The sequence below is a fragment of the Billgrantia antri genome (genome assembly GCF_017868935.1).
Taxonomy (GTDB): Bacteria; Pseudomonadota; Gammaproteobacteria; order Pseudomonadales; family Halomonadaceae; genus Halomonas; species Halomonas antri.
Window position 1 is genome coordinate 1 of sequence record NZ_CP053383.1, and the last position, 906,695, is coordinate 906,695.

A 906,695-nucleotide genomic window follows, 5' to 3' on the forward strand; every position below is an offset into this window, starting at 1 on the left:
CGTTTTCCACAGGGGTGGTGGGTGTCGAACCGCATGTGGATAACCCGTCGGGCGAAGGATACAATGTCCGGTCATGCATCAACGGGTATGGTGAGGTCGAGTGTCTCTTGCTCTCTGGCAACAGTGTCTGGATTACCTGCAGGACGAGCTGAACGCACAGCAGTTCAATACCTGGATTCGCCCGCTTCAAGCCGAAGAGGGGGAAGCCAGCGAGTTGCGTCTGCTGGCGCCCAATCGCTTCGTCCGCGACTGGGTTGGTGACAAGTATGCCAAGCGCATCAATGAGCTGCTCAGGGACCTGGCGCCTGCCAAGCCGCCGCGGGTAGTGCTGACAGTCGGCAGCCGCAAGGCGGCGGCGATCAAGCCACAGCCGCGCGACCTGGGGACGCCGGTGTCGGCCAGCCCCCATTCCCCCCTGGCCCCGGCGGTGCAGGTACCGCCGCGAGGTGATATCGGCGACGAGCGCGAAATCGACCAGCTGCGCGAGGAAGGAGCTACGGCGCGGCGTTCCGGCGGCGATCGCGAAGTGCAGGTCGAGGGCAGCCTGAAGCACAACAGCGGGCTCAACCCCGGCTTTACCTTTGAAACCTTCGTCGAGGGCAAGTCCAACCAGCTTGCCCGCGCCGCGTCGCGGCAGGTGTCGGAAAATCCCGGTGGCGCCTACAACCCGCTGTTCCTCTACGGCGGCGTGGGCCTCGGCAAGACTCACTTGATGCACGCCGTGGGCAATGCCTTGGCGGCCCGGCGCGAAAACGCCCGTGTCGTCTATCTGCACTCCGAGCGCTTCGTGGCCGACATGGTCAAGGCGCTACAGCTCAACGCGATCAACGACTTCAAGCGTTTCTATCGCAGCGTCGATGCGCTGCTGATCGACGACATCCAGTTCTTTGCCGGCAAGGAGCGCTCCCAGGAGGAGTTCTTCCATACGTTCAATGCCTTGCTCGAAGGCGGTCAGCAGATGATCCTCACCTCGGACCGCTATCCAAAGGAGATCAGCGGCGTCGAGGAGCGGCTCAAGTCGCGCTTCGGCTGGGGGCTGACCGTGGCCATCGAGCCTCCCGAGCTGGAGACCCGGGTCGCCATCCTGATGAAGAAGGCAGACCAGGCCAAGGTGGATCTGCCCCACGATGCCGCCTTCTTCATCGCCCAGAAGATCCGCTCCAACGTGCGCGAACTGGAGGGGGCGCTCAAGAAGGTCATTGCCGACTCCCACTTCATGGGCAAGCCCATCACCCAGGACTTCATCCGCGAGTCGCTGAAGGATCTGCTGGCGCTGCAGGACAAGCAGGTGGGAGTGGATAACATTCAGCGTACCGTTGCCGAGTATTACAAGATCAAGCTGGCCGATCTGCTTTCCAAGCGTCGCTCACGCTCGGTGGCACGGCCGCGCCAGGTAGCCATGGCGCTGGCCAAGGAGTTGACCAATCACAGCCTGCCGGAAATTGGTGACGCCTTCGGCGGGCGTGACCACACGACGGTACTGCATGCCTGTCGCAAGGTTCAGGCGCTGCAGGAGGAGAGTGCCGACATTCGTGAGGACTACAAGAACCTGCTGCGCTTGTTGACCAGCTAGCGGCAGGCATTCAACGCCCAGCATTGCCCGACACCCATCTACAGGACGAGACGTGGAGCCGACATGAGATTTTCCATTACCCGCGAAGCGCTGCTACGGCCGCTGGCATTGGTGGCAGGCGTGGTGGAGCGACGTCAGACCTTGCCGGTACTGTCCAACGTACTGATTCAAGTCGACCAGGAGCAGGTTGCCCTTACCGGCACCGATCTCGAGGTTGAACTGATTGGACGCACTGCAGCATCGCAGGTCGATGTAGCAGGTGCCGTTACCGTACCGGCCCGCAAGCTGATGGACATCTGCAAGTCACTGCCCGATCAGGCCGAACTGCAGTTCAGCCTGGAAGATGGGCGTGCCGTACTGCGAAGCGGCCGCTCTCGTTTCACCCTGTCGACGCTACCGGTCGCCGAGTTTCCCAATATCGAGGACAGCGCTGGTGACGTGGAGCTCAGTTTGCCACGTGGTACGCTGAAGCATCTCATCGATGCCACGTCCTTCGCCATGGCCCAACAGGACGTGCGCTACTACCTGAATGGCATGCTGCTGGAGCTGCGTTCCAACCTGGTGCGTACCGTCGCCACCGATGGTCATCGACTGGCCGTCTGCTCGCGCTCGGCGGAAATCCAGGTGGAGCCGGCCCGCAAGCTGATCGTGCCGCGCAAGGGCGTGCTCGAGCTGGTGCGGCTGCTCGATGACAGCGACGAGCCGGTAACGCTGACGCTCAGTGCCAGCCACGTGCGTGCGCATACCGGCGATTTCACCTTTACCTCGAAGCTGGTCGACGGCAAGTTCCCCGACTACGAGCGCGTGGTGCCGCGTGGCGGCGACAAGGTCTTCATCGCCGAGCGCGCCGAGCTGCGGCAGGTGCTGTCGCGTACCTCGATTCTCTCCAACGAAAAGTACCGGGGCGTTCGCCTGCACCTGCGGGAGGGCAATCTGCAGGTAATGGCCAACAACCCCGAACAGGAGGAGGCCGAGGAGAACGTGGCCGTCGAGTACGGAGGCGATGGCCTCGAGATCGGGTTCAATGTTGGCTATCTCATTGATGTTCTTAATGTTATTGGTGAGGACAGGGTGCAGATGACACTCGCTGACTCGAATAGCAGCGCCTTGATGGAGGAGCCCGGCGGTGGCGATGCGCTGTATGTCGTCATGCCGATGCGGCTGTGAGGCAGCCATCCTGACCCTCTCTCCCTGCACCCGGACGAGCCATGGTTCGTCCGGGTGGTGCTGCCCAACTGCGCGCGACCCTTCATGCTGATCGACCGCCTCGCCTTTGCCGGTCTGCGAAACCTGGAAACGCTCGACGTCACGCCGAGTCCCGGCATCAACCTCATCGTCGGTCGAAACGGCAGCGGCAAGACCAGCCTGCTCGAAGGATTGTACATTCTTGGCATGGGTCGCTCCTTTCGCACACGCCAGCTCAGGCATGCCATCGCTCATGACAAGGAGGAGATGACGCTCTTCGCTCGCCTTGGTGGCGAGCCGCCCCTGCCCATCGGGGTGCGTCGCGCACGCCATTCGGCCGAGCTGGAGCTGCGCATGGGAGGAGAACGCGTTTCACGCCTGGCGAAATTGATCGAGGCGCTGCCCTTGCAGCTGGTCAACCCCGACGCCTTTCGTCTGCTCGAAGGAGCTCCGGCCGGTCGGAGAGAGTTCCTCGACTGGGGTGTGTTTCACGTGAAACACGACTTTTATGATGCCTGGCGCCGCGCCAAGCGTGCGTTGAAGCATCGGAATGCACTCCTCAGGCATGGTAGAATGGATGCCAATAACTTGGACGTCTGGGAGCAGGAGCTGGCTGCTTGGGGGGGGCGGGTCGATGAACTGCGCCGCGAATGGATAGCCAGTTTCATCCCCGTTTTCGAGGAGACATTGGGTAGCCTGATCGATCTCCCCGACCTGACCTTGCGTTATTCTCGCGGCTGGGATAAACAGCGCTCGTTACGGGAAGTGCTCGAGCAGGGGCGAGCGACCGATCAGCAGATGGGCTTTACCCAGAACGGCCCGCAGCGCGCCGACCTGCGCATCCGGCAGGGTCGTCGCCCTGCCGTCGAAGTATTGTCGCGGGGCCAGCAGAAGTTGGTAGTAAGTGCGCTCAAGTTGGCGCAAGGAAGATTGTTGGAACGTACGACCGGGCATGGCTGTCTCTACCTGGTCGACGACCTGCCTGCGGAGCTGGATGCCGAGCATCGTCGTGTGTTTTGCCGACTGCTCGAAACCATGCGCTGCCAGGCTTTTATCACCAGTGTCGAACACGATGCCTTGGCGGGATCATGGAAATCCCATGCGCCGATTGCGATGTTTCACGTGAAACAAGGCGTGTCGGGAGCAGGGCAGCTAGTGCCACGGGCACAGATAGACTTCACGACGGAGTAGTCAATGAGCGAGCAAGCTTACGACTCATCGAGCATCAAGGTTCTCAAGGGGCTGGATGCCGTGCGCAAGCGTCCCGGGATGTATATCGGCGATACCGATGACGGGACAGGTCTGCACCACATGGTGTTCGAGCTGGTGGACAACTCCATCGATGAAGCCCTGGCCGGATATTGCAGTGAAATTCGCGTCATTATTCACCCGGACGAATCCATCACCGTCAGCGACAACGGTCGCGGCGTGCCTACCGATATCCACGAGGAAGAGGGCGTGTCGGCGGCGGAGGTGATCATGACGGTGCTGCACGCCGGCGGTAAGTTCGACGACAATTCCTACAAGGTGTCAGGCGGACTTCACGGCGTCGGTGTGTCGGTGGTCAATGCGCTCTCCGAAGAGCTCAAGCTGACCATCTGGCGAGCGGGGCAGGTCCACGAGCAGATCTATCGGCACGGGGTGCCCGAAGCGCCGCTGGCCGTGGTCGGCAAGACCGAGAAGAACGGTACCCGGGTTCACTTCAAGCCCTCTTCCGATACCTTCGCCAATATCGAGTTTCACTACGACATCCTGGCCAAGCGACTGCGCGAACTCTCCTTCCTCAACTCCGGTGTGGCGATTCGCCTGATGGATGAGCGAAGCGGAAAGGAGGAGCTGTTCCACTACGAGGGCGGGCTCAAAGCCTTCGTCGACCACCTCAACAGCAACAAGACCGTGCTCAACCCGGTGTTTCACTTCGAGGCCGAGCGCGAGGACGGCGTCGTGGTTGAAGTGGCCATGCAGTGGAGTGACTCGTTCGCCGAGAATATCTTTTGCTACACCAACAACATACCGCAGCGCGACGGCGGCACCCACCTGGCCGGTTTCCGTGCCGCGCTGACGCGCACGCTCAACGGCTACATCGAATCCGAAGGCTTGCTCAAGAAGTCGAAGGTCGCCACGTCCGGTGACGATGCTCGGGAGGGACTGACAGCGATCATCTCGGTCAAGGTGCCGGATCCGAAGTTCTCTTCGCAAACCAAGGACAAGCTGGTTTCTTCCGAAGTGAAGACGGCGGTAGAGCAAGAGATGGGGCGGCTGTTCTCTGACTATCTGATCGAGAGCCCCAACGACGCCAGGGCAATCGTCAACAAGATGCTCGACGCCGCCCGTGCCCGGGAAGCCGCGCGCAAGGCCCGCGACATGACCCGCCGCAAGGGGGCCCTGGACATCGCCGGATTGCCCGGGAAGCTCGCCGACTGTCAGGAGAAGGATCCCAGCCTTTCCGAGCTGTTCCTGGTCGAGGGGGACTCGGCCGGTGGCAGTGCCAAACAGGGGCGCGACCGCCGCACCCAGGCGATCCTTCCGCTCAAGGGCAAGATCCTCAACGTCGAGAAGGCTCGCTTCGACAAGATGCTCTCCTCCGCCGAGGTGGGCACGCTGATCACGGCGCTTGGCTGTGGCATCGGCCGCGAGGAGTTCAATCCCGACAAGCTTCGCTACCATTCGATCATCATCATGACCGATGCGGACGTCGATGGATCGCACATCCGCACCCTCCTGCTGACCTTCTTCTTCCGCCAGATGTCACAGCTGATCGAGCGCGGGCATGTGTTCATTGCCCAGCCGCCGCTCTACAAGATCAAGCGAGGCAAACAGGAAACCTACCTCAAGGACGAGCAGGCCCTGGTCGACTATCTGACCACGACGGCCATGGACGGAGCCAGGCTCTACGTCAATCCCGAGGCGCCGCCGGTCACGGGGGCGCAACTCGAATCGCTGGTCGGTCAGTACCGCGATGTGATGAAGCGCATCGATCGCCTTTCGCGCGTCTATCCCAACGAGGTCTTGCGCAAGGTCGTGCACGCCGCACGCCTCGAGGGGGAGGCGAGCCTCAAGGACCGCGTCACCATGCAGAACTGGATCGCCTATCTGCAGGCAGAGATGGACGCGCTGGTGGCCTACGAGGGCGGGCCGCGCTACACCTTCCGCCTGGAGGAGGATGCAGAACGCGAACTCTTCCTGCCGGCGGTGACGCTTACGGCGCATGGGGTCAGCTCCGATTACGTCTGGGGTATCGACTTCTTCACTAGCGCCGACTATCGCGCCATGGCGGCACTGGGCGAAACGTTGGAGGGGTTGCTCGATGAAGGTGCCTATATTGCACGTGGTGAACGCAAGAAAGGCGTGGCCACATTCTATCAGGCGCTCGAGTGGCTGATGGCCGAGGCGCAGCGGGGGCTTTCGGTGCAGCGCTACAAGGGGCTGGGCGAGATGAACCCGGACCAACTGTGGGAGACCACCATGGATCCCGAGACGCGCCGTCTGCTGCGGGTCTCGATCGAGGATGCAGTCGCCGCGGACATGATGTTCAACACCCTGATGGGCGATGAGGTCGAGCCGCGCCGTGCCTTTATCGAAAGCAATGCGTTGGTGGCTAATCTTGACGTCTAAGGCGCTGCGGTGTTTCACATGAAACACTGCTTAAAGAAAAAGGGTCAGTTCAATCTGAACTGACCCTTTTCTTTTGCGATGTGAAACCTGCTGCTCTGTGGTCGGTAAACAAAGTCATGGGTCACTCATCACTTGTCGAGCAACCAGTCCACGAAACCGGCCAGCTCGTCAAAAATCAACGCACCCTCGAGCCCCTCTCCCTGAGCTTCTGTCTTGCTTCCCTTGCCGGTTCTGACCAGTACCGGGCGACAGCCCATCGGCTCTCCGGCCTGAAGATCGCGCAGGCTGTCGCCCACCATCCAGCTGCCGGCAAGGCTCTCCAGTCCCAAGGCAGCACGAATTTCCTCGAGCAAGCCGGGGAGAGGCTTGCGACATGAGCAGCCGTCATCGGGACCATGTGGGCAGTAGGCGATATACGCTATTTCGCCGCCTGCATCACCGACCTGCTTCTCGAGCTCGGCATGCATGGCTTCCAGCGTTGCTTCATCGTAGTAGCCGCGAGCGATGCCGGACTGGTTGGTGGCGATGGCGACGTCCCAGCCGGCGCGTGACAAGCGTGCGATGGCCTCGATCGAGGAGGGGTAGGGGATCCACTCATCCAATGACTTGACGTAAGCATCGGAATCCCGGTTGATGACGCCATCCCTGTCGAGGATGACGAGCCTGGAAGCATCGGGCATGTCGAGCACCTGGGCTAGAAAGCAGAAGAAAGAGAAGTGTTCCACGTGAAACACGTCTTGCCAAGGACCGGCAGACGTAGCCGACATACTCGATTGCGTTTCACGTGAAACATCAGAAAGGAAAATAAAAAACCGGCCGGGCAATGGCGCCGCGGCCGGTAAGGTGACAGGCGCTGTTACTGCTGAAGAAGAGCGATATCGGCGACCTCGAGGAAGAGTGCCTGAAGCTGGGCCAGCAGTGCCAGGCGGTTGCGACGAATGGCATCGTCGTCGGCCATGACCATGACATCGTCGAAGAAACCATCCACCGGAGCTCGCAGGCCAGCCAGGATGTCCAGTGCCTCGCGATAGCGTCCCTCGGCGAACAGCGGCATGACTCGCTCGCGGCTCGACGAGACGGCATCGAACAGAGCCTGCTCGGCGGCTTCCTGCAACAGCTTGGCATCGACCTGACTGCCGACTTCATCGGCCTGTTTGGCCAGGATGTTGGAGACCCGCTTGTTGGCGGCTGCCAAGGCAGCAGCTTCCTCGCGTTGAGTGAAGGCATGCACGGCCCGCGTGCGGCGGGCGAAGTCCAGCGGCTTGGTCACCGGGCGGGCGCGAACCGCGAGGTAGACCTCGGCGGGAATGCCCTCGTCCTGCCCCCAGGCGCGGAATCGATCGAGCATGTAGCCGAGCACTTCCTCGACCAGATTCTCCGCATAGGGCAGCTCCTGGTGCTGTGCGGCGGCCAGCTCGAGGAGCTCGCGCAGGTCCAGATCCAGCTCCGCTTTGATCAGGATGTTGAGTACACCGATGGCGGCGCGGCGCAGGGCGAACGGGTCCTTGGTGCCGCTGGGGCGTTGGCCGATACCGAAGATACCGGTCAAGGTGTCCAGGCGGTCGGCCAGGGCCAGGGCCTGGCCGGTGGAGCTGGCCGGGATCTCGTCGCCGGCGAAGCGCGGCAGGTACTGCTCCTCGAGCGCCTGGGCGACTTCGGCGGGCTCGCCGTCATGGGTGGCGTAGTAGCGTCCCATGATGCCCTGTAGCTCGGGGAACTCGAGCACCATCTCGGTAACGAGGTCGCACTTGGCGAGTTCGGCGGCACGCCGAGCCTGGGCCACGTCGCCACCGATCCGGCCCGCGATGAAGGCGGCGACGGCGGCGCTGCGATGAGCCTTGTCAGCCAACGTACCAAGCTGCTGCTGGAACACCACGCTGGCCAGGCCGCCGATGCGTGCGGCCAGCGGCTGCTTGCGGTCGGTGTCGAAGAAGAAGGCAGCGTCTGCCAGGCGCGGACGAATGACCTTCTCGTTACCCTCGATAACCAATTGGGGATCCCGGCTGTCGATGTTCGAGATGGTGATGAACTGCGGCCTGAGCCGACCCTGCTCGTCAAGCAGATGGAAGTACTTCTGGTTGGCCTTCATCGAGGAGATGAGGCACTCCGAAGGCACCTCGAGGAAACGCTCGTCGAAGCTGCCGGTGAGTGCCACCGGCCATTCGACCAGTCCGCTGACCTCGGTGAGCAGCGTCTCGTCGATGACGGCCTGAGCCTCATGTACCTCCGCTTCAGCCAGCACCTGCTCGCGGATGCGCTCACGACGCAGTTCGCGGTCGGCCAATACCCAGGCCTGCTCGAGGGCCTCGAGATAGGCGTCGGCATGACCCAACTCAATGGGCTCGGGTGCGTGGAAACGATGTCCTCGGGTGATGCGGCCGGCCTTGAGCCCCAATGCTTCGGCTTCGACCACCTCGCCGCCGTAGAGCATGACCAGCCAGTGCACCGGCCGCGAGAACTCGACCCGGGAGGCACCCCAGCGCATGTTCTTGGGTACCGGCAGGGCAGAGATCGCCTTGTCGACGATGGCGGGAAGCAGAGCCGTGGTGGCTTCTCCACGCTGCCGCTCGCGATAACCGAGCCAAGTGCCTTTATCTGTTTCGAGATGGATCAGATCGCCCACTTCGACCCCACAGGAGCGGGCAAAGCCTTCGGCGGCCTTGGTCGGCTGACCATCCTTGAAGGCGGCGGCGAGCGCCGGTCCGCGGCGCTCCACTTCGCGGTCCGGCTGCTTGTCGGTGAGTTCGGTCACCTGTACCGCCAGACGACGTGGAGTGGCATAGGCACGAACGGCGTTGAAGGTCACCTCGGCTTCGGCAAGGCCGCGGCGAATGCCCTCGGCCAGCGCGTCCGAGAGCGAATCTATGGCGCTTGGCGGCAGTTCCTCGACGCCCAGTTCGATCAAGAAGGTGTTGGCGGCCATTTACGCGTCTCCCTGTTCGGCGGTCGTGTCCTGGGCCAGCAACTCCTGGCGCAGGGCCTCGGGGGCCAGCGGAAAGCCGGCCGCCTTGCGTGAGGCGTAGTAGGCGTGGGCCACGTCGCGGGCCATGGTGCGCACGCGCAGAATGAAGCGCTGACGTTCGGTTACCGAGATGGCGTGGCGCGCATCGAGCAGGTTGAAGGTGTGCGAAGCCTTGAGCACCTGCTCGTAGGCGGGCAGTGGCAGGTTGGCCGCGAGCAATTTGGCGCACTCCTGCTCCTGGTGATCGAAGGCGGCGAACAGGGCCGGTACGTCGGCATGCTCGAAGTTATAGGCTGACTGCTCGCGCTCGTTCTGCAGATAGACGTCGCCGTAGGTGACCTTGGTGCCATCCGGGGCAATGGTCCATATCAGGTCGTAGACGCTGTCGACGTTCTGCAGGTACATGGCGATGCGCTCGAGTCCGTAGGTGAGCTCGCCGGTCACCGGGAAGCACTCGAGGCCGCCGGCCTGCTGGAAGTAGGTGAACTGGGTCACTTCCATGCCGTTGAGCCAGACTTCCCAGCCCAGGCCCCAGGCGCCAAGGGTCGGCGACTCCCAGTTGTCCTCGACGAAGCGAATGTCATGCACCAGCGGATCGAGGCCGAGGCGAGCGAGCGAGCCCAGGAAGCGCTCCTGCAGGTCGGCAGGGGAGGGCTTCATGACGACCTGAAACTGGTAGTAGTGCTGCAGGCGGTTGGGGTTCTCGCCGTAGCGACCGTCAGTGGGGCGCCGCGAAGGTTGCACGTAGGCGGCGTTCCAGGTTTCCGGGCCGATAGAGCGCAGAAAGGTGGCGGGGTGGAAGGTGCCGGCCCCTACCTCCATGTCCAGCGGTTGAAGCACCACGCAGCCTTGTTCTGCCCAGTACTGCTGAAGGGCAAGTATCAGGCCCTGGAATGTGGTCGCGTCTGGCGTCGACCCTGTAGCCGAGGTCGACGAAGATGTCGAGAGCGTCTGCGACGGGTTTGGCGAGGGAGTCATGTGGAAGCACCGTTGGCCATGAATTCACTGGGCGTCAAGTATACAATCACAGGCACATCGGTTATAGGCGCAGCGGCTGCGCCCCAGTGAGGTTCACAATGATCGTAGTGACAGGTGGCGCCGGCTTCATCGGCTCGAATCTGGTCAAGGCCCTCAACGCGCGCGGGCGCAATGACGTGCTGGTCGTCGACGACCTGAGCGACGGCACCAAGTTCGTCAACCTGGCGGACTGCACCCTGGGCGATTATCTCGACAAGGACGACTTTCGCGCGCGTGTCGAGGCGGCGCTGCGCGGCGAGCCCTCTCGCCTGCCGCCGATCGAGGCGATCTTTCACGAAGGCGCCTGCTCGGACACCACCGAGTGGGATGGGCGCTTCATGCTCGACAACAACTTCGAGTACTCCAAGGTGCTGCTGCACTACTGCCAGCAGCAGGGCATCCCCTTCCTCTACGCCTCCTCGGCGGCCACCTACGGCGGCAGCCAGGTCTTCCGTGAGGAGCCCGAGTACGAGAAGCCCCTCAACGTCTATGGCTACTCCAAGCTGCTGTTCGACCAGTACGTGCGCCAGCACTGGGACAGCTTCAGCAGCCAGGTGGTGGGCTTCCGTTACTTCAACGTCTACGGGCCACGCGAGCAGCACAAGGGCAAGATGGCGAGCGTTGCCTACCACAACCACACCCAGGTGCGTGCTGGCCAGGATCTCCGCCTGTTCGGCGCCTGGGACGGCTATGAGGCCGGCATGCAGAGCCGCGACTTCGTCTATGTCGGCGACGTGGTCGACGTCAACCTTTGGTTCCTGGACAACCCCGGCAAGTCCGGCATCTTCAATCTCGGCTCCGGCCGCGCAGAGCCGTTCAAGGCCATCGGCGAGGCGGTCATTGATTTCTACGGCCGTGGCCGCATCGAGTACATCGATTTTCCCGAGGAGCTCAAGGGTCGCTACCAGAGCTATACCCGGGCGGACATCTCGCGCCTGCGCGAGGCGGGCTACGCACGCGAGTTCCGTACCGTTGCCGAAGGCGTGAGGGCCTACCTTGAGTGGCTGAACGGGGCGCAGGGATGAGGCAGGCGGCAACGCCGACATCTCGCATACTGGTCGTCGGTCCTTCCTGGGTCGGCGACATGGTCATGGCGCAGAGCCTCTTCAAGAGCCTCAAACAGCGTCAGCCCGAGTGTCGCATCGGTGTGGTGGCGCCAGGTTGGTCGCAGCCGATCCTCGAACGCATGGAGGAGGTCGACGAAGTGGCGACCCTCGATGTCGGCCACGGCGAATTCGGCTGGGGTACCCGGCGCGCCCTGGCGCGACGGCTGCGGGGTCGCTTCGACAGGGCCATCGTGCTGCCGCGCTCATGGAAGTCGGCACTGGTGCCGTTCCTGGCCCGTATTCCCCGGCGTACGGGGTACACCGGCGAGCAGCGCTATGGCGTGATCAACGATCGGCGCGAACTCGACAAGACGGTGCTGGACCAGACCGTCAAGCGCTTCGTGGCGCTGGGCCTGGCGGTGGAGGAGGTGCGGCATGGCGAGTTTGCCACTCCCCGCCCGCGGCTGAGTGTCGACGCCGACAACCTGATCGAGCTGCGCATCCGCCTGGGACTGACGTCTCGTCCGGCCATCGGCCTGATGCCCGGCGCCGAATACGGCCCAGCCAAGCAGTGGCCGTTGGGGCATTTTCGCGAGCTGGCCGAGCGCCTGGTGGCCGAAGGTTTTGAAATACGCGTGCTGGGCGGGCCCAAGGATGTCGCCGCCGGGGAGGCCATCGCCGAGGGGGTGGCTCACGTGCACAATCTTTGCGGCCAGACTCGCCTGGCCGATGCGGTCGACCTGCTCGCCGATTGCCAGCAGGTGGTGACCAACGACTCCGGTTTGATGCACGTGGCCGCAGCGGTGGGCACCCGAATCCACGCGCTCTATGGCTCATCGTCGCCGGGCTATACGCCACCGCTGACCGATAGCGCCGTCGTGCACTATCTGGGATTGGACTGCTCGCCCTGCTTCGAGCGCCGTTGTCCGCTGGGCCACACCAATTGCCTGGTGCAGCTCTCACCCCAGCGGGTGCTGGCCGCCATACTGGCTGCGCCCTCCCCGATGGTCTTCGCCAGCGGCTGATGCGTCCTACTGTACCTGGGCCGGTTCCTCGCCGGTGGCATCCTCGGGGGTCTCTACCACCTGCTCCTGGATCACTTCCTCCTCAGGTGCCTGGCTGGGAGGGGCAAGCCCCTCCCAGAGCCGTTCCTGAAGCACGATCTCTTCCCGCATCCGGGCGTTGAAGAATTCCGCATCATGCTCCTCGAGCAGGGTTGGCTCGTCGGAGAGCAGCGAGACGCCGAGGCCGGCGCGATGCCAGTCGATGGTGAAGCCCATGGCCTCGAGGATGGTGGGGAAGGCATCGACCATGGAGGCTTCGCGGCGCTGCCGGCCTTGAGGAATGCCGGGCCCCAGCAGGATGAAGGTGTTGTCCCGCTCACCTTCGATCAGTTGCTCCCAGGCCGATACGCGCATGGTCAAGTGATCGCTGGCAATGACCACCAGGGTGTCGTCGAGCAGTCCCTCGGCCTCGGCCCGGGCAAGGAAGTCCCGGGCCAGCCAGGTCGAACATTCCACCGAAAACAGGATGTCGACGCCATCGAACTCGCCCTGACGGTCAAGGCAGGCCTGGGCGGGATAGCCGTAGGGGGCATGACCGGCGAGGGAGAGGGTGACCAGGCCCCAGGGGCCGTCCTGTGCATTCAGGTGGCGGAGCTCCTCGAGGCTGTAGTCATAGAGAGAATCGTCATAGAGCCCCCAGTTGTTGACGTATTCGGGGTCGTCGAGGCGGGGCTGCAGCTCCTCGCGGCCGAGCACGGTGTCGAAGCCGTGCCCTTCGTAGAACAGCCCCTTGCCGGCGAAATTGACGCTGGCGCCACCCATGTAGGTGAGCCGGTAGCCCTGTGCCGAGAGCAGGTCGCCGAGACAGTCGACTCCGGGCACCACCTTGTCCAGCGGCGAGAACTGGCGGTCGTGCAGCAGCCCGGCCGGCATGAGTGGCGTGCCGCACTGGCTGGCGATCATGCCGGCCATGGTCCAGCCGGTATTGTCGACCTGCTGGATGCCTTCGAAGACCAGGCCACGCTCACCGAGCTGATCGAGAAAGGCATAGGCATCGCCGAAGCGTTCGCGGTCGGCGTAGGTGCGCTCGATGCTCTCCAGATACAGCACCAGCAGATTGGGAGGATCGCGGGGAGACTCGAGCAGAACCGGCTCGACGTAGTGGCGCTCGAGCCAGGCGCCGGGCTTGGTGACGATGGCGGCGCCGCGCTGGCCCATGCCATACAGCAGCGGGTTGCTCACCAGCAGCACGAGGGCCAGCAGCGGCTCGCCGCGGCGCCAGCGATGGTCATGGCGTATCAGCCAGGTGAAGGAGACCAGCAGCGCAACCATGGAGAGGGTATAGAAGAATGCCGCGCCGATCCGGCTGACCCCACCATGGTCGGCCATGCCGGCCTGCAGATGGAAGAATACCGCGCTCAGGTCGACGATGCCAAAGCTCTGGGCGAGATAGAGATACAGCCCCCATAACGCAATGGGAAGCAGCGCCCAGGGCCACTTGCGCGGCGGGGCCGAACGCGATGCCGGGCCAGGCGATCCCCAGCGAAAGGCGTAACCCAGTCCCATCCAGGCCAGCGTCAGGAAGGGCAGCCCCCAGTGGGGCACCCGAGTGAGCAGGATAGTGGCATGGCCCAAGCACAGCCCGATGACCAGCAGCGATAGCCAGCGCGGGCGAGCCAGAGCGAGAAGTGCAGACGGAATCGTCATGTAGTGGATTCTTCCATTGAATTCGCCCCTCCAGAGTACAAGTCGCCCCCGTCTTGTACCACGTATCGTCCGGCGGGTGGCCAACCACCGGTTTGCCGGCCTCGCGGCCGCGGCAGTAAACTGGCCAGCCGCCGAACCGACGAGGAGAGGTCGATGACCCTGGCCGCGGTACTGATCGTCAAGAACGAGGCTGCCCACCTGCGCGCCTGCCTGGAGACGCTACGCTGGGCCGATGAAATCGTGGTGCTGGATGCCGGCAGCCAGGATACGACCTGCGCCATCGCCCACGAGTTCACCGACAAGGTGACGGTGAACGCCGACTGGCAGGGGTTCGGCGTGCAGCGCCAGCGCGCCGAGGCCGCGGCCGAAAGCGACTGGATTCTCATGATCGATGCCGATGAGCGGGTGACCCCCGAACTGGGTGAAAGCATAAGGCGCGCCGTGGCCACCGGCGAACCGGCTATCTACACCTTACCGCGTCTCTCCTGGTGCTTCGGCGATTTCATTCGCCACTCCGGCTGGTATCCCGACCGGGTGGCGCGGCTCTATCCCAAGGGCAGGGCAGGCTATGACGACGCCCTGGTCCACGAGAAACTAACCAACCCGCACGGACTGCCGGTCAAGGCATTGTCGGGGGATCTGCTGCACTACACCTACCGCGACCTGCGCCACTATCTGGAGAAGTCGGCCCACTATGCCCAGGCTTGGGCCGAGCAGCGAGCCGCTCGCGGCAAGCGGGGCAGTCTCGCGGCCGGCCTGGTGCATGGGCTGGGCTGTTTCCTGCGCATGTACCTGCTGCGAGCGGGCTTTCTCGACGGTCGTCAGGGGCTGCTGCTGGCTTTACTGTCGGCACACTCCACCTTTGCCAAGTATGCCGACCTATGGATCAGGACGCAGACCTCGCCGCCACCCGACGACACACCAGGGCGCTGATCGCGTCGGCCGCGTGTTGCAGGTCTATGGCCGCCATGTCGCTCTCGCCGGCGTCTGTCGGCGGGCTGAAGGCGAGGCGGAGCGTTGCGTCGTTGCAGGTCTGCCAGCGCAGGGCCGTGGCCGAGCGGCGAGCCGGATAGAAGCCCGCCGTGGCAAGGTTGAGACAGCCGGCGATATGCAAGGGCCCGGTGGAGCCGGCGATCAGAAGATCGGCGACCGCGAGCGTCATGGCAAAATCCGCCAGGCTCTCGCGCGATGGCAATACCGCGGCTTGGAGCCCCCGGGCGCCGAGCGAGTCGCGCAGTTCGCAAGCGGTCGGCTCCTCCCCGGGGCCGGCCGTGAGCAGCCACTGCGGGCGAATGCCGCGCGCGGCAAGACGCGAATCGACGGCTGTCGCCAGCTCGGCGTACTGGGTCGATGTCAGATTCACCGCCGAGCCGCCGCTGCCGGCATGTAGGAACAGCCAGGGGGCGCACGTATCGAGGGCCATCTCGGTGGCGAGCGACTCGCGCCGGGCAACTGCCATGCCGGGAGGCAGTGGCCAGAAAGGCGGGGATGGACGAGGGGCCGGAGTGCGACCCGTGGCCTCGAGCAGCGCCTCGGCGAGTTCGATGTTGTACAGGTATTCCGGTTTGGCCGAGCGTGACCTGCGCTGGACGATACGATGATTGTAGAATAGCTGCGCCCATTTGGTGGCGGGCGCCAGGCGACACGGAATACCGGCGCGCCAGCCCAGCCAGCCGATACGCGGGGTGGAGAACAGCGTCAGCATGGCCGTGAAGCGTTCGCGGCGCAGCCGCTCGAGTAGCTCGCGCTGCGCTGCTCTTCCGGTATCGCCGGGATCGAGAATCACCTCATCGATCCATGGGCACTGCTGCGCCAGTGGCGCCGTATAGCTCGGTACCAGTACGCTGACCCGTGCCTCGGGCGCGCCGGCCTTGAGGCAGGCGAGTGCCGGCCAGGCGAGCATGAAGTCGCCGAGCTTGTCGTTGCGCACCACCAGGATGTGCGGCGGATCCGTTGCGTGGCGACCGGCCACGGTGGAAGAAGACATCATCTGGGCTCCCGAGCCCCGGTTGATCGACACGAAGGAGAAAGCCTTGGCGCACAAGGTCATGCACATCTGCCTTTCGGACGGCTGGGGCGGACTCGAAATGTATCCTGCGCGGATTATACCCGAGCTGCAACGCCAGGGGTGGGAGGCGCATGGTCTGGCGCTGGCCGGCTCCCGGGTAGCCGTGAGTCTGGCGGCCGCCGGCATCGAGCCGCTGACGGTGCCTTCGAGGGGCCGGGCCCTGCTGCAGGTGGGCCGTGTGCTGACCTACCTGAAGCGCCACGGCATCGAGGTGCTGCACTGCCATAAGTCCAGCGACCTGCGCCTGGGGGCTCTGCTGGCGAGCCTGCGACCGGGGCTCAAGCTGTTCTTCACCGACCACATGGGCGTGACCCGGCCGAAGAAGGGGCTCTACCATCGCTGGGCCTATGGGCGCGTCACGCGACTGTTCGCCATCAGCGAAGCGACACGTGCTCGCAACCTGGCGGCCTTTCCGCTGCCTGCCACACGCATCCAGCGGCTCTACCTGGGCATCGACCTGGCCCCCTACGCCCCGCAGCTGGACGAGGCGGCACGTCAATCGTTGCGACTCGAGCTGGGCGTGCCGGTCGGCAGCGTGGTAATCGGCCTGCCGGGGCGGTTGACCGACGGCAAGGGCCACGAGGTGTGGCTGGAGGGACTGGCCAGACTGCGTGAGCTTGCATCCGACCTGGCCTGGCACGGGGTATTGATCGGCGGGCTGACGGCCGGCGAGGGCAGCGAGGAGAGCTATGTGGCGCAATTGCGCGAACGCGTGGTTGCTCTGGGGCTGCAGGAGCGAGTGACCTTTACCGGCTTTCGCCATGACCTGCCACGGCTGTTCGAAGCATTGGACGTGGTCTGCGTGCCGTCGCGCAACGAGGCCTTCGGCCTCACCGTGGTCGAGGCGATGGCCGCCGGCAAGGCGGTCATCGGGGCCGACAGCGGGGCGATTCCCGAGCTGCTGGAGGCCGATAGCGGGCGTCTCGCCGCCCCAGACTCACCTGACGCTTGGGCTGCGGCCATGGCGGAGCTCGGGCGGGATGCGGCACTGCGCAGCCGGCTTGGCCAGGCGGCCAGGCTCAGGGCCGAACGTCAGTTCGGGGTGACGGCTCACGTGGCAGCCCTGGGCGAAGCGTACTCTCAGGCGTAACCACGACGAATCGCCGCCATGTGTTCGGTAGCGCCGAACTTGGCCAGCGAGCGGTCCAGGCGATCGAGGTTGGCCTCGCGCCAGGGGCCGGGCGCGCGCAGCCGGCAGCGGTCGAGGTCGATCAGCCAGACGGCGCCGTCGGCATCGACGAGCAGGTTGCGGGCATTGAGGTCAACGTGGTCGAGGCCGGCCTCATGAAATTGGCGCACGGTGGCTCCGACCCGTTCGAGCAGGGCCGGCTCGATATCGTCCAGATGCTCGGCCAGAGCGCGAGCGCCGGTAATTCGCACCGTGATCAGGGCCGCCGAGTAGGTCGGCCCAAGGCGGGTCACGCCGGCTGCCACCGGTCGCGGTACCGGCAGGCCCTGGGCGTGGAGATGGGCAGTGAGGCGCAATTCGCGGAAGGCGCGAGTGCGCTCGAGCCCCGTCCACAGGTAGCGTGTCGTGCTGATCCGAGCGGCCAGGCCGCCGCGGCGATAGGGGCGCAGTACCCACTGCTCGCCACCGGCATCGAGAAACAGGCTGCTGCCGCGACCAGGGGCGGCACCGATCACCCTCCTGGCGCGATGCCAATGGTCGGGCTCGAACAGCGCGGGTCCGATTTGTGGCGCCGACTCGGCGTCACATACACTGTCCGCATCATATAGAATGAAAACCTTTCCCGTCCGACATGTTGCCAAGTGCATGAAGCATCCTCTGCCTGCCCAACCGCGCCATATCGCCGTGCTGCGACTCTCCGCTCTCGGCGACGTATGCAATCTGGTACCCACCGTACGCGCGCTGCAGCGCCAGTGGCCCGACGCTCGCATCACCTGGATCATCGGCAAGGCGGAACACAGTCTACTGGCCGGCCTATCGGGGGTCGAGTTCGTCGTCTACGACAAGGCCTCGGGGCTGGCCGGCATGCGCCGGCTGTGGCGAGAGCTCGACGGCACCCGCTTCGACGTGTTGCTGCACATGCAGCAGGCGCTGCGTGCCAGCGTGCTCTCGCTGGGGCTCAAGGCCGACGTGCGGGTGGGCTACGACAAGGCGCGGGCCAAGGATGCCCAGCACTGGTTCACCCATCGGCAGCTCGCCCCGCATCCACGGGCCCATGTGCTGGAGTCGTTTCTCGACTTCGCTCGCCTGATGGGAGTGGAGGATCTATCGCTCGAATGGGACCTGCCGTTACCCGGCGAGGCCATCGAAGAAGCCGGCGCCATCACCGGCAATGCGCCTTACCTGTTGATGAGCCCCTGCGCCAACCCGCGGCTGCGCAACTTCCGCAACTGGTCGGCCGAGGGCTACGCCGCCGTCATCGAACATGCCTGGGCCCAGTATGGCTTGAAGACGGTGCTCACCGGCGGTGGCAGTACGCTGGAGCGGGAGATGGGCGAGCGTATCGCGGCGCTGTCGCGTCCGGAGGCGGTAATCGACGTCATCGGTGCCACCTCGCTCAAGGGCCTGCTGGCGCTGATCGCCTCCGCCCGGGTCGCAATCGCGCCGGACTCCGGGCCGGTGCACATGGCCAACGCCATGGGCACGCCGGTGGTGGGCCTGTTCGCCACGACCAACCCGGATCGCGCGGCACCCTATCGTTGGCGCGATTTCGTGGTAAACCGCTACCCCGATGCCGTGCGCGCCTACCTGCACCGTGAGCCCGACGAGATCACCTGGGGCCAGCGTGTGCGCCACCCCGATGCCATGTCACTGATTCGCATCGACGACGTCGTCCAGCGGCTCGATGCGCTGTTGACGCGTTCGGACGACCGCAAGGAAGAGGAACGACCCGATGAAGCTTGACCTGACCGCGCTGGAGCAGGCGCACGTGCTGGTGGTGGGCGACGTGATGCTCGATCGCTACTGGCAAGGCGCCACGTCGCGCATCTCACCGGAAGCCCCGGTGCCGGTGGTGCGGGTGGAGGAGAGTGAGGACCGCCCCGGCGGAGCGGCCAACGTGGCGCTCAACATCGCCTCCCTGGGTGCACATGCCGCGCTGAGCGGCATGGTCGGCGACGACGACAATGCCCGCCGCCTGGTCGAGCGCATGCAGGCTGCCGGCGTCGAGACCTATTTCGAGAGCAGCCCGGGGATTCCCACCATCACCAAGCTGCGCGTGATGAGTCGCAACCAGCAGCTGATTCGCCTCGACTTCGAAGAAGGACTCGAGGAGCTCGATACCCACGGGTTGCTGGCGCGGGTCGAGCAGGGGCTTCCCGACTGTGATCTGGTCATTCTCTCCGATTACGGCAAGGGGACCCTCAATCGAGTCGAGGAGCTGATCGCGCTGGTGCGCGGCGCCGGCAAGCGGGTGCTGATCGACCCCAAGGGCAGCGACTTCGGCAAGTACCGCGGCGCCAGCGTGATCACGCCCAATCTGGCCGAATTCGAGGCGGTCGTGGGTCACTGCCGAAGCGACGATGAACTGGCCGCCAAGGGCGCGGCGCTGTGCGCGGAGCTCGAGCTCGAAGCGCTGCTGATCACCCGAAGCGAAAAGGGCATGACCCTGATTCGTGGCGATCACGAGCCGCTGCACCTGCCGACCCGGGCGCGTGAAGTGTTCGACGTCACTGGGGCCGGCGACACCGTGATCGGCGTGCTGGGGCTGGCACTGGCAGCCGGCCATGGCTTTCCCGAGGCCATGACCCTGGCCAACCTGGCGGCCGGTCTGGTGGTGGCCAAGCCCGGTACCGCCACGCTGTCGATTGCCGAACTCTACACTGCGGTGCATGGCGACAAGCTGGCGGAATTCGGCGTCATCGGCGAGGCGCCGCTGGTCGAGGCGGTGCGCGCCGCCCAGCTGCGCGGCGAACGGGTCGTCATGACCAACGGCTGCTTCGACATCCTGCACGCCGGTCACGTGGCTTACCTGGAGCACGCTCGCCAGCTCGGCGACCGGCTGGTGGTCGCGGTTAACGACGACGCCTCCATCGGCCGGCTCAAGGGCCCCAGGCGCCCGATCAACCCGCTCGCCCGGCGCATGCAGGTGCTGGCCGGCCTCGGCGCGGTGGACTGGGTGGTGCCGTTCAGCGAGGACACCCCGCAGCGGCTGATCGAGGCAGTGCTGCCTGACGTGCTGGTCAAGGGCGGCGACTACCGCGTCGAGGACATTGCCGGCGGCGAAGCGGTGCGCGCCGCTGGAGGAGAGGTGAAGGTGCTGGGCTTCGAGGACGGGGTTTCCACCACCGCCATGATCGCCACCATCCTCGACCGCGAAAGCTGATGAGGGCAATGTCCGGGCACTGGCCCCGCTGGCTCTACTCGGGGGCGCTCTATCTGCTGTCGCCCCTGGTCTGGCGGCGTGTCTGGCGTGAGCATGCGCACACTAACCTGCGTCGGGAGCGGCTCGGGTTGATAGCGCGCCCGTCTGCGGCTGCGCCCCGCCTGTGGTTGCACTGTGCCTCGGTAGGCGAGGTGCAGGCCGCCCGCCCGCTGATCGAGGCGCTGCTGGCGCACTATCCCCAGCATGATCTCGTGGTCACCACCATGACCGCTACCGGCGCCGAGCGGGTGCGCGCGCTGATGGCAGCGCGGCGTCAGGCCGGCCAGCCCGAGCGATTGCAGCACCACTTCGTGCCGCTCGACTATCCGGGGGCCGCGCGGCGTTTCGTTGCAAGGCTGTCGCCTTCGCTCGCCCTCTTCTTCGAGACCGAGATCTGGCCCAACCTGTTGGCGGCATGTCGTCGCCATGGCGTGCCCACGGCGGTGGTCAACGGGCGGCTGTCACCCAGGGCTTTTCGTGGCTACCGTCGCCTGCGTCCGTTGATGGCGACGGCCCTGGGGCAGCTCGATTGGCTGGCCGCCAAGTCGCGCGGCGACGCCGAGCGCTTTCGTGCACTGGGCATGCCGACCACGCGAATCGACGTGGTGGGGTCGCTCAAGTACGACCTGACCCCGGATGACGCAGCGAGCGAGGCGAGCAAGCGCTTGTGCACACGCCTCGGCTCGCGCCCCGTGTGGGTGGCCGGCTCCACTCACCCCGGCGAAGACCGGCAGCTGCTGGAGGCTCATGCGCGCCTGCGCCAGTCTTATCCCAACGCCCTGCTGATTCTGGTACCGCGCCATCCGCAGCGCTTCGAGGCGGTGGCCGAGCTCACCCGGGAATTTGGCATGAGGCTGGCACGGCGCTCGCTGGGCGAATGGCCCGACGAGCGTACCGCCGTCTACCTGGGCGACACCATGGGCGAGCTGCTCACGCTCTACGGCGCTGCCGATCTGGCTTTCGTCGGCGGCAGCCTGGTGCCGGTCGGTGGGCATAACCTGCTCGAGCCGGCGGCCATGGGCGTGCCGGTGCTGACCGGGCCGGAGCTTGCCAACTTCGCCGACATCGCCGAGACCCTGCGCCAGGGTGGCGCGCTGGTCGAGGTGGCCGACAGCATGTCACTGGCTGATACCCTGGTCACCCTGTTCCTCGACGAGGCCGAGCGCCACCGCCTGGCCGAGGCCGGCCTGGCGGTTGTGGCGGCCAATCGCGGTGCGCTGGCACTCACCCTAACCGGGTTGGAACGCCTGCTGCCCGGTAAGTGAGCCTCCACTCACCGTCTGACGGCGATCAGGCGGGGGTCAGGCGCTCCACCCCCTGCTCGGTACCCAGCAGCAGCACGTCGGCACCGCGGGCGGCGAACAAGCCGTTGGTGACCACGCCGACGATGGCGTTGAGGCGTGCCTCCATGCCTACCGGGTCGTCGATCATGAATTCGTAGCAGTCGATGATCTGGTTGCCGTTGTCGGTCACCACCCCTGCGCGGTAGACCGGGTCGGCACCCAGCTTGACCAGTTCGCGCGCGACATAGGAGCGGGCCATGGGAATCACCTCCACCGGCAGCGGGAAGTTGCCGAGGCGCTCGACCCTCTTCGAGCCATCGGCGATGCAAATGAAACGCTCGGCACAGGCTGCCACGATCTTCTCGCGGGTCAGCGCGGCTCCGCCGCCCTTGATCATGTGTAAGTGAGCGTTCACTTCGTCTGCGCCATCGATGTAAAAGGGTACCGTACCCACACTGTTGAGTTCGAACACCTCGATGCCGTGGCTCCGCAGGCGCTCGGCGCTGGCCTCCGAGCTGGCCACGGCGCCCTTGAAATCGTGGCGTAGCCGAGCGAGGCGGTCGATGAACAGGTTGGCGGTAGAGCCGGTGCCGATGCCAAGGATGGTGTCGCGCTCGAGTTTCGATTCGATTTCCGCGATGGCGGCGGCGGCCACGGCGTCCTTCAGTTCATCCTGGGTCATGTCGTGCTCGCATCTCTGAGTGGCGGGTGCCGCGCCATTATAGGCCAGGCAGCCTTTCTTGCCGACGTGTCAGGGAAATGCTGAAAAAATCGGCGAGCGAGATGAAGCGCAAGGCGCACGGAGCACAGGAACCGGAGCATATGGGGTATATGTGAGGATTCCGAGCACCGCGCAACGCAGCGATTCGCTCGCACAGGCATTTGTGCAGTGTTTCCTTAGCTGGACGGCGAGGTCGCAGAGATGCTACCTATAGGGGTTCTCTGCAATGCAGCAGACGCTGCCGCTCCTCTGCGCCACTTCCTTCCGGGACATTAGGATGCTCGAAGCTACCGTCAAGAAGATCCTCCAGGCTCATGTCTACGAAGCCGCTCGTGAAACGCCGATCTCACCTGCCCCCTTCCTTTCACGGCGCTTCAACAACCAGATTCTGATCAAGCGCGAGGACCTGCAGCCCGTCTATTCCTTCAAGATTCGCGGCGCCTACAACAAGATGGCGCAGCTCTCCGAGGAGCAGAAGGCCAAGGGCGTGATCGCCGCCTCGGCCGGCAACCATGCCCAGGGACTTGCCATGGCGGCCAAGCTGATGGGCGTCAAGGCGGTGATCGTCATGCCGCGCATCACGCCGGAGATCAAGGTCCAGGCGGTACGGGCCCGCGGAGCCAAGGTCGTGCTCAGGGGCGACGCCTTCGCTGCCGCCGCCGAGCACGCCCAGGAACTGATCGCCGAGCACGGTTACACTTACATTCCCCCCTTCGACGACATCGACGTGATCGCCGGACAGGGTACCGTGGCCATGGAAATCCTGCGTCAGCACAGCGGGCCGCTGGATGCCATCTTCGTGCCGGTAGGCGGCGGCGGACTGATTGCCGGCGTAGCGGCTTACGTCAAGTACCTGCGACCCGACATCAAGGTGATCGGCGTCGAGGCCGAGGACAGCGCCTGCCTCAAGGCGGCGCTTGCGGCCGGCAAGCGCGTATCGCTCGACCAGGTCGGCGTGTTTGCCGAGGGCGTGGCGGTGGCGCAGATCGGCAAGGTGCCGTTCAAGATCGTGCGTGACCTGGTCGACGACGTCATCACCGTCAACGCCGACGAGATGTGCGCGGCGGTCAAGGACATCTTCGACGATACCCGTGCGGTATCGGAGACTTCGGGGGCGCTGTCGCTCGCCGGCCTCAAGAAGTACGTCCAGCAGACCGGCGTCGAGGGCCAGACCCTGCTGTGCATCAATTCCGGCGCCAATACCAACTTCGACCGCTTGCAGCACATCGCCGAGCGCACCGAACTCGGCGAGCAGCGCGAGGCGATCCTGGCCGTGACCATCCCCGAGCGTCCCGGCAGCTTCAAGAAGTTCTGCCGCACCATCGGCAAGCGCATGGTCACCGAGTTCAACTACCGCTATGCCGATCCCGAAGAGGCGCATATCTTCGTCGGCGTTCAGGTGAAGCCGGGTGGCGATGATCGTCAGGCGGTGATCGACAAACTGCTCGAGGCCGGCTACCCGGTAGTCGACCTCACCGACAATGAGCTGGCCAAGCTGCATATCCGACATCTCGGCGGCGGGCGCCCCAAGGAACACTTCGACGAGGAGGTCTATCGCTTCGAATTTCCCGAGCGCCCCGGGGCCTTGATGAATTTCCTCACCCACTTGCCCCAGGACTGGAACATCTCGCTGTTCCACTATCGCAATCATGGCGCTGCCTTCGGTCGCGTGCTGGTCGGCATGCAGGTTCCCAACGGGGATCGCTCACACGTCGAGGAGTATTTTGACGAGATCGGCTATCGCTACTGGAAGGAGTCCGACAACGACGCCTACCGCCTGTTCATGGCCTGAACCCGAGAGGGGGTTGCGTGTTGGTAAGTGGTAACTTACGCCAAAGGCGGGAATTGGCTTGAGTTTCGTTATGTAATCGAAGCATGAACCAGTTGTCTTCAACCCGTGACAAGCCCTATAGTCGGCGCTGTCGCGGGCTTCCTGCGACGAGGTTCAATAACGGGAACGTCAGGAGCAGGTAACAATGAAGCGTAAGCCCGATCTGGTCATGGCACTGGTGCTGGCGTTTGGCATCGGTGTGGTGGTCACTGGCTATGCCCAGGCGCTGGCAGGCGGCTGAGTCGGCAAACAGTGCCATGATCAGACAAAATGAGAACCGGTCGAAGCGAGGCTTCGGCCGGTTTTTTATTTGCTGCGGCCCCGGGTCAGGGGCGTACGAGCCGCCCGTCGCTGACGATGGCATCCAGCGGTACGTCCCAGGGGGCGACGGGCAGGCGGTCTACCCGCTGGCAATCGTGGGCCAGCCCTATCAGCGTGGGGCGCGGCCCGGGGCGTCGGGTGAAGGCGAGGCTGCGGTCGTAGAAGCCGCCGCCCATGCCCATGCGCTGGCCCCGGTCGTCGAAGCCCACCAATGGCAGCAGGATCAGGTCCAGCGCCCAGGCCGCCATCCGTCTGGCCCGGTGGGCACCATGGCGTGTCTGCGGCTCGGGAATGCCGAAGCGGTTACGCCGCATGGGCGTGCCGGGGTGATAGTGCACGAACCACAGACTGTTGTCCGACAGCGGCTTGAGTACGGGAAGGTAGACACGGACGCCGCGGCGGGTCAGCCAGGGGATCAGCGGCCGGGGATCGATCTCGCCATCGTTGGGCAGGTAGAGCGCCACGCGCCTGGCACGGCGGACCTCCGGCAGCTGGCGCAGGCGCCGGCACAGGGCACGGTCGGCCTGTTGGCGTTGGCGCGGACTCAGCGCACGCCGCCGCCGCCGAAGTTCCTGGCGCAGCTGACGCCGGGAAGAGAAGGTCTCGGAGACGAGAGCGTCTTGCAGGGCATGCATATTCGGTAGAGTTCCCCAGAGTGCCGCTGTCGTTCTGGCCCTTGAACCCTTGGTTCAAGGTGGGTGGCCGCAGCCGAACCGTCAGGCTTTCCGACGCACGGACATGCACACGGGTCCGGCTAGCCAATGGCCGCCCTGGGTATTGCTCATAGGCTCGAGGGACTTTAACGACTGGCCAACACCCCAGGGAACACCCTCATCCTATCAGAGCTCACGGGCGGGTCCAATGTCATTCGGCGGGAGTTGGGTGACTCGGCACCGCGCCCGCCATGGCCTGTTCCAGGCGTTCGCTCAGCCGGTCGAGCTGCTGCTCCTCGCTGCGTCGGGTATCCAACACTTCGAGCAGTTCATGGGTGATGTTGAGGGCGGCCATGAGCGCCACGCGTTCGCTGCCAAGCAGGTTATTCTGGGAGTGAATCCCCTGCATGGCCCGGTCGAGATAGCGGGCGGCCCGCTCCAGCTTTCGCTCTTCGCCGGGATTGCAGGCGAACACGTAGTGTCGGCCCAGCAGGGTCACCTGTGCGGTGGGGCGAGTGGCATCGTCGCTCATGGCGGGCTCCGGTGTCGGCTTGTTGGCCCGATGCGTTAACATCCGGTGAAACAAGACACATCAATTCAGTCATTCACTATAAGAGAGCCCTTCGCAGGCGGTCAACGCAGCGCGGCCTGCGGGAGGCAACTCACGGCAAATCGACTAGGGGTTCTGCATGTCACTGAGCGACGATCGTCCGGACTTTTCCACCATCGCCGACCTGTTCCTTTCCCATGGCAGCATGCAGTCGCCGGCCTTTCTCGACGGTCGGCTGTGTGCCGAGCTGGCGCTCCACGATCTCACCGCCGAGGCCTGGCTGGAAGAGGTCTGTCATGGGCTCGGCGTCGAGCAGCCTCGCGATCGCGAGAGCGCCGAGACGCTGCTGGCCTGGCGTCGCCAGACGCTGGATGCGCTCGCCGATAGTGCCCTCAACTATGAACCGTTGCTGCCCGACGACCTGTTTTCGCTGGCCGAGCGTGCCCGAGGGCTGCAGGAGTGGACGCTCGGCTTCCTCGAGGTGATCGAGGATACCGGCGACACGCCGCGACAGGGCTGGTCGCAGGCGCTGCGTGAAGCGATCGACGATCTCGGGGCGCTGGGCGATATGGAGACCGACATCGACGACAGTGCCGAAAACGAGAACGACCTCTTCGCGCTGACCGAGCATGCCCGCATGGCGGCCATGCTGCTCTATACCGAACAGCACCCGGGCCAGCCGCAGGTGGAGCCCGGCGAGCCTACGCAGCATTGATGCCCGCCTTTTCCTTTTCCTTAGCTCGCAAGGAGCCATGATGCTACCCGATCCCCTCCCCCGGCCTGCGCCAATCGGCAATGAGGAATACCGTGCCCGCCGGGCGGCGCTGATGCGGCAGTTGCCGCCGGACAGCGCCGTGCTGCTGCCCGGAGCCGGGCTCGTCACCCGCTCTCGCGACAGCGACTACCCCTTCCGCCAGAACAGTGACTTCCACTATTTGACCGGCTTTCCCGAGCCCGACGCCCTGCTGCTGCTGTTGCCGGGGCGTATCGAAGGCGAGAGCGTGCTGTTCTGCCAGGAGCGCGACCCGAGCCTGGAGGCCTGGACCGGCATACGTCTGGGGGCCGAGGGGGCCGTGCGCGAGCATGGCGTCGATCAGGCCTACGAGAACGGCGAGCGCGACGCACGCCTGGAGGCGCTGCTCGATGGGCGCACGACGCTCTACCTGATGCTCGACGATGTCGAGGCCATGGCGCTGGCCGATGATGTGAGGGGGCGCTTGGCGGCGCGGGTGCGGCGCGGGGCTCGTCCGCCGCGCAGCTATGCCGACCTGGCACCGCTGCTGCACGAGCAGCGACTGTTCAAGAGTGACGGCGAGCTCGCCCTGATGCGCCATGCGGCACGGATCTCGGCGCTGGCGCACCGGCGCGCGATGCGTGTCTCCCGACCCGGTCTGGCCGAATTTCACCTGCAGGCGGAGCTCGAGCACGAGTTTCGCTGGCACGGCGGCAGCGGGCCGGCCTACGCCAGCATCGTGGGTGGCGGCGCCAATGCTTGTGTGCTGCACTACATCGAGAATAACAAGCCGTTACGCGAGGGCGAGCTGGTGTTGATCGATGCCGGGGCCGAGTTCGAGCTGTATGCCGGAGACATCACCCGCACTTTTCCCGTCGGTGGCCGCTTCAGCGACGCCCAGCGTGCGCTCTACGAGGTGGTGCTGGCGGCTCAGGAGCGTGCCGTGGCGGCGGTTCGTCCCGGGGCCACGCTGGCCGAAATCCATGACGGCGTGGTGCGCGATCTCACTGTCGGCTTGATCCATCTGGGGCTGCTGCAAGGCGAGGTCGAGGCGCGCATCGAGGATGAGAGCTACAAGCGCTTCTACCTGCACTCGACCTCGCACTGGCTGGGACTCGATGTGCACGACGTGGGCGAGTATCGCCGCGAGGGAGCGCCACGCCCGCTGGCGCCGGGCATGGTGCTTACGGTGGAGCCCGGCCTGTATATCCCGATCGACGATGACATCGCTCCCGAGTTTCGCGGTATCGGTATTCGCATCGAGGATGACGTGGCGGTAACCGCCGAGGGGCATGAGGTGCTGACTGCCGATGTGCCCAAGCGAGTGGCAGATATCGAGACCCTGTTGGCCAGCAAGTAACCACTGAGGTATCGGCTTTCCATGTTATTACGTAATTTACACTACATTATTTACATTCATAGCATAGGCTCTCGCCATGCAGACACCTGTTAGCCGCCAAGTCGACATCGCCATCGTCGGCGGCGGTCTGGTGGGGGCCAGCCTGGGCTGTGTCCTGGCGCCGCTGATCGAGCGTCATGGCCTGTCGGTGGCAGTGATCGAGGCCGCGCCTGTCCTCGACAGCGTGGCGGCGCCCTGGCAGCCCAGCTTCGATGCCCGCTCCAGTGCCATCGCCCAAGGCTCGGCGGAGCGCTTTCGTGCCATGGGACTGTGGCCGGCGATGGCCGAGCAGGCGGCAGCCATCCAGCTCATTCACGTCAGCGAGAGAGGCCGGCTGGGCGTGACCCGGCTTACCGCCGCCGAGCTCGGCCAGCCGGCGCTGGGCTACGTCGTCCCTAACGCCTGGATGGGGCGCGTCATGCACCGACGCTTGACCGAACTGCCCATCGATTGGCACTGCCCCGCCAGCGTCGAGGCGATCACCCCCGAGGCAGAAGGCTATCGACTCGCCCTCTCCGATGGCTGTACGCTGCGGGCCGGACTGACGGTGCTGGCCGACGGCGGCCGCTCGGGGCTCAAGGAGCAGTTGGGCATCGCTAGTGACGCGGCGCCCTACGATCAGGTGGCCTTGATAGCCAATGTCGAGATGAGCCGGCCCCACGACGGTGTCGCCTACGAGCGCTTCACCCGTGAGGGGCCGATTGCGCTGCTGCCGCTGCCGGGACAGCAGATGGCGCTGGTCTGGACCCACCCCGCAGGGCGCGAGAAGCCCCGCCTGGCGCTGAGCGACGGCGACTTCCTGGCCGAATTGCAGCAAGCCTTTGGCGATCGTGCGGGTCGCTTCCGTCGCATCGGCAGTCGCCACGCCTATCCGCTGACACTGGTCACCGCCCGGGAAACCATCCGGCCGGGGCTGGCGGTGCTGGGAAACGCTGCCCATTCGCTGCATCCCGTCGCAGGCCAGGGCTTCAATCTGGCGCTGCGCGGCGTGACCGACCTGGCGGCCGCACTGGAGCTGGCGCTGACCGGCGGCGAGCCGCTCGGCGGTATGCTGACGCTGCGCGACTTCGAGGCCAGGCGCATCGTCGACCGACATCAGGTGATTCGCTTCAGCGACGGCCTGGTGCGACTGTTCGGCATCGATAACGGCCTGCTGGCGCACGCCCGAGCGGCGGGACTGGTGGGGCTCAACCTGCTGGGTCCGCTGCGCCGCGGCCTGGCACGCCGGGCCATGGGGCTGGAACGTTGAGGCAGCGTCCGGACCACAGGCCGAACCCGCCGCCTGCGGGTGGCCGAGAGCGAGAGAGTGACGCATGACGAACACGGCCAAGCAGCCGACAACGCAATACGAGGTCATCGTGGTGGGCGGTGGCATGGTGGGCGCTGCGCTGGCAGCTCTGCTGGGCCGGGCCGGGGTCGCCGTGGCCCTGCTCGACCCGCGTCCCGCGCCGCTGGCGGCCGACGACGTGGGAAGAGGTCCGCCGGCGATGCGCGTCAGCGCCCTGACGCCGGTTTCCCAGCGTCTGCTCGACGGCTTGGAGGCCTGGCCGTGGATGGCGGCGCGCCGGGTGACGCCCTACCGCTTCATGCAGGTCTGGGACGGTGAAGGCAGTGGTGAAGTGAACTTCTCGGCGGAGCAGGCCGGGGTGCCGATGCTCGGCCATATCGTCGAGAACGACGTGATCCTGGCCGCCCTCGAGAGGCGCCTGGCCGAATTGCCCTCGGTCGCCGTGCATCTGTGCGCACGGGTGATTGGCCTGGACGTGGAGAAGGCGGGGCGCGCCGTGGTGCTCGAGGATGGCCGCCGGCTGTCGGCACCGCTGGTGGTGGCAGCCGATGGCGCACGCTCGCCGCTGCGCGAGCTGGCCGGCATCGAGGTGAAGGAGCGAGACACCGGCCACGTGGCCGTGGTGACTACTGTGCGTACCGAGCACGGGCACGGCGGCGTGGCGCGCCAGGTCTTCCTCGCTACCGGCCCACTGGCGTTCCTGCCGCTGACGGTGGAGGGCGACGAGCGCTACTGTTCGATCGTCTGGTCGACCACGCCCGCAGAGGCCGAGCGGTTGACGGCACTGGCCCCTGCAGCGTTGGGCCGCGAACTGGAAGCCGCCTTCGAAGCCCGCCTGGGGGCGGTCAAGGTCGTCGACCGGGCCTTGGCGGTGCCGCTGACCCAGCGCCATGCCGAGCACTACGTGCAGCCGGGCTTTGCCCTGGTGGGCGATGCGGCCCACAGTATCCACCCGCTGGCCGGCCAAGGCGTCAACCTGGGGCTGATGGACGTGGCGGTGCTGGCAGAAGAGCTTTTCGAGGCGCGGCGCCGTGGCATCGGTCTGGGCGAGCCACGCATGCTCGAGCGCTACGCGCGCCGGCGCCGCGGTGACAACGCGGCGATGCTGGCGCTGATGGACGGCTTTCGCCTGCTGTTCGGCACGCGCCACCCAATGGTTACCCTGACGCGCAACCTGGGTCTTGCCGGCGTCGACCGGCTGGCGCCGGTCAAGCGACTGCTGATGCGCCAAGCGGTCGGCGAGCGCGGCCGCCTGCCGGCCTCCTGTCGCTGAGATGTGTCCCGGCCCGGGTTGAGGGCCGGAACACACCATGCCTTAACCCTGGCGACGTTCCAGCACGTTCAGTGCCTTGAGCAGGTTGAGTGCCTCGCCGAGCTGGTAGTCCTCGCGCAGTCGGGCGGACCTCTCGCTGGAGGTACGCGGCTCGCCGCTCGAGCGCAGATGCCCCTCCAGGTCGGCCTCGCGCAGCTGTCGGCTGCTCTCGGTCACCTCGATACGGCCGCGTACCACGGTCACATCGGGCTCGATGCCCAGGGCCTGGATCGAGCGCCCGTTGGGCGTGTAGTAGAGCGCGGTGGTCAGCTTCAGGCCCTCGCCGTTGCCCAGAGGCAGGACCTGCTGCACCGACCCCTTGCCGAAGCTCTCGGTGCCCATGATCACACCGCGGCGCTGATCCTGCAGCGCACCGGCGACGATCTCCGCGGCGGAAGCACTGCCGCCATTGATCAGGACCACCAGCGGCACGTCGGGCGCTGCCGTCTCGCGACTGGCGGAGAAGCGCATCTCGGTGTCCGGCAGGCGCCCTTCGGTGTAGACCACCAGACCGCTGTCGAGGAAAGCGTCGGCCACCGCCACGGCAGCCTGTAGAACGCCGCCGGGATTGTTGCGCAGATCGAGAATCAGGCCCTGCAGCGGTGCGTTGCGCTCCAACTGGCGGATGGCGTCGTTGACCTGTTCGCCGGTGCGGTTCTGGAACTGGCTCACCCGCAGGTAACCGTAGCCCGGTTCCAGCAATTCGCTGCGCACGCTCTCGGTGCGGATGATTTCTCGCGTAAGCGTGACCTCGACAGGGGCCTCCACGCCGCTGCGCTGGAGGGTCAGGTGGATCTCGCTGCCCGGCTCGCCGCGCATCAGGGTCACCGCCTCCTGCAGCGAGAGTCGCTCGGTGGGGGTGTCGTCGATCGCCAGAATGATGTCGCGCGCCTGCACCCCGGCGCGCGATGCCGGGGTATCGTCGATCGGCGTGATGACGGTCAGGCGGCCCTCCTCGAGGCCAACCTCGATGCCGATGCCGCCGAATTCCCCCTCGGTGGACTCGCGCAGGCTCTGGAACTCCTCGCTGTCGAGATAGGCGGAGTGCGGGTCGAGTTCGCTGAGCATGCCGCGCATGGCGTTGCGCAGCAGGGTGCTGTCGTCGACCTCCTCCACGTAGGCGCGCTTGATGCGCTCGAACACTTCGGCAAAGGTCTGGATGTCCTCGAGCGGTAGCTCGTTCACCGCCGGCTCGTCCTGCGCATCGGCGGGGACGGGCATGAGGGGCAGGGCCAACAGCGTCATCGGCAGCAGCGCCGCCAGCAGGCGTCGTGGTGCGGGCAGGAGGCGGACAAGGCGTGAGGACATGCGAACTCCGCGGTTTCGAGGCGAGGCTGTCCAGCATATCCCGTGGCTTGGGGCTTGTGAAATCTCTCTCGTCATCTTCGTGCGATCCATGCCTGAGGGTCGATGGGGTCGCCGTTGCGGCGAACTTCGAAGTAGAGTGCCGGCGTGCCGTGACCGCCGCTGTTGCCTACCGTGGCGATAGCCTCGCCGCGCGAGACGGCCTGGCCGACCTCGACGCCGAAATGCTGCAAATGGGCATAGAGGGTCATGATGTTGTCGCCATGGTCGATGATCAACAGGTTGCCGAAGCCACGCATCCAGTCGGAAAACACCACTCGCCCGGCGTGTACCGCCTCGACGGGGGTTCCCGCACGAGCCTCGATCAGCATGCCGTTGTAGTGCACCCCGTCGCCGCGCTGGTAGCCCGCAGCGACATTGCCCTGAACCGGCCAGGGCAGGTCGCCCCGGGTGCGTTCGATGGCGGTGGAGGGCGGTGGGCGCTCCAGCCGGGCTAGTTCCTCGCGTACCCGCTCGAGTACCCGTTCCGCTTCGCTGCGGTCCTGATCGAGACGCGCCAGCCGCGACTGCTCGTCGCTGTAGCGTGCGTCCAGCTCCGCCACCAGGCGCTCGCGCTCGGCCATACGCTCGGCCAGCTCGCTGCTGCGCTCGGCCAGTTCCTCGGCCAGGCCGTCCAGCCGCTCGCCGCGGTGCCGCTGCTCGCGGCGATTCTCGGCCAGCTCGGCGTCGAGGCGGGCGATCTCGTCGAGCCGCGCGTTACGGGCGCGGGCCAGGTGGTTGAGATAGGTCTGCAGCCGATCGAGCCGGGCAGGGTCGTCCTGGTTGAGCAGCAGCTTGAGCTGCGGGGTGAGGCCCAGGCGATAGAGCGCATCCAGTTGCACGTTGAGCGCCTCGACCTGTTCGGCCCGTTCCGCCTGCAGCGTGTCGCGAGCGGCGTCGAGGGCAGCCATTTCATCGGCCAGGCGGCGACGATCGGCCTGGATAGCGTCCAGCCGGCGGTGGGTTTCAGCCAGGGCGGTCTCGACCTCACGCAGCGCTCGGGAGGCCTCGTCCTGGGCCTGCCGCGTCTGGCCAAGACGATGATTGAGCGCCTGGATCTCGCTGCCGATGGCATCAAGTCGCTCGCGGGCCTCCCGCTCGCTGGGCTGGGCCTGCGCACTGGCTCCGATCAGCCCCGGCAGCATGGCGAGAGTCACCAACAGGGCTCTCAGTGGGTGTCGCCACCGGGTCCGACTCATGGTTGCATGGGCTCGCAAGCGCTGGTCAAGCCGGTTCTATCAGCACCCGGCCGGTCATTTCCTCGGGAATCGGCTGCTCCATCATGGTCAGCAGGGTCGGCGCGATGTCGCACAGGCGGCCATCGTCGAGCAGCTTCACCGAGCGAGGGCCGACGTAGATCAGCGGCACCTCGAAGGTGGTATGGGCGGTCTGGGCCACGCCGGTGTCGGGGTTGACCATCTGCTCGGCGTTGCCATGATCGGCGGTGATCAGGCAGGCGCCCCCGGCACGCTGGATCGCCTCCACCACGCGGCCGACGCAGGCGTCTACCGCCTCGATGGCCTTGACCGCGGCGTCGAAGTCGCCGCTATGTCCGACCATGTCGCCGTTGGCATAGTTGCACACGATCAGATCGTAATGGCCCGAGTCGATCGCCTCCACCAGGCGGTCGGTCACCTCCACGGCACTCATCTCGGGCTTCTCGTCGTAGGTCTTGACGTCCTGGGGCGAGGGCACCAGCACGCGGGTCTCACCCTCGAACTCGGCCTCGCGGCCACCCGAGAAGAAGAAGGTCACGTGAGCGTACTTCTCGGTCTCGGCGATACGCAGCTGGGTCAGGCCGCGTTGCTCCATGACTTCGCCCAAGGTGTCGTTCAGGTCGGCGGGCGGGAAGGCGGCCGGGGCGGGAATGTCGGCGGCGTACTGGGTCAGGGTGACCAGGCTGCCTCCGGCGAGCGCCGGACGTACGCGGCGCTCGAAGCCGCTGAAACCTTCCTCGACGAAGGCGCGGGTCAGTTCACGGGCACGGTCGGCGCGGAAGTTCATGAAGATGGCAGCGTCGCCGTCGCCGATGGTCGCCGGCCCCTCGCCGTTGCGTACCACGGTGGCGCTGACGAATTCGTCGTTCTCGCCGCGCTCGTAGGCGGCGCGCAGGCCCTCTTCGGCACTGCTGGCCTCGAACTCGCCGACGCCTTCGGTGAGCAGCCGGTAGGCCTTCTCGACGCGGTCCCAGCGGTTGTCGCGGTCCATGGCGAAGTAGCGGCCGATGATCGAGGCGACGCAGCCGTTGTCGGCGCCGACTAGCTCGGCGAGGCGGGCGTTGGTGCGCTCGAGGGAGGCCAGGGCGCTACGCGGCGCGGTGTCTCGCCCGTCGAGGAAACCGTGTACGTAGATGCGCTGGGCGCCGCGCCGGGCGGCCAGCTCGGCCATGGCCAGGATGTGGTCCTCGTGGCTGTGCACGCCGCCCGGTGAGAGCAGGCCGAACAGATGTACGGCACGGCCCGCGCTCACGGCGGCGTCGATGGCATCGGTCAGCTCGGCGATGGTGTCGAGGTCGCCATCCTCGATCGCCTTGGAGATACGGGTGAGCTCCTGATACACCACGCGGCCCGCCCCCAGGTTCATGTGGCCGACTTCGGAATTGCCCATCTGCCCCTCGGGCAGGCCGACGTACTTGCCGTCGGTATGCAGCAGCGCATGGGGACGCTCCTGCCACAGCCGGTCCATGTTGGGCGTGCGTGCTGCGGCCACGGCATTATCGGTAGGGTCGGGGTTGTGGCCATAGCCATCGAGAATGATCAGGGCAACGGGGCGGGGGACGGTCTGAGTCGTCATGGGGGCGCGGGCCTCTTGAACGTGGTGGGCGCGACGTTTGGCCGTCCGGGAGGCTGTCCGCGCCCTGCCTGGCTGGCTGGCTGGCGATGTCGCGGGAGCGAGCACCGGCATCGATTTCGGGCCGCGCGGGACAGGCGCCTGGACGACGGGGGTCGCGACTTGAATCGGCTTGCGGCATCATAACGCACGGTCGGGCGAGCGTCATGGTCCCGGCGCATGGCCGGCGGGTCATGCCGCGGAAGCGACCGCATGGTGTATACTCTCGCCTTTCGGGTGTCCTGCCCGATCGTTGTCCTCGCTATTTCGCAACAAGAGTGTGCCGGATCCATGATCGATCAGCTGTTCGAATTCGTGCAGAATCACCCGCTCCTGGTGGGTGCCTTCCTCCTGGTGCTGACCGCCTGGATCGCCTACGAGGCCCGCAACAGCGCCTCCAGCGGCGTATCGTCCAGCCAGGCGACCCAGTTGATCAACCGCGAAGATGCGGTGATCTTGGATACCCGCGAGGCGGGCGATTTCAAGGCCGGCCATATCGCCGGCGCGCGCAATATTCCCCAAAGCCGCATCGACGAGCGCGTCGGCGAGCTCGAGAAGGTCAAGGACAAGCCGGTTATCGTGGTCTGCAAGAGCGGCCAAGCCTCCGGTATCACCGTGGCCAAACTGGCCAAGGCCGGCTTCTCGCGGGTCTACAAGCTCAAAGGCGGCATGATGCAGTGGCAGGCCGACGGTCTGCCGGTGGTCAAGAAATAGCCAATACACAAGACGCAAGCACGCAAAAGGAACCTTTCCCATGGCCGAAGAGAACAGCCAGAACGCCGCCGGCGGCAACCAGGCCGCTGCCGACCAGCAGAACCGGCAGCAGCTGCAGTTCGCCGTGCAGCGCATCTACGTCAAGGACATCTCCTTCGAGGCGCCGAACTCGCCGGCGGTCTTCCAGCAGCCGTTCAAGCCCAAGGTCGGCCTGGACCTGAACACCAGCAGCAGCAAGGTGGGGGAGGACCTCTACGAGGTGACGATCAAGGTCACCGCCCAGGTGCGCCACAGCGAGGAGGGCACCACTTCCTTCCTGGCCGAGATCGAGCAGGCCGGCCTGTTTCGCATCAGCGGCATCGAGGGCGCGCAGCTCGAGCACACCCTGGGCGCCTTCTGCCCCAACGTGCTGTTCCCCTACGCCCGCGAGTGCGTCGACAACCTGGTCAACCGCGGCGGCTTCCCGCCCCTGATGCTGGCGCCGGTCAACTTCGAGGCAATCTACGCCCAGAAGAAGAAGCGCGAGGCCGAGCAGGCCCAGCAACAGGGTGAGCAGACCACCCAGTAAGGGCGCATCACGTGTCAACGGGGCCGCGCATCCACGTCGCCGCCGACTTCATCGTCGGCGGCGATGTCGTTCTGCCCGAAGGGCCCGCCCGCCACGTGGCCCGGGTGCTGCGCCTGGGCGAGGGCGCGCCGGTGCGATTGTTCGACGGCGCCGGCCTGGAGGCCCGAGCGGTGCTCGTCGAGGCCGGTCGCAAGCAGGTCGTGGCACGCATCGAGGCCGTCGCGCCGGGCCGCGGTGAATCGCCCCTGCCGGTGCACCTGGGCCAGGCCATCTCCAAGGGCGATCGCATGGACTACGCCGTCCAGAAGGCCGTCGAGCTGGGCGTCGCCGCCATCACCCCGCTCTACACCGAGCACGGTGACGTGCGTCTCAAGGGGGAGCGCGAGGCGAAGAAGCTCGCCCATTGGCAGGCGGTCGCCGCCAGCGCCTGCGAACAGTGCGGCCGCGCCGTGGTACCCACCGTACACCCTCCCTTGCCTCTGGCTGAGTGGCTGGGCCAGCGCAGCGAGCCGCTGCGCCTGGTGCTGCACCCAGGCACGGCGGGTGCCCTCGAGCGCAGCGAGCCTCCCAGCGGCGTAGCCCTGCTGATCGGTCCCGAGGGGGGGCTTTCCGCCAGCGAAGTCGAGGCCGCCATGGCCAGCGATTTTTCCCCGCTCTCCCTCGGCCCGCGCATCCTGCGTACCGAAACCGCGCCAGTGGTGGCGCTGTCACTGCTGCAGTATCGCTTCGGCGACCTGGATGGATCTCTTCCCCACGAAGCGGATTGAACTTTAGTCGCTATTGCCGATGACTGGCTTGCGCACGGTCGTTCTCCTGATTAATTTGTATGATGTATGACAACTAAGGACCCCACCGGACCGAAGTTGCCTTCCAACGGGCCGATGCATGAACAAGAGGATGTCTCCGTGAAGTTTTCCAGAGCAGCCGTGATGGAAGCCTTGGGCGATGGATTGCTGTCTTTCCCCATTACCGATTTCGATAAGGAGGGGCGATTCGATGCGGACAGTTACCGTCGTCGTCTGGAGTGGTTCATCAGCCATGAAATCTCGGCCGTTTTCGTCGCCGGCGGCACGGGGGAGTTCTTCAACCTCTCGCTCGACGAGTACCGCGATGTGGTTCGTGTGGCCGTGGAAACCGTCGCTGGCAGGCTGCCGGTCATCGCCAGCTCGGGCCTGAGCGTCGCCAGCGGCAAGGTCTTCGCCAAGGCAGCCGAAGAAGCGGGGGCCGACGGCATCCTGCTGATGCCGCCCTACCTGACGGAATGTCCACAGGACGGACTCGTCGAGTATGCGCGCGAGATTTGCGACTGGACCGATCTCAACATCATCTATTACAACCGCGGCAACGGTGTACTCGATGTCGATGCGGTCCGGCACCTCGCCGACAACTGTCCCAACCTGATCGGCTTGAAGGATGGCAAGGGCGACATCCAGGCGCTGAACAGAATCATCAAGACCATCGGCGACCGGCTGGTCTACGTGGGCGGCGTGCCCACTGCGGAGATTTTCGCCGAGGCCTATCTCGCCATCGGGGTGAATACCTACTCATCCGCAGTGTTCAACTTCGTGCCGGACATGGCCGTCAAGTTCTATCGGGAACTGCGAGCGGGAAATGCCGAGGTCGTTAAGCGCATTACTCAAGATTTCTTCATTCCCTTCGTCGATCTCAGGGATCGTAAGCCAGGTTATGCCGTCAGCCTGATAAAGGCGGGCGCAGAAATCATCGGCCTTCCGGCCGGTAGTGTCAGGGCACCTTTGGTCATGCCCACTTCGGAGGAGCGCAGTCAACTGGAAAAACTCGTCGGCATCGCTCAGCAGTTGTAAACCCCACCCACGCAAGCTCATATCTTGGAAAAACAGCGAGGAGCACGTCATGAAAACAACCTCAACAACCAAGACGTTCTATGCCATTGCCGCTTCCGCCACCCTGGTGACCATGGCGCTGCCGGCTCAGGCCGACAGTTGGCGCGGCTGGAACATCCACCCGCCGGGATATCCCAATACCGAAGCGCTGGAAGCCTTCGCCGAGAACGTCACCGAGCGCACCGAGGGGCGCCTCGAAGTACAGGTCTACAACAACGGCGTGCTTGGCGATCAGCCCGATGCCATCGAGCAGACCCGTAACGGCGCGCTGGATTTCGCCAACTTCAACATGGGACCGATGGGCCCCATCGTGAAGGAGACCAACGTGCTCTCGTTGCCCTTCATCTTCAGCAGCATCGATCATATGCACGAGGTGATGGACGGTGAGGTCGGCCAGCAGTTCGCCGACGCCTTGGCGGAAAAGAACCTGATCGCGCTCTCCTGGTTCGACTCCGGCGCCCGTAGCCTCTACAACACCGAACGTCCCATCCTAACCCCCGATGACGTGCAGGGGCTGAAGATTCGGGTCATGAACAACGACCTCTACGTCGACATGATCGAGGCGCTTGGCGGCAATGCCACCCCGATGGCCTACGGCGAGGTCTATCAGGCACTCAAGACCGGCGTGCTCGACGGTGCGGAGAACAACTACCCCTCGTTCGAGTCCAGCAACCATTACGAAGCCGTCGACTACTATTCCCTTACCGAACACCTGATCATTCCCGAGTGCCTGTGCATCGCCAGGGCGAGCTGGGAGGCGCTGCCCCCGGAGGATCAGGAGATCGTGCGTGAGGAGGCGATCAAGGCCTCCGAGTTGCAGCGCCAGCTGTGGGTAGAAGGCTCCCAGGCAAGTCAACAGATCGTGAGGGATGCCGGTATCGAGATCAACGAGGTGGAGGACAAGGCAGCCTTCCAGGAGAAGATGGAGCCCGTCTACGCGGCTTTCATCGAAGAGAACCCTGACCTCGAAGGCCTGATCGACGCCATCCGGAACTCGAACTGAGTCTCGCTGCGATGCCCCCTTGGTGCCAGGTGCACCAAGGGGGCAGGAGGCTAATGCCATGAGAAGCTATGTCGAGGCTGCCGTGACGCTCCCCCGCCTGCACAAAATCACCAGCAAGATACTGGATGGCCTGGCCAACGCCTGTCTGGCGGCGGCGGGCGTCATGCTGGTCTTCCTGATCGCCATCTTCGGCTGGCTGGTCTTTGGTCGCTATGTGCTCAACAACACCCCGACCTGGGTAGAGCAGGCATCGCTCGTGCTGGTGGTCTACATCACCTGCCTGGGAGCGGCGGCAGGCGTCAGGGGCAACACCCACTTGAGCATCGACTTCGTCCGCGAAGGCATGCCCGAGCCCTTCAGAACGATTTTCCGCTATGTCGCCGATCTCTTCGTGGTGGCTTTCGGCGCTTTCATGACCTACCAGGGGTGGGGGCTGGTGATGACCAACCTCGAGCGGGCGATACCGATGATCGGGCTCTCCGAGAGCTGGCGCGCCGCGCCCCTGGTGATCTGCGGCGTGCTTATCGTTCTGTTCTCCATGGCCAATATCGTGTCCCGGCTCTTTGCCAATGACGCTAACGAGGGCAACTGACATGGGCCTTGCCATTCTGTTCGGACTCTTCTTTCTCGGCTTGCTGGCAGGAGCGCCCGTGGCCTTCGCCGTTGGGCTCGCCGCGGTAGCGGCCTTCCTCTACGAGGGGCTGCCGCTGTTCGTGGCGTTCCAGCGCATCCTGTCGGGGATTTCGGTCTTTTCGCTGCTGGCCATTCCGTTCTTCATCTTCGCCGGCGAACTGATGCTGCATGGCGGCATTTCCACCCGCCTGGTGCGCCTGGCGTCCGCTGCAGTGGGCAAGATGCGTGGCGGCCTGGGCATCGTCAATGTCAGCTCCTCGATGCTGTTCGGCGGAATCTCGGGCTCCGCCGTGGCCGATACCTCGGCGCTCGGCTCGATCCTGGTGCCGGTGATGAAGGAGAAGGGCTACGATGCCGACTATGCCGTCAACGTCACGGTGACCTCATCGGTCGCCGGGGTGGTGATCCCGCCGAGCCACAACATGATTCTCTATGCCGTGGCGGCCGGCGGCGGCATTTCGGTCACCCAGCTGTTCATCGCCGGCATCGTGCCGGGCATCCTGATGTGCCTGACGCTGGCCGTGGCCGCCTATCTGGTGGCGGTGAAGCGCGGCTACCAGGGCGAGACTTTTCCGGGGTGGGACGTACTCATCATCAGCCTGGCCGCGGCCCTGCCGGGCCTGCTCACGGCGGTCATCATCGTCGGCGGGGTGCTGTCGGGCATTCTCACCGTGACCGAATCCGGGGCCTTCGGTGCCATCTACGCCATCGTGGTCACGGCACTGGTCTACCGCGAGCTGCGCTGGGCCTCGTTCAAGGCGGCAGTGATGCAGTCGGTGAAGACCACCGCGCTGGTGATGATCCTGGTCGGCTGCGCCTCGGCGTTCTCCTACCTGCTGGCGCTCTACAACGTGCCGATGCTGTTGACCGACATGCTGCTGGCGCTCTCCGACAAGCCCATCGTCATATTCCTGCTGCTCAACCTGCTGCTGCTGGTGCTCGGCATGATCATGGACATGGCGGCGCTGATCCTGATCTGCACACCGATCTTCCTGCCAGTGGCCATGCAGTTCGGCATGGATCCGATCCAGTTCGGCATCATCATGATGATGAACCTGGGACTAGGCCTGTGCACGCCGCCGGTGGGAGCCTGCCTGTTCGTCGGCTGCGTGATCGGCAAGATCAAGATCGAACAGGCCGTGCGCACCATCTGGCCGTTCTACCTGGCCCTGTTCGTCGCCCTGATGCTGGTGACCTACGTGCCGGCCGTCTCGCTGTCGCTGCCGGCGCTGTTCCGCTGAGTACAATTTCGACCGAACCGTAACGGACTCGATGATGAAAATTGCAGCCGTACATACCCATATTCTCGACCACGTGCTCGATACCACCTTCGAGAGCGCCTCGATGCACTTCGCCCGGCGCCAGCACTGCCTGGTCGAGATCGTCTGCGACGACGGCACCATTGGCTGGGGGGAGTGCCTGGGGCCTGCCCAGCCCAACGCCGCGGTGGTCAAGGCCTATAGCGCCGCGCTGATCGGCCAGGACCCGCTGCAGACCGAGAAGATCTGGCTGGAGCTTTACAACCGACTGCGCGACCAGGGCCAGCGCGGCCTGACCGTCACCGCCCTGAGCGGCATCGACATCGCCCTGTGGGACATCAAGGGCAAGCGCTTCGGGGTGCCGATCTCGACCCTGCTGGGCGGGCGTTTCCGTGACAGCGTAAGGGCCTACGCCACCGGTTCCTTCCGCCGGGAAGGCGTGGATCGCGTGGAGGACATCGCCCGCGAGGTGGCGGGCTACCGTCGCGAAGGCTTTCACGCGGTCAAGATCAAGATCGGCTTCGACGTCGAGGAGGACCTGCGCGTCATCGAGGCGGTGCGCGAGTCGATCGGCCCCGACATGCGCCTGATGATCGATGCCAACCACGGCTACGACTATCTAGAAGCCGTCGAGGTGGGCCGGCGGGCGGCAAAGTTCGGCATCGACTGGTTCGAGGAGCCGGTGCTGCCCGAGCACGTGTCGGCCTATCGGGCGGTGCGTGCCGACCAGCCGATTCCGGTGGCCGGTGGTGAAACCTGGCATGGCCGCTATGCCATGCAGGAGCCGCTTGCCACCCGCGCCGTGGACATCGTCCAGCCCGACATCTGCGGCGTCGGCGGATTCACCGAGATCCGCCGGGTGGCTGACATGGCGGCGCTGCACGGCGTGCGCCTGGTGCCGCACGTATGGGGCACGGCGGTGTGCCTGGCCGCCAGCCTGCAGTTCATGGCGGCGCTGTTGCCCAATCCGCCGCGGCGCGATCCGATCGAGCCGATTCTCGAGTTCGACCGCACCGAGAACCCCTTCCGTCAGGCGGTGGTGAAAACCCCCATCGAGCATGACCGCGGCGTGGTGACGATACCTCACGGGCCCGGGCTCGGCATCGAGATCGACCGCGAGGCGCTCGCCCGTTTCGCCCTGCAGGAGGCATGAAGGACGTGACAGCGATACCCGACAATACCCGGCCGCTGGACGGTCCACCGCCGAGGCTGGCCGCGCCGCCCGGCGCCACCGACTGCCACATGCACCTCTATCTGCCGGGCTTCGCAGCCCAGCCTGGCGGGCCCGACATCGCCGAGCTGGCAACAGTCGAGGATTACCGCCGGGTGCAGGCGCGCCTGGGGCTGGAGCGGGTGGTGGTCACCCAGTCCAACGCCTACCAGCTCGACAACGGTGCGCTGCTCGAAGCCCTCGGACAGCTGGGCAGCGACACGGCACGCGGGGTGGCGGCAGTGGCCCCCGGCACCGCCGAGGCCACGCTGCGCGAATGGCATGCCCTGGGCGTTCGCGGGGCCCGGATCATGAACCTGCCTGGCGGTGCCGTGACCCACGCCGACATGCATGCGGTCGAGCGGCTGGTACGTCCGCTGGGCTGGCACCTGATGGTGCAGTTCAACGGCCGGCATCTGGACGACTACCTCGACGGCCTGCGGCGCCTCGAGGGCGACTACATCATCGACCATATCGGCAAGTTCATGCCGCCGGTGCCAGCGGACGATCGCCGCGTCGACGCCATCCTGCGGCTGCTCGATCGCGGTAACGCCTGGTTCAAGCTGTGTGGCGGCTATGAGACCAGCGAGACTGGCGGACCGCGCTACGAGGACGTGGGCGCCATCGCCTGGCGCGTCATCGCCCATGCCCCCGAGCGCGTGATCTGGGGCTCGAACTGGCCGCATGTCGGGGTGCCGCGCGAGCACTATCCCGACGATGCCGAACAGCTCGACGTCTTGCTCGGCTGGGCCGGGCCCGAGGCTCGTCGCCGGATCCTGGTCGACAATCCCGCCGCCCTGTACGGCTTCTGAACCCTTTATTTGCGTGAAGGAGGAAAATGCATGATTGATCGTCTGTTGGTAACGGGAGCCGCCGGCGGCATGGGCCGCATTATCCGGCCCCATCTGGCGAAGCTGGCGCGCACGGTGCGGCTGTCGGACATCGCCGATCTCGGCGAAGCGGCCAGCCACGAAGAGCTCATGCCGTGCGATCTCGCCGACGCCGAGGCGGTGGGTGAGCTGGTCCAAGGCTGCGACGCAATCATCCATCTGGGTGGCGTATCGGTGGAGAAACCCTGGGCGAGCCTGCTGCAGGCCAACATCGTCGGCACCTACAACCTCTACGAGGCGGTGCGTCGGCACGGCAAGCCGCGGGTGATCTTCGCCAGTTCCAACCACACCACCGGCTATTACGAGCGCACGCAGCGGATCGACACCGACGTGCCGCATCGCCCCGACTCGCTCTACGGCGTGACCAAGTGTTTCGGTGAGGACCTGGCATGCCTGTACCATGACAAGTTCGGCATCGAGACGCTCAGCGTGCGCATCGGCTGGTGCCACCCCAAGCCGACCGATACGCGTAAGCTGGCGATCTGGCTCAGCGCCGAGGATTTCGTCAGCCTGGTGGAGCGGGCCCTCGTCACGCCCCGGTTGGCCTATACCGTGGTCTACGGATTCTCGAACAATGCCGAACGCTGGTGGGACAACGGCAAGGCCGCCTTCCTCGGCTGGGTGCCGAAGGACAGCTCGGAGCCCTGGCGCGAGGAGATGGAAGCGCTCGATGCGAATCTCGACCCCACGGATCCGGCGGTCATCTACCAAGGTGGGCCCTTTGCCACGTCCGGGCACCCCGACGACCGATGACCGAAGCCTGGCGTCGAGACTTACAACGATGATCCGACCGATAGGATGGCGATATGGCCGCTAGATCCGACATCACGGCTGACTTGAAACCGCTCAAGATTCAGAAGCTTTCTCGTGAAGGCAGCCTTTCCCTGCATGTCGCCGACCAGCTCGAAGCGTTGATCCTTCAGGAGCAGGTCAAGGTGGGCGAGAAGCTGCCCACCGAGAGCCGCTTGTGCGAATCTTTCGGCGTCAGCCGCACGGTGATCCGCGAGGCCATCACGCATCTCAAGTCGCTGGGGTTGGTCGAGACCCGCCGCGGCGTCGGTACCACCGTGCTGCGCTCGACCAGCGTCGAGGCGATGCCGGCGAAACGCATCAGCCCGACCACCGTCGAGGACATCCTGCATGTGCTCGAGCTGCGCCTCAATCTCGAACCGGCAGCGGCGGCGCTGGCCGCCGAGCGGCACGACGACGAGGATCGTCGCATCCTGCAAGACAAACACCGGGCCTTCATCGAGGCGCGTGCGGCGAAGTCACAGGCTCGCGAGGAGGACTATGAATTCCACTATGCCATTGCCGCCGCCACCAAGAATCCCTTCTTCAAGGTGTTCTACGAGCAGCTCAGCCAGAGCGTGATTCCCCGCGCCAAGCTGATGAGCATCGAGATCAACACCGCGGCCACCGACAAATACCTCGCTCGGGTCGAGGAAGAGCACACCTATATTCTCGAGGCAATCCTGGCCCGCGACCCCCAAGCGGCGCGAGAAATGATGTACCAGCATCTCCACCGCGCCCGAACCATGTATGCCAAGTATCAGGAAGCCTAAGTATCAGGAAGCCTAAGTACCAGGAAGCCTAAGTACCAGAAAGCCTGGCCGACGGCTCTCCTGGCCATGCGATACCGAAAGACAGGAGCCCAACATGTCCCTGGAAGGCAAGATGCTGATCGGCCGCGAAGCCGTCAGCGGCAGTTCCCAGCCCATCAACGCCGTCAATCCCGCCACCGGCGAGACCCTCGCGCCCACCTATGCAGGGGGCGGCAAGGCCGAGGTCGAGCGCGCCTGCGAACTCGCCGAGGCGGCCTTTGCCAGCTACCGCGAGACCACCCTCGAAGCGCGCGCCGCCTTTCTCGAGACCGCGGCCTCCGAGATCGAGGCCATCGGCGACGAACTGATCGAGCGCGCCATGGCCGAGACCGGCCTGCCCCGGGCGCGCCTCGAGGGCGAGCGCGGCCGTACCTGCGGCCAGCTGCGCCTGTTCGCCTCGGTGGTGCGCGCCGGCGAGTGGCTCGACCTACGCCTCGACCCAGCCCTGCCCGAGCGTGAGCCGATGCCCCGCGCCGACCTGCGCCAGCGTCACATTCCGCTCGGCCCCGTCGCCGTGTTCGGCGCCTCGAACTTCCCGCTGGCCTTCAGCGTGGCCGGCGGCGACACCGCCTCGGCACTGGCTGCCGGCTGCCCGGTGGTGGTCAAGGGCCACTCCGCCCATCCCGGCACCTCGGAGCTGGTGGGTCGTGCGGTGCAGCGCGCCGTCGAGAAGAGCGACCTGCCGGAGGGCGTGTTCTCGCTGCTGTTCGGTTCGGGCCGCGAGATCGGCCAGGCGCTGGTGGCCGACCCGCGCATTCAAGCCGTCGGCTTCACCGGCTCCCGCGGCGGCGGCACCGCGCTGATGAAGACCGCCCAGGCCCGCCCGCAGCCGATCCCGGTCTACGCCGAGATGAGTTCGATCAACCCGGTGTTCCTGCTGCCGGAGGCGTTACGTGCCCGTGGGGCGCAGATCGCCGAGGGCTTCGTCGCCTCGCTCAACATGGGCGCCGGGCAGTTCTGCACCAACCCCGGGCTGGTGGTTGCGGTGAAGGGGCCTGAGCTATCCGCCTTCGTCGAGGCCGCGGGCGATGCGCTCAAGGGCAGCGCCGCCCAGACCATGCTCACCCCGGGCATCCACGACGCCTACCAGCAGGGCGTGGGTCGGCTTTCGAGCAACAGCAAGGTACGCGAAATCGCCCGCGGCCAGGCTGGTGAATCGGCGAATCCGTGCCAGGCGGGGCTCTACGTCACCGCGGCCGCGGACTTCCTCGCTGACACCGAGCTGCAGGAAGAAGTGTTCGGCGCCACCTCGCTGGTGATCGAGTGCGCCGACCTGGCGGAAGTGAAGCGCGTGGCGAGCCAGCTCGAAGGCCAGCTCACCGCCACGCTGCAGATGGACGATGGCGACCTCGACGCGGCCAAGGCGCTGCTGCCGACTCTCGAGCGCAAGGCCGGCAGGATCCTCGCCAATGGCTGGCCGACGGGCGTCGAGGTATGCCACGCCATGGTCCACGGCGGGCCCTACCCGGCCACCTCCGACAGCCGCACTACCTCGGTGGGCAGCGCGGCGATCTTCCGCTTCCTGCGCCCGGTGTGCTACCAGGCGCTGCCGCAGGGGTTGCTGCCCGAGCCGCTGCGTGACGGCAACCCCTGGGGTGTGTCACGCCTGGTGGACGGTAAGCGCGAGGCATAGCGCCAACACTTGAATGACTGGAACTTATGGCGGCCTTCGGGCCGCCTTTTTTCTCCCGCATTTGCCATAATGGCTGCCTACTCACCTGCGGAGTCATGCATGGCCTTTTCTCCCAACGACCGTCGCCAGGGTAGTCCGAATTCTCCAAGGCCTTCATCGGACCGTCAGCGTGAGCGCGCCTCGCGCACGCCCAAGGCCCAGATCGGCGAGGTGGCCTACCTGGAGGTGGTCACGCTCAACGAGACCGGTGCCTTTCTCGACTGGGGCCATGCGCGGGACGTGCTGCTGCCCTTCGGCGAGCAGCGCTTCCGTCCCACCCCTGGCAAGCGGGTATTGGTACGGCTCTACGAGGATCAGCAGGGGCGGCCGGTGGCCTCGCAGAAGCTCGATCGCTTCGTGCAGGACGAGGCGACGGGGCTGGCGCCGGGCGACGCGGTGGAACTAGTCATCGCCGACGTTACCGACCTCGGCTACAAGGCGGTGGTCGATCATCGCTTCTGGGGGCTGCTCTACCGCGACGACGTCACTCGGCCGCTGCGCCGTGGCCAGCGGGTCACGGGCTACGTGAAGCGCGTGCGTGACGATGGTCGGCTCGACCTCTCGCTGCTGCCGCCGGGGCCGGCGCGCCTCGACGTGGTAGGCGAGCAGGTGCTCAAGGCGCTGCGCGAAAGCGGCGGCTATCTGCCGCTCTCAGACAGCAGCGATGCCACGGCGATCAAGACGCGCCTGGGGGTGAGCAAGAACGCCTTCAAGCAGGCCATCGGGCGGCTCTACAAGCGCCGCCTGATCGTCATCGAGGAGAGCGGTATCCGCCTGACGCCCGGCGCTTCGAGCGAGTCGATATAGTTCGAGCCGCCCGAGACCTCTCGATAGGGTGCTCAGTCGAGCGCCTTGAACTCCTCCTCGTGTAGCCAGGCGGCATGCTTGGGCGCGCGCTTGGTCTTCGACCACTCCTCGATCATCGCCGGCGCCACTTCCTTGAGCTGGCGCATCTGCTCCGGCGTGCCCTTCACATAGGTCAGCTCCAGGCGATGGCCGTTGGGGTCGAAGAAATAGATCGAGCGGATGATGCCGTGCTCGGTGGGACCGACCACCTCCACGCCCTTGCGCTCCAGTTCCTCCTTCGCGGAGAGCAGTGCGGCCTCGTCGGCGACGCGAAAGGCGATGTGCTGGACCCATTCCGGCGTGTTGGGATCGCGCCCCATCTCCGGCGAATTGGGCAGTTCGAAGAAGGCCAGGATGTTGCCGTTGCCGGCGTCCAGGAACAGGTGCATGTAGGGGTCCGGCGCCTTGGTGGAGGGCACGCGGTCTTCGGCGATGGCGACCAGGAAGTCCATGTTGAGCTTGTCCTGGTACCACTCGACGGTTTCCTTGGCATCGCGGCAGCGATAGGCGACGTGGTGGATCTGCTGGAGTTCGATCATGACGGGGCTCGCGGTAATGGGCGGGGAGCGTCAGGGAGCGGTTCGTAATTTTAGTTTCATTTGAAACTAAAATAGGAGGCTTGGTGCGCCCTGTCAAGCTGCCTTGGTGTTGCCGGAAACCCTGGGTCATACTGCGCTCATTTCCCGCATCACGATGGAAACGGTGCCGATGAGCCAACAGATGAGCGAACGACCCCTGCGGGTGGGCGTGGTGATGGACTCCATTGCCCACCTCACCTACAAGAAGGACACTACCCTGGCCATGCTGTGGGCGGCCCAGGAGCGCGGCTGGTCGCTGCACTACATGGAGCAGGAGGATCTCTTCCTGCGCGACGGCCGCGCCCATGCGCGCATGCGCGATCTCGCCGCCTTCCGCAATCCCGACGACTGGTACGCGCTGGGAGCGCCGGAGCAGCGCCCGCTGGCCGAGCTCGATGTGATCCTGATGCGCAAGGATCCGCCGGTCGATGCGCACTTTCTCAACGCCGTGCATCTGCTGGGTTTCGCGGAACGCGAGGGCGTGCTGGTGGTCAATCCCACGCGAGCGCTGCTGGAATGCAACGAGAAGCTGTTCGCCCAGCAGTTTCCGCAGTGCTGTACGCCGACGGTAGTGTCGTGCAGCGAGACGGTACTGCGCGCTTTCCATGCCGAACACCAGGATGTCATCTTCAAGCCGCTCGATGGCATGGGCGGCAGCGGAATCTTCCACGTTCGTCCCGAAGGGCGGAACCTCGGTGCCATTATCGAGATGCTGACCGAGCGCGGCCAGCGCCAGATCATGGCCCAGCGCTACATCCCCGAGATCAAGGACGGCGATACGCGTATTCTGCTGGTGGACGGTGAGCCGGTGCCCTTCGGTCTGGCCCGGGTGCCGATGGCCGGCGAAACCCGCGGCAACCTGGCTGCCGGCGGCACCGGCATCAGTCGTGAACTGACCGAACGCGATCACTGGCTGATCGAACAGGTACAGCCGATGATTCGCGAAAAGGGGCTGATGTTCGTCGGACTCGACGTGATCGGCGATTACATCACCGAGATCAACGTGACGAGCCCCACCTGCGTGCGCGAGATCGACGACCAACGGGGCACCGACATCGCCGGCCTGTTGATGGAGGCCATCGAGCGGCGCCTGGCGCAGCGCTCCCAGGCATAGCAGTACGAGGAGGATGAGACCGCCCATGGTGGCCTCGATCAGCGACCCGATCCACTATGCACCGGTCACGCGGCCCTACCGCCGCTGGCTGGCGCTGTCGCTCGCGCTGCTGTTGCATCTGCTGCTGATCGGGCTGGTGGCGAGCCGGCCGTTTGCACCGCCACCGGCCGAGCGCTCCAGCCTCGACGTGGTGCTGGTGACTCGCCCGGCCGAGGCGCCGGTAGAGGCGCGGGCCATTGCCGACACGAGCCAGGAAGCCGCCGGCGTGGAGACCGCCGAGGCGCCTGCCGAACAGCGGGCGAGTGCGATTGACGAAGTGCCGGTACTCGAGGCGCCGGGCAGCGTTGTGGAGCCGGCTGCTCAGGCCGAACGGCCCGCCAGCGAGCCCGAAGTCGTCGACGAGACCCCAGCCGACGCCGAGCCGGCCAGCGAAGCCTCATCGCAGGCGGAGGCTCGCGAGAGCGCTCCCGAGGCATCGGAATCGTCGGCAGAGCAGGTCGCTGAGGCGCCCACGGCAACGGGCCGCGATCTGCTGGCGCAGGCCACCCGCAGCATTCGTCAGCAGGGGCTAGATGCCAACATCGCCGGGCCTGCCGACGACCTGTCGCGACCCGCCGCGCAGCGCGCCGCGGAGGCGCGCTACATCGACGACTGGACCCGTCGCGTCGAAGACTATGGCAACCGAGTTCATCCGGCGCCGAGCCACCTGCACGGCCAGCTGCGCATTCGCGTGGTGATCGGACGCGATGGTCAGCTTCGCCAGGCGGAGGTGGTACAATCCTCAGGACATACCGAACTCGATCAGGCGGCGTTGGAAACCGTGCACGGTGCCGGGCCCTACCGGCCCTTCGACAGCACCATGGGAGAGCTGGACAGCCTCTCAATCACCCGCGTCTGGCGGTTCGGACAAGGCAACCATTTTGGCGTGCGCTAAAGGAAACGGCCATATCGTGTTTCCTCGGCCCAACATCGCCGCCCGGGAGTCCCATGCAATCCGTGCAAAACCTAGGCTTGAGACATCACTTTTTGCTGGCGATGCCGCACCTGGAAGACCCCAACTTTACCGGCACCCTCAGCTATCTCTGCGACCACGACGAGAACGGCACCATGGGGGTCATCGTCAACCGGCCGCTGGAGATCACTCTCGATGCGCTGTTCGAGCAGCTCGAACTCGACGGCGAAGAGAGTCCGCATCGCAACGCGCCGGTTTACTACGGCGGCCCGACCCACAAGGATCGTGGCTTCATCCTGCATCGCGGTTCCAGCGAGCCCTGGGATTCCAGTATCCAGGTCGATGATGACATCGCCCTCACCACCTCCATGGACATTCTGCTGGCGCTGGCCGCGGGGGACGGCCCTGAGGAGTTTCTGGTGTGCCTCGGCTGCGCCGGCTGGGAGGCGGGTCAGCTCGAGCAGGAACTCAAGGACAACGCCTGGCTTACCGTCGAGGCTCAGGCGGAAATCCTGTTCAAGATCCCACCGGAGCAGCGCCTGAGTGCCGCCGCCGGCATTCTCGGTATCGACCTGAACCTGATGTCGCGGGAGGCCGGGCACTCGTAATGGCCGATGCGGGAGCGCGCCTGATCCTGGCCTTCGACTTCGGCACTCGCCGCATCGGCGTGGCGGTGGGTAACGAACTGCTCGCCAGCGCCCGCCAGCTCGAACCGCTGCCGGCCCGCGACGGCATTCCCAACTGGGACGTGGTCACGCGGCTGGTCGAGGAGTGGCAGCCCGACCTGTTCGTGGTGGGGCTGCCGCTCAACATGGACGGCAGCGAGTCGGAGATGAGCACGCGGGCACGCAAGTTCGGCAAGCGCCTCTACGGTCGCTACGGCAAGCCCTGCGAAATGGTCGACGAGCGCGGCTCCACCCGCGAGGCCAAGGCCATCGCCCGTGAGTCGGGGCGGCTGCGCAACCCCGCCAAGAGCTACCGCGACGATGGCGTCGACGGTATTGCGGCGGTGCTCATCCTGGAGAGCTGGTTCGCCCGCCGTGAGGGCCTGTCGGCGCGTGGATGACAGGCCCGGGCAGGGCTCAGGTGGTCAGTACCCGTTCCTCGTCGTACTGCGCGGCGATGTCCTTCACCGAGATGCAGGTGTACTTGAGCACGAAGAAGGCCAGGGTGGCGGGGCAGGTGAAACTCTCCTCGAAGCGCTCCACCTGGCCACCGTAGCCGCGGGTGACGCTGGCGCGATAGGCATTGCCGGCCTTGGTCAGCTTGACCGTGGCCTGGCGGTCGACCTCCTGCTTTTCCAGCACCAGCTCGCGCTGTCGGCTCAGCAGGTCGTCGAGCATCTTGCCGCCTTCGCGCTCCTCGGGCGTGGCCCACACCTCCTGGTCCCGCTTGCCGTACTGGAACAGCATGATCGCCGGCAGTACGGAGAAGATGGCGCCGGTCAGCAGCCAGGCCAACTCGGCACCGGGGGGATGCAGCGCGAACACGGCAAAAAACTGCACCACGAAGGCGGCCGCGAGGATGCCTGCCAGCGGACGCCACATACGCGGATTCATCACCGGCTTGCCCGTGGTATGCCCCCACAGTCCGGCAGCGACCAGCGCCCCCAGGCCCACCGTCGCCACGCCCCAGATCGGGCCGCCGCCCACCAGCAGGGCAATGACGCCGATTGCCACCAGCACGCTATAGAACACCGCCAGCAGTATGTACGCTCGTTCCAGGTTCATGCGTCACATCTCCTTTCTCCGGCTGCCTTGGTGGGCAACGCCATTGTTATTAAAGAGTGTTCTTCGAGTTCGTCAGGTTCCGTTCGTCCTCAGCATAGCGATGCCGAGCGTTGGCTGCCTAGTCACAGGGCAGGATCGTCGACGCCGACCCGCTCGGGAACGAACCAGCGTACCGGACGCAGGTCCTTTTCGATCAGCTCTTCCACCTGCAGCAGAGTGGCGAAGATCGCCATGCGTACCGGAATGCCGTTGTCGGTCTGGCGGAATATCGCCAGGCGCGGATCGCCGTTGAGATCCACGTCGAGGTCGTTGGCATCCGGGCGGCTGTCGCGAGGCAGCGGATGCATGACGATGGTGTCGCGGCCGCAGCGCTGGTCCATGAAGGCGCGGTCGACGGTGAAGTCACGCGACAGGCTGAAGCCTTCGCTCATCTCGGCGGTGAAGCGCTCCTTCTGGATGCGGGTGGTGTAGACCACGTCCACGTCCGCGTAGTCGTCGGCCAGGCTGGTACGTTCTTCGACGCGGTGGCCGCGGGAGGCGACCAGCTCGATGAGGTAATCGGGCATCTCCAGCCCCGGCGGCGCTACCAGGGTGATGCGCATGGGATCGTAGAGCGACAGCAGCTTGATCAGTGAGTGCACGGTACGGCCGTACTTGAGATCGCCCGTGAGCAGTACGTGGGCGCCGGCGAGCTGCTTGCCCAGCCGGGTGAACTCCTTGTCGATGGTATAGAAGTCGAGCAGCGCCTGGCTGGGGTGTTCGCCGGGGCCGTCGCCGCCGTTGATCACCGGCACGTGGGTGGCGGCGGCAAACTCCGCTACCGAGCCCTGGTCGGGGTGGCGCATGACGATGGCGTCACAGTAGCCGCTCATCACCCGGCTGGTGTCGTAGAGCGACTCGCCCTTGGCCATGGAGGAGAAGGTGAAGCCGGTGGTGTCGCACACGCTGCCGCCCAGGCGGCAGAAGGCGGCATGGAAGCTGACCCGGGTGCGGGTACTGGCCTCGAAGAACAGGTTGCCGAGCACGGCGCCCTCCAGCACCCGGGTGACCTGGCGGCGTTGGGCGATGGGCTCCATGCGGGCGGCGACGCGCATCAGGTGGTCGACGCTTTCGCGGGTCAGGGAATCGACGGAGAGCAGGTGGCGACTCATCGAGGGCCTCGAAGGTGGCAGCGAAGGATGGCCCGTAGTGTAACGCCACCGAGGCCGCGCTTCACAGCGTGCGACGACATGAGGCTCAACGGCCGAGCAGTTCGGCCAACTCGTGTGCGTAAGCCTTCACTTCGCCTATCGCCCGCTCGGTATCGAGGTCGTCCATCGCCACCACCCCCACACAGGCCTCGATGCCGGGGCGAAACTGCGGCGTGGCCACGGGGCTGGCTACCCCCACTGCGCCGCGCTGCAGCTGGCCGCGGGTCAAGCTGTAGCCGTCGGCTCGCGCCTGACGCACCTCCTCGCTGTCGTCCGCACGCGGCGCACGGCCAGCCAGGATGGCGATACCCGCCGCCCCCAGCGACAGCGGATGGCGGCTACCGACCCGATAGCCCACCCGCAATAGGCCCTCCTCCGGCTCCGCCACCAGCAGCACAACGCACTCTTCGCCCTGGGCCACCGAGACGAAGGCGGTGGCTCGGGTCGCCTTGGCCAGCGCCTGCAACAGCGGCTGGGCCACGCCGCGCAGCTGCGGCTCGAAGCGCGAGGCCAGCAGCGAGATGCCGGCGCCCAGGCGCAGCGCGCCCTCGCTGGTACGTGCCACCAGGCCGTGCTGTTCCAGGGTGGTGACGATGCGATAGGCGATGGCGCGGTGCACGTCGAGCCGCTCGGCGAGTTCGGCGACGCTGATGCCCTCGGCGTGTTCGGCGACGATTTCCAGCGCGTGCAGGCCGCGGTCCAGGGTTTGCAGGGTGGTAGCCATCGAACGGCATCTCTCGAGTTGATGTTGGCAGTGCATGGTAGCGCAGCCGGCGGGATTGACGTCCCCGGGCAAACTGCCTATGTTTCCTTACGTGTTCGTTAAACGATACCAAGTGTGCGATAAAAGTAAAACAATTCGACAGGAAAGCCCAGCCACGCATGACAGCAACGATTCAGGCGACAGCCACGCGGGAGGCCTCATGACATCAGCAACACAGCGGAACGCTAGCGGTGCGAGCGGCTGCCCCTTTCACAGCGGCGATGAGCCGGCGTTGGCGCCCGACGCTTGCCCCGTGTCGCCCCGGGCGGCGGCCTTCGATCCCTTCGACCGCCCCTACCAGCTCGACCCCGCCGAGGCGCTGCGCTGGTCCCGCGAGCAGGAGCCGGTGTTCTACAGCCCCAAGCTCGGCTATTGGGTCGTCAGCCGTTACGACGACATCAAGGCGATCTTCCGCGACAACCTCACCTTTTCGCCGTCGATTGCGCTGGAGAAGATCACTCCGGCGAGCGATGAGGCCCTGGCGGTGCTCGAGAGCTACGACTACGGCATGAACCGTACTCTGGTGAACGAGGACGAGCCGGCTCACATGGCGCGGCGCCGCGAGCTGCTCGAGGCTTTCTCACCCGAGGCGCTGGAGGCTCATGCCCCGATGGTGCGCCGCCTGGTGCGCGAGAAGCTCGACGCGATCATCGACCGCGGCCAAGCCGACCTGGTCGCCGAAATGTTCTGGGAGGTGCCGCTTACCGTGGCGCTGCACTTCCTCGGAGTGCCCGAGGAGGACATGGAGCAACTGCGGCGCTTCTCCGTCGCCCATACGCTCAATACCTGGGGACGCCCCTCGCCGGAGCAGCAGGTCGAGGTGGCCGAGGGTGTCGGCAAGTTCTGGCAGTACTCCGGTGAGGTACTGAGGAAGATGCAGGCCCGGCCGGAGGGGCACGGCTGGATGTACGACATGATCGAGAAGAACCGGCACAAGCCGGACATCGTCACCGACAACTACCTGCACTCGATGATGATGGCGATCATCGTCGCCGCCCACGAGACCACGGCGTTGGCCACCGCCAACGCCTTCCGCCAGTTGCTCGCGCGCCCCGAAGTGTGGACCGATCTGTGCGACAACCCGGCGCTGATCCCCGCCGCGGCCGAGGAGTGCCTGCGCCATTCCGGCTCGGTGGTGGCCTGGCGGCGCATCGCCACTCGCGAGGTGGAAGTGGGCGGCGTGACCATCCCCGAGGGCGGCAAGATCCTGATGGTCACCGCCTCGGCCAACCACGATCCGGCCCACTTCGAGAACCCCGACGAACTCGACATCTACCGCGACAACGCCGTCGACCATCTCACCTTCGGCTATGGCAGCCACCAGTGCATGGGCAAGAACCTGGGGCGCATGGAGATGCGTATCTTCCTCGAGGAGTTCACCCGCCGCCTGCCGCACTTGGAACTCGAGGAGCAGGAGTTCACTTTCCTGCCCAATACGTCGTTTCGCGGTCCCGAGGCGCTGTGGGTACGCTGGGACCCGGCACGCAATCCGGAGCGTCGCGACCCGGCGGTGCGCGACGCCCAGCGCGACTTCTCCGTCGGGGCACCGTCGCGCCAGGACATCGCCCGCGAAATGGTCGTCGCCAAGGTGCAACTCGCCGCCGAAGGCGTATTGCAGATCGCCCTGGAGGATCCGCATGGGCGCCGCGTGCCGGAGTGGAGCCCCGGCTCCCATGTCGACCTGATCGTGGACGACTACGTGCGCAAGTATTCGCTGTGCGGCGAGACGGACGATTCCTACTGGCTGCAGGTCGCCGTGCTGCGCGAGGAGGCCGGGCGCGGTGGCTCGGCGTGGATCCACGAGCACCTGAAACCGGGCATGCCCCTGCGCCTGCGGGGGCCCAAGAACCACTTCCGCCTCGACGAGACGGCCGACCGCTACGTGCTCATCGCCGGCGGTATCGGCATCACGCCGATCATCGCCATGGCCGACCGCCTCAAGCGGCTGGGCAAGCCCTTTGAACTGCACTATGCCGGCCGCTCGCGCTCCAGCATGGCCTTCATCGAACGGCTCGAGCGCGACCACGGTGATGCCCTGCGGCTTTATCCCAAGGCCGAGGGGGCACGGCTCGATCTCGCCGCCCTGCTCGCCGAGCCCCGCGACGGTACGCTGCTTTATGCCTGCGGCCCCGAGCGCCTGCTAGCGGCGCTGGAAGCCGGCACCGCCCAATGGCCGGAGGGCAGCCTGCGCGTGGAGCACTTCACTGCCGAGGGCGCACTGCTGGACCCGGAGCACGAGCACGCCTTCGAGGTCGAACTCACCGACTCCGAGCTCGTCGTCGAGGTGGCTGCGGACCGCACCCTGCTGCAGGCGCTGCGTGCCGCCGGTGTCGACGTGCCCAGCGACTGCGAAGAGGGCCTGTGCGGCTCCTGCCAGGTCGAGGTGGTGGAGGGCGAGATCGATCATCGCGACAAGGTGCTCACCGCTGCCGAGCGCGCCGGCCAGGATCGGTTGATGAGCTGCTGCTCAAGGGCGAAGGGGAAAAAGCTCGTTCTGGCTCTCTAATCCCCAACACAACCACAACACGCAAGACGTACGCCAACCCTGACAATCGGGACTCACGAGGAACGACAATGAAAATGAAGATGCACAAGCTCGCGACACTGACCGTGCTCACCACCCTCTCCTTGGGCGCCTTCCAGGGCGCCGCGGCCACCGAACTCACGGTGAGCACCTGGGCCGGCCCCAACCACGGCGTCAATACCATCGTCTGGCCAACCTGGGGCAAGTGGGTGGAGGATGCCACCGAGGGGCGCGTCACCGTCAACGTGGTCCACGACATGGGCCCGCCCAACGCCCAGATGGAGCTGATCGCCGACGGCGTGGCCGACGTCACCTGGTTGTTCCACGGCCTGATGCCGGGGCGCTTCGAGCTGACCAAGCTGCCCGAATTCCCGACCTTCGAAGACTTCTCCTCCGAAGCCGCCTCGGTAGCCTACTGGCGCACTCACAACGAGTACTTCGCCGAGGCCGGCGAGCATCGCGGCGTCGAGGTGATCGGCGTGGGGGTGCACGGTCCGGGCTCGCTGTTTCTCAACGAATCGATCGACAGCCTCGATGGCCTCGACGGCAAGCGCGTGCGTATCGGTGGCGGGGTGATGGGCGATATCTCCAACGCGCTGGCGCTCACCGGGGTGGCATTGCCGCCGGCCAGCACCTACGAGGCTGCGACCCAGGGGGTCATCGACGGTGCCATGCTGACGCTGGAAGGGCTGAAGAGCTTTCGCCTGGCCGAGGTGTTGCCCTACACGGTGCAGATGCCGGGCGGCTTCTATCGCGGCAGCTTCTCACTGGTGATCAATCCCGACACCTGGGCCTCGCTCTCCGCCGAGGATCGCGAGGCGATCCAGAACGTTTCCGGCGAAAAACTCTCGCGCCTGTTCGGCTACATGATGGATGTGGTCGACGTGCGTGGCATCGAGTTTGCCAGGCAGCAAGGCAATACCTTTGTCGAGCTGCCCGCCGAGGAGATCGAGCGCTTCCAGCAGATGGTGGCCGATCTACCGGAGGCCTGGATGGAAACGGCCGAGCAGAAGGGCATCGACGGCGAGGCGGCACACGCCTACTTCTTCGAGCAGCTCGATGCCGCCCAAGGCGAGGAGGGGCTCTCCGCCGACGAGGTTATTGATCCCGAGGCTTGATCCGACCACCCCAAGACGACTCTGCGAGCGCGGCCATGGCCGCGCTCGCTGCGTCATGGCTAGTGCGATTTAAGTTTCAATTGAAACTATTTTGACCTCGGTCAATGCTGCCGAGAGCTCGGGAGTCGATACTGCGGGAAACGCACCGAGAAGGAGAGGTAGCATGAGCCAGGCAGCCAAGAACACATGGTGGAACCGTCTCTGCGAGGGCAGCTACCGCGCTTCTACGCGCCGGCTGGTACGCGACATCGAGGCGGAGTCGCCGCAGGTCTACAGCGAGATGCTCAAGGACCTCGAGACGCCGCTGGAACCCGCCTTCGAACGCGAGATGGCGCGTCACCTCGACCGTGGCGGCTTTCGTGCCTTCGTGCCGGCCGAGACGCTGATGCCGGCCATGCTGCAGCGCTTCGGCCTCGAGCCGACCAGCGTCGCCGAGCATGCCAGTTACCCCAGCCTGCGCGGCAACTGCAACGCCTGCCCGGTGGCCGGTCATTGCTGGGGCGCCATGCGCCGGAATGCAGGGCTCGACGAGTGCCGTGCCTTCTGCCCCAATGCGGCGGCCTTCGAGCGCCTGGCCGAGACGGCCTGACGTCGCCTGCCGGCGATCACCACAGCGACAGCAGCACCCCGGCCAGGGCGCAGGCCCCCAGCACCTTGAGCATGCCCACGCCGAAGCGGAAGATCGCCAGTAGGGCCGCCACCGACAGCACCAGGGCGGCCACGTCCAGGCTGGCGACGTCGGGTATCAGCAAGCGCAGTCCTGCGCTGCGCCATTCGCCCACCTCGGCGAACACCACATGCAGGCCGAACCATACCGCCAGATTGAGTACCACGCCCACCACCGCGGCGGTGATCGCCGTCATGGCGCCGCTCAGCGCGGCGTTGTCGCGCAGGCGTTCCACGTAGGGGGCGCCGAGGAAAATCCACAGAAAGCAGGGCACGAAGGTGACCCAGGTGGTGAGCACCGCTGCCAGGGTCGCGGCCAGCCACGGATCGAGGGGGGCGGCGTCGCGGAAGGCGCCCATGAAGCCGACGAACTGCACCACTTGAATCAGCGGGCCGGGCGTGGTCTCGGCCATGCCCAGGCCGTCGAGCATCTCACCCGGCGCCAACCAGCCGTAGTTCTGCACCGCGGCCTGGGCCACGTAGCTCAGCACTGCGTAGGCACCGCCGAAGGTCACCACCGCCATCCGGCTGAAGAAGGTGGCGATCTGGCTGAACACGTTGTCCGGCCCCAGCGTCAGCAGCAGCGCCACCGGCATTAGCCACAGCGTCAGGCAGATAGCCGATATCTTGAGCGACCAGGCGCGATTGGGCCGCGCATGTGCGGGCAGCTCGGCACCGAGCAGGGAATCGCCGTCGGCCAGACCGCTGCCCTCCTCCGCACCATGGCCGCCGCCGACACGAAACAGCGGCGAGCCGGCCTTGCCGCCGACGAAGCCGATCAGCGCCGCCCCCAGGATGATCAGCGGAAAGGCGATATCGAGAAAGAAGATCGCCACGAACGCCGCCGCGGCGATGCCCAACATCGCGTTGTTGCGTAGTGCGCGTTTGCCGATGCGCACCACCGCGTTGATGACGATGGCCAGCACCGCCGCCTTCAACCCGAAGAACAGCCCCTCCACCATGCCCACATTACCCAGCGCGGCATACAGGTAGCTGAGCGCCAGGATGGCGATGAAACCGGGCATCACGAAGAGCGTGCCGGCGAGTAGACCGCCCTTGGTGCGATGCATCAGCCAGCCGATATATATCGCCAGCTGCTGTGCCTCCGGCCCCGGCAGCAACATGCAGTAGTTGAGCGCATGCAGGAAGCGATGCTCGCCGATCCAGCGCTTCTCCTCGACCAGGATGCGATGCATCACGGCGATCTGCCCGGCCGGGCCGCCGAAGCTGAGCAGGGCAATGCGCAGCCAGACGTGCACGGCCTCGCGGAAGGGAACGTCGTGTGGCAGGGGCGGTAGCATGCGGTCTTCCTTCAGGCACTCGAAGCCAAGCCGTCCATCTTAACCGCTCTAGATGACAGCGTCGTGTGGTTACACCGGAGGCCTGCGCCAGCCATCGATATGCGAGGCAAGGCAATCAGCCCCGTTCATGGCTGTCCCTCGCGAAGAGAGGATTAGTTGCTACGACACAGCGCCACCAGCCGCGCCTTGGAGGGCACGCCGAGCTTGGCATAGGCGCGCTTGCGATAGGTTTCAGCAGTGGAGAGGGCGATATCGAGTTCGGCGGCGGCGGTCTTGAGGGTATGGCCGCGCAGCAGGTAGAGGCACAGCTGGCGCTCGCGCTCGGAGAGCGGGGCGAGGATGGCCGCCTCCTCGGGGCTCGCCCGCTGCAACGAGATGGGCCTGGCCTGGCCGTAGTGGCGGCGCATCAGGCTGGCCAGCAGCGGCGCCAGGGCGTCCAGGCGAGCGAGGTCGTCACGACCGAAGGGGCCGGCCTCGCGGCCACGGTAGAGGTTGAGGTAGTAGACGCTCTGCTCCCCGGGCAGGGTCAGCGAGACCTTGTCGACCAGGTCGGGGAAGGCGAACAGGTGGCTGCGATAGGCTGCCGGCATGGCGTCGGCCTGCATCGGCGTGACTTCCGCGCCGATCTCTTCGCCCTCTTCCGCCATCAGCTGGCGCAGGCGCTGGTAGTTGGGATCCTGGCGGAACAGGCCGCCGGTGTAGAGCTCCGCCAGGCGACCGGCCATGCGCGGCGTGCGCCGGTTATCCGCCAGCAGGCAGTCGACCTCGTCGCGACCGTCGAAGGCGAACACCATGCACTGCTCGATACCCACCGCCTGGCGCAGCAATGCCAGCAGTGCCTCGTCGAAACCCGCCTCGCCCAGCCGCGCCACGCACTCGGCCATGGCCGGGATCAGCCCCGGCCAATCGCTGGCATGTTCATCGCTGGGTTCGCGCATATGTCGCTGCCTCTCGTTGCGTGCTGTCCTGGCTTTTGCGGGACACCGTCGGGTCGCTACCGGAGTAGTCTGTCGGTAGACACAACGCCAACAGGAGCCGCCCATGCGACCCGCCGGACGCGCCGAGACCGACTCGCTCTATTTCGATTATCCCTACTTTCCCTTCGTTCGTCCTCCCGAGCTGGATGGCCGGGCGGTGCGCCATCGGGTGGCCATCGTCGGTGCCGGCCCGGTGGGCGTCACCGCCGCGCTGGAACTGGCGCGCCACGGCATCGAAAGCGTGGTTCTCGACGACAAGGCGACCGTCAACGACGGCTCGCGGGCGATCTGCATCTCCCGCCACAGCCTGGAGATCCTGCAGCAGCTCGGCGTCGATGCCCCCTTCGTGGCGAAGGGCCTGGGCTGGACGCAGGGGCGCACCTACTTTCGCGACCGCGAGATCTTTCGCTTCGAGATGCCCCACTCCGAGCAGGAGCGCTTCCTGCCGATGATCAACCTGCAGCAGCAGTACATCGAGAAGTTCCTCATCGACAAGGCCGGCGAGAGCGGCCTCGTCGAACTACGCTGGCAGAGCGCGGTGACCGGCGTGAGCCAGGATGAGGACGGCGTGACTCTCGAGGTAGCCACTCCCGAGGGCGACTACCGCCTCGAGTGCGACCACCTGCTGGCCGCCGATGGCGCGCGCAGCGTGGTGCGCAAGGCCTTCGGCCTCGCCCTGCACGGCGAGGCCTACGAGGGCCGCTACATGATCGCCGACATTCGCCTGCGTTCCGACTTTCCTACCGAGCGGCGCGCCTTCTTTCACTCCCACGCCCTGCCCGATACCACCATCCTGGTGCACAAGCAGCCCGACGACATCTGGCGCATCGATTACCAGCTCGGCCCCGAGGAAGACCCGCAGGCGGCGGTGGAGGAGGCCAGCATCCGCGAGCGGGTGAGCCTGATCGTGCGCGAGGTGCTAGGCGAGGGCGACGACTGGGAGCTCGAATGGTGGAGCCTCTACAAGGCCCATACCCTGGCGCTGGACGATTACCGCCATGGCCGGGTGCTGTTCATCGGCGACAGCGCCCACCTGGTGCCGATCTTCGGCGTGCGTGGCCTCAACAACGGCCTGGCCGACGCCGCCAACGCCGGCTGGAAGCTGGCCTCGGTGCTCAAGGGGCTGGCGCCTGATCGTCTGCTCGACAGCTACAGCCCGGAGCGGCGCGGCGCCACCCTGGACGTCTTCGCCAACGCCGGCAAGAGCACCCGCTTCATGACCCCGCCGAGCCGGGGCTACCGGCTGATGCGCGACGCCGCCCTCACACTGGCGCTGCACAATGACTATGCCAGCGGCTTCGCCAACCCACGCCAGGTCACGCCCTACACCTACGCCGAGAGCCCGCTGACCCTGCCCGACGATGCCGACTTCGAGGCCGGGCCGATCCCCGGCGCGCCGCTGCCTAACCGCCGGTTGGGCGAGGACGACTACCTGCTCGATCATCTGGGCACAGGTTTCGTCCTGCTGCACTTCAGCGAGGACGGGCGGCCCGATCCGACACTCGCAGAGCGGCTGGCTACGTTGCAGGCCCGGGGCCAGGCCGTCGAGCTGCTGCGCGTGTCCCGCGAGCCGGGTGCCGAAGGAGTACTGCTGGACAGCGGTGGTTTGTTCGCCGCCTATGGTGCCGCGCCCGGCAGCGCCTACTTGGTGCGCCCCGACCGCCACGTGGTGGCGCGCTGGAAGCGCCTCGATCCTGCCGATCTGGAACCCGCTCTCGTGACTGCCCTGGGAGGTAAATGAGATGACCGTTACCACACTGCCATTCGCCGATCTTGAGCGGGTCTACGAGACCCTGGCCGAGACCTTGGATACCTTGCCCGAGAGCCAGGAGCGCCTGTTTCTGGCGCAGTTGGCGCTGGCGCTGGCTCATCGCGTAGCCGACGTCGAGCGGGTGATGGCGGCCATCGAGGAGGCGCGGCGAGGTATCGCCGGCGTTTCCGGCTGATGGTCATGGCCGGTTTCGAGTAAGCGAGGGCTTACTTCATTGGCTATAAATTGAGCGTGGTCAAGGCGAGATGACGCACAGGGGCTACGGTAAGAATTGTCCGTAGAGGAACGCCTCGATGAGTAAACCTCGACCTCTCCAAGAGCCCCTTCTGCCGCCAAGTGACGAGAAACAGCTGCACAATTTTCTCGAAGGTGAACGGGCTCTGCTCGAACTCAGGTGCTGCGAGCCGAAGGCGCTGAGCCAGCTCATCCATGACCTGGCGCACCCCATGAGCCCTTCGCTGGAGCAGGCGATAGCACGCTGCCTGGCCAGTCGGGAGCTGGAGTTCGCTGCTGCCGAAACCTTGCTCCCGTCGATGATGCACCGCTTCGGCCTCGAGCCTGGCGCCTGTCGCCAGGATCCGGCCATCCATTCCTTGCGTACCGTCTGCAGCGCCTGCCCGAAAGTTGCGGCCTGCTGGCTGGCGCTGCGGCATCAGGCATCCCAGGAGGAGTGCCGGGTGTTTTGCCCCAACGCCGAGGCGCTCGAAACGCTGAAGCCGCCGCCTCGCGATGAGTGAGTGTTCCCTCAGCGTGGGGCCGCGACCAGGCGCGCCAGCAGGTCGTCGATCATGTCGATCTTGGCTTCGGCCGCGCGGATCTGGGCGCAAAACGCCTCGCGCTTGTGCCGCAAGCGCGCTTCCAGCTCGTCGCAGAACGGCGGCTCCGGACGGAAGTGCGGCATCGCCTCGCGGATCTCGTCGAGACGGAACTCCAGCTCACGGGCCCTGCGCACGAAGCGCAGTTCCGCCAGGGTCTGCTCGGTGTACTCGCGATAACCGTTTTCACGCCTCGAGGGCGGCGTGATCAGGCCGCGCTTCTCGTAGAAGCGAATGGTGTCGCGGCCCAGCCCACTGGCTCGTTCCAGCTCGCCGATCAGCATGAGGAAAACCCCTTGACTGTGGAGTTGGCTCCACACCTTACCATGGCTTGGCGCGCCCATACGGGGCTGCCACGACATGGCGAGGAGGCAACGAGATGGCATCCAGGATTGAGGAGCGGCAGGTACAGACCGGCGACGGCGTGGCCATCGCCGCGCGTTTCGTCACCCCGGCGCAGCCCACTGCGGCGGTGCTGATCGCTCCCGCCATGGGCGTGCCGCAGCGCTTCTATGCGCCGCTGGCGCAATGGCTGGCGGGCCAAGGGATGGCCGTGGCCACCTTCGACTACCGCGGCATGGGCGCGTCGCGGCCGCCGCGGCTCAGCGGCTTTCCGGCCACCATCATGGACTGGGCGCACTATGACGCCGCTGCAGTACTCGAGGCGCTTGAGCGCCACGCGCCGGGGCTGCCTCTCCATTGGGTCGGCCACAGTCTGGGCGGGCAGATTCCGCCGCTGGTGCCGGGACACGAGCGACTCGAGCGCATCGTCACCGTGGCCTGCGGCAGCGGCTACTGGCGCGAGAACGCACCGGCGCTGAAGCGACGGGTATGGCTGTTCTGGTTCGGCGCCGTGCCGCTGCTCACGCCACTGCTGGGCTATTTTCCCGGCAAGCGGCTCAACATGGTGGGCGACCTACCACGCGGCGTGGTCGAACAGTGGCGGCGCTGGTGCCTGCACCCAGAGTACGCCGTAGGGGCGGAGCCCGGCGTGCGTGAACGCTTCGCTGCCGTGCGCACGCCGGTGGTCTCGCTCTCCTTCAGCGACGACGATTTCATGTCGGCGCGCAACACCGAGTCGCTGCATGGCTTCTATACCAATGCCCCGCGTACCCTGTTGCGTATCCGGCCCCGTGAGGCGGGCCTGACACGCATCGGCCACTTCGGCTTCTTCCGCGCGGAGCACGAGCAGGCGCTGTGGCAGCGCTACCTGCTGCCCGCGCTGCAAGGTGCCGAGCCGGCATTGGCGGCAACGGCGGAAGGGAGCACGACGGGATCGTGACTCAGGCCGGCACTTGCTGGTCCAGCAGCGCCGTTACCGCCTCGCCGACCCGCCTGATGCCGGCTTCGACGGCGGGCGTCATCGCCGTGGCGTAATTCAGGCGCAGGCAATGGCGGTACTTGCCCGAGGCCGAGAATAGCGACCCCGGCGTGACATGCAGCCCTTCGCCGACCAGGCGCTCCTTGAGGCGTACGCAATCGATATTTCCCGGCAGCTCCAGCCATAGCAGGAAACCGCCCTGGGGATAGCTGACTCCCGTGCCGGGCGGGAAGTAGCGCATCACCCAGTCGATCATGATGTCGCGATGCTGGCGGTACTGGCGGATCATCTCGCGCAGGTGGCGCTCGTAGTGGCCGTGCTGGACGAACTCCGCCACCGCCAGCTGTGGCAGCGTGGCCGAGGCGCCGGTGGAAACGTACTTCATGTGCAGCACCTGGTCGCGATAGCGCCCCGGCGCCATCCAGCCGACTCGAAGCCCAGGCACCAGCGTCTTGGAGAAGGCACTGCACAGCAGCACCCGGCCGTCGTCGTCGAAGCTCTTGAGAGTGCGCGGCCGGGGCGTGTCGAAGGAGAGATCTCCATAGATATCGTCCTCGACGATGGCCACGTCGAAGCGCTGGGCCAGGGCGACCAGGGCGCGCTTGCGCGCCTCGGGCATGGTATAGCCGAGCGGGTTGTTGCAGGTGGGGGTGATCTGGATCGCCTTGATCGGCCACTGTTCCAGCGCCAGCTCCAGCGCTTCCAGGCTGATGCCGCTCTGCGGGTCGGTGGGGATCTCCAGCGCCTTGAGCTTCTGCGCCTTGAGGATCTGCATGGTGCCGTAGAAACTCGGTGAGTCCACCGCGACCACGTCGCCGGGCTCGGTCAGGGTGCGCAGGGCGAGCGAGAGTGCTTCCTGACAGCCGGTGGTGATCAATACATCGTCGGGATGCAGCAGGCAGCCCGACTTGTCGGCCAGCCTGACGATCTGACGGCGTAGTTCGAGGCTGCCCTGCAGGCTGTCGTAGCTGAGTCCATGGGCTGCAACATGCCGATGCAATGTACTCAGCTGGCGGTGCAGGGGGCGAAGGCTGGCGGCAGTGAGGTCGGGAATGCCGCGCCCCAGCATCAGCAGGCGGTCGTGCACTGGGGAGGAGGCGACCAGCTCCAGTACCTGATCCCACTGGGACACGTCCAGCGGACGCTGGGCCGGGCGCGATACCTTGGGCAGCACGCTCGGGGTCGGCCGAGGCAGCACATAGTAACCCGAGCGCGGGCGCGCTTCTGCGCGGCCGGATTCCTCCAGCCGCCGATACGCCTCCTGAGCGGTGGAGACGCTGACGCCAAGCTCGCGGCAGAGCGCACGCACGGAGGGCAGCCGGTCGCCGATACGATACTGGCCCTGCTCGATGCGCTGGGTCAGGGTCTGAGCCACCCAATCGTAACGTTTCATGACAGATTTGCCTCGTCTTGACGGCACACAATACAGAAACCGGAATAATGGCCGATACAGAAGCACAATAGCGCCATCTGTGCTGCAAAACTATAAATTATTTGAATCTGTATTGGTTTTTTAAGCGGACATAACCTGTCAGAACCCACCGACAGGAGATGCCGTCATGTTCTTCAAACGCCTTTTTCGTCTGTCCCGCTGGATCAGGGAGCAGCAACGGCGTCACCGCACTCGCTGCGATCTGCGCCATCTCGACGACCATCTGCTGGCCGACATCGGACTGGATCGTGACACCGTCAAGCGAGAGGTGAGAAAGCCATTCTGGCGATGAGCACCGGCACGACACGGGAACCCGCGGTGCCGCACGATGCCCTAATGGGAAACGAGCCATCGGCAGCCAAGGAGGAGCCAGCCATGATCGAGACACTCCCTGCACCCGAGTATGTAGCGGCGTTTCGTATTTCGGGCACGCTGCACAGCGCGGACTACGACGTATTGATCCCTGCCATCGAGTCGAAACTTGAGCATAACGAGGATATCGGTGTGCTGGCGGACATGACCGACTTCGACCATATGACGGCCGGCGCCCTGCTGCGCGATCTGGCCTACGCCATGAGCAAGCTGGGCGAGTACCGCCGCTTCAAGCGTGCCGCGGTGATCGCCGACAAGGGCTGGATCGAGACCACCACCAGGCTGGCCGGCAAGCTGTTTCCCAATACCGAAGCGCGCCTATTCCATGCCGGCGAGCTTGAAGAGGCCATGCGCTGGGTCGCCGGCTTTCGCCGCGATCTGATCGACGGCGGGTTATGAAGTCGCGGTAGCGGCGGCCTGCTCGCCGTGCCACTGGCGCAGCAGCCAGGCGAAGGCCAGCCCCAAGGCCAGCAGCCACAGCCCGGCGCCGGCCAGCAGCCACGCGCTATCGGCCAGGCGCAGCACCAGCCCGCCGAGGCTGACGCCCACCGACTGGCCGAGGAACAGGCAACCGGCGAACACTGCCATGGCGGTGCCACGCATGGCGGGTGCCATCTGAGTGGCGTTGATCTGCAGAGTGCTGTGCATCATGTAGAAGCCGAGCCCGGCGCAGAAGGCGCCCGCGGTGGCCAGCGCCGGCAGTGGGGAGAGCGCCAGCCCGACGAAGCCGAGCCCCATCAGCATGCCGCCGCCTGCGGCCAGGCCCGGCTCTCCCAGTCGGGCGACCAGCGGTCGCGCCAGCGCGGCGAAGATCAGTCCACCCACACCGAACAGTGCCACCATCAGCCCCGCTTGGGTCAGCGAGACGTCAAGCCGGGTATAGAGATGACTGGCGACGAAGGCCAGCGCGCCGAAGGCAGCAATCCCTTCCAGGAAAACCAGCGCCAGGATGCGCCGGGCGCGGGCGATCAACAGCACCTCGCGAATGCGCGAGAAGAAGGCGATGCGACCCTGATGGTTCTTGGGCGGCGACAGGGCCGGCTGACGACGCAGGGTCGTGAGCAGCAGCCCGCCGGCGCCAAGAAACAGCAGGGTGAGCAGCACGAACGCCGCCTGCCAGCCCAGCGTATCGGCCAGGAAACCGCCCGTCACCTGGCCCGAGATCAGTCCCAGCACCGCACCGGAAAGCATATGGGCCAGGGCGACCTGACGTTGCTCATAGGGCACGTTGTCGCCCACCCAGGCCATGGAGAGCGGAATGATCGCCGCGGCAGTGGCACCGTTCAGGGTACGAAACGCCAGCAGCATCGGTAGCGACTCGGCCAGCGCCGAGCCCAGCACGCCAATCGCACAGGCCAGAGTGGCCAGGCCGATCACCCGCAGGGTGCCATGGCGGTCGCCCAGCGGGCCGTAGGCAAGCTGCATCACGCCGTAGGCGATGGCGAACAGGGTGATGTTCTGCGCCACGTCGGCCACCGGCCGGGCGAAGGCTTGGGACAGCGCCGGCAGCATGGCGTCGGTGACGCGCATCGAGGCCATGCTGGCAAAACCGGCCAATGCCAGCAGCAGGATGACGAGGCGGGGCGGGGCACTGCCGCTCATCGCGACGACCCTGCCTGCCTGGCGGCGGCCGCCCGGCTGGCCGGCCGCACCAGCAACAGGAAAGCCGCCAGAGAGAGTACGCCGCCCAGGCCGATGGACACCGCCATGGTCAGCGAGGTGCCGTCGTGGAAACGGCCGACCAGTGCGCCGCCGAGGGCAGCGAGGCTCATCTGCAGGAAACCGAACAGCGAGGAGGCCGAGCCAGCGCACTGCGGGTTGGGCGCCAGCGCTCCGGACATGCTCTGCGGCATCACGATGCCGAAACCGACCAGAAACAGGATATGCGGTCCGATCACCGCCCACGGCGTGTAGACCGCCGCCGCCGCCAGAACCGCCATGGTGAGGCCGGCCAGGGCGCAGATCGAGGTGGCCAGCAGCAGCAATCGGTCCCGACCCAGGCGATGGCTGTAGCGTCCGCTGATCAGGGTACCGCTGAAGAAGCCGGCGACGATCAAGGTGAAGCCGATCCCGTAGCCGAAGGGCGACATGCCCATGAACTCGATCAACACGAAGGAGGAGCCGGAGAGAAACGCGAACAGGCCGGAGAAGCCGCTGGCGTTGACCAGCGTATAGCCCATGAACGCGCGCTGACCGAGCAGCATGCGGTAATTCTGCAGGATGGCGGCGGGATGCACCGACTGGCGATTCTCCCGCGCCAGCGGTTCCGGCATGAGGAAGGCGAGCACCAGCAGCATCGCCGCGGCGTAGATCGTCAACAGCGCGAAGATCGACTTCCAGCCGAAGAACAGCAGCAGCCCGGCGCCGACGATGGGGGCCAGGGCGGGGGCGAGCGCCATGGTACTGGCCATGTAGGAGAGCACGCGTCCGGCCTCGAGCGGGCCATGAATATCGCGCACCGCGGCGCGTCCCAACACCGGACCGGCGGCACCGCCCAGCGCTTGGAGGAAACGCCCGGCAAGCAGCCACTCGATGCTGGGGGCGAGGGCGCACAGCAGGCTCGCCAGCAGGAACAGGCCGAAGCCGGCGATCATCACCGGCTTGCGCCCGAAGCGATCGGAGATCGGGCCGCAGAAAAGCTGCGCCACGGCGAAGCCGGCCATGTACAGGCTCAGCGTCAGTTGGATCTGGTCGGGACCGGTGTCGAGCGCCGCGGCCATGGCCGGCATCGCCGGCAGGTACATGTCGGTGGCCAGCGGACCCAGCGCGGTCAGCGCCGCCAGCGTGATCACCATGGCAGGGGACTTCAGCCTCAGCACATTGACCTCATTCTCGAAGGGCGTCTCGAAGGGCGCTCGGGGGCGAAAGACAACGACCGACGGGCGCCGCTTCTCCCGCTCCAGGTCGGAAAGGGGAGGACGGCGCCCGCCAGTCGTTAGCTTGCTTAATATAGCCTAATTGGCGCTGCGTTGCTCAACCTGCATCCGGCTGCTCCCCCGGGGCAGCCGTGGCGAAGGCCTCCATTCCACGACAGCGCTCGGTGATACGCCGGATCGTCGGATACGGCGAGAGGCCGCACTCGAAGCGCTCGGCGTTGTAAACCTGGGGTACCAGGCAGAGATCCGCCAGGGTCGGGCTGTCGCCGTGACAGAACGTGCCGGTGGCGGGCTCGCCCGCCAGCCTCGCTTCCAGTGCGGCGAAGCCTTCGGCGATCCAGTGGCGGTACCAGGCCAGCTTGGCCTCGTCGTCCAGCTTGAGCTCGTGCACCAGATACTTGAGCACCTTGAGGTTGTTGAGCGGGTGGATCTCGCAGGCCACGAGCTGTGCCAGCGATCGCACCCGGGCGCGGCCTTCGGCATCCGCCGGCAGCAGCGGCGGTTCCGGGTAGCGCTCATCGAGGTACTCGCAGATCGCCAGCGACTGGGTCAGCTGGGTACCGTCATCGGTCTCGAGTACCGGCACCAGCCCCTGGGGGTTGCGGGCGAGGTTTTCCTCGCCACGCTGCTCGCCCTTGACCAGGTTGACCGGGGCCTGGTCGTAGGCCAGGCCCTTGAGGTTGAGTGCGATGCGCACCCGGTAGGCCGCCGAGGAGCGATAATAGCCGTACAGTGTGGTCATGATTGGCTCTCCCTGGCGGTTTACTTGGGTTGGTACTGAACCACCTGCTGGTCGATGGCGCCGAAGATGCTCACGCCGTCGCGGTCGAACATCTCGATGCGCACCCGGTCGCCGAAGCGCATGAACGGCGTCTTCGCCGCGCCGTGCAGGATCTGCTCGACCATGCGCACCTCGGCCAGGCAGCTGTAGCCCACGCCGCCGTCCGCGACCGGCTTGCCGGGGCCGCCATCGGGGTCGGGGTTGGAGACGGTGCCTGAGCCGACGATGGCACCGGCGCCCAGATAGCGGGTCTTGGCTGCATGGGCGACCAGCTGCGGGAAGCTGAAGATCATGTCGGGGCCGGCCTCAGGCTCACCGAACTTCTCGCCGTTGAGGTGAACGGTCAGCGGCAGGTGCACCTTGCCCTCCTGCCAGGCGTCGCCCAGCTCGTCGGGGGTGACACAGACGGGCGAGAAGGCGGAGGCCGGTTTGGCCTGGAAGAAGCCGAAGCCCTTGGCCAGCTCGCCCGGGATCAGCCCGCGCAGGCTGACGTCGTTGACCAGCATGATCAGCTTGATGTGGCCGGCGGCCTGCTCCGGGGTGACTGCCATGGGCACGTCGTCGGTGATCACCGCGATCTCGCCCTCGAAGTCGATGCCGTGCTCCTCGCTGACCGCCTCGATGTCCTCGGTGGGGGCGAGGAACTTGTCGCCGCCGCCCTGGTACATCAGCGGGTCGGTCCAGAAGGTCTCGGGCATTTCGGCGTTGCGCGCCTGGCGCACCAGCTTGACGTGATTGAGGTAGGCGGAGCCGTCGGCCCAGTGATAGCTGCGCGGTAGCGGCGAGTGCAGCTTGCTCTGGTCAAGGGCGAAGGCGTCCGCGGCGCGGCCGTCGTTGAGCTCGGCGTAGCGCGCTTCCAGCTTCGGGCTCAGCGCATCCCAGTTCTCGATGGCCTGCTGCAGGGTCTGGGCGATATCGGCGGCGGAGACGGCCTGGCTCAGGTCGCGGGAGATCACCAGCAGTTCGCCGTCGCGGCCGTTTTTCAAGGTGGCGAGTTTCATCGTGGCTCAATCCTTTCGTCAGGGGCGGGGCTCGTCGGCCCCGGCTAGTTCAGCGTTTCGTCTCTCTGGCCTTCAAGACTGCTTGGGATCGAAGTGCGAGCGCAGCGTCGCCCACACGTCGACGTAGTCGCGCTGACGGATGTCCGCGTTCAGCGCCGCTTCCGTGGGATGGTAGACGTAGCGGCTCTCGAACATGAAGGCCAGGGTCGCATCCAGGCGCTGTGGTGTCAGCTCGGCGTTGGAGGCCTTCTCGAAGGTCTCGGCGTCGGGGCCGTGGGGCGACATGCAGTTGTGCAGGCTGGCGCCGCCGGGCAGGAAGCCCTCGGCCTTGGCGTCGTACTCGCCGTGGATCAGGCCCATGAACTCGCTCATCAGGTTGCGATGGAAGTAGGGCGGGCGGAAGGTGTTCTCGGCCACCATCCAGCGCGGCGGGAAGATCACGAAATCGATGTTGGCCATCCCCGGGGTGTCGGAGGCCGAGGTCAGCACGGTGAAGATCGAGGGGTCGGGGTGGTCGAAGCTCACCGTGTTGATGGTGTTGAAGCGTGCAAGATCGTACTTGTAGGGCGCGTAGTTGCCGTGCCAGGCCACCACGTCGAGCGGCGAGTGGCCGAGCTGGGTCACCCAGAAGCGACCGGAGAACTTGGCCACCAGCTCGAAGTCGCCCTCGAGATCCTCATAAGCGGCCACCGGGCTCTCGAAGTCGCGCGGGTTGGCCAGGCCGTTGGCGCCGATGGGGCCGAGCCCGGGCAGCTCCAGCGGGCTGCCGTAGTTCTCGCAGACGTAGCCGCGGGCACCGTCGCTGCCTTCGGCCAGGCGTACCTGGAACTTCATGCCGCGGGGAATGACCGCGATCTCGCCGCCCTTGACCTCGAGCTCGCCGAGTTCGGTACGCAGGCGCAGGGTGCCCTGTTGCGGCACGATCAACAGCTCGCCGTCGGCGTCGTAGAAGAAGCGCTCGGTCATGTCACGGTTGAAGGCGTAGACGTGCACGCCGCAACCGGCCTGGGTGCCGGCATCGCCGTTGACGGCAATCGTCAGCAGGCCGTCGACGAAGTCGGTGGGTTCGGCGGGAATCGGCAGCGGGTCCCAGCGCATCTGGTTGGGGTCGGCGGCGGGCTTGGCCAGCGGCGAGGTAGCCACTCGGCTATTCTCCAGCGGCGTATAGGCGCTCTGCACCACCGAGGGGCGGATGCGGTAGAGCCAGCTGCGCAGGTTCTCGTGGCGCGGCGCGGTGAAGGCCGAGCCGGTGAGCTGCTCGGCGTAGAGGCCGTAGGCGCAGCGCTGCGGCGAGTTCTGGCCCACCGGCAAGGCGCCGGGCAGCGCCTCGCTGGCGAAGTGGTTGCGAAAGCCGCTCTGGTACTCGAGTGTCGTCGTCATGGGAGGATCCCTCTCGTTATTGGCCTGGTTGACTTGCTGATGCGCTGGCGGCCTGGCCGGCGATGGACAGAGCCTCCTCCAGCACCTGCTGGTCGCCGATATGGTTGGCCAGCAGCAGGATCAGCCGGGCGTTGATGCGTTCGCTCTCGGCCTCGCTGCACTCGCGGTGCAGCTCGGTCAGCGCAGCGTAGAAGGCGTCCGGGTCGGTGAAGTTGGGATCGAGTTCAAGCCGTGGCATGGCGAGCCTCCTCGGCATTCAGATGACGACCCAGCGTGCGGTCGAGCGCCGCCTCGACGTCGGCGGCTTTGATCTCGTGCCAGCGGGCGCTGACGTGCTGGTCGGGGCGGATCAGGTAGGCGACCCCGGCGGTCAGGCCGTAGCGCTCGCCAACCAGATTCTCCACGTCCTCGATCTGGCGGCTGCGCGGCAGCTCGGTCAGGGCATGCGGTGCCGGTCCGACGACCAGTAGGTCGAGATCGTCCTGACGCGCGAGCAGCGGCTCGAGTTCGGCCCTGAGCGTCTCGGCCCGGGCGCTGTCGACGCGACCGTCGAGCAGCAGGGTGAAACGATCTCCCAGCTGATTGAGCAGCCAGGCGCGCCGGCCAGCCAGGCCGATCGGGGCGTCCTTGGCCGGGCTGCCGGGGCGTAGCTCGAGCGGCAGGCCCTCGGTTTCGTGACCGTTGAGCGGAGAGTCGTCGTAGTGGCACGGCATCGACAGCCGGCCGCTGTTGACCAGGCGACGGGCGAAGGGGTAGCGCTCGGCCAGCTCCAGCACGCTGTCACGGAACAGCCGGCTGACGCGGCTCTTCGGCGTGATGAAGTCGGTGGCGCGGGTCGAGTTGAGGATGTTCTCGGCGGCGCCGTGCTGGCGCTCGTCGTTGTAGGTAGCGAGCAGCGCCTCGTGGGCCTCGCCCTTGAGCACCCGGGCCAGCTTCCAGGCCAGGTTCTCGGTGCTCTGCAGCGCGCCGTTGGCACCGCGGGCGCCGAAAGGGGAGACCTGATGCGCGGCGTCACCCATGAAGAACACCCGCTGGTGTATATAGTCATCCATCTTGCGGCAGCGGAAGGTATAGACGCTGGCCCACTCCAGCTCGAACTCCACGTCCTCGCCGAGCATCGCCTGCACCCGGGGGCGGATGTTCTCCTCCTTCTTCTCTTCCTCGGGGTCGGCGTCCCAGCCGAGCTGGAAGTCGATGCGCCAGACGTTGTCCGGCTGGCGGTGCAGCAGCACCGACTGGTTGGGGTGGAAGGGCGGGTCGAACCAGAACCAGCGCTCGGTGGGGAAGTCGGCTTTCATGATCACGTCGGCGATCAGGAAGCGATCCTGAAAGACCTGGCCCTTGCTCTCCAGGCCCAGCATGTCGCGGATCTTGCTATTGGCGCCGTCGGCCACCAGCAGGTAATCGCAGGAGAGGCGGTAGTCGCCATCCTCGGTGCTGACCATCACCTCGCTGCGTTCGGGGTGACTCGCGACCTCGGTGACCTTGTGCAGCCAGCGCAGGTCGATCAGGTCGCTGAGCGCGTCGGCGCGATCGACCAGGTACTCCTCGAAGTAGTACTGCTGCAGGTTGATGAAGGCCGGCATGCGGTGGCCTTCTTCCGGCAGCAGGTCGAAGTCGTAGACCTCGCGCTCCTGGAAAAACACGCGACCGCGCTGCCAGGTCACGCCCTTGTCGACCATGGGCTTGGCGCAGCCCAGGCGGTCGAGAATTTCCAGCGTGCGCTTGGCGAAGCAGATCGCCCGCGAGCCGACGCTGACGGTATTGTTGTCGTCGAGCACGACGCTCGCGATGCCCTGCTGGGCCAGGTCGATGGCCATGGCCAGGCCGGTGGGGCCGGCGCCGACGATCACCACCGGGCAGTGGCGCACGCCTTCACGGTCGAGTTCGGGCGGGCGTCGATACGGGTAGACGGGATTGTTGTAGGTAGTGGGCATGCTTCCTCCGACTGTGGCTGCCTCGGGGCAGGCCAGCGCCACAACGCGGCGACCTGCCCCCCGGCGCCACTCGCCAGGACGTGTTGTGAAAACAGTGTGTTACTGGTTCTCGACGACTTCCTGCAGCGAGTGCCACATGGCCGTGTCGCGCTCGGCGGTCCAGATGCGCGGGTCGGGGTATTCGCCGCCGGCCTCGTCATAGCAGCGTGTAATGTCGAATGGCAGGCAGTGGTCGAAGATCACCCAGTGGCCGTACTTGGGCTTGAGCTTGGCGTAGGTCTCGGCATAGCACTCGGAGAGCGACTTGCCGGCGGCCTTGCCTGCCTTGACGCTTTCGTACATGTCGGCGAGGAAGTCGCGGGTGCCCTGAATCGCTTCCTGGCACTGCTCGGGGGTTTGCAGCGCTTCGCCGCGGCCTGGCACCAGCTTCTGCGGCTTCATCGCCTGCAGGCGGTCGAGGGTGGCGGGCCAGTATTCGTGATAGGCGTCGCCGGTGTAGGGGGTGGCGCCATATTCCACCAGGTCGCCGGAGAACATCACCTTCTCCTCCGGCAGCCAGACGATGGTGTCACCCTTGGTGTGGCCGCGGCCGAGGTGAATGATGCGCACCTCGCGCTTGCCCATGAATACCGTCAGTTCCTGCTGGAAGACGATGTTGGGCCAGGTCAGGCCGGGAACGGAGTCGACGCCCTGGAACAGGCGCGGGAAACGGCCGACCTCGGATTCGTAGTCCTGCTGGCCGCGTTCGACAATCAGGTCGTAGGTATGCTGGCTGGCGTAGATGTTTTCGGCATCGTAGGCCGAGGCGCCGAGCACGCGCACGGCATGGTAGTGGGTTAGCACCACGTGCTTGATCGGCAGGTCTGTCACTTCGCGAATGCGGCGGATCACGTCCTGGGCCATGATCGGCGTGGCCTGGGTGTCGATCACCATCACGCTGTCGTCGCCGATGACGACACCGGTGTTGGGGTCGCCTTCGGCGGTGTAGGCGTATAGGCCTTCCGCCAGTTTGGTGAAGCTGACCTGCTTCTCTTCGGTATCGGCGTGGGAAGCGAATTTCTTGCTCATGATTCCTCCTGAGTCGTCGGGGCGTCACGGTGGGCGACGTCTAGGGGGCCGATGTAGGCCTCGTTCGTTGTGCTGAATGCAGCGAGCATAGTTGCTGTTGAAACTATATGTCCAGCAAGTTGCGGACCAGACGAAGAGCCTAGCGTGAGCTGAGTGGAGAAAAGTTGCCTAAGATCATGGGTTTTTTGAATTTTTTCGACCTAAGTCTAATGACGTTCGTCGCCAAATTAGTTGCAAGGGAGATTAACTGGCGGCATGGTGACAGCGTGAAACGAAAAGGCTGCTGCGCTCTTGCCACCATCGGGATAGCGCTCAGCCGCGATACAACAACGCAGGCACACAGCGTGGCGCGAGCACGCCTCCCGTGACGACCAGGAGCACGCAATGACAAATACCAACCGCCTCATGATCGGCGCCGTGGCGGCGCTGGGCCTTGGCCTCGGTACGTCGGCCATGGCCGAGACCACTATCAACGTGAGCAGCTGGGGTGGACCGAACCACGGCATCAACACCATCGTCTGGCCGACCTGGAAGGCCTGGATCGAGGAGGCGACCGAGGGCCGGGTAACGCTGCAGGTCACCGAGGATCTCGGCCCGCCCAATGCGCAGATGGCGCTGGTCGCCGACGGGGTCGCGGACGCCAGCTGGATCTTCCATGGCCACATGCCGGGCCGCTTCGAGCTGACCAAGCTGCCGGAATTTCCCACTTTTAAGGAGTTCTCTTCCGAAGCCGCCTCGTCCGCCTACTGGACTACCTTCCAGGAGCATCTCGCTCAGGGCGAAGAGCATCGCGGCCTGGAGGTCATGGCCGTCGGCGTGCACGGTCCGGGCCAGATCTTCACCGCCGAGCAGGTCGACACCTTCGACCAGCTCGAGGGCAAGCGGCTGCGCACGGGCGGCGGCCTGATGAGCGAACTGGCGGATGCCATCGGCGTGACCGGGGTGGCGTTGCCGCCCACCGGTGTCTACGAGGCCGCCTCCCAGGGCGTCATCGACGGCGCCATGCTGACCCTCGAGGGGCTGCGCAGTTTCCGCGTCGCCGAGGTGCTGCCGAACACCCTGACCGTGGACGGCGGTTTCTATCGCGGCAGCTTCGCCATCATCATGAATCCCATGGTGTGGGATGAAGTCTCGGCGGAAGATCGCGAGGCCATCGAGAGCGTGTCGGGAGAACAGCTGTCGCGCCTGTTCGGCTACATGATGGACGTTTCCGACGAGCGGGGCGTCGAGTTCGCCAAGGAACTGGGTAACACCTTCACCCAAGCTTCCGAGGAAGACATCGCCATGCTGCGCGAGGTGAGTGACGAGCTGATCGAAACGTGGGCCGACAAGGTCAGCCGCGGAGACCTCGACGCCCGTGAGGCCCTGAGCTTCTTCCGCGACCAGCTCGACGTGGCGGCCGAGGAAGAGAGCATCGCGTCTCGCGTGGTGCAGCAGTAATCCAGCAGGAGCCCGTCATGACCAGCCTGTCGACTCGTTGGCAACGTGTTGGCCGTGTCATGCAGCTGACGCTGGAGGGGGTGGCCGGTGCCACCCTCTTCGCCATGATGTTGCTGACCACGGCGGACGTCGCCGGCCGTTTCTTCTTCAATTCACCGATCCTCGGCACCGTCGAGCTGACCCAGCTGATGCTGGCGGCGCTGGTGTTCCTGTCGCTGCCGGTGGTGTGCTGGCGCGAGGAGCACGTCAGCGTCGATCTGCTCGACGCCATCTTTCCGTCACGCCTGATCTGGATTCGCCAGCTGCTGGTCAACCTGGTGGTCACCGCGGCGCTGTGGGTCATGGCAAGTCGTGTCTGGGCCCTGGGGGCGCGGGCCTTCGCCTGGGGCGACGTGACCGAGTTCCTGCGCATCCCGGTCGGCTACCTGATCTACCTGATGGCAGTGATGCTGGCCGTTTCCGCCCTGCTGACCCTGCTGCGGGCGCTGCGCTATCTGCTCGAGGGCGTCGGCTTGCTCGAGCGGGGCGGCCCCCTCAGCCCGGAGAGAACCCCGGGAGGTGACAAGTGATCGAAGCACTCTACGGCTTCGCCGCCCTGCTGATCCTGGCGTTTCTGCGCGTGCCGCTGGCCTTCGCCATGGGCATCGTCGGTTTCGTTGGCTTCTACTATCTCACCGGCAACTGGAGTGCCGCCGAATCCATGGCCGCCCGGCGGGTGATCGACACCGCCATGGACTACGGCCTGTCGGTGATCCCATTGTTCATCCTGATGGGCAATCTGGTCTCGCACGCCGGCCTGTCCGATGCTCTGTTCCGCGCCTCCAACGGCTTTCTCGGCCACCGCAAGGGCGGCCAGGCGATGGCCACCATCGTCGCCTGCGGCGGCTTCAGCGCCATCTGCGGCTCGAGCCTGGCCACCGCCGCCACCATGGGCCGGGTCGCCATGCCACAGATGCGCAAGTACGGCTACAAGGACACCCTGGCCTCGGCTTCCATCGCCGCGGGCGGCACGCTGGGCATCCTGATTCCGCCCAGCGTGATGCTGGTGATCTACGGCATTCTCACCGAGACCAGCATCCGCGAGCTGTTCGCCGCCGGCTTCATCCCCGGCATGCTCGGCATCGTGCTCTACTTGGTGGCGGTGAAATGGGTGATGTGGCGCGACCCCGACGCCGGCCCGGCCGGGGAAAAGATCGAGTGGCCCGAACGCCTCAAGGCGCTGAAGAGCGTGGGCGATACCCTGGCGCTGTTCGTGCTGGTGATCGGCGGCATTTATCTCGGCGTGTTCACCCCCACCGAAGCGGCGGGCATCGGCGCCATGGGGGCCTTCGTCATCGCCCTGTGGCGTCGCGCGCTGACCCCGCAGATCCTGATGAACGTGCTGATGGACACCGTGCGCACCACCGCCATGCTGTTCGCCGTGGTACTCACCGCGCTGATCTTCGCCAACTTCATCAACCGCGCTGGGCTGCCCAGCGACCTGCTGGCCTTCGTCAACGGGCTCGACATGGCGCCGTTCCTGGTGATCCTGGTGATACTGGCCATCTACGTGCTGCTTGGCTGTGTGTTCGAGAGCATGTCGATGCTGCTGCTCACCGTGCCGGTGTTCTTCCCGGTGGTGGCGGGGCTCGGCTTCGACCTGGTGTGGTTCGGCATTCTGGTGGTGATCGTGATCGAGATCAGCCTGATCACGCCGCCGGTGGGGATGAACGTGTTCGTGCTGCGGGCGGTGCTGCCGGACGTGTCGACGGGGACGATCTTCCGCGGCGTGACGCCGTTCTGGGTGGCCGGGATGGGGCGTGCATTGCTGGTGCTGGTATTCCCGGGTATCGTGCTGTTCCTGCCGCAACTGCTCTATTGAACGCTGCCAAGCGTAGGTGAGGAGTCTCGAGAGATGAACACGGAAGAACGCCGGGCCAACCTCGCCAGGGAGGGCGACGAGAGCCTGGCCGAACCATCGACCAAGCAGGAGCTGGATCTCAACCAGTTCCTGCCCTACCGGCTCAACAGTCTGGCCGATCGCATCAGCCAGGCGCTGGCCGAACTCTACGAGGAGCGCTACCAGCTCAATATCGCCCAGTGGCGGGTTCTGGCCTGGCTCAGCCACTGCGACGAGCTAACGGCGAAGAAAGTCTGCAGCTATACCAACATGGACAAGGCGCGCGTGTCGCGGGCGATCCAGGCTCTGGAGGAGCGGGGGCTGATCCGCCGCACGCCCGCCCCCGAGGATCAGCGCCAGCAGGATCTCCACCTGACCGCCGCCGGCCAGGCGCTGCTGGCCAAGCTGATCCCCGAGGCCCAGGCCTGGGAGGCGGAGCTGGTCGCGACCCTTACCGCCGGCGAGTATCGCGACCTGCTCAACGTGATGCGCAAGCTGGAGCGGCAGCTGGAGCGGATTGGCTGAGGGCTGCTGCGGCCAGCGAGAATCAATCGGCGAAGCAGGCGGGAGAGGCTTGACTGGTAGCCATGACCGGGCGTACGTGGAACTGACCGGCCATGTTGCAGCGCGTGCGGCCGCGGCCGGCGAAGTCGACGAAACAGTCTTGCTGCGAGTGGCCGCCGGCACTCACCTGGGTCCAGTACCAGCCAGCGGGGGTATCGGGAAAAACGTCACCGTTGATGGCTGTATCCTCTGCCATGTTCGGCTGCATCAGGCCGCGCAACTCGAAGAAACGCGGCAGGCGCCAAGGACAGTCGTCGCTGGCCAGGGCATCGATACGGGTCTCGGCGTCGGACAGGCTGTATCGCTGCGCCTCGCTGAGGCAGCGGCCTTCGTGGAAGCGTTGACCAAGACTGCAGCGCATCCACACCAGCCCGTTGCCGGTATCCTCGACCCGGTCTTCTGCAACAAACCGGAACCGCTCTGAGGCTTGGCTCAGGCCGGTCAAGGCAAGACTCAGCGCCAACACGGCGCGCAGCGCTTGCTTCACGCTTCCGCTACCTGCCCCTGATCGGCGGGCACGCGCCCGCCGAGGCGAGCGGTGATTTCGCTGGCCGTCTGTTTCACCAGTTCCCCCAGCTCCAGCAGCCGCGCTTCGGGAATGCGCGCCACCGGCCCCGAAACCGAGATCGCCGCCAGCGGGGTGCCGTGCTCGTCGTGCAAGCAGGCGGCCACGCAGTGCAGGCCGATGGCATGTTCCTCGCGGTCGCAGGCGAAGCCCTGGCGCCGTACCTCGGCGAGATTGGCACGCAGCGCCTCGGGGCTATGCAGGGTATTCTCGGTGACGCGTGACAGGCCGCGCTCGGCCAGCACCCGCTCGAACTCGTCGTCCGGCAGCCAGGCCATCAGCGCCTTGCCCACGCCCGAGGCGTGCAGCGGGGCGCGCGAGCCGAGCCGGGTTATCATGCGCATCATCTGCGGCGACTCGCTCTGGGCCAGGAACACGGCGGTGGCGCCGTCGCGGATGCCCAGGTTGGCAGTCTCTCCGGTCTGCGCCGTAAGGCGGCGCAGGAAAGGCCGGCTGGTAGCGACGAAGTCGCGCGCCTCGAGGAAGCTGTTGCCGATGCGGAAGGTCTTGACGTCGATCTTCCACACCCCGAGTTCGCTATCCTGGGCAACGAAGCCCTGCCCCTGAAGAGCCTGCAGCAGGCGGTGGGTGGTTGAGGGCGCCAGGTCGACCATCTCGGCCAGCTCCGACAGTGCCAGGCCGCCCGGCGTCGCCGCCAGCCGCTCGAGCAGATTGAGCCCGCGCACCAGCGACTGGCTGTGGCCGCTGGCGCTCTTGCCGGGGCCGGGCGGGCGCCCTGCCGTTCTGCGTTTGACTTCACTCACCTGCGTACATCCTCTCCGATTGCCTGACGGACCTTGCGGGGAAGGCCAGCGACAGGATACCCGCTCGCGGCCGGCTTGTCTCGATTGCGGAAATGGCTTCCACTGTCTTGCTGGCGGCCGCTTCAGGCGGGGTCAACGATGACGCCATTGTGGCTCACGCTTGGCGATGAAGGCATCGATGCCCTCGGCGGTGTCTTCGGCCAGCATGTTGCAGGCCATGGTCTCGCCGGCGAAGGCGTAGGCCTCGTTCAGCGGCATCTGCAGTTGACGCTGGAACAGTGCCTTGCCGGTGCGCAGCGCCACGCGACTCTTGGCACACAGGCTGGTGGTAAGCTCGCCGAGCACGTCATCCAGCGCCTCGTCGTCGGCCACGCGATTGACCAACCCCCAGTCGAGCGCCTGCTCGGCATCGATGAACTCGCCGGTGAAGAGCATCTCCATGGCGCGCTTGCGGCCGATGCTGCGCGACAGCGCCACCGCCGGGGTGGAGCAGAACAGCCCCACGTTGATGCCCGATACCGCAAAGCGGGCCGATCTGGCGGCCACGGCCAGGTCACAGCTGGCGACCAGCTGACAGCCGGCAGCGGTGGCCAGGCCCTGGACCCGGGCGATGACCGGCACCGGCAGTTGGACGATACGCTGCATCACTTCGCCGCAGCGGGCGAACAGCTCCTGGTAATAGGCCTTGTCGGGATTGGCGCGCATCTCCTTGAGATCGTGCCCGGCACAGAAGGCGCGACCCTCGGCAGCGATGACCACGCAGTGTACCGAGTCGTCATTGGCCAGACGGGAGAGTTCGCCGCCCAGGGCCTTGAGAACCTCTTCCGACAGTGCGTTGAACTGGCGTGGCCGGTTCAGGGTAAGGGTGGCGACGCCGCGCTGGTCGCGACGAATCACCGGTCGCTCGTCGACAGTTGTCATCATTGTCGTATCCTGTAGAAACGTGCCCGTCACCAGCCTAGCCTGTCATGTAGGCTTTTCGTCAGCCCTGCGACCAAAGAGGTGTGGCTTGCCGCCAGACGCCCCCAGCGAGAGCGAAGCATGAACGATTCGATTCACGATCACGACGAGTTGCACAAGGGGGCGCCGCAAACGGGCACCCGGCTATTGTCCGATGTCAGCCTGCCCGCCGCCGTGATCCATGAGTCGGCGCTGGCCCACAACCTGGCCTGGATGCAAGGCTTCTGCGACGCTCACGGGGCACGCCTGGCCCCCCACGGCAAGACCACCATGTGCCCCGAGCTGTTCCAGCGTCAGCTGGCTGCCGGTGCCTGGGGCATTACCCTGGCCACGGCGCCCCAGTGCCGGGCGGCCTTCCGCCATGGCGTCAACCGGCTTCTGATGGCTAACCAGCTCGTTGGCGAGGCCAACATGGCGATCGTCGCGGGGCTGATAGAAGCCGGGGCCGATTTCTACTGCGTGGTCGATAGCCTCGCCAACGTCGAGCAGCTGGCACGCTATTTCACGGCCTGCGGCCTGCGCCTCAAGGTACTGATCGAGCTGGGCTTGCCGGGCGGACGCTGCGGCTGCCGCGATACCGACGAGGTGATGGCGCTGGCCGAGCGCATCGACAGCGAGCAGGCACTGGTGCTCTCCGGCCTCGAGGGCTATGAAGGGGTGGTACACGGAAGCGACCCCGAACGCGCCGTGCGTGCCTATGCCTGGCAACTGGTCGAGGCGGCCCAGGGGCTGGAACGCGATGCCCTGATCGAAACGCCGCAGCCGCTGATCACGGCGTCGGGTTCGGCCTGGTACGACCTGATCGCCGAGGTGTTCCACGAGGCGCACCTGGGCGCACAGTTCGTGCCGGTGCTGCGCCCCGGCTGCTATGTCGTGCACGATCATGGCATCTATCGACAGGCGCAGCGCGACATCCTCGAACGGCAGCCCCGGATCGAACGCGGGCTTAAGCCGGCGCTCGAGGTCTTCGCTCAGGTGGTATCGCTCCCCGAGCCGGGGCTGGCCATCATCGGCATGGGCAAGCGCGACATCGGTCACGACCAGTTGCCCGAGCCGCTGCGGCGCTACCGTGAGGGAGATGAACGGGGGCGCGCCCTGTCGGTGCAGGGCTGGCAAGTGATCCGTCTGATGGACCAGCACGCCTTCGTCAGGCTACCGAGGGAGAGCGAGGAGCCCGAGGCCGGCAATGGACGGGTCCGGGTGGGGGATATCGTTGCCTTCGGCACCTCTCACCCCTGCCTGACCTTCGACAAGTGGCGGCGGATCTGTCGCGTCGATGAGCGGCTCGAGGTAGTCGAGGTAATGCAGACCTGTTTCTAGGCGGAGGCACTTCCGCGGTGTGACCGAGTGAGGGGTAGCGATGCAAGGCAATCCACGTCTGGGGATCCTGTTGCCCGAGGATGGTCCCCCCGATTATGAATGGTACGAGCTGAACGAGCGCCACGGCTTCGGTGATACGCTGCCCGCCATCGAGGTGGGCAAGGTTTTCAGCGACGGCCACCATGAGCATATGGCCTTGATGTCGCTCGGTGCCACCGAGCGCCTGGCGGCTGTAGCAGAGGGGCTGGTGAAGGGGGGTGGCGTTCAGGCCGTGGTATGGGCCTGTACCAGCGGCAGCTTCATCGGCGGGCTGGAGTGGGCATTCGCTCAGTCGCGTGAACTCTCGCAGTGGCTTGGGGTGCCGGCTACCAGTACCGCCCTGGCCTTTCGCGATGCGCTGGCGGCCCTCGCCTGTCGGCGGGTCGACCTGCTCAGCCCCTACCCGCCGGAAGTGACCGAGCAACTGATGACCTTCCTGAGCGACAGCCATGTCGGCGTCGATGGGCTGCAGGTGCTGGACTGTCCCTATGCGGCCGACTCCCATCGGCTCGACATCGCCGCTGCCGTGCGCGATTTTGCCAAGCGGTACCCGTCGGACAACCCGATTCTGGTCCCCGACACCGCCATCAATACGCTCGAACGGGTCGGGGCGATGAATCGTGAGGCCGGCCGGATGGTGCTGACGGCCAACCAGGTGAGCCTGTGGGCGGGCCTCAGGCTACTGGGGCGAAGCGGCCCGCCTCGCTACCTGCAGGCACTGGCCGAGGTGGCATAACCTGCGTTAAGCAGGTCGGCGAGGCGTTCTGATATGTTACGAACGGGGTGGTTTCTTCTGTCAATGGAGGTTGAATGAGCGACGAACTGAGCGAGTTCGAGCAGAGCGTCAAGCGAGAAATCGATGCCTTTATGAAGCCCGGCCACGAGACCTCGCCTGCCCCCGAGCTGCCCGGTGACAAGCGTCCGGGGAAACAGCCCTCGAAACCGACCGCTGGCAGTGAATCCGCCGAATCCTACAGGACCGGGCATCTGGTCCGGCTGGCGGTGAGGACGCGCAAGCTGGAAGTCGACACCGTCTTCGAACATCGCTCCACCAGCATCTCCAAGCTGGAGGCACAGCTCGAAGCCGAGAAAGCCGCCAAGCAGGCCGGCTACCCGATCATTGGCTATGTCATCGATATTCAGAGCCTGTAAAAGGCTCGAACGGTCTCATCGGGTACGTTCCGCCGACGTCGCACTTGCTGTAGGTGCCATGGCGTCATGTTGGCGCGAATTGCTGATCCTCGGAGCAGAAGTATGCTGCCCGGCAGGTAAGCGAGGAGGGGCCGCGCCCCTCCTGCGGTAGTCACTGACTTCAGTACTTGCCGAGTTCCGCTTCAAGCGGGAACAAGGCGGCCGAAAGCTCGCCTGGGGTCATGACCGGCGTCTGGGGAGCGACGGCTGACGGCCACGCCTCGAGAGCCCCCTCGTAGCCTGCCTTCAGTTCCTCGACGGTGTTGTCCTCGTAGAGCTCGGCGTGGCTCTCCAACAGAGCCTTGGCGACCGTGACGAAGCCGAAGCTGTCCTGATACTCGACGACATTGACGAACTCGCCGTCCTTTACGGCTTCCTCGTACTCGTGGGCCGCCTGGCGCAGCAGCACCAGCTGAACGCGACTCTGGAAGGCCACATCGTCGCGCAGCTCTGCATCGACGTCCTGCATGGCCGCGTCGATGGCGTCGAGCGCGGACGTGTAGGCTTCGGCGTTGTCCTCCCACTTGCCGCCATCGCGGACCTCATCGACCAGCGCAGCCAACGTACTCTCGAGTCCCTCGATGCCGCGGCTCTGCAGCGCCGGCTCGAGCGGCTCGTAGTGCTCATCGAGCGGGTGACTGAAGTGCGGTTGGGCTGCCGTTTCCTCACCGGCCTGGTAGAGATCGCGAGCGACGCTCAGGTGACCCTTCATCATGGCCAGATTGGTATAGTAGACGCCGGGGTTGCTGGCATTTATGTCGCCGCCTTCACCGCCTTCACCGCCTTCACCGCCTTCGCCGCCTTCACCGCCGGCAGACTCATTCAGGTAGTCAAAGACAGCGTAGGGATCGGAAGCGCCACCGCCTTCTCCTCCTTCGCCGCCTTCACCGCCGGCGTGGGCATGACCCGCTTCGCCGCCTTCTCCTCCCTCGCCGCCTTCACCGCCGGCGTGGGCGTGACCCGCTTCGCCGCCTTGCTCGGAGCTGGCCAGCAGCAACGTGTCGGGACCCTGAGTGTAGTCGGTAGGGGGGGCGAGTTCGGCCCAACTAGCTGCGCTGCTGCCGAGCAGCACGCTGGTACCCACGCCGACCCAAAGCTTGGTGCGGAGATTATTGGACATGTCGACTCCTTGTCGATTGCGTTTATCAGGGGACTCGGCCGCTTGGCCGTTGTCTAGGCCATTATAGGCTGCCGACTTGCAAAGCCTAACGCAAACGATTAGCGGTTAGTTATACTCGTTTGCCCATTCTCGTCTCGACTGGAGCGCTGCCATGATCCTCTGCATCGACCAGGTCCTCTCCGCGGAGCTGGTGTCACGCATCAGGTCCACACTGGCCGAAACGGACTTTCGCGATGGCCGGGAGACTGCCGGATGGCATGCTCGCACGGTCAAGCGGAACGAGCAGGCCGACGGTCGTCGGCCCGACATTGCCGAGCTACGCCAGGAAGTCGCCAAGGCACTACAGTCTCACCCGCTGTTTCAGATGGCAGCGCGGCCACGTCGCATGAAACCGCTGATGTTCAGTCGCTATCAGGCGGGCATGGCCTACGGCAATCATGTCGACGACGCGATCATGACCACGCCACAGGGTGCCATGCGAACCGATCTGTCGTTCACGCTCTTCCTCAACGAGCCGGACAGTTACGAAGGGGGAGAGTTGCTGGTCGACTCGACGGCGGGCGAGCAGACCTACAAGCTGCCAGCCGGCGCCATGATCCTCTATCCCTCCTCGACGTTGCATCGGGTCGAGCCGGTCACTCGCGGCGAACGGCTCGCCGCCGTGGGCTGGGCCCAGAGCCAGGTACGCGATCCGCAGCAGCGCGAGATTCTTTTCGACCTCGATACCACCCGACGCCAGGAGTTTGAGGCCAACGGCAAGACCCGCACCTTCGACATGCTTTCGAAGAGCCTGGCCAACCTGATCCGCATGTGGGCGGAGGTATAGGGGGCAGGCTGGGCAGCGAGACGAAAACTGGGAGGGCAAACGCCGCGCCCGGGCGGGCGCGGCGAAGCGGGAGGGGGCTCAGTCCTCGAAGTTGGTCTCGGAGTAGAGCACCCGCACGCGCAGGGTGTGCTCGACCTGGCGCAGGGCCTCGAGGGCCTGGGGGCCGTAGGCCTTGTCCACGTCGATGACCACGTAGCCGACCTTCTCGTTGGTCTGCAGGTACTGCCCGGAGATGTTGATGTCGTTCTCGGACAAGACCCGGTTGATCTCGGAAAGTACGCCCGGCACGTTGTCGTGGATGTGCAGCACGCGGTGCTTGTCCGGGTGGGCGGGCAGCGCCACCTCGGGGAAGTTGACCGAGGTGACGGTGGTGCCGTTATCCGAGTAGGTGATCATCTTCTCGGAGACCTCGATGCCGATGTTCTCCTGGGCCTCGAGGGTGGAGCCGCCGATGTGCGGCGTGAGGATCACGTTGGGCAGACCGCGCAACGGGCTGACGAACTCCTCGTCGTTGCCCTTGGGCTCCACCGGGAAAACGTCGATGGCGGCGCCGTAGAGGCGACCGGCCTGAAGCGCCTCGGCGAGGTCCTCGATCACCACCACGCTGCCGCGGGAGGCGTTGATCAGGATACCGCTTGGCTTCATCAGCGCCAGCTGGTCCTTGGTGATCATCCACTTGGTGGAAGGCAGCTCGGGAACGTGCAGGCTGACCACGTCGGCACGGGCCAGCAGCTCTTCAAGGCTCGCCACCTGGTTGGCGTTGCCCATGCCGAGCTTGGTCACCACGTCGTAGAAGATGACGTTGAAGCCGAGCGACTCGGCGAGCACCGAGAGCTGGGCACCGATGTTGCCATAGCCGACGATGCCCAGCGTCTTGCCCCGCGCCTCGTGGGAGTTCTTGGCGCTCTTCAGCCAGCCGCCCTGGTGGGCGCGGGCGTTCTTCTCGGGAATGCCGCGCAGCAGCATGATCGCTTCGGCTAGCACCAGCTCGGCCACCGAGCGGGTGTTGGAGTAGGGCGCGTTGAAGACCGGGATGCCGCGCGCGAGCGCCGCGTTGAGATCGACCTGGTTGGTGCCGATGCAGAAGCAGCCCACGGCGTTGAGCTTCTCGGCGGCGGCGAACACCCGCTCGTTGAGCTGGGTGCGCGAACGGATGCCGAGGAAGTGCACGTCGCGGATCTTCTCGATCAGCGAGGCTTCGTCGAGCGAGGTGGGCAGATGCTCGATGTTGGTGTAACCGGCATTCAGGAAATTGTCCACCGCGCTCTGGTGGACGCCCTCGAGCAGCAGGATCTTGATCTTGCTCTTGTCCAGGGACGTTTTGGCCATGGTCGAATCAACCCCTTCTTGGTGCGCCGCGTGCGGGAAAACAGGGCGCTCATGTTACCACAGCCGCTACGTGCGAAGATGAAAATGCTGCGTCGCGAAGATGAGCGAACTGCACGTTGCACGGCGCAGGCAGACGACCCCTGGGGCAGTGAGTGTATACTGTGCCTCCTGTAATCAGCGGCGACGAGCTAGAGGTGTCATGGCCGAGCGTGACAAGCAAGCGACGAGCGGTACGGCGGGAAGCGAGGAAGCCGACGTCGATTTCGCGGCGACCGTGGAGAGACTGGAACAGCTGGTGGAGCGGCTGGAGTCCGGCGAGCTGTCGCTGGAGGGCTCGCTCGCCGCGTTCGAGCAGGGCGTACGCCTCACCCGCGATGCCCAGCGCCGGCTGGATGAGGCCGAGCTGCGCGTGCGCACGCTGATCGAGCGGCCCGACGGCAGCACCGACTTCGCTCCTTTCGATGCCCCGGCCGGGGAGGACGAGAGTGAAGACTGACTCGCTCACAGCGCTCCTGGCCGTCGACCGGGCGCGTGTCGACGCCTGCCTGGAGCAGTTGTTCGACACCCGACGGGCCGTGGCGCCGCGCCTCGAGGCGGCCATGCGACACGGCCTGCTGGTAGGCGGCAAGCGCCTACGGCCGGCAATGGTCTACCTGGCTGGACGCGCGTTGGGGGCAAGCGACGAGGCACTCGATGCGCCGGCGGCGGCCGTCGAACTGATCCATGCCTATTCGCTGGTTCACGACGACTTGCCGGCCATGGACGACGACGATCTGCGCCGCGGTCAGCCGACGGTGCATCGCGCCTTCGACGAGGCCACGGCGATACTCGCCGGCGACGGGCTGCAGACGCTGGCCTTCGAAGTTCTCGCTCGCGCCGCCCATCCGCGTCTGCCGGCGCTGATCTTCACCCTCGCCTCTGCCGCCGGCCGCGACGGCATGGTGGGTGGCCAGGCACTGGACCTGGCCGCCGTTGGCGGCCACCCTGACGTCGAGGCACTTGCCACCATGCACGCCCACAAGACCGGTGCCCTGATCCGGGCGGCGGTACGCATGGGGGCGCTGACGGCAGTAGAGGAGCAGGATCCTCGCGTTGCGGCGTTGGAGCGCTACGCCGCGGCGCTCGGCCTGGCCTTTCAGATACACGATGACGTTCTCGACGTCACCGGCGACACCCGGACCCTGGGCAAGGCCTCGGGCGCCGACGCCGCGCGCGACAAGCCGACCTATCCGGCACTGCTGGGCCTCGAGGGGGCCCAGCGCAAGGCCAGCGAGCTCACCGACCATGCCTTGCTGGCCCTGGCGCCGCTGGGAGAAGCGGGTGAACCGCTGGCCCAGCTGGCCCGATACATGATCGAGCGCGACCACTAGCCACACGGCATGACAGCCAGGACGACCGAACCGCACATGAAGCTCTACGATGTAATTCCAGTCGAGCGCCCGCTGACCCCGCTGCTCGATTCGCTGGACACGCCGGCGGCGCTGCGGGCAATGACGAACGCCCAACTGCTGCAGGTGGCCGACGAGCTGCGCGCCTACCTGCTCTACAGCGTGGGTCGCAGCGGAGGTCACTTCGGCGCCGGCCTGGGCGTGGTGGAACTCAGCGTGGCGTTGCACCACGCGCTGGAAACTCCCCACGACCGGCTGGTGTGGGACGTCGGCCATCAGGCCTACCCGCACAAGATTCTCACCGGCCGGCGTGAGGCGATGCCCAGCATCCGCCAGTACGGGGGCTTGGCGGCGTTTCCGCGCCGTGCCGAGTCGCCTTACGACACCTTCGGCGTGGGGCATTCCAGCACCTCGATCTCGGCGGCGCTGGGCATGGCCCTGGCGAGTGCCACTCGCGGCGACAGGCGCCGGGTGTGCGCGGTGATCGGCGACGGTGCCTTGACCGCCGGCATGGCCTTCGAGGCACTGGCCCATGCCGGCCATCTGGACGCCAACCTGCTGGTCGTGCTCAACGACAACGAGATGTCGATCTCCGAGAACGTCGGCGGTATTGCCAGCTATCTGGCGGGTATCCTGTCGAGCAAGCCCTATCTCACCTTCCGCGAGGAGGGCAAGCGGGTGCTCTCGCGCCTGCCGGGGGCGCTGGAGCTGGCGCGACGCACCGAGGAGCACATGAAGGGCATGGTCAGCCCAGCCACGCTGTTCGAGGAAATGGGCTTCAACTACATCGGCCCGCTCGACGGCCATGACCTGCCCACGCTGATCCAGACCCTGCGCAACATTCGCGATCTGGACGGCCCGCAGTTCCTCCACGTCAAGACGCGCAAGGGGCGTGGCTTTCTGCCCGCCGAAGCCGATCCCATCGGCTACCACGCCATTACCAAGCTGGAGAAGAACGCCAATGCGCCGACGAGTCAGCCCGTCGCGCCGGTCAAGAAGAAGTCACCCAAGTACTGCAACGTATTCGGTGAGTGGTTGTGCGACATGGCCGCCGTCGACGAGCGGCTGATTGGCATCACCCCGGCGATGCGCGAAGGCTCCGACCTGATCCGCTTCTCCAAGGAGTACCCCGAACGTTACTACGATGTGGCCATCGCCGAGCAGCATGCGGTGACGCTGGCGGCCGGTATGGCCTGCGAGGCGATGAAGCCGGTGGTGGCGATCTACTCCACCTTCCTTCAACGTGGCTACGACCAGCTGATCCACGACGTGGCGGTGCAGGAACTCGACGTCACCTTCGCCATCGATCGTGCCGGCCTGGTGGGCGAGGACGGCCCCACCCACCATGGCAGCATGGATCTCTCCTACCTGCGCTGCGTCCCCGGCATGGTGGTCCTGGCGCCGGCCGACGAGGCCGAGTGCCGTGCCATGCTCAGCGCCGCTTATCACTACCCCGGCCCCGCCGCGGTGCGTTACCCGCGTGGCAACGGTCCGGGCGCGGAGATACCCGCCCATCTCGAACCGCTGGAGATCGGCAAGGCGCAACTGCGACGCAGGAGCGGCGCCGAGCCTGGCAAACGAATCGCGCTGCTGGCCTTCGGCAGCCTCAACGGTCCGGCCACCGATGTCGCCGAAGCGCTCGACGCCACCCACCTCAACATGCGCTCGGTGAAGCCGCTCGACCGCGAGGCGATTCTTGCCGCCGCCGCCGACCACGACCTACTGGTGACTCTCGAGGAGAACGTGGTAAGCGGCGGTGCCGGCAGCGGTGTCAACGAGCTGCTCGCTGCCGCAGGCGTACAGGTCGACCTGCTCAACCTGGGCCTGCCCGATGCCTTCGTCGAGCACGGCAAGCCGGCCGAACTGCTGGCCGAATGCGGCCTTGACAGCGCCGGAATCGAGGCGGCGATTCGCGCCCGCCTCGGCTGAAGCTCGCCCTGACGCTGTCATCTCTAGCGGCCGGGCAATCGCCCGGCCGACTTTTCTCAGTCGCCACTACTGGCATTTTTCACCTCCTCTGCACCTTCGATATGGGTGTTGGTTGAGGTGATTGGCGCATCTTTTTGCCCTATATCTCTTATATTGTTGTAGCTAATTTCCTACACGCTTTGTAAGACATTAGCGATATTGCCTGTCGTCCTGAGCCTGCATTAAGAGTTCGATCCGCACCGCTTCGGCACTGGCAGCGGAATCGTGTAAGCCAATGCCGCATCGCGTTAAGCCTTTGTAACTGTCATGTGCGCCAAAGTGCCGTTTGGCACGCGTGTGCTGCCTGTTTACCCTCACGCCTCACGAGCAAGGGGATAACGCTTCTCACCTACCATCGATGACATCAGCCTGCAGGTCATGACACCGGGCCGATGCGGGTGGGGCGTGGGACGTTGCCGACCCAGCAGGGCGATTCCACCCAAACAGAGCGGCTCACCAGGGAGCTTCAACATGGCGAAGGAAGGAACCGTTGCGCCGAAAGAGCGCATCAACATCAAGTACGTGCCGGCCACCGGCGATCAGCAGGCGGAAACCGAGCTGCCGCTCAAGCTGCTGGTGGTGGGCGACTTCAAGGGCGGTGCCGAGGCCACGCCGATCGAGGCGCGGGAGAAGGTCTCGGTGGACAAGAACAACTTCCAGTCGGTGATGCGTGAAGCCGGCCTCGGGCTGACGGCGAGCGTGCCCAACCGCCTCGAGGAAGGCGAGGACGCCGGCGACCTGGCGGTAAATCTCGAATTCAAAGCCCTCGAGGACTTCACGCCTGACAGCGTGGCACGCCAGGTGCCGGAGCTGCGCAAGCTGGTCGAGTTGCGCGAGGCGCTGGTCGCCCTCAAGGGCCCGCTGGGTAACGTGCCGAATTTCCGTGATCGCCTGCAGAAGCTGATGGAGAGCGAGGAGGCGCGGGCACAGCTGCTCGCCGAGCTCGAGCTGCTGGACACCCAAGACGACTCGCGCGACTGACGCATCCATTTGACAACGCCACCGTGTGCGCTTGGCGCTAGCGCGGCGCACGCCAGTCAGGCAAAGGATTCGAGGCACGGATTATGAGCGAAATGGCACAAACGCAGGGGCAGGCCGCCGAGGCCCAGGCCGAAGGGTCGCTGCTCGACCAGGTGATGGCACAGACCCGCATGGCACCGAGCGAGGAAGGCTACGACATCGCCAAGCAGGGCGTGGCCGCCTTCATCGCCGAACTGCTGCAGAGCAAGGACGATACGCCGCAGGTCAACAAGGCGGTGGTCGACCGCATGATCGTCGAGCTCGACCGCAAGATCGGCAGCCAGGTCGACGAGATCCTGCATGACCGCGGCTTCCAGCAGATCGAGTCGGCCTGGCGCGGCCTCAAACTGCTGGTCGATCGCACCGACTTCCGTCAGAACATCAAGCTCGACCTGCTCCATGCCACCAAGGAGGAGCTGCTCGAGGACTTCGAGTTTGCCCCGGAGCTCAGCCAGAGCGGACTCTACCAGCACGTCTACGCGGCCGAGTACGGCCAGTTCGGCGGCGAGCCGGTGGGCGCCATCATCGGCAACTACGACTTCACGCCATCGACCCCCGACATCAAGCTGCTGCAGTTCACCGCTGCGGTGGGGGCCATGGCTCATGCGCCGTTCCTCTCCTCGGTGGCGCCGAGCTTCTTCGGTATCGACAGCTTCCAGGAGCTGCCCAACATCAAGGATTTCAAGGCTATCTTCGAGGGGCCCAAGTACGCCCGCTGGCGCAGCCTGCGCGAATCCGAGGATGCCCGCTACCTGGGCCTGACGGCGCCGCGCTTCCTGTTGCGCATGCCCTACGACCCGGTAGAGAACCCGGTCAAGACCTTCCACTACCGCGAAACGGTCAACGAGGATCACGAGCACTACCTGTGGGGCAACACCGCCTACCTGCTCGCCGAGCGGCTCACCGACAGCTTCGCCAAGTACCGCTGGTGTCCCAACATCATCGGGCCGCAGAGCGGCGGCGCGGTAGAGAACCTGCCGGTGCACACCTACGAGGCGCTGGGCCAGCTGCAGGCCAAGATCCCCACCGAGGTGCTGGTCACCGACCGCCGTGAGTTCGAGATGTCCGAAGAGGGCTTCATCTCGTTGACCATGCGCAAGGGCAGCGACAACGCCGCCTTCTTCTCCGCCAACTCGGTGCAGAAGCCCAAGGTCTTCCCCAATACGCCAGAGGGCAAGGCCGCCGAGACCAACTACAAGCTCGGCACCCAGCTGCCCTACATGTTCATCGTCAACCGCCTGGCCCACTACATCAAGGTGCTGCAGCGCGAGCAGATCGGCTCCTGGAAGGAGCGTCAGGACCTCGAGCGCGAGCTCAACGTGTGGATTCGCCAGTATGTCGCCGATCAGGAGAACCCGCCGGCCGAGGTGCGCAGCCGTCGTCCACTGCGGGCCGCCTCGATCCAGGTCTCCGACGTCGAGGGCGATCCGGGCTGGTACCAGGTGTCGCTGGCCGTGCGTCCGCACTTCAAGTACATGGGCGCCAACTTCGAGCTGTCGCTGGTGGGACGCCTGGACAAGGAGTAAGGGGAGGACGCGGCCATGACGCTTCACCGTGGTGGCGTGCTCGGCAGCCGACTGTTCGAGCGCCTGGCGGCCCCCGAGCGATCGGAGGAGATCGCCGCCGAGGCCAGCCTTGCCGAGATCGTCGACTCCATCAAGCGCCACCTGGTCGACCTGCTCAACAGCCACCCGGGGCACAGCGAGTGCGCCCCGGAGCTGGGCCTGCTCGACTTCAACGATGCGACCATCGGCGTGCTCGATCTGGAACGCAACATCCAGCGCGCCATTCGCCAGTGCATCGAGCGCTTCGAGCCGCGCGTGCGAGGGGTCGAGGTGGAGTCGCTGCCGCGTGGCAGCGATCCGCTGCAGCTGCGCTTCCAGGTGCATGCCACGGTGGAGCTGGGCCATGACCATGGCCAGGCCACCATCGATCTGCTGCTCAACGACAAGCGCTATCAATGCCTGAACTGAGTGCCTGAAACCGGGCGCCGAACACTGATAGAGCCAAACCAGCATCTAGTACAAGCATCAGGGACGAGGCGCGCATGCTCAATCGATACTACCGGGACGAGCTCGACTATCTGAAGCTGCAGGGACGGGAGTTCGCCGAGGCCAACCCCGGTCTCAGCCGCTTCCTCTCCGAGCGCAGCACCGACCCGGACGTCGAGCGCCTGCTGGAAGGTTTCGCCTTCCTCACCGGGCGTATGCGCGAGAAGGTCGAGGACGAATTCCCCGAGCTGACCCACTCGTTGATCGCCATGCTGTGGCCCAACTATCTGCGTCCGGTGCCGAGCATGACGATCATGCAGTTCACGCCCAAGCAGGGCGCGCTGAGCGGTCGCCAGGACGTGGCCGCCGGCAGCATGATGGCGGCACGGCCGATCGAGGGCACCGCCTGTCGCTTCCGCACCTGCCACGACGTGGCGCTCTACCCGCTGCTGCATGGCGGCGTCGAGGCGCGCCACTCGCGGGAATCCTCGATCGTCGAGCTTGCCCTCGACGTGGATGGCGATCAGCCGCTCGATGCGCTGGGCATCGACCACCTGCGCCTGCACCTGGGCGGCGGTGGGTATACCGCACGCAGCCTCTACCTGTGGCTCGGCCACTACCTGTCGCGCCTGGAGCTGGAGGTGGATGGTACGGTCATGCCGCTGCCGCGGGACATGCTGGTACCGGTGGGCTTCGAGCCCGGTCATGCGCTGCTGCCCTATCCGCGCAACGTGCACCAGGGCTATCGCATCCTGCAGGAGTACCTGTGCTTTCCCGAGGCCTTCCACTTCGTCGATCTGGTCGGGCTGGGTCGTTTGCTGCCGCCACGGCAGGCCTCGCGCATCGTGCTGCGCTTCGTCTTCTCGCGCACGCTGCCGGCCGACGCCAAGGTGCGCGACGAGCACCTGGCGCTCTATTGCGCACCGGCGATCAACCTGTTCAGTCACGACGCCGACCCCATCGACCTCAACGGCGAGCGTAGCGAATACCGCATTCGTCCCAGCAGCCGTGCGCCGGCGCACTACGAGGTATTCAGCGTCGATGCGGTGCAGGGTTGGCTGGAGAGCGACAGCGGCAAGATGCGTGGCGAGCCGCGCCAGTACGTGCCGTTCGAGAGCTTTCAGCACCAGATCGAGCGCGACCGCGGGCGCGAGGCGCGCTACTACCGGGTGCGGGTACGCGACAGCCTCCGCGGTGACGGTTTCGACCACGACATCGCCTTCGTGCGCGGTGACGAACAGGCCTGCCTGGGCATGCGCGAGACCATCTCGCTGCGCCTGACCTGCAGCAACCGCACCCTGCCCGAGCGTTTGGCGGTCGGCGATATCTGTGCCTCCACCGACACCAGCCCGGTGTTCGCCGATTACCGCAACATCACCCGGCCCACGTCGGCCCTGCGCCCGACCCTGGACGGCAGCCTGCTGTGGACGCTGATCTCCAATCTCTCGCTCAACTACCTGTCGCTGCTCGAGCGTGATGCGCTGTGCTCGGTACTGCGTGCCTACGATTTCCGCGCGCTGGTCGACCGTCAGGCCGAGCGCGTGTCACAGAAGCGCCTGGCCGGGGTGGTGGGCATCGAGACCCGCTCCATCGACCGGCTCAAGCGTGGGCTGCCGGTACGCGGGCTGCGCTCGGTCATGACCCTGGATCAGGAGGCCTTCGGTGACGAAGGCAGCCTGTACCTGTTCGGCAGCGTGCTGGCGCGGTTCTTCTCGCTCTACGCCAGCATCAATTCGTTTCACGAGCTGCACGTCGTCAATCGCCACAACCAGGAACGCTACGCATGGACCTTGCAGCCGGGCCAACAGCCCCTGATCTAGCCCCGGCGGCCCTGATCGAGGGGGCCCGGCGCTATGACTTCTTCCAGCTCGTCGAACTGCTGCATCGGCATCACGACGACGATCTCGAGCGTGCCGCCAGTGGGCATCCGGGGCGCGAGCGGGTGCGCTTCAGCGCTTCGGCATCGCTCGGTTTCCCAGGTAGCGACGTGGTGGCACTCGAGCCCCGCCCCAGCGGCGAATATGCGCTGGAAGTCAGCTTCTTCGGCCTGCAGGGGGCCCAGTCGCCGCTGCCCGGCTACTACCTGGAGACGCTGGCCCATGAGGCGGCCCACCATGAAGGGGTCGCCCGCGACTTCCTCGATTTCTTCAATCACCGCCTGCTGACCCTGGTCCATCGCAGCTGGCGCAAGTATCGCCACTACGTGCGCTACCAGGACGGCGCCAGCGACGGCTTCTCCGCCGCGGTATTCGCCCTGGTGGGGCTGGCCGACGAGGAGCTGCGCGGCGAGACGCCGATCAATTGGGGCAAGATGCTCGCCTATGCCGGCCTGCTGGCGGGACGGTCGCGCTCGCCGGAGGTAGTCGAGAGCGTGGTCGGCCACTGCTTCGATCTCGATGACGTAGGCGTCGAGCAGTGGGTGCACCGCTGGGTCGAGATCCCCGAGGACCAGCGCAGCCGCACCGGTCGCAGCGCCATGACCCTGGGCCAGGATCTGGTGGCCGGCGAGCGGGTCGCCGATGTGGGCGGCAAGTTCGCGCTGTGCCTCAAAGGGCTCAGCCTTTCCCGCTTCCGTGACTTCCTGCCCGACGGCCGCGAGCACGCGCCGCTCAAGACGTTGGTCAGCTTCGTGCTGCGCGAGCCGCTGGCCTACGACCTGGAGCTGGAGCTGCTGGAAAGTGCGGTACAGCCGATGCGGCTCGGCGATCACGGTTGCTGTCAGCTCGGCTGGACCACTTTCGTCAACCCCGAATCCGGTGCCGCCTCACGGCGGCGCCGGGTGCGCATCCAGATGACAGGGTAAACGCAATGTCCTACCTCACCCGGCCCCGAGTCACCGCCAGCGCCGTTACCTTGGTAGTGCTCAACAGTGAACGCCTGGAAGGGCGCTCCACCAGCAGCCACGTCTTTCCGGCCAGCGGCGGCACCCTGGGGAGCGCCGGCAGCGACGACTGGCTGCTGCAGGATCATGCCGGGCTCATCCGCCCCGCACATGCCGAGATCCGCCTGCTCGATGGGCAGTTCTGCCTGATCGATCGCAGCGGCCAGACCCTCATCAATCACGCCACGCTGCCGCTCGGCCGCGACCGGCGGGTCGCCCTGCGCGACGGTGACGAGCTGGGCATCGGCGAGTATCGCGTGCGCGTGCATCTCGGCGACCGTCAGGCCGGGCTGCCCGGCGCCCAGCCGCTTACCGCCTTGATCGACGAAGAGCAGGAGGCGCTGGCAGGCCAGGGAGTGGTGCCCTATCGCGCCATGCCGGCAGCGACGCCACCGCCGCGCCGTGACGACCCGCTCGAGGCGCTGGGGGAGGCCACGCCGGGTGCCAGCCAGCGCGATCCACTCACGGCGCTGGCTCACGAGGGTGAGACGGCACGCGACGAGGGAACGCTGCTCGAGGCTCTGGAGGAGACGGGCTGGAGCGAAGCCATATCACATCAACCGCAGGGACGTCGCGAGGCGGCGCCGACGACGAATCGACGAGACGAGGACGAGACACAGATGAACCGGGAAATGGACGAAGGGTTGTTGAACGATCTGGAGCGCTCGGTCGGTGAGCAGCTCGAGGAGCGCTGGCAGGATGCCGTGCCCGCCAGCACGGGGCCTGCCGGCACCGATCCACTGCTGCGCGCCCTGGGCGCCGAGCTACGCTTCGCCGACAGCGAGCAACAGCTCAACTTCGTCGCCGAAGCCGGCCAGACCCTGCGCGCCGTCATCGAAGGCCTGCAGGCGCTGCACCGCGCCCAGGACGACAGCCGCTACCCGCTGCGTGACCGCCGCCTGCAGCCGATCGAGGACAACCCGCTGCGCCTGGGCCAACCCTACCGCGAAACGGTGGAAACCATGTTCTCCGCGCGCCGCAGCCCGGTACACCTCTCGGCGCCGGCCGCCGTAGCCGAATGCCTGGCCCACCAGGGCCAGCATCAGGCGGCGGTGGAGGAGGCCATCGGCGAGGCGCTGCAGGCGATTCTCGACGCCTTTGCTCCCGATGCGCTGCTCAAGCGCTTCCATGCCTACCGCGGCGCGGGCAACCGACTGGAGGACGAAGACAGCTGGGCCTGGGAGATGTATCGCCACTACTACCAGGAGCTCAATTCCGGTCGTCAGCAAGGTTTCGCCAAGCTGTTTTGGGAGGTATTCGAACAAGCCTACGACCAGTCGGTACGTCGTCAGCAGCGCGAAGCCAAGTGAGCACGATAATACGAGGCAAAAGAAATATGAGCACAAGACATTTGCGCACCGAGTTGGCCTCGAGACGCTGCATGCTGTGGGTGGCGGTGACGCTGCTGACACTGGCTCTCAGCGGTTGTGCCTCGACTCGTGAGGCCGCCGGCAAGGCCTGGCAGGTAATGCGCGACCCCTCGATTCCGGTGGGCTATCCGGAGGATCGGCCGACTACGGTCGACCTCGCCATGCTGGCCGAGCCCGACGTCAATCCCAACATCGAGGGCGACGGCACGCCGCTGCGCTTCCAGATCCTGCAGCTCAAGGACGATTCGATGCTGATGGCGGCCGACCACGCTCAACTGCTCGATGACCTCGAAGGCGCCCTCGGCACCAACTATCTGGACCATGACGACTTCACCCTGCTGCCGGGGCAGTGGAAGTTCTACGAGCCGTTCGAGATCGATGAGGAGACCCGCTATATCGGTCTGATCGCCTTCTACAGCGACCCCGATCAGACGCAGTGGAAGAAAGTGGTCAAAGTCACGTCGCACAGCGAGGACTACCACCTGCTGGTGCATCTGCGTGCCGACGAAGCCGAGCTGAGGAAGGAAGACTGATGGCCAGCCGCAACCGAGTGGTCTGGAGTGAAGGGCTGTTCATCAAGCCGCAGCACTTCCAGCAGCAGCAGCGCAGCCTGGAGGGGCTGCTCGAGGCGCGTCTGCGTGGCGTCAGCCATGCGCTGTACGGCTTTCAGACGCTGGAACTCAACGCCGAATACCTCAGCTTCGGCCGCATCGCCATCAGCCGCGCCAGCGGCGTGATGCCTGACGGCACGGCCTTTCAACTGCCCGACGACGATATCGAGCCGCAGCCGCTGGAGATCGACGATGCCGCCATCGCCAACCAGCTCGTCTATTTGTGCCTGCCGTTGGCCACCGATGCGGTGGGCGAGGTGCGCTGGCCTGATGACGACCTGCCGACACGCTACCGCCTGGCGCAGCGCAGTGTGCGTGACCTGCACTCGCGCGATGGCGACACCGCCATGCTCGAGGTCGCCCGGGTCGCGCCACGGCTGCTGCTCGAGCGCGACGACCGCAGCGCCTACGCCTGCCTGGCGGTGGCGCGCATCCACGAGCGGCGACCCGACGGCAGTCTGGTGCTCGACGAGCAGTTCATTCCCACGCTGCTCAACGTCCAGGCGGCACCCGTGCTGCAGCGCTTCGTCGGTGAGATGGCCGGGTTGATGCGCGAGCGTGCACGCAACATCGCCCATCGCCTCGCCTCGCCGCACCAGGCCGGCGTGGCCGATGTCTCCGACTTCATGCTGCTGCAGCTGCTCAATCGCGCCCAGCCACGCTTCCAGCACCTGGCGCGCCTGGGTCACCTGCATCCGGAGCGGCTGTTCGCCACCATGCTCGAGACCGCCAGCGAGCTGGTCACCTTCACCGACGAGTCGCGGCTGCCGCCGGAGTATCCGGCCTACGACCACGACCACCCCGAGCGCGCCTTTCGCCAGCTGATGCAGAGCCTGCGCCAGGCGCTCTCCACAGTGCTCGAACCGCGGGCGTTGGCGATCCAGCTGCAGTCGCGGCGCTATGGCCTGCTGGTGGCGCCGCTGGCCGACCCGGCCCTGCTCGACAGCGCCGACTTCATCCTCGCGGTGCGTGCCGACATGCCTCACGAGCGGCTGCGCAAGCTGTTCTTGCAGCAGACCAAGGTGGCCAGCGTCGAGCGCATCCGCGATCTCATCAGCCTGCAGCTGCCCGGCGTGCCGCTGGAGCCGCTGCCGGTGGCCCCGCGCGAACTGCCCTACCACGCCGGTTACAGCTACTTCCGCCTCGATCGGCAGAGCCAGGCCTGGAGCATGCTCGACGGCGCCAGCGGCTTCGCCTTCCACGTGGCGGGGGAGTTTCCCGGGCTTGAAATGCAGTTCTGGGCGATCAGGAGCTAAGCCATGCAAGAACTTGCCACGCAATACGAATCGAACCCCGGGACGGTGGCGCGTTCTGCCCCCGGCCGCCATGAGGATCGTATCGATGAACGCGGGCTCGAGCAGCTGATCCACAGCCACGCCGAGCAACTCGATGCCGACGAGGACTACTGGTTCCGCCTGCGCGGTTACAACCTCAATCCGCTGGTCGACGCCGCCAGCTCACTGCTGGGCATGGTGGTGCGGGTGCGCCAGCTCGACGGCATGAGCGACATCGGCCGGCTCTACCGCCAGGTGGTCGACGAGATCTCGGCGATCGAGGTAGAGCTCACCGAGCAGGGCTACGACCGCCCCACGCTGCTGGCCTTCCGCTACGTGCTCTGCTCGTTCATAGACGAGGCGGTGATGGGCACCCCCTGGGGCCAGCAGAGCAGTTGGGCCGAGCATTCGCTGCTCACGCGTTTCCACAACGAGACCTGGGGTGGCGAGAAGGTCTTCTCGATTCTCTCGCGGCTACAACAGGAGCCGCAGCGCTACCGCGACATGCTGGCCTTCATCTACCTCTGCCTGTGCCTCGGCTTCGAGGGGCGCTACCGGGTCATGGAGGACGGGCGCGAGGAGTACGAGCACATCGTGCGCACCCTAGGCGACCAGCTGGCAGCGCTAGGCGACACCCCGGAGGACAGCCTGACCCGGCCGCTCGACAACGTCATGCCCGGCCGTCGCCTGCGCGGGCGCGGCATGCCGGTATGGGCGGTATTCGCGCTGTTCGCCGTTGCCATGGCCGCTACCTATCTCGGCTTCGCCTGGACGCTCGACGAGCAGGCGGCTCAGGTCGGCACCCTTCTCGACCAGATTTACCGTTAGGAGATCCCATGCTCAGGGTAGAGCTTCCCGCGCTGATCGGCCGCCTCAATGCCGTTTCCCGTCAAGGCCTGGAACAGGCCGCGGTGCTGTGCGCCGAGCAGCAGGCGCCCGAGGTCACCGTCGGCCACCTGCTGCAGGCGCTGATCGATCAGCCGTTGTGCGACCTGCGCTGCCTGCTCGAAGGGCAGGGCGTCGATCTCCATGAGCTGCGTGCCCGCCTGGCCGAAGAGACCCGGCCGCCGCGTGATCTGGCCGTGACCACGCCGAGCTTCTCGCCGCTGCTGGTCGAGCTGCTGCAGGACGCCTGGCTGCTGGCCACCACCGAGTTCGCCTACGACAGCCTGCGCAGCGGCCTGATCTTCACTACCCTGCTGCACAATACCGGGCGCTACCTGGGGCCGAGGAGCGCCGCACTGCTGGCCGAGATCAACCGCGAGGGGCTGCGCCGCGGCTTCGAGCGGCTGGCCGCCGATTCCGCCGAGGCGCCACGCGCCGAGCCCAACGAGGGCGGACGACGCCAGGCCCAGGCCACTCAGGGGGACAGCGCCCTGGCGCGCTTCGCCACCTCGCTCACCGAGCAGGCTCGACGCGGCGAGCTCGACCCGGTGCTGTGCCGCGACCCCGAGATCGACCAGATGCTCGATATCCTCGGGCGACGGCGCAAGAACAACCCCATTGTCATCGGCGACGCCGGGGTGGGCAAGAGTGCGGTGGTGGAGGGCCTCGCCGCGCGCATCGTCGAGGGCCGCGTGCCGGCCGCGCTGGCCGATGTCGAGCTGATGAGCCTTGACCTCGGTGCGTTGCAGGCCGGGGCCGCAGTGAAGGGCGAGTTCGAGAAGCGCCTCAAGGCGGTGATCGAGGAGGTCAAGTCGGCGCCCCGGCCGATCCTGCTGTTCATCGACGAGGCCCACACCCTGATCGGTGCCGGCAACCAGGAGGGCGGCGGCGATGCCGCCAACCTGCTCAAGCCGGCCCTGGCCCGCGGCGAGCTGCGTACCATCGCCGCCACCACCTGGCGCGAGTACAAGAAGTACTTCGAGAAGGACCCGGCGCTGTCGCGGCGCTTTCAGCCGGTGTCTCTGGCCGAGCCCAGCGTCGACCAGGCGCTGGTGATCCTGCGCGGCCTGCGCGACACCTACGAGCGCGCCCACGGCGTGCTGGTCGGCGACAGCGGGCTGCGTGCCGCCGCCGAACTCTCGGCGCGCTACCTGGCCGGGCGCCAGCTGCCCGACAAGGCCATCGACGTGCTCGATACCGCCTGCGCGCGGCTCTCCCAGGCGCTGGATACGCCGCCGCGCCGCCTCAGCCACCTCAAGAGCGAGCATATCGCCGCCCAGCGCGAGCGCGAGCAGCTCGACCGCGAGCGCCTGCTGGGACGCAGCCCCGACGCCACCCGCGAGGCCGAGCTCGACACGCGCCTGGCACGCCTGCAGGAGGAGGTCGAACGGCTCGAGACGGCCTGGGCCGACCAGCGCGAGTGCGTCGATGCCATCATCGCCCTGCATCGCCAACTGCTCGAAGCGGGTAATGACGATGCCGAGGCTGAGCCTGGGGCTGGTGCGGCCGATGTGGCCATCGAAGGCGTGACGGCAGCGGATGCCGCCGCGAGCCTTGAAGAAGGCCTTGAAGCAGGAGTTGACGAGAGCCCTGGAGACGGCGCCGGCGAGGCTGCCGATGAGATCGCCGTCGCAGCCGAGGAAGATCCGCACGAAGCCCTGGCCCGCCATGAGGCGCGCCTGGCCGAACTGCAGCAGGAGTTCGCACTGGTCAACGCCAGCGTCGAGGAGGCGCAGATCGCCCAGGTCATCGGCGACTGGACCGGGGTGCCGGTGGAGCGCATGACCAGCGATGAGCTGAGCCGGCTCACCGAGCTGCCCGAGCACCTCGGCAAGCTGGTGCAGGGCCAGGACGTGGCCATCGAGCGTGTGCACCGCCACCTGCTCACCGCCCGTGCCGACCTGCGCCGCCCCGGCCGTCCGCTGGGCGCCTTCCTGCTGGTCGGTCCCAGCGGGGTGGGCAAGACCGAGACCGTGGTGCAGATCGCCGAGCGGCTCTATGGCGGGCGACAGTTCCTCACCACCATCAACATGTCCGAGTACCAGGAGAAGCACACCGTGTCGCGGCTGATCGGTTCGCCGCCGGGCTACGTGGGCTTCGGCGAGGGCGGGCTGCTGACCGAGGCGATTCGCCAGCGTCCCTACTCGGTGGTGCTGCTCGACGAGGTCGAGAAGGCCCATCCGGACGTGCTCAACCTGTTCTACCAGGCCTTCGACAAGGGCGAGCTGGCCGACGGTGAAGGGCGCTTGATCGACTGCAAGAACGTGGTGTTCTTCCTCACCTCCAACCTGGGTTTTGAAGCCATCGTCGCCCATGCCGAAGACCCCGCGGCACTGGACGACGCGCTCTACCCGGTGCTGGCCGGCTTCTTCAAGCCGGCGCTGCTGGCGCGCATGGAGGTGGTGCCCTACTTCCCGCTGGGCGCCGACACCCTGCGCGATATCGTGGCGGCCAAGCTCGATACCCTGGCCGAGCGCATCCGCACGCATCATCGCCAGGCCGAGGTGGTGCTCGACGAGGCGCTGCGCGACGCCATCTGTGCCCGTGCCACCCGCAGCGAGAACGGCGCGCGAATGCTCGAGTCGGTGATCGACGGCGAGCTGCTGCCGCCGGTGTCGCGGGCGCTGCTCGACCGCCTGGCGCGGCGTGAGCCGGTGACCCGGGTGGCGCTGGGCGTCGATGCGGCGGGTGCCTTTACCGCAGAGGTGAAGTAGGCGATGACGGCGAAGGCGATCGACATGCGCTGGTGCGAAGGCGGTCTGTCGGCGGGGCCTGGCCTCGACGGCATGGCACGCGCGCTGGCGCTGGTCGAGAGCGCCTCGCCCGCCGAGCTGCGTACCTGTGCCGGCAGCATTCTCCAGGCCGGCCACGGCCTGGCCTGGGTCGGCTGCCTGTATCTGGATGGCAGCGGCCGCTGGCTGGGTAGTGACGGCGACGACGTGCGCTTCGACTGCGACGACTTCCGCCACCCCTATGCCCATGCCATTCGCCAGGGCAAGCCGCTGCGCCTGGGCCTGCTGGAGGCGCGCTCGCGGCTCGACCATCCGGGCTTTCAGGCGCAGATGGCCGAGCTGCCCGGCAGCCTGCAGTTGGTCGTGCATCCATTGCGTGCCCTCGACGGCAAGCGCGAATGGCTGGGGGCGCTGGTCTTGGCGGGCGAGACACCGGCCCTGGATCGGCTCGAGGCCGATCCTGAGTTCACCGCCTTCGAAGCCTTGCTGTGCCGGCTTTGGGCGGGGCTGACCCGGCACCAGGGCGAGCGCCAGCGCGAAGCGCACCTGCGTCGCTCGCTGGCCCAGCTCAACGACGGCGCCCGGCGCCAGACGCTGGCTGAGCGGCTGGCCGGCGACCTGTTGGGTGGCTCCACGGCGATGCAGGCGCTGCGGCGCCAGGTGGTGCGTGCGGCGGAGACCAACTTGGCGGTGCTGCTGCAGGGCGAGACCGGTACCGGTAAGGACCGGGTGGCGCGCGCCATTCATCGCCTTTCGACCCGCTGCGAGGGGCCTTTCATGGCGATCAATTGTGCCGCCATCCCCGAGTCGCTGCTCGAGTCGGAGCTGTTCGGCCACGCCAAGGGTGCCTTTTCCGGCGCCGATCGGGCGCGTGAGGGCCTGATCGGACAGGCCGACGGCGGCACCCTGTTCCTCGACGAGATCGGCGACATGCCGCTGCCGCTGCAGGCCAAGCTGTTGCGCGTGCTGGAGAACGGCCGCTATCGGCCATTGGGATCGAGCGAAGAGCGGCGCGCCGATCTGCGCCTGGTGGCGGCGACCCACCAGCCGCTGCGCGAGCGGATTCGACACCAGCGCTTTCGTGCCGATCTCTACTACCGGCTGGGGCAGTTCCCGCTGACCCTGCCACCGCTTCGCGAGCGCAGCGAAGACATTGCCGAGCTGGCCGAGGCCTTCGTCGCCGATTTCTGTTCCCGCGAGGGGCGCGAGGAAGTGGGCATCACCCCGGCCGCGCTGCGCCTGCTGCGCGAGCGGGATTACCCCGGCAACGTGCGCGAGCTGAGAAACCTGATCGACTACGCCTGCGCCATGACGCGCCCGGGCGAGGACGTCGCCCCCGCTGCCTTCGCCGGCCTGGGCGTCACCGAGCCGGACCGTGGCGCTGACGCCACGCCGACAGCGCCGCTCAATGGGCGAGCCGGCGACATTCAGGACCTCCGGCGCGCCTTGCGCGACTACGAGGCGGAGCTGATTCGCCAGCGTCTGCTGCTGTTCGACGGCAACCGCGCCCTGGCGGCCGAGAGCCTCGGCCTACCCAAGCGCACCCTGGCACACAAGTGCCGTCAGTTGGAACTGGATGCCAAATGAGTTCGATCCCGATCTTTCGTCCGACGCCATGGCTGGTGCTGGCCGCGAGCCTGGCCCTGAACCCCTCCGTTCAGGCCGACACCGCCGCCGAGACGCTGCTGCAGGCGCATGAGTGCGCTGAGCTCGCATCGCGCCTGGAACGGCTGGGCTGCTACGACGCCCTGTTCCTGCCCCGCGACGAGCCGACGACGAGCGAAGACCCGCGCCCCGCGCTGTGGTACGCCATCAATGCCCAGGAGGCCGAGCGCAACGGCGACGACATGGGCTTGCTGGTGCGTGAGCGCAGCGATGGCGTGCTGATCAGCGTGCCGGCACTGGGCAGCTTGCCGCCCCGGCCGCAACTGGTCATCGCTTGCGAGAAGTCGATCACTCGTTTTCAGCTCCACCTGCCCCAGGCGCTGGATACCGCCCGGGTACGCGTGAGACTGCGCGCCGGCGGGCGTGAACTGGAGCAGGCCTGGCAGGCCCGCGACGGTGGCTTCGTGGTCAGTGGCGGCAGAGGGCTGCCGGCCATCGCCACGCTGCAGCAGTTGCTGGATGCCGACGAGCTGACCTTTGCCAGCGACCGGGCTGCTCTCGATGGTCTGCGCTTCGAGATCGCCGGGCTGCGTCAGGCGATAGAACCGCTGCGCAACGCTTGTCGCTGGTGAGGTCGAGCATGCGCATCGTCAACGAGACACAGCTGACCGAACTGCTCGCCGCGCTCCCCCCGGAGGGCGTCGGGCGACCCGTCGACGACAGCGGCGATTATGCCTGGCTCGACGAAGAGATGATGAAGATCGGCTCGCTGCAACACGGCGGGGTCGACTGGGAGGGCGCCGAGACGCGCGCGGTGCGACTGCTGAGTACCACGGGCAAGGATCTCAAGGTACTCGGCCACCTGCTGCACTGCCTGCAGCGCGGTGGCGACGGCGTGCGCTTCGCCCTGTCGCTGCGCCTGCTGGCGGGCAGCCTCGAGCAGTGGTGGGAAGCCGCCTACCCCTATGGCGGTGTTCAGGGCGAACGGCTGCGGCCGCGGCTTTTCCGGCAGTTCACCCAGCGCGCCCTGGCCTTGGCCGAGACACTCGATTTCGACAATGCCGCCGATGAGCACCAGGCCTGCGATGCCGCCCTCGAGGCGCTGCTGGAGGCGGCCCAAGCACGCCAACTTCCGGACGAGGCGCTGGTGGATCTGCAGCGCCAGCTGCGTCAGGCCCGCCCCAGCCAGGCTGCGGCAAGTACCGCGCCTGCGTCGCGCGGCGAGACGGCGGAGAGCGCATCGCCGGTCAGTAAGGCACCGCCGACGGCCAAGCTGCCCGAGATGCGCCTGGAGGCCGGCAATGAGCGCGGCAATCGCCAGGCGTTGCTGAAGATGGCCGATTTTCTCTGCGAGCAGAGCCCCGGCGACCCGCTCGGTTATCGCCTCCGACGCCATGCCATCTGGCACGCCATTCAGGTGCTACCGGCCACCCGCGACGGCGTACGCTCCGAGCTGTCGCCGCCTGCCGCCGACCGGGTGGCGGAGTATCGCGAGGCGCTCTCGCGCGGTGCCGACATGGCGCTGTGGAAACGCATCGAGAACAGCCTGGCGGTGAGCCCCTACTGGCTGGAGGGGCACCGTCTCAGTGCCGGTGCCGCCGAGCGGCTCGGTCACCCGCGCTGCGCCGCCGCCATTCGCGATGAAGCGAGCCGGTTCGTCGAGCGACTGCCCGGTATCGAGGCGTTGACCTTCAACGACGGTAGCGCCTTCGTCGACGACGATACCCGTCAATGGCTGCAGGCCGCGCCGGCCGGCGCCGCGGCAGGTGGCCAGGCGGGCGGCGGCGACCCCTGGCAGGAGGGCCTGGACGAGGCCCGCGAAAGGCTGGCCGCGGAGGGGCTCGAGGCGGCCCTGGCGGGCCTCGATCGCGGCCTGGCTCAGGCCCGGTCGCCGCGCGAAACCGCCTACTGGCGGCTGGCCAGCGCCGATCTGCTGCACGATGCCGGGCTGGCGGCATTGGCCGGGCAGCAGTATCGCGCGGTGCAGGCATCGTTGGCGGGCCTGGACCTCGAACGCTGGGAGCCGGCACTGCTCGAGCGCCTCGGCAGCGTGGGGGACAAGAGCGCATGAAGACTATCCGAACGCGACATAACCGACACCGCAGCGTGTCCGACAACGTTATCAACAGGGACGAGGGCCAAGCCTCATGTGGAAAAGTGTGAAGTCCGGTCTGAGTCGCTGGGTACCCGGCGTCTCACGGGCCGAAAGCAACGCCAACCTGGCCAAGGCGCACGGCAACAAGGCCCAGGGCCTCGGCAAGCAGGCGAGCAAGCTCACCGTCGTGCTCTGGTGGCTGCTGCTGGCTGCCCTGGTAGCCGCCATCTGGTGGCTGGGGCCGATGTGGCAGGTGCGTGACAGTTACCCGCTGGCGCCCTGGCTCAACCGCCTGCTCGCCACCCTGGCGCTGGCCACCCTGGCTGCCGTGGTATGGGGCGTCCGCCTGGCTCGCCGGCTGCGCGAAGTGAACGACGAGCGGCGTCAGAACGAACAACGGCAGCTCGATCCCACGCTGGGCCAGGTGGAGCAGCAGGAAGCGACGCTGAACGCCACGCTGCACGAGCTGCTCGATAATCTCGGTGCCGTCCCCGGCGCTCGCTACAAGCTGCCCTGGTACCTGGTGATGGGTGTGGAGAATGCGGGCAAGACCAGCCTGATCAACCGCTCCGGCCAGAATTTCTCGCTGACCCACGTGATGAAGGCCTCGGGCCAGGGCAAGAAGGGCAACCAGTTCGGCTTCGACTGGTGGATCGGCGACAAGGCGGTGCTGATCGACCCGGACGGTGAGCTGCTGACCCAAGGCGCGTTGGAAGGCGGCGAGCCCCAGGAACTTCAGAGCCGGCTATGGGATCACTTCGTCGGCTGGTTGGAGCGCAACCGCGCCCAGCGTCCGCTCGACGGCGTGGTGCTGGTGCTCGACCTGGCGCGGCTCAGCGATGCCCGAGTGGCGGTGCGCAAGGCTTATGCCTCGCTGCTGCGCGCCCGTCTGCGCGAGTTGATGGAGCGCCACGGGGCGCGCCTGCCGGTCTACGTCACCTTCAGCAAGATGGACCTGCTGCACGGCTTCGACGACTTCTTCCGTCACTACTCCCGGGCCGCCCGGCGCGCACCGCTCGGCTTCACCTTCAGTGCCGAGAGCCTGGAGCGCGTCGACCAGTGGGTCGACGAGTTCGCCAACGCCTACGACGCCATGCTCGAGCGGCTCAACCGCAGCCTGCCCACGCTGCTGGCCGAGTGTCGTGACCGCGAGGAGCGCGAGTCGGTGTTCCGCTTCGTGCGCCAGCTTGCCGGTCTGCGCGACGTGCTGCATGGCTTTCTGCGCGAGGCGCTCTCCAGCGACCGCTACTCCACCGCAGCCATGGTGCGCGGTACCTACTTCACCTCGGTCTACCAGCAGGGCGTGCCGGAGGATCCCTTCGTCGACGCCGCGGCACGCCGCTACGGCATGGCCGATTCCACCCAGCCGGCTCATCGTGCCGCGCGCAGTGCGCTCTACTTCACCGAGGAGCTGTTCGACAAAGTGATCTACCCCGAGGCGGGGCTGGCGGGAGACAACGCCCGTGCTGCCCGGCGTCGGCGTCGGCTGCGCCGCACCAGCGCCTTCGCCTGCCTGCTCGCTGGGCTGGGGCTGGTGGGCGGCTGGAGCCACTTCTACCAGAAGAACACCCAGGCCCTGGCGGCGGTGGAGGATAAGACCCGGGACTTCCTCGCTGCCCAGCCCGATGAACTGCGTAGCGACGACCCTACCGGCTATGCATTGCTGGAGCCCCTCGATCGGCTGCGTGCCGCCACTTTCGAGTTCGGAGACTACCGCGAGCACCTGCCGTGGCTGGCCGACATGGGGCTCTACCAGGGGCATGCGGTGGGGCGTGAGGTGGAAGACGCCTACTTGGCGATGCTGAGCTATCACTTCCTGCCCTCGCTGATGATCGGCATCATGGATGACATGAATCGCGCCGAGGCCGGCAGCAACGACAAGCTGGCGCTGCTGCGCATTCTGCGCATGATGTCCGACGCCAGTGGGCGCCAGCCCGAGCGGGTCCAGGCGTTCATGGAGCGGCGCTGGCAGCGCGACTTCCCGCAGCGTGGCCGGGTGCAGGAGCGCCTGCTGGGGCATCTCGCCTATGCCATGGCCCACACCGACCTCGAGGGTCAGGTGACGGCCGGCGACCGTCATGCCGAGCAGGCCATGGCGGCACTGCGCGGCAGCCTTCAGGCCGCCCAGCAGGAGCTGGCACGCCAGCCGATGGACGAGCGAGTCTATGCCACGCTCAAGGCCACCAGCGGCCGCCGCAGCGGGGCAGCCCTCGACCTCTATCAAGGCGTCGGCCCCTCCTTCAACGCCGTGTTCATGGCGCGTGACGACGAGCTGGAGCGTCTGCGCCTGCCCACCCTGCTGACTCGTGATGGCTTCGAGGGCTTCTTCCTCAAGGAGATCGAGCAGGCCACCGAGCTGGCGCTGATCGACCTCTGGGTGCTGGGACAGCGTGACGACATCGCCTTCAGCGCTGCCGACGAGCGCCAGCTGCGCGACGCTCTGCACGAGCGCTATGTCAGCGACTATCACGTGACCTGGCGTCAGGTACTCGACGACCTCTACCTGGTGCCGCTACCCGACATCGACCAGGCGGTGGTAGTGGCCGACACCCTGCTCGGTGCCAGCCGGCCGCTTGACCGCCTGCTCGGTGAAGTCGCCCACCATACCCGGCTCTATCCCGAGCTGCCGGAGGACGACGAGATCGCTCGCCAGGCGCTGGAGCGCTCACCGCGCTACCGCCTGGCCGGCGAGATCGAGCGTAACTTCCGCGACCTCAACGGGCTGCTCGATGCGCGTGGCGACAACCCTGCCGACATCGCCGAGATCAAGGTCGCCATCGGCGAGCTGCGCGACTACCTGCGCGAAGTGCAGGGTGCCAGCGACCCGGGCCGTGCCGCATTCGTCAGCGCCCGCGACCGCCTGGCGCTGAGCGGCGGCGACCCCATTCACAACCTCAAGCGTATCGCCGAGCATACCCCGGCGCCGGTGGATCGCATGCTCGAGAGTCTGGCCGATCAGAGCTGGCAGCTGCTGATGGCCAGCGCCATTCGCCATCTCGAGCATCAGTGGCTCGATGAAGTGGTGGGGCCCTACCAGGAGCGCCTGGCGGGTCGCTATCCGCTGGTCCCCGGAGCCTCGCGTGAGGTGGCGCTGGCTGACTTCGAAGCCTTCTTCGCCGCCGACGGTACGCTGGATCGCTTCTACCAGGACAACCTGCGCCCCTTCATCGAGGAGGCGCCCGAATATCTGGTCGATGCCGAGGGCAGCCCGTTGCTGCGCGACAGCGTGTTCACCGCCTTCCAGCGCGCCGAGCAGATTCGCCAGGCCTACTTCGGCCGTGACGGCGTGCTCGACGTCGAGTTCGCCCTGGAACCGGTGAGCCTCAGCCCCGACAAGCGCCGCAGTGTGATCAACATCGACGGTCAGATCATCGACTACGCCCACAGTGCCAGTTCGCGGGTCTCGATGATCTGGCCCAACGCCCTGCGCGGCGGCAACGAGAGCCGCATCACCCTGGTGCCAAGCCAGGTCAATCGCTCGCCGCGCAGTCTCAGCCGCGACGGCGCCTGGGCCTGGTTCCGCCTGCTCGACGAAGCCGAGATCACCAGTGCCAGCGAGCGCGATCTGGAGCTGCGTTTCCAGGTCGATGGTGGTTCGGCGCGCTATCGCCTCTATGCCACCGGGTCGCGTAACCCCTTCACCCGCCCGCTGGTCGCCGGCTTCCAGCTGCCCACCGCGCTGTATGCCGAAGGAGGTCTCGATGTTGGCAGCCTTTAAGCGCCTGCTAGGTGTTGAACGCCGGAAGGAGGCGACACCTGCCGCCGCGGTGGAGGAAACCAAAGGCTTGGAAGCGGCCGTGATGGAGGACATCGACGCCTTTCTCGAGGCCGCTCGGCGCGCCGATGCCAAGGGCCACTCGCCCTGGGTGCTGCGTGACGAAACTCGCCTGGCCACCCTGCGCCGGGCGCTGGAATTCACCGTTCAGCACGGACAGTGGCTGCAGCATGACGGCAGCAGCATCGCCCGCTGGCAGGGTCAGCTGCTCAAGCTGCGCCATGGTGACGGCCCTACGCTCGGCATGCTGCTGGCGTGCCGGCCGGATGACGAGGCGGCCTGGCAACTGCGCTTCTTCTTCATCGAGCCCGAATGGCAGGGCAGCGGTCACGGCGCCCGGCTGTTGCGCGCCGCGCGGCGCAGCCTGAACGGCGTACCGCTCCATGTCCGCTTGCCGCTGGCCTGCCAGGCTGCCGTGCGCAGCCTGGAGGAAGCCGGCTTCCAACGCATGCACGTCAACGCCTTCGAGGTGGCCAGCTTCGAGGCGCCCGCGGAGTGGGACTAGGCCGCCCAGCCGGCTCGCATAGACAGGAGAACGATAGATGGGACGCAAATTCGTACTCGTGGGTGACATCGGCACCGACCACGACGGTTTCCCGCCGACGCCGGTCACCGCCGGCAGCCCGACGGTGCTGATCGACGGCAAGCCGGCGGCGCGCCTCGGCGATCCCCTGGCGCCGCACAGCAAGCCCGATAGCCCACCGCATCCGCGCGCTATCGCCGAAGGCTCGGGCACCATCCTGATCGACGGCAAGCCGGCAGCACTCACCGGCCATGCGGTGAGCTGCGGTGGGGTGGTGATCGGTTCTGCCAGCGGGGAGGGTAGCTGACATGGCCAACCAGACCGGACTCCAGTTCACCCTCGAGCTCGCCGGGGCTGACTCGGCCGACCTGGCGGTGATCGACTTCACCCTGGAAGAGGCGCTCTCCGCGCCATTCACCCTCACGCTGCGCTTCGCCAGCCGCAACGGCAGCCTCGCCGCGAGTGACATCCTCGACCGCCCGGTGAGCCTGACCATCTGGCAGGACGGCGAGGTGCTGCGCCGGGTCCACGCCATCGTCAGCGAGTTCGGCCGCGGCGATCGCGGCCACCGCCGCACGATCTACTCGCTGGTCGCGCGCCCGGCGCTGTGGCGCCTGGGCCTGCGTCACAACTCGCGCATCTTCCAGCAGGTCTCGCCGCTCACGGTCATCAACACCCTGTGCGACGAGCGCGGCCTCACCGACGTGGCCTTCGCCGCCACCCGCGAACCGGTCGAACGCGAGTACCTGACCCAGTACCGCGAGAGCGACCTCGACTTCATCCAGCGCCTGGCCGCCGAGGAGGGACTGTTCTACTTTCATGAGTTTGAAGATGCTCCCGGTGGCACACACCGCCTGGTGTTCGCCGACGCGCCCCAGGTGCTGGCCCACCTGGGCAGCCGCACCTACCACGGCCGCGCCGGCGGCACCCCGCCGAGCCGCCACGTGCGCAAGCTCGAACAGCTCGCTCGGGTCGCCCCGGCTTCGGTCACGCTCAAGGACACCTCGTTCAAGAACCCCGCCTACGCCCAACTCCATGAACACGCCGCGGACGGCCTGGAAGAACACGCCCAAAGAGACGACTACGAACACTACGACTACCCCGGCCGCTACAAGGCCGACGCCTCCGGCGAGGCCTTCACCCGCATTCGCCTGGAGCACCTGAGAAGCGACGCCCTGACCTGCGCCGCCGAAAGCGACCTGCCCGAGCTCGCCCCGGGCACGCGCTTCACCCTCACCGACCACGATCTCGACGAGCTCAACGTCGACTGGCAGGTAGTGTCGGTCACGCACACCGGCAGCCAGCCCCAGGCGCTGGAAGAGGATGGTGTCACTCAGGGTGATGCGGCGGGCCTTGGCCAGATGACCAAGTTCGACAACGAACTGGTGCTGATACCCGCTGACCAGGCCTGGCGTCCCAAACCCAACGCCAAGCCAAGAGTCGACGGCCCGCAGGTCGCCTTCGTCGTCGGCCCCGAGGGCGAGGAGATTTATTGCGACGAGCACGGCCGGGTCAAGGTGCAGTTCCCCTGGGATCGCTACGCCGAGCCGAATGAAACGGCCAGCGCCTGGGTGCGCGTCAGCCAGGGCTGGGCCGGCGGCGGCTACGGCAGTATCGCCATTCCGCGGATCGGCCATGAGGTGGTGGTCAGCTTCCTCGAGGGCGATCCGGATCAGCCGCTGATCACCGGACGCACCTACCACGCGGTGAATACCCCGCCCTACGAACTGCCGGCACACAAGACCCGTACCGTCATCCGCACCCAGAGCCACAAGGGCGAAGGGTTCAACGAACTTCGCTTCGAGGACGAGGCCGGCGAGGAGCAGATCTGGCTGCACGCCCAGAAGGACCTGGAACTGCTCACCAATAACGACCGCACCGAGGAGATCGGCCACGACAGCTTCCTCACCGTGCATCACGACCGCATCGGCGAAGTCGACGCTGACGATCACCTGACGGTCCACGGCAGCCGCCACACCCAGATCGACGGCGACGACCACCTCATCGTCGATGCCAACCGCCACGAGAAGTACGGCCGCGCGCAGCTGGTCGAGGCCGGCCAGGAGATTCACCACAAGGCGGGCATGAAGGTAGTGATCGAAGCCGGCGCCGAGATCACCCTCAAGGCCGGCGGCAGCTTCATCAAGCTCGACCCCAGCGGCGTCACCATCGTCGGCGCCCAAGTCAAGATCAACTCCGGCGGCAGTCCCGGCTCCGGTTCCGGCCAGGCAGCTCAGGCGCCAGAATTGCCGCGGGAGGCAACCGGCGAAGCGCACGAGGCCGTGGCACCGATCCAGCGCCGCGCCCAGCTCACATCGCTTTTGAAGGCGCCAGCCAGTTGCGAGATCTGCGAGTCGGGTAATGGCCAGGAGGGGGCATAAGTGGGCGAGCCGGGCCGTATCACGCATGTGCTGGTGGATGGGGTGCGCTATCCCGATGCCTTCAGGCGGTTGTATTCGCGCGACGATCTCGCCGAAATCGTACCGTTGTACCTGCTTACCCGCTTCAAGGACGTCGCGGCGGAAGGGCCGATTCTGGTGGCACCAAAAGGACGTTGTTTCATCGACGAAATACTTGCCGACGAGGATGGTGAACGAACACGTGCCATGTCACTGATCGCGAGTGCGGCGACCACCGAAGAACTGGTAGACCACCTGCTGGATTTCGTGGAGATCGAGGTCGACGGGGCGCAGCGGCTGCTCAGATTCGCCGATCCGCTGGTGCTGAGACATTGGCTGGCGAGCTATGGCGAGAGTGCGCCGGCCGACGTGATGGGGCCTATCGACGCTTGGCGAGTGGCACAATGGGCGCCGGTCTGGAACAAGCATGAAGGCGCGGCATGGCGAACGTTCGAGGTAGAGGCCGGCAAGGCACCTTCTGACGATCAGCTAGTGCACTCACCTGATAACTTCGCCTCGCCACAGCTCGACGCCCTGGACGCGGTGGCGCGCTGGCAGTTCAAGGAGCGCTTGGCGGAGTATTTCGAGCGCCATGCCGGTGAGGGCTGGTCAGGGCTGGCCTTAGAGAGAAGAGGCGATTGGCTGGAGTCGCGCCTGAATGAGGGCCTGGCCTGGGGGGCACAGACGGAGCGGCAACTCGCCATCTGGGTGGAACTGAGCCTGCACTGGGGGGCCGACTTCATGACGGCTCCGACCGGTCCCTATGCTCGCTGGGTGGCTCAAGATCCACCCCGTGGCAGGTTGCCCCAACAACAGCAGCTGTATGAGTTGGATGCCTGGTGTCGCTCGGCTGAGGGAATCCAAGAGGCTAACAACGAGACAACAAGGAAGTCACACCATGTCTGATCGACAAGCCCAACAGGATGCGCGCGACGCCGAGTTCGGCGAGACTCCCTTCGGGGCGACCGGCATGTGCCCGCTGTATCTCGAATGCGCCATCTTCCCGGTGCGCTACGCCATCGATGAAGCGTCGAGCGAGGAAGAGGCGACACAGGGGCCGCACCCCCTGTCCGATTCATGGCAACAGCATGGCTACCCTGAGCTGCAGACGCGCAGCTACACGCTGCGTCAACTCCGCGATGGGTGGCTCTACGTTTGGGATGAAGTCGACCGAACCTTCCACGAATATCGCGTCGAGGGGCATCAGTTCACGCGGATTCCCTGGCCTGAAAACATCAACGAAACTCGGCCCGACGAACGCGAGGGCGACGGAGAAAGCAAACCCTACCTGCTATATCCGTGCCGCAGTCGGATCTGGCTTGCCTACTCTCCCGCACAGTGGACCTGGCGAATCTGCGAGCACATGCGTTCGAACGTGGATGCTCGCCGACGCTTCATGCGGCCGCTCAACATACGCTCGGCCATCGAAGCCCCCGAGAGTACCGCACATGTGGGACCTTTGAGCGAACTGGGGCAGCATCTGGCCGACATCACCCCGCAGGGTGCGGTTAGCGACTTCGACTCGACCACGGTGATGACACGCACGCTCACCCAGGAGGAGCAGGAGGGAGAGGAAGAGACGGAATATGTCACCCTGGCGCATAAGCCCGAAATCGATCAGAACGCCGTGCTGGCCCAGGTACCCGACAAGGATCAGGCTCTGTTTGTCGCCCTGGACGATCCGCTGGGAGTCGTCAACGACCTGACCATGAACCTGCTGGGCGTGGAGATGGCCCACGAACAGTTCGAGGACGAGACTGGGCACCGTCTCAACACCGCCCTGGTGGTGCAGCGTTTGTGTGGCTTCGATGAGAGCGACTTCCCCGATGCCGTGCGTGACGATCCGGAGAAGCGACGCAGGGCCATTGAACTTCTTGGGCTCCATTATCAACTGCGGCAGAGCGATGAGCTGTCCACCGCCATTAATCGGGGTGGTCCGTTCGATAGAACGATCCGTACGAACGCCAGCGCTAACAGTCGACAGACCCAGCTGGCAGCCTACGAGGCCGAGCTGGCCGATCTTGGCGTCGATCCTCGAGACGATGACGACTACCGCGAATGGAAGGCCAAGGCGATCTGGCGCAGCGATGTGGATTATGACGGAGCACTGGCTTTTATTAATGCACAGCAGCCTAAGCAGGAACAATTGCAGGTTTACAGCCAGCGCTGCCGTGAAGACCTCATCACTTGGCTGGATCGACTTCCCACCTCTGCCCAGGCACTGTGCTTCGATGGCTGCAATGTGATTCAGACCCAGGCGCTGATCGAGTTCACCCATATGGTGAGTCAGGCGCTCGGTGCCAGCGAGGAGGGCCAGCAATGGCTCACCGAGCGAGCCCGTCGACGCGACAACCTGGTGGGGTTGGCACTGTTCAACTTCTCGCCGGAGCTGGAGCAGGCGCTCACCGAAGTGGCGAGAGACTTCATCGAGGCGGAAGAAGCGGACGGCCTGGAAGTATCGGAGGCCACCAGCTATGCCTCGCGGGTCAACGAGATCAAGGCCGTGCTTGACCTCGAAAGCGTTCGCAGCAGCAAGGTCTTCCAGGCTCTGGCGCCCCATGTCCAGGAGTTTCTGAAAGCCCTGGCCACAGCCGTGCAGGGACCGGCGAGGCTCGCCTGGGAAGGGCTGGCCTATCAACTGCTCCCGGCGGCGGGCGCAGGAGCCACGGTTACCACAGAACGGCTTGCCCAAGGGTTGTCGCAGACCATGCAAGTAGCCTTCATGCATCCCGACAATGCGGCCAGGGACACCCAATTGGTTCGTGACGGTGACTACGACGCCCGGCATCATCGTTGGCGGAGAGATGTCGTGCGCCTTCAGAATCGCATCCGAGGGCTGCGGGCAACTCTATCTCGGCCGGCGGCGCCCCATGATCGTGCCGCCCAGATAAGAGACCTCAATGGCCAGCAGCAGCAGTTCGATGAGTTGATGACCCGCGAGCCGAAGCGTTTCGTCGCCCGTCAAAGCGGCAGCCCCAGTGGGCCAGCCGAGACCCTGGGCTTCGACGAGCTGCGTGAACAGCAACGCCTCAAATTGCAGGCAGGCGCTGCCGCCACTCGCGCCCGCATGCAGGGCTGGATGAACCGCTACGGCGGTGGGCTACCGCTGCTGGTCGCCGGGCTCAACCTGCTGAACGTGGGGGTTACCCTAGAGACCATCGAACGTGAGGGTATGGGCGACAACGCCAGGCAATCTCTGATCAGCGGCCTTGGCTACACCACCAGCGCGGTGATGGCGCTCTGGGTGGTTCCCTATTGGAATAAGCATGCGACCAGGACGGCCCTTCTTGGCGACAAAGTAGTCCAGTTGGCCAAAGCTAGCATCAAAGATTGGAGAGGAGCAGGGCAAGCAACCTTTGCCCGTACGGCGGCCAAACTGATCACCCGCGTGGCAGGTATGGCAGTTTTTGGGGCTATTGGAGCGGGTGTGGAATCCTTACAGATCTATGGTCAGCTTGGCTCTGTGACCAGCAATGAGGAAGGAGTGGTTTTGCGAGTCAAATTGCTTAGCACTTCAATAATGGGGGCTGTGTCAGGCTTACAGATTTTCGGGGCTATTGCTGGTCGACTGGCTCCATTTGCTTGGATCATGGCACCTTGGGCTGCCTGGACCTTGGCCATTGCCGGGGTTGTATACCTCTTCGCCACTTACTTTGCCAATAGGTACCACCGCGAGGGCATCCGCCTATGGCTCTATCGGAGTGGCTGGGGTCGATCACCAAATTGGCCAGATGACGATGAGGGGCGTGCTAACGAATGGCGTGCCCTGCTGGAAGCCCTCTATCAGCCGACGGTTCGCTTGGAGCCGGTGACTCGGCTGGGATATCAAGGGCGAAGCCCCGTCAACGTTCACCAGGGCTTCTGGCTCAAGATTGCGCTGCCTTCCATGCTGGCGGGGGAGTCGATCAAGTTGTCCCAGAGTGCGAGCCAAGGATTCTGGGCGCCGTCCTCCAGCATCGAAGAGCGCTCCAGGCGATCGCTTGGTGAGCTTCCGGCATCAGCGGACTATGGCCCGCAGGAGATGCGCGTCTGGCAGGCTTGGCTGCCCGCAGGTGTACAAGCCCCGAACGCCCCTTTTACGCTGTCGGTCGATTACCCCGAAACGCTATTGAGATCCCCTCAAAGCGCTGACTATGTATTCTATAAGCCGCAGGCCGATGAAGGGGCATACGGTTTAGAGCCAAGGGAAAGTAATGCTGTCTGCCAACCTTTAGGTCGTTTTTTTAGCCTAGCAGTTCCGGGCTGAGGAGCCGCTGCTTGGTGGGGAGTTGTAAGTATTCATTAGATTATTCATTTTAAAGGAATATGAGAGATGTGGTTTGTTCAACCAAAAAAGAACTACGTCCCTGAAATGCCATGGGAGCGAATCGGGGAGCCAGAGGTTATGAGCTGGCAGATCAGAGTGAGGGATTATAATACCTTTGTGGCTAATATTGTTTTTTTAATAATGTTGTTGTTTTTGGGAGGGTGGTGGTATTTTTTTGGCTTTGTCGCTGGGGATGATAAGTTTGTCAAAAATGCTTCTATTGCTTTGTTTTTTTTACTGGTTCCTGTAGCCATGAGCATGACCCATCAAACCTCCATTATCGTCTACCGCTTGACGGATAAAGGTTATGAGGTTTTTTCATGGAAGCCACAGATCGACTCGGTCAAGCCGGTGATGAAATGGACGGCCATCGTCTCCGGTGTCGCCGTGTTGGTCGCCACTTTCTTCAACCCGAATTTCCTGTATGGATTGGTAGGGCCGGCGGGCTTTGGTTTGCTTGCATTGGCGATGGGTAATTCGAGTAAATATCAGTCATTGGTGCGCGGAGAAGATCACGATAATCGTAGTTGGGACGTTGTTGAAGAGGTCGTCTTATGGCGAAAACGCAATCTTATAGGGTTGAAAATGACGTTCGACAACGGGGAAGGTTTTAAATATTCAAACTATCAGAAGGTATATTGCAAAAAACATGACTCGGACAGGGTTGTTGAGTTTATCAGAGGCAAGGTTCCAAAAGTGGACTATGTGGAAAGAAAGCTTGATGTCCATACCTATTCTGCCCAGTGAACCCTTGCATTGGGCGCGCTACTGGTGGGACATGAACGAAGCCAGCGTAAAAAGATTCATAAAGAGAATTACCGCAAGAATATCCGCCTGCGCTAAGGCGTAGTCATCGATTCATCACCCGGCCTTCACCAAGAAGGCCCTGGTCCCGCTGTTGCCTGAAATCGCGCAGCGGGGCGGAAAACGACAAAAGCAGGGAAGGCGCCTGAGCGTCTGCCCCGGCGGTAGCGTGAACTTATAAGGCAAAGCTAATTATTTTCCTGTGAAGTTTCATGCTTTATAAGCGAGGTTGCGAGCCATCGATGCAGCCATAATGTTACCAACGACAGGGATAGTAAAATGCTACCGACGAGTTTCAAGGCTTCCTTCGACGTTCAGTTCATTACGGGCCTCTACCAGCGGCTGCAGGAGCATGACGATTCGATTGTGCTACTACTGCGAACCAAGGCGGGGCGGAAGTCCGCTGACCCAGAGAAAGCGTCTTTTGGCGAGATAAGAAATGCCGATGGCAAGATGTTCTTCGGCATGAACGGAAAAGAAGGCATCGTGCACCTCAAGAAGGCTGGGAGCCTCGGTGGGCCGCTACTTGCCTATCTCAAGGAGGAGGGGGTCGGCCAGCAAGACGTCACCTATGATCTTGGTGCCATGGGGGTTTGCGCTTATGCAGTCTTGGTGGCAGTTGTCGGTTTCTTTTATTCCAGCCAAAACTATATGCCTCTTCTGTTTCTTATCCTTCTAGCCTGTATCGCTTGCACGCTGCTTGGGGTGGCGTTGATGGCTCATGCCTATAAAGAAGGCAACGAGGCATGGGCAATTCCGGCCTTGGTTTGCCTGGGCATTGGCGCCCTGCCTACGGCGCCGGCGAGCCTGTTGGTGCTGCCCATGATGACGGCGCTCGGTCGTGCCAAGCTGCAGCGATTACTGCAGCAGGGTGATGGTGAATCGGTAACGGAAGTTTCCCTGCCTCAGTAGTTAGCCGAGTGGGTGCCACAAACGAAAAGCCCGGCCTTGCGGCCGGGCTGGACCTTCGCTTCCTTACATCCTCCTCGGGCATCCTTCCACCCCGAGCATCCTTGGATATCGAGCCTTCCTGACTCGGTCGTCCCTGGCTGAGCCTCCGTGCCCAGTACGGCTTCATTCTGCCAACACGACGTGGCTTGCCGCATTAACCTGTAGCAAGTCACGTAAATACCCTGTCGTGCGCTTCACTTCCACTTGATGTTGCAGCCCATGGAGGGCATCTGCTTGGCATCCGGCGCCTGCCCTGCCAGAACCGCATCTGCGGCTGCACGCAGGTCCTTGCCGGTTACCGGCGTCTCTTTGCTGGGGCGGCTGTCGTCGAATTGGCCGCGGTAGGCCAGTCGATGGTGGCAGTCGTAGAGGAAGAAGTCGGGCGTGCAGGCGGCCTGGAAGGCGCGTGCCACCTCCTGGGTTTCGTCCACCAGATAGGGGAAGTCGTAGCCGCGTGCCTGGGCTTCCTCGACCATGCGCTCGGGGCTGTCGGCCGGGTGTGTCGCAAAGTCGTTGCTGTTGATGGCCACCACCGCGAGGCCACGATCGCCATACTCGCGGGTAAAGTCGGCGAAGGCATCGGCGATGTGCTTCACGAAGGGGCAGTGATTGCAGATGAAGGCCACCAGCAGGGGCGTGTCGCGGAACTGCTCGCTGTCGACTTCCGCCCCGTGGGGATCGGGCAAGCGGAAAGCCGGCAAGGGGCTGTCCAGTTCCGTCATGTGCGAAGGCGTCAATGACATGGATGCGAAGCCTCCTGTTCGTTTGGATGAGTGCTATTGATTGAGTGTCTTGTCCAATAGCAACAGCGCCGCCTGCCAGGAGGAGGCATCGGCCGCTGCGTTGTAGCCGAGCGGCAGGCCGAACTCCTCTGCCAGCGCATCGGCACCGGGATTCGTGAAGCCATGCAAGGCCTGGGGGTAATTGATCACTATGACATCGGCCCCCTGTGCCTCGAGCGCGCGCGCCATGGCGGAAAGGTCGTCCCGCGCGACGAGCGAGTCTGCCCCGCCATTGTGGATCTGCACCGCGCCCTCGAATTCTCCTCGGGCAGAGGCCGCCTGGGTAGGAGCGCCGTGGAAGCTGATGACGGCCTCGAGCGGCATGCCGGACAAGGCCATGTTCATCACGACCCCACCGCCAAAGCAGTAGCCGATGGCCGCCATGCCGGTGTCCGCCACGGCGGGATGCTGGCGCAGCTGGGCCATCGCCGCTTCGAATCGGGCGCGGGCGGCGGGCCAATCCTGCATGACCTGCGAGGAGAATTCGCCCGCCTGGTCGGGGTGCGTGGCAACCTGGCCACCGCCATACATGTCCACCGCCAAGGCCACGAAGCCCAGCGCGGCGAGCTGGTCGGCACGGGCACGGGCATATTCATCGAGCCCCCACCATTCATGAACCACCAGCACGGCCGGCCGAGGTGTCTCATCATTTACGTTGCGTGCCAGGTAGCCTTGGTAGGTTTCACCACCGGTCGAGTACTCGAAGATTTCGCCTTCGACGCGTGGCCCCCAGGCCGGAATGAACTCCGGGTCGGCCTTGGGTTCGGCTTCGGCGGGTATCGGCTGGTTATTCTCCTGGGCCATGGCCGGGCTTATCGCCCATGCTGAGATCAGGCACAAGAGCGTAAAAAGTAGGCGCATGCGCAGCTCTCCTTGCTCGTTTTTCTTGGTCGGGTATCGAAGTCAGAGAGCATCAGTCTCCCATCCACTATTAACATAGCTGCCGACGAAGGGCTGCGTATACCGGCCTACTGCTCAGACGTCATTCGAGCCGTTGTGCGCTGAGATGCCGGCTTCGCTACTGGCTGTGGATGGGCTCGCAGCAACCAGGAGGCGGCGGCGACCCCCGCGAGGCCGAAGATGGCGCCGGGCAGGGCGCCGAGTGCCAGACTGGCGACAATGCCACCCAGCAATGCCGTGCCCCCGACAAGGATCGCCGATGTTCCTGTGGCAGAGACTACATCGCGCTTGCGGCGCATCTCGAAGGTCACTACCGCGACCATGACCGGCGCGACGGAGACGATGCACAGCAGAATCCACCACAGGCGGCCGAGCCAGAAGCCCGCCTCGCCCGGGATACCGGCATCGATGGGCAGGCCCAGGCGTTCGCCCAGCCAGGCGGCCGGAAGTTCGGCGATCTTGTGCCAGAGATAGAGCGGCATGCCCAGCGCGCCGAGGATCGTCACCACCCTGTCGATCCGGCGGCGCTCCAGCAGCCGGCGTACGGGACTTTCGAAGGTCAGCACGACACCGACCTGGACCCACATCACGCCCACCAGGGCCAGAGTGGGCGGCAGCAGATTGCTGGGGATGCCGAAGGCGCCGTCCACCATGGCCACGGGGTAGCCCGAGGCCACGGCGGCAGCCAACCACAGCAGGCCGAGCAGCAGCAGGGCGAGGCCCCAGCCCAGCCCCGAGAAGCGACCGCGCTTCCAGGCGATGCCGAGCTGCTGCGGCAGCAGCCAGACGGCAGCGGCATTGAGCCAGCCAATGCCGCCACCGTTGGCGGTGACCCGGGTACCCAGCTCCAGCAGCTCGCCGGGTGTCGAAATGCCGGCGCGCAGCAGGTCGACTGCAGCGGCGACCAGCAGCAGGCCCGCCACGGCCTTGAGCCCCCAGCGGTTGTCGGCCCACACGCTCAGCGGCAGCAGGGCCTGTACCCCCAGCAGCATCATCAGGAACCAGAGGTGGACGGTCAGCGAGTGGTTGAGGGGGCCGAGCAGGCGACCGCCGGTATAGGCGGCGAGGAGAACGAAGGCCACTAGCACCGCCAGGTAGGTGACGGTGGGGCGCGCCAGGCCAAGCGCCCGGCCGGCCCACCAATGCAGCTGGCGATGCCCTTGCTCCAGCCGGCGTTGGGCACCGTCCGCGCTGACGGCGGCCGAGACGAAAATGAACAGTGGGACCACCTGCAGTACCCAGGTAAGCACGCCGGCGCCCGTCCACACCAGCAGCAGGTGGTCGTTGGTGGTCATCAGGCCGTTCTCGAGCCGCGGCAGGGTAGCAATCCAGTGGCCGAACACGACGACAAGCAGCGCACCGGCGCGCAGGGCGTCGGGATAGCGGTCCCGGCTTGCCTGAGTCTTGCCATTGTCTTTCGATGACGAGTCCAACTTCTGCGTTCCCTGTTTCATGATGTCGCGTTTCCATTCGATCGGCGCTTGCAAATGTTCAACGCCTGGTGGATATTAGTTATCGAACAGTGTTTTTTAATATCATCCATGAAACGCCAGCGCCTTGCAAGCACGCCGTGAGAGTCGCTGAAACCGAGGAAAAAACGCCATGGATACCCACACACTGCTGGTCCATGTCCTGCTGTATGTCTTCCTGCCGCTATGGGGAATCGCCGGCTTCGTCGACTGGTGCTGTCATCGCGCCACGCGAATCGAGGAGACCTCGGGGCTGAAGGAGACCCTGATGCACTCGGCCATGGGCATTCAAGTGGGCATTCCCATTCTCATGTGCCTGCTCTATCGCATCAACGTGCTGGTGCTGCTGCTCTGTCTGCTGGCCTGGGTGCTGCACGAGGTCGTGGCCCACTGGGACGTGCACTACGCCGCACCCCGGCGGCACATCAGCATCTGGGAAATGCATGCGCACAGTTACCTGGCCAGCCTGCCGTTCTACATGCTGGCCATGATCATGGTGATCAACTGGCAGGTGGTGGTGGACCTGGTGACCCTCAACTGGACGGGGCAGATGCATCTCGTGCCCGTTGACGTGCCCCACGGCGGCGAGCGCTACCTGCCCTACTATCTGACCTTCATGGCACTGCTGTGCGTTTTTCCCTACCTCGAAGAGAACCTTCGCTGCCTGCGTCACTACCTGAAGCACAAGGGAGAGTCCGCATGAGCGTCTACATCACCAGTACCGGCCATTACCTGCCGGGTGAGCCCGTGGACAACGAACGGATCGAGGCGGTACTCGGCCTGGTGCACGGCAAGCCGAGCCGGCTGAAGCGACGCATCCTGCAATCCAACGGCATCCGGCAACGCCATTACGCCATCGATGCCGATCACAACACCCTGATCAGCAACGCCGAGATGGCGGCGCGGGCGGGGCAGGCCTGCCTTGACGACGGCTTTCTCGGCAAGTCACGACTCGACATGCTCAGCGTGGCCACCAGCCAGGGCGATCTGGTGCTTCCGGGGTTCGGCAGCATGGTTCAGGCGGAGCTGGGCGTGGCCGGCGTCGAACTGCACAGCAGCCATGGCATCTGCTCCAGCAGCATGATGGCACTCAAGACGGCCTACACCGGGCTGAAGGCCGACGAGCACGACAATGCCCTGGTGATCGCCAGCGAGCTGGCCTCACGCCTGTTCAAGGCCAGCCGCTACGAGGCGGTGTCGGAAGAGGTCGACTTCAACGCTGAATTCCTGCGCTGGATGCTGTCGGACGGCGCCGGGGCGCTGTTGCTGGAAAACGTGCCGCGCCGGCGCTGCTTTCGCATCGACTGGATTCGCGGCTTCTCCCACGCCGACGCCTATCCGGTGTGCATGAGCGTCGGCCGGACGGTCGACGGCGACGAGCGAAGCTGGCAGGACTTCGCCACCTACGGCGAGGCGGAGGCTGCCGGGGCCCTGCTGATCCGCCAGGACGTTCGCCTGCTCGACAACATCGTCAAGCTGGGGGTGGATGGGCTGCTGCGCTTGATCGACGAGCGGCGGGTCGAGGTGGGCAAGGTCGACCATGTGCTCTGCCATTATTCGTCGCACTACTTTCGCGGCAAGATCTTCGACATGTTGACCCAGGCCGGCGCGGCCATCCCCGAGGAGAAGTGGTACACCAACCTCTATACCCGCGGTAACACCGGCTGCGCCTCGATGTTCATCATGCTCGACGAGTTCCGCCGTACCCAGGACTACCAGGCTGGCGACACCATCCTGTGCATGGTGCCGGAAAGCGGCCGCTTCAATAACGTCTACATGCAGCTCACGGTCGTGGAGGAGTAATCATGGAAAGCAAGGTCACTACCCAGTTGGGGCAGGAGTGCCTGCAGGGACTGATGCGCGTCTGGTTCGATTTCGAGCGCCAATTGGGTCGGGTGCCGGTCATCCAGCGTCTGGAACGCGGCAAGTTCACCCGCGAGGATTACCGTAACCTGCTGCTGCACCTGCGTCAGCAGGTGATAGAAGGGGCGCGCTGGATCACCCGCGGTGCCTCCAGCTTCGAGCGGGATTATGCCGACGTGCGCTCGGAGGTGATCGGCCATGCCAAGGAGGAGCATCGCGACTACGAAATGCTGGAGGCGGACTTCGTGGCGGCGGGCGGCGAGCTGAGCGAGATTCGCGCAGGGCAGCGCAATGCCGGCAGCGAGGCGCTGCACGCCTTCATGATGTATCGCGCCAGCCAGCCCAACCCGGTGGACCTGATCGGCGCCATGTGGATCATCGAAGGGCTGGGGCAGAAGATGGCCGGCGACTGGGCCCGGCGGATCGACGAGGCCACCGGTGGCGATGGTCGTTACACCCGCTTCATGCGCTACCACGGCGAGAACGACGACGCCCACCTGGACAAGCTCTACGCACTGATCGATCGGGTATGCGGCACGCCGCAAGACCAGAAATCGATACTGCGCACCGCGCGGGTGGTGGCACGGCTCTACGCTCTGCAACTGGAGGAGGTCGACCATGGCTGATGCCAGGCCGAGGCCTCGCAGCCCCTTCCTGCGTGCGCTTGAATCCGACGATTCGCTGCCCATAGCACCCGAGGCGGTGCGGCTGTGGCTGAACGACATCGAGAGCCCGACGCGCTGGTCGCTGCGCCCGCTGCTGCAATTCCTGCTGGCGATGCTGCTGCATCTGATCTGGTTCGTGAAGCGCCTGCCGCTGCCCCAGTTTCGCGCCCATGGCCTGCTGCAGCGGCTGATCTGCTGGTTCTGCACCCACTTCGTCAGCCCCAGCGCCAACCAGTTGATCCTGCGCCACTTCGCCACCGAGTCCAATATCCTCAACTTCCTCATCGACAACAGCCCGGAGGTGACGGTCGAGCCGCTGACACTCTACCCGCGCCGAATCGACGACATGCTCGATGCCAGCTTCGTCAAGCACGACCAGGAGCTGTTCCGGGTGATCGAGGAGATGGGCCACTGGCGGCAGCGATCGGCACCGCTGGCGCCGGATGCGATCAATTGGCAGCACTGGCACCCGCTGGAGGAGGGCGCCTTCGAACTGCCGCGACGGCGCACGCAGGTGCTGGACTTCGAGAGCGCCCATGCGCTGTTCATGTGCCTGTTCTGCCTGCTGCTGACCCGCGAGGAGTACCGCGACGCCATCAACGGCTTCAACCTCGACCAGTCGATCGCGATACGCATCGGCCAGTTGATCGGCGATCCGACCCTGGCCGAGATGGCCTACAACAAGTACCCGCACTATCTTGTCGGGCCATGGAATCTCAGCCAGCGCTTTCTGATGCACGGTTTCTTCACCGAGTATCTCTACGCGCGGCTGGAGCGGCTCAGATGGGCGTCGCTGGCAAGCGAGTCACTTGTGGAGGAATAGTCGGCGGCATGTTGCCGTGGGCCATATCGGCGCTCATCGGCTCGTATCGTGCGCCCAAACGAAAGCCCGGCCTTGCGGCCGGGCTGGATCTTCGCTTCCTTACTTCCACCTCGAGCTCCCTTCCGCCCGAGCTTCCCTGGATATGAGTCGTCCTGACCCGGTCGTCCCTGGCTGAGCCTCCGTGCTCAGTACGTCTCCACTGTGCCAACGTGAGGTGCCTACCGACGTTAACCTGGAGCAAGTTTCTTGTAAGAAATTGACGATCAGTTTTGTAGGATATGGCTTACATCGTCGCTTCAGCCCGTAAACGGCAGCACGGCGGCATATATCGCGAAGTAGTGGCAGGTGCTGCCGCCGAGCACGAACAGGTGCCAGATGGCGTGGTTGAAGGGGATGGCGTTGATGGCGAAGAACACCACACCGAGGGTATAGGTGATGCCGCCGGCGGTAAGCAGGGCGATGCCGGACGTGGGCAGGCTGGCACTCATCTCCTCGCCGGCGAAGACGATCAGCCAGCCCATGAGCAGGTAGATCGCCACCCGCAGCGCACCGAAGCGGTGGGGCCAGGCCAGCTTGCAGGCGATACCGGCGAACGCCAGGCTCCAGACGATGGCGAACAGCGTCCAGCCGGTAGGACTGCGCATGTTGACCAGCAGAAAGGGGGTATAGGTGCCGGCGATCAGCAGGTAGATGGCGCAGTGGTCCAGATGCTGGAACACGCGCTTGAGACGCGGGTGGCGCACGCCATGGTAGAGCGTCGAGGCGGTGTAGAGCAGCACCAGGGTCACGCCGTAAAGGCTGATGCCGACGATCTTCCACGGGTCGATGTGGGCGGCCATGCTGGCCAGCACCAGCAGAACGATGATGCCGGCCAGGCTCAGCGCCGCGCCGATGCCGTGGCTGATGCTGTTGAGCAACTCCTCTAGGAGATGATGGCGATGGTCGCCTGAGCCTCTGGTGGGTGGCATGGACGTCTCCGTCAGGGGCGCCCCGATGCCGTGTCGACCTCAGGGCTTGCGTTCGATATCCACGTCGCCGGCCTGGGTGAAGTCGCCCAGTGCCATCATGTGGCCGAGCTTTCCCGCCTTGGTGGAGAGATATTGCTCGTTATGAGGGTTGAGACCCGTGGTCAGCGGTACACGTTCCGCGATGGTGACCCCGGCCTGGGTCAGGGCATCGACCTTGCGCGGGTTGTTGGTCATCAACCGCAGGCTGGAAATGCCTAGATGCTCGAGCATTGGCACGCAGAGGTCGTAGCGGCGCAGGTCGGCGCCGAAGCCGAGCTGCTCGTTGGCTTCGACGGTGTCGGCGCCCTGGTCCTGTAGATGATAGGCGCGGATCTTGTTGAGCAGGCCGATGCCGCGGCCCTCCTGACGCAGGTAGAGCAGTACGCCACGCCCTTCGTCGGCGATGCGCTTGAGCGCTTCCTGTAGCTGGTAGCCGCAGTCGCAGCGCATCGAGAACAGTGCGTCGCCGGTCAGGCACTCCGAATGCACCCGGCCGAGTACCGGTTCGCCATCGGCCACGTCGCCCAGCGTCAGGGCGATGTGGTCCTTGCCGGTGGCCTCGTCCTCGAAGCCGTGCATGGTGAAGGTGGCCCAGGGGGTGGGTAGCCGGGAGGCGGCGATGAATCGAATGGTCACGGGGTACCTCGGTCAAGACCACGGCGATGCCGAAAGTGAATCCCGCATTCTAGCAGGAACGCCGGCCCGGCTCACGAAAGTGCGGCATCACCGAACTTGGCCCGGGTCAAGCCGCGCGAAACATGATGCGCTACAATGGGCCGACATTTCCTGTGGATGACTGCCTGCATGGATCTCAAGAACGATCGTTTTCTGCGCGCCCTGATGCGCCAGCCGGTGGATCGCACCCCAGTGTGGATGATGCGCCAGGCCGGCCGCTACCTGCCGGAATACCGCGCGACCCGCGCCGAAGCCGGTGACTTCATGGACCTGTGCCGCAACCACGACCTGGCCTGCGAGGTGACGTTGCAGCCGCTGGAGCGCTACCCGCTGGATGCTGCGATCCTGTTCTCCGATATCCTCACCATCCCCGACGCCATGGGGCTGGGGCTCTACTTCGAGACCGGCGAGGGGCCCAAGTTCCGCAAGCCGGTGCGCAGCGCCGAGGAAGTCGCGGCGCTCACGGTGCCCGATGCCGAGCGTGATCTCGACTACGTGATGCGTGCGGTCTCGACCATTCGCCGCGAGCTCAACGGCCGGGTGCCGCTGATCGGCTTTTCCGGCAGCCCCTGGACGCTGGCCACCTACATGGTGGAGGGCAGTTCGAGCAAGGACTTCCGCCACGTGAAGACCATGCTCTACGACACGCCCAGCGTGATGCACGACCTGCTCGATACCCTGGCCAGCGCGGTGACCGACTACCTCAACGCGCAGATCCGTGCCGGCGCCCAGGCGGTGCAGATCTTCGATACCTGGGGCGGCGCGCTCTCCACGCCGGCCTACCTGGAGTTCTCGCTGCGCTACATGGAGCAGATCGTCGCCGGGCTGATCCGCGAGCACGACGGGCGGCGCGTGCCGGTGATCCTGTTCACCAAGAACGGCGGTCAGTGGCTCGAGGACATCGCCCTGGCCGGCCCCGATGCGGTGGGCATAGACTGGACCACCGAGCTGGCCGACGCGCGGGCCCGGGTGGGCCACAAGGTGGCGCTGCAGGGCAACCTCGACCCCAACGTGCTGTTCGCCCGCCCGGCGGCCATTCGCGCCGAGGTGGGGCGTATCCTCGACAGCTACGGCCACGGGCCAGGCCATATATTCAACCTTGGCCACGGCATCAGCCAGTTCACCGACCCGGACAACGTCACCGCCTTCATGGAGGCGCTGCACGAACTGAGCCCGCGCTACCACCGCAGCATTCAGCACCAAAGTGCCTGAAGCCGGCTGGGTTCGCCGTTGGCATGACCGACACCGACTATGGACGGTGTCGGCCGTTCTGGGCGCGGTGGCCATTGCGGTGGGCAGCCTGACCCCGGGCAGCGAGATGCCCACCCACCTGCCATGGGACAAGCTCAATCATTTCGTCGGCTACGCCGGGCTGGCAGGGCTGGCCGGCTTGGCGGGACTGCCCCTGGTGCGCGCCTTCAGTGCCGTGGTGCTGTTCGGCATCTGCATCGAATACCTGCAGATCGCGGTGCCGGGACGCAGCGGCGGCGACTGGGCCGATATCCTCGCCAATAGCCTTGGCGCGGCAGCAGCCGTGCTGATGCTGGCAGCCGTCAGACGCTACCTGCCGCGATCGTAAAGCATCGAATGCCTCTACGACGACGCCCGCCATCAACCGATGGCGGGCGTCGTCGTGTCTGGGAGAGGCTCGCTTACTGCACTTCGGCACGCTCGATGATAACTGGCTCGCGCGGTACGTCCTGGAACGGCCCTCGGCTACCGGTGGGCAGCCGTTTGATGGCATCGACTACGTCCATACCCTCTACCACACGGCCGAACACCGCATAGCCCCAGGCCTGCCCGGAGTGGGTGCCCTGATGATCGAGGAAGCGGTTGTCGTTGACGTTGATGAAGAATTGAGAGGTGGCCGAGTGCGGGTCGCCGGTACGTGCCATGGCGAGTGTGCCGCGCTCGTTGCGCAGGCCGTTGTCGGCTTCGTTGGTGATCGGCGCGCGCGTCGGCTTCTGCTGGAAGTCCTGATCGAAGCCGCCACCCTGGATCATGAAACCGTCGATGACGCGGTGAAACAGCGTGCCGTCGTAGTGGCCCTCCTGCACGTAGGTGAGGAAGTTGTTTACGCTCTCCGGCGCCTGCTCCTGGAACAGCTCGATGGCGATGGGGCCATGATTGGTATGCAGCACCACGTCGGCCGCGTTGGCCTGGAAAGCGGCCAGCGGCAGGCTGGCGGCGGCGAGCAGGGAAAGCAAGGTTCGCTTCAGCACGGTGAGCTCCTGATTGTGGGTAACTTATGTTCGGCGATTAAACGGTGTGCCTAGCTTACGTCCAGACGCGCTCGCTGTCAGGCTTTCGCCTCGCGATGCGGGGCGCGGCATCCCGCCACGCCGCATACTTTGACATGGATCACAACCCGCCCGGGAAAAGAAGTATCGGGTATGGATATTTAGTCGCGTTGGTCGGACGATGCACCCATGCCGGCCGAGGCAGCCTGTTTCGCATCTCTCCGACCCGTTCGCCCCGGCCATGACCTGACACAGTGACCGGCAGGCGCCAAGCGTCGTCGCCGGCGAGGCGGGAGGTGCCAGCCCATGGTGGCGGAACTCGGAAGCTTTGCCCTGATTCTGGCGCTCTGCCTGGCACTGGCGCAGAGCTTGCTGCCGCTGGTGGGGGTGCGACTCGACGATGACCGCCTGATTCGCAGCGCCCGCTTTCTGGCCAGCGGTCAGTTCGTCTTTCTCTCGCTCTCGTTTGCCGTACTGACATGGGCCTTCGTCGCCAGCGACTTCACGGTGCGCTATGTGGCCGGCCACTCGAGCCTCGAGCAGCCGTTGATCTACCGGCTCACGGCGGTGTGGGGCGGACATGAAGGGTCGCTGCTGCTGTGGGTACTCATGCTGAGTGCATGGGGAGTGGCCGTGGCCTGCTTCAGCCAATCGCTACCCCGAGAAATGACGGCCCGGGTATTGGCCGTCATGGGCATGGTCGGCGTGGGCTTCATCGCCTTCACGCTGTTCACCTCGAACCCGTTCGAGCGCATCGTGCCGGGCCCCATGGACGGCCGCGGAATGAACCCGCTGCTGCAGGACCCGGGCATGATTCTGCATCCCCCGCTGCTCTACATGGGTTACGTGGGCACCGCGGTGGTCTTCGCCTTCGCCATGGCGGCACTGCTCGGAGGTCGGCTCGACCCGGCTTGGGCGCGCTGGTCGCGGCCGTGGACCACGGTGACCTGGGGCTTTCTCACCCTGGGCATTGCGGTGGGGGCGTGGTGGGCCTACTACGAGCTGGGCTGGGGTGGCTGGTGGTTCTGGGATCCGGTGGAGAACGCCTCCTTTCTGCCCTGGCTCACCGCTACCGCTCTGATCCACTCGCTGGCGGTGACCGAGAAGCGCGGCGGCTTCAAGGTATGGACCCTGATGCTGGCTATCGTCACCTTTGCCCTCACCGTGCTCGGTGCTTTCATCGTCCGCTCCGGCGTGATTACCTCGGTGCATGCCTTCGCCAACGACCCCGAGCGCGGCGTCTTCCTCCTCGGCATGCTGAGCCTGACCCTGCTTGGCGCGCTGACGCTCTATGCCTGGCGGGCACCGAGAGTCGGGCTCGGCGGTGCCTTCGCCGGATATTCGCGCGAGTCGCTGTTGCTGGCCAACAACGTGCTGCTGACGGTGGCATGTGCGGCGGTGTTCATCGGCACGCTCTACCCGCTGGCGCTGGATGCCTTCGGCCTGGGCAAGGTCTCGGTGGGGCCGCCCTACTTCGATGCGGTATTTGCCCCGCTGATGCTGCCGCTGCTGCTGCTGGTCGGCCTCGGCCCGGCAGTGACCTGGAAGCAGGCGAATCCCGGGGAGACCTTCCGCCAGCTGCGCTGGGCACTTCTGGTCAGTGGGGTGGCCGGTGGACTGTGGCCACTTGCGTTGGGCGTCTGGCGCCCGATGACGGCGCTCTCGCTGATGCTGGCCATCTGGATCGTGCTCACAGCGCTGCTGGATATCCGCAAGCGGATGGGCTCGGCGCGCCAGCCGTTCGCTACGCGGCTACGGCGGATCGCGCGGCCGAGCTTCCTCGGTATGCACTTGGCCCATGTGGGGCTGGCGCTGGTGGTGGTGGCCATCGCCATGGTCAATACCTACGAGGTCGAGCGCGACGTGCGCCTGGAGCCGGGGCAGAGTGCCTCGGTCGGCGGCTACGATTTCACACTACGGCGCATGGAGAGCGTGCAGGGGCCCAACTGGGAGGCCGATCAGGCGATCATCGACGTGACCCGCGAAGGCCGGCCCGTCGCCCAGCTCGCGCCGCAGCGTCGCTATTACGACACCCATGTGGGCATGCCGATGAATCAGGCTTCGCTCGATCGCAGGCCGACCCGCGACGTCTATGTCTCGCTGGGTGAACGGCTGGAAGGCGATGCCTGGAGCTTTCGGCTCTATTACAAGCCTTACATGGCCTGGATGTGGTTCGGCGGCCTCCTGCTGGCACTGGGTGGCCTGCTGGCTGCCGCCGACAAACGCTATCGTCTGGCCAGTCGCCGCGCTCCCCGTCAGCGGATGGAGAGTGCGGGGGCTCTTCCCGGGGAGGTGACAAGCTGATGAACCGCCGACTGTTGATTCCGCTGGTGGCCACGGTTGCCCTGCTCGGGCTGCTGTACCTTGGACTGGGCATCGATTCCCGTGACTTGCCGTCTCCGCTGGTAGGCAAGCCGGCCCCGCCGTTCGTGCTGGAAGCACTGGAGGACGCCGAGGTCACCCTGACCGAGCAGGACTTCATCGGCGAGGTAGCGCTGGTCAATGTCTGGGCCACCTGGTGCAGCACCTGCCGCGCGGAGAAACCGCTGCTGATGGAACTGGCGCAAGGCGGCATCCCCATTCACGCCTTCAATTACCGCGATGAGCGCGAATCGGCGCTGCGCTATCTCAGCGTCAGCGATAATCCCTACCGCACCATTGCCTATGACCCTGCGGGCGATGCCGGCATCGACTGGGGCGTCTACGCCACGCCGGAAACCTACGTGCTCGATGCCGAAGGCGTGATTCGCTACAAGCGTATCGGACCGCTCACCCGCCAGCTGCTGCTCGATGAAGTGTTGCCGCTGGTTGAGAAACTCAGGGCGGAGTCGCTGCGTGAAGAGCCGCTCGGCAGCAAGGCAAGGAGGGTGGCGCAATCATGATCCCACGAGTCTCCTGCCTTCTGCTTGCCTGGCTGCTGCCCGCCGGGCTTGCCATGGCGCTTGCCATCGGCGAGCCGCTTGAGTTCGCCACCGAGGCCCAGCAGCGCCAGTACGACACCCTGGTGCGCGAGCTGCGCTGCACGGTCTGCCAGAGCGAGACCATCCATGAGTCCAATGCCGAACTCGCCGCCGACATGCGCCGCCGGGTCTACGCCATGACCCTGGCCGGGCAGGACGCCGAGGCCATCGTCGGCTTCATGGTGCAACGCTACGGTGACTATGTGCGCTACCGGCCGCCGCTGCAGGCCAACACCCTGCTGTTGTGGGCCAGCCCTTTTCTGTTGCTGGTAGTCGGGGGCTTCACCTGGTGGCGTATCGTCGTCGGACGCCGGCACATGGCAGCGTACCCTGCATTCACCCGCCGGGAGCGGGCCTTGCTCGATCGGCTGAGCCGTGAGGACACCGGGAGGCAACCATGAACGGATTGTTTCTGCTTTTGGCCATGGGCCTGTGCGGCGTGGCGCTGGGCTTCGTGCTCACACCGCTGCTGCGCGCTCCACGCGACGAGGAGGGGCAGTCCCGTGGCGCGTCCCTGCTGGCCGTACACCGTGACCGGGTGCGCGAGCTGGCCCAGGACCTGGCGTCGGGGATGCTGACCCGAAAACAGCATGACAGTGCGCTGGCCGATCTCGAGCGAGAGCTGCTCGATAGCGGGATCGCCGATCACGATGCATGCTCCGCTACCGAGGGGCAGGGCAAACGGCGTGCATCGCTGGTGGCTGCCTGCGCCAGTGTCGCCTTGTTGCCGTTCCTTGCCACTGGCCTCTACCTGACGGTGGGGCATGCCGAGGAGGTCTTCGCGACTCAGGCGCCGGCAGGAGCGGCGATCGCCGAAGCCGAGCCGCTTTCTGAGGGCGACCGGCGCCGTGAGTTCGAGCATCTGGCCCGGCAGCTGCAGGGCCGCCTGGCGCAGGAACCTACCGATCTGCAGAGCTGGGTCCTGCTTGGCCGCACTCTGGTATTCCTCGACGACCTGCCAGCCGCCGAGCGTGCCTTTCGCGAGGCCATGGTGCACGGCGGCGAGCGCGACCCTGATCTGCTGAGCCGGTACGCCGACTTGCTGGCCGAGCGCAAGGGCAGCCTGGCTGGCGAGCCTGCGGCGTTAATCGAGCGCGCCCTGGCCATCGACCCCGAGCATGTCCAGGCGCTGTGGCTGGCGGGCACGCTGGCGCTGCAACAGGCGGACGAGACCGCCGCGCGACGCTACTGGCAGCGTCTGCTCGGCGTGTTGCCGGCGGAGTCTGCCGAGGCCGAGGTGATTCGAGGCAATCTCGATCAGCTTGGCCAAGCTGGCGACGGCCTTCACGACGGGGCTCAGGCAAGGAGGGAGACATGAAGAATTCGTTGAGCCGTGAGGCCCTGCAGGCGGTGCGCCAGGTGCCGCTGTTCGCCGGTCTGGAAGACGAGACCCTGGCGCTGCTCACCGGCGGTGCCGTGGAGCGCAGCTACCGTCGCGGTTCGCTGTTGTTCAGCAAGGGCGAACCGGCGGACCGCTTCTATGTGGTGCTCGACGGTTGGGTGAAGCTGTTCCGCGAAAGCGCCGAAGGCAACGAGTGCATGGTCGGGCTGTTCACCCGCGGCGAATCCTTCGCCGAGGCGGCGATGTTCGACCGGCTGGGCTTTCCGGTCAACGCGGCGGTGGCCGAGGATGCACGGCTGCTGCTCTTCCCTGCCGACCACTTCCTTACCACGCTGGAGCGCAACCATGGCTTGGCGCTCAATATGCTCGCCAACCTCTCCGGCATGCTGCGCTCGCTGGTACGCCAGCTCGACCAGCTCACCCTGCAGCCCACCTACCAGCGTCTGGCGGCCTTCATCGTCTCGCTGTGCCCCGACGAGGATGGCCCCGTCAGGGTCTGCCTGCCCTGCGACAAGCTGCTGATCGCCGGTCGGCTGGGCATGAAGCCGGAAAGTTTTTCCCGAGCCATGGCGCGACTACGGGAAGTGGGCGTCAGCTGCGAGCGCAACTGCGTGTATGTCGAAGACATCACCACCTTGCGCCGTTTCGCCAATACCTCCGAAGAAGTGCTCTCGCCGTTGCCGAGCGCCGTCCAGGGCAGTCGGCAAGCGGCCATGCTACGCCCCTGCCGCTGAGTCGTCTCGGCCGGCGATACCTTCCACCTCTCCAAACGGCCCGCTCGGCGGGTCGTTGCATGTCGGGATGCGATTTCTTTTCTCCTCCTCTGACATAAGTCAACTCCAGGATGCATCAATTGACAGTGGTCAAGTGAGCCGGAAGACAAAATTGCTACTAATGGCGGTAGGTGGGGGGTGGCTGAAGGACCTGGTCGCAGCACCAAGAAGAAAAGGTCATGCCGGGCACCCGCCAGCCACACCCGAAGGGGAAACCAAGCGAGGCACGTTATGCACAAGAGAGCATTGACCAAGGGGATCTTCGCCCTCAGCTTCCCGTTGGCTGCCATGAGTACCGTTCAGGCCGCTGCACCGGAGCTGACCGCCGAGGAGATGGATCGCGCCAATACCATCTACTTCCAGCGCTGTGCCGGCTGCCACGGCACCACGCGCAACGGTGCCACCGGCCCGAACCTGCTGCCAGAGACCACTCAGGAACTGGGCCAGCGTCGTCTGGAGAGCATCATCACGCTGGGCACCGAAGGCGGCATGAACAACTTCGACGGCATCCTCTCCGGAGATGACATTACGCTGATTTCGAAGTACATCCAGCACGACCCGGTCGATCCGCCTGAGATGTCGCTGGCCGACATGAAGGAGCGCTGGCAGGTCTTCGTCGCGCCGGAGGATCTGCCCACCGAGCCCCAGCACGATCTCAACTGGGAAAACTTCATGGTCACCATCCTGCGTGACCGTGGCGCCATGGGCATCATCGACGCCGACACCAAGGAGCTGGTCACCGAGGTCGAGACCGGCTACGCGGTGCACGTGGCCAAGGAGAGCTCCGACGGCCGCTTCTGGTACGTCCAGGGCCGTGACGGCCGCCTCTCCAAGATCGACCTGTGGATGGACCCGCCGCAGGTCACCGCCGAAGTCTTCATCGGCTATGACGCCCGCGACGTGGCGGTCTCCCACTACGGCGAGTGGAAGGACAAGTACGTCATCGGCGGTTCCTACTGGCCGCCGCACTTCGTGATCGCCGATGCCGAGACCATGGAGCCGCTCAAGGTCGTCTCCACCCGCAGCTACGACACCGAAGGCAACTTCCGCAACGAGGCGCGCGTCGCGGCGCTCTACAACACCCCGCACGCCCCCACCTTCCTGGTCAACGTCAAGGAGTCCGGCCAGGTCTGGCAGGTCGACTACAGCGACATCGACAACCTGCGCATCGACCAGATGGAGACCGCGGAATTCCTGCACGACGGCTTCTTCGATCCCACCGGTCGCTACTTCCAGATCGCCGCCAACATGAGCGACAAGATGGTGTTCATCGACACCGAGACGCGCAAGCTGGTCAGCATGCTGGAGACCGGTACCAAGCCTCATCCGGGGCCGGGCGCCAACTGGGTCGATCCTGAATGCGGCCCGGTGGCCGGCACCACCCACTTGGGTGAGGGCCTGTTGACCTTCTGGGGCAACGATCCCGAAGGGCATCCCGATCAGGCCTGGCAGATCTGCGACCAGATCGAGACCGACGGCCCGGGGCTGTTCGTGCGCACCCATCCCGATTCGCCCCACGTGTGGATCGATCAGGCCATGCACCCCGAGCCCGACGTCAACCAGTGGGTCATGGTCATGAACAAGGAGACCCGCGAGCTGACGCCAATCCACGTCGCCGACCGTCCGCTGGAGCACGATGCCGTGGCGGTGCACATGGAGTACGACCAGACCGGTACCGAGGTGTGGGTCTCCATCTGGGCACGCGGTGAGGGTCACCAGAACGACGGTGCCATCGTCGTCTTCGATGACAAGACCCTGGAAGTGAAGGCGGTCGTCGAGGGACTCAACACGCCGACCGGCAAGTTCAACGTCTACAACCGCAAGCATCACGTCGGCTGATCGCTCAGCCGCTACCGCCGGGGTGCCATCAGGGCACCCCGGCCCCTTCTCCAGCCGCTTTGCTCGCCAGGGCGGCTGGAGAAGGGGCCGACACGAACAATCACAACTGGGGCGGCGGCAGGTGAGGCAAGCACTCGTGTCATGACACTTTGGGAGAAAGATCATGGGGGAGCGTCCACGCAATTGGCGCAAAATCACCATCCTGGGGGCATCGTTGGGTGCCGCCGTGCTCTTCTTCGTTGCCGGCATCATCTTCTGGGGCGGCTTCAATACCGTGATGGAGGCGACCAACAGCTACAAGTTCTGTACCACCTCCTGCCATGAGATGAGCTGGGTCCACGAGGAGTACCAGGAGCGACCGCACTACCAGAACGCCACCGGCGTGGGCGCGATCTGTTCGGACTGCCACGTGCCCGACGCCTGGGGGCCCAAGATGATTCGCAAGATCCAGGCCAGCCGCGAGGTGTGGCACTGGATGCTGGGCTCGATCGATACCCAGGAGGAGTTCGAGGCCAAGCGTCTTCATCTGGCCGAGAACGTATGGCGCTCGATGCTGCGCACTGATTCGCGCGAGTGTCGCAACTGTCATGACTGGTCGGCGATGGACCTAGAGCAGCAGGCTGCCCGGGCCTCGCGCGAGCATGCCCGCGCCTTCGAGCAGGGCATGACCTGCATCGAGTGTCACCAGGGCATTGCGCATCAGCTGCCCGAGGCTTGGGACGAGTCGCCGGTCTGGGCGGGTCGCTTCGATGCCGTGGACGAGGCGACTGAGACCGAAGAGAGCGAGGTGCCGCTGGAGACGGAAGATCTGGGCGAAGCCGCGACGGTCAGTGAGAACCTCGCTGCCTCGCTCGACTGGGAGGCGGTGCCGGCCACCGATCTGACGCTGTTCCTGCCGGGCCAGGCGTCCATCGAGTGGATTCAGGACGGCAGCGAGCATGGCGGCGGCAGGGCGGTCAAGTTCGGCGACCGCTGCCTGTGGTGCCACCAGGGCGAGGAAGCCGATATCGGTGCCATGGCCGTTGCCGGCGAGAAGATCGAGACCTTCGACCTGGGCGACAAGCGCGGCCACGTGCCGATGAGCGTCAAGGCCGCCTTCGACGATGAATACCTCTACATGCAATTCCAGTGGGAGGCCGGCGAGCATGCCCCGCTGCCCTTCGTCGAGGGTGGCATGATGGATCCGGAAAACCCCTTCAAGCTGACCGTGGGTCTCTCCGACGGACGCGTCGAGCTGGCAGAGCAGGGGGGCTGCTGGGCAAGCTGTCACCACGATTCCGCCTACATGCCGGATGCGCCCGAGGCAGAGGCGCTGGCGGCGAGCGAACTCGCTGAGCGGCTCGACTTCATGAGCGGCAACGGGGTGACCAAGTACCTTGCCGAGAGCCGTACCGACATCGAGATTAAGGGACGTCGTGGCGCGGCCCGCGGCGGCTGGGACAAGCTCAAGGAGGAGGCAGAGATCCAGGAGCTGCTCGATGCCGGCGTCTATCTCGACCTGGCGCGCTACAGCAGCGGCGACGGCAGCGTCGAGTCGGGTTATGTCCTTGACGAGCGTCACTTCAGCGACAGCCAGGCCATCGCCTTCAGTGCCGAGGAGCAGGACGGCGTATGGACCGCCTACCTGACCCGAGCGCTCAAGACCGGCACCGAGGGCGACAAGCCGCTCGACCTGGGGAGTCTCTACAGCCTCAATCTGGCGCTGCACGACGACCATGCCGACTCGCGCTTCCACCATGTCTCCTTCCAGTACGGCCTGGCCTTCGGCGTCGAGAATCCGGACGAGGCCTTCGGCGAGGACATGGTGGAAATCAATGCCACGCGAGTCTCTCCCTGAGGTCCCGCTGGGAAGGAGGTTGCGACATGAACAAGCGATATCGTCGACCGAACATGAGCCTCCTGATCGCCGCCCTGCTGAGCGGGGCGGTACAGGCCGCCGATGCCGTGGTCGAAGTGGAAATGCGCGACTACGGCTTTCACCCCGCCGAGCTCGAGGTGGAGGCCGGCACCACGGTGCGCTGGGTCAACGCCGAGAAGCGCACCAGCCACGATGTCTACTTCGCCGACGAGGACTTGGGCTCGCCGCGGCTGTTTCCCGAAGAGTACTGGGAGCGCACCTTCGATGAACCCGGCACTTATCCCTACCACTGCCGCCCGCACGAGCGGCGCGACATGGAGGGGGTAATCACGGTGGTGCCGACCGAATGATCAGCAACAAATCGCCATTCGCTGCGAGCGCCGGCGTGACCGGTGGCTCCAGCCATTCAATGCTGGAGGAGCGACAATGAGACGATACACCCAAGCGTCGACCTGGCTCGTCGGCAGCCTGGCGACGGTGATGTTCACGGCGGCCCTGGCGGCGGAAGGGCCGACGGGCTACCGCAGCGCCGAGTTCGGCATGTCACATCAGGAGGTGATGGCCCGGCTTGCGGCCGATGGGGTGTCCGAGGTCGAAGTGCACGAAACGGCTGAGGGCGATCTGCTCGTCGACGGTGCGTTGCAGGTGCCCAACGAGCCAGTCACTGACCTGCGCTACGTCTTTCCGGACGGCAGCGATCAGTTGGCTCTGGTGGTAGCCTTTCATCCCGAGGTGGCCCAGCGCGAGCGAATCATTGAGGAACTCGCGGCCGAGTATGGCGAGCCGTGGAAGGAAGAGATGGCCGCCTGGTGGTTCGAACAGCTCGCCGGAGACATGCCTGAGACACCGCAAAGCTTGGAAGTCTGGGGCGGTGAGGGACAAGGGACGTCTCAGCGCGGGCGCTTCGTGCGGCTGTGGACCTTTGACGACTACCTGTCGGTGGAGTACCTCGATACCCAAGGGTTTCGCTGAGAGCCGTAGCACAACTCGATGGCCGCCTGCCGGCGGCCATGCCGATGGACAGCGTTCAGCCAGTAGCGCTGCGCTCGATCAGGCCCAGAAAGGGTGTCAGCGTAAGCGCCAGCATGGCCAGTACCGCCAGCGCCACCAGCAGCAGTTGCACGGGATGGTGGCGTAGGCGTTGCCACAGGGTCGGGGACTGGCCGCGCTCGGCCATCTCGGCATGCTCACGCCGTACGCGCGTTTGCCGCTCGGCCTGGTAGCACTCGAGCACCTCGCGTGCTGCCTCCAACTGCGCGGAGTCACGCAGCCAGATGGCATCAACTCCCAGGCGCCAGAAGCCGGCCTGGGTCTCATAAGTATCGAAGCCGTGCTCGTCGAGCAGTCGGCGCACTTCCCAGGCTTCCTCCTCGGTGACGTTGGCCAGCCGAAACAGCAGCGTCGCCATCAGCCGGCCGCCTCGCACAGTCGTTCGGCACGGGCAATGGCCGCATCGGCACCCTCGAGGACGAAGCTCATGAACCAGTAGTCCTCATTGCCACGATCGAAGCGCAGGCGCAGCGTCTCGCCCCTGCGCATCTCGTCGAGCAGCAGCGTCTGGTTGTCGAGATAGAAGTTGACGTAAAAGCCGCGGTCACCGCGCTGGGTGATGAACTCCGCCATACCGTTGTGGATGGTCTCGTGATCCACTCGCAGGTCGCCGGGCACCAGGTTGGCCACGCGGCTCTCGGGCTGGTGCTTTTCCAGCTCGACGCGCACCTCGAGCCATGGCAGGTCGCACACGCCGGCGGTGTAGTTGACGCTCAGGATCGAGTCGCTGTAGCTGGTCTGCTCGAGGGCGCGAAAGTGGCGCTCGTCACCCAGCGATAGCACCACGGAGTGCCAGCTGTCATGCTGCTCGGCATCGCTGACGTTGTAGTTGGTGGCTGCGACAGGCCCGGCCAGGGCCAGGCCAGCTAGCGTGGAAGCGAGCAGGGCGGAAAAACGCATGCGGGATCCTCGAGAAGCGATGCGCCCGAGCCTAGCACGCCGTGTGGCGGCTGTCCCGCGGGGCTCAGTGTGCCCCGCTGGTGTCGTGCATATCGGCGTGCCCACTGGCGTGATCTGTCATGCTGGCCATAGTGTCGCCGCCACCCAGCTCGCCGCGGCTCAGACGGGCCAGCAGCTCTAGGTCGATGTCGTCGAAGGCGTAGAGCTTGCCGCCGTGGGTCTCGGCGAAGACTTCGGCATGATGGCGCTGCTTGAAAGAGGCCAGGGTGTGGCCCATGGAGCCGCGTTGATCGTGACCCGCCACGTACCACGCCTCGCTGGCCAGTACGAAGGCGTCGTCGGACGGCGTGGCCCAGGGTGCTACTGCGACATCGTGCACATAGGCATGGGAGAGGCGCGTCTCGTTCTCCGGCTGGCGTAGGAAGGCGAACAGCTCTGCCGTGGAGCAGAACTTGAGCGCCGAAGTGCTCTTGTCCAGGAAAGCCTGCCCTTTGGGGCCGGGGTGCTCGTCGATCAGCATGCCGCAGACGTGACAGCTGTCGCCGGACTCGATGGGCTCGGCGGCGGCCAGGGCGGTCGTCTCCGGCTCGCCGCAGCCGGCGAGCAGCAGCGACAGCAGGATCAGGGGGAGTAGCAGGAAACGGGGCATATCGATCACTCCGAAAGAAAGGCGGCCTCAAGCCGAACGATGGCGAAAGCGCAGCAGCGCCAGGCCCAGGGGCACCAGGACCCAGGCCGTCAGCAGTGGCAGCAGCACGGCAGGACGGAAGGCGCCGCCCTCGGCAATGGAGGTCAGGCCGGTATAGCTGCGCGCCGCCTCGAAGCCGGCCAGGTTGATCAGGCGGAACAGCTCGGTGGGGTTGAGCAGCAGCAGCCAGGGCAGCCACTCCCCGCCCTGCTTGACGCTGACCAGCAGCGCCAACAGGCCCAGGTCGAACACCAGCACGAACAGGAACCACACCACCAGCGCCAGGCCGGCGGCGCGGGCCTTCTCGCTCACCCACACGCTGATCAGGTAGGCGAAGGCGATGAAGACCCAGCCCAGCAGCACGCTGCTGGCGATCAGCAGGCCCATGCCGGCGGCCAGTTCGCCCAGCGCCACGCCTTCGGCCCCCACGGCGATCACCACACCGGCAATGCCGAAGCCGAGAGCCGTGGCGCTGCCCAGAATCAGGCCGTGACCGAGGAACTTGCCCAGCAGCAGCGAGGTGCGGCTGACCGGATAGGTGAGCAGCAGCAGCAGGGTGCCCGCTTCCTGCTCGCCGACTACGGCGTCGTAAGCCAGCAGCAGAGCGATCAGCGGTATCAGGAAGACCGCCAGGGTGGCGAGGCTGACCAGCGTGGTGGCCAGCGAGGTGAAGCCCAGTCCGCCACTGGCCGCCGCGCCGAACCAGGCGATGCCCACGGCGAGCAAGGCCAGCACCAGCGTGATGGCCAGCACCCAGCGGTTGCGCATGCCGTCGCGGAACTCCTTGCCGGCGAGTGTCAGGATGGCGTTCATCGAGCCTCTCCTTGCGCGGGGGCGAGCCCGGCGGAGAAATGGGTGTAGAGGTGCTCCAGGGTAGGCGGCAGCAGCTCGATGTCCTCGACCCCGGGGTGCGTGGAGAGATGGCGCAGCACGGCGAGCTTGGCGTCGGCGGGAACCGAAAGCGACACCTCATGACCGTTGAGCGGCCGGGCCTGGATGCGCGTGTCGTTCCAGGGCCGTTGCCAGTCATCACCCTCCAATCGGCCGCGGGCACGAATGGTCATCGGCAGTGCGGCTTCGGCGCGCAGGGTCTCGAGGCTGCCGAGTGCCAGGCGCCGGCCGCCACCCAGGATAAGCGCGCGGTCGATATAGGGCTCCACACCCGGCAGCACGTGGGAAGAGAGCAGTACCGTACAGCCGCGCTCGCGCAGGCTGCGTACCGTCTCGTAGAAGTCGCGGGTGGCGGCGGGGTCGAGCCCGGTGGTGGGCTCGTCGAGCAGGAGCAGACGCGGCTCGCCGAGCAGCGCCTGGGCCAGACCGAGGCGCTGGCGCATGCCCTTGGAGTAGGTCTTGACGCGCCGCTTGGCCGCCGCACCCAGGCCGACCTGCTCGAGCAGCGCGGCGACCTGGCGGCGGTCGACGCGCTTGAGCCGGGCGAAAAACTCCAATACCTCGCGGCCGCTGAGTTGTTCGTAGAAGCTGACGTTCTCGGGCAGGTAGCCCAGACGTCGGCGCAGCGTCTCGGCATGAGCGCCGTCGGGGGCGCCGCCGAGTACCGAGATCGAGCCTTCGCTGGGCGAGAGCAGCCCCAGGATCAGCTTCATGGTAGTGGTCTTGCCGGCGCCATTGTGGCCGAGCAGGGCGAGGACCTCGCCCTCGCTGACCCTGAGGTCGAGGGCGTCGAGGCGCACCACGTCGCCGTCGCGCCGGGTCACGCCGTGGAATTCGATCACCGCGGTCATGGGTCGGTGTCTCCGAAGTCGGGTTCTGTCATCAGGGGGGCGCTGTCCTTCACGCCCTGGGGGCGGAAGACGGGGAACTGGCGCTGCACCCAGCGCAGGGTCAGCACCGCGGGGCTGTGCATTAGCAGCCGCGCGACGGGGTAGCGCCACAGCAGGCGGTCCATGGCGTCGTTGGGCTCGTAGGGCGTGTCGCCCAAGCCGTCCCCGGCCAGGTCCCAGCCCAGGTAGTCGCTCCAGTAGTTGCCGCGGCCCTCCTCCGACCACTCCTGGGTGCGCGTGGCGACGTACATCACCTGCTGGCGGTTGTCGACGAAGGCGTTGCCCACCACGCGGTTGTCCTCGGAGCCGGCGGTGAGGTGGATGCCGATGTCGCTGTCGGCCAGGCGGTTGCCCTCGAAGCGGTTGAACTGGGCGTTGTAGACGAACAGCGCCTTGCCTTCGGCGCCGCTCACCATTCCCTCTCCGCTGGCATTGAGCGGTTGGCGCACGCCGCTGATGCGATTGCCACGCAGCGTGGAGTAGGTGATGTTGTTCATCAGGATGCCGTAGTTGAGGTCGCCCTCGGAGCGGTTGTCGACCACCGTCAGGTGACGCGACTGCATCAGCGCGTAGCCGGTGCGGGTGTTGCGGGTCAGGTTCCCTTCCAAGCGATTGTCATGGGCGTACATGTAGTGCACGCCGTAGCGCAGATCCTGCATGCTGTTGCCGCGCAGCAGGCTCTGGCTGCTGGTGTCGATGTAGATGCCGTCGCGCACCTCGCGGATCTCGTTGCCCTCCACCCGCACGTCGCGCACGTTGTACAGATGTATGCCGTTGCCGCGATCCTGCGAGCGCAGCGAGGTGTCGCCGCGAATGACGTTGTCCAGCACGGCCACGTCATTCACCGAGTCGAGGCGAATGCCGAAGCCGGGGCCTTCGAGGTGCGAATGACGGATGACGCTGCCGGTGGCGGTGTGCTCCACCAGGATGCCGCTGTCCATGGCGGTGAGGTCGCGGCCCCAGTTCTCGACGGTGAGGCCGTCGATCACGCTGCCGGGGGCTTCGAGGACCACGCCGTGGCCGCTGCCGCCGGCATCGATCACGGCGCCGGGCTCGGCTTCGACGGTGAGCGAGCGGTCGAGCTTGAGCGGGCCGGGATAGCGGCCCGCGGGCAATAGCAGGCGATCGCCGTCGCTGGCTCGTTCGACCAGCGGCTGCAGTGATTCGCCCGGGCTAGCGCGCCAGTCGGCGGCCAGCGCTCCGCCCGGCATGGCCAACCAGGCAGTCAGAATCAGGATCAGGACGCCGAGAGTCGGTCGTCGGGTCATACGTTTCTCCAGAACTAAAGGGTGGGCCAGGACCAGGCTCTCTTCAGCCTGATCCCGACTCCCTTCAGACACTCAGAAGGCTATCAGGCCTTCTCGACCAGCATGCGGCCGGTCATTTCCATGTGCATGGCGTGGCAGAACCAGTTGCAGTAGTACCAGTGTACGCCGGGCTTGTCGGCGACGAAGGTGACGCTGGCGGTCTGCTGCGGACCGATCTCCATCTGCGCGCCGTGGTTGACCATGCAGAAGCCGTGGGTCAGGTCTTCGACCTGGTCGAGGTTGGTGATCACCACGGTGACCTCGTCGCCCTGCTTGACCTTGAATTCGGTCAGGCCGAACGTCGGCGCCACGGAGGTCATGTAGACACGCACCTTGTTGCCGTCGCGCACCACCTTGTTCTCGCGCTCGAGAACGACACCATCGGCCTCGGCCATGGCGACCGTCTCGGCGAAGAAGGGGTCGTCCCGCTGCCACAGGCGTACCGGGTTGATCTGGTCGGCCCGAACCAGGATGCAGTCGTGCGGCTCGGCATAGGTCGGGCCGTCGTGCACCAGCTTCATCTCGTCGCCGCTGATGTCGATCAGCTGGTCGTTCTCGGGGCGCAGCGGGCCCACCGGCAGGAAGCGGTCCTTGGAGAACTTGCACAGCACTACCAGCCACTTGCCGTCGGCATCGCGCGACTCGGTGAGACTGGCGTGGTTGTGGCCGGGCTGGTAGTGCACGTCCAGCTTCTGGCGGATGTAGTTCACCTCTTCGCCGTTGTAGTGGCGAATGGCGTCCTCGATGTTCCACTTGGCCACCTGGCTGTCGATGAACAGCGTGGTGTAGGCATAGCCGCGACCGTCGAAGGTGGTGTGAAGCGGCCCCAGGCCAAGCTCGGGCTCGCCGACCACGGTGTCGCGCGGCTCGATGGCGTCGTCGAACAGCTCGGGCAGCTTGTCGATGGCGATGATGGTCACGGTCGGCGACAGCTTGCCGTTGGCCATGAAGTACTTGCCGTCCGGCGAGGTGTTCAGGCCGTGCGGGTTCTTGGGTACCGGGATGTAGCGGGTCAGCTGCGAGCCCTTACGGCCGTCGAGCACCGGCACCGGGGAGTCGCCCAGGGTCTCGTACTCACCGGCGGCGACGGCGGCCTCGATCGCCTCGACGTCGAACACCACCACCCAGTCGCGCTCGGCGCTCATGGTCTCGGAGAGGGTCACGCCCTTCTCGGAGTTGTAGCAGGTGGAAGCGACGAAGCGTCCGGTGTAGTCGGCGTCGGTGTTGTCGAGGTTGCCGTCGACGATCACCTGCCAGGCCACGTCCATGCTCTCCGCGTCCACCGCGTTGAACATGGTCCAGTAGTTCTCCGGGTTCTCCAGGTCGCGGCCGTCGTTGATCTGCGGGATCGGCATCTCGGCGTTGCAGAACACATACTTGGTGTGGGGCACCTTCTGCAGGCGCAGGCCGTGGATCGCCTGGACGTTGGGAATGGTGGTGATCTTGTCCGTCTTCATGATGTCGAGACGGATGCGGGCTACGCGGGTGTTGGCCTTGTCGTTGATGAACAGGTACTTGCCGTCGTAGCGGCCGTCGGTCATCGAGACGTGCGGGTGATGGCTGTCGCCGTTGAGGAAGCGCGCGGACTCGCCGAGGATGCGCTTGGACTCGTTGCTGATGCCCCAGCCCGTGGCGCTGTCGGTGTTGAATACCGGAATGCGCATCAGCTCGCGCATGGAGGGCACGCCCAGCACGCGTACCTCGCCGGAGTGACCGCCGCTCCAGAAACCGTAGTACTCGTCGAGTTCGCCCGGCGCCACGCTGCCTTCAGCGACGCCGGCGGCCTGGGCCTGGCGGCTGCTCATCAGCGCTCCGGCGCCGAAGCCGCTGGCCAGGCCGGCCCCGGCGACGCCGGTTACCGCGCTGTTGCGCAGGAAGTGCCGGCGACCGAGGTTCTCGATCTGCTTCTTGTCACTCATGGTTCAGTCCTCTTGGTGGGTCGGAATACGCTGCAGCCGGTCGACGGCGTTGGCGGGTTCGTGGATCTCGACGCGGCCCTTGCCGCCCGACACGCGCGCCGCCTTCTCGTAGCGCTTGCGCCGCTTGATCATCGGCGGGCAGCGGCGGTCATCGTGGTAGGTGATCTGGCAGTCGAGACAGTAGTGGCACTCGTTGGCATTGATGCGGCCGTCGGGATGGATGGCGGCCACTTCACATTCGTTGGCGCAGATCTGGCAGGGCGTGCCGCAGCTGCCACGATGGCGCTTGAGCCAGTCGAACAGGCGCAGGCGGGCGGGAATGGCGAGCCCCGCGCCCAGCGGGCAGACGTAGCGGCAGTAGGCCTTGTGGGTGAAGGCCGAGATCGCGACCAGGCCCAAGGCATAGAGCAAAAAGCCCCATTCGCGCTGGAAGCGCAGGGTGATGGCGGTCTTGAACGGTTCCACCTCGGCGTAGCGCTCGGCCTGCCCCAACGAGTGCAGCGAGACGGCGAACAGCGCCAGCAGGATGATGTACTTGATCGCCCACAGGCGTTCATGCAGGCCGAAGGGCAGTTCGTACTGCTTGACGCCCAGCTTGCGCGCGGCCTTGTTGACCAGATCCTGCAGCGCGCCGAACGGACACAGCCAGCCGCAGAACACGCCTCGACCCCACAGCAGCAGGCTCACCGCCACGAACGACCAGAGAATGAACAGCATCGGGTCGATCAGGAACGATTCCCAACTGAAGCCGTTGATCAGCGAGTTGGTGAAGGTCAGGACATTGACCACCGAGAGCTGGGCCAGCGAGTACCAGCCGATGAAGACCAGGGTGTAGACCAGGAAGCCCAGGCGCAGCGGACCCATGATGCGGGGATAGCGCACCAGCACGTCCTGGAACAGCATGATGCCGGTGAGCACGACCAGGCCGGCGCCGAGCACGGCGATCTGGAACGCCTTGTCGCGCCATACCTGGACCCAGATCGGCTCTTCCTTGGGCGGTTCGGGTCGTTCGATATAGGCCTCGGGGACGCTGTAGTCGGCGCTGAAGCGGCTGAACTCGGTATCCAGCGGACCGGAGGCACGGCGCACCAGCAGCTCAAGCTGCCACGGCCGGCCCGGATCGAAGGCCGCCGTATCTCGCACGATGAAGATGTCACGCTCGGCGAAGTCGGGCGCACCCTCGATCGACAGGTTGCCCAGGCGGATGTGGTCGCGGTCGTGGAAGCTGACGGTGGTGTTGCCCTGGCTGAGCTCCAGGCGATCGAAGATACCGCCGCGCACGTAGCCCGAGCCCTTGAACGAATAGTCGCCGCGGCCCATCACCGCGATGGCATGCTCGCCCTCGTCGAGCTCGTCCATCAGCTGCTCGTAGACGTTGTCGCCGAGCAGGTTGCGGCCGGCGGTAGGCGGGTTGAGGTAGGTGTAGAACAGCTCGATGAAGGTGCGATCCGCCGGTTGCGGCGTATGCAGGTAGTTTTCGGCGGGCGTGCCGACGAAGGTCTCATCCACTTCGCCGTGGGTCAGCTGGAAGCGGCGGATGGTGCCGTCGCCGGTGAGGGTTTCCCAGTCGGCAGGGGCATAGACGTCCTCAAGCACCCGCGCCGGCGGCGCGGCGGAGGGATCGGCGATCAGCCCCTGCTCGGCGGCCACCTGGCGCGCGGCGCGCAGGATGGTATCGCTGACCACGATGACGGTAACGGTGGCGCCGGAGATGGCGTCGAGGTTGTCACCAACCTTGAGCCGGTCGTTGACGTGAGCGCCCACGTGCGCATCGGCGAAGCCCTCCAGCTTCGCCTCGGGAATACCCACCAGCATGATGGGCTCCTCGTGGCCGAGGATGTCGGCCAGGACGATGCGGCCCTCCAGATCGATGCCCACCAGCAGGTTGACCGGCTTACCCGAATAGGCAGGAATCGGGGCGATATCGACGCTCTCGAAGACGTAGCCCAGCGGCTCGCCTGCAGAGTTCTCCACTGACCTGACCGCAAGGCTGCCCTCGGCTTCGCTCAGCCGGGCCGCCTCGGGAAAACCGGGGCGAACCTGCTCCAGCTCGATAGCCAGGGCCGGCAGGGTGAACAGCAGTACCAGCAGACCGACCAGCCAAGTCGCGGGCATGTTAGCGTGGCGCCGGTGAAACATGGGCGATCCTCGTTACCGTACCTGCTAGCACCGGTGAGAAAGGGGTGAGTCAAACAGGTATTGGAAATATTTCTTTAAGCGTTGGTCCTATCATGCCAGCCCTCCAGGGCATGGGAATTGACATGCGTCATGACCGAAGTAACCAGTGCGGGCGCCGTGGGAGTAACCCAGAAGAGGTAGGAGTCGCGAGCTGCATGACCGCAGGCATGGCAGCGGCCGGGCGAGAGGAAGAGGCGGGAGGCTTGCGAAGAGAGAAACGACGGAGGCGCCATGCCGCTGCCGCGGCATGGCGCCTGTTATTCCAGCGCGGAGCGTCTCCGCCTGGTTGGGGAGTCGGTGGGCTTACATTACCGGTTCGACCATGAAGTCGACGGCGGCCTTCACTTCCTCGTCGCTCAGGCCCATCTGGCCTCCCTTGGGCGGCATGGCGTTGAAGCCTTCGATGGCGTGGGTGTAGAGCGTGTCGATGCCTTTCTCCACGCGCGGTGCCCAGGCGTCGGCGTCGCCACGGATCGGCGCGCCGGCAGCGCCGGTCATATGGCAGGCCATGCAGGCCTGGTTGTAGACGGCTTCGCCGTCGGCGTTCGCCTGGACGGTTGCGGTGAAGGCCAGGGTAGAGGCGCCTGCTAGCAGGGCGGCGGCAACTAATTTCATGGTGTTCTCCATCTAATGCTAATCCACGGGGTGGCAGTGCACGTTGTAGTGAAGCAGTCTCTTCTCGGTTCGCTACTGCGCAGCGAGCCGGGTACTGGCTTCGATGGTATGCCGGAATGAGTCCGGCCAAACTGATCTGGGCCAAGAGGCATGAGAAAACTAGGCCTCCTTGGCCGGAATCTGCATCAAGCGAGCAAGCTGTGGCTGACGCTTGCCTAGCATGTCGGCCAACGTATATTGGTCCAGGACGCCCATGAAAGCACCCATGGCTTCGTTGAGAATCGGCTTGAGCCGGCAGGCCGGGGTAATGATGCAATCGTTGCTGTCGCGAAAGCATTCCACCAGGCCGAGCTCATGTTCGGTGTCACGTACCAATCCGCCCAGGGTTATCGCTTCGGGGGGGCGATTGAGCAACAGGCCGCCGTTCTTGCCGCGGATGGTGGTGATGTAGCCACGGTGACTGAGGTCTTGTACGACTTTCATCAAGTGATTGCGCGAGACGCCGAAGCTTTCCGCTATCTCATGGATCGTGGAGCGCTCCTCGCCCTTGACGGCGAGATAGATGAGCACGCGCAGCGCATAGTCGGTATAGCGGGTCAGGTGCATGGTAGGTCCGGCATTGGCTTGATAAGCATCAATTGGAGTACCCTAAAACCTTCTTATCATAGCAGTGCTCGCCGTATGGCGTTCTCTGCCCGAGGGTGCGGCATCGGGTCGCGTCCAGACGAAAGCGGTCACGCAGCAGAAGATCGCAGCCGTCGCGGCCAGTACATGGATAGGCATACCGCTCAGCCATAGTACCAGCCAACTCAGGGCGAGCAGTATCGCCGCCATTCGCTTGGCGTGTCGGGGTATGGCACGCTGATTCTGCCAGGCCTTCAGGATAGGACCCAACCGCGGGTGGTGACACAACCAGCGCGCCAGGCGCGGCGAGCCTTTGGGTGCCGCCCAGGCTGCCAACAGCAGGAAGGGCGTGGTCGGCAGTAGCGGCAATACAGCCCCGGCGGCCCCCAGGCCGATGCAGCCATAGGCCAGGGTGCGCCAGGCCAGGCGAATCGCTTCTTCTCTCATGGCCACCTCGCGACGGTGTTCAACGCGCCTTCTAAGTAGTATTTTATATACATGTTTAAAGCCCTTGCCAAGCCCGCCAACGATGCGGCCGGTGCCGAGCCCCTTCGTCTGGCCGCCTGGCGCTGGCTCTTTCCGCTGGCGGCGCTGCACGCTGCCTTGATGGTGCCGCTCTCCTTGTTGGCGCTTTTCCACGGCTGGGCGCCGCTGCAGCTGGCCTCGCCGGCCGCCCATGCCCGCGAGATGCTGTTCGGTTTTGCCCTGGCGATCATTGCCGGTTACCTGCTGGGACCCCAGCCAAGGCGGCAACTGCTCCTGCTGGTGTCGCTGTGGCTGGTAGGGCGGCTGGGCGTGTTGGACTGGCCCGGAACGGTCGTGGCCTCGTTGGCCGACGCGGTCTTCGCCGTGTGGGTGGCCTCGCGACTGGTGCCGCGCTTCATTGCCGCCAAGAAGTGGCGCAACCGGCTACTCTCGCCGCTGCTGGGCATGCTCTGCCTGTTGGCCGTGGTAACCCTGACCTGGCGTTATCTCGATGGCATGCCGAGCACGGCGCCGCTGATGCACCAGAGCGTACTGTGGCTGGAGCTATTGATGACCTTCATGGGGGGGCGCGTCATCGCGCCGGCGGTCAACGGCCACCTGACGAAAACTTCCCGCCAGGCACGGGCCGGCGTGCAGCCCAATGTCGAGGGGGCGCTGATCGTGCTGCTGGGGCTGGCGGCCTTCCTGGCACCATGGGAGGCGTTGCATCCCGTGGCAGCCCTGCTCACGCTGGCGGGGGGAGTGCTGGTGCTGTGGCGTATCCGCGGATGGCAGCCGATGAAGTGTCGCGACAGGCCGGACCTGCAGATGCTGATGCTGGGCTACGCCTGGCTCGCCATCGGGCTCATTCTTCTGGCCTATCGCTGGTGGGCGCCGGAGCATGCCAGCACGGCGCTGCACGCCTTTACCGTGGGAGCCTTGGGCACGCTTGCCAGTGGCATCATGCTGCGTCACGTAATCCTGCGGGCGAAGCGGCGCCCCGAACAGGAACCAGTATTGCTGCCGTTGGCCGGGCTGTTCGCGGTGGCGGCCGTGCTGCGGCTGTGGGCGGTCGAGGCCGGCAGTGCGGGGCTGACGCTGCTGTGGCTGTCGGCCGCCGCCTGGAGCCTGGGCTGGCTGCTGGTGGCCTGGCGGCTGGCCGCCTGGATCCCCAGGACGCAGCGTGACACGGGCAAACTTGACCCGGGGCAAGAGAGGGGCGAGCTGCCGAGACGACACCGGTAGCCGGTGTCATACTGACGGGCATTGAGCATGGCGTGCTCCATGCCGAGGATTCAAGAGGCTGTTCCGATCATGCAAGACGATCTGTTGTTCGACCGCCCGCTGGTGGAGAAGTACGACCGCCCGGGCCCCCGCTACACCTCCTATCCGACCGCGCCCCAGTTCCATACGGCCTTCGCCGAGGACGACTACCGCGCCGCCGCTGAGCGCAGCAACCGCGTTGCCGCGCCCAAGCCGCTGTCGGTCTACGTGCATATCCCATTCTGCAAGAGCCTGTGCTACTACTGCGCCTGCAACAAGATCATCACCCACAACACCGAGCGCGCGGCCGAATATCTCGACTGGCTGAAGCAGGAGATCCGCGTGCAAGGGGCGCTGTTCGACGAGACGCGGCGCATGACCCAGCTGCACTTGGGCGGCGGCACGCCCACTTACCTGAGCAATGCCCAGCTCGGCGAGCTGATGGCGGCCCTCGACGAGGCCTTCCACTTCGCCGAGCCCGAGGCGCGCGAGTTCTCGCTGGAGGTCGATCCTCGCACGGTCACGCCAGAGCAGATCCATGAGCTGAAAGCGCTCGGCTTCAACCGCCTGAGCTTCGGCGTGCAGGACTTCGACCCCGACGTGCAGAAGGCGGTCAACCGCGTGCAGAGCGAGGAGCAGGTGGTCGAGCTGGTCGCGGCGGCCCGCGAGGCCGGCTTCCAGTCGGTCAGTGTCGATCTGATCTACGGCCTGCCACTGCAGACGGTGGCCAGCTTCGATGCCACCCTGGCGAAGATCATCGCCCTGCGCCCCGACCGCATCGCCGCCTACAGCTACGCCCACCTGCCGGAGCTGTTCAAGGCCCAGCGCCTGATCCGCCCCGAGGACATGCCGCCGCCGGAGCGCAAGTTGGAGCTGCTGGAATTGACCATTCGCCGCCTGACCGCGGCCGGCTACGTCTACATCGGCATGGATCACTTCGCCCTGCCCGACGACGAGCTGAGCTTGGCCAGGGAAAACGGCACCCTGCAGCGCAACTTCCAGGGCTATTCCACCCACGCCGACTGCGACATGATCGGCCTGGGCATCACCTCCATCGGCAAGGTCGGCGACAGCTACAGCCAGAACGTCAAGGAGACCGCCCAGTACCAGGCGCATCTCGAGGCGGGGCGGCTGCCGGTGATGCGCGGCTACCGGCTGAATGACGACGACCGCCTGCGCCGCGACGTGATCAACGCCTTGATGTGCCATGGGCGCATCGATTTCGCCGCCATTGAGGCGCGCCACGACGTCGTTTTCCGCGACTATTTCGCCGATGCGCTCGCACAGCTCGAGGAGATGCAGGCCGACGGCCTGCTGACGATCAGTGACGGCGCGATCGAGGTGCTGCCCGCAGGGCGGCTGATGATGCGCAACATGGCGATGGCCTTCGACGCCTACCTCAAGCCCGAGGAGAACCGCTACTCACGTACGGTTTGACGAGCTTGAGTTGCAGTCAAACAAACGGCGCCCCACGGGGCGCCGTATGCGTTTCGGCGGGTGTGTATAGGAAGCGCAGACAGTTGTGCAGTGCTTCCTCAACTGGCCCGTTCGAACAGCAAGTTGTTCTCCAGATGGATGTGTTCCATCAGGTCCTCACGGAACTCTCGCAGGCCGGTGTAGAGCGCCCGCCAAGTAGTGCAGGCGCCCTTGGGCGGGGTGATGTCATCGGTCAGCCGCATCACTTGCTCGAGGTTCACGCCATGATCGTCGTGCTCGTGGCGCATCACTGCGATCGGCCCCTGGGCCTGCGCACCCATGCCGTTGCGCAGCATGGGGAACAGGATCTGCTCCTCCTTCTGCATGTGGCTCTCCATTTCCTGATAAATCACTAGCAGCAGGTCGGCCAGCCCGTTGGGGCAGCTGTCTCTCTCACCGTGAACCTGCTCGACTCGGCGCGCCATGCGGATCAGCTCGGGGAGTTGCTCACGATGCACGTCGTGATAGCGGGTGAGGATGTGGTCGATCAGCTCGTCGTTGCTGGCTTCGCGCCAGTCGCGCTGCTCGCTGCTGACGGCTGGCAGCGCCTCGAGTTCGGCGACCAGCTTGTCGACATGCAGGCCGGCGCGCTCGGCGGCCTGGCTCAGGCTGATGCGGCCACCACAGCAGAAATCGATGTGATGGGCATGGAAGATACGAGTCGCACCGGGAAGCGATAGGGCGATGCGGCCAACGGTCTGTTCCTGCAGGTTCATACGGCATACCTCATTGAATGTCTCTCAGACAGAGCAATCGCCGTGCCACTTATCTGGGTTTTGTTTATCAATGACTTGCCGTTCAAATGGTAAATTTCACCTTGCTGGAGTAAGGTTATTTTTACCTTCCAGGGTGATAACTACCATGCTTGACGACTCGCTTCTCGCCGACCTTGCCGCCGACCTGCCCAGCGTGGTGCGCCTGCAGCGCCTGGTACGTACCCTGCGTGAGAGCTTCCGCTGCGGCGCGGTATGCCTGCTGCGGTTGCAGGATGACGTGCTGGCGCCGGTGGCGGTGGAGGGTCTGGTACGCGAAGCGCTGGGACGACGCTTCGAGGTGGCTCGCCACCCGCGCCTGGCGGCACTACTCGCCAGCCGCCGCTCGACCCTTTTCCCGTCGGACTCGGCCCTGCCCGACCCCTACGACGGCCTGGTCGAGCAACAGCCGGGGGAGCCGCTCCACGTGCACGACTGCATGGGCATCAGCCTGCATGTCGAAGGTGAGACGTGGGGCGTGCTGACGCTGGACGCCCTGGTGGCTGGTACCTTCGACGAGGCGTCCCGCCTCTTGCTGGAGCGTTATGCGCTGCTGGTCGAGGCAGCCGTGCGGGTTTCGCGCCTAGAGCAGGAGGTGCGCGCGCTGCGCATGGCGCGTCAGGATGCGCTGGCTCATGTCGCAGTGGGAGAGGGCAGTGAGATCCTCGGCCACAGTGCGGTGCTGCAGCGCCTGCTGCATGAGCTCGACGTGGTGGCGGAGTCGGACCTGCCGGTACTGCTGATGGGGGAGACCGGCGTGGGCAAGGAGCTGTTCGCACGGCGCCTGCATCAGCGTTCGCCGCGCCGACAGCAGCCGCTGGTGCAGGTCAACTGCGCAGCGCTGCCCGAGACCCTGGCCGAGAGCGAGCTGTTCGGCCACGTGAAGGGCGCTTTTTCCGGCGCCACGGCGGAGCGGGCGGGACGCTTCGAGGCTGCCGACGGCGGCACCCTGTTCCTCGATGAGGTGGGCGAGCTGCCGCTGCCGATCCAGGCCAAGCTGCTGCGAGCCCTGCAGAACGGCGAGGTGCAGCGCCTGGGGGAGGACACTCCGCGGCGAGTCGATGTGCGCATTATCGCTGCCACCAACCGTCAATTGGCCGAGAGTGTGCGTGACGGCCACTTCCGTGTCGACCTCTATCACCGCCTCTCGGTCTATCCGGTGGTGATCCCGCCGTTGCGCGAGCGCGACAGCGATGTGCTGGTGCTGGCCGGTCACTTCCTCGAGATCAACCGTGCCCGGCTCGGCGTTCGCAGCCTGCGACTCTCCAGCGAAGCCGAGGCGGCGCTGCTGGGCTACCACTGGCCGGGCAACGTGCGTGAGCTCGAGCACGTCATCAGCCGGGCGGCGATCAAGGCGCTGGGTCACGGTGCTCGACGCGACGACATCGTCACCCTGGAACCGGAGTGGCTCGACCTGCCTCATGGCGAAACGTTGAAAGCCGGTCGTGATGCGACCGAACACCCCCATGCTGAGACGAGCACCGGCGAGCCACTGCGCCATCAGGTCGAAGCCGCGCAGCGGCGGGCGATTCGCCAGGCCCTGGCGGTCTGCGACGACAACTGGGCGAATGCCGCCCGGAGGCTTGCCGTTGATCCCAGCAACCTGCACAAGCTGGCGCGTCGCTTGGGGATCAAATAGTTATCGCAATGCAAGGGCTAGCGTTAAAAATATAGTCTAGATGTGGTGCTTGATCCGGACTTCTTGGCTATATATGGTAGCCAAGGCCCCGGTCGGGGGCATTGGCACAGGCTTGACGCATATCAGTGCAGGCGCGCGGCGTCGAGCTTAGGATGATCGGTTTCATGGCCACCTGGCCGCACCGAATCCATGGGTTCGCTCCACTGGAGAGTCGCTATGCTTCCTCTTTCTCTGTCGCGCTTGCCACGCCCCCCGGCCCCGACTCGAATGATTCGTGCCATCGATCCCCGCGTACCGCTTGCGGTGAAGAGACAACTGGTCGAGCCGCTGCTCAACCGCACCTTCGCCGAACCCTTGGCCGAGGGCGAGTTCGACGCGCTCGAGGGGCGGCGCATTGCCCTGCATATCGAGGACCTGGGCGTGGCGCTGACGCTGACCCTCGAAGCGGAGCGCTTCCGGCTCAGCCCGGAGACGGGCGAAGCCACCATCCGTGGCGGCTGGCGCGAGTTCCTGTGCCTGGCGACCCGGCGCGAGGACCCCGACGCGCTGTTCTTCCAGCGTCGGCTGGTGATCGAGGGCGACACGGAGCTCGGGCTGATGGTCAAGAACCTGCTCGATGGTCGCGAGGAGGGGCTGGCCCAGGGACGACTCGGCGAATGGCTGGCGCGCTTCGAACGCATGGCGCGCCGGGAACATTGATTACTTGAACTTTTGACCCTTACTGGAGATCCCTGCATGAGTACTTCCACCAAGGCCGTCAAGACATCCAACGAGGTGCCTATGCAAGCGCCCTCACGCGATATCTGGGACTCCAAGTATCGCCTCAAGGATCGTCATGGACGCCCCGTCGACAAGGACGTGGCGGCGACCTGGGACCGCGTTGCGCGCGCCCTGGCCGCGGTGGAAGGCGACAAGGCCGATGAGTGGCTGCCCAAGTTCCGCTGGGCGCTGGAGAACGGTGCCATCCCCGCCGGGCGCATCATGTCCAACGCCGGTGCCGAGGACTACAAGCCGGCGGTGAGCCTGATCAACTGCACCGTCTCGCGCACCATCCGCGACTCCATGCACGACATCCTCTCTTCGGTGGTGGACGCCGGCATGACGCTCAAGGCGGGTTGCGGCATCGGCTACGAGTTCTCCACCCTGCGCCACAAGGGGGCCTTCGTTTTCGGTGCCGGCGCCGGCACCAACGGCCCGCTGGCGTTCATGGATATCTACGACAAGATGTGCTTCACGGTGGCCTCGGCGGGTGGTCGCCGCGGCGCCCAGATGGGCACCTTCGACGTCGGCCACCCCGACGTGAAGAGCTTCATCGAGGCCAAGCGCGAGGCCGGGCGCTTGCGTCAGTTCAACCTCTCGCTGCTGATCACCGACGAGTTCGTGGAAGCGGTGAAGAACGATGCCGACTGGCCCTTGGCCTTCCCGCTGCATGCCGGTGAGAAGGAGGACGTCAAGCCCGAGGATTTGATCTACCGCGACTGGCCGGTGATCGAAGAGGGCTACACCGTCGATGCCGAGGGCCGTGTGGCCTGCCGTGTCGTCGAGGTGATCAAGGCGCGCGAACTGTGGGACACCATCATGCGTTCCACCTACGACTTCGCCGAGCCGGGCTTCATCCTGATCGACCAGGTCAACCGCATGAACAACAACTGGTTCTGCGAGGAGATCCGCGCCACCAACCCCTGCGGCGAGCAGCCCCTTCCGCCGGAGGGCGCCTGCCTGCTCGGTTCGGTCAACCTGACCCGCTTCGTCATCGACCCCTTCGGCAAGAAGCCGCGCTTCGATTGGGAGCGCTACCGCCAAGTGGTGGCGATCTTCACCCGCATGCTCGACAACGTGGTCGAGATCAGCGGTCTGCCGCTCGAGGGCCAGCGCCGCGAAATCGAAGCCAAGCGCCGTCACGGCATGGGTTTCCTCGGCCTCGGTTCGACCCTGACCATGCTCAAGATCCCCTACGGCTCGCCCGAGTCGCTGGCCTTCACCGAGGAAGTGAGCCGCAACCTGGCGCTCGAGGGCTGGAAGCAGGCGCTGGAGCTCTCCCGCGAGAAGGGCATGGCGCCGATACTCGCCGAGGACTTCGAGATCACGCCGAAGATGATGCGCGAGCGCCCTGAGCTGGCGAAGGACGGCTACGAGATCGGCGACAAGGTGCCGGGGCGCATCCTGCACGCGCGCTACAGCCGCTACATGCAGAAGGTCGCCGAGGTCGAGCCGGAGCTGGTCGCGGCACTCGCCGAACACGGTGCGCGCTTTACCCACCACAGCTCCATCGCGCCGACCGGCACCATCTCGCTGTCGCTGGGCAACAATGCCTCCAACGGCATCGAGCCGTCGTTCTCGCATCGCTACTTCCGCAATGTGATCCAGTCGGGCAAGAAGACCAAGGAGCAGGTGGAAGTGGTCTCCTTCGAGCTCGCCGCCTACCGCCACTTCATCGCCAGCGACGCAGTGGAGAGTGACCTGCCGGATTACTTCATCACCGCCGACGCGGTCAGCCCCAAGCAGCACGTGGCGGTACAGGCGGCGGCCCAGGTGTGGGTCGACTCGGCGATCTCCAAGACGGTCAACGTGCCCACCGAGTTCCCCTTCGAGCAGTTCAAGGATCTCTACCTGGACGCCTACGAGAGCAAGCTCAAGGGCTGCACCACCTTCCGCTTCAACCCCGAGGCGTTCCAGGGCGTGCTGGTGCGCGAGGACGATCTCAAGAACACCACCTACGTGTTCGAGCTGGAGAACGGCGAGACGCTGGAACTCAAGGGCGACGAGAAGGTGGTCTACGACGGCGAGGAGCACAACGCGGCCAATCTCTATGATGCGCTGAAGGAAGGCACCTATGGCAAATGGTAAGCCCATGCCCTTGCAACTGCCGGTAGCGAGGGGCGCCGGGGTCAGGCTGAAGAGGAGGTCCTTCGCCATGGATGGCGAAGGTAGCGCCCAGGGATGGGTTTACAGCGCCTCCTCGCAGGCCTGTCGACGGATCAGCCCCGAGCCGCTGTGTGCCGTTCAACCTTTTTCTGCAGGAGCCCCGTGATGGCCGTCGAAATCAAGTCCAAGATCGTTTCCTACAGCGTCAAGAAGGCGGTGGAAGCGCCGCCGCTGGCTGACGAGAACCCGCTCACGGTACGCATCCCCTCGCGCCCGGAGGGCACCCTGGAAGCTGTCTCCGAGAAGATCTCCTACGTCGGCGCCGAGGGCCGCAAGAAGGTCTACCTGCTGGTCTCCTTCATGCCGGTGGAAGGCGTGCTCGACGGCAAGCGGGTGGTGATCGAGCGCCCGGTGGAGTTCTTCTTCCCCTCCGGCCAGCTCTCCAGCGAGCACCAGTGGATCACCGCCACCATGCGCAGCCTGTCGTTGGCCGCCCGCGGCGGCTACGTCACCCAGGCGGTGGCCGACCTGCGCAAGGTGGCCTGGGACAAGGGCCTGGTGCGCTGCGGCATGAACCGCTGGGGCAAGCCGATGTTCCACGACTCCGAAGTGGCCGCCATCGCCTGGTCGATCCAGCAGATCCTCTACCGGCGCGGCTTCCTCGACCAGGACGGCAACCAGGTGCCGGTGGAGGAGCTGGTGCGCCGCTACGCCCACCGCCTGACCCACGGCCATCCCTGGCAGCCGCCCACCCCCGAGGAGGAGGCCCAGGCCGAGCAGCAGGCCAAGGCTCACGCTTCCGAAGAGAAAGGCGATGGGCCCACGGTAGTAGGGCACTGCCCGGAGTGCCGCGGTGAGCTGATCATGATGGATGGTTGCCCGACGTGCTATGCGGGTTGCGGCTGGTCCAAGTGTGGCTAAGAAAGCACTGTACAGCTGGCTGCGCTCGGCCATACAACACCACACAACGAAGCCGGGCATTGCCCGGCTTCGTTGTGTCTGGACGTCACGCGGCGACGATTCTGGGCCCGCCGCTCTCCGGTAACGGTGCCATGTCGCCGTCGGTGATCACCACGTCGAAGTCGTCCAGCTTGGCGAAGTAGGCGGGGCGTACCTGGCCGAGCTTGCTCTCGTCGACCACCAGCAGGCGCTGCTCGGCGTGGGCAATGGCGGCCTGCTTGGGGGCGACCTCGTGGAAGTGGAAGCAGCTCACGCCACGCTCGGTGTGCACCCCGGCGGCCGAAATGAAGGCGCGGTTGATGCCCAGGCGCTTGATCGCCGCACTCATGTCGTCGCTACCGAAGGATTGCGAACTGGCATGAAAGAGACCACCGAGAAGTACCAGGCGCACCTCAGGGAGCAGGCTGACTGCGTTGGCCACGTTGAGCGCATAGGTCACCACGGTTAGGCGCTCGCGGGTGGTGAGCTGACCCACCAGGGGGAGCAGCGTGGTACCGCAGTCGATGAACAGGGTATCGCCATCGGCGATGAAGCCGACGGCGCGAGCGCAAAGCCGGCGCTTGGCCAGGGCATGGCTGTCTTGCTGTACGTCGAGGTCGTAGGCTGGCACATAGTGCGGATGACTGGCCATCACCAGACGCCCACCCAGCAAGGTCATGGCTCCGTCACTCGCGGCCAGGTCGCGACGAATGGTCATTTCCGAGACACCGCAGAGGCGGGCGGCCTCGCGAAGATGGAGGGTACCGCTGACGGCGAGCGCCTGCTGGAGACGGGCCAGGCGCATGGCGCTGCGGTCATTCATTCGCTGCTCCCACCTTGTCACTGATGCGAAGGTTGCTTTGGTCGACCTATGCTGAGCCAAGCGATGACGTTTTTCCACTCCCGCGAGCCGGGCGCTATGCTTGTGCTGCAGGGCTCCCCGTGCCCGTTCATGAGTGTACTACGTCGATGATTCGCTCCATCCTGGTCGTCTGCCGAGGCAACATCTGTCGCAGCCCCGTGGCCGCAGCGATGCTCCAGCAGCGCTTGCCCCACTGTCGTGTGAGTTCGGCCGGGCTGACCGCACTGGTCGGCCAGGGCGTCGAGCCCAGTGCGCGTGCGCTGGCCGAGGCTGCTGGACTCGACGTATCCCATCATCGGGCCCGGCAGCTCGATGCCCGCTACCTGACGCAAGCTGACCTGGTCCTGGTCATGAGCGACGAGCAACGGCGCCTGATCGCCGAGCGCTGGCCACAGGCAGTCGGCAAGATCATGCGCCTGGGCCACTGGCTGGAACACGGTCGGGGCTGCGACATCCCCGATCCTTATCGGCGTTCTCCGGAAGCGTTCCAATGGACGCACCAGTTGCTCGATTCGGCCAGCAGGGAATGGGCCCATCGACTGTAAGCTACCGAAGTCCTATCCAAGGCTGATATCCAACCTTTTGTTGCACTTCCGTAATTCGAGCTTTCGCTTCGGCGAGGGGCAATTACGCCTAATTTCCCTACCTGATTTTTCCCATACTCCCTGGCCGATTTTCGCTGCTTTTCGTGGGCGCCTGTTTTTCGCCGATTTTCAGCACGAGGCTGAGCCCAAAATCATCTGGTGACGCCGAAACGCCAATGTAACCTAAATGTATCTTCGGCTTCATCATAACGTCACGGTTGATGTATCCGCGATGTTACTAAATGTAATTAACGATCCGAAACGATGAAGCCGGATAAGAAAAAAGAGACGGCTCACGGATGACATGACAGAGCATCCGGGGCGGTAGCGTGCTTTTGGGATCCCGTGGGGGGTGGAACAATGACAACGTTAGTTGAAGACAACAAAGCGACCTGGACCTTCGCAAAGTCGAAAGGTCGGCCCCGGCTGGCAACAACAGCACGGCTGAGCGTTTCCCTAGCCCTGCTGCTCGTATTGCTCGTGTCGGCTGGGTGCGCCTTTGCTCCAGGGGGGCATATCGATGAGAGCCGGCTCGACGAGTCGCTCGACTCCCGCGTCGACATCGAGCCGATCACGCCGGAGCTGGTGATGGGTATGCAAACGGTCGAGCCTGCCTCGCGCCCGCTGCCCCCGGAGCTTCAGCGCGAAATCCAGCAGTACGAATATCGCCTCGGCCCGGGCGATGTGGTCAGCGTCATCGTCTACGACCATCCCGAACTCACCATTCCCGGGGGAAGCGAGCGCTCGGCGGCGGAAACCGGCAACCGGGTGCGGCCTGACGGCACCATGTTCTATCCCTACGTGGGGCGGGTGCAGGTGGCCGGCATGACGCTGGAAGAGCTGCGTGGCCTGCTCACCCAGCGGCTCTCACAGGTGATTACCGACCCTCAGGTGGAAGTGGGCATCGCTGCCTTCCGCTCGCAGAAGGTCTACGTCAGCGGCGCTGTGGAGCGGCCGGGCGCCCAGCCGCTCACCATCGTGCCGTTGACCGTGCTCGACGCCCTCAGCGAGGCCGGCGGGGCACGTAACAATGCCGACTGGCACAACGTCATTCTGACCCGGGATGGACGCGAGGAGCGTCTCTCTCTCTTCGCCATGCTGCAACAGGGCGACCTGACGCAGAACCGGCTGTTGCGCGACGGCGACCTGCTGCACGTGCCCACTTCCGAGAACCAGAACGTGGTCGTGCTCGGCCAGGTACTGAGGCCCGGTGCCATCGCTCTGGGCAACGAACGCCTGTCGCTGACCGACGCCCTGGCTCGCGCCGGCGGCGTCAACGAGAGCCGTGCACAGCCCTCCGGCATCTTCGTCGTGCGTGGCAACCCGCCGGAGAGCGAGAAGCTGGCAACGGTGTATCAGCTGGACATCAGCGATGCGACTCGCCTGATGCTGGGCACGCGCTTCCCGCTCAACCCCCAGGATGTGGTCTATGTCACTTCCGCTCCGCTGGCGCGCTGGAACAACGTGATCTCGTTGCTGCTGCCTTCGGTCACGCTGCCGGGTGATGCCGCCAGGTCCGCCGACAGGGTGGGTAACCTTTGAGAGATAGCGGGGCTCATCTACGCTGAAGAGGTCTTGGCTATGACCATATTTCCCAACCCACCTTCTTCCGCCCCGACGCCTGCCGAGAACGAGGATATCAGCCTGAGGAAGCTGCTCGACATGCTCGTCGAGAAGAAATTCCTCATCGCTGGCATCACCGTTCTCTTCATGCTGGCGGGTTATTTCTACTCCAGTTCCCAGCCTCGCATCTACCAATCCGATGCGCTGGTCCAGATCGAGAACCGGGGGGCCATGCTGGGCCTGCTGGAGACCTTGGCCGTAGGCGATCAGGTCACCAACCCAACCACGGCCGAGCTGGAGATACTCAAGTCGCGCATGGTCATCGGGGCGACCGTGGACCGCCTTGACCTGGCGATCGACATCGCACCGCGGCGGCTACCCTGGGTAGGGGATTTCCTGGTCCATCATGGCCTCCAACATGTCTGGTTCGAGCGCCTGGTGCCGAATTTCCTGATCGGCTGGCTGCCCGGCCCGGACGGTGTCGAAGGCTCTCCCTTCGTATGGGCGGGGGAGACGTTGCGCGTCGCGCGCTTCGAGGTGCCGTCGGAGCGAGAGGGCATGGAACACACGCTGCGGGTGATCGGGGAAGGAAGCTATGAGCTGTTCCGGGAGGGAGAGCTTGTGCTGGCCGGTCGAGTCGGAGAAACCGTCAGCAGCGATACGGGGTACCGCCTCTTCGTCAGCCAGCTCGATGCTCACGTCGGCGCCGAGTTCGGGCTCAGACGCGCGTCGCGGCTCAAGACAATAGGCCGGCTCCAGGGGCGTTTCACCATCCTGCCCCAGGGCAAGGACTCGGGGGTCTACAAGTTGCTGCTGAACGGCACCGATCCCGAGCTGACCCAGCAGACCCTGGATACCCTCACCGGGGTGTTCCTGACCCAGAACGTTCAGCGGCAGTCGGAGGAGGCCGAAAAGCAGCTGGCCTTTCTCGACGAACAGATTCCCCAGGTCAACGAGCAGCTGACCGAAGCCGAGAACCGGCTCAACGAGTATCGTGCCCAGCGCGACTCGGTCGACCTGACCTTCGAGACGCAGAACCTGCTCAACCGCCTGGTGGAGGTGGAGAACCAACTCACCGAGCTGGCCCTGGCCGAGGCGGACCTGGCCCAGCGCTTCCGCCCGACCCATCCCAACTACCAGTCGCTGCTGCGCCAGCGTGCGCAACTGCAGGCCGAACAGGAGCGCATCAATGGCCTGGTGGGCGACCTGCCCGAAACCCAGCAGGAGGTGCTGCGGCTGACCCGCGACACCCAGGTCAACCAGCAGGTCTATGTGCAGTTGCTCAACCAGCGTCAGGAGATGCGCCTGCTCAAGGCCGGCACCGTGGGCAACGTGCGCATTCTCGATGACGCCGTGATGCAGAGCGGCACGATTGCGCCGCGGATTGCCTTGATCACGCTGGTCAGTGGCATGATCGGGGCGCTGTTGGCGGCGCTGGGAGTCATCCTGCGCTTGCTGCTCAGCCGGGCGATCAAGAGCCCCGACCAGCTCGAGGAGATCGGCCTGCCGGTCTATGCCACCTTGCCCGACTCGGCGGAGCAGACCAAGTTGACGCGGCGCGTCCGCCCTGCCGGCCTCAAGGCGACCCAGGAGGTCTTCCGCGGCCTATTGGCCCTGGAGCAGCCCGAGGAGGTTGCCGTCGAGGCCCTGCGCAGCCTGCGCACCAGCCTCTACTTCGCCATGCTGGAAGCGGGCAATAATCGGCTGATGATCGCTGGGGCCGGGCCCGGGGTCGGCAAGAGCTTCATTGCCGCCAACCTGGCCGCAGTCTGTGCCCAGGCCGGGCAACAGGTGCTGCTGATCGACGCCGACATGCGGCGTGGCTGCCTCCACCATGCGTTCCGTGACAAGGGCGTGCCGGGACTGTCGGAGCTGCTCGCCCAGCGTATCGAGCTCGACGAGGCAATCCGTGAGAGCGAGATAGAGGGGCTGCACTACGTGTCGCGTGGCACGCGCCCGCCCAATCCCTCGGAGCTGCTGATGCAGCGCAGCTTCCATGGCTTCCTGCAGTCGGTCAGTGCGCGCTACGACCTGGTGATCATCGACACCCCGCCGGTGCTGGCAGTCACCGATGCCGCCGTGGTCGGCAAGCTGGCCGCCACCAGCCTGATGGTGGTGCGCTTCGGCGTCAATCCGCCGGCCGAGATCAAGGCCGCCAAGCGGCGCCTGGAGAGCGGCGGGGTGCGGCTCAAGGGCGCCATACTCAATGGCCTGGAGCGTTCGACGAGCAGCCATTACGGTCATTACGGCAATTATCTCTACGCCTACCGGTGACAAGATATGTTGCGACAGCTTCGCGAACTCTACTCGCTGTTGGCGCCACGTCAGCGGCGCCGCCTGCTTCGATTGCAGGGGTTGATCGTCCTGATGGCCTTTGCCGAGGTGATCGGTGTCATCTCCATCGGGCCGTTCATGGCCCTGGTCGGGGACATGAGCCGCTTGCAGGGCGAGGGGTGGCTGGGTCAGGCCTACCGCTTAAGCGGTGCCGACAGTCCGCAGCACTTCCTCTCCCTGATGGGGTTGGGGGTGCTGCTCGTGCTGCTGGTGGCCGCGCTGTTCTCGATGTACACCACCTGGCGGCTGTCGCTCTACGGTGCCCAGGTGGGCGCCGAGCTCTCCAGCCGCCTTTATCGCTATTACCTGCATCAGCCTTGGCTGTTTCATGCCAGCGGCAGCAGCAGCCGGCTGATCAACCGTGTCGCCCAGGAGACCCAGCGGGTCACCACCAAGATCCTGCAACCCTGCATGCAGCTCAATGCCAAGCTGGTCCTGGTGACCTGCATGTCGCTGACGATCCTGGTCTACAACCCGGTCGTGGCGCTCGGCGGCATTACCATCTTCCTCGCCGCCTACCTGCTGCTGTACAAGACGGTGCGTCGTTTCCTGATCAACAACGGCCGGCGCGTGTCACGCTCCCAGGCCAAGCGCTTCAAGCTGATGACCGAAGGGTTTGGGGGCATCAAGGATCTTCTGCTGCTACGCCGCCAGGCGACTTTCACCACCCAGTTCGAGCGCGCCAGCCAGCAGGTGGCGCGTGGCATGGGCGTGACCCAGGGGCTCTCCGATGCGCCGCGCTACGCGATCGAGCTGGTGGCCTTCGGCTCGGTGATCCTGCTGGTGCTCTACTTGCTGAACGTGCATCAGGGCAATTTGGGCACGATCTTGCCGGCACTGTCGATCTACGCCCTGGCGGGCTTCAAGATGTTGCCGGCCTATCAGAAGATCTACGCTTCCGTCTCCAACATTCGCAGCCACCTGGCCGCCTTCGAGGCGGTCCACGACGACTTGGTCGCGAGTCGTGGCTATGCCTCAGAAATGGCACCGGGGAGCGCTTTCCATCCTCTGCCCCTGCACGACGGCATACGGCTGGATCACGTGCACTTCCACTACCCGGGCAAGCGCGAGGCGGCGCTCAACGGCCTGAGCCTGAGCATCCCCGCGGGCAGCCGAGTGGGCTTGGTCGGCGAATCCGGTTCAGGAAAATCGACCGTGGTGGACCTTCTGCTTGGGTTGATTCAACCGCAGAAGGGGACGTTATTAGTGGATGATGTCACGTTGACCGAGGCAAACCTGGCGCGCTGGCAGGCCGGCGTCGGCTTCGTACCCCAGCATATCTTCCTGGCCGATGCCTCGATCCTGGAAAACGTTGCCTTCGGGGTGCCGCGCAGCGAGATCGATGTCGCCCTGGTGGAGAAGGCTGTGAGCATGGCGCAGCTCGACGCCATGGTCGCCTCGATGCCCGATGGACTCGACACTCGCGTCGGCGAGCGCGGCGTACAGCTCTCCGGCGGCCAGCGACAGCGCATCGGTATTGCCCGGGCGTTCTACCGCCAAGCGCAGGTGCTGGTGCTCGACGAGGCGACCAGTGCGCTGGATGGCATCACCGAACAGCGGGTCATGAGCGATATCGAGGTGAGCGCCGGCCACTGCACCCTGATCATGGTCGCCCACCGCCTGTCCACGGTGCGCGACTGCGACGTCATCTACATGATCGACAAGGGGTGCGTCGTGGACAGCGGCACCTACGCCGAGCTGGCCGAGCGAAACCATGCCTTCCGCATGATGGCCAATCTCTAGCGAGGGGGAGCCAAGCCATGAACCAGATCGCCGCCGCGCTGCTCTTCTTCGGCTTGAGCCTGTCGAGCCTCTACGTCTTCTCCAGCGGCCTGCCCCAGCCGGCAGACTTCGTGTTGCTCTGTTTCGCCGGCCTGATGGCGCTGTTGGCCCTGGGCGATGAGCGGCATCCGGTCCCGCCCTTCGCCTTCTGCTGGGCCCTACTGCTGCTGTGGGTACTGCTGGTCAGCCTTGGCTGGGCGTGGGTGATGCAAAGCAGCGCCTTCTTCATCTACCCGCTCTTCTTCCTGTTCAACTTCCTGGTGGGCATGGCGCTGTTGCGTTTCCTGCGGGTGTTCGGCGAGGCCGGCCGGGGGCTGGTGCGCAACGCGCTCTCCATCGCCTTGCTGATTGCCGCCATGGAGGTGGTCTACCAGCTCGGCACAGGGGTCGGCCGGGCCACCGGCAGCTTCAACAACCCCAACCAGCTGGCCTTCTTCTCGCTCTGCGCCATGCTGTTGCTGATGCTGCTCGATGACTTCCGCCCACCGTTACGGCCGCTGATGCTGGCCGGCCTTGCGGCGGCGGTGGTCAATCTGTTGGCGGCTTCGTCGCTGGGGGCGATGGGCGGGGCGGTGCTGGTCGGGCTCGGCTGGGCCGTTGCCAATGCCGGGCAGTTGCGCCACTTCGCACGACTGAGCCTGCTCGTGCCCCTGATCCTCGTGGCGGTGCTGGTGGCGAACCTGCACTCGGAGGGGCAGGTACAGCGTAACCTGCAGGCCCGACTGGATCGGGCCTCGACGAAGGTCGAGAACATGGTCGAGGAGCGCCGCTTCGATCGCCTCACCCACTTCCCCGAATATGCCATCCTCGGCGCGGCGGAGGGCGAGCGCCAGCGCTTCGCACCCTATGACGGCAACGAGATCCACTCCTCCTTCGTCGGCATGCTGTTCGCCTACGGCATCCCGGGGCTCGGCCTGCTGCTTGCCATCCTCTTCATGGCGCTGCGCCGTGCACCGTTCTACGCCTGGATGGGGATGGCGGGGCCGCTGGTCTACTCGCTCAGCCACAACGGCCTGCGCACGACCCTGTTCTGGTTGGTGCTGGCGGTCTGTTGGCACTGCTATCGACACGGCCGCGAGGGGCGGCCTTCCCTTGGCACGGCGGCGGTTCCCATGACGCCGGTGAAGGAGCGTTGACGCATGGCTTGGTGTCTGGGCCGGAGGGGGTGGCGTGGCGTGGCCGGTGCGCTGCTCGGACTCGCCCTGGGACAGTCGCCGCTGGCGGCCGAGACGCCGGTGGTACGCGTCCAGGGCGAAACCGTCGCGGTTGCCAGCCGCGGCGACGCCGCCGACGACCCGGCGATCTGGCGCCACCCCACGGCGCCCGAGCGCAGCCGTATCCTCGGCACCGACAAGCAGCGCGGCCTGGAGGTCTATGACCTGCAGGGGGCAAGGGTGCAGTCCCTGCCGGTGGGCAAGCTCAACAACGTCGATCTGCGCCAGGGCGTGTCTCTCGACCAGCGGCGCATGGATGTTGCCGTGGCGACCCATCGCGAAGATGGCCGTCTGGCGGTGTTCGAGATCGACGAGGAGGGAAGCGTGAGCCTGATGGGCCTGGTGCCCACTGGCCTGGAGGAGAACTACGGCCTCTGCCTCTATCGCCACGGCGACGAATTGCACGTCTTCACCAATGCCAAGGAGGGGCACTATCTTCAGCATCGCCTGGAGATCGTCCAGGGCGAGCCGCACCTCGAACTGCTGCGCTACTTTCGGCTGGGGTCCCAGCCCGAGGGCTGCGTCGCCGACGACGCCCGCTCGCTGCTGTTCGTCGGCGAGGAGAGGGTCGGTGTCTGGGTCATGCCGGCATCGCCGGAAGCCGCTACCTGCCGCGAGCTGGTGATCGAGGCGAGAGCCCCCCTGAAGCCCGATATCGAAGGGCTCGCCCTGTACGGCGACCAGTACCTGATCGTTTCCAGTCAGGGCAATGACAGCTTCGCCGTGCTCGAGGCTTCTCCTCCCTACGTTCTGCTGGGGATCTTCCGTATCGAAGGGCACCCGGAGAGCGGCGCCGACAGCGTCGTCGAGACCGATGGGATCGAGGTCAGTTCGCAAGGCTTCGGCAGACGATTCGCCACGGGACTGATGGTGGTGCATAGCGGCTCGAACGCCGCGCAGAACCAGAACTACAAGTACCTCGACTGGGCGCAGGTGGCGGCCGCCCTAGACCTTCCCGGCCGAGAGTGACCGGGGCCTGCCATTCAAGGGAGGAGCCCATGCAGATCCCCTTGCAGCCATTGCTGATGTTGCCTCGCAGCGTCAAGCGACGCGTGCTGGTGCTGGTCGATGCCACGCTGGTCGTGGCCAGCTTGATGCTGGCCTGCGCCCTGCACTGGGAGAGCCTGGCACCGTTCGTCGCCCCCGGGCTGTGGCAGACAAGCATCGTCGTCGCCCTGGTCAGCCTGGTGCTGTTCCACTGGCTGGGGCTCTACCGGGTGGTGATTCGCTATATGAGCCATACCACCGTGGCGACCGTGGGTATGGCGGTCCTGCTCTCTTCCCTGGTGGCGAAGGCGGTCAGCCAGTGGCTGGGGGTGACGCTGTCGCTGCCCGTGGTGCTGATCTACGGCCTGCTACTGCTGCTGGGGCTGGGCGGCGTGAGGTTCCTGCTGCGCGAGCTCTATCTGTTGAGCCAGCGACTCAAGCGCCGCCCGGTGGTGATCTATGGTGCCGGCGCGGCGGGGTGCGAGCTGGTGGCCGCGCTGCGGCATGGCAGCGAGTACGAGCCGGTGGCCTTCGTCGACGACTGGCGCGGTCTCGATGGTGCCCTGGTCGAAGGGCTGCGTGTCCACCAGCCGGTGAGGCTGGCGGCGCTGGTGGAGGAGTATCGGGCGGCAATGGTGCTGCTGGCCATTCCCAGTGCCCCGCGCTGCCGGCGACGCGAGATCCTGCAGCGTCTCTCCGCACTGTCGGTGCCGGTCAAGACCATTCCCGGCAGTGCCGACGTGATCGCCGGACGGGCCCGCATCAGTGAGCTGCGCGACGTGGCGCTGGAGGACCTGCTGGGGCGTGAGCCGGTGCCACCGTTCCCCGACCTGCTCGCGGCCAACATCGAGGGCAAGACGGTGATGGTGACCGGGGCAGGCGGGTCGATCGGCAGCGAGCTGTGTCGCCAGATCATCGCCCAACGGCCGGTCGCCGTTCTGCTGGTCGACAGCTGCGAGTACGCGCTCTATGCCATAGAGCACGAGCTGTCGCAGCACCCTGCCGTCGGTGACGAGGGTATCCGGGTTCAGCCGTTCCTGGTCTCGATCCAGCAACCCGATGCCCTGCGTGCGATCTTCACCGCCTTTCGAGTGGATACCGTCTACCATGCGGCCGCCTACAAGCACGTGCCGCTGGTGGAGTGCAATCTGGTCGAGGGGCTGCGCAACAACGTCTTCGGCACCCTGACCCTGGCTCGGGCGGCGCTCAAGGCGGGTGTCGAATCCTTCGTGCTGATCTCCACCGACAAGGCGGTCCGGCCGACCAACGTGATGGGTGCCTCCAAACGATTGACGGAGCTGATCTGTCAGGCCTTTGCCCAGCAGCAGAGCCGGACCTGCTTCAGCATGGTGCGCTTCGGTAACGTGTTGGGCTCCAGCGGCTCGGTCGTTCCCCTGTTTCGCCAGCAGATCGAACGGGGCGGCCCGGTGGCGGTGACGCATCCGGACATCACCCGCTACTTCATGACCATTCCCGAGGCCGCCCAACTGGTGATCCAGGCAGGTGCCATGGCTACCGGTGGGGAGGTGTTCGTGCTCGACATGGGCGAGCCGGTGCGTATCCGCGACCTGGCGGTCAACATGATTCGCCTCTCGGGACTCGAGGTGCGGGACGAAGCTCACCCCGACGGCGACATCGAAATCGTCTATACCGGGCTGCGTCCCGGCGAGAAGCTCTTCGAGGAGCTGCTCATAGGCGGTGTGGTGAAGGAAACGCGCCATCACCGGATCATGACGTCGCATGAGATGTTTTGGGAATGGCCGCGGCTCGAGGCTTACCTGCAGGAGCTGCAGCAGGCCCTTGCCGCCATCGACTACCCCCGGCTGCGGCAACTGCTGCTAGTGGCGCCGCTGGACTACTGCCCCGAGGGTGGCTCGACACCACGCTGGGAGGAGGTGATGCGTGCGGTATCGTGACAGTGAGACCGGGTGGGCCGGCCCCGCCGGCTTTGTCGATCGGATATCGGACGTCCGCGCGTCGGTGCCGGGGCTGGCGGCATTCGTGGTGCACGAGAGCGGTCTGGGCGACTTGGCGGCCTACCGTGACATCCTTGCACAGCTCGGCTTCGACGTGCTGCACGAGTCGTCACTCGATGCACGATGCCGAAGCGTGATGGCCGAGCGCCTGCAGCGTGCCCACCCGGACGGCGCCGATGGCCTCGGTGCCGACCCGCCGCGGCGCCTGCTGGCGGTGCACGATGTCTATCCCGACCGGCGGTCTCGCCCCCGCGGCGACGCGGCCGGGGCGAGCGACAATGCACGCGTTCTTCGCGCCCAGTGGAAGATGCGTCTTCACACCCATCGTGCTGGCAGCGACGGTGGTGTCGCGGTGAGCGCCTCGGCCGACGCCGATCAGGCCGTTGCCTGGCTGAGTCTGCTGGCGCCGGTGCGGGTCGAGTCGGTGCTCGAGCTGGCTCGTCGGCGCAACGACGCCTTTCGCACCCCCTATCCGGTGCTCGCCGACCTGAGCAAGCACGCATGCCGGGCCAAGGTCGAGCTGATCGACTTTCACGGGCGGCGTGCCATCTGCAAGACCTTTCGCCCGGGCAGGGAGCGGTTCCTGGCACGCGAGGTCAAGGCGCGGGAACTCGGCGCCTCCCTGCCTGAGGTGTCGCGTCTGCTGGAGGTCGGACCGTGTCACCTGGTCGTCGAGTGGTATGCCGACAGCCTGCCGCGAATTCTCGCGCCCCGGCCGTTCTTCTTTCGTCATGGCTTGCTGCCCCTGTGGGTCATCGAACGGCTGCGGGCGGTGATCCTGCACTATCGCCGGCTTGGCTACGAGTGCATCGATCTCAGCCCGTGCAACTTGCTCTACGACCCCTACCAGGGGCTGAGGATCATCGACTTCGAGTTTCTCCAGCCGGGACCGGAAGTGGCCGATACGCTCGAGGGCAACTACGCCTGGTATCCGGTACCGCGAGACTTTTCCGGCGACGTACCGCCCCGTGCCCGGCGCCGGCCCTACTGGGATCGTTGGTTCTTCTATACCGGACTGCCGCGGCGCATGTGCCTGTATGAACTGCCGCGCCCGCTGCTCACGCTGACGCGCTCGCTGGCGCTGGTGCCGCTGACGCTGGCGGGGCTGCAGCGGGTCGGCTGGAACGCCGTGCGTCGACTCGGACGGGGGTTGTGAGCGGGCGCCAGGGTAACCACGCAACCGCAACGGGCATGACGACAACAAGAACGACAAGCTGCCGCGTGCAGACGCTGGGAATGATCGGGTATGACGCTGATAACGGTAGTGGTGCCTGTGTTCAACGAGGCGCAGAGCCTGAGGTCGTCGCTGCCGTCCTTGTTTCGCCAGGTGTTCAAGGAGGTCGAGGTGATCGCCCTGGACGAGGGCTCGAGCGACGGTTCGCTGGAGCTGCTGCGTGGCCACGAGCGGGCCGGCCGGTTGCGGCTGTTGCGCTATCGCGGTCAGCGTCGCGGCCGGCTGGCGGCATGCAACGATGCCGCCCGACGCGCTAGGGGGGAATGGCTGATGTTCTTCGATACGCGCGACCTGCTGCTCTTCGACCATCTGTCGCGCATGGCCGCCGCGTTTACCCGGCACCCCGACATCGAGCTGTTCGCCAGCGCCTACCAGCGAATGGGGCCATCGGGCCCGGTGCGGATGGCCCTGCCCAGCCGCGGGGTGCTCAGCCGCCGCAGCGCCCTGGCGGCCTATGCCCGCGCCGACTTCATCCAGCCGCATGCCAGCTGCATTCGGCGTGAGCGCTTCCTCGAGATGAAGGGATTCGGCGAGCACCTGAGCCAGGGTGGCGAGACGTGCTTCTGGCTCGGGGCGCTGTGTGAGCTGGAGGCGATCCACTACGACGATACCATCACCAGCTTGTGGAACACCGCGGATGATGGCATCGAGCCCGAGGCGGAGAGCGTATCGCTGCACCCGGTCGTGGAACTGCTCGATCGCTATGCCGGACGCTTGTCGGCACGCGAGCGGCGGCGACTGGAGGGCGCGGTGAACCGCAAGTTGCTCGACTGGGCGACGTGGAAGAAGCGTCGGGGGCAGTCGGTGCGTACCGAGCTGGCCTCGCTGCGGCTGTCGGGCTTGCCGATGCGGCTGTGGCCGCGGACGTTGCGGCTGATGTTGCCGCCGTCCTGGTTTCGCCGCTGACAATCGAAACTCCCCCGCTCCAATCGAGGAGAGGCTTGCCATGCCGTTCTTTAGCGTGATCGTGCCGGTCTACGACAAGGCCGCCTCGCTGGAGGCGGCGCTGGAGTCGGTCTACGGCCAGACCTGCCAGGACTTCGAGCTCGTCGCGGTGGACGACGGCTCGCAGGACGGCTCGATGGAGATACTCGCGCGCCACGCCGCGCAGGGCAGGCTCACCCTGCTGCAGCGGAACAGCCCAGGCCCAGGCGGCTACGCCGCGAGGAACCACGGCGCGTCATTGGCGCGGGCGCCGTGGCTGACCTTTCTCGACGCCGACGATCTCTATCGGCCCGATCATCTGCGACGACTGCACGAGGCCATCGTCGCCCACCCTGGCATCGAGCTGTTCGTCAATGCCTATCAGAAGATGGAGGACGGGCGGCCCCTGCCGCGGCTCGAGCGGCTGCCCGACGGTCGCCTGGCGCGCCGCGAAGCGCTGCGAGCCTTCGCCCGCAGCGACTTCATCCACATGAACGGCGCCTGCCTCCGCCGCGAGCGTTTTTTGCAGCTGGGCGGTTTTCCGGTCGACCGCTACCGGCGCGGCGGGGACGTCTACTTCTGGCTCAAGGTGCTGTGCGAACTCGACGCGATCCACTACTGCAACAGCGTGACCAGTCTGTGGCAGCTCGAGAACAGCGGCGTGACCCGCGACAAGCGCAACCTGGTGCACCTCCACCCCGGGGTCGATCTGCTGGCGGAGTACGCGGGACGACTGACCAAAGAGGAGGCGCGCCAACTGCATGCCGCGATCAATCGCAAGGTGCTCTCCTGGGCGGTGGAGAAGAAGCGCCTGGGACAGCCAGTACGCCAGGAACTGGCGGCGCTCTCGCGTCTGGGGATGCAGGGCAGGCACTGGCTCCACGCCACCACGCTGTTGATTCCTCAGCCCTACTACGACCGGCTGAGGCGCTGGGTGAAGTGACGACATGACAAGCTCGGACGAGCGGGAGGGAAGACGATGGGCGGGACGGTCATTACCTACGGCACCTTCGACATGTTCCATATCGGCCACCTGAACCTGCTGCGCCGTCTGGCCGGCATGGGGAGCCGGCTGATCGTCGCGGTCTCCACCGACGAGTTCAACGCCGGCAAGGGCAAGCGCACCCTGATCCCCTTCGAGCAGCGCGCCGAGATCGTGCGCTCCATTCGTTACGTGGACGAGGTCATTCCCGAAACCAACTGGGATCAGAAGATCGACGACGTCCAGCGCTACGGGGTATCGACCTTCGCCATCGGCGAGGACTGGCGCGGACACTTCGATTTTCTCGCCCGCTTCTGCGAGGTGGTCTACCTGCCGCGCACGGAGGGCGTCTCGACCACCGACCTGAAGCGTTCGCTCAATCGCTTCTGCAGCGTATCCCGTGAGGATCTGCTGCACGCCTTCGACGTGCTCGAGGCATTGCGCAAGGACTTCGGCTGACCTCTCTTCACATCGGCCTGCGGGCCGGGAGTCTCCCATGTTCAATTACCTGACGCGCCTGGCGCGGCAGCTCGCCTGGCTGCCGCTGTGCGCCCTGGGTGCCTGCTTCCCGCGCAACGACCGGCTCTGGGTGTTCGGTGCCTGGCATGGCCAGCAGTATGCCGACAATGCCCGCGCTCTCTATCGTCACGTCCATGCCCACGAGCCCGACCTGCGCGCCGTCTGGCTGACCCACAGCCGCGACGTACTGCGCCGGGTGCAGAAGGAGGGTGGGGAAGCCGCCATGGCCTACTCGCTGCGGGGGATCCTGGTCTCGCTGCGGGCACGGCTGTTTCTGGTCACGCACTCCGCCGAGGACGTCAACGCCCATGCCTCCCTCGGCGGCACCCTGATCAACCTCACCCACGGCACGCCGCTCAAGCGCTTCGGGCGTGATGCCCATGCCCGTTCGCAGCGCATCGGTGGCGCGACGCGGCTGTTCGACCGCTACCTGCGCCGGCTGCTGCCCGGCAAGCGCGGTCCGGATCAGGTGCTGGTGGCGTCGAGCGTGGGACGCGAGCGCATGATGTCGGCCTACGGGTTGCCGTGCGAGCGGGTGGTGGCGCTGGGCTACCCGCGCTGGGATGCCTTCCGCACGGACGCCGAGGGGCTGCTGCGCGGCGCCGGCATCGAGACCCGCAACTTCGCTGGCGTGCTGCTCTATGCCCCCACGCTGCGCATGCAGGGCAAGGGCGGGCTCGACGTGGCCCAGGGCAAGCGGCTCGAGGCCCTGCTGCCCTGGCTGGAGCGCGAGCGCCTGCTGCTGCTGGTGCGCGGTCATGCCTCGCTGAAGATGAGCGGCATCGCGGCGCTCGAGCGCCGCTCGGCCCACGTGCGCGAGGTGCCGGTCTCGCGCTTTGCCGACGTTAACGCGCTGCTGCCGGCCGTCGACCTGCTGCTGACCGACTACTCCAGCCTGATGTTCGACTACGCCTGCCTGCGCCGGCCGATCGTACTGATGGCGCCGGACCTGGCGAGCTACCTGAACGAGGACGTCGGTGTCTACGGCGACTACTTCGCCGATGCGCCGGGTCCGGTGATCGAAGGCTGGCAGCAACTGCCTGCGGCCTGGCGGGCGGTCCAGGCGGGCGAGCACGATGCCGCCCTGGCGCGCTTCGTCGCGCGCCACGCGGCGCTCCACGATGGGCGCGTCTGCGAGCGCATCACGACACACCTGCGCGCCTGTAGCCAACAACCGATGCCGCGCCACGCCTGAGCACGGACGCCCTTCCTCAACCTGACGAACAACGACGGGGCCACCATGAACCAGATCCAGATATCTCCGGAACGCCTGTCGCGGGACTACTACCGTTTCCAGCGCTACAACTCCAAGCAGCGCATGTTGGCCTACTGGCATCAGCTCAAGCTGATCGAGGAGTGTCGCCCCGCCACGCTGCTGGAGGTCGGTGTCGGCTCCGGCATCGTTACCGCGTACCTGCGCCACCAAGGGGTGAGCGTGACGACGCTGGACATCAACCCCGCCCTGCGCCCCGACCATGTCGGCTCCATCCTGCGTCCCCCGCCGGCACTGGCGGAGCGCCGCTTCGACGTGGTGCTGTGCTCGCGGGTGTTGCATCACCTGCCGTTCGATGAGTTCCCCCAGGCGCTGTCGATGCTCTCCCGGCTGACCGAGAGGCATTGCCTGCTGACCCTGCCGGTGAACGACTTCCGCCTCTACTGCCTGCTGCGCCTTACCTCCACCTCGCCGTTCACGCTCTCGCTGCCGTTGCCGCTGGCCCTCAAGCGGGCCTGGCAGCGGAGGCGAGGGCGCACCTCAGGTAGCGGGCTGTGGCAGATCGATGCCTCGCCGGCGACCTCGCGCCGACGGGTCAGCGCGGAGATCGGGCGTTACTTCGACTGCCTGCGGCACTACCCGGTCCCCGAGGACCGCTCGCACATGGTCTACCTGCTCCGTCCAAGGCCTGCCACTGTCGCGGCGGAGCGCCCCGTCGGGGAGGACGTCAGGTGCGCATGACCGAAATGGCCGGCGGCGCAGCGCAGGCGCTGCCGGTCGTCAGCCGACGTGTGCTGGTGATCGGCGGCACGGCCCGCTCGCTGAGCAATTTCCGCGGGCCGCTGCTGAAGCTGCTCGGCGAGCGTGGCCACCGCATCGTCGCCGCGGCACACCCGGATGCCTCCGCCGAGGGAGTGCGGCGCGAGTTGGCGGCGCTGTCGATTCCCTTCGAGCCGCTTGCCATCGGGCGGGGTGGCCTCGACCCGCTGGAGGACTGGCGCACCGCACGGGCGATTCGCGCCCTGATAGCTCGCCATGCGCCGGAGGTGGTCATCGCCTACACCGCCAAGCCGGTGATCTACGCCGGGTTGGCGCTGCATGACCATCCGGGGGTGCGCTTCCATCCGATGATCACCGGGCTCGGTTATGCCTTCTCCGAGGCGCGCGGTGTGAAGCGCATTCTGCTGCATGCCCTGCTGACCCGGCTCTATCGACGTTCGCTGGCCAATGCCCACACCACCATCTTCCAGAATCCCGACGACCAGGCGCTGTTTCGTGAATGCGGCCTGCTCGCGCCGACGGCGCGTTCGGCGGTCGTCGACGGCTCGGGGGTCGATGCCGCTCTGTTTCCCCCCCGGCCGCTGCCCCGGGAGCCGGTGTTCCTGATGTTGGCACGGCTGATGGTGGAGAAGGGCGTGCGTGTCTACGTCGAGGCCGCCCGCCTCGTCCACGAGCGCTACCCCCAGGCGCGATTTCAGCTCGCCGGTGCGCTGGACCCCAACCCGTCCAGCGTGCGGCCCGCCGAACTCGCCGCCTGGCAGGCGGCCGGCGACATCGAGTACCTGGGCAAGCTGGAATCGGTTCAGGCGGCGCTGGCCGCCTGCCGCTGCTACGTCCTGCCCTCCTGGTATCGCGAGGGCATCCCGCGCTCGGTGCTCGAAGCGATGGCCACCGGGCGGCCCATCATCACCACCGATTCGCCCGGCTGCCGCGAGACGGTCGAGCCGGGCATCAACGGATGGCGGGTCGAGCCGCGCAGCGCTCGCGCCCTGGCCGACGCCATGCTGGCCCTGATCGAGGCCGACGAAACGACCGTGACGGCCATGGCGCGCGCCAGCCTGGCACAGGTCGAGCGGCGCTATGACGTGCGCCGGGTCAACCGCCAGCTGCTCGAGATCACTCAGCTCTAGATGAGGAGGTTCGCATGGGCAACGAGACCAGGGTAATGCTGACTCATGGCTGGTGTCGCAGCAGCTACTCGGCACTGCGTGGCCTGGCGCGCCGGGACGTGCCGGTGGTCGTCGCCGATACGGCGAGAGTGGGCATGTGCCAGGCATCGCGCCTGGCGCGGGGGCGCGGACGCTATCGCTCGCCCTATGCCGATCCCGAGGGCTTCGTCGACGATATCGCTGCCCTGTGCGAACGTCATCGCATCGGCCTGCTGTTGCCCGGGCACGAGGAGGGCGAGCTGCTGGCGCAGGCTCGCGAAGCGGGCCGGTTGCCGGCCGGCGTGTCGCTGCCGCTGGCCAACTACGACAACCTGGTACGGGTCAACGACAAGGATCGAATCAGCCGGCTGGCGCGTGACCTGGATGTGCCGGTGGCGCCGATCGTCGACTACCGGTCGCCGGCCGAAGCCGGTGCACGGACCGACGACGCACGCGAATACGTGGCGCGGGCGCGGCGCGGCAACAGCTCCAAGGGGGTGCGCTTTGCCCGTGGCGGCGCGGCCCTGACCGCCGTGCTGGAGAGCATGATCGACGACTTCGCTCTGGATCCAGCGCGGCTTCCCATCGTTCAGGAGTGTGTCGGCGGCGACGGCTGGGGCGTCTCCTGCCTCTACTGGTACGGCGAGCGCATCGCCACGTTCACCCATCGCCGACTTCAGGAGAAGATCGCCACGGGCGGTACCAGTACCCTGCGCGTCAGCGCCGTGCATCCTGCGCTGGAGGCCGATGCCCATCGCCTGCTCGATGCGCTGGGCTGGCATGGCCTGGCCATGCTGGAGTTCAAGTTCGACCCCGCCAGCGGGCGTCACGCCTTCATCGAGATCAATCCGCGCCTGTGGGGGTCCATCGACCTGGCGTTGAGCGCCGGGGTCAACTTTCCCTGGCTGCTCTACCTGGCCGAGACTCGCAGTCCGGCCGTGGCCCGCGCCCACTTCCGGCCGGCGCGACGGGGCGTGGTGTCGCGCTGGCTGCTGGGCGACCTGTTGCGCCGGCTGGACCTGCTGCGTCGCGGGCGGCTGCTCGATGGCCTGGGGGGGAACGGGGTCCGCGCGCACGCCTACGACGACTTCAAGCTCGACGACCCCTTGGTGCTGTGCGGCGAGGCGCTCTACTACCTCGCCAAGGGGATCACCATGCATAGCCTCAATCCCGTCGAAGCGGGCATGGTGCGCTGAGATGTACCCGTACCAGCAGCGCCTCGAGGCGCCACTCCCGCACGAGCTTGGTTTAACGCCGGCACAGCGTTTCCTCAAGCGTACCTTCGACCTCATGCTGGCGGTGGCGCTGTTGTTGTTGCTGCTGCCGCTGATACTCGTGGCCGCCTGGGCCGCGGCGCGGGATACCAGGGCCTCGGGCTTCTTCCTGCAGCAGCGGGTCGGCCGTGACGGGCGGCCGTTCCGCGTGATCAAGCTGCGTACCATGCGCCCCCTGGCGGGGACCAGCGTGACCACGCTCGACGATCCGCGCATCACGCGGTTCGGCCGTCTGTTGCGGCGCAGCAAGCTCGATGAGCTACCCCAGCTGTTCAACGTACTGGCCGGACACATGAGCTTCGTCGGTCCGCGACCCGACGTGCCGGGCTTTGCCGATCGCCTCGACGAGCAGGATCGGGTGATCCTGGCCGTGCGTCCGGGCATCACGGGCCCCGCCACCCTCAAGTACCGCGACGAGGAGCGCCTGCTGGCCGGCGTGGCGGACCCCGAGCGCTACAACCGCGAAGTGATCTTTCCTGACAAGGTGCGGCTCAACCGGGACTACGTCCTGCACTGGTCCTTCGGCCGTGACCTGGGCTACCTCTGGCACACGCTCTTTCCCTCAGGCAATGCAGCACGATCCGAGGAGCAACCGGAATGACTCAACCCAAGGCATGGCCCTTCCATGAGGAGGACGAACGCGAGGCGGTGGAGCGTGTCCTGCGCTCGGGCCGCGTCAATTACTGGAACGGTGGGGAGGGGCAAGGCTTCGAGGAGGAGTTCGCCGCTTTCCATGGCGTACCGCATGCCATCGCCCTGGCCAACGGCACCGTGGCGCTTGAGCTGGCGCTGCATGCGCTGGACGTTGGGCCTGGCGACGAAGTGGTGGTGACGCCACGCAGCTTCATGGCCTCGGTCTCCTGCGTGGTGGCCCGCGGTGCACGGCCGGTGTTTGCCGATGTCGATCCCGACTCCGGCAATCTCTGCGTCGAGAGCGTGGCAGCGGTACTCACCCCGCGGACTCGAGCCATCGTGGCGGTGCATCTGGCCGGTTGGCCCTGTGACCTGGATGGCCTGCGACGGCTGGCCGATACCTGCAACCTGTGGTTGATCGAGGACTGCGCCCAGGCTCACGGGGCCACCTGGCGCGGTCGCCGCGTCGGCAGCGTCGGCGACGCGGCCGCGTTCTCCTTCTGTACCGACAAGATCATGTCGACGGGCGGCGAGGGCGGCATGCTGCTGCTCAATGACGAAGCGGCCTGGCGACGCGCCTGGAGCTACAAGGACCACGGCAAGTCGTGGACCTCGGTGCAGGGCGTGCACCCGCCGGGATTCCGTTGGCTTCACGACGACTTCGGCACCAACTGGCGCATGACCGAGATGCAGGCGGCGATCGGTCGCTGCCAGCTGCGCAAGCTGCCGCGATGGCTCGAACGGCGCCGCGAGAACGCGGCCTACCTGAGCCAGCGTCTCGGTGGTCTGCCGGGCCTGCGCGTGCCGCAGCCGCCGCCCGAGGCTGGCCACGCCTGGTACAAGTTCTATGCCTTCGTCGAGTCCGATCGGCTATGTGCCGGCTGGGATCGCGATGCCGTGGTGGCGGCCATCCAGGCCGCTGACGTGACCTGTCTGCACGGCGGCTGCAGCGAGATCTACCGCGAGCGTGCCTTCGACGGCACCGGCTTGCGTCCGCCGTCGCGGCTGCCGGTAGCGCAGCGTCTCGGCGAGACCAGCCTGATGCTGCTGGTCGATCCCGCCCAGACACCGGAGCAGCTGACTGCGGTCGCCTCGGCTGTCGAACATACCCTGGAGGAGGCAAGCCATGTCGACCATGGTCGCCACGACGCTCCAGCGCTGCCGGCGGCTGTACCGGCGGATCTGGCGGCGGGTCGGTCCCAGGCAGTATCCCGTCCCTGATCTGAGCCGGGAGGCGGTCGGCCCCCTGGAGGCCTTCTATGCCTACCGCGGCCTGCCTTGCCTCATCCAGTGTCGGCTGGCCGATTGCCGTTGGTTCGGACCCACCGGTATCGCCTACGGCCGCGACTCGCTGCATCCCTATGTGCAGAGCCTGCGCCAATACCTGGACGGTGAGTGCCGCAGCTATCGCGGGAGTTGTCTAGAGACCTACTGGCAGCACTGGCAGCCGTCGACGCTGGCTGCCTCGCTGGGTGTGTCGTCGGACACCGCTCACCCCTGGCTGAGGAGGGTGCCGCCCCTGAGCGACTTCATGCCATGGAGTGACGTACGCCAGCTCCAGCTGTTGCGGACTCTGGCCGAACTGTCGCCGCAGGGTGAAGGCGCCGAGTCGTCGCTGGTGTCCGAGACTGCGGTGCGTCAGGTAGGGCCCAAGCCGGACTGGTTCGGTGAGCGGCGCCTGAACCAACTGGTCGCTCTGCACCGGGCCATCCTGCAGGAAGGGTACCGCTACCAAGCCTCCCAGCGGCTGGAGTATTTCCACCAGCACATCGTGCTCGATACGCTCGCGCGCGGTGACGAAGTGCGCTTCCTGGTGGCCAATGGCCAGCATCGCGCCTCGGTGCTCTCGGTGCTTGGTTACGCTAGCGTGCCGGCCCTGGTGCACGTATCGCATCGCCGAGGACCATCCTTGGTGCGTCGCGAGGACTGCTTCAGCTGGCCATCGGTGCGGCAAGGGATCTTCACCGCGAATCAGGCCCTGGAGATCTTCGACCGAGTCTTCGAGGGGCGTCCGCCGCCAGGCTTCCCGCGCCTGGCGCGCGCCGGCGAAGCGACGCTGGCGCCGGGCGAGCTTGAGATCGCGCCCTGTGCGCAGGTGATGCCGGAAGGCTCGCCGACCGAACGTCACTGAGCGACCCCTTCTTGCAACGAGGCCGCCACGCGCTGCGTGGCGGCCTCGTTGCGTCTGGCACCGCGGATGTTGGAAGTGTCACACCGAATGTTATAGATTTAACATTTGCATGATCTAGCGCGTCTTTGCGTCTTAGCGTTAGCGCCATACGCTTCCTACTATAACCAAGTGCATCCAACCGGGTGCGGCCCATGCACGGCCCACCCAGCACGAACGGAAGGACCCTCCCATGACTGCCATCATGAGCCTGGTCGGCATGGCGACGCTGATCGTCATCGCCCTCGTCTTTTCCTCCAACCGCCGTGACATTCGTTTGCGAACCGTGGGCGGTGCCTTCGCCATCCAGGCCGGCATCGGCGCCTTCGTGCTCTACGTACCGTTCGGTCAGGCGGTGTTGCAGACCATCTCCGCCGGGGTCAGCCAGGTGGTGCTCTATGCCAACGACGGTATCGACTTCCTTTTCGGCGGGCTGGCCGATGTCGACAACATCGGGTTCGTCTTCGCCATCAAGGTGCTGCCGGTGATCATCTTCTTCTCGTCGCTGATTGCCGTGCTCTACTACATCGGCATCATGCAGTGGGTGATCCGCATCCTCGGCGGAGCGCTGCAGAAGGCGCTGGGTACCTCGCGCACCGAATCGCTCTCGGCCACGGCCAACATCTTCGTCGGCCAGACCGAGGCTCCGTTGGTGGTGCGCCCCTTCATCGCCCGCATGACCCCCTCCCAGTTGTTCGCGGTGATGTGCGGCGGGCTGGCCTCGGTGGCCGGCTCGGTACTGGCCGGCTACGCGGCGCTGGGCATCCCCATGGAGTATCTCGTCGCGGCCTCGTTCATGGCCGCCCCCGGCGGGCTGCTGTTCGCCAAGCTGATCATGCCCGAGACCGAAAAGCCGGTGGACGACGTCGAAGAGGCCAACGAGGTCATCGAGGAAGAGGACAAGCCGGTCAACATTCTCGATGCCGCGGCGACCGGGGCCACTTCGGGGCTGCGGCTGGCAGCCAATGTCGGCGCCATGCTGCTCGCCTTCATCGGCCTGATTGCGCTGATCAACGGCATGCTCGGCGGCGTGGGCGGCTGGATCGGCGTCGAGCAGCTGAGCCTGGAGCTGATCCTCGGCTGGCTGTTCGCGCCGCTTGCCTTCGTGCTCGGCGTGCCCTGGGAGGAGGCAACCCTGGCCGGTTCCTTCATCGGCCAGAAGCTGGTGGTCAATGAGTTCGTCGCCTTCATCAATCTGTCGCCCTACGTCGAGGGCACCTCGATGGTGACCAATACCGGCCAGGCCATGAGCGGTCACACCGTGGCGATCCTCTCCTTCGCCCTGTGCGGCTTCGCCAACCTCTCATCGATCGCCATCCTGCTCGGCGGGCTGGGCAGCATCGCGCCGAGCCGGCGCCACGACATTGCCCGTTTCGGCATCAAGGCGGTGCTGGCCGGCACGCTCTCCAACCTGATGTCGGCGGCCATCGCCGGTTTCTTCCTCTCCCTGGGGGGCGTGATCTGATGGCTGCCACGACCTCACTCCGTACGCTATAGGTAATGACATGACCGAACTGCAGCAGGCCGCACGCCAGGCCTTGGCGCTGATGGATCTCACCAGCCTCAACGACGACGACAGCGAGGCCGTCATTCGCGACTTGTGCGCCCGCGCCAATACCCCGGCGGGTCACCCGGCGGCGGTGTGCATCTATCCCGCCTTCGTGAGGACTGCCCGTGAGGCATTGGCCGAGCAGGGCCTGGCCGGCACGGTGAAGGTGGCCACGGTGACCAACTTTCCCCACGGCGAGGCCGATATCGAGCGTGCCGCGGCCGAGACCCGGGCGGCCATCGCCGCGGGAGCCGACGAGGTCGACGTGGTGTTTCCCTACCGCGCGCTGATGGCCGGCGATGCCGAGGTCGGCCGCGAGCTGGTCGCCGCCTGCAAGCGCGAGTGCGGCGACGCCGTGCTCAAGGTGATCCTCGAAACCGGCGAGCTCAAGGAGGCCGGGCTGATCGAGCGCGCCGGCATGCTGGCCATCGACGGCGGTGCCGACTTCCTCAAGACCTCCACCGGCAAGGTGGCAGTCAATGCCACGCTGGACGCGGCCAAGATCCTGCTCACTGCGATCAAGGCGAGCGGGAGCGACGTAGGCTTCAAGGCCGCCGGCGGAGTGCGCGCCGCCGAGGATGCCGCCGCCTACCTGCGCCTCGCCGAGCAGGTGATGGGCGCGGATTGGATCACGCCGGCACACTTCCGCTTCGGTGCCTCGGGGCTGCTCGGCAGCCTGCTCGAGACCTTGGGTGTCGGGCAAGACAAAGGCTCGCCGGAGGGCTACTGATGGCTTTCCGTGCTCTTCCCCAGGAGCTGATCCGTGCCAAGCGCGACGGCCAGGCGCTCTCGGTCGAGGCAATTCGTGAGCTGGTGGGCGGCATTGCCGACGGCGGCCTGTCCGACGCCCAGGTCGGCGCGCTGGCCATGGCGATCTACCTCAACGGAATGAACGCCGCCGAGACGGTGGCACTGACCGAGGCCGTGCGCGACTCCGGCGAGGTGCTGGCGTGGCGCGGCCTGGGCTCGGAACTGGACCTGTCGGGGCCGGTGCTCGACAAGCACTCCACCGGTGGGGTGGGCGATCTCGTCTCGCTGGTGCTGGGCCCATGGATCGCCGCCTGCGGTGGCTTCGTGCCGATGGTTTCCGGCCGCGGCCTGGGGCATACCGGCGGCACCCTGGACAAGCTCGAGGCGATTCCCGGCTACGACATCGCTCCCCCGCGGGAGCGCTTTCGCGCTCTGGTGCGCGAGGCGGGCGTGGCCATCGTCGGCCAGACCGCCGAGCTGGCGCCGGCCGACCGCCGGCTCTACGCCATCCGTGACGTCACCGCCACGGTGGAGTCGCTGCCGCTGATCGTCAGTTCGATACTGGGCAAGAAGCTCGCTTGCGGCCTCGATGCCCTGGTGATGGACGTCAAGGCCGGCAGCGGTGCCTTCATGCCCACCCAGGAGAAATCGCGAGAGCTGGCGGAGACCATCGCCGAGGTGGCGAGCCGTGCCGGTACGCCGACCACCGCGCTGCTCACCGACATGAGCCAGCCGCTGGCGCCCTGCGCCGGCAACGCCGTCGAAGTGCGCGAGGCGATTGCGCTTCTCACCGGTGAAAAAACCGGCGGCCGACTGCTCGACGTCACCCGCGAACTCGCCGCCGAGCTGTTGCTGGCCGGCAGGCTGGCCGACGAGCGCGATGCCGCTCTGGCCCTGCTCGATGATCGGCTCGCCTCAGGTGCCGCCGCCGAGCGTTTCGCGCGCATGGTAGCGGGGCTGGGCGGTCCCACCGACCTGCTCGAACACCACGAACGCTACCTGCCCCGGGCGCCAATCGTGCGCCCCGTGCATGCCGAGCGCAGCGGTCGCGTGACGCGCATCGACACCCGTGCGGTGGGCCTCGCCGTGGTCACGCTGGGCGGCGGGCGGCGTGCGCCTGACGATGCCATCGATCATGCCGTTGGCCTGACCGGTATCGCCGCCCTCGGCCAGAGGGTCGACGGCGAGCGCCCGCTGGCCTGGGTCCACGCCAGAAGCGAGACGGAGGCCGAGCGTGCCGCCAGCCAACTGCATGCGGCCATCGAAGTGAACGACGTCGGTGGTGCCGACGTCAGACTGCCTACACTCATTCAAGACGTGATGCGTCGGGAGGCGCCATGACTCGCGCCATCGTACTGGTACTCGACTCCTTCGGCATCGGCGGGGCGCCGGATGCGGTGGACTTCGGCGATGCCGGGGCCGATACCCTGGGCCATATCGCCGCCGCCTGCGCCCGAGGGCAATGCGACGACGATACGCGCAGGGGCCCGCTGGCATTGCCCAACCTGGGCCGGCTGGGGCTGTTCCATGCCCACTGCGAGAGCACCGGCGCCTGGGCCGAGGGCGTCGAGGTGCCAGCCGAGGTGATCGGCGCCTACGGCCATGCCCGCGAGATCTCCTCGGGCAAGGATACCCCCTCGGGCCATTGGGAGATCGCCGGCGTGCCGGTTCGCTTCGACTGGGGCTACTTCTTCGATCTCGAGGACAGCTTCCCGCCGGAGCTGCTCCAGGCGCTCGAACGCGAGGCCGACCTGCCCGGCGTGCTGGGCAACTGCCACGCCTCGGGCACCGAGATCATCGCTAGGCTCGGCGAGGAGCACATGGCCAGCGGCAAGCCCATCGTCTACACCTCGGGCGACTCCGTGTTCCAGATTGCCGCCCACGAGGAGTCGTTCGGCCTCGAGCGGCTCTACGCCCTGTGCGAGACCGCCCGGCGCTTGCTCGAGCCCTACAACATCGGCCGGGTGATCGCGCGGCCCTTCGTCGGTGCGAGTGCGGCAGACTTCACCCGCACCGCCAACCGCCGCGACTACAGCGTCGAGCCGCCCGCGCCCACGGTGCTGCAGAAGCTCGAGAGCGACGGCGGCGAGGTTATCGCCATCGGCAAGATCGCCGACATCTACGCCCACTGCGGCGTGACACGCACGCTCAAGGCCAGCGGCCACGATGCGTTGATGGACGCCACCCTGGCCGCCCTGGAGGAGGCCGGCGAGCGTTCGCTGGTGATGACCAACTTCGTCGACTTCGACACCCTCTACGGCCATCGCCGCGACGTGGCGGGCTATGCCGCCGCGCTGGAGGCGTTCGATGCACGGCTGCCCGAGCTGCTGGCCAGGCTGCGCGACGACGACCTGCTGGTGATCACCGCCGACCACGGCTGCGATCCCACCTGGCACGGCAGCGACCACACCCGCGAACGGGTGCCGGTGCTGGTGCTGGGCGCGGGGCTCGCCCCCGGCTCGCTGGGCGCGCGGGAGACCTTCGCCGACATCGGCCAGAGCCTGGCGGAGCACCTGGGCCTGGCGCCCATGGCCGACGGCACGAGTTTTATTGCCTCTCCACCTCAACCCGACCCTCTCGCTGCATAGGAGCCTCGACATGGCGACTCCCCATATCCAGGGCGAACGTGGCATCTTCGCCGACACCGTGCTGATGCCCGGCGACCCGCTGCGCGCCAAGTACATCGCCGAAGCATTCCTCGAGGACGCCCGCGAGGTGAACAGCGTGCGCAACATGCTCGGCTATACCGGGCGCTACCGCGGCCGCGACATCTCGGTGATGGGCCACGGCATGGGCATCCCCTCGGTCTCCATCTATGCCAAGGAGTTGATCACAGACTATGGCGTGAAGCGCCTGATCCGGGTCGGCTCCTGCGGAGCGGTGCGCGACGACGTGGCGGTGCGCGACGTGGTGATCGGCCTCGGTGCGAGCACCGACTCGGCGGTCAATCGCACTCGCTTCATGGGCCACGACTTCGCCGCCATCGCCGATTTCGAACTGACACGCCACGCGGTGGATGCCGCTGCGGCCCAGGGCGTGCCGGTCAAGGTGGGCAACCTGTTCTCGGCCGACCTGTTCTACAACCCCCAAGGCGAGCTGTTCGAACTGATGAAGCGCTACGGCATCATCGGCGTAGAGATGGAGGCGGCGGGGCTCTACGGCGTGGCGGCGGAGTTCGGCGGCCGGGCGATGACCATCTGCACGGTTTCCGATCACATCCTCAAGGGCGAATCGTTGCCCAGTGAGGCCCGCGAGCGCAGCTTGAACGAGATGGTCGAGGTAGCGCTGGACGCGGTGCTACGCGACGACGCGACGGGGGTAGCATGAGCGAAACCGTCGATCCGGCCATCGTCGGTGCGCTGGTTGCGGCGCGCGGCAACGCCTACGCGCCCTACTCTCAGCATCCGGTGGGCGCCATGGTCGAGAGCGAAAGCGGCGCGCGCTACTTCGGCGCCAACGTCGAGGTGGCTCACTACAAGGGCCTATGTGCCGAAGCCTCCGCTATCGCCGCCATGATCAGCGCCGGAGAGCGGCGCCTGCGGAATGTCTACGTCATCGGTCCCGGCGCGCACCTGTGCTCGCCCTGCGGCGACTGCCGCCAGCGTATCCGCGAATTTGCCGATGCCAAGACACTCATCCACGTAGTCGATGCCAAGGGGAAGCTGCTCAAGCGCTACACCATCGCTGAGCTATTGCCCGATGCCTTTGGCCCGGAGAATCTCGGCTACTGAGATTCACGATGCGCTGCTGTCAGGTGGTGATGACCCTCCCTCCGTGAGGTAGTGCCTCGATGCCTGGGCACAGATCCAGAAGATGACCGCAAGGATGATGAAGAACAGACTGCCCGAGACAAAGTCCCAGCTGAGGGGGTACTGATCGATGACGAACAGATAGAACAGCCCCGCTCCCAGGGCAAAGAGCACGACGATGGCCGCTGCCCAGAACAGAAAATACAAGGCGATACCCAATTTGTTCAGCATATCCACCTCCATGCTGCTCAAGTGTTCCTCTTCAGGGTAGTCCATGTTTCCAACGGCTTTTTCTTTACCTTCGGGGTCAGGAAGCTAACCACACCCTGTGGCGCTTCACTCGGCTTGGCTCACTCACGCAGTTCGATACGCTCGAAGTGCGGTGCCAGTCGCTTCACCAGCCCGGCAAGCATGGCCCGCGGCGGCGCGTTTTCCACCGGCTGGCAGTAGGCCGGGTCGAGGCATTGCCGGGTGCGAGCCACCTGGATGGCGTAGCGGCGAACGCCGCAGTCGGCCAGGGTCAATGCCAGGCGTTCCACGTCGGCGAGGTCGAAGTCGCGCCAGTGCACGGTAGTGCGACATTCGAAGGCGATATCGCCGTCGAGCAGCGCCGTCAGGCTCTGGCTGTTGCGCTGCCAGATGCCGGGGCGCCCACAGATACGATCGAAATCGCGACCACGTCCCTTCACGTCGAGTCCCACCCAGTCGAGATTCGGTAACAAGCGCGAGAGCCGCGCCGGATAGGGGCCGGCGGTGTGCAGGCCCACCTTGAAGCCCATCGCCTTCGCTTCACTGACGGCGGCTGGCAAGGCGTTGTGCAGCGTCGGCTCGCCGCCGCTGAAGACCACCGCCTCGAGCAGCCCCCGGCGCTCCTCCAGAAACGCCCGCACCGCCTGCCACTCGCGCTCGTCGCCGCGGCGCGGCGGCATCATGTGGCCGTTGTGGCAGTAGCCGCAGCGCAGCGGACAGCCCTGAAGAAACACCACGCAGGCCAGGTGGTCCGGATAGTCCAGGGTGGTCATCTGGGTCATGCCGGCGATGGGCAGGCGGATGCCGTCGAGAGGAGCGAGAACGGGCGGGTCGAGGTCGGAGGCGATCATGGGGCTTCCTCGGCTTGGGGCGTGAATGCCGGGCTCAGGGCCCGGCAGGCCAGGCGATCAGGGCGTCAGGGCGACGTCCCGCTCGGTGAAGTGACGGCGCTCGCGATGCTCGGCGCGCTTGCCGACGTTGAACTGGCTGACCGGGCGGTGGTAGCCCATTACGCGGGTCCAGACCTCGCAGCGCTGGCGTTGCTCGGTGGGCAGAGTGTCGATGTGGGTCATTTCTTGGCTCCTTCCGATGGTTGATGAGCCGTGGTTGAACGCACGGCAGGTCGATGAAAGCGCTCAGGCCGGGCTGGCCGCGGCGCGTCTTGCCAGCAATGCTTCGTCGCACCTGGGACAGAACTCGTGCTCGCCGGCCAGGTAGCCGTGTACCGGGCAGATCGAGAAAGTCGGTGTCACGGTGATGTAGGGCAGACGGAAGCGCGACAGCGCAGTGTGAACCAGCTTGCGGCAGGCGGTGGCGCTGGAGAGCCGCTCGCGCATGTAAAGGTGCAGTACGGTGCCACCGGTGTAGCGGGTCTGCAGCGGGTCCTGGTGGATCAGCGCCTCGAAGGGGTCGTCGGTATGGCCCACCGGCAGCTGGCTGGAGTTGGTGTAGTAGGGAGCCTCCGGGGTTCCGGCCTGGAGGATTCCCGGAAAGCGCTCGGCGTCGACGCGGGCGAAGCGGTAGGTGGTGCCCTCCGCCGGGGTCGCCTCCAGGTTGTAGAGGTGGCCGGTCTCGGCCTGGAATGCCTGCATCCTGGCGCGCACGTGGTCGAGCACTTCGAGGGCGAGCTGGCGCCCCTCGGGGGCGGTAATGTCATAGCGGTCGTCGGAGAAGTTGCGCACCATCTCGTTGAGCCCGTTCACGCCCAGGGTGGAGAAATGGTTGCGTAGGGTGCCCAGGTAACGCTGGGTATAGGGGTAGAGCCCTGCGTCCATCCACTGCTGGATGCGCTCGCGCTTGAGCTCCAGGCTGTCGCGGCCCAGCGCCAGCAGGCGGTCGAGTTCGTGCAGCAGGCCTGCCCGGTCGCCGGCGAAGCGGTAGCCCAGCCGCGCGCAGTTGAGCGTCACCACCCCCAGCGAGCCGGTCTGCTCGGCGCTGCCGAACAGGCCATTGCCGCGCTTGAGCAGCTCGGAAAGATCGAGCTGCAGGCGGCAGCACATGGAGCGCACCATGTGCGGCTCCAGGTCGGAGTTTAGGAAGTTCTGGAAATAGGGCAGGCCGTACTTGGCGGTCAGCGCGAACAGCCGCTCGGCGTTATCGCTCTCCCAGTCGAAATCCGGGGTGATGTTGTAGGTAGGAATGGGGAAGGTGAACACTCGTCCCTGGCGGTCGCCCGCCTCCATTACCTCCAGGTAGGCGCGGTTGAGCAGGTCCATCTCCGCCTGAAGCTCGCCGTAGGTGAAAGGCTGCTCCTCGCCGCCGACGATCGGCACCTGGTCGCGCAGGTCTGCCGGGCACACCCAGTCGAAGGTGAGGTTGGTGAAAGGGGTCTGGCTGCCCCAGCGTGACGGCACGTTGAGGTTGTAGATGAACTCCTGGATCGCCTGCTTGACGGCCGGGTAACCGAGGCCGTCCCTGCGCACGTAGGGCGCGAGATAGGTATCGAAGGAGCTGAAGGCCTGGGCGCCGGCCCACTCGTTCTGCAGCGTGCCGAGGAAGTTGACCATCTGCCCCAGGGCGCTGGAGAGGTGGCGGGGCGGGTCGCTCTCGGCGCGACCGGGCACGCCGTTGAAACCTTCGATCAGCAGTTGGCGCAGCGACCATCCGGCACAGTAGCCGCACAGCATGTCGAGATCGTGGATATGCAGATCGCCCTCGCGGTGGGCGGTGCCGACCTCCGCCGGGTAGACCTCGTCGAGCCAGTAGTTGGCGATCAGCTTGCCCGAGACGTTGAGGATCAGCCCGCCCAGGGAGTAGCCCTGGTTGGCGTTGGCGTGCACGCGCCAGTCGGCGCGGTCGAGGTATTCGTTGACGGTCGAAGCGACGTCGATGCGGCGCGAGCCGGCCTGGCTTGTCGGGGCGTTCACCGTTATCTCCCTATATGTACTGCCGTTTTCGGTTTCTGAACACAACATATGGTGTGTGAAGGCTAGTGCCTTCGACAGCGGGAGGAAATGATCCAGGTCAGAAAAGGGCCAGTTGGGACGCTGGCGAACGACGAGCCCCGCCGATTGGCGGGGCTCGAAGACGGCCGCAAAGGCACTCATGGCATGCGGCTCAACCGGCGGGCAGGCGGGTGTTGTCCATGCCCGGGCGGCCGTGCCAGTAGCCGTCGCACACCTCGGCCTCGACCAGGCTGAGCGGGTCGGCGGCGGGCAGCTCACCGCGGCGGGCGGCGTCGAAGGCGGCGACCACCTCGGCCATGCCCTCGGCACGGGGGCTCAGGCGCGCCACGGCCACGCCCATCGCGGTCATGTCTTTGATCTCGTAGCGTAGGTCCTGGCAGGCGCCGGAGAGGGTCTGGATGCCGTTGAGGGTGAACACCTCCTTCGACTCCTGTGAGCGCAGCGCCAGGCCCTCGGGGTACTTCTGACAGACGAACTGACAGCGGTCCTTGGGCTTCTGGTGGCGCCGCGCAGTGAAGCAGCGCGACGACCAGGCCAGCGGCAGGTGGCCGTAGGCGAACACTTCGCAGGGCGCGTTGAGCCCTTCGGCCTTGCTGTCGGCGAGCAGCCGGGCGAGATCGTCGCGCGACATCTCCACCGGTGCCTGCCAGCGCTGCATGCCGGCGCGGGCCAGCACGCCGATCGAAGCCGGATTGTAGAGATTGAGCGCCGCACCGGCGATGAAGGGCAAACCGGCGGTGGCGAGTCGCTGCACGGCGCTCTGGTCGTTGGCCTCGACGCTGAATTCGCCGTTGTCGCACAGCTTGCGCAGGTCGCGCAGGTCGGCCTCGGACTCGATCAGGGTCTGGCTCGCCAGCACCACCTGCTTGCCGCTCTGGACCAGCTCGCGGCCGATGCCGAGCCAGTCGTCGAGCTTCATGTCACGACGGCGCGAGCAGACGGACTCGCCCAGCGTGACGATCTCCACCGGCCAGTCGGCGGCCTCGCGGTAGAAGTCGGCGTAGCGCTCGCGGGTCCAATAGAACAGCACCGGGCCCAGGGCGAGCTGCAGGGAATCGGATGACATGAAACCTCCTATTTCCAGCGGCGTTCGTAGGCGCCCAGCGTGGTGGTGGCGCCCTCGGAGACCTCACCGAGGCCGGCCATCCAGGCGGGGTCGGGGTGGAAGCGCTCGGGCGTCTTCGCCTGGCGATCCAGTGCCTGGCGCCAGATCCCGGCCACCTTCGACACGTAGGCCGGACTGCGCTGGCGGCCCTCGATCTTCACCGCGCTGATGCCCAGCTCGGCGAGTTCCGGCAGCAGCTCCAGGGTGTTGAGGCTGGTGGGCTCCTCGATGGCATGGTAGGTCTCGCCACCCACCTCGAAGCGTCCCTTGCACAGCGTGGGGTAGCCGGCGCGCTCGCCCTCGCCGTAGCGGTCGATCAGCACGCCGTTGAGGCGCGACTCGAGTCCCTGGGGCGTCTCCTCCCAGCGCACGTGGGCCGCCGGCGAGCAGACACCGCGGGTATTGGGCGATTCGCCGGTGAGATAGGACGACAGGTAGCAGCGTCCCTCGGCCATGATGCACAGGCTGCCGAAGGCGAACACCTCGAGCTCCACCGGGCTCTGCCTGGCCAAGTCGCGCACCTGGGTGATGGAGAGTACCCGTGGCAGCACGGCGCGCTTGATGCCGAACTGGTCGTGGTAGAAGCGCAACGCCTCGTGGCTGGTGGCCGAACCCTGCACCGAGAGGTGGCGGGCGAGATCCGGATAGCGCCGCGCGGCGTAGTCGAGCAGGCCCATGTCGGCCATGATCAGGGCGTCGACGCCCAGCTCGGCGGCCTGGTCAACGGCGCGGGTCCACTGGTGCCAGCCGTCGGGCTGCGGATAGGTGTTGATGGCGCAGAACACCCGCTTGCCGCGGGCATGGGCGTAGTCGATGCCTTCGCGGGCGCGTTTGTCGGTGAAGTTGAGGCCGGCGAACTGCCGCGCGTTGGTGGCGTTCTGGAAGCCGAAGTAGACGGCATCGGCGCCTTCATCCACCGCCCGCTTCAGGGCCGGCAGGTTGCCGGCCGGGCAGACGAGCTCCATGTCGCTCTCCTCGCAGTCTGGGTAAACCCGACCATGCTAGTCGACTACGCGAGAGCGGCTTTTGATGAGGGTCATGGCGAAGCGGGATAGCACTGGCAAGGGACGGGACTTCGCCCTAAGATAGTAATCAATTACTATCTTAGGGCGAAGTCCATGACCACCAAACGCAGCCTTTCCGCCGAGGCCCGCCGGGAGCGCACGATCGAGACGGTCATCGAGTTGAGCGCACGAGACGACCCGGCCCATATCACCACGGGTGCCATCGCCAAGCACATGCGGGTCACCCAGGGCGCGCTGTTTCGTCACTTCCCGAGCAAGGATGCCATCTGGGAGGCGGTGGTCGGTTGGGTGGGCGAGCGGGTGATGCAGCGCCTGGATGCCGCCGCTGCCCAGGCCGACGGTCCCCTCGCGGCGCTGGAGGCAATGTTTCATGCCCATATCGCCTTCATCGTCGAGCACCCCGGCGTGCCGCGCCTGTTGATGGGCCAACTGCAGCATGCGCGGCCGACTCCGGCACGCCGTTTGGTCCGCTCGCTGCTGTTCCGCTACCGCGAGCGGGTCGAGCAACTGCTGAGACAGGCCCAGGCGAGCGGTGAGCTGCGCCATGGGCTGGATATCGAGGCCGCTGCCACGCAGTTCATCGGCACCATCCAGGGGCTGGTCGTGCAGTCGCTCATGCTCGGCAGCGTGGATCACGTTGCTCAGCGGGCCCAGGGGGCTTTCGTTCTCTACTGCCATGGCATCCATGCCGGGTGCGAGGAGGCTCCATGAGTCGCCCTCGGCAGTATCTGGGACGGACACTGGCGGTGCTCGGCGGTGTGGTAGTGGGCGCGGTGCTGCTGGCCTGGCTCATGGCCAACCGCCAGGCTCCCGAGCGCGAGGAAGAGGCGCCGTCGGCCCTCCCGGTGAGGGTCATCGAGGCCCGGCCCCTGGAATTTCGCCTCGAGGCGCGCGGCCACGGTGTCGCGCGTCCGGCCGAGACCTGGCAGGCCGTGGCCAGCGTGGCGGGGCACGTGGTGGAGCGTCATCCGGCGCTAACGAGTGGCACCATGCTGGGCGAGGGCACCCTGCTGGTGGCACTCGACCCCAGTCGCTACGAGCTGGCCATCGCCGAGGCCGAGGCGGAGTTGGCCAGCCTGGCCGCCGAACTGGCGCAGCTCGAAACCGAAGCCGACAACGCAAGACGGCTGCTGTCGCTCGAGCAGGAGGCGCTCACCCTGGCCGAACAGGAGCTGTCGCGCATCGAGCGCCTGGCGGCCAACGGTTCGGTCTCTACCTCGCGGCGCGACGAGCAGCGACGCAGTACGCTGAATCAGCGCCAGGCAGTCGCCTCGCTGGAGAACAGCCTGGCCCTGATGCCGACGCGGCGGGAGGTGCTCGAGGCGCAGCGTGAGCGAGTTGCCGCACGCCTGGCCCAGGCCCGGCGCGATCTCGAGGACACCCGCATCCTGGCCCCCTACGACTTGCGCCTCGATGAGGTGGCCGTGGAAAGGTATCAGTACGTGACGGCGGGACAGCGGCTGCTCGAGGCCGACAGCCTGGCAGCAGCCGAGGTGGAGGCGCATATTCCCATTGCCATGATGCGACGACTGCTGGCGGGCGCGGTGCCTCTCGAACCGCCCCCGAGCGCGCTGGAGCTGAGCGAGCGCTTGGCGCTGGCGGCGATCGAGGCCGAGGTGGCCCTGGTCGGTGCCGAGGGCGTGGGCTGGACGGGGCGGCTGGTGCGCATCGCCAGCGGCCTGGACCCCGCCACGCGCACCGTGCGCGCGGTGGTTCGTGTCGAGGATCCCTATCAGAATGTCATGCCCCCCGATCGCCCGCCGCTGCAGCGCGACATGTATACCCGGGTGCGCCTGGCCACACCGAGCCGAGAGCCGTTGCTGGCCGTGCCGGCCAGCGCCGTCCGCCAGGGGGAGCTGACCCTGGTGGATGACGATGACCGCCTGGTACGACGCCAGGTAACCGTTGCCTTCGAGCAGGCCGACCTGGCGGTGATCGCCGCCGGCCTGGCATCCGGCGAACGGGTGGTGGTCGACGATCTCACCACCGCGATCGAAGGTAGGCGGCTCTCCCCGCGGCGCGACGAGGACCTCGAAGCGCACATGGCCGCCCAGGCCCGTGGAGAGGCACCATGATCCGCTGGTTTGCCGGCCATCCCACGGCGGCCAATCTGCTGCTGATCCTGTTGCTGGCCGCAGGCCTCTTCTCGATCCCCTCGCTCAAGCGCGAAACCTTTCCCGACTATCGGCCGGTGGAGGTGAGCATCGAGGTGGTCTATCGCGGGGCGAGTGCCGCCGACGTCGAGGATGCCGTGTGCCGCCGCCTGCACGAGGCGGTGAACGGCGTCCGGTTCCTCGATGAGTTCGTATGCGTGGCCCAGGACAACCTGGCCAGCGCCACTGCCACCATGCAGGCCGATGGCGATGCCCTGCGCTTCCTCAGCGAGATCGATACCGAGATCGATGCGATCACCGAACTGCCCGCACGAGCCGAGACGCCGGTGGTGCGTGAGCTGCATCGTAGCGACCCGGTCGCGGCGATTGCGGTCTCGGCCGACATGCCTCCCCGCCAGCTCGAGGAGTACGCCCTGCGCCTCGAGGAGCGCATCATGGCGCTGGCCGGAGTCGCCGACGTGGCGATCCACGGCATGTCCCAGCGCCAGTGGCAGGTGGAGGTTCCCGCCGAGGTGCTCGGCCAGTACGGTCTCTCGGCACGCGAGCTGGCGCGACGCATCGCCGCCCAGAACCTGGACCTGCCGCTGGGCACCCTGGAGACGCCGGATCGCGACATCCTGCTGCGCTTCAGCGACCAGCGGCGCTCGTTGCGTGAACTGGAGCGCCTGGTGGTGCTATCCGATCCCGCCGGCGGCGAACTGACCCTGGGCGACATCGCCACTCTCACCGAGACCGGCGAGCGCGAGGAAGAGACGCTTCGCTTCAACGGCGAGCCGGCGCTGGTGCTGGAGGTGAACAAGAGCCTGCGTGACGATGCCCTGGCGGTGAAGGCGCGCCTCGAGGCACTGATTGCGGCGGAGCGGCGCCGCTTCGATGGGGGGATCTCGCTGACCCTGACCCAGGACATGACCGGCATCGTTCGCGACCGCCTGCGAATGCTGGTCGTCAACGGCATCATGGGCCTGGTGCTGGTGATGCTGACGATGAGCCTGTTCTTTCGGCCCCGTCTGGCGCTGTGGGCGGTGCTGGGGCTGCCGGCGGCTTTCATGGGCGCCTTCGTGGTGATGGCGCTCACCGGCCTGTCGATCAACATGATTACCCTGGTGTCGCTGCTGATGGCCATCGGTATCGTCATGGACGACGCCATCGTCATCACCGACAACATCGTCGCCCACGCCGAGGAGAGTGCCACCCCGCTGGAGGCCGTGGTGGCCGGCACCCGCCAGGTGCTCCCGGGGGTGCTGTCGTCGTTCCTGACCACTGCCTCGGTCTTCGTCCCGCTCTCCTTCCTGGCCGGTGAGCTGGGCGCCGTGCTGGAAGTGTTGCCGGTCGTGTTGATCGCTGCCCTGGCGGCGAGTCTCGTCGAGGCATTCTGGATCCTGCCCCATCATCTCAAGGGCAGCCTGGCGCCTCACCAGGCGGGGCATGACTCGCGCTTCCGTAGCGCATTCGAGAGGTACTTCGTCCGTTTTCGCGAAGGGGTGGGGCGGCTGGCCGATGGGGCGATCCGCTGGCGCCATGCGGTGCTGGGCACCATGCTGGCCGTGCTGCTGGGTTCGGTCGGCTTCATGGCCGGTGGTCACATCGGCAGCGAGGCCATGCCCGCCATCGACGGTGACGTGCTGGAGGCGCGTATCCTGATGCCCCAAGGGACGCCGTTGGCCCGCACCGAGGCCGTGGCCGAGCGGGTCGAGACGGCCATGCGCGAACTCGATGCGCGCTATTCGCCCGATCAGCCGGAGGGCGCTCCACTGGTCGAGGCGATCCAGGTACGCTTCAACCACAACCCCAGTGCCAGAGAGACGGGGCCGCACGTGGCGACGGTCAGTGTCGACCTGCTGACCGCCGAGCGGCGCAGCGTTACCCTCGATACGCTGACCGAGGCGTGGCGCGAGGCGATCGGTCAGGTCGAAGGTCTGCAACGCCTGATCATCCAGGAGCCCGGCTTCGGTCCCGCCGGGGTGCCGGTGGAGGTGCGTCTGGCTGGTGGAGACCTGCATGCCATCAAGGCGGCGGCGGCGGAGCTGACCGCACACCTCGGGAGCTACTCGGCGGTCTACAACGTGATCGACGACCTGCGTCTGGGCAAGCCTCAGCGCGCCTATTCCCTGGCTGAAGGGGCCCACGGCCTGGGACTCACCGCCGAGGAGGTGGCCGGCCAACTGCGTGCGGCCCTGCTCGGCGAAATCGCCGATACCCAGCGTATCGGTGAGCAGGAGGTCGAGGTCCTGGTGCGCCAGGCCGAGAGCGACCGCGACGGGCGCGATGACCTGGCGGACCAGACGCTCTCGCTGCCCGATGGCAGCCGGGTGCCGCTCTCCGTCGTCGCCGATGTGGAGGAGCGCCGCGAGTGGGCGCGCATTACCCGCATCGACGGACGGCGCACCGTCACCGTGGAGGCCAACGTCGACGCCCGCCAGGCCAGCGGCCAGGCCATCGTCGATGACCTGCAGAGCAGCGGTTGGCTGCAGGCCTTCCAGGCGCGGCACCCCGAGGTGGAGGTGTTCTTCGAGGGGCAGGTCGCCAGCGCCGCCGAGACCGGCGGCTCGATCCGTCGCGCCCTGCTGATCGGCCTGTTGGGCATCTTCGTGGTGCTGTCGTTCCAGTTCCGCAGCTACGTCGAACCGCTGATCGTCATGCTGTCGATCCCGCTGGCGTTCATCGGGGCGCTGTGGGGTCACGTGCTGATGGGGTACTACCTCTCCCTGCCGTCGCTGATCGGCGCGGCATCGCTGGCCGGCATCGTGGTCAACAACGCCATCCTGCTGATCCAGTTCATCAAGGCGCATCGCGAGCAGGGCATGGCGGCGTCGGCGGCAGCGGGGCAGGCCAGCCGCGACCGGCTGCGGGCCATTCTGATCTCCTCCTTCACCACCATTGCCGGCCTGCTGCCGCTGCTGGCCGAGACCAGCACCCAGGCGGCGGCCATCAAGCCGCTGGTGATTTCGGTCGTGTTCGGGCTGCTCAGCGCCACCGTGCTGGTGCTGGTGGCGATCCCGGCGCTCTACGTGTTGTTCGACGACTGGGGGTGGATCGACCGCAAGGCACGCAGCGATCCGCAAAGCGGTAGGTCACGCATTGATCCGGCAGGAGGTGGGCAACGGGATGCCGGTAGGGCATCCCATAGGTCGGCTTGAGCCTCAGGCGGCGTCGAGCGGGCGTGCTGGGCCGAAGTGCTCGAAGTGGCGACGTTCTTCCTCGACGCCGAGCTCCGCCAGTGCCTGGTTGACCGTACTCATGAACCCTTGCGGGCCGACAAAGTAGCAACGCGTGGTGGCATCAGGCAGATAGCGACGCAACAATTCACGATCGAGGCGACCGCAGTGGTCGGCATCTGCGCCATGTTCGTGTATGGCGACGACCTTGAGCTTAGCGGGGTGCGCTTCGCGCATCGCAGCAACCTCCTGCCGGAAGGCGTGATGCTCGGCGTCGATGGCGGCATGCAGATAGACTACCTGCCTGCCCTTGGCCAGGGCCTGCCGAGCTAGCGGCAGGATCGGCGTCTGACCCACTCCGCCGCTGATCATCAGCAGCGGCTCATTGCCGCCCTGTAGCGTCAGCTCCCCGGCCGGGGGCAGCAGATCCACGCGATCGCCAACCTTCAACACATCATGGAAATGTCGGCTGGCTCGCCCCTCGGGCTCACGCTTGATCGAGATCCGATACGTGCGCCCATTGGGCAGGTCCGAGAGGCTGTAGTGGCGGTAGAGCGTTTCGCCCTCGATACCGAGTCGCACGCCGATGTACTGGCCGGGCTCATGGTCTGCCACTGGGCCTCCGTCCTCCGGCTCGAGTACGAAGGAGCGAATCACCGCGCTCTCCTGCCGGATCGCCGCGATGCGGAAGCGACGCAAACCGCGCCAGCCGCCGGGCTTGAGAGCAAAAGCCTGATACCGCCGATCCTCCAGTTCGATCAATAGCCCGGCCAGCTCTTGGTAGAGCGCGGTCCACGCTTCGACGATCTCGGGCGTCAGAGCGTCGCCCAGCTCCTCGCCGATGGCGGCCATCAGGCACTCGCCGACGATGGGATACTGGTCCGGCTGAATGCCCAGCGACACGTGCTTCTCCACCACGGTCGACAAGGTTTCACGTGCCAGGGATGGATCCTGGCGCAGCTGCACGTAGGCCAATACGGCGCCGGCCAGGGCCCGTTGCTGGGCACCGCTCTGCTGGTGCGCCTCATTGAACAGCGAGGCCACTTCGGGGTAGCGCCTGAACATCAACGGGTAGAAACGCCGGGTAATGGCATCGAGGTGCTCCGCCACTACCGGGGCGGTAGCCTCGATGAGCTGCTCCTGCTGCGAGGTGAGCATGAGGGTCTCCTTCGTCGGGAAAATTATAATAAGTATGTAAAATACTTTTTATGGGGCTCGCTCACCTGAGGCGAATTGTCGCAGCAGCAAGGCAAACTCCTCATGTCGTGTGGACGCGGAGCATCGAAAAGCGCGCGAGGCAGGCACGAAGGCGCACCTGACACGGATGTCGGAAGGGATCTCTGGTGCGCTTGCGAGGGTAGGTCCCTACAGCGCCCACACCAGCGCCAGCAGGACCCCCCACGCCATCAGGCCGAAGGCGATGATCGCGTAGGTGGCCGACATCACCATGATGTCGTCTTCCTCGCGCTCGGCGAGCGCCTGCAGGCCGTGGTAGACCAGTCCGCACGACAGCATCAGCGCCAGCAGTACGCCGCAGACGATGAAAGCCATGTCGGGAACGAACAGCGTCAGTGCAGAGAACCACAGCGGCAGCGGCACCATGGCGGCGAGGAAGTAGGCGTCGCGGTGGCTAAGTCGTAGGCGGTGGGCGTGCGCCACGCCGTGGATCAGCCAGCCCATCACCAGGAAGGTGAGCAGCTCGGCGGTGAGCAGCGCCGGAGCGATGATGGCCCAGGGGCGCTCGGCCAGGCCCTCCAGCAGGGCGTCGCCATGCCGGTGGATGGCGTAGTGAAGCATCACCGGCGGCAGCAGCGACAGCGGCAGCACCACGCGCAGGATCAGCGCGTTGAGGGAGGGGCGTTCGCGGCGCAGTTGCTGCCAGCCGCCTTCATGGGTGAAGGGCAGTTGCAGCAGATGGTTGATATCCATCAAGAAAGCTCTCGCGTCAGGGAAAAGTTGTTGTTTTTATTGATTTAGTCGCGAGGCGAGAGCCTGTCAAGCTATGAACGCAGGACAAATTGCCGAGCGAGATGAAGCGCAAGGCGCACGGAGCACAGGAACCGGAGCATATGGGGTATATGTGAGGATTCCGCGCACCGCGCAACGCAGCGATTCGCTAGCGCAGGCATTTGTCTACAGCCCGATCTGGTGGGCCCGATGGGTGAAGAAGATGCCGCTAGGTGATTCGGCCGGCAGCCTGGCCAGTTCCTCGAAGGTGCGCGTGTCGTAGACCACGACCTGATCGCTGTCGCGGGCCGAGATCCAGATGTGCTCGCCGCGTGGGGTGAACTCCTTGTGCAGGATCGATTCGCCCGGCTCGAGGGTCTGGATCACCTCCAGCGTCTGGGTGTCGATCACCTGTACCTGGCCGTTGTCGGGGTGGGCGAAGGTGACCCACACCTGGCGCTCGTCGGGGCGGCTCATGACGAAGATCGGCTGTCCCTGCACCGGGATGCGTCCGACCAGCGACCAGTCGTCGCTGTCGGCCACCAGCACTTCGTGGCGTCCCACGGCGGGGAAAAAGGCCAGGTCGCCGGCCATCGCCCAGCCCTCCAGATGCGGCATCTTGTACACCGGCAGGCGTTCCTCGCCGCGGCCATAGTCGGGCAGGATGCGTTGCACGCCGTTCTCGGGGTGCCACAGGTCGAGCAGGGCCATGCCGTCCTCGCCGAATAGCCCGGCGATATAGTAGCGCCCGTTGCCGGTGATCAGGGCGTCGTAAGGCTCCCGGCCCACGTCGCGATGCTTGTCGAGTACCGGCTCGTCGCCGCTCATGTCCAGGGTCCAGATCTCGCCGGCCTCGAACAGGCTGAAGACGAAGCGATTGCCGGGGGCATCGACCACTCCCACCACCTTGGCCTGGGCGATAGTGCCGTCGGCTTTCTCGTAGTCGGCCGGCACGTCGACCACCAGCTCCAGCGTTTCGGTATCGAACACCTTCACCCCGCCCGGCTCGTAGTTGCCCACCGCCACGAAGCGACCGTCCTGCGAGATGGCACCGCCGATGCTGTTGCCCGACTGGATGACGCGCCCGGCGATCTCGCCGGTGAGCAGATCGAGTTTGGTCAGCCCGCCGTCACGGCCGAAGACGAAGGCGTAGCGCGCATCGCGAGAGAATTTCACCGAGGCGTGGGAGAGATCGCCGAAGCCTTCGACATGGCGCAGCACCTCGCGGCGGGTGGTGTCGACCAGCGCCACGCTGCCGCTGGCACGCTCGACCACCACGCCCAGATCGCCGGTGCCGCGCAGCTCGGCGGCCGGGGCGGATGTCTCGGCGCTGACCGGGGCGGCGACGAGCAGGGCCAGGCCCGCGGTGGCGAGCAGGCGCTTCAACGGGAACGAAAGGGACATGGCGATCTCCAGAGTCAGTCGCGCTGTAGCGTTTCCAGGCGGTTGTCGGTGCGCAGGTGGTCGGCCAGCCAGCGCGCCTCGGCGTCGCTGAGCAGGGCCTTCCAGCCCGGCATCGCGCTGCCGGGGATGCCGTGCTGGATGAGGTGGGCGAGTGCCTCGGGGCTGAAGCCCTGCATGCGGTCGCGGGGCAGCGCCGGGCCGAGGCCGCCGCGCAGGGTCATGCCGTGGCAGGAGCCGCAGTCCTGGTAGAGCAGGGTCTCGAGTTCGGCCTGACGCTCAGGGCCAGGCAGTTCGTCGCTCGCCAGGGCCGGGACGGCCAAGGCTGCGAACAGCAGCGACCTCAGAACCGACGTTGTCATCTCGAACCTCGTGCAGCAGCGTGACGATGGGCCTGGCCAGGAGCGGGCCGTCGCCGCAGTGTCCCGCCCGGCACCAGTCGTCGCCTTGACCGTCATCAAGTGACCGCCAAGTCGCTCGGGTCTTTTGACTTGCGTCAACGGCACGTCCGATGACGGCGTTCGGGACTGATGTGGCATGTAAGATACCGCTTAAGATCATGCTTCCTTCGTCCTGCCCGGTACCTGCCCATGGCCGAACTCGACGCACTCGACCGACGCCTCATCGATGCCTTTCAGCGCGACCTGCCGCTCTGTACCCGGCCTTTTGCCGCCATGGCCGAACGCTTGGGCGTGAGCGAGGCGGAGGTGCTGGAGCGTCTTCAAACCCTTCAGCAGGGAGAAGTGTTGAGTCGCGTGGGACCGGTGTTCGACCACGCCCGCGCCGGGGCCAGCCTGCTGGCGGCGGTGGCCGTGCCCGAGGCCGAGTGCGACGCGGTGGCGGCGGCGATCAATCGCTCCCCGGGCGTCAATCACAACTACGCACGTGAAGACCTGGCACGTGAAGACCTGGCCCGCGACGGCCAGGTCAGTGGCATCGACTACAACCTCTGGTTCGTGATGACGGCCGCCGACGAGGTGCAGCTCGAGGCACGCCTGGAGGCGCTGGAGGAGGAGCTGGAGCGGCCGCTGCTGCGCCTGCCGATGGTCGAGGGCTACCACATCGACCTCGGATTCCCGATTCCCTGGGCCGAGCTGGGGGGGCCATGACACAACCGACCTCAACGACCATGACCCCTCGGGACGAGGCCGCACCGTGGCGCCTGAGGGCGTTGCTGGAGCGCGGTCTGCCGTTGACCGAGCGCCCCTGGCTGGCGCTCGCCGAGGCGTGCGGTATGAGCGAAGGCGAAGTGCTGGCCTGGGTCGAGCGCTGGCGGCGAGAGGGGTTGATCAAGCGCATGGGGCTGGTGGTGCGCCATCACGCCCTGGGCATTCGCGCCAATGCCATGGTGGTGTGGGACCTGCCCGACGAGCACGTGAGCGAGGTGGGCCGGCAACTGGCCGCCGAGCCTGCGGTGACGCTTTGCTATCGCCGTCGGCGGCGGCTGCCCGAGTGGCCCTACAACCTGTTCTGCATGATCCACGGCACCCGGCGCGAACGGGTGCTGGCGGCACTCGATGAGATCGCCGGACGCCACGGCTTGCAGGAGACGCCTCACCGCGTGCTGTTCTGTCGCAAGGCTTACAAGCAGCGCGGCGGCCGTTATACCCGCGAGGAACGAACATGAGCGTCGAGCGCACACCCCGCCCGGCACAGACCGAACTCGACGATGCCGACCGGCGCATCGTCAATCGCCTGCAGGCGGGCCTGCCGCTGGTGGCGTCGCCCTATGCCGCGGTGGCCGCCGAACTCGCGCTCTCCGAAGGCGAGCTGCTCTACCGCCTGGAGCGGCTGCTCGAGGCCGGCGTACTGAGTCGCTTCGGCCCCATGTACCACGCCGAGCGCCTCGGTGGCGGGCTGACCCTGGCGGCGCTGGCGGTGCCGGAGGCCGATTTCGAACGGGTGTCCGTGCTGGTCAATGCCTTTCCCGAGGTAGCGCACAACTACCGCCGCGAGCATCGCCTCAACATGTGGTTCGTGCTGGCCACCGAAACTCCAGAGCGCATCGCCGAGGTTATCGGCGAGATCGAGACCGTCACCGGCCTCGCGGTCTTCAACATGCCCAAGCAGGAGGAATTCCATGTCCGTCTCCACCTCCCTGTTTGAGGCAGCGGCGAATGGCCTGGATGAGCGCGATCGCGCCATCGTCCTGGCGACCCAGGCCGGCCTGCCGCTGGTGCCGGATCCCTGGGGGGCGGTAGGCGGCCCGCTAGGTATGGCCGCGGACGAGGTGCGCTTACGCATGCAGCGCATGGTCGAGACCGGTGTCATCCGCCGCATCGCCGCGGTGCCCAATCACTACCGCCTGGGCTACGTGGCCAATGGCATGAGCGTCTGGGACGTCGACGACGCCCATGTCGAGCGCCTGGGACGAGAGATCGCCGCCGTGCCCGGCGTGAGCCATTGCTACCGGCGACCGCGCCACCTGCCAGAGTGGCCGTACAACCTGTTCGTCATGCTTCACGGACATGAGCGCCAAGAGGTCGAGCGCCAGGCCGAGGCGCTGCGCGAGCGACTCGGCGATGCCTGTCGCGACCACCGCATCCTTTACAGCTCCCGGATTCTCAAGAAGACCGGCCTGCGGCTCGGCCGCCGGCCCGTCCCGCCGCGCTGAGGCTTGCCTCGCGCCAGAGGAGGTTTGCATGTTTCGCGTCACCCGCTACGTCAAGTCGCTGCTCGAGCCGACTCCTCCACCTCCCGTCCGCAAGCCCCCCGGGCCGGTGGTGATATGGAACCTGATCCGGCGCTGCAACCTGACCTGCAAGCACTGCTATACGGTGTCGGCGGACATCGACTTCAAGGGCGAGCTTTCCACCGAGGAGGCCTTTACCGTTCTCGATGACCTCAAGCAGTTCCGGGTGCCTGCGCTGATCCTCTCCGGCGGCGAGCCGCTGATGCGTCCCGACATCTTCGAGATCTCCAGGCGCGCCCGGGAGCTCGGCATCTACACCGGCCTCTCCACCAACGGCACCCTGATCGACGAGCGCAACATCGACCGTATCGCCGAGTGCGGCTACGACTACGTGGGCATCAGCATCGACGGTCTCGAGGCCACCCACGACGAGTTTCGCCGTCGCCAGGGGGCGTTTCGCGAGTCCATGCATGCGGTCAAGCTGTGCAAGCAGCACGGCATCAAGGTCGGACTGCGCTTCACCCTGACCCAGCAGAACTACGAACAGCTCGACGCCATCCTGGCGCTGATCGACGAGCACGACGTCGACAAGTTCTATCTCTCGCACCTCAACTACGGTGGGCGCGGCCATCGGCACCGCAAGCAGGACGCCTGGTACCAGATGACCCGCGACGCCATGAGCCGGCTGTTCGATCATTGTCGGGCCGAACTCGAGCGCGGCGTCGAGCGCGAATACGTCACCGGCAACAACGACGCCGACGGCCCCTTCCTGCTGATGTGGGCCCGCGAGCACTTTCCCGATCAGGCCGAGGCGTTGGAGCAGCGCCTGATCCAGTGGGGCGGCAACGCCTCGGGCGAGTTCATCGCCAATATCGATAACTTGGGCACGGTGCACCCGGATACCTTCTGGTGGGACCACGATCTCGGCAACGTGCGCCAGCGTCCGTTCTCGGAAATCTGGCGCGACAGCCAGGATGCCCTGATGCAGGGATTCCGCCAGCGCCCTCGGCCGCTCAAGGGACGCTGCGCCGAGTGCCGCTTCCTTGCCATCTGCAACGGCAATACCCGGGTGCGGGCGTGGAAGGTGACCGGCGACCCCTGGGAGGAGGATCCCGGCTGCTACCTGAGCAACGCGGAGATCGGCGTCGAGCAGGGCTGTCAGCGTCGCGTGGCAGCTCCTTTCGATGCCATTCAGGCCATAGAGCTCTGACACGAACGCGTGCCGACGAACGAATTCTGCATAGAAAAACGACTGCCAAGATCGCGTTGACGCTTCGGGGAGAGGCCGACCATGACCACACACTGCCATTCGCGACACTTCCGTTTCGCCCTCGACGAAGCGCCGCTGGCGCCCGGCGAGGTTGCCATCGTCGGCGCCGGTCCCGGCGATCCGGGACTGCTGACCCTACGCGCCTTGGCGCTGCTGCAGCAGGCCGACTGCCTGGTCTTCGACCGCCTGGTGTCGCCCGAGGTGCTGGCCCTGGCCCGTCCCGAGGCGAAGCGCTACTACGTGGGCAAGGCCTCCAGCCACCACGCCCTGCCGCAGGAGGAGACCAATGCCCTGCTGGTCAAGCTGGCACGCGAGGGCCAGCGCGTGCTGCGCCTCAAGGGCGGTGATCCCTATATCTTCGGCCGCGGGGGCGAGGAGGCGGAATACCTGATCGAATCCAGCGTTGGCTTTCGCGTGGTGCCGGGCATCACCTCGGCCTCGGGTTGCTCCAGCTATGCGGGGTTTCCGCTCACTCACCGCGATCATGCCCAGAGCGTCACCTTCGTCACCGGCCACGCCAAGGCCGACGGCGAGCTGGCGCTGGACTGGGCCGCCTTGGCGGTACCGCACCATACCACGGTGTTCTACATGGGCCTGGCCAATGCCGCGCTGATCAGCCGCGAACTGCAGCGCCACGGGCTGCCGGCGCTGCACCCGGTCGCCCTGGTAGAGCGCGGCACCACGCCTGAGCAGCGCCATGTCCTGACCACCCTGGGGGAACTGGTCGACACCATCCGGCGCGAGGAATTCCGGCCACCGACGCTGATCGTGGTGGGCGAGGTGGTGCGCCTGGCCGATACCCTGGCACCCGGCATGACGCGGCTGAGCCGCGCCGTTAGCGATGTCGAACCGCCCATGGCCATGGGGAGGGTGGCGCTGTGAAGCCCTTCCGTTCGTGCATCGCGATGTTACTGAGCATGGCCCTTCCCGGCGTGCCGCTGCTGGCCGATGAGCCCGACGCCGGGATGCTCTATCACCAGCACTGTGCCGCCTGCCATGGTATCGGCCGGCTAGGCGGCATCGGCCCTGCGCTGCTGCCCGACAATCTCTCCCGCTTGAAGCCGGCCGAAGCCGTCGAGGTAATCCGTGACGGTCGTCCCGCGACTCAGATGCCCGCCTTCGGCGCGCTGCTCGACGAGGCCGAGGTCGACGCCCTGGCCGAGTGGATCTATGCCAGGCCCGAGGTCGAACCGAGCTGGACGGAGGAAGACATCCTCGCCAGTCACGTGGTCAACCATTATCAGGGGACGCTCCCCGACGAACCGGTATTCGAAGTCGAGGACCTCAAGAATCTCTTCCTCGTGGTGGAGATCGGCGATCACCACGTCAGCCTGCTCGACGGCGACCGCTTCGAGCGCATCGCCCGTTTTCCCAGCCGCTACGCCCTGCATGGTGGTCCCAAGTATTCGCCCGACGGCCGCTACGTCTACTTCGGCTCCCGCGACGGCTGGGTGACCAAGTACGACATCTACAACCTCGAGGTCACCGCCGAGGTACGCGCCGGCATCAACATGCGCAACATTGCCGTTTCCGCCGATGGCCGTTACGTGCTGGCCGGCAACTACCTGCCGCACAGCCTGGTACTGCTCGATGCGCGCAACCTCGAGCTGATCGCGTCCATCCCGGTGGAGGGCCTCGATGGCGACACCTCGCGGGTCAGCGCCGTCTACACCGCGCCGCCACGCAACAGTTTCGTGGTGGCACTCAAGGACATTCCCGAGGTCTGGGAGATCCGCTGGCCCGAGGAGCGCGCCGCGGGCGACGAGGCGCTGGTCGGGGATTTCGCCCTGCACCGCATGGCGGCACCGGACTACCTCGACGATTTCTTCTTCGACCCCGAATATCGCTACCTGGTGGGAGCAGCACGCGGCGGTCAGGGCGGCCAGGTCTTCGATCTGGACAGCGAGGCCAAGGTGGCTGACCTGCCGCTCGAGGGCATGCCGCACCTGGGGGCCGGCATTACCTGGGAGCTCGACGGCCGCCGGGTGATGGCGATGCCGCACATCGACAAGGGCCAGGTCTCGGTGTTCGACATGAGCGACTGGTCGCTGATCACCGAGATCGAGACCGACGGTCCCGGCTTCTTCATGCGCAGCCACGAGAACTCGCCCTACGCCTGGGTGGACGTCTTCTTCGGCCCCAACCACGACCGCATCCACGTGATCGACAAGCAGAGCCTGGAGATCGTCGAGACGCTGATCCCCGAGCCGGGCAAGACCGCCGCCCACGTCGAGTTCGACCGCCGCGGCGAGACGCTGCTGCTGAGCATCTGGGACGACGACGGCTACCTGCTGTGGCTCGATGCCGACACGCTGGAGGAACTGGGGCGCATGCCGATGAGAAAGCCCTCGGGCAAGTACAACGTGTGGAACAAGACACAATACGAGGAAGGCACCAGCCACTAGGAAGCACTGATTGCTTGCTGCTCTCGATATCCTGGCCGCTGGCGGTGCCGAAACGTCGGACCGTCGTATTCCTCATTGAGCAGCCAGTCAACTCCGGATGCTGTGCTCCGGCAGCGGCCAGCCTATCATCGCTCGCGACAGCACTCAGCGCTCCCAGAAGAAAGAAGCATTCTTGATACTTGTCATGACGGCACCCGGTGTGCGCCCGCATAATGGCTTTGTCCAAGCATTCAAGTCGGGTATTGCGCCATGAATACTTCCTCTCCCGTTGACCGCCAGCCGCGCCTGCCCTTGGCCCGGCTGGCCTTTCGTCCGTTCTTCCTGCTGGCCGCGCTGTTCAGCGTGTTGGCGATGGTGGTGTGGTTCGCTTTCTGGCACGGCGACATCCTGCTGCGCCCCCACGGCGGGCTGATGTGGTGGCACCAGCACGAGATGCTGTTCGGCTTCGGTGCCGCCGTGGTGGTCGGGTTCCTGCTCACGGCCGTGCAGAACTGGACCGGACGCAAGAGCGTGAGCGGTGCGCCGCTGCTCGGGCTGGTGGCGCTATGGTTGGCGGCACGGCTTACGCTGGCGTATCCCATGGGGCTGCCGACCTGGCTATTGGCAACCATTGACCTGGCCTTCCTGCCGCTGGCGGCGCTGGTCATGGCGCGCCTGGTATTGGCGGTGAAGCTGTGGCGCAATTTGATGTTCGTCCCGGTCATGCTGCTGCTGGCCACGGCCAACCTGGCAATGCATCTCGGCGTGGCCCAGGGCAAGGTCGAGTGGATCCGTGAGGGCGCTTACCTGGCGGTGCTGCTGATCGCCGTGCTGATGGTACTCCTCGGTGGCCGGGTGATCCCCTTCTTCACGTCACGCAAGCTGGGGCGGCCGCAGCCGGCGCCGATCCCGCGGCTGGAGAAGCTGACCCTGGCCTCGGTAGTGGCGGTGGTGGTGCTGCAGCTCGTCGTTCTGTTCGGCCTGGCGGTGCCTGCGGTGCTGCAAGCCGTGGTGATGCTGGTGGCGGCGGGCGCCAGCTTCGTGCGCCTGGCGCGCTGGGAAGGGTATCGTACGCTGCATGAGCCGCTGCTGTGGGGGCTGCACCTGAGCTATGCCTTCGTCTCGGTGGGCCTGGCGATGTGGGCCATGGCACTGCTGGGGGCGTTTCGCGTCGAACTCGCCGTGCACGCCCTGGCCATCGGCGGCATCGGTTCCATGATGCTGGCGATGATGGCGCGGGTGTCGCTCGGCCATACCGGGCGTACCATCCGTACCCTGCCGGGCATCGGCGTGGGGCTGGGGCTGATGTTCGCCGCCGCCCTGCTGCGCTCACCCGTACTCGCCGCCTTCCCGCAGATCACCCACTGGATCTACAACCTGAGCATCCTGTTCTGGTGCATCGCCTATCTCATCTTCCTGTTTCACTATACGCTACCGCTAATGCGTGCCCGTGTGGACGGGCAGGAGGGATAGCCGGAGCCAGTCGATGATCGAACACTACGCCCTGATCAAGCACCTGCACATGACCACCGCGGTGCTGAGCATTGCCTTCTTCCTCGTGCGGGCCTGGTGGTCGGTACGCGAGGTCACGCTGCTGCAGCGGCGTTGGGTCAGGGTCCTGCCTCACGTCAACGACACCCTGTTGCTGGTGCTCGGCCTTACCTTGATGACGATGCTGTCGATGTGGCCGCACCAGCACCCCTGGCTTGCCGCCAAGCTCCTGGCGTTGTTCGGCTACATCCTGCTGGGCACGGTGGCGATCAAGCGCGGGCGAACGCCGAAGACCCGCGGCTTGGCGGCCTTGGCCGCGATCATGGTATTCGCCTACATGCTGGGGACGGCCGTGACCAAGGATGCGCTGTTCTTCCTTCCTTTCTAGCGCTTGGCGCCGCGGCGTTGGCAGAGGGAGGTTTTTTCGCGTGGGCCGCTTCTATACTGAAGGCCGGCTGAACCATTCACGACAAGATGAGGAACATCGCATGGCCAATCACGAACTACCCTCTGGTGCCGGCAAGGTCGCCGACGACTATCCCGAGGTATGGCGTGCTTACGCCTCGCTGGGCAAGGCGTGCGCCGAGGCCGGTCCGCTGGACGACCGTACGCGGCGTCTGGTCAAGCTGGCGCTGGCCGTAGGCGGCGGCTCCGAGGGGGCCGTGCACTCTCATATGCGCCGCGCCCTCGACGAGGGCATCGAGCCCGAAGCGCTCAAGCAGGTGGCCATGCTGGCGATTCCCACCCTGGGGCTGCCGGCCGGCGTGGCGGCACTTACCTGGATCGAGGACATCACCGACGCCAGGCGCTAGGTAGGTGCTGCGCGTTGCCCGACTTTCCCTCCCTGTCCCTCTCGGCGGGTGCCTCGACCCGCCGTGCGACATTGGGACGCAGCCCGTCCTAGCCCGCTGTTTCCGCCGCCTGCTGCTCTCTTCACCAGCGCATTGACCAGGGTCAATGTCTGCGACCGGCCGGGGCTGCTAATCTAAAGATGCAAAATGAATGCATCTTTAAGAGGGGTGGGACGCCGACCTCGGTCGCAGGTCCCGTAGGCAAGCCAACACTAGCAAGGGGGGATGGCCATGACCGAAGGCCTCACCAAGGCGGCGGCCCGCAATATCTTCTATGGCGGTTCGCTGTTCTTCTTCCTGTTGTTCACTGCACTGACGGCACACAGCCACTGGTACATGGTGACCAAGTCCACCGACAAGGGGGGGCTCACCGAGTCCGTCGAGCTCGGCAAGCACGTGTGGGAAGAGAACATGTGCATCAACTGCCACAGCATCATGGGCGAGGGCGCCTATTTCGCTCCCGAACTGGCCAACGTCTGGGAGCGTTATGGCGGCCATACCAACCCGGAGGGGGCACGCATGGCAATCACTGCCTGGATGCGCGCCCAGCCGACTGGTGCTCCGGGACGTCGCCAGATGCCTTACTTCGACCTGACCGACGAGGAGATGACCGCGCTGATCGATTTCCTCCAGTGGACCGACTCCATCGACGACCAGAACTGGCCCCCGCACCCCGCCGGCTGATGCGGTGAATCCGGGTTGAGGCAAGGAGAACGAAACGATGAAATACGAAACCCAGAAGGTGGCCCTGCCATTCTTCGCCGTGGCCATGGCCCTGTTCGCCCTGCAGATCGTCTTCGGCCTGCTGGCGGCGACGGTCTATGTTTCCCCCCACTTCCTGGCCGAGCTGATGCCGTTCAACATCATGCGCGTCAGCCATACCAACCTGCTGATCGTGTGGCTGTTGATCGGCTTCATGGGCTGTACTTACTACCTGATGCCGGAAGAGGCCGAGCAGGAAATCCACAGCCCGGGCCTGGCCTACCTGCAGTTGGCGATCTTCGCCTTCGCCGGTGCGGCGGCCCTGGTCGGCTATCAGTTCGGCATCCACGAGGGGCGTGAATTCCTCGAGCAGCCGTTCTGGATCAAGGTGCTGATCACCATCTCGTACCTGATCTTCCTGTTCAACACCAGCATGACCCTGCTCAAGGGGCGCAAGACCGCCATCAACCTGGTGCTGATGCTGGGCCTGTGGCTGGCGGCGGTGTTCTGGCTGTTCGCCTTCTACAACCCCTCCAACCTGGCGGTGGACAAGCTCTACTGGTGGTGGGTCGTGCACCTGTGGGTCGAGGGCGTGTGGGAGCTGATCATGGCCTCGCTGCTGGGCTACCTGCTGATCAAGATGTCCGGCGTCGACCGCGAAGTCATCGAGAAGTGGCTCTACGTCATTGTCGGCCTGTCGCTGTTCTCCGGCCTGCTGGGTACCGGCCACCACTACTACTGGATCGGCGCGCCGAGCTACTGGCAGCCCATCGGCAGCATCTTCTCGACCCTTGAGGTGATCCCGTTCTTCGCCATGGTGGTGTTCGCCTTCTACATGTTCTGGAAGGGCAGCCGCAATCACCCCAACAAGGCGGCCATGCTGTGGGCACTGGGCTGTCCGACCATTGCCTTCTTCGGCGCCGGCGTGTGGGGTTTCATGCACACCCTGTCGTTCATCAACTACTACACCCACGGCACCCAGCTCACCGCCGCGCACGGCCACCTGGCCTTCTACGGCGCCTACGTGATGCTGATCCTGGGCGTGATGACCTACGCCATGCCGCAGATCCGTCGCAGCCAGCCCTACAACCAGGTGCTCAACATGTGGGGCTTCTGGATCATGACCTCCGCCATGTGCTTCATGACCTTCACCCTGACCTTCGCCGGTGTGGTACAGACCCACCTGCAGCGGGTGCTGGGCATGAACTACATGCAGGTGCAGAGCCAGCTCGACCTGTTCTTCATCATGCGCCTGGGTACCGGCGTGGCCGTGACCGTCGCCGCGATCATGCTGATCTACTCGTTCTTCGGTCCCGTGCGCGAGCAAGTGCCCGCGAGCAGCCGGCCCCTGGCCGCTACTGAGTGACCGTCACTCGATGGGGCGTGCAAGCGCCCCATCGAGCCCTTCCCCGGAGTGACGCCCATGTCCCATATCGCTACCGCTTCCGCCCAAAATTTCGAGCAGGAACTGCCCTACTACGAGCCGGTCGGCAACGAGTGCGCCCTGTTCGAGCAGGCGTATCAACAGCGCCTGCCGCTGCTGCTCAAGGGACCGACCGGCTGCGGTAAGACGCGCTTCGTCAGCCACATGGCGGCGAAACTCGGCCGGCCGCTGTTCACCGTGTCGTGCCATGACGACCTGACCGCCGCCGACCTCACCGGCCGCTACCTGCTGCAGGGCGGCGAGACCCGCTGGGTCGACGGCCCGCTGACCCGCGCCGTGCGCGAGGGCGGCATCTGCTATCTCGACGAAGTGGTCGAGGCGCGCAAGGACGTCACCGTGGTGCTGCACCCGCTGACCGACGATCGCCGCCTGCTGCCGCTGGAGCGCACCGGCGAGCTGCTCGAGGCACCCGACGATTTCATGCTGGTGGTTTCCTACAACCCCGGCTATCAACACATTCTCAAGTCGCTCAAGCCGAGCACCCGGCAGCGCTTCGTGGCGATGTCGTTCGATTTCCCGCCGCCCAAGGTGGAGTGCGAGATCGTCGCCCGCGAGAGTGGCCTGGCCTATGACCGCTGCGCCGCGCTGGTCAACCTGGCCGCCAGCCTGCGCGCCATGAAGGGGCAGGACCTGGAGGAGGGCGTCTCCACGCGCCTGCTGGTCTACTGCGCCACGCTGATCAACGCCGGCATGCCGATCCTCGATGCCGCCTGCGCCACCCTGGTCGAGCCGCTGTCGGACGACCAGGACGTTCAGCAAGGCCTGATGGAAGCCATCAGGGCGACATTTGGGTAAGCACACACTCTGCCAAGCTGGGGCGCCGAGGGCAGATCGCAGCGAAGGTCTTTTGCCATGGATGGCAAAAGTAGCGCCCAGGGACGGGTTCACAGCGCCTTCGCGGAGATCTGCCCTCGGAAAAGCTCCAGCGGTTAACTGAGCTGCAATGTCAGAGGTTCCCCGGGAGGCTGAAGATGCTGGATTTTCTTGAGGTCGAGGAGTTTGTCGGTCGCCGCTGGCACCGCTGGGCCTCCAGTGCGGCCAGCTACCCCGACCATCCCGAGGCGGCGGTACGCCTCGACTCGCTGCGCAACATGCTCAGCGTGTTCTTCCGCTGCGGCGGCGGCGAGTCCGGCGTCGAAGTGGCGGCCATCGCCCGTCGCAACTCGAGTCACCGGCTGTCGCTGCGCCAGCGACTGGGGCTGGACGAGGAGCCGCTGGACCAGGCCCGCCGCGACGAGGAGCATCTGCTGCTGCCGCCGCGCATCGGCCTGTTTCCCGAAGCCGAGCTCAACCGCGACCTCTACCTGTGGCTGACCGCGTACCTCGCCTTGGGCGAGCTGCCGGCCAGGCCCGATGACCCGCTGCAGCGTGACCTGCAGGCGCTGCGTGTTGCCCGCCGGACCACCCAGGCGGTGCTCGAACGCTTCCCGGGGCTGGCCGAACGCCATGCCCGCCTGTGCCAGGCGCTGCTCGCGGTGCGCCCGCAGCGCAAGCGCCTGCCGCCCATGGAAGCCGCGCTCGAATCGGCGCTGCTCGCCCAACTGGGCGGCCCGATGCCCCAGGCCGGCTGGCCGCTCGCCATGCACGAGGCCATCCTCGATCCTAGCCTGCCGCTGGATGTCTTCCGCGCCCCGCGCGACTATCGCCCGCCGCTGCCGGTGCCGCTGTGGGGCGATGTGGTGGCGCTGGGCACCCGTGACGGCGAACGCGAGGCCCTCGATGACGATTCCGACATCGCCGTGCGGCGCGACCAGCAGAGCGACGATGGCGGCAAGCGCAAGGCCGATCGCCGCGAGCAGGACCAGGCCGACCGCGATGACCCGCTGATGCTCAACGCTTCTGAGAAGATGCTCTCCTGGGCCGAGATGGTGAACCTCAACCGCCACGTCGAGGACGAGGAGGAGGAGACGGCCAAGGAGGCCGCCGACCAGATCGAAGAGATCGTGCTCAGCCCCAACCGCAAGCAGGCCGCCTCGCGACTCAAGCTCGACCTCGACCTGGCCCCCGACGAAGCCAGCGGCGGACGCCTGAGTGGGCGCCACACCTACCCCGAATGGCACCACCGCAAGCAGATCTACCTGCCCGACCACTGCGTGGTCCTGAGCGACGTGCAGAGCGAGGAGGGCGAGCAGTGGGAGCCCGACGAAGCCACCCGGCGGCGCATCCGCAAGGTGCGTCGCGAGTTCGAGGCGCTGCGCCCGCGGCGCGAGATCCTGCGCGGCCAGCTCGACGGCACCGAACTCGACATGGACGCGGTGATCCGCTCGCGCTGCGACCTGGCGGCCACCGGCGAATCGAGCGACCGGCTCTATCTGGCGGCGCGCCAGCAGGCCCGCGACCTGGCGGTGTCGATCCTGATCGACGTCTCGCTCTCCACCGAGGCCTGGCTCGAGGACCGGCGCGTGCTCGACGTCGAGAAGGAGGCGCTGCTGGTGCTGGGGCACGGGTTGGCCGGCTGCGGCGACGACTACGCCATCCACTGCTTCACCTCGCACCGTCGCCACAAGGTGTGGGTCAATACGCTCAAGGGCTTCGACGAGCCCATGGGCGACCGCGTGGGGCGGCGCATCGCCGCGCTCAAGCCCGGCCACTACACGCGCATGGGGCCGGCGATCCGCCACGTGACCCAGGAACTCGCCAAGCGCCCCAATCGCCACCGTCTGCTGCTGGTGCTGACCGACGGCAAGCCCAACGACACCGACTACTACGAAGGGCGCTACGGCATCGAGGACACCCGCCGCGCAGTGCTCGAGGCGCGTCAGCAGGAGGTGAGGGTGTTCGGCGTCACCGTCGACAGCGAGGGGCACCGCTACGTACCGCACCTGTTCGGCCGTGGCAGCTACGCCATCGTCAACCGGCCCGAGCACCTGTCGCTGGCGCTACCGGGCATCTATCGTCAAATCATCGGTTCCTGAGGAGGCAAGCTCATGGCAAACCCCCGTCTCGTCATCGCCGTCGCCATCGGGCTCGCCATCGGCCTTGCGGTGGTGCTGCCGATCGCCTGGCTGATCAACAACCGCGACTGGGGCGTCGGGCTGATGCTGCTCGTCCCCGTCATCGTCTACGGCATGATGCGCCTGGCCCGGGTGCTGGAAGCCTGGGCACGCAACCCGCCGCCGCTGCCGCACTCCACGACCCGCGACCGCTCCCGACACTGATCGCTAGAAAGATATCGCATCGCCCGGTCGAATGGCCGGGCGATGTCGTTTGGCGCCTCTGCGGCTCAGATCAGCCGCGGCGCTGCATAACCGGCACCGATCAGCGCCAGCGTCAGCAGCACCAGCCCGACGAAGGTACCCTTCCAGGCCGGTGTCGACGCGCGCAGGTTGAGATAGACCATCAGCAGCCGCTGGGCCTTGAACCCGGTGGCGGCGAGCACCAGCAGCGCCGACCACAGCGGCAATGGCATCCAGCTGGTCTGGTCGAGGCGCGCGGAGAACATCGCCACCAGCGTCAGTACCATCAGCATCAGCCAGGTAACGATCAGGCGGCGGGTGCCGGGGAGTGCGGTCATGGTCACCTCGGGAGAGAGCCTTCAGCGAAACAAAGAGCCTTCAGCGAAACAAAGAGCCTTCAGCGTAATAGGTAAATCAAGGGATAGAGCAGAATCCAGATCAGATCGACCATGTGCCAGAAGGCCGCCGCCGTCTCGATGTTCTCGGTCGAGGTGCGCCAGCTCACCAGCGCCAGCAGCCCCAGGCCGAACAGCACATGGGCGAAGTGGAAAGCAGTCAGGCCGTAGTAGTAGCCGAAGAACAGATGCGTCTCGGGGGTGATGCCGGCGGAGAACTTGCCCGCGTACTCCACGATCTTGATGACGCAGAACAGCGCGCCGAGTCCCATGCTTGCCGCCAGCCACCGGCGCGCTCGGCGCCGCCCACCGGCGCTGATCGCCTCCACGGCCAGCGCCACGCACAGTCCGCTGGTGAGCAGCACCAGGGTATTGAGTCCGCCCATCAGCGGATCGAGCTCACGCTGGGCGGCGTTGAAGCCGGTGACGTCGCCGACGCGGTGCCAGGCATAAAGCGCGAAGAAGGCGGTGAAGACCACCACCTCGCTGAGGATCAGCACCCACATCAGCGGGTTGCCGGGCAGGGTGGAGAGCGGCCCCCAGCCCGGGTTGGGCAAAGTACGGGTTGGGCTGGGGTCAGTCATGCAGGCTCACGCGGGCACCGCCGAGCCACAGGCTGCGCGGGGCGTCGATGGCGCGACCCGCCATCAGCCGATGAATGCCCACCCCGCAGCGCCCCACCATCCAGATCAGGCAGGCGGTAAAGAAGCCGTAGCCCAGCGCCCAGGGCGCCCACGCGGAAGCACCGACCAGTCCCAGCGCGTGCCAGGCTGCCAGGCAGAGCCCTGCGCCGACGATGCCGAGCCAGAAGGTGCGGATCTGGAACTGCAGGTGAGTGGCGACCCAGTCGGCGACATGGCGCCGGCGCAAGTGGGCCAGCAGCACGCCCACCGGCGCCGTGACCACGGCCAGCACGCTGCCGAGGAAGAGAATGTAGACCACCGCGGCGAGCTTGGTGCCGCGCTCGTCGGCCTGGGTGGCATTCGAAGGAAGGGTCGCGGAGTTTGAGGTCATGGCCACCTCCTGGCGGGTCGGCTGGCAGGCGACCGATTCGCCCGCGTTTGGCATGTCCCAATGTGCCGCACTCTGGCGAAAACATCCTTGTCGTAGATCAATTCCCGACCGTTTCACTCGGGAATAGGAGCGGTGGAGTGTCGCAGGGTAATCGGCGAGCTGAGCAGGTCAGCTTCGATTCGAGGTAGCAAATAGATATTGGTTTGTTGATGCGCATCAACTCTGGCGGGCCGTTTCCGTCCTAGCTTTCTATCGTGGCCTGCTCCTTCGGGAGGTGACCGCAGGAAGCCAGGCCGCAAGAGCTACCGACACTATTACCGCGTTCGAGGCGTCTGCGTGCCTCGAAAGGAGCGACTGCCATGGCCAAGCAAAAAGTCAGGGACATTACCCCAACCGCCGGTGATACTGCTGCACCGTCGTCCGCACGTTCCCAGGAAATGAGCCCGTTTCGCGAACTGGACCGCATGTTCGATCGCTTTCTCGAGCGAGGATGGGGGCACCCGCTGCGCTGGGACCTGCCGGTTTTCGAGCGGCTGGCCGCCGGGTCCCGTATCCCCAAGGTGGATGTCATCAATCGGGATGCAGAGGTCGTGATACGTGCCGAGCTTCCCGGTATGGCGCGTGAGGATCTGGATGTCTCGGTCACTGATAGCACCGTGACGATCAAGGGAGAGAGCCACAAGGAATCCAAGGAAGAAAGCGGCGAGTACTACCGCTGTGAAATCTCCCATGGCAGCGTGGAGCGCACGGTTGCCCTGCCTTGCGAAGTCGACGCTGAAAAGGCCGAGGCCAGATTCGATAACGGCCTGCTGGAGTTGAAGCTGCCGAAGGTCAAGGAGGTTCCTCGGCGCAGGCTCGATATCAAGTAGGCGAACAACGGCACGGGGAGCTGCGTTGCCCGCCCCGTGCCATAAACCATCAACAGCGCCTGGCATGGCGAGGGTTATCGCTGTCTTCTTTCGTCAGGCCATGCAGCGCCTGAAGGTCAAGCAGCTCGATCTCCTTTCCGGTGACCCTGAGCAGACCCTGGTCGACGAAGCGCCGAAACGTACGGCTCGTCGTCTCCGGAGCAAGCCCAAGATAATTGCCTAGGTCGAGACGGGACATGGATAGGCGGAATCGCGTTCGCGACAGGCCGCGTCGGCCGAAGCGCTGACTCAAGTTAAGCAGCATGATGGCCAGGCGCTGCTCAGCCGTTCGCCGAGACACCACTTGCAACAGCTCATGCTCGCCGAAGATCTCCTTGCTCATGACACGGAGCAGTTGATGTTGAAGCCCGGGAAGCTTGCGCGCGAGAGCCTCCAGTTGCGAAAAAGGGATCTTGCATACGCTGGTAGTCTCCAGTGCCTCGATGGTGCTGGGATGGCTCCCGGTGCCGATGGCGTCCAGCCCAATCAATTCTCCCGGCAGGTGGAAAGCGATGACCTGACTATCGCCACTGCGGCCCAGCAAGCTGCTCTTCAGGCTGCCGCTGAGCACGGCATAGATGGCGCTGAAGGGTTGGCCGGGACGGCATAGTTTCTCTCCCTTTCTCAGAGGACGGCTACGCTCGACGATACGATCCAGCTCCTCGGTGTCCTTGTGGTTCAGGGCGACCGGCAAGCAGAGCTCGCGCAGGCTGCATGCGCTGCAAGCCCTGCGAATCTCGTGAAGTCGAATCAGTTGGCTAGCGCTGCTGCCCTCCGCCATGGCAACACCTCTACCAGTTCCACTCTCTGCATTAAGCGTAATCCAGTTATGGAGCGGGGGAAGGTTGAGTGTGGGATGTCCAACGTCGGTGCTACGGCTTTTCAAACTCCTGACAAGCAATGTCATGACGGAACGGTCAGGGCATTAAGCGCCATGGGCTTAACCCTAAAGCTGGCGCTATGACGGCCGATAACTCCTTCAACCCGGCACTCCGCCAGTCCCGCCACCTTAGAGCGGACAGCAAGCAGTGCCGGGTCCGGTCATAACACTCAAACGATATAGACAGTGGTGCAATGGACGCCGTACGACAGGGAACCGTCGGCTGCCTTACGCAGGCAACCGGCAGCAGGACCGTCGGCAGGGAACGCAGTTTTACCCGCCATTTCTTTCTACCCGCCTTGCTGGCGCTGAGCTGGCCCGCTGTGCTGTGGGCGCAGGAGCCCACGCCGGACGAGACCCTGCGCCGCCAGCAGGAGCGCATGAGTCTCCGCAAGTACCTACGCATGTCGATTTCCATGTGGAAACCTGAGCGACTGCCGCGAGTGGGTTGCTGTGCATCATTAACCAGGACTAGGGGAGGCAGCTAACCGGGCATAATATTTAATTGTTACGCCTGGCTGATTGCAGGAGTGATAGGAAAATTTGAAGCTAGGAGTTAAGTGAATAACTTGCTGGATAGTAATGGCTGAGAAGTGGTTGGTGTCAAATTTTTAATAAAGTGAAGGGGTGGGAAAGATGTTTAAGAGAGTTGGAGTCATGCTCATTTTGCTCAGTGGAGTTGTAGGGTGCGTGTCGGCACCCTATGAGGGCGTGCCGGAGGGCACGCCACCAGATCAGTTTGCTAGAATTACAATGCCTTCTACGACATATAGAGAGCGTCTTCAGAACCCGGGAGCGGCGACAATCGCGTGTGTTGATGGGGAGATTATTAAAAATCAAATTGGCTTGTCATCGACAGCGCGTGAGGCGAAGGTTTCTGAGGGAATACATTACATCGGTATTTTGTTTGAAAGATATATTTATAATGTCGGAACTTACAGGGCTTACACTCCTGTGTGGGTGGATGCGAAAGGGGGAGATACGTACGTGATGCGACATGATCTTCAAGGCAGTGGAGTCCGGCTATGGCTGGAAGATCAAGCGACTGGGGAGCAAGTCGGTGGAATACCGGGATCAGAGCCCGTGCCAGGAGAGTTAGGTAAGCGTTGTATCGCAGGTGAATCGGACTAAAGGAGGGAGTCGTGAAAAGGATTATTGCTTTGCTGACGCTGTTTTTTCTTCAAGGCTGTACATCGCTAGATGTTTATAAGGCCTATGAAGGAGAGCTGTCCATGACGGAGCGTGCTTATCTACAGGGAATTGGAAGTAAGGTGTCAACAACATGCGGGTCTGGCGAGCCTATGGTTCTGTTCACTGCTATTGATGCAAGGGCAACCATACGCCCTATGACCACCTATGCCAACGGGTGTAGATATCCCTCCGAAGTTTTAATTAGGCCTGGTAGGAGAAATATTCAAGCTCTTTATAGCTATGGGAGCTCGCCTCGAAATTTGTTTTCCTGTTTTGTCGCGAAAGCTGGAAAATCCTATAAAGCAGAAGTCGTAATCCAAGGATATAGTCCGTACATGGTTGTTTTTGAGATGAGCGGTCAAGAAGGGCAGGAAAATTATATTGCTGCAGAGATGTGTCCTTTGCTTAGCCTCAATGAGGCGGCAGAGGGCTAGGCAGTGGCTAGTTGTCATAGAATTATTGTAGAGGTGTTAAATGTACAAAGGGATCGCAACACTTTTCTTGGCTTTCATGTTGGTCGGCTGTGTTAGCACGAAAACCGTACCCATGGATACCGCCAAGGTAGAGCAGACATCGCCAAGCTCGATCACGATATCTAGCCGTGAAAGGCCGAGCTTTATGGCCATGACGGCAGGGAAAGCCATGGTAGGCGGGCTGGTGGGCGCTGCTGCAATGGTGATAGCCGGGAACAACCTCGTTGAAGAGAACGAGATCGAGGATCCGGCTGGCCAAATAAGCAGTGGCTTGGCGGCGTCGCTTGCCGAGCGGCTTGGGATAGCGCAAGTCGACGAGAACGGATTCGTGACCAAGGAAACGGCAGTGGCCGGCTTGTCGAAAGACTATGCGGCTAGTGACCTGCTGGTGGATGTGGAAACCCTGGGCTGGGGTTTTACCTACTATCCTTTTGCCATGAGAACCTATGACGTGACGTATTCCGCAAGGCTCAAGGTGATCGACACGCGGTCGATGCAGGCAGTGGCCGAAGCCCATTGTAACAGGTGGCCGGAAAGAAACGATGACTCACCCAGCCATGCTGAGCTGTTGGCGAACGGTGCTGAGCGACTCAAGCAGGATCTCAGCGCGGCTGCGGATTCTTGCCTGCGAGAATTCGAGAACAAGATATTCCCACGAAATCAGCAAATGCTCAGCGAAGCCTGACCTGTTCCGGTAGCCGATGCTATACGTCGGCTACCGTTTCGGTGGCAGAATAAGCGGCGACCCAAGGCGTTGCTTTGGTTGAGTCCGGGGGAGCCCGGCTCGGTCAAGCCGTGGTGCCCTCGCTGAGAGCCTAGAACAAGGAAGTGAAACGTCATGACTGAGAAGGCAAACTACCCTTACTGGCGAGTGATCATTGGCTTCACTCTCTGTCCAGCGGCGGTGGCGCTATTGATCGTGAGTGCCATGTTCCTGTTCTCCCTTTTCACCGGGCAGGATTTTAGTGATGGCTGGGAGGTGTTTGGCGGGTTCTTCGCGATCGCTTCCATTGCCGCATTGACGGCACTCTATCTCTTTGGTGTGCCGGCTTTTTTACTATCTCTGATATACGTTTGGATAAAGCTGCGGAAGTCCTTGTGGGCTTATCTGCTCACTTTCTTCGCCGGTGGTGGTGGCGCTCAAGCATGGGCCCTGCTTCCTGTCGCCGGTACCGAGGCTGGGCTGTTTGAATTTCCGGGGGCCTTCATCCTGGGCGCCATCTCGTCGTTGATCATGGCGTTCATCGCCTTGCCAAGCCGCCTGGAAGACAGCTCCGCTAGTGGGTAGGGCATCTCGTAGTCCAAGTGTTCCTATCCTTTCCTGCCCCTAAAAAACCGGCTACCGAAGTCGCCGCCTTGGTTGGGCCTGGCAGAGCTCGCCCCCGAGCTTTCCTACGCATTACGAGACTCAGAGCACTCCTGTGGAGTTATCAGGGTTATGAATTCTTGCGCAACTGCTTGGGCGGGGTTACTATAACCCCAAAGGGCGCGGCAAGGAGCCGGGTGTGAAAAGCGCAGACTTGATAAAGGAGCTGGAAGCGGATGGTTGGACGTTGGACCGGGTCAAGGGAAGCCATCATCACTTTCGTCATCCATACAAGCCCGGCACCATCACCGTGCCTCACCCGAAGAAGGACCTGAAAAGGGGTCTGATACAGGGAATCAGGAAACAAGCCGGCCTCAAGTGAGTCCGGTAGCACCTGGCACCACACAGGAGCGACACCATGCACTACCCCATTGCGATCGAGGTTGGCGACGAGCAGCACGCTTATGGCGTGGTCGTGCCCGATTTGCCGGGCTGCTTCTCTGCTGGCGACACTTTCGACGAGGCAATCGCCAATGCCCGGGAGGCCATAGAAGGGCATCTCGAAAGCCTGTCGGAGCACGGCGATCCCATTCCCACCGCTACCGCCATCCAGCAGCATCTGGAGAATCCCGACTTCGCCGGGTGGATCTGGGCCGCGGTCGAGATCGACATGGCTCCCTACCTGGGCAAGAGTCACAAGATCAACGTCACCCTGCCCGATCTGCTGATCAAGCGTATCGACAGCACCGTGGCGAAGCACGGCGATTACAAGAGCCGTTCCGGTTTTCTGGCTCGGGCTGCACTGCATGAACTCGAGCGTCACGCCCAATAAAGCCTAGCCCTGACAACACACCACCGACAAAAAAAGCGGCGACCGAAGTCGCCGCTCTGTTTGATGCCCGAAGGCTTGGGCTCAGCCTTGCTGCGGCTTGGCCTGGGCCGCGGCCAGCTCCTGCTCCTCGATCATGCGGTCGACGGAGGAGACATAGTACTCCTCGTCGAACGCCCCTTCCGGTTCCTTCAGCCACACCAGGCAGATCAGCCAGCTGAGGAAGGCGCCGGTGGCGATGATGAAGAAGAACTGGGTCGGGGTGACGAAGGTGAAGATGGTCAGGTAGACCACTGCCCCCACGTTGCCGTAGGCGCCGGCCATGCCCGAGATCTGGCCGGTGATGCGGCGCTTGATCGAGGGAATGATGCCGAAGGTGGCGCCCTCCGCCCCTTGCACGAAGAAAGAGGTGAAGATGGTAATGGCGATGGCGATGATCAGCGGCCACTTGGCGTTGAGCAGGCCCATCAGCACGAAGCCGATGCCGATGCCGAACATGTAGCTGAGCATCACGAAGCGGCGGTTGCCCAAACGGTCGGAGACCAGGCCGCCCATGGGGCGCGCCACCAGGTTGACGAAGGCGAACGAGGAGGCGATCAAGCCGGCGGCGGCGGCGGTGAGCCCCCAGGTCTGCTCGAAGAACATCGGCAGCATCGAGACCACGGCCAGCTCGGCGCCGAAGTTGGCGAAGTAGGTACTGTTGAGCGCGGCGACGCTGTTGAAGGAGTACTTGTCGTCCTCCGGCACGCCCTTCTTCAGGATCGGCACGTTGACGCGCAGGATCTGCACGATCTGATAGAGCACTACTGCAGCGATGACCAGGTAGGCGATGGCGGCACCGGTGGTGGAGAGGTAGCCCAGGTTCTGGATGCGCCACACCAGGATGCCCAGCACGCCGACCAGCGGAATGGTCCACAGGATCAGCTTGATCATGTCGGCCCAGCTGCTGACCTCCATGGCCATCGCCTTGCGCGCCTTGCGGTGCGCCTTGGCGTCGGGGCCGTCGGTGATGGCGAACCAGTAGTACACGCCGTAGGCGGCCATGACGATGGCGCTCTGGGCGATGGCCCAGCGCCAGCCGTCGGCACCGCCGTACCAGGTGAGGGCGATGGTCGGCAGGGTCATGGCGGCGGCGGCGGAACCGAAGTTGCCCCAGCCGGCATAGAAGCCCTCGGCGAAACCGATGTGCTTGGGCTTGAACCACAGCGCGGTCATGTGGATACCCACCACGAAGCTGGCGCCCACGGAGCTGAGCACCAGGCGGGCCACCAGCAGCTGGGTCATGGAGTCGCCGAAGGCGAACACCAGGGCGGGGATCGACATGAGCACCATCAGCACCGAGAACACCCGGCGCGGGCCGAAGCGGTCGAGCGCCATGCCGACGATGATGCGCGCGGGTATGGTCAGCGCCACGTTGCAGATGGCGAACAGCTTGATGTCTTCCGGTGTCAGCCAGTCGACGCTCTTGAGCATGCTCGAGGCGAGCGGCGCCATGTTGAACCAGACATAGAAGGTGATGAAGAACGCGATCCAGGTCAGGTGCAACGCCCGGATCTCGGGGGTGCGAAACTTGAATAGGTCGGCGACTTTCATGGTCGTATCATCCTGAAGTGAGAGCTCGGTTAGCCACGCGTGACGGGATCGCCGCTCACGGGCTGGGCAGAATCAGCAGCGGACATTCGACGCGTCGGGCGAGGAAGGAGCTGACCTTGCCGAAGGTCATGTAGTCGAGCTCGTCGACGAAGTAGCTCAGCGACTGGGCGATGATGCCGCCGTCGGGCTTGCTGCTGTGACGGGCGATGACCAGCACGTCCGGGGCGTGCTTCTGGGTGGCCTGCAGCAGCATCTTGCGGGCGTCGCCCTCGGCCAGCACCCAGTCGACCTCGAAGCCCTCCTGGTGAGCGAAGTCGGCGCCCTCCTTGAGGGCCGTCTTCATCTCTTCGTATTCCTGTTGGAACAGCGTCTCGTTGGCGTCGGTGGCGTCACCGGGATTCTCCGCCACGCCGACCAGGATCAGCGTGGGGGCATTGCAGCGAAACAGGCTGACGGTCTGGGCAAGGGCCAGCTTGGCGTTGCGCGAGCCGTCATAGGCGATCATGACTTTCATGGCATCCCTCCGAAGAAGGCAAGGTAGGGGGCGTGCACCGGAGCGAGCTCCGGTGCACCGATGACCGCATCAGGGGTTCTTGATCTCGGCGCCGGGGCGCAGGTAGAACCACCAGTTCACCACCAGACACACCGCATAGAAGATCGCGAAGCCGTACATGGCGAGCTCGGGGGTACCCATCTTGATCTGCTCGCCCATCACCCGCGGGGCGATGAAGGCGCCGTAGGCGGCCACAGCGGAGGTCCAGCCCAGCACCGGGCCCTTCTGCTGCTGGTCGAAGATCACGCCGATGGTGCGGAAGGTGGAGCCGTTGCCGATGCCGCTGGCGGCGAACAGCACGATGAACAGCAGCAGGAACATCCAGAAGTACTGGTTGGGGTCGGTGGAGTTGTAGGCCAGCATCATCACGTAGCCCACGGCGGCCGAGGCGACGACCATGATCACCGAGATGGCCTGGGTGACGATGGAGCCGCCGAGCTTGTCGGAGATCCAGCCGCCGAGCGGGCGGATCAAGGCGCCGACGAACGGTCCCATCCAGGCCCAGGTCAGGGCGCTGGGGCCGTCCGGGTTGGCCACGCGAGTGATGCTACCGTCGGCGGCGACTTCCATCATATTGCCGAAGATGACCGAGATGGAAAGCGGCAGGGCGGCAGAGAAGCCGATGAACGAGCCGAAGGTGGCGATGTAGAGCACCGTCATCGACCAGGTGTGCTTGTTGGAGAAGATCGCGAACTGCTTCTGGATGTTGGTGCGGATCTGGCCGGGCATCATGCGCAGCAGGGCCAGGGTCAAGCCGATGGTCAGCGGCAGAGCGAGCCACATGTTCAGCCAGCCGAGGGCGACCACGCCGATGATCGAGGTGAGAATGCCCACGCCGTAGAGGCCGAGGATCTTGCCGAAGGCGGCGGCCGGATTGCCGGGGTTCGGGGTGATGTCGCGAATGTTGTTCATGCCGAACCAGCCCAGGAAGGCCAGCGGCACCAGGAATACCAGCCAGATGAAGCCGGCGTTCTGGATCCAGGTGTCGGTGCCTGCCTCAATGCGGCCGATCAGGGTGCCGCTGGAGCTCTGCAGCTCCATGGGGCTCCCCGCAATGGCGCCGAAGATGCCTATGGTCATCACCAGCGGAATCAGGATCTGCATGGTGGTGACGCCGAAGTTGCCCAGGCCGGCATTCATGCCCAGAGCGTAGCCCTGCTGCTTCTTCGGATAGAAGGTGGAAATATTGCTCATCGAGCAGGCAAAGTTACCGCCACCGATGCCCGAGAGCAGCGCCAGCGCCTGGAAGACCCAGAAGGGGGTTTCCGGGTTCATCAGCGCCACGCCGGTGCCTGCGGCCGGCAGCATCAGCAGCGCGGTGGTCAGGAAGATGGTATTGCGCCCGCCGGCGATGCGGATCATGAACGAGGCGGGAATGCGCAGGGTGGCGCCGGAGAGACCGGCTATGGCGGTCAGTGTGAAGAGCTGGCTGACCGTGAACGGGAAGCCCAGGTTCTGCATCTGCGTGGTGATCATGCCCCACATCAGCCACACCGCAAAGCCCATCAGCAGGCTGGGGATCGAGATCCACAGATTGCGTGAAGCGATGCGCTTGCCCGTTTGTTGCCAGAACTGTTCGTCCTCGACGTCCCAGTGCTCGATGTCGGCATTCTTTGGTCTGCCGGCACCGAGCTTGCCGATATCGGCGCTCGATTTAGCCATGACGTTTCCCCTTCGTGATTTGACTGATCCCGCCTTGCGACATCCGCCCTGATCGGGATCAATTCAGGATCGGTTGCAGCAAAGATACGTCGCGCGAAAGGGGGGCGAAACCGCTCGAAATTACCGGAAAATCAGTCAGGTACCACTTGAGGGGTAGCAGGGGTAGGAAGGTAAGTTTTTGTTTTTACAAGACGGAGTGCGAGCAAAGGACACGAAAAAGGCGCCTTGCCGGCGCCCAGGAGTCTTTGGAGGTATCCACACAGAACCTTCTCTACCCATTGCTCGCTATCGGGCATCGATGCCTTCCTGCACGGCCCACACGGCCGCCTCCACCCGCGAGCGCAGGTTGAGCTTTTTCAGCAGGTGCTTGACGTGTACCTTGACCGTGCCTTCGGTGATGTCGAGCTTGCGCGCGATCAGCTTGTTGGAGAGTCCGGCGGCCAGTTCGCGCAGGATCTCGCGCTCGCGCTGGGTCAGGCTGTGGATGTCCGGCGTCGCGGGTGCCGCGCGCTGGTTGCGCAGTGCCTCGGCGAGCAGCGCAGTGAGACTCTCGCTGACCACCATGCGCCCCAGCGCCGCCTGGCGCAGCTGGCGCACCATCTCTTCGGGCTCCATGTCCTTGAGCAGATAGCCGTCGGCACCGCCGCGCAGGGCGGCTACCAGATCCTCTTCGTGGTCGGAGACGGTGAACATCACGATGCGACCGGCGTAGCCCGACTCGCGCAGCGCCTTCAGCGTCTGGATACCGTCCATGCCGGGCATGTTGAGGTCGAGCAGGATCATGTCCGGATCGAGCTCAGCGGCCAGGCGCACGCCCTGTGTCGGCTCGCCGGTATCGCCGACGAGCTGGAGGTCATCCTCCAGCTCGAGCAATTGGGCCACGCCGCGGCGCAACAGCGGGTGGTCGTCGATGATCAGGATACTGGCGGGGGTCTCGCTGACTGACTGGCCCATGATGTCTCAGTTTCCTTGGTCGTGAAGGGTCGATGGTTCGGCGGGCTGGCGGCTGATCAGGCGCGCCGTCTGCGGGGTGAAGGTCACCTCGATACAGGTGCCGCCCGTGGTGCGATTGGAGAGTTTCAGCTCGCCGCCCAGGGTGTGGGCACGGTCGCGCATGATCACCAGTCCGTAGTGCATCGGCGGCGAGTCGCTATCGGCCAGGCCGATGCCGTCGTCCTCTATACGCAGCGTAATTCGGGCGTGGTGGAAATCCACCGTTACCGCGGCCCAGTGGGCCTGGGCATGCTTGTGCGTATTGCTCAGCGCCTCGCGGGCGATCTGCAGGACATGGATCTCCTCGTTGGGGTTGAGCAGGTGGGGCGGCACGTCGTAGTGCATTTCCACCGGGGCGCCCATGCGCTCGGCGAACTCTTCGGTGGTCTGCCGCAGCGCCGTCTGCAGGCCCGGCCCCTCGAGCTTCAGGCGGAAGGTGGTCAGCAGCTCGCGCAGCTGGCGATAGGCGCTGTTGAGTCCGGTGCGCAGCTCATCGAACACCGCCGCCTGCGCCTCGCGCGGGGCGTCTTTGGCCTGCATGCGTTCCAGCCGCGCCACCTGCATCTTGAGGTAGGAAAGCGACTGCGCCAGTGAGTCGTGCAGCTCCCGGGCGATGATGGTGCGCTCGTTCATCAGCGAGACCTGCTGCTCCTCCTCGATGCGGCGCTGCAGATAGACCGCCGTGGCCAGTTGGTCGGCGAGGGCATTGAGCAGGCGGCGCACGCTGTCGGAGAGCGGCTGCTCCTTGGGATACCAGATCTCCAGGGTGCCGAGCATTTCGTCGCCGACGCTCACCGGCAGCAGCACGCATTCGCCCTCCTCGGTATCGGAGAGGCGAATGGGCCGGGGAGCGATCAGGCAGGCATGGCAATCGTGATCGCGGCAGTAGTCGGGGCGCCTTGCTGAGTGTGTGGCGAGGATCGGAATCGGACGGTCGTCGTGTGGGTCGTTGAGCAGCAACCGAATGGGCCCGATCTCGAGCAGTTGTTCGACCTGGCGCAGCATCGGCGCGGCGCTGGCGCACAGATCGTTGCCGCCGCCGTAGAGCCAGCGGCTGCCGTCGTGCAGTACCTGCATCACCTGACTGCTGCGCTCCAGTTCCCGGGTCTTGCGCTTGACCCGTTCCTCGAGGTCGGCGTAGCTGGTGCCGAGCTCCTCGGCCATGCCGTCGAAGGTGCGGCCCAGCAGTGCCAGCTCATCGGCGCCCTTGAGTCGGGTACGCACGGTGAAGTTGTGGCGCGCCGCCTCCCCGGCCAGCACCATCAACTGGCGCAGCGGTGCCACCAGGTTGTGGCGTATATCGTAGAGCGCGATGGCGACGACTACCGCCGTAAGCCCCAGGAACAGGATCTGCAGGGCGCTGAGCAGGCGGATCTTGGCCTCGGTGTTCTGCTCGAGCTGAGTGACCATGCGGTCGATCTCGCCCACCAGGCCGTCGAGGGTGCGGTTGAGCGACTCGATGTCCACCGAGCGGCTGTCGACGGCCTCGTTGACCTCCGGGGCCAGCTCGTTGTGCCAGCGCGACAGCACCAGGCGGTATTGTCGCCTGAGGTCATGGGCTTCGGATACGGGAATGGCGCCGGTCAGCTCGTCACTCTCCAGGCGCTCCTCGAAGCGGCGCTTGAGCACGTGCACCGCCGCCTGGTGCTCCATCGAGGGGTGGCGCTCGTAACGCTGCAGGGCGGCGACGATCTGGTAGGTATTCATGCGCAGCGAGCCGGCGACGTTGATCGCCGCGGCATCGCCGCGGCTGCCGCCGGCTACCGCCATGGTTACCACGATGCTGATCAGGGCCATGGCGCTGATCGCCAGCAGCGAAGCCACGATGCGGGCCACGAGGGAGCGTTGCAGCAGTTTCAAGAAGGGCGAACTCCGTCAAATGTCGGTCCTGGGGACACTATACCCCAAGGGGCGGCATGCTACCGGGTGTGGTGCGACGCTGCTACCAAAGAGGTACCTCGCATGCCCTTTTGACCCTGTCCGGTAGGCGAACGAGAATCTCTACGACCACGCCACGAGGCCCACCGTTCATGACGTCCGCCGAAAAAGCCCCCGTCGTGGGCCAGCAGGTTGACTATCGCTCTCTGGTGGTCGTGCTGCTGTCGCCACTGGCCTTCGCCCTGGTATTCGCCAGCTGGACCATTTTTGCCGTGCTCGGCATCGAGCTGAAGCAGGGGCTGGGCTTCGGTGAAGTGCAGTTCGCCGTGCTGCTGGCCATGCCGATGTTCACCGGCGCGCTCTCCGCGCTGCCGCTGGCGGCGCTGGCGCGCCTGGTGGGCGGCCGGCGGGTGATGATCGGCTGCCTGCTTTGGATCTGTCCTCTGCTGTGGGCCATCGCTCACTCCAGCGATTACTGGGAGTTTCTGCTCGCCGGCGCCGGCCTGGGGGTGGGCGCCGGCTCGCTGGCCGCAGGGCTGGTCTACGTTGCGGCGCTGTGCCCGCGGCGACACGCCGGCCTGGCGCTGGGGCTCTACGGCGCCGGCATGCTCGGTGCCGGGCTTACCTACTTCCTGCTGCCCTTGATCAGCCAGGCCTACGGCTGGCCCATGGCGCCCAAGCTCTACCTGCTGCCGATCGGGCTGGTGGCGCTGCTGCTGTGGGTATTTGCCGAGGAGTCGCCGCGACAGCCGGGAGCGCTGGGTGCCGGGGTTGGCGCGGCGCTGCCGGGCGGGCTGCCATCCCCCGCGGCGTGCCGCCTGGCGCTTTACTACAGCTTCTTCTACGGCACCTTCGTGGCACTGGCGCTGTGGCTGCCCGCCTACCTCATGGCGCAGTACGGCCTCTCGCTGATGGCCGCGGCTCTATGGGCGCTGCTGTTCACCCTCCCCGGCGGGCTGGGGCAGATCCTCGGCGGGGCCTTGGCCGACCGGCGCGACTTTCGCGATCTGCGCTGGTGGGTCAGCGCCTGCGTGATGGCCTGCCTGTTCCTGCTCTCCTATCCCGACTTCACCATGCAGATCCACGGCGTGCACGGCGATCTCACGCTGGACTTCTCCATGCCGCTGGGCGGCTTTGCCGCGCTGCTCGCTACGATGGGGCTGGCCATGGGCATCGGTCAGGGCAGCCTGATGTGCCTGATCCATCGCGACCACGGCGACGACATGGTCCGCTCGGGCGGCCTTGCGCTGGCGCTGGGGGGGCTGTTTGCCGCGGTGCTGCCGCTGATGTTCGTGCTCGGCAACGAGTGGATCGGCGTGCGCACCGCCGGCTTCATGTTCCTCTATGCGGCGCTCGCGGTGTGCATGCTGGTCATGCTCTGGGAAGTGGGCAACCGCTCCCGCTCCTACTCGCTGCACGGAAGGGACTAACCCCTTTCTCGGGGCCTTCTATCACCTTGTGGGTAGAGCGGGTGTATATGGAGGTAACCGGGCAGTAATCCCCGCTTCGATCCCCCAGAATCCTCTTCAAGCACCTGCCTGACGGTCGTGTCGAACACGTCGCGCGACCCGGCAGGCGGGGTGGCCCGGGCGGCCACGCATCACATCAAGGAGCCTGGAGATCGACCATGAGTCACTTCTTAGATCGGCTGAATTTCTTCCGCAAGGCGCGCGAACCCTTCGCCAACGGCCATGGCGAGACCCGCGAGGAGTCCCGTGGCTGGGAGGACGGCTACCGTCAGCGCTGGCAGCACGACAAGATCGTGCGCTCCACCCACGGCGTGAACTGCACCGGCTCCTGCAGCTGGAAGATCTACGTCAAGAACGGCCTGGTCACCTGGGAGACCCAGCAGACCGACTATCCGCGCACCCGCCCGGACCTGCCCAACCATGAGCCACGGGGCTGCCCGCGCGGCGCCAGCTACTCCTGGTACATGTACAGCGCCAACCGCCTCAAGTACCCGCTGATCCGCAAGCCGCTGCTCAAGCTGTGGCGCGAGGCCAAGCAGCAGCACGGCGACCCGGTCGACGCCTGGGCCTCCATCGTCGAGGACCCGGCCAAGGCCAAGCAGTACAAGCGTGCCCGCGGCATGGGCGGCTTCGTGCGTGCCGACTGGGACGAGCTCAACGAGCTGATCGCCTCGTCCAACGTCTACACCGCCAAGCAGTACGGCCCCGACCGCGTCATCGGCTTCTCGCCGATCCCCGCCATGTCGATGGTCAGCTACGCCTCCGGCGCCCGCTACCTGTCGCTGATCGGCGGCGTCTGCCTGTCGTTCTACGACTGGTACTGCGACCTGCCGCCGGCCAGCCCGCAGACCTGGGGCGAGCAGACCGACGTGCCCGAGTCGGCCGACTGGTACAACTCCGGCTATATCATTGCCTGGGGCTCCAACGTGCCCCAGACCCGGACCCCGGACGCTCACTTCTTCACCGAGGTGCGCTACAAGGGCACCAAGACCGTCTCCATCACCCCCGACTATGCCGAGGTGTCCAAGCTCACCGACGAGTGGCTGTCGGTCAAGCAGGGTACCGATGCCGCCCTGGCCATGGCCATGGGCCACGTCATCCTCAAGGAATTCCACCTCGACAAGCCCAGCGCCTACTTCACCGAGTACGTGCGCAAGTACTCCGACATGCCCTTCCTGGTCGAGCTGGAAGCGCGTGAGGACGGCAGCTTCGTGCCCGGCAAGCAGCTGCGTGCCAGCGACTTCGATGCCAACCTGGGCCAGGACAACAACCCCGAGTGGAAGACCGTGGCGTGGGACGAGACCCGCGACCAGCTGGTCGTGCCGCGCGGCTCCATCGGCTTCCGCTGGGGCGAGGATGGCAAGTGGAACCTCGAGCCGCGCGACGCGGACGGCGAGGAGATCCACCCGCTGCTGACGCTGGCCGAGCACCACGACGACGTGGCCAAGGTGGCATTCCCCTACTTCGGCGGCATCGCCCACGAGCACTTCGACCACGTGGCCGGCAACGAGCTGCTGTTCCACAGCCTGCCCGCCAAGCGCCTGAAGAAGGCCGACGGCAGCGACGTGCTGGCGGTCACAGTGTTCGACCTGATGTGCGCCAACTACGGCATCGATCGCGGCTTCGGTGAAGACGACGGCGCCCGCTCGCTGGACGAGGTCAAGCCCTACACCCCGGCGTGGCAGGAGAAGATCACCGGCGTGCCCGCCGAGCAGGTCACCCGCATCGCCCGTGAGTTCGCCGACAACGCCGACAAGACCCAGGGTCGCAGCATGGTCATCGTGGGCGCCGCGATGAACCACTGGTACCACATGGACATGAACTACCGCGGCCTGATCAACATGCTGATCATGTGCGGCTGTATCGGCCAGAGCGGCGGCGGCTGGGCCCACTACGTGGGGCAGGAGAAGCTGCGCCCGCAAACCGGCTGGACCCCGCTGGCCTTCGGCCTCGACTGGCAGCGTCCGCCGCGCCACATGAACGGTACCTCGTTCTTCTACAACCACTCCTCGCAGTGGCGCTACGAGAAGCTGCAGGTCAAGGAGATCCTCTCGCCGCTGGCCAACCCGGCCGACTACAGCGGCAGCCTGATCGACTTCAACGTGCGTTCCGAGCGCATGGGCTGGCTGCCCTCCGCGCCGCAGCTCGGCACCAACCCGCTGCGCCTGGCCGAGAAGGCCAAGGCCGCCGGGCTCTCCACCGCCGACTACGCCGTCCAGCAGCTCAAGAGCGGCGAGCTGGCGTTCGCCGCCGAGGACCCGGACAGCCCGCAGAACTTCCCGCGCAACATGTTCATCTGGCGCTCCAACCTGCTGGGCAGCTCGGGCAAGGGCCACGAGTACATGCTCAAGTACCTGCTGGGCACCCGCCACGGTATCCAGGGCAAGGACCTGGGCGAGATGGGCGGCGTGAAGCCGGAAGAGGTGAAGTGGCACGACGAGGCGCCGGAGGGCAAGGTCGACCTGGTGGTCACTCTGGACTTCCGCATGTCCTCCACCTGTCTCTATTCGGACATCGTGCTGCCGACGGCGACCTGGTACGAGAAGAACGACCTCAACACCTCGGACATGCACCCGTTCATCCACCCGCTGACCGCGGCCACCGACCCGGCGTGGGAATCACGCAGTGACTGGGACATCTACAAGGGCATCGCCAAGGCCTTTTCCAAGGTCTGCGTGGGGCACCTGGGCGAGGAGACCGACCTGGTTACCCTGCCGCACCAGCACGACTCCCCCGCCGAGCTGGCCCAGCCCGAAGTGAAGGACTGGAAGAAGGGTGAGTGCGAACCGATCCCCGGCAAGACCATGCCGGCGCTGATCGAGGTCAAGCGCAACTATCCGGAAACCTACGAGCGCTTCACCTCTGTGGGTCCGCTGCTCGAGACCATCGGCAACGGCGGCAAGGGCATCGCCTGGAACACCGAGTCCGAGGTCGAACTGCTCGGCAAGCTCAACTACCGCAAGACCGAAGGCCCCGCCAAGGGTCGGCCGAAGATCGACAGCGCCATCGACGCCGCCGAGATGATCCTGACCCTGGCGCCGGAGACCAACGGCCACGTGGCGGTCAAGGCGTGGGGCGCGCTGTCCAAGATCACCGGGCGCGACCACACCCACCTGGCGATCAACAAGGAAGAGGAGAAGATCCGCTTCCGCGACGTGGTGGCCCAGCCGCGCAAGATCATCTCGAGCCCGACCTGGTCCGGCCTGGAGGACGAGCACGTCTCCTACAACGCCGGCTATACCAACGTCCACGAGCTGATCCCGTGGCGTACCGTCAGCGGCCGCCAGCAGTTCTACCAGGATCACCCCTGGATGCGCGCCTTCGGCGAGAGCCTGCTGACCTACCGTCCGCCGATCAACACCAAAACGGTGACCGGCTTCACCATGCCCGAGGACAACGGCAACCCGACCAAGGCGCTCAACTGGATCACCCCGCACCAGAAGTGGGGCATCCACTCCACCTACAGCGACAACCTGCTGATGCTGACGCTCAACCGCGGCGGCCCGGTGGTATGGATGTCGGAACCCGATGCCCAGGAGATCGGCATCGAGGACAACGACTGGATCGAGCTGTTCAACGCCAACGGGGCGATCACCGCACGGGCCATCGTCAGCCAGCGGGTCAAGGCCGGCATGGTGATGATGTACCACGCCCAGGAGCGCCAGGTGAACGTGCCGGGCTCCGAGGTCACCAAGACCCGTGGCGGCATGCACAACTCCGTGACCCGGGTGTGCCCCAAGCCGACCCACATGATCGGCGGCTACGCGCAGCTCTCATACAGCTTCAACTACTACGGCACCGTTGGCTCCAACCGCGATGAATTCGTCCTGATCCGCAAGATGAAGAACGTCGACTGGCTGGACGGCGAAGGCAACGACAGCGTTCAGGAGACCGTGAAATGAAGATTCGTTCACAGGTAGGCATGGTCCTCAATCTCGACAAGTGCATCGGGTGCCACACCTGCTCGGTCACCTGCAAGAACGTGTGGACCAGCCGTGAAGGTCTGGAGTACGCCTGGTTCAACAACGTCGAGACCAAGCCGGGCATCGGCTATCCCAAGGAGTGGGAGAACCAGGACAAGTGGAAGGGCGGCTGGATGCGTCGCCGCGACGGCAAGATCGAACCGCGCATCGGCGGCAAGTGGCGGGTATTGGCGAACATCTTCGCCAACCCCGACCTGCCCGAGATCGACGACTACTACGAGCCGTTCGACTTCGACTACCAGCACCTGCATACCGCCAAGCAGGGCGACCACCAGCCGGTGGCACGTCCCCGCTCGCTGGTCTCCGGCCAGCGCATGAACAAGATCGAGTGGGGGCCGAACTGGGAGGAGATCCTCGGTACCGAGTTCGCCAAGCGTCGCAAGGACAAGAACTTCGAGCAGGTGCAGGCCGACATCTACGGCCAGTTCGAAAACACCTTCATGATGTATCTGCCGCGCCTGTGCGAGCACTGCCTCAACCCGGCGTGCGTGGCCTCGTGCCCCAGCGGTGCGATCTACAAGCGCGAAGAGGACGGCATCGTCCTGATCGACCAGGACAAGTGCCGCGGCTGGCGGATGTGCATCTCCGGCTGCCCGTACAAGAAGATCTACTACAACTGGAAGACCGGCAAGTCCGAGAAGTGCATCTTCTGCTACCCGCGCATCGAAGCGGGCATGCCGACGGTGTGCTCGGAAACCTGCGTGGGTCGTATTCGCTACCTCGGCGTGCTGCTTTACGACGCCGACCGCATCGAAGAGGTGGCGAGCTCGCCCGACGTGCGCGACCTCTACCACCGCCAGTGCGAGATCTTCCTCGACCCGCACGATCCCGAGGTGATCGCCCAGGCCAAGCGCGACGGCATCGCCGACAACGTGATCGCCGCGGCCCAGGCCTCGCCGGTCTACAAGATGGCCATGGACTGGGGGCTGGCGCTGCCGCTGCATCCCGAGTACCGCACCCTGCCGATGGTTTGGTACGTGCCGCCGCTGTCGCCGATCCAGACCGCCGCCGAGGCGGGAAAGGTCGAGTACGACGGCGTGCTGCCCAAGATCGAGTCGCTGCGCATCCCGGTGCGCTACCTGGCCAACATGCTCACCGCCGGTGAGGAGGAGCCCGTGGTGCTGGCGCTCAAGCGGCTGATGGCGATGCGCGTCTACATGCGCAACAAGCACGTCGAGGGCAAGGTCGACACCGCCGTGCTCGACGCCGTCGATCTCAGCGAGGCACAGGTGGAGGAGATGTACCGCTACCTCGCCATCGCCAACTACGAGGACCGCTTCGTGGTGCCGACCAGCCACCGCGAGATGGCCACCGAGGCCTTCCCCGAGCGCGGCGGCTGCGGCTTCAGCTTCGGCGACGGCTGCCACGGCGAGAGCAAGCCGAGCCTGTTCAACGGCCGTAAGCAGACCAGCGCGCTGGTCAAGCCGGTCGACGTCTTCGATCCGAAGACAGGCACCAAGGAGACCCACCATGGCTAATGCAGCACTTCAGATGCCTCAGGAAGCCATGATCCAGCCCGACGTCGGCATGCGCAGCCTGCGCGTGCTGGCCCGGCTGCTCGACTACCCCACCGAGGCGTTACAGGGCGCGGTGGATGAGCTGATCGAGGCGCTTTATGTCGAGCGCCGCCTGTCGGCGGCGCTGCGCGGTGACCTGATGAGCTGGTGCCAGCGCATCCACGAGGCCGACCTGCTCGAGCTGCAGTCCGACTACGTGGCGCTGTTCGACAAGGGCCGTGCCCACTCGCTGCTGCTGTTCGAGCACGTCCACGGCGAATCCCGCGACCGCGGCCAGGCGATGGTCGACCTGATCGACGAATACCAGGCCGCCGGCTTCGAGCTCGACGCCCGCGAACTGCCCGACTACCTGCCGCTGTTCCTGGAGTACCTCTCCACCCGCAGCGAGGAGGAGATCGGCCGCTGGCTGGGCGAGATCCGCCATATCCTGGCGCTGCTCACCGCACGCCTGGAAGAGCGCGGCGCCGACCAGGCACTGGTGACCCGCGCGCTGCTGGCGATGATCGGCGCCGAGGAGGACGTGGAAGCGCAGCGCGAGGTGGTGGTCGGCGAGACGCGCGACGACACTCCCGAGGCGCTGGACGCGGTATGGGAAGAGGAGGCAGTGCGCTTCTCCGCCCAGTCCGACGAAGACTGCGCGCTGCAGTCGGCCGAAGGCCGGCGCCTGGCCGAGCGCAAGCGGGCGATCCAGGGTGAGGCGGTACGCATCCTCGATCCCGTCGATGCCGCCAAGAAACACTAACGGAGACCTGTCATGAGCACTTTCATGAACTACATCGATTCCCTGCTGTTCGGGCTCTACCCCTACCTCGCCGGCAGTGTCTTCCTGATCGGCAGCCTGATGCGCTACGACCATGGCCAGTACACCTGGAAGACCGGCTCCAGCCAGATGCTGTCGTCGAAGAACATGCGCATGGCGAGCAACCTGTTCCATGTCGGTATCCTCGTCATCTTCTTCGGCCATCTGGTCGGGCTGCTGACACCGCATTGGGTTTACGAGCCCTTCATCACCCCCGGCGCCAAGCAGGTGATGGCCGTGGTGGTCGGCGGCATCGCTGGCGTCATGTGCCTGGTGGGCGGCGCCATGCTGTTCCATCGTCGCCTGACCAACCCGCGCGTGCGTGCCTCGTCCAGCCCCATGGACACCGTGATCATCGGCCTGCTGGTGCTGCAGGTCACGCTCGGGCTGCTCACCATCCTGCCCACCCTGGGCCACCTGGACGGCAGCGCGATGTTGAAGTTCTCCGGCTGGGCGCAGTCCATCGTCTACTTCCAGGGCGGCGCCGCGGCGTACCTGGAGGGCGTGAGCTGGATCTACAAGCTGCACATCCTGATCGGCCTGACCATTATCCTGGTGTTCCCCTTCACCCGCCTGGTGCACGTGTGGAGCGCACCGATGGGCTATGTGACGCGGCGCTATCAGATCGTGCGTCGCCGCGCCGGTGGCGTGTAAGAGGATGAGCCTGGCTGCGCTTGTCAATCGGTGCGAGCGCAGCCTGCAGCAGGATTCATGAGGTGACTGACATGCAAATGATCGAGATCGAACAGCTGCCGGGCCGCTACGCGCCGCCCCTCGTCAAGGTCGGCGACAAGGTGATCGACGAGGACAGCATCGCCCGCGAGATGCAGTACCACCCGGCGGCGAGCGCCGACGAGGCGAAGCTGTCGGCAGCTCGCGCGCTGGTGGTTCGCGAGCTGCTGCGCCAGCGCGCCGTCGAGCTCGGTCTGACGGCCGAGACCGATGACGAAGGCGACATAGATGCCGCCATCGCCGCGCTGCTCGAACAGGAGCTGGACGTGCCGGAACCGGAAGAGGCGGCCTGCCGGCGCTTCTTCGACGCCGAACCCGAGCGCTTCAGCGCGCCGACACGTCTCGCTGTGCGCCACATTCTGCTGGCCGCCGCACCCGACGATGCCGAGGCGCGCGACGCCCAGTACCGCCTGGGCGAGACGCTGATCGAGGAGCTCAAGGCCATCCCCGAGCGCTTTACCGAATTCGCCATGCGCCACTCCGCCTGCCCGTCGAAGAGCGAGGGCGGCGAGCTGGGCTGGCTGGCACAGGGGCAGACCGTGGCCGAACTCGACCGTGCCCTGCAGCACCTGCCCGAAGGGCTGCACGACCGGCCGCTGGCCTCACGCTACGGCTGGCATGTGGTGAGCATCGATGCGCGTGCCGGCGGCCAGCGCCTGCCTTTCGAAGAGGTCGCCGAACGTGTACGCCACACCCTGCGCGAGCAGGCGACACGACGCGCCCTGCGCCACTACCTGCTGGCGCTGGAAGCCGAGATCGGTGTCGAAGGCGTGGAGCTCGACGACGATGCCGCCGGCAGCTTGATGCAATAGGAGAGAGTCATGTCCCACGTTCACGCCAACGCCCGCTTCGTGCCGCTCGGTATCAGTGTGCTGACTGTGTCCGATACCCGCGGCTTCGACCGCGACGGCAGCGGCGACCTGCTCAGCGAACGCCTGTCGGAGGCCGGCCACGTGCTGGTCGACCGGCGTATCGTACCCGACGACATCTACCGCATCCGGGCGGTGGTCTCCAAGTGGGTGGTGCGCGACGACGTGCAGGTCATTCTGGTCAACGGCGGTACCGGCTTCACCGTGCGCGACACCACTCCCGAGGCACTCGCGCCGCTGTTCGACCGCGCCATCGACGGCTATGGCGAGCTGTTCCGCCAGCTCTCCTACGCCAGCATCGGCACCTCCACCGTGCAGTCGCGGGCGGTAGGCGGTGTGGCCAACCGTACCCTGATCTTCGCCATGCCCGGCTCGCCCAAGGCCTGTGCCACCGCCTGGGACGGCATTCTCGAAAGCCAGCTCGACGCCCGCACCCGGCCCTGCAACTTCGTGGCCATGGTGCTGCCCGAGCAGCCGGCCTGCGCCAGCCGCGAGACGCCGGCAGTGCCTGACCGTGGTCAAGGAGCCCACGCATGAGCTGTGCCACCCTGGCCAAGGGACTGCTCGACCTGGAGGTGGCCCGGGCGCGCATGATCGCTGCCGCCGAACCGGTGCGTGGAGAGGAACGCGTGGCGCTGGAGCAGGCGGCCGGCCGTGTGCTGGCGTGTGATCTCGTCGCTCGCCTGGACATGCCCGGCATCGACAACAGCGCAATGGATGGCTATGCCCTGCGCATCGCGGAACTCACCAAGGCCGGCCTGCCGGTGGTGCTGCGGGTGCCGGCGGGAGCCGAGGTCGAAGCGCTGCCCGCGGGGGGCTGTGCGCGGATTTTTACCGGTGCGCCGATCCCCAAGGGGGCCGACTGCGTGGTGCCCCAGGAGCGGGTCAGGCTCGACGCAGCGGGGCGAGTGCACGTCATCGGCGAAGCCACACCGGGTGCCAACATTCGCCGTCGTGGCGAAGAGTACCGCGAGGGCGATGCGCTGCTGGGGGCGGGGTGGACGCTGAACGCCGCGGCGCTGGCCCTGCTGGCGAGCCAGGGCATCGCCGAGGTGCCGGTATTGTCGCGCCTCAGGGTGGCGCTGATCTCCACCGGCGACGAGCTGATCGAGCCGGGCGAGCCGTTCAGCCCCGGGCGCGTGTACAACAGCAATCGGGCAATGCTGAAGGCACTACTGGAACGGGCCGACTGTTTGGTGCTCGACCTGGGCGTGATCGCGGACGATCCCGATGCCCTGCGCAGGGCCTTCAGCGCCGCTCGCGACGGTGCCGACCTGGTGATCTGCACCGGCGGCGTCTCGGTCGGCGAGGAGGACCACGTCAGGCCCGTGCTCGACGAGCTGGGCGGGCTTCGGTTCCATGGCGTGGCGATCAAGCCGGGCAAGCCGTTTGCCTTCGGCTACCTGGATGACGGCTCGCCCGCGGGCGTGCCGCTGATCGGCCTGCCGGGCAACCCCGTGGCGTCGCTGGTGGGCTGGCACCTGCTGGCACGTCCTTTCGTTCTGGGCTGCCAGGGTCGCAGCGTCGGGCCGCTGCAACAGTATCGCGTGCGTGCCGGCTTCTCGCGGCGAGCCAGCCGGGGGCGGCGTGAGCTGTTGCGCGTAACGCTCGATTGGCAGAACGAGGGGCCGGTAGCCTTGCTCGCCGGCGGTCAGGGCTCCCACATGCTACATGCCGCCAGCCAGGCGCACGGCTATCTGATGATGGCCGCCGATACCGACGTGGAGGAAGGTCATGAATACCTCTATCTACCCGCCGGACAGTTCGTCGACTGACCTGCTGTTCAAGCCCAAGCAGCTCCGCGAGCTGGTGCAGGGCGTGCCGTGGCTGGGCGAGCTGGACGAAGACGAAGTCACCGAGCTGCTCGAGGACACCGAACTCAAGACGCTCAAGACCCGAGAGTGGCTGTTTCGCCAGGACTCACCGGCGCACTGGCTCTACATCGTCATCAACGGCGCCGTACGCCTGGCGCGCAGCGCCGGCGACGGGCGGCTCGCCACCATTCGCTGCGTCGAGCGCGGCGGTACCCTGGGCGAGCTGAGCATGGTCTCCAGTGCCGGGGTCTACCTCTACTCGGCGGAGGCGCTGCGGCGCACCCATGTACTGGCGATACCCGCCCGGCGCTGCCGCGAGATCATGGATCGCCAGCCCGCCTGCCGTGCGGAGTTCATGAGTCGTCTAGCGCTTGAGCTCACCGAACGTCTCGAGGACCTGGCGCTGCTGACCCAGGCCGATGCCATGTCGCGGTTGGTCAGCTACGTGCTGCGCCAGTTGCCGCCGGGCCGCAGCAGAAGTCCGCGGGTGGTGCGTTTGTCGATCCCCAAGCGCTGGCTCGCCGCCCAGTTGGCCATGACACCGGAAACCCTGTCGCGGCTGCTGGCCAAGCTGCGCGACAGCGGCGTGATTGGCATCGACCGCCAGCGCCTGACGGTGCTCGACGAACAGAAGCTGCGCGACGCCATGCTGGCGGACGACTGAGTCGTCGCCTCGGCGCGCCATCCGGTCGTACAGTCGTACCTAGGGAGGCGGTATGTCCCGAACCAAGCAGAAACCCAACACCCTGGTCTACTCCTGCTCCGGCTGCTCGGACGTGGCGCAGCTGGCCAACGACGTCGCCGTAAGGCTCGACCATAGCGGTGTGGCCGAGATGTCGTGCATTTCCGGCGTCGGTGGAGGCGTACCCGGCCTGGTACGCATCGCCCGTGCCGGCCGGCCGATCGTGGCCATCGACGGCTGCCAGATGCACTGCGTGACCCACTGCCTGGCCCGCGCCGGCGTGACGGCCACCGAACACGTCAAGCTCTACGAGCAGGGCTTTCGCAAGCGCCGCGGCCAGCGCTTCGACGATGAGGTCGTCAGTGAAGTGGCCGAGCAGATCGGCGGTCTGATCGCCCGCTTGCCGATGGACGCCCCGGCCCATGTCGAGGGAAGCGTCGAGGAAAACGCATGAACCTGATCGACGGCTTCGGCCGCACCGTGCGCTACGTTCGCCTGTCGGTCACCGACCGCTGCGACTTCCGCTGCGTCTACTGCATGGCCGAGGAAATGACCTTTCTGCCTCGCGCCAAACTGCTCACGCTGGAAGAGATCGCCGCGCTGTCGCGCGCCTTCGTCGAGCTTGGCGTCGAGAAGATTCGTCTGACCGGCGGTGAGCCGCTGGTGCGCCGCGGCATCGAGGACCTGGTGGCCGAGCTCGGCGCGCTGCCGGGCCTGCGTGACTTCGGCATGACCACCAACGGCGCCGGGCTCGCCAAGCACGCGCGTGCTCTCTATCAAGGCGGGCTCAAGCGGCTCAACGTCAGCCTCGACTCGCTCGACCCCGCGCGCTTCCGCGCCCTGACCCGTACCGGCGACCTGGCCCGGGTCATCGACGGCATCCGTGCCGCCCGCGACGCCGGCTTCGAGCGCATCAAGCTCAATGCGGTGATCCTCAAGGGGCGCAACGACGACGAGGTTCTCGACCTGGTCGAGTTCGCGCGGCGGGAGCGGGTGGATATCAGCTTCATCGAGGAGATGCCGCTGGGCCAGGCTATCGGTCACGACCGCGCTGAGACCTTCTGTGGAAGCGATGAGGTGCGTACCGCCATCGAGGCGCGCCATCCGCTGCTGCCTACTACCGAGACCACCCTGGGGCCGTCGCGCTATTTTCGGATGCGCGACTCGAACATCCGGATCGGCTTCATCTCGCCGCACAGCCACAACTTCTGCGCCGCCTGCAACCGCGTGCGCGTCACCGCCGAGGGCCGCCTGCTGCTGTGCCTGGGCAACGAGCACTCTGTCGACCTGCGCGGCGTGATGCGCCGCCACCCCGGCGACCTCGAGCGGCTCAAGGCCGCCATCGTCGCCGCCATGCAGAACAAGCCCGAACGCCACCACTTCACTACCGACGGCGACGTTCAGGTGGTGCGCTTCATGAACATGACCGGGGGCTGACCCCGGCTCCGCTCTCCCTCGTCTCTCGCTGACGCGGCGGCCGTCAGGCCGCCGCGCCTGGCGGTCTTTCCCGAACTTTGCTTCCACTCACGCTGGGATCTGGCTTGCCGCGGCCCTCTCTGTGTTGGCATTGCTGATGCCAATGCCCCTATTTGCACTAGTCATTGGTGTTGCCGATCAGCGCTGGCCATAGTCTCTCCAGACAGCAGGAGAGCAGATCATGAAAACTTGGCGGTTGGTGCTGCGCAGCGTCTCGAATTCCGGTGCATTACAAGATGCCGCTGCGCTGAAACGCAATGTCGCCAACTTCTTGCGTGTCGTCGAAACCTACGAAGTGCAGTGCCTTGGCATTCCGCTATTCGGTATCGACTTTTATGCCAAGGATGACGAATTCAACCATGTCATGCGGATGATCAGGATTATCGAAGAACGATACCGACTTTCCGTCATGCAGTTCAGTGAACTGGCCGAAATCGATGAGCCCAGTGTGACGATTAAGGTCGGTTGCCAACCTGCGACATATGTCGCGTGATAACGAAGGAGACAACAAAATGAAGCTTCCCTCATTAATTGAAATTCCGAACGGTGACAAGGTTACGCCGACCTTTTCCGATGCCGAGATGCACGGGCGACTGAAGCGGCTGCGAGAGTACATGGCGGCCAATGACGTCGACGCTGTCGTGTTGACTTCTTATCACAACATCAACTATTTCAGCGATTTCGTTTACTGCAAGTTCGGGCGCGATTACGGCCTGGTCGTGACCCAGGATCGCTTTACCACCGTCACCGCCAATATCGACGGCGGCCAGCCCTATCGGCGCAATCGACTGGGCGATAATATCGTCTACACCGACTGGCAGAAGGACAACTTCTTCAAGGCGGTAAAACATCTCTGTGAAGGCAAGCGGCGCGTGGGTGTCGAGTTCGACCACCTCACGCTGCAGAACCAGCAGAAGCTGCTCTCCGCACTCGGCGAGGTGGAGCTCACCGATATCGGCGTGCCGACCATGAAGATGCGCATGATCAAGTCGGCCGAGGAGATCGCCCTGATCCGCCAGGGCGCGCGCATCGCCGACGTTGGCGGCGTGGCCGTGCGCGATGCGATCAAGGCCGGCGTGCCGGAGTACGAAGTGGCCCTGGCCGGCCAAGCCGCCATGGTGCGCGAAATCGCCAAGACCTACCCGAACAGCGAGCTGATGGACACCTGGGTCTGGTTCCAGTCGGGCATCAACACCGACGGCGCTCATAATCCGGTGACCAGCCGGCGCGTGCAGCCCGGCGACATCCTGAGCCTCAACACCTTCCCGATGATCTCGGGCTACTACACCGCGCTGGAGCGCACCCTGTTCTGCGAGCATGCCTCCGACGAGCACCTGCGCCTGTGGGAGGTCAACTGCGAGGTGCACCGGCGCGGCCAGGAGCTGATCAAGCCCGGCGTACGTTGCTGCGACATTGCCCACGAGCTCAACGAGATCTTCGCCAAGCACGACCTGCTGCAATACCGCACCTTCGGCTACGGCCACTCCTTCGGCACCCTCAGCCACTACTACGGCCGCGAGGCCGGCCTTGAACTGCGTGAGGACATCGAGACCGTGCTCGAGCCCAACATGGTGGTCTCCATGGAGCCGATGATCATGGTGCCGGAAGGGCGCCCGGGGGCCGGCGGCTACCGTGAGCACGATATCCTCGTCGTGAATGAACACGGTGCCGAGAACATCACCGGCTTCCCGTACGGGCCGGAGCACAACATCGTCAAGTAAGCATCGAGGGGGCGCTGCGCCCCCTTTCTGCATATAAGAACAAACGACAGAGGAGGACGGCTATGGTCCTGCACTCGGGCCCCTTCAAAGGGGTAAACCCACTGGTGACCCTGGTATCGGTCATCGTCATGGCGGCGTTCATCGCGCTGGCCATTCTTTTCCCGCAAGCCACCACGGCGCTGATCGACAGGGGAAGGACCTTCGTGACCTTCTACTTCAACTGGTGGTACGTCGGCCTGGCGGCGAGTTTCCTGATCTTTCTGCTGGCCCTGGCGTTCAGCAAGTACGGACGCCTCAAGCTCGGGGAGGAGCACGAAAAGCCGGAGTTCGGCTACTTCACCTGGTTTGCCATGCTCTATGCCGCCGGCCAGGGCATCGGCATCATCTTCTGGTCGATCGCCGAGCCGATCATGCACCTCTCCCAGGGGACGCCCTTCTCTCCGGCAGTAGGCAACGCCGAAGCCGCCGACATCGCCATGCGGCTGGCCTATTTCCACTGGGGCCTGAACGCCTGGGCCATCTACTGCATCGTCGCCCTAGGCCTTGCCCTGATGGCCTATCGCTATGGCAAGCCGCTGAGCATCCGCTATACGCTCTATCCCTTGCTGGGGGAGAAGGTCAATGGCTGGATTGGTAACCTCATCGATATCATTGCTGTCTTTGCCACCCTCTTTGGTATTGCCACTTCCCTGGGCCTGGGCGTTCAGCAAATCAATTCCGGCCTTAATTATCTTTGGGATGTGCCTGTCAATCGCCTGGTGCAGGTGGCGTTGATCGGCGTGATTACCGTACTGGCCCTGATCTCCGTGCTGACCGGGCTCAAGCGCGGCATCAAGTATCTTTCACAAGCCAATATGTGGCTGACCTTCCTGCTTCTTGCCTTCTTCTTCGCCTTCGGGCCGACGCGCTACATCATCGGCGGGCTGCTTGAATCAACGGGCGATTACCTACGCTCGGTGATTCCGCTGAGCTTCTACACGGGCAGCAACGCGACGGCGGCCAACGGCGCCGAGTCATGGCAGGACTCCTGGCAGGGCTGGTGGACCGTCTTCTACTGGGGCTGGTGGATGTCGTGGGCACCGTTCGTGGGGGTGTTCGTGGCCCGGGTCTCCCGGGGGCGTACCATCCGCGAGTTCATCTTCGGCGTGGTGGGTGTGTCCTCACTGCTCTCCTTTGTCTGGCTCTCCGCCTATGGCGGCACGGCCCTCTACGAGGAGCTGTTCGGCAGCGGCGGCATTTCCGAGGCCGTATCCCAGGACGTTTCCCTGGCGCTCTATGCGACCTTCTCCGCCATGGATGTCGGCGTCATCGGCGTAGTGGCCGGGTTCTTCGGCACGCTGCTGGTCGCGACCTACTTCATTACCTCATCCGATTCGGGAACCCTGGTCATCACCACCATTCTCAGCGAGGGTGACCCGCATCCGCTTTCCCGGCATCGTGTCTTCTGGGGCGTCATGGAGGGGGCCGTCGCGGCCGTGCTGCTGCTGGTAGGCGGTGCCTGGGCACTATCGACCCTGCAAACGGCCGCCATTCTCTCGGCGCTACCCTTCTCCCTGATCATGGCGCTGATGGCCTTCTCGATCGTGCGCGCCGTGCAGCAGGATAGCGCCTTTCGACGCGAATACTCGCTGAAGACCATGACGGAGGGAAATACCTGATGAATAGCGTCAAGCTGGCGGAACTGGACTGGATGACCTACCGCGACCGGGTGCAGGATGGCGGCTGCCGAATCCTGCTACCGGTGGGGGCCATCGAGCAGCACGGGCCGCACATGTCGTTGAACCCGGACGTGCTGATACCGGAATACATCGCCTGTCGCGTGGCCGAGCGCAGCGGCAACATGCTGGTCGCGCCGCCCATTGCCTACGGCTACAAGTCGCAGGTGAAATCGGGGGGCGGCAACTTCTTCCCTGGCACCACCTGCGTCAGCGGTCGCGCTCTGGAGGAGTACGCCTATGACGTGATCCTCGCCTACGCGGCGCATGGCAACCGGGAGTTCGTGCTGATCAACGGCCATTTCGAGAACTCGATGTTCCTGGTCGAGGCGGCCGATCGAGCCGTGAAGCACGCCAGGCTGTCCGGCAAGGAGATACGGGTTGTGCTGCTCTCCTACTGGGATTTCATCAGCGAGGCCACCATCGAGAAGGTCTTCCCGGACGGTTTCTCGGGCTGGGCGGTCGAACACGGCGGCGTGCTGGAAACCTCGATCATGCTGAAGATCCATCCTGAGCTGGTGGATATGTCGAAGGTGGTCGAGGTTCCTCCCGCCGAGTTTCCGCCCTATGACGTCTTCCCGCCGGATCCCAGTTGGGTGGCGAGTTCGGGCACGCTGTCATCGCCGGCCAAGGCCACGGCGCAGAAGGGAGAGTGGATTCTCGACGAGTGCATCGAGAAGATTGCCGGGACCTTTGGGTGAGGCGGCGGCATTGCCGGCCCAAGGGGCCGGCAATGCCTCAGTTACATGTTGGCGAGTCCGGAACGCAAGAAGTCGAGTACATGGCGAGAGGCGATGTTGAGTTCCCTCTCCTTGTAATACAGGCCGATGCAGACCCGACCCAGTGCCGGAAGGCTCCGGGAACTCTCGGCATGCTTCAGGTGCTCGGGAATCACCGATTTCGCCATCGCCGTGATACCCAGCCCCTCTTCCACCGCCGAGAAGATACCGAGCAGGCTGGTGCTCGTGTACATGAAGCGGAAGGGATGCTGCTGCGATTGCAGAGCCTCTTCCATCAGGGAGCGATAGACACAGCCTTGAGGGTAAGCGATCAGCGGTATGGGGTCGTCATAGCCATTGATGAGCCGGCTGTCCTTGTAGACCCACTCCAGGCCCTCCAGTCGATAGTCACGCGCATCCCGGTCTTCGTCCTCCTTGGCATGCTCCATGGCCAGGGCAAGATCATAGTGCCCCTTCTGATAGCGCTGCAGGATGACCTTGCTGATCTCGCAGTCGACTTCGACAACGATGTTGGGGTAGACGCGCGAGAGGTTCCTCAGCGCCTTGGGCAGAAATGCCAGTTCGAAGTCGTTGGGTATGCCGAGCCTGACCTTGCCGGAAACGTTGTCGCCCCTGACCCTGGCAATGATCTGGTCGTTGATCTCGAGCATCTGGCGTGCGGCCTCGTAGAGATACTCGCCATCCTCCGTCAGCTCCAGGCTGGAACCGCGCAGGAAGATCTTGGTGTTCAGCAGCTCCTCGAGTTTCTTGACCTGCAGGCTGATCGCCGGCTGCGAGCGACCCAGCAGCTCGCCTGCACTGGTGAAACCGCCCAGGTCCTTGATAGTGACGAAGGTGCGCAGAAGATCGGTGGGTATGTTGGTCATTGGCTTGCCATGGTCATGTCGGGTATCGCCCTGGGGAGGCAACTTGGCGGATCGCGAATAACGGCTCGTCTCGGTATGCCTGCGACTAGCTTGCCTTACTTTCCCGGGCGCCGCACAGCCTCTTGCCTACTTTGCAGAATGCGATAGAGTCGAGGCGATGGGCCTCGTTCGCCCGGCAGCATCCTTCGCGACGCAGGAGCCGTCATGAATCTTCCTCTCAGGGGCGAGCCCCTCTCGGTCGGCTTCGTCCTGCTGCATCGTTTCACCCTGCTGCCTTTCGCCGCCTTCGTCGATTGCCTGCGCCTGGCGGCCGATGAGGGGGATCGCAGCCGTCAGCTGCGCTGCCACTGGACCTTCATGACCAGCACCGGCGAACCGGCTGCCTCCAGCTGCGGGGCGTCCATCACGCCTTGCCAGCCCTTCCGGGACCCGCAGGAGTTCGACTATATCGTGGTGATCGGCGGCGTGTTGGACGATGCCGACCGGGCCGATACCACGGCACTGGCTTACCTGCGCCGGGCGGCAAATGCCCAGGTGCCCCTGGTCGGGCTGTGCACCGGTGCCTTCGCCCTCATTCAGGCCGGCCTGATGAATGGGCGACGCTGCTGCGTCAGTTGGTATCACCACCGCGACATGATCCAGCGCTTTCCCACCATCGAGCCGGTAGCCGATCGGCTGTTCGTCGATGACGGCGACCGCCTCACCTGCGCTGGCGGTTCGGCGGGGGCGGACCTCGCCGCCTATCTGGTCGAGCGGCACCTGGGCAAGGCTTGGGCGATGAAGAGCCTGCGTATCATGCTGCTCGATGAAGCCCGGGCAGGCGCTCACCCGCAGCCGCAGCCGGTGGTGTTCGGCAAGATCGAGGATCGCCTGGTGCGGCGTTCCATCGCCGTGCTTGAGCAGCACCTAGGTGAACCGATCTCGATGGATGCGCTGGCCGAGCGCGTCGGAACCTCGCGGCGTAACCTGGAGCGCCGCTTCCGCGAGACGCTGGGCGTCGGTCCGCAGAAATTCGCTCGCGACCTTCGCCTGCGCTATGGGCTGTGGCTGCTGCACTACACAGGCAAAAGCGTCACCGAGATCGGTGAGCGCTGCGGCTTCTCCGATACGGCCCATTTTTCGCGCCATTTCCGCAGCGCTTTCGGTATGCCGCCGTCGGAGATGCGCAAGCGTGCCGAAGAACCGGGAAGCGAACGGGTCGACCCTTTCTTCCTGCATATCGAATCCCGTCCGGCGGTCTGACTGTTATAACGCTATCTCCCGCCTCACGCGTGCTCCAGGCATATGCCCATGCCCCGCGCGCAACGTTCGCCAAAAGTGGTAGGCCGAGCTCGGCGGTACCTGTCATTCAGCAAAGCTGTCGCATTTATTCAATCTTTCTCTCTCTCGTGCGCCTTTAATCGACGCATGGGCCGAATACCCTTTGCGCTGGTTATCCGCGCATAAGGATTTCAAATTTTAAGCGCCGCCGGGTTGTCGATAGATTGCTAGAACGCACCCAGCCCTGAATCAACAGCCATAACAACGGAGTCAGTCATGAACCAAGCCGGACTCGCATCATTCGATTCCCAGATCGCCGCCGCCATCGCCGAAGAAGTGGCGCGTCAGGAGGCACACGTCGAGCTGATCGCCTCGGAAAACTATGCCAGCCGCGCGGTCATGGAGGCCCAGGGCACCCAGCTCACCAACAAGTACGCCGAAGGCTACCCGGGCAAGCGCTACTACGGCGGCTGCGAGCACGTCGACGTGGTCGAGAAGCTTGCCATCGAGCGTGCCTGCAGCCTGTTCGGCGCCGATTACGCCAACGTCCAGCCCCATTCCGGGGCGCAGGCCAACGCCGCCGCCTTCATGGCGCTGGTCAAGCCGGGCGACACCGTGCTCGGCATGAGCCTGGCCCACGGCGGCCACCTGACCCACGGCGCAGCGCCCAATTTCTCCGGCAAGCACTACCACGCCGTGCAGTACGGCCTGAACCCCGAGACCGGCGAGATCGACTACGAGGAAGTCGAGCGTCTGGCGCGTGGTCACAAGCCCAAGCTGATCATCGCCGGCTTCTCCGCCTACTCCCGTGTGGTCGACTGGCGGCGCTTCCGCAACATCGCCGACGAAGTGGGGGCGTGGCTGATGGTCGACATGGCCCACGTGGCGGGGCTGGTCGCCGCCGGACTCTATCCGAGCCCGATTCCCTACGCCCATGTGGTCACCACCACCACCCACAAGACCCTGCGTGGCCCGCGTGGCGGCCTGATTCTCTCGGCCCACGGCGACCAGGAGCTGTACAAGAAGCTCAACGGGGCGGTGTTCCCCGGTCAGCAGGGTGGCCCGCTGATGCACGTGATCGCGGCCAAGGCGGTGGCCTTCAAGGAGGCCATGAGCCAGAACTTCGTGCAGTACCAGCAGCGCGTGATCGATAACGCCCAGGCCATGGCCGAGGTGTTCCTCGAGCGCGGCTTCGACGTGGTCTCCGGCGGCACCGACGATCACCTCTTCCTGGTCTCGCTGATCCGCCAGGGTGTGACCGGCAAAGATGCCGATGCGGCGCTGGGGCGTGCCCACATCACCGTCAACAAGAACGCCGTGCCCAACGATCCGCAGAGCCCCTTCGTTACCTCCGGCCTGCGCATCGGCACGCCGGCGGTGACTTCACGCGGCTTCGACGTGGCCGACTGCCAGGCGCTCGCCGGGTGGATCTGCGACATCCTCGACGTGCTGGCCGAGGGTGACGACAGCGAGGCCGTGGAGGCCGAGGTGCGCGCGAAGGTCGCCGAGCTGTGCGAACGGCATCCGGTCTACGGCGCCGCCGCTCCGGCCGCGACCCAGGAAACCGCCACCGCCTGAACCCGTTTGTCACCGGCCCCGCTCGGCGGGGCCGGTCGAGGAGAGAGAAGATGCAACGCTATTCAGGATTCGGGCTGGCCAAGCACGCCCTGAGCCACCACGAGAACTGGGAGCGCCAGTGGCGCAACCCCACGCCCAAGAAGCAGTACGACGTGATCATCGTCGGCGGCGGCGGCCACGGCCTGGCCACTGCCTACTATCTGGCCAAGGAGCACGGCATCAAGAACGTGGCGGTGCTGGAGAAGGGCTGGCTGGGCGGCGGCAACACCGCGCGCAACACCACCATCGTGCGCTCCAATTACCTGTGGGACGAAGCCGCGGCGCTTTACGAACATGCCATGAAGCTGTGGGAGGGACTGTCGCAGGACCTCAACTACAACGTGATGTTCTCCCAGCGTGGGGTGATGAACCTGGGCCACACGCTGCAGGACATGCGTGACATCCAGCGCCGGGTCAACGCCAACCGTCTGAACGGCATCGACAGCGAAGTGCTCACCCCGGAGCAGATCCAGGAGATCGTGCCGATCATGGACTGCTCGAAGAACGCACGTTACCCGATCATGGGGGCGTCCTGGCAGCCGCGGGCGGGCGTGGCGCGCCACGACGCCGTGGCCTGGGGCTATGCTCGCGCCGCTGACGCGCTGGGCGTCGACCTGTTGCAGAACACCGAGGTCACTGGCTTCAAGATCCGCGACGGCCGCATCTACGGCGTGCACACCAACCGTGGCGACATCGAGGCCAAGACCGTCGGCTGCGTGGCGGCGGGCAACTCGGGTGTGCTGGCGAAGATGGCCGGCTTCCGTCTGCCGCTGGAGTCGCACCCGCTGCAGGCGCTGGTTTCCGAGCCGCTCAAGCCGATTCTGGACACCGTGGTGATGTCCAACCACGTGCACGGCTACATCAGCCAGAGCGACAAGGGCGACCTGGTCATCGGTGCCGGTATCGACGGCTACAACGGCTATGGCCAGCGCGGCAGTTATCCCACCGTGGAGCACACCCTGCAGGCCATCGTCGAGATGTTCCCGATCTTCTCGCGGGTACGCATGAACCGGCAGTGGGGCGGCATCGTCGACACCTGTCCGGACGCCTGCCCGATTCTCTCGGCCACGCCGGTGAAGGGGCTGTTCTTCAACTGCGGCTGGGGCACCGGCGGCTTCAAGGCCACCCCGGGCTCTGGTCACGTATTTGCCTGGACCCTGGCCAAGAACCAGGCCCACCCGCTCGCGGCCCCGTTCTCCATCGACCGTTTCCATACCGGTGCTCTGGTAGACGAGCACGGTGCGGCCGGCGTTGCTCACTGAGGAGGCACTTCCATGTTTCATATCTACTGCCCCTACTGCGAGGAGCTCCGCGAGGAAGAGGAGTTTCATCCCAAGGGCGAGGCGCACATCGTGCGGCCCAAGGATCCCGAGGCCTGCTCGGACGAGGAGTGGGGCGACTACCTGTTCTTCCGTGACAACCCGCGCGGTATCCACCACGAGCTGTGGGTTCACGCGGTCGGCTGTCGCAAGTTCTTCAACGTCACGCGCAATACCGTGACCTACGAGATCCTCGAGACCTACAAGATCGGCGAACGGCCGACGGTCACCGCCGAGCATTTGGCGGGCGGGGACAAACAAGGCAACGTGCAGGTCGCCAGCGGCGGACAACAGACCGTGGGTGCCAGCGGCGCCGCCGTGGCATCGGTCAAGGGAGAGCGGGCATGAGCAAGTCCTTGAAACAGCCGAATCGTCTCAAAGAGGGCGGGCGCATCGACCGCTCGCGCAAGCTGAGCTTCACCTTCAACGGCCAGCGCTACCAGGGCCATGCCGGCGACACCCTCGCCTCGGCGCTGCTGGCCAACGGGGTGGACATCGTCAATCGCAGCTTCAAGTACTCGCGCCCGCGCGGCATCGTCGCCGCCGGCGCCGAGGAGCCCAATGCGCTGATCCAGCTGGGCAGCACCGAGGCGGCCCAGGTGCCCAACGTGCGTGCCACCCAGCAGGCGCTGTTCGACGGGCTCGTCGCGCGCAGCACCAACGGCTGGCCCAACGTGCAGCACGACCTCATGGGCTGGGTGGGCAAGGTGGGTGGCCGCTTCATGCCGCCGGGCTTCTACTACAAGACCTTCATGGCTCCGGCCTCCATGTGGATGACCTACGAGAAGTATATCCGCAAGAGCGCCGGCCTGGGTCGCAGCCCCATGGAGCGCGATCCCGACAGCTATGATCACCTCAACCAGCACTGCGACCTGCTGGTGATCGGTGCCGGCCCCGCCGGCCTGGCGGCGGCACTGACCGCGGCGCGCAGCGGCGCCCGGGTGATCCTGGCCGACGAGCAGGAGGAGATGGGCGGCTCGCTGCTCGACAGCCGCGAGTTGGTCGACAACCAGCCTGCCGCCCAGTGGGCGGAACGCGTGCTGAAGGAGCTCGCGGGGCTGGACAACGTCACGCTGCTGGCCCGCACCACCGCCAACGGCTACCACGACCACCATTTCGTGACGCTGCACGAGCGGCGCACCGAGCACCTGGGCGAGACGGCACCGCTGGTGAACGGCCACCGTCCCTCGCGCTCGCGCATGCACCGCGTGCGTGCCGGCCAGGTGCTGCTGGCCACCGGCGCCCACGAGCGGCCGCTGGTCTACGGCAACAACGATCTGCCGGGCAACCTGCTGGCCGGTGCGGTCTCCACCTACATTCGTCGCTACGGCGTGGTGCCCGGCCACAAGCTGGTGCTCTCCACCAGCAACGATTACGCCTACCGCGCCGCGCTCGACTGGCTCGACGCCGGCCGCGAAGTGGTGGCCATCGTCGACGCCCGCCCGGCGCCGAACGGCGAGTGGGTCGAGCAGGCCCGCGCCCGCGGCATCCGCATCATCGAAGGGGCCGCCGTGCTCGAGGCCAAGGGAGCTAGCCGCGTCAACGGGGCGCGTGTCGCCACCATCGACGTCGGCGCCTTCAAGGTCACCGGCCAGGCCGAGACGCTGGACTGCGACACTATCGCCAGCTCCGGCGGCTACAGCCCGGTAATCCACCTGGCCTCGCACACCGGGGCGCGGCCGACCTGGAACGAGGAGATCCTCGGTTTCGTCCCCAGCCTGGTCAAGGGCGTGCACGCCGCCGGCAGCGCGCGCGGCATCCACGACCTGGCCGCCGGCATGGCCGACGGGGTCGCCATGGCCGCCCAGGCGCTGGAGGCCCTGAACCGTCCCGTGCAGGCAATCGAGCTGCCGCAGGTCGAGGCCCGGCGCGAGGGAGCGGCCTGTGCGCTCTACCAGGTTCCCCACGAGAAGCCGACCCTGCGCGCGCCCAAGCAGTTCGTCGATCTGCAGAACGACGTGACCGCGGCAGGCATCGAGCTGGCAACGCGCGAGGGCTTCGAATCGATCGAGCACGTCAAGCGCTACACCGCCATGGGCTTCGGCACCGACCAGGGCAAGCTCGGCAACATCAACGGCATGGCCATCGCCGCGCGCTGCCTTAACCGGTCGATCCCCGAGGTCGGCACCACGGTGTTCCGGCCCAACTACACGCCGGTCACCTTCGGCGCCATCGTCGGCCGCCACTGCCGTGAGCTGTTCGACCCCGAGCGCTACACCGCGCTGCATCAGTGGCACGTGGAGAACGGCGCCGAGTTCGAGGACGTCGGCCAGTGGAAGCGCCCTTGGTACTTCCCGCAGACGGTCAACGGCAAGAAGGAGAGCATGCACGAGGCGGTGGCCCGCGAGTGCCTGGCGGTGCGCGAGAAGGTCGGCATCCTCGATGCCTCCACCCTGGGCAAGATCGATATCCAGGGCCCGGATGCCCGCGAGTTCCTCAACCGCGTCTACACCAACAAGTGGTTGAAGCTCGAGGTGGGCCGCGTGCGCTACGGCCTGATGTGCAAGGACGACGGCATGCTGATGGACGACGGCACCACCAGCTGCCTGGGCGAGAACCATTTCCTGATGACCACCACCACCGGTGGCGCCGCCGGCGTACTGGAGTGGCTGGAACTGTGGCACCAGACCGAGTGGCCCGAGCTGGACGTGACCTTCACCTCGGTGACCGACCACTGGGCCACCATGACGGTGACGGGCCCCGAGGCGCGCAAGCTGCTGGCCGAGATCACCGACATCGACCTCGACCGCAGTGCCTTCAAGTTCATGGACTGGCGCGAGGGCAACGTCGCCGGCGTGCCGGCGCGGGTGTTCCGTATCTCATTCACCGGGGAGCTGGCCTACGAGATCAACGTCCAGGCCAACTACGCCATGCACGTGTGGAAGACCCTGTTCGAGCACGGCGAAAAGTACGGCCTGACGCCCTACGGCACCGAGACCATGCACGTGCTGCGGGCCGAGAAGGGCTTCATCATCGCCGGCCAGGACAGCGACGGTTCGGTGACGCCCGAGGACCTCGGCATGCAGTGGGCCGTCGGCTATGACAAGCCATACTCGTGGATCGGCAAGCGCGCGCTGTCTCGCTCCGACACCCGTCGCACGGACCGCAAGCAGCTGGTGGGTCTCAAGCCCAAGGACCCGACGGTGGTGCTGGAGGAGGGCGCTCAGATCGTCTTCGATCCGGATCACGCCATCCCCATGCCCATGGTCGGCCACGTGACCTCGAGCTACTACAGCCCGACGCTGGGCAGCGGCTTCGCCCTGGCGGTGGTCAAGGGCGGCCATCAGCGCATGGGCGAGACCGTCTACCTGCCCATGGCCGACGGCAAGACCCACGCCGCGGAAATCGTCGGCACGATCTTCTACGATCCCAAGGGAGAGCGCCAGAATGTCTGATTCCACAGCGATCCGGGCCAACGTCTACGACGTGCGCCCCAAGACCGAGGTGCCGGCGGAATCCCCGCTGGCCTGGTCCTACCACATCAGCGGCCGCCCGAGCGTCAGCCAGAAGAGCCGCGTGGTGTTGCGCGAGCGCGCCATGGCCGGGCATCTGATCCTGCGCGGCGGCGCCATCGTGCTCGACGAGGCGGTGCGCGGTGTGCTCGGCTTCGGCCTGCCGGCGCGGCCCAATACCCTCAGCCTGAGCGATGACGGCGCGCGCTCGATCCAGTGGCTATCGCCCGACGAGTGGCTCGTCATCGTGCCCGGTGGCGAGGAGTTCACCCTGGAGCGCCAGCTGCGCGAGTCCCTGGGCGATGCCCACTACGCCATCGTCAACGTCAGCGGCGGCCAGACCCTGCTCGAGCTCGAGGGCGACAAGGCGCGCGAGCTGCTGATGAAGTCGACGCCCTACGACGTGCACCCCGACGCCTTCCCGGTTGGCAAGGGCGTCACCACGGTGTTCGCCAAGGCCAACCTGATTCTGCGCCGCCCCACGGAGACCCGCTGGGAGCTGGTGCTGCGCCGCAGCTTCGCCGACTACTGCTACCGCTGGCTGCTCGATGCCGGCGCGGAGTACACCATCGGCGTGGAGAAGTGACTCGGCGTCTCGTTTGCCAGGCGCGTTTGGCCGGGGTCTCCCCGGCCCTTTTTCCGTATGGTGCCCTTTGGCACCAGCCGCCGGAGGGAGCAGCATGAACCGACACGATGATATCTGGATCATGGCCGCGCAGTGTCCCAGTCGCCTGGGGACCGTCGACGTGGTGACCCGCTTTCTCAAGGAGCGGCGCTGCTACATTACCGAGCAGCAATCCTTCGACGACCGTCTGAGCGGTCGCTTCTTCATTCGCACCGAATTCCGCCCCGAGGAGGCCGGCTTCGACGCCGCTGCCTTCCAGGCGGCCTTCGCCGAGCGGGCCGCCGAGTTCGAGATGAGCTCCGAGCTCACGCCGCCGGGACGCTTAATGCCAGTGGTGATCATGGTCTCCAAGGCCGACCACTGCCTCAACGACCTGCTCTACCGCTACCGCACCGGGCAATTGCCCATCGACATCCGCGCCATCGTCTCCAATCACCCCGACCTGGCGTCGCTGTCGGAGTGGCACGGCATTCCCTATCACCACTTCCCGATCACCGCCGAGACCAAGCCCGAGCAGGAGGCCCAGGTGTGGCGGGTGGTGGAGGAGAGCGGTGCCGAACTCGTCATCCTGGCGCGCTACATGCAGGTATTGTCGAGCGAGATGTGTGCCAGGCTCTCCGGCCGCGCGATCAACATCCATCACTCCCTGCTGCCCGGCTTCAAGGGGGCGCGCCCCTATCATCAGGCCTACGAAAAAGGGGTCAAGCTGGTCGGCGCCACCGCCCACTACATCAACGACGATCTCGACGAGGGGCCGATCATCACCCAAGGCGTCGAGCCGGTCAGCCACGCCGACTACCCGGAGGATCTGGTCGCCAAGGGCCGCGACATCGAGTGCCTGACCCTGGCTCGGGCGGTGGCGCTGCATGTGGAACGACGCGTGTTTCTCAATGCCAGCCGCACGGTAGTGTTCGAGCGATAGCGTTGAGCTTGTAACGGGCGACAATTTCCTTTTGTCGCCCCATTCCCTTGGAGCTTATTCCGCCGTCGCCAGCAGGCTGGCGTTGCCCCCTGCGGCGGTGGTGTCGATGCAGAGGTGACGTTCCACCACGTACCGCTCTGGCGCGATGGTCTGGGTCTCGAGCGAGACGATGGGGCCATCGCGCTGGGCGAGGGCGAGGCGCAGCTCGCGAGTCCAGTCGCTGGCACCGGCAGCGGCCACTGCCACGATGCCCTTGACCTTGGTCAGCGTGTCGGCCGTGACGGTGCCGTCGAGGGCGGCGACGGGCGCCCCGGCATCGATCAGCGGCTGCACGGCCTGCGCCGCGCCAGGTGCGACGAGCGCCGCCGGACAGCCGGCGCCGAGTGCCTGCGCCGCCTGGGCGACGGCGATCTCGAGCGTCGGCCCGAGGCAGAGTACCGGTCCCTTCGGGTAGAACGACAGCCGGTTGCTCTCCCCCGTCGGCCCCGGCAGCGTATGCGGCGTCATGTCCAGTGCCGCGGTCTCGGCGAGCGCCTTGCGGATCAAGCCGCGCTTGCCGGAGAGCGCCTTGCGCAGCACCTCGACCCGATCGGGACGCGCCGCCCAGTTGCGTGCGTCCAATCCGTCGAGGGCCAACTGGAGCTCGCCGAGCGCCACGGCGTCTCCTTGGGGCGCTTCGTGGCGCTCCGCGGCGGCGGTGCGACGGAACCGGTTGACGTAGAGCGGTCCGCCGGCCTTGGGCCCGGTGCCCGAGAGGCCCTCGCCGCCGAAGGGCTGGGAGCCGACGATGGCACCGATCTGGTTGCGGTTGACGTAGATGTTGCCGACATGGATCCGCTCGACGATCTGCTGCACTCGGTCGTCGATACGGGTATGCAGGCCGAAGGTCAGCCCGTAGCCCCTGGCATTGATCGCATCGACCACCTTGTCGATGTCGCGCGCCTTGAAGGTGGCCACGTGCAGCACTGGGCCGAAGATTTCACGCTCGAGATCCTCGATGCCGCCGACCTCGATCACGGCCGGGCTGACGAAAGTGCCGCCACTTGGCGCAGACAGCTTCTTCAGCACCCTGCCGGCCTCTTCCTGTGCCGCTACATAGGCGGCGATACCCTCTTGCGCCTCGGCGTCGATCACCGGCGAGACGTCGGTATCGGTGTTCCAGGGGTCGCCGATGACGAGCGCGTCCATGGCGCCGTCGAGCATCGTCAGCAGCCGCTCGCGAGCCTCCTCCTGGACATACAGCATCCTGAGCGCCGAACAGCGCTGGCCGGCCGACTGGAAGGACGAGATCAGGATGTCGCGCACCGCCTGCTCGGTCAGCGCCGTCGAGTCCACGATCATGGCGTTGAGCCCGCCGGTCTCGGCGATCAGTACCGCATCCGGCCCCGCATTCTGCGCCAGGGCCTGGTGAATGATCTGCGCCACCTCGGTCGAGCCGGTGAAGCAGACCCCGGCGATCCGCGGGTCGCTGGTCAGCGGCCCGCCCACCGTCGGCCCATCGCCGGGCAGCAACTGCAGCGCCGCCTCCGGCAGGCCGGCCTCGCGTATCAGTTCGACGGCGCGCGCGGCGATCAGCGGCGTCTGTTCGGCGGGCTTGGCGAGCACCGCGTTGCCTGCCGCCAGCGCCGCGGCGATCTGGCCGGTGAAGATGGCCAGCGGGAAGTTCCACGGGCTGATGCAGACGAAGACGCCGCGGGCGGTGCCGGGCTCCTCCAACTCCAGGCGTTCGATCTCGTTGGCGTAGTAGCGCAGGAAATCCACCGCCTCGCGCACCTCGGCAATACCATCGAGGATCATCTTGCCGGCTTCCCGCGTGGCGATCACGGTCAGTTCGGCGATGTGTTCCTCATAGAGATCGGCGGTTCGGCGCAGCACCTCGGCACGTTCGGCCACCGGCCGTACCGACCAGTCACGGAAGCCACCCTCGGCAGCATCAAGCGCGGCAGCCACCTCGGCCGGGGTCGCCTCATGCACCTTGCCGACCACGCGCATGCCATCGGCCGGGGACACGGCATCGCGAGCCGGTCCCCGCGGCGGCGGGCTTCCGGCGAGCATGGGGCCGGCTGTCCAGGTCTTGTCGGCGAACGCATCACGAGCCGCCAGCAGCGGCAGGATCGAGGCCGGCTCGTTGATCCGGAAGCCACGGGAGTTCTTGCGCTCGGGCGCGAAGAGTTCGCCGGGCGGGACGATCGACGGGCTGGCGATGGCGTCGCCCAGCCGCTGCACCTCGGCCACCGGGTCGCGCGCGACCTCGCTCGGCGGAATCGAGCTGTCCACCACCTGGTTGACGAACGAGGAGTTGGCCCCGTTCTCCAGCAGGCGGCGCACCAGGTAGGCCAGCAGGTCGCTGTGTGCGCCGACCGGGGCGTAGATGCGGCAGCGCGTGCCCTCGGCCTGTTTGACGATGTGGTGCAGCGACTCGCCCATGCCGTGCAGGCGCTGGAACTCGAAGCTTTCCTTGTCGTCGCCCGCCATGGCGATGACGGCGGCACAGGTATGGGCGTTGTGAGTGGCGAATTGCGGATAGATCCGGTCGCGCCGGTCGAGCAGCATCTGCGCACAGGCCATGTAGCTGACATCGGTGTTGGCCTTGCGGGTAAAGACCGGGAAGGTCTCGGTCCCCATTTCTTGCGCCAGCTTGATCTCGGTGTCCCAGTAGGCGCCCTTCACCAGCCGCACCATGATCCTGCGGTCGAGCCGCTCGGCGAGGTCGTAGATCGTCTCGATCACCGGCCCGGCGCGGCGTCCGTAGGCCTGTACCACGACCCCGAAGCCGTCCCATCCGGCGAGGCTGGGATCGGATAGCAGCGCCTCGATCACGTCGAGCGACAGCTCCAGCCGGTCCTGCTCCTCGGCGTCGATGTTGAAGCCGATATTGGCCTTGGCCGCCTGACGGGCCAGTTCCAGCGCGCGCGGCACAAGCTCACTCATCACCGTGTCGTGGTGGGTGAATTCGTAGCGCGGATGCAGCGCCGAAAGTTTCACCGAGATGCCGGGGCTTGAACGCACGTCGCCCTTGGCCTGCTCGGCGATCGCGGCGATCGCCTTGGCGTAGGCTTGGTGATAGCGCACGGCATCGGCGTCGGTCCGCGCCGCCTCGCCCAGCATGTCATAGGAGTAGGTGTAGCCCTGTTTCTCGAGTTCGCGGGCATTCTTCATGCCCTCCTCGATGGTCTGGCCAAGTACGAACTGACGGCCGAGGATTTTCATCGACTGGCCGACCGCGGTGCGCACCACCGGTTCGCCCATGCGCCGTACCAGCCCGCGCAACGCCCGCACCGGGCCCTTGGGGTCGTCATCCAGCACCTTGCCGGTCAACATCAGCGCCCAGGTCGAGGCGTTGACCAGCGACGATGAGGACTTGCCCAGGTGCGCGCCCCAGTCGGAAGGTTCGATCTTGTCGTGAATGAGATCGTCGATGGTCTCCGCGTCGGGCACGCGCAGCAGCGCCTCGGCCAGGCACATGAGACCGACGCCCTCGGCGGTCGAGAGCCCGTATTCGGCCAGGAACGCCTCCATCATCGTGGGTGATGTTTCCTTGCGTACCCGTTCCACATAGTTGGCGCCGGTGGCGGCAATCTTCTGGCGGTCCTCCTCCGACAGCCTGATGCGCTCGACGAGTCCGTGCAGTACCGCTGACTCATCGGCCGCATAGTTGGCGCGGATGCGAGAACGAGTCTCGCTCACGGCGCCTTGATGGACGGTAACTTTACTCATGTCGTTCCTCATGTCATCCGGCGCACGGCGTCGAGACGCCAATCCGGGATGCTATCGTCTTGTCAGAAGGTTATTACGCCTGATGGCCCAGCCAGACTCGACAGCTAAATTAACTTGTTTTCAACGATTTCTGTTCCAGCCTAGGCCGTGGGTTGACGCGCAACTTGCGTTTGCCCCATGGGTCGCTGGAAGCGCGTCACCCGGTAAGGCGCCAGCTCCAGCGCTGGCGTGGTTCCCGACACCAGCGCCGTTACGAGTTCCGCCGTGATTGCTGCCTGGGTCAGCCCGAGATGCTGGTGTCCGAAGGCAAAGTGAATCCTCGGGTAGTCGGGATGGGTATCGATGACCGGCAGCGAATCGGGCAGCGTCGGGCGAAAGCCCATCCACTCCGTTGAGGCATCGAGTCCCGTTGCGTCCGCCAATAGCCGGCCGGTATGGCGGCGCAGCGATGCATAACGGCGCTTGATCGGTGCCAGCGAGAGCCCCCCGAGTTCGGTGAAGCCGACCACCCGCAGGCCGCAACTCATCGGCGTCATCACGCAGCGGCGCTCGGCGGAACCGACCGGTTGCCGCAGTGCCTGCCCCCGCCTCGGCAGGGTCAGGTGATAGCCACGCTCGGTTTCCAACGGCACGTCGAGACCCACGCCTCTGGCCAGGTGGTGACTCCAGGCGCCCGCCGCCACCACCACTTGACCAAAGGCCAGGTTCCCTTCGGCCGTTTTCAGTGTCACACCGTCGGGCGCGGGCACCAGGCGCTCGACCCGGGCGCGACGTATCTCGCCCCCTCGAGCCTCGAATGCTTGTGCCAGGCGACGCACCAGGACGAGCGGGTCTCGCACCTGGTGGGCGCCGGGAAAATAGAGACCATGGCTCAGTCGGCCCGAAAGCCCTGGCTCACGCGCGCGGATCTGTTCCGCTTCGAGCCACTCCACCTCGTGGCCCCAACGCTGCAGGTGCTCCATGTGGCGCCTCGCTTCGGCGCGCCCCTTGCCGGATTCCCAGATCAGCAGGTAACCCGAGGCCACCAGTTCTTCCTCGGCGCCGATATCGATCAGACAGCGCCGCCAGGCAGCCACGGCCGCTCCGTTGAGGGTTGCCAACGCCTGGCGACCCTGGGTCACCTGGGTGGAACGGGCCGCGGAAATGAAGCGCGCCAGCCAGGGCAGCAACCTGGGCACGTAGCGCAGCGGCAACGCCACGGCGCCGTGGGGATCCAGCCAAAGCCGCGGCGCCTTACGCAGCATCGCAGGAGTCGATAGCGGATCGATCAGTTCCGTGGCCAGGAAGCCGGCATTGCCGGAGGAAGCTCCCCCTCCCGGCCCCTGGGGGTCCAGCACCGTCACCGACAGGCCGCGCTGCTGGAGGGCCAGCGCGGCGGTCATGCCCACGACGCCGGCACCTACCACGGCAGCACGGGTGCCAGTGTCAGCCTGGTTCATTCACGCTCCTCCATGGCCGGCACGGCCCGGTAATCGGTTGTCGTCCGGGTATCGGACTCTGGCTCGGCGCGTCGGGAGAACCAACCCAACTGAGCGTAGAGAATACCGATCATGGGCGACAGCCAGCAGGCGAACGCCAGCGGGATGTAGAGCAGCTGGCTGAAGTCACCGCCGGCCACGGTCAAGCCGAGGGCACCCATCACGAAAGCGCCGCCTGCGTTCCAGGGAACAAGTGGCGAGACGAGGGTTCCGCCCTCCTCAATGGCGCGGGACAGGTTCAGCCGCGAGTAGCCCATGCGATCATAGGCCGGCTTGTACATGCGACCCGGCAGGGCGATGGAAAGGTAAACGTCACCGGACACCACGTTGGTGGCGATGGAGGTCATGATGGCGCTGGTCTGCAGTCCGCGGAAGCTCTTCAGGCGCTTCATGATGGCATCGACGATGGCTTCCAGGCATCGAGTGCGCTCCAGGGCACCGCCGTAGGCCAGGGCGAACATCATCAGGGTCACGACCCAGGTCATCGAGGTCACGCCGCCACGGTTGAGCAGGCTGTCCAGGGTCGCGGCGCCGGTTTCGATGACGAAGCCGCTATGGGCAAAGGTCAGGGCATCGTGAATAGTTGCTCCCTGGGAGAGGATGGCCACGCCGCCACCCAGCATCACCCCGGTGAACAGGGCCGGTATCGGTGCGACCTTGAAGAAGGCCAGGCCGATGACCACTACCAGCGGCAGCAGCTGCCAGAGGCCCATCTCGAAGCTTGCCGACAGCCCTTGCTTGATGGCGTCGATGCGCTCCAGCGCATCGCCCGCGCCGGCCTCGGCACCGCCGGCCATTGCATAGATTGCCAGGGCGATCAGCATGGCAGGAACGGTGGTCGGCATCATGTAGCGGATGTGGTCGAAGATATTGGTCTCGGTTACCGCAGGCGACAGGTTGGTGGTATCGGACAGGGGCGAAATCTTGTCGCCGAAGAAGGCCCCTGAGACCACCGCGCCGGCGGTCCAGTAGATGGGCACGCCGAAGGCATCGCCGATGCCGATCAGGGCCAGGCCCACGGTACCTACGGTGGTCCAGGAGGAGCCGATAGCCAATGAGACCATGGAACACATAAGCATGGCCGCGGCCAGGAACCAGCTCGGGTTGATCAGCTCGAGGCCCAGGTAGATCAGCATCGGCACGGTGCCGCTGGCGATCCAGGTGCCGACCAGCATGCCGACGATGATCAGGGTCGCGATGGAGGGCATCGCCACGTGGAGCACGCGAAAGGCACCGCTCTCGATGTCCTTCCAGCGATAGCCTTGCAGCCATCCCACCACAGCGGTAATGCCGAAGCCGATGGCCAACGGAATGTGAGGGGTGAAGTCGTCGTAGTAGAAGATCTGTATGCCGAGCAGCGCAATGGTCAGCACGATGGGAATCAGTGCCAGCGGCAGGCTCGGTACGGGGATGGCGGGAGCCGTATAGTCTTTCATTCTTGTGCGTTTCCCGGGCAGGTATCGACCCACCCTGTTGTCGTTGTATCAGGAGGCTTGGGTATAAGGCAGGCGCAGGTTCAGGGCTCTTCTGTGCAGCGCTCATAGGCCAGGATGGCGGCTGCCAGATCCTCCACCGAGGCACCCACTGACTTGAACACGGTGATGGCCCGGTCGGGATCGGTCAGCTCTTGGCGTCCCGCATGTCGACCTGCGCAGAGATCGGGAAAATCGGCGAGGATGTCGCTTTCATCTATCACGCCACTGTCCAGCGGATCTATCAGGTCGCCGGTCTCGCTGAGCGCCCCCTCACGGGTATCGACGAAAATGGCCCCGCGGCGCATGACCTCGTTATCCGCTTCACGCATGAACGGTGTGAAGCTGCCGACCAGATCCAGGTGCGTACCGGGCGTGAGCCATTCGCCCCGGATCAGCGGGTCGCGGCTCAGGGTGGCACAGCTGATGATGTCGGCCCGGCCAGCAGCTGCGGCCAGGCCGTCTGCAGGTACCGCCTGGGCATCGATCCCTTCGGTGCGGAGTTCCTCCGCCAGGGCATGAGCCGACTCCTCACGGATATCCCATATGCGCACCCGCTGGATAGGGCGTATGGCGCGGTGGGCCGGTATCAGGCGACGCCCCATGCGCCCCGCGCCCACCATCAGCAGTTCGTCGGCATCCGCGCGCGCGAGGTAGCGTGCCGCCAGCGCCGAAGCCGCGGCCGTCCGGCGCGCAGTGAGTTCGTTGCCCTCCAATTGGGCCAGATGGCGCCCGGTACGGGCACAGCTCAGCAGGTAGTGGCTACTCAGGCCGGGCTCGCCGCGCGCGCTGTTGCCTGGGAAGACGTTGACCTGCTTGACTCCCAGATACTCTCCCTCCAGCCAGGCCGGCATCAGCAGCAGGGTGGCCTCGGGGTCGCTGGGCACGTGCATATGGTGATGGTGGCGCACAGGTGAATGGACGGTACGGGTAAAGATATCGGAAAGGGCATCCACCAAGGCGCCCCAGGGAAGCGCCTTGGTCACTTGCTCGGCATTGAGAATCATGTCAGCCTCGTTTCAACGATGTTGAATCGCCAGTCTAGGCAGATCACTATCCCGAATTCTTGACCCTGGCTCCGATGTCGTTGTTCGAGGCTCTGCTCTCGATCTCCTAGAGGCTCACCGCTATGCACCAGACACAAGCTCGCTGCAATCCGATCGCACGTCGCAGCGGCGAGCACCTCCATGCGCATCCACAACTGATGCTGGGCTGGCGCGGCACCATGGATTACGAATTCAGCCGGGGTGGGGAGCACCTCGTACTGGGACAAGCGGCCATCCTTCCGCCGAACGAGCCCCACCTCTACCTGGGGCGAGGCGACGACTGCGAGGTTCTGGTCATCGACCTGGATGCCGAGGATCCATGCCTGGCGGCGCTGGAAAGGAGTTGCGCACTGGACCTGCGCGAATCCCTGTTTGCCACCCCTCGGTCCGTCAGCCTGCCGCCATCCCTTATCCCAATGGTGGAGTTGGCTGCCGGTCAAGTGAAGCTGGCCCACACTTGCGAACAGCGTGCCTTGGTCAGCCATCAATTGGCTGTCTTGTTCGTGAGCCAATTCAGCCAGTTACTGATGCAAAGTGATTTGGAGACGCTCAAGAATGGTCGCCTTTGCGTCACGACGATCGATGCCGTCATCGATGAACGACTGGCTCTGCCTCCAGACAATCAAGCTTTAGCCGATGCCATTCACCTCGGGCAGAGCCAACTTCATGTGCTTTTCCAACGTCAGTTTGGAATTACCCCGCAGCAGTACGTGATGCGTCGACGCTTGAGTTGGGCTTGCCACTGGTTACGTCATACGCGTCGCTCGATTAGCGAGATAGCCCTCGATCTTGGATTCTCGGATGTCTCGAGCTTCTCGCGGGCCTACCGTCGCCATCGAGGTATCGCCCCGAGCGAAGAGCGCAAAGTGGCTAACCGCAAGGTCTCTCTCTGTGGAAGTCAAAGCTGAACCTTTTTGTTTGAGTCCGCTGCTGGAGAGCGCTAGCTTGGTGGGCTAAACGACTGCCCACCAGGAGATCCACATGGCTGCCCCGCACGACGAGCACGACCCTTACCAGTGGCTGGAGGAGGTCGAAGGCGAGCGCGCCCTGGCGTGGGTCGAGGAGCGCAATGCCGAGAGCCAGGCCAGGCTCGCCGATGCGCCAGGCTTCAGCGAGCTGCGCGACGATCTGCAGGCGATCCTCGAGGCCGACGACCGCATCCCCTTCGTGGTCAAGCGCGGCGAGTACTTCTATAACTTCTGGCAGGACCGCGACCACCCCCGCGGGCTATGGCGGCGCACCAGTCTGGCTGAATACCGCAAGGCGCGGCCCGAGTGGGAGGTGCTGATCGACCTCGACGCGCTCAACGCCGAGGAGGGCGAGAACTGGGTGTGGCATGGCGCCCATTGCCTGCGCCCTGAATCGCCCGACGCGCCCTGGCGCCACTGCTTGGTGTCGCTCTCCCGCGGCGGCGCCGACGCCAACGTCACCCGCGAGTTCGATCTGGTCGAAAAACGTTGGGTCGAGCCGGGTTTCTACCGTCCCGAGGCCAAGGGCGGCCTGGGCTGGATCGACCGCGACACGGTCTATGTCCAGACCGACTTCGGCGAAGGCTCGATGACCAGTTCCGGCTACCCGCGCATCGTCAAGCAGTGGCAGCGCGGCACGTCGATGGCCGAGGCCGAGACGGTATTCGAGGGCGAGCCCGACGACATGGCGGTGGGCGCGGGGCACGACCCGACGCCGGGATTCGAGCGCGACTTCGTCAGCCGCGCCCGGGCCTTCTACGACAACGAACTCTACCTGCGCGAGGCCGACGGCAGCCTGCGCCGCATCGAGGTGCCCAACTCGGCCCACAAGCAGGTGCACCGCGAGTGGCTGATGATCGAGCTGCGCGAACCCTGGGAAGTCGATGGCACCACCCATCCCGCCGGCGCGCTGCTGATCACCGACTTCGACGCCTTCATGGCCGGCAAGCGCGAGTTGCGCGTGCTGTTCACCCCCACCGAGCGCACCTCGCTCTCGGACGTCACCTGGACCTGCCGCCACCTGATCCTCAACGTGCTCGACGACGTCAAGCACCGGCTCTATGTGCTGACGCCGGAAGCGGGGCAATGGCAGCCCGAGCCGATGACCGGCGTACCGACGCTCGGCAGCGTCAGCGTCAGTGCGGTGGACGACGAGGAGAGCGACGAGGTGTTCGTCGTCGTCAGCGACTACCTGACGCCGACCACGCTGTTGCATGGCCGGGTCGGCGAGGAACTGGAAACGCTGAAGCAGGCCCCGGGGCTGTTCGACGCCGAGGGCCTCGAGGTCACCCAGCACTTCGCTACCAGCCAGGACGGCACGCCGGTGCCCTACTTCCAGGTGGCGCGGCACGGCCTCGAGCCAAGCGGCGATCATCCGACCCTGCTCTACGGCTACGGTGGCTTCGAGGTGCCGCTGCTGCCCGGCTATAGCCCCGGGGTAGGGCGCGCCTGGCTCAGCCAGGGCGGCGTCTACGTGGTTGCCAACATTCGCGGCGGCGGCGAGTACGGCCCGCGCTGGCACCAGGCGGCGCTGCGCGAGAAGCGCCACAAGGCCTTCGAGGACTTTGCCGCGGTAGCGGAGGATCTCATCGAGCGCGGCGTCACCTCGCCGCAGCGGCTGGGCATTCAGGGTGGCTCCAACGGCGGCCTGCTGGTGGGCAACATGCTCACCCGATACCCGCAGCTGCTCGGCGCCGTGGTGTGCCAGGTACCGCTGCTCGACATGCGCCGCTACCATTTGCTGCTGGCTGGCGCCTCGTGGATGGCAGAGTACGGCGATCCCGAGAGCGACGACTGGAAGTTCCTGCGCGACTATTCGCCCTACCACAACCTCGACCCCGCGGCCGAGTATCCGCCCATGCTGCTGATGACCAGCACCCGCGACGACCGCGTCCACCCGGGGCACGCGCGCAAGATGATGGCGCGCATGGTCGAGCAGGGACATCGGGCGCTCTATTACGAGAACATCGAGGGCGGCCATGGCGGCGCAGCCGACAATCGTCAGCGCGCCCATATGCAGGCGCTGGCGTTCAGCTTTCTTGTCCAGCAATTATTCGGCGATGAAGCACTGACACCGCGCTAGTCGGCGGTTTCCAAGGCATAGCCATGTCGGGCTTGGAAGCGCTGCAGCTCCTGGGGGCGTGGCGGTTGCCCGGTGAAGATCTCGACATAGGCGGGGATGCGCTGCATGCGAACCTTGAGGGCTTCCTGGGTCTTCATCGAGATGTAGCCGATCTGGGTGAGGTAGATGGTGCGTCCGCGAACGTTGGCCGCCAGCGGCTCATAGCCGTAGCGCTCGAACATTTGCGTCAGCGCTTCGATGCGCGCCTCGTCGGCCATGTCGATTTCCTTGGCCACCTCATCCGACTGCAGCGCCCAGCTGCGCATGGCGAACTCTAGCTGGGAGTCGAACAGCTCGGGATCCAGCCAACAGTCGAACACGTTGAGGATCGCCTCGACGATGGTTTCGGCATAGGCCTCGGTCTGGCGCACCAGTCCCTGGGTATTCTTCTCCCGCCAGCGCTCGACCAGGGCATCGAGCAGCGCCTCGCGATCCTTGAAGAACCAGTAGAAGCTGGTGCGCGAGACGTCGAGCCGCTTGGCCAGTGGCAGAATCCGCACGCTGTCGACACCGGACTCGAGCAGCAGTTCGAAGGCGGCATCGAGCCAGGCCTCGCGGGAGCCCTTCCACTTGGTGTTGCTATCGTTGCCAGGTGGCATCGAGATGCTCTCCCTCATCCAGGGCTCAGCGCAGCAGCTTGGCGCCAGCGAAAAGATAAAGTGTACACAGGTGTATGGAAAATGTACACATAGACACACTGGCCCTGGCCTGAGCGGGTAGGCGTGTCAGTAAGGGCGGTCTTGATCGAGCCGAGCCGGCCCAAGTGGCCTATCGGGTCCGTTCAGGAGCAGAAGTGGGTTACTGTGTCACCCCGCTCTGCTGCAGGAACCATTTCCGGAAGCGAATCATGGCCTCTTCGTCTCCCTTGTCCTCACGGTAGGCCATATAGTGGTGCGTCTCTTCCAGCACGACCTCTTGCTCAACGGGTTTTATCAACAGGCCTTGGTCGACCAGTGGGCCGACGAGATGGTCCCAGCCCAAGGCGACGCCCTGTCCATTGAGCACCATCTGGATCAGCAGGTTGTAATCGTTGGCGTTGAAATAATGGGGTCCTTGGGGCTGGCGATCTTCAATATCCAGGTGATGAATGGCGAGCCATACCCCCCAATCCACGTGTTCAGCCACCTGAGAGCGACCATACGGGCTCAGGTTTAGCAGCACGCCATCCCGCAGACCCTCAAGAGTATGGATCTCTGGATGGGCCTTGAGGTAACTCGGGGTACACACTGGATAGATGCGATCGTGAAATAACGGAATGCTAATGTAGCCATCTCGGACTCGCGACATCTTGGTGATGAAGATGTCTGGATTGACCCCCGGTTCCATGGTCAGGAAGTTCTGAGTCGTGACCAGGTTGAGATCTATGTCCGGGTTATCACTGAAGAAGCTGGGCAGCCGGTGTGACATCCACAGTGCCGAAAAGGCGGGAGAACAGCAAAGCGTGAGGGTGCGCCGGGCACTGCTGCCATGGTCCTTCTGAATGCGTTCTGCGGCCTGGGCAATATTAATGAAGGACAATTGTGCAGCATCGAAGAAAATAGAACCGGCTTTGGTCAATTCGACCGAACGTCCTGATCGCTTGAACAGGGGCGTTCCAAGGTGGCTTTCGAGTTCACGGATCTGTCGGCTGATGGCCGCCTGTGTAACGCATAGTGCCTCGGCAGCACGAGTGAAGTTCTGATATTTGGCTGCCGCCACGAAGGATCTCACCGCGCGCAGCGATGGCATCTTGAGCAGCTTCTGATCGGGATCGGTGTGTGTCGTCATATGCTAGTTGACCTGTCGGAGCCGTGTGCCGCCCTGCTACGAAGGTATGAGCATAACATCTAGTCATGCTTTTCCGGGATTAAATGTTGCTTCTTCGAGGCAGAGTTGCCCGCGTAACATCATTTCTAACGCTTGTTCTTCCCCATGAATAATCACAAAGGTGCTTTCATGAACTTCGATGGTATCTGGACCCCTGTCGTAACACCCTTCGCCGAAGATGGCGCCATTGAGCTTGAAACGCTGGGCAAGGTAATCGACACCTTGGCCGGCCAGGGGGTGCATGGCCTGATTATTGGCGGTACGACAGGCGAGTATTATGCGTTGAGCAAGGATGAGCGCAAGCAGGTCTTCGATTTCGTCGCAGGTCATGCCAAGGGGCGCATCCCGATCATGGCGGGCATCAATGCCACGACCACCGAGGACAGCCTGGAGCTCGGTCGCCATGCCAAGGCTGCAGGTTTCGATGCCATCCTGGTGGCGGCTCCCTATTACTGCCAGCCGACCCAGGATGAGCTGCTCACGCACGTCCAGCGTATCGACGATGCCCTCGATATGCCGACCATGCTCTACAACTTCCCTGACCGTACCGGCACCCCCATGAGCCTCGAGTTCATCGAGGCCTTGCGCGACCGTCCGAACATTCAGGCCATCAAGGAGAGCACCGGCTCGATCGAGCGCATGCACGCCCTGGCCAACGAGTTCTCCGGCCAGCTCCAGCTGAGCTGCGGCATGGACGATCAGGTACTGGAATTCTTCGTCTGGGGGGCACGCAGCTGGGTCGGGGGCGCCTCCAACTTCCTGGCCCCGGAACACGTGGCGTTGTACCAGGCCTGTGTCGTCGAACAGGATTTCGTCACCGGTCGTGAGCTCGCCGCTCGCCTGCTGCCGATGCTGAACTTGCTCGAGCAGGGTGGAAAGTTCTGCCAGTACATCAAGCATGGCTGCGAGCTGGCCGGCCTACCGGTAGGACCGGCACGGGCTCCGCTCATGCCGCTTAGCGAAGCTGAGAAAACCAGCTTCCAGCGCACCTATGACGCCTTGGTGCAACACCGCGGCTGACATCCGGCGCCGGAGATTCGATCCATGCAGCTGAAATGTCGTTTCCTGCCCCAGAACGATGGCCGTTGCGGCTGGTACGAGATACTGCCGCCGCCGCCCGCATCGACACCGCTCAGGGGCGAGGTCAAGGCCGATTGGGTGGTGCTGGGGGCAGGCCTGGCCGGCCTGGCCGCAGCACGACGGCTGGCCGAGCTGCAGCCGAACGCCGCCATCGCTGTCATCGATGCAAAGCGTGTCGGCTTTGGCGCCGCCGGCCGGAACTCTGGCTTCATGGTGGACTTGCCGCATGACCTGAACTCGCACAGCTACACCGGTGATCAGTCTGCCGACCGCAAGCTCATCCGTCTCAATCGGGGGGCGATCGATTTCATGCGCTCGATCGTTCGGCAGCATTCCATCGAGTGCGACTGGCGTGAGCAGGGCAAGCTGCACGGCGCGGTAGAGGGGCGCGGGGTGCAGGCCTTGGAGACGTTCGCCAAGGGCTTGTCAGCTCTCGGCGAGCCCTATCGCGAACTCGATGCCCGCGAGATGAAGGTAATAACCGGCACCGACTTCTATCGTGCCGGATTGCACGCGCCCGGTGCCGTTCTGGTACAGCCGGCTGCGCTGGTCCGCGGGCTCGCGGCCAGCCTGCCGGAAAACGTACGTCTGTACGAAGACAGCCCCGTCCGCGAAATCGAGATCGGCCGGCCACATACGTTGATCACCGACCGGGGGCGACTCAAGGCTCCTCGAATGGTGCTGGCCAATAACGCCTATGCCGCTCAGTTCGGCCAGCTCGGGCTCAAGGGCCGGCTTCTACCCGTCTACACCTACGGCAGCCTGACCCGCCCCCTCGACGCGCAAGAGCAGGCGGCCCTAGGTGGCGAGGCGTGCTGGGGCTTGATACCGGCCGATCCCATGGGCACAACGGTGCGGCGCATGGGCGACGGGCGCATTTGCATTCGCAATTGCTTTACCTACAACCCGAATGTCAGCACCTGCGAAAACCGGCTGGCACGAGTGCGTGCCATCCATCACCGCTCCTTCGAAAAACGCTTCCCCATGCTGCGGAACGTCGAGCTGGAGTACACCTGGGGAGGCGCGCTGTGCCTGACCCGCAATGGAGGCACGCCGTTCGGCGAGATCGCCCCTGGCGTCTACAGTGCCGTTTGCCAGAACGGACTGGGCCTGACGCGCGGCACGATCTCCGGAAAATTGATCGCCGAGTACGCACTCGGGATCGAGAGCGAACTGCTCGACATCATGCTGGAGCAGCCCAAGCCACAGTCAACCCCCCCCGAGCCACTGCTCGGTATAGGGGTGCGTTCAACCCTTGCCTGGAAGGAGTGGCAAGCCGGAACCGAACTCTGACCCACCCACACGAGGAGAATAACAATGTCCGAGAACCTGACGCGGGAGGCCATCAAGAGCCAGGTCGAGCGACTCGAGTACCGCAACCTGGCCTTCATCGACGGCCGCTTCGTTCCCGCGAGTTCCGGCGAAACGCTCGAGACACTCAATCCAGCCACAGGGGAGTGCTTGACGCGAGTCGCCGCCTGCGATTCCGCCGATGTGGACCTCGCGGTCCAGGCTGCCCGTCGTGCCTTCGAGGCCGGCGTCTGGTCGGGCCTCGCACCCGCCGAGCGCAAGGCCACCATGCAGCGCTTCGCCGACTTGATCGAGGAGCACTGCCTAGAACTGGCCGTTCTCGAATCCCTCGAGGCGGGCAAGCCGATCAGTGAGTGCTTCAACGTCGATATTCCCGATACCGCCAACACCATTCGCTGGCATGCCGAAGCCGTTGACAAGCTCTATGACGCCGTCGCGCCTACCGCCAAAGGCGTGGTGGCCACGGTCACCCGCGAGCCGATCGGTGTAGTGGGTGCAGTGCTGCCGTGGAACTTCCCCGCCATGATGGCGGGCTGGAAACTGGGGCCGGCCCTGGCCACGGGTAACAGCGTAGTGCTCAAGCCTGCCGAGCTGACCTCCCTCAGCACCCTGCGGCTAGCCGAGCTAGCGCATGAGGCCGGCATTCCGGCCGGCGTGTTGAACGTCGTGCCGGGGCTTGGTCATGTGGCCGGCAAGGCCATTGGCTTGCACCCGGATATCGACCTGGTTGCATTCACCGGTTCCACCGAAATCGGCCGTCGCTTCCTCGAATACTCGGCGGCCAGCAACCTCAAGCGAATCGTGCTGGAGTGCGGGGGTAAGAATCCGCAGGTGGTCATGCCTGACGTGAGCGACCTCAAGACAGTGGCGGACAACGTCCTGGCAGCTGCGTTCTGGAACATGGGCGAGAACTGTTCGGCGGGTTCGCGTCTGATCGTGCACCGCTCCATCAAGGATGACTTGATCGACGAGCTCCAGCGCCAGCTCGATGAGGAGTGGGTCACCGGCGATCCGTTGGATCCCGACATCAATCTCGGTGCGCTGATCGAGAAAGACCACATGGACAAGGTACTGGGACATATCGAGCGGGCCAAGGCCGATGGGCTAACCCTGGTGACCGGTGGCGTGCGGCTGCGGGAAGAGAACGGCGGCTATTTCGTTGCTCCGACGGTCTTCGACAACGTGCCGCCTGATGCCGCTGTGGCCCGGGACGAGATTTTCGGCCCGGTGCTGGCGATCATTCCGTTCGACACCGAGGAGGAGGCCATCACCATCGCCAATGATACCTGCTATGGCCTGGCAGCCTCGCTGTGGAGTGACGATCTCAACACGGTGCATCGCATGGCTGCAGCGATTCGGGCAGGCACCGTCTCCGTCAACTGCTTCTCGGAGGGAGACATCACCACACCCTTCGGCGGCTACAAGCAGTCTGGCTTCGGTGGCCGGGACAAGTCGGTCTTCGCCCACGACCAGTACTGCGAACTCAAGACGACCTGGATCCAGCTGTCCTGACTCGGAGATAACTAACTATATGATCCTGAAGGGAAATCGTCTTTCACCGGCCGGCGTGGGACGATTGCTCGGGGCAGCGCACGATGACGTGTATCAACCATAACTTCAGGTTTTGTTTTGTACGGAAGAAAAGTCGTTTCCATTACCTTTGCTACAGCTATAGCTTGAAAGAATGCTTGGTCGTGATCGATTGACCAAGTAAGAGATGAATCCCAACTATAAAATATCGCTGGAGATGTGTGATGAAAGTAAAATGCTCAAAGAAAATTTTCACGAGCATGGCTGCAGTCTCTGTTATCGCCACTCTTGGTTTTTCCGCTTCTACTTGGGCAAGCGATCAGGAGTTAAAGCTTAATATGGTCACTGAGTCGGGTGACCGGGAATCCCCTCAAGGTATGGCGGTCAAGAGAATCTCGGATCTCGTCGCAGAGAAATCTGATGGCAGGATTACCATTAACGTCTTCTATCAGGGGGAGATTGGTGGACCGCAGGAGCTCTTCGATCAGCTGGTCATGGGAAATATCGATCTCTTCCTTGGCTGGCCGCAAACCTCCTACGATGAGCGGCTTGGCGTACTACAGTTGCCCTACCTGACCTTGGGCTGGGAAGAAGCGCTGGAAGCCTATGGCAAGGACGGCTGGGTGTCGGAGGTCATCGGCCCCATCCTCTCGGATGTCGGCCTGGAATACCTGGGACCATTCCCGGAAGGTTTTGGTGGTATTGCCACCAAGGACACTTATGCGACCAACTATGAGGATGCGCAGGGAATCAAGCTTCGCTCGCAGCCCATCTTCCCGCTGCCTCAGACGATACAGGCCATGGGATTCCAGGCCGTCCCCATCGACTGGTCAGAAGTCTATACCTCCATTCAAACAGGAGTCGTCGATGGTGATTCCAGTAATGTGATCTACTGGGATTATACTTACTTCAACGATTTGCTCGACTACTTCGTCCACTCCAAGCACAACTTCTCTTTCTATACTTTCCTGATGAATCAGGAATCCTGGAACGAGCTCGACGAAGAAGATCGCGGTATCATCGCGGATGCCGTGGAAGTCGTCGTTAATGAGCAGTTCGAGAATGCCAGGGCCGAGGATGAAAAGTGGATCCAGAAGGCCCAGGAAGATGGAATGGAATATATCGTGCCTTCCGAAGAAGAGATGGCCGCCTGGGTCGAGCGCGTCCGCGAGAGCGTTTGGGTCGAGGCTGAAGAATCCCTGGGGGAAGAGGTCATGAGCGCTGTTCGTGAACATGCATCAGAACCCCAGTAAATAATACCTGTCGGGTGACATGAAGTGGCTCCTTCTGACGAGGTCCACTTCATGTTAAATACCTTTGGGGTAAAAACATGAAGATTTTAGAGTTGTTGTCTCGCATCGACAATGTGTTCGCTTTTGTCATTAAAGTTGCCGTGACGGTACTGGGTCTTTTCATTGCTTTTGCCATGGTAGGTGGCATCCTGTTTCGGGCGCTGCTAGGCATTCAAGTATTTGGCCTTGAAGAATTAGTTTTGATGGCTGCCATGTGGCTATATATGCTTGGTGCGGCCTTGGCCTCCAGGGAAAGGACACATCTCAGTGCTGATTTTTTTCAGGCCTTTTCCGACAATGAAGTCTTGCACAGCACGATGAATCTTGTCGCCACGACCCTGTCGTTGCTATTGGCAGTTTTCTTCGTTCGCTGGAGTTACAGTATTTTTTCCTGGGGGTTCGAGAAAGGTCAAGTGACACCTGTGTTCGGCATCCCACAATATTTTTCACAGGCGAGCCTTCTCGTTGCGAGTGTTTTTCTTCTGCTCTACGTGCTCCGGGATTTCGTTCATGATGTCAGCAAGCTAGTCTTGAAAGCTAAAGCTGCGGCCCATTAAGGAATCTCGCGTAAAGAGAATCCCTTGACAATAATCGGAGAAGCCCATGGGTGCCTTGTTAGCGATAGGTGCTGTCATAGTGTTAATGGTCATAGGCGTGCCGGTCGTGTTTTCATTCGCGGCTATGACTCTCGTTCTCGCTCTAGCCTACGATGTCAATATATCATCCTTGATGACAACAGGGTTTTGGTCCATCAATTCCATCATCTTGCTGGCCCTGCCTTTGTTCATCATGACTGGATATTTGATGCAGTCCGGGGGAATTGCCGCCCGTCTAATACGTTTTGTCGAAGCAATTGTTGGCTCGTCCCGTAGTGGAATGGGAACCTCCATGGTGATGGCCTGCGGAGTGTTTGGGGCAATTTCAGGGACTGCCTCGGCTGCGGTGGCCTCGATTGGCACCATCATGATCGACCCGATGGAAAAGCACGGATATAGTCGACCCTATTCCACCGCCTTGGTCGGTATATCATCGCTGCTCGGCCTGTTGATTCCGCCCAGCATCACCATGATTCTGTATGCCGTGGTAACGCGGCAATCCGTTGCGGCCGTATTCTTGGCTACCATCGGTCCGGGCATTTTGCTGATCATATTTCTTTGTGTGATCAATGCTATCAAAATGCGCAACAATCCTGCTTACAGCCCAGAGCCAATCACGTTGAGTAAGCGGTTCCGCAATATCGGCAGTACCGGCTGGAAAGCCCTCCCCGCGCTGATGCTACCGGTCATCATTCTGGGCGGCATCTACGGCGGTATCTTCACGCCCACCGAGGCGGCTGCCATTGCCGTCGTCTACGCCATACCCGTAGGCCTGTTCGTCTATCGCGACCTGGATCTGAAGGCCTTGGCGCAGAGTTTTATTCATGCCGCCACGACGACAGGCGTCATCATGATTATTCTGCTCTTTTCCTTCGTGGCCAGTCGTATCTTCACCTTCGAGCGCGTGCCTCAGCAACTGACCGAGCTGTTGCTTGAGCTATTTCAGAACAAATTGCTGATTCTACTCATGGTGAATGTATTCTTGATCCTGATGGGAATGATCATGGATGACGTGAGTGTCGTCGCCATCCTTAGCCCTCTGCTGCTGCCGGTTATGGAGAGTATCGGTGTGCATCCGGTGCATTTTGCTGCCATCGTGGGTACCAGCGTCGTGATTGGCTGCAATAGCCCGCCCATGGCGCCCATCCTGTTCATGAGCTGCCGCATTGGCCGGGTTGGAATGTCGCAGGTCATACGGCCCGCCTTCAGCTTCATGCTGCTGGCTGCCTTGCCCGTGATGCTGATCACCACCTACTGGCCGGCATTGTCACTTTTCCTGCCTAAGCTGTTTGGCTACGTGAGTTAATCGGTTTCTGAGGGTTTTTCAGTATTGATCCTCGCTCCTCTGGGCTGTACCCCGAATGTTGTGATTTAGTTTCCAACGTTCGGGGAGCTTCATACGGTGAGCCGTCCAGAATTGGAAATAAACTCACCTTCTGGGGGCGGTTCCGAAAGACGACATTAAAGAACATGTGAGGTATCTTTCCTTGAGCCAGAAAACACTTTCTACCCATGATGCCGAGGCGTTGGCTGAGCAGGCCTGTCTCGCTGTAGGCGCCAACCAGGCCACCGCAAGTTCCTTGGCGAAGGCGACAGTTTCAGCGGCACTTTTCGGACATCCAGGTGTCGGATTTCCTCATCTTCTGGATTATCTTTCCGGTTTTCGTGAGGGACGCATTAACACGGAAGCAGAGCCGAAGATTAATTCACCTCTGGCTGCCATCATCCACTCGGATGCGAATGGAGGAATTGCGCAACTCGGCTTCGATTTGGCAATGCCGTCGCTCATCGAGAACACCAGAAAACTGGGCGTTACGATTTTCACCCAAGGCAACAGCTATACCACCGGTGAATTGGGCTACTATGTACGCCGTCTTGCTCTGGAGGGCGTGATCGCTCTTGCCGTGTCCAACAGTCCGGCCGTGGTGGTGGGCTCCCCCAGTGGCAAAGTCGTTTTCGGTACCAACCCGATGGCGTTTGCCGCCCCCTTGGCCGATGTTGACGCACCGCTGGTCATCGACCAGGCATCCAGTGCAACGGCCTTCGTCAACCTGGTAAAAGCGGCGGAAGAGGGGCGAAAGATTCCCGAAGGCTGGGCGATCGACGAGACAGGCAAGGTGACCACCGATGCAGCAGCCGGACTGCGCGGCGCACTCTTGGCATTTGGCGGTATGAAAGGTGCCAACGTGGCGCTGATGGTCGAGTGCCTTGCTGCTGGATTATCCGGTGCCTCATGGTCACTCGACATGCCGGATTTCCAGAACGGCAATCAGGTGATCGACGCTGGTTTGACGATCATTGCGATTCAACCCACTGCTATTGACGATCGTTTTTCCACCCGCCTGACCCAGCATCTTGACCGAATCGCCGAACGTGGTGGCACCTATGCGCCCAACCGTCGCCCAGTACGAAGCAGTAGTTCGGATGAGGGGCGGATTAACATCGACGCGGTAGTGCTTGAGAAGATCCGCCGCTTCTTGTAAGCGGCGGATGGGTAGGCGACGGCTCCTTTCACTCAGGCCCATATGTCCTTCACACAGAATCCTTCTGTGAAAGGGTCGTCGTTATCCAGTACGTACGTATTGATCCCGTAAATCCAGCTCGTTCCCGAAATGGTAGGAACCACCGCTTTCTTTTGGCCAATCGTCGTTTCTTCTACCAGCCTGCCCGTGAACACATTGCCCAGGATTCCCTGGTGGCGAAAATCTTGATTCAACCGTAGCTCGCCCTTGGCATGAAGGACTGCCATTTTTGCGCATGTTCCCGTCCCGCACGGGCAGCGGTCGATGGCTCCTGTCCAGGTGCTGGGCTTGTCCCAATCGAAATCCCCAGACGCCACTGTCACGACATTCTTCCAGTCTGCGTCTGGACTGCTTGCCGGCCCGGAAAGCTGCGAGATCGTAATGCCAATCCCTGGATAGTCAGGATGTTCGACGGGCAATTGTTCAATAGCTGCCTGCCTGATCATGGCCGAAACCCGTGTGATTTCTGCGCCATGCTCGGGGGTAAGTTCTATCCAGGGGAACTGGCGAACATCGGCAATGACATAGAACATACCTCCCCATCCTACGTCTACAGTCACCTTGCCCAGATGGGGAACGTCTATCTCCGTGTCCAGATAAGCGGCAAAAGCAGGTACATTCCTGAACGTGACGTTTTTTACCTTGCCATCCTTGCATTCTGCCCGGATGCGAATGAGCCCGGCCGGTGCCTCGAGAATGAGTTCCGTAACGGGCTCCTGCATCGGCAACATCCCCATCTCGAGCAGTACCGTTGCCACGGATATAGTGTTGCCACCAGACATGACCGGATATTCGATCTGCTCCATGATGACATAGCCAGCATCGGCTTCGGGATGGCATGGGGGTACAATGACATTGCAGCAGAGAGGAGGGTAACCACGGGGCTCGCGGAGCATTAACTTGCGCAGTTGGTCGTCATTTTCCCGCAACCATACCATTTTTTCATGCACCGTCTTGCCGGGTATGTTGGGAATGCCACCAGTGACGACGCGCATAGGTTCGCCTGCATGCGTATCTATGGCGTGTATGGTTCTCTTGAATGACATTTCATGCCCCCTTTGGAACTTGTCGATAGTGGTATGCGCTTGTAGTTAAGCAAACCAGCTGTTGAGCCTATATAGCTATTTTCAGCCTTTTCGCATCACAAATCCTTTACCAGCCGCAAGGCGTCGTAGATCGCCGCATGGGTGTTGCGGGACGACACCGCATCGCCGATCCGGAACAGCTGGAAACCTTCGCCCGAATTGCGGACGACGGCCTGGGGCCGGCCGACGATCAGGTCCTCGTAGTTCACCTCGCCACCGTTGCTCGAGTGCGGCTTGAGCTCGAAATAGACATCAGCCATCGGCGTAATGCCATAGTTGACTACTACCTGGTCGATACGCCGTTCGTAGTTCAGGTCCTGCTTGCCGGGGGGTACGTAGTCGCTGGTAATCCTGGCAAGCAGTTCGCTGCCGTCGCGCTCCACGGATTTCAGCCGGTAAGTGGGCGTGAAGGTGACGTTAGGCCGCTGCAGGGAGCGCATGTATGGCACCAGGTTCATGGCCATGATTTCTGCCGAGAAGGTGCGGTCCGGTGTCATGATCTCGAGTTCGGCGCCGGCGGCGGCGATGATCTCCGCTGCCTGCATGGCGGCATGATCGCCAGCTTCGTCGAACAGGAGTACCCGGCTGCCCGGCGCTACGTGGCCCGACAGGATGTCCCAGGTGTTGACCACCAGATCGTGTCCGACAGTGGGCTGGTCTTCCATGGGGTAGCCGCCGGTGGCCACGATTACCACGTCCGGCTTTTCGGCGAGCACGTCCTCGACCTCGGCCCAGACGTTGTAGCGGATCTCGACGCCGAGCGCCTCACAGCGTTCCAGGCGCCAGTCGATGATGCCCATCATCTCGCGGCGACGCTCACTTTGCGCCGTGAGACGCACTTGTCCGCCGGCATCGCTGGCGGCTTCCAGCACCACCACCTCATGGCCCCGCTCGCCGGCGACGCGGGCAGCTTCCAGCCCTGCGGGGCCAGCACCGATGATCACCACCCGGCGCTTGTTCGCTGCCTTGGGGATGGTGTGGGGCATGGTGGTCTCACGCCCGGTGGCGGCGTTGTGAATGCAGTAGGCAGCGCCGCCCTGGTAGATACGGTCGAGACAGTAATTAGCGCCGACGCAGGGGCGGATCTCTTCTTCACGGCCTTCGACGATCTTGCGCACGATGTGCGGATCGGCCATGTGGGCGCGGGTCATGCCGACCATGTCGACCTTGCCCGAGGCGATGGCATGGCGGGCGGTGGCGACGTCCTGGATCTTGGCGCCGTGGAAGGTGGGAAAATCGACCTGGCGCTTGATCTCCCCGGCGAAGTCCAGGTGCGGAGCGCTGGGCATGCCCTGGATGGGAATCACGTCGGTGAGTCCCGGGTCGGTGTCGATATGCCCGCGCACCACGTTAAGGAAATCGACCAGGCCGCTGTCCTTCAGACGCTGCGAGATCGCCATGCCGTCGCTGGCCGTCAGCCCGCCCGGCAGCATCTCGTCGCCGGTATAGCGCATGCCGACAATGAATTCCTCACCGACCCGTTGGCGAATGGCTCGCAGCACATCGAAGGTGAAGCGCAGGCGGTTGTCGAGATCGCCCCCGTAGGGCTCATCGAGGGTATTGGTCAGCGGTGACCAGAACTGGTCCATCAGGTGGCCATAGGCCATCAGCTCGATGCCGTCGAGGCCGGCGGCGTGCATGCGCTCGGCGGCGTCGGCGTAATCACGGATCAGGCGCTCGATATCCCACTCCTCGACCTGCTTGGGGTAGGCGCGGTGGGACGCTTCGCGACGATGAGAGGGGGATACCGCCGGCAGCCAGTCGCCCTTGTCCCAACGGGTGCGCCGGCCCAGGTGAGTCAGCTGGATCATCACCGCCGTGCCATGCTCATGGCAGGCGTCGGTGAGTTCCTTCATCCACGGCACCACCTCATCCTTGTAGGCCAGGATGTTATTGAACACTGGCGGGCTGTCCTTGGCCACCGCTGCGGACCCGGCGGTCATGGTCAGGCCGATACCGGCCTTGGCCCGCTCGACATGATAGGCACGATAGAGCGCCTTGGGCATCCCGTCTTCAGGATAGGCCGGCTCGTGAGAGGTCATCATGATCCGGTTCTTCAGAGTGAGATGCTTGAGCTGGAAGGGCTGAAGCAGCGGGTCGTTGGCCATGGTCGGGTCTCCCTCTTGTTGTGTGCTTGACATTGTCAGCTGTGGATGTACACACTCGTCATCCGAATGTACAGCAGTGTACATGAATAGAAAAGACCCTGAGCGTGTTAGCTCATCATGAAGCGACAGGAAGCGCCTGGGGGCGGGACGTAAGCCTATATAAATGGAGGTGAAACCATGTCGCATAATGATGCGGTGGTCGGGATCATCGGCGGGCAGGGTTGGATGGGGCGTGCGCTCGGCATCGCTCTGCTGGAGCGGAATGTCATATCTCCGGATCGACTGGTGATTTCCTCGCGCACCGGCCAAGGAGAGGTTTACCGCAACTGGCCCAAGGTGCGTTGCGTCAAGGCCAACCATGAGCTGGTTGCCCTGGCGGACGTCATCGTACTCTCCGTGCGCCCGCAAGATCTTGCCGGCCTGGACATTGAGGTAAGCGACAAGCTGGTCGTCTCGCTGCTGGCGATGGCCTCCTTGCAGGAAGTCGCCAGCCAGGTGGGAAGCAATCGGGTGGTGCGCGCCATGCCAAACGCCGCGGCGGAGATCCGTCGGGCCTACTTTCCATGGTTTGCCTCACCGCAGGTTTCCGATGATGACAAGCGGCTCGTCCAGGCGCTGTTGGCGAGTTGTGGCACGGCGCGTGAGCTTTCCAGCGAGGACGATCTCGATTACCTGACGGCCTTGAGCGGTGCCGGGCCGGCTTATCCCGCCTTGTTGGCCCAATCGATGCTGGAGCACGCCAGGAGCGCGGGGCTGTCCGACGAGATCGCCCGAGAGGCCGTCATGCAGACCCTTGTGGGTGGCAGCCTGCTGCTGGAGCAGTTGGGTACCGATCCCGGCGACATGGTGGAGCGGCTGATTGCCTATGACGGCACCACGGCCAAGGGGCTGGGAACGATGATGGATGAGGGCATCGGCCAGGCAATTCATCGTGGCCTCGATGCGGCGCATCGGGCAGCGACAGGTTCACGATAGGCTTTGCACCCGAAAAGAAAACAATCGATCAAGAGTCTGGAGAGTATGCAATGAAGATCCTCGTCGCGGTCAAACGCGTCATCGACTACAACGTCAAGATCCGCGTCAAGGCGGATCACTCCGACGTCGATCTCACCAACGTCAAGATGGCCATGAACCCCTTCTGCGAGATCGCCGTGGAAGAGGCGGTGCGACTGAAGGAGAAGGGAGTGGCCACCGAGGTGGTCGCCGTGACCATCGGCCCCAAGGCCGCCCAGGAGCAACTGCGTACCGCGCTGGCGCTGGGTGCCGATCGTGCCGTGCATGTCGAGACCGAAGAGCGCGTCGAGTCGCTGGCCGCGGCCAAGCTGCTGGCCAAGGTGATGGAAGAGGAGCAGCCCGGTCTCGTCATTCTCGGCAAGCAGGCGATCGACACCGACAACAACCAGACCGGCCAGATGCTGGCCGCGCTGGCCGGCCTGCCCCAGGGCACCTTCGCCTCCGAGGTTAAGGTCGAGAACGACAAGGTCCAGGTGACCCGCGAGATCGACGGCGGCCTGCAGACCGTCGAGCTGACCCTGCCGGCCATCGTCACCACCGACCTGCGCTTGAACGAGCCGCGCTACGCCAAGTTGCCCGACATCATGAAGGCCAAGAAGAAGCCGCTCGACGTCAAGTCGCCGGCCGACCTCGGCGTCGAGGTGGCGAGCCGGCTGACGCTGGAGAAGGTCGAATCGCCGGCCGAGCGCAAGGGCGGCATCAAGGTGGGCTCCGTCGACGAGCTCGTGGACAAACTCAAGAACGAAGCCAAAGTGCTTTGAGGGGAGCCGATTTCATGAGCATCCTGGTACTTGCAGAACATCACGACGGCCAGCTCGCCGGCGCCACCGCCCACGTCGTCGCGGCGGCCAAGGCCATCGGGGGTGACATCGACATCCTGGTCGCGGGCGAGAACGTCGGCGCCGTGGCCGAAGCGGCGGCCAAGCTCGACGGCGTGAGCAAGGTGCGCGTTGCCGATCACGCGGCCTACGCCCACCAGCTCGCCGAGCCCATGGGTGCGCTGCTGGTCGAGCTCGCCGGCGACTACAGCCACGTGTTGGCCGCCGCGTCGACCACCGGCAAGAACGTGCTGCCGCGGGTTGCCGCACTCAAAGACGTCAGCCAGATCTCCGAGATCCTCGAGGTGATCGACGCCGACACCTTCAAGCGTCCCATCTACGCCGGCAACGCCATCGCCACGGTCAAGAGCGCCGACAGCCTCAAGGTGATCACCGTGCGCACCACGGCGTTCGATGCCGTGGCAGAGGGCGGCAGCGCCAGCGTCGAGAATGTCGAGTTCGTGGCCGAGAATGGCCAGTCCACCTTCATCAAGCAGGAGCTGGCCCAGAGCGACCGCCCCGAGCTGGGCGGGGCACGAGTGGTCATCTCCGGCGGTCGCGGCATGGGCAGCGGCGAGAACTTCAAGCTGCTCGACGGGATTGCCGACAAGCTGGGCGCGGCCATCGGCGCCTCGCGTGCCGCGGTGGACGCCGGCTTCGTGCCCAACGACATGCAGGTGGGGCAGACCGGCAAGATCGTCGCGCCGGAGCTCTACATCGCCGTGGGTATTTCGGGGGCCATCCAGCACCTGGCGGGGATGAAGGACTCCAAGGTGATCGTGGCGATCAACAAGGACGAGGAGGCGCCGATCTTCCAGGTCGCCGACTATGGTCTCGTCGGCGATCTGTTCGAGATCCTGCCGGAGCTGGAAAGCAAGTTGTAACTCCCCTTAACGCCGCGGAATGCCAGTACGACTTCCGGCACCGTCATCGTTGCTGGAGCATGCCCGGAGCGCAGGTCTCTCCGATGAGATCGCCCGAGAGGCCGTCATGCAGATTTTGGTGGGCGGCAGCCTGCTGCTCATCGTGGTCGATGCGGCGCATCGGGCTGCAACCAGCTCATAGCAGGCTTTAGCACTAGGGAATAAGAACGTTTGACGCCCTTGATTCACGTTTCTACGTTGTTGCTAAGTATCATTTAGCCGTGTGCTCAGTTAAGCACGATGCTGCGGTTACGCTCGTCATGGAGGGTAAGGATTGCGTGCTGCAGTCGAACGGTAGGCGAAGGTGGCCTGCCTTGAAGGTCCGGTTTCTCAACCCAAGGAAGTCAGGAGGAGAGCCATGACAGTTTTACAGCGCTATATTCCGCTCTGTGTCGCTGCCTTGCCTCTCACGGCGTTGGCGGCTCCCGGCAATCTGGATGACTGGCAGAACCAGCGCAGCGACCCCGCATCGACATGGACGATGCGTCAACTGCTCGGCGACGACGTGATCGCGGGCGAGAAGACCGAAGTCGGTGAAGTGGCTGACGTCCTACTCGATGCCGAGGGTAGGGTCGAGTCGCTGCTGGTTTATTCCAACGGCAATGAAGTGGACCGGGGTTTTCGCACCGTGGAGTGGCCGGTGCTACGCTTCGAGCCCAGCGATGTACTGCTTTCGATAGCCCAACAGCCTTCTGAATTCGGCGACCAGCCGGTCGCAAGCTCACCGCAGGAGCTGATCGGTGAGGATCAGTATAGCGCCTTGAGCATGCTCGGCATGGGCGTGGAAGTCGAAGGCGCGGCGTATGCGGAAGTCGAGGATCTGGTGGTGAACGAGCAGAATCAGGTCACCAGTGCCATCGTCGATCCGGATGGCATGGATACCGACAGCTACTGGATTCCTACCGACCTTGGCTGGATCGATCCGGAGTGGATCATGATCGTGCCCTATAGCCAGAGTGATATCGAACAGGCCGGGGCGTATCAGGGTGACGATGGGGGCGAAGGCTCAAACTGATTGTCTGTAGCGTTTCCGTCTGTTCGGTACGTAAGGCCATTGAATGGGAGGGATTTTACCCTCCCTTTTTCTTTGCCATGACGGAAAAACGGTGTATGGCTGATCTCCTGCTCAATGGTGCGGAATGCCGATGCGTCGCCCGGCAGCCTGGGGCCAGTTGCCAGTTGTTGCGTGCGGCAAGGCCTCGATGGCTTGGAGCACGGCAGGAGGGAAGGGGCCGGGACGGTGGCTATCCTTGTCGATGCCCATCAGCATCTGCTCGCTGGTGGCGAGCAGCTCGCCGTCGTCATCGTGCATGGTGAAGAACAGATGCAGGCGCTTGGCATCGCGGTCGAGCAGCAGGGCTTCGACGGCCAGCTCCTGTCCCTGGTGGGCCTCGCGCCGGTAGCAGAGATGGGTCTCCAGGGTGAAGAGGGTATAGGCGAGGCGCTCGCGTCCCTCGGCATCGAGCCCGATCCGCTCCATCAGCGTATCCACCGCCAGCGAGAACACCCTGGCATATTCGGCATCGTTCATGTGTCCGTTGTAGTCGACCCACTCCGGGGCGACTCGGGTCGTCAGCAATGTCATGGGGTGGCTTCCCTTGTATCGGCATTTGCAGTTATTGTCGGCGAAGCAAAAACTAGCCGAGTGGTTTCCCAAGAATCGGGTTCCTTACCACAAATGCAACTGCTAGCAGTCGATATGGCGCTGAAAAGCATTATTTAGGTAATTCTGGCTTTCGTGGTTTCCCGCAAGCGCTTGATAGAGAAACTAACATGTTGTCACCGCTGTTCCTCTCCCTTGGCATGAAAACGGGCTCGGCCATGAGGCATCGAGACTGATGCTGGAGCTGCTCTCGCCGCTGTCGGCCGGGGCCAACCTGGGCCTGGTGTTGCTTTCCGTGGTGACTTCGGCGCTCTCCGCGGCGGCCGGCATCGGTGGGGGCACGCTGCTGATCATCGCCATGGCCCAGGTGATGCCGGCCACGGCGCTGATTCCCGTCCACGGCATGGTGCAGCTCGGCTCCAACGGTGGTCGGGCGCTGATGACCTGGCGGCATATCCGCCGTGATATCGTCGCGGCTTTCCTTCCCGGTGTGATCATTGGCGCCGTGGTGGCGGCCTGGCTGCTGATCCGCCTGCCCTATGGCGTGCTGGAGCTGTGCATCGCTGCCTTCGTGCTCTACTCCTGCTGGGGGCCCGGCCTGCCGCAGCGAGCGTTGGGGCGCACCGGCACCGTGGTTGCCGGTGCTCTCACTACCCTGCTCTCCAGCCTGGTGGGTGCCAGCGGCCCCATGGTGGCCTCGTTCATCAAGCTCGGCCTGAGCGAGCGCCTGCCGCGGGTGTCCACTTTCGCCACCTGCATGACGCTGCAGCACCTGACCAAGGCGTTCATCTTCGGCTTCGCCGGCTTCGTCTTTCGTGACTGGCTGGGGCTGATGCTGGTCATGGTGGCAGCGGGCTTCGTCGGCACCTGGCTGGGGCTGCGCCTGCTGCACCGGGTGACCGATCATCGCTTCGACTTCTTCTTCAAGTGGACGCTGACCCTGCTGGCGCTGCGCCTGATCTGGCTGGGCGTGGAGCGCCTGTTGGGGTTAGGCTGAGTGACATAGGGGCTGGCTTAACCGGAAAGGAGTCTGTCATGAAGCGCTTCGTCTTTTGCCTGTCGCTGATCCTGCTGCTGGCCGGCTGCGCCGGCATGGGCGACCCGCGTGACACCGCCACCGAGCTGGTGCCTGGCCAGCCTTACGAAGTGATGACGCCAGGTCATCGCTACTTCACCTTTACCCTGAGTGCTCCTGCCCGCGTGGTGCTGGAGAGCCACACCTTCCCCGGCGATACGGGCGTGGTGGCGCCGGCCGGGCAACTGCTCGATGCCGACGGCCAGCTCGTCGTGCGTGACTGGAACAGCGGTCGCAACAGCAACTTCCGCATTGCGCACCAGCTCGAGGCGGGTACCTGGTATCTGCGGGTGACCACGCCCCACGCGAGCCTTGGTTCCTTCGGCATGCTGGAGCGTGACTACCGCTATTCGGTAACGCTGAGGATCGACAGGAGCCGTTGAGGCGAGGTAGTGCCCTTCGATCGTGCTGATGGAGTTGCCAATCGTCATGTCGCTCGCGCCCCAGAAACAGCCCCGGCAGAGCCGGGGCTAAGCTGACGATGCAGGACGGTAAGCAGAACGCTCGGTCAGAACTCGTAGGTGGCGGAGAGCCTGAAACTGCGGCCGTCCAGAGCCACGCCATCGGTGGCGCGTCCCGTCTGGGTGTAGCGATAGGCCTGATAGGTGTCGCCCTGCCACTCGTAGCTGTCGGCCTTGCTGAAGTCCTTGTCGAACAGGTTGTAGATCGAGCCGGTCAGGCGTACCTGATCGGTGATGTGATAGGTCGTACGCAGATGGAACAACTCGTAGCCATCCAGCTTGTTGCCCACTTGTTCATACATGGCCAGGTTCTGCCCGCTTGCAGGAACGCCGTCTGTGAAGCGCTCCCTTGAAGAGTAGAACTCACCCTCGAGCGTGGTGTTGAGTCTGTCCGTCACGTCCCAGCCCAGGCTGGCAGTGAGTTTGTGCTTGGGTGTATTGGTGAGCAATAGACCCTCTTGCTCACCGGAGGTGATCTCGGTGTCGGTGTAGGTATAGCCGCCCCGCACCTCCCAGTCGGGTGCGAAGCGATAGCGAGCCTCCACTTCGATGCCCCGGGTTCTGGCCTCGTCGATGTTGATCAGCCGGGAGAAGCCGGTTTGCTGCGAGAAGTTGCCGACGGCGATACAGCCTGGGACGTTGCCGTCCGGGTGCAGACAGTTGGGGATTTCCGCGCCTTCGGCAATGCGGTCGGTGAAGCGGTTGTAGAAGGCCGTGCCGCTGACCGTGAGCCCATCCAGGCTGTCGTAAATGGCACCGAACTCGTAGTTGGTGCTCTTTTCCGGTTCAAGATCCGGTGAACCGATGGTGACGCTTTGGCCTTGATTGCCGAAACCGGTGATTCCGTCATGCAGCTGGTTGAGCGTCGGCGTCTTGTAGCCTCGACTCACGCCGCCCTTGAGGGTCCAGTGGTCGGTGGTGTTCCACACCAGGTAGCCACGTGGGCTGAAGTGGCCGCCGAAAGCGTCGTGATGCTCGTAGCGACCGCCCAGGGTGAGCGCCAAGTCGTCACGCAGCCACCATTCGTTCTCGGCGAACAGCGCCCAGCTCTGCTGTTCGAATGCCTGGTCGCCCGCTGCGCCATCTTCCAGTCGGGCATCGATGTACTGACCGCCCACCGTCACCATGTGGCGGTCGATCGGCAGGGTGTACTTGGTATCGAAGACGATATCGCGGTTCTCCAGCAGCCGTGGCTCTCCTCCCTGAGCCTCGTAGCCGTACTCCGGTGCACTGCCTGCCGGCAGGGTGCGACCCAGGGTTTCGGTCGTATTGTGCGTGAGGCTGCTCTCCAGCGTGCCAGCCTCGAAGCGCCCGGTGTGGCCGAAGGCAAGCTGATCGCGATTGAAGCGCAGCTCATCCTCGTAGCCCCAGACCTGACCCGGTTGTGGGGCACAAGTCGCGCGGTTGGTACCGTCCAGCGTACCGAGGCGGCAGTCTTCATTGGAGTAGACCTGGCGTGCGCGCTCGGCGTCCAGCCACAGCGAGTGGCTCTCATTGGCGCGCAGTGTCAGGCGTCCACCCAGCGAGTAGATACGGGCCTCGGTCGGGCGCGGGTCGCGGGCGGAGCTGTCGGCAATCATCCGCTCGGAGGCGTCGCGATCGAACAGCCGGCCTCGCAGCTGCAGGCCCAGCACGTCATCGACCAGGGGGCCGGAGGTATAGAGGTTGATACCCTGCGAATTACCCGCATCGCGATCCTGCTGGAAGGTGGTGTCCATAGAGACGCTGCCGATCCAGGTGTCACTGACCGGGCGAGTAATGATGTTGATCACGCCGCCCATGGCGTCGGAGCCATACAGGGTCGACATGGGGCCACGAATGACCTCGATACGTTCGATGGCCGACATCGGTGGCATGAAGCTGGTAGCGGTTTCGCCGAAGCCGTTGGGAGTGACGCTGCCGGAGGTGTTCTGGCGGCGTCCATCGATCAGGATCAGGGTGTAGTCGCTCGGCATGCCGCGAATGCTCACGTTCAGCCCGCCGGTCTTGCCGGTGCCCGAGCGTACGTCGACTCCGGGAATGTCGGCTATCGCCTCGGCGATATTGGAGAAGCGACGTTGTTCCAGCTCCTCGCGGGTGACGACGGAGATGCTGGCCGGCGCATCCTGCAGCGCCTGCTCGAAGCCGGAGGCGGTCACCACGATGCTATCGAGGCGGGAACTGTCCTGCGCCTGTGCAGTGAAAGCGAGCGGCGCGCTGGCAACGGCGACGGCCAGGGCGGAGCGACGGACATGAAGCATGAGATCACCTGCTGACATGAATATTTTGAATGATATTGATTATCAAGCGCAGATGATTCTAGTGCGGGGAGTTCCCTTTGCTCAGGGGGTGGATGGGCAACGTTGCGTTGCGCGGCCGGCAACGCTTTCGTCTCGCCCATCGGCCATGGGGTTGAGCTGTGGGACGGGGCTTGGTTGCCATGCGTCCGGTAACGCTTCACGCAGAAAGGCGAGCAGGGCACTCAGACGCCGCGGTCGAAAGCCATACGGATATAAAAGCGTCACTGGTACGGCCGGTGCGTCCCACTCCGGTAGGCAGCGCACCAACGAGCCGGGGTGAGCGCGTTCTCGAGCTTGTGCCAGCCAGTCGGGCATCAGGCCCAGGCCATGGCCATGGGCGAGTGCGTCGCCATGCAGCATCTGCTGGTCGACGCGCAAGCGTGACTCGGGTGGGTGAAAGTGGAAGTCACTGCCCTTTCCACGGTGGGCGAGGGTGAGTCCCTGCTCGGTTTCGCCGAGCAGATCGATCCAGGTGTGCCGTACCAGCTCACGGGGGTGTTGCGGATAGCCGCGACGCGCGAAGTAGTCGGGATGTCCGTACAGACCTCGATGGAGCCAACCCAGCACTTCCTGACGCAGCTCGCTGCCGCGCACTTCCCCCAGCCATACGGTAAGGGCCTGGCTGTCGGCGGTCAGGGTGGGAGCGGTGCAGGTCAGCAGAGTGAGGCGCACCGCAGGATGGCACTCCATGAACGCGGTGAGGCGAGCGGACAGCCAACTCCTGGCCAAGGCGTTGTGCGCCACCACGTGCAGTTCGCCGCTGACCTCTGCGTTCAATTCCTGCAGTGCTTGTCGGCCCTGCTCGGCAAGCTCGAGGATTTGTCGGCAGTAGACGTGAAAGGCATGGCCGGCCTCGGTGGGCAGCAGCCGGTTCGACTGTCGGCGTAGCAGAGGTTGGCTCAGCTGGCGTTCGAGATGAGCGATACGTCGGCTTAGGGTCGACTTGACCAAGCCAAGCTCACGGGCGCTACGGGTCATACTGCCTGAGCGCATCACGTGATCGAAGGCGAGCAGTTCGTCGAGGTCGTACATGGTGAGTTACCGAATACGTTGCATCAATCGCAACAGTCTATCTCGGCCTTGTTGTTAATGAAAACTATTATTGTTAGTGATGTTCTCGTTGCGAACCATGCAACGCAGCGTTGCGTAGTGCGATGGCGCAATCTTTTGTGATAATAATTCGTATTAAATCTTGGGTCCTGAGGGGCTGGTATGAACGCTGGGAAACGCTGGTTCGGCACGCTGTGCTCGTCACTTCTATTGGTAACCGCGCTTATGCTGCCGCTTACCGCCTGGGCCGCACGCAGCGTACACACAGCCTTCGGCGAGGTCGCGTTACCCGACACGCCCAAGCGCGTGGTCACCCTGCATGAAGGCGCCCTCGATACAGCCCTGGCGGTCGGCATCACGCCCCTGGGGGCCGTGACCACGCGCGGCGGCGACGGCGTGGCCCGCTACATCGAGGCCCATCTCGGCGAGGAGCGTCCCGCCATCGTCGGCGTTGTGCGCGAGATCAATCTCGAAGCCGTGCTGGCACTCGAGCCGGACCTGATCCTCGCCCCGCCGCAGCTCTCCGAGGCGCAGTACCGGCTGCTCTCGCGCATGGCCCCTACCGTGGTGCCGCTGTCCGAGGGGCTCGACCCCGAGCTGTGGCGGGATGAAACACGCCTGTATGCCCAGGCCCTGGGGCGCGGGGCGGAAATCGAAGTGATCCTGGAGCAGGTGGATGCGCGGGCCGCCGAGATAGCCGAGGACAAGGCTGGCGATGAGAGCCCCAGCGCCGTGGTGGTTCGCTGGATGCCGCAAGGCCCCATGGTCATGTCGGACCAGCTCTTCACCGCCGGCTTGCTGCGCGCTTCGGGAGTGGCGATTCACGATGCCGGTTTGACGAGCGAAGGCAGGCCGCACAGCGATACCCTGAGCCTCGAGAACCTCGCGCGCCTCGAAGCCGATTGGATGTTCCTGGCCACGCTCAACGAGGAGGGGCGTGAAGCGTTGGAAGCCGCCAGGCAGTCGCCCGCCTTCGTCCGGCTCGACGTGGCGGCTCGCGATCGGGTCGTACCGGTCGACGGCCAACTGTGGACGAGTGCCTCCGGCCCGCTGGCGGCGTTGGCGATCCTCGACGAGCTAGACGCCGCGTTGACGCCTTGATGGACGCGATTACCCGCACGGGCACTGTTTCGGCCCGCCGCCTCACTCTGAGGCTGGCGGGCCTCATGCTGCTGCTGGTGATGGCCTGCCTGGCCAGCCAGATGCTGGGGGCCGGTGACGTCGGTCCGGTACGGGCGCTTGCCGTATTGGCCGGGCAGGGCGATGCCGAGGCCAGGTTCGTGCTCGGCTCGCTGCGTTTGCCGCGTACCCTGATCGGGCTGGTGGTGGGACTCTCGCTTGGCGTGGCTGGCGCTTTGCTGCAGGCGGTCACACGAAACCCGCTGGCCGAACCGGGGCTGCTTGGCGTCAGCGCGGGGGCGGCCTTTGCCGTCGCACTGGCGCTGCTGCTAGGAGCCACGGCAACGACGCTGCGGGTCGGCGTGGCCCAGCTCGGTGCCATGGTGGGCTGTCTTTGCGTATTGGGCGTCGCCCGCTTCAGCGGGGCCGGCAACGACCCGGTAAGGTTGGTGCTGGCCGGGGCCGCGCTGACGGGCCTGCTGCTCTCGCTCACCTCGCTGCTGCTGCTGTTCGATCAGCGCGCCGCCGACGAGATCCGCTTCTGGATCGTCGGCAGCCTGGCCGGGCGGCGCCTCGAGCATCTCGTTGCCATCCTGCCCAGCCTGCTGCTGGCCGGAGGGCTGGTGATCGCCGTGGCCCGCCCCCTGGCGGCCCTGGCACTTGGCGAGCGGGTCGCGAGCGGCCTCGGTCACCGCCCGGGGCTGATTCGGCTGCTGGTGATCGTGGTCGTGGCGCTGCTGGTGGGCGCGGCCACCGCCACGGCCGGTCCCATCGCCTTCATCGGCCTGGTCGTACCGTTCGCCGCCCGGGCGCTGGCTGGCCCCGACATCCGCCGTACCCTGTGGTTCTGTCTGCCGCTGGGGCCGTTGATGGTGATCACGGCCGACATCGTCTCGCGTTTGCTAGTAGCGCCTTCGGAGATGCCGCTGGGCGTGCTCACGGCCCTGTGTGGCGCCCCGGTGCTGGTGGCCGTGGTGCGTGCGCGCCGCATGCCGACCCTCTGAGTGATGAAAATGGGAAGGGAGAGACGCCCCATGTGGCGTGAGGTATCAGCCGAAAGCCAGGCGCGGCAGAGGCCCGGTACAGAACGATGCGAGCGGGGAGCGGGCGATATCGTCGTTCCCCCGGGGCACTGGCGCCTGGCGTGGCAGGTGGCCGGCGCCAGCCTACCCTACAGCCTGCTGATCGATCGACGTGCCTTCGTCGCCGCCCTGATCCTGTTGCTGGCGTTGCTGACGGCATCGCTCGCCTACCTGGCCATGGGCAGTAGCCCGTTGCCGCCACAGGCAGTGCCGGCGGCGCTGGTGGGGCGCGGCGACATGATGGCCGTATTTCTGGTGCAGGAGCTGCGCCTGCCGCGTCTGGCCGCTGCCTGCCTGACCGGCGCCGCCTTCGGCGTGGCCGGGTGCCTGATGCAGACGCTGGCGCGTAACCGGCTGGCCACGCCGGGCATCATCGGTATCGACAACGGCGCCACCGCCTTCGCCGTGGCCTCGGTGATCGGCCTGGGGGTCTCCCTGGCGCCGCCGGCCATGGCCCTGGCGGGTGCCGCCACCGCGGCTGCCCTCACCTTCGGCCTGGCCGCGGGTGGCGGCGTTCGGGGTTACCGCTTCATCGTGGCCGGCATCGGGGTCGGCGCCGTGTTCGGCGCCATCACGCAGCTGCTGCTGGCCAAGGTGCACATCGACACCGCCAACGCCGCCTACCCCTGGACGGTCGGCTCGTTGAATGCCCGCCCCGCTGGGGCCGTCATGTTGCTCGCCGTCGGCCTGTTACTCGGCTTGGGCGCCGCCCTCTGGCTCACCCGCGCGCTCAGCTTGATGCGCTTCTCGGATGCCGTGGCATCCGGCCTTGGCCTGCGCGTTGCGCGGCGCCGTTGGCAGGTGCTGGCGGTCTCGGTGTTGCTCACCGGGCTTGCCGTCGCCGTGGCCGGCCCGGTGGGGCTGATCGGCCTGATCGGCCCCGAGATCGCCCGCTCCCTCTCGTCGCCGCGCGGTGTGCCGGTGGTCGCGTCGGCGCTGGCGGGGGCGTTGGTGATGGTGCTGGCCGATCTGGCAGGAAGGATACTGCTCAGCCCCATCGAGATCCCGGTGGGCATCGTCACCGCCGTGGTGGGCGGCCCCTGGCTGCTGTGGATACTGCTGCGACCGGCTTCGAGGAACCTGGCATGACGCAACACGAACTCGCCACCCGCGACCTGACCCTGTGCCACGGCCGTGCGACCATTATCGACCGCCTGGCACTCACCCTGCCGGCGGGGGAGGTCACCGCCATCGTCGGGCCCAACGGCTGCGGCAAGTCGACCCTGCTGGCCGGCCTCTCGCGGCTGCACGCGCCCAAGCAGGGGACCGTGCTGCTCGACGGCAGGGACATCCAGCAGTTGCCGGCGCGGGAGCTGGCCCGCCGCCTGGCGCTGCTGCCCCAGGAGGCCATCGCTCCGGAAGGGCTCACCGTGGCCGAACTGGTGCGCTTCGGCCGCCAGCCGCACCAGGGCTGGTTGCGCCAGTGGTCGACGGAAGATCAGCAGGTCGTTCGCCAGGCGCTGGCCGCGGCCGACGTGAGCGAACTGGCGGATCGGCCCCTCGATACCCTCTCGGGCGGCCAGCGCCAGCGCGCCTGGATCGCCATGACCATCGCCCAGCAGACGCCGCTGCTGCTGCTCGACGAGCCCACCTCGGCGCTCGATCTCGGCCACCAGATCGAAGTCTTCGAACTGGTGCGCAGGCTCGCCGCCGACGGCCGCACCGTGGTGATGGTACTGCACGACCTCGCCAGCGCCTGTCGCTATGCCGACCATCTGCTGGCGCTACGCAGCGGACAACTGATTGCCGCCGGCCCGCCCGGCGAAGTGGTCACCACCGAGCTGGTACGCCGGCTCTACGGCATCGACTGCACGTTGATCCCCGACCCCGCCACCGGCAGCCTGCTGTTGGCCAACGTAAGGCGGGCGGGGCGGTGCGTGGACTGAGCGCTCAACCATCCTGAAGCCCAAGCCTGAAGACACCACGACGCCAGCGCTCTTTTCGAGCGCTGGCGTCGTGGTGTGGACCGTTGTCCCGCCCGGCGGGCAAGGAATTGCCTGATTCGACGCCGGTAAAGCAAGCAAACGTGGAAGGGAGTGTGTGTGGCTAAAATGATATGTTATAACATAAATTTTTTAGAGGGGAGTTTCATGCAGGCCGATCCTGAGGCGCAGCGATTGCTGGCCATGCCTGAAGAGGCATACATGAACGAGGAGCAGTTGCTCTTCTTTCACGCTCGCCTGCTGACCGAGCAAGCCGAAGTGGAGGCGCACTTGGAAGAAGTTCGCAAGGCCGTGGCCGACAACGAGCGCAGCGGCGATGAGCTCGATCGCGCCGCGGTGGAGGAGGAGCTTCGCCTGTTGCTGCGCCAGGCCGATCGCGAAACACGGCTGCTGCGCAAGATTCGCCAGGCGCTGCGGCGTATCGAAGAGGGTGACTACGGCTACTGCGCCGAGACGGGGCAGCCCATCGGCCTGCCGCGCCTGATGCTGCGGCCTACGGCCGAGCTGTGCCTGGAGGCCAAGGAGCGCCAGGAACAGCGCGAGCATCACTACAGCAAATCGCGAGGAGATCAATGATGACGAATGCCCTGTTGCCCGTCACCGTGCTATCCGGCTTCCTCGGGGCCGGCAAGACCACCCTGCTCAACCATATCCTGGCCAACCGCGAAGGGCGCCGCGTGGCGGTGATCGTCAATGACATGAGCGAGGTCAACATCGATGCCGCCCTGGTGCGAGGCGGTCCCGGCGACCAGGCGGGCGAGGTTGCCCTCAATCGTGCCGAGGAGCGCCTGGTCGAGATGAGCAACGGCTGCATCTGCTGCACGCTGCGCGAGGATCTGCTGGTGGAGGTGAGCCGACTGGCGCGAGAAGGCCGCTTCGACTATCTGGTCATCGAGTCGACGGGTATCTCCGAGCCGTTGCCGGTGGCGGAAACCTTCACCTTCGAGGATGAGCAAGGGCAGAGCCTTTCCAGCGTCGCGCGGCTGGATACCCTGGTCACGGTGGTGGATGGCGCCAATTTCCTGGGGCAGTACCACGAGGCGAAATCGTTGGCCGAGGCGGGCGAGAGCCTGGGCGAGGAGGACCACCGCAACGTGGCCGACCTGTTGGTCGATCAGATCGAGTTCTGCGATGTGCTGTTGATCAGCAAGACCGACCTGATCGACGACTCACAGCTGGCCGAGGTGATGGCGATACTGCGCACGCTCAATCCCGATGCCGAGCTGATTCCCATGGTGCATGGTCAGGTGCCGCTCGATGCGGTGCTCGATACCGGCCGTTTCAGCTTCGAGCGGGCGCAGCTGGCGCCGGGTTGGCTCAAGGAACTGCGCGGCGAACACATGCCCGAGACCCAGGAGTACGGTATCTCGAGCTTCGTCTACCGGGCCAGGCGGCCCTTTCATCCGCAGAAGTTTCACGACCTCTTGCACGGCGACTGGTTCGGCGGCAAGCTGCTGCGCTCAAAGGGGTTCTTCTGGCTTGCCACGCGGCCGCAGTTCGCCGGGCAGTGGAGCCAGGCGGGCGGCATTGCCCACTACGGCTTCGCCGGCATGTTCTGGAAAGCGGTACCCGAGTCGCGCTGGCCCCAGGATGCGGAGAGCCGGGCCTATATCATGGAGCAGTGGGAGGAGCCTTTTGGCGACATGCGTCAGGAGCTGGTCTTCATCGGGCAGGACCTCGACGAGGCACGCATACGTCAGGCGCTGGACGAGTGTCTGGTCGGCGCTGCCGAACTGGCGGATGGTCCTGCGGGCTGGGTCAACCTGCCCGACCCCTTTCCGGCCTGGCCGGCAGTACCCCCTAGCGGCGGATCTTATTCCAGTTGATTAATAAACGGAATTTTGATGGAAGCTGCCGGAATATATGCAAAAAAACTCGCTATTCCGGCTGTAAACCGCTCCGTTAATGGCCATACTGAGCCTAGGTCCGCTTTAGAATCGGGCTACAGGGAATCATAAGGGAACCAGAGGTCTTCGTCATGCGCTCCTACAACCGACACTACCTCGGTGTGGCCGTCTTTTTCTTGTTTTGCTTTCAGTTGCTGGCCATTGACACGGCACAGGCCAACCCCCGCTACGCGGCCATCGTGATCGATGTCGAGAGCGGCGACGTGTTGCACTCCGCCAATGCGGACGCCACCCGTTACCCCGCCTCGCTGACCAAGATGATGACGCTCTACTTGCTGTTCGAGGCGCTCGAGAACGGCAACATGCATCTCAGCCAGCCGTTGCCGGTATCGTCTCATGCCGCCTCGATGCCTGCCTCCAAGCTGTGGCTCGCGGCGGGCAGCTCCATTGCGGTGGAGGATGCCATCAAGGCGCTGGTGGTGCGCTCCGCCAACGATGTCGCGGTGGTGGTGGCCGAGGCGCTGGGCGGCACCGAGTCCGGCTTCGCGCGCATGATGACCCAGCGAGCCCAGGAGCTGGGCATGACCAGTACCGTATTCCGCAATGCGTCGGGCCTGCCGGACAACGCCCAGGTGACCACGGCCCGAGACATGGCCACCCTGTCGATTCGCGTGATGCAGGATTTCCCCCAGTATTACCACTATTTCTCCACCCAGAGCTTCACCTACCGCGGCACCACCCATACCAGCCACAACCGGCTGGTGCGCAACTATCCCGGTGCCGACGGTCTCAAGACCGGTTTCATTCGCGCTTCGGGGTTCAACGTGGCGACATCGGCGATCCGCGACAATCGGCGTATCGTCTCGGTGGTGATGGGCGGCTTCACCGCCGCCTCGCGTGATACTCACATGTCTGACCTGCTCGATCGTGGCTTCGCCCGCCTCTCCATGCTGCAGCGAGGCGACTGGATCGCCCGCGCCGACGTGCTGGGCGATCGCATGGAGTTGCCGGATAGCCCGCCCGCTTCGGCGCAGCAGCTGGCGGCCGCTCCGGAGTCGCGGGCTCAGGCGCCCAGTGGCGATTCGGAGCAGCGCTACTCCTTCCAATCCGAGGTGGGGATCGAGATGGGGTCCGCTGATGATCCGATCCGTGCTCTGATCGCTCAGGCCGATGCACCACAGCAGCGCTCCGGCGGTAGCTGGGCCGTACAGGTCGGTGCCTTCAGCGACGCCGATCAGGCCCGCTACCTCGCTTCGCGCGCGGCCGACCAGTTGGCCAATTTGCTAAGCGACGTGCGGGTTTCGGTGGCCGAGTCGGGAGGGGATCAGCGCGTCTTCCGCGCCCGCTTGGTCGACATGCAGGAGAGCGACGCGCATTCCGCCTGCCATAGCCTGCGTGCCCAGGGCATGGACTGCATGGTGGTGGCACATAACTGAGCCGCATTCGCACCCCTTGGCTGGTTAGAACGACGCCCCGCATTTGCGGGGCGTCTTTCGTTTGAACTGCAAGGCGGTGACGTCTCAGGCCATGGCCGGCTCGCGCTCACGCTTGGTCACGCTCATGCTCTCGTTCCCAAGCGTGATCCTGCGGTCACAGATCCGCTCGATCAGCGCCGGGTCGTGACTCACCAGCATCACCCCGCAGCGCCGTTCGCGGGCCAGTTCGACCAGCAGCGCCAGCGTCTGGCGCTGGGTGATGGGGTCGAGACGCGAGGTGGGCTCGTCGGCGAACAGGAAACACGGATTGAGTAGCAGCACGCGCAGGATGGCGAAGCGCTGCAGCTCGCCGCCCGAGATTTCGCCGGGTCGACGACCCAGCAGATTCTCGTCAAGCCCCAGACGCGCCATCAGCGGGGCGATGCTGCTGCGATCCAGGCGATGGCGGCGGACCAGGTCGTCGAGCAGTCGCGAGAGCCGCCAGTGCGGCGAGAAGGCTGCCGGCGGGTCCTGATAGAGCTTCTGGAAGCCGAGCGAGTGCCCCACTGCACGCCAAACCTCGCCTTCATCGGCCCGGGTCACGCCGAGCAGCATGTCGCCGAGCGTACTCTTGCCGCAACCGGATGGGCCGACCACGCCGACGATCTCGCCGGGGCGCACCGTCAGCGAAAGGTCGCGGAACAGTTCGCGACCGCCGCGGACCTTGGCCAGGCCGTTGGCGGTCACGACCGCTGCCATGTCGCTCTCGCCGAGCGGCGCAGGGGCCGGCCAGCGGCTGGGCTCGGCGTCCAGCAAGCGCTTGGTGTACTCGCTTTGCGGGTGAGTGAGCACTTGCTGGGCCGGGCCGCGCTCGACCACCTGACCCTGGCGCAGTATGACCACTTCGCCGCCGAGACGGCGAGCCACGTCGATGTCGTGGGTAATGGTGAGCAGAGCACCGGCCGCCTCGGGCGTTCGCGCCAGCAGTTCTACCACCGCATCGCGCCTGGGAGCATCGAGGCCCTTGGTGGGTTCGTCGGCGATGACGATGGGCGCGCCGCCGGCACTGGCGGCGGCGAAGGCCACGCGCTGCGCCATGCCGCCGGAGAGTTCGCCGGGCAGCTTGTCGCCGGCTTCCGGCAGGCCCAGCTCGTTCAGATCGGCCCAGGCGGCTTGCAGTGACGCCCTTTGGTCGCGTCCGGCCACGTGATGATGGCTCTCGGCGATCTGCGAAACGGCGCGCATGGTGGGGTCCAGCGCATGCCAGGGCTCTTGGGGCAGCAGCGCCAGGCGGTGGCCCCACAGCGCTCGCCGCGACGTGGTGTCGGTGGCATCGAACGCCTCGCCATCGATGACCAGTTGACCTTGGGCGACGAGTCCCTTCGGCAGCGTGCCCATGATCGCCTGGGCGAGCAGGCTCTTGCCCGAGCCGGTTTCGCCGAGCAGGGTCAGGCGACCGCCGGGGGCGAGCGAGCAGGAGAAAGGCGCGATCGTGACGTCCTCGCCCCGGATCGTCAGGCCCTCGGCTTGAAGTAAGTAGCTACTCATCGCGGATCCCTTCCGGCCAGCAGGTTCAGGCTCAGCACCAGCACGAACAGCACGAGTATCGGCTGGGCCATGGCCCAGGGTGCTTCATGATAGTAGGGCAGCAGTTCGATCATCATCAGCCCCAGCTCGGCGGTGGGAGGGCGCAGGCCGACGCTGACGAAGCCCAGCGCGGCCATGGCGAGTATCGCGCTGGCGGCACCGAAGGCAGCCAGGGTCAGCACCTGCGGTGCGAGTTCCGGCCACAGATGGCGGCGGAACAGGTAGAGCGGGCCGAAGCCGAGCAGCCGGCTCGCCTCGAGCTGCGGCGAGGCGACCAGGATCCGGGTACGCGCGCGTACCACGCGGAAATACTCGATCCACAGCACCAGCGAGATGCCGACATAGAGCGCCCAGAAGTTCCCCGGGGCGATGGCGACGAGCAGCAGTACCAGCAGCAGGCCCGGCAGTGCCAGGCAGGCATCGGCCAGGCTGCCCAGCACGCGATCGAGCCAGCCACCGCGCCAGCCGGCGATCACGCCGAGGAGCACCCCCGGCACGGCGGCGCTGGCCACGCTGAGCAGCGCCATGCCCAGCGACAGGCGCACGGCGGACGCCAGCCGTGCCAGCAGGCTGCGGCCCAGATGGTCGGTACCCAGCGGTTCGGCGAACGATGGCCACTGCAGGATGCGGGTGAGCTGCTGGCGTGCGGGGTCGGCATCGGAGAGCCAGGGTACCAGCCAGGCGAAGGCGAGCAGCAGCGCGAGCAGAGCAGCGCCGATCTGCTGGCGACGGTTGAGTGCAGGCAGCGCCCAGCGGCGATGGGGAGTCATGGCTAGCGTGGTCATGCGCTGCGCCTCCTGGGGTCGAGCCAGTGGCAGAGCAGGTCCACCACGGTATTGAGGACGACGAACATCAGGCCCATGACCAGGGCGGTACCCTGGACCATCGGCACGTCGCGAGCGACGATGGCGTGTACCAGGGCGTGGCCGATGCCGGGCCAGGCGAACAGGGTCTCGACCACCACCACGCCCTCGATCAGGTAGACGAACTGCACGCCGAGATAGGCGATCACCGGCACCGCGGCATTGCGCAAGCCGTGACGCAGGAAGCTCTGACGCTCGCCTAGCCCCTTGGTGCGCGAGAAGGCGTAGTAGGCCGATTGCGATACGTCGGCCATGGCGTTGCGCGCCACCCGGCTGGAGATGGCGGCCAGGGCCAGCGCCAGGGTCAGCGCGGGGAGCACGCCATGGGCGCTGCGGCCATGACCGGCGGCGGGCAACCATCCCAGCGACACCGAGAAGATCAGGATCAGCAGCAGGCCCACGGCGAAGGGCGGCAGGGCGCGCAGTACGCTGGCCGCCACTTCGCTCACGCGATCCAGCCAGCCGTTGGGCTTGAGACCGGCGATCAGCCCCAGCGGTGGGCCCAGCAGCAGCGAGAGCAGTACCGCCATCGTTGCCAGGCCCAGTGAATGGCCGAGCTGATGCCACAACTCAGCCAGCACCGGCTCGCCGCTGACCAGCGAGCGGCCCAGGTTGAATTGCAGTAGATCCCACAGCCAGCCGAAGTAGGCGCCGAGCGCCGGCTGGTCCAGCGCCAACTCGGCGCGTACCGCCTCGGCGGCGCTGGTGTTGACCATGTCGTGCCCGTAACGACCGGCAGCGATACGGTAGGCCATGTCGCCGGGCAGAGAGCGGGTCAGCACGAAGGTCAGGGTGCCGACCATCCACGCCACCAGCCCGGCCTGGAACAGGCGCTGCAGCAGCAGGTCGCCGAGGCCTGTCGTCCAGCGTGGAGTCGTCCGTGAAGCCAGCACTTGACTCATTCACTCCACCTCAGCTCGTCGATGCGGTAGCTGCGCTCCAGCGGGTCGATGGAGAAGCCTTCGAGCTCGGCGTTGACCGCGGCGGTCTGCTGGTACCAGGCCACGGGCACGACCGGCATGGCCTCGTTCAGGCGGCGTGCCACCTGCCCGGCCAGTTCGCTGCGGGCCTCCATGTCGGCCTCCTGGCGCAGGGTGTCGAGCCAGCCGGCCAGGTCGGCGTCGCGCCAGCCCATGGCACCCCAGTCGCCGCCCATGGACTCGGGGTCGGCGCCGAAGTCGTCGAGCAGGGTGCCCAGCGGGTCGGGTACCAGGCCGTAGTTGCGTGCCATCAGGCCCAGCTCCAGGCTGCCGTCGCGGTGGCCGGAGGGGATCTCGCTGGCGTTGCCTACGGCGACTTCCAGCGCCACGCCGAGTTCGCGCCACTGGTCCTGCAAGGCAGTGGCTACCAGCGGCAGCTCGGGGCGGTCGGAGAAGGTACGCAGGGTCAGCTCGAAGGCTTCGCCGTCACGCTCGAGCACGCCGTTGCCATTGGCTTGCCAGCCAAGCTCGGCGAGCAGCTCACGGGCGCGCTCCAAATCGCGTGCTTCGCCGGCATCCAGGCCGAGATGCCAGGAGCCGAGGCTGGCCGGGAACAGCTCGGCGGCGGCCGCCTCGGGGTTGCGTAGGAGACCGGCGGCGATACCCTCGCGGTCGATGGCCAGGCTCAGCGCCTGGCGGGCGCGTTCGTCCTCGAGAAGCGGGTGAGCGGCATTGACCTTGAACACGATGGTGCGCGGAATCGGCTCGGCATGCAGGGCGAGGCGGTCGTTGCGAGCCAGGCGAGCCTGGCTTGCCGGATCGAGAGTGAACACCACGTCGGCATCGCCGCTCTCTGCCATCAGCGCCCGGGTCTCGCCGCGGCCCACCGCCAGGTAGCTGGCGCTGTCGATGGCGGGTGCTTCGCCCCAATAGTCGTCGAAGCGTTCTACGCCAAGCCGCTGCGGGGGCGCCACGCTTTCCACCCGGTAAGGGCCGGTTCCGATGACTTGGGAGACCCGTCCCTCGTCGTCATAGGCTGCCGGGGCGAGAATCAGCGTGGTGGAGTGGGCCAGCAGGGCCGGTAGCGGAGCGAAGGGAGATTCGAGCTGGACCACCACCTCGTTGCCGTCGGCTTCGATGGCCGCAATGGGCGCGGAGTCGAGGATGCCCGGTTTGGCCCGTGCGTGCTCGAGGCTGGCAGCCGCTGCTTGGGCCGTGAGCGGACTGCCGTCGTGGAAGCTGACGCCTTCGCGCAGGGCGAAGCGCCAGGCCAGGCCATCTTCACTGACCTGCCAGGACTCTGCCAGCCCCGGCGCGGGCTGCCCTGCGGCATCGGTGTCGACCAGCGTCTCGGCGACGCGCATGCGCGCGTAGACATAGCCCGAGGTCGACGGGTCGGCGCCGGTGATCTCCCAGGGAGCGACCACGGAGAGCGGCCGGTCGGCGACGGCTGTCAGGGGCAGCAGGGCAAGGCCAAGCAGTAAGGAACCTGGGAGCAGCGAACGAGAAGGCAGTGGCATGGCAGGATTTTTCCTTGCAGGGGTTGTTCAAGACAGACGATAAGCGACTCGGGCGTTCAGCCCGGATCCAGCGCCAGCAGCAGGCGGCGCTCGCCCGGGGCAGGCTGTGGGCTGCGGTGCACCAGGCCGCGTGTTTCGTTACCGACCCAGCCGCCGCCTTTCAGCAGGGCGAGGTCGCCCACCCCGAGCTGCTGGATGGCGCCGGGGTCGGCAACGATATCGGGTTTGTGCGGATGCGGGGCGCCGAGTCCGTCTCGATTGACGGCATGCTCCGGCAGCCACTCGCTAGCCGGGCCGGCATAGGTACTCACCAGACGCACCGGCAGGTTGTCGACGTGAAAGCGTGGGCACATGGCGCCTTCCAGCGTGCGCAGGCGAATGCCGATGGTCTCGGTCGAGAAGAGGTAAGCCATGGCCTCGGCGATCGTGCCGATATCCTCCACCAGCGCTTCACCGGCTTCGGGGGCGGGCAGTCGGCGAGCCAGGTCCTCTTGCATCGCCGGGCCGGGTGCGCCGCGCCACTGCCATTCGAGGCCACGCGGGTGGCAGAGCTGTGCCCGTACGGCCAGGGTCAGGGCCGAGTCGAGCCGGCGCTCCATCACCGCCAGGGTGATGCCATCGTCGAAGATACGGGGTAGCACCGCGATGTCCTGGCCGAACGCCCAATGCACGGTTTTCGCAATTGTACCGGGCAGCATGTCGCCTCCTTTTGGAACTCTATAACATATCATTCATGCGGCGCATGGCCTCCGCGTGAGGAGCCGCAGGACGGTGGTCGAAAAGGAAGGGTGTAGACCCTGCTGAGAGTTGAGAATGTTGCGTTATAACATAACGTGTTTTGCCTAGCCAAGCATCTCAGAAGCGCGAAAGCAGATCCATCCCGGCCTCGACCTGCTCATGGTCAAATGCGCCATCTTGGGGCGTCGCACTTGCCGCAGCTTACGCCAGCCATTAGGTTGTTAATCAATAAGCCCCGCTGCCTTTTGGTCGGCGGGGTGGTTTTTTTGCAGCCAGCGAAGCCGAGGGGGCTCCATGTCGCCATCATTGAAGGGCATCTTGTTCATGTGCGCCGGTGTGCTGTGCCTGGCGATTGGCGATGCCATCGCCAAGTGGCTGGGCGAGGTACACTCGCCGCTGCAGATCATCTTCTTCCGCTCGCTGGTATCGCTGCCGTTGATCGCCGTGCTGGCCCACTACGGCGGCGGTCTTACCAAGCTGCGTACTTGCCGCCCCGGGGTTCACCTGGTGCGCGGCCTGATATACACCGGCACCATGGGCTGCTTCGTGCTGGGGTTGACCATGCTGCCGCTGGCCGAGGCCACGGCCATTGCCTTCGCTGCACCGCTGTTCGTCACGCTGTTGTCGGTGCCGCTGCTCGGCGAGCGGGTCGATCTTCAAGTCGTGGCGGCTTCGCTGCTGGGCTTTGCGGGTGTGATGGTGGTAGTGCGGCCGGGCGGAGAGGGTTTCCATCCCGGCGCATTGGTCATGCTGGCTGCGGCGGTTTTCTATGCTCTGCTCATGATCACTTCGCGACGCTATGGTGGTCGCGAGCATCTTTGGGCGATGGTCTTCTACATCACCCTGGTGCCCCTGGTGATCACCTCCGTCACCCTGCCATGGGTGTGGCAGACGCCCCACCCCTGGCATTGGCTGGGGTTCCTCGGTGCCGGGGTGATCGGGGTAGGTGCCACGGCCTTCATCACCATGGCGTTTCGCCATGCGCCGGCGGCCATTGCCGCGCCCTTCGACTACACCGCCATGCTGTGGGCGGTATTGCTGGGCTGGTGGTTCTGGGGCGAGATGCCCGATGTATGGGTGTTCGTCGGTAGCATCCTGATCATCGGCAGCGGCCTGGCAATCGCCTATCACGACCGCCGGACTACGCTGAAGCGTCGCCCCACTTCGTGAGGAAGCACAGCACAAACGCATGCGCGAGCGAATCGCTGCATTGCGCGGTGTTTCCCTGAGTTCCCGATCTTCTAGTCTACGTTTGGCTGGTCTGGTTCAGGCGCCAGCGCCGCCAGTGGCGGGCCACCAGCCCATGCTTGGGCGCGGCGAGCAGGGCGACGAGGAACAGCGCCGAGGCGACCAGCACGATGGCACCGCCCGAGGCGACGTCCAGCTTGACCGATAGCACCAGCCCCACCACGGCCGACGTCACGCCGACGCCGACCGAGATGGCCAGCATGCGGGGAAAGCGGTCGGTGAGCAGGTGGGCGGTGGCACCGGGAGTGATCAGCATGGCCACCACCAAGATGATGCCCACGGTCTCCAGGCTGGCGACGATGGTCAGCGTCAGCAGCAGGATCAGCCCGTAGTGAATCGCGCCGGTATTGAACCCCAGCGCCTGGGCCTGCTGCGGGTCGAAGGTGTAGAGCAGCAGCGGGCGATAGGCCAGCCAGATCGCCAGCAGCGTCACCACGCTGGCCAGCAGCGTGAGTATCAGCGCCGAGTCCTTAACCCCCAGCACGTTGCCGAACAGGATATGCAGCAGATGGGTACTGGTGGCGATCTTGCTGATGATCACGATGCCCAGCGCGAACGCGGCAGTGAACATCAGTCCCATCGCCGCATCCGACTTGATGCGCGTATGACGTTCGATGGCGCCGATACCCAGCGAGGTCAGCGCGCCGGTGATGAAGGCGCCGATGAAGAACGGCCAGCCCAGCAGATAGGCGATGGCCACGCCGGGCAGCACCGCATGGGAGATGGCATCGCCCAGCAACGACCAGCGCTTGAGCACCACGTAGCAGGAGAGCAGTCCGCAGATCGCCCCTACCAGCACCGAGGTGAGCAGGGCACGCTGCATGAAGCGATATTCGAAGGGCGCGGCCAGGTTTTCCGGCAGCAGGTCGACCGCCTGCATCAGCAGGGCGGTCAAGGCATCGATCGTACCCAGGGCCAGACTTTCAAGCGGCAACACGCTCACCTCCGCTCAGCGCTCCGCGGTCACCCACCGCCAGGCGTGCCAGCATGGCATCGCTGAGCATCTCGTCCGGCGCACCCATGCCGACCAGGGTGCGATTGATCAATAGCACATTGTCGGCGTGGACCCGTGCGCTGGGCATGTCATGGGTCACCATGATGACGGTGCGTCCGGCGCGGCGCTCGCGCTCGAGGGTATCGAGGATCAGCGCCTCGCTGGGTGGGTCCACGCCCGCCAGGGGTTCGTCGAGCAGCAGGATCCGGGCCTGCTGCGCCAAGGCTCGGGCCAGCATCACGCGCTTCTTCTGCCCCCCGGAAAGTTCGCCGATGGGACGCATGGCGTAGTCGGCCATGTCGACGGCGTCGAGGGCAGCCTCCACCGCCTGGCGATGGCTGGGATCGGCCCAGTGGCGCGGGGCCAGGCGCCGCCACAGCGGGTCATGACGCATCAGGCCATAGCGCCCGGTCAGTACCGTGTCGCGTACCGAAATGGGAAAATCCCACTCCATGTTTTCCTGCTGTGCCATATAGGCGATGTTGCCGGCCCGGCGCTGTGCGGCAGGGCTCTCGCCGAGAACCCGCAGCTCACCGCGCAGCGGCGCGAGGCTGCCGATCACCAGGTTGAGCAGGCTCGACTTGCCGGCGCCGTTGGGGCCGACGATGGCGGTCCACTGCCCCTGGGGCAGCGACAGGGTGATGTCCTCAAGCACGGGCTGCTGGTGGTAGGCGGCACAGAGCCGGCGTGCCTGAAGCGCGGGCACGGTTTCCGTCATTTTTCACCTCCCAAGGCATCGACCAACAGCCGGGCGTTATGGCGCAGCATGCCGGCATAATCCGGCGCCTCGCCATCCGGCTCGCTGAGGGAGTCGACGTAGAGCGGCCCGGCGATTTCCACCTGAGTCTCGCCGGCGACGCTGCGCACGTGGCGATCGGAGATCGTGCTCTCCCAGAAGAGGGCGGCCGGCTGGCGCTCTTCGATCTTGTCGACGATGCGCATGACCTGATTGGGAGAGCCCTCCTGCTCGGCGTTGTTGCCCCAGATGCCGTCATGTTCGAAGCCGAAGGCGTCGGCGAAGTAGAGGAAGGCCGCTTCGCTGGTTATCAGCAGACGCTGATCATCGGGGATGGCGGCAAGGGTCTGAGTGAGCTCGTCATGCAGGGCGTCAAGCGTTTCTCCCAGCGCCTCGGCACGCGACCGGAAGGCATCGGCGGCGCCTGGCCGGGCCTCGGCGAGGGTATCGGCAATCACCCGGGCATACTCGGCGGCGGCGCGCGGATCCATCCACACGTGGGGGTCGGCCTCGCCAGCGAAGTCGCCGGTGGCGATCGGCTGAGTGGCGTAGCCGCTCTCTTCGGCCAGGGCGACCAGCGGCACATCGTCCCCCACCGTGGCCTCGACCTGGCTGATCCATTGCTCCAGGCCGTAGCCGTTGTAGAACACCACGTCGGCTTCCTCGAGGGCGACGAAATTGCTCGGCACCAGCTCCCATTCGTGGACTTCCGCACCCACCGGGGTCAGCACCTCGACCTCAGCGTCGTCGCCTGCGACTTCGCGTACGAGGTCGCCCAGCACGGAGAAGGTGGCCGCAACCCTGAGCGGCGACTCCTCGGCATGGGCCGCAGTCGGCAGGGCTAGCGCAAGGGCGCTAAGCAGTATCCATCCCTTGGGAAGCGGCATCGATCACTCTCCTTTGATGTCGGGTCTCTGGTATCAGGGCCGTTGAATACGAGTTGTTTCGTTACAGTGAGTTTCTAAGAGCATAGCTACTATTTTAGCCAAGGTTAAGTTGTAGCGTAGTAGGAAATCTCTATCGGCGCACTGTTGCTGCGCTATCAGAACATTGGCTATATTGGCGCGATGACCGATTCCCCGAACGATGTGACGCCGGATCGCCTTTGCAAGGCGGATGCCCTGCCGCCCAGCGACCAGCATGCGCAGCAGTACGCTGCCGTGCGCAATGCTCATGAAACCGAGCTGCTCGAAGATTACGTGGAGCTGATCGCCGACCTGCTGGAGCATCAAGGCGAGGCTCGCGCGACGGATATCGCTGCCCGTATGGGAGTCAGCCAGGCCACGGTGTCGAAAACGGTGACCCGGCTCAAGGCGCTGGGACTGGTCTCCAGCAAGCCCTACCGCTCGCTGTTCCTGACCGAGAAAGGGGAGGCGATGGCGGCCATGTCGAATCAGCGCCATGCCATCGTGTTGCAGTTCCTGCGCGCCCTTGGGGTCAGCGACCGCACCGCGCGTATCGATGCCGAGGGCATGGAACACCACGTCAGCCAGGAAACCCTGGACGTCATGCAGCGCTTCGCTCGCGAGCAGGAGCGCCGCGACGCCTGAGCCGGCGTCGCGACTACCCGCCGGCCCATTGATTTCAGTCGACTAGGAACGCCCGTGCGGCCGCTTCGGGATCGGGCTGTCCGCAGATTGCCGATATCACCGCCGGTCCCTGGGCGCCGGCGGCACGCACCTGGCGTGCGTGCTCGGCCTTGAGCCCGCCGATGGCCACTGCCGGCAGCGGACTTGCTGCCACCAGCGCGGCCAGGCCGTCAAAGCCCAGCGGCGTGGCATGGTTGCGCTTGGTCGTAGTGGCGAATACCGGGCCGAAGCCGAGGTAGTCGAGCCTGGCTGGCTCGAGGCGGGCGAGCTGGTCGTGATTCTGTACCGAGAGGCCGAGGATGGCCGCCTCGCCCAGTGCGCTTCGGGCTGCTGCCACGTCGCCGTCGTCCTGGCCGATATGCAGGCCGTCGGCACCGCTTTCCAGCGCTACCGCCAGACGATCATTGATGATCAGCGGCACCCCGCTGCCGGCCAGCGCGGCCTTGAGGCGGCGCGCCTGGTCGATCATCTCGCCGTCGGAGGCTTGCTTGTCGCGTAGCTGTACGACAGTAACACCGCCGCGCACTGCGGCCACCACGGTCTCGACCAGCCCTTGACGGGCGCAGAGCTCTGGGTCGGTGACCAGATAGAGAGAGAGATCAAGGGACATGACGCTTCCAGCCGGAAATGGTTATGCCTCGATGATACCCCTGTGCTGGGCCGGCGTCAGGGCGCAGGTCCCGCGGCGCCCAAAAAACGCTCCTGCCAGTAGGCCACGTCGAGCGGTACGCTGACCACCCTGCGACCACTGCCGGGGGCATGAATCATCTGGCCGTTGCCGCGATAGATGCCCACATGGGTGGCCTTGCGCCGGTCGCCGAAGAAAAGCAGGTCGCCCGGGCGGGCCGCTTCCACTGTCGGCAGGTGGCGAAATTGCTCGTCGGCGGTACGCGGCACCTGGATGCCCGCTGAACGGTAGGCCATTTCCACCAGGCCCGAGCAGTCGAGCCCCTTCGACGAGTTACCGCCGAAGCGATAGGGCGTACCCAGGGCCTCCTTGGCGGTGGCGAGGATCAGGGCGCGTTCGATGGAGAGCCCATCCGTGCCACGGCGCGGATCGTGAGTGGCGAGGTCGCGGCTGGCACAGCCGGCCAGCAGGGCCAACGCCAGCAGCAGTGCCAAGCGGCGCAGCAGGCGTCCGGCATCGAGGCTGAACAGTCTCGGCGTAACCGGAGTTGGCAGTGACGAGGTCGGCATCGGCAGTCGCTCTACGCAGCGGTACTTTCCCTACTTTAGCTCGAACCGGGAACTCATGGCAGCGGCGGACGGCTGGAAAAACGTCGAAGCGACCCGCATCATCAACAGCCCATGCCAAGCCTAAGGAGAGAAGACGCATGAGCTTCAAGGGAGAGCAGCATCCCGGCGTACAGGCCCCCACGCCGGACTCGCAGGGCTTTCGCCTCAACCATACGATGCTGCGGATCAAGGATCCGGAAAAGGCGCTGGCCTTCTACACCCGGGTGTTCGGCATGCAGGTGATGCGCCGCCTCGATTTCGACGAGATGGGTTTCTCGCTCTACTTCCTCGCCAAGCTGGACGAGAGCGAGCAGGTGCCGGAGGAACAGGGTGAACGCACGGTGTGGACCTTCCGCCAGCGAGGCCTGCTCGAGCTGACCCACAACTGGGGCACCGAGACCCAAGCCGACTTCGCCTATCACGACGGTAACGCCGAGCCCCAGGGCTTCGGCCACATCTGCTTCTCGGTGCCGGACCTCGAGGCCGCCGAGGCCTGGTTCGATGCCAACGAGGTCGAATTCGTCAAGCGCTCGGACCAGGGCAAGATGAAGGACGTGGTATTCGTCAAGGACGTGGACGGTTACTGGATCGAGGTGGTCCAGGCCGACCGCCTGTCTGCTCTAGGGGACTGACTTACGGTCTCAGCCTGCCTTGCCTTCAGGCGAAGGCGTAGAGATCCATTGCCAGCACGCCGTGCTCCACGCTGTGGTGCAGGCGGCTGGCTTCGCCGCCCGCGCCCAGCGCCACCAGCAACGGCTGGAAGTGCTCCGGCGTGGGGTGGTTGCGGCGTGCCTGCGGCGCAGTTTCCCACGCCAGCAGCGCGTCGCGCTCGCCGCTCGTCAGCTTATCGAATATCCAGTCGCTGAACTCGCCGACCCAGGCCGGCATCGGCGTGCCCTGCGCCTGCATCTCGGCCAGGTTATGCGTCAGGCTGCCCGAGCCGACCACCAGCACACCTTCCTCGCGCAGCTTCGCCAGCTTCCCACCCAGTTCCACCAAGTCCTGGTTCGACCAGGTCACCGGTAGCGACAGCGATACCAACGGCACATCGGCAGCGGGGAACATCAGCGACAGCGGCACCCAGGCACCGTGATCCAGGCCGCGTTCCACCGGCACGGCGTTGAGCTTGCGAGCCAGTTTCAAGGCCAGCTCGGGGTCTCCCGGTGCCGGGTACTGGCATTCGAACAGCGCGCGCGGAAAGCCGCCGAAGTCGTGAATGGTCTCGGGCCGCTCGCTGGTGCTCACCAGCAGCCGCTCGCTGGCCCAGTGGGCCGAGACCACCACGATGGCCTTGGGCGAAAGCGTCGCGCCGAACTCGCGCAGAAAATCGTGTGCCGGCCCCGGGGTGAGGGCCAGCATGGGCGAACCATGGGAGATGAAGAGGCTGGGCAACATGGCATAGCTCCTTGGAAAAGCTCCTTGGAAAAGCTCCTCGATGCCTGGCGCCGCTGGGCGGCGCCAGGCATTGGACCAGTTCAGGCAGAGAGGTCAGGCGAAGCGGCGGCTGAGGACAAGGCTACCGCTACCGAGGCCGGCCTGCACCAGCAGTGTCACGGCCCAGAATACCGGGTACTCCCAGCCGCCGCCCGGGTTGGAGAAGACCCAGCCGTTGCCGGCATGCACCCAGGCGGCGCCGAGCAGTACCGGAATCAGCGCCAGGCTGATCCAGCGGGTATAGACGCCCAGCAGCAGGGCCAGGCCGCCACCGACCTCGGCCAGAATGGTCAGGTAGGCAATGAAGCCGGGCAGGCCGATCGATTCGAAGTAACCGACGGTGCCGGGCACGGTGAAGACGAATACCTTGAGCAGGCCGTGGGCCAGGGCCATGACGCCGAGCGAGATTCGCAGCAGGGCGGTGGCATGGGCCTGAAGGGACTGGTCCTGGGAGAGGCGTAGGGACTGGGTGGCTTGCGCTTGCATGAGAAGGACTCCGTTGTTGTCAGGGATGTCCTCACTTTACGCTGCCCGATTGCTGGGATAATCATCACTGTGTGAACAACATCATTGCGCGAGAGGCGACAATCCCATTTCCCTCTCCCACTTCGGTGGGTCGCCCCAGGCCTCGGCCAGGAAGTCGAGCAGCCGCTCGACCTTGGCCGGCAGGTGGCGCCGCGCCGGGTAGACGCCATAGATTCCCAGTATGACCGGCTCCTCGTTCTGCAGCAGTGGCACCAGGCGGCCCTGGCGGATGCTTTCGGTGACCAGAAAGCTCGGCTGGTGGGCGATGCCCAGCCCGGCCTCGGCGGCGTGGGTCAGCACGTCGCCGTTGTTGCTCTCCAGCGGGCCGTGAACCGTGAGTCGGTGTCCACCGAACTGCCATTCGCTGCCGCTCGTGGTGCGATAGCGCAGGCAGCGGTGCTCGCTCAGCTCCTCGAGCGTGTGCGGTTCGCCGAAACGGGCCAGGTACTCGGGAGAGGCGCACGGCAGCATGCGACAGCGTGCCAGGCGCCGTGCCACCAGGCTGGAGTCGGGCAGGTTGCCGATGCGAATGGCCAGGTCGTAGCCCTCTTCCAGCAGATCCACCCGGCGGTCGTTGAGGTCGAGACGTACCTCCAGCGCGGGGTGCTTGACCATGAAGCGCGTGATCAGCGGTGCGAGAAAGCGCGTGCCGAAGGACATCGGGCCGTTGACCCGCAGGCGGCCGCATACCTCGGTGCTGCCGGCGCCCAGCTCCGCCTCGGCTTCTTCCAGCGCCTGCAGGATTCCCTGGGCGCTGGCCAGGTAGCTTTCGCCGGCCTCGGTCAGGTGCAGGCGCCGGGTGGTACGCTGCAGCAGGCGCACGCCCAGGTGGCTCTCCAACTCCATGATCAGCCGTGAGACCCGCGTGCGCGACAGATCCAGTGTCTCCGCCGCGCGGGTATAGCTGCCGAGTTCGGCAACGCGCACGTAGGCGGTCATGGCATCCAGCAGGTTCATGGCGCTCTCCTCGCCCGACGATCAGTAGCCCGTCATTTCCAGGTATCCTACCCCGCGGCGTTCGCCGCTGTCGGCATCACGTGCGACCACCTCGCCCTCCCAGTAGGGTACGCGGGTGTCCATCCAGCGCTCGGCGTGGGGCGCCTCGACGATCAGCTCGAGCCCGGCGTGGGGAACCTCCAGGCGCCAATGGGTCGGTACCTCGCGCCCCGCCACGCGTCGCGTGTCGAGCGGCGTCATGGCAAGCTCGTCCGGGGCCAGTGCGGTGGGCTCGCCCGCGGGAGAGATCCAAGTGCCCGAGCGATAGTCGCCGCCATTCTTGCCGCCGCCGCGCAGCTGGAAGGCCATCAGCTTGTGGCCACTCTCCAGATGCAGCGAGAACCAGTCCCAGCCCTGCTGGCGCTCGTCGAGCAACTGGCTGCTCCATTCGCGGTCGAGCCAGCCGCGCCCGCTCACCGCGCGGGTCTCGCCATCCAGCGTGACCTCGCCTTCGATGCGCCAGAAGGGCTGGCTGTAGTACATGGAACCAGAGATCATCGAGCCTTCCCCATCGGCCGATTTCTGGCTGAAGCCGGCATCGCCGTGCAATACCAGCGGCCCCTCGGCGGTTAACGTCAAGTCATAACCGAAGCCGCCGTGCTCGTCGTCCTGGTGCGCCTTCAGCTCCAGCCCGGCGAAGGTATCGCCATCGCCTGACGGATCGCCTGATGTTTCTATATGGCTGGCCAGCTGCCAATCGTCGATCCAGGCGCGAAACGGTTCGGCGATCGCCCCCGCCTGCCCCTCTTGGTCTGACGAATGACTGCGGGCGAAGCGCTCGGCCACGCGGTGGGTATCGCCTCGGGAGACAGCCATGTGCGCCATCCACAGCTGGTCGGCGGCCCAGGGAGTAGGCTCGGGCCGCTGGCCGGGCGGGGTGAGTGCCTGGCGGAACAGCGTCCACTGCAGGCCCAGTGGCTCGCCGTGTGCGTCCGTGAGGTTGGCGGTGAGGTACCACCACTCGATGCGATAGTCCGGGTGGGCGGCGTGATCCTCGGGGAAGCGCAGCTCGATGCCTTTTGCTGCCTGGGCGAAATCGTCAGCCGCCTCGCCCAGCCCGGCGAAGCCGGCAGGCTCGTCGGGCGTCGGCTCGCCGCAGCCAGCCAGCGTCAGCAGCAGGAGCGTGACAACAAATCCAGGCCTCATGTGTCGCCCTCCTCCGCCAGCAGGGCGCGGGGCGGCGTGCGCCACAGGCGGGTCGCGGGGAGCGCCGCGGCGAGCAGCGCCACCGCGCCGGCGGTCGCCAAGGTCACGGCGATGTCGCCGGGAAAGACGTGCAGTGGCAGGCGCCAGCCGAAAGCGGCCACGTTGATTACCGCCACCAGGCCCAGCGCCAGCACGCTGCCCAGCGGCACGGCGAGGGCGCCGACGGCCAGCGCCATGCCGCCCAGCTGTGCCAGCTGCACCGTCACCAGGCGGACGCGCGGCACGCCCAGCGCCCACAGCGGGGCGAGCTGACGGCGGCGTTCCCGGGCCTGGGCCAGCAGGCTGGCCAGCAGCGCCAGGGCGGCCACCGCCAGGGTCAATACGCTCAGCGCCCGGGTAATGGTAAAGGTGCGCTCGAAGATCTCGACGGAGACCCGCTTCACCTCGCGTTGGTCGACCAGCGCGTCGCTGCCGAGCGTGAAGCGCCGGCGCAGCGCATCCCGCAGCGCAATCGCATCGGTGTTTGCGGCGAGCACGATGCCGATCGAGCTGGGGGCGGCGGCGAAGCGCTCGCCCAGGTGGGGCGTGGCCAGCAGCACCTCGCCGCGGGTATTGCCGTAGTCGGGATAGATCGCCGCCACCGTCAGCGTCTCCTGGCCGCTTGGGGACGTCAGCGTCAGGCGGTCGCCCGGTTCGAGTCGCTGGTCGATAGCGAGCTGCTCGTTGACGAAGGCGGCCTCGCTCGCGGCAAACGCTCGCCAGGCGGCGTCGCGTCCGGCCCGGGTCGCGAGCAGCGGCCAGCTCGGAATCAGCGACTCGCCGGGGGTGATGCCGTAGAGATCGACCGACACCTGCGGCGAGCGCAATCCGCCGCGGCCATCGATCTCGAGCAGCGTCGCCTCGGCATGGCGGGTCGGCAGCAGCTCGGCGACCTCGGGGCGCTTGGCCAGCCACGCCTGCACTTCATCGAACTGCTCGGGGGCCGGGCGCAGGTAGTAGTCCGCCACCAGGCGCTGGTCGAGCCAGTCGAGGAAGGTGAGGCGAAAACCGCCGACCATGCTGCTCACGCCCAGGTTGGCGGAGAGAGCGATCAGCAACGCCATCATCGCCAGCGCCAGCCGCGGCAGTTGCAGTTGCAGGTCGGCCAGCGCCCACTGGGCCAGGGGCCGGTGTCGCACCAGCCGGCCGAGTCCGGCCAGGATCAGGGCGATCAGCGGCGGCAGCAGCAGGGCGCTGGCCAGCAGCAGCGCGGCGATCAGGCCGAAGCCGGGCAGCAGACCCTCGCCGGCGGGCTGGCGCAAGAGCCAGGCCCACAGGATGAGCCCCGCTGCGCTGACGCCGCCTCCCGCCAGGCTCATGCCACGCAGCTGGCGGTAGAAGCCGGCGCGCCAGGCCTGGGCCTGGCCCAGTCCCAGCACGCTGAGCCTGGCGGCCCGCCACAGCACACCGCTGCCGGCCAATAGCAGCCCGCCCAAAGTGACGCCGAGCCCGCCGAGCCAGTAATGCCAAGGCAGATTGAGCGTGACGGCGATATCGGCACCGTACAGGCTGCCCAGGGTGGCCGCCACGTCGGGCAGCAGCAGGCGGGCCAGCCACACGCCACTGACGATGCCGGCCACGGCGCCGGCAAGCCCCAGCAACAGCAGCTCTAGCGCCAGCAGGCCGACCAGGCCACGCCCCGAAACACCCAGAGCGCGCAGCGTGCGCAGCATGCCCAGGCGTTGCTCCAAGGCCAGGCCCAGCGCCGCCTGGACGATGAACAGCCCCACTACCAGGGCCAATAGCGCCATGGCGGTGAGGTTGAGATGGAAGCTCTCGGTGAGCTGACCCGGCGAGACCAATGAGGCCGCCCGGGTCAGCACCAGCCCCTCGGGGGCGTGTTCGAGTGCGTCGGGCGCGGTGACCAGACGCGACAGCCGTTCACCGCTCTCGAGCAGCGCCGCCGCGGCGGCAATATCCATGACCAGGGTGTTCGGAGGCAGCAAAGGGGAGAGTACCAGCGGCGGCAGCCGGCCCTCGGCCAGACCGCCCAGCGCAGGCAAGGTATCCGGGGCCACGCGGGCCTGCCACGGCGGGATGAGAAAGTCGGACAGCACGCCCTGGCTCGAGGCGGCGGCGAAGGCGCTGTCGCCGGGCAACGTGAGCGGGTCGATGCCGATCACGCGCAGCTCGGTGCCGTCGGACCCTTCCAGCGAGCCTTCGAGCAGCGGCGAGACGGGCAGCCCGGCGCGGCGCAGGCGCAGGTAGTCGTCGCGGGTCAGCGGCTCGTCGTCGCGACGCTCCAGACGGTCGAGCCCGGTAGAGAACAGCGCCTCGGCGCGGGCGTAGCTGTCGCGGGCCGAGGCGTTGATCGCCTGCACCCCGCTCCATAGTGCACCGGCCACCCAAAGCCCCAGCAGCAGCATGGCGAGCTGGCCGGGGTGGCGCTTGTAATGCGAGAGCAGGGTAGCCAGGGCGGTCAGCATCAGCGGTGGCTCACCGCCTGGCCCGAGGGCAAGCCAAGCCGGCCGTGGGTGAGATGCAGGCAGCGATCAAGCGGTGCCGCCACCTGGGCACTGTGAGTCACCATCAGCAGAGCGCTGCCGGCCTCGCGCACGAGATCCAACAATAGTGACAGCACCTCACCGGCGGTGGTCTCGTCGAGGTTGCCGGTGGGCTCGTCGGCCAGCAGCAGGGCGGGGCGCGGCGCCAGCGCCCGGCCGATGGCCAGGCGTTGCTGCTGGCCGCCGGAGAGCTGCTCGGGGTAGCGTCGCTCCATGCCGGCAAGCCCCAGGCGTTCGATCAGATGCGTTGACCATTCGGGCCTTTCGCACCCGGCCAGACGCGCCTGCAGGCGCAGGTTGTCGAGCACGTTCAGGCTCGGTACCAGATGGAACTGCTGGAACACCAGGCCCAGGGTGTCGCGACGCAGTCGGGCGCGGGCCGGTTCGTCCAGCGTGGAGATCGAGCGGCCGTCAACCAGCACCTCGCCGCTGTCCGGCAGGTCGAGCCCCGCCGCCAGGTGCAGCAGGGTCGACTTGCCGCTGCCCGATTCGCCCATCAGCGCCAGGCTTTCGCCAGCTGCCAAGTACAGGTCGACCCCCGCGAGTACTGCGAGCGGCCCCTGGGGCGTGGCGTAGGTCTTGTGAACCTGGCGGAATTCGAGCATAGCCGGGCCGTTCCTTGGAAAAGGCCCATCGTCCCACAAGCGGACGGCTCAGGCGAAGATGCGTTCGAATGGATTAGAAATGCTTGGCCTAAGCGACCCCTTGGTGCTGGGCCCCAGGAGAAGCCGGAGTGGTGTGGTGTTTCACCTTCAGCGTCCTGCCAAGCGACTCTAACGACGAATTAACCTGAAGCGCCTTTTCGAAACTCATAGGGTGACTTGCCGGTCCAGCGCTTGAAGGCTCTGCGAAAGTTCGCGCTATCGCTGAATCCCAGCCTCGCAGCGATATCTTCGGTGCTCATTCTCGTCGCCTGCAGGTACTCGGCCGCCAACGTATAGCGAGCATCGTCCAGAATTTCTCGATAGCTCGTGCCCTCCGCATCCAACTTTCTCCTCAGGGTGCGTGTGGTGATGCAGAGCAGGCTAGCGACGGCCTCCATGCTGGGAAAGCTGTTCGGCGACATCATCAGGATCTGATAGACCTCCCCTGTGACCCCTGAAGAAACTTTGGTCTGACCGAGAAGTTGGTTGCAGGTTTCCTGGAGAAGCTTGATGGAGAGTTGATTGCCCAACAGAGGGGATTGATCGAGAATTTCCTTGGGGTAATGGATTTCACTCGTCTCTTGATCGAAGTGGCAATGGCAGCATAGGTACCTCTCATGGATCTCAGCGATGTCTCTCCCCGGATAGGAAAGCAGGGCCTTCATCGGCGTCAAGCTGGGGCCCACCGCGTCACGAATGTGAATGACGTTTTGTGCCAATTGCTGCTGTATCAAGAAATTTCGTGTCTTGGTATTGGTGGTGTAAGAGTAGGCTTCCCTGAACTCGAAAATGGCGGCCTCTTCAGACTCACGCCAAGTCATATGCATGGTCGGCGTGGCCAAGGGGTGATATTTCACTCCGAAATTGAAATAGTCTCGTATGGTCGGGCTAGTGAGCAAGGCATAGCCGTACATGCCGTAAGCGGTCAAGTGTAGCCTGGCAGCCGTTTCAAAAGGGGTCGACAGATTAGCGCCTGCCTCGATGACGTTCGTACAAGCGTCGATGTACTGCTTTATCGAGACCAGTGTGGCGGGGTCCGTGAGCGACTCCTGGCTCAAGCCTAGGCCTTTCAGTACCTCCTCGGCTGGGATGCCCTGTTCCGCCACTGCATCCACCAGCGCGACGATCTTGTACGGCGCATAAATCTTTTGATTCAGAAGGTTAGACTGAAAATCGGGCATGCTTAGCCTCGACAAGGATGTCCGAAAAAGACCTCATGAAGACCGTTTACGACCTTCCGTTACCCTAGAATACCTTTGTAGAGTAGCCCAAGACAATATGGCTCCCTAGCCATGCAAAAGGGACTTGCCGAAGCGCCTTGACGTGGGAGGTGTTGTCGCTGCTCGTTAACGGGCGCCTTCTTGTGCATATATGCCAAGGAGGAATGTAAAAAAATAACTATTGGATTTCTCAAAAAATCAGCCTTGGCTGAATTCCGAAGGAAAACAACATGAAACCTCAGCACGCTATTATCTCCGCCAGCCTTGCTATCCTCACTTCCCTTGGTGCTAGCGCTCAAGCCCAGCAAAGCTGGACCATGACCTCCACTTGGCCAGACAGCATCGATGCAGTAAAGATCGATCTGCACTGGGTCGAATTGGTTAATAAGTTGGCCGGTGAGGAACTGCAAATAGAATTCTTCGCTGGCGGTACACTCATGCCAGGCACCGAAGTGTTCGACGCCACCGAGACCGGCAGCATCGAGGCTTCTGGTGATTGGCCCGGCTATTGGTCCGGACTTAATCCCGCCTTCTCGCCGTTGGCTTCCACCCCCAGCCTGTTCAACGCCATGGATTACTTCAACTGGATCCAGCAATGGGGCGGCCGGGAACTCTATCAGGAGATCTACGGACAATTTGGCTTGGTTTACCTTCCTTATGGAGTATTGAATAACGAATCCGGTTTCATGGGTCGTACTCCTATCAAGAGCCTGGCCGACCTGGATGGCAAGCGCCTGCGTATTGCTGGCCGTGACCAAGGGCGTGTGCTCGAGGAGCTGGGCGACTCTCAGGTAACGCTTGCCGGTGGCGAGGTCTATCAGGCCATCGAGCGTGGAGTGGTTGATGCTGCTGAGTTCTCTGCTCCGGGCATTGATTATAGTGTTGGTTTGGCTGAAGTCGCGGATTACTGGGCGACACCGGGATGGCATCAATCAGCCACGGTGTTCGGCGTAATGATCAACAAGGATGCCTGGGACGCGCTCTCGGAAGAGACCCAGGAGAAGCTGAGAATCGCTGCCGATGCCACCCTGGCCTGGTCGCTCGCCTGGTCCGAGCGCCAGTCGACCGAGGGCACGGTCAAGTTCCAGGAAGCCGGTGTGGAGATATCCACCTACGGCGAAGAGGACATGGCGCGTATTCAGGAAATCACGAACGAGGTGATCGTTCGTGGCGCCTGCGAGCATCCTGATCACGCCAAGGTCTACCACTCCATGGTCAGCTACCTACAGCACTACGCCAACTGGCGTGATGTTTCCGTGCCCTACAACATGAGCCGCAGCTTCGACAACCTGCCCGACCTCGAAGCCATCGAAGCCTGCCTGTAAGGCACTCCTCACGTCGCCCCGGCGCCTGGCCGGGGCGTTTCAGCCCTGAGGCCGGAGACTTGATCCATGAATGCGATTGCCAAGGTGATCGACACGCTCAACGAGGGCTCCGGGCGGGTCATTGCGCCTCTGCTCGCCGTCATTACCCTGGTGGTGCTCTACGACATCGCCATGCGCCTGTTCATCGGGCGCCCCAGCGACTGGGCCTTCGATGTCACCAAGATGCTGTTCGGCGCCCATTTCATGCTGATGGCCGCCTACGGCCTGCGCCATCATGCGCATGTCGAGGTGGACGTCATCAAGCGCCTGCTCTCGCGGCGCAAGCGAGCCCTCATCGATATCCTCGGTTACCTGATCTTCTTTATTCCATTTATCTGGATGCTGCTCACCTACGGCTGGAACTTCTTCGAGCGCTCCTTCAGTCGCAGCGAGACCACCTACGGCATGATCGCCATCCCAGTCTATCCGGTGAAGGGCGTGATCGTGGTCGCCGCGGCGCTGATCCTGCTGCAGGCCATCGCCATCGTCATCCGTGCCGTTCGGGAACTTAACCAGGAGGAGCCCGCATGAGCCCCGAAATGCTCACCCTGTTCATGTTCGGCGGTCTGCTCATCGGGCTGTTCATGGGCCATCCGCTGGCCTTCGTGCTGGGCGGTGTGGCGGTGCTCGGTGCGCTGTTCGGCCCCGGCATCAAGGTAACCGGTACGCTGATCAACAACATCTACGGCAACGCCATGGACAATTACGTCCTGGTGGCCATCCCGCTGTTCGTGCTGATGGCGCGCTTCCTCAACGACTCCGGCGTGACCGAGAAGATGTTCGAGTCGATGCGCCTTTTGCTCGCCAACCTGCGCGGCGGCCTGGCGCTGACCGTGGTCATCGTCTCGGTGCTGCTGGCGGCCACCACCGGCATTGTCGGTGCCTCCATCGCGGTGATGGGCATGATCGCGCTGGTGCCGATGCTGAAGTACTCCTACAACAAGGAGCTCAGTACCGGCGTGATCATGGCCAGCGGCTGCCTGGGCATCCTGATCCCGCCGAGCATCATGCTGATCCTGATGGCCAGCTATTCGCCGGTCTCGGTCGGCGCGCTGTTCGCCGGTGCCCTGGTGCCGGGCGTGATGCTCGGGGTGATGTATGCGCTCTACGTGCTGGTGATCTGCTACTTCAAGCCCAGCTACGGACCGCCGGTACCGGCCGAGGAGCGCGCCGACGTCTCCACCGGTGAGCTGGTGGGCATGCTGCTGAAGTACGTGCTGCCGCCGATGGCGCTGATCCTCGGCGTGCTGGGATCGCTGTTTGCCGGTATCGCCACCGCCACCGAGGCCTCGGCCATCGGCGTCTTCATCGCCTTCGTGCTGTTCCTGATCTTTGGCGACCGCAAGGCCGCCACCTGCTACCGCACCCTGATCGAGGCCAGCAAGACCACCACCATGGTCATGTTGGTGCTGGTCGGCGCCACGGCCTTCACCGGCGTCTTTTCTCGCGGCGGCGGCATGCAGGTCATTCACGAGGTGGTCATGGCCATGCCCGGCGGTACCACCGGAGCCCTGATCCTGATGCTGTTCCTGGTCTTCATCCTCGGCATGTTCCTCGACTGGACCGGCATCGTGCTGCTCAGCTTCCCGATCATGCTGCCGATCGTCGAAAGCATGGGCGTCGACATCCTGTGGTTCGTGGTGATGGTTGCCGTGGTGCTGCAGACCTCCTTCCTCACGCCACCGTTCGGCTACGCGCTGTTCTACCTGAAGGGCGTGGCCCCGCCGGGAGTCGAGACGCTGGATCTCTACCGCGCCGTCATCCCCTTCTGCGCGCTGATCGTGCTGGCCTGCGTGCTGATGGCGTTCTTCCCGATGTTGATTACCGGCCTGCCTTCCTTGTTGGTGGACAGCTAATCAGATTGGTCCTGAGATTCAATGGAGAAACCACAATGAAAGTCATCGATAGCTTGATTCCTCGCCATGGCCTCAGGGTGCTAATCACCGCCGGCGGCAACGGCATCGGTTTGGTCATGGCCCAGGCCTTCCTCGAAGCTGGTGCCCGGGTGCACGTCTGCGATATCGATACCCAGGCGCTGGCCGCGCTGCCCGAGGAGATAAGCTACACCGCGGCCGACGTCAGCCAGGAAGCCGACGTCGACAGGCTGTTCCAGGACGCCGCAGCCCTGGGTGGGCTCGACGTGGTGATCAACAATGCCGGTATTGCCGGGCCAACCGCCGGCATCGAGGAGATCGACGAGGAGGCCTGGACCCGAACTATCGACATCAACCTCAACGGCCAGTACCGGGTCGCCCATCGGGCCGTTCCGCTGTTGCGCGAGAGCCAGGGTGTATTGATCAACATGTCTTCGGTGGCCGGTCGCCTGGGCCTCGCTTACCGTACGCCCTATGCGGCCAGCAAGTGGGCCATTGTCGGCCTGACCAAGAGCCTGGCCTCCGAGCTTGGCACCGAGGGGGTCCGGGTCAACGCCATCCTGCCGGGTATCGTTCGCGGGCCGCGTATCGAGCGGGTCATCGAGGAGCGGGCCGCCAAGTGTGGGCTCAGCTACGCCGAGATGGAGAAGGAGTACCTCTCCGGGGTGTCCATGAAGCGCATGGTCGAGCCTACGGATATCGCTGCCATGGCGCTGTTCCTGTCCGCCCCCGCCGGCGCCAACATCTCGGGCCAAGCATTGAGCGTCTGCGCCAACGTCGTATCCCTGTAATCGACACTTTCAGGTAGCGCTTGAATGCTGGCGCCGGGATTTCCGGTGCCAGATGGCTTGCCTGTGCCTTATGACAACGCTCCCGATGGCCTATCGGTACTGCCGAATGCCTCTGGACCTGACATAGCTGGAGAGATAATCCATGGCATCACAACGCAAGGTCATCATCACCTGCGCCCTGACCGGCGCGATCCACACCCCTTCCATGTCACCGCACCTGCCGGTTACCCCCGAGGAGATCGCCGAGGCAGGTATTGCTGCCGCCGAGGCCGGTGCCGCCATACTCCACCTACATGCGCGCGATCCGCACAACGGCAAGCCCACCCAGGACCCGGCGGTCTTCGAGCGGATTCTGCCGCGCATCAAGAGTGCCACCGACGCCGTCGTCAACCTCACCACCGGCGGCAGCCCGCACATGAGCGTGGAGGAGCGCATGCGGCCGGCCATCGAATTCAAGCCAGAGCTCGCTTCGCTGAACATGGGCTCGATCAACTTTGGTCTTTTCCCCATGCTCAAGCGCTATGACAGCTTCCAGCACGAGTGGGAAGTGGAACACCTCGAGAAGAGTCGCGATCTGGTGTTCAAGAACACCTTTGCCGACATCGAGAAGACCATGACGCTGGGCGCCGAGAGCGGCACTCGCTTCGAGTGCGAATGCTACGACATCGGTCACCTCTACAACCTGCGCAATCTCATGGACCGCGGTTTCATCGACGGTCGGGTGTTCGTGCAGAGCGTGTTCGGCATCCTCGGCGGTATCGGCCCCCATGCGGAAGACGTGCTGCACATGCGACGCACCGCCAATCGCCTGTTCGGGAGCGACTACGAGTGGTCCGTTCTAGGGGCGGGCAGCCATCAGATGCGGATTGCCGCCCAGTCCGCCGCCATGGGTGGCCATGTGCGAGTCGGCCTGGAGGATTCGCTGTGGCTCGCGCCGGGCAAGCTGGCCGAGAGCAATGCCAGCCAGGTGGCCAAGGTACGCAAGATTCTGGAAGGGCTCTCCTTGCAGATCGCGACCCCCGACGAGGCTCGCGAAATGCTGCAGCTGAAAGGCGCCGACAAGGTCGGCTTCTAACGAAACGACAGGACGACGAAGCACATGAAAATCAACGATAAAGTCATTGCGATCACGGGTGGTGCCCGCGGGCTCGGCTATGCCATGGCGCAGCGCCTCGGCAACCAGGGTGCAAGCGTCGCCCTGCTGGACAGGAGTGCGGAAGCCCTGGACGAGGCGGTCTCTTCGCTGGCGGCGCAGGGTATCACGGCGCATGCCTTTCCGCTGGACGTTGCCGACGAGTCCTCAGTGGTCGAAACGTTTGCTGAGATCGCCCAGCGGCTGGGGCCGGTAGCAGGCTGCATCAGCAATGCCGGCATCACCGACGACGCCCTGTTGATCAAGGCGGAAGATGACGTGGTCACCAAGCGGATGTCGTTCGAAGCCTGGAAACGAGTGATCGACGTGAACCTGACCGGCGTCTTCCTGTGCGGCCGCGAAGCGGCGACGCATATGGTCGAAGCGAGGCACGGTGGGGTGATCGTCAACGTCTCGAGCATCTCCCGCGCAGGCAACATGGGCCAGAGCAACTACGCGGCCGCCAAGGCGGGCGTGCATGCGCTCACGGTGACCTGGGGCAAGGAGCTGGCCCGGTACGGCATTCGCACGGGCACGGTGGCGCCGGGCTTCATCGAGACGCCCATGACGGCCGCCATGCGCCCCGATATGGTAGAGAAGGTGGCCGCCGGCATACCGCTGAAGCGTCTGGGCGAGGCTGACAATATCGCCCAGAGCGTGGCGTTCATATTCGATAACGACTACTTCACCGGACGAATCATCGAGTGCGACGGCGGCCTGAGACTCTGACCCGCCACGACTCCCCCGCGATTCCTCCCCTGGCTAAGGCCTCGTCCATGGATCGCCTTGCGATGCGAGCGACATCGCGTAGGATCCATGTTCGCTATTGTGGCTGTGGATAACGCTGTGCACTGTTTGGTGAACTTTTGTGCAAAGGGTGTGAGATGTCCACAAGTGCGGCGATATCACACCCTGTGCACTCGATCATGGTAGGGGGAGAAAGTGGCGCTGGCTTAGCCATTGCCGGCCCAGACCGCCACCCCCTGGGCCTCGACGTAGACGGCATAGAGCGACTGGCTGGCGGTCATGAACAGGCGGTTGCGCTTGGGGCCGCCGAAGCAGACGTTGGCGCAGGGTTCCGGCAGGTGGATCTTGCCGATGAGAGTGCCGTCGTCGGCGTAGACATGCACGCCGTCGTGGTCCTCGGCATCGAATAGTCCGCCGAAGACGGCGCCACACCAGAGGTTGCCATCCATGTCCGCGGCCATGCCGTCGATGAACCCCGGGCCGACCTCGGCGAACTGACGCTCGTTGGCCAGGCGCGTGCCGTCGTCGACGACGTCCCACATCAGGATCTGGTGAGGATGCCCAGGGGTGTGGGTGCCTCCGGTATCGGACACGTAGAGGCGGGAGTAGTCGGGCGAGAAGGCGATGCCGTTGGGCTTGGCGACCTCGGCCATCTTCTGCAGCCGACCGCTGCCAGGATCGATGCGATAGACGGCTTCAGGTAGCTCGAAGTCGGCGATATGGCCCTCGTAGTGCATCAGGATGCCGTAGCCCGGATCGGTGAACCAGATGCCGCCATCGGGATGCACGATGACGTCATTGGGGGCATTAAGCGGCTTGCCCTCGAATGTCTCGGCCAGCACCGTGACGGTGCCGTCGTGCTCGGTACGGGTCACCCGGCGGGTGTCATGCTCGCAGGTCAGCAGCCGCCCCTCGCGATCCCGCGTGTTGCCATTGGAATTGTGGGACGGTTCGCGATAGACGCTTACCTCGCCGGTGTCCTCGAGCCAGCGCATCTGGCGGTTGTTGGGGATGTCGCTCCAGACGAGAAAGCCACCGTCGCCGAAATAGACCGGCCCCTCAGCCCAGCGAAAGCCGGTGGCCAGGCGTTCGACCGCCGCATTGGCCAGGCGGTAGGCGCCGAAACGCTCATCGAGAACCTCGATGGCAGGGTCGGGGTAAGGCACGAGGGAGCCGTCCCAGGGTCGCTGCTGGGCGAATAGCTGCCCGGGCTTGAGCACTGCCGACGCGCTTGCGGCCGCCGCCGCCCCGAGAAAGGTGCGCCGGGAAAGGTGGGGAAAGGGTTTCGTCGCTTCGGGTGCTTGCTGAGGGTCGTCGTGCATGCGTCATCCTCCCTGTTTGTTGTATCAGTTGTTATTGCAACAACGCGGCCATTGCGGCACAGCCGCAACCGTAGACGGGCACGCCATGACCCACCAATACGCATTGCCTCGAAGGCCGATGTCCAAAGGGTTATCGCTAGGCGGGGCAGAAAGGTGTCAGGCGGGTGTCGGGATGACGCCGGGCTCTTCGAGCACGACTAAAGTTGCGGTGTTGCCGCGCTTCCAAGGCCACAAACGAGCAGCGCCTCGATTACCGGGAAGATAACCGAGGCGCTGCTTGGCTCATGCCGTTCCTTGTTTAGTGATCGTGACCGTGATCGTCGTGGTCATGCTCGTCATGGCCATGATCGTCGTGGTCGTGACCATGATCATCATGATCATGATCGTCATGGCCCGCTTCGGCCAGGGCGTCGTGCAGTACCTGGGCGTTGTGGCGCATCATGCCCAGGTAGGTGCTGGCTTCGCCTTCGGCAGCGAGGGCATCGGCATACAGCGTGCCGGCGATGGGCAGGCCGGTCTCCTCGGCGAGCTGATTGATCACTGCCGGGCTGGTCATGTTCTCGTGGAACAGGGCGCGTACGTCCTGCTCGCGGATAACGTCGATCAGCTCAGCCATGTCGGCGGCGCTGGGTTCGGCCTCGGTGGAGAGCCCCACCGGCGAGAGGAAGCGAATGCCGTAGGCACTGGAGAAATAGCCGAAGGAGTCGTGGCCGGTGATCACGCTGGTGGAATCCGGAATCTCGCCCAGCAGCTCGCGGATCTCGGCATCGGTGGCTTCCAGCTCGTTGATGTAGCGCTCGGCGTTCTCGCGGTAGGCGGCTTCGTTGTCCGGGTCCGCCTCGATCAGGCCATCGCGGATATTGCCGATATAGACCTTGCCCATGGCCAGGTCCTGCCAGCCGTGCGGGTCGTCGTCGCCATGGGCATGATCGTCGTGGGCCGTCGCCTCGTCATGGCCGTGATCGTCGTGCCCGTGATCGTCGTGGTCATCCTCATGGTCGTCGTGACCGTGGGCATGCGCATGGTCGTGCCCATGGTAGTCGAGCGTGTCGATGCCGTCGCTGGCCGTGACCAGCGGGCCGCTGTAGTCGCTGGACTCGACCAGCCGCTCCATCCAGCCTTCGAACTGCAGGCCGTTGAACACCACCAGGTCGGCTTCGGCCAGCGAGCGCGCATCACGCGGGCTAGGGGAGAAGACATGCGTGTCGCTGTCGGGACCGACCAGCGAGGTGACCTCCACGTGTTCACCGCCCACGTTCTGCGCCATATCGGCCAGAATGCTGAAGCTGGTGACGACCTGAACGCGTTCGGCGGCCATGGCGGCGGGCAGCGCCAGCATGGCCGAAGCGCCCAGCATCAGCGTGGCGGATGTGAGGTGTCGCATGGCAAGTCTCCTCGAATGGCGAGTGGTGTGGTGCAAGTTCAGTGAGATTCGGGCGCGCCGAGCGGTATGGCATGACGCTGCAGCTTCGCCCTCAGGCTGTGGTAACGGCCGAGCAGGGCGGAGAGCACGTAGCCCACACCCGCCAGCAGGATGATCGCCGGCCCCGAAGGCACGCTGAGATGGTACGAGAGCAGCAGGCCGCCGAGGCTGGCGAAAGCAGCCAGCAGGACGGCAATGGTGATCAGACCCTCCAGGCGCTTGCTCCAGAAGCGCGCCGTGGTGGCCGGTAGCATCATCAGCCCCACGGCCATCAAGGTGCCCAGGGTCTGGAAGCCGGCGGTGAGGTTGAGCACCACCAGGCCGAGGAAGACGCCATGCACCAGGCTGCCCTGCATGCCCTGGCCGCGCAGGAACAGCGGGTCGAGGCACTCCACCACCAGGGCGCGGAAGATCAGCGCCAGGGTGATCACGATCACGCTGCTGATCGACGCGATCAGCAGCAGCGCGGTGGAGTTCACCGCCAGGATCGAGCCGAACAGCACATGGGTCAGGTCGACGCTGCTGCCTCCCAGCGAGACCAGCATGACGCCCGCCGCCAGCGAAATCAGGAAGAAGCTGGCCATGGCCGAGTCCTCCCGATGACCGGTCATCTGCGACACGCTACCCGCCAGTACCGCGATCAGCAGCCCCGACAGCACGCCACCCAGGCTCATGATCGGCAGCGAAAAGCCCGCCAGCAAAAAGCCCAGCGCCACGCCGGGCAGAATGGCATGGGCCATGGCATCGCCGATCAGGCTCATGCCGCGCAGCATCAGGAAGACGCCCATGGGCGGGGCCGCCAGCGACAGGGCCAGACCGGCCACCGCCGCGCGGCGCATGAAACCGTAGTCGAAGGGGGCGACCAGCCACTCGTGAAGCAGCTCCATCATGCGTCGACCCCCGGGATGCCCAGTGCGAAACGTGCCGTATCGACGGCGCTGGGGTGGCTCTGGACGATGGCCTGGGCGGTGGTCCAGCGGGCATGGCCACCCGCCAGCACCACGACCTCTTCGGCCAGGCGAGCCAACTGCTCCATGTCGTGCAGTACCACGATGATGGTGGCGCCTTCGGCGGCCATGTCGCGCAGTACCGTCATCAGCACCTCGACGGTTTCCGCATCGACGTTGGCGAAGGGCTCGTCGAGCAGTAGCAGTTCGGCTTCCTGCATCAGGGTGCGGCCGATCAGCGCGCGCTGGCGCTGGCCGCCGGAAAGCTCGCCCAGCGGGCGGTGGGCCAGGTGCGAGATGCCCAGGCGCGCCATCACCTCGCGGCCGCGCCGGTAATGGCGCGCGCAGTAGCCGGTGAGCGCGCCGTGGCTCGGCCAGCTGCCGGTCATCACCAGTTCTTCCACGCTCATGGGGAAGGTGAGATCGAGTGCCAGCTGCTGGGGCAGCCAGGCGCGCCGCTCCTTGGGTACGGTGCAGCGCACTTCGCCTTTCACCGGCCGCAGCATGCCCATGATGCCCTGGATCAGGGTGCTCTTGCCGGCGCCGTTGGCGCCGACCAGGGCGGTGATCGCACCGTCGCGAAAGCGCCCGCTGACGTGTTCGAGCACGGTACGGTTGGCCTGGGCCAGCTGCAGGTCGTGAAGCTCCAGGCGAGAAGGTTGTGCCTCGGCCATCAGCCCCACCAACCTGCCGCCCAGGAGACGGCGAGCCAGAGCACGCCCAGCGGTGCGGCGGCCAACAGCAGGCGACGCGTAGCGGAGAGCGACATCAACGAAAAATGGCATGGCCCCTCAGGGCGATGCCGATGCGTGCGGTGTGCCATCAGAGGCCCTCGCAAAACCAATTAAGATATAACATAACAAGTCGATCGGCAAAGTGGGAGTCGTGAATGCGACATGTGAGACACGTGGTGACGGCCATCACCGGATCCAAGGGCCGCAGTATCCTGGTTTCATCGCAAAAGGGAACCATCAGCGTAACTGCCCGGCATGTCGCGACGCCATGACACGCTTCGGCCGAAGGGAGCCCGTTTTCAGCCCCCGGTAAGGGCCCAGTACGACCGACACGCAATACCCCAGCCCCGCCAGCAGGATAATCGAAGGGCCGGAAGGCAGGCCAGCATGGTAGGAAACCAGTAGCCCCGTCACGCTGGAAGCCAGGGCGATGCCGATGGCAATGGCGATCATGCCCTCGAGCCGCTGGCTCCAGTAGCGCGCCGCCGCGGCGGGCAGCAGCATCAACCCGGCCGCCATCAGCGTGCCCAGCGTTTGAAACCCCATCACCAGGCTGACCACCACCAGGACCATGAACAGGGCGTGCGTCCAGCCGGCATGACGCCCCTGCAGGGTCAGGAACAGCAGGTCGAGGCACTCGACTACCAAGGCGCGAAAGGAGATGGCCAAGCCGACCAGGATGGTGCTGCTGCCCAGCGCCACCAGCCCCAAGGTGCGGCCGTCCACCGCCAATATGCTGCCGAACAGGATATGGCCGAGATCCAGGGCGTTGCCCGAGAGGCTGACGATGGTCACCCCGCCGGCCATGGCAATCAGGAACAGGCTGGCCATGGCGGCGTCCTCCTTGAGACCGCTGAACTGCGTTACGCCACCGGCAAGCGACACGGTGATCAACCCCGCCAACACGCCTCCGAGCATCATCAATGGCAGGGAGAAGCCGGCCAGCATGAAGGCAATGGCAACGCCCGGCATGATGGCGTGCGACAGCGCCTCGCCCATCAGGCTCATGCCACGCAGCGACAGCAGAACGCCGAGAATCGGCGCCGTGAGCGAGAGCGCCAGGCAGGCCGCCAGGGCGCGGCGCATGAAGACATAGTCGAAAGGTGACGTGAGCCACCAGAGCAGTGAGTCGAGCATGGCGAAGTGTCAGGTCGTGATGTGAGATATGTTATATCATAACAAATCTTGCCAGGCCAAGCGGCCTCTTCCCAGTGCCAGTGTCAGGCGCGTTGCGTCGTACCGCTAAGCCGTACCTCTCAGTAGCGCAGCGCCACGCCGACCTGGTTCGGGCTTACCAGGAAGGCGTACTCGCCCTCGAGATGAATGTCGCCCAGCGACACCCGTGCCGGCTTGAAGCGATTGATGGCCACTGAGGCCTGGCGCGGCTGGGTCTGCAGCTGCAGCTCGCTGATCAGCATGCCGGTCGCGAAGTTGATCGCCCCGTCACGCTCGCGGCCGTCACCCACGGCGATCAACAACCCGGATGCGGCATTGATCGCCAGCGAGCCCAGGCGTGCCTCCAGGCTGCGGCGTTGGCGTTCCTCCTCGGCCACTTCATGCAGCAACCGGCGAGCGCTCTCGATATCGCCATCGCCTTCGCGCAGCTCGCGGTAGGCGGCCGGGTGCGGCTGGCGATCCATCAGCGTGCCGGCCAACGCCAGTGCCGACTTCACCACGCCTACTCGGGCATCGTAACGGTCGTCGCGGTCGTCCGCCTCGCTGGCCTGATAGGTATTGAACGCCAATGAAGTGGCATAGACCCCGGCCCAGCCGTACCGCCACAGGTTGGCCTGGCTCTCGCCGCGGGCCAGGGCGTCCTCGTAGGCCTGGTATTCGCGCTCGCTGGATTGCGCCAGGGCCAGGGGAGAGACGAGGAGCATCAGGGCAGCGCACACGAACGGCAGGAAACGGCAGCGGGGCATGAGGAGTTCCTTGTCAGGCAATGAAGGTATGCCTTATGAAAGTAGCATTTGCCGAAGCGGCATCCCACACTGGCGGCACCGAGACACCAAGGAGTTGATCATGGTTGGCGCCCCCGTCGCCTCCCGCCACTCGATGGCTATCCTGTCCGGCTGGCTGCTGCTGGTCGCCCTCGTGGCGATGGTCGGGGCCTTCACGCCCCCCGGCGCCTGGTACGCCGAACTCGACAAGCCGCCGCTCACCCCGCCCGACTGGCTGTTCCCGGTGGCCTGGACGACGCTCTACCTGATGATGGCCGTGGCCGCTTGGCGGGTCACGCTGCGGGTGCCGGCGGCCGAGCGCGTCGCGGTGCTGTGGCCGTTCGTCGCCCAGCTTGCGGCCAACGGGCTGTGGTCGATCTTGTTCTTCGGCATGCATTGGATCTTCGTCGCTCTGGCCGACCTGCTGCTGCTGTGGGGCCTCATCGTGCTGACGATCAGCCGCTTCGCCCGCGTTTCGCCAGTGGCCGCCTGGCTGCTTACGCCCTACCTGGCATGGGTCAGCTTCGCGGGCTACCTCAATGCCGGCATCGGGTGGCTGAACGGCTAGCGTTGGGGCGGCCGGCCGTGACGGGCCACCGGCAAAGGCGTAGAGTCTAAGAATACCGCGACCTGGAGATTTCCATGCCTCGTCAGCCACTTGACGACACCGCGCTCGACACCGTCTTCCGCCAAGCGCGGACCCACTACGGCTTCCGGCCGGAGCCCGTCGACGAGGCCACCCTGCGCCAGCTCTACGACCTGCTGAAGTGGGGGCCGACCTCGATGAACAGTCAGCCGGCTCGCTACGTCTTCGTGATGAGCGAAGAGGGCAAGTCGCGCCTGCTGCCGGCGCTCTCCGAAGCCAACCGCGACAAGGCCCACGAAGCCCCGGTCACCGTCATCATGGCCGTCGATACGCGCTTCTACGAACACATGCCCAAGGTGTTTCCCAGCTCGCCCAACGCCCGCGAACGCTTTGCCGAGAACCCGGAAACGACCAGCGATACCGCTTGGCGCAACGGTACCCTGCAGGGCGCCTACCTCATCATCGCCGCCCGCATGCTGGGGCTCGACGCCGGCCCCATGAGCGGCTTCGACAACGCCATGGTCGACGAGGAGTTCTTCCCCGACGGCCGCTACAAGAGCAACTTCCTGGTCAACCTCGGCACGGGCGACCCCGAGAGCCAGCGGCCAAGGGGGCCGAGGCTGGCGTTTGAAGAGGTGGCGGAGGTGGTGTGACCCCTACCCCCAAACTCCTCCGTATCGATCTAGGCCTGCAGCGCTTCGCTGTAGCGGGCGCCGGCTACCTGGTCCGGTGTCAGCAGCGCATTCAGCCGCTCGAGGGTAGCGGCATCCAGGCGCGGGTCTTCGGCGGCGAGGTTTTTGCGCATGTGCGCGATGAAGCGGCTGCCGGGGATGGGAATCACGTCGCCGCCCTGGGCCTTGAGCCAGGCGAGGGCGAGTTGGCCAGTAGTCACGCCCTGGTTGCCGGCGATGGCCTGGAGCTTTTCCAGTTCGCGCAGGTTGTGCGGCAGGTTCAGGGTGCTGAAGCGCGGCAAGCCGCGGCGCACGTCGTTTTCTGCAAGCTGGGCGGTATCCGTTACGGCGCTGGTCAAGAATGCCGCGACCTAGTGGGTTGAAGGCGACCTGTCGCGGCCCGCACGGGTTACGCAGCTCAAGCTCCGTGGCTGTCGGATTTCGGAAAAATACGCCCCCTCTTTTCCTGCCTTACATATGTCAGATATTACCTTGTCTCGGCTGGCATTGAAGCCGAGTTATCGAGTGGAATCGTTGTGTCAGCACCAGCCTCCTTGACAAAAAAAACCAGGAATTTTGCCGGTTCGGTATCGCTCGCATTTCTGGATAAAGTATGAATGTCCGTAGGTGACTCATAAAAGGTATGTCCAGCTTCTAACGTAACTACATCACCACCCTCCACCTGCATTTCTACCTTTCCGTTCAGTACATAAACGAAAACATGGGCATTATGACGGTGTGGTGCTGACATGCCTCCGGGCTCGTATTGCACAGTCAGCATCTTGACTTGGGGAGAGTCGGGCAAGCTAACGAGTGCTTCAGACATGAGAGGGGTTATTTCCGCTCCCATGGCGGCTCCGGCACTGCAGAAAAGTAAAACTGCCAATGGTTTAGTCATTTTCATATTGTTTCTCTCGGTCGTTGTGGATAAGGAAAGCCATTGCTGTCGTGGTGCGGCTTAGTAGATGGCAACGATGAGGGTTGCAGGGAGAACATTACTGACGGCGAGAGGAGTAGAATTGTATATTTTCGTCAGATAAGTGCGCTGCACTTTGGCTACGGTAGTCGGTCAGCGAAAGCGGCGGGCCCGGCCACGGTTGTCAGGTGTTAAGGTGTTGGGCTGAGCGATGTCCAGGCAGCTCAGAAAACAGCAAGACCAAGGCCGGGAATGTTCAGGCGTGAGCTGCCGCATGGGCAGCTCGGAAAAGGAGATGAGCCAGCAACCAAGGCGCCGGCGCGTGTGCACACAGGCAGCTAAAAACCTATGGAGTGGCGGAACCAATATGGCGAGCCGCCCCTATCCCCCAAACTCCTCCGTATCGATCTCGGCCTGTAGCGCTTCGCTGTAGCGGGCGCCGGCTACCTGGTCCGGTGTCAGAAGTGCGCTCAGCCGCTCAATGGTGGCGGCATCCAGGCGCAGGTCTTCGGCGGCGAGATTTTCGCGCATGTGCGCGATGGAGCGGCTGCCGGGGATGGGTATGACGTCGTCGCCCTGGGCCTTGAGCCAGGCGAGGGCGAGCTGGCCGGTGGTCATGTTCTGTTCGCTGGCAATGGCCTGTAGCTTTCCCAGTTGGCGCAGGTTGTGCGACAGGTTCTCGGTGCTGAAACGCGGCATGCCGCGGCGCACGTCGTTCTCCGTGAGTTGCGTGGCCTCGGTAACGGCGCCGGCCAGGAAGCCGCGCCCCAGCGGGCTGAAGGCGACCAGGGCCGTGTCGGCTTCGCGGCAGGCGTCGATCAGGGCGATCTCGGGGTTGCGGGTCCACAGCGAGTATTCGGACTGCACCGCGGCGATGGGGTGCTCGGCCCGGGCGCGGCGCAGGGTGGCGGCAGACACTTCCGAGAGTCCGATGGCGCGAACCTTGCCCTCTTCCACCAGCCGTCCCAGCGCGCCGACGCTCTCCTCGATGGGCACGTTGCGGTCCAGCCGGTGCAGGTAGTAGAGGTCCAGATGGTCGGTTTGCAGGCGTTCGAGGCTTTCCTCGCACTGCCGGCGAATTGTCTCGGGGCGCCCGTCGATCACCTTCTTGCCCAGTGCAGGGTCCATGGCCATGCCGCATTTGCTGGCCAGCAGAATCTCGCTGCGCCTGTCGGCGAGTGCCTTGCCGACCACCCGTTCGTTGGCCGTGGCGCCGTAGAGGGTGGCGGTGTCGAAGTGTCGATAGCCCATCTCGAAGGCTTCATGCAGGGCGCGTAGCGCTTCGGCCTCGGGTACCGGGTTGCCGTAGCCGTGGGAGAGGTTCATGCAGCCCAGGCCGATGGTGGGCGAGGCCACTTCCTTGAAGCGAGAGAAGAAGGTCATGCAGGCTCCGGGTCAGGGGAAGGGGGCTATTATCATGCCGAGCGAGGCGCTTGGCTCGCAAGGCAGAACGCCGGGCATCGGTATGCACACTGGGTTCACACGGCTTCCTCAATCCGCCGCTACGGTTGGAGCACCAAGCGTAGCGAAGCCGTTGGTGGCCAAGGAGAGAAACCGATATGAACGCTGTCGAGGTTACCCATTACGGGCGTGTGAGCCGTTATCTGCACTGGGGCATGGCGCTGCTGTTCGTCTGGCAGTTCCTGACAACGAGCGTGCGGGTGCTGATGAGCGACACGGCGCTGGATGAGCTGCTGTGGGCAACCCACAAACCGACGGGCCTTCTGCTGCTAGTGCTGGTGGTGTTGCGGATGGGCTGGGCGTTGGTGAGCCGGGCAAGCCGGCCAGCTGCGCTGAATGCAGCGGCTCGCCTGGGGCACCTGGCCCTGTATGGCCTAATGCTGCTGGTGCCGTCGCTGGCGCTGCTGCGTCAGTACGGTTCGGGGCGCACCTTCGAGCCCTTCGGTATTCCGCTGATGCCAGGCTTCGAGGGCGAAATAGAGTGGATGGTGGCCCTGGGCAGCCTGTTCCATGGTGTGCTGGGCTGGGTTCTGCTGGCGCTGATCGTGGGCCATGTGGCGATGGTGATGTGGCATCGGCGCCAGGGGCAGGACGTGCTGGGTCGCATGCTGGTGCGCTAACTCGCGGCCCCGGCGGTCGTGGCCGCCGGGTCCCCGCGTGCCTGCCGGGTGCCGGCCAGCCTTACTGCATCAGCGTCCTGACCCGGTCCAGGTACTCCCTGCTGCTCTCGCGAATGCCTTCCTGCCCCTGGCTGTCGGCGCTGGCGCGCACTTCGCGCACTCGCTCACGCATGGTGCCGACCTCTTCCTCGACCTTCACCAGGGCGTTCTCGATGTCTTCGGTAAGCTGCTGGATGATGGCCAGGTCGCCGTCGGTGAGGGTTTCCTTTTGCATCAGCACGTCGAGCAGATCGTTGCGCAGCTCGAGGGCGTCCACGGCCTGCTGCAGGGTCTCGATGTCCTGACCCTGGGTCTGTTCGAGCTCCTGCATGAGTTCCGACTCGATCATGTCGTCGTCCGCATCGACGCTGAGGTCCTGTTCCTCGGCGTGGGCGAAGCCGATCGTGAGCATGGCGAGAAGGGGGATCAGGACGCTACGTCTCATGGCGATACCTCTTTTGGTTAGATAGGCATACTCTTAAGTTAGTTGGAATTCAGTGAGTTACAAGTTGATTGCCTGGAGGAGGCCAAGAAGAGTTGTGTTGTCGGCGTCGCGCCCGAATGCGGTATGCTGTGGCAATAACGACTTGCAAGGACATTCCTATGCCAGATCAAACACCGTTTCAGCGTGCCATCGCCGAACTCGATGCCTTGCACGCCGAGGATCCGCGGCGGGTCGACGTCGAAGGTGAAAGCCTGCCCCTGGAGCTGTGGCATGCGGGGCGCATGAGCGCCTGGCTGGAGCGGGTGGTGGAAGCGCCTGGCGAGCTGGTGCAGATCGCGGTGCGCTCGCAGCATCTGCAACGCTGGGAGGTGCCGCGCAACGATTACCCGGAAGGGCGCGTGGGCTATCTCACCTGGCGCCGCGACCAGGGCAAGCGGGCCGGCGAGACCACGGCGCGGGTGATGGAGGCGGCGGGGTATTCGCCGCAGGACGCCGCCGAGGTCTCCCGCATGATTCGCAAGCAGGGCTTGGGCCGCGATCCGGGCACGCAGGCGGTGGAGGACTGCGCTTGCCTGGTGTTCCTCGAGAACTATTTCGCCGACTTCTCCAAGCAGGTGGAGCACGACCACCTGGTGCGTATCGTGCAGATGACCTGGAAGAAGATGTCGCCGCGTGCCCATGAGCTGGCGTTGACGCTGCCCATGAGCGACGAGGCGCGAGGCGTGGTGGAGGAGGCTCTGGCCGGATAACCGTACCGCGGCGCCATGGTGCCGCGGCGGGGCGGGTCCAGCCAGATCAGCTCAGGGCACCAGCGTCTGGGCCGCTTCCAGGTAGTCGCTACCGTGGTTTTGCACGCGCTCGAATTCACCGGTTTCTGAGCCCAGGTGAACCTCTTCGAGGTTGACCGCCATGGTCTCCACCTCGGCATCGATCTTCTGCAGCGCATTCTCCAGCGTGTAGGAGAGTTCGTGAATGGTGCCGAGGTCCTCCATGCTGAGTTCTTCCTGGGCAAGCAGCTCGGCCAGCTGCTGGTTGGTTTCGGAGAAGTTGGCCACCGCCTGGCTCAGGGTCTCGGAAGGCTCGCCTTCGAAGTGCTCGGTGGGGGAGCTGGCTTGAGCGGTGGCTGCGATCATCAGGCCGGACAGCAGGGTGGGCAGCAGCAGTTTCTTCATGGTTCGTCTCCGTGTTTAATGAGAATGGTATGCGTTATCTTGTGTACCACTCTCGCCTGCCGCAAGCAAGCCGCCACGGAAACGAGAACGATTTTTCTTCATGGTATTTGACAGAGGTCAGCCGGCCATCTAGATTCATCTCAATTAATGATAATCGTTATCATTAATTGAGCGAACGGAGGTCGCCATGTCGTACCGCACTCATACCGCCATCCGCGGCGTCACCCCGCCCCTGCAGATCTGCGATGCCACCCCGGGCTCGGTGCGCCTGGCCCGTGAGTATCCGCGCCAGGACACCAGCCTCTCCCAGGAGGAGTGGGAGTTGCTTCAACTCTATCGGGAAGAGGCCCGGCACGATCTGTTCCGGCGTTCGTTCCTGCTCGTCTCCGAGCGCTATCTGAAAGGCGAACTGCCCGCGACTAACCCGGCTCCCTGAGCGGGTGGTGTGTGTCAGCTCAGGCTGATGCTCAGGCTGTCGTCGCTCTCGCAGGGCTTGCCGTGGCGCAGGGTCAGGCGCCGTTCGCTGAGGTTCATCACCACCGAGAACAGGGTTTCCATGCGCTCCTCGGCGGGCTGGTCGGGGTTGAAGTGGCGGCAGATCGACAGCGGTGTGCCCTGATGATCGCTGAGGATGTCGAACAACCTGGCCTCGTCGATGTCGGCGTCCGGCGGCAGTTCGTCATGCAGCAGCGTATCGAGGCGACACAGGCGCGGCCGGGAGTCGGTGCGGGGAAAGTCCTGCACCGGGCAGGGGGTGTCCTCGGCGTAGAGGTGGTTGGTATGCGTGACGATACCGTTGCGCGGCTCGATGCGCCCCGGCTCGCCGGGTTGTACCTCGAGGCCGACGGCCTGGCCCCCCTCGTTGCCGAGCTGAGCGCTGGCGAGCAGGAAGTGGGCAGGCGAGCAGACCCGGTCGTGAGTGGCCACGGCGAGCGCGCTCGGCATGTCGTCGCACTCGAGAATCTTGCGCAGGGCAATGTGGATCGGCAGGCCTACGCCGCAGGTCTGTGAGCGAATGGCATTGAGGCAGACGCCGATGCCGCGGTCGTTCAGGCCTACCTTGCCGACCATGCCGGCCTCGCCGATGCTCACCAGGGCGGGGCGCCCATCGCCCCGGATGTGCAGGGCGACCACGTTGTCGAGCTGATCGTGGCGCCAGTCCCAGTTCTGCGCCAGCCATTGCGTTCCGTGGCGCTGCAGCGAGAAGGCCGAACAGCCGCCGCTGGCCTGTGTCAGGGCGATCTCGCTGCGGCAGTTGAGCGTCAGGATGTCGATGAAATCGACATCCGCGCCCCAGGCGATGCCGTTCATCTCCTCGAGTATTTCAGGAAAGCCCTGCGCGATCTGGGCCTCGAAGTGGCAGGCGCGGTCGCGGGCGTCTTCCCAGCGAATCCCCACGAAATCCTGGAACAGCTGTCCGTACACCTCGATGCCGCGCTTGATCAGGTGGCGGTGGATGCGGCCGTGCTCCGCACCGACCTCGTGATGGCTTCCCGTGAGTTCGGTCACGGACAAGGGGCTCGCCGGCAGGGTCATGGCATCTCCTTGAGTAGGGCAGGGGAGACAGGGTACATGCGGGGCTCCTGTGATTGGGCATTGCGCGCTTCAGTATAGGTGATGGCTGGCAAGCCTGGCCGACAGCGTTGAACGTGCAGCCTCTCGTCGTGTCGGGTTTTCCATCGCTGATAAGGGCTTGGCGCTGTGCCGTCAGGATCAAACGTTGGTATGGGGGGCTTGTGTTTTGCCGTCGGGGCTTCCAGATTAAAGGGGTGTCGTTCATTCGTAACCAGACGTAAATCACCACACCTCGATCACCCATACCTCAATCATCAGAGTGAGAAGAACAAATGAAGAAGAGTGTTTTGGCGATGGCAGTTGCGGCCTCCAGTGTGGCATTCGCTGCGGCGGCACAAGCGGAGGTCAAGATCGGTTTCATCGGCGGTTTCACCGGCCCGATCGAAAGCCTGACCCCGCCGATCTTCGACGGCGCGCGATTGGCAGTGGCCCAGATCAACGAACAGGGCGGCATCCTCGGCGGACAGGAACTGGCCATGCCCAATGCCGATACCACCTGTAGCGATGCCTCGGCGGCGTCCAACGCGGCGGACCGCATGGTCAATACCGAGAACGTCACCGCCATCGTCGGGGCGCTGTGTACCGGCGCGACCGTGGCTGCGGCCAACAGTGCGGCGATTCCCGGTGGCGTGGTGATGGTCTCGCCGGCCTCTACGGCGCCGGCGGTGACCGAGCTGGACGACAACGACCTGGTGTTCCGTACCGTGCCGTCTGACGCCTACCAGGGCCAGATCTTGGCCAAGCTGATGCTCGAGAAGGGCTTCGACGAAGTGGCGGTAACCTACGTCAACAACGATTACGGTCAGGGCCTGGCCGATGCCTTCACTACGGCCTTCGAGGACGGCGGTGGCACGGTGGCCGAGAATCTTGCGCATGAGGACGGTCGTGCCGATTACCGCTCCGAGCTGGGCTCGCTCTCTTCCAGCGGCGCCCAGACCCTGGTGGTGCTCGCCTATGCCGATGGCTCTGGCCAGACCATCCTGCGCCAGGCCTATGAGAGTGGCGCATTCACCCAGTACGCCGGTGCCGACGGCATGGTGGGGGATTCGCTGGTCGGTGCGGTGGGTGCGGATGCCCTCGAGGGCATGATCGCTACCCGCCCGGGCAGCCCCGAACTGCCGGGTACCGAGATCTTCAACCAGGCGGCCCAGGAGGCCGGTTTCGACCCCAGCGCGGTGTTCGCCGCCCAGGCCTACGACGCCGCCTTCCTGCTGGCGCTGGCCATCGAGCAGAACGGCAACGCCGAGCGAGAAGGCCTCTCCGAGGCGCTGCGTAGCGTTTCCTCTGCCCCCGGTGAAACGATCCTGCCCGGCGAGTGGGAGAAGGCAGTGGAGCTGATCGCGGCCGGCGAGGAGATCAACTACGAGGGTGCCTCCGGCAGGCACGAGTTCGACGACAGCGGCGACGTGCCGGGCGTGGTACTGGAAATGGCAGTGGAAGGGGGTTCCTTCGTCGGCAAGGGCCTGATCCAGGACTAATCCAGGCCTGAACTGAAGCGGAAAGTGCAATGGCCCCGGCGGGGATTCCCGCCGGGGCCTTTCATGTTCATGAGGCTTCTTTCGAAAAGTCGTCGAGCGAAGGCCAGGGCTAGGCCCGTTCCCTACGGGCCAACGCACTTCCCACATCCCTGTGGGTCGCAAGGCAAAAATCAGCCCTCTCTAACCGTGGTGTTTGACTTTCTCGGGCAACAACCCCTGCGGCGCGAAGCGCAGCACCAGGGTGATCAGCAGACCGATCACGAATACCCGGGCCTGCAGTGCACGGCTGTCGAGGTTGCCCGGCGGCTCCCAGCCGAACCAGCCCTCGCCGAGGGCGGCGGCCCCGTGCATCAGGAACAGCGCCAGGGGCTCGGACATCAGCCAGATGATGTAGACCGCCACGGCGCCGAAGATGGTGCCCAGGTTGTTGCCAGGCCCGCCCAGGATAACCATCACCAGCACCAGGAAGGTGTGATTGAGCGGCAGGAAGCCGTTCGGATCGAAGATACTGTTGAACGAGGCCAACGCGCCGCCGCCGATGCCCATCAGGATGCAGCCCAGCACGAAGATCTCCAGGCGGCGCTTGTTGATGTCCTTGCCCATTGCCGCGGCGGAGATCTCGTTGTCGCGGATGGCGCGGATCATGCGGCCCCAGGGGGCATGGTAGGCGCGGTGGAGCAGGAAGAAGATCGCCGCGATCATTACCGCCGTGAGCGAGAGGTACAGCGCCCGGGCCAGGGTGAAGCCCAGTTCGCTTGGGCCGGGGGTAGGCCAGGGCAGCGGCGAGACGGTGGCGGTACCGCGGGTCAGCCAGTCGGAGTTCTTGAGAAACGCCTTGATGATCTCGGCGATGCCGAGGGTAGCGATGGCCAGGTAGTCGCTGCGCAGACCCAGGCAGATATGACCGATGAAGTAGCCGATCACGCCGGCCAGTGCGCCACCGACGATCCAGCCGCTCCAGGCCGGCAGGCCCAGACCGCCGATGAAGCCGGCGCGGGATTCGATCTCGCCGGTGACCTCGCGCAGCACGCTGATTACCGTCAGGTAGAGCGCCACGGCCAGCACGATGGCGATCAAGGTGCGCAGCGTCTTCGGCACGCCGATGCGGTCGAGCTTGGTGGCACCATAGACGATCAAGACCGCGGCGGTCACGTAGAGCAGCGCCAGGCCCAGTTCGCCGGGTAGCTCGGTGCCCCAGAAGGCCTCGTTGACTGGCACGCTGAAGAACATGGTGGCGAAGGAGCCCAGGGCGACGAAGCCCATCACGCCGGCATTGAACTGGCCGGCATAGCCCCACTGGATGGTCAGCCCCAGGGCCAGGATGGCGTAGCAGGCCGCCTCCACCAGCATGCGCGTGCTGTAGGCGCTGCCCATCATGGCGTAAACGCCCAGGATCATCGCCAGCAGGGCGCCGAACAGGATGACTTCACGTAGCGGGAAGCGTGACGGCGCGGCGACGACGTCGTCGCGACGTTCGGTATGTTGCGTGTTCATCAGATCACCTTCCCCTTGAAGATGCCGGTGGGGCGCCACACCAGGATCGCCACCAGGATGAAGAAGGGCACCACGATCTTGTACTCGGTGCCGACGAAGGCGAGGTTGCCGGCCTGGGCCAGCCACTCGGGCAGGCTGTCGCGGAAGGGGCGCAACAATACCGCCCAGTTGAATACCGCCAGCGTCTCGGCGAAGCCGACCACGAAGCCCCCGGCGATGGCCCCGTAAGGGTGCCCCACGCCGCCGACGATGGCCGCGGCGAAGATCGGCAGCAGTAGGAAGAAGCTCAGGTCGGGCTTGAAGGTGACGTCGAGCGCCAGCAGGGTGCCGGCGATGGCGGCAAGCCCGCCGGCAATCACCCAGGTCACCGCCACGATGTGATTGGTGTTGATGCCCGAGGCCCGCGCCAGGTCGGGGTTGTCGGACATCGCCCGCATGGCCTTGCCCAGCCGCGTACGGTTGAGGAACAGGTGCAGCCCCACCACGCAGACGATGGTCAGCACGAACAGGATGATCTGCGGCTCGGTGACGATGACGGGGCGGGACGCCAACTCGAACGGCATCTCGAGGCGGTAGATCTCCTTGCGCTCACCGGCCAGGTAGAGGTTCTGGGCGCCGGTTCCCGAGAACAGGCGAATGAGCCCCTGCAGCATCAGGGTCACGCCGAGCGAGGCGATTACCATGACGATGGGCTTGACCCCGTGGGCGCGCAGCGGCTTGTAGAAGGTCTTGTCGATGCCCACCGCGAGCAGGGCGGTAAGCACGATGGCCAGCGGCAGCATGATGATGGGGGTGGGCAGGCCCACTACTGCACCCACGCCAGGGAAAGCCAGCGTCAGCAGCAGTACCATGAAGGTGCCGAAGGTCATCATGTCGGCGTGGGCGAAGTGGGCGAAGCGCATGATGCTGAAGATCAGCGTCACGCCGATGGCGCCGATGGCGTAGATCGAGCCGGACACGCTGCCGGCGACGATCACGTTGTTGATGAAGAAAACCAGTTCGTTCACGACTCACTCTCCAGTACGGCTCCGGGCTCAACCGCCCAGGAAGCTCTTGGCCACTTCCGGGTCGGCGAGCAGGGCGGCGCCGGTGTCGGTGAAGCGGTTCTTGCCGGCCGCCAGCACGAAGCCCTTGTCGGCGATGGCCAGGGCCTGCTTGGCGTTCTGTTCGACCATGAGGATGCCCACGCCGGCAGCATTGACCTCTTTCACGCGCTCGAAGATCTCGTTCATGTAAAGCGGCGAGAGGCCAGCGGTGGGCTCGTCGAGCAGCAGCACGTCGGGCTCGGCCATCAGCGCGCGGCCCATGGCGACCATCTGCCGCTGGCCGCCGGAGAGCTCGCCGGCAGGCTGGTGGCGCTTGTCGTAAAGTGGAGGAAAGACGTCGTAGACCTGCTTGAGCATGCGCTTGACGTTGCCCGGCTTGAGAAAGGCACCCATCTCCAGGTTCTCTTTCACCGTGAGGCTGGGGAAGACGTTCTTCTCCTGTGGCACGAAGCCCATGCCTTTCTGCACGAGCTTGTTGGGCGGCAGGTTGTGGATCGGCTCGCCGCGCAGCAGGATCTCGCCCTGGCTGACGGTGAGCAGGCCGAAGATGGCCTTGAGCATGGTCGACTTGCCGGCGCCGTTGGGGCCGACGATCACGCCGACCTCGTCGGCCTCGATGGACATGTTCACCCCGTTGAGGATGTTCATGCCGCCGTAGCCGCCGTGCACGTCGCGTGCTTCGAGTAATGGCATCGTGGATTCTCTGCGCTGTCGTTGCTGTTCTTCTTGTCGATCTCTGCGGGCCGGACCGAAAGGCGCCGGCGCTGCTCAGGCGACGTTGGAACCCTCAGGCCACGTTAGAGCCAAAGTAGGCCTCGATCACCTGAGGATTGTTCTGGATCTCTTCGATGGTGCCCTCGACCATCACGCTGCCCTGGGCCAGTACGATCACCGGGTCGCATAGCCGGGCGATCATCTCCATGTCGTGCTCGATGACCAGGAAGGTGTAGCCCATCTCGCGGTTGAGCCGTTCGATGTTGCTCACCAGGTCGCCCAGCAGGGTGCGGTTGACCCCGGCGGCGATCTCGTCGAGCAGTACCACACGGGCATCGGTCATCATGGTGCGGCCGAGTTCCAGCAGCTTCTTCTGGCCGCCGGAGAGGTTGCCGGCGAGCTCGTTGCGCACGTGGTGCAGGCCGATGAAGTCGATCACCTCGAGCGCCCGGCGGCGCACTTCGGCTTCCTCTCGGCGCACCAGCCCCGGCTTGAGCCAGGCATCGAACAGGTTCTCCCCGGCTTGACGCGGCGGCACCATCATCAGGTTCTCCAGCGCGGTCATGTGGGAGAACTCGTGGGCGATCTGGAAGGTGCGCAACAGGCCCTTGTGGAACAGCTCGTTGGCGGGGCGGTTAGTGATGTCCTCGCCGTCGAGCAGGACCTGGCCGCTGTCGAGAGGCAGGGCCCCGGCGATGATGTTGAACAGCGTCGACTTGCCCGCCCCGTTGGGGCCGATCAACCCGGTGATCGAACCTTTCTCGACCTGGATCGAGCAGTCGTTGATGACCTTCAGGCCTCCGAAGGCCTTGTGGACGTGCCTGACGTCGATGATGGATGGCATGTTGGTTCCTGCACGTTATTCCTTTCCGGAATCGTTGTTATTCGCCCGGCCCCGCATGGCGAGAGTTCGGGCGACGTCTATCGAGCCGCCGCCCGAAGGCGGCGGCAAGGTGTTCGTTCTACTGTTCCTGGCGATTGTCGGCCAGGAAGGTGCGGCCGGCGGCAAAGGCGCCGACGATGATCAGCGCGCCGATGGCCGGAATCACATACCCCTCGACCTGCGGGATGGTGCGCAGGAAGACGAAGGCGACCGCAGCCGGTGCCACGAAGCGTACCAGGAAGCGCCAGACCCGGAACCAGGTTTCGCCGGTACGCATCTCCTTCATCACTTCGGAGTGGGTCAGTGCCCAGCCGGCGAACAGCGCAATGAGCAGGCCGCCCAGCGGCATGAAGATATTGGTCAGCAGCTCGATGAAGTCGAAAGCGCTGCGTCCGAACAGGGTGTGGAAGAGGCTGGCTTCGGCCCACAGGTTGAAGCTGACCACCGTGAGCAGGCCCAGCGCCCAGCTGGCCACTACCATGACGAATACCGCCTGGGGGCGGGTGAGGTCGAAGCGTTCCACCAGAAAGGCCGCCACCGGCTCGATCAGCGAGATCGAGGAGCTGATGGCCGCGCCCAGTACCAGAATGAAGAATACCCCGCCGATCAAGCCGCCGAGGGGCATCTCGGCGAACGCCAACGGCAGCGTCACGAACATCAGCCCCGGCCCGGCATCGGCGTCGAGCCCGGCGCCGAACACCAGCGAAAAAATGGCCAGGCCCGCGACCATGGCCACGGCGGTATCGATGAAAGCGATGGCGAACGCGGTGCGGCTCAGCGAGGCATCGCTGGCCATGTAAGCGCCATAGGCCATGATCGCGCCCATACCGAGGCTCAGGGTGAAGAACGACTGGCCCATCGCCTGCAGCCAGCCTTCGAGGCTCAGGTCGGCGAGGTTGAAGGTGAACAGGAAGCTCGCCGCGGCGGCGAAATTGCCGTTGGCGATGCCGTAGCCGAGGATCACCAGCAGGATCACGAACAGTGCCGGCATCATGATGCGCAGCCCGCTTTCGATACCCTTGTGGATTCCCAGGCCCACGATCACTCCCGAGGCGATGATGAACAAGGTGTGATAGAGCGTGAGCAGGCCCGGCGAGGCCAGCAGAGCATCGAAGCCGGCGCCGATGGTGGCAGCATCGGCGCCGACCAGCGTGCCGGTCAGCATCAGCCAGGTGTAATGGATCGCCCAGCCGGCGATCACCGAGTAGAAGCTCAGGATCAGGAAGGCCGAGGCGGCGCCCAGCCAGCCGATCGATACCCAGCCGCGGGAGGTCTTGTGGGTGCGGGTCAGGAACTGCATGCCCATGATCGGGCTTCTGCGACTGGCACGGCCGAGCATGGTCTCGGCGATCAGGATCGGGATGCCGACGGCGAAGATGGTCAGGGCGTATATCAGGATGAAAGCACCGCCGCCGTTCTCGCCGGTCAGGTAGGGGAAGCGCCACAGGTTGCCGAGCCCTACTGCCGAGCCGACGGCAGCCAGCAGGAAGGTGCCCTTGTGTGTCCAGACGTTGTGCGTGCTCATTATGCTTCCGAAGGCTCGTCTTGTGGCCTTGTGGGCCTGCGAATGCCGCTACCGAAAGCCGGTTGGGTGGGCCGGTCGGTGGGCGCGTACACTGTGCGACACAAACCTGCGTCCTGGCCAGTAGACAATCGTTAAGGCTACGTTGGAAACGACAGATGACCGGGCCGCGGGTTCGTGGAAGTCACTGCGGCTCTTCGTCCTCTGCGGCGTTGTCGCTCGGGCGCGGCTCGAAGGCGCGGCTGGCATCCGGCAGGCGCACCGTGTCGCCGACCACCAGCTTGCCGCGGGTCTGCAGGCGCTTGCCGCTGCGCGGCTCGATCAATGCTACCACCGGGCCGATGCTGGTGCCGTCGACGTAGGCCTCGACCCGCACGCGCGCCACCAGCCCCTGGAAGCGGGCGGTGAGGATGTCGCCGGGCCCGGGTTCGGAATAGCCCTGCGGGTTGCGCTCGTAGTGACGCATCACGCTGTCGGCGCCAGGGTCGTCCCATTCCACGTGCTTGTGCATGGCTGCTCTCCTTGTACGTCGGTTCTCTCCAAGGGTAGACATGGCAATGCGTGAGCGCCGAACTCTACGGCAAACCCAAGGTGGGATTCCATGATCACGGCCAGGAAAAGCGCTTTTTGCTGGAGGAGGGAATAGCGGAGGGGGAGCCCGCCACCGAGGTAGGCGGTGGCGGGTGGGGTGGCTCAGCTCGCCGTCAGGTGCGCGATCGCCTTGCCCAGGTACTCCTTCATGCGCTCGGTCATCCACACGTTCGCCTGAAGCGCCGGCTCCTGCTCGTTGGCCCGGCGAATCTTCTCATGCGTGGCCGGGTCGTCGCCGGCGAAGCTACGCAGTAGCTCCAGCCATTCCCGGGCCAGTTGCTGCACGGCAGGGGCCTGCGGCGGGGTGCCTTGCTCGAGCTGCTGGCGCAGCTTGGCCATCAGGGTCGGCCACTCGTGCATGCGCTGCGGATACCGCTGGCGCATGAAGCTGAACTCCTCCTCGCTGAGGTAACGCTGGTAGATGGCCAGCTTGGACTCGGCGAATGCGCGCATCACGTACTCGGAGACCTGCGTGGAGATCCCCATCTGCGCCTGAACCTCCGGCTCGTTGGCATGCATGGCGTTGAGCTTGTCGAGCAGCGTGGGGTCGCCGGCGGTGTCTCGCTCGAGCGTCGTCATCCAGCGCTGTGCCAGCTCCTGTGCGGCGCGGTCGCTGGGCGGCACACCCTGGCGGATCAGGTCCTGGGCTTCGCCGATGAGCGTCTTCCATTCGGCCTGTCGGTCGTCGTCGGCCCGGTACAGCGGCAGGCGGTCGAGTTCCTCGCGGGTAAAGTAGCGGTCGTACATGGTCATCATCTCCAATGTCTTCAACCAGTCGTCCATCTCCGGCTCGTCGCCGCTCTCGAACTGACGATGCAGCGCCACGAGGCGATCTCGCAGCTGGGCCTGGTCCGCAATCTTGCGTTCCAGCATCTGTATCTGGCGTTCAATCACCGCGGTGAGAGAGGACGAAGGCCGATCAAGCAGGGCGCCGATATCGGTCAGCGACATGCCCAGGGAGCGCAGCGCCTGGATATGATGCAGGCGGGCGACGTCCTGGCGCCGATAGAGCCGATAGCCGGCATCGGAACGCATGGAAGGTTTGAGCAGGCCGATCTCGTCGTAGTGGTGCAGCGTTCTCACGGTCAGGCCCGTGCGCTTGGCCAGTTCACCGACTCGTAACAGCATGCTTCGTCTCCTCTCTTCCATGCGTGGGCTGAAGCTTGGAGGCTCACGTTGCGTGAGGGTCAAGCAGGTTTTTGTACCGCAAAACAACGACACCCGCCGAGTGGCGGGTGTCGTTGACAAGCGAGCGAGGCTTACTTCTTGTTGCGCTTGCGCTCGTGCTCCTTGAGGAACTTCTTGCGCAGGCGGATGTGGTTGGGGGTGATCTCCACCAGCTCATCGTCGTCGAGGAACTCGATGGCCTGCTCCAGCGAGAACTTCACCGGCGGGGTCAGCACGATGTTCTCGTCGTTGCCCGAGGCGCGCATGTTGTCGAGCTTCTTGCCCTTGGTGGGGTTTACCACCAGGTCGTTGGCGCGGTTGTGGATACCCACCAGCATGCCTTCGTAGACCTCGGTGCCGTGGTCGATGATCAGCTTGCCGCGCTCCTGCAGGGCGTACAGCGCGTAGGCCAGCGCCTTGCCGTCGACCATCGACACCAGCACGCCGTTACGGCGCTCGATGGCGGCGTCGGGCTTGAGCGGGCCATAGTGGTCGAAGCGGCTGGTGAGGATGCCGGTGCCCGAGGTCAGGGTCAGGAACTGGCCGCGGAAGCCGATCAGCCCGCGTGCGGGGATGATGAAGTCGAGGCGCACGCGGCCCTTGCCGTCGGGGTTCATGTTGGTCAGCTCGCCCTTGCGGTAGCCGAGCTCCTCCATGATGGCGCCCTGGTGCTGCTCCTCGCAGTCGATGATGACCTCTTCGTACGGCTCCTGCTTGATGCCGTCGATCTCCTTGATGATCACCTCGGGGCGACCCACCGCCAGCTCGAAGCCTTCACGGCGCATGGTCTCGATCAGCACCGAGAGGTGCAGCTCGCCGCGGCCGGAGACCTTGAACTTCTCCGGGCTCTCGCCCTGCTCGACACGCAGCGCCACGTTGTGGATCAGTTCCTGGTCGAGGCGGTCCTTGATGTTGCGGCTGGTGACGTACTTGCCGTCGCGGCCGGCGAACGGCGAGTCGTTGACCTGGAAGGTCATGGAGACGGTGGGCTCGTCCACCGACAGCGGCGGCAGCGCCTCGACGGCGGCCGGGTCGCACAGGGTGTCGGAGATGGAGAGCTCGTCGATGCCGGTGATGCAGACGATGTCGCCGGCGGTGGCGAGCTCGGTCTGCACGCGCTCCAGCCCCAGGTGGGTCATCACCTGGCCGACCTTGCCCTTGCGGGTCTTGCCGTCGGTGCCGATCACCGCGATCTGCTGGTTGGGCTTGACCGAGCCGCGCTTGATGCGACCCAGGCCGATGACGCCCACGTAGCTGGAGTAGTCCAGCGCCGAGATCTGCATCTGGAACGGGCCGTCGAGCTCAACGGCCGGCGGCTCGACGATGTCGACGATGGCTTGGAACATGGGCGACATGTCCTCGGCCAGCGCCTCCGGATCCATGCCGGCGATGCCGTTGAGCGCCGAGCAGTAGACGATCGGGAAGTCGAGCTGCTCGTCGGTGGCACCGAGGTTGTCGAACAGGTCGAAGATCTGGTCGATGACCCAGTCGGGACGAGCGCCGGGGCGGTCGATCTTATTGACCACCACGATCGGCTTGAGGCCTTGGGCGAAGGCCTTCTGGGTAACGAAACGGGTCTGCGGCATGGGGCCGTCGACGGCGTCGACCAGCAGCAGTACCGAGTCGACCATCGACATCACGCGCTCCACCTCGCCGCCGAAGTCGGCGTGTCCGGGGGTGTCGACGATGTTGATGTGGAAGTCGCGGCCGTTGCCATCCTGCCAGCGGATCGCGGTGTTCTTGGCCAGGATGGTGATGCCGCGCTCCTTCTCCTGGTCGTTGGAGTCCATGATGCGCTCCTGACCCTCGGCCTTGCGGTCCAGCGTGCCGGACTGGCTCAAGAGCTTGTCGACCAGCGTGGTCTTGCCATGGTCGACGTGAGCGATGATGGCAATATTGCGCAAACTCTCGATGCGAGAGGGGGTTACAGCTGTGTTCATAAGGTGTGACTCATCAACAGGGGCGCACCTATGTACACATCGAAAAGGACGTACCCTAGGCGCGGGGTAGGGAGTGGAGGCGCATTGTACAGGTAAGCGGGGAAGGGGAATAGCTCTACCGCATCATCAGGTGTTTCTCAGTCCCGGGCGTGGCGGTCTCCATCATTCCTGGGCGGCTCGCACCATGTTCCCCTCCCGGTGACTCGGGCAGGAATGGGGCAGCCGGGTGCGAGGAAATTCAGCAAGGGAACTTTTTTGATACTTTTCTAAACTTATCTACACAGTTCGTAACGCAATTGGCTGTCGGGTGCTTATCTGCCTCGGTGGAGCTGACATGACCCTTGCCAGTGTCATTTTCGATGCACGCGCTGCGGGAGCCAAGCTACCGCGCAGCCTGGTTCTCTTCGAGCAGGCCGCCCGGCATTGGCAGGGAGGGTATGAGCTGCTGCTGGTGGATGACACCGGGGACCGCCGGCTGCCGGACTTGGCCCAGCGCTACCAGGCGATCCTGATATCGTGCGGCTCCGCCACCCTGGGCAGCCGGTTCAACGCCGCGGTCGCTGCCAGCCGCGGCAACGTGCTGCTCTTTCCCGGGCTGGGAGATCGTCGTGCCGCCAACTGGCTTAGCCACCGGTTGATCGATCTCGAACTCGCCAACGGCTGGGATGCGGCAGTCCTGCCGGTGCAGCGTCACAGCTGGCTGCGCTGGTGGTGGCTGCTCCAGCGGCCTTCTCCGCTGGATACCTTCTGGGTGGCACGCGAATGGTTCGAGCGTATCGGCGGCTTCGACCCGCAGTTGGGCAGCGATGCGTTGCCCGATCTGCTCGAGCGCCTGCGGGCCTGCCAGGCCCGCGTGTCGATCGAGACCGTCTAACGCGCTGTCCTTTCATGCACTGTTACGGTGCGTCTAGGCGCCACTTGCACCATCATGGCGCCTTTTTTCCCTCCTAACGGCCCGCCGAGGTCTCCGTCGAGCACGCTTGGTGCAGTGAGATAAAGCGAGGTGCAAAGTATTTCTTCTTGAAAACAAGAAGTTATTTTTTTGATGAGCTTGGATGGTGCAAGTTTGGCACGCCTCCTGCATTTGTCGGTACAGCTCTCCATGCTTGTGCATGGCGAACGTGGGCAGCCAGCCCACAGCGTGTTACAACAGGCGCTGCGACGCACCAGCGCCAGTGGACTTCAGCCAAACGAATCGAGCCACAGCTCAACGGAGGACACAAATGTCAGCCAAGACTCTCGCCCTGATCGAAGAACATGATGTGAAGTGGGTCGACCTGCGCTTCACCGACACACGGGGCAAGGAACAGCACGTCACCATTCCGGCCCGTGACGTCGATGAGGAATTCTTCGAGAACGGCCAGATGTTCGACGGCTCCTCCATCTCCGGCTGGAAGGGCATCAACGAGTCCGACATGATCCTGCGCCCCGAAGACGGTACCGCCTTCCTCGACCCGTTCACCGAGGACGCCACGCTGGTGCTGCGTTGCGACATCATCGAGCCGGCTACCATGCAGGGCTACGAGCGCGACCCGCGCTCCATCGCCAAGCGCGCCGAGGCCTACCTGCAGTCCACCGGCCTGGGCGACACCGCCTTCTTCGGTCCCGAGCCCGAGTTCTTCATCTTCGACGAAGTGCACTGGAAGGCCGATATCGAAGGTGCCATGTACAAGATCACCTCCGAGGAAGGTGCCTGGGCCACCGATCGCCAGCTCGAGGGCGGCAACCTGGCGCACCGTCCGCGGGTCAAGGGCGGCTACTTCCCGGTGCCCCCGGTCGACAGCTTCCATGACATTCGCGGCGCCATGTGCAACACCCTGGAAGCCATCGGCCAGACCGTCGAGGTGCACCACCACGAGGTGGCCAACGCCGGTCAGAACGAGATCGGCGTCAAGTTCAACACCCTGGTGAAGAAGGCCGACGAAGTCCAGGAGCTGAAGTACGTCATCCACAACGTGGCCCACGCCTACGGCAAGACCGCGACCTTCATGCCCAAGCCGCTGGTCGGCGACAACGGCAGCGGCATGCACGTGCACCAGTCGTTCTGGAAAGATGGTCAGAACCAGTTCGCGGGCGATCAGTATGCCGGCCTCTCCGAAATGGCCCTGTACTACATCGGCGGCATCATCAAGCACGCGCGTGCGCTGAACGCCTTCGCCAACGCCTCGACCAACTCCTACAAGCGTCTGGTGCCGGGCTTCGAGGCGCCGGTAATGCTGGCCTACAGTGCTCGCAACCGCTCGGCCTCCATCCGCATTCCGTATACCGCGAGCCCCAAGGGCAAGCGCGTCGAGCTTCGCTTCCCGGACCCGACCGCCAACCCCTACCTGTGCTTCGCCGCGATGCTGATGGCCGGTATCGACGGCATCAAGAACAAGATTCACCCCGGCGATGCCATGGACAAGAACCTCTATGACCTGCCGCCGGAAGAGGGCAAGAAAGTGCCGACCGTGGCCCACAGCCTGGATCAAGCGCTGGAAGCCCTGGACAAGGATCGTGCCTTCCTCACCGAGGGCGGCGTGTTCACCGACGACATGATCGATGCTTACATCGAGCTGAAGATGGAAGACGTCGAGCGTATCCGCATGACCACGCATCCGATCGAGTTCGACATGTACTACAGCTGCTAAGCAGCCGCATCCGGTGGCCTGCCACCGGTTTGCCACCAGGGGCTCCGCATCGCGGGGCCCTTTTTTGTCGTACACTGGGATGCGAAACGTTCGCGGGGGAAACACGTTCACTGGCACCGGACGACCGTCAGCGAAGAGCGGGTCGCCGTCAAGGGAGAGTCCTCATGGGCAAGGCGATCGTGCTGATTCTGCTGGGCTTGGCACTGGCTCAGGCCGCACTGGCCACGACGATCTATCGCACCACCGATGCGCAGGGCAACGTGATCTTCACCGACGATCCCGGTCGTGGCGGCGAGCCGGTCGAGCTGGCGCCGCTGACCGTGATACCGGGCATCGAGGGAGGGCAGGCGGCACCGCCGCGCGTCGATGGCGTAGCTCCACGCATGGGCGAGCCGCCTGGCCAGCCCTTCATGCCCTACGACACCTTTCGTATCCGCTCGCCGCAGCATGGGGCGGACCTTCCCGCGAGCTATGCCGGCAACCTGCAAGTGGAGCTGGCCATCGAGCCCGAGCTGCGTCCCGACCACAGCGTTCGACTGCTGGTCGACGGCCGGGTGAGTCAGACCCCCATGCATACCCATGCCTTCATGCTGGCCAATCTCGACCGTGGGCAATACGTGCTGCAGGCAGAGCTGCTCGACGCCCAGGGGCAAGTGCGCCATCGTAGCGCGCCGGTCTCGCTGTACGTGCAGCGTGCCGACTGACGCGGTTTTCACCTTCCGGCTTCCCTCATGTCGATGGCTGCACCATGAGAGCAAGGAGCCATGCCCCCTGACATGGCAGTTTTTTCACTCATGCACCATTATAGTGCATAAGTGAGTCGGATCGTCGCCCCGAAACGGCGCCATACCGTACCGAGAGGGGTTGGCGCGCTTCTTGCTTGGCTTCTAGATAGACATGTCCCGCCCCGGGCGCTGCCCGGTATCGAGACGGTGCAGCGGCGATCTCCGTCGATGCGCCATGACGATGCAGGGGCTGCCCATGCGCTCCAGCATTCACCGAGGGGAAGGTGGTAAATGTATCGACGCCTGATGGAACACCTCACCACCGCGGTGCTGCTGCTCGACGATGAGCTGCGGTTGAGCTGGATGAATCCGGCGGCCGAAGCCCTGCTGGCGGTCAGCCTGGGCCGGGTGAAGGGGCTTGGTCTGGCAACGTTGCTGGCCGAGGACGACGGCATGGGCGAGGTGCTGGCCAAGGCGCGCGACGATCAGCACCCGTACACCCAGCGCGAAGTGAGGCTGGCGCTGCTCGGCGGCGCTGTGGTGACGATCGACTATACGGTGACGCCGCTGTCGTCGGTGGAGCTGCTGGTAGAGATGGAACCGCGTGACCGGCTGCTGCGCATCTCCCGTGAGGAGGCCCTGCTCAACCGCCAGGAGGCGATCAAGGTGCTATCGCGTGGGCTGGCGCACGAGGTCAAGAACCCCCTGGGCGGGATCCGTGGCGCGGCGCAACTGCTGGAGCGCGACCTCGATGACCCTTCCCTGAAGGAGTTCACCCGCATCATCGTCGAGGAGGTCGATCGGCTGCGCGACCTGGTCGACAGCATGCTGGGGCCGAACAAGCTGCTGCGCCACGAACCGCTCAATATCCACAAGGTGCTGGAGCGGGTGCGCACCCTGCTGCTCGCCGAGACCCCGGCGGTGACCATCGAGCGCGACTACGACCCCAGCCTGCCGGATTTTCCCGGCGACGAGGCGCAGATGATCCAGGCGGTGCTCAATGTGGCACGCAACGCCGTGGAGGCGATGACCGAGGCCGGTACCGAGGCGCCGAGCCTGCTGCTGCGCACCCGGGCCCGCCGTCAGTTCACCCTGGGCGCGGAGCGCCATCGCCTGGTCTGCGAGGTGGCAATGATCGACAACGGCCCCGGCGTCCCCGAGAGCCTTCAGGAAACCCTTTTCTACCCGATGGTATCGGGGCGCGCCGACGGCAGCGGACTGGGCCTGTCCATTGCTCAGGGCATCCTGCATCAGCACCAGGGGCTGATCGAGTGCGAGTCCCGCCCCGGCCATACCGAATTTCGTCTGCTTATTCCATTGGAGAGGCGCCATGACTGATGTCGCACGTGTCGCGGTGGTCGACGACGACCGCGCCATTCGCTGGGTGCTGGAGCGTGCCCTGGCTCAGCCCGACCTCGAGGTCGAATGCATCGATCGGGCCGACGTGGCGCTCAGCCGATTGCTGGACGATCCGCCCGACGTACTGGTCACCGACATTCGCATGCCGGGGATCGACGGCCTCGATCTGATGTCGCGGATTCGCGAGGTGCATCCCGACCTGCCGGTCATCGTGATGACGGCCCACTCGGACCTGGAAAGTGCCGTGGCCTCCTACCAGGGCGGCGCTTTCGAGTACCTGCCCAAGCCGTTCGACGTCGATGAGGCGCTGGCGCTAGTGCGCCGCGCTGTGGCCCATGCGCGGGAACGCAAGCGCCCGGTGAGCGTGCCCGAGGGGCTCGACGCGGAGATCATCGGCGAGGCGCCGGCGATGCAGGAGGTATTCCGTGCCATCGGGCGGTTGTCGCATTCGCACATCACGGTGCTGATCAACGGCGAGTCGGGCACCGGCAAGGAGCGGGTGGCCCGTGCGCTGCACCAGCACAGCCCGCGCGCCAGCCATCCGTTCATCGCCCTAAACATGGCAGCCATCCCCCGCGACCTGATCGAGTCCGAGCTGTTCGGCCACGAGAAGGGCGCCTTCACCGGCGCCACCGCCAGCCGACAAGGGCGCTTCGAGCAGGCCAACGGCGGCACGCTGTTCCTCGACGAGATCGGCGACATGCCCGCCGAGACCCAGACGCGGCTGCTGCGAGTGCTGGCCGACGGCGAGTTCTACCGGGTCGGCGGCCACACCCCGGTGAAGGTGGATGTGCGCATCATCGCCGCGACCCACCAGAACCTCGAGCGACTGGTGGAGGACGGCCGCTTTCGCGAGGATCTGTTCCATCGCCTCAACGTGATCCGCGTTCACTTGCCCAAACTGGCGGAGCGGCGCGAGGACATCCCGCGCTTGGCGCGCCATTTCCTGGTGGAAGCGGCCAAGGAGCTCGCCACCGACGTCAAGGTATTGACCAAGGACGCCGAGGCACACCTGACCCGGCTACCCTGGCCGGGCAACGTGCGTCAGCTGGAGAACACCTGCCGCTGGCTGACGGTGATGGCATCGGGGCGCGAGATCCTGATCGAGGACTTGCCGCCGGAGCTGCGCCAGGACGAGGGGGGCGAGGTCGCCAACGGCGACTGGCGGGCGGCTTTTCGCGACTGGGCCGACCGCGCCCTGGCGGCGGGGCACACCCACCTGCTGGAAGAAGCCGTACCCGACTTCGAGCGCATCCTGATCGAGACGGCGCTCAAGCACACCGGCGGACGCAAGGGCGAAGCCGCCGAGCTGCTCGGTTGGGGGCGCAACACCCTGACGCGCAAGCTCAAGGTGCTGCTGCCGGCACTGGCGGATAGCGACTGAGACGCAGCGGGGGCGTGCGGCAAGTAGCAGAAGAGAACAGCGGCATTCAACCAAAGGCGCATGGCTGCGGAGGGAATCCGCTTCGTACAGTCGGGGGAAATCCATTGCCTGGCTAACCATCATGCACGAAGCCATCCGGGCGCCCCGGCGGGTCCACGTCACCGAGGTCGGTCCTCGTGACGGTCTGCAGAACGAGAAGGTGCTGATCTCCACGGAACACAAGGCCGAGCTGGTGCGTGCCTTGATGGCGGCTGGCGTGCGTGAATTCGAACTGACCTCCTTCGTCAGTCCTCGGGCGGTGCCGGCCTTGGCCGATGCGGCGGAGCTCGTGGCTGAACTCAAGGGCAGCGATGGCGTGCACTTCTCTGCCCTGGTGCCCAACCTGCGTGGGGCCGAGCGGGCGCTCGCGGCGGGCATCGATTCGGTGGTGCTGTTCGTTTCCGCCTCGGAGAGTCACAACGCCAAGAACGTCAATGCCAGTATCGCTGAGTCGCTGACAAGCTTCGAGCAGGTCGCCCGACTGCTCGAAGGCAGCGGCGTCGAGCTGCGCGGGGCGATCGCCACCTGCTTCGGTTGCCCCTTCGAAGGGGATGTCGACGTCGCCGCGGTAGGGCGTATCGCGCGGCATTTCGCCGATCTCGGGGCGCGCCATGTGTCGCTTGGCGATACCACCGGCATGGCGACACCGCCGCTGGTGGTAGAGCGCATTGTCCATCTGCGTGAGGTGGCACCCGACATATCTCCCACCCTGCACTTCCACAATACCCGCGGCATCGGCCTGGCCAACGTCATGCAGGGGCTGGCGCTCGGCGTCGATCGCTACGAGAGTTCGATTGGCGGGCTGGGCGGCTGCCCCTTCGCCCCGGGGGCCACCGGCAACATCGCCAGCGAGGACCTGATCTACCTGCTTGGCGAGATGGGCATCGAGACCGGGATCGACCTGGACGGCATGATCGCGGCGGCTCGACTCGCCACCCGCCTGATGGGGCGCCCGCTGCCGGCCCAGGTCTCCAAGGCGGGACCGCGGCTGACGCTCAGCGACTGCGCCGCTGTGGCCACGGCAAAGGGATGAGCATGGCGAATCCGAAACCCAATACGGCGGGAAGTCTCGAAGGTATCCGCGTGATCGACCTTACGCGGGTAATTTCGGGGCCTTTCTGCACCCAGATGCTCGGTGACCACGGCGCCGAGGTGATCAAGATCGAGCCGCCGGAGCGCGGCGACATCGTGCGCTCCCAGGGCAACATGGTGGAAGGCTTCAGCTGGTACTTTGCCCAGTTCAACCGCAACAAGCGCTCGCTCACCCTCGATTTGCGCCGCGACGAAGGCAAGGCGATCCTCCACCGGCTCCTGGAGGGGGCCGATGTGCTGGTCGAGAACTTTCGTCCCGGGGTCATGGCCAAGATGGGCCTCGACGATGCCACGCTGCGCGAGCGCTATCCGCGTCTGGTGGTAGGGCGCATCAACGGCTTCGGCTCCACCGGCCCCTATCGCGACCGGCCAGCCTATGACTTCATCGCCCAGGCCATGAGCGGCTTCATGGGCGTCAACGGCCCTGCCGACGGCGAGCCCATGCGCGCGGCGCCACCCATCAGCGACATGGTGGCGAGCCAGAACCTGGCCTTCGGCATCTGTGCGGCGCTGGTGCGTCGCGAGCGCAGCGGCCAGGGCGAGATCGTCGAGACCGCGTTGACCAACGGCCTGATCGGCATGATGGGCTACCTGGCGGCGGAATTTTTCGCCACCGACCGGGTGCCGGCACGCACCGGCAACGACCACCCCATGCTCTACCCCTATGGCCTGTTCCGCGCCAGCGACGGCGAGGTGGCCATCGCCCCGAGCAACGACATCATGGTCGAGCGTTTCCTGGGCGCGCTGGACATGCTGCACCTGCTCGACGACGAGCGCTTTTGCGACAACGCCCGACGCATGGCCAACCGCGAGCCCCTGCGCGAGATCCTGACGCGGGTCACCGTGCAGCGCCGTGTCGACGACTGGATCGAGCACCTCAACCGGGCCGGCGTGCCCTGCGGGCGGGTGCATGACCTGCGCGAGACCTTCGACGACCCCCAGGTGCAGGCCCAGCAGATGAAGATCGAACTGGACCAGGGTGCCTACGGCCGGATTCCCACCACCGGTTTTCCGGTCAAGATGAGCGAGGCGCCCGCGGCGGTCCATCGGCCCGTGCCCCAGCTCGGCGAGCACACCCAGGAAATACTGCGGGAGCTGGGCGTCGATGAGGGGGCACTCGAAGCGCTTCGGGCAAACGGGGTCATATAAGCTAGTCTGCAAGAAGCGTTGCGGGCCCGCTGCCTCAACGACCGATACAACAACAACGAGGAAAACGACAATGCCTACCATCAAGTACGCTCGCCGCGGCCTCGCCGCTTCTGCCCTGCTGGGCCTGGGTCTGGTTGTCAGCGCGCCGAGCCAGGCACTGCCGATCAGCGAGTGCATTGCCCCGGCCGACCCCGGCGGCGGTTGGGATTTCACCTGCCGCTCGGTGGCCAAGCTGCTGCGCGAGCTGGAGCTGACCGACGGTGCCGTGCAGGTCACCAACATGCCGGGCGGCGTCGGTGCCGTGGCCTTCTCCAACGTGGCCGGCAGCCGGGCCGACGACAGCGACCTGATCGTCGCCACCAGCACCGTGGGCATGACCCAGATCGCCCAGGGGCGCTATCCCGGCGATGTCGATACCATGCGCTGGCTGGCCATGCTGGGTACCGACGTGGGGGTGATCCTGGTCGACGACGAAAGCCCCTACGAATCCCTGGAGCAGCTCCTCGAGACCATGGTCGAGGATCCGAGCGCGGTGGCCATGGCCGGCTCCAGTGGCGCCGGCGGCTGGGACCATATCCGCGCACTGCTGCTGGCCGAGGAGGCGGGCATGCCGGCCGAGCAGATGGCCAACGTGCGCTGGGTGCAGTTCGACGGCGGCGGCCCGGCGGTGACCCAGATGATGGGCGGCCACGTCGACATGGTCTCCACCGACCTGGGCGAGATTGCCGGTTTCATCGAGTCCGGCGACGTGCGGGTGCTGGCGGTGCTTTCCGACGAGCCGTTGCCCGAGCCCTTCGCCGATCTGCCCACCGCGGTGTCCCAGGGCTATGACGTGACCGGCTACAACTGGCGTGGCTTCTATACCGGCGGTGAGGTCTCCGACGCTGACTATGCCGAGATGGTCGAGACGCTGGAGACGCTCTACCAGAGCGATGAATGGAAAGAGACCGCACAGCAGAACGGCCTGGTACCGCTATGGCGCGGCGGCGACGAGTTCACCGACTACGTGCGCCAGACCATCGACGAGGTCGAATCCGTCTCGCGCGAGATCGGGGTCCTCGAGTGAGTGAGCCCGGGCTCAACCCGGATCAGGTCTCGGGTGCCGTCGCCGACCGGATCGCCGGCGTCGTGCTGCTGTCGATGGCGGCAGGGGCGTGGTGGTACTCGCACAGCTTCCCGGCCGGTTTCGGCCAGGTCGTCGGCCCCGGTGCCTTTCCACGTCTGGTCAGCGTTCCGATGGGGCTGTTCGCGGCCTATCTGGTGATACGCCCCGGGGTCAATCAGCGCTGGCCGCAGCGCGCCGCCCTGCTCAGGCAGGCGGCGGCGCTGCTGCTGCTCGGTATCTATGCCGGCCTGCTCAAACCGCTGGGGTTCCTGCCCGCCAGCCTGGTCTGCGTGGTGCTGCTGATTCGTCTGTTCGGCGCGACCTGGCGGGCATCGCTGGCGTGCGGGGTGCCGCTGACGATAGGGCTCTATCTGCTGTTCGAATTCGCCCTGGGCATGCCGCTACCCAATATTCCGGGGCTCGACTGGTAAGGCGTCACGATGGAGATACTGACTTTTCTCGCCCAAGGGTTCGCCGTGGCGCTCGAACCCCAACACTTGTTCCTGGCCCTCGTCGGTTGTGCCGTGGGCACGCTGATCGGAGCGCTGCCGGGGCTCGGTCCGGTCAACGGGGTGGCGCTGATGATCCCGCTGACCTTCAACTTCGGCCTGGCGCCGACCGCGGCGCTGATCCTGCTGGTCAGCATCTACTACGGCTGCATGTACGGCGGGCGGATCAGTTCGATCCTGCTCAACATTCCCGGCGACGAGCCGGCCGTGATGACCACTCTGGATGGTTACCCCATGGCCTTACGGGGGCAGGGCGGCGAGGCGTTGGGGCTTTCCGGGGTGGCATCGTTCGTCGGTGCCACCGTGGCGACCATCGGCCTCACCCTGTTCGCTCCGCTGTTGGTAGGCTTTGCCATTCGCTTCGGCCCCGCCGAGTACTTCGCGCTGTTCGTGCTGGCCTTCGCCACCATCGGCGGCGTGACCAGCGGCAGCCTGGTGAAGAGCTTCCTCGCCGCCTGCCTGGGGCTGTTGCTGGGCACCGTGGGCATCGATGCGGTGAGCAGCGTGCCGCGCTATACCTTCGGCTGGTACGAGCTCTACGACGGCATCGACTTCATCGTCGCCCTGGTCGGGTTGTTCGCCATCTCGGAGTGCCTGGTGTTCCTCGAGGACGTGCGCGGCAGCAACAAGCCGACCCTGAAGGTGGGCTCGGCGGTGCCCGGGATCCGCAGCGCCTGGAAATGCGCGCCGACCATCGGGCGCAGCTCGTTCATCGGCTTCGTCGCCGGCGTGCTGCCGGGGGCCGGCGCGGCGCTCGGCAGCTTCCTTTCCTATACCCTCGAGCGCCGCTGGCTGGGGCGCCGCGGTACCTTCGGCCAGGGCGACCCACGCGGCGTGGCGGCGCCGGAAGCGGGAAACAACGCCGCCGCCGGCGGCTCGCTGATTCCCATGCTCTCGCTGGGCATTCCCGGCAGCGGCACCACGGCCATCCTGCTGGCGCTGCTGCTGTCGATGAACATCAGCCCCGGGCCGCTGCTGTTCTCGCAGCAGCCGGACATGGTGTGGGGCCTGGTGGCGGCGCTGTTCATCGGCAACGTGATGCTGCTGGTACTCAACATTCCGCTGGTGGGCCTGTTCGCCAAGGTGCTGCAGGCGCCCGGCTGGTTCCTGATGCCGATGGTGGTGATGGTGGCCTTCGTCGGCGTCTACTCGCTGAGTAACAGCGCCTTCGATCTCTACCTGATGCTGGCCTTCGGCGTGTTCGGCTATGTGCTGCGCAAGCTCGAGATGCCCGCCGTGCCCGTGGTGCTGGGGCTGCTGCTGGGGGGGCAGATGGAGTACAACCTGCGTCGCGCCATGTCCCTCTCGGGAGGCGACTGGAGCATTCTGTGGAACAGCGGCATCACCGTCGGCATCTATGCCTTCGCCGTCTCCCTCATCGTGGCCGGGTTGGTCTACGGCTGGATGATTCGCCAAAGGATAAGGTCCGTAACCTAGGCACCATACTCCCTTACCTGCGGCACGCCGACGCTGCACTATGGTGAGAGCGAGTCATTCGCTTTCGCCGACAGACAGGGAGTGAGTCCATGAAAGCGCTGTGTTGGCACGGAAAGAACGATATCCGCTACGAAACGGTTCCCGACCCAAGGATCGAAGATGCACGCGATGCCATCGTCAATGTGAGCAGTTGCGCCATCTGCGGTTCCGACCTCCACCTCTTCCACCATTTCATCCCGGCCATGGAGTCTGGCGACGTGGTGGGCCACGAGTTCATGGGCGAGGTGATGGAAGTCGGCGCCGAGGCGCGCGATCTCAAGGTCGGCGATCGCGTCGTGGTGCCCTTCACCATCACCTGCGGCGAGTGCGAGCAGTGTCGCCGGGGCAATTTTTCCCTCTGCGAGCGCTCCAATCGCAACAAGGCGCTGGCCGACAAAGTCTTCGGCCATGCCGGTGCCGGCCTGTTCGGCTACTCGCACCTCACCGGGGGCTATGCCGGCGGTCAGGCGGAGTACGTGCGGGTGCCGTTCGCCGACCAGACCCACGTCAAGGTGCCCGACGGCCTGACCGATGAGCAGGTGCTGTTCCTCGGCGATATCTTCCCTACCGGCTGGCAGGCGGCGGTGCAGTGCGACATCGAGCCGAGCGACACCGTGGCCATCTGGGGCTCCGGCCCCGTCGGGCAGTTCTGCGTGCGCAGCGCCGTGCTGCTGGGTGCCGAGCAGGTGGTGGTGATCGACAATGTGCCCGAGCGCCTGGCCATGGCCGAGGCCGGCGGGGCCATTGCGATCAACTTCGACGAGGAGAGCGTGCTCGCCCGGCTGCAGGAGCTGACCCGCGGCAAGGGGCCGGAGAAGTGCATCGACGCGGTGGGGCTGGAATCCCACGTGCCGCGCTCCCTCGATTCGGTCTACGACCGCTTCAAGCAGGCCATGATGCTGGAGAGCGACCGTGCCCACGTGCTGCGCGAGATGATTTACGTTTGCCGCCCGGGCGGCATCCTGTCGATTCCCGGCGTTTATGGCGGGCTGATCGACAAGGTGCCCATGGGGCCGCTGATGAACAAGGCGCTGACCGTGCGCACCGGCCAGACCCACGTCAAGCGCTGGACCGACGAGCTGCTGAGCCTGATCGAAGAGGGGCAGATCGATCCTTCCTTCGTCGTGACCCACAGCGCCGGGCTGGAGCAGGGCCCCGACATGTACAACACCTTCCGCGACAAGCAGGACGGCTGCGTGAAGGTAGTGCTCAAGCCCTGAGCGGGTCGGGCTGGGCTCACGCCCAACAGGATACGTCTGACACGACAAGGAGGTGACATGAATCTCGATCGACGCCGTTCATTGCAACCCAGCGATCGGCTGGCCAGAGCGCTCGGCTGGCTGGGCATCGGGCTGGGCCTCTATCAGCTCCTGGCGCCGCGCAGCGTGACACGTACGCTGGGTGTCGAAGGGGCAGAAGCCATCGTGCGTACCTGCGGGGCGCGTGGCCTGGCGACCGGCATGGGAGCGCTGAGCGTCAACCCCAAGCAGGCGCTGTGGGCGCGCAGCGTCGGTGATGTCATGGACCTGGCGGCACTGCTAGCCTTGCTCGCCGACCGCGATCATCCCAAGCGGGGCAGCGTCAAGCTGGCACTCGTCGGGGTGGGGGCCTGCGCCGCGACTAGCCTCTACTGCGCCCAGGCGCAGACCCGGCGGCATGCCTACCAAGGCGGGCGTACGCCCGACTACCGCGGGCGCAGCGGCTTTCCCCGGGGCCTGGAACATGCCCGTGGCGCTGCGGCGACCCGCAGCGGGCTGCCTTCGCGCCCCATGGCGCTGCCCTCGCCGGCGCGCTCGCCGGGACCGCGGTTGCAGGCTACGCCTTCACGCCAGCGCGACACCAGCGGCTATGCCAAGGGCAGCGACTACGACTACTGAACCGCAAGCCGCATCGCATCAGACGCCAAAGGCCGAACCCGAGCGGTTCGGCCTTTGACATGAGCGGGCGCGAGCGAAACGCTCAGCCGCCACCGATGCCTTCGATGACGTAGCCCGAACCGCCGCAGTCGGGACAGGTACGGTTCTCGATCCTGCCATCGCCCCTGCACGTCGGGCAGACGTTCTGGCCGGTGCCGGGCGTGCCGGGGGGCGCCTCGTCGCCCGGCTGCTCGGGACGGGTCGCATCGGGTTTGCGTGCCATATCTGCCTCCTTGCCGCTTGAGTTGCCTCTCTGTGGGCGTGTTCTCTGGTGAGGACTCACTGACACGTTAGGCAAGTCCCGCGGTAGGCGGCAAGCGAAACGATGCGACGACGATGGTCATGCCACCCATGGCAGTGCCAGAATGAAGGCTTCAGGAGGAAGCCCATGACGCAGATGCACTGGCAGCAATTGCTCGACCCTTCCCGGCTGCACGGAAAGCCCACCAGCGGACGTGACGAGATCGGCCGCAGCCCGTTCCACAAGGACCATGATCGCATCGTCTTCTCCGGTTCGTTCCGGCGTCTGGGGCGCAAGACCCAGGTCCATCCGCTGACCGACAATGATCACATCCACACCCGTCTGACCCACTCCCTGGAGGTCGGCTGCGTGGGCCGCAGCCTGGGCATGATCGTCGGCGAGCTGCTGCGCGAACGGTTGCCGAGCTGGATCACTCCGGCCGACCTCGGGGTGATCGTACAGGCCGCCTGCCTCGGGCACGACATCGGCAACCCGCCCTTCGGCCATGCCGGCGAGTACGCCATACGCGACTGGTTCAAACGCGCAGAAGCCGATGGCAGCGGCCTGCTCGAGGGACTCACGGAGCGTGAGCGGGCCGATCTGCTGACCTATGAGGGTAACGCCCAGGGCTTTCGCATCGTGACCCAGATCGAATACAACCAGTTCCGCGGCGGCATGCGCCTGACGGCGGCGACGCTGGGTACCCTGCTCAAGTATCCCTGGACGGTGGAGCACGGCGGCGGTGCCGGCAAGTTCGGCTGTTACCAGTCGGAGCGGCCGTTGCTCGAAGACGTGACTCGCTGCCTGGGCCTACTGCCACGCGGCGAAGGGCGCTGGTGCCGGCATCCGCTGGCCTGGCTGGTGGAGGCGGCCGATGACATTTGCTACGCGCTGCTCGATCTCGAGGACGGCCTGGAGATGGGCATCCTGCGCTTCGAGGAGGTGGCCGACGTATTGCTGCAGATCGCCGGCGATGCGCCGCCCGATTATTCTCGCATGGCTCGCGACGGCGTCTCGCAGCGACGGCGCATCGCCGCCCTGCGCGGTGCCGCCATGGAGCGTGCGGTCAACGACGTGGGGGCCGTGTTCGTCGAACACGAGACGGCGCTGCTCAACGGCACGCTCGTAAGCGACCTGCTCGAACTCTGTCATCCCGACCTGGGCTGGGGCGTGGCGGCAGCCAAGCAGCTCGCGCGTGAGCGCATTTTCCAGAACGAACGCAAGGCCAAGCTGGAAATCGGCGCCTACACCACGCTCGGCATTCTGCTCGAGGCCTTCATCGGCGCCGCCCATGAACTGCACTACACCGGCCAGGCGAGCTTCAAGCATCAGCGGGTGCTGGCGCTGATCGGCGAGAACACGCCGCGCCCCTCCTGGCCGCTCTATGACAGCTACCGACGTATGCTCGACTTCATCGGCGGCATGACCGACCACTACGCGGTGGACCTGGCCCAGGAGATGGGTGGACGGCTCAGGGGGGACTGAGCGGATGACCGGGTGGCTGCGAGGGTTCCGGACCGGTATGGCGGTCCTGCTCCGCGGCACGCTCGATCAGTGCAGCGATCACCTTGTCGTGCAAGCCATCGTCAAGCACGCCCAGGCGGCGTTCGTCGAGTTGCTCACACAGTGAGTCGCCGCTGACGACCATCAAGCCTTCCGGCGTACCGGCGCAGGTGATGTCCCAGCCGGGCAGGGCGAGTACGCCCATCACCGGGACCGGCTCTCCACAGCGCTGCTCGAGCCACGCGGCGAGCCAGCGTGAGGCGCGCAGCGTCTTGGCCAGTGGGCGATGCTCGCTCCAGCCGGGAAAGCGCAGCCGCTCCGGTTCGACCGTGACCAGGTCGATTTCACGACCGTCGGCGGTGAACGGCCGCGTGCGGGCGCGTGTCTCAACCGCGAAGACGCCGTGAGGCGTGACGGCAACGTGGTTGATGATGTCGCTGTCGGTGGGTACGTCGTGGAAGACAAAATAAGGATGGGCTTCCGGGCGCACCAGGCGTTCCAGCTCCTGGCCGACGGCCAGTTCGCAGGCCAGCCCCAACTTGATGCGGCGGATATGCTGGAAGTCACGAATCAGCCGGAAGCAGTAGACCAGCACCAGCACGGTGCTCAGCGCCCCGTAGAGCGCCCATTCGAGCCAGTTCTGGCGGCTGGCGAAGAGCATGCGACCCATGCCGTACACCAGCGGTGCCAGGGTCACGATGGGGCCAAGCGCGCCGTTGAGAAACAGCGTGGCGAAGGCGCGGTCGAGGCGATCACGCAGGGCCTGGCCGGGTTCGCGCAGCTGGCGGGCATTGAAAGGCGAGCGAACGCGCGCATCATGGAGGTTACGCAAGGCGATGACGATAATGGCCATGGCCCCGAGCGGGAACAGAAAGATGAGGGGCAGCAGATATTCCAGCCAGGCCATCGGGTCCGTCCTTGCCGGTGAGCGTCACATAAGCATTACATTCTAGACAAGCCGAGGTGCCCGGGGCCATCTTCGTTGCCACACGTGCACCGCAGCATGACGGATAGACGATGAACGATACACGACAGCCCGCCGTGACAGAAGCGGTAGAGCGATTGGGGGAGTTCGTGGCCGGCCATTCGCGCCTGGCCGTGCTGACCGGCGCCGGGGTCAGCACCGAGAGCGGCATCCCCGACTATCGTGATGCATCGGGCGCCTGGAAGTGCGCTCCGCCCATGCAGCACCGGCAGTTCATGACCAGCCATGCCGCACGACAGCGCTACTGGGCGCGCGCGCTGGTGGGGTTTCGCGCCCTGCATCAGGCGCGCCCCGGGGATGCTCATCGCGCCCTGGCGGCGCTGGAACGAGCCGGGGTCGTCCACGGTGTCATCACCCAGAATGTGGACGGCCTGCACCAGAAAGCCGGCTCCCGGCGCGTGATCGACCTGCATGGGCGCGCCGAGCAGGTGCGCTGCATGGGCTGTGGTGCTCTGCGCATGCGTCATGACCTGCATGCGGAGCTGAGCGAGCGTAATCCCCGTTGGCTGGAAGTGCAGGCCGAGGTGCGTCCCGATGGCGATGCCAGCCTGGAAACCGACTTCTCCTCTTTCGAAGTGCCCGGCTGCCGACGCTGTGGCCAAGGCATCTGGAAGCCGGACGTGGTGTTCTTCGGCGACAGCGTACCGCGGGAGCGGGTCTTCCGGGCTCAGGCGATGGTCGACGAGGCCGAGGCCTTACTGGTGGTGGGCTCGTCGCTGATGGTCTACTCCGGCTATCGATTTGCGCGTCAAGCCAGCGCTGCCGGCAAGCCGACCGCCTGCCTCAATCTGGGGCGTACGCGTGCCGATGCGCTCTACGCCCTCAAGCTCGAGGCCCCGGTGGGGGTGGTGCTCGCGGCGGTGGCCGCCAATCTCACGGGCGGGGATCGAGCGGCAGGCTGAGCGGGCCAGTGTCGGCAGCCGAGATCGGCACCGGCTCGGCAGTGACATGGGTCAGGCTGCCCTGCTGGCGCAGCTCGGCGGTCAGGCGTGGCGAGCGGGCTTGCTCGAGCGCGCGGCGGTCGAAGCGCAGCGTGACCGGCCAGGGCCCGTTCCCGCTCGGAGTGGAACGGGTTTCCGCCAAGGGCCCGCTGGCATCCCTCAGTTGCACCCGCAGCTCGGCATCCTGGGAGGGCACCAGCTTGGCGGGAGGCTCGATGCGCGTGTCGAGTTCAACGAAGTCGGGGCTACCGGCGCAGCCGGCCAGTGCCATCAGCATCAGCACGGCAGCGCCCAGTCGTGCCCGACGCGGCAAGTCGTTGCGGTGATGTGGCATCTCTTCTCCTTCTCTCAACCCCCTGCGAGCTTGACGGTATGCCCTAGGCGCTCGAGCTCGGCCTTGAGCAGTTCGCGGTGGTCGCCCTGGATCTCGATGACGCCGGCATTCACCGAGCCACCGGTTCCGCAACGCTTCTTGAGTGTCTTGGCCAGCGCCTTGAGCTCGGCACTGGCCAGCGGCAGGCCGGTGATGGTGGTTACCCCTTTTCCCTTGCGGCCGCTCGTCTCGCGCCGAATGCGCACAATACCGTCGAGTGCCGCGATGCGCGCCTGGTCGACCAGCTCGGCACATCGACACTCCTGTTGAGGGTGGCGGCAGTCGGGACAGATGTCGCCATGTTCGGTGGAATAGACCAGGCCGCGCAGTTGGTCCTGCAGTGAAGCCATGGAAGCTCCTGGCGTTGGGTAGATCGGTCGAGGATTACCGGAATGATAACGCCCGAGGTGAGCGTGTGCCTACGCAACATTGCTGCCGCGGCGGGATAAGCCGATATGGCGATGGAGGAAAGCGAGAATTCACGGCCTCAGCGGGCGTGGGCAACTTGCCGGCTGTCCATGGCCCTGGCGTGCGCCAGATTCTCTATCACCGTAGGAAGCTGATACATGCTGCTGATCATGATTGCCCCTTCCGGGGTTTCCTCGGCGTCGGGGTAGCGGTTCAGGTGGATCACCGTCATGCCAGCGTCGAGGGCGGCCCTGACTCCTACCAAGGCGTCATCGATGGCAATGCAGTCCTCGGCCTCGAATCCCATCAGTTGGGCAGCGTGCAGGTAGAGGCGGGGGTCGGGCTTCCAGCACTTGGCGGTATAGCCGCTGTACAGATTCGTCCCGAAGAAATCGGAGAAACCGATGGCCTTCAGGGAGGTGACGATCTTGTTCTCGGGGCCATTGGACACCACACCACACGGGTAGTTGGAGAGCGCCAGAAGTGCTTCGCGAGCCCCCGTGATCGGTGACAGCTCGCTTTCGAGCCGACGGTTCAGATTGCTGCGCATCTCCGTCTCGGTCTCGGCCAGGTGCAGTGGGTCGACGCTGCCATAGCGGTCCTCGAGCACTGCCACGATATTGCGGAAACGACTGCCGCGGAATTCGCCGATATAGTCACTCGCCTGGAAGGGCAGCCCCAGCCGGGTCAGGCTGGCAGCCATTTCGGCGGCCAGCAGGGGCTCGCTGTCGACCAACGTGCCATCACAATCGAAAAGTAGGCATAGGGGGCGAATCATACTGATCTTCCTTCGCAGTCTGTGACTGTCGAGCACCGTACCTTTTGTATCGGCATGCGGACCGTGAAGTTTAGGGACCGCATGTTTGCGAACGCTGTTTTCTAAGTATTGCCCGTAAGCGCAGCGTATTCAAGTCTGCATCGAACAGCCTCCGCTGCATGAGCATCCAAGGGCTCCCATTGAGAGCAGGCGAGGTTGGCTCGATCAGACCCATGTGTCAGAAATTACCACCGATCACCCCCTATCCCTGGGCACGCCATGGCATCTCTTGTTGTATGCAAGCCATTGTTTAATATGATTTCTTTTGAAATTTTGGTTAGTTGGCCCGACCGATGCTACCTTCAGAGTGAGCACGACATCCGGTCAAGACCCTGGCGCACAGGCGCACATTTTCTTACCGGTATGAACCGCGAAGCCTCGGCTTCAAGGAAACTCACGTTCAACTCCTCTGGAGGTGCGAACATGATGTCCAAGGAATTTCTCAAGAAACTCGGCATCGTCGGTATCACGTTTGGCCTGACCGCCAGCCCGCTGGCTCTTGCCGATTTTCATGACGAAGAGGACAAGCAGGGTGCCGTGTCGCAGGAGACGGCAACGGACGATGAATTCATGGGTACGGATGATACCGGTACCGGTGCGGAAACCGACGCTGATACCGGCATTGAGGCCGGCGCCGAGACGGGTGACAGCGGTCTGGGAACCGACGCTGGGACCGAAGCCGATCTAAATACCGAGACCGATAGCAACATGGGCACCGGTGCAGATGCAAACGATGGTGCCGCCATGGGTACCGATGATACCGGTACCGCCGCAGGTGCAGGCGCCGATACCGGCATCGAAGCCGGTGCCGAGACTGGCGACAGCGGTCTGGGTACCGATGCTGGCGCTGAAGTCGAGGGCGATGCTGCCAACGACAACGACTGGTAAGAAGAGAACGAAGAGGAAGAGTGGGAAGAGGATCAGGAGGACGACCAGGATTGGTAATCGCTGATACCCAAGGATGGGTAATCGCCATCAAGGAGGATGGCGACGTCACCTGAGGTTGATTCCATCAACCACCTCGGACCCGCCCCCGGCTCACGCTGGGGGCGGTTCTCTGTGTGCCTGCCCAAGGTTGGCTTTCGACAACAAAGCGATGGTCAATTATCAGGCCCTTGTGGCTCGGTGACGCTGGCTCTCTGGGGTCAAGGTTCGGGCTCAACCGGCTCGGCCTGTTTCTGCACATCCGTTTCGATGACCTCGCCTTCGGGTGAGATCAGATACCAGTGGCCACCCAGGTGGTCGAGGCCTTGGCCCAAGGCATCGCCGGGGTAGACGTCACGCGCGAAGTAATAGAGCGGCCAGCCGTCGTAAGTGACCTGTGCTGAGCCATCCTCGCGCTCGAAGGTATCCAGCCGCTCGGCATCGATGTCGTCGCCGGCATTTGGTGAGTCCGTGGTCGTGTAGGGCGGCCAGGCAATGGCGCAGGTCTCATCACAGGTGCTGTAGCCCCCGCCCTGCTCGTCTTGCATGAATACGTACAGGCTCTTGCCGTCCTGATTGGTCAGGTAGCGGCCGAAGGGCTCCGTCTCGGCAACCTCGAGGCGAGCCCGGCCCTCGGGCGTCGATCTGGCTTCGAGCTGCTGCTCCGACTCCTCGGGATCCATGCCCTCGACCGTCATGGGACTCTCGTTGCCACCGGTCTCGGTGGTTTCCGGCCCGGCAAGGGCCGGTCCGATCAAGACGGCCGCGGCCACTAGGCTGCCTGCCAGTGCACTTGGCTTCATATGACGTCTCCTTGTCAGGGTGTTCTTTTCACTTTAGGTAGCGAGGCGGGAAAGGGGCAAACTCAGTGCTGGCGGGAGAGCCGCCGCGAATTGGCGCTGCTACGGCGATGGTAGGGCGTCATGGAGCGCCGGCTCGTCACCCACCAAGGGGTCGTCTGGCCGAACATCATGCCAAGCATGGCCTTTTGCCAGACGAGACCGGTCTCCATGCCGGCTTCGAGCTTCTCGGTCACCATCCGCTGGTTTTCCCCGAGCATTCTGGCGCTGGTGGGAGGCTGGGTGTGCCACAGGCCATGGCGCATGGCGATAGTGCTGAACGAAGTGGTCCACAGCTCTAATGTCATGACACCCAGCTTCCAAACGTCGAACATGGCAGTGGGCGTGGTTGGGATAAGCGGTGAATGGAAAAATGACATCGTGACTCCTTGTCGGCTGTTACAGGTGGTTCCTCATCAATTACCCTTCCTAGTCTTGGTTACTTTATGCTGCGATGCAACAAAGTTGCTCAGCGTCGTGGTTTACAGGCCGCCTCGTTGACCAGGCTGATCGGCCGCTGGCCTTCGAGCGCGAGCGTAATGTTGTCTACCGCTCGCTGGGCCATGGCGTCACGGGTCTCGTGGGTGGCCGAGCCGATGTGCGGGAGCGCTACGACATTGGGCATGTGCGGCAGAGGTGACTCCGGCGAGAGCGGTTCCTGCTCGAACACGTCGAGGCCGGCGGCGCGAATCTCGCCGCTCTCCAGCGCACCAATCAGTGCCGCCTCGTCGACCACCTTGCCGCGGGCAATGTTGACGAAGATCGCTGAGCGCTTCATCAGGCCGAACTCGCGCTTGCCGATCAGGTGGGTCGTCTCGGCCGAGAGCGGCACGGTCACGCAGACGAAGTCGCTCTGCGCCAGCAGTTCGTCCAGTTCGCAGCGCACTGCGCCCAGTTCACGCTCCAGCTCGGGCTTGGGCGAGGCGAAGGCGTAGCGTACTTGCATGCCGAAGCCCAGGGCGCCGCGGCGGGCCACGGCGGCGCCGATACGTCCCAGTCCGATCATGCCCAGCGTCTTGCCGTGCACGTCACTGCCGAAGTGGGCCTCGCCGATGCTCTCTTGCCAATCGCCGCGCTTGACGAATTCGGCCAGCTCGATGGCGCGCCTGGCCGAGGCCATGAGCAGCAGGAAGCCGGTGTCGGCAGTGGTCTCGGTGAGCACGTCGGGGGTATTGCACAGCAGGATGCCGCGCCGGGTCAGTTCGTCGACGGGATAGTTGTCGTAACCCACCGAGATGCTGGCGATGGCCTCCAGCTGCGGCGCTGCGTCGAGCAGTTCGGACGTGATGGGAAGGCTCGAGCCGACGATGCCGTGGGCCTGGCTCAACGCTTGGAGAAAGCCGGGGTCGTCGGTGCTCTTCAGCGCTTTGAAGTAGTCGACATGAAAGCGCTGCCTGAGCTGGTCGAGGTGTGTCGGCTTGAGGCGGCTGTAGGCGACGATGCGTTTTGTCATTGTCTCGCTCCGGTGTTGGCGGCTCGGTTACGGCAAGTCTGGCAGATGGCGCTCGAGTTCGGTCAGGCGCGCGCGGCTCGGCAGGCCTTCCATGTCGCCCCGTACCTGCACGGCCTCGGCGCCGATCAGGTTGCCGCGGCGAGCAGCGGCCTGCGGCGAGCGGCCGTCGAGCAGGGCGCTGATCACGCCTACGGCGAAACCGTCGCCGGCGCCCACGGTATCCACCACTTGCTCGACCGAAAAGCCCTCCGTGGTGGCTTCCGTCTCGCGCCCTCCCAGCACGCCGCGGTAGTAAGCCCCCTCGGGACCGAGCTTGAGGAACACTGCCTTGGCGCCACGCTCGAGATAGAAGGCGGCAATATCGCGGGGCGTGTCGAGCCCGGTCAGCAGGCGACCTTCTGCCAGGCCCGGCAACACCCAGTCGGCCTTCGCCGCCAGTGCGTTGAGTGTCTCGCGCATCCGTGTCTCGCTGGGCCACAGGCTGGGGCGCAGGTTGGGATCGAAGGAGATGCTGCCGCCCTGCGCGTGGATCCGGTCGAGCATGTGCAGGGTCAGCTCGTGGCAGCTGGCGGAAAGAGCGGGAGGAATGCCGGTGGCGTGCAGGTGGCGGGAGGCGGCGAAGTCGACCTGGGCGGCATCCTCGGGGGCCATGTGGCTGGCCGCACTGCCGCGCCTGAAGTATGCCACCCTGGGGTCGGCTCCCTCCTCGGCGCGCTCCTTGAACATCAGGCCGGTGGTGTGATCCGCGTCCACCGTCAGGTAGCGACAGTCGAGCCCCTCGGCCTCTAGCGTGCGCCGAATATAGGCGCCGAAACCGTCACTGCCGACGCGGCTCAGCCAGCCGACGCGAAAACCGAGTCGGGCCAGGCCGATGGCGACGTTGGTGTCGGCCCCGGCGATGCCACGGCGAAAGCACTCCACCTCCTCCATCGCGCCGGGTGTCTCGGCCACGAACAGGGCCATGGCTTCGCCGAAGGCGAGAATTTCTGGTGCGAGCATGGCGTCTTTCATGGCGTCTCCGTGTCGTTGTCGGTGATTGGCAGGCGAGTCGAGCCGCGGGCGATCAGTGTCGGGGAAAACAGCGTGTGGCGTGGCGGCAGGGCGGCACCGCCATCGTCGAGTCGGGCCAGCAACTGCTGCACGGCGGCGCGACCGATGGTCTCGGTGGGTTGGGCCAGGTTGGTGATGCCGGGCGGCACGAGGCTGCACCAGTCGAGCTCGTCGATACCCAGCAGGCCGACTTCGCCCAGGCGGATGCCCAAGGCCTGCAGCGCACGGGTGGCGGCCAAGGTCACGTTGCCGTTGGCGCACAGCACCGCAGCGGGACGGCCGGCGCGGGCGAGGAACGCTTCGAGGAGTGCACCGACCGCGCTGCCGTCGAGGGCCGGATCGTGGCGTTCGCCGTCAAGTGCCGGCTCTTCGGACAGGCGCTGCTCGAAACGCTGCCAGCGCTGCTGGCGTGGGCTGGCTAGGCCCACCGGTTCGCTGAGAAACAGTAGGTGGCGGTAGCCTTGGGCACTCAGGTGATCAATGGCCATGTCGACGGCGAGCGCATTGTCGAGGCCGACCCTGTCCGCTTCGAGCTCCTCGAGCCAGCGATCGACCAGGACCAGCGGCAGGCCCTGTTCGGCCATGGCCTGAAGTTCGCGGGTGGGCTGGCCGGCGGCGTTGATCATCAGCCCCTCGACCCGGTAGGAGGCGAGCAGGGAGAGATGGGTGCGCTCCTGTGCCGGGTCGTTGCCGGTATTGGCCACCAATAGCGAATAGCCTTGCTCACGGCAGGCCTGCTCGACGCCATGCATCACCGCCACCGAATAGGGGTTGCGAATGTCGGCCACCAGCATGCCGAGCAGCCGCGAGCGGCCGCCCTTGAGGCCGCGGGCGATCTGGTTGGGGCGATAGCCGAGCTTGTGCGCGGCCTCGCCGATACGCTGGCGCAGCGCCGGCGAGAGCCGCTCGCGCTCGCCGCCGAAGTAGCGCGACACGCTGGTCTTGGAGGCGCCGGCCTCGCGTGCCACTTCGAGGATAGTGGGATGCCGAGAGGTGGGTGCAGGCATGTGATACCTCGAATGGGAACGTTCCCATCCTAGATCGCACGAGGCGCGGGGACAAGTCTTGTGCACACCGGGTGGAACGCAAAGTGGTGAAAGGGAATGTCAGGCGGTGCGGAAAACGGGGGCTGTGCAGAGAAAGAGAAGGGCGACCCTCAGGCCGCCCTTCTCGTGCTAAAAGCGAGAGGATTACTTGACCTTGGGATCCAGCTCGCCGCGGGCGTAGCGCTCGAACATCGCCTCGAGGCTGATCGGCTTGATGCGGCTGGCGTTGCCGGCGGTGCCGAAGGCCTCGTAGCGGGCAATGCAGACGTCGCGCATGGCGGTCACGGTTTCCTTGAGGTACTTGCGCGGGTCGAACTCGCCGGGGTTCTTGGCCAGGAAGCGACGCACCGCGCCGGTGGAGGCCAGGCGCAGGTCGGTGTCGATGTTGACCTTGCGCACGCCATGCTTGATGCCCTCGACGATCTCCTCGACCGGCACGCCGTAGGTCTCGGGGATCTCGCCGCCGAACTCGTTGATGACGGCCAGCCACTCCTGGGGTACCGAGGAGGAGCCGTGCATCACCAGGTGGGTATCGGGGATGCGCGCGTGGATCTCCTTGATGCGCTGGATCGACAGGGTATCGCCGGTGGGCGGCTTGGTGAATTTGTAGGCGCCGTGGCTGGTGCCGATGGCGATGGCCAGGGCGTCGACCTGGGTCGCCTTGACGAACTCGGCGGCCTCTTCCGGGTCGGTCAGCAGCTGGTCGTGGGAAAGCACGCCTTCGGCGCCGATGCCGTCCTCTTCACCGGCCATGCCGGTCTCCAGGCTGCCCAGGCAGCCCAGTTCGCCCTCCACCGAGACGCCACAGGCGTGGGCCATCTCGACGGTGCGGCGGGTGACGTCGACGTTGTAGTCGTAGTCCATCGGCGTCTTGCCGTCCTCGCCCAGCGAGCCGTCCATCATCACCGAGGAGAAGCCGAGCTGGATAGAGCGCTGGCACACCGCCGGCGAGGTACCGTGGTCCTGATGCATTACCACCGGGATGTGGGGGAATTCCTCCACCGCGGCCAGGATGAGATGGCGAAGGAAGGGGGCGCCAGCGTACTTGCGCGCACCGGCGGAGGCCTGGACGATCACCGGGGAATCGGTGGCGTCGGCCGCTTCCATGATGGCGCGCATCTGCTCGAGGTTGTTGACGTTGAATGCCGGAATGCCGTAGCCGCGCTCGGCGGCGTGGTCCAGCATCTGGCGCATGCTGATCAGTGCCATTGACTCACCTGTTCTCTTTCGATCTGTCTGGGGGCAGTGGGGCGCCGCCCGGTAGTGCCGGGCGGCAAGGGTTGGGTCAGCGGGCTGCGGCGTCTTCCAGGGCTTTGACGGCGGGCAGCACTTTGCCCTCGACGTATTCGAGGAAGGCGCCGCCGCCGGTGGAGATGTAGGAGACCCGTTCTTCGATCCCGTACTTGTCGATGGCGGCCAGGGTATCGCCGCCGCCGGCGATGGAGAAACCGTTGCTTTCGGCGATGGCCTGCGACAGCGCCTCGGTTCCCTTGCCGAACTGGTCGATCTCGAACACGCCCACCGGGCCGTTCCACAGGATGGTGCCGGCGTCCTTGAGCAGCCCGGCGAGGCGCCCGGCAGTGTCGGGGCCGATGTCGAGGATCATCTCGTCGTCGCCTACCTGGTCGACCGGCTTGACCACGGCCTCGGCCGATTCGGAGAACTCGGTGGCCACCACCACGTCGGTGGGCAGCGGGATCTCGACCTTGGCCATCAGCGCCTTGGCCTGGTCGACCAGGTCGGCTTCATGCAGCGACTTGCCGACGTTGTGGCCGGCCGCGGCGATGAAGGTGTTGGCGATGCCGCCGCCGACGATGAGCTGATCGCACTTGTCGGAGAGGGCGTTGAGTACCTCGAGCTTGGTTGAGACCTTGGAGCCGCCGACGATGGCGACCATCGGCCGCTTGGGCGTGGCCAACGCCTTCTCCAGCGCATCGAGTTCGGCGGCGAGCAGCGGGCCAGCGCAGGCCTGCGGGGCGAAACGCGCCACGCCGTGGGTCGAGGCCTGGGCGCGGTGGGCGGTGCCGAAGGCGTCCATGACGAAGATGTCGCACAACGCGGCGTACTGCTGCGCGAGGGTCTCGTCGTCTTTCTTCTCGCCCTGGTTGAAGCGCACGTTCTCGAGCAGCACCACTTCGCCGTCGGCCAGGTCCTGGGCGCTGTCGAGGTACTCCTCGACCAGCCGCACCGGGCGGCCGAGCAGCTCGCCGAGGCGCTCGGCCACCGGGGCCAGCGAGAACTCCTCGGCCGGTTCGCCCTCGGTGGGGCGGCCCAGATGGCTCATCAGCATTACCTTGGCGCCGGCCTCCATGGCCGCCTGGATGGTTGGCAGGCTGGCCCGTAGGCGAGCGTCGCTGGTTACCTTGCCGTGCTTGACGGGTACGTTCAGGTCCTCGCGGATCAGCACGCGCTTGCCGCGCAGGTCGAGGTCGGTCATCTTGAGCACGTTCATCAGGCGTCTTCCTTTCCTTGATGGGGAATTCGAAGCCGGGGCACCGCGGGAAGCGCCGCCATGCGCTGGGCGACGTCGAGCATGCGGTTGGCGAAGCCCCACTCGTTATCGAACCAGCACAGCAGCTTGATCAGGCGGTTTCCCGCCACCCGGGTCTGAGTGGCGTCAACGATACCCGAGCGGGGGTCGTGGTTGAAGTCGACCGAGGCCGTGGGCTCCTCGCTGTAGCCGAGCAGCCCGGACAGCGGGCCGGCACTGGCCTCGCGCAGCAGGGCGTTGACCTCGGCGGCCGAGGTGTCGCGGCGCACGCAGATCGCCATGTCCATGGCCGAGACGTTGATCGTTGGCACGCGCATGTGCAGGCACTCGAAGCGCCCGGCCAGGTGCGGCATCAGGCGGTTGATGCCGCGGGCGAGGCTGGTGTCGACAGGCACGATGGAATGCATCGCCGAGCGCGTCAGGCGCAGGTCGGTCTGGTGGTAGGCGTCGATCACCGGCTGGTCGTTCATTGCCGAGTGCACGGTGGTGGTTACGCCGTGCTCGATGCCCAGGGCTTCGTCGAGCACGGTGAGTACCGGCACCAGGCAGTTGGTGGTGCACGAGGCCGCCGAGACGATGCGCTGTTCGGCCGCCAGTTCGTCGTCGTTGATGCCGCACACGATGGTGGTGTCGACATCGCTCTCGGCGGGCTGGGAAAACAGCAGGCGCCCGGCGCCCGCAGCGAGGTGACGTTCGGCGGTGGCGCGATCCTTGAAGCTGCCCGAGCACTCCAGCACCAGGTCGATGCCGAGCTCGGCCCAGGGCAGGCGAGTCGGGTCGGACTCGTTCAGCACCGTGATGGAGCGGTCGTCGACGATCAGACGGCCGTCGGTCGTGTCGACCCGGCCGGGGAAGCGGCCGTGGGTGGTGTCGTAACGGGTCAGGTAGGCGATGGTGTCCAGGTCGGAGAGCTCGTTGATCGCCACGACTTCCAGGGAGGGGGCGCTCGGCGATGCCGCGGCCCGTTCGCGCTGGCGCTCGACCAGTGCGCGCAGTACACACTGACCGATTCGACCGTATCCATTGATGGCGATGCGCTGGGCCATGCTTGCCTGGCTCTCCTCGAACGGAAAGCGGGGATTCTACCGCAAAAGCGGCGCGACGTCCCGGCTCGCGGATGCGTGTCGCGGGGCCTTGAAAGCCCGCCGCTAGCCCCTATTTGTTCTTTACGGGACGTCGTCGGCCGGTGTGGTTGCCGAATTCGGCATCCCGTTTCCTGGTGATGAAAAGCGTAGGAGGTGTTCGTCATGTTCGGAGATCTCAGGCGTTTCGATACCGGGTCTCCCTGGAGTGTGGACTGGTTTCGGGAATGGCTGGACGAGGTATTCCCGGAGCCTGGGGCGACCGATATCCGTGCGGTACCGCGCGGTACCTTCCCGATGATCAATATCGGACGCACCGACGATGCGGTGCGGGTCTACGTCTTTGCCGCAGGCCTTGCGGCAGGCGATCTCGAACTCAGCCTTCAGGACAATGTCCTGACCGTGCAGGGGGAACGCAAGGTCGCCACCGACGAGACGGAGGGCGATGCGCGGCGTCCCTATTTTCGTCGCGAGCGCGCAGGCGGAAGCTTCACTCGCTCCATTGCCCTGCCCGAAGGGCTCGATGCCGACCGGGCCGAGGCGCGCTGGCGCAACGGCGTGTTCGAGATCACGCTGCCCAAGCGTGAGGAGCTCAAGCCGAGGCGTATCGAGATCCAGTCGGCATGATGTCGAGCAGAAGGAGGTGAACGGCAATGAACGAGATCACTCGGCAGCAATCGACCCGTCAGCCCCGTGTACAGGGGGGCGAAGACTCCCGCGGCGAGCGTGATCGGGCGCTGCAGCCACCGGTCGACATTTACGAGGAGGGTAACGCCCTGCACCTGGTAGCCGACCTTCCCGGGGTCACACCGGAGTCGCTGAGCATCGAGGTGGACAACAACATGCTGAGCCTGGAAGCTGAGATTCGCCTGGAGATGCCCGAGCGCATGACGGCCATCTATGCCGAAGTCCGGGCTCAGCGATTCGCGCGCCGCTTCACGCTCAGCCACGAGATCGATGGTGACGCCATCGAGGCGCGCATCGACAAGGGCGTGCTGCATTTGCGGCTACCCAAGAAGCCATCGCACCAGCGCCGCCGTATCGAGGTCAGGGCGGCCTGAGCGAAGCCCGACTGGCGCCCTTCCCGTACGGGAAGGGCGCTTCCGTTTGCAAGCAGGGCACACGCTCGGTACGGTTTTCACTACGCTGGGAATAGCGATTCACGACACCATGGAGAGGAAGACATGACCGACATACCCCAACTGCTGGGTGACGACGCCGACTACCTGCTCGATCACCGCTGCCGTGGCTTTCCCCGCGAACAGCTGCACCTGCCCGGGCCCGACTTCGTCAGCCGTGTGGTGGCCGACAGCGACCGCAGCCCGGCGGTGATGCGCAGCCTGCAGGCGCTGTTCGACCACGGCCGGCTGGCGGGCACCGGCTACCTCAGCCTGCTGCCGGTGGACCAGGGCATCGAGCACTCCGCCGGGGCCTCCTTCGCCCCCAACCCACGCTACTTCGACCCGGCCAACATCGTCGAGCTGGCCATCGAGGGTGGCTGCAACGGCGTGGCCTCCACCCTGGGCGTGCTCTCTTCCGTGGCGCGCCGCTACGCCCATCGCATCCCGATGATGCTCAAGCTTAACCACAACGAGACGCTGAGCTATCCGGCGATGTACGACCAGACCCTGTTCGCGGAGGTGGAGCAGGCTCACGACATGGGCTGCGTGGCGGTGGGTGCCACCATCTACTTCGGCTCGCCCGAGAGCCGCCGCCAGATCATGGAGATCAGCGAAGCCTTCGAGCGGGCGCACCAGCTCGGCATGGCCACGGTACTGTGGGCCTACCTGCGCAATCCCGCATTCAAGCACGAGGGCAAGGACTACCACGTGGCGGCCGACCTCACCGGCCAGGCCAACCACCTCGCCTCGACCATCAAGGCCGACATCGTCAAACAGAAGCTGCCCGAGACTAACGGCGGCTACCAGGACATCGGCTTCGGTCACACTCACGCCAAGGTCTACAGCGAGTTGACCTCCGAGCATCCCATCGACCTGGCTCGCTACCAGGTGGCGTGCTGCTACATGGGCCGCGCCGGACTGATCAACTCCGGCGGTGGCTCCAAGGGCCATTCGGACATGGGCGAAGCGGTGCGCACTGCGGTAATCAACAAGCGTGCCGGCGGCATGGGCCTGATCTCGGGGCGCAAGGCGTTCCAGAAGCCCATGACCGAGGGCGTCGAGCTGCTCCAGGCCATTCAGGACGTCTATCTCGACAAGAGCGTGACGGTGGCCTGAACGTCATCGGGCATACCCGCCAAAGCAGAAGGGCACGACCGTGAGGTCGTGCCCTTCTTCCATGCCGCTCAGTGCTGGGTCAGGAAGTTAGCCCAGCAGCTCATTGGCCTTTTCGAGCACATTCTCCTTGGTGAAGCCGAAGTGCTTGAACAGGTCGCCCGCCGGGGCCGACTCGCCGTAAGTGGTCATGCCGATCACGCGGCCGTCGAGACCCACGTACTTGTACCAGTAGTCGGCGTGGCCGGCTTCGATGGCGATACGCTTGGTCACCGCGCGCGGCAGCACTTTCTCGCGGTACTCGGCGTCCTGGCCGTCGAAGCGGTAGGCCGAGGGCATCGAGACCACGCGCACCGCGCGGCCCTGGTTCTCCAGTTCGGCGGCGGCGTCCATCGCCAGGCCGACCTCGGAGCCGGTGGCGATCAGGATCAGCTCGGGGGTGCCTTCACTGTCCTTGAGCACACTGTCCTTGAGAACATAGGCGCCGCGCTGGATCTCGGCCAGCTGCTGCTTGCTGCGCTCCTGGTGGGGCAGGTTCTGGCGCGACAGCACCAGCGCGGTGGGGCCGGAGTTGCGCTTGATCGCGGCATCCCAGGCGGCGGCGGTCTCGACCGCGTCGCAGGGGCGCCAGGTGCACAGGTTGGGCGTGGTGCGCAGGTTGGTCAGCTGCTCGATCGGCTGGTGGGTGGGGCCGTCCTCGCCCAGGCCGATGGAGTCGTGGGTGAACACATAGATGGCACGCTTGCCCATCAGCGCCGCCATGCGCACCGAGTTGCGCATGTACTCCATGAAGATCAGGAAGGTGGCGCCGTAGGGGATGAAGCCGCCGTGCAGCACGATGCCGTTCATGATCGCGCCCATGCCGAACTCGCGCACGCCGTAGTGCAGGTAGTTGCCGCTCGGATTCTCCCGCGAGATCGGCTTGGCGCCGCTCCAGAAGGTGAGGTTGGAGGGGGCGAGGTCGGCGCTACCGCCAAGCAGCTCGGGCAGCTGCGGGCCGAGTTCGTTGAGGCATAGCAGCGAGGCCTTGCGCGTGGCGATGGTCTCGCCTTGCTCCTGCATCTTTTCGATGAACGCCTCGCTGGTGATCTCCGCCGGCAGCTGGCACTGGGTGCGGCGGGAGAAATCTCGGGCGAGTTCCGGATGTTCGTCGCGATAACGGGCGAAGCGCGCCTGCCAGTCGTCCTGCTGGGTCTTGCCCTGCTCGCGGGCATCCCAGGCCTGGTAGATCGGCTCGGGCACATGGAACGGCGCGTGCGGCCAGTCGAGCTGCTTGCGTGCAGCGGCAACTTCTTCGTCGCCCAGCGGTGCGCCGTGACACTCTTCCTTGCCTTGTTTGTTGGGCGCGCCGAAGCCGATGATGGTCTTGCAGATAATCAGGCTCGGCTTCTCTTCATGGCTGCGCGCCAGTTCGATGGCCGCCTTGATCTGCTCGGGGTCGTGGCCATCGACGTTGGGCACCACGTGCCAGCCGTAAGCTTCGAAGCGCTTGGCGGTGTCGTCGGTGAACCAGCCCTCGACCTCGCCGTCGATGGAGATGCCGTTGTCGTCGTAGAACACCGTGAGCTTGCCCAGCCCCAGGGTGCCGGCCAGCGAGCCCACCTCATGGGAGATGCCCTCCATCATGCAACCGTCGCCGGCGAAGCAGTAGGTTTGGTGATCGACGATGGTGTGGCCGGGGCGGTTGAACTGGGCCGCCAGGGTCTTCTCGGCGATGGCCATGCCCACGGCATTGGCCAGGCCTTGGCCCAGCGGGCCGGTGGTGGTCTCGATGCCCGGCGCGTAGCCGAACTCGGGGTGGCCGGCGGTCTTGGCGTGCAGCTGGCGGAAGTTGCGCAGCTGCTCGAGTTCCAGCTCGTAGCCGGTCAGGTGCAGCAGGGAGTAGAGCAGCATCGAGCCGTGGCCGTTGGACAGCACGAAGCGGTCGCGGTCGGGCCATTTCGGGTCGTTGGGGTTGTGCTTGAGGTAGTCGTTCCACAGCACTTCGGCGATGTCTGCCATGCCCATCGGGGCGCCGGGATGGCCGGACTTGGCCTTCTGTACGGCATCCATGGACAGGGCGCGAATGGCATTGGCCAGTTCGAAACGGGATGGCATGTTGGGTTAGCTCCTCGCCTGCGGCAGAATGGGGCAAGTCAACGGCGGCCTGCCGGGCCTGCCGGTAGCGTTCTGGCTGGGCGCCGCAGGAAGGTACGGCGCGGTCGAATTCGGCCGCCTATTGTCGCCGACTTGCCGCCGTGCATCAAATGACGGGTGCCTCCCCGGGTGGCAGCATGTAAACTCGGGACCCCATGGTGCTGCATGCCTATCAGGCAGGAAGCCGGAGCGCATGCAGCTCGAGGGCCGCCGTTTCCGTTCGGCGGCACCGCTGCGCTTTGCCGATACACAGAAGGGTCGACACGCATGAGCGAATACTCCCTGTTCACCTCCGAATCCGTATCCGAAGGGCATCCGGACAAGATTGCCGACCAGATCTCCGATGCGGTGCTGGACGCCATCATCGCGCGCGACAAGCACGCCCGAGTGGCCTGCGAGACGCTGGTCAAGACCGGCGTGGCGATCGTTGCCGGCGAGATCAGCACGACTGCCTGGGTCGATCTGGAGGAGCTGGTGCGCCAGGTGATCATCGATATCGGCTATACCTCCTCGGAGGTCGGCTTCGACGGCGAGACCTGCGGCGTGCTCAACCTGATCGGCAAGCAGAGCGTGGATATTGCCCAGGGGGTCGATCGCAGCAAGCCCGAGGATCAGGGCGCAGGCGACCAGGGCCTGATGTTCGGCTACGCCACCAACGAGACCGACTCGTTCATGCCGGCGCCGATCCACTACGCGCATCGCCTGGTGGAACGCCAGGCCGAGCTGCGCAAGCACGGCCTGCTGCCGTGGCTGCGCCCGGATGCCAAGAGCCAGATCACCTTCCGCTACGACGAGGCGGGCCAGCCCTGCGGCGTCGAGGCGGTGGTGCTGTCGACCCAACACGCCCCTGAGATCGACCAGGAGGAGCTGCGGCGGATGGTCAGGCGCGAGATCATCGAGGAGGTGATCCCCGCCGAGTGGCTCTCCGAGTCGACCAAGTTCCATATCAACCCTACCGGCAAGTTCGTCATCGGCGGCCCGGTGGGCGACTGCGGCCTGACCGGGCGCAAAATCATCGTCGATACCTACGGCGGCATGGCGCGCCACGGCGGCGGCGCCTTCTCCGGCAAGGATCCTTCCAAGGTCGATCGCAGCGCCGCCTATGCCGGCCGCTACGTGGCCAAGAACGTCGTGGCCGCCGGGCTTGCCGACAAGTGCGAGATCCAGGTCTCCTACGCCATCGGTGTGGCCGAGCCCACCTCGGTGTCGATCAATACCTTCGGCACCGGCAAGGTGGACGAGGCGCGCATCATCGAACTGGTGCGCGAGCACTTCGACCTGCGTCCCTTTGCCATCACCCGCATGCTCGATCTGCTCCACCCCATGTACCAGCTCACGGCGGCCTACGGCCACTTCGGCCGCGAACCGTTCGAGGCCAGCTACAGCTGGACGGACACCAACGGCCAGGAGCATACCGAGACGTTCACCGCCTTTCCCTGGGAGCGCACCGACCGCGCCGCGGCGCTGCGTCAGGCGGCGGGGCTGTAGCACGACAAGCCGCATGCTCGCGTGTCTCGCGCCGTCTCGCTCATGCGCGTGGTAGAGACGGCATCTGGGGCGTCGGGGACGCTTGTTGTGCCAGCCACAACCCAGCTACCCTGAAAGAGCACAGTGGCTGTCAATCGCAGAAATATAGGAGGAAGTAGCATGGAAAAGCGCAAGGTTACCTTGATCGCGTCGCTCATCCTGTCGGGCGCACTGCTGGCCGGCTGCGGGGATGATGATGAGGCTGCCGATACCGAGATGACCGAAGAGCCAGTCACCGAGCAGGAAGATTCCGGCGACGCTGGCGAGCAGCTCGAGGAAGCCGGTGACGACATGGAGCAGGCCGGTGATGAGCTGGCCGAGGAAGCCGAACAGGCGGGCGACGCGATTGCCGAAGAGACCTCAGAGGCGGCTGCGGAAGCCGAGCAGGCCGGTGACGAGGCGATGCAAGAGACCGAGGAAGCCGCCGACGAAATGGCTCAGGAGACCGAACAGGCTGGTGACGAGGTTGCAGCGGAAGCCGAGGAGGCTCAAGACGAAGCCGCCGAGGAAACCGAGGAAGCGACCGACGAGCTCGAGGAAGCCGGCGACGAGATGGCCGACGAAGAGACCAATTCCTAACCTGCTGATGTCATCCACGAGAGAGGCGGCCTTCGGGCCGCCTCTTTTTTCTCTCGCTGTTCTCCCGCTCCGCTGAATCGTTCGGATTGAAAAAACGCGCCTGCTGTAGTGAACTCTCAAGGGTCGGCTCCGCGTGGGTCGATTCCTGTTGCTGCTGTCCGAGGGGCGCTGCAGCGCACGGGTATGACGACTCGGCGCGAGGCTCGGACAGGGACATCGCAGACGCAACGGCGCCCATTCCCCGGAATGGAGTATGACGATGACAGCCATGGCAAGTGCCAACGCCGCCACGCAGGACCACAAGGTTGCCGATCTTTCCTTGGCCGACTGGGGACGGCGGGAGATTCGCATCGCCGAGACCGAGATGCCGGCGCTGATGAAGATACGCGCCAAGTACCGCGATGAGCAGCCGCTGGCCGGTGCGCGCATCGCCGGCTGTATCCACATGACGATCCAGACGGCGGTGCTGATCGAGACCTTGATCGACCTCGGCGCCTCGGTGCGCTGGTCGTCGTGCAACATCTTCTCGACTCAGGATCACGCCGCCGCTGCCATCGCCGCCGCCGGCATACCGGTGTTCGCCTGGAAAGGCGAGACGGAGGAGGAGTTCTGGTGGTGTATCGAGCAGACCGTGGAAGGGCCCGACGGCTGGACGCCCAACATGGTGCTCGATGACGGCGGCGACCTCACCGCACTGCTTCACGACAAGCGCCCCGAGCTGCTCGACGCCATCCACGGGATTTCCGAGGAGACCACCACCGGCGTGCATCGCCTGCAGGAGATGTTGCGCGATCGCACCCTGCGGGTGCCGGCGATCAATGTCAACGACGCCGTGACCAAGTCGAAGAACGACAACAAGTATGGCTGCCGCCATTCGCTCAACGATGCCATCAAGCGTGGCCTCGACCACCTGCTGGCGGGCAAGCAGGCGCTGGTGATGGGCTACGGCGACGTGGGCAAGGGCTCGGCGGCCTCGCTGCGTCAGGAGGGCATGATCGTCAAGGTCGCCGAGATCGACCCGATCTGTGCCATGCAGGCGTGCATGGACGGCTATGAAGTGGTGTCGCCCTATGTCGATGGCCTCAACCGCGGCAAGGAGAGCGTCGACCGGTCGTTGCTCGCGCGCATCGACCTGGTAGTGACCTGCACCGGTAATATCGAGGCCTGCGATGCCGCCATGCTCGAGGCGCTCAAGCCCGGCGCGGTGGTGTGCAACATCGGTCACTTCGACAACGAGATCGACACCGCTTTCATGCGTCGCCACTGGCACTGGGAGGAAGTCAAACCCCAGGTGCACAAGGTCTATCGCGACAGCACGCCGGGTGACTTCGATCCCGCCAGCAGCAACTACCTGCTGCTGCTTTCCGAAGGGCGCCTGGTTAACCTGGGCAACGCCACCGGCCATCCGTCGCGGGTGATGGACGGCTCCTTCGCCAATCAGGTGCTGGCGCAGATCCATCTCTATCAGCAGCGCTTTGCCGACCTGCCTCCGGCCGAGAAGCAGGGCGGCCTGGCGGTGACCGTGCTGCCGCGCCATCTCGACGAGGAAGTCGCCCGCTACATGGTCGAGGGCTTTGGCGGCGTGCTCACGCGCATGACCGAGCAGCAGGCGGAGTACACCGGGGTTCCGATGGAGGGGCCCTACAAGCCGGACGCCTACCGCTACTGACAGGACCGCTAGCGGCGACATTGTCGCCAGGGTGGCGGGAGACAGCCTGGACGATTGTCGCCGTTGGTCAACTTCTCGAACGCCGCCCTGTGGGCGGCGTTCGTCGTATGGTCGGTGATGTTATGTAGCGTCGCTTGTGGGGACGGGGGCCCTTGACTAGCTTTTGGGTACTCGAGGCGCCACTGTGACAGCGCGCCTTCGAGTTCCAGCAAACGACCATAGGAGTGAACGAGATGGATTTTGGTCACTACAAGTCGTGTATCGAAGCCTGCCATGTCTGTGCCGCCTACTGCGACCGCTGCGCGACTTCATGCTTGCAGGAGGATGACGTCAAGATGATGGCGGAGTGCATCCGCCTGGATATGCAGTGTGCGCAGATCTGCCGGCTGGCCGCCTCCTTCATGGCCCAGGGCAGCGAGTACGCCAACCAGCTCTGCCGGCTCTGTGCCGATGTCTGCAAGGCCTGCGGTGACGAATGTGCCAAGCATGAGACCGACCACTGCCAGCAGTGCGCCGAGGCGTGCCACCGCTGCGCCGAAGCCTGCATCGCCATGGCATCGCACTGAGCCGCCTTGCCTCGAGCGTGACTCATCATCGACCAACAGGTTGGCCCACTTCTAGATGGGCTTCGTCATTGTCCGGTATGTCAGGCATCGGAGGGCATGGACCACGATGCCTGCTCCGGCAGCAGCGAGGCGGCCAGCTCACGACAGGCCTCGAGCAGTTCATCGGCAAGCGCCGGGTCGGTAAGGGTGCGAGCGATGGCCATGCCGCCGATCATCGTCACCGCCTGCTGCAATGCCTGACGCCGGGCCGGGCTGTTCGGGTCAGGCTGACCGGCATAGAAGGCGATGAAACCCTCCAGCAAGCGCGTGTAAGTATCGCGTACCTGCTCGTCCTGCTGGGCAACGTCGCTGACCAGGCAGGCCAGCGGGCAAAGCAGGCCTTCGCTACGCAGGTGAGTCTCGCTGAGGTACAGCGCCATGCGGGCCCTTGGGTCAGACTCCAGTCCAACCCTGGCGACGCCTTCCCGGGCGGCATAGCGCAACGCCCTGGCATAGAGTTCACCCTTCGAGTCGAAATGGGCATAGAAAGCGCCGCGGGTCAGCCCCGCCTGACGCATGATGTCATCGATACTGGCGCCGTCGAAGCCGTGACGGGTGAAGCTTCGCGCCGCGGCTTCCAGGATGCGCACACGAGTCTGTGACTTGTGGTCTTCGCTCCAGGGCATGAGAACTCCTCATCGCTGTCTCGGGGCAGTCTCCCGTTACTATATGTCCTTGAACATATGGTGGCGAGCGTTAGGGTAACGGTACGTTCCGTTGACCCATCGACCGGAGAGCGACATGAGCACAAGCGTGCATCTCGTGGGGCCGCAGTTCAGCAACTTCGTGCGCAGCGTGCAGCTGTGCTGTGAGGAGAAGGGCATACCTTATACCCTGGGTTTCGACCTCGAGGGCGAGCCGCTCGACTTCGGTGGGGAGCAGCACCTTGCTCTGCACCCATTCGCCAAGGTGCCGGTACTGCGGCATGGCGAGCGCCACTTGTTCGAGACGACGGCCATCTGTCGCTATCTCGATGCCGTCTTCGACGGGCCTGCCTTGCTGCCTGTGGATGCCTGGCAGCGTGCGCGTGTGGATCAGTGGAGCCAGGCGCTGTCGATCTATGTCGATCAGGCACTGGTGCGCCGCTACCTGCTGGAGTACGCCTTTCCCAAGGGCGAAAACGGCAGCGTGCGCATGGAGCGGGTGCGAGACGCCGAACCGGAGGTCGTGCGCATGCTGGCGCTCCTCGAAGCGGAGTTGGATGGGCACGCCTTCCTGGTTGGCGATACGTTCAGCATCGCCGACGCCATCGCTGCTCCCATGCTGGACTATCTTGCAGGCCTGCCCGGCGCTGAGCGGCTGCTGGCCGAGTGTCCGGTGCTGGTGGCCTATCTGCAGCGGTTGCGACAGCGCGAGTCGGGTCGACGGGTTCTTGTCGAGCCGGCCTTGGGTTGACTCTCCACCACCTACAGCCCGGCCAGCGACATGAGCAGTCCCAGGTAGAGTGGAATCAGCAGCGGGGCGGCCAAGGTGGTGACCAGCACCGCCAGGGCGCCCTTCTCCGGTCTGATGCCGAGCTCCATGGCAACTACCACCACGTTGGCGGCCATTGGCACCACGCCGATCAGCAGCAGCGCCAGGGCCAGTTCGTTGGCCAGGGGCAACAGCGTCTGCAGTAGCAGCACGACGACAAGCATCAGCCACGGCCACAACAGGTAGCGGATCACCACGCAGCCGAGCATGAAGCGCAGGTCGATCTCGCGAATCGCGACCCGCCCCAGGGTCATGCCGATGATCATCATGCCGAGCAGCGTATAAGTGGAGGGAAATACCGCCAGGCTGTCCATCAGCGCGGTGGGTAGCGTAATGCCGAGGCCACTGACCAGCAGCGCGGCGAGAAAGGCATAGATCAGCGGCAGCCTCACGATCTTGGCCAGGCTCTGGCGCACCGAGAACTGGCCACGTGCACTGATATAGAAGCCGACCGTGAACTCGTAGAGCGTCACGCCGAGCAGACAGAACAGGTACAGCGTCACGCCTTCCGGAGGCAGCAGGACCATGGCGATCGGCAGGCCGAAGTAGCCGGTATTGCCGGTACCGGAGGAGAAGGCCAGCACGGCGCTCTCCTGAGGAGGCAGGAAGCGTCTCGCCAGCGGATTGATCGCGGCGGCGACCAGGCTTGCCAGCAGGAAGAGCGCCAGGGTCAGCAACAGGTAGTGCGGGGTGGGCTCGCCCAGCAGCAGTCCGCGAAAAAAGGTGATCGGGGCGATGAGATAGATCAGCAGGGTGGCGATGGGACGAGGGTCGATGGCCAGCCGCCGGGCAGCGAGCCAGCCCAGGCCGACGAAGGCCAGCAGTGTCCACAGAGGGCCCAGCAGGGCGCCAGGGTCGATCATCGCGCATCAGTCCACCGCCGAAAGACGATATGATGCCTGTTGTCGGCACGGCTGTCAGCGTCGCCGATCAACGACCCCGGCGCAGAACGATGCGATCAGCCGTTGCGACGGCGCGATCTGGCCCGTTCGGCCTGCGCGTCGATGTTATCCTTGTGGGCGGTCTTGTCCCGTACCACCTGGGCGCCGCCTACCGGGGTGGTTTCGCGTCGGGTATCGACACCGGGCTTCCTGGCGCTATGCTTCTGGTCGTCGACGTTAGCATCGGGACGGTAGACATCATCCTGAGCGGGGGAGTCACGTCCCCCCTTGCGACCGGCAGACTCTGCGTCAGGGGCGTCGCGTTCGGTCAGGCGCCGTGCCCCATCACGCAGCTTTTCGCGCTGTCCTTCGGGAATCTCGGTGCTCTGCGTCGGTGTTCGCTCTTGGTGTGATCTGTCCATGTCACTCTCCCCGTCGTCCTGGTGGCATCAGCTTCCCTTGCCCTCGTCGCCCAAGGTGAAAGAGGGCGGATCGCTGGCAGGAAAGGTTTCTGCGTTGGCTTCGTCCAAGTCGCGCTCCTCCTGCTGTGCTGCGGCCTCGGTGGGCGATATCTCGGTGTAACCTGGTTCCAGCATCCAGCGCCTGTCGCGGTAGGCAATCAACTGCTTCGGTACCCAGAAGCGGCTGCCGGTCTCGGTGATGATGCCCACCTTCTCGCTATCGCTCGTATCGGCTACCTTGCCGACCTGCTTGCCCTCGTCGTCGAAGAGGGCGGTGCCGGTGATGAGATCCTGTGTCATTGGCGATCCTCCTCATCCGGTTCGGTCCCGCCCGGGCAGTCCGTGCCCCGGCGCTGACATCACTAATTCTCAGCGTCGCCGTCACTCGCGCCAAGGTCAATGCGGCGGTCGCGAAGTTTTGTTAGCGAAGTTTGATGCCCTGCAGTCGCAGGGACGATCCAGAGACCATCATGACTCAAGCTCATGTAGCAGCGTGGAACTTTTCATTGGTCAGGTGCCAGCGGCGGCGGCAGAATATCGCTATCCGCCATGGTCGCTTGGCACTGCCGTTCAGAGCGTCGGCGCGGTGGCACCTGACACAGAAGAGAGGTTCTCATGAGCTCGTCGTACCCGCTTGGCATCAGTTTCGAATTTTTCCCGCCCAACACCGAGGCGGGGCGCGAGAAACTGATGGGGGTGCGCGACGCTCTGGCCGAGCGCCAGCCACGTTTCTTTTCCGTGACCTATGGGGCCGGCGGTTCCACCCAAGGGCGCACCCTGCACACCGTGAAAAGCGTTCGCGAGGCGGGCATCACTACCGCACCGCATCTTTCCTGCATCGGCAGTGAGAAGGCCCAGCTGCGTGACCTGCTGGCCCAGTATCGCGAGGATGGCATCGACAGCCTCGTGGCACTGCGTGGGGATCTTCCCTCGGGCATGGGGGGCATGGGTGAACTGCGCTATGCCAACGAGTTGGTGGAGTTCATTCGTGAGGAAACCGGCGATCACTTCGAGATAGCCGTGGCAGCCTATCCCGAATCCCACCCCCAGGCGCCCAGCTTCGAACGCGATCTCGAAAACTTCGCCCGTAAGGTGAAGGCCGGGGCGAACCTGGCCATCACGCAGTATTTTTTCTCGGCCGATGCCTATTTTCACTTCGTCGAGCGCGCACGCGCACTCGGCGTCGAGGCGCCCATCGTCCCCGGGATCATGCCGATCACCAACTATACCAAGCTGGCGCGTTTCTCCGACGCATGCGGTGCCGAGATCCCGCGCTGGATCCGCAAGCAGCTCGAGGCCTATGGCGACGACAGCGAGGCCATTGCCCAGTTCGGCTCGGAGGTCGTCTCCCGCCTGTGTCAGCGCCTGCTCGAGGGCGGTGCCCCCGGTCTGCATTTCTACACCCTCAACCAGGCCGACCCGTGCCTGAAGATTCTCGATAACCTTGGCGGCTCTCTGGCAGCACGCTGAATCTGGAGCTAGCCTGTTCCTGCACGTCCATGGATCAAGGAACAGGAGGACGCCAGATGCGCCATGCCAAACTGACAGGAGTCACCGCCACCTTCCTGCTGCTCGCTGCGGGAGCTGCTCAGGCCCAGCAGGGGCAGGAGGTCGAGATGAACCTGGTGACGGCCGATGGGATCGAGGACGCCATCGGGACCATTTCGTTCGAGGATACCGATCACGGCCTGCTGCTCACCCCTGACCTGAGCGAACTGCCTCCCGGTGTCTACGGTTTCCACGTGCATGAGAATGCCAGCTGCGAGCCGGGCGAGAACGACTCGGGCGAGATGCAGGCGGCCGCGAAGGCGGGCGGTCATTACGACCCCGAAGACACCGGTAGTCACGAGGGCCCTTACGGCAATGGCCACCTCGGCGACCTGCCGGTGCTGATCGTCGACGAGGACGGTAACGCCACCCTGCCGGTACTGGCGCCGCGGCTAACCGTCGAGGACATGCAGGGGCGCAGCCTGATGATTCATGAAGGAGGCGACAACTATTCGGATGAGCCCAAGCCGCTGGGCGGCGGCGGCAGCCGCATGGCTTGCGGTGCAATCGAGTCCTGAGCCATCGGCCGCTGAGGCCACAATATCCTGAAAGAAGAAGGGCCCCGCCATGTGGCGGGGCCCTTCTCGTCATGCGGGTGTCGAAAGCATCAGCTCGAGGTGACGGGCTTGGCACCGCCCCCGTGGGTGCTGCGCTGGAACAAGAACAGCAGCGCGCCGATGGCGAGGCCGGCGATATCGGTATAGATGCCGCCATAGATGAGGAACAGCGCACCGATGAACATCACCAGGCGCATCCAGGCCTTCACCGGCCCGAAGAACCAGGCCTGCACGGTCGCGGAAAGCAGCACGATGCCCAGCGTCGCGGTGACGCCGACACGCAGGATCTGCAACCATGAACCTTCCATCAGCATGGCCGGGCTGTAGAAGAACATGAACGGCACGATGAAGGCGGCGAGGCCGATCTTGAACGATGCCACGGAGGTAGACATGGCATTATCGCCGGAGATGCCTGCCGCCGCGTAGGACGCCAATGCCACCGGGGGAGTGATCGCCGAGACCACCGCGAAGTAGAACACGAAGAAGTGTGCCACCAGCGGCTGAATGCCGATATTGATCAGGCCGGGGGCAACCACCGAGGCTGCCACGGCATAGGCCGCCGTGGTCGGCATGCCCATCCCCAGCAGAATGCTGATACACATGGCGAAGAACAGCGCCAGCAGCTGGCTGACACCGGCGAGACCCAGCAGCAGCGAGGAGAAGCGCGCGCCGACGCCAGTCAGCGAGATCACACCGACGATGAGGCCGGCACAGGCACACACGGCGATGATCTGGATTGCCATCACGCCTGCCAGCTGCAGCGCCCTGAGAATGGCCGCCGGGCCCATCTTGTTGGGTGAGAGCCAGCTCACCACAGCGGCCGAGGCGGTGGCCAGGGTGCCGGCGCGGATCACCGAATAGCCCATGAACAGTGCAGCGATCAGGATGATGATCGGGGCGAACAGATAGACCTGCTTGACCAGGCGACGGAACTGCGGAATCTCATCCTTGCGCATGCCGCGCATGCCCTTGCGGGCCGCCTCGAAGTCCACCATGAAGTAGATCGAGGCGAAGTAGAGGATCGCCGGGATCAGTGCCGCCACGGCGATCTCGGTGTAGGGAATCCCGGTCACCTCGGCCATGATGAAGGCGCCGGCACCCATGATCGGCGGCATGATCTGACCGCCGGTGGAGGCAGCTGCCTCGATGGCGCCGGCGCTACGGCCCGGGTAGCCCACCTTCTTCATCAGGGGAATGGTCAGCGAGCCGGTGGAGACGACGTTGCCGGCGCTGGTGCCGTTGATCATGCCCATCAGGCCGGAAGCGAAGATCGCCACCTTGGCGGGGCCGCCGCGGGCGCGGCCGGCGGCAGCGAAAGCGAAGTTGACGAAGTAGTCACCGACCTTCGAGGCCTGCAGGAAGGCGGCGAAGATGATGAACAGGATGATATAGGTCGACGATACCGCCGTGGTCGGCCCGAGAATGCCGGCGTCGGTATACACTTGGCTGAAGAAGCGGTGCATCGACAGGCCCGGGTAGCCGAGAAAGCCCGGCAGGTAGGGGCCGGCGAATACATAGAGCAGAAAAATGGCGGAAATGGTCACCAAGGCCAGGCCAGCGACTCGACGGGTCAGCTCGAGAATCAGCAGCGATCCGGAGATAGCCGCCCAGGTGATGCCGACAGGGGCAAAGGAAGTGCCGGTGGAGGCACGCAGCGGGGTATTGTAGACCACCAACAGATAGCCGGCGCTGGCCACGGCGCAGACCATCAGCACCAAGTCGGCAGGCGACAGTTTTTCGCGCACCTGACGGTAGCTCCAGGCAAGCAGGATGCCGCCGACAGAGGCAAGCAACAGGGGATAGCCGAAGTGCCAGGTCTCGATCTGGGGATCGATGCGCATGGCGCCGCCGCTGATCGTCTGCTGCATCAAGAAGACCTGGATCAGGGCGTAAACGGCAGGGATCAGCAGCGCGTAGCTGGTCCAGGCCAACCAGGCGGGCGAACGGTCGGTACCTTCCGAGTCGGCGAAACGGCTTCCGGCATAGAGGGCATAGCCGAGTACGAGCGCGCCTGCGATATGCACGATACGGAACGACCAGGTTTCCATCGGATAGACGTTCAGCGAGAACAGATGGAAACCGGAGTAGAGGATGGCCAAGGCGGCGACTACCAGCCAGTGCCAGCCGACATAGAGTCTACGGTTGGATTCGACGATATCCTCGTCGACGCCCTCGGCAATACTTTCTGGAACCGTGTCGACGGCATCTGTATCCGCACCGGGGCGGGTGTCGGGTGTGTGGCTCATGGGGAATTAACCCTCGGGTGTGGGACGGTAGAGTGCCGGTCACGCCCTTTGCCGCGACGGCAAAGGGCGTGACATCAGGAGCGAGGCGTGCCTCAGTTCAGCTTACGCTCTGCGGGGATCTCGTAGCCGTTCTCCTCGTACCAACGCACGGCGCCCGGATGGAAGGGCAGTACCTTGTTCTTGTCGAGGTTCTCGGGAATGCTGTTGGCCGCGCTGCGGTGGATCTCACGCATGCGGTCGTTGTTCTCCATGCTCAACTTGGTGACTTCATAGATGAAGTCTTCCGGCAAGTCGCAGCCGGCAATGGTGAAGTTCCACATGGAGACGGCGCGAGCATCCTCTTCGAGAGTTTCGTAGGTGCTGGCCGGGATCTGGAAGGCCGATACCGGGAAGCTCTCGATGATCTGCTGCTGCTCTTCCTCGGTGAACTCGATGATGTTCACGTCGGTTTGCACCTCGAGCTGGCTCACCGCGGGGACCGGGATGCCGGCGGCGAAGGCGATGACGTCCAGCAGCCCGTCCTGCAACTGCCCACCCAGGTCATTCCAGCCGCCGTTGCGACGCTCGAAATTCACGCCCAGCTCTTCGAGGATGCGCGGGAAGTAGGTATCGGAGGTGGAGGCCGCCGGGCCGAAGCCGATCCGAGCGCCGTCGGGAATCTCCGAGATGCTGGTGATGCCGGAATCTGCCAACGTGGTAATGGAGAAAGGCGTCTCGTACATCGGGAAGAGTGCGCAGACGTTATCCATGGATACGCCCGGGGCCAGCGGGCTCTCACCGGCCAGTGCCTCGGCGGCCGGGCCCATGGTGGTCAGACCCAGGGCGATGTCGCCGGTGTGTACCAGCGCCAGGTTCTGGTTGGGGCCGCCGGTGACTTCGCCGCCGCCGGAAATGCCCAGCTCGTCGGCGATCAGATTGGCCCAGCCCGAACCGTAGACGAAGTAGGTGCCACCCTGGCTGGCTGTGCCCACGGTGAAGTTACTCGGCCAGTCGGAGCGATCCTGGGCCGAGGCCGAGGCCGCGGCGAGCACAAGGGCGCTGGCCAGGGTTCCGGTGAGCACTTTGGGAGTGACGTTGCGCATGGCTATCTCCGTTGCATTTGTGGTTATACATCAGCGGCCTTTCGACACGCTGGACATTCAGTATGGTGCAGAATGTGCCCTGGCGCGGTGAGTGCCGGGCTAACGTTTGGCATAGGGGATATAGCAGGTGGCGTGCCACTTTCTTTTTTACCGAACCACAACAATACGTTGCTGTTCTCTGATTCGACCAAGGTCGAATCCTGCTGCCTGCGTCGGGGCTGGAGTCCCGCACACACGAGCCGGTGCGGTATGTGGAAATCCGCACACTTTCGATCATCTGGAATGCAGAACTCAGGGTGGAGAGGGTTCCGCCAGGGCGGCTATCAGGCGGCTGGCCTGGTGCAGGTCGTTCATCAGGCTGGAAGCGAGCCAGGGATCCAGATGGTGGGAGCGGAGCCGCCTGGCCATCTCCTCCTGCCAATGGCGGCGGACCTCATCGATGGGGGCGGCGATCGTTTGGCCTTCCTGCTCATCGGCGAGCCGGTTGAGGCCGGTTGCCACGGCCAGGCGCAGGTCATCGTGCGCCTCGCGCAAGGGGCTCATTCGCGCCGAGTGGCGCAACAGGCTTCGCTGCAGGACTTCGCCGAAACGCAGGGCTTCCACCATTCGTAAGGTTCGCGATTGCAGCATTTCCAGGCGTTGCTGCTGGGCTTCGGTAAGCGGCACGTCGATACGTGCCTGGAAGGTGAGAATCTCGGTCAACAGGGGCTTGATGCGCTCGTGGTAGCGAGCATTCACCAGTGGCCAGGTGTCGGGGGCGATGGGAGCCTCCACGCTGCGACGCTCGGGAGGGCGCCCGATCACTTCCGCACTGGGCATGAGGATGGCGCTGCACAGCAGGTGGTAGGCGCGCCGGTCGAGGCGTCGGCACTCCTGCTCCATGGCATTGACGGCCGTGTCGGCGTGATTGAGGGCCGCCGGATCGAGATAGCGCGCCTGGGTCGGCAACAGCCGCGTAGGCTCGGGGAAGCGGCGCTCGAGAAAGGCGGCCAGGCGTGAAATCCAGGGCAGTATCAGTACGATGCCGAGCAAATTGAACAGGGTGTGGAACAAGGCCAGCTTGAGCGGCCAGGCCGTTTCGGCCAGCCCCGCCAGCTCGGCGATGGCATCCACCAGCCAGGCCAGCGGTACCAGCAGCGCCAGTGCCACCACGGCGGTCACCAGATTGAAGATCACGTGAGCGCCGGCCAGGCGCCGCGCGGCGACGCCCGCCGACAAGGCGCCCAGCACGGCAGTCACGGTAGTGCCGATATTGGCGCCGATGGCGATGGCCAGTGCGGGCAGATAGGGCAGCTGGCCAGAGGCCAGGGCGGTCAGGGTGAGCAGCAGCGTGGCATGGCTCGACTGCATCACCACGGTAGCGACGACGCCGACCATCACGAACAGCGGCCAATGCCACAGCCGGTCGGCGCCCAGCGCATCAAGGCGAATCCCATCCTGCCAGCTTTTCGAAGCCCAGTTTCATGAAGTCGATGCCGAGGAACAGCAGGCCGATGCCCAGCAGCAACCCCGCGATGCCGACCGTGACACCGCTGAGCCGATAGCGACCGAGCAGGCCGAGGGCGAGCAGCGGCATGGCGTAGTGCGCCAGATCGAAGCGCAGACCGAATGCCGCGATCAACCAGGCACCCGTGGTCGTGCCCAGGTTGGCGCCGAACAGCAGCGCGATGGCGCCGGGCAGGGCGATCAGGCCGGCGCTGACGAAGGACATCGCCAGTAGGGTAACCAGCGAACTGGACTGGACCAGGGCGGTAGCCAGCGCGCCCACCCCGATGGCTCGCCCGGTGTGGCGCGTGGCGGCATGCAGCCAGCGGTCAAGGGTGCCGCCGGAGAGCCGCTTGATGGCTTCTTCCAGCAGGGTCATGCCCCACAGAAACAGGCCCAGGCCGGCGAACAGGGTGGCGAGATCGGGGCGTGACAGCAACAGGGCCGCCGCTGCCGCCAGGCCGAACAGTTCCAGGCGTTGCCGCCTGGCAGAGAGTTGCCCGGTGCCGGGGATGGTTGTGCCCGCCAAGCTCAGTGGCCCCTGGGGTCGAGGATCCTCACGGGCTGAATGGTATTGCGCTGCTGCTCCTCGCGCTCGCGGTTGACGCGGGTTTCCAGCTCGGCAGTCGTTTCGTCCTCGATCGCTGCCTGCTCGAAGAAGTCGCAGCTGACGCAATCACGATAGCGCACGCCGTGCTGTTCCCAGGCGCGGATGCGGTCCATCTCGCCGCAGCGGGGGCAGACGGCGCCGGCGATGAAGCGTTTCTGAACGGCCATGAAGACTCCGTGTGTCTGCCACCGGGCGCGGTGGCCAATGCTGCTTACCATACCGCGCCCGGTCGTTGCTGTCAGGCGGCCCGAATGCCGCTGTGCCGCAGCAGCGGCTCGACGCTGGGCTCGCGGCCGCGGAAGGCACGGAACAGCTCCGCGGCATCGCGGGCGCCACCCTGCTCGAGGATCTCGCTGCGGAAGCGGCGTCCGGTGTCGGAATCGAAGATGCCGGCCTCCTCGAAGGCGCTCCAGGCATCGGCGGAGAGCACTTCGGCCCACTTGTAGCTGTAGTAACCTGCCGCATAGCCACCGGCGAAGATATGGCTGAAGCCGTTCTGGAAGCGGTTGAAGCCGGCCTTCGGGACGACCGAGACGGCATCGCGCACCTCGTCGAGCAGGGTCTGCACCTCGGCCGCCGTGGGCGCGCTGAGCTCATGATGGAGGCGCAAGTCGAACAGCGAGAACTCGAGCTGGCGCACCAGGCCCATGGCCGACTGGAAGTTCTTGGCCGCCTGCAGGCGCTCCAGCAGCTCGGCGGGCAGCGGCGCGCCGCTGTCGACGTGGCCGGCGATCAGGTCGAGACCCTCGCGCTCCCAGCAGTAGTTCTCCATGAACTGGCTGGGCAGTTCCACCGCATCCCAGGCCACGCCGTTGATGCCGGACACCTCGGCCACGGTCTGGCGGGTCAGCATGTGGTGCAGGCCATGGCCGAACTCATGGAACAGTGTGGTGACTTCGTCGTGGGTCAGCAGCGCCGGCCGGTCGCCCACCGGACGGGTGAAGTTGCAGGTCAGGTAGGCCACCGGCAGCTGCAGGCCGCCATCCTCGCGGCGACGGCGCACCCGGCACTCATCCATCCAGGCGCCGCCGCGCTTGCCCTCGCGGGCGTAGAGATCGAGATAGAAACCGGCGATCGGCTCACCGTGCTCGAGAATGCGGAAGTAGCGGACTTCGGGATGATAGCGGGGTGCGTCGAGAGCTTCTTCGACGCTGACGCCGTAGAGTCGCTCGACCACCTGGAACAGGCCGTCGACCACCCGCGGTGCCGGGAAGTAGGGTCGCAACTGCTCCTGGGAAATGGCGTGGCGTGCCTCGCGCAGCTTCTCGCTGGCATAGCCGACATCCCATGGCGCCAGCTCGGCGAGGCCCAGGGTCTCGTGCGCATAGGCCTCCAGTTCGGCGAATTCTTGCCGTGCCTGGGGCACTGCGCGGCGGGCCAGATCGTCGAGGAAATCCAGCACTTGGCGGGGGGATTCTGCCATCTTGGTCACCAGTGACAGTTCTGCATAGCTGGCGAAACCGAGCAGCTCGGCCAATTCATGGCGCAGGGCCAGTGTCTCCTCGATGATCGGCGCGTTGTCATTCTCGCCGGCATGGGGGCCCTGATCCGAGGCGCGGGTAACGAAGGCGGTATACACCTCGCGGCGCAGCTCGCGATCCTCGGCGAAGGTCAGCACTGGATAGAAGCTAGGGAAGTCGAGGGTGATGCGATAGCCCTTTACGCCCTTGGCTTCGGCATTGGCGGCCAGGGTCGCCAGGGCGCTTTCCGGCAGCCCGGCCAGCCTCGTTTCATCCTCAAGGTCCTTGTGCCAGGCCTGGGTCGCATCCAGCAGCTGGTTGGAAAAGGTGTTGGAGAGTTCCGACAGGCGCGACTTGATCTCGCCATAGCGACGCTTCTTCTCCGCCGGCAGATCCACGCCGGCGAGGCGGAAGTCGCGCAGGGTATTGTCGACGCAGCGACGCTGCGCCTCGTCCAGCTGCGCCCAGGCCGGCCCCTCCTTGAGGGACTGCCAGACACGGAACAGTCCCTCGTGCTGGCCGAGCCAGGTGCTGTAGTCCGAGAGCTTGCCCAGGCAGGCCTGATACGCCTCGCGCAGGGCAGGCGAGTTCATGGTGCCATTGAGGTGCGACACCGGCGACCAGGCTTGGGACAGCCGGTCGTTGAGCGCCTCGAGCGGAGCGGCCAGGCTCTCCCAGGTCGGCGCCTCCCGCTGTGCACGCTCGACCAGCGCCTCGGTGCTGGTGCGATTGTCGGCAAGCAGCTTGTCAATCGCCGGTACCACGTGCTCCGGCTTGATCTCGTCGAAAGGGGGCAGCTCATGGGGCTCGAGCAGCGGATTGTGGGGCATGCGCACCTCGGGTTGCAGTGGCGGGTTGGCGGAATAGCAATTAGATGCGGCCGTCGGCGACCGGTTTCAATCCCGCCATGGGGATTGGTGGCGGCGGGCCGGCCTGATAGGCTTGCGCCTCCACGAAAGTCGAGGTGACGGCATGAACGAAACCCTGGAGCGCTGGAGTACGCGGCGGGCCTTCATTCTGGCGGTGACGGGCGCGGCAGTGGGGCTGGGCAACATCTGGCGCTTCCCGTACATCACCGGTGAAAACGGGGGGGCCGCTTTCCTGATGCTCTATGTGGTCTTCGTGCTGCTGCTGGGGCTGCCGGTGATGATGGCGGAAATCATGATCGGCCGCGCCGGGCGGCGCGCGCCCATGCAGTCATTGGGACACCTGGCCGGCCAGGCCGGGGCCAGCCCTTACTGGCGATTGCTGGGGCTGTTCGGTGCCTTCACCGTGTTCTGCATTCTGTCGTTCTACTCGGTGGTCTCGGGCTGGTCCATCGAGTTTCTCATCTCGGCAGTCAACGGCGACTTCGACGGGCGCAGTGCCGCCGAGATCGCGGCCGGCTTCGAGAGCTTCCTCGGTGACCCGCGCCGCATGACCTTCAACCACACGCTGTTCCTGTTCATGACAATGACGGTGGTGGCGGCGGGTGTCGCCAAGGGCCTTGAGCGTCTCAATAACCTGTTGATGCCGCTGCTCTACCTCTTGCTGGCACTGCTTGCCGGCTACGCCGCCACCACCGACGGGTTCGGCACGGCGCTGATCTGGCTGTTCCGGCCGGACGTTTCCGCCATCACGCCGCAGGTGGTGATGCACGCCATGGGGCACGCCTTTTTCACCCTGGCGGTAGGCGCCTGCGCCCTGATGGCCTACGGTGCCTACATGCCCGAGCGTCAAAGCCTGCCGCGTGCGGCCGGGGCGGTAGCCGTCCTCGATGTCAGCGTGGCGCTGCTGGCCGGTATTGCCATCTTCTCGGTGGTCTTCAGCCAGGGTATGGATCCCGGCGAGGGACCGGGGCTGATGTTCGTCACCCTGCCCATCGCCTTTGCCGAGCTGCCCTGGGGGGCGCTGTGGCTAAGCGTGTTCTTCCTGCTGCTGCTGCTGGCTACCTGGACTTCGTCGATCAACCTGGCCGAGCCCATGGTCGCTACACTGCAAGGGCTGGGACTGAGCCGCGGCAAGGCCGCTGCGCTGATCGGCGTCTCCGTGTGGCTGGTGGGGCTGCTGTCGGTGCTGTCGTTCTCGACCCTCGCCGAATGGCGCCCCCTCTTCGGCATGACCCCCTTCGATCTGGTCACCACCATTCCCACCGAGATCTTCCTGCCGGTAGGTGGGCTGCTGATCGCCACCTTTGCCGTACGGATCATGCCGCGCGAGGAGGCGCAGGCCGCCCTGGGGGCCGGCGGGGCAGGCTTTCGCCTGTGGCACTTGGTGGTACGCTGGGTTTCGATCCCCCTGGCGGCCGTGGTGCTGATGGCCGGGCTGTTGTAAACCACTGGATGCGACCGGCCCAAGTGCCGGCCTGGAGACATGCATGAGCACGAACGATCCTATCCGTAGCTGGCAGGGCGCGCGACCTACCCTGGGCGCAAGGGTCTATGTCGACCCGGCCAGTGTGGTGCTGGGCGATGTGGTGCTGGGTGACGACTGCTCGGTCTGGCCCATGGTGGTGGTTCGGGGCGACATGCACCGTATCCGCATCGGGGCTCGGACCAGCGTGCAGGATGGCAGCGTGCTGCACATCACCCACGCCAGCGATTTCAATCCCGGCGGCTTTCCCTTGACCATCGGCGACGACGTTACCATCGGCCACAAGGCGATCCTGCACGGCTGCACCCTGGGTAGCCGAATCCTGGTGGGGATGGGTGCCATCGTCATGGACGGAGCGGTCGTCGAAGATGAGGTGATCATCGCTGCCGGTGCCGTGGTGACGCCGGGCAAGCGTCTCGAGGGCGGCTTCGTCTATGCCGGGAATCCGGCCAAGGCGCTGCGCCCGCTCAAGGACAAGGAGCGAGCCTTCTTTCCTTATACCGCGGGCAACTACGTGAAGCTGAAGGACCAGTACCTGGCCGAGTGTGGCGAGGCATCTGAAGAGTAACGCCACGCCTCCCTATTATAACGACAAGCCTTTGTTTTTCTGCGCCGGGCAAGCAATAATCTGTTTTTTTATCCAGTAACTTGGGGTTTGCCCGGCATGGCCGACTTTCGTACCCATCTCAGTGCCGCCGTGGGTGGCGGTGTCCTGCTGGCCGTTGCCGGCTGGCAGGGCGGGCTCTGGACTCTGGGGGAGGCACTGCCGCTCGGTGCCTTGACCGCCTTCGGCGGCATCCTGCCCGACATCGACGCCGACCACTCCCATGCCGTGCGTCTGATCTTCAATACCATGGCCGTGATGGTGGTGGCAGTGGGCGTGCTCCTGCTCCATGCCCAGCTCGAGCCAGGGGCACTGCTGATGGTGTGCGGCGGGCTCTATATCGGGGTGCGTCTCGTGCTCAGTCCGATTTTCAAGCGTTTTTCCGTGCACCGCGGCATCTGGCATTCGCTGTTGGCCGCCGCGCTGTGCGGGCTGGCGACCAGCGTTGCCGGCTATCAGTGGCTAGGCCAGCCGGCCTGGCTTGCCTGGGCCCAAGGGGTGGCGCTGCTGCTGGGGTATTGCATCCACCTGCTGCTCGACGAACTCTACAGCGTGGATCTTACCGGTGCGCGGCTCAAGCGCTCCTTCGGCACCGCCCTCAAGCTGTTCGACTACCGCGAGCCAGGCAACTCGCTGCTCATGCTGCTGATTGCGGCAAGCCTGCTACCCTGGCTGCCATCATGGACGTCTCTGGAGGAGCTGTGGGCTCAGGGGATTACCTTGTGGCGGTAGTCCTCGGCTTTGAGGCCGTACTTGCGCAACTTGTCATAGAGCGTCTTGCGCGGCAGGCCAAGGTGCTCGCAGACGTCCGTGATACGTCCACGGTGGCTGACCAGTGACTGGCTGATCACGCTCTTCTCGAACAGCTCCACCTGCTGTGGCAGGGCAAGCTCGGCATTATCCACTTCGACACCTTCCAGCAGCACGTCGAGGCGATGGTCGAAGGCAGATCCCAGCAGTACGTATCGCTCGGCCAGGTTGCGCAGCTCGCGCACGTTGCCGGGCCAGTCATGCGCCATGAGGGTCGAGATACCGTTGGCGTCCAGCGGGGGGGCTTCCTGGCCGCTGCGGTTGGCGGCCACCACGGCAAAGTGCTGGAACAGCAGGGGGATGTCCTCGCGTCTCTCGCGCAGCGGTGGGATCGGCAGGGTGACGACGTTAAGTCGATAGTAGAGATCCTCGCGGAACTCCCCGGCCTCGGCGGCCAACTTGAGGTCAACCTTGGTCGCGGCGATCACGCGAATGTCCAGCGGCACGGCCTCGTTGGCGCCGAGGCGCTCGACGCAGCGTTCCTGCAGTACCCGTAGCAGCTTGACCTGCAGCGCCAGCGGCATGGATTCGATCTCGTCGAGGAACACGGTGCCGCCATTGGCGTATTCGAACTTGCCAATGCGCCGCTCCACGGCGCCGGTGAAGGCGCCTTTCTCATGACCGAACAGCTCCGACTCGATGATGCTCTCCGGTACCGCGCCGCAGTTGATGGCGACGAAGGCGTGTCCGCCACGTGGGCTGCGCTCGTGGATGGCGCGCGCCACCAGGTCCTTGCCGGTGCCGGTTTCACCGAACAGCAGCACGTCGGTTTCCACCTGGGCGATGCGCTGCACCATGGAAGCGAGGCGCTGAATGGCCGGGGTGCGGCCCACCAGGCGCGGGCCAGGCGCCGCCTGCTGCGCTTCCAGTTCGGCCTTAAGCTGACGATTTTCCAGACTCAGGCGGCGTTTTTCGGCGCCGCGGCGCACCATTTCGACCAGCCGCTCGCCGGCGAAGGGCTTTTCCAGAAAGTCCCAGGCCCCCTCGCGCATGGCTTCCACGGCGGTGGAGATGTCACCATGGCCGGTAATGAGGATCACCGGCAGGTCCGGGTCGCGCAGGCGTACTTCGCGCAGCAGGGCCATGCCATCCATGCCGGGCATGCGGATATCGCTGACGATCACCCCGGCAAAGTCGGGCGAGAGCGCTGCCAGAGCGCTCTCGGCACTGGCGTGGGGTTCCGGCAAATAGCCGGCCAGTTCCAGGGTCTGGCCGGCAGTGATACGCAGGTGGGGTTCGTCGTCGATGATCAGTACCGGAGTGGCTGCCGGATCATGCATGTGAGCGCTGCTCCTGGGTTGGCGATGTCGGTGAGGTGTCGGGACGCTCCTCACGGGGCAGGGTAATGGTGAAGCATGCGCCGGCGCCAGGCTGGTTGGTGGCCTCGATGCTGCCTCCAAGATCCTTGATGATGCGTGCCGAAATCGACAGGCCCAGGCCCAGGCCGCTGCCCGGCGACTTGGTGGTGAAGAAGGGCTCGAAGACCCGCGACAGGTGCGGCTCGGGTATCCCCGGGCCGGTATCGGTGACGCTGATCCGCACCTGGGCCGGTTCGACCTCGACGCCCAGGAGCAGCCTGGGTGTGGGCGACTCCGTCATGGCCTGCAGCGCATTGCCGATCAGGTTGACCAGTACCTGTTCGAGGCGCACCAGGTCGGCGCGTACCCAGACTTCGTTTTCCCAGCAGCGTACCACGTCGACATCATGCAAGCGGTTCTGGTAGAGCCGCAGCGCATAGTCGAAACAGGCCTGCACCGACACCGCCGTCAGTGAGCTGTCGCTCTTGCGTGAAAACTGACGCAACTGGGCACTGATCTCGGCCATGCGCTCGGTCAGCTCGACGACCTGAGCCAGGTTGGCATCCGCGGCCTCCAGGCGCTGTCGCTCGAGGAAGGCGCGTGCATTCTCGGCATAGGCGCGAATGGCGGCCAGGGGCTGGTTGAGCTCATGGTTGATGCCGGCCGCCAACTGACCGAGTACGGCGAGTTTGGCGGCCTGGATCAGCTCGTCGCGGGTCTGGCGAAGGTTCTCTTCGGCCCGTCGGCGCTCCTCGATCTCATCGGAGAGGCGGCGGTTGGTCTCCAGCAGGTCGCGGGTGCGATGTTCGACATTACGCTCCAGCTCGTCACGGGCGTGAGCCAGGGTCTGTCGCTCGCGTTCGGCGAACAGCTCCCTCTCCCGGCGCAGGCGCAGACGCTGCCAGCCGATACCGCCCGCCAGCGTCACCACACCGTAGAGTCCTCCGGCCAGCGCGGCCGCCAACCACTGCGCGCTGTAGACCGAATCCAGCGGCTTGAGGATGTGCATGTCCCAGCCGAACGCTTCCATATGGCGGGCCAGGCCAAGATAGCGACCGCCGCTCAGTGCTCCCTGAGTGAAGCGAACCAGTTCGCTGCCATCATCACGATGCGCAAAAATCTCGATGCCGGAGTGGGTCAAGGGTTCGTCGGCATAGCGGCGAGTGGCCAGCAGCGCTTGACGCTCCTCCTCGGAAAGCGGATGCAGCGCGGCCATGCGCAGCGAGGGATGGCTGGCCATGAAGATGATATCGTCCTCGTCGGTTACCATCAGCTCAGCATCCTGCTCGGCCCAGCTCGCTTCGATGGCGTCGAGCAGTACCTTGATCACCATCACTCCGCTGGGCCGAGCGTTGGGAGCGGTGTCGTCGAGCCACACCGGGGCAGAAAAATAGTAACCGCGTTCGAGCGACTGCACGCCCAGGCCGTAGAAACGGCCGCGCCTGCCCTCGATGGCATCCTGGTAATAGCTGCGGAACGCATAGTTCTGGCCAATGAAAGTGTCGGGCCGGTGCCAGTTGCTGGCCGCCACGGTGTTCGCGTTCGCATCCAGTAGATAGACGTCCGAGACGTCGGCCGTGGCGCGGAACTGGTCGAGCAGCAGGTTGAGCGGCATGGGGTTTTGCCGCTCACGGTTGAGCAGGAAGCGCTTCACCATCTCGCGCGAGGCGAGCAGCTGGGGCAGGTAGTCGTGACGTGTCAGGTGTCCTTCCAGCCCGGCAGCGGACAGGCGCAGCTCATTTTCGGCTTCTCTCACCAGAGTCAGCAGGGCCTGTTCGCGAGCGACCTGGGCTGCCTGCCACATGACTGCGAACAGGCCCAGTGGCAGTAACAGCAGAAGGAGCCGACGCAGGGACAGCGGCAGGCGGGGTGGGCGATGCGGGCCTTTCACCAGACGCTCCTTACAGCTGAATTTCAGGCAATGCCTGGGCGCGTCGCAGGGCGCGCTGAGCGCGGGTCTCGGCACGCTCCATCTCCAGCAGCTCCTCCTCGACGAACACCAAATGCTCATGGGAGCGCGCTCGTGCGTCCTCGGCCCGTCCCTCGAGGATGGCATCGAGCAAGGCACGGTGCTGCTTCATCAGCAGTGGCCGAGACTGCGGCTTCTCGAACAGGTGCGCCAGGTTGTCGACTATGCTTTTTTCCAACAGATGAAAGATACCGCGAATGGTATGCAGCAATAGAACGTTGTGTGCCGCTTCGGCAATGGCCAGGTGGAAGGCGGCGTCCGCCTTGGCTTCCAGCTCCGGATCGCGACCGGCAAAGCACGCTTCCAGCTCTTCGAAGCGTTTGATCAGCATGGCGCGATCGGCCGGGGTAGAGCGCAGGGCGGCATAATAGGCCGAAATGCCTTCCATGGCGTCACGGAACTCGAGCAGGTCCAGGTGGAACTCCTGATGCCTGGCCAGCATGTCGAGCAGCGGGTCGCTGTAACCGCTGTTGAGTTCGCGGGTGACGAAAGTGCCGCCGCCCTGACGGCTGGTGAGCAGGCCGCGAGTCGCCAATTTCTGAATGGCCTCGCGCAGCGAGGGGCGCGAAACGCCAAAGCGCTCGGCCAGCTCGCGCTCCGGCGGCAGCCGCTGGCCGGGCTTGAGACTGCCCTCGAGGATCATCGCCTCGAGACGTTCGGTGATGACGTCTGCCAGTCGCGGCTGGCGCACGTTTTGATAGGTCATGCGAATCTTCCTGAAAGAGTCGATGCTCGCCTAATTGGTCTTACCAATATTGACCTGAAACGTGCCATCTTGCAAATAGGTGAAGGGCATGCGGCCTTCAATCTTACTTGGCTGCAGTAGAAGCTAGGTGTTGATAGACGAAAGTCTATGCGAATCTGAAGGATATGGGGATGTCCGGCGTTGACACGGGGCGCGGTGAGTCCTAAGGTTCAACGATCTTTTTCGGTAAATTGGTTTTACCAATTATAATCAGACGGTGGGCAGCGGGACTGCCTGCCTGCGGGCCGACAGTGAGGGAGCCTCATGACGCCAGTCAAGCTGTACCCACCCAAGCCGGAGAAGGTCTACTTCTTCGGCACCTGCCTGATAGATCTCTTCTACCCTGACGCTGGCCTGGATGGTGTTCGCTTGCTGGAGCGCGAAGGCATCGAGGTGCTGTTTCCGCAGGACCAGACCTGCTGCGGCCAACCGGCCTATACGTCGGGCTATCACGATGAGGCTCGGGCCGTGGCGGCAGCACAACTCGCTCTCTTTCCCGAGCCTTGGCCGATCGTGGTGCCATCGGGATCGTGCGGCGGCATGATGCGTACCCACTATCCGCAGCTTTTCGTCGGTACCGAGCTTGAAGGGCATGCCAACGAGGTGGCGGGGCGAATCTATGAGTTGACCGAGTTTCTGGTGCACGTCTGCCACCTGCGGCTCGAGGATCGCGGTCAGCCGGAAAAGGTGGCCATGCATACCTCTTGCAGCGCCCGGCGCGAAATGGGGCTGGCCGATACCGGCCCCACGCTGCTCGCACGCATGGGGCAGGTCGAACTGGTAGAGCAGGCCCGTGCTGCCGAGTGCTGTGGCTTCGGCGGCACTTTCGCCGTGCGCCATCCCGAGGTTTCTGCAGCCATGGTCGAGGACAAGACCCAGGCGATCGAGGCCACGGGGGCGAAACGTTTCGTCACCTCGGACTGCGGTTGCCTGATGAACATCGCCGGGCGTTTCGAGCACCAGAAGAAGAGTGTCGAGGGTGAGCACATCGCCAGCTACCTGTGGCGGAGAACTTCATGAGCGCAGCGCAAGAGCCGGTGCAGACCTTTACCCCCCGCGAATTCCATCGTCAGGCCCACGATGCCCTGGGCAATCCTCAAATCCGTGCCAATTTTCGCAAGGCGATGGATGGCCTGATGGCCAAGCGGCGCGATGTGTTCAGCGACTGGGATCTCGAGACCCTGCGCGAACTGGGCGCCAACATTCGTCTACGGGCGCTTGCCAAGCTGCCCGACCTGCTCGAGCGGCTCGAGGCCAACTGCCGGGCCAATGGTATCCAGGTGCACTGGGCCGAGAGCGGCGACGAGGCATGCCGCATCATCCGCGAGATCTGCGAGCGCCACGAGGCCAAGTCGGTGATCAAGGGCAAGTCGATGGTTTCCGAGGAGATGCATCTCAATGCCCACCTGGAAGAGGCGGGCATCGAGGCGCTGGAGTCCGACCTCGGTGAATACCTGGTACAGCTCAACGAGCAGACGCCCTCGCACATCATCATGCCGGCGATCCATCTCAATACCGATGAGATCTCCGATATCATGCACACTAGGACCGGTACCGAGCGGACCCGTGACGTGGACTACATGACCGCCGCCGCGCGGGCCCAGCTGCGCGAGCGCTTCATGGCCGCCGACGTGGGGGTGTCGGGGGTCAACTTCGCCGTGGCCGAGACCGGTACCCTGTGTTTGGTGGAGAATGAAGGCAACGGCCGCATGACCACCGCCGTGCCGCCGGTGCACATCGCCGTGACCGGCATCGAGAAGGTGGTCGAGCACCTGCGCGACGTGCCGCCGCTCTACGCGCTGCTGACCCGTTCTGCCACCGGTCAGCACGTCACCACCTACTTCAACATGATAAGTTCGCCGAGAAAGCCCGGCGAGCATGATGGACCTGAGGAGGTCCATCTGGTGCTGGTCGATAGCGGCCGCTCCAATATCTACCAGGACGACGAACTGCTCGACACCCTGCGCTGCATCCGCTGTGGCGCCTGCATGAATCACTGCCCGGTCTATACCCGGGTGGGCGGCCACACATACGGCACCACCTACCCCGGCCCCATCGGCAGCATCCTGATGCCGCACATGATGGGGCTGGAGGCGACCAAGGACCTGCCCACCGCCTCGAGCCTGTGCGGTGCCTGCGGCGAGGTTTGCCCGGTGAAGATCCCGATTCCCGATCTGCTGGTACGCCTGCGCCGCGAGGCGGTGGGCGAGGGGCGCGGCAACGTGCCCGGTGCCGGCGTCAAGCGGACCAAGAAGGAAGCAGCGGCGTGGAAGGGCTTCCAGTGGCTGGCCACGCACCCCGGGGTCTGGCGCAGCAGCACGTTCATTGCCGGCAAGCTGCAGGCGCTGATGCCCTCGAAGCTGGGGCCGTGGACGGACTACCGCACCGCGCCCAGGCCGGCCAAGGTGTCGCTGCATGCCTTGGTTAAACAGCACAAGGCCAAGCATCTTCAGGCAGACAAAGCCGACGGGGAGGAACGCTCATGAGCGCCCGCGACAATATTCTCAGGCGCCTGCGTGAGCGCACCGATGGGCCGCTGGCGGCGCCGCAGAGCGACTTCGCCGTGGTCACCGGGCGTGGCTGGAGCCGGGAGGAGCGGCTGGCGCGCTTCGAGCGCTGGATCACCTCGGTCCACGGCGAAGTGATTCACACTACTCGGGCTGACTGGACCGCGACACTGGCCGAGGTGCTCGAGGCCAAGGGCATTCGCCGCCTGGCGCTGGGGCGGGAGCACCACGTCGCTGCCGAGGCGCGTGCCGCCCTGGCCGAAGGTGACGTCACCCTGATCGATGCCGATCGCGATATCGAGACCTGGCGACACGAGCAGTTCCACGACACCGATGCCGGCCTGACCTCCACGCGCGGTGCCATCGCCGAGACCGGCAGCCTGTGGCTGTGGCCGACTCCCGATGAACCGCGTCTGCTGAGCCTGGTACCGCCGATCCATATCGCCGTGCTCGATGCCGATACCATCGAAGACACCTTCTTCGATGTGGTCGAAGCCCATGGCTGGGCCACGAGCATGCCCACCAATGCGCTGTTGATCTCCGGCCCGAGCAAGACCGCGGACATCGAACAGACCCTGGCCTATGGCGTGCACGGTCCACGCGAGCTGGTCGTGCTGCTGCGCCACGCCGAGGAGCGCCCATGAGCGCTGCAACGAGGGCGCCAACTGTCGATGCCTGGCAGGAGCTCAAGCAGGAGCTGCTCGCGGTCATGCCCGCCGAGCGGCTGATCGACGATCCGCTGCGTACCCTGGCTTACGGCACCGACGCCAGCTTCTATCGGCTCATCCCCAAGCTGGTGGTTCGTCCCGCCGACGAGGATGAGCTGATGGCGGTGCTGGCCGGTTGTCGCAAGCGCGGCCTTCCGGTCACCTTTCGTGCTGCCGGTACCTCGCTCTCAGGGCAGGCGGTCACCGATTCGGTGCTGATTCAACTGCGCGAGGGCTGGCGTGGGCACGAGATCCTCGACAATGGCCGGGCGATCCTCCTGCAGCCCGGGGTCATCGGCGCACGGGCCAATCAGCTGCTTACCTCCTTCGGACGCAAGATCGGCCCCGACCCCGCCTCCATCAACAGCTGCATGGTGGGCGGCATCGCGGCTAACAACGCCTCTGGCATGTGCTGCGGTACGGCGCAGAACAGCTATCGCACGGTGCGCGACATGCGCGTGATCCTGGCCGACGGCACCCGCCTGGACACCGCCGACCCGGCCAGCCGCGAGGCATTCCGGCGCAGCCATGCCGAACTCGTCGAGGGGCTCGAGCAGCTCTCCGCCGAGACCCGGGCCAACGCGGCGCTGGCGGAGAGGATCCGCCACAAGTACCGACTCAAGAACACCACCGGCTATGCGCTCAACAGCCTTGTCGACTTCGACGACGGCATCGAGATCCTCAAGCACCTGATGATCGGCTCCGAGGGCACGCTCGGCTTCATCAGCACCATTACCTACGACACCGTCGTCGACGAACCGCACAAGGCCGCGGCGCTGGTCTTCCTGGCCGACATGGCCACCACTTGTCGCGCCACCATCGCGCTAAAGACGGCGCCGGTCTCAGCAGTGGAACTGATGGATCGCGCCGCGCTGCGCTCGGTGGAGAGCAAGCCGGGCATGCCGGAAGAGCTCAAGCGCTTGCCTGATGGGGCGGCAGCGCTGCTGATCGACGTGCGTGGCAACGACGAGGCGGAGCTCCAGGCGCGGCTCGAGGCGGTGCAGGCGATCTTCGAGGGCATTCATACCCTGGAGCCGGTGACCTTCACCCGCGAAAAGAGCATTTACGAACTCTACTGGAAGATCCGCAAGGGACTCTTTCCCGCCGTGGGTGCGGTGCGCGATACCGGCACCACGGTAATCATCGAGGATGTCGCCTTTCCCATCGAGCGCCTCGATGAGGGCGTGCTGGCGCTGACCGATACCTTCCATCGCCATGGCTATCCCGAGGCGATCCTGTTCGGCCACGCCCTGGAGGGCAACTTGCACTTCGTCTTCCCGCAGGGCTTCGAGAAACCCGGCGAGGTGGAACGCTATCAGGCATTGATGGACGAAGTGGCACAGCTGGTCGGTGTAGAGTACGGCGGCTCGCTCAAGGCCGAGCACGGTACCGGGCGCAACATGGCGCCCTACGTCGAACTGGAATGGGGCCCCGAGGCCTACGCGCTGATGTGGCGGATCAAGGCGCTGTTCGACCCCGAGAATCTGCTCAACCCCGACGTCATTCTCAGCCGCAACCCGACCCTGCACCTGGAGAACCTCAAGCCGTTGCCGGCAGCCGATCCCATCGTCGACAAATGCATAGAGTGCGGCTTCTGCGAGCACGTCTGTCCTTCGCGGGATCTCACGCTCACGCCGCGACAGCGCATCGTTGCTGCTCGCGAGATGGCCAGGCTCGAGGCGTTAGGCGAAAGCCTCGCACGCGAGGAGGCCGAACGGCTCGAGCGCTTGCGTATGGATTACCGCTATGCCGGTGATGAGACGTGCGCCGTCGACGGCCTATGCGCCACCCAGTGCCCGGTAGGGATCAATACCGGTGAGCTGGTTCGCGAGATGCGCCATGAGCGGCTGGCACCGCATGCCGACATGGCGCGCCGAGTGGGACGGCACTTCTCCGGCACCACGCGCGTGGCGCGAGGCATGCTCAACCTGGCGAGTACCGGGCGGGCCATGCTCGGCGAGCGAGGGCTTTCCAAGTTCAGCGGAGCCATTACCCAGGCGAGTGGTGGTCGCGTACCTCAATGGATACCTACTCTGCCCAAGGCGGCTCCGGTACGTGTGCTGGGCCGGGAGCGCGTCACTGACAGCGTGCGTGACAAAGTGGTCTACCTACCTTCTTGCGCTACTCGCGTGTTCGGGGCTTCCCATGGCGACAGTGAAAAGCGCTCGATCATGGAAATCACCCTTTCGCTGCTCGACAAGGCCGGCTTCGAGGTGGTCGTGCCCGAGATGACGGGCCACCTGTGCTGCGGCATGGCCTTCCAATCCAAGGGACAGTTCGAAGAGGCGACGCATAAGGCGCGTGAGCTCAACCGAGAGCTGCTGGTGGCCAGCCAGAACGGGCGTTACCCGATCCTCAGCGATACCAGCCCCTGCGTATTGCACATGCGGGGGCGGCTGGATGAGCGTCTTAGCGTACAGGAGCCGGTGTCCTTCGCTCACGATCATTTGCTGCCGCGCCTCGACGTGATTCCTCTCGATGAACGCGTGGCCGTGCACGTGACCTGTTCAAGCACGCATATGGGATTGGGCGAGCATATGGTGGCCCTGGCGCGGGCTTGTGCCCGTGAGGTCGTGGTGCCAGCCGAGATCACCTGCTGCGGCTTCGCCGGGGACAAGGGGCTGGTCACACCGGAGCTCAACGCTTCGGCCCTGAAGGGGCTCGCCGAGCAGGTAGGGCAGTGCGAGGCGGGGTACTCCAACTCTCGCACCTGTGAGATCGGGCTGTCACTGCATGGCGGCATCCCGTATCGTTCGATCCTGTCGCTGCTCGACCGAGCCAGTCGCGAGCGCGAGGAGGCGGCCGACACGGCCTGAAACATCCACAGCTGCTTGGCTCTCTGGGCGGCTGTGGATAAGCCTTGCACCGTGGTTCCGTTTTTTTCTGCGAAAGGCCTTGCGGGCTCTGCGAGGAATGCGTAAAGTACGTATCCGCTGCCGGCGACGGGCAACGTTGCAGGCGGTGGAAAGAGTGGTAAGTGGCTGTCTTGCTTTGGGTTTTTCGATTCGCTTCGTAAAATTCGCACTTGACGCCAGCGGCGGATTCGGTAGAATGCGCCTCACTCGAAAGCAAGTCCGCAAGCGGGCTTGCGGTCGCCGGCCCAGGCCGGTCTTCGATGCCAGGGTCATTTCGGTGACGGCCTCGAAGAGAGTTGACAAACTCCGGCGCTTCAGTAGAATACGCCTTCCTCGCAGGGCGCTGGCGAGGCCTCACGGCCCCGACAGCAAGCGAGACGCTCTTTAACAATCGATCAGGTAATTCATGTGGGCGCTTGTCGACGAGGTGGTGAGAAGTCACACCATTTCAAGGCAAGCGACTCGTCGAGACCTTCGGGTCTTTTGAGAAGCTTTGACCTTGAGCCGAGATTGGTCCGCTTTCGTCTTCGGACGAGCAAGGACTCGATGATTTTAAACTGAAGAGTTTGATCATGGCTCAGATTGAACGCTGGCGGCAGGCCTAACACATGCAAGTCGAGCGGCAGCACGGGGAGCTTGCTCCTTGGTGGCGAGCGGCGGACGGGTGAGTAATGCATAGGAATCTGCCCGGTAGTGGGGGATAACCTGGGGAAACCCAGGCTAATACCGCATACGTCCTACGGGAGAAAGCAGGGGCTCTTCGGACCTTGCGCTATCGGATGAGCCTATGTCGGATTAGCTGGTTGGTGAGGTAATGGCTCACCAAGGCGACGATCCGTAGCTGGTCTGAGAGGATGATCAGCCACATCGGGACTGAGACACGGCCCGAACTCCTACGGGAGGCAGCAGTGGGGAATATTGGACAATGGGGGCAACCCTGATCCAGCCATGCCGCGTGTGTGAAGAAGGCCCTCGGGTTGTAAAGCACTTTCAGTGGGGAAGAACGCCTGACGATTAATACCCGTCAGGGAAGACATCACCCACAGAAGAAGCACCGGCTAACTCCGTGCCAGCAGCCGCGGTAATACGGAGGGTGCAAGCGTTAATCGGAATTACTGGGCGTAAAGCGCGCGTAGGCGGCTTGATAAGCCGGTTGTGAAAGCCCCGGGCTCAACCTGGGAACGGCATCCGGAACTGTCAGGCTAGAGTGCAGGAGAGGAAGGTAGAATTCCCGGTGTAGCGGTGAAATGCGTAGAGATCGGGAGGAATACCAGTGGCGAAGGCGGCCTTCTGGACTGACACTGACGCTGAGGTGCGAAAGCGTGGGTAGCAAACAGGATTAGATACCCTGGTAGTCCACGCCGTAAACGATGTCGACTAGCCGTTGGGTCCTTCGCGGACTTTGTGGCGCAGTTAACGCGATAAGTCGACCGCCTGGGGAGTACGGCCGCAAGGTTAAAACTCAAATGAATTGACGGGGGCCCGCACAAGCGGTGGAGCATGTGGTTTAATTCGATGCAACGCGAAGAACCTTACCTACCCTTGACATCCTGCGAACCCTTCGGAGACGAAGGGGTGCCTTCGGGAACGCAGAGACAGGTGCTGCATGGCTGTCGTCAGCTCGTGTTGTGAAATGTTGGGTTAAGTCCCGTAACGAGCGCAACCCTTGTCCCTATTTGCCAGCGATTCGGTCGGGAACTCTAGGGAGACTGCCGGTGACAAACCGGAGGAAGGTGGGGACGACGTCAAGTCATCATGGCCCTTACGGGTAGGGCTACACACGTGCTACAATGGTCGGTACAAAGGGTTGCGAGCTCGCGAGGGCAAGCCAATCCCAGAAAGCCGATCTCAGTCCGGATCGGAGTCTGCAACTCGACTCCGTGAAGTCGGAATCGCTAGTAATCGTGAATCAGAATGTCACGGTGAATACGTTCCCGGGCCTTGTACACACCGCCCGTCACACCATGGGAGTGGACTGCACCAGAAGTGGTTAGCCTAACCTTCGGGAGGGCGATCACCACGGTGTGGTTCATGACTGGGGTGAAGTCGTAACAAGGTAGCCGTAGGGGAACCTGCGGCTGGATCACCTCCTTAAACGACGTATCACGCCTCGCGGCAAGTGCTCACAATGAATTACCTGATCGGCCAGAGCAAAGACTGTTTGGGTATGGACCCAGCGCGACCAATGGGTCTGTAGCTCAGTTGGTTAGAGCGCACCCCTGATAAGGGTGAGGTCGGCAGTTCAAATCTGCCCAGACCCACCATTCTCGAGCTTCGGCCGGGTCTGTCGCTCAGTTGGTGAGAGCGCACCCCCGGAAGTTCTGTAAAGAGAAGGGTGAGGTCGCCGGGTTTATTTCAAATCTGCCCAGACCCACCAATTTCGGCGGATACGGCGTTGCTTTGAACCTCGCATAGCAGGCTATGCGTCGGCCCAAAGCGCCTTGTCTCCGACGAAATTCATCGCAAGTCGCAACGCGGTGATCAGTGGGGCCATAGCTCAGCTGGGAGAGCGCCTGCCTTGCACGCAGGAGGTCAGCGGTTCGATCCCGCTTGGCTCCACCAAACTTCCCGATGCGTCGTTGAAAGGCTCCTCGCATAGCGAACTATGCGTCGTCACCTTTCGCCTAGCCTCGGATCGTTTGGCTTCGCCACTTCTCGCCACCCGCTTCCCACAGTCTTACCTGATCGGATCTGCAGTCATAAGCCATCGTCGCGTATCGCGATGTCGGGTTTATGACTGTCGATTGACAGTCTGCTCTTTAACAATGTGAATCATGCTGACAAGTTTTCTCCGCAAGGAGAAAGCGAAAGTGATACGTCTCAAGCGTATCCGGCAATTGTCGTACGTGATCGCAGACCAGACCCCTTCGGGTTATATGGTCAAGCGATTAAGCGCATACGGTGGATGCCTTGGCAGCCAGAGGCGATGAAGGACGTTGTAGCCTGCGATAAGGCTCGGTGAGGTGGCAAACAACCTGTGACCCGGGCATTTCCGAATGGGGAAACCCACCCAGCACAAGCTGGGTATCCCACACTGAATCCATAGGTGTTGGGAGGCGAACCGGGGGAACTGAAACATCTAAGTACCCCGAGGAAAAGAAATCAACCGAGATTCCCCCAGTAGCGGCGAGCGAACGGGGAGTAGCCCTTAAGCATGTGACTGGTTAGGCGAACGAGCTGGGAAGCTCGACCATAGGGGGTGATAGTCCCGTAGCCGAAAGCCTGAACATGTGAAATCGAGTAGGTCGGGGCACGTGAAACCTTGACTGAACATGGGGGGACCATCCTCCAAGGCTAAATACTCCTGGCTGACCGATAGTGAACCAGTACCGTGAGGGAAAGGCGAAAAGAACCCCGGAGAGGGGAGTGAAATAGATCCTGAAACCGTATGCGTACAAGCAGTGGGAGCAGACTCGTTCTGTGACCGCGTACCTTTTGTATAATGGGTCAGCGACTTATTTTCAGTGGCGAGCTTAACCGAATAGGGGAGGCGTAGGGAAACCGAGTCTTAACTGGGCGACCAGTCGCTGGAAATAGACCCGAAACCGGGCGATCTATCCATGAGCAGGTTGAAGGTTGAGTAACATCAACTGGAGGACCGAACCAGGATCTGTTGAAAAAGATTTGGATGACTTGTGGATCGGAGTGAAAGGCTAATCAAGCCCGGAGATAGCTGGTTCTCCTCGAAAGCTATTTAGGTAGCGCCTCACGTATCACCACCGGGGGTAGAGCACTGTTTCGGCTAGGGGGCCATCCCGGCTTACCAACCCGAGGCAAACTCCGAATACCGGTGAGTGCAAGCGTGGGAGACACACGGCGGGTGCTAACGTCCGTCGTGAAAAGGGAAACAACCCAGACCGTCAGCTAAGGTCCCGAAATCCTGGTTAAGTGGGAAACGATGTGGGAAGGCTCAGACAGCTAGGAGGTTGGCTTAGAAGCAGCCATCCTTTAAAGAAAGCGTAATAGCTCACTAGTCGAGTCGGCCTGCGCGGAAGATGTAACGGGGCTAAACCAGGTACCGAAGCTACGGGCTTGCCGAATGGCAAGCGGTAGAGGAGCGTCGTGTAAGCCGATGAAGGTGGATTGAGAAGTCTGCTGGAGGTATCACGAGTGCGAATGCTGACATGAGTAACGACAAGGGGAGTGAAAAACTCCCCCGCCGGAAGACCAAGGGTTTCTGTTCGACGCTAATCGGAGCAGAGTGAGTCGGCCCCTAAGGCGAGGCCGAAAGGCGTAGTCGATGGGAAACGGGTCAATATTCCCGTACCTCACTGTATTGCGATGGGGGGACGAAGAAGGCTAGGTGGGCCAGGCGTTGGTTGTCCTGGTGAAAGCCCGTAGGCTGGGGATTCAGGCAAATCCGGATCCCCAAGGCCGAGAGGCGAGACGAACACCCCACGGGGTGGAAGTCATCGATGCCACGCTTCCAGGAAAAGCCTCTAAGCTTCAGATACAGTGGGACCGTACCCCAAACCGACACAGGTGGTCAGGTAGAGAATACCCAGGCGCTTGAGAGAACTCGGGTGAAGGAACTAGGCAAAATGGTGCCGTAACTTCGGGAGAAGGCACGCCGCGTTAGTGTGAAGGCCCTCGCGGCCGGAGCACGAGGCGGTCGAAGATACCAGGTGGCTGCAACTGTTTATTAAAAACACAGCACTCTGCCAACGCGTAAGCGGACGTATAGGGTGTGACGCCTGCCCGGTGCCGGAAGGTTAAGTGATGGTGTTAGCCCTCGGGCGAAGCTCTTGATCGAAGCCCCGGTAAACGGCGGCCGTAACTATAACGGTCCTAAGGTAGCGAAATTCCTTGTCGGGTAAGTTCCGACCTGCACGAATGGCGTAATGATGGCCACGCTGTCTCCACCCGAGACTCAGTGAAATTGAAATCGCAGTGAAGATGCTGTGTACCCGCGGCTAGACGGAAAGACCCCGTGAACCTTTACTATAGCTTCACACTGGACGCTGATGTTGCTTGTGTAGGATAGCTGGGAGGCTAGGAACCCCGGACGCCAGTTCGGGCGGAGCCAACCTTGAAATACCAGCCTGGCATCATTGGCGTTCTAACTCAGGTCCGTGATCCGGATCGAGGACAGTGTGTGGTGGGTAGTTTGACTGGGGCGGTCTCCTCCCAAAGAGTAACGGAGGAGCACGAAGGTACCCTCAGCACGGTCGGAAATCGTGCATTGAGTGCAAGAGCATAAGGGTGCTTAACTGCGAGACAGACACGTCGAGCAGGTACGAAAGTAGGTTCTAGTGATCCGGTGGTTCTGTATGGAAGGGCCATCGCTCAACGGATAAAAGGTACTCCGGGGATAACAGGCTGATACCGCCCAAGAGTTCACATCGACGGCGGTGTTTGGCACCTCGATGTCGGCTCATCACATCCTGGGGCTGAAGTCGGTCCCAAGGGTATGGCTGTTCGCCATTTAAAGTGGTACGCGAGCTGGGTTTAGAACGTCGTGAGACAGTTCGGTCCCTATCTGCCGTGGGCGTTGGATGTTTGAGAAGAGCTGCTCCTAGTACGAGAGGACCGGAGTGGACGCACCTCTGGTGTTCCGGTTGTCACGCCAGTGGCATTGCCGGGTAGCTACGTGCGGACGGGATAACCGCTGAAGGCATCTAAGCGGGAAGCCCCCTTCAAGATGAGACATCCCCGAGGCCTCGAGCCTCCTGAAGGGCCCAGCGAGACCAGCTGGTTGATAGGTCGGGTGTGGAAGCGCTGCAAGGCGTTGAGCTAACCGATACTAATGGCCCGTGAGGCTTGACCATATAACCCCAAGGGGTCTGCGCATCGCGCACGATTGACGGATACGCCGCCTGAGCGAGAGCCGGGCAGAGACGATCGCGTCAGCATGATTCCAACCGTTTTCGCCTGACGACCATAGCGAGTGGGAACCACCTGATCCCATGCCGAACTCAGCAGTGAAACCGCTCAGCGCCGATGGTAGTGTGGGGTCTCCCCATGCGAGAGTAGGTCATCGTCAGGCATCTCTTCAGAAACCCCGGCCAACTGGTCGGGGTTTCGCTGTTTGGGGCCTCCCCTGGAGAGTGGCGGAGCGCCGCCCTCCGAACGACCCGAACATCGTCAGGCATCTCTTCCCAAACCCCAGCTTCGAAAGAGGCTGGGGTTTTTTCATGGGCGCCTGTCTGTGGTCGGTAGAGCGAAGAAGAGCCCGTTACACTGGTAAACAGGACCACACAGGATAGAGTGGAACAGAGGGTAGTACAGGGTTAGCGTATCGCTGAACGCCATCACCGACATGGAGCAAACTGAGTGAAGTCAATAAGACACGGAAAAGTCGCCTGGTTGCTGGTGGCAATCCTGATGGGCCTGCTGGGCTGCAGTGAGCCGGATCGTGAGGACACGACGGAACGTAATATCGACAAGGCTATGGACGAGACTCAAGAGCGCCTGGGAGAGGTAGGCGAAGAAATCGAGAAGGATATGGAGGAAGAGAGAAAGAGCAACGGATAGAGGAGGCGAGCCACCTTGGCCGCTTGATTCAAGTTTCTTCCCCGGGTGCCGATAAATTTGACTAAACGGTCAAAGCGGCGTGACCACCCTGGCGATACGCCGCAGCCAAGGGGAAGTAAAATGAAAAACCTCACCATCGCCCAACGGTTGATGCTAATCATCAGCCTATGCATGCTCCTGATCGTCGGCGGTGCCACCGCCATTCAGTACCGTCTGTTCGGCGATTTGGTGACCGACCGGGTCACGACGGCCGAGTTGCCGGCCACGCTGTCGAGCATTCGCAACGATATCGAAGCGACGCTGGCGCCTCCCATCGCCGTGGCCGAGGAGTTGGCTCACAATCGCTATCTCAAGGATTGGCTGGCCGCAGGCGAGCCAGCCGTGGACGCCGACCGGGCCACTGCCCATTTCAGGGACATTCAGCAGCGCACTCAGGCCGATGTGGTGTTCTACGTATCGGCGCAGAGCGGCAACTACTACACCGCCAATGGAATCCAGCGCACCCTGAGTCGCGAGGACGATCGCTGGTTCTACGACCTCATTGAGGCCTCTGGCGGCGACGCTTACCAGCTCGATATCGATAACGAAGGCGGTGAGCTGAAGGTATTCATCAATCATGTGATCGAAGCGAACGGTGAGCGTGTCGGCATTGCGGGGGTGGGGTATACCTTGGAGACAATGGCGTCCGCTATTCGCGATTATCGCCTGGGTGAGAGTGGTACGGTATTCCTGGCCAACCGGGATGGTGCCATCAGTATTCATCCCGACGGCGCCGAGCGGGTAGGCGAACCATTGACGGAGCTGCCAGGCTGGGAAAGTGTCGCCCCTGCACTGCTGGCGGAGGAGGGTTATCGATACTCTACGCTGCGTGACCTGGAAGGCGCCGAGCATTTGGTAGCAGCCATCGACGTACCCGGCACCGAGTGGGTCGCCTTCGCCCAGGTTCCGCGTGATGAGCTGTTTGCCGATCTCAACCGAGCGGTCGTGCTGATCCTGTTTGCTGTGGGCCTTATCCTGCTGGCGAGCCTGGGAGTGATCGCGCTATTGCTGCGTTCGCAAATGCGGCCGATACGGCGTACTGCCGAAGCGATGCGGGATATCGCTCAGGGAGACGGGGACCTGACCCTGCGCTTGCCGGTCAACGGCAAGGATGAAAGCGCTGAGCTTGCCGTGCAGTTCAACGCCTTCGCCGACAAGATGCATGACGTACTGAGTCTTGTGCGGGCCAGCAGCGATACTGTGCGCCTCGCCGCCCAGGAAATCGCTACCGGCGGCAAGGACATGTCATGGCGCACGGACCAGGCGGCTTCCAGCCTGCAGGAGACTTCGGCCTCCATGGAGGAGATTACCGGCACCGTGGAAAATACCTCCGCGTCATCCCGAGAGGCCAATGCCTTGTCGCAGGCTTCGGCAGAGCTTGCCCAGCGTACCAGCGGGCAGGTAGAACAAGTCGTGACCACTATGGGGGAGATTCAGCAAGCCTCGGTGAAAGTCGGCGACATCGTACGGGTCATGGACGATATCGCCTTTCAGACCAACCTGCTGGCTCTCAATGCTTCGGTCGAGGCGGCGAGGGCAGGTGAGAGCGGTCGCGGGTTTGCCGTAGTGGCTGGCGAGGTACGCCAATTGGCCACGCGCAGTGCGGCGGCCTCGCGTGATATTCGTCAGCTGATAGAAGCTTCGGGCGAAAAGGTGCAGAGTGGTACCCGTTTGGTGAGTGAAGCCGGCAAGGCAATGCATGAGCTGATGGAAGGAGTGCAACGCGTGGCGGGCATGCTGAGCGAGATCAGTCATGCCGCCGGTGAACAGAGCGATGGTATCGGCCAAGTGAATATTGCCGTGGCGGAACTGGACCGCATGACGCAGCAGAACGCTGCGTTGGCGGAGCAGTCGACCACGGCGGCCGATCAGCTCAGCGAACAGGCCGATCAGCTAGCGTCGATGGTGGGCCGCTTCAAGCTGCGCAGCGACCTGTTGCCGGCACCCGACGCGGAGCCGGCCTGAAATGTCACGTGGCTAGTGCTGCGATGGGGCATCACGGGACTGCTAGCTGTCCGTGACGGAATAGGAGGAGCCGGTCAAGGACCGGCTCTTAGCCTTATAAGTACAGGTCAGCTGGCGTTCTGCTCAATACCTTGGAGGTACCAGGGAGCGCCATCGCACACATCGCGAACCAGATGCCAAGTCTCGTTGAATTCGGTTTGTTCACCGTTTTCTTCGAGAATGCCATGGAAGATCACCGTGGCTTCCGCTTGGCCACCCGTCTCACGCACATCACCGAGTTCGGCGAACAGGCGCATGATCTCCGTGCGGTTGTTGGCCGGCTGCCTGTCGCGCTCTTCACGCAACAGATTGTATAGCTCGGGCGTTACATACTCCTGGATACCTGCAAAATCGTTATTGTCCCAGGCGCGCTGCAGGGTCATGAAGTGCTCCTTGGCCCCGGAGAGGAAACGCTCGCGGTCGAACCAGACCGGTAGATTGCCAAAGCTGCCTCCACCCATGGCGACACCCTGTGTGGGCTGGAAGGCCTGGGGCTCAAGCGGTGACTGACGTTCGGCCGCTGGCTGGGGGCCTCCGGCCACGGCGGGGCGGCGGCGCGCCAACAGGCGGAGCAGCAGGAAGCCTAGGCCGGCGATCAGCAGAATGTCCATCAGCCGCAGTTCGTCGAAGGCGCCGCCAAAGAACATTGCCGCCAGCAGCCCACCGGCGAGCATGCCCCCCAGCATGCCGGGCATGCGTGAGCCGGTAGCCCGGTTCGACTGTGCCTGACGTGCCGGAGCGGCCTGGCTGGAGGCGGCTGTTGGACGGTCGGCCGAGCGCGAGAAGCTACCGACACTGCTTCCACCGCCCAGGCGGCGGGCTTCGGCATGCTCGACGGCCAGGCCAGCGCCCAACACGGCGACCATCAACATGATGAGTATGTGACGCATCTCGTGGTCTCTTTAGGATGAGGGTAAAGTCGAGTTTGGGGCGTTCATTCTAGCGGCTATTTTGCCGAAAGTGATGCTTAATATGTGAGGGAGTCGATGCGCTTGAGCAGCGAAGAGAGCCTATTGTTGATTGTCGATCTCCAGGCCGGGCTGCTGCCGGTGATCGAGGGTGGCGAGCAGGCCGTGGCGGAGGCCGCGTGGCTGGGAGGCGTCGCCGGCGTTCTGGCCATTCCGGTGTGGCTCACCGAGCAGTATCCGGAGGGGCTGGGCGGGACCGAGCCGCGGTTGGTGGAAGCACTACCCGATCATCGGCTGTGGCGTAAGGTGCATTTCAACGCCCATGCCGAGGCGGATTTTGCCGCTGCGCTGGAAGCGAGCGGCAAGCGACAGGTCGTGCTGTGCGGCAGCGAAGCGCACATCTGCGTGCTGCAGACCGGCCTGGGACTACTGCAAGCGGGCTATGAGGTGTACTGGCTTTGCGAGGCAACGGTCAGCCGGCGTGCGGAGGAGGCAAGGCTCGCCCGCGAGCGCATGACCGCGGCGGGGGCGATCCCGGTGAGTGCCGACATGGTGGCCTACGAGTGGCTCGAGCGCTGTGACGACGAGCGTTTCCGCCAGGCCCACAAGCGCTTTCTCAAGCCACGCTCGTCGCGCCCGCTACGTTTCTTCTGAGCCGCTCAGCTCTGGTCCTCGTGGCGAGTAAAGACCAGCGTGTCACCTTCCGACATGGCAGGGTTGAAGGCATAACCCGCCATGTCGAACGCCTTGAGATCCTCAGGGTCATCCAGACGCTGCCGGATCATCCAGGCGGCCATCAGGCCACGTGCCTTCTTGGCATAGAAGCTGATGATCTTGAACTTGCCGTTCTTTTCGTCCTTGAACACCGGTGTGATCACGCGAGCATCCAGCCGCTGGGTGTCGATGGCCTTGAAGTACTCGTTGGAGGCCAGGTTGACCAGCACCTTCGAGCCGCTCTCGGCAATGGCTTCGTTGAGTGCCCCGGTCAGAGTGCCTTGCCAGTACGCATACAGATCCTTGCCGGCTGGGTTGGGCAGTCGAGTTCCCATCTCCAGGCGGTAGGGCTGGATCAGGTCGAGCGGGCGCAGCAGACCGTACAAGCCTGAGAGGATGCGCAGGTGTCGCTGGGCAAATTCGTTGTCGTCGTCGCGGAATGCACTCGCCTCGAGGCCTAGGTAGACGTCGCCCTGGAAGGCTTGGGCGGCCGGCTTGGCGTTCTCGGGCGTGAAGCGGGGCTGCCATTCGGCGAAGCGGGCGGCGTTGAGGCCGGCCAGCTTGTCGCTGATGCCCATCAGCTCGCTGAGCTGCTGCGGCGAGTAGTCGCGGAGAATGGCGACGAGTCGCTGGCTATGGTCGAGAAAGTCCGGCTGCGAATGGATGGTCGTCGTGGCAGGGGTCTCGAAGTCCAGCGTCTTCGCCGGCGAGATCACGCTCAGCATGGGGATACTCCTGTAGCTGATATGAGGCGAATCGGGAATGGACCGATTATATCAGCAGCGCGGTGTTCGCAGGGCTATCGTGGCGATAGCCCTGGCGAATGAAGCGATGACGCAGGCGGCACCCTCAGGGACAGGGGTTGGGAATTCGCTGATGCACCTCGTCGATGGCGTCGAGCACGCTCTGGTCGAGCTTGAGCGATTCGCTCGCCAGGTTGCTCTCGAGCTGCTCCATCGTGGTAGCGCCGATGATATTGCTGGTGAGAAAGCTACGCGAATTGACGAAGGCCAAGGCCATCTGAGCCGGGTCCAGATCGTTCTCCCGAGCGATATCGACATAGGCGCGGGTGGCCTGCTCGGCAAGTGGGGAGGTGTAGCGTTTGAAGCGCTCGAAGAGCGTGAGGCGAGCGTTCTCAGGACGCGCACCATCAAGGTACTTGCCCGATAGCACACCGAAACCGAGCGGCGAGTAAGCCAGCAGGCCAACGTTCTCGCGTTGGGCGACTTCGGCCAGGCCGATTTCGAAGGTTCTGTTGAGCAGATTGTAGGGGTTCTGGATCGAGGCCACGCGCGGCAGGTCGAGCCGCTCGGCCAGCTGCAGCGACTTCATCACGCCCCATGGCGTCTCGTTGGAAAGGCCGATGGCGCGAACCTTGCCGGCTTCGACCAGTTCCTTGAGGGCAGCCAGGGTCTCTTCCAGCGGGATGGCTTCGTCCTCTTCATCGTGCTCGTAGCCCAGGCGTCCGAAATAGTTGGTCGAGCGTTCAGGCCAGTGCAGCTGGTAGAGATCGACGTAATCCGTCTGCAGTCGAGCAAGGCTGGCATCGATGGCCTGGTGAATGTGTGCACGGCTCAGGCGCGGGCCGCCCCGAATGTGCTCGAGGCCCGGTCCGGTGACCTTGGTGGCGACGATGACGTCATCGCGGCTTTCGCGACGCCGGAGCCAGCTGCCGATGTAGGCTTCGGTGCGGCCTTGGGTTTCGGCGCGGGGCGGGACGGGATACATCTCGGCGGCGTCGATGAAGTTGATGCCGAAGGCTACGGCGCGGTCGAGCTGTTCATGGGCTTCGGCTTCACTGTTCTGCTCGCCGAATGTCATGGTGCCCAGGCACAGGCGGCTGACTTCGATGCCCGTGTCGCCAAGCGGTCGCGTCTGCATCTTCGCTCCTGTCTGAGAGGGGTCGTAAGCGTTCTCGAGGCATATCCAAAGCCATGCTAGCCGAGGCCTACCACGGCAGCAAATCATAGGGGTTGAGTCCCCGCCGGGGCGAGCGTATGCTGGCGACCCTCAGCGGCCCCGGCGGAGTCCCGCGGCGAGCTCAAGACAGGCCATGACGAGGATCACAGGGTGTGAGCGCAGCGTCATATGGCCAGCTTCACGACGTAGGCAAGGTTGTTTGCACTATGACGCAGGCATCATCATTGTTCACCCGACTCGAGTACCGTCTTGCGGAACAGCTCTTCCACACGCGCTGGCTGCCTCGTTCGCCGCGTACCCAGCGTCTGACCATGCATCTGTTCGAGCGCTGCGCCGATGCCGGTCATCCTGCGGCACTCTCGCTTTACGGGCATATGCTATTCCAGCGTGGCGTGAGTCCGCAGGACAAGGCGCGCGGGGCGCGCTACGTCATCGAGGCGGCGCAGGCCGGCAACCTCAAGGCTCAGTACCAGGCCGGGCGCATCCTCGAGCATGGTTGTGCCCAGTATCCGCGGCGCGAGGAGCGTGCCGTCACCTGGTATGCCCGTGCCGGCGAATCGGGACATCCGCTCGCGGCCATGCGGCTGGCCAAGGCCTATCGCCTCGGCGAGCTGGGGCTGCCCGTGGATGGCGCCCAGGCCGAGCGCTGGCAATCCCTTGCCGACCGCCACGCCGGATGGGAAGGTGACGAACTGGACAGCGGTACTGCCCAGGCCCGACACTAACCGTAACCTTTCCCGCCACGGCTGATGCCATGCCGCCCTGCTTTCGAGGACACGCCCATTCGTGACGCTGCCGACACTGCTGGATATCGAGGCGTCCGGGTTCGGGCGCGGTAGCTACCCCATCGAGATCGGCCTGGCACGGGCCGACGGCAGCTGCTGCGCTTTTCTCGTCCAACCCATGGCAGAGTGGACGCACTGGGACCCCAAGGCCGAGCTGCTGCATGGAATCTCCCGCGCACGCTTGCAGCGCGAAGGGCTGCCCGTAGCGCAGGTCGCTCGCTGGCTCAACGATGAGCTGAGCGAGATCGGCGTGGCCTACAGCGATAGCTGGGGTTACGACAACACCTGGCTGTCGTTGCTGTTCCACCATGCCGGCATGCTCCCTGCCTTCCGCCTCGAGGCGCTGCGCATTTTGCTCAGCGAGCCGCAGCTTGCCGTCTGGCATAGAACCCGCGAGGCGCTGGTCAGGGAGTTAGGTATTCATCGCCATCGCGCCGGCGAGGATGCCCGCCTGCTCCAGCTCACCTACCAGCGCACCCGTCAACAGGCCAGCTGCGGCTAGCCCTCACCGCTCACTGCCAGCAGTACCTTGCCGATATTGGCATCCCGCTCGATATGGGCATGGGCGGCTTCGGCTTCATCGATCGGCCAGCTGCGGTCGATCAGCGGGCGGATCTCTCCACTGGCCAGGCGAGGCCAGACATGGGCCAGAAGCGCATCGAGAATGGCGCCCTTGGCCGCTGGCGGCCTGGCACGCAGGGTCGAGCCGATCAGTCGCTGCCGCTTCATCAGCATTCGCCCCATATCGAGTTCGGCGCAGCGTCCACCCATCAGGCCGATCAGCACCAGGCGGCCCTCGGCGTTGAGTACCTGTTGATTGTCGGCAAGATAGGCCGCGCCGACCGGGTCGAGAATCACATCCGCACCGCCCCATTGCTTTACGGCTGTCACGAAGCTGCCCTGATGACGATTGAAAACGCCATCGGCCCCCAACTCACGGCAGGCGACAAGCTTGTCATCGCTGCCCGCCGTGACGAAGCAGGGGTGGCCGAAGGCCCGGCAGAGCTGGATCGCCGCAGTGCCGACGCCGCTGGCGCCGGCGTGCAGCAGGACGCGCTCGCCGGCTGCCAGTTGGCCCTCCATGAACAGGTTGAGCCAGGCGGTGGCGAATACCTCGGGCAGGGCCGCGGCGTCACGCAGGCCGAAGCCTTGCGGCAGTGGCAGGACCTGCCGCGCATCGACGACTACCTCCTCGGCATAACCGCCTCCGGCCAGCAGGGCGCAGACCCGCTCCCCTGGGCGCAGGCTGTCGACACCGGGGCCGGCCTCGACCACCGTGCCACTGACCTCGAGGCCGAGGATGTCGCTGACGCCGGGCGGGGGAGGGTAGTGCCCGGCGCGCTGCATCAGGTCGGCACGATTGACGCCGGCCCAGGCGACACGCAGGCGAACTTCCCCCGCTGCGGGCCCCTCGGGGGCGGGCTGCGCACGCCAGCGCAGGTGGTTCTGCTCGACGGCGATGGCATGCATGGGTGACCTCCTAGGTTGCGGTCTCGGCGAGGCGGGCTTCCAGGGCGTCCAGCAGGGCGACGGGCTCCTCGGCATCGATCAGGCAGGTGCGGGTTCGGGCGTTGAGGAAGCCGTGCTCCACGGTACTGTCGAGGAAAGACAGCAGTGGGGAATAGAAGCCGGCGGTATCGAGCACCCCGATGGGTTTGTCATGCAGCCCCAGGTACTGCCAGGTCCAGGCCTCGAACAGCTCCTCCAGGGTGCCGATGCCGCCGGGCAGGGCGATGAACGCATCGGCATGGGCGGCCATGCTGGCCTTGCGTTCATGCATGTTGTTCACGCGAATCAGCGTCGGCAGTCCCTCGTGGGCTTGCTCACGCTCCACCAGATGGTCGGGCATCACTCCGATCACCTCACCGCCACCGGCCAGCACGGCGTTGGCCAGCTCTCCCATCAGGCCGATGCGGGCACCGCCATAGACCAGACCGTGACCGCGTGCGGCCAGCTCATGCCCGAGGGCTCGGGTGGCTTCAAGAAAGGCAGGATCCCGACCGTCTCGGGAGCCCAAGTAGACACAGAATCTCGACATGCGCTTCTCCTTGGCAAGCCCTTATCCTAGCTGCCCGAAAGAGGCTTCGAAAGCGTCGAGACGGTCTCAGGGCAGGCAGTCGGCCACGGCAAACTCGGCGTCGAGCCACTGGCCGATGACGTTATTGCCGCACAGGTGGTGGGCGTACTGGGTGTGCAGACAACGCACCTGATCCCAGTTGGCGATGCCGCCGATGCCGCGCTCTCGCATCACGCCCTCGTAGCCGAGCTGCTCGACCTCATGGCGCTGTGCTTCGCTCATGTGGCGCCAGCGTGTCTCCACGTAATCGCGGTGGCTGGCATGGTAAGCGGCGAGAAAGTCGGCGTCGTCCCGCAGTCTTGCCTCGAGCTGCTTGATCACACCGCTGGCTTCGATGCGGGAGATGTCGATCTTGAGTCGCTCGGAGCAGAGCCAGTAGAGCGTGGGAAAAGGCTTGCCGTCGACGATAGGGGCCATGCGCAGCACCAGAGGAGTGCCGTTGCCATCGGTGGCGGCGACCGCCTCGATGCCGCGCGGGGCTCGTCCCAGTTGCTCGGTGATGATGGCCAGTTGGCGGGCGTCAGGCGTCTGGTCGGTCTGGATCACCATCGTTGCGGTCCCGTACGAACTTGTTGGAGCGGCCCACGGCGCGAAAGAAGGTCCGGTTGAGCTGCTCGGGCGTGGGCACGTAGCCGCGCCATTGGCGTTCGCAGTACTCGTTGGCCCGCGCCATCAGCACGTCGTAGAGGCGATTGAACGGCGCATCATAATCGTAGGGGTCGGCGCCGAACAAGCGGATATGCGGATAGTCGGCGAACCGTTCCATGAAATAACGCTCCAGGTCGGCCTCCACGGCGCGATGCTGGGCCACGTTGTCGGGGTCGAGCCAGAGGTTGTAGCGGATGCCCATCTCGGTCTCCTGCCAGTATGAGTGGCCCTTCATTCCGTGGGTCACATTGTTTTGACCACGAGAGCGCGGGTTTGGCTCATGCGAATCAGGCGCGTGCCAATGGCACCAGGCGCGCATGGCACAGGCGAATCAGGTCGGCAGGCGCCAGGGCGATCTCCAGGCCACGCCTTCCGCCGCTGACGTGCATTTTCCCGAGACCCTCGGCGCTGGCGTCGAGGAAGGTCGGCAGCCGTTTCTTCTGGCCCAGCGGGCTGATACCTCCCAGCACGTAACCGGTGCTGCGCTCGGCCTCGGCCGCCTCGGCCATGCTCGCACGCCGGGCCCCGGCCGCCTTGGCCAGCGCCTTGAGGTCGAGCTGGCCAGTGACCGGCACGATGCCCACCGCCAGGCGGCCATCGTCGAGGCGAACAACCAGGGTCTTGAACACGGTATGAGGGGCGAGCCCAAGAGCGCTTGCCGCCTCCTCGCCATAGGCGGGGGCGCGGGGGTCGTGCTCGTAGCTGAGCAGCTCGAAGCTGGCGCCATCGCGCTCCAGCGCCCTGACGGCCGGGGTCATGCGTCGCTGGTCTCCTCGAGCGGCTGCAGGTGGGCCTCCAGGGCTGAACGCAGCTCGCCCGCGATGGGCACGGCGCGCTTGGTGGCGTGATCGAAGTGCACCATCACGGTATGGCCCAGGTTGGTCAGCTCACCCTTCTGCCACGCCTCCTGGGTCACGGTGAAGGAGCTGTTGCCGAGCCGCGAGACGTAGGTACGGATCTCGATCTCGCTGCCGTAGTGCAGCTCGGCCCGGTAGTCGATCTCCATGCGCGCCATGATCAGCCGCCACTTGCGGGGGTCAAGGTCCGGGGTGAATAGCCGAAACAGGTCATTGCGTGCCAACTCGAACCAGGCGGGCAGGCGGGTATTGTTGACATGGCCGAGAGCGTCGGTGTCGTAGAAAGCGGGTTCGATGGTGCGCACGAACATGATGGGCCCTTTGCTGTCTTGTGGTCTTGTGGAGTGCCGTCGTCAGGCAGACAGCATTGCCCCGAGCAAACGCTAGGTCAAGTGTCGGCGACCTGCCTCTCGCCGTACCAGGCCTGCAGCCGCATCCAGCCGAGCAGCCATAGAGTAGCCACGGCGAACCCCGCCAGGGTGCCCCACAGCAGACCCAGCGTGGCATAGGTGAGCGACACGCACAGCGCATAGCAGAGCAGTGCGCCAAGGCCGGCCGGATAGTGCTTGATCACCGTGGCGGCCGGCGCCGCGCCGTGGGTGAGATGCAGGATCACCAGCAGGGGGTACATCGAGATCGGAAACGCCGCCAGCATGCCGGCCCAAGACGTCGGCAGCACGTGGGCCAGGCCGGTGACCACGAAGACGATGGCAGTAGCCAGCCCGGCACGAAGCAAGAGCGGCTTCCAGCGAGCGCCATTCTGATGCACCGTGACTCGCGTTTCCGGCACGTGGCGATAGAGCCAGGTGAAGGCGAAGATGGCCACCAGGGTGACCAGCGTCCCGCTCATCCGAGCGAAATCGAAGCGCGTCAGCACGAGGCTGGTCAGCCACCAGGCGGCGAGGCCGCCAACGGTGCCACTCAGCACACCGCGAAGGCCGTCCCGGCGACCGCACAGCAGGTAGCCGCCGCCCAGCGCCATGGTGGCGGTGAAGCCGGCCAGGCTGAACACGGCGCTCTCGGCGGCGAAGCCGGGTGAGATCTCCAGGCCGATGAAGAACAGCGCGATGGCCGTCCCCAGCGGATAGCCGGAAAGCAGGCCGGCCACCCGCGTGCTGACGCGCTCGGCCACGATCGACAGGCCGATTACGATACCGATCGATACCGCGAGCTTGGCCAGCTGCCAGCTCAAGGGGACATCCATGGCGATTTTCCTTGCAGGTAGACGGCTAGATGAGGCGCAGGCCCTGGCGGTCGGCCCAAGCGGCTCCCACCGCATGGGTCAGTCTCTCCTGCAGGTGAGCAGGCAGGGCGGCACGCGCTTGGTCGACGCTGGCAAACTCGCGGTTGCGCAGCCAGCAGTAGGCCCAGGCGCAGGCCTCGTCCTCGCTCTTCGGTACCGGGCGTGCCGGCATCTGGAACAGCAGGAAGGCAGCGGTACGCGCCGCCCACAGGGGGATGTCGTCGCCGGACCCGGAGCGGCTCCATTCGGCGAGTCGGGTGCCGTCGGGCGTCGCCTCGGGCTCGCCCAGTTTCGCCACTCGGGCGGTCTCTGCCAGGATCAGGGCGAGGCGGTCCGGCTCGCCCTGGCCGAGCTGACGCCACTGGTCGATCAGTGCCGGCATGCCCCGGCGAACCTTGGCATAGAAGCCGCTTTGCGGCATGGTTTCGCTCATACTGCTGCTTCCCGAGGAGAGGACATGGAGTTCGATTTTGCCACGCCTGTCGAGCGTCGCCACCCCGATCGGGGCGAGTGGCCGTCGCAGAAGTGGCATCGCTATGATGCCAGCATCCTGCCGCTGTGGGTGGCCGACATGGATTTTCGCTCCCCTCCTCAGGTGATCGAGGCGCTGAAGGCACGGGTCGATCACGGTGTCTTCGGCTACGGACTGGTGCCGGACAGCCTCAGGCACACCCTGTGCGAGTGGAGCGAGCGGGAGTACGCTTGGCCGATCGAGCCGGAGTGGCAGCTGTGGCTACCCGGTGTGGTACCGGCGCTGCACCTGGCCAGTCTGGCGCTGACCGAGCCGGGGGAGGGCGTCCTGACCGTTACGCCGATCTATCCGCCGTTCCTGAAGGTGGCCGAGCGTACCGGTCGCCTGGCCCAGCAGGCTCCGCTGGGCGAGCCGAGTGGCCCCGGCGAGCCTTGGCGGCTCGACCTGGAGGCGCTTGAGGCGGCGATAACCCCCGAGACGCGGCTGCTGCTATGGTGCCATCCCCACAACCCCACCGGCCGGGTGTGGCGACAGGCGGAACTGGCCGCACTGGCCGAGCTTGTCGAGCGACACGACCTGCTGGTGGTTTCCGACGAGCTGCACTGCGACCTGCTGCTCGAGGAAGGGGAGGCGCATAGGCCGCTGGCGGCGGCTTTTCCGGGGCTGGCGGCCCGCATCATCACGCTGTGGGCGCCCTCCAAGACCTTCAACCTCGCCGGACTCACCGCCGCCTGTGCGGTGATTCCGGATGCCACGCTGAGGCGACGCTTCGCCGCGGCAATGCGGGGCCTGATGCCGGACGTCAACGTGCTGGGGCTGGTTGCTGCCGAGGTGGCCTACGACCAAGGCAATGCATGGCGTAAGGCCCTGCTTGGGGTATTGCGGCATCACCGGCAAGCGCTGGTCGAGCGCGTGGAGACATGGCCGGGTGTGAGCATGAGTGCGCCGGAATCGACCTACCTGGCCTGGCTCGATCTGCGCCGCGCCAACGGGCTGTCGCCACATTCGGCTTCGCCGCAGCAAGTGCTGATGGAGCGGGCCGGGGTGGCTCTCTCCGACGGTGCCGATTTTGGCTGGCCCGGCTTCGTGCGACTCAACTTCGGTACTACCGCTACCCAGCTCGAGGCCGCCCTGACGCGGCTTGACAGGGTGCTGAAAACGTAGGCCGAAGCGGCAGTCGGCCCGTCCGGGCCGACTGCCATCCCCCGGCAGGTGTTCAGTAGAGCAGCGTGAACAGCTTGCGACGATAAGTGACCGTCAAGGGATGGTCGGCTCCCAGGGCGTCGAAGACCCGCAGCAGGGTCTTGCGCGCTGCATCGTCGCCGTAGCCGCGATCCTGGCGCATCACGCCGAGCAATCCCTCCAGCCCGTCCTCGTAGTTGCCATCAGCGACCTGACGCAGGGCGCGCTTGTAGCGCGCCTCGCTGTCGTCGCGTGCGGCCAGGGCGGCGAGCTCGTCGTCGCCGGGCGCTTCCTCGCGAAACTCGACGCTGGCACGCACGCCACGGGCCGGCGCGGCGTCGCGCTCCTCCGGCGGCAGGTTGTCGAGCAAGTCGAGGGCTTCCTGGCTGCGGCCTTCTGCGACTAGTGCGCGGGCCAGCTCCACCTGATAGGGGTGGTGCTCGGGATTCTGCTGCACGAGCTGCTCATAGAGGGTGCGGGCCGTGGCTGCGTCGCCCTGGGCCAGAGCCTCGGCGGCTTGCTCCTCGGGGCTGGCAGGAGCGTCTTCCGGCGCCGGGAAGTAGCGTGACAGCCACTCGCGGATCTCTTTCTCGGGCAGGGCTCCCTGGAAATGATCCACCAGCCCGCCCTGACTGATCAGCTTGACGTCGGGCACCGAGCGCACGCCGAGTTGAGCGGCGATCTCCTGATTCTCCTCGATATTGAGCTTGGCCAGGAGGAAGGCACCGCGATACTCCCGGGTCAGCTTCTCGAGGATCGGCATCAGTGTCTTGCAGGGCTGGCACCAGGGCGCCCAGCAGTCGAGCAGCACCGGTACTTGCATGGAAACCTCCAGCACCTGCTGGATGTTGCTGCGGTCGACGTCGATGATCAGCTGCTCATCGCCGGGCACCGCTTCCTGCGATGACGGGGAGGGGTCCTGTGGTGCCGTCAACGGGGCGCCACTGCGAGGGTCGACGATGGACATGGAAACGACCTTGGTCAAAGAGTGAATTTGTTTGAAAGATGCGGGTAAAGGCCGCGGGATTCAAGGGGCATCCGTTGTCCCACGTTGCGCGTTGGTTGAGGTGCGGATGCAGGCGCGGCATCCGGTCGGGGGCTGTGGTAGTCTCATCCTCGTTCGGCCGTATCGGGGCCGGGCATCCAGACATGAGGAGCCGTGGGATGGCAACGTACCGACTGAACCGCGATAGCGACCTGATCGACAACCCTTCACCGCGCTGCGCCTGCATGCTGGTACTGGACACCTCCGCGTCGATGTTCGGTCCGCCGATCCGTGAATTGAACGCTGGCGTTCAGGCTTTCATTTCGGCGATTCAGGAGGACGACATGGCCGCCTGCTCGGTCGAGCTCGGCGTGATCACCGCTGGTGGCAAGGTCACCGAGCAGTTGCCTTTCACCACGGCCATGGATATCTCGCAATGCCGTCAGTTTAACGCCGCGGGCCTGACACCGCTGGGTGGCGCCATGGAGCTGGCGCTGGATCGCCTGGAGGAGCGCACCTCGGCCTATCGCAAAGCCGGCGTGGCCTATTACCAGCCATGGCTCGTGGTGATCAGTGACGGCGTGCCGACCGATCAGTGGCAGGCGGCTTCGGTGAGGGCACGGACCCTGGCCCAGCAGCGCAAGCTGGTGGTAATGCCGGTGGGCGTCGAGGAAGCCGATCTCGAGGCGCTCAGCGCCTTTTCCACCCGACCGGCCAAGCGACTCGATGGGCTGAAGTTCCGAGAGTTCTTCCTCTGGCTCTCGGCCAGCATGAGCCGGGTTTCGGCGTCATCGTCGACGACCGATCAGGTCAAGCTGCCGCCTACGGACAGCTGGGACAGCATCTAGAGCGGATGCATGGCGTCGAAGGAGGCCGAGTGGTAGCACGCGCACTGGTGGTGACGGATTCGCAGGGCAAGGAGCGCCGGCTCGGCAAGCGCCTCGAGCGTGGTGGCGAAGGCGAGATTTTCGCCCTGCGCGAACGCCCCGACGTGATCGTCAAGTGGTACTACCCCGAGGTGCTCGACAAGCGTGGAGAGGAATTGCACCGCAAGGTCGAGGCGATGCGTAGCCTGCGCGATGCCCACATGACCCGCGACGTCTGCTGGCCGCTGATCCGGGTTTTCGATGTACAGCAGCGCTGGATCGGTTTCGCCATGTACCGGGCGCGTGGCGTGAAGATGAGCTTCCTCGCCCATGCCCTGTTGTACCAGCGATATTTTCCCGGCCTGGATCGCCGCCGTATCGTCGGTTACCTGATCCGTTTCGTCGAGATCGTCCAGCAACTGCACGAGGCCGGGGTCTGTATCGGTGACTACAACCTCAACAATATATTTTGTGTTCCTGGGTCGGAGCAGGTCACGCTGATCGACTGCGACAGCTACCAACTGCGCGTCGACGGCACTTTCTACCCTTGTCCTGTGGGCAGTCCGGACATGACGCCCAAGGAACACCAGGGCGTCTCGTTCCGTCACACGGTACGTTCGCCGCGCAGCGAGGCTTTCTCGCTGGCGATCGTGCTGTTCAAGTGTCTGATGCTGGGGCGTCACCCTTATGACATCGTCGGCGGCGACGATCCGGTGCGTAATCTGCGGCGTGGCAACTTTGCCTATGGCCGTGGCCAGCGTGACGTGCCTCAGGGTGTCTGGTACGAACTCTGGACCGAGCTGCCCGACACCGTCCGCGACATGTTCGTGACGACTTTCACGGTAGGGGCCGATGCCCCCATTCAGCGCGCCACGCTGGCGCAGTGGCATGCCGCGCTTAGCGACTACCGTGAGGCGATGGCGGCGGGGGAGTATGCCGTGCGTTTGGCCAGCCCCGGCCGGCCGCTACGTTCACAGGTGCAGCATGCCCGTTGAATCGTCACCCACCCACGGCGCGTCGTTGTCTGCCTGGTCGGTCATGAGCGTCGCTACCGCCGGGCTGGCGCATTTGGAAGGCTCGCCGCCCTTGCCCTGCCAGGACGCGGCGGATGGCGTGGCGACTCCTCGCCCCGCCCTCGTGCTGGCCGATGGGGCCGGCAGCTCGCCGGACTCCGGCTTGGGCGCGCGCGTGCTGATCGCCGCCATGTTGCGGCTGGTCGATACCCTCGAGGCGCAGCTCGCCTGGCTGCTCGACGGTCGGGATGAGCCCTCCCCGGAGGTGCTGCGCCAGTTCGCCGAACTGCTCTCCCGCCATGCACGAGGGAGCCTGGTCGACCGCGCTGCCGAACAGCATCGCGCGGTGCGAGATCTGCGCTGCACGCTGCTGCTGGCATTGGTAGGCCATGAGCGGCTGCTGTGGCTCAAGATCGGCGATGGCGAAATCGTGCTGGAGCGGGCCGCCCCCCTTGCAGAGCGGGCGGGAGAGGAGCCTGGGCTGGCGCCGCATCTCTTCACCTTGGGCGAGCGGGGCAAGGGGGAGTTCGCCAATCAGACGTGCTTCGTCGACGAGCGCCTGGACGTCGCACAGGTGCAGTACGGTTGCGAATCAACGGTGGCACTGACGGGAATCGCCTTGATGAGCGACGGTGCTGCCGAGAAACTGGTCTCGCTCGACGGCGAACAGATCTCGGGGCAGCTCAGCTACTGGTTCGATGATCTGCGGCAGGGACGGCTGCGCCAACGCCAGCTGGTGCGGCGCTTCTACAGCGAGGAGTTCTGCCGTGGCACCAGCGGCGACGACCGCAGTATCGCCTTGTTGGCCAGGGAACCGGAGGCGCGGTGAGACGTCGAAGTAATGCCATGGCGGCGAGACGAGCCAGCGGTCGCCATGGCCGGTCAGCGTTCCGTATGCCACCGACCAAGCTGTTACCTGACAGTCCTGAATACGCTGACTAGACGCGCTGCCAGGTACGGCTCGCATGGCGACGCGAAGGCAGGCGGTTCGCCGCGCGGCGAAGGAAAAACCAGGGAGGGAAGATGCAATGCAGCCGCCGCAGTACAGGCCGGATATCGATGGCCTGAGGGCGATAGCCGTCATTCTGGTGGTCGCCTACCATGCCGGAGTGCCAGGGTTTGCGTTCGGCTTTATTGGCGTGGATATCTTCTTCGTCATATCGGGTTACTTGATCACGAGTTTGCTGATACGGGAGCTGGCGGATACCGGCCATATCAGTCTTCTCGCTTTCTACGGCCGCCGCATCCGACGACTGATGCCGGCAATGGTCGTCGTGATTCTCTCTTCCCTCGTTCTGGGCTATGTCCTCCTGACACCCATCGGACAGCAGCAGAGCCTGTCCGAGTCGGCCATCGCCTCCATCGCGTTCTTCGCCAATTACTACTTCATTGCCACCACAGGCGGCTATTTCGATGGCCCTACCGACCAGGTGCCGCTGCTGCACATGTGGTCTCTCTCCGTGGAGGAGCAGTTCTATGCGCTTTGGCCGGTGCTGCTCATGGTCGGTACGCTCCTCGCCAAGCGCTGCGGAAAACATCCCTGGACCTTCTTGGCAGCGATTGCCACGGTCGGCATTGGTGCTTCATTTTGTTATGGAGTATGGCTTTCCAGCCTCAATCCGAACGCGGCGTACTTCTCCGTTCTTTCCCGCGGCTGGCAACTGCTGGCGGGCGCACTGCTGGCATGTCTCATAGGCCGCGGGCTGCTTCCGCAAGCCTCGAACATCGCCATGTCTGCTTTGGCTGTGCTCGGAGCGGTGCTGTTGCTGGTAGCGGCGTCAGTAATCGAGGGTTCTCACGGGTATCCCGGCTGGGCGGGCATGCTGCCCGTTCTCTCGGCATTGGCGTTGATCGTATCGGGGTTCGGCAGTGCTTCGACCCCAATCTCGTGGCTACTCTCCACGCGACCTTTCGTCTTCGTGGGCAAGGTATCGTATCCCTGGTACCTCTGGCATTGGCCCCTGTTGGCCATGTCGCGCGCCTATCACCTGGGCGAAGCCGACCTCAGCCGCGACCTGGCGCTGGTGGCTCTCTCTTTCGTACTGGCATGTCTGACGTACTGCCTGGTGGAGAAACCCGCGGTGCGCTTCTTCAAAAGGCATTCCATCACCAACAAGCAGCTCGTCAAGCTGGGCGGCTTGTCATCCGTCCTGCTTGCTCTCGCTGCATTCGGGCTGATGAGTCATGCCAATCAACAGAAGAGCGTCGGTCTCTATCGGCAGCTTGAAAGCGCTGCGCAAGAAATGCCCGACCTGCGTGCAGCGTGCCACTTGAGCACTCCCTTTCAAGGACTGCCTGAGGTGTCCACTTGTATGAACCGCTCCGAAACGGACTCTCTCGACCTGTTGCTATGGGGGGACTCTCATGCCGATCACTACTCGCCGATGCTGGACGAGCTGGCAAGCGACTTGCAATTTGCCTTCCTGCAGAGAACCTTCAGCACGTGCCCGCCATTGATGGGTTATTCACACGGCTACTCCAGCGGTCATTCTCGGGAAAACGACCGCCACTGTGAGTTGTTCAAAGCGGAAATGGCGAGCGAGCTGTCCCGGTTGGTGGAAGGGGGACTTTCCGGCGTCGTGTTGAGTGCCAGTTGGCTGGGGCGAACGAGCAGTGAAACGCATATCGCTCAGGCAGAGGAGGGCCTCAGGAAAACGGTCGATACGCTCCTCGGGCATGGGTTGCGCATCGTCGTCGTCGCCCCCACGCCGGTGTTCAGCGTGCCCATGACGGAGTGCCTGGCCAGGCGGACGGAGGCGTCATGTAGTGCTTTCCAACGACAGCGGGAAAAGCGAAGGGAAGCCATGCTGGCAGTCATGCATGACATTGCCGAGCACGAAACGGACGTCAGGGTGGTCGACTTCCATGCGCAGCTGTGTCCCGGCGGGAAATGCCACTCTCTGCTGGGGGATACCGTGGTGTATCGAGACGAGCACCATCTCACGACGCGAGCCGCCAGAGAACTTGCCTCCTCTGCGCATGGCGATATCGCCTGGCTGTTGGCGGACACGGCTCCGGGCCGCTGACGTTGAAACGAAGAGCGAACCGACGGTCGTCGGTTCTCACCGTACGGGCAACAAAAAACCGAGGCCTCAAGGCCTCGGTCTTCCTGTTGGGTAGCGGGGGCCGCTGACGGTGAAACGAAGAGCGAACCGACGGTCGTCGGTTCTCACCGTGCGGGCAATAAAAAACCGAGGCTTCAAGGCCTCGGTCTTCCTGTTGGGTAGCGGGGGCCGCTGACGTTGAAACGAAGAGCGAACCGACGGTCGTCGGTTCTCACCGTGCGGGCAATAAAAAACCGAGGCTTCAGGCCTCGGTCTTCATGTTTGGTAGCGGGGGCCGGATTTGAACCGACGACCTTCGGGTTATGAGCCCGACGAGCTACCAGACTGCTCCACCCCGCATCAACGTGTTGCGTATTCTACGCTTTTTCTGCGCTGTGTCAAGGTGGGCAGCAATCCTCGTGCAAGCGCGGCGCTTGTGTCCATAATCAAGGGGGGAAGCTTGAAGGCGAGCCCTTCTGCCAGCATCCTGTTACTGCTGGCCTGCTGTGCCAGATCAAGCAATGCGATGACAAGCGTCATGATCAGGGAGGTGGAATATGACTCAATCAGCACCCGTAGCGTGGGTCACCGGCGGAACCGGTGGTATTGGTTCCGCAATCTGTCGCGCCCTGGCGTCGGCGGGCTACCACGTGGTGGCGGGCTATCACAATCCGGAAAAGGCCAAGACCTGGCTCGAGACGCAGAAAGCCGACGGATACGACAATATCTCCCTGTCGGGTATCGATCTGACCGACTACCAGGCATGTGAAGCGGGCGTGAAGGAGATAGAAGCGGCCCATGGGCCGATCAGCATTCTGGTCAACTGTGCCGGGATCACCCGGGACGGGACCATGAAGAAAATGACAGCAGAGCAGTGGCACGAGGTCATCGACACCAACCTCAACAGCGTATTCAACACTTGTCGCAGCGTCATCGAAAGCATGCTCGAGCACAAGCATGGGCGCATCATCAACATCTCCTCGATCAACGGGCGCAAGGGCCAGTTCGGTCAGGTCAACTACTCGGCGGCCAAGGCCGGCATGCATGGTCTGACCATGGCCCTGGCCCAGGAGACGGCCACCAAGGGCATCACCGTCAATACCGTGTCGCCCGGTTACATCGCCACCGACATGATCATGAAGATTCCCGAGAACGTGCGTGAAGCCATTCGTGAAACCATTCCGGTGAAACGCTATGGCACACCGGAGGAGATAGCCCGGTTGGTCGTGTTCCTGGCCGACAAGGAGTCCGGCTTCATCACTGGGGCTAACATCGACATCAACGGTGGCCAGTTCATGGGCTGACCGTGCAGCGAGACTTGACGGGAGGCCACTGGCCTCCCGTTTTGGTTAGTACGGCCCGCTTCACGGCGGAGGCAGGCGTGTCAGGCGCGTCAGCAGCGAATCGAGCTCGCCGACTTCCCGTTCCCATTGCTCGGGTGAGACCGGTCCCGTCGCCAGTAGGTTACGCAGTACGATGCGGACCTCCTCGGCACGGCTCAGCTCGCGACCAAGTCCTTCGTTGAGGCGCTCGACCTGAATGGCCAGACGCAGGGGCTCGTCGTGCTGGCTGATGCGGCCCATGGCGAGCAGCGAAAGATGAACGCGCAGTCGGGCCAGGCGTTCACCGACCTCTTGAAGCGGCGGCGGGTCTTGCCGCGCGGCGTTGCGCCGCTCGTGGGCGCTGCGCATCTCATCGGACAGGTCGAAGTCCTGAGCAAGGGGAACGTCCTCGCAGGCACCCCCTTCTAGGTAGGCGGCATCGGCTGCCAGATGGGCCTCGAGCAGGGGGCGGCAGGCTTGCCACTGCTGAATTTCTTCCACCACGGCCAGGCGTGCCAGACGTTCGCGGCGGGTGCGCACGATACCACTCCAGCGACGACGCATACCTTCCGTGCGTCGTCCCGTGGGCAGCGGCTCCAGGGCGGCGGCTTGTGCAATGGCCTGCTCCAGTACCTGACTGTCGGCGTGGCGAGCCGGCTGCCAGGCGTCGAGCCGGTCGATTAGGGCCTGCATCTCGTCGAGACGTTGACGCGCTCGCTGAGCGCGGTCGTCGCGTTGTGCCTCGCGCATGGCGAAAACCTGATCGCAGGCCGCGCGGAATTCGCGCCATAGCGTCTGTTCTTCACCGCGCGGGGCGCGCCCCAGCTCCCGCCAGCGCTGTTGCAGGCTTTTGGTGCGTTCCGCTCGCTCATCGGGGGGCAGCGGGCGCTCGATCAAGGCCTGGACTTCATCGATGAGTTCGCGCTTGGCATCGGCCACCTCCTTGGCACGCTGGTCGATCAACCCCTGCAGGGCAAAGCGGATGCGACCGAAGCGGCGCCCGATGGCCTGGGCCTGATCGCGCGGTACGGGAGAGTGGCGACGCCACTCTTCGCGTGCTTGATCGCGGATGCGCCGCAGTGCATCCGGGTCGGCATCGCCGGCGGGCGCTTCGAGCAGCGCCTCGAGCTGTTCGCAGAGGGCGGTGCGTGCCTCGAGGTTGCGGGCACGCACGCTGGCCTGATGCTCGCGCCAGGGGGCCAGGCGCTCATGGATGCGGTCGGAGGCACTGCGGAACCGTTCGGAGAGCTCGCGGCTGGCCGCGGCATCGCCGAGTCCCTTCCAGTCGCGCACGAGCTGGCGGTGGCGTTGATCGAGTTCGGCGTCGGTGATGCCGCTGTCGTCGGCAAGCTGCTCGATTGCCTGACACAGCTGTTCACGCTTGGGGCCGGCGACGAAGCCGCGCCAGTCGCGTAGCTCCGCGAGCCTGGCGCCAAGGCGCTTGAGCGTAGCAAGTTGGGGACGCAGGCTCGCGGCGGGAAGCGAGTCGGCACGATGACGGAGGCTCTGGTGCAGACGACTGGCGCCCTTGAAGGCACCGCGGTCGAGCAGCTTTTCCAATTGGACTAGATCCTGGGAGAAGCGATCGAGGCGTACCTCGAGGGCCTCGTCTTCGGACTCTTCCCGGCCGGCCAGCCATTGCTGTGCGCGGGCGAGCAGCGGCGACGGCGGTAGCGTGTCGGGCCAGTCACATGCAGTGACGCTGGCCTGCAGCCGCTCGGCGTCCTGCTCCTTCAGTGCTCGTTCGATATCGGCAGCATGTGCGTCGAGGCGCTCCCAGGCTCCGAGAACCCGGTCGTAATCCTCGAGCACACTGTCGTAGCGCTGACGCAGCGCCTCGTCGGTCACGTGCAGGTCGGAGAGCGCTTGCCAGCGGTTGGCCAGCAACACCTTCTGGGCGCGCAGGCTGGCGATGTCCTGAGCCGTCAGGCGGTCGCCTCTGGGCAGGCCAGCCAGGCTCTCCTCAAGCGCCTCGAGCAGCGATTCCCGAGCCTCGGCCGCCTGCTCGCGGCGGCGGTCCGTCTCGGCAATGGCATGCTCGCGTGCCTCGTGGTCGGAAATGACCTTGCGGCACTGCAGGCTGGCCTCCTGGAAGCGGCGCTCCTGCTCGGGGTCGGGCAGGTCCTCGAGCGACTCCCATTCGCGCACCAGGTGCCGGTAGCGGCCCGCATAGAGGGGTTCCCAAGGCGCTCTGGCATGTGCCTCGAGCTTTGCCAGCAGTGCTTCGCGCTGGGCCCGGGCCGCGGCCAGGGAGGCGGCATCCGTGCGCAACCGGTTCAAGCGCTCGCGTGCCTGGCGCATCACCTGGCGGTCGCGGCGCGCCCGCTGGACCAATTGCTGCAGGCCAGCTTCGCTGGTCACCCGTGCCGCTGCGGCATGCCGCACGGCAGCGATGCCGTTGTCGCAGGCTTGTTGGATGAGGTCCTCTTCCGCCGTCAGGCGTGCTACTGCGGCCAGGCGCAGTTGCTGGTTGTCCCCCTCCAGCGCCACTTGCGACAGCAGCCCCCTGTCGTCGAGGCGCTCGACGATGCGCAGACGCTGAGTCAGGTCGATACCGCCGCTGCGGCCGCTGAGCAGCATGACCAGCCGATGACGGATCTCGGTCAATTCCGGCTGGCGCGTCAGGAGTTCGAGGAGCGTCTCGGGAGAGGCGATTCTCTCCAGTGCGGCCTGGCGGACTGTGGCTTCCGCATCGAGACACAGCGTCTCCAGCGCCTGACGCTGCTCAGGGCTCGCGGGATCGAGTCGGGCAACGGCCTGACATCGAACCTCGGCATCGGGGTGCTGCCAGCGCGGGGCGAACAGGCGGCGAAGGAATCCGGGCATGGGGCATCCTGAAAATATGACGCGCAGCGGTGGCTGCGCTTGCCGTATTGTTGCTGTCGAATCGGCGTCTTTCGTCTAATGTGTGTTATCTAAGCACGCGCCGCGGCTGCAGAAAAGCCTGCCGGAACAGGAGCGTGTGGGCAAATCGCGACAATGGCCGCCAAGGCCTGGCTGGCCGTATCATCAGTTGCAGGGGGGATGGGAGTCGCTTAGCTTTAGTCCCACGACCCGACAACACCCGAGTGGAGTCCGGCAATGAGCCTCAAAGTGGACAGGGCAGACATGGCATTCACCTTCAAGGGGGGCATGCTGCCCATGACGGTCATGGAGTTGGCTAGTGCGGATCCGGAGCAGATCCGCGAGCAGCTTTCAGGCAAGCTTAGCCAATCTCCCGCCTTCTTTCAGCATACCCCCGTGGTCCTCAGCGTCGAGAAGCTCGACGAGCCCCATCTGGCCCTGGAGCGGATCTGTGCCGTGTGTCGCACCCACAAGCTGTTGCCGGTGGCGGTGCGTGGCGGGACAGATCCCGTCAAGCAGTCGGCTTGGGCGCTGGGGCTGGGCTGGTTTCCGCCCTCAGATGGGTCGCGTACCCGCTCGCTCGAGGAGGTTACCCCCGTTGAAGCGCCGACGGCCAGTGCACCCGAGTCGGCCGCCTCGGTGGCGAGTGGCGGACGCATCTACCGGGGAACGGTACGCTCGGGGCAGCAACTAAGCGCTCCCGACGGCGACCTGGTGGTCATCGGGGCCGTCAACGCCGGGGCGGAGGTGCTGGCGGCGGGTAGCATCCACGTCTACGGCGCACTGCGCGGACGTGCCCTGGCCGGCATTCATGGCGACACCGAGGCTGGTATCTTCTGCCGTGAACTGCATGCCGAGCTGCTTTCGGTAGCGGGTAACTACAAGCGTCTCGAGGACATCGACCCGCATCTGCTGGGTGCCTCGGTCCAGGTCGCCCTGCGTGACGCGCAGCTGGGGATAACCTCGCTGGCCTAAAGCGATTTGCGCTTTCTTCGTCTTTCTTCGTCTATCCAAAGGAACGTGTAACTTGGCCAAGATCATCGTAGTGACCTCAGGCAAGGGTGGGGTCGGCAAGACGACCAGTGCAGCGGCCATCGCCACCGGGCTGGCGCTGCGAGGCAACAAGACCGCTGTCATCGACTTCGACGTGGGGCTGCGCAACCTGGATCTGATCATGGGCTGCGAGCGTCGTGTGGTGTATGACCTGGTCAATGTGATCCAGGGAGAAGCCGGGCTCAACCAGGCGCTGATCCGCGACAAGCGCGTCGACAACCTGCACATCCTGCCCGCCTCCCAGACACGCGACAAGGATGCCCTCACGCCCGAGGGCGTCGAGAAGGTACTCGATACCCTGGGTAAGGACTTCGACTACATTCTCTGCGATTCCCCCGCCGGTATCGAGCGCGGCGCACAGCTGGCCATGTACTACGCCGACGAGGCGATCGTGGTCACCAACCCCGAAGTATCATCGGTGCGCGACTCCGACCGTATCCTCGGGCTGCTCGCCTCCAAGACACGGCGTGCCGAGCGTGGCGAGGATCCGGTCAAGGAGCATCTGCTGATTACCCGCTATAACGCCGCACGGGTCGACCATGGCGACATGCTCAACCTCGATGACATTCGCGAGATTCTCGCCATTGATCTGCTCGGTCTCATTCCCGAGTCAGAAGCGGTGCTGCGTGCCTCCAACCAGGGGGTGCCAGTGACTCATGACGATGACAGCGATGCGGGCCAGGCATACATGGATACCGTCTCGCGTCTGCTCGGAGAGGAAGTGCCGCTGCGCTTCCATGAACTCCAGAAGAAGAGCCTGCTGAGCCGCATGTTCGGAGGAGGTCGCCGGTGAAGTTGCTGGAATTTCTGAAGCGCGAGCGCAAGAAGACCGCCTCGGTGGCCAAGGAGAGGCTGCAGATCATTGTGGCGCATCAGCGCAGCCAGCGTGGCCAGCCCGACTACATGCCGATGCTGGAGAAGGAGCTCCTAGAGGTGATCCGCCGCTACGTGCAGGTGGACGACGACGCCATCAATATCAGCCTGGACAGCGAGGACAACTGTTCGGTACTGGAGCTCAACGTCACGCTGCCGCGCAGCTAGAGACACCGAGCGAGCCGCGCTGCGTCCGCAACGCGCTCGTTCGACGCTTCCACGGCTGAGACGTCCGCAGGGCTATGGTAGGCTGTGCCGCTCAGGACGCAGTCAGGAGACAACGCGCCCATGGCGAAGCCCAATGCCGCCCAAATGACCTTCCTGTGGCACGATTACGAGACCTTCGGCGCCGACCCTCGTCGCGACCGGCCCTCTCAGTTCGCCGCGATACGCACCGATGCCGACTTCAATGAGATCGGCGAGCCGATCGAGCTCTTCTGCAAGCCGGCGGACGACTACCTGCCACATCCTCAGGCGTGCCTGATTACCGGCATCACGCCGCAGCAGGCGCGCCGCCGTGGGCTGCCCGAGGCCGAATTCGCCGGCCGTATCCATGCGTTGATGAGCGAGCCAGGCACCTGCGCGCTGGGCTACAACAGCCTGCGTTTCGACGACGAAGTGAGCCGCTGCCTGTTCTATCGCAACCTGCTCGACCCCTATTCGCGGGAGTGGCAGAACGGCAATTCGCGCTGGGACCTGATCGATGCGGTGCGTGCCTTTCATGCTCTGCGCCCGGCAGGTATCGAATGGCCACGCCGCGAGGACGGCTCGCCCAGCTTCCGGCTCGAGGACCTGACCGCCGCCAACGGTATCGTTCATGAAGGGGCCCACGACGCGCTTGTCGACGTGCGCGCGACCATTGCACTGGCGCGATTGCTCAGGCAGAGCAATGGCCGCCTCTTCGACCACCTGCTGGCGCTGCGCAGCAAGCGCGAAGTGGCCAAGTATCTCGACATCGCGGGGCGCAAGCCGGTGCTCCACGTGTCGCGCCGCTATCCGGCCAGCCGGGGCTGCAGTGCCCTGGTGATGCCGTTGGCCGAACACCCCACCAACCCCAATGGGGTAATCGTTTACGACCTTTCCGTCGACCCGGGAGCCCTGCTCGAGCTGGACGCCGAGCAGATCCGTCAGCGAGTCTTCGTCAGCAGCGATGACCTGGCCGAAGGCGAGGAGCGGATTCCGCTCAAGGTCATCCACATCAATCGTAGTCCGGTGGTGCTGCCGGCCGCGGCGCTCAAGGAGGTGGAGGGACCGCGCAAGGGCGAATATGGCGAGATCGTCGAACGCCTGGGGCTCGATCTGGCGGCATGCCGCACCTACTGGAAGCGTCTCGCAGCGAGCCCCGAGGTGGCGCAGAAAGTCAGCGAGGTGTTCGCCCAGTCGCCGCCGGAGGGCCCTCACGATCCTGATCTGATGCTCTACAGCGGCGGCTTCTTCTCGCCTGCCGACCGTCAGCAGATGGCCCGGGTGCGCGAGACGCCGCCGTGGGATCTGGTCGATGCCCGGTTCGCCTTTCAGGATCCGCGCCTGGAAGAGATGCTGTTTCGCTATCGGGCCCGCAGCTACCCCGACACGCTGACCAGCGAGGAGCAGGCGCGCTGGGAAGCCTACCGCTGGGAACGCATGAACGATGCGACGGTGGCCGGTTTCACGCTGAAGGATTTCGCCCGCGAAATCGAGCGCCTCAATCAGGTGGCGCTGAGCGATCGCGATCGCCTGATTCTCGAGGAACTCGTCATGCATGTGGAAGCGATGATGCCCGCTCAGGCCTTCGGCTGAGGAGAACAGCACCCGGCGACTATGACGCCTCGTTTCGACATGACAGCGCCCGGCCACTGGCCGGGCGCTGCGTTTGGATGGCTCGCCACGCTTAGTCGTCGGCTTCCGGCAAGGGTTCCAAGTGCCGGGCCAGGGCGGCGACGTCGCTGGGCTCGTCGCCAGGGTCATAGGCCACCGTGGCGATGGCCGTCTCGAGCAGCCCCGGCCAGGTCTGACGCAGGTCGTCGGCGGTTACCGTCAGCACGCGCTGGGCCAGCCGCTCGCGGCGATCGAAATCGGTGTCGCCGAACGACAGGGCTCGCCAAAGTCGATTGGTGCGCTCGGACAGACTGGTGTCGCGCTGCAAGAGCGTGTCATGCACGGCTTGGCGATAGGGGGCCAGGTCGGCATCGTTCATCGCTGCCAGGCGCTGGCCGAAGTCTGCCAGGAAGGCGTCGATATGCGCCTGGATCTCGTCGCTGGTGGCGTCGGGAGACTGCACCAGCAGGCTCAGCCCCGGGGCGTCGAGCAGCGGCGAGTAACCGGCGTTGACGACGTAGCCCAGCTGCTCCTCGGTGCGCAGTCGTTGGTAGAAGGGCGTGTCGATCACCTGTCCCAGCACCGAGAGGCGTGCCTGGGTGTCGAGCGAGCGGTCCTTGCCCTGCAGGTAGCGCAATACCAGTGACTCTTCGCGCGTCGTATGGGGATGCAGGGTGGGGAGGTCGTCGTCGACGCGCAACGGCACCAGGTCGGGTATTGCCTCCTTGGGCTGCGTGGGGGCGAGCATCTCCGCCACGAGTCGGCCTTCGCGCCGCGCCAGCTCGGCATCGAGGTTGCCGACGGCAAGCGCCTGCAGGCGCAGTTCGTCAAGGAACTGTTCGCGGAACTCGCGCAGGTCCTCTACCGTCAGTTCGCGGCTGGCTTCAAGCAGTCTTTGCGTTGGCCAGTGAGGGCGCATCAGGGCTTCTGTCAGGGTGCGGTGGCCCTGGCGGAACAGCGCCGCCTGGGGGGCATTGCGCCACTCGCGCTGCAAGCGGTAGCGCACTCGCTCGAAGTTCGCCGTATCGATCTCGCCCTCGATCAGCTGCTCGAGGGTGCGGCGCATGACGCGGTCCTGGCGGTCGCGCCAGCCCGAGAAGGCCAAGGTGATACCGCGGGCATGGGCGTAGGCATCGACGTCGTGCCCGGCCAGGCGCGCGGCGTAAAATTCCTCGTTGAGGCTGTCGTCGAGCCAACCTGCCAGGAGATCGGCCAGGACGGCATGGCGTGGGTCGCTGCTGGCCTTGGGATTCTGCAGACTGAAGCGCCACTCCACTTTGGGTGTGTTGAAGCTGGAGTCTGCCATGTGCCAGAGCTCGAAGCCGGGGGCCTCGAGCAACTGCGAGGGGCGCTCACTCTGCACGTCGAGCAGCGTCACGTCTTCGGCGATGAAGGGGTTGGGGGCGGGCAGGGAGAGACCCGCCAGCGGCTCTGCAGCGTCCGTTCCCGGCTCGACTTCGCGCCAGGGGGTGTCGAACCAGGGCGAGGTCCGCTCGCCCTCGACCTCGGGCCCGCTGTAGACACGCAGCAGCGACTCGGGACGCAAAGCATCGAGGTACTCCTCGATCAGGCCACGATCGAAGCCCTCCATGCGGTAGGCAGCATACTGCACGTCCTCCACCGGGAAGCGGGCCAGGTTCATGGCCAGACGCATGGCGCTCTGCAGCGCTGAGCCGTGCTGCTGGAAGCGGAACTGCTGTTCGGCAAGCTGGGCCTGCTCATCGTAGCGCCACGCTTCCAGGCCCTGGTCGCGAATCTGCTCGATGGCGGCGAACAGCGTTGCCTGAATCTCGTCGATGCGATCGGCGCCGTCAGGTGTCAGGCTGACCCGGACGGTGAAGAGCGCATGGCGCTCATCGCCACGCCCCACGCCGGCGGAGAGCCCATCGGCCAGCCCCGCCTCGCGTAGTATCGAGTAAAGGCTGCCGTCCCCTTCGTGCCCCAGCAGGTGGGAAAGGTACTCGGCGGGTTTATGACGATAGTGCCGAAGCGGATCGGGGATCGGGAACATGAAGCTCACATGACGGCTATCGCGTACCGACTTGAGCCTCACGTAGAGCGGTAGGCTTTCTTCCTCTATCAGGGGCTCCTCGATCACGGGACGCTCCAGGCCACGGTCGGCGATGCCGGCGAAGCGTTCGGTCACCATGGTTTCCAGCGCGTCCAAGGATTGCGGAGCGACCACGGCCAGGTGCATCACGTTGGCGTCATAGTGGCGCTGATAGAAGTCGATCACCCGTTCCCGCAGGGTAGGCTCGCCTTCAGGCCGGTCTGCCAGCGTCTCGCGACTGCCCACCGAGAATCCAGTAGTGGGGTTCTCGTCATTTAGCACCTGATTGAGCACGTCGTTCTCGCGCCGGCCGTCGTCGCGTATACGAGACATGTACTCGGAGTGCACGATATTGCGCTCGCTCTCGAGTTTCTCGGGATTGAATAGCGGCGAGAGAAAGAACTGGCTGAAGCGGTCCAGGGCACCGGGCAGTGCCTCTGGCTCGATGTCGAAGAAATAGTTGGTGTCCTGCGGGGCGGTGAAGGCGTTGTGACTGCCGCCGTGACGTTGCAGGTAGCCTTGGTAAGCATCGGCTTCGGGATACGGTTCGGTGCCGAGAAACAGCATGTGCTCAAGGAAGTGGGCAAGCCCGGCCAGGTCGTCAGGGTCCTGTGCGCTGCCCACGCCGACGTTCATCGAGACCGCTGCCTGGTCGGCCTCGGGGTCGCTGACCAGCAGCGCGGTGAGGCCGTTGTCGAGCTTCAGGACCCGGTAGTCGCGACTGTCGTGGGGGCTGACATGAGGATGGACGACTTCTTCGACCGCCTCCTCCGAGGCGCTGGTGTCATCCGCTGGCTGTGCCTGGCTGAGGGCAGGCAGCAGGAGGCCGAGCAGCAGCGTCGCCAGCCAGGGCAACGGACGCCGGCGGGGCAGGCAATGCAAGGGCAGGCGGGGGTTGGACATCATCTCTCCTGTTCGTTCCAGCGCAGCATGGGGCCCGTAGGGTGGGCGCAGGCGGGATCCTGGTTGACGGGGTCGTTCACCCTTCTTGATACCGGAAAGGCGCCCAACAGTTCCCGTGGGGCGGGACGCAAGAGTGCCTGGGCCGTCTCTCGTGGAGTCTCGGGGTCTAGCCAGCGCAGGGCGTCGGCGGCGTCGATCAAAGCCGGCAGTCGATCGCTGAGCGGGGCCAGGAAACCGTTGGCTGGCACCGTGACAAGGGCCATCGAGTCGGTGTATTCGGTCAGGTCGGTATGGTAGCGACACCAGATCCCGGCCAGCAGCATTGGGCCGCGATCGACTCGAACGACCAGGAACGGCTGCTTGAAGCGCGGCTGCATCTTCCATACGTAGACGCCCCCCGCCGGCACCAGGCAGCGGCGGGCCGAGAAGGCATCGCGGAACATGGGACGTGAATCGAGCGACTCGGCCCGGGCGCAGTGGGGCGCATGATCGAGCACGGTCAGCCATGAGGGAGTCAGGCCCCAGAAGGCCCGAGCCAGGCAGGTGCGGCCGGCTTCCAGCCGAACATGCGAAACTGGGCGCCTCGGCGCCAGGTTGGCGGAGGCCAGCAGGGGGGACTCTTGGTGCAGTTCGGGCACCAGTCGGCCAAGGTCGAGTGGCGGAATGTAGAGGCGGCCGGCCATGGCGTCTCCAGGTGTCGGGGTGGCGTCAGGTTAGCCAAGTCGAGCAAAACAGGAAAGGGCGGATGTTCAGTGGTCGAAAACAGTGTTCGATGTGCGCTATCCTAAGCTACCGGGTGAAGTACTTCCGCCCCGAGATGTGCAAGCTCTGCGAGGAACTCGATGGCTCGTCCCCGACAGCATGTGCCCGAAGCGCTCCATGCCCAGGTCATGGCCGCATGCGATGACTGGCTGCAGGGCAATCCCGTGCATGCGCTTTCGCTGCGCGCGTTGGCGCGCGAGGTAGGCTGTGCGCCGAGCACCCTGCTCAAGCTTTACGGCAGCTTCGGCAACCTTCTGCAGCATGTGAACATCGAGACCTTGGCAAGCTTGCGCACCGTCATCGAGCCGTTGACCCAGGGTGCGGAGCCTGAAAGGCAGATGCGGGCACTGGCACTGGCCTACTGGCAATTCGCCCAGCGCGAGCCGTTCCGCTGGCAGTTGCTGTTCGATTATCCGCTGGCCCAGGAGGGCGAACTCGACCAGCGGCAGTCCGATATGATCGAGGCCCTGTTTCTGCGTGTCGAGACGAGCCTCAAGGAGTATCAGCCGGCGCTAGGCGACCTGGAGGCGAGGCGCCTCGGGCGTACATTGTGGGGCAGCGTGCACGGCCTGGTACAACTGGGCCTCAACGAGCGTCTCGGCTACTGGCAGGGGCAGCAACTCGAAGTGCCGGAGCTGCTCGACCAGTTGCTCTCCACCATTCTCGCCGGCCTCAGGCATAGGTCCGATATCGCGTGAAGCTCGTGCTCTACGGGCTGCTTGGCTCACTGGTGGTGTTGGGGAGCTGGCGTGTGGCGCGTGCGCCACGGCCGCTCATCCGCTTCCTCATCTTCTTGCTGATTCACTGCTGCTACCGCCTGCGCCTGCGTGGGCGTGCCTTCATCCCGGCCAAGGGGGCCGCGGTAGTGGTGTGCAATCACGTCAGCTTCATGGATGCGCTGGTCATGGGTGGGGCAAGCCCCCGCCCGTTGCGTTTCCTCATGGATCGGCCGATCTACGAGTCGCCTTGGCTCAACTGGTTGTTCCGGCTGGTGGGAGCGATTCCGGTGGAGTCCGATCGGCGTGATCCCGGCAGCGTGCGCCGTGCCCTGGAGGAGGTCAGTCAGGCGCTGCGCAGCGGCGAGATAGTGATGCTCTTTCCCGAAGGGCGATTGACTCCGGATGGCGAGGTGCATGCCTTTCGCCGTGGCCTCGAGACGATCCTGGCGCGTGACCCGGTGCCGGTGATTCCGGCTGGCCTGTCGGGTCTGTGGGGCTCATGGACCTCGCATCGCGACGGTCCGGCGCTATCTAGGCGGCCGCGTCGCTTCCGCGCCAGGGTGGCACTCTACTTCGGCAAGCCGATACCGCCCCGGCTGGCACGCCGCGAACTGCTCGAGGCGAGGGTGCGTGCGCTCAAGGCCGAGGGCGATACGTGGGCCTGTGCGCGCGAGGTGACTTCCTCGCCGCGGCGACCCTGATCAGGGCTGACGCCGGCCGCTGCGTACCGTCTGCCAGCAGCGCGCCGAGGTGATCAGGTTGTCGCGGACGTCGAGAATCTCCATGCGAACGCTGCCGATCTGGAGGCAGGCAGGGCCGTCGGGAAAGGCTTCCAGATGCTCCAGGATCAAGCCGTTGAGGGTCTTGGGGCCGTCGGTGGGCAGTTTCCAGCCCAGCGCCCGATTGATATCGCGGATGTTGGCAGTGCCATCGATCACGTGGCTGCCGTCGTCCTGACGGTGAATCTCCTGATCCTGCCCCGCCACGTCGGTGGTGAACTCGCCGACGATCTCCTCGAGGATGTCCTCCAGCGTGACCAGCCCTTCCACGTCGCCGTATTCATCCACCACGATGCCGATGCGCCGCTTCTGCTTCTGGAAGTTGAGCAGTTGAGTGTGTAGCGGTGTCGACTCGGGAATGAAATAGGGCTCACGCGCTTCCTGCACGATGGAGGCCTTGGTGACCTCATCACGTGAAAGGAAGCGCGCCGCGTTGCGCAGGTGCAGCATGCCGATGATGTTGTTGATGTCGCCCTTGAATACCGGCAGGCGGGTGTGCTGGCTGGTGCGGATCTGGGCCAGGATGGCTTCCAGCTCGTCGTCCAGGTCGATGCCGACCACCTCGTGGCGCGGCACCATGATGTCGTTGACCGTGACGTTCTCGAGATCGAGGATCGACAGCAGCATGGCCTGGTGGCGGCGTGGAATCAGCGTGCCCGCCTCGTGCACCACGGTGCGCAGTTCGTCGCGGGTCAGGCTGTCCGCACCGCCCTCGATACTCTTGACCCCGAGCAGGCGCAGCAGGCCGTTGGAGATCGCATTGACCAGCCATACCAGCGGATAGAGCAGCTTGAGCAGCGGTTCGAGTATCAGCGATGAGGGGTAGGCGATACGCTCGGGCTTGATCGCGGCATAGGTCTTCGGGCTGACCTCGGCAAAGATCAGGAGAACGATGGTCAGGATCAGTGGGGCGATCGCGGGGCCGGAAACCTCGCCGAAGAAGTGGATGGCGAGCACGGTGGCGATGGCGGCCGCCAGGTTATTGACCAGGTTGTTGCCGATCAGGATCACGCCGATGAGCCGATCCGGGCGGCCCAGCAGCCGTAGCACTCGGCGAGCCCGGCCATCTCCGCTATTGGCCTCGTGATTCAGCCGGTAGCGGTTGATCGACATCATGCCGGTCTCGGAGCTCGAGAAGAAAGCGGAAAGACAGATGAGCAGGAACAGCAGGCCGAACAGCAATCCCAAAGGGAAGTCGTCGCTCAAGGTCGTTGGATCCTCGTTGGCGTGTCAGCCCCGTTTGTAGGGATTAGGCTCGGCAGTGTCAAGGGGGCTTCCGATTCAGGTGCGGTTGAGGATGACTTCCAGCACGAGTTTGCTGCCGAAATAGGCCAGCAGCAGTACGGCGCAACCACCCAGTGTCCAACGCACCGCACGCATGCCTCGCCAGCCCAGGATATGATGGCTGATCAGCAGGATGGCAAAGATTACCCAGGCGGCCAACGAGAGAATCGTCTTGTGGGCCAGGTGCTGGGCAAACATGCTCTCGACGAAGACGAAGCCGCTGAGGATCGACAGGGTGAGCAGTGCCATGCCGGCCCAGATCAACTCGAACAGCACGCGCTCCATGGTGGCCAATGGGGGAAGCACTTGCACCATGCCACGAATATGGTGATGACGCAGGGCTTGGTTCTGCAGGCCGAGGAGTATCGCCTGGCAGGCGGCGATGAACAGAATGCCGAAGGCCAGGGCCGAACTCACGGCGTGCAGGGCGATGCCCGGTGTCATGCCGCCGGTGCGCTCGGGGCTCGGCAGGCCAACTGCCAGAAGCAGCGCCAGGCCCGACACGGGGAACAGGGCGACGGCCACGCTGAGCACCGGCTTGGCCAGGCTCACGCTGAGCAGCAGAAGCACCATGATCGCCGTCAGTACCACCGCGCTGGTCGACAGGCCCGGCATCAGGCCGGGGCTCCGGTCGATCAGCCCGACAGCGACGGGAAGATGGAAGAGCAGGCCGAGCAGGCCCAGGGCGCGCACCAGGGCAGGACGCTGCGGCACGCGCCGAAGCAGCGTGAGCCCTTGCCAGGAAGCTGCGCCCAGGTAGAGGATGAAGGCCATGATGGCCAGAGGAAGCGCCTGCATCAGTTGTCGTCCGTGCGCCGTCGCCGACGTCTTTGCATCTCATGTGGATGGTGTCTGTCGAGAGCTCCACTATACCCAATCCTCGCTGCGGCGCACAGCCGTGGCGCGTGGTGGCATGCATGGAGACTGGCCGCCGCAGGGCGTATAATGTCGCCCAGATTCTACAACCGCATCATCAGGGCTGTTCCGTCGCCGGGTGGGCCGTCGCTTTTGCGAAGTGCGTGACACGTCGCCGCAGGCCCTATCGCCAGGACGAGACATCGCCTCGATCCGACAGCCTGACAGCCGGAGTGGCTTATGTTCCAGAACCTCAGCGAGCGGCTTTCTCAGACGCTCAAGTCGATCAAGGGCCAGGCACGCCTGACCGAGGACAACATCAAGGACACCCTGCGCGAGGTGCGTCGCGCCTTGCTCGAGGCCGATGTCGCCCTGCCGGTGGTCAAGGATTTCATCGAGCGGGTGCGTGAGCGTGCGGTGGGCCAGGAGGTGTCGAAGAGCCTCTCGCCCGGCCAGCAGTTCGTCAAGATCGTCCAGCAGGAGCTCGAGGCGACCATGGGCGAGGCCAACGAAGGGCTCTCGCTCAAGGGGTCGCCCGCGGTGGTGCTGATGGCCGGCCTGCAGGGGGCGGGCAAGACCACCTCCGTGGCCAAGCTGGCGCGCTACCTGAGGGAGCGTGAAAAGAAAAAGGTGCTGGTGGTTTCCGCCGACGTCTATCGCCCGGCAGCCATCGACCAGCTCGAGACGCTGGCCGGCGAGGTGAACGTCGACTTCTTCCCCTCGCGCTCCGACCAGCAGCCGGTGGCCATCGCCGAGGCGGCGATCAAGCACGCCAAGATCCAGTTCCACGATGTGGTGATCGTCGACACCGCCGGCCGCCTGGCCATCGACGACGCCATGATGGCCGAGATCGCCGAGCTGCACCGCTCCTGTCAGCCGCAGGAAACCCTGTTCGTGGTCGACGCCATGACCGGTCAGGATGCCGCCAACACGGCCAAGGCGTTCCACGAGGCGCTGCCGTTGACCGGCGTGATCCTGACCAAGGCCGATGGCGACGCCCGCGGCGGTGCGGCGCTGTCGGTGCGTCACGTCACTGGCAAGCCGATCAAGTTCATGGGGGTGGGCGAGAAGGTCGATGCCCTGGAGCCCTTCCATCCGGACCGGGTGGCCTCGCGCATCCTCGGCATGGGCGACGTGCTGTCGCTGATCGAGGAGGCCGAGCGCACGGTCGACAAGAAGAAGGCCGAGCAACTGGCCAAGAAGGTCAAGAAGGGCGAGGGCTTCGACCTCGAGGACTTCCGCGACCAGCTTCAGCAGCTCAAGAAGATGGGCGGCATGGGCGGCCTGCTCGGCAAGCTGCCCGGCATGGGGCAAATGGCCGAACTCGCCCAGGGGCCGGGGCCGGAGAAGGAGCTGGGCAAGCTCGAAGCGCTGATCAACTCGATGACGCCCCAGGAGCGGCGTAAGCCGGAGATCATCAACGGTTCGCGCAAGCGTCGCATTGCCGCCGGCGCCGGCCTGCAGGTGCCCGACCTCAACCGTCTGCTCAAGCAGCACAAGCAGATGCAGAAGATGATGAAGAAGGCGGGCAAGAAGGGTGGCATGCAGAAGATGATGCGCGGCATGTCCGGCATGATGGGCGGCGGCGGTCCCGGCGGCCCCGGAGGAATGGGCGGCATGGGTGGCCCCGGCGGTTTTCCGTGGCGCTGATGGCGGGCTCGAGAAAAGGGTTTCAAAGCGGGGCTGATTTCCGTAGAATGCTGCGTCTTCATGGCAGGACCGTGGCTTTGCCCGGCTGCACGCTTGTAAAGAAGCGCAAGTAAAGAAAGTGACCGAATGACGCGAAGGCGGGTCCACGGGCCCGCTTTCCTGGCAGTTGCCGAGTACCCCGGCCGTTCGCCGGGCCGGCGCATCGGTATTAAACGTAACCTCAACCGAAGGACAGTTAACGCCATGGTTACCATTCGTCTGGCACGTGGTGGCGCCAAGAAGCGTCCCTTCTACCACCTGACCGTGACCGATTCACGCAACGCCCGTGATGGCCGCTTCATCGAGCGCCTGGGTTTCTTCAACCCGATCGCCCGCGGTCAGGAAGAGCGTCTGCGCGTCGACCTGGACCGCATTGCCCACTGGCAGAGCCAGGGCGCTCAGCTGTCCGGCCGCGTTGCCGAGCTGGTCAAGGAAGCCCGCAAGCAGGCCTGAGCCTGTGATGCCCCGTCAATGTCATGAGTGAGCAGGCCGCAAGCAGCATGCGCGACGACCACGTCGTGCTGGGCAAGTTGACCAGCCCCTACGGCGTCAAGGGGTGGCTCAAGGTCTACTCCCATACCAGTCCGATGGACGGCATCCTCGATTATCCCGAATGGGTGATCAGGCAGGGTGGTGCGTTGACGCGCCATCGGCTGTTGCAGGGGCGCCGTCATGGCAAGGGCCTGGTAGCCCTGCTGGAAGGCATCGACTCGCGCGAATCCGCCGAACGAGCGGCCGGCGCCGAGATCCTGCTGCCCAAGACGGAGCTGCCCGAGCTAGGCGGCGGCGAGTACTACTGGCACCAGCTCGAAGGGCTCACGGTCGTGACCCGCGAGGGTGTGGTGCTGGGGCGTGTCGCCTACCTGTTCGAAACCGGGGCCAACGACGTGCTGGTGGTCAGGGGTGACCCGCAGGGGGAGCCGCCGGCCATCGACGATCGTGAGCGTCTGCTGCCCTTCCTGCCCGACGAGGTGATCGTCGGGGTGGATCTGGCGGGAGGCACCCTGAGCGTCGACTGGGATCCGGACTTTTGAGCTTCGAGACAGAAGCCGGGGCGAGCGCAGCGCCGGCCATGTGGGTCGGTGTGGTGTCGCTGTTCCCGGAAATGTTCGAGGCCATCACCCGATACGGTGTCACCGGTCGAGCGGTCGACCAGGGGCGCGTGGCGCTGGAGTTCTGGAATCCGCGCGACTATGCCAGCGACCGGCATCGTACCGTGGATGACCGCCCCTACGGCGGCGGCCCCGGCATGCTGATGAAGGTCGACACCCTGCGTGCGGCCATCCATGCCGCCCGCAAGAGGGCGGGCGAGGCGACGGGGCAACGGCCCAGGGTCATCTACCTGTCGCCCCAAGGGCGGCGGCTCGACCAGCAGGGCGTGCGCGAGCTGGCCTCCGGCCCTCCGCTGGTGGTGGTGGCCGGACGCTATGAGGGCATCGATGAGCGCATCGTGGAGAGCGACATCGATGAGGAATGGTCGATCGGCGACTATGTGCTCAGCGGCGGCGAGCTGCCGGCCATGGTGCTGATCGATGCTGCGGCAAGACTGGTTCCCGGTGTGCTGGGGCATCAGGATTCCGCGGTCGAGGACTCCTTCAACGAGGGGCTGCTGGACTGCCCGCACTATACGCGCCCCGAGGAGATCGACGGGCGGCGAGTGCCCGATGTGCTGCTCAGCGGACATCACGGCGAGATCCGGCGCTGGCGGCTCAAGCAGTCGCTGGGGCGGACCTGGCTGAGGCGCCCCGACCTGCTCGAAGGCAGGACGTTGAGCGACGAGCAGCGCACGTTGCTCGAGGAGTTCATCGAAGAGTACGCCCTGTCAGGTGCCAGGGCGGAGGTGCAGGACGCGAAGCGCTGAGGCCGTGCCTCTCGGGTTTTCCCACGCTGCGGACCTGCGTCACCCATCATCTCCCGCGCTCTCGAGCCAGGCTCGGGCGCCGGGATCACGCGCCGTCGTCGATCTTGTAAGAAGCGGCGGCGCCGAATACGAGGAGTCATTATCATGAGCAGCAAGAACAAGGTGATCCAGGCGCTCGAAGCCGAGCAGATGAGCAAGCAGGTGCCGGAATTCGCCCCGGGCGACACCGTCGTCGTGCAGGTCAAGGTCAAGGAGGGCAACCGCGAGCGCCTTCAGGCCTTCGAGGGCGTGGTGATCGGCAAGCGTAACCGCGGCCTGAACTCCGCCTTCACCGTGCGCAAGATCTCCCACGGCGTTGGCGTCGAGCGTACCTTCCAGACCTACAGCCCGCTGGTCGACTCCATCGAGGTCAAGCGTCGCGGCGACGTGCGCCAGGCCAAGCTGTACTATCTGCGCGAGCGCAGCGGCAAGTCTGCCCGTATCAAGGAAAAGCTCTCCTGATCCGGGTTGGCTGAAGGCGCTTGCGCCATCGCGAAGCCCCGCCACCGCTCACGCGGGGCGGGGCTTCGTCGTAGTGGACGATGACATGACACACGACAGCCGATCCCTGGCCCTGATCGAGACGTTCCTCGATGCCCTGTGGCTCGAGCGCGGGGCCAGCGAGAACACGCTCGCAGCCTACCGGCGCGACCTGGAGGCCTGGGCGGCCCGGCTGGCGGAGACGGGCGGCGAGCTGCTCACGCCGGATGCGGCGCTGCTGCCGGCCTGGCTCGACGCGCGGCGTGCTGCCGGCTATCAACTGCGCAGCAATGCCCGCTTGCTCTCCAGCCTGCGCGGCTTCTATCGCTGGGCGCTGAGCGAAGGGCGCATCGGGCGCGATCCGCTGGCCGAGGTGCGTCTGCCACGGGTGCGTCCCAACCTGCCGGATACGCTTGACGAGGACGAGGTGGAGCGCTTGCTGGCTGCACCTGACCTGGCGACCGATCTCGGCCTGCGCGACCGTGCCATGCTCGAGGTGCTCTACGGTTGCGGTCTACGCGTCTCGGAGCTGGTCGGGCTCAGCGTCGATGCCGTCAATCTGCGCCAAGGGGTGGTACGGGTGCGCGGCAAGGGTGACAAGGACCGGCTGGTCCCGCTGGGGGAAGAAGCCGTACACTGGCTGACACGCTACCTGCGCAGCGCTCGTGGCGCGCTGATGAACGACGTGACACGACCGGCGCTGTTTCCCGGGCGTGGCGACAATTGCATGACGCGCCAGACATTCTGGCATCGGATCAAGGCCCACGCGCGCACCGCGGGTATCACGCGTCCGCTGTCTCCGCATACGCTGCGGCATGCGTTCGCCACGCATTTGTTGAATCATGGGGCCAATCTGCGTGTCGTACAGCTGCTACTCGGGCATAGCGACCTGTCGACCACCCAGATCTATACCCATATTGCGCAGGCGCGACTCGAAGCACTGCATGCCGACCATCATCCTCGAGGCTGAATCATGATTGCGTTCCTTCACCGTCCTGCCGGGGCCCTTTTCACCCTGGCCCTTCCTCTGGCAGCACTGCTGCTGCCCGGCGCCGTGCTGGCCGATGGTGCCGAACGGCTCGCCGAGCGCCTCAAAGTCAACGGCCAGCCAATGCCCGTTGCCAGCGTGCACGAGACGCCGCTGGAGGGCTTCTATCAGGTGCGGCTGGAGACCGGCGAGGCGTTCTACAGCGATGCCGAAGGCAACTACTTCCTGGTCGGTGACCTTTACGAGAACGGTGAAGGCGGCCTGACCAACCTGACCGAACAGGCGCGCAACGTCGAGCGCACCGAGCAGCTTGCCCAGGTGCCCGAGAGCGAGCGGGTCGTGTTTCGCGGTACCGGCGACAGCCGCGCCAAGCTCGTCGTCTTCACCGATACCACCTGTCCTTATTGTCGACAGTTCCACGAGGAAGTGCCGGCGCTCAACGAGATGGGCGTCGAGGTGCACTACCTGGCGTTTCCGCGGGCCGGCATGAACTCACAGGGCGCCCGGATCCTCGAGCAGGTCTGGTGTGCCGACAATCGCAGCGAGGCGATGAGCGCGGGCAAGCGCCAGGAAGCCATTTCCGCTAGCGCCGACTGCGACAATCCGGTCGAGGAACAGTATCATCTGGGCATGGCCATGGGCGTACAGGGTACGCCAGCCATCGTGCTGCCCGATGGCCGGCTGGTGCCGGGCTACGTACCTGCCGAGCGCCTCGCCGAGATGCTTGGCCTGGCCGCCGAGTGAGAGATGAGCGATGGCAGACAGAGAGCTGCCGAATGCATGAACGCTGGACATGAGACACCATCAGGGGAGCAGGACATTGAAACCGGTGAGAGTGGGAATCTGTGGTCTGGGTACCGTCGGTGGCGGCACCTTCAATGTGTTGACGCGCAACGCCGACGAGATTGCACGGCGAGCCGGCCGCCCGATCATTATCGAGCAGGTGGCGCTTCGCAGTGCCAATCCGGAGTGCGACCTCACCGGTATCAAGACCACCAACGACGTCTTCGAGGTGGCCCGCAACCCCGACGTCGACGTGCTGGTCGAAGTGCTGGGCGGCTATGACGTGCCTCGTGAGCTGGTGCTGACGGCCATCGCCAACGGCAAGCACGTGGTTACCGCCAACAAGGCGCTGATTGCGGTTCACGGCAACGAGATCTTCCAGGCCGCCCACGAGCAGGGCGTGATCGTGGCGTTCGAGGCCGCCGTGGCCGGCGGGATCCCCGTCATCAAGTCGCTGCGCGAGGGACTTGGCGCCAACCGAATCGAATGGGTCGCGGGGATCATCAACGGCACCGGCAACTATATCCTTACGCACATGCGCAGTGAGGGGCGCGCCTTCGAGGACGTGCTCGCCGAGGCCCAGGCACTGGGCTACGCCGAAGCCGATCCCACCTTCGACGTGGAGGGCATCGATGCCGCCCACAAGCTGACCATCCTGGCTTCCATCGCCTACGGCGTGCCGCTGCAGTTCGAGAAGGCCTATACCGAGGGCATCTCGCGGGTCACCTTCGACGACGTGCAGCAGGCCGACAATCTCGGTTACGTGATCAAGCACCTGGGCATTTCCAAGCGCACTGAGCAGGGCCTTGAACTGCGCGTGCATCCGACCCTGATTCCCAAGGAGCGACTGCTGGCCAACGTTCACGGGGTCAAGAACGCCATCGCCATCATGGGCGATGCCGTGGGTCCGACGCTCTACTATGGTGCCGGAGCAGGCTCCGAGCCCACCGCCTCGGCAGTGGTCGCCGACCTGCTCGACGTGGCCCGCGACATCGCCACCGACCACCACTACCGCGTACCCTACCTGGCTTTCAGCGGTATCGGCGAGGACGAAGGCAACCTGCCGATCCTGCCCATGGAAGACATCGTTACCGCCTACTACCTGCGCCTGCTGGCGGTGGACCGCCCCGGGGTGCTGGCGCGCGTGGCGACGATTCTCTCCGAGCAGGGCATCTCCATCGAGGCACTGGTGCAGAAGGAAGCTACCGAAGGCGAGCTGGTCCCGATCATCCTGCTGACCCACAGCTGCCGTGAAAAGCAGATGAACGAGGCGATCCGCCATATCGAGTCGATGGCCGACATCGCCGGGCCGGTCACGCGCATTCGCGTTGAATCGCTGGACGAGCAGGAGTAAGGGCATGCGCTATATCAGTACCCGCGGGCAGGCACCTGCGCTCTCTTTCGAGGAGGTCGTGCTGACCGGCATGGCCAGCGACGGCGGGCTCTATGTGCCGGAGGAGATCCCGCAGCTCTCGCGCGATGAACTCGAGGCGATGGCAGGCCTCTCCTACGCCGAGATCGCCTTTCGCGTGATGCAGCCCTTCGTCAACGGCGAGATCGACGACGAGACGTTCCGCGGCATCGTGCGCGATGCCTACGCCACTTTCAGCCACGACGCCGTGGTGCCGCTCAACCAGCTCGACGCCAACCACTTCCTGCTCGAGCTGTTCCACGGCCCGACGCTGGCGTTCAAGGACGTCGCCCTGCAGCTGCTCGGCCGTATCCTCGACCACTTCCTGGCCAAGCGCGGCGAACGTGCGGTAATCATGGGGGCTACCTCGGGCGACACCGGCTCGGCGGCGATCGAAGGCTGTCGTCACTGCGACAACCTCGACATCTTCATCCTGCATCCGCACAACCGCGTTTCCGAGGTGCAGCGTCGCCAGATGACCTCGGTGCTGGCCGACAATGTCTTCAACATCGCCATCGAGGGCAATTTCGACGACGCCCAGGCCATGGTCAAGGCGAGCTTCGCCGACCAAGGCTTCCTGAATGGCACGCGCCTGGTGGCGGTGAATTCGATCAACTGGGCGCGCATCATGGCCCAGATCGTCTATTACGTAGCCGCCGGCGTGGCGCTGGGTGCGCCGCACCGCGAGGTCAGCTTCTGCGTGCCCTCGGCCAACTTCGGCAACGTCTTCGCCGGCTACATGGCCTATCGCATGGGGCTGCCGGTCAAGCAGTTCATCATCGCCACCAACGCCAACGACATCCTGCACCGGACCATTGCCGCCAACGACTTCTCCAAGCAGGAGCTCAAGGCAACCCTGGCGCCCTCCATGGATATCGTGGTGTCATCCAACTTCGAGCGCCTGCTGTTCGAAGCCTACGAGCGTGACGGCGCCGCCGTGGCCGCGCTACTCGAGCGTTTCCAGCAGGAGCCCACGGCGCTGGCCGAGGCCCCGCTTACGCGGCTGCGCGCGCTGTTCACCAGCCACAGCGTCGACGATGCCACCATCCTCGAGGTGATCCGCGAGGCGCACCACCGCACCAAGGAGGTGCTCGACCCGCACACCGCCACCGGCTACCGCGCCGCCGAGCGTGCCCGGGCCGATGCCGCCACGCCGATGATCACCCTGGCCACGGCCCACCCGGCCAAGTTCGCCGAGGCGGTGGTCAAGGCGGGCTTCCCCGGCGTGCCGCTGCCGCCGCACATGGATGACCTGCTGGAGCGCGAGGAGCGCTACACCGTGCTGCCGGCGGAGTTGGCGAAGGTGCAGGCGTTCGTGGCCGAGAACCGGCGATAGGGCCAGCCAAGGTAGCGAGGGCATAGGGGACAGGGCGAAGAGAAGGTCTCGATGTCGCTGGCGCCAGATGCCCGCTCAGGGCTGATCCGGCGACAGGCCTACGAGGGGGCGCAGTGAACCCTTCCCTGGGCGCTACTTTTGCCATCCATGGCAAAAGACCCCCTCTTCGGCCTGTCCCTGGCGCCCTTCGCTCGGTACGACGTTTCCATCGCCGAGCACCATCAGATGCGAACCAGAGGAGTCAGGCTTGGACGCCGTGACCGACCCCATCGACCTTCACGCCCGACTCAAGCCGCGGCTGCTGCCGCGCCCACGCAACGAGGCGCTTTATGCTCGTGCCCGTGCCGAGGGGCTGACCGAGCTGCAGGCCCGCGTGCTCGCCGGTCGCCTGGCCAACTATGAGGGCGAGCTGGCGCCACTGACCCAGCCCAGCCTGCGCTACCTCGAACACCCAGAACGCCTGGCCGACGGCCGCCGTGCCGCCGAGCGCATCGCCACCGCCGTGGCCGAGGGCGAGCACATCGGCATCCTCACCGACTACGACGTCGACGGCATCACCTCCCACGTGGTGATCCGGCGCACCCTGGTGGAACTCTTCGGCGTACCGGAATCGCGCCTGCACAGCCTGATCGGCCATCGCATCCACGACGGCTACGGCATCAGCCTGCCGCTGGTGGAGCGGACGCTCGGGCTCTTGCCGCGGCCGTCGCTGGTGATCACCGCCGATTGCGGCAGCTCCGACGAGCCACGCATCGCCCGGCTCAAGGCGGCGGGCATAGACGTGGTGGTGAGCGACCACCACGCGCTACCGGTGGAGGGACCGCCCCCCTCGGCCCATGCCGTGGTCAACCCGACACGCAACGACTGCCAGTATCCCGACCGTACCATTGCCGGCTGCATGGTGGCGTGGCTGGTGATGTCGCTGACGCGCAGCGTGCTGGTGGAGTGGGGCGTGATTCCCGAGGCCACGCCCAAGCTCTCCGCCTGGCTCTCCTACGTGGCGCTGGGCACCGTGGCCGACTGCGTGTCGCTGGGCGCTAGCCCGGCCAATCGCGCCGTGGTCAGCCATGGTCTGGCGTTGATCAACCGCATGGAGGCGGCCTGCTGGCGCGCCATGGCCGCGCGCCTGGGCGAGGATAGCGTGCCATTCTCCGCCGAGACTCTCGCCTTCCAGATGGGGCCACGCATCAATGCCCGCTCGCGCCTCGACGACCCCTACGCGGCGCTGCACTTCATGCTGGCGGGAGACGACGCCACCGCTCAGCGCCATCTGCAGACGCTGGACGACGACAACCAGTCGCGCAAGGTGATCGAGGCGGAGATGGTCGAGGAGGCGCGAGCCCTGGCCCTGCCCCAACTGGAGGCCGACCTGCCAGCACTGGTGGTCTATCTCGAAAGCGGGCATCCCGGCGTGCAGGGTATCGTCGCCTCGCGTCTGGTGCAGTCCTTCGGACGCCCTGCGCTGGTGCTCACGCCGGCCGCGGCGCCCGGCATGCTCACCGGCTCGGGGCGCTCCATCGAGGCGCTGCACCTGCGTGACGCGCTGCAGCGCACCCACGAGCTGGCGCCCGAAGCGCTACCGCGCTTCGGTGGTCATCGCGGTGCGGCCGGGGTCGGCGTGCCGGGGCAGCAACTCGAGGCTTTTCGTGCCGCTTTCCTGCAGGCCGTGGGTGAGCAACTGGGTGGCTGCGAGCTGTTTCCCCATGTGTTCACCGACGGGGCGCTGGCTCCCGAGCAATTCCAACTGGCCACGCTGATCGAACTGGAGGCGTTGGGTCCTTATGGTCGCGAGTTCGACGCCCCGCTGTTCGAAGGAGAGTTTTTTGTCGAGTCGCTACGTGCCGTGGGCGCCGAAGCGAACCATCTCGCCATGCAGCTCTCCTCGGGGCCGGTGAGCCTCAAGGCGATCTGGTTTCGTGCCCTGACGCCGGGAGAGCTGCCTGCCTTCGGCATGGGGGACAGGCTGCGCTGCGCCTATCGGCTCAATCGGAACCGCTGGCGGGGGCAGGAGTCGCTGCAGCTGATGGTGGAGGTTGCCGAACCGCTGGTGGCCAATCATCGCGTAACCTAAGCACGATCAATGATTTCCTACGCTCGACCCGCTAGAATCCGGGCCGTTCGGGCGAGCCGCCCGTTTGCCAAGGAATCGTGAATGGATCCACAAGATCTGCCCACCGATCCCCATCGCCCCTACGAGGACGTGATGGCCATGCTGGTGGGCACGCTGTTCGTCGCCCTCGGTGTCAGCTTCTATACCCATGCACTGCTGCTCACCGGCAGTACCGCCGGCATGGCCTTCTTGTTGCAGTACGCCAGCGGTTGGCGCTTTGGCGTCTGGTTCTTCCTGATCAACCTGCCGTTTTATTACCTGGCAGTGAAGCGCATGGGTTGGTCGTTCACCCTGCGTACCTTCGTCGCCATCGCTCTGGTATCGCTATTCTCCGAGCTGACCGGCAGTTGGGTCGCCTTCGACAGCCTCAATCCGCTCTATGCCTCGCTGATGGGCGGCAGCCTGATCGGCATCGGCATGCTGGTGCTGTTTCGCCACCGTACCAGCCTCGGCGGCATCAACATCCTGGCGCTCTATCTGCAGGGGCGCTACGGCTGGCGCGCCGGCTACGTGCAGCTCGGCATCGACGGGCTGATCATGCTCGTCGCCTTGCTGGTGCTGCCGCCGGAGCGGGTCGGGCTCTCGGTGTTGGGCGCCGTGGCGCTCAACTTGATCATTGCCCTTAACCATAAGCCCGGCCGCTACATGGGCGTGAGCTGAAAAGTGGCGGCGTGGGCGGGGCGGAGTCAGTAGTTGGGCCAGATGCCCGGCGTGGCCAGCTCGATGAGGTGGCCATCGGGGTCGCGGAAATAGAGGCTTTCGCCGCCGCGGGGCCAGTGGGTGCGCCCCTCGATGGTCACGCCGTGATCGCTGAGCTGGCGTTCCCATGCGGTCAGCTCACGCTTGGCAATGGCGAAAGCGAGGTGTACCCGCCCTTTGCCGTCGTGAGGCGGGATGGTGCCCATGTCGTTGGGCAGCACCACGGTGTCCAGCGTCTCACCCTGCAGGAACAGCAGCAGCACCGTGTTGGCGCCGACGTCGTAGGCAGTGAAGCGGTGATCGGCGTTGAAGGGTTCTAGGCCCATCACGCCTTCGAAGAAGACCCGCGCGCGATCCATGTCGTCGACGTAGAGGGCGGTCTCCAATACGCCGTTGAGCCTGGGCATGGCATTCTCTCCTTCAGCCATATGCTTTCAGCTTAGCAAATAAGCCAGCAGGGCTTTTTTCAGCCTGCTGGCGCGGTTCCCCTCAGCGATGCCCCAGAGCCCTCTCATGAGCAGGGCGGTTTTTGCGCTGCATCATGGAAAAGTTCAACGGCTTACGCCAAAACACAACTAAAGTATGAGGATTTATCGCATTAAAACGAACGTTTGGCCTTGATCCGAACGAGTGTTTGGCGAAAACTGACCGGGTAGGGCACCGCTCCGGCGAGGGCGGGATACACAACCAGCTCCAGCTTGCATCTGGATAGAGGACGTCGAGACCATGCAGAACAAGTTCAACAAGATCACCTGGGCCGTGGCCATCGCGGCCGCCGCCTTCGCCAGCCAGGCCAACGCCGGCGGTTACCAGATCAACGAACAGAGCGTCAGCGGCCAGGGTTATGGCCACGCGGGCCGGAGCTCCAACGTCAACGACGCCACCATCGTGTTCGGCAACCCGGCGGGCATGTCGTTCCTCGATCGGGCGCAGCTGACCGCGGGCGGCACCTATTTGAACGTCAATAGCGAGATCAGCAATGCCGAAGCGACGCGCAGCAGCGTCTTGACAGGTGGTGTTGGTGTGCCGGTTTCGGGCACGACAGACGGAGACATGGTGCCTGGCACCTTGATTCCCTTTGCTTTCTACTCTCACCCGGTCAATGAGCGACTTGCCTTCGGTTTTGGTGTGTACGCCCCTTTCGGCTCCAAGACCGATTATGAAGACGGCTTTCTGGGACGCAACCTGGGCAACTATACCGAGCTGAAGGTGATGAGCGCCCAGCCGACCGTATCCTACCGCTTCAATGACCAATGGTCCGTGGGGGCAGGCATCACCTACAACCGTGTCGAGGGCGAGCTGCACCGCCAGGTTCCGGTGCTGGTGGGCGGTGCCCCTGGCGCACCGGTTTATACCGAAGCGGACTCTCGCGTCGAGGGTGACGATGATGGCTGGGGCTACAATCTCGGGGTAATCTTCCAGCCTGTGCCGGAAACTACCCTTGGCCTGACCTATCGCTCCAAGGTCGATTACACCTTGACGGGCGACTTCCGTGCCGTCGCCCAGGATGTCGGCGTGGAAGTCACGGACGACGCCTCGCTAGACTTGACGACTCCTGAGACCGTGAACTTCTCCGTGACTCAGCAGATGACCGACAGGCTCAAGCTTATGCTGGGGGCTTCCTGGACCCGCTGGAGCCGGTTCGAACAGATCCTGATCGAAGGCGAGAGCATTCCTGAAATCACTCGCGAGGTGCAGAATTACTCCAACGCCTGGGCCTATGGCGTCGGTGGCGAGTACCAGCTCAATCCCCAATTGGCGTTGCGCGCCGGGGTGACGCTCGACTTTACGCCGACGAGCGATCAGTACCGCAGCGTACGGATTCCGTCCGATGATCGTCGGATCTTCTCCATCGGTGCAGGCTGGACACCTACCGAGAACCTGACACTGGACTTCGCATACTCCTACCTGACCGAGCGAGGCACACAAGTCGAACAGGAGCGCACCGACAGCTTCTCCGGTACGCCGGCGGTGACCTCCACTTACGTGTCCGACTACAAGAACGAGGCCCATGGCTTCGGCGCTCAGTTGACCTACCGCTTCTGATGCTCCAGCCCATCTGCGCATGATCTGGCGACCCGGCTTCGGCCGGGTCGCTTGCGTTGGGGCATTGCAATGGATGCGCCGAATCGGTGAATTCGCTACAATAGTTGCCTTTTCCGCGCCGCCGGGGCCGGGCCATGGCCCGGCCCCGGCGGCCGCCTTCACCAAGCGAATCAGGCGAACGAGCCCATGCTGGAAACCAACCCCATCCATAACCTCATCAAGGACCTGTCGGAACGGACAGACGTCCTGAGGGGGTATCTTTGACTATGCCGAGAAGAAGGATCGGCTAGAGGAAGTCTCCCGCGAGCTGGAAGACCCGAACGTCTGGAACGACCCCGACTACGCTCAGAAGCTGGGCAAGGAGCGTGCCTCCCTCGAGCTCGTGGTCGAGACTATCGACGAGCTCGATCAGGGCCTGGCGGACAGCCGCGACCTGCTCGAGCTGGCCGAGATGGAGGAGGACGAGGACACCGTCGACGAGGTAAAAAGAGAGCTCGACGGGCTCCAGGAGAGCCTGGCGAAGCTCGAGTTCCGGCGCATGTTCTCCGGCGAGATGGACGCCAACAACGCCTACCTCGACATCCAGGCTGGCTCCGGCGGCACCGAGGCCCAGGACTGGGCCAACATGCTGCTGCGCATGTACCTGCGCTGGTGCGAGCACCACGGCTTCAAGGCCGAGATCGTCGAGGTCTCTGCCGGTGAGGTGGCGGGCATCAAGTCGGCGACCATCCATGTCCAGGGCGACCACGCCTTCGGCTGGCTGCGTACCGAGACCGGCGTGCACCGCCTGGTGCGCAAGAGTCCGTTCGACTCGGGGGGGCGCCGCCACACCTCCTTCGCCTCGGTATTCCTGTCGCCCGAGGTGGACGACAACTTCGAGGTCGAGATCAATCCGGCGGACCTGAGAACGGACACCTATCGTTCCAGCGGCGCCGGTGGCCAGCACGTCAATACCACCGACTCCGCGGTGCGCATCACCCACGAGCCCACCGGCATCGTCGTGGCCTGCCAGAGCCAGCGCAGCCAGCACGCCAACCGCGACTTCGCCATGAAGCAGCTCAAGGCGAAGCTGTGGGAGCACGAGATGCAGAAGCGCAACGCCGCCAAGCAGGAGGCGGAGGACGCCAAGGCCGATATCGGCTGGGGCAGCCAGATCCGCTCCTACGTGCTCGACGACCAGCGCATCAAGGACCTGCGTACCGGCGTGCAAACCAGCAACTGCGACCGGGTGCTGGATGGCGATCTAGACGCTTTCATCGAAGCCAGCTTGAAGCAAGGGCTATAGCCTGCTGCGCTCGCCGATACGGCGTTGCCCCTCGACTCGAGAGTCTCATTGACGACAGTCAACTCCGTTCTCTCGTTGAGGGGCGCCTTGCCTCAGCTCCGCTTGCGCGGCTCTAGTCGCGTTTACAACACCGCTTATTGTGACTGCTAACAGGTAGCGAGATGGCCAACCAGAGCTCCTCCCCGGAAAGCCCCCAGACCGACGAGAACCGCCTGATCGCCGAGCGTCGGGCCAAGCTGGCGGCTCGCCGCGAGCGTGCCGCGGCCAGCGGCGGCAGCGCCTTCCCTAACGACTTTCGCCGCGACAGCCTGGCGGCCGACCTGGCGGCCGAGCTGGGCGAGAAGGACAAGGCGGAACTGGAGTCGCTGAACCGCCCGGCGGCGGTGGCCGGGCGCATCATGCGCAAGCGCGGCCCCTTCCTGGTGATTCAGGACCCCAGCGGCACGATTCAGCTCTACGTCGACAAGAAGGGGCTGGCGGAAGAGGTGCTGGAGGACATCAAGGGCTGGGACATCGGCGACATCGTGGCTGCCCGCGGCCCGGTGCACAAGTCGGGCAAGGGCGATCTCTACGTGATGATGGAGGAGGCCAGGCTGTTGACCAAGAGCCTGCGTCCGCTGCCCGACAAGTTCCACGGTCTGACCGACATGGAGGCGCGCTATCGTCAGCGCTATGTCGACCTGATCATGAACCCCGACTCGCGCAAGGTGTTCGAGACCCGCGCCGGAGTCATCAGCGCCATGCGCCGCTTCTTCGAGGAGCGCGGCTTCATGGAGGTGGAAACCCCCATGCTGCAGCCGATCCCCGGCGGCGCCACCGCGCGGCCGTTCATCACGCACCACAATGCGCTGGACATCGACATGTACCTGCGCATCGCGCCCGAGCTCTATCTCAAGCGCCTGGTGGTGGGCGGTTTCGAAAGGGTCTTCGAGATCAATCGCAACTTCCGCAACGAAGGCCTGTCGACGCGCCACAACCCCGAGTTCACCATGGTCGAGTTCTACCAGGCGCATGCCAATCACCATGACCTGATGGACCTCACCGAGGAGATGCTGCGTGCCGTCGCGCTCAAGGTGCTAGGGACCACCACGGTGGTCAACACCGTGCGCAACGCAGAGGGTGAAGTGCTCGAGACCTACGAGTACGACTTCGGCAAGCCGCTCAAGCGCATCAGCGTGTTCGACTCGATTCTCGAGTTCAATCCCGACATCCACGCCGAGGCGCTGGCCGACGAGGCCGCCGCACGGCAGATCGCCGAGCGGCTGGACATCGACGTCAAGGATGGCTGGGGCCTGGGCAAGATCCAGATCGAGATCTTCGAGAAGACCGTCGAGCATCGCCTCAAGGACCCCACCTTCATCACCGACTACCCCACCGAGGTGAGCCCGCTGGCGCGGCGCAACGACCGCGACCCGTTCGTCACCGAGCGCTTCGAGTTCTTCGTCGGCGGGCGCGAGATCGCCAACGGCTTCTCGGAGCTCAACGACGCAGAGGACCAGGCCGAGCGCTTCCGCGCCCAGGCGGCGGAGAAGGAGGCCGGCGACCTCGAGGCGATGTACTACGATGCCGACTACGTGCGTGCGCTGGAATACGGCCTGCCGCCCACAGCCGGCGAGGGAATCGGCATCGACCGCCTGGTGATGTTGTTCACCGACAGCGCCTCGATCCGGGATGTACTGCTGTTCCCGGCCATGCGCCCAGAGGTGGACTGAAGGGGCTGCGTAGCGCCGCTGGGCGGAAGTATTGGTAAGCGGCGGCGCTAGCGCCCATAATGATCACCGTTTCGACGTCGAGGAGACCGCGATGAAACTGCTCAACCGCTCCGCCCTGAGCGTCAGGCCGACCCGGCACTTCGTGGACTGGATCAATGCGCTGGAACCCACCATGGGAGAGGACGACCTCACCCTGGCCGACGTCGAGCGCGAAAGCACGGTCTATCTGATCCCCGAGATGGACACTCCGGAGGCGCTGGAGGCCTTCGTGCGCGAGCGTTACCTCGAGATCCTCGAGACCGAGCTGCGCGCCTGGGAAGAGGACGAGCGCCAGTGGCCCGAGGCCCTGGACTGGGCGCTGTTCCAGCGCTTCCTGCAGGTCGAGCACAGCTATCTCGCCATTGACCTGGACGACGAGACGGCGCTGGAGATCTCCGAGGTCGACGATTCGCTGCTATTGGAAACCGATCAAGATTGATCCGCTTTCCTCGTTGATTTTCGAAAACCGGCTGCGGCCGGTTTTCTCGTTACGCACCTTGCCATGATGGAAACCGCATGAGCCGACTCTTCTCGACCCGGCCCGGCGACGACGGCCTGCCGGGCCCCGAGCGACGCCTGGCGGTACTGGCGCTGATCCTCGGTACGCTGATGGCCGTAGTGGACGTCACCATGGTCAATATCGCGCTGCCCTCCATCGCGCGTGACCTCGATGTATCCGCCGCCCGGACGGTCTGGGTCACCAACCTCTTTCAGATCGTCTGCGCGGCGTTCCTGCTGGTATGCGCTTCCTTCAGCGAAATGATCAGCCGACGCCGGCTCTACGTGGCGGGGCTCGGGCTGTTCGTGCTGGCTTCGCTGGGAGCCGCGCTGTCGCGTAGCCTGGAGTGGCTATTGGTGTTTCGCGCGCTGCAGGGTCTCGGTGCGGCGGCTACGCTCTCCATCGGCCCGTCGCTCTATCGCTCGATCTTTCCCACGCGACTGCTGGGCAGCGCGCTGGGGCTCTCGGCTTTGGTGGTGGCGGGAGGCTACGCCGCCGGCCCGGCGCTGGGCGGGTTGGTGCTGTCGGCCGTCAGCTGGCCCTGGCTGTTCGCCCTTCACCTGCCCCTGGGCGCCGTCTCGCTGTGGCTGGCGTGGCGCGCGCTGCCGCGTGAGAAGGGGCGTCGCGGCGGCTTCGACGGTCGTGGTGCACTGGGCTCGGTGGTCATGCTGGGCAGTTTTTTCCTGGCCATGGATACCCTGGGCCACGGGGCGCCGCTATGGCAGGCGCTGGCCTGGCTGACACTGAGCGGGATCTCGGGCTGGCTATTCCTGCGTCGCCAGCGACGGGCCTCGCATCCGCTGTTGCCGCCGCGATTGTTCCAGGTGCCGCGCTTTCGCCTGGCGGTCTCCGCCTCGGGGCTCGCCTTCGTCGGCCAGGGGCTGGCTTTCGTCGCGCTGTCGTTCCTCTATCAGCAGGAGATGGGCTTCTCGCCGCTGCACACCGCCTGGCTGTTCACGCCCTGGCCGCTCGCCATCATGCTGGTCGGCCCGGTGGCCGGCCGTCTGGCCGATCGCGTGAACCCCAGCGTCATGGCAAGCCTGGGGCTGGTATTGCTGATGCTGGGGCTCGCCTCGCTGGCCTTGCTGCCGCAGGATGCCGGCGTGCTGGACAGTCTGTGGCGCACCGCCCTGTGCGGCATCGGTTTCGGGCTGTTCCAGCCGCCCAACAACCGCGAGATGATGACCAGCGCGCCGCATGAGCTGAGCACCAGCGCCTCGGGCGTGCTGAGCACGACACGCACCGTGGGCCAGTCGCTCGGCGTGGCCCTGGTCGGCGCCTTCCTGGCCGCGAGTGCACCGGTGCAGACGACGCTGTGGGCTGGCTGCCTGGCCTGCCTGCTGGCGCTGGTAGCCAGCCTGGCGCGAATGCGGCTGGCCGAGGCCGCCCGCAAAAACGGCGGCGAGCAAGTGCCCCAGGTGCAGTCGCCGGGCAAGCGAGTACAATGATCTGACATCCATGATCGAGGAGCCCTCATGAGCGTTCAGGCCGATATCGAAGAGAAGCTGCAGGCCCTCGAGCCCACCCATGTGACGGTGGAGAACGAGAGCCATCGGCATGCCGTGCCGGCCAATTCCGAAACCCATTTCAAGGTCACGGTGGTGTCCGACCATTTCCAGGGGTTGATGCCGGTGAAGCGCCACCAGCGACTTTACGCGCTGCTGGCCGACGAGCTGGCGGGGCCCGTGCATGCCCTGGCGCTGCATCTCTACACACCCCAAGAGTGGGCGTCGCGGGGCGAGGCACGACCCGACTCACCCAACTGTCGTGGCGCCGGCGCGTGACTTCCGAACCACAGCGCCTCCAGTACCTGGAGGCGATGGGATTGACCGCCTGGGTGGCGCGCTACCGGCTACCCCATGCCCGGCCGAGCGAGGCCTGCGAATGGGAGTTGCCCGAGCGGCCTGTTGCCTCACCGCCAGCGGAGCGCCTGCATGCACTGCTCGACGAAGCGGATGCTGCCGCACGCCAGGCTCCTTCTGGGCCGCCGGTCGCTGAGCCGCCGAAAGCATCGACACCCAAGCGTGCTCGTCAGCTGCTAGGGATCGGGTCTGGCGATGAGGAAACCGAGCAGGCGGCCCGCCAGGAGGCGACTCTCGACGTGTCGAAGCCGGCCCAGGAGCCGCTGCGCTTCACCCTGCAAGTGACCTGCGTGGCGGGGCGCTGGCTGGTGGCCGTGCCCGGAGAGTCGCCGCTGGGCATCGACCAGGGACAGCTGCTGGGTAATCTGTTGCAGGCGGCAGGAATCGCTGCCGAGTCTCCGCTGGCCTTCGAGACGTTTCGCTGGCCGCCGATGGAGAATCTACCGGTCGAGGCGCCGCTGGAAGAGGCGCGAGAGGGGCTGCAGGCGTTCATCGAAGGTACACGCAGGCGTGGCTGGGCGCTCGAACGCATCCTGGTATTCGGTCACGACGAAACCATGGATCGACTACTTGGCTCGCAGCAGGGCGCATTCGAGCTGCTTGGCCTGCCCGGATGGCAGGGGCCCTCGCTCGCCGAGCTGACGCAGAGTGCTGCGGCCAAGCGTGAACTTTGGCCGACGTTGCTGGAATGGCGCCGGGCCTGGTCGGCGCCTGGCAGCGAGGCCGATGACTGAACTCGCCATCCAGCGGCTGACGACCGACGACCTGGAACGGCTGGTGGTGCTGGAGAGCTGCCAGCCTCACCCTGGGTCACGGCGCCAGCTCGAGGCCGCCTTGAACGATGAGGATAGCTGCGTGCTGGGAGCCGAGGTGGCGGGAGAACTCGTAGGCCATGCCGTGGTCGTCAGGCTGCCCTTCGAGGCCGAACTGCAAGCCATGCTGGTGGTGCCCGCCATGCGACGCCGCGGCCTGGCCGCGGCGCTGCTCGAAGCGGTGCTGGAGCAGGGACGGCAATGGCGCAGCGAACGCATACTGCTGGAGGTGAGGGCAGGCAATGCGTCGGCCATCAGGCTCTATCGGCGGGCAGGCTTCAGCGAAGACGGGCGACGGCGGGGTTATTATCCTCCCCTGGAGGATAGGGCCGACGCGAACAGGGAAGATGCCATTCTGATGTCGCGTCGGCCATAAGGGCTCAGGCCCGCTCGGTTTCCACCTCGTCGAACTTGCCCAGCAGCGCGGTCAGGCGGCGCTCCCACTCTTCGCGCTCCTGCTTCAGGCGGCTGTTTTCCTCGCGCAGCTCCTCGGCTTCCATCTTCAGCAGTTCCAGGGCCTCGACGGCACTGGCCACTTTCTGTTCGAGCCGGTTGAAGAGTTCGGTGCTCATCGTGTTCTCCTGAAATAACGTCCTGCCGGAGCGGGCGCCTGCCCGCGCTGATTCCGTTGCGCAGCGTAACGCTGAGGGCCAGGCTCGGCAAGCGTAGCCGAACGGCGACGCCCGGCCTATTCAGCGGGCCGGGCGAGGCGCCGATATAGGCGTCCGGTACTGTCGCCGGCACGGACTTCGCGATGCAGCGACCAGTTGGCGGGCACGCGCACGTCGAGCGCCGTTTCGGTCTCGACATAGATCCAGGCCTCCGCGGCGAGCCAGCCTTGCTCCAGCCGCTCACAGCATGGCTCGGCCAGGCCTTGGCGAAAGGGCGGGTCGAGAAAAACCAGCGAGAAAGGGGCAAACCCGGCTGGGCCGGCGGCAAGCAGCGCGAGAGCGTCGACACTCAGCACCTGGCCCCGCTCTGCGGTGCCTAGGGTGTGGAGGTTGTCCACAAGTGCACGGGCCACCTGGCCGTCGCGTTCGATGAACAGTGCCGTGGCGGCGCCGCGAGAGAGGGCTTCCAGGCCCAGCGCGCCGGTGCCGGCGAACAGGTCGAGCACCCGTGCACCCGGAGTGGCTGCGACCAGCCAGTTGAACAGCGTCTCGCGCACCCGGTCGGGCGTGGGGCGCAGGCCGGGGCTGTCGAGCACGGGCAGCAGACGTCGGCGGTACTCCCCGCCGATGATGCGCAGGCGGCCGTCACGCTGGGGCGAGCGAGCGCCGGGGCGGGAGCGTTGGCGAGAGGAGGAGCGGCGACGTGTCATGCGGCGGAATTGTACCTGGCGCCGTGTCCACAGTCATGGTGCGCGGTGTTAGGATGTAGCGATCATTCACCCGTGAGGCTGAATTCCCCCATGTTCGGTTTTTTCAAGCGCAAGAAGCAGCAGGAATCCCAGCAGGAAGAACAGCAGCAACGACAGCCGACTCAGCCTGATGCGGAGCGTGAGGAAGAGGCGTCCCACGAAGGTGCGCCAGCGAGTGAAGCGGCTGCAGAGGTAGAGCCAGAGGCGGCGCCCGCCGAGCCGGACGTCATCGATGCGCCGCGCCCCGAGGAGGCCGCCATGGCCGGCCCGGCGGCGGATGAGGTGCGTGATCGGACCGAAGCGGTCGACGAGGTCGATCGGGAGGAGGAGAACGAGGTGCTGCGCGAGGAAGCGCTGGCTTCCGAACCCGAACCCGAACCCGATCCCGAGCCTGAGCCCGAACCCGAACCCGAACCCCTCCGCGCTCCGCTGCAGGATAAGCCTGTCGCTGAGAAGAAGGGCTGGTTCGCGCGCATTCGTTCGGGCCTGGGCAAGACCCGCGCCAACCTCACCGAGGGCGTCGCCGGACTCTTCCTGGGCAAGAAGCAGATCGACGACGAGTTGATCGAGGACCTCGAGACCCAACTGCTGATGGCCGACGTGGGCATCGAGGCCACCAGCGAGATCATCGAGCGTCTCACCGAGCGTGTTTCACGCAAGGAGCTCAAGGACCCCCAGGCGCTTTATCGCGCCCTGCAGGACGAACTCGCCACGATGCTCGATGCCGTGGCCAAGCCGCTGGCGCTGCCGGCCAAGGGAGAGGGGCCCTTCGTGATCCTGGTGGTGGGGGTCAATGGCGTGGGCAAGACCACCACAATCGGCAAGCTGACCCAGCGATTCCAGCGCGAGGGGCGCAGTGTGATGCTGGCCGCCGGCGATACCTTCCGGGCCGCGGCGGTGGAACAGCTCAAGGTATGGGGCGAACGCAACAAGGTGCCGGTCATCGCCCAGCACACCGGCGCCGACAGCGCCTCGGTGATCTACGATGCGGTGGCCTCGGCCAAGGCGCGCAAGATCGATGTGCTGATCGCCGATACCGCCGGGCGCCTGCACAACAAGGGGCACCTGATGGAAGAGCTCAAGAAGGTGCACCGCGTGATGGGCAAGCTCGACGACAGCGCGCCTCACGAAGTGATGCTGGTGCTCGATGCCGGCACCGGCCAGAACGCACTCTCTCAGGCCAATACCTTCAACGAGGCGGTGCCGGTCACCGGCATCACCCTGACCAAGCTCGACGGCACCGCCAAGGGTGGCATCATCTTCGCCTTGGCCAAGCAGCTCGGCACGCCGATCCGTTTCATCGGCGTGGGCGAGGGCCTGGACGATCTGCGTCCCTTCGAGGCCCGAGACTTCGTCGACGCCCTCTTCGACCAGGGCGACGAGGGGGCCGTCGCCTCGTCATGATCCTCTTCGAGCATGTGGGGAAGCGTTACGGCGGGCGTTTCGAGGCGCTCGCCAACATCGATTTCCGCGTGCAGCGCGGCGAGATGGTCTTTCTCACCGGCCACTCCGGAGCCGGCAAGAGTTCGTTGCTACGCCTGATCATGCTGCTGGAACGGCCGACCCGGGGCCGGGTGCTGGTCGCCGGTCATGACATCGGGCGCCTGCACCCCAGTCAGGTGCCGTTCTACCGTCGCCAGATCGGCGTGGTGTTCCAGGATCACCAACTGCTAGTCGACCGCTCCATCTTTCATAACGTGGCGCTGCCGCTGGAGATTCGCGGGGTCGAACCGCGCGAGGCTGCTCGCCGGGTGCGTGCGGCGCTGGACAAGGTGGGCCTGCTGCACCGTGAGAAGGCGCTGCCCATCGAGCTCTCCGGCGGCGAGCAGCAGCGCGTGGGCATTGCCCGGGCGGTGGTCAACAAGCCCTCGCTGCTGCTCGCCGACGAGCCCACCGGCAACCTCGACCCGCAGCTCTCGGCCGATATCATGGCGCTATTCGAGGACTTCAACCGCATCGGTACCACGGTGATGATCGCCAGCCATGACCTGGCGCTCATTGCTCGCCTGCGTCACCGTGTACTGCGCCTGCGCGAGGGACGCCTGATCGCCGACGAGGAGGCCGCATGAGTCGGCAGCCTCCCGCGCGGCCCCGCGGCGCTCGCAGCCAGCGCACCCGATCGACGAGCCGCTTCCGCGGCTGGCTGCGTCATCATCGCGCCATGTGCCTCGACAGCGCTCGGCGCTTGCTGCGAGCCCCCCTCGCCAGCCTGCTCACCATGCTGGCCATCGCCATTGCCCTGGTACTGCCGGCGGCGCTGTGGCTGGCGCTGGACAGCGCGCGTCTGCTCGATGCCGAACTCGATGAGAGTGCCACGCTCACCGTCTATCTCGCCCATGGCATCGACGAGGCTCAAGCTGGGCGCATCGATGAGGCCGTTGACGCTCAGGAGGGCGTCGCCCGAACCCGACTGATCTCGTCGGCCGAAGGCATGGCTGAGTTTCAGCAGGCGCTTGGGTTGAACGACGCCCTGGGTCGGCTGGAGCACAACCCGCTGCCGGCCAGCATCGTGGTGGTTCCCGTCGACCCGGCTCCCGAGGCCGTACGCCATCTGGCCGGCGAACTCGAGACGCTGAGCGGCGTCGATGAGGTGCGCCTCGATCTGGCCTGGCTCGAGCGTTTGCGCCACCTGGCCGAGCTGGGCAGTCGCCTGGCCCTGGCCCTCGGCGTACTGTTCGGCCTGGGGGTGCTGCTCGTCGTGGGCAACACCATACGCCTGGCGGTGGAGAGTCGCCGCCAGGAGATCGAGGTGGTCATGCTGATCGGTGCCACGCATGCTTTCGTGCGTCGCCCCTTCCTTTACAGCGGCGCCTGGTATGGCCTCGGCGGTGGCCTGCTTGCCTGCGGCTTGCTGGGCCTCGGCAACCAGTGGCTGGCGACACCGGTCAGCGCGCTGGCGGCGAGCTACGGCGCCACCTTCAGCCTGCCTCGTCTGGGGCCGGAGGGCTCGGCAACGCTGCTGTTGTGCAGTACACTATTGGGCTGGCTGGGTGCCTGGATCGCCGTGAGCCGCCACCTTGCGGAGGTTCGGCCGCGATGAGGAGCCGCGGAGGTTCGGCCAAGATAGGGCGTGTGCCCGCGGTGGGCCGGCTGCAGCCAGGCGGCGCGCCGACCGTGGCAAGGGCTCGAGGCATGGCGCTGCGACACGCTGTCGCGAATCCCGTGCTGTGCTAGCGACCGCGTCCGGCATCTGCCAGGCTGATGACGCCAGGGAACGTTATCGACTTTCGTCCGTCTAATCGAGCGATTGAACTGTATATTAGGTTTTCAAGGAGACAACCTGCAATGAGCACCAGTCTTCTGCCGGTGGGCCAGCTCTCACCGGGGCATGACCTCAACGGGTACATCCAGGCGGTCAACGGCATCCCCATGCTGACCGCCGAGGAAGAGCGCGAACTCGCCTTCCGCCTTCACGACGAAGGCGATCTGGAGGCGGCGCGTCGCCTGGTGCTGTCGCATCTGCGCTTCGTCGTGCATATCGCGCGCAGCTACTCCGGTTACGGTCTGCCACAGGCCGACCTGATCCAGGAAGGCAACGTGGGGCTGATGAAGGCCGTCAAGCGCTTCGATCCCAATCAGGGGGTGCGCCTGGTCTCATTCGCCGTGCACTGGATCAAGGCCGAGATACACGAATTCGTGTTGCGCAACTGGCGTATCGTCAAGATCGCTACCACCAAGGCCCAGCGCAAGCTGTTCTTCAATCTGCGCAGCGCCAAGAAGCGCCTGGCCTGGCTGAACAACGACGAGGTCGATGCCATCGCACGCGACCTCGACGTCAAGCCCGAGGTGGTGAGGGAAATGGAAGGCCGTCTGTCGGCCCATGATGCCGGCTTCGACGTTTCGCCGAGCGACGACGAGGAGACCGCCTACCAGGCGCCGGTTCACTATCTGGACGATGACGGCTCCGACCCCGCGGCCCAGCTCGAGGACAGCGACTGGGAAGATGATGCCAATCGCCGCCTGCGGATGGCCCTGGAGGCGCTGGACGAGCGCTCGCGCGATATCCTCCAGCGCCGCTGGCTGGCCGACGACAAGGCCACGCTGCATGAGCTGGCCGATGTCTATGGTGTCTCCGCCGAGCGCATACGTCAGCTCGAGAAGAATGCCATGAAGAAGATCCGACAGCAGTTGGGCGACGCCCTGGCGGCCTGACGGCATCGCTGCCTGAACGACGAAGCCCCGGTTCGCACGGAACCGGGGCTTTTTCGTGTAGCGAACGAGAGGTTAGGCGCTCTGGGTGATCGGTGCGCGCATCAGCTGTGCCGAGAGCAGTGACCACTGATCGTCCCAGTGCTCGGTGGGGCGGCGCTGGAAATCGCTGCGCACGTACTGGGAGATGCGCCCTTCGGCCACGGCCATCAGCAGGTTGGCGGTGGCCGAGACCGGCAGTACGGTGCGCCGCCGCTCGCGCAGCTCGGCTTCGCGCAGTACCTGCTTGAGCTGGGTTTCCAGGCGCTCGAAGAGCTGGTGGATGCGCAGCCGCAGCCGCTCGGTCTCGCCGGTCAGCACGTCGCCCTCGAGCAGGCGGGAGAGGCCCGGATTCTTCTCGGCGAAGGCCAGCAGCAGGGTAAGGATCTGCCCGCAGCGCGGCACGGCCTCATGCATCTCGTCGAGAATACGCGAAATGCGCTCGAACAGGGTCTCCTCGATGAACGAGATGAGTCCCTCGAACATCCTCGCCTTGCTCGGAAAGTGGCGGTAGAGGGCGGCTTCGGAAACCCCTACCTGGCGCGCTAGCGCCGCGATGGTGATGCGCTTGCCGCTGTCTTCTTCCAGCATCAGGGCGAGCGCCTGCAGGATCTGCTCGCGCCGGCTGGACGTCTGTGTTGCCTGCGTCATGTCGAAGTATGTCTTCTGGTTATTGGATGGCCGGAGGCCCTCGCCCCTGGCCGGTACGGAGCGAGGACTCCTTCAGTCGTTGTCGTTCCCTTGCTGGTCGGCATCGGTGATCAGGGTACCGACCCCGGCATTGGTGAAGATTTCCAGCAGCGTGGCATGCGGCACGCGGCCGTCGATAATATGCGCGCTGCGCACGCCGCCTTTCACGGCGTCGAGCGCGCAGCGGATCTTGGGCAGCATACCACCATGAATGGTGCCGTCGGCGATCAAAGCGTCCACCTGGGCAGTGGTCAGCCCGGTGAGCACCTCGCCCTCGGCGTTCATCAGGCCGGCCACGTTGGTCAGCAGCATCAACTTCTCGGCGCCCAGTGCCTCGGCCACCTTGCCCGCCACCAGATCGGCATTGATGTTGTAGCTGTGGCCCTGGGCATCGACGCCGATCGGGGCGATCACCGGAATGAAGTCGCGCTCGGCGAGCATCTCGATCAGGTCGGTGGAGACATGCTCGACTTCTCCCACGTGGCCGATGTCGATGATCTCGGGGGCGGTCATTTCCGGCGTCTTGTGTTCCACCTTGAGCTGGCGCGCGCGGATCTGGGCGCCATCCTTGCCGGTGAGGCCGATCGCCTTGCCGCCACATTGGTTGATCAGGTTGACGATGCCCTTGTTGACCAGGCCGCCAAGCACCATCTCCACAACGTCCATGGTCTGCGAGTCGGTGACCCGCATGCCGTTGACGAAGCGCGATTCGATCTTGAGCTTGGCCAGCAGTTCGCCGATCTGTGGCCCGCCGCCGTGGACCACCACAGGGTTAATCCCCACTTCCTTCATCAGTACCATGTTGCGGGCGAAGGAGTCGATCAGGGTGTCCTCGGTCATGGCGTTGCCGCCGTACTTGACGACGACGGTCTTGCCGGAGAAGCGCTGAATGTAGGGAAGTGCCTCGGAGAGCACTTCCACTACCAGCCGCGGGTCACGAGTCGTTTCGGTCATGGTCCTTCCTCAGGGAATCGAAAACGCTGCCGTCAGCTCGGCAGCGTCAGCGCCGGATCGACCTGCGTGAGGGCGTCGGCGAAACGGTTGCGGATGCGCTCGAGGGCCGCGTCGCTCTTGCCCTCGAAGCGCAGCACCAGCACCGGCGTGGTGTTGGAGGCGCGGCAAAGGCCCCAACCGTCAGGGTAATCGACGCGGATGCCGTCGAGGGTGGTCTTGACGCCATCGTCGCCAAAGTCGCCCTCGCGAGCCAACTTATCGACCAGCTCGAACTTGTTCTCGTCGGTGACGTGGACGTTGATCTCGGGCGTGCCGATATCCTGCGGGTAGCGAGCGAAGTAGGCGTCGGCATCGTCGTCCTGCTTGGCGAGGATCTCCAGCAGCCGGACGGCGCCGTAGAGGCCGTCGTCGAAACCGTACCAGCGTTCCTGGAAGAAGATATGACCGCTCATCTCGCCGGCGAGTGCCGCACCGGTCTCCTTCATGCGTGCCTTGATCAACGAGTGGCCGGTGCGCCACATCTCCGGCGTGCCGCCGGCCCGCTCGACCACGCCAGCCAGATTGCCGGTACACTTGACGTCGAAGATCACCCGGGCGCCGGGGTTGCGCGATAGCATGTCCTCGGCGAAAGCCATCATCAGATGATCGGGATAGATCAGCTTGCCACTCGGCGTGACCACGCCGAGACGATCACCGTCGCCGTCGAAGGCCAGGCCGATGTCGGCGCCGGTCTCCTTCACCGTGCGGATCACATCCTGCAGGTTTTCGAGCTTGCCCGGGTCGGGGTGATGGTTGGGGAAGTTACCGTCGATCTCGGCGAACAGCGGCACGGTGTCGGCGCCGAGCCGCTCGATCAGCTTGGGACCCAGCTCGCCGGCTACGCCGTTGCCGCAGTCGACCACCGCCTTGATCGGGCGCTCGAGCTTGATGTCGCCGACGATTCGCTCGAGGTAGGCGTCGCGCACGTCCTCGTGACGTACGCTGCCCTGGCCCTCGACGAGATCGCCGGACGCGATGCGCTGGTACAGCGCAGTGATCGCCTCGCCTGAGAGGGTCTCGCCGCCCAGCACGATCTTGAAGCCGTTGTAGTCCGGCGGGTTGTGGCTGCCGGTGACCATTACCCCGGAGGCGGTGCCCTCCAGCACGTGAGTGGCGAAGTAGAGCACCGGCGTGGGCACCATGCCGATGTCGACCACGTTGCGTCCGGCGGCGGTCAGGCCGCGTATCAGTGCCTCGCTGAGCCGCGGACCGGAGAGGCGGCCGTCGCGGGCCACCACCACGGTGGCTTCGTTGCGGGCGGCGGCCTCCGAGCCGATGGCACGACCGATCTGCTCGACGGTGGCCTCGGTCAGGGTGTCGTCGACGATGCCGCGGATGTCGTAGGCGCGGAAGATGGAGGCCGGTACGCTGCTGTTCTCGACTTGGCTCATAGCGGTTCCTTGTCAGACAGTGTGAGTTCGTGGATATCAGGTTGCGAAGGGACTGCTGCCGGGCGTCACCGCTCCTTGGGACGCTCGCGGCGTTCTGCGATCAGTGGCGACCCGAACTGCCGAAGCCGCCTTCGCCGCGCAGGCTGGCCTCGAAGTCGTCGACGACCTCGAGTTCGGCTTGGACCACCGGTACCAGGACATACTGAGCCAGACGCTCGAAGGGCTCCAGCACGAAGGTGGTATGGCCGCGGTTCCAGACGGAAATCATCAGCTCGCCCTGGTAGTCCGAGTCGATCAGCCCCACCAGGTTGCCGAGCACGATACCGTGCTTGTGGCCCAGTCCTGAGCGCGGCAGGATCAGGCCGGCCAGGCCCGGGTCGCCGATATGGATGGCGAGGCCGGTGCGTACCAGCTCGCACTGGCCGGGCTCGAGGGTAAGCGGCGCCTCGAGCAGAGCGCGCAGGTCCATCCCGGCCGATCCCAGCGTGGCGTAGCGGGGCATGTAGTCGTGCAGCCGCTCGTCGAGCAGCTTGACCTCCAGCCGCGGGCGGTGGGTTGGCCTGGTGTGTTGTGACTCGGGCATGGTCGCTCCGTCGGGTTCACTGGTTCTGGATTCGGATAGGTTCGGGGCGGCGCTCAATGCACGGGGCGCGAGGTCAGGCAGCCGAGCGCCCGCTCGATCACCGCCCTGGCGAGCTCGGACTTGGGCTGTGGCGGCAGACTCGCGCCACCTTCTCCCTCGCCGTCACGCCACAGCAGCAGGGCAGCGTTGTCGTCGGCGCCGAAGCCCAGGCCCGCGGTCGAGACGTCATTGGCAACGATCATGTCCAGCCGCTTGCGCTCGAGCTTGTCGCGCGCGTATGTCTCGAGCTCGCGAGTCTCTGCCGCAAAGCCCACGACCAGGGGACGCCCTCCTGAGGTATCCCGGAGCTTGGCGATATCGGCGATGATATCCGGGTTCTTGATCAGCCTCAGGCTGAGAGCCTCTTCGCCCTCGGTCTTCTTGATCTTGTGCTCCGCGACGGCCTCGGCGCGATAATCCGCCACGGCGGCGCAGCCGATGAAGATATCGCAATCGGCCGCCAGGAGACGGCTCGCCTCGTGCATCTGTCGCGCCGTCTCCACGTCGGTTCGCTCGACTCCCGCGGGGGTCGGCAGGATCACCGGGCCGCTGATCAGGCTGACCCGGGCGCCGAGCTCGGCAGCGGCGGCGGCCAGCGCAAAGCCCATCTTTCCCGAGCTGTGGTTGGAGAGGTAGCGCACCGGGTCCAGCGGCTCACGGGTGGGGCCGGCGGTGATTACCACATGCAGGCCGCGGCCCGGCATCTCACCGCCAAGCGCAGCCTGGCCGTGCGCTATCTCGCGATTCGGCAGGATAAGCTCGGCCATGATCGCCTCGGGCTCGAGCATGCGGCCTGGCCCCACGTCGCCGCAGGCCTGGTCGCCGCTGGCAGGCCCCAGCAGCCGCCAGCCGTCCTGTGCCAGGCGCTCGGCGTTGCGCTGGGTAGCGACGTGGCGCCACATGGCCTGGTTCATGGCAGGCGCCATCATTTTCTCGGCATCGCTGGCCAGGCACAGCGTGGTGAGCAGATCGTCGGCCATGCCCTGAGCCAGGCGCGCCATCAGGTCGGCAGTGGCCGGGGCGATCAGGATCGTTTCGGCCCAGCGAGCCAGTTCGATATGGCCCATGCCGGCCTCGGCTTCGGGATCGAGCAGCGAGGTGCGCACCGGTTCGCCGGTCAGCGCCTGCAGCGTCAGCGGCGTGATGAAGGCCTGTGCGCCTTCGGTCATCACCACACGCACTTCGCAGCCCGACTGCTTGAGCAGACGGGCGAGCTGGGCGCTCTTGTAGGCGGCGATGCCGGCGCTGATGCCGAGCAGAATACGCCGGCCGGCGAGCCGATGGGCGGACTGCGTTGTCATGAAAACTTCCTGAGCTGGAACCTGACCCCGACCGTTAACCTTACCACTGCCGTTGAACTTGCGCAGCCGCATCCTGTCGCGTGAGTCGGTTACAATGGCTGACGCTAATTAACCCATGGAAAGCGTAGCAAGGAGACAGGGGATGTCGATTCGCGACTGGCCCGAGGGCGAGCGCCCGCGTGAGAAACTGCTGGCGCTGGGCGCCGAGGCGTTGTCCGACGCCGAGCTGCTGGCGATCTTCCTGCGCGTGGGGGTGGCGGGGCGCTCGGCGGTGGATCTGGCCCGCGATCTGCTAGGAGCGTTCGGCGGCCTGCGTCAGCTACTCGAGGCCGACCAGACGCGTTTCTGCGCCGAACGCGGCCTGGGCACGGCCAAGTTCGTCCAGCTCCAGGCTACCCTCGAACTCTCCAAGCGCCACCTGGCGGCTCAACTCGCCCGCGGCAATGCGTTGACCTCACCCACGCTGGTGCGGGCCTACTTGGCCACCCAGTTGCGCCACCTGGGGCACGAGGAGTTCGCCGCGCTGTTCCTCGATACCCAGCATCGCGTGATCCGCTTCGAGTCGCTGTTCCGGGGTACGCTGGACAGTGCCTCGGTCTACCCGCGCGAGGTTGCGCGCCGCGCGCTTGAGCTGGGCGCCGGCGCGATAATCTTCGCCCATAACCACCCTTCCGGGGTGGCCGAGCCCTCCGATGCCGACCGGCGCATCACCGAGCGGCTGCGCGAAGCGCTGGGATTGTTCGAGATTCGCGTGCTGGACCACTTCGTGGTCGGCGATGGGGAAGTCGTATCTTTTGCAGAGAGAGGGTGGCTTTAGGCGGCAGGAAAGGTAGAATACGCGCCTACTATTGCCTGCCGGGGCGCACTCTGCTATAAAGTGCAGCCTTTGAATTCCCTTGGGTCAAATGACAACGGGGTCGTTCCCGGTTTGCCCGACAGGTTTTGAACACACAGGTTTGACCACCTGGCCAAGCGGTTGGAGGCTCCCATGTCCAAAGTATGTCAGGTTACCGGCAAGCGCCCGGTGACTGGTAACAACGTTTCACACTCCCAGCGCAAGACCCGCCGTCGCTTCTTGCCGAACCTGCACACCCACCGTTTCTGGGTGGAGTCCGAGAACCGCTTCGTCAAGCTGCGGGTCTCCTCCAAGGGTATGCGCATCATCGACAAGAAGGGCATCGACGCGGTGCTCAGCGACATCCGCAAGCGCGGCGAAGCCGTCTAAGCGACCAAACAGGGAGACAGCAGTCATGCGCGACAAGATCAAGTTGGTGTCCAGCGCCGGTACCGGCCACTTCTACACCACTGACAAGAACAAGCGGAACACCCCGGACAAGCTCGAATTCAAGAAGTACGATCCGGTTGTCCGCAAGCACGTGATGTACAAGGAAGCCAAGATCAAGTAACCCGATCCGGCGCTTTCCGTTGCGGCGGGCGTCCTGGGCGACTTGACGGCTTCCAGCCGCAGGTAGCAAGACCTGTCCTCCTGAACCCGGTTTTTACCGGGTTCAGGCGTATCTATTTCCGGGATTTTCACCATGCCCGAGCTTCCCGAAGTCGAGACCACCCGGCTCGGCATCGCCCCCCACGTTGAGGGGCGCGAGATCGTCGAGGCGATCGTGCGGCAGCCGCGCCTGCGCGTGCCGGTGCCGGACGACTTAATCGAGCGCTTGGTGGGCTCGCGCATCGGCACGCTTTCGCGACGCGCCAAGTACCTGCTGCTGCCGCTCGAGGGCGAAGGCGCCGGCAGCCTGATCTGGCACCTGGGCATGTCGGGCAGCCTGCGCATCGCCCGGCTGGGCGAATTGCCCAAGAAACACGACCACGTCGACCTGGTGTTCGACGGCGGTGCCATTCTGCGCTATCACGATCCGCGTCGCTTCGGCTTCGTCGACTGGCTCGCCGGCAGCCAGGAGAGCGACCCGCGGCTGGTGAACCTGGGGCCCGAGCCGCTCTCCGAGGCCTTCGACGGCGAGCGGCTCTACCGGCTCTCGCGCGGTCGGCGCATGGCGGTCAAGCCGTTCCTGATGGACAATGCCGTGGTGGTGGGCGTGGGCAACATCTACGCCAGCGAGGCGCTGTTCCTGGCCGGCATCGACCCACGACGCGCGGCGGGGCGCATCTCGCGCGAGCGCTACGAGCGCCTGGCCGCGGCGGTGCGAGAGGTGCTGGCCGCCGCCATTACCCAGGGCGGTACCACCTTGCGCGATTTCGTCAGTGGCACCGGTGAGCCGGGCTACTTCAAGCAGCGCCTCAACGTCTATGGTCGTCATGGCCAGGGCTGCCGGCGCTGCAACGGCGAGCTGCGCCTGGTAACGCTGGGGCAGCGGGCCAGTGTCTTCTGCCCTGCTTGCCAAAAATGACCCCCACTCCACGAGACGAACCATGACCCAGACCCTGCGCCTCAAGAAGAACGCCGACCGCCGCCTCAAGGCCGGTCACCTGTGGCTCTACTCCAACGAGGTCGACGTCGAGGCCACGCCCCTCAAGGGCCTCGAACCGGGCGGCCAGGTAATCGTCGAGGCCGCCAATGGCAAGGCCATGGGCGTGGCCTACGTCAATCCCAACTCGCTGATCTGTGCCCGGGTGCTGTCACGCGACCCCGGCATGCGGCTCGACCGCTCGCTGCTGGTGCACCGCTTCAACCAGGCTCTGGCGCTGCGCCAGCGGCTGTATGCCAAACCCTACTACCGGCTGGTGCACGGCGAGGGTGACCTGTTGCCGGGGCTGGTAGTGGACCGCTTCGACGATGTCCTCGTGGTACAGCTCAATACGCTGGGCATGGAGCGCCTCGCCGAGGAGGTCGTGGCGGCGCTGGACAAAGTGCTCTCGCCGCGGGTCATCGTGTTCAAGAACGACTCCTCGGGGCGCCGGCAGGAGCAGCTCGAGCGCCAGGTCACCGTGGCCAAGGGCGAGCTCGACGGGCCGGTACCGATGGAGGAGAACGGCGTGCGCTTCCACGTGCCGGTGCTCGATGGCCAAAAGACCGGCTGGTTCTTCGATCATCGCGCCAACCGCGCCTGGCTCAACGGCCTGGTCGCCGGCAAGCGGGTGCTGGACGTATTCAGCTATGTCGGCGGTTGGGGCGTGCAGGCAGCGGCCCATGGTGCCAGCGAGGTGCTGTGCGTGGACGCCAGCGCCCAGGCGCTGGAGCGGGTAGCCGAGAATGCGGCCCTGAACGGCCTGCACGAGCAGGTGGCGGTAGGCGAAGCCGATGCCTTCGAGGCACTGGCCGCGCTCAAGGCCGACGGCGAGCAGTTCGATGTGGTAATCCTCGACCCGCCGGCCTTCATCAAGAAACGCAAGGACATTCCCAACGGCGAGCGCGCCTATGCCAAGCTCAACCGCGAGGCGATGCGCCTGCTGGGACGCGACGGACTGCTGCTGTCGGCCTCGTGCTCCATGCACCTGGCGCCGGAGCGGCTGGTGGACGTGGTGCGCGGTGCGGTGCGCCACCAGGATCGTCACGGCCAGGTGATTTATCAAGGCCATCAGGCGGCGGACCACCCGGTGCACCCGGCCATTCCCGAGACCGCCTATCTGAAGGCTCTCGGCGTAAGGGTTTTCCGGGATTGAAATGATTGGCTACGTTCGCGTCTTCGCCCACTCCAATTCGCTGCTGGTCAGCCACGTGCGCAACCTGCTGGCCGCGGCGGGCATTCCCGTGGAACTGCGCAACATGGTGCTGGCCGGTGGCGCCGGCGAGCTGCCGCTGGGCGAGTGCGAACCCGAGGTGTGGGTGGCCGAACACAATCGCGAGCGTGCAGAGAGCCTGATTCGCGATGCCATGGCGGGCAGCACCGAGCAGGCGGAGTGGCGCTGTTCGAACTGCGGCGAAACGCTGGATGGTGTCTTCGAAGCCTGCTGGCGCTGCGGCACGCCCAAAGCCTGAACCTGCAACGGAGTGCACCATGCCACAGGAATGGGATCTTCCCGGACCGTTCGTCATCGAGCTTGAGGTGGAAGCCTCGGCCATCGACGAGTACGGCCATGCCAACAATGCCGCCTACCTGCGCTGGGTCGAGCAGGTGAGCTGGGCGCATTCGAAACACCTCGGCCTCGATCTGGCCCGCTATCGTGAACTGGACCGCGCCATGGCGGTGCATCGCCACGAACTCGATTACCTGGCGCCGGCCTTCGAAGGGGAGCGCCTGGTACTTGCCACCTGGATCGTTGGCTGCGATGGCCGCCTCACGCTGACGCGGCGCTTCCAACTCGTTCGCCCGGCCGATGGTCGCACCTTGCTGCGTGCTCGCACCCGCTTCGCCTGCATCGAGCTCTCCAGCGGGCGTCCACGGCGTCTACCCGAGGAGTACGTAACCGTCTACGGCGGTGCGCTCATTGTCGAGAAAGGCTGATATTTTTTCGTCAGGGTCGGGTCTTTTGTACTGATTTTCTGCTAATAAACGGCATTGCATGGATTTTTGCCGTTGTTGGTTTCCTGTGCTTCATGTTTTGACTTCCTGTGCTGTAATGCGCGTGTCGTATACCTAACAACATGCAGCAGACGCTCAGGAGGTGCCCAATGAAGATCGCCGTGCCGAAGGAAATCAAGAACCATGAGTATCGCGTCGCCCTGACTCCCACGGGGGCGCGGGAACTGGCGACGCGAGGCCATTCGGTGACCGTTCAGGTGGGCGCCGGGGAAGGGGCTGGCTTCTCCGATGCCGATTATGAGGTGGCCGGCGCCCGGCTAGAAGCCAACGTCGATACCCTGTGGGACGACGCCGAGCTGATTCTCAAGGTCAAGGAGCCGCAGGCGGAGGAGGTGGCACGCCTCTCCCGCGGCCAGACCCTGTTTACCTACCTGCACCTGGCGGCCGAGGAGAAGCTGACTCGTGGCCTGATGGAGAGCGGGGCCACCTGCATCGCCTACGAAACCGTCACCGACCGCCAGGGCGGCCTGCCGCTGCTGGCACCCATGAGCACCGTGGCTGGGCGCATGGCCATTCAAGCTGGCGCTCACAGCCTGGAGAAGGCCCAGGGCGGCTCCGGCGTGCTGCTGCCGGGCGTACCCGGCGTGGCACCGGGCAAGGTGACCGTGATCGGCGGAGGCGTGGTGGGCGAAAATGCCGCCCGCATGGCGCTGGGCCTGGGCGCCGAGGTCACCGTGCTCGACAAGTCGATTCCGCGCCTCGAGGTGCTCGACGACCGCTATCAGGGCCGCATGAAGACCGTCTTCTCCACCGCCGACGCCATCGACGAGGCGGTGCGCGAGAGCGACCTGATCGTCGGTGCCGTGCTGATTCCCGGTGCCGCCGCGCCCAAGCTGATCACCCGCGCCATGCTCGCCGACATGAAGCCCGGCAGCGTGTTGGTGGACGTGGCCATCGACCAGGGCGGCTGCTTCGAGACCAGCAAACCCACCACCCATGCCGAGCCGACCTACATGGTCGACGGTGTCGTTCACTACTGCGTGGCCAACATGCCGGGTGCGGTGGCGCGCACCTCGACCCAGGCGCTGACCAACGCCACTCTGCCGTTCGTCATCGCCCTGGCCGACAAGGGCTGGAAGCGGGCGCTGGCCGACGATGCCCACTTCCTGCCTGGGCTCAACGTCCACGACGGCCAGGTGACCTACCGCGCCGTGGCCGAGGCGTTTGGCCTTGAGAGCGTCGATCCCGCCAGCCTGGTGCGGTAACGGCCGATTCGTTTGAAGCGGGGGCAGGTCGCCTTGCCTGCCCCCTCGCGTTAACATAGCGGGCATTTCCGACAGCAGAGTCCGCTTTCCATGAGTGCAGCTTCCCAGAAGACACGCGTTCTCACCGGCATCACCACGACCGGTACGCCCCACCTGGGCAACTACGTCGGGGCCATCAAGCCCGCCATCGCCGCGAGCCAGGACCCGAGCGTGCAGTCCTACTACTTTCTCGCCGACCTGCATGCGCTGATCAAGTGCCAGGACCCCCAGCGCGTGCAGGAATCGCGCCTGGAGATCGCTGCCACCTGGCTGGCGCTGGGACTCGATACCGACAACGCCATCTTCTACCGTCAGTCGGACATTCCCGAGATCCCCGAGCTGACCTGGATGCTGTCGTGCGTCTGCGCCAAGGGCCTGATGAACCGCGCCCACGCCTACAAGGCGGCGGTGGCCGAGAACGAGGCCGCGGGCAACCAGGACCCCGACAAGGGCATTACCATGGGCCTGTTCGGCTATCCGGTGCTGATGGCCGCCGACATCCTGATGTTCAACGCCAACAAGGTGCCGGTGGGTCGCGACCAGATCCAGCACATCGAGATGGCACGCGACATGGGCGGGCGCTTCAACCATCTCTACAAAGGTGAGTTCTTTACCCTGCCCGAGGCGGTAGTGGACGACGACGTGGCGGTGCTGGGCGGCCTCGACGGGCGCAAGATGTCCAAGAGCTACAACAATACCATTCCGCTGTTCGTCTCAGAGAAGAAGCTGCTCAAGCTGGTGCGCAAGATCAAGACCAACTCGCTGGAGCCCGGCGAGCCCAAGGACCCGGAGGGCTGCACCCTGTTCCAGATCTACTCCGCCTTTGCCACGCGCGAGGAGCGTGAGGCGATGCGCGGCGAGTACGCCGGCGGCATCGGCTGGGGCGAGGTCAAGAACCGCCTGTTCGAGCTTCTCAACGAGCAACTGCGCGAACCTCGCGAGCGCTACGTGGCGCTGATGGAGGATCCGGGGCACATCGAGAACGTGCTGCTCAAGGGGGCCGAACGCGCACGCGCCGAGGCGGCACCGTTCATGGACAGGCTGCGCCATGCCGTGGGACTGGGGCGCTTCGTCTGAGCGGTTGTGTACCGTACCCGGGGCGCCTTCTTGGCGCCCTGTCTCGTTCTGATGGCCGGTTGGCGCGCATCGGCGAAACTTGCCACGCTGCATGAGAGTGTCGAGAGGAGAAGAGACATGATCACTGCGGTGGATGCGGTGCGTCCGCGTCGGGTCTCTCTGGTGCTGGGAGCGTTGCTGCTGGCCGCCGCCCTGATGGTAGGCCTGGTCTACGGTACGCGCCTGGGCCTGCTGCTGGTCGTCGGGGCGTTGCTGGGGGTGTCGCTCTACCACGCCGCCTTTGGCTTCACCGGCGCCTGGCGGGTCTTCATCAGCGAGCGCCGCGGGCGCGGACTGCGCGCGCAGATGGTCATGCTGGCCATCGCCGTGGTGCTGTTCTTCCCTGCGCTCGGTGCAGGTACCCTCTGGGGGCAGGGCGTGACCGGCTTCGTGGCGCCGATCGGCGTTTCGGTTGTGGTGGGCGCCTTCCTGTTCGGTATCGGCATGCAGCTCGGCGGCGGCTGTGCCTCGGGCACGCTGTTTACCGCCGGGGGCGGCAATGCGCGCATGATGATCACGTTGCTCTTCTTTATCGTCGGCTCGCTGATCGGCACCGCACATTTCGGCTGGTGGATGAGTTTGCCGGCCTTTCGACCGGTGTCCTTGGTGCAGACCTTCGGCGCGGGAGGCGGCATCGCCGTGAGCCTGGCGCTGTTCGGCACCATTGGCGTGCTCACGGTGCTGCTGGAAAAGCGCCGCCACGGCGGGTTGGAGGAGGCGCCACGGGCCAACTTTGGCCAGGGGCGCTGGCTAACCGGTCCCTGGCCGCTGCTGCTCGGTGCCGTGGCGCTGGCGCTGCTCAACTTTGCCACCCTGGCGCTGGCCGGCCGCCCCTGGGGCATCACTTCCGCCTTCGCCCTGTGGGGTGCCAAGGCTTACGAAATCCTTGGTGGCGACGTCAGCCAGTGGAGCTACTGGCAGAGTCCGGGCAACGCCGCGGCACTTGGGGCCAGCGTGTGGAGCGACATCACCACGGTGATGAACGTGGGGATCATCCTAGGTGCCATGGTCGCTGCCACCCTGGCCGGGCGCTTCTCTCCGACCCTGCGGATTCCGCTGGGCTCGGTGGCGGCGGCGGTGATCGGCGGCCTGCTGCTCGGCTATGGAGCCCGGCTGGCGTTCGGCTGCAACATCGGCGCCTACTTCAGCGGCATCGCCTCGGGCAGCCTGCACGGCTGGGCGTGGCTGGTGGCGGGTTTCGCCGGCAACATGCTCGGCGTGCGACTGCGCCCGCTGTTCTTCGGTCGTCCGCCCCGCGACAGGACCCGGGCCAAGGTAAGTTGAGCTTTGCGCCACGGCTCGAGAGGCGTGGTAGAGTTACGCCAACGCGCCGCCAGAGCGCTTGGGAAACTCGCCCCGTCGAGCGTTCCCTACGGCCCGGTTCCAGTCACCGTATCGAGACAAGAGATGCCCGAAAGCAAACGTCCACTCTATATTCCCTACGCTGGTCCTTCGCTGCTCGAGATGCCGCTGCTCAACAAAGGCAGCGCCTTCACCCGCGAGGAGCGGCTCGAGTTCAATCTGGTCGGCCTGTTGCCGCAGAACGTGGAGTCCATCGAGGAGCAGGCCGAACGCGCCTACCGCCAGTACCAGCAGTGCCACAGCGACCTGGAGCGGCACATTCACTTGCGGGCGATCCAGGACGACAACGAGACCCTCTATTACCACCTGGTGATGCAGCATCTCGAGGAGATGCTGCCTATCATCTATACCCCCACGGTGGGCCAGGCCTGTGAGGAGTTCTCCAATATCTACCGCAGCCACCGCGGCCTGTTCGTCAGCTACCCCGACCGCGAGCGCATGGACGACATCCTGCGCAGCGCCACCAAGGACCGGGTCAAGGTGATCGTGGTCACCGACGGCGAACGCATCCTCGGCCTCGGCGACCAGGGCATCGGCGGCATGGGTATTCCGATCGGCAAGCTGGCGCTGTATACCGCCTGCGGGGGCATCAGCCCGGCCTATACGCTGCCGATCACCCTCGACGTGGGCACCAACAACCAGGCCCTGCTCGACGACCCGATGTACATGGGCTGGCGCCACCCGCGTATCTCCCAGGAGGAGTACGATGCCTTCGTCGACGAGTTCATCGCCGCGGTGAAGCGCCGCTGGCCCAACGTGCTGCTGCAGTTCGAGGACTTCGCCCAGGCCAACGCCGTGCCGCTGCTGGAGCGCTACCGCGACCAGCTATGCTGCTTCAATGACGATGTGCAGGGTACCGCCGCCGTTGCGGTGGGCACGCTGATGGCGGCCTGCCAGGCGCGTGATGAGACCGTTGCCGACCAGCGCGTGGTGTTCGTCGGTGCCGGCTCCGCCGGCTGTGGCATCGCCGAACAGGTGATCGTGGCGATGCAGGCCGAGGGGCTCTCCGAAAAGGAGGCACGACGGCGCGTGTACATGGTCGACCGTGACGGTCTGGTGACCACGGACCAGCCGTGGCTGCGCGACTTCCAGCGTCGCCTGGCCCATGAGCCCGAACTCGTCGAGGGGTGGCAGGACCAATCACTGCTCGAGGTGGCGCGCCATGTCCAGCCCACCGTGCTGATCGGCGTCTCGGGGCAGCCGGGGCTGTTTTCCGAGGACGTGATTCGTGCCATGCACGCCGGCTGCGAGCGGCCGGTCATCCTGCCGCTCTCCAACCCCACCTCCCGCGCCGAGGCGACGCCCGCCGACGTGCTCGAGTGGACCGACGGCCAGGCGCTGGTGGCGACCGGCAGCCCCTTCCCGCCGGTGGAGTACGGTGGCAAGACCTACCCCATTGCCCAGTGCAACAACGCTTACATCTTCCCCGGGATCGGCTTGGGCGTCGTGGCAAGCGGCGCCAGGCGCATCACCGACACCATGCTGATGACCGCTTCCCGAGCGCTGGCCCGCGAGGCGCCGCTGGTGAGGGAGGGCGAAGGCTCGCTGTTGCCCGCGCTATCGCAGATTCGCGAGCTGTCCAAGGCCATCGCCTTCGAGGTCGCCGCTCAGGCCCAGCAGGAAGGCGTGGCGTTGCGCACCGACGGCATCAAGCTGCGTCAGGCCATCGAGCGCAGCAGCTGGACGCCGGAGTACAGGTCCTATCGTCGCCGCGCGTTCTAGGTGGCAAGCCACGGGCTACGAGACTCGAGCTGAGAGCTAAATGCAGCCTGAGGCTCGAAGCCCGATACAAGTCGCCCCTGCCGGTTACCCGACAGGGGCTTTTGCATGGATGCAGAATGAAGGAACGGCGGTCTTACGCCGCGCCAATCATGCGCCGCAGCACGTAGTGGAGGATGCCTCCATGGCGGTAGTACTCCAGCTCGTTGGCGGTGTCGATGCGGCACAGGGCCTCGAGCTTCTTCTCGCCCTTGGCGCTCTTCACCGTGACCGTCACCTTGCCGCCCGGGGTGAGATCGGCCAAGCCCTCGATCGAGACCGTCTCGTCGCCGGTCAGGCCGAGGCTCTTGCGATCCTCGCCCTCGGGGAACTGCAGCGGCACCACGCCCATGCCGATCAGGTTGGAGCGGTGGATGCGCTCGTAGGACTCGGCCAGCACGGCGCGCACGCCGAGCAGACGCGTGCCCTTGGCCGCCCAGTCGCGCGAGGAGCCGGTGCCGTACTCCTTGCCGGCCACCACCACTAGCGGCGTCTCCTTCTCCTGATACTTCATGGCGGCGTCGTAGATCGCCATCTGCTCGCCCGAGGGCACGTGGCGGGTCTCGCCGCCGACCACGCCGTCGAGCATCTCGTTGCGGATACGCACGTTGGCGAAGGTGCCGCGCATCATTACCTCGTGGTTGCCACGCCGCGAGCCGTAGGAGTTGAAGTCCACCGGCTTGATGCCGCGCTCCTGCAGGTAGCGCCCGGCGGGACTGTCGGGCTTGATGGCGCCGGCCGGCGAGATGTGGTCGGTGGTCACCGAGTCGCCCAGCAGGGCGAGGATATGGGCGTCCCGGACGTCCTCGATCGGTTCCGGGTCGCGGCCCATGCCCTCGAAGAAGGGCGGGTGCTGGATGTAGGTCGAGGAGGGCGACCACTCGTAGACCTGGCTCTGCGGTACCTGCAGCGCCTTCCAGGTCTCGTCGCCTTCGAACACCTCGGCGTACTCCTTGCGGAACATCTCGGTCTTGACCTTTTCCACGGCACTGGCGATGTCGGCCTGAGAGGGCCAGATGTCCTGCAGGTAGACCGGGTTGCCGTCCTTGTCCTCGCCCAGTGGATCGCGGCTGAGGTCGAGGCGTACGTTGCCGGCCAGGGCGTAGGCCACCACCAGCGGCGGCGAGGCGAGCCAGTTGGTCTTCACCAGCGGATGGATGCGGCCCTCGAAGTTGCGATTGCCGGAGAGTACCGAGGCCACGGTGAGATCGCCGTCCTCGATCGCCTTCTCGATGGGAGGCGGCAGCGGGCCGGAGTTGCCGATGCAGGTGGTGCAGCCGTAGCCCACCAGGTTGAAGCCGAGGGCGTCGAGGTCGTCGTTGACGCCACCCGCTTCGAGATACTCAGTGACCACCTTCGAGCCCGGTGCCAGCGAGGTCTTGACCCAGGGCTTGGTCTTGAGCCCCTTGGCCAGGGCGTTGCGCGCCAGTAGCCCGGCGGCCATCATCACGCTGGGGTTGGAGGTGTTGGTGCAGGAGGTGATGGCGGCGATCACCACGGCGCCGGGGTTGAGCATGAACCGCTCGCCGTCCAGCTCGACGTCCTGGCTGTCATGGTGCTCATAGCTCTCGTGCACACCGACCGCCGTCTGGCCACCCTCCGAGTAGAGCCGTCCCTTCTCCTCACTGGGAGTCGGCGTGCCGTTCTGCTCGCCCTCCATCAGTCTCTCGAAGGTGACCTTCATGTCCTTCAGCGCGACGCGGTCCTGGGGGCGCTTGGGGCCGGCCAGGCTGGCCTCGACGTCGCCCAGGTCCAGGTGCAGGGTGTCGCTGAAGATCGGTTCGTCCCCGCTTTCGCGCCACAGCCCCTGGGCCTTGCTGTACGCCTCCACCAGTTCGATCTGGGCATCGTCACGGCCGGTCAGTCGCAGATAGGCGAGCGTCTCGTCGTCGACCGGGAAGAAGCCGCAGGTGGCGCCGTACTCCGGCGCCATGTTGGCGATGGTGGCGCGGTCGGCCAGTGGCAGGTCGGCCAGGCCGTCACCGTAGAACTCGACGAACTTGCCCACCACGCCGCGGCTGCGCAGCATCTGGGTCACCGTCAGCACCAGATCGGTGGCGGTGATGCCTTCCTTGAGCTTGCCGGTGAGCTTGAAGCCCACCACCTCGGGAATCAGCATCGACACCGGCTGGCCGAGCATGGCGGCTTCGGCCTCGATGCCGCCGACACCCCAGCCCAGCACGCCGAGGCCGTTGATCATGGTGGTGTGGGAGTCGGTGCCCACGAGCGTATCCGGATAGGCGAAGGTCTTGCCGTCTTCTTCCTTGGTCCACACCGTACGGCCCAGGTACTCCAGGTTGACCTGATGGCAGATGCCGGTGCCCGGCGGCACCACGCGGAAGTTGTCGAAGGCGTCCTGGCCCCAGCGCAGGAACTCGTAGCGCTCCCGGTTGCGCTCCATCTCGATGGCGACGTTGTCCTTGAAGGCGGTAGGGTTGCCGTACTTGTCGACCATCACCGAGTGATCGATGACCAGATCCACCGGCGACAACGGGTTGATGCGTGAAGGGTCCTCGCCGAGCTTCTGCACCGCGGCGCGCATCGAGGCCAGGTCCACCACGCCGGGCACGCCGGTGAAGTCCTGCATCAGCACCCGGGCCGGGCGGTAGCCGATTTCGCGGTCGGAGCGCCCGCCTTGCTGCCAGTCGACCAGCGCCTGCAAGTCCTCGCGCGCAACGCTCGGGTCGTCGGCGAAGCGTAGCTGGTTTTCGAGCAGGATCTTCAGCGTCTTCGGCAGCCTGTCGATGTTGCCCAGGGCATCGGCTGCCTGCGGCAGGCTGTAGTAGTGATAGGTGGTGCCGCCGGCGTCCAGGGTCTGCAGGGTGTCCGGCATCTCGTCACGGCTCATGAAGGTCTCCTGTCACGGTAGTGAACGGTCCTTTTCTTCGCTCTCATGCTTAACACATGGTCATGATAGGTCCCCCTTTCAAGCGCTGCCCAGGGTTTCTATGCTGAATGAAAGCCTGTTGCGTGGCGCCGCCGCCCTAGAGGGGAGCAGCGCCGGGAGTTTTCGTCATGCATGAAGAGCGGCTCGACACTCATCCGGTCAACTGCCCCTACTGCAGTATGCCCTTCGACCTGCTCGTGGATATCACTCAGGGCAGCCACCAGACGTGGGAAGACTGCCCCTATTGTTGTGCACCGATCCAGCTTCGGGTGGAAGTGTCGCCGCTGACGGGAGAGCTCGATGCCCTGATGCTGGGGCGCGACGACGAAGTGCTGTGAAAGCGTGGGGCAGGACGACGCTCTCGGCCTCCGAGGCTGGTACAATGGCGACAACCCTTGCCCCGGCGGGTCGCCAAGGCAGCGACCGGGGACATGACAAGCCTCATCTTGTTTTCGAGCTGCGAGGATTCCCTTCATGAGCGAAGCGCGTCACGAACGCTTGATCATTCTCGGTTCCGGTCCGGCCGGCTATACCGCTGCGGTCTACGCGGCCCGGGCCAATCTCAAGCCGGTGCTGATCACCGGCATCCAGGCCGGCGGTCAGTTGACCACTACCACCGACGTGGACAACTGGCCCGGCGACGATGCCGGCGTGCAGGGGCCGGAACTGATGGAGCGCATGAAGCGTCATGCCGAGCGCTTCGATACCGAAGTACTGTTCGACCATATCCACGAGGTCGACCTGCGCAACCGCCCCTTCACCCTCAAGGGCGACAGCGGCAGCTACACCTGCGATGCGCTGATCATCGCCACCGGTGCCAGCGCCCGCTATCTGGGGCTACCCTCCGAGCAGCAGTTCATGGGCCAGGGGGTATCGGCCTGTGCCACCTGCGATGGCTTCTTCTACCGCAACAAGGAGGTCGTGGTGGTGGGAGGCGGCAATACCGCCGTGGAAGAGGCGCTCTATCTCTCCAATATTGCCTCCAAGGTGACCCTGGTGCATCGTCGCGACAGCCTGCGTGCGGAGAAGATCCTGCAGGACAAGCTGCGCGAGAAGGCCGAGAACGGTAACGTCGTGCTCGAGTGGAACCATGTGATGGAAGAGGTGCTGGGCGACGCCAGCGGCGTGACCGGCGTGCGTATTCGCTCCACCGTCGACGGCAGCGTCAAGGAGCTCGAGGTCCCCGGCGTCTTCATCGCCATCGGCCACAGCCCCAACACCGCCATCTTCGAGGGCCAACTGGAGATGCACGACGGCTACATCAAGGTGAAGTCCGGCCTCGAGGGCAACGCCACCGCCACCAGCATTCCCGGCGTGTTCGCCGCCGGCGACGTGATGGATCATGTCTACCGCCAGGCGGTGACCTCTGCCGGTACCGGCTGCATGGCGGCGCTGGATGCGGAGCGCTACCTCGACGACCTCGTCTGATTATTCTCACCTTCCGGGATCTGTGGCGCTTAGCTGGAGGCGAGCGGCACCGGGGGCAGGGTGTAGCGGAGGTCTTTTGCCATGGATGGCAAAAGTAGCGCCCAGGGATGGGTTCACAGCGCCTCCGCGTAACCCTGGCGCCGGTAAAGGCGCGAGCAAGCCTCGGGAAGCGGCGCGGGACTGTAACTATCGATATCCCATCAATAGTGCGGCGGCACTTCGTCCTGCGGTGACGGTGCCGTCATCTCCGAATCCTGCAGCGCCCGCTGCTGGTCGCGCAGCTTTTCCTGCATCAGGGTATTGATCCGCTCCAGCTGCGCCAGGCGCCGTTCCTGATTGGCAACGGCCTGGTCCAGCGTGTCCAGCCAGTGCTCCTGGTAGGCGATGCGGCTCTCCAGTGCTTCGAGCCGGGTGGCGAGCACCCGGGAAAGGCTCATGCTAGAATCGTCGCGCTGTGTGTCGCTGTTCATCGTGACACCTTCATTGGGCGATAGGGCCTCGGGTCGTGTCGTCATCAGACATCCTGTTTCGCCAATTCCACATAACAAGTGAGCAATACGGATCCATGAATCGCAAGGTTATCATTCGCTGTACGTTGATCAGCCTGCTGCTGGCGCTGCCGGCACCGTTGCTGATTGCCCTGTCACTGGCCCTGGCCGATGTCGGACTACCCCAGCAGCTGCTTACCCTGCTGGAGCCCGACGGCTACATTGCGGGCTATGTTACCGTGTCTCTCGCCGTGTTCGTGCTGCTGCTCGTCGCCACCCTGGCCACCCATGCGGTAAGCCCTCAACTGGCGGTGCTCGCCGCCGTGGAGAACGACGATCGCGAGATCGGAGAGGTCAAGTGGTTCAACGTCAACAAGGGCTATGGTTTCATCAAGCGCGAGAGCGGGGAGGACGTGTTCGTGCATTTCCGCGCCATCCGCGGTCGCGGCCATCGTACCCTGGCCGAGGGTCAGAAGGTGCGCTACTACGTGATCGAAAATGAACGGGGACTACAAGCCGACGATGTCACCGTAATCACTTGAACGAAGTACCTGGCCTGGCCATCGCTCGGCAGCTTTTGCGAGCAGGTCAGGCTTCAAGAACATCGCCCCGCATGTTTCAGAACATGCGGGGCGATGACGTTTAGGCTCACTGGCCGGAATCCGGCCAGTCGATGGCGTTTTCGCTGCCGTCGGGAAGCACCTGCCAGAAGCGGTCGGGATCGTCGCCGGGCTGCCAGCCACCCAGCGAGCAGCGTACCTCGCAGCCGAGCCGTGCAGCGGCGTCGCGGGCACAGTCGCAGTCCCTCAGCCACGGGGTATGCGAGCTGTCGAACCACAGGCTGGCGAAGCCATCGGCGGCCTTCTCGACCAGCAGCACCGGGACCTCGTGCCCCTCGTGATGACCTCGCGTTTGCCACTTGCCCCGGCCGGCGCCGCGCAGCGGGGCCGCATCCAGCGTCTCGCCGAGCCAGGCATCGATCGCACCCGGCTGGGGCTGGCGCAAGTAGATCTCGATGTCGGGGTAGCGCAGGTGACTGTCGTGCTGGTGTGGCATGGTGATCCCTCTCGGCGCGGTCAAGGCTGGGCGGTGCCGTTGGTGAAAAGCTTGGTCAGGATCGCCTCGTAGATTCGACTCAGGTCGTCGAGGTCGGCGGCGCGAACGTGCTCGTTGGTCTGGTGAATGGTGGCGTTGCGAGGCCCCAGCTCCACGACCTGGCTGCCCAGCGTGGCGATGAAGCGCCCATCCGAGGTGCCGCCGCTGGTCGAGAGCCTGGGGCGACCACCGAGCACGGCCTCCACGCCGTGCAGGGCGGCCTCCACCAGCTCACCCTCGGCGGTCAGGAACGGCTCGCCGTTGAGGGTCCAGTCGAGCTGGTACTCGAGGCCGTGGGCATCGAGTATCGCTTCGGTGCGTGAGCGCAACTGCTCATGGGTCACCTCGGTGGAGAAGCGGAAGTTGAACACGACTTCCACATCGCCGGGTATGACGTTGGTCGCACCGGTGCCGGCACGCAGGTTGGAGATCTGAAAGCTGGTGGCGGGGAAGAAGTCGTTGCCGCCGTCCCAGTGCTCACGTACCAGCGCGTCGAGTGCCGGCATGGCCTGGTGGATCGGGTTGCGCGCCAGGTGCGGGTAGGCCACGTGCCCCTGCACGCCCCGGATGTGTAGCACGCCGCCCAGCGAGCCGCGCCGACCGTTCTTGATCACGTCGCCGAGTACGTCGGTGGAGGAGGGTTCGCCGACGATGCAGTAGTCGAGGCGCTCGTTGCGCTCGCGCAGGTGCTCGACCACCGCCCGGGTGCCGTCCACGGCGGGCCCTTCCTCGTCGGAAGTGATCAGAAAGGCGATCCGTCCGTGGTGGTCGGGATGTGCGCTGACGAAACGCTCCACTGCGGTGATCATCGCCGCCAGGCTGCCCTTCATGTCGGCCGAGCCGCGGCCGCGCAGCATGCCTTCGTCATCGATGCAGGGCTCGAAGGGGGGCGTATCCCAGTGCACGTGGGGCCCGCTCGGCACCACGTCGGTATGGCCGGCAAAGGCCAGTACCGGGCCGTGATGGCCATGGGTGGCCCAGAAGTTCTCCACGTCGCCGAAGGGCAGGCGCTCGATGTGAAAGCCTAGCCGCTCCAGGCGCTCGATCATCAGCGCCTGGCAGCCGAGGTCGTCGGGGGTGACCGAGGGGCGGCGAATCAGCTCGAAGGCGAGCTGCAGGGTCGCGGAGAGCCCTCGTGGATCAGTCGTTGGCATGCAGAGCCTCGTTGAGCGCGATGGCGCTCTTGTTGGTCAGGCACTCGATGCGACCGTTCTGCGAATTACGTCGCAGCAGCAGGTCGCTCTGGCCGGCCAGCTCGCGCGCCGCCACGGTCCTGACTTCCTGGCCCTGGTCGTCGAGCAGGGTCACCTTGGCGCCGGCAGTGATGTAGAGCCCGGCTTCCACGGTGCAGCGGTCACCCAGCGGAATGCCGATACCGGCGTTGGCACCGATCAGGCAGCCCTCGCCGACCTTGATGACGATGTTGCCGCCGCCGGACAGGGTGCCCATGGTGGAGCAGCCGCCGCCCAGGTCGGAGCCCCTGCCCACCATCACGCCGGCGGAGATGCGGCCCTCGATCATGCCGGGACCTTCGGTGCCCGCGTTGAAGTTGACGAACCCCTCATGCATCACGGTGGTGCCTTCGCCCAGGTAGGCGCCCAGGCGCACCCGGGCGGTATCGGCGATGCGCACGCCGCTGGGCACCACGTAGTCGGTCATCTTGGGAAACTTGTCGACGCAGTCCACCGACAGCGTGCGGCCCTCAAGGCGCGCCTTGAGGCGGCGGGCAGGGAGCTCCTCGATGTCGATCGGCCCTTCACTGCTCCAGGCCACGTTGCGCAGCAGGCCGAACATGCCGGTGAGGTCGACGCCGTGGGGCTTGACCAGGCGATGCGACAGCAGGTGCAGCTTGAGATAGACCTCGGGCGCGCTCTGCGGCGGCAGGTCGTTTTCCAGGAAAGTGGCGACCAGCGGGCGCTGGCTGGCGGCCAATGCTTCGACCAGCTCGGCCTGGGCGACGTGGCCCGCTGCCGTTAGCGCCTCACCAAGCTTGGCGCAGTGTTCGGGCAGGAAGCTGATGGCGCTGTTGCCGGCGGGGACGTCGAGCACCTTGCCGACGGCCTCCACCAGGCTGGCATCCGGCTTGAGCAGCGGCGCCGGATAGTAGATCTCCAGCCAGTCGCCCTGGGTGTTCTGGGTGCCGATTCCGAAGGCAAAACTCAGCATGTGGTGTCCTCACGTCTTGAAGGGGATGGGCTTCAGCCCTTGAGATCGTCGTAGTCGCCGTCGCGATAGCCGATGCGTATCTCGTCGCCGGTATCGAGCAACGGCCGCTTGAGCAGGGTCGGATTGGCCATGACCAGCGCGCGGACCTTGTTGGCATCGAGGTCCTGCTTGTCCTCCTCGGGCAGGTTGCGCCAGGTGGTGCTGCGCCGATTGATGGCCTCCATCACCGGGATCTGCGCGAGGATATGCTCGAGCAGAGCGGCGGAGAGGCCATCCTCGCGCAGGTCGTGGATCTGATAGGGCAGTCCTTTCTCGTCCAGGGCCTTGCGCGCCTTGCGGCAGGTGTCGCAGTTCTTGATCACGAAGAGGGTCGCCATCATGCACTCCTTTCGATGAAACGGCGAATTCGCTGGACGGCTTCCACGGTGGCGTCGAGCTCGGCCACCAGTGCCAGGCGGATGCGGCCTGCCCCGGGATTGGTGCCATTGGCGCCCAGGCGCCCCATGTAGGAACCGGGGAGCACGCTGACGTGTTGCATGGAGAACAGTGCTCGGGTGAAGGCTTCGTCGTCACCGCCCGGTACCGCCGGCCATAGGTAGAAACTGGCTTCGGGCGTGGGAAATTCAAGCACCGGGGCGAGAATTTCGCTCACCGCGGCGAACTTCTCGCGATAGGCGTGGCGGTTGTCGCGCACATGGGCCTCGTCGTTCCAGGCGGTGATCGAGGCATGCTGCAGCGGCAGCGACATGGCGCAGCCATGATAGGTGCGGTAGCGCTTGAACGGGGCGATCAGCCCGGCGTCACCGGCGACGAAGCCGGAGCGCAGCCCCGGCAGGTTGGAGCGCTTGGAGAGCGAATGGAACACCAGGCAGCGGCGATAGTCGTGGCGGCCGAGGGCGGCGCAGGCCTCGAGCAGCCCCGGCGGCGGGGCATCCTCGTCGAGGTAGAGCTCTGAGTAGCACTCATCGGAGGCGATGATGAAGTCGTGTTCGTCGGCCAGGGCGATCAGTTTCTCGAACTCGGCCCGCGGCGTCACCGCGCCGGTGGGGTTGCCCGGCGAGCAGAGGAAGACGATCTGAACCTCGCGCCAGGTGTCGGCCGGCACGGCGTCGAAGTCGGGGCGAAAGCCGTTTTCGGCCCGGCAGTCCAGGTAGAGCGGCTGTCCGCCGGCAAGCAGGGTGGCGCCCTCGTAGATCTGATAGAAGGGGTTGGGCACTGCCACCCTGGCCGGGCGGGTGCGGTCCAGCGCGGCCTGGACGAAGGCGAAGATTGCCTCGCGGGTGCCGTTGACCGGCAGCACCTGACGCTCGGCGTCGAGACTCTCGAGGCCGAAGCGTCGCCTGGCCCAGCCGGCGATGGCGTCGCGCAGCTCGGGAATACCGGCGGTGGCCGGGTAACGGGCGAAGTCGAGCTGGTGCGCCTGGAGCGTCTCCAGCGCGGCAGCGAAAGGGGCGTGCTGCGGTTCGCCGATGGTCAGCGGAACGTGCGCGAGCCCGGCGGGAGGTGTCACGCCGGCCTTCAGCTTGGCGAGCCTTTCGAAGGGGTAAGGCTTGAGGGCGTCGAGATCGGGGTTCATCGGTGTCCAGGCGCCGTGGGTCGGCGTCGTTGTCGTGTCTGCGGGCAGACCGACGATTATAGGGAAGGCCCCGGCTCGCCTCAAACCCGGACGTGGCGTGACGTCAGCCCGCCACGTCCAGCATTTCGATCAGCCGCTCGCGCAGGCGCTGCTGACGCTCGGGGTCGGTCAGCGGCGCGCCCGCCTTGTCGGTAATGAAGAACACGTCCTCGACGCGCTCCCCCAGGGTGGCGATCTTGGCCGCCGACAGCGAGATATCCTGCTCCATGAAGATGCGCCCGACCCGGGCCAGCAGGCCGGGGCGGTCCGGGGCGGTCAGCTCCAGCAGGGTGCGCTCGTTGGCCGGGTCCTGCTCGATCAACACCTCGGTGGGTACCTTGAAGTGGCGCAGTTGGCGCGGCGTGTGGCGGGTGACTATCTGCGGGTAGTCGTCCGGGTCGTCGAGCTCCTCGACGAGATGCGCGCGGATCTCCTCGATGCGATTCGGGTCGCGAATGGCGCGGCCCTGATCGTCGAGCACGATGAAGGTATTGAGCGTCCAGTCATTGCTCGAGGTGGCGATGCGCGCATCGTGGATAGAGAGCCCGAGTTGCTCCATGGCTGCGGCGGTGGCAGCGAACAGGTCGTCCACCGAGCGGGTATGGATGAACACCTTGGTGCCGCCGTCGGTCATGTCGTCGGTGGGGGCGCTGATCAGGATCAACGGCAAAAGGGACTCCCCGTGGGCCAGGATGCCCATGGTCTGCCAGGCGATCTCGCTCGGCGCGTACTGCAGGAAGTACTCCTCGCCGAGCGACTCCCACAGGCGGTCGACCCGATCGATGTCGGCCCCTACCGTGGCCAGCAGCGAGCGCGCCTCGCTGCGGGTCTCGCGCACCCACTCCTCGCGGTCGAGGGGGTTGTCCAGGCCGCGGCGCAGGGCGCGCTTGGTCTCGGCGTGGAGCTGGCGCAACAGCGAGGCGCGCCAGCCGTTCCACAGCGTCGGGTTGGTGGCGTTGATGTCGGCCACGGTCAGCACGTAGAGGTAGTCCAGACGGGTCTCGTCGCCGACCTGGACGGCGAATTCGCGAATCACGTCGGGGTCGGTGATGTCGCGTTTCTGTGCCACCATCGACATCACCAGATGGTTCTCCACCAGCCAGCTGACCAGCCGCGTGTCGCGGCTCGACAGGCCGTGGCGCTCGGCGAAGCGCTCCACGTCGCGGGCGCCTAGCAGCGAGTGATCACCGCCGCGGCCCTTGCCGATGTCGTGGTAGAGCCCGGCAATCCATAGCAGTTCCAGCTTGGGCAGTTGGTGCACCAAGGCTGCCGCCACCGGGAAGTCGTCGCGCGCCTCGGGCTTGCGGAACTGATGGATGAACTTGAGCAGGCGCAGGGTGTGGGCGTCCACGGTGTAGATGTGGAACAGGTCGTGCTGCATCAGCCCCACCGCCTGGCCGAATTCCGGCAGGTACTTGCCCAGCACGCCGTAGCGGTTCATGCGCCGCAGCTGGCGCGCCACGTTGCCGCTGGAGCACAGCAGCGACATGAACAGGTGCTGGTGCTGGGCATCGTCACGGTAGAGATCGTCGATCAGGTGGCGATGATCGCGAATCAGGCGGATAGTGTCGGCGCGCACGCCCTCGATCTCGGGATGCTCGGCCATCAGCAGGAACAGCTCGAGTAGCGCATAGGGGTGGTCGCGAAACACCGAGCGGTTGCGCGCCTTGATATAGCCGCCCTCGATCACGAAGCGCTCGTTGAGGTCGCTGGTCTCCAGCCGCTCGCCGCTGCGCAGTATCGCTTCGTCGAAGTGCTGCAGCAGCATGTCGTTGAGACCCGCCAGCGCCGTGACATGGCGGTAGTAGCGCTTCATGAACTGCTCGACGGCGAGCCGTTCGGGCGTATCGCGAAAGCCGAAAAGCTCGGCAATGGTGCGCTGGTGGTCGAACAGCAGACGATCCTCGGCGCGACCTGTGAGCATGTGCAGGGCGTAGCGCACCTGCCACAGAAAGGCCTGGCCCTGGCTCAGTATGCGCAGCTCGGCATCGTTCATGAAGCCGTTCGCCACCAGATCCTCGTAGCGCTGGCTGCCGAAGTGGCGCTTGGCCACCCAGCCGATCATCTGGATATCGCGCAGTCCGCCCGGCGAACTCTTGATGTTGGGCTCGAGGTGATACTCGGAATTGTTGAAGCGGTGGTGGCGGGCGATCTGCTCCTGCCACTTGGCCTCGAAGAAGCGATCGGACGGCCACATCCGCTCGCGGGCGATGCGCGCCTTCATCGCCTCGCGCAACGACTCGGGGCCGGCCAGGAGGCGCGACTCCATCAGGTTGGTGATCACCGTGATGTCGCCTTCGGCCTCGCGCTCGCAGTCCGACAGCGAGCGCACGCTGTGGCCGATCTCCAGGCCGATGTCCCACAGTAGCGTGATGAAGGCGGTCAGCGGCTCGCGGTAGGGGGTGTCGTCGTCGTCCTCGAGCAGCAGCATCAGGTCGACGTCGGAGTGGGGGTGCAGCTCGCCGCGACCGTAACCGCCTACTGCCAGCAGCGCCACGCCGTCGTCGGGCCACGCCTGCAGCGACCAGGCCACGCCGAGCAGCTGGTCGAGGCACCAGGCGCGGCCGTGCACCAGGTCGCGGATGTCGGCACCGGCGTGGAAGCGCTCGTCGAGCCGGCCCTGGATGTCGCGTAGCGCCGCCTTGAACGGGGCGATGGGAGAGCGCGTGCCGGCGAGCTCGCGCCGGAAGGTCTCGGCGTCGAACAGCGACTCGTCGGGCACGAAGCGATAGTGGTGCAGGAGCATGTTGGCTCGGCTCAGTGGTCGAGGAAGGACAGGTCTTCCTCGTGGCGTGCGGTGAGCACCTCGACGCCGGTCTCGGTGACCAGCAGCGTGTGCTCCCACTGCGCGGACAGGCTCTTGTCCCGGGTCACGGCGGTCCAGCCGTCGCGCAGCACCTTGGTCTGGTGGCCGCCGACGTTGATCATCGGTTCGATGGTCAGGCACATGCCGGCGGCCAGGGTGGCATCGGCCTCGGGCGCATAGCCGTCATAGTGCAACACTTGCGGATCCTCGTGGAAGCCGGCGCCGATGCCGTGACCGCAGAAATCGCGTACCACCGAGTAGCCGTTGGCTTCGGCGTGGCGCTGGATGGCGCGGGCCAGCTCCGAGAGGCGCACGCCCGGACGCACCAGGGCGATGCTCTTGTAGAGGCACTCCTGGGTCACGCGGCACAGCCGCTCGCCCTGGATGTTCTCGCCGACGATGAACATGGCGCTGGAGTCGCCGTGGTAACCGTCGGCGGTCTTCACGGTGACGTCGATGTTCATGATGTCGCCCCGCTTCAGCTTCTTTTCCGGGTCGGGGATGCCGTGGCAGACCACGTGGTTGAGCGAGGTACAGATCGACTTGGGAAAGCCGTGGTAGTTGAGCGGCGCCGGCGTCGAGCCCAGCTCGTTCACGATATAGTCGTGGCACAGCCGATCCAGCTCGCCGGTGGACACGCCGGCCTTGACGTGCGGTGCTATCATTTCCAGCACGCTGGCGGCCTGGCGACCGGCCTCGCGCATCTTCTCGATCTCGTCGGGCGTCTTGATGAGTATGTTCATGGAATCTCGGTTCAGAGGGGTTGCAGCGCCGGCAACGTGGCCAAGGACGGCGGGCGACTTCATCTCGTTGGCGAACTATGGTATAAAGCCGCGCGCTTTCCTGCAATCGTCGCCCGTCTGGCCCAGGTCGGTTCGGCGGCGAGGCGGCGGAGCGTCGGCGTCCGGCAGCGACAGGTCGCGGCTCGAGCCGTTAACTCAACAGCCTTGAAAACACACACGTACCGGCACATGGTCCCGGGTGCTGCCGCGGTCGGTCCCGGCAGTCGGATCCATGGGGTGCGTGGAGGCCTAACCCGATTTTCAGGAGTCATCCATGGCACATGTCAACATGCGCGACCTGCTCAAGGCAGGCGCACACTTCGGCCACCAGACCCGTTACTGGAACCCGAAGATGGGCAAGTTCATCTTCGGCGCCCGCAACAAGATCCACATCATCAACCTCGAGCACACCCTGCCGGCCCTCAACGAGGTGATCGACGTGGTCGAGAAGATGGCGGCGGCCAACAACAAGATCCTGTTCGTCGGCACCAAGCGCAGCGCGAGCAAGATCATCAAGGAAGAGGCCAACCGCGTCGGCATGCCTTTCGTCAACCACCGCTGGCTCGGTGGCATGCTGACCAACTACAAGACCATCCGGCAGTCGATCAAGCGTCTGCGCGACCTCGAGACAATGCGCGAGGACGGCACCTTCGAGAAGCTGACCAAGAAAGAAGTCCTGATGGCGACCCGCGAGCAGGACAAGCTCGAGCGTTCCATCGGCGGCATCAAGGAGATGGGCGGCCTGCCCGACGCGCTGTTCGTGATCGATGTCGACCACGAGCGCATCGCCATCAACGAGGCGAACAAGCTCGGTATCCCGGTCATCGGCGTGGTGGACACCAACTCCGACCCGGACGGCGTCGACTACGTGATCCCCGGCAACGATGACTCCATCCGTGCCATTCAGATCTACGTCAAGGCCATCGCCGATGCCTGCGCGCGGGCGAAAGAAGGCCGTCCCGACGAATTCGTCGAGGTCACCGAGGGTGAAGGCGGCGACGCGGCTGCCGCTGCCGAGTAACGGCGAGTTGCCCGGATCGGCGCTGTCGGTCCGGGCGGGCGGCCGACCAAGACGGCCGCCCGCGACCGCTCCGTTGCGGCGGGGCGGGACCCCACCGGGCCCATGGGCCCGGCGCCCTTATTCCCAGGTCGAACCTGAACGGGTTCCACTTATCGAGAGGTGAATACCATGGCAGCGATCAGCGCTTCCCAGGTGAAGGAACTGCGCGAGCGTACCGGGCTCGGCATGATGGAGTGCAAGAAGGCACTCACCGAAGCCGATGGTGACATCGAAGTCGCCATCGAGAACCTGCGCAAGAGCTCGGGTCTGAAGGCCGCCAAGAAGGCCGGTCGTACCGCCGCCGAAGGCGCCGTGGCGACTCGCGTCGCCGAGGACGGCAGCTACGGCGTGGTGGTCGAGATCAACTCCGAGACCGACTTCGTCGCTCGTGACGACAATTTCAAGGCGTTCGCCGACCAGGTTGCCGATGCCTTCTTCGCTGCCAAGAGCGAAGACGTCGCCGCGGTGATGGAAGGGGCTCTCGAGAGCGCCCGCGAGCAGCTGGTGCAGAAGATCGGCGAGAACATCGGCGTGCGTCGCTGCGCCGTGGTCGAGGCGCCCGAAGGCGGGCTGGTGGGCGAGTACGTCCACGGCGGCCGTATCGGTGTGCTCACCGTGCTCAAGGGTGGCAACAGCGAAGTGGCCAAGGACGTCGCCATGCACGTGGCCGCGATCAACCCGGCCGTGGCGCGTCCCGAGAACATGCCACAGGAGCAGCTCGACAAGGAGAAGGCGATCATCCTGGCCCAGCCCGACATGGCCGGCAAGCCCGAGCAGATCGCCGAGAAGATGGTCGAAGGCCGCCTGAAGAAGTACCTGGCCGAGAACAGCCTGACCGAGCAGCCCTTCGTCAAGGATCCGAACCAGTCCGTCGCCGAGTTCGTCAAGGCCGCCGGCGGTGAGGTGATCGGCTTCACCCGTTTCGAGGTGGGCGAGGGCATCGAGAAGGAAGAGGTCGACTTCGCCAAGGAAGTCATGGAACAGGCTGGCCGTCGCTAAGGTCAGAGGTTCCAGCTCGAGAATGGCGTGCGCGCGAGCGCACGCCTTCTCGTATCCGGCCCCCGCGTCGGACATAGTAGAGTAGCTTCATCCCCTTGACGCCTAGGAGAGTTGCCATGCCCGCATCCGATCTCGTCGATAGCCCCGCCAAGTCCCGCGCCGAGAAGTCGAAGTACAAGCGTATCCTGCTCAAGCTCTCTGGCGAGGCCCTGATGGGCGAGCACGACTTCGGCATCGACCCCCAGGTGCTCGATCGCATGGCGCTGGAGATCGGCCAGTTGGTCGGCATCGGCGTGCAGGTGGGTATCGTCATCGGCGGCGGCAACCTGTTCCGCGGCGCCGCGCTCAACGCGGCCGGCATGGACCGGGTCACCGGCGACCACATGGGCATGCTGGCCACGGTGATGAATGCGCTGGCCATGCGCGACGCCCTGGAGCGTTCCAACATCCGTTCCCGGGTCATGTCCGCCATTCCCATGAGCGGTGTGGTCGAGCATTACGATCGCCGTACCGCGATTCGCTACCTGACCTCGGGAGACGTGGTATTGTTCTCCGCCGGCACCGGCAATCCCTTCTTCACCACCGATTCGGCGGCCTGCCTGCGCGGCATCGAGATCGACGCCGACGTGGTGGTCAAGGCCACCAAGGTGGACGGCGTCTACGACAAGGACCCGGTGAAGCATACCGATGCGGTCAAGTACGATCATCTGAGCTACGATAATGCGCTCGATCAGAAGCTCGGCATCATGGATTTGACCGCTATCTGCCTGGTGCGGGACCATGACATGCCGGTTCGCGTCTTCAACATGAACAAGCCGGGCGCCCTGCTGAATCTGGTGGTGGGCGGCAAGGAAGGCACGCTGATAGACAGAGGTTGATACCCGTGATCAATGACATCCAGAAAGATGCCGAAAGTCGCATGAAGAAGAGCCTCGATGCTTTGCATGCCAACTTCAACAAGATCCGTACCGGGCGTGCTCATTCCAGCATCCTCGATTCGGTCACCGTGGACTACTACGGTAGCCAGGTGCCGCTCAACCAGGTCGCTTCGATCAACGTCGAGGACGCCCGCACCCTCTCCGTGGTGCCCTGGGAGCAGAACATGGTGCCCAAGATCGAGAAGGCAATCATGACCTCCGACCTGGGACTGAACCCGGCGAGTGCCGGCAACGTGATCCGCGTGCCGATGCCGATGCTCACCGAGGAGACTCGCAAGGGCTATATCAAGCAGGCTCGCGCCGAGGCCGAGAACGCTCGCGTGGCAGTGCGCAACGTGCGCCGCGATGCCAACAATGACATCAAGGCGCTGCTCAAGGAGAAAGAGATCTCCGAGGACGAACAGCACCGCGGCGAAGATGGGATCCAGAAGCTGACCGACAAGTACATCGCCGAGATCGACAAGCAGCTCGAAGTGAAGGAACACGACCTGATGCAGGTCTGAGCAGCGCCGGGTGGCGGCCTGCCGCGTTGCCGCCCGGTTTTTCCATCCCCATTGCGAGACATCATGACGTCAGCGCAGACTTCCGCATCGCAGATGCCACCCAAGCCCCCCGGCGACGACCTGCCTCGACACGTGGCGATCATCATGGACGGCAACAATCGCTGGGCGCGTGCGCGTGGGCTGTCCGGCATTCGCGGCCACCGTGCCGGCGTCGAGGCCGTGCGCGCGGTGATTCGCCGGGCCGCTGAGCGCGGCATCCACACCCTGACACTGTTCGCCTTCTCCAGTGAGAACTGGCGCCGCCCCGAGGCCGAGGTGCGCGCCCTGATGGAGCTGTTTCTCATCGCGCTCAAGCGCGAAGTGCGCAAGCTGCACGACAACGGTATTCGCCTCTCCGTCATCGGCGACCGCAGCGCCTTCTCTTCCTCGATCCAGAAATACATCGTGCGAGCCGAGGAACTCACCCGCGACAATACCGGCCTGCACCTCGTCGTGGCCGCCAATTACGGCGGCCGCTGGGACATCGTCAACGCCACCCGGCATCTGGCCGAACGTGCCGCGGCCGGCGAGCTCGAACCTGGCGCCATCGACGAGGACGCTTTCCAGCGGGGGCTGTGCCTGGGCGACGAGGCGCCGGTCGATCTGTGTATCCGTACCAGCGGCGAGCAGCGCATCTCCAATTTCCTGCTGTGGCAGATGGCCTATGCCGAACTCTATTTCACGCCGCTGCTGTGGCCGGACTTCGACGGTCAGGCTTTCGATATGGCGATCGACGATTTCTGCCGACGCCAGCGTCGCTTCGGCATGACCGATGAACAGATCGAGGCGAAAGGTGCTTAGACAGCGGATCGTGACGGCGGCATGGCTGGCGCCGCTGATGCTGGCCGGTCTGTTCGGCCTGGCGGACGCCGCCTTTGCCGCCTTTACCGGCGGCGTCGTGCTGCTGGCCGCCTGGGAGTGGACCAACCTCGCCGGGGTGCTGGTGGCAAGTCGTCGCCTGGTACTGGTGGGTGCCCTGGCTCTGCTGATGGCGCTGCTATGGTGGTTCGGCGCAGCGCTGGCTGTCTGGCCGCTGTGGTTCGCGGTGGCCGGCTGGGCGGTCAATTTCTACTGGGTCGTGCACTATCCGGCGAAGCGCGAGCAGTGGGGTTCGACGGCGGCACGCCTTGCCATGGGGCTGTGGGTGCTGCTGCCGGCCTGGGTCGGCTTCAATGTGCTGCGCGACACCGGCGGTGTGTGGCTGCTCTACGTGCTGCTGCTGGTATGGGGCGCCGATATCGGGGCCTATTTCTGCGGGCGCGCCTGGGGCCGTCGCAAGCTCGCACCGGGGGTGAGCCCCGGCAAGTCCTGGGAGGGCGTGGCCGGCGGCGTGGCCGTGACGCTGCTGCTGGCGCTGCTATTCGCCGTGTGGCAGGGGCTTGGTGTGGCCGCGGGGCTGGGGCTGGTGATGGTGACCGCGGGAGTGACGCTGGTCTCGGTACTCGGTGACCTGCTGGAGAGCATGTTGAAGCGCTTTCGCGGCATCAAGGACTCCAGCAACTTATTGCCCGGACACGGCGGCGTGCTCGACCGCATCGACAGCCTGACCGCGGCGGTGCCACTATTCGCGCTGCTCTCGCTCGGGATGCTGTGACATGAATGGGACGCTTCGCCAACAGAGTGTCACGGTGCTGGGGGCCACCGGCTCCATTGGCACCAGTACGCTCGACGTGATTGCGCGTCACCCCGAGCGTTACCGGGTGCATGCGTTGACGGCTCACCGCTCGCGCGAGGCGCTGCTGACGCTGTGCCTGCGCCATCGCCCGGCGGTGGCGGTGCTCGGTGGCAAGGAAGATGCGGCCTGGCTGCATGAGCGCCTGGCCGAAGCGGGGCTCGATACCGAGGTGTGCGCGGGTGAGGCGGCGCTCGTCGAGACGGCGAGTGACGCTGGCGCCGACGTGGTGATGGCCGCCATCGTCGGCGCCGCAGGACTGTTGCCGACGCTTGCCGCGGTGCGTGCCGGCAAGCGCGTGCTGCTGGCCAACAAGGAGGCGCTGGTAATGTCCGGGGCGCTGTTCATGGATGCGGTGACGCGCCATGGCGCAACGCTGCTGCCGATCGATTCCGAACATAATGCCATCTACCAGTGTCTACCACCCGAGCACCGCGGCGGCCTGTCCCGCCATGGCGTGACTCAGCTGCTGCTGACCGCCTCCGGCGGCCCCTTCCGCGGCTGGTCTCGTGAGCGTCTGGCCACGGTGACGCCGGCACAGGCCTGTGCTCATCCCAACTGGTCGATGGGGCGCAAGATCTCGGTCGACAGCGCCACGCTAATGAACAAGGGCCTGGAACTGATCGAGGCTTGCTGGCTGTTCGATGCCCGGCCCGACCAGGTGCAGGTGGTCGTGCACCCGCAGAGCGTGATCCACTCCATGGCCGCCTACAGCGATGGCTCCGTGCTGGCCCAGCTGGGTAACCCGGACATGCGCACCCCGATTGCCTACGGGCTGGCATGGCCGGAGCGCATCGAGGCCGGGGTCGAGCCACTGGATCTGTTCCAGATCGCCCGTCTCGACTTCGAGGCGCCCGACGAGGTGGCGTTTCCCTGCCTGCGACTGGCGCGCGAAGCGATGCAGGCCGGCGGTACGGCGCCGGCCGTGCTCAACGGGGCCAACGAGGTGGCCGTCGATGCCTTCCTGGCGGGGCGGTTGAGCTTTTCGGGAATCGGTGAGCTGGTGGCGGAGATCCTGGAAGCGCTGCCGGTAGAGGCCGGTGGCGATCTGGAGCTCATCCTCGATGCCGATGCCCGGGCGCGCCAGGCGGCGCGCGCCAGGCTAGAGCGACGCTGAGCCGCGGGCGGCCGTCGGCGTGACTTTGCAAGGAGAATGACTTGGGTCTGATCCAGAACGTGCTGGCCGTCATCGTGGTGCTGGGCCTGTTGATCACCTTCCACGAGTTCGGCCATTACTGGGTGGCGCGCCGCTGTGGTGTCAGGGTGTTGCGCTTTTCGGTGGGCTTCGGCAAGCCGATTTGGTCCCGCGTCGATCGTCACGGGACCGAGTTCGCCGTGGCAGCGATTCCGCTTGGCGGCTATGTCAAGATGCTCGACGAGCGTGAGGCGCCGGTTCCCGGCGAGCAGCTCCATGAAGCGTTCAACCGCAAGACGGTGTGGCAGCGCATCGCCATCGTCGCGGCGGGGCCGCTGGCCAACTTCCTGCTCGCTATCGTCGCCTACTGGGCGCTGTTCGTGGCCGGCACCTCCACCGTGGCACCGGTAATAGGCGAGGTGACGCCCGATTCGCCGGCGGCCCGCGGCGGCCTGCAATCCGGACAGGAGATCGTAGCCGTTCAGGACAGCGAGGTGCGCTCCTGGGATGAGATCAACCTGCGCCTGATCGCGCATATCGGCCACAGCGGGGAGCTTTCCCTTCAGGCTCGCGAGGATGCCGCATCCGAGCCTCGCCGCTATCGACTGCCGGTGGAAGAGTACCTGGTGCGCCAGGAGCCGCCACAGCCGCTGGCCACGCTCGGCATTACGCCCTGGCAGCCGCGCATTCCTGCGGTGCTGGGCCAGGTGATCGACGGTGAACCCGCTGCCGAGGCGGGGCTGCGACCGGGCGACCGGATTCTGGCCGTGAACGGCAACCCGGTCGAGGAGTGGATGGATTTCGTCAGCATGGTGCGCGGCCGGCCGGGCGAGACGCTGGAGCTAGAGGTGGCGCGTGGTGACGAGCGTCTCGGGCTGACGCTCACGCCGGGCACGCGCGACATCGAGGCCGGGGCGGCCATCGGCTATGTGGGTGCCGGCGTCGAAGCGGTCGAATGGCCCGAGGAGTATCGCCGCGAGATTCGCTACGGCCCCGTGGCGGCGGTGGGGCAGGCCATGAGCCGTACCGGTGAGATGACGCTGCTGACCCTGGATGCTATTCGCAAGATGCTGGTGGGGCTGATCTCACCGTCCAACCTGTCGGGGCCGATCACCATCGCCCAGATGGCAGGCGACACGGCGCGCACCGGGCTTGAGAGTTTCGTCAGCTTCCTGGCCTATCTCTCGATCAGCCTGGCGGTGTTGAACCTGTTGCCCATTCCGGTACTGGATGGTGGCCACCTGCTTTACTATTTCGTCGAGGTGGTGCGCGGCCGGCCGGTGTCGGAGCGGGCTCAGGCGTTTGGATTGCGCATCGGCCTGGCGCTGGTCGGTACGTTGATGCTGATGGCCCTGTATTTCGATCTGATGCGTCTCTGGTAGCAAGCGCCCCACAGGGGCACGGGGAGGCGGAGCTTCGCTCTGCCTTGTCAGTCACCCGCACATATGTATATGGTGCCTGTCTGGACAGGCAGGCGGATCAACGCGAGCGAAGCGACTGCATGAATATCAAGACCCTCGGACTGGCGGCACTGCTGCTGGCCGGTTCCAGTACGGTGCTGGCCGAACCCTTCGAAGTTTCCGACATTCGCGTGGAGGGGCTGCAGCGGGTTTCCGCTGCTTCCGTCTTCAACGCCTTCCCCATCAGCACACGTGACCAGGTCGATGACCGTGAGCTTGCCGAGGCGGCTCAGAGCCTGTTCGCCACCGGCCTGTTCGAGGATATTCAGCTTGCTCGCGACGGCAACGTGCTGGTCATCCAGGTCGTCGAGCGGCCGACCATCTCGCGCCTCAACATCAGCGGCAACAAGCAGCTCTCGGAAGAGGACCTGCGTCGCGGACTGCGCGAAGGCGGGCTGGCGGAAGGCCAAGTGCTGCAGATATCGACGCTCGAGGACATCCAGCGCGAGCTGGAGGGGGTCTACCAGGCCCAGGGGCGCTACAGTGCGCGCATCGAGACCAGCGTGCGCGAGATCGACGAGGGGCGCGTCCAGGTCGATATCGACATCAACGAAGGTGCGGTGGCCAAGATCCGTCAGATCAACATCGTCGGCAATCGCCAGTTCGACGATGACGAGCTGCGCGAGGTGTTCGAGCTCAACGACCGTCCCGGACGCTTCTTCGGTTGGTTCTCGAAGGACGAGTACTCCCGCGAGGCGTTGGCCGGCGACCTGGAGCGGCTACGCTCCTTCTACCTTGATCGCGGCTACGTCAATTTCAACATCACCTCGACTCAGGTGTCGATCAGCCCCGACAAGTCGCAGATCTTCGTCACCATCAACGTCGACGAGGGCAGCCAGTACAGGCTGGGTAACATCGACTTCGCCGGCGAGCTGCAGATCAGCGAGCGCGAGGCGCGCAATCTGCTGCAGGTGGAGAGTGGCGAGACCTTCTCGCGCAGCGATGTGATCGCCACCAACGAGGCGCTGCGCTCGCGACTGGGCGCCGAGGGCTTCGCTTTCGCCCGCGTGGAGGGCGTGCCCGAGCCGCGCGCCGACGGCGAGACGGTCGACCTCACCTTCCATGTCGAACCGGGGCGCCGTGCCTACGTGCGCCGGATCAACTTCATCGGTAACACCACCACCCAGGACGAGGTGCTGCGCCGCGAGATGATCCAGATGGAGGGGGCACCGGCCTCCACCGAGTCGATCAGCCAGTCGCGTCGTCGTCTGGAGCGCCTGGGCTTTTTCCGCCAGGTGGAAGTGGAGACCCAGCCGGTGGCCGGCGAGCCCGACAAGCTTGACGTGACCTATACCGTCGAAGAGCAGCCTTCCGGCTCGGTGTCGGCGAGCATCGGTTTCTCCCAGAGCGCCGGGGTGATCTACGGGGCTGCCCTGGCGCAGAACAACTTCCTGGGTACCGGCAACCGCGTCAATATCGGCGCCCAGCGCAGCGACACCTTCACCAGCGTCAACTTCGGCTTCACCGATCCCTACTGGACGCTGGACGGCATCTCACGCGGTTACAATCTGTTCTATCGCGAGACCGACTACGAGGACTCGGATATCTCGACCTACTCCACCGACGCCTATGGCGCGGGGATCAACTTCGGCTATCCGGTCAGCGAACTGTCACGGCTCAACTTCGGGGCCAGCCTCGAGGACCTCTCGATCAAGACCTACCGCGATACCGCTTCGGAGATCGTGCGCTACGTCGACGACCAGGGCGCCGAGGCCCAGAGTCTCAAGCTCACCGCGAGCTGGACCCGCAACAACCTCAACCGCGGCATCATGCCCACCTCGGGCGATTACCAGCGCGTGTCGCTGGAGACCGCAGCACCCGGCAGCGATGCCGACTACTACAAGCTGCGCGCCCGCGCCCAGCAGCTCTTCGCGCTCAACGAGGAGGAGACCTGGGCCCTCAAGTTCGGCACCACTCTGGGCTATGCCGACAGCATCGGTAACGATCCCTACCCGTTCTACGAGAACTTCTTTGCCGGTGGCCTGGGGTCGGTGCGCGGCTTCACCGCCAACACCCTGGGTGAGCGCACCACGCCGCGCGAGTCCGGGCGCGACCGGACGCTGGGCGGCAACATTCTGGTCGAAGGCAGTGCCGAGCTGCTCTTCCCGCTGCCCTTCATCGAGGATCAGCGCTCGTTGCAGACCGGCTTCTTCGTCGATGCCGGCAACACCTTCTTGACCAGCTGCTACCCGGTGGTCGAGGGCGACGGCCCTTCGAATTGCTCGTCGGGTATCGATCTGGGCGAGCTGCGCTATAGCGTCGGCGTAGGACTCTCCTGGCTGACGCCGGTCGGGCCGCTGACCTTCAGCATCGCCGAGCCGCTCAACGACGAAAGCGGCGACGATACTCAGTTCTTCCAATTCTCGCTGGGCCAGACGTTCTGAGCCGGCCTGCCAAGAGGTGCTTTGCATGCGTAAGTCGATTGCCATTCTTTGCCTGGGACTGTTCGCCGCGCTGGCCGTCCCGGCCTACTCGGCCGAGGTCGCGGTACTGGACTGGCGCCGGGCGTTGCTCGCTTCCGATGCCGCCCAGCGCTCCATGCAGGACCTCGAGGGCCGCCTGTCCGGCCAGCAGCAGGAGGCCCAGTCGCTGGGCCAGGAGCTGTCCCAGCTGCAGCAGCGGCTGCAGCAGGAGGGCGATAGCCTCCCCGACGCCGAGCGACAGTCGCTGATTCAGGAATTCCAGCAGAAAGGCAGCCGCTTCGAGCAGCTGCGCCAGCAGATCATGGAGGCGCAGATGCAGGCCGAGCAGGAATTCCTGCAGCAGGCCGAGCCGAAGCTGCAAGAGGCGGTGGGCCAAGTGATCGAGCGACACGGCGTCGAGGTGTTGGTGGAACCCCAGGGTGTGCTTCACGCCGAACAGGACCTGCCCAATCTGACGGACGAAGTGATCGAAATCCTCAACACTCTCAACTGAACATTGCGGCAGTCGCTGTCGCTCGCTGTCGATACGGGTTTCCATGACGCATCCAGCAATTCGTGAATTCACCCTGGCCGAACTGGCCGAGCGGCTTGGCGCCCACCTGGTGGGGGACGGCGCTCGCCGGGTCCGGGGGCTGGCTACCTTGAAGGAGGCCGGCCCCGATCAGGTTGCCTTCGTGGCCAACCGCAGCTATCTGAAGGATCTGTCGGGGACCTCGGCCGGCGCCGTGCTGCTGCATCCGGAGCATGCAGACGCCTGCCCCGGGGCACGACTGGAGTTGTCGAACCCCTATCTTGGCTACGCCCAGCTGTCGCAGCTGTTCGACCCGATCCTGGCAGCTCCTCGAGGGGGCATCCATCCCGCGGCCGTGGTGGCCGATGACGTGGTACTGGGCGAGCGAGTCGAGATCGGCCCCAATGCCGTCATCGAGGCGGGTGTGGAGCTGGGGGACGAGGTGGTGGTCGGTGCCGGCTGCTTCATCGGCGCCGGCTCGCGCATCGGCGCCGGCTCGCGCCTGCATCCCAACGTCACCGTCTGTCATGGCGTGATCGCTGGGGCGCGGGTCATCCTGCACAGCGGCTGCGTGATCGGTGGCGACGGTTTCGGCTTTGCCCATGACGGCGGTCGCTGGCACAAGATCGCCCAGCTCGGTGGCGTGGTGCTGGGCGACGACGTCGAGGTGGGCAGCTGCTCCAGCATCGATCGCGGTGCGCTCGACGACACCGTGATCGGCAACGACGTCAAGATCGATAGCCAGGTGCAGATCGCGCACAATGTGCGCATCGGCGATCACACGGCGCTGGCCGGCTGCGTCGGTATCGCCGGCTCCACCCGGGTGGGCAGGAACTGCATGCTGGGTGGCGGCGTGGGGCTCGCCGGCCACCTGACACTCTGCGACGGCGTACAGGTCACCGGCATGAGTCTGGTGACCAACTCGATTCATGAGCCGGGCATCTACTCCTCCGGTACCGGGGCCATGGTCAATGGCTTGTGGCGCAAGAATGCGGTGCGCTTCAAGCAGCTCGATGATTTCGCCCGGCGTCTGGCGCGGCTGGAGAAGCGCAGCCAGGAGGGTTGAGGCAGGGTCGGGCGGCGCTATAATTCCGCTTGCCTGATGCAGGCGTTCTATTGGGAAGCCCGGGCGATGCGCGCCGACGCTCGTAATGGCTTCCCTACTTCATTTCAGAGGTCGCTACGATGGTAATGGACATCAACGAGATTCGTGAATACCTGCCGCACCGATACCCGTTCCTGCTGATCGACCGGGTAACGGAGCTGAGCCTGGGTGAATCCATCGTTGCCTACAAGAACGTCAGCATCAACGAGCCGTTCTTCAATGGCCATTTCCCACACCATCCGATCATGCCCGGGGTGCTGGTGCTGGAAGCGCTGGCGCAGGCCTGTGGAATTCTCGGCTTCAAGACCGTCAACAAGCTGCCGGCCGACGGCTATGTCTATTACCTCGTAGGTAGCGACAACGCACGTTTCAAGCGGCCGGTGATGCCGGGCGACCGACTGCGGCTGGAGGCGAAGGTCGAGCGTGAAAAGCGCGGCATCTGGAAGTTCGCCTGTCGTGCTACGGTAGATGGCGAACTGGTCTGCGAGGCCGACGTCATCTGTGCGGAGAGGAAGGTTTCTTGATACATACCACTGCCATCGTCGACCCTGGGGCACGTCTGGCCGAGGATGTGGAAGTCGGGCCCTTCAGCGTGATCGGACCCGACGTCGAGATCGGGCCCGGCAGCCGTATTGGCCCACACGTTGTCATCAAGGGGCCGACCGTACTGGGAGCGCGAACGCGTATCTTCCAGTTCGCCTCGGTGGGCGAGGATTGCCAGGACAAGAAATATGCCGGCGAGCCGACGCGTCTGGTGATGGGCGACGACAACGTCATTCGCGAATGCGTGACGCTGCATCGGGGTACCGCACAGGACCGGGGCGAGACCACCATCGGTTCGCGCAACCTGTTCATGGCCTATGTGCATGTCGGCCATGACTGCGTCATCGGCGACGACTGTGTGCTGGCCAACCAGGCGACCTTGGCCGGGCACGTGACCTTGGGCAACTTCGCCATTCTCGGCGGCCTGTCGGCGATTCATCAATTCTGTCACTTCGGCGATCACGCCATGGCCGGCGGTGGTTCAATCATCACCAAGGATACCCCCGCCTTCGTCATGATCAACGGCAATCCGGCCAGGGTGCACGGGCTCAACCAGGTGGGACTCAAGCGGCGCGGCTTCTCTGCCGAGACGATCAAGGCGCTGAACGATAGCTACCGGCTGGTCTATCGTCAGGGGCTGACCGTACCGCAGGCGCTGGAGGAGATACGCAGCCGCTACGCGCTGCCCGAGACCGAAACCTTCGCTGCCTCCATCGAGGTCTCGACACGCGGCATCATACGCTGACGCGGCTTCGCAACGGGTTGGATATGAGCAAGCTTGCGCGTGTCTATATCGTCGCCGGCGAAATGTCCGGCGACCTGCTCGGGGCGAGCCTGATGCGTGCGCTGAAGGCGCGCCATCCCGAGGTGCAGTTCCGTGGTATAGGTGGCCCCGGCATGATTGCCGAGGGTATCGACAGCCGCTTCCCGCTGGAAACGCTCTCGGTCATGGGCTTGGTCGAGGTGCTCAAGCATCTGCCCGAGCTGGTCCGGGTGCGTCGCGCCCTGCGCGCCGATGCCCTGGCATGGCAGCCCGACGTGATGATCGGCATCGATGCCCCGGACTTCAACCTCGGTCTCGAGCGTCAGCTGCGCGAGGCGGGGCTATCCACGGTTCATTATGTCAGCCCTACGGTATGGGCTTGGCGCCAGGGCCGAGTGAAGGGCATCGCCAAGTCGGTCGACGCCATGCTCCCTTCCTGCCCTTCGAGGCGGCCTTCTACGAACGACATCGCCTGCCGGTGGCCTTTGTCGGCCATCCGCTGGCCGACGAGCTGCCGCTGGTCTGTGATCGTGGCGGCGCGCGGGGCGAACTCGGCCTGCCGCAAGACGCGCCGGTGCTGGCCGTGCTGCCGGGCTCGCGGAGCAACGAAGTCCGCTTTCTCGGCACCACTTTTCTCGATGCAGCCGAGCGACTGTGTCGCGAACGTGCCGCACTCAAAGTGGTGATCCCAGCGGCGACACCGCTGCGCCGGGAGGAGCTCGAACGCCTGCTGGAAAGCCGTCCGACGCTGGAGGGGCGGGTCACGCTGCTCGACGGTCGGGCGCGCGAGGCGATGGTGGCCAGCGACGCGGTGCTGCTGGCCTCGGGCACGGCGGCGCTCGAGGCGATGCTATGCCACCGCGCGATGCTGGTGGCCTACCGCATGGCGCCGTTGACCCACTGGCTGGCCCGGCGCCTGGTCAAGACGCGGTGGATCTCGCTGCCCAACCTGATCGCCCAGGAAACCTTGGTGCCGGAGCTGATCCAGGACGCCGCGACGCCCGAGGCGATCGTCGCGCAGATCGGGCCGATGCTCGATGACGACGAGGCTCGCGCCCGCCTGGAGGCGCGCTTCGCCGAGCTGCATGCCGGGCTGCAGCGCAATGCCAGTGCCAGGGCGGTCGAGGCCATCGAGGCCGTGGTCGCAGGGCAGCCGCTGTCCGCCTCGCTGGACAGCGAAGCGGGGAGTGAGGCAGCGGCCGAACGGGCGCCGCAGAGAGGGAGAGAATAGACATGAGCGACTGTCCGTTTCCCCCGCTGGTGATCGACTACCAGGGCCATTTGCTGGCCGGTGTCGATGAAGTGGGCCGTGGGCCGTTGATCGGTGCGGTGGTGGCCGCAGCGGTGATCCTCGATCCCATGCGCCCCATCGAGGGCCTGACCGATTCGAAGAAGCTTACCCCGCAGCGGCGTGTACAGCTCGACGCTGAGATCCGTGAGCGAGCTCTGGCCTACGCCGTGGCAGAGGCGAGTCACGCCGAGGTCGATGAACTCAACATCTACCATGCCACCCATCTGGCCATGCGCCGGGCGATCGATGGCTTGTCGCTGGTGCCGGAGTACCTGCTGGTGGACGGCAATCGCCTGCCCGGGCATCATGTCCCCGGCCAGGCGATCGTCAAGGGCGATGCCCGCCATCCGGCCATCGCCGCCGCCTCGATACTGGCCAAGGTGGCCCGCGACGCGCAGATGGTCGCGCTCGACGGCCTGTTTCCCGAGTACGGTTTCGCCCGCCACAAGGGCTACGCCACGCCCGAACACCTGGACGCGCTGGAGCGCCTCGGGCCATTGCCCGAGCATCGCCGCTCGTTCGCCCCGCTGAAGGGCCAGCTCGAGCTGCTTTAGCCCACACACCGCCACACCCCGAGCCTCTTATGACCACGCCTTTCGTTCATCTCCGCGTGCACACCGAATACTCACTGGTCGACGGCCTGGTGCGGCTCAAGCCCCTGCTCAAGGCCACCGCCGAGCAGGGCATGCCGGCGCTGGCCGTGACCGACGAATCCAACCTGTTTGGCCTGGTCAAGTACTATCGCGGCGCTCAGGGCAGCGGCCTCAAGCCGGTCATCGGGGCTGACCTGTGGCTGGCCAATCCCCACGACGAGACGCACCCCTATCGGCTGACGCTGCTGGCGATGAACGGCACCGGCTACCGCAACCTCACCGAGCTGATCTCGCGTGGCTGGATGGAGGGGCAGCGCCAAGGGCGCGCGGTGCTGGAAAAGCGCTGGGTGTTCGCCCAGAGCGAGGGGCTGATCGCGCTCTCCGGCGGCCGCGAAGGCGAGATTGGGAGGCACCTGCTGTCGGACCATCGCGACGAGGCGCGTGCACTGCTCGAAGAGTGGAAGTCCGCCTTCCCCGATCGCTTCTATCTGGAGCTGATCCGCACCGGACGGCCGCTGGAGGAGGAGTGCGTGCACCTCTCGGTGGAGCTTGCCATGGCGACCGATACGCCGGTGGTGGCCACCAACGACGTGCGTTTCCTCGAGCGCGACGACTTCTGGGCTCACGAGACGCGGGTCTCAATCGGCGAGGGCAAGGCGCTCGACGACCCGCGCCGAGAGCGCAAGTATACCGAGGAGCAGTACCTCAAGAGCCCGGCGGAAATGGCCGAGCTGTTCGCCGACATTCCCGAAGCGCTCGAGAACAGCGTGATGATCGCCGCGCGCTGCAACGTCGACGTGCGCCTGGGCGAGATCTTCCTGCCCGAGTTCGAGATTCCCGAGGGCATGACCCAGGACGAGTTCTTCCGCAAGGTCTCCCACGACGGCCTCACCGAGCGCCTCGACTTCCTCTACCCGGCCGAGAAGTATCCGCGTGACGGTGCCGAGTTCGTCGAGATCGACAAGCGCTACCGCGAGCGGCTGGATTTCGAGCTCGACATCATCATCCAGATGGGCTTCCCCGGCTATTTCCTGATCGTGATGGACTTCATCAAGTGGGCCAAGGAGAACGACGTGCCGGTAGGGCCGGGGCGTGGCTCCGGGGCCGGCTCGCTGGTGGCCTACGCGCAGAAGATCACCGATCTCGACCCGCTGGAGTACGACCTGCTGTTCGAGCGCTTCCTCAATCCCGAACGGGTCTCGATGCCCGACTTCGACGTCGACTTCTGCATGGAGAAGCGCGACCGGGTGATCGAGTATGTGGCCGACCGCTACGGCCGCAACGCGGTATCGCAGATCGTCACCTTCGGCACCATGGCGGCCAAGGCGGTGGTGCGCGACGTGGCCCGTGCCCAGGGCAAGCCCTATTCGCTCGGCGACAAGCTCTCCAAGCTGATCCCTTTCGAGGTGGGCATGACGCTGGCCAAGGCCATCGAAGCGGAGCCGGCGCTGAAGGAGTTCATCGAGAACGACGAGGAAGCCGCCGAGATCTGGGAAATGGCGGTAAAGCTCGAGGGCATCACTCGTGGTACCGGCAAGCACGCCGGCGGCGTGGTGATCGCGCCCACCAAGCTGACCGATTTCTCGCCGCTGCTGTGCGACGAGGAGGGCAACGGCCTGGTCGTGCAGTTCGACAAGAACGACATCGAGGAGGCCGGGCTGGTCAAGTTCGACTTCCTCGGCTTGCGCACCCTGACCATCATCGACTGGGCGCTGGAAATGGTCGACAAGGTGCGTGCGGTCAAGGGAGAGGGGCCGCTCAACATCGATAGCATCCCGCTCGACGACGGACCCACCTTCGAGATGCTCAAGCGCGCCGAGACCACTGCGGTGTTCCAGCTCGAATCGCGCGGCATGAAGGAGCTGATCAAGCGCCTGCTGCCCGACTCGCTGGAGGACATGATCGCACTGGTCGCGCTGTTCCGCCCGGGGCCGCTGCAGTCGGGCATGGTCGACGACTTCATCAACCGCAAGCACGGCCGTGCCGAGATCTCCTACCCGCACCCGGACTATCAGCACGAGTGGCTCAAACCGGTACTCGAGCCCACCTACGGCATCATCCTCTATCAAGAGCAGGTGATGCAGATCGCTCAGGTTCTGGCCGGCTACACCCTGGGCCAGGCCGACATGCTGCGCCGGGCGATGGGCAAGAAGAAACCCGAGGAGATGGCCAAGCAGCGTGCCGGCTTCATGGAAGGCTGTGCGGCCAACGGCATCGACAAGGAACTGGCGGGCAACATCTTCGACCTGGTAGAGAAGTTCGCCGGCTACGGCTTCAACAAGTCGCATTCGGCGGCCTACGGCCTGGTCTCCTACCAGACCGCCTGGCTCAAGACGCACTACCCCGGCCCGTTCATGGCCGCGGTAATGTCCACCGAGATGGACAACCTCGACAAGGTGGTGCCGCTGATCGAAGAGTCGCGGCGCATCGGGCTCACCGTGACGCCGCCGGACGTCAATATCGGCGCCTACAAGTTCAGCGTCGACAGCGAGGGGCGCGTGGTTTATGGCCTGGGCGCCATTCGCGGCGTGGGCGAGGGGCCCATCGGTGCCATCGTCGAGGCGCGCGAGACGGACGGGGCGTTCGCCGACCTGTTCGACTTCTGCCGCCGGGTCGACCCCAAGCGCATGAACAAGCGCACGCTGGAGGCATTGATCCGTTCCGGCGCCCTGGACAACCTGGGCCCGAACCGCGCGGTGCTTTCCGCGGCACTCGACGACGCCATCCGCGCCGCCGCCCAGACCCAGACCAACCAGAACCTGGGCATGATGGACATGTTCGGCGAAGCCTTCGCCGACGATGAAGCCGAGAGCGATCCCTACGAGGCCTACCGCGGCGCCCGCGAATGGACCGACAAGGAGCGCCTCGCCGGTGAGAAGGAGACCTTGGGGCTCTACCTCACCGGGCATCCCATCGACGAGTACGAGAAAGAGCTCGCCCGTTTCGTCTCCACCCGCATCAGCGATCTCAAGCCCTCTCGCGAGTCGCAGCGCGTGGCCGGCCTGGTGGTGGCCATGCGCACCATGAAGTCCAAGCGTGGCGACACCATGGCATTCATTACCCTGGACGACCGCACCGGACGCATCGAGGCGTCGCTTTTCGGTGAGCTGTTCGATTCCCTGCGCGGCCAGATCGAGGCCGATCAGGTACTGATCGTCGAGGGCGAGGTCTCCAGCGACGACTTCTCCGGCGGCCTGCGCCTGCGCGGCAAGGATGTCACGCCGATGGTGGCCGCCCGTGCGCGCTACGGTGAGGCGGTGGAGCTCTCGCTGGACGGTACCCGGGTCAATGGCCGCTTGATCGACACCCTGCGCGACAGCCTGACGCCGCACCGCGACGACGGCGGCCTGCCGGTACGCCTGCGCTACCGCAACGACGCGGCGGCCGGCTGGATGGAGCTCGATGCGCAGTGGCGCGTGGCACCCAGCGACGAGCTGCTGATCGCGCTGCGTGAAGTAGAGGGGCAGGACGGCGTGCGCCTCAAATACCGCTAGGCCCACTACCCTTGGCAGCGATCGGCACTGGAGGAGGCCGCCGGGGCTGACCGGCGACAGTTCTTCGAGGAGGCGCTGTGAACCCATCCCTGGGCGCTACTTTTGCCATCCATGGCAAAAGACCTCCTCTCCGGCCCGTCCCCGGCACCCCTCGGTGCTGGAGAAGTCCGCATACGTTGCCTTGCGCCGTGCGTTGAGGGTGCGATAATGCCCGACACTCGATTTTATGGCTTCCGGGACGAATAGCATCCATCATGCCCCGGCGACAGCAAAGACAAGGCGGCCCAGCCACTATGAATCCCAACTATCTCGATTTCGAACAGCCCATCGCCGAACTTCAGGCCAAGATCGAAGAACTGCGCCTGGTCGGCAACGACAGCCAGCTCAACCTCAGCGACGAGATCAGTCGCCTCGAGGAGAAGAGTCGCAAGCTCACCGAGTCGATTTTCAAGGACCTCACGCCCTGGCAGGTGTCGCAGATTTCGCGCCATCCCCAGCGCCCCTATACGCTCGACTACCTCGAGCATGTCTTCACCGACTTCGATGAGCTGCACGGCGATCGTCGTTTCGCCGACGACCCGGCCATCGTCGGCGGCGTCGCCCGCCTCGACGACCGCCCGGTGATGGTCATCGGCCACCAGAAGGGGCGTGACGTCAAGGAGAAGGTGCGGCGCAACTTCGGCATGCCGCGCCCTGAGGGCTACCGCAAGGCGTGCCGCCTGATGGAGATGGCCGAGCGCTTCAAGATGCCGGTGCTCACCTTCATCGACACGCCGGGCGCCTACCCCGGCATCGACGCCGAGGAGCGCGGCCAGAGCGAGGCCATCGCCTACAACCTGGCGGTGATGTCGCGGCTCAAGACACCGATTATCTCCACCGTGGTGGGCGAGGGCGGCTCCGGCGGGGCACTGGCCATCGGCGTGTGCGACGAGCTGACCATGCTGCAGTACTCCACTTATTCGGTGATCTCGCCCGAGGGCTGTGCCTCGATCCTGTGGAAGAGCGCCGAGAAGGCCGCCGATGCCGCCCAGGCCATGGGCATCACCGCCGAGCGACTGCAGGAGCTCGGCTTCGTCGATACCCTGATCGAGGAGCCGCTGGGCGGCGCCCACCGCCACCCGCAGACCACCGCCGAGCGGGTCAAGGAGGCGCTGTTGGCGAGCCTCGAACGGCTCGAGGCGATGGATACCGACGCTCTGCTCGAGCGCCGGTATGAGCGGTTGATGAGCTATGGCGCACCGGCATAAGAGAGCGCCTCTACAGATCGTGATCGACGACGCCCTGGCGGAGACCCCGCCGGGGCGTGTCGTCTGGGTGGCGCTTTCCGGCGGGCTGGATTCGAGCCTGCTGCTGACCCTTGCCGCGGCGGCCTGCCGGCGCCATCCCCGGCCGCTGTACGCGCTGCACGTTCATCATGGCCTACAGGATGCCGCCGATGGCTTCGAGCTCCACTGTCGGCGGCTCTGCTCTCACCTCGGCGTGCCGCTCTACGTCGAGCGCGTGGCAGTCGAGCGGGACGCCGGACTGGGGCTCGAGGGCGCGGCGCGTCAGGCGCGCTACGCCGCCTTCGCCCGTCGTGTGACACCGGGCGAAACGCTGTGGCTGGCGCAGCATCGCGACGACCAGGCCGAGACCTTCCTGCTCGCCGCCTTGCGCGGCAGCGGCGTGCGTGGCCTGGCGGCCATGCCCGGGCGGCGTGAGTGGCAGGGCCGACGCCTCGAGCGCCCACTGCTTGCCCACACCCGGGTCGAGCTCGAAGCCGAGGCCGAGCGGCTCGGCTTGCCGTGGATCGACGACCCCACCAATGCCGATGAGAGCCTCGATCGCAACTTCCTGCGCCGCAGCGTGCTGCCGCTGTTGCAGTCGCGCTGGCCCCATGCGGTCGATGCTCTGGCACGCAGTTCACGCCACGCCGCCGATGCGGAAGAGATGATCGAGGCGCTGGCCGAGGGCGATCTCGCTGCGCTGGGGGGAGAGCCTGGGTGCCTACCGGTGGCGGGGCTCGCGTCGCTCGAGCCCGCCCGCTGCCGTTCGCTGGTGCGCCTTGCCTGCCGCCGGCTGGGGCTGGCGCCGCCGCCTTCGGCGCGTCTCGATACCCTGCTGATTCAGTTCGAGGCGCGCGAGGACGCCCAGGCGTGCGTCGACTGGGCCGATGCCGAGGCGCGGTTATGGCGTGGCCAGCTCTATCTGCAGCGCCGGCTTGCTGCGTTGTCGGCCGAATGGCGGGCCGAATGGCGCGGGGTGGAGCCGTTACCAACGCCTTGGGGAGAGGCCGCGGTGGCATTGGCGCCTGCCGATGGGCACCCGGTACGGCTGGTGCTGCTCCCGCGTCGGGGTGGCGAGCGCCTGCGTCTGGCCGGGCGAGGCCGACGCGACCTCAAGCGGCTGCTGCAGGAGGCCGGGGTGTCGCCCTGGGCGCGTGAGCGCGTGGCCGTGGTCTGGTACGAGGAGACGCCGGTGGCGGCACTGCTGCTGCCGGAGGGGCGCTGGGTCGCGGTGGCCGCCGGCTGGCTAGCGCAGCCGGCGGTTTGAGCCCCGCTGGGGCCGGCTGCGATGAGCGGTTCAAGTGATGTGCAGGGCGAAGCCCGCGGTCTCCTGGTAGGAGGCTTCCTGCTCCAGGTCGGTGCGCAGCAGCAGCGCTTCGTCGCTCTCCCCCGCAACCAGCGCCAGCTGCAACGCCTCACCATCGTTGACCGCGAGACGCGGCGTCTCGGTGGGCTGTTCCCCCCGCGAGTGGTTGAGCAGCACCGCCAGACGCAGCAGCCGGGCCAGGCGGGCCAGAGGGAGCTGCTGCGACACGGGCAGCGCGCGCCATTCGCGCAGCGGGAACTTCCGCCGGTGGGCGCGCACCAGGAACGCCAGCAGCCGCTGCTCGGGACGCGAGAAGCCGGCCAGGTCCGAATGTTCCAGCAGATAAGCACCGTGGCGATGGAACTGGCTGTGGGAGATGGCCAGGCCGATCTCGTGCAGGCGCGCGGCCCAGTCGAGAAAGCGTGCATGATCGTCACCGAGCCCCCAGGCCGCTCGCACCTGGGCGAACAGCCGGGCGGCGGAGAGCGCCACGTTCTCGGCCTGGCGCATGTCCACGCCATGGCGCTGCTGCAATGAGGCCAGCGTCTTGAGACGCGAATCCTCGGGGCTGTTGCGGCCCACCATGTCGTAGAGCACGCCTTCCCGCAGGGCGCCATCGGCATAACGCAGCTGATCGAGGCCGAACGCCTCGAAGATGGCGACGAGTATCGCCACCCCGGCGGGAAAGACCCGGGCGCGATCCGCCTTGAGGCCCTCCAGGTCCACCCGGTCGAGGTGGCCGCAGGCGATCAGGTCACGGCGTATCCGCTCGAGTCCCTTGCGTGTCACCAGGCCATCGGGGGCGCCGCCGGCGGCGGCAATGACCGAGGCGGCCGCCTTGATCGTGCCGCTCGAACCCACCGGATCGTTCCAGCCCAACTGGCAATAGGGACGACGGATATTGGCCAGTTCCGAGCGCGCCGAGAGCTCGGCGCGGCGCATGCGCTTCTCGCTGATCTCGCCATCTTCGAAGAAGCGGCGGGTATAGGTCACGCAGCCCAGTTGCAGGCTCTCCAGCGCCAGTGGCTCGAAGCGCTCGCCAATGATGAACTCGGTTGAGCCGCCACCGATGTCGATGATCAGCCGGCGGCCGTTCTCGGCCAGGGAATGGGCGGCACCAAGGTAGATCAGGCGCGCCTCCTCGCGACCGCCGATGATCTCGATGCGATGTCCCAGCAGGGCTTCGGCGCGGTCGATCAGCGTCTGGCTGTTGTGCGCGTCGCGCAGGGCGTTGGTGCCCACCACGCGCAGCTGGCCCTGGGGGATGTCGGCGACGAACGGAGCAAAGCGGGCCAGACAGTCCAGCGCCCGCTGCATGGCGGCCTCCTCGAGCTGACCATCGGCGTCGAGTCCGGCGGCCAGCTGCACCTTCTCGCCGCGCCGCGCGACGACCTGCAGGCGGTCATCCTGGTAATGCGCGACCAGCAGGTGAAAGCTGTTGGAGCCCAGGTCGATGGCGGCCAGGCGCGTGGGACTCGGCGGCTGCGTCAGAGTGGCGGTAGCGTCGGTGGGCTGGGGCCGTTCCGTGGGTGAAGTCATCGAGGCATCCTGATGGCGAATGGCTAAAGGGTGCTGCGACGGCTGGATCGTGTCAATCTCACAAGGTTGATCGACAGGGTTGCGTTCCTCGTCGGCGTTGACTAACATCGGGTCGTTCGCCTGTTCCGAATGCTTTCCGACCGAGACACGACGTCCGCGTCGCGGTCAACATCAAGTCGTCAGTCAGCCCCCTTTTTGTCGCCCTGTCATGTGCCGGTAGCCATGGTGGCACTTGAGACGCACCAGGCGAAGAGTCGAGGCGACGAGAAGTGCTGCTCCCTCGAACACGATACCGTGCCGGCGGCCCTTGCGCAGAATGGTCGTAGCGCGACGGGAATCGCGCATGAGCGACAGCTTCCCGGGCTCTGAACGCACCCAAGCGGCGTACCGTTCTTTCTCCGCACCACTCCCACGGCCGCCGTGCCGCCACGCTGACATGAGCAACTTCCGAACGCACCGATGAATCTTACCGAACTCAAGCAAAAATCCGTGCCGGACCTTCTGGAGATCGCCCGTGAGATGGGCATCGACAACCTGGCCCGCTCGCGCAAGCAGGACATTATCTTCGCCATCCTCAAGAAGCACGCCAAGAGCGGCGAGGACATCTATGGCGACGGTGTCCTGGAAATCCTCCAGGACGGCTTCGGCTTCCTGCGCAGTGCCGACAGCTCCTACCTGGCCGGCCCCGACGACATCTACGTCTCGCCGTCGCAGATCCGTCGCTTCAACCTGCGCAAGGGGGATTCGATCTCCGGCAAGATTCGCCCGCCGAAGGAAGGGGAGCGCTATTTTGCGCTGCTCAAGGTCAGCGAGATCAACTTCGACAAGCCGGAAAACGCCAAGCACAAGATCCTGTTCGAGAACCTCACGCCGCTGTTCCCCCAGGAGCGGCTGCGCATGGAGATCGGCAACGGCTCCACCGAGGATCTCACCGCTCGCATCATCGATCTCACCGCCCCCATCGGCAAGGGCCAGCGCGGCCTGATCGTCTCGCCGCCCAAGGCCGGCAAGACGCTGATGCTGCAGAACATCGCCACCTCGATCACACGCAACAATCCCGAGTGCCACCTGATCGTGCTGCTGATCGACGAGCGCCCGGAAGAAGTGACCGAGATGTCGCGTACCGTGCGCGGCGAAGTGGTCGCCTCGACCTTCGACGAGCCGCCGGCACGCCACGTGCAGGTCGCCGAGATGGTGATCGAGAAGGCCAAGCGCCTGGTCGAGCACAAGAAGGACGTGGTCATTCTGCTCGACTCCATCACACGTCTGGCGCGCGCCTACAACACCGTGGTCCCTAGCTCCGGCAAGGTGCTCACCGGCGGTGTCGACGCCCACGCCCTGGAGAAGCCCAAGCGCTTCTTCGGTGCCGCGCGTAACATCGAGGAGGGCGGCAGCCTGACCATCATCGCCACCGCGCTGGTCGACACCGGCTCGAAGATGGACGAGGTGATCTTCGAGGAGTTCAAGGGTACCGGCAACATGGAAGCCCACCTGGACCGCAAGCTCGCCGAGCGCCGCGTCTACCCGGCGATCAACATTCGCCGCTCCGGCACCCGCCGCGAGGACTTGATCGCCTCCGAGGACGAGATGCAGCGCATGTGGATCCTGCGCAAGCTGCTCAACCCGATGGAGGATACCGCGGCCACTGAATTCCTCATCGACAGGCTCAAGGACACGAAGACGAACCTCGAGTTCTTCGAAGCAATGAAACGCCGCTAAGTTGAACGGCGGTGCGGAAAGGGGCGGCATGCTAAGCTGCCCCTTTCGTCGTTCCGGAAACGGGAAATCGAATGAAGTACAACGACCTGCGCGACTTCATCGCGGCCCTGGAAGCCCAGGGCGAGCTGATACGGGTTTCTGCCGAGGTGGACCCCTACCTCGAGATCACCGAGATCTGCGACCGCACCCTGCGCGCCGGTGGCCCGGCGCTGCTGTTCGAGAACGTCAAGGGCCACGACATGCCGCTGCTCGGCAACCTGTTCGGCACGCCCAAGCGGGTCGCCATGGGCATGGGCCAGGACAGCGTCGAGGCGCTGCGCGAGGTGGGCAAGCTGCTCGCCTTTCTCAAGGAGCCGGATCCCCCCAAGGGCTTTCGCGACGCCTGGGACAAGCTGCCGATCTTCAAGCAGGTGATGAGCATGGGGCCGAAGACGGTGCGCAGCGCCCCGGTGCAGCAGGTGATACTTGAGGGCGACGACGTCGACCTCGACCGCCTGCCGATCCAGCACTGCTGGCCGGGCGATGCCGCGCCGCTGGTGACCTGGCCGCTGGTGGTGACCCGCGGGCCGCACAAGAAGCGCCAGAACCTGGGCATCTATCGCCAGCAGAAGCTCTCCAGGAACCGGCTGATCATGCGCTGGCTGTCGCACCGCGGCGGCGCGCTGGACTTTCAGGAGTTCCAGCAGGCGCACCCGGGAGAACCCTTTCCGGTAGCGGTGGCGCTGGGCGCCGACCCGGCCACCATTCTCGGCGCGGTGACCCCGGTACCGGACTCCCTCTCCGAGTATGCCTTCGCCGGGCTGTTGCGCGGCTCGCGTACCGAACTGGTCAAGTGCGGCCACGCCGACCTCGAGGTGCCGGCCTCCGCCGAGATCATTCTCGAAGGCTTCATCTACCCCGACGACATGGCCCCGGAAGGCCCCTACGGCGACCATACCGGCTACTATAACGAGGTCGACGAGTTCCCGGTGTTTACCGTGACCCGCATGACCATGCGCCGCGACGCCATCTATCACTCGACCTATACCGGGCGACCGCCTGACGAGCCGGCGATCCTCGGCGTCGCACTCAACGAAGTGTTCGTGCCGATTCTGCGCAAGCAGTTCCCCGAGATCGTCGACTTCTACCTGCCGCCTGAGGGCTGCTCCTACCGCATGGCAGTGGTGACCATGAAGAAGCAGTATCCCGGTCACGCCAAGCGCGTGATGATGGGCGTATGGAGCTTCCTGCGCCAGTTCATGTACACCAAGTTCGTGGTGGTGCTTGACGACGACGTCGACGCCCGCGACTGGAAGGACGTGATCTGGGCCATCACCACGCGCATGGATCCGGCACGGGACACCGTGATGGTCGAGAACACGCCCATCGATTACCTCGACTTCGCCTCGCCGGTGGCGGGGCTGGGGTCGAAGATGGGGCTGGACGCCACTTCCAAGTGGCCCGGCGAAACCGAGCGAGAATGGGGCACTCCCATCGTCATGGACGAGGCCGTCAAGGCCCGCGTCAGCGAACGCTGGAACGAGCTGGGTATTCACCTTCCCCCATCCCCTGACGACAAGAGGCCTGCATGACCCCGAGGACCCTGAGCTGCCAGGTGACGGCAGTGGAGGACCTGACCCCAGACGTGTTCCGCGTACGCCTGGAAGGACGCGCCGAGGCCATGGCCCACGAGCCGGGCCAGTATCTCGAGCTCAGGCTCGATGACGAGACCTGGGTACCGTTTTCCATCGCCAGCGCGCATCGCGGCGACGGCACCCTGGAGCTGCACATCCAGCACTGGCCGGAGCGGGAGAACTCCGCCCGGCTGCGTGAGCTGATCGTGGTGGCGCATCACCTGACGGCGCGACTGCCGGGCGGCGATTGCGTGCTGGATTCCACCAGCCAGCGCCCGCTGCTGCTGATCGCCGCCGGTACCGGTTTCGCCCAGATGAAGGCGATCGTCGAGGCCTCGTTGCACGAGGCGCCCGAGCGACCCATCGAGCTGTGGTGGGCGGCCCGTGAACGGCGTGACCTCTATCTCGAGAGCCTGCCGCGGCAATGGGCGGAGCAGCACGAGAGCGTGCGTTTCCACGTGGTCACCGAGACGGCGCCGGAGCCGCCGGTCACCGGTGAGCGCATCCAGGGCCATCGGGGCCGCATCGACCAGGCGTTGGCTGCCGGGCTCGAGGACGTCAGCGGCCATGACGTCTATCTCTCCGGCTCGCCGGGCATGGTCTATGCCTGTGTCGACGTGCTGGCTTCGCTGGGGTTGGAGCCGAGCCGGGTTTTCTCCGACGTCTTCGCCTATGCGCCGCGCCAGCCGTTGGTGCCCACCGCGGGAGTGCTGCGCCGGGGGAGCGCACGGTGAGTGCCTCGCCGATACTGATCACCGGTGGCGCCCAGCGCCTGGGCCGTCACTGCGCCGAGCGCCTGGCCGAAGATGGCCATCCGGTGATCGTCAGCTATCGCCGCGAGCGCCCCGAGCTCGAGGCCCTGCGCCGTCGGGGCATCGTGACCCTGCCGGCGGATTTCTCCAGCGAGGCGGGAATCCTCGACTTCATTGCCCGTCTCAAGGGTGAAACGAAGTCGCTGCGCGCCATCGTGCACAACGCCGGCGACTGGGCGCCGGACAGCCAGGGCGACGAGGCCGGGGTCGCTTTCGAGCGACTGTTCCGCGTGCACATGCAGGCGCCCTACCTGATCAACCTGCATTGCCGCGAGCTGCTCGAAGCGTGCGCCGAGCCCCAGCGCGACATCGTGCACATGACCGACTACGTGGTGCAGAAGGGCTCGAAGCAGCACGCGGCCTATGCTGCCACCAAGGCGGGGCTGGCCAATCTGACGCTCTCGTTCGCGGCCATGTACGCGCCCCGGATCCAGGTCAACGCCATCGCGCCCGCCTTGATCATGCTGGGCGAGAGCGACGACGATGCCTATGCCGAGAAGGCCAGGGCCAAGTCGGTCATGGAGATGGTGCCGGGGCCGGGAGTGATCTACCAGAGCCTGCGCTACCTGCTCGACAACCGTTACGTAACCGGGATCACCCTGCCGGTCGATGGCGGGCGCCACCTTCGCTAGAATGTTCCTCCCCCTGACAATGCAAGAGGAACCCACATGGCGAATGACCATGACTTCAAGGACGACAGCGGTCTGCTGTCGATCGTGCTGGGCCTGGTGGTACTGGTCAGCATGGCTGCACTACCGGCCACCATCGGCTGGTATCAAGTGTTCGCGGGCTGACGGCCACGCTTGCCAAGCCTGCCCCGATGGGGCACGATGACCGCAGAACATCGGGAGACGACCATGACACCGAAGCAGAGAACGAACCTTGCCGTTACCTACCGCACCCCGCGTGCGGTGGCTGCGCTTGGCGTCGGCTTCGGTGGTCAGTACTGGTATTGGTTTAGCACCGGTGTGCCCGCGGCCGGGTCCTGAACGAGGACAGCGCCGCGAAGGCACACCCTAACCGGGTTGCCTCCCTTGAAACCCCCGGTCGGCAACCCCGACCGGGGGTTTTGCGTAGGCAGGCCCCAACGTTTTCGACACAGGAGACGCACCATGATCGTACGCCGCGCCACTTACGCCGCCTATGCCCGTCATGCCTATTATGGCTGGGATTACGGCTGGCGATTTAGCGCCGCGCGGTCGGTCCAGTGCGCCACCTCCGACCGTGAAATGACCGGTGGCATGACGACACGATGTTTGCCGATCCCACGGAGTTGAAGACACCATGAATGCCCCCGCATCGCTTGCCCAAGGCCTGGCTCATGGCCATGCCGATCTCGCCGTTACCCATGCCAGCCGGGTCGAAATGACACTGCCAACGCCCGGCGAACTGCGTCGCCGGCTTCCTGTGACACCCCTCGTGGCCGAACGCCTGCACGGCCAGCGGCGCGCCATTCAGGACATCGTCTGTGGCCGTGACGACCGCCTGCTGGTGGTCGTGGGGCCCTGCTCAATCCATGATCCCCTGGCGGCACTGGAGTACGCTCACCGTCTGGCCGAGCTGGTGCCGAAGGTAAGCGATCGTCTGCTGCCGGTGATGCGGGTCTACGTGGAAAAGCCGCGTACCACCGTAGGCTGGAAGGGACTTGCCTACGATCCTGATCTGGACGGCAGCGGCGACATGGCTCGCGGTCTGCATGTGTCGCGTCACCTGATGAACGAGATTGCGGCGCTGGGACTGCCGGTAGCCACCGAGGTGCTGCAGCCTATGCTGGCCGCCTACCTCGACGACCTGTTGGCCTGGGTCGCCATCGGGGCGCGTACCACCGAATCGCAGCTGCATCGCGAACTCGCCAGTGGCCTCGAGGCGGCGGTGGGCTTCAAGAATGCCACCAGCGGTGAGGTTGGCGTGGCGGTGGATGCCATTCGCGCGGCGGCTCACCCCCATCAGCATTTCGGCCTCGACGATCAGGGCCGTCCGGCGCTGCACGAGACCACGGGTAACCGCCATGCGCACGTGGTGCTGCGAGGCGGGCGCCATGGACCCAACTACGACAGCGATGCGGTGGGTGAGGCTCGCCGAATGCTGGAGCGTGCTGGGCTGCCTGCACGCCTGATGGTCGACTGCAGCCACGCCAATGCGCGCAAGGATCATCGCCGCCAGGCTGAAGTGCTGCGCGATGTAGTGACACAGCGCCTGGGTGGCGAAACGGCCCTGATGGGGCTGATGCTGGAGAGCCATCTGGAGGAGGGGCGCCAGGAACTCACCCCCGGCGCGTTGCGCCACGGCGTCTCGGTGACCGACCCTTGCCTGGGCTGGCGGGAGACCGAGGCGCTGTTGCAGGAGACCGCTGACAGGCTGCGCTGAACCGGAGTGGGCGAGTGAGACCTGTACTCGGCGTGACGATGCCGGGATAATCCCGGCATCGTTGCTATCGGAGTTCCCCTCATGCCGTTCACCTTCGAGCACCATGATCCCGAGACCTATCGCCGCAAGGCGCGCATCATCAGCGTGGCCATGGCCGGCCAGCTGATCGTCTTCGGCCTGGTGTTCTCCCAACTGCTGGTGGCAGCCTTCGGTTCCAGCCTGTGGCTCAACGCGCTGGGGGTCTTTCTCGGCCTGCTGGCGACCAGCCTGACCTTCGCCGTGCTGCGTGAGCGCCCCTGGATGCGCGAGATGCGCTACGTATGGCAGCTCAAGCATCACCTCTCACGTGTCAGCGGCTACCTGGGCACCCTGCGACAGGAAATGGATCGCGGCAACGACGTCGCGCTGCATCTGATGACCTTTTACCATCAGGGCATGGCCCAGTTGGCCGAACTCAATGGCCGCACCCTGGATGACGATGCCGAGCTGCTCGGCGAGCGTGCCAGGATCCGGCGCCTGCGCGAGGAGCGCGGGTTGCCCGAACGGGTCGAGGGGGTCGATCCCAACGATCTGGCCGCCTTCCGCAAGCGCTGAGGAAGCCGCCCGAACCTCGGACCTGCTCCGTGGCGCTCATACCTTGGCGGCGTAGGCGTACAGCAGCGTTTCCTGAGCGCTGATGGGGGCGCTGTCTCCCGGCTGCTGCTTCAGGTAGCGGCCGTCCGGCTGGAGCAGCCAGCTCTGGCAGTTATCCACCAGATAGGTCTCGAGATCCTTGCGTACCCGCTCGGCCTGCTTGCGGTCGAGGAGCGGGAAAGCGGTCTCGACCCGGTGGAACATGTTGCGTGCCATGAAATCGGCGCTCGAGCACCAGGTCTCCTCCTTGCCGTCGTTGTGGAAATGAAACACTCGGGTGTGCTCGAGGAAGCGGCCGATGATCGAGCGCACCCGGATGTTCTCCGAGACGCCCGGCACGCCGGGGCGCAGGCAGCACATGCCGCGAATGATCAGCTCGCACTCGACGCCGGCCTGGGACGCCCGGTAGAGCGCCTGGATCAGCTTCGGCTCGGTCAGCGAGTTGCACTTGATGATCAGCTGAGCGCGCCGGCCGCGCCGGGCATGCTCGGCCTCGCGTTCGATCATCGCCACCAGACGTTCGTGCAGGGTGAAGGGGGCGTGCAGCAGCTTGTCGATATGCTGCGCCCGGCCCATGCCCGAGAGCTGCTGGAACACCTTGTGCACGTCGGCACACAGCGTCGGATTGGCGGTGAGCAGACTGTAGTCGGTATACAGCCGGGCGGTGCGGGCGTGGTAGTTGCCGGTGCCCAGGTGCGCATAGTGGCGTAGCTTGCCCCGCTCGCGGCGCACGATATGCATCATCTTGGCGTGGGTCTTGAAGGCCATCACCCCATAGATGACGATGGCCCCGGCCTCCTGCAGCCGCGAGGCGAGCGCCAGGTTGTCGGCCTCGTCGAAGCGTGCGCGCAGCTCGATCACCACGGTGACCTCCTTGCCGTTGCTCGCCGCTTCCACCAGGGCATTGACGATGGCCGAGTCGGCCCCGGTACGGTAGAGGGTCTGCTTGATGGCCAGTACGCTGGGGTCGCGGGCCGCCTCGCGCAGCAGATCCTCCACCGGCGAGAAGGCCTGGAAAGGGTGATGCAGCAGGATGTCGCCGCTGGCGATGGCTTCGATCAGGCTTGCCTTCTTGCGCATCGCCTTGGGCAGACCCGGGGTGAAGGGGCGGTAGCGCAGGTCGGGCCGGTCCAGGTCGCCGAGCGCCGAGATCATGCGGGTCAGGTTGACCGGGCCGTTGACGCGATAGAGGTCGGCCGCTTCGAGCTCGAACTGCTTGAGCAGGAAGGCGGCGAGCTCCTCGGGGCAGTTGTCGGCGACTTCCAGTCTCACGCCGCTGCCGTAGCGCCGGGCCAGCAGCTCGCCGCGCAGCGCCGAGGCCAGGTCGGAGACCTCCTCGGGGTCCATCGAGAGGTCGGCGTTACGGGTCAGGCGGAACTGGTAGCAGCCGCGTACCGTCATGCCGGGAAAGACCTCGGCGGCATGGGCGTGAATCATCGACGACAGGAAGACGAATTCCTGGAAATCCGCTTCGCACAGCTCGCCGGGGAGCGCGATGACTCGCGGCAGCGAGCGCGGTGCCGGCAAGATCGCCAGTCCGCCCTTGCGGCCGAAGGCATCCTTGCCCTCCAGCTCGACGATGAAGTTGAGGCTCTTGTTGACCAGCCGCGGGAAGGGGTGCGATGGGTCCAGCCCGATGGGGCTGATCACCGGGACGATCTCGTTCTCGAAGAACGTGCGGATCCAGGTCTGCTGCGCCTCGGTCCACTCGTCGCGACGGCGGAAGCGCAGCCTGTGTGTCTCGAGGGCCGGGATCAGGATCTCGTTGAGAATCTGGTACTGGCGGTCGACCTGCTCGTGCACGATCTGGGAGATCTCGGCCAGCAGCTGACGCGGCAGGATACCGTCGGCGCCGGTGGTTTCGTCGCCCAAGGCGACCTGGTGCTTCAGCCCGGCGACCCGGATCTCGAAGAACTCGTCCAGGTTGGACGAGAAGATCAACAGGAACATCAGCCGGTTGAGCAGCGGATGTGCTTCGTCCAGGGCCTGCTCGAGCACGCGCACGTTGAATTGCAGGTGCGAGAGTTCGCGGTTGAAGTACAGCACCGGATCGCTCAGGTCGGCCACGGCATCGGGCTGCGGCTTGGGCTTGATGCCGGCATGGCTCTGGTTGAGGCGTGGAGCGACCGTCTCGCTGGCCGTCTCGTCGGTGATGCCGGCGGACACGCCGCCGGACGCTACGAGGTCGGTGGGGTCAAAGGGGCCACCAGGGCCGGGCACGTCTACCATAACGCTCTCTCGTGGCTAAGCGGCAGAGTGCCCAGAGACCGGGTCCCGCCGTCAGGATGCGAGCAGTGTCGCCGCTCGTTTGGCGAAATAGGTCAGGATGCCGTCGGCTCCGGCACGCTTGAAGCACATCAGCGACTCGAGAATGACTTCGTCGGGGTCCAGCCAGCCGTTGTCGAAGGCGGCCATGTGCATGGCGTACTCACCGCTTACCTGGTAGGCGTAGGTGGGCACCCTGAGCTCGTCCTTGATCCGACGCACCACGTCCAGGTAGGGCATGCCGGGCTTGACCATCACCATGTCGGCGCCTTCGGTCAGGTCCAGGGCTGCTTCGTGGAGTGCCTCGTCGCTGTTGGCCGGGTCCATCTGGTAGGTGCGCTTGTCGGCCTTGCCCAGATTGGCCGCCGAGCCCACCGCATCGCGGAACGGGCCGTAGTAGCGCGAGGCATACTTGGCACTGTAGGCCATGATGCGTACGTTGGGCAGATGCTCCTGTTCGAGCACCTGGCGAATCTCCCCGATGCGACCGTCCATCATGTCCGACGGGGCGACGATGTCGGCCCCGGCCTCGGCGTGGGACAGCGCCTGCTTGAGCAATGTCTCCACGGTACGGTCGTTGAGCACGTAGCCGCTGTCGTCGATGATGCCGTCCTGACCGTGAATGGTGTACGGGTCGAGCGCCACGTCGGTCATGATGCCCAGCTCCGGCACTGCGGCCTTCAAGGCGCGCACGCTACGCTGGACCAGACCGCTGGCATTGTAGGCCTCCTCGGCCAGCTCGCTCTTCAGCGACGGCTCCACCACGGGGAACAGCGCCAGGGCGGGTATGCCCAGCGCGTGGGCTTCGCGCGCCTCCTCGATCAGCAGGTCCAGCGACAAGCGCTCCACGCCGGGCATCGAGGGCACGGCCTCGCGACGCTTCTCGCCGTCGAGGACGAACACCGGCCAGATCAGGTCGGCGGCGGTCAGGATCGACTCCCGCATCAGTCGCCGCGAGAAATCGTCGCGGCGCATGCGGCGCATGCGAGTGGCGGGAAACTGGCGTGTGGTCATGAAACTCAAGAGGCTCTACTCCAACTGGGGGCCACATCCGCCTTGAGATCAACTGGCGGCAGTGTGCCTGGAAAGAATGACGATTCGATGACAAGCATTGTGTCGAGTATATCAGTGCCGATCGAAGCGAAAAGCCGCGCCTTGTCGCACCCGGCACGACTCTCTAAAGTGTTGGCTTCGGGATTCGAGGCATGGCCCATCATTCGAGGCGCCTGACTACAAGGAGAAAGGCATGAGCAAACAAGTGGCGGTCATCCTGTCGGGGTGCGGGGTTCAGGATGGCTCGGAGATCTACGAGACCACCCTGACCTTGCTGCGTCTGGATCAACTGGGCATCGGCTATCGCTGCTTTGCGCCGGATATCATGCAGTACCATGTGATCGACCACCGCAACGGCGAGGCGATCGAGGGCGAGTCGCGCAATGTGCTGCTGGAATCGGCGCGCCTGGCGCGGGGCAACATCGCACCGCTGGAGGAACTAGAGGCCGACGAGTTCGACGCCGTGATCCTGCCCGGCGGCTTCGGCGCAGCCAAGAACCTGTCCAACTTCGCCGAAGCGGGCAGCGACATGGAGCCTCTCCCGGCACTGGTCGAGGCCGTGGCCCCCTTCCACGAGGCGCGCAAGCCGATCGGGCTGATGTGCATTGCGCCGGCGCTGGTGCCCAAGCTGCTGGGCCCGGGGATTGCCGTGACCATCGGCCACGACCCCGGTGTTTCAGGAGCGATCAGTTCGATGGGCGGCCTGCATCGCAGCTGCGGCGTCGAGGACATCGTAGTGGACTTCGAGAACCGCGTGGTGACCACGCCGGCCTACATGCTCGCCACCCGCATCGGCGAGGCCGCCACAGGGATCTTCAAGCTGGTCGAGCGTATCGACGAGCTGATGGACCTGTAACCACCGCACCGTAAAAAGCACAGCGCCCCTCGTTCCCGGCGAAACGAGGGGCGCTTGCGGTTCAAGGCTTGGCTGGTCTGTCAGACGTCGTCGCGCTCTTCGACCGGGGTGGTCGGCTCCGAGCCTTGTCGCTTGCGTCGCACCAGGCGGCCGAACAGGATGCCCACCTCGTAGAGCAGGTACATGGGGATGGCCAGCAGGCTCTGGGAGATCACATCGGGCGGTGTCAGCAGCATACCGATCACGAAGCAGCCGAGGATGATGTAGGGCCGCTTCTTCGTCAGGCTCTCCACCGTGGTGGCGCCGGACAGAATCAGCAGGAAGGTGGCGATGGGGATCTCGAAGGCCACGCCGAAGGCGAAGAACATCTTGAGGACGAAGTTCAGGTATTGATTGATGTCGGTCATTACCGCCACGTCTTCCGGCCCGGTCTGAGTGAAAAACTGGAACAGCAGCGGGAAGACGACGTAGTAGGCAAAGGCGGCGCCGGTATAGAACAACCCCACGCTGGAAGCCAGCAGCGGCAGGGCCAGAGACTTCTCGTTGTCGTAGAGGCCGGGCGCGACGAAGGCCCACGCCTGGTGTAGCACATAGGGAATGGCGACGAATACCGCGGCCACCAGCGTCAGTTTGAAAGGCGCCAGAAAAGGCGAGGCCACTTCGGTGGCAATCATCTGCGAGCCTTCCGGCAGCAGCGCCATGAGCGGCTGGGCCACGAAGGTATAGATCTCGTTGGCGAAGGGGTAGAGCCCCAGGAAGATGACGAGAACCGCCACCACAGCGCGCAGCAGGCGCGAGCGTAGCTCGACCAGATGCTCGATCAGCGGGGCCTGGCCAAGTTCCTGCTTGTTGTCGGAGTCGCTCATCGGGAAGCGGCACCCTTGTCGTCTTGGTCTTGGGGGGAGTCGGGTTCAGCGGTATCGCGGGCGTCGGCAAGAGCGTCGTCCAAGCGCGCCGCAGCCGGCTTGGGAGGCTCCTGCGCTTCATCCTGCCCCGGCACGGATTGAGCATCAGGTGACACTGTCGAAGACGATGGCGTTTCGGCGATGCTCTCGACGTCGCGCTTGGCCTTGTTCAGGCTCTCATCGAGCTTGGTCTGCTGCTCCTTGAGCTTCTGACGCAGCTCCTCCGCTTCGAGCTGCGAGTTGATCTCCCGCTGCATGCTCGACACGGTGCGCTTGATCTTGCCGACCCACAGCCCCACGGTGCGAGCCGCCTTGGGCAAGCGCTCCGGGCCGAGCACCAGCAACCCCACGATCCCGATGATCAGGAGTTCGAGAAAGCCGATATCGAACATGGAAGTTTACTTGCGCTCTTCCCGGTCCTCGACCTCGTTCGCCGTCTTCTTCTCCTCGGCGCGAACGTCGTAGGTGTTGGGCTGCTCCTCGTGGGTCACCTTGGCCTGCGTCTTGCTGTCCTTGCCTTCCTTGTCTTCCTCGTTGACGGCCTGCTTGAAGCCCTTGACTGCGCCACCCAGGTCGGAGCCGACGTTGCGCAGCTTCTTGGTGCCGAAGATCAGAATGATGATGCCGAGAACGATCAGCAGTTGCCAGATACTGATGCCACCTAACATGTAGCGTTACCTCTGAGTCGGGTTTCCGGCGGATCCGGAAGCCAATTTCACTTTGACCTTGCGGCCTTCTCTTCGTGCCCGGAGATTCCGAAACGGCGGGCCAACTCGTCTAGCACGTCCCGGTGGTCGAGTCCGAGATGCGACAGCATCACCAGGCTATGAAACCACAGGTCGGCGGTTTCGGCGACCACTGCCTTGCGCTCGGCGTCGCCGCCGGTTTCGGCGTCCTTGGCCGCCAGCAGGGTTTCCGTTGCTTCCTCGCCGACTTTCTCGAGTATCTTGTTGAGCCCCTTGTCATGCAAGGCGGCCACGTAGGACTCGGCGGGGTCGGCGCTGCGGCGCTGGCGGAGTACGTCGAAGAGTTCATCGAGAATATCATGCATGCGGCGACTCCGGTTGAGTTGGATCAAGTTCATTGCCAGGCCAGCAGCACCAGGCCCAGCCCGGCCAGCAGCAGTACCGGCCAGGGCTGGCTCGCGGCCCAGTCGGTCAGCGGTTGCCAGGCCAACGCCACACCGGCCAGCAGCAGCCCCAGGCAGGCGGCGTCCACTGCGCCGGCTTTCGCCCAGCTGCTGCTGGATGCCACCGAGTGCCTGAGCCTGACGGCGGCGCTGGCGATGCTCATGCTCGATGCGGCTGAGCGCCTGATGGGCCACAGAAGGCAGCTCGGGCAGTTGACGCGACAGCTCCGGCGCCTGGCGCTTGAGCGACTCCCACAGACCCACCGCACCGGCGCGCTCATGCATCCAGCGCTCCAGATAGGGCTTGGCGGTGCTCCACAGATCGAGGTCGGGGTAGAGCTGGCGTCCCAGGCCCTCGATGTTGAGCAGGGTCTTCTGCAGCAGCACCAACTGCGGCTGCACCTCCATGTTGAAGCGTCGTGCGGTCTGGAACAGGCCCAGCAGCACCTGACCGAAGGAAATGTCCTTGAGCGGCTTCTCCAGGATCGGTTCGCACACCGTGCGAATGGCAGCAGCAAACTCGTTGGCGCGGGTGTCTTCGCCGACCCAACCCGATTCGATATGCAGCGCGGCGACTTCGTAGTAGTCCTGACGGAAGAAGGCGAGCAGGTTGCGTGCCAGGTAGTCCTGGTCCTCGCGGGTCAGGCTGCCGACGATGCCGCAGTCGATGGCGATGTACTGGGGGTCGTGAGGGTGTTCGCGGGCGACGAAGATATTGCCCGGATGCATGTCGGCGTGGAAGAAGTTGTCGCGGAACACCTGGGTGAAGAAGATCTCCACGCCGCGTTCGGCAAGGCGCTTGAGGTCGGTACCCTGGGAGCGCAGCGCGGCGATGTCGGCTACCGGGATGCCATGGATGCGCTCCTGCACCATGACCCGGCGGCGGGTGTGTGACCAATGCACCGTGGGCACGTGGAGCAGCGGCGAATCCTTGAAGTTACGCTTGAGCTGCGAGGTGTTGGCGGCTTCCTTGTGCAGGTCGAGCTCGTCGAAAAGGGTGGCTTCGTAGTCGCGCACCACTTCCACCGGTCGCAGCCGGCGCGCCTCGGGCAGCAGGGTCAGCAGACCGGCAACCCGGTACATCAGTGCCATGTCCTGACGCATCACCCGGTCGATGGCGGGGCGGATGATCTTGACCACAACGTCTTCACCGCTGTGCAGGCGGGCGGCATGCACCTGGGCGATGGAGGCCGATGCCAGCGACTCCGGCTCGAAATGTGCAAAGGCGACGTCGAGAGGCATGCGCAGCTCGGCCTCGACCAGCGCCTTCGCTTCTTCGCCGGGAAAAGGCGGTACCTGATCCTGCAGGCGCCTGAGCTCATCGGCGACCTCCTCGGGCAGCAGGTCGCGGCGGGTGGAGAGTAACTGGCCGAACTTGACGAAGATCGGGCCCAGCGACTCCAGCGCCAGGCGCAGGCGCTCGCCGCCCGTACGTCGACCCACCGGCACCAGGCGCAGCGGCGAGAGCAGGAAGGCCAGGCGCAGCCACCAGGGCAACCGTTGAAGCGGTAGCAGGGTATCGAGGCGGTAGCGGGTGATCACCCAGATGATGCGCAGCAGGCGGAGCCCCATCATGACGCGGCCTCGCGTTCCAATCGGCGGCGCAGCCTGGCCAGGCGGGCCTCGAGGCGGTCGGTGGCTATCTCCAGCTCGGTGAGATGGTCGCGCAGGTTCTCCAGTTGCCGGCGTCCGGGAAGCAAGCGCGCCTCCTCGAACACATACTCGGCGATGTCGGCGCGCATCTCCTCCTGGGCACGCAGGCCCCAGCGGGCCAGGCTGCGCAGCCCTTCGGCGAGACTATGGGCGGGTACGTCGCCCAGCCAGCGGGCCAGCTCCGCTTCCCAGTCGATGTCGAGGTCGAGGAACAGGTCGCGCACCTCCTCGAGCAGGTGCACGCGGCCGCGCACGGCCAGGCGCCCACGAAACATCAGTCGCTCCATCGATTCGCCGCCGAGCAGCTCGCCCAGCGCTTCGGTATCGAGCTCGACGACGGTATCGGCAGCGCTCTCGTCGGGCTCGTCCTGGCGCATCAGGTCGACACCGTGCGGGTGGAAGCTCAGCAGCAGCGTCAGGGCAGGGCGCTCCAGTCGCAGCAGCAGCCGGCTGCCTGACAGCCGGGCCAGACGTGAGGGCGCAGCCAGGTCTCGTGCGAGCAGGGCATTGAGCGTGCGTTCGATGCCGGCCAGCAGCAGGGGCGGGGTCAGCGACATTACGACCTCAGAGCTTGATGCCGCGATGCAGGGCGACGATGCCCCCGGTGAGATTGGTGTATTCGACCCGCTCCAGCCCCGCTGTCTCCATCATTGCCTTGAGCGTCTCCTGGTCGGGATGCATGCGTATCGACTCGGCCAGGTAACGGTAGCTGTCGGCGTCGCCAGCCACCATCTGGCCCATCACGGGCAGCAGACGGAAGGAGTACTCGTCGTAGGCGCGGGTCAGCACGGGGTTGTTCGGCTTGGAGAATTCCAGCACCAGCAGGCGACCGCCGGGCTTGAGCACTCGCGTCATGGAGCGCAGCGCGGCGTCCTTGTCGGTGACGTTGCGCAGGCCGAAGGCGATGGTGATGCAGTCGAAGCTGTTATCGGGGAAGGGCAGGCACTCGGCATTGGCCTGCACGTATTCGACGTTGCCACCGACGCCGTTGTCGAGCAGTTTGTCGCGGCCGACCCGCAGCATCGATTCATTGATGTCGGCCAGTACCACTCGACCGCGAGGCCCGGCCAGACGCGAGAACTTGAGCGTCAAATCCCCGGTGCCACCGGCAATGTCGAGCACGCTGTGGCCGGGGCGCACACCGGCGCGCTCGATGGTGAGCCGTTTCCACAGCCGGTGGATGCCCAGTGACATGAGGTCGTTCATGACGTCGTAACGTGCCGCCACGGAGTGGAAGACATCGGCCACGCGTGAGGCCTTTTCCGCTATCGGCACCTCCTGGTAGCCGAAATGGGTGGTGCGCTGGTCCCCTGGGGTGGAGTGAGGGCTCATGCGAAAGGGCTCCCGAATCGCTGCGGAAAGGTGAGGCGGGCCTCGTTCAGGGCCACATTGTAGCCTTCGGCAACGGCGCTTGTCTTGACGCCCGTCTCCTACAGCTGCTTGATTTCGATGCCCAACGGCCCGCGGCTGGCGCCGGCCTTCTCCAGTCGCGCGAGATAGTCGGCCCAGTAGGCCTCGCGGTTCTGGATCAGCTCGTGAAGGTAGTCCCAGCTGTAGATGCCGCTGTCGTGGCCGTCGTCGAAGACAAGTTTGACGGCATAGCGGCCCACCGGCTCGATGTTCTTCAGGCCGACGTCCTTCTTGCCCACCTGCAGCACGGCCTGGCTGGGATGGTGGCCGCGCACCTCGGCGGAGGGGGAGTAGACCCGCAGGTACTCCACCGCCAGGCGATGGCTCTCGCCGCCGGGGTAGCTGAGCTCCAGCTCGCGGGCCTTCTTGTGGTAGTGGATCTTGCTGGGGATGGGGGCGGTCATGCAGGACTCCGCTTGCGTTGGTGAAGCGCAGCTGGCCGGCGACAGGCACCCGGGGTGCCGTACCATCGCGGAGGCGCTGTGAACCCATCCTTGGGCGCTACATTCACCATCCCTGGCGAATGACCTCCGCTTCGACCTGTACCCGGCGCTGCACTCATGTAGGCCTTTGCTGCCGCGAGGTGCAGCCCACGATTAAAGAATATACCGCGACAGATCCTCGTCCATCGCCAGCTCGCCGAGCTGGGAGTCGACGTAGGCGGCGTCGATCGCCAGCGGGCTGCCGAGGTCGGCGCCCTTGAACGAGGCCTCTTCCAGCAGTCGCTCCATTACCGTGTGCAGGCGCCGTGCGCCGATGTTCTCGGTGCCTTCGTTGACCTTCCAGGCGATCTCGGCGATGCGCTCGATGCCGTCCTCGGTGAAGTCGATGTCGAGCCCCTCGGTGGCCAGCAGCGCCTTGTACTGCTTGGTCAGCGCGGCGGAGGGCTCGGTGAGGATGCGCTTGAAGTCCTCCGGGGTCAGCGCTTCGAGCTCGACGCGGATCGGCAGGCGGCCCTGCAGCTCGGGGATCAGGTCGGAGGGGCGTGACAGGTGGAAAGCACCGGAGGCGATGAACAGGATGTGGTCGGTCTTGACCATGCCGTACTTGGTCGAGACGGTCGAGCCCTCGATCAGCGGCAGCAGGTCGCGCTGCACGCCCTCGCGGGAAACCTCGCCACCGCTGGACTGGCCGTTGCCCTTGGCCACCTTGTCGATCTCGTCGAGAAAGACGATGCCGTTCTGCTCCACCGCGTCGATGGCGCGATGCTTGATCTCCTCTTCGTTGACCAGCTTGGCGGCCTCTTCGTCACGCAGCAGGGCGAAGGCGTCCTTGACCTTGACCCGGCGGGTCTCGGTCTTCTGGCGGCCCATGTTGGAGAACAGGCTCTGCAGCTGGCTGGTCATCTCCTCCATGCCGGGCGGCGTCATGATATCGATGCCCGGCCCCTGGGGGGTGATCTCGATGTCGATCTCCTTGTCGTCGAGATCGCCCTCGCGCAGTTTCTTGCGGAAGGTCTGGCGCGTCGAGCTGTCGGCGCGAGGGCTGTCCTCCTGGCCGCGGGGCGGCGGCAGCAGGGCGTCGAGGATGCGATCCTCGGCGGCATCCTCGGCGCGATGGCGCACTTCGTCCTTGGCCTGTTCGCGCACCAGCTTGATCGCGGCCTCGGTGAGATCGCGGATGATCGATTCGACGTCGCGGCCGACATAGCCCACCTCGGTGAACTTGGTCGCCTCGACCTTGATGAAGGGCGCACGGGCGAGCTTGGCCAGGCGCCGGGCAATCTCGGTCTTGCCCACCCCGGTGGGGCCAATCATGAGGATGTTCTTGGGCGTGACCTCGGGACGCAGGTCATCGTCGAGCTGCATGCGCCGCCAGCGATTGCGCAGGGCGATGGCGACGGCACGTTTGGCATCCTGCTGGCCGACGATGAACTGATCCAGGGCGTGGACGATCTCGCGGGGGGTCATCTGGGACATGAGGGCGGCCTTCAGAGCGTTTCGAGGGTGACGTGATGGTTGGTGAACACGCAGATGTCACCGGCGATCTCGAGCGATTTCTCGGTAATTTCCTGGGCCGAGAGGTCGGTGTTTTCCAGCAGTGCACGCGCCGCGGCCAGGGCGAAATTGCCGCCCGAGCCGATGGCGATGATGCCGCGCTCCGGCTCCACCACGTCACCGTTGCCGGTGATGATCAAAGAGGCGTTCTTGTCGGCCACTGCGAGCAGCGCCTCGAGCCGGCGCAGGGCGCGATCGGTGCGCCAGTCCTTGGCCAGCTCCACGGCCGCCTTGACCAGGTTGCCCTGGTACTTCTCCAACTGCGCCTCGAAGCGCTCGAACAGAGTGAAGGCATCGGCGGTGCCGCCGGCGAAGCCCGCCAGCACCTGGCCGCGATAGAGGCGACGCACCTTGCTGGCGTTGCCCTTCATCACGGTGTTGCCCAGCGATACCTGGCCGTCGCCGGCCAGGGCCACCTGGTCACCGCGGCGCACGGAAACGATCGTGGTCATGGAGAGTAACTCCGTAACGGGGAGCCGGGGCTCCCGGTGACTTTCGGTCCCCGGCTGGCCGGGGGCCGTGAAAGAGCATCCAGGGTAGGTGCGGGCGGCTGGGGGGGAATTCAAGCGCCATCGGCTGCGTGGTCCTGTTGCCCGCCGCCAATGCGGCTCAGTTGGTGGCGCGGTGGCGCAGCGGGGTGATGCCCTGGGTCACCATCAGGTCCTCGGCGCGGTTGAGCTCACGGGTGTCGTCATAGGGGCCGACCATGACCCGGTGCCAGGTCTCGCCGTCTGCGGCCTGTACCTGGCTGACCTGGGCCATCAAGCTCAGGTTGCGCAGGCGCTGGCGCAGCTGCTCGGCGTCCTCGGGCTGGCGGAACGATGCCGCCTGCAGCATGTAGCGCGTGCCCGCCGGTGCCGCCGCCTCGCTGGCCGGTGTGGCATTCACTTCCTCACGCAGGTTGGCGGCGATCACCTGGGCGATGGGATCGTCGGCGGGCGTCGACTCGGCAGCGGCGTCGCTGGCGTCGGCTGGCGGTTGCTCGACCGTCGGCTCCGGCGGCGAGGCGGTCGAGGCGACGTCTTTCGGGGCCACCACTTCCTCGGGCAGCAGGGTATAGAACTCGAAGGTGGGCATGGGAGGGTCGCGCGGCTCGATGGTCGGCGTGGGTTCGCTCACTTCGGTTGGCGTGCGCGGGATCAGCTTGGCCAAGGGCGAGTCGCTGCCCGCCTGCCAAGGCGCGGTGCCGTGCTGATGCTGAGCCAGTAGAAAGCCTGCGATGACGCCACCCAGGCCCCATAGCCAACCGGGCAGGCGGAAGCCTTGGCGCCGGGCAGGAGCGCGCTTGCGGCTGGTAGTGGCGCCACGCTTGCTGGGCGTACGACGGGCGGCCATGGATCACATCTCCTCGGGGGCGCCGACGCCCAGCAGGTCGAGGCCGTTGCGCAGCACCTGGCGCGTGGCCAGGCCCAGGGCAAGGCGGGCGTTGCGCAGCTCGTCATCGTCGACCATGACCTTTACGGCGTTGTAGCAAGAGTGGAACTCGGCGGCGAGGTCGAGCAGATACTGGGCGACCTGCTGCGGTTCCCGTGATGCGGCGGCGTGGTCGACGACCTCGGGGAAGCGCGCCAGGCGATTCATTACCGCCTTCTCCTGGTCCGCGTCGAGCTTCGCCAGGCTGACCATCGCCAGGTCATGGTCGAATCCGAGCCCCTGGGCCTCGGCCTTGCGCAGCATGCTGCATACCCGGGCATGGGCATACTGCACGTAGTAGACGGGATTGTCGTTGGACTGTGAGCGTGCCAGGTCGATGTCGAAGGTGAGCTGCGAATCGGCACGCCGCGCGGCAAGGAAGAAACGCGTGGCGTCGCGGCCGACTTCGTCGATCAGGTCGCGCACGGTAACGTAGCTGCCGGCGCGCTTGGAAAGCTTCACCTCCACGCCGGAGCGGGTCACCATGACCATCTGGTGCAGCACGTAGTCGGGCCAGCCCCGGGGAATACCGGCTTCCAGCGCCTGCAGCCCGGCGCGCACTCGGGTCACCGTGGAATGGTGGTCGGCGCCTTGCTCGTTGATCACTGTCGTGAAGCCGCGCTGCCACTTGTTCAGGTGGTAGGCCACGTCGGGCAGGAAGTAGGTATAGCTGCCATCGGACTTGCGCATCACCCGGTCCTTGTCGTCGCCGAAGTCGGTGGTGCGCAACCACAGGGCACCGTCCTGCTCGTAGGTGTGGCCCTTCTCGATCAGCCGCTCGACCGCCTCCTCTACCTTGCCTTCACGGTAAAGCGAGGACTCCAGGAAATAGACGTCGAACGAGACGCCAAAGGCCTTGAGGTCGAGGTCCTGCTCGCGGCGCAGCCAGGCCACGGCAAATTCGCGGATGGCATCGAGGTCGTCGGGGTCGGCCTTGGCGATGACGTGACGGTCGTCGGCGTGGACCGTCTCGCCGGCCAGGTAATCGTTGGCCACCTCGATGATGTAGTCGCCGCGGTAGCCGTCCTCGGGCCAGGCGTCGTCATCGGGCGTGAGGCCCTTGGCGCGGGCCTGCACGGACAGCGCCAGGTTGGCGATCTGGGCGCCGGCGTCGTTGTAGTAGAACTCGCGAGTCACATCGAAGCCGGTGGCTTCGAGCAGCCGGCTGATACAGTCGCCAATGGCGGCACCACGCCCATGGCCGACGTGCAGCGGCCCGGTGGGGTTGGCGGAGACGAACTCGACCTGGACCTTCTGGCCGCGTCCGGCCAGGCTGCGGCCGAAGGTATCGCCGGCGTCGAGCACCTGGCGCACGACCTGAGCTGCGGCATCGGTGGCGGCGAAGAAGTTGATAAAGCCGGGGCCAGCGATCTCCACCTTTTCCACGGCGTCGCTCTCGGGTAACGCCGCGATCAGCGTCTCGGCCAGCTCACGAGGCTGGCGGCCGGCCGGCTTGGCCAACAGCAGCGCCAGGTTGCTGGCATAGTCGCCATGGGCCTTGTCCTTGGTCGGATCGACCTTGATGGTCGGTGCGATATCGGCGGGCAGCGTGCCTTGCTGCTTGAGCGTATCGAGGGCGTTCTCGAGCAGGGAGATGATCGTCTCTTTCATGAAGCGGTTATGTCCTGTTGCGACGGGCGCACGAGGTGATGACGAAGCCAGAGGCACTCGCGAAGGGCGCGGCCACGAAGAAAATGGGGCTGGTCGACCATTATCGGCAATTGTGCCGCGGCTTTAAAGGCCGCACGTTCAGCTGAGTGTCTGCGGGTCGACGTCCAGCGACCAGCGCACCCGGCGCGCCTCGGGCGAGGCCTCGAGCCAGACGGTGAGTCGGGCACAGGCAGCATGCAGCTGGCTGCGCCGGCCGGCGCTGAGCAGCAGGTGGACATGGTAGCGGTTCTGGCGCCGCTCCATGGGCGCCGGTACCGGCCCCAGGCAGCTCACGTCGGGGGCGTGCTCGGCGACCCACTGACGCATCAGGGAGGCTGCTTCGCGGCCGAGTGAGGTGGCCGCTTCCTCGCGCGGGCTTTCCAGGCGCAGTAGGGCGAGGTGGCGGAAGGGCGGCAGCGCGGCGGCGCGACGCTCGGCAAGCAGCTGGCCGGCCAGGGCGTCGTAGCCGTGCTCGGCGAGCAGCCGCAGGTGCGGATCGTCGGTGTGCAGGGTCTGCACCAGCACGCGACCGGGATGCGCGGCGCGGCCGGCGCGGCCGGCAACCTGGGTGAGCAGTTGGGCGCTGTGCTCCAGGGCGCGGAAGTCGCTGGCATAGAGCCCGGCGTCGGCGTTGACCACGACCACCAGCGTGACGTGGGGCAGGTGGTGTCCCTTGGCCAGCATCTGGGTTCCGACCAGCAGGCAGGGGGCACCGCGCCTCACCTCGCCGAGGGTCTGCTCGAAGGCATCGCGCCGCCGCGTGCTGTCGCGATCGATACGGTGAACCGGTACCTTTGGGAAGAGCGCCGCCAGGGTCTCTTCGGTGCGCTCGGTACCGCTGCCCAGTGGGCGCAGGTCGGCGCTGCCGCACTCGGGACAGGCATCCGGCACCGGACGGTGCTTGTCGCAGTGATGGCAGGCCAGCATCGGTGGCTGGCGATGCAGCGTCATGTGCGCGTCGCAGGCGTCACAGTCGGCCAGCCAGCCGCAGGTGTGACAGGCCAGCGTCGGCGCGAAACCGCGGCGGTTGATGAACACCAGCACCTGATGTCCGGCCGCGAGCGTCTCGCGAATCGCCTCGATCGTCGGCGGGATCAGGCCGCCCTGGCGCTGACGGCCGCGCAGGTCGATCAGCTCCAGCCGGGCCGGGGCGTAGCGGCTGGCGCGGCGGGTCAGGCGCAGGTGCCGGTAGTTGCCGCGCTCGGCATGGTAGAGGCTCTCCAGCGACGGTGTGGCGCTGCCCAGCACCAGCGGGATGTCGTGGTGCTTGGCGCGGGCCACGGCCAGGTCGCGAGCGTGGTAGCGCAGCCCGTCCTGCTGCTTGAACGAGCCGTCATGCTCCTCGTCGACGATGATCGCGCCGGGCCGTGCCAGCGGCACGAAGATTGCTGAGCGGGTGCCGATGACAATGGGTGCGCGACCGCTGGCCACTGCTTCCCAGGCGTCGAGGCGCTCGTTGTCGGTGAGTCCCGAGTGCAGTGCCACCACCGCTACCCGGAAGCGACTGCGAAAACGTGCCAGGGTCTGCGGCGTCAGGCCGATCTCGGGCACCAACAGCAGCGCCTGGCGTCCGCGAGCGACTACCGCCTCGATCAGCTGCAGGTAGACTTCGGTCTTGCCGCTGCCGGTGACGCCATGCAGCAGGCAGGGATGAAAGGCATCGAAGCGTTCATGAATCGCCGCCAGTGCCGTGGCTTGCTCGCGGTTGAGCGGTAGCGCCGGCTCGGCCAGCAGCTGGGTCGTGGCGGGTGCGGCGCCGGCGAGCGGTATCTCGTGCCGTTCGGCCAGCGCCTTCTCCACCAGCGAAAGTAGTTGGTCGCGAGTAAAGCCCTGGGCCACGATCGCCTGGGTGGGCAGTCCATGGGGGTGTTGGCGCAGCATGGACAGCAGCTCGGCCTGGCGCGGCGCGCGGCGCAGGCGCGCATCGCCATCACGGCTAGCGGCCAGGGCCCGCCAGTGCTCGCGCTGACGTCCGGCCAGCGGGCGACCCTGGCGCAGCAGCACGGGCATCGCCTGATGCAGGGTGTCACCCAGAGAATGCTGATAGTAGCGCGCGGTGAAGCGGCACAGCCAAAGCCAGTCCTCGGGTAGCGGCTCGGCGTCCAGCCAGGCCTCCACCGGTCTCAGCTGGTCCAGGGGGTAGTCGCTGCGGTTGTCGCACTCCATCACCACGCCGACCACCTGGCGGCGTCCGAAGGGCACTCGAACGCGCAAGCCTGCCTGCCACCCGCCGGGGGGCGCTTCGCGGCACGGGCGGTAATCGAACAGGCGCCTCAGGGGCGTGGGCACCGCCACGCGCAGCACGCGAGGCGGAGGCGAAGAGGGGGAATCGAGCAATTGGCCTCCGGCGTCGGCTCTGCTAGAATATCCGGCCGTCGTGGCACCTGGCTTTCGAGAAGCAGGCCTGGCGGCTACCGGTTGGTTGAACGACTAATGTTGAACGAGTAGCGACGACAGACAACCCGTATGCGGTGCCTGGCAATGGATCAGGTGGCGGCATACCGCTCCATGAGGCTCAAGATGAAACAAGGTATTCACCCGGATTACAAGATGGTCACCGCGACCTGTTCCTGCGGCGCGACCTTCGAGGTCGGCACTACTGCCGGCCATGACCTGTCACTGGACGTCTGCTCCCAGTGCCATCCTTTCTACACCGGCAAGCAGAAGCAGGCTACCACCGGCGGCCGCGTCGAGCGTTTCAACAAGCGTTTCGGTGCCGCCATCAAGCGTGGCTGATTCGCCCTGCTACGGCGATACGCCTCGAAAACCCGCCTTCACGGCGGGTTTTCTCGTTCTGGGGCAAGGGAAGATGCCGGCGGGTGATAAGGAAAGGGTTATGGTTGCAGTGTCTGGTATAAGTTGCAGTAAATGGTAGCGATTGTTCGCGAACGAGCGTTCAAAAGCGGCGAATGGTGCGCTTGTTGAGTAATGGAAGGTTTTTCTATATTGTAGAGGCCCTTACCCAAAAGTATGGATACCGGACTCTCAGCATGACAGACGCCAAGAAGCAGGCAGCGCTGGATTATCACGCCAAGCCCATTCCCGGAAAGCTCTCCGTGGAACTGACCAAGCCCACCGCTACCGCTCGTGATCTCTCCCTGGCCTACAGTCCTGGTGTCGCCGAGCCGGTGCGCGAGATCGCTCGCGATCCGGAGAACGCCTATCGCTACACCGGCAAGGGCAACCTTGTGGCAGTGATCTCCGACGGCAGCGCGATTCTCGGCCTGGGCAACCTGGGGCCGCTGGCCAGCAAGCCGGTGATGGAAGGCAAGGGCGTGCTGTTCAAATGCTTTGCCGGCATCAACTCGGTGGATGTCGAGGTCAATGCCGAGAGTCCGCAGGCCTTCATCGATACCGTGGCGCGCATCGCCGACACTTGGGGCGGCATCAACCTCGAGGACATCAAGGCCCCCGAGTGCTTCGAGATCGAGCAGGCGCTGATCGAGCAGTGCAGTATTCCCGTGTTCCACGACGATCAGCACGGCACCGCCATCGTCACCGCGGCCGGCATGCTCAATGCGCTGGAGATCGCCGGCAAACGCCTGGAGGAGGCCAAGATCGTCTGCCTGGGTGCCGGCGCGGCGGCGATCGCCTGCATGAAGCTGCTGGTTTCCTGCGGGGCTCGCTCCGAGAATCTGATAATGCTCGATCGTCGCGGCGTGATCCATGCCGGCCGTGAGGGGCTCAACCCCTACAAGGCGGTCTTCGCGGTGGACACCGACAAGCGCACGCTGGACGATGCCATCGAGGGCGCCGATGTGTTCATCGGCCTTTCCGGTCCCAACCTGATGACCGCCGAGCACATGCGCAAGATGGCGCCGAACCCCATCGTCTTCGCCTGTACCAACCCCGATCCGGAGATTCATCCCGACGTGGCACGCGAGGCGCGCCCCGACGTGATCATGGCCACCGGTCGCTCCGATTACCCCAACCAGGTCAACAACGTGCTGGGCTTCCCGTTCATCTTCCGCGGGGCGCTGGACGTGCGTGCCACGCGCATCAACGAGGAGATGAAGGTGGCGGCGGTGCATGCGCTCAAGGACCTGGCTCGCGAGCCGGTCCCCCAGGCGGTGCTCGACGCCTATGAGCGCGATCACATGGCGTTCGGCCCCGAGTACATCATCCCCACGCCGGTCGACGTGCGGCTGTTGGAGCGGATCCCGGCGGCGGTGGCCCAGGCCGCGGTGGATTCCGGGGTGGCGCGTCGTCCCTACCCGGCGCACTATCCGCTGAAGACCGTGGATGACGTCTACGGCGGCTGACGCTGGAACGTGCAACGACTGACGCAGCAGTGCGCCGGCCTTCGGGCCGGCGTACTGCATGTTGGGCGTATTGAGGTGGGTTTACCAGCTGTAGAGCAGGGTCACGTTGCTGGTGTGATCGGTATTCGCATCCGCCGTCTCGGGTGGGCTGGAGTTGTGCTTGATCTCGTGAGAGAGGCGCAGCGAGAGTCGTGAGTTGAGCTTTGCCGTGAGTGACGACACCGACCGCGACGTGGTGTTCTTGTCGGTCGCTTCCACCGACATCTCCTGGCGCAGATGAGAGTAGTCGGAGAAGGTCCACTGATAGTCCAGGGCGCTGTAGATCACGCCGAGGCTGTCGCTTCCGCCGTCCTCGAACTGATCGTGGCGGAATCCCGGCCCTCCCTCGAGCGAGAGGCGATGTCGACCGGTGTCGATGACGTCGCGCCCGTAGCCGCCGATGGTGGTGATTTGCTGGTCGTAGCCGCTGAAGCGGTCCTTCTCCCAGCGAGCGAAGCCGAACAGATAGTGCGGCCCGCTGAAGTCGTAGCGTTCCCGGCCCGAGAGCAGATATTGTTCGGCACTGGTCTCGCCATCGCGGGCCACGTTGCGTACCTCGGCGCGCAGCGTGTGGGTCAAGCGCCCCGTCAGCCAGGTCAGGCGACTCTTGCCGATCAGGGTCTGGCTATTGGTGTTGCCTGAAAGGTGAGTGTAGCCGAGCTCGGCTTCGCCGCTGAAGGTGGGGCTGTCCTCTTTGGGTTGCGGAGGCGCATAGAAGACACTGTTGGCGAGGGCGGTGCCCGGCAATAGCGTCAGGCCAATGAAGCACCATGGTAGAAGGCGTGGCATAGCAACGAACCTGTCCTGTTGTCCCGGTAACGGACCGCCTGGGTGAGCGGCTGTATGACGGTTGGCAAGACGGTGGGCGGCGTCCCTGCCGCCCTCGCACATACACTCCGTTAGAAAAATGCTTTTTGTTCAGAAGATCGCTTCGTAGCTGCCGGTACCCTGCGAGCCGCTGCGTTGCTCGATCTCCTGCTCGATCCGGCGCGGCTCCATGTCGGGCAGGTGATCGGGATGAAATATTTCAGTGATTCCCCCGGCTTGGCCATCGGCCAGGCGTCGCCCGGTCTGCTCGTCGATGCGCGCCCTGACCAGCTCCTCGGGCTCTTCGGGCAAGGCCTCGGGACGCCCCTCCAACGCGCTGCCCATGAAGTCGATCCAGATGGGCAGGGCGGCATTGCCGCCATACTCGGCAATCGACTCGTTATCGTCCTTGCCGACCCATACGGTAGCGACCAGATCGTCGTTGTAGCCAGCGAACCAGGCGTCGCGGAAGCCGTTGGTGGTGCCGGTCTTGCCCACCACGTCGCTGCGATTGAGCGACAGTGCGGCGCGTCCGGTGCCGCTCTCGATCACGTCGCGCAGCATGTCGCGCAGAATATAGACGGCCGTCGGGTCAGCGACCTGGGGCGCCACATCGTAGCGCTGGCCGTCGATTTCGACCTCGGTCTGCCCCTCGCGACAGTCGCGGCAGGCGATGGCGGGGCGGGCTTCGCTGATGACTTGGTCGTCGCTGCCACGGGTGACGCGCTCGATGAACCAGGGGGAGACCTGGAAGCCGCCGTTGGCCAAAACTGCATAGGCGTTGGTCATCTCCAGCGGCGTCAGGTCGGCACTGCCAAGCGCCAGTGACAGGCCCCGCGGTAGCCGGTTCGGGCTGAAGCCGAAGCCCTCCAGGTACTCGATGGTGTTGTCGAGACCAAGGGTCTGCAGGATGCGGATCGTCACCAGGTTGCGTGAACGTGCCAGCGCCACGCGGAGACGGGTCGGGCCGAGGAAGTCGCCGCTGGAGTTCACCGGTCGCCAGACCTCGTCGCTGCCGTCCTGCATCACCACCGGCGCGTCGTTGACCACCGAGGAGGCGGTCATCAGGCCGGTGTCGAGAGCGGCGAGATAGACGAAGGGCTTGAAGATCGAGCCCGACTGACGCTGCGCCTGGACGGCACGGTTGAACTTGCTGGCATTGAAACTGAAGCCGCCTTGCAGGGCCAGAATCGCGCCGTTGCTGGGGTTCATTACCACCAGCGAACCCTCGGCGTCGGGGCGCTGGGAGAGACGCCAGCTGCCGTCGTCGCGTTGCAGGATGCGCACCAGGTCGCCGGTATCGGCGATCTCGGCGGCGGAGCTTGGCTCGGCGCCGCGTGCCCGCGGGCTGCGGTACTCGCGTGCCCAGGAGAGGCCATCCCAGTCCAGGGTGACGAGTTCGCCTTCCCGGCTCAGTACGCGCATCTCGCGACCCTGGCTCTCGACCACGATGGCGGGCTGCAGGGGGCCGAAGCCCGGCGTGCGCTCGAGTACGCGCAGCCAGTTGCTGACGTCGCCCTCGATGCCCTCGATGCGCGTCTGGCTGCGCTGCGCAGCCTGGCGGGCGGTCTGCATGATCTCGGGGGACTCGTCGAGCTCCTCTTCCAGGCCGCGGCGTTCGGTGCGCTCCTGGGCCTCGGCCAGGCTGGCGGGAATGTCGCGCTCCTCCGGCCCACGCCAGCCGTGGCGGGTATCGTAATCGATCAGACCGCGGGCCAGGGCCTCGCGGGCAAAGGGCTGCAGGTCGCTGTCTAGCGTGGTGTGGATGCGGTAGCCGCCGGTGTAGGCCTCTTCGCCGAAGCGCTCGATGGCGTACTGGCGTGCCATCTCCGCCACGTAATCGGCATCTACCTCGACCTGCGCCACGTAGCGACGGGCAGTGGTGGGCTCCTGCACGGCGGCCTCGTAGGTGGCCTGGTCGATGTAGCCGAGCTCGCGCATGCGGTAGAGGATCCAGTTGCGGCGGATCAACGAACGCTCGGGGTTGGCCAGCGGGTTGAACGACGACGGCGCCTTGGGCAGCCCGGCGATCATCGCCTTCTGCGCCAGCGACAGCTCGTCGAGTGGCTTGTTGTAGTAGACCTCCGCGGCGGCGGCGATGCCGTAGGCACGGTGGCCGAGGAAGATCTTGTTGACGTAGAGCTCGAGGATCTCCTCTTTCGACAGGATGGTCTCCATCTCCAGTGCCAGCAGGATCTCGCGGATCTTGCGGGTGAAGGTTCGATCCAGCGTCAGCAGGTAGTTTCGCGCCACCTGCATGGTAATGGTGGAGCCGCCCGACTGGATGTCACCGCTGGCGACCAGCTCCAGGGCGGCGCGCGCCAGGCCCTTGGGATCGACCCCACGATGATCGAAGAAAGAGGCATCCTCGGCGGCCAGCAGGGCCTGGAGGAAGTCCTCCGGAATCTCGTCGAAGGTGACCGGCATGCGGCGTTCCTCGCCGTACTCGCCGATCAGCTTGCCGTCACGGGTGAAGATGCGCAGCGGGGTATGCAGTTCGAAATCCTGCAACTGGCGAACGTCGGGCAGGCCCGGCGAGAAATAGAGGGCTGCGCCGGCGACGCTGAGCAGGGCCGCGGCGAATAGCGAGACCAGTAACCAGAAGGCCGAAAGAACCAGAGTCTTTATCCACTTCATGAAAAGGCGTTATCCGTGGTGAGAGCAGGAAGGGGATGGCGATGAAAGTGTGCCTTCATTGGCGTGGGGGCCATTATAGAGAACCTGAGCCGTTCGCCACCAGCGTTGAGACTCCGCCCCGTCCAACTTTGTGTGCAGTGACGAATTATCATGTAACCTCGTTCCTAGTAATGCGGGTATGATCTTTCTCAGCCTTCGCGCTCCGGTGCACAAGGCATACAAGAGCGGGATGATAACTAGCGACTATCGCGATGGCTTACGCAAGGGCAACGATTGATGCGACTCAGACCCTCCGGCAAGGGGTTGATCGGTGTCGATATCACCTCGGCAACGGTCAAGCTGATCGAGCTCAAGCGAGTGGGCTCCCATTACCAGATCGAAAGCTATGCCGTCAGGCCGCTGCGCGAAGGTGCCGTGGTCGAGCGACGCATTCGCGATATGGGCGAAGTGGCCGATGCGCTGCGCCGCGCGGTCGAGAGTGCCAAGCCCTCCTCCCGGCTGGCTGCGGCCGCGGTGCCGGCCAGCGCCGCCATCACCAAGACCCTGACGCTACCCGCTTCGCTCAACGATGACGAGATCGAAGCGCGTATTCAACTCGAATCAGACAAGCACATTCCGTTTCCGTTCAGCGAGGTCGCCTTCGATTTCCAGCGGTTGGGGCTCAATGCCCGCTACGGCGATCAGCAAGACGTGTTGCTGGTGGCATGCCGCCAGCAGGATGTCGTCCAGCTCACCGATGCCCTGCACCAGTCCGGGCTGTCGCCGGCGGCGGTGGACGTCGAGACTTTCGCCATGGAGCGCGCCTTCGGCGAGCTACGCCAACAGCTGCCGCCGGCCGCCGGCGATGACGACTGTGTGGCGCTGGTCGACATCGGGGCCACCATGAACGCCTTTCACGTGCTACGCGGTGGGCGCATCGTCTACAGTCGCGACACTGTCTTCGGCGGGCGCCAGCTTACCGAGGAGATACGGGCGCGCTATGGCCTGACGCTGGAAGAGGCCGGCCTGGCCAAGAAGCGCGGCGGTCTGCCGGAGGATTACCGGACCAGCGTGCTCGAGCCTTTCATCGATACCCTGGTCCAGCAGGTCGGACGCTCGCTTCAGCTCTATTACACCGCGGGTCGCAAGCAGGAGGTGCGGCGCATGGTGCTGGCCGGTGGCTCCAGTGTCATCCCCGGCCTTGCCGAGCGGCTCGCCCGTGAGAGTGCGATGCAGGTGGTTATCGCCAACCCCTTCCTGCGCATGAGGATAAATTCGCGTATCGACGTCCAGACGTTGGCCAGCGATGCGCCGGCCATGGTCACCGCCTGCGGCCTCGCCATGAGGTCCCCGTCATGACCATCGAAATCAACCTGCTGGGCTGGCGTGAGCAGCAACGGGCTCGCCGCAGTCGCCGCTTCTATCTGGCCCTGGCGTTCATGGCTGTGCTCGGTGGGGCAGGTGGTCTGGGTCTGACCTATCACTACGACGCCGCACTGGACGCTCAGCGCGAGCGCAATGCACATATACAGGCCCGCATGCAGCAGCTCGATGGCGATATCCGTTCGATCGGCGAGTATGAAGCCATACGCGAGCGCATGATCGGTCAGGTCCAGGTGTTCGGTGATCTGCAGCAGGGACGTGCGCAGACGGTCGAGGTCTTTCGTGACCTCACGCTGAGCCTGGTCGACGGGGTGCACTACGTTCAGCTGAGTCGCCAGGGCGACCAGCTGCGCCTGACCGGGCGCGCCGAGAGCAATCACCGTGTTTCGGAGCAGATGCGCGCGCTGCAGGCAGCGCCGGCCTTCTCCGAGCCGGTGCTGTCGGAAGTGGAGTCCGACGGCGGTGCGCGGCGACGCTTCAGTCTCGGCGTGACGCAGCTCGCCGACGGCATGCCGCCTCCGGGGGATGAAGAGGAGGGCGGGCCATGAACCTGCGCGCCGAGATACGCCGTCTTCGCGAAGTTGACTGGCGTGGGCTGGACCTGAAGGAGTCCGGCGCCTGGCCGCTGTTGCTGCAATGGCTGTGCTGTCTGCTGGTCCTCGGCGTGACCTTTGCCGGTACCTACTGGTACCTGGCAGGCCCCAAGGCGGCCGAGCTCGAGCGCGCCACAGCGGAGGAGGAGCGGCTTCTGCTCGACTATCGCAATCGCGCCGCCCAGGCCGCTCGCCTGCCCGACATGCTCGAGCAGTTGGCCCAGCTCGAGTCGCGCATGGACGAACTCATGGCGATGCTGCCCTCCGGCGCGGAGATTCCCTCGCTGATCGACAGCATCAGCGAGAGCGCCCTCAACCATCACCTGAGCATCGACTTCATTCGCTTGCGCAGCACCGTCGAGCGTGATTTCTACATCGAGCGTCCGTTCGACATCCAGGTGGAGGGAGAGTACCACCATATCGCCGGCTTCCTGGCCAGCGTGGCGGCGCTGCCGCGAATCGTCACGCTGCATGATTTCATCCTGGCGCCGGTGGAGGGCAGCGATCGTCTGCGGCTGTCGATGCTGGCGCGAACATACAGCTACCGTGCCCAGGCCGATGAGGAGGCGACGCCATGAAGCAAGTGTCGGTGGCGCTCACGGTCGGCCTGCTGCTGGTGGGCTGTGCCGATCCCCGTCTGGGCGAACTGGACCGGCGGCTGAGCGATATCCGCGCCAATCCGGGCGCGCCGCGAGTGCTGGAGATGCCGGAGGTGCCCCGCTACGAGTCGGTACCCTACGAGGCCAGCGATCATCGCAGTCCTTTCCGCCCCCAGTTGCCGGAGCCGGAGCAGGCGCCAGCAGGCGATAGCGACCTGACGCCCGACTTCGAGCGGCAGCGGGAGCCGCTCGAGGCATACGACCTCGAGGCGCTGAGTCTGGTGGGCATTCTGACCATGAGGGGGCAGACCCATGCCCTGGTCAGGGAGCCCGAGGGCGAGGTGCACCGCCTGCGCACCGGCAACTACCTGGGTCGCAATCATGGTCGCATCGTCAGCATCACCGATTCGACGGTACAGTTGGTGGAGCTGGTGCCCACCGGTGGGGGCGGCTGGATGGAGCGCACGACACGCATGGCATTGGAAGAGACGAAGCGCTGACAGCGTTCGCGGTCGCTCGTGGCAGGGCACTTGAAACAGGCAGGAGTAGGGCAACGATGAAACATGTGATTCGCACACTGACGATACTCTGCCTGGTGTTGGCGGCGATGCCTGCCCTGGCGGCCACCACGCTCACCGATCTGGACTTTCGCCAGGGCGAGCGAGGTGAGCTGCTGGTCGACCTGACCTTCAGCGGCGGCGTACCGGAAGTTCGTGGCTATCGGCTGGACGCGCCGGCGCGACTGACCATCGACTTGGTGGATACGACCAATGCATTGGAGCGACGCAACATCGACCTTGGGGTCGGCGGCGTCGAACAGGTCACCGCCTTGGAAGCCGGCTCGCGCACGCGTCTGGTCTTTAATATGGAAGGTCCGCTGCCCTACGATACCGTGCAGCAGGGCGACCGGTTGAGGCTGGCCATAGGTGGGGGCGCGTCCGTCTCGGCCACACCGGCGGCGAGCAGTACGCCGGCCGCATCTTCCCGGTCCGCAGCGGCCGCCACGGGTGCCAGTCCGACCATTACCGATATCGATTTTCGCCGCGGCCAGGAGGGAGCGGGGCGATTGATCGTCACCTTCGACCGTGCCGGCGTCGAGGCCCGGGTACGCGAGCCGAGCCGCCATCGCATCGTCGCCGAGCTCAGCGGTGTCGAACTGCCGGAGGCGCACAACCAGGTGCTCGATGTCAGCGACTTTGGCACACCGATACGCCGTATCACGCCGCGTGTCGGCCGCGACGGCGTCACTCTCGAGATAGAAGGCAATGACGAATTCGCCATGCTATCCACCCAGAGCGGACGCCAGCTCACCATCGAGGCGCAACCGATCACCCCGCAGGAGCGCGAGCAGCACGTACGCCAGCAGTTTCCCTACACCGGCGAGCGCATCACGCTCAATTTTCAGAACATCGAGGTGCGCTCGGTGCTGGCGATCATCGCCGACTTCACTGGACTCAACCTGGTTGCCAGCGACAGCGTGACCGGCGAGGTGACCCTCAACCTTGAGGACGTGCCGTGGGACCAGGCGCTGGATCTGGTGCTCAAGAGCCATGGCCTGGCCAGTCGCCAGGAAGGCAATGTCATCGTCGTGGCGCCGGCCAGCGAGCTGGCCAATATCGAGCGTCAGCAGCTGGAGGCGCGGGCCCAGGCCGAGACGCTGGCGCCGCTGGTGTCGGAGTACGTGCAGGTCAAGTATGCGCGCGCGGAAGATCTGGCCCAGTTGCTGCGGGGCGGCGAGGGCTTCGGTCTGCTCTCGGAGCGTGGTCGGGTGGCGGTGGACGGGCGCACCAACACACTGCTGATCCAGGATACCGCCGATCAGATCCAGGAGATCCTCGCCACGCTCGACCAGCTCGATGTCGCCGTGCGCCAGGTGCAGATCGAGGCGCGCATCGTCATCGCCCGCGACGGCGTGACCCAGGAACTCGGCGTCAACTGGGGGGCCTCAGGCGGTGGCAGCCGCTTCAACCTGGGCGGGGCCTCGACCGGCACGCCGATCGCCGGTTTCGGCGATGGCCTCACCGGCCAGCGCGATAGTCGCGGGCAATTCACCGGTGAGTTCGACGACCCCACCGGCAGCCGCTTCGAGCGCGGCGGGCTCGCGGTTGACCTGGGTAGTGCCAACCCCATGACCAGCTTCAGTTTCGGCTATCTCTCCGGCGACATCCTGCTCGACCTCGAGCTGCGCGCGCTGGAGAGCGAGAACAAGAGCCAGACGATTTCTCAGCCCCGCGTGATCACCGCCAACCAGCGCAAGGCGACCATCATCCAGGGCGAGGAGCGCGCCTTCCAGTCCATCGGCGAGGGCAATGTGCCGCAGACCGAGTTCAAGGAGGCCGAGCTGTCGCTCGAAGTGACGCCGCAGATCACGCCGGACAACCGCATCATCATGGATCTGGTGGTCAAGAACGACAGCTTCCGCGAGGCGGCGCCGGGCCAGGCGCCGCCCATCGACACCAACCGCATCGAGACCCAGGTGCTGGTCGACAATGGCGAGACGGTGGTGCTGGGCGGCATCCTCACCACCGAGCAGCTCAGCCGTCTGGCCAAGACGCCGTTCCTGGGGGACCTGCCTGTGCTGGGTAGGCTTTTCCGGTACAATGAGTCGAGCAACCAGAAAGTGGAGCTGCTGGTGTTCATCACTCCACGGATACTCGAGGACGGCCTGGCGATTCGCTGATGCAGGACTTGCCCAATTTGATACTGGTCGGCCCCATGGGGGCCGGCAAGAGCACCATCGGCCGCCTTCTGGCGGCCGAGCTTTCCCGCGACTTCTTCGACAGCGACCATGAGATTCAGGCCCGCTGCGGTGCCGACATTCCGTGGATCTTCGACGTCGAGGGCGAAGCGGGCTTTCGCCAGCGCGAGATGCAGATGATCGAGGAGCTGACCGCGCTCGAGGGCGTGGTTCTCGCCACCGGCGGAGGCGCGGTGCTGCGTGAGGAGAACCGCCGGCGGCTGCGCGAGCGGGGCACCGTGATCTATCTCTTCACCACCGTCGAGCAGCAGCTCAAGCGCGTGGCCAAGGATCGCAATCGCCCCCTGCTGCAGCGTCCTGACCGCGAGCAGGTGCTGCGCGAGATGTTCGAGCTGCGCGATCCGCTCTACCGTGCCACGGCCGATGTCGTGGTGCGTACCGACCGGCGCAGTCCGCGCGCCGTGGTCAACGAGATCGTGCGTCGCGTGCAGCGAATCATCGACCCCCTACAAGCCAAGGCCTGACCATGTTCACGAGCGAACCCCAAGCGAGCCGGCGCCTGCAGGTGGCGTTGGGCGAGCGCAGCTACCCCATCCATATCGGCACCGGCCTGCTGGGCGATTCCGCCTGCCTCGCGCCTTATCTGGCCGGGCGCCAGGTCATGGTCGTGACCAACGAGACGGTGGCGCCCCTGTACCTGGCGCGCCTGCGTGAAGGGCTGCCCGCCGATGCCGAGGTGCGCGAGCTGGTATTGCCCGACGGCGAGGCGACCAAGACCCTGGCCAGCGTCGGCCGCATCTGGGACGCGCTGCTGGAAGCCGGGTTCAATCGCCGCTGCACCCTGATTGCCCTGGGGGGCGGCGTGATAGGCGACATGGTCGGGTTCGCCGCCGCCTGTTACCAGCGCGGCGTCGCCTTCCTCCAGGTGCCTACCACGCTGCTCTCCCAGGTGGACTCCTCGGTGGGTGGCAAGACCGGCGTCAACCATCCGCTGGGCAAGAACATGATAGGTGCCTTCTGGCAGCCGCGGGCGGTGCTGATCGATACCGATACCCTGAAAACCCTGCCGGCCAGGGAGCTCTCGGCAGGGCTCGCCGAGGTGATCAAGTACGGCCTGATCCGCGACGCCGATTTCCTGGCCTGGCTGGAGGGTGAGATGACTGCGTTGAGAGCCCTTGAGCCCCAGGCGCTGGCCTGGGCCATCGAGCGCAGCTGCCAGCTCAAGGCTGAGATCGTCGCAGCGGATGAAACCGAGCAAGGCGTACGAGCCCTGCTCAACTTGGGACACACCTTCGGTCACGCCATCGAAGCGCACCAAGGCTATGGCAAGTGGCTACACGGCGAGGCGGTGGGGGCGGGCATGCTGATGGCCGCCGAGCTGTCGCAACGTCTCGGCTGGCTGGCCGCAGCGGAGGTCGAGCGTATCGCCGCCATCATTGCCTCGGCCGGTCTACCGCTGGCGGCTCCCGCCGACATGGGGGTCGAGGATTTCCTCGTGCGGATGCGCCTGGACAAGAAGAACGTCGACTCGCGCCTGCGCCTTGTCCTGCTCGAGACACCAGGCCGGGCGGTGATCCACGATGAAACCCCTCAGCCGCTGCTCGAGGAGCTGTTGGCGGCCTTTCCTCGCCACTGACCGCATCTCGCTTCGCTCTTTTCGCTCTGGCCGGTACGACGCCCAGCAGGCCGCACGAAGACTCGTGCGGCTTTTTTACGTGGTCCAGTATGTCGGTGCCTAGTGACCGCTTTGCACTTTCAGCATTGAATCCGTATGCCTCATGCCGTATCGGCATGGGGAAAAAGGCCGATTATCGACTAAAGTCGTAAGCTCTGTTTTGTCCGTTTGCAATCCGTTTATGAGCCACGCAAGTCTTTGAACTGGTGGTTTTTTTTGTTTTAGTTCATTCAGCAAGTTGCGGATTTGACGAAGGTTTTGCCAGTGGGCGGGAAGGCGGGAGATTGCGCGGCAGGGCAGTAAGTGTCTATGCTGGTCGTCCTTTTTACGCGACGGCAGCAGGCTGTTCTCGACAGCCAGAATAAAAAGAAAACATACCAAAATACACAACTGATGCCGTTTGGTCAATAGACACTCTTTGAGGCACGCCCATGAACCGAGGCCTTCATCAACCAGGCGAGTTCCGTGACAACTGTGGATTCGGCCTGATCGCGCATATGGAAGGGCAGGCCAGCCACGATCTGCTGCGTACCGCCATCGAATCGCTCACCTGCATGACTCATCGCGGCGGGATTGCCGCCGATGGCAAGACCGGTGACGGCTGTGGCCTGTTGCTCAAGATGCCTGAGGGCTTCATGCGCGAAGTCGCCGCCGAGTCGCTGGGCGTCGAACTCGGCGACCTGTTCGCCGTGGGGGCGGTGTTCCTGCCCGACGACGACGCCAAGGAGGCGCGTGCGCGCGGCATTCTCGAGGGCGAGCTGCGCGCCTGCGGCCTGGTCATCCGCGGCTGGCGCGACGTGCCGGTCGATCCCTCCTACTGCGGTCCCATCGCGCGTGCCTGCCTGCCGCGCATCCGGCATCTGTTCGTCGAGCCGGGCAAGCTCGGCGATGCCGCGCGTTTCGACGTCGACCTGTTCATGGCCCGTCGTCGCGCCGAGCAGATGCTGCGCGACGAGGAGGATTTCTACGTCTGCTCGCTGTCGTCCCAGGTCGTCTCCTACAAGGGCCTGATGATGCCGGTGGACCTGCCGACCTTTTACCAGGACCTGGGCGACGAGCGCCTCGAGACCGCCATCTGCGTCTTCCACCAGCGCTTCTCCACCAATACCGAGCCGCGCTGGCCGCTGGCCCAGCCGTTCCGCCTGCTCGCGCACAACGGCGAGATCAACACCATCGAGGCCAACCGTAGCTGGGCGAACTCGCGTAAGGAGAACTTCGTCAACGAGCGACTGCCCGACATCGCCGAACTCGACGAGATCGTCAATACCGTGGGTTCCGATTCATCGAGCATGGACAACATGCTCGAGGTTCTGCTGATGGGCGGCATGGAGCTGCACCGCGCGGTGCGCATGATGGTGCCGCCGGCCTGGCAGAACGTCGAGACCATGAGCGGCGAACTGCGCGCCTTCTACGAGTACAACTCCATGCACATGGAGCCGTGGGACGGCCCGGCCGGGCTGGTCATGACCGACGGCCGCCAGGCGGTCTGCATGCTCGACCGCAACGGCCTGCGTCCGGCGCGCTGGGTGATCACCAAGAACGGCTACATCACCCTGGCTTCGGAGATCGGCACCTACGACTACAAGCCCGAGGATGTAGTGGCCAAGGGACGCGTCGGCCCGGGCCAAATACTCGCCGTGGATACTCACACCGGCGAGGTGCTGCACACCGCGGACATCGACGAGCGCCTGCAGTCCGCCTACCCCTACAAGCGCTGGCTGAAAGAGGAAGCCCACTACCTCGAATCGGCCCTGACCGAGCTGGCCAGCTTCCAGAACATGGACGCCGAGCAGGTCAAGACCTGGCAGAAGATGTTCCAGGTCAGCTTCGAGGAGCGTGACCAGGTGCTGCGCCCGCTGGCCGAGAGTGGCCAGGAGGCGGTGGGCTCGATGGGTGACGATACTCCCATGGCGGTGCTGTCGCGCAAGCAGCGTCTGCTGACCGACTACTTCCGCCAAAAGTTCGCCCAGGTCACCAATCCGCCGATCGATCCGCTGCGCGAAGCGATCGTGATGTCGCTGGAGACCTGCATCGGTGCCGAGCTCAACGTATTCAAGGCCACGCCGGAGCATGCCCACCGCATCATCCTGACCACGCCGGTGCTGTCGCCACGCAAGTTCACCGCGCTGCTTGAGCAGGACGATCCGACCTTTGCGCACCAGCAGCTGAGCCTGGGCTACGACCCCGAGCAGATGGGGCTCAAGGCGGCCATCGTCGAGCTGTGCCGCCAGGCCGAGGCCGCGGTGCACGATGGCAAGGTGATTCTGGTGCTGTCGGATGCCCACCTCGAGCAGGGGCAGCTGCCGATCCATGCCGCGCTGGCGGTTGGCGCCGTGCATCACCACCTGGGCAAGCTGGCGCTGCGCCCGCGTGCCAACATCGTGGTCGAGACCGGCTACGCCCGCGACGCCCACCAGATGGCTGTGCTGTTCGGCGTCGGCGCCACCGCGGTCTTCCCGTGGCTGGCCTACCAGGTGATGGCCGATATGCATCGCACCGGCGAGCTCACCGGCAACCCGGCGGATGCCCGCGAGAACTATCGCAAGGGCATGCAGAAGGGCCTCTACAAAATCCTCTCCAAGATGGGCATCTCGACGCTGGCCTCCTACCGCGGCTCGCAGCTGTTCGAGGCGGTAGGACTCTCCTCCGAGGTGGTCGAGCTGTGCTTTTCCGGCATGGCCTCGCGCATCGAGGGCACCGGCTTCAGCGAGCTGCAGCTGCAGCAGGAGCTGCTGGCGCGCGACGCCTGGACGCCGCGCAAGGGCATCGCCCAGGGCGGCCTGCTCAAGTACGTGCACGATCACGAGTACCATGCCTACAACCCCGACGTGGTCAAGTCGCTGCAAGAGGCCGTGCAGGAGGGCGACTATCGCAAGTGGAAGAAGTTCGCCCAACTGGTCAACGAGCGCCCCGCCGCGACCATTCGCGATCTGCTGGGGCTCAAGGCCGCCGAGACGGCACTGCCCCTCGAAGAGGTGGAGTCGATCGACGAGTTGCTGCCGCGCTTCGACAGTGCCGGCATGTCGCTGGGGGCGCTCTCTCCCGAGGCCCACGAGGCGCTGGCCCAGGCCATGAACGAGGCCGGCGGACGCTCCAACTCCGGCGAGGGCGGCGAGGACCCGGCGCGCTACGGCACCATCCGCAGCTCCAAGATCAAGCAGATCGCCTCGGGTCGCTTCGGCGTCACCCCGGCCTACCTGGTCAACGCCGAAGTGCTGCAGATCAAGGTGGCCCAGGGCGCCAAGCCCGGCGAGGGCGGCCAGTTGCCCGGCGGCAAGGTCAACGACCTGATCGCGCGGCTGCGCTACTCGGTGCCCGGCGTGACGCTGATCTCGCCGCCGCCGCACCACGACATCTACTCCATCGAGGACCTGGCGCAGCTGATCTTCGACCTCAAGCAGGTCAACCCGGAGGCGCAGGTATCGGTGAAGCTGGTCTCCGAGCCCGGCATCGGCACCATCGCCACCGGCGTGGCCAAGGCCTACGCCGACTTGATCACCGTGTCGGGCTATGACGGTGGCACCGCGGCCAGCCCGCTGACCTCGATCAAGCACGCCGGCAGCCCCTGGGAGCTGGGCCTGCCCGAAGTGCACCAGGCGCTGCGCATCAACGGCCTGCGCGACAAGATTCGGCTGCAGACCGATGGCGGCCTGAAGACCGGCCTCGACGTGGTCAAGGCGGCGATCCTCGGCGCCGAGAGCTTCGGCTTCGGAACCGCGCCGATGGTGGCGCTGGGCTGCAAGTACCTGCGCATCTGCCACCTCAACAACTGTGCCACCGGTGTGGCGACCCAGCACCAGTACCTGCGCGACGAGCACTTCCGCGGCACCGTGGACATGGTCAAGAACTACTTTCGTTTCATCGCCGAGGAAGTGCGTGAACTGCTGGCTATGCTGGGCGTGCGCAAGCTGACCGACCTGATCGGCCGCACCGACCTGCTAAAGGTGCTGGAGGGTGATACCGCTTCCCAGCGCAAGCTCGACCTGACGCCGCTGCTGACCAACGACTTCGTGCCGGCCGATGCGCCGCAATTCTGCCAGGTCAGCCGCAACGTGCCGCACGACCCCGGCGCCAAGAACCAGGAGGTGCTGGCCACCATCGAGCAGGCCATTGCCGACAAGAGCGGCGGCGAGTTCGCCTTCACCATCACCAACTGCGATCGCTCGGTGCCGGCGCTCTCCTCCGGGGCGGTGGCCAAGCACTACGGCGAGGCGGGTCTCGAAGATGCGCCGATCACGCTGCGCTTCACCGGCGTGGCCGGGCAGAGCTTCGGCGTGTGGAACGCACGTGGCCTCAACCTCTACCTGGAGGGCGATGCCAACGACTATGTGGGTAAAGGCATGAACGGCGGCAAGGTCGTGCTGGTGCCGCCGCAGGGCAGCCGATTCGAGAGCCACAAGACGGCGATCATCGGCAACACCTGCCTGTATGGCGCCACCGGCGGCAAGCTGTTCGCCGCCGGTACCGCTGGCGAGCGTTTCGCCGTGCGCAATTCCGGCGCCCATGCGGTGATCGAGGGTGCCGGCGACCACTGCTGCGAGTACATGACCGGCGGCCTGGTGGCGGTGCTCGGCGAGACCGGCGTCAACTTCGGTGCCGGCATGACCGGCGGCTTCGCCTACGTGCTCGACGAGGATCGCTCCTTCGTCGATCGCTACAACCATGAGCTGGTGGAGATCCACCGGGTCAATACCGAGGCCATGGAGGCCTATCGGCGTCACCTGCGGGAGATCATCGAGGAGTTCGTGGCCGAAACCGGCTCTGCCCGTGGACGCGAGATACTCGACGACTTCAGCGACTTCGCCCGCCATTTCTGGCTGGTCAAGCCCAAGGCGGCGAGCCTGAACAGCCTGCTCGACGAATCGCGCAGACGTCCCGAGTAAGCCGGAATTCCAGGAGACACGAGTATGCCCAACCGTTTGACCAGAAACGACTTCCAGTTCATCGACGTGGGGCGTCAGGATCCGCAGAAGAAGGATGCGCGCACGCGTTCGCGCGAGTTCGGCGAGATCTACGAGGCGTTCAAGCCCCAGGAGGCGGCCAGCCAGTCGCACCGCTGCCTGCACTGCGGCAACCCGTACTGCGAGTGGAAGTGCCCCGTGCACAACTACATTCCCAACTGGCTGCAGCTAGTGGCCGAGGGCAACATCCTCGAAGCCGCCGAGCTGTCGCACAAGACCAACTCGTTGCCCGAAGTGTGCGGCCGGGTGTGCCCGCAGGATCGCCTGTGCGAAGGCGCCTGCACGCTCAACGACGGCTTCGGCGCGGTGACCATTGGTTCGGTGGAGAAGTACATCACCGATACCGCCTTCGCCATGGGCTGGCGCCCGGACATGTCCCAGGTCACCTGGACCGACAAGAAGGTCGCCATCATCGGTGCCGGTCCGGCGGGGCTCGGCTGCGCCGACATCCTGGTGCGCAATGGCGTGCGTCCGGTGGTCTACGACAAATACCCCGAGATCGGCGGCCTGCTGACCTTTGGCATCCCCGAGTTCAAGCTCGACAAGACGGTAATGGAGCGTCGTCGTGCGGTGTTCGAGGAGATGGGCATCGAGTTCCGCCTGGGCGTCGAGGTGGGCAAGGACGTCGACTTCGACGCGCTGCTCGCGGAGTACGACGCGGTATTTCTCGGCATGGGAACCTACAAGTACATGACCGGCGGTTTCCCCGGCGAGGACCTGCCCGGCGTGCACAAGGCGCTCGACTACCTGATCGCCAACGTCAATCACTGCCTCGGCTTCGAGAAGGATCCGGCCGACTACGTCTCGCTGGAAGGCAAGCAAGTCGTGGTGCTGGGCGGCGGCGACACCGCCATGGACTGCAACCGCACGGCGATTCGCCAGGGGGCTGCCAGCGTGACCTGCGCCTACCGCCGCGACGAGGAGAACATGCCGGGTTCCAAGCGCGAGGTGGCCAACGCCCGCGAGGAGGGCGTGGAGTTCCTGTTCAACCGCCAGCCGGTGGCGGTGGTCGGCGAGGGTCAGGTCGAGGGCGTCAAGGTCGTGCGTACCCGCCTGGGCGAGCCCGACGAGAATGGCCGCCAACGCCCCGAGGTGGTGCCGGGCTCCGAGGAAATCCTGCCGGCCGACGCGGTGGTCATCGCCTTCGGCTTCCAGCCAAGCCCGGCGTCCTGGTTCGATAAGGTCGGCATCGAGCTCGACGAGCGCGGTCGCGTGCTGGCGCCGGAGCAGGGTGCCTACGCCTTCCAGACCACCAACGAGAAGATCTTCGCCGGTGGCGACATGGTGCGCGGCTCCGACCTGGTGGTCACCGCAGTGTTCGAGGGGCGTCAGGCCGGCGAGGGCATCCTCGACTACCTTGGCGTGTAAGCGCCTTCGAGCGCCTCGCTTCTCTGCTCGATCCGCCCCGGCCTGATGTGCCGGGGCGTTTTCGTCCTGCGCCATCTTTTTCTAGACTCTGGGCAGGTTCCCAACCTGCCGATGAGGAGCGATCATGGACGAGACGCGACTGGAACTGGGTCTTGCCGACGCACAAGGCGACCCGGTTGCCCCCGAGCGGATGGTGTTCGCTGATGACGGGTGCATTCCCAACAGCCGGCTGGCGACGCTGGCCTTTCGTTCGCGTGGTGTGAGCCCGGTGCTCGACCGTGAGGCGATTGCCGAGCGCTTCGAGCGGCTGTTCGACGCCAACGGCTGGCGGCCGAGCTGGCGCGGCGGGGTCTACGACTACCATCACTACCACTCCATCGCCCACGAAGCGTTCGGCGTGCTCTCGGGCTGGGGCAGGCTGCGCCTGGGCGGCGAGCGGGGCGACGACCTCGAGCTGCACACCGGCGATGCCTTGGTGCTGCCCGCGGGTACCGGTCATTGCCATCTGGAGGCGAGCGATGACTTCCTGTTGCTCGCCGCTTACCCGAAGGACCAGCGCGAGCTCGATCTGCTGCCGGCCGACCCCGCCGAGCACGATGCGGCGGTGGTGCGTATCGCCCAGGTATCGCGCCCGCCGCGCGATCCGCTGGGAGGCGACACGGCGCGCTGGTGGTCATGAGGCCGGGCCGCCAGCGTCGAAATTGAGCCATTGGTCGTAATCTGCTACGCTGTCGTCCCATCCTGGCGCGGCTTTCTGCCACGCCTCATGATCACGTTTCGACAGGTTCTTCATGACACGATATATCTTCGTGACCGGCGGCGTTGTGTCCTCTCTCGGCAAGGGCATCGCGTCGGCCTCGCTGGCGGCGATTCTCGAGGCGCGCGGCCTCAAGGTCACCATGCTCAAGCTCGATCCCTACATCAACGTGGATCCGGGCACCATGAGCCCGTTCCAGCACGGCGAGGTGTTCGTCACCGAAGATGGCGCCGAGACCGATCTCGACCTGGGCCACTACGAGCGTTTCATCCGCACCAAGATGACCCAGGGCAACAACTTCACCACCGGCCGCGTCTACGAGCACGTGCTGCGGCGTGAGCGCCGCGGCGACTACCTGGGCGGTACCGTGCAGGTGATCCCGCATATCACCGACGAGATCAAGCGCCGCGTCTATGCCGGCGGCGAGGGCTTCGACGTGGCCCTGGTCGAGATCGGCGGCACCGTGGGCGACATCGAGTCGCTGCCGTTCCTCGAGTCGATCCGCCAGATCAGAAGCGAGCTGGGCGCGAGCCGGGCGATCTTCATGCACCTGACCCTGGTGCCCTACATCAAGACCGCCGGCGAGACCAAGACCAAGCCGACCCAGCACAGCGTCAAGGAGCTGCGCTCGATCGGCATCCAGCCCGACATCCTGATCTGCAGAAGCGAGGTCGAGCTGGAGGAGACCGAGCGGCGCAAGATCGCGCTGTTCACCAACGTCGAGGAGCGTGCGGTCATCCCGCTGCAGGATGCCGATACCATCTATCGCATCCCGCTGATGCTGCACGAGCACGGTCTCGACGAGATCGTCTGCGACAAGCTGCGCCTTGAAGCCGAGCCGGCCGATCTGGCGGAATGGGTCCGCGTGCTCGATGCCAAGCTCAACCCGCTCAAGTCGATCAACATCGCCATGGTCGGCAAGTACATGGAGCTGCTCGACGCCTACAAGTCGCTCAACGAGGCGCTGATCCACGCCGGCATCCAGACCCGGGTCAAGGTCAACGTCGACTACATCGACTCCGAGGACATCGAGCGCCACGGCACCGAGCGCCTGGCCGGCAAGGATGCGATCCTGGTGCCGGGCGGCTTCGGCGAGCGCGGCGTGGAGGGCAAGATCGAGACTGCCCGCTACGCACGCGAGAACGGCATTCCCTACCTCGGCATCTGCCTCGGCATGCAAGTGGCGGTGATCGAGTACGCGCGCCATGTGGCCGGCTGGGAGGATGCCAACTCCACCGAGTTCACCCACGACACCCAGCACCCGGTGGTGGGCCTGATCACCGAGTGGATCAACGCCGAAGGCAAGATCGAACTGCGCGACGAGGCCTCCGACCTGGGCGGCACCATGCGCCTGGGCGGCCAGGTCTGCCATCTCGAGTCCGGCACCAAGGCGCGCGAGGCCTATGGCAGCGACGAAATCGTCGAGCGCCACCGGCATCGCTTCGAGGTCAACAACCAGTTCGTCGAGCAGTTGCAGCAGGCCGGCCTGGTGATTTCCGGCAAGAGCGTCGACAACTCTCTGGTGGAAATGATCGAGCTGCCCGACCACCCGTGGTTCGTGGCCTGCCAGTTCCATCCCGAATTCACCTCCACGCCGCGCGACGGCCATCCGCTGTTCACCGGCTTCGTCAATGCGGCGCTGGAGCACAAGGCGGCGCGCACTCGCGCGTTGACCTCGCATCAGGAGTGAGCCCCATGTCTGCCGCGACCCCGTCCGTACCCGAGCGACATGTTTCCATTGCCGGCCTTACCGCCGGCAATTCTTTGCCATTGATGCTGCTCGGCGGCATGAACGTGCTGGAGTCCCGCGAGCTTGCACTCGAGGTCGCCGAAACCTACGTCGAGGTGACCGGCCGGCTCGGCATGCCCTACGTGTTCAAGGCCAGCTTCGACAAGGCCAATCGCAGCTCGATCCACTCGTTCCGCGGTCCCGGCCTGGAGCAGGGGCTCGCGATTCTGGCCGAGATCAAGCAGCGCTTCGGCGTGCCGGTGATCACCGACGTTCACGAGCCATGGCAGGCCGAGCCCGTGGCCGAAGTGGCCGACATCATCCAGTTGCCGGCCTTCCTGGCGCGCCAGACCGACCTGGTGGTGGCCATGGCCAGGACCGGCGCGGTGATCAATATCAAGAAGCCGCAGTTCCTCGCGCCCCACGAGATGCGCCACATCATTCGCAAGTGCGAGGAGGCGGGCAACGACCGCCTGCTGCTGTGCGAGCGCGGCTCGAGCTTCGGATACAATAATCTGGTGGTCGACATGCTCGGCTTCGGCGACATGAAGCAGACCGGCTGCCCGGTCTTTTTCGACGTCACCCACTCCCTGCAGCGTCCGGGCGGACGGGCCGACAGCGCCGGCGGGCGTCGCCAGCAGGTCGCCGAGCTGGCCCGGGCCGGCGTCGCCGTGGGGTTGGCGGGGCTGTTCCTCGAAGCCCACCCGGACCCCGACAGCGCCCTGTGCGACGGCCCCTGCGCGCTGCCGCTGGACCAGCTCGAGCCCTTCCTGACCCAGCTCAAGGCGCTCGACGAGCTGGTCAAGGGCTTCCCGGCACTGAATATCGAATAACGGCTACCCAGGCAATTGCTCCATAAGCCGAGAGAGAACATCGACTCAATCAACGCTGACTGAATGAAAGGACGACACAGATGACCAAGATTGTCGAAATCCACGCCCTCGAGGTACTCGACTCCCGCGGCAACCCCACCGTGCAGGCCGAAGTGCGTCTGGAGAGCGGCGCCGTTGGCGTGGCCTGCGCTCCGAGCGGTGCCTCTACCGGCTCGCGCGAGGCGCTGGAACTGCGTGACGGCGACAAGTCGCGCTACCTGGGCAAGGGCGTGCTGAAGGCGGTCGAGGCCGTCAATGGTGCGATCCGCAGTCGCCTGGTCGGCATGGATGCCCGCGACCAGCGTGGTCTCGACAATGCCATGCTCGAACTCGACGGTACCGACAACAAGGCCAGCCTTGGCGCCAATGCCATCCTTGCCGTGTCACTGGCGGCCGCCAAGGCCGCGGCCAACGCCAAGGGCATGCCGCTCTACGCTCATATCGCCGAACTCTATGGCCAGCCCGGCCAGTACCGCATGCCGGTGCCGATGATGAACATCCTCAACGGCGGCGAGCACGCCGACAACAACGTCGACATCCAGGAGTTCATGATCCAGCCGGTGGGTGCGCCGAACTTCCGCGAGGCGCTGCGGGTCGGCGCCGAAATCTTCCATGCGCTGAAGAAGGTGCTGTCCGCGCGGGGGCTGGCCACTGCGGTGGGCGACGAGGGCGGCTTCGCGCCCAACCTGGAGTCCAACGCCGAGGCGCTCGCCGTGATCAAGCAGGCCGTCAGCGATGCCGGCTACGAGCTCGGCCGCGACGTGACCCTGGCGCTCGACTGCGCCTCCTCCGAGTTCTATCAGGACGGCCAGTACAGTCTGTCCGGCGAAGGTAAGTCCTTTGACGCTGCCGGCTTCGTCGACTACCTGGCCGAGCTGTGCGACCAGTATCCGATCGTCTCCATCGAGGACGGCATGGACGAGTCCGACTGGGACGGCTGGAAGGCGCTGACCGACAAACTCGGCGACAAGGTGCAACTGGTCGGTGACGACCTGTTCGTCACCAACACCCGTATCCTCAAGCGCGGTATCGACGAGAGCATCGGCAACTCCATCCTGATCAAGTTCAACCAGATCGGCTCGCTCTCCGAGACGCTGGACGCCATCAAGATGGCCCAGGACGCTGGCTTCACCGCGGTAATCTCCCACCGCTCCGGTGAGACCGAGGACACCACCATCGCCGATCTGGCCGTGGGCACCTCGGCCGGCCAGATCAAGACCGGCTCGCTGTGCCGTTCCGATCGGGTAGCCAAGTACAACCGCCTGCTGGTGATCGAGCAGCAGCTCGGGGACCGTGTCTCCTACCCTGGTCGTGCGGCGATCAAGGGGCAGTGATCGCATCGTTTATGGCTACCGGCCGACGATATCGCTGACATTTTTGTAGGATATTGACTACAAAAAGGCGAAGATCTAAGCCCGCATAGCTGCAAGAAGGTCGATACCAAAGGTGTCGGCCTTTTTTAATTCCTTGTTTTTACTCACTTTACGCAATGAGCTGTCAACCTCGAGAAGGCCTCGAGGTTGTTTGGTGGCTGCTTGCGCCTGTTGGCGGACATGCCAGAATGCACGTGGGACAAGGCAGAGCGGGAGGCTCTCCGGCAGGATGCAACGGGATGCTATCTAAATGGCACGCTCGGTGCGACAGGACGTCGCCTCCGGGCAGGGACGTTGCCGCAGGAGAGAGGGCGGAGGGAACCGCCCAAGGAAATGCTGGGAGCCGGGCGACCTGAGGGGTCGCCTTTTTTTTGCCCGGCGTTTGGCCTGGACAGGCTCGACAAGGCGCCGAATGCCGGCTGGCATGCGGCGCGGGAACAGGCCGGCTTGCGCTGCGCTCAGCGCTCGAGGTATTGCAGTTTGCCGGGCTTGCCGTCCCACTCCTCGGCATCGGCCGGGGGATCCTTCTTTTCTGCAATGTTGGGCCACACTTCGGAGAGTTCGGCATTGATGGCGATGAACTCCTCCTGCCCCTCGGGTAGTTCATCCTCCGAGAAGATTGCCTCGGCGGGGCACTCGGGCTCGCACAGGGCGCAATCGATGCACTCGTCCGGATGGATCACCAGAAAATTGGGGCCTTCGTAAAAGCAGTCCACCGGGCAGACCTCGACGCAGTCGGTGTACTTGCACTTGATGCAGTTTTCGGTGACGACAAAGGTCATGCCTGTCTCCCTCCTCGCAGCCGGGTCGTGACCTCCCGGTTGGTAATGTACGGATCAGTCTTGGAAAAGCACTGCACAAAATACCTGCGCTTCTTCCCGCCCGGCGATCTGTTCAGCACTTTCTTAGGTCTGTAAGTTATAAAAAACTAACTTTTTATAAGAGGCGAATAATTGGACGCTTCATTCTAGTCATGCCTCCTCGTGTGAGCAAGCGCCGCCGTGGCTACAACCTCTCGCGCCAGGCATAGATCAACTCCAGCGCTCGTCGCGGCGTCAGCTCATTCGGGTCGAGGCCGGCCAAATCGTCGAGCAGGGGGTGGGGCGCCGTGGCAAACAGGTCGTTCTGCAGCGGGGCCGGTCCGCTATCGTGCCTAGGGGTGCCGCGATGGCTCTGGTCGACTTCCTGCTGCTCGAGTTGCGCCAGCTTGTCGCGAGCCCGCGCGATCACTGATGGCGGCACGCCGGCCAGCTGTGCCACCTGTAGGCCGTAGCTCTGGCTGGCAGGGCCTTCCTCCACGCGGTGCATGAAGACGATGCCGTCGCGGTGCTCGGCGGCGGTGAGGTGCACGTTGGCTACCCCCTCGGCCTGGTCGGTCAGCGCGGTCATCTCGAAGTAGTGGGTGGCGAACAGCGTGAAGGCGCGCGTGCGGGTCAGGTGCTCGGCGCTGGCCCAGGCCAGCGACAGGCCGTCGAAGGTGCTGGTGCCGCGGCCGATCTCGTCCATCAGCACCAGGCTGTGGTCGGTGGCGTTGTGCAAAATGCTGGCTGTCTCGGTCATCTCCACCATGAAGGTGGAGCGCCCGCCGGCGAGGTCATCCGATGAGCCGATGCGGGTGAAGATGCGGTCCACCGGACCGATGCAAGCCTCGTCGGCAGGGACGAAGCTGCCGGTATGCGCGAGCAGCACGATCAGTGCCGCCTGGCGCATGTAGGTCGACTTGCCGCCCATGTTGGGGCCGGTGATGACCAGCATGCGCCGGCGCTCGTCGAGCACCAGGTCGTTGGGCACGAAGGGCGCGTCGCTGACGTGCTCGACCACCGGGTGGCGGCCGCCGCGAATCTCGATGCCCGGCGCCTCGGCAAGCCGGGGGCGCGAGAAGCCGAGCGCCTGGGCCCGCTCGGCGAAGGCCGCCAGCACGTCCAGGGCGGCCAGGGCGCGACCGGTGCCCTGGAGCGCATTGAGTTCGGCGTTGAGCGAATCGAGCAGGCCGTCGTAGAGCAGTTTCTCGCGGGCCAGGGCGCGCGACTTGGCCGACAGTGCCTTGTCCTCGAACTCCTTGAGCTCGGGAATGATGAAGCGCTCGGCGTTCTTCAGGGTCTGGCGCCGGATGTAGTCGACCGGCGCCTCGCGGGCCTGGGCGCGGGGAATCTCGATGTAGTAGCCGTGCACCCGGTTGTAGCCCACCTTGAGGCCGGCGAGGCCGGTGCGCTCCCGCTCGCGGGCCTCGAGCTGCACCAGGTAGTCGCCGGCGTGCTCGGCCAGCCCGCGGTAGTCGTCGAGCTCGGCGTCGAAGCCTTCGCGTATCACGCCGCCGTCGCGGATCACCACCGGCGGGTTGTCGACCAGTCCGCGGGTGAGCAGGTCGGCGAGTTCGGGGTAGGGGCGGATATGGTGGGCCAGATCGTCCAGCGCGGTACCGTCGCTGTAGTCGGCGAGTTCGCGCTCCAGCGCCGGCAGGGCCAGCAGGGCGTCGCGCAGGCGGGCGAGATCCCGTGGCCGTGCACTGTAGAGCGCCACGCGCGCCAGGATGCGCTCGACGTCGCCGATCGCCTTGAGCTGCTCGCGCAAGGCCACGAAGCCCTCCCGCTCGAGCAGCAGGGCGACGGCTGCCTGGCGCCCTTGCACCTGGCTGCGGTCGCGCAGCGGGCGGTTGAGCCAACGCTTGAGCAGTCGCGAGCCCATGGCGGTGGCGGTGGTATCGAGCACGCTGGCCAGGGTGTTGTCGCTGCTGCCGCCGAGATTGATGTCGATCTCGAGGTTGCGCCGGCTGGCGGCATCGATCACCACGGCGTCGTCGCGGTTCTCGACACCCAAGGCGGTGACGTGGGGCAGTCGCGAACGCTGGGTGTCGCGGGCGTACTCGACCAGCACCCCGGCGGCGGTAAGTGCCGCCTCGAGGTGGGCGCAGCCGAAGCCGCGCAGATCCTGCACCTGGAACTGGTCGCACAGCAGGCGGGTGGCGGATTCGAGGTCGAACAGCCAGTCGCTCTGGCGGCGCAGGCCCTGCCGGCCCTCCAGGGCGGGTGGCAGCGGCAGGCTCTCGGGCAGGAGCAGTTCCGCCGGGTCGAGGCGCTGCAGCTCGGCCAGCATGTCGCCTTCTCCCTCCACTTCGAGCACGCTGAAGCGGCCACTGGAGAGTTCCAGCCAGGCGATGCCCCAGCAATCACCGGCCGGATGCACCGCCACCAGCAAGTTGTCGCGGCGGGCGTCGAGCAGCGCCTCGTCATAGAGGGTGCCGGGGGTGACGATACGCACCACGCGGCGCTCCACCGGCCCCTTGCTCGTCGCCGGATCGCCGATCTGCTCGCAGATCGCCACCGACTCCCCAGCCTTCACCAGGCGTGCCAGATACCCTTCGGCACTGTGGTAGGGCACTCCGGCCATGGGAATCGGCTTGCCCGCGGACTGGCCGCGCTGGGTCAGGGTAATGTCGAGCAGCGCGGCGGCGCGCCTGGCGTCGTCGAAGAACAGCTCGTAGAAATCGCCCATTCGATAGAACAGCAGCACCTCGGGGTGCTCGCGCTTGATCTTCAGGTACTGGGCCATCATCGGCGTATGGCTCGGCACATCCGTCTTGACCGCGTCGTTCATGCTTTCTCGGCTGGCTCGTCGGTTGTGTGGGGGCATGGAAGAGAGCAAGGTTACCACGCCCCACGCGGCGTCGACACGATACAAGCTGATGGCCTGCTGTCGAGGGCAAGGATACGCTATGGTAAGGCTGTTGCAGGACATGCGGTCGGTGCCGCGGCTCTCTGACCCCCCCGACCCTACCGACAAAGGAGCGATACCATGCCCCACAGTGCCTCCAGCCTGGCCAACCTCGACCTCGCCACGCTCGCCGAGCGGCTCGGACGGCGCTGCCGCGAGCATGGCGTCAGCGTCACCACGGCCGAATCCTGTACCGGCGGCGGGGTGGCCAGCGCCATCACTTCAGTGGCCGGCAGCTCGGACTACTTCGAAACCGGCTACGTCACCTATTCCAACGCCGCCAAGGCGCGCCTGCTGGGTGTGCCCGAGGCACTGATCGCCCAGCACGGGGCGGTCAGCCGTGAAGTCGTGGAGGCCATGGTGGCCGGCGCCTGCCGCGACAGCGGCGCCAAGCTTGGTGTGGCAATCAGCGGCGTGGCCGGACCCGACGGTGGCACGCCCGAGAAGCCGGTGGGCACCGTGTGGCTGGCCTGGGGCAGCGAGGCGCAACAACAGGCCGAGCGCTTCCAGTTCCCTGGCGACCGACGGGCAGTGCGTGAGCGCGCGGTACGCGAGGCCATCGTCGGGTTGATTCGTTACCTCGAAACCGACTAGTCGCGCGGCGAATTTTTCGTCATACTACTGTCCAACCATACAGTGTCCAGGCGAGCTCCCCGTCGGCAGCCCGCCATCCATCTGCACCTGCAAGCGTCTGCGAGTTCTGCGAGGAGAGCCTCATGGCACAGGATGAAAATCGTTCCAAGGCATTGAATGCCGCCCTTTCCCAGATCGAGCGCCAGTTCGGCAAGGGTACCGTGATGCGCCTGGGCGATACGCCGCGAGTGGTGATGCCATCGGTATCCACCGGCTCGCTGGGGCTCGACATCGCACTGGGTATCGGCGGCCTGCCCTACGGCCGGGTGGTGGAGATCTTCGGCCCGGAATCCTCGGGCAAGACCACCCTGACCCTGTCGGTGATCGCCCAGGCCCAGCGCCAGGGCAAGACCTGCGCCTTCATCGACGCCGAGCACGCGCTGGACCCGAGCTACGCCGAGAAGCTCGGCGTCAACCTCGACGACCTGCTGGTGTCGCAGCCCGACACCGGCGAGCAGGCACTCGAGATCTGCGACATGCTGGTGCGCTCCGGCGGGGTCGACGTGATCATCATCGACTCGGTGGCGGCGCTGACCCCGCGGGCCGAGATCGAAGGCGAGATGGGCGACTCCCACGTCGGCCTGCAAGCGCGTCTGATGTCCCAGGCCCTGCGCAAGATCACTGGCCACATCAAGAACGCCAACTGCATGGTGGTGTTCATCAACCAGATCCGCATGAAGATCGGCGTCATGTTCGGCAGCCCCGAAACCACTACCGGCGGCAATGCGCTCAAGTTCTACGCCAGCGTGCGCCTCGACATCCGCCGCACGGGCTCGGTGAAGCAGGGTGACGAGGTGACCGGCAACGAGACCCGGGTCAAGGTGGTGAAGAACAAGGTGGCGCCGCCGTTCCGTCAGGCCGAGTTCCAGATCCTCTACGGCAAGGGTATCTACCATGCCGGCGAGGTGGTCGACCTGGGCGTGCAGTGCAACCTGATCGACAAGGCCGGTGCCTGGTACAGCTACCAGGGCAACAAGATCGGCCAGGGCAAGGCCAACGCTGCCCAGTTCCTCGAGGACAACCCGGCGGTGATGGAGGAGATCGAGAGCCAGATCCGCGGCCAACTGCTGGCCACGGTCGCGCCCAAGGAAGAGGAGGCCGAGGAGCCGGTGGCCGCCGACGCCGAGCGCGAGGACGACCTGCTCTAAGTCATGCCTGCCCAGCCCGAAGCGCATGCGTCGTCCCCGCGGGACGACGCCATTCGTCTGCTGGCCCGGCGCGAGTACTCACGCGCCGAGCTGGCGCAGCGGCTGGCATCCCGGGCACACCCTCCCGAGGCGATCGACGCCTGCCTCGACGCGCTGGCCGAGGACGGCCTGCAGTCCGACGCGCGTTTCGCCGAGAGCTTTCTGCGCTCGCGGGTGATGCGCGGTCAGGGGCCGCTCAAGGTGCGCGGCGAGCTGGAGCGGCGCGGCGTCGAGCGCACGCTGGTTGCCACTACGCTGGCCGCAGCCGAGCAAGACGGCGAGGTCGACTGGTTCGAGCTGGCCGCCGAAGCGCTATCCCGGCGCTTCACCCACTCCGGCGACTCCCCTCGCGAACGCGCCCGGCGCGAGCGTTTTCTGGCCTCGCGAGGCTTCGATTTCGACCAGATCCGCCATGCGCTGGAGCGGCTCGGCGCTACCGAATGACGCTCAGCTTGGGCGCCTCCCCTTCAGTCGCTTGACATCTGCGTTATAATGCCTCCCTTTGTGAACGCCCTTGGTGGCGCTCCTGACACGTCAAGGCGTGCGATTCGGCCAGATGAAAACGGTGCCGGACGCGCCTGCCCGTCGGGTGACCACGCTCATCGCCACGGATACCCCATGAAAAGCGCAGACATCAGACAGGCCTTTCTGAGTTACTTCGAGGAGCACGGCCACACCATCGTACCGTCGAGCTCCCTGGTGCCGGGCAATGACCCGACGCTGCTGTTCACCAACGCCGGCATGGTACCGTTCAAGGACGTCTTCCTCGGTCGCGACCCGCGTCCCTACGTGCGCGCGACCTCGGCGCAGCGCTGCGTGCGCGCCGGTGGCAAGCACAACGACCTCGACAACGTCGGCTATACCGCGCGTCATCACACCTTCTTCGAGATGCTGGGCAACTTCAGCTTCGGTGACTATTTCAAGCGCGACGCCATCCGCTTCGCCTGGGAGTTCCTCACCCAGCGCCTGGGACTGCCGGCCGAGAAGCTGTGGGTCACGGTGCACGTCAGCGACGACGAGGCGGAGAAGATCTGGAAAGAGGAGATCGGCGTCGACCCGGCGCGTTTCTCCAAGCTCGACGAGGACAACTTCTGGCAGATGGGCGATACCGGCCCCTGCGGGCCGAGCTCGGAGATCTTCTTCGACCACGGCCCCGAGGTGTGGGGCGGCCCTCCCGGCAGCCCCGAGGAGGACGGCGACCGCTACATCGAGATCTGGAATCTGGTGTTCATGCAGTTCGACCGCGATGCGGCCGGCAACCTGAACCCGCTGCCCAAGCCCTCCATCGACACCGGCATGGGGCTGGAGCGCGTGGCGGCGGTGCTGCAGGGCGTGCATTCCAACTACGAGATCGACCTGTTCCAGAACCTGCTCGAGGCCGCAGCCCGCCACACCGGCCACGCGGATACCACCACGCCCTCGCTGCGGGTGATCGCCGACCATATCCGCTCCTGCGCCTTCCTGATCGCCGACGGCGTGCTGCCTTCCAACGAGGGGCGCGGCTACGTGCTGCGCCGGATCATTCGTCGCGCCATTCGTCACGGCAACAAGCTGGGCGCCAAGGGTAACTTCTTCCACAAGCTGGTCGGCGCCCTCGATGTCGAGATGGGCGAGGCCTATCCCGAGCTGCGCGAGGCGCGCCATCAGATCGAGCGCATCCTGCTCAAGGAAGAGGAGCAGTTCGCCCGTACCCTCGAGCACGGCATGCGTCTGCTGGAAGAGGCGCTGGCCGACCTCGACGGCGACGTACTGCCGGGCGAGACGGTGTTCAAGCTCTACGACACCTATGGCTTCCCCTATGACCTGACTGCCGACGTCTGCCGCGAGCGCGGCGTGACCCTCGACGAGGCCGGCTTCGAGCGCGAGCTCGAGGCCCAGCGCGAGCGCGCCCGCGCCGCCAGCCAGTTCGGTGCCGACTACGGCGCGGCGCTGGCGCTCGAGGGTGAGACCGCCTTCACCGGCTACGACCGGCTCGAGGATCGTGCCACCGTGACCGCCATCGTCGATCGCGAAGGCAACGCCCTGGCGGCGCTGGAACCCGAACAGCGCGGCGTGGTGGTGCTCGACCGCACGCCGTTCTACGGCGAATCCGGCGGCCAGGTGGGTGATACCGGCTACCTGCTCGCCGAGGGTGGCCGTTTCCTGGTCACCGATACCCAAAAGCAGGGCGGCCACCACCTGCACCACGGCGTACTGCTGGAAGGCAGCCTCGCCGTAGGCGCCGAGGTGCGTCCCCAGGTCGACGCCGGGCTGCGTGCGGCCACCGTGCGGAACCATTCTGCCACCCACCTGATGCACAAGGCGCTGCGCATGGTACTGGGCGATCACGTGCAGCAGAAGGGCTCGCTGGTGACACCCGAACGGCTGCGCTTCGACTTCAGCCACTTCGAGGCCATGACGCCCGAGCAGCTCGCCGAGGTGGAGCGCCTGGTCAACGAGCAGGTCCTCGCCAACGCGCCGACCCGCATCGAGCAGATGACCCTCGACCAGGCCAAGGACAAGGGCGCAGCGGCGCTGTTCGAGGCCAAGTACGCCGACAGCGTGCGGGTGCTGACCATCGGCGCCGACGACTTCTCCATCGAACTGTGCGGCGGCACCCACGTGGCCCGTAGCGGCGACATCGGTTGCTTCCATATCGTCGGCGAGCAGGGCATCGCCGCCGGGGTGCGCCGTATCGAGGCGATCACCGGCGAGGGGGCACTGGCCTATTTCCGCGAGCAGGAGGCGCGCCTGGCACGTATCGGCGAGCGTCTCAAGGCCAAGCCGGAGCAGGTCGAGGAGCGCGTCGAGTCGCTGGCCGAGCGTAACCGCAGCCTGGAGAAGGAGCTCGAGCGGCTCAAGGCCAAGCTGGCCAGCGCCGCGGGTAGCGATATGCTCAGCCAGGCGCGCGAGGTCAGCGGCATCAAGGTGCTGGCGACCCGGCTCGAGGGCGTGTCCGCCAAGGAACTGCGCGGCGTACTCGACCAGCTCAAGAACAAGCTGGGCTCGGGCATCGTGGTGCTCGGCGTCGCGGACAGCGATGCCGGCAAGGTGAGCCTGATCGCCGGCGTCACCGATGATCTGACGGCCCGCGTGAAGGCCGGCGAGCTGGTCAACCACGTCGCCTCCCAGGTCGGCGGCAAGGGCGGTGGCCGGGCCGACATGGCCCAGGCCGGCGGCAGCGACGTCGGGGCTCTGCCGGCGGCGCTGGAGAGCGTGCCCGCCTGGGTCGAGCAGCGCCTGCAGTAACGCGAGACAGGGCCGGTGACCGCGATGTCCCGGCCCTTTGACTTTGACGACTTTCACTCATCCGGGCGCGTTGCGCTCGACATGCGAGGGAAAACCGTAGATGGCACTATACGTACAGAAATTCGGCGGCACCTCGGTAGGCTCCGTGGAGCGCATCAAGGCCGTGGCCGAAAAGGTCAAGGGCTTCCGTGACGATGGCCATCAGGTCGTGGTCGTGGTTTCCGCCATGAGCGGCGAAACCAACCGCCTGATCGGCATGGCCAACGAGATCAACGACGAGCCCACGCCGCGAGAGATGGACATGCTGGTCTCCACCGGCGAGCAGGTGACCATCTCGCTGCTGGCGCTGGCCCTGCACAAGCTCGGCGTGCCCGCGACCTCCTATACCGGCTCCCAGGTCGGTATTCTCACCGACAGCGCTCACACCAAGGCGCGTATCCAGCGTATCGAAACCGACGAGATGCGCGAGGATCTCGACGAAGGCAAGGTGGTCGTGGTGGCCGGCTTCCAGGGGGTCGACGAGGAGGGCAACATCACCACGCTCGGGCGCGGCGGCTCGGACACTACCGGCGTGGCACTGGCGGCGGCGCTGGGTGCCGACGAGTGTCAGATCTACACCGACGTTGACGGCGTCTACACCACCGATCCGAGGGTGTGCTCCAAGGCCCAGCGCCTCGACAGCATTACCGTCGAGGAGATGCTGGAGCTTGCCAGCCTCGGCTCCAAGGTGCTGCAGATCCGCTCGGTGGAATTTGCCGGCAAGTACAATGTCCCGCTGCGCGTGCTGTCCAGTTTCCAGGACGGCCCCGGCACCCTGATCGTTGCTGAATCCGACCAAGACGAGGACTCCATGGAAGAACCACTGATCTCCGGTATCGCCTTCACCGCCAACGAGGCCAAGCTGACGCTGCTCAACACGCCCGACGTGCCGGGCGTGGCCTCACGCATCCTCGGTCCGATTGCCGACGCCAATATCGAAGTCGACATGATCGTGCAGAACGTGGCGCCGGCCGGTGATTACACCGACTTCACCTTCACCGTGGCCAAGGGTGACTACAAGAAGACCCTGAAGATCCTCGAGGAACAGGTGATACCCGATCTGGGCGGTGGCGAGGTCAACGGCGATGACAACATCGCCAAGGTGTCACTGGTCGGGGTCGGCATGCGCTCCCATGCGGGCGTGGCCTCCAAGATGTTCCGCGTCCTGGCGGACGAGAACATCAATATTCGTATGGTTTCCACCTCTGAAATCAAGATCTCGGTGGTGATCGACGAGAAGCAGATGGAACTCGCCGTGCGTGCCCTGCATACCGCTTTCGGTCTGGACAAGTCCGATATCGAGAGCGAATAGGCAAACACAAGAAATTTAACAAGATCCGGACGACTTGTAGGAGGACCCTGTTCTACGCTGGGGGGAGTCTGCTGCGATGAGCGGTCTGGCTTCCCTTCAACGCTGTCATGGTGTCATGGTGGGGTTGGTGGTGGTGCACAGTGGTTCATTTGTTACATAATGCAAGCAGCAACTAAGCGTCGGGGATCGACGCGCATCCCGTTGCTAGTCGTCTGAGAAGGAGATCAGTCATGCTCATCCTGACCCGCCGAGTCGGAGAAACGCTGATGATCGGTGATGACATCACCGTGACCGTCCTTGGCGTCAAGGGCAACCAGGTCCGCATTGGCGTCAATGCGCCGAAGGATGTCGCCGTACATCGTGAAGAGATCTATCAGCGCATTCAGCGCGAGAAGTCCGACGACGATGGGGGGAGCAACCCCACCTCGTGAAGCCGTGACCTCTCCCGACGTTTGGTGTTGAGAAACAAATAGCTGAATACGCTGGACAAAGGGGAGCGGAAACGATAGGATATGCGCCGTGTCGTTGAGGGAGAGGTGGCCGAGTGGCTGAAGGCGCTCCCCTGCTAAGGGAGTATGGGGTTTATAGCCCCATCGAGGGTTCGAATCCCTCCCTCTCCGCCATGCGACACGTTGTCGATGTTCGAAGCGTGATGATGCGCCCGTAGCTCAGCTGGATAGAGTACCTGACTACGAATCAGGTGGTCGGAGGTTCGAATCCTCCCGGGCGCGCCACGATTGGCGAAGTGAGCGCAAGCATTCGGATTCGGGTGCCTAGGTTTCTCGTCGTGCGGTTCGAAGATGGCATCGTTTGCAAGATCGCCGATCTTGATGTCAGCGCCCGTAGCTCAGCTGGATAGAGTACCTGACTACGAATCAGGTGGTCGGAGGTTCGAATCCTCCCGGGCGCGCCAGATTGTGACCCGCTCTCGCTCGAGGGCGGGTCTTCTGTTTTGGCCCGGCGTCGCATCGCAGGGCCCGCTTGTCGACTAGCCGAGCCGGCATGGGATGATGCCGGTCGCGCGATCGTTTGGGTGCCCTCGTGACACGATGGGCACCCTTTTTTATTTCTCCTCGTGTCTTCCCCTTGCTCCGCTCCGTGCCTGCGCGTTCAGGCAGGCTCGGGCAGGCCGCGTGCGCGCTCCTCGCATGCGGGTCCGAGCGCTGCCAGCAGCATCTCCAGATCATTGATGCGCTTGGCTGCGTGGAAGCGGCGGGCGGCCTCGGCATCGCGCTGGCGCATGTGGTTCAGCCATTGCTTCACCAGGGAGGTGACCACCCGCTCGGGAAGTGTGGTACGCTGCAATGCAGCAAAATCCGCCAGAATGGCGGCACGCGCCTGCCACGGTGTGGTGGGTAGCGTCTCGCCGGTCGTCAGCCAATGGCGGATACGTTGGGCCAGCCCGGGGTCGGCCAGGGCCCCGCGCCCGAGCATGACGTCGCGACAGCCCGAGAGGGTGCGGGCCTTCCAGTAGTCCTCCAGGCTCCAGATGTCGCCATTGGCGACGACGGGAATGCTCAGGTGGCGGCGGATGCGGCCGATCCACTCCCAGTGGGCCGGAGGGCGGTAGCCCTCGTCGCGGGTGCGTGCATGGACGACGAGCTGCGCAGCACCGCCGTCCTCAGCGGCCCTGGCGCAGTCGAGCGCCAGGCGCCGATGCGAGAAGCCCAGGCGGATCTTGGCCGTGACCGGTATCTCGTTGCCCACGGCGGCATACACGGCCGCCACTGCAGCGTGAACACGGCCCGGGTCGCGCAGCAGCGAGGCGCCGCCGTCGTGGCGATTGACCAGCTTGGCCGGGCAGCCAAAGTTGAGATCGATGGCCGTGGCGCCGAGCTTTCTGGCCTGCTCGGCATTCATGGCCAGAGCGGCCGGGTCGCTGCCGAGCAGCTGCAGTGCCACCGGCACCCCGGAGGGGGTCGTCACTCCCTCGTCGAGTTCGGGGCAGTGGCGACGAAAGACCCTCGGCGGCAGGCGTGCATCGACGACGCGAACGAACTCCGTGACCGTCCAGTCGAAGCCAGGAAGGCGGGTCAGCAGGGCACGGGTGTGGGCATCGATCACGCCCTCCATGGGCGCGAGCCCGATCCGGCCTTGTAGTAAAACAACAACTTTGTCTTCCACCATGGCGCGCTTGCAATAATTCCAGAGTGTGGCAGTTTATAGGGCCGACATTTTACCGCTTGGCGACAAGTTTGCGGGCGTTCGCGGGCAAGTCGTGAAGGTTGAGGGGGTTAGTGCATGCAGGACAAGCAGCTGTTACTCGAGGGTCTGGCCCTGATGGGGGTCGGTATGGGGTTCGTTTTTGTTTTTCTTACGATCCTCGTATTGATCACGACCCTGATGTCGAAAATCGTCTGTCGCCTGGCGCCAGCTTCCGCCCCCCCGGCCCCGATGCCGGCCTCGACTGCCTCCGGCAAGGCCGATGACGCCCATCTCACGGCCGTCATCAGCGCCGCCGTTCACCGCTACCGCCGTCGCCGCTGACCGGCGACGCGAAGCCTCATACTACTACACAACACGCCATCCACGGGGTCATCTTCATGAGTGAGACCAAGCGCCCGCTGGGCATCACCGACGTCGTACTGCGCGACGCCCACCAGTCGCTGTTCGCCACCCGCCTGCGGCTCGACGACATGCTGCCGATCGCCGAAAAGCTCGATCGGGTCGGCTTCTGGTCGCTCGAGTCCTGGGGCGGCGCCACCTTCGACGCCTGTATCCGCTACCTCGGCGAAGACCCGTGGGAGCGGATACGGGCGTTGAAGGAAGCCATGCCCAACACTCCCCAACAGATGCTGCTGCGCGGGCAGAACCTGCTCGGCTACCGTCATTACGCCGATGACGTGGTCGATCGTTTCGTCGAGCGGGCCAAGACCAACGGTGTCGACGTATTCCGCGTGTTCGATGCGATGAACGACCCGCGCAACCTGGAGCGGGCCATCCGCGCGGTGCGCAAGGCGGGCGGTCACGCCCAGGGCACCATTTCCTACACCGTGAGTCCGGTACACACCCTCGACAGCTGGGTGGAGCTCGCCGAAACCATCGCCGACATGGGCGCCGACTCGTTGGCGATCAAGGACATGGCTGGCTTGCTGACGCCCTATGACGCCTTCGAGCTGGTCGGTCGCCTCAAGAAGGCGCTGGACATCCCCATCCACATGCAGTGCCATGCCACCACGGGGCTCTCCACCGCCACCTACCTCAAGGCGATCGAGGCCGGTATCGACAACGTCGACACGGCCATCTCCTCGATGTCGATGACCTACGGTCACAGCCCCACCGAGTCGGTGGTGGCGATCCTTAAGGGCACCGAGCGCGACACCAACCTCGACCTCGAGCTGCTCGAGGACATCGCCGGCTACTTCCGCGAGGTGCGCAAGAAGTACGCCGCCTTCGAAGGTTCGCTGAAGGGTATCGACTCGCGCATTCTGGTCGCCCAGGTACCGGGCGGCATGCTCACCAACATGGAAGGCCAGCTCAAGGAGCAGGGTGCCGGCGACAAGCTCGACGCCGTGCTGGCTGAGATTCCGCGCGTGCGCGAGGACCTGGGTTTCATTCCGCTGGTCACGCCTACCTCCCAGATCGTCGGCACCCAGGCGGTGATGAATGTGATGATGGGTGAACGCTACAAGTCGATCTCCAAGGAGGTCCAGGCGCTGCTCAAGGGCGAGTACGGCGCCGCGCCGGCACCCTTCGACAAGGCGTTGCAGAGCCGCGTGCTCGAGGGTGGCGAGCCGATCACCTGTCGCCCCGCCGATCTGCTCGAACCCGAGATGGAGCGCCTGGCCGCCGAGCTGCGGGAAAAGGCCAAGGCCGACGGCATCCGCCTGGCCGAGGGTGAGCGTGAGATCGACGATGTGCTGACCTACGCGCTGTTCCCGCAGATCGGGCTCAAGTTCCTCAAGAACCGCGACAACCCCGACGCTTTCGAGCCCGCCCCCCAGGCGCCCGGCCAGGAAGCGGTTGCGGCCAGCATGCCGGTCTCTTCCCAGAAGGGCGGGGCCGAGGCCCAGCCGCCGGCATCCCAGGCCGGCATGCCCACCGGTCCCGAGACCTATACCGTCAAGGTCAACGGCAAGCAGTACGTCGTCGAGGTCGCCGAGGGCGGCGAGATCGGCGCGGTACAGGAGCAGGCCCAGCCCGCCTCCTCGCCTTCGGCTGCTTCCAGCGGCGAGAGCATCAACGCACCGTTGGCGGGCAACATCTTCAAGGTCAACGTGCGACCCGGCGATACGGTCAAGGAGGGTGACGTGGTGATCATCCTCGAGGCCATGAAGATGGAGACCGAAGTGCGTGCCGCCACCGGTGGTACCGTGTCCGAGGTCAAAGTCAGCGAAGGTGACAGTGTCACCGTCGGCGACACGCTGATCGTGCTCTAAGGGTCTATGCCAATGGACAAGCTATTGACCCTGTGGGAAGGCTCCGGCCTGTATAACCTGACGCTGGGCCAGGCGGTCATGATCGCGGTCGGCCTGTTGCTGCTCTACCTGGCCATCTACAAGAAGTTCGAGCCGCTGCTGCTGGTGCCGATCGGCTTCGGTGGCATTCTGGCCAACATCCCCGAGGCCGGACTGGCGCTGTCAGCGGCCGAGCAGGCCGCGCATCTGGCACGCCCCGGCGTGCTGGAGCAACTGGCAGCGGTACTCGATGTCGATCTGGCCGCCGGCGCTTCCACCGATGCCTGGCGCCATACCATCAGCGCGGCGCTGCATGGCGACATCACGCCCCAGGCCTACCGGGCGGCCAGCGACGTGGCGATGGATGCCGGCTACGTCAACGGCATGCTGTATCAGTTCTACAGCGTGGCGATCGCCTCGGGCATTGCCCCGCTGGTGATCTTCATGGGCGTAGGCGCGATGACAGATTTCGGCCCGCTGCTGGCCAACCCGCGTACGCTGTTCCTCGGGGCGGCGGCACAGTTCGGCATCTTCGCCACCCTGCTCGGTGCGGTGGGGCTCTCGGCGCTGGGCGTAATGGATTTCTCGCTCAACCAGGCCGCCGCCATCGGTATCATCGGCGGCGCTGACGGCCCCACCTCGATCTACGTATCGAGCGTGCTAGCACCGGAGCTGCTCGGGGCCATCGCCGTGGCTGCCTACGCCTACATGGCGCTGGTGCCGTTGATCCAGCCGCCGATCATGCGCCTGCTGACCACGCAGAAGGAGCGCGAGATCGTCATGACCCAGCTGCGCCCGGTGTCGAAGCTCGAGAAGATCGTCTTCCCGGTGTCGCTGCTGCTACTGGTGGCGCTGTTCCTGCCCGACGCCGCGCCGCTGCTGGGGATGTTCTGCTTCGGCAACCTGATGCGCGAGTGCGGCGTGGTCGAGCGCCTCTCCGACACCGCGCAGAATGCGCTGATCAACATCGTCACCATCTTCCTGGGGCTCTCGGTGGGCTCCAAGCTGATGGCCGAGAGCTTCCTCGCGGTGGAGACCCTGGGCATCCTGGGGCTGGGCATCGTGGCCTTCGGCATCGGTACCGCGGCCGGCGTGCTGATGGCCAAGCTGTTGAACCTCGTCAGCCACATGCCGATCAACCCGCTGATCGGCTCGGCCGGCGTCTCGGCGGTGCCGATGGCGGCGCGAGTCTCCAACAAGATCGGCCTCGAGGCCAACCCGCACAACTTCCTACTGATGCACGCCATGGGGCCCAACGTGGCCGGCGTGATCGGCTCGGCAGTGGCTGCCGGGGTGATGATCAAATACCTCGGCTGAGCGAGACCTGCCAGAGCACATCAACGGCGCCCCGCGGGGCGCCGTTGGCGCTTCTGGACGGGGCCGGCCTGGTATCAGCCGAGGAAGAGGCCGCCATACATCAGCGCGGCGAGTATCACGAAGGCCGGATGCACGCGGAAGCGCAGCAGGGCGATGGCGGCAGCCGCGGCGATCAGCAGCGTATGCCGCAGGCCGGCGCCTTCCAGTCCTGTACTGAAGAAGCTCCAGGTCAGCCAGGCCATCATGACGGCGATCACCGGGCGCACCCACTGACTCATGCGCTTGACGCGCGGCGAGTCGCGATGGCGATAGAGCAATCCGAGGGCTCCCAGCATCAGCAGCAGCGACGGCACCACCGTGGCCAGCACGGCGATCGCGGCGCCGGCGATGCCGGCGACATCGTAGCCCACGTAGCCGGCCATCTTGGTGGCGATGGGGCTCGGCAGGGCGTTGCCCAGGGCCAGGGTCTCGGCGAACTCCTGTGCGTTCATCCAGCCATAGCGGCCCACCACCTCGGCTTCGATCAGCGGAATGATCGCCGGGCCGCCGCCATAGCCGATGATGTTGGGCACGAAGAAGGCGAGAAACAGCTGCCAGTAGATCACGGCGTCGCTCCCTTGCGCCGACGAGCGGGGTAGAGCAGGGCAGTGAGCAGCAACGCCCCGATGACCCAGCCGGGATGGACCCCCACGAGATAAATGAGTCCGCCGGCTGCGGTTGCCATGGCAAGGCTGATGGCCCAGCCCAGGGCGAGGCGCGACTTGTTCCAGAAATCCATCGTCAACTGGGCCATCATGACCATGACCACTGGCACCACGGCCTGTCCCATGCCGTGAATCCAGGCCACGTCGCGATAGCGGCTGAGCGTCGTTAACAGCACGATCATGACGGCAATCATGGGCAGGATCACGGCAGCCACGGCGATCACGCAGCCGCTCGCGCCCGCCACCCGATAGCCGATGTAGCCGGGCATCTTGGTGGCGATGGGGCCGGGCAGGGTGTTGGCGATGGCGAGGATGTCGGCAAACGCCTCGTCATCGAGCCAGGCGTGACGCTTGACCACTTCCTGCCGGACCAGGGGGATCATGGCAGGACCGCCGCCGAAGCCGAGCAGACCGATGCGGACAAAGGCCCAGAACAGGGCGCCGAGGGGCGCCTTGGCAGGCGGCATCATGGAGACTCCTCAATTGGGGAACGCAGTAAAGGGTCGTTACTGTAGGGCCATTGCCCGGAAAGGTTTACCCTACTGACTCGCCTCCGCGCAAATGGCAGGCGCCCCGGGGCAGCAGCTAAGCGTCGATCAAGGCAAGTCTGCCGCGCAGGCGGGCCTCCAGCGGGGCGAGATCGACCTCGGTGTCGCTGGGCCAGCCTACGCTGAGCAGCACACCGTCGCTGGCGTAGTCGGCGACCTCGATCGGGACGTCGCGGGCCTCGAGCCAGGCGCGGGCTTCGGCCTCGCCGGCGAAGTCGACCTTCAACCTGAGTACGGTACGCTCGACCACTTGCCGCAGCGGCAGGTCGTCGAGCCCTCGGGCCACGGCCTGGGCATAGGCCCGGGCCAGGCCGCCGGTGCCCAGCTTGGTACCACCGAAGTAGCGGGTCACCACGCAGCCTACCTGGCCCAGGCCCGAGCCTTCCAGCACCTGGAACATCGGGCGGCCTGCCGTGCCGCCGGGTTCGCCGTCGTCGGAGAAGCCGATGGCGTGCTGTTCTCCGGGAGGCCCGGCAATATAGGCACTGCAGTGATGGCTGGCGTTAGGGTGGGCCCGACGGGCTTCGGCCAGCAGGGCCTCGAAAGCCGTCGGGCTGGGGGCATGGCAGAGCCAGGCGATGAAGCGGCTCTTCTCTACCTCGTGGAGGCTTTCCTGCCAGCCACCGGGCGGCAGGTCGGGCACCGGGTAGCGCATCAGTGGGTCAGCTCACGGTGTTCCTGCTGACGCACCACGCCCATCACCATGCCGAGCACCTGGATATCGCTGTTCTTGAGGTAGATGGGGGCCATGTTCTCGTTGGCCGGTTGCAAGCGCACGCCGCTCTTCTCGATGTAGAGCTTCTTCAGTGTCACTTCCTGCTGGTTGATCAGCACCACGGCGGTTTCGCCGTTCTCGGCGCTCTCCTGACGCTCGATGATGATCACATCGCCATCGAAGATGTTGCAGTCGATCATCGAGTCGCCACGCACCCGCAGTGCATAAGTATTGCGGCGTACCATGCAGGCTGGGGCGTGGATGCTGTCGCCGCTGGGGCAGGCTTCGATGGGCAGGCCCGCCGCGACGTCACCCAGCAGGGGCACCTCGGTCAGGTCGGTGGCGTCGACGCTGGCCCAGGAGGTGGCGATGGGCAGGTTGGGGCGTCGGTACAGGTACTGCATGGAAGGCGTTGGCATTGGCGTTCCCCCTCTTTGCGACCCTGTTGAAATGTACAGGTATCCTGCATCATACCAAGCGGTCGCCAAGTGGCAAGTTTTGCCGATGCCTTGTTGCCTTGACCTGTGGCAAGGGTGGCGCCGTGACGCACCTCGTTCGCTAGCGGCTACAGGCCTTTCCGTGTAGCATTTCGGTCGAATTGACCCTTTCCTGGAGAGTGCCGTTGAGCCTGCGTCTGCAAGCGCGAAACCTGGCCTGCGAACGAGATGACCGCTGGCTGTTCCGGGGCTTGGACCTGGATATTCGCGCCGGCGAGATCGTGCGGGTGGAAGGCCCCAACGGCAGCGGCAAGACTACTCTGTTGAAGATTCTCTCCGGTCAGCTCGCCGACTACGAAGGCGAGCTGTTCTGGAACGAGCAACCGATGCGCAAGTCGCGTGACGCCTTCCTTGCCAATCTGCTCTACCTGGGCCACGCGCCCGGCGTCAAAGCGGCGCTGACGCCGCTGGAAAACCTCGCCTGGTACCAGGCCCTTGCGGGCCATGCGCCGAGCGAAAAGACGCGCATGAGTGCGTTGGAGGAGCTCGGTCTGGTGGGCTTCGAGGACGTCCCGGCAGCCCAGCTCTCCGCCGGTCAGCAGCGCCGCGTGGCGCTGGCGCGCCTGTCGCTCACGCCGCGTCCGTTGTGGGTGCTCGACGAGCCCTTCACGGCAATCGACCGCGACGGTGTCGCGGCGCTGGAGCGCCGGCTGGTCGAACATGCTCGCCGCGGTGGTTGCGTGCTGGTCACCACCCATCACGAACTGACGCCGTGTGCCGAGTTACGCCGTATCCGTCTCGGCGGGGGAGGGGCCAATGCCGGCATCTGAAGGCGCTCTGGGGAAGGAGGAGGCGGTGGTTCGCGCGGAACCTCGCGGCGGTCTTGCTGTCGCAGTGTGGGCAACACTGAAACGGGACCTGCTGTTATTGCTGCGGCGGCGCAGCGAAGTGCTCAACCCCCTGGTGTTCTTCGCCATCGTCATCACCCTGTTCCCGATCGGTATTTCTCCCGATCCGGCGCTGCTCGCGGCCATCGCCCCCGGTCTGCTGTGGGTGGCGGCGCTACTGGCGGCGCTGCTGTCTCTCGACAGCCTGTTCCGGGCCGACTACGACGACGGCTCGCTGGAGCAGCTGCTGCTGACGCCCCAGCCGCTGGCGATGCTGGCCCTGGCCAAGGTGGCCGTGCACTGGCTGCTGACCGGCCTGCCCCTGGCGCTGATGGCGCCCGTGCTGGGCATCATGCTGGCGCTGCCGGCGGGCAGCTACCTGGTATTGGCCGTTTCACTGGCACTGGGCAGTGCCAGTCTCAGCCTGATTGGTGCCATCGGAGCGGCGCTGACGGTGGGGCTCTCGCGTGGCGGCGTATTGCTGTCGCTGCTGGTGCTCCCCCTTTACATTCCGGTGCTGATCTTCGGCGCCGGGGCCGTTCAGGCGGCCATCTTCGGCGATAGCGTGCTGGCGCACCTGGCGATCCTCGGCGCGCTGCTGGCGCTGGCCCTGATCTTTGCGCCATTGGCGATCGCGGCATCGCTGCGCATCAGTATCAACGGTTGAGAGGTTGACGAGGCATGTGGGCCTTCCTTAACAAGCTGCGTTCCCCCAAGTGGTTCTACACCATCAGCGCCCGTCTGCAGCCCTGGTTCTGGGCTGCGGCACTGATTCTGATCGTCACCGGCAGCGTCTGGGGGCTGGCTTTTGCGCCGGCCGACTACCAGCAGGGCAACAGTTTCCGCATCATCTATGTGCACGTACCGGCGGCATTCCTCGCCCAGTCGATCTTCGTCTCCCTGGCGGTGACGGGGCTGGTGTTCATGGTCTGGAAGATCAAGATCGCCGACATGGCGGCCACCGTGATGGCACCGCTGGGTGCGGCCATGACCTTCGTCGCGCTGTTCTCCGGTGCGGTGTGGGGCGTGCCCACCTGGGGCACCTGGTGGATGTGGGATGCGCGCCTCACCTCGATGCTGATACTGCTGTTCCTCTATCTCGGCGTGATCGCCCTGCGCGGTGCCTTTGCCAGCCGCGACAGCGCCTCCCGTGCCGCCTCGGTGCTCGCCATGGTCGGCGTGATCAACATTCCTATCATCAAGTACTCGGTGGACTGGTGGTACACGCTGCATCAGCCCGCTACTTTCACCGTCACCGGGCGCGCCGCCATGCCGATGGAGATGTGGCTGCCGCTGCTGATCATGGTGCTGGGCTTCTACTGCTTCTTCATCGCCCTGACCCTGATGCGAACGCGCAGCGAGATCCTGCGCCGCGAGTCCAGCAAGCGCTGGGTGCGTGAGCTGGCCGAGGAGGCGAACTGATGGCTTTCGACACCTTCCAGGAATTCCTCGCCATGGGCGGGCACGCACGTTACGTCTGGTCGGCCTGGGGCCTGACCGGCCTACTGTTGCTGGGTGCCGTGCTGCATGCCCGCTTCGAGCGCCGTCAGCTCATGCGCCAGCTGAAACGGCGTCTGCGCCGCGAAGCTCATCAGGCCGGACACGCCGGCGGGGCGCAACCGATTCAAACCAGCAGGGGTAGAAGCACCAATGAGGCCTAAACGTAAACAGAAGCTCTTCCTGGCCCTGGGGCTGGTGTCTCTGGCGGCGATCGCCGTGGGGCTTACGCTCTATGCGCTGCGGGCCAACATCAACCTGTTCTTCAGCCCGATCCAGATCGTCGCCGGCGACGCGCCTTACGAGCGCCAGATCCGTGCCGGCGGCATGGTCAAGGAGGGCAGCGTGGCGCGCAATCCCGACAGCCTCGATGTCGAATTCACCGTGACCGACTATGTCGAGGACGTCCGCGTGCACTACAGTGGCATCCTTCCCGACCTGTTCCGTGAAGGGCAGGGGGTGGTGGTAGTCGGCCAGCTGCAGCGCGACGGCTACATCAAGGCCGACCAGGTACTGGCGCGCCATGACGAGAACTACATGCCTCCCGAGGTATCCGAGGCGCTCGAAGCGGCCGGTTACTCCCCCGCCGACTACCAGGCCAAGGCCGCCGAGGTGGCCGAGCGCCTCGAGGCACGTGAGGGTGCGAGCCAGAATTGATCCGGAGACGACATGTTCATTCGTTTAATCCCTGAAGTCGGCCATTTCGCGCTGGTCGTCGCCATGCTGATGGCGGCGGTGCAGGGAGTGATGCCACTGGCCGGCGCTGCGCTGCGTCGGCCGCTTTGGATGGCCTATGCGCGCCCCATGGTCGCCGGTCAGTTCCTGTTCGTGGTCATCGCCTACCTCTGCCTCACGGCGAGCTACCTGCTCGACGACTTCAGCGTGGCCAACGTGGCCAACAATTCCAACTCGATGCTGCCGTGGTACTACAAGTTCAGCGCTGTGTGGGGCAATCACGAGGGCTCGGTGCTGCTGTGGAGCCTGATGCTGGCCGGCTGGAGCTACATGGCCGCTCGTTTCTCCCGTGAACTCCCGCGCGACATGGTGGCGCGTGTGGTTGGCGTGCTGGGGCTGGTCGCCGTCGGTTTTCTGGCCTTCGTGCTGGTTACCTCCAACCCCTTCGAGCGGCTGCTGCCCAACGTGCCGAGCGACGGTGCCGACCTCAACCCGCTGCTGCAGGACATCGGCCTGATCCTGCACCCGCCGATGCTGTACATGGGCTACGTGGGCTTTTCGGTGGTCTTCGCCTTTGCCATCGCTGCGCTGCTCGGCGGTCGCCTCGATGCGGCCTGGACCCGCTGGGCGCGGCCCTGGACCAACCTGGCCTGGGCCTTCCTCACCGTGGGGATCGCACTGGGTAGCTGGTGGGCCTACTACGAGCTGGGCTGGGGTGGCTGGTGGTTCTGGGATCCGGTCGAGAACGCCTCGTTGCTGCCCTGGCTGACCGGCACCGCGCTGATGCACTCGCTGGCGGTCACCGAAAAGCGCGGTTCGTTCAAGAGCTGGACGGTGCTGCTGGCGATCTTCACCTTCTCATTGTCGCTCTTGGGCACCTTCCTGGTGCGCTCAGGCGTGCTGACCTCCGTGCACGCCTTTGCCAACGACCCCTCGCGCGGCTTCTTCATCCTCGTCCTGCTGGGCATCACCGTGGGACTGTCGCTGCTGATCTTCGCCCTGCGCGCGCCGCGGGTCAGCCAGCGTACCGGCTTCAACTGGCTGTCGCGCGATGCCCTGCTGCTGATCAACAACATCCTGCTCGTGATCATGACCATCACCGTGCTGATGGGCACCGTCTACCCGCTGCTGCTCGACGCGCTCGACCTGGGCAAGATCAGCGTGGGCCCGCCCTACTTCAATACCCTGTTCGTGCCGCTCACGGTGATCATGTGCGTATTCATGGGCCTGGGACCGTCGGCGCGCTGGAAGCAGACCGACCCACGTCTGATGGTCAAGCGGCTGTGGCTCGCCGGCGTCGCGTCGCTGGTCATCGCCGCGGCGATGCCGTTCGTCATCGGCGGCGAGTGGAACGCCTGGGTCGCCCTCGGCCTGGTGGCGGCGATGTGGATCGTGCTGCCGACGCTGCGCGACCTTTACGACAAGACCCGTCGCGCCGAGTCGTTCGGCGCCGGTCTCAAGAAGCTGTCGCTGGCCTACTGGGGCATGCAGCTCGGCCACCTGGGCGTGGCGGTGACCATCATCGGCGTGGCGGTGGTCTCCAACTTCGAGATCGAGCGCAACGTGCGCATGTCACCCGGTGACAGCGTCGAGGTCGCCGGCTACACCTTCACCATGCAGGAGCTGACCTCCCGGCGCGGACCCAACTACATCGCCGACGGTGCTGCGATCGAGGTGCGGCGCGGCGACAGCCGACGCAGCTTCATGATGAATCCCGAAAAGCGGCTCTACATCGCGCGCGGCATGCCCATGAGCCAGGTGGCACTGCGTCCTGGCCTGTTCCGTGATCTCTACGTGGCCATGGGCGAGGACCTGGGCGACGGTAGCTGGGCGATGCGGGTGCAGTACAAGCCCTTCGTGCGCTGGCTGTGGCTCGGCGCGCTGCTGATGGCGACCGGCGGCCTACTGGCCGTCATCGATCGCCGCTATCGGCGCATGGCGACGTCGCGCGATCCTGAAGAGAATACCCGTGAGGGCACTGCGCGGGAGGCCACGGCATGACCCGACGCCTGCTATTGCTGCTGCCCCTCATCGGCTTCTTGGTGTTGGGAGTCTTTCTCTATCAGGGGCTTTCGCTGAATCCCTTTCAACGCGAATCGGCGTTGATGGCGCGGGAGTTCCCCGCTTTTCAGCTTCCCACCCTGGAGGATCCGGAGCGGATCTTGGACGAGTCCTTGCTCGAAGGCGAAGTCACACTGGTCAACGTCTGGGGCGAGTGGTGTCCGACCTGCAAGCAGGAAATGCCGCAGTTGCTCGACCTGGCCGATCGCGGCGTGCGTCTGATAGGCGTCGACTACAAAGACACCAGGGAGAAGGGGCAAGCATTCCTCGCCGAATTCGGAAATCCGTTCGAGGTCAATATCTTCGATTCCGAGGGTACCCTGGGGTTTGATCTGGGTGTCTATGGCGCACCGGAAACTTTTCTGGTCGATCGCGACGGAATCATTCGCTACCACCACACCGGATACATCAAGCCGGAAGATGTTCACGATGTGATTCTGCCGGAGGTGAAGAAATGGCAGTGATACGACGGCTCCTCGTGATGTTGCTCCTGACTGCCGGCATGGCTCATGGCGGTGCCGTCGAGGTGCGTGAGTTCAGTAATCCGGTGCTCGAGCAGCGTTACCAGAGCCTGACGGCCTCGCTGCGCTGCCCAAAATGCCAGAACCAGGCGATCAACGACTCCGACTCTCCCATCTCCCAGGACATGCGGGAGCGGGTCTATGTCATGCTGCAGGATGGACGTTCGGACATGGAGATCCGCGATCACATGGTGCAGCGCTTCGGCGATTATGTGCTCTATAACCCGCGCCTGGAAGGTCGTACCTACCTGCTATGGGGCCTGCCCGCAGTGCTCGTCGTGGCCGGTGCCGTGCTGGTGATGCTGCTGGTGCGCGCGCGTCGTAACGCCTCGGTGCGCGCTCTGAGCGACGAGGAACGCCACCGCCTGGAGGCATTGATCAATCGGGAGAAGGGCCAATGATCGCGCTGTGGTTAGCCTTCGGCCTGCTGCTGTTGCCGGCACTGTGGCTGCTGGTGGCACCGATGCGGCGTGCACGCCTGGTGCACGATGCCCAGGCCAGCTTCGAGGCCAACGACCGTGCGGCCGAGCAGAACGTGGCGATCTATCGTCGTCGCCTGGCCTCGCTGGAGGCGGCGTTGGAGCGTGGCGACATCGACAAGGCGCAGTTCGACGAGGATCGTCTCGAACTCGACCGCAGCCTGCTGGAAGATACCGCGAACCTCACGCGCCGGCCGCTGCATTCGCCCGCTGCGGGGCGTTTCGCGGTGCCCGTCGTGGCCCTGGCGCTGGTGATTTCCGCCATGCTCTGGTATCAGCACGAAGGTGCCGAAGGGGACCTGCGCCTGCTCGCTGCCTTCGAGGAGAGCGATTCGCTGCCGGCCCTGCTGGAGCGCCTGCAGCAGGAGGCCCAGCGCCAGCCGGGCAATGCCGATGTCTGGGCCACGCTGTTTCCGCTTTACCGCGATTCGGGCCAGGGTGAGGCCGCCATCGAAGCGCTGGATCGGCTGATCGCGCTCGAGGGCCGGCTGCCTTCGCTGCTCGCCCAAAAGGCGCAGCTGCTGTTCTTCATCAACGACCGCACCCTTACCGACGAGGTGCAGGCGCTGGTCGACGAGACCCTCGAGCGTGATGCCCGCGAGCCGACCATTTTCGGCATGCTGGGCGTGCACGCCTTCGACCGCGGCGACTACGAGCAGGCCATCGACCACTGGCGGCGAGCCATCGCCGGCATGTCCGACTCCAGCTCCGCGCAGGCCTTGCGTGAGGGAATCCAGGTGGCCCAGCAGCGCCTCGGCGTCGCTTCCGAGGGGGGAGAGGCCGGAGTTGCCCAGGGGCCGGGAGTGCGGGTGAGCGTCAGCCTCGACGAGGAACTCGAGGGCCTGCTCGACAACGATACCCGCGTCTACGTCGTGGCCCGCGACATGGCAGGTGAGCTGCCGCCGCTGGCGGTGGCCCGGCTGACCCTCGGCGACTTGCCGACCACGCTCACGCTCGACGACCGCCACGCCATGTCCGAGGCGGCGAGCCTGTCCCAGGCCAGCGAGGTGCGTCTGGTGGTCCGCGTGACCCGGAGCGGCGGAGCCACGCCCGAGTCCGGCGACATGTATGGCGACGTGGAGGGCGTGCCGGTGGGCGACGTTGAAGGCGAGCCCGTGGAGGTAGTGATCGACCGTGTCATAGAATAGCCGGATGCGACTCACCTCGATCCGCCTGAGCGGTTTTAAATCCTTCGTCGATCCGGTCACGGTGCCCTTCGATGGCAATATGACCGCGATCGTCGGCCCCAACGGCTGCGGCAAGTCGAACATCATCGACGCCGTGCGCTGGGTCATGGGCGAATCCTCGGCCAAGACCCTGCGCGGCGAATCGATGACCGACGTCATCTTCAACGGCTCCACCGCGCGCAAGCCGGTAGGGCAGGCGGCCATCGAGCTGCGCTTCGACAACAGCGACGGCACCATGGGCGGTCCCTATGCCCAGTACGCCGAGATCGCGGTCAAGCGCCTGGTCGCCCGCGACGGCCAGTCGAGCTACTTCTTCAACGGCCAGAAATGCCGCCGCCGCGACATCGCCGACCTCTTTCTCGGCACCGGCCTCGGCCCGCGCTCCTACGCCATCATCGGCCAGGGCATGATCTCGCGCCTGATCGAGGCGCGTCCCGAAGAGCTGCGCGCCACCCTCGAGGAGGCCGCCGGTATCTCCAAGTACAAGGAGCGCCGCCGCGAGACCGAAAACCGCATGCGCCGCACCCGCGAGAACCTCGAGCGCCTGGAGGACATCCGCGAGGAGCTCGACAAGCAGCTCGAGCGCCTGCGGCGTCAGGCCGAGGCCGCACGGCGCTACCAGACCCTCAAGGAGGAGGAGCACCGGCTCAAGGGCGAGCTGGCGCTGCTGCGTGGCCGTGCGCTGCGTGCCCGGCAGCGCGAGGAAGAGCATCGCGTGCGCGAGCTGGAGACCGCGGTCGAACGCGAGATCTTGGGCCTGCGCCAGTGCGAGACCCGCCTCGAGGAGGCGCGCGCCGATCACGACGCGCTGGCCGAGACCCTGGAGGCACGCCAGGCGCGCTTCTTCGAGACCAGCGGCGCCATCGCCCGCCTTGAGCAGAGCCTGGAGCACGCCCGCAGCCGCGAGGGGCAATTGGCCCGCGACCTGGAGAGTGCACGCCAGGAGCTGGTCGAGCTGGATCGCTTGGGCGAAAACGACCGCGAGCGACTGGTGCGCCTCGACGAGCGGCTCGAGACCCTGGTACCGGAACAGGAGGAACTAGCCGAGCAGCTCGCCGAGCTGGAGGCGATGCTGGAGGAGGCAGAGCCCGGCGCGGAGGAGGCCGAACAAGCCTTCGAAGCCTTCAGCGAAGGCTGGCGCGAGACCAGCCGCGACGCCGAGCGCAGCCAGGATCGCCTGCGTGAGCTCGAGAACCGCCTGGCCCGTCTCGAAGCCGATGCCCAGCGTCGCCGCCAGCAGCAGCAAGAGTTGCCGGACCTGGCCGAGTTGACCGCCCGGCGCGACGAGTTGAAGGAGCGGCTCGCCGAATTCGGCCTGGCACAGGAAGAGACCGAGGCGCGCCGCGAACGGCTCCAAGCCACCCGGGAGGAGGCGCGCGAGGCCGCTGCCGTGCTGGAGCGCGAACGAGAGACCGAACGCAGCCGGCGCAGTACGCTGCAGGGTGAGCTCGCTTCGCTCGATGCCCTGATCCAGGCGGCCCTCAACGATCCCGACGAGGCCTTGACCGAGCACTTGGCGAGCCATGAGCTGAGCGGCCTGCCTCGGCTGGGTGAATCGCTCGAGGTCGACCCCGGCTGGGAAGCCAGCGTCTCCTGGGTGCTGGCTCCCTGGCTCAAGGCGCGCCTGGCGGAGCCCATGGGGTTTCGTTCGGCAAGCGCCGCACCGCCTGCCGAACTGGGGGCGCTATCGCCTCGTGGCGATGCCGAGTTCGCCCCGCATAGCCTGGCCGCGAGGGTGCGTGGGGCGGGAGCCGCTGCGGCCTGGCTGGCGCCGATCCGTTGCGTCGAGAGTGATGAACGCGCCTGGGAGGCGCGAGAGGGACTGGCCGCCGGCGAGAGTCTGATCACCCCCCAGGGGCTGTGGCTGGGGCGCGACTGGGTGCGCCATCGCGGCCAGGGGGCAGGTCCTGATGCGCTGCTGGTAAGTCGCCGCCGCTTCGAGGAGGTGGCCGCCGAGCTCGACGAGGTCGAGACCCGGCTGGCGTCGCGTGACCAGGCCATCGCCGCTGAGCACGAGCGTGTCGGCCAAGCCGAGCGCGACCTCGAGGCGATCCGCCAGGAGGAGCGTCGCCTGGCCGGCGAGCAGCAGCAGTTGGCGGTGCAAGACAGCGGCCTGGCCAGTCGGCTTGAGCATCTGCAGGGGCGTGCCGGCGAGCTGGCCGAGGAGTTGGCGGGGCTCGACGAGGCCCGCGAGGAGACGCGTCAGCTCATCGAGGCGGCGCGCGAGCAGTGGCAGCAGGCCATGGCGCGGCTCGAGGAAGGCGCCGAACAGCGTGAACGGCTGGAGCGGGCGCGCAGCGACGCCCGCGAACGCCTGGCCTCCCTGCGTGCCCGGCAGCGCCCGCTCGATGAGCGCCGCCAGCAGCTGGCGCTGGAGCGCCAGCGTCTCTCCACCGAGCGCGACGGCCTGGCCGAGCAGCAGGGGCGCAGCCTCGATACCCGCGAGCGTCTGCTGGCGCGCTGCGAAGAGTTGACCGAGACCCTCGAGCAGCTGCGCGAGCCCGACGAAGAGCAGCGCGAAAAGCTCGACGAGCTGTTGCATCGCCGCGAGGGTGACGAGCGCGCACTGAATGAAACCAAGGCGCGTGCCGCCGAGCTGGTGGAGCGACTACGCGAGGACGAGCTGGCGCGGCAGAACCATGAGCGCAATCTCGAAGGCATTCGCGAGCGTTTGCAGGAAGCGCGCATGCAGGTGCAGGCCCTGGCACTCAAGGCCGAGACCCAGGACGAGCAGCTCGCCGAGCTGGGCCACCAGACCGCCGAGCTGGAGGAACGCCTCGATCCCAACGCCACCGAGTCGGCCTGGCAGACCCGCCTGGAGGAGGTCGGCGAACGCATCCGCCGCCTGGGGGCGATCAACCTGGCCGCTATCGAGGAGTACGACCAGCAGGCCGAGCGACGCAACTATCTCGAGGCCCAGCAGTCGGAACTCAATGAGGCGCTGGAGACGCTGGAGAAGGCGATTCGACGCATCGATCAGGAGACGCGTACCCGTTTTCGCGACACCTTCGAGCGAGTCAATCAAGGCCTGCAGTCCCTTTTTCCACGAGTCTTCGGTGGTGGAACCGCATGGTTGACGCTGACCGGCGAGGATTTGCTCGACACCGGGGTGGCCATCATGGCGCGCCCTCCCGGAAAGAAGAACAGCACCATTCATCTCCTCTCCGGTGGGGAAAAGGCATTGACGGCCTTGTCGCTCGTCTTTGCCATCTTTCAACTCAATCCGGCGCCTTTCTGCATGCTCGACGAAGTCGATGCACCACTCGATGATGCCAACGTCGGTCGCTATGCCAAACTGGTGAAGGACATGTCCGAGTCGGTGCAGTTCATCTATATCACCCACAACAAGATTGCCATGGAAGCCGCCGAAAGATTGATGGGGGTCACCATGCAAGAGCCCGGTGTGTCACGCCTGGTAGCTGTCGGGGTGGAGGAGGCGGCGGCGCTTGCCGAAGCCTGACGGAGGCTTGAAAGCGAGCGGCAAACGCGATATCAGAAGGCACGTCACGGTCATGAAGCAGATTACAAACGCGAATTGACAGGGAAAGGCGCAGGGTCGATTTGACTCTCGAGCGATAATGCCGGGGCTTGACAAACAAAAAAAGTGGCCCTTTTTCCGGCAATCGCGCTATGCTGTTCACGAACATCCATCCGGCATGGCGCCCTAGTGATAGGCAAGACGACCCATGGAACTTAGAGAATGGCTGATCATTCTGGGGCTGGCCCTGGTGACGCTCATCGTCATAGATGGTGTGCGTCGTCTGAAACGTCAGCGCCGAGTGCCCCGCCTGGACCAGGTAGGGGATAACAACAACCCAGGCAATGGTGAGGCAGCTGCCGACGACGATAACCCGGAGTTGCCCAACGGCGGCGCTCGTGTCGTCAGACCCGCCAGCTATACCCAAGTGCCGGCGAAGCCCAAGCTGGAACGCCAGGAACACCCCGGACCTTCGCGGGTGCTGGCTGGCCTGAAGAGTGCCGGTGCCGATACCAGACCCATGCCGAGCCCCGATTCCGGCGCCGCCGCGGCAACGCGCCCGGTGGCGTCAGCCATGCCGGAAGCGTCGCCCTCGGCCAAACCTGCCATGGCGGAAGCGCACGAGCGCAAGGGCCGCCAGGACAAGATCGCAGAAGAGAAGGCAAAGGCACCGGTCGAACGGGCCTCCCGGCCAGCCGAGGAGACTCCGAGCGAGCCTCCGCGGTCCGTCGAGCCCGAGCCTGCCGCCCGCGTCGAGACAGAAGCCGCCGGCGCCGTTGCCGAGCCGCCGGCACGCGACGAACGGGAAGGGCGCCATGAGCCGACCCTCTCCGCGCTGGAAGAGGAAGCGCCGAGTACTGCCGCAAGCGCGCCGCTGGCCGCCGACCCGGCCGACTACGATCCTCATCACGACGAGGACGAGCGTTATCGGCTGGTCGACTTGGAAGGCATGGGCGACTCGTTCATGAGCGGCTCGCGCCGCATGGGCGAGTCGGTACAGCGTTTCGGGCTCTCCATCCAGCAGCGCATGGCCAAGCGTCGCGAGCAGAAGCGCGAGGACAAGGTGCGCCGCGATCAGGCGCGTGCCGAGAAGGCCGCTCGCGAAGCCCAGCAGCGCCGTGAGGCCGCCGAGGCTCAGGCTGCGAGGGACGCCGAACGTCGCCGCCTGGAAGCCGAGGCCATCGAGCTGGCCGACGATGACGACCCGCTGTTCGCCCCGCCGCGTTCGAGAGCCGCTGAAGCGGAGCGTACGGCATACGCCGAACCGGTCGGCGCGGAGGCCGAGTCCGTCAGCGACGACGACGTGGTACGCGCGCATCCGACGCTGGCGCGTGCGCTGCGCCACAACGTCAACGCCGAGCGGGCACGGGATACGCTGAGCCAGGCCGACGAGATCATCGTCATCAGCGTGCTGTCGCGCGATGAGGAGGGGTTCTCTGGCGAGGCGCTGCTCAACCTGATGCTGGCCTGCGGCCTGCGCTATAGCAGCGAGATGGGCATCTTCCACCGCTTCGAGACCGAGGACCCCGACAGCGAGCTGCAGTTCTCGATGGTCAACGTGCTCAAGCCGGGCACCTTCCCGATCGAGGCGATGGATGAGTTCCGTACGCCGGGCATCACTCTGCTGATGCCGCTGCCCGGCGCGCTGGACACGGCGGCGGCCTTCGAAGCGATGGTCGAGACCGCCATGGTCATCGTGCGCAACCTGGGCGGCGAGCTGAAGGACGAGAACCACAGCGTGATGACCGCGCAGACCGTGGAGTTCGCCCGCCAGCGCGTGCAGGAGTTCGAGCGCCGCAATCGCCTCAACCGCTACCAGGTGAACTGACGCCTGAGCGCGTGCCATGCCGCACCCGTCGACAACCCCGTGAGCGATCACGGGGTTGTCGTGTTGAGGGCGGCAGTGATCCCCTTCGAGACATGACAGACGCATGAGCCAGCCCGATCAGAACACTTTAGATGAAGTCGCCAAGCTGCGCGCCGAGCTCGACGACGCCAACTACCGCTACTACGTGCTCGACGAGCCGCAGCTCACCGATGCCGAGTACGACCGCAAGCTGCGCCGCCTGCAGGAACTGGAGCAGGCCCACCCCGAGCTGGTGACACCGGATTCGCCGACCCAGCGGGTCGGGGCGCCGCCCGATGCCGGCTTCCCCGAGGTCGAGCACGCAGTGCCCATGCTGTCGCTGGATAACGCCCTGAGCGAGGAGGAGCTCACCGCTTTCGTCAGGCGCGTCGCCGAGCGGCTGGAAACCGACGGCGAGGCGATCCGCTTCTGCTGCGAGCCCAAGCTCGATGGCGCCGCCGTGTCGCTGGTCTACGAACATGGCGTACTGATCAGCGGTGCGACTCGCGGCGACGGGCGCACCGGCGAGGGCATCACCTCCAACCTGCGCACGCTGCGCTCGATTCCGCTCAGCCTGCGCGGCGAGGCCCCCGAGCTGCTCGAAGTGCGCGGCGAGGTGATCATGAGCCATGCCGGTTTCGAGCGGTTGAACGAGCGCGCCCGCGAGGAGGGCGGCAAGGTCTTCGCCAACCCGCGTAACGCCGCGGCGGGTAGCCTGCGCCAGCTCGACCCCGGCACCACCGCTAGGCGGCCGCTGGAATTTAGTGCCTACCAGGTGGCACGCATCGAGCCGGACCCTGGCGATGCCAGCCACAGTGAGCTGATGGCGCACCTCAAGACCTTCGGCTTTCGCACCAGCTCCCAGCTTCGTGTCGTCACCGGCAGCCAGGGCCTGGTCGACTACTGCCGCCAGCTGGGCGAGCAGCGCGACGGTCTGGGTTACGACATCGACGGCGTGGTAATCAAGGTCGACGACCTGCGCCTGCAGCGTGAGCTGGGCTTCGTCTCGCGGGCACCGCGCTGGGCCATCGCCTTCAAGTTCCCCGCCCAGGAGGAAACCACTCGGCTCAATGACGTCGAGTTCCAGGTCGGCCGCACCGGTGCGATCACGCCGGTGGCGCGGCTCGAGCCGGTCTCGGTGGCCGGGGTTACCGTCTCCAACGCCAGCCTGCACAATGCCGACGAGATCGCGCGGCTCGGCGTGATGATCGGCGACACCGTGGCGATTCGACGGGCCGGCGACGTCATTCCCCAGGTAGTGCGGGTACTCGAGGAACGGCGGCCAGACGACGCTCGCGAGATCGTCTTCCCCAGCCGCTGCCCGGTGTGCGACTCCGAGATCGAGCGTCTCGAGGGTGAGGTGGTGGCGCGCTGCTCCGGCGGGCTCTACTGTGCCGCTCAGCGCAAGGAGGCGCTCAGGTACTTCGCCTCGCGCCGAGCGATGGACATCGATGGCCTCGGCGAGAAGCTCATCGACCAACTGGTCGAGCTCGACTGGGTCAAGACGCCTGCCGATCTGTTCCGGCTCGACGTCGAGCGCCTGGCCACGCTTCCGCGCATGGCCCGGAAGTCCTCCGAGAATCTGGTGGCGGCGCTGGAAAAGGCCAAGCAGACCACCCTGCCACGCTTCATCTTCGCGCTGGGCATCCGCGAAGTGGGGGAGGCCACGGCGGCCAACCTGGCGCGCCACTTCGGCACCCTGGACGCGTTGATGACCGCCGAGCTGGCCGAGCTCGAGGCGGTGGAGGACGTCGGCCCGATAGTGGCCGCCCACGTACATACCTTCTTCCGCCAGGAGCACAACCGCGAGACCATCGAGGCACTGCGCGAGCAGGGCGTGAGCTGGGTCGAGGAGAGCGTCGGCGAGCGTCCCCAGCCACTGGCCGGGCAAACCTGGGTGCTCACCGGCACGCTCGAGAGCATGACCCGCGACGAGGGCAAGGAGCGCCTGCAGGCGCTGGGCGCCAAGGTGGCCGGCAGCGTATCGAAGAAGACCGCCGCCGTGGTGGCCGGCGGGGCGGCCGGCAGCAAGCTGGCCAAGGCCCAGGAGCTGGGCGTGGAAGTGCTCGACGAGGCCACTTTCCTCGAGCGTCTGGCGGCCTGGGAGCGCGGTGAAGGCGCACCCGACGACGAGGAGACCGACACATGAGCGACGGACGCTTCATCGAGGTGCCCTACCGCATGCTGCCGGCGGAGACGCTCGATGCACTGCTCGAGACCTTCGTCACCCGCCAGGGCTACGACACCACCGATACCGGCGAGGGCATGCGCGGCTGGGTTGGCCAGCTCAAGCACCAGCTCGAACGCGGCGAGCTGATCATCGCCCACGACCTGCAGACCGAGACCACCGAGGTGCTGACATTGGCCCAGTGGCGCGCCTTCGGTCGCGACCTGGCTGACGACGAAGAGGAAGGTTAGACGAGCCGGAGTACTAGAAAACTCATACCAAGGTGTGAGAGCGAGTCTCCTGCAAGCTTTCCGTGAATTGATGTAAGTCAAATGAGCATTTGCCAAAAATGACGACAATGGGCGGCAATTTTCTCGTTTGGCCGGCGACTCAGGGTTGAGGTTCGGCACCACCTGTCCTTCTTGATAAGGGTCGTGATGCTGACTTTAGCCCGCTCGTTCTTCACCTGCTTGAAGTCCCTGCAAGGGTTCGTACTGGTGGCGATCATTTCCGCTTCGCTCACCGTATTCGTCGGCGTCACCCTGGTCTCCTCGCTGCTCTACGAGAACATCCTGGCGCGCCAGGCGGAGCAGACCTCCGAAACCCTGGCCCGGCAGAGCTTCAACGCCATGCTGCAGGTAATGCGCCAGGGCTGGAGCCGCGATGAGATGGAAACCTTCATCGACGAGACCAAGCGCGCCCACGCCGGTGCCGGCTATCGCTTCAACTTCTATCGCGGCGAGCGGGTATCGGAGCGCTACGGCGAGATCGATCAGCCGCCCATGGACATCGTCATTCGCTCCGCCCTCGAGACGGGCAACGAGCGGGTGTGGCGCGAGAATGGCACGGTGCGTCGGATCATGCCGTTGGTGGCCCGGCCGGAGTGCCTCTCCTGCCACCAGAACGCGGCCACCGGCGACGTACTGGGCGTGATCGACATCCAGCGCGACATGGCGCCGATCAGTCGCGAGATGCGCTTCAACTACCTGGCCCTGTTCATCGTCGCCGCCTTGGTGATCCTGCTGCTGGCGCTGGGCATGTCGAAGCTGTTCGCCGAGCGGATTCAGGTCACCCTCGATCAGTTCCGCGATCGCCTGGCCGCCGTCAACTCCGTCGAGGATTTCCGCAAGCTCGACGTCAGCGACACCCGGGTACGCTTCCAGGAGCTCAACGTCGCCATGCAGCAGGTCAATGCCCTGGTCGACCGCCTCAGGAATGTGGCAGTGGACAAGGACATCCTCGAGTTCGAGATTCGCCTGCTGAGCAAATTCATCATTACCTCCGAGGTGGTGCGCGACTGGCGCGAGTTCATCAAGGAGCTGCTGGCCGACATCAACACCATCATCCAGGCGCATACCTTGGTGACGATCTTTCAGGTCGAGGACGAAGGGTACGAGCTGGAGGTGTTCTGGTACCGTGAAGTGGCGCCCGAGACCCGGGCCACCTTCGAGCAGCTGCTGACCCAGCTGCTGGAAAACAAGCATGAAGGACCGCCCGGCGGCACCATTCTCAAGGTGTTCCATCACAACGTGCTGAGCTGCGAATCGGGTGAGGGGTTGTCCGACCTGTCGCCGGAGGACATCCGCCTGCAGACCAAGTCGCTGCTGCTCGAGGCGCCGAAGATCGGCGGTATCGTCGGCATCGGCGTGCAGTCGGACCTGGCCCAGGACCCGATCCGCCATATCGTCATCGACGGCATCCTGTCGACGTTGCTCAACCTGGTGGGCTCGGTCAAGGCGATCTACAAGTACACCCAGGATCTCGAGTACTACGCCACCCGCGACCCCCTGACCAGCCTGCACAACCAGCGCATCTTCAAGGACATGCTGGCCTACGAGGTGGGCCGGGCGACGCGCCACCAGGACCACTTCAGCCTGCTGATGCTGGACCTCGACAACTTCAAGACCGTCAACGACCGCCATGGCCACGCCTTCGGCGATCAGTTCCTGCACGCGGTGGCCGATACCCTGGCGCAGTCGATACGCCCCGGCGACTTCCTGGCCCGTTACGGCGGCGACGAGTTCACCGTAATCCTGCCCCAGACCGAGGAGGAGCAGGCCTACTCGGTGGCGCTGCGCATCGCCGACAACCTCACCAGCCAGGTGCTCACCGCGCCCGACGGCACGACCGTCAGGGCGACGACCTCGATCGGCATCGCCTGCTATCCCAATCATGCCGGCAATGCCCATGATCTGTTCCTGATGGCCGACAACATGATGTACAAGGCCAAGCGCAAGGGTAAGAACTGCGTGGCCCTGCCGGAGCGGGAAGAGGTGGCGGCCGTGTTTCGCGAGGTGGGCGAGAAGAACCAGATGGTGCTCAGCGCGCTGGAGGAGCAGCGCATCGTGCCCTACTTCCAGCCCATCGCCGACGTGCGCAGCGGCGAGGTCAACGTTCATGAACTGCTGATGCGCATCCAGCTCGACGATCGCCTGGTGCCGGCCGGTGAGTTCATCGATATCGCCGAGAGCATCGGGGTAATCCACAAGATGGACTATCAGCTGATCGAGAAGGCCTTCATCCAGATTCGCGAGCAGGGCTACCAGGGCATGCTGTTCATCAACCTGTCGCCCAAGTCGCTGATCGTGGGGGAGTTCATTGGCCGTATCCATCAGCTGGCCATCGATTACGACATTCTGCCGGAACGCATCGTCTTCGAGCTGACCGAGCGCGAAACGGTGAGCAACCTCAAGCTGCTGGAGAAGTTCGTGCTCGAACTCAAGCTGGAGGGCTTTAACTTCGCCATCGACGACTTCGGCTCGGGCTACTCCTCGTTCCGCTACCTCAAGCAGTTCCCGATCGACGTGATCAAGATCGAGGGCGAGTTCATCCGCAACATGCTCAGTGACGAGAAGTACATGGCCTTCGTCAAGAGCATCGTCACCCTGGCCCAGAGCCTCGGCGTCAGCACCATCGCTGAGTTCATCGAGAACGAGGAGGTGCTGGCCGCCGTCGAGGCGCTGGGCATCGACTTCGGCCAGGGCTATCACCTGGGCCGGCCGGGGCCGCGCTTCGTCAGCCGCCGCCAGCAGGTTCTCGTCGAGAGGTAGCAGCGAAACCGCACTACTTGCCCTGGACCAGGTCGCGGATGATCCGCCGCCCCGGATGCAGGTGATCCACCAGCGGCCACTCCAGCGGCAGCGGTTCGTCGCACAGGCGCGAAGCGAGCAGCTCGGCGCACAGCGGCGCGCTGGCCATGCCGCGGGAGCCGTGGGCGGCGCTGATCCACAGCCCGGCGTGATGCCTGCCGGGAGCGTCGGGTATGCGGGTGGCATCCTTTGCCAGCACGGCATAGTCCTCGCGCCAGGCCTCGGCGTCGGGAACCGGTCCGGCATATGGCGACTTGTCGGGGCTGGCCGCGCGCACGCCGGTGCGTGCGGTGAGCCGTTCGGGCGAGAGGTCGGCACCGGCCTCGCGCAGCGCCGCCACGAAGTGGGGCAGGCCGCGCTCGAGCTCCGCCAGGTTGGCGGTGTGGTCGGCCTCGCGCTCGGCGAGGTCGGTGTCGCCGGGAGCAAAGGTGGCGCCGAAGTTGAGTACCCCGTCTGCCGCCGGCGGAACGTAGCCGCCAGCGCACACCACGCGGCCCAGCGCTGGAGCGCCTTCGGGCAATGCCAGCTGGCTGACCTGGCCGCGCACCGGCTGCAGCGGCAGCGCCGCGAGTTGGCTGAACCCGGCAGCCTCGCGAGCGGCTGCGACCACCACCTGGTCGGCTTCGATGCGCTCGCCGTCGGCCAGGGTCAGCGTCCAGCCGGCTTCGCCGCCGTGCAGCGCCGTCACTTCACCACGGCGGAAGCTGACGCCGGGCGTGCGGGCCAGATGAACGCACAGTTCCAGCGGCCTGACCCAGGCGGCTTCAGGGTAATCGAGCGCCGATGCCTCGAGTCGTATTCCCGCCGCGCGGCTGGCCGCCTCGGCATCGAGGCCGCGCACCACGCTCTCGGGCAGCGAATGGTTGGCCAGGAAACGTGCCTGGCGTGCCTGCTCCTTCTCGTCCAGCGCCAGCTGCAGCACGCCGCTGGGCCGCCACAGTGTCTGGTCCGGGTCGAGCTGGGCCAGCCAGCGCCGGCTATACAGCAGGCCGGCGAGGTAGGCACGACTCTGCAGGTTGGTCTCCACGGCCAGCTTGACGTAGAGCGCCCCCTGCAGGTGGGTGGCGCCCAGCTCGGCGCGGTCGAAGCGATCGATCAGGGTAACGGCCACGCCGCGCCGGGCCAGGGCGGCAGCGGTGCTGGCACCGGCGATGCCGGCGCCGATCACCGCCACTTGGCGCGGCGGGCGTGGCGCTGGCGGGCTGAACCAGGGCGAGTGGCGGCGACGGGAATCGGCAGGCGGCTCTACGATCTCGCCGCAGAGCATTTCCCGCTTGCGCCCGAAGCCCGGCACCTTGCGCCAGGCAAATCCCGCCGCGTCCAGCCCGCGCTTGACCACCCCGGCGCAGGTGAAGGTGGCGAAGGTCGCACCGGGCCGCGAGCGGGCGGCCATGGCGTCGAACAACTCGGGGCGCCACATCTCGGGATTCTTGGCCGGAGCGAAACCGTCGAGAAACCAGGCATCCACCCGCCCTTCGAGCAGGACGAGGCGCTCGGTGGCATCGCCGAAGTGCAGGTCCAGCGTCACCCGCTCGTCGAGCCACAACCGATGCACGCCAGCCACCGGCTCGGGCCACTGGCGCACCAGCCGTTCAGCGCGCGGGGCCAGGTCCGGCCAGGCGGCGAGCGCCCGGGTCAGGTCGTCCCGGCTCAGCGGGTAGCGCTCGGTGGAAACCAGATGCAATCGTGCCCCGGCCGGGGCGTGCGCGTCGAAGCAGGCCCAGGCACAGAGCATGTTGAGCCCGGTGCCGAAGCCGGTCTCGCCGATGGTGAAGGGCCGCGGCTCCTGCCAGGCGGCCAGGCGTCGCGGCAGGTCGTTGCCGGCGAGAAAGACATGCTCGGTTTCCGCCCGGCCGTCGTGGCGCGAGAAGTAGACGTCGTCGAAGCGGCTCGAGTGCGGAGCACTGTCGCCGGTCTCGTCGTGCTGCCAGTCGAGACGTGCGGGCTCGAGGCCGGCCAGCGGCGGAAGGGGGGCGTGGGGCAGTGACACGGGCTTCTCCAGTACCAGACAAGGCTGCTCAAAAATTGATCGATGGCGTCGCCGCGGCGTGGCATGGCGTATCGCGCAAGGCATCCGCGGCGTTTCAACAGCGTTATCCACAGAAGCTGTGAGCAAACTCCTGTGGATAAGCGGTCTCGTCGGGGAAGGGGAGTCCCGAGCGGTCAGGGGGGCCGGGTCAGGGCAAGACCTTCTTGAACGGCTTCACTGTCGCCTTGGCATAGACCCCGGCGATCATGTAGGGGTCGGCATCGGCCCAGGCCTGGGCAGTGTCGAGGCTGTCGAACTCGGCCACCACCAGGCTGCCGCTGAAGCCGGCGTCGCCGGGGTTCTCGGCATCCACCGCGGGGTGTGGACCGGCCAGCACCAGGCGGCCCTCGTCGCGCAACTTCTCCAGCCGGGCCAGATGGTCGGGGCGGGCGGCCAGGCGGCGCTCCAGGCTGTTCTTCACGTCTTCACTGATGATTGCGTACAGCATCGCAGCGTTTCCTCTGGCAAGCGCGGTATCACCGCGGACTCCAAGCGTGCGTTGACCGACCGTCGCCGGGCGCGCACCATGGGCCATCATTTTGACAAAGTTGCCTGCCCGCGTCATGCCGCTGCCCGCCCTGCCCACGCGTTTCGACGGCGACTCCGCTCCTCTGGGGGTCGATCTCCACATGCACTCCACTGCCTCGGATGGCGCCCTGCCGCCCGCTGAGGTGGTCGCCCTGTGCGCTGCGCGCGGTGTGTGGCTAATGGCGCTGACCGACCACGACACGGTAGCCGGCGTGGCCGAAGCCGGCGAAGCGGCGACGCGCCTAGGCGTACACCTGCTGCCGGCAGTCGAACTCTCGACCCGCTGGCACGGGATCGGCATTCATGTCGTGGGGCTGTTGCCGCAGGGGGCTCGTGGGGCGCTCGCCGAAGGGCTCGATGACCAGGCCCGGGCGCGCGAGGCCCGTGCCGAGGTGATCGCCAAGCGCATGGAGAAGATCGGGCTCGACGACGCGCTGGCCCGCGCCCGCGAGCAGGCCGGGCCCCATCGTCCGCTGGGTCGGCCCGACTTCGCCCGGGCGCTGGTGGCGGCGGGGCTGGTGCCCGACATGGCCACGGCGTTTCGTAAGCATCTCGGCAGCGGCAAGGCGGGCGACGTCAAGGCGCACTGGCCGGCGCTGGCCGAGGTGGTGGGCTGGGTGGTCGAAGCGGGCGGCGTGGCGGTGCTGGCCCATCCCCTGCGCTACGGGCTAACCCGACGCAAGCGCGGCCAGCTGCTGGACGATTTCGTGGCCGCCGGCGGCCAGGCCGCCGAGCTGGTCAGCGGCTTCCAGAATGCCGACGTGACCCGCGACCTGGCCCGCCAGCTCGCCGAGCGGGAACTGTATGCCTCGCTCGGCAGCGACTTCCATTTCCCCGGCGGCCACTTGGCCCCGGGCAGCATGAGCCCGGTGCCGCGCACCGCCGTGTCCCCGGTGTGGATGCACCCTCGTCTGGCTGGCGTCGTTGCGACGGGCTGCGACGCGGCCGCCCCCGGCGCGCTATAGTGGCGGCACGCATCCAAGACGACAGGGAGCCCGCATGAGTCAGTTCTTCCAGATCCACCCGGACAATCCGCAGAAGCGCCTGATCGACCAGGCGGTGCAGATCGTGCGCCAGGGCGGCGTGGTCGCCTATCCCACCGATTCCGGCTATGCCCTGGGTTGTCACCTGGGGGACAAGAAGGCGATCGAGAAGATCAAGTGGCTGCGCTCGCTGGACGACAAGCACAACTTCACCCTGGTGTGCTCCGACCTCTCCGACATCGGCACCTACGCCAAGGTCGACAACAGCGTGTTCCGCTTGCTCAAGGCCAATACGCCGGGGGCCTACACCTTCATCCTCAACGCCACCTCCGAAGTGCCGCGCCTGCTGCTGCATCCCAAGCGGCGCTCCATCGGCGTGCGCGTGCCCGACCATCGCATCACCCTGGCCCTGCTCGAGGCACTGGGCGAGCCGCTGATGAGCGTGACGCTGATCCCGGTGGGCGAGGAGCTGCCGATGACCGACCCGGAAGAGATCCGCGAGCGCTACGGTGCCCACCTGGATCTGGTCATCGACGGCGGCGCCTGCCATCTGGAGCCCACCAGCGTCATCGATCTGCGTGAACTGCCGCCGACCATTGTGCGCGAAGGCCGCGGCGACCTGGCGCCGTTCGGCGAGTGAGCGCCTCGCCGCCGTTCAGTCCCTAGACGTGTCGCGCGCCTGTTCGGCGAGGTGCGGGTCCGGCGTCTCCTCGTCCAGCCAGGTGCCGCACTTGAGGCAGTAAAGCGCACGCTGCTCGTGACGGTCGTGGCCGCAGCCGGGGCAGGCCTGCTCGGAGTACCGGTCGGCGCGGATCGAGCGGATCACTTCGGCCGAGAACACCCCGGTGGGGATGGCGATGATCGAGTAGCCGATCAGCATGACCAGGGTGGAGATCGCCTGGCCGAGGGGGGTGACGGGGACGATGTCGCCGTAGCCCACCGTGGTCAGGGTCACGATGGCCCAGTAGATGGCCGTGGGAATGCTGCTGAAGCCGGCTTCGGCAGGCTCGATCATGTAGACCAGCGCGGCGAACAGCGTCACCAGCAGGAACATGGTGAACAGGAACAGGAAGATCTGGTGCCAGCTGCGCAGCAGTGCCTCCACCAGCAGGCGTCCTTCACCGACGAACTGCATCAGGCGCAGCACGCGGAAGATGCGCAGCACGCGCAGCAGGCGCACGATCACCAGGGTCTGGGTTCCGGGAAGCAGCAGCATCAACCAGGTGGGCAGGATGGCAATCACATCGATCACGCCGTAGAAACTGCGCAGGTAGCGCAGCGGCTTGTCGAGAATGATCAGGCGCACCACCAGTTCGACGGTAAAGGCGAGGGTGAACCCCCACTCCAGCCAGTAGAACCATTCGCCATAGGCCGCGCTGAGGTGATCGACGGTATCGAGCATGACCACCAGCACGCTGGCCAGGATCACCAGGATCAGGGCAATGTCGAAGCCCTTGGCCAGTGGCGTGTCGGATTCGAAGATGACCTGGAACAGGCGTGTACGCACGCCATCGGCGGCCGGTCGGAACGGTTCGGTCATGCGCTGGCTTCCTGCGGCAAGTGGCTCACTTCAGCGGTACGTGGCAATGGGAAACGGCTCATGCCGCCAGGCGATGGGCCAACCGCAGCGCCAGGCGCCCGAACTCGACGCCTAACCAATCGGCTTGCTCCAGCATGGCGGCGAGACGGGCAGCATCATCGTCGCCCGCGGCGAGCGCCTGCAAGGCCTCTCGGGCCGCTTCTCTCCAGCTATCCTCGCCGGTATCGGCGAGGGCGTCCAATGCCAGCAGGGCACGCCGCAGCCGCTCTCCTTCACCAGAGCCTTCCGGCAACGTCCAGCGGCCGCTGAGCAGGGCGCTGCCGCGGGCGGCCTTGCTGGCATCGGCGGGTCGCAGTGGCACCGTTTCGGCGAAGGCTTGCGCCAGGCTCCACAGCGCCTGGGGGTCGCCGTCCTTGAGTTCCAGTTCCAGTTCGCGGATCGGCACACGCCGTCCGGCGGCGCGAATCTCGCCCTGGTCGAGGGCGACTTCGATGGTGGCTTCCGCGAGCTCCAGGCGCCAGGCACGGCGCTCGAAATCGGTGGCAAAGCGCGGCTCGAGCCGTTCCAGCACATCGTCGCCCAACCCGGCGATGGGAGGCAGCTCGGCCAGCCTCGCGCGGTCCAGCGTCTCGCTGGCTACCGGCCACTCCCACTCGCCTCGCCGGCTGTAGCCACCGGCGCCTTCGCCGCTGGTCTTGAGGGTCTGCACCCAGCTGTCACCGTGCCGGCGCAGCCTCAGCGCCATGCGCGCTGCCTCCAGCTCGCCCGCCGGCGTGTCGAAGTAGATATTGGCCAGATGCCGGGCGTCGTACACGCCGCCGCGCAGCAAGGGGTGCTGCAACAGGCGCTCCGGCCCCGTCTCGGCCAGTGCCAGCTTCATTTCTATCTCTTCGCTCATGTGCCTTCCTGCTGTTCGACTAGAATGAGAGCGCGTCAGGGGCTACCGTGTAAGCCAAATATTTCAATGACGTGACAGGGTGCCATTCTTTATACTGGCGCCGCCATTCCACAAGCGCATTCTACGCCATGGTCAAATCCAATCCGTTTTCGGCGATGTTCGGTCGCTCGCCGTTTCAGCCACTGCTGGCGCATATCGCCAAGTCCAACGAGTGTGCCGACCAGCTGCTGCCTTTCTTCGAGGCGTCGCTGGCCGGGGACTGGGACGAGGCCGCCAGAGTCCGCGAGACCATTACCCAACTGGAGCATGAGGCCGACAGCCTCAAGACCGAGCTGCGCCTCAACCTGCCCAATACGCTGTTCCTCCCGGTTTCCCGCAGCGACCTGCTCGACCTGATCAGCGTCCAGGACAAGATCGCCAACAAGGTGCGCGACATCACCGGCATCATGCTTGGCCGGCGTATGCAGGTGCCCGCTGAGCTGGCCCAGCCCATGCGCGACTACATGCACACCGCCGTGGCCTGCGTCGCCCAGGCGCGCCAAGCGCTGGAGGAGCTTCAGGATCTGCTCGAGTCGGGCTTCGGCCGGCATGTCGCCGACGTGATGCAGAACTTGATTCGCGAGCTGCACATTCTCGAGCAGCAGGCCGACCAGCAGCAGATCGATATCCGACGCCAGCTATTCGAGCTCGAAGACAGGCTCAAGCCGGTAGACGTGGTCTTTCTCTACAAGATCATCGACTGGGTCGGCGAACTCTCCGATCGCGCCGAGCGCGTCGGCAGCCGTCTCCAGATTCTCACTGCCCGGTAGGACATCGTCGCCCGGCCCGGCCGGGACATGTCCTCTCAACCTGACAGCCACATAGGATCCAACCCCCTATGTCGATCATTGCAGAGCACGCGAACACCTTCATCATCCTGGCCTGTCTCTTCGGCTTCTTCATGGCCTGGGGCGTCGGTGCCAACGACGTCGCCAACGCCATGGGCACCTCGGTCGGCTCCAAGGCGATCACCATCAAGCAGGCGATCATCATCGCGGTGATCTTCGAGTTCCTCGGCGCCTGGCTTGCCGGCGGCGCGGTCACCGAGACGATTCGCAAGGGCATCATCGACCCCGCAGCACTGCAGCACGATCCCCAGCTGCTGATCTACGGCATGCTGGCCTCGCTGCTGGCCGCCGGCACCTGGCTGTTGATCGCCTCGATGAAGGGCTGGCCGGTGTCGACCACCCACTCCATCGTCGGCGCCATCGTCGGCTTCGCCCTGGCAGGACTCGGCATCGATGCCGTGGGCTGGGCCAAGGTGGGACAGATCGCCGCCAGCTGGGTGGTATCGCCACTGCTGTCGGGCGTCATCGCCTTCACCCTGTTCAAGTCGGTGCAGCACCTGATCTTCGAGTCCCATGACCCGTTTGCCGCGGCCAAGCGCTACGTACCGTTCTACGTGCTGCTGGTCGGCTTCGCCATCTGCATGGTGACTCTGACCAAGGGACTCAAGCACCTGGGGCTAAACCTTGGGTTCGGTACCAACCTGCTGCTGTCGGTTCTGTTCGGCCTCGGCATGATGGCCCTGGGCGGCTGGATGGAGCGGCGCGTACAGGCCGGCAGCCGCCAGACCGACCATTTCGGCTTCACCGGGGTGGAGCGGGTGTTCGGCGTGCTGATGATCTTTACCGCCTGCGCCATGGCCTTCGCCCATGGTTCCAACGACGTGGCCAACGCCGTGGGTCCGCTGGCGGCCGTGATCAGCGTGGTCGAGCACGGCGGCACCATCGGGGCTTCGGCACTGGTGCCCTGGTGGGTGCTGGTACTGGGCGGCGGCGGCATCGTGGTGGGGCTGGTCACCTACGGTCACAAGGTCATCGCCACGGTGGGTACCGGCATCACCGAACTGACGCCCAGCCGCGGTTTTGCCGCCACCCTGGCCGCGGCGCTGACCGTGGTGCTCGCCTCGGGCACCGGGCTGCCGATCTCCACTACTCATACGCTGGTGGGCGCGGTGCTCGGCGTCGGCCTGGCCCGCGGCATGACGGCGCTCAACCTGCGCGTGATCGGCACCATCGCGATGTCCTGGCTGATTACCCTGCCGGCGGGGGCGGGCCTGGCAATACTGTTCTTCTTCATGTTCAAGGGAATCTTTGGTTAAACGTCATCGCTCGCGACGTAGAACTGGCTGGGTATGAACGTACACGGCGGCACCTTGATGGTGCCGCCGTTTTCGCTGCTCTGATATAGTCGAAGCCGATACACCCTCCCTTTCATCTGCTGCCGGAGAGCGGCCTTGGACACTCGTTTCCCCTTCGTCGAATGGTTCCGTAATTCCTCCCCTTATATCAATGCGCATCGGGGCCGAACCTTCGTGATCCTGATCGAGGGCGAGGCCATGGCGCGAGGACGAGGCGAGCAGTTGATCCAGGATCTGGCGCTGCTGCACACCCTCGGCGTGCGGCTGGTGGTGGTGTTCGGCATCCGCCCCCAGGTGGAGCAGGCGCTGAACGAAGCCGGCATCGAGCCGCGGCGCCACGACGGCCGTTGGGTGGCCGACGAAGCGATCATGGCCTGCGTCGAGCGGGTCGCGGCCGAGCAGCGCCTGTGGCTCGAGGCGCGGCTATCGCTGGGTCTGCCCAACACGCCACTGCACGGGGTCGAACTGACCGCGGTCTCCGGCAACCTGGTGATGGCCAAGCCGCTGGGGGTGCGCGAAGGGGTCGACTACGATCACAGCGGTGAGGTGCGCCGGGTGCGGGTGTCGGCGGTGCAGGGGCTGCTCGACCGCGGCTCGCTGGTGCTGCTGCCGCCCCTGGGCTTCTCCAGTACCGGCGAGGTGTTCGACCTGGACGCCGCCGAAGTGGCCCAGCACGCGGCCATGGCGCTGGCTGCCGACAAGCTGATCCTGCTGGGCGAGGCGGCCGGGCTGTATGACGAGAATGGTGCCTTGCAGCGTCAGCTGACGCCTGCCGAAGCCGAGCCGCTGCTGAGCCAGATCGAACCGGGCTGCGAGCAGGCGCGCCACATTGCCGCCGCCTGCGCCGCCGCGCGCCACGGGGTGGCGCGAACCCACCTGCTCTCGTGGCAGGATCACGATGCCCTGCTGGGCGAGCTGTTCACCCGCGACGGGGTGGGCACGATGATCACCCGGCATCGCTACGAGCAGCTGCGTCCGGCCGAGCTCGGCGATATCGCCGGCCTGCTGGAACTGCTCGAGCCGCTGGAGCGGCGCGGCATGCTGGTGCCGCGCTCGCGTGAACGCCTGGAGCACGAGATCGACGATTATCTGGTCATCGAGCGCGACGGCATGATCATCGGCTGCGCGGCGCTGCACTGCTTTGACGAGACGCAGATGGGCGAGCTGGCCTGCGTGGCGATCCACGTCGACTATCGCGGCGGGGCACGCGGCTCGCTGCTGCTGTCCGGTATCGAGCGTCGCGCGAGACGGCTCGGGCTCGGCGCTCTGTTCGTGCTGACTACCCATACCGCCCACTGGTTCGTCGAGCACGGCTTCCGCCCCTCGGACATCGATTCGCTGCCCACCCTGCGGCGCGATACCTACAACCACGCCCGCAAGTCGAAGATCCTCGTCAAGCCGCTTTCGTGACGCCCTGATAGGGGCAGCAAAAAAGGCCGAACGAGGCGCAGCCGCCGCCCTGGAATCGTGTGCCGGGCGGCGGCTGTCGCTTTGGGGCAACGCCGCTTGAAATGTCGTCTCCAAAAGGCTACACGGCAAGTCACTGTTTTCAATAAATATCTTAAAGCCTGGTCGCAACGGTGTCGCCATTCGGTGACGAAAAAGAGGCCAGTGATACGCTGATTGAACGGCTTTTGCCGTACGGTGACGGCGTGCCAACTTTTTTGTCTTTTTAACTTATTGATTTTAAACAAATTGCCAATTTTTTGGCACGCAACTCGCTATATACTTGGTGAGCAACGAAGAAGTGATTCAAACGGCTCGAATCACTTCGGATCGTCAAGAGGCTTGGGAACCACCACCCCCCCATGCCCTGTGCGACCCGAGCTTCACGACGATCGACGTTCGCTCCGCGATGTGTAACTTAGGTTGCGATGAGACGGGTACCGCCGATAGGCAAGGAACGGTACCAGAAGGGCAAGGATGCCCCGGCAAGGATGCCTCATCCCCCTCGGGGGATCGAATTCCGGGCCAGCGCCGGTAAACGATACCGGCGCTGGCGCCAAAGGACGAAGCAAGGCGGTTCGCCGCCTGCCCGTAGCGACGGCTCCTGGTAGCACAGCGTCGGCAGCGGGGCTTCGGGACCCTCGGGTCCGCTGAAAGTATGGGACATGGCTCGACCAGGCGAACGATGCCCATATTTTCAACCCCTTCAGTTCCCTGCGTATTGGGCCGGCATCTTGCCGGCCTCTTTTTTTTCGACAGGACTGAGACGGGGAAGTAGGCGAGCGTGGAACTCTGTTATCCTTCAGGTACGTACCCTATGGTGGTCCCTTACCCTCTCCTGAATAGAACATTGGTCATGACCAAACGGGTCTCGCGCCGCTGGCGTCCACGCTCATTGCTGCAGCTCGTGCTGTTGGCGTTTCTGGTAGTGATGCTGCCGCTGGGAATCCTGATGTACCAGGCCGGCCAGGCCTTGTCCGAACTGTCACACCTGGCGGACGTCAGCGCCCGCCAGGCGGTGGAAGAGAGCCGGCGCGCCCGGGTGCTCAGCAACCTGGCGGTCGAAATGGAACGCAGTGCGCGCCAGTACGCGGTGCTCGAGCAGGAGAGCCTGCTCGACCTTTATGAGGAGCGTCACAATGAGTTCCGAGAGCTGCTGACGATGCAGCGCCGCTTCCTGCCCGACAACCCCGACGTGCAGGCGCTGGAGGAGCAGCTGTTGCTGCTGTCGCAGCTGCCCGAACTGGACCCCGAGGAGCTCGAGGTGTGGCTGTCGCTGTTCGTGCCGTTTGCCGAGCATACCGAGGCGATGCGCCAAGCCACCAATCGCCAGATCGACGCCAGCATCGAGATGATCAGCGCCAGGGCGGAAGCCGTGCAGTCGCGACTCTGGCTGCAGACCACCGCGCTGGTCTCCGCTAGCCTGCTGCTCATGCTGCTGTTCAGTTGGCTGATCATTCGACCGGTGCGCCAGCTCGAGCGCCGCATTCTCAGCATCGGCAGCGGCGTCGAGACCAACGACCGCGATACCATCCAGGGGCCCGCCGAATTGGTACAGCTCGGCGACCGGCTCGACTGGCTCTCGACCCGGCTCAGCGATCTGGAGGCACAGAAGCAGCAATTCCTGCGCCACATGTCGCACGAACTCAAGACGCCGCTGGCCAGCGTGCGCGAAGGCTCGGCGCTGCTGGCCGATGGCGTGGCGGGCGAGATGACGCCGCGCCAGCGCGAAATCCTGGCCCTGATCGACTCCAGCGGTCGCGAACTGCAGCGCCTGATCGAACAGCTGCTCGACTACAACCTGCTGCAGCACAACCAGCGGATCACCCTCGAACAGGTGGACCTGGCGACGCTGGTCAAGGCCACCCTGGCCAAGCATCGACTGGCGCTGGAGCACAAGGGCATGCGAGTGACCGCTTTCGACGGTCCCATGGAGTGGGTGGTCGACCGTACCGCGGTAGGTCGCATCCTCGACAACCTGGTCTCGAATGCCATCGCCTATGGCGAAGACGGCGGCGAGCTGCTGCTGCGCGCCCACGCCGGGCGGGAGCACCTGATTCTCGACGTCGCCAACAGCGGCGAGCCCATCGCCGAGCATGACCGCGCGCGCCTGTTCGAACCGTTCTACCAGGGGCGTTCGCGGCGCAAGGGGCCGCTCAAGGGCTCCGGTATCGGGCTTTCGGTCGCGGCCGACTGCGCGCGCATCCAGAACGGCAGCCTGGGGCTGATCGAGGATAGAGAATACGAAGTGTGTTTTCGCCTGACGCTGCCGCGTCAGGCGCTTCCCTTGACCACGGAAAACAATAAGATGGAGCCCGTTGAAGTGGGCATCAGCGCAAGGAGCGAGGAACGATGAGGGTAACGAAGAGCTATCGAACGGGGAACGGCCGTACGAGGAATGACCGTACGCAGAACAGCCGGGCGAGAACGGCATTCGCTGTCGGTGGGCTGGCGCTTGCGCTGAGCGGCTGCCAGTACCTGCCCGAGCAGGGTGGACTCGGCGCGAAGCCGGAAGCGGCCCCGACGACCAGTTGCCGTACGGTGGAGCCGACGTTCGACAACGAAGCCTGCCTGCTGCCCAGTTGGGTGGCGTACGGCCTGGCGTCGCAGCGAGGCGATGGAGAGTGGCGCCGACAGAAGCAGAATGAGCTGGACGCAGATTACGAATTGAGCGAAGCCGAACGGGAGCTGGCACGCGCCGTGGCACTGGCCTGGGGCAGCGAGCAGGAGTGGCGGCAGGCATCGGAGCTCTATGAGGCGCATACCCATGCCGCGCCGGCCGACCTGCAGCCGCTGCTGCTCTATTGGCGCAACGAACTGGAAGGACGGCGTGCCCTGGCCGGCAGGAGCGCGGAGGCCCGCGCCCAGGTGCATACCCTGCAGCGGCAGAACGCCGAGCTCTCCGAAAAGCTCGAGGCGCTTACCGCCATCGAGCAGAACATGAACCTGCGACAACAATCGCCCTGAAGGGCGACCGGTTAATACGGGAGAAAGACGTGATGGAAGCCGCTCGATTGACCGATACACGCAAGAATGAGGCGCGCAGGCCGGCACGTACGTCGGGTGCGAAAGCAGGCAATGCCCACGTTTTGCTGGTCGACGACGACGTCAGCCTATTGCGTCTGTTGGGAATGCGCCTGGAAAGCCGAGGCTACCGGGTGACCACGGCCGAGAGCGGCTCCGAAGCGCTGCGCAAGCTCGAGGCCGAACGTCCTGACATCGTGCTCTCCGACCTGCGCATGGACGAGATGGACGGTCTCGCCCTGTTCCAGGCCATCCAGCGCGAGGTGCCGGGGCTGCCGGTCATCATCCTGACCGCCCACGGCTCCATACCCGACGCCGTGAACGCCACCCAGCAGGGCGTGTTCAGCTTCCTCACCAAGCCGGTGGACCGCGACGAACTGTTCCGCGCCATCGACGAGGCATTGACCCACCTGCCCACCGGCGGCGGCGACGACAGCGAGGCCTGGCGTGCCAGCATCATCACCCGCAGCCCGGAGATGGAGCGCGTGCTGGAGCAGGCACGCATGGTGGCCTCGTCGGATGTCAGCGTGCTGATCACCGGCCCTTCCGGTTCGGGCAAGGAGCTGCTGGCACGGGCGATTCACGATGCCAGCCCGCGTGCCAACCACCCATTCGTGGCAATCAACTGCGGCGCGCTGCCCGAGCAACTGCTCGAGAGCGAGCTGTTCGGTCACGCCAAGGGCGCCTTTACCGGGGCGGTGAGCGATCACAAGGGGCTGTTCCAGGCCGCCGAGGGCGGTACCCTGTTCCTCGACGAGATCGGCGACATGCCGCTACCGCTGCAGGTCAAGCTGCTGCGCGCGCTGCAGGAGCGCCAGATCCGCCCGCTGGGCTCGACCCAGTCGATCCCGGTCAACGTGCGCATTCTCTCCGCCACCCACCGCGACCTCAGCCAGGCGATGCACCAGGGCGAGTTCCGCGAGGACTTCTTCTACCGCCTCAACGTGGTCAACCTGAAGCTGCCGGCGCTGAAGGACCGCGCCGAGGACGTGCCGCTGCTGGCACGCCACCTCGTGGCCCAGGCAGCGGAGCGTCACAAGCCGTTCGTCAAGGGGTTCTCGCCGGAAGCGCTCAACCTGCTCGCCACCAGCGCCTGGCCCGGCAACGTGCGCCAGCTGGTCAACGTGGTGGAGCAGTGCGTGGCGCTGACCCGCTCGCCGATGATCCCCGAAGCCCTGGTGGCCCAGGCGCTGGCGGCGGAGGACTGTGCACTGCCTACTTTCAACGACGCCCGTGCCGGCTTCGAGCGCAGCTATCTGGTCAAGGTGCTCAAGATCACCGAAGGCAACGTGACCCAGGCGGCACGCATCGCCGGACGCAACCGCACCGACTTCTACAAACTGCTCAGCCGCCACGAGCTGGAGCCGAGCACCTTCAAGCCCGAGTAACGCCAGTCGGTTCGTCGTTCGACTCGTCATCAAGAGCGCCTGGTACGGGCGCTCTTGTCATTTTAGCCGACTGTCATTTGAGACGACGTTTGACCTCGACCTTCAGCTTTCCTTCGCCCAGCCGAGCGGTTAACGCCTGGCCGGGCTGGGTATCGCCCGCGCGACGTATGACCTGTCCTGCGTCGTCCTGCAGGATGGCGTAGCCGCGCCCCAGCACCGCCAGCGGACTAACCGCCTGCAGCTGCCTCGCCAGCCCCGCCAAGCGCTCGCGCTGGCGCGACACGTCGCGCTGCATGGCCTGTTCGAGCCGGGCCCGGACGCGGGCCAGCCGCTCACCGGCCTGCTCGACCCGGCGCCGTGGGTGGCAGGCGTCCATGCGTCGTTGCACATGGCCCAGTTGCCGGCGCTCGGCGGCGAGCCGCATGAGCATGGCGCGACGCAGGCGGCCCTCCAGCTCGCCCAACGCCTGGCGCTTGCGGGTCAACACCTCGCCGGGGTGGCGCAATCGTGCGCGCAGGTGGTCCAGCCGCTGGCCCTCGCGCTCGAGTCGCGCCTGGGTACAGCGTAAAAGTTGACGCTCCAGCCCGGCCAGGCGGCGTAGCAGGTCGCGCCCGTCGGGCACCAGCATCTCGGCGGCCGCGGAGGGTGTGGGTGCACGCACGTCGGCGGCCAGGTCCGACAGGGTGATATCCACCTCGTGACCCACCGCCGACATCACCGGCAGGCGCGAGTGGAAGATAGCCCGTGCCAGGTGCTCGTCGTTGAACGCCCAGAGATCTTCCAGGCTGCCACCGCCGCGCGTGATCAGCACCACGTCGCGCGCCGGGTCAAGCGCCTGCTGGCGGTTGAGCAGCCCCAACGCGGCGATCAGCGCCGGCGCAGCCTCGCGACCTTGCACCGGCACCTCGATCAGCGTGACCCGGGCCAGCGGCCAGCGCGCCTTGAGTACCGCCAGCACGTCGCGGATCGCCGCTCCGCTGGGCGAGGTGAGCACCAGCAGGTGACGGGGCGGGCAGGGCAGGGGCCGCGCATTGGCGAATACGCCCTCGGCGGCGAGCCGCTGCTTGAGTCTCTCCAGCGCCAGCAGCAGTTCCCCCTCGCCGGCCGGCTGCACCGCCTCGGCGATCAGCTGGTAGTCGCCGCGCGGCTCGAACAGCGACACCCGCCCGCGCACCCGCACGCGGTCGCCATCGCGCATGGGGGCGGCGACGAAGCGGGCGCGGTTGCGAAACAGCGCGCCGCGCAGCTGGGCCGACGCATCCTTGAGCGTAAAATAGACGTGCCCCGAAGCCGGCCGCGACACGCCGGAAAGCTCACCCTCGACCCACAGCTCGCCGATGCCCTGTTCGAGCAGCAGCCGTGCGCGGCGGTTCACTTCGCTGACGGAAAGCGCGGTATCGGTGGGTGGCGCCATGCTTCGAGCGTCCTTGGCCGTTTGAGCGTCAGCAACTGACGCGGAACGAACACTCTAGCATGCCCATGGCGCCAGCAAAGGCGGGAGCGAGGCGAAAAAAAGCGCCGGGGAGGACCCGGCGCAAGCGTCATGGGGAGGGCTGGGTGAAACAATCAATTCTCATCGACGGCGCCATCCTTGCCCCAGGTACCGCCGGATACGCCTTCGCCCTGCCAGGCGCTCATGCCCTCATTGCGGGTGCGAAGTGCTTCGGACTCCTGGTCGAACCAATCCCGCTCGTACTCGGGGAAGCTCTCGAGATCCTCGCTGTTGGCATCGATCAGCACGCGATGGGTCACGTAGCCGTCACCGAACGGACGATCTTCGTCGCGGTTGCTCTCGACGCTAATGTCCTTGATGTCCGCCACGATCTCGCGACCGCCCATGCCAAGGATCTCGCCGGTCTCGATCACCAGCGCACTGACTTTCTGCTGATCGTCGAGCAGGATGTCTTCCACTTCACCAACGTCTTCGTCGGGATTGTCGCGGAGATAGACATCAGCATCGGTCAGGTCATCCACAGAGTACAGTCCCTGCGCTTGGGCCGACTCCTGCTGGTTCTGCTGGTGCTGTTGATCCTTCTGCTGCTCGTCTTCATTGGCGATGGCCTGACCGCCAAAGGCCAAGCCGCCGCTTACGGCTGCTACTGCGATGGTAAGTAGATGCTTCTGCATGATCGCTCTCCTGTCCATGGTTCGGATCTTGCCAATCGATGGGTGCCCAATCTCCCGTCTAGAGATTGCGTGCCCATTCATCTGCCTGGCGTTCCGCTTCTTCGCGCTCCAGGCCATAGCGCTGTTGCAACTTGCCTATCAGCTGCTCCCGCTTGCCAGCGATCTGGTCGAGTTCCTCGTCGCTGAACTCGCCCCAACTGGCGCGGGCCTTGCCCATGTACTCTTTCCACTTGCCTTCGATCTGATCCCAGTTCATCTCGCCACTCCATCCGTGAGTGATATCGGCATTCACTTCGTCAAGCTAGAACATGCTCCTGGCACTGTAAGTCAAAGTTGGTTTCGGACTGTTTCCAAGGGTAATTAGAGTTTCGCCTGCGCCGCTGGATTGTCTCGCCAGGAAATACCCGCCAAGAACAGGCGCTAAGCCAGCAGGCGCCGGAAAGCGCGCAGTATCAGAGGTAATGACAACATCAAGACCGTGATCCGCAGCAGGTGGTGAGACGTCACGAAGGCGGGGTCGATACCGAGCGAAAGGGCCACCAGGCTCAGCTCCGGGGCGCCGCCGGGCATGTTGGCCAGCAGCGCAGCCGCCATGGAGTAGCCGGTCACGACATGGATACTCCAGGCGGCCGCGATGGCAACCAGCATCAGCGCCGCGGCTTGCAGTATTGCCATCTTCAGGTTGTAGGCCACTGCGGCAAGCGGCGTTCCGCCGAAACGGATGCCCACCGAGACCCCGATGATGACCTGGGCGATGGCCAACACCGAAGGGGGGACAACCGCGTGAGTCAGGCCGGTGAGGTGAAGTGTCGCCGATACCAGCGCGGGGCCGAACAGGAAGGCATTGGGCAGGCGCAGCAGGCGGCCCAGGCCGATGCCGATCACACCGGAGCCCAGCAGCCAGGCGATATCGAAGAGGGAGGGAAACCACAGCCAGGAGGCGGCACTGGCCGGTCGCATGCCGAGCTCGACATGACCCAGCACGTCGAGCAGCGGAGGTATCGCAAGCAGCAAAACCAGAATGCGGGTGGCGTGGGTCAGGCCGACGATGCGCAGGTCAGCTCCCGACTCCATGGCCATGGCCGTGACTGCCGAAACGCCGCCGGGTATGCCGGCGTACAGTGAGGTCTCGACCGAATACCCCGCCACGCGATGCGCGAACCAGAACGAAAAAGCCCACATCACGGCCGTGGCGCACAGCATCATGCCGAGGCTGATCGTCCACGCCGAGACGTCGCCGGCCATGCCGGGAGAAAAGGCCGAGCCCAGCATCACGCCGATCACCGCCAGCACGGCCTTGCGCGCCGACCCCGGGCCGCGCAGCCGCATCCCGGCCAGGCTGGGCAGGGTCGTCGCCAGCATGGCGCCCAGCAGCCAGGGCAGCGGCAGACCGATCCAGTAAGCGAGGCCGCCGCCGAGCAGGCCCAGCAGCAGGGTGGGGAGGAAAGCGCGCAGGGCGTCGAATCGGGTTCGCTTCGAAAGGGGCGATTTCGAGAGGGGCAAAGTCGGTATCCGCAACAGCAAGGAGAAATGCCGGGGCTAGGCCCCGGCTTGGTTCAGGCGCGTCCCAGGCGCGCCTTCATCATCTTGGGCAGCAGCCACGGTAGCACCAGCAGCGCCGCGGCGGCGATCCACAGGCCCAGCGAGATGCCCGAGCGCCACAGGATCTCCACCTCGCCACCGCTGATCGACAGGGCGCGGCGCAGGTTCTGCTCCATCAGCCCGCCGAGCACGTAACCGAGGATCACCGGTGCCAGCGAGAAACCCAGCTTGCGCAGCAGGTAACCGAACACGCCGATGATCAGCATGAGGTAGATGGCGGTGAGGTCGGAGTGGAGCTGGTAGACGCCGACGAAGGCCAGGATGGCGATACCCGGCACCAGCACCCAGCGCGGGATGGTTAGCACCCGGGCGAACACCCCGGCGAGCGGCAGGTTGAGTGCCAGCAGCACCAGGTTGCCGATGTACAGCGAAGCGATCAGGCCGCCGGCGACTTCCGGGCGCTCGCTGAACATCATCGGCCCGGGGGTGATGTTATAGAGCATCAGCGCGCCGAGCAGCACGGCGGTGGTGCCGGAACCGGGAATGCCCAGGGTCAGCATCGGCACGAACGAACCGGCGGCGGCGGCATTGTTGGCCGACTCCGGTGCCGCCAGGCCACGCATGTCGCCGCTGCCGAAGGTGCCTTCCTTGTCGGAGAGGCGCTTCTCGGTGGTGTAGGAGACCGCACCGGCCACCGATGCCCCGGTACCTGGCAGCACGCCGATGATGAAACCGATCAGCCCCGAGCGCAGCATGGCGCCCTTGCAGTGGAGCACCTCCTTGAGGGTGACGAACACGCGCCCCAGCGGGGGGATATCACCGTCGGCATCCTTGCGGTTGGCATGCTCGAGCATCAGCAGGATCTCGCTGATGGCGAATAGGCCGATGATCATCACCACGAAGTCGATGCCGTCATAGAGTTCGGGCATGCCGAAGGTGTAGCGCAGCACCCCGGTACCGGAATCGACGCCGACGGTGCCGATCAGCACGCCAAGCACCGCGCCGATGGCGGTCTTGGTCGGGTCCTTGCCCATCATCACCGACATCGAGGCGAAGGCGAACACCATCAGGGCGAAGAACTCGGCGGGGCCGAACATCACCGCGACTTCCGCCAGCAGCGGGGCGAACAGCGTCAGGCCGAGAATGGCGAGGGTCGCGCCGACGAAGGAGCTGACCGCCGACAGGCCCAGCGCCGGGCCGGCGAGCCCCTGCTTGGCCAGCGGATGGCCGTCGAGGGTGGTCATCACCGCACCGGCATCGCCGGGCACGTTGAGCAGGATGCTCGACATGCGTCCGCCGTATTCGGCCCCGGTATAGATGCCGGCGAGCAGGATCAACGCCGACTCGGCCGGCAGCCCCAGGGTATAGGCCAGCGGCATCAGAATGGCGATGCCGTTGATCGGGCCGATGCCGGGCAGGGCGCCGAACAGCGTGCCGAGCAGGGCGCCGAGGAAGGCCAGCCCGAGATTCAGCGGGCTCAGCGCAACGCCGAAGCCCTGGATCAGGAAATCGAACATGAGGGCGTTCCTCTAGAGTAAGGGGCGCAGCCAGTCACCGCTGGGCAGCGAGATCCCAAGCCCCGCGGTGAACAGGTAATAGCTGCCCACGGCCATCAGCACGCCGGTCAGCAGCGCCTTGCCCCAGGGGGCGGCAAAGGCCCGCGCCAGCGCGACCGCCGCCAGCAGGGTGGTGATGACGAAGCCCAGCCGCGTGAACAGCAGCGCATACACCAGCAGCACACCGAGCACTGCCAGCAGCCTCACGGCGAGGGCGCGGTCGGGCCAGTGACCGTTGCTGCCGGGCTTGAGTACCAGCACCAGCGACAGCGCGGCGAGCAGGATCGACAGGATCAGCGGAAAGGCCTTGGGCCCCACCGGGTCGTAGCTGAAGGGCACGTGAAGCCTGACGGCCTGGACGGCGACGAACGCCGCCAGACCGATCAGGCACAGGCCCAGCACTCGGTCGGCGGCGAGCTTCATTGGCTCAGACCCACTTCATCGGCAAGTGACTGGAACTGCGCGACCTGCTCCTGGACGTAGCTGTCGAAGTCGGGCCCGAAGCGCGACATCGGGAACAGCCCGCGGGCCTCGCGCAGCTCGGCGAACTGCTCCGACTCGGAAAGCTCGGTGAGCCGCTCGACCCAGGCGGCGTAGGCTTCGTCGTCGACCTCGGGTCCCATGTAGTAGCCGCGCCAGATCGGCCACTCCACGTCGTAGCCCTGCTCGGCGGCGGTGGGAATCTCGGCATAGGGGCCGTCCATGCGCTCTTCGGAGAGGGCCGCCAGCACGCGGATCTTGCCGCTCTCGAGCTGCGACTTGAGCTCGGAGAGGTCGCCGGTGAAGACCTGGATGTGGTCGCCGAGCAGCGCCGCCAGCGCCTCGCCGCCACCCTCGAAGGCGACGTAGCGCAGATCCTGTGGCGCAATGTCGGCGGACTTGGCGGTCAGCGCCGCCTTCATCCAGTCCTGGCTGCCGATCGTGCCGCCGGCGCCGAAGGCGATCTCGCCGGGGCTCTCGCGCAGATCGTCCATCAGCTCGTCGAGGTTCTGCCAGGGCGCATCGGCACTGACCACGATGGCGCCATAGTCGACGCCCAGGGCGCCCAGCCAGCGCACTTCGGTGGCGTCGTACTGGCCGAACTTGCCCAGCGCCAGATTGACCGCCGCGCCGGTGCTGGCCGCCACGATCAGGTTGGGATCGTCCTTGCGCACGCCGTTGACATGGTTGTAAGCCACGGCACCGATGCCGCCCGGCATGTAGGTGACGACCATCGGCTGGTCGATCAGCCCGGTCTCCTGCAGGCCGTTGGCCGCCAGGCGGCAGGTCAGGTCGTAGCCGCCGCCCGGCTTGGCCGGGGCTATGCACTCGGTGGAATCGGATTGGGCCTGGGCGCCGCCGGCAACCAGCATGCCGCCCAGCAGGGCTAGCCCGGAGCAGTGACGCAAAGCCTTGTTGATCTTCATGGCGAACTCCTGTTCTCTTGTTCTGGGAATGCGGAGAGGGATTTCCCCGCCTGACATCGCCGTGGATGCCAGAACGGCCATGCTAGGTGCCCAACCTTTCATCAACCTGTCATCTCGCCACCGCCTCATAGGACTTTGGTCGTATGCGCCTGCTCGTCGTCGAGGACGATCCTCTCATTGCCCGTTCGCTGCACCAGGCCCTGACGCCGCTGGGCAATACCGTCGAGGGCTTCGCGCGCCATGCCGAGGCCAGTGCGGCGCTGCGCCACGACCGCTTCGACCTGATCCTGCTCGACCTGGGCCTGCCCGACGGCGACGGCCTGACGCTGCTCGGCGAACTGCGCGAGCGCGGCGACACCACCCCGGTACTGATCCTCACCGCCCGCGACGGCATCGACGACCGCGTGCGCGGGCTCGACCTGGGGGCCGACGACTACCTCGCCAAGCCGTTCTCGCTCGCCGAGCTCGAGGCGCGGGTGCGCGCCCTGCTGCGGCGCAGCCAGCAGCGCAGCGACAACCGCCTGCGCCTCGGCGCGCTGTGCTTCGACCCGGCCCTGGGCGTAGCCACGCTGCATGACGAGCCCCTCGAGCTGCCGCGCCGCGAGCTGTGCCTGCTGGAAGACCTGCTGCTGCATGCCGGCAGCATCACCCCGCGCGAGATGCTCGAGAACCGGCTGTTCGGTTTCGGTGAGGTGGGCTCCAATGCCCTGGAGGTCTACATCAGCCGCCTGCGCAAGCGGCTGAAGGACAGCGGGCTGCGCATTCGTACCTTTCGCGGCCTGGGCTATCGGCTCGAGGAAGAGCGCGAGTGATCGAGGTCGACGGCACCCTGAAGTCGCGCCTCGCGGTATGGCTGTCCGTCACCGTCACTGCGCTGGGCGCGCTGCTGCTGGTCGAGGCCTATTTCAGCTCGCAGCGCGCCGCCCAGCGCGCCTACGACAGCCAGCTCGAATCGGCGGTGCTGACCATAGCCGAGGCGGTGCAATGGCAGGAGGGGAGGCCGGTGGTGGAAATTCCCGCCGCCGCGTTGCAGATCCTCGCCACCCGTCATCAGGAGCGGGTCTTCTACGCCGTGCTCGATGCCGAGGGGCGGCGGGTCTCGGCCAACCTGGACATGCACATTCCGGCCGAGTGGCGCGACCGGGTGGTTGAAGAAGGACCGGTGTGGACGAACGCCGAACACAGCGGCGCCGAGTGGCGCCTGCATGGCTGGGAGTTCGACTCCGCGGGGTGGGAGACCCAGGACCCGGTACAGATCTGGGTCGGCCATACCCTGGCCGGGCGCCAGGCATTGACCGCAGCGCTGTTCAAGGGCGCGGTGAGCCGCTTCCTGGTCATGGTGCTGGTCGCGGGGCTGTTGATGCTGCTGGCGATGCGGGTGGCGTTGAAGCCCATGCGTCGCCTGCGCCAGCTGCTGCGTCAGCGCGAGGCCGACGACATGCGCCCGCTCGACGCCAGGGTGCCGGAAGAGCTGCGCGAACTGGCCGAAACCCTCGATACCCTATTCGCCCGCCAGCGCGAGAGCCGCGATGCGCTGCTGCGTTTCACCGCCGATGCCAGCCACCAGCTCAAGACGCCGCTGTCGGGGCTGCAGAGCACCAGCGAGCTGGCCTTGAAGAGCGATCGGCCCGACGAATGGCACCGGGCACTGGCGGCAATCCACCAAGGGGCCGAACGCACCAGTCGCCTGGCGAGCCAGTTGCTCAGTCTGGCGCGATTGCGTCACGTTGCCGATGGCTGCGAAATGCACCGGCTCGACCTGGCGGCGCTGCTGCGCGACACCCTGTTCGACTGGGCCGGGCGCGACGTCGCCCAGGACCACGACCTGGGCCTGGCCGAACTTCCCGAAGCACCGTTGTACGTTCGCGGCGAGCCCTGGGCGCTGCGTGAACTGCTGGGTAACCTGATCGACAACGCCCTGCGCTACACGCCGCCGCATAGCGTGATCACCCTTGGCCTGGTGAAGCACGGGGGAGAAGGGAGGCACGGGGGAGAAGGGAAGCGCGGTGGAGAAGTGGAGCTCTACATCGAGGACGACGGCCCCGGCGTCTCCCCCGAGATGCTGCAGCGCCTGCACCAGCCCTTCGAGCGTGGCGGACGCCAGGACACCGAAGGCTCGGGGCTGGGGCTGGCGATCGTCGACTCCATTGCCCGGCGTCACGACGCCCGCCTCACGGTGGCGCTGCGCACGCCGCACGGGCTGAGAATCAGCATTATCTTCCCCCTGGAGAACAGCCCATGACGCCCCGCTATGTCCACGTCTTCGCGTTCATCGCTCTCCTGCTGGCGGCGGCACCGGGCCGGGCGGCGAATCCGCTCGTGGTCGAGGCGGCGCTCGACAGGGAAGTGGTCGCACCGCTGCTGGCGGCCTTCGAGCAGGCGCATCCCGACATCGAGCTGGACTTCCGCGACCGCTCCACCCTGCAGGTCGACGAGCGCGTCGCCGGGGCCGGTCCGGCGCCGGACGTGGTGATCAGCTCGGCCATGCCGTGGCAGATGGCACGCGTCAACGAAGGCTACGCCAGCCGCCTGGATTCGGCCGAGGCGCGGGCCTGGCCGGAGTGGGCCAAGTGGCGCGACGAGGTGTTCGGCTTCACCTTCGAGCCGATCGTCATGGCCTACCGTCTCGACCTGTCGCGGCACATGATGCCACCGGCTACCCATGCCGATCTGCACACACTGCTGACCGAACAGTGGGAACTGCTGCATGGACGGGTGACCACCTACTCCCCATCGCACAGCGGCGTGGGCTACACGCTGTTCCAGCAGGATGCCCGCTACACCACGCGCTTCTGGGACCTGGTCGCCGCCATGGGCAACGCCGAGGCCGTGCTCGAAGCCAATACGCGAGACATGCTCGAAGGCATCAGCGACGGGCGCTACTGGCTGGGCTACAACCTGCTGGGCTCCTACGCCATGGTATGGGCGCAGCAGCATCCCGAAGTGATCGTCCAGGTGCCCCAGGACTACTCGCTGGTGATGATGCGCATGGCGTTCATTCATCGCGATGCGCCGCACCCGGCCGCAGCCCGGCAATTCCTCGACTTCCTGCTCAGCCGCGAAGGCCAGCGGGTGATCGCCGGCGAAACGCCGCTGTTCAGCGTGCGCCCCGACGTGATCGGCCCCTACACCGCGCAGCGGCTGCGCGACCAGGTCGGCGACCGGCTCTATCCCATCCCCCTCGATGCCTCGCTGCTGGCCTTCGTCGACCCGCAGCGGCGCGATGCCTTCATGCAGCGCTGGCGGCGCGAATTCGAACGTCGCTGACCCGCCTGCAAGCCGGCCTTCGCATTGCCCGGGCCTTGGCCGGAGCGCTATAATGGTCGATTACTTTCCCCACTCCCCCACCAGCACTGGGTGTTGCCGACTATGCTACGTATGGCCCAAGAAGCTCTTACGTTCGACGACGTATTACTCGTACCCGGCTACTCGGAAGTCCTGCCCAAGGACGTCAGCCTGCGGACCCGCCTGACCCGCGATCTCTACCTCAACATCCCCCTCGTCTCCGCCGCCATGGATACCGTGACCGAAGCCCGCCTGGCCATCGCCATGGCCCAGGAAGGCGGCATCGGCATCATCCACAAGAACATGTCGGTTACCGCCCAGGCGGCCGAGGTGCGCAAGGTCAAGAAGCACGAGAGCGTGATCGTCAAGGACCCGGTGACCGTCGGGCCCAAGGCCAAGCTCGAGGACCTGCTGGCAATGGCCCAGGAATACGGCTTCTCCGGCTTCCCGGTGGTGGAGGGCGAGGCCCTGGTGGGGATCGTCACCGAGCGCGACATGCGCTTCCAGCCCAATCACGGCGACCGCGTGGCCGACATCATGACCCCGCGCGAGCGCCTGGTCACCGTGCCCGAGGGCACCGGGCTCGACGTCATCAAGGCCAAGATGCAGGAGCACCGGGTCGAGAAGATGCTGGTGGTCAACGACGCCTTCCACCTGCGTGGCCTGGTCACCTTCCAGGACATCGAGAAGGCGCGCACCTTCCCCAACGCCGCCAAGGACGCCGACGGCCGCCTGCTGGTGGGCGCCGCGGTGGGCACCGGCCCGGAAACCCCTGATCGCGTGGCCGCGCTGGCCGAGGCCGGCGTGGACGTGGTCATCGTCGACACCGCCCACGGTCACTCCAAGGGCGTGATCGACCGCGTGGCCTGGGTCAAGGAGCACTTCCCGCAGATCCAGGTGATCGGCGGCAACATCGCCACCGCCGCCGCCGCGCGTGCCCTTGCCGAGGCCGGTGCCGACGGCGTGAAGGTAGGCATTGGCCCCGGCTCCATCTGCACCACCCGCGTGGTGGCCGGCGTCGGCGTGCCGCAGATCACCGCGGTTTCCAACGTCGCCGAGGCGCTCAAGGAGTTCGATATCCCGCTGATCGCCGACGGCGGCGTGCGCTTCTCCGGCGACCTGGCCAAGGCCATCGCCGCTGGCGCCAGCGCGGTGATGGTGGGCGGCCTCTTGGCCGGCACCGAGGAAGCCCCGGGCGAGGTCGAGCTATTCCAGGGCCGTACCTACAAGGCCTACCGCGGCATGGGCTCGATGGGCGCCATGGCCCAGAGCCAGGGCAGCGCCGACCGCTACTTCCAGGACAAGGACGCCGGTGCCGAGAAGCTGGTGCCGGAAGGCATCGAAGGCCGCGTGCCCTACAAGGGCGTGATGGGCGCCATCGTCCACCAGCTGATGGGCGGCCTGCGCGCCTCCATGGGCTACACCGGCTGCCGCGACATCCAGGAGATGCGCACCAAGCCGGAGTTCGTGCAGATCACCGGCGCTGGCTTCGCCGAATCGCACGTGCACGACGTACAGATTACAAAAGAAGCCCCCAACTACCGAGCCGGTTAGCGGCGCCGCTGATCTGGCGCCATGCGTTGTTGAAAACGGCCTCAGCATGCTCATTGACAACCACGTCAACTCCGCTGCTTTCGGCCGTTTTCGCCTAGCCTGACGCTCAGCCAGCGACGCCGCTTGTTCGTGCCACGCCTTGCCCGCCGCCATACGTTGCCAGTAGAGACGCCCAGATGATCGACATTCACGCCCACAAGATCCTCATCCTCGACTTCGGTTCCCAGTACACCCAGCTGATCGCCCGCCGCATCCGCGAGATCGGCGTGTACTCCGAAGTGCGTGCCTTCGACATTACCGAGGAAGAGATCCGCGAATACGCCCCCAACGGCATCATCCTCTCCGGCGGCCCGGAATCCACCGTGGCGGCCGGCTCGCCCCGCGCGCCGGAGTGCGTGTTCGAGATGGGCCTGCCGGTGCTCGGCATCTGCTACGGCATGCAGACCATGGCGGTGCAGCTCGGCGGCGAAGTGGAGGGCTCCAACAAGCAGGAGTTCGGCTACGCCCAGGTCAAGATCGACGGCAGCGACGACCTGTTTCGCGACATCAAGGACCACGTGGACCACGACGGCAAGGCGCTGCTCGACGTGTGGATGAGCCACGGCGACAAGGTCGCCCGGGTGCCCGACACCTTTGCCGTGACCGCCTCCACCCCCAGCTGCCCCGTGGCCGCCATGACCTGGCCGGAGAAGCGCTTCTACGCCGTGCAGTTCCACCCCGAGGTGACCCACACCCTGCAAGGCATGCGCATCCTCGAGCACTTCGTGGTGGGCATCTGCGGCGCCGAGAAGCTGTGGACCCCGGCGCGCATCATCGAAGACCAGATCGCCCGCGTGCGCGACCAGGTCGGCGACCGCCACGTGCTGCTCGGCCTCTCCGGCGGCGTGGACTCCTCGGTGGTGGCCGCGCTCCTGCACCGCGCCATCGGCGACCAGCTCACCTGCGTATTCGTCGACAACGGCCTGCTGCGCAAGAACGAAGGCGACCAGGTCATGGAAACCTTCGCTCAGCACATGGGCGTGAAGGTGATCCGCGTGGACGCCGAAGAACTGTTCCTCTCCAAGCTGAAAGGGGAGAACGACCCGGAAGCCAAGCGCAAGATCATCGGCAACACCTTCATCGACGTGTTCGATGAAGAGGCCAGCAAGATCGAGGGCGTCGACTTCCTGGCCCAGGGCACCATCTACCCCGACGTGATCGAATCCGCCGCCAGCAAGACCGGCAAGGCCCACGTGATCAAGTCGCACCACAACGTCGGCGGCCTGCCCGAGACCATGAAGCTGCAGCTGGTCGAACCGCTGCGCGAACTGTTCAAGGACGAAGTGCGCAAGCTCGGCCTGGAACTCGGCCTGCCCTACGACATGGTGTACCGCCACCCCTTCCCGGGGCCTGGCCTGGGCGTGCGCATCCTCGGGGAAGTGAAGAAGGAGTACGCCGACATCCTGCGCGAAGCCGACGCCATCTTCATCGAGGAACTGCACAACGCCGACTGGTACCACAAGACCAGCCAGGCCTTTGCCGTGTTCCTGCCGGTGAAATCCGTCGGCGTGGTCGGCGACGGCCGCCGCTACGAATGGGTCATCGCCCTGCGCGCCGTGGAAACCATAGACTTCATGACCGCACGCTGGGCCCACCTGCCGTACGAGCTGCTGGAGAAAGTCTCCAACCGCATCATCAACGAGATCCGCGGCGTCTCCCGCGTGACCTACGACGTCAGCAGCAAGCCGCCCGCGACGATCGAGTGGGAGTGATCACATGTTAGGAAGTGGCTGGCACTAACCGGCGATGCTATAAGCCCATGTTTTTTCATGGGCTTTTTTGTTATTTGTCTTTGGGGCTGTCTGGCAACTTTTGGCAGTGGGGAAACGCCTCTTGAGCGTGGTATCCAAGGTGGTATTAGTGGAAGTGGGGCTCTTCTGTGGCACCATGAGTACGAAATAGACTAGGGGAATTTCATCGACTTTGAGAATCTTCTAAGCTCTTTTGGGAACAAAGGATCCAATGGGTAGGCCAATGGCAACAGAGTGGACGCCGGTAGACGAGACGGAATTGGCTACGCAGCTCCGCACACGCGGTTTGGTTCGTACTGTTGCGGATTGGGAGTGTTGGCGTCGGGACGATCGCTATTCTGTGTGGATCGAGACGCTCGCGACCATATTGAACGCTACTGACGCGCCCCCGATTGACCACCATATCGAAGAAGCGCTGGCGGAGCTGGCAGGACCGCGCTTCTTCCTCATCCAGAATGTTCTATGTGATCTGATTCCCCATCTGAACGTAGATCAGGACGTCCTTCTCGCCTTCATCTCGCGTCTGCTTGATGCAGGTGGCAACGACTTGGCTGCTGGCGCTCCGAGTACCGCTTTTGGAGAATGGACGAAGAGGGACCCAGCGAGACCTTCCAAGGTTTATGAAGCAGCACGTACCGGTGATAACCTCGCTCTGCGTCAACTATACTCGGTTCTCCTAATGAACGCTGATGCCGAGGAAGGCCTGATTTTCGCGCAAGCTCATGAGCGGGAGGCGAAGCTTGCAGCCACCTCGGCTTTGGGTGCCATGGAGTTGGGTGAACGCTACGGTGAGGTACTCGACACACTGCTCCAAGGCGCGTCCAGCGACGATGGGGATATTGCCCTGCGGTCCGTCGAAGCGAGTTACCGCGCTGCTGCAAAACGGAAAGTATACGCACCAGCCAGTTTCGACGAACAACTCGAACGGATCCTTCAGACGAGGAGTCCCACCGCGATTCACTTGGCGGCGGATCTTCTGTGGCTTCACCGGGTGGGCCTCTCAGAGAGTGCTATAGATCTGTGTCTTGATGCCGTGGCAGACGTTGATCCAGCCAATATCGTCACAATATCGCATATCGACCATGCCACTTATCAACTCGTAGGCGCCGAGCGTGTTGAAAAAGTGGTTTACCTGCTTAGTGAGTTATTCGATCGTTCACAGGGGCGGATTACGCTGGACGCGTTCCAGAGTACGTACCACGCCCTCAAGCAGGCAGGCGCAGACGTGCTTGGTAGTGCGGTTGTGTACTGGCTGCTCAATGGGGATGTATACACTCGTAAATGCGTAGCGAACGAAGTGTGCAGTGTTGGGAACGATGACCCACCGTTCTCAATCCCCACGTCGTCCCTGCCAACGGAGCCATCGGATCAGCTTTTCCTCTGTCGCAAGGCTGTTGGATGGTTCTTTATCGATCCGCTGGCCGCGATCGTCATACCATTAGCGGTACTTCGCGATGGATCTCCGGATATCGCTAGTGACGTCCTCAGTCTGATCTATGACCCCTTGCTCCTGAGCTATGGGGGCAAGCTGAAGGACTACCTTGAGCGCTACGTCGGAGACGGCGGAGCGAACGGCTCTGGTATTACTGAACTGCTCGCACGAAAGGCTGCATTTAAGGACGCGATGGAGGGTATTGAGCGTTTGGTTGAATTGCACCCCAGCGAAATGCAGCGCGAGGCAGAGCGTGTTCAGTGGAACGAGAAGATGGAACGGGGCATGGAGCAGGGGAAGCGAAAATCTATATTTGAGGATATCTTCACCAAACAATACATCCTGTACGGCTGCTCGTCACTGACGCCGATTCATACCGGTGAAGGTGCCACGCATCTAACCGAGATCAAGATGAAATCGTTCTCGATCTCGTCCGAGTTGCCTCTCCTCAATATTGTTGACCCGGTCGGCCTCGACCACATGCTGCTCCACTTCAAGCTTGAGCCGCGAGAACAACGATGAAACTTGTCGTGACACACTATCTGCGCTCGCTACGCGAACGCGGCGAACTCGACGCTATTTTGCCCGACCTTCTGGCCGAGAGTGGGTTCGAAGTTCTAACCCGTCCCCGTCGTGGCACGCGGCAAGCTGGTGTCGACGTCGCAGCAGTCGGCCCCAATCCAGATCGCGATGGAGCTCGAAGCCTGTTCCTGTTCACGATTAAGTCTGGAGATTTGACACGGGAGCATTGGGACACAGGTCAGCAGGCCGTGCGCCCCTCGCTCAACGAGATTCTGGACGAATATATCCCTAACCGTATCCCGCCGCATTTAGCGGATATGCCCATCGTTATTTGTATCTGCATGGGTGGCGAGATGCGCGAGGATGTTCGCGCTCAGTGGAGCGGTTTTTGCCGGACGAACGAAAAATCCAACGTTTGCTTCGCCGAGTGGAACGGAGAACGTCTCGCGGATCTGATCCTCAGAGGCATGTTACGTGCAGAGTTAATCGAGAGCGAGAACCGAGGAGTGTTTCAGAAGGCGCTAGCGATGCTTGACCAGCCCGACGTTGCTTATCGGCATTTCCGCCATTTGCTCGATATCATCTTCACTAAGCCGAAGAATCAGACAGAGCGGACACGCCAGCTACGCAAGGCCTACCTGTGCCTTTGGATACTCTTTGTATGGGCCCGCGACGCCGATAACCTTGAGGCAGCGTATCTAGCATCTGAGCTGGTGCTGCTACGCAGCTGGCCGCACTGCGATAGTACCCGTCTGCGCAAGGGTTCGACGCGGCAGGAGCGGCTGGCTCATTTCGATCAGGTCTTGCAACTTCACACCATCATCGCCAACCTTCTTCTCGTCGAGAAAATTGGGCCGTTCGCCGATAAGCGATACGCGCTTTCCATGGCCGTAAATTCACGCAACGCGGTCGACATCAACATAGCGCTGTTCGAGACGCTGGGGAGGTTGTCTCTACACGGACTATGGTTGGATGCCATTAGTGCCACGCAGGACGAGGCGTTTGCGCAGGCAATGAGTGAAGGGGCGGATAAGGTACTTAATATAGCGATCGGGATGCTGAACGCGAACCCGGCGCTTGCCGCCCCCGTTCGCGACGATTTCGCGATCGAACTGGCCCTGTTTATGCGTCTTGCAGACGTGCGTGGCCGTCTTCCCAATGTCGCCGACTACATCCGTGGCATCTCCGATCACCTGTGCAACGGACTGACAATGCGGCAGCACTATCCGACGCCGATGACAGATTATCGAGACGTCCTCGCCCATCCCAGAGATCGCAGCGATGCATACTTCGAAGAGCATACGCGAGCGGGGATTCTTTACACTTTCGTACTCACTTGGCTTGCGATGATCGGAGATCAGGAACGCGCAGAACTCTTACGTAGCACGTTATTAGAGCACGCTCCGCACATGACCCATCAAATCTGGGTTCCCGACGGACGAACAGATGAAGTTTTCTGGGATGGTGATCGAGACCACGGACTGTCGGCACCTGGTCTCCCACTCGACGATTCGCAAGAGGCCGTCATTGAGCTCATCAATCGTGTAATGAAGGAACATCCGCTGCATGAGCGAGTGAGCGCTGTGCGAATTGGCCTGCCCCCTATCCTGCTAGCGGCCTGCCGCCACTATCGTATGCCTGTGCCACCGCACCTTTGGCAAGGTCAGGATCGTTCCGAATCGGGCAGTACAGCATCTGATCAAGCAGCACCGGATCCGGCGATGCAGCAGTCGCAAGGTGGGTAGTCTTCGGTCTGTACGCTGGGCCCACCTGCCGTATGAGCTGCTGGAGAAAGTCTCCAACGCATCATAAATGAGATCCGCGGCATCTCCCGCGTGACGTACGACGTCAGCAGCAAGCCGCCCGCGACGATCGAGTGGGAGTGAGGCACGCTTAGGCAGAACGCCTGACACGGCTAAGCTGACCAAGATCAAGGGTCTACCAAAGGGTAGGCCCTTTTTCTTTGCAATTCGTTACAGGGTTTAGTTAACTCAGGTTAAGGTCGCCGAGACGACTGCCGATAGAACAGGCAGGTACAACGTAGACAGGGCTGTCGCAGGGAAAGGATGTCATCCCCGGGCGGTAGCGTGTTGGGACAAAGCAAAGCTTTCGGTCTTTCGTTAACCTCACCTTTAGAGTTTCTAACCAAAAAGTGAAGCGGTGATAAGTTATTCCATTTATATAATTGTCGACGAAGCCTATAGAATCCATTTCACACCAAAAGCGCCTACGGTAGAAAAGGCAATAGTTACACTCATCGGTCTATGCTAGCCTAGCTATACTTGATTTTTATTTTTTCGAGGGCTTGTGGGGATGTTGAGGATGTTAAATAATAAACTGTTTTTCATAAAGATAAGTCTAGGGGGGTAGATGAGCGACCCTGTTATAATAACATTGTTTATCCGTGGAGCTTTGGCTTTTATAATCACGGTAGGTGGAGTTTATTGTATTTATCAGGGGTGCCGATTGCTCTTTGGAAAAAACCACTCGATTTCAAAAAGCACGTTTGATGCAACAATTGCCGGGCACTCTATCTCATTTACCGCAGGGGCTGCAGGCACAGCGGTTGTATTTACTTCAATCCTTTGGCTGGGGGGAGCTGTTTACGTAGTGCCGGGCTTGGATTTAGCCGACGGAACTAGAGTGGCATTCTTAGATCATTCAAAAAATAAAGATAACCGTACTCTGGCCGCACTGAGGTTTAAAGATTTTGAGGGAGAAGAGTTATCTAAAACACAGTCTGAAATTTTAAGCTCATTTCTGTCCCAAGCTCATTTATCCCTGTCAGAGCCTTCAATAGTTCTTGAGGCCTTTCCGGCCTCAGGGGCATCAGAAGTTGAGGCTGCACTTGCAGATAGGCGAGCCAATTTATTGAGAGAAAGGTTGATCAGTGAGTATGACTTTGAGCCTTCAAAAATTCAGGTTATGTCTTATGGAGAATCTAAGCCGGTATCTTTTCCTACCGGAGAGGGCGAAGACTCAGGGGGCATTATTATCAATATTCTTTCTGCGGAGACCGACGGACCATGAGAAGATACTGGTCAGTTTGGCAAAACCTGCCTGGCCTTCGCCGTGTTTCTGCTGGTGAAGTTCGTTGGTGTGGCCGGCGACAGCCGCCGCTACGAATGTTTATCCTCCTCACGCAGTGGAGACCATCGACTTCATGACCGCTGGGCGCACCTGCACTTGGAAACTGTTTCCTCTTGCACCATTTACGACGTCAGCGCAAGCCACCGGCGACGAGTGGGAGTGATTTTCGCTAAGTCATTCAGCCTTACGTTAAGCACCCCTCTAATGTTTCTTAATTCCAAGGGAAGGATATGTTTCACATCTTGAAAGAACTTTATTGGCTCCGCTCCATGAGCGAGCCGCGCATGGATCGTCACCGCTACTGGCTGGCTGCCTACTTGCTGTTAAGCCTAAAACTGGGTGCTGTGTTTCTTTTCAGCCAAGACCAGTTCTTATGGAGCATGACGCCTGATTACTATCCTGAAGCTTTCTTTTGGATGAGCTATTTCACGCCGCACATCTCGATGGATCTCGCATTGATCGTTCTGTACATTATCGTGGGTATTAACGCCTTCGGTCGGGTTTTTGGTGGCTTCGCCGGGATCGGAATTTATTCATTAGGGGCTATGGCCTCAGTGTTCAGTTGGACGGCATCGAATGGAATGGAGGAGCATCTTTGGTACCCACTACTATCGATAGTGGTGCTGGCTATAATAGGCATCGTGGCACTGTTGATGGGTTTTACGTTACGCCCTCTTCGCGATGTCGACCCGTCACATGCGCTCTTGCGACAGCGCCCGGACATACCTTCGGAAAAACAGCTGGATTGCCTGTCCTTCTTGCGCCGCTACCTGTTAGCCCACTTGGTGATCAACGTTATGGGCGTCGTAATTATCGGCATCATGTTTTGGCGTCTCAACAACCCATCAGTGATGGGGTACTATGGGGCAGCCGATTCAACGTTAAAGATCGGTGGTATTTCCCTACTGCTACTGGCAGTTATGGGATGCATCTGGATTCTCAGGCTAGTCGCCAAGCGATTGAATAGTTTCACCGATGCGACGGTGGCAATTATATGCTGGGGTATAGGTTTGGTAGTCGTCATCGGAGGCGGTACGGTCTGGCTGGCAATAAACGAGTTTTATGATAGTGGGTGGCTGTTTCTATTGGCCAAAACCATCGGTCTCAGCCTATGGCCTATCAGCATTGCCGCTCATATTTATTTGCTAACCAATCCCTCGAAACAGCTTTCCTCCGCAGCGACGGAAATGGCGGAGCCATCAGAGCAGGCGCCAGCCACTTCACCGCAGCTCGATACCTGACGCCGCCGGAGTGCCTCGGCTATCGAACACCCGTCCAGTCAGTACTGAAGCTGCATAAAGCGGGCGCCTCAAGGGCGCCCGCTTTCGTTATGGCCTTGCCTTCAGAAGCGATCAACCCGGAACGGAGCCATGTCCACCGCGGGTGTTTCGCCATCCATCATCTGGGCGAGCAGTTCGCCGGTGGCGGGGCCCAGGGTAAAGCCCTGGTGGCCGTGGCCGAAGGCTAGCCATAGCCCTTCCTTGTTGGGGGCGGGGCCGATCACCGGTTTCATGTCGGGCAGGCAGGGGCGGGCGCCTTTCCAGGGCTGGCTGTCGCGGCGCTTGCCCAGCGGGAACAGCTTGCGTGCCACCTTCTCGGCAGCGGCCAGCTGCTTGTACTGGGGCGGTGATTCCAGGTCGGCCAGCTCGGCGCCGGTGGTCAGGCGAATGCCGGCGCGCATGGGTTCGAGCAGGAAGCCCTTCTCGGCGTCCATCACCCAGTGGTTGAGCTTGGCTTCCCCTTCGGCGGAGTAGTGCATGTGGTAGCCGCGCTTCACGAACAGCGGCACTTTCATGCCCAGCCTGCCCAGCAGCTCCCCGGCCCAGGGGCCCAGGGCCACTACCACTTCCTCTGCCTCCAGGGGGCCTTCGCTGGTATCGACTCGCCAGCCACCCTCGACCTGGCGCACGTCCTCGACGCTGGCCTTCATCACCTGGCCGCCCTGTTCGGCAAAGCTGCGGGCATAGGCCTGCACCAGGCCGCCCGGGTCCGAGACCATCCAGGGCTGCGTCCAGTGGATCGCCCCGATCAGCCCCTTGCCCAAGTGCGGCTCCTTGGCGTAGAGCGCCTCGGCGTCCAGCACCTCATACTCCACCCCGAAGCGCTCGTGGTTCTCCTGGGCTTCTTGCTGGCGCTCCTCCAACTCCTTTTGGGTGCGGTAAAGCTCCAGCCAGCCGCCCTTGCGCACCAGCGCCTCGGCGCCGGCGGCCTCGATCATCGGCGCGTGGGCATCCTGGCAGCGCATGATCAGCGAGGCCCACTCGTTCACGATGCGCTCGTAGCGCTTACCGCTCGAGTTCAGCCAGTAGTCCAGCAGCGGGCCCGCGGCGCTCAGCATGCCGCTGGGACGGTAGCGGATGTCCACCTGGCGGTTGGGCACCACTCGCAGCAGGGTGGCGACATCACGGGGGAAGGCGTAGGGACGCACTGCCTCGCGCTGGATGATGCCGGCATTGCCGAAGGAGGTCTCGAGACCCGGCTCGCGGCGGTCCACCAGCGTGACGTCATGACCGCGACGCACCAGATGCCAGGCCACGGATACGCCGACCATGCCGGCACCAAGAACGATGATTTTGCGGGCCATGAAGGTCTCCCTGCCGATGGAAAATGGAAAGCTCCGCCGCGGGGGAGAGCCTGTCATGGGCGGAGTTTATCAGCACTTCCCAGAAAATCGGCCACCTGCTTAAAATTAAGATAAAGGCGCTATAATTTGATCGGAAGGCAGAATATTTATCCGAAAGGGATTGGTTGAGTGGAATTTTTATCCGTGTCTGTCTCCTGGGCCTGCTCGTGCCATTACCGGGATAGTGTAGGTGCTGCACTGAGGGCCGCCATGGTCCACTCAACCGCCCCCGACTGCCCACCGCTCCGGCAGCTTGCGGCAGTTGCTCAACAGGCGCTGCTGCAGCCTCTCCAGTAGCGTTTGCTCAGTGCCTTGCTGGGCCTCGGCGCTCAGGGTGGTGAGGGTAGCGTCAATGGCTGCCGGCATGCGTTCGGCGAGTTCGAGGCCTTGCTTGATGAAGTAGCGCGGCTGGAATCGCATTGAGCGTGCCAGGGCTTCCAGGTGCGAGCATTCGATGCTGCTGGGGCGGTCTTCGCCATTAATGCGAAACGCGAAGCGGCGTGCGAGGCCGCTATAGAGCGTGGTGCTCATCAGATCATAGAACGGCGCCAGCCGGGGGCCTTCCTCGGTGTAGAGGATGGCAAGGTTCTTGGCATGGCTGTCGTTGTTGCCGATCAGCAGGTTGAAGAAGCACCAGGCGATCAGGCGCTGCAAGTCCTTGGCCGGTGCTCCCACCTGCTGCATGAGTTCACGACAGCGCGCCAGGCCGGGGCCGCCGTCGCTTTCGTACTTGATCAGCGAGGGGGTACCGGCAAGCTGGCAGAAGTCGAGCTGGTGCAGGCGACGCAGCCGGCCCTGTTCGTCGGGCGCCCGGTCGTACCGGCGCACGAGGCAGGCGTGGGTATCGGGCTGGTAGCTGGCTTCGGCGACTTCGAGCCCGAGTTCGGCGGCCAGCTGCATGCAGAAGGTTTCGTTGATGGCGCTGGCCCATACACCTCTCAAGCCCTGGATATCCGGCTTGAGGATATGGCTGGAAGGGGCCGACCCTTCCGGGATGGCGGGGCTTCCGTCTGCCTGCACCATTAGCAGCAACTTGTTCTGAGCGCCGGCCAGCGAGATCCGCGCCTCATCGCTCTGCCGCGAGAGCAGAGGCCCTCGTTCTCTGTGCCGTAGGTGTTCCGCCAGCGCTTCCCAACTGATGGGCCGATAGTGCGGCGGAGCGGGTGTTTCTCCTGGCGGCAGCAGAGTGAAGCCGCTGGCCGTGTCTCCGCCGATGGCCTTCAGCAGGCCGAAAACGGTCGTGGTGTGGTGGCGAAGCTCGAGGTGACGGCGCAGGTCGCCTTCCGGCAGCAGGTTTTCGAAATAGGCCAGCACCGCATCGCCTATATGCACCTGCTGCGAGAGGGGTAGGGAAGGAGAAAGGCTCACCGCTTCAGGGTGCTCCAACCAAGCGGAGGCATACTCGAAGCGCAGCGGTTGTGCGTCATGCAACCGGCCGACATGCCTGTCGCCGTGGTAAAGCTCCAGGGTATCGTCACTCGCCATGGCGGTTGCCACCCTTGCGCCGCACCACCACCTCGAGCCCCATCAGGTCGAGTACATCCAGCACCTTCTGCAATTGCAGTGTCGGCTTGCCGCGCTCCAGGTCGACGATGAAGCGATTGCCGGTGCCGGCGAGGCCGGCCAGGTCGATCTGCAACAGCCCCTGTTCGGCGCGCAGCTGGCGCACCAGCTTGCCGAGGTCTTCGCTGTGACGAATAGGAACGGACAAGGAAGGTGAAGCAGTGAACTCGTAAGTCGGCATGGCAAATCCGCTTGTAATTACCGTTCGGTAATTCTAGGCAGGGATTTACTGATTCGCAATGAGGAAATTACCGATCGGTAATTTTCGTGGGGATCAAGGTTCGATTTACAGAAAAATTACCGATCGGTAACTCCTCGCCGTCTCTATGGGGTCGGGCGACTGTCGCTAGCTATCGCGCAGCGCCGCGGATCTTTTCCTCGCCTTCCGTCAATACGCTCCATGCCTGGCGCCTTAGCACCTCGTCTCCCTCTGTCATCACCTCCAGCAGCCGGCGCTTCTCGGTCAGGTAGACCCGGGCGAAGCCGGGGGCCCGCGCGACGATGCTGCCGGTATTGTCGATCAGGTCGGCGTACTTGATGGTCTGCGCCTCGGGGGAAACCTGAGCCAGCCTGTCGCGCTCCAGCGCCTTGCGGTGAGCGCGGTTGCCGATTTCGGGATCGACGAATTGATCCGTCAGCTCCAGGACCAGGACGGCCACCCGCTCGCCGAAGCACGCCTCGATATCCAGCGCCGTTACGGCGGTATCCTCAAGCACGTCGTGCAGGTGGGCGGCGGCGATCATTTCCACTGTCGCCGACTCCACGGCCGACACCCTCTCTGCCACGGCCGCCGGGTGCCGCCAGTAGGGCTCGTCGGTGTACTTGCGCCGCTGCCCCACGGCCTGGTGGGCGGCGCGGCTGAACAGCGCCGCCCGTTCGATCATGTCGTCCATCCTGGTCGCTCTCTCCGTAGCTCTTTCCGTAGCTCTCTTCGTAACTCTCTCCGTAACGCTCCTCGCTTCACCTTTTTCCGCTCCACCTTCACCTGCCTCAATCGCGCGGGAGTTTCTTCAGGCGCTCATCGGCGCGCTTCACCGTTTTCATCTTCTCCGGCCGCTTCATGGCTTTCCAGTGGCGTATCTCTTCCATGGTGCGGCCGCAGCCGATGCAGAGATCGCCTTTCAGCTGGCATATCGAGACGCACGGGCTTTCGATCTTCTTCGCCATTCAATGCCTCGTTGCCTTGGTGCGCAGCCTGCGCTGCCAGTCGCCGCCGTGCTCGCGCTCACACGCTTCCTCGCTGTCGAAGTCGAGGTGCCGCGAGGCGTCGCCGACATCGAGGCCGGCCTCGGCCAGTGCCTCGGCGGTGAGGTCCGCGATGTGGCGCCGGGCATCGCCCTTGAGTGCATTCGCCAGGTTGGGGTGGGTGTCGAACACCCAGGTCACCACCAGGCTTTCGGGAAAGCGCTGGTAATCGACCTCGTGGGTCAGCCAGCAGAAGCCGGGCAGCAGGGGCTTGGCCTGCTCACAGGCGTGGGTCAGCGCAGCGCTTAGCCGTCGCTCCATCTTGCCGCGTTCTTTCTTGGCAATCATTCACTCTCCAATGCGTTTAGCCTGCCACGGGAAGCCATCCCGCGAAGCCATTATCCGTTTCCAAGGCCGACCATGGCGGGCTCCGGATCTTGCTCGTCCAATGGTGTTATAACATAGCATGTGGTGGCGTTGAGCTAATGTCATGGGACCGAGCTGGCTGGCCGTGTTGCTTTTCCCTGTGGCGGCAGTGATCCTTTACGTTCATGTGCACGTGCCGGTCGTCACGGACATGCTCTCTGAACGTCGCACGAGGAACACGTTATGCCGCTGGAACTCTGGCTCTCCTTCTGCCTGGCCTCGCTGTTGATCATCGTGTCCCCCGGTCCCGCCGTGGCCCTGCTGGTCGCCACCGGGGTCAACCGCGGGCGGCGGGCCGCCCTGGCCATGTTGCCCGGCTTCTTCGTGGGTGACCTGCTGGCCATGACCCTGTCGTTCGCCGGGGTGGGCGCACTCCTCATGACCTCCGCCGAACTGTTCCAGATATTGAAGTGGACCGGGGCCGCCTATCTGCTGTACCTGGGCATCAAGATGTGGCGCGAGGCCGGCCGACTGGGCGATCTGCAACCTTCGGACACGGATATCCGGCTCGGCACGGCCAAGGCCTTTCTCGTTACCGCGCTGAATCCCAAGAGCCTGGCCTTCTTCATGGCCTTCATGCCCCAGTTCGTGGCACCAGGCCAGCCCCTGTTGCCGCAGTTGGCCATCCTGTTCTCGACCTTCCTGGTCATTGGCGTGCTCAGCGATCTCGCCTACACCTTTTTGGCCACCACCGGCGGTCAGCTGCTGAGTGCCCGGTTTCGCCGCATCCTGCACCGCACCGGCGCCGGCAGCCTGATCGGGGCGAGCGCCCTGGTCGCTGCCATGCGTCGACCTTGAGGAACGCGCTCCATGGCGACACTGCAACCCATTCTCCGCTCCGAAACGCCCGGCGACGCCGAGGCCATCGAGGCCGTCACCGTAGCGGCGTTCCGCGAAGCGCCGCATACCAGCCATACCGAGCAGCATATCGTGCGAGCATTGCGTGCGGCGGGGGCGTTGGCCGTGTCGCTGGTCGCCGAGTGCGACGGCGAGCTGGTGGGCCACGTGGCGGCCTCGCCGGTCACGCTGTCGGACGGCACGTCGGGCTGGTTCGGGCTGGGGCCGGTGTCGGTACTGCCGGCGTGGCAAGGCCGCGGCATCGGCTCGGCACTGGTACGGGCCTGTCTGGCGCGATTACGGGAGCGCGGTGCCCGGGGCTGTGTGCTGGTGGGCGAGCCCGGCTACTACCAGCGTTTCGGCTTCCGCTCCCTGCCGGGGCTCATTTTGTCCGACGTGCCGCCGGAATACTTCATGGCCCTCAGTTGGTTCGATGAACGTCCCCAGGCGCGGGTGATCTTCCATCCGGCCTTCACGGCCACGGCCTGAGTATCGATGGTGATCCGAAATCAGGACAGGCCCTGATGACCAGGCGCTATCACGCAGGCGAGCCGATGCCGACGGCGGCGTTATCCGCGAGATCGGCGACCTTGGCCGGCTTGCGCGCACTCAGCGCGTCACGCTTTGGCGTGGTCTGGAACAGGCGGCCGTATTCCCGCGTGAACTGCGAGACGCTCTCGTAGCCCACCTCGAAGGCGGCGTTGCTGGCCGTAAACCCTTCGTCGAGCATCAGCCGGCGCGCTTCGACCAGGCGCAGGCGCTTTTGGTACTGCCCCGGCGTCAGCGAGGTCATGTGCTTGAAGTGCTTGTGAAACGAGGTGAGGCTCATGCCGGCTTCCGCTGCCAGTCGCTCCACGGGCACGCGCGAGCGGTACTCCGCCCGGAGGATCGTAATGGCGGCGGCGAGGCGGCCGGCGTGGCTGTCCGGATCCGCGAGGGTGCGCAAGACGGTGCCGTGAGGCCCCGACAGCAGCCAGTAGTGTAGCTCCCGCATGATGCCCGGGCTCAGCAGCGGCGCCGCCTCGGGGCGGTCCAGCAGTTGCATCAGTCGTGCTGCACAGTCGAGCAGTGCGGCTTCGGTATCCACGGCGAATAGCGTCGGCATCTCGGAGGGGCGCGGCCGGCGGGGGCTGCCGAGGTGGGCGGTGAGCTCACGCAGGATCGCCATGTCCAGCTCGATCGCGATCGCCAGGTAGGGCTCGCTGCGGCTCGCTTCCACGACCCGCCCGACAACCGGCATGTCGGCGCTCACCATAACGGATTCACCGGCCGAGAAGAGCCGCTCTTCCCTTCCCACGTTCAAGCGCTTCGCTCCCTGCAGCACCAGGCACACCAGCGGCTTGTAAACCGAATGCAGGTCGCCGGAGGGCGCTTCGAGACACATCATGCGCAGCCTCGGCACCGGCGTCAGCGCCATGCCGCGGCGGTTGGCGTGGCGGCGGGTATAAGCCCGCACAGCCTGTTTGAGCGATTCCATGGGTTCCCTCCTGCAGTTCGGTTGGAACGTAGCATGGCGGCTGGGGTGCCGCGGATCAGAACTGCCAGTTGGCCGGAACCCACGCATAGCCGCTGTCCGTCTTGAGCATGTGGCCAATGCCCGGGAAGGGAAAATGAAAACCGAGCACGGGGAGCCGGTCTGCCGCCGCCATGTCGAAGATGCGGCGACGGGAGGCGAGTGCGGTTTCTTTGTCGCGATCCGGCCCGGGCAGCCAGGCGTGATCGACATTGACGATAGGATGATAGGCAAGATCGGCCGTCAGCAGTAGCTGGTCGTTCCCCGAGTGGACCAGGAAGTTGGCCATGCCGGGGGTGTGGCCCAGTGCCGGCAGCGTGGTCAGGCCGGGGACGATCTCCGTGCCGGCTTCGTACAGTTCGATGCCGCTTGCGACTGGCTCGAGGCTTTGACGGATGGCGGCGGCGAAGTGACGGCGGAAATCCTCCGGCACCGGCATGTAGGAGAGGTCCGGGTCGCTGCCCATGAAGAAGTCCCAGTCGGCGAGGGGTGCAAAGACCGTCGCCCGCGGAAACGCTCTGCCGCCGCCGGCCGTACGCAGGTTGCCGACATGGTCCGGGTGCGTGTGCGATACCACGACGACGTCGATGTCCTCGGGCCGTAAACCGATGGCGGCCAGGTTGTCGAAGATGCGACCGCCTTGGGGCCCCATGGTCTGCCCGGCGCCGGCTTCGAGCAGGATCTTCCGACCGTTAGTTTCGATGAGCAGCGTGTTGAGATTGAGCGTCAGGCGGTCGGTCGGTAGGAAGGCTTGCCTCAGCACCTCCTCCAGCTCGGCCTCCGGCGCGTTGCTGGCGTAGATTTGCGGCGGGCCGCCGATCAGCCCGTCGCTCAGCACGGTGGCGGCGATGTCGCCGACGCGAAAGCGGTAGTAGCCGACATTGCCGCTTGCTCCCCCCTGGGCCGTGGTCGACGCGGTGGAAGCCGCGTGCGCCAGGGCCATGCCGCCGGGCGGCAGGATCAATCCCGCCGCTGCCGACGCCGCCGTCAGGATGATCTTCCTGCGATTCAGTGTGATTCCGCTCATGTCTGCCCCCATCCGAGTCTCCGGCTGCTGGAGCCGTGGTTATTGTCAGCGCCGGCCAGGGCCGCGGTTGTCTTGAGCCGAAGCCTTGCGACGTTTTGCAAGGATGACGCAGAACGGGTGCGCGGATAAGCTAATGAAAACGGATCAGCGTGATAAGCAGAGCTTTGCAATGCGACCGCTACGCCTGGACAGTCTGGAGATCTTCGTAGACGTGGTGCGCTGCGGCGGCTTCAGGGCCGCCGCGCTCGGCAGGGGTGTGTCGTCGTCGGCCATCAGCCAGTCGATCAGTGCGCTCGAGGAAGCGCTGGGCATCCGGCTGCTGAACCGAACGACGCGCAGCGTCGCGCCGACGGAAGCGGGCGAGCGGCTGCTCGAGCGGCTGAGCCCGGCTCTCCACGACATCAGAACGGCAATCGACGATCTCAACCAGCTTCGCGAGCGCCCCTCCGGCACCGTGAGGATCAATGCGCCGGGGCCCGCCGCCGACCACGTGCTGTGCCCTCTGGCCTTCGATTTCATGAAGCTCTATCCCGACGTCGACGTCGAGATCGTCAGTGATGCGGCGATCATCGATATCGTGGAGCAGGGGTTCGACGCCGGCGTGCGCTTCGGCAATCAGCTCGCCCAGGACATGATCGCCATGCCCCTGGGCCCCGCCTTGCGCTATGCGCTCGTGGCCTCGCCCGAGTATCTCCGCCACCACAGCCGGCCCGACTCGCCCAGCGATCTCCTGCAGCATGACTGCATTCGCCGCCGCTTCCCCGGCGGTACCATGGAGACCTGGGCATTCGAGAAGGACGGCGAGGAAGTGGAAATCAGTCCCCAGGGCCGATTGACGCTGAGTTCGGCGTATCACGAGCGCCAGGCCGCAATGGCGGGAGCGGGAATCGCCCACCTGCTCGAGGACTACGTCCGCGACGACCTCGCCCAGGGCCGGCTGGTTGAATTGCTCGTCGACTGGAAGAAGCGCCTGCCGAGCTGGTTTCTCTATTATCCGAGCCGCCGACATACCAGCGCGGCCATGCGGGCCTTCCTTGAGTACATCCGCCGGCGCGAGTGGCCTGCTGTCGGCCGTTGATGCGCCACTGGGCTCGACAGGCGTCTCGAGGTCTATGGTGCGGGTTCTCTCCCTGGTGGATTCACCCTATGCGAAGGGAGTCGCGGCTCGTAACAAGCTGAAGGTCCCCGAATAGAAGTTTATCGAACCGGTGCTGGTTTCTGCGCATTGGCATCGCTGGTGTCCTGACTGTTAGCCGACGGGGACGCAGGTGGCGAGCCGCGTTTATATTGTCTCGGCGTACATCCCATGATCCGCTTGAACGCGGTGCTAAAGGCGCTTTCTGATTCGTATCCGAGCGACAAGGCGACAGTGGAGACAGAATCTTTGGTGTTCTCGAACCTGTCACTAGCGAGCATCATGCGCCAGCGCGAGACGTAGTCCATGGCGGTTTCTCCGACTGCCGCCTTGAACTTCAGGGCGAAGCTTGATCGCGACATGCCGGCGCGCTCGGCGAGCACCTGCAGAGTCCAGCGATACGCAGGATCGGCATGTATGGCGGCAATCGCAGCGCTGAGCTGTTTGTCGGCAAGGGCAAAGAACCATCCGACACCTTCGTTCAGTCCTTCCTCAAGGTGAAGTCGCAGGGCCTGAATCAACATCATGTGGGCAAGATGCTGAGCAGTGAGCGAGCCGCCTGGCCGCTGCTCGCGCAACTCTTGCCGCATGCGCTCGACCGACCAGATCAATGCGCTCTGATCAGACGCTTTGCGGATGTGGACGATGGGCGGAAGCATGCGAAGAAGACTTGTCGAATTTCGGCCGGTCACGCCGAAGCGACTCCCGACCAGATAACAGTCGCCACCGCTATTGATCGTTACAACACCGCCCGGGCTGGGCGGCGGAAAGAACACACTGGAATCCACGGGCGCTAAGGCGATATCGCTGGCAAGCCGAAAATTCCTGCCGCTCGGCAGGACGAAGCATTCGCCCGCTCGGAGCCGCAGGGGCTCGGCGAGATCTTCAACCAGCAACCAGCACTCACCAGATATCACCGCGTAACACTTCATTCGGTTCTGCTGGTTAGAGAACTGAATCGACCAGTCGCCGCCCGCATCGAAACCGGAGGACACATAGCTGCGCGGCTTGAGCAACGAAAGCACGTCTGACAGTGGGTCCATGAAACCTCTTGGACGATCGCGAAGATTATATGGACTTACCAGCATAGATCGAATTTATCCGACTGCCTATCCTGCTGCAAAAGCTCAATGAACCACCAAGGCATGGACCAATCGGCATGAGAAATATCGGAACTCATGATCTTGCAGCTTTGCTGCTGATTGCCGCGAGCGTCTCTACGGGTTTTTCCACGCTGGCAGCCGTCGCCGAGGCACAGGATGTCAGCGGCGAACGGCTCTTCCAACAACGTTGTAGTGCCTGTCACACCCTGCAGTCTCACCAGAATGGATTCGGCCCGCATCTCGCTGGTGTGATCGGCCGCACCGCCGGCAGCATCGAAACAGCCCGCTATTCGGACGCGCTGCGTAATTCCGGGATCGTCTGGGACAGGGGAGCGCTCGAGGCGTTTCTTGCGGCACCCAGTGAGGTGGTTCCTGGGACTCGAATGACCGTCAGTATCCCCGATCCAGCCCAGCGCGCGGCGATTATCTCCTATCTCGAAAACCAATGAACCTCTCAGGAGGCAGCCATGACAACGTTCATGATTAACGGGCGCGCGATAGACGTCGATGCTGCGCCAGACACACCGCTGCTATGGGTGATACGCGAGCATTTGAAGCTCACTGGCACCAAGTTCGGCTGCGGTATCGCGCAGTGCGGCGCCTGCACGGTTCATATCGACGGCACACCGACTCGCTCCTGCGTGACGTGGCTTGATGATGTGGCCGGCCGGGAGGTGACGACTATTGAGGGGTTGTCACCGGATGGCAACCATCCGCTTCAGAGGGCCTGGATTGCCGAGCAGGTACCGCAATGCGGTTATTGCCAGTCCGGGCAGATCATGCAGGCGGCGGCGCTACTTGAGCACAACCCCAACCCCACACGAGAGCAGATCGTCGACCACATGGAGGGCAACATCTGCCGCTGCGGGACCTATGTGCGCATCATCAGCGCGATTCAGCGCGCCGCGCAGGAGGGCTGACGCATGTCCAAGCCATTCGAACTTCACAGCCGCGCGATTTCGCGGCGCAGCTTCCTGATCATGGCGGGCGGCTTCGGTGTCGCGGTTGCATTCGGTGGCCTGCCCGGGAGTGCCTTGGGTGCCACCGTGGCGCCCACCGTCGAGGGCGACTACCGCCCGAACGCCTGGGTGACCATTGCGGCCGATGGCATGATCAGCATCATCTGTCCCGCCTCCGAGATGGGGCAGGGCATCATGACCACGCTGCCGCTGCTAGTCGCCGAGGAAATGGATGCCGATTGGGACAGAGTTCGTATCGTCCAGGCTCCGTCCGATGCAGAGACTTACGGCAACCCAGGCTTTTATGGCATTCAGCTCACTGGTGGCAGCGAATCCACGCGCGGCTACTACGACTTGCTGCGGCTGATCGGGGCGCAGACCCGCAAAGTGATCTTGGCGAGTGCGGCCGCCATGCTGAACGTTCCGGCGAGAGAGCTTACGACGGAACCCGGCAGAGTCATGCACGTGCCATCTGGCCGCACGCTTGGCTACGGTGAGATTGCCGCTGACGGGCCGCTTCCCGAACCGTTGCCGCAGGCGACCGAGACCGACCTGAAGCCGGACGATCAGTGGCGCTATATCGGCAGGCGTGACATCCCTCGCATCGACGTCCCTTCGAAGGTCGACGGGAGTGCGATCTTTGGCATGGATGTGCAGCTTCCGGACATGCTGTACGGAGCGGTGCTCCGTGCGCCCGTTCAGGGCGAGCGCCCCGGGACCATTGACGACGCCGAAGCCAGAGCCGTGCCGGGCGCCACGCATATCGTACCGCTTTCCTATGGGGTCGGAGTCATCGGCGAGACAGTCGAGGCGACACGGCGGGCCAAGGACTTGCTCAAGGTGACGTGGAGTACCTCATCGCGGGTCCGCAACTACACAAGCAGCCGACTGCTGGAACAGTTTCGCAGCGTGGCACGTGACGTCTCGCAAACGGGCATCGAGGCGTTCTCGAAAGGTGACGCAGATGCCGCGATCGCGAATGCCGCAATGGTCATCGAAGCCGACTACATGAGCGATCTCGTTTGTCACGCCACCATGGAGCCGATGAATGCCACGGCGTTGGTGAACGGGGACACCGTGGAGATCTGGGCACCGACACAAGGACCGACAGGTACGCAGGGATTTGCGGCGGAGGTGGTCGGCACGACGCCGGACAAGGTGAAGGTAAACGTGACCTTGCTTGGCGGCGGTTTTGGCCGCAAGGCCGAGGCGGACTTCATCGTTGATGCAGTGTCACTGGCGCGGGAAGTCGAGGGGCGACCGGTCAAGGTCATCTGGAGCCGCGAAGACGATATCAGGCACGACAAGTTTCGGCCGCTCGAAGCGCAGCACATTCGGGTTGGGCTCGACTCCGATGGCAACATTGCCGGTTGGCGGCATCGTATTGTTGCCGATTCCATCTTCGCTCGAACCAATGCCGAATTGTTCGCGAGGGCCGGTGGTCACGACGACGTGGTGACCGAGGGCGCACATTTCAACTACGCTGTTCCCGCTCATCGAATCGACTATATCCGGCAGGACAATGGCCTGGATATCGGCTTCTGGTTTGCTGTCGGGGTCGGCTACACAAGGTTCGCGATCGAATGCGTCATCGATGAGATCGCAGCCGCCAAGGGAACCGATCCCCTGCAGCTTCGGTTGGAACTGCTGCGCGATCAACCTCGGGGGCGCAATGTCGTCGAGACCGTGGCTCGGATAGCCGAATGGGATCGAGAGCGCGATGGCCGGGCGCTGGGTCTCGCCTATTCCGATGCTTTTGGGTCTCATTGTGCGCAGATTGCGGAAGTGTCGCTCAACCGAGCGACCGGAGTGATCAGGGTGCATAAGGTCTGGTGCGCCGTGGATCCTGGAGTGGCGATCCAGCCGCGCCACATTGAAGGCATGATGATCGTCGGCATCACGAACGGAACCGGCCACGCATTGTTCGAGCAGATCAACATCGTCGATGGCGAGGTGCAGGAAGGCAACTTCGACACTTATCGGGTAATACGCATGTCAGAAGCACCCGAAATCGAAGTGGCGGTGGTTCCGGCAAGCGGGAGTCCGGTCGGAGGCATGGGGCAGGTCGGTCTGCCGCCGGTCGGGCCGGCAATCGCCAACGCTGTGGCGCGCCTCACCGGCGGGGTGCGATTGCGGCACTATCCGTTCCTGCCGGAGCGGGTGAAGGCGGCGCTTGAGGCATGATCTCCGGGCTGCTTGTCTATCGCGATTTCAAGCTGACGAGCAGCCCGACAGGATTGGGCAAATATTGCGCAGGCGTTGGCAAGCTCTACTCCTATCTGGTGATGGACACTAAAAGACACCACAGACACCCGATCAGCGTTTGCAGCGTTGCATCGATCATCATCCAGTGGAGCAGAATGCAGTGAAAATCTCAGGAAACACCATACTCATCACCGGGGGCGGTTCCGGGATTGGGCGGGAGCTCGCTCGGCGCTTCAACGAGCTGGGTAACGTCGTCATCGTCGCCGGGCGGCGTCTGTCAGCGCTGGAGGAGACCGTAGCCGGCCGGCGCGACATGCACGCGATGACCGTCGACGTCGAGGATTCGGATGCCATTACTGCCTTTGCCGAACGTGTCGTCGCCGAGCATCCACGGCTCAACGTCCTGATCAACAATGCCGGCATCATGCGTCACGAGGATCTGACCAGGACCCGTGATCTGCGCGATGCCGAGCAGACCGTCGTCACCAATCTGCTCGGGCCGATCCGATTGACCAATGCGCTGACCGACCACCTGGCAGGCCAATCGGACGCGGCGATCATGAACGTCTCGTCCGGCCTTGCCTTCGTGCCGCTGAGCGTAACGCCAACCTACAACGCCACCAAGGCGGCGATCCACTCCTACACGGTCTCCCTGCGCGAACGGCTCAATGGCAAGGTCGAGGTCATCGAACTCGTTCCCCCGGCGGTACAGACCGAGCTCACGCCCGGCCAGTCGAGCCGTGAAGACTATATGCCTCTGGGCGACTTCATCGACGAGACCATGGCACTGCTCCGTGAGCAGCCGACACCCAGGGAAATCCTGGTGAAGCGGGTCAACTTCCTGCGCTGGGCGGAGCGCGACGGGCACTTCGATCAGGCGGTCGAAATGCTTAGCGTGCACTGAGCCAAGCGACACGGAACCAGTTCAGGCCGAGGAGAAGCCTTCATGACAGCTTTCACACTCAACGGGCGCGAGGTCGAGGTCACCGCCGAGCCGTCTACGCCGCTGCTCTGGGTACTCCGGGAGCGGTTGAAGCTCACCGGCACCAAGTTCGGTTGCGGCATCGCGCAGTGCGGTGCCTGCACCGTGCATGTCGATGACGCACCCGTGCGTGCCTGCGTCTTTCCGCTATCCGCTGCCGAAGGCAGGTCCGTCACCACCATCGAGGGACTGTCCGAGGATGGCTCGCATCCCGTCCAGCAGGCCTGGGTGGAATTGAACGTACCGCAGTGCGGCTACTGCCAGAGTGGGCAGATCATGAGCGCGGCCGCATTGCTGGCGCGCAACCCGAATCCCTCCGATACGGAGATCGACGAGGCGATGCGCGGCAACCTGTGCCGCTGCGGCACCTACGTGCGCATCCGGGCGGCCATTCATCGCGCCGCCGAGGCCTGAGGCGACTCGCTTCCATCCAAGCTCATCCAAGGCGCAGGTGGCAAAATGAAACCACTAGACCTCTCTCTTACTCGCCGCTCGTTTCTCGCCGGCGCTGCTGCGGCCGGCGTTGCTCTGGTCGTTCCTCTTCGCTTGCCCGCATGGGCTCGGCAAGGGGAGGCGTCGGGCTTCTCGCAGGCCTTCATTCGTATCGCCACGAGTGGCCAGGTGACTTTCCTGCTGCCCACCAGCGAAATGGGCCAGGGCACCCACACCGGACAGGCTCAGATCCTGGCCGATGAGCTGGGCGCCGACTGGTCGAGCATCGTGGTGGGTATGCCGAACCAGCCGACCTCCGACTTCCGGATTCCGTTCATCGGCCAGATGCGCTCCGTGGGCTCGTTCGGCATCCGCTTCTGGCACGACCCGCTGCGCCTTGCGGCTGCCCAGGCGCGTGAGATGCTGACGCAGGCGGCGGCCGAGCGTCTCGGGGTGGAACCGGCAACCTTGCATGCCGAGAACGGCTTCATCATCCATGTCGGCAGCGGCCGGAGGATTCCTTTCGGCGAACTGGTGGAAGACGCCATGGCGCTGCCGGTGCCGGAGGAACCGACTCTGCGCCCCGATGGCGAGCGAACCCTGAGCGGGCGCACGGTGCCGCGCCTCGATACGCTGGAGAAGGTGACGGGCAGGGCCCTGTACGGGGCGGACATCGAGCGCGACGGCCAGCTGTACGGCGCCGCCCGGCTCGCTCCGGTCTTCTCCGCCGAAGTCGAGTCGCTCGACGAGGGCAGCGTCGCCGACATGCCGGGGGTGGTCGCGGTGGTGCGCGTGCCGCGCGGCGCAGTGGTGGTAGCAGAATCCTGGTGGCAGGCCAGGCAGGCCGCCGAGGCGCTCGACATTACCTTCACCGCCACTGACGCCGACGAACTCTCCACCGAGTCGATCGACGCGATGCTGCGCGAGGCGCTGGAGCGGCCCGACGTGCCCGTTTCCACCCTGCGCGGCGAGGCGGAGGCGACGCTTGCAAGCGAGGGCCGGGTGGTCGAGGCCGAGTACTCGGTGCCGCTGCTTGCCCACGTGTGCATGGAGCCGATCAACTGCACTGCCGAGTCCACCGAGGAGCGCACGGAGCTGTGGATCGGCACCCAGGGCCAGGACGTCGTGCGCATGACGCTCGAGAATGCGCTGCAGCTGCCGGCCGAGCAGCTCTTCATCAATACCACCTATCTGGGCGGCGGCTTCGGCCGCAAGACCCACGGCGAGATCGCCCTGCAGGCCGCACTGGCCAGCCGCGCCGTCGGCGGCCGGCCAGTAAAGGTGCTGTGGACGCGCGAGAATGACGTTCAGCAGGGCCGGTACCGCCAGACGATGCGATGCCGCCTGCGGGCGGTGCTGGACGAAGCCGGCAACATTACCGGCATGCGCATTCGCGTCGCCGGGCCGCAGATGGGCCGCGAATACGGCATCGATCCGGAACAGCGGGCGCAGGCGACGGGCAACCTCGCCAACTTCGATCCCTTCTCGCTGGGCGGGCTGTCGGACATGCACTACGTCATCCCGAACTTCGTCGTGGAGCACGCCGTGGTCGATCTGCCGATTCCGCTCTGCCCCTGGCGCTCCATTGCCTACTCCTTCAACGGCTTCTTCCTGGAGAGCTTCATGGACGAATGTGCGGCGGCCGCAGGCCTCGATCCGTTGGCCTTTCGCCGTCGCCACTGCGAAGGGCAGGAGAGGATGCTCGCCGTCCTCGACCGGGTGGCCGAGATGTCGCGCTGGAGCGAGCCGGCGCCCGAGGGAATCATGCGCGGCCTGGCGGTGGTCGAGAGCTACGGCTCCTACGTCGCCCAGGTGGTCGAGGTGCGGGCCGACGATGAGGGGTTCCAGGTCGAGCGGGTCCATGCGGCCATCGACTGCGGGCGCGCGATCAACCCGGACCAGGTGGAGGCGCAGATCGAGGGTTCCGTCATCGATGCACTCGGTGCGGCGCTGCGGCAGAAGGTCACCATCCGCGACGGTCGTGCCGAGCAGTCGAACTTCCACGACTACCCGCTGCTGCGTATCGGCGAGGCGCCGTCGGTGGCGGTGGGCATCGTCGAGATCGGCTCGCCGCTGGGCGGTGTCGGGGAGCCGGGCGTCCCCCCGCTCGCGCCGGCGCTGGCCAATGCGCTGTTCGCCGCCACGCAGCAGCGGGTCCGTCACCTGCCGTTCGCCGATCATGCCTAGGTGAGGGTGAGATCAGACCTGTCGAGGCCCACCATGCAACTGGAACATGCGTATCTGGAACATGCTCAGGACGTTCTTGGCCAATGGCTCGCCTGGCGCCGGGCGGGCGAGGTCGCACTCGTCATCGTGACGGCGACGCAGGGCGGTGCGGTGCGAGCGCCGGGTGCGCTGATGGCCGTGTCCGCGGCTGGTGAAAGCTGCGGCTACCTCTCCGGTGGCTGCATCGACGCGGATGTGGTGCATCACGCCCAGAAGTCTCTCCGCTCGGGGTGCATCGAGCGGCTGCGATACGGCAGCGGCTCGCCTTTCATCGACCTGCCGCTGCCCTGTGGCGGTGCCATCGAGGTTTGGGTGCTTCCCGATCCCGATGTCGAGGTCCTGCGCGGGTGCCATGACCGGCTCGCCTTGCGTCAGCCGGCGACACTCACGCTTGCGCCATCCGGCGCGCTGCGGCTGGGGCATTCGGCCGTGGCCGGCGCGCTCTCCTTCCGCTACACGCCCAAGCTCCGCCTGCGTATCGCCGGGCGTGGTGCCGACAGCCTGGCGCTTGCCCGCCTCGCGATGGCAAGCGGCATCGAGACCGAACTGCAACTGCGCGACGGCGCCGACGTCCAGGCTGCCCGGCGGCTGGGTGTCGACCGGGTCACGGTGCTGACGCTCCCCGCCACGCTCCCGGTACTGGACGACGATCCCTGGACGGCCTTTCTCCTCGCCTTTCACGATGCCGACTGGGAGGAGCGGCTCCTTGCCCAGGCACTCACCGGTCCCGCCTGCTATGTCGGTGCCGTGGGCAGCAGGAAATCTCATGTCATGCGCTGTGAGAGGCTGCGTGCCACCGGTGTCGAAGAGGGCCAGCTCCGACGAATCCGCGGTCCTGTCGGCTTGGTTCCCTCCCTGCGTGATGCCTCGATGCTGGCCGTCTCCGTCCTCGCGGAGATCGTCGAAGTCTATCGGTGCAAGGTGCGGTCCCCCTTCGCCTCGACGGCGCTGGTGCTGCTGGCCGCCGGGCAAGGCCGCCGGTTCGAAGGGGGCGACAAGCTTCTGGCGCGGTTCCGCGGGCAGTACGTCATGCACCATGCTTCGGCAGCCCTCCAGGCGCATGACGTTGCCGCCCGTATCGCGGTGGTCGGCCCCGATCAGGCCCAGCGGGCGGAGGAGCTGCGCGCCGCGGGCTGGAGCGTCGTGGTCAATGCGCACGCGGCACAGGGTTTGTCGACCTCGCTGGCTGCCGGCATACGCCAGGCCGGCGCGCGCCAGGGCGTCGAGGCGGCGCTGGTCATGCTCGCCGACATGCCGAACGTGCCCGATGCCCACCTCGTCGACCTGCGCGATGCCCTGACGCCGCAGCGCAGCGCAGTCATGTCGCTGGCGGGAGCGGTATCCATGCCACCCGCCATCTTCGGTCGATCCGTCTTCGGCAGCCTGACCGGCCTGGCAGGCGATGCCGGCGCAGGCCAGATATTCCGGTCGCTGGCGCATACGGCCACCGTGCCGATTCCCTCCGAGTGGGCGCTCGACATCGATACGCGCGAGGATCTGGCGCAGGCACAGGCGGAGTGCAGTTTATCCTTGCCCATCGGGGTTTGAAGCAGCCGGGCGATGCCTGCCGAAGAGTCCCGTAATCCATTGCACCCCGTCGTCCACGTAGCTGTACACCACTGGGATCACGAGCAGGCTCAGCAGCGTCGAGGTCATCAGCCCACCGATCACGACATAGGCCATGGGGGCCCGGAAGCTGGGGTCGCCGGCCCATCCCATGGCGACCGGTAGCATGCCCGCCCCCATGGCAAGGGTGGTCATGACGATCGGCCGGACGCGCTTGCGACAGGCGTCGAGAATGGCGTCCCGGCGGTCGAGGCCGTGCTCCTGGCGGGCGATGATGATGTAGTCCACCAGCAGTATCGAATTCTTCGTGGCAACGCCCATCAGCATGACCAGTCCGATCATCGCGGGAAGCGAGAGGGCCGACTGGGTGAGGAACAGTGCCAGGAAAGCCCCGGGGACGGAGAGCACCAGCGCCACCAGGATGGTGACCGGCTGCATGAAACTCCTGAACAGCAGCACCAGCACCATGTAGATACACAACACGCCGGTCAGCATTGCGATAGCGAAACCCGCTGCCACCTCGGCCATTTCCTCCGCATCGCCGGTCGCCGCCTGGTGAATGCCCGGCGGCAGCTGGCGTACGCTGGGCAGCGCCTGAACAATCTGCTCGATTTCCCCTAGCGGGCGCCCCTGCAGCACTACCTCGAAGTTGATGTTGCGCAGACGGTCGTAGCGGGTGATTTCCGCTGGCCCGCTGCTCCATTCGAGGGTGGCCACGTTTTCCAGCGGCACCATCCCCCTCGCACCGGGAACGGGCAGGTGTCCAAGGGTCGCGATGTCCTGCCGGGCGGCATCCGCCAGGCGCACCATGATCGGCACCTGGCGCTCACCGAGGTTCAGCTTCGGCAAGTCCTCCGCGTCGTCACCCACCGTGGCGATGCGCAGCGTGTCGGCGATGGCCGAGGCCGACACGCCAAGATCGGCGGCGCGGGCGAAATCGGGGCGCACGATGAGCTCGGGCCTGACCAGGCTGGCCGTCGAACTCACGGCGCCAAGGCCGGGAACGGCACGCAGCTCCCGCTCGACCTGGCGGGCATGCTGCTCGAGTACCCGGCTGTCCTCTCCGGCCAGCGCCAGTTCATAGGTGTCGCCTGAATCCTCAGTTCCCACCCGGGTGCGTACACCGGGGAGCGCGGCGAGTGCATCGCGCAGCTGCTGTTCGATCGCCTGCAGCTTGATGCCCGCACGGCTCGTGCGGTCCGCCAAGCCCACGGTGAGCACGACGCTGGTCACATCGGCATCGCTGCTGTTTGATGCGTCCCCGACGGCGGCGAAGATGCGCGTGACGTAGGGATTCTCCTCCAGCCTTGTGCGTGCCTGCTCGGCAAGCTCTGTCGCTTCCGACAAAGTGCTACCGGGCGGCAAGGTCAGCGTCGCCTGGGTCTGGGAAATGTCGTCGGGCGGGATGAAGGCGTCTGGCAGGGTCGATGCCAGCCATAGGCCCCCGGCGAAGCAGGCTGCCGCTGCGAGGAGCGTTGTCTTGCGCTGGCGTTGGCACCAGCTGGCGACGGCCAGATAGAACGTGATCCACTTCGGCTGGTGATGGCCCCGGCCGGGATTTCGCAGCAGGTAGGCGGCCATCATCGGCGTGAGAAGGCGCGCCACCACCAGCGAGAACAGCACCGCCACGGAGGCCGTCCAACCAAACTGGAAGAAAAAGCGTCCTACCGTGCCGCTCATGAAGGCCGTGGGCAGGAAAACGGCAATCAGGGTGAAGGTGGTAGCGACCACGGCCAGGCCGATTTCCGCCGCCGCGTCCATTGCCGCCCGGCGCGGGGGCTTGCCCATCAGCAGATGGCGCTCGATGTTCTCGATCTCGACGATGGCATCGTCCACCAGCACCCCGATCACCAGCGAGAGCGCCAGCAGCGTCACGATGTTGAGCGAGAAGCCCATCAGGTGCATGAGGCCGAAGGTCGGAATGATCGATAGCGGCAGCGTCACGGCGGCGATCAGCGTCGCCCGCCAGTCGCGCAGAAAGCAGAACACCACCAGCACGGCCAGCAGCATGCCCTCGTACAGGATGCGCATGGAGCCCTGATAGTTCTCCCTTACCGGCTCGACGAAGTCGAAGGCTTGCTGGATCTCGACATGGGGGTTTTGCACCTGCAGGGCGGCGAGGGCGGCCTGAACCCCCTCGGCCACGTCGACCTCGCCATATCCTCGGGCCCGCGTCATCTCGAAACCGACGACTGGCACCCCATCGAGAAACGCCGCCGAACGCCGCTCGGCCACGCTATCGGTGACGGTCGCGATCTGGTCGAGACGAATGCGGCGGCCGTCGCCGAGCGCCAGCTCCATGGCTGCCAGTTCGGCCGCCGACGCGGCGTTGGCGAGGATGCGCACGGCCTGTTCGGCGCCGCCGACATTCGTGCGTCCTCCGGGCGCCTCAAGCTGTGCCTGACGCAGCTGCCGCGAGATGTCGAGTGCCGTCGTGTTCAAGGCCAGCAGGCGGTCCGGATGCAGCGCCACGCGGACTGCGCGATCGACACCGCCGATCCGCCGTACCTCTCCCACACCCGGCACGGCCAGTACGGCCCTGGCGATTCTGTCGTCCACGAACCAGGACAGCGCCTCCTCGTCCAGCCGGGAGGAGGCCACCGTGTAGAGCAGGAGTGGATCTTCAGAGAAGCCCCGATGCTGAATCACCGGGTCACGCATTGCGGCGGGCAGGTCCGAGCGTATGCGAGAGACGGCGTCACGTACGTCATCGACCGCCTCTTGCACGGGTTTTTCCAGCCGGAACTCGATGCCGATCTCGGCGTGCCCATCGGTCAGCGTGGTGGTGATGTGATCGACGCCGGATACCGTGGCAATGGCATTCTCGATCTTGCGCGCGACTTCGTTCTCCACCAGGGCCGGTGCTGCCCCCGGCAGCGAGGCGGAGACGACCACCCGGGGTATGTTCACATCCGGCAAGTCCTGGATGAACATGCATCTGAAGGACATCAGCCCCAACGACGTCAGCAGCACGAAGAGCAGGGCGACCGGGATGGGGTTTCGAATTGCCCAGGAGGAGGTGTTGAACATCATGGCTGCCTCCCTGACAGCGATAGCGCCCGTTCGACACGTACCCGATCGCCGTCGCCGAGGAAGGCGCCCCCCGAAGCGACCACGCGGGCCTCAGGGTCGAGCCCCGAAAGTATTTCGATCCGATCGCCCTCGGATTGACCGAGGGCTACCTTCACCTCCGTTATCACGCCGTCCTCGCCGACACGGTGCACGTAGCCGAAGCCATCGCGAAGCTGCACCGCTGAGCGCGGCAGGGTCATGGCCCGGCGAGTGCCGAGCGCGAATTCACCGCGTGCGAACATGCCCGCCCTAGCGCCGTCGCTTGCTGGTAGATCGACATAGACCGTGCCATTGCGGGTGGCTACGTCCACGAGCGGAGCGATCATGCGTACACGCCCCTCCAACTCGCGGCCTCCCGGCAGGGTGACCCTGGCACTCTGGCCGGGCTGCAGCCGCTCCAGGTCGGAAGCGGCAACCTTGGCCCGCCACTCCAGCCGCCCGAACCGGATCAGGCGAAACAGTTCCTGGCCCGCGGGAAGCACTGCGCCGACCGTGGCACTGCGGGTCGAAATCACGCCATCGTCGGGGGCGAGCACCTGGGTCTGGGCCAGGCGGAGCTGCTGCACGCGCTCGACGGCCTGCGCCGCTTCCAGGCGGGCCCGGGCCGTGCGCGCCGCCGTGCCGTATTGGAGAATCTGTTGGGTCGCCATCGCGCCTGTATCTCGTAGCTCGTGGGCGCGCTGCGCGTTGTCCTCGGCTTCGGCGAGTGCCGCCTCGGCCTCGGCGACGGCGGCGCGGCTCTGCGCTAGCTCGGCGCTCACCGTATCGGACGCGAACGTGGCGAGAACCTGGCCGCGCTGGACCACGTCGCCAACGTTGACCTCGACGCTGGCCAGGCGCAGGCCGTTTGCCTCGGTACCGACGCTGGCTTCCTGCCAAGCCATGATGTTTCCGTTCGCGGCTATTCTGATGGGCAGCATGGCGGGTTGCGGTGTCGTGACGGCCACGGTCAGTGCGGGTTGCGTGACCGCTGGGGTGTCACTGTCCAAGGCGTCATTGTCCGAAGCGCTGCTGGAGACCTGCAGGAGCCAGGAGACCGTCACGGTGAAGCCCACCGCAACGACCGTGGCGGCCGTGAGTGAACGTGATTTATTCATCATCATGACCCTTGTTTTCGTCAGCGGGCCAGCCGCCGCCTAGCGCGCGGTACAATCGGATCCAGGCGGTGATTCGTTCACGCTGCAGTTCGATCACGGCGCTCTGGGCGGCGACCCTGCTGCGGCGTGCATCCTCGAGCTCGAACAGGCTGGCGCTGCCGATGCGGTAGCTGGCTTCGGTGGCTTGGTAGGAGCGTTCGAATCCATCGGCGGCGATGGCCGCGTCCTCGCTGCGTTTCGCCGTGCTGTCCAGCGTGACCAGCGCGTCCTCGACATCACGGATCGCTTCACGCAGTCGGGCGGCATAGACGGCGGTAGCGGCCTCGTAGCGAGAGCGTGCCGCCTGCGCACTGGCGCGTCGCGTTCCGCCGTCGAACAGCGGCAGCGTTACCGTCAGGGGCCCGATACTCCACACGCTGCCATTGGTGCTGATGCCCCCACTGGCAATGCGTGTCGTGCCGATGCTTCCGGCCAGCGTAATGCGGGGCCAGCGCTGCGCTTGCGCCTGCTCCGAATCGGCGCTCGCCGCTATCACGTCACGTGCTGCCGCGTGGATGTCGGGACGCTGTGCCAGTACCTCGGCCGGCATCGCCGTGACACTGAGCTCGGCCGGCCGCGGCAACTGGCCTGTTCCGGCATCGAGTTCTCGGCGCAGCGCTGCCTCGTCCTCGGCCGCAAGGGCACTCAACGCCTTGACCAGCAGTTCGCATTGCGTCCGCTGCTCGATCAGCGTTACGTTGCCTTGCGCCGCGCTGGCATTCGCCAGGTCCGCCTCTGCCGGGGGGCGGAAGCCCTTATCTGCCACCAGGCGGGTGATCTTTGCCGTTTGCGCCCGCGATCGGGCATCGATTTCGGCCTGCTGGGCCAAGGCCTCGCAGGCGCGTAGCTCGACATAGGTCGTCGCCATTTCGGCGGCGACCGAAACCCGGGCGTCGTGCCAATCGGCCTGGCTGGATTCGAGCCGGGCTTGCGCGGCGTTGACGCTGGCACGGCCTGCGCCGAACAGGTCCAGCTCCCAGCCGAGCTGCAAGCCTGCCGATGTTTCGGTGCCGACCGGCGTGTCCAGATCCGGTCGTCCCCGGCTCGAACTGACGCTGGCGTCCAGCGAAGGCAGCAGGGCGGCGCTCTGCGCCACGCGTGCGGCCTGGGCATCGGCGATGCGTGCGGCTGCCTGCGCCACCGTCGGGCTGGCCTGCTGACCGGCCTCGATGAGGCGCAGCATCAAAGGGTCGTCGAACTGAGCCCACCAGCGGCTCAGGTCCGCCAGCTGCCCGCCGTGGGGTAATGGCGCGTGCCATTGCCCGGCAACGGGTGCTGCGGCGCTGCCATGCAGGCTTTCGGGTAAAGTCTCGGGTAGGGCCGAGACACAGCCCGCGAGCAGGGCGACGGCGGCAATGACGAGCCAGGTCGCAAGCAACCGCGGCTTGCCGCCGGGAAGCGCCTTGATGGCTGCCGCATGTCGTTGGCGGGGCATGAAGGCAACGGGAATGACATCGGTGCATGGGAGCATGGGGTGTCCTCGTCTCACATGGGACGGGACTTTCCGCCAAGGCGTCTTTCAGAAGACTTACCGGTGAAACGGAACTATCCGGGAGGCTAGCGGTAAGTTTTGCGTAAGTTGGCGGCTGCGAAAGTGAGCTTCTTTAACAACACAGAGTAATGCTCATGTCACTACCACCTCCTCTTGTCTCGAGCTCTCCTGCCTCTGTCTCGCGTATGGCGACCGTTTCAGCACTTGCCGTTGGGCTCTTTGCCTCGGTGGCGGCTGTGGCCCAGGAGCCGACTGCCGAGCCGTCCTCCACGACCTGGGGGCTGGGCCTCGGCGTAGTGAGCGAGCAGGAGCCCTACGCCGATATCGACCGGGACAACAAGCCGCTGCCGTTGCTCGAGGCCGAGAACCGATACCTTCATCTCTTTGGCCCGCAGATCGAATTCAAGCTACCGAGTCTCGACATCAGCGACTCTCAGCAACTCAGCTTCGGTATCGTCGGCAAGTACGACGGCAGCGGCTACGAGGAGGACGACGCTCCGATCCTCGACGGTATGGATGAGCGCAAGGGCGGCTTCTGGGCCGGCGGCAAGGTGGAGTGGAGCAGCGAACTGGTGGATGTCAGCGCCGAATGGCTTGCCGATGCGTCAGGCAACAGCAACGGCCAGATCGTCAACCTCGGGCTGGAGAGAACGTGGCGCTTCGGGAATCATGTTCTGATTACTCCGCACCTGGGGGCGAGCTGGCAGGACTAGGACACCATCGATTACTACTTCGGCGTTCGTGACAGCGAGGCTCGTATCGACCGCCCCGCCTATGCCGGGGAGGCTGCCACCAACATCGAGGCGGGGGTGCGTGGCGTCTACATGTTCGACAAGCATCACTCCGTGCTCATGGGGGGCGAGATGACGAGACTGGCGGATGAGATCAAGGACAGCCCGCTGGTGGATCGCTCGACCACCAATAGTGTGTTTCTCGGCTACGTTTACCGCTTCTGATGAGCCGCATACTTCTGGTCGAGGACCATGACCGGCTGGCCCGGCTGATGTGCAAGGGGCTGGAAGCCGCCGGCATCGCCGCCGATGTGGCCGGGCGCATCGACACTGCATGGGCGGCCGTCCAGCAGGTTTCCTACCAGGCCCTGGTGCTCGACCGGGGGCTGCCGGATGGGGACGGCCTCATTCTGCTGCAGAAGTTGCGCAAGGCGGGCCTCGGCGTGCCTTGCCTGGTGTTGACGGCCCGCGATGCGTTGCATGACCGGGTACAAGGACTCGAAGCCGGTGCCGACGATTACCTGCCCAAGCCGTTCGCCATGGACGAGATGGTGGCGCGCGTGCGTGCGCTGCTGCGTCGCCCCGTGGAGTTCCACCCGCTCGACCCCAGCCATGGCGACCTCACCCTGCGCCCCGAGGCTGGCGTACTGTGTCGCGGCGATGAAAGCGTCACCCTCGCCCCGGCGGAGCTGCACATCATGCAACTGCTCCTGCACAAGCCCAGGGAAGTGGTGCGCCGTAGCGCGCTGGAAGCGGCTGCCTGGGGGCTGAGTGAGGCGGTGACGCCAAACGCCCTGGACGTGGCCCTGCACCGTCTGCGCCGCAAGCTGCTCGCCATCGGTTCGCGCCAGCGCATCGTCAACGTCAGGGGGCTGGGCTATGCGCTGCGTGAAGCCGATGCCGCTGAATAGCGCCGGTCTGAAAGTGCTACTGGCCCAAGAGGCGCTCTGATGGATGACAAGCACACCCTGAGGGAGGGTTCATGCTGCCCCGCTTTTGCTTATTGCTTATCACATTGGTGTTTCTGGCATCCTGCGCCATGCCGCCGGATTCCCCTCACTTTCAACCTTCCGACAACCTGCCGCCCTATGATCAGGACAGTTTCGATCAATATGTGCGCGACACCCGCGCCTGGATTGCCGACAACCGTGCCTTCATCGGTGACGACCGCAACCTGGAAATAGAGCTCAACGCGCCGTTCGAGCTTCGCCCCGACAAACCGGCCAAACGAGGCATTCTGTTCGTTCACGGACTGGGCGCAAGCCCGTGGTACTTTACTGACATTGCCACCGCCATGGCGAATGACGGCTGGCTGGTTCGCTCCATCCTGCTTCCCGGTCATGGCACCCGCCCCGCCGATCTGATGCTGCCCGATGGGAATGATTGGGAGAAAGTCATCGCCCATCATGCAAACCTGCTGGCAGCCGAGGTCGATGAGCTTTGGCTAGGGGGCTTCTCGACCGGCGCAAATCTGGTTACCTCCCATGCGCTAGGCGACGAGGATGTCGCCGGGCTGTTGCTGTTTTCCCCCGGTTTTTATCCCGACAACGGCTATTTGTTTCTCGCCCCGGTCATGGCCCACTTGTGGGATTGGGTCGATATCGATGACGAGGACAATATCGCTACCTACCAGTCTCTTCCTACGCGAGGAGCTGCCCTTTATTACCGTTCGGTCAGTGCCGTACAGAAAAATCTCGAAACCGCGCGCTTTGATAAACCCGTCCTGATCACCATGAGCCAGCATGATAGCGTTCTCGATCCCAGCGCGACGCTCGATGCCTTTCAAACCCGCTTTCCCAACCAACAGTCACGCTTCGTCTGGTACGGCGATACTCCGCAGGAACTTGACGACCCTCGCGTCACCGCCCTGGCCAGCAATCTGCCCGACCGGCGCATCAGTACGTTTTCCCATATGAATGTGCTGTTTGCGCCCGAGAACTTTTATTACGGTGAAAAGGGCAGCCACATCATTTTTGATAATGGCCAGGACGGTATCTCACCCCCCGAGGATACCGAAACCCTATGGTTTGGGGCGTGGGGCCAAATCGCGGCAGAAAGATACCATGCCCGCCTGACCTGGAACCCCTACTTCCTCGACCTCCTCGAGAGTATTCGCGAGGTAACAGGTGAAGGTTAGCCGACATGCCTGGATAGGCGAAAAATGGGTCGCTGAATGCGAGGGACTGGAGGTTGGGTCATGCGCTTCATGAAACCGATGCCGCTGAATAGCATCAGCCTGAAGATTCTGTTGGCCTATGTGGCGGGCATGATGCTCAGCATCATGCTGCTGGTGATCGTTGCGGTGGTGTTGGTCAAGAGCAACGTGCTGGCGCGGATGGATTTGGCCGACGCTGCGGATGAACTGGTGAAAAAAATTGAGTTCAATAGCAACGGCAGACCCACCGGCTTCGACTCGAGCCTGGACGACCGCGCCTGGTTGTACGAAGGCCCGCAGCGCGAAACGGCCTATCGAATTCTGGATGATGACGGGATCGTGGTTGCCTTCTCGAGTAGGGGAGAAAACTTCTGGCCGGTTGATGGCGATCTCCTTCGATTGGCCCGCGGGAGTTTCACTTTCGAGCACGAAGGAAACATCTTCTACGGCGCCACGAAGCCCTTCGAGCATGGGGGGCGAAAGTGGTATCTGCAGTTCGTCGCCAGTGCCAGGTTCCTGGATATCCTGCATAAGGTTGCCTTGCCACGAATGGTCGCCGGCATCTTGGTGTTTGGTATTGTCCTGTTCGTTGCCTTCGGCTTGTGTGCCTATATCACCTTGCGCTATACCCTCAAGCCGCTGCGGGACGTGTCGGAATCCGCCGCGACCATCTCGCCGCGTTCCATTGATGCCCGGTTGAGTACGGAAGCGGTGCCCACGGAGATCGCCCCTCTCGTGGATAGTTTCAACCGGGCCCTGGAGCGTCTCGAACGCGGCTATCGCGTGCAGCAGGAATTTCTCGGCAACGCGGCTCACGAGTTGAAGACACCCCTGGCGCTGATCCGAGCTCAAATCGAGCTGAAAGAGGGGGGGAAGAACGAGCGCGAGTCGCTATTGAGCGACGTCACATACATGACCCGTCAGGTGCAGCAGCTACTGCTCCTGGCGGAAGCCAGCGAGGCGCACAACTACCACTTCACCAGCGTCGGGATGCAGGAGGTCGCCCACGATGCCGCTTCCTACTTGCAGCGCATGGCGGAAACTGCCGACGTTCACTTGGCGGTGCGTGCTGTCGGCGACGTGAAGTGGAAAGCGGACCGCGCGGCCTGCTTCACCTTGCTGAAGAATCTGCTGGAAAATGCCATCCAGCATGCGCCTGCGCAAAGCTCCGTCAGCGTGGAGATACTGGGCGATACGCTGACCGTGCGGGACAGAGGCCCCGGCGTCGATGCAGAACAACTCCCCTTGCTGTTCGAACGCTTCTGGCGCGCCGCGCATCGGCGCGACCACGGCGCAGGCCTCGGCCTGGCTATCTGCCAGGAAATCGCCCTGGCGCATGGCTGGCGCCTCACGGCCGAGCAAGCCGAACCGGGGCTTCGGTTCCGGTTGTCCGGAGGGGAGGAAGGCGGTTCCGAAAGGCTCGCTTGATTTCGACTCAAGGCAAGAACTTCCGAATCAGCTCCTCCCGCTCCATCTTGAGCATTTCTCCGACGAACGGGTCCTGCCCGCCTTCTTCATCGGCTTGCCATTCCTGCAATAGTGCCTCGGCCTCTGGCGAACCGGCCAGGCGAGCTGCCAGGATGTGGTTGGCGCTCGGCTGGCTGCCTGTTTCGCCAGTCATCACGTAGGCGGCTTCCACCTCCGCATAGCAGGCCATGGCATTGTCGGTGGTGCCTTCCATGCGTTCGAGCAGCATGCAGCGCAGCAGCATACCTTCCTTGTGCAAACCGTTCTCGTGCAGCGCATCCAGGTCGCGCTTGGCTTGCCCGTAGCGGCCCATGCTGGCGAGCAGGTTGGCGCGGCTGCTGCGCAGCTCGGGGTCGTCGGGGTGGCGTTCCAGCCCCTCGTTGTATATCGCCAGCGCGTTTTCGAGCTGCCGCGTATCGCCCATGGCTTCCATGGCCACTGCGCTGGCGCGCTCCTGATAGTGCTCCGGTGGCTCGTCGCTGACTGCAGGGCCGGTGGCCAGCAGCAGGACGACAAGCGAAAGGCTGCCAATCTTCGATGGGTTCATCCTGATCCCTCGGTCTCGTCTTCCATTCCTTATTGAGACCCAGTATCGCTCGCTTGGTGCGATGGGTCATTTCACGAGCGCGGCGTTGAGATATGGCTTACAAATTTTTCGGCGATCGCTTACGCGGAAGGGCGTAACCAGACGTTGTGCAGGTACGTGGATGGTCGTCGATGCGGTGGAGCGTCAATAGGTGGCGGCCAGTCACGCAGACACGACAAGGCCCGCCGAAGCGGGCCTCGATTTCGAACCGTGCGGTTCTCTCTCGCGTGACAGTCGGTCAGGCGAGCTGTTTGATGTTGGAGGCCTGAAGGCCCTTCTTGCCCTGGGTCACGTCGAATTCGACGGTTTGACCTTCCTGCAGGGACTTGAAGCCGTCAGCCTGGATTTCGGAGAAGTGGGCGAACACATCGTCGCCACCATCGGCCGGTGAGATGAAGCCGAAGCCTTTGGAATCATTGAACCACTTGACTGTACCAGTCGTCATAACTTTCCTTTTGCGCCGTAGCGCCTTGCTACATTCTTGGGGTTGCCCCCATGGGATAGCGGGTTATGGCTTACCCGCTGAACCCACCGTGTCATGCTTGAACGCCATGGGTCAAAGCATTTCGCGGTTATTTTTCGTATCCGCTGCCGGCGCCGCCTCCAAGCTGGACGAGGCAGGCCTTGCTGAGTTGTACTGAGAACGGCTCATGATTCGCATCGTTCGTGGCCGGTGGTCGAGTGCCTGGAACGAACGACGCTGTCGCAGGGAATCGACAGTGAATTCGCAGCAACTGGGAAACAGCTATGAGAGCGAACAGGACATGGCGCCTGTGGGGCGTGCTGGTCGTGGCACTGCTCCTTTCCGGCCTGGGGCTGACGCAGGCACAGGAGGGGGAGAGCGAGGAGTCGTCGGCTTGGTTCTCGGTCGACTCGCTGAACGAGGGGCTGGGTGAGGTCCCAGAGGAGGTCACGCGGCAGACGCCGCGCGAATCGGTCCGTCGCTTTCTCGAACTGGCCGACCGGGAAGCCTATGGTGCGGCGGCGCATCACCTGAATCTGGCCAATCTGGAGCCGGCCGAGCAGGGGGAGCGCGGTGCGGTGCTGGCCAGGCAGCTGGCGACGATCTTCCGACGCGGTGAGTGGGTCGATGCTTCCGACCTCTCGGGGCGAGAGGATGCCGCCATCGAAGACCCTTCGGGCCAGAACCCCCAGGCCGGTGAGCCCCGGCGCAACCTCAAGCTGGCGACGCTCGAGGCCAACGACCAGACCTATGAGATTCGCCTGGGACGTTATCGTGTCGATGACGACGATGCGGTCTGGCTGATCACGCCGGACAGCGTGTCATCGATACCTCTTCTCTATGAGGAGTATGGCCCCTCGTTGCTCGAGGAGTTCGTGCCGGAAGAGCTCAAGTCCTCGCTCGGAGTACTCAAGCTGTGGGAATGGATCGCCATTCCGGTCTTTCTGCTGGTGATCGGCCTGGTGGGATGGAGCGTCCATCGCCTGGTCGGCTGGCTGTCGCACTGGTTCCCCTCCGGCTGGCCGAGCATCTTCGCCGGCAGGATCAGCGGGCCAGTGGCGCTGCTGGTGATGGCGTTTACCGCGCGGTTTTTGCTCGACTATGTGGTCTCCTTCACCGCGGTGGCCACCACTTCCCTGCGTGTGCTCTTGATCATTCTGATCGCCTGGGGCTTGGGGACGATCCTGCTGCGCCTGGTGGATACCATCCTGCTCAAGGTGACGCGGCGCATCGTCGGGGAGATCGACGACACCAAGCCCAAGGACGAGCGCAAGCTGCTCACCACGCTCTATGCGCTGCGGCGCATCATCATCCTGATCCTGGTGACCGCAGTCTCGATCTACGTGCTGAGCCAGATTCAGCTGTTCGAGTCGCTGGGCTTGTCGCTGCTGGCCTCGGCCAGCGTGCTGGCGGTGCTGGTGGGTATCGCCGGCCAGGCGGTGCTGAGCAATATTCTCTCCTCGTTCCAATTGTCGCTGGCCAAGCCGATCCGCATTGGTGACCTGGTGATGTTCGAGGGGCAGTGGTGCTACGTGGAAGGGATCTTCTACACCTTCATCCGGCTGCGCAGCTGGGATGAACGACGCGTGATCGTGCCGGTGACCTATTTCATCTCAAAGCCCTTCGAGAATCTCTCGGTCAAGAGCGCCAAGATGTACCGCTATTTCGAGATGAAGCTGCACTTGAGCGCCGACGTTCAGGTCATCCGCGAGAAGTTCATGGAAATTGCCAAGGAGGAGGACAGTGTCGTCGAGCATCACAAGCTGTGCTGCTACGTGACCGGACAGACCGAGACGGCGCAGACGGTCACCTGCTATCTCATGACCTCCGATCCGTTTTCCGGCTGGGCCGCGGAAAAGAGTGTGCTCGAGAAATTGATGGCCTTCGTACGTGACGAACATCCGCAGTGGTGGCCGCGCGAGGTGGTGGTGCTCAGCCAGTATGATATCGCCAAGGGCAAGCGGCAGGATGCCCAGCGGGCCGAAGAGGATGACCAAGACGAAGGGGCATGAGGCGTACCCTAGGCCAAGGCCGCGAGTGGCTGGGCGCGGCCATATGGCATAGTGTTGGTTTAGTCGTCACGTTTTGCCGATAAACGGCCTCGAGGCCACCAACAAGCCCCGGCAGCGAGCAAGGCCTGATCATGGATGCGACGTATCTATCTCCAAGGAGTTGGGGTTGGCGTGCTCTCATCGCGCTGCCGCTGTTGAGCGGCTGCAGCGGACCTCAGTCCACGCTACAGCCGGCGGGTGTCGACGCCGAGCAGATCGCCCGGCTGTTCTGGTGGATGAGCGGGTTCGCCATCCTGATCTGGGGAGTGGTGATCGGCTGCGCCGTGTTCGTCACCTATATCAAGCCCAAGTCCCATGACAGCCGAGTGGCACGCTGGTTGATTCTCGGTGGTGGCGTGGTCTTTCCTCCCCTTGTCCTGGGGGTCTTGCTTGCCTTCGGCCTGTCGCTGCTTCCGTCGCTAAGCGCTCCGGCCGAGGACGGGCTGCAAATCTCCGTCTCCGGGGAACGCTGGTGGTGGCGGGTGCGGTATCCAACGCCGTCGGGCGGCACCGTGGAGCTCGCCAACGAAGTGCGCCTTCCCGTCGGTGAGCGGGTGGGGTTCCGCTTGACCAGTCCTGACGTCATTCACTCGTTCTGGATTCCCTCGCTAGGCGGCAAGGTCGACATGATCCCCGGGCGGACTACCCGGTTGTCGCTGGAGCCCACCGAGGTGGGCGTCTTTCGCGGCGCCTGCGCCGAGTTCTGTGGCACATCCCATGCGCTGATGAACTTCCGCGTCGTGGTGATGGAACCGGATGCGTTCGACACTTGGCTTGAGCGGCAGGCGTCGCCCGCTCGACCGCCTCAAAGCGAGGTAGCCCGCCGCGGCCAGGAGGCATTTCTTGCGAATGGCTGCGGTGCCTGCCATGCCATCCGCGGCACGTCGGCCGATGGTGTGTTGGGGCCCGATCTGACCCATGTCGGTAGCCGCTTGAGCCTTGCTGCCGGCACTCTGCCCACCGATGCGGAGTCCTTCGAGCGCTGGATCAGCCATCCGGACGATATCAAACCGGGAGTGAACATGCCGGCCTTCGACATGCTACCGGCGCCCCAGATTCACTCCATCGCTACCTACTTGAGCCAACTGGAATGAGCGACCGGACGTACAGCCATGACGAGCGGGACGACCGCGCACGCCGCGAGGCGCAGGAACGGCGCCTCAGCGCGCCCTGGCAGACGCCGCGTGGCTGGCGCTATTGGTCTGCCGTCAACAATTCCGAGGTCGGGCTCTGGTACACCGCAACCTCCTTCATTTTTTTCCTTTTCGCCGGCGTGCTGGCGCTATTGATGCGCACGCAACTGGCCATTCCCGAGAACGACTTTCTTTCTGCCACCACCTACAACCAGGTCTTCACCCTGCACGGTTCGGTGATGATGTTCCTGTTTGGCGTGCCGATTTTCGAAGCCTTTTCGATCATGATTCTGCCGCAAATGCTGGGCGCGCGGGATCTACCGTTTCCGCGCCTGTCGGCCTACGGTTACTGGAGTTTCCTGATAGGCGGGACCTTCGTCTGCGGTTCGATATTCTTCGGTGTCGCTCCCGAAGGGGGCTGGTTCATGTACCCACCCCTGACCACGACATATCAGGAAGGGCTCGGAGCCGACATCTGGCTGCTGGGGCTTTCGTTCATCGAAGTGGCATCACTTGCCGCAGCGGTAGAACTCATCGTCGGTATTCTCAAGACGCGCCCACCCGGCATGCGCATCAACCTGCTTCCCCTTTATGCCTGGTACATCCTCGTCGTGGCGGTGATGATCCTCTTCGCCTTTCCGCCCCTGATCGCCGGCGATTTGCTATTCGAGATGGAGAGAGCCTTCGACTGGCCCTTCTTCGACCCCAGCCGGGGCGGCGACCCACTGCTTTGGCAGCACCTGTTCTGGATATTCGGCCATCCCGAGGTCTACATCATTTTCCTCCCGGCGATCGCACTGGTCGCAATGATCGTTCCTACCTTCGCTCGGCGGCCCATCGTCGGCTATAGCTGGGTCGTCCTGGCTGCCGTCGGTACTGGATTCATCAGTTTTGGGCTATGGGCCCACCATATGTACACCACCGGGTTGCCGAACATTTCCTTGGCATTTTTCTCGGCGGCCTCCGAGGCGGTTGCTATTCCCACTGGCGTACAGATCTTCTGCTTTCTGGCGACGGTCATGGCCGGACGATTCGTGCGTTCGGTGCCTATGCTGTTCGTCACCGGAGCGTTGGCAATCTTCGTGCTGGGAGGGCTGACCGGTGTGATGGTGGCCATCGCGCCGTTCGATTTCCAGGCTCACGATACCTATTTCGTGGTGGCTCACCTGCACTATGTTCTGATCGGCGGCGTGCTGTTCCCGGTCGCTGCCGGGCTCTACTACTTCTATCCCATGGCTACCGGCAAGCTGTTGGCCGAAAAGCCGGGCTACTGGGCGTTCTGGCTGATGTTCATAGGCTTCAACGTCACCTTCCTGCCGATGCACTTCACCGGCCTGTTGGGAATGCCGCGACGGGTGTTCACGTATGCCGCCGATGTCGGCTTCGATGGCCTCAATCTGGTATCCACCATCGGCGCCTTCATTCTGGCGGCCGGCGTCGCCGTGCTGGTCATCGAGGTGCTGCGGCCGAAGGGAAAACAGCCCTATGCGAAACGCAACCCCTGGAATGCGGGCACGCTGGAATGGCTGGGGGAGATGCCCGGCAAGCCTTGGGGCGTTCGCTCGATTCCCCTGGTCAAGGGGCGTTATCCGCTCTGGGATCAGCCCCACCTCATACGAGACGTCGATGCCGGACGCTTTTACCTTCCCGATGCCGAAGAGGGCAAGCGGGAGACGTTGATCACCACCACCATCGATGCCGACCCGATACAGTGCCTGCGAGTGCCGGGGCCGACGTTCATCACCCTCTGGGCGGCGCTCTTCACCGGCGGTGCCTTCATCTTCGCGACCTACAAGTGGTATCTCGCTGCAGGCACCAGTGCCTTGCTGGCGTTGGTCACGGTACTGGTCTGGCTGTGGACGGGCACCGCCAAGATACCGGAGAAGCGCAGCAAGGACGTCGGGCTGGGCGTCAGCCTCCCGCTGTATGCTTCCGGCTCGACGTCGGTCGGGTGGTGGGCGATGTTCATTACCATGATCGGCGACATGAGCGCCTACGCCAGCCTGCTGTTCGGCTACTTTTTCTTCTGGACCGTGCACGACGATTTTCCGCCCGATCCTGCGGCCGGCCCGGGGCTTTTCTGGCCAGTCGTAGCGGCGGCGCTCCTGCTCGGCGCTTGGGTATGCACGCTGTTGTCCAGACACTGGAACCGGCGTGACCGGCCGTTGGCCTTCACTCTCGGCTTGGGACTGGGAGCCGTGCTCAATGTGGCCGGTATCCTGGCGCTGCTGGCCGGCCCGCATCTGAATGGCCTGGACCCAACGCGGCACGTTTATCCGGCCACCGTCTGGGTCCTGGTGCTGTGGACAACCATCCATCTCGGGGTGGGGCTGGTGATGCAATGCTACTGCATCGCCCGCCGCTGGGCCGGCCGCATGACCGCCGAACATGACATCGACATTCGAAACGTTACGCTCTACTGGCACTTCATGGCCATTACCGCAGGCGTAACGGTCCTCGTGATAGCCGGTTTTCCGCTACTGGCCTGAAGAGGAACGGGAGGTGCGAATGACAAGACGAGCGCAAGCCGAGCCCGACGCCCCAGGCAAGCCCACTCCGGGCCGACGCGAGTCCCTCTGGCCGCTCGCGATGGGGCCTTTACTGTGGGTGGCGCACTTTCTTCTTTCCTATGCCACGGCGGCCATCTGGTGCGCGAAGGCGGGAGGCGAAAACGGTTCTCTGGGCGGGGTGCGTCTCGTCATCGGTATTTACACCGCATTGATTCTGTCAGGGATTGCCGTCGTCATTTGGCGCGGCTTTCGAAAACACAGGTTCGGTACGGCCACGGTGCCGCACGACTTCGATACCCCTGCGGATCGTCACCGCTTTCTTGGCTTTGCGACGGTATTGCTGGGTGGACTTTCCTTTGTCGCCACGCTGTACGTCGCCCTGCCTGTCGTCTTCATCGAGAGCTGCCGTTGATGGACACCAAGCCAAGAGCCCAACTGCGGCGATTCGTCGGCCTCCCAGGCAAGGCAAAGCGGTATCTGCTCGACCATGGGAAAGCGCTATTACTGGGCTTGGCAGTCCTGGGGGGGACGCTGGTCGGCGGCGCTGTGCTCATCGTCTGGTCGGGCCTGGTGCCGATCAGCGCCAGTTCTGGCCACTGGCCCGTAACCCGCTGGTTTCTGCACTTCGCCATGCGCAATGCCGTCGAGAATCGGGCGAGTGGCATCAAGGCACCGATGCTGAGCGACCCGGCGCTGGTGCTCAAGGGCGCGGGCCATTATGCGACCGGCTGCATGCCCTGCCACGGTGCCCCGGGGCGACCACGCTCCTTGATTGTCCAGCAAATGACGCCTGAACCACCGCTTTTGGCGCAGCGGGTCCACGAGTGGAGGCCCGAGCAGTTGTTCTGGATCATCAAGCATGGAGTCAAGTTCACGGCGATGCCGGCGTGGGCGAGCTTGCAGCGCGAGGATGAGGTCTGGGCCATGGTCGCTTTCCTGCAGGAGCTGCCGACGCTAAGTTCCGAACGCTACGTGCAGTTGGCTTATGGCGAACGAGACGAGGCAGACGCTATCGGTGAAGCGGCAAGCGGCTCTCTGCGAGCGCTCAGTGAGCCCATGGGCCCGCTGTTAGCCAATTGCAGCCGATGCCATGGCGCGGACGGTCGTGGCCGCGGCCTGGGAGCCTTCCCCAAGCTGGCGGGCCAGAGCGAAGCCTACCTGTGGACGAGCCTTCTTGCCTATGCCGAGGGGGAGCGCAACAGTGGCATCATGCAGCCGATTGCCGCGGGATTGAGCAAAGCGGATATGCGCTCGCTCGCAGCACATTATGCCGGCCGGGAGGACGCGGCGAGCCAACCGGCCAGGCAGCGAGCCAATGCAGGCGAGCCGGGCGAAGCGATTGCCGGTCCGGCTTCGATAGCGCGTGGACGAGACATTGCCCGTCAGGGCGTGCCCGAGCAGGGGGTGCCCTCCTGCGTCGACTGTCACGGTCCGCGATCGGAACCGAGCAATCCCCATTATCCCAGGCTGGCCGGCCAGTACGCCGACTACCTCGCTCTCCAACTGTCCCTGTTCAAGTCCGATAAACGCGGCGGTTCGCCCTACGTGCGTATCATGCATAGCGCAGCCAAAGGCTTGGACGAAACGCAGATACGCGACGTGGCGAGCTACTATAGCTCCCTCGCCCAGGATCTTGGCGATCAACCGGAAACGCTCCCGGCGCAGGGGGCGCGGCGTGCCGACAGCCGCTGACGCTGACGCTGCTGTGGCCGGTGGCTGGTGGCTGGTGGCCAGGAGGCGGCGGCCTTTGACCTCGATCGGCTGTGGCGTGACACGAGCTCCGCGTAGCGGAAACGACGAGGGCCCGGCATGCCGGGCCCTCGCCGTTGCTCCCGGGGCACGGCTTCAGCGCTTCAGCGCACCGAGCTGCTGGCGGCGGTACTCGCCCTGACGTTCCAGCATCCAGCCCGGGTATTCAGGCGGTAGCTGGCTGACACGATCAAGCTCGGCGAGTTCGTCCTGGCTGAGCGTTACCTGCGCGGCGGCGATGTTATCGTCGAGCTGGTCGAGGCGCTTGGCGCCGACGATCACGCTGGTGACCGCCGGCTGGTGCAGCAGCCAGGCGAGCGCAATCTGGGCCACGCTGACGCCCTTGGCCTCGGCGATGCCGCGCATCGCGTCGACGCAGTCATGGGCGCGATCTTTTTCTACCGGTGGAAAATCGAAGTTGGCACGGCGGCCTTCGCCCGCGGCCTGGCCGTCGCGGCCGTACTTGCCGCTGAGCAGGCCGCCGGCAAGCGGGCTCCAGACCATCAGGCCGAGGCCTTCGCTCTCCAGCATGGGGACGATTTCACGTTCCAGGTCGCGACCGGCCAGGGTGTAGTAGGCCTGCAATGACTGGAAGCGGTTCAGACCCTTGCGTTCGGCGATGCCGAGTGCCTTGACGATCTGCCAGGCGGCCCAGTTGGAGACCCCGACATAACGCACGTGGCCGTGTTGAACCAGGGTGTCCAGCGCGCTCAGGGTCTCCTCGATGGGCGTGGCGGGATCGAAGCCGTGCACCTGATAGAGGTCGATATGATCGAGCTGCAGGCGCTTCAGGCTCGCCTTCACACCTTCCATGATGTGATAGCGCGTCAGCCCCCTGGCGTTCACCCCCGGACCGGTCTCGCCGAATACCTTGGTGGCGACGACCACTTCGTCGCGCGGCACGCCGAGGTTCTTCAGCGCCTGGCCGGTCATGCGCTCCGAGAGCCCCTCTGAGTAGACATCGGCGGTGTCGATGAAGTTGATGCCGGCCTCCAGCGCGCGGGCGATCAGCCGCTCGGCGTCGCTCTGCTGGAGATCGCCGATCTTGCTCCACAGCTCGCCCTCGCCGCCGAAGGTCATGGTGCCCAGACAGAACTGGGAGACGAAGAGGCCGGTATTGCCAAGCTTGCGATATTGCATGGGGTACTCCTTACTTTTCTTGCAGGGTAGTGGTTTACGGGACTCGTCATGGTCGATTGGGTTCATGATCCCGCTCGTACGGCTACGCGTTGGGGCGGAATCCTGGCGCCGCCGGTCACGTTTTCATTGACGAACTGACTGGTGATGAAATCATGCGGGAAGCCTAGTTCGACACGACTCAGCCGATCGAGTCGTGCCAATTGTCCATCGCTGAAGGGGACATCCAGTGCGCCGAGGTTGTCTTCGAGCTGTGCGAGGTAGCGGGCTCCCACGATGGGGCAGGTGACAGTAGGGCGAGTCAGCAGCCAGCCGAGCGCCACTTGGGCCGGTGCGCATGCAAGTTCCTCAGCGATCTCCCGCACGGCATCGGCGATGGCCAACTGTCGTTCGCTAGGTAGTAATAGGCGTTGCTGCCCGCCGAAGGCCAAGAGTTCACCCGACTCACTGGCATGACGCTGGCGCTCGATGTCATTGCGGGTGTACTTGCCGGTCAGCAGCCCGCCTGCGAGAGGCGACCAGGGCATCACGCCCAGCCCCAGCTCCGCAGCCATCGGAACCAGGTCGCGCTCGCTGTCGCGCTGGACAAGGTTGTACTCGACCTGCAGCCCGATAAAGCGCGACCAGCCCATGAGTTCGGCCAGGGTATTGGCTTCGGCCACTTTCCAGGCGGGAAAGTCCGAGGCGCCTAGGTATAGCACCTTGCCTTGACGCACCAGGTCGTCCAGGGCCCGCATTACTTCTTCTATTGGGGTGCGATACTCCCAAGCATGGACCCAGTAGAGGTCGATATAGTCCGTACCCAATCGCTTGAGAGAGGCTTCCACGGCTTGCATCAGACTCTTGCGATGGTTGCCGCCGGCATTGGGGTCGCCGTGGCGCATGTTGAGCGTATACTTCGTGGACAGCACGAAGCGGTCTCGGTCGTTGGCGATGCATCGGCCGATGATGCGCTCGCTGGTGCCTTCGGTATAGAAGTTGGCTGTATCGATGAAGTTGCCACCGCGTTCTGCGTAGGCGCGGAAGATCGCTTCGGACGTTGCTTCGTCCGCGCCCCAGCCCCACTCGGAGCCGAAGGTCATGGTGCCCAGACACAAGGGTGAAACACGCAGGCCCGAACGGCCAAGTAATCGATAGCTATCCAGCGACGTGATGGGTCGGTTCATCCTGCAGCCTCCGTTCGGTGATGGTCGACACCGCTGCCGCTCGTGCTTGGCTGCGGTGTACCATGGCAACGATACGTGGGCCGCGAGCGCACGATCAGGAACGCGCTATTCTGGTATTCGCACTTCCCCCCTAGGACACGCCCAGTGCTCAGCCATATTCGACGCAGCGAAATTGCCACTTTCCTCCGGATTCGACGTGCCCGGCTGCAGCCCGAGCAGGTCGGGCTGCCGCGCGGGCGGCGACGACGCACGCCGGGCCTGCGCCGCGAGGAGGTGGCCGAGCTCGCCGGCATCAGTACTGAGTGGTATGCCTGGCTGGAACAGTCGCGAGACGTTAATCCCTCGCTGGACACCCTGCAGCGCATCGCTGAGGCCCTGCGGCTGGAGCCTGCCGAGCAGCAGCACCTCCTGAACCTGGGCGGCTACGGCGTGGAGAATGGCGACAACGGGCTGGCGCGCGAGGCCGTGGTGGGCGACAGCCTGCAGCGCCTGCTGGAGCAGATCGTCTGTTGTCCGGCTTGGATCATGGGAGCCCGTTCGGACATCCTTGCCTGGAATCGAGCGGCCACCGTGATTCATGGCGACCTCGGCGCGATGCGAGGCATCGAGCGCAACGGCATCCATCAACTGTTCCTCAATCCAGCGATGCGCCGCATGCTGGTGGATTGGGAGGTGCATGCGCGGGACTGTGTGGCAAAGCTGCGCCTGACCCAGGCCAACTACCTCGATGACCCCTGGTTCAACGAGCTCATCGAGCTGCTGCGGTCACGTAGCCCCGCGTTCTCTGCCTGGTGGGACGAGCATGAGGTGCGCCTGCCCCACGACGGCGTCAAGGTCTACGAGCATCCGAAGGCGGGTCGGCTCTCCTTCGACTACGCCATCCTTCAGGTGGCCGGAGGCAACGAGGTGCCGCTGAACCTGATCACCTACGTGCCTACCCGCGATACGGACACCCAGGAGAAGATGGAGGCCCTGTTGCGGCGCTCCGCGCTGGTGCTCTCTGCCTGACTGGGTTTTCGACATGGCCCGACATGGCCGGGAGGAGTGCACCATTCGTGAGGCGTGACGGCGCGCCTGAGGGCTACCGTCACGCCGCACTACTTGCTTGGGACGGCAACTACCGCGGGCGACGCACGACCCTCAGCTTGCCGCTGGCGCCGCCGCCGCAGAAGAAGCGCTCGGTGCCATCCGACTCGAGCCCCGAGACGCCTGTTCCCTGAGGCATATCGAGTTGTTGCAGCACCTCGCCCGAGGCTGGGTCGATTCGCCTCAAGTCGCTGCCGTCATCCTCCCAGGTGCCATGCCAGAGTTCGCCGTCGACCCAGGTGACACCGGTGACGAAGCGATTGGATTCGATGGTACGCAGGATGGCTCCGCTGTCAGGATCGATCTGGTGGATCTTGCGGTCGCGGTACTGGCCTAGCCAAAGCGAGCCTTCGGCCCAGGCCAGCCCTGAATTGCTACCGGGCGGAGCGGGGATGGTGGCGAGGACCCGGCCGCTGGCGGGCTCGATCTTGTGGATGCGGTCTGCGGCGATCTGGAACAGGTGTTGCCCGTCGAAGGCCGTTCCTGCATCGGCCTCGATTTCGATCGAGCGCTGTGGCTCGCCGGTTTCGGGATCGAAGGCGCCAAGCATTTCGCCGGTGGCAAGCCACACGTGGCGTCCGTCGTAGCTGACACCGTGCACGTGCTCTACACCGGGGAAGGGACCGAATTCCTGGAGTACTTGCGCTGCTGAACGGTTCATGTCGTTGACCTCGTTTGGTGGGTACCGTCTCAGCCTAATCCGCCGGGTAGAGGCCCCGGGAGTAACAAGGTTGTCGTGAAACCCGGCACCGGCGGGGCGACCCAGCGCCGGGCCCTGCCGCGGCCGAAGGACTGCACTTTGCCCACTCTGGCAAGCGTCTCGAGCGCGCGCTGAATGTTGCGCTGGCTGGCGCCGAGGGCCATGGCCAGGGCCGAGCTCGACCACGGCTCGCCGTCGCTGAGTAGGGCCAGCACGTCGCCATGCTTGTCTTCGATAGGGCGCGCCAGAACCACGACCTCGGTAGCGGAAGTTGGCTCCAGCACGTAGCCTCGCGGCGTTGCACACACGCCGGCCAGGGGGCCGAGTGCCGCACGCAGCCGGCCGAGCTCGACGCGCAGGCGGATACGGTGCGAGTCGTCGGCGAAGCGAGTGCGAAACGTGCCGGCGATGAGCGCATCCCGTGGCACGTCGGCTGGCCAGGCTTCACCCAGCAGGCGAGCCAGGGCGAACAGCACCGGGCGGGTAGCGAGCGAGACTGCGACATGGCCGTTGCGAACGGCGTGGCGGCAGGCGTCGACGACGAGCGCCTTGGACGCCAGTAGCGCTTCGACCTCAGGCAACAGCAGCAGGCGCTCTTGACCTTGCGCCACCAGGCGTGCGGCGGGGGCGCCCAGGGCGTGCCAGGCATTCTCGACTTCCGCCTGCAGGGCGACAACGCCGGAGAGGCGAGCGTTTTCTGCGGCGCGTTCGAGTGCGGTGCGTGCTGCCGCGGTGTGCAGCCGTCGCAGGGCGATGCCTGCCGCAACCAATGCCTGGATGGCCCCCAGAGCGGGAGGAAGGGAGTGGAGAGCGAGCTGGGCCAGGGCATGTTCGGCCTGTTCAAGGCGCCCGAGCAACAGCAGGCGGCGAGCCTCGAGCGAACGAGCATGGGCGGCATTCGTCAGGTCTCCATGCGCCTCGAGCGTGGCTCGTGCAGAGTCGAGCCGCCTCGTGGGCCAGCCGAGATCGCGTGACGCCAGGGCAACCTCGGCCTCGGCGACCACGCACCGGGCACGAGCCATCTCCTCCCTGGCGCTGAAGGTGCGCGCTGCACGCTGCAACAGCAGCCTGGCGCGGGCGAAGTCGCCAAGCTGAGCCATCGCGATTCCTCTCAGCGCAAGAGCCGGTGCATCGTCACGCAGGGCGACCCGGTTCAAGGCCCCGAGGGGATCGCCCGCCGAGAGCGCACGGCCCGCGGCCGTGATCAACGCGTCCATCTCAATCCCGCCACACTTGTTACTCCCAGCGTTCGATCACCCGGTTTCACTATATCTCATGACCGTGAACCTTCAGGTCGAATCGAGAATGGAACGAACCAGGACACCGATGGAGGGCAGACGATGACGACACATGCGACAGGAACCATGCTCTGTACGAGGCGGAATGACTCAGACGGTGGGTGTCTCGATCAGCAGCGAACACGCGCAGCGCAACAGCGGCTCTTCGGCGCGCTGAGCCAGATGGGCGAATAGCACCCTGACCGAATGGGCTTCACTGAGCAGCTCGACCTCGCCGCTCTTCTGGGCCGCGGCCGCGCTATCCGCATGTAGCAGTCCCACACCGACGCCGCCGGAGATCAGAGTACTTGTAACGCTTTCTCGGTCGATGCTGATGACTCGCTGGGGACGAATTCGGTGCTTGTCGAACAAGGCCTCCGCTGTCTGGCCGCAGCAGGTGGTGGAGGTCGGCAGTATCCAGGGCAGCTCGGCAAGCCGCTGCCAGTCCAGGGGGCGGGAGGCCGGCACGAGCCCCGGTCGCGCGGCAAGATAGGTGGTGAATCGGGAGACCTCGAGAGTTGCCAGGTCCGTTCCGGGGGCGCCGGCCTCGTTGTAGAAGCCGGCGTCCAATTGGCCATTGCGGATGCCCTTCAGGATCTCGACCGAGGTGCCGTAGCGGAGCGATATTTCCACCTCGGGGACGCGCTCGGCAAGGCGTGAGAGAAGGCCGGCAACGATCCTGGCGTCGATATGGCTGGCACCAAGCCGCAGCTCCCCCGTCAAGGAGCCCTTGAGGCGCGTTGCTTCATCGATCAGTTCGCGCTGGGCAAGCAACGTCTGCTCGGCCTTTGCGAGCAGACGTTGCCCTGCCGGGGTCAGTTGCATACCACGGGGGGTTCGCTCGAACAACGTAAGGCCGAGCGTCTCCTCCATTGCCTTGATGTGTGCGCTAACGGCCGGCTGGCTGAGGTAGAGGAGATCCGAGGCGCGGGTGATGCTGCCTTCGCGTGCCACTGCCAGGAAAGTCTTGATCTGGTGGATGTCCATTCTCTCTCCTCACCGAGTGGCACCGACCGTCAGAGTAAGCCAAGCACGAACCACCAGGCTATTGCCAGCGGCACCAGGGCCACGACGCCGACCGCGAACAACGCCAGGCAGAACTTGGTCATCGCCGCCAGCGGCAGTTGGGCCATCTGCAGGGCGGCCAGGAGCGGAGGCGCCTGATAAGGCAGCAGCACGTTGGAGAAAGCGAGCACCTGGGTCATCAGCACGGCCATCAGCGAGAGTCCGGTGGCATCGGCCAAGCTGGCCGCAGCGGGAGTCATGATGGCGGGCACGCCGGGCAGGCTGACCACTATCGCGAATAGGGTGGAAATGGCCGTCAATGCCAGGGCACTCCCGAACGGTCGGTCGGGCGTGAAGGCCACGTAGCGCCCCGTCCAGGCAATGACGGCCTCGCCCAACCCCGTCGCCGAAATGACCGCCCCTAGCCCAATGATCCCCGCCACGAAAAACAGCGACCCGTAGTTGACCTGTTCGTTGATGCATTTGCCGGGTGTGAGGCGCGACGCTGGCAACAGGCAATAGAGCGCCGCTCCTAGGCCAATCCAGCCCGGTGAAATCGCGTGCAGACCATCGGTCAGCCACAGAAGGATGCAGGCGAAGAGCACGCCGACGAGTCGCTGCTCCGCGCCGCTCATGGGAGAGGGGGCGTGCCGAGCTTCAGCGTCAATGGCGATGGGGGCCCGGTCGGGAAACATCCAAAGCGCCAGGAGCGCCACGGCCGCGGCTTTCATGAGGCCAAGAATGGGGAAGTGCAGGATCAAATAGTCGCCGTACGAGAACTCCTCACCGTAGAGGTTTTCTGCCATGCCGGAAAGGATCATGTTGGGGGCATTGGAGGGGAGGATGCTGAACGCGGGGGCCCAGGTACCGAACACGGCAGCGATCAACATGCCCGTTCTGCCGTTCGAGCCGGAGTGATAGCCGAAGCGATCGGCCAGCGCCATGATCAGTGGGAGCAGTAGAAAGATCCGGGCCATCGAGGAGGGAATGATGAAAGCCAGTGCCAGTCCCGCCAGCGTGATTCTTGAGATCATCCCGGCATAGGTGTCGCCAAGGCGACTGGAAAGCAGCTGCGCGATACGCTGGCCCAGGCCCGTATGTTGAATGGCGATGCCAAGCACGATCCCCCCGAAGAACAGCCAGAAGGTCGAGGAGTGAAAGCCGGAGAAGACCGTTTCGGCTGGCGCCAACTGGAACAGGGTGGCGATCAGGAAGAAGGCGAGTGCTGGCCAGTATTCCGGCACGGCCGCCGTTGCCCACAGGCCTATGCAGAAGATGACGAGCGCCGCAGTGCCCGCCATCGGCAGCGGCAGGTGCAGGGAGAGTAGGCCGCCGGCACACCCGGTGGCGACGAGCACGCCAATGACGCGCCATGTGGGAATACTTAATGAACGAGCCCGATCGGATATTGAGGATCGATCATGCTGGGTAGGAGCCTGTACGGGGTCTGCCATGTAAATCACCGCCTCCATTCGGGACCTGTCAGGCGAGTCTACCCAGTGGCGTCGTCAGGCATCCAATCGTTTGTACGGAGGGCAGCTATCAGAAAAATGAGAGGTGGTCTGAGTTCGCGCACTCGATACTCGCACCGGGTACGAGCCATGGCTTTCTTGGTGGTGAAGGCGCGCGCCCCCCACTCTGCAACAGCAGCCTGACGTGGGTGCAGTTACCAAGCTCTTCCAGGCATGACAATGCCGCCCTGGCTAGCCAGGGCGGCATTGAGCGTCGTTGTGTATCCCTCGATCAACGGATAACGAACCCGCGACCGACCGGGTCGCGTGCGTCGATCAGCCACTTGGCGTAGCCGATCAGCTCGGCGGTGCCCTGAACGCTGGGGCGGATGGCCCGGTAGCCGCCGATTTCCGTCTCGCCGAGAATCTCCCCGGTGAAGCGGCCGCTGCCGAGCAGGCCCTCGGAGTGGATGGAGCGTCCCACTTTCAGCTCATTGCGGGCATGGAACATGGCCATCATCGCACTGGTGCCGGTGCCGCCGGGCGAGCGGTCGAGCTTGCCGTCTGAGAACACGTGCACGTTGCGGTAGAGCGAATCCGGCTGCGAGCCCTCGTGCCAGAAGGTGACGAAGTTCAAGCCGTTGATGTGCGGATGGGTCGGGTGACGAATTTCCATGCGAGCGTTGAGCTCGGCCTTGACGGCTTGGCCGGCGTGGGAGAAGTAGCTGCCGTTTTCCGGATAGATGGGCTGCTTGTCGGAAGGTATTCGGATGATGGCGAAGAAGTTGCCGCCGAAGACCAGGTCGGCCTTGAGCGTGCCGAGGCCAGGCACTTCGACCGGGATGTCCTGCTCCATAACGAAGGCGGGCACGTTCTCGAAACGCGTCCAGTGTACCTTGTCGGCATCGGCCTTCACCTCGGAGACCACGGTGCCGGCGGTGGTCTCGAAGCGAATGCGGGTGAGACCGTTCTCCTGTGGCGGCGGCGCCAGGCGATGGGCGACCATGGCCATGGAGAGTGCGATGGTGCCGTGGCCGCACATGTCGACGAACTGCTCGCCGTCGATCCACAGCATGCCGGCGTCGTGATCGGCATCGGAGGGCGGAGTGAGAAACACGCCGAACATGTGCTGGTGGCCGCGCGGTTCGCGCATCAGGCTGGTGCGCACATGGTCGTGGTGCTGCTGGAGGTAGCGGCGCTTGTCGAGGATGTCGCCGCCGAAGGGATAGGGGATGCCGCCATGCACGATGCAGGTCGGCTCGCCTTCGGTATGGGTGTAGATCACGTCGAGAAACTGCTGGTTGTTCATTGGAACTTCCTGTGGCTATGGCGTTGGGGGTTGGGTACGCAGTGCACGGCTAGAGACCGAGCCAGCGGGGTACGCTCATGACGATGCCTTCCGGCCAGACGATCACGGCGAGCAGCACGAACAGCATCACGGCGATGAAGGGCAAGTTGGCGTAGGTGATGCGAATCACATCGACCTTGGAGATCACGCTGGTGATGAATAGCGCGGCGCCCACGGGCGGTGTCTGCTGGCCGATGCCCCAGCACAGGATCACCACCATGGCGAACTGCAGCGGATCGATGCCGAGCAGCTGCACGCTGGGCAGGAACAGCGGCACCACGATGAACATCATGGCGATGCCATCGAGGAAGGTGCCGGCAATGATCAATACCAGGCTCAGGATCAGCAGGAAGCCGATCGGACCCATGTCGAGGGTCGCAATGGGACCGAGAATCAACTGGCCCAGGCTCTGGTAGGTGAAGGTGTAGCCTAGGGTATGCGCCGCGGCGGTCACGAACATCACTGCCCCGGTGAGCACGGCGCTCTCCACCAGCGCGAGATAGAGAGCGCGAAGCGAAAGCGAGCGGTAGAGCAGCATGCCGGCCACCACGCCGTAGGCGACCGCTACCGCGGAAGCTTCGGTGGGCGTGAAGATGCCGCCCAGGATGCCGCCCAGAATGATGATCGGCATCATCAGGGCCGGCAGGGCGCCGACGAAGGTGCGGCCCAGCTCGCCCAGAGAGAAGGCGGACTCGATGGGATATACCCGCTTTACCGAGATCCACCAGGCCATCAGGATCAGGCCGAGGGCGGTGAGCGCACCGGCGATCAGACCGGCGGCGAACAGCGCACCGGTCGAGAGACCCATGTAGGCGCTGAGCAGGACCATGGGCACGCTGGGCGGAATGATGATGCCGATGGTTGAGGACGAGGCCGTGACCGCAGCGGTAAACGAGGCCGAATAGCCGCGCTTGATCATCTGCGGGATCATCACGCCGCCTACCGCCGCGGTATCGGACATCGAGGTGCCGCTCATGCCGGCAAAGAACATCGAGGTCAGGATGTTCACCGCCGCCAGACCGCCGCGAATGGCGCCGACCAGGGCGCGGGCCAGGTCGATCAGGCGCGCCGAGATACCGCTGTGGTTCATGATCTGGCCGGCCAGGATGAACAGCGGAACGGCCAGCAGCGGGAACGATTCGGTGCCACGGTAGAGGCGTTGCACCAGGACCAGCATGTCGACACCGGAGAAGGCCAGCACGGCGATCGAGACCAGGGTCAGCGCGAAGGCGATGGGCATGGCCAGGCCGATCAAGGTGAGCAGGGCGAGAAGGATGGCAAGTAGGATCATGAGGTACTCTCCTCCAGCTCGGCTTGCCGGGCAGCCTCATAGGGAGGCGCCCCGGCCTTTGTGGCGGCAAGGCATTGGCGAATCAGCTCCAGCAGCATGCCCACGCCGGAGATGGGCACGGCGGCATAGAACATCCACTGGGGGGCGCCCAGCATCAGGGTGGTGCGGTGGGAGAAGGTCAGGGTCTGTTCCACCCCCCACACCACCATGACCACGCAGACCAAGCCGATTAGTGCCTGGTTGAGGAAGAACAGAATCCATTGGCCGCGGGCGGGCAGGCAGGCGGCCACCACATCGATACGCAGATGTGTCCCTTTGCGCAGCGCCAGGTAACCGCAGAAGAAGGTCACGTAGACTAACAGGCCCACCAGCACCTCGGCGCTCCAGGACAGCGAGGCATTGAGTAGGTAGCGCGCAACCACGGCCGCCAGGGCGAGCAGGGTGATGGCAGACAACAGCAGTGCCGCGACCGCTTCGAAAAAACGATCAAGCATGGGAGGCTCCTGCAGGGAAGGGGCAGGCCGGGGCGGCCCGCCGGGCTAACACGGTGAGGCTCAGGGATGCTCAGCGATGCGCTGTACCAGCTCGCGCGCTTCATCCGACATGTCCTGGGTGAAGCGTTCCCACAGCGGCTGGGACGCTTCGATGAAGGCATCGATATCGACTTCGTTGACCTGCATGCCATTCTGCTCGACCAGCTCGATGACGCTCTGGTCGGCGCGCTCGCCGAAGTCGGCGGTGGCTTCGAAGGCCTTCTGTCCGCCTTCCAGCAATGCTTGCTGCACCTCGTCGGGCAGGTCCTGGAAGCGCGCCTCGTTCATCAGCAGGAAGCCCACGGTATAGACGTGACCCGACAGCGAGAGGTAATCCTGCACTTCGTAGAAGCGGCTGGCCTCGACCTCAACCAGCGGGTTCTCCTGGCCATCGAAGACGCCGGTCTGCAGCGCCGAGTAGAGTTCCGGGTAGGGCAGCGGCGAAGCGTTTGCGCCATAGGCGTTGAACATCTCCACCCGCTGGCGGCTGCCGGGGGTGCGGATGCGCAGGCCGCTCAGGTCGTCCGGCGTTTCAATGGCGCGGCGGTTGTTGGTGATGTGTCGGAAGCCGCCCTCGTAGAAGCCGATGATGCGGTAACCCTGCTCCTGCAACCGCTGCTTCAGGGCATCGCCGATCTCGCCACCGAGCACGCTGGCGACATGGTCGCGATCGCGGAACAGATAGGGCAGCGAGAGAATGCCCATGTCCTCGTCGATGGTGGTTATCGGCGTTTCGATGGTGGCGATATCGAGCGTGCGGGTGTCCAGGGATTCGATGTTGCTGACCTGGTCGCCCAGGGCGCCGGAGTGGAACAGCCGGACCTCGACGCCATCAGCGGTGGCTTCGGCCACGTGACTGGCGAGTGCGTTGAGGCCGGCCATCTGGATGCCCTGCTGGCTGCCGATCGTCGCGGCGCGTAGCTCAAGGTCGGCGGCCGTCGCGGAACCGGCAATGCCGAGGCCCACTGCCACGGCTGTAAGGAGACGCGGGAGTTTGCACTTCATGGTGACGCTCCATGGGTTGTTGTATATAGGGGAGTCGTGTCACTGGGTGAACGAACACGTGCTTCTAGGGTAGGGTCGAGCGCTGGCCGCTTATAGAAGAAAACGGACAAGAAAGAGTAAATATCGGACGCGCGCTGTCCGATCCGCCGGCTTCAGGAAGCCTGGGCGCTAACCTGGTTGCCCAGCCCCTTGCGGCGCGACTGCTTGGGGCTGTAGTGGTAGCGGGCCTGAAAATCACGTGCCAGGTGGGAAGCATCGGAAAAGCCGCACTCGGCGGCGATCTCTGCGATCGAGCCGTCGGTATGTTGCAGCAACCATTCGGCGTAGCGCAGACGCATGGTCTTGAAGTAACGCATGGGCGTGGTGCCCATTTCCTGCTGAAACAACCTGTCGAGCTGGCGCGGACTGAGGTTGATGCGCTCGGCCAGGGCCTGGCTGTCCAGGCGCGTGTTGAGTGACTGTTCCATGGTCAACACGGCGACCCTGACCCGCTCGTCGCGTATCTCCTGAATGGCCTCGAAGAAGTGGGTCTGCGGCGAGTTGGAAGTGCGCATTCCGTTGAGGATCATGTGGCGAATGGCCTGCTGGGCCTTGTCCGGCCCGCATTCGCGACGTATCAGGTGCAGCGCCATGTCGGTGGCCCCCGATGAGCCGGCGCAGGTGATGACGCGTACCGATTCGAGAAACAGCCGGTCGGGCGTGGCGTCGATCTGGGGAAACTGACGGCGGAAGTCGTTGATCACGTTCCAGTGAACGCACACCCGCTGGCCCTTGAGCAGTCCGGCGCGGGCGATGGCGAAGGTGCCGGTGCAGACTCCGACCAGCTTGACGCCCTGCTTGCAGGCTTCCTTCAAATACTCGCTAAGCGCCTTGTCCTCATGCGGATCGAGATAATTGTTGCCACCGCACACGGCGATATGAGTGAAGTGGCTCGGATCGCGATAGGGGGTCTGCGGCGTCGCCTCCAGGCCGCAACTGGACGTCACCGGCCCGGGCCCCATGATCTGCCAGCTGCAGTGAATCTGCCGGCTGCGTCCGCCCTTGTCGGCGGCCAGGCGCAGCGAATCGATGAATCCGGCGAAGGCATTCAGCGTAAACCGGGGCAGCAGGATGAAGCCGACACGCAGTGGCGGTTGTGGGGACTGGTACATTCAGGCCTCGTCTCGATGGAGCGACGATACGTGCCCATAAGTATGCGCCGCTGCCCGGCGATCTTCGAGCCTATCGGTGCCGACCAAGTAGGCTCCGCCTAGGATGGGCCTTCTCGGTCGTACCCTACCTGGTAAGCCAAGAACTCAAGTCTGCGGCTAGGGGGTCGGCAGCCATCGAAAAGCAATAATTGTTATGATATAACATTATGTGTATATGAACCGTCCATTCATACTCCAGGCAAGGCGGTTTCACTGGTTCGTCTTACCTCGTTACGGTGCTTTTCCCATGAGTCCAGATACCCACGACCTGATTCCCGTTACCGTGCTGACCGGCTTCCTCGGCAGCGGCAAGACCACCCTGCTCAACCAATTGGTGCGTCAGCCCGCGATGAAGGATGCACTGGTGGTGATCAACGAGTTCGGCGACATCGGGCTCGATCACCGTCTGGTCGCCGAAGGCGACGAGCACAGCGTGGTGGAGATGAGCAGCGGCTGCCTGTGCTGCACCATACGCGGTGATCTGAGCCGTACCGTGCAGAAGACCTTCGATGCGATCGAGCGAGCGGGCGGCGAGCCCTTCTCGCGCGTGATCATCGAAACCACCGGACTCGCCGACCCCTCTCCCATCCTGCACACCCTGATGATCGACTACTGGCTGGCCCATCGTCTGTACCTGGATGGTGTGATTTGTCTGGTGGATGCCGCCAGCGGCGTTTCGACGCTCAATGCCCATCGCGAGTCGCAGCGTCAGGCTGCCGTCGCCGACCGGCTGTTGATCACCAAGGCCGATCTGGTGGACGAGGCGCAACTGTCTCGGCTTGCCGGCCATTTGGCTCGGATCAATCCAGCTGCCGAGCAAGTGCAAGTGAGTCATGGCGGGATAGCGGCCGAACGGCTCACCGGAGAGGGCCTCTCGGCACAGCGCCAACAGGCGGACCATTGGCTGAGCGCGGCCTCCTATGCTCAGGTATGGCCCACGGTGGGCATGACGCCGTCTTCTGCCGGCACCCTGGTCTCGATGCTGACGCCTCAATCCGGGCCGGTTCTCAGCCGGCATGGCGAACAGATCCGCTCGTTCTGTTTCACCGTGGAGGAGCCCATCGCGCCTGACGTCCTCGAGGACTGGCTGGACCTGTTGATGTCACTGCTGGGCGAGAAGATCCTGCGGGTGAAGGCCATCGTGAAGATTGCCGGGCGAGAGCAGCCGTTGGCCCTGCACGGCGTGCAGCACATCTTTCACCCACCGGAGCCGCTGCCGGTCGAGGCCTGTAGCGACGGTATCTCACGCTTTGTGTTCATTACTAACGGCGTAGCGCCCGAGGCGGTCGCGCAGCTGTTCGACTATTTTCAGCCCGGTCGCGCAGCTGAGAACCACCTTTCATCCTTCAACGCGCAAGGAGTCTCCCGATGAATCGGTTGGCATTGGAAGATATCGCCATGGCTCCTGCCTCTCGTCTCGGCACCTTGAGCTGGGTCGGAATGGAGAATATCGCCCTGCCGCTGCAGGTGGTCGGCCAGGGTATCACCGGATACGCTTCGGCGGGGGTCAGCCTGGACGACCCCACCGCGCGGGGCATCCACATGTCTCGTCTCTACCTGGCCCTGGCCGAACTCGAGTCGCGCGAGATTTCGCTGGCGCGCGTGGCGGCGGTGCTGGAGGCCTTCCTCGACAGCCATCAGGGGCTCTCGCAAGGTGCCTTTCTCGATCTCAGCGGCGAGGCGATGCTCAAGCGACCGGCGCTGATCAGCCCCCTGGCGGGCTGGAAGCGCTATCCCTTCGCCCTGCGCTGCCGGCGCGACGAGCGTGGTTTTGTGGCCACCCTCGATCTCACGGTGGGCTACTCCTCCACCTGCCCCTGCTCGGCCGCTCTGGCGCGACAGCTGATCCAGCAGGCCTTTGACGAGGATTTCACCGACATGCCGGTCAGCCGCGAGGCGGTGCGCGCTTGGCTCGGCAGCGAACAGGGCATTCTGGCCACGCCCCACAGCCAGCGCAGCCAGGCGCACCTCTCGGTGCAGCTCGCTAACGATCAGGACGAGCTGCCGCTGATTGCGCTGGTCGGTCGCACCGAGCGGGCGCTGGGCACCGCGCTGCAAACGGCGGTGAAGCGGATCGACGAGCAGGCCTTTGCCCTGGCCAACGGCCAGAACCTGATGTTCTGTGAGGATGCCGCGCGCCGCCTGCACCAGGCGCTGCGCGAGCAGCCCGGCATCGATGGCTTCCGGCTACGCGTGGTGCACGCCGAAAGCCTGCATGCCCACGACGCCGTGGCGCGCAGCGAGTGGAACTGGGGCGAGTCAGCTGGGTGCGCATGACGGGAGGCGGTCAGCGTCGGTTCCGGGCCGGCGGGCAACCCATGCTACCATGGGGGTTTCGGCGAACCCGATCGACACAGGACTGAACATGCCTCTACTTGATAGCTTTACCGTCGACCACACGATCATGAACGCCCCGGCGGTTCGCGTCGCCAAGACCATGCAGACGCCCTCCGGCGATACCATCACGGTGTTCGATCTACGCTTCAACAAGCCGAACGAAGACATGATGGGTGAGAAGGGCATTCACACCCTGGAGCATCTGTTCGCTGGGTTCATGCGCAATCACCTGAACGGCAAGGACGTCGAGATCATCGATATCTCACCGATGGGCTGCCGCACGGGGTTCTACATGAGCCTGCTGGGCAACCCCAGCGAAGAGCGCGTCAGCGAAGCTTGGCTGGCGGCGATGCAGGACGTGCTCGACGTCAAGCGGATGGAAGACATCCCGGAACTCAATGAGTACCAGTGCGGTACCTTCGTGATGCACTCCCTGGAAGAAGCCCAGGAGATCGCTCGCTGCATCATCGAGCGTGGCGTCGGGGTCAACAGGAACGAAGAGATCACCCTGAGTGAAGATAAGCTGAAGTCGCTGGGCAACCATTGACGCATAGCGAGAGTCTCGTGACCCGCCCAAGAGGCGGGTTTTTTCTTTGCGGAATTCGCTAAAGTAGGCAGGCAGAAGACAACGAGGTGTCGCGAAACGGGAGGGGCAATGGAGAAGGTGCTGGTCAGCGCGTGCCTGCTGGGCAGGCGGGTACGCTACGATGGCGGTGCCAAGAGCCTTGCCTCGGAGATCCTGGCGCAGTGGCAGGCCGAGGGTCGGGTGGTATCGGTATGCCCCGAGGTTGATGCCGGCCTGCCTACGCCGAGGCCGCCCGCCGAGATTATCGCCGGCGATGGGGGGGGGGTACTCACCGGTTCGGCGCAGGTCGTCGATCGCGACGGTACCGATCTCACCGAGGTGTTTCGGCAGGGCGCTTCGCTGGCGCTCCAGTTGTGCCGGGAGCATGACATCAAGGTAGCGGTTCTGACCGAACACAGCCCCTCCTGCGGCAGCACGCAGATCTACGATGGCAGTTTCTCGGGAGTGAAAAGGGCCGGTGCCGGTGTCACCGCGGCGCTGCTTCGCCAACACGGGGTTCGGGTGTACGGTCAGCACGAAATCGTCGATGCATGGCGGACCATCAAGGAACTGTGATGCGCGATATATCACGCCCTTGGTCAGGGCTCGTTGGCTCAAGCTGCTCTATCCCACAAAGCCGATCATCCCTACCAGGCCTATCTCATCGTGGAGCCTGACCATGAGTAGTGAGAGGCTCAACATTCGCCGTCAACTGACGGCATTGATCGAGCGGGGCGCCATACCGCGTGAGCAGGTGGCGCGGGCAGTCGCGCTTTCCGGGCTGCACCCTTCGGGGCGGGCTTGGGGGGTATTCCTGGATCGGCTGCTGCTGTGGTTGGGTACGCTGGCGCTGGCTTGCGGACTGCTGTTTCTCATCGCCTACAACTGGGCCGCGATGGGACGTTGGCTGCGCTTCGGACTGGTGCAGGTAGCGCTGGTAGTGGCCATCGGCATCTACTGGTGGGCCGTAGGGCGCGGCGAAAAGGATAACCTGGTGGCTCGGGCGGCACTCATGGCGGCTTCGTTGCTGCTGGGCGTGCTGTTGGCGCTGTTTGGTCAGGTCTACCAGACCGGTACCGATCCGTGGCAGCTGTTCTTCTTCTGGGCCGTGCTGATGTTGCCCTGGACGCTGGTGGCGCGCTTCGATGCGCTCTGGGTGCTGTGGCTGGGGTTGCTCAATCTTTCGCTGGCGCTCTACTTCCGCACATGGGGTGGGGCATTTGGCCTCCCGTTCACCAGCGACACCGCCGCCCTGTGGGGGCTGTTCGCGCTCAATACCGTGGCGCTGGCGCTATGGGAGCTGGGCGCGCGGCGTTGGCGCTGGCTGTCGGCAGGGTGGGCCACGCGCCTGTTGGCGCTGGGCGGCGGCATCCCCCTGACCCTGCTCATGATCACCATCATTCTCGATGACTGGGCCGGCCTCACGCCTGCCGTGCTGGTCTATCCGGTCTGGTTGGCGGCCCTCTACGCCATCTACCGCCATTGGCGAGCCGACCTGTTCATGCTGGCGGGGGGCTGCCTGTCGGTCATTACGGTCGTCACGTTCTTTCTTGCCCGACACCTGCTGTGGCACGCCGAGACGGCTGGCTTCCTGGTCTTGGCCGTGGTGGTGCTGGAGTTGGGAGCAGCAGCCGCCTTCTGGCTCAAGCGGCTGCATGCGGAGATGTCGTCATGATGCCTTCACTCAAGGAGAGACTTGACCAGGCTGGCATTGCGGTGTCGGAAGACGAGGGCGAGCCGGCACTCGAGACGCCCTGGTTCGTGCGCGCCCTGCAGGCGTTTTCGGGCTGGCTGGCGGCCCTGTTTCTGCTCGGCTTCATCGCCATGGGCGCGGTGTTCGTGCTCGACACCAGCGTGGTCGCCGCCATGCTGGGGCTGGTGATGATCACGGGTGCCTTTGCGCTGCTGCGGGGGACGAAAGGTGACTTCGTCGAGCACCTGGCGCTGGCCGCGAGTCTGGCGGGGCAACTGCTGGTGGCCTGGGCCATTGCCGCCTTGTTGGAGGGCTCGACGGTCGGCCTCTGGTGGTCGCTGGTGGTGCTGCAGGCTGCGCTCGCCCTGGTCATGCCAAGCCTCACGCATCGCACCTTTTCGGCCTTCGCGGCGAGCCTGGCACTTTATCTCGCCTTGATGGAAGGCATCTCGTTGCCTTCGCTCGCCGGAGGCCTGGTGTTGTTCTCACTGAGTGTCCTGTGGCTCAACGAGTTTCGCTTGCCGGCCTATATGCGCCAGCTGCAGGCGCTGGGCTATGGCCTGCTGCTTGGGCTGCTGGCCATCCAGGTCACGGGGTATCACGGGCAGTCACTGCTCACGGGGCGCTACTACCAAGTAACCGGCTTGGGCTGGCTAGAGCCCTGGGTGGGAGATGCCCTGGGAATGTTGGCGCTGTTGTTGCTGCTTCGGTACGTCTTTCAGCGCCATGCCGGCGCGATCGCTTCATCCGTTCGCTTGGCGGCCTTCGGTGCCGTGGCGGTGCTGATGCTGCTCTCGCTCCAGGCTCATGGCCTGAGCCATGGCGCCGTGGTGGTCGTGCTGGGTTTCGCTATCGGCAATCGTCTGGTCATGGGGTTTGGGGGGCTACTGCTGCTGCTCTCGATTTCGAACTACTATTACTGGCTCGAGGCGACCTTGCTGACCAAGGCAATGACGCTGTTCGCCCTCGGCGTGGTGCTACTGACGATCCGCTGGGTCATGCGGCGCGGCTGGCGGGCCGGTGAAGCGGAAGGGGCGGGCCAATGATCGCGACAGCCAGGCTCGACAGGGTCGTAGTGGTCATCGCTACCGTGCTGATCCTGGCGCTGGTCAACTGGAGCATCTGGGCCAAGGAGCGTCACTTGGCCGAAGGTGAGGTGGTGTATCTGGAACTGGCGCCAGTGGATCCGCGCTCACTGCTGCAGGGCGACTACATGGCTCTCAACTTCGAGATCGCCAACCGCATCCGCGAGGCGCACTATGCGCAGCGCAGGGAGAGCGGCGAACCGCAGGCCGCCGATGGTCTTGTGATCGTGAGCCTGGATGCGCAGCGCGTCGCGCATTTCCAGCGTCTGGGCGCGAGCAACGATTCCCTTGCTGCCGACGAGATGCGCCTGCGCTACCGGGTGCGCAACGGCCGGGTCCGCTTGGCCACCGACGCTTTCTTCTTTCAGGAGGGCCATGCCGAGCGCTACGAGTCCGCCCGTTATGGTCAGTTCCGCGTCAACGAACGCGGCGAACCTTTACTCGTTTCCCTGCATGACGACGAGCTGGAGAAGCTGGGAGACATGGCGCGTTAAGAACTCGCCAGCGCTCGCACCTGCTCCGGCCGTCTGCGTTGAAACATGGCAACGGCGAGGGAAGCCATTCCCGGCAGCGATGGTATAAGGTCACGCATCCCATTCAGCTAACAGGAGGTTTGCCTTGCTGCGTGAGAGGCTCCATCGCCAACTGACGCCGGGGGCTTGGCCCGACTCGGGGTTGTCGCCGATCAATCGGGTCGTCTGCGTGCTGATTCTGCTGGCGTCCCTGATGGCCGTGCTAGAAACCGAGCCGACTTTGCGCCAGGCGGCACCGGATCTGTTCTTCGCTATCGAAGCTGTCTTCGTCGCGCTCTTTCTCGCCGAATACGGATGCCGGCTGTATGCCGCCGGGGAGGAGCCCCGCTACCGGGGTATCTCGGGCCGCATCCGCTACGTGTTTTCCTTTTGGGCGCTGATCGATCTGCTCGCAATCCTGCCGTTCTTCCTGGCATTCCTGCCTTTCAACAATGTGTTCCTGCTGCGCATGATGCGCGTGCTGCGTATCTTGCGTCTCGCTAGGCTGGGGCGTTTCAGCCGAGCCTGGTCTGCGCTGGCCGAGGCCCTGCATGCCCGCAGCTACGAGCTGCTGCTCAGCGTCGGTGTGGCGGGCCTGTTGCTATTGATTTCCGCGGCCTGTCTCTACGTGGTGGAGGCTGCCGACCAGCCCAAAGCCTTCGGCAGCGTGCCGCGGGCATTGTGGTGGAGTATCGCTACCCTCACCACGGTGGGCTACGGTGATGTCACGCCCATCACGCCTCTGGGGAAGGTGTTTGCCGGTATCACCGCGGTGGCCGGTATCGGCATCATCGCCATGCCCACGGGTATTCTCGCCGCGGCTTTCAGCGATGTTTTTCAGAGCAAGGACCACCAACCAGAACGCCGACATGGCGCTGGAGAGGTGGAGCGGTAGTAGCTTCACTGTGCCTCACCGCCGTGTATCGTACCGACGTCGACGGATAGCGCGCTGACGTTCGCGCTCGCGGCGGCGCTGACGGGCCAGGGCGTTGCCGTTGGCCAACTCGACCAGAAACTCGAGCTCCGCCTCACTGAGCGGTTCGCGCTTGGGTCGCGTCATCCAGGGGCTCCTGCCGAAGAGGGTTCTGGCCGACGCTAGCGGAGGAAGGTGGCAAACGAGTGACGATGGCATGCCGGTCGCCGCTGTTGCATGATGGCATTCGTCCCTCCTCGACTCAGGTAGGAAACCCATGCCCCTTGAAAGCGCGCTGCTCTATATCGTGGCCATCTTCGTCTTCGCCGTGACCCCCGGGCCCGGAGTGTTCGCTCTGCTGGCGCGAGGCATGGCCTCCGGCGCGCGGGTCTGCGTGCCGCTGGCGCTGGGCATGACCCTCAGCGACCTGCTCTACCTGCTGTTGGCTTTCTACGGCCTGGCGGCCATCGCCGAGAACTGGAGCGAGGCCTTCACGGTAATTCGCTACCTTGGTGCCGCTTACCTGCTCTACCTGGGCTGGAAGATGTGGACCGCCCCGGTCGAGACCGGGCCGCTGGCGCCCGAGCTGCAGCGTGGGGATGCCGTGAAGGGTTTCCTGCAGGGCTTTCTGATCTCCGCCTCCAACCCCAAGGTGATTCTCTTCTACATCGCCTTCCTTCCCACCTTTATCGATCTCACCGCCCTGGCTTCCCACGACATGGTGCTGGTGGTCGGGCTCACCTTCGTCAGCCTGATGGCGGGGCTGATGCTGGTAGCCTCCGGTGCCTCGAGCGCACGGCGTTTCCTGCAGACCAAGCGCGCCATGAAAGGCGCCAACCGCTCTGCAGGCACCCTGATGGCCGCTGCCGGCGCCTTCCTGATCGCCAAGGGGTAAGAACTGGCGAGTTGGAACGGCTCGGGGAAGGGGAGCCGTGGTAGTCTTGGCATACTCTGCATGCACTTAACCCAGGCCGAATAGTGCATGTGCCAGGTGCCCGCTGAGGAAGGCGAGGCCGGCAGCGGCGCCTCCCATCAGCAGGGTACGGATTCCGGATCGCAACACCGGCCGCTGGTAGACCAGGCTCTTGAGCATTCCGATGCCGAAGAACATCGCACCGGCAATGACGAGGCTTGCCAGGAACTGTATGGCCGTATCCAGGTCCGGTAAGGCATAGGGCAGCAGGGGCATGGCGCCGACGACGATAAAAGCGAAGAAGGTGGTCAACGCGGCGCGCAGGGGGTTCAATCCGACGGGTTGCAGGTAGTGTTCCTCCTTGAGCATGGTGTCCACCCAGATATCGTGATCGTTGGTCAGCGTCTCGACCACTGTCTCCAGCAGCTCTCCCTCGAAGCCTTTCGCCCGGAATATCTGACGAATTTCCTCCCGCTCCCCATCGGGGATGAGCTGGATATGGTGACGTTCGCGACGGGCGACACTGTCGATATGCTCTTGTTGCGCCTGAGAAGCCTCGTAGTTGCTGACTGCCATGCTGAAGCCGTCGGCGAGTAGATTGGCGAAACCAAGGACCAGGGCAACCGTAGGGGAGAAGCCGGCACCGAAAGCGCCTGAAACGACGGCAAATGTCGTGACGCAGCCATCGATACCGCCCAGCACTGCATCAGGTAGTGTGTTGGCTGATGGCGGTTGAGACAGACGTGCCTTGACTGCCTCAGGGCGATGTTCAGGCTCGAGATCCTTGCGATCATATGCCATGGCAGCCATCCGCATAATGGGGGTTCGGGGAACGGTATTTTCTAAAGGTAGTAAAGTAAGACGGTAATGAAACCAAGCCCCTGGTCGCTGAGCATGGGGGAGGTACTGCGATAATTTTCAGTGCGTTATGTTTGCGGGAAACGACATGAGAAAGGAATCGCTCCACCGTATTCTGATAGTTGCCGAAATGCTCCTGCTGGCATTGCCGGTGAGCCTGTTCTGCCTGCTCGCCGGACTGGCCCTGCTGAGCACGGTAGGGTTTTACTGGGGCGTGGAGGAACTGGCAATCATGCTCTTCGTGTTCGTCGGTTTTATGGGTATCGTTGGGCTATGGTGCGTGGCGATGGCATACCTGGCGCGACGGCCGCGGCTCACCTGGTGGTGGCGGGCCGCCAGCCTGGGCGCCGGGTTAGTGAGTGTCTCTCTGATGCTATTCTGCCTGGTCGCCTTCGGCTGGGAGTTGCCGGAGTGGGGGATCATCGTTGCCCTGGGCGTATTTGCCAGCCCGCTGCTGGTGCCCTTTCTCCACTTGACCTATTTGCAGCACATGCACCGGGAAGTATTGTCGACTCAGGCACAGCGATAACCTGCGCGGTAATCTCGAGCATTGTCGTGGCGAGCGACCCGCAACTGGAGTCTTGGCGAATCTACAAGGAGATGACCCGTGGAGTGGTGGACCTGGATGACCTTCGTCGGGGTGATAACGGCCCTTATCATTTTTCCTGGGCCGGTGGCACTGCTATGCACCACGCATGGCCTGCGTTTCGGCCGGCACCGGGCTTTCGCCACGGTGCTGGGTGGCGGGGTGGCTTCCCTGGTGTTGATGACGCTTTCCGCCTTGGGGCTGGGTGCCGTACTCGCCACCTCGGAAACGGCCTTCTTCGTGCTGAAGCTGCTGGGCGGCGCCTACCTGATCTATCTGGGATTGCAGGCCTGGTTGGCAAAGCCCCAGTCGCCGCTGGCCGAGGCGCCAGCGGCAGTGAAGGGCCAATCGGTTCCCGCCATGTTCCGCCAGGGGTTCCTGGTGGGTATCGGCAACCCCAAGGATCTGCTGTTCTTTGCCGCCCTGTTTCCCAACTTCATCACCATCGGCGAACCGCAGTTGGTCCAGTTCGTCATCCTGGCGCTGACCTGGCTGGTCATCGATACGACCTTGATGACGCTCTACGCCACCCTGGGTTCGGGACTGGGTCGCTGGTTCGATAGCCCCGGCAGGATGCGGGCGTTTCACCGCACTACCGGGGGCTTGTTCCTGGGTGCTGGGGGAGCGTTGATCGCCTCGAGCGCCAACAGGTGAACCCATGCGTGTGGGAATGCGGCCATTTCAAGGCCGACTCGAAGCTCGAACGTTAACACGCTATCTTTCCCCTACTGCACGCGTCCCTCTTCCCGCCGGGGAGTGGGCGCTTCGACACTCTGCGTTCTGGAGCACTCATGAGCCAAGAAAACGAGTACGTGCCGCCGAAAGTGTGGAAGTGGGAAAAGGCAAACGGCGGCGAGTTCGCTAGCATCAACCGGCCCATCGCCGGCCCTACCCATGACAAGGAGTTGCCGGTCGGCAAGCATCCGCTGCAGCTCTACTCGCTGGCTACGCCCAACGGGGTCAAGGCCGGCATCATGCTCGAGGAGCTGCTGGCGCGGGGCCACACGGGCGCCGAATACGACGCCTGGCTGATCCGCATCGGCGAGGGCGAGCAGTTCGGCAGCGGCTTCGTCGAGGTCAATCCCAACTCCAAGATCCCGGCCTTGATGGATCACAGCACTACACCTCCCACCCGGGTATTCGAGTCGGGCTCGATCCTGCTCTACCTGGCCGAGAAGTTCGGTGAGTTTCTGCCCCGGGATTCCGCCGGACGTACCGAGACGCTGAACTGGCTGTTCTGGCAGATGGGCAGTGCGCCGTATCTCGGCGGCGGCTTCGGCCACTTCTACGCTTATGCGCCGACCAAGATAGAGTACGCCATCGACCGCTTCGCCATGGAGACCAAGCGCCAGCTCGACGTACTGGACCGGCGGCTGGCCGAGAGTCGCTATCTCGGCGGGGACGACTACACCCTTGCCGATATCGCCAACTGGCCCTGGTACGGGCAGCTGGCGCTGGGTCGCGTCTACGATGCCGGCGAGTTCCTGCAGGTACAGGAGTACGAGCACGTGCAGCGCTGGGCCAGGGAGATCGATGCCCGGCCGGCGGTCAAGCGCGGGCGCATGGTAAACCGTACCTTCGGCCCGTTGGAGCAGCAGCTGCATGAGCGCCACGACGCCAGCGACTTCGAGACCAATACCCAGGATAAGCGCTAGGTGACTGTCATCGCGCCAAGACGGCTGGAGCCCCGCGACCTGGAAGCCTGCGCGACGCTATTCGCGCAGGTGTTCTCTGCCGAACCATGGAGCGAGCCGTGGGGTTTCGAACGCGCCCTGGCTCGGCTGGCTCACTTTCACGAATCGCCCGGCTTCGTCGGCGTGGTGACACCGGGCGAAGGCAATGCGGCCGCAGGTTTTCTGCTGGGTAATCTGGAGCCCTATCTGGAAGGCTACCTGTTCTACTTGAGAGAAATGTGCGTTGCCTCGCATCGGCAGGGCCAGGGAATCGGCTCGCAGCTTTACCGGGCTCTGGAGCGGGAGCTGACCGAGCGAGACGTTCGCGCGGTGTACCTGGCCACGGGGAGGGAAATCCCTGCGGCCCATTTCTACCAGAATCTCGGTTTTCGCTGCAGCGAAAGCATGGCGTTCTATGCCCGGGGCCTGCCAGGTCCGGAAAGTGAATAGGATGCTCATTGGACACCCCCGGGGCGCTCTGGCATGCTTCGCGCTCCGCGAAACCTGCCCAAGAGAAGCCCCATGAGCGCGCTGCCGAACTGCCCCGCCTGTCATTCCGAATACACCTATGAAGTGGCCGACATGTACGCCTGCCCTGAATGTGGTCACGAGTGGTCGAGTGTGTCGGGTGAGACAGAGTCCAGCGACGAGAAGGTGGTACGCGATGCCAACGGCAACGTGCTGCAGGATGGCGACAGCGTCACCGTGATCAAGGATCTCAAGGTCAAGGGCAGCTCGTCGGTGGTCAAGGTGGGCACCAAGGTCAAGAGCATTCGCCTGGTCGAGGGCGACCACGACATCGACTGCAAGATCGACGGCTTCGGGCCGATGAAGCTGAAGTCGGAGTTCGTCAAGAAGGCGTAACGTAAATAGGCAGGAAAGCCAACTGTCACTGAGCTGTAAGCGAACGGCAGTACCATCGATGGAACACACTCATCGGAGGTTGGCTCATGCTGAAGCGTCCCTTGGTAACCGCTCTTTCCGCATCCGTGGTACTCACCGGCCTGGCACTTCCCGCCCTCGGCAACGAGAAGCTGGTGCTCTATACCAGCCAACCCAACAGCGACGCCCAGCAGACCGTCGACGCTTTCCAGGCGGCCCACCCCGGTATCGAGGTGGAGTGGGTACGCGACGGTACCACGCAGCTGATGACTCGCCTGCGCTCCGAACTCTCCGCCGGCGTCAGCAACCCCGACGTGCTGCTGATCGCCGACAGCATGACCATGGAGTCGCTCAAGCAGGAAGGGCACCTGCAGGCCTACCAGAGCCCGGAGCGCGAGGCCTATGATGCCGAGCTGTACGATTCCGAAGGCTACTACTACGGCACCAAGCTGATCACCACGGGGATCGTCTACAACACCGGGGCCGAACACCGGCCGCAGCGCTGGCAGGACCTCATCCAGCCCGAATACGAGGGGCAGGTGGCCATGCCCAGCCCGCTCTACTCGGGGGCTGCGCTGATTCACATGGCGACCATCGAGTCCAACCCCGAGCTGGGCGAGAGCTATTACGAAGCGCTACAGGCCAATCGTGTCGAGGCCCAGGGCGGCAACGGCGGCGTGTTCAATGCCGTGGCGGCGGGTACCAAGCCCTACGGCGTCGTGGTGGACTTCCTGCCGATTCGCGAAGCGGCCAAGGGCTCGCCGGTGGCCTTCGTGTTCCCCGAGGAGGGCGTGAGCGCGGTGACCGAACCGGTCGCCATCATGCAGGAGGCCAAGAACCTCGACGCCGCACAGAAGTTCGTCGACTTCGTGCTCTCCCGCGAAGGCCAGGAGCTGGTCAGCGAGCAGGGCTATCTGCCGGCGCATCCCGCTGTCGCCCCGCCGGCGGGCTTTCCCGCCCGTGACGACATCGCGCTGATGCCGCTGGACACCCAGAGCGCTCTGGCCCGTGAAGACGAACTCAAGCAGCGCTTCGGCGACCTGTTCGGCAGCTGAGTATGTCACCGGGCCTCACCGATAGCAGCCAGCACCGCTGGCTGCTCACCCTGCTCATGCTCGTCATCGTGGCGCTCAGCCTGGCGCCCAGCCTGCGCTTGCTGCTGGAGGCGCTGAGCGACCTGGCCCAGGGCAGCGAATCACCTCTATGGCGGGTTCTGCAGGCCGAGAGCACCTGGCGGGCGCTCGCGCGCAGCCTCTACACCTCGGGGCTGGGCATGCTGATCGCGCTGGCACTCGGCAGCCTGTTCGCCTTCGTGATCACCCTCACCGACATTCGCGGCAAGGCCTGGCTGGTGTTCTGCTTCATGCTGCCGATGATGATTCCGCCTCAGGTCACCGCGCTCAGCTGGCTGCAGCTGTTCGGCCCCGCCAGCCCGCTGCTGAAAAGCATCGGCATGGCGCCGCCCCTGGGCAGTCCCCAGCCGCTCTACTCGGCCGAGGGTATCGCCCTGCTGCTGGGCATCCAGAGCGCGCCGCTGGTATTCCTGGCGCTTCGCACCTCGCTGCTTTCGCTGCCCCGCGAGCTGGTCGAGGCGGCGCGCATCAGTGGTGCTCGCCAGGCCCAGGTGTGGGGGCAGATCATCCTGCCGGTGACCCGTAGCGGCCTGATCGCAGGGGGAGGGATGGCGTTCATCTCGAGTTTGGGCAACTTCGGCATTCCCGCCATGCTGGGCATTCCTGCGGGCTACTACGTGCTGCCGACCCTGATATATCAGCGCATGGCCAGCTTCGGTACCGGCGTGTTGGCCGAAATGGCCTCGCTGTCGCTGCTGATCGGCGTGCTGGCGCTGGCCGGCGTGGCGCTGCAACAAGCGTGGATGAAGCGCAGCCGGTTCGGCTTGGTGGGGCACTCCGGGCGGGCGCACGATTTCTCGCTGGGACGCTGGCGGGGTGGAGTGACCGCGCTGCTGGTGGCCCTGTTGTTGGCCATCCTCGTCGCCCCGTTGGCGGCGCTGGTGGTGAGCTCGCTGGTGCCGGCCATGGGCGTGCCGCTGAGCTGGGAGACCGTCACCCTGAGTGCTTACCACGAGGTGATCGGCCGCCAAGGGGTGACCTGGCGTGCGGTGAGCAACAGCCTGTGGCTGGCGGGTAGCGCCGCCGTGGTACTGATGCTGTGCAGCCTGCCGCTGGCCTATCGCCTGCAGCGCCTGCCCCAGCGCTGGCAGAGCCTGGCGCTGAGCGCCATCGAGCTGCCCTATGCGCTGCCCGGCGTGGTGCTGGCGGTGGCCTGCATACTGCTCTTCGTACGGCCCATTCCCGTGGTGAACGTGGCGATCTACGGCACCCTGGGGCTGATCTTCGTCGCCTATCTGGCGCGTTTCCTGGTGGTGTGCCTCAAGCCGGTGGCCGCCGGCCTTGCCCAGCTCGATCCCTCGCTGGAAGAAGCGGCCCAGCTCGCTGGCGCCGGCCCCTGGCGACGCCTGGGCGGCATCGTGCTGCCGCTGGTGGCGCCGGCGCTGTTCGCGGGTGGGTTGCTGGTGTTCCTGCTGGCGGTAAACGAGCTGACCGTCTCGGCGCTGCTGTGGAGCGCCGGCAACGAGACCCTGGGCGTGCTGATCTTCAACCTCGACGAAGGCGGCGAGAGCGTGCTGGCCGCCGCGGTTTCCGTACTGGTGGTGCTGATGGTCGCCACGTTGATGCTGGCGCTGAGCCTGCTGGCGCCGCGCCTGCCCAAGGGGGTCGTGCCATGGCAGGGCTGACGATCGATCACGTCACCAAACGCTTCGGCGAGCAGAGCGCCGTCGAGGCGCTCTCGCTGGACGTGGCACCGGGCGAGTTAGTCGCGCTGCTCGGCCCCAGCGGCTGCGGCAAGACCACCATGCTACGCATGCTGGCCGGCTTCGAGCCGCTCAGCGAGGGCGAGATCCGCCTGGGTGGGCGCACCCTGGCCAGCCGCGAGCATCACGTGCCGCCCGAGCAGCGCAACATGGCGATGGTGTTCCAGTCCTACGCGCTGTGGCCGCACATGAGCGTGGCCGACAACGTCGGCTACCCGCTCAAGCTGCGCCGACTGGATGGCGAGAGCTACCGGCGCCGGGTGGCCCAGGCGCTGGCGCTGGTGGGCCTCGCATCCTACGCCGCGCGGTCGCCGCAGGAGCTCAGCGGCGGCCAGCGTCAGCGCGTGGCGCTGGCACGCTGCCTGGTCACCGATCCCGACGTCGTGCTGCTCGACGAGCCCTTGGCCAACCTCGACCGTCACCTGCGCGCGGCCATGGAGCAGAGCTTTCGCGACTTCCACCGCCGCACCCGGGCCACCATGATCTACGTGACCCACGACCAGAGTGAGGCCATGGCGCTGGCGGATCGCATCGCGGTCATGCGCGAAGGCAGGCTGGCGCAGTGGGCCACTCCCGAAACGCTCTATCGCCAGCCACGAACCGCCTGGGTGGCCAGCTTCATCGGCCAGGGCAGCCTGTTGAGCGTGGCTGCCGGGCGGCCTGGCCAGCGTCTGGAGGAGGCCGCGCTGATGCGCGGGCTCGCTGCCGTACCTGCCGAGCGCACCCAGTCGGTGCTGGTGCGCCCCGAGCACGTGAGAGTGCATCCCGCTTCCCCATCGTCGCAGGATCTGCGTGGGCGGGTGGAAAGCGTCACCTTCCGCGGCGAACGCTACGAGCTGCATCTTCGCCTCGAAAGTGGCGAGACGCTAATCGCCTACCACGCCACGGCGCTGGGCGAAGGACAGCCGGTAGCCTTGACCCTGTGCGAGGGCTGGTGCCTGGAGCCCGACGCGTGAGCCTGCATGTCGAGGTGCTCAGCGGGCTGGGCGAGAAGGCTCCCGCCGCCATCCTGGTCGAGGCCGAGGGCAGTCGCCTGCTGCTCGACGCCGGCGGTGCCCTGCATCCGGGCCAGTCGATGGCCTGGGCCGAAGGGCTGGATGTCGATGCCGTGCTGATCGGCCACGATCATTTCGACCATATCGGCGGGGTATCGGCGCTGCCTGCCGAACTGCCGCTCTACTGCACGACCGCGGTGGCGGCGGCGCTGCCCAGCGACCGCGAGTGGCGAGCGCTACCCGAGCGTGGCCAGTGCTGCATCGCGGGCATCCCGGTGACCACCGGACAGGCGGGACATTCTCTTGGCGGCGTGTGGTTGCATCTCGGCGTAGGCGGCGGCGTTTTCTACAGCGGCGATGCTTGCCTCGAATCGCTGCTTTTCCCCTTCGATGAACCGCCGCCGGCTCGCGTTGCCCTGCTGGACGCTTCCTACGGCCGCTATGACACGCCCCAGGCGCAGTGTCGCGAAGCCATCGCGCAGCGGCTGACCGAGCCCTGGGTGTTGCCGGTGCCCGTATCGGGTCGCGCCCTCGAGATGGCGCTGTGGCTCGATGCCCAGGCCGAGCGGCTGGAGGTGAGCTGGAACATGGATCACACTTGCCGCGCAGGGCTCGAGGCCTTGCTGCGGCTGCCCCGCGCGCTGCGCCGGGAGGGACATGACGCCGCCATCCGCCGGCTGCTCGATGTTTCCCGCCTGGATTCTCCCATGCTATGGCTGGTGGCGGACCGCGACGACGACCCGCAGGACTGGCCGATGCACCGTCTTCTGCACACGGGCTATCTCACGCCCCGGCGGCAGCGCCAGAGGGCCGCCGGGGAAGTCGACTGGCTGCGCTGGAACGTCCACCTGCGACTCTCCCATATGCGGGCGTTGGTGCGGCAGCTGGGCGCCAGACAGGTGCTCCCCCTGTTTACCTCCGAGGTAAGCAAGGTGAGCGAGTCGTTGACGGCATCGAAAGCGCTGGCCCTGTCGGAGGAGGGCGGCAATGCTGCTGGCTAGGCCTTTCGTCTTCATTCGCCATGGTGAAACGCGGCTCAACCGCGAGCATCGCATCGGCGGACGCAGCGACGTGCCGTTGACGGCACTGGGCGAGGCCCAGGCGCGACAGGCTGCCGTGTGGTTGGACCGACCCTGGAGCCGGGTCGTGACCAGTACGCTGCAGCGCGCCTGGCGCACAGCGGAGCTGGCGGTGCCGGGCCAGGAAGCGATGCGCCTGAATGGGCTCGACGAGCGTGACTGGGGTCGATTGGACCAGTTGCCGCTCATGCAGCAGCCACCCTACGAGGCCACCCCGCCCGGCGGGGAGAGCTGGGCGAACTTCCAGGCTCGTGTGCTGACCGCGCTGAACGGCGTGCTGGCAAGCGCGGAGATACCGCTGGTAGTGGCCCACTCGGGCGTCTTTCGTGTCATCCGCGCGCAGTTGGCCGGCACCCCGAACGGCCCACGCCTGCTCAACGCCACTCCTGTACTCATTATACCCGGCCTGCTGGGGTGGCAGGTCACGCGCTACACAGGGTGAACGTTCGGTAGCGAACGATCGGCCAATAACGGAATGCGAACAAGATAACTGCCACACTGGAGGGACATTCATCTGCGTCGCATGGAGGGATCCATGAACCAGACCACGCAGCGCAAGCGCCAGGGACGGTTACGCATCGGTACATCCGGCTATCAGTATCGCCATTGGCAGGGGCGCTTCTATCCGGACGCGCTGACCCAGGACGAGTGGTTCGGCCATTACGCCGAGCGGTTCGATACGGTAGAGATCAATAACACCTTCTATAGCCTGCCCCAGGCAGGCACCTTCGACAAGTGGAAGGAGGCAGCGCCAGCCGGCTTCGAATACGCCCTGAAATTCAGCCGCTACGGCAGTCACATGAAGCGTCTCAAGGATCCGGAGCAGAGCCTTGGCACCTTCCTCGAGGTCGCACGGCGGCTCGGCGAGTGCCTAGGCCCGATCCTGGTGCAGCTGCCACCCAACTGGAAGGCACGGCCGGAGCGGCTGGACGCCTTTCTCACCGAGGCGCCGAAGCAGTATCGCTGGGCCGTCGAGCTGCGCGATCCTGACTGGCTCAACGATGAGGTGTATGAGGTTCTGCGCCGTCACAGTGCGGCGCTGTGCCTGCATGACATGCTGGAGCGCCATCCTCGGGTGTTGACCGCCGATTGGACCTACCTGCGCTTTCATGGCAAGCGGTATGCAGGCAGCTATTCGCGTCAGTATCTCGTGGCCGAGGCAACGCGTATCGCCGAGTTGCTGCACGATGGCCATGACGTCTATGCCTACTTCAACAACGATCAGAAGGCCCATGCGCCGCGCAATGCTCTCGACTTGAGACGCTACGTGCAGGACAGGCAATGAGCCAGGGGCTAAGGTTGTCGGCTGGCAGGAATCGCTGACGCTGCTGGCGAAACTGATCGAGGCGAAAGTTTCCGATAGCCACCTGCGCAAAGGGGCGCACACGCCGACCGACAGAGAGTTCAGCGGACACTGGTAACGGCCGGGATGTGTCGCAGCGGAGCCGGCCCGATACCCTCGTCGGCCTCGCGCTGGAAACAGGATTAGATAGGGGCGGGCTCGTCGGGTAGTTCCTGAGCCATCAGCTCGTCGGCCAGTGCCCGCGAAGCAAGGGCGAACTCGATGCGTGCCGCACTGAGCGCGGTGAGGTCCTTGCTGGCGCCATCCCTCTCGAGGCGGTCGAGTTGGGTCTTGGCCATGACCAGCCGCTTGCAGAGCGCCTGTTTGCTCGGTGGCTCTGTGGCGTCGCCCGGCGAGAGTGCCGGTGTGATCGATTCATGCATCGTTACGTTTCCCTGCGCCATTTGGAACCGAAGGGCTCAGCGGCGGTCTTGGCCGCTCGCTTCGAGGGGAATATCGGCACAGGCAGGACAAACTGAAGCCCAGGCGGAGAGGCATGACGAGTCGAGGTGAATCGCAGGCTTATCGCACGGTGACCATGACCGGTGCCGTGCCGCGCCTCAGCATACCGAGTTCGCGTGCAGCACGCTTGGAGAGATCGATGATGCGTCCTTCGATATAGGGGCCGCGATCATTGATCAGCACTTCCACTTCCTGCCCGGTGTCTGCCCGCGTCACGAGCACCTTGGTGCCGAGGGGAAGGCTGGGGTGGGCGGCTGTCAGGGCCTGCTGATCGAAGGCATCGCCACTGGCGGTGGTGGCGCCCTGAAAGCGGTCGCTGTAGAAGGAGGCGATACCCTCTTCCTGGACTTCGGCCTCGTGGGCCAGGACATTGGCGGTGGATACCGCAACCCATCCTGCCAGGCAACAAGCGAGCAACGTCTTGAGTCGAGCTCCCATGGTATTACCTCAGGTTATCGTGTGGCGGTTATCGCTTTCATCGATGAGGTGCCGGTGAGCGTTATGGATACTACCTGTCATGGACGATCAGGGCAACCTGTGTCGTACGCTTCGATTCCGTTCACGGGAGAAGCCGTCGCGTTGGGCGGCGATGGGCACTGATCGGTTCGGTGCTGCGTTGTGAGCCGGGGCCGGCCGTAGGTGAGCGGCGTGACATGCCGCGGAAATCGGGTCGGGTGGTAGGAGCGCCTGGGGTATGCCGGGTCAGGTTCCCTGGGCGCGGTGAGTCCAGGTCCGCAGCTCCTCGTCATGACCAATGAGCCGCAGGTTCGGCACTACCGCCGTGCGGTTGCGCCCGGCTTCCTTCGCCGCGTAGAGCCCTTCATCGGCTTGTTGCACCAGCACCGAGCGATTGCCATTGCGCACCGGCAGCATCGAGGAGACGCCGATACTGACGGTGACATGCTGTGCGACGGGAGAGGCGGCGAAGGAAAGGGCTCGCTCTGCCAGCATGGCATGGATGCGCTCGGCCATGCGCATGGCGCCCTCCATGCTGGTATGCGGCATCAGCACCACCATTTCCTCACCACCATAACGCGCCACCATGTCGCCCGGACGTGCGGCAGCGCTGCGAAGCACGTCGGCTACTCCGCGCAGGCAGGTATCGCCGGCCTGGTGGCCGTAGGTATCGTTGAAGCGCTTGAAACAGTCGATATCGATCATCAGCAGGCTGAGCGGTTGACGCTCGCGAGCCGCCCGGCGCCACTCCAATTTCAGCACACGCTCGAATTCGCGGCGGTTGGCGATGCCCAGCAGGCCGTCACTGGCGGCCTGGTGAACGAGTCTTGCATTCTGCGCCGCAAGGCGCTCGCGCTCCTGCAACAGTCGAGCTTCGCGGGAGCGATAGATCTGGTGCATCGGCAGCATGATCACGGCCATGGCGAGGACGATGCCGCTGGCGAAGCCGGCAAGCGCCATTCCGGAAGGCAGCACGTTTCTCGCTACCGCTTCCAGGGAGGCGACAGCACTAGGGAAGAGGGCTGCCTGTTCCGGCACCAGGCCGTTAAGGGAGAGCGCAGCGTCCAGCAGCAGGGCAACCGCCAACGCACAAGCGGTGAGAGAGGTCCAACTGCTCAGCGGAGACTTGGGCTTCATCTGCATGGCGTTCGTCTCATTCCTGAACCGTTTGGGCAATGCCCGAGACAGGGTGGCGACACTGACCAGCTAGCGCTCACGGCATCCTTGCGTCTCGCTGCGTATCTTGCGGCTAAAAAAAGGGCCGCAGAGCGGCCCAAGTACGCAGGGAACTAAAGGATAGTGCAAACTCATCGCAAGAGCGTGCCTTAGGCCGGTGGAGGCGAATGCATCCTGCTCGCCGGGATTCACCCGAAGTGCGTCAGTCCGTGACGCTGCAAGTGCCTAGTTGGCGAGCGGTGATCAATCTTGCTATTGCCTCACTCGCTATGTCTTGCCGTTGCAAGTAAGTAAGCGAGAATGGTGCCATTATTCACGTTCTTTTTTAAAAACAGTGTTTTAGTAATACTTTCGTGCGACGCTTGAGGCAGTAAGGGAAGAAAGAGCCTAAGTTGGCACGTGAAAATGTTGCCGATTGGAGACGCTAATCTCACCATTTAATGAAAATGCAGTAAAATCAGCTTGTTGAGAGTCTGCTTTTGGCGACACAGGGCGGCGAAAAGAAGCCGCGGCATGGAGCCAAGCGGGCTGCTCCCGCCATGAGAGGGCGCGACAGAACCCCATGACCTTCCTCTTGGCCAAGCCTCGGTGCGGAAGTAAATAGATCGAAAACGTCGCTCGGACGAGACTGCGTGCGATACCCTACCCTTTGCCTTTCCTGACAGGGAGAACCGAAATGGCAAGTGTCTTCAGTCGCATTATCCATGGTGAACTGCCCGGTGAGTTCGTCTGGTCCGACGAGCAGTGCGTGGCCATCATGACCCTCAATCCCATGAAACCTGGCCACTTGTTGGTGATCCCGCGTGAGGAGATCGATCACTGGGACGACATGCCGAGCGAGCTGAGTGCGCATCTCATGACGGTGTCGCAGGCACTGGCCAAGGCGCTCAAGCAGGCTTTTCCCTGCGAACGCGTGGGAATGATGATCGTAGGGCTCGAAGTCCCTCACGTGCACCTGCATCTGGTACCGATCGATGCCATGCAGGATATTCGCCTTGAAGGATTGCCACAGGCGCGACCGGAGGAGCTTGCGGAGAACGCCGATCGTATTCGTGCGGCCCTCTAAGCCGGTCGTAGCGGCTATGCATGGCCATCGCTGCCTCGTTGTACGCCATGGCTTACACACTTTGGCGCCGATGTCTGATAGTACTTCCGTGGCTCTGGTCTAGTATGGGGAGCTTCCTAAGCTCGCTGAAACAACGGCGGGCAGGACCCGTCCAAGAGCTGGGCTTATGGAGGACATGGTGCACGAAAAACTGCTGGAGACCCGGCGGCAATGGTACGCCGCCTATGTCGATGGAAACGTCGGGCGGATGGATCACATTCAGCTCGACGATTTCGTCCTGATCGATGAAGCGGGTCTGCGGGGCAAGCTGGACCAACTCGGCGAGATTGCCGAAGCCGTGGCGGCAGACCGCTGGTTTGGCAGACGCAGTCAGGCTGAAGATCTCGTCTTGGAGCTGATGCCCCTGGGCGATGTCGTATCGATCTATGGGGAGGGGCGAATCGTCGAGGACGATCGGGTTCGGTATCGCCTGAACTTCAGCGAACTGTGGCAGCGGAAAAACGGGGAGTGGCGGGTGCGCTCGCTGCATTTCACTAAATCCGCTTCCCCGGCGGACTGGCGATGCAGTTGGACGAAAGGCCAGCAGACAGCCTGAGCGGTCCGCCGGCCAAGGCATTCAGTCGCGCTGTGTCATGCAGTTGGCATAGAAGCTCACGGTGGCGGGCCAGTCGCTGAACACGCCAGTGACTCCGACGTCCTGGACCAGCGTATCGAGTGTGACCAGCTTGTCGCCGTCGCGTCGTATCACGTCTTCTGTGGTCTGATGGTACCACTGGCCGCCTTCGGCCAGTGGGCCCGAGCGCTCGAGGGTCCAGGTGATCAGTTCTAGACCCGCCTCACGGGCACGCTGGGCGTATACGGAAGGCACGAGACGGCTTTCGTCTTTCCCGGCGTCCGGGTTGGCCTCGAGCAGCATCCACATCGGCGGTGCCAGGATGCGCACACCCTGGCTGGCCAACTCCTCCATATTCGGCGACCAGGTGTCGGGGTCGGCATGGTCGAAACCCTCGTGATCGTAGCGTCCGTCCAGATAGACCGCCTGTTTACCGAATTCGGGCTCATTCTCGATCCAGTAGCGCACGTCATCGAGATTGAATGACTGGGCGAAGACATCGCCGGGCGCCACATCGGCGGCCCTGTACTCGTCGATGAGCTTCTGTGCGTACTCCTCCTGGCTCATGCCGTTGAAGGGCATCTCCACCTCGGGGGCCTTGAGTTCAGGCGTCATCTTTACGCCTAGCTCTCTGAACAGGGCGATGCTGTCGGCATGACTCATCAGGGTGCCGCGCGTGGCGTAGAGGTCGGTACGCCAGCCGGGCGTGCCGGCCATGTACTCCTCGAGGCTGCGCGCTTGCTGATTGGCGCCCTCCATGGTGCCGCGCAGGGTACGAAACTCGGCCAGGGTGATGTCGCTGGTACAACAGCGAATATCGGCGGCATTGGTCAACTCGCCGCTCTCCGGGTCGATCTCCGGTGGCACGCTGCATTTCTCGGCCAGCTCGGTCTCGACGATATTGGTAGTGGTGTGCAGGTCGCACTGGGAGTGGCGGCATACCAGCTCGTTGTCGCTGGTGAAAGTCACGTCGCACTCCAAAATGCCCGCACCGCCCTGAGCGCCCGCTAGGTAGGATTCCAGGGTGTGCTCGGGAAACTGCAGCGGAGCGCCGCGGTGGGCGATGGAAAGCGCCGAGGGCTGCCAGTCGGTGTGCCGGGTGGCGCACTCGAGCAGTTCGGCCTTGAGTTCGCGTTCACGCTCGGTTTCCCCGCTCATGTCATTGACCAGGAAGAGCGGGCGTGGGCCGAGCGTTACCTGGCGTGCGGCTTCCTGCAGGGCAGCATTCCAGTGTGGGGCATCGGCGGTAGACTCCTGGGCCAACGCCGGACCAGTGGCCAGCAGACCCAGGCAGACCAGGGTGGGGAGTGTCTTGTTCATGGCGTGTCTCGCTTTCTTCCTTGTTGGCGTGAGCTCCGGAGGTAGACCGGAGCCAGACTTGAGCGTAGCCATGCGCAGCGAGCCGGGCTAGCGCTCCGCTAGCGTCAGGCGCACCGCCAGGGCAAGGAAACTCGCCGCAAAGGTGCGCCGCAGCCAGGCCAGAACCCGCGGGCGCGCCAGGACCCGCTGACGAGCCGCTGCCGCGCTGACGCCATAGACGATAAACACCGCAAATGTCATTAGCATGAAAGCGAGGCTCAAGCCGAACATCTGGACCAGCGGAGCCTCGCTGGTATCGACAAACTGCGGCAGGAAGGCAAGAAAGAACAGGGTGAGCTTGGGGTTGAGCAGATTGATCAGCACAGCGTTGCCGATCAGGCGCCTGGCCGGCAGGGGAGGTGGCGCCTGGCCGGTGTCAGGGAGCGCCATTGCACGCGTCCTCAGCATGCTCCAGGCGATGTAGAGCAGGTAAGCGACTCCCAGCAGCTTGAGGAGCTGAAAAGCCGTGGCGCTCGCATGCAACAGGGAGGCAAGTCCGGTAATGGCGGCGAGCATGTGAGGCACGATACCGAGGGTACAGCCTAGGGCCGCCAGAATGCAGGCGCGTACGCCGCGCGCAAGGCCAGTGGCAAGTGTGTAAAGTACCCCGGTACCGGGAGATGCGACGACGACCAATGAGGTCAAGAGATATTCGAGGGACATGATCAGGCTCCGATAGTGATATGAAGCTAGCGTGTCGCTATCGGCCGGCCGGTTCTTGAACGAAATTGCAGCCTCAGGGCTGACTGAGCGCGTGGCGATAGCGCCCCGGGGAGAGCCCGAGCTGACGATTGAAGGCCCGGCTCATGTGACTCTGGTCGGCGAACCCCGCATCAAGGGCAGCCTGGCTCAGCGAACGGCCGTTGGCGATCAACTGCCTGGCCATCGACACTCGTCGCTGCAGTTGGTAGGCGTGTGGTGTGATGCCCAGTGTTCGGGAAAAGCTGCGTAGCAGTTGGTAGCGGCTCAGGCCCGCCATCTCGGCCAGCTCGCTCAGGGTGACGGCCTGTTGCGGAGCGTCGTCGAGGCGCTGGCGTACCCTGGCGATATTGCCCTTGGCAAAATGCAGGCTATCCAGGCGGCGCGAGCCATGGCGAGTGAAGGCCGCTCCGAGCAGTTGGCAACTGCTTTCCTCCAGGCTGAGAATGTCCCCTGATCCCGTGACTAGCCGAGAAAACAGTTGCTGCATCAGCGTGAGAAGCAGCGAGTCATTGAGCGCGGGGCGAGTCATGGCGATCGGGGAGGCGGGCTCCCCGACATACTGTCGAACCAGCGCCGGATCGAAGTAGAGCATGTGCCAGGTTCGCCGGGTTCCTCCGAGAGGTGCGCCGTCATGCACTTCGCCCGGGTTGACCGTGATGATGTCGCCGGCCACGGCGTCCACCCGACCGATATCGCTCCAGGAGCGCTGTCCGCCGGTGGTGACGACGCCGATGCCGTACTGGTCATGGGAGTGACGGGGAAAGACCCGGTCCGACGCCAGGCTCATCGCCACCAGGCCCCTGATGCCCGTGGCGTGAGCGATGACGTGATGGCCCTGTTTCAACCCGTGTCCTCCCGCCGGGCGGCCGGGTCGTCAGGCCCGGCCGCAGTCGAGTCAGCCCCTCTCTTGGGACGACTCAAGCATCAGAATGACTCCCAAGGAGAAGCTTCCTTCTCTTTGCGCTCCCCTTTGGGCGCCTGGCCTCCCTTGGGCTTGGGATCAACAGGTAGTCTCTGCCGAGCCTCAGCGTGGGTCAAGTTGGCGCCTGTGTGTGTCTCGCTCGATATCGAGCCTTGACCGACATCGAAAGTCTCGACCGAGCGCTGCAGCTCGTTTGCCTGCTCTTCCAACGAGGCAGAGGCATTGGCGGTCTGTTCCACCAGGGCTGCATTCTGCTGGGTGACCTCGTCCATTTGCGACACGGCGATGCTTACCTGGCTCACGGCGGCGTTCTGCTGTTCGGAACCCAGGGCGACATCTTCCATCAGTGCCGAAACCTTCTGTACGCGGTCGAGAATTTCCCGCATGGCAGCGCCGGCTTCGTCCACGTACTGGCTGCCCTCCTGGACGATATCCGCATTCAGGCTGATCAGCTGCTGGATCTCCTTGGCGGCGTCGGCGGAGTGCTGGGCGAGCTTACGGACCTCTTGGGCAACCACGGCGAAGCCGCGCCCCTGCTCACCGGCCCGAGCGGCTTCAACCGAGGCATTGAGCGCCAGTATGTTGGTCTGGAAGGAGATGCTCTCGATGACCGAGATGATGCCGTTGATCTTCTCGGAGCTCTCGCCCAGCTCTCGCATCTTTGCGACTGCCAGCCCGGTCTTCTCACCGCCGGCAGTGGCGGAATCGCTGGTCAGCTGAACCAGTTCGTTGGCTTGGGCGGTATGTTCGGTGTTTCCCTTAACCGATTTGGCGACCTGCTCCATGCTGGTGGCGGTCTCCTGAAGGCTCGAGGCCTGCTCTTCCGTGCGCTGGGATAGATCGGTATTGCCGGCCGCTATCTGTGCGGCACCGGTAGCGATGCTGTCCGAAGATTGCTGGATCGACAGGATCAGCTGGCGTAACTTGGCCTGCATGCGGTCCAGCATCTGCAGCGTTTGACCAATCTCGTCGCGTGAATCTACCCGTATCTCATTGTCGAGCTTGCCCTCCGCCATGCGAGAGAAGTAGCCCATCATGCGTTTGAGCGGACGGTCGATGGAGCGCGTGATCCACCAACCCAGCCCAGCGGCTGCGAGCAGGGCGAGCAGCATCGCCACGAGGCTGATGTTACGGCTCATGACACCGGTTGCCTGCGCCTCGGAGAAGAGTTCGTCGGCCACTCTATCCTGCATCTCGATCAGGGCGCGAAGCGGCTCGTTGGCGGCGTAGAATTGAGGGGTTGCCGTCCGATACATTGCCAGGTTTGCACGACGATACTCGCCTTGTTCATAGAGGCTCATGGCCTGCCCGAGACCTTCGGTAACGAAGCGCGAGCGTAATTCATCGAACTGTGCTGAAAGTTCAAGTTCCTCCGGTGTTAAGTTGGATTGCTTATATTCATTCCATATGGAACTGATATTTGCCGAGTTTTCTCGAATGCGTACAAGAAAAGTGGAAGTGTCATCTTCGTATTGGTTACTCTCCTCCAGGCGCGGATCATGGCTCGAAAGCATGCCGAGAAGCATCTGATTGTCTCGCATCAGCGCGTTGACATGCCCCAGCTGACGTGTCGGTATCAGGCTTTCTTCATAGAGCGTTGCCATGGAGCGTTCCATGCTGTTCAAGGCGTGAAGACCGAGGCCGCCGATAGCAACCAAGAGGCCGACGAGGAGGGTGCAAAGCAGAGCCAGCCTTGCTTTGATGGTCAGAGTCATTCTTTTTCCTGTTGTTCAACCAATGATAAGGGGCGCAGTCAAGCCTGATGTTAAGTCAACTTAGCTGCAGCGCGCGTGTAGCATCGGCCAGGAAATGAATTTCTTGATGGAACGAGCGACGCCAATCCTGTTTGTGCATAGGAACAGGCAAGAAACTTGTTCTATCTGTCTTCTTTACTCAAACGACCCTTGGTTATTCCCGGCCCCAGGGCTTGGGTATGGGATGGTCTGCTGAGCCTTGTCACACAAGTATTGGTGAATCGCTTCTTGGGCGGCCTGCTGTTGGAGAGCAAGGGCGGCCCAGAACCGGAGCACTTCGTCGTCGTAGCGAGCGGCAGCATGGTAGGTCTGTGTCATGTGGTGGCCCTCCTATAGGACTACACCACCAGCGTAGACGCTTTTTGCTGCGTTGCAGCATCAAATTTGTAACGATCATGCCGTCGCTGCTGCCGATGCAAAGACGCCCCAGCCGGCATAGCCGAATGGGGCGTGGTTCGTTGTCGTGTAGCAGGGTTTCAGCGCTGCGGGTGCTCCTCGAACAGTTCGGCCTTGGCTTCGCGCATGACGTTTTCGCAGGCAGCTTGATGGGCGAGCTGGGTCAGCAGGCTCTGGGTCACGGCGAAGCCCTTGCCGAGACAGATGTCCACCTCTTCGCGACTCAGGTGAGGGGTCAGGTCGTAGTCGATCTTGATCGTTCTGCCATGTCCATCCAGCTTGTCGGCAAGGCTGCGCATGAACCAGGCCAGGCGTTCGCGCCAGCCGCTCGTCTCTTCCTTGCCTTCGTTGACGCTGAACGTGCACCGCCACTCAGGTTTGTAGACTCGCATGAGTACCTCCTGCACTGGCTTGGGTTATGAATGATCGATCGTGATGTTCGGCTCCGCTTATTCGACAAGACTACTTTCTTAATATACTAAACTTATACGGGACTTTCACGGGCTGTGCCGTTTCGCCATGCTCTCAGCTATAGGTACCATGCTTTTCAGCCCAAGGGTATGGGGCGTTCGGCTGAGTGGAAAAGGCGCCTCTCGATACCTTATCGGCAAGAGGGGGAAAAAGCTGAGCGGCGAGCGCGAAGAAAAAAGAGATCGAGGTTGGCTAGGACGGGGCCGCCATCTAAAGCCGTACCAGCATCTTGCCGCGATTGGCGCCCTCGAAGAGCTTGAGGAAGGCGTCGGGGGTACGCTCCAGTCCCTCCTCGACGGTTTCCGCGTAGTCGATCTCGCCGCGAGCGACACGGGGACCGACCTCCTCGAGGAAATGGGGGTACTCGGTCCAGTGATCGGCGACGATGAAGCCCTGCATGCGGGCGCGCTGCACCAGCAGGTTCGATAGGTTGCTCGGTCCCCGGTCGGGGGCTTCGCTGTTATAGCGTGAGATCAGGCCGCAGATGGCGATACGCGCCCCGACCTTGAGGTTGTCCAACGCGGCCTCGAGGCAATCGCCCCCGACATTCTCGAAGTAGACGTCGAAGCCTTCGGGGCAGGCGTCCCTTAGCGCGTCACCGAGCTGCCGAGCATCCTTGCCCTTGTAGCTCACGGCGTGGATGCCGTGCTGCTCCAACCATTCCAGCTTGTCTGCTGCGCCTGCTATGCCGACCACGGTGCCGCCCTTGGCCTTCGCCAGCTGGACGACGAGCGAACCCACGGCGCCGCTGGCGGCACTGACCAGCACGTTGTCACCTTCGCGCAGGTGGGCGATGAGGTTGAGCCCCGTCCAGGCCGTCATCCCCGGCATGCCGAGTACACCCAGGAAGGTCTGGTCGGGTACGTCCATATCGGGCAGGGGCTCGAGCACATCACCCTTGAGCTGGGCCACGTCCCGCCAGCCTGCCATGTGGCGGACCTTGTCGCCGGCTCTGAAACTGGTATGACGCGACTCGACCACCTCGCCGATGGCAGCGCCCTCCAGCGGAGCGTTCAGCTCGAACGGTGCGACATAGGTCTTGACGCCACTCATGCGACCACGCATGTAGGGATCTACCGAGAGCCAAGTGTTGCGAATGCGCACCTCACCCTCATCCAGGGCCGACAGTTCCTGGTGATGGAGTTCGAATAGCTCTCTCGGCGGCATACCTTGGGGGTAGTCGCGAAGGGTGAAATAGCGTGTCTGCATGTCAGCTCCTTGACGCATTACTTCCTGGGGGCCGCGTCGACGTCAGCGCGGCGGCCCTTGTTCGAAGAGTTCGGCCTTGGCGTCCCGCATCACGTTTTCGCAGGCTGCCTGCTGGGCCAGTTGGTTGAGGAGCGAGTGGGTAACCTCAAACCCCTTGACCAAACAGGTATCGATCTCTTCGGCTGTTACCGTGGGCTCGATGTTGCATTCGATCGTTACCGTGCGGCCCTTGCCGTCAAGCCTGTCGGCCCAGCGTCGGAGCCGCCAGGCTAGCCTCGAGCGCCAGCCGGCCGATGCCGCGGCGGCCTCGTTTACGGTGAAGGTGCAGTGCCATTCCGGCTTGTAGATTTTCATGTGAACCTCCCGTTCCGGCAGGGAACATCCCGCTGACTCTCCTTGTTAACCGTGGTAACACGGTCGAGACGTCCATGCCTTCAGCATAGAAGCTTTATCGCCCGGGCACAGGTTAGCGAGTGTGAAGGCTTGCTAAGGGACGATGGTCGTTCGTCGGATCGCTCTAACGGTGCCAACGCCGTGTCGCTGGTTCGGAGTGGGGTGCGCTGCCGCGGTGACCGAGGGAGGGTTGGACCTATTTCACATCTCTGACCATGGTTAGGAGACTGGTCCAGTCACAACCCATGGAAGGTAGGGTGAAAAAAATCACTCGGAGAGTTGCCATAACGCTGGGAGTAGTGCTGCTGGTGCTGGCAGCCGCGGTGCTGTTCCTGGAATCCGCCTGGTTTCGCGGCTGGCTGGAAGGACAGGCCAGCGCGCAGCTGGGGCGTGAGGTGGTGATCGTTGATCACGGCATCGACTGGGGCGTGCCGCTGACCCTGCGTCTCAGCGAGGTGCGCGTGGCCAACGTACGGTGGGCCGAAGAGCCGATGGCTCGCTTCGATGAGCTGACGGTAACGCTGAACGTGGGTGCCCTGCTCCAGCGTGAGCTCGAGCTGGAGCGGATCGGCGTGATCCGGCCGCAGATCCGCCTGCTGCGCCGCGAGGATGGCACTACCAACGTGAGCGACCTGCTCGACCAGGAGCCGACCGAGGAACAGGCAAGCCCGCTCTGGCCCGAGGCGTTCGCGATTGAGCAGGGCCGGCTGCTCTATCGTGATGCCGCCCGGGACGTCGACGTCGACATCGCTTTCGAGACTCTCGGAGAGAGCGTCGACGAACTGAGCCTGGAAGTCCACGGAAAGGGGCATGCCCAGGACGCCTCGGTCCAGCTCCAGGGACGGATGCACTTGGAGCTGGAAGAGCGCCGAGGCCGTGTCGAAGCCTTTCAGGGGCGTATCGGCGAGAGTCGCCTGGAAGGCCGCCTGGCACTGGATCTTGGCCGTGATGCTCCCCGTGTGGCCGCCGAACTGGACGGCGATGCACTCGACCTTGATCGCTGGGGGCTGTTCGAGACAAGTGAGAAGGAAGTTGCCTCGCCACAGGACGGGACGCCGCAGGAGACCTGGGGTCGCCGCGCGGCTCAAGTGCTGGAGGGTATGGAGGCGTTCGAGGCCGATCTCGATCTGTCGCTCGGGCGGCTGCACTATGCCGGCCAGAGCCTTCACGATCTGAGCGTGAGCGTGACCCTGGAGGAGGGCCGGCTTTCTATCGCCCGGTTGCAGGCGTTGCAGCAGCTCGATGAAGAGACACCGCGCTCGCTGAACGTCCAGGGCTGGCTCGAGGTGGAAGAGCAGCGCCTGGTGGCCGATCTGCAGGCGCAGCTCGATCGCATCGATTTGACCGCGGCGCTCGCTCCGCTCGGTCTCGGTCGGCTGGGTACGCTGAATGGCAACCTGAACACTCGCGTGACGGACGGGGGATTGCTGTTCGAGGATACCGCGCTGGACTACCGCAACCCGCACTGGGGCCTGGCGCTCTCGTTCAGTGCCGACACTCGTACCGAAAACGTAGAGGGACGACGCATCCATCTGGGAGGCGAAGGACGCTACGAGCAGGAACCCTTCACTTTCGACCTGCTGATCGGACCGTTGCTCGACCTCACCCATGCCGATACGCCTTATCCGATTTCCGGTGACCTGACCAGCGGTGAAACCCGGCTATGGATCGATGGTAGCGTGGTGCAGCCCTTCGCCCTCGAAGCGCTGGAAGGCAACTTCCGCCTCGAGGGGCCCAGTCCGGCGGAACTCACCGAACTGACGGGCATCGCCTTGCCCGAACTGCCGCCGTACCGGGTCAACGGCTACCTGCGCTATCAGGACGACCTGCTGACTGTTAACGAACTCGACGGTGGTTTCGGCGATAGTGACGTGGCAGGCGACGTGCGCTTGCGTTTCGGCGCTCGCCCCAAGCTGTGGGCGACGCTGGTTTCCCAACAGCTGGAGGCGGACGACTTGCTGCCGCTGTTCGGCATGTCGCCGAAGACCGGTCCGAGCGAGACGGAATCCGCCGAGCAGCGGCAATGGGAAGCGGAGGAGCGTCGCACGGGGAAGTTGTTTCCCGATCGGGCATGGAATCTCGAGGCGCTGCGCAACACCGACATCGTGCTGGACTACGAGGCGAGCGATGTGCAGGCGGAGCATGTGCCGTTCGAGGATCTTGAGCTCGCGCTGGAACTGGAGCAGGGCGTGATGACGGTCGACCCCCTGCTAGTAGGTCTCGGCGGCGGACGAGTCAGGGCCTCCTGGGTCATGGATGCACGCCAGGCAGCGCTGGAGGGCGACCTGCAGTTGGCCCTCGATCAGGTTAATCTTCGCGCTCTGCTGGACGAGGCCGGTCTGCCCGATGTGGCTCGCGACACCCTGGGGGTGTTCGGTGGCCGCGGCGACTTCCGCTATCACGGCCGCTCCATGCATGAGGTCATGGCCGGGCTCGATGGCGAGCTGGAGCTGGCCATGTCCCAAGGCTGGCTGGATATCATTGCCGCGGAGCTGCTGCCGCTCAACGTGGCCAATGCCTTGGTGGCAGCGCTCACCGGAGAAGAACAGGTGCAACTGGAGTGCACCTATGTGCGCTTCGTGGCCGACGATGGCTTGGCCGACCTGGCCAACTTCTTCATGGCCACTGAGATCGCCCACTTCGAAGGGGCCGGGGCCATCAACTTGGCCACCGAGCGGATGGACATGGCCTTCCAGGGCCATAATGTGGATCCCACGCTGTTTACCGGCAACTCGCCGGTAGAGCTGAAGGGCACGCTGCGCGATCCGGAGGTAAACGTCATCACCGAGGAGTTAGTGGCGCGTGGTGCCCTGTCGCTGTTGGGCGCACTCGTCGCGCCGCCCCTGGCAATCTTGCCATGGGTCGACCCAGGAGATGGCGAGCAGGTCGGCATGGGCTGCGAGCGAGCACTCTCGGCGTTCGAGGAGTGAGCCGGCGCCTGGCTCATGCGCCCCCCTCAGGCCCATGATTGCCGCGACAGCGGCGGTTCCCGCCTCAGTGGAATTAAGCTTTAAACGCCACGGTACGATACTCTGTGCCTGGCCTCGCCTGCTGTGAGGCCAGTCGTGAGGGCATCGTGATGCATGAGGTATCAATGAACCGGCCAGAACGAATCCTGGTGGAGAGCCATGTGCCGAAAGCTATCGACCCACCGAGGGGAGTGTTCGGTCGTTTCTGGCGCGACCTCATGACGTCGGGCGGGCGCACTGACGAGAGCTGCCCCGATTTCTTGCGCATCACCCTGCTCAACTTGGTCCAGAGCACCGGCGTTCTGGTCTGGGGTCTGTTCCTTTTGCTGCTTCTGTCCGGCGTACTGGAGCCCAGACCGGGACGCCTGATCATCGATGCGGCGGGGCTGGTGATCGCCCTGTCGGTCATTATCGGCCTGCGCCGTGGCATCTCTGTCCCTGTGGCAGCACACGTCACCCACGCGTTCCTTTTCCTGGGGCTGCTGGGGTTGTCGTTCACTCGGGCGCAGAATCCACTGACGATGACCTTGCCCCTGATCTACCCAGCCCTGGCTTTCCTGCTGCTCGACGATATACGCCGTGGGCTTGCCGGCACCTTGCTCATGACGGCGGGGCTCAATATTTTGCTCTCCTCGGGGTTCGGGCCCAATTTGCGCGACAGTGACATGCTGCTCGACGGCGCCTTGACCATTACCGTGGTGATGCTGTTCCAGGCAGCGGTGATGGCCCTGTACGTCCACCATCGCAAGCAGTCCACTTCCCTGCTGCGCGCCGTCAGCGTACAGCTCAACGAACTGGCCAGTCATGACCCGCTGACGGGACTCTACAATCGCCGCACCTTCATCGAGGTGCTCGAGCGCGAACTGGCGCGGCGCGACGAGGACAAGCGCCTGCTGGCTTTCCTGCTGTTCGATGTCGATCACTTCAAGGCATACAACGATACCTACGGTCACCCCAAGGGCGACGAATTGCTCAAGCGGCTCGCCGGTATTGCCTCAAGCGTCTTTTCTCGTGGTGAGGATGTCGTGTTTCGCCTCGGTGGGGAGGAGTTCGGTGTGGTCTTTCACACGGAAACGCCCGAGCAAGCCGCCGACATGGCCGACCGTCTGCTGGCTGGCGTTGAAGCCATGGGGGAGCCGGCGCCTTCTGGCCCCCATGCCTATGTCACCGTCTCTGCCGGCCTCAATCTCATGGCCAAGGGGCACGACACCACCGCCAATCAGGTCTACAGCCGTGCCGATCAGGCGCTTTATCGAGCCAAGCAGGATGGGCGCGCGCGCTGGTGCCATGCCTCGCCATGAAGTGGTCTACCCACCGGGGCCATACTCGAGGCAGCGTTCGGTCATGGCCGGCCCCTGCAGCAGGGTTCTGCTGAGATCGCGCAAGGCGCTGCGCAGGCCCTCCTCCAGCACCGGGTGGTAGTAAGGCATCTCCAGCATGCGCTCGACGCCCATCTTCTGCTCCAGCGCCCAGGCCAGCAGGTGAGCGATATGCTCCACCCGCGGACCGAACAGCTCGGCGCCGAGAAACTGGCCGGAGCCGTGCTCGGCGTAGAGGCGCATCAGGCCGCGGTTCTGGCGCATCACCACTGCGCGCCCCTGATCCTCGAAAGTGGCTTGACCTTCGGCAACGTTGTCACAGCCGAAGCGGCTTGCCGCCTCGTCGCGGCTCAGGCCGACGGTAGCCATCTGCGGCTCGGTGAAGGCAATCGACAGCGGCGTGCTGCGGCGACCGGCACGGCGCTCGGGGTAGCGGCCGGCGTTGTGACCGGCGATGCGTCCCTGCTGGTTTGCTTCGTGCAGCAGCGGCAGCTCCTGGCTGGCATCGCCGGCAATGAAGATGTGGCTGCCGGCATTCTCGTCGTTGGTGCGCCGGCACTGCATGGTAAAGCGGTTGTAGTAGGGCACCCCCTTGTCGTCCAACGCCAGGCCGGCGTTGTGCAGATCGAGGCGGTCGAGATTGGGTCGACGTCCGGTAGCGGCCAGCAGGTAGTCGAAGCGCTCGGTCAAGCGATGCCCACTGTCGCGTTCGAGAAACGTGATCGCGACCTGACTGCCGTCCCGCTCGATGGCCTCGACCTGAGCCGCCGGGTCGAGGTAGAACTCGTCGCTGAAGGTGCGTTCGGCATAGTCGCGCAGTGCCGGGTCCTGGAACGGGCCGAGCGAGCCGCTCTTGCCGAACATGCGCAGGCGCACGCCCAGACGGCTGAGCGCCTGGCCGAGCTCCAGGCCGACGATGCCGGGCCCGAACACGGCTACCGACTCGGGCAGATCCTCCCATTCGAAGACGGCGTCGCTGTCGATCAGGCGATCGCCCGCAGGAGCGAAGGCCTTAGGCGAGTGGGGACGTGAGCCAGTCGCGATGATGATGGCGCGGGCGTGCAGGCGAAGATCATCACCGATGCGCAGGGTATGCGGATCCTCGAAGCGGGCGTGGCCCGAAAGCCGATTCTCGGGCTCGATGCGCTGCATGGACTCGAGTACGTTCTCGACGAAGGCGTCACGCTGACGCCTGACGCGTTCCATCACGTCACGGCCATTGACACCGATACTTCCTATCTCGATGCCGAAGCCCGCCGCCGTGTGGGCCTGGTGGGCCGAGTCGGCGGCGGCAATCAACAGCTTGGACGGCATGCAGCCCACCCGGGCACAAGTGGTACCGGGTTCGCCCCCTTCGATGAGCGCTACCCGGTCATGATACTGCCTGGCTACCTGCCAGGCACTGAGACCGGCGGTGCCGGCCCCGATCACGGCAATATCGACCTCGCGTTCCTGCATGACTCGTCTCCCGGCTTGCTGGCATCTGGCTAAAGCCTAGACGCTGCTTGCAGGAGGCGGCCACTGCGGTGCGATTACGACTTGCGGTTGTGAGCGGGCTTGTCCTTGCGGTTGGTCGATGCCATTTTCTCGAGTTCCTTTTCGTCCATCGATTCGTACATTTGCTTTGATGCACCTTCGAGTTCGCTGACCTTTTTTTCGCCACGCTTGGCAGCAAGAGCAGCGCCTGCCGCCATTTGCTGGGCTTCGGATTTAGCGGGCATGATCTGGTTCCTCCCTGAGCTAATACTTGACCCCTTTATCAATCCTAGATCGAGAAAAAGATGCTAACTGTATCAATATGTTGCAGTGAAGTTGGGTTGCGTAATTGCTGGGGCGGGCTTCGGTTAAAGAGGGGCAAAGAAAGGTGACGTAAAGCCCTAAAGTAATAAATGCCGGTGTTACAATTCTCCTTTTGACGAGGTCCGAATGACATGATATCTGAAGGCATGAGTATGGAATAACGATAATGACCCTGGCGTGAATGCAGTCGGTTCAAGGGACCACTTTATTTTCTAATACTCGAATGGTCCGTTGCATCCCGTGGGGAAGGGAGTCTCATGCGCCAGCTTGCCACCCAACGCCGATCCCATGATCCGGCCGATTCGACCTATCGCGATGACGTCACCGGCTTGGCCACGCGCAGCCATGCCGAACATCGGCTCGCCGCCTTGTTGGCTCATGCTGCAGAGCAGCATTCGAAGGTCGCCATTCTGCACATCGACATCGATCGCTTGAAGGAGATCAACCATTCGCTGGGCAGACCGATGGGCGACGCTTGCCTGCGCCTGATGGCCCAACGGGTCGGCGACGTGATCGACTTTAAGGGCAGCGTCTACCGGCTGGATAGCGACGAGGTCATGGCCGTGCTACCCGACGTGGCAGGCCTGGAGGGGGGCATGTCCATCGTCGAACGGCTGCTGGCCCATACTCGTCTGCCCTTCGAGCTGTCCGGGCGAACCCTGTTTACCAGCTGTTGTATCGGGCTGGCGCTGTATCCTGATCATGGCGGCACGGTCACCGAACTGATGCGCCATGCCAATCTGGCCCGGCGCAAGGCCCAGGCCAGGGGCGACATGCGTCATTGCGTCTTCTCGCCCGAACTGCTCGACGGCGGGCCCGACATCGTAGCGCTGCGCAGCGAGCTGCGCGATGCCTTGCCGCGCGGCGAGCTGGAACTGCGCTACCGCCCGGTGCTCTGTGCACGCAGCGGCCAGGTGGTAGCCGTGCTGGCTCAGCCGCGCTGGTGCTCGCCACGTTTTGGTGTGCTCGAGGCGGCACGATGGTGGCCTGCAGCTCGCGACAACGGGCAGCTGGATGAAATCTGTTCCTGGGTGTTGGCGAGAGCCTGCCGCCATTCCCGTTCATGGTTCGAGGCCGGCTCCGGGTTGCGGGTAGTGGTCGGCATGCCGGCCGTAGCCGTGGCAGGCGACATGCTCGCGGAGCGTGTCAGCGAGGTGCTCGCCGAGAGCGCCCTGCCGGCGGGGCTGCTCGAGATCGAATTGACCGAATCCGGGCTGATACAGGATCCCGATCATGCCTGCGTTCTGCTCGAACGGCTCAAGGCGAAGGGCGTGAAGCTCAGCATCGACGGCTTCGGCAGCGGCCATTCCATTCTGGGGCATTTGAGCCGGCTTCCCATCGACACGCTCAAGCTCGATGCGTCATTCATCGACGACTGCCTCGACAACCCACGCCGCCAGGCGGTCATTCGTTCGGTCATCACGATGGGGCATGAGCTGGGCGTGCGCGTGGCGGCCAACGGGGTCGCATCGCGACAGCAGGCCGACTACCTGCGCGAGCAGGGCTGCGACCTGTTGCAGGGCAGCCTCTGGTCGCGCATGGAGTACAGCGATTCGTCGTCGTAGTAGTTTGGGCGCCGTGTCAGGTTCGAGGTTGCGGGAAGGTCTCGTTGGGTCGACCATGAAGCCTTTCCCCGATCTGCCTTGATAGGAGCCGACATGCCCATCGTGACCATTCAGCAGTTCCCGCGTGAACTGACGCAGAAGCGCGAGCTGGCGCGCCGCATCACTGAGGCCTTCAGCGAGGTTTATGGGGTTTCCGAGCAAAGCGTCCAGGTATTCTTCCAGGAAGTGGATGGCGAGAACTGGGCCAAGGCGGGAATGATGGGCTGCGACCGCAGCGGTGGGCAAGGCGGATCATAAGGAGGCGACATGCGCTTGCAACATGCTACTTGGCAGGAGGTCGACGCCTACCTGCAACGTGAGACCGGCATCATCGTGCCGATCGGCTCCACCGAGCAGCACGGCCCCAACGGACTGGTGGGCACCGACGCCATCTGTCCCGAGACGGTTGCCTGGGAGGTCGGTGAGCGTTACGGGGTGCTGGTCGCACCGACCCAGAACCTGGGCATGGCTCAGCATCATCTGGCTTTTCCCGGTACCATCAGCCTGCGCCCCAGTACTCTGATCGCCGTGCTGCGCGATACCGTGATTTCGCTGTCACGCCATGGCTTCACCCATGTCTTTTTTCTCAACGGCCATGGCGGCAACATCGCGACCCTGAGTGCGGCCTTCGCCGAAATCCATACCGAGCGCAGCATGGGCTACGGGCCGCAGCCTGTGGGCGAATTGCATCTGGCTACCCATAATTGGTTTGCCGGTTCGCGAGTCCGCGAGCTGGCGGAATCGCTCTATGGCGATGCCGAGGGCACCCACGCCACTGCCTCTGAGGTGGCGCTCTCCTGGTTCGCGCGGCCCGAGGCCGTCAAGCAGGTGGACATGTCGCCGCGCATCGCCCCCCGCGGCAGTGCCCAATGTGATGCCGACGAGTTTCGGCGTCGCTTTCCCGACGGTCGCATGGGCTCGGATCCTTCGCTGGCAAGCATCGAGCACGGTGAGCGCTTCCTCGAAGCCAGCGTTTCCGATGCCTGGGAGGCCTATCGGGCTTTCATACGCCCCATTTAGGCAGTGAAAGGGACATTCATCGCGACTTTATCTCGTCGTTCATACCCGTGCCAATGGCCTGTCAGGGCTCGGTGCCTTGCGTTTTCCACTGTTGGGTTCGTGGCGCGTCAGGGTAACGGTCATTAACGGTGTATTGCTGCTTTGTGTCGTTGTTGGCGGCAGGTCGGCAAGCCAATTGACAGCCCCTCCATGCGTACTATTTTGCGAGTGTCAACCAAGCGTCGAGCATGGACTGGACAGGGTTGCATGAGGCCTTTTCGGGCATGGAGCCCTTTCGGATTGTGACATTAGCAAAACATGGAGGTGGCGAATGAGCGATATCCATAGCCGCGCGAGCCGTGAAGCTGGCGTTGGCAGCGAGCATGACCGGCATGGCCTCGACCGCGAGGAACTCCGCCACCAGGCGGAAGAGACCCGTGATGAGCTGCGCGATGCGGCAAGGGCGCAAGCAGAGGGCTTGCTGGATCGACAGAAGGCCGCAGCAGCCGATCAGGCCGAGCGAGTGTCCACGGTGCTGCACAAGATGGCGGACGAGTTCGAACGCCAGGAGCAGCCTTATTTCTCCGGATGTGTCAACGAATTGGCCAGACGTTCCGATGACTTCTCCCGCACCCTTCGCGAGCGCGACCTGGAAGCGCTGATGGAGCAGACCCGCGATTATACTCGCCAGCACCCGGCGCTGTTCATGGGAGGTGCAATCGCGGCCGGCTTCATGCTGTCGCGTTTCATGCGTAGTTCCAGCCAGGGCGGAGTACCGAGACAGTGAGTCGCAGCATATGAGATGAAAGCCTTGGCTTTCGTCGAATGATGCTTTGCCGTCGATGCAAAGGAGGCGACACATCATGGAAGCGGAAAACAGAATGCGTACAGGGGAGTCTTCGATAGCCTCCCTCTTCACCAACCTGGCACGTGACGTTACTTCGCTGGTGCGCAAGGAGACCGAGCTTGCCAAGGCCGAAATGGGTGAAAAGACCAGCCAGGCCATGGGGGCTTTGGCCTCGATCGCCATCGCTGGCGCCGTGCTGCTGAGCGGTTTCTTGGTTCTGCTTGCCGCGGCAGTCTTCGGTCTCAATACCGTGCTGCCTCCCGACACCACGCCTTGGCTCTCCGCCCTTATCGTCGGTGGGGTCGTGGTGCTGGTCGGCTTCATCATGCTTCAAGCGGGGCGCAAGAAGCTCAAGCAGGAGAACCTGATGCCATCGCGCACCATGGCGAGCCTGCGGCGTGACAAGGCACTGACCCAGGAGCACGAGGCGGCGGTCAAGGAGGAGGTGAGATGAGCCAGAGTGATCGGCGTACCTCTGACGAGATCGAACACGAAATTCATCAGGCGCGCACACGTCTGGATGAAACCCTTCACGAAATCGAAGAGAAACTCTCTCCCCGAACGCTTATGAATACGACCTACGAATATCTCCGTCACGGCGGAGCAGAAAACGCTCTCTCATCGTTGGGTAACACGATCCGTGAAAACCCGTTGCCCGTCATGGTGACCGGTATCGGCCTGGGCTGGCTGCTGTTGGCGCAACGCCGTTCCGGTCATGATCACGAGTATGACGATCATGAGCCATACGCGGGTGGCTACCCCGGCTCCACGCTGCCCGTCACGCGAACGCCCGATGGGGGAACCGCGCCGGGTGGCGGTGTGAGCGGCGCCGGCACCACGACGCTGGGGCATGATCCTGCGGCATTCGGTGCCACCCCCCAGCATGGCGGGGCAGAGCATGGCCATGGGAATGGCATGACGCACAAGGCACAGCAAATGGCCGGCCAGGTACGGGATCGTGCCCAGCATGTCAGCGACCAGATGCGGGAGCGTGCCCAGCATATGGGCGGACAGGTGCGCGACCGGACCTCCCGGCTGCGCGACCGTCAGCATTCGGCCATGCAGAGCGCCAGCCACCGGGCTCGCGATGCCGGGGCGCAGACCAGCCACTTCGTTCAGGACCATCCGCTCGTTGCCGGTGCCCTTGGCGTCGCGATGGGGGCCGTACTCGGCAGTTTGTTCTCGCCGACACGCGCCGAAAATCGTCACCTGGGTGAAATGCGTGATCAGGCCCTGCAGCGTGCCGAGGAAGCGGGGCGGGAACAGCTCGAGCGCGCCGAGGAGAAGGTCCACCACACCGCTGACCGGCTGAAGGAGGAGGCGCGCTCGGCGCAATCGTCGAACTCGCCGAGCTATTCAGATACACCTGGCTATGTGGAGAATCCGTCAAGCGAGGAGCGCTACGCCAAGACGGGGTCGACTTCCGCTACCGAGGGCACCGATACGGGGCGCGAGTCGGCCGCTGGCAAAGGCGGTATGGGAACCGGCAGCGGTGTCTCCAGCAGCGCTACGGAGAGCCGGTCCACGGCATCGTCCCAGACGTCTGGCGCGAAGCCTGGCGAGAGCGGCGGCTCCACGCCGTCACGCGGAGCTTGAACGCCGCCGTCTCCCACCAGGAAGGAAACGTGCCGCCGCGCCCAGCCGGGCGCGGTGTCGTGCGTCAGGCGCTGATCTCGGCGTTGTGAAAGACGTTTTGCACGTCGTCGAGATCGTTGAGGGCGTCGAGCAGCTTCTCGAACATGACCACGTCATCGCCCTCGACCGGGGTCGTGGTCTGGGGCACGAACTGGATCTCGTCGACCTCGAGTTCGATTTCGCCGAAGGCGTCGATCAAGGCCTGCTTGGCCTTGGCATACTCGGTATGCGGGGCGAAGACGGTAATTCGACCTTCCTCGTTCTCGATGTCGGTCACGTCGACATCGGCCTCCATCAAGGCTTCCAGCGCCGCTTCCTCGTCATCGCCGGCGTAGGCGAGAATGGCGCAGTGGTCGAACATATGGCTCACGCTGCCCGGGGTGCCGAGCTTGCTCTTGGCCTTGTTGAAGCAGGCGCGCACGTCGCCGAAGGTGCGGTTGGGGTTGTCGGTCAGGCAGTCGACGATGACCATGCAGTTGCCCGGGCCGAAGCCCTCGTAGCGCGCCGGTGAGTAGTCCTCGCCGCCCACGCCGCTGGCCTTGTCCAGCGCCTTGTCGATCACGTGGCTGGGCACCTGGTCCTTCTTGGCGCGCTCGATCAGCCCACGCAGCGTCAGGTTGCCGTTGGGGTCGGTGCCGCCCTGCTTGGCGCAGACGTAGATCTCGCGCCCGTACTTGCTGTACACCTTGGTCTTGGCGGCGGCCGTCTTGGCCATGGATTCCTTGCGGTTCTGAAAGGCCCTGCCCATAACGTTGTCCTGTTGCTTCGGATACGAGGCTGGATTTTACGAAACCGGCCTGTTCGGGAACAGCCCTATTTCGTCTCGGTGATGGCTGACAGAGTACACGGCACGACTACACTGCTTTGAGATTCTTCTGCCAGTCGGAGCCGCGCCATGGATCACCACCAGTACCGCCACGCCTTGGCGGCACGACTCGAGGCCAGCGAGCTGGCCTTTCCCGTAAGCGAGTTCGAGGCTCGTCTGGCCCGCGTTCGCGGCGCCATGCAGGAGGCCGGCCTGGACGCCCTGCTGCTGACCGATCCCGCCGACATCTACTACCTGACCGGTTACAACACCTTCGAGGTGTCGGTGCATACCTGTCTCGTCTGTTCTGCCGGGCGGCTGGTACTGCAAGTGCCCTCCATCGAGACTGGGCCGGCGGTGGTCACCGCGCGGGTCGACGAGCTGCTGGGCTATCGCTGGGAGGGCATCGCCGAGGTGATCGAGCCCTTGGCCGAGACTCTGGCACCCTTTCGCGCCATTGGCCTGGATCTCTACGGGGCAGGGCTGCGTCACGGGGTGTTGCGCGAACTGCAGGCGCGCCTGGGTGTCGAGCGTTTCCGTGACGATGGCGGCGAGCTGCTCGACCGCATTCGCATCGTCAAGAGCGAGGCGGAGCTTGCCTGCCTGCGCGAGAGCGCCCGGATCACCTCGCTGGGACTCGAGGCGGCCACACGGGTCATTGCCGCCGGCATGATGGACAACGACGTGGCGGCGGAAGGCGCTCGCGCCATGCTGGCGGCCGGCAGCGAGTTCATGAGCATGCAGCCCATCGTCACCAGCGGTCGGCGCATCAGCGTGATCCACATGAACCATCAGCGTCATCGCATCGCGCCCGACGAGCCGATATTCCTGGAGTTCGGTTCTGCCTATCGCCGCTACACCGCGCCGATGATGAAGACGGTCGTGGCGGGGCGCGCCACGCCGGCGATGCTGGCATGGCGGGACGTATGTCGGGACCTGTTCGAGACACTCTGCGCCACGATGCGCCCCGGCAATACCTTCGACGACGCCGCCCGAGCCGCCGAGTCCGTGCTTGAACGCCATGCCGAGCAGGTCTTCTTCTCGGGCGTGTTCGGCTACGCCGTGGGTGCCCAGTTCCCGCCCAGCTGGGTCGAGGGCAGCGGCTACATCGCCCGTGGCCAGCAGCGTGAGTTCGAGGCCGATATGGTCTTTCACCTGCCGCTCTGCCTGCGCGTGCCTGGCGTGTGGGGCGTGGGGCTCAGCGATACCGTGCGGGTCACGGCAAACGGCGCCGAGCCGCTGACGGACAACGACTGGCAACTGGACGAGACCGCTGCCTCTTGAGCAAGCAACGGTGGATGAGACAAGGGAGGCCTGGCCCGCACTGGCGGGCCAGGTCGGGTCAGGCGGAACGGGCCAGCCTCATCGGGGCGATGTTCTGGTTCACGCGGAACAGGTTATCGGGGTCGTACTGCTGCTTGAGCTGCTGCAGCCGGAGGTAGTTCTGCGCATAGGCGCTGTCGACGCGGCCGTCCTCATCCTCGGTGAAGAAGTTGACGTAGCCGCCGCCGGTGGCAAACGGTGCGGTGTCACGAAACACCTGCCGTGCCCAATCGCGAACGGTGTCGTCCTGCCCCGGATCCTGCCAGCGACCATGCACGTTCATCACGAAATTGGCGTTGCGCCCGGCGTAGGCGGTAGCGGTTTCATCCACATCGCCCATGGCGCCCCCCAACTGGGCGATGAATGTCTCGCACTCGGGGCCGGGCAGCGTCGAGGCTCCCTGGATCACGGCGTCGATCAGCTCGTCGCTGACCTCGATGAAGTTGTGGGACTTCCAGTAATTCCTGGCGCCCGGGGTCAGCAGTGGATCGAAGGCAGTCTGAAACCCGGCGTAGGGCTGGGGGCCAAGCATGCTGCCGAGCGGATCGCCGAAGCCGAGCAGCTCCGTGGCCAGCCGTTCGCCCGTGGCGATGTCGCCGTGATGCAGCAGGGCGAACACCACGACTTCCTTGCCGTGCACCGACTCGGGCAGGAAGGGCAGCGGAGGCGCCTGGCGCAGCACCGTCCATACGCTGAAGTCGCGGGGGGCGGTGGCGGCAAAGTCGCGCCAGGCCTGAAGCACTTGCCTGGCCTGGGCGAAGGGGTATACCACCAGGCCGGCAAAGACCTCAGGTCCCACGGGGTGTAGCTGGAACTCGAAAGAGGTGACCACGCCGAAGTTTCCGCCGCCGCCGCGAATGGCCCAGAACAGTTCCGGCTCCCGGGTGGCCGAGACGACGTGCAGCTCGCCATCGGCGGTCACGATATCGGCGGAAATCAGGTTGTCTGCGGTCAGCCCGTAGCGGCGAGTCAACCAACCGAAACCGCCGCCCAGGCACAGGCCGGCCACGCCGGTCGTGGAGTTGATACCGAGTGGCGTGGCCAGGCCGAACGCCTGGGTTTCATGATCGATGTCGCCCAGCAAGGCACCCGCGCCGACGCGTGCGGTGCGCTGCTCGGGATCGACGCGAACGTGTCGCATCGAGGAAAGGTCTATCGTCAAGGCGCCATCGGCAATGGCATTGCCGGCAATATGATGACCGCCGCCACGCACGCTGAGCAGCATGCGGTGCTGACGGGCAAAGTCGACCGCATGGCGTACATCCTGAGTGCCCAGGCAGCGGGCAATCAGAGCCGGGTGACGATCGACCATGCCATTCCAGACGCGGCGCGCTGGCTCGTATTCACTATCAGCGGCGGTCAGTACGCCGCCGCGGATCTGCTGGGAAAAAGCTTCGACCCGCTCGGGGGGCAACGAGGCCAGTTCGCCATCCAGGGTGCGGTAGGTCAGGGATTGCATGGTGCTACTCCTTGCTTACGTCTAAAGTTGTCGTGGATGTTGTTGCGGCGTAAGCAGTATCGATTCTTCTCTCCCTGTGTGACTGACCGGAACTCCAGATGGATTGCCCCGGAATCCGATTCCGGCATGGCGACTGGCAGCATCGTCCACAATACTGCTTCAGACAGGGCGCGCGCTGACATCTCATGGCCCTGGGCGGGGCAGGCATGAGCCAGGACACGTTGTCGGTAGTGTTACGCTGCGTACGATTGCGCGGTGCAGTTTTCTATCATGTCGAAGGCGATACTCGCTGGGTCAGCGAATCTCCCTCGGCGCTTGAAATTGCCAATCTCATCATGCCGGGCGTCGAGCACGTAATGGCCTATCATGTGCTGACCCAGGGTAGTTGCTGGGCATCGGTCGTCGACGAACCGCCAGTCGCCTTGCACCAAGGGGACGTCGTGATCTTTCCGCGTGGTGATCCGCATGTGATGTCGAGCGAGCCTGGCATGCGCGGCCAGGTAGATCTCACTCCTTATGCCCTTCCGCGCCCCGAACAGCTGCCCTATTTCGCCAGCCAGCGCGGCAGCTCATTGCAAATGTCGCGCCTGAATCCCGAACAGGAGCAGCACAGTGCTACCCTGGTGTGTGGTTTCTTTGGCTGCGATGCCAACCCTTTCAACCCTTTGCTGGACAGCTTGCCACACCTGCTGCACGTTCGTGCCAGGGAGGGGGCCGACGATTGGATCGCTCACTTCATTCGCTTCGCCTTGTCGGAATCGATCCACAAGCGACCGGGGGGCGAAGCGTTGCTCGAGCGCCTCAGTGAGGCCATGTTCGTCGAGCTGATGCGGCGTTATCTGGACACGATGCCGGAAGGCCAGCCGACCTGGCTGGCCGGTCTGCAGGATCGATACGTGGGTCGTGCTCTGGCATTGCTGCACCAGCGGCCGGGAGATGCCTGGACGATCGACAAGCTTGCCGCGCGCACCGGATTGTCTCGCTCGGCACTGCATGAACGCTTCGCTCGCTTTACCGGTCACGCGCCAATGCATTATCTGGCCAAATGGCGCATGCAGGTGGCTGCCGGCCTGCTGCGTCAGACCAACGCTTCGGTGGCATCGATCGCCCTCGAGGTCGGCTACGAGTCGGAAGCGGCTTTCAGCCGGGCCTTTCGTCGAGAAACGGGCCTGCCGCCGGCAACATGGAAGCGACATCAAGACCACCTGGCTCGCTGAGGGGCGTGAAAATGTATATCGCGAACCATCTTCTATACTGGGGAAGGATAGGGACATCCCGCACGGACGGGATGACGGTCGTCTGAATAGCCAACCAACGGAAGGAGGACGTCATGACACAGACGGTAACGGCAACCTATCTGGATCTCATGAAGGCCACCAACGCCTACGACGAGCTCATCTCCAAGAATTTTCCGCGCGAGAAGCTCCACTTCGACAAGGAGGCCAATCAGATCAAGGTGATCGTGCCGGACGAATCGAAACCGGAGGCAGAGGAGATTCTCAGCCGCCATCAACCGGACGATCTCTGGTCTCGTCCCTTCGAACAGCACTGATTCGTCACTCTTGACGTACAACTGAACACTTCACGTTCAAAGGAGGCTTGCGTTCTGGCGTGCGGCCTGTTCATCGAGCGAGCTGGCACGCCGGTACGCTTCGCGCTCACTGACCCGTGCCCAATAATCGGCAAAGGCGGGACATGACTCCAGGCTGCCGAACTGAAGCCCCCAACCGATGTGTGAACCGAGATAGACATCGGCAGCGCTGAAGTGCGGGCCGGCAATGAACTCGTGAGCGCTGACGGCTACCTCGAGGGTTTCCAGTACCGATTCGATGCTGCCATAGCCGACCCTGCCCTGCTGCGCGATATTGGGCTCCATTCCCAGGTCGCGATCGGTGATGGCGGCCTCCAGCGGGCCCGCGGCGAAGAACAGCCAGCGGTAATAGGCGCCGCGTTCGGCGAGAGGCGGCGCCAGGCCGGCTTCGGGAAAGGCATCCGCCAGGTAGGCGCAGATGGCGGCACATTCGGTCACCACCGTTTCGCCGTGGCGTATCGCAGGCACCTTGCCCATGGGATTGATGGCAAGGTACTGGGGAGACTTCATGGGGGAGCCGAACGCCACGACCTCGGTATGGTAGGCAGCGCCGACCTCTTCGAGCATCCAGCGGGCGATGCGCCCACGAGACATGGGGTTCGTATAAAGAATCAGTGGGTCGGTCATGTCGGGTCCCTCCAAGCGCGCTTAGCTCAAGATAGCAGGTCCCGTCGGTAACGTAACAGAACGGTTAAACGGTAGTTCAATCGGGCTCGAGCAGGCGTGGCCCCGAGCCCTCGGCGGCAAGCTGGTCTTCAGGGTTACGCAGTGGGCAATCCTCCATCGATAGGCAGCCGCAGCCGATGCAGTGGTCTAGCTGGTCGCGCAACTGGGCGAGGCGGGTAATCCGCTCGTCCAGGGCGTGTCGCCAATTCGTCGAGAGCCGCTTCCAGTCGGCGGCGGTGGGGGCGCGAAAGTCCGGCAGGTCCTCGAAGGCGGTACGGATCTCGGCCAGGGGAATGCCGGTACGCTGGGCGACCTTGATGATCGCCACACGACGTAGCACGTCGCGCGAGAAGCGGCGCTGATTGCCGGCGTTGCGGCGACTCTTGATCAGCCCCTTGGCCTCGTAGAAGTGAATGGCGGATACCGCCAGGCCGCTGCGTTTCGCGACTTCGCCGACGCTGAGATCGCGTTGGAGGTGGGCTGGCATCTTCCGTCTCCCTGGCTTCGTCTGGGGAGTCGTTTTTAGCGTTTCATCAGGCATTGGGCAAGCCATCCAGGAGAAACAAGTTTACCGATAAGCGTTCATGATGGGTAAAATCAGCAAGTTTGATTTTTCCCTCGTGGAAGAGACTCGTAAGGTTTCAGCTCGCTGACTTTAAAAATTTTACTTGCTCTTCTTGACCTCAATTTAAGTTTAGGTTTTAGCCTGAAGCCTGTCATCTTTCGTACTTCCCCTGACGATGGAGTTGTCATGTTCCGTTACTTCGAAACCCTGGTGAATCCCTATCCCTCGGGGCAGAGCGGGACACCGCCGCGAGGGCTCGGCGCGTTCATCCTGCATTTCTCGCGTCCGCTGTTGCCGCTGCTGGTGGCGATGGCGCTGTTGACGGCGCTGGTGTCCGCTGCCGAAGTGGTGTTCTTCAGCTACATGGGCGATCTGGTGGACTGGCTGTCGGGGGCCGAGCGCGAGGGATTCTTCGCCGAATACGGCTGGCGTCTGGCCGGCATGGCGGCCTTGGTGGCGGTCGGCCTGCCGCTGTTGACTCTGCTGCAGTCGCTGGTGATGCATCAGGGCATCTTCGGCAACTATCCCATGCTTGGCCGCTGGCTGGCGCACCGCCACATGCTCAGCCAGAGCCTGGCCTTCTATCAGGATGAGTTCGCCGGACGCGTCTCGCAGAAGGTGATGCAAACTGCGCTGGCGATCCGCGAAACGGTCACCAAGCTGCTCGACCTGATGGTCTACGTGCTGGTCTATTTTGCCGGCGCCATGCTGGTGATGGGGCAAGCCGAGCCCTGGCTGATGCTGCCGCTGGTGGTGTGGCTCGTGGGCTACGTGGCGATCCTGCGCCACTACGTGCCGCGGCTGCGCCGGGTTTCCATGCAGCAGGCCGATGCGCGGGCGGTGATGACCGGGCGTATCGTCGACAGCTACAGCAACATCCAGACCATCAAGCTGTTCGCCGACACGCGGCGTGAGCAGGGCTACGCCCGCGAAGCCATGGAGCAGTTCATGGTGACGGTACACCGCCAGATGCGCCTGGCCACGGGACTCACCGTGAGCCTGACGCTGCTCAACTCGCTGCTGCTGGCCGGTGTGGCGGCCGTGGCCATCGGCGCCTGGTACCTCGAGGCCGTGTCGCTGGGCATCATCGCCGTGGCCATTGCCCTGGTGATGCGCATTCGCTTCATGTCCAACTGGATCCTGTGGGAAGTGGCGGGGCTGTTCGAGAACATCGGCACGGTACAGGACGGTATCAACACCATCGCCCGTGAGCCGGCGGTCAAGGACGTGCCCGGGGCCGGCGAGCTCACGGTGCCGCGCGGCGAGATTCGCTTCGAGGCACTGCGCTTCGGCTACGCGCGTCCCGACGGCGAGACCAACCGGGTCTTCGATGGCCTCACGCTGAACATCGCGCCGGGCGAGAAGGTCGGGCTAATCGGCCGCTCGGGGGCCGGCAAGTCGACCCTGGCCAACCTGCTGCTGCGCTTCTACGACCTGGAGGGCGGCCGCATCCTGATCGATGGTCAGGATATCGCCGGCGTCACCCAGGAGTCGCTGCGCCGCAAGATCGGCATGGTCACCCAGGACACCTCGCTGCTGCACCGCTCGGTGCGCGACAACATCCGCTATGGCAGCCCCGACGCCAGCGAAGAGGAGATCTGGGAAGCGGTGCGCCGCGCCCATGCCGATACGTTCATTGACGAGCTGGTGGATCTCGAAGGGCGTCGCGGTCTGGATGCCCATGTCGGCGAGCGTGGGGTTAAGCTCTCCGGGGGCCAGCGGCAACGCATCGCCATCGCCCGGGTACTGCTCAAGAACGCCCCGATCCTGGTGCTCGACGAGGCCACTTCGGCGCTCGACTCCGAGGTGGAGGCGGCCATCCAGGAGCAGCTCTATGCCCTGATGGAAGGCAAGTCGGTGATCGCCATTGCCCATCGGCTGTCGACCATCGCCATGCTCGATCGTCTGGTAGTCATCGACGAAGGTGTCATCGTCGAGAGCGGTACCCACCAGGAGCTGCTGGCAAATCGCGGCCTCTACGCCTCGCTTTGGCGGCGTCAGTCGGGTGGCTTCCTGGGGCTGGATACCGAGGAGGAAAGCGAACGCGGGCGTGGAGAGCCGCTGGACGTGGCGCCCTGAAATGCGGCGCCTGGTCGAATCACGCGGTCTCGTCGATGGCCTCGGCCGGTGCGTCGGTGGACACCGGAGGCCGCCACGGCTCGGGCGCCGACAGGCTCTCGATGCGCATGCTCTCGACCACGAAGTCGACGAAGGTACGCACCTTGGGCGAGATGAGCTGCCCGCCCGGGAAGACGGCATTGAGCTCCACTTCGGGGCCCTCCCAGCCTTCGAGGATGCGCCGTGGCCGCGTGGCTTCCGCAGCGAGGCAGACGACGAACTCGTTGGCGAGCATGATGCCCTGTCCATCCTCGAGCATGCCGCGCAGGGCGAAGGGATCGTTGGCGATGGCGACCGGGTCGACTTCCACCTCGACGCTTTCCTGGCTCGCGCTGTTGCGTAGCTGCCAGACATGCCGTTGGCCGCGCTGGTCCATGGCCTTGGCCAGCACGGCATGAGAAGCCAGGTCCGCCGGTGTGCGAGGTTCGCCATGGCGAGCGAGGTAACTCTCGCTGGCGTAGACGAACGAGCGGAAGCGGGCCAGGGGGCGGGCCACCAGGCTGGAGTCCGGCAGGGCGCCGACCCGCAGCGCGACGTCGATCTGGTTGGCGACCAGGTCCAGGCGCTCGTTGGAGAGCACCAGCTCGATGCGCACCTGGGGGTGCAGCTGGCGGAAATCCCGTATTAATACCGAGGTGAACTCGGTGCACATGGTGAAAGGGGCTGTGACCCTGAGCCAGCCGCGCGGACTCTCCTCGAGGTGATGCACGGCCTTCTCCGCCTCGCCGAGGTCGCGGGCGATGCGATTGCAGTAATCGAAGTAGATGGCGCCGGCTTCGGTCAGGCTCAGCCTGCGGGTGGTGCGGTTCAGCAGGCGGGCACCGAGGCGGCGCTCCAGGTCCTGCACCTTGCGGCTGACGGTGGTCTTTCCAAGGCGCAGCTGCTTGGCGGCGGCGATGAAACTGCCCTGCTCCACGACCTTGGCAAAGATCAGGGCATCGTTGAGGTCTTGCAGCATGGTCATTGTCCTGTGCCGTGCTTGCAATGTCAGGGGAGGGCAACACTGCAGGGCGAGAGTCGACGAGAACGGCCGCACGGGAACTGTCCCGCCAATGGGACAGTATTTCCCTGTTGGCCCGACTAATCAAGTGACCGGTAACCCGATATGGTGATGGTCGGCAAAGTGGCAGCTGTCGATTTATCACTCCGACAAACGACATTAATTAAAACAGGCAGAAAGAATTAAGAATAGTGAGGCAGGGGGCGAGCATCGCTGGCTGAAAAGAATACCGACACTGCTAATTGCGATTTGTACTGGGAGAGTTGAAACAATGAACGTCCACAAGATGTTCGCAAATCTAGACGGCCGGCGAGCGTTCATGGTTACCGCCATGTTGGCCGGTCTCGTCGTTTTGACAGGATGTGAAAGCCAGGCCGATGACCAGGGAAACGCCGAGCAGGGGCCGCCGCCGCCTCAGGTCAGCGTGGCCCAGGTGCTGGTCGAGGACGTGGAGCTGTGGGATGCCTTCACCGGCCGTATCGAAGCGGTGGAAACCGTCGACCTGCGGCCGCGCGTGTCGGGCTACATCGAGAGTGTCAATTACACCGAAGGCCAGGAGGTCGAGAAGGGCGAGGTGTTGTTCACCATCGACCCGCGACCCTACCGTGCCGAGCTGGAGCGGGCCGAAGCCGAGCTGCAGCGGGCCCAGGCTCGCGCCGAGCTGGCGCGCAGCGAAGCCGCCCGGGCCGAGGCGTTGGCCCAGAGCCGCTCGATCTCGCGCGAGGAACTGGACCAGCGGCGTGCCGCGTCGGCTACCGCCGAGGCCGACATCCTCGCCGCCCGGGCCATTGCCGAAACGGCCAGGCTCAACATGGAATTCACCGAAGTGCGCGCGCCCATTGCAGGGCGTGCCGGCCGGGCATTGGTCACGCCGGGCAACCTGGTCTCCGAGGCCTCGCCGTTGACCCGGATCGTCGCCCTCGACCGGGTGCACGTGCACTTCCACAGCGACGAGCTGGCCTACCTGCACTACGACGCCATGGCACGCAACGGCAGCCAGGCGAGCTTCCGCGAGGGCGGCATTCCGGTGCGCGTGGGGTTGGCCAACGACGAGGACTACCCCTACCGAGGCGAGGTCGATTTCGTCGACAACCGCCTCGATGCCGAGGCGGGCACCATTCTTACCCGCGCCGTGCTCGACAACAGCGAAGGCCGCTTCGCCCCGGGCATGTACGCCCGCGTGCAGCTGCTGGCGGGGAGCGCCGAGGACACCCTGCTGATCGACGACAAGGCTGTGCTCACCGACCAGGACCGCAAGTACGTCTATGTGGTCGACGAGGAGGGGCGCGCCATGCGCCGCGACGTGCAGCTGGGCCGCATGGCCGACGGACTGCGTGTCGTCGCCGCCGGTCTCGAACCCGGCGACCAGGTGGTCGTGAACGGCGCCCAGCGGATCTTCTTCCCCGGCATGCCGGTGGCGGCGGAGAGCGTCGACATGCGCGGCCAGGCCGAGGGAGGCAACGAGCTGGCCGCCACGCACTGACCGCCAGGCTCCACTGCCCGATGTAACAGAACAAGCGCTATAAACCCTGAACGATCTTCGGCGCGGACGTGGCTGTCCGCGCCGGGAGGGAGTCTTGTCATGGATTTCGCCAAGTTCTTCGTCGACCGGCCGATCTTTGCCGCGGTGCTGTCGATCCTGATCTTCATCGCCGGTGCCATTACCATCCCGCTGCTGCCGGTCAGCGAGTATCCCGACGTGGTGCCGCCCACCGTGCAGGTGCGTGCGGTCTATCCCGGGGCCAACCCCAAGGAGATCGCCGAGACGGTGGCGACACCGCTGGAGGAGGCGATCACCGGGGTCGAGGACCTGATGTACATGAAATCGGTGGCTGGCTCCGACGGGGTGTTGGCAATGACGCTGACCTTCCGCCCCGGTACCGACCCCGACGAGGCCCAGGTCCAGGTGCAGAACCGTGTCGCCCAGGCCCAGGCGCGGCTGCCCGAGGCGGTGCGCCGCCAGGGGGTGACCACCGACAAGCAGTCACCCGACCTGACCATGGTGCCGCAGCTGATCTCGCCCGACGGTCGCTATGACAGTACCTACCTGCGCAACTATGCGGCGCTGCACGTGCGCGATGAGCTGGCGCGCCTGCCCGGAGTGGGCCAGGCGATGCTGTTCGGTGCCGGCGATTACGCCATGCGGGTGTGGATCGACCCCGATCGAGCCGCCGCGCGGGGGCTCACCGCGGGCGACATCATCGCCGCCATCCGCGAGCAGAACGTGCAGGTCTCAGCGGGCCAGCTCGGCGCACCGCCGACGCCTACCACATCGGACTTCCTCATCTCGATCAACGCCCAGGGCCGGCTGACCACCGAGGAAGAGTTCGGCGACATCGTGGTCAAGGCGGGTAGCGATGGGCAGATCACCTATCTCTCGGACGTGGCGCGCATCGAGCTCGGCGCCGCCGAGTACTCGTTGCGTTCGCTGCTGGACAACCAGCAGGCAGTCGCCATCGGCATTTTCCAGGCCCCCGGCTCCAACGCCATTGCACTCTCCGATGCGGTGCGCGAGAAGATGGAGGAGCTCTCCCAGCGCTTCCCCGAGGGCGTGGAGCACACCATCGTCTATGACCCCACGGTGTTCGTCCGCGACTCGATCAAGTCGGTGATCAAGACGCTGCTCGAGGCGGTGCTGCTGGTGGTGCTGGTGGTCACGCTGTTCCTGCAGACCTGGCGCGCCTCGGTGATCCCGCTGCTGGCGGTGCCGGTGTCGATCGTGGGTACCTTCGCCGTGCTCTACCTGCTCGGCTTCTCGATCAATACCCTGACGCTGTTCGGCCTGGTGTTGGCCATCGGCATCGTGGTCGACGATGCCATCGTGGTGGTGGAGAACGTCGAGCGCAACATCGAGGAGGGGCTCGCCCCGCTGGCGGCGGCCCACCAGGCCATGCGCGAGGTGAGCGGTCCGATCATCGCCATCTCGGTGGTGCTGTGCGCGGTGTTCGTGCCGATGGCCTTCCTCGAAGGCGTCACCGGCCAGTTCTATCGCCAGTTCGCGGTGACCATCGCCATCTCCACGGTGATTTCGGCGGTCAATTCGCTGACGCTGTCGCCGGCGCTGGCGGCGATGCTGCTCAAGCCCCACGATGCGCCGAAGGATCGCCTGTCGAGAGTGATCGACTTCCTGTTCGGCTGGCTGTTCCGCCCCTTCAACCGTTTCTTCGCTGCCAGCTCGCGGGGGTATCAGCGTGGCGTGGGGCGCAGCCTGCGTCGGCGTGGCGCGGTGTTCGCCGTCTACGCGCTGCTGCTGGCCGGCACCGGCGTAATGTTCCAGATGGTGCCGGGCGGTTTCATTCCCACCCAGGACAAGATGTACCTGATCGGTGGCGCCAAGCTGCCCGAGGGGGCCTCGCTCGACCGCACCGAGGCGGTGATCCGCCGCATGACCGATCTGGCACTGGAAACCGAAGGCGTGAGCTCGGCGGTAGCCTTCCCCGGGCTCAACCCGCTGCAGTTCACCAACACGCCCAATACCGGCACGGTGTTCTTCGGTCTCGACCCGTTCGAGTCGCGCTCGCGCAGCGCCGAGGAGATCGTCGGCGAGCTCAACGGCAAGTTCGGTTCCATGCAGGAGGCGTTCAGCTTCGCCTTCACCCCGCCGGCGATCCTCGGGATCGGTTCGGGGTCGGGCTTCTCGCTGTTCATCCAGGATCGCGCCGGGCTGGGCTACGGTGAACTGCAGCAGGCCGTTGACGGCTTCAGCGGTGCGCTGATGCAGACGCCGGGCATGGGCTACCCGATCACCTCCTACCAGTCCAACGTGCCCCAGCTCGACCTGCACGTCGACCGGGTCAAGGCCAAGACCCAAGGCGTTGCGCTGACCGACCTGTTCGAGACCCTGCAGGTCTATCTCGGCTCGGTCTACGTCAACGACTTCAATCGCTTCGGGCGCACCTGGCAGGTGATGGCCCAGGCCGACGGCGACTACCGCATGGACGTGGAGAACATCGATCGGCTGCGCACACGCAACGCCTACGGCGAGATGGTGCCGATCGGCAGCATGATCCGCGTCGACCGGACCTTTGGTCCCGATCCGGTGATCCGCTACAACGGCTACCCGGCGGCCGACCTGATGGGCGAAGCCGACCCGCGGATCCTGTCGTCGAGCCAGGCCATCGAAGTGGTCGAGCAGCTTGCCCCGGCAGTGCTGCCGGCGGGCATGGGCTTCGAGTGGACCGACCTGAGCTACCAGCAGGTCAACCAGGGCGGGGCGGCACTGGTGGTGTTCCCGCTCGCCATCCTGCTGGTGTTCCTGGCCCTGGCCGCGCTCTACGAGAGCTGGACGCTGCCGCTGGCGGTGATTCTGATCGTGCCGATGTGCATGCTCTCGGCGCTGATCGGCGTGAAGCTCACCGGCGGTGACAACAACATCTTCGTGCAGGTGGGCCTGGTGGTGCTGATCGGCCTGGCGTGCAAGAACGCCATTCTGATCGTCGAGTTCGCTCGTGAACTGGAGCTGCAGGGGCGTGGCATCGTCGAGGCGGCGCTGGAGGCGTGCCGCCTGCGCCTGCGCCCGATCATCATGACCTCGATCACCTTCACCGCCGCGGTGGTGCCGCTGATGCTGGCCGGCGGTGCCGGCGCCGAGGTACGCCAGGCGCTGGGCACGGCGGTGTTCGCCGGCATGCTTGGTGTGACCCTGTTCGGCCTGTTCCTCACCCCGGTGTTCTACGTTGCCCTGCGCAAGCTGGTTACGCGTGGGCAGGCCGAGCCCGGCGACGCACAGCCCGTGGAGGGGGCTTACCATGCTTGATCTGGCCAAACGTAAGAGAACCATGCGTAACCTGATGCCGTTGCCGCTCGCCCTCGCGCTGGCCGCCTGTGCGGTGGGCCCCGACTACCATGCACCGGCCCTGACTGAATCGGCCAGCCTGGTGCGTGCCGAGCCGGGGCTGGTCACGACGCAAGCCGTCGAGCGCGACTTCTGGCGTAGCTTCGACGATCCGCTGCTGAGCGAACTGGTCGAAGAGGCTTTCGACGCCAATCACGACCTGCGCATTGCCCTGGCCCGCCATGATCGCAGCCTGGCACTGCTGCGGCAGTCACGTCGCGACCTGGCGCCCAGTGTTACCGCCGAGGCCGGTGCCGCCCACCAGCGTGCCAGTGCCGACCAGATGCCGCAGGCAACGCGTTCCCAACGTGACTTCGAAAGTTACGACGCCGGCGTCGCCGCGCTGTGGGAGCTCGATTTCTTCGGCCGCATACGCCGTGCCGTGGAGGCTCGGCAGGCAGAGGTCGAGGCTTCTGCCGCCGATGTGCGCGCCATGCAGGTGGTGGTGGTCGGCGAGCTGGTCGATCAGTACATGCGCCTGCGCGGCCTGCAGGAGCAGCTGCGAGTGGCCGAGGCCAACGCCGAGAACCAGCGCGAGTCGCTGGCACTGGTCGATGCGAGGTTGGAGGCCGGACGCGGCACCGAGTTCGACAGCGTGCGCGCCCGGGCGCAGCTCGAGAGCACGCTTGCGCGCCTTCCGGCACTGGAAGGGGAGATTGCCGCCATCATCCATCGCCTGGCGGTGCTGACCGGGCGCGAGCCGGGAGCGCTGATCGCCAGATTGGAGCAGCCGGCACCGATGCCGACGTTGCATGACCAGGTGGCCGTCGGGCTTCCCGGCGAGCTGCTGCGTCGGCGTCCCGATATCGCCGCGGCCGAGCGGCGCCTGCATGCCGCTACCGCCAGCATCGGCGTGGCCACCGCCGACCTCTATCCGCGTTTCACCCTGAGCGGGCTGCTCGGCACCCAGGCTGCCAGCACTGGCGACCTGTTCAGCCGCGACAGCGAAACGCGGCTGGTGGCGCTGGGTGTGGATTGGTCGTTCCTCGACAGTGGCCGGGTGCGCGCGCGCATGGCCGCCGCCGATGCCGATGCCGAAGCCAACCTGGCGCGCTACGAGCAGACCGTGCTGCTCGCGCTGGAAGAAGCCGAGACGGCACTCGCCCGCTACGCCCAGGCACTGCGCGAGCGAGAACATCTGGAGGCCGCTGCCGAGGCCAGCGCCGAGGCGGCCCGCCAGGCGCGGGTACGTTTCGAGGTGGGCGTGATCGACTTCTTGGAAGTGATCGATGCCGAACGTTCACGCCTGGACGCCGAGGACGGTCTGGCTCAGAGCAACGTGCGTGCCGCCACTGCCCTGGTGGGGCTCTACCGCGCGCTGGCCGGCGGCTGGAAGGAGCGCATGGACGAGCCGCGCCACGCGAGTGTCGAATCTGCGCTGACCTCCACCTGAGGAGGGCAAGCCTCTGGCTTGCCCTTTGAAGACGAACCGGCACGGTGTGCGCCGTGCCGGTTCATGTTGTTGCATGCCCCTCCCGGCCCCCTTCCTGTCATGATCGCCCCAGTAAGCACTCGCTGACCTGCAACGGTCGAGAAGGCTACACCATCCCCAAGTTTCTGTTATGCTGCCTGCCTTCCTTTTACCCTCGGTTCGTGCCTTCAGGCACTCCCGCTTCGCTTGCTGCCCGCCTCGGCATCGCTCAATTTCTTTCAGGTCTCTTTCCGTGTCCGACTCCTCCAACGACGGGGTTTTTGCCTCGCTGCCGCTGGCGCCAGAACTGCTGGCCAATCTCGATTCGCTCGGCTACCACGCCATGACGCCGATCCAGGCCGCAAGCCTGCCTCCGGTGCTGGCGCGGCGTGACGTGATCGCCCAGGCCAGGACCGGCTCGGGCAAGACCGCCGCGTTCGGCCTGGGGCTGCTTTCACGCCTCGAGATAACGCGTTTCCAGGTTCAGGCGCTGGTGCTATGCCCCACCCGTGAGCTGGCCGACCAGGTGGCCGGCGAGATCCGGCGGCTTGCACGCACATTACCCAACGTCAAGGTGCTGACCCTATGCGGCGGGGCTCCCCTGGGCCCGCAGCTCGCCTCCCTGGCGCATGGTGCGCATGTGATAGTGGGTACTCCAGGAAGGGTGGAGGAGCATCTACGCAAAGGCTCGCTCGACCTCGCTGCACTCGAGACCCTGGTGCTGGACGAAGCCGACCGCATGCTCGACATGGGCTTTCAGCCCAGCCTGGAGGCGATCGTCGCCGCGACGCCGGCCAGCCGTCAGACCCTGCTGTTCAGCGCCACCTTCAGCGGCGAGATTCGGGCCGTCGCCCAGGGGCTGATGCGCGACCCGGCCGAGGTGGCGGTGAGCGAGAGCCATGACGAAAGCACCATCCGCCAGCGCATCTACCGGGTGGCGGACGAGGCCGAGCGCTTCGAAGCCTTGCGTGGACTGCTGTTGCAGCATCGGCCGCATTCCAGCGTGGTGTTCTGCAATACCAAGCGCGAGACCGATGAGGTCGCCGAGGCCCTCTGCGCGGCGGGTTTCGCCGCCTTGGCGCTGCATGGCGATCTGGAGCAGCGCGATCGCGAGTGTATCCTGGTGCTGTTCGCCAACCACAGCGTCTCCATCCTGGTGGCCACCGATGTGGCGGCACGTGGGCTGGATATCGCCGCGCTGGATGCGGTATTCAATTACCAGATCGCTCGCGACCTCGAGGTTCACGTACATCGCGTCGGGCGAACCGGCCGTGCCGGCGGCTCCGGTATCGCCTGCACCCTGGTCAGCGAGAGCGAGGCTTATCGCCTCGAGCGGCTCAACGAGTTCCTTGGCGAGCCCCTCGAGGAGGCGCAACTGCCGCCGCGCAACGTGCTGGCACGGGAGCCTTTCCTGCCGGAGATGGCGACGCTGCAGCTCGACGGCGGCAAGAAGCAGAAGGTGCGCCCTGGCGATATTCTCGGCGCGCTGACCGGCGAGGGTGGCATCGAGGGGAAGCAGGTGGGCAAGATCAAGGTGCTGGAGCGCAGCGCCTACGTCGCCGTGCAGCGCGAGGTCGCCAAAGCGGCGCTCGCCCAGCTCGGCACGGGCAAGCTCAAGGGGCGCTCGTTCCGCGCCCGGCGTGTCAGCCGCTAATAGCCGCTGAGATCAGAAGGAGGATAAGTGAAGGTACCCAAGCGATTGCAGCCGCTGATCGACGACGGCCTGATCGAGGCGGTCGAGAGCCAGCTGATGAGCGGCAAGGAGGCCCAAGTCTACGTGGTACGGTCCCACGGGGAGCGCCGCTGCGCCAAGGTCTTCAAGGAGGCGAAGCAGCGCAGCTTCAAGCAGGCGGTGCAGTACCAGGAGGGGCGCCGCGAGCGCAACAGCCGCCGCTCACGGGCCATGGCCAAGAAGACCAAGTACGGCCAGAGGGAGCAGGAACAGGCCTGGCTCAACGCCGAGGTCGATTCTCTCTATCGGCTGGCGGCGGCGGACGTGCGGGTGCCGCAGCCCTACGGCTTCATCGACGGCGTGTTGCTGATGGAGATGATCAGCGATGCCGAGGGCTTCACTGCCCCGCGGCTGGATGACGTGACCCTGAGTGCCGATCAGGCCCGCGAGTACTACGCCAAGATCCTGCGCGACGTGGTCAAGATGCTGTGCGCCGGCCTGGTGCACGGCGATCTTTCCGAGTTCAACGTGCTCTTGGCCGCCGACGGTCCGGTAATCATCGACCTGCCCCAGGCGGTGGACGCCGCCGGCAACAACAGCGCCGAGTGGATGTTCGAGCGCGACGTGGACAACATGCGGCGCTACTTTGGCCGCTTCGCCCGGGAGCTGCTCGGTACCGACTACGGCAAGGAGATCTGGGCGCTCTATGAGTCCGGCGACCTGCATCCGGAGAGCCGGCTGACCGGCTGCTTCGAGCATGACACCAGCGCCGTGGACGTGGAGGAGCTGATGAGCGTGATCGACGATGTCCGCGAGGAGGAGGCCTATCGCCAGGGGGCGCGCAACCGCGGCGACGAGCCCGGCGTGGAGGAAGCCGCCGAGGAGTGGCGGGAATCCCAGCGGGAGCGTTGAGCCGAATTGGAGTACCCTTTCGAAGCATCTCCAATAACCGAGCGAGGATCGCCATGTCGTTGCGTAAGACGTTGCCCATTCATCCCGGACGCTGGCTTGCGATTGCCTTGGCCCTGCTGTTGGCAGGGTGTCAGATGCAGCCGCCGGAGCCGCCCGACGAGGACAAGGCGGCCATCGACCGCATGCTGGGACTGATCGACGAGCGGCTCGACGTGGCGCCGCTGGTGGCCCAGTCCAAGTGGAACAGTGGCGCGCCTATCGAGGCGCCCGAACGCGAGGCGCAGATCCTCGAACAAGTGGCGGAGGATGCCGAAGCCGCTGGCGTCGACGAGGATTTCGCCCGGCGCTTCTTCGAGAAGCAGTTCGAAGCCAGCAAGCAGATACAGCGGCGCCTGCACCATCAATGGCTGCAGGAGGGGCGCTCGACCTTCGCCGACCCGCCCGACCTCGCCGAGGAGGTGCGCCCGGTGCTGGATCGCCTGACCCCGCAGCTCATCGATTCACTGGCCGACATACAGCGTATCGCCGCGGTCGAAGGTTCAGGGCGCTATCTTGAGCGGCGCGCGGCGGAGCTGGTTCAGGACGACTTCGATGGCGAGCCGCGTGACGTCTCGATCCAGCCGTTGTTGGAGCGCCTGGCACGGTAGTGCTTGGCTAGCTTATATCCCTGCCCACCACTCGTAGCCGCGGTCCTCCCAATAACCGCCCCGGCCGCGGCCGAGGTGGGCGAAGCTCTCCACCAGTTCGATGCGCATCACATACTTGGCCATCTTGTAGCCGAGCTGGCGCTCGGCTCGCAGCCGAACCGGGGCACCGTTGGCGATGGGCAGGTCGCGGCCGTTCAGGCCATAGGCCATCAGCGTTTGTGGATGGTAGGCCTCGATCATGTCCAGGCTTTCGTAGTAGGCGTCGCCGCCGCGGTAGCGATCGGCACAGTGAAAGACTACGAAGCGCGCCTCGTCCCGCACCCCGACCTGATCCAGCAGGTCGCCGAGTACCACCCCGGTCCATTGGCCGATGCAGCTCCAGCCCTCGACGCAGTCGTGGCGAGTGATTTGGGTACGCGAGGGCATGCTCCGCAGCTCATCGAGCGAAAAGCGCTGCGGACGCTCGACCAGCCCGTCGATCGTCAGGCGCCAGTCGCGGAAACCGTTGGCTGCCAGGCGTCGGTAGGCGGCCTCCTGCGGGTTGGTGGTGCCGTTGGCGCGAAAGGTCGGCGCGATGTCCTCGGGCGAATATTCACGGGCGAGGGATTCGCGCGAGGCCAGCAGGCGCTGGGCTTTCTGCGTCAGGGCACTGCTGGCATCGAACAGCCGGCCCATGGTGTCGCTACGCGACAGCCGGTCGCAACCCGTCAGCAGCACGGCGGACGCGGCCAGCAGCGAGCGGGTCAGAAAGCGTCGACGCCGAGGATCGGTGGGGCTATTTTTGCTGTTCATCGAAGTGAGCCTCCTCGCTCGCGGGCAGGGCCGGGGGTAAGCGATAGCGCCCGGTGATCATCGAGCGCAAGTTGTTGGCGACGCCGGAAACCAGCACCAGCACGATGTGGATCAGGAAGAACCCCACCAGGGCCAGGGCGCATAGGAAGTGGATCGTGCGTGCGCTCTGGCGGCCTCCGAAGATATCCAGCAGCCATGGCCAGGCGGCATCCATGGTTGGTGACATGGTCAGCCCTGTCAGCACGACCAACGGCATGACGATGAACAGCACCAGCAGGTAGGCAAGCTTCTGCAGCAAGTTGTAATGGCGCGCTTCTTCGCCGCGCGGAAAGCGCAGCCGCAGGTGGTCGTAGAAAGTATGGTGGAGGGTTCGCCATTCCTGACGGCGTGGCAGCAAACGTCGCCTTAGCTGACCGCTGAGCACCAGATACGCCAGGTAGGCGATCAGCATGGAAGCGAAGACCCAGGCGGCGAGAAAGTGCCATTGGCGACCTGAGGAGAGCCAGCGCGGGCCGGGCAGGGTCGCCCAGGCCGGGAAAGCACGTCGTTCACGGGCTTCATCCGGGCCGGAAAGGCCCAGCACCCCGGTAGTATCGAAACGGTAGGGGCCGACTTGGGTGATGCCGCGCAACTCGCCGTCGTCATCCGTCGCGGCGTGAATCGATAGCGCCGGGCTGGCGAAACTGGAATCCTTGCCCCAATACAAGGCGGGGTGGGCATTGAAGATCTGCAGGCCACTCATCAACAACACCAACAGACAGGCGGCATTGACCCAATGCCAGACCCGTGTGAAGGCGCCGTGTCTCTTGATGACCGTGGCAGATTGGTTCCTGTTCGTGTCAATGAATGAGTTGAAGACACGCATCGCGGCACCCTCCTGCGAGCGAAGATCGAGAAAATCGGCCGGTGGAGGAAGTTACAGACGAGCACCGGCCGATACCGCGAGCCGTGCTTCACATGGCATCGTCATCCGACATCATGTCGTCTTCCTCCTCCATCATGTGATCGTCTTCCTCCATCATTGCGCCATCGTCATGCATGGCATCTTCTTCCATCATCGCGCCTTTCTCTTGCATGGCATCGCTGTCCATGGCGTCACTGCCCATTTCATCGCCGCTCATGGCCTCATGCTCCATGCTGTCGCTTTCCATGGGTTCGTCGGCCAGGGCGGCGGTCGGCAGCAGCAGCGCCGTGGCGAGTAGGGTGGCAAACAGCGCGGTCTTGGGACGGTTCAACGGGTTCATCGGTTTGCACCTCTTGTTTGGATTGGCCGCCAGCGTTATGCCGGAGCGGCAAGGGTCACACTAGTCAGGCGCCGCCATGGGTTCATCACGGAACCATCACGTCGTGATATCTTTTCTCGTGATAATTTCGTGATGTAGCAGCGTCGCTGTCGTTCTAGAGTGGACGCAGGCAACGGGCGGGAGTCTGGCGATGAGCTATCGAATCCTCTGTGTCGAGGACAATGCCGAAATTGGCAGGCTGCTCACCGAATCGCTGGAGGCGGCAGGGTATGCCTGTGACTGGGTTCGCGACGGCGAGGCGGCGCTGGCATTGCTCGGTGCCGAGGCGGCGGGAGTACGTTATGACCTGGTGACGCTGGACTTGATGCTGCCCGGGGTGGATGGCCTGGAAGTGTGCCGCCAGCTACGTCGTCGCGACAGCTTGACGCCGGTGCTGATGGTGACTGCCAAGGCGGCGATCCGCGACGTGGTGGTGGGGCTGGAGATCGGCGCCGACGATTACGTTACCAAACCCTTCGCCATGCCGATCCTGATGGCCCGGATCCAGGCCCTGCTGCGCCGCGGTCAGCGCCAGGCACCCAGTGACGACGGCATCGTCAGCACGCCGCCGCTGGTCTGCGGCCCGCTGGTCATCGATGCCGACCGGCACCGGGTCCAGCTCGATGGCAAGCCGCTTCAGCTCACAGGCAAGGAGTTCGCGCTGCTCTCGCTCTTCGCGCGCCATCCCGGGCGCAGCTTCAGTCGCGGCGAACTGCTCGATCATGTCTGGGGCGAGGAATTCGATGGCTACGACCACACCGTGAACACTCATATCAATCGTCTGCGCAGCAAGATCGAAGTCGACCCGGCCAGACCGCGTTTCATTCAGACCGTCTGGGGCGTGGGCTATCGCTTCGCCGAGACATCGGAGTGCCAGGGCTCGCCGCCGTCCGGGCCGGGCGCCGAGCGCTCATGAGGGGATTGCTGCGCCGTTGCGGGCGGCTGGGTCGCAGCCTCTATGCGCGTATCGCGCTGGTCTATCTGACCAGCCTGTTGCTGCTGTCGGTGGCCACCGCCTGGATCGCCATCAGCCAGTTCAACCAGCTCACCCGGGAACTGCAGCAGCGGATGGAGATCGATCTCGCCAAGAATCTCGCCCAGGTCATGCAGCCGGCCTTGTGGCAAGGTCCCGAAAGCGCTGCCGCACGCGACATGGCCCGCCATATTCTGTCGATCAATCCCTCTTTGTCGCTGTATGTGCTCGATGAGCAGGGCAGGGTGATCGCCGACTACGCCGAGCCGGCCTGCGGAGTGGGACGACGGATCGAGGTTCGGGCGCTGGAAACCTTGCTGAGTGAAGAGCCGATGCTGCCCGTGCTGGCGACGGCGCCCTGCGGTGCCGAACCGGGAATCTTCTCCGTCGCGCCCATCCAGCATGGTGAGGCACGCCGCCAGGGCTATCTTTACGTCGATCTCGCCAATGCCGGCCAAGCGTCGATGTTCTCCATGCTGCGAACCAGCTCCATTACCCGCACCCTGGTCGCGGCCGGGCTGATGGCGCTGCTGGTGTCGGGGGTCTTCGGCCTGGTGTGGTTCGCGCTGTTGACCCGGCGCTTCTCGCGCTTGACCACGGCGGTACAGCGATTCGCCAACGGCGACTACGGGCAGCGCATTGCCGCGCCCCGCGACGACGAGCTGGGTCGCCTGGCCCGGGCCTTCAACGACATGGCCGGGACCATCGAGGCACAGCTCCAGGCCATGCGTGAGACAGATCGCCAGCGGCGTGAGCTGGTAGCCAACCTTTCGCACGACTTCCGCACGCCGCTGACTTCGCTACGTGGCTATGCCGAACAGCTGCTGGTCGCGGAAGCCGCCGACGAGGGCCGCCGGCGAATGCTGACGGCAATTCTCGACAATGCTGACCGCCTGACCCGTCTCGCGCAGCAGCTCTCGACCCTGGCGCGGCTGGACGCCGACGACCGCCCCCTGCAGTGCGAGCCGTTTGCGCTGGCCGAGCTGGCCCACGACATCGTCGGCAAGTTCCAGCATCAGGCCCGCGAGGCCGGCATCTCGCTGACGGTAACCTGCGACCCCTCGCTGCCCCAGGTCGAGGCCGACCTGGGGCTGATCGACCGGCTGTTGGCCAACCTGATCGACAATGCCCTGCGCGCCACCCCCGCCGGGGGCTGGGTGCGTCTCGACGCCGAAGCGTTGCCGCAGGGGGTGCGGTTGGTGGTGATCGATAACGGCGTCGGTATCGCCGAGGAGGAGTTGCCGCTGGTCTCCCAGCGCTTCTACCGCACCCGGGCCAGCCTCGCCAGGGGCGATGGCTCGGGGTTGGGGCTGTCGATCGTACGCGAAATCTGCGAACGGCACGGGGTAGCGTGGAAGATCGTCAGCGCACCGGGGAAGGGCACCGAGGTGAGCGTCATCCTGCCCCGTGCGTGACGCTTACCCGGGCATTCACAAGCGCCAGGTCTCGGGGTGCCCCGCCTTGAGCTTGCCCTGCTCGTCCCAGTCGTCCCAGCCGGCGAAGGGAATCGGCGCCTCGCCGTCGAGCCTTTCCAGCCGCCTTGCCCAGGCCAACTTCTCCGCTTCCAGGCGCTCACGGAACGCTGCCTCGTCCTGGTAGCTCAGCCCGCCGCCCTGCACCCCGTAGGTGACCTGGGGCGGCAGCACTCTAACGCCCAGATAGTAAAGCGAGTAGTGGATCGGCCACAGCAGTGCCACGATATGGCCGCTGCGGCCATGCCGGGTGAAGGTCGGCGCCGGGGCGCCGGTGGTCACCGACAGCAGCACCCGCTTGTCGGGAAAACGCCCCCGGTCGTAGCGCATGCGGCCGGAGTAGAGCCCGCCGTAGACGAACACTCGGTCGAACCAGCCCTTGAGCATGGCCGGCTGGGCGTGCCACCACAGCGGGAACTGCAGGATCACCAGGTCGGCATGCTCGAGCCGCTCGATTTCGCGCTGCACGTCGGCGGGCAGGGTGCCGCCCTCGAAGGCGCTACGCTGCTCGGTAAGGGGCAGGAACGCCTCCGGTTCGGCACGGTCGGTGTAATGAACCGGGCTCTCCAGCGGATCGAAACCTTCGGCGTAGAGATCCGAGACCTCGACGCGGTAGCCCTGCCGTTGCAGGGTCTCGACGGCGACGTCCTTCAGGGCGCCGTTGAAAGAGTGGGGTTCGGGGTGGCAGAACACGATCAGGGCATGCATCTTGGGTCTCCGCTTCGCTGGCCTACGTGATGCTTGCCTTCAGGCTATGCTGTACGCTGACGATCCGATATTCCCAAAGAATGACAACCGACTTTGCATATCTGAACAGCCTGCCAGGGAGGACCTTGATGAAAGCCGTGGTCTACGAGGCCTTTTCCGCTCCGCCGCAAATCCAGCACCTGCCCGACCCGACGCCGGAAACACACGGCGTGGTGGTCAAGGTGATGGCGACGGGCGTTTGCCGCAGCGACTGGCACGGTTGGATGGGGCACGATCCCGATATCCGGCTTCCCCATGTCCCGGGGCACGAACTGGCGGGCATCGTCGAGGCGGTGGGCAAGGACGTGACGCAATGGCGTGTCGGCGATCGCGTCACGGTGCCGTTCGTCGGCGGCTGCGGCAGCTGTCCCGAATGCTACTCGGGGAATCACCAAGTCTGCGACAGTCAGTTCCAGCCTGGCTTCACCCACTGGGGCTCCTTCGCCGAGTACGTGGGCATCCACCAGGCGGATACCAATCTGGTGGCCTTGCCGGAGACGCTGGACTTTGCCACAGCGGCCAGCCTGGGCTGTCGCTTCGTGACGTCGTTTCGCGCCGTGGTCGACCAGGGCAAGGCATCCGCGGGGCAGTGGGTGGCGGTGCACGGCTGCGGCGGCGTCGGCCTGTCCGCGATCATGATCGCCAATGCCGTGGGCGCCAACGTGGTGGCCGTCGACATCTCGGGAGACAAGCTCCAGCTGGCCCGTGAATTGGGCGCGGTCGCCACCGTGAACGCGACCGAGGTGGCGAGCGTTGCCGAGGCGGTCATCGAGGTGACGCGCGGCGGTGCCCACGTGTCGCTGGATGCGCTGGGACACCCCGCCACCTGCTTCAACTCGATCAGCAATCTGCGCAAGCGCGGCAAGCACGTTCAGGTCGGGCTCATGCTGGCCGATCACAGCACGCCGGCCATTCCGATGAGCAAGGTCATTGCCCATGAGCTCGAGATTCTGGGCAGCCACGGCATGCAGGCCTATCGCTACGGCGCCATGCTCGACATGATCCAGACTGGGAAGCTCTCGCCCGAGAAGCTGGTTGGCCAACGGATCGACCTGGAACAGTCGATCAAGGCGCTGACGAGCATGGACGAGTTCCAGGGTGTTGGCGTGACCGTGGTCACCGAATTCTGAGCAGCGACCGGAGCCGAGCCATGCCGGCGCTGGATGGGAGGGAGCCGTGAATGAGCAGTCGCTGCACTGGGACGACCTGCGTATCGTGCAGGCCATCGCCGAGGCGGGTTCGCTCTCCGGCGCCGGACGGCGGCTGGGAGCCAGCCATGCCACGGTCTTTCGCCGCCTGAACGCCATCGAGCGACGCTTGGGCGTGGCGCTGTTCGAGCGCTCGCGCACGGGCTACGTGCCGACCCCGGCAGGAGAGGACCTGGCGGCTACCGCGGCCCGTGTGGAGGCCGAGGTGTTGGGTGTCGAGCGCCGTGTGGCGGGGCGAGACCTGCTCCTCTCCGGCAGCATTCGCGTGACCACCACCGATACGCTGCTGATGGGGCTGCTGTCGCCGATCTTCGCCGGCTTCCAGCGCGCGCATCCCGAGATCGTTCTCGAGGTGGCGATCTCCAACGAGCTGTTCAATCTCTCCCAGCGCGATGCCGACGTGGCGGTGCGGCCCTCGTCGTCACCGCCGGAGCATCTGGTGGGGCGGCGGATCGGTACCATCGCCCAGGCCGTCTATGCTCTCGGCGATGGCGCTGTCGATGCCTGGGTCGGGCCGGACCGTCACCTGGGCTATGCCGCGCTCGACGCCTGGATGGCCGAGAAGGGGGCCAACGAGCACTGCCGTTATCGCGTCGATACCATGTTCGGCATGCTGGCCGCCACCCGTGATGGGCTCGGCCGCGCCGTGCTGCCCTGTTACCTGGCCGACGTCGAACCGACGCTGGTCCGCCTCGGCGAGCCGATTCCCGAGCTCGCCACCGACCTGTGGCTGCTGACCCACCCAGACCTGCGTCGGGTGGCACGCATTCGCGCCTTCATGGCCTACGTCGCCGAGGCCGTGCAAGCCGAACCTTGCCTCGAGGATAGACAAACAGGGTGAGCCTTGCGCTTCCGCCGGCATGATGGGCTAGTCTCTTGGCACTCTCAATGAAAGCGAAAGGCAATGAGGATAGAGGAGTGCCGAGATGAAAGTCGTGACCTTGAAGAGCCCAGGTGGGCTGGACCAGCTGCAAGTCGGCGAGCGCGAGGCGCCGGGTGAACCGGGGCCTGGCGAGATACGCGTACGCGTGCATGCCAGCTCGCTCAACTTCCATGACTACGGCGTGGTGGCCGGCAAGATGCCCACCGAGGATGGCCGCATTCCCATGTCCGACGGTGCGGGCGTGGTCGAGGCCGTGGGCGAGGGCGTCGAGGAGTTCGCCGTTGGCGATGCGGTGGTTTCTACCTTCTTTCCCTACTGGCTGGACGGGCCGGCGCGGGTCGGTGATTTCAAGACCACCCCCGGCGACGGTGTCGATGGCTACGCCCGCGAGCAGGTGATTCGTCCGGCCACCTGGTTCACCCATGCGCCACGGGGCTACGGTCACGAGGAAGCCGCGACGCTGACCACGGCGGGCCTCACCGCCTGGCGCGCGCTGGTGGTGGACGGCAACCTCAAGGCCGGCGACACCATCCTCACCCTGGGCACCGGCGGCGTTTCCATCTTCGCCCTGCAGTTCGCCAAGGCGATGGGGGCAAGGGTGATTTCCACCTCGTCTTCCGACGCCAAGATCGAAAGACTCAAGCAGCTCGGCGCCGATCACACCCTCAACTACAAGGCCGAGCCGGAGTGGGGCAGGAAGGTGAAGGCGCTGACCGACGGCCAGGGCGTTGACCATATTATCGAGGTCGGCGGGCCGGGTACGCTGCCGCAGTCCATCGACGCCGTGCGCATCGGCGGTCATATCTCGCTGATCGGCGTGCTGACTGGGCGCGGCGGCGAAGTGCCCACCGCCAAGCTGATGGCCAAGCAGGCGCGTCTGCAGGGGCTGATCGTCGGCAGCCGTATCCACCAGCAGGAGATGGTGCGTGGCATCGAAGCCAGCGGCGTACGTCCGATCATCGACAGTCGTTTTTCTCTGGAAGAGATCGCCGACGCCTTCCGCCATGAGGAGGCGGGGAAGCACTTCGGCAAGATCTGTCTTTCCTTCTAGCCGGAGGAGGCCGCCGCCAACTGCTGCAGCACTTCCTGGGTAGCCGCGTCCGTCGGGAAGAACGACTCGATGGCGAGCTCCTCCAGGGTGATGTCGAGCGGCGTACCGAACACCGTGGTGGTGCTCAACAGCGACAGCACGCGGCCATCCGGCATCTCCAGCTCCAGCGGCACGACGATGCCGCCGTGGGTTGATGTCGCCCTCGCCAGATGGGGGCGTGCCCCGGCGGGTACCGGATAACCCTTCAGCTCCTCGGCGAGTTCGATGAGCGCCGGGTCTGCGGTCGTCTCGGCCTGCCGTGCCAGGCGCTCGAGAATGTGGGCACGCCACTCGCGGAAGTTGCGGATGCGTGGCGCGAGCCCGCGGGGATGCAGCGTAAGCCGCAGCACGTTGACCGGGGGCTTCAGCAGTTCAGCGTCGATGCCGTCGAGCATCGCTCCGAGCGGTCGATTGGCCAGCAGCAGGTGCCAGTGGCGGTCGACGGCCAGCGCCGGGTAGGGGGCATGGCTCGCCAGCAGCCGCTCGATCACGCCGCGGATCGTTTCGAATTCGGGCGCGTCGATGCCGCGTTCGCCGAAGGCCGGGGCGTAACCGGCGGCGAGCAGCAGTCGGTTGCGTTCGCGCAAGGGAGCGCCCAGTTGCTCCGCCAGGCGCAGCAGCATCTCCCGGCTGGGCGTGGCGCGGCCGGATTCGACGAAGCTCAGGTGGCGCTGGGAGATGTCGGCCTCGGCGGCGAGTGCAAGCTGGCTCAGCCGCCGCCGCTGGCGCCACTCCTTCAACAGCTGCCCTGGGGTGGGGGAGTTCGTGGTCATGGCACCAGATTAGGGAAACACTGCGCAAATGCCTACACAAGCGAATCGCTGCGTTGCGCGGTGCGCGGAATCCTCACATATACCCCATATGCTCCGGTTCCTGTGCTCCGTGCGCCTTGCGCTTCATCTCGCTCGGCTATTTGTCCAGCATTTCCTTAGCGCCAAGCGATATGCCTGGCCATTACCTCGCAGGTAATCGCCAGGCTCTGCGCGGTGGGTGAAGCTGATGGCGAAACCCACCACAGGAGCATTGCCATGACCGCCTACGCCATCGCCCGCCTGCAAGACGTCACCATGGGCCCGGAGATCGTCGAGTACCTGGAGAAGATCGATGCCACCCTGGCGCCCTACGGCGGTCGCTACCTGATCCACGGCGGCCCCACCGAGGTGCTGGAAGGCAACTGGCAGGGCGATACGATCATGCTCGGTTTCCCCAGCCTGGAGCGTGCCCGGGCCTGGTATCGCTCCAAGGCCTACCGGCGCATCCTGCCGCTACGCACCGCCAATGCCGTGGGCGACGTGATCCTGGTGGAAGGTGTGCCGGAAGGGCACCGGGGCATCGATATTCTCGGCTGAAGGGTTGCGAGCGATGTCAGCCCGATTCGACGAACGAGCGCATGAAGTCTCCCTTGGCCAGGGTATAGGCTTCGCGGTCCGCTTGGTGGCGGGAAGCCAGTTCGCGCTTGAGAGCGGCATAGCGAGTGGCCAGCGCCGCATCGGTGCGCAGGGCGTCGCGAAAAGCCAACCGCTGGTGCCACAGGTCGTCGCCGTGCACCACTACGTGCAGGTGGTGGGTGCGGCGGCCTTTGGCGTGGCGCATGAACCAGCGGCGGTCGGTCAGGCTGACGTTGAACTCGACTGAGGTCACGTAGCCGTGATCAAGAATTGGCTCGAACAGGGCCTCGGCCATGGCCATGGAAGCGACCCCGGCCATGATGTCGATGATGGGCTTGGCCGGCATGCCGGGAATGGCGGTGCTGCCGATGTGCTGCACGTCGAGCAGCTCGGCCGGGAAGCGCTCGAGGAGACGCGTGCGCTCGGTATTGAAGCGTGCCGGCCAGCCAGGGTCGTACTCCGCCAGATGCACCGGTTCATCAATGGCCCGCTGTAGCGACTGGGCTTCGTTCATGGGGGCTCCTGGCGGTGGGTTCATACGTGGGCGCATCCGTTCTGGCCTCGTGTTGCTGGCGCAGCGCCCCGGGCGGGTAGCCGTGGATGCGCTTGAAGGCGCGGCTGAAGGCGGCCGCGCTGCCATAGCCCAGGCGGTAGGCGACGGTTTCGATCGGTTGGCGCTCGCGGCCGATCCACTGGACCGCCAGACGCATGCGCAGCTCTGTCACGTAGCGGTGCGGGGTCATGCCCGTTACCGCCAGGAAGCGCTCGGCGAATACCGAGCGCGAGCTGCCCATCTCGGCGGCGAGTTCGGCTACCGTCCAGTTGCGCCCCGGCTCGCGATGCAGAGCGGCGATGACGCGCCCTAGGCGCGGATCGCGCAGGGCCTCTATCCAGCCGGTGGCATCGCCGCAGCCGCACTCCACCCAGCCCCGCACGATGAATGCGGCCATCACGTCGGCAAGCCGAGCCAGGATGGCGGCGTAGCCGGCGCGTTCACTTCTCGCCTCGCGCTCCATGGCCTCGAGCATGGGCAATATCTCGGGCTGGCGCTCGAGCAAGGTGCCGACGTACATCACCTCGGGCATCAGCGAGACCAGTGCATGCATGCTACCCAGGTCGAACTCCATGCAGCCGCTGAAGGTCAGGGCGCCGTCGAGCGTGCAGCCCTTCGGGCAGGCGCGGATCGCACTGACCGCCTCGCACAGCCTGGCGCTTTCGAAGGCGGCGATGTCCTGGGCCGGCTGATCGGGGGTGGAGAGCAGGGCATGCAGGCCGCCGCGAGGCAGCAATAGCGCATCGCCGGTCGAGAGGGTATGAACGCTGCCGCTTGGGCTGCGCAGGTAGACGGGGCCGCGGGCCACGAAGTGGAACTGCGCCCAGCCCTCCACCTGACCGAACTCCACCCCCAAAGGGGGCGAGAGCTGGATACGGCGATAGGCAATGCCGCGCAGGCGCATGCCGAGCAGCAGCTCGCTGACCAGGTCGCTGGGCAATTCCGGCTTAGGCATCTCGCGTTCCTCGCTGTCTTTATACGCTTTTTATTCGAATCGGACGAATGATCAAACATTCAAGAGCTTTTAATATAGAACGTCCGAAGTGCTCGCTCTAGTCTTCTCGTTCCTGACGAACGCTTCTCTAGGAAAGGAGAACGAACGATGAACGAGTTAGCACAGCGGGCCAGGCCCGCTTGGGGGGCAGTCGTTTCGATGGCCCTCGGTGTGTTCGGGCTGGTCACGGCGGAGTTCCTGCCCGCCAGCCTGCTGACGCCCATGGCGGCAGACCTGGGTATTACCGAAGGCATGGCGGGCCAGGCGGTAACGGCCACCGCCGCGGTGGCGCTGCTGACCAGCCTGCTGATCTCGACCGCCACCCGGCGCATCGATCGGCGACATGTGCTGCTGGGCTTTTCAGCACTGCTGGTGGCCTCGAACCTGATGGTAGCCTTTGCCCCCAATCTGACGGTGCTGCTGCTTGGTCGCGTGCTGCTGGGCATGGCGCTGGGCGGGTTCTGGACCATGTCGATCGCCACCATGATGCGCCTGGTCCCCGAGGATCTGGTGCCGCGGGGGCTGTCGATCATGTTCAGCGGCGTTTCCGCCGCGACCATCGCCGCGGCCCCGCTGGGCAGTTACTTCGGTGACCTGCTCGGCTGGCGCGACGTGTTCCGCATGGCGGCGCTGCTGGGCGTGCTGGCGCTGATCGTGCAATTCCTCACCCTGCCGCGCATGGCACCCAGCGGCATGACCCGCCTGCGCACCCTGTTCGACGTGCTGATGCGGCCGCGGGTCGGCCTGGGCATGCTGGCCGCGGCCCTGGTCTTCACCGGCCACTTTGCCTTCTTCACCTACATTCGGCCGTTTCTCGAGACCGTGACCGGCGTTGGCGTGAGCGGTGTGGCCACCATTCTGCTGGGCTTCGGCGTAGCCAATTTCGCGGGTAATTACCTGGGCGGCTGGATGGTCGAGCGCAGCCTGCGCCTGACCATGATCTCGATGCCGCTGCTGATGGGCATGCTCGGGGTGGCACTGGTGGTGCTGGAAAGCACGCCGGCCACCGATGCCGCGCTGGTGGCTGTGTGGGGCCTGGCCTTCGGTGCCATACCCGTGGCGTGGTCGACCTGGCTCACCCGCACGGTGCCCGATGAGGCCGAAAGTGCCAGCGGCCTGTTGGTGGCCGCCATCAACCTGGCGATCGCCACCGGGGCGGCTGCGGGGGGACTTATCTTCGACCTGGGTGGAGCCCTCAACGTGTTCGCCGCCAGCGGTGCGGTGCTGCTGCTGGCCGCGCTGATGATTGTAATGGGCGTGAGAACGCGGCCGTTGGCCACTGCCTAAGCTTAAGCTTGAAGGCTATCAAAAAGCGCGGCACGTCTCGGTGGGCTGCGCTTTTTTGCCATTGCCCCCATTCGCTGTTAGCTTGGGAGTACAGAAGAACCAAGAACAGGAGAAACGGACATGGATTCAGCCGTCAACGCCATCGTGGGCCAGTCGATGATCATGCAGCAGGCCCAGGCCGCGCAGCAGGTGCAGTTGGAGGTCTACAAGGAAGCCCTGGACATGCAGAAGGATCAGGTTGCTGCCCTGATGTCTTCAGCTTCGGTGGCACCGCAGCTGGCCAACGAAGGAATGGTAGGCACCCATATCAATACCTACGCCTAGGCTTATTCGCAGACTGCAGGCGAAGCCTATTTTTTCAGCGCCCATTTGATCGCTTCTTCGGCGTGTATGGCCGTGGTGTCGTAGAGCGGCACCTCGGTATGGCCCTGCTGCACCAGCAGGGCGATTTCGGTACAGCCGAGGATCACCGCCTCGGCGCCCCTCTCGCGTAGCGATTGGATGATCTCCAGGTAGCGCTGACGCGACGCCTCCTTTACCTGCCCCAGGCACAGCTCGTGATAAATCACCTCGTGCACGAGGCTGCGCTGCGTCTCGTCGGGTACCAGTACTTCGATGCCGAAGCCTTCGGCGATCCGCCCCTTGTAGAAGTCCTGCTCCATGGTGAAGCGGGTGCCAAGCAGGCCGACGCGACGAATGCCGTCACCAGCGAGTCGCTGTGCCGTGGCATCGGCGATATGCAGCAGCGGGATCGAGACCGCTTCGGCCACCTGCGGGGCGACCTTGTGCATGGTGTTGGTGCCGATCAGCAGGAAGTCGGCACCGCCGGCTTCCACGCTGCGGGCGGCTTGGCACAGGATCTCGGCGGTGGCGTCCCAGTCGCCGGCGTGCTGCAGCCTTTCGATTTCGGCGAAGTCGACGCTGTACAGGCACAGCTTGGCCGAGTGCAGTCCGCCCAGGGCGGCCTTTACCCCTTCGTTGAGCGCCCGGTAGTAGCTGACGGTGGATTCCCAGCTCATGCCGCCGAGCAGGCCGATGGTCTTCATGGTCATGGTTTCCCTCTATTGTCGTTGTTTCCTGGCTCGCCGTACGCGTGGTCACGTCTCGTACTCGTCGTGCCGGCGGTTCCACACGTAGGGCGGCGTTTGCGGCCAGCCCGGTGGTGAGTCTTCCCAGATCTCCTGGCGGCCGTAGGGCGTCAGGTCCAGGTAGGACCACAGGCTGCCGAGGTATTCCACGCCGCGCTTGCCGCTGAAATAGGTGCGAAAGACACGTTCACCGTCACGCAAAAAGACGCTGATGCCATGGCGTTCGCCGCGATCGGCATCCGGAGCATGGCAGTTGCAGCTCGTCACGCCCATGTCCTGGTTGAAATCGCTTCCTAGTGATGAATACCACGTCGGGTGCTGCCAGCCCATGCGCGCCTGATAGCGTAGCAGTTTCTCCCGCGGCGCCCGGGAGACCAGCACTAGGGTGGTATCGCGGGCGTTCAGGTGGGCGGGGTGGGTCATGGCGTCCACCACCCAGGAACAGCCGTCGCAGCCGGCCTCCCAGTCGGGGCCGAACATGAAATGATAGACGATCAGTTGGCGGCGCCCCTCGAACAGATCGAGCAGGGTGGCCTTTCCTCGTGGCCCGTCGAAGACGTAGTCGGACCGCACCTCGACCATCGGCAAACGGCGCCGGGCGGCGTTCAATTTGTCGCGAGCACGAGTGAACTCCTTTTCCTTGGCGGTCTGGCGTTCGAGTGCTGCCTGCCACTCATCCATCGAGACGATGGGGGGCAGGGCAAAAGACTGGGTCATGGCGCTTCTCCGCTCAGGCCAGGTCGTGTTGTTCCCAGATTTAGCTGCCAAGAGACGCCGAAGCGGTCGTTGAGCCAGGCGAAGCGCGTGCTGAAACCGTAGTTGTCTGGCGGCATCAGCATTTCACCCTGTTCCGACAGTTGCTCGAGCAGGCGCTCGAACTCTTCGCGGTTTTCGCATTCAATGAACAGCGAGATAGAGGGCGTAAAGCTGAAGGGATGCTGGATGTGGCTGTCGATACAGCTGTAGCGCCGGCCCGCCAGGGTGAATTCGGCCTGCACGACACTGCCCTCCTTGCCCGGTCCATCGGGACCGTAGCGCTCGAGCCGGACGATCTCGGAGTCGTCGAACAGCGAGACATAGAAACGCATCGCCTGCTCGGCATTGCCTTCGAACATCAGCTGCGGGGCGATGTGATTCGGCATCGGTACTCCTCCTCCAGGTTTTCGAACGTGGGCCAGAAGGGGACGGGACGCTCGCCCTGCAGCACGTTCTCGAGAATGGAGAGGTGGGTATGCCAGCCGCTGGCCACGGTAACCCGGGTGTCGTCATCGGCGAGACGACGGTGCGTCACGACCAGGCGCACCTGGCCGCCGGCCTCGCTGAGCTCGAAGGTGACTTGCGAAGGGGCTTCGTTGCCGCCGCCCCAGGTCCAGACAAGCAAGTGTGGCGGTTCGCAGCGCAGCACCTGGTGCTGCGTGGTGAAGCTGCGGTCATACTGGCGAAAGCGTTCGGAGGGTGGCGTTCTGTCGGGTGTCAGCTCGCTATTGTGGAAGTGCAGGGAGAAGGAGGCACCCCGTCGCAGCTCCATGGTGCCGGGAGCGAGCCATAGGCCACGCTTGTCGGATTCGGTAAGGTAGGCCCAGACCCGTTCGATCGGCCCCGGCAGCAGGCGCTCGAAGCGGATGCTCTCTTCGGCAATCTTCTCGCCGTAGTCGCTGTCATCCATCTTGCCCCTCCTTTGTCAGGTCGCTGCCTGGGGCGGCCTTCAGCGCCGCTTCCAGTGCGTTAAGTCGCGCGTCCCAGAAGCCTTCGTAGAAGCTCAGCCACTGTTCCGCTTCGGCCAGTGGCTCAGGCCGCAGCCGACAGTAGTGGGTCCGTCCTTCGATGCGTCGTTCCAGCAGCCCCGCTTGCTCCAGCACGCGCACGTGTTTGGAAACGGCGGCCAGCGACATGGCGAACGGCGCGGCCAGCTCGCCGACCTTGCGCTCACCGGCCGCCAGCCGTTCGAGCAGGGCGCGTCGAGTCGGATCGGCCAGGGCGTGGAAAACCCGGTCCAGGTGTGCGTCGTCATGTTCAACCATAGGGTGTAAATAGTTGGGGCTCAGCCAATTGTCAACCACTAGGTTGAATAATGGGCCAGGAGCTGGCATCGCAAAGACTATAAGGCCGATAGAAATTCGTTCTCTTTACCTGAAGTCAACTTGAGGTATTAGCCTGCGCTTAACGATTGCCCTTGAGCGAAAAAGGAGAGCGTCATGCAGGCTGCCACGACCGAACATCCCCTTCATGAATCGACCCGGTGGGAGACCCCGGCGCTCGATCTCGAGGCCTACCTGACCCGCATCGATTATCGGGGACCGCTGTCCCCTGACCTGGAAACCTTGAGGGGGCTCCAGCAGGCGCATCTCGCCGCGGTGCCTTTCGAGAACCTTGATGTCGTCACCGGCGGCGAGATCCGCATCGACCTGGGGAGCCTGCAGGAGAAGCTGGTCCGGCGTCGGCGCGGTGGTTACTGCCATGAGCACAACACGCTGTTTGCCACGGTACTGGATCGGCTCGGCTTCGAGGTCGCGGGGCGCAACGCGAGAATGCTGATGGGCGAGGATGCGAACGTCGTCACCCCGCTCGGTCATACGATGCTGGTGGTAAAATCGGAAGACCGCGACTGGATGGTCGATGTCGGCGTCGGCAACGTCGGCCCGCGTGAGCCGATCCTGCTCGAAGCCGGCAACGAGGTGAGTCACGGCCCCTGGGAGTATCGCCTGGAGCGCTCGCCGCTGGGATACTGGCTGCTGCGTCATAAGCGCCTCGGTGAGTGGTTCAACATCTACCAGTTCAGTGACGAACTCACCTATCGCGCCGACTCCGCCGAATACAACTATCTGGCATCTCATCATCCCGCATCGCCCTTCGTGCGGCGAATCGTGGCTCAGCACAACGGCGCGGAGGTACGGTTTGCGCTGACCGACCTTGAGCTGAAGACCTTCCGCCCGGGCGAGCCACCGGAGCTTCGGCGGATCGCTGCCGGCGAGCTGCCCGGTGTGCTGCGCGAGCGCTTCGGCCTGGCATTGGCGCCGCAGCAGGAGCGCCTCCTGCTGCGGCGCGCCGAGGCCCTCACCGAAGCGTCCTCAGAAGGCGAGCAGCTTGGCACCTGAGCGATCAGCTCCGTTGCTGTACCTTGCGCATCGCCCGACGGCGCATCAGCGCTTCTGTGGCGTCGTCCTTCAGCGGCAGGCGCAAGGCCCATAGGATGTCCTCACGGCAATGCCCCATGTCCTCGAGCATGTGGTCGTCGTAGGCCAGCAGATGCAGGAAGCGCTGGCGAAATTGCTGCCGACGACGGTACTCCCACCACTTGGTCTCGAGTGCATGAATCAGCCCCAGCGGGGGCATGGCCGGCATGTAGAAGTCGGGCCGTGGTGGTGGGGCAGGGCGCTTGCTGGCGGTTGGCTGGGGCTGGCGCAGCGGTTCGTACTGACTCATGTCGCACCTCCTGGCGGGCATCCGCCGGAGCGGCTGCCGTCATTTTTTCGGGTGAAGGGAGGGTCGCGACCTCTTGAAAGAGAGCTTGGCTCGGCTTGATGGATCAATCCAGCGAAAAGGTCTACATTGTCTTTTAAGAAAAATTGAAGGATAGGCCAATGACTCAAGCCGCGCTTTCCAATGCCGCCACGCCGCTGCTCGATACCGATGTGTTGCGTACCTTCGTCGCCATCGCCGAATGCGGCAGCTTCACCCGGGCCGCACGCCAGGTGTTTCGCACACCTTCGGCGCTGAGCATGCAGATCAAGCGACTGGAGGAGACGCTTGGGCAGGCGCTGTTCGTGCGTGAAGCCCGTCAGGTGCGGCTGACGCCGGAAGGAGAAGTGCTGCTCGGCTATGGCCGACGCCTGCTTTCGCTCAACGAGGAGGCGGTAACGCAGTTTCTGGCGCCCAAGGTGGCGGGCCGGCTGGGTTTCGGTACCACCGACGATGTGGGTTCACGCATCCTGCCCGGGGTATTGGCGCAGTTCGCACGCTCGCACCCGGCGGTGCAGGTCGATGTGGTGGTCGGTAGCAGCCGGGAGATGCTCGCCCGGTTGGATGCCGGCGAGCTCGATCTGGTGCTGGTCACCGCTGGCAATCCCGGGCAGGAGGCGCGCGGTGAGATCGTCCACAGCGAGCCGCTGGTATGGGTGGGACGGGAAGGGGGCGTGGCCGCCCAGCGCTCGCCGCTACCGGTGGCCCTGGCGCACCAGGGCTGTGCCTGGCGAGGCATGGCGCTGGAAGCGCTGAATCGGGCCGGAATCAGCTTTCGCATCGCCTACTCCTGCGAGCACTGCGCCGGCCAGGAGGCGGCCATGCTTGCCGACCTGGCGGTTTCCCCCTTCCCGCAGAGTCTGGTGCGCCCACCGCTGCGGCGCATCGATCCCGACCAGTTGCCCGCGCTGGGTGAGTACCAGCTGACGCTGGTCAAGCGGACCGGCCTCAACCAGGCCGGCGAAACCTTGGTGGGGCATGTGATGGCCGCCTTTCGCCACTACTGAGCGATAGGGCCTGACGCTGTGGCTCGGTAGCGCGAGGCCACTGGGCGATCAGGCCTGCTCGGTGCGCAGACGGTTGAGCTGACGCTTGATCTCCGCCCGCTCCAGAATCAGCAGGTCGAGTAGTTCGTCGCGCTCTTGCCGGTTCAGGCCTTTGTCGCTCATCAAACCATCGAGCAACGCTTCGATATCCGCTTCATGCAGAGTATCGGAAACGGCGGCGGTGCGGGGTATGAGTGAGACAAACATGCGTGCGTACCTCCTAATCGTACCGCCCCTGCGGGGCTGTCTTGTTGTCGTTATCCGACTGCCTTTTTCGTTCTTGTAACACTAGGGTGGTTGCTTACGTCGCGCTGCGTCAAACGGCATCCGGCCCGGAACCGTATCACTTTGCACCGATAGGTAAAGGCACCGTCAATTTGCGGTGTCGTTGGGACGATAGAAGATAAAGGCTTCGGTCTCGGAGGTGAGCAGGAATTCGTTCGCCCACGGCGGATGTACGGTTCGGTCGTGGAAGTAGAGAGCCCCGTCGGTATGGTCGGGAAGCTGCTGGTTGAGGGCTCGGCGCGCGACCTCCTTGGCAATTTCGTAGGCGTCGTCTTCCACTACGTCGTCGGGGCGGCCGTCGCACCACCAGGAGAACTGGCAGGGGCTCTGCTCGGAGCCCTGCTTCACCACTTCGCAGACGGTATTGGGAAACTCTTCGCTGGCCAGGCGGTTAATCACCACGTTGGCCACCGATTCCATGTCGAGGCCCGGCACGCCCTTCGCTTCCCAGTAAATGGTGCGCGCCAGACAGGTGACCGGCTCTTCCAATGGGTCGCTGCCCTCCGGGTCGATCACTTCTACCTCCTGCTCACTGAGCGGTTCCACCGGCTGGGTGACCTCTACATCGGGCGCCACCACTTGCTCCAGCACCTCGGCCTTTGCCTCGACCTCCTGCGGTTGGGGGTCGACTGTCCCCAGCGCGGTCAGTGGCAGGGCGAGAAGGAGCCAGCCGAGATTTCGGTAAACAGGCATGGGCAAAACCCTTGAGGATCGCATGGTTCGGTACCATGGCGTAACGAGGCAGTACGTAACGTAACGAGTATAGCTGCCTGTCGATACCCGTGCGCGAAGCCAGGGCGGCTCGCGGGAGCGCGCCAGCATCAAGGCGCCGTGGGAAAGAGCCGCCGCGGTACCCACCACAGGAAGAGCGCCATGCCGATAAGCTCGACCAGCGACTGAAACACGACGGCAACCACTGCCAGCTCGTAGGAAGCGGGGAGAGAGAGTGCCAGGGGCAGCACGACGAAGGAGTTGCGCGTGCCCAGGCTGAAAACCAGCACGCGCCCTTGGGTATTGGGCAGCTCGAACACTTGGGCCAGCAGGCGAGCCAGCAGCGTCGCGAGGATCAGGAAGGAGACGAAGGCCAGCAGCAGCCCACCGAGTTCGGGCAACGAATCGGTGACGACACCGGCTTGCGTGGCAGCGATGGAAAACACCACCAGCGCCAGCAACGGTACCGGCAGCCACCCCAGCCGCTCGACACCCGCTTCGCGTTGGCGCTGCCCCCGGGCCCAGCGTTCGGTCACGAAGGCCAGCAGCAACGGTAGCAGAATCAGCCCGGCAAAAGCTTGCAGCATCTCGCGCTGTACCATGGCGAGGTGCAGGCTTTCATCCAGGAACAGCCAGAGATAGACGGGCAGCAGCGCGATTTGCAGCAAGAGGCTGATCGGGGCAAAGGCGATTGCATGGCGCGCATTGCCTCCTCCCAGATGTGAGAAGGTGATGAACCAGTCGGTGCAGGGCACCAGCAGGACCAGCAGCATGCCCAAGCGAACCGCCGGCTCGGCGGCGAACAGGCTCGACAAGCCCCACGCAACGAGGGGCAGCAGGACGAAGTTGCCCACCACGGCCGCAGCGAGAAAGCGCGGATCACGCCATGCGACGCGCAGTTGCGTCAGCGGCACCTGGGTGAAGGTGGCATAGAGCAACGCCCCCATCAGCGGCCACAGCAACGCTTCCAACACGCCAACCCGCTCCGGCAGGGCCGTGCCCATCATCAGGCCCAGGGCGATGCACGCCAGATAGACCAAGACTTGATACTTCTCGAGCGTCTGGCGAGTCAAAGCCGGCGGCCCTCTTACGCCCTTTTCGCTGTACGCCGCAGCTCCGGAACCGCCAGCACGGTGAGCGTCAGGGCGGTAATCGGCAGCACGAAATAGAGCATCAGCGTACTGAAGCCGGCCAGGGCATCGTGATGGGTGGCGGCCAGGATCAGGTAAGTGGTGTAGGCCACGTAGTAGCCCAGCAGCACGGCGCCTTCCCAACGGTTGATGGCGCTGGCGGTGAAACAGATCGGCAGGCAGGCAACGGCCACGGCAAGCATCACCGGGATGTCGAGGCTGAGCATGGCATCGGTCACGGCAATGCCGGTTGGAGCGATCAGGCCGGCCAGGCCGAGCACGCCGAGCAGGTTGAAGATGTTGCTGCCGACCACGTTGCCCACGGCGATGTCGCGCTGGCCACGCAGGGCTGCGACGATCGAGGTGACGACTTCGGGCAGCGACGTGCCGGCGGCGACCACGGTCAGCCCGATCACCTGTTCGCTGACGCCGAGCCAGGTGGCCAATGTGACCGCAGCATCGACGAACAGGCGCGAGCCGGCCACCAACATGGCGAGCCCACCGGCGACGAATAGTAAGTCGCGCCCCCAATGATGGCTTTTCTCCTCGCTGGTCTCCGGCTCGTCGGGCGCTGACTGGCGCCGCCCCTGCCAAAGCAGGAAGCCGGTATAGGCGACCAGCCCCAGGAACAACAGCCCGCCGTCCACCCGGCCGATGCTGCCATCCAGCGCCAGCAGCAGCATGAGCAGCGAGATACCGATCATCAGCGGGATATCCAGGCGGATCAGCTGCTGGGCGACCGCGAGTGGCACGATCAGCGCCGAAATGCCCAGGATGAACAGCACGTTGAAGATGTTGCTGCCCACCACGTTGCCGATGGCGATTCCCGCCTGGTCATCGAGGGAAGCCTTGATACTGACGACGAGCTCCGGAGCGCTGGTGCCGAAGGCCACTACGGTAAGCCCGATGATCAATGGTGAGATTCCCACCTGCGCAGCCAGGCGCGACGCGCCCCGAACGAGGCCCTCCGCGCCGACGATCAAGAGCGCAAGACCGACCAACAGCAGCAGCATTGTCAGCATTCGATCAATTCCATTTACTTGGGGGAGGGGGCGTTTCCAAACGGGCCGGTTACGGCCTTGAAGAGAAGCGCTATGCCGCCGGCGAAGCGGGAGCCAGCACTTGCGTGCTCAGAGTCGCAGTGTCGAGCATGAGGATCGCTTCTTGCAAGCCGTCGAGCGCGGCGACGTAACTACCGCGATCGTTCCATGCTGCCGAGCGGCCGCCGCCGGTGTCGCCGTCGCAAGGCCCCACGCAGTTTGCCAAGAGAATCGTCATGGCGTGTTCGCGGGCGAAAGTGGCGTAGTAGGCGTATGCCTCATCCATTCCCTGCGGCTGCTTGGCCACGCTGGCGAGATACACATCCGCGCCAAGGCTCGCCGCCGTGGCGGCATGGTCGGGCTGCAGCGACTCATAGCAGATCGCCAGCGCCAGGCGGTGCTCGCGGGTTTCGATGAGCATTGGCCGTTCGCCGGGGGAGAAGTAGGGCAGCTCGTCCTCATGCAGCCGCTGCTTGGCATAGGCGTGGCGCCCCGTTTGGGGCTGGAAAACCACCATGCCGATACGCGGCTTGCGTGAGGTGACCAGCGCCAGGCCGGCACCGATCACGATGCCATGGGTATCGCTCAGGCGCTGGAAAACGTCCAGCCGCGGGTCCTCCTCGTGGGTGGCCAGGTCCTTGGCCAGCGTCGGCTCGTAGCCGGTCAGCGAAAGTTCGGGAAAGAAGATCAGCTCGGCGCCATGCGACGCTGCCAGTTCGACGAACTCGACATGGCGCGCCACGTTGCTTTCGACATCGCCCGTAACCGAGGCGTATTGCACGGCACATAGCTTCATCGGTTCGCTCCCTCTCGCTGATCCTTCGGGTAAGCGTACGACATTTTTCCGTGGGCAATGTGACCGTTTCCCTTTCGATGCGGGGGCAGGTGGTCAGCCGGCCTTCGTCATTGAAAGTGAAAGGGTCTCCTTCGCCATCGTAATGACGCTGGGTTAGACTTCATCCATGCTCTGAACCATCAGGGAGCCAGCCTGCGATGTTCGCCCCTGCGCTTTCCATCTCCCGCACCCCGCTGGTAGCCGTCTACGGCACCCTGAAGCGTGGGCTGCGCAACCACCATTGGCTGGAAGGGGCCGACTTCCTGGGCAGCGACCGACTGACCAGCGCCACCCTCTACGATCTCGGTCCCTTCCCCGGGGCCAAGCCTGAACCCTCACGCGGGGTCGAGGTGGAGGTGTTCCGAGTCGATGCCAGGCTGCTCACCTCGCTGGACAGGCTCGAGGACTTTCGCCCGCGCCAGCCGCACGCCGGGCTCTACCACCGGGCCATTCATGCCACCACCTTCGGCTCCGCCTGGCTCTACCTCTACAACCCTGAGGTTGCCGGCTGTAGGGCGATCCGGCAGGGCGGGTGGCGGCCCTGACTTGACCTGACCTCAGCCTTCGCGCTGCAACTTCTCGCGGCGTGCCACTTCCGCTGCAGTCGGCTGCTCCATGGCGAAGTCTCCGGTTTTCACCGCTCCGTCGCGTTCATACTTCGCAATCACCAAGCCGTTGGGTGACACACGATGGGAGATGAGTTTGAAAGCCCCCGGCGCTGCACCATCGCCAAACAGCTTCTTGCCTTTCCCCAGCACCACGGGGCAGATGAACAGGTTGATCTCATCGATGAGGTCGCTTGCAAGCAGCGTCTGAATCAGCTCGGTGCTGCCCTGAGTAACCAGAGCCGGCCCCTTTTCCTGCTTCAGTCTGGCGACATCGTCCGCCGCATCGCGCAGCGCCACCGAACCCTTCCAGGTCAGCTCCAGCCCCTTGCGGGTTGCCACATATTTCTTGACCGCATTGAAGGCCTTGGCGATGGAGTCGTCCGGCCCTTCCTCGGCATAGGGCCAGTGCGCGGCGAATATCTCGTAGGTCTTGCGCCCGAGCAGCAGGTCGAACGGCTGGCCGAACAGCTTGTCGATCTCCTCCCCGAACACCTCGTCCACCAACGGCGCGACCCAGCCGCCATAGTGGAAACCGCCTGTCGGGTCTTCCTGTGGCCCGCCGGGCGCCTGCATGACCCCGTCCAGTGACACCATCGCGCCAACGATCACTTTGCGCATCTGCTCATCCTCGTGGTTTGCAAGTTCAGCCAGTATTCGAGCGAGCTGCGACGTAATCGACAACGCACTGACACATGCTTCTCCGCGCTCATGGTCTGGCGAGCTTCAGCGCAGCAGGAGGCTCGCGGCGGAGAGCCACGCCCTCGCCAGTCGGGCTTGTCTATGGTTAGAGTCGTATGCAAAGGCTTTCGTCCCTGACAAGATCCATTTGGCATCCACAACCCCGGAGCCCGCCATGTCTCGCGCTATCGAAATCCCCGCCGCCGACGGCACCATCGACGCCCATATCTTCACGCCCGGGAGTGCTGACCGTCCTCTTTCGGCCGTGGTGCTGTTCACCGATATCGGCGGCCTGCGCCTTTGCTATCACGAGAAAGCCCAGCAGCTCGCGGACAACGGCTACGCTGTGTTGATGCCCAACGTCTACTACCGCGATGCGCGCGGTCCCGTCGTGCCGGAGGGCAAGTCCTTCCGCGACCCCGACGTGCGTCCGACGCTGTTCGGGTACGCCGGCCGTCTGACGCCCGAGGCACTATCCCGCGACTTCGCTGCCCTGTTGGGTTGCATCGATAACGAGAGGGAGTTCGCGAAGGGAAAGATAGGTGTGGTGGGCTACTGCATGACCGGCGCCTTCGCACTGCGCATGGCAGCCGCACACCCCGAGCGCGTTGCCGTAGCGGCCGGCTTCCATTCGGCCAACTTGGCCAAGGCCGACGACCCGAACTCCCTCGTGCACGTGGTCGAGGCCATCGAGGGGCGCGTCTATCTCGGCCACGCCGACAAGGACGAGCTGCTGCCGCCCGAGCAGATCGCGCGTATGGACGAGGCGCTGGCCAAGGCCGGTGTGCACTTCACCACTGAACTCTACAAGGGCGCCGCCCACGGCTTCACGGCCAAGGACGCCCCCAGCTACGATGCGGCTGCCGATGCCCTGCATCACAGGCGGTTGGCCATGCTGCTGGAAGAGACGTTGTAAGGTGAACTCTTTTGTCAGCGGCCCCGGTGAGTGGGGCCGCGGCGCTGTTTCCCCCTCGACAGCCTCAGGGCGCCCTTGCGAAGTCTGCGCCACGCACCACCAATCAGCCTGACGAACAGATCGGCCTTCACTCGGGCGTTGCGTTGTTCAATTGCCCGCATTTTAGGATCCGGATTGTGGAAGGCCATCGTCTCCTCCGTTGTCGTGTCCAACCCTCACCCCACCAACTCCACCTTACCCCAATCTCCATCCACCGAGTCGAGCAGTTGGCTCAGCGCCGGGCTTTGGTAGGTCACGTGTGGGTCTTCCCAGCGCAGGCGTACGCTCTGGTGCAGGCAGGGTTCCGGCGTGCGGTACTGCGCGCGGCGCATGATCTTGTAGAAGCCCTTGTATTCGTCGTGTTGCCGGCCGCTGTGGCTCGGGTTCATTGAGGCGAGGAAGTGCGGCTCGAAGGTGAGCCCGAAGCGTTCGGCTTCGTTGGCGATCCACTTTCCAGCGCAGTCGCCGAGCTCATGCTGCGGGTAGCCGCCGCCGATATCGGTATGCACGCCGGCGAACCACACCTGCTTGAGGTCAATGCCGGGCTTGGCTGACCACAGCGTAGGCTCGAAGTCCTGGCGGTTCTCGTCGATGGAAACGGCATGCCGGGCGTGGCGGATGATGCTGCTGGGTTCGGTGTCGTGGAACAGGTAGCGCTCGGTGCCCAGGGTACCGAGGAACGGCGCGGGAATACCGAATGCGCCGACGGTATCCCACACGCCGATGAACTCGATTTCGGTTCTATCCGCCACGGCATAGGCACGGCGGAAGTTGATGGAGGTATCGGCATCGGGTGCCGAGTTCCGTGAGCGTTGCCGGTAAAGCTGGTAAGCCTCGGGAATTCTGTCGGCATAGAGCCGTAGCAGTACGCCGCAGTTGCGGATGAGCCCGGCCAGGGAGCGCACGGTATAGGCGCCACGGCTGAAGCCGAATAGGAAGAGCTGATCGCCAGGCTCGTAGTTGTGCACGATGAAGCGATAGCAATCCATGATGCCCTTGTCGATGCCGGTGCCGCTCGTACCGCTGCGAATGCTGTTGCATTCGGTGCCGATGCCCCAGTCGTAGTACACGACCTGTTTGGTGTCGGTATCGCAGCCCGAGGCGATACCTCGTGCCAGGCGCAGCACATGTGTTGGATCGTCACTTTCGGGGCGTTGCCAAGTGCCATCGGCGCAGATGACGATGCGCTTCATCTCGCCGCCTCCCTCCCTGCTTTTTTACTAAACGTAACCCCATTGTTTTGGGTGCGCTATGTCATCTAGCCCAAAAATGGCCTAGTCCGTCTTGATTGAGGTCATGGATTACATCCATGTAGTAAATGGCTTACGACGATGGGAGGTTACGGATGCGCTGTAACGGATTCGCACGCTGAATCAACTTTGTCGCGTGGTGCGAGAGGGAGCAGGGAGTGTCAGCCATCAGTGTCTCCTGGGGGATATTGCGCAAACCACTGGCTGATCGCTGGCATGTTGGGTTCAAAACCGCCGGGAGCGGAGAAATTCAGCACGCCGGCGCGTTCCGGGCTGCGATTCTCGAAATCGTGCGTCGTGCCACCGGGTACCAATACGAAGCTACCCGCCGAGGCATCGATCCACTCGGTCTCGAGCAGAAAGCTCATGGTGCCGGCGAGGACGTAGAAGACATCATCTTCATCGTGACAGTGTGCACCGGGGCCTTTCGTCTTGGGCTCGAGCCACCATTCGGAAATGGAGTATCGATTGTCGGTTTCGCTGCCATCGGCTTTGAAGAGGGCGGTGATGCGTCCCATCGGATACCCACGGCCGGCCCCCGGTGCTAGCACGATGGGGGAGCGGGTTGATGCAATCGACTCGGAGGTCATATCGGTAAGCCTCGGTTGTTCTCACTCTTCGTACGGCTCATCGGACCGCGGGGCATTTGGCATCTGCTCATCGAGCGACTGGCGGTACCTGATGCAGCCCCTGATGAATTCCGGCCATTCCGGTACCACGGGCATCGGGTCGGTCTTGTCGGGCAGCAACCCCCATAGCGCAGGATGGTGCCAGCAGAGGTCGTGCCGGCTGCAGTCACGATGCTCACGGATGCCCTGGCGTAATCGCTTGGCTTCCTCGATCAACTGCTCGCGGGTCATGCGTTCGAGGTCTTCGTCCATGGGAGCCTCCACATGGCTTCCGGCCGCCCTTCGTCCGGCTCAGTGAACCTGGCGTGCGCGGTGAAAGTTCACGTTCGCTGCAGTATAGAGTAGTGAGCCTTCAGAGATGCTTGGGTTAATGGGAGTAGATACACCGCCGCTGCTCCAGCGGCGGTGTATCCGGGATGAGACGTGGCCCTATCGCGCAGGCTCGGGAATGCGAGCGATGACCTTGATTTCAAAATCGAAGCCCGCTAGCCAGTTCACGCCTACAGCGGTCCAGTTGGGGTAGGGTGGTTCACCGATTTCCTTGGTGCGAACCCTGTCGATCGCCTCCCATTGGGCGGCAGGGTCGGTGTGAAAGGTGGTCACGTCGACGATGTCGTCGAAGGTACAGCCGGCGGCTTCGAGAACGGCCGTGAGGTTGTCGAAGGCAAGCTGGACCTGCCTTTCGAAATCCGGCTCGGCAGAGCCATCCTCGCGGCTGCCGACCTGGCCCGAGACGAACAGGAAGTCGCCCGAGCGGATCGCCGCCGAATAGCGGTTGATCTCGTAGAGTGCCTGCCGTCCGGCAGGAAAGACTGCATCGCGCTTCGCCATTGTGTTACTCCTGTAAGTGGTATTTATATACGGGCCGTATGTGAGATAGAATGACACATACGCGCCGTATGTCAATTCGCATACGCTGTGTATGTGGAATCGAGAGTTACAATCGAGGAGAGAGTGTGGCGACGAAACGTGCGCAGATGATGGAGGAAACCCGGGCCAAGCTCATTCGAGCAGCTCGGGAGGCCTTCGCGGCCAAAGGCTATGCGGCAGCTTCGATGGATGAGCTCACGGCTGAAGCGGGGCTGACGCGAGGGGCGCTCTACCATAACTTCGGCGGCAAGCAGGGATTGCTGCAGGCCGTGGTCGACCAGATCGACCGGGAGATGGTGGCGAGGATGCTGGCTGCTCAGGATCAGGCGGCAAGCCGCTGGGACGGGCTGCTTGAGGAGGGGGTGGCCTATATCGAAATGGCGCTGGAGCCAGAAGTCCAGCGCATCATGCTGCTGGATGGGCCGGCCGTGCTCGGCGATCCATCACAATGGCCCAACCAGAATGCGTGCCTGCTGCGCACGACGCAAACCATCCAGGCTCTTATCGACGAGGGTACCGTCAAGCCGGTGGATGCGGAGGCAGCGGCCCGGTTGATCAACGGCGCGGCGCTCAACGCGGCCCTGTGGATCGCCGCCGCCGACGAGCCCCGCGCCGTTCTTCCAAAGGCCGTCGAGGCTTTTCGGCAGCTTGCTGCCGGTTTGCTGCAAGCCGATGGGGCGAATAAAGGCACTGATTGAATTACGCGCCCTGGCCGTGGCCCTTCATGGTTGGGCGATCAACACGTTTTAGCCAAGTCTTTCACGGCTAGGCGTCCGATGCCGTTGGTCGGCCCGAAAGAGGCTCGCAGCGCCAGCGCAAAGCAGAAGGGAGCCGACCATGATCAGTGGCGCAAGGGCGAGAGCAGCAGGTTCCGTCCAGAATTTGTGCGGCCCAACCGCCGGTAGAAAGGTCAGAAGGGCGAGCATGCCAGCCCAGATGCCAGCGCGCTCCTGGGCGATCAGCAACCAGATGGAAACGAGCGATAGTGCACTGATTGCACCAAGGTAGGGGCCTCGCATGGCGGGTGGGTGTGGCTCCTTACCGACGAGCATCGCAACGAACATGACGACCGCGAGCAGGAGAAGGCCGGCGAGACAGGCAACAGCAACTTGAGGAGTCCTGTGGAGTTTCATGGCGCACACTCTATGAGGGGTGACGAAGACGACTCTAAGAGCGCCGGGCGGCACTGTCCCTTAACAAATGTTCATTCCTGCTCCTCTTTGAGTTGCCGACGAATCCGCGACAGCGACACATCCGTCAGGCCCAGATAACTTGCCAGGTGCGCCACTGGCACGCGAGCGGCGAGATGCGGCTGGCTTTGGCAGAGTTGGCGGTACCGGGATTTCCCATCAAGGGTAAGCAGGTCATGCTCACGTTGCAGCTTCTGATTCACCAGCCGTGCCAGTAGCTCGCTGCGTAGCGGTTCCCACAGGTCATGCTTCTCGAGCATGGAGCGAAGCGCCGAAACCGGTGCCTGCCAGATGAAGGACGCTTCCAGTGCCGAGATGGCAAAGAGCGAAGGCTGATTTTCCATCTCGGCAGTGATGGGACAAAACAGCGCCCCTTCAGGGAGAAAGTTCTTGTTGAAGTCCTTGCCATCACTTCCAATGAGGTGCATCCGCACGAGCCCTCGTTCGATCACGAAGGCCTGGCTCCAGGTATCGCCTTGATGAAGCAGGGTCTCCCCTTTATCGAGCGTGCGTGGTTGAAAAAGCGCCACGACAGAGTCGATGACGTTGCCGTCTTCTGACGAAAGAGCATTCTCGATAATCGTGCGCACTCTCACCTCGTTGCAATACTTGCCTATTCGCCTCTTAACACTACTGACTCCTCAGGCCTCGACCGAGAGCTTGCAGGGTATGGCCTGGGCGAGAAAATCGATCAGTGCCCTTACCGCAGGGACGAGGCCCTTGCGATTGGAGAAGACCGCCTGGATCGTGCCAAAGGGTGAGCGCCACTCGGGCAGTACATGTACCAGTTCCCCCTTGGCAAAGCTCACACGGCAGATGTGTATGGGCAAGAGTGCCACACCAAGCCCCTGGCACGCTGCCGCAAGCAGCATGTCGAAGTTGCTGCACATCAGTCGGGGGCGCAGGGCGATCACGCGGGTCTCGTCGTTCGGCCCTGTCAGCTCCCAGCGAACCTCGTCCGTTTCTCCCCCCATCGAGAGGGTCGGCACATCGGCGAGCTCGTCGATGGTCAGCCCCCTCTTGCAGGCGGCATGTACGGCCGGGCTTACCGCCATCACCAGGTGATTCTGCCCGAGCGGGCGCATGATCAGAGAGGCATCGGACATGTCCGGCTTGCTGCGCACGCGTATGGCGACATCGAGCCGATCCTCGATCAGGTCGGCGCGACGATCGAAGACCATCATGTGCACGCGGACCTTGGGATAGGTCTTCATGAACGCCGGAAGGACTTCCTCGATGAGGTTCTGGATCAGGCCTTGCGGGCAACTGAGCCGTACGACGCCGTTGGGTTCGGCGTAGGCCTGTGCCGCCACCGTTTCTGCCGCTTCGGCACCGGCGAGCACGGTCTGGCAGTGTTCGTAGAAGGCATGTCCTACGTCTGTGGTACGGATCTTGCGCGTCGAGCGCTCCAGCAAGCGCACCTTGAGGCGTTCTTCGAGGCGTGCGACTCGCTTGCTGAGCGTTCCCTTGGGCACACCGATGTGGCGCGAGGCCGCCGAGAAGCCCTGGTACGTGACCACGGCATGAAAATAGTAGAGGTCGTTGAGGTCGTGCATCGCATCAACACCGAAGGGGAAGTAGCGGTACATTATTCGTTTCCAGGGGGAAACGCAACGTTAAAAAATAAGGGTCTGGTACAGTGATTGGTGATCTATAGAATACAACCATCGGTCGGCATTCCGGAGTCCAGTCGTCACGAGAATGTCGGACCTCAACCCCCTGTGATTGGAAACGAGAGAGACACCATGAAAGCGCAAAAAACCGCACTGTTCCTTGCTCTGGCACTGTCCTCCGGTGTCGCCCTTGCTGAAATGGGCGCAGAGCAGCTGATACCGCCTACCGCTTCGTCGAGCGCCTCCGGCCAGAATGGTTTCGAGCAACTGGATCGGGATGGCGATGGCCGCATTTCACGTGAAGAGGCCAAGGCAGGCACTCTGCCTGAAGTCTTCGTCATCCTGGATCGTGACCATAACGGCGCGATCTCGCGCCAGGAGTTCAACTTCCGCCCGCGCTGATTGCTCGGTATGGTGAGTTAGCTGCGAGTGCACATTTGTCTATGGAAAGTCGAGAAGGGAGGCCTGCAGAGGCCTCTCTTCTCGTTTTCCCTTCTCTTCCGCCCACCGCTCATTCGTGCTGCAGAACATTGACGAGCTTTCCGAACGGGTCGCGAACGAAGAAGCGCCGTACGCCCCAGGGCTCGCTGACGGGCCCGTATTCGATGGCTATGTTGGCCTTCTCGAAGCGTGCCAGCGCCGTTTGGATGTCGTCGACTTCGATGGAGAGATCGGGCACGGGAGTACCCGAGCCGCCTTCGCTGCCGAAGCTCACCTGTACCATCATTTTTTCATTCGAGCCGTATGTCCGAAACCAGCCGTGATCCATGAGCAGGTCGAGACCCAGGATGCCTCCATAGAAGGCTGCCGCCTGGTCGAGATCCGATGTCGCCGTGTTGGCCATGATGCGTTTGACTTTCATGTGCCGCCCCGATTTTCTTGTTGTGGATTCCAATACAGTCTTGGAGTGGCCGCGCTTGCGCCAACCCAGGCCGAGAAGCCGTGCGTACCACCCGCTTAGAATTGTAGCCCCAGCGCAAAGCCGCCGAGCAGATAGCAGAAGGCGGTGATCAATACGATTCCGATCAGGTTGAGTACGACCCCACCCCGTGCCATCTGGGCGATGGTGACCGCACCGGTGCCGAACACTATGGCGTTGGGTGGCGTGCCGACCGGCAGCATGAAGGCGCAGGTCGCGGCGAAGGCTGCCGGGATCAGCAGCGTCATCGAGTCGGCGCCGATACCCACCGCCACGCCCCCGAGCACGGGGATAAAGGTCGCGGCCGTGGCCGTGTTGCTGGTGACCTCGGTCAGGAACAGAATGATCGTGGCGACGGCGGCTACCAACAGGATGATTGGAAGCATGCCGAGTCCCGTGACCTGCTGGCCGAACCAGTTATCGAGGCCGGTCCCCGCGACAGCGCCGGCAAGGCTTAGGCCGCCGCCAAACAGCAGCAACACACCCCAGGGCAGTCCGTCCTCGGCATCCTGCCAATTGAGCACCATCTCGCTGCGGCCTCGCGCGGGCAGAATGAACAAGGCGATGCCGGCGGCGATAGCGATGGCAGTGTCATCGAGATTACCCAGCGGCCCGAGCCACTGGCCCACCCCCGGGATGTTGCCGAGCACGCCGGGCACGACCCACAGGAACGCGGCCGAGCCGAAGACGAGCAATACCATCTTCTCGCCCTGGCTGAGCGCGCCGAGCTTGCGGATTTCTCCCTCGATCATTTCCTTGCCGCCGGCGATTTCCGCGACGTTGAAGCGGTAGAGCACCCGGGTCATCAGTACCCAGCCCACCAGAATGAAGGTGAAGGCCAGCGGTACGCCGAGCATCATCCATTCGAGAAAGCCGATGTTGCGGCCCAGTTCGTCGGCGGCATAGCCGGCAACGATGGCGTTGGGCGGGCTGCCGAGCAGGGTGCCGAGGCCGCCCATGCTGGCCGACCAGGCGATTGCCAGCAGCAGGCAGACGCCGAAGCGCTTGATGTTCTCGTCATGAATGAAGTCGACGTGGCCGGCCCGGTGGTGGTCGTGGCCGGCGGCGGCCGTCGCGGTGGCCTCACCGCTGCGCTCCGCGACCAGGGCTAGCACGGAGAGCCCGATCGGCAGCATCATCAGCGTCGTTGCGGTGTTGGATACCCACATCGACAGAAACCCCGTGGCGAGCATCATGCCGAGTACGATCCGCTTCGGCGAGATCCCGACCCGGGACAGCGTCAACAGGGCGATGCGCCGGTGCAGGTTCCATTTCTCCATGGCAATGGCAATCAGGAAGCCGCCGAGGAAAAGAAAGACGATGGAGCTGGCGTAAGGCGCCGTGGCCTGGGAGACGGTGTGCTCCGTCAACATCGGGATCAGCACGATTGGCAGCAGGGCGGTGGCCGAGAGCGGGATCGCTTCCGTCATCCACCAGACCGCCATCAGGGTCGCGATCGTCGCGACCCAGCGCGCATCTGGCGAGAGCCCTTCGGCCTGGCCCATAGCGAGCCAGACAATCAGCGCCAGGAGCAACCCGAAGGCGCGCAGGCCCCATATCAGTCTAGCTGATCGTCCACCTGATTCTTTTCCACCGGGTGTGCCCTCGTTTCCATCGTTTGGTTGAGGCTGATCAGCCATGCTAAGTCTCCTTTATTTCACTAATACAGCTCCCTACATGGAGCGTAGCCCAGTACTCTTGGACACGGCATGAGTAAGCACATGCCTTCCCATTGCGTTCGCTATGGTTTGCCCCCAGATGAGATAGAGCGCATCGCACCCAAGGAGACTCCCCATGAGCGGCACCCTCTATCGCCTTGCTGCCTTCACCAACGACCCGAGTGGCGGCAACCCTGCCGGGGTTTGGTTGGGCGAGGCGTTGCCCGAGCCGTCGGAGATGCAACGCATCGCCGCCGAGGTGGGCTATTCCGAAACCGCCTTCATCGCGCCGGCCGAGGGCAAGCGGCGCATTGTGCGCTATTACAGCCCCGAGGCGGAAGTGAGCTTCTGCGGCCATGCCACGGTGGCTAGCGGCGTGCAGTTGGGCCGGCTGAGCGGGGCGGGCACCTACATGCTCGATACGGCAGTGGGCGAGGTGATGGTCACCGTCAACCAGGTGGAAGGGGAGTGGCAGGCCTCGCTGGTGTCGGTCACGCCGGAGTATCGCCCCGCCGAGCCGGCGTTGGTCGAGGAAATACGCGGGCTGCTCGGCTGGCAAGCGGACGAACTCGACCTCGAGATTCCACCCGCGCTGGCCTATGCCGGGGCCTGGCACCTGGTGCTGGCGTGCAAGACGCAGCAATGCCTCGAGCGGCTCGAGTACGACTTCGAGCGGCTCAAGGCACTGATGCTGCGTGAGGGGCTGACCACGCTGCAGCTGGTGTGGCGCGAGAGCGAAGACCGTTTCCACGCCCGCGACCCGTTCCCGGTGGGCGGCGTGGTGGAGGACCCCGCCACCGGCGCGGCAGCAGCGGCGCTGGGTGGCTACCTGCGCGACGCGGGCCTGCTCCAGGCGCCCGCCCAGTTGACGGTCCGGCAGGGCGAGGCAATGGGCCGGCCCAGCCGCCTGCAGGTGGACATTCCGCTGTCGGGCGGCATCGTCGTCACCGGGCAGGCGGTGTCGCTGGACGCTTGAGCCGCGCCTAGGTGGGCTGGTAGCTGCCGGCGTCTGCAGCGAAGCTGATCGACAGGCGATTCCAGGCGTTGATGGTGCAGATCGCCAGGGTGAGGTCGGTCAGCCCTTTCTCCGAGAAGTGCTCGCGGGTGGCTTCGTACAGCGAATCTTCTATGCCGTTCTGACTGGCGAGCAGGGTGTTGGCTTCGGCCCAGGCCAGGGCGGCGCGCTCGCGCTCGGTGTAGAAGGGCGTTTCGCGCCAGGCGCTCAGGGCGTACAGCCGCTGTTCGGTCTCGCCGGCCTTGCGGGCATCCTTGGTATGCATGTCGATGCAGTAGGCGCAGCCGTTGATCTGCGAGACGCGGGTATAGACCAGGGCCAGCAGGCCGTTACCCAGTTCACCCTCTTGTGCCGCCTTGTGAACGTGCTGCTGCAGATCCAGCATGGCCTTGAGACCGGCGGGGCTGGCGGAGAAGTAGTTCATGCGCATGGCTGGGGCTCCGTAAGTGAATGGAGCCCCAGCCTAGCTTGGCCGCTAGCGGCAGAATTGTAGATTTTCGACCTGCCGGATCAGTGCAGCTTCATGCGCGGGCGGATGAAGCGGTTGAGCCCGTCAGAGAGCAGGATGAGCGCTGTCTTCGAGGTGCCGTGAATGGCACGCTGGTGCATGCGGTATAGCGAGGCGTAGAAGAACTTGGCCAGGCGCCCCTCGATGAACAGGCTGCGTGCCGAAGCCCCGCGCATCAAGCTGCCGATTGCCTCGAAGTGGGCCAGCGAGATGAGCGAACCGCGGTCGCGATAGCGAAACGGCTTGAGCGTGCCGTTCTCGAGCCTGGCGAGCAGGTTCTTGTAGAGCCGCTGCGCCTGCTGGTGGGCGGCCTGCGCTCGCGGTGGCACCATGGAACCGTCCGGCTGCGGGCAGCTGGCGCAGTCGCCAAAGACGAAGATGTTGGGGTCGTCGACGCTCTGTAGCGTCGGCTCGACCTTGATGCGCTGGTTGCGGTCCAGCGTCAGCCCCAATGTGCGTAGTACCTCGGGCGCCTTGATGCCCGCGGCCCACACGTTGAGATCCGTCTCGATGCGTTGATCATCGGCAGTGACGATGGCACCTTCCTCGACGCACACCACTCGCGTGCCGGTATGTACCTGCACGCCCAGGCGTTCCAGCTCGGTGCGCACGGCGCCGCGAATGCGCTCGGGCAGCGCCGGCAGCACATTCGGTGCCGCCTCGATCAAGTGAACTTCCAGGTTGCCGCTGTCCATCTCGGTGAAGCCGTAGCTGTGCAACATGCGCGAGGCGTCATAGAGTTCCGCGGCCAGCTCCACCCCAGTGGCGCCAGCGCCGACGATGCCGACGCTGAGCCGTGGATGATGACGCCGCTCGGGGTCGCTGTAGCGCAGGAAGGTATTGAGCATGTCGCGGCGGAAGGCTTCGGCCTGGGCCGGGCTGTCGAGAAAGTGACAGTGCTCGGAGACCCCCGGTGTGCCGAAGTCGTTACTCACGCTGCCCAGGGCCAGCACCAGCATGTCATAGTCCAGGGTGCGAGCCGGCAACACTTCCTGGCCGTGGTCGTCGAGTACCGGGGCGAGGCTCAACTGGCGAGCATCGCGATCGAGGGCCTGGAGAGTGCCGCGCTGGAAACGATAGCCATGGAGCTGGGCATGGCTCTGGTAGGAGATCTCGTCGATACTGGAATCCAGCGCTCCGGTGGCGACCTCATGCAGCAGCGGTTTCCAGATGTGGGTCGTATTGCGATCTATCAGGGTGATGTCGGCCTTGCCGCGTCGTCCCAGGCGCCGCCCGAGGCGGGTGACCAGCTCCAGCCCGCCGGCACCGCCGCCGACGACCACGATTCGCGTTTTGTCCATGTATGGCTCCGTTTAGATGAATGTGTAATTGAGAAATGGGTGCCCCTACTGTAACGCTAGAATTCGAAAATCGTTGTACTTTTTCCTGTTTGCTTAACCGTGGGTGGCCTAACCCTTCACTAAAGGGGACGAGCATGAGTGGCGTTACCCAGCCTGCTCTGGAAGGCTGCACCGGCATTGCAAATTTCCGACCTGTCGAGCGGGCATCCTACGCTGGCCTGATGCTCACGAAATTCCTGCCTTCAACGCCGCTGCGCCCTTTTGTGCAGTGTTTCTGGCGGGCCACGGGGCGAGCTGGCGAGGATGCTGGTGGTATAGAACTGCTGCATCCGGATGGTGCCACGGGGCTGCTGTTCAACTTTGGTGCTGCGCTCGAACGAGATGGCGAACGGGTGCAGGGAGGTTGCTGGATCGACTCTCCAAAGCGGCGCACTGCACGCCTGAAGGTAGGGCAAGAGCTCGATCTGCTCGGCGTACGCTTCTTGCCGGGTATGGGCTTTCCGTTCGTCGGCGAGGCGCTGTCGGTTCTGGCGGGTGGAGACATGCTGCCGGGAGACGCCCTGCGCCGGCTCGAGCTCGAGACGCTGCATGATCGACTGGGTCAGGAAGCCAACCTGTCAGCACGCCTGACAATACTGGAAGAGTACCTGCTGGACAGGCTGCGCCATGGAGAACGAGCGCCCTCGGCACTGCCCGTGGCGCTTGAGTGGTTACGGCAATGCCACGGCCAAGGCAGCATCACGGCGCTGGTTGACGAGCTGCCGTTCGGCCAGCGCCGCCTGGAACGGTTGTTCCAGCGGCATATGGGGCTCTCACCCAAGCACTATGCTCGACTGCTGCGCGTCGCGCACAGTCGCGAGCTGATCAAGCAGGGCGGGGCAGCCAGCTCCCTGACCGATACCGCCTTCGCCGCCGGCTACTTCGACCAGGCGCACTTCATCCACGACTTCAAGGCCGTCACCGGCTTTACCCCGGGTGGCTATCTCGACTACGCGCGGCGGCGTTATGGTGCCTCTTCTTGACGCCTCGATCCTCGAGGTATAGGTTCTCAGCCATGACTAAAGCGAAATCCGAACCGGCCGCCGGCCGCCGGATCCCCGACTACAGCGACCCTTCCTACTGGCGCGGCACGATCAAGATGTCGCTGTCGAAGTTCTTCGTGCTCAGCGTGCTGCACCGCAAGCCGATGCATGGCTATGAGGTGGTGCAAGCGGTGGAGAAGAGCACCAAGGGCTGCTGCAGCCCGTCAGAGGGCACGGTCTATCCGATGCTCAACGAATTCGAAGCGGGTGGCTACCTGAGTTCGAGCGCCGAGGTGGTGCAGGGGCGCTCGCGCAAGGTCTATGCGCTGACGGAAAAGGGACGGGCGGCCTTTCAGGTGGCGGTGGATGCCTGGTTGGAGGCCACGGACTGCATCCTCGAGAGCCGCCGCATGGCGGGCGGTGCGACGGTAAATCGGGTGAACCAGGAGGGGCGGGAAGGATGAGTGCGGAACGTTTTTTTAGGTCTGGATGCCTCGTTGATCGAGGTATTCGATGAACGGTCGCACTCGCGTGGTCATTGCCCTGGGCGTCTCCCAAACCCTGGCCTGGGGCTCGACCTACTATCTTCCGGCTATTCTCGCCGTGCCCATGGCGCGAGACCTGGGATTATCCACGGGTACGGTGTTTGCGGCGTTCTCCTCGGCGCTGGTGGTGTCGGCGCTTCTGGGGCCGGCGGTGGGTCGTCGCATCGATCGCTTCGGCGGGCGCGACGTGTTGACGGTATCGAGTCTGGTATTCGCCCTGGGCCTGGTGCTGCTGGGGCTGGCCGCTGGACCCATGATGCTGTGGGCGGGATGGCTGGTGATCGGTGTCGGCATGGGCATGGGGCTGTACGAATCGGCTTTCTCCACCCTGGCGGGGCTCTACGGCCGCGAGGCGCGTGGCCCCATTACCGGCATTACCCTGCTGGCGGGCTTTGCCAGTACCGTGTGCTGGCCGATCACCGGCTGGCTCAACGTCGAGTTCGGCTGGCAGAACGCCTGCGTTACCTGGGCGGCGGTGCACCTGCTGCTGGGCCTCCCGCTCAACCGTCTGTTGATTCCATTCGGAACTCAGCCGCCCATGACCCATGCCGAGGCGGCAACGGCCGAGGCGAATTCGACCTGGCTGCCCATGGCGCTGCTGGCCTTCGTCTTCGCCGTGACCTGGTTCGTCAGCACCGCCATGGCGGCGCATCTGCCATGGCTGCTGCAGATCGCGGGCCTGACACCGGCCGGGGCCATCGCCGCCGCGGCTTTGGTAGGGCCGGCCCAGGTGGCGGCGCGACTGCTCGAATTCTCGCTATTGAAGCGCTTTCATCCGCTGCTCTCGGCAAAGCTGGCGGTGGTGGCGCATCCCATCGGCGCACTCGGCGTGATGACGCTGGGAGCACCGTTGGCCACGCTGTTCGTGCTGCTGCACGGTGGCGGCAACGGCATTCTCACCATCGCCAAGGGCACGCTGCCCTTGGCAACCTTTGGTCCTCACGGCTATGGCCTGCGCCAGGGCGTTCTGATGGTGCCGGCACGCTTCGGCCAGGCGCTGGCGCCGCTGGCCTTCGCCCTGTTGATCGAGCGCTTCGGCACCCAGGCGCTGCTTTTCTCGTCCGTTTTGGGGCTGGCTGCCCTGGTGGCGCTGCTCTTCCTGCAAACCCACGCCATGAAGGAGGCGACATGAGGCTTCGCACGCTTACCGACCCTGACAACCTGCCGGCCCTCGATGAGCGCTTCGCTCTTCGGCAGCCCGGCCAGGGCTTGCCCGATCCGCTGGGCCATCCGCCGCGTATCCTGTTGCTCTATGGCTCGCTGCGCGAACGCTCCTATTCGCGCCTGGCAGTAGAGGAGGCGGCGCGGCTGCTGCGTTACTTCGGCGCCGAGACGCGAATCTTCGACCCTTCCGACCTCCCGCTGCCGGACCAGGTGCCAGGCGACGATCACCCGGCGGTAAGGGAGCTGCGCGAGCTGGCCATCTGGTCCGAGGGCCAGGTGTGGTGCAGCCCCGAGCGCCACGGCCAGATCACCGGCGTGATGAAGACTCAGATCGATCACTTGCCGCTGAGCATGGGCGCGGTGCGGCCCACCCAGGGGCGTACCCTGGCGGTGATGCAGGTCAGCGGCGGCTCCCAGTCATTCAATGCGGTGAACACCCTGCGCCTGCTCGGGCGCTGGATGCGCATGTTCACCATCCCCAACCAGTCCAGCGTGCCCAAGGCGTACCAGGAGTTCGATGAGGCCGGGCGCATGCGACCCTCGCCGCTCTACGACCGCATTGCCGACGTGATGGAGGAGCTGGTGCGCTTCACCCTGCTGCTGCGGCCCCACGCTGAAGCACTGGTGGACCGCTACTCGGAGCGCCGCGAGGCGGCCGGCGCCAAGGCCGACCCGGTGACAGACAAGGCTGCGGTTGCGCAAACTTCGCAGTAGAGGGCTGCCCGCTTCGATGAGCTTATTGCCAGGAGATTGACCTACCTTCAAGGCAAGAGCGGCCAGGAGGCCGTGAAATCATCGAAAGGAGGCAACCATGTCCCCACCTGCAATGAGTGAAACCGTTGTTGTCATCACCGGTGCTTCCAGCGGCATCGGCCGTGCCACGGCGCATGAATTTGCTCGCCAGGGTGCGCCCCTGGTCCTGGCGGCCCGGGACAGGACGGCGCTGCATGACGTCGCCGAGGAGTGCCATCGGTTCGGCGGGCAGGCCAGGTTCATCGTCGCCGACGTTACCAAGCCTGAAGACATGCAACGACTTGCCCAGAGTGCGATAGAGGCAGCGGGCAGGATCGACGTGTGGGTCAACAATGCGGGTGTCGGTGCGCTCGGGGCTTTCGAGGAGATCCCCGTTGAAGACCACGCACGCGTCATCCAGACGGACCTTGTCGGCCAGATCAACGGTGCTTATGCGGTGCTGCCTCATTTCAAGCAGCGAGGCCGCGGCATTCTGATCAACAATATTTCCCTCGGCGGCTGGACGCCCCAGCCCTACGCCGCCTCATACAGTGCGGCAAAGTTTGGCCTGCGCGCCTTTGCCGAAAGCCTGCAGGGGGAGTTGCATCATTGGTCGGATATCCATGTGTGCAATGTCTATCCCGCCGTGATGGATACCCCCGGGTTTCGTGACGGAAGCAATTACACGGGCCGTGCCGTCAAGCCCGTACCGCCCGTCTACGATCCTCGTCGTACTGCTCGCACCATCGTCAAGCTGGCTCGGTATCCGCAGCCGACGGCCTACGTGGGGCTACCCGCTATGCTGGCCCGCCTCGCCCATGGTATGCCGGGCTACCCGGGGCTCAATGCCAGTCTGGTCGATTTCGCCATGAGGCGAGCCCGACCCATGGCGAAGTCATCGGGCAACTTGCATGCGCCGCCAAGTGGAGAGCGGCGCATCGATGGTGGTTTCCGTGCTACCGATACGCGCCGCAAGGCGGTCATGGCAGCGAGTCTTGCAGGGGTGCTGGCGGGCTTTTATCTGTCGCGCCGCCGCAGGTTGCATCAGGACTGATGGTCGAGGCGCTCGCCAATCATCAGCGTTTTCAACTGTTCTTTACCACTCGCTCGACCGGATCCCTAAGGCCGAGCGAGTGGTAATGGCCATCAAGCAGGCTGAGGCTGATGCTTTGCGGTGACTTCGCTGTGCAGGCGCTCGACCAGCCGGTCGATGCGCTCCAGAGCGCTTTGGGTCGAGGCCGCCAAGGCATCGCCGCCTTCCTCCTGATGCTCGATGGCGATGTCGTGAAAGCCGCCGATGCCGATGAACTGCAGGGCGGTACGCACGCCCGGTTCCAAGTGGTTGAAGGCGGCCAGGGGCCCCTGACGATCGAAGCCGAAACCACCCCGGGAGGAGAGCAGCACCGCGTGCCGGGGGCGGTCTGCCAGCAGAGGCAAGTAGTGCTCCAGTGGCACGTAGGGATGGGCGCCATACTGCATGTCGAAGTCCACCGTTCGACCGATGCGAGTGATATTGTCGATCCAGGCCTTGAAGGCGGCCGGCATGCCGAAGTTGTACATGGGTACGCCCAGCACAAGGATATCGGCTGCTTTGACTTCATCAATCAGCGCATCGCTTTCGGCTAGTACCGCCCGCATTGAATCCGTCTTTTTCTCGGTTGGGGTGAATTCCGCCTCGATCCATTTCACGCTGGTCAGAGTCGGCGGGTTGACGCCGATGTCGCGATAGACGATCTCGACACCCGGCTCCAAGGCCCTCCAACGGGAAACGAAGTGATGAGTCAGCCGACGGGAGTGCGAGCCGTGTTTGTGTGTGCCGGCATGGCCGGGACGTGGGCTGGCATCAAGGTGAAGTAAACGCGTCATGGGTTTTCTCCGTCACTGGGTGTAGGATTCTTTGAATGAATTGTTTTCAGCCTTGTTTGTGGCTCGTTTCATATAAGCCTGAAGACAAGTAGGGCGACAAACGACGATTCTTTTTTGATTTCGGAAAATTAAACTCAGCCATGAAGCCGCGACGACTCCCTTCGCTCTCCGCCCTGCGCGCCTTCGAGGCGGCGGCGCGCCACCTCAGCGCCAAGCGGGCCGCCGAGGAGCTGTCGGTCACGCCGACGGCGATCAGTCATCAGATCCGTCAGCTCGAGGAGAGCCTGGGCGTGGCCCTGTTCGTGCGGCGGCCGCGGCAGCTGGTGCTGACGACTCAGGGCCAAGCGCTGCTCACCGTGCTGAGCGACGCCTTCGACGCCATCGCCGAGACGGTGACCAAGCTGCGCCGTCCGCCGACGCGACAGGCGGTGACGCTTTCCACCACACCGGCCGTGGCCGCGCGCTGGCTGCTGCCCTGGGTTTGCCTGCTGCGCGATGCCCACCCGCAGATCGACCTGAGCATTCAGGTCTCACACAAAGCGGTCGCCCTGGACGGCGTCGTCGCCGACATGGCGATTCGCTATGGCGAGGGCCCCTGGCCCGGGCTGTTCGCGGAGAATCTGTTCGACAATGTCTTCGTGCCCGTGTGCAGCCCCGTGCTGAAGCTGCGTGAACCGGCCGAACTGGTGCGCCATACGCTGCTGCACTTCTCTTCACCCGCGCCGTTGGACTGGGCGGCCTGGCAGCGCCAAGTGCAGGTGCCGGGGCTCGACGTCAGCGCCGGACTGATGTTCTCCGACGAGACCCATGGCATCGCCGCTGCCCTGGACGGCCAGGGCATAGCCCTGATGAGCCGGTATCTGGTCGAGGAGGAGCTGCGTCAGGGGCGCCTGGTTCAGCCATTCGGCCCCGAGGTGAAGGCCGCTCCCTTCCAGCTCGTCTACCCACCTGAGCGGCTCGAGGAGCCGGCCATTGCCGCCGTGCGCGAGTGGATCGTCGGGCTGCTGGATCCCCAAGCCAGAGAGAGCGCCTGCCGTTCTATCGTCGAGCGCCACTCATAACGTCAACCGTGCCAGCTTGTCGGGATTGCGCACGATGAAGATATCAGTGGCCTGGCCTGCCAAGTCGTAGCTGAAGGTGACCGTCGCGACGACATTTCCCTCTCTGTGCATCATGAAACCGCAGCCCCCGTTGATGTCGGCCTCGCGCCACTGGTAGTCGGCCCAGTACTGGCTCAGCCGGCCGGCCAGGAAGCCGAGTACCGCTGTCTGGCCGTGCAGCGGTTCGAGCAGGGTGGGCACCTTGCCGCCGCCGTCGGCGCTGAGGCGAACCTCGGCCGAGAGTAGGTTGGCGAGGCGCGCCGTGGCGCCCTCGGTGATGGCGAGCCTGAACGCTTCCAGCAGCGCCTGCTGGCGTTCCCGCGGTGGAGCGTGCCTTTGCTCGGTCGCTTGCAGGTTGCTCCGCGCCCGCGACACCAGCTTGCGGCAGGCTGGTTCCTTGAGTTCGAGCATGGCGGCGATCTCGGCGTAGGACGTGTCGAAGATCTCATGCAGCAGGTAGGCTGCTCGCTCCTTGGGCGAGAGGCGTTCCAACAGCAGCAGGAAGGCGGTGGAGAGCGAGTCGGCCAGCTGCATGCTGCGTTCCGCATCGGATACGGCAGCGGTCGGGATGGGCTCGGGCAGCCAGGCACCGACGTAGTCGACCCTGGCCCGGTGTGTATTGCCCAGCAGATCGAGGCAGCGTCGCGTGCAGGCCGTGGTCAGCCAGGCGTGGGGTGTATCGATAGCCTCACGATCCGCTGCCTGCCACTTGAGAAAGGTGTCCTGCGCCACATCCTCGGCGTCGGCTTGCGAGCCGAGGATGCAATAGGCCAGCCCCAGCAGCATCGGGCGGGCCTCCTCGAAGTGAAGCAGGTCGGCAGCAGGCATCAGGCAGACTCGGTTTTCGTGGCTGTCAGGTGCTTGGCCCAGGCCACCGTGGCGGCGTGAATCTCGGGCGGATGAGCCAGCAGGGGCGTGACCGCGGCGACATAGGCTTCGTATGCCGGCCCCAGCATGAAGGCCTGCGGATCCGCGCCTTCGGCATAGCGCTGGAAGACGCGGATCGTGTCGGGATCGCTGTCATCGTAGCAGTAGAAATAGGCATCGTGGATCTTGCGCGACTCGATGCTGGGCGCCAGGTGGGTCTCCCAGGCGCGCCGCACCGCGTCGCGCTTGCCGGGCAGTGCCTTGTGGGTGATGAAAAGTGTGCTCTGGCTCATGTGTCGCTCCTGGTTGGTTGGCAGTTAAGGCCGAGTGGCCGTCACTGACATGACGATTCAGGAGGGAGTCGTGTGACATCGGTACCCAAGTGCAGGTCAACGCATCGTTTCATCTGGCTCCGGATGGAGAGGCAGCAAGCGGCCATGCTCGCGGTATAGCCCGATGTCGCGCAGCATTCGCGGGTCGCACTCTCTCAATTCGGCATGGTCCCGATAGCTGGCAATTCTTCGTTGGCCTCGCTTTCGCCATATGGTGAGCTTGCGCAGATCCATTTTGTCATCTCTCCGAAAGTGGTATCTGCCAATTTCCCGCTACGATTCAATGGGTACACTCCGTTTGTTGCTATTAAAGATACTCGCAGGCTTCCGCTTAGGCCCCTTTCAAGGGCACCTCGGGCGATATACCCAAACCTTTGGCTGCAACAGGTGAACTCAGTTTAGCCGTTCTGATTGTGAGTATTCTTCAGACAAGCTGTGCCCATAAAAGCTGGCTCCTTCCGCTTATCTGCGAACATCGAAATGCCGAGTGCAACAATTGCCAGAAATGCGGCGACAAGACTAACGTATTGAGGACCTATCCACCCGATCCCGATAGCGCCGACGATTCCCGACATGGCAATGGCAAGATAAAGGACTGCTTGGTTCAGCGAGATCAGTACCGCGGCAGCATCGGGCCGCAGGGACATAAGACGATGCTGCTGCGGCGTAGTGATAGCGAAGGCTGCCACCGCATAGAAGGCGATAATTGCCACGGCGATACCGAAGTGAGCGGTCATCCACGGCAGAACAACGGTGCTGACCGCCAACCATACCAATGCAATTGCAACGACTCTTGCGCCGCCGATCCTGTCAGCCAAGAGACCGGCACCAAAATTACCGGCGGCACCGATCACACCCAGTGTGACCATAAGCGCTGCCAATGCCACACTGCTTTCCGCCGTCGCCGGTGCAAAGATGATGCCGACATAGGTATAGGGGATAAAAACGGCCGTGAAACCAACTAAAGTGGTTGCCATAATCGCCAGGACCCGTTGGTCCGCGAGAGGGCGCAGGCGTTCCGCCAGTGTGCCCGGCGCTTCAACCGCCACGTGCCTCGGCACTAGGACGAGCACGCCAAGAAGACCGGGGATGGCCAGTGCAGCCGTAAACCACATCGTCATGCGCCAACCGGCTATCCCACCCAACGCGGTGCCAAGTGGCGTACCAACCGCAACAGCGGCGGTAAAGCCAGTAACGACAATGGCAATGGCGCGCCCCTGAAAATCCTTCCGCACCAGGGCGGCCGCCGTCACCGAGGCATTGGGAATAAATAGCCCCACCCCGGCCGCGGCAACGGCTTGTGCCAAAAGCACACTCAGGTAAGTCGGCGCCAGCGCCGTGCCGACTGCGCCCGCAAGATAGGTCGCGATGGCCGTAATTAGCACTGTGCGACGTTTCCAGGTTGCCGTGAGCGTGGTTAGCACCGGGGCAGCGATAGCGCAGATGATCGCAAAGACTGTGACAATCTGACCGGCCTGCATGGCCGAGATTTTGAACGCTACCATCAACAACGGCAGCATGCCGGCAAGGACAAACTCGCCCGTACCGACCGCGAAGACGCCCAGTGCCAGCACCGCGACGCGCCCCAAGTTGGACGATTCATCGCCCGCTTGCATTCTCGAGACTATTCTTTTAGCCATAACAACTCCTTGCACACACTACCAGCGCAAATCGGTAGGCGTGCGGTAACACAGATATAAGCAGTAAAAAAATACTCTGATAAGATTGAAATCTGCCGTTCCGTAGGGTTTAACGTGTCATTGGTCACCGTCAATAAAGAGCCCAACCAGAATCGCGTAATGCCATTCCTGCTTGAAACGGTAAAGACATGAGTGCCGCATGCTTGGCATGAGCCTGGCTCAGCTATGTTCGTACTGAGTTTTCGTCTCGACCATGGCGTGGTTCATTCCATGTCACCACGATAAACGACATGGATTTTGTTTCCGTCCAAGTCGCGGAAATAGGCTCCGTAATAACCGGTACCATAGTGCATACGTTCACCAGGCGCGCCTTCATCCTTGGCTCCCGCCACCAACGCGACATTATACGCCGCATCTACAACTTTCCGCGAAGACGCAGAGAATGCCACCATATTGCCGTTGCCGGGGGTGGCGGGTTTTCCATCAAAAGGAATATAAACGTAAAAACGAGGCAGCGACTTTCCTGCAGGAACCCAGCATGCAGAAGCTGGTCCGCCGTCTGGGGAAACCGGTCGACGCTCAAAGCCTAGCTCACTAAAAACCGAATCGTAGAAATCAGTGGCTTTCTCTAGATTCGAGCAGCCGAATGTTACGTGGCTGTACATATATTTAACCCTCCACTTCTCTTTCATCCGTCGACGAGTTTTAGCCCCGCCACACCAGTAACGATCAAGGCAAGACACAGTAATCGAAGCGGGTTTTGGCTCTCTCCGAGTGACGCGATGCCCAAGAGAGCCACGCCAACCGTTCCGATTCCTACCCATATCGCATAGGCCGTGCCGATGGGTAGGCTTTTGAGGGCGAGGGATAGCATGAAGAAGCTGGCGCCTGCGGCAAGGATGGCTATCAGGCTCGGCCATATCCGCGAGAATCCCTGGCTTGCATTGAGTGACATGGCCCATACGATCTCCAAAAGGCTTGCCCCCAGCAACAGTATCCATGGCATGAATGCCTGACTCCTCTCATCTTGGTCGCGACATGTGAGCATGGCGGGACCGCGGGCAATGAACAATATTACTCATGGCGATCAAGCGGCGTAGCCACCATCAACGCAGATAGCCGTACCTGTTGTGTTGTTTCCGCTTTCGCCAGCCAGGTAGGCGACAGCGGCTGCGATATCTTCGCCTCGCCCATATTGCCCGAGCGCAGTCCAGGCCTTTTCTTCCTCGGCACCGGGAGCATTAGCTGGGTTCATGTCGGTATCCGTTGGCCCAGGATGAACGATGTTTACTGTGATTCCGAGCGGCCCCAAGTCGCGAGCCAGTCCTTTCGTTAAACCGGTCAAAGCTGATTTGCTCATTGCGTAAAGGCTGATGCCGGGGACTGGTACTCGCTCGACAAAGCAACTGCCGATGCTAATGATGCGCCCACCTGCTCCCATATGGGGAATGGCGGCTTGTGCTGATACGAAAGCGGCCCGCGTATGTACAGCCAAGGTTCGATCGATGTCTTCGATTGTGAAGCTTTCTGGCTTGCCATAGGGGAAGACGCCCGCATTGTTGACCACGATATCAAGTCGGCCGAAGGTATTGGCCGTTTCATTAATTGCGCTTATGAGGGCATTCGGATCGGCGCTGTCGCTCTGGATCGCTATCGCCCGGCCGCCATTGCGCTTTACTTCATCTACCAGAGCTTGAGCACTTTCTGAATTTTCCCGGTAGGTGAAGGCGATGGCTGCGCCGTCCTCTACCAGTTGCTTGACGATGGCCGCGCCGATACCTCGGCTACCACCAGTGACGAAGGCAACTTTATCCCGTAGAGCTTGCATCGCATGACTCCTTATTTATACCGAAAGGTAAAAAAAGGGTATTTGCCACCTGGGGCTTTATCAATTACTTTGTTTCCTGAGCGGTACAAAAATGGAGGTGCTCCATGTCGATACGAGGCAGGCCCAGGACATTCGATCCCGACCTTGCGCTCAGGAGTGCCATGAACCTCTTCTGGGAACGCGGGTACGAAGGGGCCACGCTTACCGACCTCGCTGCTGTGATGGGGATCAACAAACCCAGCCTCTACGCTGCATTCGACTCCAAGGAGTCGCTGTTTCGCCAAGCCGTATCTCTCTACGACAAGAGGGAAGGCAGGGAAATCGAGCAGGCGTTGCATGCCGAGCCCAAAGTACGAGACGCCATCGCTAAGTTCCTGCAGCTCAACGTGGAGTCCTATACCGATCCAGACAATCCAAGCGGCTGCATGATCGTGCTGGCAGCGTTGATTGGCTCACCTGAGAATGCCAGTACTCGCGAATATCTCGCGGTACAACGGGCAGAAACTCGCAATGTGCTTCGTCAGCGTTTGGAGCGTGCAGTGGCGGAAGGCGAACTGACCGAGGAAACGGACTGCAGCGTCATCGCAGCTTTCTACACTACTGTATTGCAGGGACTCTCGATTCAAGCGCGGGATGGTGCAAGCCTTGCGCAACTTGAGGACATCGTTAAGGCGGCAATGGCAGGCTGGGAATCATTGACCTCCAAACCGACAGTATATTACGAGGCGCAGCGCACCCGGGCGACCTGAGCCGGTATCGTATCGGCGTGGCCAGTGGCACCCTGCATGAAGGGGCTTTCTTCCCGCTCGCCTAAAAAGGCTCATATTGGTGGCGCCTGGATGGCCATCAATACCCTCTGAACATGCTGCTTGACTTCGATTCATTGCCGTTGCCCAGGCATCCTGCGTACCGGCGCCGCCCGGCGCCCAAGATCCGTGCTTGCGTAGATCTCATGGCCGAGCAGCTAGGTGCCGAGATGGCCAGGCGCTAGGCGGCGGCCTGCTGTTCCTTGTCATAGTTGATCATCCAGGCGACGCCGAACCGGTCTACCAACATGCCGAAGCGGTGTGCCCAGAAGGTCTCCTCGAGCGGCATCTGTACGGTGCCGTTGTCGGCCAGCGCGTTGAAAAGCCGCTCGGCCTCCTGCACCGAGTCGACGCCGATCGCAATGCTCGCCCCCTTGATACCTTCGTAGGGTGCAGGGCTGCAGGGAGAGTTATCCGACGCCATCAGCAACTGATCGCCGATGCGTAGCCGGGCGTGCATGATCTGGTTGCGTGCTTCCTCGGGTATTTCCATGCCCTCGCTGGCGGGCATTTCGCCGTAGGCGGCCATGGCCTCGAGCTTGGCGTCGAAGCAGCGCTGATAGAACTCGAAGGCCTCGCGGCAGTTGCCGTCGAACATCAGGTAGGTGGAAAGCTGCATGGTGGGTCTCCAGGAGAGTTATTTGTTGGTGATACTCCCTTCGTCGATTCAACGTAGACGATTTCGACACCCATCCATTTATTTTCTTGCTGCCAACCGTTGCAAGCGGGCGGCCTGCGCCGAGAGGGCATCGCACAACTCGGGCGGTTCGAGGATCTCGAAGTCGTAGGGCTGTCGAGCAAGCTGGCGTGCGAACCAAGCCAGGCTGTCGGTGTGGGCATGCAGCATCACGCCGTTCCCGTCGGGCGTGAAAACGCCGATGTTGCGTCCGAGTTCCTCGACGGCCTTGGCCAGGTCGGTGTGCAAGCGCACGCGCACAGCGGTTGCACGGGGCAGGCTGGCGATGCCGCTGGCCAAGTGTTCGGCCGGGTCGAAGTCTGCCGGCCTTTCGAAGCTGGCCTCGAGCGGCGTGGCCTCAGTGATGCGGTCCAGGCGGAAGCTGCGCAGGTCGCGGCGCAGGTGGCACCAGCCGCTGACGTACCAGCGCCCGCCGCGGAAGACCAGGCCGTAGGGGTTGAGCACACGCCGGGTGTTCTGCTCCCGGTCGTCGCGGTAGTCGAGCCGCACGCGCTGGCGTGCCTGGGTGGCGGTGGCGAACAAGACCAGCAAGCGCTCGTCGCCCGGCGCCCTTACCGAGGGTAATTCCAGCCGGGCGCTCTCGCTCAGCGCCTGCGCCTGTTGCTTCAACCTGGCGGGCATGACCCGCTCCAGCTTGGCGCGTGCGGTTTCCAGCGCCGGCGCGGTCTCGGCGATACCTAGTCCCTGTGCAGCGAGCAGCCCCAACGAGATGGCCAGCGCCTCTTCGCTGGTGAACATCAGCGGAGGCAGCTTGAAGCCGGGCATCAGGCGATAGCCGCCATGCCGCCCGCGCTCGGTGGTCACGGGAATGCCGAGATCTTCCAAGGCTTGAATGTAGCGCCGCAGGGTTCGACGATCGACGCCCAGCCGTTCGGCCAGCTCCCGGCCGCTCAGGTGGCGGTGAGTCTGCAGCAGTTCTAGCAGCGTCAGAACGCGAACGGTGGGGTTGGTCATGCTGGAATCTTCCCTTTTTAATAGGGCGTAATCTGTCCTATTAAACCATTACCTTGCTGACAAGGCCAGACGCAGAGGGCGCTGGCTTTCCGACTCAGCAAGGAGCAAGACAATGGAACCCGTTCTCTTCTATGGCGTGCCACAAGGCTGCTCGTTCGGCTCTATCGTGGCACTCGAGTGGCTCGGCCAGCCCTACCGGATGTGCCGCATCGAAATGCTGGAACAACCCTGGGATCCGCTTTTCGCTAAGGTGAATCCCCTGTTCCAGACACCGGCGCTATTACCGGAAAACGGCGGGCCGCTTAGCGAGAGCCTGGCGATACTCCAGCATCTGGCCGCACGAGACCTGGAGACACGGCTTGGCTTCGAGCAGGGCAGCAAGGAATTTGACCGACTGAATCAAATGCTGGCCTATCTCAACACCGATTTTTTCTCGGCCTTCAATCCGCTGTGGTGGCTGTACGAAACCCAAGGGTTGAGCGGTGTGGAGCAGGAAGTGCTGCGTCGACTGGGCCGCGAGAAAGTCGCTGAGGGCTGTGCCTACCTCGATGGCCTGCTGGCCGAGCGGGAGTGGCTGCTAGGCGATGAGCGCAGCATGGCGGATGCCTATTTCGTTGGTATTGCGCGCTGGGCGGAGTATCACCGGCTGTTCGATCTTAGCCAGGAGTATCCGGACCTAGCCCGGCATCTGGCGAAGCTCAGGAGTGACCCGGCCGTGCAGTTTGCCGAGGCCATCGAACGCGGCGAGCAGCCGACGGGGCAGGGGCACTTCAAGGGGCATGTGAGCCTGCGGGAGTTGGAGCCGCGTTTGGCTACGTGACGAATAGGTATGGCCGGGGAGGGCTTGCCTCCCCGTCGTTTCCGTCCGGAATGAGTCGAGACGTGAGGGAGTGGCTGCATGGATATCCGCAGGAAAAGGTTACTATCAATTACGAATACCTGCTCAAGCACCACGGAATAGGATGTACCCTCATGCCTGATACACGACTCGATAACCCGCTTACTTTGCATTTCGGGCGGGAGGAGTTGGTGATTCGCCGCCGTTACGAGACGCTCAGCATCGCCAACGATTTCTTGATTGCCATCTGGTTCCTGGCCGGCAGTATCCTGTTTCTCTACCCCAGTATGGAAAGTGTCGCCGCATGGCTGTTCATCATCGGAAGTTTCCAGTTTCTGATTCGTCCCACCATTCGCCTGGTGAGCCATCTCCATCTGCAGCGGATGCCACCGAGCAACTGGGAGCATTGAGGGTATTTACCGGGGCGCCTCCTGTCATTTATCAGGCCCTGTCATGGAGCTCGCGGCTGTCGACGGGCGCCTGGTCGCGTTCGTGCATACCGTAGTCGCGCAGCACCGTGGCCACTCGCAGGCGATAGTCATCGAAGACCACTTCGCGGCCCTGTGCCTGGGCCGCGCGGTGGCGTTCGAGCTGGCGCCACTGGGCGACGGCCTGCTCGTCACGCCAGAAGGAGAGCGAGAGGATCTTGCCCGGCTGGGTGAGGCTCTCGAAGCGTTCGATGGAAATGAATCCGTCGATCTCATCGAGCAACGGGCGCAGGCTGGCGGCGATATCGAGATAGTGGTCGCGGCGACCCGACTTGGGGATCACTTCAAAGATGACGGCAATCATGAGAATTCCTGATTTAGAGAGTTTAAAGGATCTGGAAGCTGCAACGGCTTCACTCTTGGGAACGAAACGTTCCGAGTTGATCGGCACCAGTTTGCCATGTTCCCAGCGCAGGCCGATGTCCTTGAGCATGCGTGGATCGCAGTCGCGCAGCAGGGCATCGCGCTGACGATTGGCGTAGTAGCTGCGTACGGCCCGAATCAGGCGACGGATAGTTCGTAGCGGGTAATGGTCGTGTTTTGTGACGGTCGTCAGGGGATTATCTGGCTTAGTCATGGTGGCTCCGGACCGTTGTCTGTTCGCTCAATTGTGTTCCGTTGGCCTATGCTTGTCAGACATAAACAGTTAGGTGGAGAGCTAACGATGATTGAGCCGGACCTGTCGCGCCTGGCCCGCACCATTGGCGACCCTACCCGCATGGGCATGCTGGCCTTATTGATGGAAGGGCGGGCATTGACCGCCAAGGAGCTGGCCTATGGCTGCGGCGTGCAGCCGGGTACGGCGACGGAGCATCTCAAGCGGCTTCAGCGAGATGGACTGATCGAGTCGGCGGCACAAGGGCGGCACAAGTACTATCGGCTGGCGTCGGCTGAGGTGGCGCATGCCGTCGAGGCGTTGATGGTAGTGGCCAAACCGATGAAGGTAGTGTCGCCGTGCAGGCGACCGGCCGGTGCTCTGGGGGCTGCGCGGTTCTGCTACGACCACCTGGCGGGTGAGCTGGGCACGCGGATGACGGCCGTACTCATCGAGAGGGAACTTTTGGAGGCAGATGGCGAAGCTATGGACGTGACGACGCGGGGCGAGGCCTGGTTGGTCGACTTCGGCATCGATGTCACTTCCCTACGCAGGCGTCGTCGGCGTTTTGCCTACTCCTGCCTCGATTGGAGCGAACGGCGCGATCACCTCGGCGGAGCGCTGGGGGCCGCCCTGGCCGAGCGTATGCTGGAACTCGGCTGGATTTGCCGGCAGAAGCACTCGCGGGTGGTGAGTATCAGCGAGCTGGGGCATCGAGCCCTGGCGCGGGAGTTCGGGTTAGCGATCGACTCGTCGGAGAGCGATCAAGCGGTAGCGATCTCGTCGTAACCTCTGTTGAGGAATTGCACGAGACAAAAACTGTGGCCGAAGGGATCGACCATCAGCGCGAGCTTGCCCCAGCGATCGGTGACGGTGGGCCGCTCCTGGGTAGCGCCGGCGGCGATGGCCCGTTCCACCGCGGCATCGATATTCTCCACCACCACGTCCAGATGCACCGGTGTCCAGTGGCGAGTGTAGTGGCGCTGTTCCCCGGGCGTGACACCTGCCGCTGCGTAAGCCGGCGATCCTGAGGCCTTGGCCAGTAGGTAGATCGGCGCCGGACCGCCGATCAGCTCGATGCCGTCCTCGCCGAAACGACGCCCGACCTCGAGGCCAAAGGCATTCACGTAGAAGTCGATGCCACGCTGCAGGTCGTCCACGTCCAGGTTGACGAGAAACTCCATGTCGCCTCCTGTCTGGATTCACGCTGAATCGAACGGATACAAGAACAGGCACTACCCGGTAAGTAAGTGCTTACCGGGGCGCAATATGCGTGTCTGCAGGGTAGCAGGGCATTCGAAGGGTTGCTGCACAGGCAGCGGTGCCGGGAGAGGCACCGCCGCCTGGCAGTCAAGTGCGATTGATCGAGACGCCACCATCGGCCAGCATCGCCGTGCCGGTGACGAAGCTGGCATCGTCGGACGATAGATAGAGCGCTACCCGGGCAATCTCTTCCGGCGTCGCCATGCGTTTGAGGGCGTGCAGGTTCTCGACGAAGGCCAGGACTTCAGGCCCGGCATCGGGGGCGTTGGTGATGCTGGCCGGGGTGTCGGTGCCTCCCGGCAGCAGGGCGTTGACCCGGATGCCATGGGAACCCAGCTCCGCGGCAAGGCACTTCACCATGCCCACGATGCCGGCCTTGCTGGCGCCGTAGGCCGCCATGCCAGGCATGCCGGCGGTATGGCCGACGAAGCTTGAGGTAAACAGCAGGCTGCCGCCACCACGCTGCAGCAGTGCCGGTATCTGGTGTTTGGCACCGAGAAAGGCGCCGTTCAGGTTGGTATGCATGATGTCGTGCCAGTCACTCGATTTCATCTCCTGCAGCGGCCCCATCGACCCGACGATGCCTGCGTTGTTGAAGGCGATATCGAGCCCTCCGAAGCGTTCAAGAGCAGTGGCGACCAGGCGCTGGGCCAAGCGTTCGTCGCATACGTCACCGGCGACGGCAACGGCAACGGCAGTGCCGCCGTCGCGCGCGATCGCTTCGACCAAGGCATCGAGTTCGTTCTGGCGGCGAGCACTCACTATCACGTTGGCGCCTTCGCTGGCGAATAACCGAGCGGTGGCGTGGCCGATTCCTGAGCTAGCCCCGGTGACGATGGCGGTCTTTCCGGCAAGTCGGTTCATAGCGATATTCTCCATGGTAGGTACGGGGGAATTTGCGATCCCATGCATACCCTGGCGGCACTCGGCCAAGCCCTCACTCCGCTTCTTGCCGTCAAAAAATTCCTAAAGCACGATGGTGCTATGCTGCGAAGGGCGTGAGAATTGCGGTGAGAAGTCGATGAAAATGCTGTGAAGAGTCAGGCTCACTTTGAAAGCAAGCAACGGAGTGTGCCGGACGGGCCCGGGGCGCATCCTGAACGGACGGAGAACGCCGAAACCACAGCGGGAGCCCGCCATGATCGAGACGACCACCGATTCACTCGCCACCTTCGACTCCGATGAGGCGAAGTGGGCCGCGGTACTTGCCCGCGATACCGCAGCGGACGACGCTTTCGTCTATGCGGTTCGCACCACCGGCGTCTACTGCCGCCCGACCTGCCCGTCGCGCCGGCCGCGCCGTGAGAACGCCGAATTCCATGCCTATGCGGCAGCAGCCGAGCGGGCTGGTTACCGACCGTGCCAGCGCTGTCGTCCTCAAGAGCCGTCGATGGCCCAGCGGCACGCTCGGAGTGTTGCCAGGGCCTGCCGTCTGATCGAATCAGCCGATGAACTTCCCTCGCTCGACGAGCTGGCTCAAGCCGCAGGGTTGAGCCGCTTCCACTTTCACCGCGTGTTCAAGTCGGTCACTGGACTCACGCCCAGGGCCTACGCCGCCGCCCGGCGGGCGGAGCGCGTGCGCGAAGAACTCGTCAGTTGCGAAACGGTCACCGAGGCGATGTACGAAGCGGGCTTCAACTCCAGCGGGCGCTTCTACGCCGGCTCCAATCGCATGCTCGGCATGACGCCGAAGCGTTACCGCTCGGGAGGAGAGGGGATGGAGATTCGCTTTGCCCTGGGAGAATGTTCCTTGGGCACGATTCTGGTGGCGGCAAGCGTCCAAGGCATTTGCGCCATTTCCCTCGGGAGCGATCCGGAGTCGCTGTTGCAGGAGTTCCAGGACCGTTTCGCCAAGGCCAGCCTGGTCCCGGGAGGAAAGGACTTCGACGCCTGGGTGGCCCGGGTGGTGGGCTTCGTGGAGGCGCCGGGTACCGGGCTGTCGCTGCCGCTGGACATTCGTGGCACCGCCTTTCAGCAACGGGTGTGGCAGGCGCTGACCGAGATTCCGGTGGGAGCCACGATCAGCTATGCGGAGTTGGCGCAGCGGATCGGCTCGCCCAGGTCGGTGCGTGCCGTGGCCAGGGCCTGTGCCTCCAATACCATCGCGCTGGCCATTCCCTGCCACCGGGTCGTGCGCAGCAATGGGGCGCTTTCCGGGTATCGCTGGGGCGTGGAGAGGAAGCGTGCCCTGCTCGAGCGAGAGGCGGCAGGAGCGGATACCGCCATGCTGAAGGAGGTCCATGAATGAAGAGCATTCAGCGCGGAACTTCGTTCATGGGCGGCTCTTCCAGTACCTCGGTGATTCCCGCTTGCGGGGTGCGCTCGAGAAAGGTCGATAGCACCACGTAGCTGCGCGTGGCCTTGACGCTCGGCAGGGCATAGAGCCGGGCGAGCAGCCCTTCCAGGGCGCGGCTACTGGCACAGCGCACCTTGAGCAGCATACAGGTGTCGCCGGCCACGGAGTGGATCTCCTCGACTTCGGGCAGCTCTGAGAGCGCCAGCAGCTCCTGGGTCTTGCCCCAGCCGGTGGAGTCGACGTGAACGAAAGCGAGAAAAGGCTTGCCCGTGGCGGGGCCATCCAGCATCGCCACCGTGCCGCGAATACGCCCCGTGGTGCGGAGCCGTTTCACCCGCTCGTGCACGGCCGGGGCCGAAAGACCCACCCGGCTGCCCAGATCGGCATAGCTGAGCCCGGCATCTCGAGCCAGTTCGCCTAATATTTTTCGGTCGAAAGTATCCAGAGGACGAGCGTCCTGGCCTTTGTCCCGAACCATTTCTGTTTTTTCCATGTTCGGCATTTTGTCGATTGCTCCGAATGAGGTTCCTTTCTTGAATGGTAGTGTCGAATCTCATCTGGAGCTATTCCGTGATCACTCGTCGTCTTCTTCTATTGACCGCTGCCATTGCCGTGATTGGCGCCAATTCGCTGGCGCTGAGCCCTATAGCAGCTTCCGTGGCGGTGGCGTTCCCGGGCCGCAGCGCTGCCGATGTGATGACGGCCGCAGCCTTTTATGGACTGGCCACGGCAGCCAGTGCATTGCTGTTGGCCGCGATGGCCGATCGCATCGGGGCCGAGCGTGCGCTGGTGCGGGCGTTATGGGTACTGTGCGTGTCGCTGGGTCTTGCCGCACTCGCCCCCGCGCTCTGGGTGCTGATCGCCGCCCAGGCGTTGGCCGGGGTGGCGGCCGGCATGGCGCTGCCGGCCATCTATACCCTCACCGCCCAAGTGGCGGCAAAGGGGCGTGAGAGCGAGACCCTGAGTTTCGTGCTGACGGGCTGGACGCTGAGCCTGGTGGTCGGGGTTGGCCTTGCGGCGCTGCTGACCGATCTGCTGCACTGGCGCGCCGTGTTCGCTGTGCTGGCGCTGGCGGCACATGCCCTGGCGTTCGGCGTGGCCCGCTGTGGGGAGTGGGGCAGCGTGGTGCGTTCCGGAGCGCCCACCTCACCGCTGACGGCACTGCGTGTGCCCGGTGTCCCTGTCGTACTGGTCAACGTGGCTGCCTACATGACCGCCTTCTACGGCCTCTACACGTATCTTGGCCCGTATCTGGGAGAGGTGTTGCAGTTACCCGTCAGCTTCTCCGGGCTGGCCATCGCCGTCTATGGTGTCGGCTTCGGCGTGGCCGCCCCGCTGGGGCGCTGGGTCGATCGTCACGAGACGGGCACGGTGGCGTGTATGGTCTTTGCCGGTCTGATCGTGGTCTATCTCGGCCTGGCGGCGGTAGCGGCGCTGCCCTTGCTTCTGCTGTTGTTGTGCCTGGGCTGGGGCGTGGGCAATCACCTTGGCCTGAACCTGCTGCTGCGCCGTCTGGGTGAGCTCGATTCTGCCCAACGCGGTGCCATCATGGGCTTGTATAGCGCCATCACGTATCTCTGTGTTTTCGCCGGCGCGCTGCTCTACCGACCGATCTTCGCGCACCACGGCTTTGCCGCCTGCGCTTGGGCCTCGGCGATGCTGGTCCTGCCGGCCCTGGGCTGGGCGTTGGGGCAACGGTGCAGGAAACAGGCGGCATTGGAGTAGCTTTGGAGGACAAAGAACGAACCGCCGCTCCTGGAGCGGCGGTTCGTTCGTGGGCAGACCCCTCAGCCGAACAGCAAGGGATCGACCAAGCCACTCGGGTAGGTCAGGGTCAGCAGCTTCGCCATGCTGACCAGGAAGACCGTCACTCCGGCAGCCATGGTGAGGGTCACCCAGGGCTTGAGACGTGCGATGAACATCAGGAAGGTCAAACAGAACAGCGTTGCGGTGGTAATGAGGCCGAACATCAGGATCGCGCCAACCAGGGCGAAGAAACCTGACAACCAGACGGCTTGCTGAAGCAGAGGCTGGTGTTGCCAGATTGGCTTGCGGACCAGGCTGCGCACGATCTCCAGCAGACAGGCGATGCCCATGATCGCCAGCGCCAGGCGGGGCATGAGGCCACCGAGCAGGCTGAGATCGGCAAGGTAAAACCAGCCAAAGATGGCCATGCCCAGCAGAGCGGCAAAGATCACCAGGTCGATGCCACCAATGTTGATAGGCCTGCTGCCAGCCGCAGGGGCGGCTCCGGCACCAGCCGCAGGCGCTTGCTCGGTATCGGTCGACCGGAGCTTGCGCCACAGTTGCCGAAACATGGGCAAGAGCAGGGCGGCGAGGATCATGGCGCCGATGATCAGCACACCCGGGCGCATGAAGGCAGCGCTACCCTGGAACTGCACGGCCTGATAGAAGTAGGTTTCAGCGCCAGGGGCCAGCACGAAGCCGATCAGGAAAGCGGGACGTGACCAGCCGGCCTGCTTGAACAGCACGCCGAGGACTCCGGTCGCGCCGAGGGCCAGCAGGTCTCCCGGGGAGCGTGTGGCCTGGAAGGCCGCGAACATGATCAGCACCGTGATCAGGGGCGCCAGGATGACGAAGGGCACGCGGGTCAGGCTGGCGACCGGGCGGGCCAGGCCCAGGCAAAGCGCCGCACCGATGATGTTGGCCAGGGCCAGCGACCAGATGATGGTGTAGGTCAGGTCGAGATTGGTCTCGATCATGCTGACGCCGGGCTGCAGGCCGAGCAGCAGCAGGCCACCGAGGAAGACGGCGGCGGTGCCCGAGCCGGGCACGCCGAACAGCAGGGTGGGCACCATGGCGCCACAGGCGCAGGCATTGTTGGCGGATTCCGGTGCGATGACGCCGCGGATGTCGCCCTGGCCAAACTGGGACTTGTCCTTGGCACTCTGCACGGCATGGCCATAGGTCATCCAATCCACCACCGAGCCGGCGAGCCCCGGAATCGTGCCCAGCAGACTGCCGATGCCTGCGCAGCGCGCCACGAGTCCACGATTCTTGCCGACATCCTGAACGCCTTGCCGCCAGCCCTTGCCGAGCCGGGCGGGCTCTCCGGCGATGGCGCCGCGCTTGACCAGCAGATCGATGATCTCGGGCAGCGCGAAGATGCCCAGGCCGATGACCACCAGCGGTATGCCGTCGTAGAGATAGTCGATCTCGAAATTGAGACGGAACTCCCCGGTAGCGGGCGCCATGCCGATGGTGCCGACCAGCAGGCCCAGGCCGCAGGCAGCGACTCCCTTGAGCAGGTCGCGTCCGGAGAGTACCGCCACCATCGACAGCCCGAGCAGGGTCAGCATGAAAAGCTCGGAGGAGGAGAACGACAGCACCACCGGCCGGGCGATCAGTATGAACCCCGTCAGCACGGCGGCGCCGATCAGGCCGCCGATCATCGAGGCAAGGAAGGCACTGGACAGGGCCCGTGCGGCCTGGCCGCGCTTGGCCAGGGAGAAGCCGTCGATGACGGTGGCCTGGGAGGCGCTGGAGCCGGGAATGCCCAGCAGCACCGAGGCGAAGGTATCGCCGGTGGGGATCACGGCGACCAGGCCCATCAGCATGCCGAGGGCGATGCTCGGTTCCATGCCATAGAGGAAGGGCAGCAGCAACGCCATCCCTGCGATGCCACCGAGGCCGGGAATGATCCCGACCACCAGACCGACCAGCACGCCAACGACCATGTAGAGCAGGTGATGCAGGGTGAACAGCTGCCCCAGGCTGGAGAGAAGGATATCGAACATGGATACGGCTCTCGTGTTATTCGATGAGGGGAGCCCCGGGGCATTGGCCCTAAACCCTAGTGTTCAAGGACCAACGCCCGATGACACGCGTCAGATGCTGGCGCCGTGCTTCGTTTTCAGCCAGTCCGTGAGCCACTCGCGGGTAGCGTCATCCAGGGACATGGCGCTCTCGAGATGTTGCCGGACGATGTCGCCAACGATAGGGGCGTAGGGTCCCAGTTGGGCATCGGCCTCCTGCTTGAACTCTTCGGTATCGATGAACTCGAGGGCCGCTTCCCGGTAGGTCTCGACGAGTGCCTCGGGGGTATCCTTGGGCACCATGATCAGCTTCTGCAGGGTGAAGCCCGAAGCGAAGAACTTCTCGTAGGCGTCGTTGGCGGTACCGCTCGGGGCCTCGCCATGCACCTCTTCATAAACTTCGCTGAAGGTGGGAAGGTCGGGGAAGGCCGGGTCGCGCACGATCTCCCCGGCATCATTCATCACGCCGAGCGAGAAGAGCGGGACGGCGCGGCCCGACTCCACCAGGGGGACCACACTGCTCAAATAGGCGGATGTGGTCTGGAAATCGATGTCCGCTTCGCCACGCTCAAAGGCCAGGCGGCCTTCGCCACGGCTCTGCATGCCGGAGACGGCCTGAACCTCGACACCCAGCATGTCGAGGGCGATCAGTACCGGCAGCTCGAGTCCGGTGTGACTTTGCACTGCCAGCTTGACCTGCTTCTCCAGCAGGGCGGCAAGTGCGCTCTCGCTGTCCTCACCCAGGCTGGCCTGGGCGTAGACGACACCACCGGTTGGGGTCGCCAGGATCGGTGTCCAGGCGGAGTAGTCGTAGCGTACCCGCTTGTCCCCCAGCATCGCGGGATACTGGGTCGAAGCGGAGGCGCCCAGCCAATCGCTACCGTCGCTCTTGGCGCGCATGGCAAAGAGGTTGGAGCCGTTGATGGAGCCGCCGCCCGGCACGTTGTCGATCATGATGGTGGGCTGGCCGGGAATGTGCTCGCTGAGCCAGGGCGCGAAGAAGCGGGCCCAGACATCGGTGCCGCCGCCGACGCCGAAGGGAATGGTCCACTTGATGGTTCCTGGCACATCCACGTTCTGTGCTTGTACGGATGCGGAGGCCGTCAGACCGAGCCCGGCGATTACCAGGCCCAGGGCGGCGACTCTTTTCAGGCGGCCGAGCGAAGTGCGGGCTGTCGTGGTCTTGTGGAGGGTCATGGCATGCTCCTGGTTATTGTCGTTAGCGGGTGGCAAGACACCCGGGGTCGCGATGATCAACTGGCCTGCATGGCAGGGATTGTCTCACCGGGTGGCGTGGAAGCGGTGTAGAAGATCGTGCCACTCATGATCTTTCTGGCGGTGCGAATCAGTGACACGCGCGCGATATCGCTGGCATTGCCTTGGCGGTGTTCGACGTCGAGGTCGATGAAACCGGAGGGATGCTCCAGTCGCACCTGTGCCAGGCACTCTCCTGCGGACATCTGCCCGCTTTCTACTGCGATGCGGTGGGCGATGGTGCCGGGAACACTGACCGCCGAGGCAACGGCAATGGCACCGGTGACGGCGATGGCCTTGTGGCAGCGGTGGGGTACGAAGTATCTCGTACGCAGGGTGCTGGCGCTGTCACGCGCTGCGCAGATCAGCACCGGCTTGGGCAAGACACTCTGGCTGACGTCGCCCAGACCCATGCTCCGTCCTGCCTTGCGGCGAATGCTTTCGAGGCGCTCGAGCAGGAGGCTATTGCCATCCAGTTCGGCGGGGGACTCATCTCCGCTCAGGCCAAGATCCGCAGCGTCGAGCATGATGATCGGCGTCGCCGCGTCGAGGCAGGTAACGTTGACACCTTCGATCGAGTCGCACGCCTTTCCGGTCGGCAGCAACGCGCCGGTCTTGGCGCCAACGATATCCAGGAAGCTGAGTTGAATGCCGGCGGCACTCCCGGGCACGCCGCTGATGGAGGTACTGCCCTCATAGCAGACCTGGCGGCCCGGCGTGGGGACGTGACACTCGATCAGGCGCTGGGTATTGAGGTTGCGTACCCGCACGACGGTCTTGCCGTCCTGGGGTTCCACCAGGCCCGTCTCGATTGCGTAGGGGCCGACCGCAGAGAGCATGTTGCCGCAGTTCGGGGTGAAGTCGACGCGGCGATTGAGAATATCGACCTGGGCAAACAGGTAGTCGACATCGGCACCCACATGGGAAGAGCGCTCCACGATGGCGATCTTGCTGGTCAGGGGGTCACCGCCGCCGATGCCATCGATCTGCAGGGCGTGGCCCGAACCCATCAGGCTGAGCAGGATCTCGGCCTGGGCGTCCTGGCCGCTGGGAAGATCGTTCATGCGCAGGAAAGGGCCTCGGGAGGTACCGCCGCGCATGATCATGCAGGGAATGCTGTTTATCATCGTCATGCCACATCGCGTTGGGAAGTCGTGATGTGAGCATGTCAGTGGGCAACTGATGCTTCAAATGCAAATAAATACCATGATTGATGCGTTTTTTGGATTAATGCGCTATGCTTATCAATGCCTACGTGTCATGCAAGAGTGCATCAATGCTACATCGCCTCGAGTTCCTTGATCTTCAAGCTTTTATCCTGGTCGCAGAGCTGGGTTCTTTCCATGAGGCGGCGCAGCGCCTGCATCTTTCCCAGCCGGCACTATCGCGACGCATCCAGAAGCTCGAGGAGCTTTTGGAAGTCGAGTTGCTCGAGCGGACCACTCGAAGGACGCAGTTGATGCCTATCGGGGCGGATTTCCTGCCACGCGCCAGGCGTATGATCGAGGAATACGAGTCATCGATTCTGAACATACGAGAGCTGGCGACGCATCAAAAGGGTACGGTCACGATCGCCTGCCTGCCCACCGCCGCCTTTTACTTCCTGCCGAGCGTGATTCGTGGGTTCAGCGAAGCCTGGCCGGGCATCCGCATTCGCATTCTCGACGTCAGCGCCAACGAGGGGCTGCAGCGGGTCATCAATGGCGAGGCCGACTTCGGCATCAACATGTTCAGCGCCCAGAGCCCCGAGGTCTCCTTTACCCCGTTATTGCGGGATCCCTTCGTGCTGGCCCTGAGATCCGACCATCCGCTGGCGGCCAAGGAGAGCATCGAATGGGCGGATCTCGAGCAGGTCAGGTTGATCACCGTCAGTCGTGACAGTGGCAATCGCACCTTGCTGGATAATGCACTTTCTGCCGAAGGCATTCGGCTGAACAGCTTCTACGAAGTTCAGCACCTTTCCACCTCACTTGGCCTGGTCGAATCCGGGCTGGGCGTGGCGATCTTGCCCAAGATGACGATGCCCGGCCCGGACCATGACGCGCTCTGTTCGCGTGAACTTCCCGAACCCCGCATCCAGCGGACCATCGGTCTGGTCAGAAGCAGTTCACACAGTATTTCCAGCACGGCTCAGTTGTTCATCGACATGCTGCTCGAGCACTGGGGAACTAATTCTGGCCATTAGCCGCCAAGTACCTTGGTCTGGCAATACGGAGGCCGGCCCCGAACTGGGCGCTGGGGCAGTGGTGGCTTCATCAGGCACCCGGCAGAACGAGGAGCCATCCTGAAGTAGGTAATCCGATCACACTGGTGCGGGATTCCGCTCCGCGAATTGTCCATTCCAATATGGATAATAGGGGTAGGGGGGCGTGACGGCACTGACCTCATCAAGACGTCTCATCTGGTCGCCGTCTAGCTGCCAATCGACGGCGCCGAGATTGTGCCGAAGCTGCTCCTCATTGCGTGCTCCAATCAGAACGCTGGAAACGGTCGGCCGCTGCAGTAGCCAGTTAAGCGCAACTTGCGGCACCGATTTTCCTCTCTCCTCGGCAATGCACTCGAGGGTTTCGATGATCTGGTAAAGCCGCTCTTCTTCCACCGGTGGCGCGAAACCAGCAGTTTGGTGCAGACGGCTGCCGGGCGGCAGAGGCTGGTTGCGGCGTATCTTGCCGGTCAAGCGCCCCCAGCCGAGCGGGCTCCAGACAATCGCCCCCAGGCCCTGATCTTGTCCCAGCGGCATCAGTTCCCACTCGTAGTCGCGTCCGACCAAGGAGTAGTAGGCCTGGTTGGCGACGAAGCGGGTATAGCCGTAGCGCTCGGCTACCGCCTGGGATTTCATGATCTGCCAGCCGGAGAAGTTCGAGACGCCGAGGTAGCGCACCTTGCCTGCACGAACCAGGTCGTCCAGCGTTGCCATCACACTCTCCACAGGCGTCATGGCGTCGAAGTGATGCAACTGCAGAATATCGATATGGTCGGTATCGAGCCGCTTCAGCGCCTGGTCCGTCGCCTTGATCAGATGGTGACGAGAGGCGCCGACGTCATTCGGCTCGTCGCCCATGCGCAGCGTCAGTTTGGTGGAAAGAACGACGCGATCGCGTCTGCCCTTGATGGCGGCCCCGAGAATCGCCTCGGAAGCGCCATCGGAGTAGACGTCGGCGGTATCGAACAGATTGACTCCGGCGTCGAGGCAGATGTCGATGAGGCGGGCCGCCTCCTTGACGTCGGTGTTGCCCCAGGCGCTGAACAGCGGACCCTTGCCGCCGAAGGTGCCCGCGCCCAGCCCGAGCGACGAGACCTTGAAGCCGGATTGGCCAAGAAAGCGATACTCCATGGTTCGACTCCTGTCTGTTGGAATGTAGGCGGAGCATAGAACGTTGCGCTTTCAAGATAAGCCGGCTAAAACGACAAAGACTTTCAATAAAGAGTTGAAGATGAGTCGAGTCGACGACCTCTCGCTGTTCCTGCGTATTCTAGACCTGGGGTCGATCAGCGAAGCGGCGCGCAGCCTGGATCTCTCCGCGGCCGTTGCCAGCCAGCGCTTGAAGCGTCTCGAGCGGGAGTTGGGCGTACGACTCCTGCAGCGCACCACACGGCAACTACGACCGACGCCGGAGGGCAGGAGCCTGGCCGAACAGGGGCGAGAGGCGGTGGAGGATCTCGAGGCGCTGATGAGCGGGTTGCACCAGTCGACGCGTGAGGTCACGGGCACGCTTCGCCTGACCATGCCGCCTACGTTTGGCCGCCTGTATGTTTCCCCGCTGCTAGCCCGATTTCTGAGCCGGTATCCCCGGTTGCGCCTCGATCTCGATCTGACCGACCAGCGCCGGGCCATCGTGGGGTCGGGGTTCGACCTGGCCATTCGTATCGGCTCGCTAGCGGATTCCAGTTTGGTGGCACGCCGGCTGGCCACGAATCGCCGTGTGTTGTGTGCCTCTCCCGCCTATCTCGAGCGCTACGGCACTCCACGCACCCCCGAGGAGCTGTCCCGGCACGAGTGTCTGGTATTGACCGGTGGGGAAGAGGAGGCCGACACCTGGCGCCTTGGGGATAGCAACGGCGAGCGGTTCGCTGTCAAAGTGGATGGACGCATCCGCAGCAGTCAGGGCGAGCTCCTGCGCGACGCCGCGGTAGCGGGGCTGGGCATCGTGCAGCACTCCACCTGGCATGTATGCGATGACCTGCGAGCCGGCCGATTGCAGTGGATTCTCTCGGACTACACGCTGCCCGAGACGGGCATCCATGCAGTCATGCCGCAGCGTCGCCTTGTGCCGCCGAGGGTGCGCGCCTTTATCGATTTCCTCGTCGAGCAATGGGAGCCTGTGCCGCCCTGGGAACGGCATACCAGGGGACCCAAGCCAGACCGCTGAGACGGGCACCAATATCTAAACGCCTAGACGATCCTGGATTGTGTGCCGGCTTGCCGCCGGCACGTGGGTTCAATACGTGGGGTCAGGCATCCGATTCGTCGAATCCAGCTTTTCCTTTAGCTCAGCTACCAGCGCCTCGATGTGCTGCTCGGCCTGGGCCAGCGAGGCTTGCAGGCGCTCGTCGCCGAACTCGTCATACTCCGCGGCGATGCCATGCACGTCGTCGATGCCCAGGTAGCCGAACACGGTGCGAATGTGCGGCTCGACGTGGTTGGCCTGGGCCATGCGCTCGCCCGGTTCGTAGCCGTAGTCGCCGCGGGAGCTCAGCACCACAAGCCGCTTGTGCATCTCGCTAAGCATCGGCCAGTAGGGTAGCCCCTGGCGCGAGCGGTCGAAGCCGAAGGTACGCCCGACCCTCACGATGTTGTCGATATACGCCTTGAAGCCGGCCGGGACGCCGAAGTTGTACATCGGCACGCCGGCAACGATCAGGTCCGCCTCCAGTAGCTCGTCGACCAGGGCATCGCTCTCGGCCAGCGCCTCGTGCATCCAGGACTCGCGCGCCTCCGGCTTGGTGAAGGCGGCGTGAACCCACTCGCCGGTCACGGGGCGTGGCGGATACTGACCCACGTCGCGGTAGAGGATGCGATCGTCGGGTCGGGTCTTGTTCCATTGCTCGATGAAATGTGCGCTGAGGCGACGGGAGTGGGAGCCGTGGGGATCGATACCGGAGCGGCCGGGGCGGGCACTGGCATCGATATGCAGCAGGGTAGCCATGGAAGTATCCTCAAGAACAGTTCATGCATGATTGGACGCTTCGTAGCATCGGCCCCTTGGCAAGGGCTGACAAACGAGCAATATTCGCCAGACAGACAAGATGAACTAACTCATGGAGAAGCCATGAATCGCCGACGGCTACCCCTTTCCCAACTGCGCGCCTTCGAGGCGGCTGCCAGGCACCGCAGCTTCAAGCGTGCCGCCGAGGAGCTGGCGGTGACGCCGGCGGCAATCAGTCATCAGGTGCGCGAACTGGAGGAGCTGCTGGGGGTGGCGTTGTTCGAGAGGCGTACCCGGCAGGTCGTGCCCACGGCATCGGCGGAGCATCTGTTCCCAGTCCTGCGCCATGGCTTCGATGCCTTCAGCGACGCCCTCGATGCGTTGCGCGAACGGTCGTCGCCCAACAACGTGACGCTCTCCTGCACGCCAGCTTTTGCCAGCCAGTGGCTGCTGCCCCGGTTGGCGGATTTCCATGCCCGTCATCCCGGTATCGACCTGCGCATCCACGCCAGCGAAGCCCCGCTGGACCTGGAGAGAGGGTTATCGCTGGCGATTCGCTACGGCATGGGACCCTACCCGGAACACGAGGCGGTGGAGCTGGCGCAGGACACCTTCGCCCTGGTCGCCAGCCCAAGCCTGGGCCTGGCGCGAGTAGAGGATCTCAAGGCGGTGCGCCATATCGTCTTCGACTGGTACTGCCCGACGCTGGGACTGCCTTCATGGGCTCACTGGTATCAGGCTGCCGGCTGTGCGCTTACCGACCTGGGGCCCAGCCTGAGCTTCTCGGACGAGAGTCATGCAGTGCAGGCAGCCATCGCCGGGCAGGGGGTCGCGCTGTTGAGCCTGACCCTGGTTCGGGCGGAACTCGAGCGCGGCGTATTGCATGTGCCCTTCGGCCCGAGGCTGCCGGGGCTTCGCTACCACCTGCTGATGAGTCGCGAGCAGGCCGGGCATGCCGAGCTGAAGCGAGTCGCGGCCTGGTTGAAAGGGGCTTTTGCACAGGAGCCGAACAGGAAAAACGACGTCGTGAACGCCTGAGGTTCGCAGGCCGCAATGCTCGCTACGGAGCCACGCCACTGCGTCTAGGGTGCGTACCTGTGAAAAGTCCCTCACCGTCGCTGCTCGCTTACCTACTACAATTTGCCCGCTCGACGCACGCCTGCGGCCAGCTCACGCACCACGCCATGAACGGCCTCGATGGTGCCATGTCGAGTCTCAGCGCTTTCGATGGCCTCCACCAGGGCCGAGCCGACCACCACGGCATCGCTGAATCGGCCGATCGCTTGCGCCTCTGCCGCAGAGCGAATACCGAAACCGACGGCAATCGGCAGATGGCTGTGCTCGCGCAGTTGACCCACCATGCGCTCGACGTCGTGTAGTACGGGTTCGCGTCCCCCCGTGACACCGTTCATCGAAACGCAATACAGAAAGCCTGAGGCATTCTCCAGCACCCGTGGCAGCCGCTTGACATCGGTGGTCGGTGTGGCGAGGCGGATGAAGTCGACACCATGTCGCTTGGCCGGCAGGCATAGCTCGTCGTCATGCTCGGGCGGCAGGTCGACCACGATCAGGCCGTCGACACCGGCGCGGGCAGCATCCTCGAGGAAGCGCTCCACGCCGTAGCGGTGTATGGGGTTGTAGTAGCCCATCAGCACCAGCGGCGTTTGCGAATCCCGTTGGCGGAAGGCGTGCACCAACTCGAGCGTCCGGGCCATCGTTTGCCCGCCCTCCAGGGCGCGTAGCGCTGCCTTCTGGATCGTGGGGCCGTCGGCCATGGGATCGCTGAACGGCATGCCGATCTCGATCACGTCGGCACCTGCCGCGGGCAGCCCCTGGAGGATCTCCAGCGAGGTCTCGAAGTCAGGGTCGCCGGCAGTGACGTAGGTTACCAGGGCCGGCCTTTTTTCCGCCTTGAGCGCGGCAAAGCATTCATCGAGGCGAGTGGCGGCGTTCACGGGGTTCTCCTTGGCGGTGTTCATTGGACGTTCTCTCCCAGGTGTTGGGCGACGCTCATCATGTCCTTGTCGCCGCGTCCGCTCAGGTTGACCACCAGGAGGTGATCGCGGGGCAGCGACGGCGCGCGCTTGGCGACCTCGGCCAGGGCATGGGCCGATTCGAGCGCGGGAATGATCCCCTCCTGACGACAGCAGAGCTGGAATGCCGCAAGCGCTTCGTCGTCGCTGATCGAGACGTAATCGACGCGCCCTTGCTCATGCAGCCAGGCATGCTCCGGGCCGATGCCGGGATAATCGAGCCCGGCCGATATCGAGTGGGCATCGGCGATCTGGCCATCGTCGTCCTGCAACAGGTAGGTGCGATTGCCATGCAGTACGCCGGGCGCGCCGCCGGTGAGGCTCGCCGCGTGCATGCCGGTGTCGATGCCCTTGCCGCCGGCCTCGACGCCGATCATCGCGACCGATTCATCGGCGAGGAAGGGGTGGAACAGTCCCATGGCGTTGGAGCCGCCACCGATGCAGGCGACGAGAGAGTCGGGTAGGCGCCCCTCCTTCTCGAGGATCTGGGTGCGGGTCTCGCGTCCGATCACCGCCTGGAAGTCACGCACCATGGCGGGATAGGGATGCGGTCCGGCTACGGTACCGATGATGTAGAAGGTGTCATCGACGTTGGTCACCCAGTCGCGCAGCGCCTCGTTCATCGCATCCTTGAGCGTGCCGGTACCCGTCGTGACCGGAATGACCTCGGCGCCCAGCAGCTTCATGCGAAACACGTTGGGCTGCTGGCGTTCGATATCGGCCGCGCCCATGTAGACGACACAGGGCATGCCGAAGCGTGCCGCCACGGTGGCGGTGGCGACGCCATGCATGCCGGCACCCGTTTCGGCGATGATACGGGTCTTGCCCATGCGCTTGGCGAGCAGGATCTGGCCGATGCAGTTGTTGATCTTGTGAGCTCCAGTATGGTTGAGCTCTTCGCGCTTGAGATAGATCCGGGCGCCGCCAAGGTGCTCGGTAAGACGCTCGGCGAAGTAGAGCGGGCTGGGCCGGCCAACGTAATCGCGCTGGAAGTAGGCGAGCTGGCGCTGGAATTCGCTGTCCTGCCGGGCCGTATCGTATTCGGCCTGAAGCTCGCTAATCAGCGGCATCAACGTCTCGGGGACGAAGCGGCCGCCGAAACGGCCGAACATGCCATGGGCATCGGGCTGCATCGAAAGGTCGGTCATGAGGTGCCTCGAAGGTTCAGGGAGCTTTCGACGAAGCTAGCGCAGACAGGTGGGGCGAAAAATCGATAAGATCGCCGCTATATGTGAGCCAGGATCACAGATCGATGCTTAACACCATGCCTTCCCTCAGCGCCCTGCGCGCTTTCGAGGCCACCGCGCGGTTGGGTAGCGTCACGGCCGCGGCGAATGAACTCAGCGTGACTCACGGCGCGGTCAGCCGACAGTTGCGGAGCCTGGAAGAGCACTTCGGCGTGGCGCTGTTCACCAAGGCGGGGCGCGGCCTGCAGCTCACCAGTCACGGGGAGCGGCTGCAGCACGGCGTTGGCGAGGCGTTCCTGCGCCTGCGAGACAGCTGCACGCAGTTGAAGCGTGACGTCGAGGCGGCGCCGTTCATCCTGGCCTGTCCGGGTAGCCTGCTGGCACGCTGGCTCATTCCGCGACTCGATCGCCTTCATGGTGCGCTGCCGGAACTCAAGCTGCATGTCGTCGCCAGCGAGAGCGAAGCTACCCCGGGAAAGGACGAAGTAAGCGCAACGCTGACGTTTGCGGAACCGCCATGGCCGGCCGACCTGGAGGTGGTCGAGTTGGCCGCGGAACACATCGGCGCGGTGGTGAGCCCGCAGCTGGCCGCTCGGCCCGATCCGCAGCGGCCAGCGACGCTGTTTGACGCCAAGCTGCTGCATACCGCTTCGCGGCCACAGGCCTGGCCACACTGGGCGCGTGCGCATGGCCTCGATGCGGCGCGTCTCGACCGGGCGCTGGCCGCAGGGCAGGGCTTCGATCATCTCTATTATCTGCTCGAGGCAGCAGTGGCCGGATTGGGGGTGGCGATAGCGCCCCGGCTGTTGGTTGAGGACGAGCTGCGTCAGGGACGGCTGATCGCGCCCTGGGGCTTCGTCGAGACGCCCGCCCGGCTGTGTCTGTGGCTTTCCCCCACGGACAATCGACGCTGTAGCGCTCGGCTGATCAAATGGCTCGAGAGTGAGCTAGACGCCACGCTCTCGTCACGGTAACAGGCGTTCGCCTCGGGAACATCGCGTATCTCCCTGTACTCGATTACGTTGTAGAAAAGCGATTTCCGGAGCGCCCATGCCGCTCGATGCCTTTCATTCCGCCGTCAGCGACTGGTTTGCACGCGACCTCGGTGCGCCCACCGAGGTGCAGGCGCGCGCCTGGCCGGCCATCGGCGCGGGCGGCCATGTGCTGATCGCCGCGCCCACCGGCTCGGGCAAGACCCTGGCGGCCTTTCTCGCCGCTATCGATGGCCTGGTGCAGCGTGGGCTCGACAGCGAGCTGCCTGACGAGACGGTGGTGCTCTACGTCTCGCCGCTGCGAGCGCTCTCCAACGACATCCAGCGCAACCTGCAATTGCCCATTGCCGGCATCGGCGAGGCGCTGACGGTGAATGGGCAAAAAGCACCGGAGATTCGCGCCTGGGTGCGCACCGGCGATACCACCTCGTCGGAGCGTGAGCGCATGCGCAAGCGCCCGCCGCACATCGTGGTCACCACGCCGGAGTCGCTCTACGTGCTGCTGACGTCCGATTCGGGGCGACGGATGCTGTCGACTGTGCGCACGGTGATCGTCGACGAGATCCATGCGGTGGCCGGCACCAAGCGCGGCTCGCACCTGGCGCTGTCGCTGGAGCGGCTGGCCGGATTGACGGAGCGCCCGCCGCAGCGCATCGGGCTCTCGGCGACGCAGAAGCCGGTCGAGGCGGTGGCGGCGTTCCTCACCGGCGACAGCAAGTGCACCATCGTTGACACCGGCCATGTGCGCGAGCGCGACCTGGCCATCGAAGTCTCCGGTTCGCCGCTGACTGCCATCATGGCCAACGAGGTGTGGGAGGAGGTCTACGACCGCCTCGCAGAACTGGTGAAAGAACACCGTACCACGCTGATCTTCGCCAATACCCGGCGGGTCTGCGAGCGGGTGGCGCGCCACCTGGCCGACCGCCTCGGCGAGGCATGGGTGACCTCACACCACGGCAGCCTGGCTCGCGAACACCGCCTGGAAGCCGAGCAGCGCTTGAAGCAGGGCGAACTGCGTGCGCTGGTGGCCACCGCCTCGCTGGAACTGGGCATCGACATCGGCGAGGTGGACTTGGTCTGCCAGCTCGGCTCGCCGCGTTCGATGTCGGCCTTCCTGCAGCGGGTCGGGCGCTCCGGTCATGGCGTGGGGCGCGTGCCCAAGGGGCGGCTGTTTCCGCTAACCCGCGATGATCTGGTCGAGTGCGCCGCGCTGATGGGGGCAGTGCAGGCCGGTGAGCTGGATCGGCTGCATATTCCCGAGGGACCCCTCGACGTGCTGGCCCAGCAGGTCGTCGCCGAGGTCGCCGGGGCGGGCGAGACCGACGAGGCAGAGCTGTTTGAACGGATACGAGCGGCCTGGCCCTATCGAGAGCTGAGCGCGGAGCGCTTCGATGCGGTGGTGCAGATGCTCGCCGACGGCTACACCACACGCCGCGGGCGTCGTGGCGCCTACCTGCATCGCGACCGGGTCAACGGCCGCCTGCGCCCGCGGCGCAATGCGCGGCTGGTGGCGCTGACCAACGGCGGGGCGATTCCCGACCACTTCGACTACGACGTGATCCTGCAGCCCGAGGAGCTCCGCGTCGGCACCGTCAACGAGGATTTCGCCTTCGAGAGCATGCCGGGCGACATCTTCCAGCTCGGTAACCAGGCCTATCGCATCCTCAAGCTCGCCACCGGCAAGCTCTACGTCGAGGATGCCCGCGGGGCGCCGCCGAGCATTCCGTTCTGGTTCGGCGAGGCGCCGGCGCGCACGGCAGAGCTCTCGCAGGCGGTCTCGCGGCTGCGCGAGGGTGTCGACCGACAGCTGGCCGCTGGCGACGAGAGCGATGCCCAAGCGTGGCTGGAAGCCGAGTACGGCCTCACGCCGGCTGCGGCCGAGCAGTTGGTGCGCTACCTCGCCGTGGCGCGTGCGGCGCTGGGCGTGATTCCCAGCCAGCACCATCTGGTGCTGGAGCGCTTCTTCGACGAGGCCGGCGACATGCACCTGGTGCTGCACTCGCCGTTCGGCTCCAAGCTCAACCGCGCCTGGGGATTGGCGCTGCGCAAGCGCTTCTGCCGCAAGTTCAACTTCGAGCTGCAGGCAGCGGCGCTGGAGGACAGCATCGTGCTGTCGCTGGGGCCCACCCACAGCTTCCCCCTCGACGAGGTGTGGAGCTATCTCAGCAGCAAGACGGTGCGCGAGGTGCTGATTCAGGCGCTGCTCGACGCGCCGATGTTCGGCCTGCGCTGGCGCTGGAACGCCTCGGTGGGACTCGCCGTGCCGCGTACCCGCAACGGCAGGCGGCGCCCGCCGCAGCTGCAGCGCCAGGACTCAGAGGATCTGCTCTCGGTGGTCTTTCCCGACCAGCTCGCCTGCGCCGAGAACTTGGCCGGCGCGCGCGAGCTGCCCGATCACCCTCTGGTGGACCAGACCCTGCACGACTGTCTGACCGAGGCCATGGACATCGATAGCCTGGAGTGCCTGCTGCTGCACCTGGAAGCCGGCGAGATCGCCGTCAGCGGGTGCGACCTGGCGGTACCTTCGCCGCTCTCCGAGGAGGTGGTCAACGCGCGCCCCTACGCCTTCCTCGACGACGGTGCCCAGGAGGAGCGGCGCACCCTCAGCGTGCGCACCGGCGGCGCGCTCGACGTGGCCGAGGCCGCCGCTTCGGCACGCTATGCTCCCGAGGTGGTCGCCCGGGTGCGCGAAGAGGCATGGCCTGCGCCGCGCGATGCCGACGAGCTGCACGACGCGCTGGTCGTGAGCGGCTTCATCGCCATGCACGAGGCCGAAGAAGAGTGGCGGCCCTGGTTTGATGCTCTCGCCCGGGACAGGCGTGCCGCGGTCGTCGTGCCACCCGACGGCGAGCCGCTGTGGACGGCAGCGGAGCGCCTTGGCGAGCTGCTGGCGCTCCACCCCGGGGCAGGCATCGAGCTGCCCATCGAGGCGGCGGGCGAGGGGCCGGAAACCCCAGACGAGGCGCTGACCGAGCTGCTGCGCTCACGGCTCGAGACGCTGGGGCCGGTCACGGCGGCTAGTCTGGCCGCGCCTTTCGGTATATCGCTGGAGCGCTGCATGGCGGCGATGGCGCGCCTGGAGGTCGAGGGCTTCGTGCTGCAAGGGGCTTTCCTCGGCGGCAGCCAGGTGGCCTGGTGCGAGCGGCGCCTGCTGGCGCGCATGCATCGCTACGCCATCGACCGCCGGCGCGCCGAGATCGAGCCGGTGAGCATCCAGCACTACCTGCGCTTCCTGCTCGACTGGCACGGTCTGAGCGAGCGGCCGGAAGGCCCGGAGGCGCTGGCCGCGGCGGTGGAGCGGCTGGAGGGCTTTCCCGTGGCTGCGGGCGCCTGGGAGAGCGACGTGCTGCCGGCGCGGGTGGCTGATTTCTCGCCGCACATGCTCGACCAGCTGCTCGCCAGCGGGCGCTTCATCTGGCTGCGCCTGCTGCCACCCAGAATCGCCGAGGGCGACGAGCGCCAGCGCCCGGGCCCGCTGCGCAATACTCCCATCGCGCTCATCGAGCGCCAGGCGTTGCACGACTGGCGTCAGGCGGCGCCGGCACCCGATGTCGGCGAGCTGCCGCTCTCCGGCGGGGCGCGCCGGGTGCTGGAGGCGTTGCAGGGCGGCGGGGCGATGTTCTTCGCCGATCTCATGGGCCCCACGCGTATGCTGCGTACCCAGATCGAAGAGGCGTTGGGCGAGCTGGCCTCGTGGGGCCTGATCACCTCCGACAGCTTCACCGGCCTGCGGGCGCTGATCGCCCCAGCCAGCAAGCGACCGCCCATTGCCGCGAGCGGGCGCAGGCGCAGGCGGCATGCCCCGGGAGTGGACGCTGCCGGGCGCTGGTCGTGGCTACCCGCTCCCGAGCGTGAATCGCCAATCGAGAGGCGTCGTATCACTACCGACATGGAGAGCCTTGAGCATATCGCCTGGGTGTTGCTGGAGCGCTATGGGGTGGTGTTCCGCCGCGTGATCGAGCGCGAACCAGCTTTGCCGCCGTGGCGCGAGCTGCTCTACGTCTACCGCCGCCTGGAGGCGCGCGGCGAGATTCGCGGCGGGCGCTTCGTGCAGCAGTTTGCCGGCGAGCAGTTCGCCCTGGCCGGGGCGGTAGGGGGGCTCAAGGCCATGCGGCGCCGCGAGCCGGACGGCACCCGCGTGGTGGTGGCGGCCGCCGATCCGCTCAACCTGGTGGGGATCCTTACGCCCGGTCAGCGGTTGCCTGCCGTCTCGGGCAATCGCCTGCTCTATCGCGATGGGGTGCCGCAGGCGGTACTGCAGAACGGCGAGGTGCACTTTCTCGAGACGCTGCCCGCCGAGGCGAAGTGGCAGGTGCAGCAACTGCTGCGGCGTGGCCCCGGCATGGAAAAGCCCCCGACACCGGAGGTGCCGGGGGCTGCGATATCAGTGCGTTGACGCTCAGTCGTGCCGTGTGCGATTCCGATAAGGATCGCGCTCATGCTCCTCGATACGCACTTCCTTGCGAACGGGGTGCCTCTGTTTCTCGCTCGCAGCATAGGCCAGAGCCAATAGCGCCACTGCGGCCACGCTCACGGTCAGCATTTCGATGATACCCATGCGCATGTCCTCCTGCGGGTGAATGGGGCGACCCTCGGGACCTCACTGTCCCTACGAGAGGCGTGCCTGTCACTTGAGGGTGGCAGCTTTCTCGCCGGCCGACAAATGCTTTGACCCGAAGGCGTGGACTAAGTTTTAACGCTTCGCTAGAAAAAACCGGCTCGACGCCTCGCATGGGGGTGTTGCTAGCCGTCGACCCGAAGCGAGGCCTCAGCGAACGGCCCTTCCCGTGTTGCTTCTGTCGAGGCGCGCTGCTTGAGTTCATGATGATGTCTTGCGGCTCCGTATCGCCATTGCTTTTTTGACGGATTTAGTGAAATATATTTCCAAGTATATACTTCTGGCTAATATCCCGGGCGGTTTTACGTAGTTCTACGGAGGAATTAAGCGTATGAATAACTAAGGGATTGCTGCAGAAAAATTTACGCAACCCTCCGGATTTATTTTACTTCCCTCCGTTTTATTCTCCCCGGGTCAGTTCGCTGACCAGCTCAAGATTCACTCATTAAAATAAACAAGGGCGTGGATCGACCGCTTCTTGAAGAGTCATCGAGCCCGCCGGGAGAACGTATTTCATGAGCGTCAACAGGCGTAATTTCCTCAAGTACGGCAGTGCCGCCGCGGTGGGTACCGTGATGGCACCAAGCATCGTCAAGGCCCAGGAGACTTTCAACTGGCGCATGACCACCAGTTGGCCTTCGGGCTTTCCTTTCTTCCAGTCGGGGCCGGGGTCCGCCACGGACTTTGCCAAGCGAGTCGAGGACATGTCGGGTGGCCGCATCCGAATTCGCGTCTACGGTGCCGGTGAACTGATCCCCGCCTTCGATGGCTTCGATGCCGTTTCGCGGGGTCAGCAGGTGCAGCTCAACCATGCCTGCTCCTACTACTGGGCCGGGGAGTCGTTTGCCGCCCAGTACTTCACCACCGTGCCGTTCGGCATGACCTTCCAGGGCTTCAATGCCTGGCTGGCGCATGGCGGCGGCTACGAGCTGTGGAAGGAAACCTACGAGCCCTACAACCTGATTCCGCTGGCCGTGGGCTGTACCGGGGCGCAGCCGGTGGGATGGTTCCGCGAGCCGGTCACCAGCGTGGAGGACTTCCGTGGCCTGAACATCCGCATGCCGGGGCTCGCCGGCGACGTCTACAACGCCATCGGTGCCAATGCCCGCCTGTTGCCCGGCGGCGAGATATTCTCGGCCCTGGAACGTGGCGCCATCGATGCGGCGGAGTGGGTGGGGCCCTATCTCGACCGCGCGCTGGGGCTGCACAACGCGGCCAAGCACTACTACTCCTCGGGCTGGCACGAACCCTCCACCACCACCGAGGTGATCGTCAGCAAGGAGGCCTACGACTCCTTGCCCAGCGACCTCCAGGCCGTGCTGCACAATGCGGCCGCAGCCTGCAACATCACCTCCCACACCTGGATCGAAGCGCAGAACGGCGAGGCCTTGGACGACCTGGTCAATAACCACGGCGTGGCGTTCGAGACGCTTCCCGACGACGTCATCCGGGCCCTGTTCGAGGCCACCCGCGACATTCTGGCGGCCGAGGCCGACAAGGACCCGCTGGTCAAGAAGATCAACGACAGCTTCTGGGCGTTCAAGAAGAAGCATGACGGCTGGCAGGCCAACAGCGAGGGCGTCTTCGCCAACACCATCAGCCGCTACGGCCAGGGCATGATCTGACCCGGCCCGACCCTCGGCTCCGGTCCCGTAGCCGAGGGGCTTTCCCGGACCTGCCTTTCAAAGGCGACCTCTACCTCGCTTCATACGTCCACCGGGGGCCAGCCCGGGGGAGGGAGATTGCATGCTGCGTTTCTGTACGTCACTCGAGCGCCTGCTCGAGCGCATCACCGGCCTGGCCGGCTTCATCGGCTGCACGGCCATGGTCATCATGATCGCACTGATCTTCGGCAACATGCTGAGTCGTTATGCCTTCGGCCTGGGTGCGGTGTGGGCCCAGGAGCTGGAGTGGTACCTACTGTCCGTCATGGCGATGATGGGCATTGCCTACGCCATGAAGTTCGACGATCACGTGCGTGTGGACATCCTGTCGAGCCGCTTCAGCCCGGTCGGCATGATGTGGTTGAACCTCATCACTGCCCTCCTGGTGGCGCTGCCCTGCGCACTGCTCATCATCCATTACAGCCTTCCCTTCGCCGAGACCTCGTTCCACCGCGGCGAGGGCTCACCCAATTCGTCCGGCCTGCCCTGGCGCTGGATTCCCAAGGCCCTGGTGGTGGTCGGCTTCGTCTTCGTGGCAACCGAATCGGTGCGCCAGGCGCTAGAGAACGGCAGGCGCCTCGTCCAACACTATGCTGGGAGGGCCTGACCCATGCCCTTGGAATATTACGCCCTGGCCATGATCGTGGCCTTCTTCGTGCTGGTGATGACCGGCATTCCGGTGGGCTTTGTGGTGGCCTTCGTCGGCTTCGTGTTCGGCTTCATCGGCTTCGACGGCTGGCTGTTCGAGCTGCTGCCCTCGCGGATCTACGGTGTCGTTTCCAACTACACCCTGCTGGCCATACCGCTGTTCGTGTTCATGGGCGTGATGCTGGAACGCTCGAAGATCGCCGAGCGCATGCTCGACGTGATCGGTCACCTGTGCGGCGGCCTGCCGGGCGGCATGGCCCTGGCGGTGATCATCGTGGGCGTGCTGCTGGGCGCGGCAACGGGCATCGTCGGCGCGGCCATCGTTACGCTGACCCTGATGGCTCTGCCCACCCTGGTGCGCCGCGGCTACAAGAAGACGGTAGCCTGCGGCACCATCTGTGCCGCCGGCACCCTGGGGCAGATCATTCCGCCCAGTCTGGTGCTGCTGGTGCTGGCCGATATCATGAACCTCTCCGTGGGCAGCCTGTTCGCCGCGGCCCTGGTGCCCGGCCTGCTGCTGGCCGGCATGTATCTGGCCTATCTGCTGGTGCTGGCCTTCTTCTTTTCCGCCGACGTTCCGGCCATCGACGAAGAGGAGCGCGCCGCCGTCAGCAAGAAGGAGCTGGGCAAGGACTTCGTCAAGGTCGTGGTGCCGCCGCTGCTGCTGATCTTCGCCGTGCTGGGCTCGATCATCGGCGGAGTAGCCGCACCCACGGAGGCGGCGTCGGTGGGGGCCGTGGGGGCGCTGGTGCTGACCGTCGTCTCCGGCCGCCTGACCCTGCCGGTGCTCTCCGATACCGTCAAGACCTCGCTGCGCATCAGCTGCATGATCTTCTTCGTGCTGATCGCCTCCCAAGTCTTCGCCCTGGCGTTCCGCGGGCTGGACGGCGAGTTTCTGATTGAGGCGATGTTCGAATGGGTACCGGGCGGCATGTACGGCACATTGATCTTCATGCTGCTGCTGATCTTCTTCCTGGGCTTCTTCCTCGAGTGGATCCAGATCTCCTATATCGCCGTGCCGCTGTTCCTGCCTTTCCTGGCAAGCCAGGGCGACATGTCCATGGTCTGGGTCGCCATCCTGATCGCTATGAACCTGCAGACGTCGTTTCTCACGCCGCCCTTCGGTTGGTCGCTGCTGTTCATGAAGGGCGTGGCGCCGCCGGGGATCACCACGGGCGATATCTACAAGGGCGCCGTTCCCTTCGTGCTGATTCAGCTCCTGGCACTGGCATTGATCATCGTCTTCCCCGACGTGGTGCTGTGGTTGCCGGCGGTGGTAGGATGGTAAGTCGCCTCGAGAGTTGACCCCGAGTTTGAAATCAGGCCCTGCCGAATCTCGTTCGTATCGAGTTCGGTGGGGCTTTCGGGCACACAATAATAATGAATCAGGTATACGCCAGTGTTCACGTTCAGAACCAAGCTGACACTGCTTACCTTGCTCCCTCTGTTGGTTCTCATCGCCGGTGTGACGGTATTCGCCATCCATCAGAGTGCACGATTGAGTGGGGTGCAGTCGGAAATACTCAAGGAGGGGTTGTTAGAAGCCAAGAAGGCGGAACTCAAGAACTACATGGAGCTCGCCTATACGGCGGTCCGTGATATCTATGAAGACCCATCCTTGCCCCGAGACGTGGCGCAACGCCGCGTGGCGGAGGCTTTCCATCGGATGGAGTATGGCTCCGATGGCTACTTCTTCGTCTATGACTACGACGGCCTGAGCATCGTCCATCCGCGGCTGGATCACCTGGTGGGCCAGAACCTGTGGGACTTTCGCGACGAGGACGGCAAGTTGTTGATCCAGAGTCTCGTCCAGCGCGCCCGGGAGGGCGGGGGTTATACCGAATACCGCTGGGACAAGCCGTCCGGCGGTGAATCGGTGCTCAAGCTGGGCTACTCCATCGGACTGGAAGACTGGGGCTGGATGGTCGGCACCGGCCTCTATCTGGATGACATCGAGCAGGTCGTCGGCCAGATGGAACAACATATGCTGGAGAATGCGCGCAGGACCATCCTGCTGATGGCGTTCTTCACCGTTTCCTGTCTGCTGGTCATTGCCGTGATAGGCCTTGCAGTCAACCTGAGCGAAGCCCGGGTGGCCAATCGCAAACTGGTCAAGATGGCCCAGAAGACCTTCGGCTTCCTGGAGAAGGAGCGTCGGCGGATCTCCCGCGAACTCCATGATGGTATCAATCAACTGCTGGTGTCGGCGCGCTTCAAGCTGGAGCGCATCGACGATGCCCTGGACCGGGGCGATCACCTCGATGCCTCCGCCGCCCTGGCGGCGACCGACCGTATCCTGGAGACGGGCATCCAGGACCTCCGCCGGCTGGCCTGCGACCTGCGCCCGAGCGTGCTCGACGACCTGGGCTTGGTCGCGGCTCTCGAAAGCCTCTGCTCGGAGCTGGCGGAGCGTCAGCCCGTCCGCATTCACTTCGAGTCGAACATCGACAGCCGGCATTGTCAGCCGGTGCTGGCGACGGCGCTGTATCGCATTACCCAGGAGAGCCTGCACAACATCGAGAAACACGCCGGTAAGGTGCGCGAGGTCAGGGTAAAGGTCCTGCGGCGTCGCAGCTGGGTGTATCTGGAGATCGCCGACGATGGCGAAGGCTTTGCCTGGCGTCCTGACCCGCACCGCGAACAGGACGGTAGCGGCATGGGGTTGCGCAACATTCAGGATCGCGTGGACCTGCTGGGGGGGCGCCTCACGATCGAGGCGGCACCCGGCAAGGGTGTGCGCATCAGGCTCAAGGTGCCGTTTCAGCGAGCCTCCAGCATGACGAGTGGGGAGAGAAGCGATGGAAAGGTCTATACGCGTACTTTTGGCGGATGACCATCCGCTGGTGCTGGAAGGGCTGAGGTACCGGCTGGAGGCGCAGCCGGGAATTGACCTGGTAGGCGTGGCGAGTTCCGGGCAGGAGCTGCTGACGCTGGCGCAGGAGTTGCGACCGGACGTGGTGGTTACGGATATCACCATGCCCGGCATTTCCGGTCTGGAAGCCTGCAAGATTCTGCAGGAGACCTGCCCCGGTATTCGGGTCCTGGTGCTGACCATGCACGACAACGAGGAGTACATTCGGCGCGCGGTGGCCTGCGGTGCCGCCGGCTATGTGCTCAAGGATGCCTCGGCGGAGGAGATGGTCTTCGCCCTGCGCGAGGTGGCGAGCGGACGCAGCCACTTCGGCTCCAGCGTCTCGCGGGTTCTGCTCGAGGAGAAGGAGGGGCGATTGACCCAGCGCGAAACCGACATCCTGAAGCTGATGTTCGAAGGCATGAGCAGCCGCGATATCGGCGAAGCACTGGCCATCAGCACGCGCACGGTCGAGTCGCACCGCAGCAACATCTATCGCAAGCTCAATACCAATTCCCTGGCGGGCCTGTTTCGCTACGCGATGCGACATGGGCTGGTCGAGCTTGAATAGCCAGATCCTATCGAAGCCATTGGTACGTCGATCTTTGACCTCAACCTTGCTTGAGGTCTTATCGTTCATCGCATCTTCACCCCGCAAGGAGAAATCGCGATGCGCGATACGATCAAGGTGGCCGTGATCTACGGCAGCGTGAGAGAAGGACGGCTCTGCGATACCGTGGGGCAGTGGGTCGTCGAGCAGGTCCAGCGCCGGGAGGCGTTCGCGCCGATTGTGATCGATCCCGCCGCCGAGGCCGACTCGGCATTCGCCGGACGCCTCGACGAAGCGGATGCCTTCATCGCGGTCACGCCCGAGTACAACCACTCCTACCCCGCCGCGCTCAAGGCATTGATCGATAGCTACAAGGCGGAGTGGCAGGCCAAGCCAGTGGCATTCGTTTCCTACGGTGGCGCCTCGGGTGGGCTGCGGGCGGTGGAGCACCTGCGCCATGTCTTCGCCGAACTCCACGCGGTAGGGATTCGCGATGGCGTGATGTTTCCCAGCGTCTGGGAGCAGTTCGATGAGCAGGGCCAGCCGCTTCAGGCACAGCGCTACGAGCGTGGCATGCAAACCCTGTTGGCGCGGCTCGCCTGGTGGGCTGAGACGCTGCGCGAAGGGCGCGCCGCACGCGACTATGCCCAGGCGGTGATGCTGGATTGAGTGGCATGAGGGGAGCCGGCGCGCTCATGCCCGGGCGCGCCACGTGCCTCAGCCGGCGTCCGCTTGGTCAGTCAAGAAGTCAGCCATCTGCGACCTGGGTGCGCAGCCAGGCAATCTCCTCGGCCCAGATCTCGGGCTCGATGGTCTCCAGCACCAGCGGGATTTCGTCGATACGCGGGTCGCGCATGATGGTGGTGAAGGCTTCGAGGCCAATGTTGCCCTGGCCCAGGCTGTAGTGGCGGTCGACGCGGCTGGCGTATTCGCTCTTGGCATCGTTGAGGTGCATGCCGCGCAGGTAGTCGAAGCCGACCACCTTGCCGAACTCGTCGAGGGTGGCGGTACAGGCCTCGGGCGTACGCAGGTCGTAGCCGGCGGCAAAGGCGTGGCAGGTGTCGATACAGACGCCGACCCGCGACTTGTCGTCGACCTGCTCGATGATCTCGGCCAGGTGCTCGAAGCGCCAGCCCAGGTTGGTCCCCTGGCCGGCGGTGTTCTCGATCACTGCAACGACGCCGCGGGTCTCGGCCAGGGCGTGGTTGATCGAATCGGCGATGCGAGTGAGACATTCGCTCTCGCTGATCTTCTTGAGATGGCTGCCGGGGTGGAAGTTGAGCAGCGTCAGGCCGAGCTGCTCGCAGCGCTGCATCTCGTCGAGAAAGGCGGCGCGAGATTTCTCGAGCCCCGCCTTGTCCGGGTGGCCGAGGTTTATCAGGTAGCTGTCGTGGGGAAGGATCTGGCCAGGGCCGAAGCCATGTTCCCGGCAGGCGGCGCGGAAGGCCTCGATGGTGGCATCGTCGAGGGGCTTGGCCCGCCATTGGCGCTGATTCTTGGTGAACAGCGCGAAGGCGTCGGCGCCGATTTCGACGGCACGCAATACGGCCTGGTCGGGCCCGCCGGCGGCACTGACATGGGCTCCGAGGTATTTCATCTGGCCTCTCCATGGGTTGGCGACGCCTCTACGATAGCATGCACGCCGCCTCTCGACCTTTATGTCTCACTCGCCGCCGTGGCCCCTGCTAGGCTCAAGGGAGGGATTCGAGGAGAGCCCACATGTTGCTACTCGTACTGGTGGCGATGAGCGCTTCCATCGAGGAGGACCCGGTCGCCGCGGCGCTGGCGCGTATCGATGCGCTGCAGGGCTATCGCCTCACGCTGCGCAGCCAAGGTAGCGGAGGGGAGGAGGTCATCCGCTACAGCTATCGGACCCCCGGCTACGTGCGGATGGACATGGAGTCTCCCTACCGTGGCGCGGTACTGATCTACCGCCCCGATACGGGCAAGGTGCAACTGTGGCCCTTCGGCTCGCCGGGCAAGCGGCCGGGGCTTTCCCTGCGCCCGACCAACCGCATGGTACGCAGCTCGCGCGGGCATCGCGTGGACCAGTCGGACGTGGGCACGCTGCTGCGCAACGTCGAGCGATTGCAGCAACACGGGAGCGCTCGCCTGCTCGGGCCGACGGAACTCGAGGGGCATTCGGTGCAGCACGTCGTGGTGGAGGCCGAGCCCGGCCGCGCCGTGCACGAGGTGGCGCGCTACGACCTCTGGCTCGACGGAGAAACGCTGTTCCCTCGCCGCGTGATCAGCTATGACCGTCGGGGCGAGCGCCTCGAGAGCGTGCATCTGGAGGATCTCGACCTCGATCCAGCCTTCCCCCATGACCATTTCTCGCCCTGAGGTTCATGGGGCCTGTCGTTCATGAATGAGTCGCGCCTCATGCCAAGTTTTCACTTCGAGACCGTCTGGCATCTCGACGCTCCGCTCGAGGCGGTCTTCGATGCCCTGGCCGACTCGCTACACTGGCCCGACTGGTGGCCCGGCCTGGTGGAGGTACGGCAACTCGTGAGCGGGGACGAGCAGGGGATCGGTCGCACCCAGCGTTTCGTCTGGAAGAGCCGGCTGGGCTATGGCCTGCGCTTTGACATCCGCATCACCCGCGTTTACCGGCCCCGTCTGATCGAGGGCGAAGCCTGCGGCGATGTGGTCGGTATCGGTCGCTGGCAGTTGCAGGCGAAGCAGACGGGTACCCGTGTCCGCTATCTATGGCAGGTTCGCACGGCGCGACCCTGGATGGGGCTGTTGGCCTGGGTGGCGCGGCCGGTCGTGATCTGGAACCATCATGCCATGATGCGTGAAGGGCGTACGGGACTGTCGCGACATCTGCGAGACCGTGCGCAGCTCGGGAACGGGGAGCGTTGGTAGAGAGACACTACAAGCGGTATGCTGCATCCAACTTACTCGAAATTGTCGCAGAGATGACATGAAGGGTTCGCAGGGTAGAATCGATCATGAGCGGCTTACCCGGGAGGCGAATGGCCGCTTTCCAGAAGATCCCTGTGCCGAAATTCGCCGCGAGCTCGAGCAGGCTCGCGAGGAGATCGCGAACCTCAGCCGCACCCTGCAACGCATCCAGCAGATCGCCCGGATGGGCTATTGGCGAGCCAGCCTCAAGGCCAACGAGCTGTTCTGGTCCGAGGTGGTCTACGACATCTTTGGCGTCAATCCAGACACGTTCACTCCCAGCATTCGTGCCTTCAAGGTCATGGTCCATCCTGACGACCTGGAAAGCGTCGAGGCCAGCATGCGGCGTGCCCAGGAAACCGGTAGCCATGACGTGGAGCATCGCATCGTGCGCCCCGACGGTGAGGTGCGCTGGGTGCATGAGCTGGCCGACTACGTGCCGGAAGGCGACGAGCAGATCCTGATCGGCACGGTGCGCGACATCACTGAGCAGAAGAGGCTGGAGCTGCGCCTGCGCCAACTGTCACGCACCGATGAGCTCACGGGTCTGTTCAACCGTCGCTACTTCATGCAGCGCTTGCTACAGGAGCTGGCACGCTATCGTCGATACAGCAGACCCACCTCGGTGGTGCTGTTCGACTACGACCACTTCAAGCGGATCAACGATACCCATGGCCATCCCGCCGGGGATCAGGTGCTGGTGACGGTGAGCAAGTTGCTGCGTGAGCGGCTGCGAACGAACGATATCCCGGCCCGGCTCGGCGGTGAGGAGTTCGCTCTGCTGCTGCCCGAAACCGGCCTCGAGGAAGCCGTCGGTGTGGCGGAGAAGGTTCGCCAACTGGTACGCGAGCAGACATTTACCTCGGAAGAGGGACGGCGCTTCGAGACCTCGATTACCTGTGGCGTTTCGGCGTTTCACGGTACCGAGGAAACGGTCGAGGCCATCCTGCATCGCGCCGACCAGAATCTCTATGAGGGCAAGCGAGCCGGCCGCAACCGAGTGGTGGCGGATGAACCGGATCGCTGAAGGCGTAGCGTTACGAAATGCGGTTCCCCTCGAACAGGCGGAAGGACTGACCGATGCGCTGGGCCTGGTGTTGGGAGAGCCGTCGAGCCTGCCCTTGAGCACGCGGCTCTATCACGCTCTGCGCGAATGGATTCGGGCCGGTCGTCTGACCAGCGGCCAGCGCTTGCCTTCCACCCGCCAGCTGGCCCGCGACCTGGGCCTGGGGCGAAACACGCTGCTGGCTGCCTTCGACCAGTTGCTGGCCGAAGGCTTCCTCACGACCCGCCAGGGGGCGGGTACCTTCATCGCCGACCTGCCGTTTCCGCAAGCGCAGGACGTCGCCGAGGACGTCGCCATCTCATCGCGGTTGCCGTCCGATGCAGGACCGCTGCTCTCCACGCGCGGCACCCTGCTGCTTGGATACAGCCACGCCCGCCAGACGACCTCGTCCGCCTTCGCTCCCGGCGTGCCCGCACTGGACCGCTTTCCCCATGACCAGTGGCAGCGGCTGCTGCACCGGTACCAGCAGCGCATGCCGATGGATTGGCTCGACTACCAGGCCCAAGGGGGCGTGCCGGCACTGCGCGAGGTGCTGGCCGACTATCTGCAGCTCTCCCGCTCGGTGCGCTGTCGTCCCGAGCAGATTCTCATCGTGCAGGGTGCCCAGCAGGGCTTCGAGCTGATCGTGCGGCTACTGACCGACAGCGGCGATGAAGTGTGGCTCGAGGAGCCGGGCTATCACGGCGCCCAGGCCTGTTTCGCCGCCGCCGGGCTCAAGATGACCCCGGTTGCGGTGGATGCCGAGGGCATGGGTGTCGTGGAGCCAGCATGCCCAGGCTCCCCTCGGCTGATCTACGTCACGCCATCGCACCAGTACCCCAGTGGCGTGACCATGAGCCTCACTCGGCGCCTGGCGCTGCTGGAAGCCGCCGAGCGACATGGCGCCTGGATCGTGGAGGATGACTACGACAGCGAGTTTCGTTATGGCCAGCGGCCCATTGCCGCCTTGCAGGGGTTGGTGGAAGACTCGCGAGTGATCTATGTCGGCACCTTCAGCAAGGTGATGTATCCCGGCCTGCGGTTGGGTTACCTGGTATTGCCCGATGGGCTGATCGAGCCGTTTCGCCGGGCCAACGCCAGGCTGCATCGCGAAGGGCAGTACGCGGTGCAGGCGGCGCTCGCCGAGTTCATCGCCCGTGGCCACTTCTCACGCCACATTCGCCGCATGCGTGACTGTTACCGTCGGCGCCAAGCGCTGCTGCGCAAGGCGCTGGCGCCGGCGGTGTCGCGTGGCTTGCGTCTGTCAGACGGACAGGCTGGCATGCACCTGGTGGCCTGGCTCGACGCGCCCGAGCAGGAGCGGATTCTCGTCGAGCAAGCCAGGCGCGAGGGCATCTCGCTGTCGCCGCTGTCGAGCTACTACCTGACCTCTCCCGGTCAGCCGGGCCTGGTGCTGGGCTACGCCGGCACCGTGGAGGCCGAGATCGGTCGCGCCGGGCAGTGGCTGGCCCAGGCGTGGTGCGATCTGGGGAAGGGCTAACCGGCCTGGCAGGCCTCGTACGTCAGCGCCGATAGCGAACACAACTGTCTTCCCTTCGCGTCGAAGTTCTCTGGCGCGAGCCAACCCTCAAGACGAGCCTCGACGGCCGGCCATTCACCGTCGAGCAGCGAAAACCACGCGGTATCGCGATTATGTCCGCCTTCCACCCGGTGCTGCCGGAAAATGCCCTCGAAGCGAAAGCCCAGGCGCTCGGCGGCACGCCGCGAGGGGGCATTGAGGGCGTTGCACTTCCACTCGTAGCGCCGGTAGCCCAGCGCGAAGGCGTGGCGCATCAGCAGCAGCATGGCTTCGGTGGCGGCCGGTTTGCGGCGAAGCGCGGGCGTGAAGTGAATATGGCCGACCTCGATGCTGCCATGTTCCGGTACGATGTTGAGATAGCTGGCCAGCCCCAGGGCACGACCGGAATCCGCTTCGACGATGGCGTAGAAGAGGGGATCGTTGCTACGCGCCCGGTCGACCAGCCAGATACGGCACTGCTCGGCATTGGTGAACGGCATGCCGCCGGAGTAGGTCCAGCGAGCCGCCGGGGCGTCGAGCGGGCCTTCGCCCGCCACCATGAAGGCGGCGTGCAGCGAATCGGCATGGCGTTCGGCCGAGAGTGGCTCGAGGCGGACCAGGCGGCCCGTCAGCGTCGTTCGCTCGGGCCGCCGAGCCGGCTTCCAGGCAGGCTGGGGAGCGCCGATTGGCTGGCCGAAGTCGTTTTGCGTTACGTCAGCCAGGGTCATGTAGGGCTCTCCTCATTGGTCAATCGCTGCATGTAGTGCCACAACTGGCGTGCTTGTGGGTTGCGGCTCTCGGCCAGCGCCGCCTCGACGCCGGCTTGGTCCGCCTCAGAGCGCTGGCGACCGAGCTTGGCTTTGCCCGTGAGTGTCTCGATGGGCAATCGAAAACCGACCACGCCGGCCTGCATCTTTTCCAGATAACCCTGTTCACGGGACAGCGAATCGAGCAGGGCGGGCTCAAAGTGGGCCAGACTGCGCTCGAGCAGTTCACGCGTGGCCTCTGTCCCCAGCAATTCGAGGGTGCCCGTGGCGTGCACGGCCAGGTAGTTCCAGGTGGGCACGGCTGGCTGATTGGCATACCAGGTCGGTGAGACATAGGCATGGGGGCCGTTGAAAATCGCCAGCGCCCGGCTGCCATTGAGCATTCGCCAGTGCGGGTTGGCTCGGGCAAAGTGGCCATAAAGCGTACCCTGCTCGCCTTCGCTGCGTTCCAGGAGGAGGGGCAGGTGGGTAGCCTCAAGGTCGGCGCCGACCAGGACGGCGAAGTCGTGCCTCTCTATCAGACTCCAAGCCTGCTCGCGCGAGAGCCGCATCGATGGGGGAACGTACATGGCGCCTCCGGTCAGCCCTGGCCCGCTGTGGTATCGAACAGCAGGCCGTAATGGTAGAAGGTGGTGTCGCGCTGCCAGCCGAGCGACTCGTAGAGCGCCTGGGCCGCATGGTTCTCGATCTCGGTGGCAAGCTTGAGGTGGCCGACGCCATGGCTCTCGGCCAGCTCCCGGGCGGCCTGCATCAGGGCGCGGCCGACACCGCCGCGCCGCGCCGCGGGTGAGACGAACAAGTCATTCAGCAACCAAAGTGGCGCCAGGCGCACGGTAGAGAGCAGCGGATAGAGCTGTACGAAGCCCTGCAGCTCTCCTGCGCTGCCTGCATGCACCAGAATGTGCGAATCACCGCGTTCCAGGCGTGCCTGCAGGAAGCGCCGGGCGTCCTCGAGGTCGGGCTCCTGGCGGTAGAAGCGGCGGTAGGCGTCGAGCAGTTCACTGAGTGGCTCGAGGTCGGCCAGGGTGGCATGGCGGATGGGCATCGGTGAATCCTCACAATTGCGGCTGTCCTTCGAGTGTGAGGCCTGGTTGGTTCCTTGCTAAGAGCCAGTTCGGGGATATTTCGGAGAGCCATTTTGCATTGCCGTTCACGTCCGAAAACCGCCAGACATTGGCAGCACCCAGGCTAGAATGGGTCCATGAACCTCTCGACCGATACCTGCTACCAGGCGCTGCTGGCTCGTGATGCGCGCTACGACGGACGCTTCTTCACCTGCGTGACCAGCACCGGCATCTACTGTCGTCCGATTTGCCCGGCGCAGACGCCGAAACTCGAGCATTGCCGCTTCGTCGCCTCTGCGGCAGCGGCACAGGAAGCAGGCTATCGACCGTGCCTGCGTTGCCGGCCGGAGAGCGCTCCGGACTCCCCGGCCTGGGCCGGTACCTCGACCACGGTGAAGCGGGCGCTGCGGCTGATCGACGAAGGCGCACTCGATGACGACGGAGTAGAGGCACTGGCCGACCGCCTGGGATTGGGCTCGCGCCAGCTGCGCCGGCTGTTCCAACGCCATGTCGGGGCATCACCGCTGGCCGTGGCCCAGACCCGGCGCGTGTTGCTGGCGAAACAACTGTTGCATGAGACGGGGCTGCCCCTTGCCGACGTGGCGCTGGCCAGCGGCTTCGGCAGCGTGCGCCGTTTCAACGAGGTGTTCAGGAAGCTCTTTGGCCGGGCGCCAGGGACGCTACGTGGCCATCAAGGAGGCGCTGCCCAGGCGCCTGCGCTGACGCTGTGTCTGCCGTACCGCCCCCCCTATGACTGGCAGGCGATGCTGGCCTTCCTGGCCCGGCGTGCGATCCCGGGGCTCGAACGTATCGACGGGGAGAGCTATCACCGTCTCTTCCGCGTAGGTGAGGCAGTGGGCAGCGTCAGCGTGAACCATGTTCCCGACGCCAAGGCACTGCAGGCGTCGATTCGGCTACCCGACCTTGCGGTGCTACCCGGGGTGATTGCCCGGCTTCGGCGGCTCTTCGACCTGCAGGCCGATCCCGAGGCGATACGCCAAGGGCTAGGTCGCGACCCGGCTCTGGCGGTGTTGGTCGAACGCCGCCCCGGGCTGCGCGTGCCCGGCGGGTGGGATCCCTTCGAGGTCGCCGTGCGCTCCATTCTCGGTCAGCAGGTCAGCGTCGACGCCGCCACGCGGCTCGCCGGCAGGCTGGTCGAGCGGCTGGGCGAACGCGTGGCAGGCCAGGAGGAGGCCGGCCTGGGCCGGCTGTTTCCCGCCCCCGAGCGCTTCACCTTCGACGAGATCAGGGCGCTGGGCATGCCCGGCGCACGCGCCACGGCGCTGGTGCGGTTGGCAGCGACCTACCGCGAGCAGCCGCAGCTGTTCGACCGCCGCCTGCATCTGGACGACACCGTGGTGCATCTCTGTACCCTGCCGGGTATCGGCGAATGGACTGCGCACTACATCGCCATGCGCGGCCTGCAGGAGAGTGACGCTTTCCTGCCCACGGATGTGGCGCTGCAACGCGCGCTGGCGGAGCAGGGCCGGCGCCCCACGCCACCTGAGCTGCTCACGCGTGCCGAGGCCTGGCGGCCCTGGCGTGCCTATGCCGTGATGCACCTGTGGCAGGCCGATATGGCGACAACGATGGCAAGACCGAGAGAGGAGAGAGGTGATGCAGCTCTGGCTTGATCTGATGGCGTCCCCGGTGGGCGAGCTGAGCCTGGTCAGCGACGACCAGGGAGCGCTGCGGGCACTGGAATTCGACAGCCACGACGAGCGCCTGCATCGCCTGCTGGGACGTCACTACCGCGAGTATCGTGTTGCCAAGGGCAGAGCGCCTGCCGTCGTGCGTGAAGCCCTGGAGGCTTATTTCGCCGGTGATCCGTCTCATCTCGACGCGGTGCCGGTGGCGACCGGCGGCACCGCATTCCAGCGCCTGGTGTGGCAGGCGCTGCGCCAGATTCCGGCCGGCACCACGATCAGCTATGGCGAGCTTGCGACACGAATAGGGCGACCCGGCGCCAGTCGCGCCGTGGGTCTGGCCAACGGCGCCAACCCGGTGGCCATCGTGGTGCCGTGCCATCGGGTGATCGGCGCCAACGGCACCTTGACCGGCTATGGGGGCGGACTGCCGCGCAAGCGCTGGCTAGTGGAACACGAGCGGCGCCACCGCCAGGGTGACTTGTTCACCTTCGCCTAGCGCGGCCTGGTCGGCTCAGGTCTCGCGGGCCAAGCCCACCAGCAGCTTGTCGAGAAGCCGGCTCAGCTCTTGCTGCTCCTCGCGGCTGAGAGCAGCGAGAATCCTGGCCTCGTTCTCCACGTGTCGGGGAATCATCTCCTCCATCAGCGCGATGCCCTTGTCGGTCAACGACACCAGCGTGCCGCGCCGATCCTCGGGATTCGGCGAGCGTGCGATCCAGCCCGCCTTCTCCAGCCGATCCAGCCGGCTGGTCATGCCGCCCGACGAGATCATCAGCGTCTCGAACAGCTGCGTCGGCCCCAGGCGATAGGGCGGCCCCGAACGGCGCAGCGTGGCCAGCACATCGAACTCACCGGCCTGCAGGTCGTACTCCTTGAACAAGGTCAGCAGACGCTCCTGGGTGAGCTGATGGGTGTTCTTCATATAGCCCACCACCTCCATCGGCAGCAGGTCGAGATCGGGCATTTCCCGTTGCCATTGGGCAATGGCTTGCTTGACACGGTTCATAGGTGCGTTTATCTTTCCATCAAGATACTTTTCGGCAAGATTCTTTTTGCCGTACTATGGGGGTCGATCATGACTAACTCTACGAATACACGCAACCGCACTGGCTGGTACGCATTGGGCTGCCTGTTGCTGGTCGGCAGCCTCCTGGCCTTGTCGCTGGTCGTGGCCAAGCTCGCCGACGGAGCCGGCGCGCCGCGCCTGAGCTTCCTGATGGTGGCGGTGAGCGGTGCCGGCCTGCTGTTGCTGGTCCTGGCCGGCCTGCAGCGCCAACCGATGCGGCTCGATCGTCGCATCGTCGAGTACGCGCTGGTCTCCGGCGCGCTGTTCGCTCTACCCAACGCCCTGGGCTTCCTGGCGGTGCGTCATGTGGGCGCCGGCTTCGTCTCGCTCAGCTTCGCTTTCCCGATCCTCGTCACCTGGATGCTGGCGGTGGGGCTAGGCATGGAGCGCATCAGAGCACTGCGCCTGTCCGGTGTGCTGCTGGGGTTGGCCGGCGGGGTGCTGCTGGCATGGGCCAAGGCGGGCGGCATGCAGGGCGCCCAGGGCTGGGTGGCGCTGGTGCTGACGATCCCGCTGATCATCGCGCTGGGCAACATTTATCGCACCCTGCGCTGGCCCGGAGAGGCCGGGCCGGTCTATCTCGCCGCGCTGATGCTACTGGGCGGAGCACTGACGCTTGCCCCTTTCGTGCTGGCGCTCGAAGCGCATCAGTTCGGCCAACTGATCGACTCGACAGGGGTGCTCCGCCTGCTGCTCGCCGAAGTCGTCGTCTTCACCGTGCTCTACGTCTTCTACTTCGTGCTGCAGAAGCTTGCCGGCCCCGTCTATCTCAGCCAGATCGGCATGGTGGCTGCGCTGGTAGGCACCCTGATTGCCGTCTCGCTGCTGGGGGAGGCGGTACCACCCTACCTGGGCCTGGCGGGGGCATTGGTACTCCTCGGCGCGGTCCTCTTCCACCGCGGTGCCTCGCGCCGCAATACCGCTCCGCCTGTCACGGCGGAAGCCTGACCACAGGAGAATCCCAATGTCGCTCATGGAAGCCCTGCACTGGCGCTACGCCGCCAAGCGCATGAATGGAAAGAAGATATCTCGAGGAACGCTGGATACCATCCTCGAGGCCGCGCGCCTGGCACCATCGTCCTACGGCCTGCAGCCATACAGCGTGCTGGTGGTGGAAGACCCTGCGCTGCGTGAGCGGATCCGACATGCGGCATGCGATCAGCCCCAGGTCAGCGAGTGCTCCCATCTGCTGATCTTCGCCGCCTGGACCGAGGTGGACGGGCGACACGTGGATGAGCTGATCGCACTGACTGCCGCGGCGCGCGATCTCGACCCAAAGGAGCTGGAGGGCTATCGTCAGTCGTTGCATGCCGCCATTGCCGGTTTCACCCCGGAAGAGAAACAACCTTGGGCGGCGCGGCAGGCCTATATCGCCTTGGGTACGGCACTCACCGCCGCCGCCGCGGAGCGGATCGACGCCTCGCCGATGGAAGGCTTCGACCCGCCGGCGCTGGATGACCTGCTGGGCCTCGAGGAGAGGGGGCTGCGCAGTGTGGTGCTGCTGGCGCTGGGCTATCGCGACATGGCGGAGGACCGCCTGGCCGGGCTAGCCAAGGTGCGCTGGCCCAGGGAGCGCTTCGTGGTGGAGTGGAGCGGGGCCTAGACGCTGCCTTCCTTCTCGACCACCAGCACCCTGGCTTCTCCCAGCGGACAGGCGACATGTTCGGTGCCCACCGAGGCGAAGAAGATGTCGCCCACTTCCAGCAGTTGGGAATACTCGACACCCTCGCTGCGATAGCGCATCTCAACCTGACCATCGAGTACCACGAAGACTTCCTCGCCGTCGTTGACGTGCCAGCGGTATGGCTGGTCGGTCCAGTGCAGGCGGGTAGTAATGCCGTTCATGTTGGCGATGTCCTTGGCTCCCCAGGCGCGTTCGGCGGTGAAGTCACGGCTGCGGGTGATTTTCATCTTGATGTCCTTCGTGTATCGGTTCGTCAGGCGCTGCAGCGGGCAGCCATTCGCCTATATTGCAAGGAATCGGTTCGGCGCACCATGCGCATCATGGGGCGTCGCCTGCCGGCTACTTGCGAGTGGGCGATAGGAACAACGGGGCGCGGGCCTGGACTGAAGCAGTCGGCTCGATACCTGTCGATTTACCAGGCACTCGTTCGATCTCTCAGCAGGCAGTCATGAGGCTGCGTTTACCAGGAGAAACTACCATGCAATACATGCTGATGTGCTGTATCGACGAGGCGCTGTGGAACGGCCTGCCGGATGCCGAGCGAGATGCGGTCATGAATGACTACAATGCTCTGATCCAGGACATGGTCACCAGCGGCCACTATCGGGGCGGGGCGCGGCTGCAATCGGTGGCGTCCGCCACCACGCTGCGCGAGCAGAATGGCAAGACGGTGATGCTGGACGGCCCCTTCGCCGAGAGTCGCGAGCAACTGGGCGGCTTCCACGTAGTGGAGTGTCGCGACCTGGACGAGGCCCTGGGGCTGGCCCGGCGCATCCCGCCGCTGCGGGTCGGCGGCTCGGTCGAGGTGCGGCCGGTGGACCCTGCCTATCGACTCTGAGGGATTTGCGTGACCCTGGACGAACTCTATCGCCATGAGTATGGCCGCGTGCTGGCCAGCCTGATTCGCCGCTTTGGCCACTTCGAGCTGGCCGAGGATGCCGTGCAGGCGGCCTTCGAGGCGGCGATGGTGCAGTGGCCGACGCAGGGCTGGCCGCCGAACCCGACCTCGTGGCTGATCGCTACCGCGCGTCACAAGGTGGTCGACCAGCTGCGCCACCAGCAGATGCGCGAGCGCAAGGGCGACGAGCTGCGCCAGCATCTGGAGCTGCTGCATGACAATGACCTCGAGGCTGAGCCTCTCGACAGCCTGCGCCTGATCTTCGCCTGCTGCCATCCGGCCCTGGCCCGGCCGGCCCAGGTGGCGCTGACGCTGCATACCTTGGGAGGGCTGCGCACCGAGGAGATCGCCCGTGCCTTCATGGTGCCGGTGCCGACGCTGGCCCAGCGCCTGGTACGGGCCAAGGCCAAGATTCGCGATGCCGGCATTCCCTTCGAGGTGCCCGACGACGCTGCCCTGGGCGAGCGCCTGGAAGCGGTGTTGGCGGTGATCTACCTGATCTTCAACGAGGGTTACGCGGCCAGCTTCGGCGACGACTGGGTGCGCGGCGACCTTTGCGCCGAGGCGATTCGTCTGGGGCGCATGCTGGTACGACTGTTGCCGGCCGAGCGCGAGGCACGCGGCCTGCTGGCGCTGATGCTGCTGCACCATGCCCGGCGTGACACGCGTACCGACGAAGCCGGCGATATCGTGCTGCTGGAGGAGCAGGATCGTACGCGGTGGCATGCCGAGGAGATCGAGGAGGGCAGTGCCCACGTCGAGATCGCGCTGCGTGGCGGTATGCCCGGCGGCTACGCGGTGCAGGCCGGCATCGCCGCGCTGCATGCCCGGGCGCCGGCGCCGGACGCAACCGACTGGCGGCGCATCGCCGCGCTCTACAGCCTGCTCTATGCCATCCAGCCCACGCCGGTGGTGGCGCTCAACCGGGCCGTGGCGGTGGCCATGGCCGATGGCTTGGAAGTGGGGCTCGAGCTGCTTGAGCACGTGCATCTTCCTGGCTACCACCTGCTGCCGGCGACGCGTGCCGACCTGCTGCGCCGATTGGGGCGCCACGCTGACGCAGCCGAACATTACCGACAGGCGCTCGAGCTGGTGACGCACGGCGCCGAGCGACGTTTCCTCGAGCGTCGTCTGGAGGAAGTGACGGCATGGCGGCACGCTGTCGATTTTGCCGCTGCCGGTTCGAAGGGAGCATGAGCCGTTCGGCTCAGCCACCCTCACAGGAGACAAGACCATGAGCTATGTTGATGGATTCGTGCTGCCGGTGCCTGAAGGCAATCTGGATGCTTACCTGGAGATGGCCCGGCAGGCCGGCGAGGTCTGGCGCGATCACGGCGCGCTAGAGTACGTCGAATGCGTTGCCGATGACGTCAAGCCGGGGGAGCACACCTCCTTCCCCCAGAGCGTCAAGCTGGAGCCGGGGGAGACGGTGATCTTTGCCTGGATTCGCTACGCTTCGCGTGAGGAACGCGATCGCATCAACGCCAAGGTAATGGAGGATCCGCGCCTGGCGGCCATGATGGATCCGGCCAACCATCCGTTCGACGGCAAGCGCATGTTCTGGGGCGGCTTCCGTGAGGCGCTCAGACTGTCCTGATCACATCAGCCAGGCCACGCTCGGCCCGGCCACCGCCGAGGCTGCCACGGGGCCTGCGATGCTTCGGGTCAGGCGTGGGTTACCCGCGCTTGCGGTCAGTACGACCTTGAACAGGTTGTTTACCGCGGCGGCCAGTACAATGCCCTGCACGGCAACGGTGACTTCGATGGAACTCATCGCCATGCGGCTCAGCGACAGCGCGATAGCATGCACGTCGGCAATCCCCGAGACGCCTGCCAGCAGGTAGAGGCCGGCATTGCCGAGCCAATCCCGTAGCCATTCGCCCAGCACCATGACCAGCGCCAGCAGGGCGCCGAGCAGCAGGGCGGCACGCAGCTCCAGTGGGTTCTGGGTCATCGGCCGGTCGGCCTTGAGATGGCGGCGATGCCGGTGCCATAGCCACAGTGCCGGCAGGTAGAGGGTGGCGCCCATGGCAATCACCGGTGCCAGCAGCTGAGGCAACAAGGCAGGGCCGACGAGCGCGGCATAGAGCAGCAGGCGCGGCAGCATGGTGCCGCAGGCCAGCAGGATGCCGGAGGCAAGCATCGGGGCGAACTGGGGCTCGCGCCGTGACTGACGGGCATACTGCAGGGTCAGGGCGGTGGAGGAACTCAGCCCGGCGAACAGGCCGGTGAAAATGATGCCCTTCTCGGTGCCGCCAAGGCGGACGGCGAAATAGCCGACGAACGAGATCGAGGCGATCAATACCACCAGCCACCAGATTTCCCGGGGATTGAGCACGCCGCCGGGGCCCATCTCCTCGTTGGGCAGCAGTGGCAGCATTACCACGCTGATCAACAGCAGCTTGAGACCGGCGTCGAGTTCGTTGGCCTGCAATTTGTTGAGCAAGCCGTGGATTTCGCGCTTGTTGTCGAGAATCAGTGCCGTGACCACTGCGCAGGTCGTGGCCAGGGCCATGCCTACCGCCACCGCCAGGGCGCCGAAGCAGAAAGTCAGCAGCAGCCCGACCAGCCCGGTAATGCTGTAATCACGGCTCTGTTCCATGCGCGCCCGATAGCCGACCAGGGCGATGATTGCCACGGCCAAGAAGATCAGCGGGAACGCCCACGGTGTGAGCGTTTCCGACAGCAGGGCCGCCACGCCACCGAACAGTCCCACCAGGGCATGGGTGCGCACCCCGGCCACGCGTTCGCCCCACTCCCGCTCGCGGGCCACCCAGCCACGTTCGATGCCGATCAGCGCTCCTAGCAGCAGCGCCACGGCAAGCTCGACGAACAGGGCATTGTTGGCCAGGAAGTCGCTGGCGACGTCGTCCATTGCCTGTCCTTCCATGGAAACGAGACTTAAGAATGAAGCGCCATGCAGCCGCTTTCAAGCCGAAGAGGGCCGGGCTCAGTCTGTGGCGGTAGCTATGGCGGAGCGTGACATGGCAGGCGTGCGTCACGGGTGCCATGCTGAAGAGACCACGCTTGAACCTGGAGAGGCTCATGTCACTGCCGTTGCGCTGGCATTGTCTGATGTCACTGCTATGCGGTGCGTTGCTGTCGGCGGGCTCGATGGGCGTGGGCGCGCGCGAGCTGGCCGCCGATATCGCTGACATGGTCGAAGTGGAAGTCGCCACGGTGGGCTGGGCCGGCTTGGGTGGGCCACCGGTGGTGTTGCTGCGCGAGCCGGGCGCGCGCGAAGTGATCCCCATTTTCATCGGTGTCAGCGAAGCGGGCGCCATCTTGCGCGGCTTGGCTGGCGAGCGCCCGCCCCGGCCCATGACGCATGACCTGCTGGGTGACGTACTCGGTGAGTTCGACGCTACCCTGGAGCGGGTGTATGTCGATGCCATCATCGACGGCACCTTTTATGGCATGTTGGCGCTGCGTCTGCCGGGGAGCGAAGCGTTGCGTCTCATCGACAGTCGGCCCAGCGATGCCATCGCCTTGGCGCTCCATGTGGGCGCGAGCATCTACGTGGCGCCGCAGGTACTCAAGGCGGCCCGAAGGATCGACTACGAGGGGGTGGAGGACCAGGTGGTCGTGGCGCTGGGAATTTCCGTTGTGCCGGCGACCGAGGATCTTCGCGAGGCGCTGGGCCTGCCCGATCTCCCCGGCGTGCTGGTCAGCGACGTGCACGGCCCGGCCGCCGAGGCCGGCCTGCGGCCCGGTGCGCTGCTGCTCGAGGTGAATGAAGAGGTACCCGAGACGCCGCTGCGCTATCTCGAGTTGGTGCGCGATATTGCAGTGGACGAGGATGCCCGGTTGCGCTTCTGGCAGGCAGGGGAGGTAGGGGAGATCGAGGTCCCCATCGACGTGCCTCCACGACAGCCCATGCCGAAGCTGCAGGAGGACGTGCCCGGTATTCGCACCTGAGCGCTGCGCCCCGCACGACGGTGTCGGGCGGGGCGCCTCTGGCTTCAGAAGGTTTCCCACTCCTCTTCGGTTGCGTGCGCCCGGCGTGGCTTGGGATCAGCGACCGGGCGCGGCAGCGCGGCGGGACGCTGAAGGCTGGTGGTGCGCTGCTGCGGCTGGGAGGGCTCGTCCTCGCCGAGGACGAAGGTCCTGATCAGCTCGCCGAGGTGTTGGGCGTGACGGCGCATTTCGGTGGCGGCAGTGGAAGTCTGCTGCACCATGGCGGCGTTCTGCTGGGTCATGGTGTCCATTTCGGCCACTGCGGTATTGATCTGCCCAATGCCGGCATTCTGCTCCCGTGCCCCGGCGCTGATCTCGGCGATCACATCGCTGACCCGTGCCACGCTGGTGACGATTTCCTGCATGGTGGCGCCAGCACGCTGGACGATCTCGCTGCCGTCGCGGGCATGAGCGACGGAGGTATTGATCAGCTCACGAATCTCTTTGGCGGCCTCTCCGGAGCGGCTGGCCAGGGTGCGGACTTCCTGGGCCACCACGGCGAAGCCGCGACCATGTTCACCGGCGCGGGCCGCCTCCACCGAGGCGTTGAGCGCCAGGATGTTGGTTTGGAAAGCGATGCCGTCGATCAGACCGACGATTTCGGCGATACGGCTCGATGAAGCGTCGATATCGGCCATGGTGCGCTCGACCCGCTGCATGGCGCTCTCCCCGTCGCGAGCGACCTGAGAGGTTGCCACCACCAACTGGTTGGCCTGCTCGGCCGATTCGGTGCTGTGATTCACCGTCGCGGTGATCTCCTCCATCGAAGCTGAGGTCTCCTGCAGGTTGGCGGCGGCCTGCTCGGTGCGGGTGGCCAGTTCGTCGCTGCCCTGGGCGATCTCTTCGGCGGCCTGGTTGACGCTCGCGGTGCTGCGACGCACGTCGCGCAGAGTCTCCTGCATACGCGAGACAAAGGCATTGAACTGACTCGCCAGTTCGCCGATCTCGTCGCGACTCTCCACCTTCAGGCGCCGGGTGAGGTCGCCTTGCCCCTTGGCGATGTCGCGCATGGCCTCGGCGGTACGACGGATCGGCGCAACGGTGCGGCGTACCAGCCATACCGACACGACCGCCACGCCGACGAACAGTCCCAGTCCCAGCAATGACGAGAACAGAATGGCGCGGCGCAGCGAGGCGGCTGTATGTGCTTCGGTCTCGGCCATGGCGGCATCGATCTCGGTGGCATAGACACCGGCGCCGATCATCCAGCCCAGCTCAGGCACGTTGGCCGCATAGGAGTACTTGGGCTCGACGCTCCCTGTGCCCGGATGCTCCCATGGGTACTCGTAGAAATCGCCTCCCCGCTGCGCTGCGCCGATCAGGTCGCGGAGGATGTAGGAGCCGTCCGGTGCCTGCAGGTCCCACATGTTGGTGCCTTCGCGCTCGGGCATCGGTGCGGTCACCACATTGAGCCCGTCGTACTGATAGGCGAAGACATAGTTACTGCCTTCGAACTTGATGGCGCGTAGGATCTCGGCAGCGCGCTCACGACGCTCGGCATCGCTGAGCCCCGGTGCCTGGAGCACGGGCTCGATGGCGGTATGGGCGCTCTCGACCACGTCGCGGACACCGGTCTTGCGGGTCTCGATGAGCAGTTGGCGCTCACGAATGAGAGCGGCGTGGCTGTCCTGGATACGACTGTAGGCATCCAGAGCGACCAGACCGATGGTCGTGAGCAGCAAGGGGACCAGTACCAGGAGCAGGAGGCGAGCCTGGAGGCTAAGGGAGAATGAGGCCTTGGGAGGCGATGCTTGCATTGCGAAACCTCGAGAAGAGAAAGTGTACTGATACGGATGTCAGTAGCTACTAACTTCGGCCGATAATCGCTTTTCTTTAGGGTTACGCTGCCTCCTGTGGCTACGACATTCGTCGCGCAGGACCGTCTGGCGAGTCATGCCGTGGCGAGCTAGTGAGGCCCACGCAGGCGGGTCAGGCCCTCCTGGGCGGTGGAGGCGACCAGCCGACCGCTGCGGTCGTAGAGGCTGCCACGGGCGAAACCGCGGGCTCCACCGGCCCAGGGGCTGTCCATGTCGTAGAGCAGCCAGTCGTTGACCTTTACGTCGTGATGGAACCACAGCGCATGATCGAGGCTGGCGATCTGCAGCTTGGGGTCGCGAAAGGTAATGCCATGGGGCACCAACGAGGTGGTCAGCAGATTGAAGTCGGAGCTGTAGGCCAGCAGGTAGCGATGCAGGGCGGGGTCGTCGGGCAGTTCTCCGGTAAGGCGGAACCACAGCCGCTTGCGCGAGGGTTGGCCAGGCTCGGCTTCGTCCCCCAGATGCAGAAACTCGATGGGGTGACCGGGAAAGCGCTCCAGGCGGGCCTGTGGATCCTGGGCCAGAACTTCGGGCGTCGCGACGTCGGGTGCGGCCATTTGATGGGACATGCTCTCTTCGCGACCGTGAAAGGAGGCGCTGCAGAAGAAGATGGGACGCCCCTTCTGGATGGCCGTGACGCGCCGGGTGGTGAAGCTGCCTCCGTCGCGCACGGCATCGACCTGATAGACTACCGGGCGATGGGGATCGCCGGGACGCAGGAAATACCCGTGCAGCGAATGCGCCTGGCGTGAAGCGTCCACCGTGTGGGTAGCGGCCGAGAGTGCCTGGCCGAGTACCTGACCGCCGAACAGCTGCGGCAGGCCGAGATCCTGGCTGCGGCCACGGAACAGGTTTTCCTCGATCTCTTCCAGGCCAAGCAGGTCGACGAGCGCGTTCAGGGCATCGGTCATGGGACGTCCTCGGGAGGTATCATACGGTTGTTTCAGACAGCATAACGGAGTCGGCGCCGATGCGCAGTGACGAATTCTACATGCACCGGGCGCTGGACCAGGCCCGCGAGGGCCTGGCCATCGGCGAGGTGCCGGTAGGGGCAGTTGTGGTGGATAGCGTCGGCGAGATCGTCGGTGCCGGCTACAACGCGCCCATCTCGGGCCACGACCCCAGTGGCCATGCCGAGATTCGTGCGCTGCGCGATGCCGCCGCCCGGCTGGGCAACTACCGCCTCGATGGCTGTAGCCTTTACGTCACCCTGGAGCCGTGTCTGATGTGCACCGGGGCGATCATTCATGCGCGTATTGCCCGACTGGTCTATGGCGCCGCTGAACCGCGTACCGGCATGGTCGAATCGAAGGCCAACCTGTTCGCCCAGCCCTGGCATAACCATCACGTCACGGTGGAGGGCGGCGTGCTTGCCGCGCGCGCCGCAAAATTGCTCAAGACCTTCTTCGAAGCCAGGCGCGAAAGTGGCGAAGCCCCGTCAGGCTCCCTCGACGGTGTTTAGGGCCGGGGCGACCTTGACACGATTACGCCCTTCGGCCTTGGCGCGATAGAGGGCATCATCGGCGGCCTGCATGAGGGTGGCGATGTCGAGCGGGCCATGTGTCAGAGTGACGACGCCGATGCTGACCGTCAGAACCCGGCCGTCATGGTGAAGCAGAGCGGCATCCAGCAGGCGCTGACGCAAGGCTTCGGCAATTTCCCGTGCTCGCACAGAGTCGGCTAGAGGCAGGAAGGCGACGAACTCCTCTCCGCCGTAGCGGGCGAACAGTCCACCCGAAGGTTCGACTACGTCGCGCCCTATCCGACCCAACTGCTCCAGGTATCGGTCGCCGACCAGGTGGCCCTGATGGTCGTTGATGCGCTTGAAATGATCCACATCACAGATCAGCACGCTCAGCGGGCGCCGCGTGGCGTTGGCTGCCAGCGTTTCCATGAACAGGCGCCGGTTGGGGAGCCGGGTCAGTTCGTCATGCCGGGCCAGCCATTCGACTTCTTCCTGTAGCTGGCTGCGAGTGCGAATCTCGCGGCGCAGTTCGGTGTTGGTGGCATGTACCCGACGGTGCTGGTGCGCCAGCCTGATGTACCCATGCAGCACCAGATAGAGCAGATAGGCCAGGGTCAGGCCGGTGACCAGCGTGACCATGGGATGGCGAGGCAATTGCTCAAGCAGGCGGGAGTGGCTGGGCTGGATGGTCAGGCCCAGCGGTATGCCGCTGATGTCGAGCTGCACCTCGTGCAGCCAGGGACCGAGTCGTGTGGCGGGGACCAGGCTGGCCAGGATCCGCTCGCCTTGGGTGAGCAGCAGGCTGGTGTGCTGGGTGTCGACTTCGCTGAACAGTGTGTCGGCCAGCATCGGTAGGCTGATGACCATGGCTACGGCGCCCAGGGTGCGCCTCTCGTCGAGCGGGATCGGCAGGTAGTGGATGATGCCGGGGACGCCCTGCAGCAGCATGATGACCTCCGTGCGTCCGATGCGCTGCTCGACGAGTGCGCGGCGGACCGCTTCGCGCCCGGCGGGCTGGGCATCGAACAGACGCTCCCCCAGGACCTGGCGATTGATGTCGCTGGGCGGATAGATCCGCGTGATGCGGCTGTCGGGGTCGACGAAGGCGATGTTGAGCAAGTAGCGGAAGTCGTGATGGTAGGGCGCTGCCAGCCTGGCCCACTCGGCCTGGCTCGGCGGGGTGTCGAAAAGGGTCCAGGCGTTGGCGAAGCGCTCCACGGCGGCCAGGTGGTCGTGGATCTCGCGTATCAGGCGATCACCGAGCTGCCGAGCCTCGGTCTCGGACGTGGCATGCAATTCCCGCTCGGTGACGCTCTTCTGATGGTGCCACAGCAGCAGCGCGGCCAGCACGAGGAGCAGTGACGGCGCCAGTGTACGCCGTAGAGCGGTGGCGTTGGCTCGCCATCCCGGCAGCGCCGCCACGCTCAGGCCGGTCAACAGCGTCGCCATGGCCAGCGTGGACCATGGCCCGGCGGCCGCACGTGGCAGCTGAGCATCGAGGCCCGTACCGCCGAGCAGCGCCTGGATGCCCAGCAGCAGCGCGGTCATGAGCAGCAGCAGCGGACCGCCCAGGGAAGCGCGGCTGTGCGTTGCGACGAGCACGGCGAGCAGGAGCAGGGCGAGGGTAGTCAGCAGCCCCGGACGCCAATCCTCGAGGGTAAGCCCGGTCGCCAGGCCGCGGCTCATGGCGTCCCACTGTGACAGGGGGATCCAGTACTCCGGCAGCACGTAGCTGGCGAGTGCCAGAGCCAGCGGCAACAGGGTGAACCCTACCAGAGCCTTCGCCGACCCATGCCAGCCCTGCAGCAGCATCAGTTTGGCCAGGACGAGCATGCCGGTCAGAGCAAGGGCGACCTGCTCATGCAGCGGAGGTTCTCCCTCCACCAGTACGACACCGAGAACGAGAGGCACCATGGCCAGGCAGGTGACGAAGAAGGCGGCATGTCGGTACATGGGCACGCTCTTCTAGTGAAGGGGCGAAATGATGTCGAACAGCGGCGTATCATCACCCTCGCCGTTAGACGTCTCGTTGAGCTGCAGGTATTGCTGCTGACTACGGTCGACGTAGGTCAGGATCTCGTGGTAGCGCCGGATGTTGCGCACGTAGATGACCGGTTCGCCGCCACGGGCATAGCCATGACGCGTCTTGCTGTGCCATTCGTGCTGCTGCAGCAGCGGCAGCGCCTCACGAACATCTCGCCAACTATCTGGGTCGCCACCGCGCTCTTCGGCTATCTTGCGCGCATCGTATAGATGGCCGAGCCCCACGTTGTAGGCGGCCATGGCCATGTAGAGGCGATCCTCGCCCTGGATCGATTCGGGCAGGCGTTCCATGATCTGACGCAGATAGCGTGCGCCGCCATTCACGCTCTGCGCCGGATCGAGCCGGTCGCTCACGCCCATCTCGCTGGCGGTGGGTAGGGTCAGCATCATCAGGCCGCGCACCCCGGTAGGTGAAGTCGCCTCGGGATCCCAGTGCGACTCCTGATAGCCCACTGCCGCCAGCAGCTTCCAGTCGAAGCCGGTATCGCGTGCCGCCTCGCGGAACAGTTCGGTGTAGGCGGGGAGGCGTTCCTCGAGATGGGCGAGGAAGGTGCGCGCGCCGACGTATTCCAGATAATCGTCATGGCCGAAGTGGCGGGCGACCAGTTCGTCGAGCTTCCCCTCCTGCTGCAGGCCGCTCAGGAAGCGGTTGGCCTCCTGCTGCAGTCCCAGGCCGCCTTCGGCGGGAAAGGCCCAGGCCAGGGACAGGGGCTTGCCCAGCGGGAAGCCGCGTTCCACGCCGGGAAAGAAGATGCGGTTGATGCGAAACTGATGCTCGAAGACCACGGCGGCATCCAGGGCGCCGCTTTCCACTTGGCTCAACAACTCTGCCACTTCCACCTCCGGGGATTCGCGCCAGCCCAGCTCAGGGTGTTCGGTCTGCAGCTCCCTCAGCACGCGATCGGTACCCGAGTCGCGAATGGTGCCGACGCTGAGGCCGGCGAGGTCGTCGACCTTCGTGACCGGTGGCAGGCCGCGGCGATAGACCAGTACCGGTTGCAGGTCGAGAATCGGACGGCTATAGATGAGGTCAGGTTGGGTCAGGTCGAGCGGCAGGGCCGCCGCGGCCATATCGCCTTCCTGGCGTACCGCCTCCAGTGCGCTCTGGATGTGGTGGCTTGCGTCCAGGGTCAGGCTGACGCCGAGAAACTCGGCAAAGTGGCGCATCAGCTCGTACTCGAACCCGGTCGGGCCGTGGCGCCCCTCGTAATAGGTCGTCGGCGTGTTGCGCGTGTGGATGCTGATGAAGTCGCGCTCGCGCACCGCCTCCAGCAGGCCCTTGGCAGGCATGAAGTGGCGGTAGGGATACAGGCACAAGACGATGCCCAGCAGCGACAGGGCGGCCAGACGCAGGCGGCTCAGCAGGATACGACGATCGGGCTCGGGCATTCAGGCGACGGTTGGCGATGAGAGCTTCACGATAACGGCACGGGACACGCCTGTCATCCGTTGCATTTCGTCCCACCCCCGCTTTCCAGTATCATGTCGCCTTTCCGCGCCGCCGTGCGGCCCTCCTTCCTCCGCTTGCTTCAGAGGCTTCAAGACATGCTCGAACTTCGAGGCGCGCCTGCCCTTTCCGCTTTCCGTCACGACAAGCTGCTGGCTGCCCTGCGCGCACGGGTTCCCGAGGTCGAGTCCCTGCACGCCGCCTACGTGCATTTCGTGGATCACGACGGTGAATTTTCCGGCGAGGAGCGCAGCCTCCTCGATCAACTGCTCGACTACGGCGTCAGAAGCGAGAGCAGCGACACCCGAAGCGTGAAGGACAGCGAGGGTCAGCTGTTGCTGGTGGTGCCGCGTATCGGCACCCAGTCACCGTGGTCATCCAAGGCCACCGACATCGCCCACAACTGTGGCCTGGGCGGCGTGCGCCGGATCGAGCGCGGCATCGCCTATCGCGTAGCGCTGAAGGCGCCGATGTCAGAAGCCGCTTTCATGGCGATTCGCGAGACTCTCCACGACCGTATGACCGAGAGCGTGCTGACCGATGCCAGCGATGCGGCGCAGTTGTTCGCGCATCACGAGCCGGCGCCGCTGGGCCAGGTGGACGTACTCGGTGGTGGAAGGGCGGCGCTGGAGGAAGCCAACCTGGGATTGGGCCTGGCCCTGGCGGAGGATGAGATCGACTACCTGGTCGAGGCGTTTGGCGAACTTCAGCGCAACCCCACTGACGTCGAACTGATGATGTTCGCCCAGGCCAACTCCGAGCACTGCCGGCACAAGATCTTCAACGCCGACTGGGTGATCGATGGCGAGGCGCAGAGCCACTCGCTGTTCAAGATGATCAAGAACACTTACCAGGCCTCGCCGGCGGACATTCTCTCGGCCTACAGCGACAATGCCGCGGTTATCCAGGGCACCACGGCGCCGCGCTTCTTCGCCGCGCCGCTGACCGGCAAGGCCGCGGAGCGCGCGGTGTACGCCGCGCATCGCGAGCCGATCCACATCCTGATGAAGGTGGAGACCCATAACCACCCCACGGCGATCGCACCCTATCCAGGCGCGGCCACCGGTGCCGGCGGCGAGATCCGCGACGAAGGGGCCACCGGCATCGGTGGCAAGCCCAAGGCCGGCCTCACCGGGTTCACCGTATCCAACCTGCGCATTCCTGAATTCGTCCAGCCTTGGGAGGCGTTCGACTACGGCAAGCCCGAGCGCATGCAGTCGGCGCTGTCGATAATGCTCGAGGGGCCGATCGGTGGGGCCTCGTTCAACAATGAGTTCGGCCGTCCCAACCTGGCCGGTTACTTCCGCACCTACGAGCAGGATACCCTGGGGGCCGGCGGCATCGAGCGGCGCGGCTACCACAAACCGATCATGATTGCTGGCGGATACGGCAACATCCGCGAGGGCCACGTACAGAAGGGCGAGATCCCGGTCGGGGGCAAGCTGATCGTGATGGGCGGTCCGGCCATGCTGATCGGCCTGGGCGGTGGGGCGGCCTCGTCGATGGCCTCCGGTGCCTCCAGCGCTGATCTCGACTTCGCCTCGGTGCAGCGCGAGAACCCCGAGATCGAGCGCCGCGCCCAGGAAGTGATCGATCGCTGCTGGGCGCTGGGCGAGGCCAACCCCATTCGCTTCTTCCATGACGTCGGCGCCGGCGGGCTCTCCAATGCCCTGCCGGAGCTGGTCAAGGACGGCGAGCGCGGCGGCCACTTCGAGCTGCGCGCGGTGCCCAACGCCGAGCCCGGCATGAGCCCGCTGGAGATCTGGTGCAACGAGGCCCAGGAGCGCTACGTGCTGGCGGTAGCGCCGGAGGACCTCGCCACCTTCGATGCACTGTGCGCTCGCGAGCGCTGCCCCTACGCGGTGGTCGGCGAGGCGACCGAGGCGCATCACCTGGAGGTACGCGACGGCCACTTCGACTCGAAGCCGGTCGACCTGCCGATGAGCGTGCTGTTCGGCAAGCCCCCGAAGATGCAGCGTGAATTCCAGCGCGAGGCGCTTGAGCTGCCCGGCGTGATGCTCGACAACCTCGACCTGCGCGAGGCCATGGAGCGTGTACTGCGCCTGCCCACGGTGGCCTCCAAGAGTTTCCTGATCACCATCGGCGACCGCTCGATTACCGGCATGGTAGCCCGCGACCAGATGGTTGGCCCGTGGCAGGTGCCGGTGGCCGACGTCGCGGTTACCACGGCGAGCTTCGACACCCATGCCGGCGAGGCCATGGCCATGGGCGAGCGGCCGCCGGTGGCGCTGATCGATCCGGCCGCCAGCGCCCGCCTGGCAGTCGCCGAGACCATCACCAACCTGGCGGCGGCGCCCATCGAGAAGCTCGGTGACATCAAGCTTTCGGCCAACTGGATGAGCGCCGCCGACCATATCGGCGAGAACCAGGCGCTGTTCGATGCCGTGCACGCGGTGGGCATGGAACTCTGCCCCCAGCTCGGCATCGCCATACCGGTGGGCAAGGACTCCATGTCGATGCGCACCGCCTGGCAGGCGGAAAACGACAAGGGTGAGATCGAAGACAAGAGCATTACGGCGCCTCTGTCCTTGGTGGTCACCGGCTTCGCCCCGGTCACCGATGCCATGCGAACCCTGACGCCGCAGATCAATCTCGAACAGGACGAATCCGATCTGATCCTGATCGATCTTGGCGGCGGCAAGAATCGCCTTGGCGGCTCGGCATTGGCCCAGGTCTACGGTCAGCTCGGCAACGAGTGCCCCGACCTCGACGATCCCGAGGATCTCAAGGCATTCTTCGCCGTGATCCAGGGACTCAACGCCGACGGCAAGCTGCTGGCCTATCACGACCGCAGCGACGGCGGCCTGCTGGTCACCCTGCTGGAGATGGCCTTTGCCGCCCATGCCGGTCTCGAGATCAAGCTCGACTGGCTGATCGACGAGCCCACCCAGGCGGTGGACGCGCTGTTCGCCGAGGAGCTCGGTGCGGTGATCCAGGTCAACCGGCAGTTCACCGAAGAGGTGCTGGCGCAGTTCGCCGCCGCCGGCATCGAGACCTGCGGCGTCATTGCCCGGCCGCGCTACGACGACCAGGTGCGCGTCACCCTGTTCGAGGAACCGCTGCTCGAGACCACCCGGCTGCTGGCCCAGCGCAACTGGGCCGAGACCAGCTATCGCATGCAGGCGCTGCGCGATAACCCCGACTGCGCCAAGAACGAGTTCGATGGCCTGCTCGACGGCCGCGACCCAGGCCTCTCCGCCAGCGCCACCTTCGAGGTCGACGAGGACGTCGCGGCCCCCTTCGTCAACACGGCTCGCCCGGCGGTGGCCATCCTGCGCGAACAGGGCGTCAACGGCCACCTGGAGATGGCCTGGGCCTTCGACCATGCCGGCTTCGAGGCGGTGGACGTGCATATGAGCGATATCCTCGAAGGGCGGGTTTCCCTCGAGGCGTTCAAGGGATTGGTCGCCTGTGGCGGTTTCTCCTACGGCGACGTGCTGGGCGCCGGTGGCGGCTGGGCCAAGTCGGTACTGTTCAACTCGCGTGCGCAGGAGCAGTTCGCGGCGTTCTTTGCGCGCAAGGACAGCTTCGGCCTCGGCGTTTGCAACGGCTGCCAGATGTTCGCCCAGTTGAAGGAGCTGATCCCAGGGGCCGAGAACTGGCCGCGCTTCGTGCGTAACGAGTCCGAGCAGTTCGAGGCGCGGGTGGCCATGGTGCAGGTGGAGCAGAGCCCCTCGGTTCTGCTTTCCGGCATGCAGGGATCGCGGCTGCCGATCGCCGTGGCACATGGGGAGGGTCGCGCCGAGTTCCGTGATAGTGCCCATCTGCGCAGCATGCAGGGCAGCGCCCAGGTCGCCCTGCGCTATATCGACAACTACGGTCAGGTCACCACCCACTACCCGGCCAATCCCAACGGCTCGCCCTCCGGTATCACCGGCCTGACCACCCCGGATGGACGCGTCACTGTCATGATGCCGCACCCGGAACGTGTGGTACGGGCAGTAACCAACTCCTGGCGTCCCGCGGAGTGGACCCGAGACGGCGCCTGGATGCGGCTGTTCCGCAATGCCCGCGTATGGGTGGGCTAAGCGCCTTCCTGCGGGTCCAGACAAGGCGGCCTTCGGGCCGTCTTTTTGTGGCTCGATAATACATGGAATTTATTTCCACAAATATGTTGCCGAGGTCGCTGCTTGCGGCTATAAGAGCGCCTGACAGAGGGGCACCGGCATGGGGTTGGTGCCCCGAGCCGGGAGAATGCAAAGGTGCATGAGGGACTGAGTCTGCTCTACGTGGGCGCGGTGCTGGTGCTCAACGGCCTGTGGATGCTGGGACGCATCGAGGACCGCGAGATCCAGGTGATAAATTTCTTCGCCGGGGGCGTCAGTCTGGCGGTGGCGGCCTATGCTGCTTTCGGCCCGGGGGCCGATGCGAGCAGCGTGCGTGCCGCGGCCATGACCCTGCTATTTGCCTTTACCTATCTGTGGGTGGCCATCAATCGCCGCAACGGCAGCTCCGGCCATGGCCTGGGCTACTTCTGCCTCTTCGTGGCGCTCACCGCGCTGCCTACCGGACTACTGCAACTGGTAGTGGCCGAGGGGCTCTGGGGCTGGTGGTCGGGGCTCAACTGGCTGGCCTGGACGGGGCTCTGGTTCGGCTTCTACCTGATGCTTTGTCATCACCCCCAGCTGCAGCCGCTGGTGGCGCGTACCGCCCTGGCACAAGGCTTGGTGACCGCCTGGCTGCCTGGCTACCTGCTGCTCCAGGGCCTGTTGCTGGCTTGACGTGATGAGCCGCACCCGGAGCGCGTGATGAGGATGTTGCCTCTCCTGGCATCTCGCGGAGTCACCTGCGGCGATGCCTGGATATGGCTGTGCCGTACTGCCTGCGTATGGCTCGGCTGACTCTTGGCCGGCATGAAAGGAAAGAGACGACCTGCCGGGTCGCCTCTTCGTTTGTTGCTGTCTGGGCACATCCCTGCCGTTCTGTGGCTGGCTGCGCTGCTCGGTTAGGGCATCGCTGTCTAGGCGCGCTGTTCCATCTGCGTCAGTCCACTGCGAGACGCGAGGAAGCCTTCCAGTACGGCATGCTCCGCCCGCTTCTGCTTGATTACTGCCGTCAGGGCGGGATAGAGCGCCGGGACGGTGCTGGCCTCGCGCAGGTGTTCATGGAAGTGCAGCGAATATCCCGCGTCGGTCACCGCCTGGCTCAGGACGTCGAATGCCACGGCTGGCGTGCTGACGAAGAAGGGAGGAGCGGAAGCAGCCTGTGGCGATGCCTGGGGAGGGGAGGCCTCCGGAAGGCCCAACTGACGCGACAGTCGGTGCAACTCCTCGACGCGCATTTCGCACTGGATGCCGAGCGAGGCCATCAGGCGGCTCACGGCGGTATCGAAAGGCAGGAAACTGAAGGCAAGGCGTCGGTAGCGTGCCACCTCGGCGCGTTCGTGCGCCTCGGCGAGTGTCAACAGCTCATCCAGCACCAGGGCCAGCCTGGTGATCCTTGTTGGTTTTTCTGGCATGGCAGTGTCCTCTTTTCGAAGGCCGAGCGTCAGCCGCTTCCCCGCATCAGCGGCGGCGTTTCATGATGCTCGCAGAATGCCCCCGGTTTGCATGAGCTTCATCAAGTTTCGCGATGTTTAGGTCTGATGAACCAGTGATTTCATCCACGAGTATGACGATAGCCACGCTGCTTCCCCGTTGCCCTGAGGTGGCTTCGTCCGACACGACACTGAACCTTCACTATAGACGAATTGGGGGAAAAACCATCGAAGCAAAATGAAACGAATGTTTGACAATGGTAGCCGCCTCGCCAGACTGCCCTGAGGGACGATACGAGGTAGCAAGCATGACGAGACAAGTTTTTCATGAGCGGGTGACATTGGCGTTTCAGGACCATGTCGCCGAGGTTGCCCTGGCGCGGCCTCGCGAGCACAACGGTCTCGACTGGGCGATGATGGATGGCCTGCTCGAGGCGCAGCAACGCCTGCGTGAACTCGACGGTCTGCGTGCGGTAGTGCTCTCAGGAACAGGCGAGAGCTTCTGCGCCGGACTCGACATGGCTGCGATCATGACCCGCCCGGAGCGGCTGCCCTTGCTGCTGGCTCCCGACGAGCAGGGCATCAATCCGGTGCAGCGCCTGGCATTGGGTTGGCGTGACGTCGGCGTGCCGGTGATCGCCGCCCTGCACGGGCATGTCTATGGCGGTGGGTTGCAGATCGCCCTGGGCGCCGACATTCGTGTGGCGCATCCCAGGGCAAGGCTGGCGCTACTCGAGATCCTCTGGGGCATCATTCCCGACATGGGCATCAGCGTGACCGGCGCGAGCATTCGCAGCGACGTGCTGCGCGAGCTGGCCTGGACCGGTCGCAAGGTAAGTGGCGGCGAAGCCGTGTCGCTTGGCCTGGCCACTCGTCTCGATGACAATCCCCAGCGCGCCGCGCGAGACATCGCCATGGAAGTGGCGGCCCGTTCGCCCAAGGCCGTGGCCGCGGCCCGTGAACTCTTCTCTCGTACCCCCGGCATGTCCGAGCGCGAGCGCCTGGCGCTGGAGGCGAGCCTGCAGCGGGGCCTGCTCGGCGGCGAGGAGCAGTTGGAGGCCGTGGCGGCCCGGATGGCCGGAAGAGAGCCGCGCTTCGCCGGCCCGTGCCGGCCTGACGGCGAGCCCAATGGCGGTTAACATGACGGGCCTTGTCGCCTTCCGTGTCTTGCCATGAGCCCTAGCGTTGCCTCCGATATGCCTGCTGTCGCGGCCCCTTCGCTGCGCCCTTACCAGCACGAGGCCGTGCGCCACGTGGTGATGCACTTCCGCCACTCCGACGAGCCGGCGGTGGTGGTGCTCCCTACCGGCAGCGGCAAGTCGCTGGTCATCGCCGAGCTCGCGCGCCTCGCCCGCGGACGGGTCCTGGTGCTGGCTCACGTGCGCGAGCTGGTGGAGCAGAACCACGCCAAGTACCTGGCCTACGGGCTCGAGGCGGACATCTTCAGCGCCGGCCTGGGACGCAAGGAGAGTGCACGCCAGGTGGGTTCGGCTCGGTGCAGTCGGTGGTGCCGCAACATCGAGCGCTTCGACGACAGCCAATTCACCTTATTGGTGATCGATGAGTGCCATCGGGTCTCGCCGGACAAGGACGCCAGCTACCGTCGGGTGATCGAACGCCTGCGCCAGGCCAATCCGCGGCTCAAGGTGCTGGGGCTGACCGCCACGCCCTACCGCCTGGGGCAGGGCTTCATCTACTACCGTCACCACCACGGCATGGTGCGCGGTGACGACGACTGCTTCTTTCGCGACTGCGTGTTCGAGCAGCCACTACGGCTGATGGTCAAGCAGGGCTACTTGGCCGAGCCGCGGCGCGTGGATGCCGCCGTCGAGCGCTATGATTTCTCGGCGCTGGCACCGGGCACGGGGGGGCTGTTCCGGGAGGAAGATCTCAACCGGGTGGCGGCGGGCAATCGCGCCACGCCGGGCATTGTCGCCGAGATCGTCGAGCGCGCCGCCAGGCGCCAGGGCGTGATGCTGTTCGCCGCCACGGTGGCCCATGCCGAGGAGATCCTCGGCTACCTGCCATCCGCCGAGGCGGCGCTGGTGACCGGCGAGACGCCGTCGCGCGAGCGTGAGCGTCTCATCGCTGCCTTTAAGGCGCGTGAACTCAAGTATCTGGTCAACGTGGCGGTGCTCACCACCGGCTTCGACGCGCCCCATGTCGATCTGATCGCGATTTTGCGGCCCACCGAGTCGGTGAGCCTCTACCAGCAAATCGTCGGCCGCGGCCTGCGTCTCGCGCCGGCCAAGACCGATTGCCTGATCCTCGACTACGCCGGCAACCCCTGGGATCTCTACGCGCCCGAGGTGGGCAGCCCACGGCCGGCCTCGGACACCGAGCCGGTGCAGGTCGAGTGCCCTGCCTGCGGTCACGCCAATCTGTTCTGGGGCCGCAAGGAAGGGGAGCTCGTGATCGAACACTTCGGTCGCCGCTGCCAGGGGCTTGTTGAAGTGGCAACGGACGGCGTCGAGCATGGCGCGGCATCGGGCGCCAATAGAAAGCATGGCGCGGCATCGGGCGCCAATAGAAAGCGTGGCGCGGCATCGGGCGCCTGTAAACCGTATCAGTGCGACTTCCGCTTCCGCTTCAAGGTATGTGGCGACTGCGGCACCGAGAACGATATCGCCGCGCGGCGCTGCCACGGCTGCCAAGCCCTGCTGGTGGATGCCGACGACAAGCTCAAGGAGGCGCTGCGCCTCAGGGACGCCCGGGTGCTGCGGGTGGCCGGCATGCTGCTCGAGGCCACCGTCAACGGCCGTGGGCTGCCGCGGCTCAAGGTGACCTATCACGACGAGGAGGGCACGACGCTGGCCGAATGGTTTGCCCTCGAGACATCGGCACAGCGCGCCGCTTTCGGGGCGGTGTTCCTGCGCGATCACTTGCGGGCGCCGGGAGCGCGCTGGCTGCCGTTGAGCGCGGAGGAGGTCGTCGCCGAGCGCCGGCGCTTGCGCCACCCCGATTTCGTGGTGGGACGCAAGGTGGGACGCCATTGGCAGGTGCGTGAGAAGTTGTTCGACTATACCGGGCGCTATCGCAAGGCTGAAGCGGCGGAGTGAGGCCGACTCCAGCACCGCGAGTGGCGCGATCAGCTCGAGTTTTCGATTTGCCGGGTATCGCCTTCCGGTTCTGGCTCGGCGTGGGGCTTATCGGTTTCGTCCCCCGCGGTGTCGCCGACCTCGAACGATGCAAAGGGCGCCTGTGCGCCGGCGACAGGCTCGCCGAATGCCTCCTTGAGCAGGGCATTCTCGGGGTCCATGTCGATGCCGCCGTGGAACGTGCTGCCATCCTCGAGCATCAGACAGGGGGTCACGATCGTTCCCCTGACATTGGCACCCTTGTGAACCGTGGCACGATGCAGCGCCACCAGGTTGCCCTCGACCTCGCCGGCGACATGCAGGGTGTGCGCGTAGACGTCCCCGAGGATGCGACCGCCATGTCCCAGGGTGACGGTGTGCTGCTTGCAGGCAATCGTTCCCTCGACGTGCCCTTCGATGGTCAGGTCCTCACCGGCGTCGATGTCTCCGCATATGCAGGTATGGCTGCCGATCACCGAGACGCTGGACCTTGTTGCGGCTCTCTCCTGGCGGGGCGTGGGAGGCCGGTCGCTATCGTCTGCGACGATGCTGGACGTCGCAGTCGCCGATTGACGATGCTTTGCCTTGTGGAACATGCAACCCTCCAGGTTCGATGAGTCATCATGCAGCCTAGCTCGACTCTCTTGTCATCAAAGCGTAGAGCTATGCGGCATCTGGCGGCTTTTTTACGCCACCGCAGGTGAGGTCAGGCCCCTATAAGGGGGATACGAGGATAGGGAGTAATGACGTGGGCATTCAGACATGGCTTATCTTGTTTGGCGTGGTCGTCATGACGCTTATCGTCTGGGACGGCGGGCAGCGCAAGAGAAAGCGCCTGGCGGCGGGGGCCACCCGGGAGGCTCCGCTTCCGGCTTCTGCATTGAGCGAGCCGGTGGCCGAGGCGGCGAGAGTCGAGCCGCCGGCCTTCGTCCGATTGCCGCAAGATCCCGAGGGTAGCCGTATCGGCATGGCGACACGGGTGACGGGTAGCCTGACGGCGCGTGAGCCGGTCGTGGTCAAGGGTAGCATCGAGGGGGCTGTCATCGCTCAGGATCACCCGGTCATGGTGACGATGAGCGGCAGTGTATCGGCGTATCTCGAAGGTCTTCAGGTCAGCATCGATGGGCATGTGGCAGGCATGATCAAGGCCGCTGACAAGGTTACGCTGCTATCGCGGGCACGCGTTGAGGGCACCGTGGAGGCCGGGCACCTCGAGTGTATCGCCGGGGCCCGCATACGAGGGGAAGTGATGCCGTTCGGCGGGCTCCCGCTGGTAGCGGGTACGAAGGCCGAGCCGGGCTTACCCTGCCCCCTGCACTCTTGCTAGACTGCGTGATCGACCTTCAGACGAGCCCTGCCGGGAGGCTAGGCCCCGCGTGAGCGAGATGCCCCAGACGGACACGCCCGAGCGGCACGAGACGCCCGATGCCGCGGTGCAGACGGAGGCACTGGCGCGCCTGTTTGACGAGCCGATCACCGAGCTGCCCGAGGATCTCTACATCCCGCCGGAAGCGCTGCGCATCTTTCTCGAAGCCTTCGAGGGCCCGCTCGACCTGCTGCTTTACCTGATTCGTCGCCAGAACCTGGATATCCTGGCCATCGACGTAGCTGCCATCACCCGCCAGTACATCGAGTACGTGGAGCTGATGAAGGCCATGGAGATCGAGCTGGCCGGCGAATATCTGCTGATGGCGGCGATGCTGGCCGAGATCAAGTCGCGCACCCTGCTGCCGCGCCCGCCCAAGGAGGGGAGCGATGACGAGGAGGAGGATCCTCGCGCCGAGCTGATCCGCCGCCTGCAGGAGTACGAGCAGCTCAAGAGTGCCGCCGAGGCGCTGGCCGAGCTGCCGCGGGTGGGCCGCGACTGGTTCCCGGCGCGGGCCGCGCTGCCGCCGTTGCAGGCGCGGGTCATCCACCCCGACGTGGAACTCGACGAGCTGCTTGGGGCGCTGGCCGGCATCCTGCGTCGGGCCGAGCTCAACCAGGCCCACCAGGTGGGGCGCGAGGTACTCTCGACCCGCGAGCGCATGCTGGCGATCATGGAGCGGCTCAATCATGAGCATTACACGCCGTTCGAGGCCCTCTTCACCCTGGAGGAAGGGCGCGCCGGGGTAATCGTCACCTTCATGGCCATTCTCGAACTGGCCAAGGAGGCGATGATCGAGATCGTGCAGAATGCGCCGCTGTCGCCGATCCATGTACGCGCCCGCACCCCGCGAGAGGCGTTGGAGGAGGAGGCCTACGACGACGGCACCAATGTCGAGAGTCCCTTTGCCGAGGAGGAGAGCATGTCCGCGGGGGATGACACCGCATGACCGCCATGGAGTTGCCCGACAGCCTCGACGAGATCCTCGAGGCGGCGCTGCTGGCAGCCGCCGAGCCGCTGTCGCTGGAGCGCCTCGAAGGGCTGTTCGACGACCACGAGCGACCGCAGCGGCGCGCACTGCGCGAGGCGCTGGAGCGGGTCGCGGTGCGCCATGACCGCGGTGCCATGGAGCTGATCGAGACCGCCTCGGGCTACCAGCTGCGCATTCGTCCGCGACTGTCGCCCTGGGTCTCGCGGCTGTGGGACGAACGCCCGCAGCGCTACTCCCGGGCGTTGCTGGAAACCCTGGCATTGATCGCTTATCGCCAGCCGGTGACCCGCGGCGATATCGAGGAGGTGCGCGGGGTGGCGGTGAGCAGTTCAATCATGCGCACGCTGGCCGAGCGCGGCTGGATTCGTGTGGTCGGTCATCGTGACGTGCCGGGCCGGCCAGCGGTCTATGCCACCACCCGCCAGTTCCTCGACGATTTCGGGCTCAAGACGTTGGACGAATTGCCGCCCATGCATGAGCTGAAGGGGATGGCGGAGCCGATCTTCGAGGACGAAGCGCCGCCGCCCAGTGCCCTGTTGGCGCAGGCCGACGAGCCGGCGACCGGAGGGGAAGACGTCGGCGAAGGCGACGACGAGAACGAGGCGAATGGGCGTGTCGCTACAGATGATACGCTTGCCGAAACGACGGCCGGGACGGCCGACGAACCACACGCCGGGAAGGCGTCCGACAGGCCAGGGCTGAGTTTCGCCGATCTCGAGGCGCGCCTGGCCGAACGTGCCCGCACCAGCGTCGACGATGATGGCGGAGCGGGGGCGGAATCCACCGTAGACGAGAAGTCAGACGACACATGACTAGCAACACCGAAAAACTGCAGAAGGTCCTGGCCCGCGCCGGGCTGGGCTCGCGCCGCGAGATGGAAGCGGCCATCGAGGCTGGGCGCGTCAAGGTCAACGGCAAGGTTGCCTCGCTCGGCGATCGTATCGAAATGCGCGACCGGGTCGCCTTCGACGACCGCCCGGTGACCCTGCGTGGGGCCGAGGAGACGCCGCGCCGGGTGATCATGTACAACAAGCCGGAGGGCGAGCTGTGCACGCGCAAGGATCCGGAGGGCCGACGCACCGTGTTCGAACGCCTGCCGCGCCTCAAAGGCGAGCGCTGGATTGCCATCGGCCGCCTGGACATCAACACCAGCGGGCTGCTGCTGTTCACCACCGACGGCGAATTGGCCAACCGGCTGATGCACCCCTCCACCCAGATCGAGCGCGAGTATGCCGTGCGGGTGATGGGCGAGGTGCGCAAGGAGCACGTGGTGGCGATGGTCGAGGGCGTCATGCTCGAGGACGGCCCGGCGCGCTTCACCGACGTGCAGGAATTCGGCGGCGAAGGCATCAACACCTGGTTCCACGTGGTGATCATGGAGGGGCGCAACCGCGAGGTGCGCCGGCTGTGGGAGTCACAGGGACTGACCGTGAGCCGCCTCAAGCGGGTACGCTACGGCAACATCTTTCTCGACAAGCGGGCCAAGGCCGGCGAGTGGGTGGAGCTCTCCCAGGACGAGATCGACGACCTGGCGCAGTCCGCCGGCCTGACGCCGCGCAAGGTGCCCGAGTTGACTCCGGACGAGAAAAACCGCTGGAGCCGCGACAAGAACAAGCGGCGCCCGGTCCAGGCGATGCGCAAGCCCAGGAATTCCAAGGGTAGGTAGGGGCCGAGGCAGGACGAAAGTCAAAAAAGTCCTTGCCAGCCAAGGGTGCGATCAGTAATATCTGCACCCGTTCGGAAGGGTCGTTAGCTCAGTTGGTAGAGCAGTTGGCTTTTAACCAATTGGTCGTAGGTTCGAATCCTACACGACCCACCATTTCCGGACCTGGATGCTTGCTGGCAAGTGCTGGGTCGTTAGCTCAGTTGGTAGAGCAGTTGGCTTTTAACCAATTGGTCGTAGGTTCGAATCCTACACGACCCACCAGATTTTGCGCCCCCGCTTCGTAAGAGGCGGGGGCGCTTTGCTTTCGGCCCGCGTGCCCATTGAACGCGTACCCCTTGAAATAGGGAGGCACGAACCGCATTTGGTACTAGCGTGAGTGTGCCTGGACCCGCCGTTGGTCGGCAGGTGTCGCAAACGGCGAAGTGAGGTAAACTCGCGTGAGGGGCTGAAGTGGCGAGAGACGCCACTGGCAGCCCAGGCGTATCGTCCGTGCGGAGCGTACGGCTTGCGATACACCCGGTACACGCAGGGGGAGCCCCTGCAGTCACAGTGGTAGACACGATGACGATCATGACTTCCCGCCTCGAGGTACGCGAGCATCTCGCCCGCGCCTACTGCCCGACCCGCATTCCCGCCGAGGACGAGGCGCGCATCGACGAGATCAAGCGTCTGCTCGAGCAGCACAATGCCGTGCTCGTGGCGCATTACTACACCGACGACGCGATCCAGCAGCTGGCCGAGGAGACCGGTGGCTGCGTAGCCGATTCGCTGGAGATGGCCCGTTTCGGGGCACGCCATGAAGCCGACACCCTAGTGGTGGCCGGCGTGCGCTTCATGGGTGAGACGGCCAAGATTCTGTCGCCCGAGAAGCGCGTGCTGATGCCCACGCTGGAGGCGACCTGCTCACTCGATGTCGGCTGTCCTGCCGATGAGTTCAGCGCTTTTTGCGATCAACATCCCGAGCGCACCGTGGTGGTCTATGCCAACACCTCGGCGGCAGTGAAGGCGCGCGCTGACTGGGTGGTGACCTCTTCCATCGCGGTGGACGTCATCGAGTACCTGCAGGCGCGTGGCGAGAAGATCCTGTGGGCGCCGGACAAGCACCTGGGAGGCTACATCCAGCAGAAGACCGGCGCCGACATGCTGCTGTGGGACGGCGCCTGCATCGTCCACGAGGAGTTCAAGGCCAAGGGCATCGAGGACCTGAAAGGGCTCTACCCCGACGCTGCCGTGCTTGTGCATCCGGAGTCTCCCGCCTCGGTGGTGGCACTCGCCGATGTGGCCGGCTCCACCTCGCAATTGATCAAGGCGGCCAAGGAGCTGCCCCACGACAAGCTGATCGTGGCCACCGACCGTGGCATCTTCTTCAAGATGCAGCAGATGGTACCGGAGAAGACCCTGTTCGAAGCCCCCACTGCCGGCAACGGCGCCACCTGTCGCAGCTGTGCCCATTGCCCGTGGATGGCGATGAATGCCCTGGACAACCTGGCCGGCGCCCTGCGCGAGGGCAGCGGCGAGATCTTCGTCGACGCCGAGCTGCGCCTGAAGGCGCTCAAGCCGCTCGAGCGCATGCTCAATTTCAATTCCTGAGCTTCGGCAAAAAAGCCCGTGACAGCGTCACGGGCTTTTGCTTGGCTCGCAGCTCAGAATTTCTCCATCGTCTCGCGATAGCCCACGAAGTCTTCGCGTCGCAGCTCGATGCGCGCCAGGGCGTTGGTATCGCCGCTGCGCTCAGCGACTTGACGGGCCACATCGAGCTGACGAATCGCGCGTTGAATGTCGCCGGTGAGCTGCATCTGTTCGGCCCGCGCCAGGTGGCCCCAGGCCTCACGGCCGCTGCGGCCGGCGGCTTCGGCGAGCAGGGTGAAGACCTGTGGGTCCTCGGGGCGACGGTTGGCCAGCTCATTGAGGACTCGGTAGGCCTCGTTGGGATCGCGTTGGAGCAGCGCTTCACCCAGGATGCGCGTGGCCGGCATGTGACCCGGCATCAGTCGCAGCAGGCGTCGGCTGCGCTCGATGGCTTCATCGTAACGACCAGCATCGAAGGCGACCTCGGCGGCGCTGACCGGCATGATGGCCAGGTCGGGCAGCTCCTGGGCAAGGCGGTCGAGCTGGCTCAGCGCGCTGTCGGTCTGGCCCTGACGGGCAGCGATCAGGGCGTCCAGATAACGCCTGGCGACGGCCGGGGCGTCATCTTGCGCCAGGCGCGTCGCGGCCTGCTGCGGGTCACGCTGATTCACTGCCAGCAGTGCCCGGGCGCGCACTAGATGATAGCTCGGGTCATCCTCTTCGCGGGGACGCCTGGGGGCGAGCTGTGAGGCGCGGGACTCGGCGTCGCTGATGCGCGACTCGGTCAGCGGGTGGGTGAGCAGGAATTCCGGCGGATTGCCGCCCTGCAGGCTCACCTGGCGCTGCATGGCGCGGAACATTCTGACCATGGCGTCGGGGTCGAAGCCGGCCTGGGCCATGGTCAGCAGGCCGAGGCGATCGGCTTCCTGCTCGAAGCGCCGTGAATAGGCCAACTGGTCCTGGACGAAGGCGGCTTGTGAGCCCATGGCGGCAGCGATACCGGCATCGCCGCCGCCGCTGGCGGCGATCAGCATGCCGGCCAGCATCGCCGCCATGGCCGGCAACTGCGTCTGTTCGGCGCGTGCCTGACCGCGCGAATAGTGGCGCTGCGACAAATGGCCGAGCTCGTGCGCCAATACCGAGGCGACGGCATCCTCCTCGCTGGCGAAGGCGAACAGCCCGGCGTTGACGCCGATCACGCCACCCGGCACGGCGAAGGCATTGAGGGCGCGGTTGTCCACCAGTGCCACCACGGTACTGGTGTCGGTCAGCCCGCTATGTGGGAGCAGGCGCGACACCAGCGACTCTACGTACTCCTGGGCAAGGGGGTCTTGCCAGGCCGGCGTTCGAGCGCGGAATTGGCGTAGCCAGGCGCGACCCAGGCGGAACTCCTCGCCGGTGATGGCCTGACTGCTACCGGTCAGGTTGGGCAGCCCATAGTCCTCCGTGGCGCTTGCCGGGAGGGGGGCGGCCAGCGTCAGCGTCAACGCCATGGTAGCGGTGGTCAGGCAGGTTCGGGGCTTGCGCAGCATGTGCCAGTCTCTTTCGAAGCGGCGGTCGGTTCTCTATCCGACATTGATTCGGCCTGCAAAGTGCCTTTAAATCTCAAGGGTTTTACGCTTTGCTGCAAGGGCATGTTGCCCCAAGCGCACGAGCGCTCGCTATTTTCCCGGGAGACGACATGGCTGTGCAACCAGATGAAGTGCTCGATGCCTGCGGCTTGCCCTGCCCGCTGCCACTATTGAAGGCGAAGCAGGTATTGGCTCGGCTCGAGGCCGGCCTGGTACTCGAGATCCTGGCGACCGATGCCGGTTCCTGGCGCGACTTCGAGACCTTCGCCGATCACAGCGTCCATGAGCTGATCGCCCGAGAAGAGCGGGGCGAGGTCTACCACTACTGGCTGCGCAAGGGTGGTGAGGAGCCGACTCCATGACCCTGCGTCAAGTGTTCAAGGGCTGGGTCGAACACTACTTCTCCGACGAGGAGGCGGTGATCCTGCTGGTGTTGCTGGTGTTGGGCTTTGCCGCGGTAATCCTGCTCGGCCGCATGCTCGCGCCCTTCCTCACCGCTCTGGTAATCGCTTTCCTGCTGCAGGGCGGGGTCACTGCCCTGACCCAGCGCGGTATCCCTCACCTGATCTCGGTCATCGTCGTGTTTCTCGCCTTCATCGGCGTGCTGCTGGCGCTGGCCTTCATTCTGATGCCGCTGATATGGAACCAACTCGTCGGGTTGGTACAGGAAACGCCGCGCATCGTTGCCAGTGGACAGCGCTGGCTGGATGACCTGCAGGCGCGCTACCCCAACTTCGTCACGCCTGACCAAGTGCAGGAGTGGATCGCCGTCGCCGGCCGTGAACTGACCCAGTTCGGCCAGCGTGCGCTGACGCTCTCGCTGGCGTCGCTGGGCAACATGCTGGCGTTGATCATCTATCTTGTGCTGGTGCCGATCCTGGTCTTCTTCCTGCTCAAGGATCGCGAACAGTTGATCGGCTTCACCCTGTCACTGTTGCCGCAGCAGCGCTCGCTGATGACGCGCATCTGGCAGGAAATGGATGCCCAGATCGCCAACTACGTGCGTGGCAAGTTCATTGAGATCATCATCGTCGGCACCGTGTCGTTCTTCACCTTCGCCTTTTTCGGCCTGCCCTATTCGGCGTTGCTTGCGGTGCTGGTGGGCTGTTCGGTGCTGGTGCCCTACATCGGGGCCGCCGTGGCAACCCTGCCGGTGGCAGCCGTGGCGGGGTTTCACTTCGGCATGAGCGATCAGTTCCTTTATGTGCTGGTCGCCTATGGCGTGATACAGGCGCTGGACGGCAATGTGCTGGTGCCGATTCTGTTCTCCGAGGCGGTCAACCTGCATCCGGTCTCGATCATACTGGCGGTACTGTTCTTCGGCGGGGTCTGGGGCTTCTGGGGCGTTTTCTTCGCCATCCCCTTGGCGACCTTGCTCAAGGCGTTGGTCTATGCCTGGCCGCGAGGTATCAGGCAGTACCACGATGCACAGCAGCCCGTCGAGCTGAAGCAACAGGGCGGGGAGTAGGACGACCCCGCCCGGCAGTTACCGGGCGAGGCTCCGGTGGACTCAGCGGGCGGCGTGGAGTGCCTGGGCGGCTTCGAGAACCTCCTGTGCGTGCCCCTTGACCTTGACGCCGCGCCACTCTCGGGCAAGCTTGCCATCGGCGTCGATCAGGAAGGTGCTGCGTTCGATGCCGAGGTGCTCCTTGCCGTACAACTTCTTCAGCTTGATCACATCGAACAGCCGGCAGACTTCCTCGTCCTTGTCGGAAATCAGTTCGAAGTTGAAGGCCTGCTTGGCCTTGAAGTTCTCCTGCGCGCGTAGCCCGTCGCGCGAGACGCCGAGGATGACGGTGTTGGCCGCGTCGAACTCGGCCTTGCGGTCGCGGAAGTCGCCACCTTCGGTGGTGCAGCCGGGCGTGCTGGCCTTGGGGTAGAAGTAGATCACTACCTGGCGGCCCGCGAGGGCGGCGAGAGAAACGACGGTGTCGCCGGTGGCGGTGGCGCTGAAGTCGGGCACCGGTTGGCCGATGGCAAGCGTCATGAGAAGCTCCTTGACGGGGTGGGGAGCGGTTAATTACACGCATGCCGAGATGTGCTGTCAAAGAGCGCGTCGGCCGTGCTGTACAGGCCTGTGCCGCCTGAGTACCATTTACCCTTTGCTTGCGATGCTGTCGAGGCGGCAGCCGAGCGCGGCATGAGCGGCCATTGCGTAGAGGAAGAGAGGATGATCACTGGCAGTATCGTCGCCCTGGCGACGCCGATGAAGGCCAATGGCGATATCGACTGGGAGGCGTTGCGCCGTTTGGTGAACTTCCATCTGGAGAACGGCACCGACGGCATCGTCGCGGCCGGTACCACCGGCGAGCCCACCACCATGTCTTTCGCCGAGCACTTCGACGTGATTCGCGCCGTGGTGGAGGAGGTCGACGGCCGTATTCCGGTCATCGCCGGCACCGGGGCCAACGCCACCTCCGAGGCCGTGGAGCTGGCGCGCTACGCCAGCGAGGTGGGCGCCGACTACTGCCTGTCGGTATGCCCCTACTACAACAAGCCCACCCAGGAAGGGCTCTATCGCCACTTCAAGGCGGTGGCCGAGGGCAGCCGCCTGCCGGTGATCCTCTACAACGTGCCCGGCCGTACCTGCTCCGATCTCTACAACGAAACCGTGTTGCGCCTGGCCGAGGTCGACAATATCGTCGGCCTCAAGGATGCCACCGGCAACCTGGAGCGCGCCGAGGACCTCATCGCACGGCTCGAGGGCAGCGGTTTCATGCTCTACTCCGGTGACGACGCCACTGCCTGCGAGTTCATGCTGATGGGCGGCAACGGCGATATCTCGGTGACCGCCAACGTGGCGCCCAAGGCCATGCACGAGCTGTGCGTTGCCGCGGTCGCCGGTGATGCCGATCGCGCGCACCAGATCAATACCCGGCTGATGCCGCTGCATACCAATCTGGGCATCGAATCCAATCCGATTCCGGTCAAGTGGGCGCTGCACCGCATGGGCATGATCGAGCAAGGCATTCGCCTGCCGCTTACCTGGCTGTCCGGCAAGTACCATGCGACGGTGGACGAGGCCCTGCAACTGGCCGGCGTGATCGACGATTGAGGCGGCGTGGAACGCTCCCGCCGCCCCGAAAATCTGACTGCAAGGTGAATGCATGAACTCTGCGCTGAAATGGATGCCGCTGGTGGCTGTCGCTGCCCTGGCCACCGCTGGCTGTGCCCGAGAAGGCTTCTATGACGATCGCAACATCGATTACGTGGAGGCCCAGCGCAGTGCGCCCCTGGTCCTGCCGCAAGGACGCAACGAGCAGCGCTATCGCGATGCCATGCCGGTGCCGGAAGCCAGTGGCTCGCTGAACAGGCGTGATGACGGTTTCGAAGCGCCGAGCCCCAAGCGCCTGGTGTCCGGTGGTGCCGTGGAGCGGGACTTCGTCGAGCGGCGCGAGGTCGGCAACGACCGTTGGCTGGTGATCGGCGCCGATCCGGGCATGGTGTGGCCGCAGCTGCAGGATTTCGCCCGCGCTCGCGGCCTGCAGGTGCAATCCAGCGATGATACCCGCGGCGTGCTGCAAACGGCCCAGGGCCGGCTGAGCGTGCGCCAGGGGCTGCGTGCCGGCGACAGCGAGGTTCGCTGCGACCAGAACGGACGCCCGGTAGCGGCCTGTCTCGATGCGCTGGAGCAGCACTTCAGCGCGCGTAGCGCCACCGCCAGTGCCGCCTCGCTGGCGGGTCAGCAGATTGCCAGCGAGGACCGCCTGCGCTTCGAGCAGCTCGCCAGCGGCGAGTGGGTCGTGCGCATTCCGCTCGCCATCGATCGTGTCTGGGCCGAGCTGAGCCATCAGCTTGAAGCCGACTTCAGCGTGGAGAACCGGCGCGTACTGCTCGAGCAGAACCCCGAGCAGCATGATTTCCTGGTCAGCTACATGACCGCTTCCGAGCGTGATCGCGGCATGCTGCAGATCATCCTCAGTCCCGACGTACGCCAGATGCCTCAGGAGATCCGCCTGGTGCTCGAGTCCGATGGCCCCGAACGCACTACGCTGCGTGCCGTCAACGAGAGCGAGCGGCGCTTCACCGAAGGAGACGCCCGCGAGCTGCTCGAGCGGGTGTCGGGCATGTTGCGCTAATGCCGCAGGGGGCGGCCAACGAGCTGCTGCCGACCGTGGGCAAGCTTCGCTTCGCCTCGCTCGGCAGCGGCAGCAAGGGCAATGCCACCTTGGTCAGCGACGGCGAGACCACGGTGCTGGTCGACTGCGGCTTCGGCTTGCGGGAGGCCGAGCGGCGACTGGCGCGTGTCGGCCTGCATCCGCGTCAGCTCGATGCCGTGCTGGTCACTCACGAGCATGGCGATCATCTGCGCGGGGTGGGGCCCCTGGCACGTCGTCATGCGGTGCCGGTCTACATTACGCCGGGCACCTGGCTCTCCGGGCGTCTGGGCGAGGTGCCGCAGCGATACTGGATCACACCGCAGCTGCGCTTCGCGGTGAAGAGCCTCACGATCGACCCGTTCACCGTACCCCACGACGCCCGTGAGCCGGTCCAGTTCCGCTTCGAGTCGCATGGTCGGCACCTCGGCGTGCTGACCGACCTGGGCCATCCCACCGACCACGTGGTCGAGGCCTTCCGCGGCTGCGATGCCCTCATCCTCGAGTGCAACCACGACCGACACATGCTCGAGGTCGGGCCCTACCCACCGCGGCTCAAGCGCCGCGTCGGCGGCAACTGGGGGCATCTGGCCAACGTCCAGGCCGCGGCGCTGCTACGGCACCTGGGGCTCGATCGGCTGCAGCGTATCGTCTGCTCCCATCTCTCGGAACACAACAACCGCCCCGAGCTCGCCCTCGAGGCCTTGACGCCGCTGCTCGACGGCGATGCGTCTCGCCTGACGGTTGCCGCCCAGGACAGCGGGCTGCATTGGCAGGCGATCCACTGAACGGCCATCCTAATCGTCACGCGTCATCTTTCTGGAGACTCCCATGGAAAAGCGCCAAGAACTCTACGCCGGCAAGGCCAAATCGGTGTATGCCACCGACGATCCCGATCTGCTCGTCCTGCATTTTCGTGACGACACCAGCGCCTTCGATGGCGAGCGCATGGAGTCGCTGGCGCGCAAGGGCATGGTCAACAATCGCTTCAATGCCTTCATCATGGAGAAACTGGCCGCGGCCGGCGTTCCCACCCACTTCGAGAAGTGTCTCTCCGATACCGAGAGTCTGGTCAAGAAGCTCGACATGATTCCGGTGGAATGCGTGGTGCGCAACATCGCCGCCGGTGGCCTGGTCAAGCGTCTCGGCGTCGAGGAGGGGCGTGAACTCACCCCGCCCACCTTCGAGCTGTTTCTCAAGAACGACGCCCTGCACGATCCAATGATCAACGAGTCGCTGGCCGAGACCTTCGGCTGGGCCACGCCGGGGCAGCTCGCCGAGATGAAGGCGCTGACCTTCAAGGTCAACGAGGTGCTCAAGCAGCTGTTCGCCGATGGCGGGTTGCTGCTGGTCGACTACAAGCTGGAGTTCGGCCTGTTCAAGGGCGAGATCGTGCTTGGCGATGAGTTCTCGCCGGACGGCTGCCGCCTGTGGGACGCCGAGACGCGCAACAAGATGGACAAGGACCGCTTCCGCCAGGGGCTGGGCGGAGTGATCGAGGCCTACGAAGAAGTGGGGCGGCGTATCGGTATCGATTTCGACTGAGCGTTATAACGAGCTTCATATTCTTCCAGAAGGCGGCCCAAGGGCCGCCTTCTTACGTTCTGATGGCGTCTGTTGAGCCGTTGCAAGCTTCTTATCCTTTAGTCGCAAATCGGACTCACGAGCAAAACACCCGATACTCGGGCCAAACTCCATTCCGCCGCGCAGGGTCGGTCTCCCCTTGATTCCATAGACTCCCCCAGATGGCAAGCCATTTCCCCATGGCTATCGCGGAGGAGTATATGAACAAGTTCGAGTCAGTGCGGCAGACAGGGCAGGGGAAGCAGATAGGCCGCCGGCAGCCGCGCGTCGAGGATGATGCCCTGCTGCAGGGGCGTGGTCGCTATGCCGACGACTTGGCGGTGGCGCCAGGCACCCTGCATGCCGCCGTTCTGCGTTCACCCCATGCCCATGCCCGGCTGGTCGACCTTGACGCCTCGCCGGCGCTGGCCATGCCCGGCGTGCACGCCGTCCTGACCGGCGAGGATATCCAGCGCTGGGCGCGGCCGTTTCCGGTCGGCGTGCGCCAGCCCATGGAGCACTGGTGCCTGGCGGTGGACAAGGTGCGCTATGTCGGCGAGCCGGTTGCCGTGGTGATGGCCGAGAGTCGTTATCTTGCCGAGGATGCCCTGGAGGCCATCCGCGTCGAGTACGAGATCTTGCCCGTCGCGGTGGATACCGAAACGGCCATCGCTGAAGAGGCTCCACTGCTCCATGAGGCAGTGGGGAGCAACGTCGTCAGCGAGCGCCACTTCCGCTATGGCGATCCCGAGCGGGCCTTTGCCGAGGCTGAGCATCGTGTCTCGCTCAAGGTGCGAGTGCCGCGCAGCTCCTGCACGCCGATGGAGTGCTACGTGGTCCTCGCCGAGTATGACCCGGCCAGTGCCAGCTATGACGTACTCTCCAACTTTCAGGGCCCCTACGCACTGCACTCGGTGATGGCACGTGCACTCAATGTGCCCGGCAACCGTCTTCGCCTGCGTACCCCACCGGACGCCGGTGGCAGCTTCGGCATCAAACAGGGGGTCTTTCCCTATGTGGTGATGATGGGCCTGGCCGCGCGCAAGGCCGGGGCGCCGGTCAAGTGGGTGGAGGATCGTCTCGAGCATCTCCAGGGGGCGTCCTCGGCCACCAATCGCGTCACCGAGATCGAGGCGGCGGTGACCGGCGATGGCCGGGTCACCGCGATGCGTTGGGACCAGGTCGATGACTGTGGCGCTTACCTGCGGGCACCTGAGCCGGCGACTTTCTACCGCATGCACGGCAACCTGACAGGTGCCTACGCCATCGAACATCTCCAGGTGCGAAACCGGGTGGCGCTGACCAACAAGACGCCCACCGGCCTCAACCGTGGCTTCGGCGGCCCCCAGATTTACTTCGCCCTCGAGCGGCTGATGCAGCGCATCGCCGTGGAGCTCGAGCTGGACCCTCTCGAGGTGATCCGCCGTAACCTGGTGCCGTCCGGGAGCTTCCCCTACCGTGCCGCGGCCGGGGCGTTGCTCGACTCAGGTGACTATCCCGCCTCTGTAGAGCAAGGCGTTCGTGACGGTGGACTGGACGAGCTGTTGGCGCGACGCGAGAACGCACGCCGTGAAGGGCGGCTCTATGGCATCGGCTACACCGTGGCGGTGGAGCCGTCGATCTCCAACATGGGCTACATCACCACCGCCATGACGCCCGAGGAGCGCCGCAAGGCCGGCCCCAAGAACGGTGCGGTGAGCACCGCGACGATCAGCGTAGGACCGCTGGGTGACATCAGCGCTCATGTCTCCTCGACACCCCAGGGGCAGGGGCACCGCACCGTGGTCGCCCAGGTGATCGCCGAAGTGCTCGGGGTGTCACTGGAGTCGATCAGCGTCAATGTCGAGCTCGATACCGGCAAGGATGCCTGGTCGATCGCCTCGGGCAACTACTCCAGTCGGTTCTCAGGTGCCGTGGCTGGGGCCGTCTATCAGGCGGCAGTGAAGGTGCGCGATCGCCTGGCCGGCATCGCCGCCGCCCAGTGGCAGGTGGAGGCCGCACGCATCCGTTTCGCCGAGGGGCAGGTGAGGGTGGAGGGTGGCGAGCTCACGATGCCCTTTGGCCGCCTGGCCGGCGCCACCCACTGGGCGCCTGGCACCCTACCCGACTGGGAGCCGGGCGGGCTGCGCGAGACGGCCTTCTGGTCGCCGCCCCAGCTCGAGGCACCGGACGACGATGACCGCATCAACAGCTCGCTCTGCTACGGCTTCATCTTCGACTACTGCGGCGTGGAGATCGACCGCATCACCGGCAGGGTGACACTCGATCGCTACGTCACCCTGCATGATGCGGGGCGCCTGCTCAATCCCGACCTGGTCGATGGCCAAGTCCGCGGGGCCTTCGCCCAGGGGCTTGGGGCGGCGCTGATGGAGGAGTTTGCCTACGGCGACGATGGCAGCTTTCAGTCCGGCACCTTCGCCGACTACCTGGTGCCTACCAGTGTCGAGGTGCCCGAACCGCTGATCCTGCACAGGGAGACGCCGTCGCCGTTTACCCCGTTGGGTGCCAAGGGCGTCGGTGAAGGGAACAACATGAGCACCCCGGTGTGCATCGCCAATGCCGTGGCCGACGCGTTGGGCATCGCGGATATCGAGCTGCCGCTGACGCCGTCCAAGGTACGCGCCTTGATCGGCATCGAGGAGCCTCCGTGTCCCCAGGGTGTGGGCGAGGATCAGGCCGCTCCCGCAGCCGGTGGTGGCTCGCGGCTCACCGCCAGCGACTCGGTCACGTTGCCGGGCAGCCCCCGGGTGGTCTTCGATACCCTGCTCGACCCCGAGACCCTGCAGGCCATCATTCCTGGCTGTCATGCCCTGGAACTTACCGGGGAGAATGCCTATCGCGCCGATGTCACCGTCGGCGTGGGAATGATCCGCGCGCGCTTCGATGCGCGGGTGGCACTCTCCGACCTCGACCCTCCCCACAGCCTGCGACTCTCCGGGTCTGGTACCAGCGCCATGGGCTCGGCGGACGGCAGTGCACGCATTCGCCTGACCGAGATCGAGGACGGATATACCCGCCTCGACTATGACTACGACGCCTCCTTGGGCGGCAAGGTCGCCTCGGTGGGCGGGCGCATGCTGCAAAGCGCCTCGAGGATGATCATCGGCCAGATTTTCAGTCGTCTGTCACAGCGGATGGGCGGCACCGCGCCACGGCTGTCGCTGTGGCAGCGCCTCAAGACCCTTTTCGGCCGCTTGGGAGGTCGTTCATGAAGCCTGCAGCTTTCGATTATCTACGCCCGTCGAACCGTCGCGAGGCATGCGAGCGACTGCATGAGGCGGGTGATGACGCCCGGCTGATCGCAGGGGGGCAGTCGCTGATGGCGGTGCTCAATATGCGTCTGGCCCAGCCCAAGCAACTGATCGATATCGCCGGTATCGAGGATCTGCATTTCATCGAGCGCCGTGACGATCACCTGGCGGTGGGCGCCGGGGTGACCCAGGCTGAACTGCTCGAGTATCCCGGTCTCGCCGAAGCGGTCCCGTTGCTGGCCCAGGCGATGCCGTGGATCGGCCATTGGCAGACCCGTAACCGTGGCACCGTATGCGGTTCCATCGCACATGCCGACCCCAGTGCGGAGTTGCCGTTGTGCCTGGTGACCCTGGAAGGGCAGGTGGTGCTCGAGAACCGCCGCGGCAAGTCGCGCGGGGTCATGGCGGGGGACTTCTTCCAGGGCGTATTGACCACCGATCGCCGTCAGGACGAGCTGATCACCGAGGTGCGTTTTCCCTTGGCGCGGCCAGGTTTGGAGTACCGCTTCCAGGAAGTGTCCATGCGACATGGCGATTTTGCCATCGTCGCGCTGGCGGGGGTGATCGACGGGGCGCGAGTCACCCTTGGCGTGGGCGGCGTCGCCGACCGTCCAGTATGTCGTGTATTCGACCGCTACGAGGACCCGAGCGAGACCCTCAACGCCTTTGCCTGGTCATTGGGTGCCGAGGACGACGCCCATGCCACGGCGGCCTATCGCCGCCAATTGATCCGTGAGCTCGGCCGGGAGTTGATCGCCGGTGGGCCAAGTGACGAGGAGATCGCCCATGCACGCCAAGGCTGACCAGCGCATCCGCGTGACCCTGACCCTCAATGGCCGCGAGCGCAGCGGCTATGCCGAGCCCCGTACCCAACTGTGCGACTTCCTGCGTCATGAGCTGGGCGCCACTGGCACCCACGTGGGGTGCGAGCACGGCGTGTGCGGAGCTTGCACGGTGCGCGTCGACGGTCGCGCCAGCCGCAGTTGCCTGATGCTCGCGGTACAGGCCGAGGGTCGGCGGCTCGATACCGTCGAGTCGCTGGCAGGAGAGGAGGGCCTTTCCGATCTGCAACAGGCCTTCCGGCGTCATCACGCCCTGCAGTGCGGCTTCTGTACCGCGGGGATACTGATGTCCTGCGAGGAGTTCCTGAGCCGTGTGGCCGACCCCAGCGAGGCCCAGGTGCGCGACATGCTGACCGGCCATCTATGCCGTTGCACTGGCTATACCGGCATGGTCCAGGCGGTACTCGAAGTGGCTCGGTCGCGCCGCGTGGCGACCGGGCCCGACAGTCAACAGGAGAACAACGATGTTTGACCTTGGTCGTAGTTTTATCGCGTCGGTGGAGCGTCGCCCCGGGGCGATCGCCATTTCCGATGGCGAGCTTCGCAAGACCTATGCCGAGTGGTTCGAGGATATCCAGAGTGTCGCCAGAAGCCTCGAGGCGCGGGGCCTGACCAAGGGGGACCGCCTGCTGGTGGTGATGCAGAACCGCTGGCAGATGGCGACCCTGCACTGGGCCTGCCAATTCGCCGGCATCGTGGTCACCCCCCTCAACTGGCGGTCTACGGCTCGGGATCTGCGTTACTGCATCGAGGATGCCGAGGTCAAGGCGCTCGCCTATGACGCATCGGCGGCCGAAGCGGTGAACGGCTGTGCCGAGGCGCAGCAGCTGTTGCGTATCACTGCTGGTGAAGTCGAAGACACGACGGCGCATGACTTCGACGATCTGCTTGGTGTAGCGGGCGAGTTGGTGCTGCGTGCCGGTGCCGAGGATGTCTCGCTCATGCTCTACACCTCGGGCACCAGCGGCAAGCCCAAGGGCGTACCCCGGCTGCACCGCGCCGAGCGCGCCGCGGCGCTGGCCCATGTGGCCCAGAATCTCTACCGCCACGACGAGTGCACCCTGGGGGTAATGCCGCTTTATCACACCATGGGCGTGCGCTCGCTGCTGTCGATGGCGCTGGTCGATGGCCACTTCGTCTGTGTGCCGAAGTTCGACCCCGCGGCGACGCTGGATTCCATCGAGCGTGAAGGCGTGACCAACCTCTATCTTGTGCCGACCCTCTATCACATGCTCATCGAGCATCCCCAGTTCTCTTCGTCTCGGGTGGCCAGCGTCGACAAGCTCGGTTTCGCCGGCGCGCCGATGAGTGCGGGACTGATGGCACGTGTCCAGGAGGCGTTCAGGCCCAGCCTGTTCGTCAACCACTACGGCAGCTCCGAGATATATACCTTCACCATCGACCAGCGGGCCAGTGACAAGCCGGGCTCGTCGGGCCGGCCTGCGCTCAACCAACGCATCCGGGTCGTCCGGGTGGGGGCCGAGTCGCCGGACGAGATCCTGGGCGTGGGGGAGGAGGGCGAAATCATCGCCGACATGAACGGTGATGAGGCCTTCCAGGGCTACTGGCACCGCCCCGATGCCAACCAAAAATCGCTCAAGGAGGGCTGGTACTTCACCAGCGACACGGGCTACTTCGATGCCGATGGCGACCTGTTCGTCACCGGCCGGGTCGATGACCTGATCATCACAGGCGGCGAGAACGTCAGCCCGGTGGAGATCGAGAATGTGCTCTCGGTGCACCCCCAGGTGGAAGAAGTCGTGGTGGTGGGGCTGGTCGACGAGCAGTGGGGCGAAGTGGTCACTGCCTTCGTCAAGGTCAGGCAGACCATCAAAGAGCAGGAGCTTGACCGGCACTGCGTGAACTCAGGCCTAGCCCGCTTCAAGCGCCCGCGGCGCTACGTCTTCGTCGACGAGATTCCCAAGTCCCCAGTGGGCAAGATCCTGCGCCGTGTGCTGCGTGATCACGATGCTCCCACTCCACAAACACACTGATCAACCGATACAGGACAAGGAACCAAGACATGACTACCAATGACGTGAGCACCTATCTGGCAAGTAACTTCGATGGTTTCAGTGTTCGGATCGACGCAGAGGCCGAGCGCGCCGACATCATCCTGGCGCGTCCACCGCTCAACGTGATCTCGATGCCCCAGCGCGACGAGCTGCGCCGTGTGTTCGAGGCACTGGATGCCCATGACAGCGTGCGTGTCATCGTGCTGCGCGCCGAGGGCGAACACTTCTCCAGCGGTGGCGACATCAAGGGATTCCTCGAGGCGTCGCCGGAACATGTCTCGAAACTCGCCGACAACGTAGCCGCCCCGGCGCGTTGCTCCAAGCCGGTGATTGCCGCCAATCGCGGTTACACCTTCGGCGTCGGTTTCGAGCTGTCGCTGGCCTGCGATTTTCGCATCGCTTCGGAGACGACCCTCTATGCCCTGCCGGAGCAGAAACTGGGACAGATCCCTGGGTCCGGTGGCTCGGCCCGCCTGCAGAAGATCATCGGCATCGCCCGTACCAAGCACATGGTGATGCGCGCCAAACGCATTAGCGGTCACCAAGCGCTGGAATGGGGTATCGCCACCGAATGCGTCCCCGACGAACAACTGGAAAGTGCCACCCAGGCCCTGGTGGATGAACTGCGCGGCTTCTCGCCGCTTGCCCAGCGCACCGCCAAGCGCCTGATCAACGACAACGAGGATGCGCCGCTTTCGGTGGCGATCGAGATGGAAGGCCACTGCTACAGCCGGCTGCGCACATCCAGCGACTTCCGCGAGGGTGTCGAGGCCTTCCATGGCAAGCGCAAGGCCGTGTTCATCGGTGAGTGATCGGCGTCAGCATGGCACAACAACAACCTCTTGGAGACATAGCATGCACACACACGACAACAGTGGGTCCAGCCCTGCTTCCGCTGCAGCCGTGGACACCAAACGTCCACTGCTCAGGGATCTGACCCGGGTCTTCACCGCCAAGTCGATCAGTGCCGGCATCGTCGCCGCACTGTTCGGTTGCTCGGGGCCGGCCCTGATCGTGATCAGCGCTGCCGATGCCGGCAACCTGAGCAACGGCCAGACGGTGGCCTGGCTGTTCGCCATCTACTTCCTGGGTGGCCTGATCAGCCTGATCATGGCCTTGCGTTATCGTCAGCCGATCACCGGTGCCTACTCGATTCCCGGGGCGGCGATCATGATCACCGCCCTGGCGACGATTCCCTTCAACGAGGCGGTCGGAGCCTTCATCATGAGTGGGGCGATCGTGCTAGCGCTAGGGGTTAGCGGAGTCGTCGGGCGCATCATGCGCTGGCTGCCAATGCCCATCGTCATGGCGATGATCGCCGGCGCCTTGATCCGCTTCGGCATCGGTGCGGTGAACTCGGTGGGTGCGGCCCCCTGGATCGCCGGCACGGCGGTGGTGGCCTTCTTCCTCAGCTCGCGCTTCATCAAGGCGGTGCCACCGGTGCTGGTGGCGGCGGTGGTCGGCGTCGGTGTCGCCCTGGCGATGGGCGCCGTGCAACCCGCCGAAGTGGATATCGCCTTCGTCGCGCCGCAGTTCACCGCACCGAGCTTTACCCTGGGGGCCTTCCTGGCCATCTCCGTGCCGTTGGCGGCACTGGTGATCGGGGCCGAGAATGCCCAGGCCACCGGGGTGCTGCTGGCCGAGGAGTACCGTCCCCCGGTCAATGCCATGACCATCATCAGCGGCCTCGGCGGCATGCTCGCCGGCCTCTTCGGCGGCCACAACGCCAACATCGCCGGGCCGATGACCGCCATCTGCTCCTCCGAGCAGGCCGGCGACGACAAGAGCACCCGCTATGGTGCCACCCTGGTGAACGGCGTGCTGTTCTGTGCCTTCGGGCTCTTTGCCGGTGCGGCCGTGCCCTTCATCCTAGCGTTGCCCAGCGCCCTGATCGGCAGCGTGGCCGGCCTTGCGATGATCGGCGTGCTTTTGGCGGCCTTCCAGCATGCCTTCTCCCGGCATCGCGGCTATCAGATCGGTGCCTTCGTGGCGCTGGTGGTGGCGATGAGCAACATCAGCCTACTGGGGATCAGCGCCCCCTTCTGGGCACTGGTGTGCGGTATCGCGGTCTCCCTGCTGTTGGGCGAGAAGACGCTCGATCCCGACACCGAGACGACTCAGGTGGCCGATTGAACGCGGCTGCATCATCGGTGGCCATGAGAGGGCGGAGCGATGCGTGACCTCGATCATCAGGTGATCACCCAGGCACTGGCCTGGGTCCGCGAGGGCCACCCCATCTGGCTGTGCACCGTGCTGGCGACCTACGGCTCGGCGCCACGTGGTCCCGGTGCCATGCTGGTGGCGCGTCGCGACGGTCGGTATGTCGGCTCGCTGTCCGGTGGCTGTGTCGAGGAGGCCTTCCTCGCGGAGCTCATCGCCGGCGATTTTTGCCGGGTGGTGTCCCTGCGTCGCTATGGCGAAAGTCGCGAGGAGAGCCGACGCCTCGCCCTGCCCTGTGGTGGGGTACTCGAGGTGCTGATCGAGCACCGTGTCCCCGACGCCGCCTGGCTGGCGCACCTCGAGGCGTTGCACCAGGCCCTGCAGGGGCAGCGCCGGCTGAAGCGTCGGGTCGATCTCGAGTCCGGCACCGTGCGGGCCGATAATGAGGAGGAGCCTGGAGGGCCGAGCGTGGCACGGCACCCCGGGGCGGTCGACATCCGTATCGGGCCCGTGTTGCGCCTGCTGCTGGCCGGCATCTCGCCGGTGGCCGAGGCCTGTGCCGGCTTCGCCAAGATGTTGGGTCATGAGGTCATCGTCTGCGACCCCCGCTCGGAGGCACGCGAGGGGGTCCACGTCGAGGGCGTGACGATTGTACCGCAATTGCCTTCGGCCTACATCGCGGCGGGGGGATGCCATGCCGCGACGGCCGTGGTGGCCCTGACCCATGATCCTCGCATCGACGATCTGGCGATGATCGAGGCGGTGCGTACCGAGGCCTTCTACATCGGCGTGATGGGGTCACAGCGGACCTCGGATGCCCGTGCCACACGGCTGATGCGCTCGGGAGGGCTGTCCCAGGCAGAGATCGAGCGGATCCATATGCCGATCGGCCTCGACATCGGCAGCAAGACCCCGGCCGAGATCGCCTTGGCCGTGGTAGCGGATATCGTGCGGGTCTACCACGGAAGAGCGCGAGATGCCCTCTGACGACGTCATCGCCTTGGTACTGGCGGCAGGCCGGGCGCGTCGTTTCGGCAGCGACAAGCGCCTGGCGCACCTGCCAAAGCGCGGGCCGCTGCTGGGGGCCACGTTGGCTACCCTTCGCCCGCACTTTGCCGATATTCGAGTGGTGCTGGGCATCGATGACGATCCCATACAACTGGGCATTGCCAGGGAAATCGGCACTATCGTTGCTGAGATGGCAGAGCTGGGCATGGGGGAAAGTCTTGCCGCCGGTATCCGCGTGCTCAGGAACGAGAGTCAGGCTGCGGCAGTGGCAGTGGTGCTGGGCGATATGCCTTGGTTGAGCGAGAATACTTTCGCTCTATTGTGCTCAAGGGCTAGTGATAGGGCGATCGTGCGGCCCTGCTACCGGGGGCAAGGGGGGCACCCGGTGTTGTTCGGGCGACGTTTCTGGGGATCGCTCGAGCAGTTGACCGGCGACGAGGGAGCTCGCAGCGTGGTGCGGCGACATCGGGCTGACTGCATCGAGATCGCGGTTCAGGACCCGGGCGTCATGCAGGATGTGGACCGTCCATGGGATCTCGACTGGGCAAGGCGTAATGGCCGCTGAGGGGCCTGCCATGCGACTTTGGTCTGGCTACAGCCGTCGCACGAGGAAGAGATGGTACGCTGACTGGTTACTAGGATGCATTTAACCTTCCACTGACGAGGACGTCATGTCGAGTGCCCACCGCATCTTGCATGGCGAGTTTGGTCGCGTTGCCCTGCTGGACATGGATGAGTCGCTGGTGCCCCACGCGCATTCCGAATGCCATGTGCTGCTCAAGGTCTACGGGGAGGATACCTACTTTTCCGTGCGTGATCACCGCTTGCCGCTGACCGACAAGACGGCGGTGCTCATCAATGCCTGGGAGCCGCATTTCTACGATCACCAGAGCGGTGCCGCTGATACTCTGATCCTGGCTCTCTACATCGAACCGAGCTGGCTGGCGGCCTTGCAGCGCGGCTTGGCGCTCAGCGGCCGGCCCGACTTCTTCTCCAGCCCCTGCATCGAACTCACCCCCCATATGCGGCATCATGCCGACTTGCTGATCGATGCCATGTTCTCCTTCGGGCTGGTGCCCCAGAATACTCTGGAAGAGCTGCTGTTTAATTTGCTTATCGGGATCACCGAGAAACATTCCGAACTGCGCCACCTTGCCAGGCTACGAGTGGGTGTTGCCAGTGATTTCTACGATGGCCGAATTCGCCAGGCGAGCCAGTTCATTCTCGACCATCCCCAGGGGGAGCTGGACATGGAAGGCATCGCCCGCCAGTGCGGTCTTTCCCGGGCGCATTTCTTTACCCTGTTCAAGCAGAACACCGGCATGACACCGCAGATGTTTGCCAATATCGGCAAGATGCAGATGGCGTTCCGCTGCCTCTCAGACAATCGCTTTGGCACCCTGGGTAACTTGTCGGAATCCTTGGGATTCTCTGAACAGGGGCACTTCACCCGCTTCTTTCGCCGCCATATCGGGGCCTCGCCGAGTCAATACCGAAAGGTTATCGACAATTATCATTCCAAGAGCATGAGCGATAGCGGCATGTAAATGACCGTAAAATGCTAATTCTCACTGACGATTTGGGTCACGTGCATTCTCGGCCTGCCCGCTAGTGCTGGGTTTTCTACTTGGAAGCGCACGTCGACGTCGCGCAGGCGCACACCGTAGATTCGCTCCTCTATGCCCTGACGGTAGGCCGGGCGAGGGTCCTGGGCGAGTACCTGGCGGATCAGTTCACGCAGCGAGTCACCGTCGTCCCGTTCGTCCAGCGCCGCCTCGGCCTCGGCGCTGAAGTGCACCTCCAACTGCGGTGGCGCCTCGGGGGCGTAGCCGGCCCGTGCCTCGGGCCGCGCCTCGACCCAGGGCAGGTAGGGCTTGATGTCGAGCACCGGGGTACCGCTGACCAGGTCGCAGCCGCCCAGCACCAGGCGTACCCCCCGGCGGGTGTCGACCTCGAGGAGTTCCACCAGCGACAGTCCCAGGCGGTTGGGGCGGTGGGTGCTGCGGCTGGCGAAGACTCCGACCTTGGCGTTGCCGCCGAGGCGCGGCGGACGCACCAGCGGCGTCCAGCGCTCGGGGCTGTGGTGAAAGACGAAGGTCAGCCACAGGTGGCTGAAGGCCTCGAGGCCGCGCACCGCCAAGGGGTCGTCGTAAGGAGAGGCGAGAATCAGCTCGGCATGGGCAGCCGACGCCAGGCCGGGCTGGCGGGGTATGCCGAACTTATCGGGAAAGTCGCTCTCGATGTAGCCGATGGGCTGCATCGGGTAGCCGGCGGCGGGACAGGATGGTGCGTTCATGGGGAGGCATTATGCCCGCCATTGGCGTCGGCGGCGAGCTTGTGTAACCTGCATGCCGAGTCCAATCACGCAGGGCAGGGAAGATGGAAACGATGACGACGAACGACGCGCCTTCCCCGACGAGCGGCTCACCGCGGATCCTCTACCGCCAGGCCAGGGCCCGTGACGGTGCCGATCAGGCCGAGGTCTTCCATCATGCCGTGATGCAGGGTGCGGCCGCTCACTACAGCGTGGCGGAGCGTGAGGCGTGGGCGGCGACCATGCCGCGTGAGGGCAGCGTATGGGCCGCGCGTCAGGCCCTCTACACGACGTTGATGGCCACCTGTGACGGGCGCTGTGTCGGCTTCCTCGAGCTGGACGTTCCCAAGGGACATGTGCAGACACTCTATGTATGGCCTTCACTGGCGCGACGCGGCATCGGCTCGACCCTGCTGGTACATGCCGAGCGCATGTTGCTCGAGCACGGTCATGGTCGTGCCACCGTCGATGCCAGCCGCATGCTGGCCGAGAGCCTGCTGTGCCGTGGCTGGCAGGATCTCGGCACGGAATGGGTAACGCGCGGCGACGTTCGGCTCGAGCGAAGGCGCCTGGAGAAGCGCCTCGCGGCTATCGAAACCTAGCGCTTTTCCAATGCCGTGATACGCATCGACAGGTCGATCGCCTTGACGTCCTTGGTCAGGGCGCCGCTGGAAATGCAATCGACGCCGGTCTCGGCGATCTGGCGCAGGGTGGTTTCATCGACGTTGCCTGAAGCCTCCAGCGTTGCGCGCCCCGCGGTGCGCTTCACCGCCTCGCGCATGTCCTCCAGGCTGAAGTTGTCCAGCATGACGATATCTGCGCCGGCCGCCAGCGCCTGATCGAGTTCGTCGAAGCTCTCCACTTCCACCTCCACCGGCAGGTCGCGGGCGATGCTGCGCGCCTCCTTCACGGCGGCGGCGATGCTGCCGCAGGCGGCGATGTGGTTCTCCTTGATCAGGAAGGCATCAAAGAGCCCGATACGGTGGTTGTGCCCGCCGCCGCAGGTAACCGCGTACTTCTGCGCCAGGCGCAGGCCGGGCAGGGTCTTGCGCGTATCGAGCAGGCGCACCCCGGTGCCATCGAGTAGATCGACGTAGTGGCGCGTGCGAGTGGCTGTGGCGGAGAGCGTCTGCAGCAGATTGAGGGCGGCGCGCTCGCCGGTCAGCAGCCGGCGGGCTGGGCCTTCGACTTCCAGGAAGCATTGCCCTGCCTCCAGACGATCGCCGTCGGCGGCATTCCAGCGCAGTGTGATGCTCGGATCGAGGCGACGGTAGATCTCCTCGACCCAGGCCATGCCGCACAGGACTGCCGGCTCGCGGGTGATGACTCGCGCGGTGGCCCACTGCGCTTCGGGGATCAGCTGCGCGGTGATGTCACCGGGGCCGACATCCTCGGCCAGCAGGTGGGCGGCGGCTTCGCGGATCGCTTCGGCAAGGGCGTCCTGATAATGCATGGCGGGCCTTTTCATGTTCATGGAGCATCGGGACCGTCATTATAGGGAATCCAGCACCAGCACGTCAGGGGAACGAGATGAGAATCGAGGAAGGATGGCTGGCCGAGGTACGGCGTGTGCCGTCGCCCAACCAGGACGCGCGTCCGGCGGGGGAGGTATCGGCGGTAGTGCTGCATTCGATCAGCCTGCCGCCCGGCCAGTTCGGCGGCGAATACATCGAGCGGCTGTTCACCAACACGCTGGACGCCTCGGCGCACCCTTATTTTTCCGGCATCACCCAGCTGAGGGTGTCCGCTCATGTGCTGATTCGACGCGACGGCGAGTGCGTGCAGTTCGTGTCTTTCGACCGGCGTGCCTGGCACGCCGGTCGTTCCTGCTGGATCGATCGGGGACGGGTGCGGCGGGCGCTGAACGATTTCACCGTGGGCATCGAACTGGAGGGTGACGAGGTTCATGCCTATCGCGAGGCTCAGTATCGGGCGCTTGCTGCGGTCATGAAGGCGCTCAAGGTGAACTACCCTGACATGAACTTCGCGCGTATCACCAGCCATGCGCGAGTCGCTCCACTGCGCAAGAGCGATCCCGGCGCGGCCTTCGACTGGGCCTATTTTCGTCAGTGTCTCAAGACGTTGGGATGATCGATGCGAAGTGGGGCAAGGTGGGGTGGAAGTAATCATACGGTAGTTTTATTACAACCGAGATATTTTCGGCTGAAACTATCGGGAGGGCGCGTAACAGCTTGTGTTGCAATGCACTATTCAGAATGTGGAAAAAAATTCCATTCCCCCGAGATTGGCAGGAAGGCCACTTTACGGTATGTTCTACGCCATTCGTTGCATACGCTTCTGTAAAATGACTACAACAGCCGCGTCGCGGCCTGACATTCCCCTGATGGTCAGTAGCAACACTTGCTTCGGCGTCCAAGCACGCAGGGGCGACCTGACATCACATTGTCACTCGGAGAGACGTCTATGAGTCTGGAGGCAAGAGAAGATTTCGATCCGGTCGAAACCACGGAATGGCTGGATTCCCTGGAATCGGTCCTGGATCGTGAGGGCGAGGAACGCGCCCGGTACCTGCTGACGCGCCTGGCCGACCGGCTGCGCCGCGACGGCATGCAGGCACCCTTCTCGGTGACGACGCCGCATCGCAACACCATCCCGGTGCATCGTGAGGCACCGATGCCGGGTGACCTGTTCATGGAACGGCGTATCCGCTCGCTGATTCGCTACAACGCCATCGCCCAGGTGATTCGCAACAACCGCGCCAATCCCGGGCTCGGCGGCCACATCGCCAGCTTCATGTCAGCCGCCACGCTCTACGACGTCGGCTTCAACCATTTCTTCCGCGCGCCCAACGGTGACTTCGAGGGCGATCTGGTCTACATCCAGGGGCACGTGGCCCCGGGCGTGTATGCCCGCGCCTATCTCGAAGGACGCCTGACCGAGGCGCAGATGGACAAGTATCGCCAGGAAGTCGACGGCGACGGCCTCTCCTCCTACCCGCACCCCTGGCTGATGCCGGACTTCTGGCAGTTCCCCACCGTCTCCATGGGCCTGGGGCCGATCCAGGCGATCTACCAGGCTCACGTGATGAAGTACCTCGACTCGCGCGAGCTGAGGAACATGCACGATCGCAAGATCTGGTGCTTCATGGGCGACGGCGAGTGCGACGAGCCGGAGTCGCTGGGTGCCATCCACCTGGCCAGCCGCGAGAAGCTCGACAACCTGATCTTCGTCATCAACTGCAACCTGCAGCGCCTGGACGGCCCGGTACGCGGCAACGGCCGTATCATGGACGAGCTCGAGGGCGTCTTCCGCGGCGCCGGCTGGAACGTGCTCAAGGTGGTCTGGGGCCGGCTGTGGGATCCGCTGTTCGAGAAGGACAAGAAGGGCATCCTGCAGAAGCGCATGGACGAGGCGGTCGACGGCGAGTACCAGAACTACAAGGCCATCGACGGTGGCTACACCCGTGAGCATTTCTTCGGCAAGTACCCCGAAACCGCCGAGATGGTCAAGGACATGTCCGACGAGGACATCTGGCGCCTGAACCGCGGCGGCCACGACCCGTTCAAGGTCTACGCGGCCTACCACGAGGCGGTGAACAACGCCAACGGCCGCCCCACCGTGATCCTGGCGCATACCGTCAAGGGCTACGGCATGGGCAGCGGCGAGGGTGAGGCGTCCATGGAAGCCCACCAGGTCAAGACCATGGAATACGAGGCGCTGCGCAAGTTCCGCGATCGCTTCGGCATTCCGCTGACCGACGAGCAGCTCAAGGAAGTGCCGTACTACAAGCCGGACGACGACTCGCCCGAGCTCAAGTACATGCACCTGCAGCGCGAGCGCCTGGGCGGCTACCTGCCTCAGCGGCGCAGCGATTTCCAGGCGTTGACGATCCCCACTCTCGAGGACAAGACCTTCGCCACCCAGCTGGCCGGTTCCAAGGGGCGTGAGATCTCCACCACCATGGCCTTCGTGCGTATCCTCAATGGCCTGGTGAAGGACAAGAAGATCGGTCAGCAGGTAGTGCCGATCGTGCCCGACGAGGCGCGTACCTTCGGCATGGAGGGCATGTTCCGCCAGCTCGGTATCTATACCTCCGAAGGCCAGAAGTACGAGCCCGTCGACAAGGGCCAGATCATGTTCTACCGCGAGGACAAGAAGGGTCAGATCCTCGAGGAGGGCATCACCGAGGCCGGCGCCATGTCGGCGTGGATCGCCGCGGCGACGTCCTACAGCAACCACAACCTGCCGCTGCTGCCGTTCTACATCTACTACTCGATGTTCGGCTTCCAGCGCATCGGCGACCTGGCCTGGGCCGCCGGCGACCTGCAGGCGCGGGGCTTCCTGGTCGGCGGCACCGCCGGGCGCACCACGCTCAACGGCGAGGGCCTGCAGCACCAGGATGGCCACAGCCACCTGCAGGCGGCGATGATCCCCAACTGCCGCAGCTACGACCCCACCTACGCCCATGAGGTCTCGGTGATCGTCCAGGACGGTCTGAAGCGCATGTTCGCCGACAAGGAGAACTGCTTCTACTACCTGACGGTGATGAACGAGAACTACGAGCATCCCGAGCTCGAGAACGTACCGGCCGAAGACATCATCAAGGGCATGTACCTGCTGCGCGAGCACCAGGGCGACAAGGGGCACGTGCAGCTGCTCGGCTCCGGCACCATCCTGCGTGAGGTGGAAGCCGCCGCGCAGATGCTCGCCGAGGAGTGGGGCGTGGGCGCCGACGTATGGAGCGTGACCAGCTTCAACGAGCTGCGGCGCGAGGCCCTGCTGCTCGAGCGTGAGGCGTTCGTCAACGCCGCCGAGGAGACGGTCAAGCCGCACGTCACCCGCTGCCTGGAAGGGCGCAAGGGGCCGGCCATCGCCTCCACCGATTACATGCGTCTGTTCGCCGACCAGGTCCGCGCCTGGGTACCGACCGACTACCATGTACTGGGAACCGACGGCTACGGCCGCTCCGACACCCGCGAGAAGCTGCGCCACTTCTTCGAGGTCGATCGCTACTTCGTCACCGTGGCGTCGCTCAAGGCGCTGGCCGACCGCGGCGAGCTGGATCGCAAGGTCGTCGCCGAGGCGATCAAGAAGTATGGCATCGATCCCAACAAGCCCAACCCGCTGACCAGCTGATCCGGTGGCCAGGCGGGCCTGGGCCCGCCTGTTCCAGGCACGATTTGGAAGGAGCGCGACCTTGAGTAGCGAAATCATCAAAGTTCCAGACATCGGCGGCAGCGAAGATGTCGAGATCATCGAAATCGCCGTATCCGAAGGCGATGTCATCGAGCCCGAGGACACGCTGATCACGCTGGAGTCCGACAAGGCCAGCATGGACGTACCCTCGCCCAAGGGCGGCAAGGTGGTCCGTGTACTGGTGAAGGAGGGCGACACCGTCTCCGAGGGCGACGACATCGTCGAGCTCGAGGTGGAGGGCGGCGGTAGCGATGACGCCGCAGGCCAAGAGAAAGCCGAGGCCAAGCAAGAAGAGGCGCCCAAGGAGTCCCAGTCCGCCGAAGAGAAGCCGGCGGCCAAGAAAGCCTCCGGCGGCGGCAAGCGTACTGTCGAGGTCAAGGTGCCCGACCTGGGCGGCTCGGAAGACGTCGAGGTGATCGAAGTGACGGTCTCCGAAGGCGACGAGGTCAACGAGGAAGACCCGCTGATCACGCTGGAGTCCGACAAGGCCTCCATGGACGTGCCGAGCCCCTATAGCGGCAAGCTGGTGTCCCTCACCGTCAAGGAGGGCGACACCGTCTCCGAGGGCGACGTGATCGGTACCATGGAAATCGCCGGCGAAGGCGGCGATGAGGCCGAGCCGGAAGCCGTCGAGAGCACTGACGAGCCCGCCGAACAGGCCGAGGCGCCGGCCGAGGAAGAGGCGACGAGCGGCGAACCCGAGCGCAAGGAGATCCGCGTGCCCGACCTCTCCGGCTCGAGCGACGTGCCGGTCATCGAGATCGCCGTCAGCGCCGGCGACGAGGTCGACGAGGAAGACCCGCTGATCACGCTGGAGTCCGACAAGGCCTCCATGGACGTGCCGAGCCCCTACAAGGGCAAGCTGATCGAACTCACCGTCAAGGAGGGCGACACCGTCTCCGAGGGCGACCTGATCGGCTATATCGAAGTGGCAGGCAGCAAGCCGGCGCCGAAGAAGGCCGACAAGCCGGCCGAGCAAAAAGCCGCGGCGTCATCCTCGGCCAAGGCCGACAAGCCTTCTCCGACCCCGGCCGGCACGCCGAGCCCCGAGGCGCAGATGGCGGCTCACAAGCCGCGCGACGGCAAGCTGGTTCACGCCGGCCCCGCGGTGCGCATGCTGGCCCGTGAGCTGGGCGTCGACCTGGGGCTGGTCAAGCCCAGCGGTCCCAAGGAACGCGTGCTCAAGGAGGACGTCCACGCCTACGTCAAGCAGGTGATGGCAGGCCAGGCCAAGGCGCCTGCTGCCGCGCCGGCGGCAAGTGGCGGTGCGGGCATCCCGCCGGTGCCGGACCAGGACTTCAGCCAGTTCGGCGAGATCGAAGAGAAGCCGATGGGGCGCCTGCTCAAGATGGGCGCCACCAACCTGCATCGCAGCTGGCTCAACGTGCCCCACGTCACCCAGTTCGACGAGGCCGACATCACAGAGCTGGAGGCCTTCCGCAAGTCGATGAAGGCCGAGGCCGAGGCCCAGGGCGCCAAGCTCACGCCGCTGCCGTTCCTGATCAAGGCGTGCGCCTTCGCCCTGCGCAAGTTCCCGCAGTTCAACGTCAGCCTGAAGAGCGACGGCGAGACCCTGGTATGGAAGAAGTACGTCCATATCGGCGTTGCCGTGGACACGCCGGACGGTCTGATGGTGCCGGTGATCCGCGACGCCGACAAGAAGTCGCTGATCGACCTGGCCAAGGAGAGCGTGGAACTGGCCGGCAAGGCACAGTCGAAGAAGCTCAAGCGCGAAGAGATGACCGGAGGCTGCTTCACCATCTCGAGCCTGGGCTCCATCGGCGGTACCGCCTTCACGCCGATCGTCAACGCCCCGGAAGTTGCCATCCTCGGCGTCTCCAAGGCGCAGATGAAGCCGGTGTGGAACGGTGCCGACTTCGAGCCGCGGCTGATGATGCCGCTGTCGCTCTCCTACGACCACCGGGCCGTCAATGGCGCCGATGCCGCGCGCTTCACCGCCTTCCTGGCGGCGGCGCTGAGCGATATCCGGCGCATGTTGCTGTGATGTGCTAGTCGGAAGCAGTGCCGACGGCGTCCTGCGGGGCGCCGTCGGTTTTTGTGCACACCACTTTAGGCAAGGAAGACCAAAGTGCTACCCGACCTTAATTGACTGAAAAAGCAGCAGCTTTAGGCGGATAGGCGAGGCTTTTCGGTAGCTTGCGGTTGTCTGATCTCGTCGCCGCGGTTATCGTTCATGACATTCCGTTTACTCACAAGAATTCCCACTCTCTCAAGGAGCAGCTAGATGCGTTTGATCCTGTTGGGCGCGCCGGGTGCCGGCAAGGGTACCCAGGCCCAGTTCATCTGCGAGCGCTACAAGATTCCGCAGATCTCCACCGGCGACATGCTGCGTGCTGCCGTCAAGGAGGGCAGCGAGCTGGGCCTGAAGGTCAAGGAGATCATGACCAGCGGAGGCCTGGTGTCCGACGATCTGATCATTTCTCTGGTCAAGGAGCGCATCGCCCAGCCCGACTGCGAAAATGGCTTCCTGTTCGACGGGTTCCCGCGCACCATTCCCCAGGCCGATGCCATGAAGGATGCGGGGGTCAAGATCGACCATGTGCTCGAGATCGCCGTGGCGGATGAAGAGATCGTCAAGCGTCTGGCGGGGCGCCGGGTGCACCCGAGCTCCGGCCGGGTCTACCACGTCGAGTACAATCCGCCCAGGGAGGAAGGCAAGGACGACGTTACCGGCGAGCCGCTGATCCAGCGCGACGACGACCGTGAGTCCACCGTACGCAATCGCCTGGGGGTGTACCACGAGCAGACGGCTCCGCTGGTGGACTACTACCAGCAGTGGGCCGCGGAGGCTCCGGACGTGGCGCCCGCCTACCACCGCGTCGAAGGGGTCGGCAGCGTCGACGAGATCACGCGCAAGGTGATCCAAGCGCTCGAAGGCTGATCCGGGGTACCGACCAGTCCTGATGGCCCGCTTCGGCGGGCCATCGTCGTCATGGGCCATCGTCCCGCGTCACGCGGCGGCGTATAATGGTCCGCCCATGCCCTGACCCGACGCTTTCCTATGCCGAACCTGCTGGCCCTCGATGCCTCCTCCAGCGCCTGCTCCGCCGCCCTGCTGATCCAGCGTGGTGGCGGCGAACCGAGGCTGGTGTCCCGTTTTGCCCTGACCCCCCGCGAACATACCCGCCGGCTGCTGCCGATGGTCGACGAGGTGCTGGCCGAGGCGGGCGTGACCGCCGCCGAGCTGGACGCCGTGTCCTACGGTCGTGGCCCCGGCTCCTTCACCGGGCTGCGCATCGCCGCCGGCACGGCCCAAGGGTTGGCCTACGGCCTGGACCTGCCGCTGCTCGGCGTGTCGACGCTCGAGGCGCTGGCTTTGGCGGCACATCGGCGTCACGGCGTCGAATATGTCGTTACTGCCATGGACGCACGTATGGGCGAGATCTACGTCGCCGCCTGGCGTTGCCAAGATGGGGCGATCGAGGCGCTGCGCGAGGAGGGGGTCATGCCACCTCAGCGACTTCAACTGCCTGAGATGGCCGAGCGGGTCGGGTGGTACGGCATTGGCTCCGGCTGGTCATTGTGGGAGCAGATGCCGACCGAGGTGCAGTCGAGTGTCACCCAGCGCGACGTCGAAGCCGAGCCGGCGGCCGAGGAGATGGTGCTGTTGGCCGCCCGGGACCATGCGCAGGGTATTCGCCCTGCCGCCCATGAAAGCCAGCCGATCTACCTACGCGATCAGGTGGCGTGGCAGAAGGGCAAATGAGCTTCGTCAGTGCGCGTTCGGGCCAGGTGAGCGACGGACTCGAGCTTCTGCGCGAAGGGGATGCGCTGGTGCTGGCGGGCGACCCGGCTCGCTACGGCAAGCCGCTGCGGGTCGACTTCGCCGAAGGCCGGGCCGCGCATCGGCGCCGCTTCGGTGGTGGCCGCGGCCAGCTCATCGCCCGTGCCTGCGGCCTTGCTTCAGGCATTACCCCGAACGTGATTGACGCTACCGCCGGCCTGGGGCGCGATGCCTTCGTGCTGGCCAGCCTCGGGGCCGAAATACTGCTGATCGAACGCGTGACGGCGATTTACGCCCTGCTGGAGGACGGCCTGGCACGTGCCGCCGATGACCCCGAGGCGGCAGCGATCGTCGCCCGCATGCACTTGGCGCATGGCGATGCCACCCGCGAACTCGCCGCGTTGGTCGCTGCCAGCCCGGTGGCGCCTCAAGTGATCCATCTCGACCCCATGTTTCCCCATCGGGAGAAATCGGCGCTGGTCAAAAAAGAGATGCGCCTGTTCCGCGAGCTCGCCGGCGACGATGACGACGCGCCGCGGCTACTCGAGGCGGCACTGGACGTTGCCACCCACCGCGTGGTGGTCAAGCGCCCGCGCAAGGCGCCACCCATCCAGGGCCGGGCACCGCAGCACGTCATCGAAGGCAAGACCAGCCGCTACGACCTCTACGTCCACCGCTCGCTCAAGGCCTAAAGCTACTAAGTAAATTGCCCTCAAGCGTTACTGGAAAGCGCTCAGCAATGGGCGAGCGAGATGAAGCGAAACGCAGCGATTCGCTCCAGAAGCATTGACTATGTGTTTCCCTATCCGTGGCTGACGAGCTGCAGTCGGTGCCGCAACGCCGGATCGTACAGCTCGCCGGTGCGCTGCGCGGCGCTGCGCAGCCGCTCGTCGAACCATAGACGTTCATCCTGCTCCCAGATCCAGCCTTCGGCTTCCAGGCTTTCGATCAGGCTGGCGAACAGCTTGTGGTCGAAGAACTCCGGCGCATCGCGGCCGGTTAGCAAGGCCAGACGCTCGGTCAGTTGCTGGCTGCGCTCGGCGAGGGCGTTGCGCCCCAGAGTGCCGGCCGGCTGGCTGAGCAGCAGCGCAAGGAGCAGGTAGCCGCGCTCCAGCGAGGGCTGCATCAGCCTCGCCAATAGGCGAAGTTGCTCGCCGGCCTCCAGTGCCGCGGGCCGTTGCCAAGCGTCGGCATGACGGTGCAGCAGGCCCTGCTGGCAAAGCGCGTCGAGCATGGCGGGCAAGGCCTGGGGCAGTGCCACCGGGTCGAGGAACAGCTCCCGCGCCAGAATCGGCCAGGGGGGGCCGAGCTGCGCCTGCAGGCTATCGAGATCATGACGCGGTGCATGGCGGAAGGCGAAGGCGGTCAGGCCGGCCAGGGCGAAGAGGTGCAGGACGTTGTTGCGGTACCACACCAGCAGACTGGCCTGCTCCGCCGTCGCCGTCACGATGTCGCCCAGCGCATGGGGGCGGCGCTCGACCATCCCCAGTGACACGACCTCACCGATCCACTCGTCGGGTTCGCCTTGGGGCAGGCTGACGTTCTGCCCTCCGGGGCTGTGACGCTGCAGCGCCGTCAGCAGAGCGAGCTGGCGCGACATCAGGCTGGCTTCGATGGCGTGATGCGGCGTGGCCAGCAGAACCAGTGCCACCAGATTGACAGGATTGAGTGCCGCCGCGGCGTTGATACGCCGGGCCAGCTCGTCGCCCAGCCGCGGCACGGCCTGGTTGAGCCAGGCTGGCTTGGCCTGAGCGAGGTCGTCCCTCCAGCCCGGTGTGGTGTCTTCCAGCCAAGCGCCGAGTGGCAGCGGCTCACCGACATTGACCGCGACCTTGCCGAACGGCTGGCGCAACTTGCCGAGGACCCGCAGCAGGGCCAGCGGGGATTCCTTGCGCTTCTTGCCGCCGCGCAGCTCGCGCTGGTAGCTGGCGCTCTCGATGATGCGCTCGTAGCCGACATAAACGGGCACGAAGGCGAGCCGGGGGGGGCTGCTGCCTGCTGCGCTGCGGCGAAACGAACGCAGCGTCATCGACAGCATGCCGGGGCGCGGCGTAAGCATGCGCCCGCTGCGCGAGCGGCCGCCCTCGATGAAGTACTCCAGCGGGTGACCGCGCTCCAGCAGGCGATGCAGGTACTCGTTGAAGACGGCTGCATAGAGCGGCTTGTCGCGGAAGCTGCGGCGCAGGAAGAAGGCCCCGCCGCGGCGCAGCAGCGGGCCGATCAGCGGCATGTCGAGGTTGCGCCCGGCGGCGATGTGCGGCGGCATCAGGCCGTCGCGGTAGAGCACGTAGGAGAGCAGCAGGTAATCGATATGGCTGCGGTGACAGGGCACGTAGACCAGCGTATGGTCGCCGGCCAGCGCCTTGACCCGCTCGAGGCCGCGTACCTCGACGCCGTCATACAGCCGATTCCACAGTCGGCGCAGCAGGCCGTCCATGAAGCGCAGCACCGGGTAGGTCATGTTCGAGGCGATCTCGCGACCGTAGCGCAGGGCTCGCCGCTGTAAACGCTCCGGCGAACGCTTCTCGGCCGGTGCCAGCTCGCCGATGACGCGTCGCACCTCGGGGCTGGTGGCCACGCCTTCGATCAGCGTGCGGCGGTGGGAGAGGTCAGGACCCAGTACGCGCGTGCGCATGCGCCGGAAGTGAACGCGCAGCAGGCGGGCGCTCTTGCGATTGGCCACGGCGGGCCCGCGCTCGTCCAGCAGGTCGCGAAGCTCGAGCGGCGCGCCGAAGTGCACCTCGACGCTCTTGCCGTTGACCAGCACCGACAGCGCCCGGCGTAGCTTGCCTGTCAGCTGCCAGCTGTCGGCCGCCAGAAGGTGCCAGAAGCCGAAACGCTTGCCCGGTGCCCGCCCCCAGAACACGCTCACCGGAACCAGTTGGATATCGGCCTCGGGATTGTCAGCGAGGTATGCCAGGGCCTGGTGGAAAGGGGCCTCCAGGGCACGGCTGCGGCGCCATAGCCGGCGTTGCCTGACAGGCAGTGCGACACTGGCCGGGAGATCGAGAGCCTGCAAACGGATCCTGCCTCGTGCCGATGGCAGCCCATGGCGCTGGCACAGCACGTCGAGCAACAAGGCGTCGGAAAGCGCCGGGTGGGGCAGCACGTAGAGGGTGGGGAGCGACGGGTCGAGGGACAGGTCGCTGGGCTCGGGCTCGATGAGGCGGGTCCCGACCCAGGCCTTGATCAAGCCCTTCAATGGGGCGCGAAGTGCAGCGAACAGAGTATGGGTTAGGGCCATCCGATTGCCTCGACGTCGAACCGAGGGGCCAGTATAGCCATGCTGCCCTGGGCGGGTCAGGTGCTTTCCCTTGATGGGCAAAACGTGCGTCAATCAGGTAAGGCAAGGAGACGGGAGGCAGCCATGCATGGCGTGTGGCGGGATGGCAATCGGTTCGAGCTTCTGGCGGAGTCGTCGCGCTTTCTGCCGGCGATGTTCGCGGCCATGGAAGAGGCGCGCCGCTCGATCCTCGTCGAACTCTACCTGATGGAGTCGGGGCAGCTGGCCACGGCGCTGATCGATGCGCTGTGCCGGGCCGCTCAGCGTGGCGTGACGGTCGCGCTGATGCTGGACGCCTACGGGGCCATGGGGCTTGGTGGGGAGGACCGCCGGCGCCTGGAGGAGGCCGGTGTGGCACTGCGGCTGTTCAACCCGCTGGGGCTGCGTTCGCTGACCCGCAACCTGACCCGCGATCATCGCAAGCTGGTGGTGGTCGACGGGCAGGTCGCCTTCACCGGCGGCTTCGGTGCGGTGGACGAGTTCCTCGAGGCCTGGTACGAGGTCGCGGTGCGGATCGAAGGACCGGTCGTCGCCGATTGGGTACGGCTGTTCTCGCGGGTATGGGATTCGCCGATGACGCGCGGCGCCGGCGATGCGGCTCTGGTACGCCACTTGCAGCTCGGGTTCCACCCACATGAGGACTACCACGCCATGCGTGGCCGCGTGGTGTGGGGGCAGGGCTATCGCTACCAGGCCATCCGCCACTCGCTGTATGGCCGGGTGTCGTCTGCCCAGCGCCGCATCTGGCTGTGCACGCCCTATTTCGTGCCCACCTTCAGCCTGCGCATGCGCTTGGCCCGTGCGTCTCGCCGCGGCGTCGATGTGCGCCTGTTGCTGCCCGGCCAGGGCCACGACCACCCCTGGGTGCGCTATGCCGGCCAGCGCTTCTACCGGCGCCTGCTGCGCGCCGGCGTGCGCATCTTCGAGTTCCAGCCCACCTTCATCCATGCCAAGTTCTCGCTGGTCGACCAGTGGTCGAGCCTGGGCTCGTGCAATTTCGACCACTGGAGCCTGCACTGGAACCTGGAGGCCAACCAGGAGGTGGAAGACACCCGCTTCGCCGGCGAGGTGGCCGCACTGTTCGAGCGCAACTTCGCCGCCAGCCACGAGATCACCTACCGGGCCTGGGTGCGGCGCCCGCGCTGGCAGCGCTTCAAGGAGTGGCTGTTCGGCAGCTTCGATGCCTGGCTGACGCGGCTACGGTGACGGCCAATTGCGCTTGGCCATACGGCGTGACCCCATCATCGATGTACCCTCCCGTTGTTGATCACCCTATTAGCGCTTGCCGCCCGGTTTGCCCTTGCCGGGGCTGCGGCCGGCGGGCTTCTTCTTGCGCGGCATGGGCTTGGGCGTCTCCGGAGGCACGCGGTAGTGCAGGTAGAGATCCAGCACCAGGTCCGGCAGTTGTCCGGCCAGCGATTCCAGGCGAGCAGTGTCCGCCGTCATGTCGGCCATGTCGGGTTCGTCGTCGAACAGAGCCGAAAGCGCCATGAAGGGCAGCAGCAGGGTGGCGACCGTCTCTTCGTCCTGTTCGAACCAGGCGGCTTCGTCGAGGAATACGCCTTCCATGAAGCCGGCGCACCAGTCGCCGATAGGCGTCTCTTCCGGGGCCGTACCGTCCAGGGTCAGTTCGAAGGGCAGTTCGGGCAGGCCGCCCTGTTCCAGGGTGTCGATGGCGTTGCCGCGAAGTTTCTCCAGCAGGCCTAGGATCTCACTGCGTTCAGCAGCGTCGGCAAAGGCCGGTTCGCCGTGGAACAGCTCGGCCACCCAGGTGGTGGCTTCGATCTCACGAGGCGCCACGGCCAGGGCGACGAGAAAGCCATGGGCCGAGATCAGGTCCAGGGCATCGGGGTCGACGCGCTCGGAGTCGAGAAACTCGTCGAGGCGCTCGAGTTCGTCGTCCTCGAGCAGGGGCTGGGGCAGGGGCGTATCGGACATCGGGCCTCTCGCATGGCATCGTGAAGGCGGATCGTGGCCGCGTTGGGCTGGACAGCGCCGTGGCGGGACGTCATTTTAGCACCCATGAAACGACATGCGCTCCCTGATCCCTGCCCCGAGTGGCTGGCAAGTCTCGACGATGCAGCGCTTGAGCGTGCCCTGCTGGAACGGGTGGAGGCCGCCTGGCAGCTGTGTCGCCACTATCATCCCGAACTGCCCCGGCCCAGGGTCTGGAGCGACCTGCGTGGCAAATGCGCCGGTCAGGCCCACTACGGCCGCGGCGGGCTGCGCTTCAACCCGGTACTGTATCGTGAGAATCGCCATGCCTTTCTCAGCGAGGTGGTGCCGCATGAAATGGCCCACTGGCTGGTGCGGCACCTGAGCGATGGTCATCGGGCCAGGCCCCATGGGCGCGAGTGGCGTACCGTGATGACGCGACTGTTCGGGCTCGAGCCGCGGGTGACGCATCGCTTCGATGTGGGACGCGCAAGCCCCACGCCGTATCGCTATCACTGCGGCTGCCAAGCGCATTTCTTCACCTCGCGGCGCCACTCGCTGGCGCGCAACGGGCGCCGCTATCGCTGCCTGTCGTGTGCTCAGACGTTGGTCTATCAGCCCTTTGGGGAGCATGGGAAAACTACTACAAATGGCTGATTCATAACGGAAAAATCCTGATACCAATGTCTAAGAGTTAGGCCCGCTCCGAGGGTATATGCTGGAAGGCGAATCTGAAGCCGGCGCAACGACAACAAGGCAGCCGGTCACATCCACCGTGAGGGTGCATCTCCTGGAAGAGGCTAGCCAATGACCGATCAGCACGTCTATCCGGTACGCGACGACATCGCCGCCAACGCCTGGATCGATCGCGAGAAATATCAGGCCCTGTACAAGCAGTCCGTCGACGACCCCGAGGGCTTCTGGGCCGAGCAGGCCAAGCGTATCGACTGGATCAAGGCGCCGACGAAGATCAAGCATACCTCCTACGATCCGCACAACGTCGACATCCGCTGGTTCGAGGACGGCACCCTGAACGCCAGCGTGAGCTGCCTCGACAGGCACCTGGCGACACGTGGCGACCAGACAGCGATCATTTGGGAGGGCGACGATCCCAAGGATGCCAAGCACGTCAGCTACCGCGAGCTGCATGCCAAGACCTGCCAGCTGGCCAACGCGCTCAAGGAACTCGGTATCGGCAAGGGCGACGTAGTCACCCTCTACATGCCGATGATTCCCGAGGCGGCGGTGGCCATGCTGGCCTGTGCCCGCATCGGCGCCGTGCACTCGGTGGTCTTCGGCGGTTTCTCACCCGATGCCCTGGCCCAGCGCATCATCGGCGCCGATTCCAAGCTCGTCATCACCGCCGACGAGTCGGTGCGCGGCGGCAAGCAGGTGCCGCTCAAGGACAACGTCGACGCCGCCCTGACCCGCAAGGGCACCGAGGTGTGCGAGAACGTGCTGGTGGTCAAGCGCACCGGCGGCGAGATCGAATGGAAGGAGGGCCGCGACCTCTGGTACCACGATCAGGTCGACAAGCAGGCGACCGACTGCCCGGCCGAGGAGATGAACGCCGAGGATCCGCTGTTCATCCTCTACACCTCCGGTTCCACCGGCGCGCCCAAGGGGCTCAAGCACACCACCGGCGGCTACCTGGTCTATGCCAGCCTGACCCACCAGTACATCTTCGACTATCAGGACGGCGAGGTGTACTGGTGCACCGCCGACGTGGGCTGGGTCACCGGCCACAGCTACATCGTCTACGGGCCGCTGGCCAACGGCGCCACCACGCTGATGTTCGAGGGCGTGCCGAGCTATCCGACCCACGGTCGCATGGGCGAGATCGTCGACAAGCACAAGGTCAACATCCTCTACACCGCACCTACCGCCATCCGCGCGCTGATGGCGCATGGCGACGACGTGATGGACTCGAGCAAGCGCGACACGCTGCGTGTGATGGGGTCGGTGGGCGAGCCGATCAACCCCGAGGCATGGGAGTGGTACCACCGCGTGATCGGCAACTCCCGGTGTCCCATCGTCGACACCTGGTGGCAGACCGAGACCGGCGGGATCATGATTTCGCCGCTGCCTGGCGCCATCGACCTCAAGCCGGGTTCGGCCACACTGCCGTTCTTCGGCGTACAGCCGGCGCTGCTCGACAGCGAGGGCAACGTGCTCGAGGGTGCCGTGGACGGCAACCTGGTGATCAGCGACTCCTGGCCCGGTCAGGCGCGCTCCATCTGGGGCGATCATGATCGCTTCGTGCAGACCTACTTCTCTACCTACAAGGGCTATTACTTCACCGGCGACGGCTGCCGCCGCGACGAGGACGGCTACTACTGGATCACCGGCCGCGTCGACGACGTGCTCAACGTCTCCGGCCACCGCATGGGCACCGCCGAGATCGAGTCCTCGCTGGTAGCCCACGAGGCCGTGGCCGAGGCCGCCGTGGTGGGCTTCCCGCACGACATCAAGGGCCAGGGCATCTACATCTACGTGACCCTGACCGATGGCGTCGAGCCCAGCGACGAGCTCAAGAAGGAACTGACCCAGTGGGTGCGCAAGGATATCGGCCCGATCGCCTCGCCTGACGTCATCCAGTGGGCGCCGGGGCTGCCCAAGACCCGCTCGGGCAAGATCATGCGTCGCATCCTGCGCAAGATCGCTGCCAACGAGACCGATGGTCTGGGCGATACCAGCACCCTGGCCGATCCGAGCGTGGTCGACGATCTCATCGAGAATCGCGCCAACCGCTGATTTGTCCAGCGCTTCTAGAATGGCATGAACGACCTAGCCGGCCTTCGGGCCGGCTTTTTCGTTTCAGCGTGCGCCGGCGACGGCCTTGGCCAGTTCGGCCTTGCTCATGCGGCTGCGGCCTGGCACGTCGAGCTTTCGGGCGCGTTCGTAGAGTTCATCACGGGAGAGATTCTGCAATTCGGCAAGCCCGGCGCTGCGGCGCTTGCCGCGTGGTGCGGCCTTGCCGTCGTCCTGACCGGCTGCCTTCTTGCCCGCGCCGTGCTGGCCTGAGGGGCGCTTCTTCGTCTCGCTGCGCTTGGCCGTCGGCTTACCGCGCTTTCTCGGTTGGCTCTCGCCGTCATCGTTGCGCACCTCCTGGCCGGGAGGGCGTCCTTCGGCCAGGCTCTGCTTGAGTACCTGCATCAAGTCGATCACTTCGCCGCCCTGTTCCGGATCGACGTCTGGCTCGTCTTCCTTGCCCAGGGCGATCACGTCCTCGCCGCGCTCTAGCTTCTCTTCGGCACGCGCGATGATGCGCTGGCTCTGCCGGTCCTGCAGCGCCTCGCGTTCGAGCTCTTTCTCGCTGAGCGCCTCGATGGACTGCTGCATCGCCTTCACCCTGTTCTTGTCGACCTTGGGCGGCTCGGGAAGGTCGATGTCGTCCGGAGTGCGAAGTTCTTCGGCGAAGCGCAGCGTCTCGGCGCGCAGGATGCCTTTCTCGGCGATGATCGCCACCAGGTACTCCTTGCCACGCATGACGAAGGTGGCAATGCCGGCGCGCCCGGTGGCCTCCATGCTTTCCGCCAGCAGGCGGTAGGCCTTGGTCACGCCCTTGTCGGGGGTCATGAAGTAGGCGCGCTCGAAGTACATCGGATCGATCTCGTCGAGGCCGACGAAGCGCTTGAGGTCGATCTCCTGGGATTTCTCTGGTGCCAGCGAATCGAGCTCGCGATCCTCCACCACGACGAATTCGTTCTTCTCGACCTCGTAGCCGCGGATCAGCTCGTCGTAGTCGAGCACTCGCTCCTCCTTCTCGCAGAAGTAGCGCCGCGCCAGCGGTGTGCCGTCGCTGTCGACCATGCGCAGCGACACCGGCTTGGGGCGGTTGGCCGGGTAGAGGTTGACCGGCAGGCTGACCAGGCCGAAGGTGATGGTGCCCGACCACAGCGGGCGCGGGCCGCTGGCGTGAAAGCGCTGCTTCTCCTCGCCATGAGCCGGCTCGTCCTTCTTCTTCGTCTTGCGCTTGTCCTTCGGCTTGGCTTTCGATTTCGGGCTAGGCACGCTTGCGCTCCTTCTTCAGGCTGGCCTCGAGCGCCTTGGAGAGATCGTCGGAAGCTTCGCGCCGGCGAATCGGGGTGACCTTGACACTCTTGCCGCGCCGTTTGGCCTCGATCAGCTCCAGCACCCGCTCGCGGTACTCGTCGTGATATTCGTCGGGATCGAACCCCGCCTCGAGCATGCCGATCAACTGGCGTGCCATGTCGAGTTCCCTGGCGTCGAGTGCCTTGCCCTTGGGTGGCTCCAGTGAATCGACCGGCACCACCTGCTCCTCGTGGCGCAACGACATCAGCATGGGTACGCCGCGATGCAGGCGCAGGGCGCCGAGGTAGCTCTTCTTGCGCATGACCCAGCGCGCGAGGCCCTCCTTGTCGCTGTTGCCCAGCGCCTCGGCCAGGGCGAAATAGAGCGACTCGCTGCCATCCGGGCCGAGGAAGTAGGGGCGGTCGTACCAGCGGTGATCGATCACCTGCGGTG

The 906,695-nt window shown here is 64.9% G+C and carries 847 protein-coding genes, 9 tRNA genes, 3 rRNA genes, 1 other RNA gene, 4 pseudogenes and 1 riboswitch (1 of these 865 running past the window's edge); of the genes and pseudogenes, 527 read left to right on the plus strand and 337 right to left on the minus strand.

Annotated elements, in window-relative coordinates:
* The first annotated feature begins 100 nt into the window (after positions 1-100).
* From dnaA to gyrB, 4 genes are all read left to right on the plus strand, one after another.
* The gene (dnaA, locus tag HNO53_RS00005; RefSeq protein WP_209475102.1) at positions 101-1,573 is read left to right on the plus strand and encodes a chromosomal replication initiator protein DnaA; all 1,473 of its coding nucleotides are present in this window, start codon (positions 101-103) and stop codon (positions 1,571-1,573) included.
* Between the two features lie 63 nt (positions 1,574-1,636).
* Positions 1,637-2,740, plus strand: a complete 1,104-nt coding sequence (gene dnaN / locus HNO53_RS00010; RefSeq protein ID WP_209475104.1) for a DNA polymerase III subunit beta — start codon at positions 1,637-1,639, stop codon at positions 2,738-2,740.
* An 84-nt stretch (positions 2,741-2,824) separates the two neighbouring features.
* Positions 2,825-3,949 carry a DNA replication/repair protein RecF gene (gene recF / locus HNO53_RS00015; protein WP_209475106.1) on the plus strand — a complete coding sequence of 375 codons (1,125 nt, stop codon included), beginning with the start codon at positions 2,825-2,827 and terminating at the stop codon, positions 3,947-3,949.
* Positions 3,950-3,952: 3 nt separating this feature from the next.
* Positions 3,953-6,373, plus strand: coding sequence for a DNA topoisomerase (ATP-hydrolyzing) subunit B (gene gyrB, locus HNO53_RS00020; RefSeq protein ID WP_209475108.1), 2,421 nt, complete (start codon positions 3,953-3,955; stop codon positions 6,371-6,373).
* 128 nt (positions 6,374-6,501) lie between these two features.
* Here the strand turns inward: gyrB and gmhB are convergent, their stop codons facing one another.
* From gmhB to glyQ, 3 genes are all read right to left on the minus strand, one after another.
* Positions 6,502-7,053, minus strand: a complete 552-nt coding sequence (gmhB, locus tag HNO53_RS00025; RefSeq protein WP_209475110.1) for a D-glycero-beta-D-manno-heptose 1,7-bisphosphate 7-phosphatase — start codon at positions 7,051-7,053, stop codon at positions 6,502-6,504.
* A gap of 176 nt (positions 7,054-7,229) precedes the next feature.
* Positions 7,230-9,296, minus strand: coding sequence for a glycine--tRNA ligase subunit beta (glyS, locus tag HNO53_RS00030; RefSeq protein ID WP_209475112.1), 2,067 nt, complete (start codon positions 9,294-9,296; stop codon positions 7,230-7,232).
* Entirely contained in the window at positions 9,297-10,313 is a 1,017-nt protein-coding gene (gene glyQ / locus HNO53_RS00035) for a glycine--tRNA ligase subunit alpha (RefSeq protein ID WP_275951356.1), read from the minus strand.
* Positions 10,314-10,411: 98 nt separating this feature from the next.
* Between glyQ and rfaD the strand changes: the two genes are divergently transcribed.
* A complete protein-coding gene (gene rfaD, locus HNO53_RS00040; protein ID WP_209475113.1) occupies positions 10,412-11,377 on the plus strand; it encodes an ADP-glyceromanno-heptose 6-epimerase in 966 nt (321 codons plus the stop codon).
* Entirely contained in the window at positions 11,374-12,423 is a 1,050-nt protein-coding gene (gene waaF / locus HNO53_RS00045; protein WP_209475115.1) for a lipopolysaccharide heptosyltransferase II, read from the plus strand. Before rfaD ends, waaF begins: the two co-directional genes overlap by 4 nt.
* 6 nt (positions 12,424-12,429) lie before the next feature.
* On the opposite strand, the gene HNO53_RS00050 is transcribed toward waaF, so the two are convergent.
* A complete protein-coding gene (locus HNO53_RS00050) occupies positions 12,430-14,109 on the minus strand; it encodes a sulfatase-like hydrolase/transferase (RefSeq protein WP_209475117.1) in 1,680 nt (559 codons plus the stop codon).
* A 153-nt stretch (positions 14,110-14,262) separates the two neighbouring features.
* Between HNO53_RS00050 and HNO53_RS00055 the strand changes: the two genes are divergently transcribed.
* On the plus strand, positions 14,263-15,042 hold the full coding sequence (locus HNO53_RS00055; protein WP_209475119.1) for a glycosyltransferase family 2 protein: 780 nt from the start codon (positions 14,263-14,265) through the stop codon (positions 15,040-15,042).
* Here HNO53_RS00055 and HNO53_RS00060 read toward each other — a convergent pair.
* Positions 14,996-16,099, minus strand: a complete 1,104-nt coding sequence (locus HNO53_RS00060; RefSeq protein ID WP_209475121.1) for a glycosyltransferase family 9 protein — start codon at positions 16,097-16,099, stop codon at positions 14,996-14,998. The two genes, HNO53_RS00055 and HNO53_RS00060, sit on opposite strands and share 47 nt — an antisense overlap.
* A 43-nt stretch (positions 16,100-16,142) precedes the next feature.
* On the opposite strand from HNO53_RS00060, the gene HNO53_RS00065 reads away from it, so the two are divergent.
* Positions 16,143-17,267 (plus strand): glycosyltransferase family 4 protein, encoded by a 1,125-nt coding sequence (locus HNO53_RS00065; protein ID WP_242597499.1) that lies wholly within the window; start codon positions 16,143-16,145, stop codon positions 17,265-17,267.
* Here HNO53_RS00065 and HNO53_RS00070 read toward each other — a convergent pair.
* Positions 17,258-17,953, minus strand: a complete 696-nt coding sequence (locus HNO53_RS00070; RefSeq protein ID WP_209475123.1) for a 3-deoxy-D-manno-octulosonic acid kinase — start codon at positions 17,951-17,953, stop codon at positions 17,258-17,260. The genes HNO53_RS00065 and HNO53_RS00070 overlap by 10 nt on opposite strands.
* Here HNO53_RS00070 and HNO53_RS00075 point away from each other — a divergent pair.
* Genes HNO53_RS00075 through waaA form a run of 3 tightly spaced genes read left to right on the plus strand, consistent with a single transcriptional unit; the run spans position 17,952 to position 21,773 of the window.
* Positions 17,952-19,049: a glycosyltransferase family 9 protein gene (locus HNO53_RS00075; protein ID WP_209475125.1), complete on the plus strand. Its 1,098-nt coding sequence runs from the start codon at positions 17,952-17,954 to the stop codon at positions 19,047-19,049. The two genes, HNO53_RS00070 and HNO53_RS00075, sit on opposite strands and share 2 nt — an antisense overlap.
* Complete coding sequence (gene hldE, locus HNO53_RS00080; RefSeq protein WP_209475126.1) at positions 19,039-20,469, plus strand: bifunctional D-glycero-beta-D-manno-heptose-7-phosphate kinase/D-glycero-beta-D-manno-heptose 1-phosphate adenylyltransferase HldE; 1,431 nt, start codon at positions 19,039-19,041, stop codon at positions 20,467-20,469. The genes HNO53_RS00075 and hldE overlap by 11 nt, the downstream gene beginning before the upstream one ends.
* Positions 20,470-20,477: 8 nt before the next feature.
* A complete protein-coding gene (waaA, locus tag HNO53_RS00085) occupies positions 20,478-21,773 on the plus strand; it encodes a lipid IV(A) 3-deoxy-D-manno-octulosonic acid transferase (RefSeq protein ID WP_209478467.1) in 1,296 nt (431 codons plus the stop codon).
* 25 nt (positions 21,774-21,798) lie between these two features.
* Here waaA and rpiA read toward each other — a convergent pair whose 3' ends face one another.
* Positions 21,799-22,473 carry a ribose-5-phosphate isomerase RpiA gene (gene rpiA / locus HNO53_RS00090; RefSeq protein ID WP_209475128.1) on the minus strand — a complete coding sequence of 225 codons (675 nt, stop codon included), beginning with the start codon at positions 22,471-22,473 and terminating at the stop codon, positions 21,799-21,801.
* Positions 22,474-22,789: 316 nt separating this feature from the next.
* On the opposite strand from rpiA, the gene ilvA reads away from it, so the two are divergent.
* A complete protein-coding gene (ilvA, locus tag HNO53_RS00095; RefSeq protein WP_209475130.1) occupies positions 22,790-24,304 on the plus strand; it encodes a threonine ammonia-lyase, biosynthetic in 1,515 nt (504 codons plus the stop codon).
* Positions 24,305-24,669: 365 nt separating this feature from the next.
* Here ilvA and HNO53_RS00100 read toward each other — a convergent pair whose 3' ends face one another.
* From HNO53_RS00100 to HNO53_RS00110, 3 genes are all read right to left on the minus strand, one after another.
* Entirely contained in the window at positions 24,670-25,299 is a 630-nt protein-coding gene (locus HNO53_RS00100; protein ID WP_209475132.1) for a 5-formyltetrahydrofolate cyclo-ligase, read from the minus strand.
* Positions 25,300-25,307: 8 nt separating this feature from the next.
* A non-coding RNA gene (gene ssrS, locus HNO53_RS00105) (6S RNA) lies at positions 25,308-25,492 on the minus strand.
* Between the two features lie 36 nt (positions 25,493-25,528).
* Positions 25,529-25,849 (minus strand): cell division protein ZapA, encoded by a 321-nt coding sequence (locus tag HNO53_RS00110; RefSeq protein WP_209475134.1) that lies wholly within the window; start codon positions 25,847-25,849, stop codon positions 25,529-25,531.
* A 157-nt stretch (positions 25,850-26,006) separates the two neighbouring features.
* Between HNO53_RS00110 and HNO53_RS00115 the strand changes: the two genes are divergently transcribed.
* The 4 genes from HNO53_RS00115 to HNO53_RS00130 all read left to right on the plus strand — a co-directional run bounded on the left by HNO53_RS00115 (position 26,007) and on the right by HNO53_RS00130 (position 30,560).
* Positions 26,007-26,582, plus strand: a complete 576-nt coding sequence (locus tag HNO53_RS00115) for a UPF0149 family protein (protein WP_209475136.1) — start codon at positions 26,007-26,009, stop codon at positions 26,580-26,582.
* 40 nt (positions 26,583-26,622) lie between these two features.
* A complete protein-coding gene (gene pepP, locus HNO53_RS00120; protein ID WP_209475138.1) occupies positions 26,623-27,960 on the plus strand; it encodes a Xaa-Pro aminopeptidase in 1,338 nt (445 codons plus the stop codon).
* A gap of 76 nt (positions 27,961-28,036) precedes the next feature.
* Positions 28,037-29,248, plus strand: a complete 1,212-nt coding sequence (gene ubiH, locus HNO53_RS00125; RefSeq protein WP_209475140.1) for a 2-octaprenyl-6-methoxyphenyl hydroxylase — start codon at positions 28,037-28,039, stop codon at positions 29,246-29,248.
* Between the two features lie 64 nt (positions 29,249-29,312).
* On the plus strand, positions 29,313-30,560 hold the full coding sequence (locus HNO53_RS00130; RefSeq protein ID WP_209475142.1) for a UbiH/UbiF/VisC/COQ6 family ubiquinone biosynthesis hydroxylase: 1,248 nt from the start codon (positions 29,313-29,315) through the stop codon (positions 30,558-30,560).
* Positions 30,561-30,602: 42 nt separating this feature from the next.
* Here HNO53_RS00130 and HNO53_RS00135 read toward each other — a convergent pair whose 3' ends face one another.
* From HNO53_RS00135 to gpmI, 3 genes are all read right to left on the minus strand, one after another.
* Positions 30,603-31,907 (minus strand): S41 family peptidase, encoded by a 1,305-nt coding sequence (locus tag HNO53_RS00135; RefSeq protein ID WP_209475144.1) that lies wholly within the window; start codon positions 31,905-31,907, stop codon positions 30,603-30,605.
* 71 nt (positions 31,908-31,978) lie between these two features.
* Entirely contained in the window at positions 31,979-33,142 is a 1,164-nt protein-coding gene (locus HNO53_RS00140; RefSeq protein ID WP_209475146.1) for a murein hydrolase activator EnvC family protein, read from the minus strand.
* A 25-nt stretch (positions 33,143-33,167) separates the two neighbouring features.
* On the minus strand, positions 33,168-34,736 hold the full coding sequence (gene gpmI / locus HNO53_RS00145; RefSeq protein ID WP_209475148.1) for a 2,3-bisphosphoglycerate-independent phosphoglycerate mutase: 1,569 nt from the start codon (positions 34,734-34,736) through the stop codon (positions 33,168-33,170).
* Positions 34,737-35,063: 327 nt separating this feature from the next.
* On the opposite strand from gpmI, the gene HNO53_RS00150 reads away from it, so the two are divergent.
* From HNO53_RS00150 to HNO53_RS00210, 13 genes are all read left to right on the plus strand, one after another.
* Complete coding sequence (locus HNO53_RS00150) at positions 35,064-35,486, plus strand: rhodanese-like domain-containing protein (protein ID WP_209475150.1); 423 nt, start codon at positions 35,064-35,066, stop codon at positions 35,484-35,486.
* Between the two features lie 40 nt (positions 35,487-35,526).
* A complete protein-coding gene (gene secB / locus HNO53_RS00155) occupies positions 35,527-36,054 on the plus strand; it encodes a protein-export chaperone SecB (protein WP_209475152.1) in 528 nt (175 codons plus the stop codon).
* Between the two features lie 11 nt (positions 36,055-36,065).
* Positions 36,066-36,821 carry a 16S rRNA (uracil(1498)-N(3))-methyltransferase gene (locus HNO53_RS00160; protein ID WP_209475154.1) on the plus strand — a complete coding sequence of 252 codons (756 nt, stop codon included), beginning with the start codon at positions 36,066-36,068 and terminating at the stop codon, positions 36,819-36,821.
* Positions 36,822-36,959: 138 nt separating this feature from the next.
* Positions 36,960-37,877, plus strand: coding sequence for a 5-dehydro-4-deoxyglucarate dehydratase (kdgD, locus tag HNO53_RS00165; protein WP_209475155.1), 918 nt, complete (start codon positions 36,960-36,962; stop codon positions 37,875-37,877).
* A 49-nt stretch (positions 37,878-37,926) separates the two neighbouring features.
* Positions 37,927-38,919 (plus strand): TRAP transporter substrate-binding protein, encoded by a 993-nt coding sequence (locus HNO53_RS00170; protein WP_209475157.1) that lies wholly within the window; start codon positions 37,927-37,929, stop codon positions 38,917-38,919.
* A 58-nt stretch (positions 38,920-38,977) separates the two neighbouring features.
* Positions 38,978-39,511, plus strand: coding sequence for a TRAP transporter small permease (locus tag HNO53_RS00175; RefSeq protein ID WP_209475159.1), 534 nt, complete (start codon positions 38,978-38,980; stop codon positions 39,509-39,511).
* A gap of 1 nt (position 39,512) precedes the next feature.
* On the plus strand, positions 39,513-40,793 hold the full coding sequence (locus tag HNO53_RS00180) for a TRAP transporter large permease (RefSeq protein WP_209475161.1): 1,281 nt from the start codon (positions 39,513-39,515) through the stop codon (positions 40,791-40,793).
* 34 nt (positions 40,794-40,827) lie between these two features.
* The gene (locus HNO53_RS00185; RefSeq protein WP_209475163.1) at positions 40,828-41,964 is read left to right on the plus strand and encodes a mandelate racemase/muconate lactonizing enzyme family protein; all 1,137 of its coding nucleotides are present in this window, start codon (positions 40,828-40,830) and stop codon (positions 41,962-41,964) included.
* Positions 41,961-42,833, plus strand: a complete 873-nt coding sequence (locus tag HNO53_RS00190; RefSeq protein ID WP_420827847.1) for an amidohydrolase family protein — start codon at positions 41,961-41,963, stop codon at positions 42,831-42,833. The genes HNO53_RS00185 and HNO53_RS00190 overlap by 4 nt, the downstream gene beginning before the upstream one ends.
* A 30-nt stretch (positions 42,834-42,863) precedes the next feature.
* On the plus strand, positions 42,864-43,664 hold the full coding sequence (locus HNO53_RS00195; protein WP_209475165.1) for an NAD-dependent epimerase/dehydratase family protein: 801 nt from the start codon (positions 42,864-42,866) through the stop codon (positions 43,662-43,664).
* Positions 43,665-43,717: 53 nt separating this feature from the next.
* Positions 43,718-44,473: a FadR/GntR family transcriptional regulator gene (locus HNO53_RS00200; RefSeq protein ID WP_209475167.1), complete on the plus strand. Its 756-nt coding sequence runs from the start codon at positions 43,718-43,720 to the stop codon at positions 44,471-44,473.
* A gap of 94 nt (positions 44,474-44,567) precedes the next feature.
* On the plus strand, positions 44,568-46,145 hold the full coding sequence (locus tag HNO53_RS00205; RefSeq protein ID WP_209475169.1) for an aldehyde dehydrogenase (NADP(+)): 1,578 nt from the start codon (positions 44,568-44,570) through the stop codon (positions 46,143-46,145).
* Positions 46,146-46,244: 99 nt separating this feature from the next.
* Complete coding sequence (locus tag HNO53_RS00210) at positions 46,245-46,991, plus strand: CvfB family protein (RefSeq protein ID WP_209475171.1); 747 nt, start codon at positions 46,245-46,247, stop codon at positions 46,989-46,991.
* 32 nt (positions 46,992-47,023) lie between these two features.
* Here HNO53_RS00210 and HNO53_RS00215 read toward each other — a convergent pair whose 3' ends face one another.
* Complete coding sequence (locus HNO53_RS00215; RefSeq protein ID WP_209475173.1) at positions 47,024-47,569, minus strand: VOC family protein; 546 nt, start codon at positions 47,567-47,569, stop codon at positions 47,024-47,026.
* A gap of 181 nt (positions 47,570-47,750) precedes the next feature.
* Here HNO53_RS00215 and gshB point away from each other — a divergent pair, with 181 nt between their 5' ends.
* From gshB to ruvX, 4 genes are read left to right on the plus strand one after another with little or no spacing between them, the layout of a single operon-like run.
* Positions 47,751-48,722, plus strand: a complete 972-nt coding sequence (gene gshB / locus HNO53_RS00220) for a glutathione synthase (protein WP_209475175.1) — start codon at positions 47,751-47,753, stop codon at positions 48,720-48,722.
* Positions 48,723-48,747: 25 nt separating this feature from the next.
* Positions 48,748-49,656, plus strand: a complete 909-nt coding sequence (locus tag HNO53_RS00225; RefSeq protein WP_209475177.1) for an energy transducer TonB — start codon at positions 48,748-48,750, stop codon at positions 49,654-49,656.
* Between the two features lie 53 nt (positions 49,657-49,709).
* Positions 49,710-50,282: a YqgE/AlgH family protein gene (locus HNO53_RS00230; protein WP_209475178.1), complete on the plus strand. Its 573-nt coding sequence runs from the start codon at positions 49,710-49,712 to the stop codon at positions 50,280-50,282.
* Entirely contained in the window at positions 50,282-50,740 is a 459-nt protein-coding gene (gene ruvX / locus HNO53_RS00235; RefSeq protein ID WP_209475180.1) for a Holliday junction resolvase RuvX, read from the plus strand. Before HNO53_RS00230 ends, ruvX begins: the two co-directional genes overlap by 1 nt.
* A 16-nt stretch (positions 50,741-50,756) precedes the next feature.
* On the opposite strand, the gene HNO53_RS00240 is transcribed toward ruvX, so the two are convergent.
* From HNO53_RS00240 to HNO53_RS00250, 3 genes are all read right to left on the minus strand, one after another.
* A complete protein-coding gene (locus HNO53_RS00240; protein WP_209475182.1) occupies positions 50,757-51,404 on the minus strand; it encodes a hypothetical protein in 648 nt (215 codons plus the stop codon).
* 122 nt (positions 51,405-51,526) lie between these two features.
* Positions 51,527-52,555: an aspartate carbamoyltransferase gene (locus HNO53_RS00245; protein ID WP_209475184.1), complete on the minus strand. Its 1,029-nt coding sequence runs from the start codon at positions 52,553-52,555 to the stop codon at positions 51,527-51,529.
* An 85-nt stretch (positions 52,556-52,640) separates the two neighbouring features.
* Positions 52,641-53,318, minus strand: coding sequence for an IclR family transcriptional regulator (locus HNO53_RS00250; protein WP_209475186.1), 678 nt, complete (start codon positions 53,316-53,318; stop codon positions 52,641-52,643).
* 199 nt (positions 53,319-53,517) lie between these two features.
* Between HNO53_RS00250 and HNO53_RS00255 the strand changes: the two genes are divergently transcribed.
* From HNO53_RS00255 to HNO53_RS00265, 3 genes are all read left to right on the plus strand, one after another.
* A complete protein-coding gene (locus tag HNO53_RS00255) occupies positions 53,518-55,863 on the plus strand; it encodes a cytochrome P450/oxidoreductase (RefSeq protein ID WP_209475188.1) in 2,346 nt (781 codons plus the stop codon).
* Positions 55,864-55,943: 80 nt separating this feature from the next.
* Positions 55,944-56,999, plus strand: a complete 1,056-nt coding sequence (locus tag HNO53_RS00260) for a TRAP transporter substrate-binding protein (protein WP_209478469.1) — start codon at positions 55,944-55,946, stop codon at positions 56,997-56,999.
* A gap of 163 nt (positions 57,000-57,162) precedes the next feature.
* Positions 57,163-57,588 carry a hypothetical protein gene (locus HNO53_RS00265; protein WP_209475190.1) on the plus strand — a complete coding sequence of 142 codons (426 nt, stop codon included), beginning with the start codon at positions 57,163-57,165 and terminating at the stop codon, positions 57,586-57,588.
* 16 nt (positions 57,589-57,604) lie between these two features.
* On the opposite strand, the gene chrA is transcribed toward HNO53_RS00265, so the two are convergent.
* Positions 57,605-58,966 carry a chromate efflux transporter gene (chrA, locus tag HNO53_RS00270; protein ID WP_209475192.1) on the minus strand — a complete coding sequence of 454 codons (1,362 nt, stop codon included), beginning with the start codon at positions 58,964-58,966 and terminating at the stop codon, positions 57,605-57,607.
* Positions 58,967-59,118: 152 nt separating this feature from the next.
* Positions 59,119-59,904, minus strand: a complete 786-nt coding sequence (locus HNO53_RS00275; RefSeq protein ID WP_209475194.1) for a LuxR C-terminal-related transcriptional regulator — start codon at positions 59,902-59,904, stop codon at positions 59,119-59,121.
* A 103-nt stretch (positions 59,905-60,007) separates the two neighbouring features.
* Here HNO53_RS00275 and HNO53_RS00280 point away from each other — a divergent pair, with 103 nt between their 5' ends.
* The 3 genes from HNO53_RS00280 (at position 60,008) to HNO53_RS00290 (ending at position 62,451) form a co-directional block, all read left to right on the plus strand.
* A complete protein-coding gene (locus HNO53_RS00280) occupies positions 60,008-61,684 on the plus strand; it encodes an FAD-dependent monooxygenase (protein ID WP_209475196.1) in 1,677 nt (558 codons plus the stop codon).
* Position 61,685: 1 nt separating this feature from the next.
* Positions 61,686-61,889: a DUF2783 domain-containing protein gene (locus HNO53_RS00285; protein ID WP_209475198.1), complete on the plus strand. Its 204-nt coding sequence runs from the start codon at positions 61,686-61,688 to the stop codon at positions 61,887-61,889.
* Between the two features lie 118 nt (positions 61,890-62,007).
* Complete coding sequence (locus tag HNO53_RS00290) at positions 62,008-62,451, plus strand: hypothetical protein (RefSeq protein ID WP_209475200.1); 444 nt, start codon at positions 62,008-62,010, stop codon at positions 62,449-62,451.
* 8 nt (positions 62,452-62,459) lie between these two features.
* On the opposite strand, the gene HNO53_RS00295 is transcribed toward HNO53_RS00290, so the two are convergent.
* Positions 62,460-62,813 (minus strand): MerR family transcriptional regulator, encoded by a 354-nt coding sequence (locus HNO53_RS00295; protein ID WP_209475202.1) that lies wholly within the window; start codon positions 62,811-62,813, stop codon positions 62,460-62,462.
* Positions 62,814-62,908: 95 nt separating this feature from the next.
* On the opposite strand from HNO53_RS00295, the gene HNO53_RS00300 reads away from it, so the two are divergent.
* Positions 62,909-63,811: an alpha/beta hydrolase family protein gene (locus tag HNO53_RS00300; protein ID WP_209475204.1), complete on the plus strand. Its 903-nt coding sequence runs from the start codon at positions 62,909-62,911 to the stop codon at positions 63,809-63,811.
* Between the two features lies 1 nt (position 63,812).
* Here HNO53_RS00300 and HNO53_RS00305 read toward each other — a convergent pair whose 3' ends face one another.
* The gene (locus HNO53_RS00305) at positions 63,813-65,243 is read right to left on the minus strand and encodes an aminotransferase-like domain-containing protein (protein WP_209475206.1); all 1,431 of its coding nucleotides are present in this window, start codon (positions 65,241-65,243) and stop codon (positions 63,813-63,815) included.
* Between the two features lie 166 nt (positions 65,244-65,409).
* Here HNO53_RS00305 and HNO53_RS00310 point away from each other — a divergent pair, with 166 nt between their 5' ends.
* Positions 65,410-65,574 (plus strand): DUF1127 domain-containing protein, encoded by a 165-nt coding sequence (locus HNO53_RS00310; RefSeq protein WP_209475208.1) that lies wholly within the window; start codon positions 65,410-65,412, stop codon positions 65,572-65,574.
* Positions 65,575-65,657: 83 nt separating this feature from the next.
* Positions 65,658-66,053 (plus strand): SpoIIAA family protein, encoded by a 396-nt coding sequence (locus tag HNO53_RS00315; protein ID WP_209475210.1) that lies wholly within the window; start codon positions 65,658-65,660, stop codon positions 66,051-66,053.
* Here the strand turns inward: HNO53_RS00315 and HNO53_RS00320 are convergent.
* The 8 genes from HNO53_RS00320 to HNO53_RS00355 form a co-directional block, all read right to left on the minus strand.
* Positions 66,048-67,256 (minus strand): MFS transporter, encoded by a 1,209-nt coding sequence (locus HNO53_RS00320; protein WP_209475212.1) that lies wholly within the window; start codon positions 67,254-67,256, stop codon positions 66,048-66,050. The two genes, HNO53_RS00315 and HNO53_RS00320, sit on opposite strands and share 6 nt — an antisense overlap.
* Entirely contained in the window at positions 67,253-68,473 is a 1,221-nt protein-coding gene (locus HNO53_RS00325; protein ID WP_209475214.1) for a multidrug effflux MFS transporter, read from the minus strand. Before HNO53_RS00325 ends, HNO53_RS00320 begins: the two co-directional genes overlap by 4 nt.
* A gap of 154 nt (positions 68,474-68,627) precedes the next feature.
* Positions 68,628-69,272 carry a maleylacetoacetate isomerase gene (maiA, locus tag HNO53_RS00330; RefSeq protein ID WP_209475216.1) on the minus strand — a complete coding sequence of 215 codons (645 nt, stop codon included), beginning with the start codon at positions 69,270-69,272 and terminating at the stop codon, positions 68,628-68,630.
* A gap of 20 nt (positions 69,273-69,292) precedes the next feature.
* Positions 69,293-70,312, minus strand: a complete 1,020-nt coding sequence (locus tag HNO53_RS00335; RefSeq protein WP_209475218.1) for a fumarylacetoacetate hydrolase family protein — start codon at positions 70,310-70,312, stop codon at positions 69,293-69,295.
* A gap of 72 nt (positions 70,313-70,384) precedes the next feature.
* Positions 70,385-71,692 carry a homogentisate 1,2-dioxygenase gene (hmgA, locus tag HNO53_RS00340; protein WP_209475220.1) on the minus strand — a complete coding sequence of 436 codons (1,308 nt, stop codon included), beginning with the start codon at positions 71,690-71,692 and terminating at the stop codon, positions 70,385-70,387.
* Between the two features lie 16 nt (positions 71,693-71,708).
* Positions 71,709-71,930, minus strand: a complete 222-nt coding sequence (locus tag HNO53_RS00345) for a DUF2783 domain-containing protein (RefSeq protein WP_209475222.1) — start codon at positions 71,928-71,930, stop codon at positions 71,709-71,711.
* Entirely contained in the window at positions 71,917-73,629 is a 1,713-nt protein-coding gene (locus tag HNO53_RS00350; RefSeq protein ID WP_209475224.1) for an FAD-dependent oxidoreductase, read from the minus strand. Before HNO53_RS00350 ends, HNO53_RS00345 begins: the two co-directional genes overlap by 14 nt.
* 99 nt (positions 73,630-73,728) lie before the next feature.
* Positions 73,729-74,697 (minus strand): MBL fold metallo-hydrolase, encoded by a 969-nt coding sequence (locus HNO53_RS00355; RefSeq protein WP_209475226.1) that lies wholly within the window; start codon positions 74,695-74,697, stop codon positions 73,729-73,731.
* Positions 74,698-75,081: 384 nt separating this feature from the next.
* Here HNO53_RS00355 and HNO53_RS00360 point away from each other — a divergent pair, with 384 nt between their 5' ends.
* The 4 genes from HNO53_RS00360 to HNO53_RS00375 are packed head-to-tail and all read left to right on the plus strand — an operon-like array spanning position 75,082 to position 78,541.
* The gene (locus tag HNO53_RS00360; RefSeq protein WP_209475228.1) at positions 75,082-76,137 is read left to right on the plus strand and encodes a TRAP transporter substrate-binding protein; all 1,056 of its coding nucleotides are present in this window, start codon (positions 75,082-75,084) and stop codon (positions 76,135-76,137) included.
* A gap of 17 nt (positions 76,138-76,154) precedes the next feature.
* Entirely contained in the window at positions 76,155-76,706 is a 552-nt protein-coding gene (locus HNO53_RS00365; protein WP_209475230.1) for a TRAP transporter small permease, read from the plus strand.
* Entirely contained in the window at positions 76,703-77,998 is a 1,296-nt protein-coding gene (locus tag HNO53_RS00370; protein WP_209475232.1) for a TRAP transporter large permease, read from the plus strand. Before HNO53_RS00365 ends, HNO53_RS00370 begins: the two co-directional genes overlap by 4 nt.
* 33 nt (positions 77,999-78,031) lie before the next feature.
* A complete protein-coding gene (locus HNO53_RS00375; RefSeq protein ID WP_242597501.1) occupies positions 78,032-78,541 on the plus strand; it encodes a MarR family winged helix-turn-helix transcriptional regulator in 510 nt (169 codons plus the stop codon).
* A gap of 22 nt (positions 78,542-78,563) precedes the next feature.
* Here the strand turns inward: HNO53_RS00375 and HNO53_RS00380 are convergent, their stop codons facing one another.
* The 3 genes from HNO53_RS00380 to HNO53_RS00390 all read right to left on the minus strand — a co-directional run bounded on the left by HNO53_RS00380 (position 78,564) and on the right by HNO53_RS00390 (position 80,833).
* Positions 78,564-79,067 carry an Lcl C-terminal domain-containing protein gene (locus HNO53_RS00380; RefSeq protein ID WP_209475234.1) on the minus strand — a complete coding sequence of 168 codons (504 nt, stop codon included), beginning with the start codon at positions 79,065-79,067 and terminating at the stop codon, positions 78,564-78,566.
* Positions 79,064-79,909: an IclR family transcriptional regulator gene (locus HNO53_RS00385; protein WP_209475236.1), complete on the minus strand. Its 846-nt coding sequence runs from the start codon at positions 79,907-79,909 to the stop codon at positions 79,064-79,066. The genes HNO53_RS00380 and HNO53_RS00385 overlap by 4 nt, the downstream gene beginning before the upstream one ends.
* Positions 79,910-80,041: 132 nt before the next feature.
* Positions 80,042-80,833, minus strand: a complete 792-nt coding sequence (locus HNO53_RS00390; RefSeq protein WP_209475238.1) for an enoyl-CoA hydratase — start codon at positions 80,831-80,833, stop codon at positions 80,042-80,044.
* Positions 80,834-80,950: 117 nt separating this feature from the next.
* Here HNO53_RS00390 and HNO53_RS00395 point away from each other — a divergent pair, with 117 nt between their 5' ends.
* The 3 genes from HNO53_RS00395 (at position 80,951) to HNO53_RS00405 (ending at position 83,380) form a co-directional block, all read left to right on the plus strand.
* Positions 80,951-82,189, plus strand: coding sequence for an amino acid deaminase (locus HNO53_RS00395; RefSeq protein WP_209475239.1), 1,239 nt, complete (start codon positions 80,951-80,953; stop codon positions 82,187-82,189).
* 40 nt (positions 82,190-82,229) lie between these two features.
* Entirely contained in the window at positions 82,230-82,964 is a 735-nt protein-coding gene (locus HNO53_RS00400) for a maleate cis-trans isomerase family protein (RefSeq protein WP_209475241.1), read from the plus strand.
* 74 nt (positions 82,965-83,038) lie between these two features.
* Positions 83,039-83,380 (plus strand): hypothetical protein, encoded by a 342-nt coding sequence (locus HNO53_RS00405; protein WP_209475243.1) that lies wholly within the window; start codon positions 83,039-83,041, stop codon positions 83,378-83,380.
* 160 nt (positions 83,381-83,540) lie between these two features.
* On the opposite strand, the gene HNO53_RS00410 is transcribed toward HNO53_RS00405, so the two are convergent.
* Positions 83,541-84,539 carry a hypothetical protein gene (locus HNO53_RS00410; RefSeq protein WP_209475245.1) on the minus strand — a complete coding sequence of 333 codons (999 nt, stop codon included), beginning with the start codon at positions 84,537-84,539 and terminating at the stop codon, positions 83,541-83,543.
* A 151-nt stretch (positions 84,540-84,690) separates the two neighbouring features.
* Here HNO53_RS00410 and HNO53_RS00415 point away from each other — a divergent pair, with 151 nt between their 5' ends.
* A complete protein-coding gene (locus HNO53_RS00415; RefSeq protein WP_209475248.1) occupies positions 84,691-85,365 on the plus strand; it encodes a Fe2+-dependent dioxygenase in 675 nt (224 codons plus the stop codon).
* A gap of 78 nt (positions 85,366-85,443) precedes the next feature.
* On the opposite strand, the gene serA is transcribed toward HNO53_RS00415, so the two are convergent.
* Positions 85,444-86,694, minus strand: coding sequence for a phosphoglycerate dehydrogenase (gene serA, locus HNO53_RS00420; protein WP_209475250.1), 1,251 nt, complete (start codon positions 86,692-86,694; stop codon positions 85,444-85,446).
* 199 nt (positions 86,695-86,893) lie between these two features.
* Here serA and HNO53_RS00425 point away from each other — a divergent pair, with 199 nt between their 5' ends.
* From HNO53_RS00425 to HNO53_RS00540, 24 genes are all read left to right on the plus strand, one after another.
* Positions 86,894-87,190 carry an exodeoxyribonuclease VII small subunit gene (locus HNO53_RS00425; RefSeq protein WP_209475252.1) on the plus strand — a complete coding sequence of 99 codons (297 nt, stop codon included), beginning with the start codon at positions 86,894-86,896 and terminating at the stop codon, positions 87,188-87,190.
* Entirely contained in the window at positions 87,156-88,064 is a 909-nt protein-coding gene (locus HNO53_RS00430) for a farnesyl diphosphate synthase (RefSeq protein WP_209475254.1), read from the plus strand. Before HNO53_RS00425 ends, HNO53_RS00430 begins: the two co-directional genes overlap by 35 nt.
* A gap of 36 nt (positions 88,065-88,100) precedes the next feature.
* Positions 88,101-90,011: a 1-deoxy-D-xylulose-5-phosphate synthase gene (dxs, locus tag HNO53_RS00435; protein WP_209475256.1), complete on the plus strand. Its 1,911-nt coding sequence runs from the start codon at positions 88,101-88,103 to the stop codon at positions 90,009-90,011.
* Between the two features lie 510 nt (positions 90,012-90,521).
* Positions 90,522-91,031 (plus strand): type VI secretion system contractile sheath small subunit, encoded by a 510-nt coding sequence (gene tssB / locus HNO53_RS00440; RefSeq protein ID WP_209475257.1) that lies wholly within the window; start codon positions 90,522-90,524, stop codon positions 91,029-91,031.
* Positions 91,032-91,114: 83 nt separating this feature from the next.
* The gene (tssC, locus tag HNO53_RS00445; RefSeq protein ID WP_209475259.1) at positions 91,115-92,596 is read left to right on the plus strand and encodes a type VI secretion system contractile sheath large subunit; all 1,482 of its coding nucleotides are present in this window, start codon (positions 91,115-91,117) and stop codon (positions 92,594-92,596) included.
* 15 nt (positions 92,597-92,611) lie between these two features.
* A complete protein-coding gene (gene tssE / locus HNO53_RS00450; protein ID WP_209475262.1) occupies positions 92,612-93,043 on the plus strand; it encodes a type VI secretion system baseplate subunit TssE in 432 nt (143 codons plus the stop codon).
* Positions 93,044-93,117: 74 nt separating this feature from the next.
* Positions 93,118-94,881: a type VI secretion system baseplate subunit TssF gene (tssF, locus tag HNO53_RS00455; protein WP_209475264.1), complete on the plus strand. Its 1,764-nt coding sequence runs from the start codon at positions 93,118-93,120 to the stop codon at positions 94,879-94,881.
* Complete coding sequence (gene tssG / locus HNO53_RS00460; protein WP_209475265.1) at positions 94,845-95,864, plus strand: type VI secretion system baseplate subunit TssG; 1,020 nt, start codon at positions 94,845-94,847, stop codon at positions 95,862-95,864. The genes tssF and tssG overlap by 37 nt, the downstream gene beginning before the upstream one ends.
* Before the next feature lie 5 nt (positions 95,865-95,869).
* Entirely contained in the window at positions 95,870-97,252 is a 1,383-nt protein-coding gene (tagH, locus tag HNO53_RS00465) for a type VI secretion system-associated FHA domain protein TagH (RefSeq protein WP_209475267.1), read from the plus strand.
* A 71-nt stretch (positions 97,253-97,323) separates the two neighbouring features.
* Positions 97,324-97,845 carry a type VI secretion system lipoprotein TssJ gene (tssJ, locus tag HNO53_RS00470; RefSeq protein ID WP_420827861.1) on the plus strand — a complete coding sequence of 174 codons (522 nt, stop codon included), beginning with the start codon at positions 97,324-97,326 and terminating at the stop codon, positions 97,843-97,845.
* Positions 97,845-99,179 carry a type VI secretion system baseplate subunit TssK gene (tssK, locus tag HNO53_RS00475; protein ID WP_209475271.1) on the plus strand — a complete coding sequence of 445 codons (1,335 nt, stop codon included), beginning with the start codon at positions 97,845-97,847 and terminating at the stop codon, positions 99,177-99,179. The genes tssJ and tssK overlap by 1 nt, the downstream gene beginning before the upstream one ends.
* Positions 99,180-99,182: 3 nt before the next feature.
* Positions 99,183-100,025, plus strand: coding sequence for a type IVB secretion system protein IcmH/DotU (gene icmH / locus HNO53_RS00480; RefSeq protein WP_209475273.1), 843 nt, complete (start codon positions 99,183-99,185; stop codon positions 100,023-100,025).
* A gap of 8 nt (positions 100,026-100,033) precedes the next feature.
* Positions 100,034-102,796, plus strand: a complete 2,763-nt coding sequence (tssH, locus tag HNO53_RS00485) for a type VI secretion system ATPase TssH (protein WP_209475275.1) — start codon at positions 100,034-100,036, stop codon at positions 102,794-102,796.
* Between the two features lie 3 nt (positions 102,797-102,799).
* Positions 102,800-104,401 (plus strand): sigma-54 interaction domain-containing protein, encoded by a 1,602-nt coding sequence (locus HNO53_RS00490; RefSeq protein ID WP_209475277.1) that lies wholly within the window; start codon positions 102,800-102,802, stop codon positions 104,399-104,401.
* Positions 104,398-105,051 (plus strand): type VI secretion system-associated protein VasI, encoded by a 654-nt coding sequence (gene vasI, locus HNO53_RS00495; RefSeq protein ID WP_209475279.1) that lies wholly within the window; start codon positions 104,398-104,400, stop codon positions 105,049-105,051. Before HNO53_RS00490 ends, vasI begins: the two co-directional genes overlap by 4 nt.
* 8 nt (positions 105,052-105,059) lie before the next feature.
* The gene (gene tssA, locus HNO53_RS00500) at positions 105,060-106,490 is read left to right on the plus strand and encodes a type VI secretion system protein TssA (RefSeq protein ID WP_209475281.1); all 1,431 of its coding nucleotides are present in this window, start codon (positions 105,060-105,062) and stop codon (positions 106,488-106,490) included.
* Positions 106,491-106,566: 76 nt separating this feature from the next.
* Positions 106,567-110,232, plus strand: coding sequence for a type VI secretion system membrane subunit TssM (gene tssM / locus HNO53_RS00505; protein ID WP_209475283.1), 3,666 nt, complete (start codon positions 106,567-106,569; stop codon positions 110,230-110,232).
* Positions 110,216-110,794: a GNAT family N-acetyltransferase gene (locus tag HNO53_RS00510; protein ID WP_209475285.1), complete on the plus strand. Its 579-nt coding sequence runs from the start codon at positions 110,216-110,218 to the stop codon at positions 110,792-110,794. Before tssM ends, HNO53_RS00510 begins: the two co-directional genes overlap by 17 nt.
* Before the next feature lie 37 nt (positions 110,795-110,831).
* A complete protein-coding gene (locus HNO53_RS00515; RefSeq protein WP_209475287.1) occupies positions 110,832-111,119 on the plus strand; it encodes a type VI secretion system PAAR protein in 288 nt (95 codons plus the stop codon).
* 1 nt (position 111,120) lies between these two features.
* Positions 111,121-113,193 carry a type VI secretion system Vgr family protein gene (locus tag HNO53_RS00520; RefSeq protein ID WP_209475288.1) on the plus strand — a complete coding sequence of 691 codons (2,073 nt, stop codon included), beginning with the start codon at positions 111,121-111,123 and terminating at the stop codon, positions 113,191-113,193.
* Entirely contained in the window at positions 113,194-114,117 is a 924-nt protein-coding gene (locus HNO53_RS00525; RefSeq protein ID WP_209475290.1) for a DUF4123 domain-containing protein, read from the plus strand.
* Positions 114,110-117,457 carry a T6SS effector BTH_I2691 family protein gene (locus HNO53_RS00530; RefSeq protein ID WP_209475292.1) on the plus strand — a complete coding sequence of 1,116 codons (3,348 nt, stop codon included), beginning with the start codon at positions 114,110-114,112 and terminating at the stop codon, positions 117,455-117,457. Before HNO53_RS00525 ends, HNO53_RS00530 begins: the two co-directional genes overlap by 8 nt.
* A gap of 138 nt (positions 117,458-117,595) precedes the next feature.
* A complete protein-coding gene (locus tag HNO53_RS00535) occupies positions 117,596-118,264 on the plus strand; it encodes a hypothetical protein (protein WP_209475294.1) in 669 nt (222 codons plus the stop codon).
* Positions 118,265-118,600: 336 nt separating this feature from the next.
* Positions 118,601-119,233: a hypothetical protein gene (locus HNO53_RS00540; RefSeq protein ID WP_209475296.1), complete on the plus strand. Its 633-nt coding sequence runs from the start codon at positions 118,601-118,603 to the stop codon at positions 119,231-119,233.
* A gap of 233 nt (positions 119,234-119,466) precedes the next feature.
* Here the strand turns inward: HNO53_RS00540 and HNO53_RS00545 are convergent, their stop codons facing one another.
* From HNO53_RS00545 to HNO53_RS00555, 3 genes are all read right to left on the minus strand, one after another.
* Positions 119,467-120,015 carry a thioredoxin family protein gene (locus HNO53_RS00545; RefSeq protein ID WP_209475297.1) on the minus strand — a complete coding sequence of 183 codons (549 nt, stop codon included), beginning with the start codon at positions 120,013-120,015 and terminating at the stop codon, positions 119,467-119,469.
* A gap of 33 nt (positions 120,016-120,048) precedes the next feature.
* Positions 120,049-120,915, minus strand: a complete 867-nt coding sequence (locus tag HNO53_RS00550; RefSeq protein WP_209475299.1) for a dienelactone hydrolase family protein — start codon at positions 120,913-120,915, stop codon at positions 120,049-120,051.
* A gap of 107 nt (positions 120,916-121,022) precedes the next feature.
* Entirely contained in the window at positions 121,023-122,408 is a 1,386-nt protein-coding gene (locus HNO53_RS00555) for an acyltransferase family protein (RefSeq protein ID WP_209475301.1), read from the minus strand.
* A 148-nt stretch (positions 122,409-122,556) separates the two neighbouring features.
* Here HNO53_RS00555 and HNO53_RS00560 point away from each other — a divergent pair, with 148 nt between their 5' ends.
* Genes HNO53_RS00560 through HNO53_RS00575 form a run of 4 tightly spaced genes read left to right on the plus strand, consistent with a single transcriptional unit; the run spans position 122,557 to position 125,774 of the window.
* Positions 122,557-123,126 (plus strand): diguanylate cyclase, encoded by a 570-nt coding sequence (locus HNO53_RS00560; protein ID WP_209475303.1) that lies wholly within the window; start codon positions 122,557-122,559, stop codon positions 123,124-123,126.
* Positions 123,123-124,226, plus strand: a complete 1,104-nt coding sequence (locus HNO53_RS00565) for a beta-ketoacyl-ACP synthase III (protein ID WP_209475305.1) — start codon at positions 123,123-123,125, stop codon at positions 124,224-124,226. The genes HNO53_RS00560 and HNO53_RS00565 overlap by 4 nt, the downstream gene beginning before the upstream one ends.
* 2 nt (positions 124,227-124,228) lie before the next feature.
* Entirely contained in the window at positions 124,229-124,912 is a 684-nt protein-coding gene (locus HNO53_RS00570) for an iron-containing redox enzyme family protein (protein WP_209475307.1), read from the plus strand.
* Complete coding sequence (locus tag HNO53_RS00575; protein ID WP_209475309.1) at positions 124,905-125,774, plus strand: DUF6999 family protein; 870 nt, start codon at positions 124,905-124,907, stop codon at positions 125,772-125,774. The genes HNO53_RS00570 and HNO53_RS00575 overlap by 8 nt, the downstream gene beginning before the upstream one ends.
* A 296-nt stretch (positions 125,775-126,070) precedes the next feature.
* Here the strand turns inward: HNO53_RS00575 and trhA are convergent, their stop codons facing one another.
* Complete coding sequence (gene trhA / locus HNO53_RS00580) at positions 126,071-126,742, minus strand: PAQR family membrane homeostasis protein TrhA (protein ID WP_209475311.1); 672 nt, start codon at positions 126,740-126,742, stop codon at positions 126,071-126,073.
* 39 nt (positions 126,743-126,781) lie between these two features.
* Complete coding sequence (ribA, locus tag HNO53_RS00585; RefSeq protein WP_209475313.1) at positions 126,782-127,417, minus strand: GTP cyclohydrolase II; 636 nt, start codon at positions 127,415-127,417, stop codon at positions 126,782-126,784.
* A 168-nt stretch (positions 127,418-127,585) separates the two neighbouring features.
* On the opposite strand from ribA, the gene hemE reads away from it, so the two are divergent.
* Together hemE and HNO53_RS00595 are read left to right on the plus strand one after the other, a co-directional pair.
* Positions 127,586-128,668 (plus strand): uroporphyrinogen decarboxylase, encoded by a 1,083-nt coding sequence (hemE, locus tag HNO53_RS00590; protein ID WP_209475315.1) that lies wholly within the window; start codon positions 127,586-127,588, stop codon positions 128,666-128,668.
* Between the two features lie 46 nt (positions 128,669-128,714).
* Entirely contained in the window at positions 128,715-129,035 is a 321-nt protein-coding gene (locus HNO53_RS00595) for a VanZ family protein (protein WP_242597503.1), read from the plus strand.
* Between the two features lie 73 nt (positions 129,036-129,108).
* Here HNO53_RS00595 and HNO53_RS00600 read toward each other — a convergent pair whose 3' ends face one another.
* Positions 129,109-129,630, minus strand: coding sequence for a peptidylprolyl isomerase (locus HNO53_RS00600; protein WP_275951370.1), 522 nt, complete (start codon positions 129,628-129,630; stop codon positions 129,109-129,111).
* A 372-nt stretch (positions 129,631-130,002) separates the two neighbouring features.
* Between HNO53_RS00600 and HNO53_RS00605 the strand changes: the two genes are divergently transcribed.
* The 9 genes from HNO53_RS00605 to HNO53_RS00645 all read left to right on the plus strand — a co-directional run bounded on the left by HNO53_RS00605 (position 130,003) and on the right by HNO53_RS00645 (position 139,440).
* Complete coding sequence (locus HNO53_RS00605; protein WP_209475321.1) at positions 130,003-132,000, plus strand: heme lyase CcmF/NrfE family subunit; 1,998 nt, start codon at positions 130,003-130,005, stop codon at positions 131,998-132,000.
* Positions 132,000-132,578: a DsbE family thiol:disulfide interchange protein gene (locus HNO53_RS00610; RefSeq protein ID WP_209475323.1), complete on the plus strand. Its 579-nt coding sequence runs from the start codon at positions 132,000-132,002 to the stop codon at positions 132,576-132,578. The genes HNO53_RS00605 and HNO53_RS00610 overlap by 1 nt, the downstream gene beginning before the upstream one ends.
* Entirely contained in the window at positions 132,575-133,057 is a 483-nt protein-coding gene (locus HNO53_RS00615; RefSeq protein ID WP_209475325.1) for a cytochrome c-type biogenesis protein, read from the plus strand. Before HNO53_RS00610 ends, HNO53_RS00615 begins: the two co-directional genes overlap by 4 nt.
* On the plus strand, positions 133,054-133,974 hold the full coding sequence (gene ccmI / locus HNO53_RS00620; RefSeq protein WP_209475327.1) for a c-type cytochrome biogenesis protein CcmI: 921 nt from the start codon (positions 133,054-133,056) through the stop codon (positions 133,972-133,974). The genes HNO53_RS00615 and ccmI (HNO53_RS00620) overlap by 4 nt, the downstream gene beginning before the upstream one ends.
* On the plus strand, positions 133,971-134,732 hold the full coding sequence (locus HNO53_RS00625; protein ID WP_209475329.1) for a Crp/Fnr family transcriptional regulator: 762 nt from the start codon (positions 133,971-133,973) through the stop codon (positions 134,730-134,732). The genes ccmI (HNO53_RS00620) and HNO53_RS00625 overlap by 4 nt, the downstream gene beginning before the upstream one ends.
* A gap of 270 nt (positions 134,733-135,002) precedes the next feature.
* Positions 135,003-136,610, plus strand: coding sequence for a cytochrome D1 domain-containing protein (locus HNO53_RS00630; RefSeq protein ID WP_209475331.1), 1,608 nt, complete (start codon positions 135,003-135,005; stop codon positions 136,608-136,610).
* A gap of 163 nt (positions 136,611-136,773) precedes the next feature.
* Positions 136,774-138,447 (plus strand): NapC/NirT family cytochrome c, encoded by a 1,674-nt coding sequence (locus tag HNO53_RS00635; RefSeq protein ID WP_242597504.1) that lies wholly within the window; start codon positions 136,774-136,776, stop codon positions 138,445-138,447.
* 26 nt (positions 138,448-138,473) lie between these two features.
* Positions 138,474-138,818 carry a cupredoxin domain-containing protein gene (locus HNO53_RS00640; protein WP_209475333.1) on the plus strand — a complete coding sequence of 115 codons (345 nt, stop codon included), beginning with the start codon at positions 138,474-138,476 and terminating at the stop codon, positions 138,816-138,818.
* Positions 138,819-138,894: 76 nt separating this feature from the next.
* Entirely contained in the window at positions 138,895-139,440 is a 546-nt protein-coding gene (locus HNO53_RS00645) for a hypothetical protein (protein ID WP_209475335.1), read from the plus strand.
* Between the two features lie 55 nt (positions 139,441-139,495).
* Here HNO53_RS00645 and HNO53_RS00650 read toward each other — a convergent pair whose 3' ends face one another.
* From HNO53_RS00650 to HNO53_RS00700, 11 genes are all read right to left on the minus strand, one after another.
* Positions 139,496-139,876 (minus strand): DUF6164 family protein, encoded by a 381-nt coding sequence (locus HNO53_RS00650; protein ID WP_209475337.1) that lies wholly within the window; start codon positions 139,874-139,876, stop codon positions 139,496-139,498.
* On the minus strand, positions 139,876-140,418 hold the full coding sequence (locus tag HNO53_RS00655) for a hypothetical protein (RefSeq protein WP_209475338.1): 543 nt from the start codon (positions 140,416-140,418) through the stop codon (positions 139,876-139,878). The genes HNO53_RS00650 and HNO53_RS00655 overlap by 1 nt, the downstream gene beginning before the upstream one ends.
* 64 nt (positions 140,419-140,482) lie before the next feature.
* Positions 140,483-141,067, minus strand: a complete 585-nt coding sequence (locus tag HNO53_RS00660; RefSeq protein WP_209475340.1) for a nitrous oxide reductase accessory protein NosL — start codon at positions 141,065-141,067, stop codon at positions 140,483-140,485.
* 27 nt (positions 141,068-141,094) lie between these two features.
* Positions 141,095-141,919 carry an ABC transporter permease gene (locus HNO53_RS00665; protein ID WP_209475342.1) on the minus strand — a complete coding sequence of 275 codons (825 nt, stop codon included), beginning with the start codon at positions 141,917-141,919 and terminating at the stop codon, positions 141,095-141,097.
* Positions 141,916-142,848 carry an ABC transporter ATP-binding protein gene (locus HNO53_RS00670; RefSeq protein ID WP_209475344.1) on the minus strand — a complete coding sequence of 311 codons (933 nt, stop codon included), beginning with the start codon at positions 142,846-142,848 and terminating at the stop codon, positions 141,916-141,918. The genes HNO53_RS00665 and HNO53_RS00670 overlap by 4 nt, the downstream gene beginning before the upstream one ends.
* The gene (locus HNO53_RS00675) at positions 142,845-144,155 is read right to left on the minus strand and encodes a nitrous oxide reductase family maturation protein NosD (RefSeq protein ID WP_242597505.1); all 1,311 of its coding nucleotides are present in this window, start codon (positions 144,153-144,155) and stop codon (positions 142,845-142,847) included. The genes HNO53_RS00670 and HNO53_RS00675 overlap by 4 nt, the downstream gene beginning before the upstream one ends.
* Positions 144,156-144,238: 83 nt before the next feature.
* Positions 144,239-146,113 carry a TAT-dependent nitrous-oxide reductase gene (gene nosZ / locus HNO53_RS00680; protein ID WP_209475346.1) on the minus strand — a complete coding sequence of 625 codons (1,875 nt, stop codon included), beginning with the start codon at positions 146,111-146,113 and terminating at the stop codon, positions 144,239-144,241.
* 3 nt (positions 146,114-146,116) lie between these two features.
* Positions 146,117-148,228: a transcriptional regulator NosR gene (gene nosR / locus HNO53_RS00685; RefSeq protein ID WP_242597506.1), complete on the minus strand. Its 2,112-nt coding sequence runs from the start codon at positions 148,226-148,228 to the stop codon at positions 146,117-146,119.
* A gap of 366 nt (positions 148,229-148,594) precedes the next feature.
* On the minus strand, positions 148,595-148,906 hold the full coding sequence (locus HNO53_RS00690; protein ID WP_240549332.1) for a c-type cytochrome: 312 nt from the start codon (positions 148,904-148,906) through the stop codon (positions 148,595-148,597).
* A 159-nt stretch (positions 148,907-149,065) separates the two neighbouring features.
* Positions 149,066-149,512 carry an Rrf2 family transcriptional regulator gene (locus tag HNO53_RS00695; RefSeq protein WP_209475352.1) on the minus strand — a complete coding sequence of 149 codons (447 nt, stop codon included), beginning with the start codon at positions 149,510-149,512 and terminating at the stop codon, positions 149,066-149,068.
* Positions 149,513-149,554: 42 nt separating this feature from the next.
* Complete coding sequence (locus HNO53_RS00700) at positions 149,555-149,977, minus strand: YbaN family protein (RefSeq protein WP_209475354.1); 423 nt, start codon at positions 149,975-149,977, stop codon at positions 149,555-149,557.
* Positions 149,978-150,028: 51 nt separating this feature from the next.
* Here HNO53_RS00700 and HNO53_RS00705 point away from each other — a divergent pair, with 51 nt between their 5' ends.
* Entirely contained in the window at positions 150,029-151,240 is a 1,212-nt protein-coding gene (locus HNO53_RS00705) for an NnrS family protein (protein WP_209475356.1), read from the plus strand.
* A 69-nt stretch (positions 151,241-151,309) separates the two neighbouring features.
* The gene (hemN, locus tag HNO53_RS00710; RefSeq protein ID WP_209475358.1) at positions 151,310-152,695 is read left to right on the plus strand and encodes an oxygen-independent coproporphyrinogen III oxidase; all 1,386 of its coding nucleotides are present in this window, start codon (positions 151,310-151,312) and stop codon (positions 152,693-152,695) included.
* Between the two features lie 98 nt (positions 152,696-152,793).
* Here hemN and ytfE read toward each other — a convergent pair whose 3' ends face one another.
* Entirely contained in the window at positions 152,794-153,450 is a 657-nt protein-coding gene (gene ytfE / locus HNO53_RS00715) for an iron-sulfur cluster repair protein YtfE (protein WP_209475360.1), read from the minus strand.
* Between the two features lie 145 nt (positions 153,451-153,595).
* On the opposite strand from ytfE, the gene norR reads away from it, so the two are divergent.
* The 4 genes from norR (at position 153,596) to HNO53_RS00735 (ending at position 158,911) form a co-directional block, all read left to right on the plus strand.
* Positions 153,596-155,125, plus strand: coding sequence for a nitric oxide reductase transcriptional regulator NorR (norR, locus tag HNO53_RS00720; protein WP_209475362.1), 1,530 nt, complete (start codon positions 153,596-153,598; stop codon positions 155,123-155,125).
* Between the two features lie 216 nt (positions 155,126-155,341).
* Entirely contained in the window at positions 155,342-155,824 is a 483-nt protein-coding gene (gene ubiT, locus HNO53_RS00725) for a ubiquinone anaerobic biosynthesis accessory factor UbiT (RefSeq protein WP_209475363.1), read from the plus strand.
* 36 nt (positions 155,825-155,860) lie between these two features.
* A complete protein-coding gene (locus HNO53_RS00730) occupies positions 155,861-157,972 on the plus strand; it encodes an adenosylcobalamin-dependent ribonucleoside-diphosphate reductase (RefSeq protein WP_209475365.1) in 2,112 nt (703 codons plus the stop codon).
* A gap of 183 nt (positions 157,973-158,155) precedes the next feature.
* On the plus strand, positions 158,156-158,911 hold the full coding sequence (locus HNO53_RS00735) for a ribonucleoside-diphosphate reductase (RefSeq protein WP_209475367.1): 756 nt from the start codon (positions 158,156-158,158) through the stop codon (positions 158,909-158,911).
* Positions 158,912-158,996: 85 nt separating this feature from the next.
* Here the strand turns inward: HNO53_RS00735 and HNO53_RS00740 are convergent, their stop codons facing one another.
* On the minus strand, positions 158,997-159,752 hold the full coding sequence (locus HNO53_RS00740; protein ID WP_209475369.1) for a DeoR/GlpR family DNA-binding transcription regulator: 756 nt from the start codon (positions 159,750-159,752) through the stop codon (positions 158,997-158,999).
* Positions 159,753-159,898: 146 nt separating this feature from the next.
* Between HNO53_RS00740 and HNO53_RS00745 the strand changes: the two genes are divergently transcribed.
* The 24 genes from HNO53_RS00745 (at position 159,899) to cdd (ending at position 187,135) form a co-directional block, all read left to right on the plus strand.
* Positions 159,899-160,336 carry a low molecular weight protein-tyrosine-phosphatase gene (locus tag HNO53_RS00745; protein ID WP_209475371.1) on the plus strand — a complete coding sequence of 146 codons (438 nt, stop codon included), beginning with the start codon at positions 159,899-159,901 and terminating at the stop codon, positions 160,334-160,336.
* 465 nt (positions 160,337-160,801) lie between these two features.
* Positions 160,802-161,917, plus strand: coding sequence for a polysaccharide export protein (locus tag HNO53_RS00750; protein ID WP_476695657.1), 1,116 nt, complete (start codon positions 160,802-160,804; stop codon positions 161,915-161,917).
* 39 nt (positions 161,918-161,956) lie between these two features.
* The gene (locus tag HNO53_RS00755) at positions 161,957-164,212 is read left to right on the plus strand and encodes a polysaccharide biosynthesis tyrosine autokinase (protein WP_209475374.1); all 2,256 of its coding nucleotides are present in this window, start codon (positions 161,957-161,959) and stop codon (positions 164,210-164,212) included.
* 6 nt (positions 164,213-164,218) lie between these two features.
* Positions 164,219-166,015 (plus strand): ABC transporter ATP-binding protein, encoded by a 1,797-nt coding sequence (locus tag HNO53_RS00760; RefSeq protein WP_209475376.1) that lies wholly within the window; start codon positions 164,219-164,221, stop codon positions 166,013-166,015.
* A 17-nt stretch (positions 166,016-166,032) separates the two neighbouring features.
* Entirely contained in the window at positions 166,033-167,190 is a 1,158-nt protein-coding gene (locus HNO53_RS00765; protein ID WP_209475378.1) for a hypothetical protein, read from the plus strand.
* 3 nt (positions 167,191-167,193) lie between these two features.
* Positions 167,194-168,237 (plus strand): phytase, encoded by a 1,044-nt coding sequence (locus HNO53_RS00770; RefSeq protein ID WP_209475380.1) that lies wholly within the window; start codon positions 167,194-167,196, stop codon positions 168,235-168,237.
* 29 nt (positions 168,238-168,266) lie between these two features.
* Positions 168,267-170,171, plus strand: coding sequence for a polysaccharide biosynthesis protein (locus HNO53_RS00775; protein WP_209475383.1), 1,905 nt, complete (start codon positions 168,267-168,269; stop codon positions 170,169-170,171).
* Positions 170,158-171,387 carry a hypothetical protein gene (locus HNO53_RS00780; protein WP_209475385.1) on the plus strand — a complete coding sequence of 410 codons (1,230 nt, stop codon included), beginning with the start codon at positions 170,158-170,160 and terminating at the stop codon, positions 171,385-171,387. Before HNO53_RS00775 ends, HNO53_RS00780 begins: the two co-directional genes overlap by 14 nt.
* A 90-nt stretch (positions 171,388-171,477) precedes the next feature.
* A complete protein-coding gene (locus HNO53_RS00785; RefSeq protein ID WP_209475387.1) occupies positions 171,478-172,371 on the plus strand; it encodes a glycosyltransferase family A protein in 894 nt (297 codons plus the stop codon).
* Between the two features lie 40 nt (positions 172,372-172,411).
* The gene (locus HNO53_RS00790) at positions 172,412-173,332 is read left to right on the plus strand and encodes a glycosyltransferase family 2 protein (protein ID WP_209475389.1); all 921 of its coding nucleotides are present in this window, start codon (positions 172,412-172,414) and stop codon (positions 173,330-173,332) included.
* Between the two features lie 36 nt (positions 173,333-173,368).
* On the plus strand, positions 173,369-173,830 hold the full coding sequence (locus HNO53_RS00795; RefSeq protein WP_209475391.1) for an adenylyltransferase/cytidyltransferase family protein: 462 nt from the start codon (positions 173,369-173,371) through the stop codon (positions 173,828-173,830).
* 37 nt (positions 173,831-173,867) lie between these two features.
* Positions 173,868-175,085 carry a CDP-glycerol glycerophosphotransferase family protein gene (locus HNO53_RS00800; protein WP_209475393.1) on the plus strand — a complete coding sequence of 406 codons (1,218 nt, stop codon included), beginning with the start codon at positions 173,868-173,870 and terminating at the stop codon, positions 175,083-175,085.
* A gap of 45 nt (positions 175,086-175,130) precedes the next feature.
* Positions 175,131-175,844, plus strand: a complete 714-nt coding sequence (locus HNO53_RS00805; RefSeq protein WP_209475395.1) for a class I SAM-dependent methyltransferase — start codon at positions 175,131-175,133, stop codon at positions 175,842-175,844.
* Complete coding sequence (locus HNO53_RS00810; protein WP_242597609.1) at positions 175,841-177,013, plus strand: glycosyltransferase family 4 protein; 1,173 nt, start codon at positions 175,841-175,843, stop codon at positions 177,011-177,013. The genes HNO53_RS00805 and HNO53_RS00810 overlap by 4 nt, the downstream gene beginning before the upstream one ends.
* A gap of 14 nt (positions 177,014-177,027) precedes the next feature.
* The gene (locus tag HNO53_RS00815) at positions 177,028-178,227 is read left to right on the plus strand and encodes a carboxylate--amine ligase (protein WP_209475413.1); all 1,200 of its coding nucleotides are present in this window, start codon (positions 177,028-177,030) and stop codon (positions 178,225-178,227) included.
* Between the two features lies 1 nt (position 178,228).
* Positions 178,229-178,906 carry a sugar transferase gene (locus tag HNO53_RS00820; RefSeq protein WP_209475415.1) on the plus strand — a complete coding sequence of 226 codons (678 nt, stop codon included), beginning with the start codon at positions 178,229-178,231 and terminating at the stop codon, positions 178,904-178,906.
* Positions 178,903-180,159 carry a DegT/DnrJ/EryC1/StrS family aminotransferase gene (locus HNO53_RS00825; RefSeq protein ID WP_209475417.1) on the plus strand — a complete coding sequence of 419 codons (1,257 nt, stop codon included), beginning with the start codon at positions 178,903-178,905 and terminating at the stop codon, positions 180,157-180,159. Before HNO53_RS00820 ends, HNO53_RS00825 begins: the two co-directional genes overlap by 4 nt.
* Positions 180,065-181,069, plus strand: coding sequence for a hypothetical protein (locus HNO53_RS00830; protein ID WP_209475419.1), 1,005 nt, complete (start codon positions 180,065-180,067; stop codon positions 181,067-181,069). The genes HNO53_RS00825 and HNO53_RS00830 overlap by 95 nt, the downstream gene beginning before the upstream one ends.
* Positions 181,070-181,298: 229 nt before the next feature.
* Positions 181,299-182,570, plus strand: a complete 1,272-nt coding sequence (locus HNO53_RS00835; RefSeq protein ID WP_209475421.1) for a NupC/NupG family nucleoside CNT transporter — start codon at positions 181,299-181,301, stop codon at positions 182,568-182,570.
* Between the two features lie 40 nt (positions 182,571-182,610).
* The gene (gene deoC / locus HNO53_RS00840; protein WP_209475423.1) at positions 182,611-183,384 is read left to right on the plus strand and encodes a deoxyribose-phosphate aldolase; all 774 of its coding nucleotides are present in this window, start codon (positions 182,611-182,613) and stop codon (positions 183,382-183,384) included.
* Positions 183,384-184,745: a thymidine phosphorylase gene (deoA, locus tag HNO53_RS00845; protein WP_209475424.1), complete on the plus strand. Its 1,362-nt coding sequence runs from the start codon at positions 183,384-183,386 to the stop codon at positions 184,743-184,745. Before deoC ends, deoA begins: the two co-directional genes overlap by 1 nt.
* Entirely contained in the window at positions 184,742-185,992 is a 1,251-nt protein-coding gene (locus HNO53_RS00850) for a phosphopentomutase (RefSeq protein WP_209475426.1), read from the plus strand. The genes deoA and HNO53_RS00850 overlap by 4 nt, the downstream gene beginning before the upstream one ends.
* 10 nt (positions 185,993-186,002) lie before the next feature.
* Entirely contained in the window at positions 186,003-186,731 is a 729-nt protein-coding gene (gene deoD, locus HNO53_RS00855; RefSeq protein ID WP_209475428.1) for a purine-nucleoside phosphorylase, read from the plus strand.
* The gene (gene cdd, locus HNO53_RS00860; protein WP_209475430.1) at positions 186,728-187,135 is read left to right on the plus strand and encodes a cytidine deaminase; all 408 of its coding nucleotides are present in this window, start codon (positions 186,728-186,730) and stop codon (positions 187,133-187,135) included. Before deoD ends, cdd begins: the two co-directional genes overlap by 4 nt.
* Positions 187,136-187,138: 3 nt before the next feature.
* On the opposite strand, the gene HNO53_RS00865 is transcribed toward cdd, so the two are convergent.
* The 6 genes from HNO53_RS00865 to ubiU all read right to left on the minus strand — a co-directional run bounded on the left by HNO53_RS00865 (position 187,139) and on the right by ubiU (position 192,378).
* Complete coding sequence (locus HNO53_RS00865) at positions 187,139-187,384, minus strand: hypothetical protein (RefSeq protein WP_209475432.1); 246 nt, start codon at positions 187,382-187,384, stop codon at positions 187,139-187,141.
* A 119-nt stretch (positions 187,385-187,503) separates the two neighbouring features.
* Positions 187,504-188,253 carry an anaerobic ribonucleoside-triphosphate reductase activating protein gene (locus HNO53_RS00870; RefSeq protein ID WP_209475434.1) on the minus strand — a complete coding sequence of 250 codons (750 nt, stop codon included), beginning with the start codon at positions 188,251-188,253 and terminating at the stop codon, positions 187,504-187,506.
* A gap of 57 nt (positions 188,254-188,310) precedes the next feature.
* Positions 188,311-188,475 carry an anaerobic ribonucleoside-triphosphate reductase gene (nrdD, locus tag HNO53_RS00875; RefSeq protein WP_209475436.1) on the minus strand — a complete coding sequence of 55 codons (165 nt, stop codon included), beginning with the start codon at positions 188,473-188,475 and terminating at the stop codon, positions 188,311-188,313.
* Positions 188,476-188,538: 63 nt separating this feature from the next.
* Complete coding sequence (locus HNO53_RS00880) at positions 188,539-190,269, minus strand: ribonucleoside triphosphate reductase (RefSeq protein ID WP_209475438.1); 1,731 nt, start codon at positions 190,267-190,269, stop codon at positions 188,539-188,541.
* Positions 190,270-190,459: 190 nt separating this feature from the next.
* Positions 190,460-191,374 carry a U32 family peptidase gene (locus HNO53_RS00885; RefSeq protein ID WP_209475440.1) on the minus strand — a complete coding sequence of 305 codons (915 nt, stop codon included), beginning with the start codon at positions 191,372-191,374 and terminating at the stop codon, positions 190,460-190,462.
* 8 nt (positions 191,375-191,382) lie between these two features.
* On the minus strand, positions 191,383-192,378 hold the full coding sequence (gene ubiU, locus HNO53_RS00890) for a ubiquinone anaerobic biosynthesis protein UbiU (protein ID WP_209475441.1): 996 nt from the start codon (positions 192,376-192,378) through the stop codon (positions 191,383-191,385).
* A 153-nt stretch (positions 192,379-192,531) separates the two neighbouring features.
* Here ubiU and HNO53_RS00895 point away from each other — a divergent pair, with 153 nt between their 5' ends.
* Genes HNO53_RS00895 through HNO53_RS00905 form a run of 3 tightly spaced genes read left to right on the plus strand, consistent with a single transcriptional unit; the run spans position 192,532 to position 197,689 of the window.
* Entirely contained in the window at positions 192,532-193,149 is a 618-nt protein-coding gene (locus tag HNO53_RS00895) for a TetR/AcrR family transcriptional regulator (RefSeq protein ID WP_209475443.1), read from the plus strand.
* Positions 193,146-194,513 (plus strand): efflux RND transporter periplasmic adaptor subunit, encoded by a 1,368-nt coding sequence (locus tag HNO53_RS00900; RefSeq protein ID WP_209475445.1) that lies wholly within the window; start codon positions 193,146-193,148, stop codon positions 194,511-194,513. The genes HNO53_RS00895 and HNO53_RS00900 overlap by 4 nt, the downstream gene beginning before the upstream one ends.
* Complete coding sequence (locus HNO53_RS00905) at positions 194,510-197,689, plus strand: efflux RND transporter permease subunit (RefSeq protein WP_209475447.1); 3,180 nt, start codon at positions 194,510-194,512, stop codon at positions 197,687-197,689. The genes HNO53_RS00900 and HNO53_RS00905 overlap by 4 nt, the downstream gene beginning before the upstream one ends.
* A 3-nt stretch (positions 197,690-197,692) precedes the next feature.
* On the opposite strand, the gene hmpA is transcribed toward HNO53_RS00905, so the two are convergent.
* The 4 genes from hmpA to HNO53_RS00925 form a co-directional block, all read right to left on the minus strand.
* Positions 197,693-198,865 carry an NO-inducible flavohemoprotein gene (gene hmpA, locus HNO53_RS00910; protein WP_209475449.1) on the minus strand — a complete coding sequence of 391 codons (1,173 nt, stop codon included), beginning with the start codon at positions 198,863-198,865 and terminating at the stop codon, positions 197,693-197,695.
* Positions 198,866-199,072: 207 nt separating this feature from the next.
* Entirely contained in the window at positions 199,073-199,636 is a 564-nt protein-coding gene (locus HNO53_RS00915) for a YIP1 family protein (protein WP_209478473.1), read from the minus strand.
* Between the two features lie 204 nt (positions 199,637-199,840).
* On the minus strand, positions 199,841-201,058 hold the full coding sequence (locus HNO53_RS00920) for a cytochrome D1 domain-containing protein (RefSeq protein ID WP_209475450.1): 1,218 nt from the start codon (positions 201,056-201,058) through the stop codon (positions 199,841-199,843).
* A 14-nt stretch (positions 201,059-201,072) separates the two neighbouring features.
* Positions 201,073-201,417 carry a c-type cytochrome gene (locus HNO53_RS00925; RefSeq protein WP_209475452.1) on the minus strand — a complete coding sequence of 115 codons (345 nt, stop codon included), beginning with the start codon at positions 201,415-201,417 and terminating at the stop codon, positions 201,073-201,075.
* A gap of 228 nt (positions 201,418-201,645) precedes the next feature.
* On the opposite strand from HNO53_RS00925, the gene HNO53_RS00930 reads away from it, so the two are divergent.
* From HNO53_RS00930 to HNO53_RS01000, 15 genes are all read left to right on the plus strand, one after another.
* Positions 201,646-202,164, plus strand: a complete 519-nt coding sequence (locus HNO53_RS00930; RefSeq protein WP_209475453.1) for an Lrp/AsnC family transcriptional regulator — start codon at positions 201,646-201,648, stop codon at positions 202,162-202,164.
* Positions 202,161-202,682 carry a siroheme decarboxylase subunit beta gene (gene ahbB, locus HNO53_RS00935; protein WP_209475455.1) on the plus strand — a complete coding sequence of 174 codons (522 nt, stop codon included), beginning with the start codon at positions 202,161-202,163 and terminating at the stop codon, positions 202,680-202,682. Before HNO53_RS00930 ends, ahbB (HNO53_RS00935) begins: the two co-directional genes overlap by 4 nt.
* Positions 202,679-203,161, plus strand: coding sequence for an Lrp/AsnC family transcriptional regulator (locus HNO53_RS00940; protein ID WP_209475457.1), 483 nt, complete (start codon positions 202,679-202,681; stop codon positions 203,159-203,161). The genes ahbB (HNO53_RS00935) and HNO53_RS00940 overlap by 4 nt, the downstream gene beginning before the upstream one ends.
* Complete coding sequence (gene ahbB / locus HNO53_RS00945) at positions 203,136-203,669, plus strand: siroheme decarboxylase subunit beta (RefSeq protein ID WP_209475459.1); 534 nt, start codon at positions 203,136-203,138, stop codon at positions 203,667-203,669. The genes HNO53_RS00940 and ahbB (HNO53_RS00945) overlap by 26 nt, the downstream gene beginning before the upstream one ends.
* 28 nt (positions 203,670-203,697) lie before the next feature.
* A complete protein-coding gene (gene nirJ, locus HNO53_RS00950) occupies positions 203,698-204,897 on the plus strand; it encodes a heme d1 biosynthesis radical SAM protein NirJ (RefSeq protein WP_209475461.1) in 1,200 nt (399 codons plus the stop codon).
* 81 nt (positions 204,898-204,978) lie between these two features.
* A complete protein-coding gene (cobA, locus tag HNO53_RS00955; protein WP_209475463.1) occupies positions 204,979-205,839 on the plus strand; it encodes a uroporphyrinogen-III C-methyltransferase in 861 nt (286 codons plus the stop codon).
* Between the two features lie 23 nt (positions 205,840-205,862).
* Positions 205,863-207,362: a nitrite reductase gene (locus HNO53_RS00960; protein WP_209475465.1), complete on the plus strand. Its 1,500-nt coding sequence runs from the start codon at positions 205,863-205,865 to the stop codon at positions 207,360-207,362.
* A gap of 249 nt (positions 207,363-207,611) precedes the next feature.
* Positions 207,612-208,814, plus strand: a complete 1,203-nt coding sequence (locus HNO53_RS00965) for an NnrS family protein (protein ID WP_209475466.1) — start codon at positions 207,612-207,614, stop codon at positions 208,812-208,814.
* A 13-nt stretch (positions 208,815-208,827) separates the two neighbouring features.
* Positions 208,828-209,220 carry a SirB2 family protein gene (locus HNO53_RS00970; protein ID WP_209475468.1) on the plus strand — a complete coding sequence of 131 codons (393 nt, stop codon included), beginning with the start codon at positions 208,828-208,830 and terminating at the stop codon, positions 209,218-209,220.
* Positions 209,221-209,320: 100 nt separating this feature from the next.
* Entirely contained in the window at positions 209,321-209,644 is a 324-nt protein-coding gene (locus tag HNO53_RS00975; protein WP_209475470.1) for a carboxymuconolactone decarboxylase family protein, read from the plus strand.
* A 270-nt stretch (positions 209,645-209,914) separates the two neighbouring features.
* Positions 209,915-210,367: a c-type cytochrome gene (locus HNO53_RS00980; protein ID WP_209475472.1), complete on the plus strand. Its 453-nt coding sequence runs from the start codon at positions 209,915-209,917 to the stop codon at positions 210,365-210,367.
* Between the two features lie 37 nt (positions 210,368-210,404).
* Entirely contained in the window at positions 210,405-211,751 is a 1,347-nt protein-coding gene (locus tag HNO53_RS00985) for a cbb3-type cytochrome c oxidase subunit I (RefSeq protein ID WP_209475474.1), read from the plus strand.
* 57 nt (positions 211,752-211,808) lie between these two features.
* Positions 211,809-212,624, plus strand: coding sequence for a CbbQ/NirQ/NorQ/GpvN family protein (locus HNO53_RS00990; RefSeq protein WP_209475476.1), 816 nt, complete (start codon positions 211,809-211,811; stop codon positions 212,622-212,624).
* Positions 212,625-212,800: 176 nt separating this feature from the next.
* Positions 212,801-214,744, plus strand: coding sequence for a nitric oxide reductase activation protein NorD (locus HNO53_RS00995; protein ID WP_209475478.1), 1,944 nt, complete (start codon positions 212,801-212,803; stop codon positions 214,742-214,744).
* A gap of 12 nt (positions 214,745-214,756) precedes the next feature.
* The gene (locus tag HNO53_RS01000; RefSeq protein ID WP_209475480.1) at positions 214,757-214,987 is read left to right on the plus strand and encodes a hypothetical protein; all 231 of its coding nucleotides are present in this window, start codon (positions 214,757-214,759) and stop codon (positions 214,985-214,987) included.
* A gap of 65 nt (positions 214,988-215,052) precedes the next feature.
* On the opposite strand, the gene HNO53_RS01005 is transcribed toward HNO53_RS01000, so the two are convergent.
* From HNO53_RS01005 to HNO53_RS01015, 3 genes are read right to left on the minus strand one after another with little or no spacing between them, the layout of a single operon-like run.
* A complete protein-coding gene (locus tag HNO53_RS01005) occupies positions 215,053-215,343 on the minus strand; it encodes a hypothetical protein (protein ID WP_209475481.1) in 291 nt (96 codons plus the stop codon).
* A 59-nt stretch (positions 215,344-215,402) separates the two neighbouring features.
* Entirely contained in the window at positions 215,403-215,984 is a 582-nt protein-coding gene (locus HNO53_RS01010; RefSeq protein ID WP_209475483.1) for a cytochrome c oxidase subunit 3 family protein, read from the minus strand.
* Entirely contained in the window at positions 215,977-216,414 is a 438-nt protein-coding gene (locus tag HNO53_RS01015; RefSeq protein WP_209475485.1) for a DUF4870 family protein, read from the minus strand. The genes HNO53_RS01010 and HNO53_RS01015 overlap by 8 nt, the downstream gene beginning before the upstream one ends.
* A 359-nt stretch (positions 216,415-216,773) precedes the next feature.
* Between HNO53_RS01015 and HNO53_RS01020 the strand changes: the two genes are divergently transcribed.
* A complete protein-coding gene (locus HNO53_RS01020; protein WP_209475487.1) occupies positions 216,774-217,283 on the plus strand; it encodes an Hsp20/alpha crystallin family protein in 510 nt (169 codons plus the stop codon).
* Between the two features lie 49 nt (positions 217,284-217,332).
* Here the strand turns inward: HNO53_RS01020 and fnr are convergent, their stop codons facing one another.
* Positions 217,333-218,103, minus strand: coding sequence for a fumarate/nitrate reduction transcriptional regulator Fnr (gene fnr / locus HNO53_RS01025; protein ID WP_209475489.1), 771 nt, complete (start codon positions 218,101-218,103; stop codon positions 217,333-217,335).
* Positions 218,104-219,344: 1,241 nt separating this feature from the next.
* On the opposite strand from fnr, the gene HNO53_RS01030 reads away from it, so the two are divergent.
* The 5 genes from HNO53_RS01030 to HNO53_RS01050 all read left to right on the plus strand — a co-directional run bounded on the left by HNO53_RS01030 (position 219,345) and on the right by HNO53_RS01050 (position 222,004).
* Positions 219,345-219,827 (plus strand): hypothetical protein, encoded by a 483-nt coding sequence (locus tag HNO53_RS01030; RefSeq protein WP_209475491.1) that lies wholly within the window; start codon positions 219,345-219,347, stop codon positions 219,825-219,827.
* 112 nt (positions 219,828-219,939) lie between these two features.
* Positions 219,940-220,551 carry a hypothetical protein gene (locus HNO53_RS01035; protein WP_209475493.1) on the plus strand — a complete coding sequence of 204 codons (612 nt, stop codon included), beginning with the start codon at positions 219,940-219,942 and terminating at the stop codon, positions 220,549-220,551.
* A 153-nt stretch (positions 220,552-220,704) separates the two neighbouring features.
* Positions 220,705-221,154, plus strand: coding sequence for a hypothetical protein (locus tag HNO53_RS01040; protein ID WP_209475494.1), 450 nt, complete (start codon positions 220,705-220,707; stop codon positions 221,152-221,154).
* Between the two features lie 217 nt (positions 221,155-221,371).
* Positions 221,372-221,554: a type II toxin-antitoxin system HicA family toxin gene (locus HNO53_RS01045; RefSeq protein WP_209475496.1), complete on the plus strand. Its 183-nt coding sequence runs from the start codon at positions 221,372-221,374 to the stop codon at positions 221,552-221,554.
* 36 nt (positions 221,555-221,590) lie between these two features.
* On the plus strand, positions 221,591-222,004 hold the full coding sequence (locus HNO53_RS01050) for a type II toxin-antitoxin system HicB family antitoxin (RefSeq protein WP_209475498.1): 414 nt from the start codon (positions 221,591-221,593) through the stop codon (positions 222,002-222,004).
* 81 nt (positions 222,005-222,085) lie between these two features.
* Here the strand turns inward: HNO53_RS01050 and HNO53_RS01055 are convergent, their stop codons facing one another.
* The 5 genes from HNO53_RS01055 to HNO53_RS01075 form a co-directional block, all read right to left on the minus strand.
* A complete protein-coding gene (locus tag HNO53_RS01055; protein ID WP_209475500.1) occupies positions 222,086-223,594 on the minus strand; it encodes an MFS transporter in 1,509 nt (502 codons plus the stop codon).
* Between the two features lie 55 nt (positions 223,595-223,649).
* Complete coding sequence (locus tag HNO53_RS01060; protein WP_167115854.1) at positions 223,650-224,108, minus strand: universal stress protein; 459 nt, start codon at positions 224,106-224,108, stop codon at positions 223,650-223,652.
* Between the two features lie 69 nt (positions 224,109-224,177).
* Positions 224,178-225,809, minus strand: coding sequence for an MFS transporter (locus tag HNO53_RS01065; protein WP_209475502.1), 1,632 nt, complete (start codon positions 225,807-225,809; stop codon positions 224,178-224,180).
* 285 nt (positions 225,810-226,094) lie between these two features.
* Positions 226,095-226,763 (minus strand): two-component system response regulator NarL, encoded by a 669-nt coding sequence (narL, locus tag HNO53_RS01070; protein WP_209475503.1) that lies wholly within the window; start codon positions 226,761-226,763, stop codon positions 226,095-226,097.
* A gap of 6 nt (positions 226,764-226,769) precedes the next feature.
* Positions 226,770-228,662: a histidine kinase gene (locus tag HNO53_RS01075; RefSeq protein ID WP_209475505.1), complete on the minus strand. Its 1,893-nt coding sequence runs from the start codon at positions 228,660-228,662 to the stop codon at positions 226,770-226,772.
* Positions 228,663-228,832: 170 nt separating this feature from the next.
* On the opposite strand from HNO53_RS01075, the gene HNO53_RS01080 reads away from it, so the two are divergent.
* The 15 genes from HNO53_RS01080 to HNO53_RS01150 all read left to right on the plus strand — a co-directional run bounded on the left by HNO53_RS01080 (position 228,833) and on the right by HNO53_RS01150 (position 246,158).
* Complete coding sequence (locus tag HNO53_RS01080; RefSeq protein ID WP_209475508.1) at positions 228,833-230,110, plus strand: MFS transporter; 1,278 nt, start codon at positions 228,833-228,835, stop codon at positions 230,108-230,110.
* Between the two features lie 197 nt (positions 230,111-230,307).
* A complete protein-coding gene (locus HNO53_RS01085; RefSeq protein ID WP_209475510.1) occupies positions 230,308-234,051 on the plus strand; it encodes a nitrate reductase subunit alpha in 3,744 nt (1,247 codons plus the stop codon).
* A complete protein-coding gene (narH, locus tag HNO53_RS01090) occupies positions 234,048-235,610 on the plus strand; it encodes a nitrate reductase subunit beta (RefSeq protein ID WP_209475512.1) in 1,563 nt (520 codons plus the stop codon). The genes HNO53_RS01085 and narH overlap by 4 nt, the downstream gene beginning before the upstream one ends.
* On the plus strand, positions 235,603-236,391 hold the full coding sequence (gene narJ, locus HNO53_RS01095) for a nitrate reductase molybdenum cofactor assembly chaperone (protein WP_209475514.1): 789 nt from the start codon (positions 235,603-235,605) through the stop codon (positions 236,389-236,391). Before narH ends, narJ begins: the two co-directional genes overlap by 8 nt.
* A 24-nt stretch (positions 236,392-236,415) precedes the next feature.
* Positions 236,416-237,102: a respiratory nitrate reductase subunit gamma gene (gene narI, locus HNO53_RS01100; RefSeq protein ID WP_209478474.1), complete on the plus strand. Its 687-nt coding sequence runs from the start codon at positions 236,416-236,418 to the stop codon at positions 237,100-237,102.
* Positions 237,103-237,173: 71 nt separating this feature from the next.
* A complete protein-coding gene (locus HNO53_RS01105; RefSeq protein WP_209475516.1) occupies positions 237,174-237,992 on the plus strand; it encodes a peptidylprolyl isomerase in 819 nt (272 codons plus the stop codon).
* A 9-nt stretch (positions 237,993-238,001) separates the two neighbouring features.
* A complete protein-coding gene (moaB, locus tag HNO53_RS01110) occupies positions 238,002-238,586 on the plus strand; it encodes a molybdenum cofactor biosynthesis protein B (protein ID WP_209475518.1) in 585 nt (194 codons plus the stop codon).
* Complete coding sequence (locus tag HNO53_RS01115; RefSeq protein ID WP_209475520.1) at positions 238,583-239,824, plus strand: molybdopterin molybdotransferase MoeA; 1,242 nt, start codon at positions 238,583-238,585, stop codon at positions 239,822-239,824. The genes moaB and HNO53_RS01115 overlap by 4 nt, the downstream gene beginning before the upstream one ends.
* On the plus strand, positions 239,784-240,527 hold the full coding sequence (locus HNO53_RS01120) for a Crp/Fnr family transcriptional regulator (RefSeq protein WP_209475522.1): 744 nt from the start codon (positions 239,784-239,786) through the stop codon (positions 240,525-240,527). The genes HNO53_RS01115 and HNO53_RS01120 overlap by 41 nt, the downstream gene beginning before the upstream one ends.
* Before the next feature lie 52 nt (positions 240,528-240,579).
* Positions 240,580-240,999 carry a putative zinc-binding protein gene (locus tag HNO53_RS01125; RefSeq protein ID WP_209475524.1) on the plus strand — a complete coding sequence of 140 codons (420 nt, stop codon included), beginning with the start codon at positions 240,580-240,582 and terminating at the stop codon, positions 240,997-240,999.
* The gene (gene moaA, locus HNO53_RS01130) at positions 240,996-241,982 is read left to right on the plus strand and encodes a GTP 3',8-cyclase MoaA (RefSeq protein ID WP_209475526.1); all 987 of its coding nucleotides are present in this window, start codon (positions 240,996-240,998) and stop codon (positions 241,980-241,982) included. Before HNO53_RS01125 ends, moaA begins: the two co-directional genes overlap by 4 nt.
* Positions 241,983-242,202: 220 nt before the next feature.
* Positions 242,203-242,514, plus strand: a complete 312-nt coding sequence (locus HNO53_RS01135) for a hypothetical protein (protein ID WP_209475528.1) — start codon at positions 242,203-242,205, stop codon at positions 242,512-242,514.
* Positions 242,515-242,533: 19 nt separating this feature from the next.
* Positions 242,534-243,742, plus strand: coding sequence for a M24 family metallopeptidase (locus HNO53_RS01140; RefSeq protein ID WP_209475529.1), 1,209 nt, complete (start codon positions 242,534-242,536; stop codon positions 243,740-243,742).
* Between the two features lie 62 nt (positions 243,743-243,804).
* Positions 243,805-245,400 carry a BCCT family transporter gene (locus HNO53_RS01145; RefSeq protein ID WP_209475531.1) on the plus strand — a complete coding sequence of 532 codons (1,596 nt, stop codon included), beginning with the start codon at positions 243,805-243,807 and terminating at the stop codon, positions 245,398-245,400.
* Positions 245,400-246,158, plus strand: coding sequence for a creatininase (locus HNO53_RS01150; RefSeq protein WP_242597509.1), 759 nt, complete (start codon positions 245,400-245,402; stop codon positions 246,156-246,158). Before HNO53_RS01145 ends, HNO53_RS01150 begins: the two co-directional genes overlap by 1 nt.
* A gap of 41 nt (positions 246,159-246,199) precedes the next feature.
* On the opposite strand, the gene HNO53_RS01155 is transcribed toward HNO53_RS01150, so the two are convergent.
* Complete coding sequence (locus HNO53_RS01155; protein WP_209475533.1) at positions 246,200-247,063, minus strand: LysR family transcriptional regulator; 864 nt, start codon at positions 247,061-247,063, stop codon at positions 246,200-246,202.
* Between the two features lie 204 nt (positions 247,064-247,267).
* Between HNO53_RS01155 and HNO53_RS01160 the strand changes: the two genes are divergently transcribed.
* From HNO53_RS01160 to purU, 7 genes are all read left to right on the plus strand, one after another.
* Positions 247,268-248,305 (plus strand): GlxA family transcriptional regulator, encoded by a 1,038-nt coding sequence (locus HNO53_RS01160; RefSeq protein ID WP_209475535.1) that lies wholly within the window; start codon positions 247,268-247,270, stop codon positions 248,303-248,305.
* A gap of 294 nt (positions 248,306-248,599) precedes the next feature.
* The gene (gene glyA / locus HNO53_RS01165) at positions 248,600-249,901 is read left to right on the plus strand and encodes a serine hydroxymethyltransferase (protein ID WP_209475537.1); all 1,302 of its coding nucleotides are present in this window, start codon (positions 248,600-248,602) and stop codon (positions 249,899-249,901) included.
* Between the two features lie 50 nt (positions 249,902-249,951).
* Entirely contained in the window at positions 249,952-251,202 is a 1,251-nt protein-coding gene (locus HNO53_RS01170; RefSeq protein ID WP_209475539.1) for a sarcosine oxidase subunit beta family protein, read from the plus strand.
* A gap of 12 nt (positions 251,203-251,214) precedes the next feature.
* Positions 251,215-251,607 (plus strand): sarcosine oxidase subunit delta, encoded by a 393-nt coding sequence (locus tag HNO53_RS01175; protein ID WP_209475541.1) that lies wholly within the window; start codon positions 251,215-251,217, stop codon positions 251,605-251,607.
* Positions 251,604-254,654 carry a sarcosine oxidase subunit alpha gene (locus tag HNO53_RS01180; RefSeq protein ID WP_209475543.1) on the plus strand — a complete coding sequence of 1,017 codons (3,051 nt, stop codon included), beginning with the start codon at positions 251,604-251,606 and terminating at the stop codon, positions 254,652-254,654. Before HNO53_RS01175 ends, HNO53_RS01180 begins: the two co-directional genes overlap by 4 nt.
* A complete protein-coding gene (locus HNO53_RS01185) occupies positions 254,647-255,297 on the plus strand; it encodes a sarcosine oxidase subunit gamma (RefSeq protein ID WP_209475545.1) in 651 nt (216 codons plus the stop codon). Before HNO53_RS01180 ends, HNO53_RS01185 begins: the two co-directional genes overlap by 8 nt.
* 94 nt (positions 255,298-255,391) lie before the next feature.
* Positions 255,392-256,258: a formyltetrahydrofolate deformylase gene (gene purU, locus HNO53_RS01190; protein ID WP_209475547.1), complete on the plus strand. Its 867-nt coding sequence runs from the start codon at positions 255,392-255,394 to the stop codon at positions 256,256-256,258.
* A gap of 54 nt (positions 256,259-256,312) precedes the next feature.
* Here purU and putA read toward each other — a convergent pair whose 3' ends face one another.
* The 4 genes from putA to lhpI all read right to left on the minus strand — a co-directional run bounded on the left by putA (position 256,313) and on the right by lhpI (position 263,932).
* Positions 256,313-259,975, minus strand: a complete 3,663-nt coding sequence (putA, locus tag HNO53_RS01195; RefSeq protein ID WP_209475549.1) for a bifunctional proline dehydrogenase/L-glutamate gamma-semialdehyde dehydrogenase PutA — start codon at positions 259,973-259,975, stop codon at positions 256,313-256,315.
* 140 nt (positions 259,976-260,115) lie between these two features.
* The gene (locus tag HNO53_RS01200; RefSeq protein WP_209475550.1) at positions 260,116-261,414 is read right to left on the minus strand and encodes an NAD(P)/FAD-dependent oxidoreductase; all 1,299 of its coding nucleotides are present in this window, start codon (positions 261,412-261,414) and stop codon (positions 260,116-260,118) included.
* A complete protein-coding gene (nhaC, locus tag HNO53_RS01205) occupies positions 261,411-262,889 on the minus strand; it encodes a Na+/H+ antiporter NhaC (protein ID WP_209475552.1) in 1,479 nt (492 codons plus the stop codon). The genes HNO53_RS01200 and nhaC overlap by 4 nt, the downstream gene beginning before the upstream one ends.
* 80 nt (positions 262,890-262,969) lie before the next feature.
* Entirely contained in the window at positions 262,970-263,932 is a 963-nt protein-coding gene (lhpI, locus tag HNO53_RS01210; RefSeq protein ID WP_209475554.1) for a bifunctional Delta(1)-pyrroline-2-carboxylate/Delta(1)-piperideine-2-carboxylate reductase, read from the minus strand.
* Positions 263,933-264,054: 122 nt separating this feature from the next.
* Here lhpI and HNO53_RS01215 point away from each other — a divergent pair, with 122 nt between their 5' ends.
* Both HNO53_RS01215 and HNO53_RS01220 read left to right on the plus strand, forming a co-directional pair.
* A complete protein-coding gene (locus HNO53_RS01215) occupies positions 264,055-264,879 on the plus strand; it encodes a helix-turn-helix transcriptional regulator (RefSeq protein ID WP_209475556.1) in 825 nt (274 codons plus the stop codon).
* A 73-nt stretch (positions 264,880-264,952) separates the two neighbouring features.
* Positions 264,953-267,022 (plus strand): prolyl oligopeptidase family serine peptidase, encoded by a 2,070-nt coding sequence (locus HNO53_RS01220; protein ID WP_209475557.1) that lies wholly within the window; start codon positions 264,953-264,955, stop codon positions 267,020-267,022.
* Here the strand turns inward: HNO53_RS01220 and HNO53_RS01225 are convergent.
* Positions 267,019-267,660, minus strand: a complete 642-nt coding sequence (locus HNO53_RS01225) for a TetR/AcrR family transcriptional regulator (protein ID WP_209475559.1) — start codon at positions 267,658-267,660, stop codon at positions 267,019-267,021. The two genes, HNO53_RS01220 and HNO53_RS01225, sit on opposite strands and share 4 nt — an antisense overlap.
* Before the next feature lie 199 nt (positions 267,661-267,859).
* Complete coding sequence (locus HNO53_RS01230) at positions 267,860-268,828, minus strand: LysR substrate-binding domain-containing protein (protein WP_209475561.1); 969 nt, start codon at positions 268,826-268,828, stop codon at positions 267,860-267,862.
* 168 nt (positions 268,829-268,996) lie between these two features.
* On the opposite strand from HNO53_RS01230, the gene dapA (HNO53_RS01235) reads away from it, so the two are divergent.
* The 7 genes from dapA (HNO53_RS01235) to HNO53_RS01265 all read left to right on the plus strand — a co-directional run bounded on the left by dapA (HNO53_RS01235) (position 268,997) and on the right by HNO53_RS01265 (position 277,159).
* Positions 268,997-269,887: a 4-hydroxy-tetrahydrodipicolinate synthase gene (dapA, locus tag HNO53_RS01235; protein WP_209475563.1), complete on the plus strand. Its 891-nt coding sequence runs from the start codon at positions 268,997-268,999 to the stop codon at positions 269,885-269,887.
* Between the two features lie 24 nt (positions 269,888-269,911).
* A complete protein-coding gene (locus HNO53_RS01240) occupies positions 269,912-271,240 on the plus strand; it encodes an NAD(P)/FAD-dependent oxidoreductase (RefSeq protein ID WP_209475565.1) in 1,329 nt (442 codons plus the stop codon).
* A 24-nt stretch (positions 271,241-271,264) separates the two neighbouring features.
* On the plus strand, positions 271,265-272,770 hold the full coding sequence (locus HNO53_RS01245) for an aldehyde dehydrogenase (RefSeq protein WP_209475567.1): 1,506 nt from the start codon (positions 271,265-271,267) through the stop codon (positions 272,768-272,770).
* Between the two features lie 242 nt (positions 272,771-273,012).
* Positions 273,013-274,041, plus strand: a complete 1,029-nt coding sequence (gene dctP, locus HNO53_RS01250; RefSeq protein WP_242597510.1) for a TRAP transporter substrate-binding protein DctP — start codon at positions 273,013-273,015, stop codon at positions 274,039-274,041.
* 77 nt (positions 274,042-274,118) lie between these two features.
* On the plus strand, positions 274,119-274,637 hold the full coding sequence (locus tag HNO53_RS01255) for a TRAP transporter small permease (protein WP_209475568.1): 519 nt from the start codon (positions 274,119-274,121) through the stop codon (positions 274,635-274,637).
* A 46-nt stretch (positions 274,638-274,683) separates the two neighbouring features.
* A complete protein-coding gene (locus HNO53_RS01260) occupies positions 274,684-275,982 on the plus strand; it encodes a TRAP transporter large permease (protein WP_209475570.1) in 1,299 nt (432 codons plus the stop codon).
* Between the two features lie 181 nt (positions 275,983-276,163).
* Positions 276,164-277,159: an Ldh family oxidoreductase gene (locus HNO53_RS01265; RefSeq protein WP_209475571.1), complete on the plus strand. Its 996-nt coding sequence runs from the start codon at positions 276,164-276,166 to the stop codon at positions 277,157-277,159.
* Positions 277,160-277,191: 32 nt separating this feature from the next.
* Here the strand turns inward: HNO53_RS01265 and HNO53_RS01270 are convergent, their stop codons facing one another.
* Positions 277,192-278,244, minus strand: a complete 1,053-nt coding sequence (locus tag HNO53_RS01270) for a proline racemase family protein (RefSeq protein WP_209475573.1) — start codon at positions 278,242-278,244, stop codon at positions 277,192-277,194.
* A gap of 95 nt (positions 278,245-278,339) precedes the next feature.
* Positions 278,340-280,391 carry an NADH:flavin oxidoreductase gene (locus HNO53_RS01275; RefSeq protein WP_209475576.1) on the minus strand — a complete coding sequence of 684 codons (2,052 nt, stop codon included), beginning with the start codon at positions 280,389-280,391 and terminating at the stop codon, positions 278,340-278,342.
* A gap of 177 nt (positions 280,392-280,568) precedes the next feature.
* Between HNO53_RS01275 and HNO53_RS01280 the strand changes: the two genes are divergently transcribed.
* From HNO53_RS01280 to HNO53_RS01295, 4 genes are all read left to right on the plus strand, one after another.
* Positions 280,569-281,366, plus strand: a complete 798-nt coding sequence (locus HNO53_RS01280; RefSeq protein ID WP_209475578.1) for a pyrroline-5-carboxylate reductase family protein — start codon at positions 280,569-280,571, stop codon at positions 281,364-281,366.
* 50 nt (positions 281,367-281,416) lie between these two features.
* Positions 281,417-282,166, plus strand: a complete 750-nt coding sequence (locus HNO53_RS01285; RefSeq protein ID WP_209475580.1) for an electron transfer flavoprotein subunit beta/FixA family protein — start codon at positions 281,417-281,419, stop codon at positions 282,164-282,166.
* Between the two features lie 14 nt (positions 282,167-282,180).
* Positions 282,181-283,107, plus strand: coding sequence for an electron transfer flavoprotein subunit alpha/FixB family protein (locus HNO53_RS01290; protein WP_209475582.1), 927 nt, complete (start codon positions 282,181-282,183; stop codon positions 283,105-283,107).
* Positions 283,108-283,504: 397 nt separating this feature from the next.
* Entirely contained in the window at positions 283,505-284,161 is a 657-nt protein-coding gene (locus tag HNO53_RS01295; protein WP_209475584.1) for a PRC-barrel domain-containing protein, read from the plus strand.
* A 111-nt stretch (positions 284,162-284,272) separates the two neighbouring features.
* Here the strand turns inward: HNO53_RS01295 and HNO53_RS01300 are convergent, their stop codons facing one another.
* Positions 284,273-284,731 carry a thioesterase family protein gene (locus tag HNO53_RS01300; protein ID WP_209475586.1) on the minus strand — a complete coding sequence of 153 codons (459 nt, stop codon included), beginning with the start codon at positions 284,729-284,731 and terminating at the stop codon, positions 284,273-284,275.
* A 253-nt stretch (positions 284,732-284,984) separates the two neighbouring features.
* Between HNO53_RS01300 and HNO53_RS01305 the strand changes: the two genes are divergently transcribed.
* Entirely contained in the window at positions 284,985-285,746 is a 762-nt protein-coding gene (locus HNO53_RS01305) for a sulfite exporter TauE/SafE family protein (RefSeq protein WP_209475588.1), read from the plus strand.
* Positions 285,747-285,784: 38 nt separating this feature from the next.
* Entirely contained in the window at positions 285,785-286,207 is a 423-nt protein-coding gene (locus HNO53_RS01310) for a PPC domain-containing protein (protein ID WP_209475590.1), read from the plus strand.
* A gap of 125 nt (positions 286,208-286,332) precedes the next feature.
* Here HNO53_RS01310 and HNO53_RS01315 read toward each other — a convergent pair whose 3' ends face one another.
* Together HNO53_RS01315 and HNO53_RS01320 are read right to left on the minus strand one after the other, a co-directional pair.
* Positions 286,333-288,525, minus strand: coding sequence for a TonB-dependent receptor domain-containing protein (locus tag HNO53_RS01315; RefSeq protein WP_209475592.1), 2,193 nt, complete (start codon positions 288,523-288,525; stop codon positions 286,333-286,335).
* 81 nt (positions 288,526-288,606) lie between these two features.
* On the minus strand, positions 288,607-289,596 hold the full coding sequence (locus tag HNO53_RS01320) for a LysR family transcriptional regulator (protein WP_209475594.1): 990 nt from the start codon (positions 289,594-289,596) through the stop codon (positions 288,607-288,609).
* A gap of 180 nt (positions 289,597-289,776) precedes the next feature.
* Between HNO53_RS01320 and HNO53_RS01325 the strand changes: the two genes are divergently transcribed.
* From HNO53_RS01325 to HNO53_RS01355, 7 genes are all read left to right on the plus strand, one after another.
* The gene (locus HNO53_RS01325) at positions 289,777-290,715 is read left to right on the plus strand and encodes an ABC transporter substrate-binding protein (protein ID WP_420827849.1); all 939 of its coding nucleotides are present in this window, start codon (positions 289,777-289,779) and stop codon (positions 290,713-290,715) included.
* A gap of 65 nt (positions 290,716-290,780) precedes the next feature.
* Positions 290,781-291,737, plus strand: a complete 957-nt coding sequence (locus HNO53_RS01330; RefSeq protein WP_209478478.1) for a FecCD family ABC transporter permease — start codon at positions 290,781-290,783, stop codon at positions 291,735-291,737.
* A gap of 30 nt (positions 291,738-291,767) precedes the next feature.
* Positions 291,768-292,904 (plus strand): FecCD family ABC transporter permease, encoded by a 1,137-nt coding sequence (locus HNO53_RS01335; RefSeq protein WP_242597512.1) that lies wholly within the window; start codon positions 291,768-291,770, stop codon positions 292,902-292,904.
* Positions 292,901-293,701: an ABC transporter ATP-binding protein gene (locus tag HNO53_RS01340; protein ID WP_209475595.1), complete on the plus strand. Its 801-nt coding sequence runs from the start codon at positions 292,901-292,903 to the stop codon at positions 293,699-293,701. The genes HNO53_RS01335 and HNO53_RS01340 overlap by 4 nt, the downstream gene beginning before the upstream one ends.
* A gap of 204 nt (positions 293,702-293,905) precedes the next feature.
* Positions 293,906-294,334 carry an RNA polymerase-binding protein DksA gene (dksA, locus tag HNO53_RS01345; protein ID WP_209475597.1) on the plus strand — a complete coding sequence of 143 codons (429 nt, stop codon included), beginning with the start codon at positions 293,906-293,908 and terminating at the stop codon, positions 294,332-294,334.
* Positions 294,334-295,584 carry a zinc metallochaperone GTPase ZigA gene (gene zigA, locus HNO53_RS01350; protein WP_209475599.1) on the plus strand — a complete coding sequence of 417 codons (1,251 nt, stop codon included), beginning with the start codon at positions 294,334-294,336 and terminating at the stop codon, positions 295,582-295,584. The genes dksA and zigA overlap by 1 nt, the downstream gene beginning before the upstream one ends.
* A gap of 152 nt (positions 295,585-295,736) precedes the next feature.
* A complete protein-coding gene (locus HNO53_RS01355) occupies positions 295,737-297,041 on the plus strand; it encodes a D-alanyl-D-alanine carboxypeptidase (protein WP_209475600.1) in 1,305 nt (434 codons plus the stop codon).
* Between the two features lie 84 nt (positions 297,042-297,125).
* Here HNO53_RS01355 and HNO53_RS01360 read toward each other — a convergent pair whose 3' ends face one another.
* From HNO53_RS01360 to HNO53_RS01380, 5 genes are read right to left on the minus strand one after another with little or no spacing between them, the layout of a single operon-like run.
* Entirely contained in the window at positions 297,126-298,568 is a 1,443-nt protein-coding gene (locus tag HNO53_RS01360) for an ABC transporter ATP-binding protein (RefSeq protein ID WP_209475602.1), read from the minus strand.
* The gene (locus HNO53_RS01365; RefSeq protein WP_209475603.1) at positions 298,565-299,392 is read right to left on the minus strand and encodes an ABC transporter permease; all 828 of its coding nucleotides are present in this window, start codon (positions 299,390-299,392) and stop codon (positions 298,565-298,567) included. The genes HNO53_RS01360 and HNO53_RS01365 overlap by 4 nt, the downstream gene beginning before the upstream one ends.
* A complete protein-coding gene (locus HNO53_RS01370) occupies positions 299,389-300,372 on the minus strand; it encodes an ABC transporter permease (protein WP_209475605.1) in 984 nt (327 codons plus the stop codon). The genes HNO53_RS01365 and HNO53_RS01370 overlap by 4 nt, the downstream gene beginning before the upstream one ends.
* Positions 300,369-301,910 carry an ABC transporter substrate-binding protein gene (locus tag HNO53_RS01375; RefSeq protein WP_209475607.1) on the minus strand — a complete coding sequence of 514 codons (1,542 nt, stop codon included), beginning with the start codon at positions 301,908-301,910 and terminating at the stop codon, positions 300,369-300,371. The genes HNO53_RS01370 and HNO53_RS01375 overlap by 4 nt, the downstream gene beginning before the upstream one ends.
* 56 nt (positions 301,911-301,966) lie before the next feature.
* Positions 301,967-302,608 (minus strand): DUF1826 domain-containing protein, encoded by a 642-nt coding sequence (locus HNO53_RS01380; RefSeq protein ID WP_209475609.1) that lies wholly within the window; start codon positions 302,606-302,608, stop codon positions 301,967-301,969.
* A 334-nt stretch (positions 302,609-302,942) separates the two neighbouring features.
* Here HNO53_RS01380 and HNO53_RS01385 point away from each other — a divergent pair, with 334 nt between their 5' ends.
* Entirely contained in the window at positions 302,943-303,818 is an 876-nt protein-coding gene (locus HNO53_RS01385; protein WP_209475611.1) for a DMT family transporter, read from the plus strand.
* Positions 303,819-303,894: 76 nt separating this feature from the next.
* Here the strand turns inward: HNO53_RS01385 and HNO53_RS01390 are convergent, their stop codons facing one another.
* The 3 genes from HNO53_RS01390 to HNO53_RS01400 are packed head-to-tail and all read right to left on the minus strand — an operon-like array spanning position 303,895 to position 306,513.
* Entirely contained in the window at positions 303,895-304,776 is an 882-nt protein-coding gene (locus HNO53_RS01390) for a metal ABC transporter permease (RefSeq protein ID WP_420827863.1), read from the minus strand.
* Between the two features lie 43 nt (positions 304,777-304,819).
* Positions 304,820-305,608 (minus strand): metal ABC transporter ATP-binding protein, encoded by a 789-nt coding sequence (locus tag HNO53_RS01395; protein WP_209475615.1) that lies wholly within the window; start codon positions 305,606-305,608, stop codon positions 304,820-304,822.
* Positions 305,605-306,513, minus strand: a complete 909-nt coding sequence (locus HNO53_RS01400; RefSeq protein WP_209475617.1) for a metal ABC transporter solute-binding protein, Zn/Mn family — start codon at positions 306,511-306,513, stop codon at positions 305,605-305,607. The genes HNO53_RS01395 and HNO53_RS01400 overlap by 4 nt, the downstream gene beginning before the upstream one ends.
* Positions 306,514-306,693: 180 nt before the next feature.
* Here HNO53_RS01400 and mntR point away from each other — a divergent pair, with 180 nt between their 5' ends.
* Complete coding sequence (gene mntR, locus HNO53_RS01405) at positions 306,694-307,176, plus strand: manganese-binding transcriptional regulator MntR (RefSeq protein ID WP_209475619.1); 483 nt, start codon at positions 306,694-306,696, stop codon at positions 307,174-307,176.
* Positions 307,177-307,210: 34 nt separating this feature from the next.
* Here the strand turns inward: mntR and thiE are convergent, their stop codons facing one another.
* Entirely contained in the window at positions 307,211-307,825 is a 615-nt protein-coding gene (gene thiE / locus HNO53_RS01410) for a thiamine phosphate synthase (RefSeq protein WP_209475621.1), read from the minus strand.
* Positions 307,826-307,881: 56 nt separating this feature from the next.
* Positions 307,882-308,412 (minus strand): C40 family peptidase, encoded by a 531-nt coding sequence (locus HNO53_RS01415; protein ID WP_209475623.1) that lies wholly within the window; start codon positions 308,410-308,412, stop codon positions 307,882-307,884.
* 137 nt (positions 308,413-308,549) lie between these two features.
* Between HNO53_RS01415 and gloA the strand changes: the two genes are divergently transcribed.
* Positions 308,550-309,083: a lactoylglutathione lyase gene (gene gloA, locus HNO53_RS01420; RefSeq protein WP_209475625.1), complete on the plus strand. Its 534-nt coding sequence runs from the start codon at positions 308,550-308,552 to the stop codon at positions 309,081-309,083.
* Between the two features lie 25 nt (positions 309,084-309,108).
* On the opposite strand, the gene HNO53_RS01425 is transcribed toward gloA, so the two are convergent.
* From HNO53_RS01425 to HNO53_RS01455, 7 genes are all read right to left on the minus strand, one after another.
* Positions 309,109-309,846, minus strand: a complete 738-nt coding sequence (locus HNO53_RS01425) for a DODA-type extradiol aromatic ring-opening family dioxygenase (RefSeq protein WP_209475627.1) — start codon at positions 309,844-309,846, stop codon at positions 309,109-309,111.
* A gap of 93 nt (positions 309,847-309,939) precedes the next feature.
* Positions 309,940-310,371, minus strand: coding sequence for a DoxX family protein (locus HNO53_RS01430; RefSeq protein ID WP_209475630.1), 432 nt, complete (start codon positions 310,369-310,371; stop codon positions 309,940-309,942).
* 81 nt (positions 310,372-310,452) lie between these two features.
* Positions 310,453-311,367 (minus strand): LysR family transcriptional regulator, encoded by a 915-nt coding sequence (locus HNO53_RS01435; RefSeq protein WP_209475633.1) that lies wholly within the window; start codon positions 311,365-311,367, stop codon positions 310,453-310,455.
* A gap of 21 nt (positions 311,368-311,388) precedes the next feature.
* Complete coding sequence (locus HNO53_RS01440) at positions 311,389-312,552, minus strand: lipocalin-like domain-containing protein (protein WP_209475634.1); 1,164 nt, start codon at positions 312,550-312,552, stop codon at positions 311,389-311,391.
* On the minus strand, positions 312,549-315,017 hold the full coding sequence (locus tag HNO53_RS01445) for an ABC transporter permease (RefSeq protein WP_209475636.1): 2,469 nt from the start codon (positions 315,015-315,017) through the stop codon (positions 312,549-312,551). The genes HNO53_RS01440 and HNO53_RS01445 overlap by 4 nt, the downstream gene beginning before the upstream one ends.
* A complete protein-coding gene (locus tag HNO53_RS01450) occupies positions 315,017-315,700 on the minus strand; it encodes an ABC transporter ATP-binding protein (protein ID WP_209475638.1) in 684 nt (227 codons plus the stop codon). The genes HNO53_RS01445 and HNO53_RS01450 overlap by 1 nt, the downstream gene beginning before the upstream one ends.
* A 179-nt stretch (positions 315,701-315,879) precedes the next feature.
* Complete coding sequence (locus tag HNO53_RS01455) at positions 315,880-316,920, minus strand: AraC family transcriptional regulator (RefSeq protein ID WP_209475640.1); 1,041 nt, start codon at positions 316,918-316,920, stop codon at positions 315,880-315,882.
* Between the two features lie 269 nt (positions 316,921-317,189).
* Here HNO53_RS01455 and dctP (HNO53_RS01460) point away from each other — a divergent pair, with 269 nt between their 5' ends.
* The 6 genes from dctP (HNO53_RS01460) to HNO53_RS01485 all read left to right on the plus strand — a co-directional run bounded on the left by dctP (HNO53_RS01460) (position 317,190) and on the right by HNO53_RS01485 (position 322,849).
* Complete coding sequence (gene dctP, locus HNO53_RS01460) at positions 317,190-318,284, plus strand: TRAP transporter substrate-binding protein DctP (RefSeq protein ID WP_209475643.1); 1,095 nt, start codon at positions 317,190-317,192, stop codon at positions 318,282-318,284.
* A gap of 66 nt (positions 318,285-318,350) precedes the next feature.
* Complete coding sequence (locus HNO53_RS01465; protein ID WP_209475644.1) at positions 318,351-318,854, plus strand: TRAP transporter small permease subunit; 504 nt, start codon at positions 318,351-318,353, stop codon at positions 318,852-318,854.
* A complete protein-coding gene (locus HNO53_RS01470; RefSeq protein ID WP_209475646.1) occupies positions 318,851-320,179 on the plus strand; it encodes a TRAP transporter large permease in 1,329 nt (442 codons plus the stop codon). Before HNO53_RS01465 ends, HNO53_RS01470 begins: the two co-directional genes overlap by 4 nt.
* A gap of 35 nt (positions 320,180-320,214) precedes the next feature.
* Positions 320,215-320,988 carry an SDR family oxidoreductase gene (locus HNO53_RS01475; protein ID WP_209475648.1) on the plus strand — a complete coding sequence of 258 codons (774 nt, stop codon included), beginning with the start codon at positions 320,215-320,217 and terminating at the stop codon, positions 320,986-320,988.
* Positions 320,989-321,130: 142 nt separating this feature from the next.
* Positions 321,131-322,063 carry a 3,5-dioxohexanoate:acetyl-CoA acetone transferase gene (kce, locus tag HNO53_RS01480; RefSeq protein ID WP_209475650.1) on the plus strand — a complete coding sequence of 311 codons (933 nt, stop codon included), beginning with the start codon at positions 321,131-321,133 and terminating at the stop codon, positions 322,061-322,063.
* Between the two features lie 24 nt (positions 322,064-322,087).
* Positions 322,088-322,849: an SDR family NAD(P)-dependent oxidoreductase gene (locus tag HNO53_RS01485; protein ID WP_209475652.1), complete on the plus strand. Its 762-nt coding sequence runs from the start codon at positions 322,088-322,090 to the stop codon at positions 322,847-322,849.
* Positions 322,850-323,073: 224 nt separating this feature from the next.
* On the opposite strand, the gene HNO53_RS01490 is transcribed toward HNO53_RS01485, so the two are convergent.
* The 7 genes from HNO53_RS01490 to HNO53_RS01520 all read right to left on the minus strand — a co-directional run bounded on the left by HNO53_RS01490 (position 323,074) and on the right by HNO53_RS01520 (position 329,215).
* Positions 323,074-324,189, minus strand: a complete 1,116-nt coding sequence (locus tag HNO53_RS01490; RefSeq protein ID WP_209475653.1) for an SMP-30/gluconolactonase/LRE family protein — start codon at positions 324,187-324,189, stop codon at positions 323,074-323,076.
* A 298-nt stretch (positions 324,190-324,487) separates the two neighbouring features.
* The gene (locus tag HNO53_RS01495; RefSeq protein ID WP_209475655.1) at positions 324,488-325,573 is read right to left on the minus strand and encodes a metal ABC transporter solute-binding protein, Zn/Mn family; all 1,086 of its coding nucleotides are present in this window, start codon (positions 325,571-325,573) and stop codon (positions 324,488-324,490) included.
* 38 nt (positions 325,574-325,611) lie between these two features.
* The gene (locus HNO53_RS01500) at positions 325,612-326,502 is read right to left on the minus strand and encodes a metal ABC transporter permease (RefSeq protein WP_209475657.1); all 891 of its coding nucleotides are present in this window, start codon (positions 326,500-326,502) and stop codon (positions 325,612-325,614) included.
* Positions 326,499-327,233 (minus strand): metal ABC transporter ATP-binding protein, encoded by a 735-nt coding sequence (locus tag HNO53_RS01505; RefSeq protein WP_209475659.1) that lies wholly within the window; start codon positions 327,231-327,233, stop codon positions 326,499-326,501. The genes HNO53_RS01500 and HNO53_RS01505 overlap by 4 nt, the downstream gene beginning before the upstream one ends.
* Positions 327,233-327,382: a hypothetical protein gene (locus HNO53_RS01510; protein ID WP_162832591.1), complete on the minus strand. Its 150-nt coding sequence runs from the start codon at positions 327,380-327,382 to the stop codon at positions 327,233-327,235. The genes HNO53_RS01505 and HNO53_RS01510 overlap by 1 nt, the downstream gene beginning before the upstream one ends.
* A gap of 148 nt (positions 327,383-327,530) precedes the next feature.
* Positions 327,531-328,430, minus strand: a complete 900-nt coding sequence (locus HNO53_RS01515; protein ID WP_209475661.1) for a metal ABC transporter permease — start codon at positions 328,428-328,430, stop codon at positions 327,531-327,533.
* A gap of 119 nt (positions 328,431-328,549) precedes the next feature.
* Positions 328,550-329,215, minus strand: a complete 666-nt coding sequence (locus tag HNO53_RS01520; protein WP_209475663.1) for a hypothetical protein — start codon at positions 329,213-329,215, stop codon at positions 328,550-328,552.
* Between the two features lie 100 nt (positions 329,216-329,315).
* On the opposite strand from HNO53_RS01520, the gene HNO53_RS01525 reads away from it, so the two are divergent.
* Positions 329,316-329,801: a TspO/MBR family protein gene (locus tag HNO53_RS01525; RefSeq protein ID WP_209475665.1), complete on the plus strand. Its 486-nt coding sequence runs from the start codon at positions 329,316-329,318 to the stop codon at positions 329,799-329,801.
* Between the two features lie 74 nt (positions 329,802-329,875).
* On the plus strand, positions 329,876-330,472 hold the full coding sequence (locus HNO53_RS01530) for a malonic semialdehyde reductase (protein WP_209475667.1): 597 nt from the start codon (positions 329,876-329,878) through the stop codon (positions 330,470-330,472).
* A 29-nt stretch (positions 330,473-330,501) separates the two neighbouring features.
* On the opposite strand, the gene HNO53_RS01535 is transcribed toward HNO53_RS01530, so the two are convergent.
* From HNO53_RS01535 to HNO53_RS01545, 3 genes are all read right to left on the minus strand, one after another.
* Complete coding sequence (locus tag HNO53_RS01535; protein WP_338034797.1) at positions 330,502-330,849, minus strand: aldo/keto reductase; 348 nt, start codon at positions 330,847-330,849, stop codon at positions 330,502-330,504.
* A 128-nt stretch (positions 330,850-330,977) separates the two neighbouring features.
* Entirely contained in the window at positions 330,978-331,394 is a 417-nt protein-coding gene (locus HNO53_RS01540) for a cupin domain-containing protein (RefSeq protein ID WP_209475669.1), read from the minus strand.
* Between the two features lie 393 nt (positions 331,395-331,787).
* Positions 331,788-332,789, minus strand: coding sequence for an aldo/keto reductase (locus HNO53_RS01545; RefSeq protein ID WP_242597513.1), 1,002 nt, complete (start codon positions 332,787-332,789; stop codon positions 331,788-331,790).
* 176 nt (positions 332,790-332,965) lie between these two features.
* On the opposite strand from HNO53_RS01545, the gene HNO53_RS01550 reads away from it, so the two are divergent.
* Positions 332,966-333,487: a cytochrome b gene (locus HNO53_RS01550; protein WP_209475671.1), complete on the plus strand. Its 522-nt coding sequence runs from the start codon at positions 332,966-332,968 to the stop codon at positions 333,485-333,487.
* Between the two features lie 61 nt (positions 333,488-333,548).
* Here HNO53_RS01550 and HNO53_RS01555 read toward each other — a convergent pair whose 3' ends face one another.
* Positions 333,549-333,971, minus strand: coding sequence for a DUF6746 family protein (locus tag HNO53_RS01555; protein WP_209475673.1), 423 nt, complete (start codon positions 333,969-333,971; stop codon positions 333,549-333,551).
* 158 nt (positions 333,972-334,129) lie between these two features.
* Between HNO53_RS01555 and HNO53_RS01560 the strand changes: the two genes are divergently transcribed.
* Positions 334,130-334,720 (plus strand): DUF4202 domain-containing protein, encoded by a 591-nt coding sequence (locus HNO53_RS01560; protein ID WP_209475675.1) that lies wholly within the window; start codon positions 334,130-334,132, stop codon positions 334,718-334,720.
* A gap of 51 nt (positions 334,721-334,771) precedes the next feature.
* On the opposite strand, the gene HNO53_RS01565 is transcribed toward HNO53_RS01560, so the two are convergent.
* Positions 334,772-335,143 carry a DUF6746 family protein gene (locus HNO53_RS01565; protein WP_209475677.1) on the minus strand — a complete coding sequence of 124 codons (372 nt, stop codon included), beginning with the start codon at positions 335,141-335,143 and terminating at the stop codon, positions 334,772-334,774.
* A 187-nt stretch (positions 335,144-335,330) separates the two neighbouring features.
* On the opposite strand from HNO53_RS01565, the gene HNO53_RS01570 reads away from it, so the two are divergent.
* On the plus strand, positions 335,331-335,579 hold the full coding sequence (locus HNO53_RS01570; protein WP_209475679.1) for a hypothetical protein: 249 nt from the start codon (positions 335,331-335,333) through the stop codon (positions 335,577-335,579).
* 14 nt (positions 335,580-335,593) lie between these two features.
* On the opposite strand, the gene HNO53_RS01575 is transcribed toward HNO53_RS01570, so the two are convergent.
* Positions 335,594-336,679 (minus strand): C45 family autoproteolytic acyltransferase/hydrolase, encoded by a 1,086-nt coding sequence (locus HNO53_RS01575; RefSeq protein ID WP_209475681.1) that lies wholly within the window; start codon positions 336,677-336,679, stop codon positions 335,594-335,596.
* A gap of 332 nt (positions 336,680-337,011) precedes the next feature.
* Here HNO53_RS01575 and HNO53_RS01580 point away from each other — a divergent pair, with 332 nt between their 5' ends.
* Positions 337,012-338,196 (plus strand): ABC transporter substrate-binding protein, encoded by a 1,185-nt coding sequence (locus tag HNO53_RS01580; protein WP_242597514.1) that lies wholly within the window; start codon positions 337,012-337,014, stop codon positions 338,194-338,196.
* Between the two features lie 180 nt (positions 338,197-338,376).
* Here HNO53_RS01580 and HNO53_RS01585 read toward each other — a convergent pair whose 3' ends face one another.
* From HNO53_RS01585 to typA, 8 genes are all read right to left on the minus strand, one after another.
* A complete protein-coding gene (locus HNO53_RS01585) occupies positions 338,377-339,690 on the minus strand; it encodes a branched-chain amino acid ABC transporter permease (RefSeq protein ID WP_209475684.1) in 1,314 nt (437 codons plus the stop codon).
* Positions 339,690-340,697, minus strand: coding sequence for a branched-chain amino acid ABC transporter permease (locus tag HNO53_RS01590; RefSeq protein WP_209475686.1), 1,008 nt, complete (start codon positions 340,695-340,697; stop codon positions 339,690-339,692). The genes HNO53_RS01585 and HNO53_RS01590 overlap by 1 nt, the downstream gene beginning before the upstream one ends.
* Before the next feature lie 27 nt (positions 340,698-340,724).
* Entirely contained in the window at positions 340,725-341,429 is a 705-nt protein-coding gene (locus HNO53_RS01595) for an ABC transporter ATP-binding protein (RefSeq protein ID WP_209475688.1), read from the minus strand.
* A 94-nt stretch (positions 341,430-341,523) separates the two neighbouring features.
* Complete coding sequence (locus HNO53_RS01600) at positions 341,524-342,294, minus strand: ABC transporter ATP-binding protein (RefSeq protein ID WP_209475690.1); 771 nt, start codon at positions 342,292-342,294, stop codon at positions 341,524-341,526.
* Positions 342,295-342,412: 118 nt separating this feature from the next.
* A complete protein-coding gene (locus HNO53_RS01605; protein WP_209475692.1) occupies positions 342,413-343,858 on the minus strand; it encodes a sodium-dependent transporter in 1,446 nt (481 codons plus the stop codon).
* 181 nt (positions 343,859-344,039) lie between these two features.
* Positions 344,040-344,366 (minus strand): hypothetical protein, encoded by a 327-nt coding sequence (locus HNO53_RS01610; protein ID WP_209475694.1) that lies wholly within the window; start codon positions 344,364-344,366, stop codon positions 344,040-344,042.
* Positions 344,367-344,548: 182 nt separating this feature from the next.
* Positions 344,549-345,574, minus strand: a complete 1,026-nt coding sequence (locus tag HNO53_RS01615; protein ID WP_209475696.1) for a MerR family transcriptional regulator — start codon at positions 345,572-345,574, stop codon at positions 344,549-344,551.
* A gap of 131 nt (positions 345,575-345,705) precedes the next feature.
* Complete coding sequence (gene typA, locus HNO53_RS01620; protein WP_209475698.1) at positions 345,706-347,553, minus strand: translational GTPase TypA; 1,848 nt, start codon at positions 347,551-347,553, stop codon at positions 345,706-345,708.
* 334 nt (positions 347,554-347,887) lie between these two features.
* Between typA and HNO53_RS01625 the strand changes: the two genes are divergently transcribed.
* From HNO53_RS01625 to HNO53_RS01680, 12 genes are all read left to right on the plus strand, one after another.
* A complete protein-coding gene (locus HNO53_RS01625; protein ID WP_209475700.1) occupies positions 347,888-348,427 on the plus strand; it encodes a glycosyltransferase family protein in 540 nt (179 codons plus the stop codon).
* A 349-nt stretch (positions 348,428-348,776) separates the two neighbouring features.
* Positions 348,777-350,183: a glutamate--ammonia ligase gene (gene glnA / locus HNO53_RS01630; RefSeq protein ID WP_209475702.1), complete on the plus strand. Its 1,407-nt coding sequence runs from the start codon at positions 348,777-348,779 to the stop codon at positions 350,181-350,183.
* Between the two features lie 164 nt (positions 350,184-350,347).
* Positions 350,348-350,887 (plus strand): DUF4124 domain-containing protein, encoded by a 540-nt coding sequence (locus tag HNO53_RS01635; protein WP_209475704.1) that lies wholly within the window; start codon positions 350,348-350,350, stop codon positions 350,885-350,887.
* Positions 350,888-351,199: 312 nt separating this feature from the next.
* Positions 351,200-352,246, plus strand: coding sequence for a nitrogen regulation protein NR(II) (gene glnL, locus HNO53_RS01640; protein WP_209475706.1), 1,047 nt, complete (start codon positions 351,200-351,202; stop codon positions 352,244-352,246).
* Positions 352,239-353,651, plus strand: a complete 1,413-nt coding sequence (gene ntrC, locus HNO53_RS01645) for a nitrogen regulation protein NR(I) (protein WP_209475708.1) — start codon at positions 352,239-352,241, stop codon at positions 353,649-353,651. The genes glnL and ntrC overlap by 8 nt, the downstream gene beginning before the upstream one ends.
* Before the next feature lie 121 nt (positions 353,652-353,772).
* Complete coding sequence (locus HNO53_RS01650) at positions 353,773-354,723, plus strand: hydroxymethylglutaryl-CoA lyase (protein ID WP_209475710.1); 951 nt, start codon at positions 353,773-353,775, stop codon at positions 354,721-354,723.
* Positions 354,724-354,725: 2 nt separating this feature from the next.
* Positions 354,726-355,931, plus strand: coding sequence for a CaiB/BaiF CoA transferase family protein (locus HNO53_RS01655; RefSeq protein WP_209475712.1), 1,206 nt, complete (start codon positions 354,726-354,728; stop codon positions 355,929-355,931).
* 70 nt (positions 355,932-356,001) lie between these two features.
* Positions 356,002-356,997 carry a Bug family tripartite tricarboxylate transporter substrate binding protein gene (locus HNO53_RS01660; protein ID WP_209475714.1) on the plus strand — a complete coding sequence of 332 codons (996 nt, stop codon included), beginning with the start codon at positions 356,002-356,004 and terminating at the stop codon, positions 356,995-356,997.
* Entirely contained in the window at positions 356,994-357,467 is a 474-nt protein-coding gene (locus HNO53_RS01665) for a tripartite tricarboxylate transporter TctB family protein (protein ID WP_209475716.1), read from the plus strand. Before HNO53_RS01660 ends, HNO53_RS01665 begins: the two co-directional genes overlap by 4 nt.
* Positions 357,468-357,476: 9 nt before the next feature.
* Positions 357,477-358,982, plus strand: coding sequence for a tripartite tricarboxylate transporter permease (locus HNO53_RS01670; RefSeq protein WP_209475718.1), 1,506 nt, complete (start codon positions 357,477-357,479; stop codon positions 358,980-358,982).
* 89 nt (positions 358,983-359,071) lie between these two features.
* Complete coding sequence (locus HNO53_RS01675; RefSeq protein ID WP_209475720.1) at positions 359,072-360,241, plus strand: zinc-dependent alcohol dehydrogenase; 1,170 nt, start codon at positions 359,072-359,074, stop codon at positions 360,239-360,241.
* Between the two features lie 57 nt (positions 360,242-360,298).
* Complete coding sequence (locus HNO53_RS01680) at positions 360,299-360,898, plus strand: hypothetical protein (protein ID WP_209475721.1); 600 nt, start codon at positions 360,299-360,301, stop codon at positions 360,896-360,898.
* Between the two features lie 82 nt (positions 360,899-360,980).
* Here the strand turns inward: HNO53_RS01680 and HNO53_RS01685 are convergent, their stop codons facing one another.
* On the minus strand, positions 360,981-361,160 hold the full coding sequence (locus HNO53_RS01685) for a hypothetical protein (RefSeq protein WP_209475722.1): 180 nt from the start codon (positions 361,158-361,160) through the stop codon (positions 360,981-360,983).
* Between the two features lie 165 nt (positions 361,161-361,325).
* Here HNO53_RS01685 and HNO53_RS01690 point away from each other — a divergent pair, with 165 nt between their 5' ends.
* Complete coding sequence (locus tag HNO53_RS01690) at positions 361,326-362,663, plus strand: deoxyguanosinetriphosphate triphosphohydrolase (protein ID WP_209475723.1); 1,338 nt, start codon at positions 361,326-361,328, stop codon at positions 362,661-362,663.
* Here the strand turns inward: HNO53_RS01690 and HNO53_RS01695 are convergent.
* Positions 362,650-363,588 carry a nuclease-related domain-containing protein gene (locus HNO53_RS01695; protein ID WP_209475724.1) on the minus strand — a complete coding sequence of 313 codons (939 nt, stop codon included), beginning with the start codon at positions 363,586-363,588 and terminating at the stop codon, positions 362,650-362,652. The two genes, HNO53_RS01690 and HNO53_RS01695, sit on opposite strands and share 14 nt — an antisense overlap.
* A 110-nt stretch (positions 363,589-363,698) precedes the next feature.
* On the opposite strand from HNO53_RS01695, the gene HNO53_RS01700 reads away from it, so the two are divergent.
* On the plus strand, positions 363,699-364,568 hold the full coding sequence (locus tag HNO53_RS01700; RefSeq protein WP_209475725.1) for an NAD-dependent protein deacetylase: 870 nt from the start codon (positions 363,699-363,701) through the stop codon (positions 364,566-364,568).
* On the opposite strand, the gene HNO53_RS01705 is transcribed toward HNO53_RS01700, so the two are convergent.
* The 3 genes from HNO53_RS01705 to HNO53_RS01715 all read right to left on the minus strand — a co-directional run bounded on the left by HNO53_RS01705 (position 364,540) and on the right by HNO53_RS01715 (position 366,166).
* The gene (locus HNO53_RS01705) at positions 364,540-364,941 is read right to left on the minus strand and encodes a YbaY family lipoprotein (RefSeq protein ID WP_209475726.1); all 402 of its coding nucleotides are present in this window, start codon (positions 364,939-364,941) and stop codon (positions 364,540-364,542) included. The genes HNO53_RS01700 and HNO53_RS01705 overlap by 29 nt on opposite strands.
* A gap of 14 nt (positions 364,942-364,955) precedes the next feature.
* Entirely contained in the window at positions 364,956-365,330 is a 375-nt protein-coding gene (locus HNO53_RS01710) for a translation initiation factor Sui1 (protein ID WP_209475727.1), read from the minus strand.
* Between the two features lie 137 nt (positions 365,331-365,467).
* Positions 365,468-366,166: an HAD family hydrolase gene (locus tag HNO53_RS01715; RefSeq protein ID WP_209475728.1), complete on the minus strand. Its 699-nt coding sequence runs from the start codon at positions 366,164-366,166 to the stop codon at positions 365,468-365,470.
* 462 nt (positions 366,167-366,628) lie between these two features.
* Between HNO53_RS01715 and HNO53_RS01720 the strand changes: the two genes are divergently transcribed.
* Entirely contained in the window at positions 366,629-367,093 is a 465-nt protein-coding gene (locus tag HNO53_RS01720; RefSeq protein WP_209478750.1) for a hypothetical protein, read from the plus strand.
* Between the two features lie 257 nt (positions 367,094-367,350).
* Here HNO53_RS01720 and HNO53_RS01725 read toward each other — a convergent pair whose 3' ends face one another.
* From HNO53_RS01725 to HNO53_RS01760, 8 genes are all read right to left on the minus strand, one after another.
* Complete coding sequence (locus HNO53_RS01725) at positions 367,351-367,932, minus strand: COG4315 family predicted lipoprotein (protein ID WP_209475729.1); 582 nt, start codon at positions 367,930-367,932, stop codon at positions 367,351-367,353.
* A gap of 62 nt (positions 367,933-367,994) precedes the next feature.
* Positions 367,995-368,276 carry a hypothetical protein gene (locus HNO53_RS01730; RefSeq protein WP_338034798.1) on the minus strand — a complete coding sequence of 94 codons (282 nt, stop codon included), beginning with the start codon at positions 368,274-368,276 and terminating at the stop codon, positions 367,995-367,997.
* A 161-nt stretch (positions 368,277-368,437) separates the two neighbouring features.
* Positions 368,438-369,421 carry a 2-hydroxyacid dehydrogenase gene (locus tag HNO53_RS01735; protein WP_209475730.1) on the minus strand — a complete coding sequence of 328 codons (984 nt, stop codon included), beginning with the start codon at positions 369,419-369,421 and terminating at the stop codon, positions 368,438-368,440.
* 27 nt (positions 369,422-369,448) lie between these two features.
* Positions 369,449-370,432, minus strand: a complete 984-nt coding sequence (locus HNO53_RS01740) for a sugar kinase (protein ID WP_209475731.1) — start codon at positions 370,430-370,432, stop codon at positions 369,449-369,451.
* Positions 370,429-371,478, minus strand: a complete 1,050-nt coding sequence (locus HNO53_RS01745; protein ID WP_209475732.1) for a LacI family DNA-binding transcriptional regulator — start codon at positions 371,476-371,478, stop codon at positions 370,429-370,431. The genes HNO53_RS01740 and HNO53_RS01745 overlap by 4 nt, the downstream gene beginning before the upstream one ends.
* 183 nt (positions 371,479-371,661) lie before the next feature.
* Positions 371,662-372,726: a class II fructose-bisphosphate aldolase gene (fba, locus tag HNO53_RS01750; RefSeq protein WP_209475733.1), complete on the minus strand. Its 1,065-nt coding sequence runs from the start codon at positions 372,724-372,726 to the stop codon at positions 371,662-371,664.
* Between the two features lie 76 nt (positions 372,727-372,802).
* Entirely contained in the window at positions 372,803-373,969 is a 1,167-nt protein-coding gene (locus tag HNO53_RS01755; protein ID WP_209475734.1) for a phosphoglycerate kinase, read from the minus strand.
* The gene (locus tag HNO53_RS01760) at positions 373,969-375,054 is read right to left on the minus strand and encodes a type I glyceraldehyde-3-phosphate dehydrogenase (RefSeq protein WP_209475735.1); all 1,086 of its coding nucleotides are present in this window, start codon (positions 375,052-375,054) and stop codon (positions 373,969-373,971) included. Before HNO53_RS01760 ends, HNO53_RS01755 begins: the two co-directional genes overlap by 1 nt.
* 201 nt (positions 375,055-375,255) lie before the next feature.
* On the opposite strand from HNO53_RS01760, the gene HNO53_RS01765 reads away from it, so the two are divergent.
* The 3 genes from HNO53_RS01765 to HNO53_RS01775 all read left to right on the plus strand — a co-directional run bounded on the left by HNO53_RS01765 (position 375,256) and on the right by HNO53_RS01775 (position 377,327).
* Complete coding sequence (locus HNO53_RS01765) at positions 375,256-375,717, plus strand: Hsp20/alpha crystallin family protein (protein WP_209475736.1); 462 nt, start codon at positions 375,256-375,258, stop codon at positions 375,715-375,717.
* 26 nt (positions 375,718-375,743) lie between these two features.
* Positions 375,744-376,151 carry an Hsp20/alpha crystallin family protein gene (locus HNO53_RS01770; protein WP_209475737.1) on the plus strand — a complete coding sequence of 136 codons (408 nt, stop codon included), beginning with the start codon at positions 375,744-375,746 and terminating at the stop codon, positions 376,149-376,151.
* A 123-nt stretch (positions 376,152-376,274) separates the two neighbouring features.
* Positions 376,275-377,327, plus strand: coding sequence for a class I fructose-bisphosphate aldolase (locus HNO53_RS01775; protein ID WP_209475738.1), 1,053 nt, complete (start codon positions 376,275-376,277; stop codon positions 377,325-377,327).
* Positions 377,328-377,414: 87 nt separating this feature from the next.
* On the opposite strand, the gene tkt is transcribed toward HNO53_RS01775, so the two are convergent.
* Positions 377,415-379,421 carry a transketolase gene (gene tkt / locus HNO53_RS01780; RefSeq protein ID WP_209475740.1) on the minus strand — a complete coding sequence of 669 codons (2,007 nt, stop codon included), beginning with the start codon at positions 379,419-379,421 and terminating at the stop codon, positions 377,415-377,417.
* A gap of 306 nt (positions 379,422-379,727) precedes the next feature.
* Between tkt and metK the strand changes: the two genes are divergently transcribed.
* The 4 genes from metK to HNO53_RS01800 all read left to right on the plus strand — a co-directional run bounded on the left by metK (position 379,728) and on the right by HNO53_RS01800 (position 383,801).
* The gene (gene metK / locus HNO53_RS01785; protein WP_209475741.1) at positions 379,728-380,948 is read left to right on the plus strand and encodes a methionine adenosyltransferase; all 1,221 of its coding nucleotides are present in this window, start codon (positions 379,728-379,730) and stop codon (positions 380,946-380,948) included.
* Positions 380,949-381,107: 159 nt separating this feature from the next.
* Positions 381,108-381,566 (plus strand): hypothetical protein, encoded by a 459-nt coding sequence (locus tag HNO53_RS01790; RefSeq protein ID WP_209475743.1) that lies wholly within the window; start codon positions 381,108-381,110, stop codon positions 381,564-381,566.
* A gap of 154 nt (positions 381,567-381,720) precedes the next feature.
* Positions 381,721-381,809, plus strand: a riboswitch (S-adenosyl-L-homocysteine riboswitch).
* Between the two features lie 16 nt (positions 381,810-381,825).
* A complete protein-coding gene (gene ahcY, locus HNO53_RS01795; RefSeq protein ID WP_209475745.1) occupies positions 381,826-383,235 on the plus strand; it encodes an adenosylhomocysteinase in 1,410 nt (469 codons plus the stop codon).
* 233 nt (positions 383,236-383,468) lie between these two features.
* Positions 383,469-383,801 (plus strand): four-helix bundle copper-binding protein, encoded by a 333-nt coding sequence (locus HNO53_RS01800; RefSeq protein ID WP_209475747.1) that lies wholly within the window; start codon positions 383,469-383,471, stop codon positions 383,799-383,801.
* Positions 383,802-383,881: 80 nt separating this feature from the next.
* Here HNO53_RS01800 and HNO53_RS01805 read toward each other — a convergent pair whose 3' ends face one another.
* Positions 383,882-384,466, minus strand: a complete 585-nt coding sequence (locus tag HNO53_RS01805; protein WP_209475749.1) for a TetR/AcrR family transcriptional regulator — start codon at positions 384,464-384,466, stop codon at positions 383,882-383,884.
* A gap of 115 nt (positions 384,467-384,581) precedes the next feature.
* Here HNO53_RS01805 and HNO53_RS01810 point away from each other — a divergent pair, with 115 nt between their 5' ends.
* Positions 384,582-385,235, plus strand: coding sequence for a glutathione S-transferase family protein (locus HNO53_RS01810; RefSeq protein WP_209475751.1), 654 nt, complete (start codon positions 384,582-384,584; stop codon positions 385,233-385,235).
* Positions 385,236-385,246: 11 nt separating this feature from the next.
* Here the strand turns inward: HNO53_RS01810 and HNO53_RS01815 are convergent, their stop codons facing one another.
* The 3 genes from HNO53_RS01815 to HNO53_RS01825 all read right to left on the minus strand — a co-directional run bounded on the left by HNO53_RS01815 (position 385,247) and on the right by HNO53_RS01825 (position 386,955).
* Positions 385,247-386,176 carry an AEC family transporter gene (locus tag HNO53_RS01815; protein ID WP_209475752.1) on the minus strand — a complete coding sequence of 310 codons (930 nt, stop codon included), beginning with the start codon at positions 386,174-386,176 and terminating at the stop codon, positions 385,247-385,249.
* Between the two features lie 95 nt (positions 386,177-386,271).
* Positions 386,272-386,616: a hypothetical protein gene (locus HNO53_RS01820; protein ID WP_209475753.1), complete on the minus strand. Its 345-nt coding sequence runs from the start codon at positions 386,614-386,616 to the stop codon at positions 386,272-386,274.
* A gap of 27 nt (positions 386,617-386,643) precedes the next feature.
* Positions 386,644-386,955: a hypothetical protein gene (locus HNO53_RS01825; protein ID WP_209475754.1), complete on the minus strand. Its 312-nt coding sequence runs from the start codon at positions 386,953-386,955 to the stop codon at positions 386,644-386,646.
* Positions 386,956-387,270: 315 nt separating this feature from the next.
* Here HNO53_RS01825 and metF point away from each other — a divergent pair, with 315 nt between their 5' ends.
* Positions 387,271-388,125: a methylenetetrahydrofolate reductase [NAD(P)H] gene (gene metF, locus HNO53_RS01830; RefSeq protein ID WP_209475756.1), complete on the plus strand. Its 855-nt coding sequence runs from the start codon at positions 387,271-387,273 to the stop codon at positions 388,123-388,125.
* A 56-nt stretch (positions 388,126-388,181) separates the two neighbouring features.
* The gene (sodC, locus tag HNO53_RS01835) at positions 388,182-388,721 is read left to right on the plus strand and encodes a superoxide dismutase family protein (protein WP_209475758.1); all 540 of its coding nucleotides are present in this window, start codon (positions 388,182-388,184) and stop codon (positions 388,719-388,721) included.
* An 89-nt stretch (positions 388,722-388,810) separates the two neighbouring features.
* Here sodC and HNO53_RS01840 read toward each other — a convergent pair whose 3' ends face one another.
* The 6 genes from HNO53_RS01840 to prlC all read right to left on the minus strand — a co-directional run bounded on the left by HNO53_RS01840 (position 388,811) and on the right by prlC (position 396,473).
* Positions 388,811-391,006, minus strand: a complete 2,196-nt coding sequence (locus HNO53_RS01840) for a TRAP transporter permease (protein ID WP_209475760.1) — start codon at positions 391,004-391,006, stop codon at positions 388,811-388,813.
* A 92-nt stretch (positions 391,007-391,098) separates the two neighbouring features.
* Positions 391,099-392,088 carry a TAXI family TRAP transporter solute-binding subunit gene (locus tag HNO53_RS01845; protein ID WP_209475762.1) on the minus strand — a complete coding sequence of 330 codons (990 nt, stop codon included), beginning with the start codon at positions 392,086-392,088 and terminating at the stop codon, positions 391,099-391,101.
* Positions 392,089-392,379: 291 nt separating this feature from the next.
* Entirely contained in the window at positions 392,380-393,465 is a 1,086-nt protein-coding gene (locus HNO53_RS01850) for a Na/Pi symporter (RefSeq protein ID WP_275951371.1), read from the minus strand.
* 43 nt (positions 393,466-393,508) lie between these two features.
* Positions 393,509-394,102, minus strand: coding sequence for a Na/Pi symporter (locus HNO53_RS21550; RefSeq protein WP_209475766.1), 594 nt, complete (start codon positions 394,100-394,102; stop codon positions 393,509-393,511).
* A gap of 2 nt (positions 394,103-394,104) precedes the next feature.
* The gene (locus HNO53_RS01860) at positions 394,105-394,350 is read right to left on the minus strand and encodes a YheV family putative zinc ribbon protein (RefSeq protein WP_209475768.1); all 246 of its coding nucleotides are present in this window, start codon (positions 394,348-394,350) and stop codon (positions 394,105-394,107) included.
* Between the two features lie 71 nt (positions 394,351-394,421).
* Positions 394,422-396,473 (minus strand): oligopeptidase A, encoded by a 2,052-nt coding sequence (gene prlC, locus HNO53_RS01865; protein WP_209475770.1) that lies wholly within the window; start codon positions 396,471-396,473, stop codon positions 394,422-394,424.
* A 142-nt stretch (positions 396,474-396,615) separates the two neighbouring features.
* On the opposite strand from prlC, the gene HNO53_RS01870 reads away from it, so the two are divergent.
* The 3 genes from HNO53_RS01870 (at position 396,616) to HNO53_RS01880 (ending at position 399,331) form a co-directional block, all read left to right on the plus strand.
* Positions 396,616-397,956 carry a sodium-dependent transporter gene (locus HNO53_RS01870; RefSeq protein ID WP_209475772.1) on the plus strand — a complete coding sequence of 447 codons (1,341 nt, stop codon included), beginning with the start codon at positions 396,616-396,618 and terminating at the stop codon, positions 397,954-397,956.
* Positions 397,957-397,999: 43 nt separating this feature from the next.
* Positions 398,000-398,563, plus strand: a complete 564-nt coding sequence (locus HNO53_RS01875; protein WP_209475774.1) for a gamma carbonic anhydrase family protein — start codon at positions 398,000-398,002, stop codon at positions 398,561-398,563.
* A gap of 96 nt (positions 398,564-398,659) precedes the next feature.
* Positions 398,660-399,331 carry a metal-dependent hydrolase gene (locus HNO53_RS01880; protein ID WP_209475776.1) on the plus strand — a complete coding sequence of 224 codons (672 nt, stop codon included), beginning with the start codon at positions 398,660-398,662 and terminating at the stop codon, positions 399,329-399,331.
* Here the strand turns inward: HNO53_RS01880 and HNO53_RS01885 are convergent.
* From HNO53_RS01885 to HNO53_RS01895, 3 genes are read right to left on the minus strand one after another with little or no spacing between them, the layout of a single operon-like run.
* Positions 399,307-400,689: a sigma-54-dependent transcriptional regulator gene (locus HNO53_RS01885; protein WP_209475778.1), complete on the minus strand. Its 1,383-nt coding sequence runs from the start codon at positions 400,687-400,689 to the stop codon at positions 399,307-399,309. The genes HNO53_RS01880 and HNO53_RS01885 overlap by 25 nt on opposite strands.
* Positions 400,682-402,598, minus strand: a complete 1,917-nt coding sequence (locus HNO53_RS01890) for a sensor histidine kinase (protein ID WP_242597515.1) — start codon at positions 402,596-402,598, stop codon at positions 400,682-400,684. The genes HNO53_RS01885 and HNO53_RS01890 overlap by 8 nt, the downstream gene beginning before the upstream one ends.
* Positions 402,599-402,608: 10 nt before the next feature.
* The gene (locus HNO53_RS01895) at positions 402,609-403,382 is read right to left on the minus strand and encodes a GntR family transcriptional regulator (protein WP_209475782.1); all 774 of its coding nucleotides are present in this window, start codon (positions 403,380-403,382) and stop codon (positions 402,609-402,611) included.
* Positions 403,383-403,685: 303 nt separating this feature from the next.
* Between HNO53_RS01895 and HNO53_RS01900 the strand changes: the two genes are divergently transcribed.
* The 12 genes from HNO53_RS01900 to HNO53_RS01955 all read left to right on the plus strand — a co-directional run bounded on the left by HNO53_RS01900 (position 403,686) and on the right by HNO53_RS01955 (position 417,968).
* Entirely contained in the window at positions 403,686-404,441 is a 756-nt protein-coding gene (locus HNO53_RS01900) for a (Fe-S)-binding protein (protein WP_209475784.1), read from the plus strand.
* On the plus strand, positions 404,438-405,907 hold the full coding sequence (locus tag HNO53_RS01905; protein WP_209475786.1) for a LutB/LldF family L-lactate oxidation iron-sulfur protein: 1,470 nt from the start codon (positions 404,438-404,440) through the stop codon (positions 405,905-405,907). The genes HNO53_RS01900 and HNO53_RS01905 overlap by 4 nt, the downstream gene beginning before the upstream one ends.
* Positions 405,904-406,572 carry a LutC/YkgG family protein gene (locus HNO53_RS01910; RefSeq protein WP_209475788.1) on the plus strand — a complete coding sequence of 223 codons (669 nt, stop codon included), beginning with the start codon at positions 405,904-405,906 and terminating at the stop codon, positions 406,570-406,572. The genes HNO53_RS01905 and HNO53_RS01910 overlap by 4 nt, the downstream gene beginning before the upstream one ends.
* Positions 406,569-409,451, plus strand: a complete 2,883-nt coding sequence (locus HNO53_RS01915) for an FAD-binding and (Fe-S)-binding domain-containing protein (protein WP_209475790.1) — start codon at positions 406,569-406,571, stop codon at positions 409,449-409,451. Before HNO53_RS01910 ends, HNO53_RS01915 begins: the two co-directional genes overlap by 4 nt.
* A 593-nt stretch (positions 409,452-410,044) precedes the next feature.
* Positions 410,045-411,584 (plus strand): 16S ribosomal RNA (locus HNO53_RS01920).
* A gap of 93 nt (positions 411,585-411,677) precedes the next feature.
* Positions 411,678-411,754 (plus strand) — tRNA-Ile (locus HNO53_RS01925).
* Positions 411,755-411,770: 16 nt separating this feature from the next.
* A tRNA-OTHER gene (locus tag HNO53_RS01930) sits at positions 411,771-411,867 on the plus strand.
* A 109-nt stretch (positions 411,868-411,976) separates the two neighbouring features.
* Positions 411,977-412,052 (plus strand) — tRNA-Ala (locus HNO53_RS01935).
* Positions 412,053-412,368: 316 nt separating this feature from the next.
* Positions 412,369-415,258 (plus strand): 23S ribosomal RNA (locus tag HNO53_RS01940).
* Between the two features lie 102 nt (positions 415,259-415,360).
* A 5S ribosomal RNA gene (rrf, locus tag HNO53_RS01945) occupies positions 415,361-415,476 on the plus strand.
* Together the 16S, 23S and 5S rRNA genes with 3 tRNA genes alongside form the textbook arrangement of a ribosomal RNA operon.
* A gap of 287 nt (positions 415,477-415,763) precedes the next feature.
* Positions 415,764-415,964 (plus strand): hypothetical protein, encoded by a 201-nt coding sequence (locus HNO53_RS01950; protein WP_209475792.1) that lies wholly within the window; start codon positions 415,764-415,766, stop codon positions 415,962-415,964.
* Positions 415,965-416,084: 120 nt separating this feature from the next.
* On the plus strand, positions 416,085-417,968 hold the full coding sequence (locus HNO53_RS01955) for a methyl-accepting chemotaxis protein (RefSeq protein WP_209475794.1): 1,884 nt from the start codon (positions 416,085-416,087) through the stop codon (positions 417,966-417,968).
* 107 nt (positions 417,969-418,075) lie between these two features.
* Here HNO53_RS01955 and HNO53_RS01960 read toward each other — a convergent pair whose 3' ends face one another.
* A complete protein-coding gene (locus tag HNO53_RS01960; RefSeq protein ID WP_209475796.1) occupies positions 418,076-418,897 on the minus strand; it encodes a Tim44 domain-containing protein in 822 nt (273 codons plus the stop codon).
* 96 nt (positions 418,898-418,993) lie between these two features.
* Between HNO53_RS01960 and HNO53_RS01965 the strand changes: the two genes are divergently transcribed.
* Positions 418,994-419,569: an isochorismatase family protein gene (locus tag HNO53_RS01965; protein WP_209475799.1), complete on the plus strand. Its 576-nt coding sequence runs from the start codon at positions 418,994-418,996 to the stop codon at positions 419,567-419,569.
* Between the two features lie 5 nt (positions 419,570-419,574).
* On the opposite strand, the gene yaaA is transcribed toward HNO53_RS01965, so the two are convergent.
* Together yaaA and HNO53_RS01975 are read right to left on the minus strand one after the other, a co-directional pair.
* Positions 419,575-420,354, minus strand: a complete 780-nt coding sequence (gene yaaA, locus HNO53_RS01970) for a peroxide stress protein YaaA (protein ID WP_209475801.1) — start codon at positions 420,352-420,354, stop codon at positions 419,575-419,577.
* A gap of 124 nt (positions 420,355-420,478) precedes the next feature.
* Positions 420,479-421,510 (minus strand): NADP(H)-dependent aldo-keto reductase, encoded by a 1,032-nt coding sequence (locus HNO53_RS01975; protein WP_209475802.1) that lies wholly within the window; start codon positions 421,508-421,510, stop codon positions 420,479-420,481.
* 245 nt (positions 421,511-421,755) lie between these two features.
* Here HNO53_RS01975 and HNO53_RS01980 point away from each other — a divergent pair, with 245 nt between their 5' ends.
* Together HNO53_RS01980 and HNO53_RS01985 are read left to right on the plus strand one after the other, a co-directional pair.
* Positions 421,756-422,274 carry a tetratricopeptide repeat protein gene (locus tag HNO53_RS01980; RefSeq protein ID WP_209475804.1) on the plus strand — a complete coding sequence of 173 codons (519 nt, stop codon included), beginning with the start codon at positions 421,756-421,758 and terminating at the stop codon, positions 422,272-422,274.
* A gap of 61 nt (positions 422,275-422,335) precedes the next feature.
* On the plus strand, positions 422,336-422,836 hold the full coding sequence (locus HNO53_RS01985; RefSeq protein WP_209475806.1) for a 3'-5' exonuclease: 501 nt from the start codon (positions 422,336-422,338) through the stop codon (positions 422,834-422,836).
* Here the strand turns inward: HNO53_RS01985 and HNO53_RS01990 are convergent.
* From HNO53_RS01990 to HNO53_RS02025, 8 genes are all read right to left on the minus strand, one after another.
* Complete coding sequence (locus HNO53_RS01990) at positions 422,833-423,804, minus strand: NAD(P)H-quinone oxidoreductase (RefSeq protein ID WP_209475807.1); 972 nt, start codon at positions 423,802-423,804, stop codon at positions 422,833-422,835. The two genes, HNO53_RS01985 and HNO53_RS01990, sit on opposite strands and share 4 nt — an antisense overlap.
* A 10-nt stretch (positions 423,805-423,814) precedes the next feature.
* Entirely contained in the window at positions 423,815-424,372 is a 558-nt protein-coding gene (locus tag HNO53_RS01995) for an LOG family protein (RefSeq protein ID WP_209475809.1), read from the minus strand.
* Between the two features lie 66 nt (positions 424,373-424,438).
* Positions 424,439-424,960, minus strand: a complete 522-nt coding sequence (locus HNO53_RS02000) for a DUF501 domain-containing protein (RefSeq protein ID WP_209475811.1) — start codon at positions 424,958-424,960, stop codon at positions 424,439-424,441.
* Positions 424,932-425,261: a hypothetical protein gene (locus HNO53_RS02005; RefSeq protein WP_197449412.1), complete on the minus strand. Its 330-nt coding sequence runs from the start codon at positions 425,259-425,261 to the stop codon at positions 424,932-424,934. Before HNO53_RS02005 ends, HNO53_RS02000 begins: the two co-directional genes overlap by 29 nt.
* Positions 425,262-425,346: 85 nt before the next feature.
* The gene (gene ybaK, locus HNO53_RS02010) at positions 425,347-425,817 is read right to left on the minus strand and encodes a Cys-tRNA(Pro) deacylase (protein WP_209475812.1); all 471 of its coding nucleotides are present in this window, start codon (positions 425,815-425,817) and stop codon (positions 425,347-425,349) included.
* Positions 425,814-426,227 carry an acyl-CoA thioesterase gene (locus tag HNO53_RS02015; RefSeq protein ID WP_209475814.1) on the minus strand — a complete coding sequence of 138 codons (414 nt, stop codon included), beginning with the start codon at positions 426,225-426,227 and terminating at the stop codon, positions 425,814-425,816. Before HNO53_RS02015 ends, ybaK begins: the two co-directional genes overlap by 4 nt.
* 77 nt (positions 426,228-426,304) lie before the next feature.
* Positions 426,305-427,120, minus strand: a complete 816-nt coding sequence (locus tag HNO53_RS02020; RefSeq protein ID WP_209475816.1) for a hypothetical protein — start codon at positions 427,118-427,120, stop codon at positions 426,305-426,307.
* 25 nt (positions 427,121-427,145) lie between these two features.
* A complete protein-coding gene (locus tag HNO53_RS02025; RefSeq protein WP_209478482.1) occupies positions 427,146-427,580 on the minus strand; it encodes a hypothetical protein in 435 nt (144 codons plus the stop codon).
* Between the two features lie 36 nt (positions 427,581-427,616).
* Here HNO53_RS02025 and HNO53_RS02030 point away from each other — a divergent pair, with 36 nt between their 5' ends.
* On the plus strand, positions 427,617-428,795 hold the full coding sequence (locus tag HNO53_RS02030; RefSeq protein WP_209475818.1) for a MalY/PatB family protein: 1,179 nt from the start codon (positions 427,617-427,619) through the stop codon (positions 428,793-428,795).
* A gap of 52 nt (positions 428,796-428,847) precedes the next feature.
* On the opposite strand, the gene HNO53_RS02035 is transcribed toward HNO53_RS02030, so the two are convergent.
* On the minus strand, positions 428,848-429,780 hold the full coding sequence (locus HNO53_RS02035) for a thioredoxin family protein (protein WP_209475821.1): 933 nt from the start codon (positions 429,778-429,780) through the stop codon (positions 428,848-428,850).
* Between the two features lie 197 nt (positions 429,781-429,977).
* On the opposite strand from HNO53_RS02035, the gene HNO53_RS02040 reads away from it, so the two are divergent.
* The 4 genes from HNO53_RS02040 to HNO53_RS02055 all read left to right on the plus strand — a co-directional run bounded on the left by HNO53_RS02040 (position 429,978) and on the right by HNO53_RS02055 (position 434,703).
* On the plus strand, positions 429,978-430,646 hold the full coding sequence (locus HNO53_RS02040) for a vWA domain-containing protein (RefSeq protein WP_209475823.1): 669 nt from the start codon (positions 429,978-429,980) through the stop codon (positions 430,644-430,646).
* A 29-nt stretch (positions 430,647-430,675) separates the two neighbouring features.
* Positions 430,676-431,659, plus strand: a complete 984-nt coding sequence (locus HNO53_RS02045) for a kinase (protein ID WP_242597516.1) — start codon at positions 430,676-430,678, stop codon at positions 431,657-431,659.
* A complete protein-coding gene (locus HNO53_RS02050) occupies positions 431,649-432,506 on the plus strand; it encodes a protein phosphatase 2C domain-containing protein (protein WP_209475827.1) in 858 nt (285 codons plus the stop codon). The genes HNO53_RS02045 and HNO53_RS02050 overlap by 11 nt, the downstream gene beginning before the upstream one ends.
* A 136-nt stretch (positions 432,507-432,642) precedes the next feature.
* The gene (locus HNO53_RS02055) at positions 432,643-434,703 is read left to right on the plus strand and encodes an acyltransferase family protein (RefSeq protein ID WP_209475829.1); all 2,061 of its coding nucleotides are present in this window, start codon (positions 432,643-432,645) and stop codon (positions 434,701-434,703) included.
* A 301-nt stretch (positions 434,704-435,004) separates the two neighbouring features.
* Here the strand turns inward: HNO53_RS02055 and HNO53_RS02060 are convergent.
* A tRNA-Met gene (locus HNO53_RS02060) sits at positions 435,005-435,081 on the minus strand.
* A 197-nt stretch (positions 435,082-435,278) separates the two neighbouring features.
* On the opposite strand from HNO53_RS02060, the gene phbB reads away from it, so the two are divergent.
* Positions 435,279-436,025, plus strand: coding sequence for an acetoacetyl-CoA reductase (phbB, locus tag HNO53_RS02065; RefSeq protein ID WP_209475831.1), 747 nt, complete (start codon positions 435,279-435,281; stop codon positions 436,023-436,025).
* Positions 436,026-436,085: 60 nt separating this feature from the next.
* Here phbB and HNO53_RS02070 read toward each other — a convergent pair whose 3' ends face one another.
* A complete protein-coding gene (locus tag HNO53_RS02070) occupies positions 436,086-438,869 on the minus strand; it encodes a DUF349 domain-containing protein (protein ID WP_209475833.1) in 2,784 nt (927 codons plus the stop codon).
* 255 nt (positions 438,870-439,124) lie between these two features.
* Between HNO53_RS02070 and minC the strand changes: the two genes are divergently transcribed.
* From minC to sbcB, 4 genes are all read left to right on the plus strand, one after another.
* Positions 439,125-439,862 carry a septum site-determining protein MinC gene (gene minC, locus HNO53_RS02075; protein WP_209475835.1) on the plus strand — a complete coding sequence of 246 codons (738 nt, stop codon included), beginning with the start codon at positions 439,125-439,127 and terminating at the stop codon, positions 439,860-439,862.
* Positions 439,863-439,914: 52 nt separating this feature from the next.
* Entirely contained in the window at positions 439,915-440,733 is an 819-nt protein-coding gene (minD, locus tag HNO53_RS02080) for a septum site-determining protein MinD (protein ID WP_209475837.1), read from the plus strand.
* Positions 440,730-440,981: a cell division topological specificity factor MinE gene (minE, locus tag HNO53_RS02085; RefSeq protein WP_010630224.1), complete on the plus strand. Its 252-nt coding sequence runs from the start codon at positions 440,730-440,732 to the stop codon at positions 440,979-440,981. Before minD ends, minE begins: the two co-directional genes overlap by 4 nt.
* 120 nt (positions 440,982-441,101) lie before the next feature.
* Positions 441,102-442,592: an exodeoxyribonuclease I gene (gene sbcB / locus HNO53_RS02090; RefSeq protein WP_209475839.1), complete on the plus strand. Its 1,491-nt coding sequence runs from the start codon at positions 441,102-441,104 to the stop codon at positions 442,590-442,592.
* A 91-nt stretch (positions 442,593-442,683) separates the two neighbouring features.
* Here the strand turns inward: sbcB and HNO53_RS02095 are convergent, their stop codons facing one another.
* Together HNO53_RS02095 and HNO53_RS02100 are read right to left on the minus strand one after the other, a co-directional pair.
* Complete coding sequence (locus HNO53_RS02095; RefSeq protein ID WP_209475840.1) at positions 442,684-445,563, minus strand: insulinase family protein; 2,880 nt, start codon at positions 445,561-445,563, stop codon at positions 442,684-442,686.
* On the minus strand, positions 445,563-446,246 hold the full coding sequence (locus HNO53_RS02100; RefSeq protein ID WP_209475842.1) for an SOS response-associated peptidase: 684 nt from the start codon (positions 446,244-446,246) through the stop codon (positions 445,563-445,565). Before HNO53_RS02100 ends, HNO53_RS02095 begins: the two co-directional genes overlap by 1 nt.
* Before the next feature lie 159 nt (positions 446,247-446,405).
* Here HNO53_RS02100 and HNO53_RS02105 point away from each other — a divergent pair, with 159 nt between their 5' ends.
* Positions 446,406-447,023: a TetR/AcrR family transcriptional regulator gene (locus HNO53_RS02105; protein WP_209475844.1), complete on the plus strand. Its 618-nt coding sequence runs from the start codon at positions 446,406-446,408 to the stop codon at positions 447,021-447,023.
* Positions 447,020-447,745 (plus strand): 1-acyl-sn-glycerol-3-phosphate acyltransferase, encoded by a 726-nt coding sequence (locus tag HNO53_RS02110; protein WP_209475846.1) that lies wholly within the window; start codon positions 447,020-447,022, stop codon positions 447,743-447,745. The genes HNO53_RS02105 and HNO53_RS02110 overlap by 4 nt, the downstream gene beginning before the upstream one ends.
* On the opposite strand, the gene HNO53_RS02115 is transcribed toward HNO53_RS02110, so the two are convergent.
* Positions 447,746-449,029, minus strand: coding sequence for an HlyC/CorC family transporter (locus HNO53_RS02115; RefSeq protein ID WP_209475848.1), 1,284 nt, complete (start codon positions 449,027-449,029; stop codon positions 447,746-447,748).
* Positions 449,030-449,104: 75 nt separating this feature from the next.
* Positions 449,105-449,905: a cytochrome C assembly family protein gene (locus tag HNO53_RS02120; RefSeq protein WP_209475850.1), complete on the minus strand. Its 801-nt coding sequence runs from the start codon at positions 449,903-449,905 to the stop codon at positions 449,105-449,107.
* Positions 449,906-450,202: 297 nt separating this feature from the next.
* On the opposite strand from HNO53_RS02120, the gene ffh reads away from it, so the two are divergent.
* The 11 genes from ffh (at position 450,203) to HNO53_RS02175 (ending at position 461,319) form a co-directional block, all read left to right on the plus strand.
* Complete coding sequence (gene ffh / locus HNO53_RS02125) at positions 450,203-451,612, plus strand: signal recognition particle protein (protein WP_209475852.1); 1,410 nt, start codon at positions 450,203-450,205, stop codon at positions 451,610-451,612.
* 243 nt (positions 451,613-451,855) lie between these two features.
* Positions 451,856-452,104 carry a 30S ribosomal protein S16 gene (gene rpsP / locus HNO53_RS02130; RefSeq protein ID WP_209475854.1) on the plus strand — a complete coding sequence of 83 codons (249 nt, stop codon included), beginning with the start codon at positions 451,856-451,858 and terminating at the stop codon, positions 452,102-452,104.
* 23 nt (positions 452,105-452,127) lie between these two features.
* Positions 452,128-452,685 (plus strand): ribosome maturation factor RimM, encoded by a 558-nt coding sequence (gene rimM, locus HNO53_RS02135; RefSeq protein ID WP_209475855.1) that lies wholly within the window; start codon positions 452,128-452,130, stop codon positions 452,683-452,685.
* Positions 452,686-452,723: 38 nt separating this feature from the next.
* Positions 452,724-453,512 (plus strand): tRNA (guanosine(37)-N1)-methyltransferase TrmD, encoded by a 789-nt coding sequence (gene trmD / locus HNO53_RS02140; RefSeq protein ID WP_209478483.1) that lies wholly within the window; start codon positions 452,724-452,726, stop codon positions 453,510-453,512.
* Between the two features lie 144 nt (positions 453,513-453,656).
* Positions 453,657-454,013 carry a 50S ribosomal protein L19 gene (rplS, locus tag HNO53_RS02145; protein ID WP_111412830.1) on the plus strand — a complete coding sequence of 119 codons (357 nt, stop codon included), beginning with the start codon at positions 453,657-453,659 and terminating at the stop codon, positions 454,011-454,013.
* 85 nt (positions 454,014-454,098) lie between these two features.
* On the plus strand, positions 454,099-455,001 hold the full coding sequence (gene xerD / locus HNO53_RS02150) for a site-specific tyrosine recombinase XerD (RefSeq protein WP_420827850.1): 903 nt from the start codon (positions 454,099-454,101) through the stop codon (positions 454,999-455,001).
* A 3-nt stretch (positions 455,002-455,004) separates the two neighbouring features.
* Positions 455,005-455,763: a DsbC family protein gene (locus tag HNO53_RS02155; RefSeq protein ID WP_209475858.1), complete on the plus strand. Its 759-nt coding sequence runs from the start codon at positions 455,005-455,007 to the stop codon at positions 455,761-455,763.
* A 76-nt stretch (positions 455,764-455,839) separates the two neighbouring features.
* Complete coding sequence (locus HNO53_RS02160; RefSeq protein WP_209475860.1) at positions 455,840-457,156, plus strand: homoserine dehydrogenase; 1,317 nt, start codon at positions 455,840-455,842, stop codon at positions 457,154-457,156.
* Between the two features lie 4 nt (positions 457,157-457,160).
* Positions 457,161-458,549, plus strand: a complete 1,389-nt coding sequence (gene thrC / locus HNO53_RS02165) for a threonine synthase (RefSeq protein ID WP_209475862.1) — start codon at positions 457,161-457,163, stop codon at positions 458,547-458,549.
* Between the two features lie 247 nt (positions 458,550-458,796).
* Entirely contained in the window at positions 458,797-460,620 is a 1,824-nt protein-coding gene (locus HNO53_RS02170) for a single-stranded-DNA-specific exonuclease RecJ (RefSeq protein ID WP_209475863.1), read from the plus strand.
* Positions 460,621-460,701: 81 nt separating this feature from the next.
* Positions 460,702-461,319 carry a YitT family protein gene (locus tag HNO53_RS02175; protein ID WP_209475865.1) on the plus strand — a complete coding sequence of 206 codons (618 nt, stop codon included), beginning with the start codon at positions 460,702-460,704 and terminating at the stop codon, positions 461,317-461,319.
* A gap of 26 nt (positions 461,320-461,345) precedes the next feature.
* Here the strand turns inward: HNO53_RS02175 and HNO53_RS02180 are convergent, their stop codons facing one another.
* Entirely contained in the window at positions 461,346-461,765 is a 420-nt protein-coding gene (locus HNO53_RS02180; protein ID WP_209475867.1) for a VOC family protein, read from the minus strand.
* A gap of 319 nt (positions 461,766-462,084) precedes the next feature.
* Between HNO53_RS02180 and HNO53_RS02185 the strand changes: the two genes are divergently transcribed.
* The 8 genes from HNO53_RS02185 (at position 462,085) to HNO53_RS02220 (ending at position 469,989) form a co-directional block, all read left to right on the plus strand.
* Positions 462,085-463,404: an OmpP1/FadL family transporter gene (locus HNO53_RS02185; protein ID WP_209475869.1), complete on the plus strand. Its 1,320-nt coding sequence runs from the start codon at positions 462,085-462,087 to the stop codon at positions 463,402-463,404.
* A gap of 186 nt (positions 463,405-463,590) precedes the next feature.
* Positions 463,591-464,689, plus strand: a protein-coding gene (gene prfB / locus HNO53_RS02190; protein ID WP_338034799.1) for a peptide chain release factor 2 whose coding sequence is annotated in 2 segments (ribosomal slippage) — positions 463,591-463,665 and positions 463,667-464,689 — 1,098 coding nt in all. Because the reading frame shifts where the segments join, the coding sequence is not laid out codon by codon here.
* A gap of 161 nt (positions 464,690-464,850) precedes the next feature.
* The gene (gene lysS / locus HNO53_RS02195) at positions 464,851-466,401 is read left to right on the plus strand and encodes a lysine--tRNA ligase (protein ID WP_209475871.1); all 1,551 of its coding nucleotides are present in this window, start codon (positions 464,851-464,853) and stop codon (positions 466,399-466,401) included.
* A gap of 91 nt (positions 466,402-466,492) precedes the next feature.
* The gene (locus HNO53_RS02200) at positions 466,493-466,879 is read left to right on the plus strand and encodes a hypothetical protein (RefSeq protein ID WP_197449449.1); all 387 of its coding nucleotides are present in this window, start codon (positions 466,493-466,495) and stop codon (positions 466,877-466,879) included.
* Positions 466,880-466,956: 77 nt separating this feature from the next.
* Positions 466,957-468,387: an MFS transporter gene (locus HNO53_RS02205; RefSeq protein ID WP_209475873.1), complete on the plus strand. Its 1,431-nt coding sequence runs from the start codon at positions 466,957-466,959 to the stop codon at positions 468,385-468,387.
* Between the two features lie 27 nt (positions 468,388-468,414).
* Entirely contained in the window at positions 468,415-468,723 is a 309-nt protein-coding gene (locus HNO53_RS02210) for a BolA family protein (RefSeq protein ID WP_209475875.1), read from the plus strand.
* Positions 468,720-469,535: a hypothetical protein gene (locus HNO53_RS02215; protein WP_209475877.1), complete on the plus strand. Its 816-nt coding sequence runs from the start codon at positions 468,720-468,722 to the stop codon at positions 469,533-469,535. The genes HNO53_RS02210 and HNO53_RS02215 overlap by 4 nt, the downstream gene beginning before the upstream one ends.
* Positions 469,528-469,989 carry a GNAT family N-acetyltransferase gene (locus HNO53_RS02220; protein ID WP_209475879.1) on the plus strand — a complete coding sequence of 154 codons (462 nt, stop codon included), beginning with the start codon at positions 469,528-469,530 and terminating at the stop codon, positions 469,987-469,989. Before HNO53_RS02215 ends, HNO53_RS02220 begins: the two co-directional genes overlap by 8 nt.
* 4 nt (positions 469,990-469,993) lie before the next feature.
* On the opposite strand, the gene HNO53_RS02225 is transcribed toward HNO53_RS02220, so the two are convergent.
* Entirely contained in the window at positions 469,994-470,185 is a 192-nt protein-coding gene (locus HNO53_RS02225) for a cell division protein ZapB (protein WP_209475881.1), read from the minus strand.
* Between the two features lie 116 nt (positions 470,186-470,301).
* A complete protein-coding gene (gene rsmD / locus HNO53_RS02230; RefSeq protein ID WP_209475883.1) occupies positions 470,302-470,934 on the minus strand; it encodes a 16S rRNA (guanine(966)-N(2))-methyltransferase RsmD in 633 nt (210 codons plus the stop codon).
* A 90-nt stretch (positions 470,935-471,024) separates the two neighbouring features.
* Here rsmD and ftsY point away from each other — a divergent pair, with 90 nt between their 5' ends.
* From ftsY to rpoH, 4 genes are all read left to right on the plus strand, one after another.
* The gene (gene ftsY, locus HNO53_RS02235) at positions 471,025-472,377 is read left to right on the plus strand and encodes a signal recognition particle-docking protein FtsY (protein ID WP_209475885.1); all 1,353 of its coding nucleotides are present in this window, start codon (positions 471,025-471,027) and stop codon (positions 472,375-472,377) included.
* Positions 472,374-473,042, plus strand: a complete 669-nt coding sequence (gene ftsE, locus HNO53_RS02240) for a cell division ATP-binding protein FtsE (protein ID WP_209475887.1) — start codon at positions 472,374-472,376, stop codon at positions 473,040-473,042. The genes ftsY and ftsE overlap by 4 nt, the downstream gene beginning before the upstream one ends.
* The gene (gene ftsX, locus HNO53_RS02245) at positions 473,039-474,013 is read left to right on the plus strand and encodes a permease-like cell division protein FtsX (protein WP_209475889.1); all 975 of its coding nucleotides are present in this window, start codon (positions 473,039-473,041) and stop codon (positions 474,011-474,013) included. The genes ftsE and ftsX overlap by 4 nt, the downstream gene beginning before the upstream one ends.
* Before the next feature lie 245 nt (positions 474,014-474,258).
* Positions 474,259-475,125, plus strand: a complete 867-nt coding sequence (gene rpoH / locus HNO53_RS02250) for an RNA polymerase sigma factor RpoH (protein ID WP_209475891.1) — start codon at positions 474,259-474,261, stop codon at positions 475,123-475,125.
* Between the two features lie 72 nt (positions 475,126-475,197).
* On the opposite strand, the gene slmA is transcribed toward rpoH, so the two are convergent.
* From slmA to coaBC, 5 genes are all read right to left on the minus strand, one after another.
* A complete protein-coding gene (gene slmA / locus HNO53_RS02255) occupies positions 475,198-475,812 on the minus strand; it encodes a nucleoid occlusion factor SlmA (RefSeq protein WP_209475892.1) in 615 nt (204 codons plus the stop codon).
* Positions 475,813-475,884: 72 nt separating this feature from the next.
* Positions 475,885-476,805 (minus strand): acetylglutamate kinase, encoded by a 921-nt coding sequence (argB, locus tag HNO53_RS02260; protein ID WP_209475894.1) that lies wholly within the window; start codon positions 476,803-476,805, stop codon positions 475,885-475,887.
* Between the two features lie 32 nt (positions 476,806-476,837).
* The gene (locus tag HNO53_RS02265) at positions 476,838-478,235 is read right to left on the minus strand and encodes a phosphomannomutase/phosphoglucomutase (RefSeq protein ID WP_209475896.1); all 1,398 of its coding nucleotides are present in this window, start codon (positions 478,233-478,235) and stop codon (positions 476,838-476,840) included.
* A 100-nt stretch (positions 478,236-478,335) separates the two neighbouring features.
* A complete protein-coding gene (gene dut, locus HNO53_RS02270) occupies positions 478,336-478,818 on the minus strand; it encodes a dUTP diphosphatase (protein ID WP_209475898.1) in 483 nt (160 codons plus the stop codon).
* 53 nt (positions 478,819-478,871) lie between these two features.
* Positions 478,872-480,158 carry a bifunctional phosphopantothenoylcysteine decarboxylase/phosphopantothenate--cysteine ligase CoaBC gene (coaBC, locus tag HNO53_RS02275; RefSeq protein ID WP_209475900.1) on the minus strand — a complete coding sequence of 429 codons (1,287 nt, stop codon included), beginning with the start codon at positions 480,156-480,158 and terminating at the stop codon, positions 478,872-478,874.
* Positions 480,159-480,300: 142 nt separating this feature from the next.
* On the opposite strand from coaBC, the gene radC reads away from it, so the two are divergent.
* From radC to HNO53_RS02330, 11 genes are all read left to right on the plus strand, one after another.
* The gene (gene radC / locus HNO53_RS02280; protein ID WP_209475902.1) at positions 480,301-480,975 is read left to right on the plus strand and encodes a RadC family protein; all 675 of its coding nucleotides are present in this window, start codon (positions 480,301-480,303) and stop codon (positions 480,973-480,975) included.
* A gap of 171 nt (positions 480,976-481,146) precedes the next feature.
* The gene (gene rpmB, locus HNO53_RS02285) at positions 481,147-481,383 is read left to right on the plus strand and encodes a 50S ribosomal protein L28 (protein WP_010630182.1); all 237 of its coding nucleotides are present in this window, start codon (positions 481,147-481,149) and stop codon (positions 481,381-481,383) included.
* 25 nt (positions 481,384-481,408) lie between these two features.
* Positions 481,409-481,564, plus strand: a complete 156-nt coding sequence (gene rpmG, locus HNO53_RS02290; RefSeq protein ID WP_016417370.1) for a 50S ribosomal protein L33 — start codon at positions 481,409-481,411, stop codon at positions 481,562-481,564.
* 132 nt (positions 481,565-481,696) lie between these two features.
* On the plus strand, positions 481,697-482,521 hold the full coding sequence (gene mutM, locus HNO53_RS02295) for a bifunctional DNA-formamidopyrimidine glycosylase/DNA-(apurinic or apyrimidinic site) lyase (RefSeq protein WP_209475904.1): 825 nt from the start codon (positions 481,697-481,699) through the stop codon (positions 482,519-482,521).
* Positions 482,522-482,543: 22 nt separating this feature from the next.
* Positions 482,544-483,734: a class I SAM-dependent rRNA methyltransferase gene (locus HNO53_RS02300; RefSeq protein ID WP_209475906.1), complete on the plus strand. Its 1,191-nt coding sequence runs from the start codon at positions 482,544-482,546 to the stop codon at positions 483,732-483,734.
* A gap of 1 nt (position 483,735) precedes the next feature.
* A complete protein-coding gene (locus HNO53_RS02305) occupies positions 483,736-484,050 on the plus strand; it encodes a putative signal transducing protein (protein WP_209475907.1) in 315 nt (104 codons plus the stop codon).
* Positions 484,051-484,069: 19 nt separating this feature from the next.
* The gene (locus HNO53_RS02310; RefSeq protein WP_209475909.1) at positions 484,070-484,516 is read left to right on the plus strand and encodes an acyl-CoA thioesterase; all 447 of its coding nucleotides are present in this window, start codon (positions 484,070-484,072) and stop codon (positions 484,514-484,516) included.
* Between the two features lie 167 nt (positions 484,517-484,683).
* Positions 484,684-485,799, plus strand: coding sequence for an alanine dehydrogenase (gene ald / locus HNO53_RS02315; RefSeq protein WP_209475911.1), 1,116 nt, complete (start codon positions 484,684-484,686; stop codon positions 485,797-485,799).
* Positions 485,800-485,889: 90 nt separating this feature from the next.
* Positions 485,890-486,915, plus strand: coding sequence for a tryptophan--tRNA ligase (locus HNO53_RS02320; RefSeq protein WP_209475913.1), 1,026 nt, complete (start codon positions 485,890-485,892; stop codon positions 486,913-486,915).
* A gap of 117 nt (positions 486,916-487,032) precedes the next feature.
* Positions 487,033-488,238 (plus strand): YeeE/YedE family protein, encoded by a 1,206-nt coding sequence (locus tag HNO53_RS02325; RefSeq protein ID WP_209475915.1) that lies wholly within the window; start codon positions 487,033-487,035, stop codon positions 488,236-488,238.
* A 123-nt stretch (positions 488,239-488,361) separates the two neighbouring features.
* Entirely contained in the window at positions 488,362-490,038 is a 1,677-nt protein-coding gene (locus HNO53_RS02330) for an NAD-dependent malic enzyme (protein ID WP_209475917.1), read from the plus strand.
* Positions 490,039-490,171: 133 nt separating this feature from the next.
* Here the strand turns inward: HNO53_RS02330 and acnA are convergent, their stop codons facing one another.
* Entirely contained in the window at positions 490,172-492,922 is a 2,751-nt protein-coding gene (gene acnA / locus HNO53_RS02335; protein ID WP_209475919.1) for an aconitate hydratase AcnA, read from the minus strand.
* Positions 492,923-493,089: 167 nt separating this feature from the next.
* Between acnA and HNO53_RS02340 the strand changes: the two genes are divergently transcribed.
* Both HNO53_RS02340 and trxB read left to right on the plus strand, forming a co-directional pair.
* Positions 493,090-493,299 (plus strand): zinc ribbon domain-containing protein, encoded by a 210-nt coding sequence (locus tag HNO53_RS02340; protein ID WP_209475921.1) that lies wholly within the window; start codon positions 493,090-493,092, stop codon positions 493,297-493,299.
* 136 nt (positions 493,300-493,435) lie between these two features.
* A complete protein-coding gene (gene trxB, locus HNO53_RS02345) occupies positions 493,436-494,389 on the plus strand; it encodes a thioredoxin-disulfide reductase (protein ID WP_209475922.1) in 954 nt (317 codons plus the stop codon).
* Positions 494,390-494,589: 200 nt separating this feature from the next.
* Here the strand turns inward: trxB and HNO53_RS02350 are convergent, their stop codons facing one another.
* Positions 494,590-494,904: a SlyX family protein gene (locus HNO53_RS02350; RefSeq protein ID WP_209475924.1), complete on the minus strand. Its 315-nt coding sequence runs from the start codon at positions 494,902-494,904 to the stop codon at positions 494,590-494,592.
* A 50-nt stretch (positions 494,905-494,954) separates the two neighbouring features.
* On the opposite strand from HNO53_RS02350, the gene HNO53_RS21555 reads away from it, so the two are divergent.
* Positions 494,955-495,419 (plus strand): cold-shock protein, encoded by a 465-nt coding sequence (locus HNO53_RS21555; protein WP_209475926.1) that lies wholly within the window; start codon positions 494,955-494,957, stop codon positions 495,417-495,419.
* Between the two features lie 106 nt (positions 495,420-495,525).
* Here the strand turns inward: HNO53_RS21555 and HNO53_RS02360 are convergent, their stop codons facing one another.
* The 7 genes from HNO53_RS02360 to map form a co-directional block, all read right to left on the minus strand.
* A complete protein-coding gene (locus HNO53_RS02360) occupies positions 495,526-495,933 on the minus strand; it encodes a hypothetical protein (RefSeq protein ID WP_209475928.1) in 408 nt (135 codons plus the stop codon).
* A 20-nt stretch (positions 495,934-495,953) separates the two neighbouring features.
* Entirely contained in the window at positions 495,954-497,126 is a 1,173-nt protein-coding gene (gene dapE / locus HNO53_RS02365; RefSeq protein ID WP_209475929.1) for a succinyl-diaminopimelate desuccinylase, read from the minus strand.
* Positions 497,113-498,138: a 2,3,4,5-tetrahydropyridine-2,6-dicarboxylate N-succinyltransferase gene (dapD, locus tag HNO53_RS02370; RefSeq protein ID WP_209475931.1), complete on the minus strand. Its 1,026-nt coding sequence runs from the start codon at positions 498,136-498,138 to the stop codon at positions 497,113-497,115. Before dapD ends, dapE begins: the two co-directional genes overlap by 14 nt.
* Before the next feature lie 32 nt (positions 498,139-498,170).
* Positions 498,171-498,515, minus strand: coding sequence for a Spx/MgsR family RNA polymerase-binding regulatory protein (locus tag HNO53_RS02375; RefSeq protein ID WP_209475933.1), 345 nt, complete (start codon positions 498,513-498,515; stop codon positions 498,171-498,173).
* Positions 498,515-499,714, minus strand: a complete 1,200-nt coding sequence (gene dapC / locus HNO53_RS02380) for a succinyldiaminopimelate transaminase (RefSeq protein ID WP_209475935.1) — start codon at positions 499,712-499,714, stop codon at positions 498,515-498,517. Before dapC ends, HNO53_RS02375 begins: the two co-directional genes overlap by 1 nt.
* Before the next feature lie 103 nt (positions 499,715-499,817).
* Positions 499,818-502,499: a [protein-PII] uridylyltransferase gene (locus HNO53_RS02385; protein WP_209475937.1), complete on the minus strand. Its 2,682-nt coding sequence runs from the start codon at positions 502,497-502,499 to the stop codon at positions 499,818-499,820.
* An 11-nt stretch (positions 502,500-502,510) separates the two neighbouring features.
* Entirely contained in the window at positions 502,511-503,302 is a 792-nt protein-coding gene (gene map / locus HNO53_RS02390) for a type I methionyl aminopeptidase (RefSeq protein ID WP_209475938.1), read from the minus strand.
* A 313-nt stretch (positions 503,303-503,615) separates the two neighbouring features.
* Here map and rpsB point away from each other — a divergent pair, with 313 nt between their 5' ends.
* The 18 genes and pseudogenes from rpsB to tilS all read left to right on the plus strand — a co-directional run bounded on the left by rpsB (position 503,616) and on the right by tilS (position 524,402).
* On the plus strand, positions 503,616-504,362 hold the full coding sequence (gene rpsB / locus HNO53_RS02395) for a 30S ribosomal protein S2 (protein ID WP_209475940.1): 747 nt from the start codon (positions 503,616-503,618) through the stop codon (positions 504,360-504,362).
* A gap of 168 nt (positions 504,363-504,530) precedes the next feature.
* Positions 504,531-505,400, plus strand: coding sequence for a translation elongation factor Ts (tsf, locus tag HNO53_RS02400; RefSeq protein WP_209475942.1), 870 nt, complete (start codon positions 504,531-504,533; stop codon positions 505,398-505,400).
* A 116-nt stretch (positions 505,401-505,516) separates the two neighbouring features.
* Positions 505,517-506,278, plus strand: a complete 762-nt coding sequence (gene pyrH / locus HNO53_RS02405) for a UMP kinase (RefSeq protein WP_209475943.1) — start codon at positions 505,517-505,519, stop codon at positions 506,276-506,278.
* A gap of 5 nt (positions 506,279-506,283) precedes the next feature.
* Positions 506,284-506,841: a ribosome recycling factor gene (gene frr / locus HNO53_RS02410; protein ID WP_209475945.1), complete on the plus strand. Its 558-nt coding sequence runs from the start codon at positions 506,284-506,286 to the stop codon at positions 506,839-506,841.
* Positions 506,842-506,904: 63 nt separating this feature from the next.
* Positions 506,905-507,681: a polyprenyl diphosphate synthase gene (gene uppS, locus HNO53_RS02415; RefSeq protein ID WP_420827851.1), complete on the plus strand. Its 777-nt coding sequence runs from the start codon at positions 506,905-506,907 to the stop codon at positions 507,679-507,681.
* On the plus strand, positions 507,674-508,474 hold the full coding sequence (locus HNO53_RS02420) for a phosphatidate cytidylyltransferase (RefSeq protein ID WP_209475948.1): 801 nt from the start codon (positions 507,674-507,676) through the stop codon (positions 508,472-508,474). Before uppS ends, HNO53_RS02420 begins: the two co-directional genes overlap by 8 nt.
* A 1-nt stretch (position 508,475) precedes the next feature.
* Positions 508,476-509,669: a 1-deoxy-D-xylulose-5-phosphate reductoisomerase gene (gene ispC / locus HNO53_RS02425; protein ID WP_209475949.1), complete on the plus strand. Its 1,194-nt coding sequence runs from the start codon at positions 508,476-508,478 to the stop codon at positions 509,667-509,669.
* A gap of 41 nt (positions 509,670-509,710) precedes the next feature.
* Entirely contained in the window at positions 509,711-511,069 is a 1,359-nt protein-coding gene (gene rseP, locus HNO53_RS02430; protein ID WP_209475951.1) for a sigma E protease regulator RseP, read from the plus strand.
* Between the two features lie 119 nt (positions 511,070-511,188).
* On the plus strand, positions 511,189-513,531 hold the full coding sequence (gene bamA / locus HNO53_RS02435; RefSeq protein WP_240549065.1) for an outer membrane protein assembly factor BamA: 2,343 nt from the start codon (positions 511,189-511,191) through the stop codon (positions 513,529-513,531).
* A 25-nt stretch (positions 513,532-513,556) separates the two neighbouring features.
* Positions 513,557-514,063, plus strand: a complete 507-nt coding sequence (locus HNO53_RS02440; RefSeq protein WP_209475953.1) for an OmpH/Skp family outer membrane protein — start codon at positions 513,557-513,559, stop codon at positions 514,061-514,063.
* Between the two features lie 43 nt (positions 514,064-514,106).
* Positions 514,107-515,147, plus strand: coding sequence for a UDP-3-O-(3-hydroxymyristoyl)glucosamine N-acyltransferase (gene lpxD / locus HNO53_RS02445; RefSeq protein WP_209475955.1), 1,041 nt, complete (start codon positions 514,107-514,109; stop codon positions 515,145-515,147).
* Between the two features lie 119 nt (positions 515,148-515,266).
* The gene (fabZ, locus tag HNO53_RS02450) at positions 515,267-515,710 is read left to right on the plus strand and encodes a 3-hydroxyacyl-ACP dehydratase FabZ (RefSeq protein ID WP_209475956.1); all 444 of its coding nucleotides are present in this window, start codon (positions 515,267-515,269) and stop codon (positions 515,708-515,710) included.
* The gene (gene lpxA, locus HNO53_RS02455) at positions 515,707-516,474 is read left to right on the plus strand and encodes an acyl-ACP--UDP-N-acetylglucosamine O-acyltransferase (RefSeq protein WP_209475958.1); all 768 of its coding nucleotides are present in this window, start codon (positions 515,707-515,709) and stop codon (positions 516,472-516,474) included. The genes fabZ and lpxA overlap by 4 nt, the downstream gene beginning before the upstream one ends.
* A gap of 23 nt (positions 516,475-516,497) precedes the next feature.
* Positions 516,498-517,723, plus strand: a pseudogene (gene lpxB, locus HNO53_RS02460) (lipid-A-disaccharide synthase).
* A gap of 2 nt (positions 517,724-517,725) precedes the next feature.
* Entirely contained in the window at positions 517,726-518,337 is a 612-nt protein-coding gene (gene rnhB, locus HNO53_RS02465; RefSeq protein ID WP_209475960.1) for a ribonuclease HII, read from the plus strand.
* Positions 518,338-518,366: 29 nt separating this feature from the next.
* Entirely contained in the window at positions 518,367-521,870 is a 3,504-nt protein-coding gene (gene dnaE / locus HNO53_RS02470) for a DNA polymerase III subunit alpha (RefSeq protein WP_209475962.1), read from the plus strand.
* A gap of 293 nt (positions 521,871-522,163) precedes the next feature.
* Positions 522,164-523,117: an acetyl-CoA carboxylase carboxyl transferase subunit alpha gene (gene accA / locus HNO53_RS02475; protein ID WP_209475964.1), complete on the plus strand. Its 954-nt coding sequence runs from the start codon at positions 522,164-522,166 to the stop codon at positions 523,115-523,117.
* 19 nt (positions 523,118-523,136) lie between these two features.
* The gene (gene tilS, locus HNO53_RS02480) at positions 523,137-524,402 is read left to right on the plus strand and encodes a tRNA lysidine(34) synthetase TilS (RefSeq protein WP_242597517.1); all 1,266 of its coding nucleotides are present in this window, start codon (positions 523,137-523,139) and stop codon (positions 524,400-524,402) included.
* 30 nt (positions 524,403-524,432) lie between these two features.
* Here the strand turns inward: tilS and ppx are convergent, their stop codons facing one another.
* Both ppx and HNO53_RS02490 read right to left on the minus strand, forming a co-directional pair.
* Positions 524,433-525,980, minus strand: coding sequence for an exopolyphosphatase (gene ppx / locus HNO53_RS02485; protein ID WP_209475967.1), 1,548 nt, complete (start codon positions 525,978-525,980; stop codon positions 524,433-524,435).
* A 183-nt stretch (positions 525,981-526,163) separates the two neighbouring features.
* On the minus strand, positions 526,164-526,325 hold the full coding sequence (locus HNO53_RS02490) for a hypothetical protein (RefSeq protein ID WP_209475969.1): 162 nt from the start codon (positions 526,323-526,325) through the stop codon (positions 526,164-526,166).
* Positions 526,326-526,439: 114 nt separating this feature from the next.
* On the opposite strand from HNO53_RS02490, the gene rho reads away from it, so the two are divergent.
* The 8 genes from rho to HNO53_RS02525 all read left to right on the plus strand — a co-directional run bounded on the left by rho (position 526,440) and on the right by HNO53_RS02525 (position 533,085).
* Positions 526,440-527,699 carry a transcription termination factor Rho gene (rho, locus tag HNO53_RS02495; RefSeq protein WP_209475970.1) on the plus strand — a complete coding sequence of 420 codons (1,260 nt, stop codon included), beginning with the start codon at positions 526,440-526,442 and terminating at the stop codon, positions 527,697-527,699.
* Positions 527,700-527,770: 71 nt separating this feature from the next.
* A complete protein-coding gene (gene ubiD / locus HNO53_RS02500; protein ID WP_209475972.1) occupies positions 527,771-529,270 on the plus strand; it encodes a 4-hydroxy-3-polyprenylbenzoate decarboxylase in 1,500 nt (499 codons plus the stop codon).
* The gene (locus tag HNO53_RS02505) at positions 529,267-530,046 is read left to right on the plus strand and encodes an NAD(P)H-flavin reductase (RefSeq protein WP_209475974.1); all 780 of its coding nucleotides are present in this window, start codon (positions 529,267-529,269) and stop codon (positions 530,044-530,046) included. Before ubiD ends, HNO53_RS02505 begins: the two co-directional genes overlap by 4 nt.
* Positions 530,043-530,756, plus strand: coding sequence for a dihydromonapterin reductase (gene folM, locus HNO53_RS02510; RefSeq protein ID WP_209475976.1), 714 nt, complete (start codon positions 530,043-530,045; stop codon positions 530,754-530,756). Before HNO53_RS02505 ends, folM begins: the two co-directional genes overlap by 4 nt.
* A 36-nt stretch (positions 530,757-530,792) precedes the next feature.
* Positions 530,793-530,918, plus strand: a complete 126-nt coding sequence (locus HNO53_RS21560; RefSeq protein WP_275951357.1) for a hypothetical protein — start codon at positions 530,793-530,795, stop codon at positions 530,916-530,918.
* Positions 530,919-531,236: 318 nt separating this feature from the next.
* Positions 531,237-531,401 carry a hypothetical protein gene (locus HNO53_RS02515; RefSeq protein WP_209475978.1) on the plus strand — a complete coding sequence of 55 codons (165 nt, stop codon included), beginning with the start codon at positions 531,237-531,239 and terminating at the stop codon, positions 531,399-531,401.
* A 7-nt stretch (positions 531,402-531,408) separates the two neighbouring features.
* On the plus strand, positions 531,409-532,491 hold the full coding sequence (locus HNO53_RS02520; RefSeq protein WP_209475980.1) for a 3-deoxy-7-phosphoheptulonate synthase: 1,083 nt from the start codon (positions 531,409-531,411) through the stop codon (positions 532,489-532,491).
* An 81-nt stretch (positions 532,492-532,572) separates the two neighbouring features.
* Complete coding sequence (locus HNO53_RS02525; RefSeq protein WP_209475982.1) at positions 532,573-533,085, plus strand: DUF3087 family protein; 513 nt, start codon at positions 532,573-532,575, stop codon at positions 533,083-533,085.
* Between the two features lie 36 nt (positions 533,086-533,121).
* On the opposite strand, the gene ppk1 is transcribed toward HNO53_RS02525, so the two are convergent.
* A complete protein-coding gene (gene ppk1, locus HNO53_RS02530) occupies positions 533,122-535,353 on the minus strand; it encodes a polyphosphate kinase 1 (protein ID WP_209475983.1) in 2,232 nt (743 codons plus the stop codon).
* 51 nt (positions 535,354-535,404) lie between these two features.
* Positions 535,405-536,403, minus strand: coding sequence for a porphobilinogen synthase (gene hemB, locus HNO53_RS02535; protein WP_420827864.1), 999 nt, complete (start codon positions 536,401-536,403; stop codon positions 535,405-535,407).
* Positions 536,404-536,635: 232 nt separating this feature from the next.
* Between hemB and elbB the strand changes: the two genes are divergently transcribed.
* On the plus strand, positions 536,636-537,298 hold the full coding sequence (elbB, locus tag HNO53_RS02540) for an isoprenoid biosynthesis glyoxalase ElbB (RefSeq protein WP_209475985.1): 663 nt from the start codon (positions 536,636-536,638) through the stop codon (positions 537,296-537,298).
* An 80-nt stretch (positions 537,299-537,378) separates the two neighbouring features.
* Here elbB and tatC read toward each other — a convergent pair whose 3' ends face one another.
* The 13 genes and pseudogenes from tatC to HNO53_RS02605 all read right to left on the minus strand — a co-directional run bounded on the left by tatC (position 537,379) and on the right by HNO53_RS02605 (position 549,792).
* A complete protein-coding gene (gene tatC / locus HNO53_RS02545) occupies positions 537,379-538,164 on the minus strand; it encodes a twin-arginine translocase subunit TatC (RefSeq protein ID WP_209475986.1) in 786 nt (261 codons plus the stop codon).
* Complete coding sequence (gene tatB, locus HNO53_RS02550; protein ID WP_209475987.1) at positions 538,161-538,595, minus strand: Sec-independent protein translocase protein TatB; 435 nt, start codon at positions 538,593-538,595, stop codon at positions 538,161-538,163. The genes tatC and tatB overlap by 4 nt, the downstream gene beginning before the upstream one ends.
* Before the next feature lie 6 nt (positions 538,596-538,601).
* Positions 538,602-538,871 (minus strand): Sec-independent protein translocase subunit TatA, encoded by a 270-nt coding sequence (gene tatA / locus HNO53_RS02555; RefSeq protein WP_209475989.1) that lies wholly within the window; start codon positions 538,869-538,871, stop codon positions 538,602-538,604.
* Between the two features lie 47 nt (positions 538,872-538,918).
* Positions 538,919-539,254, minus strand: coding sequence for a phosphoribosyl-ATP diphosphatase (locus HNO53_RS02560; protein WP_209475992.1), 336 nt, complete (start codon positions 539,252-539,254; stop codon positions 538,919-538,921).
* Between the two features lie 29 nt (positions 539,255-539,283).
* Positions 539,284-540,904: pseudogene (gene ubiB / locus HNO53_RS02565) on the minus strand (ubiquinone biosynthesis regulatory protein kinase UbiB).
* Complete coding sequence (locus HNO53_RS02570) at positions 540,904-541,542, minus strand: ubiquinone biosynthesis accessory factor UbiJ (RefSeq protein WP_209475994.1); 639 nt, start codon at positions 541,540-541,542, stop codon at positions 540,904-540,906. The pseudogene ubiB and the gene HNO53_RS02570 overlap by 1 nt, the downstream one beginning before the upstream one ends.
* 7 nt (positions 541,543-541,549) lie before the next feature.
* Positions 541,550-542,317: a bifunctional demethylmenaquinone methyltransferase/2-methoxy-6-polyprenyl-1,4-benzoquinol methylase UbiE gene (gene ubiE / locus HNO53_RS02575; RefSeq protein ID WP_209475996.1), complete on the minus strand. Its 768-nt coding sequence runs from the start codon at positions 542,315-542,317 to the stop codon at positions 541,550-541,552.
* Positions 542,318-542,415: 98 nt separating this feature from the next.
* Positions 542,416-542,799 carry a gamma-butyrobetaine hydroxylase family protein gene (locus HNO53_RS02580; protein WP_209475998.1) on the minus strand — a complete coding sequence of 128 codons (384 nt, stop codon included), beginning with the start codon at positions 542,797-542,799 and terminating at the stop codon, positions 542,416-542,418.
* Positions 542,800-542,991: 192 nt separating this feature from the next.
* Positions 542,992-544,314 carry an ATP-dependent protease ATPase subunit HslU gene (gene hslU, locus HNO53_RS02585; RefSeq protein ID WP_209476000.1) on the minus strand — a complete coding sequence of 441 codons (1,323 nt, stop codon included), beginning with the start codon at positions 544,312-544,314 and terminating at the stop codon, positions 542,992-542,994.
* Between the two features lie 11 nt (positions 544,315-544,325).
* Positions 544,326-544,844, minus strand: a complete 519-nt coding sequence (hslV, locus tag HNO53_RS02590; protein WP_209476002.1) for an ATP-dependent protease subunit HslV — start codon at positions 544,842-544,844, stop codon at positions 544,326-544,328.
* Between the two features lie 157 nt (positions 544,845-545,001).
* The gene (locus tag HNO53_RS02595) at positions 545,002-545,727 is read right to left on the minus strand and encodes an SPOR domain-containing protein (RefSeq protein ID WP_209476004.1); all 726 of its coding nucleotides are present in this window, start codon (positions 545,725-545,727) and stop codon (positions 545,002-545,004) included.
* A 3-nt stretch (positions 545,728-545,730) separates the two neighbouring features.
* Complete coding sequence (argS, locus tag HNO53_RS02600; RefSeq protein ID WP_209476006.1) at positions 545,731-547,416, minus strand: arginine--tRNA ligase; 1,686 nt, start codon at positions 547,414-547,416, stop codon at positions 545,731-545,733.
* A gap of 138 nt (positions 547,417-547,554) precedes the next feature.
* Positions 547,555-549,792, minus strand: a complete 2,238-nt coding sequence (locus tag HNO53_RS02605) for a primosomal protein N' (protein WP_209476008.1) — start codon at positions 549,790-549,792, stop codon at positions 547,555-547,557.
* Positions 549,793-549,975: 183 nt separating this feature from the next.
* On the opposite strand from HNO53_RS02605, the gene rpmE reads away from it, so the two are divergent.
* On the plus strand, positions 549,976-550,191 hold the full coding sequence (rpmE, locus tag HNO53_RS02610; RefSeq protein ID WP_111412913.1) for a 50S ribosomal protein L31: 216 nt from the start codon (positions 549,976-549,978) through the stop codon (positions 550,189-550,191).
* A gap of 254 nt (positions 550,192-550,445) precedes the next feature.
* Positions 550,446-551,717: a malic enzyme-like NAD(P)-binding protein gene (locus HNO53_RS02615; protein ID WP_209476010.1), complete on the plus strand. Its 1,272-nt coding sequence runs from the start codon at positions 550,446-550,448 to the stop codon at positions 551,715-551,717.
* An 81-nt stretch (positions 551,718-551,798) separates the two neighbouring features.
* Here the strand turns inward: HNO53_RS02615 and HNO53_RS02620 are convergent, their stop codons facing one another.
* Both HNO53_RS02620 and HNO53_RS02625 read right to left on the minus strand, forming a co-directional pair.
* Positions 551,799-552,545 (minus strand): DUF481 domain-containing protein, encoded by a 747-nt coding sequence (locus tag HNO53_RS02620; RefSeq protein WP_209476012.1) that lies wholly within the window; start codon positions 552,543-552,545, stop codon positions 551,799-551,801.
* A 129-nt stretch (positions 552,546-552,674) separates the two neighbouring features.
* Positions 552,675-555,200 (minus strand): penicillin-binding protein 1A, encoded by a 2,526-nt coding sequence (locus tag HNO53_RS02625; RefSeq protein WP_209476014.1) that lies wholly within the window; start codon positions 555,198-555,200, stop codon positions 552,675-552,677.
* A gap of 276 nt (positions 555,201-555,476) precedes the next feature.
* Here HNO53_RS02625 and pilM point away from each other — a divergent pair, with 276 nt between their 5' ends.
* The 13 genes from pilM to eno all read left to right on the plus strand — a co-directional run bounded on the left by pilM (position 555,477) and on the right by eno (position 573,148).
* A complete protein-coding gene (pilM, locus tag HNO53_RS02630) occupies positions 555,477-556,538 on the plus strand; it encodes a type IV pilus assembly protein PilM (protein ID WP_209476015.1) in 1,062 nt (353 codons plus the stop codon).
* The gene (locus HNO53_RS02635) at positions 556,535-557,110 is read left to right on the plus strand and encodes a PilN domain-containing protein (protein WP_209476016.1); all 576 of its coding nucleotides are present in this window, start codon (positions 556,535-556,537) and stop codon (positions 557,108-557,110) included. Before pilM ends, HNO53_RS02635 begins: the two co-directional genes overlap by 4 nt.
* A complete protein-coding gene (locus HNO53_RS02640; protein ID WP_209476017.1) occupies positions 557,107-557,733 on the plus strand; it encodes a type IV pilus inner membrane component PilO in 627 nt (208 codons plus the stop codon). Before HNO53_RS02635 ends, HNO53_RS02640 begins: the two co-directional genes overlap by 4 nt.
* Positions 557,730-558,254: a pilus assembly protein PilP gene (locus tag HNO53_RS02645; protein WP_209476018.1), complete on the plus strand. Its 525-nt coding sequence runs from the start codon at positions 557,730-557,732 to the stop codon at positions 558,252-558,254. Before HNO53_RS02640 ends, HNO53_RS02645 begins: the two co-directional genes overlap by 4 nt.
* Before the next feature lie 56 nt (positions 558,255-558,310).
* On the plus strand, positions 558,311-560,434 hold the full coding sequence (locus HNO53_RS02650) for a type IV pilus secretin PilQ (RefSeq protein ID WP_209476019.1): 2,124 nt from the start codon (positions 558,311-558,313) through the stop codon (positions 560,432-560,434).
* Entirely contained in the window at positions 560,434-560,976 is a 543-nt protein-coding gene (gene aroK / locus HNO53_RS02655; protein ID WP_209476020.1) for a shikimate kinase AroK, read from the plus strand. Before HNO53_RS02650 ends, aroK begins: the two co-directional genes overlap by 1 nt.
* 2 nt (positions 560,977-560,978) lie before the next feature.
* On the plus strand, positions 560,979-562,088 hold the full coding sequence (gene aroB / locus HNO53_RS02660) for a 3-dehydroquinate synthase (protein WP_209476021.1): 1,110 nt from the start codon (positions 560,979-560,981) through the stop codon (positions 562,086-562,088).
* 470 nt (positions 562,089-562,558) lie between these two features.
* Positions 562,559-567,010 carry a glutamate synthase large subunit gene (gene gltB, locus HNO53_RS02665; RefSeq protein ID WP_209476022.1) on the plus strand — a complete coding sequence of 1,484 codons (4,452 nt, stop codon included), beginning with the start codon at positions 562,559-562,561 and terminating at the stop codon, positions 567,008-567,010.
* A gap of 24 nt (positions 567,011-567,034) precedes the next feature.
* Positions 567,035-568,456 carry an FAD-dependent oxidoreductase gene (locus tag HNO53_RS02670; RefSeq protein WP_209476023.1) on the plus strand — a complete coding sequence of 474 codons (1,422 nt, stop codon included), beginning with the start codon at positions 567,035-567,037 and terminating at the stop codon, positions 568,454-568,456.
* A 124-nt stretch (positions 568,457-568,580) separates the two neighbouring features.
* Complete coding sequence (locus HNO53_RS02675) at positions 568,581-569,135, plus strand: cupin domain-containing protein (RefSeq protein ID WP_209476024.1); 555 nt, start codon at positions 568,581-568,583, stop codon at positions 569,133-569,135.
* A 112-nt stretch (positions 569,136-569,247) separates the two neighbouring features.
* Positions 569,248-570,903 (plus strand): CTP synthase, encoded by a 1,656-nt coding sequence (locus tag HNO53_RS02680; protein ID WP_209476025.1) that lies wholly within the window; start codon positions 569,248-569,250, stop codon positions 570,901-570,903.
* Positions 570,904-570,908: 5 nt separating this feature from the next.
* Positions 570,909-571,775 (plus strand): 3-deoxy-8-phosphooctulonate synthase, encoded by an 867-nt coding sequence (gene kdsA / locus HNO53_RS02685; protein WP_209476026.1) that lies wholly within the window; start codon positions 570,909-570,911, stop codon positions 571,773-571,775.
* 80 nt (positions 571,776-571,855) lie between these two features.
* Positions 571,856-573,148 (plus strand): phosphopyruvate hydratase, encoded by a 1,293-nt coding sequence (gene eno / locus HNO53_RS02690; protein WP_209476027.1) that lies wholly within the window; start codon positions 571,856-571,858, stop codon positions 573,146-573,148.
* Positions 573,149-573,645: 497 nt separating this feature from the next.
* On the opposite strand, the gene fdxA is transcribed toward eno, so the two are convergent.
* Both fdxA and mutS read right to left on the minus strand, forming a co-directional pair.
* Positions 573,646-573,969: a ferredoxin FdxA gene (gene fdxA, locus HNO53_RS02695; RefSeq protein WP_111412930.1), complete on the minus strand. Its 324-nt coding sequence runs from the start codon at positions 573,967-573,969 to the stop codon at positions 573,646-573,648.
* 223 nt (positions 573,970-574,192) lie between these two features.
* The gene (gene mutS / locus HNO53_RS02700; RefSeq protein ID WP_209476028.1) at positions 574,193-576,781 is read right to left on the minus strand and encodes a DNA mismatch repair protein MutS; all 2,589 of its coding nucleotides are present in this window, start codon (positions 576,779-576,781) and stop codon (positions 574,193-574,195) included.
* Between the two features lie 198 nt (positions 576,782-576,979).
* On the opposite strand from mutS, the gene HNO53_RS02705 reads away from it, so the two are divergent.
* From HNO53_RS02705 to HNO53_RS02745, 9 genes are all read left to right on the plus strand, one after another.
* Positions 576,980-577,492 carry a CinA family protein gene (locus HNO53_RS02705; protein WP_209476029.1) on the plus strand — a complete coding sequence of 171 codons (513 nt, stop codon included), beginning with the start codon at positions 576,980-576,982 and terminating at the stop codon, positions 577,490-577,492.
* 122 nt (positions 577,493-577,614) lie between these two features.
* Positions 577,615-578,679, plus strand: coding sequence for a recombinase RecA (recA, locus tag HNO53_RS02710; RefSeq protein ID WP_209476030.1), 1,065 nt, complete (start codon positions 577,615-577,617; stop codon positions 578,677-578,679).
* A gap of 3 nt (positions 578,680-578,682) precedes the next feature.
* The gene (locus HNO53_RS02715; protein ID WP_209476032.1) at positions 578,683-579,162 is read left to right on the plus strand and encodes a regulatory protein RecX; all 480 of its coding nucleotides are present in this window, start codon (positions 578,683-578,685) and stop codon (positions 579,160-579,162) included.
* A 174-nt stretch (positions 579,163-579,336) separates the two neighbouring features.
* Entirely contained in the window at positions 579,337-581,946 is a 2,610-nt protein-coding gene (gene alaS / locus HNO53_RS02720; RefSeq protein WP_209476034.1) for an alanine--tRNA ligase, read from the plus strand.
* A 100-nt stretch (positions 581,947-582,046) separates the two neighbouring features.
* On the plus strand, positions 582,047-583,297 hold the full coding sequence (locus HNO53_RS02725) for an aspartate kinase (protein WP_209476036.1): 1,251 nt from the start codon (positions 582,047-582,049) through the stop codon (positions 583,295-583,297).
* Positions 583,298-583,527: 230 nt separating this feature from the next.
* On the plus strand, positions 583,528-583,728 hold the full coding sequence (gene csrA / locus HNO53_RS02730; protein WP_209476038.1) for a carbon storage regulator CsrA: 201 nt from the start codon (positions 583,528-583,530) through the stop codon (positions 583,726-583,728).
* A gap of 99 nt (positions 583,729-583,827) precedes the next feature.
* Positions 583,828-583,920, plus strand: a tRNA-Ser gene (locus HNO53_RS02735).
* 34 nt (positions 583,921-583,954) lie between these two features.
* Positions 583,955-584,031, plus strand: a tRNA-Arg gene (locus HNO53_RS02740).
* A 102-nt stretch (positions 584,032-584,133) separates the two neighbouring features.
* Positions 584,134-584,210, plus strand: a tRNA-Arg gene (locus tag HNO53_RS02745).
* Between the two features lie 197 nt (positions 584,211-584,407).
* Here the strand turns inward: HNO53_RS02745 and HNO53_RS02750 are convergent.
* On the minus strand, positions 584,408-585,370 hold the full coding sequence (locus HNO53_RS02750; RefSeq protein ID WP_209476040.1) for a tRNA dihydrouridine synthase: 963 nt from the start codon (positions 585,368-585,370) through the stop codon (positions 584,408-584,410).
* 168 nt (positions 585,371-585,538) lie between these two features.
* On the opposite strand from HNO53_RS02750, the gene HNO53_RS02755 reads away from it, so the two are divergent.
* From HNO53_RS02755 to HNO53_RS02765, 3 genes are read left to right on the plus strand one after another with little or no spacing between them, the layout of a single operon-like run.
* Positions 585,539-585,784, plus strand: coding sequence for an OadG family protein (locus tag HNO53_RS02755; RefSeq protein WP_209476042.1), 246 nt, complete (start codon positions 585,539-585,541; stop codon positions 585,782-585,784).
* A 56-nt stretch (positions 585,785-585,840) separates the two neighbouring features.
* Complete coding sequence (oadA, locus tag HNO53_RS02760; RefSeq protein WP_209476044.1) at positions 585,841-587,676, plus strand: sodium-extruding oxaloacetate decarboxylase subunit alpha; 1,836 nt, start codon at positions 585,841-585,843, stop codon at positions 587,674-587,676.
* 12 nt (positions 587,677-587,688) lie between these two features.
* Positions 587,689-589,011, plus strand: coding sequence for a sodium ion-translocating decarboxylase subunit beta (locus HNO53_RS02765; RefSeq protein ID WP_209476045.1), 1,323 nt, complete (start codon positions 587,689-587,691; stop codon positions 589,009-589,011).
* A 74-nt stretch (positions 589,012-589,085) separates the two neighbouring features.
* Here HNO53_RS02765 and HNO53_RS02770 read toward each other — a convergent pair whose 3' ends face one another.
* From HNO53_RS02770 to HNO53_RS02785, 4 genes are all read right to left on the minus strand, one after another.
* On the minus strand, positions 589,086-589,616 hold the full coding sequence (locus tag HNO53_RS02770) for a chromate transporter (protein ID WP_209476047.1): 531 nt from the start codon (positions 589,614-589,616) through the stop codon (positions 589,086-589,088).
* Positions 589,613-590,185 (minus strand): chromate transporter, encoded by a 573-nt coding sequence (locus HNO53_RS02775; RefSeq protein ID WP_209476049.1) that lies wholly within the window; start codon positions 590,183-590,185, stop codon positions 589,613-589,615. The genes HNO53_RS02770 and HNO53_RS02775 overlap by 4 nt, the downstream gene beginning before the upstream one ends.
* A gap of 115 nt (positions 590,186-590,300) precedes the next feature.
* Positions 590,301-590,918, minus strand: a complete 618-nt coding sequence (locus HNO53_RS02780) for an IMPACT family protein (RefSeq protein ID WP_209476051.1) — start codon at positions 590,916-590,918, stop codon at positions 590,301-590,303.
* The gene (locus HNO53_RS02785) at positions 590,918-591,397 is read right to left on the minus strand and encodes a LexA family protein (RefSeq protein WP_240549067.1); all 480 of its coding nucleotides are present in this window, start codon (positions 591,395-591,397) and stop codon (positions 590,918-590,920) included. Before HNO53_RS02785 ends, HNO53_RS02780 begins: the two co-directional genes overlap by 1 nt.
* 203 nt (positions 591,398-591,600) lie before the next feature.
* Between HNO53_RS02785 and ccmA the strand changes: the two genes are divergently transcribed.
* The 14 genes from ccmA (at position 591,601) to HNO53_RS02855 (ending at position 609,263) form a co-directional block, all read left to right on the plus strand.
* A complete protein-coding gene (gene ccmA / locus HNO53_RS02790) occupies positions 591,601-592,245 on the plus strand; it encodes a cytochrome c biogenesis heme-transporting ATPase CcmA (RefSeq protein WP_209476052.1) in 645 nt (214 codons plus the stop codon).
* Positions 592,232-592,969: a heme exporter protein CcmB gene (ccmB, locus tag HNO53_RS02795; RefSeq protein ID WP_209476054.1), complete on the plus strand. Its 738-nt coding sequence runs from the start codon at positions 592,232-592,234 to the stop codon at positions 592,967-592,969. Before ccmA ends, ccmB begins: the two co-directional genes overlap by 14 nt.
* Before the next feature lie 14 nt (positions 592,970-592,983).
* A complete protein-coding gene (locus tag HNO53_RS02800) occupies positions 592,984-593,724 on the plus strand; it encodes a heme ABC transporter permease (protein WP_209476056.1) in 741 nt (246 codons plus the stop codon).
* Positions 593,724-593,963: a heme exporter protein CcmD gene (ccmD, locus tag HNO53_RS02805; protein ID WP_209476058.1), complete on the plus strand. Its 240-nt coding sequence runs from the start codon at positions 593,724-593,726 to the stop codon at positions 593,961-593,963. Before HNO53_RS02800 ends, ccmD begins: the two co-directional genes overlap by 1 nt.
* Complete coding sequence (gene ccmE, locus HNO53_RS02810) at positions 593,953-594,456, plus strand: cytochrome c maturation protein CcmE (protein WP_209476060.1); 504 nt, start codon at positions 593,953-593,955, stop codon at positions 594,454-594,456. Before ccmD ends, ccmE begins: the two co-directional genes overlap by 11 nt.
* Before the next feature lie 12 nt (positions 594,457-594,468).
* Positions 594,469-596,475 carry a heme lyase CcmF/NrfE family subunit gene (locus HNO53_RS02815; protein ID WP_209476062.1) on the plus strand — a complete coding sequence of 669 codons (2,007 nt, stop codon included), beginning with the start codon at positions 594,469-594,471 and terminating at the stop codon, positions 596,473-596,475.
* Entirely contained in the window at positions 596,472-596,999 is a 528-nt protein-coding gene (locus HNO53_RS02820; RefSeq protein ID WP_209476064.1) for a DsbE family thiol:disulfide interchange protein, read from the plus strand. Before HNO53_RS02815 ends, HNO53_RS02820 begins: the two co-directional genes overlap by 4 nt.
* Positions 596,990-597,457, plus strand: coding sequence for a cytochrome c-type biogenesis protein (locus HNO53_RS02825; protein WP_209476066.1), 468 nt, complete (start codon positions 596,990-596,992; stop codon positions 597,455-597,457). The genes HNO53_RS02820 and HNO53_RS02825 overlap by 10 nt, the downstream gene beginning before the upstream one ends.
* Entirely contained in the window at positions 597,454-598,683 is a 1,230-nt protein-coding gene (gene ccmI, locus HNO53_RS02830) for a c-type cytochrome biogenesis protein CcmI (RefSeq protein ID WP_209476068.1), read from the plus strand. The genes HNO53_RS02825 and ccmI (HNO53_RS02830) overlap by 4 nt, the downstream gene beginning before the upstream one ends.
* A 4-nt stretch (positions 598,684-598,687) precedes the next feature.
* Positions 598,688-602,182 (plus strand): chromosome segregation protein SMC, encoded by a 3,495-nt coding sequence (smc, locus tag HNO53_RS02835; protein WP_209476070.1) that lies wholly within the window; start codon positions 598,688-598,690, stop codon positions 602,180-602,182.
* Positions 602,183-602,408: 226 nt separating this feature from the next.
* On the plus strand, positions 602,409-604,028 hold the full coding sequence (gene zipA / locus HNO53_RS02840) for a cell division protein ZipA (protein ID WP_209476072.1): 1,620 nt from the start codon (positions 602,409-602,411) through the stop codon (positions 604,026-604,028).
* A gap of 103 nt (positions 604,029-604,131) precedes the next feature.
* A complete protein-coding gene (gene ligA / locus HNO53_RS02845) occupies positions 604,132-606,195 on the plus strand; it encodes an NAD-dependent DNA ligase LigA (RefSeq protein WP_209476074.1) in 2,064 nt (687 codons plus the stop codon).
* The gene (locus tag HNO53_RS02850; protein WP_209476076.1) at positions 606,192-606,464 is read left to right on the plus strand and encodes a YheU family protein; all 273 of its coding nucleotides are present in this window, start codon (positions 606,192-606,194) and stop codon (positions 606,462-606,464) included. The genes ligA and HNO53_RS02850 overlap by 4 nt, the downstream gene beginning before the upstream one ends.
* 186 nt (positions 606,465-606,650) lie before the next feature.
* Positions 606,651-609,263 (plus strand): putative bifunctional diguanylate cyclase/phosphodiesterase, encoded by a 2,613-nt coding sequence (locus HNO53_RS02855; protein WP_209476077.1) that lies wholly within the window; start codon positions 606,651-606,653, stop codon positions 609,261-609,263.
* 13 nt (positions 609,264-609,276) lie between these two features.
* On the opposite strand, the gene mnmC is transcribed toward HNO53_RS02855, so the two are convergent.
* Both mnmC and HNO53_RS02865 read right to left on the minus strand, forming a co-directional pair.
* Positions 609,277-611,286 (minus strand): bifunctional tRNA (5-methylaminomethyl-2-thiouridine)(34)-methyltransferase MnmC2/FAD-dependent 5-carboxymethylaminomethyl-2-thiouridine(34) oxidoreductase MnmC1, encoded by a 2,010-nt coding sequence (gene mnmC / locus HNO53_RS02860; protein ID WP_242597614.1) that lies wholly within the window; start codon positions 611,284-611,286, stop codon positions 609,277-609,279.
* Positions 611,287-611,479: 193 nt separating this feature from the next.
* A complete protein-coding gene (locus HNO53_RS02865) occupies positions 611,480-611,779 on the minus strand; it encodes a YciI family protein (protein ID WP_209476081.1) in 300 nt (99 codons plus the stop codon).
* Positions 611,780-611,894: 115 nt separating this feature from the next.
* Between HNO53_RS02865 and HNO53_RS02870 the strand changes: the two genes are divergently transcribed.
* Together HNO53_RS02870 and HNO53_RS02875 are read left to right on the plus strand one after the other, a co-directional pair.
* The gene (locus HNO53_RS02870) at positions 611,895-612,824 is read left to right on the plus strand and encodes a PHP domain-containing protein (protein ID WP_209478489.1); all 930 of its coding nucleotides are present in this window, start codon (positions 611,895-611,897) and stop codon (positions 612,822-612,824) included.
* A gap of 34 nt (positions 612,825-612,858) precedes the next feature.
* The gene (locus HNO53_RS02875; RefSeq protein WP_209476083.1) at positions 612,859-613,482 is read left to right on the plus strand and encodes an L-threonylcarbamoyladenylate synthase; all 624 of its coding nucleotides are present in this window, start codon (positions 612,859-612,861) and stop codon (positions 613,480-613,482) included.
* 15 nt (positions 613,483-613,497) lie between these two features.
* Here the strand turns inward: HNO53_RS02875 and HNO53_RS02880 are convergent, their stop codons facing one another.
* Entirely contained in the window at positions 613,498-614,382 is an 885-nt protein-coding gene (locus HNO53_RS02880; RefSeq protein WP_209476085.1) for an ion transporter, read from the minus strand.
* A 58-nt stretch (positions 614,383-614,440) separates the two neighbouring features.
* Positions 614,441-615,280 carry a CYTH domain-containing protein gene (locus HNO53_RS02885; protein WP_209476087.1) on the minus strand — a complete coding sequence of 280 codons (840 nt, stop codon included), beginning with the start codon at positions 615,278-615,280 and terminating at the stop codon, positions 614,441-614,443.
* Positions 615,281-615,408: 128 nt separating this feature from the next.
* Between HNO53_RS02885 and HNO53_RS02890 the strand changes: the two genes are divergently transcribed.
* From HNO53_RS02890 to glrR, 6 genes are all read left to right on the plus strand, one after another.
* Positions 615,409-616,089, plus strand: coding sequence for a TIGR00153 family protein (locus HNO53_RS02890; RefSeq protein WP_209476089.1), 681 nt, complete (start codon positions 615,409-615,411; stop codon positions 616,087-616,089).
* A gap of 68 nt (positions 616,090-616,157) precedes the next feature.
* Positions 616,158-617,423, plus strand: coding sequence for an inorganic phosphate transporter (locus HNO53_RS02895; protein ID WP_209476091.1), 1,266 nt, complete (start codon positions 616,158-616,160; stop codon positions 617,421-617,423).
* A 135-nt stretch (positions 617,424-617,558) separates the two neighbouring features.
* Positions 617,559-618,872 (plus strand): amino-acid N-acetyltransferase, encoded by a 1,314-nt coding sequence (gene argA, locus HNO53_RS02900; protein ID WP_209476093.1) that lies wholly within the window; start codon positions 617,559-617,561, stop codon positions 618,870-618,872.
* Positions 618,873-619,764: 892 nt separating this feature from the next.
* Positions 619,765-621,264, plus strand: a complete 1,500-nt coding sequence (locus tag HNO53_RS02905; RefSeq protein WP_209476095.1) for a sensor histidine kinase — start codon at positions 619,765-619,767, stop codon at positions 621,262-621,264.
* A complete protein-coding gene (locus tag HNO53_RS02910; protein WP_242597518.1) occupies positions 621,261-621,875 on the plus strand; it encodes a hypothetical protein in 615 nt (204 codons plus the stop codon). Before HNO53_RS02905 ends, HNO53_RS02910 begins: the two co-directional genes overlap by 4 nt.
* 164 nt (positions 621,876-622,039) lie before the next feature.
* Positions 622,040-623,320: a two-component system response regulator GlrR gene (gene glrR, locus HNO53_RS02915; protein ID WP_240549113.1), complete on the plus strand. Its 1,281-nt coding sequence runs from the start codon at positions 622,040-622,042 to the stop codon at positions 623,318-623,320.
* Positions 623,321-623,393: 73 nt separating this feature from the next.
* Here the strand turns inward: glrR and xseA are convergent, their stop codons facing one another.
* The 7 genes from xseA to HNO53_RS02950 form a co-directional block, all read right to left on the minus strand.
* The gene (gene xseA, locus HNO53_RS02920) at positions 623,394-624,734 is read right to left on the minus strand and encodes an exodeoxyribonuclease VII large subunit (protein WP_209476097.1); all 1,341 of its coding nucleotides are present in this window, start codon (positions 624,732-624,734) and stop codon (positions 623,394-623,396) included.
* A gap of 152 nt (positions 624,735-624,886) precedes the next feature.
* Positions 624,887-625,447, minus strand: coding sequence for a PRC-barrel domain-containing protein (locus tag HNO53_RS02925; protein WP_209476099.1), 561 nt, complete (start codon positions 625,445-625,447; stop codon positions 624,887-624,889).
* A 58-nt stretch (positions 625,448-625,505) separates the two neighbouring features.
* Positions 625,506-625,703 carry a CsbD family protein gene (locus HNO53_RS02930; protein WP_167112124.1) on the minus strand — a complete coding sequence of 66 codons (198 nt, stop codon included), beginning with the start codon at positions 625,701-625,703 and terminating at the stop codon, positions 625,506-625,508.
* A 164-nt stretch (positions 625,704-625,867) separates the two neighbouring features.
* The gene (locus HNO53_RS02935) at positions 625,868-626,950 is read right to left on the minus strand and encodes an AbrB family transcriptional regulator (RefSeq protein ID WP_209476101.1); all 1,083 of its coding nucleotides are present in this window, start codon (positions 626,948-626,950) and stop codon (positions 625,868-625,870) included.
* A 53-nt stretch (positions 626,951-627,003) separates the two neighbouring features.
* The gene (locus HNO53_RS02940) at positions 627,004-628,506 is read right to left on the minus strand and encodes a tripartite tricarboxylate transporter permease (protein ID WP_209476102.1); all 1,503 of its coding nucleotides are present in this window, start codon (positions 628,504-628,506) and stop codon (positions 627,004-627,006) included.
* A gap of 12 nt (positions 628,507-628,518) precedes the next feature.
* Positions 628,519-628,968 (minus strand): tripartite tricarboxylate transporter TctB family protein, encoded by a 450-nt coding sequence (locus HNO53_RS02945; RefSeq protein ID WP_209476104.1) that lies wholly within the window; start codon positions 628,966-628,968, stop codon positions 628,519-628,521.
* Positions 628,965-629,951, minus strand: a complete 987-nt coding sequence (locus HNO53_RS02950) for a Bug family tripartite tricarboxylate transporter substrate binding protein (RefSeq protein WP_209476106.1) — start codon at positions 629,949-629,951, stop codon at positions 628,965-628,967. The genes HNO53_RS02945 and HNO53_RS02950 overlap by 4 nt, the downstream gene beginning before the upstream one ends.
* A 143-nt stretch (positions 629,952-630,094) precedes the next feature.
* Between HNO53_RS02950 and HNO53_RS02955 the strand changes: the two genes are divergently transcribed.
* From HNO53_RS02955 to HNO53_RS03000, 10 genes and pseudogenes are all read left to right on the plus strand, one after another.
* On the plus strand, positions 630,095-630,763 hold the full coding sequence (locus HNO53_RS02955; RefSeq protein WP_209476108.1) for a response regulator: 669 nt from the start codon (positions 630,095-630,097) through the stop codon (positions 630,761-630,763).
* A complete protein-coding gene (locus tag HNO53_RS02960) occupies positions 630,760-632,193 on the plus strand; it encodes a sensor histidine kinase (RefSeq protein WP_209476110.1) in 1,434 nt (477 codons plus the stop codon). Before HNO53_RS02955 ends, HNO53_RS02960 begins: the two co-directional genes overlap by 4 nt.
* Positions 632,190-633,218: an ABC transporter substrate-binding protein gene (locus HNO53_RS02965; protein ID WP_209476112.1), complete on the plus strand. Its 1,029-nt coding sequence runs from the start codon at positions 632,190-632,192 to the stop codon at positions 633,216-633,218. Before HNO53_RS02960 ends, HNO53_RS02965 begins: the two co-directional genes overlap by 4 nt.
* A 102-nt stretch (positions 633,219-633,320) precedes the next feature.
* On the plus strand, positions 633,321-634,790 hold the full coding sequence (gene guaB, locus HNO53_RS02970; protein WP_209476114.1) for an IMP dehydrogenase: 1,470 nt from the start codon (positions 633,321-633,323) through the stop codon (positions 634,788-634,790).
* 176 nt (positions 634,791-634,966) lie between these two features.
* Positions 634,967-636,541, plus strand: coding sequence for a glutamine-hydrolyzing GMP synthase (gene guaA / locus HNO53_RS02975; RefSeq protein ID WP_209476116.1), 1,575 nt, complete (start codon positions 634,967-634,969; stop codon positions 636,539-636,541).
* A 262-nt stretch (positions 636,542-636,803) separates the two neighbouring features.
* Positions 636,804-638,534 (plus strand): hypothetical protein, encoded by a 1,731-nt coding sequence (locus HNO53_RS02980; RefSeq protein ID WP_209476118.1) that lies wholly within the window; start codon positions 636,804-636,806, stop codon positions 638,532-638,534.
* A complete protein-coding gene (locus HNO53_RS02985; protein ID WP_209476120.1) occupies positions 638,531-640,279 on the plus strand; it encodes a hypothetical protein in 1,749 nt (582 codons plus the stop codon). Before HNO53_RS02980 ends, HNO53_RS02985 begins: the two co-directional genes overlap by 4 nt.
* 7 nt (positions 640,280-640,286) lie before the next feature.
* A pseudogene (locus HNO53_RS02990) lies at positions 640,287-640,420 on the plus strand (GMP synthase (glutamine-hydrolyzing)); the annotation flags it as partial.
* 484 nt (positions 640,421-640,904) lie between these two features.
* On the plus strand, positions 640,905-641,564 hold the full coding sequence (locus HNO53_RS02995) for an OmpA family protein (protein WP_209476122.1): 660 nt from the start codon (positions 640,905-640,907) through the stop codon (positions 641,562-641,564).
* Between the two features lie 302 nt (positions 641,565-641,866).
* Complete coding sequence (locus HNO53_RS03000) at positions 641,867-642,865, plus strand: hypothetical protein (protein WP_209476124.1); 999 nt, start codon at positions 641,867-641,869, stop codon at positions 642,863-642,865.
* A gap of 101 nt (positions 642,866-642,966) precedes the next feature.
* On the opposite strand, the gene HNO53_RS03005 is transcribed toward HNO53_RS03000, so the two are convergent.
* The 6 genes from HNO53_RS03005 to HNO53_RS03030 all read right to left on the minus strand — a co-directional run bounded on the left by HNO53_RS03005 (position 642,967) and on the right by HNO53_RS03030 (position 647,343).
* Complete coding sequence (locus HNO53_RS03005) at positions 642,967-644,208, minus strand: NAD(P)/FAD-dependent oxidoreductase (protein WP_209476126.1); 1,242 nt, start codon at positions 644,206-644,208, stop codon at positions 642,967-642,969.
* Between the two features lie 258 nt (positions 644,209-644,466).
* Positions 644,467-645,732: a type II toxin-antitoxin system HipA family toxin gene (locus HNO53_RS03010; RefSeq protein ID WP_209476127.1), complete on the minus strand. Its 1,266-nt coding sequence runs from the start codon at positions 645,730-645,732 to the stop codon at positions 644,467-644,469.
* The gene (locus HNO53_RS03015) at positions 645,722-645,991 is read right to left on the minus strand and encodes a helix-turn-helix transcriptional regulator (RefSeq protein WP_209476129.1); all 270 of its coding nucleotides are present in this window, start codon (positions 645,989-645,991) and stop codon (positions 645,722-645,724) included. Before HNO53_RS03015 ends, HNO53_RS03010 begins: the two co-directional genes overlap by 11 nt.
* A gap of 169 nt (positions 645,992-646,160) precedes the next feature.
* On the minus strand, positions 646,161-646,694 hold the full coding sequence (locus HNO53_RS03020; protein ID WP_242597519.1) for an HD domain-containing protein: 534 nt from the start codon (positions 646,692-646,694) through the stop codon (positions 646,161-646,163).
* A 106-nt stretch (positions 646,695-646,800) separates the two neighbouring features.
* Complete coding sequence (locus tag HNO53_RS03025) at positions 646,801-646,977, minus strand: DUF1289 domain-containing protein (protein ID WP_167112086.1); 177 nt, start codon at positions 646,975-646,977, stop codon at positions 646,801-646,803.
* A complete protein-coding gene (locus tag HNO53_RS03030) occupies positions 646,978-647,343 on the minus strand; it encodes a hypothetical protein (RefSeq protein ID WP_209476132.1) in 366 nt (121 codons plus the stop codon).
* Positions 647,344-647,604: 261 nt separating this feature from the next.
* On the opposite strand from HNO53_RS03030, the gene HNO53_RS03035 reads away from it, so the two are divergent.
* The gene (locus tag HNO53_RS03035) at positions 647,605-648,219 is read left to right on the plus strand and encodes a LysE family translocator (RefSeq protein ID WP_209476134.1); all 615 of its coding nucleotides are present in this window, start codon (positions 647,605-647,607) and stop codon (positions 648,217-648,219) included.
* Positions 648,220-648,231: 12 nt separating this feature from the next.
* Positions 648,232-648,747, plus strand: coding sequence for a GNAT family N-acetyltransferase (locus tag HNO53_RS03040; protein ID WP_209476136.1), 516 nt, complete (start codon positions 648,232-648,234; stop codon positions 648,745-648,747).
* Positions 648,748-648,796: 49 nt separating this feature from the next.
* Here the strand turns inward: HNO53_RS03040 and HNO53_RS03045 are convergent, their stop codons facing one another.
* Together HNO53_RS03045 and HNO53_RS03050 are read right to left on the minus strand one after the other, a co-directional pair.
* Positions 648,797-649,735: an AraC family transcriptional regulator gene (locus tag HNO53_RS03045; RefSeq protein WP_209476138.1), complete on the minus strand. Its 939-nt coding sequence runs from the start codon at positions 649,733-649,735 to the stop codon at positions 648,797-648,799.
* Positions 649,736-649,790: 55 nt separating this feature from the next.
* Positions 649,791-650,798 (minus strand): MBL fold metallo-hydrolase, encoded by a 1,008-nt coding sequence (locus HNO53_RS03050; RefSeq protein WP_209476140.1) that lies wholly within the window; start codon positions 650,796-650,798, stop codon positions 649,791-649,793.
* Between the two features lie 169 nt (positions 650,799-650,967).
* Here HNO53_RS03050 and HNO53_RS03055 point away from each other — a divergent pair, with 169 nt between their 5' ends.
* Positions 650,968-651,876, plus strand: coding sequence for a LysR family transcriptional regulator (locus HNO53_RS03055; protein ID WP_209476142.1), 909 nt, complete (start codon positions 650,968-650,970; stop codon positions 651,874-651,876).
* 119 nt (positions 651,877-651,995) lie between these two features.
* On the opposite strand, the gene HNO53_RS03060 is transcribed toward HNO53_RS03055, so the two are convergent.
* Entirely contained in the window at positions 651,996-652,976 is a 981-nt protein-coding gene (locus HNO53_RS03060; RefSeq protein WP_209476144.1) for an AraC family transcriptional regulator, read from the minus strand.
* A gap of 116 nt (positions 652,977-653,092) precedes the next feature.
* On the opposite strand from HNO53_RS03060, the gene HNO53_RS03065 reads away from it, so the two are divergent.
* The 7 genes from HNO53_RS03065 (at position 653,093) to HNO53_RS03095 (ending at position 661,388) form a co-directional block, all read left to right on the plus strand.
* Entirely contained in the window at positions 653,093-653,485 is a 393-nt protein-coding gene (locus HNO53_RS03065) for a c-type cytochrome (protein WP_209476146.1), read from the plus strand.
* 18 nt (positions 653,486-653,503) lie between these two features.
* Complete coding sequence (locus tag HNO53_RS03070; protein ID WP_209476147.1) at positions 653,504-653,956, plus strand: (2Fe-2S)-binding protein; 453 nt, start codon at positions 653,504-653,506, stop codon at positions 653,954-653,956.
* A 3-nt stretch (positions 653,957-653,959) separates the two neighbouring features.
* The gene (locus tag HNO53_RS03075; protein WP_209476149.1) at positions 653,960-656,179 is read left to right on the plus strand and encodes a xanthine dehydrogenase family protein molybdopterin-binding subunit; all 2,220 of its coding nucleotides are present in this window, start codon (positions 653,960-653,962) and stop codon (positions 656,177-656,179) included.
* Positions 656,180-656,360: 181 nt separating this feature from the next.
* Positions 656,361-657,104, plus strand: coding sequence for an SDR family oxidoreductase (locus HNO53_RS03080; protein WP_242597520.1), 744 nt, complete (start codon positions 656,361-656,363; stop codon positions 657,102-657,104).
* Positions 657,105-657,146: 42 nt separating this feature from the next.
* Positions 657,147-657,596, plus strand: coding sequence for a (2Fe-2S)-binding protein (locus tag HNO53_RS03085; protein ID WP_209476151.1), 450 nt, complete (start codon positions 657,147-657,149; stop codon positions 657,594-657,596).
* 45 nt (positions 657,597-657,641) lie between these two features.
* Positions 657,642-659,801, plus strand: coding sequence for a xanthine dehydrogenase family protein molybdopterin-binding subunit (locus HNO53_RS03090; RefSeq protein WP_209476153.1), 2,160 nt, complete (start codon positions 657,642-657,644; stop codon positions 659,799-659,801).
* A complete protein-coding gene (locus tag HNO53_RS03095; RefSeq protein WP_242597521.1) occupies positions 659,802-661,388 on the plus strand; it encodes an NTP transferase domain-containing protein in 1,587 nt (528 codons plus the stop codon).
* Here the strand turns inward: HNO53_RS03095 and HNO53_RS03100 are convergent.
* The 3 genes from HNO53_RS03100 to HNO53_RS03110 are packed head-to-tail and all read right to left on the minus strand — an operon-like array spanning position 661,365 to position 667,085.
* Positions 661,365-664,439 (minus strand): efflux RND transporter permease subunit, encoded by a 3,075-nt coding sequence (locus tag HNO53_RS03100; protein ID WP_209476155.1) that lies wholly within the window; start codon positions 664,437-664,439, stop codon positions 661,365-661,367. The two genes, HNO53_RS03095 and HNO53_RS03100, sit on opposite strands and share 24 nt — an antisense overlap.
* Positions 664,436-665,581: an efflux RND transporter periplasmic adaptor subunit gene (locus tag HNO53_RS03105; RefSeq protein WP_209476157.1), complete on the minus strand. Its 1,146-nt coding sequence runs from the start codon at positions 665,579-665,581 to the stop codon at positions 664,436-664,438. Before HNO53_RS03105 ends, HNO53_RS03100 begins: the two co-directional genes overlap by 4 nt.
* A complete protein-coding gene (locus HNO53_RS03110) occupies positions 665,568-667,085 on the minus strand; it encodes an efflux transporter outer membrane subunit (RefSeq protein ID WP_209476159.1) in 1,518 nt (505 codons plus the stop codon). Before HNO53_RS03110 ends, HNO53_RS03105 begins: the two co-directional genes overlap by 14 nt.
* Before the next feature lie 206 nt (positions 667,086-667,291).
* Between HNO53_RS03110 and HNO53_RS03115 the strand changes: the two are divergent.
* The 4 genes and pseudogenes from HNO53_RS03115 to HNO53_RS03130 all read left to right on the plus strand — a co-directional run bounded on the left by HNO53_RS03115 (position 667,292) and on the right by HNO53_RS03130 (position 671,420).
* Positions 667,292-668,062: pseudogene (locus HNO53_RS03115) on the plus strand (MipA/OmpV family protein).
* A complete protein-coding gene (locus tag HNO53_RS03120) occupies positions 668,062-668,748 on the plus strand; it encodes a response regulator transcription factor (protein ID WP_209476161.1) in 687 nt (228 codons plus the stop codon). Before HNO53_RS03115 ends, HNO53_RS03120 begins: the two are co-directional and overlap by 1 nt.
* Before the next feature lie 71 nt (positions 668,749-668,819).
* Entirely contained in the window at positions 668,820-669,974 is a 1,155-nt protein-coding gene (locus HNO53_RS03125; RefSeq protein WP_209476163.1) for an alpha/beta hydrolase, read from the plus strand.
* Positions 669,975-670,034: 60 nt separating this feature from the next.
* Positions 670,035-671,420, plus strand: coding sequence for an ATP-binding protein (locus HNO53_RS03130; protein ID WP_209476165.1), 1,386 nt, complete (start codon positions 670,035-670,037; stop codon positions 671,418-671,420).
* Between the two features lie 7 nt (positions 671,421-671,427).
* Here the strand turns inward: HNO53_RS03130 and HNO53_RS03135 are convergent, their stop codons facing one another.
* Together HNO53_RS03135 and HNO53_RS03140 are read right to left on the minus strand one after the other, a co-directional pair.
* Positions 671,428-672,006 carry a tetratricopeptide repeat protein gene (locus HNO53_RS03135; RefSeq protein ID WP_209476167.1) on the minus strand — a complete coding sequence of 193 codons (579 nt, stop codon included), beginning with the start codon at positions 672,004-672,006 and terminating at the stop codon, positions 671,428-671,430.
* A 277-nt stretch (positions 672,007-672,283) separates the two neighbouring features.
* Positions 672,284-672,490 (minus strand): cold-shock protein, encoded by a 207-nt coding sequence (locus tag HNO53_RS03140; RefSeq protein WP_209476169.1) that lies wholly within the window; start codon positions 672,488-672,490, stop codon positions 672,284-672,286.
* Positions 672,491-672,792: 302 nt separating this feature from the next.
* On the opposite strand from HNO53_RS03140, the gene HNO53_RS03145 reads away from it, so the two are divergent.
* The 5 genes from HNO53_RS03145 (at position 672,793) to HNO53_RS03165 (ending at position 679,894) form a co-directional block, all read left to right on the plus strand.
* Positions 672,793-674,520, plus strand: a complete 1,728-nt coding sequence (locus tag HNO53_RS03145; protein ID WP_209476170.1) for a mechanosensitive ion channel family protein — start codon at positions 672,793-672,795, stop codon at positions 674,518-674,520.
* A 131-nt stretch (positions 674,521-674,651) separates the two neighbouring features.
* Entirely contained in the window at positions 674,652-675,653 is a 1,002-nt protein-coding gene (gene coxB, locus HNO53_RS03150) for a cytochrome c oxidase subunit II (RefSeq protein WP_209476172.1), read from the plus strand.
* Positions 675,650-678,181, plus strand: a complete 2,532-nt coding sequence (gene ctaD, locus HNO53_RS03155) for a cytochrome c oxidase subunit I (RefSeq protein ID WP_209476174.1) — start codon at positions 675,650-675,652, stop codon at positions 678,179-678,181. Before coxB ends, ctaD begins: the two co-directional genes overlap by 4 nt.
* Before the next feature lie 19 nt (positions 678,182-678,200).
* On the plus strand, positions 678,201-678,614 hold the full coding sequence (locus HNO53_RS03160) for a hypothetical protein (protein ID WP_209476176.1): 414 nt from the start codon (positions 678,201-678,203) through the stop codon (positions 678,612-678,614).
* Positions 678,614-679,894: a c-type cytochrome gene (locus HNO53_RS03165; RefSeq protein WP_242597615.1), complete on the plus strand. Its 1,281-nt coding sequence runs from the start codon at positions 678,614-678,616 to the stop codon at positions 679,892-679,894. Before HNO53_RS03160 ends, HNO53_RS03165 begins: the two co-directional genes overlap by 1 nt.
* A 153-nt stretch (positions 679,895-680,047) precedes the next feature.
* Here HNO53_RS03165 and HNO53_RS03170 read toward each other — a convergent pair whose 3' ends face one another.
* Complete coding sequence (locus HNO53_RS03170) at positions 680,048-681,091, minus strand: aldo/keto reductase (protein ID WP_209476180.1); 1,044 nt, start codon at positions 681,089-681,091, stop codon at positions 680,048-680,050.
* A 62-nt stretch (positions 681,092-681,153) separates the two neighbouring features.
* Positions 681,154-682,254, minus strand: a complete 1,101-nt coding sequence (locus HNO53_RS03175; RefSeq protein ID WP_209476182.1) for an aldo/keto reductase — start codon at positions 682,252-682,254, stop codon at positions 681,154-681,156.
* Between the two features lie 144 nt (positions 682,255-682,398).
* On the opposite strand from HNO53_RS03175, the gene HNO53_RS03180 reads away from it, so the two are divergent.
* Positions 682,399-683,262, plus strand: a complete 864-nt coding sequence (locus HNO53_RS03180) for a helix-turn-helix domain-containing protein (protein WP_209476184.1) — start codon at positions 682,399-682,401, stop codon at positions 683,260-683,262.
* A 109-nt stretch (positions 683,263-683,371) separates the two neighbouring features.
* Here HNO53_RS03180 and HNO53_RS03185 read toward each other — a convergent pair whose 3' ends face one another.
* From HNO53_RS03185 to HNO53_RS03225, 9 genes are all read right to left on the minus strand, one after another.
* On the minus strand, positions 683,372-684,001 hold the full coding sequence (locus HNO53_RS03185; RefSeq protein ID WP_209476186.1) for a Vgb family protein: 630 nt from the start codon (positions 683,999-684,001) through the stop codon (positions 683,372-683,374).
* 29 nt (positions 684,002-684,030) lie between these two features.
* Positions 684,031-685,257, minus strand: coding sequence for a helix-turn-helix domain-containing protein (locus HNO53_RS03190; RefSeq protein ID WP_209476188.1), 1,227 nt, complete (start codon positions 685,255-685,257; stop codon positions 684,031-684,033).
* A 171-nt stretch (positions 685,258-685,428) separates the two neighbouring features.
* Positions 685,429-686,304 carry a LysR family transcriptional regulator gene (locus HNO53_RS03195; RefSeq protein ID WP_209476190.1) on the minus strand — a complete coding sequence of 292 codons (876 nt, stop codon included), beginning with the start codon at positions 686,302-686,304 and terminating at the stop codon, positions 685,429-685,431.
* Between the two features lie 29 nt (positions 686,305-686,333).
* On the minus strand, positions 686,334-687,680 hold the full coding sequence (locus HNO53_RS03200) for an SLC13 family permease (protein WP_242597522.1): 1,347 nt from the start codon (positions 687,678-687,680) through the stop codon (positions 686,334-686,336).
* A 385-nt stretch (positions 687,681-688,065) separates the two neighbouring features.
* Positions 688,066-689,082, minus strand: coding sequence for a proline racemase family protein (locus tag HNO53_RS03205; RefSeq protein WP_209476193.1), 1,017 nt, complete (start codon positions 689,080-689,082; stop codon positions 688,066-688,068).
* Between the two features lie 49 nt (positions 689,083-689,131).
* Positions 689,132-690,412, minus strand: a complete 1,281-nt coding sequence (locus tag HNO53_RS03210) for a TRAP transporter large permease (RefSeq protein WP_209476195.1) — start codon at positions 690,410-690,412, stop codon at positions 689,132-689,134.
* Positions 690,409-690,906, minus strand: coding sequence for a TRAP transporter small permease (locus tag HNO53_RS03215; protein ID WP_209476197.1), 498 nt, complete (start codon positions 690,904-690,906; stop codon positions 690,409-690,411). The genes HNO53_RS03210 and HNO53_RS03215 overlap by 4 nt, the downstream gene beginning before the upstream one ends.
* 60 nt (positions 690,907-690,966) lie before the next feature.
* The gene (locus tag HNO53_RS03220) at positions 690,967-691,950 is read right to left on the minus strand and encodes a TRAP transporter substrate-binding protein (protein WP_209476199.1); all 984 of its coding nucleotides are present in this window, start codon (positions 691,948-691,950) and stop codon (positions 690,967-690,969) included.
* 152 nt (positions 691,951-692,102) lie between these two features.
* Positions 692,103-693,101 (minus strand): GlxA family transcriptional regulator, encoded by a 999-nt coding sequence (locus HNO53_RS03225; protein WP_242597523.1) that lies wholly within the window; start codon positions 693,099-693,101, stop codon positions 692,103-692,105.
* A gap of 286 nt (positions 693,102-693,387) precedes the next feature.
* On the opposite strand from HNO53_RS03225, the gene HNO53_RS03230 reads away from it, so the two are divergent.
* The 8 genes from HNO53_RS03230 (at position 693,388) to HNO53_RS03265 (ending at position 700,227) form a co-directional block, all read left to right on the plus strand.
* Positions 693,388-694,512 (plus strand): CobW family GTP-binding protein, encoded by a 1,125-nt coding sequence (locus tag HNO53_RS03230; protein ID WP_209476201.1) that lies wholly within the window; start codon positions 693,388-693,390, stop codon positions 694,510-694,512.
* Positions 694,509-695,417, plus strand: a complete 909-nt coding sequence (gene folE2, locus HNO53_RS03235) for a GTP cyclohydrolase FolE2 (protein WP_209476203.1) — start codon at positions 694,509-694,511, stop codon at positions 695,415-695,417. Before HNO53_RS03230 ends, folE2 begins: the two co-directional genes overlap by 4 nt.
* Before the next feature lie 88 nt (positions 695,418-695,505).
* On the plus strand, positions 695,506-696,024 hold the full coding sequence (gene luxS, locus HNO53_RS03240; protein WP_209476205.1) for an S-ribosylhomocysteine lyase: 519 nt from the start codon (positions 695,506-695,508) through the stop codon (positions 696,022-696,024).
* A 108-nt stretch (positions 696,025-696,132) separates the two neighbouring features.
* Positions 696,133-696,618, plus strand: a complete 486-nt coding sequence (locus tag HNO53_RS03245) for a 2-thiouracil desulfurase family protein (protein WP_209476207.1) — start codon at positions 696,133-696,135, stop codon at positions 696,616-696,618.
* A gap of 103 nt (positions 696,619-696,721) precedes the next feature.
* Entirely contained in the window at positions 696,722-697,717 is a 996-nt protein-coding gene (locus HNO53_RS03250; protein WP_209476208.1) for a DUF2157 domain-containing protein, read from the plus strand.
* Entirely contained in the window at positions 697,714-698,781 is a 1,068-nt protein-coding gene (locus HNO53_RS03255; protein ID WP_209476210.1) for a DUF4401 domain-containing protein, read from the plus strand. Before HNO53_RS03250 ends, HNO53_RS03255 begins: the two co-directional genes overlap by 4 nt.
* On the plus strand, positions 698,778-699,314 hold the full coding sequence (locus HNO53_RS03260) for a GDYXXLXY domain-containing protein (RefSeq protein ID WP_209476212.1): 537 nt from the start codon (positions 698,778-698,780) through the stop codon (positions 699,312-699,314). The genes HNO53_RS03255 and HNO53_RS03260 overlap by 4 nt, the downstream gene beginning before the upstream one ends.
* A gap of 124 nt (positions 699,315-699,438) precedes the next feature.
* Complete coding sequence (locus HNO53_RS03265) at positions 699,439-700,227, plus strand: ion transporter (RefSeq protein ID WP_209476214.1); 789 nt, start codon at positions 699,439-699,441, stop codon at positions 700,225-700,227.
* A gap of 15 nt (positions 700,228-700,242) precedes the next feature.
* On the opposite strand, the gene HNO53_RS03270 is transcribed toward HNO53_RS03265, so the two are convergent.
* The gene (locus HNO53_RS03270) at positions 700,243-700,392 is read right to left on the minus strand and encodes a hypothetical protein (RefSeq protein WP_209476215.1); all 150 of its coding nucleotides are present in this window, start codon (positions 700,390-700,392) and stop codon (positions 700,243-700,245) included.
* A 130-nt stretch (positions 700,393-700,522) separates the two neighbouring features.
* Here HNO53_RS03270 and HNO53_RS03275 point away from each other — a divergent pair, with 130 nt between their 5' ends.
* Entirely contained in the window at positions 700,523-701,140 is a 618-nt protein-coding gene (locus HNO53_RS03275) for a LysE family translocator (RefSeq protein WP_209476218.1), read from the plus strand.
* A 66-nt stretch (positions 701,141-701,206) separates the two neighbouring features.
* Here HNO53_RS03275 and HNO53_RS03280 read toward each other — a convergent pair whose 3' ends face one another.
* Positions 701,207-701,974, minus strand: coding sequence for a VIT1/CCC1 transporter family protein (locus HNO53_RS03280; protein ID WP_242597524.1), 768 nt, complete (start codon positions 701,972-701,974; stop codon positions 701,207-701,209).
* Positions 701,975-702,104: 130 nt separating this feature from the next.
* On the opposite strand from HNO53_RS03280, the gene HNO53_RS03285 reads away from it, so the two are divergent.
* The 11 genes from HNO53_RS03285 to HNO53_RS03335 all read left to right on the plus strand — a co-directional run bounded on the left by HNO53_RS03285 (position 702,105) and on the right by HNO53_RS03335 (position 711,352).
* Positions 702,105-702,545: a hypothetical protein gene (locus HNO53_RS03285; protein ID WP_209476220.1), complete on the plus strand. Its 441-nt coding sequence runs from the start codon at positions 702,105-702,107 to the stop codon at positions 702,543-702,545.
* Positions 702,546-702,623: 78 nt separating this feature from the next.
* Entirely contained in the window at positions 702,624-703,256 is a 633-nt protein-coding gene (locus HNO53_RS03290; protein ID WP_209476222.1) for a LysE family translocator, read from the plus strand.
* A gap of 137 nt (positions 703,257-703,393) precedes the next feature.
* Entirely contained in the window at positions 703,394-704,257 is an 864-nt protein-coding gene (gene yghU, locus HNO53_RS03295) for a glutathione-dependent disulfide-bond oxidoreductase (RefSeq protein WP_209476224.1), read from the plus strand.
* Complete coding sequence (locus HNO53_RS03300; RefSeq protein WP_209476226.1) at positions 704,258-704,725, plus strand: GNAT family N-acetyltransferase; 468 nt, start codon at positions 704,258-704,260, stop codon at positions 704,723-704,725.
* A 72-nt stretch (positions 704,726-704,797) separates the two neighbouring features.
* Positions 704,798-705,139: a zinc ribbon domain-containing protein YjdM gene (locus HNO53_RS03305; RefSeq protein WP_209476228.1), complete on the plus strand. Its 342-nt coding sequence runs from the start codon at positions 704,798-704,800 to the stop codon at positions 705,137-705,139.
* Between the two features lie 86 nt (positions 705,140-705,225).
* Positions 705,226-706,212 (plus strand): ABC transporter substrate-binding protein, encoded by a 987-nt coding sequence (locus HNO53_RS03310; protein ID WP_209476230.1) that lies wholly within the window; start codon positions 705,226-705,228, stop codon positions 706,210-706,212.
* A 2-nt stretch (positions 706,213-706,214) separates the two neighbouring features.
* Positions 706,215-707,915, plus strand: coding sequence for an ABC transporter permease (locus HNO53_RS03315; protein WP_209476232.1), 1,701 nt, complete (start codon positions 706,215-706,217; stop codon positions 707,913-707,915).
* Positions 707,903-708,949, plus strand: coding sequence for an ABC transporter ATP-binding protein (locus HNO53_RS03320; RefSeq protein ID WP_209476234.1), 1,047 nt, complete (start codon positions 707,903-707,905; stop codon positions 708,947-708,949). Before HNO53_RS03315 ends, HNO53_RS03320 begins: the two co-directional genes overlap by 13 nt.
* On the plus strand, positions 708,946-709,989 hold the full coding sequence (locus tag HNO53_RS03325) for an MBL fold metallo-hydrolase (protein ID WP_209476236.1): 1,044 nt from the start codon (positions 708,946-708,948) through the stop codon (positions 709,987-709,989). The genes HNO53_RS03320 and HNO53_RS03325 overlap by 4 nt, the downstream gene beginning before the upstream one ends.
* Entirely contained in the window at positions 709,976-710,509 is a 534-nt protein-coding gene (locus HNO53_RS03330) for a histidine phosphatase family protein (RefSeq protein WP_209476238.1), read from the plus strand. The genes HNO53_RS03325 and HNO53_RS03330 overlap by 14 nt, the downstream gene beginning before the upstream one ends.
* Before the next feature lie 93 nt (positions 710,510-710,602).
* On the plus strand, positions 710,603-711,352 hold the full coding sequence (locus tag HNO53_RS03335) for a DUF72 domain-containing protein (protein ID WP_209476240.1): 750 nt from the start codon (positions 710,603-710,605) through the stop codon (positions 711,350-711,352).
* Between the two features lie 200 nt (positions 711,353-711,552).
* Here the strand turns inward: HNO53_RS03335 and HNO53_RS03340 are convergent, their stop codons facing one another.
* From HNO53_RS03340 to HNO53_RS03350, 3 genes are all read right to left on the minus strand, one after another.
* Positions 711,553-711,792: a hypothetical protein gene (locus HNO53_RS03340; RefSeq protein ID WP_209476242.1), complete on the minus strand. Its 240-nt coding sequence runs from the start codon at positions 711,790-711,792 to the stop codon at positions 711,553-711,555.
* Between the two features lie 139 nt (positions 711,793-711,931).
* The gene (locus HNO53_RS03345; protein ID WP_209476244.1) at positions 711,932-712,309 is read right to left on the minus strand and encodes a septal ring lytic transglycosylase RlpA family protein; all 378 of its coding nucleotides are present in this window, start codon (positions 712,307-712,309) and stop codon (positions 711,932-711,934) included.
* A 264-nt stretch (positions 712,310-712,573) separates the two neighbouring features.
* Positions 712,574-713,470: a diguanylate cyclase gene (locus HNO53_RS03350; RefSeq protein WP_209476246.1), complete on the minus strand. Its 897-nt coding sequence runs from the start codon at positions 713,468-713,470 to the stop codon at positions 712,574-712,576.
* 709 nt (positions 713,471-714,179) lie between these two features.
* On the opposite strand from HNO53_RS03350, the gene HNO53_RS03355 reads away from it, so the two are divergent.
* Positions 714,180-714,569, plus strand: coding sequence for an HIT family protein (locus HNO53_RS03355; protein ID WP_209476248.1), 390 nt, complete (start codon positions 714,180-714,182; stop codon positions 714,567-714,569).
* 166 nt (positions 714,570-714,735) lie between these two features.
* A complete protein-coding gene (locus HNO53_RS03360) occupies positions 714,736-715,164 on the plus strand; it encodes a nuclear transport factor 2 family protein (RefSeq protein ID WP_209476250.1) in 429 nt (142 codons plus the stop codon).
* 21 nt (positions 715,165-715,185) lie between these two features.
* Here HNO53_RS03360 and HNO53_RS03365 read toward each other — a convergent pair whose 3' ends face one another.
* From HNO53_RS03365 to HNO53_RS03400, 8 genes are all read right to left on the minus strand, one after another.
* Positions 715,186-716,502, minus strand: a complete 1,317-nt coding sequence (locus HNO53_RS03365; RefSeq protein ID WP_209476252.1) for a glycerophosphodiester phosphodiesterase family protein — start codon at positions 716,500-716,502, stop codon at positions 715,186-715,188.
* Between the two features lie 87 nt (positions 716,503-716,589).
* Positions 716,590-717,204, minus strand: a complete 615-nt coding sequence (locus HNO53_RS03370) for a LysE family translocator (protein WP_209476254.1) — start codon at positions 717,202-717,204, stop codon at positions 716,590-716,592.
* A gap of 73 nt (positions 717,205-717,277) precedes the next feature.
* On the minus strand, positions 717,278-718,087 hold the full coding sequence (locus tag HNO53_RS03375) for an AraC family transcriptional regulator (protein WP_242597525.1): 810 nt from the start codon (positions 718,085-718,087) through the stop codon (positions 717,278-717,280).
* Positions 718,088-718,167: 80 nt separating this feature from the next.
* The gene (locus HNO53_RS03380; RefSeq protein WP_209476256.1) at positions 718,168-719,880 is read right to left on the minus strand and encodes a methyl-accepting chemotaxis protein; all 1,713 of its coding nucleotides are present in this window, start codon (positions 719,878-719,880) and stop codon (positions 718,168-718,170) included.
* Positions 719,881-720,054: 174 nt separating this feature from the next.
* Entirely contained in the window at positions 720,055-720,237 is a 183-nt protein-coding gene (locus tag HNO53_RS03385) for a hypothetical protein (protein ID WP_209476258.1), read from the minus strand.
* Positions 720,238-720,395: 158 nt separating this feature from the next.
* A complete protein-coding gene (locus HNO53_RS03390) occupies positions 720,396-720,707 on the minus strand; it encodes a hypothetical protein (protein ID WP_209476260.1) in 312 nt (103 codons plus the stop codon).
* A 289-nt stretch (positions 720,708-720,996) separates the two neighbouring features.
* A complete protein-coding gene (locus tag HNO53_RS03395; protein ID WP_209476262.1) occupies positions 720,997-721,995 on the minus strand; it encodes an NADP-dependent oxidoreductase in 999 nt (332 codons plus the stop codon).
* A 42-nt stretch (positions 721,996-722,037) separates the two neighbouring features.
* Complete coding sequence (locus tag HNO53_RS03400) at positions 722,038-722,349, minus strand: hypothetical protein (RefSeq protein WP_209476263.1); 312 nt, start codon at positions 722,347-722,349, stop codon at positions 722,038-722,040.
* 296 nt (positions 722,350-722,645) lie between these two features.
* On the opposite strand from HNO53_RS03400, the gene HNO53_RS03405 reads away from it, so the two are divergent.
* Together HNO53_RS03405 and HNO53_RS03410 are read left to right on the plus strand one after the other, a co-directional pair.
* On the plus strand, positions 722,646-725,318 hold the full coding sequence (locus HNO53_RS03405; protein ID WP_209476265.1) for an AsmA family protein: 2,673 nt from the start codon (positions 722,646-722,648) through the stop codon (positions 725,316-725,318).
* 164 nt (positions 725,319-725,482) lie between these two features.
* Positions 725,483-726,658, plus strand: a complete 1,176-nt coding sequence (locus HNO53_RS03410) for a GGDEF domain-containing protein (protein WP_209476267.1) — start codon at positions 725,483-725,485, stop codon at positions 726,656-726,658.
* A 6-nt stretch (positions 726,659-726,664) separates the two neighbouring features.
* On the opposite strand, the gene HNO53_RS03415 is transcribed toward HNO53_RS03410, so the two are convergent.
* Together HNO53_RS03415 and HNO53_RS03420 are read right to left on the minus strand one after the other, a co-directional pair.
* On the minus strand, positions 726,665-728,134 hold the full coding sequence (locus HNO53_RS03415) for a dihydrolipoyl dehydrogenase (protein WP_209476269.1): 1,470 nt from the start codon (positions 728,132-728,134) through the stop codon (positions 726,665-726,667).
* A 74-nt stretch (positions 728,135-728,208) separates the two neighbouring features.
* Complete coding sequence (locus HNO53_RS03420; protein ID WP_209476271.1) at positions 728,209-728,397, minus strand: DUF3008 family protein; 189 nt, start codon at positions 728,395-728,397, stop codon at positions 728,209-728,211.
* A gap of 336 nt (positions 728,398-728,733) precedes the next feature.
* Between HNO53_RS03420 and HNO53_RS03425 the strand changes: the two genes are divergently transcribed.
* From HNO53_RS03425 to HNO53_RS03450, 6 genes are all read left to right on the plus strand, one after another.
* Complete coding sequence (locus HNO53_RS03425) at positions 728,734-730,041, plus strand: putative bifunctional diguanylate cyclase/phosphodiesterase (protein WP_209476272.1); 1,308 nt, start codon at positions 728,734-728,736, stop codon at positions 730,039-730,041.
* A gap of 93 nt (positions 730,042-730,134) precedes the next feature.
* The gene (locus HNO53_RS03430) at positions 730,135-730,338 is read left to right on the plus strand and encodes a tautomerase family protein (protein WP_209476274.1); all 204 of its coding nucleotides are present in this window, start codon (positions 730,135-730,137) and stop codon (positions 730,336-730,338) included.
* Between the two features lie 9 nt (positions 730,339-730,347).
* Complete coding sequence (locus HNO53_RS03435) at positions 730,348-731,100, plus strand: creatininase family protein (protein ID WP_209476276.1); 753 nt, start codon at positions 730,348-730,350, stop codon at positions 731,098-731,100.
* Positions 731,101-731,410: 310 nt separating this feature from the next.
* The gene (locus HNO53_RS03440; RefSeq protein ID WP_209476278.1) at positions 731,411-731,866 is read left to right on the plus strand and encodes a hypothetical protein; all 456 of its coding nucleotides are present in this window, start codon (positions 731,411-731,413) and stop codon (positions 731,864-731,866) included.
* A gap of 76 nt (positions 731,867-731,942) precedes the next feature.
* Positions 731,943-732,380 (plus strand): phage holin family protein, encoded by a 438-nt coding sequence (locus tag HNO53_RS03445; protein WP_209476280.1) that lies wholly within the window; start codon positions 731,943-731,945, stop codon positions 732,378-732,380.
* The gene (locus HNO53_RS03450; RefSeq protein WP_209476282.1) at positions 732,377-733,522 is read left to right on the plus strand and encodes a DUF3618 domain-containing protein; all 1,146 of its coding nucleotides are present in this window, start codon (positions 732,377-732,379) and stop codon (positions 733,520-733,522) included. The genes HNO53_RS03445 and HNO53_RS03450 overlap by 4 nt, the downstream gene beginning before the upstream one ends.
* A 64-nt stretch (positions 733,523-733,586) precedes the next feature.
* Here the strand turns inward: HNO53_RS03450 and HNO53_RS03455 are convergent, their stop codons facing one another.
* Positions 733,587-734,309, minus strand: a complete 723-nt coding sequence (locus tag HNO53_RS03455) for a YebC/PmpR family DNA-binding transcriptional regulator (RefSeq protein ID WP_209476284.1) — start codon at positions 734,307-734,309, stop codon at positions 733,587-733,589.
* A 147-nt stretch (positions 734,310-734,456) separates the two neighbouring features.
* On the opposite strand from HNO53_RS03455, the gene HNO53_RS03460 reads away from it, so the two are divergent.
* Positions 734,457-735,650 carry a M24 family metallopeptidase gene (locus tag HNO53_RS03460; protein ID WP_209476286.1) on the plus strand — a complete coding sequence of 398 codons (1,194 nt, stop codon included), beginning with the start codon at positions 734,457-734,459 and terminating at the stop codon, positions 735,648-735,650.
* A gap of 58 nt (positions 735,651-735,708) precedes the next feature.
* Here HNO53_RS03460 and HNO53_RS03465 read toward each other — a convergent pair whose 3' ends face one another.
* Positions 735,709-737,148, minus strand: a complete 1,440-nt coding sequence (locus HNO53_RS03465; protein ID WP_242597526.1) for an FAD-binding oxidoreductase — start codon at positions 737,146-737,148, stop codon at positions 735,709-735,711.
* A 206-nt stretch (positions 737,149-737,354) separates the two neighbouring features.
* Here HNO53_RS03465 and HNO53_RS03470 point away from each other — a divergent pair, with 206 nt between their 5' ends.
* The gene (locus tag HNO53_RS03470; RefSeq protein WP_209476288.1) at positions 737,355-738,365 is read left to right on the plus strand and encodes an AraC family transcriptional regulator; all 1,011 of its coding nucleotides are present in this window, start codon (positions 737,355-737,357) and stop codon (positions 738,363-738,365) included.
* Positions 738,366-738,478: 113 nt separating this feature from the next.
* A complete protein-coding gene (locus HNO53_RS03475; protein WP_209476290.1) occupies positions 738,479-738,700 on the plus strand; it encodes a hypothetical protein in 222 nt (73 codons plus the stop codon).
* Positions 738,701-738,736: 36 nt separating this feature from the next.
* Here the strand turns inward: HNO53_RS03475 and HNO53_RS03480 are convergent, their stop codons facing one another.
* Together HNO53_RS03480 and soxR are read right to left on the minus strand one after the other, a co-directional pair.
* Complete coding sequence (locus HNO53_RS03480; RefSeq protein ID WP_209476292.1) at positions 738,737-739,366, minus strand: glutathione S-transferase family protein; 630 nt, start codon at positions 739,364-739,366, stop codon at positions 738,737-738,739.
* 76 nt (positions 739,367-739,442) lie between these two features.
* Positions 739,443-739,892: a redox-sensitive transcriptional activator SoxR gene (gene soxR / locus HNO53_RS03485; protein ID WP_240549072.1), complete on the minus strand. Its 450-nt coding sequence runs from the start codon at positions 739,890-739,892 to the stop codon at positions 739,443-739,445.
* Between the two features lie 264 nt (positions 739,893-740,156).
* Here soxR and HNO53_RS03490 point away from each other — a divergent pair, with 264 nt between their 5' ends.
* Positions 740,157-742,049 (plus strand): ABC transporter ATP-binding protein, encoded by a 1,893-nt coding sequence (locus HNO53_RS03490; RefSeq protein ID WP_209476296.1) that lies wholly within the window; start codon positions 740,157-740,159, stop codon positions 742,047-742,049.
* Positions 742,050-742,068: 19 nt separating this feature from the next.
* Here HNO53_RS03490 and HNO53_RS03495 read toward each other — a convergent pair whose 3' ends face one another.
* Positions 742,069-743,046 carry a LysR family transcriptional regulator gene (locus tag HNO53_RS03495; RefSeq protein ID WP_209476298.1) on the minus strand — a complete coding sequence of 326 codons (978 nt, stop codon included), beginning with the start codon at positions 743,044-743,046 and terminating at the stop codon, positions 742,069-742,071.
* A 313-nt stretch (positions 743,047-743,359) separates the two neighbouring features.
* On the opposite strand from HNO53_RS03495, the gene HNO53_RS03500 reads away from it, so the two are divergent.
* The 6 genes from HNO53_RS03500 to aroQ all read left to right on the plus strand — a co-directional run bounded on the left by HNO53_RS03500 (position 743,360) and on the right by aroQ (position 752,564).
* Positions 743,360-744,571 (plus strand): efflux RND transporter periplasmic adaptor subunit, encoded by a 1,212-nt coding sequence (locus HNO53_RS03500; protein WP_209476300.1) that lies wholly within the window; start codon positions 743,360-743,362, stop codon positions 744,569-744,571.
* A gap of 99 nt (positions 744,572-744,670) precedes the next feature.
* Positions 744,671-747,844 (plus strand): efflux RND transporter permease subunit, encoded by a 3,174-nt coding sequence (locus tag HNO53_RS03505; RefSeq protein WP_209476302.1) that lies wholly within the window; start codon positions 744,671-744,673, stop codon positions 747,842-747,844.
* A gap of 22 nt (positions 747,845-747,866) precedes the next feature.
* Positions 747,867-749,315 (plus strand): efflux transporter outer membrane subunit, encoded by a 1,449-nt coding sequence (locus HNO53_RS03510; RefSeq protein WP_209476304.1) that lies wholly within the window; start codon positions 747,867-747,869, stop codon positions 749,313-749,315.
* A 271-nt stretch (positions 749,316-749,586) separates the two neighbouring features.
* Complete coding sequence (gene dbpA, locus HNO53_RS03515) at positions 749,587-750,987, plus strand: ATP-dependent RNA helicase DbpA (protein WP_209476306.1); 1,401 nt, start codon at positions 749,587-749,589, stop codon at positions 750,985-750,987.
* 27 nt (positions 750,988-751,014) lie between these two features.
* Positions 751,015-751,917 carry a PA4780 family RIO1-like protein kinase gene (locus HNO53_RS03520; RefSeq protein WP_209476307.1) on the plus strand — a complete coding sequence of 301 codons (903 nt, stop codon included), beginning with the start codon at positions 751,015-751,017 and terminating at the stop codon, positions 751,915-751,917.
* A gap of 53 nt (positions 751,918-751,970) precedes the next feature.
* Positions 751,971-752,564, plus strand: coding sequence for a gamma subclass chorismate mutase AroQ (gene aroQ, locus HNO53_RS03525; protein ID WP_209476308.1), 594 nt, complete (start codon positions 751,971-751,973; stop codon positions 752,562-752,564).
* A gap of 12 nt (positions 752,565-752,576) precedes the next feature.
* Here aroQ and HNO53_RS03530 read toward each other — a convergent pair whose 3' ends face one another.
* From HNO53_RS03530 to HNO53_RS03540, 3 genes are all read right to left on the minus strand, one after another.
* Complete coding sequence (locus tag HNO53_RS03530; RefSeq protein WP_209476309.1) at positions 752,577-753,356, minus strand: molybdopterin-binding protein; 780 nt, start codon at positions 753,354-753,356, stop codon at positions 752,577-752,579.
* Positions 753,340-754,221 carry a cytochrome b/b6 domain-containing protein gene (locus tag HNO53_RS03535; protein WP_209476310.1) on the minus strand — a complete coding sequence of 294 codons (882 nt, stop codon included), beginning with the start codon at positions 754,219-754,221 and terminating at the stop codon, positions 753,340-753,342. Before HNO53_RS03535 ends, HNO53_RS03530 begins: the two co-directional genes overlap by 17 nt.
* 88 nt (positions 754,222-754,309) lie before the next feature.
* Positions 754,310-754,600, minus strand: a complete 291-nt coding sequence (locus HNO53_RS03540) for a hypothetical protein (protein WP_209476311.1) — start codon at positions 754,598-754,600, stop codon at positions 754,310-754,312.
* A 190-nt stretch (positions 754,601-754,790) separates the two neighbouring features.
* Here HNO53_RS03540 and HNO53_RS03545 point away from each other — a divergent pair, with 190 nt between their 5' ends.
* Together HNO53_RS03545 and HNO53_RS03550 are read left to right on the plus strand one after the other, a co-directional pair.
* A complete protein-coding gene (locus HNO53_RS03545) occupies positions 754,791-755,555 on the plus strand; it encodes a response regulator transcription factor (protein WP_209476312.1) in 765 nt (254 codons plus the stop codon).
* Complete coding sequence (locus tag HNO53_RS03550; protein ID WP_209476313.1) at positions 755,552-757,027, plus strand: sensor histidine kinase; 1,476 nt, start codon at positions 755,552-755,554, stop codon at positions 757,025-757,027. Before HNO53_RS03545 ends, HNO53_RS03550 begins: the two co-directional genes overlap by 4 nt.
* 15 nt (positions 757,028-757,042) lie before the next feature.
* Here HNO53_RS03550 and HNO53_RS03555 read toward each other — a convergent pair whose 3' ends face one another.
* Positions 757,043-757,792 carry an NAD(P)H-dependent oxidoreductase gene (locus tag HNO53_RS03555; protein ID WP_209476314.1) on the minus strand — a complete coding sequence of 250 codons (750 nt, stop codon included), beginning with the start codon at positions 757,790-757,792 and terminating at the stop codon, positions 757,043-757,045.
* Between the two features lie 128 nt (positions 757,793-757,920).
* Between HNO53_RS03555 and HNO53_RS03560 the strand changes: the two genes are divergently transcribed.
* From HNO53_RS03560 to HNO53_RS03570, 3 genes are all read left to right on the plus strand, one after another.
* Positions 757,921-758,961 (plus strand): zinc-dependent alcohol dehydrogenase family protein, encoded by a 1,041-nt coding sequence (locus tag HNO53_RS03560; RefSeq protein WP_209476317.1) that lies wholly within the window; start codon positions 757,921-757,923, stop codon positions 758,959-758,961.
* Positions 758,962-759,007: 46 nt separating this feature from the next.
* The gene (locus HNO53_RS03565; RefSeq protein WP_209476318.1) at positions 759,008-759,880 is read left to right on the plus strand and encodes a LysR family transcriptional regulator; all 873 of its coding nucleotides are present in this window, start codon (positions 759,008-759,010) and stop codon (positions 759,878-759,880) included.
* An 85-nt stretch (positions 759,881-759,965) separates the two neighbouring features.
* Complete coding sequence (locus HNO53_RS03570; RefSeq protein ID WP_209476320.1) at positions 759,966-760,973, plus strand: zinc-dependent alcohol dehydrogenase family protein; 1,008 nt, start codon at positions 759,966-759,968, stop codon at positions 760,971-760,973.
* Here the strand turns inward: HNO53_RS03570 and HNO53_RS03575 are convergent.
* On the minus strand, positions 760,970-761,785 hold the full coding sequence (locus HNO53_RS03575; RefSeq protein WP_242597527.1) for a helix-turn-helix domain-containing protein: 816 nt from the start codon (positions 761,783-761,785) through the stop codon (positions 760,970-760,972). The two genes, HNO53_RS03570 and HNO53_RS03575, sit on opposite strands and share 4 nt — an antisense overlap.
* Before the next feature lie 255 nt (positions 761,786-762,040).
* On the opposite strand from HNO53_RS03575, the gene HNO53_RS03580 reads away from it, so the two are divergent.
* The gene (locus HNO53_RS03580) at positions 762,041-762,361 is read left to right on the plus strand and encodes a DUF1330 domain-containing protein (protein WP_209476322.1); all 321 of its coding nucleotides are present in this window, start codon (positions 762,041-762,043) and stop codon (positions 762,359-762,361) included.
* Positions 762,362-762,377: 16 nt separating this feature from the next.
* Here HNO53_RS03580 and HNO53_RS03585 read toward each other — a convergent pair whose 3' ends face one another.
* Together HNO53_RS03585 and HNO53_RS03590 are read right to left on the minus strand one after the other, a co-directional pair.
* Entirely contained in the window at positions 762,378-762,914 is a 537-nt protein-coding gene (locus HNO53_RS03585) for a GrpB family protein (RefSeq protein WP_209476323.1), read from the minus strand.
* Positions 762,880-763,908 (minus strand): AraC family transcriptional regulator, encoded by a 1,029-nt coding sequence (locus tag HNO53_RS03590; protein WP_209476325.1) that lies wholly within the window; start codon positions 763,906-763,908, stop codon positions 762,880-762,882. The genes HNO53_RS03585 and HNO53_RS03590 overlap by 35 nt, the downstream gene beginning before the upstream one ends.
* Positions 763,909-764,055: 147 nt before the next feature.
* Between HNO53_RS03590 and HNO53_RS03595 the strand changes: the two genes are divergently transcribed.
* Together HNO53_RS03595 and HNO53_RS03600 are read left to right on the plus strand one after the other, a co-directional pair.
* Positions 764,056-765,234, plus strand: a complete 1,179-nt coding sequence (locus tag HNO53_RS03595; protein WP_209476327.1) for an MFS transporter — start codon at positions 764,056-764,058, stop codon at positions 765,232-765,234.
* Between the two features lie 120 nt (positions 765,235-765,354).
* Positions 765,355-765,558, plus strand: coding sequence for a putative motility protein (locus HNO53_RS03600; RefSeq protein ID WP_209476328.1), 204 nt, complete (start codon positions 765,355-765,357; stop codon positions 765,556-765,558).
* Positions 765,559-765,584: 26 nt separating this feature from the next.
* Here HNO53_RS03600 and HNO53_RS03605 read toward each other — a convergent pair whose 3' ends face one another.
* The 5 genes from HNO53_RS03605 to HNO53_RS03625 are packed head-to-tail and all read right to left on the minus strand — an operon-like array spanning position 765,585 to position 768,343.
* Complete coding sequence (locus HNO53_RS03605; protein ID WP_209478499.1) at positions 765,585-766,280, minus strand: aspartate/glutamate racemase family protein; 696 nt, start codon at positions 766,278-766,280, stop codon at positions 765,585-765,587.
* A 51-nt stretch (positions 766,281-766,331) separates the two neighbouring features.
* Positions 766,332-767,039, minus strand: a complete 708-nt coding sequence (locus HNO53_RS03610) for a DUF899 domain-containing protein (protein WP_209476330.1) — start codon at positions 767,037-767,039, stop codon at positions 766,332-766,334.
* Entirely contained in the window at positions 767,036-767,464 is a 429-nt protein-coding gene (locus HNO53_RS03615; RefSeq protein ID WP_209476332.1) for a VOC family protein, read from the minus strand. Before HNO53_RS03615 ends, HNO53_RS03610 begins: the two co-directional genes overlap by 4 nt.
* Positions 767,437-767,988 carry an SRPBCC family protein gene (locus tag HNO53_RS03620; protein WP_209476334.1) on the minus strand — a complete coding sequence of 184 codons (552 nt, stop codon included), beginning with the start codon at positions 767,986-767,988 and terminating at the stop codon, positions 767,437-767,439. Before HNO53_RS03620 ends, HNO53_RS03615 begins: the two co-directional genes overlap by 28 nt.
* On the minus strand, positions 767,981-768,343 hold the full coding sequence (locus HNO53_RS03625; protein ID WP_209476336.1) for an ArsR/SmtB family transcription factor: 363 nt from the start codon (positions 768,341-768,343) through the stop codon (positions 767,981-767,983). Before HNO53_RS03625 ends, HNO53_RS03620 begins: the two co-directional genes overlap by 8 nt.
* Before the next feature lie 174 nt (positions 768,344-768,517).
* Here HNO53_RS03625 and HNO53_RS03630 point away from each other — a divergent pair, with 174 nt between their 5' ends.
* Positions 768,518-769,417, plus strand: coding sequence for an arylamine N-acetyltransferase family protein (locus tag HNO53_RS03630; protein ID WP_209476338.1), 900 nt, complete (start codon positions 768,518-768,520; stop codon positions 769,415-769,417).
* Between the two features lie 4 nt (positions 769,418-769,421).
* Here HNO53_RS03630 and HNO53_RS03635 read toward each other — a convergent pair whose 3' ends face one another.
* The gene (locus tag HNO53_RS03635) at positions 769,422-769,745 is read right to left on the minus strand and encodes a hypothetical protein (protein ID WP_209476340.1); all 324 of its coding nucleotides are present in this window, start codon (positions 769,743-769,745) and stop codon (positions 769,422-769,424) included.
* Positions 769,746-769,903: 158 nt separating this feature from the next.
* Here HNO53_RS03635 and HNO53_RS03640 point away from each other — a divergent pair, with 158 nt between their 5' ends.
* Positions 769,904-770,788, plus strand: a complete 885-nt coding sequence (locus HNO53_RS03640; RefSeq protein ID WP_209476342.1) for a LysR substrate-binding domain-containing protein — start codon at positions 769,904-769,906, stop codon at positions 770,786-770,788.
* A gap of 48 nt (positions 770,789-770,836) precedes the next feature.
* On the opposite strand, the gene HNO53_RS03645 is transcribed toward HNO53_RS03640, so the two are convergent.
* The 5 genes from HNO53_RS03645 to HNO53_RS03665 form a co-directional block, all read right to left on the minus strand.
* Positions 770,837-771,034, minus strand: coding sequence for a hypothetical protein (locus tag HNO53_RS03645; RefSeq protein WP_209476344.1), 198 nt, complete (start codon positions 771,032-771,034; stop codon positions 770,837-770,839).
* Positions 771,035-771,199: 165 nt separating this feature from the next.
* A complete protein-coding gene (locus tag HNO53_RS03650) occupies positions 771,200-771,805 on the minus strand; it encodes a cell wall hydrolase (protein ID WP_209476346.1) in 606 nt (201 codons plus the stop codon).
* A gap of 128 nt (positions 771,806-771,933) precedes the next feature.
* On the minus strand, positions 771,934-772,896 hold the full coding sequence (locus HNO53_RS03655) for an arsenic resistance protein (RefSeq protein ID WP_209476348.1): 963 nt from the start codon (positions 772,894-772,896) through the stop codon (positions 771,934-771,936).
* Between the two features lie 14 nt (positions 772,897-772,910).
* On the minus strand, positions 772,911-773,975 hold the full coding sequence (locus HNO53_RS03660) for a calcium/sodium antiporter (RefSeq protein ID WP_209476349.1): 1,065 nt from the start codon (positions 773,973-773,975) through the stop codon (positions 772,911-772,913).
* Between the two features lie 70 nt (positions 773,976-774,045).
* Positions 774,046-774,789, minus strand: coding sequence for a carbon-nitrogen hydrolase family protein (locus HNO53_RS03665; protein WP_209476350.1), 744 nt, complete (start codon positions 774,787-774,789; stop codon positions 774,046-774,048).
* Positions 774,790-774,986: 197 nt separating this feature from the next.
* Here HNO53_RS03665 and HNO53_RS03670 point away from each other — a divergent pair, with 197 nt between their 5' ends.
* Entirely contained in the window at positions 774,987-775,373 is a 387-nt protein-coding gene (locus HNO53_RS03670) for a gamma-glutamylcyclotransferase family protein (protein WP_209476351.1), read from the plus strand.
* A 12-nt stretch (positions 775,374-775,385) separates the two neighbouring features.
* Here the strand turns inward: HNO53_RS03670 and HNO53_RS03675 are convergent, their stop codons facing one another.
* Positions 775,386-776,054 carry a dihydrofolate reductase family protein gene (locus tag HNO53_RS03675; protein WP_209476352.1) on the minus strand — a complete coding sequence of 223 codons (669 nt, stop codon included), beginning with the start codon at positions 776,052-776,054 and terminating at the stop codon, positions 775,386-775,388.
* A gap of 235 nt (positions 776,055-776,289) precedes the next feature.
* Here HNO53_RS03675 and HNO53_RS03680 point away from each other — a divergent pair, with 235 nt between their 5' ends.
* On the plus strand, positions 776,290-777,030 hold the full coding sequence (locus HNO53_RS03680) for a dienelactone hydrolase family protein (RefSeq protein WP_209476353.1): 741 nt from the start codon (positions 776,290-776,292) through the stop codon (positions 777,028-777,030).
* 215 nt (positions 777,031-777,245) lie between these two features.
* Here the strand turns inward: HNO53_RS03680 and HNO53_RS03685 are convergent, their stop codons facing one another.
* From HNO53_RS03685 to HNO53_RS03700, 4 genes are all read right to left on the minus strand, one after another.
* Positions 777,246-778,262 (minus strand): DUF2235 domain-containing protein, encoded by a 1,017-nt coding sequence (locus HNO53_RS03685; protein ID WP_209476354.1) that lies wholly within the window; start codon positions 778,260-778,262, stop codon positions 777,246-777,248.
* Positions 778,263-778,480: 218 nt separating this feature from the next.
* Positions 778,481-778,837 (minus strand): cupin domain-containing protein, encoded by a 357-nt coding sequence (locus HNO53_RS03690; protein WP_242597528.1) that lies wholly within the window; start codon positions 778,835-778,837, stop codon positions 778,481-778,483.
* Positions 778,838-778,930: 93 nt separating this feature from the next.
* A complete protein-coding gene (locus HNO53_RS03695) occupies positions 778,931-779,200 on the minus strand; it encodes a hypothetical protein (RefSeq protein WP_209476358.1) in 270 nt (89 codons plus the stop codon).
* Positions 779,201-779,377: 177 nt separating this feature from the next.
* Entirely contained in the window at positions 779,378-779,779 is a 402-nt protein-coding gene (locus tag HNO53_RS03700) for a RidA family protein (RefSeq protein WP_209476360.1), read from the minus strand.
* 125 nt (positions 779,780-779,904) lie between these two features.
* Between HNO53_RS03700 and HNO53_RS03705 the strand changes: the two genes are divergently transcribed.
* Entirely contained in the window at positions 779,905-780,516 is a 612-nt protein-coding gene (locus HNO53_RS03705) for a TetR/AcrR family transcriptional regulator (RefSeq protein ID WP_242597529.1), read from the plus strand.
* A 506-nt stretch (positions 780,517-781,022) separates the two neighbouring features.
* Here HNO53_RS03705 and HNO53_RS03710 read toward each other — a convergent pair.
* Complete coding sequence (locus HNO53_RS03710; RefSeq protein WP_209476362.1) at positions 781,023-781,598, minus strand: Crp/Fnr family transcriptional regulator; 576 nt, start codon at positions 781,596-781,598, stop codon at positions 781,023-781,025.
* Positions 781,599-781,649: 51 nt separating this feature from the next.
* Positions 781,650-782,597, minus strand: coding sequence for a LysR family transcriptional regulator (locus tag HNO53_RS03715; protein ID WP_209476364.1), 948 nt, complete (start codon positions 782,595-782,597; stop codon positions 781,650-781,652).
* A gap of 156 nt (positions 782,598-782,753) precedes the next feature.
* Here HNO53_RS03715 and HNO53_RS03720 point away from each other — a divergent pair, with 156 nt between their 5' ends.
* Positions 782,754-783,023, plus strand: coding sequence for an EF-hand domain-containing protein (locus tag HNO53_RS03720; RefSeq protein WP_209478501.1), 270 nt, complete (start codon positions 782,754-782,756; stop codon positions 783,021-783,023).
* Between the two features lie 109 nt (positions 783,024-783,132).
* On the opposite strand, the gene HNO53_RS03725 is transcribed toward HNO53_RS03720, so the two are convergent.
* Positions 783,133-783,483: a VOC family protein gene (locus HNO53_RS03725; RefSeq protein WP_209476366.1), complete on the minus strand. Its 351-nt coding sequence runs from the start codon at positions 783,481-783,483 to the stop codon at positions 783,133-783,135.
* A gap of 95 nt (positions 783,484-783,578) precedes the next feature.
* Positions 783,579-785,180: an SLC13 family permease gene (locus HNO53_RS03730; protein WP_209476368.1), complete on the minus strand. Its 1,602-nt coding sequence runs from the start codon at positions 785,178-785,180 to the stop codon at positions 783,579-783,581.
* 154 nt (positions 785,181-785,334) lie between these two features.
* Between HNO53_RS03730 and HNO53_RS03735 the strand changes: the two genes are divergently transcribed.
* Positions 785,335-786,174: a PhzF family phenazine biosynthesis protein gene (locus HNO53_RS03735; RefSeq protein ID WP_209476370.1), complete on the plus strand. Its 840-nt coding sequence runs from the start codon at positions 785,335-785,337 to the stop codon at positions 786,172-786,174.
* A gap of 7 nt (positions 786,175-786,181) precedes the next feature.
* Here the strand turns inward: HNO53_RS03735 and HNO53_RS03740 are convergent, their stop codons facing one another.
* Together HNO53_RS03740 and HNO53_RS03745 are read right to left on the minus strand one after the other, a co-directional pair.
* On the minus strand, positions 786,182-786,643 hold the full coding sequence (locus tag HNO53_RS03740; RefSeq protein WP_209476372.1) for a carboxymuconolactone decarboxylase family protein: 462 nt from the start codon (positions 786,641-786,643) through the stop codon (positions 786,182-786,184).
* 80 nt (positions 786,644-786,723) lie between these two features.
* Positions 786,724-788,022 carry an NAD(P)/FAD-dependent oxidoreductase gene (locus HNO53_RS03745; RefSeq protein ID WP_209476374.1) on the minus strand — a complete coding sequence of 433 codons (1,299 nt, stop codon included), beginning with the start codon at positions 788,020-788,022 and terminating at the stop codon, positions 786,724-786,726.
* A gap of 221 nt (positions 788,023-788,243) precedes the next feature.
* On the opposite strand from HNO53_RS03745, the gene HNO53_RS03750 reads away from it, so the two are divergent.
* The 5 genes from HNO53_RS03750 to HNO53_RS03770 all read left to right on the plus strand — a co-directional run bounded on the left by HNO53_RS03750 (position 788,244) and on the right by HNO53_RS03770 (position 792,539).
* Positions 788,244-789,044: a helix-turn-helix transcriptional regulator gene (locus HNO53_RS03750; protein WP_209476376.1), complete on the plus strand. Its 801-nt coding sequence runs from the start codon at positions 788,244-788,246 to the stop codon at positions 789,042-789,044.
* Positions 789,045-789,076: 32 nt separating this feature from the next.
* Complete coding sequence (locus HNO53_RS03755) at positions 789,077-789,508, plus strand: PadR family transcriptional regulator (RefSeq protein WP_209476378.1); 432 nt, start codon at positions 789,077-789,079, stop codon at positions 789,506-789,508.
* 49 nt (positions 789,509-789,557) lie between these two features.
* Positions 789,558-790,721 carry an MFS transporter gene (locus HNO53_RS03760; protein WP_209476379.1) on the plus strand — a complete coding sequence of 388 codons (1,164 nt, stop codon included), beginning with the start codon at positions 789,558-789,560 and terminating at the stop codon, positions 790,719-790,721.
* The gene (arsH, locus tag HNO53_RS03765; protein WP_209476381.1) at positions 790,718-791,467 is read left to right on the plus strand and encodes an arsenical resistance protein ArsH; all 750 of its coding nucleotides are present in this window, start codon (positions 790,718-790,720) and stop codon (positions 791,465-791,467) included. The genes HNO53_RS03760 and arsH overlap by 4 nt, the downstream gene beginning before the upstream one ends.
* A 97-nt stretch (positions 791,468-791,564) precedes the next feature.
* On the plus strand, positions 791,565-792,539 hold the full coding sequence (locus HNO53_RS03770) for an SDR family oxidoreductase (protein ID WP_242597530.1): 975 nt from the start codon (positions 791,565-791,567) through the stop codon (positions 792,537-792,539).
* A 92-nt stretch (positions 792,540-792,631) separates the two neighbouring features.
* On the opposite strand, the gene HNO53_RS03775 is transcribed toward HNO53_RS03770, so the two are convergent.
* Positions 792,632-793,351 (minus strand): FMN-dependent NADH-azoreductase, encoded by a 720-nt coding sequence (locus HNO53_RS03775; RefSeq protein WP_209476383.1) that lies wholly within the window; start codon positions 793,349-793,351, stop codon positions 792,632-792,634.
* Positions 793,352-793,491: 140 nt separating this feature from the next.
* Between HNO53_RS03775 and gcvA the strand changes: the two genes are divergently transcribed.
* Positions 793,492-794,412, plus strand: a complete 921-nt coding sequence (gene gcvA / locus HNO53_RS03780; RefSeq protein ID WP_209476385.1) for a transcriptional regulator GcvA — start codon at positions 793,492-793,494, stop codon at positions 794,410-794,412.
* Here the strand turns inward: gcvA and sigJ are convergent.
* From sigJ to HNO53_RS03810, 6 genes are all read right to left on the minus strand, one after another.
* On the minus strand, positions 794,407-795,279 hold the full coding sequence (sigJ, locus tag HNO53_RS03785) for an RNA polymerase sigma factor SigJ (protein ID WP_209476386.1): 873 nt from the start codon (positions 795,277-795,279) through the stop codon (positions 794,407-794,409). The genes gcvA and sigJ overlap by 6 nt on opposite strands.
* A complete protein-coding gene (locus HNO53_RS03790) occupies positions 795,279-795,611 on the minus strand; it encodes a putative quinol monooxygenase (protein WP_209476387.1) in 333 nt (110 codons plus the stop codon). Before HNO53_RS03790 ends, sigJ begins: the two co-directional genes overlap by 1 nt.
* Positions 795,612-796,048: 437 nt before the next feature.
* Positions 796,049-797,290 (minus strand): MFS transporter, encoded by a 1,242-nt coding sequence (locus HNO53_RS03795; RefSeq protein WP_209476388.1) that lies wholly within the window; start codon positions 797,288-797,290, stop codon positions 796,049-796,051.
* A 263-nt stretch (positions 797,291-797,553) separates the two neighbouring features.
* Positions 797,554-797,955, minus strand: coding sequence for a VOC family protein (locus HNO53_RS03800; protein WP_209476389.1), 402 nt, complete (start codon positions 797,953-797,955; stop codon positions 797,554-797,556).
* A 23-nt stretch (positions 797,956-797,978) separates the two neighbouring features.
* A complete protein-coding gene (locus HNO53_RS03805; protein WP_209476390.1) occupies positions 797,979-798,296 on the minus strand; it encodes a DMT family transporter in 318 nt (105 codons plus the stop codon).
* A gap of 81 nt (positions 798,297-798,377) precedes the next feature.
* Positions 798,378-799,118: an SDR family NAD(P)-dependent oxidoreductase gene (locus HNO53_RS03810; RefSeq protein WP_209476391.1), complete on the minus strand. Its 741-nt coding sequence runs from the start codon at positions 799,116-799,118 to the stop codon at positions 798,378-798,380.
* Positions 799,119-799,279: 161 nt separating this feature from the next.
* Between HNO53_RS03810 and HNO53_RS03815 the strand changes: the two genes are divergently transcribed.
* A complete protein-coding gene (locus tag HNO53_RS03815) occupies positions 799,280-799,867 on the plus strand; it encodes a TetR/AcrR family transcriptional regulator (protein ID WP_242597531.1) in 588 nt (195 codons plus the stop codon).
* 238 nt (positions 799,868-800,105) lie between these two features.
* Here HNO53_RS03815 and HNO53_RS03820 read toward each other — a convergent pair whose 3' ends face one another.
* Together HNO53_RS03820 and HNO53_RS03825 are read right to left on the minus strand one after the other, a co-directional pair.
* Positions 800,106-800,543: a VOC family protein gene (locus HNO53_RS03820; protein ID WP_209476394.1), complete on the minus strand. Its 438-nt coding sequence runs from the start codon at positions 800,541-800,543 to the stop codon at positions 800,106-800,108.
* Positions 800,544-800,621: 78 nt separating this feature from the next.
* Entirely contained in the window at positions 800,622-801,575 is a 954-nt protein-coding gene (locus tag HNO53_RS03825; RefSeq protein WP_209476395.1) for a helix-turn-helix transcriptional regulator, read from the minus strand.
* A gap of 112 nt (positions 801,576-801,687) precedes the next feature.
* Here HNO53_RS03825 and HNO53_RS03830 point away from each other — a divergent pair, with 112 nt between their 5' ends.
* Entirely contained in the window at positions 801,688-802,395 is a 708-nt protein-coding gene (locus tag HNO53_RS03830) for a glutathione S-transferase family protein (protein WP_209476397.1), read from the plus strand.
* A gap of 152 nt (positions 802,396-802,547) precedes the next feature.
* Positions 802,548-802,823 carry a YrhK family protein gene (locus HNO53_RS03835; protein ID WP_209476399.1) on the plus strand — a complete coding sequence of 92 codons (276 nt, stop codon included), beginning with the start codon at positions 802,548-802,550 and terminating at the stop codon, positions 802,821-802,823.
* A gap of 31 nt (positions 802,824-802,854) precedes the next feature.
* On the opposite strand, the gene HNO53_RS21685 is transcribed toward HNO53_RS03835, so the two are convergent.
* On the minus strand, positions 802,855-803,478 hold the full coding sequence (locus tag HNO53_RS21685) for an antibiotic biosynthesis monooxygenase family protein (protein WP_242597532.1): 624 nt from the start codon (positions 803,476-803,478) through the stop codon (positions 802,855-802,857).
* Positions 803,479-803,565: 87 nt separating this feature from the next.
* On the opposite strand from HNO53_RS21685, the gene HNO53_RS03845 reads away from it, so the two are divergent.
* Positions 803,566-804,285 (plus strand): ArsR/SmtB family transcription factor, encoded by a 720-nt coding sequence (locus tag HNO53_RS03845; RefSeq protein ID WP_209476401.1) that lies wholly within the window; start codon positions 803,566-803,568, stop codon positions 804,283-804,285.
* Here the strand turns inward: HNO53_RS03845 and HNO53_RS03850 are convergent.
* Both HNO53_RS03850 and HNO53_RS03855 read right to left on the minus strand, forming a co-directional pair.
* Positions 804,261-804,680 carry a VOC family protein gene (locus tag HNO53_RS03850; RefSeq protein ID WP_209476402.1) on the minus strand — a complete coding sequence of 140 codons (420 nt, stop codon included), beginning with the start codon at positions 804,678-804,680 and terminating at the stop codon, positions 804,261-804,263. The genes HNO53_RS03845 and HNO53_RS03850 overlap by 25 nt on opposite strands.
* A 166-nt stretch (positions 804,681-804,846) precedes the next feature.
* Positions 804,847-805,623 carry an SDR family oxidoreductase gene (locus HNO53_RS03855; RefSeq protein WP_209476404.1) on the minus strand — a complete coding sequence of 259 codons (777 nt, stop codon included), beginning with the start codon at positions 805,621-805,623 and terminating at the stop codon, positions 804,847-804,849.
* Between the two features lie 274 nt (positions 805,624-805,897).
* Here HNO53_RS03855 and ada point away from each other — a divergent pair, with 274 nt between their 5' ends.
* On the plus strand, positions 805,898-807,007 hold the full coding sequence (gene ada / locus HNO53_RS03860) for a bifunctional DNA-binding transcriptional regulator/O6-methylguanine-DNA methyltransferase Ada (protein ID WP_209476406.1): 1,110 nt from the start codon (positions 805,898-805,900) through the stop codon (positions 807,005-807,007).
* Positions 807,008-807,014: 7 nt separating this feature from the next.
* On the opposite strand, the gene HNO53_RS03865 is transcribed toward ada, so the two are convergent.
* Positions 807,015-807,533, minus strand: coding sequence for an Lrp/AsnC family transcriptional regulator (locus HNO53_RS03865; protein WP_209476409.1), 519 nt, complete (start codon positions 807,531-807,533; stop codon positions 807,015-807,017).
* A gap of 92 nt (positions 807,534-807,625) precedes the next feature.
* On the opposite strand from HNO53_RS03865, the gene HNO53_RS03870 reads away from it, so the two are divergent.
* Positions 807,626-808,780 carry an MFS transporter gene (locus tag HNO53_RS03870; RefSeq protein WP_242597533.1) on the plus strand — a complete coding sequence of 385 codons (1,155 nt, stop codon included), beginning with the start codon at positions 807,626-807,628 and terminating at the stop codon, positions 808,778-808,780.
* Between the two features lie 62 nt (positions 808,781-808,842).
* Here HNO53_RS03870 and HNO53_RS03875 read toward each other — a convergent pair whose 3' ends face one another.
* The 3 genes from HNO53_RS03875 to HNO53_RS03885 form a co-directional block, all read right to left on the minus strand.
* The gene (locus HNO53_RS03875) at positions 808,843-810,813 is read right to left on the minus strand and encodes a tripartite tricarboxylate transporter permease (protein WP_209476413.1); all 1,971 of its coding nucleotides are present in this window, start codon (positions 810,811-810,813) and stop codon (positions 808,843-808,845) included.
* Between the two features lie 90 nt (positions 810,814-810,903).
* Positions 810,904-812,028 (minus strand): Bug family tripartite tricarboxylate transporter substrate binding protein, encoded by a 1,125-nt coding sequence (locus HNO53_RS03880; protein WP_242597534.1) that lies wholly within the window; start codon positions 812,026-812,028, stop codon positions 810,904-810,906.
* 56 nt (positions 812,029-812,084) lie between these two features.
* On the minus strand, positions 812,085-813,218 hold the full coding sequence (locus HNO53_RS03885; protein ID WP_209476415.1) for a 4-oxalomesaconate tautomerase: 1,134 nt from the start codon (positions 813,216-813,218) through the stop codon (positions 812,085-812,087).
* Positions 813,219-813,361: 143 nt separating this feature from the next.
* On the opposite strand from HNO53_RS03885, the gene HNO53_RS03890 reads away from it, so the two are divergent.
* On the plus strand, positions 813,362-814,270 hold the full coding sequence (locus HNO53_RS03890) for a LysR family transcriptional regulator (protein ID WP_209476417.1): 909 nt from the start codon (positions 813,362-813,364) through the stop codon (positions 814,268-814,270).
* 117 nt (positions 814,271-814,387) lie between these two features.
* On the opposite strand, the gene HNO53_RS03895 is transcribed toward HNO53_RS03890, so the two are convergent.
* Positions 814,388-815,419, minus strand: a complete 1,032-nt coding sequence (locus tag HNO53_RS03895) for an aldo/keto reductase (RefSeq protein WP_209476419.1) — start codon at positions 815,417-815,419, stop codon at positions 814,388-814,390.
* Positions 815,420-815,519: 100 nt separating this feature from the next.
* Between HNO53_RS03895 and HNO53_RS03900 the strand changes: the two genes are divergently transcribed.
* Positions 815,520-816,455 (plus strand): LysR family transcriptional regulator, encoded by a 936-nt coding sequence (locus HNO53_RS03900; RefSeq protein WP_209476421.1) that lies wholly within the window; start codon positions 815,520-815,522, stop codon positions 816,453-816,455.
* A gap of 69 nt (positions 816,456-816,524) precedes the next feature.
* Here the strand turns inward: HNO53_RS03900 and HNO53_RS03905 are convergent, their stop codons facing one another.
* Positions 816,525-817,232, minus strand: coding sequence for an FMN-dependent NADH-azoreductase (locus HNO53_RS03905; protein WP_209476423.1), 708 nt, complete (start codon positions 817,230-817,232; stop codon positions 816,525-816,527).
* 123 nt (positions 817,233-817,355) lie between these two features.
* On the opposite strand from HNO53_RS03905, the gene HNO53_RS03910 reads away from it, so the two are divergent.
* Positions 817,356-818,270 (plus strand): LysR substrate-binding domain-containing protein, encoded by a 915-nt coding sequence (locus HNO53_RS03910; RefSeq protein ID WP_209476425.1) that lies wholly within the window; start codon positions 817,356-817,358, stop codon positions 818,268-818,270.
* A 95-nt stretch (positions 818,271-818,365) separates the two neighbouring features.
* On the opposite strand, the gene trpA is transcribed toward HNO53_RS03910, so the two are convergent.
* Positions 818,366-819,211 (minus strand): tryptophan synthase subunit alpha, encoded by an 846-nt coding sequence (trpA, locus tag HNO53_RS03915; protein ID WP_209476426.1) that lies wholly within the window; start codon positions 819,209-819,211, stop codon positions 818,366-818,368.
* On the minus strand, positions 819,208-820,413 hold the full coding sequence (gene trpB / locus HNO53_RS03920) for a tryptophan synthase subunit beta (protein WP_209476428.1): 1,206 nt from the start codon (positions 820,411-820,413) through the stop codon (positions 819,208-819,210). Before trpB ends, trpA begins: the two co-directional genes overlap by 4 nt.
* A gap of 104 nt (positions 820,414-820,517) precedes the next feature.
* Between trpB and HNO53_RS03925 the strand changes: the two genes are divergently transcribed.
* Positions 820,518-821,426 (plus strand): LysR family transcriptional regulator, encoded by a 909-nt coding sequence (locus HNO53_RS03925; protein ID WP_209476430.1) that lies wholly within the window; start codon positions 820,518-820,520, stop codon positions 821,424-821,426.
* Positions 821,427-821,502: 76 nt separating this feature from the next.
* A complete protein-coding gene (locus HNO53_RS03930; protein ID WP_209476432.1) occupies positions 821,503-825,840 on the plus strand; it encodes a DEAD/DEAH box helicase in 4,338 nt (1,445 codons plus the stop codon).
* Between the two features lie 3 nt (positions 825,841-825,843).
* On the opposite strand, the gene HNO53_RS03935 is transcribed toward HNO53_RS03930, so the two are convergent.
* A complete protein-coding gene (locus HNO53_RS03935) occupies positions 825,844-826,002 on the minus strand; it encodes a hypothetical protein (protein WP_209476434.1) in 159 nt (52 codons plus the stop codon).
* A gap of 575 nt (positions 826,003-826,577) precedes the next feature.
* On the opposite strand from HNO53_RS03935, the gene HNO53_RS03940 reads away from it, so the two are divergent.
* The 6 genes from HNO53_RS03940 (at position 826,578) to HNO53_RS03965 (ending at position 832,444) form a co-directional block, all read left to right on the plus strand.
* Complete coding sequence (locus HNO53_RS03940; protein ID WP_209476436.1) at positions 826,578-827,687, plus strand: TRAP transporter substrate-binding protein; 1,110 nt, start codon at positions 826,578-826,580, stop codon at positions 827,685-827,687.
* Positions 827,688-827,808: 121 nt separating this feature from the next.
* Positions 827,809-828,333: a TRAP transporter small permease subunit gene (locus HNO53_RS03945; protein WP_209476437.1), complete on the plus strand. Its 525-nt coding sequence runs from the start codon at positions 827,809-827,811 to the stop codon at positions 828,331-828,333.
* A 3-nt stretch (positions 828,334-828,336) separates the two neighbouring features.
* Positions 828,337-829,662, plus strand: coding sequence for a TRAP transporter large permease (locus tag HNO53_RS03950; protein WP_209476439.1), 1,326 nt, complete (start codon positions 828,337-828,339; stop codon positions 829,660-829,662).
* 111 nt (positions 829,663-829,773) lie between these two features.
* Positions 829,774-831,207 (plus strand): cache domain-containing protein, encoded by a 1,434-nt coding sequence (locus HNO53_RS03955; protein ID WP_209476441.1) that lies wholly within the window; start codon positions 829,774-829,776, stop codon positions 831,205-831,207.
* Positions 831,173-831,796, plus strand: coding sequence for a response regulator transcription factor (locus HNO53_RS03960; RefSeq protein WP_242597535.1), 624 nt, complete (start codon positions 831,173-831,175; stop codon positions 831,794-831,796). Before HNO53_RS03955 ends, HNO53_RS03960 begins: the two co-directional genes overlap by 35 nt.
* Positions 831,797-831,895: 99 nt before the next feature.
* A complete protein-coding gene (locus HNO53_RS03965) occupies positions 831,896-832,444 on the plus strand; it encodes an NADPH-dependent FMN reductase (RefSeq protein ID WP_209476443.1) in 549 nt (182 codons plus the stop codon).
* Positions 832,445-832,523: 79 nt separating this feature from the next.
* Here the strand turns inward: HNO53_RS03965 and nfo are convergent, their stop codons facing one another.
* Positions 832,524-833,372, minus strand: coding sequence for a deoxyribonuclease IV (nfo, locus tag HNO53_RS03970; RefSeq protein ID WP_209476445.1), 849 nt, complete (start codon positions 833,370-833,372; stop codon positions 832,524-832,526).
* 122 nt (positions 833,373-833,494) lie between these two features.
* On the opposite strand from nfo, the gene HNO53_RS03975 reads away from it, so the two are divergent.
* Genes HNO53_RS03975 through pdxR form a run of 4 tightly spaced genes read left to right on the plus strand, consistent with a single transcriptional unit; the run spans position 833,495 to position 837,228 of the window.
* On the plus strand, positions 833,495-834,118 hold the full coding sequence (locus HNO53_RS03975; protein ID WP_209476447.1) for a LolA family protein: 624 nt from the start codon (positions 833,495-833,497) through the stop codon (positions 834,116-834,118).
* A gap of 39 nt (positions 834,119-834,157) precedes the next feature.
* On the plus strand, positions 834,158-834,643 hold the full coding sequence (locus tag HNO53_RS03980; protein WP_209476449.1) for an SRPBCC family protein: 486 nt from the start codon (positions 834,158-834,160) through the stop codon (positions 834,641-834,643).
* Positions 834,644-834,701: 58 nt separating this feature from the next.
* A complete protein-coding gene (locus tag HNO53_RS03985; protein WP_209476451.1) occupies positions 834,702-835,709 on the plus strand; it encodes a GGDEF domain-containing protein in 1,008 nt (335 codons plus the stop codon).
* On the plus strand, positions 835,693-837,228 hold the full coding sequence (gene pdxR, locus HNO53_RS03990) for a MocR-like pyridoxine biosynthesis transcription factor PdxR (RefSeq protein WP_209476453.1): 1,536 nt from the start codon (positions 835,693-835,695) through the stop codon (positions 837,226-837,228). Before HNO53_RS03985 ends, pdxR begins: the two co-directional genes overlap by 17 nt.
* Here pdxR and HNO53_RS03995 read toward each other — a convergent pair.
* From HNO53_RS03995 to HNO53_RS04005, 3 genes are read right to left on the minus strand one after another with little or no spacing between them, the layout of a single operon-like run.
* On the minus strand, positions 837,225-837,974 hold the full coding sequence (locus tag HNO53_RS03995; protein ID WP_209476455.1) for a GNAT family N-acetyltransferase: 750 nt from the start codon (positions 837,972-837,974) through the stop codon (positions 837,225-837,227). The genes pdxR and HNO53_RS03995 overlap by 4 nt on opposite strands.
* On the minus strand, positions 837,971-838,582 hold the full coding sequence (locus HNO53_RS04000; protein ID WP_209476457.1) for an FMN-binding negative transcriptional regulator: 612 nt from the start codon (positions 838,580-838,582) through the stop codon (positions 837,971-837,973). The genes HNO53_RS03995 and HNO53_RS04000 overlap by 4 nt, the downstream gene beginning before the upstream one ends.
* An 11-nt stretch (positions 838,583-838,593) precedes the next feature.
* Positions 838,594-839,058, minus strand: a complete 465-nt coding sequence (locus tag HNO53_RS04005) for a GNAT family N-acetyltransferase (RefSeq protein ID WP_209476459.1) — start codon at positions 839,056-839,058, stop codon at positions 838,594-838,596.
* A 156-nt stretch (positions 839,059-839,214) separates the two neighbouring features.
* On the opposite strand from HNO53_RS04005, the gene HNO53_RS04010 reads away from it, so the two are divergent.
* Both HNO53_RS04010 and ogt read left to right on the plus strand, forming a co-directional pair.
* The gene (locus HNO53_RS04010) at positions 839,215-840,711 is read left to right on the plus strand and encodes an AlkA N-terminal domain-containing protein (RefSeq protein ID WP_209476461.1); all 1,497 of its coding nucleotides are present in this window, start codon (positions 839,215-839,217) and stop codon (positions 840,709-840,711) included.
* Complete coding sequence (gene ogt, locus HNO53_RS04015) at positions 840,695-841,222, plus strand: methylated-DNA--[protein]-cysteine S-methyltransferase (RefSeq protein ID WP_209476463.1); 528 nt, start codon at positions 840,695-840,697, stop codon at positions 841,220-841,222. Before HNO53_RS04010 ends, ogt begins: the two co-directional genes overlap by 17 nt.
* 15 nt (positions 841,223-841,237) lie before the next feature.
* On the opposite strand, the gene HNO53_RS04020 is transcribed toward ogt, so the two are convergent.
* Entirely contained in the window at positions 841,238-841,729 is a 492-nt protein-coding gene (locus HNO53_RS04020) for a MarR family winged helix-turn-helix transcriptional regulator (RefSeq protein ID WP_209476465.1), read from the minus strand.
* A 69-nt stretch (positions 841,730-841,798) separates the two neighbouring features.
* Between HNO53_RS04020 and HNO53_RS04025 the strand changes: the two genes are divergently transcribed.
* Positions 841,799-842,737, plus strand: a complete 939-nt coding sequence (locus tag HNO53_RS04025; protein WP_209476467.1) for an EamA/RhaT family transporter — start codon at positions 841,799-841,801, stop codon at positions 842,735-842,737.
* Between the two features lie 16 nt (positions 842,738-842,753).
* Complete coding sequence (locus tag HNO53_RS04030; protein ID WP_209476468.1) at positions 842,754-843,392, plus strand: nitroreductase family protein; 639 nt, start codon at positions 842,754-842,756, stop codon at positions 843,390-843,392.
* Here HNO53_RS04030 and HNO53_RS04035 read toward each other — a convergent pair.
* Positions 843,389-843,700, minus strand: coding sequence for a cupin domain-containing protein (locus HNO53_RS04035; RefSeq protein ID WP_209476470.1), 312 nt, complete (start codon positions 843,698-843,700; stop codon positions 843,389-843,391). The genes HNO53_RS04030 and HNO53_RS04035 overlap by 4 nt on opposite strands.
* Positions 843,701-843,951: 251 nt before the next feature.
* Here HNO53_RS04035 and HNO53_RS04040 point away from each other — a divergent pair, with 251 nt between their 5' ends.
* Genes HNO53_RS04040 through HNO53_RS04050 form a run of 3 tightly spaced genes read left to right on the plus strand, consistent with a single transcriptional unit; the run spans position 843,952 to position 845,968 of the window.
* Positions 843,952-844,311, plus strand: coding sequence for a YciI family protein (locus tag HNO53_RS04040; protein WP_209476472.1), 360 nt, complete (start codon positions 843,952-843,954; stop codon positions 844,309-844,311).
* Between the two features lie 9 nt (positions 844,312-844,320).
* On the plus strand, positions 844,321-845,568 hold the full coding sequence (locus HNO53_RS04045; protein WP_338034800.1) for an RNA polymerase sigma factor: 1,248 nt from the start codon (positions 844,321-844,323) through the stop codon (positions 845,566-845,568).
* A 37-nt stretch (positions 845,569-845,605) separates the two neighbouring features.
* Positions 845,606-845,968, plus strand: a complete 363-nt coding sequence (locus HNO53_RS04050) for a DUF1428 domain-containing protein (RefSeq protein WP_209476474.1) — start codon at positions 845,606-845,608, stop codon at positions 845,966-845,968.
* Here the strand turns inward: HNO53_RS04050 and HNO53_RS04055 are convergent, their stop codons facing one another.
* On the minus strand, positions 845,969-847,246 hold the full coding sequence (locus HNO53_RS04055; RefSeq protein WP_209476476.1) for an MgtC/SapB family protein: 1,278 nt from the start codon (positions 847,244-847,246) through the stop codon (positions 845,969-845,971).
* A 170-nt stretch (positions 847,247-847,416) separates the two neighbouring features.
* Here HNO53_RS04055 and HNO53_RS04060 point away from each other — a divergent pair, with 170 nt between their 5' ends.
* Complete coding sequence (locus HNO53_RS04060) at positions 847,417-848,289, plus strand: bifunctional nuclease domain-containing protein (protein WP_242597536.1); 873 nt, start codon at positions 847,417-847,419, stop codon at positions 848,287-848,289.
* 44 nt (positions 848,290-848,333) lie between these two features.
* On the opposite strand, the gene HNO53_RS04065 is transcribed toward HNO53_RS04060, so the two are convergent.
* Positions 848,334-850,085 (minus strand): methyl-accepting chemotaxis protein, encoded by a 1,752-nt coding sequence (locus HNO53_RS04065; RefSeq protein WP_209476477.1) that lies wholly within the window; start codon positions 850,083-850,085, stop codon positions 848,334-848,336.
* A 149-nt stretch (positions 850,086-850,234) separates the two neighbouring features.
* The gene (locus HNO53_RS04070; protein ID WP_209476479.1) at positions 850,235-851,056 is read right to left on the minus strand and encodes an acyl-CoA thioesterase; all 822 of its coding nucleotides are present in this window, start codon (positions 851,054-851,056) and stop codon (positions 850,235-850,237) included.
* Between the two features lie 59 nt (positions 851,057-851,115).
* Between HNO53_RS04070 and tadA the strand changes: the two genes are divergently transcribed.
* Positions 851,116-851,607, plus strand: coding sequence for a tRNA adenosine(34) deaminase TadA (tadA, locus tag HNO53_RS04075; RefSeq protein ID WP_209476480.1), 492 nt, complete (start codon positions 851,116-851,118; stop codon positions 851,605-851,607).
* Here the strand turns inward: tadA and HNO53_RS04080 are convergent.
* Positions 851,584-853,563, minus strand: a complete 1,980-nt coding sequence (locus HNO53_RS04080) for a sensor domain-containing diguanylate cyclase (protein WP_209476481.1) — start codon at positions 853,561-853,563, stop codon at positions 851,584-851,586. The two genes, tadA and HNO53_RS04080, sit on opposite strands and share 24 nt — an antisense overlap.
* 12 nt (positions 853,564-853,575) lie before the next feature.
* Positions 853,576-855,042, minus strand: coding sequence for a membrane-bound lytic murein transglycosylase MltF (gene mltF, locus HNO53_RS04085; RefSeq protein WP_209476482.1), 1,467 nt, complete (start codon positions 855,040-855,042; stop codon positions 853,576-853,578).
* A gap of 156 nt (positions 855,043-855,198) precedes the next feature.
* Between mltF and purL the strand changes: the two genes are divergently transcribed.
* Both purL and HNO53_RS04095 read left to right on the plus strand, forming a co-directional pair.
* A complete protein-coding gene (purL, locus tag HNO53_RS04090; RefSeq protein WP_209476483.1) occupies positions 855,199-859,149 on the plus strand; it encodes a phosphoribosylformylglycinamidine synthase in 3,951 nt (1,316 codons plus the stop codon).
* Between the two features lie 174 nt (positions 859,150-859,323).
* Complete coding sequence (locus tag HNO53_RS04095) at positions 859,324-859,842, plus strand: AmiS/UreI family transporter (protein ID WP_209476484.1); 519 nt, start codon at positions 859,324-859,326, stop codon at positions 859,840-859,842.
* 239 nt (positions 859,843-860,081) lie between these two features.
* On the opposite strand, the gene HNO53_RS04100 is transcribed toward HNO53_RS04095, so the two are convergent.
* Positions 860,082-860,579 carry a hypothetical protein gene (locus HNO53_RS04100; protein ID WP_209476485.1) on the minus strand — a complete coding sequence of 166 codons (498 nt, stop codon included), beginning with the start codon at positions 860,577-860,579 and terminating at the stop codon, positions 860,082-860,084.
* A 326-nt stretch (positions 860,580-860,905) separates the two neighbouring features.
* On the opposite strand from HNO53_RS04100, the gene HNO53_RS04105 reads away from it, so the two are divergent.
* Both HNO53_RS04105 and HNO53_RS04110 read left to right on the plus strand, forming a co-directional pair.
* Complete coding sequence (locus HNO53_RS04105) at positions 860,906-861,736, plus strand: crotonase/enoyl-CoA hydratase family protein (RefSeq protein ID WP_209476487.1); 831 nt, start codon at positions 860,906-860,908, stop codon at positions 861,734-861,736.
* Positions 861,737-861,769: 33 nt separating this feature from the next.
* Positions 861,770-863,656 carry a DEAD/DEAH box helicase family protein gene (locus HNO53_RS04110; RefSeq protein ID WP_420827853.1) on the plus strand — a complete coding sequence of 629 codons (1,887 nt, stop codon included), beginning with the start codon at positions 861,770-861,772 and terminating at the stop codon, positions 863,654-863,656.
* Positions 863,657-863,685: 29 nt separating this feature from the next.
* Here HNO53_RS04110 and HNO53_RS04115 read toward each other — a convergent pair whose 3' ends face one another.
* The gene (locus HNO53_RS04115; protein ID WP_209476489.1) at positions 863,686-864,270 is read right to left on the minus strand and encodes a bactofilin family protein; all 585 of its coding nucleotides are present in this window, start codon (positions 864,268-864,270) and stop codon (positions 863,686-863,688) included.
* A gap of 194 nt (positions 864,271-864,464) precedes the next feature.
* Between HNO53_RS04115 and HNO53_RS04120 the strand changes: the two genes are divergently transcribed.
* The 7 genes from HNO53_RS04120 (at position 864,465) to nadA (ending at position 869,287) form a co-directional block, all read left to right on the plus strand.
* Complete coding sequence (locus HNO53_RS04120; RefSeq protein ID WP_242597537.1) at positions 864,465-865,001, plus strand: bactofilin family protein; 537 nt, start codon at positions 864,465-864,467, stop codon at positions 864,999-865,001.
* Positions 865,002-865,059: 58 nt separating this feature from the next.
* Positions 865,060-865,989 carry a segregation and condensation protein A gene (locus HNO53_RS04125; protein ID WP_209478509.1) on the plus strand — a complete coding sequence of 310 codons (930 nt, stop codon included), beginning with the start codon at positions 865,060-865,062 and terminating at the stop codon, positions 865,987-865,989.
* Positions 865,986-866,843: an SMC-Scp complex subunit ScpB gene (scpB, locus tag HNO53_RS04130; protein WP_209476492.1), complete on the plus strand. Its 858-nt coding sequence runs from the start codon at positions 865,986-865,988 to the stop codon at positions 866,841-866,843. The genes HNO53_RS04125 and scpB overlap by 4 nt, the downstream gene beginning before the upstream one ends.
* Positions 866,840-867,697, plus strand: coding sequence for a 23S rRNA pseudouridine(2605) synthase RluB (rluB, locus tag HNO53_RS04135; RefSeq protein ID WP_209476494.1), 858 nt, complete (start codon positions 866,840-866,842; stop codon positions 867,695-867,697). Before scpB ends, rluB begins: the two co-directional genes overlap by 4 nt.
* A 77-nt stretch (positions 867,698-867,774) precedes the next feature.
* Positions 867,775-867,850 (plus strand) — tRNA-Lys (locus tag HNO53_RS04140).
* A 32-nt stretch (positions 867,851-867,882) separates the two neighbouring features.
* A tRNA-Lys gene (locus tag HNO53_RS04145) sits at positions 867,883-867,958 on the plus strand.
* Positions 867,959-868,258: 300 nt separating this feature from the next.
* The gene (gene nadA, locus HNO53_RS04150) at positions 868,259-869,287 is read left to right on the plus strand and encodes a quinolinate synthase NadA (protein ID WP_420827854.1); all 1,029 of its coding nucleotides are present in this window, start codon (positions 868,259-868,261) and stop codon (positions 869,285-869,287) included.
* Positions 869,288-869,340: 53 nt separating this feature from the next.
* Here nadA and HNO53_RS04155 read toward each other — a convergent pair whose 3' ends face one another.
* Positions 869,341-870,798: a M48 family metalloprotease gene (locus tag HNO53_RS04155; protein ID WP_209476498.1), complete on the minus strand. Its 1,458-nt coding sequence runs from the start codon at positions 870,796-870,798 to the stop codon at positions 869,341-869,343.
* A 149-nt stretch (positions 870,799-870,947) separates the two neighbouring features.
* Between HNO53_RS04155 and HNO53_RS04160 the strand changes: the two genes are divergently transcribed.
* Positions 870,948-871,199: a sulfurtransferase TusA family protein gene (locus tag HNO53_RS04160; RefSeq protein WP_209476500.1), complete on the plus strand. Its 252-nt coding sequence runs from the start codon at positions 870,948-870,950 to the stop codon at positions 871,197-871,199.
* A complete protein-coding gene (locus HNO53_RS04165) occupies positions 871,196-872,305 on the plus strand; it encodes an AI-2E family transporter (RefSeq protein WP_209476502.1) in 1,110 nt (369 codons plus the stop codon). Before HNO53_RS04160 ends, HNO53_RS04165 begins: the two co-directional genes overlap by 4 nt.
* 42 nt (positions 872,306-872,347) lie before the next feature.
* On the opposite strand, the gene HNO53_RS04170 is transcribed toward HNO53_RS04165, so the two are convergent.
* The gene (locus HNO53_RS04170) at positions 872,348-872,824 is read right to left on the minus strand and encodes a peroxiredoxin (RefSeq protein ID WP_209476504.1); all 477 of its coding nucleotides are present in this window, start codon (positions 872,822-872,824) and stop codon (positions 872,348-872,350) included.
* A 183-nt stretch (positions 872,825-873,007) separates the two neighbouring features.
* On the opposite strand from HNO53_RS04170, the gene dapA (HNO53_RS04175) reads away from it, so the two are divergent.
* The 13 genes from dapA (HNO53_RS04175) to HNO53_RS04235 all read left to right on the plus strand — a co-directional run bounded on the left by dapA (HNO53_RS04175) (position 873,008) and on the right by HNO53_RS04235 (position 887,320).
* Entirely contained in the window at positions 873,008-873,892 is an 885-nt protein-coding gene (gene dapA / locus HNO53_RS04175) for a 4-hydroxy-tetrahydrodipicolinate synthase (RefSeq protein ID WP_209476506.1), read from the plus strand.
* A 52-nt stretch (positions 873,893-873,944) separates the two neighbouring features.
* Complete coding sequence (locus HNO53_RS04180) at positions 873,945-874,916, plus strand: lipoprotein, NlpB (RefSeq protein ID WP_242597538.1); 972 nt, start codon at positions 873,945-873,947, stop codon at positions 874,914-874,916.
* Complete coding sequence (locus tag HNO53_RS04185) at positions 874,916-875,722, plus strand: MBL fold metallo-hydrolase (protein ID WP_209476508.1); 807 nt, start codon at positions 874,916-874,918, stop codon at positions 875,720-875,722. Before HNO53_RS04180 ends, HNO53_RS04185 begins: the two co-directional genes overlap by 1 nt.
* A gap of 43 nt (positions 875,723-875,765) precedes the next feature.
* A complete protein-coding gene (gene purC, locus HNO53_RS04190) occupies positions 875,766-876,479 on the plus strand; it encodes a phosphoribosylaminoimidazolesuccinocarboxamide synthase (RefSeq protein WP_209476510.1) in 714 nt (237 codons plus the stop codon).
* Between the two features lie 239 nt (positions 876,480-876,718).
* Positions 876,719-879,709, plus strand: a complete 2,991-nt coding sequence (locus tag HNO53_RS04195; RefSeq protein WP_209476512.1) for a xanthine dehydrogenase family protein molybdopterin-binding subunit — start codon at positions 876,719-876,721, stop codon at positions 879,707-879,709.
* On the plus strand, positions 879,706-880,551 hold the full coding sequence (locus HNO53_RS04200; protein WP_209476514.1) for an FAD binding domain-containing protein: 846 nt from the start codon (positions 879,706-879,708) through the stop codon (positions 880,549-880,551). The genes HNO53_RS04195 and HNO53_RS04200 overlap by 4 nt, the downstream gene beginning before the upstream one ends.
* Positions 880,535-881,062: a (2Fe-2S)-binding protein gene (locus HNO53_RS04205; protein WP_209476516.1), complete on the plus strand. Its 528-nt coding sequence runs from the start codon at positions 880,535-880,537 to the stop codon at positions 881,060-881,062. Before HNO53_RS04200 ends, HNO53_RS04205 begins: the two co-directional genes overlap by 17 nt.
* Positions 881,055-882,584 (plus strand): AMP-binding protein, encoded by a 1,530-nt coding sequence (locus tag HNO53_RS04210; RefSeq protein ID WP_209476518.1) that lies wholly within the window; start codon positions 881,055-881,057, stop codon positions 882,582-882,584. The genes HNO53_RS04205 and HNO53_RS04210 overlap by 8 nt, the downstream gene beginning before the upstream one ends.
* A 29-nt stretch (positions 882,585-882,613) precedes the next feature.
* Positions 882,614-883,417, plus strand: coding sequence for an enoyl-CoA hydratase/isomerase family protein (locus HNO53_RS04215; RefSeq protein WP_209476519.1), 804 nt, complete (start codon positions 882,614-882,616; stop codon positions 883,415-883,417).
* A gap of 43 nt (positions 883,418-883,460) precedes the next feature.
* Complete coding sequence (locus tag HNO53_RS04220; RefSeq protein WP_209476520.1) at positions 883,461-884,738, plus strand: benzoate/H(+) symporter BenE family transporter; 1,278 nt, start codon at positions 883,461-883,463, stop codon at positions 884,736-884,738.
* Positions 884,739-884,777: 39 nt separating this feature from the next.
* On the plus strand, positions 884,778-885,752 hold the full coding sequence (locus HNO53_RS04225; RefSeq protein ID WP_209476521.1) for an XdhC family protein: 975 nt from the start codon (positions 884,778-884,780) through the stop codon (positions 885,750-885,752).
* Complete coding sequence (locus HNO53_RS04230) at positions 885,742-886,338, plus strand: nucleotidyltransferase family protein (RefSeq protein ID WP_209476522.1); 597 nt, start codon at positions 885,742-885,744, stop codon at positions 886,336-886,338. The genes HNO53_RS04225 and HNO53_RS04230 overlap by 11 nt, the downstream gene beginning before the upstream one ends.
* Positions 886,339-886,444: 106 nt before the next feature.
* The gene (locus tag HNO53_RS04235; protein WP_209476523.1) at positions 886,445-887,320 is read left to right on the plus strand and encodes a helix-turn-helix transcriptional regulator; all 876 of its coding nucleotides are present in this window, start codon (positions 886,445-886,447) and stop codon (positions 887,318-887,320) included.
* A gap of 14 nt (positions 887,321-887,334) precedes the next feature.
* On the opposite strand, the gene tsaA is transcribed toward HNO53_RS04235, so the two are convergent.
* Positions 887,335-888,069: a tRNA (N6-threonylcarbamoyladenosine(37)-N6)-methyltransferase TrmO gene (gene tsaA, locus HNO53_RS04240; RefSeq protein ID WP_242597539.1), complete on the minus strand. Its 735-nt coding sequence runs from the start codon at positions 888,067-888,069 to the stop codon at positions 887,335-887,337.
* A gap of 83 nt (positions 888,070-888,152) precedes the next feature.
* Here tsaA and HNO53_RS04245 point away from each other — a divergent pair, with 83 nt between their 5' ends.
* Entirely contained in the window at positions 888,153-888,689 is a 537-nt protein-coding gene (locus tag HNO53_RS04245) for a GNAT family N-acetyltransferase (protein ID WP_209476524.1), read from the plus strand.
* Here HNO53_RS04245 and nadC read toward each other — a convergent pair.
* Positions 888,686-889,540 carry a carboxylating nicotinate-nucleotide diphosphorylase gene (gene nadC / locus HNO53_RS04250; RefSeq protein ID WP_209478512.1) on the minus strand — a complete coding sequence of 285 codons (855 nt, stop codon included), beginning with the start codon at positions 889,538-889,540 and terminating at the stop codon, positions 888,686-888,688. The genes HNO53_RS04245 and nadC overlap by 4 nt on opposite strands.
* Before the next feature lie 77 nt (positions 889,541-889,617).
* On the opposite strand from nadC, the gene ampD reads away from it, so the two are divergent.
* The 6 genes from ampD (at position 889,618) to HNO53_RS04280 (ending at position 897,681) form a co-directional block, all read left to right on the plus strand.
* Positions 889,618-890,178 (plus strand): 1,6-anhydro-N-acetylmuramyl-L-alanine amidase AmpD, encoded by a 561-nt coding sequence (ampD, locus tag HNO53_RS04255; protein ID WP_209476526.1) that lies wholly within the window; start codon positions 889,618-889,620, stop codon positions 890,176-890,178.
* 333 nt (positions 890,179-890,511) lie between these two features.
* Entirely contained in the window at positions 890,512-893,184 is a 2,673-nt protein-coding gene (gene aceE / locus HNO53_RS04260; protein ID WP_209476527.1) for a pyruvate dehydrogenase (acetyl-transferring), homodimeric type, read from the plus strand.
* Between the two features lie 61 nt (positions 893,185-893,245).
* A complete protein-coding gene (aceF, locus tag HNO53_RS04265; protein WP_209476529.1) occupies positions 893,246-895,249 on the plus strand; it encodes a pyruvate dehydrogenase complex dihydrolipoyllysine-residue acetyltransferase in 2,004 nt (667 codons plus the stop codon).
* Between the two features lie 240 nt (positions 895,250-895,489).
* Positions 895,490-896,146 (plus strand): adenylate kinase, encoded by a 657-nt coding sequence (gene adk, locus HNO53_RS04270; RefSeq protein ID WP_209476531.1) that lies wholly within the window; start codon positions 895,490-895,492, stop codon positions 896,144-896,146.
* Between the two features lie 120 nt (positions 896,147-896,266).
* Positions 896,267-896,971, plus strand: a complete 705-nt coding sequence (gene tsaB / locus HNO53_RS04275; RefSeq protein WP_209476533.1) for a tRNA (adenosine(37)-N6)-threonylcarbamoyltransferase complex dimerization subunit type 1 TsaB — start codon at positions 896,267-896,269, stop codon at positions 896,969-896,971.
* The gene (locus tag HNO53_RS04280; protein WP_209476535.1) at positions 896,968-897,681 is read left to right on the plus strand and encodes a class I SAM-dependent methyltransferase; all 714 of its coding nucleotides are present in this window, start codon (positions 896,968-896,970) and stop codon (positions 897,679-897,681) included. The genes tsaB and HNO53_RS04280 overlap by 4 nt, the downstream gene beginning before the upstream one ends.
* Positions 897,682-897,791: 110 nt before the next feature.
* Here HNO53_RS04280 and plsB read toward each other — a convergent pair whose 3' ends face one another.
* Positions 897,792-900,233 (minus strand): glycerol-3-phosphate 1-O-acyltransferase PlsB, encoded by a 2,442-nt coding sequence (gene plsB / locus HNO53_RS04285; RefSeq protein ID WP_209476537.1) that lies wholly within the window; start codon positions 900,231-900,233, stop codon positions 897,792-897,794.
* Positions 900,234-900,356: 123 nt separating this feature from the next.
* Here plsB and HNO53_RS04290 point away from each other — a divergent pair, with 123 nt between their 5' ends.
* A complete protein-coding gene (locus tag HNO53_RS04290; RefSeq protein ID WP_209476538.1) occupies positions 900,357-901,478 on the plus strand; it encodes a phospholipase D-like domain-containing protein in 1,122 nt (373 codons plus the stop codon).
* A 69-nt stretch (positions 901,479-901,547) separates the two neighbouring features.
* Here the strand turns inward: HNO53_RS04290 and HNO53_RS04295 are convergent, their stop codons facing one another.
* The gene (locus HNO53_RS04295; RefSeq protein ID WP_209476540.1) at positions 901,548-902,210 is read right to left on the minus strand and encodes a YecA/YgfB family protein; all 663 of its coding nucleotides are present in this window, start codon (positions 902,208-902,210) and stop codon (positions 901,548-901,550) included.
* Positions 902,211-902,294: 84 nt separating this feature from the next.
* On the opposite strand from HNO53_RS04295, the gene HNO53_RS04300 reads away from it, so the two are divergent.
* Positions 902,295-902,864, plus strand: a complete 570-nt coding sequence (locus tag HNO53_RS04300; protein ID WP_209476542.1) for a SprT family zinc-dependent metalloprotease — start codon at positions 902,295-902,297, stop codon at positions 902,862-902,864.
* Between the two features lie 150 nt (positions 902,865-903,014).
* A complete protein-coding gene (acs, locus tag HNO53_RS04305; protein WP_209476544.1) occupies positions 903,015-904,961 on the plus strand; it encodes an acetate--CoA ligase in 1,947 nt (648 codons plus the stop codon).
* A gap of 63 nt (positions 904,962-905,024) precedes the next feature.
* Here acs and ku (HNO53_RS04310) read toward each other — a convergent pair whose 3' ends face one another.
* Positions 905,025-906,221, minus strand: coding sequence for a non-homologous end joining protein Ku (ku, locus tag HNO53_RS04310; protein WP_209476545.1), 1,197 nt, complete (start codon positions 906,219-906,221; stop codon positions 905,025-905,027).
* Positions 906,214-906,695, minus strand: the 3' portion of a protein-coding gene (ku, locus tag HNO53_RS04315; protein WP_209476547.1) for a non-homologous end joining protein Ku. It continues 295 nt past the right edge of the window; the window shows 482 of its 777 coding nt (coding positions 296-777); the start codon falls outside the window, past its right edge; it ends in the stop codon at positions 906,214-906,216. The genes ku (HNO53_RS04310) and ku (HNO53_RS04315) overlap by 8 nt, the downstream gene beginning before the upstream one ends.

Bases quoted from the DNA above. Each gene is read 5' to 3' on its own strand.
- dut (WP_209475898.1), bottom strand. From the start codon at position 478,818: ATGCCCGAGTCACAACACACCAGGCCAACCCACCGCCCGCGGCTGGAG.
- HNO53_RS02120 (WP_209475850.1), bottom strand. From the start codon at position 449,905: ATGCAGGCGCTTCCTCTGGCCATCATGGCCTTCATCCTCTACCTGGGC.
- HNO53_RS01490 (WP_209475653.1), bottom strand. From the start codon at position 324,189: ATGCACGACGACCCTCAGCAAGCACCCGAAGCGACGAAACCCTTTCCC.
- HNO53_RS02525 (WP_209475982.1), top strand. From the start codon at position 532,573: ATGCCGTTCACCTTCGAGCACCATGATCCCGAGACCTATCGCCGCAAG.
- HNO53_RS00305 (WP_209475206.1), bottom strand. From the start codon at position 65,243: ATGAAACGTTACGATTGGGTGGCTCAGACCCTGACCCAGCGCATCGAG.
- HNO53_RS01020 (WP_209475487.1), top strand. From the start codon at position 216,774: ATGGCCAAGCAAAAAGTCAGGGACATTACCCCAACCGCCGGTGATACT.
- HNO53_RS01650 (WP_209475710.1), top strand. From the start codon at position 353,773: ATGCACGAAGCCATCCGGGCGCCCCGGCGGGTCCACGTCACCGAGGTC.
- phbB (WP_209475831.1), top strand. From the start codon at position 435,279: ATGACTCAATCAGCACCCGTAGCGTGGGTCACCGGCGGAACCGGTGGT.
- tssM (WP_209475283.1), top strand. From the start codon at position 106,567: ATGTGGAAAAGTGTGAAGTCCGGTCTGAGTCGCTGGGTACCCGGCGTC.
- ftsY (WP_209475885.1), top strand. From the start codon at position 471,025: ATGTTCGGTTTTTTCAAGCGCAAGAAGCAGCAGGAATCCCAGCAGGAA.
- HNO53_RS00895 (WP_209475443.1), top strand. From the start codon at position 192,532: ATGACCACCAAACGCAGCCTTTCCGCCGAGGCCCGCCGGGAGCGCACG.
- HNO53_RS02635 (WP_209476016.1), top strand. From the start codon at position 556,535: ATGACCATCGAAATCAACCTGCTGGGCTGGCGTGAGCAGCAACGGGCT.
- HNO53_RS00810 (WP_242597609.1), top strand. From the start codon at position 175,841: ATGACCGAAATGGCCGGCGGCGCAGCGCAGGCGCTGCCGGTCGTCAGC.
- HNO53_RS01825 (WP_209475754.1), bottom strand. From the start codon at position 386,955: ATGACACAGGATCTCATCACCGGCACCGCCCTCTTCGACGACGAGGGC.
- HNO53_RS01500 (WP_209475657.1), bottom strand. From the start codon at position 326,502: ATGATGGAGCTGCTTCACGAGTGGCTGGTCGCCCCCTTCGACTACGGT.
- HNO53_RS03690 (WP_242597528.1), bottom strand. From the start codon at position 778,837: ATGGGACGCATCACCGCCCTCTTCAAAGCCGATGGCAGCGAAACCGAC.
- thrC (WP_209475862.1), top strand. From the start codon at position 457,161: ATGCGCTATATCAGTACCCGCGGGCAGGCACCTGCGCTCTCTTTCGAG.
- gpmI (WP_209475148.1), bottom strand. From the start codon at position 34,736: ATGACGACTCAGACCGTCCCCCGCCCCGTTGCCCTGATCATTCTCGAT.
- HNO53_RS03160 (WP_209476176.1), top strand. From the start codon at position 678,201: ATGACAAGACGAGCGCAAGCCGAGCCCGACGCCCCAGGCAAGCCCACT.
- argB (WP_209475894.1), bottom strand. From the start codon at position 476,805: ATGACCGAAACGACTCGTGACCCGCGGCTGGTAGTGGAAGTGCTCTCC.
- HNO53_RS01155 (WP_209475533.1), bottom strand. From the start codon at position 247,063: ATGACCAACATACCCACCGATCTTCTGCGCACCTTCGTCACTATCAAG.
- HNO53_RS03010 (WP_209476127.1), bottom strand. From the start codon at position 645,732: ATGGCGAGTGACGATACCCTGGAGCTTTACCACGGCGACAGGCATGTC.
- HNO53_RS01260 (WP_209475570.1), top strand. From the start codon at position 274,684: ATGGGTGCCTTGTTAGCGATAGGTGCTGTCATAGTGTTAATGGTCATA.
- HNO53_RS01305 (WP_209475588.1), top strand. From the start codon at position 284,985: ATGCTGGAGCTGCTCTCGCCGCTGTCGGCCGGGGCCAACCTGGGCCTG.
- HNO53_RS02225 (WP_209475881.1), bottom strand. From the start codon at position 470,185: ATGAGCACCGAACTCTTCAACCGGCTCGAACAGAAAGTGGCCAGTGCC.
- HNO53_RS00640 (WP_209475333.1), top strand. From the start codon at position 138,474: ATGAACAAGCGATATCGTCGACCGAACATGAGCCTCCTGATCGCCGCC.
- HNO53_RS03885 (WP_209476415.1), bottom strand. From the start codon at position 813,218: ATGACGATGATAAACAGCATTCCCTGCATGATCATGCGCGGCGGTACC.
- rpsP (WP_209475854.1), top strand. From the start codon at position 451,856: ATGGTTACCATTCGTCTGGCACGTGGTGGCGCCAAGAAGCGTCCCTTC.
- HNO53_RS00540 (WP_209475296.1), top strand. From the start codon at position 118,601: ATGCTACCGACGAGTTTCAAGGCTTCCTTCGACGTTCAGTTCATTACG.
- HNO53_RS02675 (WP_209476024.1), top strand. From the start codon at position 568,581: ATGGACGAGACGCGACTGGAACTGGGTCTTGCCGACGCACAAGGCGAC.
- HNO53_RS03810 (WP_209476391.1), bottom strand. From the start codon at position 799,118: ATGCAAGCTCTACGGGATAAAGTTGCCTTCGTCACTGGTGGTAGCCGA.
- HNO53_RS03940 (WP_209476436.1), top strand. From the start codon at position 826,578: ATGAGCGTCAACAGGCGTAATTTCCTCAAGTACGGCAGTGCCGCCGCG.
- HNO53_RS03815 (WP_242597531.1), top strand. From the start codon at position 799,280: ATGAACCTCTTCTGGGAACGCGGGTACGAAGGGGCCACGCTTACCGAC.
- HNO53_RS01655 (WP_209475712.1), top strand. From the start codon at position 354,726: ATGGCGAATCCGAAACCCAATACGGCGGGAAGTCTCGAAGGTATCCGC.
- yaaA (WP_209475801.1), bottom strand. From the start codon at position 420,354: ATGCTGAGCGTGATCTCGCCGGCGAAGACGCTGGACTTCGAGACCCCT.
- HNO53_RS03425 (WP_209476272.1), top strand. From the start codon at position 728,734: ATGCGCCAGCTTGCCACCCAACGCCGATCCCATGATCCGGCCGATTCG.
- HNO53_RS03455 (WP_209476284.1), bottom strand. From the start codon at position 734,309: ATGGGCAGGGCCTTTCAGAACCGCAAGGAATCCATGGCCAAGACGGCC.
- aroQ (WP_209476308.1), top strand. From the start codon at position 751,971: ATGTCGTTGCGTAAGACGTTGCCCATTCATCCCGGACGCTGGCTTGCG.
- HNO53_RS02055 (WP_209475829.1), top strand. From the start codon at position 432,643: ATGGCGACGCGAAGGCAGGCGGTTCGCCGCGCGGCGAAGGAAAAACCA.
- HNO53_RS02020 (WP_209475816.1), bottom strand. From the start codon at position 427,120: ATGGATGTCCCCTTGAGCTGGCAGCTGGCCAAGCTCGCGGTATCGATC.
- HNO53_RS01015 (WP_209475485.1), bottom strand. From the start codon at position 216,414: ATGACCTCAAACTCCGCGACCCTTCCTTCGAATGCCACCCAGGCCGAC.
- HNO53_RS03035 (WP_209476134.1), top strand. From the start codon at position 647,605: ATGCCGCTGGAACTCTGGCTCTCCTTCTGCCTGGCCTCGCTGTTGATC.
- HNO53_RS03615 (WP_209476332.1), bottom strand. From the start codon at position 767,464: ATGCCGAATCACATCGCCCCGCAGCTGATGTTCGAAGGCAATGCCGAG.
- HNO53_RS00320 (WP_209475212.1), bottom strand. From the start codon at position 67,256: ATGAGCGGCAGTGCCCCGCCCCGCCTCGTCATCCTGCTGCTGGCATTG.
- HNO53_RS00355 (WP_209475226.1), bottom strand. From the start codon at position 74,697: ATGAGCAAGAAATTCGCTTCCCACGCCGATACCGAAGAGAAGCAGGTC.
- HNO53_RS00545 (WP_209475297.1), bottom strand. From the start codon at position 120,015: ATGTCATTGACGCCTTCGCACATGACGGAACTGGACAGCCCCTTGCCG.
- ccmE (WP_209476060.1), top strand. From the start codon at position 593,953: ATGAGGCCTAAACGTAAACAGAAGCTCTTCCTGGCCCTGGGGCTGGTG.
- HNO53_RS04005 (WP_209476459.1), bottom strand. From the start codon at position 839,058: ATGCCCATCCGCCATGCCACCCTGGCCGACCTCGAGCCACTCAGTGAA.
- fabZ (WP_209475956.1), top strand. From the start codon at position 515,267: ATGGTAATGGACATCAACGAGATTCGTGAATACCTGCCGCACCGATAC.
- HNO53_RS01050 (WP_209475498.1), top strand. From the start codon at position 221,591: ATGCACTACCCCATTGCGATCGAGGTTGGCGACGAGCAGCACGCTTAT.
- HNO53_RS00655 (WP_209475338.1), bottom strand. From the start codon at position 140,418: ATGCGTTTTTCCGCCCTGCTCGCTTCCACGCTAGCTGGCCTGGCCCTG.
- HNO53_RS04035 (WP_209476470.1), bottom strand. From the start codon at position 843,700: ATGAAAATCACCCGCAGCCGTGACTTCACCGCCGAACGCGCCTGGGGA.
- ubiE (WP_209475996.1), bottom strand. From the start codon at position 542,317: ATGAGCCCTCACTCCACCCCAGGGGACCAGCGCACCACCCATTTCGGC.
- HNO53_RS04165 (WP_209476502.1), top strand. From the start codon at position 871,196: ATGACCCTGCGTCAAGTGTTCAAGGGCTGGGTCGAACACTACTTCTCC.
- HNO53_RS01395 (WP_209475615.1), bottom strand. From the start codon at position 305,608: ATGACGGAAACCGTGCCCGCGCTTCAGGCACGCCGGCTCTGTGCCGCC.
- HNO53_RS00905 (WP_209475447.1), top strand. From the start codon at position 194,510: ATGATCCGCTGGTTTGCCGGCCATCCCACGGCGGCCAATCTGCTGCTG.
- HNO53_RS03555 (WP_209476314.1), bottom strand. From the start codon at position 757,792: ATGCATGCCCTGATCGTGTTCTGCCACCCCGAACCCCACTCTTTCAAC.
- HNO53_RS03505 (WP_209476302.1), top strand. From the start codon at position 744,671: ATGGATTTCGCCAAGTTCTTCGTCGACCGGCCGATCTTTGCCGCGGTG.
- HNO53_RS01055 (WP_209475500.1), bottom strand. From the start codon at position 223,594: ATGAAAGTCGCCGACCTATTCAAGTTTCGCACCCCCGAGATCCGGGCG.
- HNO53_RS01245 (WP_209475567.1), top strand. From the start codon at position 271,265: ATGTCCGAGAACCTGACGCGGGAGGCCATCAAGAGCCAGGTCGAGCGA.
- nrdD (WP_209475436.1), bottom strand. From the start codon at position 188,475: ATGACCCACATCGACACTCTGCCCACCGAGCAACGCCAGCGCTGCGAG.
- HNO53_RS01745 (WP_209475732.1), bottom strand. From the start codon at position 371,478: ATGCCTGCACCCACCTCTCGGCATCCCACTATCCTCGAAGTGGCACGC.
- HNO53_RS03695 (WP_209476358.1), bottom strand. From the start codon at position 779,200: ATGGACGAAGACCTCGAACGCATGACCCGCGAGCAGTTGATCGAGGAA.
- HNO53_RS01570 (WP_209475679.1), top strand. From the start codon at position 335,331: ATGTCGTACCGCACTCATACCGCCATCCGCGGCGTCACCCCGCCCCTG.
- HNO53_RS01615 (WP_209475696.1), bottom strand. From the start codon at position 345,574: ATGCTGTTACGAGTCGGTGAACTGGCCAAGCGCACGGGCCTGACCGTG.
- HNO53_RS03140 (WP_209476169.1), bottom strand. From the start codon at position 672,490: ATGACGACTGGTACAGTCAAGTGGTTCAATGATTCCAAAGGCTTCGGC.
- HNO53_RS00055 (WP_209475119.1), top strand. From the start codon at position 14,263: ATGACCCTGGCCGCGGTACTGATCGTCAAGAACGAGGCTGCCCACCTG.
- HNO53_RS04300 (WP_209476542.1), top strand. From the start codon at position 902,295: ATGAAACGACATGCGCTCCCTGATCCCTGCCCCGAGTGGCTGGCAAGT.
- HNO53_RS02995 (WP_209476122.1), top strand. From the start codon at position 640,905: ATGAGCGACCCTGTTATAATAACATTGTTTATCCGTGGAGCTTTGGCT.
- HNO53_RS01080 (WP_209475508.1), top strand. From the start codon at position 228,833: ATGACGTCCGCCGAAAAAGCCCCCGTCGTGGGCCAGCAGGTTGACTAT.
- HNO53_RS00300 (WP_209475204.1), top strand. From the start codon at position 62,909: ATGGCATCCAGGATTGAGGAGCGGCAGGTACAGACCGGCGACGGCGTG.
- HNO53_RS04105 (WP_209476487.1), top strand. From the start codon at position 860,906: ATGACGAGACAAGTTTTTCATGAGCGGGTGACATTGGCGTTTCAGGAC.
- HNO53_RS00985 (WP_209475474.1), top strand. From the start codon at position 210,405: ATGAAATACGAAACCCAGAAGGTGGCCCTGCCATTCTTCGCCGTGGCC.
- HNO53_RS00265 (WP_209475190.1), top strand. From the start codon at position 57,163: ATGAGCCAGGCAGCCAAGAACACATGGTGGAACCGTCTCTGCGAGGGC.
- HNO53_RS02490 (WP_209475969.1), bottom strand. From the start codon at position 526,325: ATGCGCGATTCCCGTCGCGCTACGACCATTCTGCGCAAGGGCCGCCGG.
- putA (WP_209475549.1), bottom strand. From the start codon at position 259,975: ATGAGTAAAGTTACCGTCCATCAAGGCGCCGTGAGCGAGACTCGTTCT.
- rho (WP_209475970.1), top strand. From the start codon at position 526,440: ATGAATCTTACCGAACTCAAGCAAAAATCCGTGCCGGACCTTCTGGAG.
- HNO53_RS03905 (WP_209476423.1), bottom strand. From the start codon at position 817,232: ATGGCTACCCTGCTGCATATCGATGCCAGTGCCCGCCCCGGCCGCTCC.
- HNO53_RS01910 (WP_209475788.1), top strand. From the start codon at position 405,904: ATGAGCGCCCGCGACAATATTCTCAGGCGCCTGCGTGAGCGCACCGAT.
- HNO53_RS01505 (WP_209475659.1), bottom strand. From the start codon at position 327,233: ATGGCCGAGGCACAACCTTCTCGCCTGGAGCTTCACGACCTGCAGCTG.
- HNO53_RS01300 (WP_209475586.1), bottom strand. From the start codon at position 284,731: ATGACATTGCTGACGACCCGAGTCGCCCCGGAGTGGGTCGACTACAAC.
- gltB (WP_209476022.1), top strand. From the start codon at position 562,559: ATGAACCGAGGCCTTCATCAACCAGGCGAGTTCCGTGACAACTGTGGA.
- maiA (WP_209475216.1), bottom strand. From the start codon at position 69,272: ATGACCACACTGTACGGCTATTATCGCTCCTCGGCGGCCTACCGGGTG.
- HNO53_RS02625 (WP_209476014.1), bottom strand. From the start codon at position 555,200: ATGAAGTGGATAAAGACTCTGGTTCTTTCGGCCTTCTGGTTACTGGTC.
- HNO53_RS00740 (WP_209475369.1), bottom strand. From the start codon at position 159,752: ATGAATGACCGCAGCGCCATGCGCCTGGCCCGTCTCCAGCAGGCGCTC.
- HNO53_RS00930 (WP_209475453.1), top strand. From the start codon at position 201,646: ATGGCCGAACTCGACGCACTCGACCGACGCCTCATCGATGCCTTTCAG.
- HNO53_RS03950 (WP_209476439.1), top strand. From the start codon at position 828,337: ATGCCCTTGGAATATTACGCCCTGGCCATGATCGTGGCCTTCTTCGTG.
- HNO53_RS00110 (WP_209475134.1), bottom strand. From the start codon at position 25,849: ATGAGCGACGATGCCACTCGCCCCACCGCACAGGTGACCCTGCTGGGC.
- nfo (WP_209476445.1), bottom strand. From the start codon at position 833,372: ATGAAATACCTCGGAGCCCATGTCAGTGCCGCCGGCGGGCCCGACCAG.
- HNO53_RS01160 (WP_209475535.1), top strand. From the start codon at position 247,268: ATGAATCTTCCTCTCAGGGGCGAGCCCCTCTCGGTCGGCTTCGTCCTG.
- HNO53_RS03790 (WP_209476387.1), bottom strand. From the start codon at position 795,611: ATGAGCCAGAGCACACTTTTCATCACCCACAAGGCACTGCCCGGCAAG.
- xseA (WP_209476097.1), bottom strand. From the start codon at position 624,734: ATGGCGCCACCCACCGATACCGCGCTTTCCGTCAGCGAAGTGAACCGC.
- HNO53_RS04040 (WP_209476472.1), top strand. From the start codon at position 843,952: ATGCAATACATGCTGATGTGCTGTATCGACGAGGCGCTGTGGAACGGC.
- uppS (WP_420827851.1), top strand. From the start codon at position 506,905: ATGACGTCAGCGCAGACTTCCGCATCGCAGATGCCACCCAAGCCCCCC.
- HNO53_RS01775 (WP_209475738.1), top strand. From the start codon at position 376,275: ATGACCGACATACCCCAACTGCTGGGTGACGACGCCGACTACCTGCTC.
- HNO53_RS00310 (WP_209475208.1), top strand. From the start codon at position 65,410: ATGTTCTTCAAACGCCTTTTTCGTCTGTCCCGCTGGATCAGGGAGCAG.
- HNO53_RS01515 (WP_209475661.1), bottom strand. From the start codon at position 328,430: ATGCTCGACTCACTGCTCTGGTGGCTCACGTCACCTTTCGACTATGTC.
- HNO53_RS01135 (WP_209475528.1), top strand. From the start codon at position 242,203: ATGAAAACTTGGCGGTTGGTGCTGCGCAGCGTCTCGAATTCCGGTGCA.
- HNO53_RS03675 (WP_209476352.1), bottom strand. From the start codon at position 776,054: ATGCGCAAAGTGATCGTTGGCGCGATGGTGTCACTGGACGGGGTCATG.
- HNO53_RS04280 (WP_209476535.1), top strand. From the start codon at position 896,968: ATGAGCTTCGTCAGTGCGCGTTCGGGCCAGGTGAGCGACGGACTCGAG.
- luxS (WP_209476205.1), top strand. From the start codon at position 695,506: ATGCCTCTACTTGATAGCTTTACCGTCGACCACACGATCATGAACGCC.
- HNO53_RS00200 (WP_209475167.1), top strand. From the start codon at position 43,718: ATGGCCGCTAGATCCGACATCACGGCTGACTTGAAACCGCTCAAGATT.
- HNO53_RS00405 (WP_209475243.1), top strand. From the start codon at position 83,039: ATGAGCGACGAACTGAGCGAGTTCGAGCAGAGCGTCAAGCGAGAAATC.
- ahcY (WP_209475745.1), top strand. From the start codon at position 381,826: ATGACAGCCATGGCAAGTGCCAACGCCGCCACGCAGGACCACAAGGTT.
- HNO53_RS04110 (WP_420827853.1), top strand. From the start codon at position 861,770: ATGAGCCCTAGCGTTGCCTCCGATATGCCTGCTGTCGCGGCCCCTTCG.
- HNO53_RS04220 (WP_209476520.1), top strand. From the start codon at position 883,461: ATGCACACACACGACAACAGTGGGTCCAGCCCTGCTTCCGCTGCAGCC.
- HNO53_RS02375 (WP_209475933.1), bottom strand. From the start codon at position 498,515: ATGGCGACCCTCTTCGTGATCAAGAACTGCGACACCTGCCGCAAGGCG.
- HNO53_RS00205 (WP_209475169.1), top strand. From the start codon at position 44,568: ATGTCCCTGGAAGGCAAGATGCTGATCGGCCGCGAAGCCGTCAGCGGC.
- HNO53_RS01685 (WP_209475722.1), bottom strand. From the start codon at position 361,160: ATGGCACGCAAACCCGATGCGACCCGTCCCGAGCAGCCGGGCGACGAG.
- HNO53_RS02715 (WP_209476032.1), top strand. From the start codon at position 578,683: ATGCCTGCCCAGCCCGAAGCGCATGCGTCGTCCCCGCGGGACGACGCC.
- HNO53_RS00700 (WP_209475354.1), bottom strand. From the start codon at position 149,977: ATGAGAGAAGAAGCGATTCGCCTGGCCTGGCGCACCCTGGCCTATGGC.
- HNO53_RS03470 (WP_209476288.1), top strand. From the start codon at position 737,355: ATGAGCCAGGACACGTTGTCGGTAGTGTTACGCTGCGTACGATTGCGC.
- HNO53_RS02320 (WP_209475913.1), top strand. From the start codon at position 485,890: ATGAGTGCAGCTTCCCAGAAGACACGCGTTCTCACCGGCATCACCACG.
- HNO53_RS01495 (WP_209475655.1), bottom strand. From the start codon at position 325,573: ATGCGACACCTCACATCCGCCACGCTGATGCTGGGCGCTTCGGCCATG.
- dapD (WP_209475931.1), bottom strand. From the start codon at position 498,138: ATGCTGAGTTTTGCCTTCGGAATCGGCACCCAGAACACCCAGGGCGAC.
- HNO53_RS03570 (WP_209476320.1), top strand. From the start codon at position 759,966: ATGAAAGTCGTGACCTTGAAGAGCCCAGGTGGGCTGGACCAGCTGCAA.
- HNO53_RS03355 (WP_209476248.1), top strand. From the start codon at position 714,180: ATGGCAAGTGTCTTCAGTCGCATTATCCATGGTGAACTGCCCGGTGAG.
- HNO53_RS03215 (WP_209476197.1), bottom strand. From the start codon at position 690,906: ATGCTTGATCGTTTTTTCGAAGCGGTCGCGGCACTGCTGTTGTCTGCC.
- chrA (WP_209475192.1), bottom strand. From the start codon at position 58,966: ATGCTACCGCCCCTGCCACACGACGTTCCCTTCCGCGAGGCCGTGCAC.
- HNO53_RS03495 (WP_209476298.1), bottom strand. From the start codon at position 743,046: ATGCTGCAAGACCTCAACGATGCCCTGATCTTTGCCAAGGTCGTGGAG.
- purL (WP_209476483.1), top strand. From the start codon at position 855,199: ATGCTCGAACTTCGAGGCGCGCCTGCCCTTTCCGCTTTCCGTCACGAC.
- HNO53_RS02210 (WP_209475875.1), top strand. From the start codon at position 468,415: ATGAGCGTTCAGGCCGATATCGAAGAGAAGCTGCAGGCCCTCGAGCCC.
- glyS (WP_209475112.1), bottom strand. From the start codon at position 9,296: ATGGCCGCCAACACCTTCTTGATCGAACTGGGCGTCGAGGAACTGCCG.
- tssF (WP_209475264.1), top strand. From the start codon at position 93,118: ATGCTCAATCGATACTACCGGGACGAGCTCGACTATCTGAAGCTGCAG.
- HNO53_RS02705 (WP_209476029.1), top strand. From the start codon at position 576,980: ATGCCCCACAGTGCCTCCAGCCTGGCCAACCTCGACCTCGCCACGCTC.
- HNO53_RS02765 (WP_209476045.1), top strand. From the start codon at position 587,689: ATGGACAAGCTATTGACCCTGTGGGAAGGCTCCGGCCTGTATAACCTG.
- HNO53_RS00520 (WP_209475288.1), top strand. From the start codon at position 111,121: ATGGCCAACCAGACCGGACTCCAGTTCACCCTCGAGCTCGCCGGGGCT.
- rimM (WP_209475855.1), top strand. From the start codon at position 452,128: ATGAGTGAGCAGGCCGCAAGCAGCATGCGCGACGACCACGTCGTGCTG.
- HNO53_RS03225 (WP_242597523.1), bottom strand. From the start codon at position 693,101: ATGTACCAGTCCCCACAACCGCCACTGCGTGTCGGCTTCATCCTGCTG.
- hldE (WP_209475126.1), top strand. From the start codon at position 19,039: ATGAAGCTTGACCTGACCGCGCTGGAGCAGGCGCACGTGCTGGTGGTG.
- HNO53_RS01485 (WP_209475652.1), top strand. From the start codon at position 322,088: ATGAAAATCAACGATAAAGTCATTGCGATCACGGGTGGTGCCCGCGGG.
- HNO53_RS03620 (WP_209476334.1), bottom strand. From the start codon at position 767,988: ATGGATGACAGCGACTACGGCGAGAAGATTGCCGAAGAGAGCATCCGC.
- cdd (WP_209475430.1), top strand. From the start codon at position 186,728: ATGAGCGAAACCGTCGATCCGGCCATCGTCGGTGCGCTGGTTGCGGCG.
- HNO53_RS00400 (WP_209475241.1), top strand. From the start codon at position 82,230: ATGCAAGGCAATCCACGTCTGGGGATCCTGTTGCCCGAGGATGGTCCC.
- HNO53_RS04080 (WP_209476481.1), bottom strand. From the start codon at position 853,563: ATGTACCGACATGCCGCCTTCTTCGTCACCTGCCTGGCCATGGTGCCT.
- ilvA (WP_209475130.1), top strand. From the start codon at position 22,790: ATGCTCGAAGCTACCGTCAAGAAGATCCTCCAGGCTCATGTCTACGAA.
- HNO53_RS00185 (WP_209475163.1), top strand. From the start codon at position 40,828: ATGAAAATTGCAGCCGTACATACCCATATTCTCGACCACGTGCTCGAT.
- HNO53_RS03985 (WP_209476451.1), top strand. From the start codon at position 834,702: ATGAAGGGTTCGCAGGGTAGAATCGATCATGAGCGGCTTACCCGGGAG.
- pyrH (WP_209475943.1), top strand. From the start codon at position 505,517: ATGCCCGCATCCGATCTCGTCGATAGCCCCGCCAAGTCCCGCGCCGAG.
- HNO53_RS01605 (WP_209475692.1), bottom strand. From the start codon at position 343,858: ATGAGCACGCACAACGTCTGGACACACAAGGGCACCTTCCTGCTGGCT.
- HNO53_RS00230 (WP_209475178.1), top strand. From the start codon at position 49,710: ATGCAATCCGTGCAAAACCTAGGCTTGAGACATCACTTTTTGCTGGCG.
- HNO53_RS00240 (WP_209475182.1), bottom strand. From the start codon at position 51,404: ATGAACCTGGAACGAGCGTACATACTGCTGGCGGTGTTCTATAGCGTG.
- HNO53_RS03305 (WP_209476228.1), top strand. From the start codon at position 704,798: ATGAGCGCGCTGCCGAACTGCCCCGCCTGTCATTCCGAATACACCTAT.
- mutS (WP_209476028.1), bottom strand. From the start codon at position 576,781: ATGAACGACGCGGTCAAGACGGATGTGCCGAGCCATACGCCGATGATG.
- HNO53_RS02785 (WP_240549067.1), bottom strand. From the start codon at position 591,397: ATGCCAACGCCTTCCATGCAGTACCTGTACCGACGCCCCAACCTGCCC.
- HNO53_RS03420 (WP_209476271.1), bottom strand. From the start codon at position 728,397: ATGCCCGCTAAATCCGAAGCCCAGCAAATGGCGGCAGGCGCTGCTCTT.
- HNO53_RS03475 (WP_209476290.1), top strand. From the start codon at position 738,479: ATGACACAGACGGTAACGGCAACCTATCTGGATCTCATGAAGGCCACC.
- HNO53_RS03960 (WP_242597535.1), top strand. From the start codon at position 831,173: ATGGAAAGGTCTATACGCGTACTTTTGGCGGATGACCATCCGCTGGTG.
- ruvX (WP_209475180.1), top strand. From the start codon at position 50,282: ATGGCCGATGCGGGAGCGCGCCTGATCCTGGCCTTCGACTTCGGCACT.
- HNO53_RS02035 (WP_209475821.1), bottom strand. From the start codon at position 429,780: ATGTCCATCGTCGACCCTCGCAGTGGCGCCCCGTTGACGGCACCACAG.
- HNO53_RS00610 (WP_209475323.1), top strand. From the start codon at position 132,000: ATGAACCGCCGACTGTTGATTCCGCTGGTGGCCACGGTTGCCCTGCTC.
- HNO53_RS01585 (WP_209475684.1), bottom strand. From the start codon at position 339,690: ATGAACACGCAACATACCGAACGTCGCGACGACGTCGTCGCCGCGCCG.
- nirJ (WP_209475461.1), top strand. From the start codon at position 203,698: ATGTTTCGCGTCACCCGCTACGTCAAGTCGCTGCTCGAGCCGACTCCT.
- HNO53_RS03910 (WP_209476425.1), top strand. From the start codon at position 817,356: ATGAATCGCCGACGGCTACCCCTTTCCCAACTGCGCGCCTTCGAGGCG.
- coxB (WP_209476172.1), top strand. From the start codon at position 674,652: ATGGATGCGACGTATCTATCTCCAAGGAGTTGGGGTTGGCGTGCTCTC.
- HNO53_RS03560 (WP_209476317.1), top strand. From the start codon at position 757,921: ATGAAAGCCGTGGTCTACGAGGCCTTTTCCGCTCCGCCGCAAATCCAG.
- HNO53_RS01790 (WP_209475743.1), top strand. From the start codon at position 381,108: ATGGAAAAGCGCAAGGTTACCTTGATCGCGTCGCTCATCCTGTCGGGC.
- HNO53_RS03120 (WP_209476161.1), top strand. From the start codon at position 668,062: ATGAGCCGCATACTTCTGGTCGAGGACCATGACCGGCTGGCCCGGCTG.
- HNO53_RS01710 (WP_209475727.1), bottom strand. From the start codon at position 365,330: ATGGCTTCACTGCAGGACCAACTGCGCGGCCTGGTCTATTCCACCGAA.
- HNO53_RS00665 (WP_209475342.1), bottom strand. From the start codon at position 141,919: ATGAACGCCATCCTGACACTCGCCGGCAAGGAGTTCCGCGACGGCATG.
- HNO53_RS01915 (WP_209475790.1), top strand. From the start codon at position 406,569: ATGAGCGCTGCAACGAGGGCGCCAACTGTCGATGCCTGGCAGGAGCTC.
- vasI (WP_209475279.1), top strand. From the start codon at position 104,398: ATGAGTTCGATCCCGATCTTTCGTCCGACGCCATGGCTGGTGCTGGCC.
- HNO53_RS04235 (WP_209476523.1), top strand. From the start codon at position 886,445: ATGTCGAGTGCCCACCGCATCTTGCATGGCGAGTTTGGTCGCGTTGCC.
- HNO53_RS01035 (WP_209475493.1), top strand. From the start codon at position 219,940: ATGGATACCGCCAAGGTAGAGCAGACATCGCCAAGCTCGATCACGATA.
- hslV (WP_209476002.1), bottom strand. From the start codon at position 544,844: ATGACCACGATCGTTTCCGTGCGCCGCGGTGACCAGGTGGCCCTGGCC.
- HNO53_RS01765 (WP_209475736.1), top strand. From the start codon at position 375,256: ATGTTCGGAGATCTCAGGCGTTTCGATACCGGGTCTCCCTGGAGTGTG.
- HNO53_RS00635 (WP_242597504.1), top strand. From the start codon at position 136,774: ATGGGGGAGCGTCCACGCAATTGGCGCAAAATCACCATCCTGGGGGCA.
- tkt (WP_209475740.1), bottom strand. From the start codon at position 379,421: ATGCCATCCCGTTTCGAACTGGCCAATGCCATTCGCGCCCTGTCCATG.
- HNO53_RS00785 (WP_209475387.1), top strand. From the start codon at position 171,478: ATGACGCTGATAACGGTAGTGGTGCCTGTGTTCAACGAGGCGCAGAGC.
- nosZ (WP_209475346.1), bottom strand. From the start codon at position 146,113: ATGAGTGACAAGAAGCAGATCGAGAACCTCGGTCGCCGGCACTTCCTG.
- HNO53_RS00560 (WP_209475303.1), top strand. From the start codon at position 122,557: ATGGATACCCACACACTGCTGGTCCATGTCCTGCTGTATGTCTTCCTG.
- rplS (WP_111412830.1), top strand. From the start codon at position 453,657: ATGAGCAGCAAGAACAAGGTGATCCAGGCGCTCGAAGCCGAGCAGATG.
- HNO53_RS01905 (WP_209475786.1), top strand. From the start codon at position 404,438: ATGAGCGCAGCGCAAGAGCCGGTGCAGACCTTTACCCCCCGCGAATTC.
- HNO53_RS03865 (WP_209476409.1), bottom strand. From the start codon at position 807,533: ATGGTTCGGGACAAAGGCCAGGACGCTCGTCCTCTGGATACTTTCGAC.
- HNO53_RS03740 (WP_209476372.1), bottom strand. From the start codon at position 786,643: ATGCGCATGAACTACTTCTCCGCCAGCCCCGCCGGTCTCAAGGCCATG.
- HNO53_RS00260 (WP_209478469.1), top strand. From the start codon at position 55,944: ATGCACAAGCTCGCGACACTGACCGTGCTCACCACCCTCTCCTTGGGC.
- map (WP_209475938.1), bottom strand. From the start codon at position 503,302: ATGAACATACTCATCAAGACGCCCGACGAGATCGAGAAGATGCGCGAG.
- HNO53_RS00915 (WP_209478473.1), bottom strand. From the start codon at position 199,636: ATGGATATCAACCATCTGCTGCAACTGCCCTTCACCCATGAAGGCGGC.
- ubiU (WP_209475441.1), bottom strand. From the start codon at position 192,378: ATGGAGCTCGTCTGCCCGGCCGGCAACCTGCCGGCCCTGAAGCGGGCG.
- HNO53_RS00790 (WP_209475389.1), top strand. From the start codon at position 172,412: ATGCCGTTCTTTAGCGTGATCGTGCCGGTCTACGACAAGGCCGCCTCG.
- secB (WP_209475152.1), top strand. From the start codon at position 35,527: ATGGCCGAAGAGAACAGCCAGAACGCCGCCGGCGGCAACCAGGCCGCT.
- HNO53_RS00225 (WP_209475177.1), top strand. From the start codon at position 48,748: ATGGTGGCCTCGATCAGCGACCCGATCCACTATGCACCGGTCACGCGG.
- rpoH (WP_209475891.1), top strand. From the start codon at position 474,259: ATGAGCACCAGTCTTCTGCCGGTGGGCCAGCTCTCACCGGGGCATGAC.
- HNO53_RS01770 (WP_209475737.1), top strand. From the start codon at position 375,744: ATGAACGAGATCACTCGGCAGCAATCGACCCGTCAGCCCCGTGTACAG.
- HNO53_RS01295 (WP_209475584.1), top strand. From the start codon at position 283,505: ATGACAGTTTTACAGCGCTATATTCCGCTCTGTGTCGCTGCCTTGCCT.
- ccmB (WP_209476054.1), top strand. From the start codon at position 592,232: ATGCCGGCATCTGAAGGCGCTCTGGGGAAGGAGGAGGCGGTGGTTCGC.
- HNO53_RS04115 (WP_209476489.1), bottom strand. From the start codon at position 864,270: ATGTTCCACAAGGCAAAGCATCGTCAATCGGCGACTGCGACGTCCAGC.
- HNO53_RS02095 (WP_209475840.1), bottom strand. From the start codon at position 445,563: ATGTCCAACCCCCGCCTGCCCTTGCATTGCCTGCCCCGCCGGCGTCCG.
- HNO53_RS02305 (WP_209475907.1), top strand. From the start codon at position 483,736: ATGATTGGCTACGTTCGCGTCTTCGCCCACTCCAATTCGCTGCTGGTC.
- rnhB (WP_209475960.1), top strand. From the start codon at position 517,726: ATGAGCGACTGTCCGTTTCCCCCGCTGGTGATCGACTACCAGGGCCAT.
- HNO53_RS02265 (WP_209475896.1), bottom strand. From the start codon at position 478,235: ATGAGCCAAGTCGAGAACAGCAGCGTACCGGCCTCCATCTTCCGCGCC.
- HNO53_RS03220 (WP_209476199.1), bottom strand. From the start codon at position 691,950: ATGAAGTGCAAACTCCCGCGTCTCCTTACAGCCGTGGCAGTGGGCCTC.
- HNO53_RS03965 (WP_209476443.1), top strand. From the start codon at position 831,896: ATGCGCGATACGATCAAGGTGGCCGTGATCTACGGCAGCGTGAGAGAA.
- HNO53_RS00925 (WP_209475452.1), bottom strand. From the start codon at position 201,417: ATGACAACGTCGGTTCTGAGGTCGCTGCTGTTCGCAGCCTTGGCCGTC.
- tssC (WP_209475259.1), top strand. From the start codon at position 91,115: ATGAGCGAAATGGCACAAACGCAGGGGCAGGCCGCCGAGGCCCAGGCC.
- HNO53_RS00050 (WP_209475117.1), bottom strand. From the start codon at position 14,109: ATGACGATTCCGTCTGCACTTCTCGCTCTGGCTCGCCCGCGCTGGCTA.
- HNO53_RS01705 (WP_209475726.1), bottom strand. From the start codon at position 364,941: ATGCCACATCACCGCAACGACTTGCCGCGTCGGGCACGACTGGGCGCT.
- HNO53_RS02030 (WP_209475818.1), top strand. From the start codon at position 427,617: ATGGAGTTCGATTTTGCCACGCCTGTCGAGCGTCGCCACCCCGATCGG.
- HNO53_RS02780 (WP_209476051.1), bottom strand. From the start codon at position 590,918: ATGCGCTACCCGGTGCCCGACCTGCCGCCCGGTGGCTGGCAGGAAAGC.
- HNO53_RS00345 (WP_209475222.1), bottom strand. From the start codon at position 71,930: ATGCCACGGCTTGAACTCGATCCCAACTTCACCGACCCGGACGCCTTC.
- HNO53_RS01445 (WP_209475636.1), bottom strand. From the start codon at position 315,017: ATGCTGACCGCCCTGGCTACCCTGCTCTCGCATTACAAGCGCCACCCC.
- scpB (WP_209476492.1), top strand. From the start codon at position 865,986: ATGACCGCCATGGAGTTGCCCGACAGCCTCGACGAGATCCTCGAGGCG.
- norR (WP_209475362.1), top strand. From the start codon at position 153,596: ATGCTTGACGACTCGCTTCTCGCCGACCTTGCCGCCGACCTGCCCAGC.
- HNO53_RS01320 (WP_209475594.1), bottom strand. From the start codon at position 289,596: ATGTACGACCTCGACGAACTGCTCGCCTTCGATCACGTGATGCGCTCA.
- HNO53_RS00670 (WP_209475344.1), bottom strand. From the start codon at position 142,848: ATGACCGCGGTGATCGAATTCCACGGCGTGACCCGGCGCGACGGCGAC.
- HNO53_RS03415 (WP_209476269.1), bottom strand. From the start codon at position 728,134: ATGCAGGAACGCGAGGTCGATATTGCCGTGATCGGGGCCGGCACCGCC.
- glnA (WP_209475702.1), top strand. From the start codon at position 348,777: ATGTCAGCCAAGACTCTCGCCCTGATCGAAGAACATGATGTGAAGTGG.
- HNO53_RS01860 (WP_209475768.1), bottom strand. From the start codon at position 394,350: ATGGCCGTTCAGAAACGCTTCATCGCCGGCGCCGTCTGCCCCCGCTGC.
- zipA (WP_209476072.1), top strand. From the start codon at position 602,409: ATGGAACTTAGAGAATGGCTGATCATTCTGGGGCTGGCCCTGGTGACG.
- HNO53_RS00965 (WP_209475466.1), top strand. From the start codon at position 207,612: ATGAATACTTCCTCTCCCGTTGACCGCCAGCCGCGCCTGCCCTTGGCC.
- HNO53_RS01290 (WP_209475582.1), top strand. From the start codon at position 282,181: ATGAGCATCCTGGTACTTGCAGAACATCACGACGGCCAGCTCGCCGGC.
- rpmE (WP_111412913.1), top strand. From the start codon at position 549,976: ATGAAACAAGGTATTCACCCGGATTACAAGATGGTCACCGCGACCTGT.
- HNO53_RS01580 (WP_242597514.1), top strand. From the start codon at position 337,012: ATGGCAGTTGCGGCCTCCAGTGTGGCATTCGCTGCGGCGGCACAAGCG.
- HNO53_RS03025 (WP_167112086.1), bottom strand. From the start codon at position 646,977: ATGGCGAAGAAGATCGAAAGCCCGTGCGTCTCGATATGCCAGCTGAAA.
- HNO53_RS02185 (WP_209475869.1), top strand. From the start codon at position 462,085: ATGCAGAACAAGTTCAACAAGATCACCTGGGCCGTGGCCATCGCGGCC.
- HNO53_RS01430 (WP_209475630.1), bottom strand. From the start codon at position 310,371: ATGCAAGCGCAAGCCACCCAGTCCCTACGCCTCTCCCAGGACCAGTCC.
- narJ (WP_209475514.1), top strand. From the start codon at position 235,603: ATGGCTAATGCAGCACTTCAGATGCCTCAGGAAGCCATGATCCAGCCC.
- HNO53_RS02940 (WP_209476102.1), bottom strand. From the start codon at position 628,506: ATGTTCGATTTCCTGATCCAGGGCTTCGGCGTTGCGCTGAGCCCGCTG.
- HNO53_RS00870 (WP_209475434.1), bottom strand. From the start codon at position 188,253: ATGATCGCCTCCGACCTCGACCCGCCCGTTCTCGCTCCTCTCGACGGC.
- gloA (WP_209475625.1), top strand. From the start codon at position 308,550: ATGAGCTTCAAGGGAGAGCAGCATCCCGGCGTACAGGCCCCCACGCCG.
- HNO53_RS01555 (WP_209475673.1), bottom strand. From the start codon at position 333,971: ATGAGACGTAGCGTCCTGATCCCCCTTCTCGCCATGCTCACGATCGGC.
- HNO53_RS01010 (WP_209475483.1), bottom strand. From the start codon at position 215,984: ATGACTGACCCCAGCCCAACCCGTACTTTGCCCAACCCGGGCTGGGGG.
- ppx (WP_209475967.1), bottom strand. From the start codon at position 525,980: ATGACTTCACCCACGGAACGGCCCCAGCCCACCGACGCTACCGCCACT.
- tatC (WP_209475986.1), bottom strand. From the start codon at position 538,164: ATGAGCGACTCCGACAACAAGCAGGAACTTGGCCAGGCCCCGCTGATC.
- HNO53_RS00815 (WP_209475413.1), top strand. From the start codon at position 177,028: ATGGGCAACGAGACCAGGGTAATGCTGACTCATGGCTGGTGTCGCAGC.
- HNO53_RS00350 (WP_209475224.1), bottom strand. From the start codon at position 73,629: ATGCCCACTACCTACAACAATCCCGTCTACCCGTATCGACGCCCGCCC.
- HNO53_RS01185 (WP_209475545.1), top strand. From the start codon at position 254,647: ATGTCTGATTCCACAGCGATCCGGGCCAACGTCTACGACGTGCGCCCC.
- ccmI (WP_209476068.1), top strand. From the start codon at position 597,454: ATGATCGCGCTGTGGTTAGCCTTCGGCCTGCTGCTGTTGCCGGCACTG.
- HNO53_RS00210 (WP_209475171.1), top strand. From the start codon at position 46,245: ATGGCCTTTTCTCCCAACGACCGTCGCCAGGGTAGTCCGAATTCTCCA.
- trpB (WP_209476428.1), bottom strand. From the start codon at position 820,413: ATGACCGACCTTTCGATGCAGCCCGATGCCCATGGCATGTTCGGCCGT.
- HNO53_RS03045 (WP_209476138.1), bottom strand. From the start codon at position 649,735: ATGGAATCGCTCAAACAGGCTGTGCGGGCTTATACCCGCCGCCACGCC.
- ubiD (WP_209475972.1), top strand. From the start codon at position 527,771: ATGAAGTACAACGACCTGCGCGACTTCATCGCGGCCCTGGAAGCCCAG.
- HNO53_RS02105 (WP_209475844.1), top strand. From the start codon at position 446,406: ATGGCTCGTCCCCGACAGCATGTGCCCGAAGCGCTCCATGCCCAGGTC.
- oadA (WP_209476044.1), top strand. From the start codon at position 585,841: ATGAGTGAGACCAAGCGCCCGCTGGGCATCACCGACGTCGTACTGCGC.
- narI (WP_209478474.1), top strand. From the start codon at position 236,416: ATGAACTACATCGATTCCCTGCTGTTCGGGCTCTACCCCTACCTCGCC.
- HNO53_RS03250 (WP_209476208.1), top strand. From the start codon at position 696,722: ATGAGTAGTGAGAGGCTCAACATTCGCCGTCAACTGACGGCATTGATC.
- HNO53_RS00075 (WP_209475125.1), top strand. From the start codon at position 17,952: ATGAAGCATCCTCTGCCTGCCCAACCGCGCCATATCGCCGTGCTGCGA.
- HNO53_RS00835 (WP_209475421.1), top strand. From the start codon at position 181,299: ATGACTGCCATCATGAGCCTGGTCGGCATGGCGACGCTGATCGTCATC.
- HNO53_RS04200 (WP_209476514.1), top strand. From the start codon at position 879,706: ATGAAGCCTGCAGCTTTCGATTATCTACGCCCGTCGAACCGTCGCGAG.
- mutM (WP_209475904.1), top strand. From the start codon at position 481,697: ATGCCCGAGCTTCCCGAAGTCGAGACCACCCGGCTCGGCATCGCCCCC.
- HNO53_RS03365 (WP_209476252.1), bottom strand. From the start codon at position 716,502: ATGAACAAGACACTCCCCACCCTGGTCTGCCTGGGTCTGCTGGCCACT.
- HNO53_RS01960 (WP_209475796.1), bottom strand. From the start codon at position 418,897: ATGCGTCACATACTCATCATGTTGATGGTCGCCGTGTTGGGCGCTGGC.
- lpxD (WP_209475955.1), top strand. From the start codon at position 514,107: ATGACGCATCCAGCAATTCGTGAATTCACCCTGGCCGAACTGGCCGAG.
- HNO53_RS01850 (WP_275951371.1), bottom strand. From the start codon at position 393,465: ATGGTCGGCGTCGTCGCTACCGTGGTGATGCAGTCGAGCCATGCCACG.
- HNO53_RS02910 (WP_242597518.1), top strand. From the start codon at position 621,261: ATGAGGGTAACGAAGAGCTATCGAACGGGGAACGGCCGTACGAGGAAT.
- HNO53_RS03465 (WP_242597526.1), bottom strand. From the start codon at position 737,148: ATGCAATCCCTGACCTACCGCACCCTGGATGGCGAACTGGCCTCGTTG.
- HNO53_RS00170 (WP_209475157.1), top strand. From the start codon at position 37,927: ATGAAAACAACCTCAACAACCAAGACGTTCTATGCCATTGCCGCTTCC.
- HNO53_RS02925 (WP_209476099.1), bottom strand. From the start codon at position 625,447: ATGCAGAAGCATCTACTTACCATCGCAGTAGCAGCCGTAAGCGGCGGC.
- HNO53_RS03680 (WP_209476353.1), top strand. From the start codon at position 776,290: ATGTCTCGCGCTATCGAAATCCCCGCCGCCGACGGCACCATCGACGCC.
- HNO53_RS02360 (WP_209475928.1), bottom strand. From the start codon at position 495,933: ATGCCACACCAGCACGACAGTCACCTGCGCTACCCCGACATCGAGATC.
- HNO53_RS03195 (WP_209476190.1), bottom strand. From the start codon at position 686,304: ATGGACATCCACCAGATCAAGACTTTCCTGGCAGTGGCACGCGAAGGC.
- HNO53_RS03640 (WP_209476342.1), top strand. From the start codon at position 769,904: ATGACTCAAGCCGCGCTTTCCAATGCCGCCACGCCGCTGCTCGATACC.
- typA (WP_209475698.1), bottom strand. From the start codon at position 347,553: ATGAACACAGCTGTAACCCCCTCTCGCATCGAGAGTTTGCGCAATATT.
- HNO53_RS02870 (WP_209478489.1), top strand. From the start codon at position 611,895: ATGCCGCTGCCCGCCCTGCCCACGCGTTTCGACGGCGACTCCGCTCCT.
- HNO53_RS03540 (WP_209476311.1), bottom strand. From the start codon at position 754,600: ATGAACCCGTTGAACCGTCCCAAGACCGCGCTGTTTGCCACCCTACTC.
- HNO53_RS00295 (WP_209475202.1), bottom strand. From the start codon at position 62,813: ATGCTGATCGGCGAGCTGGAACGAGCCAGTGGGCTGGGCCGCGACACC.
- HNO53_RS01275 (WP_209475576.1), bottom strand. From the start codon at position 280,391: ATGGCCAACGACCCGCTGCTTCAGCCCTTCCAGCTCAAGCATCTCACT.
- HNO53_RS02515 (WP_209475978.1), top strand. From the start codon at position 531,237: ATGATCGTACGCCGCGCCACTTACGCCGCCTATGCCCGTCATGCCTAT.
- sodC (WP_209475758.1), top strand. From the start codon at position 388,182: ATGCGCCATGCCAAACTGACAGGAGTCACCGCCACCTTCCTGCTGCTC.
- HNO53_RS03005 (WP_209476126.1), bottom strand. From the start codon at position 644,208: ATGGCCCGCAAAATCATCGTTCTTGGTGCCGGCATGGTCGGCGTATCC.
- HNO53_RS00850 (WP_209475426.1), top strand. From the start codon at position 184,742: ATGACTCGCGCCATCGTACTGGTACTCGACTCCTTCGGCATCGGCGGG.
- HNO53_RS04050 (WP_209476474.1), top strand. From the start codon at position 845,606: ATGAGCTATGTTGATGGATTCGTGCTGCCGGTGCCTGAAGGCAATCTG.
- trhA (WP_209475311.1), bottom strand. From the start codon at position 126,742: ATGCCACCCACCAGAGGCTCAGGCGACCATCGCCATCATCTCCTAGAG.
- folE2 (WP_209476203.1), top strand. From the start codon at position 694,509: ATGAATCGGTTGGCATTGGAAGATATCGCCATGGCTCCTGCCTCTCGT.
- trpA (WP_209476426.1), bottom strand. From the start codon at position 819,211: ATGAACACCGCCAAGGAGAACCCCGTGAACGCCGCCACTCGCCTCGAT.
- HNO53_RS03775 (WP_209476383.1), bottom strand. From the start codon at position 793,351: ATGACGCGTTTACTTCACCTTGATGCCAGCCCACGTCCCGGCCATGCC.
- HNO53_RS01450 (WP_209475638.1), bottom strand. From the start codon at position 315,700: ATGCTCGAATTCCGCCAGGTTCACAAGACCTACGCCACGCCCCAGGGG.
- smc (WP_209476070.1), top strand. From the start codon at position 598,688: ATGCGACTCACCTCGATCCGCCTGAGCGGTTTTAAATCCTTCGTCGAT.
- icmH (WP_209475273.1), top strand. From the start codon at position 99,183: ATGCAAGAACTTGCCACGCAATACGAATCGAACCCCGGGACGGTGGCG.
- ftsE (WP_209475887.1), top strand. From the start codon at position 472,374: ATGATCCTCTTCGAGCATGTGGGGAAGCGTTACGGCGGGCGTTTCGAG.
- dapA (WP_209476506.1), top strand. From the start codon at position 873,008: ATGATCACTGGCAGTATCGTCGCCCTGGCGACGCCGATGAAGGCCAAT.
- HNO53_RS03135 (WP_209476167.1), bottom strand. From the start codon at position 672,006: ATGAACCCATCGAAGATTGGCAGCCTTTCGCTTGTCGTCCTGCTGCTG.
- rluB (WP_209476494.1), top strand. From the start codon at position 866,840: ATGACTAGCAACACCGAAAAACTGCAGAAGGTCCTGGCCCGCGCCGGG.
- ytfE (WP_209475360.1), bottom strand. From the start codon at position 153,450: ATGAACCTGCAGGAACAGACCGTTGGCCGCATCGCCCTATCGCTTCCC.
- hemB (WP_420827864.1), bottom strand. From the start codon at position 536,403: ATGACCACACGCCAGTTTCCCGCCACTCGCATGCGCCGCATGCGCCGC.
- HNO53_RS00060 (WP_209475121.1), bottom strand. From the start codon at position 16,099: ATGATGTCTTCTTCCACCGTGGCCGGTCGCCACGCAACGGATCCGCCG.
- HNO53_RS03055 (WP_209476142.1), top strand. From the start codon at position 650,968: ATGCGACCGCTACGCCTGGACAGTCTGGAGATCTTCGTAGACGTGGTG.
- HNO53_RS02875 (WP_209476083.1), top strand. From the start codon at position 612,859: ATGAGTCAGTTCTTCCAGATCCACCCGGACAATCCGCAGAAGCGCCTG.
- HNO53_RS03275 (WP_209476218.1), top strand. From the start codon at position 700,523: ATGCCCCTTGAAAGCGCGCTGCTCTATATCGTGGCCATCTTCGTCTTC.
- HNO53_RS03665 (WP_209476350.1), bottom strand. From the start codon at position 774,789: ATGAAGCTATGTGCCGTGCAATACGCCTCGGTTACGGGCGATGTCGAA.
- HNO53_RS03880 (WP_242597534.1), bottom strand. From the start codon at position 812,028: ATGACCCTCCACAAGACCACGACAGCCCGCACTTCGCTCGGCCGCCTG.
- HNO53_RS03825 (WP_209476395.1), bottom strand. From the start codon at position 801,575: ATGACCAACCCCACCGTTCGCGTTCTGACGCTGCTAGAACTGCTGCAG.
- HNO53_RS03310 (WP_209476230.1), top strand. From the start codon at position 705,226: ATGCTGAAGCGTCCCTTGGTAACCGCTCTTTCCGCATCCGTGGTACTC.
- lhpI (WP_209475554.1), bottom strand. From the start codon at position 263,932: ATGATTCTCAATGCCGAGCAAGTGACCAAGGCGCTTCCCTGGGGCGCC.
- tatB (WP_209475987.1), bottom strand. From the start codon at position 538,595: ATGTTCGATATCGGCTTTCTCGAACTCCTGATCATCGGGATCGTGGGG.
- HNO53_RS04210 (WP_209476518.1), top strand. From the start codon at position 881,055: ATGTTTGACCTTGGTCGTAGTTTTATCGCGTCGGTGGAGCGTCGCCCC.
- HNO53_RS04125 (WP_209478509.1), top strand. From the start codon at position 865,060: ATGCCCCAGACGGACACGCCCGAGCGGCACGAGACGCCCGATGCCGCG.
- HNO53_RS00830 (WP_209475419.1), top strand. From the start codon at position 180,065: ATGTCGACCATGGTCGCCACGACGCTCCAGCGCTGCCGGCGGCTGTAC.
- HNO53_RS03430 (WP_209476274.1), top strand. From the start codon at position 730,135: ATGCCCATCGTGACCATTCAGCAGTTCCCGCGTGAACTGACGCAGAAG.
- glnL (WP_209475706.1), top strand. From the start codon at position 351,200: ATGTATCGACGCCTGATGGAACACCTCACCACCGCGGTGCTGCTGCTC.
- HNO53_RS03550 (WP_209476313.1), top strand. From the start codon at position 755,552: ATGAGGGGATTGCTGCGCCGTTGCGGGCGGCTGGGTCGCAGCCTCTAT.
- HNO53_RS01635 (WP_209475704.1), top strand. From the start codon at position 350,348: ATGGGCAAGGCGATCGTGCTGATTCTGCTGGGCTTGGCACTGGCTCAG.
- ubiH (WP_209475140.1), top strand. From the start codon at position 28,037: ATGCAGACACCTGTTAGCCGCCAAGTCGACATCGCCATCGTCGGCGGC.
- rpsB (WP_209475940.1), top strand. From the start codon at position 503,616: ATGGCACATGTCAACATGCGCGACCTGCTCAAGGCAGGCGCACACTTC.
- HNO53_RS00175 (WP_209475159.1), top strand. From the start codon at position 38,978: ATGAGAAGCTATGTCGAGGCTGCCGTGACGCTCCCCCGCCTGCACAAA.
- sbcB (WP_209475839.1), top strand. From the start codon at position 441,102: ATGGCGAAGCCCAATGCCGCCCAAATGACCTTCCTGTGGCACGATTAC.
- alaS (WP_209476034.1), top strand. From the start codon at position 579,337: ATGAAAAGCGCAGACATCAGACAGGCCTTTCTGAGTTACTTCGAGGAG.
- HNO53_RS01595 (WP_209475688.1), bottom strand. From the start codon at position 341,429: ATGCCATTACTCGAAGCACGCGACGTGCACGGCGGCTACGGCGGCATG.
- argS (WP_209476006.1), bottom strand. From the start codon at position 547,416: ATGAAAGAGACGATCATCTCCCTGCTCGAGAACGCCCTCGATACGCTC.
- recA (WP_209476030.1), top strand. From the start codon at position 577,615: ATGGCACAGGATGAAAATCGTTCCAAGGCATTGAATGCCGCCCTTTCC.
- HNO53_RS02300 (WP_209475906.1), top strand. From the start codon at position 482,544: ATGACCCAGACCCTGCGCCTCAAGAAGAACGCCGACCGCCGCCTCAAG.
- HNO53_RS03345 (WP_209476244.1), bottom strand. From the start codon at position 712,309: ATGGGAGCTCGACTCAAGACGTTGCTCGCTTGTTGCCTGGCAGGATGG.
- moaB (WP_209475518.1), top strand. From the start codon at position 238,002: ATGTCCCACGTTCACGCCAACGCCCGCTTCGTGCCGCTCGGTATCAGT.
- HNO53_RS03895 (WP_209476419.1), bottom strand. From the start codon at position 815,419: ATGGAGTATCGCTTTCTTGGCCAATCCGGCTTCAAGGTCTCGTCGCTC.
- HNO53_RS03935 (WP_209476434.1), bottom strand. From the start codon at position 826,002: ATGGGTATCATCGAAATGCTGACCGTGAGCGTGGCCGCAGTGGCGCTA.
- HNO53_RS01610 (WP_209475694.1), bottom strand. From the start codon at position 344,366: ATGCACAAGCACGTGGAATGGGACGACCCTGGCGCCGACAGCGTGATG.
- tadA (WP_209476480.1), top strand. From the start codon at position 851,116: ATGCGCAGTGACGAATTCTACATGCACCGGGCGCTGGACCAGGCCCGC.
- HNO53_RS03315 (WP_209476232.1), top strand. From the start codon at position 706,215: ATGTCACCGGGCCTCACCGATAGCAGCCAGCACCGCTGGCTGCTCACC.
- HNO53_RS04065 (WP_209476477.1), bottom strand. From the start codon at position 850,085: ATGCAAGCATCGCCTCCCAAGGCCTCATTCTCCCTTAGCCTCCAGGCT.
- gshB (WP_209475175.1), top strand. From the start codon at position 47,751: ATGAGCGAACGACCCCTGCGGGTGGGCGTGGTGATGGACTCCATTGCC.
- HNO53_RS03685 (WP_209476354.1), bottom strand. From the start codon at position 778,262: ATGAAGCGCATCGTCATCTGCGCCGATGGCACTTGGCAACGCCCCGAA.
- HNO53_RS04155 (WP_209476498.1), bottom strand. From the start codon at position 870,798: ATGCTGCGCAAGCCCCGAACCTGCCTGACCACCGCTACCATGGCGTTG.
- HNO53_RS03845 (WP_209476401.1), top strand. From the start codon at position 803,566: ATGATTGAGCCGGACCTGTCGCGCCTGGCCCGCACCATTGGCGACCCT.
- lysS (WP_209475871.1), top strand. From the start codon at position 464,851: ATGGCCAACCAGAGCTCCTCCCCGGAAAGCCCCCAGACCGACGAGAAC.
- HNO53_RS03400 (WP_209476263.1), bottom strand. From the start codon at position 722,349: ATGAAAATCTACAAGCCGGAATGGCACTGCACCTTCACCGTAAACGAG.
- HNO53_RS01965 (WP_209475799.1), top strand. From the start codon at position 418,994: ATGCGCTTGAGCAGCGAAGAGAGCCTATTGTTGATTGTCGATCTCCAG.
- HNO53_RS03385 (WP_209476258.1), bottom strand. From the start codon at position 720,237: ATGACACAGACCTACCATGCTGCCGCTCGCTACGACGACGAAGTGCTC.
- HNO53_RS01895 (WP_209475782.1), bottom strand. From the start codon at position 403,382: ATGACCTATCAAAACGTGCGCCAGCCGCGACTGGCAGACGTCATCACC.
- HNO53_RS03255 (WP_209476210.1), top strand. From the start codon at position 697,714: ATGATGCCTTCACTCAAGGAGAGACTTGACCAGGCTGGCATTGCGGTG.
- HNO53_RS03060 (WP_209476144.1), bottom strand. From the start codon at position 652,976: ATGGACCCACTGTCAGACGTGCTTTCGTTGCTCAAGCCGCGCAGCTAT.
- HNO53_RS03285 (WP_209476220.1), top strand. From the start codon at position 702,105: ATGAGAAAGGAATCGCTCCACCGTATTCTGATAGTTGCCGAAATGCTC.
- HNO53_RS00770 (WP_209475380.1), top strand. From the start codon at position 167,194: ATGGCTTGGTGTCTGGGCCGGAGGGGGTGGCGTGGCGTGGCCGGTGCG.
- HNO53_RS00335 (WP_209475218.1), bottom strand. From the start codon at position 70,312: ATGAAACTCGCCACCTTGAAAAACGGCCGCGACGGCGAACTGCTGGTG.
- HNO53_RS00760 (WP_209475376.1), top strand. From the start codon at position 164,219: ATGTTGCGACAGCTTCGCGAACTCTACTCGCTGTTGGCGCCACGTCAG.
- HNO53_RS01280 (WP_209475578.1), top strand. From the start codon at position 280,569: ATGTCGCATAATGATGCGGTGGTCGGGATCATCGGCGGGCAGGGTTGG.
- HNO53_RS02620 (WP_209476012.1), bottom strand. From the start codon at position 552,545: ATGCCACGCCTTCTACCATGGTGCTTCATTGGCCTGACGCTATTGCCG.
- HNO53_RS03460 (WP_209476286.1), top strand. From the start codon at position 734,457: ATGGATCACCACCAGTACCGCCACGCCTTGGCGGCACGACTCGAGGCC.
- tssH (WP_209475275.1), top strand. From the start codon at position 100,034: ATGCTCAGGGTAGAGCTTCCCGCGCTGATCGGCCGCCTCAATGCCGTT.
- HNO53_RS02645 (WP_209476018.1), top strand. From the start codon at position 557,730: ATGAAGCAAGTGTCGGTGGCGCTCACGGTCGGCCTGCTGCTGGTGGGC.
- HNO53_RS03450 (WP_209476282.1), top strand. From the start codon at position 732,377: ATGAGCCAGAGTGATCGGCGTACCTCTGACGAGATCGAACACGAAATT.
- HNO53_RS03190 (WP_209476188.1), bottom strand. From the start codon at position 685,257: ATGGACGCGTTGATCACGGCCGCGGGCCGTGCGCTCTCGGCGGGCGAT.
- HNO53_RS00825 (WP_209475417.1), top strand. From the start codon at position 178,903: ATGACTCAACCCAAGGCATGGCCCTTCCATGAGGAGGACGAACGCGAG.
- HNO53_RS01885 (WP_209475778.1), bottom strand. From the start codon at position 400,689: ATGCATGATCCGGCAGCCACTCCGGTACTGATCATCGACGACGAACCC.
- HNO53_RS01220 (WP_209475557.1), top strand. From the start codon at position 264,953: ATGGCTGCCCCGCACGACGAGCACGACCCTTACCAGTGGCTGGAGGAG.
- dksA (WP_209475597.1), top strand. From the start codon at position 293,906: ATGCAGGCCGATCCTGAGGCGCAGCGATTGCTGGCCATGCCTGAAGAG.
- HNO53_RS03030 (WP_209476132.1), bottom strand. From the start codon at position 647,343: ATGATTGCCAAGAAAGAACGCGGCAAGATGGAGCGACGGCTAAGCGCT.
- HNO53_RS01000 (WP_209475480.1), top strand. From the start codon at position 214,757: ATGGCAAACCCCCGTCTCGTCATCGCCGTCGCCATCGGGCTCGCCATC.
- HNO53_RS01470 (WP_209475646.1), top strand. From the start codon at position 318,851: ATGAGCCCCGAAATGCTCACCCTGTTCATGTTCGGCGGTCTGCTCATC.
- HNO53_RS00970 (WP_209475468.1), top strand. From the start codon at position 208,828: ATGATCGAACACTACGCCCTGATCAAGCACCTGCACATGACCACCGCG.
- zigA (WP_209475599.1), top strand. From the start codon at position 294,334: ATGACGAATGCCCTGTTGCCCGTCACCGTGCTATCCGGCTTCCTCGGG.
- HNO53_RS04185 (WP_209476508.1), top strand. From the start codon at position 874,916: ATGCCGCAGGGGGCGGCCAACGAGCTGCTGCCGACCGTGGGCAAGCTT.
- HNO53_RS00415 (WP_209475248.1), top strand. From the start codon at position 84,691: ATGATCCTCTGCATCGACCAGGTCCTCTCCGCGGAGCTGGTGTCACGC.
- HNO53_RS02175 (WP_209475865.1), top strand. From the start codon at position 460,702: ATGGATCCACAAGATCTGCCCACCGATCCCCATCGCCCCTACGAGGAC.
- guaA (WP_209476116.1), top strand. From the start codon at position 634,967: ATGATCGACATTCACGCCCACAAGATCCTCATCCTCGACTTCGGTTCC.
- HNO53_RS03040 (WP_209476136.1), top strand. From the start codon at position 648,232: ATGGCGACACTGCAACCCATTCTCCGCTCCGAAACGCCCGGCGACGCC.
- HNO53_RS00800 (WP_209475393.1), top strand. From the start codon at position 173,868: ATGTTCAATTACCTGACGCGCCTGGCGCGGCAGCTCGCCTGGCTGCCG.
- HNO53_RS00215 (WP_209475173.1), bottom strand. From the start codon at position 47,569: ATGATCGAACTCCAGCAGATCCACCACGTCGCCTATCGCTGCCGCGAT.
- HNO53_RS03500 (WP_209476300.1), top strand. From the start codon at position 743,360: ATGAACGTCCACAAGATGTTCGCAAATCTAGACGGCCGGCGAGCGTTC.
- HNO53_RS01170 (WP_209475539.1), top strand. From the start codon at position 249,952: ATGCAACGCTATTCAGGATTCGGGCTGGCCAAGCACGCCCTGAGCCAC.
- HNO53_RS01150 (WP_242597509.1), top strand. From the start codon at position 245,400: ATGAATAGCGTCAAGCTGGCGGAACTGGACTGGATGACCTACCGCGAC.
- dxs (WP_209475256.1), top strand. From the start codon at position 88,101: ATGAAGCTCTACGATGTAATTCCAGTCGAGCGCCCGCTGACCCCGCTG.
- HNO53_RS02850 (WP_209476076.1), top strand. From the start codon at position 606,192: ATGAGCGACGGACGCTTCATCGAGGTGCCCTACCGCATGCTGCCGGCG.
- HNO53_RS03390 (WP_209476260.1), bottom strand. From the start codon at position 720,707: ATGCGAGTCTACAAACCTGAGTGGCGGTGCACGTTCAGCGTCAACGAA.
- HNO53_RS01435 (WP_209475633.1), bottom strand. From the start codon at position 311,367: ATGAACCTGCTGGATGCCATGACCGCCTACGTGCGCGTTGCCGAACTC.
- HNO53_RS01550 (WP_209475671.1), top strand. From the start codon at position 332,966: ATGAACGCTGTCGAGGTTACCCATTACGGGCGTGTGAGCCGTTATCTG.
- pilM (WP_209476015.1), top strand. From the start codon at position 555,477: ATGCGACTCAGACCCTCCGGCAAGGGGTTGATCGGTGTCGATATCACC.
- prlC (WP_209475770.1), bottom strand. From the start codon at position 396,473: ATGCCCCACAATCCGCTGCTCGAGCCCCATGAGCTGCCCCCTTTCGAC.
- tssK (WP_209475271.1), top strand. From the start codon at position 97,845: ATGGCCAGCCGCAACCGAGTGGTCTGGAGTGAAGGGCTGTTCATCAAG.
- HNO53_RS01510 (WP_162832591.1), bottom strand. From the start codon at position 327,382: ATGGCACACCGCACGCATCGGCATCGCCCTGAGGGGCCATGCCATTTT.
- HNO53_RS02755 (WP_209476042.1), top strand. From the start codon at position 585,539: ATGCAGGACAAGCAGCTGTTACTCGAGGGTCTGGCCCTGATGGGGGTC.
- HNO53_RS03755 (WP_209476378.1), top strand. From the start codon at position 789,077: ATGACTAAAGCGAAATCCGAACCGGCCGCCGGCCGCCGGATCCCCGAC.
- HNO53_RS01740 (WP_209475731.1), bottom strand. From the start codon at position 370,432: ATGAAAGACGCCATGCTCGCACCAGAAATTCTCGCCTTCGGCGAAGCC.
- HNO53_RS00565 (WP_209475305.1), top strand. From the start codon at position 123,123: ATGAGCGTCTACATCACCAGTACCGGCCATTACCTGCCGGGTGAGCCC.
- HNO53_RS00975 (WP_209475470.1), top strand. From the start codon at position 209,321: ATGGCCAATCACGAACTACCCTCTGGTGCCGGCAAGGTCGCCGACGAC.
- HNO53_RS03605 (WP_209478499.1), bottom strand. From the start codon at position 766,280: ATGAAGACCATCGGCCTGCTCGGCGGCATGAGCTGGGAATCCACCGTC.
- HNO53_RS01995 (WP_209475809.1), bottom strand. From the start codon at position 424,372: ATGTCGAGATTCTGTGTCTACTTGGGCTCCCGAGACGGTCGGGATCCT.
- HNO53_RS00615 (WP_209475325.1), top strand. From the start codon at position 132,575: ATGATCCCACGAGTCTCCTGCCTTCTGCTTGCCTGGCTGCTGCCCGCC.
- HNO53_RS04170 (WP_209476504.1), bottom strand. From the start codon at position 872,824: ATGACGCTTGCCATCGGCCAACCGGTGCCCGACTTCAGCGCCACCGCC.
- cobA (WP_209475463.1), top strand. From the start codon at position 204,979: ATGACCACACACTGCCATTCGCGACACTTCCGTTTCGCCCTCGACGAA.
- HNO53_RS02385 (WP_209475937.1), bottom strand. From the start codon at position 502,499: ATGCTCCTGCACCACTATCGCTTCGTGCCCGACGAGTCGCTGTTCGAC.
- trmD (WP_209478483.1), top strand. From the start codon at position 452,724: ATGTGGGTCGGTGTGGTGTCGCTGTTCCCGGAAATGTTCGAGGCCATC.
- HNO53_RS00070 (WP_209475123.1), bottom strand. From the start codon at position 17,953: ATGCACTTGGCAACATGTCGGACGGGAAAGGTTTTCATTCTATATGAT.
- HNO53_RS01690 (WP_209475723.1), top strand. From the start codon at position 361,326: ATGACGCAGATGCACTGGCAGCAATTGCTCGACCCTTCCCGGCTGCAC.
- HNO53_RS01810 (WP_209475751.1), top strand. From the start codon at position 384,582: ATGAGCACAAGCGTGCATCTCGTGGGGCCGCAGTTCAGCAACTTCGTG.
- HNO53_RS00575 (WP_209475309.1), top strand. From the start codon at position 124,905: ATGGCTGATGCCAGGCCGAGGCCTCGCAGCCCCTTCCTGCGTGCGCTT.
- mltF (WP_209476482.1), bottom strand. From the start codon at position 855,042: ATGCCCGAGCCCGATCGTCGTATCCTGCTGAGCCGCCTGCGTCTGGCC.
- HNO53_RS01875 (WP_209475774.1), top strand. From the start codon at position 398,000: ATGAGCACGAACGATCCTATCCGTAGCTGGCAGGGCGCGCGACCTACC.
- HNO53_RS00820 (WP_209475415.1), top strand. From the start codon at position 178,229: ATGTACCCGTACCAGCAGCGCCTCGAGGCGCCACTCCCGCACGAGCTT.
- glyQ (WP_275951356.1), bottom strand. From the start codon at position 10,313: ATGACTCCCTCGCCAAACCCGTCGCAGACGCTCTCGACATCTTCGTCG.
- HNO53_RS00755 (WP_209475374.1), top strand. From the start codon at position 161,957: ATGACCATATTTCCCAACCCACCTTCTTCCGCCCCGACGCCTGCCGAG.
- HNO53_RS00645 (WP_209475335.1), top strand. From the start codon at position 138,895: ATGAGACGATACACCCAAGCGTCGACCTGGCTCGTCGGCAGCCTGGCG.
- kce (WP_209475650.1), top strand. From the start codon at position 321,131: ATGGCATCACAACGCAAGGTCATCATCACCTGCGCCCTGACCGGCGCG.
- tssG (WP_209475265.1), top strand. From the start codon at position 94,845: ATGGACCTTGCAGCCGGGCCAACAGCCCCTGATCTAGCCCCGGCGGCC.
- HNO53_RS04100 (WP_209476485.1), bottom strand. From the start codon at position 860,579: ATGCCAGAAAAACCAACAAGGATCACCAGGCTGGCCCTGGTGCTGGAT.
- HNO53_RS04070 (WP_209476479.1), bottom strand. From the start codon at position 851,056: ATGACCGATGCCCTGAACGCGCTCGTCGACCTGCTTGGCCTGGAAGAG.
- HNO53_RS04230 (WP_209476522.1), top strand. From the start codon at position 885,742: ATGCCCTCTGACGACGTCATCGCCTTGGTACTGGCGGCAGGCCGGGCG.
- HNO53_RS02825 (WP_209476066.1), top strand. From the start codon at position 596,990: ATGGCAGTGATACGACGGCTCCTCGTGATGTTGCTCCTGACTGCCGGC.
- HNO53_RS02350 (WP_209475924.1), bottom strand. From the start codon at position 494,904: ATGACGACACGACCCGAGGCCCTATCGCCCAATGAAGGTGTCACGATG.
- deoA (WP_209475424.1), top strand. From the start codon at position 183,384: ATGGCTTTCCGTGCTCTTCCCCAGGAGCTGATCCGTGCCAAGCGCGAC.
- ogt (WP_209476463.1), top strand. From the start codon at position 840,695: ATGCAGCTCTGGCTTGATCTGATGGCGTCCCCGGTGGGCGAGCTGAGC.
- metK (WP_209475741.1), top strand. From the start codon at position 379,728: ATGAGCGAATACTCCCTGTTCACCTCCGAATCCGTATCCGAAGGGCAT.
- adk (WP_209476531.1), top strand. From the start codon at position 895,490: ATGCGTTTGATCCTGTTGGGCGCGCCGGGTGCCGGCAAGGGTACCCAG.
- HNO53_RS03510 (WP_209476304.1), top strand. From the start codon at position 747,867: ATGCGTAACCTGATGCCGTTGCCGCTCGCCCTCGCGCTGGCCGCCTGT.
- HNO53_RS02440 (WP_209475953.1), top strand. From the start codon at position 513,557: ATGCGTAAGTCGATTGCCATTCTTTGCCTGGGACTGTTCGCCGCGCTG.
- HNO53_RS04025 (WP_209476467.1), top strand. From the start codon at position 841,799: ATGACTAACTCTACGAATACACGCAACCGCACTGGCTGGTACGCATTG.
- HNO53_RS03835 (WP_209476399.1), top strand. From the start codon at position 802,548: ATGCCTGATACACGACTCGATAACCCGCTTACTTTGCATTTCGGGCGG.
- HNO53_RS03445 (WP_209476280.1), top strand. From the start codon at position 731,943: ATGGAAGCGGAAAACAGAATGCGTACAGGGGAGTCTTCGATAGCCTCC.
- HNO53_RS03770 (WP_242597530.1), top strand. From the start codon at position 791,565: ATGTCCCCACCTGCAATGAGTGAAACCGTTGTTGTCATCACCGGTGCT.
- HNO53_RS01525 (WP_209475665.1), top strand. From the start codon at position 329,316: ATGGTTGGCGCCCCCGTCGCCTCCCGCCACTCGATGGCTATCCTGTCC.
- HNO53_RS00115 (WP_209475136.1), top strand. From the start codon at position 26,007: ATGTCACTGAGCGACGATCGTCCGGACTTTTCCACCATCGCCGACCTG.
- pdxR (WP_209476453.1), top strand. From the start codon at position 835,693: ATGAACCGGATCGCTGAAGGCGTAGCGTTACGAAATGCGGTTCCCCTC.
- HNO53_RS03530 (WP_209476309.1), bottom strand. From the start codon at position 753,356: ATGAACAGCAAAAATAGCCCCACCGATCCTCGGCGTCGACGCTTTCTG.
- HNO53_RS02325 (WP_209475915.1), top strand. From the start codon at position 487,033: ATGATCACTGCGGTGGATGCGGTGCGTCCGCGTCGGGTCTCTCTGGTG.
- HNO53_RS01815 (WP_209475752.1), bottom strand. From the start codon at position 386,176: ATGATCGACCCTGGCGCCCTGCTGGGCCCTCTGTGGACACTGCTGGCC.
- HNO53_RS00280 (WP_209475196.1), top strand. From the start codon at position 60,008: ATGCGACCCGCCGGACGCGCCGAGACCGACTCGCTCTATTTCGATTAT.
- arsH (WP_209476381.1), top strand. From the start codon at position 790,718: ATGAGGCTTCGCACGCTTACCGACCCTGACAACCTGCCGGCCCTCGAT.
- HNO53_RS01370 (WP_209475605.1), bottom strand. From the start codon at position 300,372: ATGAGTCAAGTGCTGGCTTCACGGACGACTCCACGCTGGACGACAGGC.
- HNO53_RS01140 (WP_209475529.1), top strand. From the start codon at position 242,534: ATGAAGCTTCCCTCATTAATTGAAATTCCGAACGGTGACAAGGTTACG.
- HNO53_RS01005 (WP_209475481.1), bottom strand. From the start codon at position 215,343: ATGACCGCACTCCCCGGCACCCGCCGCCTGATCGTTACCTGGCTGATG.
- HNO53_RS02855 (WP_209476077.1), top strand. From the start codon at position 606,651: ATGCTGACTTTAGCCCGCTCGTTCTTCACCTGCTTGAAGTCCCTGCAA.
- HNO53_RS03280 (WP_242597524.1), bottom strand. From the start codon at position 701,974: ATGCGGATGGCTGCCATGGCATATGATCGCAAGGATCTCGAGCCTGAA.
- HNO53_RS00515 (WP_209475287.1), top strand. From the start codon at position 110,832: ATGGGACGCAAATTCGTACTCGTGGGTGACATCGGCACCGACCACGAC.
- dctP (WP_242597510.1), top strand. From the start codon at position 273,013: ATGAAAGTAAAATGCTCAAAGAAAATTTTCACGAGCATGGCTGCAGTC.
- HNO53_RS00360 (WP_209475228.1), top strand. From the start codon at position 75,082: ATGACAAATACCAACCGCCTCATGATCGGCGCCGTGGCGGCGCTGGGC.
- HNO53_RS02005 (WP_197449412.1), bottom strand. From the start codon at position 425,261: ATGGGCATCCGCTACAACCTCTGGCTCGACCCCGACAACGTGGCCCAG.
- glyA (WP_209475537.1), top strand. From the start codon at position 248,600: ATGAACCAAGCCGGACTCGCATCATTCGATTCCCAGATCGCCGCCGCC.
- HNO53_RS03590 (WP_209476325.1), bottom strand. From the start codon at position 763,908: ATGCCTAAGCCGGAATTGCCCAGCGACCTGGTCAGCGAGCTGCTGCTC.
- nadC (WP_209478512.1), bottom strand. From the start codon at position 889,540: ATGCATTATCAGGACGCCCTTGCCGAAGCGATCCGCGAAGCCGCCGCC.
- ppk1 (WP_209475983.1), bottom strand. From the start codon at position 535,353: ATGGTAGACGTGCCCGGCCCTGGTGGCCCCTTTGACCCCACCGACCTC.
- ada (WP_209476406.1), top strand. From the start codon at position 805,898: ATGATCGAGACGACCACCGATTCACTCGCCACCTTCGACTCCGATGAG.
- HNO53_RS02340 (WP_209475921.1), top strand. From the start codon at position 493,090: ATGCATGAAGAGCGGCTCGACACTCATCCGGTCAACTGCCCCTACTGC.
- HNO53_RS01700 (WP_209475725.1), top strand. From the start codon at position 363,699: ATGAACGATACACGACAGCCCGCCGTGACAGAAGCGGTAGAGCGATTG.
- HNO53_RS00980 (WP_209475472.1), top strand. From the start codon at position 209,915: ATGACCGAAGGCCTCACCAAGGCGGCGGCCCGCAATATCTTCTATGGC.
- HNO53_RS02640 (WP_209476017.1), top strand. From the start codon at position 557,107: ATGAACCTGCGCGCCGAGATACGCCGTCTTCGCGAAGTTGACTGGCGT.
- elbB (WP_209475985.1), top strand. From the start codon at position 536,636: ATGAGCAAACAAGTGGCGGTCATCCTGTCGGGGTGCGGGGTTCAGGAT.
- HNO53_RS03360 (WP_209476250.1), top strand. From the start codon at position 714,736: ATGGAGGACATGGTGCACGAAAAACTGCTGGAGACCCGGCGGCAATGG.
- HNO53_RS02560 (WP_209475992.1), bottom strand. From the start codon at position 539,254: ATGCATGATATTCTCGATGAACTCTTCGACGTACTCCGCCAGCGCCGC.
- rpiA (WP_209475128.1), bottom strand. From the start codon at position 22,473: ATGACCCAGGATGAACTGAAGGACGCCGTGGCCGCCGCCGCCATCGCG.
- accA (WP_209475964.1), top strand. From the start codon at position 522,164: ATGAATCCCAACTATCTCGATTTCGAACAGCCCATCGCCGAACTTCAG.
- HNO53_RS02205 (WP_209475873.1), top strand. From the start codon at position 466,957: ATGAGCCGACTCTTCTCGACCCGGCCCGGCGACGACGGCCTGCCGGGC.
- HNO53_RS04060 (WP_242597536.1), top strand. From the start codon at position 847,417: ATGTCACTGCCGTTGCGCTGGCATTGTCTGATGTCACTGCTATGCGGT.
- sigJ (WP_209476386.1), bottom strand. From the start codon at position 795,279: ATGCCTGCTGCCGACCTGCTTCACTTCGAGGAGGCCCGCCCGATGCTG.
- HNO53_RS01325 (WP_420827849.1), top strand. From the start codon at position 289,777: ATGAACGCTGGGAAACGCTGGTTCGGCACGCTGTGCTCGTCACTTCTA.
- ccmD (WP_209476058.1), top strand. From the start codon at position 593,724: ATGGCTTTCGACACCTTCCAGGAATTCCTCGCCATGGGCGGGCACGCA.
- HNO53_RS01735 (WP_209475730.1), bottom strand. From the start codon at position 369,421: ATGACAAAACGCATCGTCGCCTACAGCCGCCTCAAGCCGACACACCTC.
- HNO53_RS02505 (WP_209475974.1), top strand. From the start codon at position 529,267: ATGACCCCGAGGACCCTGAGCTGCCAGGTGACGGCAGTGGAGGACCTG.
- HNO53_RS02180 (WP_209475867.1), bottom strand. From the start codon at position 461,765: ATGCCCAGGCTCAACGGCGTATTGGAGACCGCCCTCTACGTCGACGAC.
- HNO53_RS01695 (WP_209475724.1), bottom strand. From the start codon at position 363,588: ATGGCCTGGCTGGAATATCTGCTGCCCCTCATCTTTCTGTTCCCGCTC.
- HNO53_RS03700 (WP_209476360.1), bottom strand. From the start codon at position 779,779: ATGGCGAAGCGCGATGCAGTCTTTCCTGCCGGACGGCAGGCACTCTAC.
- HNO53_RS03015 (WP_209476129.1), bottom strand. From the start codon at position 645,991: ATGCCGACTTACGAGTTCACTGCTTCACCTTCCTTGTCCGTTCCTATT.
- HNO53_RS00660 (WP_209475340.1), bottom strand. From the start codon at position 141,067: ATGCCCCGTTTCCTGCTACTCCCCCTGATCCTGCTGTCGCTGCTGCTC.
- HNO53_RS00865 (WP_209475432.1), bottom strand. From the start codon at position 187,384: ATGCTGAACAAATTGGGTATCGCCTTGTATTTTCTGTTCTGGGCAGCG.
- deoC (WP_209475423.1), top strand. From the start codon at position 182,611: ATGACCGAACTGCAGCAGGCCGCACGCCAGGCCTTGGCGCTGATGGAT.
- HNO53_RS02865 (WP_209476081.1), bottom strand. From the start codon at position 611,779: ATGCTGTACGCAATCATCAGTGAAGACGTGAAGAACAGCCTGGAGCGC.
- HNO53_RS00995 (WP_209475478.1), top strand. From the start codon at position 212,801: ATGCTGGATTTTCTTGAGGTCGAGGAGTTTGTCGGTCGCCGCTGGCAC.
- HNO53_RS03380 (WP_209476256.1), bottom strand. From the start codon at position 719,880: ATGACTCTGACCATCAAAGCAAGGCTGGCTCTGCTTTGCACCCTCCTC.
- HNO53_RS00745 (WP_209475371.1), top strand. From the start codon at position 159,899: ATGATTCGCTCCATCCTGGTCGTCTGCCGAGGCAACATCTGTCGCAGC.
- HNO53_RS00425 (WP_209475252.1), top strand. From the start codon at position 86,894: ATGGCCGAGCGTGACAAGCAAGCGACGAGCGGTACGGCGGGAAGCGAG.
- radC (WP_209475902.1), top strand. From the start codon at position 480,301: ATGTCGATTCGCGACTGGCCCGAGGGCGAGCGCCCGCGTGAGAAACTG.
- HNO53_RS00650 (WP_209475337.1), bottom strand. From the start codon at position 139,876: ATGGCGACGCTGCTGTTTCGGCTGGCCAACGTCACCGAGGAGGAAGCC.
- ntrC (WP_209475708.1), top strand. From the start codon at position 352,239: ATGACTGATGTCGCACGTGTCGCGGTGGTCGACGACGACCGCGCCATT.
- HNO53_RS00805 (WP_209475395.1), top strand. From the start codon at position 175,131: ATGAACCAGATCCAGATATCTCCGGAACGCCTGTCGCGGGACTACTAC.
- metF (WP_209475756.1), top strand. From the start codon at position 387,271: ATGAGCTCGTCGTACCCGCTTGGCATCAGTTTCGAATTTTTCCCGCCC.
- HNO53_RS01660 (WP_209475714.1), top strand. From the start codon at position 356,002: ATGCCTACCATCAAGTACGCTCGCCGCGGCCTCGCCGCTTCTGCCCTG.
- HNO53_RS00730 (WP_209475365.1), top strand. From the start codon at position 155,861: ATGAGTACTTCCACCAAGGCCGTCAAGACATCCAACGAGGTGCCTATG.
- HNO53_RS03975 (WP_209476447.1), top strand. From the start codon at position 833,495: ATGTTGCTACTCGTACTGGTGGCGATGAGCGCTTCCATCGAGGAGGAC.
- HNO53_RS02680 (WP_209476025.1), top strand. From the start codon at position 569,248: ATGACACGATATATCTTCGTGACCGGCGGCGTTGTGTCCTCTCTCGGC.
- tssB (WP_209475257.1), top strand. From the start codon at position 90,522: ATGGCGAAGGAAGGAACCGTTGCGCCGAAAGAGCGCATCAACATCAAG.
- HNO53_RS00625 (WP_209475329.1), top strand. From the start codon at position 133,971: ATGAAGAATTCGTTGAGCCGTGAGGCCCTGCAGGCGGTGCGCCAGGTG.
- HNO53_RS02330 (WP_209475917.1), top strand. From the start codon at position 488,362: ATGCCCGAAAGCAAACGTCCACTCTATATTCCCTACGCTGGTCCTTCG.
- waaA (WP_209478467.1), top strand. From the start codon at position 20,478: ATGTCCGGGCACTGGCCCCGCTGGCTCTACTCGGGGGCGCTCTATCTG.
- ald (WP_209475911.1), top strand. From the start codon at position 484,684: ATGAAGATCGCCGTGCCGAAGGAAATCAAGAACCATGAGTATCGCGTC.
- HNO53_RS01600 (WP_209475690.1), bottom strand. From the start codon at position 342,294: ATGCCATCCATCATCGACGTCAGGCACGTCCACAAGGCCTTCGGAGGC.
- HNO53_RS02905 (WP_209476095.1), top strand. From the start codon at position 619,765: ATGACCAAACGGGTCTCGCGCCGCTGGCGTCCACGCTCATTGCTGCAG.
- HNO53_RS00530 (WP_209475292.1), top strand. From the start codon at position 114,110: ATGTCTGATCGACAAGCCCAACAGGATGCGCGCGACGCCGAGTTCGGC.
- HNO53_RS01060 (WP_167115854.1), bottom strand. From the start codon at position 224,108: ATGAAAGTCATGATCGCCTATGACGGCTCGCGCAACGCCAAGCTGGCC.
- aceE (WP_209476527.1), top strand. From the start codon at position 890,512: ATGAGTCTGGAGGCAAGAGAAGATTTCGATCCGGTCGAAACCACGGAA.
- HNO53_RS03230 (WP_209476201.1), top strand. From the start codon at position 693,388: ATGAGTCCAGATACCCACGACCTGATTCCCGTTACCGTGCTGACCGGC.
- HNO53_RS04195 (WP_209476512.1), top strand. From the start codon at position 876,719: ATGAACAAGTTCGAGTCAGTGCGGCAGACAGGGCAGGGGAAGCAGATA.
- HNO53_RS01820 (WP_209475753.1), bottom strand. From the start codon at position 386,616: ATGGACAGATCACACCAAGAGCGAACACCGACGCAGAGCACCGAGATT.
- HNO53_RS01240 (WP_209475565.1), top strand. From the start codon at position 269,912: ATGCAGCTGAAATGTCGTTTCCTGCCCCAGAACGATGGCCGTTGCGGC.
- HNO53_RS01225 (WP_209475559.1), bottom strand. From the start codon at position 267,660: ATGCCACCTGGCAACGATAGCAACACCAAGTGGAAGGGCTCCCGCGAG.
- HNO53_RS03980 (WP_209476449.1), top strand. From the start codon at position 834,158: ATGCCAAGTTTTCACTTCGAGACCGTCTGGCATCTCGACGCTCCGCTC.
- HNO53_RS02070 (WP_209475833.1), bottom strand. From the start codon at position 438,869: ATGCCCGGATTCCTTCGCCGCCTGTTCGCCCCGCGCTGGCAGCACCCC.
- tsf (WP_209475942.1), top strand. From the start codon at position 504,531: ATGGCAGCGATCAGCGCTTCCCAGGTGAAGGAACTGCGCGAGCGTACC.
- HNO53_RS00550 (WP_209475299.1), bottom strand. From the start codon at position 120,915: ATGCGCCTACTTTTTACGCTCTTGTGCCTGATCTCAGCATGGGCGATA.
- aroB (WP_209476021.1), top strand. From the start codon at position 560,979: ATGTTCACGAGCGAACCCCAAGCGAGCCGGCGCCTGCAGGTGGCGTTG.
- HNO53_RS03670 (WP_209476351.1), top strand. From the start codon at position 774,987: ATGTTCGCCCCTGCGCTTTCCATCTCCCGCACCCCGCTGGTAGCCGTC.
- HNO53_RS01360 (WP_209475602.1), bottom strand. From the start codon at position 298,568: ATGAGTAGCTACTTACTTCAAGCCGAGGGCCTGACGATCCGGGGCGAG.
- rsmD (WP_209475883.1), bottom strand. From the start codon at position 470,934: ATGACACGTCGCCGCTCCTCCTCTCGCCAACGCTCCCGCCCCGGCGCT.
- HNO53_RS02965 (WP_209476112.1), top strand. From the start codon at position 632,190: ATGACGCCCCGCTATGTCCACGTCTTCGCGTTCATCGCTCTCCTGCTG.
- HNO53_RS01575 (WP_209475681.1), bottom strand. From the start codon at position 336,679: ATGACCCTGCCGGCGAGCCCCTTGTCCGTGACCGAACTCACGGGAAGC.
- hmgA (WP_209475220.1), bottom strand. From the start codon at position 71,692: ATGACGACGACACTCGAGTACCAGAGCGGCTTTCGCAACCACTTCGCC.
- HNO53_RS00100 (WP_209475132.1), bottom strand. From the start codon at position 25,299: ATGCATGCCCTGCAAGACGCTCTCGTCTCCGAGACCTTCTCTTCCCGG.
- rpmG (WP_016417370.1), top strand. From the start codon at position 481,409: ATGCGCGACAAGATCAAGTTGGTGTCCAGCGCCGGTACCGGCCACTTC.
- HNO53_RS01625 (WP_209475700.1), top strand. From the start codon at position 347,888: ATGACCCTTGCCAGTGTCATTTTCGATGCACGCGCTGCGGGAGCCAAG.
- HNO53_RS01040 (WP_209475494.1), top strand. From the start codon at position 220,705: ATGACTGAGAAGGCAAACTACCCTTACTGGCGAGTGATCATTGGCTTC.
- HNO53_RS01255 (WP_209475568.1), top strand. From the start codon at position 274,119: ATGAAGATTTTAGAGTTGTTGTCTCGCATCGACAATGTGTTCGCTTTT.
- tssE (WP_209475262.1), top strand. From the start codon at position 92,612: ATGACGCTTCACCGTGGTGGCGTGCTCGGCAGCCGACTGTTCGAGCGC.
- HNO53_RS00630 (WP_209475331.1), top strand. From the start codon at position 135,003: ATGCACAAGAGAGCATTGACCAAGGGGATCTTCGCCCTCAGCTTCCCG.
- HNO53_RS03595 (WP_209476327.1), top strand. From the start codon at position 764,056: ATGAACGAGTTAGCACAGCGGGCCAGGCCCGCTTGGGGGGCAGTCGTT.
- HNO53_RS01270 (WP_209475573.1), bottom strand. From the start codon at position 278,244: ATGTCATTCAAGAGAACCATACACGCCATAGATACGCATGCAGGCGAA.
- HNO53_RS03900 (WP_209476421.1), top strand. From the start codon at position 815,520: ATGAGTCGAGTCGACGACCTCTCGCTGTTCCTGCGTATTCTAGACCTG.
- HNO53_RS01540 (WP_209475669.1), bottom strand. From the start codon at position 331,394: ATGAAAATGACTAAACCATTGGCAGTTTTACTTTTCTGCAGTGCCGGA.
- dnaN (WP_209475104.1), top strand. From the start codon at position 1,637: ATGAGATTTTCCATTACCCGCGAAGCGCTGCTACGGCCGCTGGCATTG.
- mntR (WP_209475619.1), top strand. From the start codon at position 306,694: ATGACCGATTCCCCGAACGATGTGACGCCGGATCGCCTTTGCAAGGCG.
- HNO53_RS00885 (WP_209475440.1), bottom strand. From the start codon at position 191,374: ATGTCATCCGATTCCCTGCAGCTCGCCCTGGGCCCGGTGCTGTTCTAT.
- HNO53_RS03105 (WP_209476157.1), bottom strand. From the start codon at position 665,581: ATGATGATGAATAAATCACGTTCACTCACGGCCGCCACGGTCGTTGCG.
- HNO53_RS03480 (WP_209476292.1), bottom strand. From the start codon at position 739,366: ATGACCGACCCACTGATTCTTTATACGAACCCCATGTCTCGTGGGCGC.
- bamA (WP_240549065.1), top strand. From the start codon at position 511,189: ATGAATATCAAGACCCTCGGACTGGCGGCACTGCTGCTGGCCGGTTCC.
- HNO53_RS01175 (WP_209475541.1), top strand. From the start codon at position 251,215: ATGTTTCATATCTACTGCCCCTACTGCGAGGAGCTCCGCGAGGAAGAG.
- ybaK (WP_209475812.1), bottom strand. From the start codon at position 425,817: ATGACCCCGGCCGTCAGGGCGCTGGAGCGCGATGGCGCCAGCTTCGAG.
- HNO53_RS04290 (WP_209476538.1), top strand. From the start codon at position 900,357: ATGCATGGCGTGTGGCGGGATGGCAATCGGTTCGAGCTTCTGGCGGAG.
- HNO53_RS04295 (WP_209476540.1), bottom strand. From the start codon at position 902,210: ATGTCCGATACGCCCCTGCCCCAGCCCCTGCTCGAGGACGACGAACTC.
- HNO53_RS02570 (WP_209475994.1), bottom strand. From the start codon at position 541,542: ATGTCGCTGACCCCGCCCCTGCTGCTGGCCGGCATCGAACGCACGCTC.
- HNO53_RS01180 (WP_209475543.1), top strand. From the start codon at position 251,604: ATGAGCAAGTCCTTGAAACAGCCGAATCGTCTCAAAGAGGGCGGGCGC.
- HNO53_RS03170 (WP_209476180.1), bottom strand. From the start codon at position 681,091: ATGCAATATCGCAAGCTTGGCAATACCGGCCTCTTCGTCTCCCAGTTC.
- HNO53_RS03875 (WP_209476413.1), bottom strand. From the start codon at position 810,813: ATGTTCGATATCCTTCTCTCCAGCCTGGGGCAGCTGTTCACCCTGCAT.
- HNO53_RS21555 (WP_209475926.1), top strand. From the start codon at position 494,955: ATGAATCGCAAGGTTATCATTCGCTGTACGTTGATCAGCCTGCTGCTG.
- HNO53_RS03805 (WP_209476390.1), bottom strand. From the start codon at position 798,296: ATGCCATGGATACTGTTGCTGGGGGCAAGCCTTTTGGAGATCGTATGG.
- HNO53_RS01565 (WP_209475677.1), bottom strand. From the start codon at position 335,143: ATGAAGAAACTGCTGCTGCCCACCCTGCTGTCCGGCCTGATGATCGCA.
- HNO53_RS00250 (WP_209475186.1), bottom strand. From the start codon at position 53,318: ATGGCTACCACCCTGCAAACCCTGGACCGCGGCCTGCACGCGCTGGAA.
- HNO53_RS02890 (WP_209476089.1), top strand. From the start codon at position 615,409: ATGGTCAAATCCAATCCGTTTTCGGCGATGTTCGGTCGCTCGCCGTTT.
- yghU (WP_209476224.1), top strand. From the start codon at position 703,394: ATGAGCCAAGAAAACGAGTACGTGCCGCCGAAAGTGTGGAAGTGGGAA.
- HNO53_RS01390 (WP_420827863.1), bottom strand. From the start codon at position 304,776: ATGCAGGCGGTCGACCTGCTGCCGGAAAACCTGGCCGCGCCCTTCGAA.
- rfaD (WP_209475113.1), top strand. From the start codon at position 10,412: ATGATCGTAGTGACAGGTGGCGCCGGCTTCATCGGCTCGAATCTGGTC.
- HNO53_RS04020 (WP_209476465.1), bottom strand. From the start codon at position 841,729: ATGAACCGTGTCAAGCAAGCCATTGCCCAATGGCAACGGGAAATGCCC.
- HNO53_RS03720 (WP_209478501.1), top strand. From the start codon at position 782,754: ATGAAAGCGCAAAAAACCGCACTGTTCCTTGCTCTGGCACTGTCCTCC.
- hmpA (WP_209475449.1), bottom strand. From the start codon at position 198,865: ATGCTCACCTCGCAGCAGGAGCAGCTCATCGAGGCTACCGCCCCGGTA.
- HNO53_RS03760 (WP_209476379.1), top strand. From the start codon at position 789,558: ATGAACGGTCGCACTCGCGTGGTCATTGCCCTGGGCGTCTCCCAAACC.
- HNO53_RS01355 (WP_209475600.1), top strand. From the start codon at position 295,737: ATGCGCTCCTACAACCGACACTACCTCGGTGTGGCCGTCTTTTTCTTG.
- tssA (WP_209475281.1), top strand. From the start codon at position 105,060: ATGCGCATCGTCAACGAGACACAGCTGACCGAACTGCTCGCCGCGCTC.
- HNO53_RS03800 (WP_209476389.1), bottom strand. From the start codon at position 797,955: ATGTACAGCCACGTAACATTCGGCTGCTCGAATCTAGAGAAAGCCACT.
- HNO53_RS00570 (WP_209475307.1), top strand. From the start codon at position 124,229: ATGGAAAGCAAGGTCACTACCCAGTTGGGGCAGGAGTGCCTGCAGGGA.
- gyrB (WP_209475108.1), top strand. From the start codon at position 3,953: ATGAGCGAGCAAGCTTACGACTCATCGAGCATCAAGGTTCTCAAGGGG.
- HNO53_RS03090 (WP_209476153.1), top strand. From the start codon at position 657,642: ATGAAACCACTAGACCTCTCTCTTACTCGCCGCTCGTTTCTCGCCGGC.
- HNO53_RS03125 (WP_209476163.1), top strand. From the start codon at position 668,820: ATGCTGCCCCGCTTTTGCTTATTGCTTATCACATTGGTGTTTCTGGCA.
- narL (WP_209475503.1), bottom strand. From the start codon at position 226,763: ATGGGCCAGTCAGTCAGCGAGACCCCCGCCAGTATCCTGATCATCGAC.
- HNO53_RS00140 (WP_209475146.1), bottom strand. From the start codon at position 33,142: ATGAGTCGGACCCGGTGGCGACACCCACTGAGAGCCCTGTTGGTGACT.
- HNO53_RS02155 (WP_209475858.1), top strand. From the start codon at position 455,005: ATGATTGCGTTCCTTCACCGTCCTGCCGGGGCCCTTTTCACCCTGGCC.
- HNO53_RS04180 (WP_242597538.1), top strand. From the start codon at position 873,945: ATGAACTCTGCGCTGAAATGGATGCCGCTGGTGGCTGTCGCTGCCCTG.
- slmA (WP_209475892.1), bottom strand. From the start codon at position 475,812: ATGACGCAGGCAACACAGACGTCCAGCCGGCGCGAGCAGATCCTGCAG.
- HNO53_RS02310 (WP_209475909.1), top strand. From the start codon at position 484,070: ATGCCACAGGAATGGGATCTTCCCGGACCGTTCGTCATCGAGCTTGAG.
- dapE (WP_209475929.1), bottom strand. From the start codon at position 497,126: ATGCCAACGACTGATCCACGAGGGCTCTCCGCGACCCTGCAGCTCGCC.
- HNO53_RS01730 (WP_338034798.1), bottom strand. From the start codon at position 368,276: ATGACATTAGAGCTGTGGACCACTTCGTTCAGCACTATCGCCATGCGC.
- nadA (WP_420827854.1), top strand. From the start codon at position 868,259: ATGACGATCATGACTTCCCGCCTCGAGGTACGCGAGCATCTCGCCCGC.
- HNO53_RS01115 (WP_209475520.1), top strand. From the start codon at position 238,583: ATGAGCTGTGCCACCCTGGCCAAGGGACTGCTCGACCTGGAGGTGGCC.
- HNO53_RS00940 (WP_209475457.1), top strand. From the start codon at position 202,679: ATGAGCGTCGAGCGCACACCCCGCCCGGCACAGACCGAACTCGACGAT.
- HNO53_RS03730 (WP_209476368.1), bottom strand. From the start codon at position 785,180: ATGGCTGATCAGCCTCAACCAAACGATGGAAACGAGGGCACACCCGGT.
- HNO53_RS02220 (WP_209475879.1), top strand. From the start codon at position 469,528: ATGACTGAACTCGCCATCCAGCGGCTGACGACCGACGACCTGGAACGG.
- serA (WP_209475250.1), bottom strand. From the start codon at position 86,694: ATGGCCAAAACGTCCCTGGACAAGAGCAAGATCAAGATCCTGCTGCTC.
- HNO53_RS02015 (WP_209475814.1), bottom strand. From the start codon at position 426,227: ATGTTCGTGCGCACCATCGAACCCGCTTTCTACGACACCGACGCTCTC.
- HNO53_RS02650 (WP_209476019.1), top strand. From the start codon at position 558,311: ATGAAACATGTGATTCGCACACTGACGATACTCTGCCTGGTGTTGGCG.
- HNO53_RS01425 (WP_209475627.1), bottom strand. From the start codon at position 309,846: ATGTTGCCCAGCCTCTTCATCTCCCATGGTTCGCCCATGCTGGCCCTC.
- HNO53_RS00410 (WP_209475245.1), bottom strand. From the start codon at position 84,539: ATGTCCAATAATCTCCGCACCAAGCTTTGGGTCGGCGTGGGTACCAGC.
- HNO53_RS03630 (WP_209476338.1), top strand. From the start codon at position 768,518: ATGCAGGCTGCCACGACCGAACATCCCCTTCATGAATCGACCCGGTGG.
- HNO53_RS03585 (WP_209476323.1), bottom strand. From the start codon at position 762,914: ATGAACGAAGCCCAGTCGCTACAGCGGGCCATTGATGAACCGGTGCAT.
- fdxA (WP_111412930.1), bottom strand. From the start codon at position 573,969: ATGACCTTTGTCGTCACCGAAAACTGCATCAAGTGCAAGTACACCGAC.
- HNO53_RS00675 (WP_242597505.1), bottom strand. From the start codon at position 144,155: ATGACCCGACGACCGACTCTCGGCGTCCTGATCCTGATTCTGACTGCC.
- HNO53_RS02100 (WP_209475842.1), bottom strand. From the start codon at position 446,246: ATGGCCGGCCGCCTCTACATTCCGCCACTCGACCTTGGCCGACTGGTG.
- HNO53_RS02930 (WP_167112124.1), bottom strand. From the start codon at position 625,703: ATGAACTGGGATCAGATCGAAGGCAAGTGGAAAGAGTACATGGGCAAG.
- HNO53_RS21685 (WP_242597532.1), bottom strand. From the start codon at position 803,478: ATGACTAAGCCAGATAATCCCCTGACGACCGTCACAAAACACGACCAT.
- HNO53_RS02000 (WP_209475811.1), bottom strand. From the start codon at position 424,960: ATGGTGATCCAGACCGACCAGACGCCTGACGCCCGCCAACTGGCCATC.
- HNO53_RS03260 (WP_209476212.1), top strand. From the start codon at position 698,778: ATGATCGCGACAGCCAGGCTCGACAGGGTCGTAGTGGTCATCGCTACC.
- HNO53_RS01230 (WP_209475561.1), bottom strand. From the start codon at position 268,828: ATGACGACACACACCGATCCCGATCAGAAGCTGCTCAAGATGCCATCG.
- HNO53_RS03145 (WP_209476170.1), top strand. From the start codon at position 672,793: ATGAGAGCGAACAGGACATGGCGCCTGTGGGGCGTGCTGGTCGTGGCA.
- tssJ (WP_420827861.1), top strand. From the start codon at position 97,324: ATGCTGTGGGTGGCGGTGACGCTGCTGACACTGGCTCTCAGCGGTTGT.
- HNO53_RS03535 (WP_209476310.1), bottom strand. From the start codon at position 754,221: ATGCGTGTCTTCAACTCATTCATTGACACGAACAGGAACCAATCTGCC.
- HNO53_RS01845 (WP_209475762.1), bottom strand. From the start codon at position 392,088: ATGCGCAACGTCACTCCCAAAGTGCTCACCGGAACCCTGGCCAGCGCC.
- HNO53_RS01415 (WP_209475623.1), bottom strand. From the start codon at position 308,412: ATGCCGACCTCGTCACTGCCAACTCCGGTTACGCCGAGACTGTTCAGC.
- tsaB (WP_209476533.1), top strand. From the start codon at position 896,267: ATGCCGAACCTGCTGGCCCTCGATGCCTCCTCCAGCGCCTGCTCCGCC.
- HNO53_RS03490 (WP_209476296.1), top strand. From the start codon at position 740,157: ATGTTCCGTTACTTCGAAACCCTGGTGAATCCCTATCCCTCGGGGCAG.
- glrR (WP_240549113.1), top strand. From the start codon at position 622,040: ATGCGCCTGGAAAGCCGAGGCTACCGGGTGACCACGGCCGAGAGCGGC.
- HNO53_RS01285 (WP_209475580.1), top strand. From the start codon at position 281,417: ATGAAGATCCTCGTCGCGGTCAAACGCGTCATCGACTACAACGTCAAG.
- ahbB (WP_209475459.1), top strand. From the start codon at position 203,136: ATGTCCGTCTCCACCTCCCTGTTTGAGGCAGCGGCGAATGGCCTGGAT.
- HNO53_RS03175 (WP_209476182.1), bottom strand. From the start codon at position 682,254: ATGAACCGACCCATCACGTCGCTGGATAGCTATCGATTACTTGGCCGT.
- HNO53_RS01520 (WP_209475663.1), bottom strand. From the start codon at position 329,215: ATGCCCCGCTGCCGTTTCCTGCCGTTCGTGTGCGCTGCCCTGATGCTC.
- HNO53_RS01670 (WP_209475718.1), top strand. From the start codon at position 357,477: ATGGAGATACTGACTTTTCTCGCCCAAGGGTTCGCCGTGGCGCTCGAA.
- HNO53_RS04000 (WP_209476457.1), bottom strand. From the start codon at position 838,582: ATGTACGTTCCCCCATCGATGCGGCTCTCGCGCGAGCAGGCTTGGAGT.
- HNO53_RS03855 (WP_209476404.1), bottom strand. From the start codon at position 805,623: ATGAACCGACTTGCCGGAAAGACCGCCATCGTCACCGGGGCTAGCTCA.
- HNO53_RS00695 (WP_209475352.1), bottom strand. From the start codon at position 149,512: ATGCACCTGACCCGCTATACCGACTATGCGCTGCGCGTGCTCATCTAT.
- HNO53_RS03890 (WP_209476417.1), top strand. From the start codon at position 813,362: ATGCTACATCGCCTCGAGTTCCTTGATCTTCAAGCTTTTATCCTGGTC.
- rpmB (WP_010630182.1), top strand. From the start codon at position 481,147: ATGTCCAAAGTATGTCAGGTTACCGGCAAGCGCCCGGTGACTGGTAAC.
- HNO53_RS00275 (WP_209475194.1), bottom strand. From the start codon at position 59,904: ATGCGCGAACCCAGCGATGAACATGCCAGCGATTGGCCGGGGCTGATC.
- pepP (WP_209475138.1), top strand. From the start codon at position 26,623: ATGCTACCCGATCCCCTCCCCCGGCCTGCGCCAATCGGCAATGAGGAA.
- HNO53_RS04215 (WP_209476519.1), top strand. From the start codon at position 882,614: ATGACTACCAATGACGTGAGCACCTATCTGGCAAGTAACTTCGATGGT.
- HNO53_RS02800 (WP_209476056.1), top strand. From the start codon at position 592,984: ATGTGGGCCTTCCTTAACAAGCTGCGTTCCCCCAAGTGGTTCTACACC.
- HNO53_RS02520 (WP_209475980.1), top strand. From the start codon at position 531,409: ATGAATGCCCCCGCATCGCTTGCCCAAGGCCTGGCTCATGGCCATGCC.
- narH (WP_209475512.1), top strand. From the start codon at position 234,048: ATGAAGATTCGTTCACAGGTAGGCATGGTCCTCAATCTCGACAAGTGC.
- hemE (WP_209475315.1), top strand. From the start codon at position 127,586: ATGGATCTCAAGAACGATCGTTTTCTGCGCGCCCTGATGCGCCAGCCG.
- HNO53_RS01330 (WP_209478478.1), top strand. From the start codon at position 290,781: ATGCTGCTGCTGGTGATGGCCTGCCTGGCCAGCCAGATGCTGGGGGCC.
- HNO53_RS01340 (WP_209475595.1), top strand. From the start codon at position 292,901: ATGACGCAACACGAACTCGCCACCCGCGACCTGACCCTGTGCCACGGC.
- HNO53_RS04120 (WP_242597537.1), top strand. From the start codon at position 864,465: ATGACGCTTATCGTCTGGGACGGCGGGCAGCGCAAGAGAAAGCGCCTG.
- ubiT (WP_209475363.1), top strand. From the start codon at position 155,342: ATGCTTCCTCTTTCTCTGTCGCGCTTGCCACGCCCCCCGGCCCCGACT.
- HNO53_RS03850 (WP_209476402.1), bottom strand. From the start codon at position 804,680: ATGGAGTTTCTCGTCAACCTGGACGTGGACGACCTGCAGCGTGGCATC.
- HNO53_RS00775 (WP_209475383.1), top strand. From the start codon at position 168,267: ATGCAGATCCCCTTGCAGCCATTGCTGATGTTGCCTCGCAGCGTCAAG.
- hslU (WP_209476000.1), bottom strand. From the start codon at position 544,314: ATGTCCCAGATGACCCCCCGCGAGATCGTCCACGCCCTGGATCAGTTC.
- recF (WP_209475106.1), top strand. From the start codon at position 2,825: ATGCTGATCGACCGCCTCGCCTTTGCCGGTCTGCGAAACCTGGAAACG.
- HNO53_RS03165 (WP_242597615.1), top strand. From the start codon at position 678,614: ATGGACACCAAGCCAAGAGCCCAACTGCGGCGATTCGTCGGCCTCCCA.
- HNO53_RS01310 (WP_209475590.1), top strand. From the start codon at position 285,785: ATGAAGCGCTTCGTCTTTTGCCTGTCGCTGATCCTGCTGCTGGCCGGC.
- HNO53_RS02725 (WP_209476036.1), top strand. From the start codon at position 582,047: ATGGCACTATACGTACAGAAATTCGGCGGCACCTCGGTAGGCTCCGTG.
- HNO53_RS03070 (WP_209476147.1), top strand. From the start codon at position 653,504: ATGACAACGTTCATGATTAACGGGCGCGCGATAGACGTCGATGCTGCG.
- HNO53_RS00705 (WP_209475356.1), top strand. From the start codon at position 150,029: ATGTTTAAAGCCCTTGCCAAGCCCGCCAACGATGCGGCCGGTGCCGAG.
- HNO53_RS02885 (WP_209476087.1), bottom strand. From the start codon at position 615,280: ATGAGCGAAGAGATAGAAATGAAGCTGGCACTGGCCGAGACGGGGCCG.
- HNO53_RS04205 (WP_209476516.1), top strand. From the start codon at position 880,535: ATGCACGCCAAGGCTGACCAGCGCATCCGCGTGACCCTGACCCTCAAT.
- HNO53_RS00390 (WP_209475238.1), bottom strand. From the start codon at position 80,833: ATGATGACAACTGTCGACGAGCGACCGGTGATTCGTCGCGACCAGCGC.
- HNO53_RS00290 (WP_209475200.1), top strand. From the start codon at position 62,008: ATGAGTAAACCTCGACCTCTCCAAGAGCCCCTTCTGCCGCCAAGTGAC.
- HNO53_RS02050 (WP_209475827.1), top strand. From the start codon at position 431,649: ATGCCCGTTGAATCGTCACCCACCCACGGCGCGTCGTTGTCTGCCTGG.
- HNO53_RS03545 (WP_209476312.1), top strand. From the start codon at position 754,791: ATGAGCTATCGAATCCTCTGTGTCGAGGACAATGCCGAAATTGGCAGG.
- HNO53_RS04160 (WP_209476500.1), top strand. From the start codon at position 870,948: ATGGCTGTGCAACCAGATGAAGTGCTCGATGCCTGCGGCTTGCCCTGC.
- HNO53_RS00285 (WP_209475198.1), top strand. From the start codon at position 61,686: ATGACCGTTACCACACTGCCATTCGCCGATCTTGAGCGGGTCTACGAG.
- dnaE (WP_209475962.1), top strand. From the start codon at position 518,367: ATGACCACGCCTTTCGTTCATCTCCGCGTGCACACCGAATACTCACTG.
- HNO53_RS01990 (WP_209475807.1), bottom strand. From the start codon at position 423,804: ATGCATGCCATCGCCGTCGAGCAGAACCACCTGCGCTGGCGTGCGCAG.
- ahbB (WP_209475455.1), top strand. From the start codon at position 202,161: ATGACACAACCGACCTCAACGACCATGACCCCTCGGGACGAGGCCGCA.
- purU (WP_209475547.1), top strand. From the start codon at position 255,392: ATGAACCGACACGATGATATCTGGATCATGGCCGCGCAGTGTCCCAGT.
- HNO53_RS03745 (WP_209476374.1), bottom strand. From the start codon at position 788,022: ATGGACAAAACGCGAATCGTGGTCGTCGGCGGCGGTGCCGGCGGGCTG.
- fba (WP_209475733.1), bottom strand. From the start codon at position 372,726: ATGGCACTGATCAGCATGCGCCAGATGCTGGACCACGCCGCCGAGCGC.
- HNO53_RS01120 (WP_209475522.1), top strand. From the start codon at position 239,784: ATGAATACCTCTATCTACCCGCCGGACAGTTCGTCGACTGACCTGCTG.
- HNO53_RS01400 (WP_209475617.1), bottom strand. From the start codon at position 306,513: ATGCCGCTTCCCAAGGGATGGATACTGCTTAGCGCCCTTGCGCTAGCC.
- HNO53_RS03130 (WP_209476165.1), top strand. From the start codon at position 670,035: ATGCGCTTCATGAAACCGATGCCGCTGAATAGCATCAGCCTGAAGATT.
- HNO53_RS00900 (WP_209475445.1), top strand. From the start codon at position 193,146: ATGAGTCGCCCTCGGCAGTATCTGGGACGGACACTGGCGGTGCTCGGC.
- ispC (WP_209475949.1), top strand. From the start codon at position 508,476: ATGAATGGGACGCTTCGCCAACAGAGTGTCACGGTGCTGGGGGCCACC.
- HNO53_RS03110 (WP_209476159.1), bottom strand. From the start codon at position 667,085: ATGCTCCCATGCACCGATGTCATTCCCGTTGCCTTCATGCCCCGCCAA.
- HNO53_RS02025 (WP_209478482.1), bottom strand. From the start codon at position 427,580: ATGCCGCAAAGCGGCTTCTATGCCAAGGTTCGCCGGGGCATGCCGGCA.
- HNO53_RS01760 (WP_209475735.1), bottom strand. From the start codon at position 375,054: ATGGCCCAGCGCATCGCCATCAATGGATACGGTCGAATCGGTCAGTGT.
- HNO53_RS01675 (WP_209475720.1), top strand. From the start codon at position 359,072: ATGAAAGCGCTGTGTTGGCACGGAAAGAACGATATCCGCTACGAAACG.
- fnr (WP_209475489.1), bottom strand. From the start codon at position 218,103: ATGGCGGAGGGCAGCAGCGCTAGCCAACTGATTCGACTTCACGAGATT.
- HNO53_RS02580 (WP_209475998.1), bottom strand. From the start codon at position 542,799: ATGACCGCCCCCATCCCCAGCAAGATCCACTACCACAAGAAGGCCCGC.
- HNO53_RS03635 (WP_209476340.1), bottom strand. From the start codon at position 769,745: ATGAGTCAGTACGAACCGCTGCGCCAGCCCCAGCCAACCGCCAGCAAG.
- eno (WP_209476027.1), top strand. From the start codon at position 571,856: ATGACCAAGATTGTCGAAATCCACGCCCTCGAGGTACTCGACTCCCGC.
- HNO53_RS01065 (WP_209475502.1), bottom strand. From the start codon at position 225,809: ATGGCTAAATCGAGCGCCGATATCGGCAAGCTCGGTGCCGGCAGACCA.
- HNO53_RS01530 (WP_209475667.1), top strand. From the start codon at position 329,876: ATGCCTCGTCAGCCACTTGACGACACCGCGCTCGACACCGTCTTCCGC.
- purC (WP_209476510.1), top strand. From the start codon at position 875,766: ATGGAAAAGCGCCAAGAACTCTACGCCGGCAAGGCCAAATCGGTGTAT.
- plsB (WP_209476537.1), bottom strand. From the start codon at position 900,233: ATGGCCCTAACCCATACTCTGTTCGCTGCACTTCGCGCCCCATTGAAG.
- HNO53_RS01725 (WP_209475729.1), bottom strand. From the start codon at position 367,932: ATGAAGCCAAGTGCACTGGCAGGCAGCCTAGTGGCCGCGGCCGTCTTG.
- tsaA (WP_242597539.1), bottom strand. From the start codon at position 888,069: ATGAACGCACCATCCTGTCCCGCCGCCGGCTACCCGATGCAGCCCATC.
- HNO53_RS01365 (WP_209475603.1), bottom strand. From the start codon at position 299,392: ATGACCACGCTAGCCATGACTCCCCATCGCCGCTGGGCGCTGCCTGCA.
- HNO53_RS00920 (WP_209475450.1), bottom strand. From the start codon at position 201,058: ATGTCCCTTTCGTTCCCGTTGAAGCGCCTGCTCGCCACCGCGGGCCTG.
- HNO53_RS00135 (WP_209475144.1), bottom strand. From the start codon at position 31,907: ATGTCCTCACGCCTTGTCCGCCTCCTGCCCGCACCACGACGCCTGCTG.
- HNO53_RS03395 (WP_209476262.1), bottom strand. From the start codon at position 721,995: ATGCAGACACGCTATTTCACCCTTCGCGACTACCCCCAAGGTATGCCG.
- HNO53_RS01145 (WP_209475531.1), top strand. From the start codon at position 243,805: ATGGTCCTGCACTCGGGCCCCTTCAAAGGGGTAAACCCACTGGTGACC.
- HNO53_RS01380 (WP_209475609.1), bottom strand. From the start codon at position 302,608: ATGCTGCCCGGTACAATTGCGAAAACCGTGCATTGGGCGTTCGGCCAG.
- HNO53_RS01560 (WP_209475675.1), top strand. From the start codon at position 334,130: ATGCCAGATCAAACACCGTTTCAGCGTGCCATCGCCGAACTCGATGCC.
- trxB (WP_209475922.1), top strand. From the start codon at position 493,436: ATGAGCGAAGCGCGTCACGAACGCTTGATCATTCTCGGTTCCGGTCCG.
- HNO53_RS03715 (WP_209476364.1), bottom strand. From the start codon at position 782,597: ATGTACCGCTACTTCCCCTTCGGTGTTGATGCGATGCACGACCTCAAC.
- HNO53_RS03820 (WP_209476394.1), bottom strand. From the start codon at position 800,543: ATGCAGCTTTCCACCTACCTGATGTTCGACGGCAACTGCCGCGAGGCC.
- HNO53_RS01800 (WP_209475747.1), top strand. From the start codon at position 383,469: ATGGATTTTGGTCACTACAAGTCGTGTATCGAAGCCTGCCATGTCTGT.
- HNO53_RS03085 (WP_209476151.1), top strand. From the start codon at position 657,147: ATGACAGCTTTCACACTCAACGGGCGCGAGGTCGAGGTCACCGCCGAG.
- HNO53_RS01455 (WP_209475640.1), bottom strand. From the start codon at position 316,920: ATGCCCGATTTTCAGTCTAACCTTCTGAATCAAAAGATTTATGCGCCG.
- HNO53_RS01755 (WP_209475734.1), bottom strand. From the start codon at position 373,969: ATGAACGTGCTCAAGATGACCGACCTCGACCTGCGCGGCAAGCGCGTG.
- gmhB (WP_209475110.1), bottom strand. From the start codon at position 7,053: ATGCCCGATGCTTCCAGGCTCGTCATCCTCGACAGGGATGGCGTCATC.
- HNO53_RS02945 (WP_209476104.1), bottom strand. From the start codon at position 628,968: ATGAAGCTCGCCGCCGACCGAGTGCTGGGCCTGTGCCTGATCGGTCTG.
- HNO53_RS02750 (WP_209476040.1), bottom strand. From the start codon at position 585,370: ATGGAGGGCGTGATCGATGCCCACACCCGTGCCCTGCTGACCCGCCTT.
- xerD (WP_420827850.1), top strand. From the start codon at position 454,099: ATGACACACGACAGCCGATCCCTGGCCCTGATCGAGACGTTCCTCGAT.
- HNO53_RS01680 (WP_209475721.1), top strand. From the start codon at position 360,299: ATGAATCTCGATCGACGCCGTTCATTGCAACCCAGCGATCGGCTGGCC.
- HNO53_RS03625 (WP_209476336.1), bottom strand. From the start codon at position 768,343: ATGGTTGAACATGACGACGCACACCTGGACCGGGTTTTCCACGCCCTG.
- HNO53_RS03075 (WP_209476149.1), top strand. From the start codon at position 653,960: ATGTCCAAGCCATTCGAACTTCACAGCCGCGCGATTTCGCGGCGCAGC.
- minC (WP_209475835.1), top strand. From the start codon at position 439,125: ATGAGCCTCAAAGTGGACAGGGCAGACATGGCATTCACCTTCAAGGGG.
- thiE (WP_209475621.1), bottom strand. From the start codon at position 307,825: ATGTCCCTTGATCTCTCTCTCTATCTGGTCACCGACCCAGAGCTCTGC.
- HNO53_RS00245 (WP_209475184.1), bottom strand. From the start codon at position 52,555: ATGAGTCGCCACCTGCTCTCCGTCGATTCCCTGACCCGCGAAAGCGTC.
- HNO53_RS01980 (WP_209475804.1), top strand. From the start codon at position 421,756: ATGACGCAGGCATCATCATTGTTCACCCGACTCGAGTACCGTCTTGCG.
- HNO53_RS00490 (WP_209475277.1), top strand. From the start codon at position 102,800: ATGACGGCGAAGGCGATCGACATGCGCTGGTGCGAAGGCGGTCTGTCG.
- acs (WP_209476544.1), top strand. From the start codon at position 903,015: ATGACCGATCAGCACGTCTATCCGGTACGCGACGACATCGCCGCCAAC.
- HNO53_RS03435 (WP_209476276.1), top strand. From the start codon at position 730,348: ATGCGCTTGCAACATGCTACTTGGCAGGAGGTCGACGCCTACCTGCAA.
- HNO53_RS02950 (WP_209476106.1), bottom strand. From the start codon at position 629,951: ATGAAGATCAACAAGGCTTTGCGTCACTGCTCCGGGCTAGCCCTGCTG.
- dapA (WP_209475563.1), top strand. From the start codon at position 268,997: ATGAACTTCGATGGTATCTGGACCCCTGTCGTAACACCCTTCGCCGAA.
- HNO53_RS01440 (WP_209475634.1), bottom strand. From the start codon at position 312,552: ATGAGGCCTGGATTTGTTGTCACGCTCCTGCTGCTGACGCTGGCTGGC.
- HNO53_RS00180 (WP_209475161.1), top strand. From the start codon at position 39,513: ATGGGCCTTGCCATTCTGTTCGGACTCTTCTTTCTCGGCTTGCTGGCA.
- HNO53_RS02670 (WP_209476023.1), top strand. From the start codon at position 567,035: ATGCCCAACCGTTTGACCAGAAACGACTTCCAGTTCATCGACGTGGGG.
- HNO53_RS03795 (WP_209476388.1), bottom strand. From the start codon at position 797,290: ATGGCTAAAAGAATAGTCTCGAGAATGCAAGCGGGCGATGAATCGTCC.
- HNO53_RS01545 (WP_242597513.1), bottom strand. From the start codon at position 332,789: ATGACCTTCTTCTCTCGCTTCAAGGAAGTGGCCTCGCCCACCATCGGC.
- HNO53_RS01335 (WP_242597512.1), top strand. From the start codon at position 291,768: ATGTGGCGTGAGGTATCAGCCGAAAGCCAGGCGCGGCAGAGGCCCGGT.
- HNO53_RS01465 (WP_209475644.1), top strand. From the start codon at position 318,351: ATGAATGCGATTGCCAAGGTGATCGACACGCTCAACGAGGGCTCCGGG.
- HNO53_RS00375 (WP_242597501.1), top strand. From the start codon at position 78,032: ATGAACACGGAAGAACGCCGGGCCAACCTCGCCAGGGAGGGCGACGAG.
- deoD (WP_209475428.1), top strand. From the start codon at position 186,003: ATGGCGACTCCCCATATCCAGGGCGAACGTGGCATCTTCGCCGACACC.
- HNO53_RS04055 (WP_209476476.1), bottom strand. From the start codon at position 847,246: ATGGACGACGTCGCCAGCGACTTCCTGGCCAACAATGCCCTGTTCGTC.
- HNO53_RS03100 (WP_209476155.1), bottom strand. From the start codon at position 664,439: ATGATGTTCAACACCTCCTCCTGGGCAATTCGAAACCCCATCCCGGTC.
- HNO53_RS03725 (WP_209476366.1), bottom strand. From the start codon at position 783,483: ATGAAAGTCAAACGCATCATGGCCAACACGGCGACATCGGATCTCGAC.
- HNO53_RS03185 (WP_209476186.1), bottom strand. From the start codon at position 684,001: ATGAACCGTTCAGCAGCGCAAGTACTCCAGGAATTCGGTCCCTTCCCC.
- HNO53_RS00555 (WP_209475301.1), bottom strand. From the start codon at position 122,408: ATGAAACAGGGAACGCAGAAGTTGGACTCGTCATCGAAAGACAATGGC.
- HNO53_RS01900 (WP_209475784.1), top strand. From the start codon at position 403,686: ATGACGCCAGTCAAGCTGTACCCACCCAAGCCGGAGAAGGTCTACTTC.
- HNO53_RS03750 (WP_209476376.1), top strand. From the start codon at position 788,244: ATGCTCACGAAATTCCTGCCTTCAACGCCGCTGCGCCCTTTTGTGCAG.
- HNO53_RS01720 (WP_209478750.1), top strand. From the start codon at position 366,629: ATGATGTCCAAGGAATTTCTCAAGAAACTCGGCATCGTCGGTATCACG.
- tagH (WP_209475267.1), top strand. From the start codon at position 95,870: ATGTCCTACCTCACCCGGCCCCGAGTCACCGCCAGCGCCGTTACCTTG.
- HNO53_RS03645 (WP_209476344.1), bottom strand. From the start codon at position 771,034: ATGTTTGTCTCACTCATACCCCGCACCGCCGCCGTTTCCGATACTCTG.
- HNO53_RS03020 (WP_242597519.1), bottom strand. From the start codon at position 646,694: ATGATCGAACGGGCGGCGCTGTTCAGCCGCGCCGCCCACCAGGCCGTG.
- HNO53_RS03370 (WP_209476254.1), bottom strand. From the start codon at position 717,204: ATGTCCCTCGAATATCTCTTGACCTCATTGGTCGTCGTCGCATCTCCC.
- HNO53_RS03735 (WP_209476370.1), top strand. From the start codon at position 785,335: ATGAGCGGCACCCTCTATCGCCTTGCTGCCTTCACCAACGACCCGAGT.
- HNO53_RS01870 (WP_209475772.1), top strand. From the start codon at position 396,616: ATGAACGAAACCCTGGAGCGCTGGAGTACGCGGCGGGCCTTCATTCTG.
- HNO53_RS03830 (WP_209476397.1), top strand. From the start codon at position 801,688: ATGGAACCCGTTCTCTTCTATGGCGTGCCACAAGGCTGCTCGTTCGGC.
- HNO53_RS02820 (WP_209476064.1), top strand. From the start codon at position 596,472: ATGACCCGACGCCTGCTATTGCTGCTGCCCCTCATCGGCTTCTTGGTG.
- ftsX (WP_209475889.1), top strand. From the start codon at position 473,039: ATGAGTCGGCAGCCTCCCGCGCGGCCCCGCGGCGCTCGCAGCCAGCGC.
- HNO53_RS03050 (WP_209476140.1), bottom strand. From the start codon at position 650,798: ATGAGCGGAATCACACTGAATCGCAGGAAGATCATCCTGACGGCGGCG.
- HNO53_RS02880 (WP_209476085.1), bottom strand. From the start codon at position 614,382: ATGACCGAACCGTTCCGACCGGCCGCCGATGGCGTGCGTACACGCCTG.
- HNO53_RS01385 (WP_209475611.1), top strand. From the start codon at position 302,943: ATGTCGCCATCATTGAAGGGCATCTTGTTCATGTGCGCCGGTGTGCTG.
- HNO53_RS02775 (WP_209476049.1), bottom strand. From the start codon at position 590,185: ATGATGCCGCCTGCCAAGGCGCCCCTCGGCGCCCTGTTCTGGGCCTTT.
- csrA (WP_209476038.1), top strand. From the start codon at position 583,528: ATGCTCATCCTGACCCGCCGAGTCGGAGAAACGCTGATGATCGGTGAT.
- HNO53_RS00195 (WP_209475165.1), top strand. From the start codon at position 42,864: ATGATTGATCGTCTGTTGGTAACGGGAGCCGCCGGCGGCATGGGCCGC.
- HNO53_RS01880 (WP_209475776.1), top strand. From the start codon at position 398,660: ATGGCCGACTTTCGTACCCATCTCAGTGCCGCCGTGGGTGGCGGTGTC.
- HNO53_RS01105 (WP_209475516.1), top strand. From the start codon at position 237,174: ATGCAAATGATCGAGATCGAACAGCTGCCGGGCCGCTACGCGCCGCCC.
- HNO53_RS03610 (WP_209476330.1), bottom strand. From the start codon at position 767,039: ATGACCCAGTCTTTTGCCCTGCCCCCCATCGTCTCGATGGATGAGTGG.
- HNO53_RS02040 (WP_209475823.1), top strand. From the start codon at position 429,978: ATGGCAACGTACCGACTGAACCGCGATAGCGACCTGATCGACAACCCT.
- HNO53_RS00365 (WP_209475230.1), top strand. From the start codon at position 76,155: ATGACCAGCCTGTCGACTCGTTGGCAACGTGTTGGCCGTGTCATGCAG.
- HNO53_RS00510 (WP_209475285.1), top strand. From the start codon at position 110,216: ATGTTGGCAGCCTTTAAGCGCCTGCTAGGTGTTGAACGCCGGAAGGAG.
- HNO53_RS03330 (WP_209476238.1), top strand. From the start codon at position 709,976: ATGCTGCTGGCTAGGCCTTTCGTCTTCATTCGCCATGGTGAAACGCGG.
- ctaD (WP_209476174.1), top strand. From the start codon at position 675,650: ATGAGCGACCGGACGTACAGCCATGACGAGCGGGACGACCGCGCACGC.
- HNO53_RS03580 (WP_209476322.1), top strand. From the start codon at position 762,041: ATGACCGCCTACGCCATCGCCCGCCTGCAAGACGTCACCATGGGCCCG.
- HNO53_RS00255 (WP_209475188.1), top strand. From the start codon at position 53,518: ATGACATCAGCAACACAGCGGAACGCTAGCGGTGCGAGCGGCTGCCCC.
- HNO53_RS03575 (WP_242597527.1), bottom strand. From the start codon at position 761,785: ATGACCACGAACTCCCCCACCCCAGGGCAGCTGTTGAAGGAGTGGCGC.
- acnA (WP_209475919.1), bottom strand. From the start codon at position 492,922: ATGAGCCGTGACGAGATGCCGGACACCCTGCAGACCCTGGACGCCGGC.
- tatA (WP_209475989.1), bottom strand. From the start codon at position 538,871: ATGTTAGGTGGCATCAGTATCTGGCAACTGCTGATCGTTCTCGGCATC.
- HNO53_RS03995 (WP_209476455.1), bottom strand. From the start codon at position 837,974: ATGACCCTGGCTGACGTAACGCAAAACGACTTCGGCCAGCCAATCGGC.
- coaBC (WP_209475900.1), bottom strand. From the start codon at position 480,158: ATGACAACGCAGTCCGCCCATCGGCTCGCCGGCCGGCGTATTCTGCTC.
- HNO53_RS00315 (WP_209475210.1), top strand. From the start codon at position 65,658: ATGATCGAGACACTCCCTGCACCCGAGTATGTAGCGGCGTTTCGTATT.
- HNO53_RS00535 (WP_209475294.1), top strand. From the start codon at position 117,596: ATGAGCTGGCAGATCAGAGTGAGGGATTATAATACCTTTGTGGCTAAT.
- HNO53_RS01200 (WP_209475550.1), bottom strand. From the start codon at position 261,414: ATGAACCAGGCTGACACTGGCACCCGTGCTGCCGTGGTAGGTGCCGGC.
- HNO53_RS03245 (WP_209476207.1), top strand. From the start codon at position 696,133: ATGGAGAAGGTGCTGGTCAGCGCGTGCCTGCTGGGCAGGCGGGTACGC.
- HNO53_RS02815 (WP_209476062.1), top strand. From the start codon at position 594,469: ATGTTCATTCGTTTAATCCCTGAAGTCGGCCATTTCGCGCTGGTCGTC.
- dctP (WP_209475643.1), top strand. From the start codon at position 317,190: ATGAAACCTCAGCACGCTATTATCTCCGCCAGCCTTGCTATCCTCACT.
- nhaC (WP_209475552.1), bottom strand. From the start codon at position 262,889: ATGAAAGACTATACGGCTCCCGCCATCCCCGTACCGAGCCTGCCGCTG.
- HNO53_RS01955 (WP_209475794.1), top strand. From the start codon at position 416,085: ATGAAAAACCTCACCATCGCCCAACGGTTGATGCTAATCATCAGCCTA.
- gcvA (WP_209476385.1), top strand. From the start codon at position 793,492: ATGAAGCCGCGACGACTCCCTTCGCTCTCCGCCCTGCGCGCCTTCGAG.
- ampD (WP_209476526.1), top strand. From the start codon at position 889,618: ATGAGAATCGAGGAAGGATGGCTGGCCGAGGTACGGCGTGTGCCGTCG.
- dapC (WP_209475935.1), bottom strand. From the start codon at position 499,714: ATGAACCCCGATCTCGACGCCCTCAAGCCTTACCCCTTCGAAAGGCTC.
- HNO53_RS03650 (WP_209476346.1), bottom strand. From the start codon at position 771,805: ATGCCTGTTTACCGAAATCTCGGCTGGCTCCTTCTCGCCCTGCCACTG.
- HNO53_RS03205 (WP_209476193.1), bottom strand. From the start codon at position 689,082: ATGAACAACCAGCAGTTTCTCGACGTGATCTACACCCATACCGAAGGC.
- HNO53_RS03600 (WP_209476328.1), top strand. From the start codon at position 765,355: ATGGATTCAGCCGTCAACGCCATCGTGGGCCAGTCGATGATCATGCAG.
- HNO53_RS00430 (WP_209475254.1), top strand. From the start codon at position 87,156: ATGCCCCGGCCGGGGAGGACGAGAGTGAAGACTGACTCGCTCACAGCG.
- HNO53_RS00190 (WP_420827847.1), top strand. From the start codon at position 41,961: ATGAAGGACGTGACAGCGATACCCGACAATACCCGGCCGCTGGACGGT.
- HNO53_RS02200 (WP_197449449.1), top strand. From the start codon at position 466,493: ATGAAACTGCTCAACCGCTCCGCCCTGAGCGTCAGGCCGACCCGGCAC.
- HNO53_RS03930 (WP_209476432.1), top strand. From the start codon at position 821,503: ATGCCGCTCGATGCCTTTCATTCCGCCGTCAGCGACTGGTTTGCACGC.
- soxR (WP_240549072.1), bottom strand. From the start codon at position 739,892: ATGCCAGCCCACCTCCAACGCGATCTCAGCGTCGGCGAAGTCGCGAAA.
- HNO53_RS01215 (WP_209475556.1), top strand. From the start codon at position 264,055: ATGCACCAGACACAAGCTCGCTGCAATCCGATCGCACGTCGCAGCGGC.
- HNO53_RS04225 (WP_209476521.1), top strand. From the start codon at position 884,778: ATGCGTGACCTCGATCATCAGGTGATCACCCAGGCACTGGCCTGGGTC.
- HNO53_RS03065 (WP_209476146.1), top strand. From the start codon at position 653,093: ATGAGAAATATCGGAACTCATGATCTTGCAGCTTTGCTGCTGATTGCC.
- HNO53_RS00990 (WP_209475476.1), top strand. From the start codon at position 211,809: ATGTCCCATATCGCTACCGCTTCCGCCCAAAATTTCGAGCAGGAACTG.
- waaF (WP_209475115.1), top strand. From the start codon at position 11,374: ATGAGGCAGGCGGCAACGCCGACATCTCGCATACTGGTCGTCGGTCCT.
- HNO53_RS21560 (WP_275951357.1), top strand. From the start codon at position 530,793: ATGGCGAATGACCATGACTTCAAGGACGACAGCGGTCTGCTGTCGATC.
- guaB (WP_209476114.1), top strand. From the start codon at position 633,321: ATGCTACGTATGGCCCAAGAAGCTCTTACGTTCGACGACGTATTACTC.
- HNO53_RS04010 (WP_209476461.1), top strand. From the start codon at position 839,215: ATGAACCTCTCGACCGATACCTGCTACCAGGCGCTGCTGGCTCGTGAT.
- HNO53_RS00735 (WP_209475367.1), top strand. From the start codon at position 158,156: ATGGCCGTCGAAATCAAGTCCAAGATCGTTTCCTACAGCGTCAAGAAG.
- HNO53_RS03925 (WP_209476430.1), top strand. From the start codon at position 820,518: ATGCTTAACACCATGCCTTCCCTCAGCGCCCTGCGCGCTTTCGAGGCC.
- HNO53_RS01475 (WP_209475648.1), top strand. From the start codon at position 320,215: ATGAAAGTCATCGATAGCTTGATTCCTCGCCATGGCCTCAGGGTGCTA.
- HNO53_RS00605 (WP_209475321.1), top strand. From the start codon at position 130,003: ATGGTGGCGGAACTCGGAAGCTTTGCCCTGATTCTGGCGCTCTGCCTG.
- HNO53_RS01085 (WP_209475510.1), top strand. From the start codon at position 230,308: ATGAGTCACTTCTTAGATCGGCTGAATTTCTTCCGCAAGGCGCGCGAA.
- HNO53_RS03660 (WP_209476349.1), bottom strand. From the start codon at position 773,975: ATGCTGACAATGCTGCTGCTGTTGGTCGGTCTTGCGCTCTTGATCGTC.
- HNO53_RS01315 (WP_209475592.1), bottom strand. From the start codon at position 288,525: ATGCTTCATGTCCGTCGCTCCGCCCTGGCCGTCGCCGTTGCCAGCGCG.
- HNO53_RS01715 (WP_209475728.1), bottom strand. From the start codon at position 366,166: ATGATTCGCCCCCTATGCCTACTTTTCGATTGTGATGGCACGTTGGTC.
- aroK (WP_209476020.1), top strand. From the start codon at position 560,434: ATGCAGGACTTGCCCAATTTGATACTGGTCGGCCCCATGGGGGCCGGC.
- ffh (WP_209475852.1), top strand. From the start codon at position 450,203: ATGTTCCAGAACCTCAGCGAGCGGCTTTCTCAGACGCTCAAGTCGATC.
- HNO53_RS04245 (WP_209476524.1), top strand. From the start codon at position 888,153: ATGGAAACGATGACGACGAACGACGCGCCTTCCCCGACGAGCGGCTCA.
- HNO53_RS03335 (WP_209476240.1), top strand. From the start codon at position 710,603: ATGAACCAGACCACGCAGCGCAAGCGCCAGGGACGGTTACGCATCGGT.
- HNO53_RS01805 (WP_209475749.1), bottom strand. From the start codon at position 384,466: ATGCCCTGGAGCGAAGACCACAAGTCACAGACTCGTGTGCGCATCCTG.
- HNO53_RS02980 (WP_209476118.1), top strand. From the start codon at position 636,804: ATGGCAACAGAGTGGACGCCGGTAGACGAGACGGAATTGGCTACGCAG.
- HNO53_RS04030 (WP_209476468.1), top strand. From the start codon at position 842,754: ATGTCGCTCATGGAAGCCCTGCACTGGCGCTACGCCGCCAAGCGCATG.
- hemN (WP_209475358.1), top strand. From the start codon at position 151,310: ATGCAAGACGATCTGTTGTTCGACCGCCCGCTGGTGGAGAAGTACGAC.
- HNO53_RS02955 (WP_209476108.1), top strand. From the start codon at position 630,095: ATGCGCCTGCTCGTCGTCGAGGACGATCCTCTCATTGCCCGTTCGCTG.
- HNO53_RS03320 (WP_209476234.1), top strand. From the start codon at position 707,903: ATGGCAGGGCTGACGATCGATCACGTCACCAAACGCTTCGGCGAGCAG.
- HNO53_RS03210 (WP_209476195.1), bottom strand. From the start codon at position 690,412: ATGATCCTACTTGCCATCCTTCTCGCCCTGCTCACCTTGATCGGCCTG.
- HNO53_RS01840 (WP_209475760.1), bottom strand. From the start codon at position 391,006: ATGAGCCACACACCCGACACCCGCCCCGGTGCGGATACAGATGCCGTC.
- HNO53_RS03340 (WP_209476242.1), bottom strand. From the start codon at position 711,792: ATGCATGAATCGATCACACCGGCACTCTCGCCGGGCGACGCCACAGAG.
- HNO53_RS00130 (WP_209475142.1), top strand. From the start codon at position 29,313: ATGACGAACACGGCCAAGCAGCCGACAACGCAATACGAGGTCATCGTG.
- HNO53_RS00150 (WP_209475150.1), top strand. From the start codon at position 35,064: ATGATCGATCAGCTGTTCGAATTCGTGCAGAATCACCCGCTCCTGGTG.
- HNO53_RS01375 (WP_209475607.1), bottom strand. From the start codon at position 301,910: ATGCCACTGCCTTCTCGTTCGCTGCTCCCAGGTTCCTTACTGCTTGGC.
- nosR (WP_242597506.1), bottom strand. From the start codon at position 148,228: ATGCCCGCGACTTGGCTGGTCGGTCTGCTGGTACTGCTGTTCACCCTG.
- HNO53_RS02985 (WP_209476120.1), top strand. From the start codon at position 638,531: ATGAAACTTGTCGTGACACACTATCTGCGCTCGCTACGCGAACGCGGC.
- HNO53_RS03350 (WP_209476246.1), bottom strand. From the start codon at position 713,470: ATGCAGATGAAGCCCAAGTCTCCGCTGAGCAGTTGGACCTCTCTCACC.
- moaA (WP_209475526.1), top strand. From the start codon at position 240,996: ATGAACCTGATCGACGGCTTCGGCCGCACCGTGCGCTACGTTCGCCTG.
- ccmI (WP_209475327.1), top strand. From the start codon at position 133,054: ATGAACGGATTGTTTCTGCTTTTGGCCATGGGCCTGTGCGGCGTGGCG.
- HNO53_RS00765 (WP_209475378.1), top strand. From the start codon at position 166,033: ATGAACCAGATCGCCGCCGCGCTGCTCTTCTTCGGCTTGAGCCTGTCG.
- HNO53_RS00690 (WP_240549332.1), bottom strand. From the start codon at position 148,906: ATGAAATTAGTTGCCGCCGCCCTGCTAGCAGGCGCCTCTACCCTGGCC.
- ligA (WP_209476074.1), top strand. From the start codon at position 604,132: ATGAGCCAGCCCGATCAGAACACTTTAGATGAAGTCGCCAAGCTGCGC.
- HNO53_RS03270 (WP_209476215.1), bottom strand. From the start codon at position 700,392: ATGACGCGACCCAAGCGCGAACCGCTCAGTGAGGCGGAGCTCGAGTTT.
- HNO53_RS00960 (WP_209475465.1), top strand. From the start codon at position 205,863: ATGTTACTGAGCATGGCCCTTCCCGGCGTGCCGCTGCTGGCCGATGAG.
- HNO53_RS02615 (WP_209476010.1), top strand. From the start codon at position 550,446: ATGACAGACGCCAAGAAGCAGGCAGCGCTGGATTATCACGCCAAGCCC.
- HNO53_RS00395 (WP_209475239.1), top strand. From the start codon at position 80,951: ATGAACGATTCGATTCACGATCACGACGAGTTGCACAAGGGGGCGCCG.
- HNO53_RS01125 (WP_209475524.1), top strand. From the start codon at position 240,580: ATGTCCCGAACCAAGCAGAAACCCAACACCCTGGTCTACTCCTGCTCC.
- HNO53_RS02895 (WP_209476091.1), top strand. From the start codon at position 616,158: ATGTCGATCATTGCAGAGCACGCGAACACCTTCATCATCCTGGCCTGT.
- HNO53_RS02595 (WP_209476004.1), bottom strand. From the start codon at position 545,727: ATGGCCGCCCGTCGTACGCCCAGCAAGCGTGGCGCCACTACCAGCCGC.
- HNO53_RS00795 (WP_209475391.1), top strand. From the start codon at position 173,369: ATGGGCGGGACGGTCATTACCTACGGCACCTTCGACATGTTCCATATC.
- kdsA (WP_209476026.1), top strand. From the start codon at position 570,909: ATGTCTGCCGCGACCCCGTCCGTACCCGAGCGACATGTTTCCATTGCC.
- HNO53_RS03945 (WP_209476437.1), top strand. From the start codon at position 827,809: ATGCTGCGTTTCTGTACGTCACTCGAGCGCCTGCTCGAGCGCATCACC.
- HNO53_RS01975 (WP_209475802.1), bottom strand. From the start codon at position 421,510: ATGCAGACGCGACCGCTTGGCGACACGGGCATCGAAGTCAGCCGCCTG.
- HNO53_RS03440 (WP_209476278.1), top strand. From the start codon at position 731,411: ATGAGCGATATCCATAGCCGCGCGAGCCGTGAAGCTGGCGTTGGCAGC.
- HNO53_RS03410 (WP_209476267.1), top strand. From the start codon at position 725,483: ATGAACCGGCCAGAACGAATCCTGGTGGAGAGCCATGTGCCGAAAGCT.